General features: G+C 56.9%; 865 protein-coding genes, 9 tRNA genes, 3 other RNA genes, 9 pseudogenes, 2 riboswitches and 1 other annotated feature (2 of these 889 cut by a window edge). Of the genes and pseudogenes, 454 read left to right on the top strand and 432 right to left on the bottom strand.

All coding sequences use genetic code 11. From position 1 onward, the window contains the following. The 6 genes from IM304_RS04925 to IM304_RS04900 form a co-directional block, all read left to right on the top strand. Positions 1-1,362, top strand: the 3' portion of a protein-coding gene (locus tag IM304_RS04925; RefSeq protein ID WP_193356605.1) for a DHA2 family efflux MFS transporter permease subunit. Its footprint begins 210 nt before the window's first position; only the last 1,362 of its 1,572 coding nucleotides appear in the window; its start codon lies beyond the left edge, outside the window; the stop codon is at positions 1,360-1,362. Further along, positions 1,362-2,885, top strand: coding sequence for an efflux transporter outer membrane subunit (locus tag IM304_RS04920; RefSeq protein ID WP_193356604.1), 1,524 nt, complete (start codon positions 1,362-1,364; stop codon positions 2,883-2,885). Before IM304_RS04925 ends, IM304_RS04920 begins: the two co-directional genes overlap by 1 nt. Before the next feature lie 101 nt (positions 2,886-2,986). After that, positions 2,987-4,027, top strand: coding sequence for an aldo/keto reductase (locus IM304_RS04915; protein WP_193356603.1), 1,041 nt, complete (start codon positions 2,987-2,989; stop codon positions 4,025-4,027). A gap of 151 nt (positions 4,028-4,178) precedes the next feature. Further along, positions 4,179-5,555 carry a glycoside hydrolase family 1 protein gene (locus IM304_RS04910; protein WP_193356602.1) on the top strand — a complete coding sequence of 459 codons (1,377 nt, stop codon included), beginning with the start codon at positions 4,179-4,181 and terminating at the stop codon, positions 5,553-5,555. Positions 5,556-5,606: 51 nt separating this feature from the next. Beyond that, complete coding sequence (locus tag IM304_RS04905) at positions 5,607-6,929, top strand: PTS sugar transporter subunit IIC (protein WP_193356601.1); 1,323 nt, start codon at positions 5,607-5,609, stop codon at positions 6,927-6,929. A gap of 15 nt (positions 6,930-6,944) precedes the next feature. Then, on the top strand, positions 6,945-7,661 hold the full coding sequence (locus IM304_RS04900) for a GntR family transcriptional regulator (RefSeq protein WP_148418675.1): 717 nt from the start codon (positions 6,945-6,947) through the stop codon (positions 7,659-7,661). A gap of 45 nt (positions 7,662-7,706) precedes the next feature. Here the strand turns inward: IM304_RS04900 and ldtB are convergent, their stop codons facing one another. Beyond that, complete coding sequence (gene ldtB, locus IM304_RS04895; RefSeq protein ID WP_193356600.1) at positions 7,707-8,627, bottom strand: L,D-transpeptidase; 921 nt, start codon at positions 8,625-8,627, stop codon at positions 7,707-7,709. A 222-nt stretch (positions 8,628-8,849) separates the two neighbouring features. Between ldtB and IM304_RS04890 the strand changes: the two genes are divergently transcribed. Beyond that, positions 8,850-10,445: an ABC-F family ATPase gene (locus IM304_RS04890; protein WP_003858434.1), complete on the top strand. Its 1,596-nt coding sequence runs from the start codon at positions 8,850-8,852 to the stop codon at positions 10,443-10,445. 90 nt (positions 10,446-10,535) lie between these two features. Here IM304_RS04890 and IM304_RS04885 read toward each other — a convergent pair whose 3' ends face one another. Both IM304_RS04885 and IM304_RS04880 read right to left on the bottom strand, forming a co-directional pair. Beyond that, the gene (locus tag IM304_RS04885) at positions 10,536-12,899 is read right to left on the bottom strand and encodes a TIM-barrel domain-containing protein (RefSeq protein ID WP_193356599.1); all 2,364 of its coding nucleotides are present in this window, start codon (positions 12,897-12,899) and stop codon (positions 10,536-10,538) included. Positions 12,900-12,916: 17 nt separating this feature from the next. Then, a complete protein-coding gene (locus IM304_RS04880; RefSeq protein WP_148418678.1) occupies positions 12,917-14,218 on the bottom strand; it encodes an MFS transporter in 1,302 nt (433 codons plus the stop codon). A gap of 286 nt (positions 14,219-14,504) precedes the next feature. Here IM304_RS04880 and IM304_RS04875 point away from each other — a divergent pair, with 286 nt between their 5' ends. Then, positions 14,505-15,578 carry a LacI family DNA-binding transcriptional regulator gene (locus IM304_RS04875; RefSeq protein WP_193356598.1) on the top strand — a complete coding sequence of 358 codons (1,074 nt, stop codon included), beginning with the start codon at positions 14,505-14,507 and terminating at the stop codon, positions 15,576-15,578. Here the strand turns inward: IM304_RS04875 and IM304_RS04870 are convergent. The 4 genes from IM304_RS04870 to IM304_RS04855 form a co-directional block, all read right to left on the bottom strand. Then, positions 15,575-16,831, bottom strand: coding sequence for a DUF1479 domain-containing protein (locus tag IM304_RS04870; protein WP_193356597.1), 1,257 nt, complete (start codon positions 16,829-16,831; stop codon positions 15,575-15,577). The two genes, IM304_RS04875 and IM304_RS04870, sit on opposite strands and share 4 nt — an antisense overlap. A 150-nt stretch (positions 16,832-16,981) precedes the next feature. After that, positions 16,982-17,797, bottom strand: a complete 816-nt coding sequence (locus IM304_RS04865) for a Cof-type HAD-IIB family hydrolase (RefSeq protein ID WP_193356596.1) — start codon at positions 17,795-17,797, stop codon at positions 16,982-16,984. A gap of 206 nt (positions 17,798-18,003) precedes the next feature. After that, positions 18,004-20,436 (bottom strand): formate C-acetyltransferase/glycerol dehydratase family glycyl radical enzyme, encoded by a 2,433-nt coding sequence (locus IM304_RS04860; RefSeq protein WP_193356595.1) that lies wholly within the window; start codon positions 20,434-20,436, stop codon positions 18,004-18,006. A 4-nt stretch (positions 20,437-20,440) separates the two neighbouring features. Further along, positions 20,441-21,340: a glycyl-radical enzyme activating protein gene (locus IM304_RS04855; protein WP_193356594.1), complete on the bottom strand. Its 900-nt coding sequence runs from the start codon at positions 21,338-21,340 to the stop codon at positions 20,441-20,443. Between the two features lie 127 nt (positions 21,341-21,467). On the opposite strand from IM304_RS04855, the gene fsa reads away from it, so the two are divergent. Further along, positions 21,468-22,130 carry a fructose-6-phosphate aldolase gene (gene fsa, locus IM304_RS04850; protein ID WP_193356593.1) on the top strand — a complete coding sequence of 221 codons (663 nt, stop codon included), beginning with the start codon at positions 21,468-21,470 and terminating at the stop codon, positions 22,128-22,130. A gap of 89 nt (positions 22,131-22,219) precedes the next feature. Here the strand turns inward: fsa and moeB are convergent, their stop codons facing one another. Beyond that, complete coding sequence (gene moeB / locus IM304_RS04845; protein WP_193356592.1) at positions 22,220-22,972, bottom strand: molybdopterin-synthase adenylyltransferase MoeB; 753 nt, start codon at positions 22,970-22,972, stop codon at positions 22,220-22,222. A 1-nt stretch (position 22,973) separates the two neighbouring features. Then, positions 22,974-24,206, bottom strand: coding sequence for a molybdopterin molybdotransferase MoeA (gene moeA, locus IM304_RS04840; protein ID WP_193356591.1), 1,233 nt, complete (start codon positions 24,204-24,206; stop codon positions 22,974-22,976). Between the two features lie 189 nt (positions 24,207-24,395). On the opposite strand from moeA, the gene iaaA reads away from it, so the two are divergent. From iaaA to gsiD, 5 genes are read left to right on the top strand one after another with little or no spacing between them, the layout of a single operon-like run. Next, positions 24,396-25,334, top strand: coding sequence for a beta-aspartyl-peptidase (gene iaaA, locus IM304_RS04835; RefSeq protein ID WP_193356590.1), 939 nt, complete (start codon positions 24,396-24,398; stop codon positions 25,332-25,334). Between the two features lie 11 nt (positions 25,335-25,345). Continuing rightward, the gene (gene gsiA / locus IM304_RS04830; protein ID WP_193356589.1) at positions 25,346-27,217 is read left to right on the top strand and encodes a glutathione ABC transporter ATP-binding protein GsiA; all 1,872 of its coding nucleotides are present in this window, start codon (positions 25,346-25,348) and stop codon (positions 27,215-27,217) included. Positions 27,218-27,240: 23 nt separating this feature from the next. Beyond that, entirely contained in the window at positions 27,241-28,779 is a 1,539-nt protein-coding gene (gene gsiB, locus IM304_RS04825; protein ID WP_193356588.1) for a glutathione ABC transporter substrate-binding protein GsiB, read from the top strand. 5 nt (positions 28,780-28,784) lie between these two features. Further along, positions 28,785-29,705, top strand: a complete 921-nt coding sequence (gene gsiC, locus IM304_RS04820; RefSeq protein WP_193356587.1) for a glutathione ABC transporter permease GsiC — start codon at positions 28,785-28,787, stop codon at positions 29,703-29,705. 1 nt (position 29,706) lies between these two features. Beyond that, complete coding sequence (gene gsiD / locus IM304_RS04815) at positions 29,707-30,618, top strand: glutathione ABC transporter permease GsiD (protein ID WP_193356586.1); 912 nt, start codon at positions 29,707-29,709, stop codon at positions 30,616-30,618. Positions 30,619-30,720: 102 nt separating this feature from the next. Here gsiD and rimO read toward each other — a convergent pair whose 3' ends face one another. Next, a complete protein-coding gene (gene rimO / locus IM304_RS04810; protein ID WP_193356585.1) occupies positions 30,721-32,046 on the bottom strand; it encodes a 30S ribosomal protein S12 methylthiotransferase RimO in 1,326 nt (441 codons plus the stop codon). Positions 32,047-32,263: 217 nt separating this feature from the next. Between rimO and bssR the strand changes: the two genes are divergently transcribed. Further along, positions 32,264-32,647 carry a biofilm formation regulator BssR gene (gene bssR / locus IM304_RS04805; protein ID WP_148418693.1) on the top strand — a complete coding sequence of 128 codons (384 nt, stop codon included), beginning with the start codon at positions 32,264-32,266 and terminating at the stop codon, positions 32,645-32,647. Between the two features lie 106 nt (positions 32,648-32,753). Next, positions 32,754-33,872: a PQQ-dependent sugar dehydrogenase gene (locus IM304_RS04800; RefSeq protein ID WP_193356584.1), complete on the top strand. Its 1,119-nt coding sequence runs from the start codon at positions 32,754-32,756 to the stop codon at positions 33,870-33,872. Here the strand turns inward: IM304_RS04800 and IM304_RS04795 are convergent, their stop codons facing one another. Beyond that, complete coding sequence (locus tag IM304_RS04795; RefSeq protein WP_148418695.1) at positions 33,873-34,499, bottom strand: glutathione S-transferase family protein; 627 nt, start codon at positions 34,497-34,499, stop codon at positions 33,873-33,875. A 243-nt stretch (positions 34,500-34,742) separates the two neighbouring features. Between IM304_RS04795 and dacC the strand changes: the two genes are divergently transcribed. After that, entirely contained in the window at positions 34,743-35,948 is a 1,206-nt protein-coding gene (dacC, locus tag IM304_RS04790; protein ID WP_148418696.1) for a serine-type D-Ala-D-Ala carboxypeptidase, read from the top strand. Positions 35,949-36,015: 67 nt separating this feature from the next. Here the strand turns inward: dacC and deoR are convergent, their stop codons facing one another. The 3 genes from deoR to IM304_RS04775 form a co-directional block, all read right to left on the bottom strand. Then, positions 36,016-36,774: a DNA-binding transcriptional repressor DeoR gene (gene deoR / locus IM304_RS04785; RefSeq protein WP_193356583.1), complete on the bottom strand. Its 759-nt coding sequence runs from the start codon at positions 36,772-36,774 to the stop codon at positions 36,016-36,018. A 67-nt stretch (positions 36,775-36,841) separates the two neighbouring features. Next, positions 36,842-37,450 (bottom strand): undecaprenyl-diphosphate phosphatase, encoded by a 609-nt coding sequence (ybjG, locus tag IM304_RS04780; RefSeq protein ID WP_148418698.1) that lies wholly within the window; start codon positions 37,448-37,450, stop codon positions 36,842-36,844. A 7-nt stretch (positions 37,451-37,457) separates the two neighbouring features. Then, a complete protein-coding gene (locus IM304_RS04775; protein WP_193356582.1) occupies positions 37,458-38,186 on the bottom strand; it encodes a phosphatase PAP2 family protein in 729 nt (242 codons plus the stop codon). Between the two features lie 167 nt (positions 38,187-38,353). Between IM304_RS04775 and IM304_RS04770 the strand changes: the two genes are divergently transcribed. After that, complete coding sequence (locus IM304_RS04770; protein ID WP_193356581.1) at positions 38,354-39,583, top strand: MFS transporter; 1,230 nt, start codon at positions 38,354-38,356, stop codon at positions 39,581-39,583. A 46-nt stretch (positions 39,584-39,629) separates the two neighbouring features. Here IM304_RS04770 and IM304_RS04765 read toward each other — a convergent pair whose 3' ends face one another. Both IM304_RS04765 and IM304_RS04760 read right to left on the bottom strand, forming a co-directional pair. Further along, entirely contained in the window at positions 39,630-40,442 is an 813-nt protein-coding gene (locus tag IM304_RS04765; protein ID WP_148418701.1) for a Cof-type HAD-IIB family hydrolase, read from the bottom strand. Further along, positions 40,432-41,646: an MFS transporter gene (locus IM304_RS04760; protein ID WP_193356580.1), complete on the bottom strand. Its 1,215-nt coding sequence runs from the start codon at positions 41,644-41,646 to the stop codon at positions 40,432-40,434. The genes IM304_RS04765 and IM304_RS04760 overlap by 11 nt, the downstream gene beginning before the upstream one ends. Positions 41,647-41,728: 82 nt before the next feature. On the opposite strand from IM304_RS04760, the gene IM304_RS04755 reads away from it, so the two are divergent. Then, positions 41,729-42,286 carry a TetR/AcrR family transcriptional regulator gene (locus IM304_RS04755; protein ID WP_193356579.1) on the top strand — a complete coding sequence of 186 codons (558 nt, stop codon included), beginning with the start codon at positions 41,729-41,731 and terminating at the stop codon, positions 42,284-42,286. Positions 42,287-42,304: 18 nt separating this feature from the next. On the opposite strand, the gene arsC is transcribed toward IM304_RS04755, so the two are convergent. Genes arsC through IM304_RS04740 form a run of 3 tightly spaced genes read right to left on the bottom strand, consistent with a single transcriptional unit; the run spans position 42,305 to position 44,399 of the window. Beyond that, a complete protein-coding gene (gene arsC, locus IM304_RS04750; RefSeq protein WP_176678644.1) occupies positions 42,305-42,736 on the bottom strand; it encodes a glutaredoxin-dependent arsenate reductase in 432 nt (143 codons plus the stop codon). A 12-nt stretch (positions 42,737-42,748) separates the two neighbouring features. Further along, positions 42,749-44,038 carry an arsenic transporter gene (locus IM304_RS04745; RefSeq protein WP_193356578.1) on the bottom strand — a complete coding sequence of 430 codons (1,290 nt, stop codon included), beginning with the start codon at positions 44,036-44,038 and terminating at the stop codon, positions 42,749-42,751. A gap of 40 nt (positions 44,039-44,078) precedes the next feature. Next, the gene (locus tag IM304_RS04740) at positions 44,079-44,399 is read right to left on the bottom strand and encodes a metalloregulator ArsR/SmtB family transcription factor (protein WP_176610784.1); all 321 of its coding nucleotides are present in this window, start codon (positions 44,397-44,399) and stop codon (positions 44,079-44,081) included. A gap of 936 nt (positions 44,400-45,335) precedes the next feature. On the opposite strand from IM304_RS04740, the gene IM304_RS04735 reads away from it, so the two are divergent. Next, complete coding sequence (locus IM304_RS04735; protein ID WP_193356577.1) at positions 45,336-45,743, top strand: hypothetical protein; 408 nt, start codon at positions 45,336-45,338, stop codon at positions 45,741-45,743. On the opposite strand, the pseudogene IM304_RS04730 reads toward IM304_RS04735, so the two are convergent. From IM304_RS04730 to IM304_RS04720, 3 genes and pseudogenes are all read right to left on the bottom strand, one after another. Continuing rightward, positions 45,709-46,761, bottom strand: a pseudogene (locus tag IM304_RS04730) (tyrosine-type recombinase/integrase). The gene IM304_RS04735 and the pseudogene IM304_RS04730 overlap by 35 nt on opposite strands. A 72-nt stretch (positions 46,762-46,833) precedes the next feature. Then, on the bottom strand, positions 46,834-48,315 hold the full coding sequence (locus IM304_RS04725; protein WP_193356576.1) for a hypothetical protein: 1,482 nt from the start codon (positions 48,313-48,315) through the stop codon (positions 46,834-46,836). 16 nt (positions 48,316-48,331) lie between these two features. Beyond that, a complete protein-coding gene (locus tag IM304_RS04720; RefSeq protein WP_193356575.1) occupies positions 48,332-48,931 on the bottom strand; it encodes a phage repressor protein CI in 600 nt (199 codons plus the stop codon). A 43-nt stretch (positions 48,932-48,974) separates the two neighbouring features. Between IM304_RS04720 and IM304_RS04715 the strand changes: the two genes are divergently transcribed. Both IM304_RS04715 and IM304_RS04710 read left to right on the top strand, forming a co-directional pair. Next, entirely contained in the window at positions 48,975-49,217 is a 243-nt protein-coding gene (locus IM304_RS04715; protein ID WP_193356574.1) for a regulator, read from the top strand. 153 nt (positions 49,218-49,370) lie between these two features. Beyond that, the gene (locus tag IM304_RS04710) at positions 49,371-49,931 is read left to right on the top strand and encodes an FRG domain-containing protein (RefSeq protein ID WP_193356632.1); all 561 of its coding nucleotides are present in this window, start codon (positions 49,371-49,373) and stop codon (positions 49,929-49,931) included. Positions 49,932-50,176: 245 nt separating this feature from the next. Here IM304_RS04710 and IM304_RS04705 read toward each other — a convergent pair whose 3' ends face one another. After that, the gene (locus tag IM304_RS04705; RefSeq protein WP_193356573.1) at positions 50,177-51,862 is read right to left on the bottom strand and encodes an aspartate:alanine antiporter; all 1,686 of its coding nucleotides are present in this window, start codon (positions 51,860-51,862) and stop codon (positions 50,177-50,179) included. Between the two features lie 275 nt (positions 51,863-52,137). On the opposite strand from IM304_RS04705, the gene IM304_RS04700 reads away from it, so the two are divergent. After that, on the top strand, positions 52,138-52,512 hold the full coding sequence (locus tag IM304_RS04700; RefSeq protein WP_176610782.1) for an inner membrane protein YbjM: 375 nt from the start codon (positions 52,138-52,140) through the stop codon (positions 52,510-52,512). 30 nt (positions 52,513-52,542) lie between these two features. Here IM304_RS04700 and IM304_RS04695 read toward each other — a convergent pair whose 3' ends face one another. Beyond that, a complete protein-coding gene (locus IM304_RS04695; protein WP_014169305.1) occupies positions 52,543-52,812 on the bottom strand; it encodes a GrxA family glutaredoxin in 270 nt (89 codons plus the stop codon). 185 nt (positions 52,813-52,997) lie between these two features. Here IM304_RS04695 and nfsA point away from each other — a divergent pair, with 185 nt between their 5' ends. The 11 genes from nfsA to IM304_RS04640 all read left to right on the top strand — a co-directional run bounded on the left by nfsA (position 52,998) and on the right by IM304_RS04640 (position 63,671). Next, entirely contained in the window at positions 52,998-53,720 is a 723-nt protein-coding gene (gene nfsA, locus IM304_RS04690) for a nitroreductase NfsA (RefSeq protein WP_148418707.1), read from the top strand. A gap of 63 nt (positions 53,721-53,783) precedes the next feature. After that, a complete protein-coding gene (gene rimK / locus IM304_RS04685; RefSeq protein WP_148418708.1) occupies positions 53,784-54,686 on the top strand; it encodes a 30S ribosomal protein S6--L-glutamate ligase in 903 nt (300 codons plus the stop codon). Positions 54,687-54,749: 63 nt separating this feature from the next. After that, a complete protein-coding gene (locus tag IM304_RS04680) occupies positions 54,750-55,226 on the top strand; it encodes a YbjN domain-containing protein (protein WP_193356572.1) in 477 nt (158 codons plus the stop codon). 350 nt (positions 55,227-55,576) lie between these two features. After that, positions 55,577-56,689, top strand: coding sequence for a spermidine/putrescine ABC transporter substrate-binding protein PotF (potF, locus tag IM304_RS04675; protein WP_176610781.1), 1,113 nt, complete (start codon positions 55,577-55,579; stop codon positions 56,687-56,689). A 102-nt stretch (positions 56,690-56,791) separates the two neighbouring features. Beyond that, positions 56,792-57,925: a putrescine ABC transporter ATP-binding subunit PotG gene (gene potG / locus IM304_RS04670; RefSeq protein WP_148419178.1), complete on the top strand. Its 1,134-nt coding sequence runs from the start codon at positions 56,792-56,794 to the stop codon at positions 57,923-57,925. 9 nt (positions 57,926-57,934) lie between these two features. Continuing rightward, positions 57,935-58,888 (top strand): putrescine ABC transporter permease PotH, encoded by a 954-nt coding sequence (potH, locus tag IM304_RS04665; protein WP_148418712.1) that lies wholly within the window; start codon positions 57,935-57,937, stop codon positions 58,886-58,888. Next, positions 58,885-59,730: a putrescine ABC transporter permease PotI gene (gene potI / locus IM304_RS04660; RefSeq protein ID WP_148418713.1), complete on the top strand. Its 846-nt coding sequence runs from the start codon at positions 58,885-58,887 to the stop codon at positions 59,728-59,730. Before potH ends, potI begins: the two co-directional genes overlap by 4 nt. Before the next feature lie 42 nt (positions 59,731-59,772). After that, complete coding sequence (locus IM304_RS04655) at positions 59,773-60,270, top strand: YbjO family protein (RefSeq protein ID WP_148418714.1); 498 nt, start codon at positions 59,773-59,775, stop codon at positions 60,268-60,270. Between the two features lie 40 nt (positions 60,271-60,310). Beyond that, complete coding sequence (gene rlmC / locus IM304_RS04650) at positions 60,311-61,438, top strand: 23S rRNA (uracil(747)-C(5))-methyltransferase RlmC (RefSeq protein ID WP_193356571.1); 1,128 nt, start codon at positions 60,311-60,313, stop codon at positions 61,436-61,438. Positions 61,439-61,510: 72 nt separating this feature from the next. Continuing rightward, positions 61,511-62,218 (top strand): response regulator transcription factor, encoded by a 708-nt coding sequence (locus tag IM304_RS04645; protein WP_148418716.1) that lies wholly within the window; start codon positions 61,511-61,513, stop codon positions 62,216-62,218. Then, the gene (locus tag IM304_RS04640) at positions 62,202-63,671 is read left to right on the top strand and encodes a sensor histidine kinase KdpD (protein WP_148418717.1); all 1,470 of its coding nucleotides are present in this window, start codon (positions 62,202-62,204) and stop codon (positions 63,669-63,671) included. The genes IM304_RS04645 and IM304_RS04640 overlap by 17 nt, the downstream gene beginning before the upstream one ends. Before the next feature lie 75 nt (positions 63,672-63,746). Here the strand turns inward: IM304_RS04640 and artJ are convergent, their stop codons facing one another. The 6 genes from artJ to IM304_RS04610 all read right to left on the bottom strand — a co-directional run bounded on the left by artJ (position 63,747) and on the right by IM304_RS04610 (position 68,266). Next, positions 63,747-64,478 carry an arginine ABC transporter substrate-binding protein ArtJ gene (artJ, locus tag IM304_RS04635; protein WP_148418718.1) on the bottom strand — a complete coding sequence of 244 codons (732 nt, stop codon included), beginning with the start codon at positions 64,476-64,478 and terminating at the stop codon, positions 63,747-63,749. Positions 64,479-64,652: 174 nt separating this feature from the next. After that, the gene (gene artM, locus IM304_RS04630) at positions 64,653-65,321 is read right to left on the bottom strand and encodes an arginine ABC transporter permease ArtM (RefSeq protein WP_176610776.1); all 669 of its coding nucleotides are present in this window, start codon (positions 65,319-65,321) and stop codon (positions 64,653-64,655) included. Beyond that, positions 65,321-66,037: an arginine ABC transporter permease ArtQ gene (gene artQ, locus IM304_RS04625; RefSeq protein WP_193356570.1), complete on the bottom strand. Its 717-nt coding sequence runs from the start codon at positions 66,035-66,037 to the stop codon at positions 65,321-65,323. Before artQ ends, artM begins: the two co-directional genes overlap by 1 nt. Before the next feature lie 6 nt (positions 66,038-66,043). Next, positions 66,044-66,775: an arginine ABC transporter substrate-binding protein ArtI gene (gene artI, locus IM304_RS04620; protein ID WP_006174322.1), complete on the bottom strand. Its 732-nt coding sequence runs from the start codon at positions 66,773-66,775 to the stop codon at positions 66,044-66,046. An 18-nt stretch (positions 66,776-66,793) separates the two neighbouring features. Then, positions 66,794-67,522 carry an arginine ABC transporter ATP-binding protein ArtP gene (gene artP, locus IM304_RS04615; RefSeq protein WP_006809439.1) on the bottom strand — a complete coding sequence of 243 codons (729 nt, stop codon included), beginning with the start codon at positions 67,520-67,522 and terminating at the stop codon, positions 66,794-66,796. Between the two features lie 225 nt (positions 67,523-67,747). Then, entirely contained in the window at positions 67,748-68,266 is a 519-nt protein-coding gene (locus IM304_RS04610; protein ID WP_148418722.1) for a lipoprotein, read from the bottom strand. A 97-nt stretch (positions 68,267-68,363) separates the two neighbouring features. On the opposite strand from IM304_RS04610, the gene IM304_RS04605 reads away from it, so the two are divergent. From IM304_RS04605 to IM304_RS04595, 3 genes are all read left to right on the top strand, one after another. Further along, complete coding sequence (locus IM304_RS04605; RefSeq protein ID WP_148418723.1) at positions 68,364-68,687, top strand: heavy metal-binding domain-containing protein; 324 nt, start codon at positions 68,364-68,366, stop codon at positions 68,685-68,687. After that, complete coding sequence (locus IM304_RS04600) at positions 68,684-69,514, top strand: N-acetylmuramoyl-L-alanine amidase (RefSeq protein ID WP_193356569.1); 831 nt, start codon at positions 68,684-68,686, stop codon at positions 69,512-69,514. Before IM304_RS04605 ends, IM304_RS04600 begins: the two co-directional genes overlap by 4 nt. 262 nt (positions 69,515-69,776) lie before the next feature. Continuing rightward, positions 69,777-70,400, top strand: a complete 624-nt coding sequence (locus IM304_RS04595; RefSeq protein WP_193356568.1) for a helix-turn-helix domain-containing protein — start codon at positions 69,777-69,779, stop codon at positions 70,398-70,400. Here IM304_RS04595 and IM304_RS04590 read toward each other — a convergent pair. Then, positions 70,397-70,999, bottom strand: coding sequence for a hypothetical protein (locus IM304_RS04590; RefSeq protein WP_193356567.1), 603 nt, complete (start codon positions 70,997-70,999; stop codon positions 70,397-70,399). The two genes, IM304_RS04595 and IM304_RS04590, sit on opposite strands and share 4 nt — an antisense overlap. Next, positions 70,999-72,552, bottom strand: a complete 1,554-nt coding sequence (locus IM304_RS04585; protein ID WP_193356566.1) for a peptidoglycan-binding domain-containing protein — start codon at positions 72,550-72,552, stop codon at positions 70,999-71,001. The genes IM304_RS04590 and IM304_RS04585 overlap by 1 nt, the downstream gene beginning before the upstream one ends. A gap of 298 nt (positions 72,553-72,850) precedes the next feature. Between IM304_RS04585 and gspC the strand changes: the two genes are divergently transcribed. From gspC to IM304_RS04510, 15 genes are all read left to right on the top strand, one after another. Next, positions 72,851-73,582 (top strand): type II secretion system protein GspC, encoded by a 732-nt coding sequence (gene gspC / locus IM304_RS04580; RefSeq protein WP_193356565.1) that lies wholly within the window; start codon positions 72,851-72,853, stop codon positions 73,580-73,582. A gap of 12 nt (positions 73,583-73,594) precedes the next feature. Then, a complete protein-coding gene (gene gspD, locus IM304_RS04575; protein WP_193356564.1) occupies positions 73,595-75,523 on the top strand; it encodes a type II secretion system secretin GspD in 1,929 nt (642 codons plus the stop codon). A 13-nt stretch (positions 75,524-75,536) separates the two neighbouring features. Continuing rightward, positions 75,537-77,015: a type II secretion system ATPase GspE gene (gspE, locus tag IM304_RS04570; protein ID WP_148418730.1), complete on the top strand. Its 1,479-nt coding sequence runs from the start codon at positions 75,537-75,539 to the stop codon at positions 77,013-77,015. Further along, positions 77,015-78,223, top strand: coding sequence for a type II secretion system inner membrane protein GspF (gene gspF / locus IM304_RS04565; protein ID WP_193356563.1), 1,209 nt, complete (start codon positions 77,015-77,017; stop codon positions 78,221-78,223). Before gspE ends, gspF begins: the two co-directional genes overlap by 1 nt. Before the next feature lie 2 nt (positions 78,224-78,225). Next, positions 78,226-78,675: a type II secretion system major pseudopilin GspG gene (gspG, locus tag IM304_RS04560; protein ID WP_148418732.1), complete on the top strand. Its 450-nt coding sequence runs from the start codon at positions 78,226-78,228 to the stop codon at positions 78,673-78,675. Beyond that, positions 78,675-79,160 carry a type II secretion system minor pseudopilin GspH gene (gspH, locus tag IM304_RS04555; RefSeq protein ID WP_193356562.1) on the top strand — a complete coding sequence of 162 codons (486 nt, stop codon included), beginning with the start codon at positions 78,675-78,677 and terminating at the stop codon, positions 79,158-79,160. Before gspG ends, gspH begins: the two co-directional genes overlap by 1 nt. Then, a complete protein-coding gene (gene gspI / locus IM304_RS04550) occupies positions 79,153-79,530 on the top strand; it encodes a type II secretion system minor pseudopilin GspI (RefSeq protein ID WP_193356561.1) in 378 nt (125 codons plus the stop codon). Before gspH ends, gspI begins: the two co-directional genes overlap by 8 nt. After that, on the top strand, positions 79,523-80,188 hold the full coding sequence (gene gspJ, locus IM304_RS04545; RefSeq protein WP_193356560.1) for a type II secretion system minor pseudopilin GspJ: 666 nt from the start codon (positions 79,523-79,525) through the stop codon (positions 80,186-80,188). Before gspI ends, gspJ begins: the two co-directional genes overlap by 8 nt. Beyond that, complete coding sequence (gene gspK / locus IM304_RS04540; RefSeq protein ID WP_193356559.1) at positions 80,185-81,201, top strand: type II secretion system minor pseudopilin GspK; 1,017 nt, start codon at positions 80,185-80,187, stop codon at positions 81,199-81,201. The genes gspJ and gspK overlap by 4 nt, the downstream gene beginning before the upstream one ends. Positions 81,202-81,216: 15 nt before the next feature. Further along, entirely contained in the window at positions 81,217-82,347 is a 1,131-nt protein-coding gene (gene gspL / locus IM304_RS04535; RefSeq protein WP_193356558.1) for a type II secretion system protein GspL, read from the top strand. After that, entirely contained in the window at positions 82,344-82,829 is a 486-nt protein-coding gene (locus tag IM304_RS04530; protein ID WP_193356557.1) for a type II secretion system protein M, read from the top strand. The genes gspL and IM304_RS04530 overlap by 4 nt, the downstream gene beginning before the upstream one ends. Beyond that, positions 82,826-83,623, top strand: coding sequence for an A24 family peptidase (locus IM304_RS04525; RefSeq protein WP_176610762.1), 798 nt, complete (start codon positions 82,826-82,828; stop codon positions 83,621-83,623). The genes IM304_RS04530 and IM304_RS04525 overlap by 4 nt, the downstream gene beginning before the upstream one ends. Positions 83,624-83,871: 248 nt before the next feature. After that, positions 83,872-86,574 (top strand): glycosyl hydrolase family 18 protein, encoded by a 2,703-nt coding sequence (locus tag IM304_RS04520; protein ID WP_193356556.1) that lies wholly within the window; start codon positions 83,872-83,874, stop codon positions 86,572-86,574. A 143-nt stretch (positions 86,575-86,717) separates the two neighbouring features. Next, a complete protein-coding gene (gene iagB / locus IM304_RS04515) occupies positions 86,718-87,170 on the top strand; it encodes a type III secretion system invasion protein IagB (RefSeq protein WP_176610760.1) in 453 nt (150 codons plus the stop codon). A gap of 136 nt (positions 87,171-87,306) precedes the next feature. Then, complete coding sequence (locus IM304_RS04510) at positions 87,307-89,148, top strand: glycoside hydrolase family 19 protein (protein ID WP_193356555.1); 1,842 nt, start codon at positions 87,307-87,309, stop codon at positions 89,146-89,148. A 530-nt stretch (positions 89,149-89,678) separates the two neighbouring features. Here IM304_RS04510 and IM304_RS04505 read toward each other — a convergent pair. The 8 genes from IM304_RS04505 to aqpZ all read right to left on the bottom strand — a co-directional run bounded on the left by IM304_RS04505 (position 89,679) and on the right by aqpZ (position 99,690). Continuing rightward, positions 89,679-90,692 carry an NAD(P)-dependent oxidoreductase gene (locus IM304_RS04505; RefSeq protein WP_193356398.1) on the bottom strand — a complete coding sequence of 338 codons (1,014 nt, stop codon included), beginning with the start codon at positions 90,690-90,692 and terminating at the stop codon, positions 89,679-89,681. Positions 90,693-90,784: 92 nt separating this feature from the next. Further along, positions 90,785-92,221 carry an SDR family oxidoreductase gene (locus tag IM304_RS04500; RefSeq protein ID WP_193356397.1) on the bottom strand — a complete coding sequence of 479 codons (1,437 nt, stop codon included), beginning with the start codon at positions 92,219-92,221 and terminating at the stop codon, positions 90,785-90,787. A 10-nt stretch (positions 92,222-92,231) separates the two neighbouring features. Next, positions 92,232-93,233 carry a low-specificity L-threonine aldolase gene (gene ltaE, locus IM304_RS04495; protein WP_193356396.1) on the bottom strand — a complete coding sequence of 334 codons (1,002 nt, stop codon included), beginning with the start codon at positions 93,231-93,233 and terminating at the stop codon, positions 92,232-92,234. A gap of 38 nt (positions 93,234-93,271) precedes the next feature. Further along, the gene (gene poxB, locus IM304_RS04490; RefSeq protein WP_193356395.1) at positions 93,272-94,990 is read right to left on the bottom strand and encodes a ubiquinone-dependent pyruvate dehydrogenase; all 1,719 of its coding nucleotides are present in this window, start codon (positions 94,988-94,990) and stop codon (positions 93,272-93,274) included. 151 nt (positions 94,991-95,141) lie between these two features. Next, positions 95,142-96,110: an NADH oxidoreductase gene (gene hcr, locus IM304_RS04485; protein ID WP_193356394.1), complete on the bottom strand. Its 969-nt coding sequence runs from the start codon at positions 96,108-96,110 to the stop codon at positions 95,142-95,144. A 10-nt stretch (positions 96,111-96,120) separates the two neighbouring features. Next, complete coding sequence (gene hcp, locus IM304_RS04480) at positions 96,121-97,773, bottom strand: hydroxylamine reductase (RefSeq protein ID WP_148418748.1); 1,653 nt, start codon at positions 97,771-97,773, stop codon at positions 96,121-96,123. Between the two features lie 144 nt (positions 97,774-97,917). Beyond that, a complete protein-coding gene (locus IM304_RS04475; RefSeq protein WP_148418749.1) occupies positions 97,918-98,817 on the bottom strand; it encodes a lysine exporter LysO family protein in 900 nt (299 codons plus the stop codon). 177 nt (positions 98,818-98,994) lie between these two features. Continuing rightward, the gene (gene aqpZ / locus IM304_RS04470; protein WP_193356393.1) at positions 98,995-99,690 is read right to left on the bottom strand and encodes an aquaporin Z; all 696 of its coding nucleotides are present in this window, start codon (positions 99,688-99,690) and stop codon (positions 98,995-98,997) included. Positions 99,691-100,063: 373 nt separating this feature from the next. On the opposite strand from aqpZ, the gene IM304_RS04465 reads away from it, so the two are divergent. Continuing rightward, on the top strand, positions 100,064-101,722 hold the full coding sequence (locus IM304_RS04465; protein WP_193356392.1) for an ATP-dependent endonuclease: 1,659 nt from the start codon (positions 100,064-100,066) through the stop codon (positions 101,720-101,722). Here IM304_RS04465 and IM304_RS04460 read toward each other — a convergent pair. Continuing rightward, positions 101,719-102,675, bottom strand: coding sequence for a VirK/YbjX family protein (locus IM304_RS04460; RefSeq protein ID WP_176610749.1), 957 nt, complete (start codon positions 102,673-102,675; stop codon positions 101,719-101,721). The genes IM304_RS04465 and IM304_RS04460 overlap by 4 nt on opposite strands. Here IM304_RS04460 and IM304_RS04455 point away from each other — a divergent pair. The 3 genes from IM304_RS04455 to macB are packed head-to-tail and all read left to right on the top strand — an operon-like array spanning position 102,665 to position 105,887. Further along, positions 102,665-102,838 carry a hypothetical protein gene (locus IM304_RS04455; RefSeq protein ID WP_176610748.1) on the top strand — a complete coding sequence of 58 codons (174 nt, stop codon included), beginning with the start codon at positions 102,665-102,667 and terminating at the stop codon, positions 102,836-102,838. The genes IM304_RS04460 and IM304_RS04455 overlap by 11 nt on opposite strands. Continuing rightward, positions 102,835-103,950: a macrolide transporter subunit MacA gene (gene macA / locus IM304_RS04450; protein ID WP_193356391.1), complete on the top strand. Its 1,116-nt coding sequence runs from the start codon at positions 102,835-102,837 to the stop codon at positions 103,948-103,950. Before IM304_RS04455 ends, macA begins: the two co-directional genes overlap by 4 nt. Continuing rightward, the gene (gene macB / locus IM304_RS04445; RefSeq protein WP_176610747.1) at positions 103,947-105,887 is read left to right on the top strand and encodes a macrolide ABC transporter ATP-binding protein/permease MacB; all 1,941 of its coding nucleotides are present in this window, start codon (positions 103,947-103,949) and stop codon (positions 105,885-105,887) included. Before macA ends, macB begins: the two co-directional genes overlap by 4 nt. Before the next feature lie 70 nt (positions 105,888-105,957). On the opposite strand, the gene cspD is transcribed toward macB, so the two are convergent. Continuing rightward, positions 105,958-106,179, bottom strand: coding sequence for a cold shock-like protein CspD (cspD, locus tag IM304_RS04440; protein WP_006809408.1), 222 nt, complete (start codon positions 106,177-106,179; stop codon positions 105,958-105,960). A gap of 267 nt (positions 106,180-106,446) precedes the next feature. On the opposite strand from cspD, the gene clpS reads away from it, so the two are divergent. Together clpS and clpA are read left to right on the top strand one after the other, a co-directional pair. Continuing rightward, complete coding sequence (clpS, locus tag IM304_RS04435) at positions 106,447-106,767, top strand: ATP-dependent Clp protease adapter ClpS (protein ID WP_006174393.1); 321 nt, start codon at positions 106,447-106,449, stop codon at positions 106,765-106,767. 27 nt (positions 106,768-106,794) lie between these two features. Next, the gene (gene clpA / locus IM304_RS04430) at positions 106,795-109,074 is read left to right on the top strand and encodes an ATP-dependent Clp protease ATP-binding subunit ClpA (protein WP_148418755.1); all 2,280 of its coding nucleotides are present in this window, start codon (positions 106,795-106,797) and stop codon (positions 109,072-109,074) included. A gap of 206 nt (positions 109,075-109,280) precedes the next feature. On the opposite strand, the gene infA is transcribed toward clpA, so the two are convergent. The 5 genes from infA to trxB all read right to left on the bottom strand — a co-directional run bounded on the left by infA (position 109,281) and on the right by trxB (position 115,103). Beyond that, the gene (gene infA, locus IM304_RS04425) at positions 109,281-109,499 is read right to left on the bottom strand and encodes a translation initiation factor IF-1 (RefSeq protein WP_002211347.1); all 219 of its coding nucleotides are present in this window, start codon (positions 109,497-109,499) and stop codon (positions 109,281-109,283) included. Between the two features lie 283 nt (positions 109,500-109,782). Continuing rightward, positions 109,783-110,487 (bottom strand): leucyl/phenylalanyl-tRNA--protein transferase, encoded by a 705-nt coding sequence (gene aat, locus IM304_RS04420; protein WP_176610739.1) that lies wholly within the window; start codon positions 110,485-110,487, stop codon positions 109,783-109,785. A gap of 45 nt (positions 110,488-110,532) precedes the next feature. After that, positions 110,533-112,254: a cysteine/glutathione ABC transporter ATP-binding protein/permease CydC gene (gene cydC / locus IM304_RS04415; protein WP_193356390.1), complete on the bottom strand. Its 1,722-nt coding sequence runs from the start codon at positions 112,252-112,254 to the stop codon at positions 110,533-110,535. After that, a complete protein-coding gene (cydD, locus tag IM304_RS04410) occupies positions 112,254-114,020 on the bottom strand; it encodes a cysteine/glutathione ABC transporter permease/ATP-binding protein CydD (RefSeq protein ID WP_193356389.1) in 1,767 nt (588 codons plus the stop codon). Before cydD ends, cydC begins: the two co-directional genes overlap by 1 nt. Positions 114,021-114,134: 114 nt before the next feature. Beyond that, positions 114,135-115,103 (bottom strand): thioredoxin-disulfide reductase, encoded by a 969-nt coding sequence (trxB, locus tag IM304_RS04405; RefSeq protein WP_148418759.1) that lies wholly within the window; start codon positions 115,101-115,103, stop codon positions 114,135-114,137. A 543-nt stretch (positions 115,104-115,646) separates the two neighbouring features. Here trxB and lrp point away from each other — a divergent pair. From lrp to IM304_RS04355, 10 genes are all read left to right on the top strand, one after another. Further along, the gene (gene lrp, locus IM304_RS04400; protein ID WP_000228469.1) at positions 115,647-116,141 is read left to right on the top strand and encodes a leucine-responsive transcriptional regulator Lrp; all 495 of its coding nucleotides are present in this window, start codon (positions 115,647-115,649) and stop codon (positions 116,139-116,141) included. A gap of 135 nt (positions 116,142-116,276) precedes the next feature. After that, positions 116,277-120,032: a DNA translocase FtsK gene (gene ftsK, locus IM304_RS04395; RefSeq protein WP_193356388.1), complete on the top strand. Its 3,756-nt coding sequence runs from the start codon at positions 116,277-116,279 to the stop codon at positions 120,030-120,032. A 127-nt stretch (positions 120,033-120,159) separates the two neighbouring features. Next, positions 120,160-120,774: an outer membrane lipoprotein chaperone LolA gene (gene lolA / locus IM304_RS04390; protein ID WP_148418762.1), complete on the top strand. Its 615-nt coding sequence runs from the start codon at positions 120,160-120,162 to the stop codon at positions 120,772-120,774. Between the two features lie 9 nt (positions 120,775-120,783). Next, a complete protein-coding gene (gene rarA, locus IM304_RS04385; RefSeq protein WP_193356387.1) occupies positions 120,784-122,127 on the top strand; it encodes a replication-associated recombination protein RarA in 1,344 nt (447 codons plus the stop codon). A 92-nt stretch (positions 122,128-122,219) separates the two neighbouring features. Beyond that, positions 122,220-123,512, top strand: coding sequence for a serine--tRNA ligase (gene serS / locus IM304_RS04380; RefSeq protein WP_148418764.1), 1,293 nt, complete (start codon positions 122,220-122,222; stop codon positions 123,510-123,512). A 211-nt stretch (positions 123,513-123,723) separates the two neighbouring features. After that, on the top strand, positions 123,724-126,168 hold the full coding sequence (dmsA, locus tag IM304_RS04375; protein WP_193356386.1) for a dimethylsulfoxide reductase subunit A: 2,445 nt from the start codon (positions 123,724-123,726) through the stop codon (positions 126,166-126,168). A gap of 10 nt (positions 126,169-126,178) precedes the next feature. Beyond that, positions 126,179-126,796, top strand: a complete 618-nt coding sequence (locus tag IM304_RS04370; protein WP_017384545.1) for a DMSO/selenate family reductase complex B subunit — start codon at positions 126,179-126,181, stop codon at positions 126,794-126,796. Between the two features lies 1 nt (position 126,797). Then, the gene (locus IM304_RS04365) at positions 126,798-127,661 is read left to right on the top strand and encodes a dimethyl sulfoxide reductase anchor subunit family protein (RefSeq protein WP_193356385.1); all 864 of its coding nucleotides are present in this window, start codon (positions 126,798-126,800) and stop codon (positions 127,659-127,661) included. A gap of 274 nt (positions 127,662-127,935) precedes the next feature. Further along, positions 127,936-129,084, top strand: a complete 1,149-nt coding sequence (locus IM304_RS04360) for an MFS transporter (RefSeq protein WP_193356384.1) — start codon at positions 127,936-127,938, stop codon at positions 129,082-129,084. A 123-nt stretch (positions 129,085-129,207) separates the two neighbouring features. Continuing rightward, entirely contained in the window at positions 129,208-129,729 is a 522-nt protein-coding gene (locus tag IM304_RS04355; RefSeq protein WP_176610730.1) for an anti-virulence regulator CigR family protein, read from the top strand. A 36-nt stretch (positions 129,730-129,765) separates the two neighbouring features. Here IM304_RS04355 and pflA read toward each other — a convergent pair whose 3' ends face one another. From pflA to ycaO, 4 genes are all read right to left on the bottom strand, one after another. Next, complete coding sequence (gene pflA / locus IM304_RS04350) at positions 129,766-130,506, bottom strand: pyruvate formate lyase 1-activating protein (RefSeq protein WP_193356383.1); 741 nt, start codon at positions 130,504-130,506, stop codon at positions 129,766-129,768. Between the two features lie 198 nt (positions 130,507-130,704). Next, the gene (gene pflB / locus IM304_RS04345; protein ID WP_003858247.1) at positions 130,705-132,987 is read right to left on the bottom strand and encodes a formate C-acetyltransferase; all 2,283 of its coding nucleotides are present in this window, start codon (positions 132,985-132,987) and stop codon (positions 130,705-130,707) included. A gap of 51 nt (positions 132,988-133,038) precedes the next feature. Then, entirely contained in the window at positions 133,039-133,896 is an 858-nt protein-coding gene (gene focA, locus IM304_RS04340) for a formate transporter FocA (protein WP_176610729.1), read from the bottom strand. Positions 133,897-134,303: 407 nt separating this feature from the next. Continuing rightward, positions 134,304-136,064, bottom strand: coding sequence for a 30S ribosomal protein S12 methylthiotransferase accessory factor YcaO (ycaO, locus tag IM304_RS04335; protein WP_193356382.1), 1,761 nt, complete (start codon positions 136,062-136,064; stop codon positions 134,304-134,306). A gap of 127 nt (positions 136,065-136,191) precedes the next feature. On the opposite strand from ycaO, the gene IM304_RS04330 reads away from it, so the two are divergent. The 13 genes from IM304_RS04330 to IM304_RS04270 all read left to right on the top strand — a co-directional run bounded on the left by IM304_RS04330 (position 136,192) and on the right by IM304_RS04270 (position 151,119). Beyond that, the gene (locus IM304_RS04330) at positions 136,192-136,884 is read left to right on the top strand and encodes a DUF421 domain-containing protein (RefSeq protein WP_193356381.1); all 693 of its coding nucleotides are present in this window, start codon (positions 136,192-136,194) and stop codon (positions 136,882-136,884) included. Positions 136,885-137,046: 162 nt separating this feature from the next. Then, complete coding sequence (gene serC / locus IM304_RS04325) at positions 137,047-138,135, top strand: 3-phosphoserine/phosphohydroxythreonine transaminase (protein WP_193356380.1); 1,089 nt, start codon at positions 137,047-137,049, stop codon at positions 138,133-138,135. 70 nt (positions 138,136-138,205) lie between these two features. Continuing rightward, positions 138,206-139,489 carry a 3-phosphoshikimate 1-carboxyvinyltransferase gene (aroA, locus tag IM304_RS04320; RefSeq protein ID WP_193356379.1) on the top strand — a complete coding sequence of 428 codons (1,284 nt, stop codon included), beginning with the start codon at positions 138,206-138,208 and terminating at the stop codon, positions 139,487-139,489. Positions 139,490-139,674: 185 nt separating this feature from the next. Further along, on the top strand, positions 139,675-140,358 hold the full coding sequence (cmk, locus tag IM304_RS04315; RefSeq protein WP_152084089.1) for a (d)CMP kinase: 684 nt from the start codon (positions 139,675-139,677) through the stop codon (positions 140,356-140,358). Between the two features lie 111 nt (positions 140,359-140,469). Continuing rightward, positions 140,470-142,143, top strand: a complete 1,674-nt coding sequence (gene rpsA / locus IM304_RS04310; RefSeq protein ID WP_003858235.1) for a 30S ribosomal protein S1 — start codon at positions 140,470-140,472, stop codon at positions 142,141-142,143. Between the two features lie 170 nt (positions 142,144-142,313). Continuing rightward, entirely contained in the window at positions 142,314-142,601 is a 288-nt protein-coding gene (gene ihfB / locus IM304_RS04305; protein ID WP_003858233.1) for an integration host factor subunit beta, read from the top strand. Positions 142,602-142,812: 211 nt separating this feature from the next. Further along, positions 142,813-145,077: a ComEC family protein gene (locus IM304_RS04300; RefSeq protein WP_193356378.1), complete on the top strand. Its 2,265-nt coding sequence runs from the start codon at positions 142,813-142,815 to the stop codon at positions 145,075-145,077. Positions 145,078-145,113: 36 nt separating this feature from the next. After that, entirely contained in the window at positions 145,114-146,862 is a 1,749-nt protein-coding gene (gene msbA / locus IM304_RS04295; RefSeq protein ID WP_176610724.1) for a lipid A ABC transporter ATP-binding protein/permease MsbA, read from the top strand. Then, the gene (gene lpxK / locus IM304_RS04290) at positions 146,859-147,836 is read left to right on the top strand and encodes a tetraacyldisaccharide 4'-kinase (RefSeq protein WP_193356377.1); all 978 of its coding nucleotides are present in this window, start codon (positions 146,859-146,861) and stop codon (positions 147,834-147,836) included. The genes msbA and lpxK overlap by 4 nt, the downstream gene beginning before the upstream one ends. A gap of 43 nt (positions 147,837-147,879) precedes the next feature. After that, on the top strand, positions 147,880-149,112 hold the full coding sequence (locus IM304_RS04285) for a winged helix-turn-helix domain-containing protein (protein ID WP_193356376.1): 1,233 nt from the start codon (positions 147,880-147,882) through the stop codon (positions 149,110-149,112). 45 nt (positions 149,113-149,157) lie between these two features. Beyond that, positions 149,158-149,340, top strand: a complete 183-nt coding sequence (ycaR, locus tag IM304_RS04280; RefSeq protein ID WP_006174474.1) for a protein YcaR — start codon at positions 149,158-149,160, stop codon at positions 149,338-149,340. Beyond that, a complete protein-coding gene (gene kdsB, locus IM304_RS04275; protein ID WP_193356375.1) occupies positions 149,337-150,083 on the top strand; it encodes a 3-deoxy-manno-octulosonate cytidylyltransferase in 747 nt (248 codons plus the stop codon). Before ycaR ends, kdsB begins: the two co-directional genes overlap by 4 nt. Positions 150,084-150,225: 142 nt before the next feature. Further along, the gene (locus IM304_RS04270; protein ID WP_148421038.1) at positions 150,226-151,119 is read left to right on the top strand and encodes a YcbJ family phosphotransferase; all 894 of its coding nucleotides are present in this window, start codon (positions 150,226-150,228) and stop codon (positions 151,117-151,119) included. On the opposite strand, the gene elyC is transcribed toward IM304_RS04270, so the two are convergent. Next, entirely contained in the window at positions 151,096-151,875 is a 780-nt protein-coding gene (gene elyC, locus IM304_RS04265; RefSeq protein WP_148421036.1) for an envelope biogenesis factor ElyC, read from the bottom strand. The two genes, IM304_RS04270 and elyC, sit on opposite strands and share 24 nt — an antisense overlap. 124 nt (positions 151,876-151,999) lie before the next feature. Here elyC and cmoM point away from each other — a divergent pair, with 124 nt between their 5' ends. From cmoM to IM304_RS04230, 7 genes are all read left to right on the top strand, one after another. After that, positions 152,000-152,779, top strand: coding sequence for a tRNA uridine 5-oxyacetic acid(34) methyltransferase CmoM (cmoM, locus tag IM304_RS04260; RefSeq protein ID WP_063449157.1), 780 nt, complete (start codon positions 152,000-152,002; stop codon positions 152,777-152,779). A 3-nt stretch (positions 152,780-152,782) separates the two neighbouring features. After that, on the top strand, positions 152,783-154,105 hold the full coding sequence (gene mukF / locus IM304_RS04255) for a chromosome partition protein MukF (RefSeq protein ID WP_193356374.1): 1,323 nt from the start codon (positions 152,783-152,785) through the stop codon (positions 154,103-154,105). Further along, complete coding sequence (gene mukE / locus IM304_RS04250; protein WP_003858208.1) at positions 154,086-154,790, top strand: chromosome partition protein MukE; 705 nt, start codon at positions 154,086-154,088, stop codon at positions 154,788-154,790. Before mukF ends, mukE begins: the two co-directional genes overlap by 20 nt. Next, positions 154,790-159,238, top strand: coding sequence for a chromosome partition protein MukB (gene mukB, locus IM304_RS04245; RefSeq protein WP_193356373.1), 4,449 nt, complete (start codon positions 154,790-154,792; stop codon positions 159,236-159,238). The genes mukE and mukB overlap by 1 nt, the downstream gene beginning before the upstream one ends. 178 nt (positions 159,239-159,416) lie before the next feature. Further along, positions 159,417-161,240, top strand: a complete 1,824-nt coding sequence (ldtD, locus tag IM304_RS04240) for a L,D-transpeptidase (protein ID WP_193356372.1) — start codon at positions 159,417-159,419, stop codon at positions 161,238-161,240. 175 nt (positions 161,241-161,415) lie between these two features. Further along, a complete protein-coding gene (locus IM304_RS04235; RefSeq protein ID WP_176610717.1) occupies positions 161,416-161,967 on the top strand; it encodes a YcbK family protein in 552 nt (183 codons plus the stop codon). 20 nt (positions 161,968-161,987) lie between these two features. Next, positions 161,988-162,635, top strand: coding sequence for an MBL fold metallo-hydrolase (locus IM304_RS04230; RefSeq protein ID WP_148421027.1), 648 nt, complete (start codon positions 161,988-161,990; stop codon positions 162,633-162,635). Between the two features lie 47 nt (positions 162,636-162,682). Here IM304_RS04230 and IM304_RS04225 read toward each other — a convergent pair whose 3' ends face one another. The 4 genes from IM304_RS04225 to pncB form a co-directional block, all read right to left on the bottom strand. Then, positions 162,683-163,873, bottom strand: a complete 1,191-nt coding sequence (locus IM304_RS04225) for an amino acid aminotransferase (protein ID WP_148421024.1) — start codon at positions 163,871-163,873, stop codon at positions 162,683-162,685. Between the two features lie 185 nt (positions 163,874-164,058). Beyond that, positions 164,059-165,117, bottom strand: coding sequence for a porin OmpF (ompF, locus tag IM304_RS04220; RefSeq protein WP_305038515.1), 1,059 nt, complete (start codon positions 165,115-165,117; stop codon positions 164,059-164,061). A 606-nt stretch (positions 165,118-165,723) separates the two neighbouring features. After that, positions 165,724-167,124 (bottom strand): asparagine--tRNA ligase, encoded by a 1,401-nt coding sequence (asnS, locus tag IM304_RS04215; protein WP_193356371.1) that lies wholly within the window; start codon positions 167,122-167,124, stop codon positions 165,724-165,726. A gap of 167 nt (positions 167,125-167,291) precedes the next feature. Continuing rightward, the gene (pncB, locus tag IM304_RS04210; RefSeq protein WP_148421020.1) at positions 167,292-168,494 is read right to left on the bottom strand and encodes a nicotinate phosphoribosyltransferase; all 1,203 of its coding nucleotides are present in this window, start codon (positions 168,492-168,494) and stop codon (positions 167,292-167,294) included. A 254-nt stretch (positions 168,495-168,748) separates the two neighbouring features. Between pncB and pepN the strand changes: the two genes are divergently transcribed. After that, a complete protein-coding gene (gene pepN, locus IM304_RS04205) occupies positions 168,749-171,361 on the top strand; it encodes an aminopeptidase N (RefSeq protein WP_193356370.1) in 2,613 nt (870 codons plus the stop codon). A gap of 51 nt (positions 171,362-171,412) precedes the next feature. Here the strand turns inward: pepN and ssuB are convergent, their stop codons facing one another. From ssuB to ssuE, 5 genes are read right to left on the bottom strand one after another with little or no spacing between them, the layout of a single operon-like run. Beyond that, positions 171,413-172,183, bottom strand: coding sequence for an aliphatic sulfonates ABC transporter ATP-binding protein (gene ssuB / locus IM304_RS04200; RefSeq protein WP_148421017.1), 771 nt, complete (start codon positions 172,181-172,183; stop codon positions 171,413-171,415). Continuing rightward, the gene (gene ssuC, locus IM304_RS04195) at positions 172,180-172,971 is read right to left on the bottom strand and encodes an aliphatic sulfonate ABC transporter permease SsuC (protein ID WP_193356369.1); all 792 of its coding nucleotides are present in this window, start codon (positions 172,969-172,971) and stop codon (positions 172,180-172,182) included. The genes ssuB and ssuC overlap by 4 nt, the downstream gene beginning before the upstream one ends. 9 nt (positions 172,972-172,980) lie before the next feature. Beyond that, on the bottom strand, positions 172,981-174,126 hold the full coding sequence (gene ssuD, locus IM304_RS04190; RefSeq protein WP_148421012.1) for an FMNH2-dependent alkanesulfonate monooxygenase: 1,146 nt from the start codon (positions 174,124-174,126) through the stop codon (positions 172,981-172,983). Next, entirely contained in the window at positions 174,123-175,085 is a 963-nt protein-coding gene (locus tag IM304_RS04185; protein ID WP_193356368.1) for a sulfonate ABC transporter substrate-binding protein, read from the bottom strand. The genes ssuD and IM304_RS04185 overlap by 4 nt, the downstream gene beginning before the upstream one ends. Then, the gene (gene ssuE / locus IM304_RS04180) at positions 175,078-175,653 is read right to left on the bottom strand and encodes an NADPH-dependent FMN reductase (RefSeq protein ID WP_193356367.1); all 576 of its coding nucleotides are present in this window, start codon (positions 175,651-175,653) and stop codon (positions 175,078-175,080) included. The genes IM304_RS04185 and ssuE overlap by 8 nt, the downstream gene beginning before the upstream one ends. A gap of 248 nt (positions 175,654-175,901) precedes the next feature. Between ssuE and pyrD the strand changes: the two genes are divergently transcribed. Next, positions 175,902-176,912: a quinone-dependent dihydroorotate dehydrogenase gene (pyrD, locus tag IM304_RS04175; protein WP_148421006.1), complete on the top strand. Its 1,011-nt coding sequence runs from the start codon at positions 175,902-175,904 to the stop codon at positions 176,910-176,912. Positions 176,913-177,077: 165 nt separating this feature from the next. Continuing rightward, complete coding sequence (gene zapC, locus IM304_RS04170; protein WP_148421004.1) at positions 177,078-177,620, top strand: cell division protein ZapC; 543 nt, start codon at positions 177,078-177,080, stop codon at positions 177,618-177,620. On the opposite strand, the gene IM304_RS04165 is transcribed toward zapC, so the two are convergent. Further along, positions 177,617-178,726 carry a YcbX family protein gene (locus IM304_RS04165; protein WP_148421002.1) on the bottom strand — a complete coding sequence of 370 codons (1,110 nt, stop codon included), beginning with the start codon at positions 178,724-178,726 and terminating at the stop codon, positions 177,617-177,619. The two genes, zapC and IM304_RS04165, sit on opposite strands and share 4 nt — an antisense overlap. Before the next feature lie 98 nt (positions 178,727-178,824). Between IM304_RS04165 and rlmKL the strand changes: the two genes are divergently transcribed. From rlmKL to rmf, 6 genes are all read left to right on the top strand, one after another. Continuing rightward, positions 178,825-180,933, top strand: coding sequence for a bifunctional 23S rRNA (guanine(2069)-N(7))-methyltransferase RlmK/23S rRNA (guanine(2445)-N(2))-methyltransferase RlmL (rlmKL, locus tag IM304_RS04160; RefSeq protein WP_193356366.1), 2,109 nt, complete (start codon positions 178,825-178,827; stop codon positions 180,931-180,933). A gap of 12 nt (positions 180,934-180,945) precedes the next feature. Beyond that, on the top strand, positions 180,946-182,853 hold the full coding sequence (locus IM304_RS04155; RefSeq protein WP_193356365.1) for an ABC transporter ATP-binding protein: 1,908 nt from the start codon (positions 180,946-180,948) through the stop codon (positions 182,851-182,853). A 13-nt stretch (positions 182,854-182,866) separates the two neighbouring features. After that, positions 182,867-184,120: a membrane integrity-associated transporter subunit PqiA gene (gene pqiA, locus IM304_RS04150; RefSeq protein WP_148420996.1), complete on the top strand. Its 1,254-nt coding sequence runs from the start codon at positions 182,867-182,869 to the stop codon at positions 184,118-184,120. 4 nt (positions 184,121-184,124) lie between these two features. Beyond that, on the top strand, positions 184,125-185,765 hold the full coding sequence (gene pqiB / locus IM304_RS04145; RefSeq protein ID WP_148420994.1) for an intermembrane transport protein PqiB: 1,641 nt from the start codon (positions 184,125-184,127) through the stop codon (positions 185,763-185,765). Next, complete coding sequence (gene pqiC, locus IM304_RS04140; RefSeq protein ID WP_148420992.1) at positions 185,762-186,328, top strand: membrane integrity-associated transporter subunit PqiC; 567 nt, start codon at positions 185,762-185,764, stop codon at positions 186,326-186,328. The genes pqiB and pqiC overlap by 4 nt, the downstream gene beginning before the upstream one ends. A gap of 254 nt (positions 186,329-186,582) precedes the next feature. After that, a complete protein-coding gene (rmf, locus tag IM304_RS04135) occupies positions 186,583-186,750 on the top strand; it encodes a ribosome modulation factor (RefSeq protein WP_003858162.1) in 168 nt (55 codons plus the stop codon). Positions 186,751-186,821: 71 nt separating this feature from the next. Here rmf and fabA read toward each other — a convergent pair whose 3' ends face one another. Both fabA and IM304_RS04125 read right to left on the bottom strand, forming a co-directional pair. Continuing rightward, on the bottom strand, positions 186,822-187,340 hold the full coding sequence (fabA, locus tag IM304_RS04130; protein ID WP_148420990.1) for a bifunctional 3-hydroxydecanoyl-ACP dehydratase/trans-2-decenoyl-ACP isomerase: 519 nt from the start codon (positions 187,338-187,340) through the stop codon (positions 186,822-186,824). Between the two features lie 68 nt (positions 187,341-187,408). Further along, positions 187,409-189,169: a Lon protease family protein gene (locus tag IM304_RS04125; protein WP_193356364.1), complete on the bottom strand. Its 1,761-nt coding sequence runs from the start codon at positions 189,167-189,169 to the stop codon at positions 187,409-187,411. A gap of 186 nt (positions 189,170-189,355) precedes the next feature. Here IM304_RS04125 and matP point away from each other — a divergent pair, with 186 nt between their 5' ends. After that, positions 189,356-189,808 (top strand): macrodomain Ter protein MatP, encoded by a 453-nt coding sequence (matP, locus tag IM304_RS04120; RefSeq protein ID WP_006809347.1) that lies wholly within the window; start codon positions 189,356-189,358, stop codon positions 189,806-189,808. A 65-nt stretch (positions 189,809-189,873) separates the two neighbouring features. On the opposite strand, the gene ompA is transcribed toward matP, so the two are convergent. Together ompA and sulA are read right to left on the bottom strand one after the other, a co-directional pair. Then, positions 189,874-190,926, bottom strand: coding sequence for a porin OmpA (gene ompA / locus IM304_RS04115; RefSeq protein WP_176610708.1), 1,053 nt, complete (start codon positions 190,924-190,926; stop codon positions 189,874-189,876). Positions 190,927-191,282: 356 nt separating this feature from the next. Then, positions 191,283-191,792, bottom strand: a complete 510-nt coding sequence (gene sulA, locus IM304_RS04110; RefSeq protein ID WP_148420984.1) for an SOS-induced cell division inhibitor SulA — start codon at positions 191,790-191,792, stop codon at positions 191,283-191,285. A gap of 217 nt (positions 191,793-192,009) precedes the next feature. Here sulA and IM304_RS04105 point away from each other — a divergent pair, with 217 nt between their 5' ends. Continuing rightward, a complete protein-coding gene (locus IM304_RS04105; RefSeq protein WP_176610706.1) occupies positions 192,010-192,636 on the top strand; it encodes a TfoX/Sxy family DNA transformation protein in 627 nt (208 codons plus the stop codon). On the opposite strand, the gene yccS is transcribed toward IM304_RS04105, so the two are convergent. Together yccS and IM304_RS04095 are read right to left on the bottom strand one after the other, a co-directional pair. Next, complete coding sequence (gene yccS, locus IM304_RS04100; protein WP_193356363.1) at positions 192,593-194,755, bottom strand: YccS family putative transporter; 2,163 nt, start codon at positions 194,753-194,755, stop codon at positions 192,593-192,595. The two genes, IM304_RS04105 and yccS, sit on opposite strands and share 44 nt — an antisense overlap. A gap of 19 nt (positions 194,756-194,774) precedes the next feature. Beyond that, positions 194,775-195,221: a YccF domain-containing protein gene (locus tag IM304_RS04095; RefSeq protein ID WP_148420978.1), complete on the bottom strand. Its 447-nt coding sequence runs from the start codon at positions 195,219-195,221 to the stop codon at positions 194,775-194,777. A gap of 122 nt (positions 195,222-195,343) precedes the next feature. Between IM304_RS04095 and helD the strand changes: the two genes are divergently transcribed. Beyond that, positions 195,344-197,398 carry a DNA helicase IV gene (helD, locus tag IM304_RS04090; protein WP_193356362.1) on the top strand — a complete coding sequence of 685 codons (2,055 nt, stop codon included), beginning with the start codon at positions 195,344-195,346 and terminating at the stop codon, positions 197,396-197,398. Between the two features lie 56 nt (positions 197,399-197,454). Here the strand turns inward: helD and mgsA are convergent, their stop codons facing one another. Both mgsA and IM304_RS04080 read right to left on the bottom strand, forming a co-directional pair. Further along, a complete protein-coding gene (gene mgsA / locus IM304_RS04085; RefSeq protein ID WP_148420974.1) occupies positions 197,455-197,913 on the bottom strand; it encodes a methylglyoxal synthase in 459 nt (152 codons plus the stop codon). Positions 197,914-197,993: 80 nt separating this feature from the next. Continuing rightward, the gene (locus IM304_RS04080) at positions 197,994-198,656 is read right to left on the bottom strand and encodes a DUF2057 family protein (protein ID WP_193356361.1); all 663 of its coding nucleotides are present in this window, start codon (positions 198,654-198,656) and stop codon (positions 197,994-197,996) included. A 171-nt stretch (positions 198,657-198,827) separates the two neighbouring features. Between IM304_RS04080 and IM304_RS04075 the strand changes: the two genes are divergently transcribed. Beyond that, positions 198,828-199,241 carry a CoA-binding protein gene (locus IM304_RS04075; protein WP_148420970.1) on the top strand — a complete coding sequence of 138 codons (414 nt, stop codon included), beginning with the start codon at positions 198,828-198,830 and terminating at the stop codon, positions 199,239-199,241. Between the two features lie 31 nt (positions 199,242-199,272). On the opposite strand, the gene hspQ is transcribed toward IM304_RS04075, so the two are convergent. Both hspQ and rlmI read right to left on the bottom strand, forming a co-directional pair. Continuing rightward, positions 199,273-199,590: a heat shock protein HspQ gene (hspQ, locus tag IM304_RS04070; RefSeq protein ID WP_148420968.1), complete on the bottom strand. Its 318-nt coding sequence runs from the start codon at positions 199,588-199,590 to the stop codon at positions 199,273-199,275. Positions 199,591-199,650: 60 nt separating this feature from the next. Then, positions 199,651-200,841 carry a 23S rRNA (cytosine(1962)-C(5))-methyltransferase RlmI gene (gene rlmI, locus IM304_RS04065; protein WP_176610702.1) on the bottom strand — a complete coding sequence of 397 codons (1,191 nt, stop codon included), beginning with the start codon at positions 200,839-200,841 and terminating at the stop codon, positions 199,651-199,653. A gap of 92 nt (positions 200,842-200,933) precedes the next feature. On the opposite strand from rlmI, the gene yccX reads away from it, so the two are divergent. Then, positions 200,934-201,215 (top strand): acylphosphatase, encoded by a 282-nt coding sequence (yccX, locus tag IM304_RS04060; protein WP_193356399.1) that lies wholly within the window; start codon positions 200,934-200,936, stop codon positions 201,213-201,215. Here the strand turns inward: yccX and tusE are convergent. Together tusE and yccA are read right to left on the bottom strand one after the other, a co-directional pair. Then, entirely contained in the window at positions 201,212-201,541 is a 330-nt protein-coding gene (gene tusE / locus IM304_RS04055) for a sulfurtransferase TusE (protein ID WP_003858129.1), read from the bottom strand. The genes yccX and tusE overlap by 4 nt on opposite strands. 88 nt (positions 201,542-201,629) lie before the next feature. After that, positions 201,630-202,289, bottom strand: coding sequence for an FtsH protease modulator YccA (gene yccA / locus IM304_RS04050; RefSeq protein WP_193356360.1), 660 nt, complete (start codon positions 202,287-202,289; stop codon positions 201,630-201,632). A 270-nt stretch (positions 202,290-202,559) separates the two neighbouring features. Between yccA and IM304_RS04045 the strand changes: the two genes are divergently transcribed. Both IM304_RS04045 and IM304_RS04040 read left to right on the top strand, forming a co-directional pair. After that, the gene (locus IM304_RS04045; RefSeq protein WP_193356359.1) at positions 202,560-204,188 is read left to right on the top strand and encodes an ABC transporter substrate-binding protein; all 1,629 of its coding nucleotides are present in this window, start codon (positions 202,560-202,562) and stop codon (positions 204,186-204,188) included. A gap of 144 nt (positions 204,189-204,332) precedes the next feature. Beyond that, positions 204,333-204,420, top strand: a tRNA-Ser gene (locus IM304_RS04040). A gap of 49 nt (positions 204,421-204,469) precedes the next feature. Here the strand turns inward: IM304_RS04040 and IM304_RS04035 are convergent. The 4 genes from IM304_RS04035 to IM304_RS04020 all read right to left on the bottom strand — a co-directional run bounded on the left by IM304_RS04035 (position 204,470) and on the right by IM304_RS04020 (position 207,921). Continuing rightward, a complete protein-coding gene (locus IM304_RS04035; RefSeq protein WP_193356358.1) occupies positions 204,470-205,237 on the bottom strand; it encodes an ABC transporter ATP-binding protein in 768 nt (255 codons plus the stop codon). Continuing rightward, a complete protein-coding gene (locus tag IM304_RS04030; protein ID WP_193356357.1) occupies positions 205,234-206,265 on the bottom strand; it encodes an iron ABC transporter permease in 1,032 nt (343 codons plus the stop codon). Before IM304_RS04030 ends, IM304_RS04035 begins: the two co-directional genes overlap by 4 nt. Then, on the bottom strand, positions 206,265-207,269 hold the full coding sequence (locus IM304_RS04025) for an ABC transporter substrate-binding protein (protein WP_193356356.1): 1,005 nt from the start codon (positions 207,267-207,269) through the stop codon (positions 206,265-206,267). The genes IM304_RS04030 and IM304_RS04025 overlap by 1 nt, the downstream gene beginning before the upstream one ends. A 124-nt stretch (positions 207,270-207,393) precedes the next feature. Continuing rightward, positions 207,394-207,921, bottom strand: coding sequence for a helix-turn-helix transcriptional regulator (locus IM304_RS04020; RefSeq protein ID WP_193356355.1), 528 nt, complete (start codon positions 207,919-207,921; stop codon positions 207,394-207,396). Positions 207,922-208,174: 253 nt separating this feature from the next. On the opposite strand from IM304_RS04020, the gene IM304_RS04015 reads away from it, so the two are divergent. Further along, positions 208,175-208,262, top strand: a tRNA-Ser gene (locus tag IM304_RS04015). Positions 208,263-208,306: 44 nt separating this feature from the next. Here the strand turns inward: IM304_RS04015 and IM304_RS04010 are convergent. Genes IM304_RS04010 through hpxO form a run of 3 tightly spaced genes read right to left on the bottom strand, consistent with a single transcriptional unit; the run spans position 208,307 to position 211,460 of the window. Then, complete coding sequence (locus IM304_RS04010; RefSeq protein WP_193356354.1) at positions 208,307-209,242, bottom strand: PDR/VanB family oxidoreductase; 936 nt, start codon at positions 209,240-209,242, stop codon at positions 208,307-208,309. 11 nt (positions 209,243-209,253) lie between these two features. Then, positions 209,254-210,288, bottom strand: a complete 1,035-nt coding sequence (hpxD, locus tag IM304_RS04005) for a molybdenum cofactor-independent xanthine hydroxylase subunit HpxD (RefSeq protein ID WP_148420937.1) — start codon at positions 210,286-210,288, stop codon at positions 209,254-209,256. Between the two features lie 17 nt (positions 210,289-210,305). Then, complete coding sequence (hpxO, locus tag IM304_RS04000; RefSeq protein WP_193356353.1) at positions 210,306-211,460, bottom strand: FAD-dependent urate hydroxylase HpxO; 1,155 nt, start codon at positions 211,458-211,460, stop codon at positions 210,306-210,308. Between the two features lie 240 nt (positions 211,461-211,700). Between hpxO and uraD the strand changes: the two genes are divergently transcribed. Both uraD and uraH read left to right on the top strand, forming a co-directional pair. After that, positions 211,701-212,192 (top strand): 2-oxo-4-hydroxy-4-carboxy-5-ureidoimidazoline decarboxylase, encoded by a 492-nt coding sequence (uraD, locus tag IM304_RS03995; RefSeq protein WP_193356352.1) that lies wholly within the window; start codon positions 211,701-211,703, stop codon positions 212,190-212,192. Continuing rightward, on the top strand, positions 212,189-212,512 hold the full coding sequence (uraH, locus tag IM304_RS03990) for a hydroxyisourate hydrolase (protein WP_193356351.1): 324 nt from the start codon (positions 212,189-212,191) through the stop codon (positions 212,510-212,512). Before uraD ends, uraH begins: the two co-directional genes overlap by 4 nt. On the opposite strand, the gene guaD is transcribed toward uraH, so the two are convergent. Then, the gene (gene guaD / locus IM304_RS03985; RefSeq protein ID WP_193356350.1) at positions 212,492-213,811 is read right to left on the bottom strand and encodes a guanine deaminase; all 1,320 of its coding nucleotides are present in this window, start codon (positions 213,809-213,811) and stop codon (positions 212,492-212,494) included. The two genes, uraH and guaD, sit on opposite strands and share 21 nt — an antisense overlap. Further along, positions 213,808-215,316: an NCS1 family nucleobase:cation symporter-1 gene (locus tag IM304_RS03980; protein WP_193356349.1), complete on the bottom strand. Its 1,509-nt coding sequence runs from the start codon at positions 215,314-215,316 to the stop codon at positions 213,808-213,810. The genes guaD and IM304_RS03980 overlap by 4 nt, the downstream gene beginning before the upstream one ends. A gap of 146 nt (positions 215,317-215,462) precedes the next feature. Between IM304_RS03980 and IM304_RS03975 the strand changes: the two genes are divergently transcribed. The 3 genes and pseudogenes from IM304_RS03975 to puuE all read left to right on the top strand — a co-directional run. Beyond that, positions 215,463-216,179, top strand: a complete 717-nt coding sequence (locus IM304_RS03975; RefSeq protein WP_193356348.1) for a GntR family transcriptional regulator — start codon at positions 215,463-215,465, stop codon at positions 216,177-216,179. After that, a pseudogene (gene hpxA, locus IM304_RS03970) lies at positions 216,179-217,053 on the top strand (allantoin racemase). The gene IM304_RS03975 and the pseudogene hpxA overlap by 1 nt, the downstream one beginning before the upstream one ends. After that, positions 217,019-217,870, top strand: a pseudogene (gene puuE / locus IM304_RS03965) (allantoinase PuuE); the annotation flags it as partial. The pseudogenes hpxA and puuE, both read left to right, overlap by 35 nt. A gap of 48 nt (positions 217,871-217,918) precedes the next feature. On the opposite strand, the gene hpxZ reads toward puuE, so the two are convergent. The 4 genes from hpxZ to hpxW are packed head-to-tail and all read right to left on the bottom strand — an operon-like array spanning position 217,919 to position 221,478. Then, positions 217,919-218,305, bottom strand: coding sequence for an oxalurate catabolism protein HpxZ (hpxZ, locus tag IM304_RS03960; RefSeq protein ID WP_148420920.1), 387 nt, complete (start codon positions 218,303-218,305; stop codon positions 217,919-217,921). Continuing rightward, positions 218,302-219,699 (bottom strand): AtzE family amidohydrolase, encoded by a 1,398-nt coding sequence (locus IM304_RS03955; protein ID WP_193356345.1) that lies wholly within the window; start codon positions 219,697-219,699, stop codon positions 218,302-218,304. The genes hpxZ and IM304_RS03955 overlap by 4 nt, the downstream gene beginning before the upstream one ends. Continuing rightward, complete coding sequence (hpxX, locus tag IM304_RS03950) at positions 219,696-219,884, bottom strand: oxalurate catabolism protein HpxX (RefSeq protein WP_176610685.1); 189 nt, start codon at positions 219,882-219,884, stop codon at positions 219,696-219,698. The genes IM304_RS03955 and hpxX overlap by 4 nt, the downstream gene beginning before the upstream one ends. A gap of 10 nt (positions 219,885-219,894) precedes the next feature. Further along, positions 219,895-221,478, bottom strand: coding sequence for an oxamate amidohydrolase (hpxW, locus tag IM304_RS03945; protein WP_193356344.1), 1,584 nt, complete (start codon positions 221,476-221,478; stop codon positions 219,895-219,897). Positions 221,479-221,622: 144 nt separating this feature from the next. On the opposite strand from hpxW, the gene hpxU reads away from it, so the two are divergent. From hpxU to hpxK, 7 genes are all read left to right on the top strand, one after another. After that, entirely contained in the window at positions 221,623-222,462 is an 840-nt protein-coding gene (gene hpxU / locus IM304_RS03940; protein ID WP_193356343.1) for a MurR/RpiR family transcriptional regulator HpxU, read from the top strand. A 191-nt stretch (positions 222,463-222,653) separates the two neighbouring features. Beyond that, complete coding sequence (locus tag IM304_RS03935; RefSeq protein WP_193356342.1) at positions 222,654-223,436, top strand: transporter substrate-binding domain-containing protein; 783 nt, start codon at positions 222,654-222,656, stop codon at positions 223,434-223,436. Positions 223,437-223,440: 4 nt separating this feature from the next. After that, entirely contained in the window at positions 223,441-224,106 is a 666-nt protein-coding gene (locus IM304_RS03930; RefSeq protein ID WP_193356341.1) for an amino acid ABC transporter permease, read from the top strand. Next, a complete protein-coding gene (locus IM304_RS03925; protein WP_176678703.1) occupies positions 224,106-224,762 on the top strand; it encodes an amino acid ABC transporter permease in 657 nt (218 codons plus the stop codon). The genes IM304_RS03930 and IM304_RS03925 overlap by 1 nt, the downstream gene beginning before the upstream one ends. After that, the gene (locus tag IM304_RS03920) at positions 224,743-225,480 is read left to right on the top strand and encodes an amino acid ABC transporter ATP-binding protein (protein ID WP_148420907.1); all 738 of its coding nucleotides are present in this window, start codon (positions 224,743-224,745) and stop codon (positions 225,478-225,480) included. The genes IM304_RS03925 and IM304_RS03920 overlap by 20 nt, the downstream gene beginning before the upstream one ends. 13 nt (positions 225,481-225,493) lie before the next feature. Then, positions 225,494-226,735: an alanine--glyoxylate aminotransferase family protein gene (locus IM304_RS03915; protein WP_193356340.1), complete on the top strand. Its 1,242-nt coding sequence runs from the start codon at positions 225,494-225,496 to the stop codon at positions 226,733-226,735. Then, positions 226,732-227,994, top strand: coding sequence for an allantoate amidohydrolase (gene hpxK, locus IM304_RS03910; RefSeq protein ID WP_193356339.1), 1,263 nt, complete (start codon positions 226,732-226,734; stop codon positions 227,992-227,994). The genes IM304_RS03915 and hpxK overlap by 4 nt, the downstream gene beginning before the upstream one ends. On the opposite strand, the gene IM304_RS03905 is transcribed toward hpxK, so the two are convergent. After that, the gene (locus tag IM304_RS03905) at positions 227,960-228,961 is read right to left on the bottom strand and encodes a magnesium transporter (RefSeq protein ID WP_176610679.1); all 1,002 of its coding nucleotides are present in this window, start codon (positions 228,959-228,961) and stop codon (positions 227,960-227,962) included. The two genes, hpxK and IM304_RS03905, sit on opposite strands and share 35 nt — an antisense overlap. A gap of 60 nt (positions 228,962-229,021) precedes the next feature. Continuing rightward, positions 229,022-229,191: riboswitch (M-box (ykoK) riboswitch) on the bottom strand. A gap of 158 nt (positions 229,192-229,349) precedes the next feature. Here IM304_RS03905 and IM304_RS03900 point away from each other — a divergent pair. Further along, on the top strand, positions 229,350-229,853 hold the full coding sequence (locus IM304_RS03900) for a DedA family protein (RefSeq protein ID WP_148420899.1): 504 nt from the start codon (positions 229,350-229,352) through the stop codon (positions 229,851-229,853). A 1-nt stretch (position 229,854) separates the two neighbouring features. Here IM304_RS03900 and IM304_RS03895 read toward each other — a convergent pair whose 3' ends face one another. Continuing rightward, on the bottom strand, positions 229,855-230,604 hold the full coding sequence (locus IM304_RS03895; RefSeq protein WP_193356338.1) for an SDR family oxidoreductase: 750 nt from the start codon (positions 230,602-230,604) through the stop codon (positions 229,855-229,857). Between the two features lie 100 nt (positions 230,605-230,704). On the opposite strand from IM304_RS03895, the gene IM304_RS03890 reads away from it, so the two are divergent. Both IM304_RS03890 and agp read left to right on the top strand, forming a co-directional pair. Beyond that, a complete protein-coding gene (locus IM304_RS03890; RefSeq protein WP_193356337.1) occupies positions 230,705-231,064 on the top strand; it encodes a helix-turn-helix domain-containing protein in 360 nt (119 codons plus the stop codon). A gap of 86 nt (positions 231,065-231,150) precedes the next feature. Continuing rightward, the gene (gene agp / locus IM304_RS03885) at positions 231,151-232,392 is read left to right on the top strand and encodes a bifunctional glucose-1-phosphatase/inositol phosphatase (RefSeq protein ID WP_193356336.1); all 1,242 of its coding nucleotides are present in this window, start codon (positions 231,151-231,153) and stop codon (positions 232,390-232,392) included. A gap of 32 nt (positions 232,393-232,424) precedes the next feature. Here the strand turns inward: agp and IM304_RS03880 are convergent, their stop codons facing one another. Further along, positions 232,425-232,652 (bottom strand): YccJ family protein, encoded by a 228-nt coding sequence (locus IM304_RS03880; protein ID WP_148420895.1) that lies wholly within the window; start codon positions 232,650-232,652, stop codon positions 232,425-232,427. 18 nt (positions 232,653-232,670) lie between these two features. Next, positions 232,671-233,267 carry an NAD(P)H:quinone oxidoreductase gene (gene wrbA, locus IM304_RS03875; protein WP_176610674.1) on the bottom strand — a complete coding sequence of 199 codons (597 nt, stop codon included), beginning with the start codon at positions 233,265-233,267 and terminating at the stop codon, positions 232,671-232,673. 391 nt (positions 233,268-233,658) lie between these two features. On the opposite strand from wrbA, the gene IM304_RS03870 reads away from it, so the two are divergent. Together IM304_RS03870 and IM304_RS03865 are read left to right on the top strand one after the other, a co-directional pair. Beyond that, a complete protein-coding gene (locus IM304_RS03870) occupies positions 233,659-233,832 on the top strand; it encodes a general stress protein (protein ID WP_032639520.1) in 174 nt (57 codons plus the stop codon). Between the two features lie 116 nt (positions 233,833-233,948). Then, positions 233,949-234,872, top strand: a complete 924-nt coding sequence (locus IM304_RS03865) for a DMT family transporter (RefSeq protein ID WP_193356335.1) — start codon at positions 233,949-233,951, stop codon at positions 234,870-234,872. Here IM304_RS03865 and rutG read toward each other — a convergent pair. Genes rutG through rutA form a run of 7 tightly spaced genes read right to left on the bottom strand, consistent with a single transcriptional unit; the run spans position 234,860 to position 240,293 of the window. Continuing rightward, positions 234,860-236,182, bottom strand: coding sequence for a pyrimidine utilization transport protein G (gene rutG / locus IM304_RS03860; protein WP_193356334.1), 1,323 nt, complete (start codon positions 236,180-236,182; stop codon positions 234,860-234,862). The genes IM304_RS03865 and rutG overlap by 13 nt on opposite strands. A gap of 21 nt (positions 236,183-236,203) precedes the next feature. Continuing rightward, the gene (gene rutF / locus IM304_RS03855; protein ID WP_148420888.1) at positions 236,204-236,698 is read right to left on the bottom strand and encodes an NADH-dependent FMN reductase RutF; all 495 of its coding nucleotides are present in this window, start codon (positions 236,696-236,698) and stop codon (positions 236,204-236,206) included. 8 nt (positions 236,699-236,706) lie between these two features. Beyond that, the gene (locus tag IM304_RS03850; protein ID WP_193356333.1) at positions 236,707-237,297 is read right to left on the bottom strand and encodes a malonic semialdehyde reductase; all 591 of its coding nucleotides are present in this window, start codon (positions 237,295-237,297) and stop codon (positions 236,707-236,709) included. Positions 237,298-237,306: 9 nt separating this feature from the next. After that, on the bottom strand, positions 237,307-238,107 hold the full coding sequence (gene rutD, locus IM304_RS03845; RefSeq protein ID WP_193356332.1) for a pyrimidine utilization protein D: 801 nt from the start codon (positions 238,105-238,107) through the stop codon (positions 237,307-237,309). 7 nt (positions 238,108-238,114) lie between these two features. Continuing rightward, complete coding sequence (rutC, locus tag IM304_RS03840) at positions 238,115-238,501, bottom strand: pyrimidine utilization protein C (RefSeq protein ID WP_193356331.1); 387 nt, start codon at positions 238,499-238,501, stop codon at positions 238,115-238,117. Between the two features lie 11 nt (positions 238,502-238,512). Then, positions 238,513-239,202, bottom strand: coding sequence for a pyrimidine utilization protein B (rutB, locus tag IM304_RS03835; RefSeq protein WP_193356330.1), 690 nt, complete (start codon positions 239,200-239,202; stop codon positions 238,513-238,515). Next, a complete protein-coding gene (gene rutA, locus IM304_RS03830) occupies positions 239,202-240,293 on the bottom strand; it encodes a pyrimidine utilization protein A (protein ID WP_193356329.1) in 1,092 nt (363 codons plus the stop codon). Before rutA ends, rutB begins: the two co-directional genes overlap by 1 nt. A gap of 244 nt (positions 240,294-240,537) precedes the next feature. On the opposite strand from rutA, the gene rutR reads away from it, so the two are divergent. Further along, positions 240,538-241,176 (top strand): HTH-type transcriptional regulator RutR, encoded by a 639-nt coding sequence (gene rutR, locus IM304_RS03825; protein WP_148420876.1) that lies wholly within the window; start codon positions 240,538-240,540, stop codon positions 241,174-241,176. 68 nt (positions 241,177-241,244) lie between these two features. Here rutR and IM304_RS03820 read toward each other — a convergent pair whose 3' ends face one another. Both IM304_RS03820 and putA read right to left on the bottom strand, forming a co-directional pair. After that, on the bottom strand, positions 241,245-241,634 hold the full coding sequence (locus IM304_RS03820) for a lysozyme inhibitor LprI family protein (protein ID WP_193356328.1): 390 nt from the start codon (positions 241,632-241,634) through the stop codon (positions 241,245-241,247). Positions 241,635-241,685: 51 nt separating this feature from the next. Beyond that, positions 241,686-245,648 (bottom strand): trifunctional transcriptional regulator/proline dehydrogenase/L-glutamate gamma-semialdehyde dehydrogenase, encoded by a 3,963-nt coding sequence (putA, locus tag IM304_RS03815; protein WP_193356327.1) that lies wholly within the window; start codon positions 245,646-245,648, stop codon positions 241,686-241,688. Between the two features lie 422 nt (positions 245,649-246,070). Here putA and putP point away from each other — a divergent pair, with 422 nt between their 5' ends. Both putP and IM304_RS03805 read left to right on the top strand, forming a co-directional pair. Continuing rightward, the gene (gene putP / locus IM304_RS03810; protein WP_193356326.1) at positions 246,071-247,579 is read left to right on the top strand and encodes a sodium/proline symporter PutP; all 1,509 of its coding nucleotides are present in this window, start codon (positions 246,071-246,073) and stop codon (positions 247,577-247,579) included. A gap of 62 nt (positions 247,580-247,641) precedes the next feature. Then, a complete protein-coding gene (locus IM304_RS03805) occupies positions 247,642-248,061 on the top strand; it encodes a DUF3574 domain-containing protein (protein ID WP_148421804.1) in 420 nt (139 codons plus the stop codon). 33 nt (positions 248,062-248,094) lie between these two features. Here IM304_RS03805 and IM304_RS03800 read toward each other — a convergent pair whose 3' ends face one another. Together IM304_RS03800 and IM304_RS22375 are read right to left on the bottom strand one after the other, a co-directional pair. Then, positions 248,095-249,279: a NupC/NupG family nucleoside CNT transporter gene (locus IM304_RS03800; protein WP_193356325.1), complete on the bottom strand. Its 1,185-nt coding sequence runs from the start codon at positions 249,277-249,279 to the stop codon at positions 248,095-248,097. A gap of 125 nt (positions 249,280-249,404) precedes the next feature. Beyond that, positions 249,405-249,533 (bottom strand): hypothetical protein, encoded by a 129-nt coding sequence (locus tag IM304_RS22375; protein ID WP_255517774.1) that lies wholly within the window; start codon positions 249,531-249,533, stop codon positions 249,405-249,407. Between IM304_RS22375 and efeU the strand changes: the two genes are divergently transcribed. The 5 genes from efeU to IM304_RS03775 all read left to right on the top strand — a co-directional run bounded on the left by efeU (position 249,532) and on the right by IM304_RS03775 (position 256,050). Then, complete coding sequence (gene efeU, locus IM304_RS03795) at positions 249,532-250,365, top strand: iron uptake transporter permease EfeU (protein WP_193356324.1); 834 nt, start codon at positions 249,532-249,534, stop codon at positions 250,363-250,365. The two genes, IM304_RS22375 and efeU, sit on opposite strands and share 2 nt — an antisense overlap. Positions 250,366-250,407: 42 nt before the next feature. Beyond that, on the top strand, positions 250,408-251,535 hold the full coding sequence (gene efeO / locus IM304_RS03790; RefSeq protein WP_193356323.1) for an iron uptake system protein EfeO: 1,128 nt from the start codon (positions 250,408-250,410) through the stop codon (positions 251,533-251,535). A 5-nt stretch (positions 251,536-251,540) separates the two neighbouring features. Further along, the gene (gene efeB, locus IM304_RS03785) at positions 251,541-252,824 is read left to right on the top strand and encodes an iron uptake transporter deferrochelatase/peroxidase subunit (RefSeq protein WP_193356322.1); all 1,284 of its coding nucleotides are present in this window, start codon (positions 251,541-251,543) and stop codon (positions 252,822-252,824) included. A gap of 499 nt (positions 252,825-253,323) precedes the next feature. Then, positions 253,324-254,115, top strand: coding sequence for a phosphate starvation-inducible protein PhoH (gene phoH, locus IM304_RS03780; RefSeq protein WP_017384762.1), 792 nt, complete (start codon positions 253,324-253,326; stop codon positions 254,113-254,115). Positions 254,116-254,544: 429 nt separating this feature from the next. Then, positions 254,545-256,050, top strand: coding sequence for a sodium:alanine symporter family protein (locus tag IM304_RS03775; RefSeq protein WP_193356321.1), 1,506 nt, complete (start codon positions 254,545-254,547; stop codon positions 256,048-256,050). Between the two features lie 242 nt (positions 256,051-256,292). Here the strand turns inward: IM304_RS03775 and IM304_RS03770 are convergent. The 3 genes from IM304_RS03770 to IM304_RS03760 form a co-directional block, all read right to left on the bottom strand. Continuing rightward, a tRNA-Ser gene (locus IM304_RS03770) sits at positions 256,293-256,380 on the bottom strand. Between the two features lie 137 nt (positions 256,381-256,517). Continuing rightward, positions 256,518-257,195, bottom strand: coding sequence for an isochorismatase family protein (locus tag IM304_RS03765; RefSeq protein WP_193356754.1), 678 nt, complete (start codon positions 257,193-257,195; stop codon positions 256,518-256,520). Between the two features lie 20 nt (positions 257,196-257,215). Further along, complete coding sequence (locus tag IM304_RS03760) at positions 257,216-258,076, bottom strand: pirin family protein (protein WP_193356755.1); 861 nt, start codon at positions 258,074-258,076, stop codon at positions 257,216-257,218. Positions 258,077-258,185: 109 nt separating this feature from the next. Between IM304_RS03760 and IM304_RS03755 the strand changes: the two genes are divergently transcribed. Beyond that, complete coding sequence (locus tag IM304_RS03755) at positions 258,186-259,091, top strand: LysR family transcriptional regulator (RefSeq protein WP_193356756.1); 906 nt, start codon at positions 258,186-258,188, stop codon at positions 259,089-259,091. A gap of 244 nt (positions 259,092-259,335) precedes the next feature. Here the strand turns inward: IM304_RS03755 and IM304_RS03750 are convergent. Next, positions 259,336-259,472, bottom strand: a non-coding RNA gene (locus IM304_RS03750) — RtT sRNA. Between the two features lie 44 nt (positions 259,473-259,516). Further along, positions 259,517-259,604: transfer RNA gene (locus IM304_RS03745), tRNA-Ser, on the bottom strand. Between the two features lie 231 nt (positions 259,605-259,835). Here IM304_RS03745 and ghrA point away from each other — a divergent pair. The 4 genes from ghrA (at position 259,836) to IM304_RS03725 (ending at position 262,749) form a co-directional block, all read left to right on the top strand. Continuing rightward, positions 259,836-260,774, top strand: coding sequence for a glyoxylate/hydroxypyruvate reductase GhrA (ghrA, locus tag IM304_RS03740; protein WP_193356315.1), 939 nt, complete (start codon positions 259,836-259,838; stop codon positions 260,772-260,774). 84 nt (positions 260,775-260,858) lie between these two features. Continuing rightward, positions 260,859-261,596, top strand: coding sequence for a phosphatase (locus IM304_RS03735; protein WP_193356314.1), 738 nt, complete (start codon positions 260,859-260,861; stop codon positions 261,594-261,596). A 19-nt stretch (positions 261,597-261,615) separates the two neighbouring features. Beyond that, positions 261,616-262,170 carry a molecular chaperone gene (locus tag IM304_RS03730; protein ID WP_148421787.1) on the top strand — a complete coding sequence of 185 codons (555 nt, stop codon included), beginning with the start codon at positions 261,616-261,618 and terminating at the stop codon, positions 262,168-262,170. 96 nt (positions 262,171-262,266) lie between these two features. Beyond that, entirely contained in the window at positions 262,267-262,749 is a 483-nt protein-coding gene (locus IM304_RS03725; RefSeq protein ID WP_193356313.1) for a DUF1097 domain-containing protein, read from the top strand. A gap of 42 nt (positions 262,750-262,791) precedes the next feature. Here the strand turns inward: IM304_RS03725 and csgG are convergent, their stop codons facing one another. From csgG to csgD, 4 genes are read right to left on the bottom strand one after another with little or no spacing between them, the layout of a single operon-like run. Continuing rightward, a complete protein-coding gene (csgG, locus tag IM304_RS03720; protein WP_148421783.1) occupies positions 262,792-263,625 on the bottom strand; it encodes a curli production assembly/transport protein CsgG in 834 nt (277 codons plus the stop codon). Between the two features lie 26 nt (positions 263,626-263,651). Beyond that, the gene (gene csgF / locus IM304_RS03715) at positions 263,652-264,068 is read right to left on the bottom strand and encodes a curli production assembly/transport protein CsgF (RefSeq protein WP_006809295.1); all 417 of its coding nucleotides are present in this window, start codon (positions 264,066-264,068) and stop codon (positions 263,652-263,654) included. Between the two features lie 26 nt (positions 264,069-264,094). Continuing rightward, positions 264,095-264,484, bottom strand: coding sequence for a curli production assembly/transport protein CsgE (csgE, locus tag IM304_RS03710; protein ID WP_176610652.1), 390 nt, complete (start codon positions 264,482-264,484; stop codon positions 264,095-264,097). A 4-nt stretch (positions 264,485-264,488) separates the two neighbouring features. Next, on the bottom strand, positions 264,489-265,139 hold the full coding sequence (csgD, locus tag IM304_RS03705; protein ID WP_176610651.1) for a biofilm master transcriptional regulator CsgD: 651 nt from the start codon (positions 265,137-265,139) through the stop codon (positions 264,489-264,491). Positions 265,140-265,881: 742 nt separating this feature from the next. On the opposite strand from csgD, the gene csgB reads away from it, so the two are divergent. The 5 genes from csgB (at position 265,882) to ymdB (ending at position 268,321) form a co-directional block, all read left to right on the top strand. After that, positions 265,882-266,337: a curli minor subunit CsgB gene (csgB, locus tag IM304_RS03700; protein WP_193356312.1), complete on the top strand. Its 456-nt coding sequence runs from the start codon at positions 265,882-265,884 to the stop codon at positions 266,335-266,337. Between the two features lie 39 nt (positions 266,338-266,376). Next, positions 266,377-266,832, top strand: a complete 456-nt coding sequence (gene csgA, locus IM304_RS03695; protein WP_148421778.1) for a curli major subunit CsgA — start codon at positions 266,377-266,379, stop codon at positions 266,830-266,832. A gap of 55 nt (positions 266,833-266,887) precedes the next feature. Then, entirely contained in the window at positions 266,888-267,220 is a 333-nt protein-coding gene (csgC, locus tag IM304_RS03690) for a curli assembly chaperone CsgC (RefSeq protein WP_148421777.1), read from the top strand. 160 nt (positions 267,221-267,380) lie between these two features. Next, a complete protein-coding gene (locus IM304_RS03685; protein ID WP_148421776.1) occupies positions 267,381-267,704 on the top strand; it encodes a type 1 fimbrial protein in 324 nt (107 codons plus the stop codon). An 80-nt stretch (positions 267,705-267,784) separates the two neighbouring features. After that, positions 267,785-268,321, top strand: a complete 537-nt coding sequence (gene ymdB, locus IM304_RS03680) for an O-acetyl-ADP-ribose deacetylase (RefSeq protein WP_176610648.1) — start codon at positions 267,785-267,787, stop codon at positions 268,319-268,321. Positions 268,322-268,362: 41 nt separating this feature from the next. Here ymdB and mdoC read toward each other — a convergent pair whose 3' ends face one another. After that, positions 268,363-269,502 carry a glucans biosynthesis protein MdoC gene (mdoC, locus tag IM304_RS03675; RefSeq protein ID WP_193356311.1) on the bottom strand — a complete coding sequence of 380 codons (1,140 nt, stop codon included), beginning with the start codon at positions 269,500-269,502 and terminating at the stop codon, positions 268,363-268,365. Between the two features lie 255 nt (positions 269,503-269,757). Between mdoC and mdoG the strand changes: the two genes are divergently transcribed. From mdoG to IM304_RS03660, 3 genes are all read left to right on the top strand, one after another. After that, positions 269,758-271,311 (top strand): glucans biosynthesis protein MdoG, encoded by a 1,554-nt coding sequence (mdoG, locus tag IM304_RS03670; RefSeq protein ID WP_193356310.1) that lies wholly within the window; start codon positions 269,758-269,760, stop codon positions 271,309-271,311. After that, entirely contained in the window at positions 271,304-273,832 is a 2,529-nt protein-coding gene (gene mdoH / locus IM304_RS03665; protein WP_193356309.1) for a glucans biosynthesis glucosyltransferase MdoH, read from the top strand. The genes mdoG and mdoH overlap by 8 nt, the downstream gene beginning before the upstream one ends. A 63-nt stretch (positions 273,833-273,895) precedes the next feature. Continuing rightward, positions 273,896-274,123, top strand: coding sequence for a YceK/YidQ family lipoprotein (locus IM304_RS03660; protein ID WP_148421771.1), 228 nt, complete (start codon positions 273,896-273,898; stop codon positions 274,121-274,123). Positions 274,124-274,130: 7 nt separating this feature from the next. Here IM304_RS03660 and IM304_RS03655 read toward each other — a convergent pair whose 3' ends face one another. From IM304_RS03655 to IM304_RS03645, 3 genes are all read right to left on the bottom strand, one after another. After that, entirely contained in the window at positions 274,131-274,505 is a 375-nt protein-coding gene (locus IM304_RS03655) for a MysB family protein (RefSeq protein WP_148421770.1), read from the bottom strand. Between the two features lie 99 nt (positions 274,506-274,604). Beyond that, positions 274,605-275,822: a multidrug efflux MFS transporter MdtG gene (gene mdtG / locus IM304_RS03650; RefSeq protein WP_193356308.1), complete on the bottom strand. Its 1,218-nt coding sequence runs from the start codon at positions 275,820-275,822 to the stop codon at positions 274,605-274,607. A gap of 142 nt (positions 275,823-275,964) precedes the next feature. Further along, positions 275,965-276,891, bottom strand: coding sequence for a Kdo(2)-lipid IV(A) acyltransferase (locus IM304_RS03645; protein WP_148421768.1), 927 nt, complete (start codon positions 276,889-276,891; stop codon positions 275,965-275,967). 222 nt (positions 276,892-277,113) lie between these two features. On the opposite strand from IM304_RS03645, the gene IM304_RS03640 reads away from it, so the two are divergent. Further along, positions 277,114-278,163: a rhodanese-related sulfurtransferase gene (locus IM304_RS03640; protein WP_148421767.1), complete on the top strand. Its 1,050-nt coding sequence runs from the start codon at positions 277,114-277,116 to the stop codon at positions 278,161-278,163. A 39-nt stretch (positions 278,164-278,202) separates the two neighbouring features. On the opposite strand, the gene IM304_RS03635 is transcribed toward IM304_RS03640, so the two are convergent. The 9 genes from IM304_RS03635 to mdtH form a co-directional block, all read right to left on the bottom strand. Next, positions 278,203-278,781 (bottom strand): YceI family protein, encoded by a 579-nt coding sequence (locus IM304_RS03635; RefSeq protein ID WP_193356307.1) that lies wholly within the window; start codon positions 278,779-278,781, stop codon positions 278,203-278,205. A 1-nt stretch (position 278,782) separates the two neighbouring features. Further along, positions 278,783-279,349, bottom strand: coding sequence for a cytochrome b (locus tag IM304_RS03630; RefSeq protein ID WP_176610642.1), 567 nt, complete (start codon positions 279,347-279,349; stop codon positions 278,783-278,785). Between the two features lie 227 nt (positions 279,350-279,576). After that, positions 279,577-279,690, bottom strand: coding sequence for a DUF2770 family protein (locus IM304_RS03625; protein ID WP_148421764.1), 114 nt, complete (start codon positions 279,688-279,690; stop codon positions 279,577-279,579). Positions 279,691-279,740: 50 nt separating this feature from the next. Beyond that, positions 279,741-280,859, bottom strand: a complete 1,119-nt coding sequence (gene solA, locus IM304_RS03620; protein ID WP_193356306.1) for an N-methyl-L-tryptophan oxidase — start codon at positions 280,857-280,859, stop codon at positions 279,741-279,743. Between the two features lie 116 nt (positions 280,860-280,975). Then, a complete protein-coding gene (gene bssS / locus IM304_RS03615; protein ID WP_003858012.1) occupies positions 280,976-281,230 on the bottom strand; it encodes a biofilm formation regulator BssS in 255 nt (84 codons plus the stop codon). 273 nt (positions 281,231-281,503) lie between these two features. Continuing rightward, positions 281,504-281,749, bottom strand: coding sequence for a DNA damage-inducible protein I (gene dinI / locus IM304_RS03610; protein WP_176610640.1), 246 nt, complete (start codon positions 281,747-281,749; stop codon positions 281,504-281,506). Positions 281,750-281,823: 74 nt separating this feature from the next. Next, a complete protein-coding gene (gene pyrC, locus IM304_RS03605) occupies positions 281,824-282,870 on the bottom strand; it encodes a dihydroorotase (RefSeq protein ID WP_193356305.1) in 1,047 nt (348 codons plus the stop codon). Positions 282,871-282,996: 126 nt separating this feature from the next. After that, entirely contained in the window at positions 282,997-283,557 is a 561-nt protein-coding gene (locus tag IM304_RS03600) for a lipoprotein (protein WP_017384739.1), read from the bottom strand. Between the two features lie 119 nt (positions 283,558-283,676). Further along, positions 283,677-284,885 carry a multidrug efflux MFS transporter MdtH gene (gene mdtH, locus IM304_RS03595; protein ID WP_148421760.1) on the bottom strand — a complete coding sequence of 403 codons (1,209 nt, stop codon included), beginning with the start codon at positions 284,883-284,885 and terminating at the stop codon, positions 283,677-283,679. 236 nt (positions 284,886-285,121) lie between these two features. Between mdtH and rimJ the strand changes: the two genes are divergently transcribed. The 4 genes from rimJ (at position 285,122) to murJ (ending at position 288,939) form a co-directional block, all read left to right on the top strand. After that, positions 285,122-285,706 (top strand): ribosomal protein S5-alanine N-acetyltransferase, encoded by a 585-nt coding sequence (gene rimJ / locus IM304_RS03590; RefSeq protein ID WP_047353553.1) that lies wholly within the window; start codon positions 285,122-285,124, stop codon positions 285,704-285,706. Positions 285,707-285,716: 10 nt separating this feature from the next. Next, positions 285,717-286,367, top strand: a complete 651-nt coding sequence (locus IM304_RS03585; RefSeq protein ID WP_148421759.1) for a YceH family protein — start codon at positions 285,717-285,719, stop codon at positions 286,365-286,367. Positions 286,368-286,369: 2 nt separating this feature from the next. Next, positions 286,370-287,293 (top strand): Gfo/Idh/MocA family protein, encoded by a 924-nt coding sequence (locus IM304_RS03580; protein ID WP_193356304.1) that lies wholly within the window; start codon positions 286,370-286,372, stop codon positions 287,291-287,293. A gap of 110 nt (positions 287,294-287,403) precedes the next feature. Further along, complete coding sequence (gene murJ, locus IM304_RS03575; protein ID WP_148421757.1) at positions 287,404-288,939, top strand: murein biosynthesis integral membrane protein MurJ; 1,536 nt, start codon at positions 287,404-287,406, stop codon at positions 288,937-288,939. Between the two features lie 59 nt (positions 288,940-288,998). Here the strand turns inward: murJ and flgN are convergent, their stop codons facing one another. The 3 genes from flgN to flgA form a co-directional block, all read right to left on the bottom strand. Beyond that, positions 288,999-289,424, bottom strand: coding sequence for a flagella biosynthesis chaperone FlgN (gene flgN, locus IM304_RS03570; RefSeq protein WP_176610636.1), 426 nt, complete (start codon positions 289,422-289,424; stop codon positions 288,999-289,001). 4 nt (positions 289,425-289,428) lie between these two features. Further along, the gene (gene flgM / locus IM304_RS03565; protein ID WP_148421755.1) at positions 289,429-289,722 is read right to left on the bottom strand and encodes a flagellar biosynthesis anti-sigma factor FlgM; all 294 of its coding nucleotides are present in this window, start codon (positions 289,720-289,722) and stop codon (positions 289,429-289,431) included. A gap of 93 nt (positions 289,723-289,815) precedes the next feature. Continuing rightward, positions 289,816-290,475, bottom strand: a complete 660-nt coding sequence (gene flgA, locus IM304_RS03560; protein ID WP_193356303.1) for a flagellar basal body P-ring formation chaperone FlgA — start codon at positions 290,473-290,475, stop codon at positions 289,816-289,818. 157 nt (positions 290,476-290,632) lie between these two features. Here flgA and flgB point away from each other — a divergent pair, with 157 nt between their 5' ends. The 11 genes from flgB (at position 290,633) to flgL (ending at position 300,491) form a co-directional block, all read left to right on the top strand. Beyond that, positions 290,633-291,049 carry a flagellar basal body rod protein FlgB gene (gene flgB / locus IM304_RS03555; RefSeq protein ID WP_148421753.1) on the top strand — a complete coding sequence of 139 codons (417 nt, stop codon included), beginning with the start codon at positions 290,633-290,635 and terminating at the stop codon, positions 291,047-291,049. Positions 291,050-291,052: 3 nt separating this feature from the next. Further along, positions 291,053-291,457, top strand: a complete 405-nt coding sequence (gene flgC, locus IM304_RS03550; protein ID WP_148421752.1) for a flagellar basal body rod protein FlgC — start codon at positions 291,053-291,055, stop codon at positions 291,455-291,457. 11 nt (positions 291,458-291,468) lie between these two features. After that, positions 291,469-292,179 carry a flagellar hook assembly protein FlgD gene (gene flgD / locus IM304_RS03545; RefSeq protein WP_193356302.1) on the top strand — a complete coding sequence of 237 codons (711 nt, stop codon included), beginning with the start codon at positions 291,469-291,471 and terminating at the stop codon, positions 292,177-292,179. Positions 292,180-292,205: 26 nt separating this feature from the next. After that, positions 292,206-293,414: a flagellar hook protein FlgE gene (flgE, locus tag IM304_RS03540; protein ID WP_148421750.1), complete on the top strand. Its 1,209-nt coding sequence runs from the start codon at positions 292,206-292,208 to the stop codon at positions 293,412-293,414. Between the two features lie 20 nt (positions 293,415-293,434). Then, positions 293,435-294,190, top strand: a complete 756-nt coding sequence (locus IM304_RS03535; protein ID WP_148421749.1) for a flagellar basal body rod protein FlgF — start codon at positions 293,435-293,437, stop codon at positions 294,188-294,190. An 11-nt stretch (positions 294,191-294,201) separates the two neighbouring features. After that, on the top strand, positions 294,202-294,984 hold the full coding sequence (gene flgG / locus IM304_RS03530) for a flagellar basal-body rod protein FlgG (protein WP_000625853.1): 783 nt from the start codon (positions 294,202-294,204) through the stop codon (positions 294,982-294,984). Positions 294,985-295,041: 57 nt separating this feature from the next. Next, positions 295,042-295,740, top strand: a complete 699-nt coding sequence (gene flgH, locus IM304_RS03525; protein WP_003857987.1) for a flagellar basal body L-ring protein FlgH — start codon at positions 295,042-295,044, stop codon at positions 295,738-295,740. 12 nt (positions 295,741-295,752) lie between these two features. Next, the gene (locus IM304_RS03520) at positions 295,753-296,850 is read left to right on the top strand and encodes a flagellar basal body P-ring protein FlgI (protein ID WP_193356301.1); all 1,098 of its coding nucleotides are present in this window, start codon (positions 295,753-295,755) and stop codon (positions 296,848-296,850) included. After that, on the top strand, positions 296,851-297,804 hold the full coding sequence (gene flgJ / locus IM304_RS03515; RefSeq protein ID WP_148421747.1) for a flagellar assembly peptidoglycan hydrolase FlgJ: 954 nt from the start codon (positions 296,851-296,853) through the stop codon (positions 297,802-297,804). A 75-nt stretch (positions 297,805-297,879) separates the two neighbouring features. Further along, positions 297,880-299,523: a flagellar hook-associated protein FlgK gene (flgK, locus tag IM304_RS03510; protein WP_193356300.1), complete on the top strand. Its 1,644-nt coding sequence runs from the start codon at positions 297,880-297,882 to the stop codon at positions 299,521-299,523. Positions 299,524-299,537: 14 nt separating this feature from the next. Then, a complete protein-coding gene (gene flgL / locus IM304_RS03505) occupies positions 299,538-300,491 on the top strand; it encodes a flagellar hook-associated protein FlgL (protein ID WP_148421745.1) in 954 nt (317 codons plus the stop codon). A 76-nt stretch (positions 300,492-300,567) separates the two neighbouring features. On the opposite strand, the gene IM304_RS03500 is transcribed toward flgL, so the two are convergent. Further along, positions 300,568-301,782, bottom strand: a complete 1,215-nt coding sequence (locus IM304_RS03500; RefSeq protein ID WP_148421744.1) for an MFS transporter — start codon at positions 301,780-301,782, stop codon at positions 300,568-300,570. Between the two features lie 94 nt (positions 301,783-301,876). On the opposite strand from IM304_RS03500, the gene IM304_RS03495 reads away from it, so the two are divergent. Further along, positions 301,877-302,830 (top strand): LysR family transcriptional regulator, encoded by a 954-nt coding sequence (locus IM304_RS03495; RefSeq protein ID WP_193356299.1) that lies wholly within the window; start codon positions 301,877-301,879, stop codon positions 302,828-302,830. Positions 302,831-302,871: 41 nt separating this feature from the next. Here IM304_RS03495 and rne read toward each other — a convergent pair whose 3' ends face one another. Next, complete coding sequence (gene rne, locus IM304_RS03490; RefSeq protein ID WP_193356298.1) at positions 302,872-306,003, bottom strand: ribonuclease E; 3,132 nt, start codon at positions 306,001-306,003, stop codon at positions 302,872-302,874. A 570-nt stretch (positions 306,004-306,573) separates the two neighbouring features. On the opposite strand from rne, the gene rluC reads away from it, so the two are divergent. Further along, positions 306,574-307,521: a 23S rRNA pseudouridine(955/2504/2580) synthase RluC gene (rluC, locus tag IM304_RS03485; RefSeq protein WP_176678637.1), complete on the top strand. Its 948-nt coding sequence runs from the start codon at positions 306,574-306,576 to the stop codon at positions 307,519-307,521. 81 nt (positions 307,522-307,602) lie between these two features. On the opposite strand, the gene IM304_RS03480 is transcribed toward rluC, so the two are convergent. Next, a complete protein-coding gene (locus IM304_RS03480; protein WP_193356297.1) occupies positions 307,603-308,187 on the bottom strand; it encodes a nucleoside triphosphate pyrophosphatase in 585 nt (194 codons plus the stop codon). Between the two features lie 140 nt (positions 308,188-308,327). On the opposite strand from IM304_RS03480, the gene yceD reads away from it, so the two are divergent. From yceD to ptsG, 14 genes are all read left to right on the top strand, one after another. Then, positions 308,328-308,849: a 23S rRNA accumulation protein YceD gene (gene yceD / locus IM304_RS03475; RefSeq protein WP_006174678.1), complete on the top strand. Its 522-nt coding sequence runs from the start codon at positions 308,328-308,330 to the stop codon at positions 308,847-308,849. 16 nt (positions 308,850-308,865) lie between these two features. Continuing rightward, a complete protein-coding gene (rpmF, locus tag IM304_RS03470; RefSeq protein ID WP_003857964.1) occupies positions 308,866-309,039 on the top strand; it encodes a 50S ribosomal protein L32 in 174 nt (57 codons plus the stop codon). A gap of 81 nt (positions 309,040-309,120) precedes the next feature. Next, positions 309,121-310,155 (top strand): phosphate acyltransferase PlsX, encoded by a 1,035-nt coding sequence (gene plsX, locus IM304_RS03465; protein ID WP_209007149.1) that lies wholly within the window; start codon positions 309,121-309,123, stop codon positions 310,153-310,155. A 6-nt stretch (positions 310,156-310,161) separates the two neighbouring features. Then, complete coding sequence (locus IM304_RS03460; protein ID WP_148421738.1) at positions 310,162-311,115, top strand: beta-ketoacyl-ACP synthase III; 954 nt, start codon at positions 310,162-310,164, stop codon at positions 311,113-311,115. A gap of 15 nt (positions 311,116-311,130) precedes the next feature. After that, positions 311,131-312,060, top strand: coding sequence for an ACP S-malonyltransferase (gene fabD, locus IM304_RS03455; protein ID WP_148421737.1), 930 nt, complete (start codon positions 311,131-311,133; stop codon positions 312,058-312,060). Between the two features lie 12 nt (positions 312,061-312,072). Next, positions 312,073-312,807: a 3-oxoacyl-ACP reductase FabG gene (fabG, locus tag IM304_RS03450; protein WP_148421736.1), complete on the top strand. Its 735-nt coding sequence runs from the start codon at positions 312,073-312,075 to the stop codon at positions 312,805-312,807. 154 nt (positions 312,808-312,961) lie between these two features. Then, complete coding sequence (acpP, locus tag IM304_RS03445) at positions 312,962-313,198, top strand: acyl carrier protein (protein WP_003857954.1); 237 nt, start codon at positions 312,962-312,964, stop codon at positions 313,196-313,198. Positions 313,199-313,289: 91 nt separating this feature from the next. Further along, positions 313,290-314,531 (top strand): beta-ketoacyl-ACP synthase II, encoded by a 1,242-nt coding sequence (gene fabF, locus IM304_RS03440; RefSeq protein ID WP_193356296.1) that lies wholly within the window; start codon positions 313,290-313,292, stop codon positions 314,529-314,531. Between the two features lie 120 nt (positions 314,532-314,651). Next, the gene (gene pabC, locus IM304_RS03435; protein ID WP_193356295.1) at positions 314,652-315,461 is read left to right on the top strand and encodes an aminodeoxychorismate lyase; all 810 of its coding nucleotides are present in this window, start codon (positions 314,652-314,654) and stop codon (positions 315,459-315,461) included. A gap of 2 nt (positions 315,462-315,463) precedes the next feature. Continuing rightward, positions 315,464-316,486, top strand: a complete 1,023-nt coding sequence (gene yceG, locus IM304_RS03430; RefSeq protein ID WP_193356294.1) for a cell division protein YceG — start codon at positions 315,464-315,466, stop codon at positions 316,484-316,486. Next, positions 316,476-317,117 carry a dTMP kinase gene (gene tmk / locus IM304_RS03425; protein ID WP_193356293.1) on the top strand — a complete coding sequence of 214 codons (642 nt, stop codon included), beginning with the start codon at positions 316,476-316,478 and terminating at the stop codon, positions 317,115-317,117. The genes yceG and tmk overlap by 11 nt, the downstream gene beginning before the upstream one ends. Further along, a complete protein-coding gene (holB, locus tag IM304_RS03420; protein WP_193356292.1) occupies positions 317,114-318,118 on the top strand; it encodes a DNA polymerase III subunit delta' in 1,005 nt (334 codons plus the stop codon). Before tmk ends, holB begins: the two co-directional genes overlap by 4 nt. A gap of 10 nt (positions 318,119-318,128) precedes the next feature. Beyond that, positions 318,129-318,923 carry a metal-dependent hydrolase gene (locus IM304_RS03415; protein ID WP_193356291.1) on the top strand — a complete coding sequence of 265 codons (795 nt, stop codon included), beginning with the start codon at positions 318,129-318,131 and terminating at the stop codon, positions 318,921-318,923. A 297-nt stretch (positions 318,924-319,220) separates the two neighbouring features. After that, on the top strand, positions 319,221-320,654 hold the full coding sequence (gene ptsG / locus IM304_RS03410; protein ID WP_148421729.1) for a PTS glucose transporter subunit IIBC: 1,434 nt from the start codon (positions 319,221-319,223) through the stop codon (positions 320,652-320,654). A 113-nt stretch (positions 320,655-320,767) separates the two neighbouring features. On the opposite strand, the gene fhuE is transcribed toward ptsG, so the two are convergent. Further along, positions 320,768-322,957: a ferric-rhodotorulic acid/ferric-coprogen receptor FhuE gene (gene fhuE / locus IM304_RS03405; protein WP_193356290.1), complete on the bottom strand. Its 2,190-nt coding sequence runs from the start codon at positions 322,955-322,957 to the stop codon at positions 320,768-320,770. Between the two features lie 353 nt (positions 322,958-323,310). On the opposite strand from fhuE, the gene hinT reads away from it, so the two are divergent. The 8 genes from hinT to IM304_RS03365 all read left to right on the top strand — a co-directional run bounded on the left by hinT (position 323,311) and on the right by IM304_RS03365 (position 329,395). Next, complete coding sequence (gene hinT / locus IM304_RS03400; protein ID WP_006809243.1) at positions 323,311-323,670, top strand: purine nucleoside phosphoramidase; 360 nt, start codon at positions 323,311-323,313, stop codon at positions 323,668-323,670. A 1-nt stretch (position 323,671) separates the two neighbouring features. Beyond that, entirely contained in the window at positions 323,672-324,046 is a 375-nt protein-coding gene (locus IM304_RS03395) for a YcfL family protein (RefSeq protein WP_176610622.1), read from the top strand. Between the two features lie 10 nt (positions 324,047-324,056). Continuing rightward, the gene (gene lpoB / locus IM304_RS03390; protein ID WP_148421726.1) at positions 324,057-324,704 is read left to right on the top strand and encodes a penicillin-binding protein activator LpoB; all 648 of its coding nucleotides are present in this window, start codon (positions 324,057-324,059) and stop codon (positions 324,702-324,704) included. Continuing rightward, positions 324,685-325,509, top strand: a complete 825-nt coding sequence (gene thiK, locus IM304_RS03385) for a thiamine kinase (protein ID WP_193356289.1) — start codon at positions 324,685-324,687, stop codon at positions 325,507-325,509. Before lpoB ends, thiK begins: the two co-directional genes overlap by 20 nt. Positions 325,510-325,520: 11 nt before the next feature. Beyond that, entirely contained in the window at positions 325,521-326,546 is a 1,026-nt protein-coding gene (nagZ, locus tag IM304_RS03380) for a beta-N-acetylhexosaminidase (RefSeq protein WP_148421724.1), read from the top strand. Between the two features lie 31 nt (positions 326,547-326,577). After that, on the top strand, positions 326,578-327,120 hold the full coding sequence (ycfP, locus tag IM304_RS03375; protein ID WP_148421723.1) for an alpha/beta hydrolase YcfP: 543 nt from the start codon (positions 326,578-326,580) through the stop codon (positions 327,118-327,120). A 236-nt stretch (positions 327,121-327,356) separates the two neighbouring features. Next, positions 327,357-328,661 (top strand): NAD(P)/FAD-dependent oxidoreductase, encoded by a 1,305-nt coding sequence (locus IM304_RS03370; RefSeq protein WP_148421722.1) that lies wholly within the window; start codon positions 327,357-327,359, stop codon positions 328,659-328,661. Positions 328,662-328,855: 194 nt separating this feature from the next. Further along, a complete protein-coding gene (locus IM304_RS03365; protein WP_148421721.1) occupies positions 328,856-329,395 on the top strand; it encodes a glycine zipper 2TM domain-containing protein in 540 nt (179 codons plus the stop codon). Positions 329,396-329,454: 59 nt separating this feature from the next. Here IM304_RS03365 and comR read toward each other — a convergent pair whose 3' ends face one another. Further along, complete coding sequence (gene comR / locus IM304_RS03360; RefSeq protein WP_148421720.1) at positions 329,455-330,090, bottom strand: TetR family copper-responsive transcriptional repressor ComR; 636 nt, start codon at positions 330,088-330,090, stop codon at positions 329,455-329,457. Positions 330,091-330,334: 244 nt separating this feature from the next. Between comR and bhsA the strand changes: the two genes are divergently transcribed. Then, positions 330,335-330,592, top strand: a complete 258-nt coding sequence (bhsA, locus tag IM304_RS03355; RefSeq protein ID WP_176610618.1) for a multiple stress resistance protein BhsA — start codon at positions 330,335-330,337, stop codon at positions 330,590-330,592. Positions 330,593-330,669: 77 nt separating this feature from the next. Here the strand turns inward: bhsA and IM304_RS03350 are convergent, their stop codons facing one another. From IM304_RS03350 to IM304_RS03340, 3 genes are all read right to left on the bottom strand, one after another. Continuing rightward, positions 330,670-331,635: a L,D-transpeptidase family protein gene (locus IM304_RS03350; RefSeq protein ID WP_193356288.1), complete on the bottom strand. Its 966-nt coding sequence runs from the start codon at positions 331,633-331,635 to the stop codon at positions 330,670-330,672. Between the two features lie 144 nt (positions 331,636-331,779). Then, positions 331,780-335,226 (bottom strand): transcription-repair coupling factor, encoded by a 3,447-nt coding sequence (mfd, locus tag IM304_RS03345; protein ID WP_193356287.1) that lies wholly within the window; start codon positions 335,224-335,226, stop codon positions 331,780-331,782. A gap of 145 nt (positions 335,227-335,371) precedes the next feature. After that, positions 335,372-336,445, bottom strand: coding sequence for an acyltransferase family protein (locus tag IM304_RS03340; protein WP_193356286.1), 1,074 nt, complete (start codon positions 336,443-336,445; stop codon positions 335,372-335,374). 255 nt (positions 336,446-336,700) lie between these two features. Here IM304_RS03340 and lolC point away from each other — a divergent pair, with 255 nt between their 5' ends. From lolC to cobB, 5 genes are read left to right on the top strand one after another with little or no spacing between them, the layout of a single operon-like run. After that, positions 336,701-337,900 carry a lipoprotein-releasing ABC transporter permease subunit LolC gene (gene lolC, locus IM304_RS03335; protein WP_193356285.1) on the top strand — a complete coding sequence of 400 codons (1,200 nt, stop codon included), beginning with the start codon at positions 336,701-336,703 and terminating at the stop codon, positions 337,898-337,900. Continuing rightward, positions 337,893-338,594, top strand: coding sequence for a lipoprotein-releasing ABC transporter ATP-binding protein LolD (lolD, locus tag IM304_RS03330; RefSeq protein WP_148421715.1), 702 nt, complete (start codon positions 337,893-337,895; stop codon positions 338,592-338,594). The genes lolC and lolD overlap by 8 nt, the downstream gene beginning before the upstream one ends. Continuing rightward, positions 338,594-339,838, top strand: a complete 1,245-nt coding sequence (lolE, locus tag IM304_RS03325) for a lipoprotein-releasing ABC transporter permease subunit LolE (protein WP_148421714.1) — start codon at positions 338,594-338,596, stop codon at positions 339,836-339,838. Before lolD ends, lolE begins: the two co-directional genes overlap by 1 nt. 54 nt (positions 339,839-339,892) lie before the next feature. After that, positions 339,893-340,804 carry an N-acetylglucosamine kinase gene (gene nagK / locus IM304_RS03320; RefSeq protein WP_193356284.1) on the top strand — a complete coding sequence of 304 codons (912 nt, stop codon included), beginning with the start codon at positions 339,893-339,895 and terminating at the stop codon, positions 340,802-340,804. Positions 340,805-340,818: 14 nt separating this feature from the next. Further along, a complete protein-coding gene (gene cobB / locus IM304_RS03315; RefSeq protein WP_148421712.1) occupies positions 340,819-341,640 on the top strand; it encodes a Sir2 family NAD+-dependent deacetylase in 822 nt (273 codons plus the stop codon). 34 nt (positions 341,641-341,674) lie between these two features. Here cobB and potD read toward each other — a convergent pair whose 3' ends face one another. From potD to potA, 4 genes are read right to left on the bottom strand one after another with little or no spacing between them, the layout of a single operon-like run. Further along, positions 341,675-342,709: a spermidine/putrescine ABC transporter substrate-binding protein PotD gene (gene potD / locus IM304_RS03310; RefSeq protein WP_148421711.1), complete on the bottom strand. Its 1,035-nt coding sequence runs from the start codon at positions 342,707-342,709 to the stop codon at positions 341,675-341,677. Beyond that, positions 342,706-343,497: a spermidine/putrescine ABC transporter permease PotC gene (potC, locus tag IM304_RS03305; protein ID WP_015570805.1), complete on the bottom strand. Its 792-nt coding sequence runs from the start codon at positions 343,495-343,497 to the stop codon at positions 342,706-342,708. The genes potD and potC overlap by 4 nt, the downstream gene beginning before the upstream one ends. Continuing rightward, the gene (gene potB / locus IM304_RS03300; RefSeq protein WP_148421710.1) at positions 343,494-344,351 is read right to left on the bottom strand and encodes a spermidine/putrescine ABC transporter permease PotB; all 858 of its coding nucleotides are present in this window, start codon (positions 344,349-344,351) and stop codon (positions 343,494-343,496) included. Before potB ends, potC begins: the two co-directional genes overlap by 4 nt. Beyond that, the gene (gene potA / locus IM304_RS03295) at positions 344,335-345,483 is read right to left on the bottom strand and encodes a spermidine/putrescine ABC transporter ATP-binding protein PotA (RefSeq protein WP_176611231.1); all 1,149 of its coding nucleotides are present in this window, start codon (positions 345,481-345,483) and stop codon (positions 344,335-344,337) included. Before potA ends, potB begins: the two co-directional genes overlap by 17 nt. 237 nt (positions 345,484-345,720) lie before the next feature. On the opposite strand from potA, the gene pepT reads away from it, so the two are divergent. Beyond that, positions 345,721-346,944: a peptidase T gene (pepT, locus tag IM304_RS03290; RefSeq protein WP_176610612.1), complete on the top strand. Its 1,224-nt coding sequence runs from the start codon at positions 345,721-345,723 to the stop codon at positions 346,942-346,944. 43 nt (positions 346,945-346,987) lie between these two features. Here pepT and IM304_RS03285 read toward each other — a convergent pair whose 3' ends face one another. The 3 genes from IM304_RS03285 to phoP all read right to left on the bottom strand — a co-directional run bounded on the left by IM304_RS03285 (position 346,988) and on the right by phoP (position 350,335). After that, positions 346,988-348,109, bottom strand: a complete 1,122-nt coding sequence (locus IM304_RS03285) for a cupin domain-containing protein (RefSeq protein ID WP_176610611.1) — start codon at positions 348,107-348,109, stop codon at positions 346,988-346,990. A 91-nt stretch (positions 348,110-348,200) separates the two neighbouring features. Further along, complete coding sequence (gene phoQ, locus IM304_RS03280; protein WP_193356283.1) at positions 348,201-349,664, bottom strand: two-component system sensor histidine kinase PhoQ; 1,464 nt, start codon at positions 349,662-349,664, stop codon at positions 348,201-348,203. Further along, positions 349,664-350,335 (bottom strand): two-component system response regulator PhoP, encoded by a 672-nt coding sequence (phoP, locus tag IM304_RS03275; RefSeq protein ID WP_148421705.1) that lies wholly within the window; start codon positions 350,333-350,335, stop codon positions 349,664-349,666. The genes phoQ and phoP overlap by 1 nt, the downstream gene beginning before the upstream one ends. 543 nt (positions 350,336-350,878) lie before the next feature. On the opposite strand from phoP, the gene IM304_RS03270 reads away from it, so the two are divergent. Further along, positions 350,879-351,220, top strand: a complete 342-nt coding sequence (locus IM304_RS03270) for a DUF1971 domain-containing protein (RefSeq protein ID WP_176610610.1) — start codon at positions 350,879-350,881, stop codon at positions 351,218-351,220. Positions 351,221-351,581: 361 nt separating this feature from the next. Here IM304_RS03270 and IM304_RS22410 read toward each other — a convergent pair whose 3' ends face one another. Then, positions 351,582-351,671 carry a YnaM/YnfT family protein gene (locus IM304_RS22410; protein ID WP_370627195.1) on the bottom strand — a complete coding sequence of 30 codons (90 nt, stop codon included), beginning with the start codon at positions 351,669-351,671 and terminating at the stop codon, positions 351,582-351,584. Between the two features lie 401 nt (positions 351,672-352,072). On the opposite strand from IM304_RS22410, the gene IM304_RS03265 reads away from it, so the two are divergent. Then, positions 352,073-352,465 (top strand): hypothetical protein, encoded by a 393-nt coding sequence (locus IM304_RS03265; RefSeq protein WP_193356282.1) that lies wholly within the window; start codon positions 352,073-352,075, stop codon positions 352,463-352,465. Between the two features lie 107 nt (positions 352,466-352,572). Here IM304_RS03265 and purB read toward each other — a convergent pair whose 3' ends face one another. From purB to rluE, 5 genes are read right to left on the bottom strand one after another with little or no spacing between them, the layout of a single operon-like run. Continuing rightward, positions 352,573-353,943 carry an adenylosuccinate lyase gene (purB, locus tag IM304_RS03260; protein ID WP_193356281.1) on the bottom strand — a complete coding sequence of 457 codons (1,371 nt, stop codon included), beginning with the start codon at positions 353,941-353,943 and terminating at the stop codon, positions 352,573-352,575. 19 nt (positions 353,944-353,962) lie between these two features. Next, positions 353,963-354,592, bottom strand: coding sequence for a high frequency lysogenization protein HflD (hflD, locus tag IM304_RS03255; protein ID WP_148421701.1), 630 nt, complete (start codon positions 354,590-354,592; stop codon positions 353,963-353,965). Between the two features lie 27 nt (positions 354,593-354,619). Then, positions 354,620-355,732, bottom strand: coding sequence for a tRNA 2-thiouridine(34) synthase MnmA (mnmA, locus tag IM304_RS03250; protein ID WP_193356280.1), 1,113 nt, complete (start codon positions 355,730-355,732; stop codon positions 354,620-354,622). Between the two features lie 40 nt (positions 355,733-355,772). Continuing rightward, a complete protein-coding gene (locus tag IM304_RS03245) occupies positions 355,773-356,246 on the bottom strand; it encodes an NUDIX hydrolase (RefSeq protein ID WP_176610606.1) in 474 nt (157 codons plus the stop codon). Next, positions 356,246-356,908 carry a 23S rRNA pseudouridine(2457) synthase RluE gene (rluE, locus tag IM304_RS03240; protein ID WP_193356279.1) on the bottom strand — a complete coding sequence of 221 codons (663 nt, stop codon included), beginning with the start codon at positions 356,906-356,908 and terminating at the stop codon, positions 356,246-356,248. The genes IM304_RS03245 and rluE overlap by 1 nt, the downstream gene beginning before the upstream one ends. A gap of 117 nt (positions 356,909-357,025) precedes the next feature. Here rluE and icd point away from each other — a divergent pair, with 117 nt between their 5' ends. Further along, on the top strand, positions 357,026-358,276 hold the full coding sequence (icd, locus tag IM304_RS03235) for an NADP-dependent isocitrate dehydrogenase (protein WP_148421697.1): 1,251 nt from the start codon (positions 357,026-357,028) through the stop codon (positions 358,274-358,276). Positions 358,277-358,531: 255 nt separating this feature from the next. Here icd and IM304_RS03230 read toward each other — a convergent pair whose 3' ends face one another. After that, the gene (locus tag IM304_RS03230) at positions 358,532-359,623 is read right to left on the bottom strand and encodes a glycosyltransferase family 9 protein (protein ID WP_193356278.1); all 1,092 of its coding nucleotides are present in this window, start codon (positions 359,621-359,623) and stop codon (positions 358,532-358,534) included. Between the two features lie 424 nt (positions 359,624-360,047). On the opposite strand from IM304_RS03230, the pseudogene IM304_RS22215 reads away from it, so the two are divergent. Both IM304_RS22215 and IM304_RS03225 read left to right on the top strand, forming a co-directional pair. Further along, positions 360,048-360,176, top strand: a pseudogene (locus IM304_RS22215) (NADP-dependent isocitrate dehydrogenase); the annotation flags it as partial. A gap of 75 nt (positions 360,177-360,251) precedes the next feature. Next, a complete protein-coding gene (locus IM304_RS03225) occupies positions 360,252-360,497 on the top strand; it encodes a DUF2543 family protein (protein ID WP_148419168.1) in 246 nt (81 codons plus the stop codon). A 4-nt stretch (positions 360,498-360,501) separates the two neighbouring features. On the opposite strand, the gene IM304_RS03220 is transcribed toward IM304_RS03225, so the two are convergent. Beyond that, a complete protein-coding gene (locus IM304_RS03220) occupies positions 360,502-362,001 on the bottom strand; it encodes a cyclic diguanylate phosphodiesterase (RefSeq protein WP_193356277.1) in 1,500 nt (499 codons plus the stop codon). Between the two features lie 127 nt (positions 362,002-362,128). After that, on the bottom strand, positions 362,129-362,221 hold the full coding sequence (gene yncL / locus IM304_RS03215; RefSeq protein WP_148419165.1) for a stress response membrane protein YncL: 93 nt from the start codon (positions 362,219-362,221) through the stop codon (positions 362,129-362,131). Positions 362,222-362,592: 371 nt separating this feature from the next. On the opposite strand from yncL (IM304_RS03215), the gene IM304_RS03210 reads away from it, so the two are divergent. Beyond that, entirely contained in the window at positions 362,593-362,841 is a 249-nt protein-coding gene (locus IM304_RS03210) for a GlsB/YeaQ/YmgE family stress response membrane protein (protein WP_193356276.1), read from the top strand. 129 nt (positions 362,842-362,970) lie between these two features. Here the strand turns inward: IM304_RS03210 and IM304_RS03205 are convergent, their stop codons facing one another. Both IM304_RS03205 and IM304_RS03200 read right to left on the bottom strand, forming a co-directional pair. Beyond that, positions 362,971-363,069 (bottom strand): YoaK family small membrane protein, encoded by a 99-nt coding sequence (locus IM304_RS03205; protein WP_032673531.1) that lies wholly within the window; start codon positions 363,067-363,069, stop codon positions 362,971-362,973. 44 nt (positions 363,070-363,113) lie between these two features. Continuing rightward, positions 363,114-364,142 carry a sensor domain-containing diguanylate cyclase gene (locus IM304_RS03200; RefSeq protein WP_193356275.1) on the bottom strand — a complete coding sequence of 343 codons (1,029 nt, stop codon included), beginning with the start codon at positions 364,140-364,142 and terminating at the stop codon, positions 363,114-363,116. Positions 364,143-364,454: 312 nt separating this feature from the next. Between IM304_RS03200 and IM304_RS03195 the strand changes: the two genes are divergently transcribed. Next, entirely contained in the window at positions 364,455-364,709 is a 255-nt protein-coding gene (locus IM304_RS03195; RefSeq protein WP_176611230.1) for a DUF333 domain-containing protein, read from the top strand. Between the two features lie 80 nt (positions 364,710-364,789). After that, entirely contained in the window at positions 364,790-365,095 is a 306-nt protein-coding gene (locus tag IM304_RS03190) for a hypothetical protein (protein WP_193356274.1), read from the top strand. On the opposite strand, the gene IM304_RS03185 is transcribed toward IM304_RS03190, so the two are convergent. Further along, positions 365,096-365,440: a DUF488 domain-containing protein gene (locus tag IM304_RS03185; RefSeq protein ID WP_193356273.1), complete on the bottom strand. Its 345-nt coding sequence runs from the start codon at positions 365,438-365,440 to the stop codon at positions 365,096-365,098. A gap of 150 nt (positions 365,441-365,590) precedes the next feature. On the opposite strand from IM304_RS03185, the gene IM304_RS03180 reads away from it, so the two are divergent. Beyond that, a complete protein-coding gene (locus IM304_RS03180; protein WP_176678632.1) occupies positions 365,591-366,298 on the top strand; it encodes a CTP synthase in 708 nt (235 codons plus the stop codon). Between the two features lie 30 nt (positions 366,299-366,328). Here IM304_RS03180 and IM304_RS03175 read toward each other — a convergent pair whose 3' ends face one another. Next, entirely contained in the window at positions 366,329-367,516 is a 1,188-nt protein-coding gene (locus tag IM304_RS03175; protein ID WP_176611229.1) for a CynX/NimT family MFS transporter, read from the bottom strand. Between the two features lie 99 nt (positions 367,517-367,615). Here IM304_RS03175 and IM304_RS03170 point away from each other — a divergent pair, with 99 nt between their 5' ends. Beyond that, positions 367,616-368,407: a helix-turn-helix transcriptional regulator gene (locus IM304_RS03170; protein ID WP_227009729.1), complete on the top strand. Its 792-nt coding sequence runs from the start codon at positions 367,616-367,618 to the stop codon at positions 368,405-368,407. Here IM304_RS03170 and IM304_RS03165 read toward each other — a convergent pair. The 3 genes from IM304_RS03165 to IM304_RS03155 all read right to left on the bottom strand — a co-directional run bounded on the left by IM304_RS03165 (position 368,391) and on the right by IM304_RS03155 (position 372,327). Continuing rightward, on the bottom strand, positions 368,391-368,837 hold the full coding sequence (locus IM304_RS03165; RefSeq protein WP_176610600.1) for a DUF441 domain-containing protein: 447 nt from the start codon (positions 368,835-368,837) through the stop codon (positions 368,391-368,393). The genes IM304_RS03170 and IM304_RS03165 overlap by 17 nt on opposite strands. Positions 368,838-368,943: 106 nt before the next feature. Then, on the bottom strand, positions 368,944-370,980 hold the full coding sequence (locus tag IM304_RS03160; protein WP_193356272.1) for a TIM-barrel domain-containing protein: 2,037 nt from the start codon (positions 370,978-370,980) through the stop codon (positions 368,944-368,946). Between the two features lie 15 nt (positions 370,981-370,995). Then, positions 370,996-372,327, bottom strand: coding sequence for a glycoside-pentoside-hexuronide (GPH):cation symporter (locus IM304_RS03155; RefSeq protein ID WP_176610598.1), 1,332 nt, complete (start codon positions 372,325-372,327; stop codon positions 370,996-370,998). Between the two features lie 288 nt (positions 372,328-372,615). Between IM304_RS03155 and yoaI the strand changes: the two genes are divergently transcribed. Then, positions 372,616-372,717, top strand: a complete 102-nt coding sequence (gene yoaI / locus IM304_RS22210) for a small membrane protein YoaI (protein ID WP_227009728.1) — start codon at positions 372,616-372,618, stop codon at positions 372,715-372,717. 20 nt (positions 372,718-372,737) lie between these two features. On the opposite strand, the gene IM304_RS03150 is transcribed toward yoaI, so the two are convergent. From IM304_RS03150 to yeaG, 3 genes are all read right to left on the bottom strand, one after another. Further along, positions 372,738-373,238 (bottom strand): YbaK/prolyl-tRNA synthetase associated domain-containing protein, encoded by a 501-nt coding sequence (locus IM304_RS03150; RefSeq protein ID WP_193356271.1) that lies wholly within the window; start codon positions 373,236-373,238, stop codon positions 372,738-372,740. A gap of 101 nt (positions 373,239-373,339) precedes the next feature. Further along, positions 373,340-374,623, bottom strand: a complete 1,284-nt coding sequence (locus IM304_RS03145; protein WP_193356270.1) for a YeaH/YhbH family protein — start codon at positions 374,621-374,623, stop codon at positions 373,340-373,342. A gap of 72 nt (positions 374,624-374,695) precedes the next feature. Next, a complete protein-coding gene (yeaG, locus tag IM304_RS03140) occupies positions 374,696-376,630 on the bottom strand; it encodes a protein kinase YeaG (protein WP_063449019.1) in 1,935 nt (644 codons plus the stop codon). A 432-nt stretch (positions 376,631-377,062) separates the two neighbouring features. Here yeaG and IM304_RS03135 point away from each other — a divergent pair, with 432 nt between their 5' ends. Further along, complete coding sequence (locus tag IM304_RS03135; RefSeq protein WP_148419143.1) at positions 377,063-377,809, top strand: MipA/OmpV family protein; 747 nt, start codon at positions 377,063-377,065, stop codon at positions 377,807-377,809. Between the two features lie 64 nt (positions 377,810-377,873). Here the strand turns inward: IM304_RS03135 and IM304_RS03130 are convergent, their stop codons facing one another. Both IM304_RS03130 and gapA read right to left on the bottom strand, forming a co-directional pair. Continuing rightward, positions 377,874-378,758 carry a D-hexose-6-phosphate mutarotase gene (locus IM304_RS03130; protein WP_193356269.1) on the bottom strand — a complete coding sequence of 295 codons (885 nt, stop codon included), beginning with the start codon at positions 378,756-378,758 and terminating at the stop codon, positions 377,874-377,876. Positions 378,759-378,832: 74 nt separating this feature from the next. After that, positions 378,833-379,828: a glyceraldehyde-3-phosphate dehydrogenase gene (gene gapA, locus IM304_RS03125; RefSeq protein ID WP_006809136.1), complete on the bottom strand. Its 996-nt coding sequence runs from the start codon at positions 379,826-379,828 to the stop codon at positions 378,833-378,835. A gap of 341 nt (positions 379,829-380,169) precedes the next feature. Between gapA and msrB the strand changes: the two genes are divergently transcribed. Both msrB and IM304_RS03115 read left to right on the top strand, forming a co-directional pair. After that, positions 380,170-380,583, top strand: a complete 414-nt coding sequence (gene msrB / locus IM304_RS03120; RefSeq protein ID WP_193356268.1) for a peptide-methionine (R)-S-oxide reductase MsrB — start codon at positions 380,170-380,172, stop codon at positions 380,581-380,583. A gap of 41 nt (positions 380,584-380,624) precedes the next feature. Beyond that, positions 380,625-380,897 (top strand): YeaC family protein, encoded by a 273-nt coding sequence (locus IM304_RS03115; RefSeq protein ID WP_148419137.1) that lies wholly within the window; start codon positions 380,625-380,627, stop codon positions 380,895-380,897. A gap of 49 nt (positions 380,898-380,946) precedes the next feature. On the opposite strand, the gene IM304_RS03110 is transcribed toward IM304_RS03115, so the two are convergent. The 4 genes from IM304_RS03110 to sppA form a co-directional block, all read right to left on the bottom strand. Then, entirely contained in the window at positions 380,947-382,200 is a 1,254-nt protein-coding gene (locus IM304_RS03110; protein WP_176610594.1) for a glycoside hydrolase family 18 protein, read from the bottom strand. 170 nt (positions 382,201-382,370) lie between these two features. Then, positions 382,371-383,012: a bifunctional nicotinamidase/pyrazinamidase gene (pncA, locus tag IM304_RS03105; RefSeq protein ID WP_193356267.1), complete on the bottom strand. Its 642-nt coding sequence runs from the start codon at positions 383,010-383,012 to the stop codon at positions 382,371-382,373. A 9-nt stretch (positions 383,013-383,021) separates the two neighbouring features. After that, a complete protein-coding gene (gene ansA, locus IM304_RS03100; RefSeq protein WP_032673734.1) occupies positions 383,022-384,038 on the bottom strand; it encodes an asparaginase in 1,017 nt (338 codons plus the stop codon). Positions 384,039-384,100: 62 nt separating this feature from the next. Further along, a complete protein-coding gene (gene sppA / locus IM304_RS03095) occupies positions 384,101-385,957 on the bottom strand; it encodes a signal peptide peptidase SppA (RefSeq protein ID WP_193356266.1) in 1,857 nt (618 codons plus the stop codon). Between the two features lie 167 nt (positions 385,958-386,124). Between sppA and IM304_RS03090 the strand changes: the two genes are divergently transcribed. The 3 genes from IM304_RS03090 to IM304_RS03080 all read left to right on the top strand — a co-directional run bounded on the left by IM304_RS03090 (position 386,125) and on the right by IM304_RS03080 (position 389,748). Beyond that, complete coding sequence (locus tag IM304_RS03090; protein WP_176610591.1) at positions 386,125-386,676, top strand: NAD(P)H nitroreductase; 552 nt, start codon at positions 386,125-386,127, stop codon at positions 386,674-386,676. 116 nt (positions 386,677-386,792) lie between these two features. Continuing rightward, the gene (gene selD, locus IM304_RS03085) at positions 386,793-387,836 is read left to right on the top strand and encodes a selenide, water dikinase SelD (RefSeq protein ID WP_148419127.1); all 1,044 of its coding nucleotides are present in this window, start codon (positions 386,793-386,795) and stop codon (positions 387,834-387,836) included. A 4-nt stretch (positions 387,837-387,840) separates the two neighbouring features. Beyond that, positions 387,841-389,748: a DNA topoisomerase III gene (locus IM304_RS03080; RefSeq protein ID WP_193356265.1), complete on the top strand. Its 1,908-nt coding sequence runs from the start codon at positions 387,841-387,843 to the stop codon at positions 389,746-389,748. Between the two features lie 57 nt (positions 389,749-389,805). Here IM304_RS03080 and gdhA read toward each other — a convergent pair whose 3' ends face one another. After that, complete coding sequence (gdhA, locus tag IM304_RS03075) at positions 389,806-391,149, bottom strand: NADP-specific glutamate dehydrogenase (RefSeq protein WP_148419123.1); 1,344 nt, start codon at positions 391,147-391,149, stop codon at positions 389,806-389,808. A gap of 225 nt (positions 391,150-391,374) precedes the next feature. On the opposite strand from gdhA, the gene IM304_RS03070 reads away from it, so the two are divergent. Further along, a complete protein-coding gene (locus IM304_RS03070; protein ID WP_176610587.1) occupies positions 391,375-391,647 on the top strand; it encodes a YnjH family protein in 273 nt (90 codons plus the stop codon). Here IM304_RS03070 and IM304_RS03065 read toward each other — a convergent pair. Further along, positions 391,607-392,023, bottom strand: coding sequence for a pyrimidine (deoxy)nucleoside triphosphate diphosphatase (locus IM304_RS03065; protein WP_274857156.1), 417 nt, complete (start codon positions 392,021-392,023; stop codon positions 391,607-391,609). The genes IM304_RS03070 and IM304_RS03065 overlap by 41 nt on opposite strands. 75 nt (positions 392,024-392,098) lie before the next feature. On the opposite strand from IM304_RS03065, the gene IM304_RS03060 reads away from it, so the two are divergent. Together IM304_RS03060 and IM304_RS03055 are read left to right on the top strand one after the other, a co-directional pair. Then, a complete protein-coding gene (locus tag IM304_RS03060) occupies positions 392,099-392,671 on the top strand; it encodes a carboxymuconolactone decarboxylase family protein (RefSeq protein ID WP_193356264.1) in 573 nt (190 codons plus the stop codon). Next, positions 392,661-393,278, top strand: coding sequence for a CDP-alcohol phosphatidyltransferase family protein (locus tag IM304_RS03055; protein ID WP_193356263.1), 618 nt, complete (start codon positions 392,661-392,663; stop codon positions 393,276-393,278). The genes IM304_RS03060 and IM304_RS03055 overlap by 11 nt, the downstream gene beginning before the upstream one ends. Here the strand turns inward: IM304_RS03055 and IM304_RS03050 are convergent. The 6 genes from IM304_RS03050 to xthA form a co-directional block, all read right to left on the bottom strand. Continuing rightward, a complete protein-coding gene (locus tag IM304_RS03050) occupies positions 393,275-394,582 on the bottom strand; it encodes a sulfurtransferase (protein ID WP_193356262.1) in 1,308 nt (435 codons plus the stop codon). The two genes, IM304_RS03055 and IM304_RS03050, sit on opposite strands and share 4 nt — an antisense overlap. A 73-nt stretch (positions 394,583-394,655) precedes the next feature. Further along, positions 394,656-395,276: an ATP-binding cassette domain-containing protein gene (locus IM304_RS03045; RefSeq protein WP_193356261.1), complete on the bottom strand. Its 621-nt coding sequence runs from the start codon at positions 395,274-395,276 to the stop codon at positions 394,656-394,658. Beyond that, positions 395,276-396,805: a thiamine ABC transporter permease gene (locus IM304_RS03040; RefSeq protein WP_193356260.1), complete on the bottom strand. Its 1,530-nt coding sequence runs from the start codon at positions 396,803-396,805 to the stop codon at positions 395,276-395,278. Before IM304_RS03040 ends, IM304_RS03045 begins: the two co-directional genes overlap by 1 nt. Then, entirely contained in the window at positions 396,778-397,938 is a 1,161-nt protein-coding gene (locus IM304_RS03035; RefSeq protein WP_193356319.1) for an ABC transporter substrate-binding protein, read from the bottom strand. Before IM304_RS03035 ends, IM304_RS03040 begins: the two co-directional genes overlap by 28 nt. A gap of 15 nt (positions 397,939-397,953) precedes the next feature. Continuing rightward, entirely contained in the window at positions 397,954-398,637 is a 684-nt protein-coding gene (locus IM304_RS03030; protein ID WP_193356259.1) for a TVP38/TMEM64 family protein, read from the bottom strand. A gap of 6 nt (positions 398,638-398,643) precedes the next feature. Then, positions 398,644-399,450 (bottom strand): exodeoxyribonuclease III, encoded by an 807-nt coding sequence (gene xthA / locus IM304_RS03025; RefSeq protein WP_148419103.1) that lies wholly within the window; start codon positions 399,448-399,450, stop codon positions 398,644-398,646. A gap of 433 nt (positions 399,451-399,883) precedes the next feature. Here xthA and IM304_RS03020 point away from each other — a divergent pair, with 433 nt between their 5' ends. The 7 genes from IM304_RS03020 to ves all read left to right on the top strand — a co-directional run bounded on the left by IM304_RS03020 (position 399,884) and on the right by ves (position 407,463). Continuing rightward, positions 399,884-401,104: an aspartate aminotransferase family protein gene (locus IM304_RS03020; RefSeq protein WP_193356258.1), complete on the top strand. Its 1,221-nt coding sequence runs from the start codon at positions 399,884-399,886 to the stop codon at positions 401,102-401,104. Continuing rightward, a complete protein-coding gene (gene astA, locus IM304_RS03015; RefSeq protein ID WP_176610578.1) occupies positions 401,101-402,135 on the top strand; it encodes an arginine N-succinyltransferase in 1,035 nt (344 codons plus the stop codon). Before IM304_RS03020 ends, astA begins: the two co-directional genes overlap by 4 nt. Beyond that, the gene (gene astD, locus IM304_RS03010; RefSeq protein ID WP_193356257.1) at positions 402,132-403,619 is read left to right on the top strand and encodes a succinylglutamate-semialdehyde dehydrogenase; all 1,488 of its coding nucleotides are present in this window, start codon (positions 402,132-402,134) and stop codon (positions 403,617-403,619) included. Before astA ends, astD begins: the two co-directional genes overlap by 4 nt. Beyond that, positions 403,606-404,931, top strand: a complete 1,326-nt coding sequence (gene astB / locus IM304_RS03005) for an N-succinylarginine dihydrolase (RefSeq protein ID WP_193356256.1) — start codon at positions 403,606-403,608, stop codon at positions 404,929-404,931. The genes astD and astB overlap by 14 nt, the downstream gene beginning before the upstream one ends. 9 nt (positions 404,932-404,940) lie before the next feature. After that, the gene (gene astE, locus IM304_RS03000) at positions 404,941-405,906 is read left to right on the top strand and encodes a succinylglutamate desuccinylase (RefSeq protein ID WP_193356255.1); all 966 of its coding nucleotides are present in this window, start codon (positions 404,941-404,943) and stop codon (positions 405,904-405,906) included. Positions 405,907-406,243: 337 nt separating this feature from the next. After that, positions 406,244-406,738 carry an ATP-independent periplasmic protein-refolding chaperone Spy gene (spy, locus tag IM304_RS02995; RefSeq protein ID WP_148419092.1) on the top strand — a complete coding sequence of 165 codons (495 nt, stop codon included), beginning with the start codon at positions 406,244-406,246 and terminating at the stop codon, positions 406,736-406,738. A 167-nt stretch (positions 406,739-406,905) separates the two neighbouring features. After that, the gene (gene ves, locus IM304_RS02990) at positions 406,906-407,463 is read left to right on the top strand and encodes an environmental stress-induced protein Ves (protein WP_193356254.1); all 558 of its coding nucleotides are present in this window, start codon (positions 406,906-406,908) and stop codon (positions 407,461-407,463) included. Here ves and cho read toward each other — a convergent pair. Next, complete coding sequence (cho, locus tag IM304_RS02985) at positions 407,441-408,319, bottom strand: excinuclease Cho (RefSeq protein WP_209007148.1); 879 nt, start codon at positions 408,317-408,319, stop codon at positions 407,441-407,443. The two genes, ves and cho, sit on opposite strands and share 23 nt — an antisense overlap. 112 nt (positions 408,320-408,431) lie before the next feature. Beyond that, on the bottom strand, positions 408,432-409,259 hold the full coding sequence (gene nadE, locus IM304_RS02980) for an ammonia-dependent NAD(+) synthetase (protein ID WP_148419086.1): 828 nt from the start codon (positions 409,257-409,259) through the stop codon (positions 408,432-408,434). A gap of 229 nt (positions 409,260-409,488) precedes the next feature. Here nadE and osmE point away from each other — a divergent pair, with 229 nt between their 5' ends. The 7 genes and pseudogenes from osmE (at position 409,489) to chbG (ending at position 415,335) form a co-directional block, all read left to right on the top strand. Next, complete coding sequence (gene osmE, locus IM304_RS02975; protein WP_148419084.1) at positions 409,489-409,833, top strand: osmotically-inducible lipoprotein OsmE; 345 nt, start codon at positions 409,489-409,491, stop codon at positions 409,831-409,833. Positions 409,834-410,102: 269 nt separating this feature from the next. Beyond that, a pseudogene (locus tag IM304_RS02970) lies at positions 410,103-410,432 on the top strand (PTS sugar transporter subunit IIB); the annotation flags it as partial. An 80-nt stretch (positions 410,433-410,512) separates the two neighbouring features. Next, the gene (gene chbC, locus IM304_RS02965; RefSeq protein WP_017384664.1) at positions 410,513-411,871 is read left to right on the top strand and encodes a PTS N,N'-diacetylchitobiose transporter subunit IIC; all 1,359 of its coding nucleotides are present in this window, start codon (positions 410,513-410,515) and stop codon (positions 411,869-411,871) included. A 48-nt stretch (positions 411,872-411,919) separates the two neighbouring features. Beyond that, positions 411,920-412,267, top strand: a complete 348-nt coding sequence (gene chbA, locus IM304_RS02960; RefSeq protein WP_148419080.1) for a PTS N,N'-diacetylchitobiose transporter subunit IIA — start codon at positions 411,920-411,922, stop codon at positions 412,265-412,267. 17 nt (positions 412,268-412,284) lie between these two features. Beyond that, positions 412,285-413,115: pseudogene (gene chbR / locus IM304_RS02955) on the top strand (transcriptional regulator ChbR); the annotation flags it as partial. A gap of 109 nt (positions 413,116-413,224) precedes the next feature. Further along, a complete protein-coding gene (locus IM304_RS02950) occupies positions 413,225-414,574 on the top strand; it encodes a 6-phospho-beta-glucosidase (RefSeq protein ID WP_148419076.1) in 1,350 nt (449 codons plus the stop codon). An 11-nt stretch (positions 414,575-414,585) separates the two neighbouring features. Continuing rightward, the gene (gene chbG / locus IM304_RS02945; protein WP_148419074.1) at positions 414,586-415,335 is read left to right on the top strand and encodes a chitin disaccharide deacetylase; all 750 of its coding nucleotides are present in this window, start codon (positions 414,586-414,588) and stop codon (positions 415,333-415,335) included. Between the two features lie 119 nt (positions 415,336-415,454). Here the strand turns inward: chbG and katE are convergent, their stop codons facing one another. Next, a complete protein-coding gene (gene katE / locus IM304_RS02940) occupies positions 415,455-417,704 on the bottom strand; it encodes a catalase HPII (RefSeq protein WP_193356252.1) in 2,250 nt (749 codons plus the stop codon). 203 nt (positions 417,705-417,907) lie between these two features. Between katE and cedA the strand changes: the two genes are divergently transcribed. Further along, a complete protein-coding gene (gene cedA / locus IM304_RS02935) occupies positions 417,908-418,147 on the top strand; it encodes a cell division activator CedA (protein ID WP_209007147.1) in 240 nt (79 codons plus the stop codon). A 46-nt stretch (positions 418,148-418,193) separates the two neighbouring features. Here cedA and IM304_RS02930 read toward each other — a convergent pair whose 3' ends face one another. From IM304_RS02930 to hxpB, 4 genes are all read right to left on the bottom strand, one after another. After that, on the bottom strand, positions 418,194-419,585 hold the full coding sequence (locus IM304_RS02930) for an L-cystine transporter (RefSeq protein ID WP_193356251.1): 1,392 nt from the start codon (positions 419,583-419,585) through the stop codon (positions 418,194-418,196). A 127-nt stretch (positions 419,586-419,712) separates the two neighbouring features. Continuing rightward, the gene (locus IM304_RS02925; protein ID WP_148419067.1) at positions 419,713-420,303 is read right to left on the bottom strand and encodes a metal-dependent hydrolase; all 591 of its coding nucleotides are present in this window, start codon (positions 420,301-420,303) and stop codon (positions 419,713-419,715) included. A gap of 95 nt (positions 420,304-420,398) precedes the next feature. Further along, complete coding sequence (gene kduD, locus IM304_RS02920; RefSeq protein ID WP_176610567.1) at positions 420,399-421,160, bottom strand: 2-dehydro-3-deoxy-D-gluconate 5-dehydrogenase KduD; 762 nt, start codon at positions 421,158-421,160, stop codon at positions 420,399-420,401. Positions 421,161-421,289: 129 nt separating this feature from the next. Further along, entirely contained in the window at positions 421,290-421,961 is a 672-nt protein-coding gene (gene hxpB, locus IM304_RS02915; protein ID WP_193356250.1) for a hexitol phosphatase HxpB, read from the bottom strand. 142 nt (positions 421,962-422,103) lie between these two features. Here hxpB and IM304_RS02910 point away from each other — a divergent pair, with 142 nt between their 5' ends. Beyond that, the gene (locus IM304_RS02910; RefSeq protein WP_193356249.1) at positions 422,104-422,640 is read left to right on the top strand and encodes a YniB family protein; all 537 of its coding nucleotides are present in this window, start codon (positions 422,104-422,106) and stop codon (positions 422,638-422,640) included. A gap of 37 nt (positions 422,641-422,677) precedes the next feature. Here the strand turns inward: IM304_RS02910 and IM304_RS02905 are convergent, their stop codons facing one another. From IM304_RS02905 to pfkB, 3 genes are all read right to left on the bottom strand, one after another. Continuing rightward, positions 422,678-423,538 (bottom strand): fructosamine kinase family protein, encoded by an 861-nt coding sequence (locus IM304_RS02905; protein ID WP_193356248.1) that lies wholly within the window; start codon positions 423,536-423,538, stop codon positions 422,678-422,680. Positions 423,539-423,643: 105 nt separating this feature from the next. Continuing rightward, positions 423,644-423,934: a type V toxin-antitoxin system endoribonuclease antitoxin GhoS gene (gene ghoS, locus IM304_RS02900; protein ID WP_176610566.1), complete on the bottom strand. Its 291-nt coding sequence runs from the start codon at positions 423,932-423,934 to the stop codon at positions 423,644-423,646. Positions 423,935-424,026: 92 nt separating this feature from the next. Continuing rightward, a complete protein-coding gene (gene pfkB, locus IM304_RS02895; protein ID WP_193356247.1) occupies positions 424,027-424,959 on the bottom strand; it encodes a 6-phosphofructokinase II in 933 nt (310 codons plus the stop codon). 296 nt (positions 424,960-425,255) lie between these two features. On the opposite strand from pfkB, the gene IM304_RS02890 reads away from it, so the two are divergent. Further along, a complete protein-coding gene (locus tag IM304_RS02890; RefSeq protein WP_148419055.1) occupies positions 425,256-426,014 on the top strand; it encodes a YdiY family protein in 759 nt (252 codons plus the stop codon). Between the two features lie 258 nt (positions 426,015-426,272). Further along, positions 426,273-426,497, top strand: a complete 225-nt coding sequence (locus IM304_RS02885; protein WP_193356246.1) for a hypothetical protein — start codon at positions 426,273-426,275, stop codon at positions 426,495-426,497. Between the two features lie 188 nt (positions 426,498-426,685). Here IM304_RS02885 and yniD read toward each other — a convergent pair whose 3' ends face one another. Next, positions 426,686-426,793 carry a small membrane protein YniD gene (gene yniD, locus IM304_RS02880; RefSeq protein WP_003857815.1) on the bottom strand — a complete coding sequence of 36 codons (108 nt, stop codon included), beginning with the start codon at positions 426,791-426,793 and terminating at the stop codon, positions 426,686-426,688. A 98-nt stretch (positions 426,794-426,891) separates the two neighbouring features. Further along, positions 426,892-426,984: a stress response membrane protein YncL gene (yncL, locus tag IM304_RS02875; protein ID WP_071785204.1), complete on the bottom strand. Its 93-nt coding sequence runs from the start codon at positions 426,982-426,984 to the stop codon at positions 426,892-426,894. A 323-nt stretch (positions 426,985-427,307) separates the two neighbouring features. Between yncL (IM304_RS02875) and thrS the strand changes: the two genes are divergently transcribed. From thrS to btuC, 9 genes are all read left to right on the top strand, one after another. Beyond that, positions 427,308-429,236 carry a threonine--tRNA ligase gene (gene thrS, locus IM304_RS02870; protein ID WP_148419051.1) on the top strand — a complete coding sequence of 643 codons (1,929 nt, stop codon included), beginning with the start codon at positions 427,308-427,310 and terminating at the stop codon, positions 429,234-429,236. A gap of 3 nt (positions 429,237-429,239) precedes the next feature. Beyond that, positions 429,240-429,782, top strand: coding sequence for a translation initiation factor IF-3 (gene infC, locus IM304_RS02865; protein ID WP_023616141.1), 543 nt, complete (start codon positions 429,240-429,242; stop codon positions 429,780-429,782). Between the two features lie 97 nt (positions 429,783-429,879). Beyond that, positions 429,880-430,077: a 50S ribosomal protein L35 gene (gene rpmI / locus IM304_RS02860; protein ID WP_001124225.1), complete on the top strand. Its 198-nt coding sequence runs from the start codon at positions 429,880-429,882 to the stop codon at positions 430,075-430,077. A 50-nt stretch (positions 430,078-430,127) separates the two neighbouring features. Then, positions 430,128-430,484, top strand: a complete 357-nt coding sequence (gene rplT / locus IM304_RS02855) for a 50S ribosomal protein L20 (RefSeq protein ID WP_000124850.1) — start codon at positions 430,128-430,130, stop codon at positions 430,482-430,484. Positions 430,485-430,600: 116 nt separating this feature from the next. Continuing rightward, positions 430,601-430,725, top strand: a sequence feature (Phe leader region). Beyond that, positions 430,606-430,650: a pheST operon leader peptide PheM gene (gene pheM / locus IM304_RS02850; protein ID WP_001386830.1), complete on the top strand. Its 45-nt coding sequence runs from the start codon at positions 430,606-430,608 to the stop codon at positions 430,648-430,650. (Overlaps the previous feature by 45 nt.) A gap of 62 nt (positions 430,726-430,787) precedes the next feature. After that, positions 430,788-431,771 (top strand): phenylalanine--tRNA ligase subunit alpha, encoded by a 984-nt coding sequence (gene pheS / locus IM304_RS02845; RefSeq protein ID WP_033145275.1) that lies wholly within the window; start codon positions 430,788-430,790, stop codon positions 431,769-431,771. A 15-nt stretch (positions 431,772-431,786) separates the two neighbouring features. Further along, positions 431,787-434,174 carry a phenylalanine--tRNA ligase subunit beta gene (gene pheT, locus IM304_RS02840; protein WP_193356245.1) on the top strand — a complete coding sequence of 796 codons (2,388 nt, stop codon included), beginning with the start codon at positions 431,787-431,789 and terminating at the stop codon, positions 434,172-434,174. A 4-nt stretch (positions 434,175-434,178) separates the two neighbouring features. Then, positions 434,179-434,478: an integration host factor subunit alpha gene (gene ihfA, locus IM304_RS02835; protein WP_003857805.1), complete on the top strand. Its 300-nt coding sequence runs from the start codon at positions 434,179-434,181 to the stop codon at positions 434,476-434,478. 103 nt (positions 434,479-434,581) lie between these two features. Continuing rightward, positions 434,582-435,562 carry a vitamin B12 ABC transporter permease BtuC gene (gene btuC, locus IM304_RS02830; RefSeq protein WP_193356318.1) on the top strand — a complete coding sequence of 327 codons (981 nt, stop codon included), beginning with the start codon at positions 434,582-434,584 and terminating at the stop codon, positions 435,560-435,562. A gap of 21 nt (positions 435,563-435,583) precedes the next feature. Here the strand turns inward: btuC and IM304_RS02825 are convergent, their stop codons facing one another. After that, complete coding sequence (locus IM304_RS02825) at positions 435,584-435,910, bottom strand: nitroreductase (protein ID WP_193356244.1); 327 nt, start codon at positions 435,908-435,910, stop codon at positions 435,584-435,586. A 226-nt stretch (positions 435,911-436,136) separates the two neighbouring features. Between IM304_RS02825 and IM304_RS02820 the strand changes: the two genes are divergently transcribed. From IM304_RS02820 to selO, 5 genes are all read left to right on the top strand, one after another. Beyond that, entirely contained in the window at positions 436,137-436,688 is a 552-nt protein-coding gene (locus IM304_RS02820; RefSeq protein WP_193356243.1) for a glutathione peroxidase, read from the top strand. Beyond that, positions 436,688-437,443, top strand: coding sequence for a vitamin B12 ABC transporter ATP-binding protein BtuD (gene btuD, locus IM304_RS02815; protein ID WP_193356242.1), 756 nt, complete (start codon positions 436,688-436,690; stop codon positions 437,441-437,443). Before IM304_RS02820 ends, btuD begins: the two co-directional genes overlap by 1 nt. A gap of 72 nt (positions 437,444-437,515) precedes the next feature. Next, positions 437,516-437,980 (top strand): C40 family peptidase, encoded by a 465-nt coding sequence (locus tag IM304_RS02810; protein ID WP_148419040.1) that lies wholly within the window; start codon positions 437,516-437,518, stop codon positions 437,978-437,980. A 292-nt stretch (positions 437,981-438,272) separates the two neighbouring features. Continuing rightward, complete coding sequence (locus IM304_RS02805) at positions 438,273-438,986, top strand: EAL domain-containing protein (RefSeq protein ID WP_148419038.1); 714 nt, start codon at positions 438,273-438,275, stop codon at positions 438,984-438,986. 61 nt (positions 438,987-439,047) lie between these two features. Next, a complete protein-coding gene (gene selO, locus IM304_RS02800) occupies positions 439,048-440,490 on the top strand; it encodes a protein adenylyltransferase SelO (RefSeq protein WP_193356241.1) in 1,443 nt (480 codons plus the stop codon). Here the strand turns inward: selO and IM304_RS02795 are convergent. From IM304_RS02795 to ppsR, 8 genes are all read right to left on the bottom strand, one after another. Next, on the bottom strand, positions 440,487-441,266 hold the full coding sequence (locus tag IM304_RS02795; protein WP_193356240.1) for a heme ABC transporter ATP-binding protein: 780 nt from the start codon (positions 441,264-441,266) through the stop codon (positions 440,487-440,489). The genes selO and IM304_RS02795 overlap by 4 nt on opposite strands. Continuing rightward, a complete protein-coding gene (locus IM304_RS02790; protein WP_193356239.1) occupies positions 441,259-442,251 on the bottom strand; it encodes an iron ABC transporter permease in 993 nt (330 codons plus the stop codon). The genes IM304_RS02795 and IM304_RS02790 overlap by 8 nt, the downstream gene beginning before the upstream one ends. Continuing rightward, entirely contained in the window at positions 442,251-443,069 is an 819-nt protein-coding gene (locus tag IM304_RS02785) for a hemin ABC transporter substrate-binding protein (RefSeq protein ID WP_148419030.1), read from the bottom strand. Before IM304_RS02785 ends, IM304_RS02790 begins: the two co-directional genes overlap by 1 nt. After that, positions 443,066-444,094, bottom strand: coding sequence for a hematinate-forming heme oxygenase ChuS (gene chuS, locus IM304_RS02780; RefSeq protein WP_193356238.1), 1,029 nt, complete (start codon positions 444,092-444,094; stop codon positions 443,066-443,068). Before chuS ends, IM304_RS02785 begins: the two co-directional genes overlap by 4 nt. 35 nt (positions 444,095-444,129) lie before the next feature. Beyond that, a complete protein-coding gene (locus IM304_RS02775) occupies positions 444,130-446,112 on the bottom strand; it encodes a TonB-dependent hemoglobin/transferrin/lactoferrin family receptor (protein WP_193356237.1) in 1,983 nt (660 codons plus the stop codon). Between the two features lie 75 nt (positions 446,113-446,187). Further along, the gene (gene hemP / locus IM304_RS02770; RefSeq protein ID WP_148419024.1) at positions 446,188-446,376 is read right to left on the bottom strand and encodes a hemin uptake protein HemP; all 189 of its coding nucleotides are present in this window, start codon (positions 446,374-446,376) and stop codon (positions 446,188-446,190) included. Positions 446,377-446,572: 196 nt separating this feature from the next. After that, a complete protein-coding gene (aroH, locus tag IM304_RS02765; RefSeq protein WP_193356236.1) occupies positions 446,573-447,619 on the bottom strand; it encodes a 3-deoxy-7-phosphoheptulonate synthase AroH in 1,047 nt (348 codons plus the stop codon). 151 nt (positions 447,620-447,770) lie between these two features. Further along, a complete protein-coding gene (ppsR, locus tag IM304_RS02760) occupies positions 447,771-448,604 on the bottom strand; it encodes a posphoenolpyruvate synthetase regulatory kinase/phosphorylase PpsR (RefSeq protein WP_023620693.1) in 834 nt (277 codons plus the stop codon). A 335-nt stretch (positions 448,605-448,939) separates the two neighbouring features. Between ppsR and ppsA the strand changes: the two genes are divergently transcribed. From ppsA to IM304_RS02745, 3 genes are all read left to right on the top strand, one after another. Next, positions 448,940-451,318: a phosphoenolpyruvate synthase gene (ppsA, locus tag IM304_RS02755; protein ID WP_148419020.1), complete on the top strand. Its 2,379-nt coding sequence runs from the start codon at positions 448,940-448,942 to the stop codon at positions 451,316-451,318. A gap of 234 nt (positions 451,319-451,552) precedes the next feature. Next, positions 451,553-452,953, top strand: a complete 1,401-nt coding sequence (locus IM304_RS02750; RefSeq protein ID WP_193356235.1) for an MFS transporter — start codon at positions 451,553-451,555, stop codon at positions 452,951-452,953. Between the two features lie 3 nt (positions 452,954-452,956). Next, positions 452,957-455,332: a glycoside hydrolase family 3 N-terminal domain-containing protein gene (locus tag IM304_RS02745; RefSeq protein WP_193356234.1), complete on the top strand. Its 2,376-nt coding sequence runs from the start codon at positions 452,957-452,959 to the stop codon at positions 455,330-455,332. An 11-nt stretch (positions 455,333-455,343) separates the two neighbouring features. Here IM304_RS02745 and rprA read toward each other — a convergent pair. Further along, positions 455,344-455,451: antisense sRNA RprA (gene rprA / locus IM304_RS02740), an RNA gene on the bottom strand. 206 nt (positions 455,452-455,657) lie between these two features. Continuing rightward, positions 455,658-456,773, bottom strand: a complete 1,116-nt coding sequence (gene ydiK / locus IM304_RS02735; RefSeq protein ID WP_193356233.1) for an AI-2E family transporter YdiK — start codon at positions 456,771-456,773, stop codon at positions 455,658-455,660. Between the two features lie 197 nt (positions 456,774-456,970). Between ydiK and IM304_RS02730 the strand changes: the two genes are divergently transcribed. From IM304_RS02730 to IM304_RS02720, 3 genes are all read left to right on the top strand, one after another. Beyond that, positions 456,971-460,027 carry an FAD-binding and (Fe-S)-binding domain-containing protein gene (locus IM304_RS02730; RefSeq protein ID WP_193356232.1) on the top strand — a complete coding sequence of 1,019 codons (3,057 nt, stop codon included), beginning with the start codon at positions 456,971-456,973 and terminating at the stop codon, positions 460,025-460,027. Next, a complete protein-coding gene (menI, locus tag IM304_RS02725; RefSeq protein WP_148419010.1) occupies positions 460,024-460,434 on the top strand; it encodes a 1,4-dihydroxy-2-naphthoyl-CoA hydrolase in 411 nt (136 codons plus the stop codon). The genes IM304_RS02730 and menI overlap by 4 nt, the downstream gene beginning before the upstream one ends. A gap of 85 nt (positions 460,435-460,519) precedes the next feature. Next, positions 460,520-460,714 (top strand): YdiH family protein, encoded by a 195-nt coding sequence (locus IM304_RS02720; protein WP_148419009.1) that lies wholly within the window; start codon positions 460,520-460,522, stop codon positions 460,712-460,714. A 45-nt stretch (positions 460,715-460,759) separates the two neighbouring features. Here the strand turns inward: IM304_RS02720 and IM304_RS02715 are convergent, their stop codons facing one another. Continuing rightward, complete coding sequence (locus IM304_RS02715; RefSeq protein WP_193356231.1) at positions 460,760-461,389, bottom strand: helix-turn-helix domain-containing protein; 630 nt, start codon at positions 461,387-461,389, stop codon at positions 460,760-460,762. A 77-nt stretch (positions 461,390-461,466) separates the two neighbouring features. Then, on the bottom strand, positions 461,467-462,126 hold the full coding sequence (locus IM304_RS02710) for a winged helix-turn-helix transcriptional regulator (RefSeq protein WP_176610547.1): 660 nt from the start codon (positions 462,124-462,126) through the stop codon (positions 461,467-461,469). Between the two features lie 354 nt (positions 462,127-462,480). On the opposite strand from IM304_RS02710, the gene IM304_RS02705 reads away from it, so the two are divergent. From IM304_RS02705 to IM304_RS02680, 6 genes are all read left to right on the top strand, one after another. Continuing rightward, positions 462,481-463,011 carry a fimbrial protein gene (locus IM304_RS02705; RefSeq protein WP_193356230.1) on the top strand — a complete coding sequence of 177 codons (531 nt, stop codon included), beginning with the start codon at positions 462,481-462,483 and terminating at the stop codon, positions 463,009-463,011. A gap of 62 nt (positions 463,012-463,073) precedes the next feature. Beyond that, positions 463,074-463,751 (top strand): molecular chaperone, encoded by a 678-nt coding sequence (locus tag IM304_RS02700; protein WP_193356229.1) that lies wholly within the window; start codon positions 463,074-463,076, stop codon positions 463,749-463,751. Between the two features lie 48 nt (positions 463,752-463,799). Then, positions 463,800-466,316, top strand: a complete 2,517-nt coding sequence (locus IM304_RS02695) for a fimbria/pilus outer membrane usher protein (protein ID WP_193356228.1) — start codon at positions 463,800-463,802, stop codon at positions 466,314-466,316. 75 nt (positions 466,317-466,391) lie between these two features. Next, positions 466,392-467,285 carry a fimbrial protein gene (locus IM304_RS02690; RefSeq protein WP_322091053.1) on the top strand — a complete coding sequence of 298 codons (894 nt, stop codon included), beginning with the start codon at positions 466,392-466,394 and terminating at the stop codon, positions 467,283-467,285. Positions 467,286-467,296: 11 nt separating this feature from the next. After that, positions 467,297-467,809 carry a fimbrial protein gene (locus tag IM304_RS02685; protein ID WP_193356226.1) on the top strand — a complete coding sequence of 171 codons (513 nt, stop codon included), beginning with the start codon at positions 467,297-467,299 and terminating at the stop codon, positions 467,807-467,809. Between the two features lie 41 nt (positions 467,810-467,850). Then, positions 467,851-468,492, top strand: a complete 642-nt coding sequence (locus tag IM304_RS02680) for a LuxR C-terminal-related transcriptional regulator (RefSeq protein WP_193356225.1) — start codon at positions 467,851-467,853, stop codon at positions 468,490-468,492. A gap of 115 nt (positions 468,493-468,607) precedes the next feature. On the opposite strand, the gene IM304_RS02675 is transcribed toward IM304_RS02680, so the two are convergent. From IM304_RS02675 to ycgZ, 3 genes are read right to left on the bottom strand one after another with little or no spacing between them, the layout of a single operon-like run. Next, entirely contained in the window at positions 468,608-468,886 is a 279-nt protein-coding gene (locus IM304_RS02675; protein ID WP_022647868.1) for a biofilm/acid-resistance regulator YmgB/AriR, read from the bottom strand. A 29-nt stretch (positions 468,887-468,915) separates the two neighbouring features. Next, positions 468,916-469,236 (bottom strand): hypothetical protein, encoded by a 321-nt coding sequence (locus tag IM304_RS22205; RefSeq protein WP_227009725.1) that lies wholly within the window; start codon positions 469,234-469,236, stop codon positions 468,916-468,918. Positions 469,237-469,240: 4 nt separating this feature from the next. Further along, positions 469,241-469,480: a regulatory protein YcgZ gene (ycgZ, locus tag IM304_RS02670; RefSeq protein WP_193356224.1), complete on the bottom strand. Its 240-nt coding sequence runs from the start codon at positions 469,478-469,480 to the stop codon at positions 469,241-469,243. A 338-nt stretch (positions 469,481-469,818) separates the two neighbouring features. Between ycgZ and IM304_RS02665 the strand changes: the two genes are divergently transcribed. The 9 genes from IM304_RS02665 to IM304_RS02625 all read left to right on the top strand — a co-directional run bounded on the left by IM304_RS02665 (position 469,819) and on the right by IM304_RS02625 (position 478,907). Continuing rightward, positions 469,819-471,039, top strand: coding sequence for a diguanylate phosphodiesterase (locus IM304_RS02665; protein WP_148418989.1), 1,221 nt, complete (start codon positions 469,819-469,821; stop codon positions 471,037-471,039). A 187-nt stretch (positions 471,040-471,226) separates the two neighbouring features. Continuing rightward, positions 471,227-471,955 (top strand): MerR family transcriptional regulator, encoded by a 729-nt coding sequence (locus tag IM304_RS02660; RefSeq protein ID WP_148418987.1) that lies wholly within the window; start codon positions 471,227-471,229, stop codon positions 471,953-471,955. A 323-nt stretch (positions 471,956-472,278) separates the two neighbouring features. Next, complete coding sequence (gene sufA, locus IM304_RS02655) at positions 472,279-472,647, top strand: Fe-S cluster assembly scaffold SufA (protein WP_148418983.1); 369 nt, start codon at positions 472,279-472,281, stop codon at positions 472,645-472,647. Positions 472,648-472,655: 8 nt separating this feature from the next. Further along, positions 472,656-474,146, top strand: coding sequence for a Fe-S cluster assembly protein SufB (gene sufB, locus IM304_RS02650; RefSeq protein WP_148418981.1), 1,491 nt, complete (start codon positions 472,656-472,658; stop codon positions 474,144-474,146). A gap of 9 nt (positions 474,147-474,155) precedes the next feature. Continuing rightward, on the top strand, positions 474,156-474,902 hold the full coding sequence (gene sufC, locus IM304_RS02645) for a Fe-S cluster assembly ATPase SufC (protein ID WP_148418979.1): 747 nt from the start codon (positions 474,156-474,158) through the stop codon (positions 474,900-474,902). After that, positions 474,877-476,148, top strand: coding sequence for a Fe-S cluster assembly protein SufD (sufD, locus tag IM304_RS02640; protein ID WP_193356223.1), 1,272 nt, complete (start codon positions 474,877-474,879; stop codon positions 476,146-476,148). Before sufC ends, sufD begins: the two co-directional genes overlap by 26 nt. After that, positions 476,145-477,365, top strand: coding sequence for a cysteine desulfurase SufS (sufS, locus tag IM304_RS02635; RefSeq protein ID WP_193356222.1), 1,221 nt, complete (start codon positions 476,145-476,147; stop codon positions 477,363-477,365). Before sufD ends, sufS begins: the two co-directional genes overlap by 4 nt. 14 nt (positions 477,366-477,379) lie before the next feature. Further along, positions 477,380-477,796 (top strand): cysteine desulfuration protein SufE, encoded by a 417-nt coding sequence (gene sufE, locus IM304_RS02630; RefSeq protein ID WP_176610537.1) that lies wholly within the window; start codon positions 477,380-477,382, stop codon positions 477,794-477,796. A gap of 97 nt (positions 477,797-477,893) precedes the next feature. Beyond that, on the top strand, positions 477,894-478,907 hold the full coding sequence (locus tag IM304_RS02625; protein WP_193356221.1) for a L,D-transpeptidase family protein: 1,014 nt from the start codon (positions 477,894-477,896) through the stop codon (positions 478,905-478,907). A 61-nt stretch (positions 478,908-478,968) separates the two neighbouring features. Here IM304_RS02625 and lpp read toward each other — a convergent pair whose 3' ends face one another. The 4 genes from lpp to IM304_RS02605 all read right to left on the bottom strand — a co-directional run bounded on the left by lpp (position 478,969) and on the right by IM304_RS02605 (position 483,844). Next, positions 478,969-479,205 (bottom strand): murein lipoprotein Lpp, encoded by a 237-nt coding sequence (lpp, locus tag IM304_RS02620; RefSeq protein WP_001082307.1) that lies wholly within the window; start codon positions 479,203-479,205, stop codon positions 478,969-478,971. A 312-nt stretch (positions 479,206-479,517) separates the two neighbouring features. Further along, entirely contained in the window at positions 479,518-480,939 is a 1,422-nt protein-coding gene (pykF, locus tag IM304_RS02615; RefSeq protein WP_080327350.1) for a pyruvate kinase PykF, read from the bottom strand. A 377-nt stretch (positions 480,940-481,316) separates the two neighbouring features. Next, positions 481,317-482,462 (bottom strand): PLP-dependent aspartate aminotransferase family protein, encoded by a 1,146-nt coding sequence (locus tag IM304_RS02610; RefSeq protein ID WP_193356220.1) that lies wholly within the window; start codon positions 482,460-482,462, stop codon positions 481,317-481,319. 11 nt (positions 482,463-482,473) lie between these two features. Then, positions 482,474-483,844, bottom strand: a complete 1,371-nt coding sequence (locus tag IM304_RS02605; protein WP_193356219.1) for a cystathionine beta-synthase — start codon at positions 483,842-483,844, stop codon at positions 482,474-482,476. Between the two features lie 399 nt (positions 483,845-484,243). On the opposite strand from IM304_RS02605, the gene IM304_RS02600 reads away from it, so the two are divergent. From IM304_RS02600 to IM304_RS02560, 9 genes are all read left to right on the top strand, one after another. Beyond that, positions 484,244-485,266: a methionine ABC transporter ATP-binding protein gene (locus tag IM304_RS02600; protein ID WP_193356218.1), complete on the top strand. Its 1,023-nt coding sequence runs from the start codon at positions 484,244-484,246 to the stop codon at positions 485,264-485,266. Next, on the top strand, positions 485,259-485,927 hold the full coding sequence (locus tag IM304_RS02595) for a methionine ABC transporter permease (protein WP_193356217.1): 669 nt from the start codon (positions 485,259-485,261) through the stop codon (positions 485,925-485,927). The genes IM304_RS02600 and IM304_RS02595 overlap by 8 nt, the downstream gene beginning before the upstream one ends. 24 nt (positions 485,928-485,951) lie before the next feature. Then, complete coding sequence (locus IM304_RS02590) at positions 485,952-486,764, top strand: MetQ/NlpA family ABC transporter substrate-binding protein (RefSeq protein WP_176610530.1); 813 nt, start codon at positions 485,952-485,954, stop codon at positions 486,762-486,764. Between the two features lie 108 nt (positions 486,765-486,872). Beyond that, complete coding sequence (gene fumD, locus IM304_RS02585) at positions 486,873-487,100, top strand: fumarate hydratase FumD (RefSeq protein ID WP_148418959.1); 228 nt, start codon at positions 486,873-486,875, stop codon at positions 487,098-487,100. 100 nt (positions 487,101-487,200) lie between these two features. Further along, the gene (locus IM304_RS02580) at positions 487,201-487,368 is read left to right on the top strand and encodes a hypothetical protein (protein WP_193356216.1); all 168 of its coding nucleotides are present in this window, start codon (positions 487,201-487,203) and stop codon (positions 487,366-487,368) included. A gap of 144 nt (positions 487,369-487,512) precedes the next feature. Beyond that, positions 487,513-488,919, top strand: a complete 1,407-nt coding sequence (locus IM304_RS02575) for a DUF1996 domain-containing protein (RefSeq protein ID WP_193356215.1) — start codon at positions 487,513-487,515, stop codon at positions 488,917-488,919. A gap of 92 nt (positions 488,920-489,011) precedes the next feature. Then, a complete protein-coding gene (locus IM304_RS02570) occupies positions 489,012-490,322 on the top strand; it encodes a sensor histidine kinase (RefSeq protein ID WP_227009724.1) in 1,311 nt (436 codons plus the stop codon). After that, positions 490,315-490,926 (top strand): response regulator transcription factor, encoded by a 612-nt coding sequence (locus IM304_RS02565; protein ID WP_148418953.1) that lies wholly within the window; start codon positions 490,315-490,317, stop codon positions 490,924-490,926. The genes IM304_RS02570 and IM304_RS02565 overlap by 8 nt, the downstream gene beginning before the upstream one ends. 89 nt (positions 490,927-491,015) lie before the next feature. After that, positions 491,016-491,495, top strand: coding sequence for a heme-binding protein (locus IM304_RS02560; RefSeq protein WP_176610526.1), 480 nt, complete (start codon positions 491,016-491,018; stop codon positions 491,493-491,495). Positions 491,496-491,534: 39 nt separating this feature from the next. Here the strand turns inward: IM304_RS02560 and IM304_RS02555 are convergent, their stop codons facing one another. Then, the gene (locus tag IM304_RS02555; protein WP_003857665.1) at positions 491,535-491,675 is read right to left on the bottom strand and encodes a hypothetical protein; all 141 of its coding nucleotides are present in this window, start codon (positions 491,673-491,675) and stop codon (positions 491,535-491,537) included. Between the two features lie 124 nt (positions 491,676-491,799). Between IM304_RS02555 and IM304_RS02550 the strand changes: the two genes are divergently transcribed. Further along, complete coding sequence (locus tag IM304_RS02550; protein ID WP_193356213.1) at positions 491,800-492,582, top strand: MBL fold metallo-hydrolase; 783 nt, start codon at positions 491,800-491,802, stop codon at positions 492,580-492,582. A 72-nt stretch (positions 492,583-492,654) separates the two neighbouring features. Then, positions 492,655-493,290: a carbonic anhydrase gene (locus IM304_RS02545; protein ID WP_148418947.1), complete on the top strand. Its 636-nt coding sequence runs from the start codon at positions 492,655-492,657 to the stop codon at positions 493,288-493,290. Positions 493,291-493,317: 27 nt separating this feature from the next. Here IM304_RS02545 and IM304_RS02540 read toward each other — a convergent pair whose 3' ends face one another. The 4 genes from IM304_RS02540 to mdtK all read right to left on the bottom strand — a co-directional run bounded on the left by IM304_RS02540 (position 493,318) and on the right by mdtK (position 496,720). Beyond that, the gene (locus tag IM304_RS02540; protein WP_193356212.1) at positions 493,318-494,913 is read right to left on the bottom strand and encodes an FAD-NAD(P)-binding protein; all 1,596 of its coding nucleotides are present in this window, start codon (positions 494,911-494,913) and stop codon (positions 493,318-493,320) included. Between the two features lie 122 nt (positions 494,914-495,035). Further along, a tRNA-Val gene (locus IM304_RS02535) sits at positions 495,036-495,112 on the bottom strand. A 4-nt stretch (positions 495,113-495,116) separates the two neighbouring features. Further along, positions 495,117-495,193 (bottom strand) — tRNA-Val (locus IM304_RS02530). A gap of 153 nt (positions 495,194-495,346) precedes the next feature. Next, a complete protein-coding gene (gene mdtK, locus IM304_RS02525) occupies positions 495,347-496,720 on the bottom strand; it encodes an MdtK family multidrug efflux MATE transporter (RefSeq protein WP_193356211.1) in 1,374 nt (457 codons plus the stop codon). Positions 496,721-496,945: 225 nt separating this feature from the next. Between mdtK and IM304_RS02520 the strand changes: the two genes are divergently transcribed. Continuing rightward, positions 496,946-497,587 (top strand): riboflavin synthase subunit alpha, encoded by a 642-nt coding sequence (locus tag IM304_RS02520; protein WP_193356210.1) that lies wholly within the window; start codon positions 496,946-496,948, stop codon positions 497,585-497,587. A 30-nt stretch (positions 497,588-497,617) separates the two neighbouring features. On the opposite strand, the gene cfa is transcribed toward IM304_RS02520, so the two are convergent. Together cfa and punC are read right to left on the bottom strand one after the other, a co-directional pair. Then, positions 497,618-498,766, bottom strand: coding sequence for a cyclopropane fatty acyl phospholipid synthase (cfa, locus tag IM304_RS02515; protein ID WP_148418939.1), 1,149 nt, complete (start codon positions 498,764-498,766; stop codon positions 497,618-497,620). 299 nt (positions 498,767-499,065) lie between these two features. Continuing rightward, positions 499,066-500,265, bottom strand: a complete 1,200-nt coding sequence (punC, locus tag IM304_RS02510; protein WP_176610521.1) for a purine nucleoside transporter PunC — start codon at positions 500,263-500,265, stop codon at positions 499,066-499,068. Between the two features lie 113 nt (positions 500,266-500,378). Here punC and punR point away from each other — a divergent pair, with 113 nt between their 5' ends. Continuing rightward, positions 500,379-501,290, top strand: coding sequence for a DNA-binding transcriptional activator PunR (gene punR / locus IM304_RS02505; RefSeq protein WP_176610520.1), 912 nt, complete (start codon positions 500,379-500,381; stop codon positions 501,288-501,290). 17 nt (positions 501,291-501,307) lie between these two features. Here the strand turns inward: punR and purR are convergent, their stop codons facing one another. After that, a complete protein-coding gene (purR, locus tag IM304_RS02500; protein ID WP_148418933.1) occupies positions 501,308-502,333 on the bottom strand; it encodes an HTH-type transcriptional repressor PurR in 1,026 nt (341 codons plus the stop codon). 297 nt (positions 502,334-502,630) lie between these two features. Here purR and IM304_RS02495 point away from each other — a divergent pair, with 297 nt between their 5' ends. Both IM304_RS02495 and IM304_RS02490 read left to right on the top strand, forming a co-directional pair. Continuing rightward, entirely contained in the window at positions 502,631-502,720 is a 90-nt protein-coding gene (locus tag IM304_RS02495) for a YnhF family membrane protein (RefSeq protein ID WP_003857632.1), read from the top strand. Between the two features lie 160 nt (positions 502,721-502,880). Beyond that, the gene (locus tag IM304_RS02490) at positions 502,881-504,047 is read left to right on the top strand and encodes an MFS transporter (RefSeq protein ID WP_148418931.1); all 1,167 of its coding nucleotides are present in this window, start codon (positions 502,881-502,883) and stop codon (positions 504,045-504,047) included. Between the two features lie 37 nt (positions 504,048-504,084). Here the strand turns inward: IM304_RS02490 and sodB are convergent, their stop codons facing one another. Next, positions 504,085-504,666: a superoxide dismutase [Fe] gene (gene sodB / locus IM304_RS02485; RefSeq protein WP_193356209.1), complete on the bottom strand. Its 582-nt coding sequence runs from the start codon at positions 504,664-504,666 to the stop codon at positions 504,085-504,087. A 122-nt stretch (positions 504,667-504,788) separates the two neighbouring features. Continuing rightward, on the bottom strand, positions 504,789-505,547 hold the full coding sequence (locus IM304_RS02480; RefSeq protein ID WP_193356208.1) for a C40 family peptidase: 759 nt from the start codon (positions 505,545-505,547) through the stop codon (positions 504,789-504,791). 338 nt (positions 505,548-505,885) lie between these two features. Between IM304_RS02480 and grxD the strand changes: the two genes are divergently transcribed. Then, positions 505,886-506,233 (top strand): monothiol glutaredoxin 4, encoded by a 348-nt coding sequence (gene grxD / locus IM304_RS02475; protein ID WP_003832760.1) that lies wholly within the window; start codon positions 505,886-505,888, stop codon positions 506,231-506,233. A gap of 44 nt (positions 506,234-506,277) precedes the next feature. Here the strand turns inward: grxD and rnt are convergent, their stop codons facing one another. From rnt to eptA, 5 genes are all read right to left on the bottom strand, one after another. Next, positions 506,278-506,934 carry a ribonuclease T gene (gene rnt, locus IM304_RS02470; protein WP_148418925.1) on the bottom strand — a complete coding sequence of 219 codons (657 nt, stop codon included), beginning with the start codon at positions 506,932-506,934 and terminating at the stop codon, positions 506,278-506,280. A gap of 96 nt (positions 506,935-507,030) precedes the next feature. After that, a complete protein-coding gene (gene gloA, locus IM304_RS02465) occupies positions 507,031-507,438 on the bottom strand; it encodes a lactoylglutathione lyase (RefSeq protein ID WP_148418923.1) in 408 nt (135 codons plus the stop codon). A 99-nt stretch (positions 507,439-507,537) separates the two neighbouring features. Next, positions 507,538-508,635 carry an alkene reductase gene (locus tag IM304_RS02460; protein WP_148418922.1) on the bottom strand — a complete coding sequence of 366 codons (1,098 nt, stop codon included), beginning with the start codon at positions 508,633-508,635 and terminating at the stop codon, positions 507,538-507,540. Positions 508,636-508,688: 53 nt separating this feature from the next. Continuing rightward, positions 508,689-509,288 carry a TetR/AcrR family transcriptional regulator gene (locus tag IM304_RS02455; RefSeq protein WP_193356207.1) on the bottom strand — a complete coding sequence of 200 codons (600 nt, stop codon included), beginning with the start codon at positions 509,286-509,288 and terminating at the stop codon, positions 508,689-508,691. Positions 509,289-509,314: 26 nt separating this feature from the next. Further along, a complete protein-coding gene (eptA, locus tag IM304_RS02450; protein WP_193356206.1) occupies positions 509,315-510,955 on the bottom strand; it encodes a phosphoethanolamine transferase EptA in 1,641 nt (546 codons plus the stop codon). A 148-nt stretch (positions 510,956-511,103) separates the two neighbouring features. On the opposite strand from eptA, the gene IM304_RS02445 reads away from it, so the two are divergent. From IM304_RS02445 to sodC, 3 genes are all read left to right on the top strand, one after another. Then, positions 511,104-511,343 carry a DUF1289 domain-containing protein gene (locus tag IM304_RS02445; RefSeq protein WP_148418916.1) on the top strand — a complete coding sequence of 80 codons (240 nt, stop codon included), beginning with the start codon at positions 511,104-511,106 and terminating at the stop codon, positions 511,341-511,343. Between the two features lie 48 nt (positions 511,344-511,391). After that, on the top strand, positions 511,392-512,288 hold the full coding sequence (locus tag IM304_RS02440) for an aldo/keto reductase family oxidoreductase (RefSeq protein ID WP_193356205.1): 897 nt from the start codon (positions 511,392-511,394) through the stop codon (positions 512,286-512,288). 81 nt (positions 512,289-512,369) lie between these two features. Continuing rightward, the gene (sodC, locus tag IM304_RS02435) at positions 512,370-512,888 is read left to right on the top strand and encodes a superoxide dismutase [Cu-Zn] SodC (RefSeq protein ID WP_148418912.1); all 519 of its coding nucleotides are present in this window, start codon (positions 512,370-512,372) and stop codon (positions 512,886-512,888) included. Here sodC and IM304_RS02430 read toward each other — a convergent pair. From IM304_RS02430 to IM304_RS02420, 3 genes are read right to left on the bottom strand one after another with little or no spacing between them, the layout of a single operon-like run. Next, positions 512,867-514,900, bottom strand: a complete 2,034-nt coding sequence (locus tag IM304_RS02430) for an FUSC family protein (protein WP_193356204.1) — start codon at positions 514,898-514,900, stop codon at positions 512,867-512,869. The two genes, sodC and IM304_RS02430, sit on opposite strands and share 22 nt — an antisense overlap. Further along, positions 514,900-515,760 (bottom strand): HlyD family secretion protein, encoded by an 861-nt coding sequence (locus IM304_RS02425; RefSeq protein WP_193356203.1) that lies wholly within the window; start codon positions 515,758-515,760, stop codon positions 514,900-514,902. The genes IM304_RS02430 and IM304_RS02425 overlap by 1 nt, the downstream gene beginning before the upstream one ends. 2 nt (positions 515,761-515,762) lie before the next feature. After that, complete coding sequence (locus tag IM304_RS02420; protein WP_148418908.1) at positions 515,763-515,999, bottom strand: DUF1656 domain-containing protein; 237 nt, start codon at positions 515,997-515,999, stop codon at positions 515,763-515,765. Between the two features lie 187 nt (positions 516,000-516,186). Between IM304_RS02420 and slyA the strand changes: the two genes are divergently transcribed. Further along, positions 516,187-516,627, top strand: coding sequence for a transcriptional regulator SlyA (gene slyA / locus IM304_RS02415; RefSeq protein WP_193356202.1), 441 nt, complete (start codon positions 516,187-516,189; stop codon positions 516,625-516,627). A 38-nt stretch (positions 516,628-516,665) separates the two neighbouring features. Here slyA and IM304_RS02410 read toward each other — a convergent pair whose 3' ends face one another. Together IM304_RS02410 and slyB are read right to left on the bottom strand one after the other, a co-directional pair. After that, the gene (locus IM304_RS02410; protein WP_193356201.1) at positions 516,666-518,027 is read right to left on the bottom strand and encodes a GGDEF domain-containing protein; all 1,362 of its coding nucleotides are present in this window, start codon (positions 518,025-518,027) and stop codon (positions 516,666-516,668) included. A 192-nt stretch (positions 518,028-518,219) separates the two neighbouring features. Continuing rightward, on the bottom strand, positions 518,220-518,687 hold the full coding sequence (gene slyB / locus IM304_RS02405; protein WP_063448917.1) for an outer membrane lipoprotein SlyB: 468 nt from the start codon (positions 518,685-518,687) through the stop codon (positions 518,220-518,222). A gap of 255 nt (positions 518,688-518,942) precedes the next feature. Here slyB and anmK point away from each other — a divergent pair, with 255 nt between their 5' ends. From anmK to pdxY, 5 genes are all read left to right on the top strand, one after another. Continuing rightward, positions 518,943-520,067: an anhydro-N-acetylmuramic acid kinase gene (gene anmK / locus IM304_RS02400; RefSeq protein ID WP_193356200.1), complete on the top strand. Its 1,125-nt coding sequence runs from the start codon at positions 518,943-518,945 to the stop codon at positions 520,065-520,067. Between the two features lie 87 nt (positions 520,068-520,154). Continuing rightward, complete coding sequence (mliC, locus tag IM304_RS02395; protein ID WP_193356317.1) at positions 520,155-520,484, top strand: C-type lysozyme inhibitor; 330 nt, start codon at positions 520,155-520,157, stop codon at positions 520,482-520,484. Positions 520,485-520,541: 57 nt separating this feature from the next. Then, positions 520,542-521,198, top strand: a complete 657-nt coding sequence (gene pdxH / locus IM304_RS02390) for a pyridoxamine 5'-phosphate oxidase (protein WP_193356316.1) — start codon at positions 520,542-520,544, stop codon at positions 521,196-521,198. A 125-nt stretch (positions 521,199-521,323) separates the two neighbouring features. Then, positions 521,324-522,598 carry a tyrosine--tRNA ligase gene (gene tyrS, locus IM304_RS02385; protein ID WP_148418896.1) on the top strand — a complete coding sequence of 425 codons (1,275 nt, stop codon included), beginning with the start codon at positions 521,324-521,326 and terminating at the stop codon, positions 522,596-522,598. Positions 522,599-522,664: 66 nt separating this feature from the next. After that, a complete protein-coding gene (pdxY, locus tag IM304_RS02380) occupies positions 522,665-523,525 on the top strand; it encodes a pyridoxal kinase PdxY (protein WP_193356199.1) in 861 nt (286 codons plus the stop codon). 61 nt (positions 523,526-523,586) lie between these two features. On the opposite strand, the gene gstA is transcribed toward pdxY, so the two are convergent. From gstA to blr, 12 genes are all read right to left on the bottom strand, one after another. Further along, complete coding sequence (gstA, locus tag IM304_RS02375) at positions 523,587-524,192, bottom strand: glutathione transferase GstA (protein WP_176610510.1); 606 nt, start codon at positions 524,190-524,192, stop codon at positions 523,587-523,589. Positions 524,193-524,297: 105 nt separating this feature from the next. After that, positions 524,298-525,806: a dipeptide/tripeptide permease DtpA gene (dtpA, locus tag IM304_RS02370; protein WP_193356198.1), complete on the bottom strand. Its 1,509-nt coding sequence runs from the start codon at positions 525,804-525,806 to the stop codon at positions 524,298-524,300. Positions 525,807-526,414: 608 nt separating this feature from the next. After that, a complete protein-coding gene (gene nth / locus IM304_RS02365; protein WP_193356197.1) occupies positions 526,415-527,050 on the bottom strand; it encodes an endonuclease III in 636 nt (211 codons plus the stop codon). Then, a complete protein-coding gene (locus IM304_RS02360) occupies positions 527,047-527,733 on the bottom strand; it encodes an electron transport complex subunit E (protein WP_176610508.1) in 687 nt (228 codons plus the stop codon). Before IM304_RS02360 ends, nth begins: the two co-directional genes overlap by 4 nt. 2 nt (positions 527,734-527,735) lie before the next feature. Further along, a complete protein-coding gene (gene rsxG, locus IM304_RS02355) occupies positions 527,736-528,356 on the bottom strand; it encodes an electron transport complex subunit RsxG (protein WP_193356196.1) in 621 nt (206 codons plus the stop codon). A 10-nt stretch (positions 528,357-528,366) separates the two neighbouring features. Next, positions 528,367-529,419, bottom strand: a complete 1,053-nt coding sequence (gene rsxD / locus IM304_RS02350; protein ID WP_193356195.1) for an electron transport complex subunit RsxD — start codon at positions 529,417-529,419, stop codon at positions 528,367-528,369. After that, a complete protein-coding gene (rsxC, locus tag IM304_RS02345) occupies positions 529,420-531,537 on the bottom strand; it encodes an electron transport complex subunit RsxC (protein WP_193356194.1) in 2,118 nt (705 codons plus the stop codon). Next, complete coding sequence (rsxB, locus tag IM304_RS02340; protein ID WP_193356193.1) at positions 531,530-532,108, bottom strand: electron transport complex subunit RsxB; 579 nt, start codon at positions 532,106-532,108, stop codon at positions 531,530-531,532. Before rsxB ends, rsxC begins: the two co-directional genes overlap by 8 nt. Continuing rightward, positions 532,108-532,689 carry an electron transport complex subunit RsxA gene (gene rsxA, locus IM304_RS02335; RefSeq protein WP_022647920.1) on the bottom strand — a complete coding sequence of 194 codons (582 nt, stop codon included), beginning with the start codon at positions 532,687-532,689 and terminating at the stop codon, positions 532,108-532,110. The genes rsxB and rsxA overlap by 1 nt, the downstream gene beginning before the upstream one ends. Before the next feature lie 76 nt (positions 532,690-532,765). Then, a complete protein-coding gene (locus IM304_RS02330; protein ID WP_148418877.1) occupies positions 532,766-533,206 on the bottom strand; it encodes a DUF2569 domain-containing protein in 441 nt (146 codons plus the stop codon). 85 nt (positions 533,207-533,291) lie between these two features. Next, positions 533,292-533,507: a transcription modulator YdgT gene (gene ydgT, locus IM304_RS02325; RefSeq protein ID WP_000217941.1), complete on the bottom strand. Its 216-nt coding sequence runs from the start codon at positions 533,505-533,507 to the stop codon at positions 533,292-533,294. A 231-nt stretch (positions 533,508-533,738) separates the two neighbouring features. Further along, the gene (gene blr / locus IM304_RS02320; protein WP_176611222.1) at positions 533,739-533,864 is read right to left on the bottom strand and encodes a division septum protein Blr; all 126 of its coding nucleotides are present in this window, start codon (positions 533,862-533,864) and stop codon (positions 533,739-533,741) included. Between the two features lie 239 nt (positions 533,865-534,103). Between blr and IM304_RS02315 the strand changes: the two genes are divergently transcribed. Next, on the top strand, positions 534,104-535,144 hold the full coding sequence (locus IM304_RS02315) for an oxidoreductase (RefSeq protein ID WP_193356192.1): 1,041 nt from the start codon (positions 534,104-534,106) through the stop codon (positions 535,142-535,144). A 39-nt stretch (positions 535,145-535,183) separates the two neighbouring features. Here IM304_RS02315 and add read toward each other — a convergent pair whose 3' ends face one another. From add to malX, 3 genes are all read right to left on the bottom strand, one after another. Then, positions 535,184-536,185 (bottom strand): adenosine deaminase, encoded by a 1,002-nt coding sequence (gene add, locus IM304_RS02310; RefSeq protein WP_193356191.1) that lies wholly within the window; start codon positions 536,183-536,185, stop codon positions 535,184-535,186. Positions 536,186-536,281: 96 nt separating this feature from the next. Continuing rightward, positions 536,282-537,454, bottom strand: coding sequence for a MalY/PatB family protein (locus IM304_RS02305; protein ID WP_193356190.1), 1,173 nt, complete (start codon positions 537,452-537,454; stop codon positions 536,282-536,284). 48 nt (positions 537,455-537,502) lie between these two features. Continuing rightward, complete coding sequence (malX, locus tag IM304_RS02300; RefSeq protein WP_193356189.1) at positions 537,503-539,095, bottom strand: maltose/glucose-specific PTS transporter subunit IIBC; 1,593 nt, start codon at positions 539,093-539,095, stop codon at positions 537,503-537,505. Positions 539,096-539,274: 179 nt separating this feature from the next. Here malX and IM304_RS02295 point away from each other — a divergent pair, with 179 nt between their 5' ends. Continuing rightward, entirely contained in the window at positions 539,275-540,303 is a 1,029-nt protein-coding gene (locus IM304_RS02295) for a Mal regulon transcriptional regulator MalI (RefSeq protein ID WP_148418865.1), read from the top strand. 10 nt (positions 540,304-540,313) lie between these two features. Here IM304_RS02295 and IM304_RS02290 read toward each other — a convergent pair whose 3' ends face one another. Continuing rightward, positions 540,314-541,201 (bottom strand): LysR family transcriptional regulator, encoded by an 888-nt coding sequence (locus IM304_RS02290; protein ID WP_193356188.1) that lies wholly within the window; start codon positions 541,199-541,201, stop codon positions 540,314-540,316. 108 nt (positions 541,202-541,309) lie between these two features. On the opposite strand from IM304_RS02290, the gene IM304_RS02285 reads away from it, so the two are divergent. Both IM304_RS02285 and IM304_RS02280 read left to right on the top strand, forming a co-directional pair. After that, entirely contained in the window at positions 541,310-542,290 is a 981-nt protein-coding gene (locus IM304_RS02285) for an MBL fold metallo-hydrolase (protein WP_193356187.1), read from the top strand. 12 nt (positions 542,291-542,302) lie between these two features. Beyond that, positions 542,303-543,157 carry an alpha/beta fold hydrolase gene (locus IM304_RS02280; RefSeq protein ID WP_193356186.1) on the top strand — a complete coding sequence of 285 codons (855 nt, stop codon included), beginning with the start codon at positions 542,303-542,305 and terminating at the stop codon, positions 543,155-543,157. 39 nt (positions 543,158-543,196) lie between these two features. On the opposite strand, the gene IM304_RS02275 is transcribed toward IM304_RS02280, so the two are convergent. Together IM304_RS02275 and manA are read right to left on the bottom strand one after the other, a co-directional pair. Beyond that, positions 543,197-544,723, bottom strand: a complete 1,527-nt coding sequence (locus IM304_RS02275) for a YdgA family protein (RefSeq protein ID WP_176610499.1) — start codon at positions 544,721-544,723, stop codon at positions 543,197-543,199. Between the two features lie 99 nt (positions 544,724-544,822). Then, positions 544,823-545,998 carry a mannose-6-phosphate isomerase gene (manA, locus tag IM304_RS02270; protein ID WP_193356185.1) on the bottom strand — a complete coding sequence of 392 codons (1,176 nt, stop codon included), beginning with the start codon at positions 545,996-545,998 and terminating at the stop codon, positions 544,823-544,825. Between the two features lie 199 nt (positions 545,999-546,197). Between manA and fumA the strand changes: the two genes are divergently transcribed. Both fumA and fumC read left to right on the top strand, forming a co-directional pair. Beyond that, complete coding sequence (fumA, locus tag IM304_RS02265; RefSeq protein WP_176610497.1) at positions 546,198-547,844, top strand: class I fumarate hydratase FumA; 1,647 nt, start codon at positions 546,198-546,200, stop codon at positions 547,842-547,844. A 146-nt stretch (positions 547,845-547,990) separates the two neighbouring features. Next, positions 547,991-549,385 carry a class II fumarate hydratase gene (gene fumC / locus IM304_RS02260; protein ID WP_193356184.1) on the top strand — a complete coding sequence of 465 codons (1,395 nt, stop codon included), beginning with the start codon at positions 547,991-547,993 and terminating at the stop codon, positions 549,383-549,385. On the opposite strand, the gene tus is transcribed toward fumC, so the two are convergent. The 5 genes from tus to rstA all read right to left on the bottom strand — a co-directional run bounded on the left by tus (position 549,386) and on the right by rstA (position 553,887). Then, the gene (gene tus, locus IM304_RS02255; RefSeq protein WP_193356183.1) at positions 549,386-550,315 is read right to left on the bottom strand and encodes a DNA replication terminus site-binding protein; all 930 of its coding nucleotides are present in this window, start codon (positions 550,313-550,315) and stop codon (positions 549,386-549,388) included. It abuts the gene before it with no gap. A gap of 74 nt (positions 550,316-550,389) precedes the next feature. Continuing rightward, complete coding sequence (rstB, locus tag IM304_RS02250) at positions 550,390-551,688, bottom strand: two-component system sensor histidine kinase RstB (RefSeq protein WP_193356182.1); 1,299 nt, start codon at positions 551,686-551,688, stop codon at positions 550,390-550,392. Between the two features lie 208 nt (positions 551,689-551,896). Further along, entirely contained in the window at positions 551,897-552,265 is a 369-nt protein-coding gene (gene iraM / locus IM304_RS02245; protein WP_148418846.1) for an anti-adapter protein IraM, read from the bottom strand. Positions 552,266-552,574: 309 nt separating this feature from the next. Further along, complete coding sequence (locus IM304_RS02240; protein WP_193356181.1) at positions 552,575-552,835, bottom strand: hypothetical protein; 261 nt, start codon at positions 552,833-552,835, stop codon at positions 552,575-552,577. A 335-nt stretch (positions 552,836-553,170) separates the two neighbouring features. Continuing rightward, positions 553,171-553,887 carry a two-component system response regulator RstA gene (gene rstA, locus IM304_RS02235; RefSeq protein ID WP_193356180.1) on the bottom strand — a complete coding sequence of 239 codons (717 nt, stop codon included), beginning with the start codon at positions 553,885-553,887 and terminating at the stop codon, positions 553,171-553,173. 129 nt (positions 553,888-554,016) lie between these two features. On the opposite strand from rstA, the gene IM304_RS02230 reads away from it, so the two are divergent. Further along, the gene (locus tag IM304_RS02230; RefSeq protein WP_032670034.1) at positions 554,017-554,352 is read left to right on the top strand and encodes a GlpM family protein; all 336 of its coding nucleotides are present in this window, start codon (positions 554,017-554,019) and stop codon (positions 554,350-554,352) included. On the opposite strand, the gene folM is transcribed toward IM304_RS02230, so the two are convergent. The 3 genes from folM to ydgH form a co-directional block, all read right to left on the bottom strand. Then, a complete protein-coding gene (gene folM, locus IM304_RS02225) occupies positions 554,349-555,071 on the bottom strand; it encodes a dihydromonapterin reductase (RefSeq protein WP_193356179.1) in 723 nt (240 codons plus the stop codon). The two genes, IM304_RS02230 and folM, sit on opposite strands and share 4 nt — an antisense overlap. 39 nt (positions 555,072-555,110) lie before the next feature. Further along, entirely contained in the window at positions 555,111-556,493 is a 1,383-nt protein-coding gene (locus IM304_RS02220) for an amino acid permease (RefSeq protein ID WP_193356178.1), read from the bottom strand. A gap of 185 nt (positions 556,494-556,678) precedes the next feature. Continuing rightward, entirely contained in the window at positions 556,679-557,623 is a 945-nt protein-coding gene (ydgH, locus tag IM304_RS02215; RefSeq protein ID WP_193356177.1) for a DUF1471 family protein YdgH, read from the bottom strand. Between the two features lie 535 nt (positions 557,624-558,158). On the opposite strand from ydgH, the gene pntA reads away from it, so the two are divergent. The 3 genes from pntA (at position 558,159) to IM304_RS02200 (ending at position 562,307) form a co-directional block, all read left to right on the top strand. Further along, positions 558,159-559,688, top strand: a complete 1,530-nt coding sequence (gene pntA / locus IM304_RS02210) for a Re/Si-specific NAD(P)(+) transhydrogenase subunit alpha (protein WP_032673495.1) — start codon at positions 558,159-558,161, stop codon at positions 559,686-559,688. Positions 559,689-559,698: 10 nt separating this feature from the next. Beyond that, positions 559,699-561,087: a Re/Si-specific NAD(P)(+) transhydrogenase subunit beta gene (gene pntB / locus IM304_RS02205; RefSeq protein WP_148418834.1), complete on the top strand. Its 1,389-nt coding sequence runs from the start codon at positions 559,699-559,701 to the stop codon at positions 561,085-561,087. Between the two features lie 107 nt (positions 561,088-561,194). Further along, a complete protein-coding gene (locus IM304_RS02200) occupies positions 561,195-562,307 on the top strand; it encodes a mechanosensitive ion channel family protein (RefSeq protein ID WP_193356176.1) in 1,113 nt (370 codons plus the stop codon). 38 nt (positions 562,308-562,345) lie between these two features. Here IM304_RS02200 and uspE read toward each other — a convergent pair whose 3' ends face one another. From uspE to IM304_RS02170, 6 genes are all read right to left on the bottom strand, one after another. Further along, on the bottom strand, positions 562,346-563,296 hold the full coding sequence (gene uspE / locus IM304_RS02195; RefSeq protein WP_148418830.1) for a universal stress protein UspE: 951 nt from the start codon (positions 563,294-563,296) through the stop codon (positions 562,346-562,348). Positions 563,297-563,433: 137 nt separating this feature from the next. Then, the gene (fnr, locus tag IM304_RS02190; protein WP_014070017.1) at positions 563,434-564,186 is read right to left on the bottom strand and encodes a fumarate/nitrate reduction transcriptional regulator Fnr; all 753 of its coding nucleotides are present in this window, start codon (positions 564,184-564,186) and stop codon (positions 563,434-563,436) included. Positions 564,187-564,369: 183 nt separating this feature from the next. Beyond that, complete coding sequence (gene ogt / locus IM304_RS02185; RefSeq protein ID WP_176610483.1) at positions 564,370-564,885, bottom strand: methylated-DNA--[protein]-cysteine S-methyltransferase; 516 nt, start codon at positions 564,883-564,885, stop codon at positions 564,370-564,372. Positions 564,886-564,895: 10 nt separating this feature from the next. Further along, a complete protein-coding gene (gene abgT, locus IM304_RS02180) occupies positions 564,896-566,422 on the bottom strand; it encodes a p-aminobenzoyl-glutamate transporter (protein ID WP_193356175.1) in 1,527 nt (508 codons plus the stop codon). 41 nt (positions 566,423-566,463) lie between these two features. Beyond that, positions 566,464-567,909 carry a M20 family metallopeptidase gene (locus tag IM304_RS02175; RefSeq protein ID WP_193356174.1) on the bottom strand — a complete coding sequence of 482 codons (1,446 nt, stop codon included), beginning with the start codon at positions 567,907-567,909 and terminating at the stop codon, positions 566,464-566,466. Then, on the bottom strand, positions 567,909-569,219 hold the full coding sequence (locus IM304_RS02170; protein ID WP_193356173.1) for a M20 family metallo-hydrolase: 1,311 nt from the start codon (positions 569,217-569,219) through the stop codon (positions 567,909-567,911). Before IM304_RS02170 ends, IM304_RS02175 begins: the two co-directional genes overlap by 1 nt. Before the next feature lie 175 nt (positions 569,220-569,394). Here IM304_RS02170 and IM304_RS02165 point away from each other — a divergent pair, with 175 nt between their 5' ends. Further along, positions 569,395-570,303, top strand: a complete 909-nt coding sequence (locus tag IM304_RS02165) for a LysR family transcriptional regulator (protein WP_193356172.1) — start codon at positions 569,395-569,397, stop codon at positions 570,301-570,303. Between the two features lie 348 nt (positions 570,304-570,651). Continuing rightward, positions 570,652-571,215: a DNA endonuclease SmrA gene (gene smrA, locus IM304_RS02160; RefSeq protein WP_193356171.1), complete on the top strand. Its 564-nt coding sequence runs from the start codon at positions 570,652-570,654 to the stop codon at positions 571,213-571,215. 36 nt (positions 571,216-571,251) lie between these two features. Here smrA and IM304_RS02155 read toward each other — a convergent pair whose 3' ends face one another. Next, a complete protein-coding gene (locus IM304_RS02155; protein ID WP_148418817.1) occupies positions 571,252-572,913 on the bottom strand; it encodes a methyl-accepting chemotaxis protein in 1,662 nt (553 codons plus the stop codon). 145 nt (positions 572,914-573,058) lie between these two features. Here IM304_RS02155 and IM304_RS02150 point away from each other — a divergent pair, with 145 nt between their 5' ends. Continuing rightward, positions 573,059-573,925 carry an aldo/keto reductase family oxidoreductase gene (locus tag IM304_RS02150; RefSeq protein WP_193356170.1) on the top strand — a complete coding sequence of 289 codons (867 nt, stop codon included), beginning with the start codon at positions 573,059-573,061 and terminating at the stop codon, positions 573,923-573,925. A gap of 40 nt (positions 573,926-573,965) precedes the next feature. On the opposite strand, the gene IM304_RS02145 is transcribed toward IM304_RS02150, so the two are convergent. Continuing rightward, positions 573,966-574,166, bottom strand: coding sequence for a hypothetical protein (locus IM304_RS02145; RefSeq protein ID WP_148418813.1), 201 nt, complete (start codon positions 574,164-574,166; stop codon positions 573,966-573,968). A 635-nt stretch (positions 574,167-574,801) separates the two neighbouring features. On the opposite strand from IM304_RS02145, the gene IM304_RS02140 reads away from it, so the two are divergent. Then, positions 574,802-577,231: a membrane-bound PQQ-dependent dehydrogenase, glucose/quinate/shikimate family gene (locus IM304_RS02140; protein ID WP_193356169.1), complete on the top strand. Its 2,430-nt coding sequence runs from the start codon at positions 574,802-574,804 to the stop codon at positions 577,229-577,231. Between the two features lie 84 nt (positions 577,232-577,315). On the opposite strand, the gene pqqF is transcribed toward IM304_RS02140, so the two are convergent. The 8 genes and pseudogenes from pqqF to IM304_RS22405 form a co-directional block, all read right to left on the bottom strand. Further along, positions 577,316-579,589, bottom strand: a complete 2,274-nt coding sequence (pqqF, locus tag IM304_RS02135; protein WP_193356168.1) for a pyrroloquinoline quinone biosynthesis protein PqqF — start codon at positions 579,587-579,589, stop codon at positions 577,316-577,318. A gap of 5 nt (positions 579,590-579,594) precedes the next feature. Beyond that, positions 579,595-580,737, bottom strand: a complete 1,143-nt coding sequence (gene pqqE, locus IM304_RS02130) for a pyrroloquinoline quinone biosynthesis protein PqqE (protein ID WP_193356167.1) — start codon at positions 580,735-580,737, stop codon at positions 579,595-579,597. Continuing rightward, on the bottom strand, positions 580,724-581,002 hold the full coding sequence (pqqD, locus tag IM304_RS02125; protein ID WP_148418805.1) for a pyrroloquinoline quinone biosynthesis peptide chaperone PqqD: 279 nt from the start codon (positions 581,000-581,002) through the stop codon (positions 580,724-580,726). The genes pqqE and pqqD overlap by 14 nt, the downstream gene beginning before the upstream one ends. 2 nt (positions 581,003-581,004) lie before the next feature. Continuing rightward, complete coding sequence (gene pqqC / locus IM304_RS02120; RefSeq protein WP_193356166.1) at positions 581,005-581,760, bottom strand: pyrroloquinoline-quinone synthase PqqC; 756 nt, start codon at positions 581,758-581,760, stop codon at positions 581,005-581,007. Between the two features lie 2 nt (positions 581,761-581,762). Beyond that, positions 581,763-582,680, bottom strand: coding sequence for a pyrroloquinoline quinone biosynthesis protein PqqB (gene pqqB, locus IM304_RS02115; RefSeq protein WP_193356165.1), 918 nt, complete (start codon positions 582,678-582,680; stop codon positions 581,763-581,765). Positions 582,681-582,735: 55 nt separating this feature from the next. After that, positions 582,736-582,807, bottom strand: coding sequence for a pyrroloquinoline quinone precursor peptide PqqA (pqqA, locus tag IM304_RS02110; RefSeq protein WP_002905689.1), 72 nt, complete (start codon positions 582,805-582,807; stop codon positions 582,736-582,738). Positions 582,808-582,945: 138 nt separating this feature from the next. Then, positions 582,946-583,965: a dipeptidase gene (locus IM304_RS02105; protein ID WP_193356164.1), complete on the bottom strand. Its 1,020-nt coding sequence runs from the start codon at positions 583,963-583,965 to the stop codon at positions 582,946-582,948. Between the two features lie 102 nt (positions 583,966-584,067). Beyond that, positions 584,068-584,154 (bottom strand): annotated as a pseudogene (locus IM304_RS22405) (DUF4113 domain-containing protein); the annotation flags it as partial. Between the two features lie 64 nt (positions 584,155-584,218). On the opposite strand from IM304_RS22405, the gene IM304_RS02095 reads away from it, so the two are divergent. After that, positions 584,219-584,665: a hypothetical protein gene (locus IM304_RS02095; protein ID WP_193356163.1), complete on the top strand. Its 447-nt coding sequence runs from the start codon at positions 584,219-584,221 to the stop codon at positions 584,663-584,665. A 67-nt stretch (positions 584,666-584,732) separates the two neighbouring features. Here the strand turns inward: IM304_RS02095 and yajD are convergent, their stop codons facing one another. Then, on the bottom strand, positions 584,733-585,080 hold the full coding sequence (yajD, locus tag IM304_RS02090; RefSeq protein WP_006808895.1) for an HNH nuclease YajD: 348 nt from the start codon (positions 585,078-585,080) through the stop codon (positions 584,733-584,735). Between the two features lie 74 nt (positions 585,081-585,154). Continuing rightward, positions 585,155-586,048, bottom strand: coding sequence for a PhzF family phenazine biosynthesis protein (locus IM304_RS02085; RefSeq protein ID WP_193356162.1), 894 nt, complete (start codon positions 586,046-586,048; stop codon positions 585,155-585,157). A 192-nt stretch (positions 586,049-586,240) separates the two neighbouring features. On the opposite strand from IM304_RS02085, the gene IM304_RS02080 reads away from it, so the two are divergent. Next, on the top strand, positions 586,241-587,275 hold the full coding sequence (locus IM304_RS02080) for an LLM class flavin-dependent oxidoreductase (RefSeq protein WP_193356161.1): 1,035 nt from the start codon (positions 586,241-586,243) through the stop codon (positions 587,273-587,275). Continuing rightward, complete coding sequence (locus tag IM304_RS02075) at positions 587,268-588,215, top strand: zinc-dependent alcohol dehydrogenase family protein (protein WP_193356160.1); 948 nt, start codon at positions 587,268-587,270, stop codon at positions 588,213-588,215. Before IM304_RS02080 ends, IM304_RS02075 begins: the two co-directional genes overlap by 8 nt. Here the strand turns inward: IM304_RS02075 and IM304_RS02070 are convergent. After that, the gene (locus IM304_RS02070) at positions 588,212-589,252 is read right to left on the bottom strand and encodes an AI-2E family transporter (protein WP_148418793.1); all 1,041 of its coding nucleotides are present in this window, start codon (positions 589,250-589,252) and stop codon (positions 588,212-588,214) included. The genes IM304_RS02075 and IM304_RS02070 overlap by 4 nt on opposite strands. A gap of 420 nt (positions 589,253-589,672) precedes the next feature. Here IM304_RS02070 and mdtJ point away from each other — a divergent pair, with 420 nt between their 5' ends. Both mdtJ and mdtI read left to right on the top strand, forming a co-directional pair. Beyond that, a complete protein-coding gene (gene mdtJ, locus IM304_RS02065) occupies positions 589,673-590,035 on the top strand; it encodes a multidrug/spermidine efflux SMR transporter subunit MdtJ (RefSeq protein WP_193356159.1) in 363 nt (120 codons plus the stop codon). Then, entirely contained in the window at positions 590,022-590,351 is a 330-nt protein-coding gene (gene mdtI, locus IM304_RS02060) for a multidrug/spermidine efflux SMR transporter subunit MdtI (RefSeq protein ID WP_193356158.1), read from the top strand. Before mdtJ ends, mdtI begins: the two co-directional genes overlap by 14 nt. Positions 590,352-590,356: 5 nt before the next feature. Here the strand turns inward: mdtI and IM304_RS02055 are convergent, their stop codons facing one another. The 5 genes from IM304_RS02055 to IM304_RS02040 all read right to left on the bottom strand — a co-directional run bounded on the left by IM304_RS02055 (position 590,357) and on the right by IM304_RS02040 (position 594,715). Next, positions 590,357-591,172, bottom strand: coding sequence for a serine protease (locus tag IM304_RS02055; protein ID WP_193356157.1), 816 nt, complete (start codon positions 591,170-591,172; stop codon positions 590,357-590,359). A gap of 101 nt (positions 591,173-591,273) precedes the next feature. After that, a complete protein-coding gene (locus IM304_RS22400) occupies positions 591,274-591,357 on the bottom strand; it encodes a hypothetical protein (protein WP_148419184.1) in 84 nt (27 codons plus the stop codon). 91 nt (positions 591,358-591,448) lie between these two features. Continuing rightward, positions 591,449-591,754 (bottom strand): acid resistance repetitive basic protein Asr, encoded by a 306-nt coding sequence (gene asr / locus IM304_RS02050; RefSeq protein WP_193356156.1) that lies wholly within the window; start codon positions 591,752-591,754, stop codon positions 591,449-591,451. A gap of 148 nt (positions 591,755-591,902) precedes the next feature. Further along, positions 591,903-593,387: a carboxypeptidase M32 gene (locus IM304_RS02045; RefSeq protein ID WP_193356155.1), complete on the bottom strand. Its 1,485-nt coding sequence runs from the start codon at positions 593,385-593,387 to the stop codon at positions 591,903-591,905. Positions 593,388-593,461: 74 nt separating this feature from the next. Then, positions 593,462-594,715 carry an MFS transporter gene (locus IM304_RS02040; protein WP_193356154.1) on the bottom strand — a complete coding sequence of 418 codons (1,254 nt, stop codon included), beginning with the start codon at positions 594,713-594,715 and terminating at the stop codon, positions 593,462-593,464. A gap of 121 nt (positions 594,716-594,836) precedes the next feature. On the opposite strand from IM304_RS02040, the gene IM304_RS02035 reads away from it, so the two are divergent. From IM304_RS02035 to bioD, 3 genes are all read left to right on the top strand, one after another. Continuing rightward, positions 594,837-595,742, top strand: a complete 906-nt coding sequence (locus IM304_RS02035) for a LysR family transcriptional regulator (RefSeq protein WP_193356153.1) — start codon at positions 594,837-594,839, stop codon at positions 595,740-595,742. Between the two features lie 121 nt (positions 595,743-595,863). Beyond that, a complete protein-coding gene (gene mlc, locus IM304_RS02030; RefSeq protein WP_176610463.1) occupies positions 595,864-597,084 on the top strand; it encodes a sugar metabolism global transcriptional regulator Mlc in 1,221 nt (406 codons plus the stop codon). 131 nt (positions 597,085-597,215) lie between these two features. Continuing rightward, positions 597,216-597,911: a dethiobiotin synthase gene (gene bioD / locus IM304_RS02025; protein WP_148418784.1), complete on the top strand. Its 696-nt coding sequence runs from the start codon at positions 597,216-597,218 to the stop codon at positions 597,909-597,911. On the opposite strand, the gene clcB is transcribed toward bioD, so the two are convergent. The 8 genes from clcB to IM304_RS01985 form a co-directional block, all read right to left on the bottom strand. Continuing rightward, the gene (clcB, locus tag IM304_RS02020; protein ID WP_193356152.1) at positions 597,846-599,156 is read right to left on the bottom strand and encodes a voltage-gated ClC-type chloride channel ClcB; all 1,311 of its coding nucleotides are present in this window, start codon (positions 599,154-599,156) and stop codon (positions 597,846-597,848) included. The genes bioD and clcB overlap by 66 nt on opposite strands. Before the next feature lie 104 nt (positions 599,157-599,260). Continuing rightward, positions 599,261-600,409, bottom strand: coding sequence for an osmoprotectant ABC transporter ATP-binding protein OsmV (gene osmV, locus IM304_RS02015; protein WP_193356151.1), 1,149 nt, complete (start codon positions 600,407-600,409; stop codon positions 599,261-599,263). Beyond that, the gene (gene osmW / locus IM304_RS02010; RefSeq protein ID WP_045332238.1) at positions 600,409-601,056 is read right to left on the bottom strand and encodes an osmoprotectant ABC transporter permease OsmW; all 648 of its coding nucleotides are present in this window, start codon (positions 601,054-601,056) and stop codon (positions 600,409-600,411) included. Before osmW ends, osmV begins: the two co-directional genes overlap by 1 nt. An 8-nt stretch (positions 601,057-601,064) precedes the next feature. Next, positions 601,065-601,964, bottom strand: a complete 900-nt coding sequence (gene osmX, locus IM304_RS02005; RefSeq protein ID WP_193356150.1) for an osmoprotectant ABC transporter substrate-binding protein OsmX — start codon at positions 601,962-601,964, stop codon at positions 601,065-601,067. Positions 601,965-601,982: 18 nt separating this feature from the next. Next, positions 601,983-602,693 carry an osmoprotectant ABC transporter permease OsmY gene (gene osmY / locus IM304_RS02000; RefSeq protein WP_193356149.1) on the bottom strand — a complete coding sequence of 237 codons (711 nt, stop codon included), beginning with the start codon at positions 602,691-602,693 and terminating at the stop codon, positions 601,983-601,985. Between the two features lie 254 nt (positions 602,694-602,947). Beyond that, a complete protein-coding gene (locus IM304_RS01995; RefSeq protein ID WP_193356148.1) occupies positions 602,948-603,691 on the bottom strand; it encodes a YoaK family protein in 744 nt (247 codons plus the stop codon). 146 nt (positions 603,692-603,837) lie between these two features. Then, positions 603,838-605,022, bottom strand: coding sequence for an MFS transporter (locus tag IM304_RS01990; RefSeq protein WP_193356147.1), 1,185 nt, complete (start codon positions 605,020-605,022; stop codon positions 603,838-603,840). A 58-nt stretch (positions 605,023-605,080) separates the two neighbouring features. Then, positions 605,081-606,208, bottom strand: a complete 1,128-nt coding sequence (locus IM304_RS01985; protein WP_193356146.1) for an alpha/beta hydrolase — start codon at positions 606,206-606,208, stop codon at positions 605,081-605,083. 112 nt (positions 606,209-606,320) lie between these two features. On the opposite strand from IM304_RS01985, the gene IM304_RS01980 reads away from it, so the two are divergent. Next, positions 606,321-607,205, top strand: coding sequence for a LysR family transcriptional regulator (locus tag IM304_RS01980; protein WP_193356145.1), 885 nt, complete (start codon positions 606,321-606,323; stop codon positions 607,203-607,205). Positions 607,206-607,290: 85 nt separating this feature from the next. Further along, positions 607,291-607,968, top strand: a complete 678-nt coding sequence (catA, locus tag IM304_RS01975) for a type A chloramphenicol O-acetyltransferase (protein ID WP_193356144.1) — start codon at positions 607,291-607,293, stop codon at positions 607,966-607,968. Positions 607,969-608,017: 49 nt separating this feature from the next. Here catA and IM304_RS01970 read toward each other — a convergent pair whose 3' ends face one another. Continuing rightward, positions 608,018-611,134: a multidrug efflux RND transporter permease subunit gene (locus tag IM304_RS01970; RefSeq protein WP_193356143.1), complete on the bottom strand. Its 3,117-nt coding sequence runs from the start codon at positions 611,132-611,134 to the stop codon at positions 608,018-608,020. Positions 611,135-611,179: 45 nt separating this feature from the next. Beyond that, entirely contained in the window at positions 611,180-612,085 is a 906-nt protein-coding gene (locus tag IM304_RS01965; protein ID WP_193356142.1) for an ABC transporter six-transmembrane domain-containing protein, read from the bottom strand. A 907-nt stretch (positions 612,086-612,992) separates the two neighbouring features. Between IM304_RS01965 and IM304_RS01960 the strand changes: the two genes are divergently transcribed. Both IM304_RS01960 and IM304_RS01955 read left to right on the top strand, forming a co-directional pair. Next, positions 612,993-613,697, top strand: a complete 705-nt coding sequence (locus IM304_RS01960) for a response regulator (RefSeq protein WP_193356141.1) — start codon at positions 612,993-612,995, stop codon at positions 613,695-613,697. Beyond that, positions 613,694-614,755, top strand: a complete 1,062-nt coding sequence (locus IM304_RS01955) for an ATP-binding protein (protein WP_193356140.1) — start codon at positions 613,694-613,696, stop codon at positions 614,753-614,755. The genes IM304_RS01960 and IM304_RS01955 overlap by 4 nt, the downstream gene beginning before the upstream one ends. A gap of 18 nt (positions 614,756-614,773) precedes the next feature. Here IM304_RS01955 and IM304_RS01950 read toward each other — a convergent pair whose 3' ends face one another. The 7 genes from IM304_RS01950 to IM304_RS01920 form a co-directional block, all read right to left on the bottom strand. Then, on the bottom strand, positions 614,774-615,688 hold the full coding sequence (locus IM304_RS01950) for an ATP-grasp fold amidoligase family protein (protein WP_193356139.1): 915 nt from the start codon (positions 615,686-615,688) through the stop codon (positions 614,774-614,776). Positions 615,689-615,908: 220 nt separating this feature from the next. Next, positions 615,909-616,226 carry a YebG family protein gene (locus IM304_RS01945; protein WP_176610453.1) on the bottom strand — a complete coding sequence of 106 codons (318 nt, stop codon included), beginning with the start codon at positions 616,224-616,226 and terminating at the stop codon, positions 615,909-615,911. Positions 616,227-616,334: 108 nt separating this feature from the next. Further along, the gene (gene dmsD / locus IM304_RS01940; protein WP_193356138.1) at positions 616,335-616,949 is read right to left on the bottom strand and encodes a Tat proofreading chaperone DmsD; all 615 of its coding nucleotides are present in this window, start codon (positions 616,947-616,949) and stop codon (positions 616,335-616,337) included. 44 nt (positions 616,950-616,993) lie between these two features. Then, the gene (locus IM304_RS01935; RefSeq protein ID WP_193356137.1) at positions 616,994-617,848 is read right to left on the bottom strand and encodes a dimethyl sulfoxide reductase anchor subunit family protein; all 855 of its coding nucleotides are present in this window, start codon (positions 617,846-617,848) and stop codon (positions 616,994-616,996) included. A 1-nt stretch (position 617,849) separates the two neighbouring features. Next, positions 617,850-618,467, bottom strand: a complete 618-nt coding sequence (locus IM304_RS01930; RefSeq protein WP_148421066.1) for a DMSO/selenate family reductase complex B subunit — start codon at positions 618,465-618,467, stop codon at positions 617,850-617,852. A gap of 10 nt (positions 618,468-618,477) precedes the next feature. Beyond that, positions 618,478-620,916 (bottom strand): selenate/tellurate reductase subunit YnfE, encoded by a 2,439-nt coding sequence (ynfE, locus tag IM304_RS01925; RefSeq protein ID WP_193356136.1) that lies wholly within the window; start codon positions 620,914-620,916, stop codon positions 618,478-618,480. Between the two features lie 132 nt (positions 620,917-621,048). Continuing rightward, positions 621,049-621,354: a DUF1161 domain-containing protein gene (locus IM304_RS01920; protein ID WP_148421070.1), complete on the bottom strand. Its 306-nt coding sequence runs from the start codon at positions 621,352-621,354 to the stop codon at positions 621,049-621,051. Between the two features lie 105 nt (positions 621,355-621,459). Between IM304_RS01920 and IM304_RS01915 the strand changes: the two genes are divergently transcribed. After that, entirely contained in the window at positions 621,460-622,170 is a 711-nt protein-coding gene (locus tag IM304_RS01915; protein WP_148421072.1) for a YnfC family lipoprotein, read from the top strand. Positions 622,171-622,187: 17 nt separating this feature from the next. Here the strand turns inward: IM304_RS01915 and speG are convergent, their stop codons facing one another. Both speG and IM304_RS01905 read right to left on the bottom strand, forming a co-directional pair. Then, complete coding sequence (gene speG / locus IM304_RS01910; protein WP_148421074.1) at positions 622,188-622,748, bottom strand: spermidine N1-acetyltransferase; 561 nt, start codon at positions 622,746-622,748, stop codon at positions 622,188-622,190. Beyond that, a complete protein-coding gene (locus tag IM304_RS01905; RefSeq protein WP_148421076.1) occupies positions 622,748-623,086 on the bottom strand; it encodes a DUF1283 family protein in 339 nt (112 codons plus the stop codon). Before IM304_RS01905 ends, speG begins: the two co-directional genes overlap by 1 nt. Positions 623,087-623,235: 149 nt before the next feature. On the opposite strand from IM304_RS01905, the gene IM304_RS01900 reads away from it, so the two are divergent. The 7 genes from IM304_RS01900 (at position 623,236) to IM304_RS01870 (ending at position 632,039) form a co-directional block, all read left to right on the top strand. Beyond that, on the top strand, positions 623,236-623,562 hold the full coding sequence (locus IM304_RS01900) for a YnfA family protein (RefSeq protein WP_193356135.1): 327 nt from the start codon (positions 623,236-623,238) through the stop codon (positions 623,560-623,562). A gap of 112 nt (positions 623,563-623,674) precedes the next feature. Next, the gene (gene rspA, locus IM304_RS01895) at positions 623,675-624,889 is read left to right on the top strand and encodes a starvation-sensing protein RspA (RefSeq protein ID WP_148421080.1); all 1,215 of its coding nucleotides are present in this window, start codon (positions 623,675-623,677) and stop codon (positions 624,887-624,889) included. 14 nt (positions 624,890-624,903) lie between these two features. Beyond that, a complete protein-coding gene (locus tag IM304_RS01890; protein ID WP_193356134.1) occupies positions 624,904-625,923 on the top strand; it encodes a Zn-dependent oxidoreductase in 1,020 nt (339 codons plus the stop codon). A 73-nt stretch (positions 625,924-625,996) separates the two neighbouring features. Next, complete coding sequence (locus IM304_RS01885; protein ID WP_148421084.1) at positions 625,997-627,382, top strand: MFS transporter; 1,386 nt, start codon at positions 625,997-625,999, stop codon at positions 627,380-627,382. Further along, the gene (gene uxaC / locus IM304_RS01880) at positions 627,379-628,785 is read left to right on the top strand and encodes a glucuronate isomerase (protein ID WP_193356133.1); all 1,407 of its coding nucleotides are present in this window, start codon (positions 627,379-627,381) and stop codon (positions 628,783-628,785) included. The genes IM304_RS01885 and uxaC overlap by 4 nt, the downstream gene beginning before the upstream one ends. A gap of 27 nt (positions 628,786-628,812) precedes the next feature. Beyond that, positions 628,813-630,351, top strand: a complete 1,539-nt coding sequence (locus IM304_RS01875; protein WP_193356132.1) for an MFS transporter — start codon at positions 628,813-628,815, stop codon at positions 630,349-630,351. 224 nt (positions 630,352-630,575) lie between these two features. Continuing rightward, complete coding sequence (locus IM304_RS01870; protein WP_193356131.1) at positions 630,576-632,039, top strand: mannitol dehydrogenase family protein; 1,464 nt, start codon at positions 630,576-630,578, stop codon at positions 632,037-632,039. Positions 632,040-632,083: 44 nt separating this feature from the next. Here IM304_RS01870 and ydfZ read toward each other — a convergent pair whose 3' ends face one another. After that, positions 632,084-632,287, bottom strand: coding sequence for a putative selenium delivery protein YdfZ (gene ydfZ, locus IM304_RS01865; protein ID WP_148421092.1), 204 nt, complete (start codon positions 632,285-632,287; stop codon positions 632,084-632,086). A gap of 287 nt (positions 632,288-632,574) precedes the next feature. On the opposite strand from ydfZ, the gene IM304_RS01860 reads away from it, so the two are divergent. After that, on the top strand, positions 632,575-633,006 hold the full coding sequence (locus IM304_RS01860) for a universal stress protein (RefSeq protein WP_148421095.1): 432 nt from the start codon (positions 632,575-632,577) through the stop codon (positions 633,004-633,006). A gap of 35 nt (positions 633,007-633,041) precedes the next feature. Here the strand turns inward: IM304_RS01860 and IM304_RS01855 are convergent, their stop codons facing one another. Together IM304_RS01855 and ydfG are read right to left on the bottom strand one after the other, a co-directional pair. Then, the gene (locus IM304_RS01855; RefSeq protein WP_176610443.1) at positions 633,042-633,728 is read right to left on the bottom strand and encodes a GntR family transcriptional regulator; all 687 of its coding nucleotides are present in this window, start codon (positions 633,726-633,728) and stop codon (positions 633,042-633,044) included. Positions 633,729-633,818: 90 nt separating this feature from the next. After that, on the bottom strand, positions 633,819-634,565 hold the full coding sequence (gene ydfG, locus IM304_RS01850; protein WP_148421099.1) for a bifunctional NADP-dependent 3-hydroxy acid dehydrogenase/3-hydroxypropionate dehydrogenase YdfG: 747 nt from the start codon (positions 634,563-634,565) through the stop codon (positions 633,819-633,821). A gap of 143 nt (positions 634,566-634,708) precedes the next feature. Between ydfG and dcp the strand changes: the two genes are divergently transcribed. The 3 genes from dcp (at position 634,709) to IM304_RS01835 (ending at position 637,624) form a co-directional block, all read left to right on the top strand. Then, entirely contained in the window at positions 634,709-636,742 is a 2,034-nt protein-coding gene (gene dcp, locus IM304_RS01845; protein WP_193356130.1) for a peptidyl-dipeptidase Dcp, read from the top strand. Positions 636,743-636,853: 111 nt separating this feature from the next. Next, positions 636,854-637,159 (top strand): hypothetical protein, encoded by a 306-nt coding sequence (locus IM304_RS01840; RefSeq protein ID WP_193356129.1) that lies wholly within the window; start codon positions 636,854-636,856, stop codon positions 637,157-637,159. A 174-nt stretch (positions 637,160-637,333) separates the two neighbouring features. Further along, a complete protein-coding gene (locus IM304_RS01835) occupies positions 637,334-637,624 on the top strand; it encodes a hypothetical protein (protein WP_193356128.1) in 291 nt (96 codons plus the stop codon). A gap of 87 nt (positions 637,625-637,711) precedes the next feature. Here IM304_RS01835 and IM304_RS01830 read toward each other — a convergent pair whose 3' ends face one another. Further along, entirely contained in the window at positions 637,712-637,951 is a 240-nt protein-coding gene (locus tag IM304_RS01830; RefSeq protein ID WP_148419412.1) for a DinI family protein, read from the bottom strand. Between the two features lie 324 nt (positions 637,952-638,275). Here IM304_RS01830 and IM304_RS01825 point away from each other — a divergent pair, with 324 nt between their 5' ends. From IM304_RS01825 to IM304_RS01810, 4 genes and pseudogenes are all read left to right on the top strand, one after another. Beyond that, complete coding sequence (locus IM304_RS01825; protein ID WP_148419413.1) at positions 638,276-638,695, top strand: translesion error-prone DNA polymerase V autoproteolytic subunit; 420 nt, start codon at positions 638,276-638,278, stop codon at positions 638,693-638,695. Position 638,696: 1 nt separating this feature from the next. Further along, positions 638,697-639,965 (top strand): Y-family DNA polymerase, encoded by a 1,269-nt coding sequence (locus IM304_RS01820; RefSeq protein ID WP_193356127.1) that lies wholly within the window; start codon positions 638,697-638,699, stop codon positions 639,963-639,965. Between the two features lie 134 nt (positions 639,966-640,099). Further along, positions 640,100-640,858, top strand: a complete 759-nt coding sequence (locus IM304_RS01815) for a carbon-nitrogen hydrolase family protein (RefSeq protein WP_193356126.1) — start codon at positions 640,100-640,102, stop codon at positions 640,856-640,858. A gap of 106 nt (positions 640,859-640,964) precedes the next feature. After that, positions 640,965-641,208 (top strand): annotated as a pseudogene (locus tag IM304_RS01810) (TonB-dependent siderophore receptor); the annotation flags it as partial. Positions 641,209-641,294: 86 nt separating this feature from the next. Here the strand turns inward: IM304_RS01810 and IM304_RS01805 are convergent. Further along, positions 641,295-642,101 carry a DUF1460 domain-containing protein gene (locus IM304_RS01805; RefSeq protein ID WP_193356125.1) on the bottom strand — a complete coding sequence of 269 codons (807 nt, stop codon included), beginning with the start codon at positions 642,099-642,101 and terminating at the stop codon, positions 641,295-641,297. A gap of 392 nt (positions 642,102-642,493) precedes the next feature. Here IM304_RS01805 and IM304_RS01800 point away from each other — a divergent pair, with 392 nt between their 5' ends. The 4 genes from IM304_RS01800 to IM304_RS01785 all read left to right on the top strand — a co-directional run bounded on the left by IM304_RS01800 (position 642,494) and on the right by IM304_RS01785 (position 648,041). After that, positions 642,494-643,681 (top strand): efflux RND transporter periplasmic adaptor subunit, encoded by a 1,188-nt coding sequence (locus IM304_RS01800; RefSeq protein WP_193356124.1) that lies wholly within the window; start codon positions 642,494-642,496, stop codon positions 643,679-643,681. Beyond that, positions 643,678-645,618 (top strand): MacB family efflux pump subunit, encoded by a 1,941-nt coding sequence (locus tag IM304_RS01795; RefSeq protein WP_148419419.1) that lies wholly within the window; start codon positions 643,678-643,680, stop codon positions 645,616-645,618. The genes IM304_RS01800 and IM304_RS01795 overlap by 4 nt, the downstream gene beginning before the upstream one ends. Positions 645,619-645,621: 3 nt before the next feature. Then, positions 645,622-646,992, top strand: coding sequence for a TolC family protein (locus IM304_RS01790; protein WP_193356123.1), 1,371 nt, complete (start codon positions 645,622-645,624; stop codon positions 646,990-646,992). A gap of 287 nt (positions 646,993-647,279) precedes the next feature. Continuing rightward, complete coding sequence (locus IM304_RS01785; RefSeq protein WP_193356122.1) at positions 647,280-648,041, top strand: OBAP family protein; 762 nt, start codon at positions 647,280-647,282, stop codon at positions 648,039-648,041. Between the two features lie 86 nt (positions 648,042-648,127). Here the strand turns inward: IM304_RS01785 and IM304_RS01780 are convergent, their stop codons facing one another. Continuing rightward, on the bottom strand, positions 648,128-651,436 hold the full coding sequence (locus IM304_RS01780) for an autotransporter domain-containing protein (RefSeq protein WP_193356121.1): 3,309 nt from the start codon (positions 651,434-651,436) through the stop codon (positions 648,128-648,130). 321 nt (positions 651,437-651,757) lie between these two features. After that, the gene (locus IM304_RS01775) at positions 651,758-652,723 is read right to left on the bottom strand and encodes a magnesium and cobalt transport protein CorA (RefSeq protein WP_193356120.1); all 966 of its coding nucleotides are present in this window, start codon (positions 652,721-652,723) and stop codon (positions 651,758-651,760) included. Between the two features lie 371 nt (positions 652,724-653,094). Between IM304_RS01775 and IM304_RS01770 the strand changes: the two genes are divergently transcribed. Further along, positions 653,095-653,460, top strand: coding sequence for a hypothetical protein (locus tag IM304_RS01770; protein WP_193356119.1), 366 nt, complete (start codon positions 653,095-653,097; stop codon positions 653,458-653,460). A gap of 10 nt (positions 653,461-653,470) precedes the next feature. Further along, entirely contained in the window at positions 653,471-655,567 is a 2,097-nt protein-coding gene (locus tag IM304_RS01765) for a pyrroloquinoline quinone-dependent dehydrogenase (RefSeq protein ID WP_193356118.1), read from the top strand. Positions 655,568-655,660: 93 nt separating this feature from the next. On the opposite strand, the gene IM304_RS01760 is transcribed toward IM304_RS01765, so the two are convergent. Then, entirely contained in the window at positions 655,661-656,254 is a 594-nt protein-coding gene (locus tag IM304_RS01760) for a DUF4142 domain-containing protein (RefSeq protein WP_148419424.1), read from the bottom strand. Positions 656,255-656,487: 233 nt separating this feature from the next. Between IM304_RS01760 and IM304_RS01755 the strand changes: the two genes are divergently transcribed. After that, positions 656,488-656,766, top strand: a complete 279-nt coding sequence (locus IM304_RS01755; protein ID WP_176610425.1) for a DUF1471 domain-containing protein — start codon at positions 656,488-656,490, stop codon at positions 656,764-656,766. Between the two features lie 122 nt (positions 656,767-656,888). Here the strand turns inward: IM304_RS01755 and IM304_RS01750 are convergent, their stop codons facing one another. Together IM304_RS01750 and IM304_RS01745 are read right to left on the bottom strand one after the other, a co-directional pair. After that, positions 656,889-657,725 (bottom strand): alpha/beta fold hydrolase, encoded by an 837-nt coding sequence (locus tag IM304_RS01750; protein WP_193356117.1) that lies wholly within the window; start codon positions 657,723-657,725, stop codon positions 656,889-656,891. Between the two features lie 272 nt (positions 657,726-657,997). Continuing rightward, a complete protein-coding gene (locus IM304_RS01745) occupies positions 657,998-658,987 on the bottom strand; it encodes a 2-hydroxyacid dehydrogenase (protein WP_193356116.1) in 990 nt (329 codons plus the stop codon). Between the two features lie 210 nt (positions 658,988-659,197). On the opposite strand from IM304_RS01745, the gene IM304_RS01740 reads away from it, so the two are divergent. Genes IM304_RS01740 through IM304_RS01730 form a run of 3 tightly spaced genes read left to right on the top strand, consistent with a single transcriptional unit; the run spans position 659,198 to position 662,350 of the window. After that, positions 659,198-661,837 (top strand): YdbH family protein, encoded by a 2,640-nt coding sequence (locus IM304_RS01740; RefSeq protein ID WP_193356115.1) that lies wholly within the window; start codon positions 659,198-659,200, stop codon positions 661,835-661,837. Beyond that, positions 661,834-662,025, top strand: coding sequence for a YnbE family lipoprotein (locus tag IM304_RS01735; RefSeq protein WP_148419429.1), 192 nt, complete (start codon positions 661,834-661,836; stop codon positions 662,023-662,025). The genes IM304_RS01740 and IM304_RS01735 overlap by 4 nt, the downstream gene beginning before the upstream one ends. A gap of 7 nt (positions 662,026-662,032) precedes the next feature. Beyond that, positions 662,033-662,350, top strand: coding sequence for a YdbL family protein (locus IM304_RS01730; protein ID WP_176610420.1), 318 nt, complete (start codon positions 662,033-662,035; stop codon positions 662,348-662,350). Here IM304_RS01730 and feaR read toward each other — a convergent pair whose 3' ends face one another. Further along, on the bottom strand, positions 662,351-663,259 hold the full coding sequence (gene feaR, locus IM304_RS01725; protein WP_148419557.1) for a transcriptional regulator FeaR: 909 nt from the start codon (positions 663,257-663,259) through the stop codon (positions 662,351-662,353). It abuts the gene before it with no gap. 241 nt (positions 663,260-663,500) lie between these two features. On the opposite strand from feaR, the gene IM304_RS01720 reads away from it, so the two are divergent. Next, positions 663,501-665,000, top strand: coding sequence for an aldehyde dehydrogenase family protein (locus IM304_RS01720; protein WP_193356114.1), 1,500 nt, complete (start codon positions 663,501-663,503; stop codon positions 664,998-665,000). A 119-nt stretch (positions 665,001-665,119) separates the two neighbouring features. On the opposite strand, the gene IM304_RS01715 is transcribed toward IM304_RS01720, so the two are convergent. The 5 genes from IM304_RS01715 to aas all read right to left on the bottom strand — a co-directional run bounded on the left by IM304_RS01715 (position 665,120) and on the right by aas (position 674,702). Beyond that, positions 665,120-666,226, bottom strand: a complete 1,107-nt coding sequence (locus IM304_RS01715) for a GGDEF domain-containing protein (protein WP_193356113.1) — start codon at positions 666,224-666,226, stop codon at positions 665,120-665,122. Between the two features lie 52 nt (positions 666,227-666,278). Further along, a complete protein-coding gene (locus tag IM304_RS01710) occupies positions 666,279-668,252 on the bottom strand; it encodes an alkyl/aryl-sulfatase (protein WP_193356112.1) in 1,974 nt (657 codons plus the stop codon). A 165-nt stretch (positions 668,253-668,417) separates the two neighbouring features. Beyond that, a complete protein-coding gene (gene tynA, locus IM304_RS01705) occupies positions 668,418-670,694 on the bottom strand; it encodes a primary-amine oxidase (RefSeq protein WP_193356111.1) in 2,277 nt (758 codons plus the stop codon). Between the two features lie 662 nt (positions 670,695-671,356). Beyond that, entirely contained in the window at positions 671,357-672,550 is a 1,194-nt protein-coding gene (gene lplT, locus IM304_RS01700) for a lysophospholipid transporter LplT (protein ID WP_193354908.1), read from the bottom strand. Continuing rightward, a complete protein-coding gene (aas, locus tag IM304_RS01695; protein WP_193354909.1) occupies positions 672,543-674,702 on the bottom strand; it encodes a bifunctional acyl-ACP--phospholipid O-acyltransferase/long-chain-fatty-acid--ACP ligase in 2,160 nt (719 codons plus the stop codon). The genes lplT and aas overlap by 8 nt, the downstream gene beginning before the upstream one ends. A 419-nt stretch (positions 674,703-675,121) precedes the next feature. Here aas and galR point away from each other — a divergent pair, with 419 nt between their 5' ends. Next, complete coding sequence (gene galR, locus IM304_RS01690) at positions 675,122-676,138, top strand: HTH-type transcriptional regulator GalR (protein ID WP_193354910.1); 1,017 nt, start codon at positions 675,122-675,124, stop codon at positions 676,136-676,138. On the opposite strand, the gene IM304_RS01685 is transcribed toward galR, so the two are convergent. The 4 genes from IM304_RS01685 to IM304_RS01670 form a co-directional block, all read right to left on the bottom strand. Continuing rightward, a complete protein-coding gene (locus IM304_RS01685; protein WP_176609570.1) occupies positions 676,099-676,575 on the bottom strand; it encodes a GNAT family N-acetyltransferase in 477 nt (158 codons plus the stop codon). The genes galR and IM304_RS01685 overlap by 40 nt on opposite strands. Beyond that, positions 676,572-677,345, bottom strand: coding sequence for an FCD domain-containing protein (locus IM304_RS01680; RefSeq protein WP_148418621.1), 774 nt, complete (start codon positions 677,343-677,345; stop codon positions 676,572-676,574). Before IM304_RS01680 ends, IM304_RS01685 begins: the two co-directional genes overlap by 4 nt. 78 nt (positions 677,346-677,423) lie before the next feature. Next, the gene (locus IM304_RS01675) at positions 677,424-678,851 is read right to left on the bottom strand and encodes a glycoside hydrolase family 1 protein (protein WP_193354911.1); all 1,428 of its coding nucleotides are present in this window, start codon (positions 678,849-678,851) and stop codon (positions 677,424-677,426) included. A 7-nt stretch (positions 678,852-678,858) separates the two neighbouring features. Further along, positions 678,859-680,184, bottom strand: coding sequence for a PTS sugar transporter subunit IIC (locus tag IM304_RS01670; RefSeq protein ID WP_193354912.1), 1,326 nt, complete (start codon positions 680,182-680,184; stop codon positions 678,859-678,861). A 299-nt stretch (positions 680,185-680,483) separates the two neighbouring features. Between IM304_RS01670 and IM304_RS01665 the strand changes: the two genes are divergently transcribed. Continuing rightward, positions 680,484-681,521, top strand: a complete 1,038-nt coding sequence (locus tag IM304_RS01665) for a LacI family DNA-binding transcriptional regulator (protein WP_176609567.1) — start codon at positions 680,484-680,486, stop codon at positions 681,519-681,521. Here the strand turns inward: IM304_RS01665 and lysA are convergent. Continuing rightward, complete coding sequence (gene lysA, locus IM304_RS01660; protein WP_193355063.1) at positions 681,491-682,753, bottom strand: diaminopimelate decarboxylase; 1,263 nt, start codon at positions 682,751-682,753, stop codon at positions 681,491-681,493. The two genes, IM304_RS01665 and lysA, sit on opposite strands and share 31 nt — an antisense overlap. Before the next feature lie 120 nt (positions 682,754-682,873). Between lysA and IM304_RS01655 the strand changes: the two genes are divergently transcribed. Beyond that, positions 682,874-683,800 (top strand): LysR family transcriptional regulator, encoded by a 927-nt coding sequence (locus IM304_RS01655; RefSeq protein WP_193354913.1) that lies wholly within the window; start codon positions 682,874-682,876, stop codon positions 683,798-683,800. Here IM304_RS01655 and IM304_RS01650 read toward each other — a convergent pair. Continuing rightward, positions 683,774-684,487, bottom strand: coding sequence for an aspartate/glutamate racemase (locus tag IM304_RS01650; RefSeq protein WP_193354914.1), 714 nt, complete (start codon positions 684,485-684,487; stop codon positions 683,774-683,776). The two genes, IM304_RS01655 and IM304_RS01650, sit on opposite strands and share 27 nt — an antisense overlap. 135 nt (positions 684,488-684,622) lie before the next feature. On the opposite strand from IM304_RS01650, the gene IM304_RS01645 reads away from it, so the two are divergent. Beyond that, positions 684,623-684,946 (top strand): cupin domain-containing protein, encoded by a 324-nt coding sequence (locus IM304_RS01645; protein ID WP_154126085.1) that lies wholly within the window; start codon positions 684,623-684,625, stop codon positions 684,944-684,946. Between the two features lie 33 nt (positions 684,947-684,979). On the opposite strand, the gene wzz(fepE) is transcribed toward IM304_RS01645, so the two are convergent. Next, positions 684,980-686,116: an LPS O-antigen length regulator Wzz(fepE) gene (gene wzz(fepE), locus IM304_RS01640; RefSeq protein WP_193354915.1), complete on the bottom strand. Its 1,137-nt coding sequence runs from the start codon at positions 686,114-686,116 to the stop codon at positions 684,980-684,982. Between the two features lie 548 nt (positions 686,117-686,664). Here wzz(fepE) and IM304_RS01635 point away from each other — a divergent pair. The 4 genes from IM304_RS01635 to IM304_RS01620 are packed head-to-tail and all read left to right on the top strand — an operon-like array spanning position 686,665 to position 690,890. Then, positions 686,665-687,555: a carbohydrate ABC transporter permease gene (locus IM304_RS01635; protein WP_006811834.1), complete on the top strand. Its 891-nt coding sequence runs from the start codon at positions 686,665-686,667 to the stop codon at positions 687,553-687,555. Continuing rightward, positions 687,548-688,450 carry a carbohydrate ABC transporter permease gene (locus tag IM304_RS01630; protein ID WP_148418606.1) on the top strand — a complete coding sequence of 301 codons (903 nt, stop codon included), beginning with the start codon at positions 687,548-687,550 and terminating at the stop codon, positions 688,448-688,450. Before IM304_RS01635 ends, IM304_RS01630 begins: the two co-directional genes overlap by 8 nt. A 12-nt stretch (positions 688,451-688,462) precedes the next feature. Then, positions 688,463-689,590 (top strand): ABC transporter ATP-binding protein, encoded by a 1,128-nt coding sequence (locus IM304_RS01625; protein ID WP_193354916.1) that lies wholly within the window; start codon positions 688,463-688,465, stop codon positions 689,588-689,590. 13 nt (positions 689,591-689,603) lie between these two features. After that, positions 689,604-690,890: an ABC transporter substrate-binding protein gene (locus tag IM304_RS01620; RefSeq protein WP_193354917.1), complete on the top strand. Its 1,287-nt coding sequence runs from the start codon at positions 689,604-689,606 to the stop codon at positions 690,888-690,890. A gap of 66 nt (positions 690,891-690,956) precedes the next feature. On the opposite strand, the gene IM304_RS01615 is transcribed toward IM304_RS01620, so the two are convergent. The 3 genes from IM304_RS01615 to kduI form a co-directional block, all read right to left on the bottom strand. Continuing rightward, a complete protein-coding gene (locus tag IM304_RS01615; protein ID WP_148418600.1) occupies positions 690,957-692,372 on the bottom strand; it encodes a sugar porter family MFS transporter in 1,416 nt (471 codons plus the stop codon). Between the two features lie 312 nt (positions 692,373-692,684). Continuing rightward, positions 692,685-693,446, bottom strand: a complete 762-nt coding sequence (gene kduD / locus IM304_RS01610; protein WP_148418598.1) for a 2-dehydro-3-deoxy-D-gluconate 5-dehydrogenase KduD — start codon at positions 693,444-693,446, stop codon at positions 692,685-692,687. A 63-nt stretch (positions 693,447-693,509) separates the two neighbouring features. Then, complete coding sequence (kduI, locus tag IM304_RS01605) at positions 693,510-694,346, bottom strand: 5-dehydro-4-deoxy-D-glucuronate isomerase (RefSeq protein ID WP_148418596.1); 837 nt, start codon at positions 694,344-694,346, stop codon at positions 693,510-693,512. A 300-nt stretch (positions 694,347-694,646) separates the two neighbouring features. On the opposite strand from kduI, the gene IM304_RS01600 reads away from it, so the two are divergent. Next, positions 694,647-695,822, top strand: coding sequence for an oligogalacturonate lyase family protein (locus IM304_RS01600; protein ID WP_193354918.1), 1,176 nt, complete (start codon positions 694,647-694,649; stop codon positions 695,820-695,822). Positions 695,823-695,952: 130 nt separating this feature from the next. On the opposite strand, the gene IM304_RS01595 is transcribed toward IM304_RS01600, so the two are convergent. The 3 genes from IM304_RS01595 to IM304_RS01585 form a co-directional block, all read right to left on the bottom strand. Beyond that, a complete protein-coding gene (locus IM304_RS01595) occupies positions 695,953-696,636 on the bottom strand; it encodes an oligogalacturonate-specific porin KdgM family protein (RefSeq protein WP_193354919.1) in 684 nt (227 codons plus the stop codon). A 315-nt stretch (positions 696,637-696,951) separates the two neighbouring features. Then, on the bottom strand, positions 696,952-698,130 hold the full coding sequence (locus IM304_RS01590) for an acetyl-CoA C-acetyltransferase (protein WP_148418590.1): 1,179 nt from the start codon (positions 698,128-698,130) through the stop codon (positions 696,952-696,954). 92 nt (positions 698,131-698,222) lie between these two features. Further along, positions 698,223-699,089 carry a LysR family transcriptional regulator gene (locus tag IM304_RS01585; RefSeq protein ID WP_193354920.1) on the bottom strand — a complete coding sequence of 289 codons (867 nt, stop codon included), beginning with the start codon at positions 699,087-699,089 and terminating at the stop codon, positions 698,223-698,225. Between the two features lie 101 nt (positions 699,090-699,190). Between IM304_RS01585 and IM304_RS01580 the strand changes: the two genes are divergently transcribed. Continuing rightward, the gene (locus tag IM304_RS01580; protein ID WP_148418587.1) at positions 699,191-699,652 is read left to right on the top strand and encodes a multidrug/biocide efflux PACE transporter; all 462 of its coding nucleotides are present in this window, start codon (positions 699,191-699,193) and stop codon (positions 699,650-699,652) included. 119 nt (positions 699,653-699,771) lie between these two features. Next, the gene (locus tag IM304_RS01575) at positions 699,772-701,001 is read left to right on the top strand and encodes an amino acid permease (RefSeq protein WP_176609558.1); all 1,230 of its coding nucleotides are present in this window, start codon (positions 699,772-699,774) and stop codon (positions 700,999-701,001) included. 33 nt (positions 701,002-701,034) lie between these two features. Here IM304_RS01575 and IM304_RS01570 read toward each other — a convergent pair whose 3' ends face one another. Next, positions 701,035-701,307, bottom strand: a complete 273-nt coding sequence (locus tag IM304_RS01570) for a GNAT family N-acetyltransferase (protein ID WP_006811846.1) — start codon at positions 701,305-701,307, stop codon at positions 701,035-701,037. A 10-nt stretch (positions 701,308-701,317) separates the two neighbouring features. Continuing rightward, positions 701,318-701,548, bottom strand: a complete 231-nt coding sequence (gene yjdI / locus IM304_RS01565) for a 4Fe-4S mono-cluster protein YjdI (protein WP_148418583.1) — start codon at positions 701,546-701,548, stop codon at positions 701,318-701,320. 453 nt (positions 701,549-702,001) lie between these two features. Here yjdI and IM304_RS01560 point away from each other — a divergent pair, with 453 nt between their 5' ends. The 7 genes from IM304_RS01560 to IM304_RS01530 all read left to right on the top strand — a co-directional run bounded on the left by IM304_RS01560 (position 702,002) and on the right by IM304_RS01530 (position 708,355). Further along, on the top strand, positions 702,002-702,190 hold the full coding sequence (locus IM304_RS01560; protein WP_022651794.1) for a general stress protein: 189 nt from the start codon (positions 702,002-702,004) through the stop codon (positions 702,188-702,190). A 90-nt stretch (positions 702,191-702,280) separates the two neighbouring features. Beyond that, a complete protein-coding gene (locus IM304_RS01555) occupies positions 702,281-702,778 on the top strand; it encodes a ferritin-like domain-containing protein (protein WP_063451964.1) in 498 nt (165 codons plus the stop codon). 63 nt (positions 702,779-702,841) lie between these two features. Beyond that, entirely contained in the window at positions 702,842-703,348 is a 507-nt protein-coding gene (locus IM304_RS01550; protein WP_148418581.1) for a ferritin-like domain-containing protein, read from the top strand. Positions 703,349-703,365: 17 nt separating this feature from the next. Further along, positions 703,366-704,238, top strand: coding sequence for a manganese catalase family protein (locus IM304_RS01545; protein WP_148418579.1), 873 nt, complete (start codon positions 703,366-703,368; stop codon positions 704,236-704,238). Positions 704,239-704,307: 69 nt separating this feature from the next. Continuing rightward, the gene (locus tag IM304_RS01540; RefSeq protein ID WP_148418577.1) at positions 704,308-705,711 is read left to right on the top strand and encodes a cytochrome ubiquinol oxidase subunit I; all 1,404 of its coding nucleotides are present in this window, start codon (positions 704,308-704,310) and stop codon (positions 705,709-705,711) included. Then, the gene (gene cydB / locus IM304_RS01535; protein WP_148418575.1) at positions 705,711-706,721 is read left to right on the top strand and encodes a cytochrome d ubiquinol oxidase subunit II; all 1,011 of its coding nucleotides are present in this window, start codon (positions 705,711-705,713) and stop codon (positions 706,719-706,721) included. Before IM304_RS01540 ends, cydB begins: the two co-directional genes overlap by 1 nt. An 8-nt stretch (positions 706,722-706,729) precedes the next feature. Then, positions 706,730-708,355, top strand: a complete 1,626-nt coding sequence (locus tag IM304_RS01530) for an alpha-amylase family protein (protein WP_193354921.1) — start codon at positions 706,730-706,732, stop codon at positions 708,353-708,355. On the opposite strand, the gene IM304_RS01525 is transcribed toward IM304_RS01530, so the two are convergent. Genes IM304_RS01525 through IM304_RS01510 form a run of 4 tightly spaced genes read right to left on the bottom strand, consistent with a single transcriptional unit; the run spans position 708,356 to position 710,848 of the window. Continuing rightward, positions 708,356-709,342, bottom strand: coding sequence for an SDR family oxidoreductase (locus IM304_RS01525; protein ID WP_193354922.1), 987 nt, complete (start codon positions 709,340-709,342; stop codon positions 708,356-708,358). 16 nt (positions 709,343-709,358) lie between these two features. Continuing rightward, a complete protein-coding gene (locus IM304_RS01520) occupies positions 709,359-709,877 on the bottom strand; it encodes a 2-oxo-tetronate isomerase (protein ID WP_148418572.1) in 519 nt (172 codons plus the stop codon). Positions 709,878-709,888: 11 nt separating this feature from the next. Continuing rightward, positions 709,889-710,335, bottom strand: coding sequence for a DUF421 domain-containing protein (locus tag IM304_RS01515; RefSeq protein WP_148418571.1), 447 nt, complete (start codon positions 710,333-710,335; stop codon positions 709,889-709,891). A gap of 9 nt (positions 710,336-710,344) precedes the next feature. Next, positions 710,345-710,848: a hypothetical protein gene (locus IM304_RS01510; protein WP_176609554.1), complete on the bottom strand. Its 504-nt coding sequence runs from the start codon at positions 710,846-710,848 to the stop codon at positions 710,345-710,347. A gap of 139 nt (positions 710,849-710,987) precedes the next feature. Here IM304_RS01510 and IM304_RS01505 point away from each other — a divergent pair, with 139 nt between their 5' ends. Both IM304_RS01505 and IM304_RS01500 read left to right on the top strand, forming a co-directional pair. Beyond that, a complete protein-coding gene (locus IM304_RS01505; protein ID WP_148418569.1) occupies positions 710,988-711,377 on the top strand; it encodes a YdeI family stress tolerance OB fold protein in 390 nt (129 codons plus the stop codon). Positions 711,378-711,438: 61 nt separating this feature from the next. After that, complete coding sequence (locus IM304_RS01500) at positions 711,439-712,323, top strand: SDR family oxidoreductase (RefSeq protein ID WP_148418568.1); 885 nt, start codon at positions 711,439-711,441, stop codon at positions 712,321-712,323. Positions 712,324-712,356: 33 nt separating this feature from the next. Here the strand turns inward: IM304_RS01500 and IM304_RS01495 are convergent. Beyond that, a pseudogene (locus IM304_RS01495) lies at positions 712,357-714,338 on the bottom strand (alkyl/aryl-sulfatase). A 169-nt stretch (positions 714,339-714,507) separates the two neighbouring features. Between IM304_RS01495 and IM304_RS01490 the strand changes: the two are divergent. Beyond that, positions 714,508-714,906 (top strand): hypothetical protein, encoded by a 399-nt coding sequence (locus IM304_RS01490; protein WP_193355064.1) that lies wholly within the window; start codon positions 714,508-714,510, stop codon positions 714,904-714,906. A gap of 58 nt (positions 714,907-714,964) precedes the next feature. On the opposite strand, the gene IM304_RS01485 is transcribed toward IM304_RS01490, so the two are convergent. The 5 genes from IM304_RS01485 to IM304_RS01465 form a co-directional block, all read right to left on the bottom strand. Beyond that, positions 714,965-715,576 (bottom strand): outer membrane beta-barrel protein, encoded by a 612-nt coding sequence (locus IM304_RS01485; protein WP_193354923.1) that lies wholly within the window; start codon positions 715,574-715,576, stop codon positions 714,965-714,967. Between the two features lie 100 nt (positions 715,577-715,676). After that, complete coding sequence (locus IM304_RS01480) at positions 715,677-716,306, bottom strand: winged helix-turn-helix transcriptional regulator (RefSeq protein ID WP_148418565.1); 630 nt, start codon at positions 716,304-716,306, stop codon at positions 715,677-715,679. 63 nt (positions 716,307-716,369) lie between these two features. Further along, positions 716,370-717,545, bottom strand: coding sequence for an OmpP1/FadL family transporter (locus IM304_RS01475; protein ID WP_176609550.1), 1,176 nt, complete (start codon positions 717,543-717,545; stop codon positions 716,370-716,372). A 197-nt stretch (positions 717,546-717,742) separates the two neighbouring features. Beyond that, positions 717,743-718,093, bottom strand: a complete 351-nt coding sequence (locus IM304_RS01470; protein ID WP_193354924.1) for a hypothetical protein — start codon at positions 718,091-718,093, stop codon at positions 717,743-717,745. A gap of 19 nt (positions 718,094-718,112) precedes the next feature. Further along, complete coding sequence (locus tag IM304_RS01465) at positions 718,113-718,730, bottom strand: helix-turn-helix transcriptional regulator (RefSeq protein ID WP_193354925.1); 618 nt, start codon at positions 718,728-718,730, stop codon at positions 718,113-718,115. Between the two features lie 334 nt (positions 718,731-719,064). Between IM304_RS01465 and IM304_RS01460 the strand changes: the two genes are divergently transcribed. Both IM304_RS01460 and IM304_RS01455 read left to right on the top strand, forming a co-directional pair. Then, positions 719,065-723,444, top strand: coding sequence for an autotransporter outer membrane beta-barrel domain-containing protein (locus IM304_RS01460; protein WP_193354926.1), 4,380 nt, complete (start codon positions 719,065-719,067; stop codon positions 723,442-723,444). A gap of 180 nt (positions 723,445-723,624) precedes the next feature. Then, positions 723,625-724,269, top strand: a complete 645-nt coding sequence (locus IM304_RS01455; protein ID WP_176609546.1) for a LysE family translocator — start codon at positions 723,625-723,627, stop codon at positions 724,267-724,269. 162 nt (positions 724,270-724,431) lie between these two features. On the opposite strand, the gene IM304_RS01450 is transcribed toward IM304_RS01455, so the two are convergent. Both IM304_RS01450 and actS read right to left on the bottom strand, forming a co-directional pair. After that, positions 724,432-724,505, bottom strand: a tRNA-Gly gene (locus IM304_RS01450). 80 nt (positions 724,506-724,585) lie between these two features. After that, positions 724,586-725,326, bottom strand: a complete 741-nt coding sequence (gene actS, locus IM304_RS01445; protein WP_193354927.1) for an amidase activator ActS — start codon at positions 725,324-725,326, stop codon at positions 724,586-724,588. 163 nt (positions 725,327-725,489) lie between these two features. On the opposite strand from actS, the gene idi reads away from it, so the two are divergent. Beyond that, entirely contained in the window at positions 725,490-726,032 is a 543-nt protein-coding gene (idi, locus tag IM304_RS01440) for an isopentenyl-diphosphate Delta-isomerase (protein ID WP_148418559.1), read from the top strand. A gap of 47 nt (positions 726,033-726,079) precedes the next feature. Here idi and lysS read toward each other — a convergent pair whose 3' ends face one another. From lysS to xerD, 5 genes are all read right to left on the bottom strand, one after another. Further along, entirely contained in the window at positions 726,080-727,597 is a 1,518-nt protein-coding gene (gene lysS, locus IM304_RS01435) for a lysine--tRNA ligase (RefSeq protein ID WP_176609543.1), read from the bottom strand. 9 nt (positions 727,598-727,606) lie between these two features. Beyond that, positions 727,607-728,705 (bottom strand): peptide chain release factor 2 gene (gene prfB, locus IM304_RS01430; RefSeq protein WP_096147815.1). Its coding sequence is split into 2 segments (ribosomal slippage): positions 727,607-728,629 and positions 728,631-728,705, totalling 1,098 coding nucleotides; the frame shifts between segments, so codons are not numbered across the junction. Positions 728,706-728,795: 90 nt separating this feature from the next. After that, positions 728,796-730,529, bottom strand: a complete 1,734-nt coding sequence (recJ, locus tag IM304_RS01425) for a single-stranded-DNA-specific exonuclease RecJ (protein ID WP_193354928.1) — start codon at positions 730,527-730,529, stop codon at positions 728,796-728,798. A 5-nt stretch (positions 730,530-730,534) separates the two neighbouring features. Then, positions 730,535-731,248, bottom strand: coding sequence for a bifunctional protein-disulfide isomerase/oxidoreductase DsbC (gene dsbC, locus IM304_RS01420; RefSeq protein ID WP_193354929.1), 714 nt, complete (start codon positions 731,246-731,248; stop codon positions 730,535-730,537). A 28-nt stretch (positions 731,249-731,276) separates the two neighbouring features. After that, entirely contained in the window at positions 731,277-732,173 is an 897-nt protein-coding gene (gene xerD, locus IM304_RS01415) for a site-specific tyrosine recombinase XerD (protein WP_003863442.1), read from the bottom strand. Between the two features lie 101 nt (positions 732,174-732,274). Between xerD and fldB the strand changes: the two genes are divergently transcribed. Next, the gene (gene fldB / locus IM304_RS01410; RefSeq protein ID WP_148418555.1) at positions 732,275-732,796 is read left to right on the top strand and encodes a flavodoxin FldB; all 522 of its coding nucleotides are present in this window, start codon (positions 732,275-732,277) and stop codon (positions 732,794-732,796) included. Positions 732,797-732,801: 5 nt separating this feature from the next. Here fldB and IM304_RS01405 read toward each other — a convergent pair whose 3' ends face one another. After that, on the bottom strand, positions 732,802-733,212 hold the full coding sequence (locus tag IM304_RS01405; protein ID WP_148418554.1) for a protein YgfX: 411 nt from the start codon (positions 733,210-733,212) through the stop codon (positions 732,802-732,804). Next, entirely contained in the window at positions 733,193-733,459 is a 267-nt protein-coding gene (sdhE, locus tag IM304_RS01400; protein ID WP_010435322.1) for an FAD assembly factor SdhE, read from the bottom strand. Before sdhE ends, IM304_RS01405 begins: the two co-directional genes overlap by 20 nt. Positions 733,460-733,753: 294 nt before the next feature. Between sdhE and ygfZ the strand changes: the two genes are divergently transcribed. Further along, a complete protein-coding gene (ygfZ, locus tag IM304_RS01395) occupies positions 733,754-734,734 on the top strand; it encodes a tRNA-modifying protein YgfZ (protein WP_148418553.1) in 981 nt (326 codons plus the stop codon). Between the two features lie 111 nt (positions 734,735-734,845). Here the strand turns inward: ygfZ and IM304_RS01390 are convergent, their stop codons facing one another. Then, positions 734,846-735,505, bottom strand: coding sequence for a hemolysin III family protein (locus tag IM304_RS01390; protein WP_148418552.1), 660 nt, complete (start codon positions 735,503-735,505; stop codon positions 734,846-734,848). A 266-nt stretch (positions 735,506-735,771) separates the two neighbouring features. Here IM304_RS01390 and IM304_RS01385 point away from each other — a divergent pair, with 266 nt between their 5' ends. The 6 genes from IM304_RS01385 to IM304_RS01360 all read left to right on the top strand — a co-directional run bounded on the left by IM304_RS01385 (position 735,772) and on the right by IM304_RS01360 (position 741,689). After that, positions 735,772-736,503, top strand: coding sequence for a MurR/RpiR family transcriptional regulator (locus tag IM304_RS01385; RefSeq protein ID WP_193355065.1), 732 nt, complete (start codon positions 735,772-735,774; stop codon positions 736,501-736,503). A gap of 116 nt (positions 736,504-736,619) precedes the next feature. After that, complete coding sequence (gene bglA, locus IM304_RS01380) at positions 736,620-738,053, top strand: 6-phospho-beta-glucosidase BglA (protein ID WP_193354930.1); 1,434 nt, start codon at positions 736,620-736,622, stop codon at positions 738,051-738,053. A gap of 124 nt (positions 738,054-738,177) precedes the next feature. Beyond that, positions 738,178-738,537: a copper resistance protein gene (locus IM304_RS01375; RefSeq protein ID WP_193354931.1), complete on the top strand. Its 360-nt coding sequence runs from the start codon at positions 738,178-738,180 to the stop codon at positions 738,535-738,537. 48 nt (positions 738,538-738,585) lie between these two features. Then, the gene (locus IM304_RS01370; RefSeq protein WP_193354932.1) at positions 738,586-740,595 is read left to right on the top strand and encodes a protein-disulfide reductase DsbD; all 2,010 of its coding nucleotides are present in this window, start codon (positions 738,586-738,588) and stop codon (positions 740,593-740,595) included. 1 nt (position 740,596) lies between these two features. Continuing rightward, complete coding sequence (locus IM304_RS01365; protein WP_193354933.1) at positions 740,597-741,199, top strand: DsbA family protein; 603 nt, start codon at positions 740,597-740,599, stop codon at positions 741,197-741,199. Between the two features lie 28 nt (positions 741,200-741,227). Then, positions 741,228-741,689: a protein disulfide oxidoreductase gene (locus IM304_RS01360; RefSeq protein WP_370627093.1), complete on the top strand. Its 462-nt coding sequence runs from the start codon at positions 741,228-741,230 to the stop codon at positions 741,687-741,689. A 2-nt stretch (positions 741,690-741,691) separates the two neighbouring features. Here the strand turns inward: IM304_RS01360 and IM304_RS01355 are convergent, their stop codons facing one another. The 8 genes from IM304_RS01355 to IM304_RS01320 all read right to left on the bottom strand — a co-directional run bounded on the left by IM304_RS01355 (position 741,692) and on the right by IM304_RS01320 (position 751,720). Further along, on the bottom strand, positions 741,692-742,435 hold the full coding sequence (locus IM304_RS01355) for an SDR family oxidoreductase (protein ID WP_193354934.1): 744 nt from the start codon (positions 742,433-742,435) through the stop codon (positions 741,692-741,694). Positions 742,436-742,505: 70 nt separating this feature from the next. Beyond that, entirely contained in the window at positions 742,506-745,379 is a 2,874-nt protein-coding gene (gene gcvP / locus IM304_RS01350; RefSeq protein ID WP_193354935.1) for an aminomethyl-transferring glycine dehydrogenase, read from the bottom strand. 122 nt (positions 745,380-745,501) lie between these two features. Next, positions 745,502-745,891 (bottom strand): glycine cleavage system protein GcvH, encoded by a 390-nt coding sequence (gene gcvH / locus IM304_RS01345; RefSeq protein WP_006811885.1) that lies wholly within the window; start codon positions 745,889-745,891, stop codon positions 745,502-745,504. Between the two features lie 23 nt (positions 745,892-745,914). After that, positions 745,915-747,009, bottom strand: a complete 1,095-nt coding sequence (gene gcvT, locus IM304_RS01340; protein WP_193354936.1) for a glycine cleavage system aminomethyltransferase GcvT — start codon at positions 747,007-747,009, stop codon at positions 745,915-745,917. Between the two features lie 397 nt (positions 747,010-747,406). After that, positions 747,407-748,609 carry an FAD-dependent 2-octaprenylphenol hydroxylase gene (ubiI, locus tag IM304_RS01335; protein ID WP_193354937.1) on the bottom strand — a complete coding sequence of 401 codons (1,203 nt, stop codon included), beginning with the start codon at positions 748,607-748,609 and terminating at the stop codon, positions 747,407-747,409. A 12-nt stretch (positions 748,610-748,621) separates the two neighbouring features. Beyond that, positions 748,622-749,800 carry a 2-octaprenyl-6-methoxyphenyl hydroxylase gene (gene ubiH, locus IM304_RS01330; protein ID WP_193354938.1) on the bottom strand — a complete coding sequence of 393 codons (1,179 nt, stop codon included), beginning with the start codon at positions 749,798-749,800 and terminating at the stop codon, positions 748,622-748,624. Then, positions 749,797-751,110 (bottom strand): Xaa-Pro aminopeptidase, encoded by a 1,314-nt coding sequence (pepP, locus tag IM304_RS01325; RefSeq protein WP_176611176.1) that lies wholly within the window; start codon positions 751,108-751,110, stop codon positions 749,797-749,799. The genes ubiH and pepP overlap by 4 nt, the downstream gene beginning before the upstream one ends. 31 nt (positions 751,111-751,141) lie before the next feature. Next, entirely contained in the window at positions 751,142-751,720 is a 579-nt protein-coding gene (locus IM304_RS01320; protein WP_148418542.1) for a YecA family protein, read from the bottom strand. Between the two features lie 167 nt (positions 751,721-751,887). Here IM304_RS01320 and zapA point away from each other — a divergent pair, with 167 nt between their 5' ends. From zapA to IM304_RS01305, 3 genes are all read left to right on the top strand, one after another. Next, positions 751,888-752,217 (top strand): cell division protein ZapA, encoded by a 330-nt coding sequence (gene zapA / locus IM304_RS01315; protein WP_063618800.1) that lies wholly within the window; start codon positions 751,888-751,890, stop codon positions 752,215-752,217. 41 nt (positions 752,218-752,258) lie between these two features. Beyond that, positions 752,259-752,442, top strand: a non-coding RNA gene (gene ssrS, locus IM304_RS01310) — 6S RNA. Positions 752,443-752,466: 24 nt separating this feature from the next. Further along, positions 752,467-753,066, top strand: a complete 600-nt coding sequence (locus tag IM304_RS01305; protein WP_148418541.1) for a 5-formyltetrahydrofolate cyclo-ligase — start codon at positions 752,467-752,469, stop codon at positions 753,064-753,066. Positions 753,067-753,156: 90 nt separating this feature from the next. Here the strand turns inward: IM304_RS01305 and serA are convergent, their stop codons facing one another. Together serA and rpiA are read right to left on the bottom strand one after the other, a co-directional pair. Beyond that, positions 753,157-754,389 carry a phosphoglycerate dehydrogenase gene (serA, locus tag IM304_RS01300; RefSeq protein ID WP_148418540.1) on the bottom strand — a complete coding sequence of 411 codons (1,233 nt, stop codon included), beginning with the start codon at positions 754,387-754,389 and terminating at the stop codon, positions 753,157-753,159. Positions 754,390-754,655: 266 nt separating this feature from the next. After that, a complete protein-coding gene (gene rpiA / locus IM304_RS01295; protein WP_148418538.1) occupies positions 754,656-755,315 on the bottom strand; it encodes a ribose-5-phosphate isomerase RpiA in 660 nt (219 codons plus the stop codon). A 127-nt stretch (positions 755,316-755,442) separates the two neighbouring features. On the opposite strand from rpiA, the gene argP reads away from it, so the two are divergent. Continuing rightward, positions 755,443-756,336: a DNA-binding transcriptional regulator ArgP gene (gene argP, locus IM304_RS01290; RefSeq protein ID WP_003860089.1), complete on the top strand. Its 894-nt coding sequence runs from the start codon at positions 755,443-755,445 to the stop codon at positions 756,334-756,336. A 48-nt stretch (positions 756,337-756,384) separates the two neighbouring features. On the opposite strand, the gene IM304_RS01285 is transcribed toward argP, so the two are convergent. From IM304_RS01285 to tkt, 7 genes are all read right to left on the bottom strand, one after another. Continuing rightward, positions 756,385-757,125 (bottom strand): oxidative stress defense protein, encoded by a 741-nt coding sequence (locus IM304_RS01285; RefSeq protein ID WP_193355067.1) that lies wholly within the window; start codon positions 757,123-757,125, stop codon positions 756,385-756,387. A 93-nt stretch (positions 757,126-757,218) separates the two neighbouring features. Further along, positions 757,219-757,854 (bottom strand): arginine exporter ArgO, encoded by a 636-nt coding sequence (gene argO / locus IM304_RS01280; protein WP_148418537.1) that lies wholly within the window; start codon positions 757,852-757,854, stop codon positions 757,219-757,221. 147 nt (positions 757,855-758,001) lie between these two features. Further along, positions 758,002-758,856: a small-conductance mechanosensitive channel MscS gene (locus tag IM304_RS01275; protein WP_148418536.1), complete on the bottom strand. Its 855-nt coding sequence runs from the start codon at positions 758,854-758,856 to the stop codon at positions 758,002-758,004. A gap of 188 nt (positions 758,857-759,044) precedes the next feature. After that, entirely contained in the window at positions 759,045-760,124 is a 1,080-nt protein-coding gene (fbaA, locus tag IM304_RS01270) for a class II fructose-bisphosphate aldolase (RefSeq protein WP_063867865.1), read from the bottom strand. A gap of 92 nt (positions 760,125-760,216) precedes the next feature. Beyond that, positions 760,217-761,380, bottom strand: coding sequence for a phosphoglycerate kinase (gene pgk / locus IM304_RS01265; protein ID WP_048957304.1), 1,164 nt, complete (start codon positions 761,378-761,380; stop codon positions 760,217-760,219). A gap of 49 nt (positions 761,381-761,429) precedes the next feature. Beyond that, positions 761,430-762,449, bottom strand: coding sequence for an erythrose-4-phosphate dehydrogenase (epd, locus tag IM304_RS01260; protein WP_193354939.1), 1,020 nt, complete (start codon positions 762,447-762,449; stop codon positions 761,430-761,432). 339 nt (positions 762,450-762,788) lie between these two features. Beyond that, entirely contained in the window at positions 762,789-764,780 is a 1,992-nt protein-coding gene (gene tkt, locus IM304_RS01255) for a transketolase (protein WP_148418534.1), read from the bottom strand. 272 nt (positions 764,781-765,052) lie between these two features. On the opposite strand from tkt, the gene IM304_RS01250 reads away from it, so the two are divergent. Then, positions 765,053-765,811: a M48 family metallopeptidase gene (locus tag IM304_RS01250; RefSeq protein WP_047355194.1), complete on the top strand. Its 759-nt coding sequence runs from the start codon at positions 765,053-765,055 to the stop codon at positions 765,809-765,811. A gap of 44 nt (positions 765,812-765,855) precedes the next feature. Here the strand turns inward: IM304_RS01250 and IM304_RS01245 are convergent, their stop codons facing one another. From IM304_RS01245 to IM304_RS01180, 14 genes are all read right to left on the bottom strand, one after another. Further along, positions 765,856-767,496: a thiamine pyrophosphate-binding protein gene (locus IM304_RS01245; RefSeq protein WP_193354940.1), complete on the bottom strand. Its 1,641-nt coding sequence runs from the start codon at positions 767,494-767,496 to the stop codon at positions 765,856-765,858. Between the two features lie 13 nt (positions 767,497-767,509). After that, complete coding sequence (locus IM304_RS01240) at positions 767,510-768,979, bottom strand: aldehyde dehydrogenase (protein WP_193354941.1); 1,470 nt, start codon at positions 768,977-768,979, stop codon at positions 767,510-767,512. A 9-nt stretch (positions 768,980-768,988) separates the two neighbouring features. Next, positions 768,989-769,759 (bottom strand): aspartate dehydrogenase, encoded by a 771-nt coding sequence (locus IM304_RS01235; protein ID WP_176609526.1) that lies wholly within the window; start codon positions 769,757-769,759, stop codon positions 768,989-768,991. A 9-nt stretch (positions 769,760-769,768) separates the two neighbouring features. Further along, positions 769,769-770,563 (bottom strand): SDR family oxidoreductase, encoded by a 795-nt coding sequence (locus IM304_RS01230; protein WP_193354942.1) that lies wholly within the window; start codon positions 770,561-770,563, stop codon positions 769,769-769,771. Continuing rightward, complete coding sequence (locus IM304_RS01225) at positions 770,547-771,317, bottom strand: alpha/beta fold hydrolase (protein ID WP_193354943.1); 771 nt, start codon at positions 771,315-771,317, stop codon at positions 770,547-770,549. Before IM304_RS01225 ends, IM304_RS01230 begins: the two co-directional genes overlap by 17 nt. A gap of 9 nt (positions 771,318-771,326) precedes the next feature. Next, on the bottom strand, positions 771,327-771,857 hold the full coding sequence (locus tag IM304_RS01220) for a cupin domain-containing protein (protein WP_148418529.1): 531 nt from the start codon (positions 771,855-771,857) through the stop codon (positions 771,327-771,329). Positions 771,858-771,867: 10 nt separating this feature from the next. Next, on the bottom strand, positions 771,868-773,124 hold the full coding sequence (locus IM304_RS01215) for an MFS transporter (protein ID WP_193354944.1): 1,257 nt from the start codon (positions 773,122-773,124) through the stop codon (positions 771,868-771,870). 25 nt (positions 773,125-773,149) lie between these two features. Further along, a complete protein-coding gene (locus IM304_RS01210; RefSeq protein ID WP_193354945.1) occupies positions 773,150-774,337 on the bottom strand; it encodes an NAD(P)/FAD-dependent oxidoreductase in 1,188 nt (395 codons plus the stop codon). Continuing rightward, positions 774,334-775,260: a VOC family protein gene (locus IM304_RS01205; RefSeq protein WP_193354946.1), complete on the bottom strand. Its 927-nt coding sequence runs from the start codon at positions 775,258-775,260 to the stop codon at positions 774,334-774,336. The genes IM304_RS01210 and IM304_RS01205 overlap by 4 nt, the downstream gene beginning before the upstream one ends. A 78-nt stretch (positions 775,261-775,338) precedes the next feature. Then, positions 775,339-776,127, bottom strand: coding sequence for an IclR family transcriptional regulator (locus IM304_RS01200; protein ID WP_176609522.1), 789 nt, complete (start codon positions 776,125-776,127; stop codon positions 775,339-775,341). A gap of 12 nt (positions 776,128-776,139) precedes the next feature. Continuing rightward, positions 776,140-776,889 carry an SDR family oxidoreductase gene (locus IM304_RS01195; RefSeq protein ID WP_148418525.1) on the bottom strand — a complete coding sequence of 250 codons (750 nt, stop codon included), beginning with the start codon at positions 776,887-776,889 and terminating at the stop codon, positions 776,140-776,142. Further along, positions 776,889-777,911 (bottom strand): aromatic ring-hydroxylating dioxygenase subunit alpha, encoded by a 1,023-nt coding sequence (locus IM304_RS01190; protein WP_193354947.1) that lies wholly within the window; start codon positions 777,909-777,911, stop codon positions 776,889-776,891. The genes IM304_RS01195 and IM304_RS01190 overlap by 1 nt, the downstream gene beginning before the upstream one ends. Before the next feature lie 10 nt (positions 777,912-777,921). Further along, positions 777,922-778,230: a recombinase-like helix-turn-helix domain-containing protein gene (locus IM304_RS01185; protein WP_193354948.1), complete on the bottom strand. Its 309-nt coding sequence runs from the start codon at positions 778,228-778,230 to the stop codon at positions 777,922-777,924. Next, a complete protein-coding gene (locus tag IM304_RS01180; RefSeq protein WP_003860044.1) occupies positions 778,227-778,550 on the bottom strand; it encodes a non-heme iron oxygenase ferredoxin subunit in 324 nt (107 codons plus the stop codon). Before IM304_RS01180 ends, IM304_RS01185 begins: the two co-directional genes overlap by 4 nt. Positions 778,551-778,964: 414 nt before the next feature. On the opposite strand from IM304_RS01180, the gene IM304_RS01175 reads away from it, so the two are divergent. Continuing rightward, entirely contained in the window at positions 778,965-780,176 is a 1,212-nt protein-coding gene (locus IM304_RS01175; protein WP_193354949.1) for an MFS transporter, read from the top strand. 2 nt (positions 780,177-780,178) lie between these two features. Here IM304_RS01175 and speB read toward each other — a convergent pair whose 3' ends face one another. The 3 genes from speB to yqgB all read right to left on the bottom strand — a co-directional run bounded on the left by speB (position 780,179) and on the right by yqgB (position 783,460). Then, positions 780,179-781,099 (bottom strand): agmatinase, encoded by a 921-nt coding sequence (gene speB, locus IM304_RS01170; RefSeq protein ID WP_058608614.1) that lies wholly within the window; start codon positions 781,097-781,099, stop codon positions 780,179-780,181. A 244-nt stretch (positions 781,100-781,343) separates the two neighbouring features. Continuing rightward, positions 781,344-783,320 (bottom strand): biosynthetic arginine decarboxylase, encoded by a 1,977-nt coding sequence (speA, locus tag IM304_RS01165; RefSeq protein WP_148418521.1) that lies wholly within the window; start codon positions 783,318-783,320, stop codon positions 781,344-781,346. A gap of 8 nt (positions 783,321-783,328) precedes the next feature. Further along, positions 783,329-783,460 carry an acid stress response protein YqgB gene (gene yqgB / locus IM304_RS01160; RefSeq protein ID WP_057979949.1) on the bottom strand — a complete coding sequence of 44 codons (132 nt, stop codon included), beginning with the start codon at positions 783,458-783,460 and terminating at the stop codon, positions 783,329-783,331. A gap of 660 nt (positions 783,461-784,120) precedes the next feature. Between yqgB and metK the strand changes: the two genes are divergently transcribed. The 8 genes from metK (at position 784,121) to ruvX (ending at position 791,194) form a co-directional block, all read left to right on the top strand. After that, on the top strand, positions 784,121-785,275 hold the full coding sequence (gene metK / locus IM304_RS01150) for a methionine adenosyltransferase (RefSeq protein ID WP_061097111.1): 1,155 nt from the start codon (positions 784,121-784,123) through the stop codon (positions 785,273-785,275). Between the two features lie 361 nt (positions 785,276-785,636). After that, positions 785,637-787,034: a galactose/proton symporter gene (gene galP / locus IM304_RS01145; protein WP_148418520.1), complete on the top strand. Its 1,398-nt coding sequence runs from the start codon at positions 785,637-785,639 to the stop codon at positions 787,032-787,034. 59 nt (positions 787,035-787,093) lie between these two features. Continuing rightward, positions 787,094-787,591, top strand: coding sequence for a SprT family zinc-dependent metalloprotease (locus IM304_RS01140; RefSeq protein ID WP_061097110.1), 498 nt, complete (start codon positions 787,094-787,096; stop codon positions 787,589-787,591). 94 nt (positions 787,592-787,685) lie between these two features. Further along, entirely contained in the window at positions 787,686-788,393 is a 708-nt protein-coding gene (gene endA, locus IM304_RS01135; protein ID WP_193354950.1) for a deoxyribonuclease I, read from the top strand. Positions 788,394-788,444: 51 nt separating this feature from the next. Beyond that, on the top strand, positions 788,445-789,176 hold the full coding sequence (rsmE, locus tag IM304_RS01130) for a 16S rRNA (uracil(1498)-N(3))-methyltransferase (protein WP_193354951.1): 732 nt from the start codon (positions 788,445-788,447) through the stop codon (positions 789,174-789,176). Between the two features lie 19 nt (positions 789,177-789,195). Continuing rightward, complete coding sequence (gshB, locus tag IM304_RS01125; protein WP_176609516.1) at positions 789,196-790,143, top strand: glutathione synthase; 948 nt, start codon at positions 789,196-789,198, stop codon at positions 790,141-790,143. A gap of 74 nt (positions 790,144-790,217) precedes the next feature. Further along, positions 790,218-790,778 carry a YqgE/AlgH family protein gene (locus IM304_RS01120; RefSeq protein ID WP_148418516.1) on the top strand — a complete coding sequence of 187 codons (561 nt, stop codon included), beginning with the start codon at positions 790,218-790,220 and terminating at the stop codon, positions 790,776-790,778. Beyond that, positions 790,778-791,194, top strand: a complete 417-nt coding sequence (ruvX, locus tag IM304_RS01115) for a Holliday junction resolvase RuvX (RefSeq protein WP_114979901.1) — start codon at positions 790,778-790,780, stop codon at positions 791,192-791,194. The genes IM304_RS01120 and ruvX overlap by 1 nt, the downstream gene beginning before the upstream one ends. A gap of 10 nt (positions 791,195-791,204) precedes the next feature. On the opposite strand, the gene IM304_RS01110 is transcribed toward ruvX, so the two are convergent. Continuing rightward, positions 791,205-792,185 carry a type IV pilus twitching motility protein PilT gene (locus IM304_RS01110; RefSeq protein WP_193354952.1) on the bottom strand — a complete coding sequence of 327 codons (981 nt, stop codon included), beginning with the start codon at positions 792,183-792,185 and terminating at the stop codon, positions 791,205-791,207. Positions 792,186-792,202: 17 nt separating this feature from the next. On the opposite strand from IM304_RS01110, the gene IM304_RS01105 reads away from it, so the two are divergent. The 6 genes from IM304_RS01105 to IM304_RS01080 are packed head-to-tail and all read left to right on the top strand — an operon-like array spanning position 792,203 to position 795,942. Beyond that, positions 792,203-792,904 carry a YggS family pyridoxal phosphate-dependent enzyme gene (locus IM304_RS01105; RefSeq protein WP_148418514.1) on the top strand — a complete coding sequence of 234 codons (702 nt, stop codon included), beginning with the start codon at positions 792,203-792,205 and terminating at the stop codon, positions 792,902-792,904. A gap of 21 nt (positions 792,905-792,925) precedes the next feature. Next, entirely contained in the window at positions 792,926-793,492 is a 567-nt protein-coding gene (locus IM304_RS01100) for a YggT family protein (RefSeq protein ID WP_193354953.1), read from the top strand. Next, a complete protein-coding gene (gene yggU, locus IM304_RS01095; protein WP_047364545.1) occupies positions 793,489-793,785 on the top strand; it encodes a DUF167 family protein YggU in 297 nt (98 codons plus the stop codon). The genes IM304_RS01100 and yggU overlap by 4 nt, the downstream gene beginning before the upstream one ends. 3 nt (positions 793,786-793,788) lie before the next feature. Then, positions 793,789-794,382, top strand: a complete 594-nt coding sequence (locus IM304_RS01090) for an XTP/dITP diphosphatase (RefSeq protein ID WP_148418512.1) — start codon at positions 793,789-793,791, stop codon at positions 794,380-794,382. Continuing rightward, positions 794,375-795,523, top strand: coding sequence for a radical SAM family heme chaperone HemW (hemW, locus tag IM304_RS01085; protein ID WP_193354954.1), 1,149 nt, complete (start codon positions 794,375-794,377; stop codon positions 795,521-795,523). The genes IM304_RS01090 and hemW overlap by 8 nt, the downstream gene beginning before the upstream one ends. 56 nt (positions 795,524-795,579) lie before the next feature. Next, positions 795,580-795,942 (top strand): endonuclease domain-containing protein, encoded by a 363-nt coding sequence (locus IM304_RS01080; RefSeq protein WP_193354955.1) that lies wholly within the window; start codon positions 795,580-795,582, stop codon positions 795,940-795,942. A 67-nt stretch (positions 795,943-796,009) separates the two neighbouring features. Here the strand turns inward: IM304_RS01080 and IM304_RS01075 are convergent, their stop codons facing one another. Genes IM304_RS01075 through trmB form a run of 3 tightly spaced genes read right to left on the bottom strand, consistent with a single transcriptional unit; the run spans position 796,010 to position 797,828 of the window. Continuing rightward, positions 796,010-796,726, bottom strand: coding sequence for a DUF2884 domain-containing protein (locus IM304_RS01075; protein WP_148418509.1), 717 nt, complete (start codon positions 796,724-796,726; stop codon positions 796,010-796,012). A 56-nt stretch (positions 796,727-796,782) separates the two neighbouring features. Beyond that, positions 796,783-797,109, bottom strand: coding sequence for a YggL family protein (locus IM304_RS01070; protein WP_193354956.1), 327 nt, complete (start codon positions 797,107-797,109; stop codon positions 796,783-796,785). Then, the gene (gene trmB, locus IM304_RS01065; protein ID WP_022649361.1) at positions 797,109-797,828 is read right to left on the bottom strand and encodes a tRNA (guanosine(46)-N7)-methyltransferase TrmB; all 720 of its coding nucleotides are present in this window, start codon (positions 797,826-797,828) and stop codon (positions 797,109-797,111) included. Before trmB ends, IM304_RS01070 begins: the two co-directional genes overlap by 1 nt. Before the next feature lie 144 nt (positions 797,829-797,972). Between trmB and mutY the strand changes: the two genes are divergently transcribed. From mutY to IM304_RS01045, 4 genes are all read left to right on the top strand, one after another. Next, on the top strand, positions 797,973-799,025 hold the full coding sequence (mutY, locus tag IM304_RS01060; protein ID WP_193354957.1) for an A/G-specific adenine glycosylase: 1,053 nt from the start codon (positions 797,973-797,975) through the stop codon (positions 799,023-799,025). 26 nt (positions 799,026-799,051) lie between these two features. Further along, a complete protein-coding gene (locus IM304_RS01055; RefSeq protein ID WP_148418506.1) occupies positions 799,052-799,324 on the top strand; it encodes an oxidative damage protection protein in 273 nt (90 codons plus the stop codon). A gap of 56 nt (positions 799,325-799,380) precedes the next feature. Continuing rightward, positions 799,381-800,457, top strand: coding sequence for a membrane-bound lytic murein transglycosylase MltC (gene mltC, locus IM304_RS01050; RefSeq protein ID WP_148418648.1), 1,077 nt, complete (start codon positions 799,381-799,383; stop codon positions 800,455-800,457). Positions 800,458-800,742: 285 nt separating this feature from the next. Then, positions 800,743-801,999 carry a nucleoside permease gene (locus IM304_RS01045; RefSeq protein ID WP_148418505.1) on the top strand — a complete coding sequence of 419 codons (1,257 nt, stop codon included), beginning with the start codon at positions 800,743-800,745 and terminating at the stop codon, positions 801,997-801,999. A 33-nt stretch (positions 802,000-802,032) separates the two neighbouring features. Here IM304_RS01045 and citG read toward each other — a convergent pair whose 3' ends face one another. The 8 genes from citG to IM304_RS01005 are packed head-to-tail and all read right to left on the bottom strand — an operon-like array spanning position 802,033 to position 809,344. Next, positions 802,033-802,836: a triphosphoribosyl-dephospho-CoA synthase CitG gene (gene citG / locus IM304_RS01040; RefSeq protein WP_193354958.1), complete on the bottom strand. Its 804-nt coding sequence runs from the start codon at positions 802,834-802,836 to the stop codon at positions 802,033-802,035. Beyond that, positions 802,814-803,353 (bottom strand): citrate lyase holo-[acyl-carrier protein] synthase, encoded by a 540-nt coding sequence (gene citX, locus IM304_RS01035; protein ID WP_193354959.1) that lies wholly within the window; start codon positions 803,351-803,353, stop codon positions 802,814-802,816. Before citX ends, citG begins: the two co-directional genes overlap by 23 nt. Next, positions 803,350-804,873 carry a citrate lyase subunit alpha gene (citF, locus tag IM304_RS01030; protein WP_193354960.1) on the bottom strand — a complete coding sequence of 508 codons (1,524 nt, stop codon included), beginning with the start codon at positions 804,871-804,873 and terminating at the stop codon, positions 803,350-803,352. Before citF ends, citX begins: the two co-directional genes overlap by 4 nt. A gap of 10 nt (positions 804,874-804,883) precedes the next feature. Beyond that, positions 804,884-805,759 carry a citrate (pro-3S)-lyase subunit beta gene (gene citE / locus IM304_RS01025; RefSeq protein ID WP_176609506.1) on the bottom strand — a complete coding sequence of 292 codons (876 nt, stop codon included), beginning with the start codon at positions 805,757-805,759 and terminating at the stop codon, positions 804,884-804,886. Then, positions 805,756-806,049: a citrate lyase acyl carrier protein gene (gene citD / locus IM304_RS01020; RefSeq protein WP_193354961.1), complete on the bottom strand. Its 294-nt coding sequence runs from the start codon at positions 806,047-806,049 to the stop codon at positions 805,756-805,758. The genes citE and citD overlap by 4 nt, the downstream gene beginning before the upstream one ends. A gap of 16 nt (positions 806,050-806,065) precedes the next feature. Then, a complete protein-coding gene (gene citC, locus IM304_RS01015) occupies positions 806,066-807,088 on the bottom strand; it encodes a [citrate (pro-3S)-lyase] ligase (RefSeq protein ID WP_193354962.1) in 1,023 nt (340 codons plus the stop codon). A 13-nt stretch (positions 807,089-807,101) separates the two neighbouring features. Then, on the bottom strand, positions 807,102-807,965 hold the full coding sequence (locus IM304_RS01010) for a fumarylacetoacetate hydrolase family protein (protein ID WP_148418499.1): 864 nt from the start codon (positions 807,963-807,965) through the stop codon (positions 807,102-807,104). 17 nt (positions 807,966-807,982) lie between these two features. Then, a complete protein-coding gene (locus IM304_RS01005) occupies positions 807,983-809,344 on the bottom strand; it encodes a 2-hydroxycarboxylate transporter family protein (protein ID WP_193354963.1) in 1,362 nt (453 codons plus the stop codon). Positions 809,345-809,690: 346 nt separating this feature from the next. On the opposite strand from IM304_RS01005, the gene IM304_RS01000 reads away from it, so the two are divergent. Both IM304_RS01000 and IM304_RS00995 read left to right on the top strand, forming a co-directional pair. Then, complete coding sequence (locus tag IM304_RS01000; RefSeq protein ID WP_193354964.1) at positions 809,691-811,328, top strand: sensor histidine kinase; 1,638 nt, start codon at positions 809,691-809,693, stop codon at positions 811,326-811,328. After that, a complete protein-coding gene (locus tag IM304_RS00995) occupies positions 811,318-812,010 on the top strand; it encodes a response regulator (RefSeq protein WP_193354965.1) in 693 nt (230 codons plus the stop codon). Before IM304_RS01000 ends, IM304_RS00995 begins: the two co-directional genes overlap by 11 nt. 54 nt (positions 812,011-812,064) lie before the next feature. Here IM304_RS00995 and IM304_RS00990 read toward each other — a convergent pair whose 3' ends face one another. Continuing rightward, positions 812,065-814,200 (bottom strand): ornithine decarboxylase, encoded by a 2,136-nt coding sequence (locus IM304_RS00990; RefSeq protein WP_193354966.1) that lies wholly within the window; start codon positions 814,198-814,200, stop codon positions 812,065-812,067. Between the two features lie 181 nt (positions 814,201-814,381). Between IM304_RS00990 and IM304_RS00985 the strand changes: the two genes are divergently transcribed. Both IM304_RS00985 and IM304_RS00980 read left to right on the top strand, forming a co-directional pair. Beyond that, complete coding sequence (locus IM304_RS00985) at positions 814,382-815,095, top strand: DUF554 domain-containing protein (RefSeq protein ID WP_148418494.1); 714 nt, start codon at positions 814,382-814,384, stop codon at positions 815,093-815,095. Positions 815,096-815,190: 95 nt separating this feature from the next. Then, positions 815,191-815,266, top strand: a tRNA-Phe gene (locus IM304_RS00980). Positions 815,267-815,378: 112 nt separating this feature from the next. Here the strand turns inward: IM304_RS00980 and IM304_RS00975 are convergent. Together IM304_RS00975 and IM304_RS00970 are read right to left on the bottom strand one after the other, a co-directional pair. Next, entirely contained in the window at positions 815,379-817,166 is a 1,788-nt protein-coding gene (locus tag IM304_RS00975; RefSeq protein ID WP_193354967.1) for a hybrid sensor histidine kinase/response regulator, read from the bottom strand. Continuing rightward, positions 817,163-817,795, bottom strand: coding sequence for a response regulator transcription factor (locus IM304_RS00970; protein ID WP_148418492.1), 633 nt, complete (start codon positions 817,793-817,795; stop codon positions 817,163-817,165). The genes IM304_RS00975 and IM304_RS00970 overlap by 4 nt, the downstream gene beginning before the upstream one ends. A 175-nt stretch (positions 817,796-817,970) precedes the next feature. On the opposite strand from IM304_RS00970, the gene IM304_RS00965 reads away from it, so the two are divergent. Beyond that, a complete protein-coding gene (locus tag IM304_RS00965; protein WP_148418491.1) occupies positions 817,971-818,285 on the top strand; it encodes a lipoprotein in 315 nt (104 codons plus the stop codon). A 116-nt stretch (positions 818,286-818,401) separates the two neighbouring features. Next, the gene (locus IM304_RS00960) at positions 818,402-821,449 is read left to right on the top strand and encodes an autotransporter outer membrane beta-barrel domain-containing protein (RefSeq protein ID WP_193354968.1); all 3,048 of its coding nucleotides are present in this window, start codon (positions 818,402-818,404) and stop codon (positions 821,447-821,449) included. Positions 821,450-821,510: 61 nt separating this feature from the next. Here the strand turns inward: IM304_RS00960 and IM304_RS00955 are convergent, their stop codons facing one another. Continuing rightward, on the bottom strand, positions 821,511-822,038 hold the full coding sequence (locus tag IM304_RS00955) for a LuxR C-terminal-related transcriptional regulator (protein WP_148418646.1): 528 nt from the start codon (positions 822,036-822,038) through the stop codon (positions 821,511-821,513). 669 nt (positions 822,039-822,707) lie between these two features. Between IM304_RS00955 and pgaA the strand changes: the two genes are divergently transcribed. Genes pgaA through pgaD form a run of 4 tightly spaced genes read left to right on the top strand, consistent with a single transcriptional unit; the run spans position 822,708 to position 828,847 of the window. Beyond that, positions 822,708-825,146, top strand: a complete 2,439-nt coding sequence (pgaA, locus tag IM304_RS00950; protein WP_193354969.1) for a poly-beta-1,6 N-acetyl-D-glucosamine export porin PgaA — start codon at positions 822,708-822,710, stop codon at positions 825,144-825,146. Positions 825,147-825,154: 8 nt separating this feature from the next. Next, on the top strand, positions 825,155-827,092 hold the full coding sequence (pgaB, locus tag IM304_RS00945; RefSeq protein WP_193354970.1) for a poly-beta-1,6-N-acetyl-D-glucosamine N-deacetylase PgaB: 1,938 nt from the start codon (positions 825,155-825,157) through the stop codon (positions 827,090-827,092). After that, positions 827,085-828,416, top strand: a complete 1,332-nt coding sequence (gene pgaC, locus IM304_RS00940; RefSeq protein ID WP_193354971.1) for a poly-beta-1,6-N-acetyl-D-glucosamine synthase — start codon at positions 827,085-827,087, stop codon at positions 828,414-828,416. The genes pgaB and pgaC overlap by 8 nt, the downstream gene beginning before the upstream one ends. Next, positions 828,413-828,847, top strand: a complete 435-nt coding sequence (gene pgaD, locus IM304_RS00935) for a poly-beta-1,6-N-acetyl-D-glucosamine biosynthesis protein PgaD (RefSeq protein ID WP_193354972.1) — start codon at positions 828,413-828,415, stop codon at positions 828,845-828,847. The genes pgaC and pgaD overlap by 4 nt, the downstream gene beginning before the upstream one ends. A 52-nt stretch (positions 828,848-828,899) precedes the next feature. Here pgaD and gss read toward each other — a convergent pair whose 3' ends face one another. Then, positions 828,900-830,762: a bifunctional glutathionylspermidine amidase/synthase gene (gss, locus tag IM304_RS00930; RefSeq protein WP_193354973.1), complete on the bottom strand. Its 1,863-nt coding sequence runs from the start codon at positions 830,760-830,762 to the stop codon at positions 828,900-828,902. 183 nt (positions 830,763-830,945) lie between these two features. Between gss and yghU the strand changes: the two genes are divergently transcribed. Then, positions 830,946-831,812, top strand: coding sequence for a glutathione-dependent disulfide-bond oxidoreductase (yghU, locus tag IM304_RS00925; protein ID WP_193354974.1), 867 nt, complete (start codon positions 830,946-830,948; stop codon positions 831,810-831,812). Between the two features lie 153 nt (positions 831,813-831,965). Beyond that, the gene (gene fucR / locus IM304_RS00920; RefSeq protein ID WP_193354975.1) at positions 831,966-832,694 is read left to right on the top strand and encodes an L-fucose operon activator; all 729 of its coding nucleotides are present in this window, start codon (positions 831,966-831,968) and stop codon (positions 832,692-832,694) included. Positions 832,695-832,732: 38 nt separating this feature from the next. Here fucR and IM304_RS00915 read toward each other — a convergent pair whose 3' ends face one another. Then, positions 832,733-834,280 carry a methyl-accepting chemotaxis protein gene (locus tag IM304_RS00915; protein ID WP_176609491.1) on the bottom strand — a complete coding sequence of 516 codons (1,548 nt, stop codon included), beginning with the start codon at positions 834,278-834,280 and terminating at the stop codon, positions 832,733-832,735. Between the two features lie 502 nt (positions 834,281-834,782). Between IM304_RS00915 and IM304_RS00910 the strand changes: the two genes are divergently transcribed. After that, on the top strand, positions 834,783-837,383 hold the full coding sequence (locus tag IM304_RS00910) for an autotransporter outer membrane beta-barrel domain-containing protein (RefSeq protein WP_193354976.1): 2,601 nt from the start codon (positions 834,783-834,785) through the stop codon (positions 837,381-837,383). A 64-nt stretch (positions 837,384-837,447) separates the two neighbouring features. Here IM304_RS00910 and yghX read toward each other — a convergent pair whose 3' ends face one another. Then, positions 837,448-838,335 carry a YghX family hydrolase gene (yghX, locus tag IM304_RS00905; protein ID WP_193354977.1) on the bottom strand — a complete coding sequence of 296 codons (888 nt, stop codon included), beginning with the start codon at positions 838,333-838,335 and terminating at the stop codon, positions 837,448-837,450. An 82-nt stretch (positions 838,336-838,417) separates the two neighbouring features. On the opposite strand from yghX, the gene IM304_RS00900 reads away from it, so the two are divergent. Further along, entirely contained in the window at positions 838,418-839,458 is a 1,041-nt protein-coding gene (locus IM304_RS00900; protein WP_176609489.1) for an aldo/keto reductase, read from the top strand. Positions 839,459-839,580: 122 nt separating this feature from the next. Here IM304_RS00900 and IM304_RS00895 read toward each other — a convergent pair whose 3' ends face one another. Both IM304_RS00895 and IM304_RS00890 read right to left on the bottom strand, forming a co-directional pair. After that, complete coding sequence (locus IM304_RS00895; protein ID WP_003862473.1) at positions 839,581-840,069, bottom strand: TIGR00645 family protein; 489 nt, start codon at positions 840,067-840,069, stop codon at positions 839,581-839,583. Between the two features lie 81 nt (positions 840,070-840,150). Continuing rightward, positions 840,151-840,654: an ESA_00282 family adhesion-associated protein gene (locus IM304_RS00890; protein WP_148418479.1), complete on the bottom strand. Its 504-nt coding sequence runs from the start codon at positions 840,652-840,654 to the stop codon at positions 840,151-840,153. A gap of 102 nt (positions 840,655-840,756) precedes the next feature. Here IM304_RS00890 and IM304_RS00885 point away from each other — a divergent pair, with 102 nt between their 5' ends. After that, positions 840,757-841,161 carry a hypothetical protein gene (locus IM304_RS00885; RefSeq protein WP_148418478.1) on the top strand — a complete coding sequence of 135 codons (405 nt, stop codon included), beginning with the start codon at positions 840,757-840,759 and terminating at the stop codon, positions 841,159-841,161. Between the two features lies 1 nt (position 841,162). Then, positions 841,163-841,597 carry a cytoplasmic protein gene (locus IM304_RS00880; protein ID WP_193354978.1) on the top strand — a complete coding sequence of 145 codons (435 nt, stop codon included), beginning with the start codon at positions 841,163-841,165 and terminating at the stop codon, positions 841,595-841,597. Between the two features lie 38 nt (positions 841,598-841,635). Here the strand turns inward: IM304_RS00880 and exbD are convergent, their stop codons facing one another. Next, positions 841,636-842,061: a TonB system transport protein ExbD gene (gene exbD / locus IM304_RS00875; protein ID WP_001251472.1), complete on the bottom strand. Its 426-nt coding sequence runs from the start codon at positions 842,059-842,061 to the stop codon at positions 841,636-841,638. A 4-nt stretch (positions 842,062-842,065) separates the two neighbouring features. Next, the gene (gene exbB, locus IM304_RS00870; RefSeq protein ID WP_003862482.1) at positions 842,066-842,797 is read right to left on the bottom strand and encodes a tol-pal system-associated acyl-CoA thioesterase; all 732 of its coding nucleotides are present in this window, start codon (positions 842,795-842,797) and stop codon (positions 842,066-842,068) included. A gap of 251 nt (positions 842,798-843,048) precedes the next feature. Between exbB and metC the strand changes: the two genes are divergently transcribed. Then, a complete protein-coding gene (metC, locus tag IM304_RS00865) occupies positions 843,049-844,236 on the top strand; it encodes a cystathionine beta-lyase (RefSeq protein ID WP_193354979.1) in 1,188 nt (395 codons plus the stop codon). Positions 844,237-844,378: 142 nt separating this feature from the next. After that, a complete protein-coding gene (yghB, locus tag IM304_RS00860; protein WP_023323743.1) occupies positions 844,379-845,038 on the top strand; it encodes a DedA family general envelope maintenance protein YghB in 660 nt (219 codons plus the stop codon). A gap of 43 nt (positions 845,039-845,081) precedes the next feature. On the opposite strand, the gene IM304_RS00855 is transcribed toward yghB, so the two are convergent. Further along, the gene (locus tag IM304_RS00855; RefSeq protein WP_193354980.1) at positions 845,082-845,981 is read right to left on the bottom strand and encodes an AraC family transcriptional regulator; all 900 of its coding nucleotides are present in this window, start codon (positions 845,979-845,981) and stop codon (positions 845,082-845,084) included. A gap of 195 nt (positions 845,982-846,176) precedes the next feature. Here IM304_RS00855 and yqhD point away from each other — a divergent pair, with 195 nt between their 5' ends. Both yqhD and dkgA read left to right on the top strand, forming a co-directional pair. Continuing rightward, positions 846,177-847,340, top strand: a complete 1,164-nt coding sequence (gene yqhD / locus IM304_RS00850) for an alcohol dehydrogenase (protein WP_148418473.1) — start codon at positions 846,177-846,179, stop codon at positions 847,338-847,340. A 104-nt stretch (positions 847,341-847,444) separates the two neighbouring features. Continuing rightward, complete coding sequence (gene dkgA, locus IM304_RS00845; protein ID WP_193354981.1) at positions 847,445-848,272, top strand: 2,5-didehydrogluconate reductase DkgA; 828 nt, start codon at positions 847,445-847,447, stop codon at positions 848,270-848,272. A 94-nt stretch (positions 848,273-848,366) separates the two neighbouring features. Here dkgA and IM304_RS00840 read toward each other — a convergent pair whose 3' ends face one another. Further along, positions 848,367-850,541, bottom strand: a complete 2,175-nt coding sequence (locus IM304_RS00840) for a YgiQ family radical SAM protein (RefSeq protein WP_227009554.1) — start codon at positions 850,539-850,541, stop codon at positions 848,367-848,369. A 188-nt stretch (positions 850,542-850,729) separates the two neighbouring features. On the opposite strand from IM304_RS00840, the gene IM304_RS00835 reads away from it, so the two are divergent. Next, positions 850,730-851,884, top strand: coding sequence for an IS481 family transposase (locus IM304_RS00835; protein ID WP_193354983.1), 1,155 nt, complete (start codon positions 850,730-850,732; stop codon positions 851,882-851,884). 133 nt (positions 851,885-852,017) lie between these two features. Here IM304_RS00835 and ftsP read toward each other — a convergent pair whose 3' ends face one another. The 4 genes from ftsP to IM304_RS00815 form a co-directional block, all read right to left on the bottom strand. After that, entirely contained in the window at positions 852,018-853,430 is a 1,413-nt protein-coding gene (ftsP, locus tag IM304_RS00830; protein ID WP_148418470.1) for a cell division protein FtsP, read from the bottom strand. Positions 853,431-853,491: 61 nt separating this feature from the next. Continuing rightward, complete coding sequence (gene plsC / locus IM304_RS00825; RefSeq protein ID WP_148418469.1) at positions 853,492-854,229, bottom strand: 1-acylglycerol-3-phosphate O-acyltransferase; 738 nt, start codon at positions 854,227-854,229, stop codon at positions 853,492-853,494. Positions 854,230-854,392: 163 nt separating this feature from the next. Continuing rightward, on the bottom strand, positions 854,393-856,651 hold the full coding sequence (gene parC / locus IM304_RS00820) for a DNA topoisomerase IV subunit A (RefSeq protein ID WP_148418468.1): 2,259 nt from the start codon (positions 856,649-856,651) through the stop codon (positions 854,393-854,395). 118 nt (positions 856,652-856,769) lie between these two features. After that, complete coding sequence (locus IM304_RS00815; protein WP_148418467.1) at positions 856,770-857,171, bottom strand: YgiW/YdeI family stress tolerance OB fold protein; 402 nt, start codon at positions 857,169-857,171, stop codon at positions 856,770-856,772. 139 nt (positions 857,172-857,310) lie between these two features. On the opposite strand from IM304_RS00815, the gene qseB reads away from it, so the two are divergent. The 6 genes from qseB to IM304_RS00785 all read left to right on the top strand — a co-directional run bounded on the left by qseB (position 857,311) and on the right by IM304_RS00785 (position 861,440). Next, complete coding sequence (qseB, locus tag IM304_RS00810; protein WP_148418466.1) at positions 857,311-857,970, top strand: quorum sensing response regulator transcription factor QseB; 660 nt, start codon at positions 857,311-857,313, stop codon at positions 857,968-857,970. Further along, entirely contained in the window at positions 857,967-859,316 is a 1,350-nt protein-coding gene (gene qseC / locus IM304_RS00805; RefSeq protein WP_193354984.1) for a quorum sensing histidine kinase QseC, read from the top strand. The genes qseB and qseC overlap by 4 nt, the downstream gene beginning before the upstream one ends. Before the next feature lie 104 nt (positions 859,317-859,420). Next, positions 859,421-860,002, top strand: coding sequence for an NAD(P)H-dependent oxidoreductase (locus tag IM304_RS00800; protein ID WP_176609479.1), 582 nt, complete (start codon positions 859,421-859,423; stop codon positions 860,000-860,002). 30 nt (positions 860,003-860,032) lie between these two features. After that, positions 860,033-860,347, top strand: a complete 315-nt coding sequence (locus IM304_RS00795; protein ID WP_014885248.1) for a putative quinol monooxygenase — start codon at positions 860,033-860,035, stop codon at positions 860,345-860,347. Positions 860,348-860,432: 85 nt separating this feature from the next. Beyond that, a complete protein-coding gene (lysM, locus tag IM304_RS00790) occupies positions 860,433-860,873 on the top strand; it encodes a peptidoglycan-binding protein LysM (protein ID WP_003862507.1) in 441 nt (146 codons plus the stop codon). A 39-nt stretch (positions 860,874-860,912) separates the two neighbouring features. After that, entirely contained in the window at positions 860,913-861,440 is a 528-nt protein-coding gene (locus IM304_RS00785; RefSeq protein ID WP_193354985.1) for a hypothetical protein, read from the top strand. Between the two features lie 12 nt (positions 861,441-861,452). Here the strand turns inward: IM304_RS00785 and IM304_RS00780 are convergent, their stop codons facing one another. Genes IM304_RS00780 through IM304_RS00770 form a run of 3 tightly spaced genes read right to left on the bottom strand, consistent with a single transcriptional unit; the run spans position 861,453 to position 865,780 of the window. Then, the gene (locus IM304_RS00780; protein WP_193354986.1) at positions 861,453-862,640 is read right to left on the bottom strand and encodes a glycoside hydrolase family 88 protein; all 1,188 of its coding nucleotides are present in this window, start codon (positions 862,638-862,640) and stop codon (positions 861,453-861,455) included. 27 nt (positions 862,641-862,667) lie between these two features. After that, complete coding sequence (locus tag IM304_RS00775; RefSeq protein ID WP_193354987.1) at positions 862,668-863,933, bottom strand: oligosaccharide MFS transporter; 1,266 nt, start codon at positions 863,931-863,933, stop codon at positions 862,668-862,670. 32 nt (positions 863,934-863,965) lie between these two features. Further along, positions 863,966-865,780 (bottom strand): DUF2264 domain-containing protein, encoded by a 1,815-nt coding sequence (locus IM304_RS00770; protein ID WP_193355068.1) that lies wholly within the window; start codon positions 865,778-865,780, stop codon positions 863,966-863,968. Positions 865,781-865,946: 166 nt separating this feature from the next. Here IM304_RS00770 and IM304_RS00765 point away from each other — a divergent pair, with 166 nt between their 5' ends. Further along, positions 865,947-866,786 (top strand): AraC family transcriptional regulator, encoded by an 840-nt coding sequence (locus IM304_RS00765; RefSeq protein WP_193354988.1) that lies wholly within the window; start codon positions 865,947-865,949, stop codon positions 866,784-866,786. A gap of 64 nt (positions 866,787-866,850) precedes the next feature. On the opposite strand, the gene parE is transcribed toward IM304_RS00765, so the two are convergent. The 5 genes from parE to nudF are packed head-to-tail and all read right to left on the bottom strand — an operon-like array spanning position 866,851 to position 871,259. Next, a complete protein-coding gene (gene parE / locus IM304_RS00760) occupies positions 866,851-868,743 on the bottom strand; it encodes a DNA topoisomerase IV subunit B (protein WP_148418459.1) in 1,893 nt (630 codons plus the stop codon). A 28-nt stretch (positions 868,744-868,771) separates the two neighbouring features. Further along, positions 868,772-869,353 carry an esterase YqiA gene (gene yqiA / locus IM304_RS00755; RefSeq protein WP_148418458.1) on the bottom strand — a complete coding sequence of 194 codons (582 nt, stop codon included), beginning with the start codon at positions 869,351-869,353 and terminating at the stop codon, positions 868,772-868,774. After that, positions 869,353-870,180, bottom strand: coding sequence for a 3',5'-cyclic-AMP phosphodiesterase (gene cpdA, locus IM304_RS00750; protein ID WP_148418457.1), 828 nt, complete (start codon positions 870,178-870,180; stop codon positions 869,353-869,355). Before cpdA ends, yqiA begins: the two co-directional genes overlap by 1 nt. A 27-nt stretch (positions 870,181-870,207) precedes the next feature. Further along, positions 870,208-870,630 (bottom strand): DUF1249 family protein, encoded by a 423-nt coding sequence (locus IM304_RS00745; protein ID WP_148418456.1) that lies wholly within the window; start codon positions 870,628-870,630, stop codon positions 870,208-870,210. Next, positions 870,627-871,259, bottom strand: coding sequence for an ADP-ribose diphosphatase (gene nudF / locus IM304_RS00740; protein WP_176609472.1), 633 nt, complete (start codon positions 871,257-871,259; stop codon positions 870,627-870,629). Before nudF ends, IM304_RS00745 begins: the two co-directional genes overlap by 4 nt. 203 nt (positions 871,260-871,462) lie before the next feature. Here nudF and tolC point away from each other — a divergent pair, with 203 nt between their 5' ends. The 3 genes from tolC (at position 871,463) to IM304_RS00725 (ending at position 874,960) form a co-directional block, all read left to right on the top strand. Further along, complete coding sequence (gene tolC, locus IM304_RS00735; protein ID WP_193354989.1) at positions 871,463-872,941, top strand: outer membrane channel protein TolC; 1,479 nt, start codon at positions 871,463-871,465, stop codon at positions 872,939-872,941. A 190-nt stretch (positions 872,942-873,131) separates the two neighbouring features. Then, complete coding sequence (locus IM304_RS00730; protein WP_006811983.1) at positions 873,132-873,797, top strand: DUF1190 family protein; 666 nt, start codon at positions 873,132-873,134, stop codon at positions 873,795-873,797. Positions 873,798-873,799: 2 nt separating this feature from the next. Beyond that, a complete protein-coding gene (locus tag IM304_RS00725) occupies positions 873,800-874,960 on the top strand; it encodes a glutathionylspermidine synthase family protein (protein ID WP_148418453.1) in 1,161 nt (386 codons plus the stop codon). A 79-nt stretch (positions 874,961-875,039) separates the two neighbouring features. Here the strand turns inward: IM304_RS00725 and ygiD are convergent, their stop codons facing one another. After that, complete coding sequence (ygiD, locus tag IM304_RS00720; RefSeq protein ID WP_193354990.1) at positions 875,040-875,828, bottom strand: 4,5-DOPA dioxygenase extradiol; 789 nt, start codon at positions 875,826-875,828, stop codon at positions 875,040-875,042. Positions 875,829-875,958: 130 nt separating this feature from the next. On the opposite strand from ygiD, the gene zupT reads away from it, so the two are divergent. The 9 genes from zupT to IM304_RS00675 all read left to right on the top strand — a co-directional run bounded on the left by zupT (position 875,959) and on the right by IM304_RS00675 (position 887,241). Then, complete coding sequence (gene zupT / locus IM304_RS00715; RefSeq protein WP_193354991.1) at positions 875,959-876,732, top strand: zinc transporter ZupT; 774 nt, start codon at positions 875,959-875,961, stop codon at positions 876,730-876,732. A gap of 424 nt (positions 876,733-877,156) precedes the next feature. Continuing rightward, the gene (locus tag IM304_RS00710) at positions 877,157-877,732 is read left to right on the top strand and encodes a fimbrial-like protein (protein ID WP_193354992.1); all 576 of its coding nucleotides are present in this window, start codon (positions 877,157-877,159) and stop codon (positions 877,730-877,732) included. A gap of 78 nt (positions 877,733-877,810) precedes the next feature. Further along, entirely contained in the window at positions 877,811-880,333 is a 2,523-nt protein-coding gene (locus tag IM304_RS00705) for a fimbria/pilus outer membrane usher protein (protein WP_193354993.1), read from the top strand. A gap of 15 nt (positions 880,334-880,348) precedes the next feature. After that, positions 880,349-881,083, top strand: a complete 735-nt coding sequence (locus tag IM304_RS00700; RefSeq protein ID WP_193354994.1) for a molecular chaperone — start codon at positions 880,349-880,351, stop codon at positions 881,081-881,083. A 5-nt stretch (positions 881,084-881,088) separates the two neighbouring features. Beyond that, complete coding sequence (locus IM304_RS00695) at positions 881,089-882,150, top strand: pilus assembly protein (protein WP_193355069.1); 1,062 nt, start codon at positions 881,089-881,091, stop codon at positions 882,148-882,150. Positions 882,151-882,364: 214 nt separating this feature from the next. Beyond that, on the top strand, positions 882,365-882,922 hold the full coding sequence (locus IM304_RS00690) for a fimbrial protein (RefSeq protein ID WP_193354995.1): 558 nt from the start codon (positions 882,365-882,367) through the stop codon (positions 882,920-882,922). 73 nt (positions 882,923-882,995) lie between these two features. After that, positions 882,996-885,434 carry a fimbria/pilus outer membrane usher protein gene (locus tag IM304_RS00685; RefSeq protein ID WP_193354996.1) on the top strand — a complete coding sequence of 813 codons (2,439 nt, stop codon included), beginning with the start codon at positions 882,996-882,998 and terminating at the stop codon, positions 885,432-885,434. Positions 885,435-885,443: 9 nt separating this feature from the next. Then, positions 885,444-886,199: a molecular chaperone gene (locus tag IM304_RS00680; protein ID WP_193354997.1), complete on the top strand. Its 756-nt coding sequence runs from the start codon at positions 885,444-885,446 to the stop codon at positions 886,197-886,199. Next, the gene (locus IM304_RS00675; RefSeq protein ID WP_193354998.1) at positions 886,183-887,241 is read left to right on the top strand and encodes a fimbrial protein; all 1,059 of its coding nucleotides are present in this window, start codon (positions 886,183-886,185) and stop codon (positions 887,239-887,241) included. The genes IM304_RS00680 and IM304_RS00675 overlap by 17 nt, the downstream gene beginning before the upstream one ends. A 44-nt stretch (positions 887,242-887,285) precedes the next feature. Here the strand turns inward: IM304_RS00675 and ribB are convergent, their stop codons facing one another. Further along, entirely contained in the window at positions 887,286-887,939 is a 654-nt protein-coding gene (gene ribB / locus IM304_RS00670; protein WP_148418446.1) for a 3,4-dihydroxy-2-butanone-4-phosphate synthase, read from the bottom strand. Positions 887,940-888,044: 105 nt separating this feature from the next. Next, positions 888,045-888,195: riboswitch (FMN riboswitch) on the bottom strand. A gap of 119 nt (positions 888,196-888,314) precedes the next feature. Between ribB and ubiK the strand changes: the two genes are divergently transcribed. Continuing rightward, positions 888,315-888,611 carry a ubiquinone biosynthesis accessory factor UbiK gene (gene ubiK, locus IM304_RS00665; protein WP_148418445.1) on the top strand — a complete coding sequence of 99 codons (297 nt, stop codon included), beginning with the start codon at positions 888,315-888,317 and terminating at the stop codon, positions 888,609-888,611. 76 nt (positions 888,612-888,687) lie between these two features. On the opposite strand, the gene hldE is transcribed toward ubiK, so the two are convergent. Genes hldE through IM304_RS00650 form a run of 3 tightly spaced genes read right to left on the bottom strand, consistent with a single transcriptional unit; the run spans position 888,688 to position 894,337 of the window. Beyond that, positions 888,688-890,118: a bifunctional D-glycero-beta-D-manno-heptose-7-phosphate kinase/D-glycero-beta-D-manno-heptose 1-phosphate adenylyltransferase HldE gene (gene hldE / locus IM304_RS00660; RefSeq protein WP_193354999.1), complete on the bottom strand. Its 1,431-nt coding sequence runs from the start codon at positions 890,116-890,118 to the stop codon at positions 888,688-888,690. Between the two features lie 40 nt (positions 890,119-890,158). Further along, the gene (gene glnE, locus IM304_RS00655) at positions 890,159-893,014 is read right to left on the bottom strand and encodes a bifunctional [glutamate--ammonia ligase]-adenylyl-L-tyrosine phosphorylase/[glutamate--ammonia-ligase] adenylyltransferase (protein WP_193355000.1); all 2,856 of its coding nucleotides are present in this window, start codon (positions 893,012-893,014) and stop codon (positions 890,159-890,161) included. Positions 893,015-893,035: 21 nt separating this feature from the next. Continuing rightward, the gene (locus tag IM304_RS00650) at positions 893,036-894,337 is read right to left on the bottom strand and encodes an inorganic triphosphatase (protein WP_176609465.1); all 1,302 of its coding nucleotides are present in this window, start codon (positions 894,335-894,337) and stop codon (positions 893,036-893,038) included. A 237-nt stretch (positions 894,338-894,574) separates the two neighbouring features. Here IM304_RS00650 and IM304_RS00645 point away from each other — a divergent pair, with 237 nt between their 5' ends. Then, entirely contained in the window at positions 894,575-895,195 is a 621-nt protein-coding gene (locus IM304_RS00645) for a TIGR04211 family SH3 domain-containing protein (RefSeq protein ID WP_001303390.1), read from the top strand. Positions 895,196-895,256: 61 nt separating this feature from the next. Beyond that, positions 895,257-896,498, top strand: a complete 1,242-nt coding sequence (locus IM304_RS00640; protein ID WP_193355001.1) for a multifunctional CCA addition/repair protein — start codon at positions 895,257-895,259, stop codon at positions 896,496-896,498. Positions 896,499-896,511: 13 nt separating this feature from the next. On the opposite strand, the gene bacA is transcribed toward IM304_RS00640, so the two are convergent. Both bacA and folB read right to left on the bottom strand, forming a co-directional pair. Beyond that, positions 896,512-897,333 carry an undecaprenyl-diphosphate phosphatase gene (gene bacA / locus IM304_RS00635; protein ID WP_148418440.1) on the bottom strand — a complete coding sequence of 274 codons (822 nt, stop codon included), beginning with the start codon at positions 897,331-897,333 and terminating at the stop codon, positions 896,512-896,514. 105 nt (positions 897,334-897,438) lie between these two features. Then, on the bottom strand, positions 897,439-897,807 hold the full coding sequence (folB, locus tag IM304_RS00630) for a bifunctional dihydroneopterin aldolase/7,8-dihydroneopterin epimerase (RefSeq protein WP_193355002.1): 369 nt from the start codon (positions 897,805-897,807) through the stop codon (positions 897,439-897,441). Between the two features lie 107 nt (positions 897,808-897,914). Here folB and plsY point away from each other — a divergent pair, with 107 nt between their 5' ends. The 9 genes from plsY (at position 897,915) to ureG (ending at position 904,706) form a co-directional block, all read left to right on the top strand. Continuing rightward, positions 897,915-898,529 (top strand): glycerol-3-phosphate 1-O-acyltransferase PlsY, encoded by a 615-nt coding sequence (plsY, locus tag IM304_RS00625; RefSeq protein ID WP_013098765.1) that lies wholly within the window; start codon positions 897,915-897,917, stop codon positions 898,527-898,529. A gap of 691 nt (positions 898,530-899,220) precedes the next feature. Then, complete coding sequence (locus IM304_RS00620; RefSeq protein WP_193355003.1) at positions 899,221-900,048, top strand: urease accessory protein UreD; 828 nt, start codon at positions 899,221-899,223, stop codon at positions 900,046-900,048. Between the two features lie 10 nt (positions 900,049-900,058). Then, positions 900,059-900,361, top strand: coding sequence for an urease subunit gamma (locus IM304_RS00615; RefSeq protein WP_003862556.1), 303 nt, complete (start codon positions 900,059-900,061; stop codon positions 900,359-900,361). A 10-nt stretch (positions 900,362-900,371) separates the two neighbouring features. Further along, positions 900,372-900,686: an urease subunit beta gene (locus tag IM304_RS00610; RefSeq protein WP_193355004.1), complete on the top strand. Its 315-nt coding sequence runs from the start codon at positions 900,372-900,374 to the stop codon at positions 900,684-900,686. Further along, positions 900,679-902,382 (top strand): urease subunit alpha, encoded by a 1,704-nt coding sequence (gene ureC / locus IM304_RS00605; protein ID WP_193355005.1) that lies wholly within the window; start codon positions 900,679-900,681, stop codon positions 902,380-902,382. Before IM304_RS00610 ends, ureC begins: the two co-directional genes overlap by 8 nt. A 9-nt stretch (positions 902,383-902,391) precedes the next feature. Next, entirely contained in the window at positions 902,392-902,856 is a 465-nt protein-coding gene (gene ureE / locus IM304_RS00600) for an urease accessory protein UreE (protein WP_193355006.1), read from the top strand. Positions 902,857-902,865: 9 nt separating this feature from the next. Beyond that, complete coding sequence (locus IM304_RS00595; protein WP_193355007.1) at positions 902,866-903,405, top strand: HupE/UreJ family protein; 540 nt, start codon at positions 902,866-902,868, stop codon at positions 903,403-903,405. Continuing rightward, positions 903,405-904,079, top strand: a complete 675-nt coding sequence (locus tag IM304_RS00590; RefSeq protein WP_193355008.1) for an urease accessory protein UreF — start codon at positions 903,405-903,407, stop codon at positions 904,077-904,079. The genes IM304_RS00595 and IM304_RS00590 overlap by 1 nt, the downstream gene beginning before the upstream one ends. A gap of 9 nt (positions 904,080-904,088) precedes the next feature. Further along, the gene (ureG, locus tag IM304_RS00585; RefSeq protein ID WP_193355009.1) at positions 904,089-904,706 is read left to right on the top strand and encodes an urease accessory protein UreG; all 618 of its coding nucleotides are present in this window, start codon (positions 904,089-904,091) and stop codon (positions 904,704-904,706) included. 32 nt (positions 904,707-904,738) lie between these two features. On the opposite strand, the gene IM304_RS00580 is transcribed toward ureG, so the two are convergent. After that, on the bottom strand, positions 904,739-906,535 hold the full coding sequence (locus IM304_RS00580; protein WP_227009556.1) for a serine protease: 1,797 nt from the start codon (positions 906,533-906,535) through the stop codon (positions 904,739-904,741). Between the two features lie 568 nt (positions 906,536-907,103). Between IM304_RS00580 and IM304_RS00575 the strand changes: the two genes are divergently transcribed. Then, entirely contained in the window at positions 907,104-907,811 is a 708-nt protein-coding gene (locus tag IM304_RS00575; RefSeq protein WP_227011952.1) for a response regulator transcription factor, read from the top strand. Between the two features lie 34 nt (positions 907,812-907,845). On the opposite strand, the gene tsaD is transcribed toward IM304_RS00575, so the two are convergent. Continuing rightward, positions 907,846-908,859, bottom strand: a complete 1,014-nt coding sequence (tsaD, locus tag IM304_RS00570) for a tRNA (adenosine(37)-N6)-threonylcarbamoyltransferase complex transferase subunit TsaD (RefSeq protein WP_176609455.1) — start codon at positions 908,857-908,859, stop codon at positions 907,846-907,848. A 236-nt stretch (positions 908,860-909,095) separates the two neighbouring features. Between tsaD and rpsU the strand changes: the two genes are divergently transcribed. From rpsU to rpoD, 3 genes are all read left to right on the top strand, one after another. Continuing rightward, positions 909,096-909,311, top strand: a complete 216-nt coding sequence (rpsU, locus tag IM304_RS00565) for a 30S ribosomal protein S21 (protein ID WP_001144069.1) — start codon at positions 909,096-909,098, stop codon at positions 909,309-909,311. A gap of 115 nt (positions 909,312-909,426) precedes the next feature. Continuing rightward, positions 909,427-911,172: a DNA primase gene (gene dnaG / locus IM304_RS00560; protein WP_003862574.1), complete on the top strand. Its 1,746-nt coding sequence runs from the start codon at positions 909,427-909,429 to the stop codon at positions 911,170-911,172. A 186-nt stretch (positions 911,173-911,358) separates the two neighbouring features. Continuing rightward, positions 911,359-913,203, top strand: coding sequence for an RNA polymerase sigma factor RpoD (rpoD, locus tag IM304_RS00555; protein ID WP_006812010.1), 1,845 nt, complete (start codon positions 911,359-911,361; stop codon positions 913,201-913,203). Between the two features lie 97 nt (positions 913,204-913,300). Here the strand turns inward: rpoD and mug are convergent, their stop codons facing one another. Continuing rightward, on the bottom strand, positions 913,301-913,807 hold the full coding sequence (gene mug, locus IM304_RS00550) for a G/U mismatch-specific DNA glycosylase (RefSeq protein ID WP_193355012.1): 507 nt from the start codon (positions 913,805-913,807) through the stop codon (positions 913,301-913,303). Between the two features lie 124 nt (positions 913,808-913,931). On the opposite strand from mug, the gene IM304_RS00545 reads away from it, so the two are divergent. After that, positions 913,932-914,007 (top strand) — tRNA-Ile (locus tag IM304_RS00545). Positions 914,008-914,158: 151 nt separating this feature from the next. On the opposite strand, the gene IM304_RS00540 is transcribed toward IM304_RS00545, so the two are convergent. The 4 genes from IM304_RS00540 to IM304_RS00525 all read right to left on the bottom strand — a co-directional run. After that, positions 914,159-914,359 carry an ogr/Delta-like zinc finger family protein gene (locus IM304_RS00540; RefSeq protein ID WP_148418430.1) on the bottom strand — a complete coding sequence of 67 codons (201 nt, stop codon included), beginning with the start codon at positions 914,357-914,359 and terminating at the stop codon, positions 914,159-914,161. A 66-nt stretch (positions 914,360-914,425) separates the two neighbouring features. Next, complete coding sequence (locus IM304_RS00535) at positions 914,426-915,571, bottom strand: phage late control D family protein (RefSeq protein WP_193355013.1); 1,146 nt, start codon at positions 915,569-915,571, stop codon at positions 914,426-914,428. Continuing rightward, entirely contained in the window at positions 915,568-916,032 is a 465-nt protein-coding gene (locus tag IM304_RS00530; protein WP_148418428.1) for a phage tail protein, read from the bottom strand. Before IM304_RS00530 ends, IM304_RS00535 begins: the two co-directional genes overlap by 4 nt. Before the next feature lie 11 nt (positions 916,033-916,043). Then, positions 916,044-916,272, bottom strand: partial view of a phage tail tape measure protein gene (locus IM304_RS00525; RefSeq protein ID WP_193355014.1) — the 3' portion only. It continues 2,219 nt past the right edge of the window; only the last 229 of its 2,448 coding nucleotides appear in the window; the start codon falls outside the window, past its right edge; its stop codon occupies positions 916,044-916,046.

The raw sequence follows: 916,272 nt of genomic DNA, 5'->3' as shown, positions 1-916,272 counted from the left end.
ATCTCGGCGTTCCTGAGCCGCCTGTTTGGCCGCAAGCAGTTCTTCCTGATCTGCATCGTCATGTTCACCATCTGCTCGTTCCTGTGCGGCATCGCCACCGAGCTGTGGCAAATCATCCTTTTCCGCGTGATGCAGGGCTTCTTCGGCGGCGGATTGCAGCCCACGCAGCAGTCGGTTTTGCTCGACTACTTCAAGCCGGAGGACAGGGGCAAAGCTTTCGGTCTTTCGTCGATTGCCATTATCGTTGCGCCGGTGCTTGGCCCGACGCTGGGCGGCTGGATCACCGATAACTACTCCTGGCGCTGGGTGTTCTTCATCAATATTCCGGTGGGGATCGTGACGGTGCTGGCGATCTACCAGCTGCTGGAAGATCCGCCGTGGGAGAAAAAATCGGAAGAGAAGCTCACCGTCGACTGGACGGGGATCGGCCTGATCGCCCTCGGTCTGGGCTGTTTGCAGGTGATGCTCGACCGGGGTGAGGACGACGACTGGTTCTACTCGAACTTTATCCGCACCTTTGCGGTGCTGACGCTGGTCGGCATTATCGGCGCGATCTACTGGCTGGTGTATGCCAAAAAGCCGGTGGTGGATCTGCACTGCATGAAGGACCGTAACTTCGCCGTCTCCAGCCTGCTGATGGCGGGGATGGCGATGATCCTGTACGGCAGCTCGGTTGTTATCCCGCAGCTGGCGCAGCAGGATTTAGGCTATACCGCCACCTGGTCCGGGCTGGTGCTGTCGCCCGGGGCGGTGCTGATCGTCTTAACTATTCCGCTGGTGCTGAAGCTGATGCCGGTGGTGCAGACGCGCTGGATCATCGCCTTTGGCTTTACCTGCCTGGCGGTGTCGTTCTTCTGGTCGCGCACGCTGACGCCGGATATTGACTTCGAAACCCTGGTGCTGTTCCGCAGCGCCCAGTCGATTGGGCTCGGGTTCCTGTTCGTGCCGCTGACCACTATCGCGTTTATCTCGATTCCGAGGCGGCTCAACGCCGATGCGGCGGCGCTGTTCACCATGTTCCGCAACGTGGCGGGCTCGATTGGCATTTCGCTCTCGACGGCGGCCATTACCGAGCGCTCGCAGGCGCACAGCGCGCACCTGGCGTATCACGCTTCGCCGTTTAACGAACAGTTCCAGCTGGCGATACGCGAAAGCGCGCAGGCGATCCAGAACTTCACCACCCAGGTGGGCGATCCGACCGGCATTGCCACCGGGCGGATGTACCAGACGATGATCGAGCAGTCGCGCTTCCTGGCCTACATCGACGTCTTCACCCTGCTGAGCGCGGTGGCCTTTTTACTGATTCCGTTTTGTTTGTTGCTCTCGCCGGTTAAGAGCGAGGGGAGTGCAGGAGCACACTGATGATACACAGACGTTTACACCCCCTGATAATAATGATGCTGCTGGTGGGCTGCGCCGTCGGGCCGGACTACCAGCAGCCCGCACCGCCTGCGACCGCGCGCTGGAACGATAAGGGCGACGGCGCGGTGAAATCGCAAACTACCTCCGCCGCGACCAATCCGCGCTGGTGGAAAACCTTCGGCTCGCCGCAGCTCGATAGCCTGGTTGAGCGCGCCATCGCCGGGAACCTGACGCTACAGCAAACGGTACTGCGCATTGCCGGCGCGCGTGAACAGATTAACCAGGCGGGCGGGGCATTTTTCCCGTCGGTGAACGGCAGCGTGCAGGCCACGCGCCAGCAGCTCGGCCTGGAAGGGGAGCTGAAATCCCACGGCGTGTACGACCAGCTGGATAACGTCGACCCGCAGCTGCGGGGGGCGTTAGGACCGCTGACGCAGCCGATCAACCTTTATCAGGGCAGCTTTGACGCCCGGTGGGAAATCGACCTGTGGGGCAAGGTGCGCCGTCAGGTGGAGGCGGCGGAGGCGCAGCAGAGGGCGGCAGTCGAGCAGCGTAACGATGCGCTGGTGTCGCTGGAGGCGGAAGTGGCTCGCGCCTGGCTACAGCTGCGTGGCGCGCAAAGCATCATCGCTACGCTCAATACCCAGATTGAGAGCGCCCGGCAGACGCTGGCGCTCACGGAGAGCCGCCAGCGCGGCGGGCTGTCACCGCAGATGGACGTGGAAAACGCCCGGGCGCAGCTGGGCACTCTTGAAGCCCAGCTGCCGCAGTATGAGGCGCAGGCGCGTCAGGCGATGAACGGCCTGGCGATCCTCCTCGGCAAGCCGCCGGGCGCGCTGGATGCTGAACTCCAGTCTTCACAGCCTATGCCCGCGTTGCCGGATATTGTGCAAACGGGCATTCCGTCAACGCTGGCGCGGCGTCGCCCGGACGTGCGCGAAGCGGAGGCGAACCTCCATGCCGCCACGGCGCAAATCGGCGTCTCGGTGGCGGAGCTGTTCCCGAGCTTTACCCTCTCCGGGCAGTTTGGCATGCGCAACAGCGAATCCGGCTGGCTGACCGACTGGAGCAGCCACTTCTACAGCTTTGGGCCGCAGGTTTCCATTCCCATTTTCCAGGGCGGTCGGCTGGTCTCCAGCGTGAAGGTGGCGCGCGCGCAGCAGGGCGCGGCGGTACTGGACTACCGTCAGACGGTGCTGACGGCCCTCGGCGACGTCGAAAATGCCCTGGTGAGCTATCGCACCGACCAGCAGCGTGAGGCGGGCCTCGCGAAAACCATCGATGCGCTGCAAAACGCCTTTGACCTGGCGAGCGACAGCTACCGGCAGGGGATCGCCAGCTTTATCGACGTGCTGGACGCCCAGCGGCAGCTGGCGCAGGCGCAGCAGCAGCGCGCGCAGGCGCAGGTGCAGAGCGCGCTTGACCTGGTGGCGCTCTACAAAGCCCTCGGCGGCGGCTGGGAGCCGTATCAGCAGGTGCAGCTCCCGGATTACGCCGTCTTTGGCGACGCCCCGCGCGGATAGATTTGGAGGATTGGGCAAGAAACGGACAGGAACGCCACATTCGCGAAGGCCGAGGGGCGGGTATAACTAACGGACACCCATCGACATGCGAGGAAAGCGTTATGCGTTATCAAAAACTGGGCAATACCGGACTGTTTGTTTCAGAACTCTGCCTCGGCACCATGACCTTCGGCGGCGAGGGCGGCATGTGGGGCAAGATTGGCCAGCTCAGGCAAAACGACGCCGAGCAGCTGGTGGGCCGCGCGCTGGACGCCGGCATCAACTTTATCGACACTGCCGACGTCTATTCGGAAGGACGCTCGGAGGAGATCCTCGGTCAGGCGCTGAAAAACCTGAACGTCCCGCGCGAAAACGTGGTGGTCGCCACCAAGGTGTTCGGCGAAACGGGGACCGCGGGAGTGAACTCACGCGGCGGCTCGCGCTATCACATTATCGGCAGCGTAAAGGAGAGCCTGCGCCGCCTGCAGCTCGATCATATCGATCTCTATCAGCTACACGGCTTCGATCCGGCGACCCCCATCGAAGAGACCCTCTATGCGCTGGATAACCTGGTGCAGCACGGCCACGTGCGCTATATCGGCGTCTCTAACTGGGCGGCCTGGCAGATTGCCAAAGCGCTGGGCATTTCCGAACGCCTGGGCCTGTCCCGTTTCGCCTCACTCCAGGCGTATTACACCATCGCCGGACGCGACCTGGAGCGCGAGCTGGTGCCGATGATGCAGAGCGAAGGCGTCGGGCTGATGGTCTGGAGCCCGCTGGCGGGCGGCCTGCTGAGCGGGAAATACGGCCGTGACGGGCAGAGCGAAACCGGAGGCCGTCGTCTGGAGTTTGACTTCCCGCCGGTGAATAAAGATCGCGCCTTCGACTGCGTGGACGTGATGCGCGTCATTGCCGAGCGTAAGGGCGTCTCCGTGGCGCAAATCGCGCTGGCGTGGCTGCTGCATCAAAAAGCGGTGACCAGCGTGATTATCGGCGCGAAACGGGTCGAGCAGCTGGAGGACAACATTGCCGCCACCGGGATCCGCCTGAGCGAAGACGAGCTAAAAGAGCTTGATGCCGTCAGCGCGCTGCCGCGCGAATATCCGGGCTGGATGCTGGAGCGGCAGGGCGAGCATCGCCGCAGCCAGCTCGCGCAGCAGTAACCTTCCTTCCCCCCCCGGCGGCGCGTCGCTTGCCGGGGCTTTTTCTTTTGCGCCGCTCACAAAAAACGATCCTCCCCTTTGATCGACATTTCATCTTCGCCTATATGACTAGTCATGAGAATTTAAATGACTAGTCATATAGGGAGAGAGCATGAACAAATTGCTGCCGGCCAACTTTTTATGGGGCAACTCGGTATCCAGCATGCAGACGGAAGGGGCCTGGAATGAGGGCGGAAAGGGAATGTCGGTCTACGACATCCGCGAGGCGGGAGAAAACATCTCCGACTGGAAAGTTGCCACGGATTCCTACCACCGGTACCGGGAAGATTTCGACCTGATGCAGGATCTGGGCATGAACTGCTACCGTTTCCAGATTTCCTGGAGCCGGGTCTGTCCGCAGGGCGACGGCGAGTTCAACGAGGAAGGCATCGCCTTTTACGATCGCTTTATCGACGATCTGATCGCCCGCGGTATAGAGCCGATGATCTGCCTTTACCATTTCGATATGCCGCTGGCGCTGGCGCAGGAGTACAACGGCTTTAACGATCGCCGCGTGGTGGAGGCCTTTATCCGCTACGGCAAAAAGATGATCGACTGCTTCGGCGACCGCGTGAAGTACTGGCTGACCTTCAACGAGCAGAACATTTTCCATATGCCGGAAGCCTTCCGCATCTCCGGCTATATGAAAGGGGAGCAAACCCTGCGCGAGCTGTATGAGCTCCAGCACCATGCGATGGTGGCGCACATGGCGTTAACCGAATACCTGCACCAGACAAAGCCGGGCCAGCTGATGGGCGGCATGCTGGCGCACCAGCTGGTTTACCCGGCCACCTGCAAACCGCGCGATATCTTCTGCGCCCTGCAGTACGACGAATTTCTCAACCAGAACCTGCTGCGCGTCTTTGCCGGTCAGGGCTACAGCCCGGCGGTCATGGCGGTGGTGGAGCAGGAAGGGTTCGGCGATATCTACCGTGCTGAGGATCTTGCGCTGCTCGCGAGAACCAAAAACGACTTTATGGCCTTCAGCTACTATGCCAGCAAAACGCTCGACAGCGATGCGATCCCGGAAGGCACGCCGGTGAACTATTACCTGCTGCACGGCGAGAAAAATAACCCGTACCTGAAAGCCACAGAGTGGAACTGGCAGATCGATCCGCTGGGCTTTCGCACCATCATCACCCGCTACGCCAACGACTGGCGGATGCCGGTGTTCCCGATTGAAAACGGCATCGGGGTGATTGAATCCTGGGACGGCGTAAACCCGATCGACGACACCTACCGCATTGACTATCACCGGGCGCATATCGAGGCCATGAAGGCCGCCATGTTCGAGGATGGTGCTGAAGTTATGGGCTATCTCGGCTGGGGGTTGATCGACATTCTCAGTTCGCAGGGGGACATGCGTAAGCGCTACGGCGTGGTCTACGTCAACCGCGAAAACCATGATCTGAAAGACCTGAAGCGCGTGCCGAAGAAAAGCTACGTGTGGTTAAAACAGGTCATCCATACCAACGGACGCGATATGTAAGCCGTACGCTGCCGGGCCGTTTTTGTGACTGATTGATGGGAACTCTCCGCTATGTCTGAAACAAAAATCACACCGCACATGCAGTCTTTTGTCGATAAATTTGTAGCGTTCTCGGCGCGCCTGGCAAACCAGGTGCACCTTCGCTCCCTGCGCGACGCCTTCGCCACGGTAATGCCGATTTTCATCCTCGCCGGCCTGGCGGTGCTGGTGAACAACGTGGTCTTCCCGTGGCTTTTTGAAGGCGACACGCTGGTGAGATTTAAGGTGTGGGGCGAGGCGATCGTCAACGGCACGCTGAATATCGCCGCGCTGCTGCTGGCGCCGATGATTGCCTGGTCGCTGGCGCGCAACAAAGATTTCGACAATCCGGTCTCGGCAGTGGTTATCGCCGTCAGCAGCTTTATCATTATGATGCCGATGCGCGTCCCGCTTACGCCCGTCGGCAGCGACGCCGCGGTAAACGTTACGCAGGTGCTGACCTTCGCCAATATCGGCTCCACCGGCATTTTCGCCGGCGTGCTGATTGGGCTGCTTTCAACCGAGCTGTTTATCGCCATTTCGCGGCTCAGGGTGCTGCATATCTCGCTGGGAGAGAACGTGCCGCCGGCGGTCAGCCAATCCTTCACCGCGCTGATCCCGACTATACTTACGCTGTCGCTGTTTGCGGTGCTGGCGGCGCTGCTGGCAAACGTGCTGCACACGGATCTGATCCACCTCATTACCACGTTTATTCAGCAGCCGCTGCGGCTGATTAACACCAGCCTGCCGGGGACGATTTTTATCTACAGCTTCGGCAACTTCCTGTTCACGCTCGGCATTCACCAGTCGGTGGTGAACAGCGTGGTGCTGGAGCCGTTTCTGCTGATTAACACCAACGAAAACATGCTGGCCTTTGCCGGTGGTCAGCCGATCCCGCACATCATCAACAGTATCTTCGTTCCGACCTTTGGCATGGTGGGCGGAACGGGCAGCACCATCTCGCTGCTGATTGCTATCTTCATCTTCTCGCGGCAGCGGTCGGCGAAGCAGGTGGCGCGTCTGTCGCTGGCGCCGGGCCTGTTTAACATCAACGAGCCGGTGATTTTCGGCCTGCCGATTGTCTTTAACCTGCCGCTGATGATCCCGTTTGTGCTGCTGCCCGCCATCGGCATTTACTTCGCCTGGCTCTGTACCACGCTTGGGCTGATGTCGCGCTGCGTGGTGATGATCCCGTGGACAACCCCGCCGCTCCTCAGCGCCTGGCTGGCGACGGCGGGGGACTGGCGCGCCGTGGTGGTGCAGTTGGCAATCATCGTATTTGGTGTATTCTTCTACCTGCCTTTCCTCAACGTTGCCGAGCGAGTGGCCCTGAAAAACAGCGGGACAGAAAACTAATCATAAGGAAGGACGATGGCGGCGAAGTACATCACCATAGCGCGGGAAATTAAGAAACGGATTATCAGCCAGCAGTACGCCGCCAATGAACCGCTGCCGGACCAGTTTGCGCTGGCGGCGGAGTTCAGCACCAGCCGGATGACCATTCAGCAGGCGATGCGCCAGCTGATCGTTGAAGGGCTGGTGTATACCCGCCAGGGGCAGGGCACGTTTATCCGCAAAAACTTCCTTCAGCTGTCGCAGTGGGATCTCTCCGGCAGCGACTACTTCGGCGCAACCAAAACCTGGGAGCATCTGGGCACGGTGAGCAGTCAGGTGGTGCACTTTGAGCTGCGCTTCCCGAACGAGAAAGAGCAGGCGTCGCTGATGATTAACCCGGATACGCCGGTTTACGATTTTATCCGTCTGCGCTTGCTGAACGGCGAGCCGATGTCGCTTGATTCCACCGTGATGCCGCTCAGCCTGGTGCCCGGCCTGAATAAAACCCATCTTGAGAGTTCGGTGTTCCGGTATGTTCAGGAGACGCTGGGGCTGAAGATCATGGGGTCGTATCGCGTGGTGCGGGCGCTGAAGCCCAGCGCGCTGGATATGCAGCATCTTGTCTGCGAGCAAACCGATCCGGTGCTGGAGGTGGAGCAGGTGATCTATCTGGAGGACGGTACGCCGCTGGAGTACGCGCACTGTCACTATCGTTACGACCACGGCGGCATCGTTATCGTCAATAACGGATAAAAAAAAAGCGGGCATCAAAGCCCGCTTTTTTTACGCGTTTCGCGATTAGTTCAGGCGCACAGGCATACCGGAACGGTTCTGAATCGCCTGGTCAACAATGGTTGTTTCCACGTCCGCCTGAGAGGTAACGGACTGCACCGCGCTGGTCAGCTTAATCGGTACGATTTCGTTGTTGTTGATCTGCTCTTCGCTGGTGGACAGCGGGTTGTGCACTTCAATGTAACGGCTGCCGTCAGGCTCTGACGTCGCCTTCACCGGTTCGTTAATGAACTGCACGCGCGTGCCGACCGGCACGTTTTCGAACAGGAATTTGATGTCTTCGTTACGCAGACGCACGCAGCCGTGGCTTACGCGCAGGCCGATACCGAAGTTGGCGTTGGTCCCGTGAATCGCATACAGACGGCCAATGTACAGCGCGTACAGGCCCATCGGGTTATCCGGGCCGGCAGGCACAACTGCCGGGAGCGGCTCGCCCGCAGCGATGTACTCGGCGTGCATTTTGGCCGTTGGCGTCCAGGTTGGGCCCGCTTTCTTACGCTCAACTTTGGTGGTCCAGTTCAGCGGGGTATCTTTGCCCAGCTGGCCGATACCGATTGGCAGTACGATCACGGTGTTGGTGCCTTTCGGGTAGTAATACAGACGCATTTCGGCGCTGTTAATCACGATACCTTCGTGCACGGTATCCGGCAGGATCAGCTGCTGTGGGATGTTGAGCACGGTTCCCGCTTTCGGCAGATACGGGTCAACGCCCGGGTTAGCTTCCATCATGTTAGACAGGCCGAGCTGATACTGCGCCGCAAAGTACTCCAGCGGCTGGGTGTTGCCTTCCGGTACCGTCACCACCTGGTTTTCACCCACCAGACGGCTACCGTCCGTAGGCAGGGGATACGTCACCGCAGAAGCGGTCTTACAAAAACCTACTACGGCTAACGCCGCCGCAAAAAGCGTTGTTAATTTCATGTTCATGTTATGCGAGGTATCTAAGCCATTCCGGCGATGAGTTGATAAGACTGAATCTGTAATGGGAGCGCATTATATGTGCATTCCCGCTAACAGTGAATTCAGATGTGTACGAAATCACATTTTTTTCGAATTTGTTAAAGTTTAGTGGAATGCCGCAACACGGGATCTCAATTCGGAATTGTGGCATAATGCCGCGTTTATCACACTTTTCGCAGGAATCTCTCCGTGTTAGTTACCAGCAACGTCACTATGCAGTTTGGCAGTAAGCCGCTGTTCGAAAATATTTCCGTCAAATTTGGCGGCGGCAACCGTTACGGCCTGATTGGTGCCAACGGTAGCGGAAAATCCACCTTTATGAAGATCCTCGGCGGCGATTTAGAGCCGACGCTGGGCAACGTGTCGCTCGATCCGAACGAGCGCATCGGTAAGCTGCGTCAGGATCAGTTCGCCTTCGAAGAGTTCACCGTGCTCGACACCGTGATCATGGGGCACGCGGAGCTGTGGGAAGTGAAGCAGGAGCGCGATCGTATCTACGGTCTCGCCGAAATGAGCGAAGAAGACGGCTATAAAGTGGCCGATCTGGAGACCCAGTACGGCGAAATGGACGGCTACTCCGCGGAAGCGCGTGCGGGCGAACTGCTGCTGGGCGTGGGCATTCCGGTCGAACAGCATTACGGCCCGATGAGCGAAGTCGCGCCAGGCTGGAAGCTGCGCGTGCTGCTGGCCCAGGCGCTGTTCTCTAACCCGGACATTCTGCTGCTCGACGAACCGACGAACAACCTGGACATCGACACCATCCGCTGGCTGGAGCAGACGCTCAACGATCGCGACAGCACCATGATCATCATCTCGCACGACCGTCACTTCCTGAACATGGTTTGTACCCACATGGCGGATCTGGACTACGGCGAGCTGCGCGTATATCCGGGCAACTACGACGAATACATGACGGCGGCAACCCAGGCGCGTGAACGTCTGCTGGCCGACAACGCCAAGAAGAAAGCGCAGATTGCTGACCTGCAATCCTTCGTCAGCCGCTTTAGCGCCAACGCCTCTAAATCGCGTCAGGCCACCTCGCGCGCCCGTCAGATCGACAAAATCAAGCTGGAAGAAGTTAAAGCCTCCAGCCGTCAAAACCCGTTCATCCGCTTCGAGCAGGACAAGAAACTGTTCCGTAACGCGCTGGAAGTGGAAGCCCTTACCAAAGGCTTCGATGAGGGTCCGCTGTTTAAAAACTTCAACCTGCTGCTGGAAGTGGGCGAGAAGATTGCCATTCTGGGCGCCAACGGCGTGGGTAAATCCACCATGCTGAAAACCCTGGTCGGCGAACTGCAGCCGGACAACGGTACCGTGAAGTGGTCTGAAAACGCGCAGATTGGTTACTACGCGCAGGACCATGAATACGAATTCGAAAACGACCTCACCGTCTTCGACTGGATGAGCCAGTGGAAGCAGGAAGGCGACGACGAGCAGGCGGTGCGCAGTATTCTGGGGCGCCTGCTGTTCAGCCAGGACGACATCAAAAAGCCTGCTAAAGTGCTCTCCGGTGGAGAGAAGGGCCGTATGCTGTTCGGCAAGCTGATGATGGAAAAACCGAATATTCTGGTGATGGACGAACCGACCAACCACCTGGATATGGAATCTATCGAATCGCTGAACATGGCGCTGGAGATGTATCAGGGCACCCTGATCTTCGTTTCCCACGACCGTGAGTTCGTCAGCTCGCTGGCGACCCGCGTGATTGAAATTACGCCAGAGCGCGTGGTGGACTTCACCGGTAACTACGAAGATTACCTGCGCAGCAAAGGTATCGAGAGTTAAAAAAAACCGGGTGGCGGCTTCGCCTTACCCGGCCTACGTTCTATTCCCTCTCCCCGTGGGAGAGGGTTAGGGTGAGGGCATCAGGCCGAACTACACCACCCATTCGCCCCCTTCAACCCCATTCACCAGCAGCTTGCGTTTTTCCCCCGCCGGCAACGACACCTTCAGCGCTTTCCACGCCGGGCGATAGTCGCCGCGCGCGTTGACCTTCAGGTTAATGGTTGTCGCGTCGCATACCATTTCCCACTCTACCCACAGCGCGTTGCCGTTCTGGTAGCCCCAGCTTTCACCGTCGTCTTCAAACAGCAGACCGGTGCTGGTGCCGACGCCTTTCACCGGGAACAGCTTCAGCTCGCGGGTATCGTCTTTATCGGCGCTCACGTGCCGGATGCGTTCGCTGAGCGGCAGGCCCGCTCCTGCACGCACCAGCAGCGGCAGTTTTTCCAGCGGTGCATCCAGGGCGATCCACTGCCCGCCGGAGAACCACTCGTGAGTGTAAAAATCGTACCAGCCGGTTTCGTTGTCCGGCAGCCAGAGGCGGCGCTCGCGCTGCCCGGCTTCCACAACGCTTGCCACCAGCAGGTCGCGGCCCAGCAGGAACTCGTCGCACTCTTCGAAGGTCTGCGCGTCGTGCTCGTGATCGAGGAAGGTCGGGCGCAGCATCGGCTCGTCGTCGGCGTGCGCCTGCCAGAGCAGGGTGTAGAGATACGGCAGCAGGCGGTAGCGCAGCTCAATCGCGCTGCGGATGGCAGGCGTGACGCCCGGATACATCCACGGCTCGTTCACCGTGCGATCGTCATTCCAGGAATGGATGGTAAAGCGCGGATGCATCACGCCGTTCTGCACCCAGCGCACAAACAGCTCGGCATCGGGTTTGTCCCCGGAGAAACCGCCGACGTCATGGCCGACGTTAAACAGCCCGGACAGGTTCATGCCCAGCCCCATGCGGATGTTATAGCGCAGGGTGTCCCAGCTGGTGCGGTTGTCGCCGCTCCAGGTCTGGACGTAGCGCTGCATCCCCGCGCAGCCAGAGCGGGAGATCAGATAAGGACGTTTATCCGGCGCGAAGCGCTGCTGCGCTTCCAGCGAGGCGCGCATCATCAGCAGGGGCATCACCGGCCGAATGTGCTTGATGGCGATCTCCCTGCCGAAGCCATAGCAGCGCGCTTCTCCGTCCCACACCTCGTACTCGTTATTGTCGTTCCAGGTTGAGTCGATGCCCATCTCCAGCAGCTGCGTGGTCACGCCGTTCTGCCACCACTGCACCGTCTGCGGGTTGGTAAAGTCGAGGTGCGACCCTTCGTCGTCCCAGAAGCTTGAACGTTCCGGTGCATCGGTTTCTGAATCACGAATGAACAGGCCGCGTTCCGCCACTTCACCGTAGCGCGGGTGATCCTGCAGCAGGCACGGCTTGATGTTGGCCGCAAGCCGCAGCCCCGCGTCGTGGAACGCCTGGCTCATTGCCTTCGGCTGCGGCACCTTGTCGTAGTTCCAGTTAAAGACGTAGCGCTTGCCGTTGATGGAGGTATAGCCGGAGGAGAGCTGGAACGAGTCGCACGGAATGGCGTGCTCGTCGCACAGGCGGATGAAGTTCATCAGCTGGTTCTGCGCGTCCGGCGCGTCGGTGTAGTGCATGGTCGAGCCGCTGTAGCCCAGGCTCCATTTCGGCCCGAACAGCGTTTTCCCGGTCAGGCGAACGAAGGCCTTAGTGACGTCCAGCGCGCGGCTGCCGGTAAAGAGGTAGTAATCAATATCGCCCGCTTCCGCCTGCCAGCGGCGGTAGGCGGTGTGGTAGTTGTCGATCTCGTTGCCCAGATCCAGCCAGCAGCTGCTCAGGTTGTCGTAAAACAGGCCGTAGCTCACGTCGTCGCGGCGGGTAAGGGTAAACGGGATGTGCTTGTACAGCGGGTCGGTGCTGGCCGCGTTGTAACCCATCGCGTCGAGGTTGCGCATCTCATAGCGTTTGCCGTTGCGCTGTAAATCACCCGCTTTCTCGCCGAGGCCATAGAAACGCTCGTCCTGGCGGCGGCTCAGATAGTGCGCCACGCCGTCGCCGTGGGCGTTCAGCAGGTAGGCGCTGGTCGGGCGGTCGTTGACCAGCGGCTGCCACTCGCCCGCGTCGTTACGGTAGTGCCACTCGAGCCACAGGGGCTGATGAACGGTTACGCGCAGCTGTTCTGTCGCTACGGTTAAGGTGTCGCCCTCCTGCGCCAGCGTCCAGGCAGGGCAGGAGAACCCGCTAATATCGTCACGACGACGGCCTTCCCACGGCACGTCCTGCTCAGGGGCGATGCTCCAGGTACGGTCCAGCGCCAGCTCGCCTTTGCGTTTGATCAGCACGCGGAACAGGTTCTCTTCCAGCACGTACAGGCACAGGCGATGCTGATTATCCACCAGCAGTTCCAGATGATTCGCCGACTGTTTATCGACGGTCCAGTTTTTCAGGGTTTTCATATGCAATACATCCACTATCAGGCGCGCTTGGCGCGACGTTCAGCAATAAATGCCACCAGGAAAACAGCGCCAATCAGGTCGAAGAAACCCATGGCGATAAAGAGCGGGTTGAAGCCGATTTTGTCGGCGGTCACGCCGATTAACAGAGAGAACAGGAAGCTGGCGATCCACGCCGCCGATCCGCGCATGCCGTTGACGGTCGCCATCTGCCCTTTATCAAACGACTCCACCACCAGGGCGCTCAGCATGCAGGAGATAATCTGGTGCCCGAAGCCGCCGATGGAGATCAGCACGATGGTGATATACGGATCGCGGGTCACGGCCACGACCGCCAGGGAAATCATCAGAAATGCCCCGGTTACGGAGCTGGCCACGACCGAGTTAACGCGCGTGCAGCCAAACCAGCGGGTGTAGAGGCGGGTGAGGTAGCCGCTCGCCACGCTGCCGAGATCGGCTGCCAGGAACGGCAGCCAGGCGAACATCGCGATCTGCTTCAGGTCCATGCCGTGCTCTTTGGCGAGGTAGAGCGGCACCCAGAAGCTCAGCACCGCCCAGGCCGGTTCCGCCATAAAGGCCGGAATGGCGATACCGTAAAAGCGTTTGTTCTTCGAGACGGTTTTCAGCGCGGTCAGGAAGGGCAGTTTTACCGCAGGCGGTTCGTTATCCTGCTTGATAAACGCCAGCTCATCGCTGCTGAGGTTCGGGTGCTGCTCCGGGTTGTGGTAGAACGCCCACCAGAGGATCACCCACACCAGCGCCAGCACGCCGGTAAACATAAACGCGCCCTGCCAGCCAAACGACGCGTGGGCAAAGTAGATGATAGGCGGGGCCAGCATCGCGCCGACGGAGAAGCCCACGCCCGCCCAGCCTGCGGCGACGGGGCGCTCTGATTTTGGAAACCATTCACCGATGGTTTTGGCGTTTGCCGGCGTCGCGGCGGCTTCGGAAGCCCCCATAAAGAAGCGCAGAATAGCGAGGTGCAGCCAGCTTCCGGCGCCCGCGTGGAAGATACACATCAGCGCCCAGATCCCGGCGCAGACCATAAAGCCAATCTTCAGGCCAATAACGTCAATCAGCCAGCCGCACAGGGGCTGGAAAATGGTGTAGGCAATCTGGAACGCGCCGACGATCCAGGAGTATTGCTCGGTGGTGATCCCAAGGCTCTCCTTCAGCTCCGGAGCGAGAATGCCTAACGAGTTACGGGTGATGTAGTTGACGGTCACGCCAAGAAGGAACAGCACCAGCACGTACCAGCGCAGGTTCTTGATGACGCGACGCGTTTTGCTTGTCGCAAGGGTGTTATTGATGTCCTGACTCATTTTCTTCTCCACAAGACGGACGGTAAGGGGACAAAGGTTCAGGCGTCACGCAGCGTCAGGTTTTTGAAAGTTATCGGTTTTAGAGACTTAAGCTGCTATACAACTAGTATGGAAGTTGTGTGACAGGTTCACCTTATGAAAGAAAACGGGCAGGGAATAGTGGATTTTGTGCAAACTTTCTCATAAATGCGGGGCGTTTTTGGGCATTATGGCCGCCAGCTAAGCTATTACCTGATAAACACACTGTGAAAATTTTTTCATTTCACATATGGAGCCAGATCACAAAATGGACAAAAGGCTTAAAATCACCGAAATCGCTGCCCGTACCCAGCTCTCCATCAGCACCGTTTCCCGCGTGCTGGCGGGAAAGGCCAACACCAGCGAAAAAGCGCGCGCAAAGGTGCTGGCGTGCGCGCGGGAGCTTGGGGTGATGGAGGGCATGGCGGCGGGGCGCCTGCTGCTTAACAGCCTGGTGGTGTTTGCTCCCCAGCGGGCGTTTGACGAGCGGTCCGACATCTTTTACTACCGCGTGATCCAGAGCGTTAGCAAAGGGCTTGCCTCGCACGAGGTTCGGCTGCGCTACTGCGCGCTGGAAGAAAACGACAGCGACGCCCAGCTGTTTCTGGCGCGAATGAACGAAGCGGACACCCAGGCGGCGATCCTCCTCGGCATCGACGATCCGCATATCCACGACCTGGCGGTGGACGTCGGTAAACCCTGCATGCTGATCAACTGCCGCGACCGGCACATGCGCCTGCCTGCCGTTGCGCCGGATCATCGCGCCATTGGCGAGCGGGCAGCGGATTACCTGTTCGAGATGGGGCACCGCGAGGTGATGAACGTGCTCTGTCTGCGGCGCTACACCATGGAGCAGCGCCTGTCGGGGATCCGCGACGCGTGGAGCGCCCATAACCTGACGTTTAGCGACCGTCGCGATCTGCTGGTCGTATCGAGCTTCAGCGCACGAGAAGCGGAGCAGCGGGTGAGCGAGTGGCTTAACCAGCAGAAAGGCAACGATCTGCCCACGGCATTCCTGGTAGGCGGCGATTTTATGGCCGCGGGCACCATCAGCGCCCTCCAAAAGCAGGGCCTGCGCGTGCCGCAGGACATCTCGGTAATGAGCATTGACGGGTTTAATCTGGCGGCGATTCAGGACGTGCCGCTGACCGCGGTACATGTCCCGCGTGACGAGCTGGGGACGGAAGCGGTATATATGCTTCAGCAGCGGCTGATGCGCCCGGACGCGCCCGTAGGAACGTTGCTGCTCAACGGCACGCTGACGGTGCGGGAGTCGGTGCGGCGGATACGTCAGGGGAAACGACGCACCGCCGTTGAGCGGGAAGGGCTGTACGACAGTTAAGCCATGCCCAGCGCGCGCTTGCCGTGGATGTTCAGATCGCTCACGGTAAAGCGGCCCTGCCAGCTCTTTTCATAATCCTCGCGCGGGAAATCTCCCGGCGACGCGCCGGTTTCCAGCGCTTCCTTCACCTTTTTCGCGTAGGCGAGGTTCTTCTCGCACATCGGCGCGGCGGGAATGTACATCACGTTGCCCCAGCCCTGCTGGTTCTCAACCGGCGCGACGGAGTGGATCACGTCGCAGTGCCACCAGACGGAATCGCCCGCCTCCAGCGCCGGAATGCTGGTCAGCGCTTCGATGAGCAGCGGATGCCACTTCTCGGATATCGGCAGCACGCGCCCCGGCGCCACGCCGCACAGCTCATCTTCCGGCACGTCGTCCAGCAGCGGTCGCAGCAGAATATAGGCCATCGCTTCCGGGATCGGCACCACGTGCAGCAGCCCCTGACCGGGGATCATATCCGACAGCGCCGTCCAGCCCTGGAAGGTGCGGAACACCGAGCATTTGGTGGTGTTATCCACCGTGTACTCTTCCACTTCGGTACGGTGCGCGGCGTTCCACGGATCGTATTTTTCCACGTTGCCGTCAAAGACGCGGGCAAAGACCTGCTGATAGGCTGGCAGCAGCCAGCGCTCCAGCGCGCCGGAATCGGTATGCGCGCCCAGCCCTTTCGAGGTGGTTCCCGGCGGACGACGACGGATGCGGTCCGGGTAAATCACGCTCACGTCCGGGTCGAACCACTGCTTGCCGTTGCTCTCGAATGTCCATAAGCGGTTCAGGAACGACTGCACCTGCGCCATCTCTTCGCTCTGGCGCGCCTGCATTTGCGCCTGAGACCAGTAAATAGGGTAAATCTCCGGACGAGAGGCCGTTAAGGTGCCGAAGAAGTTATCCCCCGGACCGTTGTAAACCTCGTCAAACCTGTTGAGATCGAGGTAATCGAGCATCGACCGATCCCACGCCAGCGCCTGCTCGCGCGGGAAGTGACCTTTGATCACCGCGCAGCCGCGGCGTTTAACGGCCTCGCGCTGAGCGTCGGTGAGGGTGCCGTTTTTCACATCCGCGAATGGGATCACTGGCCAGACGGTTTCGCCTTTGTTCTTAAGGGCGTTGATTTCCGCCACGCGGGTGGCAATTTTATCGCTGAGCTTATTAAACACCGCCTGCACGTCGCCGATCTGCGCGCGTAACTCACGTTTTAACTGACGGATTGCCGCTTTGTGATCCGCCGGCAACGTTTCACTGGTAAAGGTCATAACTGCCTCGCATCTTTCATTCGAAAGTAAAAGTGTCTACAGGTGATACTTTAAGTTAAAAAATAGTTAATGCAAGTTTAAAACCTTGACCGATACCACAGGATGGAAAAAGAGTGAGGGTGCCGGAGCGAGGCTCCGGCAGAAAAGGGATCAGGCGTCGAAGGGGGAGTGCGCGTCGAGCACGGCCTGAATAACGTTCAGCGCGCCCTGATGGTTGTTATCGTCGGTGCTGTAGCGGCTCACCGCTTTGATGGCGTCGGCCGCGTTGCCCATGGCAAAGGAATATTTCACCAGCTTTAGCATCTCGGCATCGTTGCCGCTGTCGCCGATGCCCACGCACTCCTGCGGGGAGACTTTCCAGCGTTTCAGCAGGCGGCTGATGCCGTTGGCTTTGTGCAGGCCGGGGATAATCAAATCGACAAAGCCGAAGCCGCTGGTAACAGGCTTCATGATGCCGTCCAGGGACTCGTGCAGTTTATCGACCAGATTCGGGATATCGCTGTCCGGCAGGTTAAGAGAGAACTTAAACAGCACGTCGTCAATGTCGCAGTAGTCGCCGATACGCTTTAAGCGGTGATAGTGCTTTGACATCAGCGCCACGAACGCGTCCGGCGCCTGGTCGCTGACGTAGGCGCTCTCCAGACCGCAGGCCACAAAATTCAGCCCTTTGTCTTTCAGCAGTTCGCCAATCACGATCTGCGACTCATGGCGGGTCAGCTCGCCGTGGAAAATTTGCTCACCGTGATCGAAGACCAGCGCGCCGTTTTCCGCCACGAAGGAGATCTGGTTTTTCAGCTCCGGGAAAAAGGAGATGAGCTGGTAATACTGGTTGCCGCTGGCAACGACAAACTCAATGTTGCGGGCTTTAAGCTGTTCAAACTGTGCCTGGAAGCGGTCACGATCGTACTGCTTGGCATCATCAAGGAAAGTTCCGTCCATATCGGTGACGATAACTTTAACGGTCATACTGTGCTCCTGGGTCACTGCGTTTTGAAACATTCTAATAACAAGGTGACGGGGAGCACAAATTTAATTTCATTCGAAAGTAAAAGCAAAGCGGCAACCGACGTTGCCGCTTTAATATTTTCTCCCTCTCCCTGTGGGAGAGGGCTGGGGTGAGGGCATCAGCGTACGCCTTTCCCGCTCTCCCTCAAGGGAGAGGGAATGCTTCGTTACAGCGTATGCTCGGTACGGGCGATAATATCGTCCTGTGCATCCGGGGAAAGGGCGGTAAAGAACGCCGAGTAGCCCGCCACGCGCACCACCAGATCGCGGTACTGGTCAGGGTGTTTCTTCGCTTCCAGCAGCGTTTCACGCGAGACGATGTTGTACTGAATATGCCAGCCTTTGTGCACCTCGAAGAAGGTGCGCAGCAGCACCATCAGCTTCTGGCGGTCGCTGTCGTTTTCCAGCGTCGACGGGTTCAGCTTCTGGTTAAGCAGCACGCCGCCCAGGATCGCCCCGGTAGGCAGTTTACCCACGGAGCCGATAACCGCCGTCGGGCCGAGATGGTCCGTACCGGAAGCCGGGCTTGCCCCTTCTGCCAGCGGGGTGTGCGCTTTGCGTCCGTCCGGCGTCGCCATCGTCGCCGCGCCAAACGGCACGTTTGCGGAGATGGATGACGTGCCCGCGTAGTAGTTACCGCCGGTCGGACCGCGGCCGTAGCGCGGGTTGTGATACTGCTTCAGCTCCTCAATGTAGGTCTGATAAGCGCGGGTCAGCAGCATGTCCACGCCGTCGTCATCGTTACCGTACTTCGGCGCGCCGTTAATCAGGCGCTGGCGCAGCTGCTCGTGGGTCAGCCCCTCGAAGTCGTCCGCCAGCGCCGCCGCCAGCTGCTGCTGGCCGATGACGCCCTGCTCAAATACCAGCTTCTTCACCGCCGCCAGGCTGTTGCCGAGGTTGGCGATCCCCACCTGAAGGCCGGACACCCAGTCATACTTCGCGCCGCCCTGCTTGATGCTTTTCGCGCGTTCGATGCAGTCATCCACCAGCGCCGAGCAGAGAATGTCGTGGACGTTCTCTTCCAGCATGGTGTCCACCACGTACTCAATCTCGATGGATTTGCGGGTGTAGTAGCGGATCTGGGTATCCCAGGCCGCCATGACTTCATCGAAGTTGACGAAGTTACCGGCAGAGAGGGCTTTCTCCTGCGGCATGAATACCTTGCCGCTGGTGGCGTCGCGGCCGCCTTCCAGCGCCGCCAGCATGACGCGGGCGAAGTTGATAAAGCTCATGCCGGTGCAGCGGTAGCCCCACTTGCCGCCGACTGCGGTTTCGATGCAGCCGATGGCCGCATAGTCGTAGGCGTCGTCTCGTTCAACGCCGAGCTTGATGAATTCCGGGATCACGATTTCATCGTTATTGAACGCCGGCATGCCGAAGCCGCAGCGGATCACCTGCACGCAGGCATCGAGGAAATCGCTGCTCATGCCCGCGTGGTAACGCACGCTCAGGTTCGGCTGCGTGGAGCGCAGGCGACCGCAGGATTCCAGAATCGCGTAGGAGAGCGGGTTTACCGCGTCCATCGGCTCACCGTTGACCAGCTTCTGGCCGCCGATGGTGACGTTCTGATACAGCGGGCTGCCCGCCGAGGCTTTAGAGTGCGAGCCGGAGCGGATCTTGTTCACTTCCAGCAGCTTCAGCCAGCAGCTGTGCAGCAGCTCGATGGCGTGCTCGCGATCCAGGCTCTGGTCCAGCTCCACGTCGCGGCGGTAGTACGGATAAAGGTACTGATCCATGCGGGCAAACGACACGGAGTGGCCGTTGGATTCAATTTGCAGGATCAGCTGAATGAAGTAGCACAGCTGCAGCGCCTGCCAGAAGGTTTTTGGCGGCTGGTGGGCAATGACGTCGCAGTTTTCCGCAATGGCCAGCAGCTCGTCGCGGCGGCTTTCGCGGGTTTCGCCGGCGGCCATTTCACGCGCCAGGGCCGCGAAACGTTCGATATGCAGACTCACCGCGTCCAGCACGATATCAATCGCCTTCAGGAACTGGTCACCGTGCAGGTCTTCCAGCACCGTCAGGTTAATGCGCGAGCGGCGCTCGGCCACCTTCGCGCGCAGGCCGTCGAGCCCTCTTTCCAGCAGCAGCGGGAAGTTCACCGCCAGGTGCGCGTCGCCGGAGGTCATGTTGCCTTCAGCCTTGATGATGCCGGTCTCCAGCAGGCCTTTCTGCTCGTCGGTGAACATACCGTAGCAGCGATCCTGCACCGTCTGGCCGCGCCACCACGGGCAAATCTCATGCAGAACGCGCTTGTTCTCTTCGCTTACCGCAAAGCCCGCCCCCGGACGGTCCGCCAGATCGTCAATCTCTTTCTCAATCCAGGAAACGGTATATTCCGGGAAGATCGGCGCGGCGCGGACTTCGCTTGCCTGGTTACCGACGATCAGCTCGTCGTGTTTGATCCAGATGGTACGCTCGGCCAGGTGGTGCGCCAGCGCCAGCGCGCGGCGTACCGGAATCGGCTTGTCCAGATGCTGCTGATACATTTCGGTGTAGTGCCGGGCGCGCTCGGTGCAGACCGGCGGCTTGACGATATGCACCAGCGCCATTTTGTGCGCCTTGATGCGCTCGCTGAGGGTGTTGAGATTCAGGGTTGTCATAGTGTTATCCTCGTAAGGTCGCGGTTAACCCTTTCTGGCAGGCGTACTGCTGCGCGAAGTCCAGCAGGGCAGGGTTATCCAGCGGTTTGTCAGGGGCAGAGTAGGGTTGGCCGAGCAGGGTGTATTTGTTCATGCCCAGCGTGTGATACGGCAGAAAGTGAATGTCGTGAACGCCGAGTTCGTCGGCGGCGAAGTTGGTAATAGCGGTAACAGAGGCTTCATCGGCGTTGAAGCCCTGGATCAGCGGCACGCGGATGGTGATTTTTTTCCCGGCAGCGGCCAGGCGTTTCAGGTTGTCCAGGATGCGTTTTGCCGAGCCGTCCGTCCACTGCTTGAATACTTCAGAGTCAACGTGCTTCAGGTCGGCGAGGAACAGATCGACGTACGGTAAAGAGGGTTCGATGTAGCGCCACGGCACGTGAAGGCAGGTTTCGACGGCGGTGTGGATCCCCTGGTCGTGGCTGGCTTTGAACAGGGCATGCGCCAGTTCGGGGTTCATAAACGGTTCGCCGCCGGAGAGGGTGATCCCGCCGCCGCTGCGGTCGTAGAAGGGCTTATCGCGCAGGACCGTTGCCATAATCTCTTCAACCTGCTTCTCTTCACCGCAGACGGTGAGCGCCTGGGTCGGGCAGCAGTCGGAAAGGGCATCGAGCGTGGCGTCGTCAAGCTTCTCCCGATGGATGATCAGCCCGTTCAGCGCGCGGTCGATACAGCCTTGCGCCACCTGCTGACACAGGTCACAGCCCTCCAGGCACAGACGCGCGTCAAACAGCACGTCCCGCGTGCGGGCGCGGCTTTCCGGGTTCTGGCACCAGCGACAGCCCAGCGAGCAGCCTTTCAGGAATACCACGGTACGAATACCCGGGCCGTCGTGGGTGGAGTAACGCTGTATATTGAAGATCATATTCTCGCCCTCTGATTACATATGAAGATTAAATTACTTTCGAATGAAAGTTATCTTGATATGGGTCAACTCCTGAGCAGGTTTTGTCGTGATAGGGTAAGTGCAGGCTAATTTTGAGGGTGAAATCATGGAACTTTATCTCGACACATCTGACGTTGCGGCAGTCAAAAAGCTGGCGCGTATCTTCCCGCTGGCGGGCGTGACCACCAACCCCAGCATTGTGGCGGCGGGTAAAATTCCGCTGGAAGAGCTGCTGCCGGCGCTGCACGACGCGCTGGGCGGTAAAGGCCGCCTGTTCGCGCAGGTGATGGCGACCACCGCCGAAGGGATGGTGGAAGACGCCCGCAAGCTGCGTGCCATCATTAACGACCTGGTGGTAAAAGTGCCCGTGACCGCTGAAGGGCTGGCGGCGATCAAAATGCTGAAGGCAGAAGGGATCCCGACGCTGGGCACCGCGGTATACGGCGCTGCCCAGGGGATGCTGTCCGCGCTGGCGGGAGCAGACTATGTCGCCCCTTACGTGAACCGCGTGGACGCGCAGGGCGGGGACGGGATCCAGACGGTGGCTGAGCTGCAACAGCTGCTGACGCTGCATGCCCCGCAGTCAAAGGTGCTGGCGGCGAGCTTCAAAACCCCGCGTCAGGCGCTGGACTGCCTGCTGGCAGGGTGCGAGTCCATCACGCTGCCGCTGGACGTTGCGCAGCAGTTTATCACCTCTCCGGCGGTGGACGCGGCAATCGTGAAGTTTGAGCAGGACTGGCAGGGGGCATTTGGACGGACGTCGATCTGACGGGGGCGCCCTGATGCCCTCACCCCAACCCTCTCCCACAGGGAGAGGGAGCAAACACTAAAACGGCAACCTGAAGGTTGCCGTTTGCTTTAACCTCCGCACACCTCGCACCCCGGATTACGCATCAGCTTCATCTCGCGGAACTGGCAGGTCATTGCGTCATACATCACGATTTTCCCCGCCGCAGGCGTGCCGTAGTGCGCCAGCACCTTAATCGCTTCCATCGCCTGCAGCGAACCAATCACGCCGACTAGCGGCGCCATCACGCCCGCCTCAACGCAGGTCAGCGCATTTTCACCAAACAGGCGGCTCAGGCAGCGGTAGCACGGTTCGCCTTCAGCATAGGTGAAGACGCTGATCTGTCCTTCCATGCGGATTGCCGCGCCGGACACCAGCGGCGTTTTGTAAGTAAAACAGCCGGCGTTAAGCTGGTTGCGAACGGCGACGTTATCGGTGCAGTCCAGCACCAGATCGTGCTGCGCAATCTGCGCAAACAGCGCCTCGTCATTCAGCTGGGCATCAATCAGGGTGAGCTGAACGTCAGGGTTAACGCGGGCCAGCGACGCCCCGGCGGACTCTACTTTCGGCTGGCCAACGGTCGCGTCGCTGTGCAGCGTCTGACGCTGCAGGTTAGACACCGACACGGTATCGAAATCCAGCAGCGTCATGCTGCCCACGCCCGCCGCGGCGAGGTATTGTGCGGCGGCGCAGCCCAGCCCGCCGAGACCAACAACCAGCACGCGGGCAGACTTGAGCGCTTCCTGGCCCTCGAAATCAAACCCGCGCAGCACAATCTGGCGGTTGTAACGCATCATCTCCTGGTCGCTCAGCTCCACCGCCATATCAGCCTCCGAACAGGTGGTTAAAGCATTCCACTTCGACCCATTCGCCCGCCTCTACGTGGCCGCGCTCGCGCTCCAGCACGATAAAACAGTTACCCTGGCTGAAGGAGCTGAAGATGTGCGAGCCCTGATGCCCGGTGGTGCTCACCTCCAGCTCGCCGTCGGCGTTGCGCGACAGGATGCCGCGCTGGAAGTCGAGACGACCCGGGGATTTTTTCAGGCGCGTTGCCGCACGCACGCGCTGGCGTACCGGCAGCGGGCTGGCCTTGTTGCCGGAAAGCCGCGCCAGCAGCGGAATGACCAGCTGGTAGAAGGTCAGCGCGGCAGAGACCGGGTTACCCGGCAGGCCGCAGAACCAGCTGTGCGGAAGCTTGCCAAACGCGAATGGTTTGCCCGGCTTAATCGCCAGCTTCCAGAAGGCGATTTCGCCCAGCTCTTCAAGCAGGGTTTTGGTGTAGTCCGCTTCGCCAACCGATACCCCGCCGGAGCTAATCACCACGTCGGCAGACGCGTCAGCCTCGATGAACGCCGCGCGCAGTTTTTCCGGATCGTCAGGAATGATGTCCAGGTTAATCACCTCGCAGCCCAGCTGCTCCAGCATCAGGTGCACCGCCAGACGGTTGGTGTCGTAAATCTGCCCCTCGTTCAGCGGCTGGCCCGGCAGCTGTAGCTCGTCTCCCGTGGAGAACACCGCCACGCGCACTTTGCGAACCACGTCAATTTCCGCGATGCCAAGCGACGCCAGGACCGGCAGTTCGGCGACTGTCAATTTTTGCCCGGCGGCAAAGACCGTCGCGCCGAGGGTAATGTCCTCCCCGGTGCGGCGGATGTTCTGTCCCGATTTGACGCTGGCGATAAAGCGCACGCCGTCGTCCGTTTGTTCGGTCTCTTCCTGCATCACCACCGCTTCGCAACCCTTTGGCACCGGCGCGCCGGTCATGATGCGCACGCAGGTGCCAGCTGGCCATTCACCGCTGAACGGCTGCCCGGCAAACGCCTTACCCGCCACGGGCAGCGGCGCACCCGGTTGCAGATCCGCCAGACGCACGGCGTAGCCGTCCATCGCCGCGTTATCGAACCCCGGCACGTTCATCGGCGAGACGATATCGCGTGCGGCAATACGGCCAAAACAGCGCACAAGGGGCAGCGTTTCAACGTCGTGCAGTGGAGTAATGCGGTCAAGCATCTGCGAGAGTGCCGCCTCAAGCGGCATCAGTCCGGCGGTAAAATCCATGGTGGGCTCCTGCGGAGTAACAACGAAAGCGCCCATTATGGCAGAAAAGTGCGGCTAACTGTATGACCCGATGGGTGTACGCTTTACATCACAGTTGCGTCTTTCTATATTCAAAAATCATCTGAAGTTTCATCGACGATAATGATATTTATAGAAAAAGCAGCCAGCCAGGCTGATGGGTGATGCGAAATGAGTAAAGCGGTTATCGCAATTCATGGCGGTGCCGGGGCAATCACCCGTGCACAGCTCAGTCCCGAGCAGGAAAAGCGTTATATAGATGCGCTGAACGCTATTGTGGAAACCGGCCAGCGGATGCTGGAAGCGGGCGAAAGCGCGCTGGACGTGGTGACCGAGGCGGTGCGGCTGCTGGAGGAGTGCCCGCTGTTTAATGCCGGGATTGGCTCGGTCTTTACGCGGGATGAAACGCACGAGCTGGATGCCTGCGTGATGGACGGCGTCACCCTGAAAGCGGGGGCGGTAGCAGGCGTCAGCCGCCTGCGTAACCCCGTACTTGCCGCGCGCCTGGTGATGGAGCAAAGCCCGCACGTGCTGCTAACGGGCGCGGGGGCGGAGCAATTTGCCGTCGAACACGGAATGGACGCGGTCTCGCCCGATCTTTTTTCCACCGAGGAGCGTTACCGCCAGCTGCTGGAAGCCCGTACCGCGGGGATGACGCAGCTTGATCATTCCGCGCCGCTGGATGAACGCAGCAAAATGGGCACGGTAGGCGCGGTGGCGCTGGATAAAGCCGGTAACCTCGCTGCCGCAACGTCAACGGGCGGTATGACCAATAAGCTGCCGGGACGGGTGGGCGACAGCCCGCTGCCGGGGGCAGGATGCTACGCCAATAACGCCACGGCCGCGGTGTCGTGCACCGGCACCGGCGAGGTGTTTATTCGGGCGCTGGCGGCGTACGACATCACCGCGCTGATGGATTACGGCGGTTTAAGCCTGAGCGAGGCCTGCGAGCGGGTGGTGATGGAAAAGCTGCCGGCGCTGGGCGGCGAAGGTGGCCTGATTGCGGTGGATCGCGAAGGAAACGTAGCCCTGCCGTTCAACAGCGAAGGGATGTACCGGGCGTGGGGGTATGCCGGCGATGCGCCCAGCACAGGAATTTATCGTGAATAAGGGGGCGCCGCGTGCCGCACAGTGAAGAGCTGGACAGTCGGGAAGTGTTGGCTGTTCATCAGCTGAATATTGCCTTTCAGGAAGAGCGGCAGTTTATCCCGGCGGTTCAGGATCTGTCGTTTTCGCTCAACCGTGGCGAAACGCTGGCGATAGTCGGCGAGTCCGGTTCGGGTAAATCGGTGACCGCGCTGGCGCTGATGCGTCTGCTTGAGCAGACGGGCGGGCGGGTCACCAGCGAACAGATCCTGCTCCGCCGCAGGAACCGCCAGGTTATCGACCTCAACGAGCTCAGCGCGTCGCAGATGCAGGGCGTGCGCGGGGCGGATATCGCCATGATTTTCCAGGAGCCGATGACCTCCCTGAACCCGGTCTTTCCGGTGGGGGAGCAGATTGCCGAGTCTATTCGCCTGCACCAGGGGCTGAACGGCGATGAGGCCCTCAACGAAGCCAGGCGAATGCTGGAACTGGTGCGTATTCCCGAGGCGCACGCGATTTTGTCCCGCTATCCGCATCAGCTGTCTGGCGGTATGCGCCAGCGGGTAATGATTGCGATGGCGCTGTCGTGCCGTCCGGCGGTACTGATTGCCGACGAACCGACGACGGCGCTCGACGTGACCATTCAGGCCCAGATCCTGCAGCTGATAAAGGTGCTGCAGCAGGAGATGGAGATGGGGGTGATCTTTATCACCCACGACATGGGCGTGGTTGCGGATATTGCCGATCGGGTGCTGGTCATGCATCAGGGCCATGCCGTGGAAACCGGCACGGTTGAGCAGGTATTTCATGCGCCTGTTCATCCTTATACCAAAGCGCTGCTGGCGGCGGTCCCGCGCCTGGGCGCCATGAACGGCAGCGATTTTCCGCGCCGCTTTCCGCTGATTTCCCCGAGCCAGCAGGCGCAGCAGGAAGACGACACCGCGCAGGATACGGTGGTACCCGGCAGGCCAATTCTCGTAGTGCGCGATCTGGTGACCCGCTTCCCGCTGCGAAGCGGGATCCTGAATCGCGTGAAGCGCGAAGTACACGCGGTCGAAAACGTCAGCTTTGATCTCTGGCCGGGCGAAACGCTGGCGCTGGTGGGGGAGTCCGGCTGCGGTAAATCCACCACCGGTCGCGCGCTGCTCAGGCTGGTGGAGTCGCAGGAGGGGAGCATCACCTTCAACGGCGAGCGTATCGATACCCTTCCCAACAGCAAGCTGCAGGCGGTGCGCCGGGATATACAGTTTATTTTCCAGGATCCTTACGCGTCGCTCGATCCGCGCCATACGGTGGGGTACTCGATCATGGAGCCGCTGCGGGTGCATAACCTGCTCGACGGCGAGGCCGCCCAGCGCCGCGTCGCGTGGCTGCTGGAGCGCGTGGGCCTGAAGCCGGAGCATGCCTGGCGTTATCCGCACGAATTTTCTGGCGGGCAGCGGCAGCGCATCTGCATCGCGCGCGCGCTGGCGCTGAACCCGAAGGTGGTGATCGCCGACGAGTCCGTTTCGGCGCTGGACGTCTCTATCCGCGCGCAAATCATTAACCTGCTGCTCGACCTGCAGCGGGATATGGGCATTGCGTTTCTGTTCATCTCCCACGATATGGCGGTAGTGGAGCGTATCAGCCATCGCGTGGCGGTGATGTACATGGGGCAGATTGTTGAAATTGGCTCCCGTCGGGCGGTGTTTGAAAACCCGCAGCACCCGTACACCCGCAAGCTGATGTCCGCCGTACCGGTTGCCGATCCGGAGCATCGACACGCCCAGCGCGTGCTGCTGCAGGACGACATGCCGAGCAATATTCGTAAACGGGGCGAAACCCTGGAGCGCGTGGCGCTGCGTGAGGTCGGACCCGGTCATTTTGTCGCACCACCGCGTCAGGACAATGCATTCTCGCGGTTATAACCTACAACAGGCAGGAGAACACAATGGTTCCTTTTGTTGCTCGTAAATGGCTGCTGGCCGCGAGCGTGACGGCCGCGCTGGCCGCCGCCCCCGCGTTCGCTGCTAAAGACGTGGTGGTGGCAGTGGGGTCAAACTTCACGACGCTGGATCCGTACGATGCGAACGACACCCTTTCCCAGGCGGTGGCGAAATCGTTCTATCAGGGGCTGTTTGGCCTGGACAGAGAGATGAAGCTGAAAAACGTGCTGGCGGAAGGGTACACCGTTTCGGACGACGGGCTGGTTTATACCGTTAAGCTCCGTACCGGCGTGAAGTTCCAGGACGGCACCGACTTCAACGCCGGGGCGGTTAAGATTAACCTCGACCGTGCCAGCAATCCGGAAAACGGTCTTAAGCGCTATAACCTGTATAAGAATATTGCCCGTACCGAGGTGGTCGATCCGGCGACGGTGAAGATCGTCCTGAAAGAGCCGTTCTCGGCGTTTATCAATATTCTGGCGCATCCGGCGACGGCCATGATTTCGCCCGCCGCCCTGAAAAAATACGGCAACGAAATCGGCTTCCACCCGGTGGGAACCGGGCCGTACGAGCTGCTCACCTGGAACCAGACCGATTTTGTGAAGGTGAAAAAGTTCGCCGGATACTGGCAGCAGGGGCTGCCGAAGCTGGATACCATCACCTGGCGTCCGGTCGTGGACAACAATACCCGCGCGGCGATGCTGCAAACCGGCGAAGCGCAGTTTGCCTTCCCGATCCCTTACGAGCAGGCGGCGCTGCTGGCGAAAAACAGCAGGCTGGAGCTGGTGGCCAGCCCGTCGATTATGCAGCGCTACATCAGCATGAACGTTACGCAAAAACCGTTTGATAATCCGAAGGTGCGGGAAGCCATTAACTACGCCATTAACCGTCAGGCGCTGGTGAAGGTTGCCTTTGCGGGCTACGCCACTCCGGCGACGGGCGTGATGCCGCCGACCATCGAATACGCCCAGAGCTATCAGCCGTGGCCGTACGATCCGGCAAAAGCGCGGGAGCTGCTGAAAGAGGCGGGCTATCCAGACGGTTTCAGCACCACGCTGTGGTCGTCGCATAATCACAGTACCGCTCAGAAGGTGCTGCAATTTACCCAGCAGCAGCTGGCGCAGGTGGGCATCAAAGCGCGGGTCACGGCGATGGATGCCGGGCAGCGCGCGGCGGAGGTGGAAGGTAAAGGGCAGAAAGAGAGCAACGTGCGCATGTTCTATACCGGCTGGACGGCTTCAACCGGTGAAGCGGACTGGTCGCTGTCGCCGCTGTTTGCTTCCCAGAACTGGCCGCCAACGCTGTTCAACACCGCGTTCTACAGCAATCCGCAGGTGGATAAGGATCTGGCCGCTGCCCTGAAAACCACCAAACCGGAAGAGAAAGCGCGCCTGTACAAGGAGGCGCAGGACATTATCTGGAAAGAGTCGCCGTGGGTGCCGCTGGTGGTGGAAAAGCTGGTGTCGGCCCATAACAAAGCGCTGACCGGCTTTTACATCATGCCGGATACCGGCTTTAGCTTTGACGACGCGGATCTAAAATAAAACTCATGCTGAATTATGTGTGTAAACGCCTGCTGGGGCTAATCCCGACGCTGCTGATTGTGGCCGTGCTGGTGTTTTTGTTTGTCCACATGCTGCCCGGCGATCCGGCGCGGTTAATTGCCGGGCCGGAAGCGGACGCGACGGTTATCGAGCTGGTGCGTAAACAGCTGGGGCTTGACCAGCCGCTGTACCGGCAGTTTCTGCATTACATTGGTAACGTCCTGCAAGGAGACTTTGGCATCTCGATGGTGTCGCGTCGGCCGGTATCGGAGGAGATTGCCAGCCGCTTTATGCCGACCTTCTGGCTAACGCTTGCCAGCATGGGCTGGGCGGTGATATTTGGCCTGGGCGCAGGGATTGTGGCCGCCGTCTGGCGCAACCGCTGGCCGGATAAAATCGGCATGGCGCTGGCGGTCACCGGCATCTCTTTCCCGGCGTTTGCGCTGGGCATGCTGCTGATGCAGATTTTCTCGGTCGAGCTGGGCTGGTTGCCCACCGTCGGGGCCGACACCTGGAAGCACTACATTCTCCCCTCCATGACGCTTGGCGCAGCCGTTGCGGCAGTGATGGCCCGCTTCACCCGCGCCTCGTTTGTTGACGTGCTGAGCGAAGATTATATTCGCACCGCGCGGGCGAAAGGGGTTAGCGAGAAATGGGTCATCCTCAAGCACGGTTTTCGTAACGCGATGATCCCGGTGGTGACGATGATGGGGCTTCAGTTTGGCTTTCTGCTGGGCGGCTCTATCGTGGTAGAGAAGGTCTTCAACTGGCCGGGGCTGGGGCGTCTGCTGGTCGACTCGGTCGACATGCGCGACTACCCGGTGATTCAGGCGGAAGTCCTGCTTTTCTCGCTGGAATTTATTCTTATCAATCTCGTGGTGGACGTGTTCTACGCCGCCATTAACCCGGCTATCAGGTATAAATAAGATGCGATTATTTAACTGGCGTCGTCAGGCCATTTTGAACGCTATGCCGGGGATCAGGCCGGACCATATTCGCACCCCGTGGGTTGAGTTCTGGCGGCGATTCCGCCGTCAGCCGGTCGCGATGGTCGCCGGGCTGTTTGTGTTGCTGCTGATCCTGGTGGCGATGGTTGCACCGTGGATAGCCCCGTTTGATGCGGAAAACTACTTCGACTACGACCGTCTGAACGATGGCCCGTCGATGATGCACTGGTTTGGCGTGGACTCGCTCGGGCGCGATATTTTCAGCCGCGTGCTGGTAGGGGCGCAAATCTCGCTGGCGGCCGGGGTTTTTGCGGTGCTGATAGGCGCGGCGATTGGCACCGTGCTGGGGCTGGTGGCCGGGTACTACGAAGGCTGGTGGGATCGCATCATCATGCGCATCTGCGACGTGCTGTTTGCTTTTCCCGGCATTCTGCTGGCCATTGCCGTGGTGGCGGTGATGGGCAGCGGCATGGCGAACGTCATCATCGCCGTGGCGGTATTTTCCATACCCGCCTTCGCTCGCCTGGTGCGTGGCAACACGCTGGTGCTCAAGCAGCAGACCTTTATCGAGTCGGCACGCAGCATGGGGGCCAGCGATGCCACCATCCTGTTCAGCCATATTCTGCCGGGGACGGTGTCGTCCATCGTGGTCTACTTCACCATGCGCATTGGCGTGTCGATTATCTCGGCGGCGAGCCTGTCGTTTTTGGGGTTAGGGGCACAGCCGCCGACGCCGGAGTGGGGTGCGATGCTGAACGAGGCGAGGGCGGATATGGTGATTGCGCCGCACGTGGCGATCTTCCCGAGCCTGGCGATTTTCCTCACCGTGCTGGCGTTTAATTTACTGGGTGACGGGCTGCGCGACGCGCTGGATCCGAGGATTAAAGGGTAGGTTTTGCGTGACCTTACGGCTTGCCCCTCACCCTAACCCTCTCCCCAGAGGGGAGAGGGGACTGATCGGTGCGGTCTGTTTCCTGAGGTGAGGGGGGAGAAATTAAACCCGGCTGCCCCACAGGTCATATTCGTCGGCGTTTTCAACCTTCACGCGGATGATGTCGCCCGGCTTGACGCTGGTTTCACCGTTCAGATACACCGCGCCGTCGATTTCAGGGGCGTCCGCCATGCTGCGGCCAATCGCGCCTTCTTCATCCACCTCGTCGATGATGACCAGAATCTCGCGGCCTACTTTCTCCTGCAGGCGTTCAGCAGAGATCTGCTGTTGCAGCTGCATAAAGCGGTTCCAGCGCTCCTCTTTCACCTCTTCCGGTACCTGATCCGCCAGCTCGTTGGCGGTTGCGCCTTCAACCGGGCTGTACTTGAAGCAGCCTACGCGGTCCAGGCGCGCTTCCTTCAGGAAGTCGAGCAGCATCTGGAAGTCTTCTTCGGTTTCACCCGGGAAGCCGACGATAAAGGTGGAACGCAGGGTCAGGTCAGGGCAGATTTCGCGCCACTGTTTGATGCGCGCCAGCTGGCGGTCAACGGAGCCAGGACGCTTCATCAGCTTCAGAATACGCGGGCTGGCGTGCTGGAGCGGGATGTCGAGGTACGGCAGGATTTTGCCTTCCGCCATCAGCGGGATCACGTCATCAACGTGCGGGTACGGGTAGACGTAGTGCAGTCGCGTCCAGATCCCGAGCTTAGCGAGCTGCTCGCACAGGCCAACCATGCTGGTTTTCACCGGCTCGCCGTTGTGGAAGCCGGCGCGGTGCTTCACGTCCACGCCGTAGGCGGAGGTGTCCTGGGAGATGACCAGCAGCTCCTTGACGCCCGCATCGGCGAGGCGCTTGGCTTCTGCCAGCACTTCACCAATCGGACGGCTTACCAGATCGCCACGCATCGACGGGATGATGCAGAAGGTGCAGCGGTGGTTGCAGCCTTCGGAAATTTTTAAGTACGCGTAGTGGCGCGGCGTCAGCTTCACGCCCTGTTCCGGCACCAGGCTCAGGAACGGGTTGTGCTTTGGCTTTGGTACGTAGTGATGAACATGTTCCAGCACCTGCTCGTAGCTGTGCGGTCCGGTGATCTCCAGCACCTTCGGGTGCACCTCGCGGATCTGATCCACTTTTGCACCCAGGCAGCCGGTCACAATCACCTTGCCGTTTTCCGTCAGGGCTTCACCAATGGCTTCCAGCGACTCCTGGACCGCGCTGTCGATGAACCCGCAGGTGTTGACGATCACCATGTCGGCGTTGTCGTAGCTTGGCACCACGTCATAGCCTTCGGTGCGAAGTTCAGTCAGGATGCGTTCGGAATCCACCAGGTTTTTCGGGCAGCCCAGGGAGACAAAGCCGATTTTCGGCTGGTGCATAACATTGCTCATAGATTAAAAATTCATCAATTATGGAATTATCAGGGCGGGATTTTACAGCGTATCGCGGGGGATTTATACATTCTTTATGGCTCTGTTGAATGCGCCATACGTTGTAACATTGTAAATAATGTTAATCAGTTAACGTTTATTGATCCTGGGCATTAAATTGTACAAAAATTAACCGTATTCTGAAGGTGGTACCATGGCTGACAGAGGAGGAAATAGCATGTCCGTTGACAGACTGAAACGCGATCTGCTTAACAAGCTGATCAACGCCCGACTCGACCTGGCTGCTTATCTGCAACTCCGCAAGGCGAAAGGGTATATGTCAGTCAGCGAAAGCGAAAATCTGCGTGATAACCTGTTTGAACTTTGCAATTACATGCGTGAAAAAGCACCGACCCTGAAAGCGCAATACGCGGACAGCGAGCTGACGGCGCTGCGCCGTTCCGCCGAGGTGCTCTCCATAGCAGGGGTATGTTTGATGAACGGACGTCACGACTGCCCAAATTTTATTGCGGTCAACGCAGAGAAGCTTGAAAACTGCCTGACAACGCTCTCTCTTTGCATCATGTGTCTGAACAAGCCTGAAACCCTTGTCCGGCAATGAACCCGGGGGAGGCAACTCCCCCTTTTGCTTAAGCTTTTGTAAAAGTGTTAACGCGCCCGGTAACAGTGGCTAATCTTTATGCCATATGCCGATAAAGGAGTGCGTTATGCCTCGTTCCTCACTGATTTTCCTGCCCGTACTGCTATTCCCCGTTTCGCTTCTTGCCGCGCCAGAATCGGTAAAGGTTGAGGTGTTACAGACGAAGCTCGATCATCCCTGGTCGCTCGCTTTTCTCCCGGACAATAAGGGGCTGCTGGTCACGCTAAAGGACGGGCAGCTTAAGCACTGGCAGGCAGGGAAAGGGCTCTCCGATCCGATTGTTGGCGTGCCGAAGGTATGGGCGAGCGGCCAGGGCGGCCTGCTGGACGTGGTGCTGGCCCCGGATTTTGAACGGTCGCGGCGGGTCTGGCTAAGCTTCGCCGAGGCAGGTAATGACGGAAAAGCGGGGACCGCGGTAGGCTACGGGCGGCTGAGCGATGACCTGTCGCGCATTGAGGGATTCCAGGTGGTGTTCCGCCAGATGCCGAAGCTCTCCACCGGCAACCACTTTGGCGGACGGCTGGTGTTTGACGGCAAAGGCCACCTCTTTATTGGCCTTGGTGAAAACAACCAGCGCCCGACGGCGCAGGATCTGGATAAGCTTCAGGGCAAGGTGGTGCGCCTGACGGAAGACGGGAAAGTGCCGCCGGATAACCCGTTTGTGAATACTGCCGGGGCGCGTCCCGAAATCTGGTCTTACGGCATTCGTAATCCGCAGGGGATGGCGATGAACCCGTGGAGCGACACGCTGTGGCTCAACGAACACGGCCCGCGCGGCGGGGATGAGATCAACATTCCTGAGAAGGGGAAAAACTACGGCTGGCCGATGGCGACCCACGGCATCAACTACAGCGGCCTGAAAATCCCGGAAGCGAAAGGCGAGCACGTTGAGGGCACGGAAAAGCCGCTGTTTGTCTGGAAGGTCTCGCCGGCCGTCAGCGGTATGGCTTTCTACAATAGCGACGTTTTCCCGCAGTGGAAAAACAAGCTGTTTATTGGCGCGCTGAAGGAAAAAGACATCATCGTGCTGAGCGTGGATGGCAATAAGGTGACGGAGGACGGGCGCATTCTTGGTGATAAAAATCAGCGTATTCGCGACGTGCGCGTGGGACCGGATGGCTATCTGTACGTGCTGACCGACGAGACGGACGGGCAGCTGCTGAAGGTCAGCCCGTCCGGCGCGTAATCAGCTCACCGGGATCATCACCACGTTACGGTAAGCTGGACGCTCGCTGAGCTGGCGGATCCAGCGCTCAAGGTGCGGGCGCGGAGCCCAGCTCAGCCCCATATTGGTCAGGTTCCAGACAAAAGGGGCGACGGCGATATCGCCCACGCCAAACGCGTCGCCGGAGAACCAGGCGTGCTTCGCCAGTTCGTCGTCCATCATGGCAAACAGCGATTCGCAGGCGTCCTGCGCGGCGTGAATGGCAGGATAGTCACGTTCTGCTTCCGGCGTGCGGATCAGCCCCATCAGGATCACGCGGTGGGTTGGGGAAAGCGTCTGGTTTGCCCAGTCCATCCATTTTTCACCCTGGGCGCGCCGGGCCGGGTTTTCTACCCACAGGCGGCCCTGGCCGTACTGAGCGGCAAGGTAACGCACGATGGTATTGGACTCCCACAGCGTGGCGTCCGTCTCGTCATCACGCAGCAGCGGCACCAGCCCGTTTGGATTCATCGCCAGATAGTCAGCGTCCTTATTAACGCCGAACGACAATCCGGCCATGATTTGATTGAACGGTAAATCCAGCTCCTCCAGCGTCCAGAGCACTTTCTTCACGTTTGTCGAATTGTTCCTGCCCCACAGCGTAATCATATTTACTCCCGATGAGATGTGAATCCGAGTCAGCTTTTTGCCATGGTGAGATAAACCTAACAATTACGCAACAGATGCTAAAAAAAACGCCGTAATCAAAGCGTATCTGAATGTTATTGCATAAACTTTAAAAACTTTACCTGGAACAGGTTTCTTTGAACGCTGTAGTGCGCTATTACTCATCGCTTCTTGCGACACGGTGATTGTGACGTGATTTTTAGAATGGACACTCGGGTGGCATTTATGACGCAAAAAACTTCTTCTCTGCGCAGCCTGGCGGCAGGCTCGGCGCTGCTTTTCCTTTTTGCCCCAACGCTCTATGCGGCGGAACAGACGGCGCCCGAAGCGCCACCTGTCGATGCGCGCGCCTGGATCCTGATGGATTACGCCAGCGGCAAAGTGCTGGCAGAGGGTAACGCCGACGAAAAACTCGACCCGGCGAGCCTGACGAAAATAATGACCAGCTATGTGGTTGGCCAGGCGCTGAAAGCGGGCAAGATCAAGCTGGATGACATGGTCACCGTCGGGAAAGACGCCTGGGCGACCGGCAACCCGGCGCTGCGAGGCTCATCCGTAATGTTCCTGAAGCCCGGCGACCAGGTGTCCGTTTCCGATCTGAATAAGGGGGTCATTATTCAGTCAGGAAATGATGCCTGTATCGCGCTGGCCGATTACGTGGCGGGCAGTCAGGATTCATTTATTGGCTTAATGAACGGCTACGCGCAAAAGCTGGGCCTGACCAACACCACGTTTAAAACCGTTCACGGCCTGGACGCGCCGGGTCAGTTCAGTACCGCGCGTGATATGGCGCTGCTGGGCAAAGCGCTGATCCATGACGTTCCGGATGAATATGCCATCCATAAAGAGAAAGAGTTTACCTTCAACAATATTCGCCAGCCTAACCGTAACCGCCTGCTGTGGAGCAGCAACGTCAACGTGGACGGTATGAAAACGGGGACAACCGCCGGGGCGGGATATAACCTCGTGGCCTCCGCAACCCAGGGCGATATGCGCCTGATTTCGGTGGTGCTGGGCACTAAAACCGACCGCATTCGCTTTAACGAATCAGAAAAGCTGCTGACATGGGGCTTCCGCTTCTTTGAAACCGTCACGCCGATTAAGCCGGACGCCACCTTTGTAAGCCAGCGCGTCTGGTTTGGCGACAAGCGCGAAGTGAGCCTGGGGGCGGGTGAAGCCGGTTCCGTGACCATTCCTCGCGGCCAGCTGAAAAACCTGAAAGCCAGCTATACCCTGACCGATCCGCAGCTCACCGCGCCGCTGAAAAAAGGCCAGGTGGTCGGGACGATTGATTTCCAGCTCAACGGTAAGTCGATTGAACAGCGTCCGCTGGTGGTGATGGAAGCGGTGGAAGAGGGCGGCTTCTTCAGCCGGATGTGGGATTTCGTCCTGATGAAATTCCACGGATGGTTCGGCAGCTGGTTTAGCTAAACCTTATGGGTTTTCTCCCGCTCCCAAAGGGAGAGGGCCGGGGTGAGGGCAGCAGGCCGCACCCCGCTTAATACATCAACTTCACCTGCTGCGCTTTCGCGTACGCCACCAGCTCGTCGTCCGGTCGGCAATCGCTCACGATGGCGTCGAAGCGCGACAGTTCCCCCATCCTTGCCGGGCGCACCTTGCCAAACTTACTGTGGTCAACCACCAGCACGTGGTGCTGCGCGGCGTTAAGCGCCCAGTGTTTCACCGGCAGCTCTTCGAGGTTAAAACAGGTCGCTCCCTGCTGCACGTTCACGCCCGCCGCAGAGTAAAAGGCGATATCCGGGCAGAGGTTGCTGAGCGTGTCCTGAATGTTCAGCGGCTTGAAGATGGCATTGCTGGCGTGAAACTCACCGCCGCATAAAATCACCCGGCACGCCGGTTTCTCCTGTAGCGCCAGAAAGGTGTTCAGGGAATAACAGACGGCGGTAAAAGGAAGGGTGCTGTCGATGGCCTCGATGATCCACGGGGTGGTTGTTCCGCAGTCAAAAAACAGCGTTTGATGCGGCTGCACCAGCGAGGCGGCGAGCCGCGCGGCTTTGCGCTTCTCTTCCACCAGCCGCGTTTTTTGATCGCTTAACAGGTAGTGGCTGGCGCTACGCGGTTCAAGGACGATATACCCACCCAGCAGCACAACGGGAGCGCTGTCGCTGTTCAGATCGCGGCGAATGGTCATTTCAGACACGCCGAGCAGGCTGGCGGCTTCCTTGAGATGCAGCTTATCGCTGCGCTTCAGCGCCTGGAGCAGCTGAGCAATGCGGTCATCGCGGCGTGTTTCCATAGATCCTCGGGCTAAAAAAGTGAGCCCCCGCAGGGCGGGGGCTCAAGTGTAACCTGACGGACCGGGGTTAGTCACGTATCCAGCCTTTGCGGATCGGGAGGGCAAACAGAACGCGATAGGCCTGTGATAATCCACGATAAAGCGCCGGACCAAAGAGGCTCCACATGATGGCCGCGCTGACGCAGCCCATCAGTCCGACCAGGAAACCGCCGACCATATCCAGCGGCCAGTGCACGCCCAGGTATACGCGGGACCAGGCGATGGCGAGCGCCACTCCCATCAGCACCGCCCCGGACCACAGGCGATGCCAGAACAGGAACGCCAGCGCGAAGGTGAAAATAACCGTGCCGTGATCGCTCGGGAACGAGTCATCCGGCGCATGGTGCAGGAAGTTGTAGCCGACGCGTTCGACAAACGGCCGGTCGTGCGGGAAGGCGTGGCCCAGCGCGTAGCTTGCCAGTACGCTGACGCCGATCGCCATCGCCATTTTGATCACCAGATGGCGCTGCGCGGTAACCTGTGTGCGTGGCCCCCATAGCCAGAGGATCGCGGCGAGAGCCGGTACAATGCTGATCACATCCTTCGCAATGAAGGTGGCGAGGTCAATCATCCATTCCGGTGACGACGGCGTGGCGTTGAGCAGGTAAAACAGTTCGTAGTTCAGATTCTCTAACATAGTATCGTTACTCTTTAGCAAACCAGGTAGAAACCAGCCCGTAAGCCAGCACCTGGGAAAACCAGACCCACCACCCGGCCCACAGGTTGTGAGAGAAAAAATGTGCCCCGCGCATCACCTGCCCGAAGCCCATCAAAAGGCCCATCGCCGCACCCAGCGCGACGAAGGCCCAGGCCAGGCGCGGACGTTCGCGCCAGAAGGCAAAAAACAGCCCCATAATCATAAAGCCGCTCGAGGCGTGGCCGCCGGGAAAGCAGCGCCCCGGCCCGCTGTCTGCCGGAACGGCGCTGAACAGGGGGTACGAAACGGCTTTGCCGCCATACTCCACCAGATCCCACGGGCAGCTGTGGTGGCTCAGGCTTTTCAGCGCGCCGACCACCAGCGCTCCCAGGCCCATCAGCAGCGCGGCCGTTACCAGCCTGGCATTGCGCCTGAAGGCGCCGTAAATAAGCGCCACGGCGGCCAGCGCAATGGCCACGTATTTCGCCAGCCGATGGTTCAGCAGATCCAGCAGCGGGTTTTGCTGTAGCGGAAACTGGTGCGCCGCGGCGTCATACCAGAAGCCGGTTATCCACCGGTCGAGCGATTCATCGCGCGAAAGCCAGGTAAAAAGCAGGGCAAGAACGATCAGCACGAAAAGCTGATAACCATAAAAGCGGGTCGGCAAACGGTAAAGTCGTTTTGTCTTAGTTGTCGGTAACTTAGATAATTCTGAAGGGCTGGCGACGTGTGTCATGTTTTCGATCGGTAGCGTGAAATGGCACTATCATAGAGAGGCCAACTTAAGGAAACCTTAAACAACAACGATAAGTGCTTTATTTCTGTTATTTCACGCTAATGTGCTATCTCAGACAGCGGCAATTCATTACACTCATCGCGATTTTTTCATACTAAAGAGATTGCATGATAAACCGTTCTTCTTCCGGTAATCGTCTGGGTCGTCAGGCGTTACTTTTTCCTCTGTGTCTGGTGCTCTACGAATTTTCTACCTATATCGGCAACGACATGATCCAGCCTGGCATGCTGGCCGTTGTTGAGCAGTACAACGCAGGTATTGAGTGGGTGCCGACATCCATGACCGCCTATCTCGCGGGCGGCATGTTTTTACAGTGGCTGTTAGGGCCGCTGTCGGATCGTATTGGCCGCCGTCCGGTAATGCTGACGGGCGTGGTGTGGTTTATCGTTACCTGTCTCGCCACGCTGCTGGCACAAAACATTGAGCAGTTCACCCTGCTGCGCTTCCTTCAGGGCGTGAGCCTGTGCTTTATCGGCGCCGTGGGCTATGCCGCCATTCAGGAGTCGTTCGAGGAGGCGGTGTGCATCAAGATCACCGCGCTGATGGCGAACGTGGCGCTGATTGCACCGCTTCTGGGTCCGCTGGTGGGAGCCGCATGGGTGCACGTTGCGCCGTGGGAGGGGATGTTTGTGCTTTTTGCCGCGCTCGCGGCCGTCTCCTTCTTTGGTCTGCACCGCGCGATGCCGGAGACCGCCACCCGCCTGGGAGAAAAGCTCTCGCTTAAAGAGCTGGGGCGTGATTATAAAGCGGTGCTGAAGAACGGCCGTTTTGTGGCGGGCGCGCTGGCGACGGGCTTCGTCAGCCTGCCTCTGCTGGCGTGGATTGCCCAGTCGCCGGTGATCATCATCAGCGGCGAGCAGCTTAGCAGCTATGAGTATGGCCTGTTGCAGGTGCCGATTTTCGGCGCGCTGATTATCGGTAACCTGGTGCTGGCGCGTCTGACGTCGCGTCGCACCGTGCGTTCGCTGATTATTATGGGCGGCTGGCCCATTGCGGCAGGGCTGATTATTGCGGCGGCGACCGTAGCCTCGTCTCATGCCTATCTCTGGATGACCGCGGGGCTAAGCGTCTACGCGTTTGGTATTGGCGTGGCGAATGCCGGCCTGGTGCGCCTGACGCTGTTCGCCAGTGAAATGAGTAAAGGCACGGTGTCTGCCGCGATGGGCATGCTGCAAATGCTGATTTTCACCGTCGGTATTGAGGTGAGCAAGCACGCTTACGCGTTTGGCGGCAACGGGCTGTTCAGCCTGTTCAACCTCGCCAACGGCGTGCTGTGGGTAGGGTTAATGGTGGTGTTCCTGAAAGACAAACGCGTAGGAAGCGCGCTACAACCGTAATCCTTATTCCCTCTCCCGGTGGGAGAGGGAACCAGAGCGCACGAAATCAGTTAAACGGCGCTTCCCCGTTCAGCACCTTATCAATCACGTCCAGCACGCCTTCGTCATTATTATTCGGCGCCTCAAAGCGGGCCACCGCTTTAATGTGCGGTTTGGCATTGGCCATCGCGAAGCCATACCCTGCCTGGCGCAACATCTCCACGTCGTTACCGCTGTCGCCAAAGGCCACCACCTCGCTGTCCTCAATGCCCCAGCGCGCCTGGAGGATCCGCAGGCCGTTAGCTTTATGCACGCCGGGGATAATCAGGTCGATACTGCCGTGTCCGGTGGTCACCGGCACCATAATGTCGCCGAGCTTTTCATGCAGCAGCGCCTGAATGCGCGGTATTTCGTCGTCCGAGACGTTAAGCCCGAACTTGAAGAAAATATCGTTGAGGTTGTCGAAACTGCTGACGCTTTCAAGGCGGTGATAGTACTTCAGGGCAATCTCTTTAAAGAGGTCGTCATAGGTTTTCAGCGTGTAGGCGCTGTTTTTTCCGCAGGCGATAATCTCAATGCCGGGAACGTCGTTTAACAGGGTGGCGACGGTCAGAAAGTGCTCTTTCGACAGCTCGCCGTTAAATACATCTTCACCGGCATCAACGACCCAGCCGCCGTTTTCGGCGACAAAGGCGATCTCGTGGGCGATCTCCGGGAAAAACGAGATCAGCTGGTAGTACTGGTTTCCGCTGGCCACCACAAAACGAATGCCTTGAGCCTTCATGCGCGCGTACTGCGCCAGAAAACGCGCCCGATTGTAGGTTTTCGCATCGCTCAGGAAGGAGCCATCCATGTCGACTGCAATCAGCTTAACGCTCATATCCCTTCTCCATTGTCGTTTGTTCAGCTTCCGGTTTTGCCACCGCGCGCGCCACCAGTGCGGCAATAATCACTAACCCTAATACCACCAGCATGGCGCTGCGCAACCCGTAGTGCTCGCCGAGGAACCCAAGCAGCGGCGGCCCCACCAGGAAAGCAAGGTAGCCGGTGGTCGCCACGACGCTTACGCGGGTTGGCGCATCCGGGCCGGTATCGCTGGCGGCAGAAATGGTCAGCGGGAAGCCGAGAGAGGCGCCCAGCCCCCACAGGATCACCGACACGCCGGCAATCCAGTCTACGTCCACAAAGATAATCATCGCGATGCCCAGCCCGCCCAGCAGGGCGCTGGCGCGCACCACCGCGACGCGGCTGTAGCGGTCGATAAACCAGCCGCCGGTAAAGCGTCCGACGGTCATACCGAGCGTAAAGCCGGCGTAAATCAGCGAGCCGGAGGTGGGGCTAAAGCCGTGCCCGTCCACCATCAGCAGCGGAAGCCAGTCGTTGGCGGAGCCTTCCGCAAACGCCATCGCCAGCACCACCACGCCAATCAGCATCAGCTGGAGATCGCGGTAGAAGGGCAACCCTTTTGCCGCAGACTTTTGTTCATCCGAGGCGTTTTGTCCCGTACCGGCGGGAATAGCCCGGATGCCGGTGAGGATGGGGATAATGCAGACCAGCGCCGCCAGTAATATGTGCACATTGGCGGCAATGCCCAGCGCCGTCAGCGCCATCCCCACGCCCGCGCCCGCCAGCGTGCCGAGGCTGTAAAAGCCATGCATCATCGGCAGCACCGTTTTGTTCATCTCCTGCTCGACGGCGGCCCCTTCAACGTTAATGGCCACTTCTGCTGCTCCAAAGCTGCCGCCGAACACCATCAGTCCGAGGGCGAACATCAGGGGGGAGGCAAACCACAGCGCCACGCTCAGCGCAAGCATACCGACCACGGCGAAGCACATGGTGGTGCGGATCACCGTGCGGGTGCCAAAGCGCTTCACCAGCCAGGCCGAGCACAGGATGCCGCTCATCGAACCAATCGACAGGCCAAACAGCACAATCCCCATTTCCGCCGTGGAGACGGAGAGCGTATCGCGGATTGCGGGCGTGCGCGTCGCCCAGGAGGCCATCAGCAGCCCGGGGATAAAGAAGAACATAAACAGCGCCCACATGCGAAGTTGCAGGGCTTTGCGAGGAGAAGTCAGCGTCATTGGGGTCAGCACCAGAAGTACAACGATAGCGACAACACTAGCAACTTTGTGTACATTTGTACATAAACCGGATGAGGATTTTATGAGCAGACCACCGAACGACCCCAACCGTCGGGAGAAGATCCTCCAGGCGACGCTGGACACCATCGCCGAGCACGGTATTCACGCCGTCACGCACCGCAAGATTGCAACCTGCGCAGGCGTGCCGCTGGGGTCGATGACCTACTATTTCGACGGTATGGAGCCGCTGCTGGAAGAGGCGTTCACCTGGTTTACGCAGCAGATGTCGCAGCAGTACCGGGATTTCTTTGCAGGCGTTACCGGGCGGGAGAGGGCGTGCGAGGCGATAACCACGCTGATCCACAGCTCAGCGGTGACCACCCCGCACAATATGGCGCTGATGTACCAGCTATATGCCTTTATGCACCGCAGTAACGCGCTGCGCACGGTCATGCAGGACTGGATGAAGATGAGTCAGACCACGCTTGAGCAGTGGTTTGATCCGGCCACCGCCCGCGCGCTGGACGCGTTTATCGAAGGGATGACCCTGCATTTTGTAACCGACCGCGCGCCCTTAACCCGGGAGGAAATCCGGGCGATGGTGGGCCGTATTGCGCGGGAGCAGGCGCCCAGCGCTTAACGGCAGGGCGCCGCGACGTTAACGGCCCTTAATTTTTTGACCGGAAGCGTCTACGACCGCTTCGCCATCCTCTTTGGTAAACGCCCCTTTTTGGGCGTCGGGCAGAATATCCAGCACTCGCTCCGAGGGGCGACACAGCCTCGTTCCCAGCGGGGTAACGACGATCGGGCGATTGATCAGGATCGGATATTGCAGCATGTAGTCAACGAGCTGGCTGTCGTTAAACCTGTCTTCCGCCAGGCCCAGCTGCTCATAAGGCTCGACGTTTTTTCGCAGCAGGTCACGGGGGGCAATACCCATGTCGGCAAGCAGCGTCACCAGCTCGTCGCGAGAGGGCGGAGTCTCGAGATACAAAATAATTTCGGGTTCGGTGCCGCTGTTGCGGATCATCTCCAGCGTATTGCGCGACGTGCCGCAGGCCGGGTTGTGGTAGATGGTAATGTTGCTCATATCAGGTACTCACTACAGTGTGACGGAGAGACGTAACGCCAGCGCGGCGAGCGTTACAAACAGGACCGGCAGCGTCATCATAATGCCCGTCCGAAAATAGTAGCCCCAGCCGATCGTCATGTTTTTTTGCGCCAGCACATGGAGCCAGAGCAGGGTGGCAAGGCTGCCGACGGGCGTGATTTTTGGTCCCAGATCGCAGCCAATCACGTTAGCGTAAATCATCGCCTCTTTAATCAATCCCGTTGCCGAGCTGCCTTCAATGGAGAGGGCACCAATCAGCACCGTTGGCATATTGTTCATTATGGACGACAGGAAGGCGGTGATAAATCCGGTTCCCAGCGTGGTGGCCCAGAGCCCGTATCCGGCCAGGCGATCCAGAACGCCGGAGAGAGACTCCGTCAGCCCGGCGTTGCGCAGGCCATACACCACCAGGTACATCCCCAGCGAGAAGATAACGATCTGCCACGGCGCGCCGCGCAGCACCTTACCGGTATCAATCGCGTGCCCGCGTTTTGCGACGGCAAACAAAATCAGCGCGCCCGCACTCGCGATGGCGCTGACGGGAATGCCGAGAGGCTCAAGCACAAAGAAGCCGATCAGGAGTAATACAAGGACGATCCAGCCCGTTCTGAAGGTTGGCAGATCGTTAATGGCCCGCGCCGGCTCCCGGAGTTTCGACAGATCGTACGTCGGAGGAATGTCCTTGCGAAAGAACAGGTGCAGCATGACCAGCGTTGCGGCAATCGCGGCGATATCAACCGGGATCATCACCGAGGCGTATTCGCTGAACCCCAGCGTAAAGAAGTCTGCCGACACAATGTTGACCAGGTTGGATACAATCAGCGGCAGGCTGGCGGTATCGGCGATAAAGCCTGCCGCCATCACAAACGCCAGCGTCGCCTGCTTGCTGAACCCGAGCGCCAGCAGCATGGCGATAACGATAGGCGTCAGGATCAGCGCCGCACCGTCATTGGCAAACAGCGCCGCAACGGCCGCCCCCAGCAGCACGATCCAGGTAAACAGCAGCCGTCCCCGACCGTTTCCCCAGCGGGCAACGTGCAGCGCCGCCCACTCGAAAAAGCCGGACTCATCCAGCAGCAGGCTGATAACGATCACCGCGATAAACGTGGCCGTGGCGTTCCAGACAATATTCCAGACCACCGGTATATCGTTAACGTGGATAACGCCGCTCGCCAGCGCCAGCGCGGCGCCAATGGTCGCGCTCCAGCCGATGCTGAGCCCTCTGGGTTGCCAGATGACCAGCACCAGTGTGAATAAAAAAATCGCCCCTGCCAGAAACATTGCTTACTCCATAATATCTGATTTTGTGAATGTATTTTTCTTAGCACGCACCCGGAAGGTTGCTTTTCAGCTTCAGGCGGGTCTCTTCCCGCAGGCAGTTCCAGCTGTTATCGATAACGGACGCTGCCCACGCGGGCATGTTCGGAGATAACCGGTAATGGACCCATTTTCCCTCCCGGCGATCGATGACCAGCCCGGACTCCCGGAGCAATGCCATATGCCTGGAGACTTTCGGCTGCGGCTCGCCGGTGGCGGAGCAGAGATCGCAGACGCACAGCTCCCCCGCTTCACGCAGAAGCATGACGATGGAGAGCCGCGTTTCGTCGGAGAGGGTTTTGAAAAGCTGAACGGGGTGAAGCATCTGGCGATCCTAGGTGGTTTTCTGTCATATTCATTAAATCATATATGTTTGTGGCAGGTGAAGGAAGGGCTGGAGGGAAAAAGAATATCCTTAAAGAAGCGCTTTGACGTTGGGCCGCCGTCTTTGAGCCGCATACATGAAGGGGTTAGAAGATCATTTATTTCTGATTTTATCAAATATCTTTATCGTTATGAGATACGCGACCGTTGCGGATGTCACCAGAATCAAGATATCGATATTTATATATGTTTCGTACATTGTCTCCGCATTCACATCGCCATAGATGAAGTCGCAAATAGCGGTTGCAACGTTATGATTAATATAAGCTGTTGAAGGACCCAGCGTGCGTCCTGTCAGAAAGCTGATTAACACAAACCAGACGGCCTTAAGCAGCCTTGAGCCACATTTAAGGGCAGGTATGAGATCTGAATAAGCTCTGTGTTCATAAGAGCGATTCATTAATCGGAGTAACCCGCGTTTTTTATGCAGCCTTCCGGCGCTGTACGCAAATGGAGCCTTCATTCCTGTTTCTTCCATCAAGTGCATTAATTCGTCCCAGCGTACGCGCCCTCCCTGTATGGAAGTTCAAATCAGATCATGTTTATGCTCAATTCATGTTCTTTTAAGAAATTGACCTGGCGAAATTTAATCACATGAGAAGATCAGCGCTGTCGCCAGGGGGAAAGGTAGCGTTATAAACGATTGATTGGGGTCGAGATGAATTTCAGGCAACAAAAAACCATTTATGTAAACGGGTTGGTGGAAACAATGACTTATGAGATAATCAATAAGTTAGGTTAGTGTTAAGGAGTGGCTATTACGGGGCAATGCCAACCGCTACCGCCACTTTGTCGCCACTTGGCATTCATTGCTTATTTCTGACTATAAGCAAAAGTTTATACTTCGCAGCGATGATTAGTTTACCCCGGATAAGTCATGAAGCTGTTGATAGCCTCTATGTTATTGCTGTTTGGCCCTATCAAGGGTTTTAAGTGCTACGTTAAGAAATTTTTCCCTGACGAGTACGGCAATGCTAATTTTAGTGATTCGTCTCAAGAGCTACGGAAAAAACTCTATTCGGCTGCAGCGACCAATTTTGTGGTTTTCGCTGCTGTCATGGCTGGCGTTTGGTACGAATGGAGGATAGAGCCGACATTTATTAACTGCGTTAAAGCAGGGTCTGCATACATCGCTCTGACAGTTACATTAGGGCGGGGTGGTTGGAATATCCAGACACACAAGGGAAACACTCTCACGGAAAGAATTGATCGGCACATTTACAAGTTGGCCCAGTACATCAATGTGGCGATTATGCTGGTGACGTTGTATTACCCAGGCAAATGACTTGCGTACTCAAGGTTGCTAAAGGGTTAAAGCGTAACGCGGTTTCAAGATGGTCGGGGGCCAAGTGAGCATAGCGCATGGTCATTTTTATATCATGGTGGCCCAGGATTTTCTGAAGCGCAAGGATGTTCCCGCCGGACATCATAAAATGTGCTGCGAACGTATGGCGTAGAACGTGGGTAAGTTGCCCACGCGGTAGCACGATTGAGGTTCTATCCATTACTGCTAAAAACTGGAAGTAGTAGTCAGTAAAGAACCTGAAGCCGTCCAGGGCAATAATTTCCTCGTAAAGCTCTTTGCTAATCGGAATGCTTCGTTTCTTTTTGCCTTTGGTCCTGACGAACGTGATTCGGTATTTCGTGACCTGAGAACGAGTGAGGTTCACCGCTTCACGCCAGCGTGCTCCGGTACTCAAGCAGATTTTAACGACGAAAGCGAGCAGGGTGCTTTGGTGTTGGCAGTCGTATAGAAGCTCTGTGGTCTGTTCATGCGTCAGCCAAGCCATTTCCTTTTCGGCAATGGTAAACTTGCGCATGATCTTTAGCGGGTTCGGTGCTGTCCATTCGCCCAGCCGGGACAACTCACTAAATACTCCGCTCAGATAGCTCTATTCCAGATTGATAGTTACCAGGCTGGCACCTTTTTTCCACTTTTCGCTAAAGTAGATTTCCCCTGTCAGGCGTTTGTCACGGTAATGCGCGAACAATTTTGAGCTGAAATCAGTAGCGAGAGGGTTTCTGAGAGCATCGACCATCAGGGGCAATTTGTCGTAAACATGCTCACCAGCAGTCAGGGATTTACCGTGCAGTTTGAACCAGAGTTCAACCACATCTTTCAGAGTCCGACGGTTTACTGATTCACCCAGCCAGGGCCTAGCCTCTACCTCATCCATCGTATGACGCTCAAAAGCCAGTGCTTCGCCTTTAGTGGCGAACTGCTTACGCACACGACGCCCACTTCGTCCAGCGGGGTAGCATTCGCAAATCCATCTTCCTGTGTGGAGTTTTCGTACTGCCATAAAAAAGCCCTCATGTCTGAGGGCTAAATTTAACTTTGTATATGTACAATTCCAGCGTTTGTTTTTAAAAAATCAAACACCTTGCTCTTGATCTGATATTGAATCACTAACATGTCGGACCCTGAACCCTAGACTATAAAAATCATTATAAAAATCAGAAAGATCATAGATTCTTAAAATAATGCGATTACATAGAATTCTTAATATCTTTACTTCACGCACTAGTGGAATAATCTCACTATCTTCAGATTTATTTCCATGTGCGGAGTTGTTTCGTTGTTTGAAGCTTATCAACTCTAAATGCCCTAGGGATAGGTCTAGAATCTCGTAAAATTTACTTGTCAAAATGGATTGTGGAGTTTGATTTAGGCTTGATAATTTATTTAATAGTAACTTTCTATCACGCTCAGATAGATGTTTTGCATTTTCTAAAACCTGTCTTAGTTCTTTATAAAGAGGTTTCCATAAACCCTTTTCAATTAATTTTACACTGAACTGAGTGGAGTTTTTTTCTATATATTTTCTTTGGATAAATTCTAATGTGGCTCCAAACCCAACTCCCTTGAGATGAAGAGGAGAAGCTACAGCATGCCAATACAACCAAGAAATATGTGAAAAATCATAGTCATCATAATGATTTATTATTTTTTCAACCATTAGACCAATTTCATCTTCTCCTAGATATAAATGCTTTGTATTAGCTGAGTGCAGAGGAGTTGGAGGCAGGCTGTAAGAAGAATGATATAAATCGTTTATTGCGGATTGCGTGTGTATTTCATATTCAAGCGAGTTGTAATTTTCGTCTTTTAATACACTTGAGATATGTATTAATTTGCAGCCCAATATAAAAGACAAGGCGTTCCTTATTTTTTTTCTAAGGTCTCTATCACATTCTTTACTATAAAGTATGAAGCCGGTGTTATATTTTTTGTCAATGCTGTTGCAATCGGTACTACCAAAAAAAACATCCAAGTCATTAACGCGGATATTACAGCAATTAAAATTGTTAGAGATATGGTCTTGACTTTCAAAGAATGAAATGATTTTATGCTGGGAATTAAAATCTCTAGTAATTGTTTTTTTTAATGTTTCTTTAACCCTGGAACTCCAACCATAGCCTCCAATGGCTAAATTAGTAATCCAATCAATTGAATAGTTGGCTTTTTCTGCGTTGTTTTTAGATTTATCTGATTTTTTTATGTTATTTATTGAACAAGTTATAGTTGCAATGATTTCGGAGTCATTATGTTTAATGTTTTTATTTATTAATGTTATACCAGTTATTTCCAATGTGACTTCATTGTTGAAGATGTTTTCCAACAATAAAAAACCATCAGTTATATATACCTCTCCTTCTTTTCTTTCTTGTTCTATATAAAAATCATTGTCAGAAAACCGTCGCTTTATTGGTTTGTATACCAGTTTTATTTTTAAATTGAGTTTGTCATCTCGGAATATTTCGAAATAATGAAAATTACTTAATAAGCGATCACTATCTTTGAATTGCCAATGACTGTATTGAATGCTATCTAAATCTTCCCATCCAAGATTCATATCTCTGACCCTTCCATTATATTTGAGGTTCGATAGTCGATACAACACGACCCTTCAATGAAATATCATTAATATTACTTATTAAGCTAGTAAGGTTATTTTCGATTTTTAATTGACCTGCAGGCATACGAAAGAGTTTCCTAAAAGATAAGTTTTCATCAATCGATATTAACCTAACTCCATCCCTAAAGCTAGCATTAGAATAATCAACGAAATGAATTACCTTTGCATCTCTAATCACATGAAGGTTTTTAGTGTCTAACGGTAATAATTTATAGTCAAAAGTAATAGTTCCATCCTCAACAAGAACGTCATTTTCCAATTTATATGCTTTTAATTCCTTTAAGCTATTAGACGACGGGGAACCAGGCTTTTTTGAACTTTCGCTGGATACTAACCATTCCAAGGAGACACCTGTCTCTAATGCGCATTGAATCACGTAATCTGCTGGGAATGTGTCCTTCAGATAGCGATTTGCCAAAGTGCTACTTCTGATACCCAACTGGTCACACAGCGCCTGCTTTGTCGTATATCCATATGCTTCCAACATGCGATCGATTGCTGTTTTTCCGCCTTTGCGTAAGTCCATAAATATCTCGAAGCGTGAGTTTTTCACTTGTTATCCCGGCTTACCACAAGCCAATAGGAGATGTTGCATTATGACCCCTAATATTTCAATCACTCTGACAACGCCACATGTCACGATTGAACGTTATAGCGAGTTAACAGGCTTTCCTGTTGACACCATTAACGGCATGCTGGCAGATGGTCGTTTACCACGTCATCGTCTGCGTAAAGATAAGAGCCGCGAGAAGGTGATGATTAAAATCGTAGCTCTAACTGTTGATGCACTCTCAGATTGGCAAGATCTTAGCACCAAGAAGTTTAGGTCAACTAATTAAAATTACAGAACGACACTTTGCTCATCGTATGAATGTTTATATGTGAAGAGGGCAAGGAAATGTTGATTGGGCAATTCATAGCGCTGCGTTCAGACGCTTGAGATTCTCTCTCCGCAGCGTCTCCGAGAGTAGGATGAGAAACTACGAACTTGAATTGTTAAAAAAGCTAGACATAAGGACTATGGTTACGAAGATGGAAGACGTTTAGCTGATTTCGAAGTACTTGCCAAGCTACAGCATCATGGTGCAGCAACACGCCTAATAGACTTTTCAAGGAATATGCTGGTTGCATTGTGGTTTGCTTGCCAATCACAGAGAGGGAAAACCGGGCTTTTGTTTGGGATTCATTCTGATTCGATCTATTGGGAAGAAGGTGAAACGGAGGAACGCACTTATGATGAGGTATTTGTAAAAGGGATTAGCAAAGCTGGAGCTACTACTTGGGAATCTCCAGCAGTTACTAAAAGAATTGCAGCTCAAAGCACTCAATTTATGTACAGTGTTGTGAGTGGCAACCCAATGGGAAGTCTCGATTTTGATCTTGAGGAAGACGCCTACCTTCCAATAGCAATCACAGCCAGTATGAAAGAAGAGTTTTTGCGTCTTTTAGAAGGTACATTTGACGTCCGACAGCTCACTTTATTCCCTGAACTCGACGGATTCTGTCATGCCAATACTGAAAGAAATGGACGTTGGGATAACAAAAGATGGTAACTCGTCAAAACAGTGCCGCCATTTTGGCGCCATCCGTCTTAAAGGTGGTTCGTAAATGGCTGATTAGAAAAACCCCAAATTTCAGGCAACAAAAAACCCATCAACCTTGAACCAAAACGGCGGGGTTGATGGGCTCCACAAATTGGGGACATCAAAGAAAAGCAGTGGCACTAGTTATGACTGCACCCTGCGTAAAAAGTTCTGCGCGTAACGAAAATTTTTTCCACTCCGCGCAAACTTAAGAGTTATCCGAGTCCCGGCCAGATAATGACGATCAGCGTACCCGCCAGCGTCAGCAGCACGTTTGCGATGGCGTAGGTGCCTGCATATCCCAGCGCCGGGATGTTGCTGCGCGCGGTGTCGCTGATGATTTCCATTGCTGGGGCGCAGGTGCGCGCGCCCATCATCGCTCCGAAGAGCAGGGCGCGGTTCATGCGCAGCACGTAGGCACCGAACAGGAAGCAGATCACCACCGGTACCAGGCTGACGATAAGTCCGGAAACCAACATTTGCCAGCCAACGGCGCCCAGGCCGTTGCCAATGCCGCTACCGGCGCTTAAGCCTACTCCCGCCATAAAGACCATCAGGCCGAACTCCTTCACCATGTTCAGCGCGCCCTGCGGGATATAGCCGAATGTAGGATGGTTCGCTCGCAGGAAGCCCAGCATGATCCCGGCGAACAGCAGGCCGGCAGCGTTACCGATGCCGAAGCTAAAGTTGCTGAACTGGAAGGTGATCATCCCAATCATCAGGCCAACAATGAAGAACGCGCAGAAGGCTAACAGGTCCGTCACCTGGCTGTGAATCGAGATAAAGCCGATACGGTCGGCAACGGTTTTGACGCGCCGGGCATCGCCGCTGACCTGCAACACGTCGCCTTTGTTGAGAACCACGTTGTCGTCGATAGGCATTTCAATCTGGCTGCGGATCACGCGGTTGAGGAAACAGCCGTGGTCGGTCAGCTTCAGCTGCGCCAGTCGGCGGCCCACGGCGTTGTGGTTCTTCACCACAATCTCTTCGGTAACGATACGCATGTCCAGCAGGTCGCGGTCGAACACCTCTTTCCCGTTGCGGAAGCTGGGATCGAGACGCGCGTGAGCGTCCGGGTAGCCGACGAGGGCAATATCATCGCCCATCTGGAGCACCGCATCACCGTCCGGGTTCGCCAGGATGCCGTTACGACGGATACGTTCGATATAGCAGCCGGTCTGCCGGTAAATCCCCAGCTCGCGCAGGTTTTTCCCGTCGGTCCAGGCAACCAGCTCCGGCCCGACGCGGTACGCGCGGATAACCGGCAGGTAGACCTTACGTTTGGAGTCCGTGTCCAGGCCGCGCTCGCGGGCGATGGTCTGGGCGCTGGTCTGGAGATCCTGATGCTGAAGTTTTGGCAAATAGCGCGCGCCAACAATCAGGCTTACCAGACCAATCAGATAGGTCAGGGCATAGCCCAGGCTCAGGTTGTCCAGCGCGGTGGAAAGCTGCGTCCCAGCCATGCCCGAATGGCGAAGCGTATCGCCGGCACCGACCAGCACCGGCGTGGAGGTCATCGAGCCCGCCAGCATACCCGCCGTTAAGCCGATGTCCCAGCCAAACAGCTTGCCCAGCCCTAACGCAATCAGCAGTGCGCTGCCGACCATCACCAGCGCCAGCATCAGGTAATTTTTGCCGTCACGGAAGAAAATTGAAAAAAAGTTCGGACCGGCTTCCACGCCTACGCAAAAAATAAACAGCATGAAACCTAAGTTAAGCGCGTCCGTGTTAATGCTGAAATGCTGCTGACCTAATAATAAGGAGACGACTAAAACGCCAATGGAATTACCAAGTTGAACTGAACCCAGGCGTAATTTACCCAGACAAAGGCCCAGCGCCAGTACCACAAATAATAACAGGATGTAATTCCCATTTAACAAGTCTGCGACGTTTATATTCACGGAGGCTAACTTCTTGTTTACCAGTAAGTTGTTGAATGAAAGGACTATTTGGGCTACTGTTTTTACGGTCAGGGACAAACGCTAACCGCGTCTCGCTCCCTGATAATTTCCCTAAACCAATAGCAAGCGGTTAGTTTAATCGTATTAGCTTTCGACAGCTACCTATTATCGCATCACTGCATGCGGCCTTTGGCAAGGATTGCCACTTTGCTTTATCTGACTGGGCGTCCGCTGGACGAGTGTGTATTTGATAGAGAGGAAGTCAGGAGGATAATTTGAACATTAAGCGAAACTGGGCGGGCGCAATCAGCTGTTTTTTGCTGTTTACGGTCGTTTGCATGTCGTTAGCTTTTAATGTGAAGGGAGCCTTCAGAGCTTCTGGTCATCCGGAGCTGGGCCTGCTGTTTTTCATCCTGCCGGGGGTCGTGGCCAGTTTTCTCTCGCGAAAAGGTGAGGTGATCATGCCGCTTATCGGGGCGATGCTTGCGGCCCCCCTCTGTCTGCTCCTGATGCGCGTGCTGTTTCTCTCGTCGAGAAGCGTCTGGCAGGAAGTGGCGTGGTTAATGAGCGGCGTTTTCTGGTGCGCGCTGGGGGCGCTGTGCTTCTTATTTACGCGTAGCCTGCTGCAACAGCGCAAGCCACGTAAATAAAAACGCCCTCGGGGAGAGGGCGTCTTCGCATTACTGAGCGGCAAACAGGCCCAGATGCTCTTTGGCATAGGCTTCAAAATCTGTGCAGCCGCCGATGTGTTTCTGATCGAGGAAGATCTGCGGCACGGTTTCAACCGGCTTGCCAACGGTTTTTTCCAGATCGGCTTTGCTGATGCCTTCCGCGTGGATGTCAACGTAACGGAAGTTGAAATCATCACGCTCTTCAGTCAGTTTCTCAGCCAGCTCTTTAGCGCGCACACAGTAAGGGCATCCTGGACGACCAAAAATTACTGCAAACATTTCTCTCTCCTCAAAAAACAAGCCTGACGGCGAATAGCGCCTATAGTGCACGATAACCTGCCGTCATGGAAAGAAGGTTTCACCTGTCACTTTGATACAGTCAGGCTATGTTTCGCCAATTACATCGCGCAGATCATTGCCTATACTGGCTGCCATACGTTTTACGCAACACAAAGAGAGACAAGATGACGCCAACCATTGACCTGCTTCGTTCCCACCGTTCCATTCGCCATTTCACCGATGAGCCCATTACCCAGGCACAGCGGGAAGCGATCATCGACAGCGCAAGAGGCACCTCCAGCTCGAGCTTTTTGCAGTGCAGCTCCATTATCCGCATCACCGATCCGGCAATGCGTGAACAGCTGGTGACCCTGACGGGCGGGCAAAAGCACGTCGCTCAGGCGGCCGAGTTCTGGGTATTCTGCGCCGATTTTAACCGCCACCTGCAAATCTGCCCGGAGGCGGAGCTGGGGCTGGCGGAACAGCTGCTGCTGGGCGTGGTGGATACCGCGCTGATGGCGCAAAACGCCTTCACGGCGGCGGAGTCGCTGGGGCTTGGCGGGGTGTATATCGGCGGGCTGCGCAACAATATCGAAAGCGTGACGGAACTGCTGAAGCTTCCGAAGCACGTGCTGCCGCTGTTTGGCCTGTGCCTTGGCTGGCCGGCGGATAACCCGGATCTCAAGCCGCGTATTCCTGCGGCGATGCTGGTGCACGAGAATCATTACCAGCCGGTCGATCCGAACGTGCTGGACCAGTATGACGAAGAGCTGGCGAACTACTATTTAACGCGCGACAGCAACAACCGCCGCGACACCTGGAGTGACCATATCCGCCGCACCATCGTTAAGGAAAGCCGCCCGTTCATTCTCGAGTATCTGCACAAGCAGGGCTGGGCGACGCGATAGTCCATTCCTCCTGCGCCTCGTGTATGATAGGCAGGCTTTCCCATGTCTTCAGAGAGGTGCAGGGTGAAAATTGCCATATTGTCCCGGGATGGAACGCTCTATTCATGCAAGCGCCTGCGAGAAGCGGCGGCGAAACGCGGGCATCAGGTTGAGATCCTCGATCCGATGTCCTGCTATATGAACATCGACCCTGCGGCGTCGTCGATTCATTACAAAGGCCGCAAGCTCCCGCATTTTGATGCGGTGATCCCCCGCATTGGCTCCCAGATAACCTATTACGGCACGGCCGCGCTGCGTCAGTTTGAAATGCTGGGCAGCTATCCGCTCAACGAGTCCGTGGCGATTTCCCGCGCCCGCGATAAGCTGCGTTCGCTTCAGCTGCTCGCGCGTCAGGGGATCGATCTGCCCGTTACCGGCATCGCCCATTCGCCGGACGACACCAGCGATTTGATCGACATGGTGGGCGGAGCGCCGCTGGTGATTAAGCTGGTTGAAGGCACGCAGGGTATTGGGGTGGTGCTGGCGGAGACGCGCCAGGCGGCCGAAAGCGTGATCGACGCCTTTCGTGGCCTCAATGCCCATATCCTGGTGCAGGAGTATATTAAAGAGGCCAGAGGGCGCGACATTCGCTGCTTTGTGGTCGGCGATGAGGTGGTAGCCGCCATTGAGCGGCAGGCTAAAGAGGGCGACTTCCGCTCCAACCTGCACCGTGGCGGCATCGCCCGGGTTGCCGTCATCAGCGAGCGCGAGCGCGAGATTGCGGTAAAAGCCGCGCAGACGCTGGGGCTGGACGTGGCGGGTGTCGATCTGCTGCGCGCCGAGCGCGGCCCGCTGGTGATGGAAGTGAACGCCTCTCCGGGGCTGGAAGGGGTGGAAAAAACCACAGGCGTCGATATTGCAGGTAAAATGATTGCATGGATTGAACGCCATGCTACGCCGGGATTCTGCCTGAAAACGGGCGGTTGAATGGATCGGCGCGCGCTTTTTGCGTAATCTGAACACCGTTTTTATTTAAGAGGCTGCACAGCGATGGATTTACAGGTCGTACCTACACTGGATACGTTACGTCAATGGCTCGATGATGCCGGTATTACTTTTTTCGAATGCGACTCCTGCCAGGCGCTGCATCTGCCTCACATGCAAAATTTCGACGGTATTTTCGATGCCAAAATCGATCTGATTAACGACGTGATTCTTTTCTCGGCGCTGGCCGAGGTGAAGCCTTCCGCGCTGCTGGCGCTGGCGTCCGACCTGTCAGCGATTAACGCCAGTTCTTTGACCGTGAAAGCGTTTCTCGACATACAGGATGATAATCTGCCGAAGCTGGTGGTTTGCCAGTCTTTATTCTCCGGTGCCGGGCTCTCCTTTAAGCAGTTCGCCTGGTTTATGCGCCTGAGCGAAGAGCAAATTTCCATGGTGATGATGGAAGCCAACGCGCATCACCTGCTGTACAGCGCGGAAGATGATGCTGAGAATAACGATGCAGCGCCCAATTTTCTCCACTAAGGCTGTCTGACTTTTGCGCAGTCGCTGCCAGAGCGGCTGCATAACGCCATTTTTTCTGCTGGTTTTAACCTTTCTTTAAAGAATCTTTCACCTCCCCTCAGGCCATTTCGGCTTATCACGTAGACATAATCTGCATAAAAAATTGATAAAAGGCGTTTTTTCGTCTGGGCTATAGCCGGAGACACGGGCTACAGTTATTCTTGCGATGCTTAAAAAAGCGAGCGGACCTGCCGGATAAAGGGGGTTATTTTTATTTCAGGCAGAGCGACAAACTATGCATGATTATTGCATATCTTCAGGCTGCACAGTTTTGGTTCGTTTGTTAACGAGCTTTCAGAAGGAATAACAATATGATCGCCTTGAATAAAAAATGGTTATCGGGTCTGGTTGCGGGTGCTCTGATGGCCGTCTCTGCCGGCACGCTCGCTGCGGAACAAAAAACGCTGCACGTCTATAACTGGTCTGACTATATTGCGCCGGACACCGTCGCCAGTTTTGAAAAAGAGACCGGCATTAAGGTGGTCTACGACGTCTTCGACTCCAACGAGGTGCTGGAAGGCAAACTGATGGCGGGCAGCACCGGTTTTGACCTGGTGGTGCCCTCCGCCAGCTTCCTGGAGCGTCAGCTGACCGCCGGCGTCTTTCAGCCGCTGGACAAGAGCAAATTACCGAACTGGAAAAACCTCGACCCGGAGGTGCTGAAGCTGATTGCCAAACACGATCCGGAGAACAAATACGCGATGCCTTATCTGTGGGCGACCACCGGTATTGGCTACAACGTGGATAAGGTCAAAGCCGCGCTGGGTCCGGACGTCAAGCTGGACAGCTGGGACGTGGTGCTGAAGCCGGAAAACCTTGAAAAGCTGAAAAGCTGCGGCGTCTCTTTCCTCGATGCCCCGGAAGAAATTTTTGCCACCGTGCTTAACTATCTCGGCAAAGATCCGAACAGCAGCAAGGCCGACGACTACACCGGCCCGGCAACCGATCTGCTGCTGAAGCTGCGTCCGAATATTCGCTACTTCCACTCCTCCCAGTACATTAACGACCTGGCAAACGGCGACATCTGCGTGGCGATCGGCTGGGCAGGCGACGTCTGGCAGGCGGCGAACCGCGCGAAAGAGGCGAAAAATGGCGTGAATGTCTCCTACTTCATACCGAAAGAGGGGGCGCTGGCCTTCTTCGACGTCTTCGCCATGCCGGCTGATGCGAAAAACAAAGAAGAAGCGTATCAGTTCCTCAACTACCTGATGCGTCCGGAAGTGATTGCCCACATCAGCGATCACGTCTACTACGCCAACGGTAACAAGGCCTCCGTGCCGATGGTCAGCGAGGAGATCCGTAATAACCCGGCCATTTATCCGCCGGCCGACGTGTTTGCCAAGCTGTTCACCCTGAAGGTGCAGGAACCTAAAATTGACCGCGTGCGTACCCGTGCGTGGACGAAGGTGAAAAGCGGTAAGTAATTACCCGTGAGCTGTAGGCCGGGCACGCGTAGCGCTCCCGGCAACGGGCGCACCGTTCTGGTGCGCCTGCACCATGATTTGTTTTCTGCCGGAGAGCACCCCGTGAATGACGCGATCCCCCGCCCGCAGGCGAAAGTCCGTAAAGCGCTGACCCCGCTTCTTGAAATTCGTAACCTCACCAAGTCCTTCGACGGCCAGCATGCCGTGGACGACGTCAGCCTGACGATCTACAAGGGTGAGATTTTTGCTCTCCTCGGCGCGTCCGGCTGCGGTAAATCGACCCTGCTGCGCATGCTCGCCGGGTTTGAACAGCCGACCGCCGGGCAGATTGTGCTCGACGGTGTCGATCTCTCCAGCGTGCCGCCGTACCAGCGGCCCATTAACATGATGTTCCAGTCCTACGCGCTGTTCCCGCACATGACCGTTGAGCAGAACATCGCCTTCGGCCTGAAGCAGGACAAATTGCCGAAAGCCGAAATCACCGCGCGCGTGGCGGAGATGCTGAGCCTGGTGCACATGCAGGAGTTCGCGAAGCGTAAGCCGCACCAGCTTTCCGGCGGCCAGCGTCAGCGCGTGGCGCTGGCGAGAAGCCTTGCCAAGCGCCCGAAGCTCTTACTGCTCGACGAACCGATGGGTGCGCTGGATAAAAAGCTGCGCGACCGCATGCAGCTTGAGGTCGTGGATATTCTCGAGCGCGTGGGCGCGACCTGCGTGATGGTGACCCACGACCAGGAAGAGGCGATGACCATGGCCGGGCGCATTGCGATCATGAATCGCGGTAAGTTCGTGCAGATTGGCGAGCCGGAGGAGATCTACGAGCACCCGACCACCCGCTACAGCGCGGAGTTTATCGGCTCGGTGAACGTCTTCGAAGGGCTGCTGAAAGCGCGTGAGGAGGACGGCCTGGTGATCGAATCGCCGGGGCTGGTGCACCCGCTTAAGGTGGATCCGGATAACGCCGTGATGGACAACGTGCCGGTCTACGTTGCCCTGCGTCCGGAAAAAATCATGCTCTGCGATGAGCCGCCCGCCGATGGCTACAACTTTGCCGTGGGCGAAGTGGTGCACATTGCCTACCTGGGCGACCTTTCTATCTACCACGTGCGCCTGAAAAGCGGGCAGATGCTCAGCGCCCAGCTGCAGAACGAACACCGGTATCGCAAGGGACAGCCGACCTGGGGCGACGAGGTGAGCCTGTGCTGGGATGCGGACAGCTGCGTAGTCCTGACGGTATAAGGAGCGGTCATGAGTACACTTGAACCTCCAGCCCGCGTCAAAACGCCGGGCGGCTTCGCGCACTGGCTGGCGCGCATGCAGATGGCACACGGCCGTAAGCTGGTCATCGCCATGCCGTATATCTGGCTGATCCTGCTGTTTCTGCTGCCGTTCCTGATCGTCTTTAAGATCAGCCTGGCGGAGATGGCGCGGGCGATCCCGCCGTACACCGATCTGTGGGAGTGGGCGGACGGACAGTTTACGCTGACCTTAAACCTCGGTAATTTCCTGCAGCTGACCGAGGATCCGCTCTATTTTGAAGCCTACTTGCAGTCGTTACAGGTGGCGGCGGTCTCCACGATCTGCTGTCTGCTGATGGGCTACCCGCTGGCGTGGGCGGTGGCGCACAGCAAGCCGTCGACGCGAAACATTCTACTGCTGCTGGTGATCCTCCCGTCGTGGACCTCGTTCCTCATCCGCGTGTACGCCTGGATGGGGATCCTGAAAAATAACGGCATACTGAATAACGTCCTGCTGTGGCTTGGCGTTATCGACCAGCCGCTGACGATCCTGCACACCAACCTCGCGGTGTATATCGGGATTGTTTATGCCTACCTGCCGTTTATGGTGCTGCCGATTTATACGGCGCTGACGCGTATTGACTACTCGCTGGTGGAAGCCTCGCTCGATCTTGGCGCGCGTCCGCTGAAGACCTTCTTCAGCGTCATCGTGCCGCTGACCAGGGGCGGGATCATTGCCGGGTCGATGCTGGTCTTTATCCCGGCGGTGGGGGAGTTTGTGATCCCCGAACTGCTCGGCGGGCCGGACAGCATTATGATTGGCCGCGTGCTGTGGCAGGAGTTCTTTAATAACCGCGACTGGCCGGTGGCCTCGGCGGTGGCGATCGTCATGCTCCTGCTGCTGATCGTGCCGATCATGTGGTTCCATAAACACCAGCAGAAGCAGATGGGAGACCACGGATGAACAACCTGCCGGTAGTACGCTCTCCGTGGCGAATTCTGATCCTGGTGATCGGCTTTACCTTCCTGTACGCGCCGATGCTGATGCTGGTGATCTACTCGTTCAACAGCTCGAAGCTGGTCACCGTCTGGGCGGGCTGGTCCACGCGCTGGTACAGCGCGCTGTTCCATGACGATGCGATGATGAGCGCGGTCGGGCTAAGCCTGACCATTGCGGCGCTGGCGGCGACGATGGCCTGCGTGTTGGGCACGATTGCCGCGCTGGTGATGGTGCGCTTTGGCCGCTTCCGCGGGGCCAACGGCTTTGCGTTTATGATCACCGCGCCGCTGGTGATGCCGGACGTGATCACCGGCCTGTCGCTGCTGCTGCTGTTTGTGGCGCTGGCGCACGCCATCGGCTGGCCGGCGGATCGCGGTATGCTTACCATCTGGCTGGCGCACGTTACCTTCTGTACGGCGTACGTGGCGGTGGTGATCTCCTCGCGCCTGCGCGAGCTGGATCGCTCCATTGAAGAGGCGGCGATGGATCTTGGCGCAACGCCGCTGAAGGTTTTCTTCATCATCACGCTGCCGATGATTATGCCGGCGGTGATCTCCGGCTGGCTGCTGGCGTTCACGCTCTCGCTCGACGACCTGGTTATCGCCAGCTTTGTCTCGGGCCCGGGCGCAACGACGCTGCCGATGCTGGTCTTCTCCAGCGTGCGCATGGGGGTGAATCCGGAAATCAACGCCCTGGCGTCCATCATCCTCGGCGTGGTCGGAATTGTCGGATTTATCGCCTGGTATTTGATGGCGCGCGCGGAAAAGCAGCGCGTGCGCGATATCCAGCGTGCAAGACGCGGCTGAAGGAATTATTATTTCCAGTGATGTGCCGCGTATGACGCGGCACTGTTTTTCAGGGAAGTAAAAACATTGGGATTCTTGCAAAAAACACGTCATTCGCACGCTCGTCCGAACGTTCCTGCGCTGGTGCAGGTGGCGGCGCTCGCTATTATTATGATCCGCTGCCTGGACGTGCTGATGATAATGAACACGCTGGGCCCGCGCGGGATGGGGGAATTTATTCACCGCAGCGCGCAGACGTGGAATCTGACGCTGGTGTTTCTCAGCAGCCTGATGCTGGTGTTTATCGAAATCTACTGCGCGTTCTCGCTGGTAAAAGGGCGCAACTGGGCGCGATGGGTCTATCTGCTGACGCAGATCGCCGCCGCCAGCTATCTGTGGGCCGCCTCGCTGGGCTATGGTTATCCTGAACTGTTCAGCATTCCCGGCAGTTCCCGCCGCGAGATTTTCCATTCACTGGTCATGCAGAAGCTGCCGGACATGCTGGTCTTGTGCCTGCTTTTTATCCCGGCCTCCAGTCGGCGGTTCTTCCGCCTGCAATAATGTGTATAATCGCAGCCCTCGTGATCCTTAAGGTTTTCCTATGCAGTGCGCACTCTATGACGCCGGCCGCTGCCGCTCCTGTCAGTGGATAGAACAGCCGGTCTCTCAACAACTCACCGCCAAAATGGCCGATCTCCAGCAGCTGCTTGCCGGCCACGCGGTGGGCGAGTGGTGCGCACCCGTCAGCGGGCCGGAGCAGGGCTTTCGTAATAAAGCCAAAATGGTAGTCAGCGGCAGCGTCGAAAAGCCGCTGCTGGGCATGCTGCACCGTGACGGCACCCCGGAAGATCTCACCGCCTGCCCGCTGTATCCCGCCTCGTTTGAGCCGGTGTTTGCCGCGCTCAAGCCGTTTATCGCCCGCGCGGGGTTAACGCCCTACAGCGTCGCCCGCAGGCGCGGCGAGCTGAAATACCTCCTGCTTACCGAAAGCCAGATCGACGGCGGCATGATGCTGCGCTTCGTGCTGCGTTCGGAAACCAAACTGGAGCAGCTGCGCGCGGCGCTGCCGTGGCTGCAGGCGCGGCTGCCGCAGCTCAGGGTCATCACCGCCAATATTCAGCCGGTGCATATGGCCATCATGGAAGGGGAGAAAGAGATATTCTTCACCGAACAGCATGCGCTTGCGGAGCGTTTTAACGACGTGCCGCTGTGGATCCGTCCGCAAAGCTTCTTCCAGACTAACCCGGCCGTTGCCAGCGCGCTGTACGCCACCGCGCGCGACTGGGTGCGCGCGCTGCATGTTCATCACATGTGGGATCTGTTCTGCGGCGTCGGCGGCTTTGGCCTGCACTGCGCCACGCCGGACATGCAGCTCACCGGGATTGAAATTTCTGCCGAGGCGATTGCCTGCGCAAAGCAGTCCGCCGCGGAGCTGGGGTTAACGAACCTGCGCTTTCAGGCGCTCGACTCCACCCGGTTCGCCACCGGGCAGGGCAACGTGCCGGAGCTGGTGCTGGTCAACCCGCCGCGCCGGGGCATTGGCCAGGCGCTCTGCGACTACCTGAGCCAGATGGCGCCGGGCGTTATCGTCTACTCCAGCTGTAACGCACAAACCATGGCGAAAGATATCGCCAGCCTGCCGGGTTACCGCATTGAGCGCGTTCAGCTCTTTGATATGTTCCCGCACACCGCGCATTACGAAGTGCTGACGTTGCTCGTGAAATCTTAAACAAAATGTGAACTCTTCATCCCTGCGAAATCAGGTAAGCTTACGTCATAAAAATTGAATGAAGGCTTACCCATGAAGCAGATCCTGCTGGTGGAAGATGACCACGATATCGCGGCGCTTCTGCGACTCAACTTAGAAGACGAAGGCTACGCCATTACCCACGAGCCGGACGGGGGAAAGGCGTTACCGCTTCTGGAAAAACAGCCGTGGGACGCGGTGATCCTCGATCTGATGCTGCCTAACGTCGACGGTCTGGAGATTTGTCGCCGTATCCGCCAGATGACCCGCTACCTGCCGATAATCATCATTAGCGCCCGTAGCAGCGAAACCGATCGTATTACCGGCCTGGAAACCGGGGCGGATGACTACCTGGCAAAACCCTTCTCGGTGCAGGAGCTGATTGCCCGCATTAAGGCGCTGTTCCGCCGCCAGCAGGCGATGGGGCAGGCGCAGACGGACGGCATTATTCAGGCGCACGGCCTGACTATCGATCCGCTGGCGCGCACCGTGCGCCTGCACGGTCAGCTCGTCGACCTCACTCCGCGCGAGTTTGAACTGCTCTATTTCTTTGCCCGCCATCCCGGAGAGGTCTTTTCGCGGCTGGCCCTGCTGGAGCAGGTGTGGGGCTATCAGCACGAAGGCTACGAACACACCGTTAACACCCACATCAACCGCCTGCGCATCAAAATTGAAAAAGATGCCGCCGAACCGGAGATCGTTCGCACCGTGTGGGGCAAAGGCTACAAATTTGCGGAGCTGAACCATGATGCGTCGCTTTAGCCTGAGCCAGCGCCTGACGCTGCTGTTTACGGCGTTACTGCTGCTCTGCGCTACCGTGGCCTGCGCGGTGCAGCTCTACAGCAGCATGCAGTACGGTAACGCGATGGTGCAGCGGCTCTCCGGCGGACTGGCCCAGCAGATCGTCCAGCGGGAACCGATTCTGGATGCGCAGGGCAGGGTCGATCGGGGCGCCTTAAAGCCGCTGTTCGATAGGCTGATGACCTTTAACCCGAGCGTTGAGCTGTACGTCGTCTCGCCCGATGGCGACGTGCTGGCAGACGCCGCCCCGCCGGGCCACATCAAGCGGCAAAAAATTGACCTCGCTCCGATACAGAGCTTCCTGAGCGGGACGGTGATGCCGGTATTTGGCGACGATCCCCGCAGCCAGAACAGGAAGGTGTTCAGCGCCACGCCGCTGCGGCAGGACGGCGAGCTAAAGGGGTATCTGTACATTATTTTGCAGGGGGAGGAGTCCAACGCGCTGGCGGAGATGGCCTGGCATAAGGCGCTCTGGAGTACGGCGCTGTGGTCCATGCTGCTGGTGGCGCTGTTTGGCCTGCTGGCGGGGCTGCTGCTGTGGTACTGGGTAACGCGTCCGGTCAAACAGCTGACGAAGGACGTGGCCGGGCTTGAGCAGGACAGCATCAGCGCGATCGGGCGGCTGGCGGCCCAGCCGCTGGAGGCTGCCGGCCGGGACGAAGTGGCGATCCTGCGCAACAGCTTTATCGAGCTGGCGCGCAAAATCACCTCCCAGTGGGATCGGCTGGCGGACAGCGATCGCCAGCGCCGGGAGTTTATCGCCAATATTTCACACGATCTGCGCACGCCGCTGACCTCCCTGCTGGGCTATCTCGAAACTCTCTCGCTCAAATCCGCGACGCTGACGCCGCAGGAGCATCAGCAATATCTTGCCACCGCGCTGCGTCAGGGGCAAAAGGTGCGTCATCTCTCGCAGCAGCTGTTCGAACTGGCGCGTCTTGAGCACGGCGGCATCAGGCCCCAGCGCGAGCGTTTTGCGATGGCGGAGCTGATATCTGACGTCGCGCAGAAGTTTGAACTGGCCGCCCGCACGCGTGAGCTGAACCTGCATATTGATGTCCCCGGGCCGCTGCCGCTGGTGAACGCCGACGTGTCCATGATTGAACGGGTGGTCACCAACCTGCTGGATAACGCGATACGCCATACGCCAGCGGGGGGCGATATTCGGCTGGCGGTGTGGCAGGAGAACGATCGGCTGCAGGTTGAAGTGGCAGACAGCGGAACGGGCGTCGATGCGGCGCTGCGCGACGATCTGTTCCAGCGTCCTTCGGCGCTACAGCCGCAGGCGGCGCGGGAAAACCGGGGCGGGTTAGGGCTGTTAATCGTGAAAAGAATGCTGGAGCTGCACGGCGGAGGGATTGGGCTGATGGAATCGGCGAGCGGGGCGCGGTTCAGATTCTTCGTGCCGCTGTGAGAAATTGCCGGGTGGCGCTGCGCTTATCCGGCCTACAGACCACCCCCGCAGGCCGGACCACCCGACAAAAAGAGGTTACTGCGGGAACCACTGCTCGCTGATTTTCTGGTACGTGCCGTCAGCTTTGATCGCTTTCAGCGCGCCGTTCAGTTTTTCCAGCAGCGCCTTGTTATCCGGACGAACCGCAATGCCCAGACCGGTGCCGAAATACTGCGGATCGGTCACTTTCTCCGTTGCCGTTCCCAGCTGCGGGTTGGTTTTCAGCCACTCGTTCACCACGGCGGTATCGCCGAATACCCCGTCGATACGGCCATTTTTCAGGTCGATGATCGCGTTCTGGTAGCTGTCATAGGCCACGGTTTTCACTTCAGGATGTTTGTCCTGCAGGTACTTCTGGTGCGTGGTGCCGTTTTCCATCCCGATGCGTTTGCCCTTCAGCTCGTCGAAGGATTTATAAGCCCCTTTCTTCGCAATCACCACCGCCGAGTTGGCGTAGTACGGGTCGGTGAAGGCCACCTGCTTGCTGCGCTCTGGCGTGATGTCCATCCCGGAGATCACCGCGTCGTATTTTTTAAACTTCAGGGACGGGATCAGGCTGTCAAACGCGTGGTTAGTAAAGGTGCAGTCGGCCTGCATCTGCTTGCACAGCGCTTTCGCCAGGTCGATGTCGAAGCCGACGATCTGGTTGCTTGCATCCAGCGATTCAAACGGCGGATAGGTGGCAGAAACGCCGAAACTGATTTTATCTGCGGCTGATGCGCCAGCGGCGAAGGTAGCGAGTAGTGCGGCCAGAACTAACTTTTTCATTGTGAAGCTCCCGTCTGTCTTGTCATTATGCGCCGTGTCTGCGGCATGGAGGTACAATGCCACCTAATGAATTTATATGCAATAAATATGATTAAATATTAATTGCTGAATAAAAAAAGCGGACTACCCATCAGGTTATCCGCCTTTGAATATATGGTTTATGCATCTGCCCGGTTAATTTCTGCGCTCAAACGCCAGCGCCTTACGCTCGATCAGGCGCATCATCAGCGTCAGCAGACCGTTGACCACCAGATACACCAGCCCAGCCGCACCGAACACCATCACGTCGTAGGTACGCCCGTACAGCAGCTGCCCGTGGCCCATCACCTCCATCAGGGTAATGGTGTAGGCCAGAGAGGTGCTTTTGAACACCAGGACGACCTCGTTCGAATAGGAGGACAGCGCGCGCTTAAACGCGTAGGGCAGCAGGATCGCCAGCGTGTCCTTTTTGCTCATCCCCAGCGCACCGCAGGACTGCCACTGGCCTTCCGGGATGGCGCGGATCGCGCCGTAGAACAGCTGCGTGGTGTAGGCCGCGCTGTTCAGCGAGAGGGCAATCAGGGCGCACAGCCACGGCTCAGAGAGCAGGTGCCAGATAACCGGATAGTTCTGCAGCGACGGGAACTGCCCCGGGCCGTAGTAAATCAGGAAGATCTGCACCAGCAGCGGCGTACCGGTAAACAGCGTAATGTAGCCGCGGACAATCCACACCAGTACCGGCGTTTTCAGCGTCAGGACGATGGTGAAGAACAGCGCCAGGATCAGCGCCACGATGATGGACGCGACGGTCAGCGTCAGGCTGGTGTGCAGCCCTTTCATCAGCTCGGGTAAATAATCCAGCATCAGCCTGGCCTCCGTTCAAAACGCGTTGCACGCAGGTCGATGCGCTTGAGGATGTACTGACTCAGCAACGTGATCGCCAGGTAGATAGCCGCCGCCACAATGTACCAGGTAAACGGCTCCTGGGTGCGGGTAGCGATGCTTTTGGTTTGCAGCATCAAATCATTTACGCTTATCAGGCTCACCAGCGCGGTGTCTTTCAGCAGCACCAGCCACTGGTTCCCTAAACCCGGCAGGGCATGACGCCACATCTGCGGCATCACCAGGCGGAAGAAGATCGCCGCCTTCGACATGCCCAGCGCCTGGCCGGATTCCCACTGTCCCTGCGGTACCGCTTTCAGCGCGCCGCGCAGGGTCTGTGAGGCATAGGCCGAATAGAGCAGGGAGAGCGCAATCACGCCGCACAGGAACGGGCTGACGTCAAAGTTCTCAATCTGCATCTGCACCGGGATCTGCGCAAAGCCGAGATTAATGGTAAAGCCGTCCGACAGCGTTAACAGCAGCTGCGAAGAGCCGAAATAGATAAACAGGACCACCAGAATTTCCGGCAGCCCGCGCAGCACGGTCACCAGCGCTGAGCCGAGCCATGCGACGGGGCGCCACTTAACGGACTCCCACACCGCAAAGAGCATCGCCAGCGCGAGGCCGATAATCAGTGCACAAACGGCAAGGCCGACGGTCATCCCGGCGGCGCTTGCTAAAGGAAAAATTTCATTCATCAGGAATTACTTCTGGAACCATTTTTTGTAGATGGTTTCGTAGGTGCCGTCTTTCTTCACTTTTTCCAGCGCAGCGTTGAATTTCTGCTGCAGCTCGGTGTTGCCCTGACGGACGGCAATACCCAGTCCTGTACCGAAGTAGTCTTTATCGGTCACTTTGTCACCCACGGCGGCCAGCTTGTCGTTCGCTTTCAGCCATTCGGTCACCACAGCGGTGTCCCCGAAGACGGCATCGATACGGCCGTTTTGCAGATCCAGCTTCGCATTCTGGTAGCTGTCATACGGCACGGTGGTGATTTCCGGATGCTTATCCATGATGAATTTCTGGTGCGTGGTGCCGTTCTGTACGCCCACTTTCTTGCCTTTCAGCAGATCGACCGAGGCGTATTTACCTTTCTGACCGATGAACAGGGCAGAGTTGTCATAGTAAGGGGTAGTGAACAGAACCTGCTTTTCACGCTCCGGGGTGATGTCCATACCGGCCATCACGGCATCGATACGACGGAACTTCAGGCTTGGGATCAGGCTGTCGAACGCCTGGTTGCTGAAGGTACAGGTCGCGTCGATCTCTTTACACAGGGCATTTGCCAGGTCCACGTCGAAGCCAACGATCTTGTTGTTCGCATCAATGGATTCAAACGGAGGGTAGGACGCTTCGGTGGCGAAACGGATGGTCTGGGCTGCGGTAGCGGAAAGGCTGACGCTAGCAAGCAGCGCGGCAATCAATACTTTTTTCATTATAATTTCCCTAACACATCAGTGTGATAAGTAGTTTTTGAAGGCATCGGTTTGCGGGTTTGTGAAGCAGCTCGCATCACCTTGTTCAACGATATACCCGTTTTCCATGTAAACCACTCGGCTGGCGGTTTTGCGCGCCACTTCCACCTCGTGGGTCACGATGACCTGAGTAATGTTGGTTTCCGCCAGCTCACGAATGATGCTAACGATCTGGGCAGTAATTTCCGGATCCAGCGCCGCGGTTGGCTCGTCAAACAGCAGCACCGCCGGCTCCATCATCAGCGCGCGGGCAATGGCCACGCGCTGTTGCTGGCCGCCGGAAAGGTGCAGAGGATAGCGGTCGCTGTAGGGCTTAAGGCGCAGGCGCTCCAGCAGCTTTTCGGCACGCGCCATCGCCTGGTCTTTGCTTAAACCGAGCACGCGGCACGGGGCTTCAATCAGGTTTTGCACCACCGTCAGGTGCGGCCAAAGGTTGTATTGCTGGAAAACCATGCCCACGTTTTGACGCAGTTCACGGATGGCTTTATCAGACGGCGTTTTCGCGAAGTCAAAATGGTTACCGGCGATGGCCAGCGTCCCCGAGCGGGGCATTTCAAGAAGATTAAGCACGCGCAGAAGGGAGCTTTTTCCCGCGCCGCTAGGGCCGAGCAAAACCAGCGTTTCGCCCTCCGGGCAGCTCAGCGTAATGTCGAACAGCGCCTGGTGTGCGCCGTAGAAGCAGTTAATGCCGTTTAGTTTAATACTCATCGGGGCAGTCTTTACTCATCCAGGCAATCTATAGCAATTGAGGCCGCAGATAGTACCGTTGACAGAATAGTTATGCAATATTTCTGCGTTAAAAGTTAAATATAACCCGTGTTTACTCTTAAACATAGCACAAAATAGCGAAGGGGAAGGGGGGCGAGAATAAATGTCGGCATTCCGCCTGAAATGCCGGACATTTTACGGGGTTAACGTTTATTTAACGATGAGTTAGCGGTTCTCAATCGACTGGCGAAGGGTGCCTGCCGGGGCGTGAACGCTGCCGCCAACGTAACGGACATCATCGACGGCCCAGCACTGGCCTTCGCGGATCATCAGCACTTCATCCTGCCAGGTCTGGGTGCCCTGCGTGAGCTTCACGCGCAGCGGTATGTTGCGCGCGTCGGTATTTGGGATCGTGGACGCGCTGGCAACCTCAGCGCTGTCCGGCAGCGTGGCGCGGCTGGAGAACGGATCGGATGAGAGCAGCGCGTTATGCTGCGGATCGCGGGAAGCGTCGTTAAGCAGCTTCGCCAGGCTGTCGCTCAGGTACGGGCGCAGGGCGGTGAGGTCATTGCCGCGGTGCTGAATGCGGTAATCATAGAATTGTTGCGCCACGGCGTCCGGGCCGCCCTCGATGCAGGGGCCGCTGCGGGTTCCGATATCCTTAAAGGCCGGCGTGACCGGAGTGGTGCAGGCGCTGAGCACCAGCGCGCATGGCACTAAAAGCGTTAAAGCAGAGTAGCGCATGTTGATTTCCTTATTTATTAACTATCCTTTCAATCATAGCGTAACGGACCGATAATGCTGTAGCTAACGCATTGAACGTTAAAGAAGGAGAGAAAGTATGCAGTTTTCAACAACCCCAACCCTGGAAGGACAGCAGATCGTCGAATACTGCGGCGTGGTCACCGGTGAGGCAATACTGGGTGCAAACATCTTCCGTGACTTCTTTGCCGGCATTCGCGACATCGTTGGCGGACGTTCCGGCGCGTACGAAAAAGAGCTGCGCAAAGCCCGAGACATCGCGTTTCAGGAGCTGGGCGAGCAGGCCAAAGCGCTGGGTGCGGATGCGGTGGTGGGTATTGATATTGACTACGAAACGGTCGGTAAAGATGCCAGCATGCTGATGGTGAGCGTAAGCGGCACGGCGGTAAAAACCCGCCGATGAAGCGTTCGCTCTTGCCCCTCCTGCTGGCCTTGCTGCTGGCAGGATGCGCCCAGGAAAAAGGCATCGTTGATAAAGGTGCTTACGAGCTGGATACGCGCCATCAGGCGCAGGCGGCATACCCGCGTATAAAGGTGCTGGTGATCCACTACACCGCGGACGATTTCGACACGTCGCTTGCGACCCTAACCGATAAAAACGTCAGCTCGCACTATCTTATCCCCGCCAGGCCCCCCGCCCCGGCGGGCAAACCGCGCATCTGGCAGCTGGTGCCGGAGAGCGAGCTGGCCTGGCATGCCGGCATCAGCTTCTGGCGCGGCACCAACCGTATAAATGATACGTCCGTCGGCATTGAGCTGGAAAACCGCGGCTGGCAGAAAAGCGACGGCGTCAAAACCTTCACGCCCTTTGAGCCGGCGCAAATCGCGGCGCTGATCCCTCTCGCCCGAGACATCATTGCCCGTTACGACATTAAGCCGCAGAACGTCGTGGCCCATGCCGACATTGCCCCGCAGCGTAAAGACGATCCTGGCCCGTTGTTCCCGTGGCGCGAGCTGGCGAGCCACGGCATCGGTGCCTGGCCCGATCCGGCGCGGGTGAATTTCTACCTCAACGGGCGGCCACGCTATCAGCCGGTGGATACCGCGGCGTTGCTCGATCTGCTGGCGCGCTACGGCTACGAGGTGCCTGAAAACAGCACGCCAGAGCAGCAGAAGCGCATCATTATGGTCTTCCAGATGCATTTCCGTCCCCAGCTATGGAACGGCACTGCGGATGTGGAAACGATGGCCATTGCCGAAGCGCTTTTAGAGAAATACGGGCAGGGGTAATCCTCAGGAATACCCCTGAATGAGTACATTTTCATGATTAATCATCGGATTAACCTTAAGTAAATTCTCAATTCATTTTAAGTTAATTGATTTAAAATCGCCCTCATTTAAGATGGATTCATCGATTCACAGCATGAATCAAATTAAAAAAACAGTTCTCGTTTGGTTTTTTTAATTTTTAAAAGAATACAAAACTCATTTCGCGACAATATCTTTATTTGTCGAGCAATTACACATTCTAACATCTTAATTGGGTATAACAATGTTAAGTATTTTCGGTAAGAAAACACGTCCTCATGATGAAATGAACGCCATAGTTTTAGCAACATCTGGATATGAAGAGAAAACATTAAAAAAATGGCAAAAAATATCAACGGCTAATTCTGATAATATTCATATTATCATTGGCGGTGAAGTTGAGTTCCGCCGCACCTCTGATAATTTATGCATGTTTACCCTGCAAGGGCAATGCATCTTTGGTCTCTCCGCTATTTTTTATAATTCAGCCCATATGCACGGCGTGGTACGCAGCAATACGGTTGTACGCACGATCAATAAAGAAGAATTCAACCGTTTAATGACCCAGCATGGGTTATGGCCTCAGTTAACCAAAGTATTGGCATGGTATATTTGCATGCTCAGCAAACGTGACGATGTTTTAGTGGCCCGCAGCGCTTATTCCGTCGTGCGTGAGTTCTTAATTGAAATTAATGAACTGATTGTCCAGCACCAGCGCGACATTAATATTTATGATTATATTCAGGAATACACCAACCTGGCGCGCAGCACCATCATTAAAATTCTCTCCGATCTCAAAAAAGGTCAATATATCGTGGTAGAGAAAGGACGGCTGCTTAGCCTGACGACCTTACCCGAAAAATACTAATCCCCTCCTGCGTCTCCTTTCATGCCGGAAGGAGACGCACCCTGCGTTTCATCAACCGGTGGCGCAGGCTCTTTTCCCTGCGAAATATCCTGCTGTTGTTCTTTCAGCGCCTGCATCAACATCGCTTTTAACGCCCCGTCATCGTCAGGATCCGTAGTCCGCGCGTGGGCTTCGGTACCGGGTAAGGTATCTCGTGAGGTATCGTGCGCGACGGGACTCTCCGGTAACGCCCCATCGGGAGCCTGCTGCCAGTCATTTTCATCATTGTTTAGCGGCATAGTCTCTAACGGCGGTAAATCCTGCTGCACTTTCACCGGCTGCGGCTCGGGGTGCGGGAACGGCTTCGTCACATAGATATAATGCATATCCGACAGGCCCGTTTCTGGCTTCGCGACGCTGGCTTTTTTAATCTCCGGTGCAGGGTGACGCAGGTTCCAGTACACGTGCGCGTAAAGCCCGGCGACGATCAGCGCGCACGCCCCCAGACACCAGAGCGCGAAGACGCTGACGATCTTACTGAACGAGGGCAGTCGCCAGGAAAACCAGACCGGTTGCCCGGTGGTATAGCTGCGCTGGGCAGCGAGACAGATAGTAGACATTATGCGTGCTTCTCTTGCGTGGTCGGGGTGGCCTGCGAGGCCTGAATCAGGACGCTCGGCGCAATGTGGGTTTCGCGCATCAGCTGCATCAGCGTGTCTTCGCCCGGAATACCGTCGACGTGAAGATGCATCTTCGCCTGGAAATCGCGGGTGCGCTTCATCAGCTCCGCCGTCCAGCGCCTGTCGTGCGTTTCGCTTTCGCCCAGCGCCAGGCTCAGCTGCCGATCAAGCCATTGCAGATCGTTACCGTCGCTGGCGGCGGTGATTTCATCTTTGCCGGACGGCGTCAGGCGGTGGAGGAGGGTGTACTCACCCGTGGCGTGCTGGTTATACCATGCACGGCTCACCTGCCAGGTCCGGTTGTTCATGAGCAGATCCAGCGACGTTTTTCCTGCCCGGGCGACCACCGCGTAGTTAATATGGTCGCCCGTTTTAAGTTCACTCACCCAGGGATACCCTACGGCTTCCAGCGTCGCCAGGGTGGCGGTGCCCTGCTTACACATCAGGTTGACCTTTGCCGCGTTCTGGCAAAGCGCATCCTCTGCGGAGGCGTCATATCCCCACATGGCGTACAGCTGATGCATGGCATCAGGCTGGTTAACCACCTCGTTCTCGATGACCGGCAGCGCCGGCGCCTCTGGCGTTTTGACCTGCTGTTTCCAGGCGGCGGGCACCGGGAGAGCAACCGGCAGTTTTGCCGTGATGGACGACGTCATCATCCAGCCGCAGGCGGCGAAGAGAACGGAGGCAAACAGCCCGACCGAGGCCAGCGTCCTGCCGCGCTTCGGTGCCGGGAGCACTTCACCGGTGGCCAGACGCAAATGACGCGGCCCGACGGCCGGTGCGCGCTCGGTCCACGCCGCCAGCATGGCCAGGTGCGCCAGCTGGTTCAGCTTGCAGACGTTGCCCTTGGTCAGGGTGTGGATCTTTTTCACGCGGGCGGGCGTCAGCGGCGATGTCTCTGCGCCGTGCTCTTCGCACTGAGCCTGCACATAGCTCAGGTATTCACGGCAGACCAGCCCGCGAAGGGTGTGGCAGGTCAGCACAAATTCCTGCAATGCTGAATTTTTTAGCGCCATTTCCACATCGCCGCAGCCCATCAGGACGATGGACAGACGCACCTCCAGCTCCTGGGCGCGCGTGAGCAGCATGCCCAGCACGTCATACCCGCTGGCTTTCATCGCCTGCGCGTGGGTAATCACCAGCACCTTACGGGACGACTTTGCCTCTCGCCACTGGCGAATAATGGCGTCGACCGCCTGGCGTTTATGCTTCTCCTGTGCCGAAGGGTTGAGCTTGAACAGCAGGCTGCTGGCGCTCAGCTTTGGAAACGCATTAACGGAAATGACGGCGTTGCTGCTGGCCTTCAGCGCATCGCTGAACTGCCCCAGCAGCTCATTGTCGTGGTAAAAGAGCCCGGTGATCCCTGCCTGCTGGCTTTTTTCTTTCAGGAGATTGAACACGTCCTGATGATAAGGCACGAGAAAATCACCCGACCTGCGGGTAATTTTTCTGAACGGAGGGGTGGTGAATTTAAAATGGCTCTGATACATAGCGACTGACCGTCTCTTCTCTTTAATAGCAATGGACGGAAAGTAAGGTAATGTCTTCCCCTGGTCAATTTAACGCCAGAGTAAAAATAACCTGCTACCAGCCTCTAACACTCGTCTTTTTTCCGGTCAATCATTTTCTTCATTAAAGTTGATGGCGAAGCAACTGGTTGCTCGTTAGCAGGCTTACTATTATTTGCCCACTACGTCATGCAGCGCATCGCTGCTTATTTCTGCTTTGCTAAAGGCCAGATAAATAATGAGGAACGCATTCCTTTCCAGGCTAATGACGCCCTGCATCATGCTCGTTATGCTGATTTTTTGCAGCCAGCAGGGTTACGTCGTTTATAAAGAATATAAGAAGGTCACGAATAAGTTAGCGAAAGCTGAACAGTCTCCGCTCCAAAAACGTGACGTTCAGAAACCTTTCGGGCTTTTCACCGCAGCGGTGCGTCAAAGCGAGATGCCCGCCGCCGCAAAAGCCCCGCTTTCCGCCGAAATCGAGGGCATCATCAGCAGCGATGAGTCCTGGCTGTCGTTTGCCGTTATCAAGACGCCCGCAGGCCAGCAGAGCTATCGGGAAGGGGAGCCGCTGGTTGGCTTTGATAACGCCTATGTCGATGAAATAAATAAAGATAACGTGGTGGTGAAGTACGAGGGGGTAGAGCAGAAGCTGGCCCTTAAGCAACCGCCATATTTTAAGGGTGGCGCAGAGAGCGGCCCGGTAACGAAATCGAAAAAAGACGCGGGCGCGGACAGCCTGCATCTCGATGATTATCTGGTGTTAAAGCCGTTAATCGATAAGGGCCAGCTGGAGGGCTTTAATATTAATCCACGGAATGCGTCTCCTTTTTACAGCAGTACAGGGCTGGAACGGGGCGACGTGGTGGTGAAAATCAATGACGTCGATATGACGAAAGAAGCGCAGGCGAAAAATATTATCGCCAACTGGTCGAAAATGAAAGAAGCGGAGGTCGTCGTCAGACGGCACGCTCACCTTGAAAATATTCGGGTTAATGTTCTAAACAATTAACAAGTGTAAATCATGAAGAAATTTCCTTGGGCGTGCGTGGCGCTGACCGCATTGTCGTTATATTCCAGTTCGCTGCTCGCAGCTAACTTTAGCGCCAGTTTTAAAAATACCGATATCCGCGAATTTATCGATACGGTAAGTCGCAATCTGAATAAAACGATTCTGGTCGACCCGTCCGTTCAGGGCACCGTCTCGGTCAGAACCTATAACGTGCTGACGGAAGAGGAATATTATCAGTTCTTCCTGAGCGTGCTGGATCTCTATGGCCTGTCGGTTATTCCGATGGATAACGGCATGGTCAAAGTGGTGCGTTCAAGCGTGGCGCGGACCGCCGGCGTTCCGGTGGCCGACAGTAAAAACCCGGGCAAAGGGGATGAGATCATCACCCGCGTGGTGCGCATGGAGAATGTCCCCGTGCGCGAGCTGGCGCCGCTGCTGCGCCAGCTGAACGATGCCTCGGGGATCGGTAACGTGGTCCACTTTGAACCCTCTAACGTGCTGCTGTTAACCGGTAAAGCCTCGGTGGTGAACCGGCTGGTAGATCTGGTTGAGCGCGTAGATCGTTCCGGCATGCAGCGTCGCGAAATTGTGCCTCTGCGCTATGCCTCCGCCAAAGAGCTTTCCGATATGCTGAACAACCTCAACAACGAGGAGCAGAAGGGGCAGAACGCGCCGCAGCTGGCGACCAAGGTGGTGGCCGATGATGAAACCAACAGCCTGGTGATCAGCGGTACCGAAGACGCGCGCGCGCGTACCCGCTCGCTGATTGGCCAGCTCGATCGCGAGCAGAATAACGAGGGGAATACCCGCGTCTTCTACCTGAAGTACGCCAACGCCACGAAGGTGGTGCCGGTGCTGACCGGTATTGGCGAGCAGCTGAAGGACAAAGCCGGTGCGCCGAAAAGCAAAACCGCAACCACCAGCAGCGAGCTGAACATCACCGCCGATGAGTCCACCAACTCCCTGGTGATCACCGCCCAGCCAAACGTCATGAACTCGCTGGAGAAGGTGATCGACAAGCTGGATATTCGCCGTCCGCAGGTGCTGGTGGAAGCCATCATCGCCGAAGTACAGGACGGTAACGGCATGGATTTAGGCGTGCAGTGGACCGGCAAGCACGGCGGCGTGCAGTTCGGCTCTACCGGTCTGCCCATTAGCCAGATCAAAAACGGCACGATGAAAGGGGCATCCTTTACCGGCCTGGCGACCGGCTTCTTTAACGGTGACTATGGCGCGCTGCTGACCGCGCTCTCCACCAGCGGCAAGAACGATATTCTCTCCACGCCAAGCGTGGTGACGCTGGATAACAAAGAGGCGTCGTTCAACGTTGGTCAGGACGTGCCGGTACTGTCGGGTTCCCAGACCACCAGCGGCGACAATGTCTTTAACTCGGTTGAGCGTAAAACCGTCGGTACCAAGCTGAAGATTGTTCCGCAGATCAACGACGGGGACATGATCCACCTCAAGATCGAGCAGGAAGTCTCCAGCGTTGACGCCAGCGCCACCGAAGACGCCAGCCTGGGCCCGACCTTCAATACCCGCACCATCAATAACGAAGTGATGGTTCACAGCGGCCAGACGGTGGTGCTGGGCGGTCTGATGGAAAACGTCAGCAAACAGAACGTGTCGAAAGTGCCGCTGCTGGGCGATCTGCCGCTGGTGGGACAGCTGTTCCGCTATACCTCGGAGGATACGTCGAAGCGCAACCTGATGGTGTTTATCCATACCACCGTGCTGCGCGATGACGACAACTACAGCGCGGCGACGAAGGAGAAATACGACCAGATCCGCGCGCGCCAGCGGCAGCGCCTGGAGGAGAAAAAGCTCGGCATCGTTGAGAACACCGATAACGCCGTCCTGCCTGCCTATCCAAAGCAGGATCATTCTCAGCCGGTCGGCGTGAGCGCACCTGCCACCACCCGCAACCCCTTCAAAGAGTAAGGGGAGGTGACGCGTGGATGAACTGACGAAACAGCTCTGCACCAGCGGCTATGCGAAAGACAACGGTATCCTTTACTGGAACGACGCGGTCTATATTCGCGAGGACGTGCCCGCGTTTGCCCTGCTGGAGATGCGCCGGGTGCTGGGGCGCACGTTTGACCCCCAGACGCTGAGCGCGGAAGCGTTTGACGAGATGCTGGCCAAAATCTGGCAGCAGAACAGCGGCGTTTCGCAGCAGCTGGTGGACGATATGGATGCCGATATCGATCTGATGGCGTTAACCGAGGAGATCCCGGACAACGAAGATCTGCTGGATAACGACGAAAATTCGCCGGTGATCCGCCTGATCAACGCCATTCTCGGCGAAGCGGTAAAAGATGGGGCGTCGGATATACACATCGAAACCTTCGAGCGCACGCTCAGCATTCGCTTTCGCGTTGACGGCGTGCTGCGCCCGGTGCTACAGCCCGCGCGGAAGCTGGCGCCGCTGCTGGTGTCGCGTATCAAGGTTATGTCAAAGCTCGACATCGCGGAGAAACGTCTGCCGCAGGATGGCCGTATCTCGCTGCGCATCGGCCGCAAGGCCATCGACGTGCGCGTGTCGACCATTCCGTCCCAGTACGGCGAGCGCGTCGTTATGCGCCTGCTCGATAAGAGCAACCTGAAGCCGGACATCAACAAGCTCGGGCTTATCGATGAAGAGCTGGAAAAACTGAAAGGGCTGATCGGCCGCCCGCACGGCATTATCCTCGTCACCGGGCCGACAGGCTCCGGTAAAAGTACCACCCTGTACGCCATTCTGTCGGCGCTCAACGGGCATGAACGCAACATCCTGACCGTTGAAGATCCGATTGAATACGAGCTGGAAGGGGTGGGGCAGACGCAGGTCAACCCGCGCGTGGACATGACCTTTGCCCGCGGCCTGCGCGCCATTTTGCGTCAGGATCCGGACGTGGTGATGATCGGGGAAATTCGTGACGGCGAAACCGCGCAAATCGCGGTGCAGGCGTCGCTTACCGGTCACCTGGTCATGTCTACGCTGCACACCAACAGTGCGGCGGGGGCCATCACCCGCCTGCGGGATATGGGCCTCGAGTCCTTTTTGATCGGTTCGTCGCTACTCGGCGTCATTGCCCAGCGTCTGGTGCGTCGGCTGTGTCCGCACTGCCGTACCACCAGTCCGCTGGATGACAATGAAAAAGCGCTGTTTAGCTTTATGGATAAGCCGCCGAAGGCCATCTACCGCGCCGCTGGCTGCGAGCACTGCCGCCAGAGCGGGTATCAGGGGCGCGCAGGCATTCACGAGTTTCTGGTGGTCGACAGCGCCATGCGCCGCGCCATTCACGAAGACAAAGATGAAATGTCCATTGAGACCGAGCTTTTCAGGCAGGCCTACAGCCTGCGCGAAAACGGGCTGCTGAAGGTTATCAGCGGCATCACGTCGCTCGAAGAGGTGATGCGCGTGACCGCCGAGCGTGGGGGCGATGAATAATGGCTTTCTACGCGTGGACCGCCACCGATGCCGCGGGGAAAACCCGGCGCGGCACGCTGCAGGCGGAAGGGCCGAAGCAGGTGCGCCAGTCGCTGCGCGAGCAGAAGCTGATGCCGCTCACCATCACCGAAACCCGTGAAACGTCGACGGCCGGAAAAGCGAAAACCGGAGCTAAGCTCTCCACGCCGGTGCTGTCGATGTTTACCCGCCAGCTGTCGACGCTGGTTAACGCGTCGCTGCCGCTGGAAAGCGCCCTGAAGGCCATTTCAAAGCAGACGGAAGACAAAAAGCTGGCGGCGATGGTAACGGAGATCCGCGAGAAGGTGGTGGAGGGCCATACGCTCTTTGACGCCTTCAGCCAGTTCCCGCGCACCTTCGACAAGCTGTACTGCACGCTGGTGATGGCCGGGGAAAAAACCGGCCACCTCGGCGATGTGCTGGAGAAGCTGGCGGAATACAACGAGCAGCGTCAGAAGATGAAAAGCAAGCTGACGCAGGCGATGGTTTATCCGATCACCCTGACGGTGGTTGCCGTGGCGGTGATCTCCATCCTGCTGGTGGCCGTAGTGCCGCAGGTGATCGAGCAGTTTGTGCATATGAAACAGCAGCTGCCGATCACCACCCGCACGCTGATTGCGGTGAGTGATTTCCTGCAGGCGTACGGGATCTACATCGCGGGTGGCCTGCTTGGCGCAATCGTGGGCTTTAAGGCGTGGGTGAAGAAGGCGGCGAACCGCTTTCGCTGGCACAGCTGGCTGGTGAGCGGCTCGCCGATCAAAAAGCTGGTCTGCGCCATCAACAGCGCGCGCTATATCCGCACGCTCAGCATCCTCCAGGCCAGCAGCGTGCCGCTGCTGGAGGGCATGTATATCGCAATGGACGGCATCGAGAACCTCCATGCCCGGCAGGTGCTGGAGCAGGCGGCGGATACCGTGCGCCAGGGGGCATCGCTGTATAACGCCCTGGATCAGGCAAAGCTCTTTCCGCCGACCATGCTGTACATGATTGCCTCCGGCGAAGAGAGCGGGGAATTAGGTTCATTAATGGATCGCGCCGCGGAAAATCAGGAATCGGCATTACAGCATCGAATTACGTTAACGCTGTCGGTATTTGAACCGGCGCTGGTGGTGACAATGGCGACGGTAGTTTTATTTATCGTACTGTCAATATTACAGCCGCTTCTTCAGCTCAATAATATGGTGGGTTAAATATGGCTTTAAAACGAAACAGCCTGAAAGGTCAGGCCGGGTTTACGCTGCTCGAATTAATGGTGGTCATCGTTATTCTTGGGGTGCTCGCCAGTATGGTGGTGCCAAACTTAATGGGGAATAAAGAAAAAGCCGATGCCCAGAAAGCGACCAGCGATATTGTGGCGCTGGAGGGCTCTCTGGATATGTACAAGCTGGATAACCACCGCTACCCCACGACGGAGCAGGGTTTGCAGGCGCTGGTCACCAAACCTGATATCGCGCCTATCCCGAAAAACTACCGTGACGATGGCTATATTCGCCGCCTGCCGGAAGATCCGTGGGGGAATGATTATATTCTGGTTAGCCCGGGCGAACATGGCGCAGTGGATGTTTTCTCAGCGGGCCCGGATGCCGAAGCCAATACGGCTGATGATATTACCAACTGGTCTTTAGATAAAAAAGAGAAGTAATGAATAAGCAACGTGGGTTTACCTTACTGGAAATTATTCTGGCGCTGGTGATATTTGCCTCCTGCGCCATGATGGTGGTGTCAACTATTCCATCGCGCAGCGGCGCGGATATTTTCGGTCAGCAGCTTAAAGCCCTCGTTGAATATGGTTCAGACCGTGCGGTGATGGACGGCAATATCGTCGGGCTGGTGCTCACCACCTCAGAATATCAGCTGGTGACCTGGGCCGGAAAAGAGGGCGAGCGCCGCTGGGAGCCCTTAACCGCCGGGCGCATCATCACCCACGGCCAGTTCCCGGAAGAGATGCACGTCTCGCTGTCACCGCAGCGCATGGCCGCGACAACGGACGCGATGCCGCAGATTGTCTTTTTGCCGGACGGGGAGATTAGCCGCTTCACGCTTTCTCTGCAGAGCTTCGATAAAAAGCAGCGCTTTCGCGTGGTGTCGCAGGGGGCTTCTCCTGTTTCGGTAGAGAACGATGGCTAAACGCAAAGAACGGGGGATGACCCTGCTGGAGGTGATGGTCGCCCTGGTCATCTTCTCCACCGCCGCGCTGGCGCTGATGAATTCCGTCTCGCTGAACGTGCGCTTCACTCACGGCCTGGGCGATACGCTCCAGGCCAGCTGGGTGGCGGAAAACCAGCTGGCGGAAGCCCGGCTAAGCAATACGCCGTTCCCGGACGCGATGCAGACCGGCACGGAGACGATGGGCGGCAGAAGCTGGACCTGGCGCAGGCAGCGGGTCAGGACTGCGAAAAATCGCTTTGCCGACGACGTGCAGGTGTATGCCGAGGGCGAGGAAGATAAGCCGGTAATTACCCTGCAGGTGACAGAACCCGGAGAGGTAAATGAGTAAGCACGTTCAGCGTCAGCAGGGCTTTACGCTGCTGGAGATCATGATTGCGCTGACCATCTTCGCGGTCATCAGCACCCTGGCGTGGCAGATCCTCGACGGGGCCATGCGCACGTCGAACGCAACCGACGTAGCGGCCACCCGGTTAAACCAGCTTCAGCGCGCCTATAACCTGCTGGAGCGTGATTTCTTTCAGCTTCAGGCGCGTGCCCCGCGCAACGAGCCTGAGGTTTTCGTGCAGCGTGACGACGCGCTGGAGCTGACCACGCTGAACGGCGTGAGCGGCCAGGTCCAGCTTGAGCGCGTGCGCTGGCGGCTTAAGGACAAAAAGCTGTGGCGGGACATCTGGCCGGTCATCGATGCTCCTGAGGAGGCGAAGCCGGAAGAGGTGCCGATCCTCAGCGACGTCAAAGAGGCGTCGTGGCGCTTCTGGAAGGCGAGCTGGCTGGACAAATGGACCGATACGGCGCATCAGCCGGACGGCGTGGAGCTGCTGCTGACCATGGAGAACGGCGATACCTGGCGCTGGGTCTTTACCACGCCGGGTGACGTGCCAGCCGCGCCGGATGCGCCAAAAGAACCAGCGCCTGCGGCGCCTGCCGATGCGGCGACGCCAGCACAGCCGCAGCCGGTAACCGCCCCGTCAGGAGAGAAAAAATGAGCGGAAAATCGGTTCGAAAACAGCGCGGCGTCGCGCTGCTGGTAGTGCTAATTTTGCTGGTCATGATGTCGGCGCTGGCCGCCAAAATCAGCCAGCAGTTCTGCCGCAACCTTCAGAAAACCCGTTATCAGGTAAGCCAGCAGCAGCTGCGCTGGTCCATTCAGAGCCAGCAAAAAGCGATTGAAGATCGGCTCCAGACCTACGCCAGCGGCGAGAGCAAGGGGCTGTCGCCGAAGGGCGAGTGGACCGAGCCGGTTGAAACCGAAGGCGAAAACTTCACCGTGGTGAGCCAGATTGCGGACGCTCAGACCTGCTTTAACGTGAACAATTTACTGGCCGCGGATCCGGCGCCCGCCGCCCAGACGGCGGGGGCGCTGCCGGAAAAGCCGGTGAAAGAGCGCATCGTCGAGCAGCTGCTGGCCGACAGCGGCATTTCCGCCGGGGACGCAGAGGAGATTTACCAGCAGCTGCTGGACTATCTCGATGGCGATACCACCACGGCCAAAGAGGGGCTGGAGGCGGACGCCTGGGCCGGCGTTGAGCCTGCCCGGCAGCCCGCGAACCAGATGATGCGCACCGCGGGAGAGCTAAAGCTGCTGCCCGCGTTTCCGGCGTCGGCATACGGCAGGGTCAGTAAGGTGCTGTGCGCATTACCCGACAGCGCCAGCAAGGTGGATGTCAATACGCTCACGGAAGAACAGGCGCCGCTGCTGTCGGCGCTGTTTGTCGGCTCGCTCAGCGTAGATGAAGCCACGCGGCTACTTGCCTCCCGCCCGGAAGAGGGCTGGGAGTCGATGGAGGCGTTTCTGAAAGAGCTGGAGACGAACTATCCGCAGACCAAAGATGCCCTCAGGCAGGTGCAGGCGCTTCTGGCGGTGAACAGTAATTATTTCCGGGTCAACAGCACCGGCAATACCGATGATTTAACGCTGCGCGTCGTCAGCCAGCTTCATGTTGATAATGAAGCCGGGAAGGTGATTACCTGGCAACGTCGCTACCGAATGGTTGAATAACACAAGACGAACTCTATGAAACAGGTGCTTTTTATTCGTCCCGACACGCGCGAGGACGGGAACATAATGTGGTGCGAGTACGGTAGCGAGCACGTGGAACAGCTGCGGGGGATGGCGACCCTGGCGGATCTCGCGGAAAACGCGCTGGCCACCAGGGTGTGCCTGCTGCTGCCCGCCAGCGAGATGATCTTTCGTCACTTCACGCTGCCCAAAAAAGGCGGCGCCGAATTTTCCTGGCTGGCGGAAGAGACGCTGATCGGCGACGTGGACAACCTTCACTGGACGGTGCTGAACAGGAAAGGACGGGAAGTGGACGCCGTCGCGATTGATGCCGACCGCCTCCGTTACTGGCTTAACCGCTGCGCTGACGCCGGGCTGACGGTGGTGCAGGTACTGCCGGATGCGTTCCTGCTCCCGGTAAAGGACGGCGGCACTACGCTGGTCTCAACCGATGACGGTTACTGGATGCGTTACTCGCCGTCTGGCGCCTGTGAAACCGACGCCGGGCTGCTGCCGCTGCTGTTAAGCCAGCAGGACGCGGGTGTGCGCGTCTGCTACGGCGATGCGCCTGCGGGCGTGCAGGTGGATGAAAAGCTGGCCTGGCAGCACCCGCTGGTGCTGATCCAGCCCCAGTGGAAAAGCTGCAGGGCGAACCTGCTGCACGGTGAATTCTTAGCCGGCGGATCGCATGGTGGTTTCCGTTATCCGAAATCGGCTGTCGCCGCCGTGGCGGTACTGAGCCTGGGGCTGCTGCTTGGCCCCCGCATCGGCATGGCCTGGATGCTGGCCCATCAGGAAAACCGGGCCCGCCAGCAGATGGTTGAACTGGCGCAGCACTATTTTCCAACCCTGCGCCAGAAGACCAACCTTAAGTACCACTTCGGACAGAACATTAAGAAAGAGAAAAAAGGCGTCTTTCTTCAGCTGGACGCACTGGAGCAGATCAAAGCCTCTCTCCCTTCGGTTGAACTGAGTGAAGTCGGCTATGACGACACGCAGAATCAGCTGACGCTGAACATTAGCGCCACGGATCCCGCTGCGTTACAGGCGTTCGTCAATAAGGCCAGTGATACCTTCGACTTTACGCTGCAGCCGGTTTCCAGTGAGGCGCCCTATACTGCCATCATCACAGGGAAATATAAATGAAAGAGAAAATAGGACAATTAAAGGCCCGCTACCGGAACTATAGCCCGCGCGAGCGAAAACTGTTTGCAGCGTGCGGGGCGGCGCTTTGCTGCGCCATTATCTGGTACGGGGTGATGACGCCTCTGGATAATATTATTAAAAATGAACGCAGCACGCTGCAGAAACAAAAGCAGACCCTGAACTGGATGCGTGCAGAAATTAATAAAAACCATCTTCAGGCCAAAGTAGTAAAAACCGGTAATCCCCGCAGCGTGGTGGAAGAAAGCGCGAAAGAGATCCACATTAGCCTGAGCAATATTCAGCAGGACGGCCAGTCTATGACGTTTAATATCGACAGAATTAACGTGTATGAACTGAAAAACTGGCTCAGGGAAGTGAATTTAACCTCCGGCGTACGTCTTGAAAAAATGGACCTTGTCCCGGTGGATCATCTCAGCGACGTGAAGGCACAGATTAAACTGTCCTGGGCGAAAGTGGCATGAACCCGCTGATGCTGCTTCAGACTGGCAATCTGCCCGCGCTGTGCCTGATGAGCGGCGCGCTGGGGAGCATTATCGGCAGCTTTTTAGGGGTAGTGGCAGAGCGTATTCCTCCGCTTGTAAAAGAAGAGGAGGGGGCGGGTAACCTGCTTTTTCCGGCGTCTCACTGCCCGGCGTGTTCGCATCGCCTCTCGTGGTGGGAGAATATTCCTGTTCTGAGCTGGTGCGCCCTGCGCGGCCGGTGCCGCTGCTGTAAAGCGGCGATACCGGTGCGGCTGTTGTTTCTTGAGCTGTCGAGCGCGCTCTTTTTTGCCCTGACGGCGGCGTTTGCGCCGTCGCTGGCGGGCCTGCTAGCGCTGTGGGTGCTGTGGTGCGGCCTGCTGCCGCTCGCCACCATCGATGCAAAACATCTGCTTCTGCCGGACTGTCTGACCCAGCCGCTGCTCTGGGCTGGCCTGCTGTATCACGCGTTTTGCCATACGCTGCCCCTGACGGATGCTGTGTCTGGCGCGGTGGCGGGTTACCTGTCCCTGTGGCTGCTCTACTGGGGATTTCGCCTGACGACGGGCCGCGAAGGGTTAGGCTACGGCGACTTCAAGCTGCTGGCTGCGCTGGGCGCATGGTGCGGCTGGCAGGCATTGCCCTCACTGTTACTCGCCGCGGCGTTAAGCGGTATTGCGCTGTATTGTCTTTTTTATAAATCCGTTAATAAACAGAATATCCTCCCATTCGGCCCGATGCTGTCACTGGCGGGATTGGTTATTTTTATTCTACAGACGCTGCAATTCACATTCTGATTTAACTGGTCAAGTTTTTTTTAAAGTTTTTTCGGCAAGGGAATGAAAGGACTTATATGGATTCCCGGCGTATTGTTATAAGCACAAGCTGTAAGGATTATCGCTCATGTCTATTTTATGGAGGATATTATTAGAATAATTAAAAATGACTCTTGGTATTAGTTAAATAATATATTCAGTACTCGCCCATGCGATATGGAAAGCATGGTTGTTTTAATTTTCGCAAATAATATTATCAGGAATTAATAATGAAATTTATGAAGCCTACTTATCTGGCGCTCTTTGTAGCAGCCGTTTCCGGCTCTGCATTCGCCGCAGCGCCGGGTACGCCTTCAATCAGCAGCGGTAACGACAAATTTGCTATCGTTGAAGTGGATCAGGCGGTAGTGGACTACGGTAACCTCGTTAAGGTGCACAACGACGGCGTCGACGTTAAGGTTGAGTGGAACGTCTGGAGCGGCGACGCGCCTACCTCCGGTAAAGTGCTGCTGGACGGCAAAACCGTATGGTCCGGTGCTGCCGGCGCATCCGGTTCCGCCACCTTTAAGGTGAAAAAAGGTGGTCGCTACCAGGAGCAGGTTGAGCTCTGTAACAACAGCGGCTGTACCAAAAGCGCAAGCAAGCTGATCGTCGTGGCCGATACCGACGGTAGCCACCTCCTGCCGCTGAATACCCCGCTGCAGGAAAACAACAAAACCTTCGCAAAACATACCGATAAAGTGGTTGCCGCTTACTTCCCTGAATGGGGCGTATATGGCCGTAACTTCCCGGTGGATAAAATCCCTGCGTCTAACCTGAACCACATCCTGTACGGCTTCATTCCAATCTGCGGCGGCGACGGCATTAACGACGGTCTGAAAACCGTTGAAAACGGCAACAGCTTCGCCAACCTGCAAAAAGCCTGCGCGGGCCGCCCTGACTACACCGTGGCTATTCATGACCCGTGGGCTGCGCTGCAGAAGCCACAGTCCGGCGTGTCTAACTGGGACGACCCGTACAAAGGCAACTTCGGCCAGCTGATGGCGCTGAAAAAAGCCCATCCTGACCTGAAGATCCTGCCATCCATCGGCGGCTGGACCATGTCCGATCCGTTCCACCACATGAACGATACCGCCATCCGCGCACGTTTCGTCTCCTCTGTTAAAGACTTCCTGAAAACCTGGAAATTCTTCGACGGCGTGGATATCGACTGGGAATTCCCGGGCGGCGGCGGCGTGAATGAATCGCTGGGCAACCCGCAGGTGGATAAAGCAACCTACACCGCGCTGATGCACGATCTGCGCACCATGCTGAACGAGCTGTCCGCTGAAACCGGCCGTACCTATGAGCTGACCAGTGCCATCGGCGCGGGCAAAGATAAGATCGAAGACGTGGACTACACCACGGCGCAGCAGTATCTCGATCACATCTTCCTGATGAGCTACGACTTCTACGGCGCGTGGAGCATGACCGATCTGGGTCACCAGGCCGCGCTGCATGCGCCAGCATGGCGTCCGGAGACCAACTACACCACCGAAAATGGCGTTAACGCGCTGCTGGAGCAGGGCGTACAGCCAGGCAAAATCGTGGTGGGTGCAGGCATGTACGGTCGCGGCTGGACTGGCGTTCACGGCTATACCGGCAACAACCCGTTCACCGGTACCGCGACTGGCGGCGTGAAAGGCACCTGGGAACCTGGCGTGGTTGACTATCGCCAGATTGTGAACGAGTACAAGGGCAAGCCAGGCTGGGAATACGGCTACGACGCAGACGCTGAAGCGCCATACGTATTCAACAAATCCACCGGCGAGCTGATCTCTTATGAAGATGCCCGTTCCACAACGGCTAAAGGCAAGTACGTTCTGGCGAAAAACCTGGGCGGCCTGTTCGCGTGGTCTATCGACTCCGATAACGGCGACATCCTGAACGCGATGAACGAAAGCCTGCTGGGTAGCGTTACGCCAGAGCCGGTGGTGACCAACCATGCGCCTGTTGCTTCCGCGGCGGATCAAACCGTGACCGGTCCTGCTACCGTGACCCTGGATGGCTCTGCGTCAACCGATCCTGATGGCGATGCGCTGACCTACAAGTGGACCCAGATCTCTGGCCCAAGCGTCACGCTGACCAACAGCACCAAAGCGAAAGCGACCTTCTCCGTAGGCGCTGTGACCAGCAACCAGACCCTGGCGTTCCGTCTGACCGTGACCGATGAGAAAGGCCTGAGCAGCACCGCTGACGTGCAGGTTCTGAACAAAGCGCCGAAGGCCAACCAGGCGCCGGTCGTTAACCAGATGCAGAACGTGACTCTGGAAGCCGGTCAGACGTTTGCCCTGAACGTGCAGGCGGCGGATCCGGACGGTGATGCACTGACCTACGCGTGGAGCGTTCCGTCTGATATGCACGCAACCGGTACTGATACCTCCAGCGTACAGATCACCGCGCCGGACGTAACGACTGACTCTACCTACACCCTGAGCGTTGTCGTAAGCGACGGCAAAACCAGCGTACAGTCTAACGTGCAGGTTACCGTAACGCCGAAAGCTACCCCGGTTGTGCCTGATGAAGACAATACCCCGTCTGACGAAGGCAACACCCCATCCGATGAAGATAACACCCCATCTGATGAAGGCACTGCAACCGGCAGCTGCGATAGCCCGGTAGATGCCAACGCCAGCAAATACGCGGCATGGGAATCCAGCAAAATCTACAACAACGGCGACATGGTCAGCTCCGATAATCTGGTATGGAAAGCGAAGTACTGGACTCAGGGCAACAAGCCTGGCTTTAACGCCGACGCATGGGAGCTGGTCAGCCAGGTGAAAATGAACTGGCGCTCCGACATGGTCTACAACGGTGGTGACAAGACAACCTATGAAGGTTTCGAGTACCGCGCGAAATGGTGGACCAAGGGTGACAAACCAGGCAACAGCGATGTATGGGTGAAAGAAGGCGCGTCAGCGGATTGTAAATAATCTTCTGAAGCCGAAGCTGAAATTGTGGGTGTGATATCAGCCCACAATCACTGACCACACCCCGCTTCGGGTGTGGTCAGTAAATTCAAAAAACTTAACAGGACGTGTTTGAGGAGAATAAAAACCGACCACGCAGGTGAATAATGAAAAGGTTGCTGTTTCTGTTACTGCTATTAAGCCATAGCGCGTTTGCCAATTGCTGGAATAAAGCGTCGCAGTATTACCATATTGACCCGTTTTTGCTCTACGCCATCGCGAATGTGGAATCGGGAATGAACCCACGCGCCGTAGGCATCAATCATGACGGAACGCGCGATGTGGGATTAATGCAAATTAACAGCTCGCATTTTCCCGAGCTCGAGCGCCGGGGGATTAACGAATATCGCCTGATGACGGAACCCTGCACCTCCATTATGGTTGGCGCCTCCATTCTGTCGGGCATGATCAAGGTTTATGGGTATAACTGGGAAGCCGTAGGCGCATATAACGCCGGGCTTAAAAAAGAAAACTACCCCAGGCGAATGGTATATGCCCATAAGGTCTGGCGTAAGTATCAGCAGTTAAAACTGGCGGCCCGTGACAAAACCAACTGGTGAGTTTTTTCTTTTTTGAAGAGTACCCGCACGTATTCTTCAGAAAATGAAAAACAGCTGTCTGGAGTTTATTTATTAACGGATTAATAAATAAGTTTGGATTTATTTAATTTTATCGATATTAACAGGAAAAACCGAGATGAATAAAAGGACATTACTGAGCGTGCTTATTGCCGGTGCCTGCGTAGCACCGGTTATTGCTCAGGCCACCATGCTGAAGGCGGAAAGCAGCGAGCCTTACACCATGAAAGCCAGCGATCTGGCTAAAAAGGAAAAAGAGCTCACCGATTTCCCACTGATGAAATCCGTGAAGGATACCATCCGTACGCTGGACAACGCTCAGGTTGAGCAGATTGAGCCAGGCCGTGCAGCCAACCCGACAAACGTGAAGCGCGTTGAAGGGATCCTTAAAGAGAGCGACTGGGAATACCTGTTCCCGCTGCGCGCGAAGGATTACAGCTACAGCAACTTCCTGAAGGCCGTGGGTAAATTCCCTGCGCTGTGCGATACCTACAACGACGGCCGCGACAGCGAGGCGATCTGCCGCAAAGAGCTGGCAACCATGTTTGCTCACTTCGCACAGGAAACCGGCGGACACGAAAGCTGGCGTCCGGAAGCCGAATGGCGTCAGGCGCTGGTTTACGTGCGCGAGATGGGCTGGAGCGAAGGCCAGAAGGGCGGCTATAACGGGGAATGTAACCCGGACGTCTGGCAGGGTCAAACCTGGCCGTGCGGTAAAGACAAAGATGGCGACTTCCTGAGCTACTTCGGCCGCGGCGCCAAGCAGCTGTCCTACAACTATAACTACGGCCCGTTCTCTGAAGCGATGTACGGCGACGTTCGCGTCCTGCTCGACAAGCCTGAGCTGGTGGCGGATACCTGGCTGAACCTGGCAAGCGCGATCTTCTTCTTCGCCTATCCTCAGCCGCCAAAACCAAGCATGCTCCAGGTTATCGACGGCACCTGGCAGCCGAACGATCACGATAAAGCCAACGGCCTTGTCCCTGGCTTCGGCGTGACCACCCAGATCATCAACGGCGGCGTAGAGTGCGGCGGTCCGACTGAAATTGCCCAGTCTCAGAACCGCATCAAATACTACAAAGAGTTCGCTAACTACCTGAAAGTCCCCGTACCGGCTGACGAAGTGCTTGGCTGTGCCAACATGAAGCAGTTCGATGAAGGTGGCGCAGGCGCGCTGAAGATCTACTGGGAGCAGGACTGGGGATGGAGCGCGGATACCCCTGACGGCAAGACCTACGCTTGCCAGCTGGTGGGCTACCAGACGCCGTTCAGCGCCTTTAAAGACGGTGACTACACCAAGTGTGTACAGAAGTTCTTCAACGTGAACATCGTTAACGACGACGGTTCAGCGGTCGTACCGGATGAAACCCCGACTCCTGCTCCAGCCCCGTCTGAAGATGAGACGCCAGCGCCGACACCAACACCGGATGAAACCCCGGCACCCGCGCCGGACGACATCCCGGCGGTGGTAAACCACGCGCCTGTGGCGCAGATTGCCGGTCCAATCGGTGCGGTTGAAGCCGGTGCGCAGGTCTCCCTGAGCGCGGAAGGCTCTACCGACGAAGACGGCAACAAGCTGACCTATACCTGGCGTTCCCAGGACGGCCAGACCGTTACCGGCGATGATAAGGCGGTTGTGACCTTCAGCGCGCCAGAAGCGACAACGGCGCAGCAGTATGAAATCAGCCTGACCGTGAGCGACGGCGAGCTGAGCAGCACCACCTCTTACCTGCTGAACGTGAAAGCTAAAGCCGCCACCCCGTCTAATGACGAAGGCACTGCCGGCGATTACCCGGCGTGGAGCGCGAACAGCAAGTACGGCGCAGGCGATATCGTGAACAACCACGGTAAACTGTTCCAGTGCAAACCGTTCCCGTACAGCGGCTGGTGTAACAACGCACCGCTGTACTATGAACCAGGTGCAGGCCTGGCATGGGTAGAAGCCTGGACGGCTCTGTAAAAGCAAAACGGCAACCTTCGGGTTGCCGTTTTCGTATTTACGCCATCTCCCTGTGGGCTGAGGGATCCCCAGTAATTTTTTACCGGAAGCGATGAATGTTGCTTCAGGAAAATGAATGACTTACAGCGACGCCCTGGTCCGGCTGTAAATCGCTGAGGCGTTTCCTGCAGGCCGGGGCGAGGCGCATGGATGCGCCGAGAGGGCGGCTTTACAGGGACGTTACCTCCGCCCGTCCCCGATAAGCCGGAAGGAATAAGCCGAGGGCACCGCGAAGCGGCGATTTACCGCCGGGAGCCCGGGTCGCCAGGGCGGCGGCGATTGAGCCGCCATGGCACGTTCACAAGTGATGCCGTTACAGAGTAGCAAGGAACATAAAGTGAACGGAATTACCTCTACAGCCATATGTTCCCCCTCACCCCAACCCTCTCCCTCAAGGGAGAGGGGGTCATCCGTGCAGGCATTATTTTAGGGGGATCCCTCAACCCTGTGGGAGAGGGCCGGGGTGAGGGCATCAGGCCGCACCCAATTAACTACCGATGCAGCTTCCCATGGTCCCGCAGCCACGCGGCGGTGCGCACAATTCCTTCATCCAGCGATACGATCGGCTTATACCCCAGCTCGTTCTCCGCGCGCGAAATATCCAGCGTGAAGTCAAAATTCAGCTTAGATACGCCGTAGTGGGTCAGCGCAGGCTCCTTCGCCGATTTGCTGCCAAAGCGCTCCATGCTGCGGGCGATCATGTCCAGCATCGGGTATGGAACGGAACGAATGCGGCAGTCGATTTTTAGCTCGTCAATCAGCCTTTGCACAATACTGCGCAGCGTGCAGGGTTCGCCGTTGGTGATGTTATACGCGCGGCCCGACGCCAGCTTATCGCAGTCCGGCTGGCTCGCCAGCCACATGGCGTGAACGGCGTTTTCGTAATAGGTCATGTCCACCAGCGCATCACCGCCGCGCGGCAGGAGAACGCTGCCGTAATGGTGCATCATCTGCGCCAGTCGCGGAATGAACACTTTATCGTGCGGCCCGAACAGGCTCTGCGGGCGCAGCACGGTGAAGCGGGTATGCGGGTTTGACTGCGCCAGCAGGTCGATCACCTCTTCACCGGCAGCCTTGCTGCGGGCAAATTCACAGGCAAAACGCGCCGGACGGAAATCTTCCTGGATATCCCGATGGTGGTGATAGTCGAAATAGAGCGACGGAGAGGAGATATGGATAAAGTTACGCACGCCCCAGGCGACGGCCCACTCGCCCAGACGGCGCGTGGCGCGCACGTTAGCGAGATCGAAGGCTTCCTGCGTGCCCCACGGGGAGGTAAAGCTGGAGCAGTGCCACAGTGTATCAATTCCGGCGAGCATCACCTTAGCCTGAGAGGAGACCAGCTCCGTCAGATCGGCATGGACAAATTCAGCGCCCATTTTTTGCAGAAGCTTGCCCATCGCCTCATTGCGACCGGTGGCCCTCACGCTGATGCCCTTGTTGCGCAGAAACTCGACCGCATTTCGGCCTAAGCCGCTGGTCGCCCCGGTAACCAGTACCTTCATAACAATCCACTGTGTTGAAAAGAATTTCGTGCGCATTCTTTCGTGAATTACGATGTGTTGCAATGGGAAAGGTGAAAGATTAAGAGTTTTATTTAGTTATTTTCCCGCTTTTCTTCTGCCAGTTGCGCAATACGTTTCGCCATGCCGCGGAAGATAAACAGGTGTGCCGGGATCATAAGCAGCCAGTAAAACAGACCGGGCATTCCGTGCGGATGCCACCACGCCCGAACGTCCAGTTCACGATGGTCGCCTTTGTCACTGAGGGTAAAGCAGAGCCGCCCCAGCCCCGGCGCCTTCATGCCGAACAGCAGCGCCAGCCGCTTTTGTGGCTCGACGATAATCACCTTCCAGCTGTCGACGGCATCCCCTACCTGAAGATAAGGATGCGCAGGGCGGCCTTTTGCCAGCCGGTGACCGACCAGCAGATCCAGCGCGCCGCGCGTTTGCCAGAGAATATTGCCGAAGAAATAACGCTCTTTGCCGCCAATCTGGTTCACGACCTCCCACAGCGCCTCCAGGCTGGCCGTGGTTTTTACCGTACAGCCGGCCTGCTTCGGGTAGTAGCCGTACTCGGGCCGCCAGCGGGCAAAGGCCTGCGCGTCGTAGCCCCAGTCGCTGGAGTTCACCAGCTTCTCTTCTTCTTTCAGGGTACGGCGCACCGCGTCGTCAAAGCGGATCAGCTCCTGGGGGATTAATGCGCGCAGTTCGCGATCGTCCGCCAGCAGGTCGTGCTTCAGCCCCTGGATCAGCGCCTTTGCGGTGGTCGGGGGTACCGAGGTAATGACGTTTAAAAACCACACCGATATCCAGCGGGTCGGGAAGGGGACGGGCACCAGCCAGCGGCGGCGTCCGCTGACGCGCATAAAATGCTCGAACTGCTCCTGATAGCTCAGCACCTGTGGGCCAGCCGCCTCCAGAACGCGGTGCTGCTCTGCCGGGTGATCCAGCAACGCCACCAGATAGTGGAGTAAATTCTCCAGCGCGATGGGCGTGGTGCGCGAGCGTACCCAGCGCGGCGGGGTCAGCACCGGCAGGTTGTAGACCATATCGCGCATCACTTCGAACGCGGCGGACCCCACGCCGACGATGATCCCCGCCCGCAGTTCGGTAACGGGAATATTCGCGCTGCGCAGCGTCTCCGCCGTCAGCTGGCGGGCGCGCAGGTGGTCGGACTGCTCGTCGGCGGGCGCCTGAAGCGAGCTTAAAAAGATCGCCTGCTTCACCGGGGTTTGCAGCAGGGCATCGCGGACGTTCATCGCCACCTGCCGCTCGTGGGCGATAAAATCGCCGCCTTCGCCCATGCTGTGGACCAGGTAGTAAAGCGTATCAACCCCTTCCAGCAGCGCGGGAAGCTCCTTCGGCCAGTTGAGATCGACGCTGTGACAGGTAACGCCCGGCAGGCTGAGCTTTTGCAGGCGTTCAGTGTTGCGTGCCGCTGCCAGCACCCGATGCCCCTGCTGGCTTAGCGCAGCGGTCAGATGCTGACCGATATACCCGCTGGCGCCGAGCACCAGAATTCGTTGCGGCACGGTATGCTCCTTAACGCTGTAGAAACGCCTGCCAGTGTTTTACCACCTCGGTTAGCTGTTCGCGGTTAACGTCGAGATGCATCACCAGGCGCACAACCGGGGAGGCGTTGATCAGCACCCCACGCGCCTTCATAAATTCGCCCAGCGCGGCGGCGTGCTCATCTCCGACGCGGACAAACAGCATGTTGGTGTCGTGACGCATGACGTCTGCGCCGATCTCGCGCAGCCGCGCCGCCATCCACGCGGCGTTATCGTGATCCTCTTTAAGGCGCGTCACGTTGTTTTTCAGCGCGTACAGCCCGGCGGCCGCCAGAATGCCCGCCTGCCGCATTCCGCCGCCGGTCATTTTACGCCAGCGGTTGGCGCGTTTGATGTAGTCCGCATCGCCCACCAGCAGCGAACCCACGGGGGTGCCCAGCCCTTTAGAGAGGCAAATGGTGAACGAGTCGCAATATTGCGTAATCGCTTTCAGCTCGCAGCCGTACTCGACCACGGCGTTAAAGATGCGCGCGCCGTCAACGTGCAGGCCGAGCCCGCGCTCGCGGGTAAATTCCCACGCCGCTTTCAGATACTCGCGCGGCAGAACCTTACCGTTGTGGGTGTTTTCCAGGCTGAGCAGCCTGGTGCGGGCGAAGTGAATATCGTCGGCTTTGATTTTCGCGGCGACCTTATCAAGCGGCAGGGAGCCGTCCGGTGCGGCATCGATCGGCTGCGGCTGAATGCTGCCGAGCACCGCCGCGCCGCCCGCTTCGTACAGGTAGTTATGCGCCCCCTGGCCGACGATATACTCTTCGCCGCGCTCGCAGTGGCTGAGCAGCGCCACCAGGTTCGCCTGCGTGCCGGTGGGCAGGAACAGGGCAGCCTCCTTGCCGCTGAGCTCTGCCGCATAGCGCTGCAGCTCGTTGACCGTCGGGTCATCGCCGTAGACGTCGTCTCCGACCGGGGCGGACATCATCGCGTCGAGCATGGCGCGACCCGGGCGGGTAACGGTATCACTGCGTAAATCAATCATGGCATGTCCTTATAGTTAAAAAGGCGATGCCAGATGTTTTACCTGAGCCAGTTGGTTTTTGCCAGTTCGATCACCTCGTCACCGCGGCCGCTGATGATGGCGCGCAGCATATAGAGGCTAAAGCCTTTGGCCTGCTCCAGCTTGATCTGCGGCGGGATGGCCAGCTCTTCTTTGGCAACCACCACGTCCACCAGCACCGGACCGTCGATGGAGAAGGCGCGTTGCAGCGCCTCGTCCACCTCAGACGCTTTCTCGACCCGAATACCGGTAATACCGCAGGCTTCGGCGATGCGGGCGAAATTGGTGTCGTGCAGCTCGGTGCCGTCCGTGAGGTAGCCTCCGGCCTTCATCTCCATTGCCACGAAGCCCAGCACGCTGTTGTTGAAGACCACGATTTTCAGCGGAAGCTTCATCTGCGCCACCGACAGGAAATCCCCCATCAGCATGCTAAACCCGCCGTCGCCGCACATCGCCACGACCTGACGTTCCGGTGCCGTCGCTTTTGCGCCCAGCGCCTGCGGCATGGCGTTGGCCATCGAGCCGTGGTTGAAGGAACCGAGCAGGCGGCGTTTACCGTTCATCTTCAGGTAGCGCGCTGCCCAGACGGTTGGCGTGCCCACGTCGCAGGTAAAGATGGCGTCGTCGTCCGCAAAATGACTTATCTGCTGCGCCAGGTACTGCGGGTGAATGGCTTTGTCGCTCGGTTTGGCGAGATCGTCCAGCCCCTTACGCGCGTCGCGGTAATCGCTCAGGGCCTTATCGAGGAACTTGCTGTCCGTCTTTTCTTCCAGCAGCGGCAGCAGGGCGGCGAGGGTGGATTTGATATCGCCGATGAGCGCCATATCGACCTTGCTGTGCGCGCCGATACTGCCGGGGTTAATGTCAATCTGAATGATTTTGGCATCCGTCGGGTAAAACGCGCGGTACGGGAACTGGGTGCCGAGCAGGATCAGCGTATCGGCGTTCATCATCGTGTGGAAGCCGCTGGAAAAACCGATCAGCCCGGTCATCCCCACATCGTAAGGGTTATCGTACTCCACGTGCTCTTTACCGCGCAGGGCGTGAACGATTGGTGCTTTCAGCTTGCCGGCAAACGCCACCAGCTCGTCATGCGCGCCGGCGCAGCCGCTACCGCACATCAGGGCGATATTGCTGGAGTAACGCAGCAGCTGCGCCAGCTTCTTAAGCTCTTCAGCGGCGGGGGTGACGGTCGGCTGCGGGGCCGAGTACCAGTGGGTGGTGGCGGTTTCGGGAGCGGCCTTCAGCGCCACGTCACCCGGCAGGACGACCACCGAAACCCCGCGATTGAGGACGGCTTTGCGCATGGCGATGGCCAGCACCTGTGGGATCTGCTCCGGCGATGAGACCAGCTCGCAGTAGTGGCTGCATTCACGGAACAGCTCCTGCGGATGCGTCTCCTGAAAATAGCCGCTGCCGATTTCAGATGAGGGAATGTGGGCGGCAATCGCCAGCACCGGAACATGGTTGCGGTGGCAGTCGAACAGGCCATTGATGAGGTGCAGGTTGCCCGGCCCGCAGGAGCCGGCACAGACGGCAAGTTCACCCGTGAGCTGCGCTTCGGCCCCCGCAGCGAAGGCGGCGACCTCTTCATGGCGAGTCGGCATCCATTCGATGGTTTTCATTTTATTGAGGCTGTCGCTGAGCCCGTTCAGGGAATCGCCGGTGACGCCCCAGATACGTTTTACGCCCGCCTGTTCCAGGGTTTTCGCTATGTATGCAGCCACGGTCTGTTTCATGGGTGTCCATCTCCTTTTTGTGATATCGCCTACAAGCTTAGAAGAAAGTCACCGTATTGGCTGCTCCATGCCCCCGGCGGGCGGCATTTGCGGATAAAAAAAGCCCGGCAGACGCGATCGCCTGCCGGGCTTACCTTCGAGCGCTTACCGTTTATGCCAGTACCAGGTCACCCTGAGGATGGCACGAACACGCCAGCACGTAGCCTTCCGCAATCTCTGCTTCGGTCAGCGTCATGGTGCTGGTCACGCTGTATTCCCCGGAAATGACCTTCGTTTTACAGCATCCGCATACGCCCGCGCGGCAGGCGGCCACTACCGGCACCTTGTTGCTTTCCAGCGCTTCCAGCAGCGTGGTGCCCACGCGGCCAAAGAAGGTCTGCGCCGGCTGCAGCTTGGTGAACTTCACGCCGCTGGTCGCCGCTTCGGCTACCGGCGTGAAGAACTGCTCTTTGAAGAAGCGGGTTACGCCGAGGGCCTTCACTTCCTTCTCAGCAATGTCCATGTACGGCGCCGGGCCGCAGGTCATTACGGTGCGGTTTGCAATGTCCGGCACGCTTTGCAGCAGCTCGCGGCTCAGACGTCCCGCGACAAAGCCATGCTTGGCGTTATTTTCCGCGACCAGCGTCACCGGGTAGTTGCGCCATTCTTCGGCAAAAATGACATCTTCCGGCGAGCGCACGCTGAAGATGGTCTGCACGTCCGCCTGCGGACGATATTTCGCCAGCCAGCGGCGCATCGACATAATCGGCGTTACGCCGCAGCCCGCTGCCAGCAGCAGGAATTTATCTTCCGTCTTATCGTCGCAGGTGAAGTCGCCCTGCGCGTCAGACAGCCAGATATAATCCCCGCGCTTCACGTCGCGGGTGAGCCACTGCGAGCCCGCGCCGTCGTCAATGCGGCGGATGGTGAGCGTAATATATTCGCTCACGCCCGGCGTGGAGGAGATGGTGTAGGCGCGCAGGGTGTCCGCCGAATTACGGACGCTGACCAGCGCATACTGACCGGCACGGTACGGATAGTAGTCATGGCACAGCAGCGACAGCGTCCACACATCCGGCGTCTCCTGATGGATGTGATGAACCTGCATCCGCCACGGGCACTGAGAGGTTGGCATGGTCATGAATTACTCCTTACGCGCTCAGCAGCTGCTTCATATCGTCTTCAACGTTGGTCACGGAACGCAGGCCAAACTTCTCGTTCAGCACGGCCAGCAGGTCCGGCGTCAGGAAGCCTGGCGCGGTCGGTCCGGTGACGATGTTGGTCACGCCGAGAGAGAGCAGGGTCAGCAGAATAACGATCGCTTTCTGCTCAAACCAGGAGAGCACCAGCGACAGCGGCAGATCGTTCACGCCGCAGCCCAGCTTCTCCGCCAGCGTGACCGCCAGAATAATGGCTGAGTACGCATCGTTACACTGGCCCGCGTCCACCAGGCGCGGCAGACCTTCGATGTTGCCGAAGTCCAGCTTGTTGAAACGGTATTTGCCGCAGGCCAGCGTCAGAATCAGGCAGTCTTCCGGCACGCTGGTGGCGAAATCGGTGAAGTAGTTACGCTCGCCGCGCGCGCCGTCGCAGCCGCCAATCAGGAAGATGTGGCGCAGCTTCTCACGGCTGACGAGGTCAATCAGGGAATCTGCGGCGCCCAGCAGGGTTTCGCGGCCAAAGCCGACGGTGATGAGGTGCGGAATTTCGCTGTACGGGAAGCCAGCCATCTGCTGCGCCTGAGCGATGACCGGACCAAAGTCGTCGCCGTCGAGGTGGCTTACGCCCGGCCAGCCCACGATGCTGCGGGTCCAGATACGGTCATCGTACGCGCCCACGGTTGGGTCGATGATGCAGTTAGAGGTCATGACAATCGGGCCAGGGAAGCGGGCGAACTCAACCTGCTGGTTCTGCCAGCCGCTGCCGTAGTTACCCACCAGATGCTTAAACTTGCGCAGCTCCGGATAACCGTGCGCGGGCAGCATTTCACCGTGGGTATAAACGTTCACGCCGGTGCCTTCGGTCTGCTTCAGCAGGTTGTAGAGATCCTTCAGGTCATGGCCGGAAATCAGGATGCATTTGCCCTCGGTCGCCTTCACGTTGACCTGCGTCGGGGTCGGGTGGCCGTAGGTGCTGGTTTCACCGGCATCCAGAATGCTCATCACCCTGAAGTTCATCTGGCCGATTTCCATTGAGCACTCAAGCAGCGCGTTCATATCGGAAGGCCAGGTGCCGAGCCATGCCATGATTTTGTGGTACTGGGCGTAGATGTCGTTGTCGTACTGGCCGAGAACGTGCGCGTGCTCCATATAGGCCGCCGCACCTTTCAGGCCGTACAGGCAGAGCAGACGCAGGCCAAGGATGTTCTCGCCAATCTCTGCTTTGTCTTTATTCGGGGTAAATTCTGCCGCCTGACGCTGCAGTTCGCCCAGGTCGTCGCTCACCAGCTGCAGTTCCGCCATCGGGTTGTCGACGCGGGCAGCGGCGTCGGCGTTCAGGCACTGTGCTTTCAGGGCTTCACGCAGGGCAATTGCTTCGCGGGCATAGCCCACAATGCGCGGAGAATCGAAGTTAACGTTAGTCAGCGTGGAGAAAAATGCGCGCGGCGCAAAGCTGTCGACGTAGTGATCGACAATGCCGTATTCGCGGGCCTTGCAGGCCCATGCGGACAAGCCTTGTAGCGTAGCAATCAGCAGATCCTGGAGATCTGACGTCTCTGCGGTTTTACCGCACATACCCTGCGCCCAGGAGCAGCCGTTGCCTGCCGGGGTACGGATGGTTTGTTCACATTGCACACAGAACATAATCACACCTGTTAAAGTTATATTTTAAATGCATGTTTAAGGTTATGCCTGTGTCAGAACGGTGAAAAGGGCTTTCTTGCATTAAATGGAGGGATATTGATTTAGCTCAATTTTGGCGGCAGGTACACTGCCGCCAGCGCAGTATCAGGCGGAGAAGAATGCCATCAGAATCGGCACCAGCAGGCTCAGAATAAAGCCGTGCACGATGGCGGCAGGAACCATCTCCAGCCCACCCGAGCGCTGTAATACCGGCAGGGTAAAGTCCATTGAGGTGGCACCACACAGCCCCAGCGCGGTCGAGCGGCTGCGGCGCACAAGGCCGGGAATGAGCATGATGGCGATCAGCTCGCGCGCCAGATCGTTAAAGAAGGCGGCGCTGCCAATCACCGGACCGAACGACTCGGTGAGCAGAATGCCGGAGAGAGAATACCAGCCAAAACCGGACGCCATCGCCAGGCTGGTTTTCAGCGGCAGATCGAGAATAAAGGCATTAATCACCCCCGCGACCAGCGAGCTGGCCACAACAATAACGGCCACAATCATTCCGCGACGGTTGAGGACAATCTGCTTTAGCGTCATGCCGTTATTTCGAAGCTGAATACCAATCAGGAAGAGCAGGAATATAAGCGTATATTCGCTGGCTTCGGTGGCATGCTGCAAGAATGCCAGCCCTGTCAGCCCGAGCAAAAAACCGAGAACCACAACGCCGCACAGCTTTAATGATTCAAGCGCCATCGCAATACGGGAAGGGAGCTTTTCCTGTTGATGGTGGTTTTTCCAGGGAATAGTGCGCTCCAGCCAGGACAGGGCCGCAATATTGCACAGCAAAATAACCACTACCGTGACCGCAGAATAATGCAGGATGGAAAGCAGGTTCGTCGCCAGATTATCCAGGAAGGCCAGGCTGATCCCCATAAAGAACAAAATGACGTAAACAATCCAGCTGAGAAAACGATTAATAAGCCTTAAGGCTGATTCATGACGCAGCGGAATAAGGTAGCCCAAAATAAGGGGCAAAAGAATGATGAGGAGTCCTGAGAACATGAACAGCCGTCCTTTTGAGTGTCGGTTAAGCGTCAAAGACACTACCCAATAAAGGCATCTCAGTAAAGCGACAAAAAAAGCCGGGTGGCGGCTGCGCCTGACCCGGCTTGTATAAATGAGGTTGTGCGGCTTGCTGCACTCACTCAGGCCCTCTCCCGGGGGAGAGGGATAAAACCATTAATCGCGTTTTTCCAGCAGGGTACGATACAGCACGCCGCCCACAATACCGCCGACGATTGGCATCACCCAGAACAGCCACAGCTGTTCAAGCGCCCAGCCGCCCTGGAAGATAGCTACCGCGGTGCTGCGCGCCGGGTTAACGGAGGTGTTGGTCACCGGAATGGAAATCAGGTGGATCAGCGTCAGCGCCAGACCAATCGCGATGGGCGCGAAGCCGGCAGGGGCATACTTGTCCGTTGCGCCGTGGATCACCATCAGGAACCCTGCGGTCAGCACAATTTCAATCACGATAGCAGACAGCATAGAGTAGCCGCCCGGTGAGTGCTCGCCGAAACCGTTCGATGCAAAACCGCTGGCCGCGGCGTCGAAGCCTGCTTTACCGCTGGCAATGACGTACAGAACCGCCGCAGCAATAATGCCGCCAATAACCTGAGCAATAATATAGCCAATAATATCTTTTGCCGGGAAACGGCCGCCCGCCCATAAGCCTAACGTTACGGCCGGATTAAAATGACCGCCTGAAATATGGCCCACCGCATAGGCCATAGTGAGAACCGTCAGACCAAATGCCAGTGCAACACCGACAAAACCAATACCTAATTCCGGGAATGCTGCTGCCAGTACTGCGCTACCGCAGCCGCCAAACACCAGCCAGAATGTACCAAAACATTCTGCCGCTAATTTTCTGAACATAACCACCTCAATAATAAACGTCCGCGCGCTTTCCCGCGCACGGGTTATATCGCCATAAAGGGATGACGACTCAAAGAGTCATTATTTTAAAAACCAATAACATCCCTTCGCCACTTAAATAAATTGAATAAATTTGATTTAAGGCAATGTGATGTCATTCCTTGTTCAAACTGGAGGTAAAACGATCGTAGTCCAATTCTCGGGCGGAAGTATCTTGTCCGGAAGGGGCTTTTTCAAATGAAAGTTGATGGGTAAATTCTGAATTTTTTGTGCTCAGAACCAGCAACAGGGGGATATAGCAGTGTCCAGCCGGACCCCGTACCGCTATACTGCTGATAACCTGAAGGAAAAGTCGACGAATTGCGGGGGATTTATGCTACTCGAACGTGTGGAGATTGTCGGGTTTCGCGGCATTAACCGCCTGTCGCTGCAGCTGGAACAGAACAACGTTCTTATCGGCGAAAATGCCTGGGGGAAATCCAGCCTGCTGGATGCCCTGACGCTGCTGCTTTCGCCTGAGGAGAATCTGTACCACTTCGTCCACGATGACTTCTGGTTTCCGCCGGGCGATGTCAACGGACGCGAAAAGCATCTGCATATTATTTTGACCTTCCGCGAGGCCGAACCCGGCCGCCATCGCGTGCGCCGTTACCGCCCGATGTCACCCTGCTGGGTGCCCTGTGAAGATGGCTTCCACCGTATTTTCTATCGCCTTGAAGGCGAAATGGCGCACAACGAAGGGGTGCTAACCCTGCGTGAATTCCTCGATGAGAAGGGGAATCCGATCCCGCTCGACAACATCGACGAGCTGGCCCGTCATCTGATCCGCCTCTCCCCCGTGCTGCGCTTGCGCGACGCGCGCTTTATGCGCCGGATCCGAAACGGCACCGTGCCGGATATGCCGGAGGTGGAGGTTACCGCCCGCGAGCTCGATTTCCTCGCCCGCGAGCTGGTTGCGCGCCCGCAGAACCTTACCGACGGCCAGATCCGTCAGGGGCTTTCCGCCATGGTTCAACTGCTGGAGCACTACTTTTCCGAGCAGGGAACGGGGCCGTCTCGCCACCGTCTGATGCGCCGCCGCTCGCACGATGAGCAGCGAAGCTGGCGCTATCTTGATATCATCAACCGCATGATCGACCGCCCCGGCGGGCGCTCGCACAGGGTGATCCTGCTGGGATTATTCTCCACGCTTTTACAGGCGAAAGGCACGGTGCGCCTCGACCGGGACGCGCGTCCGCTGCTGCTGGTGGAAGATCCGGAGACGCGTCTGCACCCGATCATGCTCTCCGTGGCATGGCATCTGCTGAATCTGCTCCCCCTGCAGCGCGTGACTACCACCAATTCCGGCGAGCTGCTATCCCTGACGCCGGTGGAATATGTCTGCCGTCTGGTGCGTGAATCGTCGCGCGTCACCGCCTACCGGCTTGGACCGGGCGGGCTGAACGCCGAGGATGGCCGACGGATTGCGTTCCATATCCGTTTTAACCGCGCGTCGTCGCTGTTTGCCCGCTGCTGGCTGCTGGTGGAAGGGGAAACCGAAACCTGGGTGATTAACGAGCTGGCGCGCCAGTGCGGGCACCACTTCGACGCCGAAGGGGTCAAGGTCATCGAGTTTGCGCAGTCTGGCCTGAAACCGCTGATCAAGTTCGCCCGCCGGATGGGGATTGAATGGCACGTGCTGGTGGATGGCGATGAGGCCGGGAAAAAATATGCGGCGACCGTGCGCGGCCTGCTCAATAACGATCGGGAAGCGGAGCGTGACCATCTGACCACGCTGCCGGCGATGGACATGGAGCACTTTATGTATCGCCAGGGCTTTGACGACGTTTTCCACCGCGTGGCGATGATCCCGGTGGATGTGCCAATGAACATGCGCCGGGTGATCGCCAAAGCGATCCACCGGTCGTCAAAACCGGATTTAGCCATAGAGGTGGCGACGGAAGCGGGAAGGCGGGGCGTGGAATCTGTGCCCACGCTGCTGCGTAAAATGTTCTCCCGCGTCCTCTGGCTGGCGCGCGGGAGGGCCGATTAACGGCCGGTCGTCCGTGAAACCTGCTGGATAAGGCTATCAAGCAGCGCATAGCGACGGCGGTATTCGGAGCGCTTTTTACTCGCGATCTCTTCCATCGGCTTGCGCGGCATGGCCAGCGGCAGGGCAAAGTTGCCGTTATCCAGCCGTTCTCCGCCAAGAGAGCGCCAGAAGCTGTCGTAATCCGCCAGCAGTTTTCCCTCTTTTTTCCTGCGGTAACGCCAGCTGCGGTAGATATGGGTGGCGTTACTCACGGCGAGGATCTGTTCTACCGGGAAGGCGTCGGCGAGGATCATTACCGCTTCAACCAGCAGACGTTTCGGGAACAGGCCATGGCAGGCTTTCGTGGCGAGCTGGATCTGCTCGTGCGGGACATGCGCTTTCGCTCCCTGCATTCCGCCGATAAACAGCGATGGTTTCCCTTCATAGTTGCAGAGCGTAAAGGTCAGCTCGGCCAGCACCGTGTTCTGACAATCGACAAAGGTCAGGGTGGCTTCGCCTTCTTTATCCAGAAACGCGTCTGCCCGCAGGCATACGCTAAACTGCTGTTCGTCTTTGCCGGTTAACGTCACCAGCGTGATGCCCTCACCAGAGAGATAGCCGTTCAGCAGCGGCGCGGGAAGATGGCGGCTCATCATCTGATAGTGATAGTTCAGGGCTTCCAGCGTATGCTGACGGCCCATGTTGACGGTCAGCCACGGTCGATGCAGACGGCACGGCAGGCCGGGCTGCACCTCCAGGATCTGCATCAGGCGGGGCTGCTTCGCGAGGTTTGCCAGCAGGCGCGACGTGGTGAGCGGCGTCGCCAGCGAGCGCAGCATAAACTTTCGTCGATAGGCCGGATTTTGCCACGCCAGCCCCGGCGTGAGGGTTCCCGATGCCAGGCTTTTGAACAGTTGCCAGCCCGATTTTGGCTGAGACAGCGTTGAATAAGGTGTATCGACGATGGAAGACATGTTAGATCCTGCTTCTGGTGGAAGATCGCTATTTCAGCAGGGGCTTTATCAACGCTGGGTAAACAATTCCCGACGATTACGGCGATCGGGGGTTTCGTTGATGAGTGGTTTAGATAAAATCAACGTTGATGATAGCCAGAACAACTATTTGGAATATTTATGAACCTGAAGGGAAAACGCAGAAAGCTGTTTCTGCTGCTGGCGATAGTGGTGTTAGCGGGCGGATTCTGGGTATGGAAGGTGCTGAACGCGCCGGTACCGCAGTATCAAACGCTGATTGTTCGCCCGGGCGAGCTGCAGCAAAACGTGCTGGCGACGGGGAAGCTGGACGCCCTGCGCAAGGTTGACGTAGGCGCGCAGGTTAGCGGCCAGCTTAAAACGCTGTCGGTTGAGATTGGCGATAAGGTTAAAAAAGGCCAGCTGCTGGGCGTGATCGATCCTGAACAGGCTGAAAACCAGATCCGCGAGGTGGAAGCCACGCTGATGGAGCTGCGCGCGCAGCGCGCTCAGGCTCAGGCGGAGCGGAATCTCGCTCAGGTCACCCTGACGCGTCAGCAGGCGCTGGCGAAAACGCAGGCCATCTCAAAACAGGATCTGGATACCGCCGCCACGGAGCTGGCGGTGAAGCAGGCGCAGATTGGCACTATCGACGCGCAAATCAAGCGCAATCAGGCCTCGCTGGACACGGCGAAAACCAACCTCGACTACACGAAAATCGTGGCGCCAATGGCCGGGGAAGTGACGCAGATTACCACCCTGCAGGGCCAGACGGTTATCGCCGCGCAGCAGGCGCCAAACATTCTGACCCTGGCGGACATGAGCACCATGCTGGTGAAAGCCCAGGTATCCGAAGCGGACGTGATTCACCTTAAGCCTGGCCAGAAGGCCTGGTTTACGGTGCTGGGCGATCCGCAAACCCGCTATGAAGGGGCGCTGAAGGATATCCTGCCGACGCCGGAGAAGGTGAACGACGCCATCTTCTACTATGCCCGTTTTGAGGTGCCGAACCCGCAGGGCGTGCTGCGTCTGGACATGACCGCCCAGGTGCATATTCAGCTCACCGGCGTCAAAAACGTGCTGACGGTTCCGCTCTCCGCGCTGGGCGAATCCGCCGGGGACAATCGCTACAAGGTTAAAGTGCTGCGCAACGGCGAAACCCGCGAGCGGGAAGTGGTGATTGGCGCGCGTAACGACACCGACGTGGTGGTGGTGAAAGGGCTGGAAGAGGGTGAGGAAGTGGTCATCAGCGAAAGCCTGCCCGGAGCCGCGCAATGACGGCGCTGCTTGAGCTGAATGATATTCGCCGCAGCTACCCGTCCGGCGACGGGCCGGTGGAGGTGCTGAAAGGCATCTCCCTGCGCGTTGAAGCGGGTGAAATGGTGGCGATTGTCGGGGCTTCGGGGTCCGGTAAATCGACGCTGATGAACATTCTCGGCTGTCTGGATAAACCCACCAGCGGCACCTATCGCGTGGCGGGAACGGACGTCTCCACCCTGGACGGCGACGCGCTGGCGAAGCTGCGCCGCGAACACTTTGGCTTTATCTTCCAGCGTTACCATCTGCTTTCTCACCTCAGCGCGGCGCAGAACGTGGAGGTGCCCGCGGTGTATGCGGGCGTCGAGCGGAAAAAGCGCCTCGAGCGCGCGAAGGCGCTGTTAACGCGTCTCGGGCTGGCGGAGCGGGTAGATTATCAGCCTTCACAGCTTTCCGGCGGTCAGCAGCAGCGCGTGAGTATTGCCCGTGCGCTGATGAACGGTGGCCAGGTTATCCTGGCCGATGAGCCGACCGGCGCGCTCGACAGCCGTTCCGGCGAAGAAGTTATGGCGATCCTTCACCAGCTTCGCGATCAGGGGCATACGGTGATTATCGTCACCCACGATCCGCAGGTGGCGGCGCAGGCTGAACGGATCATTGAGATCCACGACGGCGAGCTGGTCAGCAACCCGCCGCCGCGTGAGTCCAGAGCGGCCGCGCCGAAAGAGGCTCTGCCTGCGTCAACCGGCTGGGGGCAATTTTCGAGCGGCTTTCGCGAGGCGCTGACCATGGCCTGGCTGGCGATGGCGGCCAACAAGATGCGCACCCTGCTGACCATGCTCGGCATTATCATCGGTATCGCCTCGGTGGTGTCGATTGTGGTGGTGGGAGACGCGGCGAAACAGCTGGTGCTGGCGGATATTCGCGCCATCGGGACGAATACCATTGACGTCTATCCCGGGAAAGATTTTGGTGACGACGAGCCGCAGTATCAGCAGGCGCTGAAGTACGACGATCTGGCGGCTATCCAGAAGCAGCCGTGGGTGAACTCCGCCACGCCTGCCGTTTCGCAGAACCTGCGTCTGCGCTACGGCAACATCGACGTGGCGGCCAGCGCTAACGGCGTCAGCGGAGATTACTTCAACGTCTACGGCATGACCTTCAGCGAAGGGGCAACCTTCAACGCCGAACAGCTGGCGGGCAGGGCGCAGGTGGTGGTGCTGGACGCGAACTCGCGCAGGCAGCTTTTCCCGAATAAAACCCGCGTGGTCGGGGAAGTGATCCTGGTGGGCAACATGCCCGCTACGGTGATTGGCGTGGCGGAAGAGAAACAGTCGATGTTTGGCAGCAGCAAGATCCTGCGCGTCTGGCTGCCGTACAGCACCATTTCCGGGCGCATTATGGGGCAGTCCTGGCTCAACTCCATCACCGTGCGGGTGAAGGAAGGCTACGACAGCGCGCTGGCGGAACAGCAGCTGGAGCGGCTGTTAACCCTGCGCCACGGAAAGAAAGACTTCTTTACCTGGAACATGGACGGCCTCTTGAAAACGGCGGAAAAGACCACACGTACTCTTCAGATGTTCCTGACGCTGGTGGCGGTGATTTCGCTGGTTGTCGGCGGGATCGGGGTGATGAACATCATGCTGGTGTCGGTGACCGAACGTACCCGGGAGATCGGCATCCGCATGGCGGTGGGGGCCAGAGCCAGCGACGTGCTTCAGCAGTTTTTGATTGAGGCGGTGCTGGTATGCCTGGTGGGCGGCGCGATGGGCATTGCGCTCTCAATGCTGATTGCCTTTGCGCTCCAGCTGTTTTTACCCGGCTGGGAAATTGGCTTTTCGCCAATGGCGATACTCACCGCGTTTTTATGTTCCACCTTTACCGGGATTTTGTTTGGCTGGCTGCCTGCGCGAAACGCGGCACGGCTGGATCCGGTGGATGCGCTGGCGCGGGAATAGCCCGAAAATAAAAATGCCAGCCGATCGGGCTGGCATTTTGCCTGCGGGGTGTACACAATGAATCAGAGAGCTATGCAACCGTTTCTGCTTCAACGGGCACGATAAGACTGGCGTGATTGCCTTTTGGCCCCTGGTGTACATCGAACCGGACGGACTGCCCGGCTTTGAGCGTCCTGTAACCATCCATCTGAATGGTGGAATAGTGAGCGAAGATATCCTCGCCGCCGCCTTCGGGGCAGATGAAGCCAAACCCCTTGGCGTTGTTGAACCACTTAACAGTACCCATTTCCATGCTTCGACATCCTTCGTAAATCTTATAAGTTAAGATGGAATGAACCGGTGGTGGAGTGGGGGCTGTTCAAAAGCTCGCCATCTCACGCTTGTACAATTTAGAGAAACGGAAGAAGCCGTCAAGCGTTTGGCGCTCGAGTTGGGACAATAATCAACCAAAATTTGAGGCAGTTAACGCTATTGCAACAGTTTGTGACAGACATCGCGGATGACAGTAATAGATGATTGTTATCTAACATCTGAGGTAGATTCAAAGTGGTTATGCATAATGGGTAAGACCAACGATTGGCTGGATTTTGACCAGCTGGCGGAAGATAAGGTGCGCGACGCGCTAAAACCGCCATCTATGTATAAAGTTATGTTAATGAACGATGATTACACGCCGATGGAATTTGTTATTGACGTGCTACAAAAGTTCTTTTCTTATGATGTAGAACGTGCAACGCAACTGATGCTTACCGTTCATTATCGTGGCAAAGCGATCTGCGGCATCTTTACTGCCGAGGTCGCGGAAACCAAAGTGGCGATGGTGAACGACTATGCAAGGGAGAACGAGCATCCGTTGCTGTGTACGCTGGAAAAGGCCTGATAAGGCATAAAATTGGGGGAGGTGCCTATGCTCAATCAAGAACTGGAACTCAGTTTAAACATGGCTTTCGCCAGAGCGCGTGAGCACCGACATGAGTTTATGACCGTCGAGCACCTGCTGCTCGCGTTGCTAAGCAACCCATCTGCCCGCGAAGCGCTGGAAGCCTGCTCCGTGGATCTGGTGGCGCTACGTCAGGAACTCGAAGCCTTCATCGAACAAACCACACCGGTGCTGCCAGCCAGTGAAGAAGAGCGCGACACGCAGCCGACGCTCAGCTTCCAGCGCGTGCTGCAGCGCGCGGTTTTCCACGTCCAGTCTTCCGGGCGTAGTGAAGTGACGGGCGCAAATGTGCTGGTCGCCATCTTCAGCGAGCAGGAGTCCCAGGCGGCCTACCTGCTGCGCAAACATGAAGTCAGCCGACTCGACGTGGTCAACTTTATCTCTCACGGAACGCGAAAAGACGAGCCTAACCAGGCATCCGACTCCAGCAACCCGATCAACAACAGCGAAGAGCAAGCAGGCGGGGAGGATCGTATGGAAAACTTCACCACCAACCTTAATCAGCTTGCTCGCGTGGGCGGAATCGACCCGCTGATTGGCCGCGACAAAGAGCTGGAGCGCGCCATACAGGTGCTGTGCCGCCGACGTAAGAACAACCCGCTGCTGGTGGGTGAATCCGGCGTGGGCAAGACCGCGATTGCTGAAGGGCTGGCCTGGCGCATTGTGCAGGGCGACGTGCCGGAAGTGATTGCTGACTGCACCATCTACTCGCTGGATATTGGCTCGCTGCTGGCGGGCACCAAGTACCGTGGTGATTTTGAAAAACGCTTCAAGGCGCTGTTAAAACAGCTGGAGCAGGACACCAACAGCATCCTGTTTATCGATGAGATCCACACCATCATCGGCGCAGGGGCGGCCTCCGGTGGCCAGGTGGATGCGGCTAACCTGATCAAGCCGCTGCTCTCCAGCGGCAAGATCCGCGTAATGGGCTCCACAACGTACCAGGAGTTCAGCAACATCTTTGAAAAAGATCGTGCGCTGGCGCGTCGTTTCCAGAAAATCGACGTCACCGAGCCGTCCGTCGACGAAACGGTGCAGATCATCAACGGCCTGAAAACCAAGTACGAAGCGCACCACGACGTGCGTTACACCGCGAAAGCGGTACGTGCGGCGGTGGAGCTGGCGGTGAAATACATCAACGATCGTCATCTGCCGGATAAGGCGATTGACGTGATTGATGAGGCGGGAGCGCGTGCGCGCCTGATGCCGGCCAGCAAGCGTAAGAAAACCGTTAACGTGGCGGATATCGAGTCCGTGGTGGCCCGTATCGCGCGTATCCCTGAGAAGAGCGTTTCCCAGAGCGACCGCGACACGCTGCGCACCCTCGGCAATCGCCTGAAAATGCTGGTCTTTGGTCAGGATAAGGCCATTGAGGCCTTAACCGAAGCGATCAAGATGGCCCGTGCCGGACTGGGGCATGACCACAAGCCCGTTGGTTCCTTCCTGTTTGCCGGCCCGACCGGCGTCGGGAAAACCGAGGTGACGGTTCAGCTCTCCAAAGCGCTGGGCATCGAGCTGCTGCGCTTTGATATGTCCGAGTATATGGAGCGTCACACCGTCAGCCGCTTGATTGGTGCGCCTCCGGGCTATGTGGGCTTTGACCAGGGCGGCCTGCTCACCGACGCGGTGATCAAGCATCCGCACGCGGTACTGCTGCTCGATGAAATCGAGAAGGCGCACCCGGACGTGTTCAACATCCTGCTGCAGGTGATGGACAACGGGACGCTGACCGACAACAACGGGCGCAAGGCGGACTTCCGCAACGTGGTGCTGGTGATGACCACCAACGCCGGCGTGCGTGAAACCGAGCGTAAATCTATCGGCCTGATCCACCAGGATAACAGCACCGATGCGATGGAGGAGATCAAGAAGATCTTCACGCCGGAGTTCCGTAACCGTCTGGACAACATCATCTGGTTCGATCACCTGTCTACCGAGGTGATCCATCAGGTGGTGGATAAGTTCATCGTCGAGCTGCAGGTTCAGCTGGATCAGAAAGGCGTGTCGCTGGAAGTCAGCCAGGAGGCCCGCAACTGGCTGGCCGAGAAAGGCTACGACCGGGCGATGGGTGCCCGTCCGATGGCGCGCGTGATTCAGGACAATCTGAAGAAGCCGCTGGCGAACGAGCTGCTGTTTGGCTCGCTGGTGGACGGCGGCCAGGTCACGGTGGGGCTGGATCAGGCGAAGAACGAGCTGACGTACGATTTCCAGAGCGCGGCGAAGCACAAGCCGGAAGCGGCTCACTGATTTCTTACGTAGGTCTAAAAACCGGGCAAAAGCCCGGTTTTTTTATGCGTGCCTTTCTCCCTCTCCCCGCGGGAGAGGGCTGGGGTGAGGGCAACAGACCGCACTGAAATACATCTGCCCCTGTAGCAACATTAAAGCCACAAATAAAAAAGGCCGGGATTATCCCGACCTTTTAAATATTCATCTGCCATTACAGGCGAAAACAATTAGCGACTACGGAAGACAATGCGGCCTTTGCTCAGGTCGTACGGGGTCAGTTCAACAGTCACTTTGTCGCCCGTCAAAATGCGGATATAGTTTTTGCGCATTTTACCGGAGATGTGCGCAGTTACCACGTGACCGTTTTCCAGTTCTACGCGAAACATGGTATTAGGCAACGTATCAAGTACGGTACCCTGCATTTCAATATTGTCTTCTTTGGCCATCTAATCCTCTGGGGTATCACTACCAAGTTTTGAACCGGCAAGATAATGCCGAAATTCATCAATTAAGTAAAGAATTGCGCGTTTAAAACGCAGCAAAACAGTTTCAGCGCATTGCCCAAGCGTCACGGTACAACCGAACGGAAAGCGCATTCGTAAAGGGGAACAACAGGATAAACGTCAGGACGTTATCTGAAGCGGGGGTCCCAAACGGCGGCGGGGCAACAGGCAGAAGCTACTCTGCGGCATAATTATAACACCCTCATAAAAAATATGCGGAAAACATTTAGGCATCGGGCATAAAGAGCGCTCTGGGGATCCAAAAATCGCGCGGAAGGGTCTCAGCGCGGCACCGATCCAGATGTTCGATGTAGTGTCGACGGGAGATTTCAACGGCACCGAGCGAGGCGGTGTGCTCGTTCAGCACCTGACAATCCATCAGCTGTCCACCGCGCCGGGCAAATTCCTCGCAAAAAACCAGCAGCGCGGTTTTCGAGGCGTTGGTGGCGCGGGAGAACATCGATTCACCGCAGAACAGTGTGCCCTGCGCCACGCCGTACATGCCGCCAACGAGATCCTCGCCGTGCCACACTTCGACGGAATGCGCGTAGCCCAGCTCGTGTAGCTGATGGTAGGCAATAATGATATCGCGGGTTATCCAGGTGCCTTCGTGACGATCTTCAGCGCATCCTTCAATGACCTGCCCGAAGGCGTGATTGAGCGTGACGCGATAGGGTGATTTTGCGTGAAAGCGCTTCATGCTGCGGCTCAGGTGAAACTGCCCAGGCCACAGGACGGCTCGCGGGTCGGGAGACCACCATAAAATCGGGTCGCCGGGAGAAAACCACGGGAAAATACCGCGCTGGTAAGCCATTAAGAGCCGTGCCGGGCTGAGATCGCCGCCCAGCGCCAGCAGGCCGTTAGGTTCACGTAGCGCTCCCTCCGGGGAAGGGAACGCAATATTATGGCGAGAAAGCTGGACCAGGCGCATGACAACGTAACTCCAGTACGCGAGTGAGGACGCTACAAATATAGCCTACAGACGCTGTTTAAACTGGTAGTAGCGACCCTGTTTTGCCAGCAGCTCTGCGTGACTACCTTGCTCAATAATGTGTCCGTTGTCCATCACAATTATGCGATCGAAACTCGCGAGTCCACGCAGGCGGTGTGTGACCATCAGCACGGTTTTGCCTTTCATCACGTTTGCCAGTAAATCAAGAATTTGGCTCTCGGTTGTCGCGTCCAGACCTTCCGTTGGCTCATCGAGCAGCATCAGCGGCGCGTCGTGCAGCAGCGCCCGGGCAATCGCCAGACGGCGAAGCTCGCCGCCGGAGAGCTGGCGACCCCCTTCACCGAGCCAGGCGTTGAGTCCGTCATCCTCAAGCAGCTTGTGCAGCCCGACCTGCTCAAGCATCCCCCGTAGCGCCTCGTCAGAGGCCGCCGGCGCTGCGAGAAGGAGGTTGTCGCGTAGCGTGGCGCTGAACAGATGCACCCGCTGGGGCACGACGCTGACGGTTTTACGCAAGGCCGCTTCGCTAAAGTCACCCAGCCGGGTATCGTTAAAGCGAATCTCACCCTGCTGCGGGTCCCACGCGCGCGTCAGAAGCTGCAGAAGCGTTGATTTTCCACATCCCGTGCGGCCAAGGATCGCGATGCGCTGCCCGGCGTTAACGGAAAGCGTGATGCCTTCCAGCGCGTTTTGCGCCTGCCTGTCATAGGCGAAAGTGACATCGCTGAGCGTCAGCGCCACCTGCTCCGGTACCGCGGTTTCTCCGCTGCTGAACTTCACTTCCGGCTCCTGCTCCGCAATATCCGTTATGCGTAGTGCAGAGGCAATAACCTGACCAAGATGCTGAAACGCACCCGTGATCGGGGCTAAAGCTTCAAAGGCGGCAAGGGCGCAGAAAACAAACAGCGCAATCAGCGGGCCCGGCTGGGCGTTACCGCCCACGCCGCCGGAGGCCATCCAGAGCATGGCGATGACGGCAATGCCGCCGATTAACATCATCAGCGCCTGAGAGAACGCGGTCAGCTCAGACTGGCGGCGCTGGGCCTCGTGCCAGTTAAGCTCCGTGCTTTCCATCCGGGCGCGGTAGCGCTTGCTGGCACCAAAGATGCTCAGTTCAGCCTGACCCTGCAGCCAGGAGGTGAGCTGCTGGCGATACTCACCGCGCAGACGCGTCAGATTTTCCCCGGTGGTTTTACCGGCGCGATAAAACAGCGGCGGTAAAATAATCAGCGTCATCAGCATGATGCCGCCCAGGGTCAGCGCGATGGGAACATCCAGAATACACAGCCCCAGCGTGACCACCACGATCACCACAAACGCGCCCACCATGGGTGAAATTACGCGCAGGTAGAGGTGATCCAGCGTATCCACATCCGCGACCACGCGGTTGAGCAACTCGCCCTGACGAAAGCGCGCCAGCCCGGCAGGGGAGAGGGGCAGAAGCTTGCTGAAGGTGTAAATACGCAGGTGTTGCAGGACGCGGAAGGTCGCGTCGTGGCTGACAAGACGCTCGAAGTAACGCCCGGCGGTTCGGGTAATCGCGGTGCCGCGTACGCCTGCTGCAGGGAGCATGTAGTTGAAGCTGTACAGCCCGGCGAAGCCCACCGCCGCAGACGCGGAAAGGAACCAGCCGGAAAGCGTAAGCAGGCCGATGCTGGCAAGCAGGGTGACAATAGCCAGCACAATGCCGAGCGTCAGCATCCATTTATGGCGTTTGTACAGTGCGAGATAGGGAAGCAGGGCGCGCATCAGATATCCTCCTGACGATTCGCCAGCAGGGCCGAAAAAGGCCCCTGCGCGGCAACAAGCGCGGCGTAATCGCCTTGCTCAACGAGTTGACCGTTTTCCATCACCCAAATCTGGTCCCAGTCGGCGATGCCTTCAAGCTGGTGGGTGACCATCAGCGTGGTTTGCTGCTGTGATGCGGCGTTAAGCGCATCCATTACGCGCTGCTCGCTGTGGGCATCCAGGCTGGCCGCGGGTTCGTCCAGCAGCATCAGCTGACAGGGGTTCAGCAGCGCACGGGCCACCGCAACGCGCTGCGCCTGGCCGACCGACAGCCCGGCAGACTGATCGCCCACCACGGTATCAACACCCTGCGGCAGCAGCGGCAAAAATTCACTGACCCAGGCGCGATCGAGAACCGACTGCAGTTCATCTTCACGCGCGTCCGGGCGGGCAAGGAGCACGTTTTCACGCAGCGTTGAGGCAGGCAGCTGTGGGTTTTGCCCCACCCAGCTCAGCTGCTTACGCCAGGCTTCGGGATCGAGCTCGCGCAGCTCCGTTTTATTTACGCGCAGTGAACCGGTATAAGCCATGAAGCCTGACAACGCGTTCAGCAGCGAGCTTTTACCCGAGCCGCTGGTGCCCACCAGCACGACCCGTTGACCCGCAGGCAGGGTAAAGTTCAGTGGACCAGCCAACACCTTGCCTTCAGGCGACAGGATGGAAAAATCCTGCGCTTCAAGGGTAACCGGATCGCTGGTATTCAGCGTGACTTCACCGCGCTCCGGATGCGCCAGCGGCGTTTCCATGAAGGTTTTCAGGCTATCGGCAGCGCCCACCGCCTGCGCTTTGGCGTGATAGAAGGTGCCGAGATCGCGCAATGGCTGGAAAAATTCCGGGGCCAGGATCAGTGCCAGGAATCCGGCAGAAAGCGTTACCGCCGTACCGTAGTGGCCGAAATCCAGCGCGCCGAGATAGGAGAAGCCAAAGTAGACCGCCACCAGGGCAATTGACAGGGAGGTGAAGAATTCGAGCACGCCGGAAGAGAGGAACGCCAGGCGCAGGACCTCCATGGTGCGCTGACGGAAGTCCTGGGACGCCAGGCGAATGTTTTCGGTTTCCGCCTCACCGCGACCAAAGATACGCAGCGTTTCCATTCCGCGCAGGCGATCGAGGAAATGTCCGCTCAGCCGACCCAGCGCCAGGAAGTTGCGGCGGTTAGCATCTGCCGCGCCCATACCGACCATTGCCATAAACAGCGGGATCAGCGGGGCGGTGCCCAGCAGGATCAGTGCCGCCACCCAGTTGACCGGGAAAATGGCGATTACAATCGAAAGGGGCACAAAAACCGCCAGCGCCATCTGGGGAAGATAGCGCGCATAGTAATCGTGCATATCGTCGATTTGCTCAAGGATCAGCGTCGCCCAGCTGCCGGCCGGTTTCCCCTGGATCCACGCAGGTCCGGCTTCAGAAAGCCGGTCAAGCACCTTGCGTCGGATTTCATAGCGGATGTGCTGTCCGGCATGGAACCCGACCCGCTCACGCAGCCAGACGACCCACGCACGCAGAACGAAAACCAGCACCAGAACGATAAAAGGCAACAGCAGCGCCTCGCGCGGGATGTTCTCCATAATCATATGGTTGAGAATGCGGGCCAGCAGCCATGCCTGGGCAACAATCAACAGACCGCTGATAAATCCCAGAATGCGGGAGATCATAAGCCAGCGGCGGGAAAGAACGCTTTGCTGTTTGAGCCAGCGTGTTAACTCTTGTTGACGGGTTTTTTCCATTGCGTATTTTGCAGGTGACGTTATAAGAAATTAGACATCTGCATGTTACACGCGAGGAAAAATAAAGGCGACCAGTGGCCGCCTTTATTTACGTTTGTTACTGACTTGTAAAGATTATTTACCCTGTTCAGCCAGTCCGTCCAGATAGCGTTCTGCGTCCAGCGCGGCCATACAGCCGGTGCCCGCAGAGGTGATCGCCTGACGATAAATATGGTCCATCACGTCGCCTGCTGCGAAGACGCCCGGAACGCTGGTCTGCGTGGCGTTGCCGTGGATCCCGGACTGCACTTTAATGTAGCCGTTTTCCAGCTCCAGCTGGCCTTCGAAGATAGCCGTGTTCGGGCTGTGGCCGATCGCCACAAACAGGCCAGCCACTTCCAGCGTTTCGACGTTATCGGTGTTCTGGGTATCGCGGATACGCAGACCCGCCACGCCCATCTGATCGCCGGTCACTTCTTCCAGAGTACGGTTGGTGTGCAGCACAATGTTACCGCTCGCCACTTTGTCCATCAGGCGTTTGATCAGGATCTTTTCGGCGCGGAAGGTGTCGCGACGGTGGATCAGGTGTACTTCAGAGGCGATGTTCGCCAGATACAGCGCTTCTTCCACAGCGGTGTTGCCGCCGCCGATAACCGCGACTTTCTGGTTGCGGTAGAAGAAACCGTCGCAGGTTGCGCAGGCAGAGACGCCGCGGCCTTTAAAGGCTTCTTCAGACGGCAGGCCGAGATAGCGGGCAGAGGCGCCCGTGGCGACGATCAGCGCATCGCAGGTGTACTCACCGTTGTCGCCCGTCAAACGGAACGGACGGTTCTGTAGATCCACTTTATTAATGTGATCGAACAGAATTTCGGTTTCGAATTTAGTGGCATGCTCGTGCATGCGCTCCATCAGCAGCGGCCCGGTCAGGTCGTTCGGGTCGCCCGGCCAGTTTTCCACTTCCGTGGTGGTGGTCAGCTGACCGCCTTTTTCCATACCGGTAATCAGTACCGGCTGCAGGTTAGCGCGTGCAGCATAGACCGCTGCGGTATATCCCGCAGGTCCAGAACCAAGGATTAGCAGCTTACTGTGTTTGGTCGTGCCCATGAGATCCCCATTGTTGTTGGCAGGCAATGGGCTGGATTGTAGGGAATTTGTTGCCGTAAAAAAAGAGCGCCGCAGTTTTGCTTCCGATATATGCAATAGCCGCGCCCGATGGATCTGCCGCGGTCACATTACGTCTGCTACTGAAAAGCGCTCGTTTATAAGGCAGAAAAATGAGGATTAATACCCCTCCGTAATGAATATCCGGCATCTTGTACTAAAAATCGATGTTTTGCTTTGACAATCCCCTGCGCTTTTGCGAAAACATTCAAGGAAGAAAAAAAGACGCGTGTACGGGATGTCGCATAGACATGCACGTAAATGCCATTTTTACCGGGTCAGTGAAATCTACGCATGGTGTGGACAGACGCCATACGTGATGTCTGTGACTGCCTTCAGGCAACGGTCTTCTTACCGCAGAACCCGAATCCGCATCGCGTCTAATACATAACCATGCGATGTGATAAATAACGGGTACAGGCTCTGAACAGTGATGTGCACAGGGTCCAGGCAGGAGTAGGGAAGGAATACAGAGAGACAATAATAATGGTAGATAGCAAGAAGCGCCCTGGCAAAGATCTCGACCGTATCGATCGTAACATTCTTAATGAATTGCAAAAGGATGGGCGTATTTCCAACGTCGAGCTTTCAAAACGTGTGGGACTTTCCCCGACGCCGTGCCTTGAGCGTGTGCGTCGACTGGAAAGACAGGGTTTTATTCAGGGCTATACGGCTCTGTTGAACCCGCATTATCTGGATGCCTCACTTCTGGTATTTGTTGAGATTACTCTGAATCGTGGTGCACCGGATGTGTTTGAGCAATTTAACGCCGCTGTACAAAAACTTGAAGAAATTCAAGAGTGTCATCTGGTTTCCGGTGATTTCGACTACCTGTTGAAAACCCGCGTGCCTGATATGTCCGCCTACCGTAAGCTGCTGGGGGAAACCCTGCTGCGTCTGCCAGGCGTGAACGACACCCGTACGTATGTGGTGATGGAAGAGGTCAAACAGAGCAATCGTCTGGTTATTAAGACGCGCTAACACGGAACAGGTGCAAAATCAGTGTAGTTTGATTACACTCCTGTTAATCCATACAGCAACAGTGCCGGGGACACCCGGCGCTGTTGTCCGTTTTAGCAAACAGGCAGGACATGCCTGATACCTGGAGAGCCTTTCTTGAGCCAGGAATACACTGAAGACAAAGAAGTCACATTATCTAAGCTAAGCAGCGGACGTCGTCTCCTTGAGGCGTTACTGATCGTTATTGCCCTTTTTGCCGTCTGGCTGATGGCTGCCTTACTCAGTTTTAACCCCTCCGATCCCAGCTGGTCGCAAACCGCATGGCATGAGCCTATCCATAACTTAGGCGGCGTGCCCGGCGCCTGGCTTGCGGACACGCTGTTCTTCATTTTCGGTGTGATGGCCTACACCATTCCCGTCATCATTATTGGCGGATGCTGGTTTGCCTGGCGTCATCGGCAGAATGACGACTACATCGACTACTTTGCCGTTTCGCTACGCCTGATAGGCGCGCTGGCGCTCATCCTCACCTCCTGTGGGCTGGCGGCGATTAACGCTGATGATATCTGGTACTTCGCCTCCGGTGGGGTGATTGGCAGCCTGTTGAGCTCCGCCCTGCAGCCGATGCTTCACAGCATCGGCGGCACGCTGGCGCTGCTCTGTATCTGGGCGGCAGGGCTGACGCTGTTTACCGGCTGGTCCTGGGTGAGCATCGCTGAAAAAATTGGCAGCTTTATCCTGACCTTGCTGACATTTGCCAGCAACCGCACGCGTCGTGACGATACGTGGGTCGATGAAGACGAATACGAAGATGAGTATGACGAAGACGATGCGCCCGCCGAGCGTCGCGAGTCCCGTCGCGCGCGTATCCTGCGAGGTGCCCTGGCGCGCCGCCAGCGCGTTGCCGAAAAATTTGCTAACCCGTTAGGCCGCAAAACGGATGCCGCGCTTTTCTCCGGCAAGCGCATGGATGAAGACGAGCAGATTGAGTATCGCGGTGCGGCCGTGGATCCTGATGACGTACTGTTCTCCGGCAATCGAGCTACCCCTGGCGAGTATGACGAGTACGATCCGCTGCTGAATGGCCATTCCGTTACTGAACCGGTAGCCGCTGCGGCCGCTGCAACAACGGCCGCGCAGGCCTATGCTGCGCCCGTTGAAGCCGTGATGCCGTCCTCGCCAGTTCCGGCACCGGAGTCCGTGATTCAGCAGCCACAGGTCGACTGGCAAACCGCGCCTGGCGTTCATACGCCGGAGCCAACCATTGCGCCAGAGCCTGAAAGCTATATCCCAGTTCAGCAGGAGCAATGGCAACAAGCTTATCAGCCGCCCGAGCCTGTCAGCGAGCCGCAACAACCGTATCAGGCTTATGCACCTAAACACGTTGAGCCTGAACAGCCATACGTTGCGCCGCAGCCTGAGCCTGAAGTGGTTGAAGAAGCGAAGCCGTCTCGTCCGCCGCTGTACTATTTTGAAGAAGTGGAGGAGCGCCGTGCCCGCGAGCGCGAGCAGCTTGCCGCCTGGTATCAGCCCGTACCTGAGCCGGTGCAGGAGCCTGCTGCAAAAGCCCCTTTCGCGGCCGTTCCTCCTGTTGAGCCAGCGCCAGCCGTTGCTTCCGCAACTGAAACCCTGAAGCAGGCAACCGCTGCCGCCGCCGCGTCCGCTCCGTTATTCAGCCCGGCGACTGACGGTACGCCGCGTCCTCAGGTGAAAGAGGGGATTGGTCCTCAACTGCCGCGCCCTAATCGCGTTCGCGTACCGACCCGCCGCGAGCTGGCGTCGTACGGCATCAAACTGCCTTCACAGCGTATGGCGGAAGTGAAAGCGCGTGAGAACGAATACGACGATGATGCTGACGAACAGCATCAGGACGAGCTGGCGCGTCAGTTCGCCGCCCAGCAGAATCAGCGCTATGGCGACGAGTATCAACACGACGTTCACCCCCGTCAGGATGAAGATGATGCTGCCGAAGCGGAATTAGCGCGTCAGTTCGCGGCAACGCAGCAGCAGCGTTATTCCGGCGAGCAGCCGTCGGGGGCAAACCCGTTCTCGCTGTCGGATTTTGAATTTTCACCAATGAAAGATCTGGTGGATGACGGGCCGAGCGAACCGCTGTTCACGCCGGGCGTGATGCCAGACGTTGAACCGGTGCGTCAGACGCCGCAGCCGCAGGCTTATGCTCAGCCTCAGCAGCCAGCGCCGCAGACTCATGTTCAGCCGCATCAGCCGGCACCACAGGCTTATGCTCAGCCTCAGCAGCCGGCGCCGCAGGCCTATGTTCAGCCGCAGCAGCCGGCACCGCAGGCTTATGCTCAGCCTCAGCAGCCGGCCCAACCGCCGCAGTTCCAGCAGCCAGCCCCACAGCCGCAGGAGAGCCTGATTCACCCGCTGCTGATGCGTAATGGTGACAGCCGTCCGCTGCAGCGCCCAAGCACGCCGTTGCCGTCTCTGGATCTGTTAACGCCGCCGCCGGCAGAAGTCGAGCCGGTGGATACCTTTGCCCTTGAGCAGATGGCCCGCCTCGTTGAAGCGCGTCTGGCTGATTTCCGCATCAAGGCTGATGTAGTGAACTATTCGCCAGGCCCGGTAATCACCCGTTTCGAACTGAACCTGGCGCCGGGCGTAAAAGCAGCGCGTATTTCAAACCTGTCCCGTGACCTGGCGCGTTCCCTGTCGACCGTGGCGGTGCGCGTGGTGGAGGTCATTCCAGGCAAACCTTACGTTGGCCTTGAGCTGCCAAACAAGAAACGCCAGACCGTTTATCTGCGTGAGGTTCTGGATAACACCAAATTCCGCGATAACCCGTCTCCGCTGACCGTGGTGCTGGGTAAAGATATTGCTGGCGATCCGGTCGTTGCCGATCTCGCGAAGATGCCACACCTGCTGGTTGCGGGTACTACCGGCTCCGGTAAATCGGTCGGCGTGAACGCCATGATCCTCAGTATGCTCTACAAGGCGCAGCCTGAAGATGTGCGTTTCATCATGATCGACCCGAAAATGCTCGAGCTGTCCGTCTACGAAGGCATTCCGCACCTGTTAACGGAAGTGGTAACCGACATGAAGGACGCCGCCAACGCATTGCGCTGGAGCGTCAATGAAATGGAACGTCGCTACAAGCTGATGTCGGCGCTGGGCGTGCGTAACCTGGCCGGCTATAACGAGAAGATCGCCGAGGCGGCGCGCATGGGCCGTCCGATTCCGGACCCATACTGGAAGCCGGGTGACAGCATGGATGCCCAGCATCCGGTGCTGGAAAAACTGCCTTATATCGTGGTGCTGGTGGATGAATTTGCCGACCTGATGATGACCGTCGGTAAGAAAGTGGAAGAACTCATCGCGCGTCTGGCACAGAAAGCGCGTGCGGCGGGTATTCACCTGGTGCTGGCAACGCAGCGTCCGTCCGTGGACGTCATCACGGGTCTTATTAAGGCAAACATCCCAACCCGTATCGCGTTTACCGTGTCGAGCAAAATCGACTCGCGTACTATCCTTGACCAGGGCGGTGCAGAATCGCTGCTGGGGATGGGTGATATGCTCTATTCTGGCCCGAACTCCACCTCTCCGGTGCGTGTTCACGGCGCGTTTGTTCGCGATCAGGAAGTTCACGCCGTGGTGCAGGACTGGAAAGCGCGCGGACGTCCGCAGTACGTGGACGGCATTACCTCCGACAGCGAAAGCGAAGGCGGCGGCGGTGGCTTTGACGGCGGTGAAGAGCTGGATCCGTTATTTGACCAGGCGGTTAACTTCGTCACCGAAAAGCGTAAAGCCTCTATCTCTGGCGTACAGCGTCAGTTCCGTATCGGCTACAACCGCGCGGCGCGTATCATTGAGCAAATGGAAGCTCAGGGCATCGTCAGCGAGCAGGGACATAACGGCAACCGTGAGGTGCTGGCGCCGCCGCCGTTTGAATAACCTTCAGCGATTGCAAAGAAGGGTAAATCAGCAAAAATTAAGCATATTCTTCTGTCGCCTGCCTTCGGGCAGGTCCAGAATGGAAACGGAAACCCCATATCGGGAAGACGTATTTTAAGGAATAACAATGAAAAAAATCGCCATTGCCTGTGCATTACTCTCCAGTTTTGTAGCCAGCAGCGTCTGGGCTGATGCGGCCAGCGACCTTAAAAGCCGACTGGACAAAGTAAGCAGCTTCCACGCCAGCTTCACGCAAAAAGTGACTGACGGCAGCGGCAACGCGGTGCAGGAAGGTCAGGGGGATTTGTGGGTGAAACGCCCGAACCTGTTCAACTGGCACATGACCCAGCCGGACGAGAGCGTTCTGGTCTCTGACGGTAAAACCCTGTGGTTCTACAACCCGTTTGTTGAGCAGGCCACCGCCACCTGGCTGAAAGATGCCACCAGCAACACCCCGTTTATGCTGATCGCCCGTAACCAGACCAGCGACTGGCAGCAGTACAACATCAAACAAAACGGTGATGAGTTTGTCCTGACGCCTAAAGGCAGTAACGGCAACCTGAAGCAGTTCACCATCAACGTGAGCAGCAACGGTACCATCAATCAGTTCGGTGCGGTTGAGCAGGACGATCAGCGCAGTAGCTATCAGCTTAAGTCTCAGCAAAACGGCGCTGTAGACGCATCGAAATTCACCTTTACCCCGCCGCAGGGCGTAACGGTGGACGACCAACGCAATAAGTAAGAGGCATGAGTGAGCAATCTGTCGCTCGATTTTTCAGATAATGCGTTTCAACCTCTGGCCGCCCGTATGCGGCCAGAAAATTTAGCGCAGTACATTGGCCAGCAACATCTGCTGGCTGCGGGGAAACCCTTGCCGCGCGCTATTGAAGCGGGGCATCTGCACTCCATGATCCTCTGGGGCCCTCCCGGAACCGGTAAAACCACTCTCGCTGAAGTTATCGCCCGTTATGCCAGTGCGGATGTCGAACGCATTTCGGCCGTCACGTCGGGCGTGAAAGAGATCCGCGAGGCGATCGAGCGGGCGCGACAAAACCGCAATGCCGGACGTCGCACCATTCTGTTTGTCGACGAAGTTCACCGCTTCAACAAGAGCCAGCAGGATGCCTTCCTGCCGCACATTGAAGACGGCACGATTTTCTTCATCGGCGCGACTACCGAAAACCCGTCGTTTGAGCTGAACTCCGCGCTGCTTTCCCGTGCTCGTGTTTATCTGCTTAAGTCGCTAACCACGGAAGATATCGAAAAGGTTCTGACGCAGGCGATGGAGGACAAGGCCCGCGGCTACGGTGAGCAGGATATCGTTCTTCCGGATGAAACGCGCCGTGCGATTGCTGAACTGGTGAATGGCGATGCCCGTCGGGCGCTGAACACGCTGGAAATGATGGCCGATATGGCCGAAGTGGACGATGCAGGCAAGCGTGTTTTGAAGCCTGAACTGCTCACCGAAATTGCCGGTGAGCGCAGCGCGCGTTTCGACAATAAAGGCGACCGTTTTTACGATCTGATCTCTGCGCTGCATAAATCCGTGCGCGGCAGCGCCCCGGATGCGGCGCTCTACTGGTACGCGCGTATTATCACCGCCGGTGGCGATCCGCTATACGTCGCGCGTCGCTGCCTGGCGATTGCGTCGGAGGATGTCGGCAATGCCGATCCGCGCGCCATGCAGGTCGCCATCTCCGCCTGGGACTGCTTTACCCGAGTCGGGCCTGCGGAAGGCGAACGCGCCATTGCCCAGGCTATTGTTTATCTGGCCTGCGCGCCGAAAAGTAACGCGGTATACACTGCCTTCAAAGCGGCGATGTCGGATGCACGCGAGCGTCCGGATTATGATGTACCGGTTCATTTGCGCAATGCACCGACAAAACTGATGAAAGAGATGGGCTACGGGCAGGAGTATCGCTACGCCCATGATGAGCCAAATGCCTACGCCGCCGGAGAGGAATATTTCCCGCAGGAGATGGCACAAACCCGCTATTACCACCCTACAAACAGAGGTCTTGAAGGCAAGATTGGCGAAAAGCTCGCCTGGCTGGCCGGACAGGATCAAAATAGCCCTATAAAACGCTACCGTTAGCTCAGTCGTTGCGGTAATGTTGGCATAGTATCCCTGTGGCCGCAGGCTGTGGCCACTTTTTCCTATTTTAATTCGATAAGCACAGGATAAGCATGCTCGATCCCAATCTGCTGCGTAATGAGCCAGACGCAGTCGCTGAAAAACTGGCACGCCGGGGCTTTAAGCTGGATGTAGATAAGCTGCGCGCTCTTGAAGAGCGTCGTAAAGTTCTGCAGGTACAAACTGAAAATCTGCAGGCAGAGCGTAATTCTCGATCGAAATCCATCGGCCAGGCGAAAGCGCGCGGGGAAGATATTGAGCCATTACGCCTGGAAGTGAACAAGCTGGGTGAAGAGCTGGATCAGGCGAAAGCGGAACTGGACGTTCTTCAGGCCGAAATTCGTGATATCGCGCTGGCGATCCCGAACATTCCTGACGACAGCGTGCCTGTCGGCAAAGACGAGAACGACAACGTTGAGGTGAAACGCTGGGGTACGCCTCGCGAGTTCGACTTCGAGGTTCGCGATCACGTGACCCTGGGCGAAATGCACGCGGGCCTGGACTTTGCGGCTGCGGTTAAGCTGACCGGGTCTCGTTTCGTGGTGATGAAAGGTCAGATCGCTCACCTGCACCGCGCGCTGGCGCAGTTCATGCTGGATCTGCACACCGAACAGCACGGCTATAGCGAAACCTACGTTCCGTATCTGGTTAACCACGATACGCTGTACGGTACGGGCCAGCTGCCGAAATTTGCCGGCGATCTGTTCCATACCCGTCCGCTGGACGAGGAAGCAGACAGCAGCAACTACGCGCTGATCCCAACGGCGGAAGTGCCGCTGACTAACCTCGTGCGTGATGAAATCATTGACGAAGACGATCTGCCAATCAAGCTGACCGCGCACTCTCCGTGCTTCCGTTCTGAAGCGGGTTCTTACGGCCGTGATACCCGCGGTCTGATCCGTATGCACCAGTTCGATAAAGTTGAAATGGTGCAGATCGTTCGTCCGGAAACGTCCATGGACGCGCTGGAAGAGATGACCGGCCACGCGGAAAAAGTGCTGGAGCTGCTGGGCCTGCCGTACCGCCGTATGGCGCTGTGCACGGGTGATATGGGCTTCGGTGCCTGCAAAACCTTCGACCTGGAAGTCTGGGTGCCTGCGCAGAACACCTACCGTGAAATCTCCTCCTGCTCTAACGTCTGGGATTTCCAGGCGCGCCGCATGCAGGCTCGTTGCCGCAGCAAATCCGACAAGAAAACCCGTCTGGTGCATACCCTGAACGGCTCCGGTCTGGCTGTAGGGCGAACGCTGGTTGCGGTGATGGAAAACTACCAGCAGGCAGACGGCCGAATTGAGATCCCTGAAGTGCTGCGCCCTTATATGAAAGGCCAGCAGTACATCGGTTAATAACCTGCTTTAAAACAAAAAAGCGCCTCAGGGCGCTTTTTTTATGCCTGTGATTTGATACGACGCAATACCCCCTCCCTCTAAAGTAGTAATACTCCTTTGAATGAAAGTCAGCATAAAAAACTGAAAACGAAAAGATTCGTTGTAAATAAATCTATATAGCGGTTTCCGCCGCCTCTCTTTTCTTTGTGAGCAACCAAAGTGAGTCTTTATGAAAATCAAAGCGCCTGAAGCGTTAATGGCTGCCGAGGTCACTCGCCGTGGGTTGATGAAAACCACGGCAATCGGTGGCCTGGCCGTAGCCAGCAGCGCCTTTACGCTCCCTTTTACCCGACTGGCGTCGGCGGCGGAGGCTCTGTCTCCAGCCTCAGGTCCGGAAAAAGTGGTGTGGAGTGCCTGTACCGTCAACTGCGGTAGCCGCTGTCCGCTGCGCATGCATGTCGTGGACGGTGAAATCAAATATGTCGAAACCGACAATACCGGTGACGATAGCTACGAAGGGTTACACCAGGTGCGGGCATGTCTGCGTGGCCGATCAATGCGCCGACGTGTTTATAATCCGGATCGTCTGAAATATCCGATGAAGCGCGTCGGCAAGCGTGGGGAAGGAAAGTTCGAGCGCATCAGCTGGGACGAAGCCTACGATATCATCGCGACGAACATGCAGCGCCTGATTAAAGAGTACGGCAACGAGTCCATCTACCTGAACTACGGCACCGGGACGCTTGGCGGTACCATGACCCGCTCCTGGCCGCCGGGTAAAACGCTGGTGGCGCGCCTGATGAACTGCTGTGGCGGCTACCTCAACCACTATGGTGACTACTCTTCTGCGCAAATCGCTGCGGGCCTGAACTACACCTATGGCGGCTGGGCAGACGGTAACAGTCCGTCCGATATCGAAAACAGCAAGCTGGTGGTGCTGTTCGGTAACAACCCGGGTGAAACCCGCATGAGCGGCGGTGGGGTAACGTATTACCTGGAACAGGCCCGGGCTAAATCCAATGCCCGCATGATCATCATCGATCCGCGATATACCGATACCGGGGCAGGACGAGAAGATGAGTGGATCCCAATCCGTCCGGGGACCGATGCGGCGCTGGTAAACGCGCTGGCGTATGTGATGATCACCGAAAACCTGGTCGATCAGCCCTTCCTGGATAAATACTGCGTCGGTTACGACGAAAAAACCCTCCCGGCCAGCGCGCCGGCTAACGGGCATTACAAAGCCTATATTCTCGGTCAGGGCAGCGACGGCGTAGCGAAAACGCCGGAGTGGGCATCCACCATCACCGGTATTCCCGTCGAACGTATCGTTCAGCTGGGGCGTGAAATTGGATCGGCAAAACCGGCCTATATCAGCCAGGGTTGGGGGCCACAGCGTCACGCGAACGGTGAAATCGCCACCCGCGCCATCTCAATGCTGTCAATTCTGACCGGCAACGTGGGTATTCACGGCGGTAACTCCGGCGCGCGTGAAGGCTCCTATTCTCTGCCGTTTGAACGGATGCCGACGCTGGATAACCCGGTTGAGGCCAGCATCTCGATGTTTATGTGGACCGACGCGATCGAGCGCGGCCCTGAAATGACCGCGCTGCGCGACGGCGTGCGGGGCAAAGACAAGCTGGACGTGCCGATCAAGATGATCTGGAACTATGCCGGTAACTGTCTGATCAACCAGCACTCTGACATTAACCGCACCCATGAAATCCTTCAGGACGAGAAGAAGTGCGAAATGATTGTGGTGATTGACTGCCACATGACCTCGTCAGCGAAGTATGCCGATATTCTGCTGCCGGACTGCACCGCGTCTGAGCAGGTGGACTTCGCGCTGGACGCCTCCTGCGGCAACATGTCCTACGTGATTTTCACTGACCAGGCCATCAAGCCGCGCTTCGAGTGCAAAACCATCTATGAGATGACCTCCGAACTGGCGAAACGGCTTGGCGTTGAACAGCAGTTCACCGAGGGGCGCACTCAGGAAGGGTGGATGCGCCATCTGCACGAGCTTTCCCGCAAAGCCATTCCTGACCTGCCGGACTTCGATACCTTCCGCAAGCAGGGCATGTACAAGCAGCGCGATCCGCAAGGGCATCATGTGGCCTATAAAGCCTTCCGCGACGATCCGCAGGCGAATCCGCTGACCACGCCGTCGGGCAAAATCGAGATCTACTCCGAAGCGCTGGCAAACATTGCCGCGTCCTGGGAATTGCCGGAAGGGGACGTTATCGATCCGCTGCCGATCTACACCCCCGGATTTGAAAACTACAACGATCCGCTGACGGAGAAATTCCCGCTACAGCTGACCGGTTTCCACTATAAGGCTCGCGTGCACTCTACCTACGGCAACGTTGACGTGCTGAAAGCCGCATGCCGGCAGGAAATGTGGATCAACCCGATGGATGCGAAAGCGCGCGGCATCAGTAATGGCGATCGCGTTCGTATCTTCAACGGGCGTGGAGAGGTGCATATCGAAGCGAAAGTGACTCCGCGCATGATGCCTGGCGTGGTCGCGCTGGGGGAAGGGGCCTGGTATAACCCGGATGCAAACCGTATTGACCAGGCGGGCTGCATCAACGTTCTGACCACGCAGCGCCCTTCGCCGCTGGCGAAGGGCAACCCGTCCCACACAAACCTCGTCCAGGTTGAAAAGGCGTAAGGAGTAACCGATGACAACCCAGTATGGATTTTTTATTGATTCCAGCCGGTGCACCGGGTGCAAAACCTGCGAGCTGGCCTGTAAGGACTACAAAGACTTAACCCCGGACGTCAGCTTCCGCCGTATTTACGAATACGCGGGCGGAGACTGGCAGGAGGATAACGGCGTCTGGCATCAGAACGTCTTTGCCTACTATCTGTCGATTGCCTGCAACCACTGCGAAGATCCGGCCTGCACCAAGGTCTGCCCGAGCGGGGCGATGCACAAGCGTGATGACGGTTTTGTGGTGGTGGACGAGGATGTCTGCATCGGCTGCCGCTACTGCCACATGGCCTGCCCGTACGGCGCGCCGCAGTACAATGCCGCCAAAGGCCACATGACCAAGTGCGACGGCTGCCACAGCCGCGTGGCGGACGGCAAAAAGCCGATCTGCGTCGAGTCCTGCCCGCTGCGCGCGCTGGACTTCGGCCCGATTGAGGAGCTGCGCAAGAAGCACGGCCAGCTTGCCGCCGTTGCGCCGCTGCCGTCTGCGCACTTTACGAAGCCGAGCATTGTGATCAAACCTAACGCCAACAGCCGTCCGACGGGTGACACCACCGGCTACCTGGCAAACCCGAAGGAGGTGTGAGATGGGAAGTGGATGGCATGAATGGCCGCTGATGATCTTCACGGTGTTTGGGCAGTGCGTGGTCGGTGGTTTTATCGTACTCGCGCTAGCGCTAATGAAAGGTAATCTCAGTGCAGAACAGCAGCAGCGTCTGGTATTGAGTATGTTTGGGCTATGGGTTTTGATGGGCATTGGGTTTATCGCCTCCACGCTGCACCTGGGCTCGCCGATGCGTGCGTTCAACTCCCTGAATCGAGTTGGTGCCTCTTCGCTGAGTAACGAGATTGCCAGTGGCGCAATCTTCTTTGCCGTGGGCGGGCTGGGCTGGCTGCTGGCGGCGCTGAAAAAGCTGCCGTCAGGGTTACGCGCGCTGTGGCTCATCGTCACCATGGTACTGGGCGTGGTATTCGTATGGATGATGGTCCGGGTGTACAACACCATTGATACCGTTCCTACCTGGTACAGCGTCTGGACGCCGATGAGCTTCTTCCTGACGATGTTTATCGGCGGTCCTCTGCTGGGCTATCTGCTGCTGCGCGTCGCTGGGGTGGACGGCTGGGGAATGCGTCTGCTGCCAGCGGTCTCGCTGCTGGCGCTGGTCATCAGTGCTGTTGTGGCGCTGATGCAGGGGGCTGAGCTGGCCACCATCCACAGCTCTGTCCAGCAGGCCTCTGCGCTGGTGCCGGACTACGGTGCGCTGATGGCCTGGCGCGTGGTGTTGCTGGCGGCGGCGCTGGTGTGCTGGATTGCTCCTCAGCTCAAAGGTTACCAGCCTGCGCTGCCGTTGCTTTCACTGGCCTTTGTGCTGGTGCTGGCCGGGGAGCTGATTGGTCGCGGCGTGTTTTATGGTCTGCATATGACCGTCGGTATGGCTGTCGCCAGCTAATTTCATTTTTTGTTATAAAAAGCCGGGACATAGCGCCCGGCTTTTCTTTTTTCATTCATGAAATTTTTCGACTGACGTTTCGTATTAAAAATTCCCTGAAATAAATAAAAACAAATAGATAATTAATATCTGTAGCAGGCTTTGCATTAGCAGGATGAGTTTTTTAAATCGACATGGCGCATATCGTGCGTGACGCCTGAATCGGTGGATTGACTTTGTTTTTGCCGGTGGCATGATGCGCACGAAATCTGAACTTCCTCACGGTTTTTAATCCATGACCACCTATACCCGCCCGGTGCTTCTGCTGCTCTGTGGCTTGCTTTTGCTGACCCTGGCGATCGCGGTGTTAAACACACTCGTCCCGCTATGGCTCGCCCATGAAAACTTACCGACCTGGCAGGTGGGTATGGTTAGCTCGTCCTTTTTTACCGGAAACCTGCTGGGTACCTTATTAACGGGCAGCCTTATTAAGCGTTTTGGTTTTAACCGCAGCTATTATCTGGCCTCGCTGATTTTTGCCGCCGGATGCGTCGGTTTAGGCCTGATGGTCGGCTTCTGGAGCTGGATGGTCTGGCGCTTTATTGCGGGCGTCGGCTGCGCGATGATCTGGGTAGTGGTCGAAAGCGCCCTGATGTGCAGCGGTACTTCCCGTAACCGTGGGCGCCTGCTGGCCGCCTATATGATGGTTTATTACGTGGGTACCGTCATCGGCCAGCTAATGGTCAGTAAATTCCCAACCGACCTGATGAGCGTTCTGCCGTGGGTGACGGGGCTGGTGCTGGCCGCGATCCTGCCGCTGCTCTTCACCCGTATCGTGAACCAGAACAGCGAGCATCAGGAAGCTACCCACGTCTGGCCAATGCTGAGGCTTCGCCAGGCACGTTTAGGCGTGAACGGCTGCATTATCTCCGGGATCGTGCTGGGCTCACTCTATGGCCTGATGCCGCTCTATCTTAACCATCAGGGCGTTAGCGATTCCGGGATTGGCTTCTGGATGGCGGTGATGGTCAGCGCAGGGATCGTCGGTCAATGGCCGATCGGTCGACTGGCCGATCGCTTTGGTCGCCTGCTGGTGCTGCGCGTTCAGGTTTTTGTGGTGATCATGGGATGTCTCGCCATGCTCAGCAACGCCGCGATGGCGCCTGCGCTGTTCATTCTGGGTGCTGCGGGCTTTACGCTCTATCCGGTTGCGATGGCCTGGGCCTGTGAAAAAGTTGAGCATCATCAGCTGGTGGCGATGAACCAGGCATTATTGCTGAGCTACACCATCGGCAGTTTGCTCGGTCCGACCTTTACCGCCATGCTCATGCAAAATTATTCCGATAACCTGCTCTTTATCATGATTGCCAGCGTATCGTTTATCTATCTGTTAATGCTGCTGCGTAAAGTCGGCGAACATCCAACGCCTGTGGCACACGCCTGATTAATTAAAAGCCTGTCGATGACGGGCTTTTTTGTCCCTGTCACATATAAGACTTTTACTTATTGTGAGTTTTACCCGCCTGGCGATAATTCAGATGAGTTCTCCCACTAAAAGGCAGCAATCATGTCTACTCGTCGTTTTTCCACTACCGCGCTTGCCGTAGTGTTGTCTTTAACGTTTGCAACGGCTCCGGTCATGGCCAATCCTGGAAACGGGAATGGCGGTGGCCACGGAAACGGTGGCGGGCAGGGTAATAGCGGCAATCATGGTAACGGCAACGCTGGTAACCATGGTAATAAGCAAAATAAAGGTCAGGATAATCCAGGAAAATCGGACAAGAGCTTTAAAAACAGCAAAGATGTCGGTAATGACGTCGACGCTCGCGTTAGCTTCGATCGTGCCCGCCATCTGGCGCTGAATTACGGCTTAACGGGCTATGATTCTCTGCCTCCGGGGATCGCGAAAAACCTGGCGCGCGGAAAGCCGCTGCCTCCGGGCATAGCGAAGAAAGCCGTGCCGGCCTCAATGCTGGGCCAGCTTCCCTCCTACCCGGGATATGAGTGGCGCGTGGTGGGAGATGACCTGGTCTTAATTGCCCTGAGTACAGCAATTGTGACTGCCGTTATTAACGGCGTCTTTGAATAGAATATTAAAAGGCCCGGTGAGAACCGGGCCTTTTATTTAATACATAACCTTGTGGCCGTACTGCTCAAGAATACCTTTAACGCGTTCCATCGTCTCTTTTTTCGGCGGCTTCACGCCATCCAGCTTGTACTCTTCGCCCATCGCCACCCATTTATGTTTACCCAGCTCGTGATAGGGCAGGAGTTCAATTTTCTCTACGTTGCCCATATCGCGGGTAAATTCGCCCAGACGGTGCGCGGAATCGTCATCATCTGACCAGCCCGGCACCACCACGTAGCGAATCCAGGTTTTGACGCCTTTGTTGGCAATGTATTTGGCAAACTCCAGCGTACGGTGGTTCGAAACGCCAACCAGATTCTGGTGGATTTCGTCGTTCATTTGTTTGAGATCGAGCATCACCAGATCGGTGACTTCAAGCAGCTCGTCGATAACCGGATCGTAGCGGCGCACGAAGCCGTTGGTGTCGAGACAGGTATGAATGCCCTCTTTGTGGCAGGCGCGGAACCAGTCGCGCACAAACTCAGCCTGAAGAATGGCTTCACCGCCGGATGCCGTCACACCGCCGCCGGACGCGTTCATAAAGTGGCGATAGGTCACCACCTCTTTCATCAGATCTTCCACGGTGACTTCTTTGCCGCCATGGGTATCCCAGGTATCACGGTTATGGCAGTACAGGCAGCGCATCAGGCAGCCCTGGAAAAATGTAATAAAGCGGATCCCCGGGCCATCGACAGTGCCACAGGATTCAAAGGAGTGAATGCGACCAATAGTTGACATTGCGGTGATATCTCCGAATTTGGCCCATCCAGGGGCCTGTGTAGGTGCACAGCTCAAAGGCTATGTCGAGTCTGTTTTGGCTGTTATCCATTCAGTATAGATAGCGGCCAAAAGAGACTGGGGTGGGGAAGAAAAAGGCCCCACTGACGTGGAGCCTTTATTGTACGCTTTTTAACGCGTGATTTCAGTCAATTCCAGTTACATGGACTGAGTGAAAGTACGGGTGATAACGTCCTGCTGCTGTTCTTTAGTCAGGGAGTTAAAACGTACTGCGTAGCCAGATACGCGGATGGTCAGCTGAGGATATTTCTCAGGATGTTCCATTGCGTCGAGCAGCATTTCACGGTTCATTACGTTCACGTTCAGGTGCTGACCACCTTCGATGGACGCTTCGTGGTGGAAGTAACCATCCATCAGACCCGCGAGGTTAGTTTTACGTACTTCGTCATCTTTACCCAGCGCGTTTGGCACGATAGAGAAGGTGTAAGAGATACCATCCTTCGCGTAAGCAAACGGCAGTTTAGCAACGGAGGTCAGAGAGGCAACAGCACCTTTCTGGTCACGACCGTGCATTGGGTTAGCACCTGGGCCAAATGGCGCGCCAGCACGACGACCGTCTGGGGTGTTACCGGTTTTCTTACCATACACAACGTTAGAGGTGATGGTCAGAACAGACTGAGTCGGGATAGCGTTACGGTAGGTAGTGAGTTTCTGAATTTTCTTCATGAAACGTTCTACCAGGTCAACCGCCATGTCATCAACGCGAGCGTCGTTGTTACCAAACTGCGGATATTCGCCTTCGATTTCGAAGTCGATAGCCAGACCATCTTCGTCACGAATTGGTTTAACTTTCGCATATTTGATTGCGGACAGGGAGTCAGCCGCAACGGACAGACCTGCGATACCGCATGCCATGGTGCGAACAACGTCACGGTCGTGCAGCGCCATCAGAGAAGCTTCGTAGCTGTACTTGTCGTGCATGTAGTGGATAACGTTCAGCGCGGTCACGTACTGCTTAGCCAGCCAGTCCATGAAGTGGTCCATGCGATCCATAACTTCGTCATAGTTCAGCACGTCGCCTTTGATTGGCTCAGACTTAGGACCAACCTGCATTTTCAGTTTTTCATCAACGCCGCCGTTGATTGCGTACAGCATGGTTTTCGCCAGGTTTGCACGCGCACCGAAGAACTGCATTTGTTTACCAACAACCATTGGGCTTACGCAGCAAGCGATAGCGTAGTCATCGTTGTTGAAGTCAGGACGCATCAGGTCATCGTTCTCGTACTGCAGAGAAGAGGTGTCGATGGACACTTTAGCGGCGAATTTCTTGAAGTTCAGAGGCAGTTTTTCAGACCACAGAACGGTGATGTTCGGCTCCGGAGAAGGACCCATGGTGTACAGGGTGTTCAGGAAGCGGAAGCTGTTTTTGGTTACCAGAGTACGGCCATCTACGCCCATACCACCGATAGATTCTGTTGCCCAGATTGGGTCACCAGAGAACAGCTCATCATATTCTGGGGTACGCAGGAAGCGAACCATACGCAGTTTCATGACCAGGTGGTCAATCATTTCCTGAGCGTCTTGCTCGGTGATTTTACCTGCTTTCAGGTCACGTTCGATGTACGCATCCAGGAAGGTGGATACGCGACCGAAGGACATCGCTGCACCGTTCTGAGACTTAACCGCGGCCAGGTAGCCGAAGTAGGTCCACTGGATAGCTTCCTGAGCGTTGGTAGCCGGACCGGAGATATCGCAGCCGTATTTAGCCGCCATCTCTTTGATCTGACCCAGCGCGCGGTGCTGTTCAGCGATCTCTTCACGCAGACGGATAGTCGCTTCCAGGTTTACGCCGTTTTCCAGATCGGACTGCAGGGAGACGAACTGCGCGTATTTGTCTTTCATCAGGAAGTCGATACCGTACAGCGCAACGCGACGGTAGTCACCGATGATACGGCCACGGCCATATGCATCTGGCAGACCAGTCAGAACGCCAGATTTACGGCAGTTCAGAATGTCTTTGGTGTAAACATCGAATACACCCTGGTTGTGGGTTTTGCGGTATTCGGTGAAGATTTTTTTCAGCATTGGGTCCAGCTCGCGGTTATACGCTTTGCAGGAACCTTCAACCATTTTGATACCACCGAACGGGATGATTGCGCGTTTCAGTGGTGCTTCAGTTTGCAGACCAACGATTTTCTCAAGGGCTTTGTTGATGTAGCCAGCATCGTGAGAAGTGATGGTGGAAGCAACGGAGGTGTCAAAATCAACTGGCGCGTGAGTGCGGTTTTCCAGTTTAACGCCTTCCATTACGCTGTCCCACAGCTTGGTGGTTGCGTCAGTTGCACCAGCCAGGAAGGATTCGTCACCTTCATACGGGGTATAGTTTTTCTGAATGAAGTCACGGACGTTTACTTCATTCTGCCAGTCACCTTTTGTAAAACCTTCCCAGGCTGTGGCTAACTTTTCATTAAGCTCGGACATGTAACACCTACCTTCTTAAGTGGATTTTTTATTTACTGCCTGAGACAACCATCAATGATGGTCGCCGCCACGCAGGTAAATGACCCAGTATGTCAACCCAACTAACAGACCCCCACCGATAATGTTCCCGATAGTGACGGGGATCAGGTTATCGGTAATGAAATTCATAATAGTCAGGTGAGAGAAACTTTCCGGGGTTGAACCAACAGCAGTCCAGAACTCCGGGCTTGCAAAGTTGCGGATAACAATCCCCATCGGGATCATGAACATATTCGCAATACTGTGCTCAAAGCCGCTGGCAACAAACATCGCAACCGGCAGAACCATAATCATGGCTTTATCCATCAGGCTACGACCAGAGTAGCTCATCCACACCGCCAGGCAGACCATCAGGTTAGCAAGGATGCCGAGAGCAACGGCTTCGATAAATGTATGGTGCATTTTGTGGTCAGCGGTTTGCAGAACGTTAAGCCCCCAGCCGCCGTTGGCGGTCATGTACTCGCCAGAAAGCCACATCAACAGAACAAAGAGCAGACAGCCAATCAGGTTACCAACGTAGACGTTAAGCCAGTTGCGCGCCAGTTGACCCCAGGTGATCCTTCCGCTGGCTTTCGCCACAACAATCAACACCGTTGAGGTGAAGAGATCGGCGCCGCAGATGACGCAAAGAATCAAACCCAGCGAGAAGCAGATGCCGCCAATCAGTTTGGCTATGCCGTAAGGCATTGCGGCAGTACCGGTGGTAGCGGTGATATAGAAGACGAAAGCGATAGAGATGAACACACCAGCCGTGATCGCCAGATAGAACGTCTTCATCGGATGTTTCGTTGCTTTATAGACACCCGCTTCTTCGGCAACTTTCGCCATCGCAGCGGGGAGTAATAGATCAAAAGGGTTGTCAGCTTTCACACTAACTCTCTCTTTATTAAGTCGGCGACGAGATACTAACAAAGCATTATAGAAGAGAAATTGATATAGATCATATCTCGCCTGGCTTATAGGCCCGCAGTGTGTATGGTTTTACAGCAAAAGCGGAGTAAGTATTTGATTATCCTTATAAAAATAAATTTTAAAAGTTATGAAAAGAGTTGAATTTTTTCAGTCCACCTCCCTTAAAACAGTTAATTAAAATGGAGTATTTGCCATAATAAGTAACAGTAAAACGCAGGTAAGTATTATTATATTTACCCGTAGTTAACTTAATTATTACAATCAAACGTCATTGCGTGAAAAAATAAAAAAAAGGGGCAATGAAATTGCCCCGTAATATAGCTCAGGCGAGTGAATACGCCTACTGCCATTAATGTTATATGCGCTTATTTTGACCAGTAAGCGGCTTTTGCCTTCTGTAATTTTTCATAGGCGTTGAGCAGAGACTGATGTGCCGGGAAGGCCTTCAGATCGCTGTCTACCGCCTGCAGGCCATAGAATGGCGCTTCACCGCTCAGCGCGGCGCTGGCGGCTTCAACGGCGTCTGCACCGTACATACGCACAAACGCATTCAGGTACTGCAGTGGTTCACGGCCGTCTTCCTGAGACAGCAGAAGCAACGTTTGCAGGCAACGGTAATAGTTAGTGCGCTCGGCAGAGAAGACCGACTGGTTAAATTCCATCGTCCATTCTGTCCAGGCCAGGGCCTGATCCAGATCGCCGCCCGCCAGCGCCAGCATCGCCTTCAGTTCGCCGATGCGCAGCGTGTACCAGCCGTTATCCTTACCGGTTGCCAGACCCAGCAGCTCGCGCACGCGGGTGAAATCATCGTGGCCTTCTTCGTCCAGTTGGGCGATCAGGTTCAGATAATCCTTTTTATCCCACTCGCTGCCCGGCAGGGCCAGCAGGGTTTCGCGCAAGTGCGCACCCATGCTGTTGTTTGCCAGCCACAGATCTTCTGCCGGATAGATGTCGGACATGCCCGGCACGATAATACGGCACGCGTAAACGCCCAGGTGTTCATAGTCGGCAATGTAGACTTCGCGATCTTCGGTGTTGAAGATCGCCATCAGCGTGGCGAACTCTTCTTCCGTGGTACCGGCAAAGCTCCAGTCCACGAACGGATAGTCTGCATCCTGCTTGAACATATCCCACGAAATCAAACCGCTGGAGTCGATGAAGTGGGTTTCGAGGTTGGTATGCTCGGCCACTTCTTCATCGTCAAAGGTTGGCGGGGTGAACACGTCGAGATCCTTCAGGCTACGACCCTGCAGCAGTTCGGTGACGGTACGCTCCAGCGCCACGCCAAAGTCCGGATGCGCGCCGAAAGAGGCAAAGCAGGTACCGTTTGCCGGGTTGAACAGCACGACGCAGATAACCGGATATTTGCCGCCCAGTGAACCGTCATAGGCAAAGATAGGGAAACCTTCCGCTTCCAGTTTAGCGATGGATTCCACCACGCCCGGGTAGCGCGCCAGCACGTCAGCCGGGATCTCCGGCAGGCTGATGGATTCAGCAATAATGCGATTTTTGATGTGACGTTCGAAGACTTCAGATAATCCCTGCACGCGCGCTTCGTTGCGGGTGTTACCGGCCGACATGCCGTTCGACACATACAGGTTGCCGACGATGTTCATCGGAATATAAACGGTCTGCTCATCAGACTGGCGGGTGAACGGCAGGGCACAGATCCCGCGGTCTTCATTGCCGGACTGTAAATCGATCAGCATGCTGGCGGTCAGTTCGTTTTCCGGATCGTAGAACGCGCGCAGGGGGGCATCAAGAATGCCTTCCGGCAGTTCGTCGTCTTCAGTCAGCGGGAACCATTTTTCATTCGGATAGTGAACGAACGGGCCGTTGGCGATGGTATCGCCCAGCCAGAAGTCGGCGAAAAAGTAGTTGGTCGACAGACGTTCAAAATACTCGCCCAGCGCAGAGGCCAGCGCCGCTTTTTTGGTTGCGCCTTTACCGTTGGTAAAGCACAGCGCGCAGTCTTTGTCGCGAATGTGCACAGACCAGACGTGAGGCACCGGGTTCAGCCAGGAGGCTTCTTCGATATTAAAGCCCAGGTCGGTCAGTTTCTGCTGGAAGCGAGCGATGGAATCTTCCAGAGCGGCGTCTTTGCCGGGGATAAACGTTTGAGTCATGGCGTTCACTTTTATCGTACGTAAAGCGCGCAATGATACGGGTTTTGCGTGACGGGTGCTATCTCCGGCGAAAATAAATGGCTGAGCTATGCTTATAGACAGTAACCTACTGTTAAGGCATAGAAAAATGAAAGCATTTGATCTCCAGCGGATGGCGTTTGATAAAGTCCCACCAGAGTTTTTAGGGGAAGTGGCGCTGCGCAGCCTGTACACCTTTGTGCTTGTCTTCCTGTTTCTGAAAATCACCGGCCGTCGCGGCGTTCGCCAGATGTCGCTGTTTGAGGTGCTGATCATCCTGACGCTGGGGTCGGCGGCAGGGGATGTTGCCTTTTATGACGATGTGCCGATGGTGCCGGTCTTTATTGTCTTCGTAACGCTTGCGCTGCTGTACCGTCTGGTCATGTGGCTTATGTCGAAAAGCGAAAAGCTGGAGGATCTGTTCGAAGGGAAACCGGTGGTTATTGTCGAAGACGGACAGCTGGCCTGGGAGAATGTGCAACGCGCCAATATGACGGAGTTTGAGTTCTTTATGGAGCTTCGCATAAGCAGCGTTGAACAGCTGGGCCAGGTGCGTCTGGCAATTATGGAAACGAACGGTCAAATCAGCGTCTACTACTACCCCGACGAGGAAGTGAAGCCTGGGCTGTGCATCCTGCCGGATATGCTCATTGAACGGTACAAGACCGTGCCTGAAGCGGGGGAGTATGCCTGCATAAAATGCAGCCACGTGGTGGTCATGCAGGCCGGCGCTCATCAATTATGTCCCCGCTGTGCGAATCCAGAATGGACGAAGGTTAGCCGGGCTAAACGCATCATCTGACAGCGGTTTTGTCGGTTTTGTGACAACGGTACGGCAGATTGTTTTGTGTGACGAGGGGCACATTTCTCCGGCCATAAGTTTTAGACATTGCGGCGCGTGTCACTGAATGATAAAACCGATATCCACAGTTATAACTTATGGCATTTAGCGTGGTGAGGGGAAATGGCTCAAGTCTTTAATTTCAGTTCAGGTCCGGCAATGTTACCGGCAGACGTACTCAAACAGGCTCAACGGGAACTTTGTGACTGGAACGGTCTGGGTACGTCGGTGATGGAAATCAGCCACCGTGGTAAAGCGTTTATCCAGGTGGCGGAAGAGGCAGAAAAGGATTTTCGCGATCTGCTGAACATTCCCTCGAACTACAAAGTATTGTTCTGTCACGGCGGTGGACGCGGCCAGTTTGCGGGCATCCCGCTCAACCTGCTGGGCGACAAAACCACCGCTGACTACGTTGATGCCGGCTACTGGGCAGCCAGTGCGGTAAAAGAAGCGCATAAATACTGCACGCCGAACGTTATCGATGCCAAAGTGACCGTTGACGGGCTGCGCGCCGTGAAGCCGATGAGCGAATGGCAGCTTTCTGACAACGCGGCGTATCTCCACTACTGCCCGAACGAAACCATTGACGGCATCGCCATTCACGAAGAGCCAGACTTTGGCGAAAACGTGGTTGTGACCGCGGACTTCTCCTCCACCATTCTCTCCACGCCGCTGGACGTCAGCCGCTACGGTGTGATCTACGCGGGTGCGCAGAAAAATATCGGCCCCGCGGGCCTGACCATCGTCATCGTGCGTGAAGACCTGCTGGGCAAAGCCCATAAGTCCTGCCCGTCGATTCTGGACTACACCGTCCTGAACGATAACGACTCTATGTTCAACACCCCACCCACGTTTGCCTGGTATCTTTCCGGCCTGGTCTTCAAATGGCTGAAGCAAAAAGGCGGCGTGGCGGAGATGGATAAGATTAATCAGCAGAAAGCCGAACTGCTGTACGGCGCGATCGACAAGAGCGATTTCTACCGTAACGACGTGGCCAAAGCTAACCGTTCACGTATGAACGTGCCGTTCCAGCTGGCGGACAGTAACCTGGACAGCGTGTTCCTGGAAGAGTCGTTCGCCGCGGGCCTGCACGCGCTGAAAGGTCACCGTGTAGTGGGCGGTATGCGTGCCTCTATCTATAACGCCATGCCGCTGGAAGGCGTTAAGGCCCTGACTGATTTCATGATCGACTTCGAGCGTCGTCACGGTTAACTGGCTGTTTTTTTCACCCCCGCAGTTTTGCTGCGGGGTTTTTATTATGTTGAGTTGAGAGTTGAGTTTCATGGAATCCCTGACGTTACAACCTATCGCGCGGGTAGATGGCACCATTAATCTGCCTGGTTCAAAAAGTGTCTCGAACCGCGCTCTGCTGCTGGCAGCTCTGGCAAACGGTACCACTGTCCTCACCAACCTGCTGGACAGCGATGACGTGCGCCATATGCTCAATGCGCTGAAAGCGTTGGGAGTTCATTACACGCTGTCTGAGGATCGTACCCGTTGTGAAGTCACCGGTAACGGCGGTGCGTTACGTTCTGCTGAGGCGCTGGAGCTATTCCTGGGGAATGCCGGTACGGCAATGCGCCCGCTGGCGGCGGTCTTGTGCCTGGGAAGCAACGATATTGTGCTGACCGGCGAGCCGCGCATGAAAGAGCGCCCGATCGGCCATCTGGTGGATGCCCTGCGTCAGGGCGGCGCGCAAATTGATTATCTTGAGCAGGAAAACTACCCGCCACTGCGTCTGCGCGGTGGTTTCACTGGCGGTAATGTTGAGGTGGACGGTAGCGTCTCCAGCCAGTTCCTGACGGCACTGCTGATGACCGCACCGCTGGCACCACAGGATACCGTCATTAGCATTAAAGGCGACCTGGTCTCTAAGCCGTACATTGATATCACGCTGCACCTGATGAAAACCTTTGGTGTTGAGGTGGAAAACCAGTCTTATCAGCGCTTTGTGGTGCGCGGAGCGCAGCAGTATCAGTCTCCGGGCAATTATCTTGTAGAAGGCGACGCGTCGTCGGCTTCTTACTTCCTGGCTGCGGGCGCGATCAAAGGCGGCACCGTCAGGGTGACCGGCATTGGCCGCAACAGCGTGCAGGGCGATATCCGTTTTGCTGACGTGCTGGAAAAAATGGGCGCGGTTGTTACCTGGGGCGATGACTTCATCTCCTGTACGCGCGGCGAGCTGAACGCCATCGACATGGACATGAACCATATTCCTGATGCGGCAATGACCATCGCCACCGCAGCGCTGTTTGCGAAAGGCACCACGACGCTGCGTAACATCTATAACTGGCGCGTAAAAGAGACCGACCGCCTGTTCGCGATGGCCACCGAGCTGCGTAAAGTGGGTGCCGAAGTGGAAGAGGGCGAAGATTACATTCGCGTCACGCCGCCGGCGAAACTCCAGTTTGCGGAAATTGGCACCTACAACGATCACCGTATGGCGATGTGTTTCTCGCTGGTGGCGCTTTCAGATACGCCAGTCACCATCCTTGACCCGAAGTGCACGGCGAAAACCTTCCCGGACTACTTCGAACAGCTGGCGCGCATTAGCACGCTTGCCTGATGAATACCTGCCGCATCGCCCGATGCGGCATTTCCTTACGCTTTCTGACGGTCATCTTCGCCCATTTCTTCTACACTCTGCTTCAATCATTCCGGAATTTACACGCAAAGGTAACAGTTGCGCACGTTGGCGCGTATAATGCGCGGCGTTCACGTTAACGGTATGCCTTAATTAAGGAGAAAAAGATGACGGCAGTTGCCCCGGTAATCACCATTGATGGGCCAAGTGGCGCAGGGAAAGGTACTCTGTGCAAAGCGATGGCGGAAGCATTGCAATGGCATCTTTTAGATTCGGGAGCAATCTATCGCGTGCTGGCTCTGGCTGCGCTGCATCATCATGTGGATGTTGCCTCTGAAGAAGCGCTGGTGCCGCTGGCCGCGCATCTGGATGTGCGCTTTGTCTCTACCGATGGCAACCTCGAAGTGATCCTGGAAGGGGAAGATGTCAGCGGTGAAATCCGTACGCAGGAAGTGGCTAACGCGGCCTCTCAGGTCGCGGCATTCCCACGCGTTCGCGAGGCGCTGTTACGTCGTCAGCGCGGTTTTCGTGAAGCCCCCGGGCTTATCGCCGACGGACGCGACATGGGAACCGTGGTATTCCCTGATGCGCCAGTGAAAATTTTCCTTGACGCCTCTTCGGAAGAACGTGCTCAACGCCGCATGCTTCAGTTGCAGGAAAAGGGGTTTAGTGTTAACTTTGATCGCCTTTTATCCGAGATAAAAGAGCGCGATGACCGCGATCGTAACCGCGCCGTCGCTCCACTTGTTCCTGCAGAAGATGCATTAGTGCTGGATTCAACCAGTTTAACTATTGAGCAAGTGATTGAAAAAGCGCTACAATATGCGCGCCAAAAACTGGCACTCGCGTAATTGCGACCGATTTAGCAGTACCCCCGCTGCAATGGATTGACGGCGGGTATGTGAAACAACCCCATCCGGCACGGAGCCAGGTGGACGTTAATATTAACCTGAAGATTAAACATGACTGAATCTTTTGCTCAACTGTTTGAAGAATCCTTAAAAGAAATCGAAACCCGTCCGGGTTCCATCGTTCGTGGTGTTGTTGTTGCTATCGACAAAGACGTAGTACTGGTTGACGCCGGTCTGAAATCTGAGTCTGCCATCCCGGCTGAGCAGTTCAAAAACGCCCAGGGCGAGCTGGAAATCCAGGTTGGTGACGAAGTTGACGTTGCTCTGGACGCAGTAGAAGACGGCTTCGGCGAAACCCTGCTGTCTCGTGAGAAAGCTAAACGTCACGAAGCATGGATCACGCTGGAGAAAGCTTACGAAGAAGCTGAAACTGTGGTCGGTGTTATCAACGGCAAAGTTAAAGGTGGCTTCACTGTTGAGCTGAATGGTATTCGTGCGTTCCTGCCAGGTTCACTGGTAGACGTTCGTCCAGTCCGTGACACCCTGCACCTCGAAGGCAAAGAGCTTGAGTTCAAAGTAATCAAGCTGGACCAGAAGCGTAACAACGTTGTTGTTTCCCGTCGTGCCGTTATCGAATCCGAAAACAGCGCAGAACGCGATCAGCTGCTGGAAAACCTGCAGGAAGGCATGGAAGTCAAAGGTATCGTTAAGAACCTCACTGACTACGGCGCATTCGTTGACCTGGGCGGCGTTGATGGCCTGCTGCACATCACCGACATGGCGTGGAAACGCGTTAAGCACCCAAGCGAAATCGTGAACGTGGGCGACGAAATCACTGTTAAAGTGCTGAAGTTCGACCGCGAGCGTACTCGTGTATCCCTCGGCCTGAAACAGCTGGGCGAAGATCCATGGGTAGCTATCGCTAAGCGTTACCCAGAAGGTACTAAACTGACTGGTCGCGTTACTAACCTGACTGACTACGGCTGCTTCGTTGAAATCGAAGAAGGCGTTGAAGGCCTGGTGCACGTTTCCGAAATGGACTGGACCAACAAAAACATCCACCCATCCAAAGTTGTTAACGTTGGTGATGTAGTGGAAGTGATGGTTCTGGATATCGACGAAGAACGTCGTCGTATCTCCCTGGGCCTGAAGCAGTGCAAAAACAACCCATGGCAGCAGTTCGCGGAAACCCACAACAAGGGCGACCGTGTTGAAGGTAAAATCAAGTCTATCACTGACTTCGGTATCTTCATCGGCCTGGACGGCGGCATCGATGGCCTGGTTCACCTGTCTGACATCTCCTGGAACGTTGCAGGCGAAGAAGCAGTACGTGAATACAAAAAAGGCGACGAAATCGCAGCAGTTGTTCTGCAGGTTGACGCAGAGCGTGAGCGTATCTCCCTGGGCGTTAAACAGCTCGCAGAAGATCCGTTCAACAACTGGGTTGCACTGAACAAGAAAGGCGCAATCGTAAACGGTAAAGTGACTGCAGTTGACGCGAAAGGCGCAACCGTAGAACTGGCTGACGGCGTTGAAGGTTACCTGCGCGCTTCCGAAGCTTCACGTGACCGCGTTGAAGATGCAACTCTGGTTCTGAGCGTTGGCGATGACGTTGAAGCTAAGTTCACCGGCGTTGACCGTAAGAACCGTGCAATCAGCCTGTCTGTTCGTGCTAAAGACGAAGCTGATGAGAAAGATGCAATCGCAACTGTGAACAAACAGGAAGATGCAAACTTCTCTAACAACGCAATGGCTGAAGCTTTCAAAGCAGCTAAAGGCGAGTAAGTTCAGGTTTGTACCATCATTTGAGCTGTAACGCATTTACAGCGTGAAGGATGGAGAGCAGACTTGACAGATTGCAGGATTCGTCCTGTAATCAATAACAAAGGGCGGCTACGGCCGCCCTTGTTTAATGAGCTGTTCAGCTAATTGGTTTGAAAGGAACCGGAGGAATCATGACCAAGTCAGAATTGATTGAAAGACTTGCCAGTCAGCAACCGCATATCCCTGCTAAGGCTGTGGAAGATGCCGTTAAAGAGATGCTGGAGCATATGGCCACCACTCTTGCCCAGGGCGAGCGCATTGAAATCCGCGGTTTCGGTAGTTTTTCTCTGCACTATCGTGCACCACGCACCGGGCGTAACCCGAAGACTGGCGATAAAGTGGAGCTGGAAGGTAAGTATGTTCCGCACTTTAAGCCGGGTAAAGAGCTGCGCGACCGCGCCAATATTTACGGTAACTGAGTTTAGCCCGCAGGGTTGAACTGAGTTTAAAGAAAGCACCTTAGGGTGCTTTTTTTGTACCCATCCCTTCATTTCTGAATCTCCGCCGCACTATCTTCCTCAGTTTTCTGCAAACGCCTAAAAGCGCTGCAGCGCCCGCCGTAAACCACGCCTTTTCCGTCTGACGACGCGCCAGCTTCGCCGCATACTCGCCTTTAACAGGGAGGTGAAAATGGGGATCCACGTCATCAGTATTTGCGCCATTCTGGCCATAATTCCGCTCTACTGGCTACCCGCTTTGCCTGGTTTGCCCTCTATCTGGATGATGATTGCCGCAGGCGTTGCGTTGGCCGTGCAGCAGAGAAAATGGCTAACGTTTTCAGGCTTAGGGTTGCTCTTTTTTTGCTGGGGTATGCTGGCGGCACACGAGAGCGTATGGCCGATGAACCATTTAACAAAAGGGCCGCAGCAGGCAGAGGTGGTGATAACGGCAACGGATGGCGCAACGATGCACCAGGGGAAAATTCTCAGCCTCAATGGTAGGCGTATCTGGGGTGCAACGGGAGTGGCGCTGTATGGTAACTATTTGCCACAGCGCGTCTGCGTGGGGCAGCGCTGGGCGATGACCCTGCGGCTAAGGGCGGTACACGGTGAACTCAACGACGGCGGCTATGATTCGCAGAAAAATGCCTTTGCCCGGCACCAGACGCTGAGCGGACGATTTACCCATGCGGAGATCGTTGACGAGCGCTGTAGCCTGCGTGCGCGCTATCTGGGATCGCTACAGGCTACACTTTCGCCGTATCAGTGGGGGCCCGTGATCCTGGGGCTGGGAATGGGGGAGCGCCTGTCGGTATCACTGGAGATAAAAAATCTGATGCGTGAGACGGGGACGATGCACCTTATGGCAATCTCGGGACTGCATATTGCCCTGGCGGCCTCCGTGGTCTGGTTACTGGTGCGGGGCATTCAGTTTTTCCTGCCGGGTCACTGGATCCGCTGGCCAGTCCCCTTGCTGGCAGGACTGTGCTTTGCCGCGTTTTACGCGTGGTTAACGGGCTTACAGCCGCCGGCGCTGCGCACGGTTGTGGCACTTGCGGTACTGGCTGCGTTACGAATGAGTGGTCGCCAGTGGTCACCCTGGCAGGTGTGGCTTGCCTGCGTGGCGGCAATCCTTATTTTCGATCCGCTGGCGGTGCTGTCGCAGAGCCTCGCGTTGTCGGCATTTGCGGTAGCCGCTCTGATTTTCTGGTATCAGTGGTTGCCACTCCCGCAACCGCTGCGTGACCGCCGCATACGGCCGCTGGCTACGCTTTTGTATCTTCAGGTCGGGATGCTGCTGCTGTTGTTACCGCTTCAGGTACTCATTTTCCATGGCTTCAGCCTCTCATCGCTGGTGGCGAATCTGTTTGCGGTTCCGCTGGTCACCTTTATCTCTGTTCCGCTGATCCTGCTCGGTATGCTGCTGCATCTCCTGCCGATGGTCGGGCTGGAAAATGTCGTGTGGCTGGCAGCGGATAAGTCTCTGGCAGGGCTTTTCTGGCTGCTGAAGCGCCTACCGGATGGCTGGCAGGACGTTGATGAACGCTGGCAGTACCTCACGTTGCTGCCATGGCTTGCGATAGTTGGCTGGCGATTCCGCGCCTGGCGAACAGCGCCTGCGCTATGTCTGGCAGGCGGTATCGTGCTTTCCTTTCCGCTCTGGCACAGGGCAAAAACCGACGGCTGGACGCTGCATATGCTCGACGTGGGGCAGGGGCTGGCAATGGTCGTTGAGCGTAACGGGAAGGCCATTCTGTATGATACTGGTCTGGCATGGCCCGGTGGCGACAGCGCGCAGCAGCTGATTATCCCCTGGCTACGCTGGCATCATCTGAGGCCGGAAGGGGTTATCCTGAGCCATGAGCACCTCGATCACGCGGGAGGGCTGACATCGCTACGAACGGCCTGGCCTGCCATGTGGGTCAGGAGTCCCTTACCCTGGGCCGGGCATCTTCCCTGTTTTCGCGGGCAGCGATGGCAGTGGCAGGGATTATCCTTCACCGTGCACTGGCCGCCGCAAAACACCGCCGATAAAGGCAACAACCGCTCCTGCGTGGTAAAAATTGATGACGGCGAGCAGAGTGTTTTACTGACCGGCGATATTGAAGCGCAGGCGGAACTGGCGATGCTGAGCCACCGCTGGCGTCAGCTTGCGTCTACACTGATTCAGGTGCCGCATCACGGCAGCAACACCTCGTCCTCAGCGCCGCTGGTTCAGCGCGTGGAGGGGGCGATTTCGCTGGCCTCCATGGCCCGCTATAACGCGTGGCGTTTCCCGTCGGTGAAGGTGCTTCGGCGCTATCGAAAGGAGGGCTATCTCTGGCTGGATACCCCGCAGTCCGGGCAAATATCCGTGACGTTTTCGCACCACGGCAGGCAAATTCGCCGCTTACGCGAGCACAATTTACCGCGTTGGTATCATCAGTGGTTTGGCGCGCCCGTAGATAACGGGTAGAATATGCGGCTATTTCAACAAATGCTGGTTTTTTGAATGCATAACGACAAAGATCTCTCCACGTGGCAAACGTTCCGCCGGCTCTGGCCGATGATTGCTCCTTTCAAAGCAGGCTTGTTCGTGGCGGGCGTAGCGTTAGTCCTCAACGCGGCCAGCGATACGTTTATGTTATCGCTTCTCAAACCGTTACTGGATGACGGTTTTGGTAAAACGGATCGTTCAGTGCTGCTATGGATGCCGCTGGTGGTTATTGGGCTGATGATCTTACGCGGTATCTCCAGCTATGTATCAAGCTACTGCATCTCCTGGGTATCCGGTAAAGTGGTGATGACCATGCGCCGCCGGTTGTTCAGCCATATGATGGGGATGCCGGTCTCTTTCTTCGACAAACAGTCAACCGGTACGCTGCTGTCTCGTATTACCTACGATTCCGAGCAGGTTGCATCGTCGTCGTCCAGCGCGCTGATTACCGTGGTGCGTGAAGGCGCATCCATCATCGGTCTGTTTGCGATGATGTTCTACTACAGCTGGCAGCTGTCGCTCATCCTTATTGTGCTGGCACCAATAGTCTCCATCGCGATCCGCGTGGTGTCCAAACGTTTTCGCAGCATCAGTAAAAATATGCAGAACACGATGGGGCAGGTTACCACCAGCGCCGAGCAGATGCTGAAAGGCCATAAAGAAGTGCTGATTTTCGGCGGTCAGGAAGTCGAAACCAAACGCTTTGACAAGGTCAGCAACAAAATGCGCCTGCAGGGGATGAAAATGGTATCGGCCTCGTCGATTTCCGATCCCATTATTCAGCTGATCGCCTCTCTGGCCCTGGCCTTTGTTCTGTATGCCGCGAGTTTCCCAAGCGTTATGGAGACCCTGACCGCGGGTACCATCACCGTTGTGTTCTCGTCCATGATTGCGCTGATGCGTCCGCTGAAATCGCTGACCAACGTCAACGCCCAGTTCCAGCGCGGGATGGCGGCCTGCCAGACGTTGTTCAGCATTCTCGACTCCGAGCAGGAAAAAGATGAAGGGACACGCGTGATTGAGCGCGCAAAAGGTGACGTTGAGTTCCGCAACGTGACCTTTACTTATCCAGGCCGCGAAGTGGCGGCGCTGCGCGATATTAGCCTGTCGATTCCGGCGGGTAAAACCGTTGCGCTGGTCGGCCGTTCCGGTTCGGGCAAATCGACGATTGCCAGCCTGATTACCCGTTTCTACGATATCGATCAGGGCGAGATCCTGCTCGATGGTCACGACCTGCGGGAATATACCCTACAGTCGCTGCGTAACCAGGTCGCGCTGGTATCGCAGAACGTGCATCTGTTTAACGATACGGTCGCGAATAATATTGCTTATGCCCGTACCGAAGAGTACAGCCGCGAAGAGATTGAGAATGCGGCGCGTATGGCCTATGCGATGGACTTCATCAACAAGATGGATAATGGTCTGGATACCATCATTGGTGAAAACGGGGTACTGCTTTCCGGTGGTCAGCGTCAGCGTATCGCGATTGCCCGTGCGCTACTGCGCAACAGCCCCATCCTGATCCTTGATGAAGCGACGTCCGCGCTGGATACCGAATCTGAACGCGCTATTCAGTCGGCGCTGGATGAACTTCAGAAAAACCGTACCTCGCTGGTTATCGCGCACCGTCTGTCTACAATTGAGCAGGCTGATGAAATCGTGGTGGTGGAAGACGGCGTCATCGTTGAACGCGGCAGCCATATGGATCTGCTGGAACAGCGCGGTGTTTACGCCCAGCTTCATAAAATGCAGTTCGGTCAATGATTGCACGCATCTGGTCGGGTGAATCTCCTCTGTGGGTGCTGCTCCTCCCGCTCTCCTGGCTGTATGGCCTGGTGAGCGGTGGTATTCGCCTGCTTTACCGCCTCGGGATCAGGCGCGCCTGGCGCGCGCCGGTACCGGTGGTGGTGGTGGGTAACCTGACGGCAGGCGGAAACGGTAAAACCCCGGTTGCGATCTGGCTGGTAGAGCAACTCCAGAAGCGCGGTATTCGTCCGGGTATTGTCTCCCGCGGTTACGGTGGCAAGGCGGCGCAGTATCCACTGCTGCTGACACCTGACACGACAACCGCCGAAGCCGGCGATGAGCCGGTGCTTATCTACCAGCGTACAGGCGTGCCGGTTGCGGTCTCGCCGGTGCGCAGCGATGCGGTTAAAGCACTACTTGCGGAGCACAAAGTACAGATCGTTATCACCGATGATGGCTTACAGCATTACGCGCTGGCGCGTGATAAAGAGATAGTGGTCATTGACGGCGTTCGTCGTTTTGGCAACGGCTGGTGGCTGCCAGCCGGTCCTATGCGTGAGCGGGCGTCGCGCCTGAAAACCGTAGATGCCGTGATTGTTAACGGTGGCGAAGCCAGAGCGGGCGAAATCCCTATGCGTCTTCGCCCCGGACAGGCGGTGAACATGCTGACCGGCGAACGCAGAGACGTCGCGCAGCTGGATCATCTGGTGGCAATGGCCGGAATTGGCCATCCGCCGCGTTTCTTCGCGACGCTTGAGCAGTGCGGTGCCCGGCCTGAAAAGCGGGTTCCGCTGGCCGATCACCAGGCGTTAGTTGCTGAGGCGATCGAAGGGCTGACCGCGCCCGGGCAGACGCTGATCATGACCGAAAAAGACGCGGTAAAATGCCGGGCCTTTGCGAAAGCAAACTGGTGGTACCTGCCGGTTGACGCCGAACTCAGCGGCGAGCAGCCGGAACAATTGCTCAAGGAACTGCTCGCGTTAGTGCAGTAACTTCAACGCGGTTCCGGTGGCGCTTTGACTGACAGGAAAACGCATGTCTCTACCGCAACTTTCACTTGCAGCCGCACGCAACCTGCATCTCGCCGCGCAGGGGCTTTTGCGAAAGCCCCGCCGCCGCGCGCGTCCAGCGGATATCCTCTCTACCGTGCAGCGCATGTCGTTGCTGCAAATCGACACCATTAACATCGTGGCGCGCAGCCCGTATCTGGTTCTGTTCAGCCGCCTGGGAAACTACCCACCGCAATGGCTGGATAATGCGCTGAGCCAGGGCGAACTGATGGAATACTGGGCGCACGAAGCCTGCTTTCTGCCGCGCAGCGATTTTGCGCTGGTGCGCCACCGAATGCTCGCCCCGGACAGCATGGGCTGGAAATACCGGCAGGATTGGATGGCGGAACACGCGGCTGAAATTGAGCAACTGATTGCCCATATTCAGGAAAACGGCCCGGTACGCTCCGCGGATTTTGAACACCCGCGAAAAGGAGCAGCCGTTGGCTGGTGGGAGTGGAAGCCGCACAAGCGTCATCTGGAAGGGCTGTTTACGGCGGGCAAGGTGATGGTTGTCGAGCGCCGCAACTTTCAGCGCGTCTATGACCTCACGCACCGCGTTATGCCGCACTGGGACGATGCTCGCGACCTGCTTACTCAGGAAGCAGCCGAAGCCGTTATGCTTGAAAACAGCGCCCGCAGCCTGGGGATATTTCGCCCGCAATGGCTGGCGGATTACTATCGCCTGCGCCAGCCGGCGCTAAAACCGTTGCTGGAAAAGTGGCATCAGGAGCAGCGCGTTATTCCGGTGTCGGTAGATACGTTAGGTGAAATGTGGCTACACGCGGATGTCGTCCCGCTGCTGCCGCAGGCGCTTGAGGGCAAACTACAGGCGACCCACAGTGCCGTGCTGTCGCCGTTTGACCCGGTTGTCTGGGACAGAAAGCGCGCCGAGCAGCTGTTTGGTTTTAGCTACCGTCTCGAATGTTATACCCCGGCGCCCAGGCGGCAGTATGGCTATTTTGTTTTGCCGCTGCTGCACAAAGGGCAGCTTGTCGGGCGCATGGATGCCAAAATGCACCGTAAAGCCGGCATTCTGGAAATTATCGCGCTCTGGCTTGAAGAGGGCGTAAAGGTCACGGCTGGCCTGGAAAAAGGGTTAACGACCGCTCTCAGTGAATTTGCGCGCTGGCAGGGGGCAGGTGAAATTACGCTGGGCCGCGTGCCCGCAGGCCTGTTTACAACCTGCCTGGGCGGCTGGGAAACAGACACTCTCTGAAAAGGGAATGTGATAAGCTTTAGCGATTACCCATACGGAGGAACTATGGATCACCGTTTACTTGAAATTATTGCCTGCCCGGTGTGCAACGGCAAACTGTATTACAGCCAGGATAAACAAGAGCTGATTTGCAAACTGGACAGCCTGGCGTTCCCGCTGCGTGACGGTATTCCGGTCCTGCTGGAAAACGAAGCCCGTTCCCTGGTGGCAGAAGAGAGCAAGCCATGAGTTTTGTTGTCATTATTCCTGCGCGTTATGCCTCAACGCGCCTGCCAGGTAAACCGCTGGTGGATATTAACGGCAAACCGATGATCGTGCACGTCCTTGAACGGGCGCGTGAGTCAGGGGCCGGGCGCGTTATCATTGCGACCGATCATCCGGACGTCGCGCGCGCGGTTGAGGCCGCGGGGGGGGAAGTATGCATGACCCGCGCCGACCATCAGTCGGGCACCGAGCGTCTGGCGGAAGTCGTCGAGAAGTGCGGCTTTAGCGACGAGACGGTGATTGTGAACGTGCAGGGTGATGAGCCGACGATCCCGGCGGCGATCATCCGTCAGGTAGCCGAAAACCTGGCTCAGCGTCAGGTCGGCATGGCTACCCTCGCGGTGCCGATCCACCACGCTGAAGAGGCGTTCAATCCAAATGCGGTGAAAGTGGTCATGGACGCAGAGGGCTACGCGCTCTATTTCTCCCGCGCCACCATTCCGTGGGATCGCGATCGTTTCGCGCAATCGAAAGAGACGATTGGCGACACCTTCCTGCGCCATATTGGCATTTACGGCTACCGCGCAGGGTTTATTCGTCGCTACGTTGCCTGGGCACCAAGCCCGCTTGAGCATATCGAAATGCTCGAACAGCTTCGCGTACTGTGGTACGGCGAGAAAATTCACGTTGCGGTCGCCCGGGAAGTGCCCGGCACTGGCGTGGATACCCCTGAAGATCTCGAGCGCGTTCGCATCGAAATGCGTTAATTCGCGACCATCCCCTCGCTTGAGGGGATGTTCTCCCGCCAGGCTATTTTCCTTTTCTTGTCCATTATTGATCTCTTCCGGGTGACATCCGGGTCGCGCACGCTCATTATAAAAGCAGTAGTCTTAATGGGGGTAATCTCATATGGAACAGCTGCGTGCAGAACTCAGCCATCTCCTTGGCGAAAAGCTAAGTCGGGTGGAATGCGTGAATGAAAAGGCCGATACCGCGCTCTGGTCATTGTATGACAGTCAGGGACACCCCATGCCGCTGATGGCCAGAAGCTTTACCTCACCGGGCGTCGCCAGACAGCTGGCGTGGAAAATGTCGATGCTGGCGCGGGAAGGAACGGTGCGTATGCCCACGGTATACGGCGTGATGACGCACGAGGAGCATCCCGGGCCGGATGTCCTGCTTATTGAGCGTTTACGCGGAGTCTCTGTTGAAGCCCCGGCGCGTACGCCTGAGCGCTGGGAACAGCTGAAGGATCAGATTGTTGAGGCTCTTCTTGCCTGGCACCGGCAGGACAGCCGCGGCCTGGTTGGCGCGGTAGACAGCACCCAGGAAAACCTCTGGCCGCTGTGGTATCGCCAGCGCGTTGAAGTGCTGTGGGGAACGCTCAATCAGTTCAACAACACCGGCTTAACGATGCAGGACAAACGCATTCTGTTTCGCACCCGGGAATGCCTGCCGACGCTGTTTGAGGGGTTTAACGACAACTGCGTGCTGGTGCACGGTAACTTCACGCTGCGCAGCATGTTAAAAGATCCCCGCAGCGACCAGCTTCTTGCGATGCTCGGGCCGGGCATCATGCTCTGGGCGCCGCGTGAGTACGAGCTGTTCAGGCTGAGCGAGGGCGGGGCGGCGGAAGATTTGCTCTGGCACTACCTTCAGCGCGCCCCCGTTGCGGAAGCGTTCCTCTGGCGTCGCTGGCTCTATCTGCTGTGGGATGAGGTCGCGCAGCTGGTCAACACCGGGCGATTTAATCGCGCCGGCTTCGACCTTGCCGCAAAATCACTCTTGCCCTGGCTTGCCTGACGACCCTTTGAGCCACTGCCAGAGGCGGCCTAGCGACTCGTATCCGACGCGGTCGCTGTGCATCAGCCATACCGGAGACGGGATAATCCGTTCCCACGTATTAAGCGGCGCGTCGATAGCCAGCTGGTTTGCCGGGGCTGGCAGCGGATGCAGGCCTTGCTTCTCAAAGAAAATCATCGCGCGTGGAAGGTGTGATGCAGAGGTCACCAGCAGGAACGGTACGTCGCCGATGGCCTGTTTTACCGCCGCCGCCTCCTCTTCGGTATCCTTCGGGCTATCCAGGGTAATGATGGCGGAACGCGGCACGCCAAGCGATTCAGCCACTCTTGCACCCGCTTCCGCGGTGCTGACCGGGTTAGTTTTTGCGGCAGCCCCCGTGAAGATCATCTTCGATCCCGGATTGGCAAGCCACAGGCGGATCCCCTCGTTCAGACGCGGCAGGCTATTGTTGATCAGGTTAGAGCTGGGGGCCCAGTTCGGGTCCCACGTATATCCACCGCCCAGCACCACGATGTAGCCCACTTTCTGGTTTCCCTGCCATGTCGGGTAGGTGTTTTCTATCGGGCGTAACAGACCGTCAGCGACGGGTTGCAGGCTGAGCAACAGCAGCGCCAGCCAGCCCGCGGTCACGATGGATTTACCGCTTTTCTGAAACCGGCTAAACCATAACAGTGCCAGCCCCAGCGCGATAATAATCAACAGCAGGGGTAGGGGAAGCATCATGCCTCCAATATATTTTTTTAGGGTAAAAAGCATCCTTTTTGGTTCCTTTTTTGACCATACAGCAGGCGATTTCCGGTGATATTACACCAGAGTGGTTCATTCTCCGCGCGGGTGTGACAAAATAGCGGTTTTGCAGTAAGTGAGTGGAACCCTCCCAATGCGGGATCGCAATTTTGATGACATCGCGGAAAAGTTTTCGCGCAACATTTATGGCACCACCAAAGGTCAGCTTCGCCAGACGATCCTCTGGCAGGATCTGGACAAGCTGCTGGCCGAATTCGGTGACCGACAGTTGCGCGTGCTGGACGCCGGTGGCGGGGAAGGTCAGACAGCGATCCTGATGGCGCAGCGGGGACATCACGTCACGCTGTGCGATCTTTCTGCCGAGATGGTGGCGCGCGCTGAGCGAGCGGCAGAAGAGAAAGGTGTGAGCGACAACATGCATTTTATACATTGCGCCGCTCAGGACATTCCGCAGCATTTGGAAACGCAGGTTGATCTGATATTGTTTCATGCTGTGCTCGAATGGGTCGCTGAACCGCAAGCGATGTTAAAAACGCTGTGGTCGATGCTGAGGCCGGGCGGTGCCTTATCGCTGATGTTTTACAATGCCAACGGCCTGCTGATGCGAAACGTGCTGGTGGGCAATTTTGGCTACGTACAGCAGGGCATGTATAAAAAGAAACGACGCACGCTTTCACCGGATTTCCCACGTGAACCGCAGCAGGTCTACGGCTGGCTGGAGGAGATCGGTTGGGAAATTACCGGTAAAACAGGCGTGAGGGTGTTTCATGATTATCTGCGTGATAAACAAAAACAGGACGACTGTTTAGACGCCTTAACAGAAATAGAGACGCGGTACTGCCGCCAGGAGCCTTATCTCAGCCTTGGCCGCTATATACACGTCACCGCGCGCAAGCCGCAGATGCAAGGATAATCTATGAGTGAATTTTCCCAGACAGTCCCCGAACTGGTTGCCTGGGCCAGGAAAAATGATTTCTCCATCTCGCTGCCGGTAGACAGACTCTCTTTCCTGCTGGCGGTCGCGACGCTAAACGGCGAACGCCTGGATGGCGAAATGAGTGAAGGCGAACTGGTGGATGCGTTCCGCCACGTCAGTGATGCGTTTGAGCAAACCAGCGAAACCATTAGCGTGCGCGCCAACAACGCCATCAATGATATGGTGCGTCAACGTCTGCTGAACCGCTTTACCAGCGAGCAGGCGGAAGGAAACGCTATCTATCGCCTGACGCCACTGGGCATCGGCATTACCGATTACTATATTCGCCAGCGCGAATTTTCCACGCTGCGCCTCTCCATGCAGCTCTCTATCGTTGCAGGGGAGCTGAAGCGTGCCGCCGACGCGGCCGATGAAAACGGTGACGAATTCCACTGGCATCGCAACGTGTACGCACCCCTGAAATACTCGGTCGCCGAGATTTTTGACAGTATCGATCTGACCCAGCGTCTGATGGACGAACAGCAGCAGCAGGTTAAGGATGATATTGCGCAGCTGCTGAATAAGGACTGGCGCGCGGCTATCTCCAGCTGTGAACTTTTACTGTCAGAAACCTCCGGTACGCTGCGCGAACTGCAGGATACGCTGGAGGCGGCAGGCGACAAGCTTCAGGCCAACCTGCTGCGCATCCAGGACGCGACGATGGTGCACGACGATCTGCATTTTATCGACCGTCTGGTGTTCGATCTGCAGAGCAAGCTTGACCGCATTATCAGCTGGGGCCAGCAGTCGATCGATCTGTGGATTGGTTATGACCGTCACGTGCATAAATTTATCCGTACCGCCATCGATATGGACAAAAACCGCGTCTTTGCCCAGCGTCTGCGCCAGTCGGTACAGACCTACTTCGATGCGCCATGGGCGCTGACCTACGCCAATGCCGATCGTCTGCTGGATATGCGCGACGAGGAGATGGCGCTGCGCGATGAAGAGGTCACCGGGGAACTGCCGCCGGATCTGGAATACGAAGAATTTAACGAAATTCGCGAGCAGCTTGCGGCGATGATCGAAGAACAGCTCGCTGTCTACAAAACCAGACAGGCGCCGCTGGATCTTGGCCTCGTGGTGCGCGACTATCTGGCGCAGTATCCGCGCGCGCGCCACTTCGACGTTGCCCGCATTGTTGTAGACCAGGCGGTGCGCCTGGGTATCGCACAAGCCGATTTCACCGGACTGCCTCCGAAGTGGCAGCCGATTAACGATTACGGAGCCAAGGTACAGGCGCATGTCATTGACAAATATTGAACAAGTGATGCCAGTTAAGCTGGCACAGGCGCTGGCGAATCCGTTGTTTCCGGCGCTGGACAGCCAGCTGCGTGCCGGTCGTCACATTGGCCTTGACGAGCTGGATAATCACGCCTTTTTGATGGACTTTCAGGAGTACCTGGAAGAGTTTTACGCTCGCTATAACGTTGAGCTTATCCGCGCGCCGGAAGGGTTTTTCTACCTGCGCCCGCGCTCGACCACGCTTATTCCCCGTTCCGTGCTTTCCGAGCTGGATATGATGGTGGGTAAAATTCTCTGCTACCTCTACCTCAGCCCGGAACGTCTGGCGAATGAGGGGATCTTCACCCAGCAGGAGCTTTACGATGAGCTGCTGTCGCTGGCGGATGAAAGCAAGCTTCTCAAGCTGGTGAACAATCGTTCGACGGGGTCCGATCTGGACCGTCAGAAATTACAGGAAAAAGTACGCTCTTCCCTTAACCGTCTGCGCCGTCTGGGAATGGTCTGGTTCATGGGCCACGACAGCAGCAAGTTCCGCATTACCGAATCGGTCTTCCGCTTTGGCGCCGACGTGCGCGCCGGCGACGATGCGCGCGAAGCGCAGCTGCGTATGATCCGTGACGGTGAGGCGATGCCGGTGGAAAACCATTTGCAGCTCAATGACGAGCATGAAGAGAATCAGCCGGATAGCGGGGAGGAAGAGTAATGATTGAACGCGGTAAATTTCGCTCACTAACGCTGATTAACTGGAACGGCTTCTTTGCCCGAACCTTCGATCTGGATGAGCTGGTGACGACGCTCTCCGGCGGTAACGGGGCGGGTAAATCCACCACCATGGCGGCCTTCGTTACGGCGCTGATCCCTGACCTGACGCTACTGCACTTCCGTAACACCACCGAAGCGGGGGCGACAAGCGGCTCCCGCGATAAAGGTCTGCACGGTAAGCTGAAAGCGGGCGTCTGTTATTCGGTGCTGGACGTGATCAACTCCCGTCACCAGCGCGTGGTCGTGGGGGTTCGTCTGCAACAGGTCGCCGGGCGCGATCGTAAAGTGGATATCAAGCCGTTTGCGATTCAGGGGCTGCCAACGTCCGTACAGCCGACCGCGCTGCTGACGGAAACCCTGAATGAACGCCAGGCGCGCGTCCTGACGCTTCAGGAGCTGAAAGACAAGCTCGAAGCCATTGAAGGCGTTCAGTTCAAGCAGTTCAACTCTATTACCGACTACCACTCCCTGATGTTCGATCTGGGCGTGGTTGCCCGCCGTCTGCGCAGCGCGTCCGATCGTAGTAAATACTACCGCCTGATCGAAGCCTCCCTGTACGGCGGTATCTCCAGCGCCATTACCCGCTCCCTGCGCGACTACCTGCTGCCGGAAAACAGCGGCGTGCGTAAGGCCTTCCAGGATATGGAAGCCGCGCTGCGTGAAAACCGCATGACGCTGGAAGCGATTCGCGTTACGCAGTCTGACCGCGATCTGTTTAAACACCTGATCAGCGAAGCCACTAACTACGTGGCGGCAGACTATATGCGCCACGCCAACGAGCGCCGCATTCATCTCGATCAGGCGCTAGAGTATCGTCGCGAGCTGTTTACCTCCCGCAAACAGCTGGTGGCCGAGCAGTATAAGCACGTCGAAATGGCGCGTGAATTGGGCGAGCACAACGGCGCCGAAGGGGATCTGGAAGCCGATTACCAGGCGGCCAGCGATCACCTTAACCTGGTGCAAACCGCGCTGCGTCAGCAGGAAAAAATTGAGCGCTACGAAGCGGATCTCGATGAGCTGCAAATTCGTCTCGAAGAGCAAAATGAAGTGGTGGCGGAAGCCGCCGATTTGCAGGAAGAGAACGAAGCCCGCGCCGAAGCCGCCGAGCTGGAAGTGGATGAGCTGAAAAGCCAGCTCGCTGACTACCAGCAGGCGCTGGACGTGCAGCAGACCCGCGCGATCCAGTACAACCAGGCGCTGCAGGCGTTGCAGCGTGCAAAAGCGCTCTGCCATCTGCCCGATCTCACCCCGGAAAGCGCCGACGAATGGCTGGATACCTTCCAGGCGAAAGAGCAGGAAGCCACGGAAAAACTGCTTTCCCTCGATCAGAAAATGAGCGTGGCCCAGACGGCGCACAGCCAGTTTGAGCAGGCGTACCAGCTGGTGGTGGCGATCAACGGCCCGCTGGCGCGTAACGAAGCGTGGGACGTTGCCCGTGAATTGCTGCGCGACGGCGTGAACCAGCGCCATCTGGCCGAGCAGGTGCAGCCGCTGCGCATGCGTCTGAACGAGCTGGAACAGCGCCTGCGCGAGCAGCAGGAAGCCGAACGTCTGCTGGCGGATTTCTGCAAGCGTCAGGGTAAAAATTACGATTTCGACGAGCTTGAAGCCCTGCATCAGGAGCTGGAAGCGCGTATTGCGGCCCTGTCCGATACCGTCTCGAATGCCAGCGAACAGCGCATGACGCTGCGTCAGGAGCTTGAGCAGCTCCAGTCCCGCTCGAAGGCGCTATTACAACGTGCGCCAGTCTGGCTGGCCGCGCAAAGCAGCCTGAATCAGCTCAGCGAGCAGTGTGGCCAGGAGTTTACCTCCAGCCAGGACGTCACCGAATACATGCAACAGCTGCTGGAGCGCGAGCGTGAAGCGATTGTTGAGCGTGACGAAGTGGGCGCGCGCAAGCGTGACGTTGATGAAGAAATTGAGCGCTTAAGCCAGCCGGGCGGGTCAGAGGATCCGCGTCTGAATGCGTTAGCCGAGCGTTTCGGCGGCGTGCTGCTGTCTGAAATTTACGACGACGTCGGCCTGGACGATGCGCCGTACTTCTCCGCGCTGTACGGTCCGTCCCGTAACGCGATTGTGGTGCCGGACCTGTCGCTGATTTCTGAGCAGCTCGCAGGGCTTGAGGACTGCCCGGAAGATCTCTACCTCATCGAAGGGGATCCGCAGTCGTTTGATGACAGCGTATTCAGCGTAGACGAGCTGGAAAAAGCGGTGGTGGTGAAAATCGCCGATCGCCAGTGGCGCTACTCGCGCTTCCCGGAACTGCCGCTGTTTGGCCGCGCCGCGCGTGAAAACCGTATTGAAACCCTGCACGCCGAGCGTGAAACGCTTTCTGAACGTTTTGCGACGCTGTCGTTCGATGTGCAGAAAACGCAGCGTCTGCATCAGGCGTTCAGCCGCTTTATCGGTAGCCATCTGGGCGTGGCCTTTGAGCCCGATCCGGAAGCGGAAATTCGCAAGCTCAACACCCGCCGTGGTGAACTGGAGCGCGCGCTGGCCAGCCATGAAAATGACAACCAGCAGAGCCGCGTGCAGTTCGAACAGGCGAAAGAGGGCGTAGCTGCGCTTAACCGCATTCTGCCGCGCCTGAACCTGCTGGCGGACGATACCCTCGCCGATCGCGTGGATGAAATTCAGGAACGCCTGGACGAAGCGCAGGAAGCGGCGCGCTTTGTGCAGCAGCACGGCAACCAGCTGGCAAAACTGGAGCCGATGGTCTCCGTTCTCCAGAGCGACCCGGAACAGTTTGAGCAGTTAAAAGAAGATTATGCCTGGTCACAGCAGGTGCAGCGCGAAGCGCGTCAGCAGGCGTTTGCCCTGACGGAAGTGGTGCAACGTCGCGCGCACTTCGGCTACTCCGATTCAGCAGAAATGCTGAGCGGGAACAGCGATCTCAATGAAAAGCTGCGCCAGCGTCTTGAGCAGGCCGAAGCGGAACGTACCCGCGCGCGTGAGGCGATGCGTACTCACGCCGCACAGCTGAGCCAGTACAGCCAGGTGATGGCATCGTTGAAAAGTTCCTTCGACACCAAGAAAGAGCTGCTAAACGACCTGCATAAAGAGCTTCAGGACATCGGCGTGCGCGCCGACAGCGGTGCGGAAGAGCGCGCCCGTATCCGACGCGATGAACTGCATGCACAGCTCAGCAACAACCGCGCGCGTCGTAATCAGCTGGAAAAAGCGCTGACCTTCTGTGAAGCGGAGATGGACAACCTGACGCGTCGCCTGCGCAAGCTGGAGCGCGACTATCACGAAATGCGTGAACAGGTCGTGACCGCGAAGGCGGGCTGGTGCGCGGTGATGCGTATGGTGAAAGACAATAACGTGGAACGTCGTCTGCACCGTCGCGAGCTGGCGTATCTGTCAGCCGATGAGCTGCGTTCTATGTCGGATAAGGCGCTGGGTGCGCTGCGTCTGGCCGTGGCGGACAACGAACACCTGCGCGACGTGCTGCGCATGTCCGAAGATCCGAAGCGCCCCGAGCGCAAAATCCAGTTCTTCGTGGCGGTTTATCAGCACTTGCGCGAGCGTATTCGTCAGGACATCATCCGCACCGACGATCCGGTTGAAGCCATCGAGCAGATGGAGATCGAACTGGGGCGTCTGACGGAAGAGCTGACCTCCCGCGAGCAGAAGCTGGCTATCAGCTCCCGCAGCGTGGCGAATATTATTCGTAAAACCATTCAGCGCGAGCAGAACCGTATCCGCCAGCTGAACCAGGGCCTGCAAAGCGTGTCGTTTGGCCAGGTCAACAGCGTGCGGCTGAACGTGAACGTGCGTGAAGCGCACTCCACGCTGCTGGACGTGCTGTCTGAACAGCACGAGCAGCATCAGGATCTGTTTAACAGTAACCGCCTGACCTTCTCCGAAGCGCTGGCGAAACTGTATCAGCGCCTGAATCCGCAGATTGACATGGGCCAGCGTACCCCGCAAACCATCGGTGAAGAGCTGCTGGATTACCGCAACTATCTCGAGATGGAGGTTGAGGTTAACCGTGGCTCCGACGGCTGGCTGCGCGCTGAATCCGGTGCGCTCTCTACCGGTGAAGCGATCGGTACCGGTATGTCGATTCTGGTGATGGTGGTGCAGAGCTGGGAAGATGAAGCGCGTCGTCTGCGCGGTAAAGACATCTCTCCATGCCGTCTGCTGTTCCTCGATGAAGCCGCGCGTCTTGATGCCCGCTCCATCGCCACGCTGTTTGAGCTTTGCGATCGACTTGATATGCAGCTCATCATTGCGGCGCCGGAAAACATCAGCCCGGAAAAAGGCACGACCTATAAGCTGGTGCGTAAGGTGTTCCAGAACAGTGAACACGTACACGTCGTCGGCCTGCGCGGTTTCGCGCCGCAGCCTCCGGAATCATTACCCGGCACGGCTGACGCTTCTTAAGGCGGGTTATTACAAAGGGCGGCGCTGATGCGCCGCTTTTTTTATTCACTTAACTTGTGTTCAGGGCTGCGTTATCTTTAAACTTCTTTACATAAGGTAAGGCAACAGCGTGTATGCCTTTCTATACTGAAGGAAAGCTCCAGTACACTGGGCATGTCGTAAAAACAGGGGGCAAGGGATGTTGCTTAAGAAAAATCGTGGTCGTCAGCTGTCTGCGCTGAGTTTGTGCCTGACAGTGATGTTTGCTCCACTGTTTACCGCTCAGGCCGACGAGCCTGAAATTGTGCCGACTGACAGCTCTGCGACGATGGGCGCGCAGCCGACGTCGCTGTCACAGCCGCTGGATCAGTCTCCGGCGACGGCCATTATGGCCGGCATTAAACCGCTGCCGGAAGGCATCGATACTGAATCACTACGCCAGCAGCTCATGACCGGGCTGCCTGCGGGCTATACTCCTGCCTATATCAACCAGCTTACGCTGCTGTACGCTGCGCGCGATATGAAACCGATGTGGGAAAACCGGGATGCGGTGCGCGCCTTCCAGCAGCAGCTGGCAGAAGTGGCGATTGCAGGTTTTCAGCCGCAGTTCACGGCCTGGGTTGAACTCCTCACCGATCCCGCCGTCACCGGCCAGGCGCGTGACGTGGTGCTGTCTGATGCCATGATGGGCTACCTGCAGTTTGTGGCGGGCATTTCGGTGAACGGTAACCGCTGGCTCTACAGCAATAAGCCGTACAGGCTGGCGACTCCTGCGCTGTCCGTAATTAATCAGTGGCAGCTGGCGCTGGACAACGGTGACCTGCCGCGCTTTATCGCAAGCCTGGCGCCTGCCCATCCGCAGTATGCCACCATGCATCAGTCGCTGCTTGAGCTGGTAGCGGATTCCCGCCCGTGGCCTCAGGTACGTGGGACAACCACGCTTCGTCCGGGGCAGTGGAGCAGCGATGTCCCGGCGATCCGCGAAATTATGAAACGCTCCGGCATTCTCGAAAGCGGTCCTAAGATTGCGCTGCCTGGCGACGATACGCAAAACGCGGTCGTCAGCCCGTCGGCCCCGGTAAAAGAGAAAAAGGCCGCTGCGCTGAGCAACAAACCCGCCGCCTACGATCGCGAACTGGTTGCGGCGGTTAAGCAGTTCCAGGCCGCGCAGGGGCTGGGCGCAGACGGGGTAATCGGTCCATCCACCCGCGACTGGCTGAACGTCTCGCCTGCTCAGCGCGCTGGGGTACTGGCGTTAAATATCCAGCGCCTGCGCCTGCTCCCGGGGACCTTATCCACCGGCATTATGGTTAACATTCCCGCTTATTCGCTGGTCTACTATCAGGACGGTAGCGAGGTGCTGGCCTCCCGGGTGATTGTGGGACGGCCTGACCGTAAAACGCCGATGATGAGCAGCGCCCTGAATAACGTGGTGGTGAACCCGCCGTGGAACGTGCCGCCAACGCTGGCGCGCAAGGATATTCTGCCTAAGGTCTGGAACGATCCTGGCTATCTTGAGCGTCATAACTATACGGTGATCCGCGGCTGGAACAGCAAAGAGACGATCGATCCGTGGATGGTTGACTGGTCAACGATTACGCCGTCGAACCTGCCGTTCCGTTTCCAGCAGGCGCCGGGTGCGCATAACTCGCTGGGGCGCTATAAATTCAACATGCCAAGTTCGGACGCTATCTATCTGCATGATACGCCGAACCATAACCTGTTTCAGAAAGATGCCCGCGCGCTCAGCTCAGGCTGCGTGCGTGTGAATAAGGCATCGGAGCTGGCGAATATGCTGTTGCAGGATGCGGGCTGGAACGACACGCGGATCTCCGATGCTCTCAAGCAGGGGGACACCCGTTACGTCAATATCCGCCACAATATTCCGGTCAACCTGTATTATCTCACCGCGTTTGTGGGCGCGGACGGGCGCACCCAGTACCGCACAGATATTTACAATTATGATCAGACAGCGCGATCCGGCGCACAAATTTTGCCAAAAGCGGAACAATTAATCAGGTAAATGAAGCAGTTCGGGGAAAATGATTGTCGTAAGTTATGGTGAATACGGGGCGATCTGGCTGCAGGCCGCGTATTTGCTGGGGTTGGGCGCCTTGACGTATCAGGCTTTGCCAGTTAAGGTGCCCTTCGTGCGCTAAGCATATTGACAATTTCTTTTACCTGTAGACCTGATTATCATGGACAAATTTGACGCTAATCGCCGCAAATTGCTGGCGTTAGGTGGCGTTGCGCTGGGCGCAGCGGCTATCCTTCCGACGCCAGCATTTGCCACCCTCTCGACACCTCGTCCGCGTATTTTAACGCTCAACAATCTGCATACTGGTGAGACGCTTAAGGCGGAGTTTTTCGATGGCAGAGGCTATATTCAGGATGAATTAGCAAGACTCAACCATTTTTTCCGTGATTTCCGCGCGAATAAAATCAAAGCCATCGACCCTGGACTGTTCGATCAGCTTTTCCGCCTGCAGGGCCTGCTGGGCACCAAAAGGCCGGTGCAGCTCATTTCTGGCTACCGCTCTCTGGACACCAACAATGAACTGCGCGCCCACAGCCGTGGGGTAGCGAAAAAAAGCTACCACACGAAAGGGCAGGCGATGGATTTCCATATTGAAGGCGTTTCGTTAGCCAATATTCGCAAAGCGGCGTTATCTATGCGCGCAGGTGGTGTAGGATACTACCCACGTAGCAACTTTGTGCATATTGATACCGGGCCGGTTCGGCACTGGTAATAACGAAACACAGGAGCAGTATGAACTATCGTATTATTCCGGTTACCGCGTTCTCACAGAACTGTTCATTGATCTGGTGTGAACAAACCAGGCTGGCCGCGCTTGTCGATCCCGGCGGTGACGCCGGGACAATCAGGCAGGAAGTCGCTGCCAGCGGCGTGACGCTGGTACAGATTTTACTGACCCACGGTCATCTCGACCATGTTGGGGCAGCGGCTGAACTGGCTGAACACTACGGTGTGCCGATTATCGGCCCGGAAAAAGAAGATGAGTTCTGGCTGCAGGGGTTACCCGCCCAAAGCCGCATGTTTGGCCTGGACGAGTGTCAGCCGTTGACGCCTGACCGCTGGCTGAACGAAGGTGAGCGCGTTAACGTAGGGAATGTGACTTTACAGGTGTTGCATTGTCCCGGGCATACGCCCGGCCATATCGTCTTCTTTGACGACCAGTCGCGGCTGCTGATTTCCGGTGACGTGATTTTCAAAGGCGGCGTAGGACGCAGCGATTTCCCGCGCGGCGATCACGGTCAGCTGATTCAGTCGATTAAGCAGAAGCTGTTGCCGCTGGGCGATGACGTGACGTTTATTCCGGGTCACGGTCCGATGTCGACGCTGGGCCATGAGCGGTTACATAACCCGTTCCTTCAGGATGAAATGCCTGTCTGGTAACCAGAAATAAAAAAGCCTGCTTATGCAGGCTTTTTTGTGGATGCAGATTACAGCACCGCGACAATGGCTTCGCACAGTGGCGCCATGTTGTCAGGCGTCATGCCTGCAACGTTCACGCGGCCAGAGGCAACGGCGTACACGCCAAACTCTTCACGCAGACGCAGCACCTGCTCTTTGGTCAGGCCGCTGAAGGAGAACATGCCGTTCTGCTTGATGATGAAGCTGAAATCACGATCGGCACCTTTCTCTGCCAGCGTGTTCACAAACAGCAGGCGCATGCGCTGAATGCGCTGACGCATATCGTTCAGCTCCTGTTCCCAGATAGCGCGCAGCGCATCGTTGCTCAGGATCGTCGCGACCACAGATGCACCGTGGGCTGGTGGGTTGGAGTAGTTAGCGCGGATCGCGGATTTCATCTGGCTGAAGGCGCGATCCACGATTTGCTCGTCAGCGGCCACCAGCGTACAGGCACCCACGCGCTCGTTATACAGGCCAAAGTTCTTGGAATAAGAACTGGCTACGATCAGCTCCTGATGCACCGCAGCGAACGCGCGCAGGCCTTCGGCGTCTTCTTCCAGACCACGGGCAAAGCCCTGGTAGGCGAAGTCGAACAGCGGCAGCCAGCCTTTTTCAACGGACAGCTTAGCCAGCTGTTCCCACTGCTCAAGGGTAGGATCGATACCGGTTGGGTTATGGCAGCAGCCGTGGAACAGCACCACGTCGCCCGCCTGGGCTTCGTTCAGGCTTGCCAGCAGACCGTCAAAGTCCAGAGCGTGGTTTGCCGCGTCGTAGTAGGCGTATTCACGCACTTCCAGACCCGCGGAATTGAATACGCTCTTATGGTTAGGCCAGCTTGGGTTGCTCACCCACACGCGCTTCACGGAGGTGTTTTTCGCCAGGAAATCTGCCGCCACGCGCAGTGCGCCGGTACCGCCAGGGGTCTGGGCCGTGCGGGCGCGTTTTTCGCTCACAATGGTGCTGCCTTTTCCGAACAGCAGCTCCTGGGTGCAGCGACCAAATTCAGGAATACCATCAATACCGAGGTAGTTTTTGGTGGTTTCGTTTTCCAGCAGGTACTGCTCAGCTTTTTTAACGCTGGTCAGTACCGGAGTTTTGCCGGTTTCATCTTTATATACACCAATACCCAGGTTGATTTTGCCAGGGCGGTCGTCGGCACGAAACAGATCGGCCAGGCCCAGAATTGGGTCGGCAGGAGCGGCAGTAATGTTCTCAAACATGACGAAGTTCCATTGTGATTACAGAAGTGAAATCCGCTATCAGGTTAACGGTAGATTTACAAAATGCCAACCGTTTGCGACGAAAAGCGTGCGGCTTTTCAAAAGTCGCTAAGTTTTATCTGCACAAATAAAAAAAACAGGGCCGAAGCCCTGTTTATTAAGCATATAACAATGCGGTGTGCTGATTAGAACTGGTAAACCAGACCCACAGCGACAACGTCGTCGTTGTTGATGCCCAGCTTGTTGTCGTCTTTCAGCTGGTTGATCTGGTAGTCAACATAGGTGGACATGTTTTTGTTGAAGTAGTAGGTCGCGCCAATGTCGATGTAGTTGATGTAGTCTTCGTCACCGATACCTTCTACGTCTTTCGCCTTAGATTTGTAGTAGGCGATGGATGGACGCAGGCCGAAGTCGAACTGGTACTGAGCAACGACAGAGAAGTCCTGAGACTTGTTAGCGAAACCATTGTCCAGACGTGCTGCGTTACGCATTTCGCCGTACACTGCCGCCAGGTAGATGTTGTTCGCGTCATATTTCAGACCGGTTGCCCACTGCTCAGCTTTATCGCCTTCGCCCCAGGCCAGGCTGGTTTGCTGTGCATCAGTACGGTCAGCCGCACCATAAGCACCAACAATGCCGAAGCCTTCGTATTCATAGCTCAGAGAGGTCGCCCAGCCGTCACCGTTAGAACGTAATGCGTCATCACGCTCGTTTTTGCCCAGGTACTGAAGGCCAAAGTTCAGACCATCGACCAGGCCGAAGAAGTTGCTGTTGCGGTATGTTGCCAGACCACCGGTACGGCCTGCGAAGAAGTTATCGCTCGCGCCGGTATCACCACCGAACTCAGGCAGCATATCGGTGATGCCGATTGCGTCATAGACCAGGCCGTAGTTACGACCGTAGTCGAAGGAGCCTGCATCACCAAATTTCAGACCTGCGAATGCCAGACGGGTTTTGTTGCCGTTCTGTGCATCGCCGCCTTCAGAGTTGTTACCCTGGAAGTTGTATTCCCACTGACCGTAACCAGTCAGCTGGTCGTTGATCTGAGTTTCGCCTTTGAAGCCCAGACGCGCGTAAGTTTTGTCGCCATCGTTGCCTGCGAAGTCAGAGAAGTAGTGCAGGCCAACTGCTTTACCGTAAAGATCTAATTTGTTGCCGTCTTTGTTATAGATTTCAGCAGCGTTTGCTGCACCGGCTACCAGCAGGGCAGGGACTACCACTGCCAGGATATTGCGCTTCATCATTATTTATTACCCTCATTGGTTTTTTTATGACACTCGCCACCGCCGTCAATAAATTCTGTCAATAAATATTTCCGGAACTATTGATGAGAGTTAGGTGTCTTTTTGTATCTGACAGGCATCTTTCCATTCATAGAAGCGTTTCGCTACACTGAAAGTGCTACAATCTTCAAGATTCGGTTACAAAAAGAAATTATGTGTAACTAAATGTGTATTTTAGGGAACTTTGTGAAGTACCTCAAATTTCAGCGGCATCTGGCGAATTAAACATCTCCTTTATTCCTATATATATGATTTGCTTATCTTTAATTTTGCTAAATGCATTACTTATAAACAGAAGCTAAACGGTGTGGATTTTCTTATGACCATAATAAGACGTCCGGATGGCTCTGGATTTGGTTGTTTTTTGTGCTATTAGTTAAGGAATGTATTAAGCGCAATAAGAATGAGGTTATTTTTTTGTTCACAGATATTTCGTGGAAACAAAACGTAACAGGTAGAGGTTATTGCGGGGTTGTGTTTTAAAGACGCTGACTTTCGACTGACGAAAACTGACATTGCAGGATAAAATAATGGCCAGCGTTTGCTGGCCATAGGTAAGAAGGTCGGTTAGAAGCTTGCGTTACGCGGCGTGCGCGGGAACGGAATCACATCACGCACGTTCTGAACACCGGTAACGTAGGCAATCAGACGCTCAAAGCCCAGACCGAAACCGGAGTGCGGAACGGTACCGTAGCGGCGCAGGTCGCGATACCAGCTGTAGTCAGCCGGGTTCAGACCCATCTCTTGCATACGCGCATCCAGCACATCCAGACGCTCTTCACGCTGGGAACCACCTATGATTTCACCGATGCCCGGTGCCAGGACGTCCATCGCGGCAACGGTTTTACCGTCTTCGTTAAGGCGCATATAGAACGCCTTAATGTCTTTCGGATAGTTTTTCACAACAACCGGCGCTTTAAAGTGCTTCTCTGCCAGATAACGTTCGTGCTCGGAGGAGAGATCCACGCCCCAGTAAACCGGGTTTTCGAACTTCTCGCCGCATTTTTCCAGGATAGCAACCGCATCGGTGTAATCTACCTGCGCGAAGTCCGCGGAGACAAAGCGCTCAAGACGGGCGATGGCATCGTTATCCACACGCTCAGCGAAGAATTTCATGTCGTCTGCGCGCTCTTCAAGAACGGCTTTGAACACGTATTTCAGCATCGCTTCCGCCAGGCCCGCAACGTCGTTCAGGTCGGCAAAGGCCACTTCCGGCTCCAGCATCCAGAATTCCGCCAGGTGGCGGCTGGTGTTGGAGTTTTCCGCACGGAAGGTTGGGCCGAAGGTATAGATCCTGGACAGCGCACAGGCATAGGTTTCACCGTTCAGCTGACCGGATACCGTCAGGAAGGCTTCTTTACCAAAGAAGTCTTTGTCGTAGTCGACTTTACCTTCCGGCGTACGCGGCAGGTTTTCCATATCCAGCGTTGAAACGCGGAACATTTCACCTGCACCTTCGGTGTCGGATGCGGTAATCAGCGGGGTAGAAACCCAGAAGTAACCCTGCTCGTTAAAGAAGCGATGCAGCGCCTGCGCCAGGGTGTGACGCACGCGGGCAACCGCACCAATCAGGTTGGTGCGCGGACGCAGGTGCGCGACTTCACGCAGATATTCGATGCTGTGACGCTTTGCAGCCATCGGGTAGGTATCCGGATCTTCAACCCAGCCGGTTACTTCCACAGATGTCGCCTGAATTTCGAAGCTCTGACCCTGGCCCGGAGAAGCCACCACAACGCCGGTAACGATCACGGAACAGCCTGTTGTCAGGTGCAGAACGTCGTCATTGTAATTGGGCAGAGAATTATTAATGACGGCCTGTACAGGATCAAAGCAGGAACCGTCATAGACGGCGAGGAAGGAGATGCCAGCTTTAGAATCTCGACGAGTACGCACCCATCCGCGCACGGTGACCTCCTGGTCAACGGCGACACGGCCCTGGAGTACGTCGGCTACAGGCACAACGCTCATAATATTCTCTCTGTTAATAGTCGGAAAAAATAAACACTTGTCCGCCCTTATAGGGGGGATATCTATGTTACCTGGCATCCGCTATCAGACAAGTAAATTTCGCTGTCTTAAGAGAAGAAATAAGAAATAAATAAGAGAAGGGGAGCCATGGAGGCTCCCCGAAGCGGTTAGCTGGCTTTTTTCACCAGGGGCAGATCGAAGGCTTTACGTAATGCGCGAACGAACGCTTTGTCATGGCAGATGGTTTTGCCCGGGCTGTCGGATAGCTTCGCCACCGGCTTGCCGTTACATTCCACCAGTTTTATGACAATGTTCAGCGGTTTCACCTGAGGGATATCGCAGGTCAGGCGCGTACCGATGCCGAAGCTAAGATTCACCCGAGAGGAGAAGTGGCGATAAAGGTCAACGGCTTTCGCGAGATCGAGGTTATCGGAGAAGACCAGCACCTTACTCATCGGGTCAATACCCAATTTTTCGTAATGGGCAATGGCTTTCTCACCCCATTCCACCGGATCCCCGGAGTCATGGCGTAAGCCCTGGTAGCGTTCAGCAAATTCAGGACCAAAGTCGCGCAGGAACGCGTCCATGGTAATACAGTCGGTGAGGGCAATGCCGAGCCGATCCGGGTATTCGTCAAGCCACGCGGCGAGGGCCGCGCGCTGGCTATTAGCGAGGTCAGGGCTAATTTGCTGGTGTGCCTGGAACCATTCGTGCGCCTGGGTGCCCATCGGGGTTAAATCCAGGCGACGCGCCAGATCGTAGTTGCTGGTACCAACAAACCAGGGCTCCTGCTGAAGGCGTCTGACGATGGCTTCCTGCACGTCGCGTGAGAAGCGGCGGCGCGTGCCAAAGTCCATCAGCCGGAAGCGGGACATATCCAGCCCTTCGGTCAGCTGGTTAAACTCAACGAGTTTATTTTCCAGCGCGGCAACGGCCTGGGTAACGCCGGTTTCCGGGGAACGATAGCGGTGGGCCAGCTCGCTGATTACGGCCAGGAGCGGCACTTCCCACATGATCACTTCGCGCCACGGGCCGGTCAGGCGGATGTCCAGCTTGCCGTTATCATTTGAGACGGTGACCTGTTCCGGGTTATAGCGGAAGTCGCGCAGCCAGTTCAGATAGTCCGCTTTGAAAAACGGCAGGCCAGAAAGCCATTGATATTCGTCATCCTGCAGCGCCAGATGCTGCATGGCATCGACCTGTTCACGAATGGCGTCTGCGTAGATACCCAGCAAGTCGTCACCCCGGCAGCGAAATTCCGCCGCAACATGAACATCATGATAGTGGTGAAACACGGCTTGCTGCATATGCAGCTTGTACGCGTCGGTATCCAGCAACGTATGCAGAACCGGAGAAGCGAATTGAGTCATAGGTGCGCTGTAGCATCCTCTCACGGGAGCGTTTAGTACAATAAACAACTCCGGAGTATACCTTGTTTAATGATTTATTGAACCCCGATCACAACATAAGCACACTTTATGGTCGAGTGCATTTCGTGCCCCGTGTTATAAAAATGTAGCAATAAAGGACGTTGTGCCTGAAAAGATGAACATTCTGCATAGCGCGTTTTACACAACAGGAATATATTGAATCGTTACTCGACAAACGATGCATAAGGTTTTCTATGACACAACAGCCACAAGCCAAATACCGCCACGACTACCGTGCGCCGGATTACCTGATTAGCGATATCGATCTGACGTTTGACCTGGATGCTACAAAAACCGTTGTGACGGCGGAAAGCCAGGTGACGCGCCAGAGCGCGACGGCCGTGCCGCTGCGTCTGGATGGTGAAGACCTGACGCTGGTCTCCCTGCATATTAATGATGAAGCCTGGTCAGACTATAAAGAAGAAGGCAACCAGCTGGTCATCGACAACCTGCCGGAACGCTTTACGCTACGCATCGTGAATGAAATCAGCCCTGCCGCCAATACCGCGCTGGAAGGGCTTTACCAGTCAGGCGTAGCCCTGTGTACCCAGTGTGAAGCAGAAGGTTTCCGCCACATTACCTGGTATCTGGATCGCCCGGACGTGCTGGCGCGCTTTACCACGAAAATTATTGCCGATAAAGCGCTGTACCCGTTCCTGCTCTCCAACGGTAACCGTATCGGCGAAGGCGAGCTGGAGAATGGCCGTCACTGGGTGCAGTGGCAGGATCCGTTCCCGAAACCGTGCTACCTGTTTGCGCTGGTGGCAGGGGATTTCGACGTCCTGCGCGATACCTTCAAAACCCGCTCTGGCCGTGAAGTGGCGCTGGAACTCTTCGTCGACCGTGGAAACCTTGACCGCGCGCCGTGGGCGATGACTTCCCTCATCAACTCCATGAAGTGGGACGAAGAGCGCTTTGGCCTCGAATACGACCTCGACATTTATATGATTGTCGCCGTCGACTTCTTCAATATGGGCGCGATGGAGAATAAGGGCCTTAACGTCTTTAACTCCAAATACGTGCTGGCGCGTACCGATACCGCCACCGATAAAGACTATCTCGATATCGAGCGCGTCATCGGTCACGAATATTTCCACAACTGGACCGGAAACCGCGTCACCTGCCGCGACTGGTTCCAGCTGAGCCTGAAAGAGGGCCTGACCGTCTTCCGCGATCAGGAGTTCAGCTCCGATCTGGGCTCGCGGGCGGTGAACCGCATCAACAACGTGCGCACCATGCGCGGCCTGCAGTTTGCGGAAGATGCCAGCCCCATGGCGCACCCCATCCGTCCGGATAAAGTGATTGAGATGAACAACTTCTACACCCTGACGGTGTATGAAAAAGGTGCTGAAATTATCCGTATGATCCACACCCTGCTGGGTGAAGCGAACTTCCAGAAAGGGATGCAGCTTTACTTCGAGCGCCACGACGGCAGCGCGGCCACCTGCGACGACTTCGTGCAGGCAATGGAAGACGCGTCCAACGTCGATCTCTCTCATTTCCGCCGCTGGTACAGCCAGGCCGGAACGCCGATTGTCACCGTGAAAGACGATTACAATCCGGAAACCGAGCAGTACACGCTGACCATCAGCCAGCGCACGCCGCCAACGGCCGAGCAGGAGGAAAAACATCCGCTGCACATTCCGTTCAGCATTGAACTGTACGACAACGAAGGCAACGCGATCCCGTTGCAGAAGGGCGGGCATCCGGTCCATAACGTGCTGAACGTAACCCAGGCGGAGCAGACCTTTATCTTCGATAACGTCTACTTCCAGCCGGTTCCTGCGCTGCTGTGTGAGTTCTCCGCGCCGGTTAAGCTGGAGTACAAGTGGAGCGATCAGCAGCTGACGTTCCTGATGCGTCACGCGCGCAATGATTTCTCTCGCTGGGATGCGGCGCAAAGCCTGCTGGCGACGTACATCAAGCTGAACGTCAACCGTTACCAGCAGGGCCAGCCGCTGACGCTGCCGGTGCATGTGGCAGATGCCTTCCGCGCCATACTGCTGGATGAGAAGATTGACCCGGCGCTGGCGGCTGAAATTCTGACGCTGCCGTCCGCGACCGAAATCGCGGAGCTGTTCGACATCATTGACCCGATTGCGATTGTGGCCGTGCGTGAAGCGCTGACCCGCACGCTGGCGACCGAACTGGCGGATGAATTCCTCGCCATCTATAACGCCAACAGGCTGGACGCCTATCGCGTGGAGCATGCGGACATTGGCAAGCGTTCCCTGCGCAATACCTGCCTGCGCTACCTTGCGTTTGGCGAGGCTGAGCTGGCAAACGTGCTGGTAAGCAAGCAGTATCACGAAGCGGATAACATGACGGATGCGCTGGCCGCGCTGGCGGCGAGCGTTGCCGCCGAGCTGCCGTGCCGTGACGCGCTGATGCAGGAGTACGACGACAGGTGGCACGAGGATGGTCTGGTGATGGACAAATGGTTCATCCTGCAGGCCACCAGCCCGGCGGCCGATGCGCTGAGCAAGGTCCGCAGCCTGCTCAGGCACCGTTCGTTCACCATGAGCAACCCGAACCGCGTACGCTCGCTGATTGGCGCGTTTGCCAGCAGCAACCCGGCCGCGTTCCATGCCGAAGACGGCAGCGGCTATCAGTTCATGGTGGAAATGCTCACCGAGCTGAACAGCCGTAACCCGCAGGTGGCGTCTCGCCTGATTGAGCCGCTAATCCGCCTGAAGCGCTACGACGCGCAGCGTCAGGCGAAAATGCGAGCCGCGCTTGAGCAGCTGAAAGGGCTGGAAAACCTGTCTGGCGATCTGTACGAAAAGATTGCGAAGGCGCTGGCCTGATAGAAAGCTTAACCCTCCCTCTCCCACAGGGAGAGGGCCGGGGTGAGGGCATCAGGCATTAGCTTTAATCAACGCGCGCTCGTTCACCCCACGCTTCATTACCCTGTCCAGCACTTCCGCCTCCAGCTCCGCCAGTCTTGCCGCGCCCACGCGGCGAGGGCGTGGAATGTCCACCGTCAGATCCAGACCAATTTTTCCCTCTTCTATTAACAGCACCCGGTCGGCCATCGCCACGGCTTCACTGACGTCGTGCGTCACCAGCAGCACCGTAAAACCGTGCGTCTGCCAGAGAGACGCAATCAGATCCTGCATCTCGATTCGCGTCAGGGCATCGAGCGCGCCGAGCGGTTCATCAAGCAGCAGCAGGCCGGGACGGTGAATTAACGCCCGCGCCAGGGCCACGCGCTGCTTCTGACCGCCCGACAGCGCCGCAGGCCATTCACCCGCGCGATCCTCCAGCCCGACCGCGGCGAGTGCCTGCCGGGCCTCCTCCCGCCAGCTGCCTTTCAGACCAAGCCCGACGTTATCCATCACCGTTTTCCACGGCAGCAGGCGCGCGTCCTGAAACATCATGCGCGTATCGTCCTGAATGTTGGCCAGCGGCGTGGTGCCCGCCAGAATGTCACCCCCGTTGGGGGCTTCCAGCCCGGCTAAAAGACGCAGCAGGGTGCTTTTTCCGCCGCCGCTGCGGCCGACAACGGCCACAAACTGTCCGGCGGGAATATGCAGATCCAGCGCGTTCAGAATGGTTTTTTCGCCGTAGCGTTTGGTTACGCCGCTTAACAGCAACGGTGTCCCCTGATTCAGTCGTGCAGTATTCATGCTTTCGCCTCCTGAGCGGTATAGGCCGGGTTCCAGCGCAGCCAGGTTCGCTCCAGCCACTGGGCGCTGACGTCTGCGAGTTTGCCGAGCAGGGCATAAAGGATAATGGCAACCACCACCACGTCCGTTTGCAGAAACTCCCGGGCGTTCATCGCCAGATAGCCAATGCCGGAGTTAGCCGAAATGGTTTCCGCCACGATCAGGGTCAGCCACATCAGGCCGAGCGCAAAACGCACGCCGACCATGATGGAGGGAAGGGCGCCCGGCAGAATGACATGCGTAAACAGGGCAAAACCCGACAGGCCATAGCTGCGGGCCATCTCCACCAGGCCGCGATCGATATTGCGGATCCCATGCCAGGTATTGATATAGATCGGGAACAGCGTCCCCAGCGCCACGAGAAAGATTTTTGCGCTCTCATCTATGCCAAACCACAGGATGACCAGCGGGATCAGCGCCAGGTGCAGCACGTTGCGCAGCATCTGCACGGAGGTGTCCAGCAGCCGCTCTCCCCAGCGGGAGAGACCGCTGATCAGCCCAAGCGTCAGGCCGATGCTGCCGCCAATCGAAAAACCGATTGCCGCACGCCAGGAGCTGATAGCCAGATGCTGCCACAGCTCGCCGCTGGCGCTTAGCGACCAGAATGCTTCGACAACGCCCTCCGGAGAGGGCAGGATGCGGCTCGACAGCCAGCCGGTTGAAGACGCCAGCTGCCAGACAAGGACAATGCCGACGGGTAAGAACCACGGCGCGGCGCGCAGCAGCCATTTTTGTGCGTTTGCGGACATAGAGGCTCCTTAGCTTTGCGCGACTTTTCCCGGAATAAACGCGTTCGCCACCGCTTCGCCCTGCAGCTGAAGCTGCCGCGGCTGCGGAATGTCCGGAACAGCGACATCCAGATGCGGGAACAGCAGCTCGCCCACCCTGTACGCCTCTTCCAGATGCGGATAGCCGGAGAGGATAACGCTGTCGATGCCCAGCTCCGCGTATTCATTGATGCGTGCCGCTACGGTTGGGCCGTCACCTACCAGTGCCGTCCCGGCGCCGCCGCGCACCAGACCTACGCCGGCCCACAGGTTCGGGCTGATTTCCAGATTTTCTCGCCTGCCGTTGTGCAGCGACGCCATCCGGTGCTGACCCACGGAGTCGGTACTGGCAAACGCCGCCTGTGCCCTGGCGATGGTGTCGTCGTCCAGATGGGAAATTAACCGGTCGGCGGCCTGCCAGGCCTCTTCGCTGGTTTCGCGCACAATCACGTGCAGGCGAATACCGAAGCGCACCTTGCGGCCATGTTCAGCCGCTTTAGCGCGTACCTGGGCAATCTTTTCCTTCACCAGCGCGGGCGGCTCGCCCCAGGTCAGATAGAGATCGACCTGCTCAGCCGCCAGATCCTGCGCCACGTCCGATGAACCACCGAAATAGAGGGGAGGGCGCGGCTGCTGAACCGGCGGGAAGTAGAGTTTCGCATCCCGAACGTGGATATGCTTTCCTTCGAAGGTGACGGTTTCACCCTCCAGCAGCCGCCGCCAGACGCGTGTGAACTCGGCGGAGGCTTCATAACGTTCGGTGTGATCGAGGAATACGCCGTCTCCCGCCAGCTCCTGCGGATCGCTGCCGGTGACCAGATTGAACAGCGCGCGCCCGTTGGACAGCCTGTCCAGCGTTGCCGCCTGACGCGCCGCGACGGTTGGCGATACCACGCTCGGGCGCAGCGCCACCAGGAATTTCAGACGCTGGGTGACGGGGATCATTGAGGCGGCAACCAGCCAGGCATCCTCGCACGAGCGGCCCGTCGGGATCAGCACCCCGGTAAAACCGATGCGGTCTGCCGCCTGTGCTATCTGCTGAAGGTAGCCGTGGTCGACCGGGCGAGCGCCTTCTTCTGTGCCAAGATAGCGTCCATCACCGTGGGTGGGTAAAAACCAGAAAAGATTCAGACTCATGATTTTTTTCCTTTAATGCCTGCGGGTTGCCAGATGCGTTCGCGAATATTTACCTGCTTTGGAACCAGGCGGTTTTGATAAAAAAGATCTGCCGTTTGCTGCTGGAGGGCGGCAACGCGTGCGTCAACCGGGGCGATGGTGGTTGGTGGACGGTGGTCAAGGTAGGTGGCGATCACCGGCTCAGGCAAGCCCATGGTTTTCGCGAGCAGCGTTACGCTCTGCTGACGCTGGGTCTGGGTCAGCGCATCGGCCTGCGTGAAGGTATCTAGCACCTCCTGAATAAAGGCGCCGTTCTTTTCGGCGTACGACCGCGCTGCAAGGTAGAACGAACCCGTCTGTTTCAGGGACGTGCCGTCTTTCAGCACCCGCACGCTGCCCTGCAGCAGGGCGGCAGAGTAGTACGGATCCCAGATAGTCCAGGCATCAACGTTCTTTTGCTGGAACGCCGCGCGCGCATCGGCAGGCGTCAGGTAAACGGGCTGTATATCGGTGAACGACAGGCCAGCCTCCTGCAACGCGCGCAGCAGCAGGTTGTGCGAGCTTGAGCCTTTCTGGAAAGCAACCTTATGCCCTTTCAGATCGGCGACGCGTTTAATCCCGCTATTTTCCGGCACCAGGATCACCTCTGCCTTTGGCTTCGCGGGTTCAACGCCAACGTAAACCAGGTCCGCCCCGGCTGCCTGCGCAAATATCGGCGGAATGTCGCCGGTGCTGCCTAAATCAATACTCCCGACGTTCAGGGCCTCCAGCATTTGGGGGCCGGCAGGGAATTCGACCCAAGAGAATGTAGTGTCCGGGAAGCGTTTTTCCAAAAGCGCGTGGCTTTTCGCCAGCACCATGCTGACGCTGCCTTTCTGATAGCCAATGCGCAGGCTCTCCGGTGCGGCCTCCGCCGCCTGTGCCAGCGACGCGACTGCCAGCAGGCCCGCCAGCCCGATACGGGTAAGGATTTTAAACATGCGCTACTCCTTGTGGTTGACGACGTGCCTCTGCATGGCGTTCCCGGCGGTTCAGGGCGTGCCAGAAGGTATCAAGCGCGCTGTCGAGGCGGGTTTGCAGGTTCGGGGTGAAGTGTGGCTTGTGCTGGTAATCAATAACCTGCGAGTCGTCTGCGAAGACGCCGTGCAGGATCTCCTGCGCCTTCAGCGCGTTCAGAACGGGCTTGAGGGCGTAATCCACCGCCAGCAAATGGGCCACGGTACCGCCGGTGGCCAGCGGCAGGACGACCTTGCCGTCCAGCGCGCGTTCGGGCAGCAGATCGAGCAGGGTTTTCAGCGCACCCGAAAAAGAGGCTTTATAAATGGGCGTCGCGACGATCAGTCCATCCGCGCCTTTAAGCTGTTCTGTCAGGGTTTTCAGCGCCGGGCTGTCAAAACGGGCGTAGAGCAGATCTTCAGGGTCGAAATTGTGCAGATTCCAGTGGCATACCTCCACATCCAGAGCATTAAGCTTTTCGCGGGCGTATTCCAGCAGGGCGCTGGAGCGAGAGGGGAAGCGCGGGCTTCCGGCCAGAGTAATGACGCGCATGGTTGCTCCTTATAACTAATTGTTTGCTTTTATCTAACATTCATAACAATTTTCAGGAGTGTGACATTGCGCCGTTATTCCACTAAATGATTTATCCTCAGGTTGAATGCCAAAAAATGCATAAGAAGTCTTCCCGAAGGAAACGATTGCGTTTTACTCGGCTTTTTTTGCCACAGGTCAATTCCCTTTCCGTGCCGGATCGCACATAATCCCCTCCCGGTTTGCACACCGGGAATCCAGGAGAGTTCATGTACTACCCCTTCGTTCGTAAAGCCCTTTTCCAGCTCGATCCAGAGCGCGCTCATGAATTGACGTTTCAGCAGTTACGCCGCATTACCGGAACGCCTTTAGCGGCGCTGGTGCGCCAGAACGTGCCGGAAAAACCTGTGCAGTGCATGGGCCTGACCTTCAAGAATCCGCTGGGCCTCGCGGCCGGCCTGGATAAAAATGGCGAATGCATTGATGCACTCGGTGCGATGGGCTTTGGCTCGATCGAAATCGGGACGGTGACGCCGCGCCCGCAGCCGGGTAACGACAAGCCGCGCCTGTTCCGCCTGGTCGAAGCCGAAGGGCTGATCAACCGCATGGGCTTTAATAACCTCGGTGTCGATCATCTGGTAGAGAACGTAAAAAAAGCCCATTTTGATGGCGTGCTGGGTATTAATATCGGTAAAAATAAAGACACCCCAGTCGAGCAGGGTAAAGATGACTATCTGATTTGTATGGAAAAAGTCTACGCCTATGCCGGTTATATCGCGGTGAATATTTCATCACCAAACACCCCGGGGCTGCGTTCATTACAATATGGCGAAGCGCTCGACGATCTTCTCAGCGCCATTAAAAATAAACAAACGGAGCTGCAGGCGAGCCACCATAAATATGTTCCGGTCGCGGTTAAGATCGCTCCGGATCTTTCTCCTGAAGAATTGATCCAGGTTGCCGACAGTTTAGTTCGCCATAATATTGATGGCGTTATTGCGACCAATACGACGCTCGATCGATCCCTCGTTCAGGGAATGAAAAACTGTGACGAAGCGGGTGGTTTAAGCGGCCGTCCGGTACAATTAAAAAGCACCGAAATTATTCGCGCACTTTCTGCGGAATTAAAAGGCCAGCTGCCGATTATTGGGGTGGGCGGCATTGATTCCGTCATCGCTGCGCGTGAAAAGATGGCGGCGGGCGCATCGCTGGTGCAAATTTATTCCGGCTTTATTTTTAAAGGGCCGCCGTTGATTAAAGAAATTGTCACCCATATCTAATCTTTTCTCTTAATCAGACAACCAGGGCTTTATTTCCAGCCCTGGTTGTTTTATATTCCGTCATTGTTGCTTATTTAGACATTATAGTCTTTTATTACTAGTGTTATAAACGAAGCGGCAAACAGGACATTTTTAGTACAGGACGTTTGGGGACGGGAGAGAAACATGCGAATTAAACCTGACGATAACTGGCGCTGGTATTATTGCGAAGAGCATGACCGAATGATGCTCGACTTAGCCAATGGCATGTTGTTTCGCTCTCGTTTTGCGCGCCGGATGCTCACGCCAGACGCGTTTGCCCCCTCAGGCTTTTGCGTTGACGATGCCGCGCTCTATTTCTCTTTTGAAGAAAAATGCCGCGATCTCGATCTCTCCAAAGAACAGCGCGCCGAACTGGTATTAAACGCGCTGGTGGCAATCCGCTTCCTGAAACCCCAAATGCCGAAAAGCTGGCATTTCCTCGCGCACGGCATGAGCTGGACCCCGGCCACGGGCGATGCGGCCAGCGTGAGCCTGAGCGATACCGAAGAAGAGGTGAGTTTGCTGGTGGTTGAACCCGGCGAAAACGCCGCGCTCTGTTTGCTGGCACAGCCCGGCGTGACCATTGCCGGGCGAGTGATGCAGTTAGGTGATGCCATCAAGGTAATGAACGACAGGCTGAAGCCACAGCTGCGCGTAGATTCCTTCAGCCTCGAACAGGCGGTTTAAGCTTCCAGCTGTACGGACGTTTTCGGTACGCAGCTACAGCACAGGATCGTGCCGTCATTGCCAATCGCGGATTTCTTCAGAGCACTCACCTCACCGTCTACCAGCCTGATGCGGCAGCATCCACAAATTCCCGCCCGACAGGAATACGGTACGCGAATACCCGCCTGCTCCAGCTGCTCCAGTAGTACCTGCTGATTGTTACCCCGGATAACCTTGCCTTCCCAGTGAATATCCACCGCGGAAGCGACGTTGGTCACGGCGTCGACCATCTCTTCTTCCTGACCTGCGCCATATACGCGTGCCGGACCGCGGGTAAGAATTTCGACCTCGTCGCCCACGCGGATCGCGCCGCTTGAGCGGGGGATGAGGTTCTGACCGAAATCGACGTCGCCGCTGTCCTGCGCGGTACGGAATGACTGCAACGTTTTCAGCGGTTCGCCGGAAGGATGCTTCTGGCCTTTTTCCGGGCTGACGGTGGTGAAAATACAGCGGCTGCACGGTTTCACCACGTCAAAAATCACGCTGCCGATGCGGATCGTTTTCCAGGTATCTTCATCCCAGGCATCCGCTCCGGTCACCACCAGATTCGGGCGAAACTGCTCCATTTGCACGCTGGCTTTACAGCGGTTTTGTAGGTCGCGAAGCGAGGCCTCGTTGGTCAGCAGGAACGGAAAACCATCCGCGAAGGAGAGGGGGACCGCGTTGTGGCGCTTAACGCGACGGGTCAGGGCTGGCCCAACCCAGCGCAGCTGAACGTTACGGGAGAAAAAGCCGCTCAGCCACTGGTTTATAGCGTCCGGGGCGATACGCGCGGTAAAATGATTCCCCCACACTTCCGTTGGCGCATCCACCGGCGCAAAATCGGTAAAGCGAACCACCGCGCTCGATCCGTCCGGCGCGGTCAGGTGCAAACCGTCATGAAGCGGGGAAGGGGTAAAGCGAACCATCTGCGGGAACTGGCGTGCCGTAATGAACGTACCGTCAGGCTCGGTGACCATAAATATGCGATCGAAGGCAAATCCGCTCATATCGGCCAGCGCGTGCGTAACGCCGATACCGCGCATGGATTTCACCGGATGAATAAAAAGCCTGGATAACGTCGCCACTGCACACTCCCGCAAAAGAAAATAAGCCTTCAACTTTATGACATACACGCCATATTAGCTATAATGCGCGACAATTTTCTAAGAGTAAAAGTGACGATATGAATTCTCTGTTTGCCAGTACGGCCCGTGGGCTGGAAGAGCTGTTAAAAACTGAACTGGAAGGCCTGGGCGCGAGAGAGTGCCGGGTGGTTCAGGGTGGTGTCCATTTTGAGGGCGACACGCGGCTTATTTACCAGAGCCTGATGTGGAGCCGTCTGGCGTCGCGCATCATGCTGCCGATGAAAGAGTGCAAGGTCTACAGCGATCTTGATCTCTACACCGGCGTACAGATGATCGACTGGACAGAGATCTTCACCCCGGACGCCACCTTTGCGGTGCATTTCAACGGCGTCAACGATGAGATCCGCAACAGCCAGTACGGTGCTCTGCGCGTCAAAGACGCCATTGTCGACTGCTTCACGCGTCGAAATAAGGAACGCCCGAACGTTGACCGCGAAAATCCGGATCTGCGTATCAACGTCTGGCTGAACGGCGACACCGCCAGCATATCCCTGGATCTGAGCGGCGCGGGCCTGCATCTGCGCGGCTATCGCGACCGCACCGGGATGGCGCCCATCAAAGAAACGCTGGCTGCGGCCATCGTCATGCGCTCCGGCTGGCAGCCGGGTACGCCGCTGCTCGATCCGATGTGCGGTTCCGGCACGCTGCTGATTGAAGCCGCGATGCTGGCTACCGACCGTGCGCCAGGCCTGCACCGTGGACAGTGGGGCTTTAAAGGCTGGGCACAGCACGATGAAGCCCTCTGGAAAGAGGTGAAGGACGACGCGCAGACCCGCGCGCGCAAGGGGCTGGCGGAGTACACGTCTCGTTTTTATGGTTCGGACAGCGATGCCCGCGTCATTGAACGCGCCCGCAGCAACGCCCGCCGCGCCGGGATCGGCGAGCTGATTCATTTTGACGTCAAGGACGTTGCGAACCTTACCAACCCGCTGCCTAAGGGCCCGTACGGTACGGTGATCAGCAACCCGCCTTACGGCGAACGTCTGGGCAGCGAGCCGGCGCTGATTGCGCTGCACAGCCTGCTGGGCCGCAACATGAAAGCGCATTTCGGCGGCTGGAATCTCTCCCTGTTTAGCGCCTCGCCGGAGCTGCTGAGCTGCCTGCAGCTGCGTGCGGATCGCCAGTACAAGGCGAAAAACGGCCCGCTGGACTGCGTGCAGAAAAACTACCACCTGGCCGAGACGGCGGCGGACAGCAAGCCCTCCGGCGTAGCGGAAGATTACGCCAACCGCCTGCGCAAAAACCTGAAGAAATTTGAGAAGTGGGCGAAGCAGGAAGGGATCGAATGCTATCGCCTGTACGACGCTGACCTGCCGGAATACAACGTGGCGGTTGACCGCTATGCGGACTGGGTGGTCGTTCAGGAGTATGCCCCGCCGAAAACCATTGATGCGCAAAAAGCGCGTCAGCGTATGCTGGACGTCATTGCGGCGACCATCGCCGTGCTCGGCATTTCGCCAAACAGGCTGGTGCTGAAAACCCGTGAACGTCAGAAAGGTAAAAATCAGTATCAGAAAATGGGCGAGAAGGGCGACTTCATCGAAGTGGGCGAATATAACGCTCGCCTGTGGGTTAACCTGACCGACTATCTTGATACCGGCCTGTTCCTCGATCACCGTATCGCCCGCCGCATGCTGGGCCAGATGAGCAAAGGCAAAGATTTCCTTAACCTCTTCTCATACACCGGCAGCGCCAGCGTACATGCAGGGCTTGGCGGCGCGCGCAGCACCACCACGGTGGATATGTCCCGCACCTATCTGGAGTGGGCGGAGCGCAACCTGCGTCTCAACGGCTTAACCGGACGTCAGCATCGTCTGTTGCAGGCCGACGTGCTGGGCTGGCTGCGCGATACGGATGAACAGTTCGATCTGATCTTTATCGATCCACCGACGTTCTCTAACTCCAAGCGCATGGAGGATAGCTTTGATGTTCAACGCGATCACCTGCGCCTGATGACCGACCTGAAGCGCCTGCTGCGTAAGGGCGGCACCATTATGTTCTCGAACAACAAGCGCGGATTCCGCATGGATCACGACGGCCTGGCCGAACTGGGACTGAAAGCACAAGAAATCAGCCAAAAAACGCTGTCTCAGGACTTTGCCCGTAACCGTCAAATCCACAACTGCTGGCTTATCTCCGCGGTCTGAAAGGAAAAATAAATGTCTTTAATTAGTATGCACGGCGCGTGGCTCTCCTTCAGCGACTCGCCGCTTCTCGATAATGCAGAGCTGCATATCGAAGATAACGAGCGCGTCTGCCTGGTTGGCCGTAACGGCGCGGGCAAATCGACGCTGATGAAAATCCTCAATCGCGAGCAGGGGCTGGACGATGGACGCATTGTTTACGAACAGGATCTGATCGTCTCTCGTCTGCAACAGGATCCGCCGCGTAACGTCACCGGCAGCGTTTATGATTTCGTGGCGGAAGGTATTTCTGAGCAGGCGGAATACCTGAAGCGCTACCACGAGATTTCGCATCTGGTGATGACTGACCCGAGCGACAAGAATCTCAACGAGCTGGCTAAGGTGCAGGAGATGCTCGATCACCACGGCCTGTGGCAGCTGGAAAACCGCATTAACGAAGTGCTGGCGCAGCTTGGCCTCGAAGCGGATATGGAGCTGTCGGCGCTGTCCGGCGGCTGGCTGCGTAAAGCGGCGCTGGGCCGTGCGCTGGTGAGCGGGCCTAAGGTGCTGCTGCTGGACGAACCGACGAACCACCTGGATATCGAAGCGATTGACTGGCTGGAAGGTTTCCTGAAAACCTTTAACGGCACCATTATCTTTATCTCGCACGACCGTTCGTTTATCCGCAATATGGCGACACGCATCGTCGATCTCGACCGCGGCAAGCTGGTGACCTATCCGGGCGATTACGATACCTACCTGCTGGAGAAAGAAGAGAACCTGCGCGTGGAAGAGCTGCAAAATGCTGAGTTCGACCGCAAGCTGGCGCAGGAAGAGGTGTGGATCCGTCAGGGCATTAAAGCGCGTCGTACCCGTAACGAAGGCCGCGTTCGCGCCCTGAAGGCGATGCGTCGCGAACGCAGCGAACGCCGTGAGGTGATGGGCAGCGCCAAAATGCAGGTTGAAGAGGCGTCCCGCTCCGGCAAGATTGTCTTCGAAATGGAAAACGTTAACTATTCGGTCGACGGTAAAGTGCTGGTGAACGATTTCTCCGCCCAAGTACAGCGCGGCGACAAAATTGCGCTTATCGGCCCGAATGGCTGCGGTAAAACCACGCTGCTGAAGCTGATGCTGGGCCAGCTCCAGGCCGACAGCGGCCGTATTCACTGCGGCACCAAGCTGGAAGTGGCGTACTTCGACCAGCACCGCGCCGAGCTGGATCCAGACCGCACGGTAATGGATAACCTTGCCGAAGGTAAGCAGGAGGTGATGGTTAACGGCAAGCCGCGCCACGTGCTGGGCTACCTCCAGGACTTCCTGTTCCATCCAAAACGCGCCATGACCCCGGTGCGCGCGCTGTCCGGCGGGGAGCGTAACCGTCTTCTGCTGGCGCGCCTGTTCCTGAAACCAAGCAATTTACTAATTCTCGATGAACCGACGAACGACCTGGATGTCGAAACGCTGGAGCTGCTTGAAGAACTGATTGATGGCTATCAGGGCACGGTGATGCTGGTTAGCCACGACCGTCAGTTCGTCGATAACACCGTGACCGAGTGCTGGATCTTCGAAGGCGAAGGCCGGATTGGTCAGTACGTTGGCGGCTATCACGACGCGCGCGGGCAGCAATCCCAGTCCATGGCGCAAAAACAGGCCAGGACAAAAAGCGTAGCGGAACCCGTTGTTGCAAAAGCAGAAACGGCCAAAAAATCACCGGCTAAAATGAGCTATAACCTGCAGCGCGAACTGGAAGGCCTGCCACAGCGTCTGGAAGAGCTGGAAGCCGCGCTGGAAGCGCTGCAGATTCAGGTTGCTGATGCGTCATTCTTTACGCAGCCTCACGACTATACTCAGAAAGTACTGGCTGAGCTCTCCCAGGCCGAGCAGGCGCTGGAGGAAGCGTTTGAGCGCTGGGAGTATCTTGAGTCTCTGAAAAACGGCGCATAAACAGGGATAAACTATGTGTGACCAGCACCATGCCGATCGGCATATTCTATGCTCGCAGTGCGATATGCTTGTGGCGTTGCCAGAGCTTGGTCACGGACACAAGGCTGCCTGCCCACGCTGTGGGGCGACGCTGACAACCGAGTGGGACGCGCCCAGGCAGCGTCCTACCGCTTATGCGCTGGCAGCCTTATTCATGCTGCTGCTCTCCAACCTCTTCCCTTTCATCTACATGAAGGTGGGGGGGATGACCAGCCAGGTAGATTTACTGGAAATCCCGAACGTCATGTTCTCGGAGGACTACGCCAGCCTCGGCACCTTCTTCCTGCTGTTCGTACAGATAGTTCCGGCCTTTTGCCTGGTCGTCATCCTGCTGCTGGTTAACCGCGTCAGGATGCCGCTCTCCCTCAAAATCAAACTCGCGCGCGTTTTGTTCCAGCTGAAAAGCTGGGGGATGGCGGAGATCTTTCTGGCGGGGGTACTGGTCAGCTTCGTGAAGCTGATGGCCTACGGCGACGTGGGAATTGGCAGCAGCTTTATTCCCTGGTGCCTGTACTGCGTGTTGCAGCTGCGCGCCTTTCAGTGCGTTGACCGACGCTGGGCCTGGGACGATATCGCCCCGGCGCCGACGCTGTCGCAGACGGTTAAGGTGGGCGTGCCGGGCATTCGTCAGGGGCTTCGCTCCTGCTCCTGCTGCACCGCCATCCTGCCCGCAGAGGTCGAGGTGTGTCCGCGCTGTGAAACAAAGGGGTACGTGCGGCGTAAAAATAGCCTGCAATGGACGATGGCGCTGCTGGTGACCTCCATCATGCTTTATCTGCCCGCCAATATCCTGCCGATCATGATCACCGACCTGCTCGGGGACAAAATGCCTTCGACCATCCTGGCCGGGGTTATTTTGCTGTGGGGGGAAGGGTCGTACCCGGTTGCGGGGGTGATTTTCATCGCCAGCATTATGGTGCCGACCTTAAAGATGATTGCGATTGCCTGGCTTTGCTGGGATGCGAAAGGGCACGGAAAGCGCGACAGTGAACGTATGCACCTGATTTATGAGGTTGTGGAATTTGTTGGCCGCTGGTCGATGATTGACGTGTTTGTGATAGCGGTTCTCTCTGCGCTGGTGCGCATGGGCGGGCTGATGAGTATTTATCCCGCGATGGGAGCGCTGATGTTTGCGTTGGTCGTCATTATGACCATGTTTGCGGCCATGACCTTCGACCCTCGTTTATCGTGGGATCGTGAGCCCGAGACAAGCCATGAGGAAGAGTAAGAGCATGGAAAATAAGAGTGGAGAGGCTAAAGTGCAGAAGGTCAGAAACTGGTCGCCGGTGTGGATATTCCCCATCGTGACCGCGCTGATCGGCGCATGGATCCTGTTTTATCATTACAGCCATCAGGGCCCGGAAGTCACGCTAATCACCACCAATGCAGAAGGCATTGAGGGCGGTAAAACCACCATCAAAAGCCGCAGCGTGGATGTGGGCGTGGTCGAAAGTGCGACCCTGACGGATGACTTAACCCATGTAGAAATTAAGGCTCGCCTGAATGCCGGCATGGAAAAACTGCTGCATGAAGATTCCGTCTTTTGGGTGGTTAAACCTCAGGTCGGCCGTGAAGGGATCAGCGGGTTAGGTACGCTCCTGTCAGGGGCTTATATTGAGCTTCAGCCTGGCAACAAGGGTATCCAGCCCGCGAGCTATGAGCTGCTGGACTCTCCGCCGCTTGCGCCGCCGGACGCTAAGGGGATCCGCGTCATTCTGGACAGTAAAAAAGCGGGCCAGCTTTCGCCGGGCGATCCTGTGCTGTTCCGCGGCTATCGCGTCGGTTCGGTTGAGACCAGTACGTTCGATCCGCAAAAGCGGACCATCAGCTATCAACTTTTCATCAATGCGCCGAACGACCGCCTGGTGACCAGCAACGTGCGCTTCTGGAAGGACAGCGGGATCGCGGTCGATCTGACTTCGGCGGGGATGCGCGTAGAGATGGGGTCACTCACCACCCTGTTTGGCGGGGGCGTCAGCTTTGACGTACCGGAAGGTTTGGATCTCGGACAGCCGGTAGCGGAGAAAACCGCCTTCAGGCTGTTTGACGATCAGAAAAGCATTCAGGATGCGCTCTATACCGATCACATCGACTATCTGATGTTCTTTAAGGATTCGGTGCGCGGCCTGCAACCGGGAGCGCCGGTCGAGTTCCGCGGTATCCGTCTGGGGACAGTGGGGCAGGTGCCTTACTTTGTTCCGGGTCTTAAGCAGATGCTTGATGATGATTACCGTATTCCGGTGCTGATCCGCATTGAGCCTGAGCGTTTGATTAACCAGATTGGTCAGGATCAGGATATCGGCGAGCACATCACCGACCTGATGAATCGCGGTCTGCGCGGCTCGCTGAAAACCGGTAACCTGGTGACGGGTGCGCTGTATGTCGATATGGACTTCTATCCAAAAGCGCCACCAATGACGGGGATCCGCGAATTTGGCGGTTATAAAATTATCCCTACGGTGAGCAGTGGCCTGGCGCAGATCCAGCAGCGCCTGATGGAAACGCTGGATAAGATTAACAATCTGCCGCTGAATCCAATGCTTGAGGCTGCGACGGGATCGCTGCAACAGAGCCAGGCGACGATGCGACGTCTGCAAACCACGCTGGATAATATCAACAAGCTCACCGCCAACCAGTCCATGCAGCAGCTGCCGCAGGATATGCAGAAAACGTTGCGCGAACTGAACCGCAGTATGCAGGGCTTCCAGCCTGGTTCAGCGGCCTACAACAAAATGGTGGCGGACATGCAGCGTCTTGACCAGGTCTTACGCGAGCTCCAGCCAGTGTTGAAAACGCTCAACGAGAAGAGCAACGCGCTGGTGTTTGAAGCGAAAGATAAAAAGGATCCTGAGCCTAAGAGGGCGAAACAATGAAAAAATGGCTAACTATCGTGGGCGCGCTGGTATTAACGGCCTGTAGCTCGGGAAGTGATAACAAAAGCTACTATCAGCTGCCCATGGGCGCGCAGCCGGGCGCTCAAAGCATCGCCTCGCAGGGCAGCCGGCTGCTGTGGGTCGAGCAGGTTGCGGTACCGGATTATCTGGCAGGCAACGGGGTGGTTTACCAGACCAGCGACGTGCAGTACGTGATCGCCAGCAATAACCTGTGGGCCAGCCCGCTGGATCAGCAGTTACGCAATACGCTGGTGGCAAATCTGAGCGGTCAGCTCCCCGGCTGGGTCGTGGCCTCACAGCCTTTGGGAAGCGATCAGGACACGCTGAATGTTAACGTAACGGGCTTCCACGGCCGCTATGACGGTGCCGTTGTCATCAGCGGGGAGTGGCTGCTGAACCATCAGGGACAGCTGATCAAGCGTCCTTTCCATCTTGAGCTGAAGCAGCAAAAAGATGGATATGACGAGATGGTGAAAGTGCTGGCACAGGGTTGGGCGCAGGAGTCGGCCGCCATTGCCAGAGAGATTTCCCGGCTGCCATAAGTAAAATTCATAGTCGTAAGCCGCTCTCAGCTTCTCGCTGATTGCGGCTTTTTTTTTATTTTGGCTTCAGGCTGTTACTTGTGCCGCATCACATTTTTTGTACAAACGATCTTCCGCATAGCTCACAAATATGACACCCGTATGAATTTTGAACGTTGACGCTGAGGCTGATTCGGGGTATTCGTTAACTGTGCTTGCACATATTGCAACCACTGTTTTCTTTCCACCAGACAAAAGAATGAGGGAAACGAGGCATGAAGAGACAGAAACGAGATCGCCTGGAAAGGGCTCATCAACGTGGTTATCAGGCTGGCATCGCCGGACGTTCAAAAGAAATGTGTCCCTACCAGGCCTTAAATCAAAGGTCTCAATGGTTAGGGGGCTGGCGAGAAGCCATCGGAGACAGGGCAGTACTTGCCTGATACCGTCTCTTTAAAAAGAAACCTCCGCAATGCGGAGGTTTCGCCTTTCTGGAGGAGGCTAAAAGCCGCTATCAGAAAGCAGAGGTATCCTGGAACAGACCCACTTTCAAATCGTTCGCGGTATAGATCAGACGACCATCAACCAGCACTTCGCCATCCGCCAGGCCCATAATCAGACGACGGTTAACGATGCGTTTGAAATGGATGCGGTAGGTGACTTTCTTCGCGGTCGGGAGAACCTGACCGGTGAATTTCACTTCGCCTACGCCCAGCGCGCGGCCTTTGCCTTCACCGCCAAGCCAGCCCAGATAGAAGCCAACCAGCTGCCACATTGCATCGAGGCCGAGGCAGCCAGGCATTACCGGATCGCCAATAAAGTGGCAACCGAAGAACCACAGGTCCGGGTTGATATCGAGTTCTGCTTCTACGTAACCCTTATCAAAGTTGCCGCCGGTTTCGGTCATTTTCACGACACGGTCCATCATCAGCATATTTGGGGCCGGTAACTGCGGGCCATTCGCGCCAAACAGTTCACCGCGACCAGAGGCAAGAAGGTCTTCTTTAGTATAGGATTCGCGTTTATCTACCATGTTCTCAGTAAGCCTTATTTTAGTGAAGGACGCAGGATAGCTAACACGTGTACGCTGAACAAGTCCGATCAGTTTGCACTAAACCAACTTAACCAGCGTAACGGCCACGGATAACGATGACGAGCATCCTGCTGTGTCGCCTGAGCAATACGTTCCTGAATGGTCTGCATCAGGGTGGTCTGTCCTTCGCCATCCCAGACCAGGTTTGTCAGTAAGGGTAGTGCATCCTCAACGCCTTCGATGGCCCAGATGAAGAATTGTTCCTGCTCTACCGCGTCCAGAATCGCCTGGTTCAGGCTCAAATGACGGGCGTTAGGGGCTGGAATAATAACGCCCTGTTTGCCGTTTAAACCGCGCTGCTCGCAGATGGCAAAGAAACCCTCAATTTTTTCATTCAGTCCGCCGACCGGCTGGGCACGACCAAACTGATCCACGGAGCCGGTGATCGCGATGTTCTGATTGATTGGCACTTCTGCCAGGGCACTGATCAGCGCGCACAGCTCGGCCATGGAGGCGCTATCGCCGTCGACTTCACTGTAGGACTGCTCGAAGGTCAAAGAGGCAGAGAAGGGGATCTGTTGCTCAAGCTGGAGTTCAGACATCAGGAAGGCCTGCATAATCATCATGCCTTTGGCATGAATGTTTCCGCCCAGCTCGGCCTTGCGTTCGATATCGGTAAATTCGCCGTCACCAACGTGCACAACACAGCTGATGCGGGAAGGCTCGCCAAAGGCGCGCGGATGCCCCGGGAACTCGATAACGGATAAGGCGTTGATCTGCCCGATACGTTCGCCTTCGGTTTCCACCAGAATTTGCTCCAGCAGAATTTCATCCTGCATACGGTCAGCAAGATAGCCTTCACGCCATTCGCGCTGGGCCAGCATCTGGGTAAACTGCTCGCCGCTAAACGCGCCGCTGCCGCTGATGACGCCTACTTCACGCAGCTGTTTGCCAATCCAGAGCGGACAGAGCGGCAGGGTTTCCCGATCGCCGGTATAGCGCACGGCCTCGCGGATTAAGCCGGGCCACGCGTCGTCGGCCGGTGAGGGCAGGGCAAAACGTTCTGCCACGTCCATAACCCAGCTGCACCACTGCGCCATGTCATCGGCATCGGCAATCTGGATATTGTCTTCGTATTCACTGTATACGGCCTGTTCCGCGAGTTCTGGCTCCATTTCCTGGAAATCAGCCAGAGATTCGCGGTCACCCGTCAGCACGACGGTCAGCGAGAGCGGCATCGACGGGACGGATACAGGCAGCGGACGCGAATCGTCGTAGCCAATCCAGTCAAAACGCTGCTGCGTTACTACCGTTTTCAGGCGCATCCACAGCAGAGGCTGTGCAAGGAGGGTGCGAAGGGAAATCAGCAGCACGCCGCCGTTCGCGCGGTGTACCAGCCCCGGCTGCAGCGACACTTCACCATTAAACTGACGAAGGCAGCCAAACAGCTGCTCGGCTTCCACCCAGCTGGCGGTAATCACCTCACCTTTTGCGGCGAAAAGCCCGTCGGCCTGCGTTGACGGTTCGAACGTGACGTCGCGTCCGTCAACATGATAGCGACCGCCAAAAACGGCGTTCGTTTTCGGCTGCAACTGGCGCATGGCATCACCGAGAAGCGTCAGATACTCGGCTTCTTCCGGGGCTTTGAGCAGCATGAAAGGAGATGTCGCCCAGGGGGATGCCATCTGCTCCAGCGCGTAATGCAAACGCGGTTGTGTCTCGCTAAGTATGTATTCGTGTTCTTTTGTGAGGTCTGGCTGTGCAAACAGCTCCTGATAGCTCTCGGTATCCGGAACCAGGTCACGCCATGCAAGTTTCGTAATGGTCAAAGTTGATGTTTTTTAGTCAGATGTAAAACCGTGGAGTATACCGTAAGCGGTGCACTCTGCCCAATCAGGATTCGGGATTTCGTCATGCAGTTAGCCTGTCGTGTTTCACAGGATATGATTTCTTTTCAGCAGATTGCCAAAAAACTGATATTCTGAACAGAGTTACACGGTAACACTGAGATCGCAATGAAATATCAACAACTGGAAAACCTCGAAAGCGGCTGGAAATGGAAGTACCTGGTCAAAAAGCACCGTGAAGGGGAGCTGATCACCTGCTACATCGAAGCCAGCGCGGCACAAGAAGCTGTGGATATGTTGCTGACCCTCGAAAACGAACCGGTACAGGTCAACGGCTGGATTGAGAAACACATTAATCCGGCCCTGTTGAACCGGATGAAGCAAACTATCCGTGCGCGACGTAAGCGGCACTTCAATGCTGAACATCAGCACACCCGTAAAAAATCCATCGACCTGGAGTTTATGGTCTGGCAGCGTCTGGCCGGGCTTGCGCAACGTCGCGGGAAAACTTTGTCAGAAACGGTGGTGCAGCTGATTGAAGATGCCGAACACAAAGAAAAATATGCCAGCCAGATGTCGACGCTGAAAAACGATTTGCAGGCACTGCTGGGTAAAAAATGACGTTTTTACGTTTGTTCAGATAATAAAAAACCCCGCATAGCGGGGTTTTTTTATAAGACGATAACTTATGCCGCAGGCTGAGTTACAACGTCTTTGATACCTTTAACTTCGATCTCTACGCGACGATCTGGTGCCAGGCAGTCGATCAGTGCAGCGCGTGGTTTCACGTTGTCACAGGTAGAACCGGTAACTGGGTTAGATTCGCCCATACCACGTGGGGAGATCTTGTTAGCTGGGATACCTTTAGATACCAGGTAATCAACTACAGACTGTGCACGTTTCTCAGACAGACCCTGGTTGTAAGCGTCAGAACCGATACGGTCGGTGAAGCCCAGAACCACTACAGAACCGTCTTTAGGATCCAGGTTGCTCAGCTGGGTGTACAGCTGATCCAGCGCCTGCTGACCTTCTGGTTTCAGGGACGCTTTGTTGAAGTTGAACAGAACGTCAGACTTCAGAGTGAAGTGCTTGGTCTGTACTTCTGGAGCTGGAGCCGGAGCTGGAGCTACGACTGGCGCATCTTCCTGCTGACCGAAACGGTAAGAAACACCAACGCTCAGCATGCCGTTGTCTGGACGAACGCCAACGGTAGCACCGTCACCGATGTTGTTAACCCACTGGTATTCCAGACGGGTAGCGATGTCACGGGTCATTGCCCACTCAACGCCGCCAGCGAATACTGGAGAAACACCAGTGTCGTGGTCGTCACCAGCGATGCTGTTGCTGGAGTCTGCACGCCATACCATGCCGCCCAGACGGGTGTACACGTCCAGATCGTCAGTTACTGGGTAACCCAGTTTAGCGGTCAGCTGTACGCCTTGAGCTTTGAAAGCGCCATTTACGTTGTCGCCTTTGTAAGGCATACGACCTAACCAGTCGTAACCCATTTCAAAGCCAACATACGGGTTAACCTGATAGCCACCGAACGCACCTGCACCCAGCTGGCTCTCGTGAGTAGGGCCATCGTTGTTCAGGTCGCTGTTGTACCAACCAGTGTCATGGAACTGAGACCAGCCCAGTTTACCACCTGCATACCAGGTATTATCTTTCGGAGCGGCCTGCGCTACGGTAGCGAAGCCAGCCAGTGCCACTGCAATCGCGATAGCTGTCTTTTTCATTTTTTGCGCCTCGTTATCATCCAAAATTTGCCATGAATATCTCCGTCAGAGAAATCACGGTTAAATCCTTCACCGGGGGGCGTGGTCAAATATAAACCTACCGATATCTTCGGCTTAGGCCGAGCACCCCTGGCGATGTAAAGTCTACAACGTAGCTGAAAACTTACAAGTGTGAAGTCCGTCAGGCATATGAAAAAAAAAGGTCCGTATACCCAATATTTAACATTTTTTGAACGAATTTTGTGCAGTAAAATTAACGAGAACCGCGTCAGACAAGCCTTGCCGCAGTTTTGGCGCGTTGAACTTTTTTTGCATCATGAGGTCGAAAAAAATTCCAGGAAAACTCTTAAAATGACTCAATGGTACAAATTTGAGTGAATTTTTAGCCCAGAAAGTTGTCCTCTGCGATAAGAATCTGCACGAACCGGCCGCATAATAAAGCCCATTGCGTTACCTTCTTCTGCTGCTTCAGTCAGACGCAAATGTTCCTCTTCCGTCAGTTCCTCAGGAAGCCAGCCAATCACGACGCTGTAGTTCCCGGTACGTAATGCCCGAACCATCGACTCGACCGTATCACACGGGGAAAGCTGATTAATCTGCATCACCTTCGCCAGCGGCAGGCCAGCGGACTGCACCCACTCGCGGCTCAGTTTTTGCTGAGGCGTCAGCCAGAGCTGCCAGCGAGACTGTTGGCCGAGCTGCTGCAACAGCGGTAAAAGTAAAAGTTGTGTTAACAGCGGCTGGTCTTCACGGTAAACCACTTCACTGATAAGCCCTGTCGATACACGTCCGCTAGAATTCTGCGCAGTATTGCCTGCGGCAGAAGAGGAAGGTGTTGAGTGATTTGCATAGCCTGAAGTGTACATGTTCATTCCAGCCCTGTAGTTACTGTATGGATATACAGTAACCCCTGTATGCATAAAGATCAACCTCATTTTCGGAAAGCAACTCGCAAATTTCATCCATTCCCGGTGAACCTGAAAAAATCATCTTGCCCAACGACAATAAGTTGCCTATTTTCCTGCTAACGGATCCGTTAGTAAGAAATGTCGTGGTTAATGTTTGATTTTTAATGGAATTATCATGAAAAAGATATCTTATGAACGGATTTATCAATCCCAGGAATATCTCTCTCCGCTGGGTGAAATCCGTCATCGTGCCCTGTTTGGCGGTTATACCCTGGCCGTGGATGAAGCGGTATTTGCCATGGTGTCTGACGGCGAACTCTACCTTCGCGCCTGTGAGGAGAGTGCAAAGTACTGTGTAAAAAACGCCTCTTCTTTTCTGACGTTAATGAAGCGCGGACGTCCGGTTCTGCTTAATTACTACCGCGTGGATGAAGGCCTGTGGCAAGACAGGGAAAAACTGCTTCAGCTCTCCTCTTTTGCGCTTGATGCCGCCAGGAGAGAGCGCTACCAGCGCCATCAGCGTAACCGGCTGAAGGATCTGCCGAACCTGACCTTTCAGATTGAGGTCCTGCTTATGGAGGCGGGCATTACTAATGAAGAGACGCTACGGCAGCTGGGGTCTAAGACAAGCTGGCTGAAAATGCGCTCTAAAAATAAGGGGCTGAGTATCCGGGTATTGTTTGCGCTTGAAGGTGCTATAGAGGGATTGCATGAGGCGGCACTCCCGGCGGAGATTCGCCGGGAGCTTACGGAGTGGTTTAATGCGCTGCCCGAGTCGCAGGGGCATCGTTCCGCCAGGTAGCGATCTGCTGACGCAGTCGACAAATTTCCGGCAGCAAAGCGATAAGCAGGCCAATTTGCTGTAGGACCAGCGGCGCTTTGTTGTCGGTGCCCGGGTCAAGATGGGCGATACGCTGCGACAGTTCCTCCAGCGCCTGGTGTACCCGTGGCTCATCCGCGGGCTGATGATGAAGCGCGTCATCAACGTAGCAGACGGCGTCATCCAGCAGCGCCAGGATACCCGGGTTCGTCAGCCTCTCGCGGTGTGCGCCGAGCGTGGAGATATAGCTGGTGAAGGTATGGTTCAGGCACAGCAGACGGAAGGCCGTTTCCCGCATCTCTGCCGTGGCGCGTGGCTCTGTGGACATATTCGAGACGACGGAAGCCAGTTCGGCATCGGTGTTGTGCGCGTCGCGGCGGGCAATGCGATAGGCCAGACGGTTATCGCGGCCCTGATGGTACTGCTCAAGGATGGCATCCAGGTAGCGGCAGTTGGCGTTCATGGCTCTGTCGGACACGCGCGGTAAATTACGAAAACGCCAGTCAGGCCAGATAAAGCTCACCGCCGCCCAGGCGATGGCGCAGCCAATCAGGGTGTCGATCACGCGGGGGAGGGCAACTTCAAACCCTTCACCCAGCAGATTGAAGCAGAGCAGAACCAGCAGCGTAATGAACATGGTGGCGTGGGCGTACTGCACGTTACGGAAGGCAAAGAACAGGACGCCGGTGATAACAATCAGGATCAGCTGCCCTTCTACTGATGGCACAAAATAGAGGACCGGCAGCCCGATGGCGACCCCGACTAATGTCCCGACAATACGCAGCGCGAGGCGATGGCGGGTCGCGTTGTAGTTCGGCTGGCAGACGAACAGGCTGGTCAGCAGGATCCAGTACCCGTGGTGTAGCCCCGTAATCTGAATAAAGGCATAGCCCACGCACAGCACCAGCGACATCCTCACCGCGTGGCGAAAGAGCGCCGATTCGGGCGTAAAGTGGCGGCTGAGGCGCAGCCACATATCGCTGAAGCCGTTCAGGCTGTCGTCGGCAAGCTGGTTTTCCGCGTCATTGCCCGGCATCGCCATGGCCTGCTCAGACTCAATGGTGGCCAGCTGCGCATCAATGGCCCGCAGGTTGTTGAGCAAAAAGCCCAGGGCTTTGAACTGTTCCGGCGACGTGCCGCTGGCCTGCACGCGATCGAGCGCCGCATCCAGATGACTGAACGCGCGCTCAAAGCGTGGGTCATGCTGATAGGGCGTACGCAGCAGTATCGATCGGGCAAGCTGCTGGCAGGCCTGTGACTGCATCGACAGCAGGCGCTGGAAGCGGAACATCACGTCGCTGTAGCGAAACTTTTCGCGCAGGGCCGCGTACTGCACATGCGAGGAGCTGGCACGCTCGTGAATATCCTGGGCGGCAAAGTAATAGTGCAGGGTGCGTCGGGTGCCGCGCTGACCGCGATCGCCGCGCAGGCGGGTGAGCAGGGAGGCTTTCGTCTGGTTTAGCGTGGCGACCAGTTGCCCATTTGCCAGCGCCAGATCGTACAGCGTCGCCTGGCTGTCCTCTTCGATATCCGGATCGAACAGCCGGGATTTCAGCTCCAGATAGTGGGCCAGCTGTTCGTAACTGCGGGCAAGATTGTCCTGCAGGGCGCGAACCGGAAAAATAAGATGCCCGGTTAAGGTGAGCAGATTATACCAGATTGCGCCCAACAGCAGCAGTACGGGCTGCTGATACCACTGATCGTAAAGGGAGACGCCCAGCATGGTGTAAATGGCAATCAGCAGGGCGCCGAACGCAATGGTGGCATAGCGTTGCCCAAGGCCGCCGAGCAAAATGAATCCGCTGGTGGATATCGTCAGCCCGAGGGCGAACAGCCAGGGCCAGGGGAAAAGCAGCTCCACGGACGCGGAAGCAATAAAGAAGCAGACCAGCGTGATAACCAGGTTACGCAAGCGTCCGGCCAGACGGTCATCGAGATCGGCAAGCGCGCCGGCCACCACCCCAAGCGTGAGAGGGATGGTGAGCTTCACATCATTTAGCCACCACGGCAGAGCCACGGTGCCGCAGAGGGCGATAAAGATCCTGGCGTTATACAGCCAGTTACTGTTCCACGTATAGCGACGAAGCAGGGGGCTTAGCATGAGAGCGGCCTGTCCTTATTTACTGAAAACGACGACGGGCATTGGCTTCACGTGCGGCTTGCGCCACTTCTACCGGAACAACACGGCGCCCTACCGGCCACAGGGCGATGGTGGCAATTTTAAAATTAGCGATGCCAACCGGAATGCCGATAATCGTAATGCACTGGGCGATACCGGCGAAAATATGCATCAGACACAGCCACCAGCCGAAGAAGATCAGCCACAGAATATTCAGCAGCGTGCCGCCGGTGTTCATCAGGGCACTTTTTCGTTCCGGCTCCAGCTCATCCACGTGTACGGCTTCATTGCCATACGGAACGAGGGACAGCTTAGTGATTTCCCAGCAGGAGCGCGTCAGCGGCAGGGTGAAGATGAGCACGATGCTCACCAGGGTGGCAAAAAGCCAGGAAAGGGTGGTGGCAAAACCGCCAAGGACAAAATTCAACACATTCAGAACGGTACGCATAAACCCTCATTTCCTTCGATATGATTAACGCCCGCTGATTGTAACGTTTTTTTGGGCTGGAGCACCTTAAAACTGGCGGTTAAACTGTCTGACAAATTATTACCTCGTGGATCCGGCAGGATATGGAACTGAAAGCAACTTCAATGGGCAAACGCCTGGCGCAGCACCCGTACGACAAGGTTGTCCTTCTCAATGCGGGCGTCAAAGTCTCCGGTGAACGCCACGAATACCTTATTCCGTTTAATCAGCTTCTGGCTATTCACTGCAAGCGTGGGCTGGTGTGGGGTGAGCTGGAGTTCGTTCTGCCTGCTGAAAAGGTGGTACGGCTGCACGGGACGGAGTGGGCTGAAACCCAACGCTTCCACCACCATCTGAACGCGCGCTGGCAGCAGTGGAGCCAGGAGATGAGCGCGATTGCCGCACAGGTACTGCAACAGGTGCTGGACGATATAGACCAAAGCCATACCCAGCAGAAGTGGCTGACACGTCAGCAAACCGCCGGGCTTCAGCAAAAGATCGCCGAGGCGCTGACGGCATTACCCTTACCCGTGGCCCGGCTTGAAGAGTTTGATAACTGCCGCGACGCCTGGCGTAAGTGTCAGGCCTGGCTGAGCGATATCGAGAAAAGCCGTCTGGCGCACAATCAGGCCTGGACCGATGCAATGCTCGCGCGCTATGCCGGGTTCTTCAGTACGGTCGAGACGTCGCCCCTCAACCCCGCCCAGGCGCGTGCGGTGGTAAACGGCGAGCAGTCGCTGCTGGTGCTGGCAGGTGCCGGGAGCGGCAAAACGTCGGTGCTGGTGGCGCGTGCAGGCTGGCTTCTGACGACGGGCGAGGCGGTTGCCGACCAGATTTTGCTGCTTGCCTTTGGCCGCCAGGCCGCGCAGGAGATGGATGAACGCATCCAAGCGCGTTTGCATACTCAGGATATCTCGGCGCGCACCTTCCACTCCCTCGCCCTGCATATCATTCAGCAGGGCAGTAAAAAGGTGCCCGTAGTCAGCAAGCTGGAGAACGACGCGCAGGCCCGTCAGGCGCTGTTTATAAAAACCTGGCGACAGCAGTGCAGTGAGAAGAAGGCGCAGGCGAAAGGCTGGCGTCAGTGGCTTGAAGAGGAGCTGAGCTGGGAGGTGCCGGAGGGCAGCTTCTGGCAGGATGAAAAGCTGGCGCGCCGTCTGGGCTCACGGCTCGACCGCTGGGTAAGCCTGATGCGTATGCACGGCGGCTCTCAGGCCGAGATGATTGAAAGCGCGCCGGAGCCAATCCGCGCCCTGTTTTCTAAGCGGGTCAAGCTGATGGCTCCGATGCTTAAAGCCTGGAAAAGCGCGCTGAAAGATGAAAACGCGGTCGATTTTTCCGGGCTAATCCATCAGGCCATCGTCATTCTGGAGAAAGGACGCTTCGTCAGCCCGTGGAAACACATCCTGGTGGATGAGTTTCAGGATATCTCACCGCAGCGCGCGGCGCTGCTGTCGGCGCTGCGGGCGCAGAATAAACACACGTCGCTGTTTGCCGTGGGGGATGACTGGCAGGCCATCTACCGCTTTAGCGGGGCACAGCTTTCCCTCACGACGGCATTCCACCACTATTTTGGCGAGGGCGATCGCAGCGATCTCGACACCACCTACCGCTTTAACTCGCGCATTGGCGAAATTGCCAACCGCTTTATTCAGCAGAATCCGCACCAGCTGACGAAACCGCTCAACAGCCTCACGCCGGGGGATAAGAAAGCCGTCACGCTGCTGGCGGACGATTGCCTGGAGGCGCTGCTGGATAAGCTGAGCGGCTATGCGAAGCCCGACGAGCGCATTCTGGTGCTGGCGCGTTACCACCATCTCAGGCCGGCGGCGCTGGATAAGGCGGCGACCCGCTGGCCAAAACTTCAGCTCGATTTTATGACCATTCACGCCAGCAAAGGGCAGCAGGCCGACTATACGATCGTTGTCGGGCTAAAGGGTGGGAGCGACGGTTTCCCGGCACCGGCTCGCGAGTCGGTAATGGAGCAGGCGCTGCTGCCTGTGCCAGAGGATTTTCCGGACGCAGAGGAGCGGCGCCTGCTGTACGTGGCGATAACCCGCGCGCGCCACCGCGTGTGGCTGCTGTTCGATAAAGAGGAACCGTCCGCGTTTGTCGACGTGCTGAAAAGCATTGACGTGCCGGTGGCGAGAAAGCCGTAACGAGCCGCGCAGAACTTTTTTTGCCCGGCACGCGCAGCGCTACCGGGCAAAAAAGGCTACTTCAGCCTCTCGGCGAGATAACGCTGATAGTCCGGGATCAGGATCTCCACCGGCGCGTTAAACTGCGGCGACTCAATGATGAAATCTGCCGTTGAAAGATTGGTGGCCACCGGAATGTTCCACACCGTCGCCAGACGCAGCAGCGCCTTAACGTCCGGATCGTGCGGAACCGCGTTCAGCGGATCCCAGAAGAAGATCAGCACGTCAATCTTTCCTTCCGAAATCTGTGCGCCTACCTGCTGATCGCCCCCCATCGGGCCGCTCAGCATGGCGTTCACTTCCAGACCGGTTTCGCGGTGGATCAGGTTGCCGGTTGTCCCCGTAGCCGAAAGGGCATGATTCTGTAACAGAGGCTGATGGCGACGAACCCAGTTAAGCAGCATTTGTTTACAGTGATCGTGCGCAACCAGAGCAATGTGCTTGCGCGACGGCAGTGTGCGTGTTGTCAGTTCCATAATCATATCCGTGAGGTTACCTCGCTACACGATGACGGGAACTGACTGATGCTGCAAGAGAAAGGACAAAAAAATGTGGCTCATGACGACGGTTGTCTTTTCGCCCATTTCAGAAAACGGGCGCGCGTGTCCGGATCGGCATTCTGGAACCAGAACCTGAGCCGCTGCTCGGTAAGCGTCTGCGACTGAGGGGGAAGCTCATCCAGCTCTGAAACGCCCGAAAGCAGGGCGCTGTCATCCGCCATCACCGCGGCAAACTGGGGCAGGGAGGCGCGCCTGCTGGCCCTGTTGTAGATCCCGGTATCCGCTTCATAGTCTGTTCCCTTTGGCCTTTTTGTCAGCGCGAGAATATCCAGCTGCACCGGGATCGGCACTGCGTTCCCATCCACCAGTTCAACGCGCGGCGAGGCATCGAATGCCAGAGACTCTTTTTCTGTCTCAAGGCGAGGAAGACGAAAATTAACCTGGCTGATGCGCCGGGTATTAAAGCTGACAACCAGCGGAGGCGAAGTGTACACCTGCTGTTCGCCATCGGCGAGGCGGATAGTCTTTTCCACCCGCAATACCACCTGATGCGGCCCGTTATCCAGCTCGATACTGTCCGCGCCGCGCAGGAGCGAGCTGGAAACTTTTTTCCCGTCCAGAACCAGCAGGTCAATATCGGCTGAAAGTCTCAGGCTGGTCGCGAAAACGCAAACCGGCATGATTAACGCGATCGCGGTCCAGGCAATGCCGGTTTTCATAGCGGGCTCCCGTAGAAAACATCCTCTGCAAGAATGTATCAAAATTTTTCGATTATCACGTTTACTAACATATAGACATATTCTGCCCTTTTGCCCTCATGCTTCTGCATGGGGCGCGTGGTTGAGATGCCCGCTTTGGCGTACACTTTGAAAAAAACCAGGAGGAAGAGTATGAAAGAGAACGACATTGTCGAGATACTGACGTCCACGCGCACTATCGCGCTGGTCGGGGCGAGCGACAAACCCGATCGCCCAAGCTATCGTGTAATGAAATACCTTCTGGATCAGGGCTATCACGTGATCCCTGTCTCGCCGAAGGTGGCGGGTAAAACGCTGCTGGGACAGCAGGGCTACGCGACGCTCGCGGAAGTGCCGGAGAAAGTGGATATGGTGGACGTGTTCCGCAACTCTGAGGCCGCGTGGGGCGTAGCGCAGGAGGCGATTGCGATTGGGGCGAAAACGCTGTGGATGCAGCTGGGGGTGATCAACGAGCAGGCAGCAGTATTAGCCCGTGATGCGGGGCTGAAGGTAGTTATGGATCGCTGTCCGGCGATCGACATTCCCCGTCTCGGTCTCGCGAAATAAAAAAAGCCCGGTTACGGGCTTTTTTACACCTTTAATTTCGCAGTCTCGGCGCCTGAAGCTGTTTGCGGATGGTCTGAGCAAGCTCGTCCATAGTGGGTTGTTCCGGATGCTCATCCTGCAGTTCACCGCTCAGCTGCGCTTCGGCAAGATAGGTATGGACGGGCTGACCGTCGTCGCCCTCCATCACCACGTGATACCAGGGCGCGGCGCGAAGCTCTGCGTTCACCGCCAGCTCGTCCGCTGACGGTTCATCAAGGGAATATTCCGGGTCGATATCCACGACCACCCCCAAATATCCAAGCAAGGTGTGGCGGACCTGCTGGCCGATACCGAATTTGCTGGCAATCATAGTCACCTCCCGGGAAACATTACATACACACTATGTGCGGGCAATATTTCTCATTTCAAGTTACATGACGCGACAGGCAAACCCTTTCAGATACAGCCCTTCCGGGTAGGTAGCGATCACCGGGTGATCGGCGGCCTGACGGAACTGCTCTATAAATTGTACATCACGACCAGCATCTATAGCGGCATCGGCGATGATTTTTTGGAATAAATCGGTGGTCATCAGGCCAGAGCAGGAGAACGTCAGCAGCACGCCGCCCGGGTTCAGCAGCTGGATCGCCAGCATGTTGATGTCTTTATAGCCACGGCAGGCGCCCATCAGCTGACTTTTATTCTCCACGAACTTCGGCGGGTCCATCACGATGACGTCAAATTTTTCGCCCTGGTCGCGGTATTTACGCAGCAGTTTGAATACGTCGTCGCGAACAAATTCCGCTTTGCTCAGGTCCAGCCCGTTCAGCTCGACGTTCTGTTTCGCCACATCCAGCGCTTCCTGCGAGGTGTCGACGCTGACCACCTGGGCACAGCCGCCCATCAGGGCAGAGACCGCGAAGCCGCCGGTATAGGAGAAGCAGTTCAGCACGCGCTTATCGGCAACATACTGGCGGGTTGCCAGACGGCTGTCGCGCTGATCGAGGTAATAGCCGGTCTTATGACCGCCCTGGATATCCACCAGCAGCTTCATGCCGTGTTCTTCGATAGGCAGCAGGGCAGGCGGCAGTTCACCGGTTACCGGGCCTTGCGTCAGCTCCATGCCCTCTTTTTTACGCACCGCCACGTCACTGCGGTCGTAAATAGCACAGTCCGGGTACAGCGTTTGCAGCGCGCTAATCAGCGCGGCACGCTGATACTCCGCCCCGGCGCTTAACAGTTGCAGCACCAGGAAGTTGCCGAAGCGGTCAATGGTGACCCCCGGCAGGCCGTCGGACTCACCGGCGATCAGACGGTAGCTGTCCAGCCCGTCACGCTTTGCCAGCCACTCACGCCATTGCTGCGCCTGCTGCAGGCGGCGGACAAAGAAGTCGATGTCGATGGTTTCGTCTTTATCGAACGTCCAGACGCGGGCGCGGATCTGGGACGCCGGCGAGTATGCGCCGCGCGCTAACCACTTCCCCTGATGGTCAACGATATCGATGGTTTCACCGAGGCTGGCTTTACCTTCCATTCGGGCAACCGCGCCGGAAAAGACCCAGGGATGGCGGCGCAGTAATGACTTCTCGCGCCCTTTGGCTAACACTAAACGTACGCTCATAATTTGCTATTCTGTCGATTCAAGAAAATGGCCGCCATTTTCCCGACTTCAGTGAGGAAATGCAACGCGCCAGTCGGATAAGGAGAAGGATGATGTCAAATGTTTGCACCATTGCCTGGGTCCACGGCCTCGTACAGGGGGTCGGTTTTCGATACAACACCCAGCGCGAAGCCCTTCAGCTCGGGCTTACGGGGTATGCCCGTAACATGGATGACGGCAGCGTGGAAGTTGTCGCCTGCGGTGAGGCGGATAGGGTAGAGAAGCTGGTGGCGTGGCTGAAAGCGGGCGGGCCGCGAAGCGCGCGGGTTGATAAGGTCTTAACGGAACCGCATCAACCCGGGCGGGGATATGCTGACTTCAGTATTCGCTATTAAATGCATTTTACCGGTTTTGGCAGGCCGGCAATTTTGGTCGCCTGTTTTGCCGGGCCTTTCGGGAACAGGCGATACAGATAGCGGCTGTTGCCTTTCTCCTCGCCAAATTTGTTCGCCATGGCTTTGACCAGCATGCGGATGGCCGGAGAGGTGTTGAATTCAAGGTAAAACTCGCGCACAAAGCGCACCACTTCCCAGTGTTCCGGGGAGAGAGTAATCCCTTCGTTTTCCGCAATTTTCTCCGCCAGCGCTTCACTCCACTGGCTGCTCTCTTTCAGATAACCATCGTTATCGGTTTCGATCTCTTTGCCTTCAAAACTCAACATAATCATTCACGCGTTAGTCAAATACCGCAGCAGTTTACCAAAAAAACAAAGCCCCGCATAAGCAGGGCTTTTTTCACAGCACGGTGAGTTAATCGCGGCTGGCGAAGCCCAGGATGCTCAGCAGGCTGACGAAAATGTTGTACAGCGACACGTACAGGCTCACGGTCGCGCGGATATAGTTCGTCTCACCGCCGTGAATGATGTTGCTGGTTTCATACAGGATGGCGCCAGATGAAATCAGGATAAACACCGCGCTGATTGCCAGGTGCAGAGCAGGCAATTGCAGGAAGATGTTTGCCAGCATACCCACCAGCACAACCACGATACCCGCCATCAGCATGCCGCCGAGGAAGGACATGTCCTTACGGGTGGTCAGCACGTAGGCCGAGCAGCAGAAGAACACCAGCGCGGTACCGCCCAGCGCCATACCGATCACATCACCCATGCCGGCAGACAGGTACGCGTTCAGGATTGGCCCCAGGATGTACCCCAGGAAGCCCGTAAAGGCGAACGCGGACAGAATACCCACCGGTTTGTCGGCGGTTTTGTAGGTCAGGAACATCAGACCATACATACCCACCAGCGTCAGGATCAGGCCCGGAGACGGCAGCATCAGCACGGTGCTGGCCGTTGCGGTAATGGCCGAAAACGCCAGCGTCAGGCTGAGCATAAAATAGGTATTGCGCAGCACCTTGTGGGTGCTGAGTAGCGATGTGCGGTCGCGTGAGGAAGTAATTATACGATCCATGAGTCACTCTCTTATGACAGATGTAATTAACGGAAAGAATAGGAAACGGCGCGGCAGTCTCAAAGTGGTTTTACCCATCTTTACTCAGCCCCTTAGGGTTTGTGCCGGTTTTTTCTTCTGATAAAGCCCATTTCTTCAGAAGGAAGCACGGTTTGCCTGACGTATTCAGATCAACCTCTTATAGGTTACTGAAAAATATTGCGTTATTTCACTAAGGCCGCTAAGAGTTATTTCCGGATCGTCATAAAAACAGACAATAAGGCGAAGAAAATGAAACCACAAACGCGCGCACACGTTGCACTCACACTAATAACCGCGGGGATCCTGAGCGCCAGCACGGCCGCCTGGGCCGCTAGCGTACCGGCAGGAACCCAGCTGGCAGAGAAGCAGGAGCTGGTCAGGAACAACGGAAGTGAACCCGCTTCCCTCGACCCGCATAAAGTCGAAAGCGATGTCGAATTCAATATTATCAGCGATTTATTCGACGGGCTGGTCAGCGTCTCCCCGGCAGGGGAGATCCAGCCGCGCCTGGCGGAGAAATGGGAAAATAAAGATAACACCGTCTGGACCTTCCATCTGCGCCCGGGCATTACCTGGAGCGATGGAAGCGCCATCACCGCGGAAGATATCGTCTGGAGCTGGCAGCGGCTGGTGGACCCGAAAACCGCCTCACCGTATGCCAGCTATCCCGGCAGCATGCGTATCGTTAACGGCACCGATATTGCCGAAGGCAAAAAAGCGCCCGCGTCGCTGGGGGTAAAAGCCATCAATGACAGCACGCTGGAAGTCACGCTCACGCAGCCGAATGCCGCCTTCCTGGCGATGCTGGCACACCCGTCTCTGGTGCCGATAGATAAGGTCCTGGTAGGTCGTTTCGGCGACAAATGGACCAAACCGGAACACATCGTCAGCAGCGGCGCCTATAAGCTGTCGACGTGGGTGGTTAACGAACGCATTGTGGCGGAGCGTAACCCGCGCTACTGGGATAATGCTCATACCGTGATCAACAGGGTGACATATCTGCCTGTTTCCTCCGAGGCGGCTGATGTGAACCGCTATAAAGCGGGAGAAATCGATATTGTCTACACGGTGCCAGTAAACCAGTTCGCCCGGCTTAAGAAAACGCTGGGCAGCCAGCTGGATGTCTCCCCGCAGCTTGCCACCTACTATTATGAATTCAACACCAGCCGCGCGCCGTTCAACGATGCGCGCGTGCGAAAGGCGCTCAATATGGCGCTCGATAAAGACATCATTGCAGATAAAGTGATGGGGCAGGGGCAGCGCCCGGCGTGGCTTATCAGTCAGCCGGACATTGGTGGCGTTAAGTTACAGAACCCGGACTACGCCAGCTGGCCGCGGGACAAACGTATTGCCGAGGCGAAAAAACTGCTCGAAGAGGCCGGATATAACGCCAGCCATCCACTGAGTTTTAATCTGCTGTATAACACCTCTGAAACACACCAGCGTATCGCCATTGCCGCCAGCTCGATGTGGAAAAAGAACCTCGGCGTGGAGGCGAAGCTGCAAAATCAGGAGTGGAAAACCATGCTTGATACCAAGCACACCCATAATTTTGACGCGGTGCGCTACGCCTGGATTGCCGATTACGATGATGCCTCCACTTTCCTGAATAACTTCCGTACCGGGGATAGCCAAAACACCACGCAGTACAGCAATCCTGAGTACGACCAGGCGCTGGCGAATGCGGCAAAATCAAAAACGCCGCAAGAGCGCGGAAAGTTTTATCAGCAGGCAGAGGATCTGCTGGGGCGTGACGTGCCGGCGATCCCCGTCTACCACTACGTTCGCACGCACCTGGTGAAGCCGTGGGTAGGGGGATTCACCCCGGACAAGCTCGGGTATTACTACACGAAAGATATGTACATCAAAAAGCACTAAACCTCGGTGGTGGATTTTATGCTGGCAAAATGGCCAATATGTCGTCTATTCAACCGATTAAACGCAATTTGGCTATTTTTAAAGCGAACGAATGCGCGTGCTCTTTACAGCGCGCGGTGAGGTGTTTATAGTTCGCCTCACTTAGGAAGCGTGGCCGAGCGGTTGAAGGCACCGGTCTTGAAAACCGGCGACCCGAAAGGGTTCTAGAGTTCGAATCTCTACGCTTCCGCCAAATTCGAAAACCCTGCGATAGCAATATCGCAGGGTTTTTTGCTTCTGTTCTACGCCCTCCCTCCCATGCTGTAGCCGATCGTGATCCCGGCGTCTGCCCTGTAGACGTTCGCCTTGACGCACCAGGTTTTCTCGATGTTCTCCGCGGTGAGCACCTCCGGGGGCGCGCCGGTGGCCGATACGCGCCCGGCCTTCAGAAGGATCAGCCGCTGACAGTAGTTGGCCGCCAGATTAAGATCGTGCAGGGCCACCACCACCGTGAGCGGCAGCCGCGAAATAAGCCGCATCAGCTCCAGCTGGTGCTGAATGTCCAGGTGGTTTGTCGGCTCATCGAGCAGCAATACCCGGGGCCGCTGCGCCAGCGCACGCGCAATCTGGCTTCGCTGACGTTCCCCGCCGGACAAATGCTGCCAGCGCCGCTGGCGTAATCCGCCTAGCTGCATCAGGCTTATCGCCTCTTCAACCGCCGCATCATCATCTCGCGTGCTTCTTTGAAACGCCTTCCGGTAAGGCGTTCGCCCCAGCCGCACGATATCCTCTACGGTCAGTTCTCCCTCGACGTCGGCATGTTGGGGGACGAATGCCAGGTGCCGCGCGCGCGTTTTTAACGGCATTACGCTAAGCGACGTGCCGTTAAGCGCAACGCGTTCACCGAGGTGCGGAAACAGCCCGGCAAGACAGCGTAGCAGCGTTGATTTGCCCGAGCCGTTTGGCCCTAGCAGGCCGACAATCTGTCCGGACGGCAGGTCGAGGTTGATATTCTCAAGCACCGTCAGTGCTTGTCGGGTTACGCTTAACCCGGATACGGAAATATTCATAAATGCTCCTTCCGGTTTTGATAAAGCAGCGCCACAAAGACAGGTGCGCCCACCAGCGCAGTCACCACCCCGATGGGCAGAACCTGGTGCACGATCAGCGTGCGTGACACGATATCGGCCAGGATCATAAAGTGCGCGCCGATAAGAAACGTCAGCGGAATAGCGCGACGATGGCCCGGACCGCTTAGCATGCGCGTCACGTGGGGAATGACCAGCCCCACAAACCCCACTGCGCCTATGGCGCTTACCAGGGTTGCGGTGACGAACGCGCAGGTCAGCAACAGGGCAATACGCACGGCGGCCACCGGGATCCCGAGGGTGGTGGAAACCTCATCTCCGAAGGTGAAGGTGTCCAGCGCCCGCGCAAAGAGGCAGACCACCAGCAGGCCCGTCACCGTCACGGCCAGCGCCAGCAGCGCGTCAGGCCAGCGGACGCCGCTCAGGCTGCCCATTAACCAGAACATAACGCTGCGCGACTGCTCGGCGTTGGCGGAGGTGCTGACGACGTACGCGGTCATCGCGTTGAAGAGCTGCGTGCCCGCGATGCCTGCCAGCAAAATGCGCGACGGGCTTTCGCTCATGCCGTTGGTTATCAGCATGATGAGCGCAAAAGCGGCACAGGCGCCGACAAACGCGCCGCTGCTCACGCCAATTACGCTCCCGCCGATGCCGAGAAGCATCACGCAGACGGCCCCCAGCGAGGCGCCTGCGGAAATGCCCAGCAGATAGGGTTCAGCCAGGGGGTTACGCAGTATCGACTGGAGCACCAGCCCGCACAGCGCCAGACCGCCGCCGCTGCAGGCGGCCATCAGCGCCCGGCTCATGCGGTACTGCCAGACGATGCCTTCCTCCGGCTGGGGCAGGTCATATGACGTCAGCCCCAGGCCGTTGAGGATTGCTTTTCCGGTAACGGCATACGATACCGGCATATCGCCGATACTCGCGGCAAAGACCAGCATCAGCGGCAGCGCGAAGGCGCCTGCCGCCAGCGCCACCTGCTGGCGGCGGGAAGAGGAGAAATGGCGCATTATTCGCCCCGGAATGAAGCCAGCCGATCGCTGATAAGCTCAACCGCATCGACGTTACGCAGCGACGGGTTTAACGACATGGCGGGCACCACGATAATCTGGTTATTCCTGACCGCGGGAATGTTCCGGGTTACCGGATCGCGTCGTAAAAAGGCCTCCTTTACCGCAACGTCATCGGCGGGGTAGAGCCTGCGCGACATCTGTGCGATGACGATAACGTCCGGCTGCGCCTGGGCAATATGTTCCCAGGTGACGGCGGGCCATTCGTCGCGGGAGTCAATAACGTTCTTTAACCCCAGCGTGCGGCTTATCCAGCCGGGCGCGCCGTAGCTCCCCGCCACCCAGGGATCGCCGTTCAGGCGGCTGCTTGAAAACCAGAATACGACCTTGAGCGGCCTGGCTGACGCGCGCGCCTGCGCTTTTTCAATACGCGCCGTCAGCGCGCGGTTGAGCTGCTCGCCCCGCGCGGAAACGTCAAAGATGGCGGCCAGTTCCGTGACTTCGCGCGTTATTTCCGCCAGTGAAAACGGCGCGCTGCGCGCTCCGTCGGCGTTTGAGGTTTCCGTCACCGTTTTGTCCGTGCAGTCGGCAGGGGAAATCCACGTCTTAATTCCCAGCGACGCAAACTGCTCGCGTGTTCCCACCTCGCCCTGCGGGCCAATGTGCCAGTGGTACTGGGCGAGAACGAGCTCCGGTTTTTGCCCCACGACGGCTTCAAAGGAGGGCGAATTGTCGGCAAGCCGGGGGATTTTTTTTCCGGCGTCGGCCAGCGAGTCCGGAAGCTGACCAAACCAGACCGACGTTGCGGTGACGGATTTTTCCAGCCCCAGCGCGAGCAGCAGTTCCGTTTCATGCTGGCCCACGGTAACGACGCGCTGCGGCGCCTGCGTAAAGGTCTGCTTTACGCCGCAATTTTCAATTGTCAGCGGGTAGGCGGTTGCGGCAAAAGCGGCAGGCGTCACGGTGAGTAATGCAGTAAGAAATAACCCTGTTTTTGATAACATAAAGCTCAATTCCAAATTGTTATGTTATAACATAATACATGCGTTGTGATTGAGCGCAACACCCTGCGCAACTTTACTCAGGCTGACGTGCGTGAGCCTGAGGCATCCAGAGGCAGAGAAAGGTTCACAGTTTCTGATCGACAATCGCCGATTTCATGCGGGACATCGCCAGAATGTTTCTTGAGCGCATGTTTAATTTTTCCAGGATCTTCACGCGGTAGGTGCTGGTTGTTTTTTGGGAGAGTTTAAGCCTTTTGGCAATTTCATGATTTTCCAGATGGAAAAGCTTCAGCACGTCATATTCTCGCCGCGTAAATGCGTTTATTCTGAGCGCTCTGTAAAAACGCATCAGCTGCTGAAAAGGGCGAATATTGAAATGCATTGACGAATAGATAATATTATCTATTTTCACGGCCCTGTTCATTTCTATCTCATGCATCAGGACGATATAACTATTCTTAATTTTTTTGACCTGCATGATGACCCCGTTACGTAGGTTATCTTGTTCTATCGCAATGACAAAATTCAGTTCAGGATCGACTCCGATAAGGTCGTGAATATCCTCGTCATCGCGAATGAAATGGACGGTTGTCTGAGCGCTTAAAACCCCGCTACACAGATAATAGTTATCGCTGATAAATAAAATACTCATAATCGAGAATGCATAATATAAAGGGAAACCTCTTGTCGTACGATGTACCGGTAATGTATGTCGTATGAAAAAGAGTCTAAATGACAAATAGTGAATCTGATAAGCGTAATTAATGTAAAAATAAATGTTTACATTTTAGTCAGAGTGCGATGAAAAAGTATGCGAGGGGCAAGAAAATGACGAAGGAGGGGCAACTTTATGCCATTTCACGCTTTACATCATGCTCAGAGATGTTTATAGTGCGCCTCACTTTGGAAGCGTGGCCGAGCGGTTGAAGGCACCGGTCTTGAAAACCGGCGACCCGAAAGGGTTCTAGAGTTCGAATCTCTACGCTTCCGCCAAATTCGAAAACCCTGCGATAGCAATATCGCAGGGTTTTTTCGTTTTACAGCGCAATCACCAGCTCCCCTGAATGGCTTCGCGAACAGCAGAGAGCCACCTGCTGGCCAGGCGCGCTTTTTTCCGCCTCTGACTGCACGGTATCCCGGTGGTCTACCACCCCGTCGATCACCGGCGTCAGGCACGCTCCGCAGATCCCCATTTCGCATGACAGCGGTACGTCTACGCCGTTCGCCTGCAACACCTGGGCGATGGTCTTGTCCGCGGGCACCGGCCAGCGCTCGCCGGTGGAGGCCAGTTTGACCGTGAAGATCTCGCCCGCCTCACCGCTTATAAGCGGTGCCGGGGGCTGAAACGCCTCGCTGTGCACCGCCTCGTCAGGCCAGCCTTTCGACCGCGCGACCTCGCGCACTTTCGCCATAAAGCCTGACGGTCCGCAAACCCAGGCGTGTAACCCCGGCGCGGGCAGCGGCAGATGCCCGGCCAGCGCGGAGCGCGGGCTGGCGGTATGAATAGTGCACTCACCCAACCGCGAAAGTTCGCGCGCAAACGCCGCGCTTTCCCGGTTCCTGACGTAATAGTGCAGCGTAAACGGCGTTCCGGCAGCGTTAAGATGCAGGGCCATCGCATACAGCGGCGTAATGCCAATCCCCGCTGCCAGCAGCACAACCCGCTCTGACTGAGTAAGCGGAAACAGATTGCGCGGGGCGGAGATCGCTAACGTCTGCCCCGGGCGCAGCGTCTCGTGTACATAGCGCGACCCGCCGCGCGAGGCGGTTTCCCAGCCCACGCAGATAAGATAGCTCGCGTTTTCACATGCTCCGGTCAGGGAGTACTGGCGAACCACGCCGCAGGGCAGATGCACATCAACGTGCGCGCCGGGCTGCCACGCTGGCAGCGCTTCGCCGTTTTCAGCCACCAGCCTGACGGCGAGGCTTTTATTCCCCTCGCGCCACAGCCCGTCAACGATAACGTTCAACATATCCGCCTCCGTCATGCCAGGAAAAACTCGCCAAAGCCCATCTTTTTTAGCCCCCGACGGTAGGCAATTGAGCTTTTATCCGCCGGAATATGGGCTTCAAGGGTCAGATCCAGCGGCAGGCTTTCCGGACGCTGGGTTTCAACCATCAGACGATCCTCTTCGAAAATGCGCAGGTTAAAGGCATGCACCTCTTCTACAGGAATATGCAGGTCAAAGTTGCGCGCAATCGGCGCAAACATCCGCGTCACGCGCGATGATACCGGCGAGGCGGCGTTCATGATCGCCAGCCTTGCATCGCCGGGAAAATGGATGGTCAGCGTGGCGGTAAACGGCAGGTGCAGTTCAAAATGGCGCAGCCACTGGAAACCCTCCGGCGCCTGGACAGGTGAACCGGCGGGATAATTGCTGACGGAACTCCAGTAATCGGCAACAAAGCCGAAGGAGGTCTCCTGCGGCTGATAGGCGGGGACCTGCTGATTAGCGGGATCGGCAAAGGTGTCGGTGTGGATCCACGCGAAGTGGGCGACGTCCAGGAAGCCCTCGACCTGACGGCCTGCGAAACCATTTACCTCAAACGCCGGGCAGTTGATCTGCTGAAAGCCCTCATCATCCCAGTGCGGCAGGGTGGGCAGCGGAACAGGATTGTCCGGGTCAAAGTCCAGGCAGGTCCAGATCAGGCCGAAGCGCTCCTCCACCGCATAGTTAATGAGGTTCAGCTTCGCCGGAACCGGCTGGTCGGGGCTGGAAGGGATGCGGTTGCAGCGACCCTCTTCTCCAAAGCGTAAGCCATGGTAAGGACAGATAATGCCGTACTCATCGTGAAAGCCCAGCGTCAGCGGTACGCCGCGGTGCGGGCACACGTCCCGGGCCACCACGACGCGATCGTTAATACGATAAATCACCAGCTGCTCATCCAGCAGCGTGGCTTTTACCGGTGCCGGGCCGATGTCGCACGCGCGGGCAACCGGATGCCAGCATTTCGCGAGGCGCAGCCAGTCTCCGGGCTCAAAGGTGCAGCGTGCGGGCGGTGCAGGTTCTTTTCTCATGGTTTCTCCTCTTACGCTCAGCCTAATGGCCCGCCCTGAATGGTGTCGCACAGACCGTTAATGATGCGCTCCCCGGTCTCCTCTTTAAGCTCCCGATACCAGGCCTCGGTCAGCGCCATATCTTTCCCGTGGGTGACGTCGCAGCGTTTGCGGGCCTTCAGCACCAGATCGCGAACCCTGTCGCAGCGCAGCGCTTCGTACTGCCGCAGGGCAAGCTCGATGCGGCGGTTTTCACGCAGGCACTCCCCCAGCACCACGGCATCCTCCATCGCGGCGCATCCCCCCTGGCCGATATCCGGCGTAGTGCTGTGTCCGGCATCACCCAAAAGGGCAACCCTGCCGCGCACCAGGCTGTCGAACGGCTCAATGTCGTGGATCTCAATACGGTTGGTGGTTTCGGGGTCGAGCGCGGCGATAAGCCTCTGCACCGGCGGTGCCCATCCCCGGAAGTAGCGGGCGAGATCGCCGCGCAGGGTCGTGCGATCTTCCGCCAGCCCTGCCGGAAGCGGCACGTCAAAAAAGAAGTAGAAACGCCCGCCTGAAACGGGCATCAGCGAAACGCGTTTGCCTTCCCCGACAAACGTGGTCCACTGGTGCGCCGGGGCAATGGCTTCATCAATCTTCACCAGCCCGTTCCAGTTCACGTACCCGGCGTAGCGGCGCTCCGGGGCGTATCCCAGCACGTACGGACGAACCGCCGAGTGGCTGCCGTCGGCGGCAATCAGAAAGTCGCCGGTTGCCGAGCTGCCGTCGGTGAAGGTCACGCTTACGCCAGCCTTATCTTCATATACGCCTTCGACGCGCCTGCCGAACTGCACCCTGTCGCGTCCCCAGAAGTCCAGCATTTCGCGCTGAAGCTCCGCCCGTGAAACGGGGCAGGGGCGCCCGCCGGTGCGCTCGACGAGCGGTGCAAGGCTAAACCGGGTCAGCGTGTCGCCGCGACGATAGTCTTTATAGGCCATAAAGCGCATCGGCCCGCCGTACGTCTCGATGATGTCGCCCATACCCAGGTGCTGCATACATTTCACGCCGTTGGGCCAGATGGAGATTGCCGCTCCCACGGGGCGGATCTCCTTCACGGCCTCAAAGACGGTACAGTCTATTCCGGCGTTTTTTAACGCGACGGCCGCGCTTAACCCACCGATGCCCGCCCCAATCACAATCGCTTTCATGCTTCTCTCCTTTCGCAGGGTGTAAGAGGAGTGAGCAATTTGCGTACCAGGCTGCAGCGTGGCGAAAAGCGCGTTGTGGGGCGCGGGTTTGCACTGCTAAGGTGCGTTTTGGGGCAAGGTTTGCCTTAGGATGAATCAATAGTTTCCTGCTGCGGATGGCGGAATCGACTGTTTCACGCCGTCGGCAAGAGTGGCGTAATTTGTGCAATGGCTGTAGACGAGGATTTCAACGGAGCCATCATGATCGCACTACACGACTTTAATCATTTGCCTTACGAAGAGGCGCTGGCGCGGATCTCTGCGTGCGTGGCGTTACCTGCCTGGGCCGACGCGCTGGTTCGCGGACGGCCCTATTCCAGTCCGGAAGCGTTGTTCAGCGCGGCGCTGGCGCTGGCGCAAAAATGGGATGAAGCGGCCCTGGCTCAGGCCCTGAGCGCGCACCCGCGGATCGGCGAAACCCCATCGGGAACGGGGCCGGAGGCCGCGCTGTCGCGCCAGGAGCAGGGGGCGGTTGAGCAGCATCATGCCGACGCCCTGCGGGACGGAAATGCCCGCTACGAAGCCCGCTTCGGACGCGTCTTTCTGATCCGCGCGAAAGGGCGAACCAGCGGGGAAATAGTAGAAGCCCTGCGCGCGCGGCTTGAAAACAGCGAGGCTGAGGAACTGGAGATTGCGCTCGAACAGCTGCGGGAAATTACCTTACTACGACTGGAAGGAGCGGTTGGCGAATGAGCACGCTCAGCACGCATATACTCGATATTTCAACAGGCAAGCCCGCAGAGGGCGTGACGGTGCATCTTGAACGGGAAGGGGAGCGGCTGGCGACCGCGGTCACTAACGCCCAGGGACGCATTGCCGCATTTGTTGCCGATCTGCCTGCTGGCCGTTACCGGCTGGTGGCCGACATCGGTGAATGGTTTACCGACACCGGCCGCAGCACGCTCTATCCCTGCGCGCAAATTGATTTTGTGACGGGGGAGGCGGCAGACGAGCACTTCCATCTGCCGTTCGTGATTGCGCCCGGCGGATGGTCAACCTACCGGGGCAGCTGACCACACCCGTTCGCCGCTGACCCAGGTTTCGCTGATGTTGCGCTCGTCGCCGAGGGTCATCAGCACAAAAAGCTGCTCATAAATATCCCGGCAGCGGCGGTGGCGCAGGCGCTGTAGCGGCGTCACCGCCGGGTCAATAACGATGAAGTCTGCCTCTTTGCCGGGGCTGAAGCTGCCAATCTTCTCGTCCAGCCGCAGCGCGTGGGCCCCGCCCAGCGTGGCGTGATAAAACGCCTCGCAGGCGCGCAGGCGATAGCTCTGTAGCTGCCCGACCTTATAGGCCTCCCCAAGGGTGCGCAGCATGCTGAAGGTGGTTCCCGCCCCGACGTCGGTGCCGATGCCCATCCGCACCTTATGCTGCCAGCAGGCGGGCAGGCGAAACAGCCCGCTGCCGAGAAACAGGTTAGAGGTGGGGCAGAACGCGACGGCAGAGCCGGTGTCGTGCAGGCACTGCCATTCGCTGTGGTGCAGGTGAATACCGTGCGCGAATACGCTGCGCTCGCCCGTCAGGCCATAGTGGTGATAAACGTCCAGGTAGCGCTCGTGCTCGGGCCAGAGATCGCTCACCCAGGCGACTTCGTGCGGGTTTTCACTCAGGTGGGTCTGCATCCAGGTATCCGGAAACTCTTCCCTGAGCAGCCTGACCGCCGTGAGCAGTTCGGGAGAAGAGGTGGGGGCAAAGCGCGGCGTAATGGCATACCCCAGCCGCCCGCGGTGCTGCCAGCGCTGGATCAGCGCCCGCGTCTGCTGATAGCTCTCGTCAGCGGTCTCGGTCAGGTAGTCCGGCGCGTGCCTGTCCATCATCACCTTTCCGGCGATGAGGCGCATGTTCAGGCGCAGCGCCTCGGTAAACAGCGCGTCGACGGAGCCAGGGTGCAGGGTGCAGAACACCAGCGCGGTGGTGGTCCCGTTGCTCACCAGCTGGTTAATGAAAAATTCGGCAATCTCTTTTGCATAGGCCTCATCGGCAAACTGGCTCTCCACCGGAAACGTGTATGTGGTCAACCACTCCAGCAGCTGTTCGCCGAATGCCCCGATCATCTCCGTTTGCGGATAGTGAACGTGGGTATCAACAAATCCGGGCAGCAGCAGCCTGCCGCGCAGGTCGGTATAGCCTTTGTGCGGATCAAGATGCTTCTCGCCCTCGTGCCAGTCCAGCAGCGCCACGATTTTTCCCTGCTGGATAAACAGCAGCCCGTCCTCCCGGTAGCGCGCGTGGTCGGCAATCAGGTCCGCGCTGTCGCAGACCTGAGCGATATCGAAAAATGCACCGCGTAACGCAGTCTGGTAATCCATCACGGCTCCTGTCTGATAGCGCGCGCGGCCTCGCGTGCGGTGAAGTGCGCGGCGGATGCGCCCTCGCGATCCTTCCGGGCCAGCCAGCGATAGGTCACGCCGCCGAGGAAGACGCCGATAAACCAGCTAAAGTTCGCCACCTCGTGCAGGGCCGGGATAAAGCTTATCACCAGACCCACGCCCACGGAGGGGAGCAGCGCAGCGATGGCTTTCGGATTAAAGCCGTTACGGTACCAGTATTTGCCCTTTGGCGTGTCGTCGAACAGATCGTCTACCGACACCCTGCCGCGCTTAATCAGATAGAAATCGGCGATCAGAATACCGAACAGCGGGCCGATAAACGCGCCAAGCACGTCCAGCGTGTAGTGGATCAGCTCCGGAGAGTTGAACAGGTTCCACGGGGTGAGCAGGATAGAGCCGACGGCGGCGATCATGCCCCCGGTGCGGAAGCTGATCTTCTGCGGCGAGCAGTTAGAAAAGTCAAACGCTGGCGAAACGAAGTTCGCCACGATGTTAATCCCGATGGTGGCGACAATCATCGTCAGCAGGCCGATGGCTACCGCCAGATCGTTCCCCACGCGGCTGACGGTTTCAATCGGGTCGGTGATCATGCGCCCAAACAGCGACTGGGTGCCGGAGACAATCACTACGGTGACCAGGGAGAACAGCAGGAAGTTAAACGGCAGGCCCCAGCGGTTGCCGCGGCGGATCTCCCCCATGCTTTTCCCGTAGCGGGAGAAATCACCGAAGTTGAGCAGCGGGCCGGAGAAGTAGGAGACCACCAGCGCGGTCGCGGCGATCATCTGCCAGGCCTGCTCGCCCGCGGACAGAGATTTGCTGGCGAGGGTAAAGGAGATCCCGTCAAAACCGGTCTTGTATACAATCCAGCCCGCCAGGGCCAGCATCACCACGTAGACCGCCGGACCGGCGATATCAATGAAGCGCTTAATGGCGTTCATACCGTGCCAGAAGACCAATGCCTGCAAAACCCACATGATGGCAAAGCAGATCCAGCCAAGATGCGTAAGCCCAAGGAAGGCGTCTGCCGTCAGCGCAGCGAGGGAGGGCCAGAATTTCAGCGCCACCAGCATCAGCGCGTTTGCGGCCAGGTAAGTCTGAATGCCGTACCACGCAAAAGCGATAAGCCCGCGGATCACCGCCGGAATGTTCGCCCCGAATACGCCAAACGCCTGGCGGCAGATCACCGCATACGGCACGCCCGCCATCTGGCTCGGTTTGGCCACCAGGTTGGCGCACAGTTGCACAATGCAGATCCCCACCAGCAGGCAGAGCAACACCTGCCAGCTTGCCAGCCCGAGCGTAAAGAAGCTCGCGGCCACGACGTAACCCCCCATGCTGTGAACGTCGGACATCCAGAAAGAAAAGATGTTGTACCAGCTCCAGTTCTGGTCACGCGTCGGTGCCAGATCCTCATTGCAAAGGCGTGGGCTGTATGCCGCACCGGAATCAGCTGCCGTAATCTGCTGCGCGTTTTGACTTTTTGGCATGGATCCTGCTCCTGTTAATGAAAACCCGTTACGTGGTTGTGCAGACGGCGTTGCAGGATCCAGGCCAAAAATCATAAATCTTGTATTCAATACTTTAATTTTATGTATACGAATTGATGTTAAAAAGTAAAAAACCGGAGTAGGTAATGAACCACGCGAACGGCCTGCAGGCCGCGCCAGAGCTGCAGGACAAAGATGAATACATCTTTCAGGCGCTGATGACGGCCATTGTCGAACACCAGCTATTGCCGGGAAGTAAATTGCCGGAAGAGGCGCTGGCGGAGGTCTTTGGCGTGAGCCGCACGGGCATCCGCAAGGTGCTGCAGCGACTCGCCGCTGTGCAAATGGTCACCCTGACGCCCAGGCGTGGTGCACACGTGGCCAGCCCGACGGTGGAAGACGCGCGGCAGATCTTTCGTACCCGCGCGCTGCTTGAGGTCGCTAACCTGCCGGACGTGCTGGCGCACTGCCGGGCGCCGCATCTGGCCGCGCTGGAGGGCGTTATTCGCCAGGAGCAGCAGGCGCACGAGGCCTATGACGGCCCGGCGGCGATCCGCCACTCCGCCAGCTTCCATATTCAGCTGCAGGCCATCTCCGGCAATCAGGTGCTGACTGACATGGTGACCCGCCTGAGCCAGCGCACCTCGCTGGCGATCGCCGCCTGGGGCGCGCCGTGGCGTCAGGGCTGCCGCTGCAACGATCATGAACAGCTCGTGGAGCTGCTGCGTCAGAAAGCGCTGCAGCCCTTAAGCGATGCCTTAATGCACCATTTTGAACATATCGTCGCCAGCCTCTGCTTTGAGCGGGCAGGCGAATGCCTTCCCGATTTTGCCCGGCTGTTTGCCGGCCACAAGGAGCCGTAATGTCATCCGTTCGTATTCAGGTGATCAACCCCAACATCAGCCCCGCAATGACCGAAACCATCGGCGCGGCGGCGCGCGCGGTAGCGGGACCGGGCACGGAAATTCTTGCGGTTTGCCCCAGTGCGGGCGTGCCGTCTATTGAGGGCCATTTTGATGAGGCCATCGCCGCCGTGGGCGTACTGGAGCAGATCAAAAGAGGCAGGGAGCAGGGCGTGGACGGTCACGTCATCGCCTGCTTTGGCGATCCGGGCCTGCTGGCGGCGCGCGAGCTGGCGCAGGGGCCGGTGATCGGGATTGCCGAAGCCGCCATGCACGCGGCGACGCTGGTCGCGACGCGCTTTTCGGTTGTCACCACGCTGCCGCGCACGCTGATTATTGCCCGCCATCTTCTGCACCAGTATGGCTTTTACGATCGCTGCGCGGGGCTGCACGCTATCGACCTCCCGGTGCTGGCCCTGGAAGACGGCAGTGGGCTGGCGCAGGAGAAGGTGCGCGCGCGCTGCATACAGGCGCTGAACGAGGACGGCTGCGGCGCCATTGTGCTGGGCTGCGGCGGCATGGCGACGCTTGCCCGGGATCTGACGCGCGAGCTGCGCGTGCCGGTCATCGACGGCGTCAGCGCGGCGGTGAAGATGGTGGAATCGCTGGTGGCGCTGGGGCTGTCGACCAGCAAGCACGGTGACCTGGCGTTCCCGGAGAAAAAAGCGTTAAGCGGGCCCTTTCAGGGGCTGGATCCATTTTAAGTGTTGGGGGTGGCAATGGGGCTTTTTGAACAGGATTATCCGCGGGATCTGCGCGGCTATGCGGGTAAGCCGCCGCACGCGCGGTGGCCGGATCGGGCGCGGATCGCGGTGCAGTTTGTGCTCAACTATGAGGAAGGGGCGGAAAACCACGTTCTGCACGGCGATGCCGGGTCCGAGCAGTTCCTGTCGGACATTATCGGGGCGGCCAGCTACCCGGACAGGCACATGTCGATGGACTCCCTCTACGAATACGGCAGCCGCGCCGGGTTCTGGCGGATCCACACTGAATTTCAGAAGCGCGGCCTGCCGCTGACGGTCTTCGGCGTGGCGATGGCGCTGGCGCGCCATCCGGAGATCGTTGAGGCGATCGGGGCGGCGGATTACGACGTGGTCAGCCACGGCTGGCGCTGGATCCACTATCAGCACATGGATATCCACCAGGAGCGTGAGCACCTGCAGAAAGCGGTACACGTCCTGACCGACCTGTTCGGCAAGCCGCCCACGGGCTGGTACACCGGGCGCGACAGCCCCAATACGCGTCAGCTGGTGGTGGAGCACGGCGGCTTCGACTACGACAGCGACTACTATGGCGACGATCTCCCCTTCTGGACGGAAGTGGCGCGTTCCGACGGCACCCGTAAACCGCACCTGATTGTGCCCTACACGCTGGATGCGAACGACATGCGCTTTGCCACCGCGCAGGGGTTTAATACCGCGGAGCAGTTTTATACCTATCTGAAGGACAGCTTTGACGTGCTGTACGAAGAGGGGGAAAGCGCGCCGAAGATGATGTCCATCGGCATGCACTGCCGCCTGCTGGGGCGGCCGGGACGTTTTCGCGCCCTGCAGCGGTTTCTTGACTACGTGCAGCAGCACGATCGGGTGTGGATCTGTACCCGCCAGCAGATTGCCGACCACTGGCGGGAGGTGCATCCCTTTCAGAAATAATTGAGCCGTTTTTTGCCGGGTGGCGGCTGCGCCTTACCCGGCCTGCGACTATGCCATCAAGCTCACCTGCGCCGCCACGATCCGCCATCCGCAGGCAAACCGTACCCACGTCTGCTGCTGGCGGCCAATCCGTTCCGTTCCCTCGCGGGTAAACTCGGTGCTGCATACGGCATAATCTTCCCCGAAGGTCGTAATCACGGTGTGACGCAGCGTTCGCTGCAGCCCGGCAGAGGGGCGCGCCGCGCGAAAGGCGCGGATCTCATCAATGCCGTACAGGTTTTCACCCGCCCCCAGACGCACCGTGCTTTTGTCGTGCCAGAACAATTCGTCCAGCACGGCAATGCTGTTGCTCACCAGCGCCTCTTCATAGCGGTAAAACGCGGCCGTCACCTCTGCGACCACCCACGGCAGGTTGACGTCTTCGTGATTGATCATGCCGCTATCTCCGCCGCACGGGCATCGGTGATGCCGCTCTCTTCCAGCACCCGCGCCACGCGCAGGCACGCCTGCTCGTTAAACGGTGCGGCAATTAGCTGCAGGCCAATCGGCGCGCCCTGCGCGGTGCGCAGCGGGACGGTGGTGACGGGTAAGCCCAAAAACGAGATCGGCTGGGTCAGCATGCCCATACTGGCGCGGATCGGCAGCGGCTGGCCGTTAATCTCCATGGTCTGCTCCCCAATGAACGTGGCGCTGCGCGGGGTTGCCGGGGCAATCAGCACGTCGGCGCGGGCGAACAGCATTTTAAACGCCTGGCGTGCCAGGGCGCGAAAGCGCTGGGCCTGAATATACCAGGCGGAGGGGATCATCGCCCCTGCCAGCAGCCTTTCGCGGGAGTGCGGCTCAAAGCGGTCTGGCTCGCGGCGAAGGGCGGGGAGGTACTGGTTTCCCCCTTCGGCGGCGCTGATGATAAACGCCGCGGCGCGCGCAAGCTCGGCCTCCGGGAACAGCAGCTCGTCCTGCACGTCGAGCGCCTTCGCTGCCCGCGCCACGGCGTCGCGCGCATCATTGTCGCACCAGGTGGTGAAGTAGCCGCCGAGCACCGCGCAGCGCAGGCCGTTCAGGCCGCGCTCAAGCAGGGGGCGCGTCGGTTCGCCCGAACGCTCTGCCTGAAAACCGTCGCTGCTGTCCCGCCCCTGCAGCGCGTCATACACGGACGCCAGGTCGCACACGCGGCGGGCAAAGGGACCGATATGATCCAGGCTCGCGACAAACGGATGGCTGCCGGTGCGCGACAGGCGGCCAAAGGTGGGCTTCAGGCCATAGGTGCCGCACAGGGAGGCCGGAACGCGAATTGACCCGTTGGTGTCGCTGCCGAGCGAAAAGTGCACCAGCCCGGCGGCCACGGCGGCGGCTGAACCGCCGGAGGATCCGCCGGCGACGCGGGCCAGATCGTGCGGGTTGCGGGTCGCGCCGTAGTGGCTGTTTTCGGTCGTGAAGCCGTAGGCATAAGCGTCCATATTCACCATGCCGGACAATAACGCCCCCGCGCCGCGCAGCTGGCGCACCGCAAAGCAGTCGTCAGCGGCGGCGGGGCGCTGGCTGAACAGTTCAGCCCCTGCGAGGGTGGTGTGTCCGGCAACGTCAAACAGGTTTTTTACCGCGTAAGGCACGCCGGCCAGCGGGGGCAGCGGGCGCTTTTCCCGACGCAGGGCGTCGATGCGGTCGGCTTCCGCGAGCATGCGGGCTTCCGTTACGGTGGTCCAGGCGTTGATCTGCGGGTTAAGACGAGAAACCGCCTCAAGCGTCTGGCGGGCAATCTCGCGCGCGCTCAGGCTGCCCGCGCTCAGCGCCTGCTGAACGTCATCGATGCTCATCTCGTGTAGCCTCATGCTTTATACACTCCTGCAATCTCCAGACGGTCATCGAGGGGCAGCGCCATCAGCGGGGCGGCCATGGCGGCAATGCGGCTGAACTGTTCCCGCAGCGCGGCGCGACGGGCATCGTCCAGCTCAACGCCGAGCACGGACTCCATTTGGGCAAGATACGCCTGCCAGTCGGGTTGTGGTGTCGTCATTGCTCTCTCCTCAGAATCCGGCGGCGGTGCCGTTGCTGCGCGGGTCAAATGCGCCTTCGAACAGGCCGTCAGGGTGGCGCACAATCGCCCCGGCGTGGCCCATGGCTTCGCTAAAGTCCGGGAACATTTCCACTTCATGCCCCAGCGCCTGCAGGTGGGTGACCGTCTCAGGTGTGAATCGCCCTTCAAGCTTCAGGCTGTCGGAAGTTTGCCCCCAGGTGCGGCCCAGCAGCCAGCGAGGACGGTTTACCGACTCCTGCAGCGGCACGCCCTGTAAGGCATAGCGGGTAAAAATCGTCGCCTGGGTTTGCGGCTGTCCGTCGCCGCCCATCGAGCCGTAAACCATCACGCGTCCGTCGCTAAGGCGCGCCGCTGCCGGGTTAAGGGTATGAAAGGGCTGTTTGCCCGGCGCGAGCGCCAGCAGGTGTTCCGGGTTGAGGCTGAAGGACGCCCCCCGGTTCTGCCAGACGATGCCGGTGTCGGGCAGCACCACGCCGCTGCCGAACTCGTGATAAATGCTCTGAATAAACGACACGGCAAGGCCGCTCTCGTCCATCACCCCCATCCACACGGTATCCCCTGGGCCTTTCCCGTTGCCCCACGGCGCCGCGCGGGCGTCGTCAACCCTGTCGGCAAGCTCCTGGAGGGCGGCGGGAGTCAGTAGACTTTGAACGTCGGTTTGCATCTCGCGCGGGTCGGTGATGTGCGCATCGCGCAGGCCGAAGGCCAGCTTGGTCGCTTCCGCGATGCGGTGAATGGTCATCGCGTCGTCGGCATCGGCCATCGCTAACCGGTCCGTAATGCCGAGGATCGCCAGCGAGACCAGCCCCTGCGTCGGCGGGGCGAGATTAAAGATCTCTCCCAGCCGGTGCTGCAGTTTCAGCGGCGCGGTTCGCCGGGCCACGTGCGCGGCCAGATCGTCCCGCGTGACGGGCATGCCGAGCGTCGCCATCCCGCGCGCCAGCGTGTCCGCCAGCGGGCCGCGATAAAAGCTGTCGAGACCGTCATCCACCAGGCGCTGCAGGGTTAAGGCCAGGGCGGGTTGGCAGAAGCGGCTTCCCGCCTGCGGCGGTTTGCCGTTTACCAGCCAGGTCTCCGCGAAGCCGGGGACGTCGTGAAGCTCGTCGTATTTACTGGCCGTGGCGTGGGCCTGCGACGCGGTGACCGGCGTACCGTTCTGCGCGTAGTCAATGGCGTCGGCCAGCAGGCGGGCCAGCGGCAGCGCCCTGCCGGTCATCTCCTGCGAGATCCTCAGCGCCTCGTCCCAGCCGCTCACCGTGCCGGCGACGGTCAGCGCCGCCCGCGGGCCGCGGTGGGGAATATGTGGCAATCCGCCATAGGCGGCAAGCGTGGCCAGCGACCCCGCCGCGCCGCTGGCGTCAACGGCGATCGGTTCGTCCTGCGGTGGAACGATAAGCCAGAAGCCATCGCCGCCCAGCCCGTTCATGTGCGGATACACCACGGCAACGGTCGCGGCGGCGGCCACCATTGCTTCTATTGCGCTGCCGCCCTCGCGCAGCACGCCCAGGGCGCTCTGGCTGGCAAGATGGTGGGGCGCGACGGCCATGCCGCGCGTGGAGACGTTACTTTGCATAGAGTGTCCTCATAACCCTGTAGGTTACAGGTTGCTGCAAAAGTTGTTCCAGTTCTGAACAAAAAGTTTCATGCCGTTCGCCGCAGAAGCTGGCATGCTAAATGAATAGCAAAGGTGGGATGAAACAAACGTTACAGAGGCGTTATGGAACAGCTTGATGAACGACTGAAAGCGCACTATGCGTCACTATCGCCGCAGGAGCAGCGGGTGGCGGATTTTATTTTTGACCATTTTGACGACCTGATTAGCTACAACAGCGCCGAGCTGGCGCAGCTGAGCGGCGTGTCGAAAGCGACGGTGAGCCGGCTGTTTAAGCGCCTGGGCTATGAGAAGTATAAAGAGATGCGCGACGAGCTGCGCACCCTGCGCCAGAGCGGGATGCCGCTCGCCGACAACCGCGATGCGGTGCAGGGAAACACGCTGCTGGCCCGTCACTATAAGCAGGAGATGGCAAACCTGACCCAGTGGGTCAATGCCCTGGACGCGCAGCAGTTTGCCGACGCCATGGCCTGCATGGTCAGGGCGCGCCGGATTATCATTATCGGCATGCGTAACGCCTATCCCGCGGCGCTGCACCTGCGCCAGCAGCTGCTGCAGGCGCGCGGCCAGGTGCTGGTGCTGCCGCAGCCGGGGCAGAGCCTGAGCGAGGAGCTGGTGGATTTAACGCCCGACGATCTGGTGGTCATGATGGCCTTTCGCCGTCGTCCGCGCATTATTCGCCCGCTGATGCAGCAGCTTCAGCGCAGCGGCATTCCGGTGCTGCTGATGTGCGAGCCGCAGGCCCACAGCCTGTTTCCGCTGGCGAGCTGGCAGCTCTGCGCCCCGCTGGACAGCGTATCCGCCTACGACAGCTACTCGTCGGTCAATAGCCTGATCAGCCTGCTGGCGAACGCCTTCCTGCACGAGATCCTCGATAAGGGCCGCCCGCGCATTCACGAGATTGCCTCCCTCTACCAGCAGCTGGACGAACTCGAACAGCGATAATGGGGCATCGGGCTGGTGCTTTGCATTGAAATGGTGCAGCCGGGCGGGGCGAAAATGGAGAACATTTTCGCCCCGCCCGCGTTTTATCAGGCTTTAACAGAAAATTTCCCGCTTCGCCTTATCTGGCACATAAGTTGCAAAATTAAATTCGAAGAATCTTTTGTTTCACGCTAACGTTACGGGGAAGCACCATGAAAAAACTGTTAATTGCACTGGCCGGGGCCGCATGCCTCTTCGCACAACTGCCCGCGAAGGCTGACCAGCTTCAGGATATCGAGAAGCGCGGCACGCTTCGCGTTGCCGTCCCGCAGGACTTCCCGCCGTTTGGCTCGGTCGGGACCGATCTTCAGCCGCAGGGCTACGATATCGACATGGCGCGCTATCTCGCCAGAGAGATGAAGCTCAGGCTTCAGCTCGTGCCGGTAACCAGCGCCAACCGCGTGCCGTATCTGCAAACCGATAAGGTGGATCTGGTCATTTCCAGCCTCGGTAAAAACCCGGAACGCGAAAAGGTGATCGATTTCAGCCGCGCCTACGCGCCGTTCTTCCTCGGCGTGTTTGGCCCGCAAGGGGCCGAGCTGAAGGATGCCGCCGCGCTGAGCGGAAAAACCATCGGCGTGACGCGCGGGGCGGTGGAGGACATGGTGCTCACCAGCCTCGCGCCGAAGGACGCCAGCGTGAAGCGCTACGAAGACAACAACACCACGCTCTCCGCTTACCTCTCCGGCCAGGTGCAGTACGTGGCGACAGGCAACCTCGTGGTGGCGGCCATTTCGCGCCAGAACGCGGCTAAAGCCCCGGTGCCGAGCTTTATGCTTAAAGACTCGCCGTGCTTTATTGGCCTGAAGAAGAACGAACCGGCGCTGAAAGCCAAAGTGGATGCGCTGATTGAGCAGGGCATTAAAAACGGCACCCTGAACGGCCTGTCTGAACAGTGGCTGAAGGCCCCGCTGCCGGCAAGCTTCGGCGTATAAGGCTATGGCTGAGCAACTCGATTTTTCGGCGCTCTGGCCCTACTGGCCGGAGCTGCTGGCGGGGCTGTGGATCACCATTCAGCTGACGGTGATGGCGACTATCGGCGGGCTGGCGACAGGGATTTTTGGCGCGGCGATCCGCAGCGGACGCACGACGTGGTACAGCCGGATCTGGGGCGCGTACGTGGAAATCATCCGCAACACGCCGTTCGTGGTGCAGCTGTTCTTCATCGTCTTCGGCCTGCCGAATCTGGGTCTGAAGATGACGGCGGGGGAGGCGGCGCTGCTGGCAATGGTCGTTAACCTCGGCGCGTACAGCACCGAGATTATCCGCGCGGGCATTCAGGCGACGCCCAAAGGGCAGTGGGAAGCCGGACGCGTGCTGGGGCTGACTCGCCTGCAGACCTTTATTCGCGTGGTGCTGCCGCCCGCGCTGCAGCGCATTTACCCGGCGCTGGTGAGCCAGTGCATTATCGTGATGCTCGGCTCGTCGGTGGTGTCGCAGGTCTCGTATGAAGAGCTGACCTTTGCCGCCAACCTGATCCAGTCCAGAACGTTTTTGAGCTTTGAGGTTTATCTGGTGACAACCGGCATTTACTTAGCGCTGTCGATTACCCTGCGCCAGCTGATGATGGCGGCGGGACGCAAATGGCTGGGGGTGCAGGCATGATGACCACCTTTACCGACTGGGACATTATTCGCAACCTGCTGCTGGCCGGACGCTGGACGGTGCTGCTGTCGCTGGTGGCGTTTTTCGGCGGCGCGGCGGTGACGCTGCCGCTCCTGCTGCTGCGCCTGTCGGGCGGGCGCACGGTGAAGCGCATCATCCGCGGCTATATTGAGCTGTTTCAGGGCACGCCGCTGCTGATGCAGCTGTTCCTGGCCTTCTTCGGCGTGGCGCTGTTCGGCATCGACGTCTCGCCGTGGACGGCCGCCTCGCTGGCCCTCACGTTCTACACCAGCGCGTTTCTGCTCGATATCTGGTTTGGCAGCATTCGCGCCCTGCCGAAGGGGCAGTGGGAAGCCTCGCGCTGTCTGGGGCTGACCTTCGGCCAGACGCTGTTTCGCGTGGTGGCGCCGCAGGCGCTGCGCATCGCCATCGCGCCAACCGTGGGTTTCGCCGTGCAGGTGATCAAGGGCACCGCGCTGGCGTCGATTATCGGCTTTATCGAGCTGACCAAGGCCGGCACCATGCTGACCAACGTAACCTACCAGCCGTTCAAGGTCTTTGCGCTGGTGGCGCTGGGCTACTTTATTCTGTGCTATCCGCTGTCCCGCTACAGCCGCTATCTGGAGACGAAATTCAATGCCTCTCATCACCATTAATCAGGTGCAGAAGTACTACGGCGACAACCACGTGCTCAAGGGCGTCGATCTGGATATCGACATGGGCCAGGTGATCTCCATTATCGGGCGCAGCGGTTCCGGCAAAAGCACGCTGCTGCGCTGCATCAACGGCCTTGAAGGGTATCAGGACGGCAGCATCAAGCTGGGCGGCATGACCATTACCGACCGGGATTCCCAGGCGCGCGAAATCAGCCGCTCGGTCGGGATGGTGTTCCAGAGCTTCAACCTGTTCCCACACATGACGGCGCTGGAGAACGTGATGCTCGCCCCGCGGCGTGTGCTGAAGAAAAGCGCCGCCGACTGCCGGGCGCTGGCGCAGCAGATGCTGGAGAAGGTCGGCCTCGGCGATCGCCTGGATTACTACCCGTCGAGCCTCTCCGGCGGCCAGCAGCAGCGGGTGGCGATTGCCCGCGCGCTGGCGATGTCGCCAAAAGTCTTACTGTGTGACGAGATCACCTCCGCGCTGGATCCGGAACTGGTGGGTGAAGTGCTTAAGGTGCTGGAGCAGCTGGCGGCCGAGGGGATGACTCTGATCCTCGTGACGCACGAAATGAATTTTGCCCGCGAAGTGGGGGACCGCGTGGTGTTTATGCACCAGGGGAAGGTGTGGGAGCAGGGCGACAGCAAAACGCTGTTCGCCAACCCGCAGACCACCGAACTGAAGCAGTTCATCTCCTCGGTTCGCGGCCTCAACTGATAAGGACTTAACCATGGATATCGCACGTTTTCCGCAAATCAACCCGCCGCAGCGCCTGCTGATGGGGCCGGGGCCGATCAACGCCGACCCGCGCGTGCTGCGCGCCATGTCGAGTCAGCTGGTAGGCCAGTACGATCCGGCCATGACCCACTACATGAACGAGGTGATGGCGCTTTATCGCGGCGTGTTCCGCACCGACAACCGCTGGACGATGCTGGTGGACGGCACCTCCCGCGCGGGGATTGAAGCGATTCTGGTTTCCGCCATTCGCCCGGGCGATAAGGTGCTGGTGCCGGTGTTTGGCCGCTTCGGTCATCTGCTGTGCGAGATTGCCCGCCGCTGCCGGGCGGAGGTGCATACCATCGAGGTGCCGTGGGGGGAAGTGTTCACGCCGGACCAGGTGGAGGATGCCATTAAACGCATTCGTCCGCGCCTGCTGCTGACCGTGCAGGGCGACACCTCCACCACCATGCTGCAGCCGCTCGCGGAGCTTGGCGCGATCTGCCGCCGCTACGACGTGCTGTTTTACACCGATGCCACCGCGTCGCTCGGCGGGAACGCGCTGGAGACCGACGCCTGGGGGCTGGATGCCGTCTCCGCTGGCATGCAGAAATGCCTTGGCGGTCCGTCCGGCACGTCGCCGATCACGCTGAGCCCGCGGATGGAGGAGGCGATCCGCCGGCGCAGGCGCGTTGAGGAGGGCATTCGTACCGACGCCCACCGCGACGGCGACGAGGAGATGATCTACTCCAACTACTTCGATCTCGGCATGGTAATGGACTACTGGGGGCCGGAGCGGCTGAACCACCACACGGAGGCTACCACCGCGCTGTTCGGCGCCCGGGAATGCGCGCGTCTGATCCTCCAGGAAGGGCTGGATAACGGCATCGCGCGCCATAAGCTGCACGGCGACGCGCTGCTGAAGGGCATTCAGGCGATGGGGCTGGAAACCTTCGGCGACCTGAAGCACAGGATGAACAACGTGCTGGGCGTGGTTATCCCGCAGGGGGTTAACGGCGACCAGGTGCGCAAGCTGATGCTGGAGGATTTCGGGATTGAAATCGGCACCTCCTTCGGGCCGCTGCACGGCAGGGTGTGGCGCATTGGCACCATGGGCTACAACGCGCGCAAGGACTGCGTGATGACCACCCTGAGCGCGCTGGAGTCGGTGCTCAACTACCTGAAGTTCACCACCACGCAGGGCGCCGCCATGCAGGCCGCGTGGGACCATTATCGCCGCGAGATGCCGCAATGAGCCCGGCGGCAGAACGGGTGATGGCCCGCGCCGACGCGCTGGCCGCCATCAGCGAAACCCCGGATGCGCTGACGAGGGTGTATCTTTCGGCACAGCATCTGCAGGCCAACCAGCTGGTGGGGCAGTGGATGAGCCAGGCGGGCATGGCCGTCTGGCAGGACAGCGTGGGCAATATCTGCGGTCGCTATGAAGGTCGGCAGGAAGGGGCGCGGGCGGTGCTGCTCGGCTCGCATCTGGACACGGTGCGCAACGCCGGGCGCTACGACGGCATGCTCGGGGTGCTTACCGCCATTGAGGTGGTGGACGGCCTGCATCAGCAGGGGATCCGCCTGGCGCAGGCGATCGAGATCGTGGGCTTTTGCGACGAAGAGGGCACCCGCTTCGGCATCACGCTGCTGGGCAGCCGCGGCCTGACGGGCACCTGGCCGCCGGGCTGGCTGGAAGCGCGCGACGCCAGCGGGATCAGCGTGGCGCAGGCGATGGTGCAGGCTGGGCTGGATCCTGCCCGCGTATCGCATGCCGCGCGCGATCGGGAGGATTTCAGCGCCTGCCTGGAGCTGCATATCGAACAGGGCCCGTGCCTTGAACAGCAGGGGCTGGCGCTGGGGGTGGTGGAAGCCATTAACGGCGCGCGTCGTCTGAACTGCCGCTTTACCGGCGAGGCCGGGCACGCCGGCACCGTGCCGATGACGCACCGTAAGGATGCGCTGGCCGCCGCCGCCGAGTGGACAGGAGTGATTGAAAAAACCACCCACCGCCACGGTGGCAATCTGGTGGCAACGGTCGGGACGCTGCGCTGCCTGCCGGGAGCGGTGAACGTGATTCCCGGTGAGGTTGAACTCTCGCTGGATATTCGCGGTCCGCAGGATGCGCCGCTTGACGCGCTGCTTACTGAACTGCTGGCGCAGGCGCGCACGATAGCCGCACGTCGCGGTCTGGACTTCAGCGCCGAGGAGTTTTACCGCATCGCCGCCACGCCGTGCGACGCGGGGCTACAAACCGCGTTGGGGAGGGCCGTCGTATCGGTACAGGGTTGCTCGTTATCCCTTCCCAGCGGCGCAGGGCATGACGCGATAGCGCTGGCGGAACGCTGGCCGGTGGGCATGCTGTTTGTACGCTGTAAGGGCGGCGTCAGCCACCATCCGGCAGAGTCGGTGATGGCTGAGGATGTCGCGCTGGCAATCGAGGCGTTTGCGCTGGCGGTGGGGCAACTGGCGAACCGCGTTACTCCAGCCCCAGCGTATACTGCGCGATCTTAAAGTAGATAATCAGCCCGGTGCCGTCGATCAGCGTCGCAATAAACGGCGCGGAGACCACCGCCGGGTCGATCTTGCAGCGTTTTAACACCATCGGGATCACCGACGACACAATCGCGCTCCAGAGCGTAATGCACACCAGCGTCAGGCTGACGATCAGCGTGATTTCCATCCCGATGCCCATCATCCAGGCGCGGACGCAGCCCGCCAGGCCCAGCGTGGCGGCAATCATCAGCGAGGTGCTCATCTCTTTTCGCAGCACGCGGCCAACGTCGCGCAGGTGGACTTCACCCAGCGCCATGGCGCGCACCAGCGTAGAGGTGATCTGGGTGCCGCTGTTCCCGCCGGTGCCAATCAGCAAGGGTATAAAGAACGCCAGCGCGATGGCGGATTCCAGCGCCTCTTCAAAATGCTGGATCACCGAGCTGGTGTACGCTTCCGCGACAAACAGCAGCAGCAGCCAGACGGAGCGTTTCTTCCACAGGCTGAAGGCGCTGGTCTCCAGATAGGGCTTCTCCAGCGGCAGCGTTGCCCCCTGAAGCTGAGCGTCTTCTGTGACGTCATCTTCCAGCAGATGGGCGATTTCGCGTTCCGTAAGACAGCCCACCAGCTTGCCGTGGGTTACCACCGGCACCACATCCGCACCCGCGTGCGCCAGCACCCCGGCGACGTCTGCCCGTTCGTCTTCCGGTTTGAGCTGAATAAACTCCGATATCATCAGCCCCTTAACCGGCTGCACGGTATCCGTGGCCTGCAATAATTTGCGTACGGCAATTAAACCGGCGAGGCGGCCATTATCTTCGATAAAAATATGCGACGGAATATCATCGTCCTTTAATTTTTCGAAAAACTGCTCGCGCGCTAACGCCACGCATAATGAAATATCGATAACAATAAAATCGGTATTCATATATTGCGCAATTGCGCTGTCGTTAAAAGCCAGGTTTTGGTTGTGAATAGCGTAAGACATAATACATTCCCTTTGAATAATAACATCTCTCAGGGGCGAGCAAGACAGGGCATGTCGAAGAGGAGATCCCCACGTCCTGGGTTCAGCACTGTACACCGTATCCCGTAAGGGAAGTTATACTGACAAAGCCTTGATTCGACAGTGCCTGTTTTACCCTGTGCCGGTTCTCTCGAACCCACCAGAGCGATAACGTGTATTTGTACAGGAGCCTCGCCATAACGAGATCGTTGTAAAACGTGACGAATAATACGCATATTTAAAACGGCTGCCGAAGAATTTTAATAATGTTTAAGAATCGTTTAAATGAATAATATCCAGAAGACGTTGAGGCTTTATTTAACTTTTTTCATTTCTAATGGGGAATTAAATGGTTGACGAGGAGAGTAAAATGGCATGGCTGGACACACTGCTTATTCATTTTGCGCACTATCCGGCGCAGCTGTTCGCGCTGCTCGTCGTGATGGCGTTGAGTAAATCAACGGTGCTGATCTCCTCGGTGCTGCCGCCCGCGTCGGTGATGCTGCTGGCGGGGATAGCCGTTAGCCAGTCGAGCCTGCACCCCGGGCTGGCGTGGCTTGCCGTGGCGATGGGGGCCACCGTGGGATCGGTGCTGAATTACCATATTGGCCAGCTGATGGGGCATACGCCCTGGGTCGCGCGCTTTACCGCCAGGCATGCCGATAAATTTCTGCGCGTGCAGCACCGGTTACGGAAAAACGGCGTGCTGGTGCTCTTTACGTCGCGCTTTCTGGCGGTGCTGCGCTATATCGTCCCGCTGGCGGCGGGCATGCTGAGAATGAGCGCGGTGAAGGTTTACACCGTCAGCCTGCTTTCTGCCTGCCTGTGGGCGGCGCTGTATGTCGGCGTGGTGACCGGCATCAGCGCCTTTTGACTTACAGACTTCCCATTCCGCCGTCCACCAGCAGTTCGGTGCCTACGGTGTAGCTTGACTCATCGGACGCCAGATAGAGCGCCGCCTTCGCCAGCTCCGTGGTGGTACCCATTCTGCCCAGCGGAACCAGTTTAATGATTTCCCCGACCATTGCGTTGAGCGTCTCTTCACTTAAGCCCGTCTTCGTAAACGCCGGGGTTTCCACCGGGCCAGGGCTCAGGCCGTTCACGCGGATCCCGCGCGGCAGCAGTTCCGCCGACAGCGTACGCGCCAGCGACAGCAGGGCGGCCTTGCTCGCGGCATAGACGCTGCTGTAAGGGAGGCCGATGCGCGCGCTTACGGAGCCGCACAAAATCACCGAAGACGGGTTACTGAGCAGCGGGAGCAGCGCCTGAATCAAAAAGAACGGTCCCTTCAGGTTGATGCCCATCAGCCGATCCCAGGCCTCCTCCTGCCAGGCTTCCAGCGGCGCGTGCGTCACGTCACCGGCGTTAATAAACACCGCATCCAGCCGCGGCCAGCGGGCGGCAATCGTCTCCGCCAGCGCTTTTTGCGCCGCAGCGTCACCCGCATCGGCCGGGATCACCCAGGCGTTATCGCCCAGGATGCGCTCTGCCTCGGCGAGGGTTTCCGGGTTGCGCCCGGTAACGGCAACCCGCGCCCCTTCGGCAATAAACGCCTGCGCGGTGGCGAGACCGATACCGCTGGTCCCGCCGGTAATCAGCGTATATTTATCTGCTAAACGACCCATTTTCTTCTCCTGAAATGTCTCTGGAGAAAGCACTATAGAAACGTTAGTATCGAAAGGAAACCAGGTACCATTTGGATACTAAAGATGCAAAAGGTGTGATATGGCTGAAATGCTGGATACGTGTTGTGAAAAAAAATCGGCGGTGCATGCCTGTCCGATGACGCAGTTTGTAAACCTGATTTCCGGTAAATGGGCAATCCCGATCCTCTACCGTCTGATTGTGATCAATTCCCCCGTACGTTTTGGCGATCTGCTGCGTGCGGCGGCCCCCATCACTCAAAAAGAGCTGACGAAACAGCTGCGCCTGTTTGAGCAGCGCGGGCTGGTAACGCGGACGGTCTACCCGGAAATCCCGCCGCGCGTGGAGTATCAAATCACCGGGCTGGGGCTAACCCTGCAAAATGCCCTCTCCCCGCTGGCCGACTGGGTGGAACAATACGGCGATCGTCTCGGCAGGTAATCATCAGTTTGAGAAATGCTTCCCGAAAAAACCGTCACGGATCTGTCACACTCCGCGTAACAATAAAAACGTGTGAGGAAATAGGGATGAGAAGAGCACTACTTGCTGTCGCCGTGGCGGGCACGCTTTCCATAACGACGGGCGCACAGGCCCAGGAGACGCCTGAGGGATATCAGCTACAGCAGGTGCTGATAATGAGCCGTCACAACCTGCGCGCGCCGCTCGCCAACAACGGCAGCGTGCTGGAACAGTCCACGCCGAAGCAGTGGCCGGAGTGGGACGTCCCTGGCGGCCAGCTGACCACCAAGGGTGGCGTGCTGGAAGTGTATATGGGCCACTACATGCGCGAGTGGCTGGCAGAGCAGGGGGTGGTGAAGACGGGAGAATGTCCGCCAGCGGACACCGTTTATGCCTACGCCAACAGCCTGCAGCGCACCGTGGCGACCGCGCAGTTCTTTATCGCCGGCGCGTTCCCGGGGTGCGATGTTCCCGTGCATCATCAGGAAAAGATGGGCACCATGGATCCTACCTTCAATCCGGTCATTACCGACGATTCCCCCGCGTTTCGCGAGAAGGCGCTGAAGGCGATGGAGACGGAGCGGCAGAAAATGCAGCTTGATGAAAGCTACAGGCTGCTGGAACAGCTGACGAACTACAGCGACTCGCCGTCCTGCAGGGAGAAAAAAGTCTGCTCCCTGACGGAGGCGAAAGATACCTTCAGCGCCGACTACCAGAAGGAGCCGGGCGTGTCCGGGCCGCTGAAGGTAGGTAACTCGCTGGTGGACGCCTTCACCCTGCAGTATTACGAAGGTTTCCCGGCAGATCGGGTGGCCTGGGGCGAGATCAAAACCGATCAGCAGTGGCGCGTGCTGTCGAAGCTGAAAAATGGCTATCAGGACTCGCTCTTTACCTCGACGGACGTCGCGCAAAACGTCGCTAAACCGCTGGTGAAGTACATCGATAATGCGCTGGTGACCGGACAGGCAAAAGCGCCAAAAATTACCCTGCTGGTGGGGCATGACTCCAATATCGCCTCGCTGCTGACGGCGCTGGATTTTAAGCCGTATCAGCTGCACGACCAGCAGGAGCGGACGCCGATCGGCGGCAAAATTGTCTTCCAGCGCTGGCACGACAAAAACGCCAACCGCGAGCTCATGAAAATTGAGTATGTCTACCAGAGTTCAGCCCAGCTGCGGAACGCCAGCGTGCTGTCGCTGCAATCCCCCGCGCAGCGCGTAACGCTGGAGCTTAAGGGTTGCCCGGTGGATGCGAACGGCTTCTGCCCGATCGATAAATTCAATGCGGTAATGAACAGCGCGGCGAAATAGAAGAAAACCCCCCGCCGGGGCGGGGGGAACGTTCAGACGTTTTTACGTTCGATGGTTTGCTCACCCCAGAAGAGCGAGTCTTTGTCCGTTTTTTCGAAGGCGCGAACCAGCACTTCATCACTGCCTTCTTCCCAAATCTTCTCCGCCAGCTTTTCGTCATAGTTGGCGACTTCAAAGATAGCTTCGGCAATCTCCGGAGAGGTGTTGCGTAAACTTGCCCATTCACCCACGTGGTGAGCCTTGGATTCTTGCGTTGGCATACTTGTCCTCCTGTTGGGTTAGCCGTTCAGTTTTTTAGCGAGACCCGCGACGTATTCACCCTGATAGCGGGCGATCGTGAGTTCTTCATTGCTCGGCTGACGCGAACCGTCGCCGCCGGCAATCGTTGTGGCACCGTACGGCGTTCCGCCACGTACCTGTGAAATATCGAACAGTTCCTGCGCGCCGTAACCAATGGGCACAATCACCATCCCATGATGTGCAAGAGTAGTCCAGGTTGAGGTAATCGTCTGCTCCTGGCCGCCGCCGGTGCCGGTCGAGCTGAATACGCTGGCGAGCTTGCCGTATAGCGCGCCCGAGGCCCAGAGCCCGCCGGTTTGATCGAGGAAGGTGCGCATCTGGCCAGACATATTGCCGAAGCGGGTAGGGGTGCCAAAAATAATGGCATCGTATTCCGCCAGCTCCTGCGGGGTCGCCACCGGGGCGTTTTGCGTCTTCCCGCCGGCCTTGGCGAAGGCTTCCGCCTGCATGGTTTCCGGTACGCGTTTTACCACAACCTCAACGCCGTCTACTCTGTTTGCGCCTTCTGCTACCGCGTGAGCCATGGTTTCAATGTGTCCATACATGGAATAATAGAGCACCAGAACTTTTGCCATTTTGCATCACTCCTCGTTGGTTTTTCTTACAGCGAATCGCTGCGTTACTTTAAAGATATGACATCACGGCGAGACTGCAAAAATGAACGGCATTTATTTGATATATAACAATATCTTTTCCTGAGGCTGGCTGTAGCAAAATGAAACAACTTTGGCTGGGGAGATTTTTCAAAAGATAAGAAAGGCTTATGAATAAGCGGCGCGATATCTCATACGAAAGGCTGAGATCATGTTGCAGAATATTACCTCTCGCTTGCCGGATGGCCGCATTACACTAAGCTTAACTTCACGCGGCACAGATAAAGGCACTGTCCTTGAGCCGCGAGGTGAAAGAATCCTCTTTTACTGAATGCAATATGATGTCTAATGTTTCACACTCTGGAGGTTCGAGATGGCAAACCATCGTGGTGGTTCAGGTAATTTCGCTGAAGACCGTGAAAGAGCATCAGAAGCAGGTCGTAAAGGTGGCCAGTCCAGCGGGGGTAACTTTAAAAATGACCCTCAGCGCGCGTCAGAGGCTGGTAAAAAAGGGGGTAAAAATAGCCACGGCAGCAGCAACAAGTAGTACGCCGGGTTGACTCCCTGCCGCCGGGTTTCCCGGCGGTTTTTTTATGCCTGCTACATTGAACTGTCGTCTGATGCATCGCACACTACAGGTTTGATTCTTAGCGTCGGTGCCCCATGTCCGCTTCTCGTTTTACCTTCTTCATTAAGCCTCAGGAAGCCATCCTTATTCTAATCACCATGTTCTGGGGCGGAACGTTTCTCGCTGTTCAGTACGCGGTCACGATGAGCGATCCGTTTTTCTTTGTTGGGCTGCGTTTCGCAACGGCGGCGATTGCCGTGGCGCTTATATCCCTTAAAACCCTGCGCGGGCTGACCCTCCGGGAGCTTAAGGCGGGTGTCGCTATTGGCGTGGCAATCGCCATGGGTTACAGCCTGCAAACGTGGGGGCTTCAGTCTATCTCCAGCAGTAAATCGGCCTTCATCACCGCCATGTACGTGCCGCTGGTGCCGCTGCTGCAGTGGCTGTGCCTGGGCAGAATACCGGGCCTGATGTCGTGCATCGGCATCGTGCTGGCGTTTATCGGGCTGATCCTGTTAGCCGGGCCGGAAAATAACCTGCTGGCGCTGGGGCCGGGCGAGATCATCACCCTCGTAGGCGCCGTTGCCATTGCGGCGGAAATCATTCTGATTAGCGCCTGGGCGGGAAAGGTGGACGTCAAGCGCGTCACGGTCGTGCAGCTTGCCACCGCATCGCTGGTGGCGTTCGCGACGATGGTGCCGGCAGGGGAGTCCGTCCCGCCGATGTCCACCGGGCTTATCGTGGTGGCGCTGGGGCTGGGCATTTTCAGCGCCATCATTCAGGTCACCATGAACTGGGCGCAGCGTAGCGTATCTCCGACCCGCGCGACGGTCATTTATACCGGAGAGCCGGTATGGGCCGGTATTTTCGGACGTATCGCCGGCGAGCGTTTGCCGCTGCTGGCGCTGTTAGGCGGGGCGTTTATTATTGCCGGGGTGCTGGTCAGCGAGCTAAAACTGAAACGCAGGAAAAAGGCGCTATCAGAAAATGACAGCGCTACATTAAATCACGAATCCTGAGTTACCGATGCGCCCTGCGGCACGGCCACGTCGCGTCGGCTAAGCAGGGCGTTAAGCAGGATCGCGCCGAAGGTCGCCGTGCCGATCCCGCCAACCGTAAACCCGCCCAGCGTCAGGGCGAAATCACCCGCCCCCAGCACCAGCGTCACCGCCACCATGATGAGGTTACCGTTCTGACTCAGATCGACGTGGTTCTCTACCCAGATACGCGCCCCGGCGACGGCAATCAGTCCAAATACCACAATCGATGCGCCGCCAATCACCGGGGAGGGGATGGTATGGATAAGCGCGCCGAATTTTGGTGAAAAGCCGAGCAGCACCGCGATGGCTGCCGCCGCCACGAAGACCAGCGTGGAGTAGACTTTGGTCACCGCCATAACGCCGATATTTTCCGCGTAGGTGGTGACGCCGCTCCCGCCGACCGAGCCGGAAAGCATGGTCGCCAGCCCGTCACCGACGAACGCGCGCCCCATGTACGGATCCATATTGCGCCCGGTCATCCCCGCTACCGCCTTCAGGTGGCCCAGGTTCTCAGCGACCAGAATTACCGCCACGGGCGCGATCAGCATCATCGCCTGGGCGTTAAAGGTGGGGGACGTTATGTGCGGCAGGCCGAACCAGGCCGCCTGATGCAGGAGGGTAAAATCTACCGGTTTGCCCAGACCCAGACCATTCGCCAGCAGAGCATAGGCCAGGCAGGCAACAATCAGCCCGACCAGGATCAGCAGCCGCTGGATCATCCCGCGGGTAAAGACCGCGACCACGCCGATGCACAGCACGGTAATTACCGCCATCCAGCTCTCAAACGGCGAGCCGGAAACGCTTTTCACCGCAATCGGCGCGAGGTTAAGGCCAATCGCCATCACCACCGCGCCGGTCACGACGGGGGGCATCATCCGTTCTATCCAGCGCGTACCAACCTTCATCACCACCAGACCGATCAGGGTATAGACCAGCCCGCAGGCGATGATGCCGCCGAGGGCGACGCTCAGGTTGGGGTTGATCCCCTGGCCGTTAAACCCGGTGGTGGCGATCACCACGCCAACAAACGCCGCGCTGGATCCAAGGTAGCTGGGCACGCGCCCGCCGGTGACAAAAAAGAACAGCAGGGTACCGATACCCGACATCAAAATGGAGAGGTTAGGATCCAGCCCCATCAGCATGGGCATCAGCACCGTGGCGCCAAACATCGCAACCGCGTGCTGCACGCCCATCACCATCGTCTGCCCGAGCGGGAGCCTTTCATCCGGCGCGACCACGCCTGCTTCAGTGGAGGTCGATTTCAACTGCCAGTGGGGAAATCCGAACATGTTCTGCCTCCTTAAGGCGGGTTAACAGGCGGGGCGCATAAGGGCGTGGTAGCCGCGGTCAAACCACACCAGCCCCTGCGGGGCGGGGTGGCGAACGATTGATGCAATGTCGCAAAACAGAATGTCGTGGGTGCCCACGCTAACCACCTGGCTGATGCGGCAGTCAAACGAGGCGAGTGCATTCTCCAGACGCGGGCAGCCGGTATCTCCCGTCTGCCAGCGGGCGGCGGCAAACCGATCCTCCATCGGCGTTTTACCGCCAAACAGGTTGGAGAGCGGCTCCTGCCCTGCGCTCAGCGTGTTAACGCACAGGGTGCGGTTTTCGCTAAAGGTGGGCCAGACGGACGCGCCGCGGTTCAGGCACACCAGCAGGGTGGGCGGTGAATCGGTGACGCTGCACACCGCGCTGGCGGTAAAGCCCGCCCTGCCCGCCGGGCCGTTGGTGGTGATGATATTAACCGCGGCGCCCACGCAGGCCATCGCGTCGCGAAAGGTTTGCTTATCAGGTGTCATCATAGTTTTCCTTACGCCAGCCCGCAGGCGTCTTCGAAGGTCAGGCGCGGCAATCGTCCGTAAACGCTGCGCGAGTCGCCGTAGCCGATGTTGATCAGCAGGTTGCTTTTAAGCAGCGTGCCGGTAAAAAAAGCCTCGTCGACTTTCTGTCTGTCAAAGCCGGACATCGGTCCGGTGTCGAGCCCGAGCGCGCGGCAGGCAAAAATCAGGTAGGCGGCCTGCATCGAGCTGTTGCGAAAGGCGGTCTCTTCGGCGTGCGCCGGGCTGGTGGTAAACCAGCTTCTGGCATCACCGTGCGGGAACAGCTCGGGCAGGCGCTCATAAAATTCGCCGTCCCAGGCGACAATCGCCGTGACGGGGGCGGTAAGCGTTTTCGTCAGGTTGCCGCTGGAGAGCGCCGGGCGCAGCTTCTCTTTGCCCTCCGGGCTGCGGACAAACACGATGCGCGCCGGCGAACAATTGGCGGAGGTGGGCCCCCACTTCATCAGGTCGTAGATCTCGCGCAGCGTCTCGTCGCAGACCGGCATATCCAGCCAGCCGTTGTGGGTGCGGGCGCCGGTGAACAGCGTCTCCAGCGCGGTAGGGCTAATGGCTTCGCTCATCAAAGCTCCTTATAAAGCGGGTTCGGGGCTGTGCAGCAGGCTGGCAAGCCCGTTCAGCAGCAGGGTGTTAAAGGCGTCCGGCTCGGTGACGTTGCAGGCGTGCCCGCCCTGACGCATGGCCGTTTTGTGGGCGTGCGGTAGGGCGGCGCGCAGTTCAGCTGAGCAGACGGACGGCACCAGCAGATCGTCGGTGGAGCAGATAATCTGCACCGGGCAGCGAACGCGTGCGGCGTGGCGGCTGAAGTCGGCCTGTTTCAGCGCGTTAAGCCTGCGCAACAGGTTGGCTTCGCCCTGAAAATGGGCCAGCGCCAGCGCCTCTTCGGCCTCCAGGCGCGGGGCGCGGGCGGCCATCCAGCCTGCGGGATAGAGAAACAGCGGCTGCGCCTCTACCCACGCCCGCGCGCCGCCCGCGTGCAGCAGACGTTCGCGAACGCTAAAGCAGCGGCGGGTATGGTCGTGGAGGGCGAGCCAGCCGTTGACGCAAACCAGCGCGATGAGCGCATCAGGCCTGTCGAGCGCCAGCTGCATGCCGACCAGCGCCCCCAGCGCGTGGCCGACCGCGCAGTAGCGGGTGATGCCGGCGGCGGCCAGCGCCTGCGCCAGCTCGTCAGCCATCTGCTCGAGGGTATACCCTTCCGGCAGGGGATCCGGGCTATTTCCCGTGCCCCGCTGGTCGTAGCACACCACCTGATACTCCTGCTCCAGCGCGGCGAGCTGGGGCAGCCAGTAGCTTCCGCAGCCGCCGAGCCCGGCAATCAGCACCACCACGGGCGCGCCCTCAAAGGGCGGCGGTGAAAGGGTAAGCTTCATGGCCGCCTCACTTCGCGATGTGCGCAACGGTGGCAATTTCAACCAGCGCCTCGGGCTTCACCAGCCCGCACTGGATGCAAAACCGCGCCGGCTTATCGCCCGGGAAAAACTCCGCGTAGACCTCGTTAATCGCGGCGTAGTTTTTCCAGTCGGTGATAAAGATGCTGTTGAAGGTCACGTCCTCCATGGTGCCACCCGCCGTTTTGATCACGGATTTGATGGTCTCCAGAACGTGGCGGGTTTGCGCCTTTGGGTCGTTGATGAACACCACGCTGTTGTCTTTATCGAACGGCAGCGTGCCGGAAACGTACACCACGCCGTCGGCGAGCGTGCCGGGGACAAACGGGGCAATCGGGGTACCGGTGCCCGGCGGAATAATCACGGATTTCGGCATAGCGGTTCTCCTCAGGCGATACGGGCCAGCGGCGGATCCAGCGCGTCGCAGAAGTCCGCGACGTTACTCACCCAGCCAAAAAAGGTTTCGATATTGAACAGGGCGGCTTTCTGCGCGAAATCCGGCCCGGCCTGATGGGTAGCGTCTTCCAGCACCACGCCGAAATACTCGAGGAAAAAGCCGTCGCGCAGGGTCGACTCCACGCAGACGTTGGTGGCAATGCCCGTGAAGACCAGGTGACGAATGCCCCGGCTGCGTAGCAGGCTGTCGAGCGGCGTGTTGAAAAAGCCGCTGTAGCGCGGTTTCGGCAGCACGATATCCCCCGCCTGTGGCACCAGCTCATCCACCAGCTGATAATCCCAGCCGCCTTTCGCCAGCAGCTTGCCCTGGAGTTCTGGCCGTTTGCGCATGGTTTTCAGGGCGTTCGACTTGTGGAAGTTGGGCGAGCCGGGGCCGCCGGCCTCCACGTACTGGTCGTCCCAGCCGTTCTGAAACCAGATAATCAGCATGCCTGCCGCGCGGGCAGCCGCTACGGCGGTTTTGATGTTCTCAATCACCGGCCGGGTAGAAGAAACGTCGAACCCCGCCAGATCCAGATAACCGCCCCGGCTGGCGTAGGCGTTTTGCATATCCACCACGATCAGCGCGCCCTGCGCTGGCGCAAAGGTGATGGCTTCCGGGCGAGCGTTAAGGGTCGTCATTACGCCACCTCCTTCGTCACGGCGGGAATGTGGGCGCGGCACTGCATCAGCGGCTGAATGCGCTCGCCGAAGGTCTCCACCCCGGTGAGGAAATCATCGAAGGTCAGCAGAACGCCTTCCGCCCCGGGAACGGCGGCCACCTCGTCGAGCATTCTGGCGACGCTGGCATACGAGCCCACCAGGGTTCCCATGTTGATGTTGACGGCTGACGTCGGGTCGGCCATCTGGCGAACGTTGGTGTCCGAACCGGAGCGGGTATCCTTCTGGCTCTGCTCGGTAAGCCAGCTCAGCGCCTCCTCGTCCGCGCCGTCCTTATAGCGCTCCCATTTGGCGCGGGCGGCGTCGTCGGTTTCGTCGGCAATGACCATAAACAGCACGTAGGAGCCGACGTCGCGCCCGGTTTTGTCGGCGGCCTCTTTCATCCGCGCGGCGGTCGGGGCGAAGGCGGCAGGCGTATTCACGCCTTTACCGAAGCAGAAGTTGAAGTCGGCGTATTTTGCGGAGAATTCCATCCCCGCATCGCTCTGGCCGGCGCAGATGACCTTCATTGGCACCGACGGCTTCGGGCTAACGCGGCAGTCGTTCATGGTGAAGAAGTCACCCTTGAAGTCGCTTTTGCCGGTGCCCCACAGGTCGCGCAGCACCTGCACGTATTCGGTCAGGTAGTCGTAGCGACACGAGAAATACTCGTCACCCGGCCAGATCCCCATCTGCTCGTACTCCGGCTTTTGCCAGCCGGTGACCAGGTTGACGCCAAAGCGTCCGCCGGAGATGGAGTCGATGGTGGAGGCCATGCGCGCCACGATCGCCGGGGGCAGGGTGAGCGTGGCGGCGGTGGCGTAGATCTGGATGCGGGAGGTCACCGCGGCCAGCCCGGCCATCAGGGTGAAGGACTCCAGGTTGTGGTCCCAGAATTCGGTTTTGCCGCCGAAGCCGCGCAGCTTGATCATCGAGAGCGCAAAGTCGAAATGGTAGTGCTCCGCCTTCTGCACGATGGCTTTGTTCAGCTCAAAGCTCGGCATGTACTGCGGGGCAGTGGTCGAGATAAGCCAGCCGTTGTTGCCGATCGGTACAAATACGCCAATTTTCATCACGAACCTCTCTTCATTACGTCGCAGGTGTAACGGTGTTTTGCAAAGGGAGTGCCAGTTTTGAAAATGGCTATGTTATTAATGTGTTAATCGCGGGTTGATGGTTTGATACGGTTAAATGTGGACTGAATGGTCAAAAACATTGCACACAAAACAGGCACTCATGCGCGATGGGGGTGCACAGGGTCGTGGCGAGACGGGGGTTTTGCTATGCTGAGCGCAGAAAAGAAAATGGAGAGCGGAAATGACGCAAGGCGCAGTGAAAACACCCGGTAAACGTTCGCAGGCGGTGAGCGCCAAGAAGCAGGCGATCCTCAGCGCCGCGCTGGAGACGTTTTCGCAGTTTGGCATTCACGGCACGCGCCTTGAGCAGGTGGCGGAGCAGGCCGGGGTGTCCAAAACCAATCTGCTCTACTACTACCCGTCGAAAGAGGCGCTGTACGTGGCCGTGATGCAGCAGATCCTGGATATCTGGCTTGCGCCGCTTAAGGCGTTTCGCGAAGAGCTGGCTCCGCTGGTGGCCATCGGGGAGTACATTCGCCTGAAGCTGGAGGTATCGCGCGATTATCCGCAGGCCTCGCGGCTGTTCTGCCTGGAGATGCTGCAGGGCGCGCCGCTGCTGCAGGCCGAGCTGACGGGGGATTTAAAGCAGCTGGTGGACGATAAATCGGCGATTATTGCCGGATGGGTCGCCAGCGGCAAGCTGGCCCCCGTCGATCCGCAGCACCTGATCTTTATGATTTGGGCCTCCACCCAGCATTACGCTGACTTCGCGGCCCAGGTTGAGGCGGTAACCGGAAAAACGCTCCAGGACGAGGCGTTTTTCCAGAGCACCCTCGAAAACGTGCAGCGGATGATTATCGAAGGGATCCGCGTGCGCTAGTTTCCCTCACCCTAACCCTCTCCCAAGGGGAGAGGGGACTGTTCTGTGCTGTCTTTTCTCCCTCGCCCCTATGGGGAGAGGGGACAGCTTAGGTCGCCCTCTTCACACTGCATCAGCGAGGCCAGAAACGCTTCGCGCTCTACGGTTTTCTCAGCCAGACACTGGCTCACGATCATTGGCTGAACGCTTCCGCCTTCCGTACCCGAGCCGATAAACGCGCAGTCCGCGTCGCGCAGGGTAATCCACGCCTGCTGCGCCTTTTTAAGCAGGTCGCGCTGGGGCGCTGCCGCGCGCTTGATGGCGGCCTGATACGTCTCGTTAAGCTTTTTATCCGCGGCCTGGTACTGCTGCGCGCTACAGGCGTTCAGTTCAGCCTGGGTGGTCGCGTTGCCGCACTCGTCGGCCAGCGCGCTCGCGCTCAGCAGCAGGGCTGCCCCTGCGATAAGAAATCGTTTCATACTCTCCCCAATAAAATAAGGCTCCGTCTCCGGAGCCTTATTAGCACAGCGTTAGCCGATTGTCATCAGGCTGGCGTTACCGCCTGCCGCCGCGGTGTTGACGCTGAGCGAACGTTCCACGTACAGGCGCTCCAGCAGCAGGTTGGTTTCCCCGCGCGCAAAGCCCTGCACCGAAACAATCGCCCCGCTGCGGGCCGCGACCTGCTCGCACAGCTCGCGCAGCTGGTCGGAGTCGCCGTGGTAGATCACCGCGTCAAACGGCTGGGCCAGCAGCGCGTCGGCCTTGGCAAAGCGAATGCGGGCCGAGACCGCTTTTGGCAGCTGCTTAGCGAGATCGCGATGCAGGGCATCTTCCGGCCACAGCACCTCACAGCCGGTAGCCGTCGCGGCAGCCAGCTGCACCAGGGCGTCCTGCTCGTTATCCGCCACGCACAGCACGCGCTCGCGCGGCATCAGCGTCCAGGTGTTGCGCTCGCCGGTTGGACCCGGCAGCAGACGCTGGGTACCGGCCTGCGCCAGCTCGCCGTACTGCTGAGCAACGGCACGCAGTTCAGGGCGGTTTTCTGCCCACTTAACGAGCGCCTCCAGCGGCTGGGTCAGCACGGCTTTCACCTGCGCATCCACCGGATAGTCAGCGTCCTGGCGCGCCAGCGTCACGCCCAGCGCGTTTTCCGGGCGGTTCGCCAGCAGACGATACAGGTAGAGCGGGCCGCCTGCCTTCGGACCGGTGCCGGAGAGGCCTTCACCGCCGAACGGCTGCACGCCCACGACCGCGCCGACCATGTTGCGGTTGACGTACAGGTTGCCGACTTTGGCGTTGCCGGTAACCTGCGCGATGGTTTCGTCGATACGCGTATGCACGCCGAGCGTCAGGCCGTAGCCGGAGGCGTTGATCTGGTCGATCAGCTCGTTGAGGCTGTTGCGGCTGTAGCGCACCACGTGCAGCACCGGACCAAAGACCTCTTTTTTCAGCTCGTCGAAGCTCGCCAGCTCGATAAGCGTAGGCGGCACGAAGGTGCCGGTCTGCCATTCGCGGGCATCTTCGCTGTTCTCGCGCACTGCCTGGAACACCGGACGGCCCTTGGCGCGCATGGTCTGAATATGGTTTTCAATATTGGCTTTGGCTTCCGCGTCGATCACCGGCCCGATGTCGGTGGTGAGACGGCCCGGGTTGCCCATGCGGCATTCGGCCATTGCGCCGCGCAGCATCTTCAGCGTGCGGTCGGCCACGTCGTCCTGCAGGCACAGCACGCGCAGGGCGGAGCAGCGCTGACCGGCGCTGTCGAACGCGGAGGCCAGCACGTCAACCACCACCTGCTCGGTGAGGGCAGAGGAGTCAACGATCATGGCGTTCATGCCGCCGGTTTCGGCGATGAGCGGCGTTGGACGGCCCTGCGCATCCAGACGGGTAGCAATGTTGCGCTGCAGCAGGGAGGCCACCTCGGTGGAGCCGGTAAACATCACGCCGCGCACCCGGTTATCGGACGTCAGCTTAGCGCCGACGGTTTCACCGCGGCCCGGCAGCAGCTGAACCACGCCCGCCGGCACGCCCGCTTCCAGCAGGATGTTGATGCCCTGCGCGGCAATCAGCGGCGTTTGCTCCGCCGGTTTTGCCAGCACGCTGTTGCCTGCGGCAAGCGCGGCGGCAATCTGGCCGGTGAAGATCGCCAGCGGGAAGTTCCACGGGCTGATACAGACCACCGGGCCGAGCGGGCGGTGCGTTTCGTTGTCGAAATCATCGCGCACCTGGCCGGCGTAGTAGTGGAGGAAGTCGACCGCTTCGCGCACTTCGGCGATGGCGTTGCTGAAGGTTTTACCCGCCTCGCGCACCAGAATGCCGATGAGCGACTGCATCTGATCTTCCATCAGCACCGCGGCACGCTCCAGGATCGCGGCGCGCTCCTGCGGCGGGGTGGCAAACCAGATTGGCGCGTTGTTTACCGCGCTCTCCAGCGCCTGGTCCACTTCCGCTTCGGTCGCTTCACGCGCGTAGCCGACGATATCCTTCGGCTCGGCCGGGTTGATCACCGGCTGCATGTCGCCGTCCTCAACGGAGTGCTCAAGGATCGGTTTGGCCTGCCATTTCTGCAGCGCGCTGTTGAGCAGGGCAGAGGAGAGCGACGCCAGACGGTGTTCGTTCGCCAGATCCAGGCCCGCCGAGTTGACGCGGCCTGCGCCATACAGCTCGCGCGGCAGGGCAATCTTCGGATGCGGCAGGCCAATCTGGCCTTCCTGCGCCGCCATTTTTTCCACGGCCTGCACCGGATCGGCCACCAGCTCGTCCAGCGGCAGGGTGGTGTCGGCGATGCGGTTAACGAAGGAGGTGTTCGCGCCGTTTTCCAGCAGGCGACGCACCAGGTACGCGAGCAGGGTTTCGTGAGTACCCACCGGAGCATAGATACGGCACGGGCGGTTCAGCTTGCCGTCGGCCACTTTACCGGTCACCTGCTCGTACAGCGGTTCACCCATGCCGTGCAGGCACTGGAACTCGTACTGTCCCGGATAGTAGTTCTGTCCCGCCAGGCTGTAGATCGCCGCCAGAGTGTGGGCGTTATGGGTGGCGAACTGCGGATAAATCAGGTTCGGCACGCCGAGCAGCTTTTTCGCACAGGCGAGATAGGAGACGTCGGTGTAGACCTTGCGGGTGTAAACCGGATAGCCTTCCAGGCCCTCCATCTGGGCGCGCTTGATTTCGCTATCCCAGTACGCGCCTTTCACCAGACGGATCATCAGGCGGCGACGGCTGCGGCTGGCCAGGTCAATCAGGTAATCAATGACGAACGGGCAGCGCTTCTGGTAGGCCTGGATAACGAAGCCAATGCCGTTCCAGCCGGCCAGCTCCGGCTCGAAGCAGAGTTTTTCCAGCAGATCGAGGGAGATCTCCAGGCGGTCGGCCTCTTCGGCGTCGATGTTGATGCCGATGTCGTACTGGCGGGCCAGCAGGGTCAGGGACTTCAGGCGCGGGTACAGCTCTTCCATCACCCGGTCGTACTGCGCGCGGCTGTAGCGCGGGTGCAGGGCGGAAAGCTTAATGGAAATACCGGGGCCTTCATAAATACCTCGACCGTTGGACGCTTTGCCGATGGCGTGGATTGCCTGCTGATAGGAGACCATATAGGCCTGCGCGTCGGCGGCGGTCAGCGCCGCTTCGCCCAGCATGTCGTAGGAGTAGCGGAAGCCTTTGTCTTCCAGCCTGCGTGCGTTAGCCAGCGCTTCGGCGATGGTTTCTCCGGTAACGAACTGCTCGCCCATCAGGCGCATCGCCATGTCCACGCCCTTGCGGATCAGCGGCTCGCCGCTCTTGCCGATGATGCGGTTCAGGGAGCGTGACAGGTTGGCTTCGTTATGGGTGGAGACCAGCTTGCCGGTAAACAGCAGGCCCCAGGTGGCGGCGTTGACGAACAGCGACGGGCTGCGGCCAATGTGGGAGTGCCAGTTGCCGTTGCTGATTTTGTCGCGGATCAGCGCATCGCGGGTGGCCTTATCGGGGATACGCAGCAGCGCCTCGGCCAGGCACATCAGCGCCACGCCTTCCTGTGAGGAGAGGGAGAACTCCTGCAGCAGGCCCTGCACCATCCCGGCGCGGCCGCTAGCGCTTTTCTGATTACGCAGCTTGTCGGCCAGCTGGTACGCCAGGCTGTGCGCCCGGGCGGCAATGGCTTCCGGCAGGCGGGCCTGCTCCAGCAGCATCGGCACGGCATCGGTTTCGGCGCGACGGTAGGCCCCGGTAATGGCGGCGCGGCTGACGGACTGGGGCAGGATCTGCTCGGCAAATTCGAGGAACGGCTGATGGTTCTCTTCAACAGCCGTCGCGGCGTCTTCGCTTTCGTTCGCAGCGCCCGCCAGCAGGGCAGGCAGCTCCGGCAGACCGTCTTCGCTCTCCAGCCTTTCCAGATAGTTAAAAATCGCCTGCTTGATTAACCAGTGCGGCGTGCGGTCAATGCGGGTCGCCGCGTGTTTAATCCGTTCGCGGGTCGCGTCATCAAGCTTAACCCCCATGGTGGTCATCCCCATGCCAAAACTCCTGTTGTTCTGTAATAGCGTTCTGTAGATAGCGTGAAATATCCACCATGTTGCAACTTTGTGCAACCGTGTTAAATGTGACCTGGTCTGCAAGCTGGAAAATGAATGGATTGTTAACGATTAGTTAGCTGAGAAAACGCGCCGGTCGATGTTGTCGGGCCCAGTTTTTATGCGGTGCTTAACACTTTTTAAAGGTGCAACCCGCAAAAGCGTGAGCGAGTGCAACCTATAGGAAAGACGTATAAAACCAGGGATGAAATTCATGTAAATGCAGTGTTAAATCGTTTGTCAGTGGGAGGCGTATACGGCAGGATAGCGCGCCCAACGGAAACACATACGCACATCACTACGTTCCGGTGATGACATAACAAGGCAGCCCGGACGGCTGTCGCTCGACATTTTGGAGAATTTGAATGGCTATTAGCACACCGATGCTGGTGACATTTCTCGTTTATATTTTTGGCATGATCCTGATAGGGTTTTTGGCGTGGCGTTCCACTAAAAACTTTGACGACTACATACTGGGCGGGCGCAGCTTAGGCCCGATGGTAACCGCGCTCTCTGCGGGCGCATCCGACATGAGCGGCTGGCTGCTGATGGGCCTGCCGGGCGCGATTTTCATCTCCGGCATCTCCGAAAGCTGGATCGCCATCGGCCTTACCGTTGGCGCGTGGATCAACTGGAAGCTGGTGGCAGGCCGTCTGCGCGTGCATACCGAAGCCAACAACAACGCCCTGACGCTACCGGACTACTTCACCGGACGCTTTGAGGATAACAGCCGTATCCTGCGCATTATCTCCGCGGTGGTTATTCTGCTGTTCTTCACCATCTACTGTGCCTCCGGCATCGTGGCGGGCGCGCGCCTGTTCGAAAGCACCTTCGGCATGAGCTATGAAACGGCGCTGTGGGCCGGTGCGGCCGCGACTATCCTCTATACCTTCGTGGGCGGATTCCTGGCGGTAAGCTGGACCGATACCGTGCAGGCGAGCCTGATGATTTTCGCGCTGATCCTGACCCCGGTAATTGTGATTTTCACCGTCGGCGGCTTTGGCGAATCGCTCGAAGTCATCAAGCAGAAGAGCATCGAAAACGTCGACATGCTGAAAGGGCTGAACTTCGTTGCCATCGTCTCCCTGATGGGCTGGGGGCTGGGCTACTTCGGTCAGCCGCACATTCTGGCGCGCTTTATGGCGGCGGATTCCCACCACACCATCGTCCACGCACGCCGCATCAGCATGACGTGGATGATCCTGTGCCTGGCGGGCGCGTGCGCGGTCGGCTTCTTCGGCATTGCCTACTTCAATAACAACCCGGCACAGGCGGGCGCGGTGAACCAGAACGCCGAGCGCGTGTTCATCGAGCTGGCGCAGATCCTGTTTAACCCGTGGATTGCCGGTATTCTGCTCTCCGCCATCCTGGCGGCGGTGATGTCCACCCTGAGCTGCCAGCTGCTGGTGTGCTCCAGCGCCATTACGGAAGATCTTTACAAGGCCTTCCTGCGCAAGGACGCAAGCCAGAAAGAGCTGGTATGGGTAGGGCGCTTTATGGTGCTGCTGGTGGCGCTGATTGCCATCGCCCTGGCGGCGAACCCGGAGAACCGCGTGCTGGGCCTGGTAAGCTACGCCTGGGCAGGCTTTGGCGCCGCGTTTGGTCCGGTGGTGCTGTTCTCCGTGCTGTGGTCACGCATGACCCGCAACGGCGCGCTGGCGGGGATGATTATCGGTGCGGTGACCGTCATCGTCTGGAAACAGTTCGCGTGGCTGGGGCTGTATGAAATCATTCCGGGCTTCATCTTCGGCAGCATCGGGATTGTGGTGTTCAGCCTGCTGGGTAAAGCGCCGTCTGCCGCGATGCAGAAACGCTTTGCTGAAGCGGACGCGCACTATCACTCTGCGCCGCCAGCTAAGCTTCAGGCTGAGTAAAAACATATCCCCTCTCCCCACAGGGGAGAGGGGATAGACCGCTCACCAGTGCGAGATGATAAATGATGATGAAAACAGGGTTAATGGTGGCAGCATTAGTGATGCTGGCGGGCTGTAATGCACCCTCACAGCGCGCGCCAGCTGAAACCTGCAAGGCGGAAAACCAGATGCAGCAGACCACGCTCTATTTCGGGCTGAATCGCCCGGCCGGGGCGCAAATCACCGCCAGCGAGTGGCAGCAGTTCGTTGACCGGGACGTGACGCCGCGCTTTCGCGACGGCTTAACGGTGATGGACGCGCGCGGGCAGTGGCTGGGGAACGACGGGAAGGTGGCCCGCGAGCCGAGCAAGGCGCTGATGCTGATCCACGCAAAAGATGCCCAGAGCGAGACGAATATTGAAGCGCTGCGCGGGATCTATAAATCCCGCTTCGCGCAGGAGTCGGTAATGCGGGTCGATTTGCCGGCGTGCGTGCAGTTCTGAATCAAAAACGGCGGCCTCAGCCGCCGTTTTCGCTTACAGCACCAGCCCCGCAAAGCTCGCCGACAGCAGGCTCACCAGCGTCGCGCCGTACACCAGGCGTAAACCAAACCGCGAGACCACGTTGCCCTGCTGCTCGTTCAGCCCCTTAATGGCCCCGGCAACAATGCCGATAGAGGCGAAGTTAGCAAACGACACCAGGAACACCGACAAAATACCCAGCCCGCGCGGCGACATCTGATGGGCAATTTTTTGCAGCTCAATCATCGCCACAAATTCATTCGCCACCAGCTTGGTTGCCATAATACTGCCCGCGCTTAAGGCATCGCTCAGCGGAATACCGACCAGCCACGCCAGCGGATAGAATACGTAGCCCAGAATCTGCTGGAAGCTCATGCCGAATATGCTGGAGAACAGGGCGTTAACGGCGCTGATAAGGGCGATAAAGCCAATCAGCATCGCCAGAATAATCATCGCCACCTTAAAGCCTGCCAGAATATACTCGCCCAGCATTTCGAAGAAGCTCTGGGACTCATGCAGCTTTTCCAGTTTGATATCCGGCTCGGCTTCCGGGCGCGCCGGGTTAATAACCGAGAGAATAATAAAGGTGCTGAACATATTCAGAATCAGCGCCGCGACGACAAATTTGGCGTCGAGCATGGTCATATAGGCGCCGACGATCGACAGGGAGACCGTCGACATCGCCGTTGCCGCCATGGTAAAGAGGCGGCGAGAGGAGAGATCGCCCAGCACGCCCTTGTAGGCAATGAAATTTTCCGACTGGCCGAGGATAAGCGAGCTCACCGCATTAAACGACTCCAGCTTGCCCATACCGTTAAGTTTTGACAGCAGCGTCCCGATGATCCGAATAAAGATCGGCAGAATGCGCCAGTGCTGAAGAATACCAATCAGGGCCGAGATAAAAATAATGGGGCAGAGCACGCCAAGGAAAATGAACGCCAGCCCTTTATCGCCCATCCCGCCAAAGACAAAATTAGTCCCTTCGGCAGCGAATTTCAGCAGCGATTCAAAGAAGCCGGAGACGTATTTAATAATGAACAGGCCGCTTTCCGCGTGCAGAAAAAAGAATGCCAGCGCGATTTCAATGACGATCAGCTGTAAAACAAAGCGGATGCGAATTTTTCGGCGGTCGAAACTCACCAGCCAGGCAAGCGCAAGAATAATCACCAGCGCCAGCAGGAAATGGACAATCTTAAACATGGTTTATTTTCAGTTGGTTTTCGAGGCGGACATTTAGCCATAGCGGCGGTTAACCGTAAACGAACATTTTCGTCAAACCTTCTGAACAAAACGGTTTCCCTGCGAATGATTACCCAGCGATGCGTTTACATCTGGTCATCAAAACGCCCTACATTTCGCTTGTTTTTCTTGTTTGCGTAATGATAATCACTATCACAAGAATTTACTTTTCTTTGCATCAGTTGACCGCGATAAACATTTGAAGGTGTCTGCATGTTTGTTCCTTTTCTCATTATGTTACGTGAAGGCCTTGAAGCGGCCCTGATCGTCAGCCTTATCGCCAGTTACCTGAAGCGTACCCAGCGTGGACGCTGGATTGGCGCGATGTGGGCTGGCGTTTTCCTCGCCGCGGCGCTCTGCCTGGGGCTCGGGATCCTCATCAACGAAACTACCGGCGAGTTTCCCCAGAAAGAGCAGGAGCTGTTTGAGGGCATCGTCGCCGTTATTGCGGTGTTCATCCTCACCTGGATGGTGTTCTGGATGCGCAAAGTCTCGCGCAACGTGAAGGTTCAGCTGGAGCAGGCGGTGGATAACGCGCTGCAAAAAAGCGGCAACCACGGCTGGGCGCTGATTCTGATGGTCTTTTTTGCCGTTGCGCGTGAAGGCCTGGAGTCCGTGTTCTTTCTGCTGGCGGCGTTCCAGCAGGACGTTGGCATCTGGCCGCCGCTGGGCGCCGTGCTGGGGCTTGCCACCGCCGTGGTGCTGGGCTTCCTGCTTTACTGGGGCGGCATTCGCCTGAACCTCGGCGCGTTCTTCAGGTGGACCAGCCTATTTATCCTGCTGGTAGCAGCCGGGCTGGCGGCAGGCGCGATCCGCGCCTTCCACGAGGCGGGGCTGTGGAACCACTTCCAGGACGTGGCGTTCGATCTCAGCAACGTCCTCTCCACCCATTCACTGACCGGCACCCTGCTCGAAGGCATCTTCGGCTATCAGGAAACGCCGAGCGTCAGCGAAGTGGCGATGTACTTTATCTACCTCATTCCGGCGCTGGTGCTGTTTTTCATGCCAGCACGCCCCGGCGCTCAGACGTCGCGTACCGCATCCTGACGCGTACCGGTTAGTTACAACATACTTTAAAAGGGAAGGACCATGGCAATTCAATTTCGTCGTAGTACGTTACGGGCTGGTGTGGCGGCGCTGATTGCGTCCGCATTCGCGGCGCAGGCTGCGGATATTCCACAGGTTAAAGTGACCGTAACCGATAAGCAGTGCGAACCGATGACCATCACGGTTAACAGCGGCAAAACCCAGTTTATTATTCAGAACCACAGCCAGAAGGCGCTGGAGTGGGAGATCCTGAAGGGCGTGATGGTGGTGGAAGAGCGCGAGAATATCGCGCCTGGCTTCAGCCAGAAGATGACCGCCAGCCTCCAGCCGGGTGAGTACGAGATGACCTGCGGCCTGCTGACTAACCCTAAGGGCAAGCTGATTGTTAAAGGTGCAGCGACGGCGGACGCTGCCAAAGGCACGGCCTTACTGAGCCTGGGCGACGCGATTACCGCCTATAAAGCCTACGTTACCAAAGAGACGGCGGATCTGGCGGCGGGCACCAAGGCCTTTACCGACGCGGTGAAGGCGGGGGATATCGACAAAGCAAAATCCCTGTATGCGCCAACCCGACAGCACTACGAGCGCATTGAGCCGATTGCCGAGCTGTTCTCTGACCTTGACGGCAGCATCGATGCCCGTGAAGACGACTACGAGCAGAAGGCCGCCGACCCGAAATTCACCGGCTTCCACCGTCTGGAAAAAGCCCTGTTTGGCGATAACTCCACCAAAGGGATGGAGAAATACGCCGAACAGCTGCACACCGACGTGCTGGAGCTGCAAAAACGCATCAGCGAGCTGGCCTTCCCGCCGTCGAAGGTGGTTGGCGGCGCGGCGGGGCTGATAGAAGAAGTCGCCGCGAGCAAAATCAGCGGGGAAGAAGATCGCTACAGCCACACCGACCTGTGGGATTTCCAGGCGAACGTTGACGGCGCGCAGAAAATTGTCGACCTGCTGCGTCCTCAGCTGCAAAAAGAGAACGGCGAGCTGCTGGCGAAGGTGGATGCCAACTTCAAAAAAGTGGACGCTATCCTGGCGAAATACCGCACCAGAGACGGGTTTGAAACGTACGATAAGCTGACCGATGCCGATCGTAACGCGCTGAAAGGCCCGATTACCACGCTGGCGGAAGATCTCTCCCTGCTGCGTGGCGTGCTGGGTCTGGACTGAGCGCGATGAACAAGCATGACGAGTACGACGTAGCGGAGCCTTCCCGCCGTCGTTTACTGAAAGGGGCTGGGGCGCTGGGCGGCGCGCTTGCCCTGACGGGGGGCTGCCCGGTGGCGCATGCGGCCAAACCGCAAAGCGCGCCGGGCACGCTGTCGCCAGATGCGCGTATGGAAACGCAGCCGTTTTACGGCGAGCACCAGGCGGGGATCCTGACGCCGCAGCAGGCTTCCATGATGCTGGTGGCGTTTGATTCCCTGGCGAGCGATAGGGCCGACCTTGAGCGCCTGTTCAGGCTGCTGACCGCGCGCATCGCCTTCCTTACCGCGGGCGGCCCGGCGCCGGAAACGCCCAATCTGCGCCTGCCGCCGATGGATTCCGGTATCCTCGGCGCGTTTATTGCGCCCGATAACCTGACCATCACCGTCTCGGTAGGGGCATCGCTGTTTGATGACCGTTACGGGCTGGCGAAGCAGAAGCCGAAAGCGCTGCAAAAAATGACGCGTTTCCCGAATGATTCCCTTGACGCGGCGCTGTGCCACGGCGATCTGCTGTTGCAGATCTGCGCCAACACCCAGGACACGGTGATCCACGCCCTGCGCGATATCATCAAGCACGCTCCGGATCTGCTGAGCGTGCGCTGGAAGCGGGAAGGGTTTATCTCTGACCACGCGGCGCGCAGCAAAGGCAAAGAGACGCCGGTCAACCTGCTGGGCTTCAGGGACGGCACCGCTAACCCGGACAGCAGCAATGGCGCGCTGATGGACAGCGTGGTGTGGGTTACGGCGGACCAGGGCGAACCGGCCTGGGCGGTGGGCGGCAGCTATCAGGCTGTCCGTATCATTCAGTTCCACGTGGAGTTCTGGGACCGCACGCCGCTAAAGGAGCAGCAGACTATCTTTGGCCGCGACAAGCAGACCGGCGCACCGCTGGGCATGAAAAATGAGCACGATGAGCCTGACTATGCCCGCGATCCGGATGGCGATGTCATCGCGCTGGACAGCCATATTCGCCTCGCCAATCCACGTACCAGAGAGACGCAGTCCAGCCTGATGATGCGCAGGGGCTACAGCTATTCGCTGGGGGTGACCAACTCCGGGCAGCTTGATATGGGGCTGTTGTTTGTCTGCTATCAGCACGATCTCGAGAAAGGGTTTCTCACCGTACAGAAGCGGCTGAACGGCGAAGCGCTGGAGGAGTATATTAAGCCCATCGGTGGCGGCTATTTCTTTGCCCTGCCTGGCCCGCGCGACGGGAACGCGTATCTCGCACAAGGGCTGATTGAAGCCTGATAATCGTCCCTGCGACCGTTCGCAGGGACATTATTTTTTCCATAGACTATCTTATTGTTATATTTCTGTAATATTTCTATATGAGACTGATTTTCCATGTAGGGACAGTCCGAAAAGTTGCATCCAGGTAAAATAAATGTTGCGTTTATGATAAAGCCTGATGTACTTAAGATAAGACAGCGGTAGTTCCCGGCAGTGATGTTACTCACTATGGAGATCGCGAATGGTTGCGTCCTGTACTGGACAAGGTAAACACATCAACCGCAGCACCCGGCGCGGAGGCTCAGACTCCGGCAGCGATTTCCTCACCACTACAATCTCCCCTTCACCTCAAAAACCTGTTTCTACCGACGTGCATAGCGGTGCGCGTAGCCGTTCTGTATCGTCATCCGGTAATGCAAGCAATGGCTTACAAGGAAGCCAACCCTCTGATGTTCGTGCGCATAATCGTGCCGACGCTGGCGCGTGTGATGAATACCAACAACTCAAGGTGCTATCCATGGGAAGACAAAAAGCAGTGATCAAAGCTCGTCGTGAAGCAAAACGTGTGCTGAGACGGGATTCACGTAGCCATAAGCAGCGTGAAGAAGAATCGGTCACCTCGCTTGTGCAGATGAGCGGCGTAGAATCCATTGGCATGGCGCGGGATAGCCGCGATGCATCGCCAATTGTGGCGCGAAATGAAGCTCAGGCGCACTACCTGAATGCTATCGAGAGTAAACAGCTCATCTTTGCAACCGGGGAAGCCGGATGCGGGAAAACGTGGATCAGCGCCGCCAAAGCGGCGGAGGCGCTGATTCATAAGGACGTGGAACGGATCATCGTGACCCGTCCGGTACTGCAGGCTGATGAAGATCTTGGCTTCCTGCCCGGCGACATTTCGGAGAAGTTTGCCCCGTACTTCAGGCCCGTCTATGACGTGCTGGTGAAGCGGCTGGGCGCTTCCTTTATGCAGTACTGCCTGCGGCCAGAGATTGGCAAGGTGGAAATCGCGCCGTTCGCCTATATGCGCGGACGTACATTTGAAAATGCGGTCGTTATTCTTGACGAGGCTCAGAACGTGACCGCTGCGCAAATGAAGATGTTTTTAACGCGCCTCGGGGAGAACGTGACGGTTATCGTCAATGGCGATATTACCCAGTGTGACCTGCCGTCGGGCGTTAAGTCCGGCCTCAGCGATGCCATGTCACGTTTTGAGGAAGATGAAATGATCGGCGTTGTTCGCTTTACCAAAGAGGACTGCGTCCGCTCGGCGCTGTGTCAGCGCACGCTGGAAGTTTATTCCGATTAAGGCAAAGCTTCATCATTCCACTTTCTTAGCCATTCCTTCCCGGCATAATGCCGGGAAGCTTCGCTTATTCCCTTTATAATATAATTCTCTGCTTAGCTCATATTAATTTCCTATCGAACGGGGCGGGATTTACGTATTATTTTGCGGTATTAATACTCTTGCGGTTAATTCGCGGAGGTCGGTTTTATAAAAATCGCAGAAGTGTGATATGTATTTATAATACCCACAAAATATCTGTGAATATAATGATCGTGCTAATTGTTGCGCTAAATTTAAACGTGAATGTTGTCACAGAACATTGCTAAGGCGTAAAAATTAAGTTGGTGTCTTGCAGGTAATTATCTATGTTTCGTACTTGTTCAAACACAATTCTAAGAAGAAATACACCAGGGGAGCATTTTCCCTGGCACATCACGCTGAGGGTCATACATGAACGAACTGGTTAGTGCAATTAACGGTGTTATCTGGAGCCCGGCGTTAATATTTTTATGTCTGGGTGTTGGCCTCTATTTTTCACTGCGTAGTCGTTTTCTGCAGTTACGCCATATAAAACATATGATTACCCTTATGTTTCAGGGTGGGGCTACCGATGCCGGCGTATCGTCGTTTCAGGCGCTGACGATGACGCTGGCGGGGCGCGTGGGTACCGGGAACATAGCCGGTGTGGCCACCGCCATTACCTTTGGTGGGCCGGGCGCGCTTTTCTGGATGTGGGTAGTGGCGTTTTTGGGCGCCAGCTCTGCATTTGTAGAGTCCACGTTAGGGCAGGTATATAAAGAAAAAATTAACGGTGAATACCGTGGTGGCCCCGCCTTTTATATTGAGAAAGGGCTGGGGGTAAAGTGGTACGCATGGTTATTTGCTATCGTCACCATTTTCTCCTGCGGATTATTACTGCCGGGCGTTCAGGCAAACTCCATTGCCGCCAGCCTGGATATTGCCTTCGGCCTTAACCCAAACGTCACGGCAGCATTGCTGGCTGTACTGTTAAGCTTCATTATTTTCGGCGGCGTGAAAAGGATCGCCAGCTTTAGCAGCATGGTGGTTCCGTTTATGGCGCTCGGCTATATTATTGTTGCCTGCGTTATTATCGCCATCAATATTGAAAAACTGCCTTCCGTTATTCTGCTGATCTGGAAAAGTGCTTTCGGCCTCGAAGCGGGCTTTGGTGCAATCCTGGGCCAGGCTATCATGTGGGGCGTTAAGCGCGGCGTGTATTCCAACGAGGCCGCGCAGGGTACCGGACCGCATGCATCATCGGCGGCGGCAGTGAGCCATCCGGTGAAGCAGGGGCTGGTTCAGGCATTTTCCGTTTATATCGATACGCTGTTTGTCTGCTCCGCGACCGGATTTATGCTGCTGATCACCGGGCTGTATAATGTCCAGGGCGTTGACGGCGCTGCGCTTTATACCGGTATTTCGGGCGTCGCGGCAGGTCCCGGCTATGTGCAGACGGCGATGGAAAGTATGATGCCGGGCTTTGGCAATTACTTTGTCGCTATCGCGCTGTTCTTCTTTGCCTTCACCACCATCATTGCCTATTACTATATCGCCGAAACCAATATCGCCTACATTAACCGTAAAATTCACCGCCCGTGGCTGACATTCCTGCTTAAATTATGTCTGATGGCGTCCACGGTATATGGCACAATCCGCACCGCGGATCTGGCATGGGGATTAGGGGATATCGGGGTAGGGCTGATGGCATGGCTCAACATTATTGCCATTGTCCTCCTGCATAAAAAAGCCTTTGCCAGCCTGAAGGATTACGAGACCCAGAACGCGCAGGGGATTAATCCACAGTTTGATCCGGTTCGGCTTGGCATCAAAAATGCGGATTACTGGCTGGGGGAGCGCAGGGATGAGGGGGGTGCTCAGCCTGGGCAGGTCGCATCTCCTGAAGGAAAGCAGCCGGCAGGGAAGTTGAATAGCTGAGGATTAAAATAAAAAAGCCCGTGCCAACGCACGGGCTTTTTTATAAGTGAGGCGGCTGAGTTCGCACCGGGGGGGATTGACTCGCTTCGCTCGCCCTGCGGGCAGCCTGTTCGCTGCGCTCTCAGTCTGTCCAACTGGCTGCGCCAGTTGTCGAACCCCGGTCGGGGATTCTCATCCCCCTCACAGGCGTGCAATATGCGAAAAAAAAAGCCCGCATTTTCATGCGAGCTCTTCTTTAAATATGGCGGTGAGGGGGGGATTCGAACCCCCGATACGTTGCCGTATACACACTTTCCAGGCGTGCTCCTTCAGCCACTCGGACACCTCACCATATTGTTTTGCTGCCTGACCGCTTGGGGGGCAACGGGGCGCTACTATAGGGAGTTGCGCCAAAACGGTCAAGCAGATTTTCTGCATTCGTGCCTGTTCGGTTAAGCCTTAATCAGCTTTTGCCGCACAGCGTAGGATTAACGCTGTGAATCGAGCACTTCGCTGTTTTTCACCACGTCCTGCGCTTTGCCGTAGCTTTCGATGAGCAGCTGATAGGCCGGGAAGATATGCGTGTAAACCTCAGCCCATTCAGCCGCATCTTCACGATTCCATGTCCGCTGAATCTCGGAAGCAACGGCTGCCGTATCCATCGGCACCACGCCTGCCTGCACCACGCGGGCAAGGGTGATCTCCTGGGCCATCTTGCTGTAGGTGCCGGACGCATCTATTACCGCAAACACTTTGTAGCCATCCGCCACCGCGCTGATAGAGGGAAAAGCCATGCAGACGCTGGTGATAGTGCCCGCGATAATCAGCGTTTTACGCCCCGTGGCTTTTACCGCCGCCACAAACGCCGGGTTATCCCAGGCGTTGATCTCACCCTTACGCGCAACGTACTCCGCGTGCGGCGCGTTGGCGTGGATCTCCGGGATAAGTGGGCCGTTTGGTCCCTGTGGCACCGACGCCGTGGTGATCACCGGGATCCTCGCCAGCGAGGCAATTTTTGCCAGCGCCGCCGCACGGGCGCGCAGCTCGGGCATTGGCATGTCGCCAACGGTCTGGAACAGCCCGCTCTGGTGATCGATAAGCAGCATGACTGCATCATTTACGTCAATAACGGGACGTGCACCGTTGAAGTTTGCAGGGGTAGACATAATGCGCTCCTTTATTACGTTCAGATCTGGCCAAAGCGGCCGGAGTTGAAATCGCGAATTGCCTCGGCGATTTCGGTTTTACTGTTCATCACAAACGGGCCATAGCCGACAATCGGTTCATTCAGCGGCTCCCCGGCCATCAGCAGCACCTTCGCGTCGCTGCTGGCTTCGAGATGCAGTTTGTCGCCGCTCTGGCTTAGCACGACCAGCTGCGCTTCACCCGCCGGCGTGGCGCCATTTACCGTCACGCTGCCCTCAACGACAACCAGCGCCGCGCTCCAGCCCTCTGGCTGATGGAGCGTCAGATGGCTGCCCTGATTCAGCGAGAGATCCCACACGTTCAGCGGCGAGAAGGTATGAGCCGGGCCGGTTACATCTTCATAGCGTCCAGCGATGACGCGTAGCGTTCCGCTGTTATCCGGAAGGGTAACCGACGGGATATCCGCCCGAGTGATGCTCTGGTAGCCCGGCGTCGCCATCTTGTCTTTGGCGGGCAGGTTGACCCACAGTTGCATCATTTTCATTTCGCCGCCTTTCTGCGCGAACGCGCCGGAGTGGAACTCCTCGTGCAGAATGCCTGCGCCAGCCGTCATCCACTGCACGTCTCCCGGGCCAATCACGCCGCCTCTGCCGGTGGAGTCACGATGCTCAACCTCACCGGCGTAGACGATGGTGACCGTTTCAAAGCCGCGATGAGGATGCTCGCCCACGCCGCGTTTTACGCCATCCGCCGGGAAGGTGTGAGGCCCGGCGTAATCCAGCAGCAGAAACGGGCTTAGCGTTTCGCCATGCGTCTGGTAAGAAAACATCGAACGAACGGGAAAACCGTCGCCGACCCAGTGCGGACGGGGTGCGGTATAAACGCCAGTTACGTTTTTCATGATTAACTCCTGATGTTCTGTTGATGTAATTAGCTTATATTCAGGGTTAATATCCCGGTAGATAGCGAAAATGACATTCACTGTTCTTCAAATAGAACAATGGGGGCATATGCAGGATCTCAATGATTTCGCGTGGTTCGTGAAGGTGGTGGACCATGGTGGGTTTGCGGCGGCAGGGCGAGCGCTGGATCAGCCTAAATCCAAACTGAGTCGCCGGATAGCGCAGCTCGAGGAGCGGCTCGGCGTTCGGTTGATACAGCGCACCACGCGGCAGTTCACGGTGACTGAGGTGGGGCATACGTTTTATCAGCACTGTAAAGCGATGCTGGTAGAGGCCGAAGCGGCGGAGGAGGCCGTGGCTGCCTTACAGGCTGAACCGCGCGGTATGGTCAGGATCGCCTGTCCGGTGACGTTACTGCACGTTCACGTGGGGCCAATGCTGGCAACGTTTATGGCACGCTATCCGGGGATTAACCTCCAGCTGGAAGCGACCAACCGCCGGGTCGATCTGGTCGGTGAGGGAGTGGATGTGGCGATCCGCGTTCGCCCGCGTCCGTTTGACGACAGCGATTTGGTGTTAAGGGTGCTGGCTGACAGGGGACACTGCCTGGTTGCCGGACCGTCCCTGATTGAACGGATGGGTAGCCCGTCGATGCCCTCTGAACTCAGCAAATGGCCGGGTTTAAGTATGGGGGCCGGCAGGCACCTGCATAAGTGGGATCTGAGCGGGCCGGAGGGGGCGAAAGCAGAGGTTCACTTTACGCCGCGCCTGGTGACGACCGACATGCTGGCGCTGCGGGAAGCGGCGATGGCGGGCGTGGGCGTGGTGCAGCTGCCGATTTTGATGGTGAAAGATCAGCTTGCGTCAGGGGAACTGGTTCGGGTGCTGAACGCATGGGAGCCAAGACGGGAAGTGATTCACGCAGTATATCCTTCCCGGCGCGGTTTACTGCCGTCGGTCAGGACGCTGGTGGATTTTCTAACGGAAGAATATGCCCGGATGGTGGAGGAGTAACGGTTCCAGGGGGACAACTGAATGCGAGCACCTAACTATCCCCTCTCCCCTCTGGGGAGAGGGTTAGGGTGAGGGGGGGATTGACTCGCTTCGCTCGCCCTGCGGGCAGCCTGTTCGCTGCGCTCGCAGTCTGTCCAACTGGCTGCGCCAGTTGTCGAACCCCGGTCGGGGATTCTCATCCCCCCACAGGCGTGCAATATGCGAAAAAAAAGCCCGTACTTTCGTACGAGCTCTTCTTTAAATATGGCGGTGAGGGGGGGATTGACTCGCTTCGCTCGCCCTGCGGGCAGCCTGTTCGCTGCGCTCGCAGTCTGTCCAACTGGCTGCGCCAGTTGTCGAACCCCGGTCGGGGGTTCTCATCCCCCCGCAGGCGTGTAATATGCGAAAAAAAAGCCCGTACTTTCGTACGAGCTCTTCTTTAAATATGGCGGTGAGGGGGGGATTCGAACCCCCGATACGTTGCCGTATACACACTTTCCAGGCGTGCTCCTTCAGCCACTCGGACACCTCACCATATTGTCATCCCGTTGTTGTCGGGACGGGCGCTAATGTAAGGAAAAGCCGTACTGCCGTCAACTCACTTTTTCAGTAATTTAGCGCGTTTAGACAAACTTCAGGCAACCTGATTCCGAAATGTGCGAAAAGCGCCTCTTTTATCAGCAACGCGGTTTCCCGTTAAATTTGTTATGCTGGCAATCCAGTTGAAAATGAAAATAAAACCGCGCAAAAAAGGCAGGAATGACTATGGATATTATCTTCTATCACCCCACTTTTGATACGGCTTACTGGATTGACGCGATCGCGGCTGCACTGCCTGGCGCACGCGTTCGCGAGTGGAAGCGGGGCGATAATGAACATGCCGACTACGCGCTCGTCTGGCATCCGCCGGTTGAAATGCTTCAGGGGCGCAGGCTGAAGGCGGTGTTTGCCCTCGGCGCTGGCGTGGATTCCATTTTAAGTAAGCTGAAGGCACACCCGGAAATGCTGGCGGAGGATATTCCCCTGTTCCGGCTGGAAGATACCGGCATGGGCCAGCAGATGCAGGAATATGCCGTGAGCCAGGTGCTGCACTGGTTCCGCCGCTTCGACGATTATCAGGCGTTTAAGCAGAAGGCCCACTGGGAACCGCTCCCGGACTATCAGCGTGAAGATTTTACCATCGGCATTCTCGGGGCGGGGGTATTGGGCTCAAAAGTGGCAGAAGCGCTCGCGCCGTGGGGCTTCCCGCTGCGCTGCTGGAGCCGCAGCCGCAAGAATTACCCGGGCGTCGAGAGCTTTGCCGGCATGGACGAACTCCCCGCGTTCCTGAAACAGACGCGTGTCCTCATTAACCTGCTGCCAAATACGGCGGAGACGGTTGGTATTATTAACGGTGCGCTGCTCAACCAGCTGGCTGACCAGAGCTACCTGATGAACCTGGCGCGCGGGGTGCACGTTGTAGAGGACGATCTGCTGAACGCGCTCGACAGCGGTAAGCTGAAAGGCGCTATGCTGGACGTGTATAGCCGCGAGCCGCTGCCGGCGGAAAGCCCGCTCTGGGCTCACCCACGCGTGGCGATGACGCCACATGTTGCGGCCGTGACGCGTCCGGCAGAGGCCGTAGCGTATATCTCGCATACCATCAGCGAGATAGAGAAGGGCAACGCGGTGACCGGACAGGTCGACAGGCAGCGAGGCTACTGAGAGAAACCCGGCGTTTGCCGGGTTTTTGCTAATATTCGCCGCTGATAACTGCTATCCTTTGGAAAAAACGCAGAGGAGAGAAAGATGTATCCCGTTGACCTGCATATGCATACCGTCGCCAGCACCCACGCTTACAGCAACCTCCATGATTACATCGCGCAGGCGAAGCTTAAGGGCATTAAGCTGTTTGCGATAACCGATCACGGCCCGGATATGGCGGATGCGCCGCACTACTGGCATTTTGTGAATATGCGTATCTGGCCTCGTCTGGTAGACGGCATCGGGATACTGCGCGGCATTGAAGCGAATATTAAAAATATCGACGGTGAAATTGACTGCACCGGCCCGATGCTGACCTCGTTAGATCTGATCCTCGCCGGTTTTCATGAGCCCGTTTTTGCGCCGCAGGATAAAGACACCAATACCGCGGCGATGATCGCCACCATAGCCAGCGGCAACGTGCACATTATCAGCCATCCGGGCAACCCTAAATACCCGATTGATATTGAGGCCGTGGCGCAGGCGGCGGCAAAACACCGCGTGGCGCTGGAAATTAATAACTCCTCGTTTGTTCACTCGCGCAAGGGCAGTGAAGCAAACTGTCGCGCCGTGGCGGCGGCCGTGCGTGACGCGGGCGGGATGGTGGCGCTGGGCTCTGATTCACACACCGCCTTCACGCTGGGTGACTTCAGCGAGTGCCTGAAAATTTTACAGGACGTGAACTTCCCGGAAGAACGGATCCTGAACGTCACGCCGCGGCGTATGCTCGACTTCCTTGAGTCGCGCGGCATGGCACCGATTGATGAATTTGCCGATCTTTAATTAATAACGGAACAGAAACATGAATGAGTTTTCCATCCTTTGCCGCGTGCTGGGCACCTTATATTATCGCCAGCCGCAGGACCCGCTGCTGGTTCCGCTGTTTACCCTGATCCGTGAAGGTAAACTGGCGCAGAACTGGCCGCTGGAGCAGGATGATTTGCTGGAACGTTTGCAAAAAAGCTGCGACATGCAGCAGATTTCAACCGATTACAATGCGCTGTTCGTGGGGGAAGAGTGTCGCGTTTCGCCGTATCGTTCTGCCTGGCAGGAAGGTGCAACCGAGGCGGAGGTGCGGGCATTTCTTTCAGAACGCGGCATGCCGCTGACGGATATGCCAGCCGATCATATCGGTACGCTGCTGCTGGCGGCCTCGTGGATTGAAGATAACGCAGGGGACGATGAGAATGAGGCGATTGAAACCCTGTTCGATACGTACCTGCTGCCCTGGTGCGGCACTTTCCTCGGCAAAGTTGAGGCTCACGCCACCTCGCCATTCTGGAGAACGCTGGCACCCCTGACGCGCGATGCCATCGCTGCGATGTGGGATGAGCTGGAAGAAGAGAACGAAGAGTGATTTGAGTCACAAAAATCCTGCAACGATACATTTCAACTTGCACGTAATGTGCTTCCGATCTCATTTCCCCGGTGCGCATCTGCTAAGATGCGCACCATGAATATCTTACTTTGTATTGCACTCACGACAGGCATCCTCTCCGGCATCTGGGGATGGGTAGCAGTGTCTCTCGGTTTGTTGAGCTGGGCGGGTTTCCTTGGCTGCACGGCCTATTTCGCCTGCCCGCAGGGTGGCCTGAAGGGGCTGTTTATTTCGGGCTGCACCCTGCTGAGCGGGGTAGTCTGGGCGATGGTCATCATGAAGGGCAGCGCGCTGGCACCGCATATCGAGATGCTGGGTTACGTCATGACCGGGGTTGTGGCCTTCCTGATGTGCATTCAGGCAAAACATCTGCTGCTCTCCTTCGTGCCCGGCACGTTTATGGGTGCCTGCGCCACCTTTGCCGGGCAGGGGGAGTGGAAGCTGGTGGTGCCTTCGGTAATGCTGGGATTACTGTTTGGCTATGCCATGAAGAACAGCGGCCTGTGGCTTGCAGCCCGACGTGAAAAGCACCAGAGCGTTACGGCGGTGAGTGAATAAAAAAAGGCGAGAGTGATATCTCGCCTTTTTTAGCGCTGCCGATCACGATTCCGGCGGCACCGACATCTCACGATACTTCACCAGTACCGCATTTCTTACGTCACTCTTATTCTGAAGATCCCACAGGCCGCGATCGATACCGTCATTAATCAGGAAAATCACCCCGGTTTCGATAGCCGACATCAGGCACAGCATAACCGGCTCGTTGGCGGTGTAGCCAATTTCCCCCTCCAGCAAACGCTGGTAGTCAATAAAGCGGAATACCCCCGCCTGCACCTCATAAGAGAGAATCGTTTTGCTGGTGGTTACGGAGGACAAAATTTCGCCCGTACTCACGTTAACCACGCGCAGGCTAACGGCAATCTGATCCAGCTGATACTGCGTGTCGGCTCCAATGCCAAAGTAACGCGCACCTGCGCCGCCCGATTTCACGTTGCTTTCGTAGCCGATAATCGACCCTTCCACCATGATATTGGCTGCGGTGAGAGACTGAAGCGGCATGCGGTTATTGACGCCGACGGTCCCATTCTCCTGAGCGGCACGAATGATTTTTCGTTCGTTCAGCAGGTTTTGCAGGCCCTGACGCTCCAGCGGAATAAACCAGCGCGAATCTTTCAGGGCGGTAACCAGCATCGCGGTTGCGCTCTGCGGAACGGCCGTCGAGAAGTTGCTGGCCGGATACGGTTTGAACTGTCCCGTTTCGTCCTGAATGTTATACACCGAGACGAATATCTTCCCGGTTGGCACCGGCAGATGCGTCAGATCGCGATAGCTCTGGGCGCGGGGCATTAACGTTGGCTTAGCGGCTTCTTTCGGCGGAGCAGTTAAACAACCGCTTAATAAGCACACCGCAACTAAAATAAAAAAGCGCTGCATGATGATTGTCCTTATTTCGGAGGTGTTCAGAAATCAGTTGAACTGGTCTGCAAGCCGGAAACCTGGATTGTCGACGTTCTTCCGGTTTTACGATCGGTCACATTTAACTGAAGCTGCCCATCTTTGTTGGCAATATCGACGATAAAGTCGTTAGTCACCATGCGGCCGGGTTTGCCGGTATTAATATTGGTTAACAAGCCTCCTAATATTTGCGACTGGATGGCCTGAGTGAAGTTATCCAGCGCAGACGGGGTCTCGATACCGAAATCATCGTCATAGCTGGGGTCCTTATACGAGTTTTGAGCCTGAGCCTGATTAAGCATAAATGCCCCGTTATTCGGGTTGCCGCCAAAATTGGGGTTGCGGAACTGGAAGGTCATATTTCCGGCCCAGCTTAATGGCGCAATGAGCATTAACGAAATCACCGTGTGTGCGAGACGCATAACAGCCTCCGAAATAGGTATCGTTGCTAGAACTCATCTTTTGCTAAATCGCCGGTGCTCAAAAGAGCTTTGTCTAACTGCAGGCGGTTAATAGCGTCTTCTGTTTGTGCCAGCGCGAAAGCGACGTTCCGATCGAAGTCTCTTTTCGTTGGAAATAAAAAGGTCTGGTAAATAACGTCCTGATTAGCTGTTATTGTGATCCAGCTTCCCCAGCGCGCGCTGGGCCTCTCGTTGATGGTTAAATTACCGGGATAGTCGCTTTCCCACTTGTCGCTGAAGGCGCGATAAAAATCGTGTCCGACAGAGGTAGCGGTGTGGTCGGTTAACAGCCCCGGAACTTCAACCTCAACAGCCTGAAGGCTTCCGACAGCAAACAGGAAGCCTGCGGCGGCAATCCAGTTCAGCGTGCTTTTCATGCTATTAGCGCCTGAGGTTATCGTTTGCCCACGACACCGCCTGCGTGCGATTTTTAACAGCTATCTTTTTGAAAAGATTATAAAGATGCGTCTTAACCGTATTTTCGCTGATAAATAACGAACGGGCGATTTCAATATTTGAAGCACCGATACGCAGTTTGTTCAGGATCTCTTTCTCACGGTGCGTCAAAAGTGCGGATTCTGAACTGTTATAGCGATAATTGCCGGAGTGGGTAATCAGGTAGCTGGCAAGCTTTTGCGAGAAATAACACTCTCCGCGCAATATGCTCTGCAACCCCTCTACGACACGGTTCTCTTCTTCAGTGACGTAAAATACGCCGTTGATATGTGGCCAGCTCTCTATTTCGCGGAAGGGATACTCATCAGGGGTATTCAATAATAGCAAACGGATATTATTGTTTTTCCTGCTTAAATTATCCTGCCAGTAATGGATCAGTTTTTTATCCGCTTCCATCATATCGAGTAGAATGATGCTGCCAGGCGCGATGTCATCAAAAGAACGTTGAATATTATGCAGTTTCCCGCTCAGTGAAAGACATTGCTTTAAGTGCTGCAACAACGCTGTAGCCTGTAAAGAAGGTTTGGTGATCAACAATAACGTATGACCGGGTAAGCTATGGACTTCATTAAACATGATGAAACCCCACTTTATTTATGACACCCGGCAGCAGCCCTCTCGTGTAATTGAAAGAGGAACCAGAAGTACTGACAGGTGTGGCACTGCTGTGTGTAGTTAAAAACCCCCTCCAGAGGAGGCGGTAAATTTAAAAACAAATAACGTGCTGCTGTTTTCAATCTAGCTATTGCAAACTTTAAAGCAAGTGTTAATCCTGTAACAGAATGTAACTCTGGATATTAAAATGTGTATTTTGCGCGAGATATTGATTTTACGTTGATGTGAAAGTTGTACAGGTGAATAATGATGCACAGATTTTATCCGTCATGCAAACTATTATAACCGGCTGATGTTTATTGCTTTGTATTATCGCAGGCCAGCCGGCAGAGGGTATGAGAAGCGTAAAAAAAGTAAGCCCTTTCTAAGCAGGACGTTTTTCTTAAGAAAACTTGCTTCGCGTCACGCGGATCGTAAAGGATGTGCTTTTTCATGCGCAGGAGGCCAGCCAAAGTTAGACGGTCCGCCTGTTCGTTGTACAACGGCAAAGCGAGTATCTTCTTTTTGCATTTGTCGTGCGGGGCAGCTTCCGGGGCGAAATTTACGACTTTGAGGTGAAGCGGTATATAAAAATAATAAGCTCGGGTGAGATATTAAATAACTTCCGGCAGACATAATGTTTTTCGTAACGCGGCGTTAACAAAACGAACCGCGTTAACGACGGAGTAAACGTTTCTTTTATTGCCAGGCCCAGGGTGACAGCATGAAAAACAAAACGTTGCTTATGATGTTTACATTACTGGGTGCGCCTGGATTTGTAATCGCAGGAGCTTCAGATTTAGCCGTTTCTGAATATAACTTCGCGATTAATGAATTAAGTAAAGCTTCATATAATCAGGCCGCCATTATTGGTCAACAGGGATCCGGGAATAATGCTGATGTTCGCCAGGGCGGTGCTAAATTACTGTCCGTAATTTCTCAGGATGGGGGAAATAACCGAGCGAACGTCGATCAGTCAGGGGCTTATAACCTTGCTTATATCGATCAGTCCGGTAACGGCAACGATGCGAGTATTAAGCAGGGGGCTTTCGGCAATACCGCCATGATTATCCAGAAAGGCTCGGGTAACAGGGCGAATATAACGCAGTACGGTACGCAGAAAACAGCAGTTGTAGTACAGAGACAGTCGCAAATGGCTATTCGCGTTATTCAACGCTAGCCATCCGCGACGGCTTAATCAATCCGATGGGGGTTTACCATGAAACTTTTCAAAGTGGCAGTTATTGCAGCAATCGTAGTTTCTGGCAGTGCTTTCGCAGGTGCGGTACCACAGTTTGGCGGCGGCCACGGCGGTGGATGGGGAGGCGGCAATAATGGCCCTGACTCAACCCTGAGCATTTACCAGTACGGTGGCGGTAACTCCGCGCTGGCCCTGCAGACGGATGCCAGAGACTCTGAACTGACCATTACCCAGCATGGTGGCGGTAACGGCGCAGATGTAGGGCAGGGCTCTGATGACAGCTCCATCGATCTGCTGCAAAAAGGCTTTGGTAACAGTGCAACCATTGACCAGTGGAACAGCAAAGACTCGGTTATCAGCGTGAAACAGTTCGGCGGCGGTAACGGCGCGGCTGTAGACCAGACCGCGTCCGGTTCAACGGTGACCGTGCAGCAGGTTGGCTTCGGCAACAACGCCACCGCGCATCAGTACTGATTCTGCTCCGTGCTAAAAACAGGGCGTGTGCCCTGTTTTTTTTCGTGAGGACATCATGAGCACACTCATTCTCCTGGCCGCGCTTTCAGGCCAGATAACGTTCAATACCTCTCGGCAGGACGAAACGATCGCCATTATTCCGCGGGTCACGCTGGTGGACGCCTGCCGCTGCCGGGTCGACGTTTTATCCGTACGCCAGGGGCCGGCTGGGAAAAGTATCTCCCGGCAGAAAAATACCCTTTTTATCCCCGCTAATCAGCCGATTGATTTAACCCGTATAAGTTTAAATATGGGTTCAGGGGATGCGGTAAAAATAATTGTCACCGTTACCGATGGAAAATCGCTTCATTTATCCCAGCAGTGGACCGCGCCGATGAGTACGCTTTAATGATTCATGAAATCAATGATTTATAAAAGTGGCGGACCTGCAAAGGTGAGCTATGCTGATATCAAGAACCCCGCAATTTGGTTCCGTAACGTGATACTTCATAGGTCATAACGGAGCGTTTTTACCCCTCAAGGACGAATTTCATTGAGGAGTACAAATAATGATCAAATCCGCAGCGTGTATTATTTCCGGTATGGGACTGATCCTGTCCGCCTTTTTTTCTCCGGCGTATTCAGCCACGATTGAAAAGGGAGGGATTATTCATTTTCGCGGCGCGATTGTGGCCGATCCGTGCGACGTCACTCCTCAGCAGCATCGGCAGCTTTCCATTTCCTGCCCGGATAATAACCATATCAATACGCAAACCATCAGCTATGACGAGGCTTTAAGCGGCCATCAGTCTCGGTCAAATCTGGCTGCCGTCACCATGAAATACCTGAATGAACAGAAAACGCTCGCGGTCGTTCAGGTGGACTACCGTTAATCGCCGATTCTGGTACGACGGTTTTTCTCCTTCGCCCTCTGCGATACACTGATGAAAAAGGCGGGGTGTAGGGGGTGTTTATGAGACCGCAAATCGACGTAGTTCATGGCGATATCACGACGGTGCACGTAGACGTGATCGTCAACGCTGCCAATTCTTCCCTGCTGGGTGGGGGCGGCGTGGATGGTGCCATTCACCGGGCTGCCGGACCTCGGCTCCTTGAGGCGTGTAAGGTCGTAAGACAGCAGCAGGGAGAGTGCCCGCCGGGGCATGCTGTTATTACGCTGGCGGGCGATCTGCCGGCCAAAGCGGTGATCCATACCGTTGGCCCCGTCTGGCACGGGGGAGATCGCCATGAGGCTGAGATTCTGGAGCAGGCGTATCGCAACTGCCTGCGGCTTGCGGCAGATAACGGGTATAAGACGATGGCATTTCCGGCCATCAGTACGGGCGTTTACGGTTATCCAAAAGAGGCGGCTGCCGCGATCGCCGTGAATACCGTTTATCACTACCTTTCCCTCAAGCCCATGCCGGAAAAAGTCATTTTTGTCTGTTTCGATGAAGAGACCGCCGACCTGTATCAACGGCTGCTGACCGAGCGCAGCCAGGCGTTTTGATGTCTGGGAGGCAAAAACGGCGCCCTTGCGGCGCCGTTTTTTTATCCTGCTTTAACCTGTGGTTTTCCTGAGAACAGGAAACGCAATAGCGGGATCCGCAGGTGGATTTCATACAGCACAACGGCAATGCCAACCACAAAGACGAGGCCGGTGAAAAAGCCCAGCGCGTTTGACGCGATATGCGGCGTGATGTAAGCGCCGAAGAACAGCGTCAGCGGGTGGTGAACCAGGTAGATAAACAGCGAAGCATTAACGAAGTAGGTCACGCGGCTGGATTTAAAATTCAGCAGGCGATGGCCGAGCGCGAACACCACGTTCACCATCCACAGGCCCATCAGCATGGTTATCACGCTTTCCGTTTCGTACATCCACGCGTCCCCGCTGCCGTAGCGCTGATTGAGCAAGTAGGCCGCGAAGGCCAGAGCAGCACCCACGGCACACCAGGGGGAGGGGGTAGTAAACAGCGCCTTAAGCCGCGGATGAATGAATGCCAGCGCCCCGATCAGGAAGAAGGGAATGTAGAACAGCGTTTGCATCACCACAAAATTAAACAGCCCGTCGCTCAGAATGGGCGGGTAGATAATGAAAAGGGTGCGCCTGAGGGCCGCATAAGCGATTCCCAGCGCAAAAAACAGCAGCGACAGCTTGCCCAGGGTGATGCTGGAGAAGAAGGTGCGGGATGCTGTGCTCGCCCGCTGGCGCAGCCAGCTGAAGATCGCGAGGCTTACCGTGGTCAGCACCACCAGCACCAGCAGGAACCAGAGATGAGATATCAGCTCCCAGGCCAGGGTGTTGTATTTTTCATACAGAGAGAGATTCGGCCAACTTTCCGTCTTCCCTTTGACGTACTGCAGCATAATAAACTGCGGCAGCGTCAACAGGGGGATCGCCGTCAACATCGGTATCCCAACGCGCTCCACGCGGACCTTCCACCATCGCTTCAGGGGATAGCGCAAAAAGAGCATGTAGGAGAAATAGCCGGAAATAACGAAAAACACCTGCATGCGGAAGGCGTGAATAAAATCGTTAAACAGCGTAAGCCACCACGAAGGCATCTGGCTGTTCACGTGCCAGGTATGGCTGGAATAAATCAGTGAAATGTGAAAAGGGATCCCCAACAGCATCAGCCATGCGCGGATCGAGTCGAGGAAATATTCACGTTCTACAGGGGGTGTGCTCATATCGCGTTGCGCATTCTCAGACTTTTCGCCTTATCCATAAGGCTCTTAATGGTTACATTCGGAGCCAACCCTACACCAAGACCGACACCCTGTCTCCAGGATAAGCACGCAAAGTGAAAAGCGGGTTCTTTCATTTGCTTATTCCATGAGCCAGCGAGCTGAACAAAGCAGTGATAATGTTGTCGGATTGCCTGAGTTTCCATTAAAATGGATCGGATCGATATAAGCACACAAAGGGGGAAGTGCTTACTTATTATGAAACATAAACCACAAGTAATGAAAATGCGTTGGTTGGGTGTTGCAGTGCTGTTGTCTCTGTATACCTCATCTGCACTGGCCTTTAACATCGATGATGTCGCAAAACAGGCAAAATCGATGGCGGGCAAGAGCTATGAAGCGCCAAAAAGTAACCTGCCCTCCGTTTTCCGCGACATGAAATACGCGGACTATCAGCAGATCCAGTTCAATCACGATAAAGCGTACTGGAACAATATTAAAACCCCGTTCAAGCTTGAATTTTATCATCAGGGTATGTACTTCGACACGCCTGTTGCCATCAATGAAGTGACGGCAACCGCGGTTCGCAAGATCAAGTACAGCCCGGATTATTTCAATTTTGGCAATGTGCAACACGATAAAGATACGGTGAAAGACCTCGGCTTCGCAGGCTTTAAGGTGCTTTACCCGATCAACAGCAAAGATAAAAACGACGAAATCGTCAGCATGCTTGGCGCCAGCTACTTCCGCGTAATCGGCGCGGGGCAGGTGTACGGGCTTTCTGCGCGCGGCCTGGCCATTGATACCGCGCTGCCATCAGGTGAAGAGTTTCCGCGTTTCCGCGAGTTCTGGATCGAACGTCCAAAACCAACCGACAAACGTCTCACCATCTATGCGCTCCTTGATTCCCCTCGTGCGACTGGCGCTTATCGCTTCGTGATTATGCCAGGGCGTGACACGGTGGTGGACGTGCAGTCTAAAGTTTACCTGCGCGATAAAGTGGGCAAGCTGGGCGTTGCGCCGTTGACCAGCATGTTCCTGTTCGGGCCGAACCAGCCGTCTCCGGCGACCAACTTCCGTCCCGAACTGCATGACTCCAATGGCCTGTCCATCCATGCCGGTAACGGCGAGTGGATCTGGCGTCCGCTGAACAACCCGAAACATCTGGCCGTCAGCAGCTTTGCGATGGAAAACCCGCAGGGCTTTGGTCTTCTGCAGCGTGGCCGTCAGTTCTCCCGCTTTGAAGATCTGGATGACCGCTACGATCTGCGCCCGAGCGCCTGGGTTACGCCGAAGGGCGACTGGGGTAAAGGTAAGGTCGAGCTGGTTGAAATTCCAACCAACGATGAAACGAACGACAACATCGTGGCTTACTGGACGCCGGATCAGCTGCCGGAAGCCGGTAAAGAGATGAACTTCAAATATGCGATCACCTTCAGCCGTGACGAAGACAAGCTCCACGCACCGGATAACGCGTACGTTATGCAGACGCGTCGTTCAACGGGTGATGTGAAGCAGTCCAACCTTATTCGTCAGCCGGACGGTACGCTGGCATTCATCGTGGACTTCACCGGCCAGGATATGAAAAAACTGGCACCGGATACTGCCGTGACGGCACAGGCCAGCATTGGCGACAACGGTGAAATCGTTGAAAATGCCGTGCGCTACAACCCGGTAACCAAAGGGTGGCGTTTGACCCTGCGCGTGAAAGTGAAGGATCCGAAACAGACCACTGAAATGCGCGCCGCGCTGGTCAGTAACGATAAGCCGCTGAGTGAAACCTGGAGCTACCAGCTACCTGCCAATGAATAATACATCTGAATATATTGATGCCATGCCGCTGACGGACATTGAAAAAGCGGCACTCCCTGCGAGCGACATCCGCGCGGTTCACACCGCGCTGGATGGCGAACATCGTCCGTTTTCTCGTGATGATGACACGCCGCTGGGGTCAGTGAAGGCACGCCTGGAACAGGCGTGGCCGGACTCGCTGGCGGAAGGGCAGTTGATCAAGGATGACGAAGGGCGTGACCAGCTGCAGGCAATGCCGAAGGCCACGCGTTCCTCCATGTTCCCCGATCCGTGGCGCACCAACCCGGTGGGCCGCTTCTGGGATCGCCTGCGCGGGCGTGACGTTACGCCGCGCTATCTGTCACGTCTGACCAAAGAGCAGCAGGCGTCCGAGCAGAAGTGGCGTACCGTGGGAACCATTCGTCGCTACATTCTGCTGCTGCTGACGCTGGCGCAGACCGTCGTCGCCACCTGGTACATGAAATCTATTCTGCCGTACCAGGGCTGGGCGTTGATTAACCCTGCCGACATGATTGGCCAGGATATCTGGGTCTCCTTCATGCAGCTGCTGCCGTATATCTTACAGAGCGGTATCCTCCTGCTGTTCGCCGTGCTGTTCTGCTGGGTCTCCGCCGGGTTCTGGACCGCGCTGATGGGCTTCCTGCAGCTGCTGATGGGGCGTGACAAATACAGCATTTCCGCGTCGACGGTCGGGGATGAACCCCTCAATCCTGAGCACCGTACCGCGCTGATCATGCCTATCTGTAACGAAGACGTTGACCGCGTATTCGCGGGGCTTCGTGCGACCTGGGAGTCCGTAAAGGCTACCGGTAACGCGGCGCATTTCGACGTCTATATCCTGAGCGACAGCTACAACCCGGACATCTGCGTGGCAGAGCAAAAGGCCTGGATGGAGCTGATTGCCGAAGTGCAGGGTGAAGGGCAGATTTTCTACCGTCGCCGCCGCCGCCGCGTGAAGCGTAAGAGCGGGAACATCGATGACTTCTGCCGTCGCTGGGGTAACCAGTACAGCTACATGGTCGTGCTGGATGCGGACTCCGTGATGAGCGGCGACTGCCTGAGCGGGCTGGTCCGTCTGATGGAAGCCAACCCGAACGCGGGTATCATTCAGTCCTCGCCTAAGGCGTCCGGCATGGACACGCTCTATGCGCGCTGCCAGCAGTTTGCCACCCGCGTCTACGGACCGCTGTTTACCGCCGGTCTGCACTTCTGGCAACTGGGTGAATCTCACTACTGGGGCCACAACGCCATTATCCGCGTGAAGCCGTTCATCGAGCACTGTGCGCTGGCGCCGCTGCCGGGTGAAGGGTCGTTTGCCGGGTCCATTCTGTCGCATGACTTTGTGGAAGCTGCGCTGATGCGTCGTGCAGGGTGGGGCGTCTGGATTGCCTACGATCTGCCGGGCTCCTATGAAGAGCTGCCGCCGAACCTGCTGGATGAACTCAAGCGTGACCGCCGCTGGTGTCACGGTAACCTGATGAACTTCCGCCTGTTCCTGGTGAAAGGGATGCACCCTGTTCACCGCGCGGTGTTCCTGACGGGCGTGATGTCCTATCTGTCCGCGCCGCTGTGGTTTATGTTCCTGGCGCTCTCTACCGCGTTGCAGGTCGTGCATGCCCTGACGGAACCGCAGTACTTCCTGCAACCGCGCCAGCTGTTCCCGGTGTGGCCGCAGTGGCGACCGGAACTGGCGATTGCGCTGTTTGCCTCAACCATGGTGCTGCTGTTCCTGCCTAAGCTGCTCAGCATCATTCTGATCTGGTGCAAAGGCTCGAAAGAGTACGGCGGTTTCTTACGCGTTACCCTCTCACTGCTGCTGGAAGTGCTGTTCTCGGTCCTGCTGGCACCGGTGCGCATGCTGTTCCATACGGTGTTCGTGGTGAGCGCGTTCCTGGGATGGGAAGTGGTGTGGAATTCGCCGCAGCGTGATGATGACTCTACGCCGTGGAGCGAAGCGTTTATGCGCCATGGCTCCCAGCTGCTGCTGGGCCTGGTGTGGGCGGTCGGTATGGCATGGCTGGATCTGCGTTTCCTGTTCTGGCTTGCGCCAATCGTCTTCTCGCTGATCCTGTCGCCGTTTGTGTCGGTGATCTCCAGCCGTTCGACGGTGGGCCTGCGCGCCAAGCGCTGGAAGCTGTTCCTGATCCCGGAAGAGTATTCTCCGCCGCAGGTGCTGGTTGATACCGATACCTATCTGGAGCAGAACCGCAAACGCTCGCTCGATGATGGCTTTATGCACGCCGTGTTTAACCCGTCATTTAACGCGCTGGCGACAGCAATGGCGACCGCGCGTCACCGTGCCAGCCAGGTGCTGGAGATCGCCCGCGATCGTCACGTTGAGCAGGCGCTGAACGAGACGCCAGAAAAGCTTAACCGCGACCGTCGTCTGGTACTGCTGAGCGATCCGGTGACGATGGCAAGGCTTCACTACCGCGTGTGGTCCGCGCCGGAGAGATACTCTTCGTGGGTGAACTACTATAAGGACGTGAAGCTGAATCCGCTTGCGCTGAAGGCGAAGTAACGCTTCTTTACCCGCCACATAAAATACCGGCTTAAGCGCCGGTATTTTTTTAGAGGTTAAACAATGAAAATCTTCATCGTTATCATAACGGCATGCCTGCTCAGCGGCTGCGGCAGCATTATCAGCCGCACCATTCCCGGACAGGGCCACGGGAATCAGTATTATCCCGGCGTGCAGTGGGACGTTCGCGATTCCGCATGGCGCTATCTCACCGTGCTCGATCTGCCGTTTTCGCTGATTTTCGATACGCTATTGCTGCCCATCGATGCCAGCCACGGTCCGTACGAGTAGCGGTAACTTATCGCTCGTCCCATTCGTCCGCTGCGGCCTGGCCTTCTTCCGTATCCAGCGGCGGTTCCAGCTGAAACTCGCCTTCATCCCATTCATGCAGCGTATTCTCTTCGAGCCACTCCTGACGTAACTCAATTTCGTCATAGTCGCCGTCGAATACGGCCTGCGCACCTTCACCACTCAGTAACGGCAAACATTCTCCGTCTTCGCCCTCATCAGCAAAGAACTCGGCCTGCCACATAATATCGCCGTCCTGAAGGACGTATTTCTGAATATTGAACTGTTGCACGTCAGCATCTTCTTCCTCAATGCCGGGGTTATCGGCGAGGAATTCTTCGCGAGCGGCATCGATAGCTTCTTCCAGCGTGGCGTACATGGTCATTGGTGTCTCCCTGTTTTTCGTGAAGGTATTCAGGGAAAGGATAGCTGATTATCTGCTTTTGCAAGTACGAATGCGAAAATTAGCCGTCACGATAGTGTCTTATTCCCGCGCCGGACGTAGCGCCCGGGATAAACTGAGCCACGAATAAACCGCGTTGAACAGCACGACGCCAGCCGTAACGATGAAAACGGCCCGGAAGCCGAAGCTGGCCGAAATCCCCGCCCCGACCAGCGGCCCGGTGACGTTACCCAGATCGCGAAACGACTGGTTGTAGCTGAAAATACGTCCGGCAATCTGGTTGGTGGAGTTATAGACCAGCAGCGTCTGCACCGCCGGGAGCAACGCACCATCCGCCGCTCCCAGCAGGAAGCGCAACACGCCGAGCTGCCACGGTGAGTTCACCATCGACATGGGGATCAGCAGCAGAACGGAGACGATCAGGGCGCAGATCAGGATTTTTTCCGGGCCAATGCGATCGCCCAGCCTGCCGAGCCGGGGCGCGCTTAGTAACGCGGCCACGCCGGGAACGGAGGCGATCAGTCCGCTGATAAACGCGATGCTGCTGACGTTTCCGGCCAGATCGCGCACGTAGAGCGTGAGGATAGGGGCGATCGAGCCGGTCGCCACCTGGATAATCATGGTGGTGACGAACAGGCTCAGCACCAGCTTCGGATTTTTTAGCGAGGCCAGCACGTCGCGGGCGCGCAGCATCTCTTTTTTGGCCACGGGCGTAAAGTTCTCGCGGATGCAGATAAGCGTCACGAGGAAACAGAGAAACAGCACGCTGGCGGTAATGAAGAAGACGGGCCGAAGACCGTAGTGGTCGGCCAGCAGCCCGCCTGCCAGCGGGCCAAGCAGCGCGCCGCTTACTCCCCCGGTGGAGAGCGTGCCGAGCGCCCAGCCGCTTTTATGACGCGGGATCTGGGTGGCGATAAGGGCGTTGGCATTCGGGATAAACCCGCCGAGCAGGCCCAGGAGCGCGCGCAGTATCAGGAACTGCCAGACGTTCTGCGCCACCCCCATCAGCAGCATGATAATGGCCATTCCGAGCGCCGAGCGCAGCAGCATGATTTTTCGGCCTTTACGGTCAGCAAGCCCGCCCCAGAACGGCGATGCAATGGCGGAAAACAGGAACGTAATGCTGAATACCAGCCCCGACCACATGTTCAGCGCGCCGTGGCCGGTGACGCCCAGCTGTTCAACGTAGAGGGGCAGGAAGGGCATCACCAGGCTAAAGGCGGCGCCAGTAAGAAAACAACCCAGCCACGCAACCGTCAGGTTACGTTTCCAGTTTATGGGAGCATCTGAGGGGGACATAACTATCCGCATTAAGAGGTGCAGGGCACCGTGACCAGTGAGGTAATAAGCCTGCTAATTATGCGCCTGGGTTATGGTTGTCGCAATGCGGGAGAGCTTTTAAAGCTAAAACGCGATGCGGCCCCGGAAGGCCGCATGCAGTTTAATACCGGGAAGGGACGCCCTCCGGGCGGGTTTTGAAGCGTCGATGCAGCCACATGTACTGCTCCGGCGCTAGCATGATGCATTGCTCGACGATGCCGTTCATCCACCGCGCGGTGGTTTCTGCGTCATCCAGCGGTGGCGCGAGTTCCGGCTCCAGCATAATGAGCTGATAGCCCGAACCGTCCGGCTTGCGGCGCGGCACAAACGGCACGATAGCCGCTTTGGACATCCGCGCCAGCATCCAGGTCCCGGTAGTGGTAGCCGCGTCCTCTACCGCGAAGAACGGAACAAACACGCTGGATTGCGGGCCGTAGTCATGATCGGGGGCATACCAGACCACTTCACCTGATTTAAGGGCGCGGATCATCCCCTTCAGGTCTTTACGGTCGATCATGCTTTTATTGGAGCGCATGCGGCCGTTGGTCTGGATCAAATCGATCACCGGGTTGTCGTTAGGACGATACACGCCAATGCCCGGCGCCTGCATGCCGAACATGCGCGCGCCAATTTCGAGCGTCAGGAAATGTACGCCAATCAGCAGAACGCCGGTCTGGTTAGCCTGGAGATTATGCACCGGATCCATACCGGTACCGGCCACCTCTGTCCAGCGCGCCATGCGTTTATCCGACCAGAACCAGGCCATACCGGTCTCCATCAGCCCCATGCCGACAGATTCGAAGTTTTTCACCACCATGTCGTGGCGCTCAGATTCGCTCATCTGAGGAAAGCAAAGCTCAAGGTTGCGATACGCGATCCTGGCGCGACGCTTCATAAACTGTTGAGCAATGCGACCCAGACCTTTACCCATTCGGAAGAGAACGGGATAAGGAAGTTGTACAATAAGCCACAACAAGCCAATGCCTGACCATGTTAACCAATAGCGGGGATGCAAAAGCGCGGCAGTAAATTTCGGTAACTGGGTCATGTCTGTCCTGTGTTCTAACGTCCTGAGGAGCTATTGTCTCATTTTTTAAGGCATAGCCAAAATGTCTGTCATCGAAACATGCAGGATGACCGTACCTGTTAAGTCTGTTTAATCAGGTTGACTGAAATGTAGCGTAAATTGTGTGGATGTAAATTGTCTTTGTTTGCTATATGATGCCGACCGATTTTTACTTCTCTCTGACGATTGCAGGACTTGTACACCATGCCAGTGTTACACAACCGCGTTTCGAATGAGATGCTGAAAGCGCGTATGTTAGCCGAAACCGAGCCGCGCACGACCATCTCTTTCTATAAATATTTCACCATCAACGATCCGCAGGCCACCCGCGATGCGCTTTACCAGGCTTTCACCAGCCTGAACGTGTTTGGCCGCGTCTATCTGGCGCGTGAGGGTATCAACGCCCAGATCAGCGTGCCGGAAAGCAAAGTCGGCGCGTTCCGTGACTGCCTTTACGGGTTTGATCCGGCGCTTGACGGGCTGCGCCTGAACGTCGCGCTGGACGATGACGGAAAATCCTTCTGGGTGCTGCGCATGAAAGTGCGCGAACGTATTGTGGCAGACGGGATCGACGATCCGACCTTCAATGCCGGTGACGTGGGGGAATACCTCAAGGCCGCTGAAGTGAACGCCATGCTCGACGATCCGGATGCGGTATTCATCGATATGCGTAACCACTACGAGTATGAAGTGGGGCATTTCGAGAACGCGATGGAAATTCCGGCCGACACCTTCCGTGAACAGCTGCCGAAAGCCGTTGAGATGATGCAGGAACATAAAGACAAAAAGATCGTTATGTACTGCACCGGGGGAATACGCTGCGAAAAGGCCAGCGCCTGGATGAAGCACAACGGCTTTAATAAGGTCTGGCACATTGAAGGCGGGATCATCGAATACGCCCGTCGCGCCCGTGAACAGGGCTTACCGGTGCGTTTTATCGGTAAAAACTTTGTGTTCGATGAGCGTATGGGCGAGCGCATTTCGGAAGATGTGATTGCGCACTGCCACCAGTGCGGTACGCCGTGTGACACGCACACCAACTGCAAAAACGACGGGTGTCACCTGCTGTTTATTCAGTGCCCGGCCTGCGCCGAAAAGTTTAACGGCTGCTGTAGCGAGCTGTGCAGCGAAGAGAGCGTGTTGCCGGAAGAGGAGCAGCGCCGCCGTCGGGCAGGGCGCGAGAACGGGAATAAGATCTTTAATAAATCCCGCGGTCGACTGAATACGAAACTGGGTATTCCGGACCCGGAATAAATAACTGCCCGGCGGCGCGATTGCCGGCCGGGCCTGTTTTTACGACTTCTGCTGTACGCCTTCCACTGAAATAATCAGCTCCACGTCCTGCGACGCCGGGCCTAAATCGGTGGTGATATTAAAATCTTTCAGATGAATTTTACCTGCCGCTTCAAAGCCAGCACGTTTTCCGCCCCACGGATCGTCGCCCTGTCCCATTAATTTCGCTTCAAGAGTAACTGGTTTTGTCACGCCATTCAGCGTCAGATTACCGGTAATATTGAGCTTGTCCCCGTCTTTCTTCACGTCTGTCGAGGCGAAGGTAGCCTGCGGGAATTTCGCCACGTTCAGGAACTCGGCGCTGCGCAGATGCTTATCACGCTCGGCGTGGTTAGTATCAACGCTGTTGGTATTGATGGTGACATTCACCTTATCGGCAGTGGGATTTTTCTCGTCAAAACTAAAGGTGCCGTCGAAGTCATTGAACGTGCCATATAACCAGCTGTAGCCCAGATGCTGAATGCGGAAATTGACGAAGGCGTGCTGGCCCTCTTTATCAATTTTATAGTCAGCGGCAACGGCCGAACCGGCAGTAAATAACAGCGAACCTAATGCGATACCCAACAGGCGTTTTTTCATTTTATGCTCCAGAGTCAGCTGACGAACGGCCAAGCATGCGCTTAAGCGTATCGTCTTTATCAATAAAGTGGTGTTTCAGAGCCGCGAGGCCATGCAGAACTGAGAGGATCACAACGCTCCATGCCAGCCACAGATGAACCACACCGGCGGTGTCAGCCTGCGCGCCCGCATCGGCCAGCGTGGCGGGGACGTCGAAAAGCCCAAACACGCTAATCGGCTTGCCGTCTGCGGTCGAAATGAGATAGCCGCTGACAAGAATAGCCAACAGCAGGGCATAGAGTACGATATGTGCGCCAACTGCAGCGATGCGGGTGAATCGGCTGTGGCTTTTGGGCGCCGGCGGCGGGGGAGAGACATGCCGCCAGATGATACGGAAAACCAGCCCCATCATCAGCAGCACCCCGATGCTTTTGTGCAGCTCGGGAGCCTGGTGATACCAGCCGTCATAATAGCTCAGCGTCACCATCCACAGCCCGAGACCAAACATGGCATAGACGGCAAGGGCAAATAGCCAGTGTAAACACATGGATATTATTCCGTAGCGGCTGGAAGAGTTTCGCCATTGCATATGAATTTCCGTTTTCAGATGTTCGAGCAGTAAAAATGAACGTGATAAATAAATAATGCAACTGAAAAAAAAGGATAATGATTTTTATTTAATTTATTTCAGCGAATTTGAATGTTTTTCCGCAATGTATTTCAATTGCTTCGTTCAATAAATTTGAGGGGCTGATTTTTAAAAAAAAGGAAGTTAAATAAACTTAAGGGAGTGTCAGTAAACGTCAGCGAGAGTTTTCAGAAGAAGACAATATAAATGACATCGATAATCGCCAGCAGCGACCAGAGAAGAAGGTAGAGCATGAAATGCTCGCGGATGTTATTGATAAGGTAATTTACCAGTCTGCGCATAACGCCTCTGTTGCTAAACAGGCTCCGGTTATTCGGAGCCTGGGGAGGTATTATCGGTCAAAGCGCGAGAGCGCGAAGGGTTTCAGATCAAACTGAGGCGAAATACCCTGGGCGAACTGGGCGGCGATTTCCCCCAACACCGAGGCAAATTTAAACCCGTGACCGCTAAGCCCGGTTACGATCAGGGTGTTGTCGTGTCCGGGCAGGGTGTCGATGATAAAGTCTTCATCTGGCGTGTTGTCATAGGTGCACGCCGCGCCATACAGCAGGCCGCCCACGCCCGGCAGGATGTTGCGCAGGAACATAAAGGCTTCGGAGCCATCCTGCGGATAAGCCCCGAACGGCTTGCGCTCTTCAGGAGAGGTGATGACTTGCCCGCCGTTGTGTTTGCCGATCTTGAGCGCGTCTTTTTCAGAAGGGAAACCATAAAACTGTTCGCCGTTGGGTAACTCGCCGGTGAACGCCGGGAATTTGTTCTGGCTGCTGTAGCGTCCATCAGACTGGAACCAGGAGAAGACCTTGCGTACCGGCTGGACGGGCAGGTCCGGCAGCAGCTTCGTTACCCACGTTCCCGCACTCACCAGCAGGCGCGTCGCAGTATACTCGCCGTCAGGTGTGGTGACCGTAGCACCCCCGGCATGGTGGCTGATGGCCGTAACCGGGCAATTAAACAGCTGCGCGCAGCCCGCCCTGGCGGCTAAATCAATCCAGGTTTTAATGGCCGTTTCGCAGTGCAGTACGCCAGAGTTGGCCTCAAACAAACCAATGTAATCGTCAGGAACGGAAATTTCCGGCCAGCGCGCCATTATGCCGTTCGCGTCCAGACGCTCGACGTCCAGGTGGAAAGCTTTTGCGCTCTCTTCGACGGTGGACAGAAACGCCGAGTCGGCTGGCCCGAGATTGATAATCCCGGTGCGCTCAAATATGCGCTCCTCGGTCTGCGCGGCAAGCTCGTCCCACAGCGTTTGCGCACGAAGCACAAGCGGTACGTAACGTTCACCCTCACCATAAGCGTGACGGATCAGGCGGGTATCGCCGTGATGGCTTCCTTCTGAATGCGGGGGAAGGTGCGCGTCGATCATCAGCACATTCAGGCCGGCCTGCGTGGCGTAATAGCCGGCGGCAGATCCTACGGAGCCGCTTCCAATAATGATTAAATCGTAAGTCATAGGCTTCTCTTCACTAACGCTTTGTTAGCAGAGTAATTAACTGTGCGGGCTTATACAAGAACGAAATAAATAAGGCACCGCGAGGGTGCCTGTAGAGTGAAAATGCGGGCATGAGATTAATGCCGTTTATACTCATTTTCCTGATAGTCGCCAGATTCTATTTTTGCAATGCCTGCTTCCAAAATAGAGATAAACTGACGGGCGACGTCTGTTGTAAGCCACAGCGTCTGTCCCACTTCCGCTTCGTCACGGTTTAGCTGATTCGGGGTCTGGTAGTGCAAACGCAGCATCAGCGCGTCGTAGCTGTCTACGGTGCTGATATCCCAGCCAACAAGCGGATGGGTCTGGATGACTTCACTATTCTTTTCCATTATAACCCCCTTAATGCGTGTTAGAAGACAACGACTTTGAGGTTCAATGCATGTTTTTCTGAAGCATTTTCAGTATACCAATTAATAAGGGTTCCGCAGGAAAAAATAAATGGGTAGCAACACATTTTTATGGTTTTTAGGATTGTTCGAACAATAAAACGCCATCTTGTTCACGATTTTCTAAGAAGATGCTGAAATATTTTGAACTTTCGGGAAGCGAAACGAAAAAAAGCCGGGGCGACCCGGCAAAAAAACACAATGAGGGAGCAAATTTTAATCCGTGATGAACCAGTCATCGGCGCTTTCCCAGGTTTCCTGCAAAATTTCGCTGATGCGTTCTTTGTCTTCTTTCGCTCCGCCGATGACGGAGAGATGGTTTGCCGTTGCATAACGTACCGTTACGGCGCCACCGTTTTCAGGAAATGTGCTGTTAATACGTCGGGATAACTCACCCGCCAGGGCGTCAAGCGCGCCAGCAGGCAGAACGTTGGTTTTGGCAATCGTGACTTCAATACGCATAAATGCCCCCTGTGCAATGTACTGTGTATTTATACAGTTATCTAAGCGGTTTGACAACAGGGGGCGTGGTTTTTTTAGCGTTTGACCGACCAGCCTACGGTTTCACCTGCCAGGAATGGGATCAGCGTATCATCGGTGAGCGCGATAGATTCTTCGACCTGGCTTTCCTTACGCTCCAGTTCAATGAAGGTGTCATTGACCGGCAGCCCATAGAAGCGCGGGCCGTTGAGGGAGCAGAACGCTTCAAAATGCGCTAACGCATTCATCTCTTCAAACACGGTTGCGTAGCTTGCGAGCGCGGCTGGCGCGTTGAAACAACCCGCACAGCCGCAGCTTGCCTCTTTACGATGGCGGGCGTGCGGGGCGGAGTCGGTGCCCAGGAAGGCGCGGGAGAAGCCGCTGGCGACCAGCTCACGCAGCGCCTGCTGGTGGATATTACGCTTGAGGATCGGCAGGCAGTACAGGTGTGGACGTACCCCGCCCACCAGCATGTGGTTACGGTTAAACATCAGGTGCTGAGGGGTGATGGTGGCAGCGATCAGCTCGTTACCGTCGCGGACGTACTCCGCGGCATCTTTCGTCGTGATGTGCTCAAACACCACCTTCAGTGCCGGAAGACGCTGGCGCAGCGGCTCCATCACCGTTTCGATAAAACGCGCTTCGCGATCGAAAATGTCAATTTCTGCGTGAGTCACTTCCCCGTGCACCAGCAGCGGCATTCCCAGCTTTTGCATACGCTCCAGCACGGGCATGATGGCGTCGATGCTGGTCACCCCGTGGCTGGAGTTGGTGGTGGCATTGGCGGGGTAGAGCTTAGCGGCGGTGAACACGCCTTCGTTAAAGCCGCGCTCGACCTCATTCGGATCCAGAGAGTCCGTCAGGTAGCAGGTCATCAGCGGGGTGAAATCGTGTCCGGCCGGAACGGCGTCAAGGATGCGCTGGCGGTAGGCGACAGCGGCATCGACGGTAGTGACTGGCGGAACCAGGTTGGGCATTACAATCGCGCGGCCATAGATTTCGCTGGTATAAGGCACAACGGTTTTCAGCATATCGCCATCGCGCAGATGGATATGCCAGTCGTCAGGGCGGCGGATTTTGAGAACCTGGGATTGTACAGTCATGGAAGCTCCGGCTTGAAAGGGATCAGTCATAAGATGGCTGTTTTTGCCGGACACAAATCATAAGCGTAAACGTTTTCGTTTGCACACTTTTCCGTAAAAAAAAGGGCGCCTGAGCGCCCTGTGCGGTTAGTCGGTGAACGGTATGATAATCTCTCCCGGTTTCACCTCTATCCCTTTGGCATATTTTTTCGCCAGCGATTCGCCTTTGCTCTTGTCTTCGCTCAGGACATAGGCAGGCTGCTGGTTAAAGTAGTTCTGCAACGACTGGTTAAGGTAAGGCATCAGCGTTTGCAGCACCGGTTTCATTTTCTCCGGCGTCACAACCGCATCGACGATTTCCATCTCCTGCAGGAAAATCGCCCCTTTCTCTTTATTGAAGACCGGCAGCGCCTTGAGCTTCAGTTTAATATCTGCTTTCTGATTGCCGAAGAGCGAGGTCATGTCCAGGCTGGCATCGCCGGAAAGGGTAACCTTGTTTGGCTCTTCGCGCCCGATCTGGCTGGCGAGATTCGTCAGGACGATATGCGCATCCGCAAGGCCGGGCACGCCGATATCTTTTGAAAAGTTATTATGTTTTTCCAGCGCCTGATTAATTTCCTGCTCACTGACGGTGTACTGCGTAAGCTGGTTACATCCCACCAGCAGCCCGCTGACAATTAACGCAGCGGCAATAACGATCTTTTTCATGGCGTTCCTCAACATAAAATCGGCGCATCTGTCCTGATACGCCAGTATGTCAGGGTGATCCCGCAGAAACCAGCAGAAAAAACCGATAGTGAAGGGCGCAGAACAGTCCCCGCGGAAGGTCAGGCGCCAGGCTCCAGCATGCCGCGCGTGCTGCGTTTATCGCTGAACTGCCACCAGAGGGCAACGAGCGTCATAAAGCCGACCATGCCGAGCATTACCCACGGCAGCTCCGGCTGATGGAGCGCTTTTCCGGCATCGAACAGCCAGCCGCCACCGGTGTAGCCCAGCGCACCGCCAAGGGCCAGTCCGAGGCGGCTGAACCCCATATAGCTGCCGCGGGCACGGGCGTCGGCAAGTGACGCGCTCAGCGTTTCACGCGCCGGCTCGGCAATGATGGAGCCGATGTAGAACGTGCAGATCAGCATAAACAGCTGCTGAAGCGAGCTCACCAGACCGATGGGCATCATGCTCAGCGTCATCAGCAAAAGCCCGGCCATCAGGCGGTGCTCGAGCCGGAATCGACGCTCGCTCCAGCGGGCAATCGGGTAAAGCAGGGTCAGAGACAGGCAGGCCTCAATGGCATACATCCATTTCACCGCCGCCGGCGTGCCTGCAATATCATTAACCATAATCGGCAGCATCAGCATGACCTGTACGGCGAGCATATAGTAGCCGGTGAGCGTCAGAACATACGTCACGAAGCGTTTATCGCTCAGCACGCGGTCAAGCCCTTCACGCACCGGCGCTTTGACCGTCGACAGCTTCCACGCCGGAAGATACAGGCCGTTAAACAGGGCGCAGAGCATAAATAAGACCGCACCGGTGGCGCAGACCAGGCGGAAATCGTATTGCAGCAGCCAGCTTCCCAGCAGAGCGCCCACGACAGCGCCCGCGCTGTCCTGCATCATCAAGATTGAGAAAAACCTTCCCCGGTGCTGCGGACGGATGAGCTTGACCACCAGCGCGGTACGCGGTGGATCGAAAAGGGTGCCGCCAATCCCGGAAAGGAAGCAGGAGAACCACAGCAGCCAGGGCTCATGGGCGATAGCCATGGTGGCAAAGCCCGCCGCGCGTAACAGCATGCCGGTGACGATCATCGGTTTTGCGCCAAAGCGATCGGCAATGGCGCCGCCGAACACGCCCAGTCCCTGCTGAACAAACTGGCGCAAGCCCAGGGCAATACCGACCATCAGCGCCGCCCAGCCCATTTGATCGACAAAGCGGATCGATATCAGCGGAAAAACGACAAAAAAGCCGAGCACGACCAGCATGTTATCGACGAGCAGGAAATATTTACCCAGGCTCCTGGCCTGTGATACGCGGGACATTTTCCCTCCAGGGAAAATAAAAGGTGAGCACGCTAACATTCTGCGGTGTCGCCGTGCTTTTTCCCATACCTGAAGGCGACAATATTTTTTTATCAAAAAGGTGCTTTGATAGAGAGTTCTCATCGAAAAATGCAAAAAGCGATAAAAATGGTATGTCACTGTTTTCACAGAAGGCACGGGCGCAGGTATAGTAAAGCTAACAGGCAGAGCAGAAGCGACGGGAAGGAGTGGTATCGATGTTTGGCTATCGCAGTAATGTGCCGAAAGTGCGTCTGACAACGGACAGGCTGGTCGTTCGTCTGGTGCATGAGCGTGATGCCTGGCGTCTGGCGGATTATTACGCCGAGAATCGCCAGTTTTTAAAACCCTGGGAACCCGTTCGGGACGAGAGCCACTGCTACCCCTCCGGCTGGCAGGCGCGCCTCAGCATGATTGCGGAATTTCATAAGCAGGGAAGCGCGTTTTACTTCGCGCTTCTCGATCCGGAAGAGAAAGAGATCGTTGGTATCGCCAATTTTTCAAACGTGGTGCGCGGATCGTTTCATGCCTGCTACCTCGGATACTCCATTGGCCAGAAATGGCAGGGGCAGGGGCTTATGTTTGAGGCGCTGACGGCGGCGATTCGCTATATGCAGCGTACGCAACATATTCATCGCATCATGGCGAACTACATGCCGCACAACAAGCGCAGCGGCGATCTGCTGGCCCGCCTGGGGTTTGAAAAAGAGGGCTATGCCAAAGATTATCTGCTGATTGACGGCGAGTGGCGGGACCATGTTCTTACCGCGCTCACCACGCAGGACTGGACCGCGGGTCGTTAAGGAGAAAAAAATGAAATATCGTTTAAATGGCACCGAAGCGCGCGTGATCGGCTGCCTGCTGGAAAAACAGGTCACGACGCCGGAACAGTATCCTCTTTCCGTCAATGCCGTTACGATGGCCTGCAATCAAAAGACGAACCGTGAGCCGGTTATGAACCTCGCCGAACACGAGGTGCAGGACACCCTCGACGAGCTGGTGAAACGTCACTATCTGCGCACCGTCAGCGGCTTCGGTAATCGCGTCACCAAGTACGAACAGCGCTTCTGCAATTCTGAATTTGGCGATCTAAAATTCAGCGCCGCAGAAGTGGCGGCGATCGCCACGCTGCTGCTGCGCGGGGCGCAGACGCCGGGCGAGCTGCGCACTCGCGCCTCCCGCATGCATGAGTTTCGTGATATGCAGGAGGTTGAACAGACGCTGGACGGGCTGGCCACCCGTGACGACGGCCCTTACGTGGTGCGCCTGGCCCGCGAGCCGGGCAAGCGTGAAAGCCGCTATATGCATCTGTTCAGCGGCGACGTGGACACTTCCGCGCTGGCCGTTGGAGCCAGCACGCCTGCGGCAAACGACAGCCTGGCTGCCCGCGTGGAAGCGCTGGAGGACGAGGTTGCCGGGCTGAAGCAGCGTCTGGATGCTTTACTCGCTCATCTGGGAGATTAATCGTGACGACATTACGCATTGGTGTTGTGGGCCTGGGCGGGATTGCGCAAAAAGCCTGGCTGCCGGTTTTAGGCGCAGCGTCGGACTGGACGCTGCAGGGGGCGTGGTCGCCCACTCGCGAAAAGGCAGAGCGTATCTGCGAAACCTGGCGCATCCCTTATGCGGGTTCGCTGCAGGATTTGGCCCGAGAATGCGATGCGGTATTTGTACACACTTCGACCGCGACGCATTACCAGGTCGTGAGCGAGTTGCTGAACGCGGGCGTTCACGTCTGCGTGGACAAGCCGCTGGCGGAAAACGTGCAGGATGCTGAAAGGCTGATAGATCTGGCCGCGCGTAAAAACCTGACGCTTATGGTCGGTTTCAACCGCCGCTTCGCGCCTCTCTACCAGCAGCTTAAGGCGCAGTCCGGGTCCTTTGCCTCGCTGCGAATGGACAAGCACCGTACCGATAGCGTTGGCCCGAACGATCTGCGCTTCACGCTGCTGGATGACTATCTGCACGTGGTGGACACGGCGCTGTGGCTGAGCAACGGCAATGCGCAGCTGCAAAGCGGCACGTTGCTCACCAACGAGCAGGGAGAGATGGTTTACGCCGAACATCATTTTGCCGTTGAGCATTTGCAGGTGACGACCAGCATGCACCGCCGTGCGGGCAGCCAGCGCGAGACCGTGCAGGCCGTAACGGATGGCGCGCTGTATGACGTAACCGATATGCGAGAGTGGCGTGAAGAGAAGGGCAAGGGCGTGGTCACGTTACCCGTTCCCGGCTGGCAGAGCACGCTGGAGCAGCGGGGCTTCGTCGGCTGCGCGCGTCACTTCATCACCTGCGTGCAAAATCAGACGGTTCCTGAAACGTCCGGAGAGCAGGCGATTCTGGCGCAACGCATCGTAGAACGACTCTGGCGCGAAGCGATGTCGGAATAACCCGCTGTAACATCTGCCGATAGTAATTCGTTTAAATCGCGGTAGACTAAGCGCTTCTTCAACGCCTGCTTTGCAGGCGTTTTGCCGTATGGTTGTGGAACTTCACGTTAATGAACTTATTAAAATCGCTGGCGGCCGTCAGCTCGATGACCATGTTTTCCCGCGTGCTTGGCTTTGCGCGCGACGCCATTGTGGCCAGGGTTTTTGGCGCAGGAATGGCGACTGACGCCTTTTTCGTCGCGTTTAAGCTGCCGAACCTGCTGCGCCGCATCTTTGCCGAAGGGGCGTTCTCGCAGGCGTTTGTCCCGATCCTCGCGGAATATAAAAGCAAGCAGGGTGAAGATGCCACCCGCGTATTTGTTGCCTACGTCTCCGGCCTGCTGACGCTGGCGCTGGCGATCGTTACCGTGCTGGGGATGCTGGCCGCCCCCTGGGTGATCATGGTGACGGCGCCGGGTTTTGCCGACACGGCGGATAAATTTGCCCTGACCACGCAGCTGCTGCGTATCACGTTTCCCTATATTCTGCTGATTTCGCTGGCGTCGCTGGTGGGGGCGATCCTGAATACCTGGAACCGCTTCTCCGTTCCGGCGTTTGCCCCCACGTTCCTTAACGTCAGCATGATCGGCTTCGCCCTGTTTGCCGCGCCGCATTTTAACCCGCCGGTGCTGGCGCTGGCCTGGGCCGTGACCGTTGGCGGCGTGCTGCAGCTTGCTTACCAGCTTCCGCACCTGAAAAAGATCGGCATGCTGGTCCTGCCGCGCATTAATTTCAAAGATGCCGGCGCAATGCGGGTTATCAAACAGATGGGGCCGGCGATACTCGGGGTGTCCGTCAGCCAGATCTCGCTCATCATCAATACCATCTTTGCCTCTTTCCTGGTGTCGGGCTCGGTCTCCTGGATGTACTACGCTGACCGTCTGATGGAGTTTCCGTCCGGCGTGCTGGGCGTGGCGCTGGGGACCATTCTGCTGCCGTCGCTGTCGAAAAGTTTTGCCAGCGGCAATCACGATGAATATTGCCGCCTGATGGACTGGGGTCTGCGTCTCTGTTTCCTGCTGGCGTTGCCCAGCGCGGTGGCGCTGGGGATCCTGGCGAAACCGCTGACGGTATCGCTGTTCCAGTACGGGAAATTCACCGCCTTTGATGCGGCCATGACGCAGCGGGCGCTTATCGCCTACTCGGTGGGTTTAATGGGGCTGATTGTGGTTAAGGTGCTGGCGCCGGGCTTTTACTCCCGTCAGGACATCAAAACGCCGGTTAAGATTGCCATTGTGACGCTGATTATGACGCAGCTGATGAACCTGGCGTTTATCGGTCCCCTGAAGCATGCGGGTTTGTCATTGTCGATTGGCCTGGCAGCCTGCCTGAACGCCGGGCTGCTGTACTGGCAGCTGCGCAAGCAGGATATCTTTACGCCGCAGCCAGGCTGGGCACGTTTTCTGCTGCGTCTGGTGATCGCGGTACTGGTGATGGCGGCAGCGCTGGCTGGCATGCTGTACGTGATGCCCGACTGGGCGCAGGGCACCATGCCTTACCGTCTGATGCGCCTGATGGCTGTGGTGGCCGTGGGCGTGGTGGCCTACTTTGCCACGCTGGCGGTGCTCGGCTTCAAGGTAAAAGAGTTTACCCGCCGCACGGTATAAACGACAAAAGGGGAGTTCACCGGACGGTGCTCCCCGCTTCATGACCTGCCGCTATCGCGTCAAATCGAAATCTTTTTCCCGCCCGTAATGCGTGCCGTGGCTGCCTGGCCATCCGCACCGTATAGCCCAGGCTCTTTATGGGGCTTTAACACCTCAAGCGCCTGCTGGTTCCGGATAATCTGACCTTCCAGCAGCCAGCCGTTGTGCTGGTTGAGATCGCGCAGATGCTGGGTTTTTTCTGTAATGGTCTGCCAGCGTTCATTCATCTCGTCATTGGCGCTGCGTTTCTGATCCTGCTCAGCGCGACGCTGTTTTTCGAGATAATCCAGCGTCGCCAGAAGCGAGCTTTTGTCTTCAGTAATGCGTTGCAACGCGCTGCCGTTGATTTGACCAGAAGAGAGATGCTGCTGTTCTGCGTCCATCACGGTTTTCAGATCGTTCAGGACCACCGTCATCTGATCCAGTATTTCTGACAGTCGACTCATACGATTAGTTACTCTGCAGGAAACTCTGGGCGTCCTGAATCAGCGCATCAGCAATTTTGCTGGTATCCATTTTCAGTTCACCGTTACGGATGGCCGTTTTCAGGGCTTCAACGCGTTCCATGTTGATATCGCTGCTGCCTGGCTGCATCAGCTTCGACTGGGCATCGCTCAGGGTGACGCTGGTGCTGTTAGCCGTCGAGGTTTTTTCCAGACGCGTTTTCTGCGCTGGCGTGTCATTCGTTTCGCGAGGTTGTACAGTGCTAACCGGCTTCAGGGCTGATGTACGATCAATGCTCATAGTGTTGTCCTCATCGAGGGTTCGCGGCGTTGGCGCCTGACATCATCATTTGTTGAATATTTATCGGCAGTCGCCGCGAAATCTTTAAAAAGATTACAGGTTAATCAGAATATTCCCATCAGGACCGACGGTGCCGCTGACCACCTGGCCTGAGGACATTCTGACCCGCGCGTTTTGCGCCACGGCGGCATTATTCAGTGCCTTCCCCTCGCTGTTGATGCTAAAGCCCTCTCCGTTGGCAACCACCATCACCTGTTGACCGGCTTTTACCCGCCACGCCTGGCGCAGCATAGAGAGCTGTATCGCCTGTCCCGGCGCGACGTCGCGCAGGCTGACGGCCTCCTGCGCCTGGTTAATATCGAGCATGGTGCGTGGCGGAAGCTGATCCAGCCTGCCTCGCTTCAGCGTCACGCTCTCTGGCTGCAACAGGCTGCCTCTGGGAATGGGGACCGCGGCGACAACATAATTGCCCGTCGCCTGAACCGCAACCTGTAAATAGCGCTTTTCATTGGCGCAGCGCGCCAGCACGTTCACGTTGCCCCACAGCTTTGTGCTGCCGGTAACGCTGAACGACGGTGCCTCACAGGTTGGATAAAGATTGGATGGAGTACGCACCGTCACGCGAACGTCATCGCTAAAACCGGCCAGCTTCTGTGCAAAGAAGGCGTTGAGCTGTTCTTCTACGCCCCCAGCCTGCACGAGGGGGCTTACAAGCAGCAGGGTTACCGCCAGGCCACGTTTTAAAGTCTGCATCGCATGTCCCACCATTTCCAGAATTAACCAAATTCTACCCGCAGCGGTTTTGCATCAACGCAACAAATAGCGACGCATTTTGCGCTTATTCCGTCGATAAGGGAGACGCCCTGAGATTTAAGCTGTGAACTGAAATTTTGCCATCAGCGGAGGAGACATGCTCGATAAACTCGACGCCGCGTTACGTTTTCAGCAGGAAGCGCTCAACTTACGCGCCCAGCGGCAGGAGATTTTAGCCGCCAATATCGCTAACGCGGATACCCCGGGGTATCAGGCGCGCGATATTGATTTTTCCAGTGAACTCAAAAAAGTGATGGAGCGTGGACGTGCCGAAGGAACGGGTGTCGCACTTGCCCTGACGTCTTCACGTCATATTCCCGCTCAGGCGATGACCGCGCCACCAACCGACCTGCTTTACCGTATTCCCGATCAGCCCTCGCTTGACGGTAACACCGTCGACATGGACCGGGAGCGTACACAGTTTGCCGATAACAGCCTGCAATACCAGACAGGCCTGACGCTGCTCGGCGGACAAATCAAAGGCATGATGACCGTCCTGCAGGGGGGCAACTAGTAAATGGCCTTGCTGAATATTTTTGATATCGCCGGTTCGGCGCTAACGGCGCAGTCCCAGCGGCTGAACGTGGCCGCCAGTAACCTTGCCAACGCCGACAGCGTAACCGGGCCGGACGGACAGCCGTACCGCGCGAAGCAGGTGGTCTTTCAGGTCAATGCCGCACCGGGTGCGGCAACGGGCGGCGTGAAGGTGGCAGAGGTGGTTGAGAGCCAGGCGCCTGACAAGCTGGTTTACGAGCCGGGAAACCCGCTCGCGGATGCCAGCGGTTACGTGAAAATGCCGAACGTGGATGTCGTCGGGGAGATGGTGAACTCCATGTCCGCCTCCCGCAGCTACCAGGCAAACGTCGAAGTGCTTAATACCGTGAAGAGCATGATGCTCAAAACACTCACTCTCGGCCAGTAAAGGAGACACGCATGTCCATCGCCGTAAACGTGAATGACCCGACAAATACGGGCGTCAACAGCGCCAGAAGCGCCACCGGTTCCAGCTCCCTCACGGGAAGTAATGCCTCCGATTTACAGAGCAGCTTTTTGACCCTGCTGGTGGCGCAGCTGAAGAACCAGGACCCTACCAACCCGATGCAGAACAACGAACTGACCACGCAGCTTGCGCAGATCAGTACCGTCAGCGGCATCGAGAAGCTGAACACCACGCTCGGCTCTGTTTCCGGACAAATCGACAACAGCCAGTCCCTGCAGGCCGCCAACCTGATTGGCCACGGGGTGATGATTCCGGGCACCACTATTCTGGCTGGCACCAGCACCACCGATGGCACGTCCATTACCACCACCACGCCGTTTGGCGTTGAGCTGCAGCAGCCGGCAGACAAGGTCACCGCCACCATCAAAGACGCCAGCGGTAACGTGGTGCGCACGATTGAGATTGGCGAGCTGAAAGCGGGCGTCCATACCTTTACCTGGGACGGCAGCCTGACCGACGGTACCAAAGCGCCTAACGGATCGTATCAGGTGGCGATTAGCGCCAGCAGCGGTACCACCCAGCTGGTGGCTCAGCCGCTGCAGTTTGCGCTGGTTCAGGGCGTCATCCGGGGTAGCGACGGAAACAAACTGGATTTGGGTACCTCCGGTACCACCACGCTCGACGAAGTTCGGCAGATTATCTAAGCCTTAATACTTATCAGGAGTAAGTCATGGCCTTTTCTCAAGCGGTCAGCGGCCTGAATGCTGCGGCCACCAACCTGGACGTCATTGGCAACAACATCGCCAACTCCGCGACCTATGGTTTTAAATCCGGTACTGCGTCTTTCGCAGACATGTTTGCAGGCTCTAAGGTGGGCCTGGGCGTGAAGGTCGCGGGCATCACCCAGGACTTCACCGACGGCACGACCACCAATACCGGTCGCGGTCTGGACGTTGCCATCAGCCAGAACGGTTTCTTCCGCATGGTGGATGCTAACGGTTCCGTGTTCTACAGCCGTAACGGCCAGTTCAAGCTGGACGAAAACCGTAACCTGGTGAACATGCAGGGGCTTCAGTTAACCGGTTATCCGGTTGCGGGTACGCCGCCAACGGTGCAAACCGGTGCGAACCCGCAGGCGATTTCCATTCCAACGACGCTGATGGCGGCGAAATCCACCACCACGGCTTCTCAGCAGATCAACCTCAACTCCACCGATACCGCGCCAACTGTCGCCTTCGACCCGGCCAACCCTGACTCTTACAACAAGAAAGGCACCGTGACGGTGTTTGACAGCCAGGGTAATGCCCACAACATGAACCTGTTCTACGTTAAGAACGCAACGCCGGCCAACTCGTGGAAAGTCTTTTCCCAGGACGGCAGCGTGGCGGGCGGCGCGATAACGGAAGAGACCACGCTGACCTTTAACGAGAGCGGCGTGCTGACGGGCGGCGGAAACGTCAATATCACGACGGGTACCGTTCCGGGTGCAACGCCGGCCACGTTTGCCATGAGCTTCGCTAACTCCATGCAGCAAAACACCGGCGCGAACAACATCGTGGCGACTAACCAGAACGGCTACAAGCCGGGCGATCTGGTGAGCTACCAGATTAACGATGACGGCACCGTTGTGGGTAACTATTCAAACGAACAGACCCAGGTGCTGGGCCAGATCGTGCTGGCAAACTTCGCCAACAACGAAGGTCTGAAGTCTGAAGGGAATAACGTCTGGTCTGCCACCCAGTCCTCCGGCGTTGCCCTGCTGGGTACCGCGGGTTCCGGTAACTTCGGCACGCTGACCAACGGCGCGCTGGAAGCCTCCAACGTCGATCTGAGTAAAGAGCTGGTGAACATGATCGTCGCGCAACGTAACTACCAGTCCAATGCGCAGACCATCAAAACCCAGGATCAGATCCTCAACACGCTGGTTAACCTGCGTTAAGCAGCTGACGGGAAAGCGCAATGGATCACGCAATATATACAGCGATGGGCGCGGCAAGCCAGACGCTCAATCAGCAGGCTGTTACCGCCAGCAACCTGGCGAACGCCTCAACGCCTGGCTTTCGTGCCCAGCTTAACGCCCTGCGCGCGGTGCCGGTAGAAGGTCTGACGCTGCCGACGCGTACGCTGGTGACCGCCTCCACGCCGGGCGCCGACATGACGCCGGGCCAGATGGATTACACCGCGCGTCCGCTGGACGTTGCCCTTCAGCAGGACGGCTGGCTGGCGGTGCAGACGCCTGACGGCGGGGAAGGTTATACCCGTAACGGCAATATTCAGGTGAGCGCCACCGGACAGCTGACGATTCAGGGTCATCCGGTTATGGGTGAAGCGGGACCGCTGACGGTGCCCGAAGGGTCAGAGCTGACCATTGCGGCAGACGGGACGATTTCGGCGTTAAATCCGGGCGACCCGGCCAACACCGTTGCGCCCGTTGGTCGCCTCAAGCTGGTGAAAGCGGAAGGCAATGAAGTGCAGCGTGGCGATGACGGGATGTTCCGTCTGACCCAGGCGGCCCAGGCCGCCCGCGGTGCGACGTTACAGGCCGACCCGACCATCCGCGTGATGTCCGGCGTGCTGGAAGGCAGTAACGTCAAACCGGTAGAAGCCATGACCGACATGATCGCCAGCGCCCGTCGCTTTGAAATGCAGATGAAGATCATCAGCAGCGTCAATGAAAACGCGGGCAAGGCTAACCAACTTCTGGCTATCAGCTAACAGGACTCATTATGATCAGTTCTTTATGGATCGCGAAAACCGGTCTGGACGCCCAGCAAACCAACATGGATGTGATTGCCAACAACCTGGCAAACGTCAGCACCAACGGTTTCAAGCGCCAGCGTGCGGTTTTCGAAGATTTGCTTTACCAAACGATTCGTCAGCCGGGGGCGCAGTCATCCGAGCAAACCACGCTGCCGTCCGGTCTGCAAATCGGTACCGGCGTGCGCCCGGTTGCCACCGAGCGTCTGCACAGCCAGGGTAACCTGTCCCAGACCAACAACAGTAAAGACGTTGCTATTAAAGGCCAGGGCTTCTTCCAGGTCCAGCTGCCGGACGGCACCTCTGCCTACACGCGCGATGGCTCCTTCCAGGTGGATCAGAACGGTCAGCTGGTGACGGCGGGCGGTTTCCAGGTTCAGCCTGCGATCACCATTCCGGCGAACGCCCTGAGCATTACCATTGGTCGTGACGGCATCGTAAGCGTGACTCAGCAGGGCCAGGCGGCACCGGTTCAGGTTGGCCAGCTCAACCTGACGACCTTCATGAACGATACCGGCCTCGAAAGCATCGGCGAGAACCTCTACACCGAAACGCAATCCTCCGGTACGCCAAATGAAAGTACTCCGGGCCTGAACGGTGCGGGGCTGCTGTATCAGGGGTATGTAGAAACCTCGAACGTCAACGTGGCGGAAGAGCTGGTGAATATGATCCAGGTTCAGCGCGCGTATGAAATTAACAGTAAAGCAGTGTCGACGACCGACCAGATGCTGCAAAAACTGACGCAACTCTAAGGCGTAGCCCGGTGCGGTAAACGCCGCACCGGCTCCCTGTTTTCGAAGATGAAGGCAATGCAAAAAAACGCGGCGTTTCGTTATCCGATACTGACAGTTCTGGCCGTCACCCTCAGCGGGTGTGCCTGGATCCCGTCTAAACCATTGGTACAGGGTGCGACTACCGCCCAACCCGTTCCCGGCCCCGCGCCGGTGGTGAACGGCTCCATTTTCCAGACCGCGCAGCCGATTAACTACGGCTATCAGCCGCTGTTTGAAGACCGTCGTCCGCGTAACGTTGGCGATACGCTGACCATTGTGCTGCAGGAAAACGTCAGCGCGAGCAAGAGCTCGTCGGCGAACGCCAGCCGCGACGGCAAAACCAATTTTGGCTTCGACACCGTGCCGCGCTATCTGCAGGGTCTGTTCGGCAACGCCCGTGCGGACGTGGAAGCCTCTGGCGGCAACACCTTTAACGGTAAAGGCGGGGCGAACGCCAGCAATACCTTCAGCGGCACGCTGACGGTAACGGTTGACCAGGTTCTGGTGAACGGCAACCTGCACGTGGTGGGTGAAAAACAGATCGCCATTAACCAGGGCACGGAATTCATTCGCTTCTCCGGCGTGGTTAACCCTCGCACCATCAGCGGCACCAACACCGTACCGTCCACCCAGGTGGCGGATGCGCGCATCGAATACGTCGGCAACGGCTATATCAACGAGGCGCAAAATATGGGCTGGCTGCAGCGCTTCTTCCTTAACCTATCGCCGATGTAAGCGAGGTGACCTATGTATAAATTTCTCTTCGCCGTGGCGCTGTCGCTGGTTGCAGCCGTTGCGCAGGCCGACCGCATTCGCGATCTCACTAGCGTGCAGGGCGTGCGTGAAAACTCCCTGATTGGCTATGGCCTGGTGGTGGGGCTTGACGGTACCGGTGACCAGACGACCCAGACGCCGTTCACCACCCAGAGCCTGAACAACATGCTCTCCCAGCTCGGTATTACCGTACCGGCCGGGACCAATATGCAGTTGAAAAACGTGGCGGCCGTGATGGTGACCGCGTCTTATCCGGCCTTTGCGCGCCAGGGACAGACCATTGACGTGGTGGTCTCGTCTATGGGTAACGCCAAAAGCCTGCGCGGCGGCACGCTGCTGATGACCCCGCTGAAGGGCGTCGACAGCCAAGTGTACGCCCTGGCGCAGGGCAATATTCTGGTTGGCGGGGCAGGCGCGTCGGCGGGCGGCAGCAGCGTGCAGGTGAACCAGCTGAACGGTGGACGCATTACCAACGGCGCGATCATCGAGCGTGAGCTGCCGACCCAATTCGGCACCGGCAACACCATTAACCTGCAGCTGAATACGGAAGACTTCACGATGGCGCAGCAGATCGCTGACACCATCAACCGCAGCCGCGGCTACGGCAGCGCCACCGCGCTGGATGCCCGCACCGTGCAGATCCGTACCTCTACGGGCAGCAGTAACCAGGTGCGAATGCTGGCCGATATCCAGAATATGGAAGTGAACGTGCCGCTTCAGGACGCGAAAGTGATCATCAACTCCCGTACCGGCTCGGTGGTCATGAACCGTGAAGTGACGCTGGACAGCTGTGCCGTAGCGCAGGGTAACCTCTCCGTGACGGTTAACCGTTCCGCCAACGTCAGCCAGCCCGATACGCCGTTCGGCGGCGGCCAGACCGTAGTGACGCCGCAAACGCAGATTGATTTACGTCAGAGCGGCGGTTCGCTGCAGAGCGTGCGCTCCAGCGCCAACCTGAACAGCGTGGTACGTGCCCTGAACGCGCTGGGTGCAACGCCAATGGATCTGATGTCCATTCTGCAATCCATGCAAAGCGCAGGCTGTCTGCGCGCCAAACTGGAAATCATCTAAATGCTGACCGATAGCAAACTGTTGACCAGTGCCGCCTGGGATGCCCAGTCGCTCAACGAGCTGAAAACCAAAGCAGGCCAGGATCCGGCGGCGAATATCCGCCCGGTCGCCCGCCAGGTGGAAGGCATGTTCGTGCAGATGATGCTGAAAAGCATGCGTGAAACGCTGCCGAAAGACGGCATGTTCAGCAGCGACTCCACGCGGCTTTACACCAGCATGTACGATCAGCAGATTGCCCAGCAGATGACCGCCGGTAAAGGGCTCGGCCTGGCGGACATGATTGTTAAGCAGACCGCAGCGGCGCAGGGGCTTCCGCCAGAGGAGGCCCCACAGCAGGTGCCGCTGAAGTTCGATCTGGAAAAGGTGACCAGTTATCAGAATCAGGCGCTGACGCAGATGGTGCGTAAGGCGATGCCGAAGCCGGCAGAGGCGCGTGGCGAACCGCTCTCCGGAGACAGCAAAGACTTCCTGGCGCAGCTTTCGCTGCCCGCCCGTCTCGCCAGCGAGGAGAGCGGCGTGCCGCACCACCTGATCCTGGCGCAGGCGGCGCTGGAGTCCGGCTGGGGGCAGCGGCAAATCCGCAGGGAAAACGGCGAGCCGAGCTTTAACATCTTTGGCGTGAAGGCCTCCTCAAGCTGGAAGGGGCCGACCACGGAAATCACCACCACCGAATATGAAAACGGTACGGCAGTGAAGGTGAAGGCCAAATTCCGCGTCTACAGTTCGTATCTGGAAGCCTTGTCGGATTATGTCGGGCTGCTGAGCCGAAATCCGCGCTATACCGCCGTGACGCAAGCAGCCACGCCGGAGCAGGGCGCACAGGCGTTGCAGAATGCCGGATACGCCACCGATCCTAACTATGCCCGCAAGCTGACCAGCATGATCCAGCAGCTGAAATCCATGTCCGAGAAGGTCAGCAAAGCCTATAGCGCCGATCTCGAAAATCTGTTCTGAAAGTTCTCAAGTCCCGGTGGAGGTTGCCGATAACCTTCATCAGGACTCGTGTCTGAACGTATAAAAGGAACCCCCATGTCCAGTTTGATTAACAGCGCCATGAGTGGCCTCAGTGCTGCCCAGTCGGCACTCAATACCGTCAGTAATAATATTTCAAGCTATAACGTGGCGGGTTATACCCGCCAGACTACCATCCTGGGGGCATCAAACAGCACCCTGACCGGCGGTGGCTGGGTGGGTAACGGAGTATATGTCTCCGGTGTTCAGCGTGAATATGACGCCTTTATCACCAACCAGCTGCGCGCGGCGCAGAACCAGAGCAGCGGGCTGACCACGCGCTACCAGCAGATGTCAAAGATTGACGACGTGCTCTCGGATACCACCAACTCCGTTTCCAGCACGCTGCAGGATTTCTTCAAAAGCCTGCAAACCCTGGTGAGCAACGCCGAAGATCCGGCTGCCCGTCAGACGGTGCTGGGCAAGGCGGATGGGCTGGTAAACCAGTTCAAGGTTAACGATCAGTACCTCCGCGATCAGGATTCGCAGGTGAATACCGCGATTGCGACCAGCGTCGATCAGATCAACAACTACGCGCAGCAGATCGCTAACCTCAACGATCAGATTTCCCGTCTGACGGGCGTGGGGGCTGGCGCATCGCCAAACAACCTGCTCGATCAGCGCGATCAGCTGGTCAGCGAACTGAACAAGATTGTCGGCGTTGAGGTCTCTGTCCAGGACAGCGGTACCTATAACGTTTCGTTCGGCAACGGCTATAGCCTGGTTCAGGGCAGCAAGGCGAATCAGCTGGCAGCGGTAAGCTCCAGCGCAGACCCAACCCGCATCGCGGTGGCGTATGTTGATGAAGTCGCGGGCGCGATTGAAATTCCTGAAAAAGCGCTGAACACCGGATCGCTGGGCGGCCTGTTAACGTTCCGTTCGGAAGATCTGGATAAAGCGCGTAATACCCTGAACCAGCTGGCGCTGGCCTTTGCCGATGCGATGAATACCCAGCATGAAAAGGGCTTCGATGCCAACGGCGATCAGGGTAAAGCGCTGTTTAACATTGGCTCGCCGGCCGTGGTGAGCAACAGCAAAAACTCGTTGCCCGGCGCGAGCGTGACGGCTACCGTAGCGAAAAGCTCGGACGTGCAGGCGACCGATTACAGGCTCGAGTTTAACGGTACCGACTGGACGGTTACGCGTCTGGCTGACAAAACCTCCTTCAAGGCCACGCCGGATGCCAGCGGTAAGATGACCTTTGACGGCCTGACGGTGAACGTCTCCGGCACCGCCGCCCCTAAAGACAGCTTTATCGTCAAGCCGGTCGTTAACAGCATCGTCAACATGAGCGTGGCTATCTCTGATGAATCCCAGCTGGCGATGGCGGAAGCCGCTGACGGCGGCGAGAGCGATAACCGTAACGGCAAGGCGCTGGTGGATCTGCAAAACAGCAAAGTCGTTGGCGGCAACAAAACCTTCAACGACGCCTATGCCGCGCTGGTCAGTACCGTAGGCAGCACTACGGCATCGCTGAAAACCAGCAGCCAGACGAAAGCCAACGTGGTGACGCAGTTAAGCAACCAGCAGCAGTCTATCTCCGGGGTTAACCTCGATGAGGAGTACGGCAACCTGCAGCGCTACCAGCAGTATTACCTGGCGAATGCTCAGGTTCTGCAAACGGCCAATACGCTTTTTGACGCGTTAATCAATATTCGCTAAAGACGAGGTGAAAAATGCGTATTAGCACCCAAATGATGTACGAACAGAACATGCGTGGCATCACCGATTCCCAGAGCCGCTGGTTAGGCTTTGGCGAGCAGATGTCCACCGGTAAGCGCGTAAACCGTCCGTCTGACGATCCGATTGCGGCATCCCAGGCGGTGGTACTTTCTCAGGCGCAGTCCCAGAACAGCCAATTTGCCCTGGCGCGCACCTTTGCCACGCAGAAAGTGTCCCTCGAAGAGAGCGTTCTCGGCCAGGTGAATAGCGCCATTCAGTCGGCGCAGGAGAAAATCGTGTACGCCGGCAACGGTTCATTAAGCGATAGCGACCGTGCATCGCTGGCGAACGATTTGCAGGGTATTCGCGATCAGCTGATGAATCTGGCAAACAGCACTGACGGTAACGGCCGCTATATCTTTGCCGGTTACAAAACGGATAAAGCGCCGTTCGATCAGGCTAACGGCGATTACAGCGGTGGCGATATCGGGATTTCTCAGCAGGTTGATTCCGCTCGCACGATGCAGATCGGCCATACCGGCACTGAAGTCTTTGACACCTTTACCAGTAATGCCAAGCCGGAACCCGCAGGCAGCACGCAGGAAACAAACCTGTTCAAAATTCTCGATACGGCGATTGCCGCGCTGAAAGACCCAATCGAGGGTGATGCTGCAAAAGCCGAGGCCCTGACGCAAAGTATTGATAAAGCTAACCGCGGCCTCAGCAACTCGCTGGACAACATACTGACGGTGCGCGCTGACCTGGGTACCAAACTGAACGAGCTGGACAAGCTGGATGCGCTGGGTGACGAGCGCGCGCTGGGGCAGACTCAGCAGATGAGCGACCTGGTTGACGTGGACTGGAACGCTGCGATTTCCTCCTACACCATGCAGCAGGCGGCGCTGCAGGCCTCGTATAAGGCCTTTAGCGATATGCAGGGTATGTCTTTGTTCCAGCTTAACAGATAAGACTCTCGCCTTTTGGAACATGCCATGAAACTGGGTATGTTTTGACTGCCCAACCCGCAGGGGTTGGGCATTTTTTTTATACACCTTCAGCCTGCGCAGACGTCACCCGGGCGCTTTCTACCAGCCTGATGACCAGCGCAATCGCGCCGCACAGGGTTGCCAGCGCCACCACGCCAGACCAGCCTGCCAGGGTATAGATATTGCTGCCTAATGCCGAACCCAGCGCCATCCCGATAAAGACAACGGTAAACAGCAGGGCGTTAAGGCGTCCACGCGCCTGCGGCTCAAGGCTATAAACCAGATTCTGGTGCGCCACGAGGCTGGACTGCAAGCCGAGATCGAAACCGACAGCAGAAAGGGCTATCAGGATCAGCTGGCCATGTACGCCCAGCGCCGGCATCAGGAACATCAGGGCAAACGAGACGGTCACCAGCGCGGCACCCAGCTGGGTTACTTTACCGGCACCCAGCTTATCGGCCAGGCCTCCTGCCAGCGGTGCGGCCAGCGCCCCGGCGGCTCCGGCAATACCAAACCCACCCGCCACGGCGCTGCCGAGGTGATAACGTTCCAGCAGCATCACCGCCAGCGTCGACCAGAACGCGCTAAAGGCAATCGACAGAAAACCCTGCGCCAGTGCGGCCCGACGCAGCGCCGGGTAGCGACGCCAGAGGTGCTCCATGGAGCGCAGAAGGGCCGGATAGCTCAGCGTGGAGTGAACGGCAAAGCGGGGAAGCACGGCCCACATCACCACACCGACAAACGCAATGCTTGCGGCAGCCAGCTGGTACATCACCCGCCAGCCAAAGGCTTCACCCACCACGCCGCTTACGGTCCGGGAGAGCAGAATGCCCAACAGCAGGCCGGTCATCACCGTGCCGACGGTTTTTCCCTGTTTCCCTTCGGGCGCCAGGATCGCCGCGGCGGGGACGATGTCCTGCGCCATGGTGGCGGCCATGCCGATCAGCAGGCTGGCGAGCAGCAGGGAGTGCAGTTGTCCTGTCAGGCTACAGGCCAGCAGGAACAGCGCCAGGGCCGCGCTTTTTATCAGAATTAACGTCCTGCGGTCATGGCGATCGCCGAGCGGTAACAGGAACAGGATCCCTAAGGCGTAACCCGCCTGCGTAAGCGTCGGCACCATGCCCATTCCTTCGATGCTCAGGTGCAGGTCTGCGCCCATCAGCGGCAGCAGAGGCTGGGCATAATAGATGGATGCCACGCTGAAGCCAGCCCCGAGCGCCAGCATTAAGATTACCCAGCGGCTTACGGCCCGGGCGGCAGTTGTTGTGTTCATATGACGTTCCTCATTCATCGTGTGGGGCTATTTTTTCTCACTACGCCTTGCGGCGGTAGCGGGCACGGTGGTAAAACGCTTATACGTTGGACGTATGGCACGTTGGAATATGAAAAGAGCTGAGCGTATAGACAGGGTGGAACTGATGCGGACGTTTGTACGTATCGTTGAGGCAGGATCGCTTTCCGCCGCGGCGCGCCAGCTGGCGACAACCCAGGCCACGGTAAGCCGGCGACTACAGTCGCTTGAGACAATGCTTGGGGTGCGCCTGATGCTGCGCACCACCCACACGATGCGGCTGACCGATGACGGCGAACGCTGCTATCAGCACGCGCGCCGGGTCATTGACAGCTGGCTGGCGCTGGAAGATGAGGTGGGGCAGTCGGAAGATGAACCGGTGGGGGTGCTGCGGGTGCGGGCACCTCACGCGTTTGGTCAGGATCAGCTTCTGAAACCATTAACCGAATTTTTGCAGCGCTATCCGCTACTTTCCATTGAGTGGCTGCTCAACGATCGTTCAGCTGATTTTCTCGGGGACAATCTCGACTGCGCTATCCGGGTGGGCGCTGAGGTCGATCCGGCAACCGTATCCGTACTGCTGGCCGAAGTGCCGCGCTCGGTGGTGGCTTCACCGGAGTTACTGGCCCGCTTTCCGGCGGTTAAAACGCCGGAAGATTTGCAGCAGCTTCCCTGGATTGCCATCAGCTCTTTTTACCAGCGTCATGTGGAGCTTTTCCATGATGCCTCCCCAGTACCGGTGCGGGTAGCCATTACGCCACGCCTGAGCACCGACAGCCTGTACGTGGCACGCAATACGGCGCTAACCGGGCTTGGCGTGGCGGTTGTATCCAGCTGGACGGTTCAGAACGATATTCGGGAAGGGCGTCTGGTGCATTTGTTGCCGGAGTGGCAACCGGCGGCGTTACCGGTACATCTGGTTTATCCGTGGTCTCGTTATTATCCGGCGCGCCTGCGACGCTTTCTAGAGATGATGCGCCAGATAATGCCGGAGGTGACCGGGATGAGAAAGCCCGTGCAGCAGCCATAAAAAAAGCCGACCCGGAGGTCGGCTTTCTGACTTAGCGTGCGTTATTCAACGGACTGCGGACGGGTAGCTGGGGCAGTAGCCTTATGCGTTGCGCTATGGCCGCCGGCAGCACCTTTACCTTCGAAGTTGAATTCCGGGCGTACCCAGTCGCTATGGCGCGGCGCTTCAGGCACATACTCTGGTGCCGGCGCGCGGGTCATAGGTGCCGTTGCAACGTGCGCAGGCGCTGGTGCGGCGATAACTTCAACCGGAGCTGGCTTCACTTCAGGCGCTTTCGCTTCTTCGACAACAGGCTCAACCTGAATCTCGACGTCCTGAACCACCTCTTCGGTAACCGTTTCGACAGCAGCGTCTGCGGTTTCTTCCACTGCTGGTGCAGGTTCAGCGTGCTCCGCTACCTCTTCAGCCACTACGGCATCTTCTTCGGCAATAATCTGCGGTGCGGCATCAACCGTCGCAGCAATAACTTCAGGATGGGTAGTTTCAACTTCCACAGCCTGAGGCTCTGTCGTTTCTACAGCCTGAGGTTCAACCACCTGAGGTTCAACCACGGTTGCCGCTTCAGTCACGACTTCTTCTGCCGCTGCTACCGGTGCAATTACCTCTTCGGTCACAGCCTGTTCTTCAACAGCCTGCTCCGGACGAGCAACCGGATAGCGGATCCAGACCTTACCGGAGGCCATTTCAGGTGACGCACACGCCACGGTCAGCGGCATCGGTGACTGGGTCGGGTAACGCTCGTCACGATAGCGACGACGACGCTGGCCGCTAACGCGCAGATGACGCGGAGAACGGCGTGAGCGACGCGGCATACCCGCGTTGTCGCGGTTTTCACCGCTTTCGTCCTGCTCAACCTGATTTTCTACCACCGCTGGCAGATCGACTTTCGCCACCTGCGTACCGGTTGCGCTGTCTGCTGCTTCAACCGCGACAACGGCGGTTTCTTCAGCCTGTACCTCGCCCACGCGCACCTTCTGTGCGAGCTGGCGCTGCTTGCGACGCGGCATAACCTGCGTGCGCTCTTCCTGCTCGGCTTCCTGCTGTTCAACAGGCGCTTCGCGGTTCAGGCTTTTAACTTCCTGCTGCGCCTGGCGCTTCTCGTCGTTACGGCGACGATTACGCTCGCGGCGCGGCTGCTGTTCGTCACGCGGTTTGCTCTTTTCGGACTCGTCGCCCGCCTGTTGGCGAATTTCACGATCTTCAACATTCTGCTGTTGCTTCTCGCGACGGTTGCGACGGTTGTCCTCGCGCTGCTCGCGGCCTTCGTTGTTGTCGGAACGATTATCACGGCGTTCATTACGATCGCCACGCTCATTGCGCTCATTGCGGTCGCGACGATTGTTCTGACGCTTGCGGCGTTCCAGCTGACGCTCTGGCTTCGCTTCTTTCGGCGCTTCTTTTGGCTGCTCAGGTTGCGCTTCTTCGCCAGCGAACATCTTCTTCAGCGCGCCGAAGAGGCGGCTCAGCAGACCCGGCTGCTCAGGCTGCGCTTTTGGCGCGACAGGAGCAGCTTTTTGCTCGGCCGGTTTGGCTGCCGGTTTTTCCAGCGTTGCTTCCGGCGGGGCTTCAGGCATGATGAAGGTCGCTAAAGCAGGCTGCTCAGGCAGTTTACGCTCGGCAGGCTCCTCATCGGATGGCAGTGCCATCTCTTCTTCATGCAGCTTAGGCAGCAGGTAGCTGAGGGTGCTTGTCTCTTCACCTTTACGGACACGCAGCACGTGATAGTGCGGAGTCTGCATCTCGTCGTTTGGCACGATGATGCAGCGAACGCCGCCCTGGCGCGCTTCGATTGCGCTCACCGCCGCACGTTTTTCGTTCAGCAGGTAAGAGGCAATTGGCACCGGAACGATGGCGTGAACCTCTTTGGTGTTCTCCTTCAGCGCTTCTTCTTCAATCAGACGCAGAATGGAGAGGGAGAGAGATTCGTTGTCACGCACGGTACCCGTACCGGAACAGCGTGGGCAGACGTGATGGCTGGATTCGCCGAGTGACGGGCTGAGGCGCTGACGGGACATCTCCAGCAGGCCAAAGCGGGAAATATGGCTGATCTGAATGCGCGCACGATCCTGGCGAACGGCTTCACGCAGGCGGTTTTCAACCGCACGCTGGTGGCGAACCGGGGTCATGTCGATGAAGTCGATGACGATCAGACCGCCCAGGTCGCGCAGGCGAAGCTGGCGGGCAATTTCATCAGCGGCTTCAAGATTGGTGTTGAAGGCCGTCTCTTCGATATCGCCGCCGCGGGTTGCACGCGCGGAGTTGATGTCGATGGCGGTCAGCGCTTCGGTTGTATCGATAACGATAGAGCCGCCGGATGGCAGACGCACTTCACGCTGGAAGGCCGACTCGATCTGGGATTCAATCTGATAGTGGCTGAACAGCGGGATTTCACCGGTGTACAGTTTGATTTTGCTGGTGAAATCCGGACGGCCCAGCGCGGCGATGTGCTGGCGAGCCAGCTCAAGCACTTTCGGGTTATCAATCAGGATTTCGCCGATGTCCTGACGCAGGTAATCGCGGAAGGCACGCACGATGACGTTGCTTTCCTGGTGGATCAGGAACGGAGCAGGGCGGCTTTCAGCCGCTTTCTTAATGGCTTCCCAGTGCTTCAGGCGGAAGCTCAGGTCCCACTGCAATGCTTCGGCAGATTTGCCGACGCCTGCGGTGCGCACGATAAGCCCCATGCCGTCCGGCAGCTCAAGGCTTGCCAGCGCTTCTTTCAGCTCGGTACGGTCATCACCCTCGATACGGCGTGAGATACCACCCGCACGCGGGTTGTTTGGCATCAGTACCAGATAGCTTCCTGCCAGACTGATAAAGGTGGTCAGTGCGGCACCTTTGTTGCCGCGCTCTTCTTTATCGATCTGAACGATAACTTCCTGACCTTCACGCAGAACATCTTTAATGTTCGGACGGCCATGGGAGCTGTAGTTTGCAGGAAAATATTCGCGGGCGATTTCTTTAAGAGGAAGGAAACCATGACGCTCAGCACCGTAATCGACAAATGCAGCCTCAAGGCTTGGTTCAATGCGGGTGATTTTACCTTTGTAAATGTTCGCTTTTTTCTGTTCGTGTCCAGGACTTTCGATATCCAGATCGTACAGGCGCTGCCCATCCACAAGGGCGACACGCAACTCTTCTTGCTGAGTTGCGTTGATTAACATTCTTTTCATCGTAACTTACTCGTTATTCTTACATTGACGACAAAGCTGCGGGCAAGGTGACGCTTTCCGGGGTATGAACCGATGGCCTCGTGTCTATTCACGTCGCCAACCTCACGGTTGTCGCTCGCTTAAGAGGCGCAGAGTGTCGGTTGCCTGTGTGTCATACGGAAACACAGCGCAATTATCAGGGGAATTGCCTGGGAAAACTCTCCAGAGAACAATCCTTATACCGGGAAGTACTGCAACCCGCAGCCCGCTAACTGCCTGAAAGATCAATACGTCTTACGCCATTGCTGCGTGGATGATCGGTCAGACAAAATTGGTCATTCCGTCGACATCCTTACAAAACCCGGATTTAACGCGGAAAACGGATTCATTATTCCACTGCTCGCCGGGTTATAGCAAGATGACTTTTACCAATTATCACCCGGTTACTCACAGTTTCTTCACTTCAACGAGGCGATTGGTTTAATAACCACCAAATCGATTGCGCGAAAGGGGAGCATTCCGGATAAAAGTAAATATAAGCATAGAAAAATGAGTGGCGCTAATGTCAGACGATATTTAGAATCGCCAACCATGAAAACAGAGACTCCAGCCGTAAAAATGGTTGCCATCGCCGAAGACGAAGCGGGGCAACGTATCGATAACTTTTTGCGCACCCAGCTGAAAGGCGTGCCAAAAAGTATGATTTACCGCATCCTGCGCAAGGGCGAGGTGCGGGTGAACAAAAAGCGCGTGAAGCCCGAGTATAAGCTCGAAGCGGGTGATGAAGTGCGCATTCCACCGGTCCGCGTTGCGGAGCGCGAAGAAGAGGCGGTTTCGCCGAAGCTGCAAAAAGTCGCTGCCCTGAGTGACGTTATCCTTTATGAGGACGACCACATCCTGGTGCTGAACAAACCTTCAGGAACCGCGGTGCACGGGGGAAGTGGACTGAGCTTTGGCGTGATTGAAGGGCTGCGGGCCCTGCGTCCGGAAGCGCGTTTCCTTGAGCTGGTTCACCGCCTTGACCGTGATACCTCTGGCGTACTGCTGGTGGCAAAAAAACGTTCCGCGCTGCGTTCGCTGCATGAACAGCTGCGTGAAAAAGGGATGCAGAAGGATTACCTGGCGCTGGTGCGCGGCCAGTGGCAGTCCCATGTGAAAGTGGTCCAGGCACCGCTGCTGAAAAATATTCTGCAAAGCGGTGAGCGCATTGTGCGCGTGAACCAGGAGGGGAAACCGTCCGAGACGCGCTTTAAAGTTGAAGAGCGCTACGAATTTGCCACGCTGGTTCGCTGTAGCCCGGTGACGGGGCGAACCCACCAGATCCGCGTACATACCCAGTTTGCAGGCCATCCGATTGCCTTTGACGATCGTTACGGTGACCGCGAGTTTGACAAGCAGCTGGCGGGCACGGGGCTGTCTCGTCTGTTCCTGCATGCGGCTGCGCTGAAGTTTACCCATCCCAATACCGGTGAAATCATCCGTATTGAAGCGCCGCTGGATGAGCAGCTGAAGCGCTGCCTGAAGGTTCTGCGCGGCTAAGGTAAACGTAAAACGGCAACGACGTTGCCGTTTTTAATGTTTACACCTTCTCCCTGGGGAGAGGGCATCAGGCCGCAGCGGTTACGCCGTCAGCGGATTACACGCTTCTCGCCTTAACATCTGGCATAGCGCAATCAGCGGTAACCCCACCAGCGTATTCGGGTCTCGACCGTCCAGCTTATCGAATAGCGCAATCCCCAAACCTTCACTTTTAAAGCTCCCCGCGCAGTTCAGCGGACGTTCCCGGCGCACGTAATCCATAATCTCCTGCTCGCTGAGATGGCGAAAATGGACGTCGAACGGCTCGCATTCGGTTTGCAGGTGGCCGGAGGCCGAGTTATAGAGCGCCAGGCCCGTATAAAAGGTCACAATACTGCCGCGTGCGCGCATCAACTGCTTACAGGCATTCTCTTCGGTATGCGGTTTACCGGTGATTTCACCGTCAAGCACACAAACCTGATCGGAGCCTATAATCAGATGTGCAGGATAACGTTCGGCAAGCGACTGCGCTTTCTCCTGCGCAAGACGGGTCACCAGATGACGCGGCGACTCGCCGGGTTGTGGGGTCTCATCAACGTCCGGTGCCGCACATTCAAACGGGATCCCGAGCTTTTCCAGCAGCATTCGGCGATAGGGTGAAGTGGAAGCAAGTACGAGATTTGGCATATTTTTATCACCAGATATAGCGTATCGATGCCAGCCATTTTAAACTACAGGCCGCAATGTGTGCGAATAATTGGCAAAAGGCAGCTCTGGTTGCCTTTTTCTTTGACTCTATGACGTTACAAAGTTAATATGCGCGCCCTATGCAAAAGGTAAAATTACCCCTGACTCTTGATCCGGTTCGTACGGCTCAAAAACGCCTCGATTACGAAGGAATCTATTCTTCCGATCAGGCGGAGCGTATTGCCGAATCCGTAGTCAGTGTGGACAGTGATGTAGAATGCTCCATGTCGTTCGCTATCGACAACCAGCGTCTTGCCGTTTTAACCGGTGATGCGAAGGTAACGGTAACGCTCGAGTGCCAGCGTTGCGGGAAACCGTTTGTACAGCATGTTCACACAACGTATTGTTTTAGTCCGGTTCGTTCTGACGAACAGGCTGAAGCACTCCCGGAAGCGTATGAGCCGATTGAGGTTAACGAATTCGGTGAAATCGATCTTCTGGCTCTGGTTGAAGATGAAATCATCCTCACCTTGCCAGTGGTTCCGGTGCATGATTCTGAACACTGTGAAGTGTCCGAGGCGGACATGGTCTTTGGGGAACTGCCTGATGAAGCGCAAAAACCAAACCCATTTGCCGTATTAGCCAGCTTAAAGCGTAAGTAATTGAGGAGTAAGGTCCATGGCCGTACAACAGAATAAACCAACCCGTTCCAAACGTGGCATGCGTCGTTCCCATGACGCACTGACTGCAGTTACCAGCCTGTCTGTAGACAAGACTTCTGGTGAGAAACACCTGCGTCACCACATCACCGCTGACGGTTTCTACCGCGGCCGCAAGGTTATCACTAAGTAATCACGCGTCAGCGTGATTAGGCTTAGTGAGGAACTTCCCCGTGCAAACGGGGAGTTTACCGAACCAGGCTGCGACGATACCTTGACACGTCTAACCCTGGCGTTAGATGTCATGGGGGGAGATTTTGGCCCTACCGTGACAGTGCCTGCAGCTTTGCAGGCACTGAATTCTAATTCGCAACTCACACTTCTTTTAGTCGGTAATCCCGACACAATCACGCCATTACTCGCAAAAGCTGACTTTGAACAACGTTCGCGTCTGCAGATTATCCCTGCGCAGTCAGTTATTGCCAGTGATGCCCGGCCATCGCAGGCTATTCGCAATAGCCGCGGCAGCTCTATGCGAATTGCGCTGGAGCTGGTGAAAGAAGGGCGAGCGCAGGCTTGCGTCAGCGCGGGAAATACCGGCGCGCTGATGGGCCTGTCGAAATTATTGCTCAAGCCGATTGAGGGCATTGAGCGTCCGGCGCTGGTGACGGTGTTACCGCATCAGCAGAAGGGCAAAACGGTGGTGCTCGATCTGGGCGCTAACGTGGATTGTGATAGTACAATGCTGGCTCAGTTTGCCGTCATGGGGTCGGTGCTGGCAGAAGACGTGGTTGGGATTACGCATCCCCGCGTTGCGTTGTTGAACATTGGTGAAGAAGAAACCAAAGGCCTGGACAGTATCCGCGACGCTGCGGAAATACTCAAACAGGTCCCGTCCATCAACTATATTGGTTATCTCGAAGCCAATGAGCTGCTGACGGGCAAAACGGATGTATTAGTGTGTGATGGCTTCACCGGAAACGTAACGTTGAAGACCATGGAAGGGGTCGTAAGAATGTTCCTTTCTCTGCTGAAATCGCAGGGAGAAGGTAAAAAAAGGTCCTGGTGGCTGATTTTATTAAAGCGTTGGTTACAAAAAAGCCTGACGCGGCGATTCAGTCACCTCAACCCCGACCAGTATAATGGCGCCTGTCTGTTAGGATTGCGCGGCATCGTGATTAAGAGTCATGGCGCCGCCAATCAGCGAGCATTTACCGTCGCGATTGAACAGGCAGTGCAGGCGGTGCAGCGACAAGTTCCTCAGAGAATTGCCGCTCGCCTGGGATCTGTATTAGCTAAAAGTGACTGAGCGTACATGTATACGAAGATTTTAGGTACCGGCAGCTACCTGCCAACACAAGTGCGTACCAACGCCGATCTTGAAAAAATGGTAGATACGTCTGACGAGTGGATTGTCACGCGCACAGGTATCCGTGAACGCCGTATCGCCGCGCCAGACGAAACTGTCTCTACCATGGGCTTCGAAGCTGCACAGCGTGCGCTTGAAATGGCCGGGATTGATAAAGATCAGATCGGGCTTATCGTGGTGGCGACAACCTCCGCCACGCATGCCTTCCCAAGCGCAGCGTGTCAGGTACAGAATATGCTCGGCATTAAAGGCTGCCCGGCATTTGATGTGGCAGCAGCGTGTGCGGGCTTCACCTATGCGCTGAGCATCGCCGATCAGTACGTAAAATCTGGTGCCGTCAAATATGCGCTGGTAATCGGTGCTGACGTGCTGGCGCGTACCTGCGATCCAGCCGATCGCGGCACGATCATTATTTTTGGCGACGGTGCGGGCGCGGTGCTGCTGGGGCAGTCCGACGAGCCGGGCATCATCTCCACGCATCTTCATGCTGACGGTCGCTACGGCGAGCTGTTAACGCTGCCTAACGCCGATCGCGTTAACCCGGACAGCTCGATTTACCTGACGATGGCGGGTAACGAGGTGTTCAAGGTTGCCGTGACTGAACTGGCCCATATCGTTGAAGAAACGCTGGAAGCGAATAACCTTGATCGCTCCGCCCTCGACTGGCTGGTGCCGCATCAGGCTAACCTGCGTATCATCAGCGCGACGGCGAAGAAGCTGGGCATGTCAATGGATAACGTTGTGGTGACGCTGGATCGCCATGGCAATACCTCTGCGGCATCGGTACCGTGCGCATTTGACGAAGCGGTACGCGATGGACGAATTAAACGGGGCCAACTGGTCTTGCTTGAAGCCTTTGGTGGCGGGTTCACCTGGGGTTCCGCGCTGGTTCGTTTCTAGGATAAGGATTAAAAAATGACGCAATTTGCTTTTGTGTTCCCGGGACAGGGCTCGCAAACCGTTGGGATGTTGTCTGAAATGGCAGCAAACTATCCGGTTATTGAAGAGACTTTCCGTGAAGCTTCTGATGCGCTGGGTTATGATCTGTGGGCGCTGACCCAACAGGGCCCCGCTGAAGAGTTAAACAAAACCTGGCAGACGCAGCCTGCGCTGCTGGCTGCATCCGTCGCGCTGTGGCGCGTATGGCAGCAGCAGGGCGGTAAAGCGCCTGCACTGATGGCGGGTCACAGCCTGGGCGAATACTCTGCGTTGGTTTGTGCAGGCGTGATTGCCTTCGCTGATGCGGTGCGCCTGGTTGAATTGCGTGGAAAATTCATGCAGGAAGCGGTGCCAGAAGGTACGGGCGGCATGTCTGCCATCATCGGTCTTGATGATGCTTCTATTGCAAAAGCGTGTGAAGAATCTGCTGAAGGTCAGGTGGTTTCTCCGGTAAACTTCAACTCGCCGGGCCAGGTGGTTATCGCCGGCCATAAAGAAGCGGTTGAGCGTGCGGGCGCTGCCTGTAAAGCCGCGGGCGCTAAACGCGCGCTGCCGCTGCCGGTGAGCGTGCCGTCACACTGCGCGCTGATGAAGCCAGCCGCCGACAAGCTGGCGGTTGAGCTGGAAAAAATGACCTTTAACGCGCCGACGATTTCCGTTGTGAATAACGTCGACGTGAAGTGCGAAACCGCGCCGGAGGCTATCCGTAACGCGCTGGTTCGCCAGCTCTACAGCCCGGTTCAGTGGACCAAAACCGTTGAATATATGGCGTCTCAGGGCGTTGAACATCTGTATGAAGTGGGGCCTGGTAAGGTGCTTACCGGTCTCACCAAACGTATTGTTGACACCCTGACTGCCTCGGCGATTAATGAGCCGGAAGCAATGAAAGCGGCACTCTCGCAATAAAAGAGGACTACCATGAGTTTTGAAGGAAAAATTGCCCTGGTGACCGGCGCGAGCCGCGGTATTGGGCGCGCTATTGCTGAAACACTGGTTGCGCGCGGCGCGACGGTGATCGGGACTGCGACCAGCGAGAACGGCGCGCAGGCCATCAGCGAGTATTTGGGTGCGAACGGTAAAGGTCTGGTGCTGAATGTGACTGAACCAGCATCTATCGAATCTGTTCTGGAAAATATTCGCGCAGAGTTTGGCGAAGTGGATATTCTGGTCAATAATGCCGGGATTACGCGCGACAACCTGCTGATGCGAATGAAAGATGATGAGTGGAACGATATTATCGAAACCAACCTGTCATCTGTATTCCGTCTGTCAAAAGCGGTAATGCGCGCTATGATGAAAAAGCGTCATGGTCGTATTATCACTGTAGGTTCTGTGGTTGGTACCATGGGAAATGCTGGTCAGGCTAACTACGCTGCGGCGAAAGCAGGTCTGATCGGTTTCAGTAAGTCGCTGGCGCGTGAAGTCGCGTCCCGCGGTATTACTGTAAACGTTGTTGCTCCGGGCTTTATTGAAACGGACATGACGCGTGCGCTGACGGATGAGCAGCGTGCGGGTACGCTGGCGGCAGTTCCGGCGGGTCGTCTTGGCGACCCTAAAGAAATCGCCAGCGCGGTTGCATTTTTAGCCTCTGACGAAGCGGGTTACATCACTGGTGAAACCCTCCACGTCAACGGCGGGATGTACATGGTTTAATCACGATCGAAAATATTTGCGTTATTTGGGCAAATGGCCTCAAAATAACGTAAAATCGTGGTAAGACCTGCCGGGATTTAGTTGCAAATTTTTCAACATTTTATACACTACGAAAACCATCGCGAAAGCGAGTTTTGATAGGAAATTTAAGAGTATGAGCACTATCGAAGAACGCGTTAAGAAAATTATCGGCGAACAGCTGGGCGTTAAGCAGGAAGAAGTTGTGAACTCCGCTTCCTTTGTTGAAGACCTGGGCGCAGATTCTCTTGACACCGTTGAGCTGGTAATGGCTCTGGAAGAAGAGTTTGATACTGAGATTCCGGACGAAGAAGCTGAGAAAATCACCACCGTTCAGGCTGCCATTGATTACATCAACGGTCACCAGGCGTAAGTGAACATCTCCAGGCGGTCATTCGACCGCCTGAGTTTTATCTTTTGTAGTCCCACGAATCTCTTTTTTTATCCCTCCCTGGAGGACAAACGTGTCTAAGCGTCGTGTAGTTGTGACCGGACTTGGCATGTTGTCTCCTGTCGGCAATACCGTAGAGTCCACCTGGAAAGCTCTCCTTGCCGGTCAGAGCGGCATCAGCCTAATCGACCATTTCGATACTAGCGCCTATGCAACGAAATTTGCTGGCTTAGTAAAGGATTTTAACTGTGAAGAGATCATCTCGCGCAAAGAACAGCGCAAGATGGATGCCTTCATTCAATATGGAATTGTCGCTGGCGTTCAGGCCATGCAGGATTCTGGCCTTGAGATTACGGAAGAGAACGCGTCCCGTATCGGTGCTGCTATTGGCTCCGGGATTGGCGGTCTTGGCCTGATTGAGGAAAACCACTCATCCCTGATGAATGGCGGCCCGCGTAAAATCAGTCCATTCTTCGTTCCGTCTACGATTGTAAACATGGTGGCAGGTCACCTGACCATTATGTTCGGCCTGCGCGGCCCAAGCATCTCAATCGCAACAGCCTGTACCTCTGGCGTGCATAACATCGGCCAGGCCGCGCGTATTATCGCGTACGGCGATGCAGATGCTATGGTTGCGGGCGGTGCTGAAAAAGCCAGTACCCCACTGGGCGTCGGTGGCTTCGGCGCAGCGCGTGCGCTCTCTACCCGTAACGATAATCCTCAGGCGGCAAGCCGTCCGTGGGATAAAGACCGCGATGGTTTCGTGCTGGGCGACGGTGCTGGCATGATCGTTCTTGAAGAGTACGAACACGCTAAAAAACGTGGCGCGAAAATTTATGCTGAAGTCGTTGGCTTTGGTATGAGCAGCGATGCTTACCACATGACGTCGCCACCAGAAAATGGTGCGGGTGCAGCGCTGGCAATGGCTAACGCGATCCGTGATGCGGGCATTACCCCGGAACAGATTGGCTACGTTAACGCCCACGGTACGTCTACCCCTGCGGGCGATAAAGCAGAAGCTCAGGCTGTTAAGTCTATCTTCGGCGAATCTGCCAGCCGCGTAATGGTGAGCTCCACGAAATCCATGACCGGTCACCTGTTGGGTGCGGCGGGTGCAGTAGAGTCAATCTACTCTATCCTGGCGCTGCGCGATCAGGCTGTACCACCAACCATCAACCTGGATAACCCGGATGAAGGTTGCGATCTGGACTTCGTTCCTCACGAAGCGCGCCAGGTTAGCGGTATGGAGTACACCCTGTGTAACTCCTTCGGCTTCGGCGGGACAAACGGTTCTCTGATCTTCAAAAAGGTCTGAGCCTGTTTAGTCACTGACGATAAAAAAGGTCCGCTTGCCGGGCCTTTTTTATTAGGTGAAATCTCCTTGTCCGGCTATTAACATCCTGCCAGACTGAGCCTCCACGCATGAGGAGCCACCATGTTTTTAATCAATGGCCTTGAGCAAGAAATGCTGCCGGCAGGCGACAGGGCGATCCAGTTTGGCGACGGCTGTTTTACCACGGCGCGTATTCTCGACGGGGAAGTGTGCCTGCGTGATGCCCATATCCGCCGCTTGCAAAAAGCCTGCGAGACATTGCTGATCCCCTTCACGCAGTGGGACACCCTTGAAGGTGAAATGCGTCGGCTGGCGTCAGGTAAAAGGCGCGGCGTAGTAAAAGTGATTATCAGCCGCGGCAGCGGTGGGCGGGGGTATAGCGGCGCTGCCTGTCAGCATCCAACGCGGATCCTTTCCGTTTCAGATTACCCTTCCCATTATGAACGCTGGCGCGAAGAGGGCGTTACCCTGACGCTTAGCCCGGTTCGGCTGGGGCGGAACCCGATGCTTGCCGGAATAAAACACCTTAACCGTCTTGAACAGGTGCTTATTCGTACTCATCTTGAGCAGACGGATGCCGGCGAGGCGCTGGTTCTTGACAGCGAAGGGTACATTACGGAATGCTGTGCGGCTAATTTACTCTGGCGGAAGGGCGGTGACGTATTCACGCCTTCGCTGGAACAGGCCGGGGTCAACGGCATTATGCGTCAGTTTTGTTTGCAGCAGCTGGCACGTGCCGGTTTTGGCGTTGTCGAAGTAAACGTAAAGGAAGACGCGCTGCAGTCCGCCGATGAAGTCGTTATCTGCAATGCGCTGATGCCCGTTGTCCCCGTTCGCGCTTATGGCCCGCTTTCATGGTCATCCCGCGAGCTGTTCCAGTTTCTGGCCCCGTTATGTGAGCAAACCAGGTAGTCATGAAGAAAATGTTACGCGTTGTTCTCCTTCTCATCGTTGCGTTCGGTATCGCTGGCGGAGCGGGAGTGTGGAAAGTCCGCCAGCTGGCGGACAGTAAGATCCTGATTAAAGACGAGACGATTTTTACCCTGAAAGCGGGGACCGGGCGTCAGGCGCTTGGCCAGCAGCTGTATGGCGATAAAATTATCAATCGTCCGCGTGTATTCCAGTGGCTGCTGCGCGTTGAGCCTGAACTTTCGAACTTTAAGGCGGGCACCTATCGCTTCACACCGGGCATGACCGTGCGCGAAATGCTGCAACTGCTGGAAAGCGGCAAAGAGGCCCAGTTCCCGCTGCGTTTTGTCGAGGGGATGCGCCTGAGCGATTACCTCAGACAACTGCGTGACGCGCCCTATATCAGGCACACGCTGAAAGACGATCGCTACGAAACCGTGGCAGACGCGCTAAAATTCGAGCACCCTGAATGGGTTGAAGGCTGGTTCTGGCCCGACACCTGGATGTACACGGCAGGCACGACGGACGTGGCGATTCTGAAGCGCGCGCACAATAAAATGGTTGCGGCGGTAGACTCGGCCTGGGAAGGACGCGCTGAGGGCCTGCCGTATAAAGATCAAAACCAGTTCGTGACGATGGCCTCCATCATCGAGAAAGAGACCGCCGTTGCCGCCGAGCGCGACCAGGTCGCCTCGGTGTTTATAAACCGCCTGCGCATCGGTATGCGTTTGCAAACCGATCCTACCGTCATCTACGGCATGGGCGAAAACTACAATGGCAAGATTTCCAGAAAAGATCTGGAGACGCCAACGGCGTATAATACCTACGTCATTAGCGGCCTGCCGCCGGGACCAATCGCGACGCCGGGCGAAGCCTCATTGCGCGCCGCGGCGCACCCGGCAAAAACACCGTATCTCTATTTTGTGGCTGATGGAAAAGGGGGGCATACTTTCAATACCAACCTGGCCAGCCACAATCGCTCTGTTCAGGACTATCTGAAGGCACTTAAGGAAAAAAATGCGCAGTAAATACATTGTCATTGAGGGGCTCGAAGGGGCGGGGAAAACCACCGCCCGTAACGTGGTGGTTGATACGCTTAAATCGCTTGGCGTCGCCGAGATGGTCTTCACCCGTGAGCCGGGCGGTACGCAGCTGGCGGAAAAACTGCGCAGCCTGGTGCTGGATATCAAATCCGTTGGCGACGAGGTTATCACTGACAAAGCGGAAGTGCTGATGTTTTATGCGGCGCGCGTTCAGCTGGTCGAGACGGTGATTAAACCCGCGCTGGCAGAGGGAAAATGGGTGATCGGCGATCGTCACGATCTCTCTACCCAGGCGTATCAGGGGGGAGGGCGCGGTATCGATCGTACCCTGCTGGCTACGCTTCGCGACGCGGTGCTCGGCGATTTTCGTCCGGACCTGACGCTCTATCTGGACGTCACGCCTGAGGTGGGCCTGAAGCGCGCCAGGGCGCGCGGCGAGCTGGATCGCATTGAGCAGGAGTCTTACGACTTCTTTAACCGCACCCGCGCGCGTTACCTTGAGCTGGCTGAACAGGACAGCGCTATTCGCACCATCGATGCGACACAATCCCTCGACGACGTTACCCGTGCTATTCAGGAAACGGTCACACGCTGGGTGCAGGAGCAGCGGGCATGAAATGGTATCCATGGCTGCGCCCGCACTTTGAACAGCTGATCGGCAGCTATCAGGTTGGTCGGGGGCATCATGCGTTACTGATACAGGCGCTGCCGGGAATGGGCGCTGATGCGTTGATTTACGCCATTACGCGCTTTCTGATGTGCCACCAGCCTGATGGGCATAAAAGCTGCGGTAAGTGTCGCGGCTGCCAGCTGATGCAGGCCGGCACGCATCCGGATTACTACATCCTCGAACCCGAAAAAGGCAAAAGTACGCTCGGGATAGACGCGGTGCGTGAGGTCGGCGAGAAGCTGTATGAACACGCGCGTCTGGGCGGGGCAAAGGTGGTGTGGCTGAAGGACGCCGAGCTGCTCACGGAGGCCGCTGCCAATGCGCTTTTAAAAACGCTGGAAGAGCCGCCTGAGAAAACCTGGTTCTTCCTCTCCTGCCGCGAGCCGGGCCGACTGCTGGCGACGCTGCGCAGCCGCTGTCGTCTTCATCATCTGGCTGTTCCCCAGGAATCGTGGGCACTCGCCTGGCTTGAACGTGAAGTGACGGTGTCACAGAACGCCGCGCTGTCAGCGTTGCGCCTGTGCAGCGGCGCGCCTGCGGCTGCGCTGGCGCTTCTGCAGCCGGAAGTCTGGTCCCAGCGCGAAACCCTTTGTCGTGCGATTGAATCTGCCCTGGACAGCCATGACTGGCTGAGCGTGCTGCCCGCCCTGAACGGCGATCCGGCCCCGGAGCGCCTGCACTGGCTGGCCGCGCTGCTGCTTGATGCCCTTAAAATTCAGCAGGGGGCTACGCTTCTGACGAATCCCGACGTCTGGCCGCTGGTTAACACGCTGGCGAATCGTCTGTCAGGACAGTCGCTGCGCGCTATCCTCCACGATATCTGCCAGAGTCGTGAACAACTTTTGACGGTAACCGGTCTTAATCGCGAGCTTTTACTGACCGACCAGTTGCTGCGTATCGAACATTACCTGCAACCCGGCGTCATACCGCCGGTTTCCCATCTCTGAGAGAGACATTATGTTTTTAGTCGACTCACACTGCCATCTTGATGGCCTCGATTACCAATCCCTGCATAAAGACGTGGACGATGTGCTGGCGAAAGCCGCCGCGCGCGATGTGAAATTTTGCCTGGCCGTGGCGACCACGCTGCCGGGCTACCGCTCAATGCGTGAGCTGGTTGGCGAGCGCGAAAACGTCGTCTTCTCCTGCGGCGTCCATCCGCTCAATCAGGACGACGCGTATGACGTTGAAGATTTACGCCGTCTTGCCGCAGAAGAGGGCGTAGTGGCGATGGGCGAGACCGGTCTCGACTATTTCTACACGCCGGAAACTAAGCTCCGCCAGCAGGAATCTTTCCGTAACCATATCCGGATTGGCCGCGAGCTGAACAAGCCCGTTATCGTTCACACCCGCGACGCGCGTGCCGACACGCTTGAGATCCTGCGGGAAGAAAAGGTGACGGATTGCGGTGGCGTACTACACTGTTTCACAGAAGACAGAGAAACGGCGGGTAAACTGCTTGATTTGGGCTTTTATATCTCGTTTTCGGGGATCGTGACGTTCCGTAATGCTGAGCAACTGCGTGATGCGGCGCGTTACGTACCGCTGGATCGTATTCTGGTGGAGACCGATTCCCCGTACCTGGCACCCGTGCCGCATCGGGGTAAAGAGAACCAGCCGGCGATGACCCGTGATGTCGCTGAGTACATGGCCGTACTGAAGGGTGTCAGTATTGACGAACTGGCTCGTGTAACGACGGAAAACTTCGCCAGCCTGTTCCATATCGACCCCGCCCGCCTGCAGTCTGTCTGATACACCTGTTTTTTTTAGGCTCGTAATTAATAGGTAAAACGAGTAAAGTTCACCGCCTCATTCGGGGCGGTGATGGCGTTTTTAGACACATCCAGACATGCTTTATGTAAATATCTGCAAGTTTTTTGGCCGTCTTGAACTGAAACGTGATAGCCGTCAAACAAACTCAGAGGGAATTATTTTACTCTGTGTAATAAATAAAGGGCGCTTAGATGTCCTGTCCACGGCGCGGTACTCCCCCCGAGCCAATGCGTGAAAGCGTAAAAAAAGCACAAATACTCAGGAGCACTCTCAATTATGTTTAAGAATGCATTTGCTAACCTGCAAAAGGTCGGTAAATCGCTGATGCTGCCAGTATCCGTACTGCCTATCGCAGGTATCCTGCTGGGCGTCGGTTCTGCTAACTTCAGCTGGCTGCCAGCCGTAGTTTCCCACGTGATGGCAGAAGCAGGCGGTTCTGTTTTTGCTAACATGCCGCTGATCTTCGCTATCGGTGTTGCTCTGGGCTTCACCAATAACGACGGTGTATCCGCTCTGGCGTCCGTGGTTGCCTACGGCATCATGGTGAAAACCATGGCTGTGGTTGCGCCGCTGGTTCTGCATTTACCTGCTGAAGAGATTGCCGCTAAACACCTGGCAGATACCGGTGTTCTCGGTGGTATCATCTCCGGTGCGATTGCAGCGTATATGTTTAACCGCTTCTATCGTATCAAGCTGCCTGAGTATCTGGGCTTCTTCGCGGGTAAACGTTTCGTTCCGATCATCTCTGGTCTGGCAGCGATTTTCACCGGTGTGGTTCTGTCCTTCATCTGGCCACCAATCGGTACGGCTATCCAGACCTTCTCTCAGTGGGCTGCCTATCAGAACCCGGTAGTGGCGTTCGGTATCTACGGCTTCATTGAGCGCTGCCTGGTACCATTTGGTCTGCACCACATCTGGAACGTTCCATTCCAGATGCAGATTGGTGAATACACCAACGCGGCAGGTCAGGTGTTCCACGGTGATATCCCTCGTTACATGGCGGGTGACCCGACCGCAGGTAAACTGTCTGGCGGCTTCCTGTTCAAAATGTACGGTCTGCCGGCTGCGGCAATTGCTATCTGGCACTCTGCTAAGCCAGAGAACCGTGCAAAAGTGGGCGGTATCATGATCTCCGCAGCGCTGACCTCGTTCCTGACCGGTATTACCGAGCCGATCGAGTTCTCCTTCATGTTCGTTGCGCCGATCCTGTACTTCATCCACGCGGTACTGGCAGGTCTGGCATTCCCAATCTGTATTCTGCTGGGTATGCGTGACGGTACGTCCTTCTCTCACGGCCTGATCGACTTCATCGTTCTGTCCGGTAACAGCAGCAAACTGTGGCTGTTCCCAATCGTGGGTGCAGGCTACGCGGTGGTGTACTACACCGTCTTCCGCGTGCTGATCAAAGCGCTGGATCTGAAAACGCCGGGTCGTGAAGATGCAACTGAGGACAGCAAAGCCGGTGTGACCAGCGAAATGGCACCTGCGCTGGTAGCTGCTTTCGGCGGTAAAGAAAACATCACTAACCTGGACGCGTGTATCACCCGTCTGCGTGTGAGCGTTGCCGACGTTGCGAAAGTAGACCAGCCGGGTCTGAAAAAGCTGGGCGCCGCGGGCGTGGTTGTTGCAGGTTCTGGTGTTCAGGCAATCTTCGGTACGAAATCCGATAACCTGAAAACCGAAATGGATGAGTACATCCGCAACAACTAAGCTGTGACCTGGGGAGACTAAGGCAGCCGAATGGCTGCCTTTTTTATTGGCGGGGATAGTGCCGGTAAGCAAATGCAGGCCGGGCAGGGCGTAGCCGCCGCCCGGCTTTACAATCAGAAGTCGTAGCTCGCGCTCACGGAGAAGTTCAGCGGCGCGCCATACACTACGTAAGAGCCAACGTAGTCGTAGTACTCTTTGTCGAACAGGTTATTGACGTTAGCCTGAAGAGCGAAGTCTTTGGTGACCTGATAGCGGCTGAACAGGTTAACCAGACCATAGCTGCCTTGCTCTGCACGGGATTGTCCCGCCGGGCCGCCATCGACATCCGTCCACACTTTGTTCTGCCAGTTTACGCCACCGCCCACGGTCAGCTCGGGCAGCATTGGCAGCTGGTAGCGGGTGAACAGCTTCATGGTCGTGCGCGGCTGATCGGAGCTGACGGCGTTGCCATTCTTGTCTTCAGCGATGTAGCGGGTCGCGCCAAACGTCAGCTGCCAGTTATCGGTCAGGGCACCGTTCAGCTCGAACTCAACCCCTTTACTGACCACGCCGTCCAGCGATTCATAAATTGATTCACCGCTCGGCATGTAGGTATAGGTATTGCTTGCGACGTTATCCTGCTCAATGCGGAAAATCGCCAGCGAGGTGGTGAGACGAGTATTAAACCAGTCTGCCTTCACGCCGGCTTCGTAGCTTTTGCCCGTGGTCGGGTCGAGGTAACGTCCGCTGGCGTTGCGTTTATCCTGCGGCTGGAAGATGGAGGTATAGCTGACGTAGGTCGACCAGTCTTCGTTGATGTCATACACCAGGCCCGCGTACGGGGTAACATCATCTTCGGTGCTCTCCAGACGGGAGTTCGGGGAACCCGCCGGATTATAGCGAATGTTGTAGCTGGTGTAGCGCGCGCCCAGAATCAGGTGCAGCGGATCGGCCAGCGAGAAACGGGCGGAGGTATACGCAGAGGACTGACGAATATCGTCCTTGCTGTAGAGCTTCCACGGCGTCCACTGCGGATCGGCGATGTTCCCGTTCCAGTTCTTAAAGTTGCCGACGTCAACCATGCCGTAAAGCGCATCCGGCATGGTATTGTCGTAATGGTTACGCTGACGGCTGTAGCTGCCGCCGAACATCATTTCGTGCTGACGGCCAAAGAGATCGAAGCCGCCGCGCAGGAAGGCGTCAACCGCATCCTGCTTACGTTCACCGCGGTTCCAGCCGCCGTAACCCACCATGCCCGCACCGGTCTCTTTATCCGGATAGCCGGACATATACATCAGTTTGGAGTCAAAGTTGGTTTCAGCGTGCATGCCGTTAACGTGCGCTTCCCAGCCGTTATCGAAACGCTGAGTCAGGTTAGCGAAGATGCGGGTGCTGTCTTTATCCGAATAGGCCCAGTCAGGCGCGACGGTCTGGCTGCGATTGTAGTTGGTTTTACTTCCGTCGCTGTACCAGGTCGGCAGTCCGCCCCAGGTTGGGTCGGAGGTATGGCTCTCCTGATACTCATACCCCACCGAGAGGGTCGTGCTGTCGGTGACGTCCGCATCCATCACGCCGTAGAGGAATTTCTTACGGTAGTGGTAATTATCCACGAAGCTGTCGTTGTCCTGATAGCCCGCGATCAGGCGTCCCCGTACCTTACCGGACTCCACCAGGGGAGACTGGAGATCCAGCACGTAGCGCTGCTTGTCCCAGCTGCCGTAGCTGGCCGAGACGTTACCCTTAAATTCCGCGCTGTCCGCATGCTTACGCACCATGTTGACATACGCCGCCGGGTTGCCCGTACCGGACATCAGGCCGGTGGCGCCGCGGACCACTTCGATACGATCGTAAATCGCGGTATCGGCGGCGGTATCGCCAAAGTTCCACACCTCGCTGATGGAGGTCGGCAGGTCGTCATAGGCATAGTTGCTGACGAAGAATCCACGGGAGTAGAACACGGTGCGGTCGCTGTCCTGCACCTGCGCAGTCACGCCCGTGGTGTTACTCAGCACCTGCCCGACAGACTGCAGATTCTGGTCAGCCATACGCTGCTGGCTGATTACGCTGACGGACTGCGGGATATCGCGGGGGACCAGCAGCAGTTTGGTGCCGGTAGTGGTGGTTTTTACGCTGTAATCCCGGTCCTGACCTGCTGAAGGATCCTGTGTGTTGTCAAAACCCCCGTCTACCACAACGGTGTCTTCAGCCGTTAAAGCAGAGAAAGCGGCGGTTGGCGTCAATGCCATAGCAATGCAGGCTGCCAGCAACGAAGGTGTTGCGGCAGGCTGATGTTGCCCATCCCTGGTGTGATTAATGAAAGACATTATCAAACCCTTAATGAATGGTGAAGGTGGTGCGCGACAGCTCCGCTGGCACGGGCTGACGTCGTTTTCTATGTTAAAAATGCGCATGAAAATGCAAATGCGAAATATACGCATTGTGATTAACGCTGTAAACAGATGTTTCGGGATGAACTGAAATAAGGTTTCAGAAGCGAAATGTCCTAAAGCGATGGCTCTTCAGCCAGATGGAGGACAATCAGGAAAGAAATCACGGGAGAAGGTTGAAAGGACAGGAGAAACTCGCTCATACTCTTGTGTTGTGTCACTCACTTAAACAGACAATGTGTGTTAACAACGGACGCACGACGCCAGATTAAACGTATAAGGAAAAGGTCATGGCTGAAGAAACGATTTTCAGTAAAATTATTCGCCGCGAAATTCCGTCGGATATTGTCTATCAGGACGAACTGGTAACGGCTTTCCGGGATATTTCACCCCAGGCGCCTACGCACATCCTTATTATTCCTAATATTCTGATTCCGACCGTCAATGACGTTAAAACCGAGCATGAAGTGGCGTTAGGCCGTATGCTTACGGTTGCCGCGAAAATTGCCGAGCAGGAAGGGATTGCTGAAGACGGATACCGTTTGATCATGAACTGCAATCGCCATGGCGGGCAGGAAGTCTATCATATTCATATGCATCTGCTGGGTGGACGTCCACTGGGACCGATGCTGGCACATAAAGGTCTTTAATATGTTAATTGGGCGTATTGCAGCGCTGATCGTGACGCTGGTAATAGTGGGGTGCAGCGCGCGTCCTGCTATTCCGGTCAGCGATGAACAGACGCTGGTGATGGAGTCCTCGGTGCTTGCAGCGGGGATTACGGCGGAGCAGCCTTCGCTGACCATAAGCGAAATCCAGTCTTCTGCCTCCTCTACGCTCTATAACGAAAGGCAGGAGCCAGTGACGGTGCATTATCGCTTCTACTGGTATGACGTGAGAGGTCTCGAGATGCACCCGCTTGAAGCGCCGCGCAGCGTGACGATCCCGGCTAGATCGTCGGTCACGCTCTACGGTAGCGCCAGCTATCTGGGTGCACATAAGGTGAGACTTTATCTTTATTTGTAAGGGGTGAACCTTGATTAAAACAATGAGCCGTTATGCGCTCCTGAGTGCGTTTGCACTCTTTCTGGCCGGTTGCGTGACGCGAACTGAAGAACCTGCACCTGTAGATCAGGCGAAACCGGGAACGGAACAGCCAACAACGCCAGCGGAACCTGTGCCAACCGTGCCGTCTGTACCGACCATTCCGGCGCAGCCTGGGCCGATTGAACATCCGGACGACACCGCACAGCCGACGCCGCGCGTGCGCCACTATGACTGGAATGGCGCCATGCAGCCAATGGTGGGCAAAATGCTCCAGGCGCAGGGCGTGACGCCTGGCAGCGTGCTGCTGGTGGACAGCGTGAATAACCGCACCAACGGTTCGCTGAACGCGAGCGAAGCGACGGATACACTGCGTAACGCGCTGGCGAACAACGGTAAATTCACGCTGGTTTCGGCTCAGCAGCTGGCGGTGGCGAAGCAGCAGCTTGGCCTGTCGCCGCAGGACAGCCTGGGGTCGCGCAGTAAAGCGATCGGCATCGCCCGCAACGTTGGCGCGCAGTATGTCCTTTATTCAAACGCGACCGGTAACGTGAATACCCCGTCGCTGCAGATGCAGCTAATGCTGGTTCAGACCGGCGAAATTATCTGGTCAGGTAAAGGTGCCGTTACGCAACAGTAAGCCCACGCGTAATGATGTCCTGACGCGTTATTTCCCTCAGTATCGTGTTATCGCGCCGCAGGCCCCCGTCGGGCTTGGCGGCGCGAGTTGCATTATTGCGCGCGGAGAGCATCGGCTGGTGTTACGCCAGCATCACGATGCCGCCGCGCCTGCCTTCCATTTTCGTCGCCAGTTCCGCGCCCTGAAGCGCCTGCCCGCAGACCTTGCGCCGCAGCCCCATTTCTTTATCAGGGGCTGGATGGCGGTGGCGTTTATTGCGGGTGAGATCAAAAGCGAGCTGCCCGACGCTCCCACGCTGGCAGCCATGCTGTATCATCTGCACCGGCAGCCGCGTCTGGGCTGGCGGGTTATGCTGCTTCCCTTGCTTGAACGCTACTGGCAGCAGGCCGCGCCAGAACGACGCACGCCATTGTGGCTGGCGCAGCTTAAGCGGCTGCGCAAAGCGGGAGAGCCGCAGCCGCTACGCCTGGCTCCGCTGCATATGGATATCCACGCCGGAAACATCGTTCATACCGCGGCAGGTGAAAAGCTGATTGACTGGGAATATGCCGGAGATGGAGACGTGGCGCTCGAACTTGCCGCAGTCTGGATGCCCGATGCGCCATCGCGCGAGCGGCTGGTAAGCGCCTATGCGCGCAACGCGAACATGAATGCGCTCACGCTTGCGCGACAGGTTGCGCGCTGGCGTCCGTGGGTGCTCATGCTGATGGCGGGCTGGTTTGAAATGCGCTTCCGGCAGACGAATGACAAACAATTTATGGCGCTGGCAGATGATGCCTGGCGTCAGTTACAAACGAAAGGATAAGAGAGGTTGGTGTGGGTCCAGTAATGTTGGATGTTGAAGGGTATGAGCTGGACGCGGAAGAGCGCGAAATTCTGGCGCACCCGCTGGTGGGGGGGCTGATTCTTTTCACCCGCAACTATCATGACCCGGAACAGCTGCGCGAGCTGGTTCGCCAGATCCGTGCGGCTTCGCGCAATCACCTTGTGGTGGCGGTAGATCAGGAAGGCGGCCGCGTGCAACGCTTCCGCGACGGGTTTACCCGCTTACCCGCCGCGCAGTCTTTTGCTGCGCTGCTGGGCACCGAAGAGGGCGGTAAGCTGGCGCAGGACGCTGGCTGGCTGATGGCCAGCGAGATGATCGCCATGGATATCGATATCAGCTTCGCCCCGGTGCTGGACGTGGGGCATATCAGCGCGGCAATCGGCGAGCGTTCTTATCATGAAGATCCGCGTATCGCGCTGGCAATGGCGACGCGCTTCATTGACGGCATGCACGATGCGGGGATGAAAACCACCGGTAAACACTTCCCGGGTCACGGCGCGGTGACGGCAGATTCCCATAAAGAAACCCCGCGCGATCCGCGCCCGGAAGCGGAAATTCGCGCTAAGGATATGTCCGTTTTCCGCTCGCTGATCACCGATAACAGGCTGGACGCCATCATGCCTGCGCACGTTATCTACAGCGAGGTCGATCCGCGTCCGGCCAGCGGCTCTCCGCACTGGCTGAAAACCGTGCTGCGTCAGGAGCTGGGCTTCAACGGCGTGATTTTCTCTGACGATTTATCCATGGAAGGGGCCGCAATCATGGGCAGCTATGCCGAACGTGGGCAGGCCTCACTGGATGCGGGTTGCGATATGATCCTCGTCTGCAATAATCGTAAGGGTGCGGTAAGCGTGCTGGATAACCTGTCGCCGATCAATGCTGAGCGTGTTACACAATTGTATCATAAAGGTTCATTTAGCCGTCAGGAGCTGATGGACTCGGCGCGCTGGAAAACGGTCCACGCCCAGCTTGAAGCCCTGAACGAACGCTGGCAGGCGCATAAAGCGGCCCTTTAATTCATCCCGGAAGGCGTAGCGTGGTGAGACGATGATCATCTATTTACACGGTTTTGACTCAAACAGTCCTGGTAATCATGAGAAAGTGCTGCAACTGCAGTTTATCGATCCGGATGTCCGGCTGATCGGTTACAGCACGCGTCATCCGAAGCATGACATGCAGCATCTGCTCAAGGAAGTGGACAAAATGTTGCAGCTCAATATCGACGAGCGACCGCTGATCTGCGGCGTCGGGCTTGGTGGATACTGGGCAGAGCGCATCGGTTTTTTGTGCGATATCCGTCAGGTCATTTTTAACCCGAATCTGTTCCCGAACGAGAACATGGAAGGCAAGATCGATCGCCCGGAAGAGTACGCCGACATCGCGACTAAGTGCGTGAGCAATTTCCGTGAAAAGAACCGCGACCGTTGTCTGGTGATCCTCTCCCGCAACGATGAAGCGCTGGACAGCTCCCGCGCCGCAGACCTTCTGCATCATTACTATGAAATTGTCTGGGACGAAGAGCAGACCCACAAGTTCAAAAACATTTCGCCGCACCTGCAGCGTATCAAAGCCTTTAAAACGCTGGGCTGACCTCCCTGAACCTGACAAAGGCCCGGTACGTGAAAGCGTGCCGGGCCTCTTTTTTGTCAGAGTTGTCTACTTTTAAACCATCAAAACTTGATACATATCAATTTTGGTATGACCAATGCGCCTGACGTGCTATTCTCAATGAATCTGAATGGTTTCAGCGCAGTAACCTGTTGTTAATTAAGGGTTATTTCTATAACTTTTAATTAACAATTGGTTAATAATTTGAGGGGGTCACGTTGACTACGCCATTGAAAAAGATAGTGATTGTCGGCGGTGGTGCTGGCGGGCTTGAGCTGGCGACGCAGCTGGGTAAAAAGCTGGGCCGCGGCAAGAAAGCCAAAATTACGCTTGTGGATCGTAACCACAGCCACCTGTGGAAACCGCTGCTGCACGAAGTGGCGACCGGTTCGCTGGATGAGGGCGTTGATGCGCTGAGCTATCTGGCCCATGCGCGTAACCATCATTTCCAGTTCCAGCTGGGTTCTGTGGTAGACATCAACCGTGAAAACAAAACCATTACGCTGGCAGAGCTGCGCGACGACAAAGGCGAGCTGCTGGTTCCCGAGCGCAAGCTGGCATATGACACGCTGGTAATGGCGCTGGGCAGCACCTCTAACGACTTCAATACCCCGGGCGTGAAGGAGCACTGCATCTTCCTGGATAACCCGCATCAGGCGCGTCGTTTCCATCAGGAGATGCTTAACCTGTTCCTGAAGTACACCAGCAACATGGGTGCCAACGGTAAGGTCAATATCGCCATCGTGGGCGGCGGCGCAACGGGCGTTGAACTGTCGGCCGAACTGCACAACGCGGTGAAGCAGCTTCACAGCTATGGCTACAAAGGGCTGACCAACGAAGCGCTGAACGTCACGCTGGTGGAAGCGGGTGAGCGCATTCTGCCTGCGCTGCCGCCGCGCATTTCCGGCGCTGCGCATAACGAGCTGACCAAACTGGGCGTGCGCGTACTGACCCAGACCATGGTCACCAGCGCGGACGAGGGCGGCCTGCACACCAAAGACGGGGAATACATCCAGGCCGACCTGATGGTATGGGCCGCAGGGATCAAAGCGCCTGATTTCATGAAGGACATCGGTGGGCTGGAGACGAACCGCATTAACCAGCTGGTGACGGAGCCGACGCTGCAAACCACGCGCGATCCGGACATCTTCGCCATCGGTGACTGCGCCTCCTGCGCGCGTCCGGAGGGCGGCTTTGTGCCACCGCGCGCTCAGGCTGCACACCAGATGGCAAGCCTCGTGCTGCATAACATCCTGGCGCAGATAAAAGGCAAACCGATGAAAGCCTATGTCTACAAAGACCACGGCTCTCTGGTATCGCTTTCAAACTTCTCCACCGTGGGCAGCCTGATGGGCAACCTGATGCGCGGCTCAATGATGGTTGAAGGGCGTATCGCACGCTTCGTGTACATTTCTCTGTACCGTATGCACCAGATAGCGCTGCACGGCTACTTCAAAACCGGCTTGATGATGCTGGTCGGTCGAATCAACCGCGTGATCCGCCCGCGTCTGAAGCTGCACTAATTATTCTCTCCCTCCGGGCCCGCCGGAGGGAGTTTTTAGCATATCATGCTGCTCATTTCCCGCTGAGTGCCTAAGAGTTCTCTTAAAGACGATATATCCCTTATCAACCTCCCTGTTTTTGATCCTTTATCTTATTGGCGAAGCGTTTGCCGCGTTGCAAACTTGCTCTCAATAGCAACAAAGGAGGAAGTCCCGTGAATAAATCAATGTTGGCGGGTATAGGGATTGGCGTCGCTGCTGCGTTAGGTGTGGCTGCCGTTGCCAGTCTCAACGTTCTGGATCGTGGCCCGCAGTACGCTCAGGTTGTTTCCGCTACTCCCATCAAAGAGACGATCAAAACGCCTCGTCAGGAGTGCCGTAACGTTTCTGTTACCCATCGTCGTCCGGTTCAGGATGAAAACCGTATCGCCGGCTCCGTGCTGGGTGCGGTCGCGGGTGGGGTGATTGGTCATCAGTTCGGCGGTGGACGCGGTAAGGACGTGGCGACGGTTGTCGGCGCGCTGGGCGGTGGCTATGCCGGTAACCAGGTGCAGGGGGCAATGCAGGAAAATGACACCTACACCACGACGCAACAGCGCTGCAAAACCGTTTATGACAAATCGGAAAAAATGCTGGGTTACGACGTGACCTACAAAATTGGCGATCAGCAGGGCAAAATCCGCATGGACAGAGACCCCGGCACGCAGATCCCACTGGACGGGAATGGTCAGCTGATACTGAATAACAAAGTGTAAAAAAGATGTTCTCTGAACTTAGCTCCTCATGCGCTCAGGCTGAGGAGCTTTTTTTTGCCTCAGAGTTTCAGCAGCTCAGGCCACAGGCGCAGCGTTGTCTGCGTAATGCTCTGTAACTTTTCAAGCGTCGCGCCTTCACGAGCGCTGATCGACATACCCTGCAAAATACAGCTCAGATACCGGGCAAGCTCCTGCGGACGGCAGTGCGCCGGTATTTCGCCGCGCTGCTGGCGCTGTGCCAGAAACGTGCTTAGGGTCTCCTCCTGCATCGCATGACGTGATTTAACCGTGTTGGCTATCTCTTTTGACGATGCCGCGAGGGTGGCGGAAGTGTTGATCATAAAACAGCCCGCCGGGGTGTCTTTACTGGTAAAGCAGGTGGCGACCGCGCAGAAATAATCCTGCAACGCCTGTTCTACCGTTTTCTCTTCACAGAACAGCTGCGCTTCGTGTTTTGCCGCGAAGCGCGAGATGTATCTGTCCAGAACGGCCCGGAACAGGCCCTCTTTGTTGGTGAACTCTGCATACAGGGTAGGGGCTTTTGCGCCGGTTGCTTCCACCAGGTCGGAAAGCGAGGTGGCTTCATACCCATGCTGCCAGAAGAGCGTCATGGCCTTATCGAGCGCCGCATCCCTGTCGAACACTTTTGGTCGGCCACGGCTTTTTTTTGCGCAACTCGTGACGTCGGTTGTCATGTGCCGTTGGTCCTCAGTTGTTTTGTTGAATAATCATTATAAAAATAAACATCAGCTATCACCAGCGGTGATTTCCGAAAAATAATTTAATTTTATCTTTATGAAAAATAAGGCAAATGAAATTAATTTAATGGTCGTTATAAAAATGGGTTGACGTGTGACCTGGATCACATCTATGATTTACCTATCGATCGTTAAGTAAATAGCTAACGACCACTACATCATCTGCCCAAAGGTATAAATTATGAAAAACGTTAAAACCCTCATCGCTGCCGCCGTTCTGAGTTCACTCTCTTTCGCAAGCTTCGCTGCTGTTGAAGTGCAATCTACTCCAGCAGACCAGCAAAAAGTCGGTACCATCTCCGCCACTGCCGGGACTAACCTGGGCTCTCTGGAAGATCAGCTGGCGCAAAAAGCTGACGCAATGGGTGCAAAATCGTTCCGCATCACCTCCGTGACCGGTCCTAACACCCTGCACGGTACCGCAGTTATCTACAAATAAGCGTAATGCAACCCTCCGTTATGCCACTGCAATAAAAAACGCCCTGCATAAGCAGGGCGTTTTTCGTTATGGCTTGATTACAGCGACTGCTGAGCGACGTCGGGATGGCGCGTGACGTCAGTCGGCATACCCGAACGTGCCTCCATCGCCCGCTCCATTACCGTGCCATCGGTATTCGCATTCGTTTTAAAGCTCACCATCGCCGCATTCAGGTTAATAGGCAGCGTCTGCGGGTCGTCGTTGATGTTTTTCGATAACGGCTGGTGGATCTCTACCAGACGGACGCCGCCCGGCTCTTCAGACACCTTAATCGGGGTATTGATAATATTCACTTTCGTCCCCGGTGAGATCACGCTGTACAGCGTTTTGATGTCGTCATCACGCAGGCGAATACAGCCGGAACTGACGCGCATCCCGATCCCGAAATCCGCATTTGTTCCGTGCAGCAGATAAACTCCACCGTATGCCGCCAGGCGAATGGCATGGTGCCCCATCGGGTTATCCGGGCCCGCGGGAACCACGGCAGGGAGATCGATACCCTGCGCCTTATAGCGGGCGCGGATGTTTGCCGTCGGAGTCCAGGTTGGATTAGCGCGCTTGTCGGAGACGGTGGTCACCATGGTCGGCGTGAGCGTATCGCCCCCCAGCTGGCCGATGCCGATAGGGTAGACGGTTACTTCATTTTTCCCCGGCGGGTAATAGTAAAGACGCAGCTCGGCGAGGTTTATCACAATCCCCTGACGCGGCGCGTCCGGCAGAATGGTTTGCAGCGGAATAGTCAGCACGCTGCCGGCACGAGGAACGTAAGGGTCAACGCCCGGGTTGGCCTGCAGCAGCGCCAGGAACCCGACGTTATATTTTTTGGCAATGGCTTCAAGCGAACCGCCATCGTTTTCAACCACGTGAAAGCGGTTTTCCCCCACCACGTTGCTGCCGGGAGGCGGGAGAGGCCAGGTATTGGCTCCGGCGGGGAGCGCAACGGCAACCGCTGCGGCCAGCGCAAACAGGGTTAACCAGCGGGTAAAACGCGAAGAGGTCATCATTATCAAAATCCATATAAATGATAAGGTTATTGTTTTATAAGGGGTTAATGATAATTATGGCGAATGTATAGTCGGGAAGATCGGACGAAGTGCAAAGAGTTTGTAAATTGTCCCCCACCAGCCGGGCGCTGGCGGGGGAGCGGCTTAGGCGATGGCGTTTTCTTCCAGCTGGCGCATAAAGTTACGCACCCAGTCCATGCGGGTTTTACGTTCCGTCAGATCCTGCGTAAATTTCAGGCGCGTCGGGCCATCTAGTCGGAAATGCTGCGGCTGTTTTTGCAGAAGGCCAATCAGCCACATCGGATCGACATGGTTCTTCTCGGCAAACTCAATCACGCCGCCTTTTTCGTTGCCTTCAAGCTTGCGGATCCCCAGCTTCTGCGCCTGCTGACGCAGTCGGGCAATATCAAGGAGGTTGCGCGCCGGGTCGGGCAGTATGCCGAAACGGTCGATCAGCTCGACTTTGATCTCTTCCAGCTCGCCTTCGCTTTTCGCGCTGGCAATGCGTTTGTAGAACGACAGGCGAGTGTTCACGTCAGGAATGAAATCATCCGGCAGCAGGGAAGGCATGCGCAGCTCCACTTCGGTCTGCTGGCTGGTGAGATCTTCCAGAGACGGTTCACGTCCGGCCTTAAGGGCGTCGACGGCATTTTCCAGCAGCTCCATGTACAGCGAGAAACCGATGGTTTCCATAGAGCCGCTCTGATCTTCACCCAGCAGCTCACCGGCGCCGCGGATCTCCAGGTCGTGCGTCGCCAGCGCAAAGCCAGCGCCAAGATCTTCGAGCGAGGCGATAGCTTCCAGACGCTTTTGCGCGTCGGTGGTCATCGCCTTCGGATGCGGCGTAAGCAGCCACGCATAGGCCTGATGGTGCGAGCGCCCGACGCGCCCCCGCAGCTGGTGCAGCTGGGCCAGACCGAAGTGATCCGCGCGTTCGATAATAATCGTGTTCGCGGTTGGAATATCGATGCCAGTCTCGATAATGGTGGTACACACCAGCACGTTGAAGCGCTGGTGGTGGAAATCATTCATCACCCGCTCCAGCTCGCGCTCGCGCATCTGGCCGTGGCCAATGGCGATGCGCGCTTCCGGCACCAGCTCCGCCAGCCTGTCGGCGGCTTTCTGGATGTTTTCGACATCGTTATAGAGATAATAAACCTGACCACCGCGCAGCACTTCACGCAGGATCGCCTCGCGTACCACCAGATTGTCGTACTCGCGTACGAAGGTTTTCACCGCCAGACGGCGCGCCGGTGGGGTGGCAATAATCGACAGATCGCGCATGCCGCTCATTGCCATGTTAAGCGTACGCGGGATCGGCGTTGCGGTCAGGGTCAGGATGTCGACGTCGGCGCGCATCGCTTTGATGCGCTCTTTATGGCGCACCCCGAAGCGATGCTCTTCATCGACGATCAGAAGCCCTAAATCTTTCCACTTCACGTCGCTTTGCAGCAGCTTGTGGGTGCCGATCAGAATATCGATTTTGCCTTCGCTGGCCTGCTCCAGGATCTGCGTTTGCTCTTTGGCGCTGCGGAAACGGGACAGCATCTCAATACGTACCGGCCAGTTGGCGAAGCGGTCGCGGAAGTTGTCAAAGTGCTGCTGGGCAAGAAGGGTGGTGGGCACCAGCACGGCCACCTGCTTGTTGTTCTCAACGGCCAGGAAAGCGGCGCGCATCGCCACTTCCGTTTTACCGAAGCCCACGTCGCCGCACACCAGCCGGTCCATCGCCAGCGGCTGGCACATGTCGCTCAGTACGGCGTTGATGGCCTGAGCCTGGTCCGGCGTGGTTTCAAACGGGAAGCTGTCGCAGAACAGCTGGTACTGCTCTTTATCATGCTTAAACGCATAGCCCTCTTTGGCCGCACGCTGGGCGTAAATGTCCAGCAGCTCGGCGGCCACGTCGCGCACTTTTTCCGCCGCCTTCTGCCGCGCGCGGGCCCAGGCGTCGCCGCCCAGCTTGTGCAGCGGCGCGTTCTCTTCCGCGCCCCCGGCGTAGCGGCTAATGAGGTGCAGGGACGACACCGGCACGTACAGTTTGGCGTCGTTAGCGTAGGTCAGCATCAGGTATTCACCTTTGATGCCGCCTGCTTCAAGGGTGGTCATCCCCTGATAGCGGCCCACGCCGTGCTCCAGGTGAACGATCGGCTGCCCGGGGTGCAGCTCGGCCAGGTTGCGGATCAGCGTGTCCGGGTTGATGGTGCGACGGCTGTCCTGACGACGACGCGCCACGCGCTCGCCCAGCAGATCGCTTTCGCAAATCAGCGCCAGGTTATTGAGCGTATCAATGAATCCGTGCTCGGCGGCCCCGATCATCAGGTAACGGCCATTGCCTGTCGCTTCGCTCAGGCGAAGAATGCGCTTCGGCGCTATCTTAATCCGCCCCAGCAGTTCGCCCAGCGCTTCACGACGGCCTTCACTCTCTACGGAGAACACCACCGGTCCGGTAAAGGACTCAAGAAACTTGCGCAGATTATCCAGCGGCGCTTTCTGCTGCGCCTGCACGGAAAGATCGGGCAGCGTTCTGAACGCCAGATTGGTATTCGCCGACTTGTCCGCAAGGGAATCGGTTTTGAGCTGCATGCGCGGCCAGCGTTTCAGCTCGGCGTTCAGCTCGTCGGTGCGCAGCCACAGCATTTCCGGCGGCAGCAGCGGACGCATCGGGTCTACGCCCCGGTTTTCAAAGCGCGCGCGGGTCTCGCTTTCAAAGCGACTGGCGCTGGCGTCGATATCACCGGTATTCACAATCAGCGTATTCGCCGGGAAATAGCTGAACAGCGCAGGCAAGGGTTCGTTAAAGAACAGCGGCTGCCAGTATTCAATCCCGGCAGGCAGAGTCCCTTTGCTGACCTGCTGATAGATATGTTCGGCATCGCGCTTCACGTCGAACCTGTCGCGCCACTGGCTGCGGAACAGTTCGATGGCGGTTTTATCCGTCGGGAATTCATGGGCGGGCAGCAGGTTAATAGATTCCACCTCTTCCAGCGTGCGCTGGGTGTCGGCGTCGAACACGCGAAGGCTGTCGATCTCATCATCGAAGAAATCCAGACGATACGGCTGGTCGCTGCCCATCGGATAGAGATCCAGCAGCGCGCCGCGCGTTGCGTATTCGCCGTGCTCCATTACCTGGTCGACATGACGATAACCGGCACCGTCCAGCTGCACGCGCAGGGCGTCGCGCGACAGGCGCTGGCCTTTTTTCATCACCAGCGCATGGCCGTGCAGATAGCTGTGCGGACAGACGCGCTGCATCAGCGTATTTACCGGCACAATCAGCACGCCGCGCTGCATGGTGGGAAGCTGATACAGGGTCGACAGGCGCGAGGAGATTATCTCCTGGTGCGGGGAGAAACTGTCATAGGGAAGCGTTTCCCAGTCGGCCAGGCTGAATACCAGACTGTCGGTGAACTGACGAATTTCGTCGTGCAGGCGCAGGGCGTTTTGCATGTCCGGGGCAACCAGCACCACCGGCCCTGGGTGTCGTTCAGCAATTTCCGCCACCAGCGTGGCGCAGGCCGCGCCTGTAAGTTCGCCCAGCTGGCGTTGGTCACCTGCTTTAACAGGCAAGGAGTAACGATAGTGTTCAGGCATGGCTATGTCAGAGTCTCTTTGGGATATACCAACAGTATTGGGGCATATCACTGATACGCAATGTCTTTATTATCCTCGATCGTTTTGCATAAGCAAATCGTAACCGCACAAGAGGAAAAGTGCCCCCGGATGGGGGCAGGGTAGGTTAGCGGCTGGCGGGCTGTGGCGTAAGACGCGCGGGAGGGGAGAAGAAAAGATCGCCAAAGAGGGCGGTGGATAGCTTGCGAACCCCCAGCCCAGCCAGGGTGCACACGAGGAGGCTGACAAACGGATAAACCAGAATCAGCGCCAGCTCAGCCCACACCGGCCAGTACGCCGCGTTCATTTCGCCAATCAGGAGCAGGCTAAACGCCTCGATTAAAATACGGTGAGTGGTATAAATGGCGATGGTGTTTGAGCCAATGACGTTCAGCAGGTTATTGGGGTGAACGGCATAGCGCTGCTCGACGCTGTAGAAGAGCTTCATGATAACCACGATCGACAGCAAAGAGAGCGGCAGCGGGACGTTAGCGAACCAAAGCACCACCGACACCGCCCCGGATGCAATAAGCACCAGCCAGCCGCGGCGCAGATTCAGCCCTTTCATCCATGCCATCAGCTGCGCGCCGTACCATGCGCCGATGCTGTAGTAGACCATATTGCGCACCACGCTGTTCATGCCCCACCACGGCAGCGGCAGGAAGTTGATCGCGACGCTTGCCAGCGCCAGAAGCCCTAACACCGGCAGTTTCCAGCGGCTCAGCAGCTTACAGAGGGTAAAGTAGACCACCAGAGCGTACAGATACCACAGGCTGGTGCTGGCCGTGAGCATGCCCAGCACAAACCCTGAGACAGAATCGGCGTAGGCCGCATTGGAGGATGTTGCCAGTTCACGCTCGGGCGCGAGCCAGGCATTCAGATGGGTTAGCGCCTGCCATTGCAGTACGCCCCACAGGGTCAGCACCCAGACGATGCTCCAGATCCGCTTGTCGAGGCTGTCCCGCCAGTTCACGTCGTCAATATAGCGACGGATTAAATAGCCGGAGATAAAGAAAAACACCGGCATACGGAACGGAGCAAGGTAAAGGTTAAAGTAGACCCAGCATTTGGCGAGCAGGCCCGATAACGGATGCTGAAGGCCGTTCAGGTGCGGATAAAAGGTGATCACCGAGTGGTAAATCACCACCAGACAGATGCACAACCCCTTTATCTGGTTAATCCATAATGCTTTTTGTTTCATCGTGCGTGAAGACCTTTTGCCATAAACGAAAGGCCGATTGTTGTAAATTGAAAACCTGATGTAACGGGTAACAGTCTGTATCAGGACGATTTTCAGAAAAGGTGGAGGCTGGCTGGCGCAACTTCAGCCAGTAGCATGATGATTTATCTGAATTTTTCGGAAAAATGATTACCAAATCTTACGGTTTCAGTCATTTACGCTCAGCGGATTCGCTTATATACTCGTGGGTCTGCTACCAGCAAACAGACGGATTTCATGTATCAACCTGTCGCACTCTTCATAGGCTTACGTTACATGCGTGGGCGCGCCGCGGACCGCTTCGGTCGCTTTGTCTCCTGGCTTTCAACCATCGGCATTACGCTTGGCGTGATGGCGCTGGTGACGGTGCTTTCCGTCATGAATGGCTTCGAGCGCGAGCTGCAAAACAATATTCTGGGGCTGATGCCGCAGGCCGTACTCTCTTCGACTAACGGTTCCGTTAACCCACAGCAGCTGCCGGAAAGCGCGGCGAAGTTACAGGGCGTCACGCGCGTTGCGCCGCTCACGACGGGTGATGTGGTGCTGCAGAGCGCCCGCAGCGTGGCGGTGGGGGTGATGCTGGGTATCGATCCAGCACAAAAAGACCCGCTGACGCCGTTCCTGGTCAATGTGAAACAAACCGACCTGCAGGCAGGCAAATATAACGTGATCCTCGGCGAGCAGCTCGCCGGGCAGCTTGGCGTCAACCGTGGCGATCGGCTGCGCGTGATGGTGCCCTCGGCCAGCCAGTTTACGCCGATGGGGCGCCTGCCGAGCCAGCGCCTGTTCAACGTGATTGGCACCTTTGCGGCGAACAGCGAAGTCGACGGCTATCAGATGCTGGTCAACATTCAGGACGCCTCGCGTCTGATGCGTTATCCGGCGGGCAATATCACCGGCTGGCGCCTGTGGCTGGACGCGCCGCTGAAGGTGGATACCCTCAGCCAGCAGGCGCTGCCGGAAGGGGCAAAATGGCAGGACTGGCGCGAGCGTAAAGGTGAGCTGTTCCAGGCCGTGCGCATGGAGAAAAACATGATGGGGCTGCTGCTGAGCCTGATCGTGGCCGTTGCCGCCTTTAACATCATCACCTCGCTGGGTCTGATGGTGATGGAGAAGCAGGGCGAAGTCGCCATTCTGCAAACCCAGGGGCTGACGCCGCGCCAGATTATGGCGGTGTTTATGGTCCAGGGTGCCAGCGCCGGCATCATCGGCGCGCTGCTGGGCGCGGCGCTGGGCGCGCTGCTGGCCAGCCAGCTGAATAACCTCATGCCGATTATCGGCGCGCTGCTTGATGGCGCGGCGCTGCCGGTGGCTATCGAGCCGCTGCAGGTGGTCGGTATTGCGCTGGCCGCGATGGCCGTTGCGCTGCTTTCTACGCTTTATCCTTCCTGGCGCGCTGCCGCCACTCAACCCGCTGAGGCTTTACGTTATGAATAAGATCCTGTTGCAGTGCGACAACCTGTCCAAACGCTATCAGGAAGGCACCGTGCAGACCGACGTGCTGCACAATGTAAGTTTTAGCGTGGGTGAAGGCGAAATGATGGCGATTGTCGGCAGCTCCGGCTCCGGCAAAAGTACGCTGCTGCACCTGCTGGGCGGGCTGGACACGCCAACCGAAGGCGATGTGATCTTCTCCGGCCAGCCGTTGAGCAAAATGTCCTCTACGGCGAAAGCCGAGTTGCGTAACCGCGAGCTGGGCTTTATCTACCAGTTCCACCATCTGCTGCCGGACTTCACCGCGCTGGAAAACGTGGCGATGCCGCTGCTGATTGGTAAAAAGAAGCCGGCAGAGATCAACGCCCGCGCCAGCGACATGCTGAAAGCGGTAGGGCTTGGTCATCGCGGTAATCACCGCCCGTCCGAGCTCTCCGGCGGCGAGCGTCAGCGCGTGGCGATTGCCCGCGCGCTGGTCAATAATCCGCGGCTGGTGCTGGCGGATGAACCGACCGGTAACCTCGACGCGCGCAACGCGGACAGCATTTTCCAGCTTCTCGGCGAGCTGAACGCCTCGCAGGGCACCGCGTTTCTGGTGGTAACCCACGATCTACAGCTGGCTAAACGGATGGGGCGTCAGCTGGAAATGCGCGATGGCCACCTGAATGCAGAACTGACCCTGATGGGAGCGGAGTAATGGCTTCACCGTTATCGTTACTCATCGGGTTACGCTTCAGCCGCGGTCGTCGCCGTAGCGGAATGGTGTCGCTTATCTCCGTGATCTCTACCATCGGTATTGCCCTTGGCGTGGCGGTGCTGATCGTCGGGCTGAGCGCCATGAACGGCTTTGAGCGTGAGCTGAATAACCGCATTCTGGCCGTTGTGCCCCATGGTGAAATTGAGCCGGTTAACCAGCCGTGGTCTGACTGGAGCGATGCCCTTAACAAAGTGGAAAACGTGCCCGGCATTGCCGCGGCAGCTCCTTACATTAACTTTACCGGGCTGGTGGAGAGCGGGGTGAACCTGCGCGCCATTCAGGTGAAAGGGGTAAATCCGCGTCAGGAAGCGCGCCTGAGCGCGCTGCCGCGCTACGTGCAAAATGGCGCATGGGCAAACTTTAAGGCCGGCGAGCAGCAGATCATCATGGGCAAAGGCGTTGCCGATGCGCTGAAGGTGAAGCAGGGCGACTGGGTATCGATCATGATCCCGAACGCCAGCGCTGACCACAAATTGCAGCAGCCTAAGCGCGTACGTCTGCACGTCACCGGCATTCTTCAGCTGAGCGGCCAGCTTGACCATAGCTTTGCGATGGTGCCGCTGGAAGATGCGCGGCAGTACCTCGATATGCCCGACAGCGTGACGGGTATTGCCATCAAGGTTAACGACGTCTTTAACGCCAACACGCTGGTGCGCGATGCCGGCAGCGTGACCAATAGCTACGTTTACATCAAAAGCTGGATCGGCACTTACGGCTATATGTACCGTGATATCCAGATGATCCGCGCAATTATGTATCTGGCGATGGTGCTGGTGATTGGTGTGGCGTGCTTTAACATCGTCTCAACGCTGGTCATGGCGGTGAAGGACAAGAGCGGCGACATTGCCGTGCTGCGTACCCTGGGGGCGAAAGACGGTCTTATCCGCGCCATCTTCGTCTGGTACGGTTTGCTGGCGGGGCTGTTTGGCAGCCTCTGCGGCGTGGCGATCGGCGTGGTGGTTTCCCTCCAGCTGACGCCGATTATCAACGGGATTGAAAAGCTCATTGGCCATCAGTTCCTGTCGGGCGATATCTATTTTATTGACTTCCTGCCGTCTGAACTGCACTGGCTGGACGTTATTTATGTGCTGGTTACGGCACTTTTACTGAGTCTGCTGGCAAGCTGGTATCCGGCGCGTCGCGCAAGCCGTATCGATCCGGCGAGGGTATTAAGTGGCCAGTAATTTCGTCATGGTTTAGCGGTCTTTTGGCCGCTGAATCAAGCAGAGGAATGCATCATGTATTACGGATTTGATATTGGCGGCACCAAGATTGCGCTCGGCGTTTTTGATAACGATCTCAAACTCCAGTGGGAAACCCGCGTGCCCACGCCGCGCGATAGCTACGATGAATTTTTAACCGCCATCGCCGCGCTGGTGGCGCAGGCGGATGAACGCTTTGGCGTCAAGGGCAGCGTCGGCATTGGTATTCCGGGTATGCCCGAAACCGACGACGGCACGCTGTATGCCGCCAACGTACCCGCCGCCAGCGGCAAGCCGCTGCGCGCCGATCTCTCTGCCCTCCTTGAACGCGACGTGCGCTTAGACAACGATGCCAACTGCTTTGCCCTCTCCGAAGCCTGGGACGACGAGTTTCGTCGCTACCCGCTGGTGATGGGGCTGATCCTCGGCACGGGCGTCGGAGGGGGGATTGTCATTAACGGCAAACCCATCACCGGGCGCAGCTACATCACCGGCGAATTTGGCCACATCCGTCTCCCGGTGGACGCGCTGGACGTAGTCGGGCGCGATTTCCCGCTTACCCGCTGCGGCTGCGGCCAGCACGGCTGTATTGAAAACTATCTGTCGGGACGGGGGTTTGCATGGCTGTATGAACACTTCTATCATCAGAAACGTGAGGCCCCCCAAATCATTACCTTGTGGGAACAAGGGGATGCGCAGGCGCGAGAGCACGTTGAACGCTATCTCGACCTGCTGGCGGTGTGTCTGGGAAATATCCTGACCATCGTTGACCCGGACCTGCTGGTGATCGGGGGAGGGCTGTCAAACTTTACCGCGATTACGGAACGGTTGTCCGGGCGTTTGCCCCGACATTTATTGCCGGTTGCCCGCGTGCCGCGCATTGAGCGTGCACGACACGGGGACGCAGGAGGCATGCGCGGAGCCGCATTCCTTCATCTCACCGATTAGTTTACGAGGTTACTATGCTGTCGCGTCGCCAGGGTCGACTCAGCCGTTTTCGCAAAAATAAACGCCGCTTACGTGAACGCCTGCGTCAGCGGATCTTTTTCAGAGACAGGATGATGCCAGAAGCGATGGACAAACCCAGAGTGGTGGTGTTAACCGGGGCGGGGATCTCCGCTGAATCCGGTATTCAGACCTTCCGCGCAGCGGACGGGCTGTGGGAAGAGCATCGGGTTGAAGACGTGGCGACGCCGGAAGGCTTTGCCCGCGATCCGGCGCTGGTGCAGGCGTTTTACAACGCCCGTCGCCGCCAGCTTCAGCAGCCGGAGATTGCGCCAAACGCGGCGCACCTGGCGCTGGCCAGGCTGGAGGAAGCGCTGGGGGATCGTTTTCTGCTGGTCACGCAGAATATCGACAACCTTCATGAAAGAGCCGGTAACCACAATATCATCCATATGCATGGCGAACTGCTCAAGGTGCGCTGTGCCTGGAGCGGCCAGGTGCTGGACTGGAAAGAGGACGTGCTGGACGAGGACCGGTGCCACTGCTGCCAGTTCCCTTCGCGTCTGCGCCCGCACGTGGTCTGGTTTGGTGAAATGCCGCTGGGGATGGACGATATCTACAGTGCGCTGGCGATGGCGGACGTCTTTATCGCTATCGGCACCTCAGGGCATGTCTATCCGGCCGCGGGATTTGTGCACGAAGCGCGACTGCAGGGCGCCCACACGGTGGAGCTCAATCTGGAGCCAAGCCAGGTAGGAAGCGAGTTTGAAGAGAAGCATTACGGCCTGGCGAGTGAAGTGGTGCCGGCCTTTGTGGATAAACTTCTGAAGGGGCTGTAAGCGTAACGGGCGATTGTACGTCGCCCGTTATTGTTTATCGACCCGCCTTTAGCTTCTGGTAATACTCTTCATAAAGGCGGCTCGCGTCACCGACGTCGTTCTGCCATTCCCCTTTGCTGACGGTTTCCGCATCCGGATAGAGCGATTTATCGTTCGCAACGTCGGGGCTTAACAGCTTGCGTGCGGCCAGGTTTGGCGTCGGGTAACCGATGGTTTCCGCAACCTCTTTTGCCACATCAGGGCGCAGCAGGAAGTTAATCAGCTTCAGCGCGCCATCGACGTTTTTCGCGTTGGCCGGAATCGAGAGGCTGTCCATCCAGAAGATCCCACCTTCTTTCGGCCAGACCACTTCCAGCGGCGTACCGGCCTGACGCGCTACAAACGCAGAGCCGTTCCAGACCATGCCCAGATTCACCTCACCTTCCATATACGGGTTGGCCGGGTTGTCCGAGTTGAACGCCGCCACGTTTGGCATCAGCTTTTTCAGCTCGTTATAAGCCGCCTCGATCTCTTTTGGATCGGTGGTGTTGCCGGAGTAGCCAAGTTTACGCAGCGCGATCTGGAACACTTCGCGCGCATCGTCGGTTAACAGCAGGCTGCTTTTGTATTCCGGTTTCCACAGGTCGGCCCAGCCTGAAACCGTTTTGGGATCGATGGCGTCGCTGTTAACGCCAATTGCCGTCGCGCCCCAGATATACGGGATGGAGTAGTCGTTATTCGGGTCAAACGGCTTGTTAAGCATCTCCGGATCGAGGTTTGAAAAATTGGTTAGCTTCGTTTTGTCGATCTTCTGGATCATGCCTTCCTTGCGCATTTTGTCGACGAAATAGGTCGACGGCACCACCAGGTCATACGCGCCATCTTTGTAGGTTTTAAGCTTGGCGTACATGGTTTCATTCGACTCATAGGTGGAATAGATCACCTTGATGCCCGTCTCTTTGGTGAACTGTTCCAGCAGGCCCGGCGGCACGTACTCGGTCCAGTTGTAGAAATAGAGCGTTTTGCTGTCATCAGCATGCGCGGCACCCATTCCGAGCACCAGTGCCGCGGCGGCTAGCATTTTTTTCATTTCTGTGTCCCCTGAGATTTTGTTTTATCACGAGCAATAACCTGGCTGGCGATGACCAGAACCAGCGATAACACCAGCAGAATCGTCGCCAGCGCGTTCACTTCGGGTGAAACACCGACCTTAACCATTGAGTAGATCTTTAACGGCAGAATTTCATAGCTCGGCCCGGTGACGAAGGAGGAGACCACCACATCATCCATCGACAGGGTAAAGCTGAGCAGCCACCCGGCGGCCACGGCAGGCATCGCCAGCGGCAGGATGATTTTGCGCAGAATCGTCATCTCGCTGGCGCCGAGATCCTTCGCTGCTTCCAGCATTCGCACATCGAACCCTTTCAGACGCGCATAGACCGTAACCACCACGAACGGCAGGCAGAAGGTGATATGCGAGAACAGCAGCGACCAGAAGCCGAGCTGGACACCCAGCAGCATAAACAGCACCAGCAGTGAAATGGCCATCACGATATCCGGGGACATCATCACCACAAACAGCATGCCGCTGACGAACGGCTTCCCGCGGAAACGGTAGCGGTACAGCGCCACGGCGGTCAGCGAGCCAATCAGCGTGGCGAAGGTGGCAGAAAACACCGCCATCGTCAGCGAGTGCTGCGCGGCCTGGAGCAGGCTGTCATTGTTCATCAGCAGGCCATACCATTTGGTGGTAAACCCTTGCCAGTTAATCCCGAAGCGGGAGCTGTTAAACGAGTTCACGATTAAAATGATAATCGGAATATAGAGATACGCATAAATGGCGGTCATAAAACCGCCGCGAAGCAGTCGACCGATCATTCCAGCTCCACCTTCTTGTTCAGCAGGCGCGAGGCACGCCAGTAGACCAGCAGCATCAGCCCCATCACCACCGTCAGCGTAATGCTGGTGGCCGAGCCGAACGGCCAGTCGCGGATGTTCAGGAACTGGCTCTTAATCACGTTGCCGATCAGCAGGTTTTTCGCGCCGCCCATCAGGTCCGACACGTAGAACAGACCCATCGCAGGTAACATCACCAGCAGGCAGCCGGCGATAATGCCCGGCATGGTCAGCGGAATAATGATGCGGATAAAGGTTTGCAGCCGGCTGGCGCCCAGGTCTTTTGCCGCTTCCAGCAGCGGCTTATCGAGCTTTTCAATGCTGGAGTAGAGCGGCATCACCATAAACGGCAGCAGGATATAAACCAGCCCGACGATCACCGCGCCCGGCGTGAACATGATGCGGATCGGCGTATCGATTACCCCCAGCCACAGCAGAAACTCGTTCAGATAGCCTTTCGTGCTGAGGAAGATTTTCAGCCCGTAGATGCGGATTAGCGAGTTGGTCCAGAACGGCACAATGAGTAAAAACAGCAGCAGCGGGCGCACTTTCTGCGGCAGGCGTGCCAGGAACCACGCGAAAGGATACCCCAGCACCAGGCAGGCAACGGTGGCAATCAGCGCCATATTGAGCGAGTGCAGCAGCACGTCAAAATAGAGCGGATCGAGCAGGCGCGCGTAGTTGTCCAGCGTAAAGACCAGCGCAACGAAGTTTGCGTCGTCGCGGGTCAGGAAGCTGGTCACGATGATCATCAGGTTGGGAAGAAAGACAAACAACACAAGCCAACCGACGATCGTGGCAATCACCACATTCTGGAACTTACTCGTGTTCTTCATCAGCCAGTACAACCTCCCAGCTTTCTACCCAGTTGATGACCATTTTCTGATCCAGCGAATGGTCGAAGTCCGGATCGTCCTCGTTAAAGAACTCGCTGACCATTACCATTTTGCCGTTTTCCAGCTCCACAACGGATTCGAGGGTCATCCCTTTGTAGTTGCGCTCGCGAACGTAACCGATCAGACCTTCGACTTCAGCCGTATCGTGGATCTCGTCAACGCGGAGATCTTCCGGGCGCAGCAGGACGTTGAGCTTTTGTCCCTTCTCGACGGCAAAGTTGACGGTAATATTGCATTCGCGGCCCTCGACGTTCGCGCGAACGCGCTGTTCGTCCAGGCGCTCAATCACCGTAGCGTTAAAGATATTGATTTCGCCTATGAAGCTGGCGACGAACAGGTTTTTCGGCTCTTCGTAAATTTCACGCGGCGTGCCGTCCTGTTCAATTTTACCGTCGCGCATCACCACGATACGGTCTGACATGGTCAAAGCCTCTTCCTGATCGTGGGTGACAAACACGAACGTAATGCCGAGCTTGCGCTGAAGGGCCTTCAGCTCGTTCTGCATCTGCTTGCGCAGCTTGTAGTCCAGCGCGGAGAGCGACTCATCGAGCAGGAGCAGGCGCGGCTTATTGACCACGGCGCGGGCGATGGCCACACGCTGCTGCTGGCCGCCGGAAAGCTGATGCGGCTTGCGCTGGGCGAACGCCTCCAGCTGCACCATCCGCAGGGCCTCAGTGACGCGCGGCGGGATCTCGCTGGCGGGCGTTTTTTGCATGCGCAGGCCAAACGCCACGTTCTCAAACACGGTCATGTGCGGGAACAGGGCATAGCTCTGAAAGACGGTGTTGACGTGGCGGTCTTCGGCAGGAACCTGGGTAATGTCCTGGTTCTCAAGATGGATATGGCCGTTATCGACGCTTTCCAGCCCGGCGATAAGGCGCAGTACGGTGGTTTTGCCGCAGCCGGAGGGGCCAAGCAGCGTGAGAAACTCACCGTCATTGATGGTCAGGTTGAGGTCGGAAATGACGTCTTTGCCATCAAAACTTTTACGAATTCGTTCCAGTTGCACCAGTGGTGAAAGGGAACGGGGTTGTGTATTCAATTTTCGCGCTGTCCCATATAGACGCCTCAGGCAGCAGACTGAAGCGGGGTTTGTGTGTAACCACCTTGGTGACTCGTAATGAGGGCGGACATTCTACGGCAAACCCATTGAATCGCCAATCCTTCTCCCTTATTCATAAGCTACATTTATTAACGCAGAACGATATAAACGTAAAAAGTTCTCGTTTGCGGGATAAAAGTGACCTGACGCAATATTTGCGTTTTGCTGCTTAATGATAATGTTGTCACAAAAAGTGAGGGTGACTGCATGGATAAACTACTTGAGCGTTTTTTACATTACGTTTCGCTGGATACCCAATCTAAACCGGGTGTCCGACAGGTGCCCAGCACTGAAGGCCAGTGGAAGCTGCTAAACCTTTTGAAAGAGCAGCTTGAGGCCATGGGGCTGGTGAACGTCACGCTGAGCGAAAAAGGGACCGTGATGGGAACGCTGCCGGCGAACGTGGACGGAGATATCCCGGCTATTGGCTTTATTTCCCATGTCGATACTTCACCCGATTTTAGCGGTAAACACGTTAACCCGCAGATCGTTGAAAACTACCGCGGCGGTGATATAGCGCTGGGGATTGGCGATGAAGTGCTGTCGCCGGTGATGTTCCCGGTCCTGCATCAGCTGCTTGGGCAGACGTTAATCACTACCGACGGCAAAACTTTGCTGGGCGCCGATGACAAAGCGGGCATCGCCGAGATCGTGACGGCGCTGGCGGTGCTGAAGGGCAAAAATATTCCCCATGGCGACATTCGCGTGGCCTTCACGCCGGATGAGGAAGTGGGGAAAGGGGCAAAACACTTTGACGTAGAGGCTTTCAACGCCCGGTGGGCCTACACCGTTGATGGCGGCGGCGTGGGTGAACTTGAGTATGAGAACTTCAACGCGGCATCGGTGACCATCAAAATCGTCGGTAATAACGTGCACCCGGGGTCGGCGAAAGGGGTAATGGTCAATGCGCTGTCGCTTGCCGCTCGCATTCATGCGGAAGTCCCTGCCGAAGAGAGCCCGGAGATGACGGAAGGGTATGAAGGTTTTTATCACCTGACCAGCATCAAGGGAACCGTAGACAGCGCGCAGATGCACTACATCGTCCGCGATTTTGACCGCAAAGCCTTTGAGGCGCGCAAGCGCAAGATGATGGAGATCGCGAAGAAGGTCGGCAAGGGGCTGCACCCGGACTGCTATATTGAGCTGATTATCGAAGACAGCTATTACAACATGCGCGAGAAGGTGATGGCGCATCCGCACATTCTTGATATCGCTCAGCAGGCGATGCGCGATTGCGACATCGAACCGGTGTTGAAACCGATCCGCGGCGGCACCGATGGTTCACAGCTGTCGTTTATGGGGCTGCCGTGCCCGAACCTGTTTACCGGCGGGTATAACTACCACGGCAAGCATGAGTTCGTGACGCTGGAAGGGATGGAGAAAGCGGTGCAGGTGATTGTGCGAATTGCAGAGTTAACCGCGAAGCGATGAGGCGTTGCCGGGTAAGCGAAGCGCTACCCGGCACAATCACGACTTAGTCTTCAAAAAACCAGTAGCCGCTGTTTACCAGCGCGGCCAGCATGGCGAGGAAAGAAGGGTCGTCCAGCGCGTCGCCAAAGGTATCCGCGGTCAACACCATGTGGCTGGCAATGGCTTCCAGCGCCGGGCGGTGCGGGGAGTCGAGCTTCTCGCCGTTCACGAAAACCTCTTCGCCAATGCGCAGGACGCGTAACCCGCCCAGACGCACCAGCTTATCGCCCTGCTGGAGCGCATCGTAAATTTCATCTGCCTGATACGGCGGCTCCGGCGGTGCCACGTCCAGCTCGTGACGGGACTGGCTGATAAACTCGCCAAACCACTGCCTGAAGTGCTCCGGCTCGTTGATCAGATCCAGCATCATGCCGCGCAGCTTATCCAGCTCCTCTGGCAGAATATCTGCCGGGTGCTCACGCGACGGTACGTCCGGATCGCTGTAACGGTGGCTGCCCAGCTCGCGCTGCAACACATAGTCAGCGAATCCGCTGATCATCTCGCGGCCGCTTGGCGCGCGGAAGCCGACAGAATAGTTAAGCGAGTTTTCCAGCGAATAACCCTCATGCGGGAATCCTGGCGGGATATAGAGGATGTCGCCCGGCTCAAGCTCCTCGTCAATAATCCCTTCAAACGGATCAACCTGAAGCAGGTCCGGGTGCGGACAGTGCTGCTTCATCGGCACTTTCTCGCCCACGCGCCAGCGGCGGCGGCCGGTGCCCTGTATGATAAACACGTCGTACTGGTCCAGATGCGGGCCAACGCCGCCCCCCGGAACGGAGAAGGAGATCATCAGATCGTCCATTCGCCAGTCTGGCAGGGCGCGGAAAGGACGCATTAAGGCTGCGGTAGGTTCGTGCCAGTTGTTAACCGCCTGCACCAGTAAAGACCAGTTGCTCTCGCCAAGGTGATCGTAACTTTCAAATGGACCGTGGCTGACCTGCCATTTTCCGTCCTGGTGGCTTACCAGACGGCTGTCCACTTCGTTTTCCATCGCCAGACCGGCAAGCTCGTCAGGGGAGATAGGGTCGATAAAATTGCTGATCCCGCGCTTAAGAACGACCGGGCGCTTTTGCCAGTAACGTTCTATAAATTCGGGCCAGTTAAGCGTTAATTGATAATCCATATTTTTGTATTCCGCAGGCTCTTACTGAGACGGATTATAACGGAAGCACAGAACCCTGGGTGCGCGATCCGCGTATTTTTCACATAACGGGTTAACTATCGTTCGATACAGGCAGCTGGCGGCCAAAAATGGCCTCCATTCGGGCGCCGCCCAGCAAACTTTCGCCGGTTTCGATCCTGCCATCGTACTGATCGACAATTTCACGGGCGACGGACAATCCCACCCCTTGTCCCGGACGCAGGGTGTCGGCGCGTTGACCGCGATCGAATACCACCTCACGTTTGTTGCGGGGAATGCCGGGGCCGTCGTCCTCAACGATAATATGCAGTTCGTTATCCGTAACGCGCGCGGACACCTCGACAAACTCCAGGCAGTATTTACAGGCGTTATCAAGCAGGTTGCCCATCACCTCCATAAAGTCATTTTTCTCACCGACAAAGCTAATTTCCGGCGAAATATCGAGGCTGATATTGACCCCTTTACGCTGGTATACCTTGTTCAGCGCGGAGGTCAGGTTATCCAGCAGCGGGGCAACCGGGTGCAGCTCCCGGCTCAGCAGGGCGCTTCCGGAGCGCATACTTGCCCGGTGCAGGTAATAACCTATCTGTTGTGAAATGCGGCTGATCTGTTCCAGCATTACCGGCTCGGCATCATCAACGCTCATCTTTGAACTGCGCATTGAGCGCAGGGTGCTTTGCATCACCGCCAGCGGCGTTTTCAGGCTGTGCGTAAGGTCGGTGAGGGTCGTACGATATTTGTCGTAGCGTTCTCGCTCGCTTTTCAGCAGGCGGTTGAGGTTGCGCACCAGGCTGGTCAGTTCGCGCGTGGTCTCCGGGTTAAGCTTCTCGCGGTGATGCTCCTCCAGCTCGCGCACCTCTTTGGCCAGGGATTCAATCGGGCGCAAGCTCCACCACGCAGCGACCCACAGCAGGGGGATCACCAGCAGCAGGTTGGCGGCCAGAACATAGACGAACCAGTTCCAGACCATATATGAGCGTTTCAGCTCCACCGGTATCGTGTCTACCACCACAATGGTCAACTGCGGCATGTGCACCGTGGCGGGATAAAGGTTGATGGCCACCGAGTGGGTCAGCTCCGTGTCGTCATCTTCTTCACGGATCTCGTTGAGCCTGTTCTGTAACGCGCGATCGTCATGCAGCAGGGTGCTGGTGGAGTTGAGATCGGCTTCTATCTCATGAAAACCGTTGGTTTTCAGCCATTCCGGCCGGATGCGTTTTTTCAGCCAGGGGACATTACGCTGCGCCCAGAGCAATTTTCCCTTTTCATCGTAGATCAGCGCCAGCGTCGGACTCTGCTGATTCAGGTTTTCCGGCATCTCGACGGTGATCCGGTTGTTTTCCCATTTCGCCAGGGTATAAAACAGGTTACTTTCTCCGCGTAACAGGCGGAAGGTGGTTTTATCGAAGCTTACGCTATACCCGACCAGAGCCACCATCCCGTAGGAGAGAGACAGCACCATCACTACGGCAGCGGTAGCCAGCAGAAAACGCACCCGCAGCGAAAGGGGCAAAATGTGGCGCAAAATTCCTTTCATCAGCGTAATTCGAACAGGTAGCCCTGACCGCGCACGGTGGTGATCACCTCATGCGGGTACTGCGCCTGAATTTTTTTACGTAAACGGCCCATCAGCACGTCAATAGTGTGGCTTTCGCGCAGCTCGGCATCCGGATAAAGCTGAAGCATCAGGGAATCTTTGCTCACCACCTTCCCGCTGTTTCGGATCAGCGTTTCCATAATGGTGTATTCAAATGCGGTCAGCTTAATGACCTCATCGTTAATTGAAAATTCGCGGCGGGAGAGATCTACCTGGAACGGCGGCAGTGAGATCACCTGCGACGCCAGCCCGCTGTTGCGGCGCAGCAGCGCCTGCATGCGCGCAGCCACCTCTTCTATATGGAACGGCTTGGTAACGTAATCGTCCGCGCCTGCGCTCAGCACTTCAACCTTGTCCTGCCAGCCTTCACGGGCAGTCAGCACCAGCACCGGGAGAGAAATATCATGGCTGCGCCAGCGGCGGATAAGGGACAGGCCGTCTTCGTCAGGCAACCCTAAATCGACAATGGCGATATCCGGCAGGTGTTCATTGAGATAATAATCGGCTTCTTTCGCATCTTCGGCATCGTCCACCTGATGGCCCATCTCCTGAAGCTGAACCTTCAGGTGATGGCGTAGCAATGCGTTATCTTCAACAACCAGTACGCGCATTATCGCTTCTCCATTAATAAATAATATGAATAGTTTAACGCTGATTACAGGGTTTGAAACCAGCGTCATGAAATTAAATGAGTGTTTTCATTCCCCCGAACGCATCGCTGCAGGCGTTTGATTATTCAGCATGTTAACTGGACATGGCCTTTACATGGATTCAATCTGCTGCAACGTTTGTGCCTTATCTGGGGCCGATACCAGAAGAGGGTTAGCGCTGGCCGTCCGGGGCAGGCTTCACCCTCAATACGCTCTTATACGGAGCGCGTAATATTAACCGAGTTGCGAGCGTAAGCTTCCGCGTTTCGGAGAAAACAGCCATCTGTTTATAGACTGTTGAAGGCGCGCAGCTTTTTCCACGGGCAGAGGGCAGGTATCCCTCCGGCATACGATGAAAATTTCACCTATACGTCTGCCCGATCCTGTAAGCGTGCTGCCGGGCGTCCCAAAAGCATTTCCTGTTAATGATTTTTATTCTCAATTGCCTTTACAGTGAAAATCATAAAGTGTATTTTAAATGCATCTTTATTGCAGGAGGTATGTATGAGCCATCAAAGAATTCCCAGCCATTGGACGATCAAACGTTCCACTCCCTTTTTTACAAAGGAAAATGTTCCAGCTGCTCTTCTCAGCCATCACAATACCGCTGCCGGAGTCTTTGGTCAGCTTTGCGTTATGGAAGGGACAGTGACCTACTATGGCTTTGCGAATGAAGAGGCGACAGAGCCGGAAGTGAAAGTGGTAATAAACGCTGGCAGCTTCGCAACCAGCCCACCACAGTACTGGCATCGCATTGAGATGACCGATGATGCTCAGTTTAATATCAACTTCTGGGCTGAACCTTCCTTCGCTGGTGAAGAAGTTTACAGCGCTAAAAAAGCATAGTCGTCTGGCTCCCTCAACCACAACCAGGGAGCCGCATCAGAGAACAGAAACGGTATGATGAAATTCTTCTTTCAGTTTTCAAAGCGGGTCGACTACGGCGAACAGGAACTTTGCGCAGAGCTGTCGCTGTTACAGAGGGGTGATTATCAGGAGTATCTGTCTCAGGAGGCACCGTTTTACCTGCTCCCGAATGAGGATGTAACGAGTGAACCCGCCCGTTGAACGGATAATTTTCAAAGAGGCTGCTTAAGGCGGCCTTTTTATTTACGTTGAGTTTGATAAGTACAGGTATCCTGGCGGCTCTGGCAACAAAGAACCATCCAGCGATTCCATACGCTAAGCGGGCTAAAGCTTAAAGCAGTTAATCGGGATTATTCGATGTACTGATGCCGATTTTAACCAGGCTCAATATCATCAGCCCAAGAACCACTGCCACGGCAGTAGCGATCATAAATGCTGTCATAACGATCCTTCTTTGGTTGTGTATGTTTATTAGACTTTATGAGTTCATAAACGTTCAAACCCATCGGCGACACCCGGGCAATCTTTGCTCTGGCCTTCATTCAGGTGCGTTTCAATTTGCCAGGCGAGAAGGCAGGCCGTAAACCAACCGCCTGGAAAACAGCCTCTCATTCTTCTTATCTTATGTTTCACGCCGATTTCTTATCTGTGACACGCGTAAGCTGCTCATGAGTTTTGTAAATATTGCCACTTTTTTTGTAAGGATGTTCTCATTCGATAAATCTGTGTCTACACTTATTTTATGGTGCGAAATTAGATTTTCATAACAGATACCATAAAAGCAGCATTTTCACACAACAAACCGGCAGAATATCGAGTAAAGAGGGGCTTATGGAATGGAAGGTTGTTGAGACTATTGCGAGTCCGGAAAGCGGCACTATCTTTTGCAAAGTTGAAACACACTATGGCCTGAATTACATTTTATGGCTTAAGGGCGATTATTACGTTCGTGCAGGTGAGATTATCACTACCTCAAACGAAGGGATCCTGATTAACGACAGACGCCGTCGGGTCTGGATTGCGCAGGCAATGCCCTTTTCATCAATAGGCTGGATGGGGTTCAGGAAGAAAAATGAATGCCCAGGGAATCGGCAGGAGATGGATCGGCCGTGCTCGGTTGAGGCACCTTGCCAGTTTAAACTGTGCCCGTTCGGGCTGAAGCGGTATATTCCACAAAGTTATTCCACGCCGCAAAATAACAATCAATCCAATACTATGCTTTAACCACTGCAAGGCGTGAGGGTGCCGGAATATTAAAAGCGTCCGCCATCCGGAAGAATGGCGCGATACCAAAAAGCAGCCCCCTTTCCGGCCGGAAAGGGGGAGGGTGATTACTTCAGCTCGTCAACCATGGTGATGGCGCGGCCAATGTAGTTCGCCGGGGTCATCTCTTTCAGGCGCGCTTTTTCTTCTTCTGGCAACGCCAGGCCGTCGATAAACTGCTTCATGCCTTCGGCGTCAACGCGTTTGCCGCGGGTCAGCTCCTTAAGCTTCTCGTACGGTTTTTCGATGCCGTAGCGGCGCATCACGGTCTGAATTGGCTCCGCCAGCACTTCCCAGTTGTGATCCAGCTCGTCCAGCAGGCGATCGCGGTTCACTTCCAGTTTACTCACGCCTTTTAGGGTAGACTGATACGCGATCAGCGCGTAGCCAATGCCCACGCCCAGGTTACGCAGCACCGTAGAATCGGTCAGGTCGCGCTGCCAGCGGGAAACCGGCAGTTTGCTCGCCATATGCTGAAGCACGGCGTTCGCCAGGCCCAGGTTGCCTTCGGAGTTTTCGAAGTCGATTGGGTTCACTTTGTGCGGCATGGTGGACGAACCGATTTCGCCGGCGATGGTTTTCTGCCTGAAGTGGTTCAGCGCGATGTAGCCCCAGACGTCACGATCGAAGTCGATCAGGATGGTGTTAAAGCGAGCGATGCAGTCAAACAGCTCGGCAATATAGTCGTGCGGCTCAATCTGGGTGGTGTACGGGTTCCACTGGATGCCCAGCGAGGTCACGAACGCTTCGCTGAACTGGTGCCAGTCAACTTCAGGGTAGGCGGCGATGTGGGCGTTATAGTTACCGACCGCACCGTTGATTTTGCCGAGGATCTCAACCTGTTCCAGCTGACGATACTGCCGCTCCATGCGGTACGCCACGTTCGCCATCTCTTTACCCATCGTCGATGGGGTCGCTGGCTGGCCGTGAGTACGGGAGAGCAGCGGGATGTCGCGGTACTCCACGGACAGCGCTTTTACCGCGTCAATGATTTTACGCCAGTAAGGCAGCACCACTTCCTGGCGCGCGGTTGAGAGCATCAGCGCGTGAGACAGGTTGTTGATATCTTCAGACGTACAGGCGAAGTGGATAAATTCGGAAACCGCATGCAGGGCAGGGACGCTTTCGACTTTCTCTTTCAGGAAGTACTCAACCGCTTTTACGTCGTGGTTGGTGGTGCGTTCAATGGTTTTAATGCGCGCGGCATCTTCTTCGCTAAACTCGGCAACGATTTTATCAAGGTAATCGTTTGCCTCTGCGTCAAAAGCAGGAACTTCCTTGATTGCTGCCTGGGCGGCCAGCTTTTGCAGCCAGCGTACTTCAACCTGAACACGGAACTTCAGCAGGCCATATTCGCTGAAGATCCCGCGCAGCGCGCTGACTTTATCGCCGTAGCGTCCATCGACAGGGGATACGGCGGTCAGTGAGGATAATTCCATAATTCGCAACTCCGGGAGGTTAACAATGAGCAAGAATTTGTTTTGCCTGAGTCGTCAGGCGATTACGAGAAAACATTAATTGCAGGCGGCCGCCGCCAACCTGGTGCCAGAGCACGGCAGCACGAATGCCGGCTAGCAGCGAGGCGCGAACCTTCGCCTGCACCTGGGGGCTTTGCAGTACGGCGGGTGAACCGGTGACCTGAATACGCGGGCCGAGCGGGCTTATTACGTCGACGTAAATACCGGCCATTGCGCTCAGCAGGGTTTCCGACTGGAGGTCGAAATGGTCGAGCTGGCGCTGCAGCCCGGCGATGCGGTCGCCCAGGGTATTCATCGCGCCCTTTGCGGCGTTCAGCTTACGTTCCAGCACCATCAGGCTTAAGGTGTAGCGGGTCAGTTCCGCGTTGAGCCCCTGACGGCTGCTGGCGTTGAGCACGCCGAGCAGGGTTTCAAGACCGAGACGAAGATTGGCTTCACTGCCGCCGAACACACCCAGCGTAGAGCCCGGGTTGAGATCGATAACGCTGTTGAGCGAAACGTGCAGGGCATCGGCGTCGCAGTGACCCTGATGCGCCAGCTGTTGCACCAGACGAGCAGACTGGCAAATTCCCGCCAGCGCCAGGGTGATGTCGTAATAGTTCTTCGCCACACGGTCTCCTTTATGTGTGCTATCGGTTTAAACAGCAGGCAGCGGCAGGCGCTGTTCAATGATCCCACCGCCGAGGCAAATTTCGCCGCTGTAGAAGACGGCTGACTGGCCAGGGGTAACGGCGGAAACCGGTTCGTCGAAACGCACGTCAATGCGATCGTCATCCAGCGCGGTAACGGTGCAGGGAATATCCGTCTGACGGTAGCGCGTTTTCACGGTGCAGCGCAGCGTGCCTTTCAGCGGCTCGCGATCGACCCAGTGCAGCTGCTGCGCGACGAGGCCAACGGACATCAGGCGCGGGTGGTCATGACCCTGGGCCACAATCAGAATATTATTTTCGACGTCTTTGTCGACCACGTACCACGGGTCTTCGCTGCCGTCTTTCGTGCCGCCAATACCCAGACCTTTACGCTGGCCAAGGGTGTGGTACATCAGCCCCTGGTGCTGGCCAATTTCGTCGCCGTCAACGGTAACAATTTTACCCGGCTGTGCAGGCAGGTAGCGGCCGAGGAACTCGCGGAACTTGCGCTCGCCGATAAAGCAGATACCGGTGGAGTCTTTTTTCTTCGCGGTGATCAGATCCAGCTCTTCAGCGATTTTACGCACTTCCGGCTTTTCCAGCTCGCCGACCGGGAACAGGCTTTGGACAATCTGTTCGTGGCTCAGCGTATAAAGGAAGTAGCTCTGATCTTTGTTGCCGTCCAGACCGCGCAGCAGCTGGCTTTTGCCATTCACGTCTGCACGACGCACGTAGTGGCCGGTCGCGATGTAATCTGCGCCAAGGTCTTCAGCGGCGAATTCCAGGAAGGCTTTGAATTTGATCTCTTTGTTGCACAGAATGTCCGGGTTAGGCGTGCGGCCTGCTTTGTACTCTTCGAGGAAGAGTTCAAAGACGTTGTCCCAGTATTCTGCGGCAAAGTTAACGGTGTGCAGTTCGATGCCGAGCTTGTCGCACACGGCCTGCGCATCGGCGAGATCCGCAGCGGCAGTGCAGTATTCCTCGCCATCGTCTTCCTCCCAGTTCTTCATGAACAGGCCCTCCACCTTATAGCCCTGCTGCTGCAACAGGTAGGCGGAAACGGAGGAGTCGACACCGCCGGACATGCCGACGATCACTTTTTTCTGGCTGTTATCTGACATGGAATACTCACGACATTGAACTTCAAGGCGGCGTATTCTATCACGCCCCCCCACCGTTGACACCCTCTGTAAACGGCCAGTTAAACGCGCCGATGACATCCAGCGGCAGGCGGCCAGCAGATTGCCAGCAGCGAATGCTTTCCGCAACCAGCGGCGAGCGCAGGTTTGGCGCGTTCAGTATCTCGTCTGCCGTGACCCACAGGCAGCGGTCGATATCGTCATCATGCGGTTCAGTGGCGCACGTTTCGTTAAGCTCAACGGCGAATAAAAAGCGCAGGAAAGGGGTTTGGTCAGGCGCAATCCACTGGTGCATGCGAATGAAGTGCTGCGGCTCGGCGCGGATGCCTGTTTCCTCCCACAGCTCGCGCTTTGCTGCCTGCAGTAAGGTTTCATTAGCTTCAAGATGCCCGGCAGGCTGATTCCACAGCGCCTTGCCGTTGATACTCTCTTCTACAACCAGAAATTTTCCCTGAGCGTGAACCACGCAGGCAACCGTAACATGAGGTTTGAACATTATTTCTCCTTAGGGGTAACGTCCCGCCATTGCCCGTTTGCCAGCGAGTCCAGCGTGTAGCTGCCCATGGCGTAGCGAATCAGGCGAAGGGTAGGGAAGCCCACGTGCGCGGTCATACGGCGAACCTGACGGTTGCGGCCTTCATAAAGGGTGATCTTAAGCCAGCTGGTGGGTATGGATTTGCGTTCACGGATGGGGGGATTGCGCGGCCACAGCCACTCCGGTTCATTCACGCGTTCAATACCAGCGGGCAGGGTGGGGCCGTCGTTTAACGTTACGCCGTTGCGCAGCTTTGCCAGCGTCTCGTCGTCCGGCTCGCCTTCAACCTGCACAAAGTAAATTTTCCCGGTCCGTTTGCCCGGCTGGGTGAGCTTCGCCTGCAGGGCACCATCGTTGGTTAAAACCAACAGTCCCTCGCTGTCGCGATCCAGTCGCCCGGCTGCATAGACGCCCTGAACGGGGATGTATTCTTTCAGCGTGCTGCGCCCGGCCTCGTCGGTGAACTGCGGCAATACATCGTAGGGTTTATTGAACAGAATCACCCGCGTCGGCTGGGTTTCTGGCGTTCTTCTGGTAGCTTGTCGTGAGCTGAATCGCTCAACCCGGTGTTTTCTAAAAGAAGTTTTCTTCATGGTATTTTCAGGCTTTATCAATTGCCGCATTATAGCCTAATAACGAAGACCTTTCATGGCGTCGGACAATCAGGTACTATCGGAAGGCTCATTACAATTTATTAACATAAGATCAGTAACAACCAGAAGCGCTCGAAGGAGAGGTTAATGGAAAGCAAAGTAGTTGTTCCGGCGGAAGGTAAAAAGATCACCCTGCAAAACGGCAAGATTAACGTTCCTCACAACCCGATTATCCCGTTCATCGAAGGTGATGGTATCGGTGTCGACGTTACCCCGGCAATGCTGAAAGTGGTTGATGCCGCTGTTGAGAAAGCCTACAAAGGCGAGCGTAAAATTTCCTGGATGGAAATTTACACCGGTGAAAAATCGACTCAAATTTATGGCCAGGACGTCTGGCTGCCAGCCGAAACGCTGGACCTGATCCGCGACTATCGCGTAGCTATCAAAGGCCCACTGACCACCCCCGTCGGCGGCGGCATTCGCTCCCTGAACGTGGCGCTGCGTCAGGAGCTGGATTTGTACGTGTGCCTGCGCCCGGTACGTTATTATCAGGGCACCCCAAGCCCGGTTAAGCACCCTGAGCTGACCGACATGGTTATCTTCCGTGAAAACTCAGAAGACATTTACGCCGGTATCGAATGGAAAGCTGACTCTGCTGATGCGGAAAAAGTGATTAAATTCCTGCGTGAAGAGATGGGCGTGAAGAAAATCCGCTTCCCTGAGCACTGCGGTATCGGTATCAAGCCGTGCTCCGAAGAAGGGACCAAGCGTCTGGTGCGTGCAGCCATCGAATACGCGATCACCAACGACCGTGACTCTGTGACCCTGGTTCACAAAGGCAACATCATGAAGTTCACCGAAGGCGCGTTCAAAGACTGGGGCTACCAGCTGGCGACCGAAGAGTTCGGCGGTGAACCGATCGACGGCGGCCCGTGGCAGAAGATCAAGAACCCGAACACCGGCAAAGAGATCGTCATTAAAGATGTGATTGCCGATGCGTTCCTGCAGCAGATCCTGCTGCGTCCTGCTGAATATGACGTCATCGCCTGTATGAACCTGAACGGTGACTACATCTCTGACGCCCTGGCGGCGCAGGTTGGCGGTATCGGTATCGCGCCTGGCGCGAACATCGGTGACGAGTGCGCGCTGTTCGAAGCGACCCACGGTACTGCACCTAAATACGCGGGCCAGGACAAAGTGAACCCGGGCTCTATCATCCTGTCCGCAGAGATGATGCTGCGTCATATGGAATGGTTCGAAGCCGCAGACCTGATCGTCAAAGGTATGGAAGGCGCGATTAACGCCAAAACCGTCACCTATGACTTCGAGCGTCTGATGGAAGGCGCTAAGCTGCTGAAATGTTCAGAGTTTGGCGACGCGATCATCGCGAACATGTAATCCACTCGCTGGGTTAAACGTGAACGGGAGCCTGAGGGTTCCCGTTTTTTATTTTTAGCTTATAACGGTTATTAAAATAAACGCGCGTTGTTCAATTTTACTCAGAATGAAATAATCAATTCATGCATATTTTTAAAAATTGCAAACTTTAAGCAATTGCCAGAAGTGAGTGAGCCTCAGGCCATAAACATAGAGAGACCTGAGAAGACTGAGTAAAATTCGATCACGATATTATATTTATATCTATACGAAACCTTAATTTGTTATATCTTTCAATTGTTCATCTATCATATTTAGTATAGGTCGAACATCGGCATCCATAACGCGGCGTTCTTTCAATCTAAGCTGTATTGCTGATTTATAGTTTGGCCCCCAAACATCGGCGTTATCAGCAGATTCGCCGATAATCTTGAAGGGGTAGACGCATATAATTTTTTTGTTAAAAGCTCTTGAGACATGTACAAATGATGTATCTGGCGAAATGATCAGCGCGCTATCTTTAATTATCTGTGCAGCTGAAAAGAATGATGGAACTGTGTTTTTTGTGACATTCTCTGAATCAGGGATAGCGGCAATTTTGTGTTGTTCACCGATGATGATCGTGTGATATGAATGACTGTATTTTGAAATGTGGTTCGTTATAGCTTCAATTTGTAAGTCGGAGAAAAAACGTTCACTAACGCTACCGTAAGGAATAAAGGAAATTATCTTTTTATCAGTGGTTTTTTGCATGAATTTCCGGGCGGCTGCGGCATCTTTTTCAGGAATGATTACAGAATAATCATAATCTGTTGCCGAGATACCTAAACGTTCAAGTAAATCTACATACCTGGTGCTTATGTGCGACTGAGGATGTTTAATATTGATGACTTCATCATAAATTCGATACTTTTCCGTAAAGCCGACTGTTCTAAAAGGCTTGGTAAGTCTAATTAAATTGAATGTATCAATATTTGAATGAGTAATCTCATGCGAGTCAATGAACGCGAAGGGCCCTATTTTCTTCAGTTCATTAAGCAAAGGTTTTTTATTATGAGGTTCATATAAATACAAACCTGCTAATGTCGTCCATTCCTTAAATAAAAAATGCGTTTTTTTATCAGCAATAACAGAGACCTGGAAATCGTTTTTCACCAGAGTATCAATCACTCCCCCGATAACAACCGCATCTCCGATACCCTTAGCGATGAAAGGGATTACTAAATGATCTGTGCCTAAATCATGACCGATATTTTTAGAGCGAGCGCGAGCAGTAATTTCACTTAAGAGGCTAAGCTTAAGCTTTAATTTCGTCCTTTTCAGATAATAATTTTTTGATCTGTTTGCTTTCCTAAGCCATTTGATCACGCTCTTCCCCTTATCTTGAAATATTGATAATTTATCCTAATGCTAACCGAGCTGCCTCGTCAGAAGCAATAGCTTCGGCTAAGCAGGAGATCATATGCAGCAACGTCCCCCGTTGCGTTTAAAGAGCAAAATTACGGCGTTAGTGCGACAAAGAAGGTTCTCATACCCACTCAGCGTTCGCCCGCATTATCAACGCTGCGGGAAGCTTATGCAAATGGCTGCAGCCAGAGAGCAAACTGAAAGTATAGGCCATGGAAGAAAAGAGGGATACGCCAATACCAGAAACTGAATAATTACTTAATCCTCAAAAGTACCAAACAATCCCAAAGATGGTTACGCTAAATCATTGGTTGGTGAGGAGCCAGGGTTGCATTAAAATTATAATTTATCTGTTGTGTTTCTTTTTCTATCCATCAATAATCAAATTTCCGATGAAATACTCCTGCGTCACATGGAATGGTTCGAAGCCCCTGGCCGGATCGTTGAAGGTATGGAAGGCGCTAAGCTGCTGAAATGCTCAGAGTTTGGCGACGCGATCGTCGCGAACATGTAATCCACTCGCTGGGTTAAACGTGAACGGGAGCCTGAGGGTTCCCGTTTTTTATGCATAAAAGAGGGAAACAACGCTATGACCAACGATATCCCGCTCAGGTTTTACGACATTGTCGATGAATATGCCACAGAATCTGCGAAGCCGGTGGATGAGGCGGAACGCACGCCGCTGGCACGCTATTTCCAGATGCTGCTCACCCGTCTGTACAATAATGAAGAGATTGATGAAGAGGCGCAGCATGAGATGGCGGCCCAGGCGGCTATTGATGAAGAACGTATTGACGATATCGCCAGGTTCCTGAATCAGTGGGGTAATGAGTAACGCACTATCGCGCCGGGTTTGCCAGCAGGCGGGCCAGATCCTGCCGCGGCAGCGATTTTGAAAAATACCACCCTTGTATCAGGGCATCGGGATATCTCTGGGCGATGAATTGATATTGCGTTTCGCTCTCAACCCCTTCGAAAACAAGGGTTTTTTGCAGTTTAGCGAGCGCGTCGCTAAAGATCGCCAGGATATCCTGTTTGTAATCTTCGTTGATGCCATCCACTAGCGACTTATCGACCTTGATCTCGTCATACTTCAGGTTAGTCAGCCTGGCAAGATTAGAGTTTTGCACGCCAAAATCGTCGATAGAGATCTTCACCCCCGCAGACTTGAGTTCTTCACAAAATTCCTCAAGTATTGCCGACGTAGAGACCCCATTCTCGGATAACTCAACCTTTATCAGCGATAACGGAATGTTGTTCAGCAAACATTCGCGACGTAAAACAGCCAGGAATTTGCCGTCTTCAATTTCCGTTCTGCCAACGTTCACTGAAACCATCAGCTGATATTCATTGGCCAGCGGGGCAATTTCTGCCAGCGATTTTTTAATCATGTTGGTGTAGTAATAGGGATACAGCCCAATCTTTTTGATTAACGGAATAAATAGCTCAGGGGAGACGTCTTTATGATTGTTATCCCGCCATCTCGACAGAACCTCCACCCCGACAATTTTTTTATCGCTAACCCGGATAATGGGCTGAAAATGCACGCTTATCGTGTTCGCTTTCACCGCCTTGACCAGCGTGCGCTCCAGCGAAAGGCGGTCTTCGTAAATTCGAAACGAAAACAGCGTCAGGGCGACCCAGATAAAATATAAAAACAGGCAAAGCAGCACCATGACGATGCCCGACAGCGAGGCCAGCCCGGCGTCGTAGTGGGTGACGGTAACGCACAAATCCCATTGCCTGCTGCATTGCGTGACGGACTGCGTAAATAACGGGGACGTAATTCGGCTCTGTTCGTCACTGGACGGCGTGACGGTGAAAAAGGTTCTGTCGAAATCCCGGGTGGAAGTGCGAAGCGAGTAGTTCGCCGTAACGGGAGTAAATTTGTCGTAAGCCGAACGTGAGGTGAAAATAATAAGATGATTAAAAATGGTCGCGTTGCCAGTAAAGAACCCTTTCTGCGAAAATTGCGCGAGGCTGAATCCGTTTAAGGTGTTATGAAGCTCGGAGGGCAGGGCGACGGGGTTTGCCAGCCTGCCCCAGAACGCAGTGCAGACGATTTTACCTTTTTCGATAAACCCCACGTCGGCGATATGGGGGCTCTGGATTTTTAATTTTCGGTATATGTCCAGGCTTGCGTTATCGCATCCCCGGGCAGAGGTATTTTTGAGGGCGCTGGTAATATTTTGCGTCAGGTCTTCGGAATAGTGCAAAAGCGTCCGGGAAACGTCCAGCTGCCGGTTCTTTTGCTGCTCAACGATGATGGCGTTAACAGCATACAGGGACAGGATGACCAGTAATGTTGAGATGATAGCAACGGTAATGATCTTCTTCATTTTCCTGCTGTCCCGCCACGTCCTTAAGTGCTGGGATCTTAACACAGGCTATAAAAGCTACAAATCGCAGAATGAACCCCGCATGGGGTCAACGATAAAGCCCGCAGGCGTGCCGGGCTTTAACCTCTCAGAACCACGCATACCGGGCTGAAAGCAGTAACAGTAGCGTACTGGCAGAAACAAGGTTAAGGCAGATGACAAACTTGCTCGATACGTTCATGTTATCAAAGCCATTGTGCTGTTAAGAAGCCGTAGAGAATAGCGTCTCACGCATGCAGAAAAAACGCTGAATTCTGGTGGTTTTGCGCAAAAAAAAGCCCACTCAGAGGTGGGCAAAAAATACTGGAAGCAATGTGAGCAATGTCGTACTGAATACCTGAGTGTTTTGCTCAACTATTCAGTGTTGAGAAAGATAATCTTTCTCAACAAAAGATGCAACCCCACGTTTTATGTGGAACGACGATTTTTTACTGTTCAGATTTTGCTCAAACGAACCGTGTGATTCTTATCACAAATTTCCTTTCTCAGATCCTGTGCTATCCTTTTCTGTGTCGTTGATTTAATGACAAAAACCATACAGAGAGGAAAGCTATGGGAATTTTATCCTGGATTATCTTTGGGCTGATTGCGGGTATCCTGGCGAAGTGGATTATGCCGGGCAAAGATGGCGGCGGTTTCATCGTCACGATCATTCTGGGGATTTTGGGTGCAGTCGTCGGTGGCTGGATCAGTACCCTGTTCGGATTTGGCAGAGTTGATGGCTTCAACTTCGGCAGCTTTGTCGTCGCGGTGATTGGCGCGCTGGTTGTTCTGTTTATCTACAGAAAAATCAAAAGCTAAATCTGACCTGTGTTAAAAAAAGGCTGCCTGACGGCGGCCTTTTTACTTTGAGCGTTACCACCAGCCCATCTGCGTACCGGCGACGGCCACAGCGGCCACGATGAGCATGATGATGGTCGTTTTTCTCATTTATGCCCCCGGAGCGGCGTATCCGCCAATGAAAAACCAGCCCAAAAAGACGACTGCCGTGATAAATATCACAACCGGAAAGAGGATCCCTATTCTCATACCATCACCCGTTTTGTTTGCTTAAGGCCGTAGAGTGTACGGGCTTAATCCAGTGCGACAAAGCCTGTTTTGCTTTTTCCTTTTTTATCCTGATACATCGCGACGTCAGCGGTGCGCAGGGCGCTATCCTCATCGGTGCTGTGCGGATCGACAATAATCACGCCAATACTTGCCCCAGGATATCTGATAGTGACATTCCCCAACCCGTATTCGCCCGCGATACGATCGTTGAGGCTGGTCTTAATCGCGCTTATCTCTGAACCGGTATCGCCATCATCGCTTTTACTCAGGCTGGCAACCAGAAATTCATCCCCGCCCAGGCGGCCAATGATCTCGTCCTGGGTTTGTTGGTCCGTCAGCCGCGCGCCGACCTGAATAAGGAACCGATCTCCCGCTTCATGCCCGTAATGGTCATTAATGCGCTTGAAATCATCAAGGTCGATAAAGGCGATCGTGACGTTGCGCTGAAGATGGCGCGCCAGCGAAAAAAGGGTCGTCAGGTTTTCGAATATGGCGCGCCGGTTCGGCAGGCCGGTGAGGGCGTCGGTGTAGGAGTGGGCAATCAGCGCCGCGTTTGCTTCGCGAAGCTGGAGCACAAGCGACTCTTTCTGGATGTACTGGGCAATTAACCCGGCGAAGAGTCGGATCACCTGTTCGCCGCGATCGCTGAACAGTTTCTTTTCGGTGCTGGCTGCGCATAGCGTTCCGTACAGAGAACCATCGGCAAGATGAACGGGCACGCTCATATAGGTCGTGATACCCAGCGCTTTTGCGGCCACGCACTCCGGCCAGCGGTCGGGCACCTCGTTGCTGAACAACGTATCGCTGTCGATGGCGCGCTTGCACAGCGTCTCGTCCCAGGGCACGCTGAACCCTTCCGGGATCTGCATCTGCTTGCTGTTACGGGCATAGAGAATGTGCTGCAAACGCGCGTCGATATCGACTTTGGTCAGGTAGGTTGACTCCATATCCGTCACAATTTCCAGCATTTCCAGCAGCTGTCGCACCAGGCTGTCGAGAGATTGCTCAGTTGAAAGGGTTTCCGAAACGCGGGCAAGAATGATATCTGACATTAGGCTGGTCGACTCCCATGCAGAAGGCCTCTGTAACTGCATGTTATGCTGAAAATATAGACTCCAGTAATAGTAAAACATGAATATGAAAAATTTTATATATTCTTCAGGGCGCGGGGATGAGATGCCAAAAAAAAGCCCCGACGCGGAGATCGGGGCAAAACATCTTGATTATGGAATGTTGTTCTCTGGTCAGTGTGAGAACGCGTACCACTATAGGGGTGAATAGTGCAGGTTTAATGGAGAAATCATGGAGAAAACGGCGATGAGCCGTTACTCTGAGGTTTTTACAACACCTGAAGGATCGTAATGATGAAATATCTTCTTCTGGCGCTGGCGTTACCCCTTGCCGCATGTTCAACAAAGCCAACCCCGCCCGATGCGCCTAAGCCCCCGCACGCTATCGGTATGGCGAATCCGGCTTCAGTGCACTGCCTGGAGAAAGGGGGAGAGCAAATCCCCGTACAAAGCCCTCAGGGCGTGCGCACCAAATGTAAGCTGCCTGGGGGAGAAGCGATCGATGAATGGGAGCTCTACCGTCGCGATCGCCCGCAACCGACCAGATGACAGCGCTATTAAAACTGCGATACACTTCTCTTTAGGATTATTCTTAGCCAGTTTCTGGCGGCACGATTGCGAGAAGAAGTATGTTTCAGTTAAAACCGGGCAGCATGGCGATGATCGTTGGTGCGCGTACGGCGGCAGGCCGTAGAAATATCGGTAAATCCGTTGAGCTGTTTGGCCTTTGTCAGCCTGGCCAGCGTTTCGTCAACCCGGTTAACGGCGTCATGACGCAGCTACCCGCCACGTCAGAGCGTGCGCTGTGGCTGGTTACCGGTGACGTATTCGCGTTTGACAACCAGCACGGCTTTGCCTTTGTCCGCCCGGAGCATCTTATACCGCTCACCCCGGACGCCATTCCTGAGGTCAACGATGAGCTGGCGATCGGGTAATTACAGGCTGCGCAGCCAGTCCGCCAGCACAAGGGCGTGATTCTGCTGCGTATCTTTTGCGCCATAGAGTAGCGTTACCGTCTGCTGGCGGGCGATGGCTGCGACGCGTTTTCCTTCGTCCACATGCTGCGCCAGCTCTTTTCGGTACGCTTCGCTGAACGCGGCGTAATCGATGGCTTCACCGTGGAAGGCTTTTCGCAGTTCGCCGGAAGGCGTCAGGGATTTGCACCACTCATCATACGCGAGGTCGGTCTTTTTTATTCCCCTCGGCCAGAGCCTGTCTACCAGGATACGGTAACCATCTTCTGAATGCGGTTGCTCATACACGCGCTTACACTGAATCACGTTTCCTCCTCATACCGTAAGACGTTTAGCGAGAACACTATAGCACCAGCTTTTAACCCACCCAATTTAAGGTATTGTGATAACTGCAAAAGATCGGTAGTCTGAGGTTCCTTATGTTATCTGAAAATCCTCTGGCATAAGGAATCCCTCATGGAACTCTCCCCGGTTAAAACGACGCTGCGCATTGCGCTGGTTGGTGATTACAATTCCGATGTTATTGCGCACCAGGCGATTCCGCTGGCGATCGACGACGCCGCTGCGGTGCTGGAGCTCACCGCTGATTATGACTGGATCGCCACGCAAGAGCTCACCAGCCCCGAAGACCTGGTCGGTTACGACGCCATCTGGCTGGTGCCGGCAAGCCCGTATAAAAACGCCGAGGCGGCGTTTATCGCGGCGCGTTACGCCCGAGAAAACGGCATTCCGTTCCTCGGGACCTGCGGCGGGTTCCAGCATGCGCTGATTGAATACGCCCGCAACGTGCTGGGCTGGCACGACGCGGCCCACGCCGAAACCGACGCGGAAGGAACGATGGTGATTGCGCCCCTGGCCTGCTCGCTGGTGGAAAAGACCGATGCAATTGAGCTGCGTAATAACACGCTGATCGCTAAAGCGTACGGTAGGCCGGAAATTCAGGAAGGTTATCACTGCAGCTACGGCGTCTCGCCTGAGTTTGCCCTCGAACTTGAGCGGGGCGACATGCGCGTGACGGGCTGGGACGAGCAGGGCGAGATCCGCGCGGCAGAGCTGGTGACTCATCCCTTCTTTGTGATCACCCTGTTCCAGCATGAACGCGCCGCGCTGCAAGGGCGCCCGGTAGTGCTGGTGCAGGCCATGCTGCGGGCGGCGCAGGGTTGATAAAGCAGACCGGAAGGTCTGCTCTGGCTGTCAGCGGGGCGTGATTTCCCGGTCACGCCCGGCAAGCACGCCGCAGAGGGCCATCACCACCGCGGCCAGCGCGCAGGCGATCAGGGGAATGTGCCAGTCTCCGGCAGCGTCGTGAATTTTCCCCATCATCGGTGGACCGCAGGCCGCCAGCAGATAGCCAATCGACTGGGCCATACCGGAGAGCGCGGCGGCCTGATGGGCCGAGCTGGCCCGCAGCCCGATGAACGTCAGGCCGAGGATCATGGTGGCGCCAGATCCAAAGCCAAACACCAGCGTCCACACGACGGCCAGCGTCGGTGCAAACCAGAATCCGGCCGCGCTCACGGCGCACATCAGGGCGACAGCCCCGGCAATGCCGCGCTGATCGTTAAGACGATGCAGGATCAGCGGGATAGCGAGGCCGGGGACAGCGGTCGCCAGCTGGAGAAGCCCGTGCATGGAGCCAGCCTGCGTTTCGCTGTAGCCGTGGCTGAGCAGAATCGCGGGCAACCAGCCGATAATAACGTAGTAAATCAGCGAGTTGATACCCAGAAAAAGCGTCACCTGCCAGGCGAGGGCGGAGCGCCAGATGGCGCGATTGTGCAACGCACCCGCGCCCGTCAGGGTGGCGGCAGGCCTGTGGCGCCACTGCGGTAACCACAGGAGCAGCGCCACCAGCGGGAAGAACATCAGCATCAGCAGCGCACCGTGCCAGCCTGCGCTTCCCAGCGACAGCGGAACGATCAGCGCCGATCCTGCGGCAGCGGCGGCCCCCATCGTCAGCGAGTAAGCCCCGGTGAGTTTCGCCACCTGGCCCGGAAAATCGCGTTTGATGAGTCCGGGCAACAGCACGTTGCCCAGCGCAATCCCGCAGCCGACGATAGCGGTACCGGTAAACAGCAGCGAGGCTGACGGCAGTGAACGCACCCCAATCCCGATGCAAATCAGCAGCAGGGCAACGAAGAGGCTGCGCTCCATGCCCATTTTTCGCGCGACGCCTGCGGCAAGGGGCGAGATAAAGGCGAAGGCCAGCAGAGGCAGCGTCGTGAGCAGGCCGGTTTGCGCAGTACTTAAGCCATAGTCCTGGCGAATGGTGTCGAGCAGGGGGGCGACGCCGGTAAACGTGACGCGCAGCGTCGTGGCAATCATCAGGATGCCGGCAATCAGCAGCGCACCCTGTTTCCCGGAAGGTTGAATAGCAGTAGTCATCATTGTCTCTTACGTTCAGGCGAGCGCATACGATACCGATTTAAGTCGTGGTTGAAATCAGGCTAAAATGACAGTTTATCGCTAATATCGGACAAAATTATGCACGGACTGGGTCTCGATGGCTACGATCCCGACAGCCAGCACGATGCGGCGGTTGCCTTTCGCATTCGCGTCGTGGCGGAAGAACAGCATATACCGCTGCATCAGCACCGCAAGGGGCAGCTGATAATGGCGCTGGGGGGCGCGATCACCTGCGAGGTGCAGAACGCGATGCTGATGGTACCGCCACAGTATGCGGTGTGGATCCCCGGTCAAACGCCGCACAGCAACAAGGCGACGCCCGGCGCGCAGCTCTGCCTGCTGTTTATTGAGCCCGGAGCGCTCGAGCTGCCGATGCGCTCCTGCACCCTCAAAATATCGCCCCTGGTCCGGGAGCTGGTGCTGTCGCTGGCGGACAGATCCCGGGATGAACGGCATCTTCCCGCCACCGCCCGGCTGGTTGACGTCCTGTTTGATGAACTGCCCCTGCAGCCGCAGGAGCATTTACAGCTGCCGGTTTCTCCGCATCCGAAAATTCGCCTGATGAGTGAGACCATGGCAAACGAGCCTGCCGCCTGGCAGACGCTCGCCCAGTGGGCAAGCCGCTTTGCCATGAGCGAGCGCAATCTGGCGCGGCTGGTGGTGAAAGAGACCGGCTTAAGCTTTCGCCGCTGGCGGCATCAGCTCCAGCTGATCGTCGCGTTGCAGCTGCTTATCGGCGGCAGGTCGGTGCAGCAGGTGGCGCAGGCGCTGGGGTATGACTCCACCACCGCCTTCATTACCATGTTTAAGAAAGGGCTGGGGCAGACGCCTGCCCGCTATATTGCCAGCCTGACTACGACTTCCCGATAAACAGCGAAACCAGCCCGGCGGCAATCAGCGGGCCAACCGGCACACCGCGAAACAGCGCCACGCCCAGCACGGTGCCGACCAGCAGACCCGCTACCAGAGAAGGCTGGCTGCTCATCAGGGTCACGCCGCGTCCGCCAAGCCATGAGACAAAAATACCCACCGCAATTGCCACCAGCGATTTCCAGTTCATAAAGGAGTGGAGCAGCGTTGAGGCCGGAAGCGTACCGCTGGCAATCGGTGCCATCACGCCGATGGTTAAAATGATGATCCCGATGGTAAGCCCCTGTTTTTCTATCCACGGGAAGAAGGTGTTTAACGGCGTGACGCGAACAATGATAAGCACCAGAATGGAGATAGCCACCGTCGTGTTGTGGCTGACAAAGCCCAGCGCTGCCAGCGCCAGAAGGATGAGAAGAGTAGGGTCGAGCATGAGGTGATCCTTGCCAAAAATAGTAAGCCTGCTTACTTTACGCGCAAACGCGGCAGCAAACAGGCTTTACGAAAAAAATTGTCTATTTTTGGGCGCTTGCCTGAAATCAGTTCACCAGATCGTCCACCAGCGGGCTGCCCTCACGGATAAATACCGGGATGGTTTCGAGCGCGGCGGCGACGCGGATATGTTCACCGCCAGGGTAGCGCTCGCCGTTCAGGGCGATCCAGCCATTGCCTGGCGGAAGCCAGACCTCGCGCTCGCGCTGGCCGGCGTGCATTACTGGCGCCACGAGAAGGTCTTCGCCGAACAGGTACTGATCTTCGCACTCCCAGCTCTGCTTATCCTGCGGATAGTGCCAGAACAGCGGGCGCATAAGCGGGTCGCCGTGCTGATGCGCCTGTTGATACAGCGCATCAATATACGGACGCAGGGTTTCACGCACGGTAAGCCAGTGCTGCATGATGGCGTAATTTTCTTCACCGTAGCTCCACAGCTCGTTAGGCGAACCGCTGTTACACTGAGGAATGCCGTCCCGGTAGCGCTCCGGTGGCTGGATCTGCGGCTCGCGGTAGCCGTGCATGCGCAGAACCGGCGTGAACACCGCCCACTGGAACCAGCGAACCAGAAGTTCGTGGAACGCCGGATCGTTAACGTTACCTCCCTGGAAGCCGCCGATATCGGTGGTCCACCACGGGATCCCCGCCAGCCCCATATTCAGCCCGGCGGCGAGCTGATTGCGGAAGGCGTGAAACGAGGAGTGAACGTCCCCCGACCACGCCAGCACGCCGTAGCGCTGGCTGCCTGCCCAGGCGCAGCGTACGAGGTTAACAATGTCGGTTTCACCGTTTGCCCGTAGCCCATCGTAAAAGCCCTGCGCAAAATCACGCGGATAGCGGTTGCCCACCTCCAGCACCGGGCCGGCGTGATAGCGGTAGTTGTCAAAATCATAGGCGCGGTATTCCGGCTCCGCCTCGTCGAGCCAGAACAGCTTTATCCCCAGGTCGTAGTAATTCTTCTTCACCGTGTCCCAGACGAACCTGCGCGCCTCGGGGTGCGTGGCGTCAAAGAACGTGGTATTGCCCATAAAATCGAGGTTAACCTGCACGCCGCGTTCGCTGCTGACCAGCCAGCCCTTCGCCTTCATCAGCGGATAAAGCGGGCTGCGGGCTTCTACCGTTGGCCACACCGATACCATCAGGGCAATGCCCATTTCGCGTAGTTCGTTGACCATCGCTTCAGGATCGGGCCAGTCCACGGGATCGAAGCACCAGGTGCCCTGGTTCGGCCAGTGGAAAAAGTCGATGACCATAACCGACAGCGGCAGGTTGCGGCGGCGATACTCGCGGGCGACCTCCAGCACCTCCTGCTGCGTGCGGTAGCGCAATTTACACTGCCACAGGCCACTGATAAACGCCGGGGCTGGCGGTGGCGTACCGGTGGCTTTCGCGTACTGGCGGGTGATATCCGCCACCGCGTCGGCGGCTGTGATCCAGTAGTCCATTTCGCCGGTCACGCGGGCGCGCCACTCCGTCTGATTTTTCGCAAAACTGACTTCACCAATCGCCGGATTGTTCCACAGCAGGCCGTAGCCAAGGCTGGACTGCATAAAGGGCACGCTGGCCTGGGAATTGCGCTGCGCCAGCTCAAGCGTACAGCCTTTCAGATCCAGCCACGGCTGTTGATACTGACCCATGCCGTAGAGGCGTTCATCCGCCCGCGACTCAAAGCGAACGGTGAGCTGGTATTTCCCTCCCGTCAGCGGCTTAAACTCGCGGCCATCCAGCTTCAGGGCGCTGACATACTTATCCTGACTCTTCTCGCTGGCGCCGATCCCGACGGTTGAGCGCTGGCGCCACATCTCCTCCAGCAGCAATTCACCGCGCTGGTTGTAGAAGGCCAGCTGGCCTTTCAGGTTCAGCGTCGCGGTAATATTGCCGTTACGCAGCGTCAGGCTTTCTGCTTCGGCGGTAATCTCTGCCTGGCAAGGTGCTGCGGGCAGCAGCGCCTGCAGGGCGTCATCAAACGTGGGCGAGCAGGTGGCCCTGACGCGCAGGCTGTTTTCCCCCCAGGGTTCAATACGCAGGGTCTGGCGTTCAAATCGCCATTCAATACTGTTGGAATGCTGAATCAGCTCACTCATGGATAATGCGTCCTGTTAAATGGGGTGTTTGGCGAGATGGATGGATTTCATGGTGCTGTCGTCGAGCCTGTACCAGCGCAGCGTGGCGAACGCGCAGAGCGACAGTACGCCGGGCACGAGGGTGAAGAGGGCGATGATGCAGTACATGGCCGTGGTGGTCTGTTCCGGGGCATTCGCCACATAGCCGCTTAAGCCCAGCGTCCAGCCAACAATCGCGCCGCTGATGGCCATACCGAGCTTGAGCACGGCGAGGAAGGTGGAGAAGATCACGCCGTCCATGCGCTTGCCCTGTTTCCATTCCCCGTAGTCGGCGACGTCTGCCATCATCACCCACATCAGCGTGGTGGTGGCCTGGTAAAGGGTAGAGACGATGAACGTCATGGGCACCAGGATCAGCACCGACTTAGGCGCAAAGAACAGGGCGATGCTGAACACGCCCGCCAGCACGGAGCAGTAGCCAAACATCTGTACTTTGCTGACGTTTTGCGTCAGGCGTTTGGCCAGCGCGCTGCCCGCGGCTTTACCAAGAATATGCGCGCCGAGCATCCACATAAAATAGCTGGCGCTGCCGAGATAATAGGTGACGAAATACATCATTGCGCCAAGGCGAATAACGCCAAAGCCAATATTGGTTAATACCAGGACGGCGACCACGCGCCACTGGTCGTTACGCAATAAATCCCGCAGCTCCGCAAGGTAATTATTGTGGGTCGCGGGGGCGTTAATACGTTCACGCGTGTTGGCGAAGCAGATCCAGAACATCACTACCGCGACGGTTGCCATTATGGCCATCGCCCAGCGATAGCCCAGTAATTTATCGTCGCCGCCCAAAAATTCCGCCAGCGGCATCATAAAGAATGTCGACAGCGCGCCGCCCAGCGTGGCCAGGAAAAAGCGCCAGGACTGCAGGGAAATTCGCGCATCGTTGTCGGGCGTAATGACCGCGCCCATCGAGCAGTAGGGAATATTAATAGCGGTATACATCAGCATCATCAGGGTGTAGCTGACGGTGGCGAAAATCATTTTACCGTGCAGGTCGAGCGACTCCGGTACGGCGTAGGTCAGCAGGCAGCTTGCGCCAAAGGGCAGCGCCAGCCACAGCATCCACGGACGAAATTTTCCCCAGCGGGTGCGCGTCCGGTCTGCGATATAGCCCATCGCCGGGTCAATAATGGCATCCGCCGTTCGTGCCAGTAAAAACATGGTTCCCACGAACGCCGCGGGTAATCCCACCACATCCGTATAGTAAAACGTCAGAAAAATAATAACGTTATCCAGCCCAATATGGCTTGCCATATCGCCTAACCCATAACTGATTTTTTCTTTACGGGTAATTTTCTCGGTCATTGTAATCACCTTGCCAGTGTAAGGTTTATTATTGAGGTGCTCCGTTAAACAGGTTTAACCACGGGGAAAAGGTTAACAATTGCGAGATCTGGCATCGGGGTTACGTAAATTTCTTTTCGTGATACCGGTAACAAATAAAGCGTTAAAAGAGTGACATTGCGCGGCGGAGGATATTTATCCAGGAATCGTTTCAGCCTATAAAACGTCATGTAGCTGACGCATCACCGTCATTTAACCGTCACCGGGCGGGGGTAAAAAGGAGGTATTCAGAGCAAAGCAGGGCGCATCATGAACGATCCCATGTTTGTAGAAACGCTGATTATCTCCTCATCGTTTTTCGTCATCGCCATTATTCTGATCGCATCCGTGCTGTTGCTGGAAAACGGCTGACCCTTAGCCAGCCTCATTAATTATCCTTTACGGAACGTCACCCGTTCAGGGCGGGCAATACGCAGATAGTCCCGGGTATCCATAACCACCGACTTTTCCAGCAGGCCGGCGTTAAAGGCGATCTCGTCGAAGCGCTCAAACAGCAGCGGGTCGGCGACCAGCGTCAGATCCGGGTGAAAGCTGAAGGGGGGAATGGCGCCGAAAACGCAGCCGGTCAGCGCATCCACTTCAGCCGGGCTGGCGAGTGAGGCTTTCAGCCCACCGAAATGGCTCGCCAGCCGGCTTAAATCGGCCTGCAGATCGGCGGCGAGGATCGCCAGCACGTGTTTTTTTACGCCGTTGCCTTTCACCTTACAGACCAGCGCTTTTGCACCCTGCCCGAGAGCGGTTCCACGAATTTCACTAACCGCTTCGCATTTCCCGACCGCCTCATGCTCGATCACGCGAAAGCGCGCGCCCTGCTCGGTTAATAAGCTGATTAGCTGCTGATGGGTAGTCATCCCAATAACGTCATCAGACATAACGAATTTACCTGTGAGTTGCCACTATGCAGCTTGCTACCTTAGCACGGGAAGGAGAGGGTCGAAAGAAGACGGCCAGCGGGTTTTCGCTGGCCGTTGAGTCACGCATTGCTGGGGGATGACTGTTTCTGGAACAGTTCCCGGAAGACCGGATAGATGTCATCCTGGTCACGAATGTGCTGCATCGCGAAGTTATCGAACATCGACTGCAGATGCTCATATTCACGCCACAGCGTCTGGTGGGCGCGACGGGTAATTTCAATGTAGCTGTAGTAACGCACCACCGGCAGAATTTTCTTCGCCAGAATTTCATGACACAGCGGCGAGTCATCCGCCCAGTTATCGCCATCCGATGCCTGCGCGGCGTAGATGTTCCACTGTGCCGGATCGTAACGCTCCTTCACCACCTCATCCATCAGCTTCAGGGCGCTCGACACGATGGTGCCGCCGGTCTCCTGCGAGTAAAAGAACTCATGCTCGTCCACCTCTTTCGCCTGAGTGTGATGGCGAATGTAGACCACCTCCACGTTCTTATAGGTTCTGCTCAGGAACAGATAAAGCAGGATATAAAAACGCTTTGCCATATCCTTGGTGGCCTGATCCATTGAGCCTGACACGTCCATCAGGCAGAACATCACCGCCTGGCTGGAAGGCTCCGGACGTTTTTCGTAGTTTTTGTATCGCAGGTCGAAGGTGTCGATGAACGGCACGCGGTCGATCTTCGCCCGCAGTTCGGCAATCTCTTTACGCAGGCGCTCCTCTTCCAGCAGCTGCGCCGGTTCCGTGTTTTCCACCACTTTCAGGCTGGTTTCCAGCTCGCGCAGCTCGCGCCGCTTACCTGCCGTCATTGCCGTGCGTCGTGCCAGCGAGTTTTGCAGTGAACGTACGACGCTGATGTTGGCGGGCACCCCGTTTGCGGTATATCCCGCGCGATGCGTTTTATATTCGTTGAGCTGGCGGTGCTGATTCTTTTTCAGATTCGGCAGGGCCAGATCTTCAAACAGCAGGTCAAGATATTCATCTTTAGAAATCTGGAAGACGAACTCGTCCTGGCCCTCACCGTCCTGGCTGGCCTGGCCCTGACCGCTCCCGGAACCGCCGCCTCCGCCTTGCGGACGCTCGATTCTGTCGTTCTGGACAAAGTGGTCGTTACCTGGGTGGACGCGATGGCGCAGGCCGCCACGCCCCTGATGAAACATCGGTTCGCTGATGTCATCGTTGGGGATGGAGACGGATTCGCCGCTGTCGACGTCGGTCACCGAGCGTTTGTTGATGGCCTCGGAGATCGACTGTTTAATTTGCGATTTATAACGACGCAAGAAGCGCTGGCGGTTAACCGTGCTCTTGTTTTTGCCGTTAAGACGCCGGTCAATAAACCAGGTCATATACCCCCCGTACTGCATTTGCCAACTAGCATTTGTCGGCCCGGTATGCGCGAGCGCTACCGGGCACTTGTTTTATGACGATTTACGCACGCGCAGATACCATTCGCAGAGCAGGCGTACCTGCTTGCGGGTGTAACCTTTCTCCATCATACGGTCGACAAAATCGTCGTGCTTTTTCTGCTCGTCGGTTGAGGTTTTGGCGTTAAACGAAATTACCGGCAACAGCTCTTCGGTATTGGAGAACATTTTCTTCTCAATGACCGTGCGCAGTTTTTCGTAGCTGGTCCAGTTCGGGTTGCGTCCGTTGTTATGCGCTCTGGCGCGCAGGACAAAGTTCACAATCTCGTTTCGGAAGTCTTTCGGGTTGCTGATCCCGGCCGGCTTCTCGATTTTTTCCAGCTCGGCGTTCAGGGATTCACGGTCAAACAGCTGGCCGGTGTCCGGGTCGCGATACTCCTGATCCTGGATCCAGAAGTCAGCATAGGTGACGTAGCGGTCGAAGATGTTCTGACCGTATTCTGAATAGGATTCCAGATAGGCGGTCTGGATCTCTTTACCGATGAACTCCGCATATTTCGGGATCAGGTAGCCTTTCAGGAACTCAAGGTAGCGTTCAGCCTGCTCCTGCGGGAACTGCTCGCGCTCGATTTGCTGTTCCAGCACGTAGAACAGATGAACCGGGTTGGCGGCCACCTCAGCATGGTCGAAGTTAAAGACGCGGGAGAGGATCTTAAACGCAAAACGCGTCGACAGGCCGTTCATCCCTTCATCGACCCCGGCGTAATCGCGGTACTCCTGGTACGATTTCGCTTTCGGGTCGGTATCCTTCAGGCTTTCACCGTCATATACGCGCATTTTGGAGTAGATGCTGGAGTTTTCCGGCTCTTTCAGACGCGAAAGGATAGAGAAGCGCGACAGCGTTTCCAGCGTTCCCGGCGCGCAGGGGGCATGCATCAGCTCGCTGTGGTTAAGCAGTTTCTCGTAAATCTTGATCTCTTCCGAGATCCGCAGGCAATAAGGCACTTTGACGATGTACACGCGGTCAAGGAACGCCTCATTGTTTTTGTTATTGCGGAACGTGACCCATTCAGATTCGTTTGAGTGGGCAAGGATAATGCCGTTAAACGGCAGGGCGGAGATACCTTCCGTCCCGTTGTAGTTCCCTTCCTGGGTAGCGGTCAGCAGCGGATGCAGCACCTTGATCGGCGCTTTGAACATCTCGACAAATTCCATTATCCCCTGGTTGGCGCGGCACAGCGCGCCGGAATAACCGTAGGCGTCCGGGTCGTTTTGCGCGTGATGCTCCAGCTTACGGATATCGACTTTACCCACCAGCGCCGAGATATCCTGGTTGTTCTCGTCGCCGGGTTCGGTTTTGGCGATAGCGATCTGCTCAAGTATTGACGGCCAGACTTTGACGACGCGGAATTTGGTGATATCCCCGCCAAACTCGTGCAGACGTTTCGCCGCCCACGGCGACATGATCGTGCCGAGATAGCGATGCGGAATGCCAAACTCTTTATCCAGAATTTGCGCATCTTCCTGCGGGTTAAACAGGCACAGCGGATGGTCATTCACCGGACTGCGCTCGCCGTTGGCGCTCAGGACATAGATCGGCACGCGCTGCATCAGCGCCTTCAGCCGTTCGGCCAGCGAGGATTTACCGCCGCCAACCGGACCCAGCAGATAGAGGATCTGTTTCTTCTCTTCCAGCCCCTGAGCGGCATGCTTCAGGTAGGAGACGATCTGCTCTATGGCATCTTCCATACCATAGAACTCTTCGAACGCCGGATATCGGGCGACTACCCGATTCGAAAATAGACGGGAAAGCCGTGGCTCCAGGGCAGTATCAACCATGTTTGGCTCACCAATAGCCATCAATAGCCGTTCTGCCGCATTGGCATAGGCACTGCGATCTTGCCGACAAATGGTAAGAAACTCCTGCAGTGTGAACTCTTCGTCCTTGGCAGCTTCGTAGCGCTGGCGATAGTGATCGAATATATTCATGGCATGCCGTCCTTTCGTTTTTTAGCACAGGATAAGAGCCGTTCGTATGAGTAGTGGAGGCTCCCGGAAGAGAATTTCTCGCACCTCACTGCCAGAGCAGCAACCTGTGTGCCAGGTCGAAGGCTAAGAACCGCAGGGTGTTCAGCAAAACCTCTTCTTAAATTAAAGCGTAGATGGCAATTGCAAAACTTGCATACGCATAAAATCTACTTTCAATGACATATCAATAACTCATCCAAAAATTTCCACTGCGCGTATAAGGCGAAAGTGGGTTTTTCATTTATCGGTCACATAAATGAAAGCGGGTTGTCATCTGAAAAATGAAAAATAACGGGTTAATCAAACTGATTAGCGCGCAAAAAATTTTGGGATGTGCGGGATTGGCGGTTACACTTCTTCCGCTGATTATTTGACTACAGGAAAGAATGGATTGTGACCAAACTCAAACTTCTGGCATTGGGCATCCTTGCCGCTACCGCAGCGAGCACCGTACAGGCTGAAGGCCAGTGGACGGTTGGCGCGGGTGCTGGCGTGATTAACAGCCCGTACAAACAGTATGACCGCGACGTATATCCTGTCCCCGTTGTCACCTATGAAGGCGATAACTTCTGGTTCCGTGGACTGGGCGGCGGTTACTATCTGTGGAACGACACGGCAGATAAGCTCTCCATCATGGCGTACTACGATCCAACGCACTTTAAGCCGGGCGACAGCGACAGCAATGCGCTTCGCCAGCTGGATAAGCGCAGAAGCTCACTGATGGCGGGGCTTTCTTACGTGCATAACACCGAGTATGGCTTCCTGCGCACTGCGCTGGCGGGCGATACGCTGGATAACAGCAACGGCTTCATCTGGGATCTGGCATGGCTTTATCGCTACACCAACGGCGCGGTGACCCTGACGCCGGGTATTGGCGTGCAGTACAGCAGCGAGAATTACAACGACTACTACTATGGCGTCTCTAAAGATGAGTCTCGCCGCAGTGGCCTGAAGAGCTACAGCGCGGATGATGGCTGGGATCCGTACCTGGAACTCACCGCGTCCTATAACTTCCTGGGTGACTGGAACGTATACGGTACCGGTCGTTATATCCGTCTGAGCGATGAAGTGAAAGACAGCCCGATGGTCGATAAGTCCTGGGCGGGCATCTTCTCTGTGGGTGTAACCTACAAGTTCTGATCGGAATGCTATGCATTAAAACGGGGCGCTTGCGCCCCGTTTGTTTTTTCAAGATCCAGAAAAATCAACGCTTCACAATCTTAATCGTCTGGCCTAAGCGGGACGGTTTTTCTTCGCTGGTTTTCTGCGGGGCAGTCACGCACGCCGTTTCCACGCAGACAAAGGTCTTGTAACCGTCGTCCGGAATATCCGCCATGCTGACGGAAAGGGCCGGGCCCGGGTTCCAGCCCACCACGTTGCTGTGGTGGTGATGAACCACTTCGATTCCGCGGTTCAGGGCGCTGTCGTGGATCATGCTGCAGGCTTCAGGGTGCAGGTAAACGCGGTCGGTACGGTCCGGGAAGGTCTGCACGCCGTCGTCCAGTTTGCCTTCTTTCGCGTTATCCACTTTGTCGATAAAGGTATCGCCAAGGCCGCTAACCTTAACCGCCTGGATATCACCCACGTTGAAATAGGTGTGCAGCGCGGAGGTGGTTTCGAACTCGCCGTGCGCCTCCAGCTCAATCTCACAGGTTTTACCCAGCTTGAAGCGGGCATACAGGGTGAACTCGTGCGGCCAAAGGGCGCGCGTTTCCTCATTCGCCTGTAGTTCAAAGGTCAGCACCGCACCGTTGTCATCGTCGTTGTGCGCCTTCAGCGTCCACTGCTGGTTACGGGCGAAACCGTGAGAGGGTAAACCCTGCTGCGTGGACGGGCCAAACCATGGCCAGCAGATCGGTACGCCGCCGCGGATCGCCGCGCCTTTCTTAAACGAGGTGGCCTCGCTCAGCCAAAGACCTTCTTCTTCGCCTTCTGGTTTCCAGGAGAGCAGGTGGGCGCCATTGAGCGCCACGGAGGCTTTCACGCGCGGATGGTCGACGACAATAACGTCGGCACCGTCAATCTGACGGCGGGAGAGCACAGGGGTAAGTTGTTCGACTACCGGAAGTGCAAATATTTTATTAATCATTACGCAATCCTCTGTCTAAAAACAATAAAAAAGGCGACCGAAGTCGCCTTTTAGGATCAAGAACTCATCTCAACTTATTTGGAGATGTGAGCGATCAGGTCCAGTACTTTGTTAGAGTAGCCAGTTTCGTTGTCGTACCAGGAAACCAGTTTCACGAAGTTGTCGTTCAGTGCGATACCTGCTTTAGCATCGAACACGGAAGTGCACACTTCGCCGTTGAAATCGGTAGATACAACGTCGTCTTCGGTGTAACCCAGAACGCCTTTCATTGGGCCTTCGGAAGCAGCTTTGATTGCTTTCTTAATTTCTTCATAAGAAGCAGCTTTTTCCAGACGAACGGTCAGGTCAACAACGGATACGTTAGGAGTTGGAACGCGGAACGCCATACCAGTCAGTTTGCCATTCAGTTCTGGCAGTACTTTACCTACTGCTTTAGCAGCACCGGTAGAGGATGGGATGATGTTCTGAGCCGCGCCACGGCCGCCGCGCCAGTCTTTGTGAGACGGGCCATCAACGGTTTTCTGAGTAGCGGTGGTAGCGTGAACGGTAGTCATCAGACCTTCGATGATGCCGAAGTTGTCGTTGATAACTTTAGCCAGCGGTGCCAGGCAGTTGGTGGTGCAGGATGCGTTGGAAACGATGTCCTGGCCAGCGTAAGTTTCGAAGTTTGCACCACGAACGAACATTGGGGTGTTGTCTTTGGAAGGACCAGTCAGAACAACTTTCTTCGCACCCGCAGTGATGTGTTTACGTGCAGTTTCGTCGGTCAGGAAGATACCGGTAGCTTCAGCTACAACATCAACACCGATTTCGTTCCATTTCAGGTTAGCTGGGTCTTTCTCAGCAGTAACGCGGATGGTTTTGCCGTTAACAACCAGGTGGCCGTCTTTCACTTCAACGGTGCCGTCGAAACGACCGTGAGTTGAGTCGTACTTCAGCATGTACGCCATGTATTCAGCGTCCAGGAGATCGTTGATACCAACGATTTCGATGTCAGAACGTTTCTGAGCAGCACGGAAAACAATACGGCCGATACGGCCAAAACCGTTGATACCTACTTTGATAGTCATATATTCCACCAGCTATTTGTTAGTGAATAAAAGGTTGCCTGTAAAATTACAAAAACCTTACGCAGCGTCAAGCGGAATCGTGTCAATCATTGCGACAAATCAATCCTGTGACTAACGTTTGTGCGACTGACTCGCCTCACTTTCCCTTTGAGCTAGCAACCACATGGGGGCTGCGCCCGGAATTTTAAAGGCCTCGCAGGATTAAAATGTGAAACAGATCACAATTGCCTGACCGCCTTTTCGCGACACATAAGTTTAGAACAAAAGTGCACGCGCGGGTGTTAATGTTTTGTTAGAATCTGGGTTAAAAGATGTCTGTTTCAACAGCGAGATGTAAGCATATGTCGAACCAACGTAACCCCGACGATTTGAAAAAAAACCTCACGGAAATGCAGTTTTACGTGACGCAAAATCACGGCACAGAGCCGCCATTTACCGGGCGATTACTGCACAATAAGCGGGATGGCGTCTACCACTGCCTGGTGTGTGATGCACCGCTGTTTAACTCCCAGACCAAGTATGACTCTGGCTGCGGCTGGCCAAGCTTCTACGAGCCCGTCAGCGACGAGGCGATCCGCTACCTGACGGACTCCTCCCACGGGATGGTGCGCACTGAAATTCGCTGCGGGAGCTGTGATGCGCATCTGGGCCACGTCTTCCCGGATGGCCCCCAGCCAACGGGCGAACGTTTCTGCGTAAATTCGGCCTCCATGAGCTTCACCGATGACGAAAACGGTGACCAGACCAAAGGTTGAAAAAACGATTCAGCAAATTATTCCTTTGTAAGGGAGAAATCGTGAATATTGATGACATGATTGCGGGTATGACCCCCGAGGTTTATCAGCGTCTGGTAACGGCCGTTGAGCTGGGAAAATGGCCGGACGGGGTAGCGCTGACGCCGGAGCAAAAAGAGAACAGCCTCCAGCTGGTGATGCTGTGGCAGGCGCGCAACAATACGGACGCGCAGCATATGACCATCGATACTAAAGGGCAGATGGTGATGAAGAGCAAGCGCGAGCTGAAAGAAGAGTTTGGCATCACGCCAAAGCCGATTGCGACGTTCAAATAACGCCCCTGAACAGGCCGGGTGAGCCCTCGCGCCACCCGGCATAATCCAGCTAGTGCTTGATCCCTAACGACGCTGCCAGCTGCTTCGCGAGCCGGTTTTCGTCGTCGGCCCCGTACTCCCAAAACATTGCGCCTGCCAGACCTTTCTCTTTGATATAGTCCGCTTTGATGGCAACGGAACGCGGATTTTCATAAGAGATGGCAAACAGATCCTTCCCGTCTGCACCCTTCACGGAAAGCCACGGCACCTTCGCCTGGTCGTCCCAGCGTTCGGTAAAGCGCTTTTGCGGGTCGTTCAGCAGCTTCTTAACGATATCGTTGTATTTCACGTAGGTGTCTTTGGTCAGGTCATAACCGAGTGAGCGGAACAAAGCGATCTCCCGAGGGCCGAAGTAAGGCTGCGTCACCGGGTTTTTTTGCGCATCGGGCTTGCTCCAGTCAATGCCCGGCTCAACGGACCGTTTTGGCACGCGCCCGTAGAAGCCAATCCCGAGGTTCATCTGCTGCGGCTTCAGGCCAGCGGCCAGATAATTGTTCACCACAAAATCGACGCTGTATTTATCTGCTGCCGCCACGGTCGGCCAGTCGCTGGAGTCATAGAGGTTCGCGTTAAAATACTGCGTGCCGTACGCCATGTCGTAGGTCATCAGGTTGATATAGTCGAGCAGCGGCGCAATGGCCTTAACGTCAATCCAGCTTTTCGGACTTTCCGCATTCGCGCCCACCGCAATGGTGACCAGCTTTTTCTTGCCGAACGCGTCACGCATCTCTTTTAGCAGCGCGGTGAAGTTATCCCGGTCGGCAGGTGAGCTTTCAACCAGGCCCCACGCGCCGTTGACCGGAAATTCCCAGTCGAGATCGATACCGTCCAGGCCGTACTTATCGACGATCTCCTGCGCGGAACGAATAAACACCGCGCGGGTCTCTTTCGTCGCCGCCGCGCCAGAAAAGCCGCGCGCCCCCCAGCCGCCCACGGAAAGCAGAATCTTAATGTCAGGGTTTTGTTTACGAAGCTGAGGGATCAGCGCCAGGTCGGACGCCACCTTCGGGGATAACCAGATTTGATGCAGCTTTGTCGGATCTTTCAGCGCGGCGTTGGTTTCGTCTTTCTCGCTGTTATAGACCAGACCAAACGAGTAGTTCAGGTGGGTTATCTGGCGGACATCGAGTTTATTAATATCGCCGCCTGGTCCTGCGGTGACGTCACCGCCGCCATTGAAGTAGCCCACGGACATCAGAGGTGCGGCAGTAGCAACCGACGCGCAAAGCAGGGGTAGAGCTGCCAGCAAGGGCAAACGTTTCATAGGTGTTCCTCTTTGACTAAACAAAAATAACCACGCCACAGAAAAGGCGTGGCGAAAAAACAGCCTGAAAAGAATACCATTACCGTTTCGCTGGTGATGCGAGGGAGTTCACTTTATGGGAGATAGAGAGGGAAGTGCCGGGTAAGCGCAAGCGCCACCCGGCAAAAGCATCAGGCCTGCGTTTCCAGCCAGTCGGCCAGCGTATAAAGCGTTGCGCCTTCGGCAGCCATGTCCATAAACGCCTGGGCGCTGTCCTGCGGCTGAAGGTTCACCCCGCGACAGCCGTCGGTAATGACGTTAACCGTGTAGCCAAGCTGGAGCGCGTCGAGCACGGTGAACTTCACGCAGTAGTCCGTCGCCAGCCCCAGCACGATCAGCTCGGTGATTTCGTGATGGCGCAGCCAGGCGTCGAGCGCCGTTTTCTGACGATGTCCGTTATCAAAAAACGCGCTGTAGCTGTCGATAAGCGGATCTTCGCCTTTGTGGAACACCGCGTCGATGGCCTTCTGGTTCAGCAGCGGATGCAGCTCTGCGCCTTCCGTTTGCTGAACGCAGTGATCCGGCCAGAAGGTTTGCGCCAGCCCGTCGAGTTCGCCCTGAGTGAAAGGCTCAACGCTATGCTGGCTGGCAAAGCTGCCGTGGTTTGCCGGATGCCAGTCCTGGCTTGCGACCACCGCTTCACCGCGGGTTTTGCACCAGTCAATCAGCGTGTTTGCCACGTCCACGGTGCTGTCACCTTCGGCGACGGCCAGCGCGCCGCCCGCACAGAAATCATTTTGCAAATCGACCAGTAACAGGGCGCGTTGCTTCATGGGAACTCCTTATTCGTCCGGCGTCAGCTCACCGCGCAGATTTTGCATCATCGCGCGGCGAATGGAATCTATATCCAGATCCTGACTCAGTAAATAGTGAAGTTTAGTCAGTGTTGCCTCAACGGTCATATCGAAACCGCTGATAACGCCCGCGTGCGCCAGGGCATTACCGGTGGCATAGCCGCCCATGTTGACCTTACCGGACATACACTGGGTGAGGTTGACCACCACAATTCCGCGATCGCTTGCCTCCTGTAGCTCCTTCAGGAACTCACCGTTTTGCGGCGCGTTACCCACGCCATAGGAGCGCAGGATCAGCGCCTTCACCGGCTGGCGCAGGAAGTTGCGCACCACGTCGGCGGAGATGCCCGGATAAATCGTCACCACGCCAATCGGCTGCGGGGTGATCGGATGAACAATCAGCTCGCCCGCGGTGTTTGGCGCAGGCGGCGTGCCCAGACGACGGATATGGATACCCGCCTCCAGCAGCGGCTGCAGGTTCGGTGAGGCAAACGCGTCAAAGCCGTCGGCGTGCGCTTTGGTGGTGCGGTTGCCGCGGTAAAGGCGGTTGTTGAAGAACAGCGACACTTCATTGATCGGGTAATTGGCCGCAACGTACAGGGAGTTAAGCAGGTTGATCTGCCCGTCTGAACGCAGTTCCGCCAGCGGGATCTGCGAGCCCGTCACGATGACCGGCTTGCTCAGGTTCTCCAGCATGAAGGAGAGCGCCGAGGCGGTAAACGCCATGGTGTCGGTGCCGTGCAGGATCACGAAGCCGTCGTACTGGTCGTAATGGGCTTTAATGTCATCCGCAATATGCTGCCAGTCTTCCGGCGTCATGTCGGAGGAGTCCATCAGCGGCTCGTATTCGTGGATGGTGAAGTCCGGCATTTCCGGGCGATGGAATTCGGGCATCAGCGCCAGCTGGCGCTGCAGGTGGCCGGAAACCGGGATATAGCCATTTTCAGAGCGCTGCATACCGATGGTACCGCCGGTATAGGCGACATAAATTGATTTCTTCTGCATGGTAGTGAGTTCTTGTTCTTCAAAAGAAAAAATCCCCTCTTCGCGGGAAGAGGGGACGGGTTTTAACGGACGTTCGCGCAGGTCAGGCAGAACGCGTAACGACTTTGTGGATCGTTAAAGGCCGCGAGCTTGTCGCCTTCCGCCTTCATCGCTTTCGCTGCCGTGGCAACAGGCGCAGGCAGGTAAGCCTGAAGCGCTTCCGGCAGCATGGCGCGAACGGAACCGGACATGCTGTCCACGATCATATCGAAGAACGTAGGTTCGTCCTGATAGTAGTCCACGTGCCACTGCTTCAGTTTGGCCAGCTCTGCCGCTTTCTTCACCGCATCATCAAAGTCGCCCAGGCTGTCTACCAGACCGTTGCTTTTTGCATCCAGGCCTGTCCAGACGTGGCCCTGAGCAATCTGGTCGATCTGATCTGGCGTCTTTTTACGGGAATCAGCAACCAGCGTGATAAAGCGCTTATAGCCGCTCTCAATGCTGAGCTGCATCATCTCAGAAACCTCAGGCGGCAGCGATTTCGTCACGGACACGTCGGCCAGCGGTGAGGTGGAAACGCCATCGGTATGAACGCCAAGATAATCAAGGCTGTTTTCAACGGTGTTGATAACCCCGAAGATGCCAATCGAGCCGGTCAGGGTGCTCGGGTTAGCGACGATGTAGTTAGCAGGCGTTGAGATCCAGTATCCCCCGGACGCCGCCATGCCGCCCATGGAAACAACAACCGGTTTACCCGCGGCGCGGGCGGCGGCCAGCTCCGCACGGATCACCTCTGAGGCGCTGACGCTGCCGCCAGGGCTGTTTACGCGCAGGACAATCGCCTTCACTTTCGGATCGAGGCGGGCATCGCGGATCTGCGAGGCGGTGGTATCTCCGCCCACGTTCCCCGGCGTTTCCTGACCGTCCATGATGGCACCGTTAGCAAACACCACTGCAACGCTGTCGCCGCTGTCGTCCGGTTTTTTCGCCGCGTAGTCATACATGCTGATGGCGCTGTAGTTTTTGTCTTCTTTACTCCAGCCGAACTGTTTGGTGAGCGCTTTTTCAATCTCGGCGCTGGAGCCCAGACTATCGACCAGCTTGTTGTCGAGCGCGTATTTCGCCGTATCGCCATCCACCTTACGCAGACCGTCCAGCACGCCGCGCGCGCCCGGGAAGATCTGTTCAGGGGGCATCTGACGGTTAGCGGCAATGGTGCCGAGGTAGTTCTGCCACAGCTCGCCGATCCAGCGGCTGTCCGCTTCACGTGCCGCCGGGGACATATCATCGCGGATAAACGGCTCTACGGCAGACTTATAGGTCCCGACGCGGAAGACGTGGGTGGTGACCTTCAGCTTGTCGAGCAGCGATTTGTAGTACAGACCGTTCGTGGCAAAGCCATGCAGGTCGACCGTGCCCTGCGGAGAGAGCCAGATTTTGTTAGCAAAGCTCGCCAGATAATATTGCCCCTGGGTGTAGCTGTCGCCGACTGCAATCACCGGTTTACCGCTGTCGCGGAATTCGCGCAGCGCTTTACCGATGTACTGCATCGAAGGCTGATCGGCACCGGCAAAATCTTTCAGATCCAGCACGATACCGGTAATGTTGCGATCGTCTTTGGCCTGACGGATCGTGTCGACGATATCAAACAGGGAGTTTTCCTGCAGGCGGTCAGACGTTGCGCCGAACAGCTGGCGGCCAATCACGCCCAGACGGTTGCTGGTGGAGGGCTTATCGACAATTACCCCGGTGATATCGAGGAGCAGCGCGCCGCGCGTCGAGTTCTGCGACTGGCTGGCGCTGCTGAGATGCATCCAGATACCTGCGCAGACCAGTACCAGGAAGATGAAGAAGATATTCATCACCAGGTTGCGGACGAAGTTGAGCAGTCGCCACGTCCATTTAAAGAAACCGGCAAAGATTCGCCAAAGGGTTCGCATGTATTCTCCCTAACCAGAAAATGACTGTTTCCGTCGCCACGGGACGGTAATGTGCGGTTATCGTAATGACCCAACCGCCACTTGTCAGCAGGAATCGCCTGCCACGCTGTAACAAATTCTGCTGTCGTGTTAATTTTGTGAGTAAATTTCAAGAAAGGAGTTAACCAATGGACGCACTAGAACTGCTTGTTAACCGTCGTAGCGCTTCCCGCCTGGCTGAACCGGCACCGGTCGGCGAGCAGCTGGAAAACATTCTGCGTGCCGGAATGCGTGCGCCGGACCATGGCACCTTACAGCCGTGGCACTTCTTTATCATTGAAGGCGAAGGACGCGATCGCTTCAGCCAGCTGCTGGAGCAGGGCGCTGTAGCCGCCGGTCAGGATGAAAAGGGCATTGATAAAGCCCGCAACGCGCCGTTCCGCGCGCCGATGATCGTTGCCGTGGTCGCGAAGTGCAGGGCCGATCATAAGGTGCCGGTCTGGGAGCAGGAAATGTCCGCAGGCTGCGCCGTGATGGCGATGCAGATGGCCGCCGTCGCGCAGGGCTTTAACGGCATCTGGCGTACCGGTCCGCTGACCGAAAGCGCCGCCGTGCGGGAAGGGTTCTCCTGCGGTGAGCACGATAAAATTGTCGGTTTCCTCTATCTCGGTACCCCGCAGCTTAAAGCGTCCAGCACCATTAGCGTGCCGGACACCACGCCTTTCGTCAGCCGTTTTTAATCCCACGCGCTAAACTGTCTGGATTCTGAGCATCCGCCGCAGAATTCAGACAGTCATACTTACCTCTTTATGGAATGAGCGCTACCATAGCGCGATTGCAATGACAGGAGATGTCCATGAGCGAGCAAACCATTCGTTTAACGCAATACAGCCACGGAGCCGGTTGCGGTTGTAAAATTTCCCCAAAAGTGCTGGAAACCATCCTGCACAGTGAACAGGCGAAGTTTGTCGACCCGAACCTGCTTGTCGGTAACGAAACGCGTGACGATGCAGCGGTTTATGACTTAGGTAACGGCACCAGCATTATCAGCACCACCGATTTCTTTATGCCGATCGTCGACAACCCGTTCGACTTCGGCCGAATTGCGGCCACCAACGCCATCAGCGATATCTTCGCGATGGGCGGTAAGCCCATCATGGCGATCGCTATTCTGGGCTGGCCGATCAACACCATCCCGCCGGAAATCGCCCGCGACGTGATTGAAGGCGGACGCTTTGCCTGCCAGCAGGCGGGGATCGCCCTGGCCGGCGGTCACTCTATCGATGCACCTGAGCCGATCTTCGGCCTGGCCGTTACCGGCGTGGTGCCGACCGAGCGCGTGAAGCGTAACAGCACCGCGCAGGCGGGCTGCAAGCTGTACCTGACCAAGCCGCTTGGCATTGGCGTGCTGACCACCGCCGAGAAAAAATCCCTGCTGAAGCCCGAGCACAAAGGTCTGGCTACAGAAGTCATGTGCCAGATGAACCTCGCGGGTGCGGCGTTCGCCAGTATCGACGGCGTTAAGGCCATGACCGACGTGACCGGTTTTGGTCTGCTCGGGCACCTGTCCGAAGTGTGCCAGGGGGCGGGCGTGCAGGCGCAGATCTGGTATCAGGACGTGCCGAAGCTGCCGGGCGTGGAGGAGTACATTGCCCAGGGCGCGGTGCCGGGCGGTACGCAGCGCAACTTCGCCAGCTACGGCCACCTGATGGGCGAGATGCCTGAAGAATGGCGCAACCTGCTGTGCGATCCGCAAACCTCCGGCGGCCTGCTGCTGGCGGTCACCCCGGAAGCGGAAGCTGACGTGCAGGCGACGGCCGCCGAGTTCGGCATCACCCTGACGGCGATCGGCGAGCTGGTAACCGCCCGCGGCGGCCGCCCGATGATTGAGATCCGTTAATTCGATGCGGTTGTTTATTGCCGAAAAGCCGAGCCTGGCGCGCGCCATCGCCGACGTGCTGCCTAAGCCGCATCGCAAAGGCGACGGCTTTATCGAATGCGGTAACGGGCAGGTGGTCACCTGGTGCATCGGCCACCTGCTTGAGCAGGCGCAGCCGGATGTCTACGACAGCCGCTATGCCCGCTGGAACCTCAGCGATCTGCCGATTGTCCCGGAAAAGTGGCGCCTGCAACCCCGACCTTCCGTCACCAAACAGCTCAACGTCATTAAGCGTTTTCTGCATGAGGCGACGGAGGTTGTCCACGCGGGTGACCCGGACAGGGAAGGGCAGCTGCTGGTGGACGAGGTGCTGGACTATCTTGAGCTGGCACCCGAAAAACGCCAGCAGGTGCAGCGCTGCCTGATCAACGACCTCAACCCGCAGGCGGTTGAGCGCGCGATTTCGCGCCTGCGCGCCAACAGCGAGTTTATTCCGCTGTGCGTCTCCGCGCTGGCGCGGGCGCGCGCCGACTGGCTGTACGGGATCAACATGACCCGCGCCTATACGATCCTGGGGCGCAATGCGGGCTATCAGGGCGTGCTCTCCGTGGGCCGCGTGCAGACCCCGGTGCTGGGCCTGGTGGTGCGTCGTGACGAAGAGATCGAGAATTTCGTCGCCAAAGACTTCTTTGAGGTTAAAGCGCATATCGTCACGCCGAAAGACGAACGCTTTACCGCCGTCTGGCAGCCGAGCGATGCCTGTGAATCGTATCAGGACGAAGAGGGACGCCTGCTGCATCGCCCGCTGGCGGAGCACGTGGTTAACCGCATTACCGGCCAGCCCGCTATCGTCACCAGCTATAACGATAAACGGGAATCAGAACCCGCGCCGCTGCCGTTCTCCCTGTCGGCGTTACAGATTGAGGCCGCCAAAAAATTTGGCCTGAGCGCGCAGAACGTGCTCGATATATGCCAGAAGCTCTACGAAACCCATAAGCTTATCACCTATCCGCGTTCGGACAGCCGCTATCTCCCGGAAGAACATTTTGCCGGACGCCACGCGGTGATGAACGCCATCGGCGTGCACGCGCCGGATCTGCTTCCTCAGCCGGTCGTTAACCCGGACACCCATAACCGCTGCTGGGACGATAAAAAAGTCGATGCCCACCACGCGATTATCCCGACGGCGCGCGCCAGCAGCGTCAACCTGACCGACAACGAAGCGAAGGTCTATAACCTGATTGCCCGTCAGTACCTGATGCAGTTCTGCCCGGACGCGGTGTTTCGCAAGTGCGTCATTGAGCTGGACATCGCCAAAGGCAAATTTATTGCCAAAGCGCGTTTTCTGGCGGAAGCGGGCTGGCGCACCCTGCTTGGCAACAAAGAGCGTGACGAGGAGAACGACGGCACGCCGCTGCCGGTGGTGGCTAAAGACGATGAGCTATTGTGCGAGAGGGGCGAAGTGATAGAGCGTCAGACCCAGCCGCCGCGTCACTTCACCGACGCGACGCTGCTGTCCGCCATGACCGGGATCGCCCGCTTTGTGCAGGATAAAGATCTGAAGAAGATCCTTCGCGCGACCGACGGGCTGGGTACGGAAGCGACGCGAGCAGGGATCATTGAACTGCTGTTCAAGCGCGGTTTCCTGGAGAAAAAGGGACGTTACATCCACTCAACGGAACCGGGCCGGGCGCTCATACATTCCCTTCCTGAGCTTGCGGCAAGGCCGGACATGACGGCGCACTGGGAGTCTGTGCTGACGCAAATCAGCGAAAAGCAGTGCCGTTACCAGGACTTTATGCAGCCGCTGGTCGGAACGCTTTACCAGCTGATTGACCAGGCGCGCAGCACGCCGGTGAAGCGGTTCAGGGGGATGGTGGCGCCGGGCGGCGGTGCGAAGAAACCGTTTAAAAAGAAAAAGAGCGCGGCCTGATACGCCCGTTTTTTCCCCTCTCCCCGTGGGAGAGGGCGCCCGGCCACACGATAAAACTTAAATCACACCCTGCCCAATCATTGCATCCGCCACCTTCACGAACCCGGCAATGTTCGCCCCGCGCACGTAGTTGGTCTGCGAGGCCTCGCCGCCGTACTCCACGCAGGCATGGTGAATATCAAGCATGATGTGATGCAGGCGGGCATCCACTTTCTCTGCCTTCCAGCCCATTCTTGCGGCGTTCTGCGCCATTTCCAGGCCGGACGTTGCCACGCCGCCCGCGTTCGCCGCCTTGCCCGGCGCAAACAGCACGCCCGCGTCGAGGAACAGGTCTGTCGCTTCGATGGTGGTAGGCATGTTCGCCCCTTCCGCGACCGCTTTTACGCCATTGCTAATCAACGTACGGGCGGCTTCCACGTCCAGCTCGTTTTGCGTCGCGCACGGCAGGGCGATATCCACCGGCACGCCCCACGGCTGTTTACCTTCCAGATAGGTCAGGCCAAACTCGCGGGCATAATCTGCCACGCGGCCGTCGCGGCTGGCTTTAATGTCGCACAGGCGCGCCAGTTTTTCTGCCGTAAAGCCGGCTTCATCCACCACGGTACCGCTGGAGTCGGAGGCGGTAACCACGCGCGCGCCGAACGCCATCGCTTTCTCGATAGCGTACTGCGCCACGTTGCCGGAGCCGGAGACCGCCACGCGCATCCCCTCAAAGCTCAGCCCGTGACGCTTGAGCATCGCTTCGGTGAAATAGACCAGGCCGTAGCCCGTCGCTTCAGGGCGAATCAGGCTGCCGCCAAACGACAGGCCTTTGCCGGTAAAGACGCAGGCGCTGTTGTTGGAAAGCTTTTTCATCATCCCGGCCATAAAGCCCACTTCACGCCCGCCCACGCCGATATCTCCGGCAGGTACGTCGGTGTCCGGGCCAAGGTGGCGATAGAGTTCGGTAACCAGCGCCTGGCAGAAGCGCATCACTTCACCTTCGCTTTTACCTTTCGGATCGAAATCACTGCCGCCTTTTCCGCCGCCCATCGGCAGGGTAGTGAGCGCGTTTTTGAAGGTCTGCTCGAAGCCGAGGAATTTAAGGATCGACAGGTTCACCGAAGGGTGGAAGCGCATTCCGCCCTTAAACGGCCCAATGGCGGAGTTAAACTGCACGCGCCACGCGCGGTTCACCTGCACCTGATTGCGGTCGTCCACCCATGCCACGCGGAACTGGATCACGCGCTCGGGCTCCACCAGGCGTTCGAGCAGCGCCATCTGGCGGTAACGCGGATTTTCTTCAAGGAAGGGCCACAGGGTGGTCATCACTTCACGAACGGCCTGGGCAAACTCGCTTTGGTGCGGGTCGCGCTGCTGAACGTGGGCAAGGAAGCTTTCCAGAGAGCGTGTCTGATCCATAGATATAAGAACCTCTTATAATATTTTATGCGCGTGGCGTAGATGTTTTGTGTCGTTTTTTTGACTATACCACCCGCACTGCTTTAAGAGGCAAGCAGAAATGCAGCCCGAAAGGGAAATTAATGACGAGGCGCGCGTCATAACCAAAAGCGATGATGCGATAAATTAAAGATCCCGTCCCGATCTACCGTTATAGATATAAACGATGCAAAGGAAATAAAGTCTATGAACCGTTACGCAATGGCCGCGCTATGTTTGACGTTATCCGCAGCCGCGCAGGCTGACCGCTTTCGACCGGATGTCGAGGTTAACGTGCCGCCGGAGGTCTTTAGCAGCGGCGGCCAGCGTGCCCAGCCGTGCAATCAGTGCTGTATCTATCAGGATCAAAACTACTCAGAAGGCGCGGTGGTCAGGGCGGAGGGCGTGCTGCTGCAGTGCCAGCGCGATGAGCGCACCATCAGTACGAACCCGCTGGTCTGGCGTCGCGTAAAAGAATAAACGCCTCAAGCAGCGGAATATCCGCCGGGGCTAAATCATAGGCGAAAGCCTCTTCCGGCGTGCACCACACTAGCGCCGAGTGGTAATGCGCCCTGAGCTCGCCGCTAAAGTCGGGCACGTGCCACGCGTGGAGATGGATCAGGCGCTGCGACACCTCCCGCTGGTGGCTTGCCACGTACCGCGCGGGTACGGCCTCAATGCCGAGTTCTTCACGCAGTTCGCGGATCAGCGCCTGTGGCTGGGTCTCACCGGCTTCAACCTTGCCCCCTGCAAACTCCCACATTCCGGGCTGATCGGCATGGGCTGGACGCTGCGCCAGTAAAATTTTGCCCTCTTTTTCGAGGATGGCCGCAACAACATCGAGTGTTTTCAGCATGTTCGTCAATAATTAATAGCGGAAAACGACATATTATCGTCCCCTTTCAAAGAGTCCAGTCATCAGGAGAATCAGGTGAAAGAGACATCCGCCTGGGTTGCCCCCATCGAATCCCTTCCCGTCAGCCTCAAGCCCATTGCCGCCATGCAGAAAAAACATTTTGGCTCGGTGCTTAATCCCACCCGCTGGTGGGGGCGCATGCCGCGTCTTTTCTGGCTGGTGGCGCTGTTTGTCGGCTATCTGGAGCGGCGCCAGGCGCGTTTGTCCCCGGCGCTGCGCTCGCTGCTGATGACCCGCGTCTCGCAGATTTGCCACTGCGCATTTTGTATCGATGCCAACAGCCTGCGTCTGGCCGAGCGGAGCGGGGCGCTGGATAAAGTGCAGGCCGTTAGCGACTGGCAAACGTCCACCCTGTTCAGCGAGGAGGAGCGCGCCGCGCTGGCCTTTGCGGAAGCGGTCACCGCCACGCCGCCTCGTGTCGATGACAGCATCAAAAGCCAGCTAAAGCGCCACTTTACGCAGGACGCTATCACCGAAATGACGGCCCTGATTGCGTTTCAGAACCTGTCCGCCCGCTTCAATGCGGCACTCGATATTCCGGCTCAGGGGCTGTGCGCCACGTTTAAAGGAAAACCGCATGCTGGATAAACATCTGCACCCCCGGCTGAAGCCCGGGCTTAACCAGCTGGCTGCCGCCCTGGATAAGCCGTTTATCACGCCCGACGGGCTAACGCTCGTCGGGTTTGCCGCAGGCGCGCTGGCGCTGCCCTTTCTGGCGCTCGGCTGGTACCCGGCGGCGCTGGTCGCCATTGTGCTGAACCGGCTGCTGGATGGGCTGGACGGCGCGCTGGCGCGTCGACGCGGCCTGACGGACGCGGGAGGATTTCTTGATATCGCCCTCGACTTCCTGTTTTACGCCCTGGTGCCGTTTGGCTTTGCGCTGGCTGCACCGGCTGAAAATGCGCTGGCCGCCGCCTGGCTGCTGTTCGCGTTTATCGGCACGGGCAGCAGCTTCCTCGCCTTCGCCGCGCTGGCCGCGAAACACGATATTGATAATCCTGGCTATGCGCACAAGTCGTTTTATTACATCGGAGGTTTGACGGAAGGGACGGAGACCATCGCGCTGTTTGTGCTGTGCTGCCTGTTTCCGGCGCACTTCACGCTGTTTGCCTGGGCGTTTGGCGCGCTGTGCTGGCTGACCACCACAACGCGCGTCTGGAGCGGTTACGCGACGCTGAGATCGCTCAACCGCTAGCGTGAACTCTCGGGGCCGCGCTCGCCGCGGGAGACCGGGTTTTGCGGATGGCTGCTCCATTCGTACCAGCCTCCGTCATAGACCGCGACGTTCTGCCAGCCCATGGCGCGGGCGTACATAAAGGCTTCAGAGGCGCGCCAGCCGGTACCACAGTAAAACGCAACGTGCTGCTCCGGCAGGATATTCCACGTTTTCCACATGGCGGCGATATCGTCGGCGCTGCGCATGGTGCCGTCCGGGTTGTGGAAGTCTTCCATGTGGGTCGCGTCGCTGCCCGCGTGGCCCCAGCGCGCGCCGGCAATTTCTCCTTTCGGCTTGATATAGCTGTAGCCGCTGGTTTCGCCGGTGAATTCCGGCCAGGAGCGAATGCTCACCAGCGACGCATCCTGACGGTGCAGCATCCCGCGGGCCCGATCCATATCCACCATCAGCTGTGGCTGGCCCGGGATCGGCGCGCCAAAATCAGGGGCTGGCTTTACGCTTGCAGGCGTACCGCGTTCAACGGGCAGGTTTGCGTCGGACCACGCCCTCCAGCCGCCGTCCAGAATGCGCACATCCTTCACGCCCGCGTAGAGCATGATCTGCGCCACGCGCGCGGCGGCATAGACGTCACGACCGTACAGAATGACGGTGGTATCGTGACGGATCCCGTGCTTCGCCAGCATCGCTTTCAGCGCCTCGTCAGAGACTTTATTCCACAGCGGCTCGCTTTCCACTTCGTTGGTGTCGATGTAGCCCGCGCCGGGAATATGGCTCAGCAGATACAGCTTTGGCGCGCCCCATCCGGCCTCAATCACCTTCCAGTCGCCTGCCGGTGCTGCCGTAACCGGCTTGCCCTGCTGTAGCCGGTGGATCCACTGCGGATAGACCAGCTGCTCGAAGTGCGCCAGCCGCTGCAGGCGATCGGCCTGCTGTAGGGCATCGCTCAGGGTGGTGATGCGGCTAAAGCCCGCGTTTTCCAGCCGCGCTTTGACGGCCCGGTTGTCTTCATCGCTGCCATAGAGCGCAATTGGCGCGTCCGGCGAAAGACGATGCCGCGTTGCCCAGCCGCTGAGCTGGTCATCGCTCATCGTCCCAAGCCAGCTGGCGGAGAGATTAAGCGCGGCGGGCTCATGTCCGGACGTTCCGCTCAGGGTTTGCGGCCAGCCGTTATAGAACGCGCTGATACGCGTATCGATTACCGCGCCGTTCTGTGCCTGTAGCTGGGCCAGCGTGAGGGCATGGGGCATATCAGCCGCCGTGGAGGAGAGTGAGGCGAGGCCGCAGAGCAGGGCCAGCGCGGTCAGTTGAGAAACACGTTTCATCGAAAAACCTGACGTCATTAAAAGGGGATGGCATTGTCGTCTCTCCTGCCGCCAAAAACATTGCGTTAGCACATTATTGCCAGCGAGAAATTCCAATCACCTGCCCGCCGGGGGGAATATCGTCCTCATCGTGCGTGACCAGCACCACAGGAATAGCGCGCTGGCGAGCCACCTCAAATACCCAGGCGCGAAATGACGCGCGCAGCGCTTTATCAAGGCGGCTGAACGGCTCGTCGAGCAGCAGCGCCTGCGGCTCGGCGAGCAGGGCGCGCAGCAGGCTGACCCGGGCGCGCTCGCCGCCCGACAGGGTGGCCGGATCGCTGGCGTAATGGTTTGCCAGCCCGGCTGACGCCAGGGCCTGCTCTACCGCCTGGCGACGTGCGCGCCCGGCGACGCGCGCCGGCAGCGCCAGCATCAGGTTTTGCCCAACGCTGAAGGCGTCAAACAGCAGGGCATCCTGAAACAGGATGCCGATCCCGCGCGCTTCCACGGCGAGGGTATCGCAGCGACGATCGTTCAGCCACAGCTCGCCGTGCGCCTTAAAATCAGCGGACAATGCCCCCACCATCCAGGAAAAAAGGGTCGATTTCCCGCTGCCGGATGGCCCCATCAGCGTCACGATCTCACCCGCCGGGACGCTGAAGTTCACATCATGAAACAGGGGGGAGATGGTGAGATTTTTCACGTTCAGCATTAACGTAATCCTTGTCGGTAGCGGCCTGCGAGCCGCGAGAGCAGCGCGGCAAGGGCGAATACGCTGCTGGCCAACAGCAGCAGGCCCAGCGCCCGGGACGCCAGAACGGGAACGCTGCCGCCGCTGCTGAGGGCAACCGCCTCCGTCGTCAGCGTGGCGAAGCGTCCAGCCCCCAGCCAGAGGGTGGGCATGTACTGCGCCATGCTCACGGAAAATCCGGTGGCAAAGGCCAGCAGGGCCGGACGAACCATCAGGGGGCATTTCACTAACCAGAAAATTTTCGCCTGTTCCCATCCCAGCGTTCTGGCGGTCAGGATCAGGTGGGGATCGAGCCTGCGCCAGGCCGGCTGCAGCACCAGAAGCATCCACGGGATAACCCAGAGCAAATGGCTCCAGAGCACGGCGGCGTACTGACCGTCGATGCCCAGCCGCAGCGCAACGGCATACTGCCCGGACACAAGCGGCAGTGCGGGAAGCGCAAGCGGCAGCCAGATCCACCGCGCGCCGCGCGGCGGTCCCCACTCAAGCCAGAGAAAGAGGAGCGCCAGCGCAAGCAGGCTGGACAGCAGCCCCAGCGACAGGCTGTCGCTGACCGGGCCGACGTCGTCCCGACCCGCCAGCATCAGCAGGACAACGGCACAAAGCGCGCCGCACAGCGGCAGTAATCCGCCAAGGGGCCGTGCGGGCAACGCGCTGTGCGGAGCACGACGACGCCCCGAGACGTCAGGCTGCGAGCGCCGCCATGCGGCCCAGAGGCCGTATCCCGCCGCGGCCAGCGCGGCCAGCAGCAGGAGCAGCGCCAGGCACAGCAACGTTCCCTTTATCTGCTGCTGCGCATCGCCCTGGGTAAGCCACTGCCAGGCCAGCACCGCTAGCGTGGGCGGATTGCCCGGCCCGAGCACGATCGCCACGTCCACCACGGAAAGCGACCAGGCGAGCACCGCCAGCATCACGGCGCCCAGCGCGGGGGCGATTGCCGGGATTATCAGCCAGCAGAGTGCCTGCATCCGTCCGTAGCCCAGGGTATGCAGCACAATCTTCTGCTGAGCGAGACGCTTTTCAGGCAGCGCGGCGTACAGCGCCCACAGGACGAACGCGCTCTCTTTGACCGCGAGCGTAAGCCCAAGCCCGATACCGTAGCGGTCCAGCTGCGGCGAGCAGAGCGTGCACATCCGGTAAAACGCGCCCCCTTCGGCGAACAGCAGCAGCGCGCTGGTGGCGAAGGCGACGTGCGGCACGGCTAACAGCCACGGCAGGCGGGCGGTCAGGCGCTGCCAGCCTTCACCCGGCCAGAGAAGCGCAAGCAGGCTCAGGGCGATGAACAGAGAGCCCAGCGTCGCGATAAGCGATGAAACCAGCGTGGCAGCCAGCGCCTGCGGCAGCTGCGGGTCGGCAAACAGCGCCGCCCAGCCGGCGGGGGAAAACGCCGGTGCGAGCAGCATTCCGCTGGCGGGAAGCAGCGGCAGATAGATGGCTGCCATAGCAGCCCACGCCAGCCCGCTTAGCGGGTACCGTAGCGGCGAAGCCATTCCTGCTCCAGGGCGTTAACCCAGGCGGCGTGCGGTTCGGGAAGCACGTCAGGGGTGCCAGCGGGCGTAAATAAACGAAGTTGTTTTGCCTCATCCGCAGGCAGCCTGTCGGCATCCAGCACGCTCGGGTCACCCCAGACGGCAGGATCGGCTTTGCGGATCTGCGCCTGCGGTGAAAGCAGAAAGTTCGCCACGACTTTTGCGCCCGCGCTCGCGCCGGCATTTGCCGGGATAGCGACAAAATGGACGTTGCCGAGCATGCCCTGACGAAAGCCGAAGCTGTAGCTGTCGGCAGGCAGTTCACCGTTCGCCACCTTTTGCCGCGCGTGAGCGGGGTTGAAGGTCAGCGACAGGTTAAGGCTGCCGCTGGCGAGAAGGGTATCCATGCGCGCGGGCGAGGCGGGAAAATCATTCCCTTCGCGCCAGAGCAGGGGATGCAGGGTATCAAGGTAGGCCCACAGCGGGGCGGTGACCTGGGCAAAGGTGCCATCAGGCGCTTTTTTTAACGCGTCCGGGCGGGCGGTCAGCGTCAGAAGCAGCTGCTCAAGAAACGCGGTGCCGGTAAAATCCGGCGGGCGCGGATAGCTCACCTTGCCAGGGTGCTGCTGCGCGTAGGCCAGCAGCGCCTGCGGATCTGCCAAAGGCGTCGGCATGCTCGCTTTCCGGGCGATAAAGGTCAGCTGGGCGCCGCCCCACGGCGATTCCGCCCCGTCGGTCGGGACGGCAAAATCTTCCGTCACCGGCTTACGGGTATCGACGTAGCGCCAGTTGGGCAGGGTCTGCGCCCAGCCGCTGAGCAGCAGGTTTGCCTCTTTCAGCGTGCGAAAATTTTCGCCGTTCACCCAGAGCAGATCTACCGACCCGTTGCTGCCGCGTCCCGCGGCCCGTTCCGTCTGGATCCGTTTGACCGCGTCGGCGGCATCGGCCAGATGAACGATCTTAAGGTTAATGGCGTAGTGCGTTTTCATTTCGCCGCTTACCCAGTCGAGATAGCGGTTAACGGCCCCATCGCCGCCCCAGGCGTTAAACCAGACGGTCTGCCCTTTAGCCTGCTGTTGAATGGTCTGCCAGCCCTCTGCGGCAGCGGCAGACGTTGCCAGCAGCAGGCCAGTCAGAAACGCGCAAAAACGCACCCGGCGCATAATGCCTCACTTTTTATTCGAAGGGTTGTAACGGGAAAATAGCCAGCGAGTGACCAGCGGTAATAGCCCTAATAGTGTAAAGGCGAACAGCAATCCCGGCGACAGAATATCGCGCAGCGAGGCGAGTTTCCCCAGCTCGCGTCCCGCGTTCAGATAGATGACGGTGGCGGGCAGCATGGCAAGCTGGCTTACCCACCAGTAGCGACGCACCGTAATCCTAGTCAGCCCCATCAGCAGGTTGACCAGAAAAAAGGGGAACAGCGGCATCAGGCGCAGGGCAAAAAGGTAGCGCGCGCCGTCGCGCGCCATTCCCGCATCGATCGTTTGCATCTGGGCGGCAAAGCGCCGCTGAACCCCGTTGCGCAGCAGGTAGCGGCTGGCGAGCATGGCAAGCGTCGCGCCGAGCGTTGAGGCAAATGAAACCAGCAGCACCGCCTCACACAGGCTGAACAGCGCCCCGCCGAGCAGCGTCAGAAGGGCCGCGCCGGGTATCGACAGCGCGGAGACCGCGACGTAAACCGCAAAATAGAACAGCGCACTCTGAACGGGCGCCTGCTCCACCCGATCGAGCAACGTTTGCTGGTGCATTTTTAACGCGTCGAGGGTGAGGGTGCCCGGAGGAAGCAAAACAACGATCGAAACAAATGCGCCCGTAAGGGCGCACAGGAGAATGGATTTTTTTACGTTCACCGGAAGTTACAGCTTGAACGTTGCCCATACGGGCGCATGGTCGGACGGCTTTTCCATGCTGCGGATGTCATAGTCGATTCCGGTTTCGATGCAGCGCTCGGCCAGCGGCGAACTGGCAAGAAGCAGATCGATGCGCAGGCCGCGGTTGTCATCGAAGCCTTTCGAGCGGTAGTCAAACCACGAGAAGCGGTCCTGCGTTTCCGGGTTGGCATTACGGAAGGTATCCACCAGACCCCAGCCGAGCAGGCGCTCCATCCACTCGCGCTCTTCCGGCAGGAAGGAGCATTTACCGGTGCGCAGCCAGCGCTTGCGGTTCTCTTCGCCAATGCCGATATCCAGATCCGTCGGGCTAATGTTCATGTCGCCCATGATCAGCACCGGATTCTCTTTTTTGAGCTCGGTTGCCAGGTAGTTTTGCAGGTCCTGGTAAAACTTGGCCTTGGCCGGGAATTTGGTTTCATGATCGCGGCTTTCACCCTGCGGGAAATAGCCGTTGATAACGGTAATGTTGCCCAGTGCGGAAGGAATTTCCGCCATGATGATGCGGCGCTGCGCCTCTTCCCCGTCGCCCGGGAAGCCACGACGCACCGAAACCGGCGTGTCTTTAGTCAGTAGCGCAACGCCGTAGTGGCCTTTCTGTCCGTGGTAAAAGACGTTATAGCCCAGCTTTGCTACCTCTTCGAGAGGGAACATATCGTCGTGAACTTTTGTCTCCTGCAGGCCGATCACATCTGGCTGATGTTGCTCAACAATCGCTTGAAGCTGATGAGGGCGGGCACGCAGGCCGTTGATATTAAAAGAGACAAATTTCATAGTCGCTGCCAATGCAAGGTGAATAGTGGAAGGATGGTAGCAGAATTTGCGTCGTCTGTTATCCGCTTCGCCCAATTACTGCGACAGATAATGCCGGTGGTGCAATATTTGCACCATTTCAACGCGCGTTGCTCTCTGACAGGGCGTAAATAACCAATAAATTTCGCGAGCGATCACAATTCCAGAATTATATTTGGCTTCTGCATACTCTTTCTTGTTTTCATGCCGCAAAGCGCCGCTTACCGTAAAAATATTCACTTATTATGCATTAACAGTGAATAACTCCATATTCTAACCCGTTGATATTCTGTTACCTCCTCCCTTTTATGCATTTTTATCGCTGGCTGGCACGAACGCTGCAATCTACATTCACAGTGCAAACACTCAATTATTTAACATTTAAACAACCTTTTATTTACCGGATGAGGTCGCTATGTCTCTGTCAATTACGCGTGAAAATTTCGATGAATGGATGATGCCGGTATACGCTCCGGCGGCTTTTATTCCGGTACGTGGGGAAGGCTCGCGCCTGTGGGATCAGCAGGGCAAGGAGTACATCGACTTTGCGGGTGGCATTGCGGTAAATGCGCTGGGCCATGCGAACCCGGCGCTGCGTCAGGCGCTGAACGATCAGGCGGCGAAGTTCTGGCATACCGGCAACGGGTATACCAACGAGCCCGCGCTGCGTCTGGCGAAGAAGCTGATCGACGCCACGTTTGCAGAAAAAGTCTTTTTCTGTAACTCCGGGGCGGAAGCTAACGAAGCGGCGCTGAAGCTGGCGCGTAAGTATGCCCACGATAAATTTGGTACCCACAAGAGCGGGATCGTCGCGTTCAGGAACGCGTTCCATGGCCGCACGCTGTTTACCGTCAGCGCGGGCGGTCAGCCCTCGTATTCGCAGGATTTTGCACCGCTGCCGCCCGATATCCGTCACGCGGTGTACAACGATTTACAGTCCGCCAGCGAGCTGATTGACGACGCCACCTGCGCGGTGATCGTGGAGCCCATGCAGGGCGAGGGCGGCGTCATGCCCGCGCAGCAGGCGTTCCTTCAGGGGCTGCGCGAGCTGTGCGACCGTCATAACGCGGTACTGATTTTTGACGAAGTGCAGACGGGCGTGGGCCGCACCGGCGAGCTGTACGCCTACATGCACTATGGCGTAACCCCGGATGTGCTGTCGACGGCCAAAGCGCTGGGCGGCGGCTTCCCGATCGGCGCGATGCTGACCACGGAAAAATTCGCCAGCGTGATGACCGTGGGCACGCACGGCACCACCTATGGCGGCAACCCGCTGGCAACGGCCGTGGCCGGACAGGTTCTGGATATCATCAATACCCCGGAAGTGCTGAAGGGTGTTAAACAGCGTCACGACTGGTTTGTGGAGCGTCTGAATGCCATTAACAGTAAGACCGGCCTGTTTAAAGAGATCCGCGGCCTGGGGCTGCTGATTGGCTGCGAACTCGCCCCTGAGTTTGCCGGCAAGGCGAAGCTGATTTCGCAGGAGGCGGCAAAACAGGGCGTGATGGTGCTGATTGCCGGTGCCAGCGTGGTGCGCTTTGCTCCTGCGCTGATCGTCAGCGAAGAAGAGGTCAGAACCGGGCTGGACCGTTTTGCGCTGGCCTGCGAAGCGGTGAAGGCCGGGGTGTCATCATGATGGTTATCCGTCCCGTTGCGCACGGCGATCTCGCCGGGCTTATGCAGCTTGCCGGTAAGACAGGCGGCGGGCTGACCTCGCTGCCTGCCGATGAAAAAACGCTGTCGGCGCGCATTGAGCGCGCCCTGCAAACCTGGCAGGGGACGTTGCCAAAGAGCGAACAGGGCTATGTGTTCGTGCTGGAAGATACCGACACGGGAACCGTGGCGGGGATCTGCGCCATCGAGGTGGCCGTCGGGCTTAACGATCCCTGGTACAACTACCGCGTCGGCACGATGGTTCACGCCTCGAAAGAGCTGAACGTCTACAACGCGCTGCCGACGCTCTTTCTCTGCAATGACCATACCGGCGCCAGCGAGCTCTGCACGCTTTTCCTCGATCCGGACTGGCGCAAGGAGGGCAACGGCTATCTGCTTTCCAAATCGCGCTTTATGTTCATGGCCGCCTTTCGCGACCGCTTCAACGAAAAGGTGGTTGCCGAGATGCGCGGCGTGATCGACGAGACGGGCTACTCGCCGTTCTGGGAGAGCCTGGGGGAACGCTTCTTCTCCATGGAGTTCAGCCGTGCGGACTACCTGTGCGGCACCGGCCAGAAGGCGTTTATCGCCGAGCTGATGCCGAAGCATCCTATTTATACCCATTTCTTAACGCCGGAGGCGCAGGCGGTGATTGGCGAGGTCCATCCGCAAACCGCTCCGGCCCGCGCGGTGCTGGAGAAAGAGGGATTTCGCTACCGTAACTACGTCGACATCTTCGACGGCGGCCCCACGCTGGAATGCGACATCGACCGCGTGCGCGCCATCCGCAAGAGCCGTCTGGTTGAGGTCTCTGAAGGCCAGCCCGCGCCGGGCGAGTGGCCCGCCTGCCTGGTATCGAACGAGAATTACGCCAACTTCCGCGCCATGCTGGTGCGAACCAACCCGACCTGCGAGCGGCTGGTACTGACCGCCGCGCAGCTGGATGCCCTGAAATGTAACGCCGGCGACGCGGTTCGCCTGGTGCGACTCTGCCCTGAGGAGAAAACAGCATGACATTATGGATTAACGGCGACTGGATAACGGGCGAAGGCGAGGCGCGGATTAAAACCAATCCGGTGGGTCAGGAGGTGCTCTGGAAGGGAAACGACGCCAGCGCCGGACAGGTTGAGCAGGCCTGCCGCGCCGCACGCCGCGCGTTTCCGGCATGGGCGAAACGGCCTTTCACCGAGCGCCAGGCGCTGGTTGAGAAATTTGCGGCGCTGCTGGAGGCCAATAAAGCCGAGCTGACCCGCGTTATCGCCGCCGAAACCAGCAAGCCGCGCTGGGAGGCGACAACCGAAGTCACGGCGATGATCAACAAAATCGCTATTTCGGTGAAGGCGTACCACGCCCGCACCGGCGAGCAGCATACCGAGATGCCGGACGGCGCCGCCACGCTGCGCCACCGTCCGCACGGCGTGCTGGCGGTGTTTGGCCCGTATAACTTCCCCGGTCATCTGCCGAACGGGCATATCGTCCCCGCGCTGCTGGCGGGCAATACCGTCATCTTCAAGCCGAGCGAGCTCACGCCGTTAACCGGCGAGGCGGTGGTGAAGCTGTGGGAGCAGGCCGGGCTGCCGCCGGGCGTGCTGAATCTGGTGCAGGGCGGGCGTGAAACCGGTCAGGCGCTGAGCGCGCTGAGCGACGTTGACGGCCTGCTGTTCACCGGCAGTGCCGGAACGGGCTATCAGCTCCATCGCCAGCTGGCGGGGCAGCCGGAAAAAATTCTGGCGCTGGAGATGGGCGGCAATAACCCGCTGATCGTCGAGGATCCGGACGATATTGATGCCGCCGTGCACCTGACCATTCAGTCGGCCTTTATTACCGCCGGGCAGCGCTGCACCTGCGCGCGTCGTCTGCTGGTCAGGCGCGGCGCGCAGGGGGATGCATTCCTGAAGCGTCTGGTTGAGGTGAGCGCGCGTCTGGTGCCCGCCCGGTGGGACGCCGAGCCGCAGCCGTTTATTGGCGGGCTGATCTCCGAACAGGCCGCGCAGAACGTGCTGAAGGCCTGGCAGGATCGCGTCAACCGCGGGGCCAAAACTTTGCTGGAGCCGAAACTGGTAGCCCCCGGCACGTCGTTACTGACGCCGGGGATTATTGAGATGAGCGGCGCCGACGGCGTGCCGGACGAGGAGGTCTTTGGCCCTCTGCTGTGCGTCTGGCGCTATGACGATTTTGATGCGGCAATCGGGATGGCCAACAATACCCGATACGGCCTGTCGAGCGGCCTGATATCGCCGCACCGCGAGAAGTTCGAGCAGCTGCTGCTCGAAGCGCGCGCCGGGATCGTGAACTGGAACAAACCGCTGACCGGGGCGGCGAGCACCGCGCCGTTTGGCGGCGTAGGCGCCTCGGGCAACCATCGCGCCAGCGCGTGGTATGCCGCTGATTACTGCGCGTGGCCGATGGCAAGCCTCGAAACCCCGTCGCTGACGCTGCCGGAGACGCTCAATCCGGGGCTGGACTTCACCCAGGGAGACGCCCATGAAAGCGCGTGAGGTTAACTTCGACGGGCTGGTGGGGCTGACGCACCACTATGCCGGGCTTTCCTTCGGGAATGAAGCCTCGACCAGGCACCGGTTCCAGGTTTCGAACCCGAAGCTGGCGGCGAAGCAGGGGCTGCTGAAAATGAAGGCGCTGTCCGATGCCGGTTTCCCGCAGGCGGTGATCCCGCCGCAGGAGCGCCCGAACGTGGCGGTGCTGCGCCAGCTGGGTTTTAGCGGCACGGATGAACAGGTGGTGGAAAAAGCGGGCACGCAGACGCCACACCTGCTTTCCGCGGCCAGCTCTGCCTCTTCGATGTGGGTGGCGAATGCCGCCACCGTCGCACCGTCGGCGGATACGCTGGACGGCAAAGTGCATCTCACCGTCGCTAACCTGAACAACAAATTCCACCGCGCCAGCGAAGCGGACACCACCTGGCGCGTGCTGCGCGCCATCTTTAATCATGACGCCCATTTTGAGGTGCATCAGGCGCTGCCGCAGGTCGCGATGTTTGGCGACGAAGGGGCGGCCAACCATAACCGTCTGGGCGGCGATTATGGCGATCCGGGGCTGCAGCTGTTTATCTACGGACGTGAGGAGGGCGGCCATCTCGCGCCGGTTCGCTATCCGGCGAGGCAAACCCTGGCCGCAAGCCAGGCGGTTGCGCGGCTGAACCAGGTTAATCCCTCCCAGGTCATTTTTGCTCAGCAAAATCCGCAGACGATCGACCAGGGCGTGTTCCATAACGACGTGATTGCCGTTTCCAACCGTCAGGTGCTGTTCTGCCACGAGCAGGCGTTCGTCCATCAGGAAAAGCTGCTGGCTACGCTGCGCGAGCGCGTGCCGGGATTTATGCCGATTCAGGTACCCACGCGGGCGGTTAGCGTGCAGGATGCCGTTGAAACCTACCTTTTCAACAGCCAGCTGCTGAGCCGGGATGACGGCAGCATGATGCTGGTGTTGCCCCAGGAGTCCCGCAATCATCAGGGCGTCTGGCGCTATCTCAGCGAGCTGGTGCAGGCGGATAATCCGATTGATGAACTCCGCGTGTTCGATCTGCGGGAAAGTATGGCCAACGGCGGGGGACCGGCCTGTCTGCGCCTGCGCGTGGTGTTAACGCCACACGAATTGCAGGCGGTGAATCCGGCGGTGATGATGAGCGACGCGCTGTTCAACACCCTCAACGACTGGGTGGACCGCTACTATCGCGATCGTATGGTTCAGGCCGATCTGGTCGATCCGCAGCTGCTGCGTGAAGGCCGCGAGGCGCTGGATACATTATCGACTATCCTGCAGCTGGGTTCGGTTTATCCGTTCCAGCGCTAAGGAGAGGGTATGGAGAATTTACTGGCGCTGACCCTGACAGCAGAGACGCCGGAGCTGCAAGAGGGGGACGGCCCCTCGTTCCACTGGCGGTGGCTGGGGCCGGGCGTGCTTGAGCTGACGCCGACAGGGGAGTATGACCTTTCGCTGCTGCTTTCTGCCGGTATTCACGGGAACGAAACGGCACCCGTGGAGATTGTCGATATTGTGCTGCGCGCGCTGTTCCACGGGGCGTTCGCGCTGCGCTGTCGTCTGCTGGTGGTGCTGGGGAATCCGCCCGCGCTGGCGCAAAACCAGCGCTATCTCGCAAGCGACCTCAACCGCATGTTTGGTGGCCGCTGGGCACAGTTCCCGGTGAGTGATGAAACGGCGCGCGCCCGGTGGCTGGAGGCTACCGTTGCCGCGTTTTTTGCCGACGCGGGGGCAGCGCGCTGGCACCTCGATCTGCATACCGCCATCCGCGCCTCGTACCACGTACGTTTTGGCGTGTTGCCGCAGCGTCACCAGCCGTGGGATGAAGCGTTTCTGACCTGGCTTGGCGACGCGGGGCTGGAGGCGCTGGTCTTTCACCAGGCGCCGGGCGGCACCTTCACCCACTTCACCTGCGAGAATTTCGGCGCGCTGTCCTGCACGCTGGAGCTGGGAAAAGCGCTGCCGTTCGGGCATAACGACCTGACGCGCTTTGCCCCTACGCAGCATGCGCTTTCGGCGTTGCTGGGAGGTGAGATGCAGACACGCGCGCAGGGGCACGTGGCGCGCTATCGGGTGGTGCAGCAGATCACGCGCCGCAGCGATGCTTTCCGTCTGCATATGGCGCCCCACACGCTGAACTTTACGCCGTTCCGGCAGGGCGTCCTGCTGGCGGAAGATGGAGATGAACGCTATGTGGTACAGCAATCCACGGAATATGTGTTATTCCCCAATCCGTCGGTCGCGTTTGGTCTGCGAGCCGGGCTGATGCTGGAAAAAATGGCCTGATCGTTTCCCCTCGCATCGACCGGAGGGGAAACGGTTTATTAATTTCTTAGCGATAAAAGCGTTCTTGTTTTGTTTGCGGAATATTCCTGGATAATTGCTTTATTATTAAACGCCACTTCGCTATACTTCTCCATAATCTCTTTAAAAACAGCTTGTTGAATATTTTCGTTTCATCTCTCCATTATTTTTCCTTAATTTCTCCACAATTGGCGAAAAAGTGTTTTTTATACTTTCATTGTTTTACCGTTGCTCTGATTAATTGACGCTAAACCCCGTAAAGTTAATCTCGTCAACACGGCATAGCGCCGAAGAATAACTGAAAGTAAGGAAAGACATTATGCGTAAATTAACTGCACTGTTTGTTGCCTCTACCCTGGCTCTGGGCGCTACCAGCACCGCGTTCGCCGCCGATACCACGACCACCGCCGCCGCGCCAGCAGAAGGCAAAATGATGATGCATCATAAAGGCAAGCCGGGTATGCACCATGAAATGATGATGTTTAAAGATCTGAATCTGACCGACGCGCAGAAACAGCAGATCCGCGACATCAGAAAAAGCCAGCGTGACCAGATGAAGCGTCCTCCGCTGGAAGAGCGCCGCGCGATGCACGACATCATTGCCAGCGACAGCTTCGATAAAGCCAAAGCCGAAGCGCAGATCGACAAGATGGCTGAGCAGCATAAGGCCCGCATGCTGGCCCATATGGAAACCCAGAACAAGATTTACAACATTCTGACGCCGGAACAGAAAAAACAGTTTAATGCCAATTTTGAGAAGCGTCTGACAGAACGTGCCGCGCCGGAAGGTAAAATGCCAGCACCAGCCGAATAATCGGCTCACACTCTTAAGACCGCCGGGCTCCTGTCTACAAAAGCGAAAACGCTGTGGACAGGACCGGCGGTTTTTCTTTTGCTCCATGCCTAAGGTCTGACCTTACCGCTGCCGATAATACCCCTGTGAAAATGCCCTGGCGCACGGTGCGTCCTTCAGGAGTGGTAATGGAATTCTTTGATATCCGTAAAATGCCGGTCAGCCTCTGGCGTAACGGCGCGGGTGAGACGCGTGAGATTTGCTGTTTCCCTCCCGCGACGCGGGAGTTTTTCTGGCGGGCCAGCATTGCCTCCATCGCCAGCAACGGCGAATTCTCCGCTTTCCCGGGCGTTGACCGGGTGATTACGCTGCTGGAAGGCGGCGAAGTGACCCTGGATGCGGGCAGCGCGTTTTGCCATACCCTGAAGCACCATCAGCCTTACGGCTTTGCGGGGGATCTGGCGGTGAAGGCCGTGCTCACGGAGGGGAAGATGTCGATGGACTTCAACATCATGACCCGGCGGGACCGCTGTCAGGCAAAGGTGCGCGTCGCTAATCGTACGTTCACCACCTTCGCGTCACGTGGCGGCGTGGCGTTCGTGTTAAGCGGTGCCTGGCAGCTGGGAGATAAATTGCTGACCGCCGATCAGGGAGCCAGCTGGGAAGAGGGCACGCATACCCTTCGTTTACTGGCATCGAAAGGCACGCTGCTGTTCAGTGAAATCACCTGGCTGCCGGGTCATTAAGCACGATGATCTCATACTTTCCGGTTAACAGCGGCTTACACAGAATTTTGTAGCCGTCCTGATCGAACCCCGCAGGGGTGCGCAGCAGAGCGGCTGCGTCATTCAGGTTTTCGACGGCGCCAAGCCAGAGCCAGTTGCGGATAATGTGATAGTGCGTCATGCCATCGCGGGTTTCCTTCAACGCCACGGCGCCGTCCCACGGCCAGCAGTTGACGCTGATGGAGGCCAGGCCCGCCATAAAGCGGGCATGATGCTCTTCAACGCTCTCCTTTCCGCAGCACGCTCCCGCGCAGCGCTTCAGCGCGGAGCGGAAACAGGCGCGCCCGCGGGTGGTGGCTTCCAGCCCCAACAGGCCATAACAAAGCTGTAATTCATCTGCCAGCGTTTGCAGGGTTTGCAGCGCGGCACGCTTGTTGGCAAACAGGCCGTAGAGATTCGGTTCATGCGAAAAATCGACTTCACGCGCGTAGACGACCTGCGGTTTTCCGGCGTTGACCTGCAGGGAACAAAGCTGGCGGTTGCGGCGCAGGCGTTTATTAAACAGCGGCTGCTGCTCCTTTATAAGCCTGGCTTCGAGCAGAAGCGCGCCCAGCTCGCCTGCCGTCTCTATCCAGGTGATGCGCCGCGACTGCCTGAGCATTGAGGCTTCGTCCGGCGTTCGCAGGTGCGACATTACCCGGCTGCGGATATTGACGCTTTTGCCGATATAAAGCGGCATGGTGTCGCTGTCGCCGTGAAAGAAGTAGACGCCAGGCTGTTTAGGCAGCGCCTCAAGCCAGGGGCGAAGATGCTCGGGATATTCATAGATAGCCGCCGCTTCAAACTCAAGACGCGGGGCGGATTGACGCCTGCTCACATACTGCTCCATATACTGTTCAGGCATACAGTGTAGCAGGAGTTGGGTGGTTAAAAAAGAGCCGGGCGGCAGTACCTCACCCGGCCTGCAAAACTGAGTTACCGTTCTGCTTTTACTTTTTCCAGAAGTCGTCAAACACCGTAATCGGTGGACGGCGCTTGTGCTCGGTTTTCAGATACCAGCCTTCGATAATCTTAGCGGTAGCGTCGTCGAGCGTTTTGCCTTCCAGATAATCGTCAATGTTGTCATAAGTCACGCCCAGCGCCGCTTCATCCGGCAGGGAAGGACGATCGTCTTCGAGATCGGCCGTTGGCGCTTTCTTGTAGAGATGCTCCGGGCAGCCCAGCGCAGCCAGCAGCTGCTTGCCCTGACGCTTGTTCAGGCGGAAGAGCGGGTTGATGTCCGTGCCGCCATCGCCGTATTTAGTGAAGAAACCGGTAATGGCTTCCGCCGCATGGTCGGTTCCTACGACAACCCCTTTGGTCATCCCGGCGATACTGTACTGCGCCTTCATGCGCTCGCGGGCTTTCTCATTGCCCCGGACAAAATCGCTCAGTTCAATACCGGCTTCGCGCAGCGCCTGCTCGCTTGCCAGCACCGAACCCTTAATGTTCACGGTGAGCACCCGGTCCGGCTGGATAAAGGCGATAGCATCCTGGCAGTCCTGCTCGTCGGCCTGAACGCCGTACGGCAGGCGTACTGCGATAAACTGCAGCGCAGCGTCACCGGTCTCTTCGCGCAGCTCGGAGATGGCCATCTGGCTAAGCTTACCGGCCAGCGTGGAGTCCTGCCCGCCGCTGATGCCCAGCACCAGCGTCTTCAGGAAGGGATGTGCTGACAGATAAGCTTTCAAAAAATCAACGCTACGACGGATCTCTTCATTTGCATCAATCGCAGGTTTCGCGCCCAGCGCCTGAATAATCTCTTGTTGCAGAGCCATTACGCCCTCCCTATGCAGAACCAAACAGAAAGTGATCTGTTAAAACTAACCCTTTGTCGGGAAAACGACAAGGATCACAGTTTTGAGTGTATCGTTTTACAGCGATTTAGCAGCTTATCGTTGTTTTATTAGAATTTTCCGAAATTCGTCTGGCGTAACTCGCAAAGTTGAACAATAGTAATTTTTATCCCATGCTTAGTTAACACGCTGATAAACAAGAGGACGGAATATGAACAAGAACGTAGCAGGAATTTTAAGCGCAGCGGCGGTACTGACTATGCTGGCAGGGTGTACGGCTTACGATCGCACCGCGGATCAGTTCACACAGCCAGTGGTTAAAGACGTCAAGAAAGGCATGACGCGTTCGCAGGTTGCGGCTATTGCCGGTAAACCTTCATCTGAGGTCACCATGATCCACGCGCGCGGTACCTGTCAGACCTATATTCTGGGTCAACGTGATGGTAAGGCAGAGACGTACTTTGTTGCCCTGGACGATACCGGTCACGTGATCAATTCTGGTTACCAGACCTGTGCTGAATACGACACCGACCCACAGGCACCTAAGGCGCAGTAACCGCGCTTGCCTGAGAGCGTTAAAAAACCGGCCTGAAGGCCGGTTTTTTTATACCTGCGTAAATCTTAATTCTTGCCGCGAATTATTTGCCTGAAATGTGAAGGTAGTCAACAAGCCAGGTCAATGAGAGACAATTTCAGCCTATCCAGAATTATCCCCTCCCTGTACCATTGCGTATACTCACTTCAACGACAAACAATGTTCAGCACACTGTCCGTCAGCCAGGAGAGCGAGTCGAGTGATAGCGCGACGGCGGTCAGACAAACAAGAGGGAAGTTATCATGGAAAAGAAACATATCTACCTGTTCTGCTCTGCGGGCATGTCAACCTCACTGCTGGTTTCAAAGATGCGCGCGCAGGCTGAAAAATATGAAGTCCCCGTGGTGATTGAAGCGTTTCCGGAAACGCTGGCGGGTGAAAAGGGCCAGATGGCGGACGTTATTTTGCTGGGTCCGCAAATTGCTTATATGTTGCCAGAAATTCAGCGTCTGCTGCCGAATAAGCCGGTCGAAGTGATCGATTCTGGCCTGTACGGTAAAATTGATGGTTTAGGTGTATTAAAAGCTGCTGTTGCGGCGATTAAAAAAGCTGCTAATTAATTTTTTATTTTTCCCGTCAAAGAGTAATTTCACACACAATACGCCGTAACCCGCGTTGCGGCATTTAAGGGTATTTTCCTATGAGTAAAGTTATCGCTTCACTTGAAAAGGTACTCCTTCCTTTTGCTGTTAAAATAGGAAAGCAGCCTCACGTTAACGCCATTAAAAACGGTTTTATTAAATTAATGCCGTTGACGTTAGCAGGGGCAATGTTCGTTTTAATTAACAACGTTTTTCTGAGCTTTGGTGAAGGTTCCTTTTTTTATTCATTAGGAATTAGGTTAGACGCATCCACTATTGAAACCCTTAACGGCCTGAAAGCCATTGGCGGCAACGTATACAACGGTACGTTGGGTATTATGTCGCTGATGGCGCCTTTCTTTATAGGAATGGCGCTGGCGGAAGAGCGTAAGGTGGATCCGCTGGCGGCGGGCTTACTGTCTATTGCCGCGTTTATGACCGTCACACCGTACAGCGTGGGCGATGCCTATGCGGTTGGCGCTAACTGGCTGGGCGGGGCAAATATCATTTCCGGTATTATCATCGGGCTGGTGGTGGCCGAAATGTTCACCTTTATCATTCGCCGCAACTGGGTTATCCGCCTGCCGGATAGCGTACCGGCCTCCGTTTCTCGTTCATTTTCCGCGCTGATTCCGGGCTTCATTATTCTCTCCATCATGGGGATTATTGCCTGGGCGCTCTCTCACTGGGGGACTAACTTCCACCAGATCATCATGGACTCTATTTCAACGCCGCTGGCGTCGATGGGTAGCGTGGTCGGTTGGGCGTATGTCATCTTTACCTCCCTGCTGTGGTTCTTCGGCGTGCATGGTTCACTGGCACTGGCGGCGCTGGACAGCGGCATTATGACCCCGTGGGCACTGGAAAACGTTGCGCTTTACCAGCAGTACGGCTCCGTTGACGCGGCGCTGGCAGCCGGTAAAACCTTCCATGTGTGGGCGAAGCCGATGCTTGACTCCTATATCTTCCTGGGCGGTACCGGGGCGACGCTGGGTCTTATCATCGCGGTCTTTATTGTCTCTCGCCGCGCTGACCATCGTCAGGTTGCGAAGCTGGCCCTGCCGTCAGGTATCTTCCAGATCAACGAGCCAATCCTGTTTGGTCTGCCCATTATCATGAACCCGGTGATGTTCATTCCATTTATCCTGGTTCAACCGCTGCTGGCTGCGATTACGCTGACGGCGTACTACCTGGGCATTATCCCGCCGGTGACCAACATTGCACCGTGGACGATGCCGGCCGGTCTGGGCGCGTTCTTCAACACCAACGGTAGCGTAGCCGCCTTCCTGCTGGCGATATTCAACCTCGGGATTGCAACCCTGCTCTACATGCCGTTCGTTGCGATTGCGAACAAAGCCGCAACGGTTATCGATGAAGAAGAGAGCGAAGAGGATATCGCCCTCGCACTGAAATTCTAAAAATTGCACGGCGCGGGGCAACCCGCGCCAGCGAAAAGGAGCTAAAAGATGTTAGATTTGGATAGTATCGTTGCCGAAGAGGCCGCAGAGAACGATCTGGAAGAAGTGGTGATGGGCCTTATCATCAACTCCGGGCAGGCGCGCAGCCTGGCGTATGCCGCGCTCAAGCAGGCCAAGCAGGGCGATTTTGTCGCCGCGAAAACCATGATGGATCAGTCCCGCACCGCGTTAAACGAAGCGCACCTGGTGCAGACGAAGCTCATTGAAGGCGATCAGGGCGAAGGGAAGATGAAGGTGAGCCTGGTGCTGGTTCATGCGCAGGATCACCTGATGACCTCCATGCTGGCGCGCGAGCTGGTGGCAGAGCTCATTGAGCTTCACGAGAAGATGCAGTAAGTCCGAACCGGCATCAGGAGGTCAGCACGATGGAAATCAAAACCGCACATGAGCAGCAGCTGTTTAATGGCAAAAATTTTCACGTGGTTATTTACAACAAAACGGAGAGCGCCAGTGGTCTGCACCAGCATGACTACTACGAGTTCACGATTGTTCTGACCGGCCGATACTACCAGGAGATCAACGGTAAGCGCGTCCTGCTTGAGCGCGGCGATTTCGTCTTTCTGCCGATGGGCTCTTATCACCAGAGCTTTTATGAATTTGGTGCTACGCGGATCCTGAACGTGGGGGTGAGCCGGCGCTTCTTCGAAAAGCACTATCTGCCGCTGGTGCCGTTCTGCTTCGTGGCGTCACAGGTGTATCGCGTCAAAAACGAGTTTATGACCTGGATTGAAACGGTTATAGCCTCGCTGAACTTCCGCGACAGTGAATTTGATGAATTTATTGAAACCGTGACGTTCTACGTGATGAACCGTCTTCGCCATCACCGTGAAGAACAGCAGGTGGTTGATGATATTCCGCAGTGGCTGCGCAGTACCGTGGAGCTGATGCACGACAAAGGGCAGTTCAGCGATAACGCGCTTGAAAATATGGTGGCGCTGTCGGGTAAATCTCAGGAATATTTAACGCGCGCCACGCAGCGTTATTACCGCAAAACCCCGGTGCAAATTATTAATGAAATCCGCATTAATTTTGCCAAAAAACAGCTGGAAATTACTAACTACTCTGTCACCGATATCGCTTACGAATCCGGTTACAGTAGCCCCAGCCTGTTTATTAAAACCTTTAAAAAGTTTACTTCATTCACACCGAACAGTTACCGCAAAAATTTAACGGTAATAAATTAACCTTCCGCGGATTATCCGCGACGAACATTGACGTAATTGCTTGCCCAAATAGCGGGAAGAGAACGCTATACCTTGCAGGCGGTTAACCTGATACGCTAAGGGAGATATTATGCAACAGAAATTAAAAGTCGTGACCATCGGCGGCGGCAGCAGCTATACCCCGGAATTACTTGAAGGTTTCCTGAAACGTTATCATGAATTACCGGTCAGCGAGTTATGGCTGGTGGATGTTGAAGAAGGCCAGGAAAAGCTGAATATTATTTTCGACCTGTGCAAACGCATGGTTGAAAAAGCCGGTGTGCCGTTAACCGTGCATAAAACGCTGGATCGCCGCCTGGCGCTGAAGGATGCTGACTTCGTTACCACGCAGCTGCGCGTTGGTCAGCTGAAGGCGCGCGAGCTTGACGAGCGTATTCCGCTGAGCCACGGTTATCTGGGCCAGGAAACTAACGGCGCAGGCGGCCTGTTTAAAGGCCTGCGTACCATTCCGGTGATCTTTGACATCATTAAAGACGTGGAAGAGATTTGCCCGAACGCCTGGGTCATCAACTTCACCAACCCGGCCGGGATGGTGACCGAAGCGGTCTATCGCCACACCGGCTTCAAACGCTTTATCGGCGTCTGCAACATTCCGATCGGCATGAAAATGTTCATTCGTGATGTGCTGGAACTGACCGACAGCGATGAACTCTCCATTGACCTGTTCGGCCTCAACCACATGGTATTCATCAAGGACGTGATGGTGAACGGGCAGTCGCGCTTTGCGGAGCTGCTCGACGGCGTCGCCTCCGGTCGCCTGACCGCGGCCTCGGTGAAAAACATCTTCGACCTGCCGTTCAGCGAAGGGCTGATCCGCTCCCTGAATCTGCTGCCGTGCTCGTATCTGCTCTACTACTTCAAGCAGAAAGAGATGCTGGCGATTGAAATGGGCGAGTACTACAAAGGCGGCGCGCGTGCGCAGGTTGTGCAGAAAGTGGAGAAGCAGCTATTTGATTTGTATAAAGATCCGAACCTCAACGTGAAGCCGAAAGAGCTGGAGCAGCGCGGCGGGGCGTACTATTCCGATGCAGCGTGTGAGGTGATCAACGCCATTTACAATGACAAGCAGGCCGAGCACTATGTGAACGTTCCGCATCATGGGCACATCGACAATATTCCGGCAGACTGGGCCGTTGAGATGACCTGTATTCTTGGGCGCGAGGGGGCAAAACCGCATCCGCGCATTACCCACTTCGACGATAAGGTGATGGGCCTCATTCATACCATCAAGGGCTTTGAAGTGGCCGCAAGCAACGCGGCGCTGAGCGGCGAGCTGAATGACGTGCTGCTGGCGCTGAACCTGAGCCCGCTGGTGCATTCTGACCGTGATGCCGAAAAACTCGCGAGCGAAATGATCCTGGCGCATGAAAAATGGCTGCCAAACTTTGCCGCCACGGTTGAGAAGCTCAAACACCGTTAAGAGGAGGCGCGATGGAAAATCTGCTGATCGTAAATGCCGATGATTTTGGCCTGTCGAAAGGGCAGAACTACGGCATTATTGAGGCCTGTCGCCGGGGCGTCGTGACCTCCACAACAGCGCTTATCAACGGCGAGGCGGCGGAACACGCGGCTCAGCTGAGCCGTGAGGTACCAGAGCTGGGCGTGGGTATGCACTTTGTGCTGACGCTTGGGTTACCGCTGTCGCCAATGCCGGGCCTGACGCGCGACGGGCAGCTGGGTAAATGGATTTGGGAACTGGCGGAGCAGAACGCGCTGCCGCTCGATGAGATTGCCCGCGAGCTGGACTGCCAGTTTAATCGCTTTGTCGACGCGTTTGGCCGTGAGCCAACGCATATTGACAGTCACCATCATGTGCATATGATCCCGGCGATTTTTCCGATCGTGGCAGAGTTTGCCCAGCGCAAAGGCGTGGCGATGCGCGTGGATCGTGACGTGCGCGGATTGCCGGAGGTCGCCGTGACGGCAACGGACGGGTTCAGCAGCGCATTTTACGGCGACGCGATCGACGAAGCGCTGTTCCTCAGGGTGCTGGACGATTCTGCCGCAAAAGGGGAGCGCTCGCTTGAGGTGATGGCGCACCCGGCGTTTATCGACCAGACCGTGCGTAAGAGCGCCTACTGCTGGCCGCGCCTGGACGAACTGGATGTCCTGACATCGGCGTCGCTGAAGCACGCGATTGCCGAACGTGGGTATCGTCTGGGGACGTTCAGGGATCTTTAAAACGTGCCGGTGTCGCGATAAAAGCAAAACGGTAACCCCTGGGTTACCGTTTTAATTATTGATTCCCTCTCCCGTGGGAGAGGGGCGGGCATCAGGCCGCACAACCGGGTATGGTTTGCTTACGCCGGGATCTGGTCGGTTTTACTGCTGCGCGACCACACGCGGTGCGCGGCGAGCAGATCAAACAGCCGGGTCATGAACGCATCGTCAACGTTATCCCCCTCAACAATGCCTTCTTCCCCCTGGTCCGGCACCTTCAGCAGGGTTTTAAACTTCCGCGCATCGCCTGCCAGGGCTATCGGCTTCAGGTGCTTATAGGCTTCCAGAAGATAATAGGCGGCATCACCGTTGCCGAGCAGGCTCTCTACGTCACCGCACGGCATAATCACCGCATCAACCGTCAGCGACGGTGCGCCCGCAAAGGTGGCGGCAATCGGCAGGACAGAGCCGTCATCGGCCGTTACTTCGCCCATGCGTGAGTAAAGCAGCTTGGCATGCACTCCCTGGGTTTTCAGCGCCTTCATGATCCCCAGCACGTCGCTGGCGCGGGTTTTATCGTTCAGCAGGATCGCCACCACGCGGCCCTTAATTGACCCGCCGGGTACCGCATACAGGCTCAGGGACGGATCCTTTTTCAGCCCGTTCACGTCTTTCGGCGGTGCGGCATGGCACTGCTCGTCGGTGAGCGTAATTCCGAGGTTGTTCGCCACGCCCTGGGCAAGCTGAATATCAATATGCGCCAGATGATCGACCACGCGCTCGCGAATGTACGTGCGCACCACCTTGCTCAGCTCAAAGCTGAAGCCGCCGATAATATGCTGCTGTTCAATCGGGGTCTGGCTGTTCCAGAACAGGCGAGGATGGGCGTAGTATTCGCCGAAGGACGGGCTGCGCTCACGAATTTTCGTTCCATCAACGCGCTCCTGATACGACTCAAACCCGCCGCGCTTCGGTGCCGGCGGCGTTTCACGCGGCCAGTTATCGTTAATGGAGTTCGGTTCGTAGTTCGCCGGGTTGGTGTCAATATCCTGGCGGTGCATCCCGTCACGCTGGAAGTTGTGGTACGGGCAGGTTGGACGGTTGATCGGAATTTCGTGGAAGTTTGGCCCGCCGAGTCTGCTGATCTGCGTATCGGTGTAGGAGAAGAGGCGGCCCTGAAGCAGCGGATCGTTGGTGAAATCCAGCCCCGGCACGATGTGGCCCGGGTGGAACGCCGCCTGCTCATTCTCGGAAAAGAAATTGTCCGGGTTGCGGTTAAGCACCATTTTGCCCACCAGCTGAACCGGCACCAGCTCTTCGGGAATAAGCTTGGTCGGATCGAGCAGGTCGAAGTCGAATTTGAACTCGTCCTCTTCCGGGATCAGCTGTAACCCCAGCTCATATTCCGGGAAATCTCCGGCTTCAATGGATTCCCACAGTTCGCGGCGGTGGAAGTCCGGATCGCGACCGGTGAGCTTCTGCGCTTCATCCCATACCAGGGACGCTTTCCCCGCGACCGGCTTCCAGTGGAAACGTACAAACGTTGCCTTACCTTCGGCATTGATCAGACGGAAGGTATGAATACCAAACCCTTCCATGGTGCGGTAGCTGCGCGGGATCCCGCGGTCAGACATCGCCCACATCACGTTGTGCAGGGTTTCCGGCTGCAGCGAGACATAGTCCCAGAAGGTGTCATGTGCGCTTTGTCCCTGCGGTATGGCCCAGTGAGGCTCTGGTTTTACCGCATGGACAAAGTCAGGAAACTTATGCGCATCCTGAATGAAGAAAACCGGGGTGTTATTGCCGACGAGGTCGAAAATACCCTCTTCGGTATAGAATTTGGTGGCGAAGCCGCGAATATCACGCACCGTGTCGGCGGAGCCAGCGCCGCCCTGTACGGTGGAGAAGCGCACGAACACCGGGGTGATTTTATTCGGGTCGGATAAGAAATCCGCTTTGGTTATCTCTTTCAGGCTCTTATACGGCTGGAAATAGCCGTGCGCCGCGGAGCCACGCGCGTGAACGATACGCTCAGGAATACGCTCATGGTCGAAATGGGTGATCTTTTCCCGCAGGATGAAATCTTCCAGCAGCGTCGGGCCGCGCGTTCCGGCACGCAGGGAGTTCTGGTCATCGGCGATACGCACGCCCTGATTGGTGGTCAGCGCATAGCCTTCGCCACCTTTGCGGTGCGGATCGAGGGATTTTAACTTCTCGTTTTCCGCATCGGGGAACTTCATGCTTCCCGGTGCGGTAGGCTGTTCCCCCGGTGCGGAAGGGCCCGGGGATGGTTTATGAGAGCCGTCAGCAGGGGCGAGTGAATCCATTCCCGGTTGAGATTCTTCGGTGCCATGAATGGGTGACTGATGTGGTTTATCATTGTTCGACATTGCACGCTTCTCCTTTGTTCATTCCTAAAAACCCTATTAAGGATAGAACAATGTTATGAATTAGCAGGCGAACTAAGAGTTTTCAGAGCGATTGATTAGCGAAAGGAGGCATCTGCCACACGCCGGGCGCGACGGGCGGGGTGAGGATCGGCTATGATAGAAATTTCCTGCTTTAAGAATTTGCTTTAGTGAACCAGTCGCTTATGAAACCTCTTCGTCAACAAAACCGCCAGGTTATTAGCTATGTGCCCCGCGTTGAACCCGCGCCGCCAGACCACGCCCAGAAAGTGGATGGTTTTCGCGATGTCTGGATGTTGCGGGGTAAATACGTGGCCTTTGTGCTGATCGGCGAGCACTTCCGTCGTTCTCCCGCATTTACGGTGCCGGAGTCGGCGCAGCGTTGGGCGGTGCAGGTTCGCCAGGATGAAGAGGTTGAAGAGTAACAGACAAAAAAAACCGCCATCAGGCGGTTTTTTTAACAGTCGTGAATTAACGGTGCGCCAGCTCGGCGTCGTCTTCGCTTTCCAGAACCGCTTTGTCGGTCTGCTTCAGCCACTGGCTGGTCAGCGTACCGGCGGTCATCGAGCCGCTGACGTTAAGCGCGGTACGACCCATATCGATTAACGGCTCTACGGAAATCAGCAGGGCAACCAGCGTTACCGGCAGGCCCAGCGCAGGCAGAACAATCAGCGCGGCGAACGTCGCCCCGCCACCCACGCCCGCCACGCCCGCGGAGCTGATGGTTACGATACCCACCAGCGTCGCAATCCAGACCGGATCCAGCGGGTTGATGCCCACCGTCGGCGCAACCATCACGGCCAGCATTGCCGGGTAGAGGCCCGCACAGCCGTTCTGTCCAATGGTGGCACCAAAGGAGGCAGAGAAGCTGGCGATAGACTCCGGCACGCCCAGACGACGGGTCTGCGCCTCCACGTTCAGCGGGATAGAGGCCGCGCTGGAACGACTGGTAAAGGCGAAGGTCAGCACCGGCCAGACCTTACGGAAGTATTTCAGCGGGCTAACGCCGTTCACGCCAAGCAGGATGCCGTGCACAATAAACATAATGCCCAGACCCAGGTATGAGGCAATCACAAAGCTACCCAGCTTAATGATGTCCTGCAGGTTCGAGCCTGCCACTACCTTGGTCATCAGCGCCAGCACGCCGTACGGCGTCAGCTGCATCACCAGACGTACCAGCTTCATCACCCAGCTTTGCAGGGTATCGATGGCCGTCAGAACGCGCTCGCCTTTAGGCGCATCGTCCTTCAGCAGCTTCAGCGCAGCCACGCCCAGGAACGCGGCGAAGATAACCACGCTGATAATGGAGGTTGGGCTTGCACCGGTCAGATCGGCAAACGGGTTCTTCGGAATGAAGGAGAGCACCATCTGCGGAACGGTGAGATCGGCCACTTTACCCGCGTAGTTGGTCTGGATCGCCGTCAGACGCGCGGTTTCAGCGCTGCCCTGAACCAGGCCCTCTGCGGTCAGGCCGAACAGGTTAGTCACCAGCACGCCCACCAGCGCCGCAATCAGCGTGGTGAAGAGCAGGGTGCCGATAGTCAGGAAGCTGATTTTACCCAGCTGCGTCGCGTTGTGCAGACGGGCAACGGCGCTCAGAATAGACGCGAACACCAGCGGCATGACGATCATTTGCAGCAGCTGCACATAGCCGTTGCCGACAATGTTGAACCACTGGATGGACTCTTTCAGTACCGGGCTATCGGAGCCGTAGACGGCGTGCAGGGCCAGCCCAAACACGACACCCATCACCAGACCAACCAGCACCTTTTTCGCCAGGCTCCACTGTTTGTGGCGCGCCTGGGCAAGAAGCAATAGCAATACGACGAACACAACGATGTTCGCTATGAGTGGAAAATTCATCCCCGTTCTCCTGATTTATTATACGGTCGATTTTTACCGAACCTGTTGGCGCAAGGTTAGCAGAAGTGTGATGTGGCGCTTATATCCATATGGAATGGTTTATGACAAATGTGATTATTTTGTCGGTTTAATGTTCAATCTGGTGATTAATGAAACGATTGAACTGATATTGCAGCGAATTAATCATCTGCGACGACCAGCGCACTGCACCATTTTCGGGCAACGTCTGCGGCATCCAGACGGCATACGCAAACAGCGCCATGCACAGGACGCGCTCCAGCTGGTTGCCTTTTTGCGGAACGAGGATCGGCAGACGAAAGCGCCAGCGGCACGGCCAGAGCAGCGGAACGCCGGCTGGCGTCAGCATGTCGGCAAGAATATGGCTCAGATAGCCGAGCACCATGCCCTGAATGGCATCCGCCGGAACTATCCAGCTGTCGGGCACTTTTAAGTAGAAGAGCGTCAGCAGGCCAAACACGGCCAGCAGGCTGTGGGTGAACCCGCGGTGGCCAAAGGCTCTGGCGATGGGCTTTGAGATCCACTTCAGCCGCTGGCCGAGGAATGATTTGGGATGATCTATGTCGGGCAGCAGGCAGGTCAGCACGGCAGAAGGGACAATATGCCACCAGTCCCCCTGTGCCAGCACAGGGGTTAGCTCAGCGTTTTTGGCAAACACTGCACAGGCAAGAGAAAAAAGCAGGTGGCCTTCCGCCGTCATGATAAAACCCGGTAAACTGTCGATTCATACAGTATAGGGTTTTTATACAGTGCGCGAAAGAGGTGACGGTGTAACTCTTTGTCACAAACGCCCGGCTAGCGCGCCAGCCAGCCCCCGTCGACGGCGAGGGTATGGCCGTTAACGTAATCAGACGCCTTCGAGGCGAGAAAGACCACCGGGCCCTGCAAATCTTCCGGTAGCCCCCAGCGGCCCGCAGGGATACGGTCGAGGATCGCCTGGCTTCGCTGCTCGTCATCGCGAAGCTGTTGGGTGTTATTTGTTGCCATATAGCCCGGCGCGATGGCGTTCACGTTGATGCCGAGCGGCGCCCATTCGTTTGCCAGCAGGCGGGTCAGCCCCAGCACGCCGCTTTTGGATGCCGTATAAGAGGGCACGCGGATGCCGCCCTGGAAGGAGAGCATGGAGGCGATATTTATGATTTTTCCGCCCTGACCCTGAGCAATAAACCGTTTCGCTACCGCCTGGGAAAGGAAAAAGACCGATTTAAGATTGAGGTCGATCACCTCGTCCCAGTCCTTCTCGCTGAATTCCAGGGCGTCGGCGCGGCGAATGGTTCCGGCATTGTTAACCAGAATATCGATACGTCCCATCCCGGCGACCGCGCTGTCCACCACGCTCTGAATATTTTCCTGCCTGCCGAGATCGGCACGGATCGCGATGAAGCGTCGCCCGAGCGCGGTGACACGCGCTGCCGTTTCATCAGGCGCCTTGCGGTTTACGCCCACGATGTCGCATCCCGCCCCGGCGAGTGCAACGGCCATGCCTTGCCCCAGACCCGTATCGCACCCGGTAACCATCGCCACTTTTCCCGCCAGAGTAAAAGCATCCATTATCATACGCGCCTCAGAAGTCAGGTTATTGTCATTCTGCACGTAAGAATAGGAGCCTGGAACGAGAAAAGCAAATAAACTAAAACGTTGTTTTAATTCTGTGGTGCAGGCAGCCGAAGCTGCCTGAAAAGCGGATCACTTCCCGCGCAGATGGCGGGCAGTCAGTTCTTCAAGAGACGTCAGCCTGACGTCCGCGAGGGCAAAGCGGGGATCGTGTCGACCTTCTTCAGCCGGCACGACGATGGAGCGCATCCGTGCGGCTTTCGAGGCCACCATTCCGTTAACGGAATCTTCCAGCGCCACGCAGGTGAGCGGGTCAAGCCCCAGCTTAGCGGCGCAGTCCAGATAGACCTGCGGATGCGGCTTGCTGTAGGGAAGCTTTTCGGCCGACGCCAGCGCGTCGAAGCTGTCGCGCAGCCCGAACATGATGAGCACTTTTTCCAGCATGTGCAGCGGCGAGGCGGAAGCCAGGCCCACCTTCAGCCCTTGCGCCTTGCACAGCGCGATAGCCTCGCGGACTCCCGGCAATAAAGGCTTATGCTCTTCAACCAGCGAGATGGCGCGGTTGATGATGCGCGCCGTAACCTCTTCGCGGTCGGGGCCAACCCACGGCTGGTGGGCATACCAAAGGTCAACCACCATATCGATGCGCAGCCCCAGGGTGTCGGGAAGCTCGCTACGACGACTGATATCGACGCCGAGGCTGGCCATCACGTCCAGTTCCGCCTGGTCCCACAGCGGTTCGGAATCAATCAGTAATCCATCCATGTCAAAAATAGCGGCAAGTATCTGGCGCGGTGTCGACATTACAACATCTCCTTATCATAGGGGGTAAGACGAACGGTGCTAAGCACAGGCAATTTAGCATATTGCATTCAAAGATCGGGCGAAAATGACCGACAGCAGGTAGACTTAAGCACAAATAACGCGTCTTTATGAAGAGGAACTAATGACGTATCAACAGGCTGGACGCATCGCGGTCTTAAAACGTATTGCTGGTTGGGTTATTTTCATTCCCGCCCTGATTTCAACGCTGATTTCCGTACTCAAATTTATGTACGAACGCAGCGAAAAACAGCCGGGCATCAATGCCGTCATGCTTGATTTTGCCCACGTAATGATTGAGATGATGCGGTTCAACACGCCGTTCCTGAATTTCTTCTGGCATAACTCGCCCACGCCGAATTTTCACGAGCAGCTCAACGTGGGGTTCTGGATTATCTTTGCGCTGATTTTTATCGCGATGGCGCTTCAGGCTTCCGGCGCACGAATGAGTCGCCAGACCCGCTTTTTACGTGAAGGGGTGGAAGATCGGCTGATCCTTGAGAAGGCGAAAGGGCCGGAAGGGATGACCCGCGAGCAGATTGAATCGCGGATTGTTGTACCGCGCCACACCATTTTTGTGCAGTTTTTCCCGCTCTATATACTGCCGGTCATTATCATTGTGGCCGGGTATTTCTTCTTTACCCTGCTCGGCTTCCTGTAGGCGCAAAGCGGGTGGCGCGTTGCCACCCGTTCAGCCGCTATGCCGCCAGAATGCGATCCAGCGCGCGCTGGGCATTCACAAGGTGGCCCCCTCCAAACAAAATGGCCCGGTTCAGCAGGGTATAAAGCTGATAGACCGGCTGACGCTCAAGGAAATCCGGCGGCAGCGGTGAGACCGACTGATAGCCATCGTAAATTTGCGGCGGCTGTTCAGGATGCAGCGGCAGCATCGCAAGATCGCACTCTCTGTCGCCCCAGTAGCAGGCCGGGTCGTAAATATACGGACCATCAGGCCCAAGCGCGCAGTTATCCGACCACAAATCACCGTGCAAAAGGGAAGGCTGAGGCTGATGCGAGGCCAGTCGCTGCTGGACGTGTTCGACGAAGGCGTCGATATTGCCGAACGCTAATCCTTTTTCAGCGGCCAGCTCCAGCTGCCAGCCGATGCGCTGTTCGGCAAAGAATGTCGACCAGCGTCGCTGCCAGGCGTTTGGCTGCGGGGTTGTGGAGAGGTCGTTATCGAAATCCAGCCCGAACTGCGGCTGATCGCTCCACTGGTGCAGCCGGGCAATCTGCTGTCCGAGAATAAAGGCGTTGTGCGCATCCAGGGGGCGAGGGGGAAGATAGTTCATCACCAGAAAGCTGTAGTCGCGATCGCTGCCGACGGCTAATACCTGCGGAACGGTGACCGTTTTACTGCGCGACAGCAGCTCAAGCTGATCGGCCTCGGCCGTAAAAATGGGGAGCAGTTCGCGCTCGTCACATTTAACGAAAAGATCGCGTCCGGCGTATCGTAAATGCCACGCGGCGTGGATCTCTCCGCCTGGCAGTTCGTTACGCAGTTCAATTTCACCTTCACCCAGTTGCTCGCTTAAAAGATGACTGATAGCCTGCCACATGATGTCTCTCCCATGTTGTCTGCCAGATCATAAAGTTAGCGCAAAATCGCTGTAAAAAAACAGGAACTAACGCACAACTGAGCGGTTTAATTTTAAACAGGGCACTTATTGCTCTTTTTTATGCCAGTTGTCCCAGGTATCCACGTCAATTTCCGTGCTTTTGTCGGTGACGCTTTCCACCAGGCTACTGGCCAGCGCCTGCACCTCTTCCTGGCTCAGCGGGCTTATCAGGCCAAACGCCAGCGAGCCGAGGTCGTGTATATTGCCTTCATCGTCCGTCAGCGTAAGCTGAAAATTGGCGCGCGTGAACGCATTGTTGAGTTCATTCAGTTCGGTCAGCGACGCCTCATGAATATTCACGGTTACGACGTAGCGGGTGATATCACCACTGCTCATAATTCACCTCGTTGTTATCCTGAAAGTTTTCTTAGCATAGTCGATATGCCCTGTTTAGCGACTTCCCCCTCTGCCGGAAGGGGGAAGATCGTTCAGCTTCTTGACAGGTAATCGACGATTTTCTGGGTATCCGCGAGTGAACACAGCCGCGTGCCCTGATTGATGGTGGCTGCACTCCCCGCTGCGACGCCATAGCGCGTCATTTCAAGCAGCGACGCGCCCTGCGCCAGCTTCAGCGCCATCGCGCCGACCATGCTGTCACCCGCGCCTACGGTGCTCTGGCTCTTCATTGGCGGCGGAACGACCTGCACGAAACCCGTTTTATCGACGGCCAGCGCCCCCTGTGGACCGAGAGAGACCACAACGCGGTGCGCTTTGCCGGTGCGTACCAGCTCTTCTGCGGCGGTACGCACGTCATCAGGCTGGTTCAGTTCACGATTAACAAGCGCGCTCAGCTCTTTCTGGTTGGGCTTAACGAGTTCCAGCTGTCCGGGTTCTAACGCTGCACGCAGGGCGTCGCCTGAGCTATCGACAATGCAGCGGATGCCGCGCTGGAGTACCGCCTTAATCAGCGCCGTCAGCTTTTCAGTTTTCACGCCCGGCGGCAGGCTACCGCTGATGACCAGCAGCGAGCCGCTCTCAATGGTCAGCACTTTCTCTTCCAGTTGACGAAACTCATCGTCGCTCAGCTTTGCGCCCGGCATTACGAAACGATACTGCTCGCCGCTGGATTCAACGTGAACATGGAGGTTTTGCCGGGTCCAGTCTTGGGCGTCTACGGTATCCACCGCAACCTGCTCATCCGCCAGCAGCGCCACCAGATGCTCGCCCGTTGCCCCGCCGGCGGGGAAGATGGCGGTCGCTTTCCCGCCGAGATGCGTAATGGCGCGCGCCACGTTAATGCCGCCACCGCCCGGTTCAAACACCGGTGCGCTACAGCGGAGCTTACCTTCCGGGTATATTTGCGGCGTCATGGTCGCGGAGTCGAGGGAAGGGGAGAGTGTCAGCGTATAAATTGAAGCCATCATTACCTCCTTTTAGCATGGGTTCTTTTAAGCCTGGCACCGATCGCCAGGAAGGCAACGTAAATAACAGTATGATTTTAAATATGAATGCTGACAAAAACCCTGCGGCAGACATATAAAATAAAACGCGTTTTGAGATCGTTCTTATTCAAAAAATGAAATAAGAAAACATTGCTATGTTATTTGCGGCTTTTTATAATTTGTTACCTTTCTCTGGACGCCTTGTCATTGATCCTCAAGAAAGTTTCCGAGACCGTGATGGTCTCTTTTTTTGTTGTACGGACTCCTTAAATAAAATGAAGCTTTTGAAGACAGTACCCGCAGCACTGATGCTGGCGGGTGGCGTGTTTGCGTCACTGAATGCAGCCGCCGATGATACCGTTTTTACTGTCATGGACGATCCTTCCACCGCCAAAAAACCCTTTGAAGGTAACCTGAATGCGGGCTATCTGGCGCAATCCGGTAACACGAAAAGCTCCTCCCTTACCGCAGACAGCACCCTGACCTGGTACGGCAACACCACCGCCTGGTCGCTGTGGGGGAACGCCAGCAACACGTCCTCCAACGACGAGCGCTCATCTGAAAAATATGCGGTGGGCGGACGTAGCCGTTACAACATGACCGATTATGACTACCTGTTCGGACAGGCGAGTTGGCTGACTGACCGCTTCAACGGCTATCGCCAGCGCGATGTCGCGACCGCGGGTTATGGTCGTCAGTTCCTGAACGGGCCAGTGCACAGCTTCCGTTTTGAATTCGGTCCGGGCGTACGTTACGACGAGTACACCAATGGCGAAGATGAAACGCAGCCGCTGGGCTACGCATCGGGCACCTACGCATGGCAGATGACCGACAACGCTAAATTCACCCAAGGCGTGTCGGTATTCGGTGCTGAAGATACGACGCTAAACTCTGAAAGTGCTTTAAACGTGGCCATTAATGAACACTTTGGTCTCAAGGTGGCGTACAACGTGACCTGGAACTCTGCACCGCCTGATTCTGCGCCGGAACATACCGATCGCAGAACCACGCTTTCTCTCGGCTATAAAATGTAATTCCGACGGGCCGGACTATCCCGGCCCGTTTTTTATTTCAGTAACTGTGCTGTTTTATAATAAACGGCGTTTTAAATTAACTGGTCCTTTTTCATTTTTATTATTTCTCCATAATGCGCTTGAGGCCTTATTCAGTTTATTTGACACGAATTGATAAATAATTTGACTAGGAAAAAGTGTGATCCAGATCTACACTGAAAGCACAGGCAAAAGCTCGCCTCAAGCCTTTCAGCATTAATTAGTATGAGAATTATCATTATGAATAAAATCAAAACCGCTACAGCAGCGATGGTGCTTTCCGCACTTTCTTTTGGCGTATTTGCTGCTGAGAATATGACGCAACCTGCCAGCAGCCAAACCGGTATTGTCAAAGCTTCGGATGTTGAAGCCGGCTCAAACATGGCTCCAGGCTCTCAGTCTACCGGCCAGTCCATGAACGATGCGTTTGATGTACATAAGCTGGTGGCGGGTGAGTGGTCCTGATCCCTGTTAACTGCCAGACTGTTGTTGAATATTCATCAATATTACAGCCTGTGGAAAACCGGATGAAGACGTACCGGTTTTTACACGTGGGAATAGCCTAAAGACAGTTACTATATATACAGGAAATTTACCACCTGTTTACGTTTCGCTTTACGATAACCGTATACGCTTCTTCTTTGCTGACTATATCAGCCCCAGATCATCGCGGCCCAGCGCAGCAGCAGCATCGCGCCGCAAATAGCTATTAATACCACGACCATTTTCCAGTGCTTAACAGCAAATCGTTTAGTAGGCATAACCTAATCCTTGTCAGTTGAGACCCTTAGTCTACCAAATTAAGCGCCAGAATGCGCTTTACCCTGGACAGCAGGCTATGCCAGAACACCGGTCTGATTCAGAACCAGTGAAATCTGTCGGCCAGGATCAATACCAGACCGGCAGCGGAAAGAAGGTTTAATATCACAACGGTTCTGCTGGATACATTCATGTCATCACCCCTGGATGTTTAAGGACATGTTCAAGGATAGCTCAGCACTTTCGGAATGCGAGCCTCTGGCAGCGAAAGTTCCCCCGCTCATACAGAAGGTTGAGAGGTTCAAAACGGTCGCAGAAGGTGCATTCGCCTTGTCAATAGTGTTACCATTACGCTGCGTGCCGTAAATCCGCATTATTCTGAAATCGGCAGGTGCAGGATGACGAACCAATTTGACGATTGTTGGTCAGATGGTTTCGTAATCTACTGTTTAATCACGATTATTTTCTTTGTATATGCTCTTATGTGTGGGGCATCACTGCAAATAAGGATATAAAATGCCTGTAATTACTCTTCCTGATGGCAGCCAACGCCATTTCGATCGCGCTGTAAGCCCAATGGATGTTGCCCTGGACATCGGTCCCGGTCTCGCGAAAGCGACCATTGCTGGCCGCGTGAATGGTGAGCTGGTTGACGCGTCCGATCTGATTGAAAGCGATGCGACGCTCGCAATCATCACTGCGAAAGACGAAGAAGGTCTGGAGATCATTCGTCACTCCTGCGCGCACCTGTTAGGTCATGCTATCAAGCAGCTGTGGCCAAACACCAAAATGGCGATCGGCCCGGTTATCGACAACGGTTTCTACTACGACGTTGACCTTGACCATACCCTGACCCAGGAAGACATCGACGCGCTCGAAAAACGTATGCACGAGCTCGCCGAAACGAACTATGACGTCATCAAGAAGAAAGTCAGCTGGCACGAAGCGCGTGAAACCTTCGTGAAGCGTGGCGAGAGCTATAAAGTCTCTATTCTCGATGAGAACATCGCTCATGATGACAAGCCTGGCTTGTACCATCATCAGGAATACGTCGACATGTGCCGTGGACCGCACGTGCCGAATATGCGCTTCTGCCATCACTTTAAGCTGATGAAGATCGCAGGCGCTTACTGGCGTGGCGACAGCAACAACAAAATGTTGCAGCGTATCTATGGTACCGCGTGGGCTGATAAGAAAGCCCTGAACGCGTACCTGCAGCGCCTGGAAGAGGCGGCTAAGCGTGACCACCGTAAAATCGGTAAGCAGCTTGACCTGTATCACATGCAGGAAGAAGCGCCGGGTATGGTGTTCTGGCATAACGACGGCTGGACTATCTTCCGTGAACTGGAAACGTTCGTGCGCTCTAAGCTGAAAGAGTACCAGTATCAGGAAGTAAAAGGGCCGTTCATGATGGACCGTGTGCTGTGGGAAAAAACCGGCCACTGGGACAACTACAAAGATGCGATGTTCACCACCTCGTCTGAGAACCGTGAATACTGCATCAAGCCAATGAACTGCCCGGGCCACGTTCAGATCTTTAACCAGGGTCTGAAATCCTACCGCGACCTGCCGCTGCGTATGGCGGAGTTCGGTAGCTGCCACCGTAACGAGCCATCAGGTGCGCTGCACGGTCTGATGCGCGTTCGTGGCTTTACTCAGGATGATGCGCATATCTTCTGTACTGAAGATCAGGTACGTGATGAAGTTAACGCCTGTATTCGTATGGTCTACGATATGTACAGCACCTTTGGCTTCGAGAAAATCGTCGTCAAACTCTCAACGCGCCCGGAGAAACGTATCGGTAGCGATGAGACATGGGATCGCGCAGAGGCGGATCTCGCCGTAGCGCTGGAAGAGAACGGAATTCCGTTTGAATACCAGCTTGGCGAGGGCGCATTCTACGGTCCGAAAATTGAATTTACCCTGTATGACTGCCTCGATCGCGCATGGCAGTGCGGAACGGTACAGCTGGACTTCTCTCTGCCGCAGCGTTTAAGCGCCTCTTATGTGGGCGAAGACAACGAGCGTCAGGTGCCGGTTATGATTCACCGTGCAATTCTCGGTTCACTGGAGCGCTTCATTGGCATCCTGACCGAAGAGTTCGCCGGCTTCTTCCCAACCTGGCTTGCGCCAGTGCAGGTAGTCGTGATGAACATTACCGATTCTCAGGCGGATTACGTTAAAGAATTGACGCAGAAACTACAAAATGCGGGCATTCGCGTAAAAGCAGACTTGAGAAATGAGAAGATTGGCTTTAAAATCCGCGAGCACACTTTACGTCGTGTCCCGTATATGTTGGTCTGTGGTGATAAAGAGGTGGAAGCAGGCAAAGTTGCCGTTCGCACCCGCCGTGGTAAAGACCTGGGGAGCCTGGACGTAAGTGAAGTGATTGAGAAGCTGCAACAAGAGATTCGCAGCCGCAGTCTTCAACAACTGGAGGAATAAGGTATTAAAGGCGGAAAACGAGTTCAAACGGCACGTCCGAATCGTATCAATGGCGAGATTCGCGCCCAGGAAGTTCGCTTAACAGGTCTGGAAGGCGAGCAGCTGGGGATTGTGAGTCTGAGAGAAGCGATCGAAAAGGCTGAAGAAGCTGGAGTAGATTTAGTTGAAATCAGCCCTAACGCCGAACCGCCAGTTTGTCGTATCATGGACTACGGCAAGTTCCTTTATGAAAAGAGTAAGTCTTCTAAGGAACAGAAGAAGAAGCAAAAAGTTATCCAGGTTAAGGAAATCAAATTCCGTCCTGGTACCGACGATGGCGATTATCAGGTAAAACTCCGCAGCCTGATTCGCTTTCTGGAAGATGGCGATAAGGCCAAGATCACGCTGCGTTTCCGCGGTCGTGAGATGGCCCACCAACAGATTGGTATGGAAGTGCTTAACCGCGTCCGTGACGATCTGAGTGAACTGGCAGTAGTCGAATCCTTCCCTACGAAGATCGAAGGCCGCCAGATGATCATGGTGCTCGCTCCTAAGAAGAAACAGTAAGGCCTTCAAGCAGCAAAATCTGTGGAGCCTTAGGGCCCCATAGGTTTTGTTCGCCTATGTTTCGTTTATTTAACAATGCGAAGTGGAAGTTATTAAAATGCCAAAAATTAAGACCGTACGCGGTGCTGCTAAGCGCTTCAAAAAAACCGGTAAAGGTGGTTTTAAGCACAAGCACGCTAACCTGCGTCACATTCTGACTAAGAAAGCTACCAAGCGTAAACGTCACCTGCGTCCAAAAGCCATGGTTTCTAAAGGCGATCTGGGCCTGGTCATCGCGTGCCTGCCGTACGCATAAGTCGTTAACGTTTAACTTTTTTAACTTAGAATAGATACAGGAGAGCACACATGGCTCGCGTAAAACGTGGTGTAATTGCACGTGCACGTCACAAGAAAATTTTGAAACAAGCTAAAGGCTACTATGGTGCGCGTTCACGCGTATACCGCGTTGCCTTCCAGGCTGTTATCAAAGCAGGTCAGTACGCTTACCGTGACCGTCGTCAGCGTAAGCGTCAGTTCCGTCAACTGTGGATTGCGCGTATCAACGCAGCAGCACGTCAGAACGGTATTTCTTACAGCAAATTCATCAACGGCCTGAAAAAAGCCTCTGTTGAAATCGACCGTAAGATCCTGGCTGACATCGCAGTATTCGACAAAGTAGCGTTCACCGCTCTGGTCGAAAAAGCGAAAGCAGCACTGGCATAAGCCAGTTGAAAGAGGGGGCTTTGCTCCCTCTTTTCATATACCCGATCAGAAGATTGACATTTACCCGTCCAGGCTTTTCAATAAGGTCTTTACGGTTTTTACCACACAAGGTAACGCAAGCATGAATGCTGCTATTTTCCGCTTCTTCTTTTACTTTAGCACCTGACTTCAGGAGGCTAGCGCGTGAAAGATGAAACGAAAAACAGCGCCAGATAAGCCTCCCGATGGAGGCTTTTTTTGTGCCTGAATTTGAGAGAATACGTCCAACAATTCGGTGTCTGCACCGACATAATGAGGAAAACCATGTCACATCTCGCAGAGCTGGTTGCCAGTGCAACGGCCGCCATTAACCAGGCCTCAGATGTTGCCGCGTTAGACAATGTCCGCGTCGAATATCTGGGCAAGAAAGGGCATCTGACCCTTCAGATGACAACCCTGCGTGAGCTGCCGGCAGAGGAGCGCCCGGCAGCAGGTGCAGTGATTAACGAAGCCAAAGAGCAGGTACAGCAGGCGCTGAACGCCCGTAAAGCCGAGCTGGAAAGCGCGGTACTCAATGCGCGCCTGGCGGCAGAAACGATCGACGTTTCTCTGCCGGGGCGTCGTATTGAAAACGGCGGTCTGCATCCGGTGACGCGTACTATCGATCGTATTGAAAGTTTCTTCGGTGAGCTCGGCTTTACCGTGGCGACTGGCCCGGAAATTGAAGATGATTACCATAACTTCGATGCCCTGAACATTCCTGGCCATCATCCGGCACGTGCTGACCACGACACTTTCTGGTTTGACGCTACCCGTCTGCTGCGCACCCAGACCTCCGGCGTTCAGATCCGTACCATGAAGGATCAGGAACCGCCAATTCGCATCATCGCGCCGGGCCGCGTGTACCGTAACGACTACGATCAGACGCACACCCCAATGTTCCACCAGATGGAAGGTCTGATTGTTGATAAAAACATCAGCTTCACCAACCTGAAGGGCACGCTGCACGATTTCCTGAACAACTTCTTTGAGGAAGATTTGCAGGTTCGCTTCCGTCCGTCCTACTTCCCGTTCACTGAGCCCTCTGCGGAAGTTGACGTCATGGGTAAAAACGGTAAGTGGCTGGAAGTGCTGGGCTGCGGCATGGTGCATCCAAACGTGCTGCGCAACGTGGGTATCGATCCGGAAGTTTACTCCGGCTTTGCGTTCGGTATGGGCATGGAGCGTCTGACCATGCTGCGCTACGGCGTGACCGATTTACGTGCATTCTTCGAAAACGATCTGCGTTTCCTCAAACAGTTTAAATAAGGGCAGGACAGAACAATGAAATTCAGTGAACTGTGGTTACGCGAATGGGTTAATACCACGCTGGACAGCGAAGCGCTCTCCAACCAGATCACCATGGCGGGTCTGGAAGTTGACGGTGTCGATCCGGTTTCTGGCGCCTTCACCGGCGTAGTCGTGGGTGAAGTGGTTGAGTGCGGCCAGCACCCTAACGCCGACAAGCTGCGCGTCACCAAAGTAAATGTGGGTGGCGATCGCCTGCTGGATATCGTCTGCGGCGCGCCAAACTGCCGTCAGGGCCTGAAGGTGGCCGTGGCGACCGTCGGCGCCGTGCTGCCGGGCGATTTCAAAATCAAAGCGGCGAAGCTGCGCGGCGAGCCGTCTGAGGGCATGCTGTGCTCCTTCTCCGAGCTGGGTATTTCCGACGATCACAACGGCATCATTGAGCTGCCGCTGGATGCGCCGATCGGCACCGATATTCGTGAGTACCTGAAGCTTGATGACAACACCATCGAAATCAGCGTTACGCCAAACCGTGCCGACTGCTTAGGCATTATTGGCGTGGCGCGCGACGTTGCCGTGCTGAACCAGACCGAGCTGAACGTGCCGGAGATCGCTCCGGTTGCGGCCACCATCAGCGACACGCTGCCAATTCAGGTCGACGCCGTTGATGCCTGCCCGCGCTATCTCGGTCGCGTGGTGAAGGGCATTAACGTTAAGGCACCAACCCCGCTGTGGATGAAAGAAAAGCTGCGTCGCTGCGGTATCCGCTCTATCGACGCCGTCGTTGACGTGACCAACTACGTTCTGCTGGAGCTGGGTCAGCCAATGCATGCGTTCGATAAGGATCGTATCGAAGGCGGTATTGTTGTTCGCATGGCGAAAGAGGGCGAAACCCTGGTGCTGCTGGACGGCAGCGAAGCGAAACTGAGCGCCGATACGCTGGTTATTGCGGACCACAACAAAGCGCTGGCGATGGGCGGTATCTTCGGTGGCGAGCACTCTGGCGTCAACGACGAGACGCAAAACGTCCTGCTGGAATGCGCGTTCTTCAGCCCGCTCTCCATCACCGGCCGCGCGCGTCGTCATGGCCTGCACACGGATGCCTCTCACCGCTACGAGCGTGGCGTTGACCCGGCGCTGCAATATAAAGCGATGGAGCGAGCGACTCGCCTGCTGATCGACATCTGCGGCGGTGAAGCCGGTCCGGTTATCGACGTCACTAACGAAGCGACGCTGCCGAAGCGTGCGACCATCACCCTGCGCCGCAGCAAGCTGGATCGCCTGATTGGCCATCACGTTGCCGATGCGCAGGTGACCGACATACTGACGCGTCTGGGCTGCGACGTGACCGAAGGTCAGGACGAGTGGAAGGCCGTAGCGCCGTCCTGGCGTTTCGACATGGAGATCGAAGAAGACCTGGTGGAAGAGGTGGCCCGCGTATACGGCTACAACAACATTCCCGACGAGCCGGTGCAGGCAGGTCTGGTGATGGGCACCCATCGCGAAGCCGATCTGTCCCTGAAGCGTGTGAAAACCATGCTGAACGACAAAGGCTACCAGGAAGTGATCACCTACAGCTTCGTGGATCCTAAGCTTCAGCAGCTGATCCACCCGGGTCAGGAAGCCCTGATCCTGCCAAGCCCTATCTCCAGCGAGATGTCAGCGATGCGCCTCTCCCTGTGGACGGGCCTGCTCGGCACCATCGTTTACAACCAGAATCGTCAGCAAAACCGCGTACGCATTTTCGAAAGCGGCTTGCGCTTTGTACCGGATACTCAGGCTAATTTGGGCATCCGTCAGGATCTCATGCTGGCCGGCGCAATCAGCGGTAACCGCTACGAAGAGCACTGGGATCTGGCAAAAGGCACGGTCGATTTCTACGATATGAAGGGCGATCTGGAATCAATCCTCGATCTGACCGGTAAATTATCTGAAATTGAATTCCGCGCAGAAGCGATTCCGGCCCTGCATCCGGGCCAGAGCGCGGCGATTTATTTAGACGGCAAACGTGTTGGTTTCATTGGCGTTGTGCATCCTGAGCTGGAACGTAAGCTGGACCTCAACGGCCGTACCATCGTGTTCGAGCTGGAGTGGAGCCCGGTTGCAGACCGCGTTATTCCTCAGGCGCAGGACGTCTCGCGCTTCCCGGCAAACCGCCGTGATATCGCGGTTGTGGTCGCTGAAAACGTGCCCGCAGCAGATATTTTGGCCGAATGTAAGAAAGTTGGCGTAAATCAGGTAGTTGGCGTAAACTTATTTGACGTGTACCGCGGCAAGGGCGTAGCAGAAGGTTTCAAGAGCCTCGCTATTAGCCTTATCCTTCAGGATACCAGCCGTACACTCGAAGAAGAGGAGATTGCCGCTACCGTCGCCAAATGTGTAGAGGCATTAAAAGAGCGATTCCAGGCATCATTGAGGGATTGAACCTATGGCGCTTACAAAAGCTGAAATGTCAGAATATCTGTTTGATAAGCTTGGGCTTAGCAAACGGGATGCCAAAGAGCTGGTAGAGCTGTTTTTCGAAGAGATCCGTCGTGCTCTGGAAAATGGTGAGCAGGTAAAACTCTCCGGTTTTGGCAATTTTGATTTGCGAGACAAAAACCAACGTCCGGGCCGTAACCCGAAGACGGGGGAAGATATTCCCATTACAGCCCGCCGCGTGGTGACCTTCAGACCCGGCCAGAAGTTGAAAAGCCGTGTCGAAAACGCAACGCCCAAAGCAGAGTAATATGAACTAACTAAAAAGGCCGCCCACGCGGCCTTTTTTCTTTGCGCTATTTGCTAAACCCGCCGTAAAATCAATGATATCTCAATCTGATAACCTGTCGCCTATGCTTGATCTTGCCCGTCGCCAGCGCCGCTCCGATCTCTACCGCCTGTCTCTGCTCGGGATGCTGTTGATTATCGCCACCACGGTCAGCCTGTGCGCGGGCGATCGGTGGCTGGGGCCGGAACGCTGGTTTACCCCAGACGGGCAGCTCTTTGTCTGGCAGATCCGCCTGCCGCGGACGCTGGCCGTCATTCTGGTCGGCGCGGCGCTGGCGCTGTGCGGCACGATCATGCAGGCGTTGTTCGAAAACCCGCTGGCGGAGCCCGGGCTACTCGGCGTCTCGAATGGGGCTGGCGTCGGGCTTATCGCCGCCGTGATGCTGGGGGGAGGCGAGCTCTCCTCCTGGGGCATTAGCCTAAGCGCCATTCTCGGGGCGCTGCTGATCACCGTCATTCTCCTGCGCTTTGCCCGACGTCACTTATCAACCAGCCGGCTGCTGCTGGCCGGTGTCGCGCTGGGGATCATCTGTAGCGCGCTGATGACCTGGGCCGTCTACTTTTCCACCTCATTTGACCTGCGCCAGCTGATGTACTGGATGATGGGCGGTTTTGGTGGCGTTGACTGGCGTCAGGGGTGGCTGATGGCGCTTCTGATCCCGGTTATCCTGTGGACGGCGCTTCAGGCGCAGCCGCTTAATATTCTGGCGCTGGGCGAAACCTCTGCCCGCCAGCTCGGGATGCCGATTGGATTCTGGCGCAACGTGCTGGTTGTCGCCATCGGCTGGATGGTTGGGGTCAGCGTGGCGCTGGCGGGCGCGATTGGCTTTATCGGGCTGGTGATCCCGCATATGCTACGCCTGTGTGGCATTACGGACCACCGAACCCTGCTCCCGTCCTCGGCGATTGCCGGGGCGGCAACGCTCCTGATTGCCGACATCATCGCCCGGCTTGCCCTGACGGCCGCTGAGCTGCCGATCGGCGTAGTGACCGCAACGCTGGGCGCGCCGGTCTTTATCTGGCTACTTTTAAAGGCTGGTCGCTGAACGGAATGATATTTACTCTAATTAGCTCCCCGATACGCCTGATTTATCGGCATCGACGCTTACGCTGACGTTAAGCCTTTTCGCTTCCATCGTTATTATTTTTTGAGCAAGATCCTTATTGCCACCGTGCACCCGGTCTATCAGTTTTTGTACGAGTGTCATCATTAAAAACGGCTGATTGGCAGGATAAAAATCAGCCATATCAATGCCGCGATCCGACAGTTCCCGGTGTGCGTCTTTCTCTGTTTTTTCAATAATGTTAGTTACTTCCTCACTCATTTTATCGATATGGTCGAAGACAATACGATTGATAATGTCAATTTGCTCAGGCGTAAAGGTCTGTGTCATTCGGGCTCACCTTTTAAAGTTATAAGTATCCAGAATGATATCATAGCCTGACCAGGCGCGTATTTTGCCCTGTCTCGCGGGCCTTCTCCGACAGAAATGCAGCTAAACAACTGGTTTTCATGTAAAATTATGATTGATAAAAGAATCATGGAGTCAGGCTTTAATCTGACTACTATTAAAAGCTGGACGTTAAAACACACCCCGTAAGTCAACCTGAGGGCATGCTATGCAGTCTGATATTCTGAATACCGAAGTGACCACCATTGACGGTGAGAAAACCACGCTGGAAGGCTACAAAGGCAAGGTGTTGCTCATCGTTAACGTGGCGTCGAAATGTGGCCTCACGCCGCAGTATGAACAGCTGGAAAATATTCATAAAGCCTGGGAGAAAGACGGCTTTAGCGTGCTGGGCTTCCCGTGCAACCAGTTTCTGGGGCAGGAGCCCGGCAGCGAAGAGGAGATTAAGACCTTTTGCAGCACCACCTATGGCGTGACGTTCCCGATGTTCAGCAAGATTGACGTGAATGGCGACAATCGTCATCCCCTGTATGCCAAACTGGTGGCCGCTGCGCCAGCCGCCGTCGCGCCGGAAGAGAGCGGCTTCTATGAGCGTATGGCGAGTAAAGGCCGCGCGCCGCTCTATCCGGACGATATTCTGTGGAACTTCGAAAAATTCCTGATTGGTCGCGACGGGCAGGTGGTTCAGCGTTTTTCACCTGACATGACCCCTGAAGATCCTATCGTGATGGAATCTATCAAGCTGGCGCTGGCGAAATAATGACGCTGCTGATGCAGCTCACAGACGTTGCCGACAAGGGACGTCTTGAGCCTGTTACCGCTACGGTCAACGCAGGTGAAATTCTTCACCTGGTTGGGCCAAACGGCGCAGGGAAAAGCACGCTGCTGGCGCGTATGGCGGGGTTAACCTCCGGGCAGGGGGAGATTACCTTTCTCGGGCAATCTCTCGTTGACTGGCAGCCCGCCTCACTCGCTACCCGTCGAAGCTACCTGGTACAGCAGCAGGTAGCGCCCTTTGCGATGCCCGTCTGGCACTACCTGACGCTGCATCTTCCCGATAAGCATCAGGTGGAATTGCTCAACGAGGTTGCTGCGGCGCTCGGGTTAGACGACAAACTCACCCGTCAGGCCAGCCGGCTTTCCGGCGGTGAGTGGCAGCGCGTGCGGCTGGCCGCCGTCATCCTTCAGGTCCATCCGGAGGGGAATCCTCACGGGCGCTTGCTGCTGCTGGACGAGCCGATGAGCGGGCTGGATGTTGCCCAGCAGGCGGCGCTGGATACCCTGCTCGGCGCGCTCTGCCGCAAGGGCATTACCATTGTGATGAGCAGCCACGATTTAAACCATACCCTGCGCCACGCGCATCGGGTGTGGCTGCTGGCGCGCGGCAGGCTGATTGCCAGCGGGGCGCGGGACAGCGTGCTGACCCCGCCCAATCTGGCGAGCGCCTATCACATGTCGTTCCGGAGGCTGGATATTGAGGGACACAGGATGCTCATTTCCACGGCTCAGGAGTGACCCTCCTTGCACAGCGGCATAGATGCACGCTAAATTACCGAAAGAATAAAAAAAGCAGAGGATTCGTCTGAAATGCGATTCTGGTTTCTCCTTGTTGGCGCGCTATTTCTGGCGGGATGCAGTAGCCATCGTGCCCCTCCGCCTAACCCGCGGCTTTCCGATTCCATAACGGTCATTGCCAGCCTGAACGATCAGCTCAGCAACTGGCGCGGTACACCCTATCGCTACGGCGGCATGAGCCGGGGCGGGGTGGACTGCTCGGGCTTCGTGCTGATGACCTTCCGCGATAAATTTGATTTACAGCTGCCGCGTGAAACGCGGATGCAGGCGGAAATCGGCACCGAAATTGATAAAGACGAGCTCCTGCCCGGCGATCTGGTCTTCTTTAAAACAGGCTCCGGTGAAAATGGCCTGCATGTAGGCATTTATGATACCGACAACCAGTTCATTCACGCCTCAACCAGCCGCGGCGTGATACGCTCCTCTCTCGATAATGTTTACTGGCGAAAAAACTTCTGGCAGGCCAGACGTATTTAACCGGTGAAAGCGATGCAGCTGCTGCGAGCCTGGTGGTGAATAAAAGCGCCAGGCTTTTCTCGCAGTAAGATTAAAGTAAAATTTGTGCCAAATTATTTACCCTGGTAAGTGCCTGTTTTATCTAAAACTGGCTATTATTCACTTTCCAGGATAAAATTATTTTAGATTCAGGGAAAAATCTGAAAATTAATACGGAAAGAATGAAACTAATCTTATTAAAATCAAGACAGTGGAATTGTGCCTGCAATTGCTTCAGGATGTACTCTCTCATCTTTAATGCAGGGCGAGCGCGATGATAATTACGCTAGATAATGCTTACCAGTCTGAACTTTTACTGCTTCCGGCGCGTGATAGTGCAGGTTTGCTTAAAGGTTTAGAAATCGTGGTTAACTTTACTGGCGTAGGTACGGACGTGCGGATCCCTACTGAACTGGTTATCCCGCATCTTTCTAAGGAAGATGAATTAGCCCTGTTTCAGGAAAAACTACAATTACTCGATACCTGTAAGCTATTTTTTATTCAGCATCAGTTAATTGCATGGATCAATATTACACCTGCAACTGTTGAATTTTTATTAACTAATGGGAACGTTGTTTCAATTCTTGAACGTTATCCATTTCTTGAGTTTACTGTTAATGAGAACTATCCAGGTTTAAATAACGGGAAAGACGATCCCGACCTGGCAAGAATGGCGATCCATTTCCCCTTAGTGCTGGCTAACTTTGGCGCCGGGGCTGCATCCCTGAAGCCGGTTTATGATGGTTTGTTCAGGCGGGTCATTCTGGATAAGAATTTTATCCAGCAGCGCGTGTCGGCGCTCTCTTTTGAACCGTTTATGCGCGCCATTCTCTGGCAAATCGCGCCGCATTGTCAGTCGGTAATGGTCGCGGGTATTGACGAGCACGGCATATTACAGCGCGTGCTGCCCTTCAATTTTGACGCCATGCAGGGAACCCTGTGGCCTGCCGTCCCGGCAGAGCGGGTTACCACCCTCGTACAGCAATAACCCCTTTCTTCGCCCGTGTTTACGTTCAGGGAAACCCTCTACACTTAAAGCAGGAGGACTTATGACCCTGTCTTTTACTGCCCACTGGCACGATGAACTACCCGGCTTCTACACCGCGCTTAAGCCAACGCCCTTACAGAACGCGCGCCTGATCTGGCATAACGATGCGTTAGCGGACTCGCTCGGCATCCCTTCGGCGCTTTTTCAGCCGGAAAAGGGCGCCGGCGTCTGGGGCGGCGAAACGCTGCTTCCGGGCATGAAGCCGCTGGCCCAGGTATATAGCGGACATCAGTTTGGCGTCTGGGCAGGGCAACTCGGCGACGGCCGGGGGATCCTGCTGGGCGAACAGTTACTCCCCAACGGCGACACGCTTGACTGGCACCTGAAGGGCGCAGGTCTTACCCCGTATTCCCGCATGGGAGACGGCCGCGCGGTGCTGCGTTCCACCATCCGCGAAGGGCTGGCCTCCGAGGCGATGCACGCGCTGGGGATCCCCACCTCACGGGCGCTGTCGATTGTCACCAGCGATACCCCGGTTGCCCGCGAGACGATGGAGCAGGGGGCGATGCTGATCCGCGTTGCCGGGAGCCACCTGCGCTTCGGCCATTTTGAACACTTCTACTACCGCCGGGAGCCGGACAAGGTTCGCCAGCTTGCCGATTACGCCATTCGCCGCCACTGGCCGCAGCTGCAGAACGAACCGGACCGCTACGTTGCCTGGTTCCGCGATATCGTCGCGCGCACCGCCAGGATGATTGCCCGCTGGCAGGCCGTCGGCTTTGCGCACGGCGTAATGAATACGGACAATATGTCCCTGTTGGGGCTGACGTTTGACTACGGTCCGTACGGCTTCCTTGATGACTATCAGCCGGGTTACGTCTGTAACCACTCGGATTATCAGGGACGTTACCGTTTCGACAATCAGCCCGCGGTGGGGCTGTGGAACCTCCAGCGTCTTGCGCAAAGCCTGTCGCCGTTTATCGACGTCGATGCCCTGAACGATGCCCTCGACGGCTATCAGGAGGTTTTACTGCGGGAATACGGCGCGCTGATGCGCAGCAAGCTGGGGCTCATGACCCAGGAAAAAGGCGATAACGAGTTACTGAACGGGCTGTTTGCGCTGATGGCGCGCGAGGGCAGCGACTATACCCGCACCTTCCGCATGCTCAGCCAGACCATGCAGCAGAGCGCCACTTCGCCGCTGCGCGACGAGTTCATCGACCGGCAGGCGTTTGACGACTGGTTTGCCGCCTACCGCGCGCGTTTGCAGCAGGAACAGATTGAAGACGACGTCCGCCAGGCGCGGATGAAGGCGGTGAACCCGGCGATGGTGTTGCGTAACTGGCTGGCGCAGCGAGCAATCGAGCAGGCGGAGCGGGGGGATTATGCCGAGCTGCACCGGCTGCACATCGCGCTGCGCACGCCGTTTGCCGACCGGGATGATGACTACGTCAGCCGCCCGCCGGACTGGGGCAAGCGGCTGGAGGTGAGCTGCTCAAGCTAGGGTGCGAGGAAAACCTGCGGCGCGGCGTGCGCCGGATGTTTGCCGACGTGCACCTGCGCACCGTACCACCGGGCCAGCGCGTCGGCCTGCAAAACCGCCTCCGGCGTCCCCCGGGAGACGATCCGTCCGTCGTGCAACAGCAGGATCCGATCCGCCCATAGCGCGGCAAGATTGAGGTCGTGCAGCACCACGCAGGCGTGGAGATTGCCCTGCCCGGTCAGCGATTTCAGCAGGCGCAGCAGGTGCTGCTGGTGGTAGAGATCCAGCGCCGAGGTGGGTTCATCGAGAAACAGCCAGCCGCGGGGCGAGCCGTCACGCCACAGCTGCGCCAGCGCGCGGGCCAGCTGCACGCGCTGCTGCTGGCCGCCCGAGAGGGCATGATAGCGTCTGCCGGCCAGCGGCATACAGCCCGTCAGGAGCATTACCTCACGCACGATCTCTGGCTCAGGATAACGCGTCCAGGGCGCGCGGCCCATCCCGACTACCGCCTCCACCTGCCAGTCAAAGCCAAGCTGCGTCTGCTGACGCATCACCGCCCGGTAGCGGGACAGGGTTTGCGGATCCCATTGGTCGAGGGCTTTCCCCGCCAGCGAACAGCCCCCGCTGGTGGGCTTCAGGTAGCCGGTCAGCAGCCGCAGCAGCGTGGATTTCCCCGCGCCGTTAGGCCCAATCAGCGTAACCAGCTCTCCTTGCGACAGTGACAGCGAGACGTTCTCAACCAGCGTGCTTCCGGACAGGGAGAACGTCAGGTTTTCAGCCGCATAACGTTCAGCCATGCTGCCCTCCACGACGGAAAATAAACCACAGAAACCAGGGCGCACCGAGAATGCTGGTGAGCAGGCCGACGGGCATTTCGGCCGGGGCCACCAGGGTGCGCGCGACCGTATCGGCCACCAGCAGCAGAATAGCGCCGGCAAGCACCGCGCCGGGAACGGTAGCGCGGTGATCGGCACCCAGCCACATGCGCATCAGGTGCGGCACCACCAGCCCGACAAAGCCGATTACCCCGCTGACGGCGACAGCAGCGGCTACCAGCAGGGCGCTGCACAGCAGCAAGATCCGCTGCACCACCGCAACGTCCACGCCAAGGTAATGTGCTTCCTCTTCGCCGAGCTGGAGGAGGTTTAACGCGCCGGCACAGCGCCAGATCGCCAGAGCGGCAGGCACCATCAGCGAGGTCACTGCCAGCAGCGTTGACCACTGCGCCTGGCCGAGGCTGCCCATACCCCAGAGCGAAAGCTGACGAAGCTGAGCGTCATTGCTGACCCACGAAAGCACGCCCACGGCCGCACCGCACAGGGCGTTGATGGCAATACCCACCAGCAGCAGGCGAGACAGGGAGCTATGACGCTGCTGGCTGAGCAGGAAGATCGCCCCTGTGGCCGCCAGCGCCCCAATGAATGCCGCCAGCATGGGAGCGTAAAGCATGACCAGCGCGGGCAGCGAGAGCGGGAGAACCACCCACAGGGCGACGGCCAGCGCCGCGCCGCTGCTGATCCCGAGCAGGCCCGGGTCGGCCAGCGGATTGTGAAACAGCCCCTGCATCACGCACCCCGCCAGCGCCAGCGACCCGCCAATCACCAGCGCCAGCAGCACGCGGGGCAGGCGAATGGTCAGCCAGATCTGGCGCAGCGTCTCGTCGCTGCCGCTCCACAGCACGCTCGCCGGCAGGCGTAACGCGCCAAACCCCGTGGCCGTGAAGGTCATGACGGTGAGCAACGCCGCCAGCAGCCACAGGGATAGCGTAACGTGCCGCGACATCAGGGCAGTTGCTCCGCTCTGGCGCGCAGCTGCTGAATGGCCTGCGGCGTGCGCACGCTAAAGCCGAGCAGCGCCATGTCATCAATCGCCAGCACCTGCCGGTGACGTCCTGCCGGGGTTTGCGCCAGGCCGGGTAACTTCCACAGATTCTCTTCACCGCCCAGGGCGTTGACGCCGTCCTGCGAAATCACCACCAGATCCGGCCGGCTGGCGATTACGCCCTCCTGCGAAAGCGGCTGATAGCGGCTAAATCCCTGCATGGCGTTCTGCAACCCGGCGGCACGTATTGCCGCATCCGCGCCGGTCTGTTGCCCGGCAGCCATCGCGGTCATCCCGCCGTGGTTGAGGATAAACAGCACGCGCTTGTTGAGCGGCGATGACGGCAGTGCCGCCATCGCCTGACGCAGCGAGCCGCGCAGGGCTTCACCCTGCTGCTCCCGGTGCGTCGCCTGAGCAATGACCCGCACCTTCTCGTCAATCACGCTCAGGTCAGGACGGCCGGGTACGGTGACCACCCTGACGCGGCTCTGTTCTACCTGCTTAAGCGCCAGGGACGGCTGTGCCTGGTCGCTCGCCAGCACCAGCGTCGGGCGCACGGATAAAATGCCCTCCGCATTGAGCTGGCGCAGATAGCCCACGTCAGGTAGCGCGTCCGCCGCCTGCGGCCACCGGCTGGTGCTGTCGCGCGCAACCAGGGAAGACGCCGCGCCGAGGGCATAGACGATCTCCGTCACGTCGCCGCCAAGGGCGACGATTCGCTCCGGCGCGGCGACGGCGGCCAGCGGCAGGGCGAAGAGCAGGGCAAACCATTTTTTCATGCGGCCAGCCCTTCTGGGGTCAGGGCGTCGATCTGGCTGCGCCACTGGCTTTGCTCCGGCTCGCCTTCGGTACGCTGGCCGTACAGCTGTGCGATTTGCGTACCATCCGCAGCAAACAGCTCCAGGCTGGTGACGTGACCGTCCGCCGTGGGCTTGCGCGTCACCCAGGTCTCCGCGATAGTCTCCTCAAGCAGATGGAGGGTAAAGGTTGGGTTGAAGATGTTCAGCCAGCCCTTCATCGGGACCAGTTTCTCCACCGCGCCGGTGAAAATCTGCACGCAGCCGCGGTTGCCGACAAAGATCATGATCTCGTTACCGTCTCGCCGCGCCGCCTCCAGCAGCTGCGCCAGCGCGCCGTTCTCTACCTTACAGGCCAGGTCGTCGCTCACCAGGCGAAACGCCTGCTGGCGACTCAGGTTGTGGCGCCTTAGCAGGGTGAAGAACTGGTGCACGTCGGTCATGGCGCGCCACTCTTTCTCCACCGTGCCCGCATCAGCCCGTTCCGCGTGAGCGGGGGCGTCGGCCGCTTTCAGCTCCAGCGCGGGGTTATCGGCAAAGATAAAGCGGGTCAGCACGTCGCCCCAGGCGGACAGGTCAGTGTTATCGGTGGCGTAGACCTTCAGCAAAGCGTCACCCTGACGATCGAAGAACTGAATGCTCTGACGTTCGCCGCGCGGGGTCGTTTCGCTGAGATGAAACGCGCTCGCCCACTGGTTGAGGAACAGACGCAGATCCAGCGCGCGCGGGTTCAGCACCAGCCCGGCATGGCCGCCAAGATGCTGGTTAGTAAACGCCCCGACCTGTTCGTGAACGGCGTATTCGTTACGGCAGATGCACTTTGTTTCGCCCACGGACTCCAGCGCAGCCAGAATGTCGCGCGCTTCACCGCGCAGCCGCCAGGCGTCGTGGCCGACGCGCGCCCGGGCCAGCTCCGCTTCGCGGATGTTCATCAAACCGGCGATGTCGCGCGCGTACTTACCCGGATGCGCTTCTTTTAGCTCAAGCCAGCGTGTGTAGTGACTCATTGTCTTATCCTTCTGAATCGTTGCCCCGGAGGGAATTACCATTGATAACTGACGAAGATCTTGCCGTTGCGGCCATCCTGCGGGATGCCCTGCGGTGACCAGTAGGCTTTGTCAAAGGCGTTCCCCAGCACGAGGGTGGTGGTGATACCTTTGAACTGCTGCTGGCCTTTATAGCTGACGTAGAAATCGTTCACCGCATAGCCCGGCTGCTCGCTGTAGCTGCTGCTGACGTGCGTGGAGCGTTCGACGAAGGTGCCGATCCAGCCCACGGAGAAGCCGCTTTGCGCCACCGGAACGTCCAGCTTGCTGGTAACGGTGTCCGGGTTAATGCTGGAGATATACTCGCCCGTGCCGGTGTCCTTGCCGCGCGTGCGGTTGTAGGCCACGTCGAGGTTGAACAGGTCGGTCGAGTAGGTCGCCATCATGTCCCAGCCCCATATTTTGGCGTCAGGCACGTTATAGGACATGGTCGTGGCCGCCGCAAAATTGACGGTGGTGGAGATGTAATCTTTCGCTTTGGTGTCGAAGTAGCTGGCTTTGAACTCCAGCGCGTCGTTGGCAAGCATCAGGTCGTCGAAGCGCAGCCCAAAGCCGAACTCCTGGGTTTCGTTGGTTTCAGGACGCAGGTTCGGGTTTGGCACCCAGTAGTTGGTGTAGAAGCTGCCAATAGAGAAGTGCTTCGAGTCGTTATACATTTCGCCCATGGTCGGCGCGCGGAAGGCCTGCGCGTAAGAGCCGAACAGCATCAGCCAGTCGGCTGGGCTCACGGTTATCCCGGCGCGTGATGACCACTTATCCGCGTTCACGTCGGCATAACCGTCGCTGCTGCCGCGGTAGTTGTCGTAACGCGTACCGCCGAGAAGCGTGACCGGCAGGTCGCGAAGGGTGATCTCATCCTGCAGCCAGCCGGAGCTGAAGTCGATCTTCGCGTCCGGGAAGCCGGTGGTCGCGCCGCCGGGACGTTGTTCCTGACGGTAGTATTCGCCCCCGTAGGTCAGAAGGTGCGAGGCGAAGGAGTCGCTGAACAGGCGGGTGCGGTTTTCCACTTTGCCGCCTTTGGTGGTCTGCTTGCGGAACTCGCCGCTGCTGTCGATGTTCTGGGCGTTAATCCGCGCTTCGGACCAGTAAATTTTCGCATCGGCGTTCAGCCAGTCGTTTCCGGCCGGGGCGATGCGGTAGCCAAGCTGGGCATCGCGCTGGATGGTAGAGCGATCGGTCATCGGGTTACTGCTGCTGGCGTCCGTGGTTTGCGGGTTTTTCGGCTCCCGCGCGTCGTTGTTGTAGTAGCGCAGCGAGCCGCTCAGCGTCTGGGCCGGATCGATTTTCCAGCTTCCCTTCGCCAGCATATTGTTAATGGACTCGTCGTTTGGCGCGGTCGCGCCGTCGCTCTGGCGAATGTTGCCGCGATCGCGGCTGGACCAGGAGACCAGCCCGTCCAGCGTGTCGGTGCGGCCATAGGCGCTGGCCCCCATCCCGATGCTGCGATCGCCCGTCGCGCCGGTCCCGAATACGCGGTAGCCGCTGTTTTTGCCGGCCTCCAGCAGATCGCTGGCGTCGGCAGTGTCATAGGAAATCACGCCTCCCAGCGCGCCGCTGCCGTACAGCAGCGCGGAAGGGCCGCGCACCACCTCGATACGTTTGATCAGCGCCGGGTCAAGGAATGTGCTGTTCAGGTGTCCGGTGTCGGTGCCCTGGCGCACGCCGTCCACCAGCACCAGCACGCCGCGGCGGTCGTAGCCCCTGAGGTTGACGTCCTGGCCGTTGGTGCGCCCGGTGCCGTCCAGCGTCACGCCGGGTACCCTGCGCAGCAGGTCGGCGGCAGAGCTGGTGGTCTGGTTTTCCGGCGCGGTGGCGTCGATGACGCTCACCATCATCGGGGCTTCAAAGGCGCTGCGGGCGTTGCCGGTGGCGGTTACGGTGATATCGTCCGCGGCGGCAGACGCAACGCCCGGCAGGGTGCTGACAATCGCCAGCGCCAGAAGCGACGGGCGTAAAGACGCGGATTGCAGGTGTGGCATAGCAACTCTCCATAAGAATTGAAAAGCGCTGGCTGCCTGGGGATCACCTGGGTGGCTGGCGAAGGTTGTTCTGGTTTATTTAGTCAGAATAAGCTTTCCGGCATTGGTCTGGCGCAACAGATAGTGTTGCCCGTCATGCTCGATAATCACCCGGCCCGCTTCACCGAGCAGGCTCTTACTGTCGATGCGGCGATCGCCGGGAGCAGGGGATGGCGCTGTGTGTGCTTTAGGTTGCGTTGCCGTGCTGTTATCTGTGGGTGACATAATGTTTATAAATAACAATCAATGTAACAATGATAATCATTATCAATAAACTGTATTTTCACAGCAAGCATTTTTGTGAAAATTGTGTGACGGGATCAAATTTGGGGGAGGAGATGCGGCCTGATGCCCTCACCCCAACCCTCTCCCACGGGGAGAGGGAGAAGGGTGTTAAGCATAGCCGCCACCCGGCAAGGGTTTAAAATCGAGAATCAACCGCCGCAGCCAGCTTCTCCAGCAGCAGCTCGCTGTCTTCCCAGCTCAGGCACGGGTCGGTAATCGACTGGCCGTACACCATCTGCTGACCGGCCACGATCTTCTGGGTGCCTTCCTTGATAAAGCTCTCCGCCATAATCCCCGCAATGGCGGTCGAGCCGCTGCGGATCTGCTGGCAGATCTCATCGCAGACGTCCAGCTGGCGGCGGTGCTGTTTCTGGCAGTTGCCGTGGCTGAAGTCCACCACCAGGTGCTCCGGCAGGTCAAATCCCGCCAGCGTTTCGCAGGCGGCGGCGATATCCTGCGCGTGGTAATTCGGTTTTTTACCGCCGCGCATGATGATGTGCCCGTACGGGTTGCCGCTGGTCTGGTAGATGGTCATCTGACCGTTTTTATCCGGCGAGAGGAACATATGGCTGGCGCGCGCCGCGCGGATCGCATCAACCGCGATACGGGTATTGCCGTCGGTACCGTTCTTGAAGCCCACCGGGCAGGAGAGAGCCGATGCCATTTCACGGTGGATCTGGCTTTCGGTCGTGCGGGCGCCAATCGCCCCCCAGCTGATGAGGTCGGCGATAAACTGCCCGGTCACCATATCCAGAAATTCGGTGGCGGTCGGCACGCCCAGCTCGTTGACCTGCAGCAGCAGCCTGCGCGCCAGGGCAATCCCGTGGTTCACCCGATAGCTGCCGTTAAGATCGGGATCGGAAATTAACCCTTTCCAGCCCACGACGGTTCGCGGTTTTTCAAAGTAGGTGCGCATCACGATCTCAAGGCGATCCTGATACTTCTCACGCAGCGCCTGAAGGCGTTTGGCATAATCGACGGCCGCATCCAGATCGTGAATGGAGCAGGGGCCAATCACGACCAGGAGACGCTTGTCTTCACCATTGAGGATTTTTTCGATACGGCGACGGGAGGCCGTCACGTGTTCCGCAACCTCTGCGGAGACGGGGTGCAGCCGGGCCAGTTCAGCCGGTGTGACCAGGCTATCAATGCGCGCAGTGCGCAGTTCGTCGGTTTTGTTCATGGAATGTCTCAGAAATTTTTTGCTTCATCGGCAGACTACCGGGAAGTGATGGGCATCACCTTAAACCAATCCCTGCTGATTTCAAGTTCGGGGCGCGCCGCCCCGGGAATAAGCAGCATAATAACTGAAACTGGATTAATGTACTAGCATATTAGTACATGCGGCGATTCAGGCCCATAATATCGAGGATCTTGGTGGCAATTTCTTCTACCGAATAGTTGGTGCTGTTCAGCCACGGGATCTGATTTTTCCGGTACAGCGCTTCCACTTCGGAGACCTCCATTCGACACTGGCGCATCGACGCGTAGCGGCTGTTCTCCCGGCGCTCCTCGCGGATCGCCGCCAGCCGTTCCGGGTTGATGGTCAGGCCAAACAGCTTGTGCTGTAGCGGCTTGAGCGCGGCGGGCAACACCAGGTTGTCCATGTCATCGGCAATAAAGGGATAGTTAGCGGCGCGAATGCCAAACTGCATCGCCAGGTAGAGGCTGGTAGGCGTTTTACCGCAGCGCGATACGCCGAGCAAAATGACCTGCGCCTGATCCAGATTACGCAGCGAGATCCCGTCGTCGTGCGCCAGGGTGTAGTCAATGGCGGCAATGCGGGCATCGTATTTAGTCAGGTTTCCGGGGTTCAGCCCGTGGGTACGGTGGGCAATCGGCGTCGGGTCGAGCTTCAGCTCGCTTTGCAGCGGCGCAACCAGCGCCTGCACGATATCCTGACAGAAGCCTTCGCTTTGCAGAATGATGTTGCGGATCTCGGGAATCACGATGGAGTAGAACACCAGCGGGCGAACGCCGGTCTGCTGGTAAATGGCGTCAATCTGGTCCTTCACCGCCCTGGCCCGGCTCTCGTTTTCCACAAACGGCAGCGTGATGCTGTTTATCGACACCGGGAATTGCGACATCACCGCGTGTCCCAGCACCTCGGCGGTGATCGCCGTCCCATCAGAAATATAAAAAACGTGGCGATCGACAGCATTATCCATTTTATCCACCCTGAATAGCGTACGTAATTGCCTGAAAGCATAAATTAAAAAAGTTAATTGCACAGCAAAGAACTTATCCGAATTTAAAATGAAATGGTGTTTTTGATTTTCCTGAAAAGTGGATTTCATTTCCTGAATAGCGGCTTTATTTCTATGGTTTTTGGCGGAATCTATAGGAATCATCGGGTTAGCGAGTGCAGGGAAAGTGTCCGAAAAGTTGAAAATTTAAATTGCTTACACGATTCACCGTTTTTTTAGCGGAAATAATTATGCCAGTATAAATACGTAGTCAGGTGTTTCTTACTCCGATCAAATATCACAAAAGGATTGTTTCGATGTCCAACAATGGCTCGTCACCGCTGGTGCTTTGGTATAACCAACTCGGCATGAATGATGTAGACAGAGTTGGGGGCAAAAATGCCTCCCTGGGTGAAATGATTACAAATCTGTCTGGTATGGGTGTCTCCGTACCTAACGGGTTTGCCACAACCGCCGACGCGTTTAACCTGTTTTTAGACCAGAGCGGTGTAAACCAGCGCATTTACGACCTGCTGGATAAAACGGATATTGATGACGTAACCGAGCTTGCCAAAGCCGGTGCGCAAATCCGCCAGTGGATTATCGACACACCTTTCCAGCCGGAACTGGAAAAAGCCATTCACGACGCGTACAACCAGCTCTCCGCTGACGATGCGCAGGCCTCCTTTGCCGTGCGCTCTTCCGCCACCGCGGAGGATATGCCGGATGCCTCATTCGCCGGGCAGCAGGAAACGTTCCTCAACGTCCAGGGCTATGATGCGGTGCTGGTGGCGGTGAAGCACGTCTTTGCCTCGCTGTTTAACGACCGCGCCATCTCCTATCGCGTGCATCAGGGCTATGACCATCGCGGCGTTGCGCTCTCTGCCGGCGTTCAGCGCATGGTGCGCTCCGACGTGGGCTCCTCCGGCGTGATGTTCTCCATCGATACGGAATCCGGCTTCGACCAGGTGGTGTTTATCACCTCCGCGTGGGGCCTGGGCGAGATGGTGGTGCAGGGGGCCGTGAACCCTGACGAATTTTACGTGCATAAACCGACGCTGGCGGCCAATCGTCCGGCGGTGGTGCGCCGTACCATGGGCTCGAAAAAAATCCGCATGATCTATGCCCCTACCCAGGAGCATGGCAAGCAGGTGAAAATTGAAGATGTGCCGCAGGAGCAGCGCGATCGCTTCTCCCTGACCGACGCCGAAGTAGAAGAACTGGCGAAGCAGGCGGTGCAGATTGAAAAACACTACGGCCGTCCGATGGACATCGAGTGGGCGAAAGACGGTAACACCGGCAAGCTGTTTATCGTGCAGGCGCGCCCGGAAACCGTCCGTTCACGCGGTCAGGTAATGGAGCGCTACACGCTTCATTCGCAGGGTAAAATCGTGGCCGAAGGTCGCGCTATCGGACATCGCATTGGTGCCGGTCCGGTGAAGGTGATCCACGACATCAGCGAAATGAACCGTATCCAGCCCGGCGACGTGCTGGTCACCGACATGACCGACCCGGACTGGGAACCGATCATGAAGAAGGCGGCCGCTATCGTTACCAACCGCGGTGGCCGTACCTGCCACGCGGCTATCATCGCCCGCGAGCTGGGGATCCCGGCGGTGGTCGGCTGTGGTGATGCCACCGAACGCATGAAGGATGACCAGAAGGTTACGGTGTCCTGCGCGGAGGGCGATACCGGCTACGTGTACGCCGATATTCTCGACTTCAGCGTGAAAAGCTCAAGCGTGGACACCATGCCGGATCTGCCGCTGAAGATCATGATGAACGTGGGTAACCCGGACCGCGCGTTTGACTTTGCCTGCCTGCCGAACGAAGGCGTAGGCCTGGCGCGTCTGGAATTTATCATCAACCGCATGATCGGGGTGCACCCGCGCGCGCTGCTGGAGTTCGACGACCAGGACGCGAAGCTGCAAAACGAAATCCGCGAGATGATGAAGGGCTACGACTCGCCGAAAGAGTTTTATGTCGGTCGCCTGACGGAAGGGATCGCCACCCTCGGCGCGGCCTTCTATCCGAAACGCGTGATCGTGCGTCTGTCGGACTTTAAGTCCAACGAATACGCCAACCTGGTGGGCGGCGAGCGCTACGAGCCGGAAGAAGAGAACCCAATGCTCGGCTTCCGCGGGGCAGGCCGTTACGTGTCGGAAAGCTTCCGCGACTGCTTCGCGCTGGAGTGCGAGGCGGTGAAGCGCGTGCGCAACGACATGGGGCTGACCAACGTGGAGATCATGATCCCGTTCGTGCGTACCGTGGAACAGGCGAAAGCGGTGGTGGACGAGCTGGCACGTCAGGGGCTGAAGCGCGGCGAGAACGGGCTGAAGATCATCATGATGTGCGAAATTCCGTCTAACGCCCTGCTGGCCGAGCAGTTCCTGGAGCACTTCGACGGCTTCTCCATTGGCTCGAACGACATGACGCAGCTGGCGCTCGGCCTGGACCGCGACTCCGGCGTGGTCTCTGAGCTGTTCGACGAGCGTAACGAGGCGGTGAAGGCGCTGCTCTCCATGGCGATTCGTGCGGCGAAGAAGCAGGGTAAATACGTGGGCATCTGCGGTCAGGGCCCATCCGACCATGAGGACTTTGCGGCCTGGCTGATGGAAGAGGGGATCGATAGCCTCTCCCTGAACCCGGATACCGTGGTGCAGACCTGGCTGAGCCTGGCAGAGCTGAACAAGTAAGGCCTTCTTAACCTGAATAAGGCGAGGATATATGTCCTCGCCTTTTTTATTTTCCTGCGAATATGCTCACCATCACAAATAATACAAAAAACCAAATATCATAATTTATCTGTTAATTTAGACAATTGTTAGCGAGCAATGCGTTGCTAATACTTGAGCCTTACCGCGTACCGCCTTCGGGACGATATGCAACTGGTTGAAATACGTTTTAACCTGATAAAAAGGCAAATAACAATGACAATCTCCTCTGTACTGCGTACCAAAGATAAAATAGGTTATGGCTTAGGTGATATGGCCAGCGCGCTGGTCTGGCAAACGGCAACGTTATTTCTCGCTTATTTCTATACGGACGTATTCGGTTTACCGGCGGCCATTATGGGCACCATGTTTTTAGTGGTGCGCGTGGTCGATGCCTTTGTCGATCCCTGTATTGGCGCGCTGGTGGATCGGACGCAGACCCGCCACGGCCGTTTTCGCCCCTGGCTGCTGTGGTTTGCCATTCCGTTTGGCGTAAGCTGCCTTATTACCTTCTATGTGCCGGATGCCGGGGATACGGCAAAAATTGTCTACGCCTGCGTAACGTATGCCATCCTGAGCCTGATCTACTCCGCGATTAACGTCCCCTACTGCGCCATGCCCGGCGCGCTGACGCTCGACCCGCGCGAGCGCCATTCGCTGCAATCCTGGCGCTTTGGCCTGTCGTTTATCGGCGGGCTGATTGTGACGGTTATCGCGCTGCCGCTGGTCTCTTTATTAGGTCAGGGCAACGTGCAGAAAGGCTATTTCTATGCCATGAGCCTGATGGGGCTGCTGGGCATTGTTTTATTCTTCTGCTGCTTCTTTATGACCCGGGAGCGTTACTCGCCGCGTAATGATACCTCCGGCTCGATGCTGACGGATTTAAAACTGCTGGCCGGTAACAGCCAGTGGCGAATTGTTTTTGTATTTAATATTTTACTGTTAACCGCCGTCGTGACGCGCGGCTCCGCCACGATGTATTACGTTAACTATGTTCTGCTGCGTCCGGAGCTGGTCTTTGCCTTTATTGTTTCCGGCATGGTGGCCTCCCTGAGCGGGGCATTATTATCGGAACGCCTGCTGGGGAAATTTGACCGCGTTCGCGCCTACCAGTGGACCATTATTTCCTTCGTTATTTTTGGCGCACTGATTTTCTTCATTCCCCCTTCTCAGGTGTGGCTGATATTCGGACTGAATATTGTCTTTAGCTTTATTCAGAACCTGACCACGCCGCTGCAATGGACCATGTTCTCAGACGTGGTGGATTACGAAGAGCATCGTAGCGGCCGCCGTCTGGACGGGCTGGTCTTTTCTACCGCACTGTTTGCCATCAAGTTTGGCCTGGCGCTGGGCGGTGCCGTGGTCGGCTGGGTGCTCGGCATGGTGGACTACGCGCCGGGGCAGGCAAACCAGGCGCCCCACGTGCTCGCCACCATCAACGCGCTGTTCACCCTGATCCCCTGCGCGCTGTTCCTCTGCATGGTGGCGCTCCTTGCCGTCTACAAACTCAACAGCAGGCTGGTGGATTCTATTGCCCGTGAGCTGGCCAGCAGGCGCGACATTCGAAACGATGCGGGGCAGCCCAGCCCGGCAACCCAATCCGCACTACAGGAGTAAACCATGACTGTGATCTACAAGGACGCGGGACGTCCCGTACACGAGCGCGTCGCCGATTTACTGGCGCGCATGACGCCGGAAGAGAAATTTGCCCAGATGCACGCGTACTGGCTGATCCTTGACGAAAGCGGCAACCACCGCGAGCGCAGCGACTTAAGCGACGAGTTTGCAGGCGTAAGCGAACAGGCTTCGCTTGGCGAAAGGCTGAAGCTGGGCGTGGGTCAGATCACCCGTCCGCTCGGGACGCACATTGTGGATGCGAAAACCGGCGTGCGTGCCGCCAATCGCCTGCAGCGAATGATGATGGAAGAGACGCGGCTCGGCATTCCGGCGCTGTTTCACGAGGAGTGCCTGGTGGGACTGCTGTGCAAAGGGGCGACGCTGTTTCCGTCCTCGCTGAACTACGGTTCAACATGGGATCCGGCGCTGGTGCAGCGCGCGGCGGAGCAGATTGGCAAAGAGGCCCGTTCCGTCGGCTGTCAGCAGGGGCTGGCCCCGGTGCTGGACGTCTCCCGCGACGTGCGCTGGGGGCGCACGGAGGAGACCTTCGGTGAAGATCCGTGGCTGGTCGGCGTAATGGCCACGGCGTACGTAAAAGGCCTGCAGGGCGATAAGCGCGATCTGCTCGCGACCCTGAAACACTACGTCGGCCACTCCTTCAGCGAAGGGGCGCGCAACCACGCGCCGGTCCATCTCGGCTTTAGCGAACTCAATGATACCTTCCTGCTGCCGTTTGAAATGGCGGTTAAGCTGGCAAACGCCGGTTCGGTGATGCCTGCCTATCACGATATTGATAATCAGCCCGGGCACAGCGACCACTTCCTGCTGACTACCGTGCTGCGCGAACGGTGGGGCTTCGACGGCATTATCGTGGCGGACTACGGCGGCGTGAGCCTGCTGCACCAGCACCACGGCATTTCTCACGATCCGGCGGAATCGGCGGCGCTGGCCTTCAACGCCGGGCTGGATGTGGAACTGCCGAAGGATGACTGCGCGCGCCATCTGGCGGAGGCGCTAGAGCGCGGGCTGATCTCAATGGATAAGGTGGACGAGATTGTGGCGCGGGTGCTGGGTGAAAAATTCCGCCTCGGGCTGTTTGAAAACCCGTACGCCGATGAAGACGGTATCGATTTGCAGAACGAGGCGACCCGACGGGTGGCGCGTGACGTTGCCACCGCATCAATAACGCTGCTGGAAAATAACGGCATTTTGCCGCTCAGCGGAAAACCGCGGGTAGCGGTGGTGGGGCCAACGGCAGACGATCCGCTGGCGCTGCTGAGCGGCTACAGCTTCCCGGTTCACCTGATCATCAGCGATATGGTTGAAGAGACCTCACAGGTAACGACGCCGCGCGCGGCGCTGGAGCAGTATCTTGGCGCATCGCAGGTTCGTTACGCGAAAGGGTGTCACATTATCGAAAAACGGATGGCGGGGGCGCCGGTATTTCCGGGCGACAGCGGCGGTAAACCGATGCAGCAATCGCCGGTTTCCCGACGCACGGACCTGATCCCCGAGGCCGTAAGCGCGGCAAAAGAGAGTGACGTGGTGATAGCCTGCGTCGGCGATCTCGCCGGGCTATTCCAGAGCGGCACCGTGGGGGAAGGCTCGGATACGGATTCGCTAACCCTGCCGGGCGTTCAGCAGCAGCTGCTTGACGCGCTGGTGGCAACCGGCAAACCGGTGATTGTCGTCATGACCGGCGGACGTCCCTATAACCTCCAGGGGCTGGAGGATAAGGTAGCCGCGCTGATGATGGCCTGGGCGCCGGGGCAGGAAGGGGGATGGGCGATTGCCGATGTGCTGACCGGGCGCGCCGAACCGCAGGGCAGGCTGGTGGTGAGCGTACCGAAAAGCGCCGGCGCGATGCCGTATTACTACAACCACAAGCTCAAAAGCGGCGGCACGCCGTTTGCGTTCCATTTCGGCGCGCGCTACCCGTTTGGCTTCGGCCTCGGCTGGACGCGGTTCCGCTGGGGAGCGGCGCGCCTGGCGGAAAGCCGCGTCCCCGTTGGTGCAGAGGTGATGTTAAGCGTGGATATCACCAATACCGGCGAGCGCAGCGGCAGCGAAGTGGTGCAGGTGTATGTGCGCGATAAGGTTGCCACGCAGGTTCGCCCGCTTCAGGAGCTAAAGGCCTTCCAGCGCGTCACCCTTTCACCGGGAGAAACCGCCACGCTGACGTTTACCCTGCCCGTGGAGATGTTCAACTTCACGCGCCGTGACGGGAAGCGAATCGTTGAGCCCGGGGAGTTTGAGCTACAGGTTGGCGCCTCCTCAGCGGATATTCGCGAGGTGGTGACGGTGCAGGTGACCGGGGAGACGCGGGAGCTGGCGGACGAGTGGCAGATGCTCAGCCGCTGCGATATCACGCGCGCCTGAACGTAAAAAGGATAAAAAAAAGCCCATCGTGGGAGATGGGCAAAGACTACACACAGCAATTCGTTGTTTCACTCAGGGGATTTCCATGCTTATAAATCAAGGTGTTGATTTATAACCGTGTCCTAATAGTAGGCATGGCAACTTTTTGAGTCGATCGGATTCGTCTCAATAGTTAAAGAGAGGTAAAGATTTCTTGAGGATAACGACGCTATACGGCACGAAAAGGCGGGTCTGACCAGTGCGCAGAGATTAAATAGTTTAGCGTCGTTTAAGTATTATGGCGAAGTGTGTAGGCCGGGTGGCACAATACCGCCCGGCAAAACCCTTACTGCGCGTTCTTGTCTTCCAGCTCTTCAAGTTCGCTTAACATGACGTCCGGATCGGTTCCCGGCGGCGGCACCTCGTGCACCCAGGCGGAGAAGAGTCGCCACGTCACCGCGAGCAGAACCGGACCGATGAACAGGCCAATCATGCCGAAGGCAATTAACCCCCCGATAACCCCGGACAGGATCAGGATCAGCGGCAGGTCGGCCCCCATGCGGATGAGAAGTGGACGGATGACGTTATCCATGGTGCCCACCACGCAGCTCCAGACCAGCAGCACCGTGCCCCACGTGGTGTCACCCGTCCAGTAAAGCCAGATGATGCTGGGGACCAGCACCAGTAGCGGGCCAAGCTGCGCGAGGCAGGTCATCAGCATGATGACGGTGAAAAGCGTGGCGTACGGCACGCCGGAAATCGCCAGACCGATACCGCCCAGCACCGCCTGCACCAGCGCCGTCACCACCACGCCCAGCGCAACCGCGCGCACGGCCTGCGCGGCCAGCAGCACCGCCGCGTCGCCGCGTTTACCCGCCAGTCGGGTGGCGAAATGACGCACGCCCAGCGCAACCTGCTCGCCGCGCCAGTAGAGCAGGGCGCTAAAGACCAGCATCAGCGCACAGTGCATCATAAAGCGGCCAACGTGGGCGGCCTGACCCACAAACCAGGTGGTGGTCGTGCCGATGTACGGACGCACTTTCGCCATCAGGGCGCTGCCGCCCATCTCCAGCAGGCCGTGCCAGCCGCTGTACAGCTTCGCGCCCACCACAGGAATGCTGTTCAGCCACGCGAGATCGGGCAGCGTCATGTCCCCGCTGGTGACCGCGCGAATGACCGGGCCGCTGGTATCAACCAGGCTGTTCACCAGCAGCGCAACGGGAATGATAAACAGCAGGAACAGCAGCAGCGTCATCACCAGCACGGCGAGGCCGCGACGACCAAACAGCAGCTTCTGCAAGCGTAAGAGTAAGGGCCAGGTGGCGACGACCACGGTAGCGGCCCATGCAAAGCCGAGCACGAAGGGCCGAACAATCCACAGACACGCAATAATCATGAGGGCCAGGAACAGCACCGACAGTAAAATTTGCGCAACATCCCTGGGCTGGCGAAGGTTGACCATAAATAAAACTTTCCTTAAAAGAACGCCAGCCTGGCTGGCGGGAACGTAAACCGCATCTCTTTAATCATTAATGATCTCAGCGGTTTTTAACAGGCGAATTCTGCCTGTAATTCTGCTGAGCGTATAAGAAAAAAATGTGATAAAAAGTTGTGATACAACGCAAACGATTCCCACCACTCTAATTAGGGTCGACAGTAATGATCCCACAGATTTCTCAGGCACCTGGCGTCGTTCAGCTGGTGCTTAATTTTTTGCAGGCACTGGAGCAACAGGGTTTTACAGGTGATACCGCCACCTGCTACGCCGACAGGCTGACGATGGCGACCGATAACAGTATCTACCAGCTTCTTCCCGATGCCGTCGTTTTCCCGCGCTCTACCGCCGATGTGGCGCTCATCGCCCGCCTGGCGTCGCAGGAGCGCTTCGCGACTCTGGTCTTTACCCCTCGCGGCGGCGGTACGGGCACCAATGGGCAGGCGCTGAATCAGGGCATCATCATCGATATGTCCCGCTATATGAACCGCATCATTGAGATCAACCCTGAAGAGGGGTGGGTGCGCGTGGAGGCGGGGGTAATCAAAGATCGGCTGAATCAGTTCTTAAAACCGTATGGTTATTTTTTTGCCCCGGAGCTGTCCACCAGTAACCGCGCGACGATTGGCGGGATGATCAATACCGATGCCTCCGGGCAGGGCTCGCTGGTCTACGGTAAAACCTCCGATCACGTCATGGGCGTGCGGGCGGTGCTGCTGGGGGGCGATATTCTGGACACCCGGCCGATGCCGGTCGAGCTGGCCGAAACGCTGGCAAAAGAGAGCACCACCAGCGGGCGCATTTATCGCACCGTGCTGGAGCGCTGCCGCGATAATCGCGAGCTGATCCTCGAAAAATTCCCTAAGCTCAACCGCTTCCTGACGGGCTACGACCTGCGTCACGTCTTTAATGACGACCTCAGCCAGTTCGATCTCACCCGCGTGCTGACCGGTTCAGAAGGCACGCTGGCCTTTATCACCGAAGCGCGGCTGGACATCACCCCGTTGCCGAAGGTGCGCCGCCTGGTGAACGTCAAATACAACTCCTTTGACTCGGCCCTGCGCAACGCGCCGTTTATGGTGGAGGCGCGGGCGCTGTCGGTGGAAACCGTCGATTCAAAAGTGCTGAATCTGGCGCGGGAAGATATCGTCTGGCATTCGGTGAGCGAACTGATTACCGACGTGCCGGATAAAGAGATGCTTGGCCTGAACATCGTCGAATTTGCCGGCGATGACGCAGAGCTCATCGAGAGCCAGGTAAATACCCTCTGCCAGCGTCTGAACGAGCTGATTGCTCAGGGCGAAGGCGGCGTAATTGGCTGGCAGTTGTGTAACGATCTCTCCGGCATTGAGCGTATCTACGCGATGCGTAAAAAGGCGGTAGGGCTGCTCGGCAACGCCAAAGGCGCGGCCAAGCCGATTCCGTTTGCGGAAGATACCTGCGTGCCGCCGGAGCACCTTGCGGATTACATCGTGGAGTTCCGGGCCCTGCTCGACGGCCATGGCCTGAGCTACGGCATGTTCGGACACGTTGACGCCGGCGTGCTGCACGTACGCCCGGCGCTGGACATGTGCGATCCGCAGCAGGAGATCCTGATGAAGGAGATCTCCGACGAGGTGGTTGCCCTGACCGCAAAATACGGCGGTTTGTTGTGGGGCGAGCACGGCAAAGGTTTCCGCGCCGAGTACAGCCCGGCGTTCTTTGGCGAGCAGCTCTACGCCGAGCTGCGCAAGGTTAAAGCCGCGTTCGACCCGGATAACCGCCTCAATCCGGGTAAGATTTGCCCGCCGGAGGGCGTTGATGCGCCCATGCTGCAGGTAGACGCCGTTAAGCGCGGCACCTATGACCGCCAGATCCCGATTGCGGTCCGCTCCTCCTGGCGCGGCGCAATGGAGTGTAACGGCAACGGGCTGTGCTTCAACTTCGATGTGAAAAGCCCGATGTGTCCGTCAATGAAAATCACCAGCAACCGTATCCACTCCCCGAAAGGGCGTGCGACGCTGGTGCGCGAATGGCTGCGCCTGCTGGCCGATCGCGGCATCGATCCGCTCAGGCTGGAGCAGGAGCTGCCGGAAAAACGCGCCAGCCTGCGCGGGCTTATCGAACGCACCCGCAACAGCTGGCATGCGAATAAAGGCGAATACGATTTCTCGCACGAAGTGAAAGAGGCGATGTCCGGCTGCCTGGCGTGCAAGGCGTGCTCGACCCAGTGTCCGATTAAAATTGACGTGCCGGAGTTCCGTTCGCGCTTCCTCCAGCTGTACCACACGCGCTACCTGCGCCCGATGCGCGATCATCTGGTGGCGACGGTGGAAAGCTACGCGCCGATTATGGCGCGCGCGCCAAAGACCTTTAACTTCTTTATCAATCAGCCGCTGGTGCGCAGGCTCTCTGAAAAACATATCGGCATGGTGGATCTGCCGCTGCTGTCAACGCCATCGTTGCAGCGTCGGCTGGTGGGACACCGCTCGGCGAACATGACCCTGGAACAGCTGGAAGCGTTAAGCCCGGAGCAGAAGGCGAAGGTAGTGCTGGTGGTGCAGGATCCGTTTACCAGCTATTACGACGCGCAGGTGGTGGCCGATTTCGTCCGCCTGGCCGAAAAAATCGGCTATCAGCCGGTCGTGCTGCCGTTCTCACCGAACGGCAAGGCGCAGCACATTAAGGGCTTCCTGACCCGCTTTGCGAAGACCGCGCGCAAGACCTCTGACTTCCTGAACCGCGTGGCGCAGCTCGGCATGCCCATGGTTGGGGTCGATCCGGCGCTGGTGCTCTGTTACCGGGATGAGTACAGGCAGACGCTCGGCGACAGGCGCGGTGATTTTCACGTCCTGCTGGTGCACGAATGGCTGCCTGGGGTGCTGGAACAAACGGCGCCTCAGGAAGCCAGCGGTGAACCCTGGTATCTGTTTGGGCACTGTACTGAAGTTACCGCGCTGCCGACGGCGCCTGCCCAGTGGGCGTCCATCTTTGCCCGCTTTGGCGCGAAGCTGGAAAGCGTCAGCGTGGGCTGCTGCGGTATGGCCGGAACCTACGGGCATGAAGTGAAAAACCACGCCAGCTCGCTCGGTATTTATGAGCTGTCCTGGCATCAGGCGATGCAGCGCCTGCCGCGCAACCGCTGTCTGGCGACGGGGTATTCCTGCCGCAGTCAGGTCAAACGCGTGGAGGGTAACGGCGTACGCCATCCGTTGCAGGCTTTACTGGAGATAATGGGATGATCTGGAAACGTGCGGTCACGCTGGAAGCCTTAAACGCCATGGGCGCGGAGAATATGGTCGGTTTGCTGGACATCCGCTTCACGCGCATTGGCGACGACGAGCTGGAAGCGACGATGCCGGTAGACAGCCGAACCCATCAACCGTTTGGCCTGTTGCACGGCGGCGCGTCCGTCGTGCTGGCCGAAACGCTGGGGTCGGTCGCGGGCTATCTGTGTACGGAAGGGGAGCAGAAGGTGGTAGGCCTGGAGGTTAATGCCAACCATATCCGCTCCGTTCGCAGCGGGCGCGTGCGCGGCGTCTGCCGCGCGCTGCACGCCGGAAGCCGTCATCAGGTGTGGCAGATTGATATTCTGGATGAGCAGGAGCGGCTGTGCTGTTCGTCCAGGCTAACGACGGCAGTTGTGTAAAGTTTCCAGATGTCTTGCTTTTGGTCAAAAATTAGCCACCTGGTTGTGATATACTGGTCGCGTTTTATACATAAGCGAGGACATCATGGATACTGAAATAACCCCAACACGACTGGCAATTGAATATTTACGTCGCGATAACAGCAACCTGTCTCCGGCACAGTACCTGAAAAAGCTGAAACAGCTTGAGCTGGAATTTACGGACCTGCTGGCGCTCTCTTCAAACGAGCTGAAAGAAGAGATCTACTTTGCCTGGCGGTTGGGCGTTCACGTCCATTAAGCACTGAAGAAAAGGCCGCGAAGCGGCCTTTTTTGTCTCTGCCATTCAGTATCTGGCGGGAAGTTTGTTGATTTTTATAAGCCTGCCTTCTTCCATTTCGATGTATCCACCCGTTTTCAGGTCGGCCAGAATGCGCATCACGCCGCTTCGGGACAGCTGGGTTTTATCTCTGATATACCTTTCCGCCGGCACGCTGCGCCGGTAGCTGTCGTCTTCCTCCATCAGCTTCATCAGCTGCTGACGAATCATCTCGTACGCCGTGGGCGCGCCTTTCGGCATAACGTTGTGGTAGAGGCGGTTATAGACGAACATCAGCTGGTTAGAGAGCAGCCCCCACAACGCGTTCTCTTTGATGATTGCAGCTACCCGCTCGGTTGTGAGCACGCCGATCAGGCAGGGCGTCACCGTGCGAAGATAATCGTTGAAATAGACGTCAGTCAGGTTTGCGAGGCCAAAAAGGGCGGGGCTGCGGGCCGTCGACAGCATCATATTGTCGCTTCTTCTGTATATCGCGATGGTACCCTCAAGGATCAAATAACACATGCTCTGGCCGTTGACCTGGAGATCGAACTGCTCGCCGGGCCCGGATTTGTGCAGGGTGCAGTGCGGCCGTAAGTGAGAAATGAGCTCCTCTGCATAGGGAGATCCGCGATGCGATGGCTTATCAGACAACATAGCGTAAACCTGGAAAAAGACTGAACTCTCTATAGTGTCGCTCTTCTTTTACGCCTTCACCAGATATAAATAGCGCGTCAGTACCTGCGGGGTAAGTGATGGATCGCTATCAGCACGCCACGCTCCATGGTGATGTATTTTCCCGTGCGCAGCTCCGCCAGGATCCGCATAATGCCGCTGCGCGACAGGTAGGTCCGGCTTTTGATATAGGCCGCAGCGGTAATACTCTGTCTTATTGCCTCCGGCTCCTGCATCAGCTCGACGAGCTGAAAGCGGATAATGTCGTAGGCCGACATCTGCGATATCTGGGCGCAATGCTCATAGACGCGCGATGCGGTATAGATCAGCAGGTTCGAGAAAGGCTCCCACAAATTTTGCTGCGCCACCACGCTGTTAAAGCGCTCCAGCGAAACGCTGGCCACTTCGGACGTTTCCAGCGCCCGGACGTACAGGTGTTCTGAAGAAAACTGGCTGCTTACGCCGAGAATAAATGGCGCAGATTCAGAATTTAACACGATGCCGTCACCGCGACGGTGCAGCGCAACGCTGCCGTGTAACAGCAAAAAGCACAGGCGGATCTCGCCGGAGTAATAATGAATAACGTCCCCTTTAGCCATAATGCGTCGTTCCGCATGGGGAAATACGCTGTCGATGATTTTTTCAATGTGCTTAACAGGTTTAGCGCCAGCCACCGTCGATATTTCCTTGACCGACTCAGGCGCGATTCGGGTGTTCATAAGAGACCTCACTCACTGGTGCGATCATTTTTTGATCGGTATAGAGAATTATCTTAAAAAACAGTAAGCCAGGGAACGTTTTCAGCGGGTCTAATTATAGACTCGGTCGTATTCAGGAATTAATTTATTGAATTATAAAATCTTTTAACTCAAGTCTAAAAGTAGACCGGGGAAAAGAATCTTACGTTATTTCTGCATGAATGTGTTTTGTTTTTGTTAAACGGAGGTCTACAGCTAGACCTTAAAATTGATTGTGCGCCGAAATAGAGTTGTATAAATTTTAACTCATCGACGGGCATTATTTTTTTTGCCTGAATATAAGTGGTCAATAAAAGCGACACAGGACAGAGCACTATGAATAAAAATTTGATGATGGCAATGTTTGCGGCAGGTTCTTTACTGAGCATGACCAACGTTTTCGCCGCGGCCGGCACCGTTAATTTTAACGGTAATATTCTGGATTCCGCCTGCGACGTCGATGTGGCATCGCAGAATCAGGTAGTGGTATTGGGCGATTATAATAAAACGGAATTCTCGGCAGCGGGTGCCAGAACGGCGGCGACACAGTTCAATATTATTTTGAAAAACTGCCCGGTGACGGTCAACAGTGCAAAAGTACGTTTTGACGGTACGCCGGATCTAACCAATTCCAGCCTGCTGGCGGTGGATACCTCCCTGGCGGGCGCGGCAACAGGGGTGGCGATTAACCTGATGACGGCAGACAAAGCCGACCTGCCGTTACACGGCAGCAACGGCTATACCTACGCGCTCAGCAGCACGGCTGACAATACGCTGAACTTTTACGCGCAGTACGTTTCAACGGCGTCACCGGTAACGGCTGGCCCCGCAAATTCTGTGGCTAATTTCTCCGTCGTCTATAACTGATTTTTCCTGACGGAAGCCTTCGGGGGCCGGTCTGGTCGGCCCCTTCGTTATTGAGGAATAAAATGCATTTTCCGAGTAAAACTGTCGTTGCCTGCGTGTTTCTTTCTGTCGGTATTTCAGAGGTAAATGCTGGCGTGATAATTGGAGGGACGCGTGTCGTTTATGATGGCAATAAAAAGGAATCTTCTGTTAGCGTCACTAACCCGGACTCATCGCCTTATTTAATTCAGTCGTGGGTGGAATCGCAAAATGGGAGCGCTGAGAAAACGCCTTTTATTATTACGCCACCGCTGTATCGCCTTGATAAAGGGCAGCAGAACGTGGAGCGTATCGTATTAGCGGGTTCAGTTGCTCAGGATAAAGAGTCACTTTACTGGCTAAACATCAAATCTATTCCTGCTGCGTCGCGAAAAAATAACGCGCTGCAAATAGCGGTGAAAACACGCATTAAGCTGATTTACCGTCCAGCTGCGCTGAAAGGTGTCATTCCTGAAGAGCTGGCAGATAATTTAACCTGGCGGCGTAGCGGGAGTCAGATTCAGGTAATTAACCCGACGAAGGTAGTCATGAATTTCAATGAAATCAGCATCAATGGTAAAAAGCTTGAGGACGTAACCTATGTGCTTCCAGGGGCTAGCGCGCGATTTGATTTGCCGAAAGGCATTACCGGTGAAACGGTAACCTTCAAAATTATAAACGATTACGGTGGTGTCGGAAAGGTACATAACGCCAGACTTTGAAAGGCACTGTGACAAAACACCTATATTTCGTCCGGATGGAGCAACGTGGTGAATAAGCTTAATAAGCAGGCAGTTTTATTTAAACTGGCGGCCCTTGCTTGTTTAATCGCTACTGCGCTCGCTTCAGCTGCTTATGCAAATGAATATTTTAACCCGGAGTTGATTGAGCTTGATAATCCAGGCATGAAGGGTGCTGACCTCTCTGCGTTTGAGGCCGGCTCCCAGCTGCCCGGCACGTATCGGGTTGATGTTCTTATCGGCGGGCAGATTGTCGATACGCGTGAGATTAAATTCGACGCGGTAAAAAATGCAGAAGGCGAGACGATTTTGCAGCCCTGCCTGAGCGTGGCACAGCTCAACAGCTGGGGAATTAAAACCGGACTATTTCCCGATCTGGCTTCGGGGGGGGAATGTGCAAAGCTATCGGCGATCCCTCAGGCTTCCACCGAGCTCGTTTTCACTGTACAGCAGCTGGCGATCGGTATTCCACAGGCGGCGCTGTCAGCGCAGGCACGCGGATACGTGCCGCCAGAAATGTGGGATGAAGGGATCGCCGCTGCGCTGCTTAACTACAGCCTAAGCGGCTCGAATAACTGGGGACATGGCAGCAACGCTAACAGCCTGTACGCCAACCTGCGTTCCGGAATTAACGTCGGTCCATGGCGGATCCGCAACTATGCCACCTGGACCCGCGATAGCAACGGAAACCGAAAATGGGACAATGTCTACGTCTACGCTCAGCGGGCGATCGTTCCACTAAAAGCGCAGCTCACAACCGGGGACGGTGCCTCTCAGGCGGACGTGTACGACAGTATTCCCTTTCGCGGCGTGCAGCTTGCCTCTGACGACGACATGATGCCGGACTCATTGAAAGGCTATGCCCCAGTGGTGCGCGGTATTGCGCGTACCAATGCACAGGTGATCATTCACCAGAATGGCTATCAGATTTACCAGAGCGACGTGGCTCCCGGGGCCTTCGAAATTACTGACATCTATCCAACTGGAAGTGCGGGCGATCTCGATGTCACCGTGAAAGAGAGTGACGGCAGCGAGCAGCGCTTCAGCGTGGCCTTTGCTTCATTGCCGGTACTACAGCGAGAGGGGCGCTTCAAGTTTGCTATAACCGGAGGCCAGTACCGCTCCACTAACAACGATGCAGATCAAACCCTGTTCAGCCAGTTGACCGGGATCTACGGCTTGCCGTATGGCCTGACCCTGTACGGCGGTCTCCAGGAGTCGAGTAAATATCATTCTCTGGCTGCCGGTATGGGTAAAAACCTGGGCGACTTTGGTGCCTTCTCAACGGATGTAACCCAGGCGTGGTCAACATCACAGAACATGCAGAGAAACAGCGGGCAGTCCTGGCGTATTCGCTACAGCAAGAACTTTGTCGGGACGGGAACCCATTTCGCCATTGCTGGCTACCGCTATTCAACCAGCGGCTACTACGGCATGCAGGAAGTCCTGGATAACTATAGTGACAATAGCGCATTACAGAATCGCCGTCGCAACCGCGCTGAGCTGACGATGAGCCAGAATATTGGTCAGAACCTGGGGGCGCTTACGCTTAGCGCCGTACGTGAAGATTACTGGAATTCAGATAAAACCATTGCGTCTTACAGCGCCGTGTATAACAACGCCTGGCAGAGCGTGAACTACGGAATCACCTATACCTTTAGTAAAAATGGCAGTACCGACAGCTACAGCCGTACAACCCGCTACGGCAAAGATCGGCAGATTGCATTGAGCGTAAGCATCCCATTAGAGGCTTTCCTGCCGCGTACGTGGGTTAACTACAGCATAAACGCCAGCAAGAACAACGGCACTACGCACAGCGTTGGACTGAACGGCACTGCGCTTGAGAACAACGCTCTCAGCTGGAACGTGCAGCAAGGCCATGGAACCGATGCCGTGGGCTATACCGGAAACGCCAGCGTTGATTTCAAAGGCACCTATGGTGAGGCCTATGCTGGCTACGGTTATGACAAGGGTAGCGATCGTCTGAACTATGGATTACAGGGTGGAATAATTGCCCACGCCGACGGGGTTACCTTCTCGCAACCGCTGGGTGAGACCAGTGTGCTGGTAAAAGCACCCGGGGCGGTAGGGGTGAGTATCCAGAATCAGAGCGGGGCAAAAACCGACTGGCGGGGGTACACAGCAGTGAGCAACCTGACGCCGTACCGTAAGAACGACGTGGCGCTGAGGACCGATACGCTCCCGGATGACGTGGAGCTGGAGCTGACCAATAAGACAGTGATACCGACTCGTGGTGCGGTGGTGAGAGCGGATTATGTAGCAAAAGTGGGTATGCGGGTGTTAATGACGCTTCATCACAGCGGTGGAGAGCCTGTACCGTTTGGCGCTATCGCGACTGCCACAAATAGCGAGAGCAGTTTTATCGTAGGGGATAAAGGCCAGGTTTATTTGACTGGATTGAGCCCAAACGGAACGTTGTTGGTGAAATGGGGTAATGAAGATTCAGAGCAATGTCGGGTCAACTACAGAATCAATGAAAAAGATAAATTTACCGCTATTTCTGTCGTTGCTTTTAATTGTAGTTGAGGACGAATAATGTGTTATCAAAATAAACATAGGCTGCGTTGGCGATTTATTCCTTCATTCTTATGGTTATGTTCTGTGCCTGTTGAAGCAGACTGTAACTATCAGGGAGAGGGATTTGAACCAGCGCAACCGTTTAACATACAGCAGCCCGCGGTATACGTTCAACGTGACGCGCCAGCAGGAACCGTGATAAGTAGTTTTATTACTAATGGGACGGGTGATATCGATTATTGTACAGGCACGGGGACGATAACGTATGAGATGATTAAGTTTAGTAATCCTTCGACAATACCTAACTATTATAATACGAATGTCCCCGGCGTTGGGATCGGCTTGAGGTTTACGTCTGCAGGTTGGTATTTTTCAAAAATCAGACAGTATTCAGTATCATCACCGACAATCACGGTTGTTGCTCCGTTGGAAGTCACTTTAATAAAGACGGGCGAAATCACCTCAGGCGCGATCGGTTCTGGATTACTGGCAAAGGCATATGGAGATGATGGAATTCAATCGTTAGTGGTCAACTTTACAGGTAATCAGGTGACTCAACTAGCGTGTTCAATCACAACGCCTGATTTAAGTTTTCCTTTAGGCGATATTTCAGCAGCGAGTTTTGGAAGTACGGTAGGTACAGTTCCATCTGGCGCGCAAAATACGCAGACTTTAGGCCTTGATTGCGACGCCAACGCTAATATCAACGTCATGTTACAGGGCGTGCAAAACCCTGACGCAGGTGCCAGAAGCGTATTAGCCTTGACTGGACAGGGGAGTTTGGATGTGGCGAAAGGTGTCGGCGTGCAATTATTATACAATGGAGCCCCGCTAGAGTTAAACAGCCGAATTGTTCTGAAACGATCTGCTGGTGGTCAGGAAACCTTTCCTGTAACCGCACGTTATTATCAGACCCAGCCTACTGTTACTACCGGTAGAGCTAACGCATCAGCAACCCTTGATTTAACGTACCAGTAATGGATAAAGCGATGAATATACTGCGCACGGTTGCGCACGCCGCCGTCTTAATCAGCTGTAGCGTATTTGCAGGGGAGAGCGTTAACGTCAGCGTTACCGGAAATATCATTGCCTCCCCGTGTATCTTTAATGAAGGAAATAATAGTCTGGATATTAATCTGGGCAATATTCAGGCAACCAACCTGGCGATGCCGGGCTCAGCCTCGGATCCGGTGCCGTTCAGCCTCCGCTTCACCCGGTGCCCGTCGGGAACGCGCGGCGTGACGGTCTCGTTTACCGGCACATCCGATCCCGTGGCGGGCGCGGATTACTTCAGGAACAGCGGTTCGGCCACCGGCGTGGCGATTGCCATGCGTGACGCCGGAACCGGTACGCTGAAGGGAACAGGCTCCGCTATGAGCCAAACCGTTGCCGCAGACGGAACCGCGATCCTGCCCATGCAGGCCTCGGTGGTTTCCGTGACCGGTGGCGTCACGCCGGGAAGCATCAGTGCAGTGGTTGTCATGACGATGCAGTACAACTGAGCGCAGGTGAATAGCCTTCATTAAAGACGTGGGTATCAACGATGTTAACGATTCTGATTCAGGAAACCGATCTGTTTTTCCAGGCCGGGTTACGGTATTTTTTCGAAGATTTTTTTGCGCATAACTTTCATCATCGTATCCGCTTTACCCTCGACCTGACCCATGACAACGTCAGCCAGGCCGATATCATCGTCCTTTCATTATGCCAGGGGGAGATGCTGACCTGTTTTCCAGAGCTGCTGTCCCGGCAAAAGGGGATTGTGATTGGGATGGTCGACGATGAGCTGCGATTTACCGCGTTGCCCTCCTGCTTTCAGGACATCATTTTCATTCCCCGCCGGACATCGCTCGATCGTATTGGCGGCGCTCTGTTTATCGCCTGGTTCAGGACGCAGTTACCGGACTACGCCTGGAGTAAAAAATCCTGCTTTGAGTGCAGGCATAAGGATTTATCCCGGCAGCAGATTCGTATTATGGTGAACTTTTACCGGGGCCTTTCGGTTGTGCAAACCGCAAGCGCGCTAAAGATGAGCGACAAAACGGTCTTTACCCACAAATATATGATGATGCAGAAGTTTAACCTGCGAAGTGATTACGAGCTGGTAGTCCTGCTGCGACGGATGATGGAGAAAAAGAGCCGTCCGAACCTGCTTCGTGATTATCTGGAAAATAACCGGGCCTGATGGGGGGCAGAATCGTCTACGCTTTTGCTGAGCTAAGCGGCTATGAAGTGTGGTCAGAACAAGAGGCTCGCTGTGCGAGCCTTCAGAATGTGGTATCAGTAACAAAGCGGGATAATTACAGATCGTCCATGGTATAGCCGACAACGATTTCCAGCGTCTTGCGGATCACGTCCGCCTTAACGACATCATCGGTAGTTTCCAGCGTCTGGATCAGCCAGAGGATGATCGCCTTGTTGGTCAGATGACCTTCGGATGCGAGAACACAACGTACCGCAGTTGAAAAAATGGCAGATTCTTCAGCAAAGCGATCGCCGGCGTGGCGGAAATACTCCGACAACGCGCTATCTAAAAAGGCGGAATGGTATTCGGGTTGAAGCTGAATATTTTGTCTCATTTGTTCTCACCGTAGCTGTGAAGTAGTAGTCAATGTATCTTTTTGGAATCGGACGGTTTTCCATTACCAAATAAGGGCACTACATTGTCTTGTTTAGACTGGAGAGTTCCCTCTCTCTCTGTTCGTCCTTGCGCGGTTCTGCGACCTTTAAAAGCGACCGTGTCTGAGCTGATTTCAGCTATTACCGTCGCCAGCGTCTCCCGCCGCCGGGGATCCGTTTCATATGCCTGCATGTCACGCAGCCGCTTAATCAACCCACCGGACGTCACGGATCCTCGCTCCTTCAGAAGTGAAAGAACGGCTTCTCCAATAAGCAGGTCGATAAGTTTGTCTGCGTCTCCACTGTTCATAACATTAACGTTCGAACAGCAGACCAAGCAGCATGTGATAATGTTGTTCCTCTTCCGGGCCATTGGCCTTTTCGAGTCGGCTCAAAAGTTTGGTGCAGAGCGATTTGCGGTTGAGATTCCGCCCGTCGCTAAGAATTTCAACAACAACCTGACCCAGCGTTTCCTGCTGGGTTGGCAGCGCGGCTTTTTCGAAGTACTGCGCAATGGCTGCTGCTGAGTCTGCGACGTAACCATTCTGGTGCATGTTTCGCTCCTGTAAAAATCTGTAATCAGTAACGTTACATTTAAGGTATACATAATTTTCAAATCTGTACATTTAAAATGTACAATTTTTTAAACATTTTATAATATATTTTATAATCTTATTATTTATCAGGGTGTTACTGATGAGTAATTTTAAGCGTCCACCCGAGAATATATTGTACAATCCGAAGCGGGGACCTGGAGTTGTACAAACTGCCAAATGTTACCTGGGTGCTGTTTAAATCATTGAGATGTAAATTATTTGTTGGGCAATAAATATGCTATAACAGAGCGCTATCCACGAGCTTCGTGGTCACCCCCTCTACCTTCAGGATTAGCATGCTAACGACCATCATTTACCGCAGCCATATCTGCGAGGACGTTCCAGTGAAAGCGCTGGAGGACATGGTAGCTGCTGCAAATTGTAGAAATCGCCAGTTCGATGTGACGGGGATTTTGCTGTTTAACGGCACCCACTTTTTCCAGTTACTGGAAGGGCCCGCTGAAAACGTCAGGGAAATCTATCAGCTCATCTGCCAGGATCCGCGACACCACAACGTGGTCGAGCTGCTGAGCGATCACGGCCCCTTACGACGGTTTGGCAACGCCGGTATGGAGCTTTTTGACCTTCGTCAGTACGACACGGACGAAGTGCTGCAACAGGTGCTTGATAAAGGCACGACAAAGTATCAGCTGACCTACAGCGACCGTGCCCTGCAGTTTTTCCGCACGTTCGTTGAGGCGACTGAAAAAGCGAACTATTTTGAGCTGCCTCCGGCAGACTCCTGGGATTTTGTCAGCGAAGAGACGGCGCTGTCGTCCCAGCCCGCGGTCGTGCCAAAGGGGGCGGAGTGTAGCTTCGCGTTTCAGCCTATCGTCGATCCCTTTATGCAGCAGGTGGTGTCCTGGGAAGCGCTGATCCGCACGCCCGACGGTGATTCCCCTGAAGCGTACTTTGCTAACCAGTCGAGCGAGGCGCTGTACGACTCGGATCTGAAAAGCAAGCAGGTGGCGCTGTCGATGGCCAGCGCGCTGGGCTTGCAGGATCAAACGCTGTGCATCAACCTGCTGCCGATGACGCTGGTGAACGTTCCCGGAGCCGTGGATTTTTTACTTACGGCAATCGAGGCGAACGGATTTGTGCCGGAGCAGATTGTGGTTGAATTTACCGAGCGTGAGGCGATCTCGCGTTTCGAAGAGTTTACCAGTGCGGTCCGACAGCTCAAAAGCGCCGGCATCAGCGTGGCCATCGATCACTTTGGGGCCGGATTTGCCGGGCTACAGCTGCTTGCCGAGTTCCAGCCGGACAGAATTAAGATTAATCGTGATTTAATCGCTAACGTACACAAGAGCGGCCCGCGTCAGGCCATCGTGCAGGCGATAATCAAGTGCTGCGCTTCGCTGGAGATCCAGTTCTGTGCCGTAGGCGTCGAGCTGGCAGAAGAGTGGATGTGGCTGGAGTCTGCCGGGATTTCTCAGTTCCAGGGACACCTGTTTGCCAGCCCGCGTCTTGGCGGTATTCCGGCGATTGCGTGGCCTGAGAAAAAGTTCGATTTTTAAAAACTTGTACTCAACCCGCAAGAGTTACCTGTACGTACGGCAAAATTTATACAACAATATATTAACGAGTGAATGGCTCATTGAGCCATTCACTTGCTCAGAACGAGGAGTTAGTTATACAAATGGTTTGTACAATCTGATAAGGTTGGTTAGGTTAGGTATGGAAGTATTGAGCGTGAGGGAGTTAATGGCCTATTACAGTATCGGCGAAGTGGCCGAACGATGCGGTATCAACCCCGTTACGCTGCGTGCCTGGCAGCGCCGTTATGGATTGTTGAAGCCGCAGCGCAGCGAAGGGGGTCATCGTCAGTTTGACGATGAGGATATCCTGCGTATCGAAGAGATCAAACGCCTGATGAAAACGGGCATTTCGGTCGGCAAAGTAAAAGCCCTTCTTGAAAATAAAGAAGTGATGACGCAGGGGAACTGGGCATCCTTCCAGGAAGAGATGCTGACCGTTCTGCGCTATGCCAGCCCGGCAAAGCTGCGCGCCAAAATCGGCGAGTTCCGCCGCGATCATGCGATGGACGCCCTGATCGATAACATCATTACCCCGGTACGACAGCGAATGAACCAGGATCAGAATACGGTGCGCCATATGGCGAGCCTGCTCGACGGCGTCCTGATCGAGTTTGCCGTCACAAGCCTGCTGGACGCGCGAAAAAAAGCGGGTAAAGACGCGCTGCTGGTAGGGTGGGAATGCGACGACCGTACGCACCTGTGGCTGGAAGCGGCGCGTCTTGCCGGTAAAGGCTGGCACATTGACGTACTGGCTGAACCGATTGATTCTCCGCGCCCGGAACTCTTCCCGGGGCAAAAAATATTCGTCTGGACAGGTAAAGCGCCGACGCCTCGCCAGCAGGAGCAGCTCGACCACTGGCGTGAACAGGGCTTTGCGGTATCGTTCCACCACTAAATTAAGGGGGTCCGTCAGGGCCTTTTTTGTTTACGCATTTCCTTCTTCAGTCCTGAACAATATCTATCTCAAAAATAGGTATTTTCAATGCATTTTTTCTTTTTGCCTGCCACGCCACGATCTTTCTGATGAAATGCATTATTTATCAATGTATTGAACAAATATAACCATCCCATCCGCATCCCGTCACAGGGTCTATGCTTAATGAAAGTAGCCAAAAAGGGCGGTTTAGCCCAAAGCCCCTGCTCGCAGGGGGTTGAAGTGATAATCGTTATCACTAACATGGTGTTATGCCCTGGTGGCTTATCAGATGAGGTGGACCTATGGAACTGCATTCAGAAACCTTCAATCCGGCCGATTTCGCCTGGCGTGGCTTGACGCTCACGCCTGCGGCAGCGGCCCACATACACGAGCTGGTGGGGAAAAACCCCGATATCCTCGGCGTGCGCCTGGGCGTTAAGCAGACCGGCTGCGCGGGCTTTGGCTACGTGCTGGACACCGTTACCGAGCCCGAAAAAGATGACCTGGTCTTTGAAACCGACGGAGCAAAACTGTACGTCGCGCTTCAGGCCATGCCGTTTATCGACGGAACTGAAGTCGATTACGTTCGGGAAGGTTTAAACCAGTTATTCAAATTTCATAACCCGAAAGCCCAGAACGAATGCGGCTGCGGCGAAAGCTTTGGGGTATAGGCGGTACTATGTCTCGTAATACTGAAGCAACGAGTGATGTAAACACCTGGAGCGGCGGACACCTCAACTATAAAGAGGGTTTCTTCACGCAGCTGCAAACCGACGAGCTGGCGAAAGGCATTAATGAAGACGTCGTGCGCGCCATTTCGGCCAAGCGTAACGAACCTGAGTGGATGCTGGAATTTCGCCTCAGCGCCTTCCGCGCCTGGCTGGAGATGGACGAACCACACTGGCTTAAGGCGCACTATGACAAGCTGAACTATCAGGATTACAGCTATTACTCCGCGCCATCCTGCGGCAGCTGTGATGACACCTGCGCGTCGCAGCCCGGTGCGGTACAGCAAACGGGCGCGGATAACAGCTTCCTGAGCAAAGAGGTGGAAGAGGCGTTTAACCAGCTCGGCGTGCCCGTGCGTGAGGGTAAAGAGGTGGCGGTGGACGCCATCTTTGACTCCGTATCGGTGGCAACGACCTACCGTGAAAAGCTGGCGGAGCAGGGGATCATTTTCTGCTCCTTCGGCGAAGCCATTCACGACCACCCGGAGCTGGTGAAAAAGTATATCGGCACCGTGGTACCGAGTAACGACAACTTCTTCGCGGCGCTGAACGCGGCGGTAGCCTCAGACGGCACCTTTATCTACGTGCCGAAAGGGGTGCGCTGCCCGATGGAGCTGTCGACCTATTTCCGCATCAACGCGGAAAAAACCGGCCAGTTTGAACGCACCATTCTGGTGGCGGACGAAGGCAGCTACGTCAGCTACATTGAAGGCTGTTCCGCGCCGGTACGCGACAGCTACCAGCTGCACGCGGCGGTGGTGGAAGTCATCATCCATAAAGACGCGGAAGTGAAATACTCCACGGTGCAGAACTGGTTCCCGGGCGACGGGAATACCGGCGGGATCCTGAACTTCGTCACCAAGCGCGCGCTGTGCGAAGGCGAAAACAGCAAGATGTCCTGGACGCAGTCAGAAACCGGCTCCGCCATTACCTGGAAATACCCGAGCTGCATTCTGCGCGGGGATAACTCCATCGGTGAGTTTTACTCCGTGGCCCTGACCAGCGGACATCAGCAGGCCGATACCGGCACCAAGATGATCCACATCGGTAAAAACACTAAATCGACCATCATCTCCAAAGGTATCTCCGCCGGGCACAGCCAGAACAGCTACCGCGGGCTGGTGAAAATTATGCCGACGGCCACCAACGCGCGTAACTTCACCCAGTGCGACTCGATGCTGATTGGTGCCGACTGCGGGGCGCATACCTTCCCGTACGTCGAGTGCCGCAATAACAGCGCCCAGCTTGAGCACGAGGCCACCACGTCGCGCATCGGTGAAGACCAGCTTTTCTACTGCCTGCAGCGCGGGATAAGTGAAGAAGATGCGATTTCAATGATTGTTAACGGCTTCTGTAAGGACGTGTTCTCTGAACTACCGCTGGAATTTGCCGTTGAAGCCCAGAAACTCCTCGCCATTAGTCTTGAACACAGCGTCGGTTAAGGAAAGCACATGTTAAGCATTAAAGATTTACAGGTTAGCGTGGAAGACAAAGCCATCCTGCGTGGCCTCAATTTTGACGTTAAGCCGGGTGAAGTTCACGCCATTATGGGGCCAAACGGCTCCGGGAAAAGCACGCTTTCAGCGACGCTGGCGGGACGCGAAGATTATGAAGTCACCCACGGCTCCGTTGAGTTTAACGGTAAAGATCTGCTGGAGATGTCGCCGGAGGAGCGAGCCGGTGAGGGGATCTTCATGGCCTTCCAGTATCCGGTAGAAATTCCGGGCGTCAGTAACCAGTTCTTCCTGCAAACCGCGCTGAACGCGGTGCGCAAGTATCGCGGCCTGGAGGCGCTGGATCGCTTTGATTTCCAGGACCTGATGGAGGAGAAGATCGGGCTGCTGAAAATGCCGGAAGATCTGCTGACCCGCTCGGTGAACGTGGGTTTCTCCGGCGGTGAGAAAAAGCGCAACGATATACTCCAGATGGCGGTGCTTGAGCCGGAGCTGTGCATTCTCGACGAGACGGACTCCGGTCTGGATATCGATGCCCTGAAGATCGTCGCTGACGGGGTGAACTCCCTGCGCGACGGCAAACGGTCATTCATTATCGTCACCCACTATCAGCGTATTCTGGACTACATCAAGCCCGACTACGTCCACGTGCTTTACCAGGGGCGCATTGTGAAATCCGGCGACTTTACGCTGGTTAAACAACTGGAGGAGCAGGGTTATGGCTGGCTTACCGAACAGCAGTAATGCACTCCAGCAGTGGCACCGGCTGTTTGAAGCGCAGGGCGAATCGCGTTCTGAACAGGCTCAGCACCATCTTCAGCAGATGCTGCGTCTCGGCCTGCCTACGCGCAAGCATGAAAACTGGAAATATACTCCGCTGGACGGCCTGCTGAACGGCGAGTTTGTTACGCGTCTGGCGCAGGTTAGCCCTGACAGGCGCGACGCGCTGGCGCTAAGCGTGGATGCCGCGCGTCTGGTGTTTGTCGACGGCCAGTTCCGGGCCGAGCTGAGCGACAGCGTGCAGGGCAGCGGGTTCGATATCGAGATTAACGACGAGCGCCAGAGCCTGAGCGCCCCGGTTCAGCCTGAGGTCTTCCTGCACCTGACCGAGAGCCTGTCCCGCAGCGTGACGCATATTCGGGTGAAGCGTAACCAGCGCCCGGCGAAGCCGCTGCTGCTGATGCACATCACGCAGGGCGTTGAGGGTGACGAGATCAACACCGCCCACTATCGTCATCATCTTGAGCTGTCAGAAGGGGCGGAGGCGACGGTAATCGAGCATTACGTCAGCCTTAACGATACTCGCCACTTCACCGGCTCGCGCCTGACGATGAACGTGGCCGCCAATGCGCAGCTTCACCATATCAAGCTGGCGTTTGAGAATCCGCTCAGCCACCACTTTGCCCACAACGATGTGCTGCTTGGCCAGGATGCCGCGGCGTACAGCCACAGCTTCCTGCTCGGCGGGGCGGTGTTGCGCCACAATACCAGCACCCGGCTGAACGGAGAAAACACCACGCTGCGCATTAACAGCCTGGCGATGCCGGTCAAATCGGAAGTGTGCGACACGCGTACCTGGCTTGAGCACAACAAAGGCTACTGCAACAGCCGCCAGCTGCACAAAACTATCGTCAGCGACAAAGGGCGTGCGGTGTTTAACGGTTTGATCAACGTGGCGCAGCACGCCATCAAAACCGACGGGCAGATGACCAACAATAACCTTCTGCTGGGGCGTCTGGCGGAAGTCGACACTAAGCCGCAGCTGGAGATCTACGCCGACGACGTGAAGTGCAGCCATGGCGCGACGGTCGGGCGCATTGACGATGAGCAGATGTTCTACCTGCGCTCGCGCGGGATAGACCAGCAGGCGGCGCAAAAGATGATTATTTACGCCTTTGCGGCCGAGCTGACGGAAGCGCTGCCCGATGGCGCACTTAAACAGCAGGTGCTGGCCCGCATCGGCCAGCGTCTGCCTGGAGGCGAAGCATGACGTTCCCCGTAGAGAAGATCCGGGCAGATTTTCCGGTGCTGACCCGTGAGGTAAACGGCCTGCCGCTGGCCTATCTCGACAGTGCGGCCAGCGCGCAAAAACCGAACCAGGTGGTGGATGCGGAAGCGGAATTTTACCGCCACGGTTATGCGGCGGTGCACCGCGGTATTCACACCCTGAGCGCCGAAGCGACGCAGCGCATGGAAAACGTGCGTACGCAGGCGGCGGCCTTCCTCAACGCGCGTTCGCCGGAAGAGCTGGTGTTCGTCCGCGGGACCACCGAAGGGATCAACCTGGTGGCCAACAGCTGGGGCACCGCGCAGGTGCGTGCGGGTGACAACATCATCATCACCCAGATGGAGCACCACGCCAACATCGTGCCGTGGCAGATGCTCTGTGAGCGCGTGGGTGCCCAGCTGCGGACGATCCCGCTGAACGAAGACGGCACGCTGCAGCTGGAGCAGCTGGATGCACTGCTGGACGACAGGACGCGGCTGGTGGCCGTAACCCACGTTTCAAACGTGCTGGGGACGGAAAACCCGGTGGCGCAGATCGTCGATAAGGCCCACCAGGCTGGCGCGAAGGTGCTGATTGACGGGGCGCAGGCGGTTATGCACCATGCGGTTGACGTTCAGGCGCTGGACTGCGATTTCTACGTCTTCTCGGGCCACAAGCTCTATGGCCCGACGGGCATCGGGGTGCTGTACGTAAAAGAGGACATTCTCCAGGCCATGCCGCCGTGGGAAGGGGGCGGGGCGATGATCGCCACCGTCAGCCTGACGGAAGGCACAACCTACGCCCGCGCGCCGTGGCGCTTTGAGGCGGGTACGCCAAACACGGGCGGGATTGTCGGGCTGGGAGCGGCCCTTAGCTACGTCTCTGAAGCGGGGCTGGAGGCTATTCAGGAGTACGAGCGGCAGCTGATGCAGTACGCCCTGCACGAGCTTGCCGGCGTCCCGGATTTAACCTTATACGGCCCGGCAGACCGTCTTGGCGTAATAGCGTTTAACCTCGGGAAGCATCACGCCTACGATGTGGGCAGTTTCCTCGATAATTACGGCGTCGCCGTGCGCACAGGGCACCACTGTGCAATGCCGCTGATGGCCTTTTATCAGGTGCCCGCGATGTGCCGCGCGTCGCTGGTGATGTACAACACAATGGAAGAGGTCGACAGGCTGGTGGCGGGACTAAAACGTATTCACCAGCTGCTTGGCTAACGGAGAGGCGAGAGATGGCAGAATTGCCGGACAGAGATAAATTGCTGCGCAACTTTGGGCGTTGCGCAAACTGGGAAGAGAAATACCTTTATATCATCGAACTGGGTCAGCGCCTGCCGCCGCTCGGCGAAGAGGCGCATAACCCGGACAACATCATTCAGGGCTGCCAGAGCCAGGTGTGGATCCTGATGCGGCAGAATGACGACGGGGCGATAGAATTTCAGGGCGACAGCGACGCTGCCATCGTAAAGGGGCTGATTGCCGTCGTGTTTATTCTTTATCACCAGATGTCGGCGCAGGATATTGTCGCCTTTGACGTCCGCCCGTGGTTTGAAAAAATGGCCTTAACCCAGCACCTCACTCCGTCCCGCTCCCAGGGGCTGGAAGCGATGATCCGCGCTATCCGCGCCAAAGCCGCAATCCTTAGCTAAACTTACAGAACAGCATTCATTCTGTTTCGCGGGGTGGTTTCCACCTCGCTGGTTTTTCAGCTTTCTGGCGTTCTGCCAGTGAATAAGGAATCTCAGCATGAAGCGCGCGTCTCTAATAACTCTATTACTCCTCGGTTCGCTCGGTGCGCTTAATTCAGCCCGGGCGGTTGATTATCCTTTGCCGCCTGCGGGCAGCCGCCTGATTGGGCAAAATCAGACGTACACCATTCAGGAAGGGGACAATAAGCTCCAGGCGATCGCCCGCCGGTTTAATACCGCGGCGCAGCTTATCCTTGAAGCGAATAATACCATTGCGCCGGTAAACCCTGCGCCAGGTACGGTGATCACCATCCCGTCCCAGATGCTGCTCCCGGACACCGAGCGAGAAGGCATCGTGGTGAACCTGGCGGAGCTGCGTCTTTACTTCTACCCGCCGGGTGAAAATATCGTGCAGGTCTATCCGCTGGGTATTGGTCAGCTTGGGCTGGAAACGCCGGTCAGCACCACTCGCGTGAGTCAGAAAATCCCTAACCCAACGTGGACGCCCACAGCGGGCATCAGAGCACGCTCGCTGGCGCAGGGCATTAAACTGCCGCCTGTGGTACCCGCAGGGCCAAATAACCCGCTGGGGCGCTATGCGCTGCGTTTAGGCATCGGGAATGGGGAATATCTCATTCACGGTACCAGCGCGCCGGACAGCGTAGGGCTGCGCGTTAGCTCTGGCTGTATGCGAATGAACGCGCCGGATATTAAAGCGCTGTTTGAAAACGTGCGCGTCGGAACGCGGGTACAGATTATCAATGAGCCGGTTAAATTCTCCGTAGAGCCGGACGGTAAACGCTATATCGAAGTGCACAGGCCGCTGGCGCAGGTCGAAGGGGAAAACCCTCAGACGGCATCGTTCACGCACTCTGCGGCGTTCACCGCGTTTGCAGGGGAGGCGGGCAGCGATAAAACGCTTATTGATAAGGCGCTGTCGCGCAGGGCAGGTATCCCGGTAGCCGTATCAGCGGGCAATGCGCCATCTTCAGGCAGTGCGGTCCTGTCGGTGCAGAACAGTCGGGTATCAGCGGCGGTTGCGGAAGGCGAAGGTGAGAAGGTAACGCAGTAGGCGGTTTGACGCAGACAAAAAAAATGGCGCACAATGTGCGCCATTTTATTAACAGGTACTATTACTTACGGTATTTAGTAGCCTGGTTGTCCAGACGCTGGTTAGCGCGAGCTGCGTCGTCTTTAGCAGCCTGAACGTCGGAACGCATTGCGTTCACGTCGTTGCTCAGCTGGTCAACTTTAGCGTTCAGAGTCTGAACGTCAGAAGACAGCTGATCGATTTTAGCGTTGCTGGAGCAACCTGCCAGCAGAGTAGAACCCAGGATTACCGCGCCCAGTACCAGTTTAGTACGATTCATTATTAATACCCTCTAGATTGAGTTAATCTCCATGTAGCGTTACAAGTATTACACAAACTTTTTTGGGTTGAGAATATTTTTTTGATGGGATTACGCCTATTTTTGATCGTTCGCTCAAAGAAGCAACGAAATCGGCAGTTTTGACGAAAAAGCTATGTTAAAAAAGGCATTTTTCATCGGATTCATCTTAGATAATTCGCGATTAAATAGAGAAACCCGATTTGCTTTTTGAATAGTTCTGGTTAAAGGCGGGAATAAAAAAAGCGTCCCGCAGGACGCTTTTTAACAAAAATATAATTTGTTCGGGAAATATTACAGCACGTGAACAGATGCGGTGTTAGTTGTGCCGGACGGAACCAGAGCACCAGAAACCATTACCACAACGTCGCCTTTCTGTGCCAGACCGCGGTCAACCAGCTCCAGAGCCACTTCTTTACCCAGACGATAGAAATCATCGGTAGAGGCAATTTCTTTCACCAGGTGTGGGATCACGCCTTTGCTCAGCACCAGCTGACGTGCGGTGGTTTCGTTGGTGGTCAGCGCCAGAATGGTCGCGTCCGGGAAGTATTTACGCACCGCGCGAGCAGATTTGCCGCCCTGCGTCGCAACCACAATCAGTGGCGCTTCCAGTTTCTCAGCGGTTTCTACCGCGCCACGGCACACGGCTTCGGTGATGCGCAGTTTACGGCTGTCGTTGTTGTAATCCAGGCGGCTCTTCATCACGCGGTCGGTACGCTCACAGATGGTCGCCATGATGCTGACCGCTTCCAGAGGGTATTTACCTTTAGCAGACTCGCCAGAAAGCATTACCGCATCGGTACCGTCGAGGATGGCGTTAGCCACGTCGCCGGCTTCTGCGCGGGTAGGGCGTGGGTTTTTGATCATGGAGTCCAGCATCTGCGTGGCGGTGATAACCACCTTACGCGCGCGAACACACTTCTCGATCATCATCTTCTGCGCGAAGATCACTTCTTCAACCGGGATTTCAACGCCCAGGTCGCCACGCGCAACCATGATACCGTCAGACGCTTCGAGGATTTCGTCGAAGTTGTTCAGGCCTTCCTGGTTTTCGATTTTGGAGATGATCTGGATCTTCTCGCCGCCGTGCGCTTTCAGGTGCTCGCGGATTTCAACCACGTCAGAACGCTTACGGATAAAGGACGCCGCAACGAAGTCAACGCCCTGTTCGCAACCGAAGATCAGGTCTTGCTTGTCTTTTTCAGCCAGCGCCGGCAGCGCAATAGAAACGCCCGGCAGGTTAACGCCTTTGTTTTCGCCCAGGTCGCCGTTGTTCAGCACTTTACAGATAACCTTGTTACCTTCGATGGCGGTGACTTCCATGCCGATCAGACCGTCATCCACCAGAACGGTGTTGCCGACAGACAGATCGCTGGTAAAGCCTTCATAGGTTACTGCAACGATTTCGTTATTACCTACCACGGACTTGTCGGTGGTGAAGGTGAAGGTCTGGCCTGCTTTCAGCGAAACGTCGTTACCGCCTTCCAGCTTAATGGTACGGATTTCAGGACCTTTGGTGTCGAGCAGGATCGCGGCTTTTTTACCGGTTTTGCTCATCACGTTGCGCAAGTTCTGGATACGCTGACCGTGTTCAGCATAGTCACCGTGGGAGAAGTTCAGACGCATCACGTTCATGCCGGCATCCAGCATTTTGCTCAGCATCTCTTCGGATTCGGTTTTCGGGCCGATAGTACAAACAATTTTCGTCTTTTTCATGACAGTCTTAGTCTTTAAGTTGGGAAGGATATGGAAATCTCGCTCCGGGGGCGCACCGCCGCGGAGTCAAACCTGTGTTGCGAAAGAGTCTATGACACGCACTAAGAATAGGTGACATCACATGAGCGTGCAGAAGAAAGTGTGCCTGAGTGCCAGCCCAACGAAGGAGAGGAGAAGTTGTACGTTGTTTTTTGTATTCCAAGCGCTGAAACCATTCACCAGGGATTTGGCGCGCATTATACGCTGATTCAACGCAAAAAGGAAAATGGAAACGGTGTTTCAAAAACAATCTGTGCAGATTCACATAAGTTTGTTATCAAGGCGTTAAGGCATAATGTCATCTTATGACGGCAGGCGGTACGCCCGCCGTCTTTTGCTCACTTTTCCAGCGCCTGCTGGAGGTCCGCGATCAGGTCGTTTGCATCTTCAATTCCCACCGACAGGCGGATGAGCTGCGGCACAATGCCGTTCGCAAGCCGTTGCGCGAGGGGAATGGAGGCGTGGGTCATGCTGTAGGGCTGGCTCACCAGGCTCTCCACGCCACCCAGGCTTTCTGCCAGGGTAAAAAGCCTCAGGCTGCGGATCGCGTCTGTTGCGCGTTGCGCATCTCCCTTTATTACTACCGAGATCATGCCGCCCGGTAGCGCCATCTGGCGGCGGGCAAGCGCGTGCTGCGGGTGTGACGCCAGCCCGGGATAGAATACGCTTTCAACCTGCGGATGCTGCTCCAGCCATTGCGCAATCGCCAGCGCGTTGGCGCTGTGCTTTTCCATACGCAGTGAAAGGGTGCGGATCCCCCGCAGTGTCAGGAAGCTGCTGAACGGATCCAGAACACCGCCAACCGCGTTTTGCAGATAGCCGAGGCGCTCCGCCAGCTCGTTATCTGCCCCGACCACCGCCAGCCCGGCGACCACGTCTGAATGGCCGTTGAGATATTTGGTGGCGGAGTGCACCACGATGTCAAAACCCGATGCCAGGGGGCGATGAATGACCGGGGAGGCGAAGGTATTATCCGCCACGCTGATGACGTTATGGCGCCGGGCGACGTCCGCGATGGCCGCCAGATCGGCCAGCTTCAGCAGCGGGTTGGTCGGCGTTTCTACCCAGATCATCCGGGTGTCCGGGCGAATGGCGGCCTCAAGACCGGCTAAATCGTCCGGCTTAACCCAGCTCACCTGCAGCCCGGCGCTGCGCTTGCGGACGTTTTCAATCAGGCGATACGTACCGCCATACACGTCATCAATGGCGACAATATGGCTGTCTTTGTCCAGCAGCTCCAGCACGGTGGAGATGGCCGCCAGGCCGGAGGCAAACGCGTATCCGCGCGTGCCGCCTTCCAGTTCGGCGATGGCGGTTTCCAGCGCGTGGCGGGTCGGGTTGCCGCTGCGCGAGTATTCATAGCCGGTGTGCTCACCCGGCGACGGTTGCGCAAACGTCGAGGTGGCGTAAATCGGCGGCATGACGGCGCCGTGCCGATCGCGATACTCGCCGCTGTGTACGCTGAGGGTTGCCAGATTTTTCATCGTTTGTTCCTTTATTTTTGCAGACGGTTGCGCCACGCGGTGAGAACGTCGCTGCGCGTAATCAGACCCAGAAAGCGGTCCTGGTCATAGATAATGGCGACCAGGCCACGGTCAAAAATGGCGTGCAGCGCGCTCTCCGGCGCCTGCTTATCCAGAGACTCGACCTGCCGGGTCATGGCCGCCGTCACGGGGAGGGAGAAGCGTTCCCCGTCTCCGCCGATGTGCCGGAGCAGGTCCCATTCGTCAACGATGCCGATGACCTTATCGTTATCGAGCACCGGCAGCTGCGAGATGTCGTACAGGCGCATGCGGGCCAGCACGGTGGAAAGGGTGTCATCCGGCGCGGCGGTGACCGTCGCGCCTTCATCATGCCGCAGGGCGATATAGTCGGAGAGATCGCCTGCCCGGGGGCGCGAGATAAGTCCCTGCTGGCGCATCCAGTCGTCGTTGAACATCTTTGAGAGATATTTATTGCCGCTGTCGCACGCGAAGGTGACCACGCGTTTCGGCGTAGTTTGTGCCTGACAGTATTTCAGCGCCGCCGCCAGCAGCGTGCCGCTGGAGGAGCCCGCCAGGATCCCCTCCGTTTTCAGCAGCTCACGCGCGGTGGCGAACGCTTCGCGATCGGTAATGCGCCAGGCGCGCTCCACCCCTTCGATATGCGCCAGCGGGGGGATAAAGTCCTCGCCAATCCCTTCAACCAGCCACGACCCGGCATCGTGATAGCGCCCGGTCTCGACCTGGTCCGCCAGCACCGACCCGGCCGGATCGGCAAGCACAAATTCCGTCTGCGGCGAGTGTTCAGCGAACCACGCCTGCAGGCCGCCCAGCGTACCGCCGGATCCGACGCCGACGACGATGGCGTCGATTTGCCCGTCAAGCTGTGCAAAGAGTTCAGGAGCGGTAGTGGTGCGGTGCGCCAGCGGGTTGGCCTCGTTATTGAACTGGTCAATATAAAACGCGCCAGGCACCTCGTTCGCCAGGCGCCGGGCGTAATCCTGGTAATAGGCCGGATGGCCCTTGTTCACATCTGAGCGGGTCAGCACAACCTGCGCGCCCAGCGCCCGCAGGTGGAAAATCTTCTCGCGGCTCATTTTGTCCGGCACGACCAGCATCAGCGCGTAGCCTTTCTGCGCGGCAATCAGCGCCAGCCCCAGCCCGGTATTCCCCGCCGTGGCTTCGATAATGGTGCCACCGGGCTGAAGCCGCCCCGTACGCTCGGCTTCGTTAATCATCGACAGCGCGACGCGGTCTTTGATCGAGCCGCCGGGGTTCTGGTTTTCCAGCTTGAGGAACAGCGAGCAGGGGCCGGTATCAAGCTTGTGCAGCTGTATAACCGGCGTGCGGCCAATCATTTCGGTGACGGAGTGGTAGATCGTCATGGTTATTTCCTGTCAGGAGGTCATGACCGGATGATAGGACCACGAAATTTGCTCAATAAAGAACGTTTCACCAGGTTTTAGAGCGGAAAGGAATATTCATCATGTTTTCAGACGCAAGGACAGCGAGACGTAAAGTTGTCTGGATGTGGGGATGGCTATACGCGCTAAAAATGCTGTAAAAATATCCGATTTTATCGGATGCCGCCGGGCTGCTATGCGTCTGGCAGATAACCATTTCTGATATTCATCTAAGCGTTTCCCGCCAGCCGCTCTGCTGCTTATTTCCTGACGTTATATGAAATTCCTTTTTGGTCATTTAAAAGCTGATAACGGCTGTTTACTATCTTTTGGACATCCATACTGCTAAACCGCTATATGCGAATCGGATAACCCATAAGAATGATCGTACTCAGCAATATTTCGAAGGTTTTTGATAACGGAAAGGCGTCGCTCACCGCCGTTGATAACGTCAATCTGACGATAGAGCAGGGACAGATTTATGGAATTATCGGCTACAGCGGGGCCGGAAAAAGCACGCTGATCCGCCTGCTGAACGGGCTGGAAAAGCCGAGCGCCGGAAGCGTCACCATCAACGGACAGGATATCTCCGCCGCAAAAGGGGAAGCGCTGCGTCAGGCACGCCTGAAAATCAGCATGGTGTTCCAGCACTTTAACCTGCTCTGGTCGCGCACGGTGCGGGAAAACATCGCCTTTTCAATGCAAATTGCCGGTGTGCCAAAAGCGCAAATTCAGGCCCGCGTCGCCGAGCTGGTGGAGCTGGTCGGCCTGAAGGGGCGCGAGAATGCCTACCCGTCGCAGCTGAGCGGCGGGCAAAAACAGCGCGTTGGGATTGCCCGCGCGCTGGCCAACCATCCGGACGTGCTGCTGTGTGACGAAGCGACCTCCGCGCTGGATCCGCAGACCACCGATCAGATCCTCGATCTGCTTCTGGACATTAACCGCCGTTTTAACCTGACCATCGTGCTGATCACCCACGAGATGCACGTGGTGCGCAAAATCTGCGATCGCGTGGCGGTGATGGAGAACGGCAGGGTGGTGGAAGAGGGAGACGTGCTGAGCGTATTTACGCATCCGCAGCAGCCGATCACCCGTCAGTTCGTCCGTCAGGTAAGCCAGTACGCCGAAGCTGAAACCTTTAATACGGAGCTGGCAACCGGGCTGGAAGGCACGGTCATCAGGCTGACCTTTACGGGACACAGCACGCACAGGCCGATCGTGGGTGAACTGACCCTGCGCTACGGCCTGCCGTTTAACATCCTGCACGGGAAAATGACGCAAACCGCCCACGGCGTTTTCGGGCAGCTCTGGGTGCACGTGGCGGCATCCGATGAACAACTGAACAATATCCTCGCCGACCTGAAGCAAAGCGATATTGAAGGCGAGGTAATTAAGCATGGCTGAAAATCTTTTTCCGCACCTGAAGTGGGATCAGCTGTGGGCTGCAACGCAGGAGACGCTCTACATGACCGCGCTTTCGGGCGTGGCGACCTTTATTCTGGGGATCGCGCTTGGTCTGGCGCTGTTTTTAACCGCCCGCGGCGGGTTGTTCCACAACCGCACGGTCTACAGCGTGATTTCGATAGTGGTGAACGTGTTTCGTTCTATCCCGTTCATCATACTCATCGTCCTGCTGATCCCGTTCACCAAGACCATCGTGGGCACCATTCTTGGCGCCAACGCCGCGCTGCCCGCCCTGATTGTTGGTGCCGCGCCGTTTTACGCCCGCCTGGTCGAGATTGCCCTGCGTGAAGTGGATAAAGGGGTTATTGAAGCCACGCGCTCGATGGGCGCACGGCTGAGCACGCTCGTGTTTCGGGTTTTATTGCCGGAATCCTCACCCGCCCTGGTGTCAGGGATGACGGTGACGCTGATTGCGCTGGTGAGCTACAGCGCAATGGCAGGGGTAATTGGTGCCGGCGGCTTGGGAAATCTGGCATATCTGGAAGGATTCCAGCGCAACCATGGTGACGTCACGCTGGTGGCAACGGTGACCATTTTAATCATCGTTTTCATTGTCCAGTTCTGCGGCGATGTCATCACATCACTGTTAGATAAACGCTAATAAATACACACAGGAACCATCATCATGAAAAAAACGCTGACGCTGATCGCCGCAGCCACCCTGAGCGCCCTGAGCTTCGCCTCCTGGGCTGACACCCTGACCGTGGGCGCGTCCAACACGCCGCACGCCGAAATTCTGGAGCAGGCAAAGCCGATTCTGGCGAAGCAGGGTATCGATCTGGAGATTAAACCGTTTCAGGACTACATTCTGCCTAACACCGCGCTGGCCGGGCGCGACATCGACGCTAACTACTTCCAGCACGTTCCTTATCTGAACAGCGTGCTGAAAGATCACGCGGGCGATAAGGAGTATGATTTCGTGAGTGCGGGCGCGATCCACATCGAGCCAATCGGCATTTATTCCAAAAAATACAAATCGCTGAAGGATCTGCCGGAGGGCGGCAAAATCATCATGCGTGACGCGGTTTCCGAGGAAGGCCGTATTCTGTCTATCTTCGAAAAAGAGGGCGTGATCAAGCTCAAGCCAGGCATTGATAAAGTGACCGCGCGGATCAGCGATATCGTTGAGAACCCGAAAAAGCTGCAGTTTACCCCTAACGTTGAAGCCTCCCTGCTGCCGCAGATGTACAACAACGACGAAGGTGCGGCGGTGGTGATCAACGCCAACTACGCCATCGATGCAGGCCTGGATCCGGTTCACGACCCGATTGCGGTTGAAAGCGGTGAAAACAACCCGTACGCCAACATCATTACCGTCCATCGCGGAGACGAGAAGAAGAAAGATATCGTCGCGCTGGTGAACGTGCTGCACTCCAAAGAGATCCAGGACTGGATCCGCACCAAATACAAAGGCGCGGTGATCCCGGTAAATAACTAATCTTCTGATTTTTAAGATGAAGCCCGGCGGGAAATACGCCGGGCTTCTTTTTTGTATCCGGCCGACGAATCATTTAAGCTGACGCTTTAGGGCAACGGAGTGATGACAATGGGCAATGTGACCAAAGACGAAGCGCTGTATCAGGAGATGTGCCGGGTAGTAGGCAAGGTCGTTCTCGAAATGCGTGATTTAGGCCAGGAGCCGAAGCATATTGTCATTGCGGGCGTATTGCGTACCGCGCTGGCGAACCAGCGCGTTAAGCGCAGCGAGCTGACAACCAAAGCGATGGAAACGGTGGTAAAAGCGCTTTCCGGCCACGACGTCAGCGCGTCGTGAGTTACTCAGATCCCGCATATCAACAGCCATTATTGTTATTTCCCCTTCATGGCTAACGCGTGCTTAACTGAGTTCCGGTTAAGCGAGAAGGGTAATGACGATGAAAAAGTGGATAAGCACGTTACGGCGGTTTTTTGCGGCCCGATCAGCGAGTGCGGAGAACAGCGCGCAACGTGTTCTTGAGTTAGTATTGCCCGTCGCCAGCCTGTACGGCGTGGACGTAGCCAACATTGACCCGGAGTGGTTCAATGATAAAACGTCACGCTGAACTGCGCCGGACGCGCGAAACGTACTGGAATGAGCTGTGCGTGATGCGTGTAAAGCAGGGATGAGCGGAAAAATACGCGGGTAAATCCTCGGTAAACCGCAGCCGTTTTGCTACCACTATCTCCTCTCAACGATGGAGATAATAATGAAACGGACAGTATTAACCCCGGCACTTTCTGCCACCGCTCTACTGATTGCCATGCAGGCGGCGCACGCCGGGCCACAGGCGCACGTTGTCTGCGCTTACTCCCACACCCTCGGCGACGATGCCATTATGATGTACGGCATGCCCAACGAGGCCATGCTGCACGACTTCTTTGGCAACGAGCAGGCGGATGCTTACGCCAGCCGTGAATCGCTGCGGGCGCATGAAAAAACCACCTGCGATAATAAAGCAGACGGCTCGGCCTACTGGGCCCCTTCGCTGAAGCTGCCTGACGGAACGGTGGTTAAACCCGCCTATCAAAAAACCTACTATCAGGCATCGAACGTTGACGCCTGGCCGCTGCACCCTTTCCCGGCGGGGCTGTCGCTGCTGGCAGGCGACCATCATGGTACCGCGCCGAACCCACATATCACCTTCCTGTGCGCCAACGGCAGGGGCTACACCACCAAAACGGGTGAGGTTTGCGGCCTGCGCAAGGCGAACGATGCCGTGCAGTTTAATATCGGCATTCAGTTCCCGAACTGCTGGGACGGGGTAAACCTGAAGCCCGCCCACGGCCTGGCCAACGCCACCTACGATACCAGAGGGCAGTGCCCGTCCGCCTTCCCGGTAAAAATCCCGACCGTTAACATGAATGTTGCGTACGTGCTACCGACGATCGACTCTCTGGATACCAGCAAAGTGCAGCTCTCCCTCGATCCAATCATGCACGGAGACGAGCGTGAAGAGCGGTGGGGAAGCCTGTATACCGCTCATGCTGACTTTATGAACGGCTGGACGGAAGATGCCGCGCGCTTTATGACCGACCTGTGCATGAACCGCGGGATGGATTGCGGCACCACCGTTCCGTATGGTTATTCGAAACCGAAGGCCAACGTCTGGCTCAGCAGCCTGGAGCCAGCGCTTTCCCAGCCGGATCCGCAGGTTCTGCTGGTGCAGGATAACTGGAAGAACGGCGGTCGCACGCGCAACAGCGAAACGCTGTCGCTGGTGAAGTTCCGCATTCCGCCGCTGCCTGCCGGACAGGACCCCTCGCAGTTTAAATACCGCGTGCGTATCTACGGCGGGAAAGTGGAAACTAACGGCGCGGACCAAATCTTCTTCTATCCGGCGAGCAACGACTGGGATCCGGCCAGCGTGAGCTGGCATTCGCGACCGTCCTGTAACTACCGTTCGGATGCGATACTTTACCTGAATCACTCCCGGGAATACCGGATGGTGGATGTCGATAAAGCGGTGCGCAAGGCGCTGGCAGAAGGTAAAACCGAGATTTCATGGTACATCGGTGGCGATCGTCAGGGAAACCACTATCAGTTTGACGCGGCATCCTCCCCACAGGGCCCGATCCTCATGCTGACCGGTTTTAGCAGAACGCCGGAGATCTGATAACGTCCGCGTTTTTTTGTTCTCATCAGCGTTAACTGGTAATGTCGACAGCCTGAATGACTGCGCCCGTTAACGCTATGAGCTTAAAAAAGATGATAAAGCGCAGCATCGCTGCATGGGTGGCGGTCTGCCTGATAAGCGGTGTGCTGCTGTATGCGGAACAGATACGTCGCCAGTACTGGGAGCGCGATCGCGAGTTTACGGCACGCTATTCGGCGATCGGCGCGGTGCTGACGCAAAATGAATCGGTGCTTCCGCTTCTGAGCGGCGATGAAGATATCACCGCGTTACGCAAAAAGTTTCCTTCTGTCCTGGCCCTGGAAAAAACCGCGGGGCGTGCGCTGGACGCCCCGCGCGTGGAGCCGTTTAGCGGGGTGCGGTACTGGTTATACAATCCCTGGCGGCAGATACGCGTGCTGGTCGACCTAAGCGCGCTGATTCCCGCGCGCCATAGCTTCGCGCAGCTGCATCTTAACGTCACGAACGGCGATGATCCGCCATCCTCCGGCGCTTTCTGGCGCTGGCAGCGCGCTTTCCCGCAGCATACCCAGCCCTTCGTTCTTACAGCCGAGGCAGAGCCTGACTGGTTCAGCGTTTCCCTGCTGCCTTACCTGCTGCTCTTTCTAACGTGGGGGGTAGCGATTGCGGGCGTGGGAAGCGTGCTCTGGCAGCGCAAACAGCGGCAGCAGGCCGAGCAGCGCGCCCGCTATTATCAGCATGCCAGGCTTAACACGCTGGGGGAGATCACCGCGGGCATAGTCCATGAAATTAACCAGCCGCTTACCGCCGTGCAAACCTGGATCCAGGGGGCGCAGCGACAGCTCGAGGCTAATCCGCAGGCCGTGCCGCAGGCGCTTGCGGCCGCGCTGCTGCAAACGCAGCGCATCAGCGCCCTGCTGACGCGCTTTCGCGAGCATGTGGTACAGGAGAAGGTGACCCTGCGCGAAACCGATCTGGTGCAGTGCTGGCAGCAGGTTGAGAGCCTGCTGGAGCACGAGCGCAAATCGAACCGTATCGCGGTCATCCACGCGTTTGCAGCGGATGCCACGACCGTGCTGGCAGACAGGCTCTGGCTGGAGCAGGTACTGCATAACCTGCTCAGCAATGCGATTCAGGCTCAGCAGGAGAGCACGCACGGCTGGGTGCGGATCGACAGCCAGAAAAACGAGAAGGGCATTCTGGTCACGCTTACCGACGGCGGGCCGGGATTTAGCCCGGAGGCCCTGCAAAACGCCTTTATGCCCTTCTTTAGCGGACGCCCCGGCGGAACGGGGCTGGGGATGACGTTAACGGAAACGCTAATAACCCGCATGAACGGCTCGATCGCGCTGGGCAACGCCCCGCAGGGCGGGGCGCAGATCCGGCTGCAGCTGGCAGAAGGTAAGGAGACAAAGCATGGATAAGGTGGTCTGGCTCATCGATGACGATGAGTCCATCAGGGAATCATTGACGTTTTTACTCTCCGGAATGGGCTGGCAGGTTAAGGCATTCGAGAGCGTCGATGCCTTTACGCTGGCGCACGGCGGCGAAACGGCGCTTGTCGGCTGTCTGCTGCTGGATATGCGCATGCCGGGCAAGGGCGGGCTTGCCTGGCTGGAAGAGGGTGAATGGCCCTGGCCGCTGCTGCCGGTCGTTATCATGACCGGGCACGGAACGGTCGACGCCTGCCGTCGCGCGTTTCGCAACGGCGTGTTTGAGTTCTTCACCAAACCCCTGGACGCCGACAGGCTTATCGAAACGGTTGGCATGGCTTTCGAAGAGAGCCTGCGGCGATCTGCCGCCTGGCAGGATATCTCGCGGATTAAAGCGCGATTTGAACAGCTAACCGCGCGGGAGCACGAGGTGCTGAGCGTGCTGATGGAAGGATGCAGCAACAAAGAGGCGGCTGCGCGTCTTAACCTCTCCCCGAGGACCGTGGAAGCGCACCGCGCGGCGGCGTTTGCCAAGCTTGGCGTCAGCAGCCTGGTTCAGGCGAGCCGGGAATATGACAAATTGCAATCCGTATAACTACCAGGTGGAGTGCGTAATCAACCGAATTACGCGTAGACGCGCGCTTCAGTAATCTCGGGTTGTCTCCCAACACTCGAGGAAGTGCAATGAAAAAAGTATTGATGGTGGCGGCACTGGTCGCGGGTAGCGTAAGCCTGGCTGCACGGGCGGATGCGCTGAATCAGAAAAGCCTCTCTCTGGCACAGGCTAACGCGCTGGCAACGTCCGCCGTTCAGGCCTGTATGGCAAAGCACTATCAGGTTACGGTGACCGTGGTTGACCGCGCAGGGGTTGTTAAGGCAGTGCAGCGCACGGATAACGCTGGCCCACATACGGTAAAAGCCAGCGAAATGAAGGCCTATACCGCGCTGAGTACGAAAAACGCGTCAGGTAAGGTAATGGAAGCTGCACAGACTAACGCGGGCGCGCAGAATATGCGTGATGTTCCCGGCTTCCTGCTGCTGGCGGGTGGTTTACCGATAAAAGAGGGCGATGAGGTGATTGGGGCGATTGGCATCGGCGGCGCGCCGGGCGGTCATCTTGATGAAGCCTGTGCCCAGGCGGCCATTGACGGGGCCGGACAGTAATTCATAAAAAAAAGCACCGGCATTGCCGGTGCTCTGTATTCAGATCTTGCAGGCATCGCCGCAGTCGTCATCGGCGACGATCGCCTGGGCTTTTTTATCCGCGTCGTCAAGACGTTCCGCGTTACGCTCTTCTGCTTCATCCAGCCCGTTAAAGACTAAGTTATCGAGATCAATTTCCATGTGGCACCTGCGTTTTCAGTTTTTGATACCGGCAGAGTATAAGCCAAAAAAACCGGGCAGTGCACCTCGCAGCACATAAGGATAATCCCTGCCATACTCAGAGCTTTATTGCTGAGGAAAGCTGATGATTACGCTCTGTAAAACCTGCGGTACCGCTTACGATGAACAGCCCAGTCACTGTCCAGTTTGCGACGATGAGCGTCAGTATGTCCCGGTAACGGGGCAGGCATGGATAGATTACAACAGCCTTATTACCACGCACGTAAACAAATGGCAGCAGCTGGAGCCCCATCTGTTCAGCATCAAAACCGTACCGTCCTTTGCCATCAACCAGCGGGCAATCCTGCTGCGCACGCCGCACGGCAATATCTTGTGGGACTGCATCGCCAACCTCGATCCGGCCACCAGAACGCTGGTTGAAGCGCTCGGCGGAATTAGCGCGATCGCGATTTCGCATCCGCATTACTACACCACCATGCAGGAGTGGGCCGGGGCGTTTAACGCACCGATCTACCTTCACGCCAGCGATCGGCAGTGGGTAATGCGCGACAGCCCGGCGATACGCTTCTGGGAAGACGACGCTCTTGAAATTATGCCGTCAGTAACCCTGCTGCGGCTTGGCGGCCATTTTGCCGGCGGCACGGTGCTGCACTGGCAGTCGGGGGAGGGCGTGTTGCTGGCGGGGGACATTTTGCAGGTCACGCCGGGTAAAGACGCCGTGTCGTTCATGTGGAGCTATCCGAATATGCTGCCGCTGCCTGCCAGCACCGTCGAGTCCGTGACCCGCAGGCTTACGGGGAAAAAGTTTGCGCGCCTGTACGGGGCGTTTGAGGGGCAAAACATAGCGGCGAGCGCGGATGAGATAGTCCAGCGGTCGGGCCAGAAATATATTGCTTGTCTCCGCTAAGGCACGGTGGTTAAATTTTACGAGTGTGATCGCGATCATACCTAAACTAAAACAGATAAAAGAGAAATGGCTATGCAACATATCATTGAAGGTTTTCTCAGCTTTCAAAAAGAGATTTTCCCGCAACGTAAAGAGCTCTTTCGTAGTTTAGCGTCCAGTCAGAATCCCAAAGCGCTGTTCATCTCCTGCTCCGACAGCCGTCTGGTCCCGGAACTGGTTACCCAGCAAGAGCCAGGACAGCTCTTTGTCATTCGAAACGCCGGCAATATCGTGCCTCCGTTCGGGCCGGAGCCAGGCGGTGTCTCTGCGACAATCGAGTACGCGGTGGTGGCGCTGGGCGTAACCGACATCGTTATCTGCGGCCACTCAAACTGCGGTGCGATGAAGGCGATTGCTGACAACGCCGATCTGGAGCCAATGCCGGCCGTTTCCCACTGGCTGCGCTATTCCGATGCGGCAAAAGCGGTGGTGGAGAAGAAAGCCTGGGATAAGCCGATCGACAAAGTGAATGCGATGGTGCAGGAGAACGTTTTTGCGCAGCTGAGCAACATCAAGACCCATCCGTCCGTGGCGGTAGGCCTGCGCAACAACGCCATTCGACTGCACGGCTGGGTGTATGATATTGAAAGCGGCAAAATTCTTGCCCTGGACAAGAACACCAAAACGTTCGTATCGCTGTCGGAAAACCCGGAAGTGTACTTCGAGTAATCCGACGCTCAGGGCAGGGATGCCCTGTTAATACTCCGCAAAAGGTAACCTGCGGCGCACTCCCGAAGCAGGATTTACCGCCGCCTTCGCCATCGCCTGACCAATTTCAGCACACTCTGACAACCCCTGTACAAACGGACGATCGTGCATCAGCCACGGAATCGCCCCGAAGGCTATACGCCCGCGCAGAGACGCTGGTGCCAGCAGCGTGTAGTCTTCCCCAACGTCCGGTATCTCATCGCCGGTTTCCTCAAGCTGTTTGCGCAGCGTCGGGAAGGGAATATGCTTGTTTTTGAGCGGCTTTTGCCCGCGCGCGTCGATAAACACGTCAAAGCGATAACTCTTTTCTTTCGTGGTGATGACGGTTTGATCGCTGCCGATATCCAGATCGTAATCATCCCCGAGCGTAACCACGCTAACGATCCCCGCTTCACGCAGCGCCAGCAGCCGGCGGATAGACTGCGGGGGTATAGCGGCATAGTTATCAATAAACACGCGTTCCAGCCCGGACTTAAACCGCGCTCTGTCCCGTTCGTTCAGTAAAGGGACAATCGCCTGAACCACCTCATGCAGGCGTAGCACGGTGTAGCGCCAGGCGACGGTACGTTTTTCGCGCTTATTTCGCTCCACTTCTTTCAGATTCGCTTCGGCCCAGGTGAACGGCCCGTGCTTTTTGCGATCCTCAAACCAGACATCGCGAAGCGTGTCGGCATTCAGCGTGCTTAGGGAGATTGCCCGGCACCACTGCGGATCGGCACGCTCAAGATCTTTCACCATCAGCGCAAAACTGCGGTCAAGCAGTCCGTCCGGCCCTTTTGCTATTTCGCTCTCAGCCACGGCCTCGGTTAATACGGACAGCGGCTCGTAAGGGATGGGGCAGTAAAAGTCGGCCTCCGGCAGCACGCCGGTGCGGGACATCAGCACGATTTTTAACGCCTCGCTGCCCTTATTCAGAATGAACTGCTCCCCGGTAAACTGGCCATGCTGCATCACGACCGCCATGGCCGCGTCCAGCCCGCTGAGGGACGTGCCCATGATCCCCACCTCGCAGGGGCGGATCTCCGCGTCCATCAGCCCTGACCATGGGCTTGGGAAAAAGGTGCGGGTGGCTTCCTCTTCATCCGGCCAGACGTGACCGGTGGCGACCACGGCAAGATCAAACCTCCTGGAGAACGGAGCATCGTTCACTGAAAGAGCCACGCCGTCTGCGTCAGCCTTGATATCCGTGACTTCGGCGTTGGGATGAACCTCGACGTGAAATCCCGCCTTTTTTGCCTCTGCGACAACGGCAAGAAACCGATCGTGAAAATATTCACCCAGCAAAATGCGCGGCAGGAATTGCCGGTCGTGAAGCGTGTCTTTGTCGACGCTATAGCGGGCAAGGTGAGCTGCATTTTGCTGCTTTAGCCAGTCGAGGTAGCTGATAAAAATGGGCGGAATTTCAATACTGGCGATATTCGCCAGCATCAGCCGGGAGTTATCCTCATCGCTGTAGGGCATACCGACGCCGGGCTGGTCTGCTTTCTCAAATACGGTGACGGACAGTGGCGCTGCGTTGCCAAGAAGAGAGTAGAAGGTGTAAATCCCTGTTGGGCCTGAGCCGATAATGGCAATTTTTTTCATCGAAAGCGTTCCTGCATTTCTGAACCATATAACAAGCGTAGCAGGAGAAAGGCTAAGTCATTCAATGAAGGGAGAAATTAAGATATTCAGAAGAGGAAATTTGCACCATTTCAGAACTGAAATGGTGCGTCCGAGTGGACTCGAACCACCGACCCCCACCATGTCAAGGTGGTGCTCTAACCAACTGAGCTACGGACGCAGAATGGTGCGTTCAATTGGACTCGAACCAACGACCCCCACCATGTCAAGGTGGTGCTCTAACCAACTGAGCTATGAACGCAACGTGTTGTCGGTGACAACGGGGACGAATATTAGCGGCACAGCACCATGGTGGCAAGAGGGAAAACGCATTTTTCTCTCTGATTTCACGCGATTGCTTCATTACCGCGCAAAGTGAAGAGAAAGTAGCCGCCATCCGGCGGCTACCGCGTGTTTAACGTGCAGCGCGCTGCAAAATCACCGCGGACGGCTGACGTTGCAGGAAGCGCATGCGCAGCATCATCATAATGGCCGCCGAGGTTAAGCCGATGATAAAGCCCATCCAGAACCCGGCTGGCCCCATGCGGTCTACGACCAGATCCGTCAGCGCCAGAATGTACCCGCAGGGTAAACCCAGCACCCAGTACGCAATAAAGGTGATAAAGAAGATGGAGCGCGTATCTTTATAACCGCGCAGCACGCCGCTGCCGATGACCTGGATAGAGTCAGAGATCTGGTACAGGGCAGCCAGCAGCATCAGGTGCGATGCGAGCGTCACCACCTCCGGATTATCGTTGTAGAGCAGGGCGATTTGCTCTCTCAGCAGCACGGTGAAGAGCGCGGTACAGACCGCCATGCAGACGCCGACGCCCAGCCCGGTGCGGGCCGCCGTTTGCGCATCCAGCGTTGAGCCTTGTCCCAGACGGAAGCCCACGCGGATCGTCACCGCAGCGGCCAGCGACATCGGCAGAACGAACATCAGCGAGCTGAAGTTCAGGGCGATCTGGTGACCTGCCACGTCAATGATGCCCAGTGGCGAAACCAGCAGGGCGACGACGGCAAACAGCGTCACTTCAAAGAACAGCGCCAGCGCAATAGGCAGACCCAGCTGGGTAAGGCGGGTCATCATCGACCAGTCAGGCGTGCTGAAGGCGGTGTCGTTACGAATGTCGCGCATGGAGCGTGCATGTTTGATGTAGGTGAGCATGCAGCCAAACATCACCCAGTACACCGCTGCCGTCGCCACGCCACAGCCTACGCCGCCGAGTTCCGGCATGCCAAAATGGCCGTAGATGAAGATGTAGTTCACAGGAATGTTGACCAGCAGGCCGATAAAGCCCATCACCATGCCCGGTTTGGTTTTTGCCAGCCCTTCACACTGGTTGCGCGCCACCTGGAAGAACAGATAGCCGGGCGCGCCCCAGAGCAGGGCGCGCAGATAACCTACCGCCTTATCCGCCAGCGCCGGGTCGATATTATGCATAGCGCGGATGATATACCCGGCGTTCCACAGGACAATCATAATCAGAATGGAGACAATCCCGGCCAGCCAGAAGCCCTGGCGAACCTGATGGGCCACGCGCTCGCGTCGGCCAGAGCCGTTGAGCTGCGCAATAACTGGCGTCAGCGCCAGCAGCAGGCCGTGGCCAAACAGAATGGCCGGAAGCCAGATTGAGGTTCCGATCGCCACGGCGGCCATATCGGTGGCGCTGTACCCACCGGCCATCACCGTATCCACAAATCCCATTGCGGTTTGGGCTACCTGCGCGACGATCACCGGTATTGCCAGTGCCAATAACTGACGCGCTTCGATCATATACTTCTGCACGTGAACACCTTTGTATTGTAGTTATTTGAGAGACTAAAAAGGCCGCCGTAACTGGCAGCAAGAAGAAAAAACAGAGGGATGCCAGCTATTGTAGCGGGGTTTAACTAATTATCTAGTGAAAAAAACGTCAGAAATGGCGCATCGCTGGCAACCTGTTTTTTCAACTGTTATTGTGGAGGGATTAAACGGCGTAATCGCCGTCCGGAATGAACAGGAGCTGTAAGCATGTTTACTGGTATTGTGCAGGGCACTGCCAAAGTGGTGTCCATTGATGAAAAACCAAATTTCCGTACTCACGTGGTTGAGCTGCCTGAATATATGCTCGACGGCATCGAAACCGGTGCGTCGGTTGCGCATAACGGCTGCTGCCTGACGGTAACCGAAATTAACGGTAACCGGATCAGCTTTGATTTAATGAAAGAGACGCTGCGTATTACCAACCTCGGCGAGCTTGCGCCGGGCGATATCGTAAACGTCGAGCGTGCGGCTAAGTTTAGCGATGAGATTGGCGGGCATCTGATGTCGGGCCATATTATGACCACCGCAGAGGTGGCGAAAATTGTCACCTCGGAAAATAACCGTCAAATCTGGTTTAAGGTGCAGGATCCGTCATTAATGAAATACATCCTCTATAAAGGATTTATTGGCATCGATGGGATTAGCCTGACCGTAGGTGAAGTGACGCCAACGCGTTTTTGCGTGCATTTAATTCCTGAAACGCTGCAGCGCACAACGCTCGGAGCAAAAAAGCTGGGGCAGCGCGTGAATATCGAAATTGATCCCCAGACCCAGGCGGTCGTGGATACCGTTGAGCGCGTGCTGGCGGCGAAAGAGGCGGCGATAATAAAAGCCGTGGAAGAAGAATAAAAATAACCCCGGGTAGCCGGGGTTATTTTTTTAGCGGGCCACCCGCAGGCCGTGCTCAATACCCCGGCTAAACACCACCTGCCATAGCTGTATATCCCGCGCGCGGAACGCGCCAGCGCAGGCATTCAGGTAATAGCTGAACATTCGTTTGAATCGTTCCGAATAGTTGTCGGCAATTTCAGGCCACGCGGCCTGGAAACGCTCGTGCCACGCCATCAGGGTGGTATCGTAATCTGCGCCAAAGTTATGCCAGTCTTCCACGATGAAATGCGGTTCGCTGGCGTTCGCTATCTGGCGTACGGAGGGTAAACAGCCGTTCGGGAAGATGTATTTATTGATCCAGGGATCCACATTGTTGTCGGTGCGCTTAGAGCCGATGGTGTGTAACAGGAAAATACCGTCAGGCTTCAGGTTACGGTCGGCCACCTCAAAATAGGTTTTATAGTTCTTCGGACCCACGTGCTCGAACATGCCAACGGAAACGATGCGGTCAAACTGCTCGTTCAGGTCACGGTAATCCTGAAGCCGAATATCAACATCCAGGCCCAGGCAGCGCTCCTGCGCCATCTTCTGCTGTTCGGCCGATATCGTGACGCCCACCACGCTGACGCCGTAATGCGTCGCCATAAACCAGGCGAGACCGCCCCAGCCGCAGCCAATGTCCAGCACCCGCATGCCGGGCTGCAGCTGCAGTTTGTCGCAGATCAGCTGTAGTTTATCCTGCTGCGCCTGTTCCAGCGACGTTGCTTTTTTCCAGTATCCGCAGGAGTACTGCATTAACGGGTCGAGCATCCGGCTGAACAGATCGTTACCCAGGTCGTAATGCTCTTTGCCGACGATCCACGCCCGCTTTTTACTTTGCAGATTGAACAGGCGAGCGGAGGCGATACGCAGCGTATCTTTGAAGTGACGAGGGAGCTGATTTTCAAGACCGGCGCGTAATACGCTGGAGAAGAACATATCCAGCCGTTCACACTCCCACCAGCCGTCCATATAGCTTTCGCCCAGCCCTAACGATCCCTCCTGTAAAACGCGTTTAAAAAAATCGGGATGTTTAACCTGGGGATCGGAGGGGGATGAGCCATTAATCGTAATGCCCGCACGTCCCAACAGTTCACTGACGATCCGGGACCAGTTATCGTCCGGAACGCTGACTTCTTCTATACACGATGAACTCATAGCTTCTCCATCACCTTGCTGTGATCAGAACCTTAAAACAGCGTAGACGCTTTTTTTGGTTTGTGAGAAATCTCACGGTAAATGCCCGCGAGGCTAATATCCGACGTAGAACAGAGGAAGGGAGATTTCCCTTGCCGAAAAGCCGTCCATGGTAAAACGGGAGCGCTCCGGCTCCCGTTAACACTTAATATTTATCGTATTTAATCGAACCAAATTTAGTATAGGCCTCTAAATTTGGTGATTCAACAGAAAATTGTTAGCAACCTAATCACTGGTTTTTAACATAATTTCCTGTGCAATCAGGCGTGCGACGTTTCTCTGCGCGCGTCTTCATTCTGCTCACGATGCGCTGATGACTGCATGCGATAGCCCAGACCTGCCAGCGCAACGGTGGCCAGCATGACGCTGGTGGTCGTGAGCAGCGGTGTTGCAATCAGCGCGGAGACCACCAGGCTTGCCAGGAAGCACAGACCCAGCTGCAGGGTATTTTGCAGCGCGGCAGCGCGGCCCGTGGCCTGCGGGAACGGGCGCAGTGCCTGAGCCACAACGATAGGGTAGATGGCACCGTTTGCGATCGCCATGACGCAGAACGGAATCAAAATTTCAGCAAGCCCGGCGCCCGGAATAAAGCCAACGGCCCAGGTCGCTATCACGCTTAACGCGTAGAGCACCAGCAGCCAGGGCAGCATCTGCTGGCCTTCCCATTTTTGCAGCGCGGCGCGACAGCCGTAGCCGCCCACCAGGAAGGCGATGGTCTGCGGAACGTAGCTCAGGCCGATAGCCGCCGGGCTGTAGCCCATGTCATGCAGAATAAACGGCGAACCGGTCAGCCATGCGAAGAAGCTGGCGGAGCAGGCGGCGTAAATCAGCACGTTGCCGCGATAGGCCTTAGCCCGCAGTAAGGAGGTGAAGGTGACCGGCTTCGCGTCCGGATGCGCCTCTTTTTTATGCGCAGGCTTAAGCGCAAACGCGGGCAGCATCAGCACCAGCGTGATGGCGAACAGCGTGGCGAAAATGGCCTGCCAGTCGAAGTGTGCCAGGATCCAGCTGCCCAGCAGCGGGGCGAGCGCCGGCGACAGGCCAACCAGCGGCATAATGGTGGCGAAAATACGGTTAGTGCGCGAGGCCGGATAATAGTCGGTAACCAGCGCCTGCCACGTGACCGCTGCGGCGCAGACCCCGACTGCCTGAATGAAGCGCAGCGCCAGTAGCCAGGCGGCATCGCGAACCCACAGCATGCCCAGACAGCCAACGGCAAAAATCGCCAGCCCCAGCAATAATACGGGCTTGCGGCCAAAACGATCCGACAGCGGTCCCCAGAGCAGCTGCGCAAAAGCAAAGCCTGCAAGGAACAGGCTCAGGCTGGCGCTGATGGCAGCGGCAGGGGTTTGCAAATCTTCCTGCATCGCGGCGAACGCGGGCAGATACATGTCGGTCGCCAGAAAGCCCAGCACGCTTAAGCCGCCGAGCCAGACTAAAAATCCTTTCCTGGGTTGCACTATTTATTCTCCTGAGGAGGCAGGTGTACGTTGCCGCAGAGTGTAGGGAGTGCAAAGCGGCTTGTGAAACGCTAATATTTGGCGAGTGCATTCAAAAATTTTGCAGGCAGAAAATGTGGTCAGATTATTCCCTTGAAGTGGTCGATGCCGTGGCCCGTAACGGCAGCTTTACCGGTGCCGCGCAGGAGCTGCACCGCGTTCCCTCGGCAATCAGCTATACGGTGCGGCAGCTGGAAGAGTGGCTCGCGGTCCCGCTGTTCGAGCGGCGCCATCGCGACGTTGAACTGACGCCCGCCGGGGCGTGGTTTTTGAAAGAAGGGCGGTCTGTTATCAAAAAAATGCAGATCACCCGCGAGCAGTGCCAGCAGATCGCTAACGGCTGGCGCGGACACCTTTCCATTGCGGTGGATAACATCGTTAAGCCGGAGCGTACCCGGCAGATGATCGTCGATTTTTATCGCCATTTTTCCGACGTTGAGCTGCGCGTTTCGCAGGAAGTGTTCAACGGGGTCTGGGATGCGCTGGCGGACGGCCGGGCAGAGATGGCGATTGGCGCCACGCAGGCCATCCCGGTTGGCGGACGCTACGCGTTTCGCGACATGGGCATGCTGAGCTGGACCTGCGTGGTGGCGCGGGATCACCCGCTGGCGGCGATGGAGGGGCCGCTGAGTGACGACACGTTACGCAACTGGCCGTCGCTGGTGCTGGAGGATACCTCCCGTTCGCTGCCCAAGCGCATTACCTGGCTGCTGGACAATCAGCGCCGGGTAGTCGCGCCGGACTGGGAGTCGTCAGCCACCTGCCTGAGCGCGGGGCTGTGCGTTGGGATGGTGCCGGTACACGTTGCGCGTCCGCGCATCGACACGGGGGAGTGGGTGGCCCTGACGCTGGAAAATCCCTTCCCGGACGCAGCCTGCTGTCTGACCTGGCAGCAAAGCGACGTATCGCCCGCGATGGCCTGGCTGCTGGACTATCTGGGAGACAGCGAAACGCTGAACCGGGAGTGGTTACGGGGACCAGCGTAGCTGGCCCCGTGAAATGATTAACGACGGTAGTCGCGGAACGGGCCGTCCGCAACGGAGCGGCGTTCAATCAGGCGCGGGTGGACTTCAATGGACTGGGACTGTTCACGCTTGTTGACGATCCTGTCCATCAGCATATTGAAGGCCGTTTCACCCAGCGAGTCTTTAGGCTGGTGAATGGTGGTCAGCGCCGGGGTGAAGAAGCGGGCGTTGCGCACGTTATCATAGCCGATCACCGAAATGTCCTGCGGCACGCGCAGGCCCAGCTCGTCCGCCGCACAGAGCGCGCCCATCGCCATGATGTCGCCGCCGCAGAACACCGCGGTAGGGCGATGCTGCTGGGAAACGATCTGCTGCATGGCGCGGTAGCCGGACTCCGGCTCGAAGTCGCCCTGCACGATCCAGTTTTCCGGCACGACGATCATCGCTTCTTCCATCGCCTTCATAAAACCGGCCAGGCGGCCAGCGCCGGTGTTGCGCTCCAGCGGGCCCGGGATCACGCCAATTTCGCGGTGACCGCGTTCCACCAGGTAACGACCCGCCATGTAACCGCCTTCGAAGGCGTTATCAATCACCGAATCGGTGAAATCGGCGCGCGCTTCGCCCCAGTCCATCACCACCATTGGAATGTGGCGATACTCTTCCAGCATGGAAAGGACTGACTCAGGGTATTCAGAACACATTACCAGCAGGCCGTCCACGCGCTTTTGCGCCATCATCGACAGGTAAGCGCGCTGTTTCTCAATGTTGTTCCACGCGTTGCCCAGAATAAGGGTGTAGCCTTTCTGGAAGCAGTTTTTCTCAACGGCTTCGATGATTTCAGCAAAGTAGGCCGCTTCACTGCTGGTAGCCAGCAGGCCAATCGACTTGGTGTGATTAACCTTCAGGCTACGCGCAACGGCACTCGGCGAGTAGTGCAGTTCTTTGATCGCTGCCCACACGGCATTACGCGTCTCTTCTGCGACGAAACGCGTTTTGTTAATAACATGTGATACGGTTGTAGTGGAAACGTTTGCGCGTTTTGCTACGTCTTTAATTGTTGCCATTAAATGTCACTCCAGACCATATCCTAAGCTCCTGAAAAACTTGAAGGTAAACGTTTGCCTTCTCTCACCCTTATTACGCAATCTTGAGTTGCGACACGCCGGGAAAACGACACAGGACGTCAGGAGGGGGTCAATGGCCGGTACGCTAATAAATTTAGCGTGGAATTTTGTCCTATCTTGATGAAAAGGGGAAGAGGTAAAGTGGATATCCGCTTAAATCCTGGAAGATTTTTGACCTGAACTGTGTAAAAATGAGCAGGCTCACTTTTCGTAGGGTGAATAAAAGGAGAAAAATTGATGAGTACCGATCTTAAGTTTTCGCTGTTTACCACCATTGTTGTTCTTGCTCTTATCGTTGCGGGTGGTTTAACCGCTGCGCTGCACTGATTCAGACGGGGGAGAGCTTTCTCCCTCGCTTTCTGCAATTGTTACCCCTCCGGCAAAAATCTTTTGCCAAAATGTTAACTTCTCATTTTTTGTGATTGATGTCATGCTTTTGACTTCTTAATTCTGTGTCGCGTTATGGCACGGTTTCCGGAGTTCATTCATGAAAATCAATTTTCCACTGCTGGCCCTGGCGATTGGCGCTTTTGGGATTGGCACCACTGAGTTTTCCCCGATGGGGTTATTGCCTGTTATAGCCCGGGGCGTGGACGTCTCAATCCCTGCGGCCGGTATGTTAATCAGCGCCTACGCGGTTGGCGTGATGGTAGGGGCGCCGCTGATGACGCTGCTGCTTTCGCACCGCGCGCGCCGCAATGCGCTGATTTTCCTGATGGCGATTTTCACCCTGGGGAACGTGCTTTCCGCGATTTCACCGGATTACACCACCCTGATGCTCTCACGCATTCTGACCAGCCTTAACCACGGCGCGTTCTTCGGGCTGGGCTCGGTTGTGGCCGCCAGCGTGGTGCCAAAACATAAGCAGGCCAGCGCGGTGGCCACTATGTTTATGGGGCTGACCATCGCCAATATCGGCGGCGTGCCTGCAGCTACCTGGCTGGGTGAGACGATCGGCTGGCGTATGTCTTTCCTCGCAACCGCGGCGCTCGGCGTAATTGCGATGGTGGCGCTGTTCTTCTCTCTGCCGAAAGGGAGCGCCGGTGAGCGTCCGGAAGTGCGTAAAGAGCTGGCGGTGCTGATGCGTCCTCAGGTGCTTTCTGCGCTGCTCACCACGGTGCTGGGCGCAGGGGCGATGTTTACGCTCTACACCTATATCTCCCCGGTGCTGCACGATATCACCCACGCGACGCCGGTCTTTATTACCGCGATGCTGGTGCTGATTGGCGTGGGCTTCTCCATCGGTAACTATCTTGGCGGGAAGCTGGCGGACCGCTCCGTCAGCGGGACGCTGAAGGGTTTCTTAACCCTGCTGATTGCGATCATGATTGCGATCCCGTGGCTGGCGCGTAACGAAGTGGGTGCCGCAATTGCCATGGTGGTGTGGGGCGCAGCGACTTTTGCCGTGGTACCGCCGCTGCAGATGCGCGTGATGCGAGTCGCGCACGAAGCGCCAGGGCTCTCTTCTTCGGTCAATATCGGTGCGTTTAACCTCGGCAATGCGCTGGGCGCGGCTGCCGGCGGGGCGGTCATTTCCGGGGGGCTGGGCTACAGCTTCGTTCCGGTGATGGGCGCAATCATTGCCGCACTCGGCCTGCTGCTGGTGCTGATGTCCGGTCGCAAACAGCCTGAAGCAGCGTGCACCGCTGAATAAACAAAAACGCAGAAGGGTCGCCCCTTCTGCGTGTCTCTTACGCGGCGAAGTTCTTCGCAACAAACTCCCAGTTAACCAGTGCCCAGAAGTGCTCCAGGTAGTTAGGACGCGCGTTACGGTAATCGATGTAGTAAGCGTGTTCCCACACGTCCACGGTCATCAGCGGCGTTGCGCTGGTGGTCAGCGGGGTGCCCGCATTTGAGGTGGAAACGATAGCCAGCTTTCCATCGGCCTCCTTCACCAGCCAGGTCCAGCCGGAGCCGAAGTTTTTAACCGCGGCGTCGGTAAACTTCGCCTTGAACTCGGCGAAGCTGCCGAATGCGGCGTTAATGGCTTCGGCCAGCTCGCCGACAGGCTCTCCGCCAGCATTGGGTGCCAGGCAGTGCCAGTAGAACGTATGGTTCCACACCTGAGCGGCGTTGTTGAATACGCCACCGTCTGAGCTGCGCACGATCTCTTCCAGCGTTTTGCCTTCAAAATCGGTGCCTTTGATCAGGTTATTCAGGTTGGTGACATAGGTCTGGTGATGTTTGCCGTAATGGTACTCCAGGGTTTCCGCAGAAATGTGCGGGGCCAGGGCGTCTTTTGCATACGGTAGTGCAGGTAATTCGAACGACATTGCTTCTCTCCTTATAGTTTTATACGTTGCCAATAACCCTACAGACAACATGGACAGAATAGCAAATTGAAAGGGTATGCAAAAGAGGAACTTACCCTGCCACGGATGCGGCAGGGCAGGGTTTAGCGGATGGTTTTCGGCGTCATGACGCGTCGCGCGCCCACGTAGTGGCGCACCCAGTAATCTTCGCTGAGAGAGGTGATCTGAATGTCCCGGCCGCTGCGCGGTGACTGGATGAACTTACCGTTACCCACGTACACGCCAACGTGGTCGGCCGTGCCGCGTCCCTGGGTGCGGAAGAACACCAGGTCGCCGTTTTGCAGTTCGCCACGGTTAACCGGGGCGGCGTCGCGCAGATGGTACATTTCGTTTGCGGTGCGCGGAATGCGGAATTTCACCAGATCCTTATAGGCATAATAAACCAGCCCGCTACAGTCAAAACCGGTGCGCGGGGAGGTGCCGCCCCAGCGGTACGGTTTACCAATTTGCCCCATCAGCTTATTCATCGCCGTTTTTTGCGCCTTCTGCATGCGAACCTTATGCGCGTCGGCCAGCTTCGTCACTTTTGTGCATTTGGTTTTATGGCCTTTGCGCACGATGCATTTTTCGGAAGCGGATCTGGCGGCAGTGCGGGTGGTGTTGCGCGTGCTGGAGCGGAGCGTTTTTGATGTGGTGGAGGCGGTCTTCTTCGTTTTCGCGGTGGATTTCTTTTTAACGGTTTTGCCGGTGGTTTTTTTCTTTCTTTCTGCGTTTTTTGCCAGATGCGTTTTTTGTACGGCAGAGTGTCGCGCCTGTTCAGAGGCGTTCGCCGCTGGCGCAAATGAGAGTGTGGTAAACAGTAAAGCACAGAGCGTCATCGAGATTTTCGTTATCCGCGCCACTGGGCAGTCCCCTGATGAATGCAGGCTATCAATAATACCCGCGTATGATTTACAAAACGTGTCGATTCTAATCCAAAAAATCAGAATAAGTTAATAGCATTTTTCATTCTCAAAAGCTGTTTCGTTAGCAAGTGCAAAAAAATTCATCGTTCTGTAGCAGAATTGTTCGCTCCCTGAGCAAATCCGCGCTGCGGGCAGCGATAAACGACATTAGCAATGCATCTTTACGCGATAGCAGATAAAATAATGAGACGTGACAAAAATGTTATTTTCCGATGTCGGCCTGACCCGCTACAATGTCAGACTGATGCCGTAACAGAAGTTAAAGGAAGCAAGACATGAGCACCACTATTGAAAAAATTCAGCGCCAGATCGCTGAAAACCCAATTCTCCTGTACATGAAAGGTTCTCCGAAGCTGCCAAGCTGCGGCTTCTCCGCACAAGCGGTTCAGGCGCTGTCTGCCTGTGGTGAGCGTTTTGCTTACGTTGATATCCTGCAAAACCCGGACATTCGCGCTGAGCTGCCAAAATACGCAAACTGGCCGACCTTCCCACAGCTATGGGTTGACGGTGAATTGGTTGGCGGATGCGACATCCTGATTGAAATGTATCAGCGCGGCGAACTGCAGCAGCTGATCAAAGAGACCGCGGCGAAGTATAAAACCGAAGAGCCGGACGCAGAATAAGTTTTCTGCGCGGACAAAAAAGCGACCTCAGGAGGTCGCTTTTTTTATGCCTGCTCTTCGCTGTCGCCCATCGGCAGGGGCCAGCCGCCCAGACGCTTCCAGCGGTTGACGATCTCGCAGAACAGCTCCGCCGTACGCTCGGTGTCGTATAACGCAGAATGCGCCTGGGTGCCGTCAAACGCAATACCCGCCGTGATGCAGGCTTTGGACAGCACGGTTTGGCCCAGCGCCAGGCCGCTCAGCGCGGCGGTGTCGAACGTGACGAACGGATGGAATGGGTTACGCTTCAGCGAGGCGCGTTCCGCAGCCGCCATTGTGAAGCTGTGATCGAACGTGGCGTTGTGGGCGACCATAATGGCGCGGCTACAGTCACTCTCTTTCATGCCCTTGCGCACCATTTTGAAAATGGCGTGAAGCGCCTCGTATTCACTTACCGCCCCGCGCAGCGGGTTTGTCGGATCGATACCGTTAAAGGCCAGCGCCTCCGGCTGTAGGTTTGCCCCTTCAAAGGGTTCAACGTGGAAATGCAGCGTGGTGTCCGGTACAAGCCAGCCCTGTTCATCCATCTTCAGCGTGATGGCGGCAATCTCAAGCAGCGCATCGGTTTTAGCGTTAAATCCGGCTGTTTCAACATCAATGACAACGGGATAAAAACCACGAAAACGGTCGCACAGACCGGTAAATTGAGCATTATCGGACATCAGGGTCTCTTACAAGGGGAAAAAAGCAGTGCGTATTATGGCAAATTTTGAGAGGCGATGCAGCAAAACAACGGGCGCATAGTGCGCCCTGCGGGATCAGTTGCCCAGACCACGACCAGCGTCTTTGGCTTCGATCAGTTCGATTTTGTAACCGTCCGGATCTTCAACAAAGGCAATCACGGTGGTGCCGCCTTTAACCGGGCCCGCTTCACGGGTGACGTTACCGCCGCTGCTGCGGATGCGTTCGCAGGCTTCGGCCGCGTTATCCACTTCCAGCGCAATATGGCCGTAAGCCGTACCCAGCTCGTAGCTGTCTACGCCCCAGTTGTACGTCAGCTCAATGACGGCTTCATCAGACTCCGGACCGTAACCCACGAACGCCAGGGAGTATTTATATTCCGGGTTTTCGCTGGTGCGCAGCAGCTTCATGCCCAGAACGTTAGTGTAAAAATCGATGGAACGTTGCAGGTCGCCAACGCGCAGCATGGTGTGAAGTAGGCGCATAATTTCCTCATTAACCAATAGTATGGATTATCTTTTTGAACAGAAACGATGTTTTAGTATAGCGGCGAAATGTCGCCGCTATCAATGTGCAATGCGGGATTAGAGAGAAGGGTAGTCGGTGTAGCCTTCCGCGCCGCCGCCGTAGAAACTTTCAGGGCGCTGCGGGTTCAGCTCCGCTTTCTTCTGCAAACGGGCAACCAGATCCGGGTTAGCAATGTAATCGCGGCCAAAGGCTACGGCATCGATCAGACCTTTGCCGATCAGATCTTCAGCTTTCTCCGCCGTGTAGGCACCCGCGCCGATAATCACGCCGTGGAAGCGCTCGCGCACCTTCTGGCGGAAGGCTTCGCTATAAGGCTTGCCGCCAGCCCAGTCCGGCTCGGACATGTGCAGGTAAGCAATGCCGCGTTTTGCCAGCTCTTCAATCAGGTACAGCGCGTCCGCTTCTTCATTCGGGCCGTTGTCGACGTTCTGGAACGTGCCGATCGGCGAAACGCGAATACCAATGCGGTCTGCGCTCCACTCGTTGCAAACAGCATCCACCACTTCAAGCACCAGGCGCGCGCGGTTTTCAACGCTGCCGCCGTACTGGTCGGTACGCTGGTTAGACGATGGTGAGAGGAACTGGTGCAGCAGGTAACCGTGCGCGGAGTGCAGTTCAACCAGATCGAAACCGGCTTCACGGGCATTGGCCACGGCCTGACGGAAATCGTTCACGATGCCCGGGATCTCGTCCAGCTCCAGCGCGCGCGGGGTGGTGGTATCGACGCGGATCGCATTCCCGTTTTCATCGCGCAGGGAGGTACGGGTATTCGCGTTCAGGGCAGAGGCAGAAACCGGAGCCTGGCCGCCGGGCTGGATGCTGCTGTGCGAGATACGGCCGGTGTGCCACAGCTGTACCGCAATACGGCCCTCTTCAGCATGTACGCCCGCGGTGATCTTTTTCCACGCGGCAATTTGTTCCGGGCTGTGCAGGCCCGGCGCGCCGGCATAGCCTTTTGCCTGGGCAGAAATCTGCGTGGCTTCAGAGATGATCAGGCCTGAGCTGGCGCGCTGACGATAATATTCACCCATCAACGGTGTTGGGATATCGCCCGGCTCGATGCTGCGCAGACGGGTGAGCGGGGCCATAAACACGCGGTTTGGGGCGGTAACGGCACCGACTTTCAGTGGGGTAAATAACTTTTCAGCGGACATAACGGCTCCTGAGTAGACCAGTCGACTAGTAAAAGGATAAATAAAAATGCCGGCTACGCGCCGGACGCGGTAATACAGCTTTTCACATGTGCCAGCGCGCTTTCGAGCGGCACGGCGCTGCGAGAAATCTTGGCCTGCAGGTTAGCGCCTAACCAGAGTGAGTAGAGCACCTGCGCCTGCGTTAACGGATCGCCGAAGAAGGCGAGGGTTTGTTCATCGCGACCCTTCTCCAGCGCCTGCGCCAGCAGGGCGATAACGCCGCTGGCCCCTTTATCCATGGCCGTGCGCATATCTTCGGAAAGATCGCACACTTCGGCAGACAGTTTCACCGTCAGGCAGCCGCTGATGATGCCCTGCTGACAGAACTGCGTCAGCGTCTCCTGATAGTAGTTTAGAACCCGATCCCGGTAGTTACCTTCACCGCTGGCGAAGTGCGTTGCCAGGCGCTGATGGTAGCTGGCATAGTGCCGCTCCAGCATGGCCACGCCGAACGCCTCTTTGGATCGGAAGTAGTGATAAAACGATCCCTTAGGGACTTCCGCGGTTTTTAACAACTCGCTCAGCCCCATACCGGTAAATCCGCGATGCATGCAAAGGCGCTCGCCGGTAGCCAGTAAATGTTCGCGGGTATCGTGTTCTGTATGTCTGCTCATGACTTCACTCTAATAGACCGTTCGGTCTAATGCAAGGCAGCATCGCGACGGCACTGCGACAAAATATCCAGCTGCGGTTGATAAGCCGTTGATTTAACATCCATCATCCCCAGAACGGTGGCGAACAAATTGTCCTGTGAAACCGCATCTTTTGCAGCATGGTCACGCAGGCAGTCCGTGTTGACACCGAAGTTTTTCACGTAATCGGCAGAGAGCCAGAACATAAACGGAATATGCGTTTGCTGCTCCGGCGCCAGCATATACGGCGTGCCGTGCAGATAAATTCCGCTTTCGCCCAGCGACTCACCGTGATCGGAAAGGTAAATCAGCGCCGTGTTCATGGTGGCCTGTCGGGCTTTCAGTGCGTCGATAGTCCTGCTGACCACGCTGTCGGTATACAGAATTGAGTTGTCGTAGGTGTTAATCAACGCCTGATGATCGCAGTTCTGAATTTCATTGGTGTCGCAGGTCGGGGTAAACCTGCGGAAACTGTCCGGATAACGGTTGTAATAGGCCGGGCCGTGGCTGCCCATCAGGTGGATCACCAGTACCGTGTCCTGCTTCAGACCATCCAGCACCTTGTCCAGGCGGTAGAGGTTTACGTCGTCGATACAGACTTTGTCCTTGCAGTACGAGTCCAGATTCCACTGGGTCATGTCCGTATGCGGCACGCGGTCGCAGGCACCTTTACAGCCGCCGTCGTTGTCGCGCCACAGCAGGTTGAACCCGGCGTGGTTAAGCACGTCAAGCAGGCCTTCCTGATGTTGCGCCAGGTCCGCATCGTATTTTTTCCGCGTCATACCGGAGAACATGCAGGGAACGGAAACGGCGGTTTCCGTGCCGCAGGAGGAGGCTTGCGGGAAGTTGATGACGTCCTGCTTTTTAAGCTCCGGGTTGGTTTCACGGCGGTAACCATTCAGCGAGTAGTTTTCGGCGCGGGAGGCTTCGCCCACGACGAGAACCAGCACGGTTTTCTTTTGCTGGCCTGAAATTAGCGCGCTCTTACGGGCATCCTGGCCAATGCGGATCAGCGTCCGATCGCCTGCGAACCAGCGCATTTTACCGTACTTGACCACGGCGCTTACGCAGTTCGCCGGGGTAACCATTTTGACGATGCTTTTATTATTGCGGAACAGCGAAGCGTAATCTTTATAAAATACCGCCGCGACCAGGATAATGGCCAGCAGCGCGCCGAGCAGGGTGGCAAGCCGCATCAGCAGGGCGTACCACCATTTTCCGCTTCGAATGCGCGTCAGGGCTAAGATGATGGACGGAACCAGGCCCGCCAGCACAAGCCACACGATCATCTGCGGCGTTACCAGGGCGGTGGCCTCCTGAGAGTTAGTTTCGAAGACGTTCACCATCATGTTCTGATCGATAACCGCGCCATAGGTAGACATAAAATAGGTCGCGGCGGCGCATCCCATGGTCAGGACAATCATCAGCGGCTTGCGAATAAAGGGAATATTCAGCAGGCTAAAGACAATCACCCAGCCGCAGAACAGCACCAGCGGTACGCTGGCGGCAAACAGCAGGTCGTGCAGGCGCGCTGGCGCAATTATTGCCCAGCTGCGCTGTATAAACAGCGCGTTAAACGCGGTGAAGAACAGCGCGCAGCCCAGGGTGAAAACCGTTTCATTACAGCGTAACTTCTTAGTGAACCACATGATGAACAGACCATTCGTTATATCAGTGCGGCGAGTATAAGAAGGGAAGATTAGCGAAACCTTAACGTCATATTTGTGGCTGCCGCCCCTTGCGTGCGGGGCGTTTAGGGTCTTCACTGTAGGAAATAGTGACGCTGTGGAGGTAGAAGTGGCAGAGCAACTGGAATTTTTCCCCGTCCAGAGCCCGTGCCGGGGGATTTGCCAGGTTGATGAACGAGGTTACTGCCGCGGGTGCATGCGCACGCGGGATGAGCGTTTTAACTGGCAAAAATTCAGCGACGCGCAAAAGCAGGAGGTGATACGCCTCTGTCGGCAGCGACTGCTGCGCAAAATTCGCGCAAACAAAGCGGTTGAAACTGAAGAACCTCAGCAACCTTCACTGTTTTAGCAAGGTAATTGCGTATACTGGTGACATAATCTCCTTGAGGAAAATGTTATGGTTCAGCGTATTACCCTTGCCCCGCAGGGCCCGGAATTCTCCCGCTTTGTAATGGGCTACTGGCGCCTGATGGACTGGAATATGTCCCCCCTCCAGCTGGCGAACTTTATTGAAGAGCATCTTGATTTAGGGGTCACTACCGTCGATCACGCCGATATTTATGGCGGTTATCTGTGCGAGGCCGCCTTTGGCGAGGCGCTGAAGCTGGCGCCGGCGCTGCGCGATCGTATGGAAATTGTGACCAAATGCGGTATTGCCACAACGGCAAAACCGGAGAATGCCCTGGGACACTACATCACCGACAGCGCGCACATTGTGAAAAGCGCCGAGCAGTCGCTGGTTAATCTGGCTACCGATCGTATCGACCTGCTGCTGATCCACCGTCCCGATCCGCTGATGGATGCGGACGAGGTCGCTGAAGCCTTCCTGACCCTGCACCAGAGCGGCAAGGTGCGCCACTTCGGCGTGTCTAACTTTACCCCGGCGCAGTTTGCGCTATTGCAGTCTCGTCTGCCGTTTACGCTGGCGACTAATCAGGTGGAAATCTCCCCGGTTCATCAGCCGCTGCTGCTCGACGGTACGCTCGATCAGCTGCAGCAGCTGCGCATCCGTCCGATGGCATGGTCTTGCCTCGGCGGCGGCCGCCTGTTTAACGATGAGGCATTCCAGCCGCTGCGTAACGAGCTCGAAACCGTGGCCCGCGAGCTCAATGCGGAAAGTATCGAACAGGTGGTTTACGCCTGGATCCTGCGCCTGCCGTCTAAGCCGCTGCCGATTATCGGCTCCGGCAAGATTGAGCGCGTACGCGCGGCGCTTGCCGCCGAAGAACTGGAGATGACGCGTCAGCAGTGGTTCCGCATCCGCAAGGCCGCGCTGGGCTACGACGTTCCCTGAGCAAGTAATTGACTGACTTTCCGGTGAAATCTGCGCCTCTGGTATAGACTTAAGGTGCAAAAAATAACCCGTGGAGGTCTTATGAAGCGTTTTGCTCTGGCTATTGTCACGCTGGCCGTATGCGCAGGAGCGCAGGCAGCCAGCGACGACGTTGAAATGAATCTCGTCACTTCTCAGGGGGTAGGTCAGTCCATCGGGACGGTGAAAATCACCGAAACGGATAAAGGGCTGGAGTTTGCCCCCAATCTTAAGGCGCTGCCCCCCGGCGAACACGGTTTCCACGTTCATGCTAAAGGCAGCTGCCAGCCCGCAATGAAAGAGGGTAAACCTTCCGCCGCAGAAGCCGCCGGGGGCCATCTCGACCCGCACAACTCCGGTAAACACGAAGGCCCGGACGGGATGGGTCACCTCGGCGATCTGCCGGTGCTGGTGGTCAATAACGACGGTAAGGCTACCGATCCCGTCGTCGCGCCCCGACTGAAAAAGCTTGATGAGGTCAAGGGCAAGGCGCTGATGATCCACGTGGGCGGCGATAACATGTCAGATAAGCCTAAACCGCTTGGCGGCGGCGGGGCGCGCTATGCCTGTGGGGTGATCTGATCGCCTATCGTGCCGGGCGGCGGCGCCTGTTCAAGCTGTGACAGGGAACAGTGCAGCCGCCAGATGATGGACGCCAGATCGCGCGCCGCAGGCAGATGATGGCGCGCCAGAGCATCGCAAATGCGCTGAAGCTCGGCGAGGGTGACGCTGAGCGGGCGCTGCTGAACGCCGCGCTCGCTCATGACGTCGCGCAGCAGGGCGATGCAGGTGTCGCGGACCCGCGACAGCGGATCGGACCGCGTCTCCCAGGCGCGCAGCTGCCACACCACGTGCGAACAGTTCAGCAGCACCACGCCCCAGCGCAATAGCCAGCGCCGGGAGAGTGAATCCTGGCTGTTATTGAGCTGGCTGACGTGATGATAAACCAGCGATTCATATTCACTTTCGCGAAGGTGCGGCCTGCGGCTCAGCTGGTCGACAAATCCTCTGCGTAACTCCCGGATATGCCTGCGGCTTTTACGCGCGTCCGAACCAGGGCGCAGCACGGCGAACGCCAGCCATGCCAGCCCCACGCCGAGAATTTTCGCCAGGTTGTCATTCAGGAAATCGGCGTAATCGTAAACCGGCGGATTCGTCACCGAGATGAACGATCCCATAAAAACAATCAGCTGCCCCCACAGGCCGGCCAGCTTAGGCATTTGCAGCTTGAGCAGCTGCATGGTGGTTAACAGCGGAAAGAGAAACAGCAGGAATTGCCACAGATCGGTTATCTGCACCATCAGGCCAAACTTCACCACAAAGCTGAAGAGGGACAGCAGCACCAGCGTGCGCATGAGGAGCGTAAGCGAGTTGAAGGGGGATGCCGCCACCGAATAGAGCACGCAGCTGATGGCCGCAAGCGTCAGCGCCGCGCTGCCCGCGTCCCACTGCGTGGTAATGGCCCATGCGCCGACCAGCATCAGTGCACAAAAGGTACGAAAACCGCTCCACAGCGCCTCCATGGCGTCGGTATGCCGCGCCAGAGCGGGGCTGCCGGGTACGGAAAACTCGGTAACGGGCGTGGCATTTTCGACGGCTTTCAGCCAGCGGCTGCTGCGCAGATACAGCCGGCAGAAATAGTTCAGACGCTGCCAGAAGGCGCGGTGGCGGTAGTCATACTCATCCGCTGGGGCGAGCGGAGCAATTATCCGGGCCACGCTGTAGATATCCGCGTCCGGGCGCGCAAGGGCGGCGAGCAGGGTGTCAATCACCTCCCGGGTATGCGCGGGCGGTGCAGGCCAGTTCAGCAACATCCGGCGAAGGCTCGATATTGCGCTGGTCATGCGCAGCTGCTGGTGCAGCAGGTAGTTCAGCAGCGTGTTCTGGCGACGAAAGCGATAGTGGCTCCAGAAGGCCTGTATGCGCAGCAGATTCATGGTCAGGATCTGGCCGATGACTTTTTCATGCGCGAGACGGATCTCATCGTTTGTGTCGGGTTGCCAGAGCAGGCTGGCATGTTCCAGCAGGCGCGCATGCATCGTTTTCAGGGCGGTGATGAGCGTGGTGCCGTCAGAGGTGCTGGGCAGGATCATCATCATCATGCCGCCGCACAGGATACCGACCATCACCTCGCACACGCGTGCCTGCGCGATATCCCACAGTTCGGTGGTATCCAGCACGTTAACCACCGGGAAGGCGATAATGGCCGCGGTATAGCCCGCCAGCTGAAACGCGTAGGCAACGTTATTGGTAAAATGGGCGCAGGCCCAGGTGCACAGCCCCAGCCAGGCGGACATGCTGAGCAGAAACAGCCACGGATCGTTTAGGGTGTGGCCAGCCAGAATCAGGGCGGCGGTGGCGCCGAGCAGGCTACCCGCCACGCGTCCGAGGCTTTTACTGATAACGCCGCCGACGGTGGGGAAGCTAACCACCGCCGCTGACGTCATCGCCCAGTAGGGTTCATCCAGGTTCAGGTAATAGGCAACCGTAAGCGCAAGGCACATGGCGATGCCGTTGCGCAGCGCGTAACGCCACTGCGGGCGCGTCGCTTTTATCCAGGGCGCATTGCGCCACGAGACAGCCCGCAGGTTCATCATCGTGTCCCGATGGAGACGGTACAGGTGGTCCCTGAAACGAGAGTAATCTCTTTCGGCAGGCTGTCGAACTCCACGCGAACCGGCACCCGCTGGGCCAGACGCACCCAGGGTACGTTGGGTTTAATATCAGGCACCAGGCCAGAATCGGTTTCGACGCTTTGGTCGTAGATTGCCCGACCGATGCTGGATACGTGACCCTGTAACGTTTGCGCGCCGCTGTAGAGGGTGATTCGGGCTGGCGCGCCCTCGCGAATATGGCGCAGCTTCGTCTCTTCAAAATAGCCAACCACGTAAAACGAGCGGCTATCCACCAGGGCAAAAACCGGCTCTCCGGTCGTGGCGTAGTCTCCCACGCGCGTGGACAGGTTGGTAATCCACCCGTCTACCGGCGCTTTAACCACCGTCTGGGTCAGCTGCCACTCGGCCTCCTTCAGCGTGGCCTCCGCCACCTTCAGACCGGCCTGCATGGTTTTCACGTTGATGTTGGCGGTATCCAGATCTTCAGCAGAGATATAGTTTTTCGACAGATGGCGGCGTCGATCGGCTTCGTTGTTGGCCTTTGCGAGATCGGACTGAGCCTTAGCCAGCTGCGCCTGAGCGTTAAGCACGGCAATCTGAAAAGGGGTCTCGTCAATGCGGAACAGCACATCGCCCGCGTGGACGAACTGGTTGTCCTTTACCATGAGCGCGGTGATGCTGCCCGACACCTGCGGCGTGATGCTGACCTGTTCTGCGCGTATTTTGCCGTCGCGGGTCCAGGGGGACTGCATGTAATAGTTCCAGAGCCACCAGCCGGCAATCAGCGCCAGCGCCAAAACGAAAAGAGTGGAAAAATATTTAAGCGTTTTCAAGGGCATTCTCACCAGACGGTTAACACGGCAAGGCCAAGACAGACGGAAAGGGTAAACAGCGAGAGATCCATCAACATCGGGTGCCAGATTTCACCAGAATACATCCAGTCCCGCAGCAGTCGGTGCGCCACGAGCCAGATCACAAATCCAACCATAACGGCTTTAAAAAGAGGCGGAAAGTAGACCGATGCGCCGATAATCAGATCCTGAAGGGGCAACCCGGCAGAGAAAGAGAAAAACGTCACGAGCAGCGATCCTTTGCAGTGGAGTGAGTGCCGCAATGGCATGTATCAGTGCGATGGCGCATGAATATTCAGTGTAAATCATTCTTTCTGGAATGATGAATACCGTGATTGCATTTGTTTTGGCAATACAAATACTGCAAACTATTCTAAAATCACTATAATCACTTAGCAAGCTAATTATAAGGAGATGAAATTGGAATCGCCATTAGGTTCTGATCTGGCAAGGTTGGTACGCGTCTGGCGTGCTCTGATTGACCATCGCCTGAAACCTCTGGAACTGACGCAGACCCACTGGGTTACGCTGCATAACATTCATCAGCTCCCGCCAGAACAGTCGCAAATTCAGCTGGCAAAAGCGATCGGTATTGAGCAACCGTCCCTGGTGCGTACGCTTGACCAGCTGGAAGAGAAGGGACTCATCTCCCGTCAAACCTGCGCCAGCGATCGTCGCGCCAAGCGTATAAAACTGACGGAAAAAGCGGCGCCTATCATTACGGAGATGGAAGCCGTCATCAGTAAAACGCGGGGGGAGATCCTGTCCGGTATTTCACCTGCGGAGCTGGAGATGCTAATTGGACTTATCGCCCGTCTTGAGCAGAACATCCACGATCTGCAATCCCGCGACTGACCGAACGTAAAGGCCCTGCTTATGCAGGGCCTTTCTCATTACCTGAACACCACGACCCGGTTGCGCCCCGTCTCCTTTGCCTCATACATGGCTTTATCCGCGCTTTCCACGCAGGTTTCCGCGCTGGTATCCGGCGAGGTTGCGGTGAATACGCCCATGCTGATGGTAATTGGCTCCGGCAGATGGCCGCCGCTGCTGGTTTTATCAAACCCGCTCAGCTTGAGACGGATGCGCTCGGCGACCTGCCGCGCGGCGTCTGATGGGGTATTGGTCAGCATCAGAACAAACTCTTCACCGCCGATTCGGGCCGCGATATCCTGGGGGCGCACGGAATCCGTCAGAAGATTAGAGACAAACTGCAGCACCTTATCTCCCTGCAAATGCCCGTAGCAGTCGTTGATGCGCTTGAAACGGTCAAGATCGCTTACCACCACCGATACCGGGTGTGCCTCCGTTGCCGAGCCGAGGGCGTAGTTTAATGAATCATAAAAATAGCTGCGGTTATAAAGACGGGTGAGCGGGTCGCGGATCGAGTTTTGATAAGACTGCTGGTATTTGACGTGCGAGTCGCGATACAAATTAAAGACGTCGGAAAGCAGAATAAATATTATCATTAACGTCGCGACGGTTTCGAATAACCGGGCGCGATACCACGAAACATCTTCCGCGCGTCCGCCTAACAGCAGCATTAACAGCGTGACGACATAACAGACGCACAAAAAATTTCCGCCTACCCAGAACAAATTTCTTATCCGGGTCACGGCCATCAGGGTGATTAACGTAACGCCCCAGAGAACGATCAAAATGATATTGATCGTCTGGCTCCAGAGAACCATAAACTTCCGGGTTTCATTATCCACGAGATCCAGGGTTAGCATCGTGGAATGGCTGGAATAGAACCACGCCAGCCCAAGCATACCGCACGTGAAAAGAGCCGATCCGGCAACGGTGCCGATGTGGGCGCTTCGCGTGAGGGGGGAAGCGCGAAGCGTATACAGTAATACCGAGGCGATCATCAGCACCGCCATTAAAAGGTGGCGGAACATATAAAAGATCATCGCGTCATTATAGTTCGCCTCGTTGAACTGATAGAGATCCAGCCAGGCCGGAAAGCTGGACAGCGTACCCACCATCAGCAGTGCCGAACCGGCAAAGGCCGCGGCAATCGGAACGAGATATAAACGTTTTTTATCGCACCAGTATTTCATTGCCATAAAGCAGGCAATAAACAGATGGAATACAAGAAGAAAAATAGTTAGCGTAGGGAAAAATAGCGGAGAGAATGAAGGAACCCATTCAACAAGTTTTATAAATAATCCCTGTAATACGCTTATGACGACGATGCATCCAATGACGAACGCCATATAGCGGTTTTTTACAAATCGAGAGATCGCAAGCATATAAGTTCAAATAAATAAAAAAGAAAAAAATGAATGCGAAGAGTCTAACGAAGAGAAGTAAAAAATACTTTGCGCAGGAACAAGAACAGAGGAGATGAATAATTCACCAAATGAATTATTTTTGTAACTATATTTATTAAATTGATATGTTTTGTAAATGAATGCGGTCTTTTGACCGCATCCATTATTATTTTAACGCGGGGAGACGGTAACCTGGCTGCCGTTGCTAGCCAGTACAACACGCTGGCCAGCGGAGAAGCGGGTATTACCCTGTTTCTGCACGACCATAATGGTGCTGCCATCGTCCTTGCGAATTTCCAGCTCAACGCCCTGGGTTTTGTTCATCGCGCCCTGAACGCCCTGACCGGCTACGCCGCCGGCAACTGCGCCCGCCGCGGTGGCCAGAGAACGTCCGGTACCGCCGCCAATGGTGTTACCCAGGAATCCACCCAGTACCGCACCACCGATTGCGCCCACAACGTTCGTGTCATCGCCACCCTGAATCTGAACAGGACGGGCATTAACGATAGTACCGTATGTCACGTTCTGTACCTGTTTAGCTTCAGAAGCACTATATACGTCGCCGGAGAGTGAATTGTCGTTCACACAACCCGCCAGTGTTAAACCAATCAGCGAAACGCCCATTACACGTAAAATCATTTGACTCTCCTGTTCACCAAAAAACGCCCGGTTGGGGCATCCGTTATGGCTAAATTATATGGCATTAACGACCACAGTTCATATCTTTGCATGCCGAATAAAAAAATTTTACTTGAATCTGGCTTAACGGGACATAAACAAAAGCCGCCTGTGCGGCAGGTCTGAGATTGTTAAAAATTATAATCACCGCATAGCAAAGCAGCGTCATTTATGGTGGAGTGTTTGCACTTAGCCCACGTAACGTAAGGAAAGCGCATGAAATCGGGTCGCTATATCGGTGTGATGTCCGGGACCAGTCTTGACGGTGTGGATGTCGTCCTGGCCGCTATTGATGAAAACATGGTGGCGCAGCAGGCAAGCCTGAGCTGGCCTATTCCGGTCTCGTTAAAAGAAGAGATTCTGAGCATCTGCCAGGGACAGCAGCTGACGCTTTCTCAGCTTGGTCAGCTGGACGTGCGTCTGGGGGCGCTGTTTGCACAAGCGGTACTGGCCCTGATGCAGCAAGAGCGCCTTCATCCGCAGGATGTCGTGGCGATCGGGTGCCACGGGCAGACCGTCTGGCATGAGCCCGTCGGCGAGGTGCCGCACACGATGCAAATTGGCGATAACAACCAGATTGTGGCCAAAACCGGCGTGACGGTAGTGGGCGACTTCCGCCGTCGGGATATGGCGCTTGGCGGTCAGGGCGCGCCGCTGGTGCCGGCATTCCACCAGGCGCTGCTGGCCCATCCGGTTGAGCGCAGGATGGTGCTGAACATAGGCGGGATCGCCAACCTGTCGTTGCTCATCCCGGGTCAGCCGGTGCGCGGATACGATACCGGGCCCGGCAACATGCTGATGGATGCCTGGATATGGCGTCAGATCGGTAAACCTTACGACAAAGATGCCCGCTGGGCCAGCCAGGGGAAGGTGATCCTCCCTCTACTGCAGTCTCTGTTAAGCGATCCGTTCTTTGCGCTGCCTGCGCCAAAAAGCACGGGGCGAGAATATTTTAACTACGGCTGGCTTGAACGCCAGCTGGCGCAGTTCCCCGCGCTCGCGCCGCAGGACGTGCAGGCTACGCTTACTGAGCTAACCGCCATGTCCATTTCTGAACAGGTACTGCTGAGCGGCGGCTGCGAGCGTCTGCTGGTATGCGGGGGTGGAAGCCGCAATCCGCTGATCATGGCGCGCCTCGCCGCACTGCTGCCGGGCACGGAAGTGACTACCACAGATGAAGCCGGCATCAGCGGAGACGATATGGAGGCGCTGGCCTTCGCCTGGCTTGCCTGGCGTACGGTTGCCGGGCTGCCGGGGAATTTACCCTCCGTGACCGGCGCGCGGGAAGCGAGCGTTCTCGGCGCTATTTTCCCCGCGAACCCGCGTCATAATCAGAGTTAACTGAAATTCAGCGGCGGGTGTAACCCTTAAAATGAGGAACAACAGGAGGGCGGCCATGCCCTCCGGGACCAGGATAGTCTTCGGGATATACTCATGAAAAAATACCTTCTTATTGCTTTGCCTTTGCTTCTGACCGGATGCAGCGCCTATAACCAGCTTGTTGAGCGTATGCAAACCGACACGCTTGAATACCGCTGTGATGAAAAACCGCTGACGGTGAAGCTGAACAACCCTCGTCAGGAAGCCAGCTTTGTCTACGACAATAAATTGCTGACCCTGAAGCAGGGCGTGTCGGCCTCCGGCGCGCGCTACACGGACGGGATTTACGTGTTCTGGTCGAAGGGGGACAGCGCTACCGTCTACAAGCGTGACCGCATTGTGCTGAACAACTGTCAGCTCGAAAATCCGAAGCGTTGAGATTTTTACAAGGGGGGCGCACAATAGCGCCACCCAATGTCAATTTCAGCTAACGCCATGTCAGATAACGACGAATTGCAGCAAATTGCGCATCTGCGCCGTGAATACACCAAAGGCGGGCTGCGCCGCCAGGATCTTCCCGCCGAACCGCTGGTGCTTTTTGAACGCTGGCTGAAGCAGGCCTGTGAAGCGAAGCTGGCCGATCCGACGGCCATGGTTGTCGCCACGGTTGATGAAAACGGTCAACCCTACCAGCGCATCGTCCTGCTCAAGCACTTCGACGACAAAGGGCTGGTGTTCTACACCAACCTCGGCAGCCGGAAAGCCCACCACCTGGAAAACAACCCGCGCATCAGCCTGCTGTTCCCGTGGCATATGCTGGAGCGTCAGGTGATGGTGACCGGCAAAGCGGAGCGCCTCTCCACGCTCGAGGTCGTGAAGTATTTCCACAGCCGCCCGCGCGACAGCCAGATTGGCGCGTGGGTGTCTAAGCAGTCCAGCCGCATCTCTGCCCGCGGCGTGCTGGAGAGCAAATTCCTCGAACTCAAGCAGAAGTTTCAGCAGGGTGAAGTGCCGCTGCCGAGCTTCTGGGGCGGATTCCGCATTCCCATCGAGCAGATGGAGTTCTGGCAGGGCGGTGAACACCGTCTCCATGACCGCTTTTTATACCAGCGCGACAACCGTGGCTGGAAAATAGACAGGCTGGCCCCGTAAACCCTGAAATTTGTTGTGTTAAGCGCTAGCGCACGCCGCGCTTGCGCTTTATTCTATGTACCTTTCGCACCAGGCGAAAAGTCGTGTACCGGCAAAGGTGCAGTCGTTTATACATGGAGAATTTGATGGCAAGCAGTAACTTGATTAAACAATTGCAAGAGCGGGGCCTCGTGGCCCAGGTGACGGACGAAGAAGCGTTAGCAGAGCGACTGGCGCAAGGCCCGATCGCGCTCTATTGCGGCTTCGATCCCACCGCTGACAGCTTGCATTTGGGGCATCTTGTTCCGTTGTTATGCCTGAAACGCTTCCAGATGGCCGGCCATAAGCCCGTCGCGCTGGTTGGCGGCGCGACCGGTCTGATTGGCGACCCAAGTTTTAAAGCCGCTGAGCGTAAGCTGAATACCGAAGACACCGTTCAGGAGTGGGTAGACAAGATCCGCAAACAGGTTGCACCCTTCCTCGATTTCGACTGCGGTGAAAACTCTGCAATTGCGGCGAACAACTACGACTGGTTTGGCGGCATGAACGTGCTGACCTTCCTGCGCGACATCGGCAAGCATTTCTCTGTTAACCAGATGATTAACAAAGAAGCGGTGAAGCAGCGTCTTAACCGTGACGATCAGGGCATCTCCTTTACCGAGTTCTCCTATAACCTGCTTCAGGGTTATGACTTCGCCTGCCTGAACAAGCTCCACGGCGTTTCTCTGCAAATTGGCGGCTCCGACCAGTGGGGCAACATCACCTCCGGTATCGATCTGACCCGTCGTCTGCACCAGAATCAGGTCTTTGGTCTGACCGTTCCGCTGATCACCAAAGCAGACGGTACCAAGTTCGGCAAAACTGAAGGCGGCGCGGTATGGCTGGATCCGAAGAAAACCAGCCCGTACAAATTCTACCAGTTCTGGATCAACACGGCGGATGCCGACGTTTATCGCTTCCTGAAATTCTTTACCTTTATGGATATTGAAGACATCAATGCCCTGGAAGAGGAAGACAAGAACAGCGGTAAAGCTCCGCGCGCCCAGTACGTGCTGGCGGACGAAGTTACAAAACTGGTGCACGGCGAGGAAGGCCTGGCGGCGGCGAAACGCATTACGGCGAGCCTGTTCAACGGTACCCTGAGCGACCTGAGCGAAGCGGACTTTGAGCAGCTGGCGCAGGATGGCGTGCCGATGGTCGAGATGGAGAAAGGCGCAGACCTGATGCAGGCGCTGGTGGACTCCGAGCTACAGCCGTCCCGCGGCCAGGCGCGTAAAACCATCGCCTCAAACGCTATCACCATCAACGGCGAGAAACAGGCCGATCCGGAATACACCTTCACCGAGAGCGATCGTCTGTATGGCCGCTACACGCTGCTGCGTCGTGGTAAGAAAAATTACTGTCTGGTCTGCTGGAAGTAATTAAAAGTATGCAGGGGCGTGGGAAACCACGCCCCTTTTGTTTTGACAGGGTTTGGTAAGTACAACATGAAGAACATCCTCGCCATTCAGTCCCACGTTGTTTTTGGGCATGCCGGCAACAGCGCTGCGGAATTTCCGATGCGCCGCCTCGGTGCCAACGTCTGGCCTCTCAACACCGTCCAGTTTTCGAATCACACCCAGTACGGTAAATGGACCGGCTGCGTGATGCCGCCGTCGCATCTGACGGAGATCGTTCAGGGTATTGCGGAGATTGACCAGCTCCGGCGCTGCGACGCTGTGCTGAGCGGCTATCTCGGTTCGGCGGAGCAGGGGGAGCAAATCCTTGGCATTGTGCGCCAGGTGAAAGCGGCAAACCCCGCAGCGAAATATTTCTGCGACCCGGTGATGGGCCATCCGGAAAAAGGCTGCATCGTGGCGCCGGGCGTGGCGGAGTTTCATGTCCGGCATGCCTTGCCAGCCAGCGATATTATTGCCCCCAACCTGATTGAGCTGGAGATCCTGTGCGAGCATCCGGTAAACAGCGTAGAAGAGGCTGTAAGCGCGTCTCGCGAACTGATAGCCCACGGGCCGGAGATTGTACTGGTAAAACACCTGGCACGCGCAGGGATGAGCCAGGACCGTTTTGAGATGCTGCTGGTGACGAAGGACGACGCCTGGCATATCAGCCGGCCGCTGGTGGACTTCGGAATGCGTCAGCCCGTTGGCGTCGGTGATGTCACCAGCGGTTTGCTGCTGGTGAAGCTGTTGCAGGGGGCAGGCCTGCGCGATGCGCTGGAGCACGTGACCGCGGCCGTTTATGAAATCATGATTGCGACGAAAACGATGCAGGAATATGAGCTGCAGGTGGTTGCGGCGCAGGCTCGCATCGCGAAGCCGGAGCACTATTTCAGCGCCACACGGCTATAAAGTTCCATATTGACGTTTGCCGGGTATGCGTCATCGCTACCCGGCAACACGCGCTCTCAGGTTAGTTTAAACCTTCCGCTTTCAGCGCCGCGGCAACCGCAGGACGCTCCGCCACGCGTGCCATGTACGACGCGATATGATCTAATCCGTCCATATTCAGCTTAACCGCGCGCGCCCAGCGCAGAACGGTAAACAGATATGCATCGGCAATGGTGAAGCGTGAGCCACAGATCCACTGGTCGTCCTTCAGGCTGTCGTTAATGTACTGAAGCTTTTTCTCCAGCAGCGTGCGCACGGTCGGTTTGTACTCTTCCGGGGTATCCGGGCGGAACAGGGGCGTAAAGCCCTTGTGCAGCTCGGTGGCGATGTAGTTCAGCCACTCCAGCGTTTTATACCGTGCAATGCTGCCGGTAGGGGCGAGGAGCTGACGATCCGGTACGTTGTCCGCCAGATACTGCATAATCGCCACCCCTTCGGTCAGCAGGGTGCCATCATCCAGCAGCAGGGCCGGAACCTGCCCTTTTGGGTTAATCGCAAAAAAGTCATCCCCGTTTTCCAGGCGCTTTTTCATCAGGTCAACGCCGTCCAGCGTAAAATCCTTACCGCTCTCGCGAAGGGTGATATGGGAAGCAAGAGAGCAGGCGCCCGGTTTATAGAACAGTTTCATCGGTAACTCCTTTTTGCTGAGGTTCCAGCTATGTTAGTGCGCGTTCGGATAAAAAAAAAGCCGCTAATACGTTAGCGGCTTCTGGTCAGTCGTTTCCCGATGACGTTACGCGGTGGCGGTTGAGCTCGCCTTAGCGGATTTGTCGTCGTCCTGAGTCATACGATTCAGTTTAGGGGCAGTCAGCAGCATCAGTACGGCAATCACGGCGGTCGCGATGCCAATCTGCATGAACACGGTGCCGTAAACGTTCAGGGACACCAGCGGGTCGGTAACGTTTTCTGGTACCGCCATAAGGTTCGCAATCTTACCGGCGATGATCGCCGCGCCAGCGGTGGTCAGGAACCAGCTACCCATGATGAAGCCCATCAGACGCTGTGGTACCAGCTGTGCAACCATTGCCAGGCCCAGGCCGGAGATCATCAGCTCACCGATAGATTGCAGCGCATAGCTCAGGATCAGCCAGTTAACGGAGACGATACCCGCGTCAGTCGCGAATTTGGTACCCAGCGGCAGGACCAGGAACGCGCCGGAGCACAGCACCATACCGATGGCGAACTTGTGCGGCATAGGCAGACGGTCGCCCATTTTGTTATAGATAGCGGCCAGAATCGGGCTACCAATCATGATCCAGAACGGGTTGAGCGCCTGATACTGCTCCGGCTCGAACGCGATACCCAGGATTGAGTGCTCAACGTTACGGATAGCGAAGAAGTTCAGAGACGTAGGCATCTGGCTGTACAGCACGAAGAAGATAATCGCTTCCAGCATCAGGATGAAGGCCACAATCATCTTGCGGCGGGCGGCACCCTGCATGGCGAAGGCTTCTTTGGCGAAGATGATAACGATACCCAGCGCAACCACGCCCAGTACCGCACGTGCAACGCCCTGGTTGTGCAGCAGCCAGGTGGCAACGGCGGCCAGGATCACAACACCAACGACGGTTGACAGCAGTTTGCCCATGTGCACGGGTTCGAAGTCTGGTTTTGAACCATAATCTTTAACCCAGCTGCGGCAGAACAGGAAGTTCACTACCGTGATCAGCATGCCCACGAAGCTCAGCGCAAACGCCACGCTCCAGCCAAATTTCGCGGCCAGCCATGGGGTTGCCAGCATGGAGAAGAATGAACCGATGTTGATGGACATGTAGTACATGGTGAATGCACCGTCCAGACGGGGATCATCTTTGCTGTAGCAGGTAGAAAGCAGGGAAGACGGGTTAGCCTTGAAGAGGCCGTTACCGACCGCGATGGTGGCCATGCCCATGTATACCACGCCTGCATCGTGCCCGGACCACGCAACCAGTCCATAACCAATCGCCAGAACCACGGCGCCCAGCATAATGACGCGTTTAGTCCCGAGGACTTTATCGCCTAACCAGCCGCCAATTGCGACAAGGCCATACACCAGAGCGCTGAAGGATGAGAACAGCGTGATGGAATCCGCTTCGGACATACCCAGTTGCTTAACCAGGTAAACGGCCATAATCCCTTGCAGGCCGTAGTAGCCAAAACGCTCCCATAATTCGATAGAGAAAATGAGATAGAACGCTTTAGGCTGTTTGAAAGCGTTAAGACTTACGCTCTCATCTGTTGGTTTATTGTTTGCAGTTGACACATATACCTCTTTTTTTACATCCCATATTAACGGGGGTGTTCATAGCGTGATGACCGTAGTCCATCCGCTTTATAGTTATATTGGGAGGGGAAACGGCGGGTAATGTTCACTATCCAGCCCCGTCTGGCAATACGTTTGTAATACTCTGTTACATATAACTGACGCGGCATAATCCTCGGTTCATACAAATGTTATTCAGCGTTAAATTTCATTGGTTGAAAATTGCTGGTTTTTTTCACTACAAAAGGCCCGGTCGAATGGCTGTTTGGCGATATGTTCTGCTATTTATGGTTGTTGGCAGTGATATAGCCCATAATCTGAAAAATGGCTGGTCTTATCTGCGGCGTGGGGCCGATTACATCTTGTGTGGCAAAGGGACTGGGACGGTTTTATAAACAAAAATCCAACATGACGTTATCAGAGTGATCTGGATCACAGATGTATAGAAATTTTTGGTGATGAAAAAACTATTAACCTGTTTGAGTGTTAAATGGCCGACGAATCAGCGTGGCTGAAAGCCAAAGCGGAGGGCATTTTATGGTCGATTTACGGGATAACAGAGCCCTTATTGAAACTAAGGGCTTGAGAAGCGAGCGGAAAAAGCGCTGTCAGGAATAGACCTTTTCGCTGTACTCGCAAAGATCTTCGATAATGCAGGAGCCGCAGCGCGGCTTGCGGGCTATGCAGGTATAGCGCCCGTGCAGGATCAGCCAGTGGTGGCAGTCCACCTTAAACTCGGCGGGAACCACCTTTAGCAGCTTCTCTTCAACCTGCTCCACGTTCTTTCCTGGCGCAAAATGGGTGCGGTTAGAGACGCGGAAGATATGCGTATCCACGGCAATTGTCGGCCAGCCAAAAGCCGTGTTCAGCACAACGTTTGCCGTCTTGCGCCCGACGCCCGGCAGCGCCTCCAGCGCAGCACGATCTTCCGGAACTTCACCGCCGTGCTGCTCAAGCAGGATCCGGCAGGTCTTAATAACGTTTTCAGCCTTGCTGTTAAACAGGCCGATGGTTTTGATATAGGATTTTACCCCCTCCACGCCCAGCTCCAGCATGGCCTGCGGCGTATTCGCAACGGGGTAGAGCAGGGCAGTCGCTTTGTTGACGCTTACGTCAGTGGCCTGCGCGGAGAGCAGCACCGCGATCAGCAGCTCAAACGGAGAGTTAAAATTCAGCTCCGTCGTTGGATGAGGATTCTGATCGCGCAGGCGCGTCAGTATCGCAATGCGTTTCTCTTTATTCATGAGGCTTTTTCGGGGATCCCTTCCTGCACGCTGCGCTCGGCCGCGCGGCGCTTACGTTTTTCATCAATCAGGTATTTTACCGCCAGCATCATGCCAAGGCCAATAAATGCTCCCGGAGGCAGCATCGCCAGCAGGAACGGGGTGTCCGTGTGGAACACCTCGATGCGCAGCGCCTTAGCCCAGCCGCCGAGCAGCGCATCTGCGCCGTCAAAAAGCGTGCCGTTGCCCAGAATTTCACGCATAGATCCGAGGACGAACATCGCGGCGGTAGCGCCCATGCCGATGGAAAATCCGTCCAGCGCGGAGATGGCCGGGTTGTTTTTCACCGCGAAGGCTTCAGCGCGGCCAACGACGATACAGTTGGTCACAATCAGCGGAATAAAGATCCCCAGCGACTGGTACAGGCCAAAGGCGTAGGCATTAATCAGCATTTGCACCACGCTAACCACCGAGGCAATGATCATCACGTAAATCGGAATGCGGATTTCCGACGGCGTCCAGCGGCGAAGCACGGAAATAGAGAAGTTGGTCAACGTGAGCACCAGCGTGGTTGCCAGGCCCAGACCGAGCGCGTTGGTGGCGGTGGACGTCACCGCCAGCAGCGGGCACAACCCCAGCAGCTGCACCAGCGCCGAGTTGTTCTTCCAGAGTCCCTGAACGATGACTTCTTTAACCTGGCTCATGGTCACTCCTCACACGCGGAAAGATTGTTAAGCTGCCCGGGCAGCGTTTCGGCATACAGCCCGGCGCGCTTGACGGCGTTGACCACCGCGCGCGGCGTTATGGTGGCGCCCGTGAACTGGTCAAACTCGCCGCCATCTTTTTTCACCGCGAAAGCGGGATCGTCCTCGCCATGAATCACCTTCCCGGCAAAGTGTAAGATCCAGTCGCTTAAGCGCGTTTCGATTTTATCGCCGAGGCCCGGCGTTTCGTGATGCTCCGTGACGCGCGTGCCCAGCACGGTGCCGGAAAAATCACTGCCCACAAGCAGCTGAATCGCACCCGAGTAGCCGTCCGGCGCGGTGGCTTCCATGATGGCACCCACCGGGTTCTCGCCCTTACGGGCAATATACACGCGGTGCGGTCCGCTGCCGAGCTGTGGAGCCTGCACGACAAAGCAGCTTTTCTGCAGGTCGTTATCGTAGAAATCTGACGGGATCACCTGATCGAACAGCGCTTTTTGCTGTTTTACAGCCTGTTCTTCAATGGTGGTTTTCGTCAGCTCATTCACCAGCGCCGTCATCCCGGTGAGGGCGGCGGCGAAGATTGCCAGCGTAACGCCGTGTTTTTGCATTGTCTTAAGCATGGCGTAACCCTTAGCGATGACCGTACACGCGCGGACGGGTGTAGTAGTCGATGAGCGGAACGGTGATATTGGCCAGCAGCACGGCAAACGCCACGCCGTCGGGATAGCCGCCAAAGCTGCGAATAAGCCAGACCAGCAGTCCCGCCAGCGCGCCAAAGATGAGGCGGCCGCGGTTAGTGGTGGAGGCGGTTACCGGATCGGTCAGGATAAAGAATGCGCCGAGCATGGTCGCGCCGGAGAGCAAATGAAGCTGCGGGGTTGCCAGTGAATCCGGTGAAATAACCCAGCCGAGCGTCGAGCAGACGGCCAGCGTCGCCAGGAAGCTGACCGGAATATGCCAGCGAATGGCCTTCTGTTGCAGCAGGAACGCACCGCCCAGCAGGTAGGCCACATTGACCCACTGCCAGCCAGCACCTGCCAGAACGCCGCTGTAAATGGAGGACTGCATGACCTGCTCAACGCTGTGTCCGGCGCGCAGGGAGGTTTTGAAGGTGTCGAGCGGCGTCGCCTGGCTGATACCATCCACGCCCATGCGGAGCGCGTTCATATCCGCGCCCTGCGCGGTGTGGCCGCTAAAGATTACATGCAGAGCGTCCATAAACCCGGGCACCGTGGCGGCAAGCTCATGCGGCGGCAGCCAGCTGGTCATCTGGACCGGGAAGGAGATGAGCAGAACAACGTAGCCGATCATCGCCGGGTTAAACGGGTTATGGCCCAGCCCGCCGTACAGCTGCTTAGCGATGACTACCGCAAATACGGTTCCTGAAACCACCATCCACCACGGCGCAAACGGGGGAATGCTGATGGCCAGCAGCAGGCCGGTCAGCAGGGCGGAGTTATCGCTCAGGATGCGGGCAACGTCCATTTTGCGCAGCTTCAGGATAAGGGCTTCCGCTGCAACGGCGCTGGCGCAACCAAGAGCCAGCTGGAAAAGCGTGCCCCAGCCGAAAAACCAACACTGAACGGCAATGCCCGGCAGCGCGGCCAGGCACACCAGCATCATGATACGCGATGTCTGGCGCTGGTTATGGGTATAAGGGGAACTTGCAATTCTGAAAACCATTTAATCCTCGTTAACGGCTTGCTGCGCGGCTTTCTTTGCCTGAACACGCGCAATCGCGGCGGCGACTGCGGCTTTGCGTGGATCGTCGTTAGCGGCCGCAGGCAGCGTTTCCTGCTGTGCCGCCTTGCGCGCCTTAGCGCGGGCGATGGCCGCTTCCACGGCGGCTTTACGCGGGTCGAAGGGCGCTTCGCTCTCTTCGGCAGGCTGAGTCTGTGCCGCCTTGCGCGCCTTAGCGCGGGCGATGGCCGCTTCCACGGCGGCTTTACGCGGGTCGACGGGGGCTTCGCTCTCTTCGGCTGGCTGAAGCTGTGCCGCCTTGCGCGCCTTGGCGCGGGCGATGGCCGCTTCCACGGCAGCCTTGCGCGGATCCGGTGCGTCCTGCTCCACCACCACTGCCTGCTGTCCGGCCTTGCGCGCTTTGGCACGGGCGATAGCCGCTTCCACCGCGGCTTTACGCGGATCGGCATCGGCTTCCGGTTTGGCGTTTTGCGCCTTCTCCGCCTGACGCGCGCGCGCTTCGGCTTTACGCGCCTCGCGTGCGGCAATCGCTTCGCTGTTGTCCGGTTTTTGTCCGGCCGCTATTTCCACCGCCTGGGCGGCGGTGGCTTTTTTCTCACGCACGCGGGCTAGTGCGGCGTTAATCGCATCCTGATCTTTTGCATCAGGCTGCACGGCGGCCTGCTTATGGCGTTCCTGACGGGCGAGCTTCTCGCGCTCCAGTCTTGCCTGGCGCGCTTCAAAGCGGGCTTTAGCTTCAGCGGCGCGTTTTTCCTCCATCGAGATCGCATAGATTTCGGCTTTCTCCTGACGGAAGTACTGCACCAGCGGAATATTGCTCGGGCAGACCCAGGCACAGGCACCGCATTCAATACAGTCTGCCAGGTTGTGCGCCTGCGCCTTATCGTGCAGCTGGCCTTTGCTGTACCAGTACAGCTGCTGCGGCAGCAAATCTGCCGGACATGCGTCCGCGCAGGCGCTACAGCGAATGCAGCTTTTCTCTTCCTGCGTTTCGCCCATCTCCGTCGGGGAAGGGGCGAGCAGGCAGTTAGTGATTTTCACCACCGGGACGTCGAGCCACGGCAGGGTAAAGCCCATCAGCGGGCCGCCCATGATGACCATCTGATCGCTGCCCGGACAGAACCCCGCCTGCTCCAGCAAATGACGCACCGGGGTGCCCAGGCGAGCCCAGACGTTGCCGGGACGCGAGACGGACTCGCCGGTGAGGGTGACCACGCGTTCGGTCAGCGGCTCCCCGTCGATGACCGCACGCTTCACCGCGTAGGCGGTACCGACGTTCTGCATCAGCACCCCGATATCGGACGAACGGCCCCCGTGGGGAACCTGCTTGCCGGTCAGGATCTGCGTCAGCTGCTTTGCGCCACCGGACGGGTATTTCGTTGGGATCACGCGCAGGCCGATATCATGGCTATCCGCCAGCACCGCGCGCAGCATGGAAATGGCCTGCGGCTTATTGTCCTCAATACCGATCAGCACCTCGCGGGGCTGCAGGATATGCGCAAGGATGCGAATCCCTTCCACCACCTGCGCCGCGCAGTCCTGCATCAGACGGTCATCCGCGGTGATGTACGGCTCGCACTCGGCGGCGTTGATGATTAGCGTTTCGATTTTATCGCCGCCGCCGTGAAGCTTGGCGCCGGTCGGGAAGCCTGCGCCGCCCAGACCCGCAACGCCGAACTGATGAATACGCGCTATCAGCTCTTCCCGGCTGCGGGAGCGGTAGTCGCTCCAGCCGTCGCGATCGATCCAGCGGTCTTCGCCATCTGCTTCAATGATGACGCTCAGCTCGGACAGCGCCGACGGATGGGCAACGGTATGTGGGGCAATAGACACCACTTTACCGGAGGTCGGGGCGTGAACCGGCAGCATACGGCCGCGGCCAAAGGTCAGCGGCTGGCCGCGAAGGACGCTGTCGCCTTCCTTCACGCACAGTTCACCTTCCGCGCCGATATGCTGTTTCAGAGGCATAACGTAACGGGTCGCCAGCGGGATCTGACGCAGCGGCGTGCCGTTAGACTGCGATTTCATCTCCGGCGGATGGATGCCGCCGTCGAAATCCCAGATCTTCTCTTTTCTGAAAGCAGAAAATAACTTAAACATGTTGTTCCACAGGAATATTGCGAACCGGAATGGCTTGAAGATCCCACTTCCAGTTTTCGGTAGTCGTTTCAACCGGGCGTAGTTCTATACACTGCGTCGGGCAGGGCGCCACGCAGAGGTTACAGCCGGTGCACAGATCCGCCACAACGGTGTGCATAGCGCGCGTTGCGCCCACAATGGCGTCTACAGGACACGCCTGAATACATTTGGTACAGCCAATGCAGTTGGCTTCGTCAATAACGGCAAGGGCGCGCACGGGCTCCTGCGCCTGTTCATCGCCGTCGACGGGCTGCGGGTCGACGTTAAGCAGCGCGGCAATTTTGAGCATGACGGCTTCGCCACCCGGCGCGCAGCGGTTAATTTTCTCACCCTGCACGCCCACCGCCTCAGCATAAGGGCGGCAGCCGGGGTAGCCGCACTGCCCACACTGGCTCTGCGGTAAAAGCTCATCGATTTTTTCAACAACCGGATCGTCCTCGACCGCAAAACGGCGGGAGGCATAGCCCAGAATGACGCCAAACACCAGTCCCAGCACGCTGACGGACGCGATGGCAATCCAGATAGCACTCATTACAACTTCACCAGACCACTAAAGCCCATAAAGGCCAGAGACATTAAACCTGCGGTCACCAGCGCGATGGCGTTGCCGCGAAACGGCGCGGGGATATCCGCCGCCGCCAGACGCTCGCGAATGGACGCGAACAGAACCATAACAAAGGAAAAACCGACCGCCGCGGAAAAACCGTACAGCGCCGACTGCATGAAATTATGCCCAAGGTTGATGTTGAGCAGCGCCACGCCCAGCACCGCACAGTTGGTGGTGATGAGAGGCAGAAAAATACCCAGCAGGCGATACAGGGCCGGACTGGTTTTACGCACCACCATTTCGGTGAACTGCACAACCACCGCAATGACCAGGATAAAGGACAGGGTGCGCAGATAAAGCATGTCCAGCGGGATCAGGATCCAGGTATCAATCAGCCATGCGCAGATAGAGGCCATCGTCATCACGAAGGTGGTTGCCAGCCCCATGCCCATTGCCGTCTCCAGCTTTTTGGAGACGCCCATGAACGGGCACAGGCCAAGGAACTTCACCAGCACGAAGTTATTAACCAGCACAGTTCCGACAAAGAGCAGTAAGTAATCGGTCATTATTTAGCCTGAAATAAAATAGCCGCCTATTATCGGATAAACGACAACAGGCCACAACAGGTTAACTGTAAGGTTATTACGGGTTAACGAAGGTCTTTTTCACGCGCGTTGAGCGCTTGAAATAGGGCACCAGAAGCGCCGTTGCCAGCAGCGGAAACAGCAGCTGGCGCACCGCAAGCGCGTCAGACACGGGCGAAAAGGCGAAGGCTTTTACGGCCAGCAGCACGGAGACCAGCAGCCAGATAATGTAGTGCTTCGGCACGCTTTTGCGGCGCCTGAAGAATGCGATGGTCAGCCACAGCGTGTAATACCACATCGCGATCGCGAAAACGAACGACACAAACCATGTCGCAATATTGAGCGCGCTCTGAGACATCAGCGTCTGGATAGCATGAGGCGTAATCAGTGCAGTGGTATAAAGCAGCAGCGCCAGAGACGCGCTTAATAATGCAACCAGCAGCCATGCCAGCGGGGCGATTAACCAGCCACCAATTCTTTCTCCAGGCAATGCGGTCATAGGCTCTCCCATAGTCTGCGCGAAATGTTATACAGAAATTTGCAGGGCGCAGAGTATATAACATTTCACGCGGATGGCTACTTTCTTATACTACATAACGCCATACGGATTTAGGGACTTCACCTACGTTGAACAGACGACCGCCAGAGACCAGTTCGGCGCGACGATGATCTGCGGCACGGTACATATTGATGATGTCCTGATTATCCGACAGGGTATAGTTCAGATGGTCAAACAGTTTTTCCAGGCTCTCAAGGGAATTGATTTTGCGAAATTTTAATAAATAGTCCTGAACTGTCATATTAATGAGTTTCCATATAAAAGGGGTAATACCCGTAAAGGTAACGCGTTCGAATAATAAACGGATTAATAAAGACGTAAACTGTCCACTCGGGTAGCGTGACGAAATTAGGAGTTTTCTTTGCGAAGAATCAGGCACCCGTCGATGCCTGGAAGTGAAGGGTAACCCCGTTTATAACGTCAGGCAATACGTGCCATAACGTAAATTGTCACGCTTTATGACGATACCGGATTACTTATGTTGTGCGACGGTCACAGGCTCCGGCGGCTGGTAGTTATCGATATGGCTGGCAACGCCAAGCAACACGACCGACACCCCAAGGACAATCCATCCCGCTAATTCAATGATTCGATTAATTATTGACGCCATAATTTGTGTTTGTAATTTATCCATAAATACAGATTGCAAATGTTACAGCGCCATTTTCCTCAGGGCAAGCGCTTTGGGAACGATTCACCGGGATAAAAGCCACACTTTTACGGGCCGTAACAAATACCTTTGCTGCAGGATGCTATTTTAAGTCTAAGGGCACATTATTAATCCGTGCGGCAAGCGCAAATGCGGTGGTAAATAAGCGCACGGCGAGGGGGCATATCATGAGTGAAAACATCCGCGTCGGTCTTATTGGCTACGGATACGCGAGCAAGACCTTTCATGCACCGCTGGTTGCCGGTACTCCGGGAATGGAGCTGGCGGCTATCTCAAGCAGCGATGAAACCAAAGTCCACGCCGACTGGCCGGCCGTGCCGGTGGTGACGGAGCCAAAGCATCTCTTTAACGATCCGAATATTGACCTTATCGTCATCCCCACCCCTAACGACACCCACTTCCCGCTGGCGAAGGCGGCGCTGGAAGCGGGTAAACACGTTGTCGTCGATAAGCCTTTTACCGTGACGCTGTCACAGGCGCGCGAGCTGGACGCGCTGGCGCGCAGCCTGGGGCGGCTACTGTCAGTATTTCATAACCGGCGCTGGGACAGTGATTTTCTGACGGTTAAGGCGCTGCTGAACGAAGGCACGCTTGGAGAAATTGCTTATTTTGAGTCGCACTTCGATCGTTTTCGCCCGCAGGTGCGGGACCGCTGGCGGGAGCAGGCCGGACCGGGCAGCGGCATCTGGTATGATCTGGCGCCGCACCTTCTCGATCAGGCCGTTCATCTGTTTGGGCTTCCCGTGAGCATGACGGTCGATTTGGCTCAGCTCAGGCCGGGGGCGCAAACCACCGACTATTTCCACGCCATGTTAAGTTATCCGCAGCGCCGTATTGTGCTGCACGGAACGATGCTCGCGGCTGCGGAATCGGCCCGCTATATCGTTCACGGCGCGCGCGGCAGCTACGTGAAGTTCGGCCTGGATCCGCAGGAGGAGCGTCTAAAAAATGGCGAACGCCTGCCGCAGGAGGACTGGGGCTACGACATGCGTGACGGCGTGGTGACGCGTGCGGAGGGAGAGGTGCTGGTGGAGGAGACGGTGCTGACGCTACCGGGAAACTACCCGGCCTATTATGCCGCTATCCGCGACGCGCTGAACGGTTCCGGGGAAAATCCGGTTCCGGCGAGTCAGGCAATACAGATTATGGAGCTGATCGAGCTGGGAATTGAATCTGCCAGACATCGCGCGACGCTCTGTCTGGCATAAGGCCTTGCCGGGCAGGCCACGTGCCGCCCGGCACTGGCGTTAACCGCGAGCCACTTTATCCTTAAGCGCCTGCTTCTCTTCAGGCGTAAGGAAGGCGATTTCCAGACCGTTGATCTGCGCCTGGCGGATCTGCTCCCGGCTCAGCCCGGCCTGCGGCGCGGCGATAGTGTATTCGTGAATGATATCCACGCCCTGGACCGCCGGATCGTCGGTGTTCAGTGAAGCCAGCACACCGTGCTCGAGGAAGGTTTTCAGGGGATGGTGCACCAGCGATGCCACTGTGCTGGTCTGAATGTTGGAGGTCAGGCAGGATTCGATCCCGATGCGCTGCTCGGCGAGAAAATCCATCAGGGCGCGATCTTCAACCGCTTTGACGCCGTGGCCGATACGTTCCGCACCCAGCTCACGAATGGCCTGCCAGATGCTTTCCGGCCCGGCGGCTTCACCCGCGTGAACGGTGATGTGCCAGCCTGCATCGCGCGCCCGGTTGAAATGGGACAGGAACAGGCTGCCCGGGAAGCCCAGCTCGTCACCGGCAAGATCGACGGCGGTAATCTGGTCGCGATGCGCCAGCAACGCTTCCAGCTCCTGGAGGCAGGCCGACTCACCGAAGGTACGGCTCATAATGCCGATCAGCCGCGCCTGAACGTCAAAGGTTTTACAGCCTTCACGCACGCCGTCAATTACCGCTTCAACGACGCCCGCCACGGGCAGGCCGTGGGTCATCGCCATATAGCCCGGCGAAAAACGCAGCTCGACATAGTGCAGGCCGTTACGTGCCGCATCTTCGATGTTTTCAAAGGCAACGCGGCGGCAGGCGTCGAGAGAGGCCAGCATCTTCACGCCCCAGTCGAGTTTGCTCAAAAAACTCACCAGATCCGGTTCGTTCGAGGTGACCTGAACGTGCGGGATCAGGGTCTCAAGCGTTTCGGCAGGAAGCGTGAGATTGAACTGGCGGCCAAGATCGAGAATGGTTTGGGCACGAATGTTGCCGTCAAGGTGGCGGTGAATGTCTGTTAAAGGCAGGCGGGTATCAATCATGGTCGCACTCTTTGCTGGTTAAAGTGCGCCATATTATAAAAACAAATCGAGGTAAAAAGCTATTTGCGCAAGGGAATATTCCGTTGCGCAAATATTTTACAGCTGAGTCTTGATGCCGGCGATCAGCCGCTGAACGCCCTGTTCGAGCTTGCTGCGCGGACAGCCGGCATTCAGACGGACGAAGCCTTTGCCCTCATCCCCGTAGGTATATCCCGGCATAATGGCCACTTTTTGCTGTTCGATCAGCACCTTTTGCAGTGCTTTATCATCGATACCTAGCGGGCGAAGATCGATCCAGGCCAGATAGGTTGCCTCGGGCGGCAGCCAGTTGAGCTGCGGGAAAGCGCGGTTTAGCTCGTGGGCAACGTAGCGCAGGTTTTCTTCAAGATAGGCCCGCAGCGCGTCCAGCCAGGGTTCGCCCTGCTGGTAAGCGGCGATGTGGGCGGTGAGGGCCAGCACGGAAGGGGAAGAGAGTCCGTCCCGGCCTTTTAGCGCACTCAGGTAGGCGTTACGGCTGTCGTTATCGGCAATCAGTCCGTAGGCTCCCGTCAGCGCCGGTATATTGAAGCTTTTGGAACCGGAGGTCAGCAGCGCCCATTTACCGCGCGCAACCGCGTTCCAGGGCGTATGGTGATGCGATCCCCAGACCATGTCCATATGAATTTCATCGCTTATTACCGCCACGTTATAGCGTTCGCACAGCGCCGCGATCCTGGTCAGCTCATCCCGCGTCCAGACTTTGCCGGTCGGGTTTTGCGGGCTGCACAGCAGCAGGATGGTGTTTTCAGGTTTTGCCAGCGCGGCTTCGAGCGCGGCCATGTTCCCGTCCCAGCCGCCCGGCGTCTTCTGCATTGGCACCGAAACCACGGTACGCTGGTTGCCTTCGATGGCCTTATAAAACGCATCGTAAGCCGGGGTATGAACCACTACGCCGTCCCCCGGCGAGGACCAGACGCGGATAAGTTCAGAAACCATATAGATGACAGACGGCCCGTACACAACGGTTTCCGGGTCAATCTCGCTGTTAAAGCGCTGGCGGAACCAGTGCGCCACGGCGGCCAGGAATTCATCATTCTTCCAGCGGCTGTACCCTAACACGCCGTGGTTAACGCGCTGGTGCAGCGCATCGAGGATGCAGGGCGCGGTGGCAAAATCCATATCAGAGATGGTGAAGGGCAGCAGATCGGCAGCGCCGAAGCGGTCGGCGACATAATCCCACTGGGTACACCAGGTGCCGTGTCGGTCCACGACGGTAGAAAAATCAAACATCACGGTGCTCCGTAAAATAAAACCCCCTCACAGCGAGGGGGCGAGGCATCAGGCTTCGACGGTTCGCATCAGGGTTGCCAGTTCATCCTTCACTGACTGAACCTGCGGGCCTATGACCACCTGCAAATTGTGTTGATTTAACTGTACCACGCCGATTGCCCGGTTAGCCTTCAGCGCGTTAGCATCGACTTTAGACATATCCGCCACCGACAGGCGCAGGCGGGTGATGCAGTTATCCAGCGAGGTGATGTTATCCGCACCGCCCAGCGCCGCCAGAATCGCCGGCGTGTTATAGCCGGATTTGCCGACGGTACCGGCCACCGCCTGCTCAACGCTGGTGGCGGTATCGGTATCGCGTCCAGGCGTTTTCAGGTTAAAGCGGGTGATGGCGAAGCGGAAGATCCCGTAGTACACCGCGAACCAGATCGCGGCCACAACCGGCACCAGATACCACTTGGTGGACAGGCCGTGCAGGATACCGAATACCACGAAGTCGATCACGTTGCCGTCGGTGTTGCCGATGGTCACACCCAGTACGGCCATTACGGTAAAGCCCAGGCCCGTCAGAACGGCATGGATGAGGTACAGCACCGGCGCTACGAACAGGAACAGGAACTCGATAGGCTCTGTCGTGCCGCCCACCACGCAGGCGATTACGCCGGAGATCAGCAGGCCCTTAATTTTATGACGATTCTCCGGACGGGCGCAGTGGTACATTGCCAGCGCGGCTCCCGGCAGGCCGCCGAGGAATGCGGGCATTTTACCCTGCGACAGGAAGCGGGTCGCGCTTTCAGAGAAGCCGTGGGTGGTCGGGCAGCTCAGCTGCGCCTGGAAGATGGTCAGCGCGCCGCTTACCGAATGGCCGCAGACGTCCATGGTGCCGCCGGCTTCGGTAAAGCGAATCAGGGCCACCAGAATATGCTGTAAGCCAAACGGCAGCAGCAGACGCTCGCCCGTACCGAAAATCATCGGGCCGAAATCACCCGCACCGTTAATGATCCGGCCAATCCCGGCGATCCCCATGGCAAACACTGGCCAAATCAGCGGGATGATCAGGCCAAACAGGCCCATTACAACCAGCGTAATGATGGGTACAAAGCGGGTGCCGCCGAAGAAGGCCAGCGCGTCGGGCAGGCGGATGTTGTGAAAGCGCTCGTGCAGCATCCAGATAATCACGCCGGCGATCACCGCCCCGAGGATCCCGGTATCGATGGACTGAATGCCAATCACGCTCTGAATGTTATTGGCTTTCAGCACCGCCGCGTCGGTCGTCGGCAGGATCCCCTTCGCGGTGAGCCAGAAGTTGACCGCGAGGTTCATCACCGCGTAGCCAACGAAGCCCGCGAACGCCGCCACGCCTTTGTTCTCGCGCGCCAGCCCCAGAGGAATAGCAATACAGAACATCACCGGCAGGAAGCTGAAGGCGAAGGAGCCAACCTTGCTCATCCAGATGAAGATCGCCTGAAGCACCGGATTACCGAGGAACGGGATCAGGGTAATCACGTCGTGGCTGCTTAACGAACTGCCGATCCCCAGCATGATCCCGCAAAAAGAGAGAAGCGCCACGGGCAGCATAAAGGTTTTACCCAGTTGCTGGAAAAACTCCCACAGCGATATTTTTTGTGCTGCTTTCGCCGTCATAAAACGACTCCTTAAATAGTGGAACGTTATTTACCTGCCTCAATGGAGCGAGAAGATAAAACGTTTTATCAAACTTTAGTGCGCGCTGAATCACATTCCCGGGCTTTCACTGGTAGTATAAAGAGAACATATTGATAAAACGTTTTAGCGATCTCACTATCAGGGAGTCACGCCACCACATGGCTGTAGCGAAAAAGATCACCATTAACGATGTCGCGCTGGCGGCGGGGGTTTCCGTCAGCACCGTTTCGCTGGTGCTGAGCGGGAAGGGGCGCATCTCTCCCGCCACCGGCCAGCGCGTCAACGAGGCCGTTGAGCAACTGGGTTTTGTGCGTAATCGCCAGGCGTCGGCGCTGCGCGGCGGGCAGAGCGGGGTGATAGGGCTGATCGTTCGCGACCTGACGTCGCCGTTTTACGCCGAGCTGACCGCCGGGCTTACCGAAGCGCTCGAAGCGCAGGGGCGAATGGTCTTTCTCCTTCACGGTGGTCGGGAAGCGGAGCAGCTACTGTCCCGGCTGGACATGCTGCTGACGCAGGGGGTAGACGGCGTGATCGTCGCCGGGGCCTCCGGGGTGGGCAGCGAGCTGTGCGAGCGCGCCGCGCAGAAAGGCGTGCCGCTGGTGTTTGCCTCGCGCGCCAGCTATCTCGACGAAGCCGATACGCTTCGCCCGGACAACATGCAGGCCGCGCAAATGCTGACCGAGCATCTTATTCATCGCGGACATCAGCGCATCGCCTGGCTCGGCGGCAAAAGTTCGTCCCTGACGCGCGCCGAACGCGTAGGCGGATACTGCTCAACGCTTATCAAATACGGGCTTCCGTTCCACAGCGAATGGGTGGTGGAGTGCGAGTCCAGCCAGAAGAAGGCGGCGGAAGCGATCGCGACGTTGCTGCGCAGCAGCCCGACCATCAGCGCCGTCATTTGCTATAACGACGTGATTGCCATGGGGGCATGGTTTGGCTTAATTCGTGCCGGACGCCAGAGCGGCGAGGGCGGGGTTGAAACGTTCTTCGGCCATCAGGTGGCGCTGGGGGCGTTTGCCGACGTCGGGGAAAATGCGCTGGACGATCTTCCCATCGTCTGGGCGACGACCCCGGCCCGGGAGATGGGTTACACCCTGGCGGACAGGATCATGCAGCGGATTGAAAAGTCGGACGTGCAGGCCGGGCACCAGATTGTGGCGGCGCGGTTAGTGACGGTGAAGTAATTCCTGCCGCTTACGTCAGTGGATCCTGCGCCAGCCGCGCCTCCAGGGCTTCCACAAATTTTCTTACCTTAGCGGGGATCAGCCGGGACGTCGGGTAGACGGCCCACACGGCCAGCGCTTCCGGCCGCGCGTCCTTAAGAACGATCCGCTCAAGCTGGCCCGTGGCAAACGCGGGTTCAACGTACCAGCGGGACAAATTCGCGATCCCCATTCCCCCCAGGCACGCTTCAAAGATGGCCTCTATAGAGTTAGCCGAAAAACGTCCCGACACTTTTTGCCGGTGGCGGATATCGCCATGCTCGAATGACCAGTGCATTGTGTCTGAAGCGGTCAGGCAGCTGTGTTCAGCAAGATCGCCAAGCGTTTCAGGATAGCCGTTCGCCGCCAGGTACTCCGCGCTGGCGCACAGGTCGCGGGGGTTATCGCAAAGCCGGTGGGCTACCAGGCGGTTATCCTTCAGCGGCGCGATACGTAAGGCCACGTCCAGCCCATGGCTGACAATATCAATTTGTTCGTCAGTAGCCAGCAAATCGACCTGGAGGGCGGGGTGTTGGCGCATAAAGCCGGGGAGCATCGGGGCGATGATTTTGCGTCCAAACGCCGCAGAGGCGGTGATGCGAAGACGTCCGGCAAGGTGAGACCCATCGGGAAAAAGATCCGCCAGCGCGTTGGTTTTATCCTCCAGCAGGGCATGCGCGTGGGGCAAAAACACCTCGCCATCGCCGGTGGGCGAAAGGGAGCGCGTGGTGCGGTGAACCAGACGCACCCCCAGCTCCGCTTCAAGGGCATTCAGCGCGCGGGAAGCCGCCATGGCGCTCATTGACAGCCGACGGGCGGCACTGGCCAGGCTGCCTGCCCTGACTGCTTCAACAAATACTTCAACGTCTTCCAGCTTCATTATATCGATTCTCGTTATACTGGCGTATCAAATCATACATCTACACTATTAATCGTTATAGCGCCATAGTCATTTCACGTCCTGATAAACGCTACATTCGGAGTGAAAATGAAAAAGATAACAACGGCGCTGGCGCTCAGCGGTTTGATTTTTGTTGGTTCAGCGTGGGCGGATGCGCCTGCACAGATTCGCCAGCAGGTTCCGGGCTATTACCGTCTGGCAGTGGGGCACTATGAGGTTACGGCGCTGTTCGATGGCTACAACGATCTTTCGCCATCACTGCTGAAGGGAGTATCCGAGAATAATATTCGCACGCTGCTGGCGCAGCGCCGCATCGATGCCGAACGTATGCCGACGTCGTTTAACGCGTTTCTGATCAACACCGGTAAGCATTTGATCATGATTGACAGCGGGGCGGGCCATTGCGTGCCGCAGACCGCAGGCCAGCTGATCCCGAATATGGAGGCTTCCGGCTATCGCCCCGGGCAGATAGACGCCATTTTCCTCACCCACCTCCATCTCGATCACGTCTGCGGTCTGAGCGATGCCGCAGGGAAGGCGCTTTTCCCTAACGCTACGGTTTACGTCCCACAGGGTGAAGCTGACTACTGGCTCGATCCCGCTAAAGAGGCGAGCGCGCCTGCGAATGCAAAAGAATATTTCGCCATCGCGCAAAAAGGGTTGTCGTCTTATAGCGCCTCGGGGCGCCTTAAAACCTTCGTTCCGCCCGCGTCGCCGATCCCGGAGGTGCAAACCGACTATGCGCCGGGCCATACGCCGGGCAGCACCGTTTATCGTTTTACGTCTGAGGGGCAGGCGATCGACGTTATTGGCGATCTCATCCACGCCCCGGCGATCCAGTTTCCCCACCCCGACGTCTCGATTCGCTTTGATGTTGACGCGAAGAAAGCCGTCGCCTCCCGCACGCAGGAATTTAACGCCCTGGCAAAAAGCGGCGAATGGGTCGCTGCTGCGCACCTGCCTTTTCCTGGGGTGGGCCATATTACCGCCAGCGGTCAGGGCTTCAGCTGGAGCCCCGCCATCTATGGTCCCTATCAGCGCGCCGCGCACGTGCCGCTGCTGAAATAAGAGGTTAAACGCATGAAAAGTTACACCGTAACAGCTAACGGCATCCGCCAGTTTGTGGTTGAGGAAGGCGAAGGCGCGCCGGTGATCCTCCTGCACGGTTTTCCCGAAACGCATTACGCCTGGCGCTACCAGATGCCGGTTTTGTCCAGGCACTATCGCGTAATTGCACCCGATCTGCGCGGTTACGGGGAGACGGACAAACCCGCTTCGGGCTACGACAAACGCAATATGGCCCGGGATATCCGGGAGCTTATGCGCGCGCTGGGTCTGGAAAAAGTGGTGCTGGTGGGGCACGACCGGGGCGCCCGCGTCGGCACCCGGTTCGCTAAAGATTACCCTGAACAGGTCGATCGTCTGGTGGTGATGGACAACGTGCCAACGCGTATCGTCGCACGCGATCTTGATGCCTCGGTTGCCCGGGCGTACTGGTTCTTCCTGTTCCATCTGGTGCCCGATCTGCCGGAGGCCTTAATTGCAGGGCGCGAGCATATCTGGCTTCGTCATTTTTTCTCAGACTGGACGTACGATCCGTCGACGATTAGCGGTGAGGCCTTTGATACCTACGTTCGCGCGTATCAGGCACCGGGAGCGGTAAGGGGTGCGATGGCGGATTACCGCGCCAACGCCGAAGACGTGGCGCAGGATCTGGACGATGCCGATGTGAAAATTGCCTGCCCGGTTATGTCCTTGTGGGGTAATGATTTTCACGCAGTGGGTAAACTGTTCGATATGCGAAGCGTTTGGGCAGAAATGGCGGATGACCTCAGAGCGCATGCCATAGAAGAGTGTGGGCATCTGCCGCAGGAGGAACAGCCGGAGAAAGTGAACGCGCTGCTGATGGATTTCCTGGAGGGCTGGAAGGGATAAGCGGCCAAAAAAAGCCCCTCAATGAGGGGCTTGGGTCGATTACTGCTGCGGTACCGCCGGCGGCACTGCCGGGGCAGCCGGTTCCGGCATGCCCAGGGTCGGCATACCAAACATGCCGACAAAGTCTTCCAGCGGCATTTTGTCGCCGTTAAGCGTGACCTGCCCGTTGGCGTATTGCAGGCTGGTGGAGATAGTGTTGTCTTCCACCTTCGTGATGCGGAACATCTGGCCCATCGCCGCCAGGCCTTTCACCTGCTGGTTCGCCAGCTTGCCTGCATCATCCTCACCGTAACCCTCAAGCTTCGCGATCTGCGTCATGAACTCGGTCGCCATATCCATCGGGATGGTGAGCTTGCTGTCGAGCGACTTCACGCTGCGGTCAACTTCCTGTGCCAGCGTCTGCGGCTCACCGGTGGCGGCCGCCGGATCCTTCAGGAACAGGGACAGGTTAAGGTTGGTTTCGCCCTTCGCGTTTTTCCAGCTCAGCGGCGCTACGGTAATAACCGGTTCGCCTTTCAGCAGAACAGGCAGGTTATTAAACAGCACCGCCATGGCCTGCTGCTGGTAAGCCTGCGGGTTCTGCTGCAGCGCGGCATCGGTCAGCAGGGCCTGGCTCTCTTTGCTGTACTTCTGGCTAAACTCGTGCCACGCCTTGCCGTCAATATTGCCGATTTTGAGCGACAGTTTGCCGGTACCCAGATCCTGGTTCTGCACCTTCAGGCTTTTCAGGCCGTAATCCAGCTGGGTGTTGATGCTTTTACCGTCTTTGGAGACGTCGGACTTGCCGTCCAGCTCCATGCCTTCCAGCACGGCCATCTCTTTGCCTTCAATCGCAATGGCGATTTTGTCGAGGCTCAGCTTCTGGTCACCAATACGCTCGGCAAAATCGGTCATACGGCTGTTGCCGCTCGCTTTAAGGTTGTTAAAGGTGAGCTGGACCTTCTGGTTGTACTCATTGACTGAGTTAACCAGGCCGCTTTCCGCCTCGCCGGTCAGCGAGACGTTTTTGCCGTCACGATCGGCGTCAAGCTGGAAATTACCGCCGCTGAAGGCGACCTTGTCGGTGCCTTGTTCGTAATTCAGCGCTTTCAGGTCGATATCAGAGCGCGTGTCGCCGGCATAGCTGATGCGGGTATTAATCTCAAACGGAGATTCATTTTTCGCCATGTCGAAAAGCGGCTTCGTCACGTCGTTATTCACCAGCACGGTTCGGGCCGACGCCATGGATGGGATCAGGTTAAACTTTTTCAACTGCGCCAGCGGGAACGGACCGTGGCTGACCACTTCATCCAGCACGACGCTCTGGCCCGGCTTCAGCCAGGCATTCTGATTCCCCGCCACCGGCTTCACCACCACCTGCATATGGCTGGTAAACACGCCACGCTGGTAGTTCTGGTAGCTCAGCTCCAGGCCTGCTTCAGGCGCGCTGCGCTTAATCTCGCTGTTTGCCTGCGCCATCATCTCTGCCAGACGGCTTTCCAGCTGTTTCCCGGTATACCAGGAAGCACCTGTCCAGATCGCGCCTAAAGCAACAATCACTCCTACCGCTACGACCGATTTTTTCATTGCGATTATCCCTAAAATGAAACCAGGCGGTGAAAACCGCCTGGTGTTACAACGCCTGTTACTAGCTTAGCAAGAGTTGTTAAAAAATTCAGTAAGTCCCTAAAGCTTATTAAAAACGCGCGCCAGGCGGCCGCTGCCGCTCACCGAGACAGGCGACTCGTTTGCCGGAACAAAGGCGGATTCGCCCGGCCTGAGCACCAGGCGCTGGTCGTCTTTGCGCAGCGTCGCTTCGCCATCCACGCAGAACAGGATCGCCGCGCTATCCTGCGCAACGGTAGCTTCGGCTGCGCTGAGGTCATGCAGGGCGAAGGCAAAATCGTCTACCGGGATAGGGAAATCCAGCTCTGCGCCATTTTTTACCGGCTGAGTAAGCAGCTCACCAGCAGGTTTAGCCTCGAACTTCACGTTGGCAACCAGCTCAGGGATGTCGATGTATTTTGGCGTCAGGCCCGCGCGCAGCACGTTATCGGAGTTGGCCATCACCTCCAGCGCCACGCCGTTTAGGTAGGCGTGCGGCGTTTCGGCGAACAGGAACATCGCTTCGCCCGGATTGAGCTTCACCACGTTCAGCAGCAGCGGAGAAAACAGGCCGCTGTCGTCCGGGTAAAACTCCGAAATCACGCGAATGGTGTCCCACGGTTCTCCCTGCTGGCCTCTGAGGGCCGCTTTCAGCACCGCCAGCGCGTGGGATTTTTCCTCTCCCTGCATGCTGAGCAGGCTGGCAAATAATTCGCTCAGCGCGTATGCGTCCGGGTTTTCCAGGAAATGGGCGATAGCCTTGCTGGCCCCGGCGACCGGCTGCAGCAGGGAGACGATCTCGGAAAACTCACGAAACGCGTTCATCGCCAGGAAAGGGGTAAGGGCAAACACCAGTTCGGGCTTGTGGTTGGGATCTTTGTAGTTACGCTCTGCAGCGTCCAGCGGAATACCGGCGGCATTTTCTTTGGCAAAGCCGATTTCGGATGCTTTTTTGTTCGGGTGAACCTGAATGGAGAGCGGCTGGTCGGCGCACAGCACCTTAAACAGGAACGGCAGCTCGCCAAAGCGGTTCGCCACCTTACTGCCGAGCAGCGCGGTTTTGTCGGCATCGATCACCTCGCGCAGGCTGCGGGCCTGGCCGCTGGCATCTTCAATTTTTGAGCTGCTCTTCGGGTGCGCGCCCATCCACAGTTCTGCCATCGGCAGGTTGTTTGGGTTCGCGATACCGTAGAGATCCGTTAACGCAGTTTTACTTCCCCAGGCATAGTTTTGCACCGAGTTGATGAGTTTTTGCATTATCAAGCCCTGATTCAAATGTGGAATTAACTGCGCGTATTAAAGCAATAAACCGAATGGAAGTAACCTGCGGATGTAAAAAGTCGTACTAGTCTCAGTTTTTGTTAAAAAATTGTGTAGGATAAGCTGACTCGCTTTTAAGCCGGGCAGCGGAACATCTGCCCTGAATAAACAGACCGAAGCAGTAAGTGAGAGAACAATGTCGAATAAACCCTTCCATTATCAGGATCCTTTCCCCCTCAGCGAGGATCGGACCGAGTATTATCTGTTAACCCGCGATTACGTTTCTGTCTCTGAGTTTGAAGGGCAGGAGATCCTCAAAGTTGACCCGCAGGCCCTGACGCTGATGGCGCAGCAGGCCTTCCACGATGCGTCCTTTATGCTTCGTCCGGCGCATCAGCAGCAGGTTGCCGATATCCTGAGCGATCCGCAGGCCAGCGAGAACGACAAATACGTCGCGCTGCAGTTCCTGCGTAACTCGGATATCGCGGCGAAGGGCATTCTGCCAACCTGTCAGGATACCGGCACGGCGATTATCACCGGCAAGAAGGGCCAGCGCGTCTGGACCGGCGGCGGTGACGAAGCGGCGCTGGCGCACGGCGTCTACAACACCTACACCGAAGACAACCTGCGCTATTCGCAAAACGCGGCGCTGGACATGTACAAAGAGGTCAACACCGGTACCAACCTGCCGGCGCAGATTGACCTCTACAGCGTCGACGGCGATGAGTATAAATTCCTCTGCATCGCCAAAGGCGGCGGTTCAGCCAACAAAACCTATCTTTACCAGGAAACCAAAGCGCTGCTCACCCCGGGCAAGCTGAAGAACTACCTGGTTGAGAAGATGCGCACTCTCGGCACGGCCGCCTGCCCGCCGTACCATATTGCGTTTGTGATTGGCGGCACGTCCGCGGAAAGCACCCTGAAAACCGTCAAGCTGGCCTCAACCAAATACTACGACGGCCTGCCAACCGAAGGTAACGAACACGGCCAGGCGTTCCGCGACGTGCAGCTTGAGCAGGAACTGCTGACCGAAGCGCAGAATCTGGGGCTTGGCGCGCAGTTTGGTGGCAAATACTTCGCGCACGACATTCGCGTGATCCGTCTGCCGCGCCACGGCGCGTCCTGTCCGGTCGGGATGGGCGTCTCGTGCTCTGCGGATCGTAACATCAAGGCCAAGATCAACCGCGACGGCATCTGGATCGAAAAGCTGGAAAACAACCCGGGCAAGTATATTCCGGAAGCGCTGCGCAAAGCGGGTGAGGGTGAAGCGGTACGCGTTGACCTGAACCGCCCGATGAAGGAGATCCTGGCGCAGCTGTCGCAGTACCCGGTCTCAACGCGCCTTTCCCTGAACGGGACCATCATCGTGGGCCGCGACATCGCTCATGCGAAGCTGAAAGAGCGCCTGGACAACGGTGAAGGGTTGCCGCAGTACATTAAAGATCACCCAATCTATTACGCGGGCCCGGCGAAAACGCCAGAAGGGTATGCCTCCGGCTCGTTGGGGCCAACCACGGCGGGCCGTATGGACTCGTACGTTGACCAGCTGCAGGCCAACGGCGGCAGCATGATCATGCTGGCGAAGGGCAACCGCAGCCAGCAGGTAACGGACGCGTGCCACAAGCACGGTGGTTTCTACCTCGGCAGCATCGGCGGCCCGGCAGCGGTGCTGGCGCAGGGCAGCATCAAGAGCCTGGAATGCGTGGAATACCCGGAACTGGGCATGGAGGCTATCTGGAAAATTGAAGTGGAAGATTTCCCGGCGTTTATCCTGGTGGATGACAAAGGAAACGACTTCTTCAAACAGATCCAGTCATCCCAGTGTTCGGCGTGTGTGAAGTAACCTGAAAAAAGCCGGGTGGCGGCTAAGCGTCAGCGCCACCCGACATAGCAAAGAGCGCACAAAGCGCCATATCGTTTCTCAGAAGTCATCAATACTTATCCCTTAAGCATGTGAGCAATCCCGACAGCGTTATCAAGGAGAAAGTAATGACAACGGTACGCCATGAGAAAGACTCTATGGGCGCAATCGAGGTTCCGGCCGACAGGCTATGGGGCGCGCAAACCCAGCGTTCGCTGGAGCATTTCCGCATTTCAACCGAGAAGATGCCCGTCTCGCTAATTCAGGCGCTGGCGCTCACCAAACGCGCCGCTGCCAAAGTGAACCAGGATCTGGGCCTGCTGGACGCCGAAAAAGCCACGGCCATCATCCGCGCCGCCGACGAAGTGCTGGCGGGTAAACACCCCGACGAATTCCCGCTTGCCGTCTGGCAGACCGGTTCCGGCACCCAGAGCAACATGAACATGAACGAAGTGCTGGCGAACCGGGCAAGCGAGCTGCTGGGCGGCGTGCGCGGCATGGAGCGCAAGGTACACCCGAACGATGACGTCAACAAAAGTCAGAGCTCTAACGACGTGTTCCCGACAGCGATGCACGTGGCGGCGGTTATCGCCATCCGCGAACAGCTCATCCCGCAGCTCAACGTCCTGAAATCCACGCTTAACGAAAAAGCGCAGGCCTTCCGCGATATCGTTAAAATCGGCCGTACGCACCTGCAGGACGCCACTCCCCTGACGCTCGGCCAGGAGATTTCCGGCTGGGTGGCGATGCTGGAGCATAATCTTAAGCATATCGATGGTAGCCTGCCGCATCTGGCGGAGCTGGCGCTCGGCGGGACGGCGGTCGGTACCGGGTTAAACACCCATCCCGAATACGCGGCGCGCGTGGCGGACGAGCTGGCGAAGATCGCCGGGCAGCCGTTCGTAACCGCGCCTAACAAGTTTGAAGCGCTGGCAACCTGTGACGCGCTGGTCCACGCCCACGGTGCGCTGAAAGGGCTGGCCGCCTCGCTGATGAAAATTGCCAACGACGTGCGCTGGCTGGCCTCCGGCCCGCGCTGCGGCATCGGCGAAATCAGCATCCCGGAAAACGAGCCGGGCAGCTCCATCATGCCGGGGAAGGTTAACCCGACCCAGTGCGAAGCCATGACCATGCTCTGCTGTCAGGTGATGGGTAACGACGTGGCGGTTAACATGGGCGGCGCGTCCGGTAACTTCGAGCTTAACGTCTATCGTCCGATGGTGATCCACAACGTACTGCAATCGATCCGTCTGCTGGCAGACGGCATGGAAAGCTTTAACGAGCACTGTGCGGTGGGCATTGAGCCAAATCGCGAGCGGATCGGCCAGCTGCTGAATGAGTCCCTGATGCTGGTAACGGCGCTGAACACCCACATCGGCTACGACAAAGCGGCCGAAATTGCCAAAAAAGCGCACAAGGAGGGGCTGACGCTAAAAGCCTCGGCGCTGGCGCTGGGCTACCTGACGGACGCCGAGTTTGACGCCTGGGTCCGTCCGGAAGCGATGGTCGGCAGCCAGACGTAATCATCCCGCCACGTACAGGTGCAGCCGCGGAATAATCAGCTTAAGCGGCTGCGCCTGGGGCTTATAGCGATGCTGTACGTTTTCGGCATCGTAGTTAAGCAGCTCCCCGATGTCCGGCACCACCGCACCACGATCGGCGTCGTAAAGCGCTATCAGCGGCGTCGGGCAGGCATACTGCACCTGCTTTTGCTGCCCCGCATACCAGACGCGGGCGATAGGCTGTACCTTTACGGGACGCTTTATCTTCAGACGAGCATCGGCCGGCAGGGAGGCAATGCTGTGGTACTCCTGCTCCAGCCGCTCAATCCACTGTTCCCGCGACCACGGGGCGACCGTACGCGGCGCCTTCAGGCTTTTCTCCAGCTGCGCCAGGATCTCATCGCGCGTGAAATTTTTAATGATGTGCTTATTCGCCCAGCCGAAGCGCAGCGTGGCGGGGTGGTTCAGCACCGTCAGCGTGCGGTAGGCGTTCAGGGTTATCAGCCCGGGAAGCTGACGATGCACCCACTCAAAACGGGCAGCCGGTGCCAGCCCGGATTCAACGGTCACGATCTTCTCGAAGGCGGCCTTCAGCGCATTAATATGCGCAATTCTGGCCTCCAGCGCTTCACGCGACTTGGTGTCCGTCTGCAGACAGACAACGCCGGGCAGGCGCACGGCGGCCTTGCTGCTGCGGTTTTCGGACTGCTGCTGGATGAACAGGCGGCGATAGTGCTGCAACGTCAGCTCAAGCGCCGCGCTGCCGATATGCTGCGTCACCTCAATGGTGTCCAGCGGATCGTGTTCCGCCCCTTTCGCCACCTCGGGCAGGGAGAAGACGCGCGCGGCCAGCAGGCGACAGCCCTGTAATTCTGTCGTCAGGGTGAGTAATTCCTGTTCTATTTCCCGAAACGTGGCGTTCAGCCTTTCGATGAGGTCGTAAGTTGCCATAGCAGCCCCTAATTAGTTACAACATACTGATGGTATAGCACAGCACGCCGGGTCAGGCCAGCGTGCGGTGAAGGTCAGGCAGGAACGGGAAGGGGAATGTTGTGGTAGATCGGCCAGCTAAAGACGAAGCGGGCGCCGCCCAGTTCGCTCTCTTCACAACGGACCGAGCCGCCCATCGCCTGGGCAATGGAACGGACAATGGCCAGCCCCAGACCGCAGCCGCCGGTGGCGCGGTCGCGGCTGGGATCGAGGCGCACAAACGGCTCGAAAACCTTTTCCCGTTCTGAAGGCTCAATGCCGGGCCCGTCGTCTTCCACGGACAGGTTCGCCTGGCTTCCCTGTAAATCTAAGCGGATACGCAGCGTGGTTTCGCTGTACCGCATGGCGTTATTCATCAGATTATCCAGCACGCGCTCCATCAGGCGCATGTCCAGCGCGCCGTAATCGCCGGGTTTAATGACCGTCAGCAGCCTGCGCTGTGGGTTTACGCTCTGCACATCATTGATATGTGTCTGTAACCAGGCGGGGAGATCCGGGGTGCTGAGGTGCAGCTCGTTCTGCGGCCGGTCGAGGCGGGCATAGGTCAGCAGCTCTTCAATGAGCGCTTCAAGCTGGCCGATATCCCGGTTGAGCGCCTGCGATTCAGCACTGGTCAGATTCTCGCTCATCTCCAGACGATAGCGCAGACGCACCAGCGGCGTACGTAGCTCGTGAGCGATGCCGTCGATCAGCTGCTTCTTGCTGGCTATCAGGGCGTTGATATTATCGGCCATCTGGTTAAAGGCGATGCCGAGACGCTCAAAGCCGGATCCGCTGTCAAAGTGAATACGTTCGGTAAGATGACCCTCCCCGAAACGCTGCGCGGCGGATTCCAGCTTCAGCATGTCCTGCCAGTGCGGCCGCATCCAGATGAAAACCGGGAGCGCGAGCGAGATGGCAATGAAGGCGAGCAGGGCGAGATCCAGCAGGCGCATCTGGTGCAGATAATAGAGATAGGGCACGGGGCCGACGGCCAGAACGTAATGGCTACGCGGGATTCGCTGTATAAAAGTATACTTTTCGTCCAGCGCCACGATGTCTCCGTCCCGCAGGCGCTGCATTGCTGGCGGCTCCAGATCGAAATCCTTCATGGGCTCAATGCGCAGATCAAACGACAGGTTGAAGTCCAGCTCTTTCATCGTGCGCGCCCAGTCGTGCGGGGGTATTTCACGCAGCTCGCTGCGCATCAGGTAGAGCGAGCTTTTCATCAGGTCGTCAAGGGACTGCCTGCCCGCGCGCTCGGCAGTGAACTTATAAACCAGCCCGACCAGCATGGTCATCACCAGGAAGCAGACAAACAGCAGAAGATAAAACTGTACAAACAGCTTTTTCATTAATAACCACCAGCACACTACGCGGAAAGTATTTCAGCGTTCACACCCCAACAGTATTGCTATGAAAGCAGGGTTTAACCGTGCTGACAACACCGTAACGGCTCATCGTTGACTTCATTTACAGGATGACGCCATAAAGGAAAAGCCCTGACTCATTAGAATTTCTCATTGAATCAGAGCGTTGTAATCGCAGTGAGAAGTTACGGATTTAATGATTACGCCGTAAGCCTATTATTAGTGGATTGGTGGTAAAACCGTGAGGGCATTTGCGCGCGTTACAGTGTATTGAATATGCACAGTCTTCAGTTTCATTATCTTTATTAAAAGGGCAGGACATTTTATTTTTTATCTCGTTCCATAATGCCTCCCGGTACGGCGAAACGTTATAAAGTGATATCGGACTAAATTCCCCGTTAATGAAAATGCCATTTTTTGTTGGATGAATTCTGTCGCCCGGCACTAAATAAATATCACTTTCGTACCATATAATCAGCCTTATTAATTTCATACCAACTATGCATGAGTAAACAATGCCTGTGTTTGGGCAGATCACAGAACTTAACACTCGCCATGCCATTACGGGTTCCTCAGATTAGGATTATAAGCCTGTAATTTTGTTTAGCACGGGATTTCAATTTGATCAATCTTGTAACCTATTGATATTGATCGTTATTTTTATTATGTTTGGATAATTCCTTTTATTTCAAGGAGGTAATCCTTATCAGCCTAAGGGTTTTTTTTGAGTTTTTTTTTATGAACGATGATTTATCGGTTAAATTTTGATCTGGATTGGGGTTTAACAATAGTGAAGAATGTTGAAGAACTATCCGTATGCATCATTGCCATTACGCCGGAGAACATACCGTAATGGCAAGGCTCAAAATATTTAAATTGCGTCTCCGGGACGTTTCAGTTTGGCTATCAGGTTTTCCGTAACGGACAGGCCTTCTGCGATATTCTCATCTATAACAGAAATACCAAATTCGTTGATTAATTCAAGGAGCGCTTCGTAGGTCTGGATCAGTTTCAGAAGATTAAAGATGGCTTTTTGGTCGTGCGGCGTGGGTAGCGGATGGTGAGTCGCTGCCTGATGAACAATCCATTCAAGATTGGTTTTGATGCTATCTACATCATCGTAGCTATACATATTTCATGGGCTTAAATCCTCATTTCAAGATTTTTTTGAGAAGAATGGCTTTCAACGTCGCTGTAAGAAGCGTTGCACTACATTAGAAGCACTGATGATTGAGTAGAGATAGGGCGATCTGCAGTAGCGGCTCCTGGACGATTACGCTACAACTGGCATGACCCGTGAAGAATGGCGCGAGGCGCGTAGGTCAATTATGAGCCTTCTTGCCGCGATAGCAAGAAAACTCTTACATAAAATTCGCTTAGTGGGGAATAAGGCCGAGCGATACCCGGCTTTCGAACGAAACGGGAAGCCGGGGCAGCACAACGTGCTTTTTCATCAGCGGATGTAGATCAGGTTTCCCACGCGTGCGGAGCAAACAGGTAGCCCTTGTTACGCACGGTTTTAATGCGGTAGGGCTCGGTGGCGCTGTCCTGCAGCTTTTTTCGCAGGCGAGAAATCGCCACGTCCACGCTGCGATCCATGCCGTCGTAGCTTACGCCGCGCAGGTTTTTCAGCAGCGCATCACGATCCATGATTTGCCCGGCGTGGGTTGCCAGTTCCCACAGCAGGTCAAAATCTGCCGTCGAGAGCGAAATCTGCTCCCCGGCGAGCATAACCTGACGGTTGACGGGATCGATAGACAGCGTGCCGAACCGCATCGCTTTATGCGGCGTTAACGAGCCAGCGGGCGCGTCACGCTCGGCGCCGGCACGCTGGCGAAGATGAAGGCGCAGGCGGGCCAGCAGGACCGCCGGAGGCGTGGTTTTGAGTATGTAGTCATTGGCGCCCATCTCAAGCGACAGAATATGGTTCATATCGCTGTCGAGTGAGGTCAGCAGCACGATTGGCCCGTCCCACTTCGCCCGCAGATCGCGGCAGAGCGTCATGCCATCTTTACCGGGCAGCATGATGTCCAGCAGCACCAGATCCGGGTTTTCGCGGGTGACGACGTCCTCTGCGCGGTCGCCGCGAGGCTCAACAATCACGTCCATATCATGTTTACCCAGGTAAGCGGCGATTAATTGCCCCACTTCTGGTTCATCTTCTACATAAACAATCTTATTCATACTGCGTCTGTTATCGCGAAAAATGCCAACATACACCGCACAACATTAACCTTCCATTAATCTTTCTCAATTAGCCAGAGTTCCGTTATTCTGCGTAACATTGTTATTTGATTGTTAAAGGGAAAAAGCATGGGGCTGGTGATAAAAGCCGCGCTTGGCGCGCTGGTGGTGCTGCTGATTGGTGTGCTGGCTAAAACCAAAAATTACTACATTGCCGGGCTGATTCCGCTTTTCCCGACCTTTGCGCTGATCGCCCACTATATTGTGGCCTCCGAGCGGGGTATTGAGGCGCTGCGCGCCACCATCGTCTTCGGGATGTGGTCGATTATTCCGTATTTTATCTATCTGCTGTCGTTGTGGTACTTCACCGGCTTTCTGCGTCTGCCCCTGGCGCTGGGCGGAGCGGTGGTCTGCTGGAGCCTCAGCGCCTGGGTGCTGATCTTCTTCTGGAGCCGCTTTCACTAGCGCAGCGGACGGCCTCCGTCCACGGCAAAGGTTCGGCCGGTGACGTAACAGCTGGTCAGCAGATAGTCGATCAGGTCGATAATCTCTTTCTCGCCGGGCGCAATTTTCATTAACGACTTGTTGAGCGCCTGCTGACGATATTCCGCGTCGTCGCCCTCGTTGAACAAAATCATTGCCGGCGCAATTGCGTTGACCTTTACCTCGGGCGCCAGCCTGCGTGCAAACGATCGCGTCATGTTATCCAGGGCAGCTTTGCTGGCCGCGTAGGCGATGTGCTTGTCGCTTCCTCGCTCCACCACGTAATCGGTGAAGTGGATGATGTCGCCCGCGGCATGGCCGTGCCCGCGCAGCAGATCCTGCAGGGCATGGTTGAGCAAGTAGGGGGCATTAACGTGGATTTGCATCATGCAGGCGAGCGTTTCGCTGAGCGAGTGGCCTGCTTTTTCAGGAAGCCAGGTGCTGGCGTTATGAATAACCGCCCTCAGCCCGCTGGTGGTCGATTTCACTGCTTCCGCAAAGGCGAGGATGCCCTCATCCGTCGAAAAATCCGCCTGAATGCATACGGCTCCGGCGTTTCTCAGCCCTTCAATCGAGGGATATTCCGTGCGGTAACTGACAATGACCGGATGGCGAAGATTGAGGAAGTGATGGGCGAGGGCGAGGCCGATGCGGCGGCCTGCGCCAGTGATTAGTATTGGGCGTTGCTGCGTATGTCCCATCGTATTCTCCTTTTCAGTTCAACAATGGGACAGGCGGCGCTATCCCATTAACATCCACGTTGCCGGTACGGCAGCGACTAACAGCATACCTATCAACACCATTTCGCGGCGCTGAAGGGCATTCTCCAGCTGATGCGTGCGGCGAGCATAGATGAACACCAGCAGGCCTGGCGCGTACAGCACCACGGACAGCAGCAGATGCATCGGCCCGGAAGCATACAACAACCATAACCCGTAAATACAGGCGCCGACGCCCACCGCATAGTGTGCCGGACGGGTCGCAATTTTTAACAGATATGCGCCCACTAAGAAATAGGGTACCAGAATCATCTCGGAGGCGATGGTCAGCAGCGTGTTATAGTCTGAACCTGTGAGCCAGATCAGCACCAGACAGACCTGTACGCTGATGTTGGTGAGCCACAGCGAGGCGGAAGGCGCGCTGTTTTTATTCTGACGCGCAAACAGTCGCGGGAACGCCTTGTGGGTGGCGGCCAGGAACGGGACTTCCGCGGCCATAATGGTCCAGCTCAGGTACGCTCCGCAGACGGAGACAATCAGACCCGCCGCGATAATTACGTCGCCCCACGGGCCCATCATTTTCACCATCAGCCCGGCCATCGACGGGTTGCGCATTTCAGCCAGCTCAGGGCGTGCCACCACGCCGAGCGACAGCAGCGTCACCAGCAGATAAACGCCCAGCGCCGCCAGCACGGCCAGCAGCGTGGCGCGTCCCACGTCGCGCTTGTTACGCGCTCGCGCGGAGACCACGACGGCACCTTCTACGCCGATGAACACCCACAGGGTGATCAGCATGGTATTTTTTACCTGCTCCCAGACGGGAACCCCCAGCGCAAGCCCGCTGAAGTCGAGGTTAAACACGTCCAGTCGGAAGGCCAGAAAGGCCAGCACGACGAACAGGCCAAGCGGCACCAGCTTGGCCAGCGTCGCCACCAGGTTGATGCTGGCAGCGGTCTGGACGCCGCGTAAAATCAGCCAGTGAACGATCCACAGCAGTACCGAGGCGCCGACGATGGACTGCCACGTATTGCCGTCGCCAAACAGGCGCAGCTCGGGCGTATCGGTAAAGAAACTGAGCGCCGAGAAGACAATAACCAGATAGGAGACGTTGGCGATCACCGCGCACAGCCAGTAACCCCAGGCGGAGCAGAAGCCAATCAGCTCGCCGAAGCCTTCGCGCGCGTAGGTGAATATGCCGCCGTCCAGATCCGGTCGGATGCGGGTCAGCAGCAGCATGGCGAACGCCAGCAGCAAAATTCCGGCACCGGTTATGCCCCAGCCGATCAGCAGCGCGGCAGGGCTGGCTACGGCCGCCATATTCTGCGGCAAACTGAATACGCCCGCGCCCAGCATTGAGCTCAATACGAGTGCAGTTAAAGCACTCAGGCCAAGTTTCTTTTCCATTGGCTTCCTGTTATGAAACGTCCAAACCCAGAATAATTATTTCGCTAAGGCGCATAAAAATGGTGGATCACACTAAGGCGCGGGATTTTACGGAGTGTCACGGATGCATGCAATGACGTGTGGCAGAAATCAGAAAAAAAGTAACAAAAAAGGCGGCACGGTGCCGCCTTTGTGAAACCGTTTTGTTACTTATACAGATCGGCGCTGATGGTCATGTTGTTACCACGCTCCTGCCACTGGCGGGTAATGTGATAGTACTTCGCGCCTTTCTTCGCAGCGCGCTTCGCCACCTGATAGGAGATCTCGGTCATGTTGCCGTAGTTGCCGGTAAACTTGATGCTGTCGAACGGAACCATCTGCGCAGCAGTGGCTTTGTTCAGCTCTTCAATTTTAGTGCCGTCCGGTAACGTGACGGTGTAACGGCCACCCTTCGTGGATTGTGTCTCAAAGAAACGACCCACCTCAGCGCTTGGTGCAGCAGAGGTTGCTACGCCCGGAATTTCAACTTTCTTCGCTTCTTCACCGCCCTTCGCTAACGCCGCACGTCCGGCTTCAGAATTCGCAGGAATGGCATCCGGGCTTTGTACTACGCGCTTTTTCGCATCCTGCTTATAGATGAACGCGGTAATGCGCTGGTTGCCGCCCTGGTTGGCATCAACCTGGCGCACGATATAGAAAGCGTAAGCGCCTTTTTCACGCGCGGCTTTGGTGATGACATCGTTAACTTCTGGCTGGCTGCGGTAGAAGCCCTGAACGGTGACGGTGTCGTACGGTTCCAGCTGAACGGCCTGATCTTTCGGCAGCTCAACGATGCCGTTAATCACGCGGTTTTTCTGCTCATCTGCCTTAGGGGCGTTATCTTTGTACAGCGCAATGGTCACGCGCTGGTTGCCGCTGTTGCCCTGATCGGATTGATCGAGCACGTAAAACGCAGCCGCGCCTTTTTTATCGGCGGCTTTAGAAGCGGCGGCAACGCCGTCGCCGATGGAGTTAAAGCGGCCCACAATGACCGTCTGGTCAAAAGGTTTTAACGCTGCCGCTTGCTCCGGCGTTAACTCCGTCGCGGCATTCGCGGACAGGGCGGTCGCGGAAAGAAGTGCGGACGCCAGGAGTGTGTTCTTAAGCTTCATAAAAATAATCCTTCGCCTTGCGCAAACCATGTACTGGTATTGTTGTTAATTTGAGACGGTCCCGATTATGGCATTGAACACCCGTCGCTGTCTGCGCCATTTTTCACAGCCTGTGCTCACCGAAGCGCCTGATTCGATAACATTTAGTGATATGTGGAAAAAACAGGCGTTTGACAAGCAAAACTGATAAAGCATATGACTTTTACAAGTTAATTTAATGTTAATAAGTTGTTCTCTTATGGCGCTATATCATGTTTTTACCGCTCCGCTTGCGCGAATTATCGGTCATGAAGGTGAAATAAAGGTAAATATCTCTGTCAGTGACCCCGATCGCTTATTTTTCACAGATAAAGTAAGAAATAGTGTTTTCTGGCGGTAGATCGCGGGCGCTATTTTCAGTAGGTTATAGAAAGTTTGTTACTGTTTTATTTTCCGGGGTTAATCATGCTTCGCCGTTATGGTACTGGCGAAAAATGAAGCTAGCCGCGGGCAATTATCGACAAACCATCATCAAAAACCGATGGAAGGGAAAACTATGCGTATTGGGGTACCAAAAGAACGGTTAGCCAATGAAACCCGCGTAGCGGCAACACCGAAAACGGTGGAGCAACTGCTTAAGCTGGGGTTCACCGTCGCGATTGAAAGCGGCGCAGGCAAACTGGCAAGTTTCGACGACGAGGCCTTTATTCAGGCTGGCGCGGACGTTGTGGACGGTGCTGAGGTCTGGCAATCACCCATTATTCTGAAGGTAAACGCACCGGAAGAGAGTGAAATTGAACTGCTGAACGCCGGCACCACGCTGGTGAGCTTTGTCTGGCCAGCGCAAAACCCGGAGCTGATGGAGAAGCTGGCGGCACGCGGCGTCACCGTGATGGCGATGGACTCCGTGCCGCGTATTTCGCGCGCGCAGTCTCTGGATGCGCTGAGCTCTATGGCGAACATCGCTGGCTATCGCGCGATTGTCGAAGCTGCCCATGAGTTTGGTCGCTTCTTTACCGGTCAGATCACCGCGGCAGGTAAAGTGCCGCCTGCAAAAGTGATGGTGATTGGTGCCGGCGTGGCCGGCCTGGCGGCTATCGGTGCGGCAAACAGCCTGGGCGCTATCGTCCGCGCGTTTGACACCCGCCCGGAAGTGAAGGAGCAGGTGCAGAGTATGGGCGCCGAGTTCCTCGAGCTGGACTTCAAGGAAGAAGCGGGCAGCGGTGATGGTTACGCGAAGGTCATGTCTGAAGCGTTTATCAAAGCGGAAATGGCGCTTTTCGCCGCGCAGGCGAAAGAGGTGGACATTATTGTCACCACCGCGCTGATTCCGGGTAAACCGGCACCGAAGCTGATCACCCGCGAAATGGTCGATTCCATGCAGCCGGGCAGCGTCATCGTCGATCTGGCGGCGCAAAACGGCGGTAACTGTGAATACACCGTGCCAAACCAGGTTACTACAACCGCTAACGGCGTGAAGGTGATCGGTTATACCGACCTGCCGGGGCGTCTGCCAACCCAGTCCTCTCAGCTGTACGGCACTAACCTCGTTAACCTGCTGAAGCTGCTCTGCAAAGAGAAAGACGGCAACATCACCGTTGATTTTGACGATGTGGTGGTGCGCGGCGTGACCGTGGTGCGTGAAGGGGAAATCACCTGGCCTGCACCGCCGATCCAGGTTTCCGCTCAGCCGCAGGCGGCCCCGAAAGCGGCGCCCGAGCCAGTTGAGCCTGCGAAGCCTGCCTCACCGTGGCGTAAATACGCCATCATGGCGCTGGTCATCATCCTGTTCGGCTGGCTGGCGGACGTTGCGCCAAAAGAGTTCCTCGGCCACTTCACCGTCTTTGCGCTCTCCTGCGTGGTGGGTTACTACGTCGTGTGGAACGTCTCTCATGCGCTGCATACGCCGCTGATGTCGGTTACCAACGCCATCTCCGGGATTATCGTGGTGGGGGCATTGCTGCAGATTGGTCACGGCGGCTGGATCAGCTTCCTGAGCTTTATTGCGGTGCTGATCGCCAGTATCAATATTTTCGGTGGCTTCACCGTGACTCAGCGCATGCTGAAAATGTTTCGTAAAGGCTAAGGGGTAGCATATGTCTGGAGGATTAGTTACAGCCGCATACATTGTTGCTGCAATCCTGTTTATTTTCAGTCTGGCGGGACTTTCCAAGCACGAAACGTCTCAGCAGGGAAATAACTTTGGTATCGCCGGGATGGCGATTGCGCTGATTGCCACCATCTTCGGGCCGGACACCGGCAACGTGGCGTGGATCCTGGTGGCGATGATCATCGGCGGCGCGATCGGTATTCGCCTGGCGAAACGCGTTGAAATGACCGAGATGCCGGAGCTGGTTGCGATCCTGCACAGCTTCGTGGGGCTGGCGGCGGTGCTGGTGGGCTTTAACAGCTACCTGTACCACGAACCGGGCCTGGAGCCGATTCTGGTTAATATTCATCTCACCGAAGTGTTCCTCGGCATCTTCATCGGTGCGGTCACCTTCACCGGGTCGATCGTGGCGTTTGGCAAACTGCGCGGGAAGATTTCGTCTAAGCCGCTGATGCTGCCTAACCGCCACAAGCTGAACCTCGCGGCGCTGGTGGTGTCCTTTGTGCTGCTGGTTGTCTTCGTTCGTACCGAAAGCGTAGGCCTGCAGGTGCTGGCTCTCCTGGTGATGACCATCATCGCGCTGGCGTTCGGCTGGCATCTGGTGGCCTCTATCGGCGGGGCCGACATGCCGGTGGTGGTTTCCATGCTGAACTCCTACTCCGGTTGGGCAGCGGCGGCGGCTGGCTTCATGCTGAGCAACGACCTGCTGATTGTCACCGGTGCGCTGGTGGGCTCTTCCGGTGCGATCCTGTCTTACATCATGTGTAAGGCGATGAACCGTTCGTTTATCAGCGTCATCGCCGGTGGCTTCGGCACGGACGGCTCCTCTACCGGCTCTGATGAGGAAGTGGGCGAGCACCGCGAGATCGGCGCGGAAGAGACCGCCGAGATGCTGAAAAACTCGCATTCCGTCATCATCACCCCGGGCTACGGCATGGCGGTGGCGCAGGCGCAGTATCCGGTGGCGGAAATCACCGAGAAGCTGCGCGCGCGCGGGATCAAGGTTCGCTTTGGTATTCACCCGGTGGCGGGGCGTCTGCCGGGCCACATGAACGTGCTGCTGGCGGAAGCGAAAGTGCCTTACGACATCGTGCTGGAGATGGACGAGATCAACGATGATTTCGCCGATACTGACACCGTGCTGGTCATTGGCGCCAACGACACCGTTAACCCGGCGGCACAGGACGATCCGCGTAGCCCGATTGCGGGCATGCCCGTTCTGGAAGTGTGGAAAGCGCAGAACGTGATTGTCTTCAAGCGCTCCATGAACACCGGCTATGCTGGCGTTCAGAACCCGCTTTTCTTCAAGGAAAACACCCACATGCTGTTTGGCGACGCCAAGGCCAGCGTGGATGCGATTCTGAAAGCGCTGTAATTCAGCGTCATCCTGACAAACCGCTCTTCGGGGCGGTTTTCTTATTTCTGCGGCCAGCGTTTCTCCTCTGTCTATACTTTACCCTTTGTGTAATACGAGGAGGTGTAATGCAATTTTTGTCCCGCTTCGACATCATAGAGCTGATGATGACGCCAGCGTTCTGGATTGGTGTCGCCACGGTTGTCTTTGTGACGCTGCTGGTGTACTGGCTGCTGACGCGCCTGATCGCGTTCGTTAAGAAAGGCATCACCACCTGGGGCGACAAGCACCCAACCACTAACCGGATGCGCTTTATCCTGACGGATATGCTTAACCGCACCAGCCGCTTCCTGCTTTTTGTGGTGGCGCTGCTCTTCAGCCTGCGTTTCGTTGACTTACCCGATCGTCTTTTTGGCACCGTGAGCCACGCCTGGTTCCTGGTCTTCGCGATCCAGGTGGCGCTGTGGATGGATCAGGGGGTTGTGTCGTGGCTTCGTCACGTCATGCTGGCGCCGGGAAGCCATAAAAACCCGGTTACGCTGGTGATCACGGGGCTTATCCTCCGTGCCATCGTCTGGTCAGTGATGCTGCTGTCTATTCTTGCTAACGCGGGCGTCAACATCACTGCTCTGGTTGCCAGCCTTGGGGTAGGGGGTATCGCTATCGCCCTCGCGGTGCAAACGATCCTGAGCGATGTCTTTGCATCCCTTTCCATCGGCTTTGACAAGCCGTTCGAGATTGGCGATTTTGTGGTGTTCAACGACGTGGCGGGGACGGTAGAGCATATTGGCCTGAAAACCACCCGCATCCGCAGCCTGAGCGGGGAGCAGATTGTCTGCGGGAACGCCATTCTGCTGCAACAGACGCTGCATAACTATAAGCGAATGCAGACGCGGCGGATCGTCTTTACCTTCGGCGTGGCCAGCGACACGGCGCCGGACAAGCTGCGCTCCGTGGGCGAAATGGTGAAGCAGATCATCACGGACGTCGGCGAAACGAAGTTTGACCGCGCCCATTTCCTGGGCTTCGATCGCGATCGCCTGACCTTCGAGGTTGTCCATATCGTCAATACGGCAGATTACAACAAGTACATGGATATTCAGCAGGAGATCAATATCCGTATTCTGGAAGGGCTAAACCAGCTGGAGATCAGGCTGGCGCTGCCGAGCATGGTTCTGCACGCGCCCTGGATGAATGCTGGCGACGAGGCGCCACCGCAACGCGTGAGCGAAGCGCAATAAAAAAAGCCCGCCTTACCGGCGGGCTTTCTATTTCTGGATTAATCGTCTTCCTCATCGTCCAGTTCAACCGGCGTCTGGTACTGGTCCGGTTTAATGACCAACAGGTCGCAGCGCAGATGGTCGATGACCTGCTCGGCGGTATTCCCCAGGAACGCGGCAGAAATACCGGTACGACCGATGGTGCCCAGCACCACAATCCCGGCCTGCAAATGTTCCGCCAGATCCGGAATAACCTCTTCCGGTAACCCTTTTTCTACGTGGGTCATGTTCTCGTCAATGCTGAATTTCTGGCGCAGCGCCTTCATAGCCAGCAGATGCTGGCCGCGAATCGCGTCGTTATACACGCTCGGATCAAATTCAGGCAGTTCGATGGCGATATTGATTGGCGTAACCGGATACGCCCCCACCAGATGCACTTCGGTGTGGTTTACCTGGTCGGCAAGCTGAAGGGTCTCCTTCACCAGCTTCTCGTTCAGCGAATTGTGATAATCCTCTTCGCTGGCCAGGTTGACCGCCACGACGGCTTTGCCGCCCTCGGGCCACGGCTGATCTTTCACCATCCATACCGGGCAAGGGCATTTGCGCAGCAGGTGCCAGTCGGTTGGGGTGAAGATAACGGATTCCAGCTTGTCGTGCTGGTGCGCCATTTTCAGCAGCAGGTCATGCCCGCCGGCCACCACTTCCTGGATGATGGCTTCGAAAGGCCTGTTGTGCCAGACCACTTTAATATCGATAGGTACGCCCGCTTCCAGGTAATATTTCGCCTGCTCGCGGATCCACGCGGTACGCTGGCCGATCACTCCCTGACGCATAGCGGTACGCTCGTCAGGCGACAGAAGGGTGGTCATCTCGTATGAGAAGTCATAAATCGGCAAAAACGCTTTAATTTTGCCACCAATCCGTTGATGTAAATACACAGCACGTCGTAATGCCGGCTGATCGTCCTGGTTAGGATCGATAGCCACCAGCATGTTTTGATACTTTGCCATACAGGTCTCCTTACTACTGTCACCACAGTCTGTAAGTAAAAGAGTAACCTATATATCTTGAATGAAACAGGGGGGAAGTTTTTGCCAGATCAATAATTACGAAAATTTATCGACCTGGCATTCGTTATCCGGGAGGGTTATGCCACGTTGCGGGAGTGACCGGCCAGAACCGCCAGCGCTTCGCCATTTTCGATGGTGATGTACTTACCTTTAACCGCCAGCATGCCGCTCTTCTGGAAACGACCCAGCAGACGGCTGATGGTTTCCACGGTCAGGCCCAGATAGTTACCGATATCGCCACGCGTCATGGTCAGACGGAATTCGCGCGGCGAGAAACCACGTTCCGCGAAACGGCGGGAGAGGTTATAGATAAAGGCGGCCAGACGCTCTTCTGCATTCTTCTTGGAAAGCAGCAGGATCATATCCTGATCGCCCTTGATCTCACCGCTCATCAGACGCATCATCTGCTGACGCAGGTTCGGCATCTTACCGGAGAGATCGTCCAGCGTCTCAAACGGGATTTCGCAGACCATAGAGGTTTCCAGCGCCTGAGCAAAGCTCGGGTGATGGCCTGTGCCGATGGCGTCAAAGCCTACCAGGTCGCCCGCCAGGTGGAAGCCGGTGATCTGCTCGTCGCCCTGTTCGGTGATGGTGTAGCTTTTGATGGTGCCAGAACGGATAGCATAGAGCGATTTCAGTTCGTCTCCCGCCTTAAACAGCGTCTGCCCTTTCTGAATAGGCTTTTTGCGCTCGATAATGTTGTCAAGCTGATCGAGTTCGTGCTCATTCAGGGTAAACGGGATACAGAGCTGGCTGATGCTGCAATCCTGGCAATGGATAGCACAACCGCCAGACTGAATGCGTCGTATAATTCGCTTTTCCGGGATCATAGGTTTGCTCAAGCCTTAATTGATATTGGTCAATTTTAACATCTTTTTGGTAAGTACGTAAGCCTGGCAAACCCCCAATAGCGACAAGAGACGGCAACGTGTTGCCATCTCATTGAAATTCCACAGAATGATTAAGGATTACTGGCCTAACCGGAAGAAAATTAAGCACTAAAAGCCTGGGATCTACAGCAGCAGATACCCTTCATGACGCAGCAGCCACTCCTTGCGCTGCACCCCCCCGGCATAGCCGGTCATGGTGCCGTTGCGTCCAATGACGCGGTGGCAAGGCACGACAATGCTGACCGGGTTAGAGCCGTTTGCCGCACCCACCGCGCGCGCCGCGCCGGCACGGCCAAGCTGCTCTGCCAGCTGACCATAATGCATCACCTGGCCACAGGGGATATTACGCAGCGCCTGCCACACCTCGCGCTGAAAAGGGGTTCCCGCCGTAGCGGTTGGCAGGGTAGTAATGATGCCGAGATCGCCTTCGAAGTAGGCCGTCAGCTTATCGCTTAGCCCGCCCGGATTGCTGGCGGCGATGCGCTCGTAACCCTGGGCGCGATAATGGATGTTGAGCAGCTCAACCATCCGGTCGCTGTGTTCTTCCCATTCAACGGCGCGCAGATTGAACGCTTCATCCGCGATAACCCACAGCGGACCCAGCGGCGTCGCAATCTTGTCTTCGAGTAATCTCAGCATCAATATTCCTTCAGTTCAGCCTCGGGTAAATACCCGGCCCAATCGGCAGGCCGACAAGATACCATGCCACCAGCATCACCAGCCATACCCCTAAAAAGATAAGCGGATAGGGCAAGACCAGCGAATAGTAGGTACCCAGTCTCGCCTCCGGCCTGTAGCGTTGCAGGAAGCCCAAAAACAGCGGCACGAAGGGGGAGACGGGCGCCAGCGGGATCACCGACGAGTCGGCGACGCGGAACAGGATCTGGGCGAACGCCGGGTGGAAGCCCAGCATCATAAACATCGGTACAAAGATGGGGGCCAGAATTGACCAGATGGCCGAACCGCTGGCAATAAACATGCACAGCAGGGATGACAGCAGCGCCAGGCCAACAAACGCCGGAACGCCGCTTAACCCCGCCGCCTCCAGCGCGTCCGTCAGGCTAACGGCCATAAACTTGCCCATGTTGCTCCAGTTAAACATAGCCACGAACTGCGCTAGCGGAAACACCATCACAATGAACCCGGCCATCTCTTTCATCGGCTCGATCATCAGATGCGGCAGATCCCCCTGTCGGCGTATTTTGCCGGTGGCGATGCCGTACGCGAGCGAAACGACAAAGAAGAAGAGGATAATCAGCGGCACAATGCCCTGAATGAAGGGCGAAGGCAGAACGGTGTGCTTAACCGGGTCGCGAAGCACGCCGTTTTCCGGTACCACCATTAGCGCCACCGCCGCGATAAACGCCAGCGAGACGAACCCCGCGACGCGCAGGCCAAACTGCTGCTCTTTGCTCAGCGTCTCAAGCTTTTCATCGCTACGGCCTTCCCATTTCCCTAAGCGCGGCTCGATGATTTTATCGGTAATCAGCCCGCCGACAATCGTCAGGACAATGACCGAGCTGGCCATAAAGTACCAGTTGTCGATCACGCTGACGTGCACGGCGGCGTCGATGGTTTTGGCGGCCTCGGTGCTGATGCCGGAAAGCAGCACGTCGGTGGTGACGATCAGCAGGTTAGCGGTAAACCCGCAGCCCACGCCCGCTATCGCCGACAGCAGCCCTGCAACAGGGTGGCGGCCAACGGCGAGGAAAATCAGCGCCCCCATCGGCGGCATGATCACCAGCGCGGCGTCGGACGAGATATGGCTGAAAAAGGCGATAAACAGCACCATGTAGCTGGCGTAGCGCGCGCTGACGTGAGAGGCCATCTTCACCATCAGCGCGGGCAGCAGGCCCACGCGTTCGGCCAGTCCCGCTCCCAGCACCAGCGCCAGAATGGCGCCCAGGGGGGCAAATCCGCTGAAGTTTTTAATTACGTTCGGTAAAAACCAGTGCAGCCCTTCAACGCTGAGCAGGTTTTTTACCGCCACCATGCTGCCGTCGGCCGGGCTGCGCACGCTGACATCAAAGGCCGACAGCACGGCAGTCGCGACCATCAAAATTACAATCAGATAGATAAAAAGCAGGAAAGGGTGCGGCACTTTATTGCCGATCCTTTCCACCCAGCCATAGAGCTTACCGGATGGGGAATGCGAAGGTATGGATGACATACTCATGGGCGTTCCTCGGGACTGTTGTGTTGTTGTGTTGTGTTTTTTTATTTTAAAGGTGACGGCGTCACGCCCGGTGGGATCGGACACGCGTACGGTTTTTCTTGTGTTTGTTGTTCGAACTCTTCACGGCATTTATTCAGCAGGTCGGCATCCTGTAGCAGGTTGAGCGCCGTGGCCCCCATCACTTTTCCGGCCAGCAGCATGCCTTTATGGGCAATGGAGGTACGCCCCTGCGCCACGAGTTGCCAGGTATGCAGCGGCGTGCCAACGGTAAAGCAGGGGCTGAAGCACTGGGCGACAGGCATTTTCCAGCTGACGTCGCCCACGTCGGTTGACCCTGCCAGCACGTTGTCGGTGATGGCATAGGGGGCGACTTCATCCACCAGCAGCGTCTCCTGGTGACGGCGTGCAAAGGCTTTACCCAACTCCCCACCGGTGGCGGCAATATTTTTCAGGCTGTTTTGCAGGTCGTTCGGGGTCAGCGTAGCCCGAATTTCACGGGCGAAGTCCCGCTCCTCTTCCGTCCATGCCGGCGTGCCGTAATGCTGCAACGCGCGGTACATCGCCGCCTCGAGCGTGCGGTTTGGCAGATAGCTTGAGCAGGCTTTATCAAAGCGACACTCGACGGTGGTTTCGGTCATCATCGCCGCCCCCTGGGCGATTTTCTCGATGCGTTCGTAAATCTGCTGCGCATCGGCCATCTCCGGGGCGCGGATCAGGTACAGCACCTCCGCCTGCGCCTGCACCACGTTGGGGGAAATGCCGCCGGTATCGGTAATGGCGTAATGGACGCGCGCTTTCTCAATGATGTGTTCGTTGAGGAAGTTGGTGCCGGTGGTCATCAGCGTCACGGCGTCCAGCGCGCTGCGTCCCAGATGCGGAGAGTTTGCCGCATGGGCCGCGATCCCCTTAAACCGCCAGGCGGCCTGAATATTGGCCAGCGTGCTGACGTTAAACATCCCGGCGAAGGCTTCCGGGTGCCAGGTGACGGCGGCGTCCACATCGTCAAATAACCCTTCACGCACCATGAAGGTTTTACCTGAGCCGCCTTCCTCGCCCGGGCAGCCGTAAAAACGCACCGTTCCGCCGCCGCCGTGCTGCTCCAGCCAGCTTTTCACCGCCACCGCGCCGGCGACGGCAGCGGTACCTAACAGGTTATGCCCGCAGCCGTGGCCGTTCGCCCCCGGCGTGGCGGATTGCGCCGTCGCGCAATGTGCCTGCTGGCTTAATCCTGCCAGCGCGTCGTACTCGCCCAGCAGGGCAACAACGGGCCTGCCGCTGCCGTAGCTGGCAATAAAGGCGTTGGGAATGCCGCCGGCTTCCCGCGTCAGGGTAAAGCCCTCGGCCTCCAGCGCGCCGGCAAGCCGTTCGGCTGACCAGAACTCTTCAAAACGCGTTTCGGGATGATCCCAGATGTCGTCGGCAATATCGGTAAACGTCCGACATCGCGTGTCGATGGCATCGGCGATAAAAGCGTAGTTCTCCTGCATTACACACCTCGCGTCCACGGGAAATTAAGCGCAGCTCGCGCCAGCGTTTCGATGGCAACGTTCATCACCTGCTCATCGAAATCGAATTTTTCGTTGTGATGTCCGGCGCTGAGCCCGGTGCCGAACACCATGTAGGAGGCCATTCCGCCGTTCTGCTGCACGCGGGCCATCATCAGCGTCGCATCTTCGGAGCCGGCAGGCGCGTTGACCCTGTCAATGGCGTGAGCAATGCCGGAAACCTGGCCTGCCTGTTCGCGAAGGTAGTCGACCCAGGCCGGAGAGGGGGCGCTGGAGGTCGCCGCCCCCATCAGGCTTATCTCAGCCGATACGCCGTAAAGCGCCGCTGCGCCGTGAATTACCGCCTGCGCGCGGTCAAAGACGTACTGGTTAATTGCGTCGCTTTCGCCGCGGGTTTCAACCTTAAGCAGCGCGTAGGCGGGCACCACGTTGCGTCCGCTGCCCGCCTGCATCACCCCCACGTTGACGCGGGACGCGCCTTCGCTGTGGGGCGCAATGCCGTGCAGCGCGATAGCGGCCTGGGCCGCCGCGAGCAGGGCGTTACGGCCATCCTCCGGCTTACCGCCCGCGTGTGCGGCGACGCCGGTAAAGCGCGCGTCAAATTTGGTGGTCGCCATAAAGTTATCGCTGCCGCAGACCGCCGTTCCGGCAGGCACGCCGGTCCCTATGTGGATGGCGGTAAAGTAGTCCACGCCGTCCAGCGCGCCTGCGGCTACCATGGCGCGCGCGCCGCGCGTGCCCTCTTCGGCGGGCTGGAAGATCAGCCTGACGGTGCCGTTGAGCCGCGCTTCATTCTGCTTAAGCACCCGCGCCAGACCCAGTCCGATGGTGGTGTGCCCGTCGTGGCCGCAGGCGTGCATCATGCCGGGGTTGCAGGAGGCAAAACCCTCGCGGAACGGGCGATGGCTGTCGTCTAGCGCCTCGCTCAGATCAAGCGCGTCCATGTCCACGCGAAAGGCCAGGGTCGGGCCGGGACGGCCGGTATTCAGGGTAGCGACGATGCCGGTGAATCCACCCTCGAACGGGGCGAGCCATTTCTCGGGCGCGCCCTGCGCGCGGGCCCGGTCAAACTCTCGCGAAAGGGTGGCATCGTCGGGCAAACCCATTCGGCTTTCGGCGTCCACCACGTCGCGGCCCATCGCCAGTTCGTAACCCAGCGAGTTGAGGATTTCCGCCACCTTCGCCGCGGTACGAAACTCTACCCAGCCGGATTCCGCAAAATGGTGAAAATCGCGACGCCACGCGCTCAGCTGTGGGGTTAACGTCTGGATGTACTGCGCCAGTGTGTCCATATCTGTTCCTGTCATCATTAAAATATGTGAACTGCTTCACGCTGTGATAGTTTTTACTTATCACTAACCGATTTTTCACAGTTTTAACCGTTCAGGAATTACCCTCGCACATCCCTTTCCATTAAAGTAGATGACAGTTTCTTTACTCTGATAAACAACGGTTATCGGTCGCGATATGTCATTTCAGATTAAATTTCATCAAATCAGGGCGTTTGTTGAAGTGGCGCGCCAGGGCAGCATTCGCGGCGCCAGCAGGACGCTTAACCTCTCGCAGCCCGCGCTGACCAAATCCATCAAAGAGCTGGAGGAGGGGATGGCGGCGCAGCTGTTTGTGCGCCGGAGCAAAGGCGTCGCCCTGACCGAGTGCGGGGAAGGGTTTTACCACCGCGCAAATTTGATTCTGGAAGAGCTGCGCGCCGCGCAGGATGACATCCGCCAACGTCAGGGCGAGCTCGCGGGGCAGATCAGCATAGGCATGGGGGCAAGCATCTCACGCAGCCTGATGCCGAGAGTGATTACGCGCTTTCACGCGCGGCATCCTCAGGTCAACGTGCGAATTATGGAAGGCCAGCTGGTATCGATGATAAATGAGTTACGCCAGGGCGAGCTGGATTTTACCATCAACACCTATTATCAGGGGCCGTACGATCACGAATTTACGTTTGAAAAGCTGTTTGAAAAACCGTTTGCCGTTTTTTGTCGGGAAGGGCATCCGGCGACGGGAGCAACCTCCATTAATGAACTTCTGCAATATAGCTGGACAATGCCAACCCCTCGCGGAAGTTATTATAAGCAGCTGCAGGATATCTTTACCCACCGCGCGCAAATACCGCGAATTGGCGTAGTCTGTGAGACCTTTTCTTCCTGTATTAGCCTGGTGGCGCAAAGTGACTTTATCAGCATTTTGCCGCAGGAGCTGGGCTGTGACCCGCTGCTGGCGCACCGTCTGGTGATGCTGCCGGTTGCCGAATCCCTTCCCAAAGCGGCATATTATTTAATTCAGCGACGAGATTCGCGCCAGACCCCGCTTGCCGAATCGTTAATAACGCTATTCAGAAGGGAAGCCAGAAATATTATTTGCTGATAATATCGACAATAAAAAAATAGAGTCTGCCCGACATCAGACAGACCCTACAGTACACACGGTCGTGCATCCTTTCGGGGATCCTACATGTATTATCCCTTTGGCAGGTTTAATAAGTTATAACAGGTTTTCTTTAAAAGAGAAGGGCGTTGAGTGACTGATTTCACGAATTTTTAACGTAAATTATTTTATTTATTAAGGCTAAAATTTACGTTAAGTTTCGATTAAATATTTTTCGGGTTATATTTATATATATTCATCGGGTAAATATTTGCCCTTACCCGGGGTTGTTGAGACCCGTATCGGGCGCAGGTATAGTACAGGCTCAGATGCAGCCGGAGGATTTCCATGAACCCTGACGACAAATCACTTTTTCTTGACGCCATGGAGGATGTCCAGCCGCTCAAACGCTGCGCGGATATTCACTGGCAGCAGAGCCGCAACGCGCGGGCGCGTCAGGAGATCGATACTGAGCAGCTCGACAATTTTCTGACGCTGGGATTTCTGGAACTGCTGCCGCTTGAAGAACCGCTGATGTTCCAGCGTGAAGGGGTACAGCAGGGAGTCTTTGAAAAATTGCGTTCCGGCAAATATTCCCGTCAGGCCAGCTTAACGCTGCTGCGCCAGCCTGTGGAGCAGTGCCGCCAGATGGTGTATTCCTTTATTCGCCAGGCCGGACGCGACGGTTTACGCAATCTGATCGTCGTGCATGGTAAAGGGCGAGAGCAGAAGTCTCACCCGAACGTGGTGCGCAGCTATCTTGCGCGCTGGCTGACCGAGTTTGACGAGGTGCAGGCATTTTGCGAAGCGCAGCCGCACCACGGCGGCAGTGGAACATGCTACGTCTCGCTGCGTAAGTCAGATGACGCGAAGCGGGAGAACTGGGAGCGCCACGCCAAGCGCAGCCGCTGATCGGGCAGGCGAGCGATATGCCCGCCCGCCCGTGACTCAGAAGGTTTCCCAGTTAGCGTCTGACGCGTTCGCCCCTGCCGTTGACGGGCGCAGCAGTACGGGCGTTTTTACGTTTTTAGGGCGAGATGCAGTGGCTTCCTGGGCGTTCAGCCTGAATGCCGCCACCGCCTGGCGCAGCTGTTCAGACTGATCCTCCAGCGCCGCTGCCGCGGTTGCCGACTCCTGTACCAGCGCGGCGTTTTGCTGCGTTACGCTGTCCATCTGCGAGACCGCCAGGCTGACCTGCTCAATACCCCGGCTCTGCTCGTCAGACGCCGACGAGATTTCACCCATAATATCGGTGACGCGGGTTACGGCGGCGACGATCTCCTGCATGGTCGCACCCGCCTCGCTCACCTGTTCAGAGCCCGTATTTACCCGGCTGACGGAGTTCTCGATAAGCCCCTTGATCTCTTTTGCCGCCTGCGCGCTGCGGCTGGCCAGCGTGCGCACTTCGCCTGCCACGACCGCAAAGCCGCGGCCCTGTTCTCCCGCACGAGCGGCCTCAACCGCCGCGTTGAGCGCCAGAATGTTGGTCTGGAAGGCAATGCTGTCGATCACGCCGGTAATATGCGCGATTTGCCGCGAGCTGTCGGCAATATCGTTCATGGTGCGCACCACGTTATCCACCACCTGGCCGCCGCGCGCGGCCGTTTCGGAGGCGTTCTTCGCCAGCAGCGTGGCCTGACGGGCGTTGTCGGAGTTCTGCCTGACCGTGGCTGTCAGCTCTTCCATGCTGGCGGCGGTCTCCTCCAGCGAGGCGGCCTGCTGTTCGGTTCGTGCAGACAGGTCGTTACTCCCGGCGGCTATTTCACCTGCGCCCGTGTAGATGGAGTCCGTGCTGCCGCGCACGGCGCTGACGGTGCGCGCCAGCGACCGCTGCATCTCGTGCAGGCCGGCGGCCAGCTGGCCCATTTCGTTGCGTCCGGAAATATCGACGTTTTGCGTCAGATCGCCGCTCGCGATGGTGCGAATATGGTTCATGATGGTCTTAAGCGGTTTTACCAGCAGGTGCTGCAAACCCTGCCAGATCACCACCAGCACGGCGATGACGGTCAGGAAGATCGTCGCCAGCGTCCACTGCATCTGGGTAAAGCTGCTCTGGTTCTCTTCAGCGGCGGCTTTCAGCAGGACGTTGTTTTCAGCGCGCCAGCGGGCGTACACCGCTTCCATATCGTCCTGCGCCTGCTGGGCGTCCAGGTCGCCATAGGCCTGATAGTTATCGGCGCGCAGATACTCAATCGACAGGCGCATCACCTCGTGCATGTGATTCCACGCTTTCTGCATCTCTGCGGTGAGCGCGGCATTCTGGCCGTTAACCTGCGGTATGTCCTGCCAGTTTTTATAATAGGTTTCGGCCCTGGTCAGCGAGGCGTTCGCGGTGCCGAGCAGGGTATTAATTGCCGCAAGGGACGCGGGATCGCGCTGGTTTTTCAGGTAGCGGATCGCCACCCGGGTAACGGTGACGCGCGTTTTAACCAGCGTGTTTACGCTGTCGCTCAGGCTCTCCTGTTGGGCATTGAGCACCCCGGAGTTCTGGAAGTTATGTCGATCGTTATTCACGGCAGAGTAGAACAACCCTCCCGTGACAACTTGCATCAGACAGAATATGGTGAGTGCAAAGATAATACCGGTAATCACGTGCAGATTTTTCAGCATAGCGGTCGTCCGTAAGAGAAGGTGCAGGGTTACATCAATACTATCGTCGTAGCGAATTTAAACTTTAATTTTACTATTGCTTAACTAATGGTTTCGTTGCGGAACCTGTTGTAAATCCGGATCATTTTTCACGAGGAAGGTCAGCATGAGCAGCATTGATAAAAGCGGAACGTTCACGCTCGGAACGCGTACGGTTAAACGATTTGGCTATGGCGCAATGCAGCTTGCCGGGCCTGGCGTATTTGGCCCGCCAAAAGACAAGCAGGCGGCGCTGGCGGTGCTGCGTGAGGCGGTGGAGTCGGGGGTAAATCACATTGATACCAGCGACTTTTACGGTCCACATGTGACCAACCAGCTCATCTGCGAGGCGCTTCACCCGTATCGGGATGACCTCACTATCGTGACCAAGATTGGAGCCCGGCGCGGGGATGACGCCTCCTGGCTACCGGCGTTTTCCGCCCAGGAGCTGACGAAGGCGGTGCATGACAACTTGCGAAACCTGAAGCTGGACGTGCTGGACGTGGTTAACCTGCGGATCATGTTCAGCGCCCACGGGCCGGCGGAGGGATCGATCGCCGCGCCGCTGAGCACCCTCGCGGAGCTGCAGCACCAGGGGCTGGTTCGTCATATCGGGTTAAGTAACGTCACCGCTTCGCAGGTCGCCGAAGCGCAGAAGCTAGTTGACGTGGTGTGCGTACAGAACATGTACAACGTTGTGCATCGCGGCGACGACGCGTTAGTCGATTCGCTGGCGCAGCAGGGGATTGCCTGGGTGCCGTTCTTCCCATTGGGAGGCTTTACCCCGCTGCAGTCTTCCGGGCTACAGGCGGTGGCGGATTCACTCGACGCAACGCCGATGCAGGTGGCGCTGGCGTGGCTGCTGCAACGTTCGCCAAATATCCTGCTGATCCCGGGTACCTCGTCGCTGGCGCATCTGCGGCAAAACCTGGCGGCAGCGGAACTGGTGCTGCCGCCTGAGGCGCTGGAGACGTTAAATTCGCTGGTGGATTAGTCCCGGCATCAACGAAAGCCCGGCATCCTTCCGGGCTTTTTTATGAGCCCATCTGGCTTTTCTGACGGTGAAGCGCTAACGCTTCCGCCACGATCTCCTGCTTACTTTTACGTGTTTCATACGCCGTAATGCGGATGTACTCCATCAGCGCCGGATCGATACGGGCGCTTAACATCCTCAGCTCTGCCTCCTTTGCTAAACCGCGAGCTACGCGCTTATCGGGATAATCACGGGCTGGCATAGAAAACGTTCTCCAGAAATTGTCTTGTTAATTTGTGCTGTAAAATATGCGCTAGTCTTGTTTGAAAGTCAATGCATAGTGAGCGTGCAGTGATGTGGTTTTTATGGTTTTTGCGTATTAAGTCTTGAGCAAGTGTTAAGATAGTGTTTCTGTTGTCGACGCCGTGAATTCGCTTTTATGCATAAAATAATATTTTCCGTTTTGATAATGAGCGAATTTGCAGCGCGCTGCATTCAATAAAATGATTAATAATTTCTTACTGAAACTTATTTCATCTTTATTCCCGTGCCGGGGTAAGGGTATTATCGAATTAAATCTGCTGGCTGAGCGCCAGGGTGTAAAAATCTGATGTGATGATGCCCGCTCCGCCGTGGATCCCTGATATTCTTCGAATAAGCAACTGTTGGCCGGTCAAATATTCCAGAGCAGGGGAGTTATTTAGCGATATTCAATTATTTCACCCCGATAAGCCCCTGCTATTTCGCTGGTTTTATTTTCTTTCGACGTAATACATTTTGTCTGCGCGCTATTTTTAATTTATGATTCGCATACGAACAATTTGTGTTGTGCAGGGCTAAAGCATCGTAGCTGTCAATTTAGCCTTGTTTTATAAAGAAATCAGGAGATTCATTTTTATGTTAGACAATAATCCCCGCACATCCGGCTGGCTGGGGCTGTGGTGCCTGCTGGTCGGTGTGATACTTCTTGTGACGGGGCTGTTTTTTGCCGTCGGCGGCTTTAAGCTCGTTACCCTTGGGGGCAGCTGGTACTTTCTCATTGCCGGTATTTTCATCCTGCTCTCGGCAATTCAGTTTTTCCGCCGGAAGTCCTCCGCCGTGCTGCTGTTCGCCCTGGTGTTTCTTGGCACCCTGATCTGGGCATTTTTCGATGCTGGCGCAGACTTCTGGCCGCTGGTTTCCCGCTTAATGTTGCCCGCCGGGCTGATGCTGCTGGCTGCAGCAACCTGGCCTGCCTTGCGTAAACGTGAAGGTAAATCTTCCTGTGCAAAAGGGGCGTGGGGAGTCTGCGCGGTTCTTATTATCGCCATGGGCGTCACCTTTGTTCAGATGTTTCAACCCCATCCGACCGTGGCCTTCAGCGGCGAAAAACGCCCGCTGGTGCCGGTCAAAGAAGATGCGAAACAGCAAAACTGGGATCACTACGGCAACACTGCCGGCGGCAGCCGCTTTGTCGCGCTGGACCAGATAACCCGCGACAACGTGAAAAACCTGAAGCCGGTCTGGACGTACCACACCGGCGACGTTCCGGAAAGCCCGGACGGCAATGGCGCAGAAGATCAGCAGACGCCGCTGCAGGTAGGCGATCGGGTCTTCCTGTGTACGCCGCATAACAACGTGATCGCCGTGGATGCCGATAGCGGCAAAGAGATCTGGAAAGCGGAAATCAACGCTAAGTCTGCAATCTGGATGCGCTGCCGTGGCCTGGCGTACTTTGATGCCACTAAACCGCTGGCGCAGCCGACCGTGGCTGGCTCCACGCCGGTTCTTCCGGCGCAGGTCGCGCCGGGCGCAGCGTGCCAGCGTCGCATCCTGATGAATACCATTGACGGTAAGCTGATGGCCTTAGACGCCGACAGCGGGAAGTTCTGCCCTGATTTCGGCACTAACGGCAGCGTCAACCTGCATGAAGGGATGGGCGACGCGTCAGATCCAACCTATGTATTGACGTCGGCCCCAACCCTGGCCGGGACCACTATTGTGGTTGGCGGGCGCGTTGCAGATAACGTTAGCACCGATATGCCGGGCGGGGTGGTGCGCGGTTATGACGTGATCACGGGCCAGCTGCGCTGGGCGTTCGATCCGCGTAATCCGGATCCGAACTACGTTCTGAAGCCGGGCGAACACTACAAACGTAGCTCCGCCAACTCCTGGGCCCCTATGTCCTGGGATGCGTCGATGAATACCGTGTTTATTCCGATGGGAAGTTCCTCCGTCGACCTGTGGGGCGCTGACCGTATTCCGGAAGATCACAAATACGCCACCTCAATCCTGGCGCTGGATGCGACTACCGGGAAAGAGAAGTGGGTATACCAGACCGTGCATAACGACCTCTGGGATTTCGATATTCCGATGCAGCCGAGCCTGGTTGATTTCCCGACCAAAGAGGGCAACAAGCCGGCGGTGGTGGTGGGCACCAAAGCGGGGCAAATTTACGTCCTCGATCGCCTGACGGGTAAGCCGCTTACGGAAGTGAAAGAGGTTCCGGTAAAACCGGCCGATATTCCGCGCGAACAGTATCCAGCAACGCAGCCGCGCTCCGTGGGTATGCCGCAGATTGGCGCGGAGACCCTGAAGGAATCGGATATGTGGGGGGCTACGCCGTTCGACCAGCTGGCCTGTCGTATCAGCTTCAAATCAATGCGTTATGACGGCCTGTACACGATGCCGGGAACCGATGTTTCTCTTAGCTTCCCGGGCTCGCTGGGTGGAATGAACTGGGGCAGTCTGTCCACGGATCCGAACAACCAGTATATCTTCGTCAACGACATGCGCCTGGGCCTGTGGGTTCAGCTGATTAAGCAGGATCCGCAAAGCGCGGTGGCCAACACGGGCGGTGAAGCCGTAAACGCCGGGATGGGCGCCGTTCCCATGAAGGGGACGCCGTACTCGGTTAACAAAAACCGTTTCATGTCACCGCTGGGCATTCCGTGCCAGAAACCACCGTTTGGCTCCCTGTCCGCTATCGATCTGAAAACGCAGAAAATCGTCTGGCAGGTGCCGGTCGGTACCGTTCAGGATACCGGGCCGTTTGGGATTAAAATGCGTATGCCGATGCCTGTCGGTATGCCGACGCTGGGCGGTACGCTGGCCACGCAGGGCGGTCTGGTGTTCATTGCCGGAACCCAGGATTACTACTTGCGCGCGTTCGATTCGTCTACGGGTGAAGAAGTGTGGAAAGCGCGCCTGCCTGTGGGTAGCCAGGGCGGCCCTATCAGCTATGTTTCACCGAAAACCGGCAAGCAGTACATCCTGATTTCCGCCGGCGGCGCGCGCCAGTCGCCGGATCGTGGAGACTACGTGATTGCCTACGCGCTGGATAACTAACCGCGAAAGCAGCCAGGCCCCGTCTTAGTACGGGGCTTTTTTTTGGCGTAAGCATCATGAAGATGAAGAAGGGGACGGTTCAGGTCAGCCAGTGAAAAGCACCCGCCAGCTGCGGCGACGGCGGGCCATCTCGCGGCCCAGCGCGATCGCCTCGTCGTGTTGCAGAGCGTCAATGGCCTGCGGGGTCAGTACCGGTAAACCATAGCGCTGGCGCAGGGCAGCCAGTGCCGTGGCGCTGGCATCCCCCGCCGACCGGGTCTCCGCCGCCAGCTTCTGGCGCAATGCGCCGAACGTCGCCTCATCACACTGCGTCAGCTCACGCAAAAAACGTTTACAGCAGCCCAGCAGATTCAGGGGCGAGCGGTCAGGCGACTGTAACGCCAGCAGCAGGCCGTCCCGGTCGGCAACGCGCTGATAGCGACAGCTGACCACGTAGCCAATCTGCTCCTCCACGCGCAGGCGCTGGAAAAACTGCGGCTCGCACCACAGCGCCAGCAGCCGCAGCGCGGCGAGCGACGCGCCCGGCGGCAGGGGGATAAACACCAGCAGTGCCGAATCCGCGCTGGCGTGCGGGATTCGTTCGATCCCGCGCGGAAAACCGCCAGGCGGCGTGCCGTCAGCGTTTACCGGCGCGTCAAGCAGGGCAAGCAGCCGGCCTGCCCGGCGCGCGTCCCCGGCGCTGCCGCCGGCTAACGCCGCCAGCCAGCCTTCCGGTGGCGAAGCCGGGGCCAGGCGTTCAGGCAGCTGCTGAAGGAGCTGACGGATCGCAATGCCTTCCGCCGCTGGCGTAATAGCCGGTGCGGGACGCGCGAGGCACTCTGCTATTCCCCCGATAATGCGTTCCGCCACCGCGAGGGAGTCAGGCAGCCGCAGGGTAAGCTGCCAGCTGCCGTCGACCGTTTGCCACTCGCCGCTGCCGCCGACATGGCGCAGCCCGGCAAGGAGAGGGCGTAACTGACTGCCGATCGCCACCCCTTCAGACCAGCCAACGCGAGAATAAAAAGGCCTGCGCAGGACAAGCGCTGGCGGCTGCGTCTGCGGGGACACATGCAGCAGCGGAACGGCTTCGGCGGGCAGCGGTGGCGCCGAGCCTGACGCTTTCTGCGGGTAGAACGTAAACGCGATGGGCTTATCCGAAGCCCGCTGACGCCGCCAGCGGCGAAGCGGCAGGGCAAAACCCTGGCTGACGATAGCTTCATCGACGTCCATTTCTTTGCAGGCCAGATAAGAGGCTGGCGCCGCCAGCAGATCGGCACAGAAGGCGGAAAAACCGGCGGGCGACGCGCCGGGCGCAAAGCCAAACGCCCGCTGGCGCAGCTGCTCCAGCGCCGACAGGGCGCTAAAACGCTGCTGCGCCAGCCGGTAGTAGTGCCGCTGCTGCTCCGCCGTCGTTTGCTCTAGCGCCCGCAGCCAGTGCGTCACCTGCTCGTTTATGGCTTCATGCTGCTCGCCGCCAAGCGTAATCGCCAGCCAGCCGCACTCGTCATCCTGATAAAGCCAGTCTAACCCTACGTCTTCGGCCAGCCCGCGCGCCCGTAGTCCGGCTATCAGGCTGCCGGGGGCGTCGTCGAGTAAAAATTCCCGAAACAGAGCGACGTTGTCATTTAACCGGATCGTCGGGCAGCGCCACAGGGCGGGGCGCTCCGCCACCGCCAGCTCATACTCCGCTGGCGCGCTAAGGCGCAGCGGCGGCGCGGCTTCAGGCGCTTCACCTGAAGCAAAACCTGCCGCAAAGGTATGGGCAAGCCCGGCTAAATCATCCAGCGCCTGCGGCCCCTGTAGCCACAGCTGCAGCCGCCCGGCCACATAGTAGCGGCGGTGAAAGTCGCGCAGGGCGGCCTGAAGCGCTTTCGCGTCATGGCCCAGAGAGTCCTGGCTGCCCACCTGAAAGCGGCGAAACGCCGCCGGTGCATCCATCGCGTGGCGCGCCGCGGCTTCACGCCTTGCGCCATCGTGTTGCTGGATGAGCCGGTTTTCCGCATCAATGACCGCGACTTCACGCTGAACGTCATGCAGGGAAAGCAGCGGCGACTGCAGCATATCGCGCAGCCGCGCCACGCCGTCGGACAGGCTATCGGCGGCAACGTCGAAGAAAAAGGCGCAGTGGCGTGCCAGCGTGGTGGCATTAACGCTGCCGCCCTGGCGCTGGACCCAGGCCATTAGCCGCTCGTCGTCCTGATAGCCCTGGCCGCCGCGGAACAGCAGGTGCTCAAGTAAATGCGCCAGCCCGGCGAAGCGCTGCGGCTCGTGATGGCTTCCGGCGCTCACTCGCGCCAGCGCCGCCGCGCGCGTCGCCTGCGGTTGATGAATCAGCGTCGCCCGGATGCCGCCTGCCAGCTCGACGATGCGGGTGTCCATGGACCTCAGAGTTCCCGGGTTTTGTAGATGAGCTGGGAGCGGGTACGGTTGCGGAACTGTAGCTGGCCGATTTTCATGTCGCTACAGGCCGCTTCGCGCCGCGCTTCGAGGATTTTATGGTGATGCGGCGATTTGCTGCACACCGGATCGGCGTTGTCCGCGCTGCCGGTAAGCATAAAGGCCTGGCAGCGGCAGCCGCCGAAGTCCTTCTCCTTTTCATCGCAGGAACGACACGGCTCCGGCATCCAGTCAAAGCCGCGATAGCGGTTGAAGCCGAAGGAGTCATACCAGATGGATTCCAGGCTCTGCTCAAGCACCGAGGGGAACTCCACCGGCAGCTGGCGCGCGCTGTGGCAGGGCAGCGCCGTCCCTTCCGGGGTGACGCTGAGGAAAACCGAACCCCAGCCGCCCATGCAGCCTTTCGGCCGTTCCTCATAATAATCGGGCGTGACGAACAGCAGGTTGGTCAGATTGCCCGCGGCAGCCATTTTATGTCGGTATTCGGCAACCACCCGTTCAGCGCGGGCAATCTGTTCCCGCGTCGGCAGTAGACCCTGGCGATTAAGGAACGCCCAGCCGTAGAACTGGCAGGTGGCAAGCTCAACGTCGTCGGCGTCCAGTTCGATGCACAGCTCGATGATTTTATCGATCTGATCGATGTTATGCCGGTGCAGGACGAAGTTGAGCACCATCGGGTAATCGCGCGCCTTAACCGCTTTGGCCATCGCCAGCTTCTGCTGAAAAGCTTTTTTATTCCCCGCCAGCGCGGCGTTGAGCACCTCATCGCTGGCCTGGAAGCTTATCTGGATATGATCGAGACCGGCCTCGCTGAACGCGTCAAGCTTGCTTTCCGTCAGGCCAATTCCCGAGGTAATCAGGTTGGTATAAAAACCCAGATCGCGGGCGGCGCGAATCAGCTCAGGCAGGTCTTTACGCGTGAGCGGTTCGCCGCCGGAGAAGCCCATCTGCACGCTGCCCATTGCCCGCGCCTGGCGGAAAACGTCGATCCACTGTTCGGTGGTGAGCTCCCGATCCTGCCGGGCAAAATCTAGCGGGTTAGAGCAGTAGGGGCACTGTAGCGGGCAGCGGTAGGTCAGCTCCGCCAGCAGCCACAGCGGTGGATTGACGGCGGTTTTATTCTGGCTCACGGAAAATTATCCACTTCTGTTGGTAAGCAATTTGCAGGAATTCAACGACGTCGTCATCGACGCCGCCGGCTTCCGGGAACCGCTCGTTGAGTTCGGCAATAATCGCAGCCGCATCGCGCTGGCCGTCAACCAGCTCGAGGATCGCGGCCGCGGTTTCATTAAGTTTAGCCATCCCTTCCGGATAGAGGATCACATGGCTGTCCTGAGCGGCTTCCCACTGCAGGCGATAGCCACGGCGAAAGGCGACGATTGCGTTCTTTTTCATGCTTATACCAGTCGGGTTGTGTGCCAGGCCGCTTTGTCGGTGACCGTGTGATAGGGAGGGCGCTTCAGCGCGTAGGCCATGGTCATCGCGTCGAGCATCGTCCAAAGGATATCGAGCTTGAACTGCAGGATCTCCAGCATCCGATTCTGCTTCTCTGCGCTATCGCAGTAGGTTTTCGCCAGTTCCAGGCCATGCTCAACGTCGCGGCGGGCCTGGCTGAGGCGGCTGCGGAAATAAAAATAGCCTTCCTCTTTGATCCACGGATAGTGTTGCGGCCAGCTGTCGAGACGCGACTGGTGAATTTGCGGGGCAAACAGCTCGGTCAGCGAGCTGCAGGCCGCCTCCTGCCAGCAGGCGCGGCGGGCGAAGTTAACGTAAGCCTCAACGGCGAAACGGACGCCGGGCAGCACGTGGCGTTCGCTGATTAAGTCGTCGCGGCTAAGCCCTACGGCTTCGCCCAGCTGAAGCCAGGCTTCGATACCGCCGTCATGGCCGTTGCTGCCGTCATGGTCGAGGATCCGCTGCACCCACTTGCGACGCGTGTGCGGATCGGGGCAGTTTGCCATGATTGCCGCGTCTTTCAGCGGAATGGTGGTCTGGTAGTAAAAGCGGTTCGCCACCCAGCCCTGGATCTGCTCGCGGCTGGCCTCGCCGTTGTGCATCGCGATATGGTATGGATGGTGAATATGATAGTAGGCGCCTTTCGCCCGCAGGGCGTGTTCAAACTCTTGCGGCGACAGCGTTTCGCGAATGTGCATAGTTAGTCCTGAAGCGTAATGTTCATCCCGTCCCAGCTCACCTCTATTCCCTGCTCTGCAAGGGCGTGACGCTGCGGCGATTGCTCGTTAAGGATCGGGTTGGTGTTATTAATATGAATCAGAATTTTGCGCCTGGCCGGCAGGGAGGCCAGCAGCGCCATCATGCCGTGTTCATCCCCGAGCGCCAGGTGGCCCATGTCGCGACCGGTATTGCGCCCGACGCCGGCGGCCTGTAGCTCATCGTCCTGCCAGACGGTACCGTCAATCAGCAGACAGTCCGCCTTGTTTAGCCACGGCAGGATGGCATCGTCGGGTTCGCCGAGTCCCGGGGCGTAGAACAGCGTCTGGCCGTTACGGCGGTTTTTGATAAACAGCGCCACGTTATGGCCCGGCAGCGGGCGGTCGCGCCACGGGGAATAGGGCGGCGCGTTACTGGCAATGGGGACAGCGGTAAACTCCAGGTCCGGGCAGGCTTCCACGCTAAACGGGCTGAGCGGGGCGATGGGATGATGAATCAGGCCGCCGTTCCAGTGCTTTAGCATGGTAAAAATCGGAAAACCGCTGGAGAGATCCTCATGCACCTCCGGCGTACACCATACGTGATGCGGGCATCCCTCGCGCAGGCTGAGCAGCCCGGTGGTGTGGTCAATCTGGCTATCGGTAAGGATAATGCCGCCGATATGCGTCCCGCGCAGAACGCCTTTCTTATTCAGTTCCGGCGTATGCGCGATCTGCTGGGCGATATCGGGGGAGGCGTTACACAGCACCCACTCTTTGCCGTCATCGCTGACGATGATGGACGACTGGGTGCGGGGGGTAGCCTGGATGGTGCCGTTGCGTAAACCCTGACAGTTGGCGCAGTTACAGTTCCACTGGGGGAAACCGCCGCCGGCGGCGGAGCCGAGGACTTTAATAAACATGGAGATGGACCAGGTAGTCAAACGAAAATGCCCGCACGGATGGCGGGCAGAGCGATTAGCGGTTGGAAATGTACAGCGTCACTTCCAGGCCAAGACGTAAATCAATAAAAGCAGGTTTCTTCCACATCGTTTTTTCCTCTATAAAAATACGGCACTAACACCATCGTTTGTGCCGGTTTTGTGATATCCATCAAATAATGCGCTACAGAGGGGTAAAGCTCAACCCGCAAAATGTAAGGAATTAACTTAATGTTTACAATACAACCTATTGTTGCCAAACATTTTTTAATACCTTTTGCCAGTTGCCCCACAGCAGCTTATCCAGCATTAATTGATCATAGCCGCTAGCGCGCAACGCGCTGATTAGCCGCGGTAAACCACTCACGTCGCCTAACTCATCAGGCAGCGTAATGCCGTCAAAGTCCGATCCCAGCGCGACGCAATCGTCACCCATGATGTTAATAAGATAGTCGATATGGCGAACAATAGTGCTCAGCGGGGTGTCGCTATCGCGTTTACCGTCGGCGCGCAGAAAGGCATTGCCGAAATTTACGCCCACCACGCCGCCGCTGTTGCGGATAGCCAGCAGCTGCCGATCGGTTAAATTACGCGGCTGCGGGCACAGCGTGTGGGCGTTGGAGTGGGTGGCGACCAGCGGTGCCGAGGAATGGCGGGCGGTATCCCAGAACGCCTTTTCATTCATATGCGAGACGTCAATCAGCATGTTCAGGGCGTTAGCCTGCCTGATGAAGGCGATACCTTCCGGGGTGAGTCCAGGACCGCTGTCCGGGCTGCCGGGAAAGGCGCCGTTTACGCCGGTGCCAAAGCGGTTAGCAATATTCCAGAATGGACCAATGCTGCGCACGCCGGCGGCATAAAAAGCATGCAGGTCGTCTCCGTCACTGTCGAAACCGCCCGCGCCCTCAATATGCGCCACCATCGCCAGCACCTTGTCCTGACGGCAGCGTTCAATATCCGCCGCGCTCAGGCACAGTCGCGCGCGGCCAGCAGATTGCGCGACGATCTGCTTAAGGATCGCCAGCTGCTGCCAGAGAATGTCGACCGGCTGCCACGGCTCGTCGGCGTGCTGCGGCGCCATGCGGGCGATATACGCCTGCGGCGGCACGAAGAGGGCAAACAGCCCGCCGGAAAATCCGCCCTGCTGCATGCGCGGATAATCGAGATGTCCGTTCCCGATGCCCGAAAAGAAGGCCGTAACCGGATCCTGGCGATGGTGAAGCCAAAGATTAAGCAACAGGTCGTTGTGACCATCAAAAATCGCCATAGCGCATCCCACTGTGTTGTTGCTAGGAAAGTTGCCCGGCACGATAACCGATTTGTCCCGTCCGGCAAGGAGAAATTTACAACCTGGCAGCAATTATTAATATCACTTAACCGTAAGGAGATCGGCACATCGCGTTGCGTGCCGGGGCGAAAGCATTTCCGATTCCATCCGCCATTGCTGCGCATTCGTTCCCTGGGCTACCGGCCTACGCTATACTCCTCCACTTAGCATTATGCGTGGCAGGTAACGAAATATGCGGGAGAGCATTAACTTACTTTTCGTGGTGCTGTCTTTTGCGGCACTGATTATGCTGATGCGCTTTTTCGTCAGGCGTATTCGGCATCCAAAGCGTATCGTTGCCGACAGTCGGGGATTGAAAAAAATCTCTACCCATCCTTTCTGGTTTGGCGGATCGTCAGGTAAAACCTACTATTATGATGAGCAGTATTTATACGAGGTTATAAAGGGTGATGCCCGTAAAATTGCGCTTGCGGCTATCGTAAAAATTAAGCCGGGATCGATAGTGGTAAATAACAGGCGGCTCTGGTCTGTGAGCTATCTTGAGGGAGCCGGTGAAAAACAGGTGCAGTTTTATAATAATCTGACGGTGTTTAATCAAAACTTCGCTGCTTTTTTAGAGACTGTAAAACGCGTGAATCCTGAAGCCGATATTAAGGCCGTCTCCTTGTTCAACCTATGACTGGAATACATCACCTTTCTTTTACTGACTGCCCATACGGCAGGTATGGGCAGTAAAGCCGTCGATATTATTTCTTCTTGTTCATCATCGCTTTTAAATCGGCGAAGGGGTTAAACGTGGCGACGCCAACGTCTTTTTGCGCATCCTCACCCGCGACAACGGTGGTGCCATACTGGTCCGCCTCGGTGTACTTCGAGTGTTCGTGATCGTGGCAAAACAGACACAGCAGCTCCCAGTTACTGCCGTCTTCCGGGTTGTTGGTGTGATCGTGGTCGATATGGTGAACCGTAAGTTCACGAAGATTCGAATAAACAAACTCGCGCGAGCAGCGTCCGCAAACCCATGGGTAGATTTTTAGCGCTTTTTCACGGTATCCGCTTTCCAGCCGTGCGTAGTTTTTGGGGATAAGAGCCATTGCTGAAGTACCTGTCAGAAAAATATCGTGCCAATATAGCCCATAAGGGAAAGGAAGGGGAATTCGTCCCGGCGTCAGAGCGTAAAAGTGCCTTCAAACGTAATGACACATTTCCCGCCTACTCGAACAACTGCCTCTCCTGATGAAGCATCGTATTCCGCAAACAGTACGCTTGCTCGTCCCATATCAACGCCCTGGCTGACCTTCAGTGAAAGCGTTGTTTTGTCACAATGCAATGCCAGTAATGCCGTGGCTGCTGCGGTTGCGCTGCCTGTTGCGGGATCTTCCGTCATACGGGGAGTAAACATACGCGCCTGTAGATCAAAGTTCTCATCCGAAGCCTTATCCAGCGTGTATGCGTAGACAGAGACCGCGCCGTCAAGCGGCAGAATGGCGCGAAAGCCCTGTAAATTAGGAACGCACCGACGAAGCGCATCGCGGGTGGTCAGTTCCGCGATCAAAAAAGGCAGACCCACCGACGCAACGACGGGTTTATGCACCTTCGTGCGAATATCATCCGGACTTAATGAGAGGCAGGCAGCGACGTTTTCTGCACTGACTTCAGAGCGGCAGGTGAGCGCTTCGGGCACTAACAGTTCTGCGCCCGTCACCACGTTGTTCTCTGTTAATAGCCGCACCGGCACCCGCCCTGCTATCTCTTCGAAGTGCAACGTGTCGGGCAACGTTTTTCCGTTCAGCATAGCGTTGCGTCCTAGCACGTAGGCAGTTCCAACGTTGGGGTGTCCGGCAAAAGGGATCTCGCGGGAAGGGGTAAATATCCGCACGCGCGCCGTACAAGAGTCGTTTTCTGGCGGCAGCACAAATGTCGTTTCGCTGTAGCCAAATTCAACGGCAACCTGCTGCATCTGTTCAGCGCTCATACCTTCAGCATCGAGGACAACGGCGACCGGGTTACCGAGGAAAGGGGTATCTGTAAAAACATCTGCAACGATATAGCGTCTTTTCATTAGATGGTCCGCATGGCAGGGATTAGCTTTCAGTAATAACGCTAAATCAAGCAGATAACCAGTGTATTATAGGTTCAGGTCTGATGGCTTTAGTCAGTTTATTTGAACCATTCCGTTAAATAATCACCATTTATTCTCATCCGTGTATGCGTAAAGTAGGGATTACGCAATGCTTCATCAGGATACGTCATTATGAAAAAGATCGGATTTTTGTCGTTTGGCCACTGGACGCCGTCCTCCCAGTCCGCCACGCGAAGCGCGGCAGACGCGCTGCTGCAGTCTATCGACCTGGCGGTTGCTGCCGAGGAGCTGGGGGCGGACGGGGCGTATTTCAGGGTGCATCACTTTGCCCGCCAGCTCGGCTCCCCGTTCCCGCTGCTGGCTGCGATAGGCGCAAAAACCAGGCGTATCGAAATCGGTACGGGCGTGATCGACATGCGCTATGAAAATCCGCTGTATATGGCGGAGGATGCCGGTGCGGCCGATCTGATTTCTGGCGGACGGCTACAGCTTGGCATCAGCCGCGGCTCCCCGGAGCAGGTGATTGACGGCTGGCGGCATTTTGGCTATGTGCCGCAGGATGGCGAAAACGAATCCGATATGGCGCGCCGCCACACGGAGGTGCTGCTTGACGTCCTGCGCGGTGAGGGGTTTGCAAAACCGAATCCACAGCCGATGTTTCCGAATCCGCCGGGGCTGCTGCGACTCGAGCCGCACTCGGACGGCCTGCGTGAACGTATCTGGTGGGGCGCGGGCTCAAATGCAACAGCAGTATGGGCGGCAAAGCTGGGGATGAATCTGCAAAGCTCAACGCTGAAAGACGATGAAACCGGCGAGCCGTTCCACATCCAGCAGGCAAAACAGATCCGCGCCTACCGGCAGGCCTGGGCTGATGCGGGGCACGCGCGACAGCCACGCGTTTCGGTCAGCCGCAGCATTTTTGCCCTGATGGACGATCGTGACCGGATGTATTTCGGTTCAGGCCGCAATGAGAGCGACAGCGTGGGCTATCTGGATGAAAAAACGCGGGCAATCTTTGGCCGCAGCTACGCCGCGGAGCCAGACAGGCTGATTGAACAGCTGAAGCAGGATGAAGCGATCGCGGAAGCGGATACGCTATTGCTCACCGTGCCAAATCAGCTCGGCGTGGAGTACAACGCGCACGTTATTGAGTCCATCCTGAAGCACGTCGCTCCTGAAATGGGCTGGCGGGACGGCAATGCATAACCTGTCTCTCTGGTATCGCCGTTTTGGCGAGCCTGAATCGGTACTCCAGGCAGAATCCGCCGCGCTCTGTGCGCTAAAGCCGGGAGATCTGCGGGTGCGCATGCTTTTTGCTCCGGTCAACGCCTCCGATCTCATCCCCGTTACCGGAGCGTATCGCCACCGCACGCCGCTGCCTGCGGTCGCCGGTTATGAAGGCGTCGGCGTAGTGGCTGAAGCGCCCGCGGCTTACGCGGCGCTGCTCGGTAAGCGGGTGCTGCCGCTGCGCGGGCAGGGAACCTGGCAGCGCTACGTCGACTGCCCGGCAGAATATGCCGTTCCCGTTCCGGACGACGTCGACTCGCTGCTTGCCGCGCGCGCCTATATCAACCCGCTTGCCGCGCAGATGATGCTGGACCGCTATCCTGCGAGCGGGAAAACGGTGCTGCTCACCGCCGCCGGCTCGGACTGCGCCATCCTTCTTGGCCAGTGGGCGCGCCGGGCGGGGGCAGAAGCCGTTTACGGCATCCATCGTTCAGCGGTACATGCCGGGCGCCTGGCTGATATGGGGATCGTCCCGATCGCACAGCACGACCGGGAGGCGATCAACGCCGCGGCCTCTCGGGCGGACGTGGTGTACGACGCCACGGGCGGTAGCCTGGCGGAGACGATTCTGAGCGTGATGCCTGAAAGGGGGACGTTTGTCTGCTACGGGCTGCTCTCCGGGCAGACCTTCCGGCAGCAGCGGGCGTTGCCGCGCGTGGCCTGGTTTCATATCCGCAACTATCTGGACAGCCTCAGCGCAGGGGCGTGGCAGGCGGAGTTTCAGCGTATCTGGCCTGAACTGCGCGCCAGCCGGTGCAGCGATGTCGCCCTTCACCCTCTGCCGGAATGGCAGAGGGCACTGGGTTACTATCGCGAAGCGGGAAGAGCGGGCAAGCCCGTGCTGTCGATGGAGGATTAATCGGCCCTGTGGCTCATATCGCTCAGCAGAACCGCGATACTTTGCCCACCAGCCGTCTGCTCAAGGCCAATTTTGACGATAATGGTCAGCGGAACGGAGAGCAGCATGCCGACAGGCCCGAGCAGCCAGCCCCAGAATATCAGGGACAGGAAAACAACGAGGGTGGAAAGCCCCAGCCCGCGTCCCATCATTCGTGGCTCAAGAATGTTCCCGAAGACGAGGTTAATCACCAGATAGCCCGCCAGCAGGATCAGCGCGTCGTATAATCCGCTAAAAACCAGAGTCTGAAGGATAGGGGGGATCGCCGCCAGCACGGAGCCGATGTTGGGGATGTAGTTAAGCGCAAAGGCCAGCAGCCCCCAGACGAAGGCAAAACGCACGTCCAGCGCGACGAGCATCCCCCAGACCACGATCCCCGTCACCAGGCTGATGGCCGTTTTCAGCACCAGATAGCGTGAGACGCTGTCGAGCGCGCGCTGAATGGCGCCCATTCCTTCAACCGGACGAACCATAAGGTGCTGAAGCTTTGCGGGCAGTTGCGGGACTTCCAGCAGCATAAATACTACCGTCAGGAACAGCAGGAAAATGGAGGTCATCGCGTTAGACAGCTGCGCCAGCAGGCTGGTCACAATCGTCATGGCGGCATTCGGATCGATGTACTTAAGCAGCTCCTCAACCGAAACTTCGATGCCTGCCCGCTGCAGCCAGGGCTCAATTTGCAGCAGCGGGATCGCCAGCGAGGAGCGATACTTCGGCAACGTTCGCGCCAGCTCGTTCAGGGACGTTCCCAGATAGGCCACCAGCAAAACCATCGCAACGATAATAATGCTGATAAGCAGGCTTATCGCCAGCACGCGAGGAATGCGCAGCCGCACCATCCGCTGCACCAGCGGGTTGAGGATCACCGCGATAAACAGCGCCAGGATAAAGGGCACGATGATATCGGCCGCGAAGCGGACCCCGGTTAAAACGATCGTCAGCATGCCCAGCATGATGACGATCTTAAGCCCGTTGAGGGTAATAATGGGTTTAGCCATGAACGTTCCCAAAAAGTTTTTATTAATAATAGAGGGTAAAGCGGTTGCAATAAACTAACCAAAATCAAACGGAGTGGGTAAAGAAGTGAAAAGACTTTGAGTAATTTCCTGGCTTATGATACAAATCAGGCGTGTTCAACTACTGAGGACAATTTTCATCCGCAAAGACGAGAAGCAAGACCGCGGATAATTGTAATTTTATGGACAATTTGTTCAGGACGTATTTTTCAAACAACTCTGCTCTGTTTTCTACCTCCCTCTGCCTTCTTTCCGGTGAGCAACACTGGCGTTCCGCGCTATAGTCACGTCTTCTGCCTGAGCTGGCGCTATGCGCTTAGCTAACTGATTTAATTCCCTATTTTTTTGGTTTGCTGCCCGCAGCGAGCCTCGATGGATTATATTCTCAAGCAGGAGAAAAACATGTTTTACTGGATTTTATTAGCTCTGGCTATCGTCGCTGAAATTACCGGCACCTTGTCGATGAAATGGGCGAGCGTCAGTGACGGCAGCACCGGTTTTATTTTGATGCTGGTGATGATTACGCTTTCCTATATTTTTCTCTCTTTCGCGGTTAAAAAAATCGCGCTCGGCGTGGCCTACGCATTGTGGGAAGGTATCGGTATTTTGCTGATTACGCTGTTCAGCGTGCTGTTATTTGACGAAACCCTGACGACGATGAAAATTGCCGGTCTGACGACCCTGGTAGCAGGAATCGTGCTGATTAAATCGGGTACCCGCAAGCCGGCTAAACAGCAGAAGGAGCAGACCCATGCAGCAGTTTGAATGGATCCACGCGGCCTGGCTGGGGTTCGCGATCGTTCTGGAAATAATGGCTAACGTCTTTCTGAAGTTTTCTGACGGTTTCCGTCGTAAAGCCTACGGCCTGTTATCGATTGCCGCGGTGCTGGGGGCGTTCAGCGCCCTGTCACAGGCGGTAAAAGGCATCGATCTTTCCGTCGCCTATGCGCTGTGGGGCGGCTTTGGTATCGCCGCCACCCTGGCAGCAGGCTGGATTATGTTTGGCCAGCGTTTAAACAATAAAGGCTGGATTGGGCTGGTACTGCTGCTCACAGGCATGATCATGATTAAGCTCGCCTGAGCAATCTACTGCTGCGCCAGCGCCTCCAGCCTGTCGCGGAAGCCGGTCACTGACAGCGCCCGGTTATCGGCCCGCCAGCGATCTTTCGCTGCCGGCGCCGAGCTTTGAACGCCAATCAGCTGCCAGCCCTTATCGGTTTTTAGCATCAGCGGCGATCCGCTGTCACCCGGCAGCGTATCGCACTGATGCGACAGCACGCTGCTTTGCGCCCAGCCCGTTACCATGCAGTCCGTATGGGTGTACAGCGAATCGAGGTGATCGACAGGATAGCCTGCCTGCGTCACTTTTCGATCGGCGGCCTTCAGGGCTTCAGTAAGTGCGGCTTTGTCGCCATCAAAAAGCGGCAGCGGGGCGATCCCGGACGGCGGATAGCGTAAGGCAATGAGGCCGAAATCCCAGGATGCCGCGCCCGGCGGCACAATCCAGCCGTCACCGTCCGCTTTTAACCGTTTACCGAGTGACGGATCCACCCGGCCCTCGATACCGTGAATTTCATAACGCCATATCCCTTTTTGCGACACAAAGCGCAGGGCGATCGCCTTGTCCGGCTTGCCCTCGGGCGGCATTAACAGGCAGTGTCCCGCCGTCAGCGCCAGGTGTGGCGTAATTAGCGTTGCTGTACATAAATTGCCGCTGGCGGTTTCCAGCTGCCCGATGGCATCCCAGGGGGAGTCGGTAGGATCGGTGACACGCGTGCGGTCGTCATGACCAAAAAACAGCGTCTTAACCTCTTTAGCGCTAATGGCGTCGCCATCATCCGCATGTGAAAAGCCCGCAAAGAGGCTAAACGTTCCCAGTAACAGCACAACAGATTTACGCATATCACACTCTGGTGGGGTAATTATGATTATTAAAAGTGAACCCTATGAAAATACTATAGACGGGACAGCGGGAAAGTGGGAGTAAAATCAGCGTGCTACATTCAGGAAAGATAAAAACGGCTGGCAACGAGCGCGCATAAAATTAGCAGGATAAGAATGAACTCAAACCGATAGCGCCGCAGCATACGCCCTCCGGATAAAAAAACGGCGCTGACCTGTTTCCCGTTCAGCGCCGGTTTACCAGCGTGCCCCGAAGGGCACGGTTAAGCCTGTACCTTACGCTGCCGGCTGTGCAGCAGGTTTAGCCGCTTCGTGTTTTACCGCTTTCTTGTGATGCTTTTTAGCGGCCTGGGCTTTCTGCTCTGCCGCAGGTTTGGTTGCCTTCTTGTGGTGCTTTTTCGCCGCCTGAGCCTTCTGTTCTGCCGCAGGTTTTGCTGCTTTGTGGTGTTTTTTATGGTGAACCGCTTTGGCCGGAGCGGCGGTGGCTGCCGCAGGCGCTGCGGTGGCGGTAGTTTCCGCCGCGAATGCAGCAGAAGACAGACCCATAGCAGCGGCAACAACCAGAGCTAATACTTTTTTCATTTTCATACCCTCGAATTTGGTTTTTCAGTTAACCCCACTGCGGGGCCGTTGAAATAACTATATCCCTGTAAATTCGGGGTTTCCGTGAGTGATTGGTATCGGCGTGTAACCGTATGTACACGCCGGGGTTTAACCCCGGCGCGGTCGATTACAGGTAGCGGGAAGTCAGATGTTCGCGGAAGTATCGACTGTTCAGATCTTCCCCCGTCGCCTGGATAATTAACTGCGAGGTGCTGAAGCGGCTGCCGTGCTGCCAGATATTCTGACGCAGCCACTCAAAGAGCGCCGTGAAATCGCCGCCGGCAATGGAGTCCTGCAACCCTGGCAGCGCGGTTTTCGCGGCATGGAACAGCTGTGCCGCATACATTGCCCCCAGCGTATAGGACGGGAAGTAGCCAAAACCGCCGTCGGTCCAGTGGATATCCTGCATGCAGCCGTTGCGGTAGTTGTCTTTGGTGGACAGCCCAAGCCAGGCCTGCATTTTTTCATCCCACAGGGCGGGGATATCATCGACCTCGATTTCGCCGTTGATCAGCGCGCGCTCAATCTCGTAGCGCAGCACCACATGCGCCGGGTAGCTGACTTCATCCGCGTCAACGCGAATGTATCCCGGCTTCACGCGCTGGTTCCAGGCAATGAAGTTTTCTTCGCTGAATGCCGCCTGGCTGCCGAAGCGGGCATGCACCGCCGGAAGCAGATGCTTCAGGAACGCATCGCTGCGGCCAAGCTGCATCTCGAAAAACAGGCTCTGGGATTCGTGTATCGCCGTAGAGCGCGCCAGCGCAACGGGCTGACCGGCCCATGCCCGGGGAAGGTTTTGCTCGTAGCGGGCATGTCCCGTTTCGTGGATCACCCCGAAAAGCGCGCTGAGCAGCTCATCCTCATCATAACGTGTGGTGATTCGCACGTCCTCCGGCACGCCGCCGCAGAACGGATGGGCGCTGACGTCCAGACGACCGCCGTTAAAATCGAAGCCAAGCATTTTCATTGCTTCCAGACCCAGCTCGCGCTGGGTTGCGGTCGGGAAGGGGCTCTGTGGCGGAACGAACGAATGCTGGGCCTGCTTTTCCACCACCTTTGCCAGCAGATCCGGCAGCCACGACTTCATGTCGCCAAACAGCACGTACAGGCGGGCGCTGGTCATGTCCGGCTCAAAAATATCCAGCAGCGCGTCGTAAGGCGTGCAGCCTTTGGCATCGGCACGCAGGCGGGCTTCTTCACGACTGAGTTTCACCACCTCCTTCAGGTTGGCAGAGAAGCCCTGCCAGTCGTTGGCCGGACGCTGGGTGCGCCAGGCGTGCTCGCACCTGCTGCCTGCCAGCGATTTGGCCTCCACCAGCGATTCCGGCAGCAGCGTCGCCTGCTGGTAGTGACGCGTCATTTCACGCAGGTTGGCCTGCTCAACGTCGTTCAGATCTTCTTCTGCCGCCGCGGACAGCCATTCGCCCACTTTTTTATCGGTCAGGATCTGATGTTGCAGGACGCTCATCTCCGCCAGCGCTTCACCCCGCGCGGCGCTGCCGCCTGGCGGCATCATGGTGAACATGTCCCAGCTGGCGATGGAGGTGAGGTGAGAGAAGCGTGAGAGGCGCTGGAAGGTGCGGGTGAGCTGTTGATAGTTATTGTTTTTCATGAAGTCCTCGTGTCTGAATCAGCCGATGACAAAAATTAGCATCGGCTCGATTTAAACACGAAGAGGAAGGAATGTTAATGCAGACGTTTATGCAGGCTGGCGCCCACCAGCAGCGCAGCGCACAGCATCAGGGCAATAAACCCGCCCACGCCGTTCCAGCCGTAGCGATGCCAGAACACGCCGCCGAGCGTACCGGCAATGCTGGAACCGAGGTAATAGCTAAACAGATACAGCGACGACGCCTGGCCTTTGGCGCGGCGCGCGCGCGGGCCAATCCAGCTGCTGGCAACGGAATGCGCGGCAAAGAATCCGGCGGAGAAGAGCAGCATGCCGGCAAAAATCAGCCAAAGGGAGGAGAAAAGCGTCATCAGCAGCCCGAACAGCATTACGGCGGTGGACGCCAGCATCACCGGACCGCGGCCGTAGCGAGCCGTCATGGCCCCGGCTTTTGGCGAACTCCAGGTTCCGGTGAGATACGCAACGGAGAGCAAACCGACCAGCGCCTGGCTGAGATGCCACGGAGAGAGCATCAGACGATAGCCAATATAGTTGAACAGCGTCACGAACGAGCCCATCAGCAGGAATCCGGTCAGGAACAAACGCGGCAATCCCTTATCGCGCCAGTGCAGGCGGAAGTTGATAAACAGCGTTTTCGGGCGCAGGGAGGTAGGGCGGAAATGGTGCGATTCCGGCAGTATTTTCCAGAACATCAGCGCCGAGGCGAGCGCGAAGCAGCCGATAACCGCCAGGGCAATGCGCCAGTTAAAGAAATCCGTAAACACGCCGCTCAGCAGGCGTCCGCTCATCCCGCCGATAGAGTTCCCGCTGATGTACAGCCCCATGGAAAAGGCCACAAAACTCGGGTGGATCTCTTCGCTGAGGTAGGTCATCCCCACCGCCGCCACGCCGCTGAGGGAGAGGCCAATCAGCGCGCGCGCGATCAGAATGCCGTGCCAGCTGGTCATCATAGTGGACAGCAGGGTACAGACGGAGGCCAGCATTAACGCCGTTACCATGACCTGCTTGCGGCCGATAGCGTCCGACAGTGGCCCGGTAAACAGCAGGCCAATCGCCAGCATCCCGGTTGAGATGGAGAGAGAAATACTGCTGCTGGCCGGCGACACGCCAAACTCATGCGACAGGACCGGCAGAATAGGCTGTACGCAGTAGAGCAGGGCAAAGGTGGCGAGACCTGCGGAAAAGAGCGCCAGGGTGACGCGCATAAACTGCGGTGTACCACGCTTAATAAACTGAACCGGCTGCGGTGCTGCGGGTAAGGCATCAATGTCGCTTGCCGGCGCGACATCAACAGCTGTTGTACGACTCACACGTAATCCTTGCTTAAACATCCCCGTGATTTCTGGTGACGGGTATGACCACAGGATCAGGGTAGGAAAATGTAAATATTCTGTCTAATATATTAATAATCTCAAATGATACTTTATAAATATGAATATCGAACTGCGCCATTTGCGTTATTTTGTTGCCGTCGCCGAAGAACTGCATTTTGGCCGCGCCGCGGCAAGGCTGAACATCTCTCAGCCGCCGCTAAGCCAGCAGATCCAGATCCTGGAGCAGCAGGTGGGCGCGCGCCTGCTGGCGCGAACCAACCGCAGCGTGAGCCTGACGGCGGCGGGGAAGCAGTTTCTCGCCGACAGCCGACAAATCCTGAGCATGGTGGATGACGCCGCGGCCAGAGCGGAGCGGCTCTATCTTGGCGAAACGGGGGAGTTGCGCATCGGGTTTACCTCGTCGGCTCCCTTTATCAGCGCCGTTTCACAAACGCTGTCATCGTTTCGCCGCAACTTTCCCGACGTGCATATTCAGACTCGCGAAATAAATACCCGGGAACAAATATCGCCGCTCAATGAAGGCTCGCTCGACCTGGGGCTGATGCGCAACACGCGGTTGCCTGATACCCTGGCGTGGCAGGTGATCCTGCGGGAACCGCTGATGGCGATGATCCCCCGCGACCATTCTCTTGCCGCTAAGCACAGCGTCACGCTGGCTGAACTGGCGAAAGAGCCGTTTGTCTTTTTTGACCCGCAGGTGGGGACCGGGCTGTACGACGATATTCTCGGCCTGATGCGGCGCTATGGGCTTGTTCCGACCATCGCCCAGGAGGTAGGAGAAGCAATGACGATCATTGGTCTCGTTGCCGCAGGGCTTGGCGTTTCGATTCTTCCGGCCTCGTTCAAGCGGGTGCAGCTGCCGGAAATGCGCTGGGTAACTATTGCCGAGCCGGATGCGGTGTCGGAGATGTGGCTGGTGTGGTCTAAACATCATGAACAAAGCCACGCGGCACAGCGTTTCAAAGCAGCGCTAATTACCGCCTCTCACGGGCGCTATTTATAGGGGAAAGTGGGCAAAAATGTGCAGTAAATCACATGGCTAAGTAAAAATTTGACGTCGGCCATTGAAGTGCTTCACCATAGCCCTCAGTTTATTTCGAAGCTCGAAAATAAGGGAGTACGAGGTGGTTGCTGATAGTCAGCCAGGGCATATCGATCAGATAAAGCAGACCAACGCGGGCGCCGTTTATCGCCTGATTGATCAGCTCGGTCCGGTTTCGCGTATCGATCTTTCGCGCCTGGCACAGCTGGCACCCGCCAGTATCACCAAGATTGTCCGCGAAATGCTGGAAGCCCATCTGGTTCAGGAGACGGAAATTCAGGAGCCTGGCAGCCGCGGCCGTCCGGCGGTAGGGCTGGTGGTCGAAACCGAGGCATGGCACTACCTGTCGCTGCGCATTAGCCGCGGGGAAATCTTTCTCGCGCTGCGAGATTTGAGCAGCAAGCTGGTGGTGGAAGACCGGCTGGAACTCCCGCTCGACGCAGAACAACCTCTTCTTGACGCCATTCTGATCCATATCGACCAGTTCTTTATTCGCCATCAGCAGCGCCTCGAACGCCTGACGGCAATTGCAATTACCCTGCCGGGAATTATTGATACCGAAAATGGCATTGTGCACCGCATGCCGTTTTATGAAAACGTCAAAGAGATGCCGCTGGGAGAAGTGCTGGAAAGCCATACCGGCGTGCCGGTCTACATTCAGCATGATATCAGCGCCTGGACGATGGCCGAGGCGCTGTTTGGGGCTTCCCGCGGCGCACGAGACGTGATTCAGGTTGTTATTGACCACAACGTCGGGGCGGGGGTGATCACCGACGGACGACTTTTACACGCCGGCAGCAGCAGCCTGGTGGAGATCGGCCATACGCAGGTCGATCCCTACGGCAAACGTTGCTACTGCGGTAACCACGGCTGCCTGGAGACGATCGCCAGCGTCGAAAGCGTGCTGGAGCTGGCGCAGGTGCGGCTCAGCCAGTCGATGAGCTCCACGCTGCATGGGCAGCCGCTGAGCGTCGACGCCCTGTGCGCGGCGGCAAGGCAGGGCGATCTGCTGGCGAAGGACATCATTACTGGCGTGGGCAATAACGTCGGGCGCATTCTGGCCATAATGGTGAACCTGTTCAATCCGCAAAAAATCCTGATTGGCTCGCCGCTCAGCCAGGCGGCAGAAATCCTCTTTCCGGCGATCTCCGCCTGTATCAGCCAGCAGGCGCTTCCCGCTTATAGCAAAAATATCGTGGTCGAAAGCACCCAGTTCTCCAACCAGGGAACGATGGCGGGCGCCGCGCTGGTTAAAGATGCGATGTACAACGGCTCGCTGCTGATTCGTTTACTGCAGGGCTAACTCTTTTCCACTGATGTACGAAAAATTGCGCTATCTCAAGCCGGGTAGCGCACGCATCCCGTAGACTTTCCCCCACTGAATTATTTACCTGGTTTATATTTTTGAAGCATACCCAAGAGGTGGAATGAGTCATGCTTAAGCGTTTCTTTATTACTGGTACTGATACTTCTGTCGGGAAGACAGTGGTATCCCGCGCGTTGTTGCAGGCCCTGGCGGCAAGGGGTGAACGCGTTGCAGGATACAAGCCGGTTGCAAAAGGCAGTAAAGAGACGCCAGAAGGGCTGCGTAATAAAGACGCCCTGGTTCTGCAAAGCGTCTCGTCTCTGGAGCTGCCCTATGACGCCGTTAATCCCATCGCCCTGAGCGAGGAGGAGAGCAGCGTCGCCCACAGCGGGCTGATTAACTACAGCCTGCTTTCTGATGGCCTGGCAAACCTGAGTGAGCAGGTTGACCACGTTGTCGTTGAAGGTACCGGCGGCTGGCGCAGCCTGATGAACGATTTGCGTCCGCTATCCGAGTGGGTGGTGCAGGAGCAACTGCCGGTGGTGATGGTGGTGGGTATTCAGGAAGGGTGCATCAATCACGCCTTGCTGACGGCGCAGGCTATTGCGAATGACGGCCTGCCGCTGATTGGATGGGTGGCGAACCGGATTAACCCGGGCCTTGCGCACTACGCTGAAATCATCGACGTGCTGAGCAAAAAACTGCCTGGTCCGCTGGTGGGTGAACTGCCTTATCTGCCCCGCGCCGAACAACGCGACCTAGCGCACTACGTCGATCTCTCTGCTTTCGGCGGTATGCTGCCCGTAGATCGAGTCGTGGCGTAACGTCCTCGACAGTACGGACGCCACCACGCAGGCAACCAGCAAGCCGGGGAGTAAGACATACTGCCCGGTCATTTCACATACCATCAGGGCCGACATGATCGGCGCATGCGTGGTGGCGGCGAGCAACGTCGACATCCCCGCCAGCCCGAGCAAAATCGCCGTCCCAGCGCCAGGAAACCACAGGGCAAATAGCTGCGCAAACAGCATGCCGGTCGCCATACCGACAAACAGCGTTGGCGTGAATACCCCTCCGGGCGCACCGGAGCCGCTGCTCGCCAGCACCGCCAGCAGCTTGCAGATAAAGACGCCCGCAATCACCGACAGCAGCGGTGGCGACTGCAAAAATGTCTGAACCACGCTGTAGCCATTACCCCAAACCTTAGGCGTTAGCAGCGACAGCAGCCCGACGATCAGCCCACCCAGCGCCAGCTGCCACGGCGGCGAAAGCTTCAGACGCAGAAACAGCGTATGGCTAAACCCCATCAGCCACATCAGCAGCGGGCCGCAAACCCCTGCCAGCAAGCCGACGCCAACCATCAGTGCATAATCTGCGGCCGTTAAGGCTTCGCTCAGGCGCACCGCATAGAGCGTGTTTGCGCCCGGGCTTAACAGACGCGTGGTGAGCAGCGCCACCACGGCGGCAATCACTACCGGGCCGAGCGAGGCCAGCATGAGGGTGCCGAACAGGATCTCAGCGATAAACAGGCTCCCGGCCAGCGGCGCGTGATAGGCGCTGGCCATCCCGGCGGCGGCACCGCAGGCTATCCACAGTTTCCATTCAGATTTCGGTGTGAAACGCTGTGCAAAAAAGGAGGCGGCGAGCGCCGCGAGCAGGATCATGGCACCCTCACGGCCGATGGCGCTCCCGCTGGAGACCACCAGCAGCGACGCGAGGGATTTCACCAGGCTGGCGCCGTAATCAAACTGGCCGTCACCCGTGTCCAGCGCTTCCATATAGTCGGTAGGCGCGTGCGGGCGCTGTGCCGTCATGCGCTGCCATCCCCACAGCAGGATGCCTGCGGCCAGGCCGCCCAACGCGGGCGTCAGCGCCCGACGCCAGGGAGATAACGCGGCGGCGGCGTTCACCAGGCTACCGCTTTCGTTGCTGAGAAACAGCCACTCCAGCAGATACATGCTGTGGCGAAATGCCGCTACGGCCAGCGCCGCCAGCACGCCGGTCACGGTGGCGATCAGAAGCCGGCGAAACATCGCGCGGATATCGGGGTAAGTATGAAGACGTTGCATGGGGCAGAATTAAACGGAGACGATAGGATATTGTGATAGGAAAACGAGGGGTTAGCAAAAGGTATGCGTGCGAAAAGAGGCCGGGCATAGCCCGGCGTGGGTGTTTAACTGTCGCTATGAATATTCAGCGCCCGGCGCGTGCGCCCTGAACTCAAATATTCCGCAATATAATCCTGAGAAATTTCGCCGTTGTAGCGTCCGTCTTCGTCCACGATCGGCATCCAGCTGGTGTTGCTTTCATACAGGCGAGAAAGCACCACGCGCAGGTTGTCTTCGGCCTTACCGGTCATGCGGAACGGATGGAGGATGTCGACGCAGGCGCCGATAGCATTACGCGCTTCGCGGCGCTTCACAAAGCCCAGCGGTTTGCCCTGTTCGTCAACCACGGTAATGGCGCGAATATCGTTATCGTCCATGATGGCAAAGGCCTCCGCCAGTGGCGTTGATTCGCGCACCGTGAGGGTAGGCTGCCGATCGGTCACGTCACCCGCGGAAACCAGCAGCAGGCGTTTCAGCGTGCGATCCTGGCCCACGAAAGAGCCGACAAACTCGTTGGCCGGCTTCGCCAGCAGCTCGTCCGGGCTGGCGCACTGGACGATACGCCCCTGGCGGAAAACGGCGATGCGATCGCCCAGCTTGAGCGCTTCGTCAATATCGTGGCTCACCAGCATGACGGTCTTTTTCAGCTTGCGCTGCATTTCCAGGAACTGGTTCTGGATCACCTCACGGTTGATCGGGTCCACAGCGCCGAATGGCTCATCCATCAGCAGTACCGGCGGATCCGCCGCCAGCGCGCGGATCACGCCGATACGCTGCTGCTGGCCGCCGGACATCTCGCGCGGATAGCGGTTCAGGAACTTGTGCGGATCCATCGCCACCATATCCATCAGCTCTTCGGCACGGGCTTTACAGCGGGCTTTGTCCCAGCCCAGCATGCGCGGCACAACGGTGATGTTCTCTTCGATGGTCATGTTCGGGAACAGGCCAATCTGCTGAATCACATAGCCAATGTTGCGGCGCAGGGTAACGGTGTCCATTCCGCTGGTGTCTTCGCCGTTAATCAGGATCTTACCGCTGCTGGGGGCGATAAGCCGGTTAATCATCTTCAGGGTAGTGGTTTTCCCGCAGCCGGACGGGCCGAGCAGCACGCACATTTCCCCTTCGGGCACGTTCAGGTTAACGTTGTCGACGGCCTTAACGGTCTGGCCGTGCTTCTGTGAAAATTGTTTGGTGAGGTTTTCCAGTTTTATCATTATCGAATCCCCTTCGGAGTCAGTACTACCTGCAAACGGTGCAGCAGCCAGTCGAGCACAATCGCTAAAAGACAGATCATCAGCGCGCCCGCAATCAACATGCGAATATCGCTTCCGCCAATGCCGTTAAGCAGCAGCAGGCCGAGCCCGCCCGCGCCGATTACGGCGGCAATCGCCATAACGCCGATGTTCATCACCACGGCGGTGCGGATCCCGCCGAAGATCACCGGCAGCGCCATTGGGATTTCCACCCAGCGCAGGCGCTGCCAGAAGGTCATGCCGATACCGCGTCCCGCTTCGCGCAGCCCGGGGGGCAGGCTGTCGAGCGCTGTATGGGTATTACGCACTATCGGCAGCAGCGAGTAGAGGAACACCGCCGTAATGGCGGGCAGGGCACCAATGCCCTGACCGATCAGCGAAAAGAGCGGGATCATCAGGCCGAAAAGCGCGATAGACGGGATGGTGAGCACGATGGTGGCAATCCCCAGCACCGGCGTAGCCAGCCATTTGTGGCGAACGATCAGAATGCCCAGCGGAACGCCAATAATAATCGCCAGCCCCACGGCCAGGGCCACCAGCCACAGATGCTGAAGCGTCAGGGTGAGCAGATAGTCCCAGTTGTCGAAAATGTAGTGAATGGTCTCCATAGCGCCTCCTACAGCAGCCGTTTGCTACGCAGGAAATCACGGGCGACCTGCTGCGGTGACTGATGGTCGATATCCACCTTCTTGTTCAGCTCGGTGATAATGTCGTTGTTAAGCTGGGCTGAGAGGGTGTTAAGCGCCTCTTCCAGCCCCGGGTTGGCCTCCAGCGTGTCTTTACGCACGACCGGCGTCACCGCGTAGCTCGGGAAGAAGCCTTTATCATCTTCCAGTACTTTGAGATCGAAACCTTTTACCCGCCCGTCGGTGGTGTAAATCAGCCCCGCATCGACAAAGCCGTCGCGCACCGCGTTATAGACCAGACCGGGATCCATCTGGCGGATCTGCGGGCGGTCGAGCTCCATGCCGTAGGCCGCCTGCAGCGGTTTCATCCCGTCGCTGCGTCCGGCAAACTCCAGGTCAAGACCCAGCATCCAGTTGTTATCCGGGTCGGTTTTACGGACATGCTCAATCTTTGCCACCATCTCAGACATGGTGTTGATATGTTCCGCCTCGGCGCGCTTGCGCTGCATGGCGAAGGCGTAGGTGTTGTTCATATCGGCAGGTTTAAGCCACACCAGGCCGTGCTTTGCGTCCAGGCGTTTCACCGTCTCGTAAGACTCCTGCGGCGACATGCGCTTGTTGATGTGGTTAAAGATGATTAGCGACGTACCGGTATATTCCCACGTCATATCGATCTGCTTGTTGATCATCGCGTTACGGGAAATTACCGTTGCAATATTGGTTTGCGGCTGCACCTGAAAGCCTTTCTTTTGCAGGTACTGCACGGTCATGGCCGACAGGATGTGCTGCTCGGTAAAGCTTTTGGTCGCCAGGATCAGCGGGGCCGCCAGCGCGTGGCTGGAGAAGAGCGCGGCGGCACACAGCGCCGCCAGGCGGGAAAACGGTCTCATAGAAGCTCCTTGTTATTGTTATCGAGCGAGATGTGGGCTCATCACGCGGCCCAGCGTGGCCAGCAGGGTATCCAGGATCAGGGCGAACAGGGCGGTAGCCGCCGCGCCCAGGATCAGCGTCGGGAAGTCATTCAGATAAATGCCGGGGAATATCAGCTCGCCGTAGCTGCTGGCACCAATCAGGAACGCCAGCGGTGCGGTGCCGACGTTAATCGCGGTGGCAATGCGGATCCCGGAGAGCATCACCGGCCAGGCGTTGGGGATCTCAACCTGGCGCAGGCGCTGCCATTTGGTCATGCCAATGCCGTTCGCCGCTTCCAGCAACGATGAGGGAACGGAGCACAGCCCGGCATAGGTATTACGCACAATCGGCAGCAGCGAGGCGAGGAACAGGGCGATAATGGCTGGCTTATCGCCAATGCCAATCACCACCATCGCCAGCGCCAGCACCGCCAGCGGAGGAAGGGTATTGCCCACGTTGAAGATTTGCATCACGTATTCAGCGATACCTCGCGCGGCCGGGCGGCTCAGCAGAATACCGCTTGGAATACCGACCAGCAGGGCAAAGAACATCGATGAGAAGACCAGAATCAGGTGCTGCCGTCCGAGATAGAGCAGGTCAACCTGGCGCGCCTTAATCGTCTCAGGCCCGATTCCCCAGACGAGGAGGGCGAGAACCACGATAATGGCGCCGATAAAAAGCAGCGATCGTTTGAGTAATGGGTGCATTGCGGTGTGTCTCCCTGTGCGCATGCGTTATAGCAACCACCGGTTGCCTGTTGTTATGCCATGTTTCGGCAGGGGTACTTCACCTATAGCAAGCGAATGGGACGGGTTCCAGCGAAGGGGGTAAAACAGTAACCCTATGAAATTAGTGACAACCTGGACTAAGCCTTATGCGATAAGGGCTGTCAGCGGGAAGGCAGAATAGTCTTAAAGAGAAGTGCCTTAAGTGACAACGTCACCTAAGGCATAGCGACGGGCTATCGGCTCAGGGCGGCACGAACCTTTCGAACACGCCATGAGATGCGAACGATCGAGAAGCCAGCCACGAGTACCAGCATCAGCCCCAGCGCCAGCATCGCGTTGAATCCAAACCAGCGAAAGAGGATCAGCCCCGCTATACCGCCGGTGATAAACGAGAACAGGGTGGTTAAATGGGTTTTTAGCTGGCTTTTCTGCGCCGCCGTGTCCTTTGAGTAATCCCGGCGCAGCATGGCGACCATGACGGAGGCCAGCGAAATGCCCGCATCGGTTAGCGTGCCGGTAATATGGGTTGATCTCACCCGCCCGCCTGAAAGCTGTGTCGAGGTGGAATTATGGATCCCCATCAGTCCACACAGGAAAAGAATAATTTCCTGATTTGTGGCGAAGGAGTGGAAATAGAGTTCGTAGAGAGAGACCCCGGCCAGCAAAAAACCTTCCACCAGCAGAACCTGGCTAAATACCAGCCTGACGTTATGAATAATGCCCCAGATAACAATCATTCTGGCGACAATGGCGCCCGTCACAAACGACAGAATAATGGCGCCAAAGAAAAGGATATCGTTAAGATCGGTGGAGGAGACTTCGCTGGATAGCTGCGAGGTGTTACCCGTCATGTGGGAGGGAAAAAAACCAAACGCGCCCAGCGCAATGGCATTCAGCAGACCCGCGGAGGTCGCCAGCCACAGAGCAAGACGGCGATCCTCCTGATGCGTTCGTTCTTTCTTTAATTTAATCAGCAAAGAATACCTCCCGTTTGAGCTTTGCCTGATTCTTCAAGCTAACAAAGCGATATCGCTGGCTGACCAGGATATTGCTTAATTATTATTTCATCGGGAGGTGTGCGTGGTTTTGTAATTAAATAAAATAACCCTGTTAATATAATGCCTTATCTTGCGTAGCGCGACGCCTTAAAGGTCAGCCCCACCGCGCTCAGCAGTAATATGCCGCTCAGCCCGAAGGTGCTCTGCCATCCAAGGAAGTCAAACATCAGGCCACCTGCCGTCGAGCCGAGCGCGATGGAGAGCTGAATCACCGCTACCATTAGCCCACCGCCCGCCTCGGCATCTTCCGGGAGCGTCCGGGCGAGCCACGTCCACCAGCCCGTGGGCGCCGCCGTTGCCAGCATTCCCCAGAACCCAAACAGCAGGGCAACGATCCACAGGCTGTGCCCGGCCAGGATCAGCACGCCAGCAATTATCGCCATCAGCAAAGGTATGGCCATTAATGTCCGGTAAAAGGCGGCATTCAGTACCAGGGCCACGATCAGCGTGCCGACAAAACCCGCTATTCCGATAGCCAGCAGGATCAGCGACAGGCCGGAGGCGCTCACCTGCGTGACGGTTTCAAGGAAGGGACGAACATAGGTAAATAACGCAAACTGGCCCATAAAGAACAGACCACACGCCATCAGACCGACGGAAACCGCGGGCTGGCGAATCAGGCGAAATACGCTTTTGCGTGACCCCTGGCCCTGGTTTGCGTTCATAGCGGGCAGGCTAAACCATTGCCAGACGAACGCCGCTATCGCCACGGGAACCAGGCAGAGAAACGCGCCTCGCCAGCCGATGGTCGATCCAAGATAGCTGCCCAGCGGCGCGGCGACAACCGTCGCCAGCGCGTTGCCGCCGTTGAAAATCGCCAGCGCACGGGAGACCTGATGCTGTGGCACCAGGCGGATGGCCGTTGCGGCAGACATCGACCAGAACCCGCCGATGGCAATGCCGATCAGCGCCCGGCCCGTCATATAGATCAGATAGTTCGGGGCGAAAGCGATGACGATCCCCGATAGCGCCATCAGCATGGTCATGCCCAGCAGAAGATATTTACGGTTCATATTCCCGGCAAGTTGGGAAAGAAAAAGGCTGGTCAGGACAGCCAGCGCACCGGAAATGGCGATGCCCTGGCCTGCCAGCCCCTCCGTCACGCCTAAATCCCGGGCAAGGGGCGTGAGCAGGCTGACGGGCATAAATTCCGAGGCAATCAGAACGAATACGCACAGGGTCATGGCAAAAATACCTCCCCAGCGCGCAGGTTCAGTATTACGGGATGTGATGGGGTTCAGCGTAGACATAATCGTAATTCACAGCGGAGAGAAGAGAAGCCCCCTTGAGACTCGGGGGCTGTGCGTATTATTTCAGGCTGGTTTTGAAGAACTGCGCAAACTGCACGAACGGGATTTTCCCCGCGGCGTTGTCGTAGAGGTCGACGTGGTTTGCGCCCGGGACAATCACCAGCTCTTTCTGTTTACTGCCGACGGCCTTAAACGCGTCTTCCGCAAAATAGCGAGAGTGCGCGTTTTCACCGGTCACAATCAGCGTCGGAATGGCGATCTCCCCGGCATAGCTCAGCAGCGGCATATTCATAAAGGATAACGGCATTGTCGCGGTCCACGCGCCGGTGGAGTTAACGGAACGGGCGTGGAAGCCGCGCGGCATACGGTAATAGTCATAAAACTCTTTCAGTACCGGATGCGGATCGGCGGGTAACGCTTCCGGCAGGATCCGTTCGGCCGCCGTCACCTTACCGTTCTCATCAACATAAATATCGTGGCCGCCGTGGGCGTAGTTGCCGCTTTCGGCATCTTTCCAGCGCTGTGCGTTCAGATACTGCAATACGGCCCGGCGATCGGCCGTCGTGTAACGATCTTTCCCGTCGCCCACGCCGTGACCCATCGCGCGGCTCATGTCATACATGACGCTGGTGGCAACCGCCTTCACGCGGGTATCCATGGATGCCGCGTTCAGCGCCATTCCTCCCCAGCCGCAGATGCCGAGAATGCCAATACGGTTACGGTCAACTTCTTTCTGTAATCCCAGGAAATCCACCGCGGCGCTAAAGTCTTCGGTGTTGATATCAGGAGAGGCTACGTTGCGCGGCTGGCCGCCACTTTCACCGGTATAAGACGGGTCGAACGCCAGGGTAACGAAACCCTTTTCAGCCAGAGTCTGGGCGTACAGTCCGCTGGATTGTTCTTTGACCGCGCCAAAAGGCCCGCTGACGGCAATCGCTGCCAGCTTGTGGTCGCCGCGGTTTTTAGGAATGTAGAGATCCCCAACCAGGGCGATCCCGTACCGGTTCTGGAACGTCACCTTGCGATGGTCGACTTTATCGCTCTCGGCGAACGTTTTATCCCAGGTGGTCGCCATCGAAACGGGCGCGTTTGGATTCGTTGTTTCTGCATAACTCATTGTCGTCACTCCACTTAATGATGCGCAAAGCAGCATCGCTACGGATAGTTTTTGGGTGAATATTTTCATAAGAGGTACCGCGTGTTGTTGTGATGGGGGTCATTATAGTTAGCAGTAATAGTGATGATTAGAGGCCGAAAGATGCTAAAATTAATATCATATTGTTATAAATGGAGGGGCGATGGCGAAGCGGGAAAACTACAACGAGCTGTATCTGTTTATTCAGGTGGTGCGCGAGGGAAGCTTTACGGCAGCCGCACAGCGGCTTGGGCTTGCACAATCTGGAATCAGCCGCTCGGTTCGGGAGCTGGAAGAGCGGCTGGGCGTTCAGCTTCTGGTGCGGACCACGCGTAAACTGTCGCTGACCCACGCCGGGGAACAGCTGTATCAGACCGCGGGCGCGGCCTTTGACTCGCTCGATTCTGGCCTTACCCGGCTGGCACATTACCGCCAGACGCCTGCCGGAACCGTGCGCATCAATGCCAGCCAGCACGCCATCGAAAAATGCCTGCTGCCAAAGCTTGCCGTATTCAAACAGCGCTACCCGGATATTCGGCTGGAGCTGATGAATGAAAGTCGCTTCGTGGACATTATCGCCGAACGGTTTGATGCGGGCGTCCGGCTGGGGCCGGAGGTGGGGCAGGGAATGATTGCCGTACGCATCACGTCCGATATGGAAATGGCCGTGGTGGCCGCCCCGGAACATTTTCGTCGCTACGGTTTTCCGCAGACGCCCGCAGATTTAGTTGCCCATCCGTGCATTGCCTATCAGTTTGCCGACGGTAGCCACTATCAGTGGGAACTGGTGCAGAACGAAAAGCGTTTTACGCATCGCCCCGAGGGCCAGTGGGCCTTTTCGGACAGCTATATGGAGGCCGAAGCGGCGCGCCTGGGGCTTGGGCTGGCCTATGTCCCGGTTGAGCTGGTGGCTGACGATCTGGAGCGCGGCACGCTGATACGCGTTTTGCAGCGCTACAGCCTGCGGATGGACGGGCTATATCTCTATTATCCGCACCGTAACGTGTCGCCGGCGCTGAGAGCCGTGATTGATACGCTGAAAATTTAAGGGCCATCTACGCTACGGCCTATACAGCCACTATGGTTGTGATACGCTACTATTTTATATTGCGCTGCTCAACTAAGGCTAAGAAATGACAAAAATAACGGCAGAATATACGACTGTTGATCTATCCCGTTGGGCAAGAAAGGAACACTTTGCGGTATTTCAGGGCTTTGCTCAATCCACGTTTAACCAAACGGTTCAGCTGGACATTACCGCGCTGCTAAAACATATCAAACAGGCTGGCTGGAAATTTTATCCTGCGATTATTGCCCTTATTTCTAAAGCCGTTAACCGGCATCCGGAATTCCGCATGGCCATGAAGGATGATGAGCTTATAATATGGAACGAGGTGCATCCAGGGTACACCCTATTCCATAAAGAGACGGAGACGTTTTCATCATTATGGAGCCACTTTGACGGGAATATTAGTCACTTTCAGAACGTTTATGCAGAAGACGTTTCTCGCTATGGTGATAACCTTGCCTACTGGCCTAAGGAAGAGTCCCGGGAAAATGTTTTCTTCATATCGAATATTCCCTGGGTGAGTTTCACCACTTTTAATGTCAACGTCGCTAACATGCGGAACTTTTTTGCACCCATGTTCACCTTCGGGAAATATTACGCGCAGGACGGGAAAGTCTTGCTGCCTTTCGCCGTTCAGGTTCATCACTCCGTGTGCGATGGTTTCCATGTGGCAAGACTGATCAACGAGCTGCAGGAAATGTGTGATGACGTAGCGCGCTATTCAGAGCCTGAGATGCTATAAGCCAGCCCGGAGATAAAAAGCTCTGGACTGGCCGGGAGAGTGGACGATCTCAGACGTCCTGGCGTTTTACTAACCTGCCTTTTCGCACTTCAGTCAACCGCGTAATCACGACGAAGAATACCGGGACGAAGAAAATGGCCAGTAGCGTGCCGCTGAGCATTCCGCCGAAAACGCCCGTTCCGATAGCATGCTGGGTGCTGTCGCTGGGGCCTCTGGCAAGCATCAGCGGAACCACGCCTAAGGTAAACGCCAGAGAGGTCATCAGTATTGGCCGCAAGCGCTGCTTCGCTGCGGTCACTGTCGCATCAACCAGGTTATGCCCTTCGTTCACCAGCTGCCTCGCAAATTCAATGATAAGAATCGCATTCTTGGCGGAGAGTCCGATCAGGGTTATCAGGCCGACCTTAAAGAAGACATCGTTGGCGCTATTCGCAATGGAGACGGCCAGCACGGCGCCGACCAGCCCTGGCGGAACAGCAAGCATTACCGCGAACGGAACAGACCAGCTTTCGTAAAGTGCCGCCAGCACCATAAATACCACCAGTATCGACAGGGCAATCAGCGCCGGGAACTGGGCAGCGGACTCCTTTTCCTGTAAGGAGCTGCCTGCCCATTCACCTGCAAAGCCCGCAGGTAAGCGCCGCGCCAGGCTGTCCATCACGTCCATTGCGGTACCCGTCGATTTTCCCTGAGCCGCACTTCCGGTTATGCGCAGGGCAGGAAATCCCTGATAGCGGTTCAGCTGCTGCGGGGCGACATTCCAGGAAAGCGTCACAAAAGTCGATAAGGGAACCATTTTCCCGAGACGATTCCTGACAGACAGGGCCAGCAATTGTTCTGGCTGCATCCGGTAGGGGGCATCCGCCTGAACGATAACCTGCTGAACCCTGCCGTTGTTGGTAAAATCATTGACATAATTCGAGCCTGTCGCCACGGAAATAGTTTGATTGATTTCATCAAACGACACGCCCATGGCTTCTGCCTTCTCCCTGTCGATATCAAGCGCGAGGCTGGTTCCCTCACTAAGCCCATCGATATAAACATCGGCCAGCTGTTCATGCTGATTCGCCTGCATAACAAGTTCGTCTGCCGCGGCTTTCAGCGCCGGATAACCTTTACCGCCCCTGTCCTGTAAATAATAGGTGAAGCCGGATGAGGTACCCATATCCGAAATTGCCGGAGGCAGCAGGCTCATGGTCACCGCGTCAGGCACGTTCGCCATTCTGGTCTGAATGGCGTCAGCTTCGCTCTGCGCCGTGGCTCCCTGGCGTTGCTTCCAGTCTTTAAGCGTGGTGAATGCCATGGCCGAGTTCTGACCCGAGCCAGAAAAACCAAATCCGAGGATCATAATGTTACTTTGTATCGCCTGACGCCGAGCGATTTCCTCTTCAAATTTATCAACGACCTTTAGCGTTCGCTGCATGGTGGCATCAGAGGGGAGCTGGATTGACGACATAAAATACCCCTGGTCTTCGTCTGGCAAAAATGAAGAAGGCAAAGAAGACAGGCCCGCATACAGTGCTAAACATAACGCTGCGTAAATCAACATCATGCGGCCGGTACGCTTGAGCACAAATCCCAGACCGGAAAGGTAAAATGCGGTTAGCCTGTGAAAGCGCGCGTTGAACCATACTGAAAATGCTCTGCTTATACCGTGATGATTGCTATGAGGCTTGAGCTGGGTCGCACAAAGCGCAGGGGTTAACGTCAGCGCCAGGAATGCTGAAAGTAAAATAGAGATCGCCATCGAAATACAAAACTGTCGATAAATGATACCAACGGATCCGCTGGCGAAAGCCATAGGTATAAATACCGCGGTAAGCACCAGCGTAATGCCGATAATGGCCGGAGTAATTTCACTCATCGCTTCTCGCGTCGCTTCCTGAGGAGACATATTTTTTTCTTCCATCAGGCGCTCAACGTTTTCTACCACAACAATTGCATCGTCAACGATAATTCCGATGGCCAGCACCATACCAAACATGGTCAAAATATTGATGGAATAACCACTGAATAGCATAACGGTAAAGGTCCCGAGCAGGGCCACCGGCGCCACAATCGCGGGAATAAGCGTGCAGCGAATCTTGTGCAGAAAAAGCAGCATCACAAAAAACACCAGCACCATCGCTTCGATAAATGTCTCAACCACTTTCAGGATAGAAAGCTTAACAAACGGAGACGTATCGAAAGGTACGGTAAACGCCATGCCCTCTGGAAGCACATCGGATAGCTCCGCCAGCCGCGCGCGGATGCCGGCGGCAGTACTCATCGCATTTGCGCCGGGAGAAAGCTGTATAGCGGCAGACGTTGCTGGCACGCCATTTTCGCGTATCCCAAATGCATAGCTTTGCAATCCGATCTCCACGCGGGCAACGTCTGCCAGCCTCAGGCGAGCACCGGAGGTCTCTGATTTGATCGTGATGTTACGAAACGACTCTACCGAAGAGAGTTGCCCTTTTACCGTTATAGGATAACTCACCCCCTGTCCGCTGGTTGCAGGTTCATCTCCCGTTCTGCCCGGAGAAACAATCACGTTTTGATGGCTGATAGCGTTTAATACGTCGGTGACCGACAGCGCATACGCGTGTAATTTCATCGGATCCAGCCATATGCGGAGCGCCTTTTCCCCTCCAAAAAGCTGGACTTTACCTACACCGGGTACGCGTCGGAGTTCGTCCGTGACGTTTCTGGCAAAATAATCGCTCAGGTCAGCTTCCTGATATTCTCCTTTTTTTGATTTCAATCCTACCATCATTAAAAAACCGGAGTTGGCTGCCTCAACGCTTATGCCATTTTGCCTCACCGGTTGCGGCAGGCGCGGCTCCACAATCTTAATTTGGTTTTGCAGATCCATTTGAGCAATTTTAATATCGGTCCCTGGCTTAAACGTTACCGTAATCGTTGCCATCCCCGTGTTGTCAGTGGAGGACTCGAAATAGAGCAAATCGTCAACGCCAGAAATTTCACGCTCAATCAACGATACTACGGACGTGTTCATCACATCCGGGCTAACGCCAGGATAACTGACTGAAATAATAATGCCCGGCGGCGCAACGGCAGGATATTGCGCAACGGGAAGGCGAGGAATAGACAATATTCCTGTAAGAACAATAAACAGCGCGACAACCCAAGCAAAAATGGGCCGTTCAATAAAAAAATGTGACATTACAGATTTATCCAGTCAGCGTATAAGAGTTTATCGTCAAGTTGTTTATTTTGATAAGGGTGTTTCATCGTCCGTAGAAACCCGCTTACCGATATCCCTGAGCTGGGAGAATTTCTCGAGGAGATGGGGCGCATCATCCAGGCTTGTAGCAAACATCCACATATAAGTCATTACGGAATAAATATAACCAGCGCTGATCCCGGACTGCAGACTCATTCTGATAATCGTCACCGAAAAGAGGATAAATACCAGAATGCCGATGGAAAAATATCCCCACGCCTCTCTGTCGGACAAGACCATGCGCAGGCGGGCAAGCGTGTCATAATGTCTGCTCAGGGATCCAAACGATGCCCTGCTAACGTAATCCACCTCTTTTTCAAGGCGATTATTAAGCCGACGGTATAACGTCTCGTTTTTAAAGGCATAGCCCGGAACGAAGGCCATCAGTATTGCCACGATGATGAAACAGATCGCACCTGCCCAAAAATCAATCCATAACAGCATCGCTGCCGCGCCGAAAAGCGAAACAATCGAGGTGATAAATACGGGCAAATGCAGCTCGAAGAAATCCACAAATTCTCGCGATAGCGTGACTCTCGCGGCGATAGTCGAGTGACTAAGCGAGTATTTCCGTTGAGCGATAACAACCGTCACCGCAAGGCTTGCGTAGATACGTGCAAAGGTTCGCGTATCGACGCTGCGTCGTGCGGCGCCGATGCACCACATGAACAGCACCATCAGGCCATAAATGGCCGCACGGGAGGTTTGACCCGCCAGTATCGCATTTATCGCCACGCCCGCCAGAACGGGATACAGCAGGAAAGCAACGTTTTCAGCAATAACGAGCAGGAAAGTAATACACAACTTTTTTTTGTGGCGGAAGGCGAGTCTCTTAAGTGAAAGCGCAACTCCAGAGGCCGCAGGCACGTTTGTTTTGTCTTTACAGATCATCTTGTATATATATTTTGCATCGAAGCGGCGAGAGCATTCTGCCGCTGGTTAATGACGTTCGCTCAGGTAAGTATCGGTTGGTATGCGCTGAGTATATCTTCATCATGTCACCCGCAAGTGGAGGTTTTATGGAGGCTATGTGTAGCCAACGCTTAGGTACTTTTCATAATGGCAGGGCGTGTAATCAAATCATTCGTAAACATAAGTACATGGGCAAGCCGCAAAAAAACAGCAGTAAAAAACACTCGTAATAAAAAACCAAATCGCTAACGTCTGGCATGATTTTTAAAAGTAAATGCAGGGCAGTAATGATTTGCAGGAATGTTAATATTGTTCCCGATGTAATGATAAAGAAGGTTTTCAGTACTCCCGGTCTTTTCTGTATGATGAAAAACAACACGGCTATAGCTATTGATATTCGGATCGGTGATGAAAAAGGTAAGGTTGACTCTCCTTTTTCATTGAAATAATGCATAAGACAAAGCCAGGCGTATAGTAAGCCCCATGAAACTAATGCGTATAAAAACGAGGCCACGACGTTTTCATGTCGTAAATTAAATTTAGCCATTATGATAGTTTTCCTTACGCAGCAGCGGCTGTCTTGCTATGGCGCTTTATCCTGCGAGGGCAGAAGAAAGTCGCTGGAGTCCCGAACGCTTATTACCTGTACGATCATTATTACGTGACAATGTTGCTTTGTTATTTTTGAATTGTGTAGCCAGTATGGAGAACGCAAAAACCTTTTTAAAGCCTCAGGCATAATTTCATGAACTTCTCCCTGGTTTTCCTGTCAGACAGCACTGCTGTAAGAGATGTTGATAATAATGCAGCGAATAATTTTTAACCATGTTGTTAAAAGACCTTTCAGGATAAAATCCTCGCTGTCATCAGTACTGTGGAAGAAAATATGAACAACAACATTCTGATTATCGTCGCCGAAGACGATGATGACATCGCTGCCATACTGACGGGCTATTTGCATAAGGCAGGAATGAAAACCCTAAGAGCTGAAGATGGTGAGCAGGCGATCAATCTTACCCGTATACATAAACCGGATCTCCTGCTGCTGGACATTCACCTGCCCGTATACGATGGCTGGAATGTACTGACCACCCTGAGAAAAGAAACCAGCGTACCCGTCATCATGGTTACCGCACTGGATCAGGACGTTGATAAGCTTATGGGGCTGCGGCTTGGGGCTGACGACTATGTCATAAAGCCTTTTAATCCCTCAGAGGTTATTGCCAGAGTGGAAGCGGTACTTCGCAGAACCAGAACGAGAGTTGAGGCTCCGCATTCACGGCCTGTAAGAACGCCGTATCTGACAATTTTTCCCGATGAATTTTATATTGAAATTACTATCGAGGGTGAGGTTCACGCGCCGGTACTCACGACCACTGAATTTAAGCTTCTGACCTATTTAGCCAGAAACCCAAGAAAGGTATGTTCACGTGAAGAGTTACTCGACGCGTGTTTGCCTGAAGGGGACACGCTGGACCGCACGGTAGACAGTCATATGAGCAAACTGAGGAAAAAGCTTGAACAAGCCGGGCTTAAGGGGATGCCTGAAAGCATCAGAGGATTAGGCTACCGGCTGGGTGAAAAAAAATGAACAAAGAAACGTTTCTGAGCCGTCAAATATTGACGCATATGCTGTCGTTAACGTTCATCATTATCGCCATTGCCGTGCTGGGATCCTATTTATTCTACAGCTTCCTGATCGACTTTCTGCCGGGCGGGACGAATGCGGGTAATGAAGAAAATATGACCTTCCTCGACTGGATGTGGATCCTGATCGCTTCACTTACCAGTCTGGTCGTTTCACTCTTCTTCACCGTCAAACTGTCTGCGAGGATCTTAAAACCGCTGAACGACGTGGCGTTCAGCCTGAAGCAGATCGCGCAGGGAAATCTTAGCGCCAGAGCGTGTGGCGGCAGCTCCCAGCTGGGTGAGATGAATAATCTCGTTAATGACTTTAATGAGATGGCGGAAAAATTACAAACGCTGGATACGCAGCGGAATTTATGGAATGCGGCAATCGCCCATGAGCTTCGCACGCCGGTGACTATTTTGCGGGGAAGGCTTCAGGGACTGGTTGACGGCGTTTTCGAACCAGACCCGGCGCTATTAAAAAACCTCCTGAAACAAACGGAAGGATTGACCAGCTTAATTGAGGATCTTCGCGTAGTGAGCTCCTCAGGTGGGGCAGGTTATTCCCTGATGCTCAGCGAGGTCGATCTTGCGGCAACGATTTCAAATGCGATCGAAACCTTTTTGCCTGATTTTAAAGCTAAACAATTTGTAATCATTCCTGAGCTTAAATATCAGCGAAGCGTTTGCGACCCTTTACGTATTATTCAGTGCCTGACGGTGCTGTTCGACAACGCCTTAAAATATTCAACGTCACAGACCCTCTTAATCAAGAATGGCGTTATGGGAAACGATAACTATATCCTCGTTCAGGATAAAGGCCCTGGAATTCCGGAAGCATTGCAGAAGTCTTTATTCCAGCCTTTTCAGCGAGGGGAAGAGGCCAGAAAGGTCAATCCTGATGGGTGCGGTTTAGGGCTGTCGGTAGTTAAGGCCATTATGCACGCGCACGGAGGAAGCGTTAGCTATAGCTTAACGCGAGAAAACGGCTCGCTGTTCAAACTATCGTGGCCAGTATAAAAACCTGACTGCACAGGCTCAATTGAGCCTGTTGTCAGCCAGGGTATGGTTCCACAAACTGCCAAGTTTAGCATCCCACTCCGCTGGGGTTATCTTCAGCTTCCCTCTTTTTGGGCTCAGGGTTATTTCACTGAAATACAGGTCCGGCCCTTTTAGCATGAGGTCGATGCGGCAATAGCTGATGTCTTTCGACAATTCCTGGGCAGCAATGACCGATTTAGCAAATGATTCAGGCTCATCAACCGGTTGTGGCGTGTTGGGATATTCCATTTGAAAGGGCTGCAAAGTCCATGAACTGTCATAGACATTAATGAATCCTTGTCCCTTGTCATCTGTAAAGTCAGCTTCGATGAAGCAGGCTTTACCATGAAAACAGTGTACTCTTAACATCTCTGGCGTAACGCTCCTGTCCTTATCTGCAAATAAATCAAGGTAAGGTTCGCAAATAATGACGGGCTTAATATCCTTATATTGCCATTCTCTGGTTGTATAATACATGTTTCTTTTTAGCGAAAGCTTCAGCCTGGTCAGTGCTTTCCTGGGTTCAAAATACGCTTTATCTTTGCAGACGATAGCGCTTCCACTGTCGTGATTGCATTTCAATACGAACCGATCAGGTAGTGTTTCGACGTCAATATCTTCCACTCTGTTATAAACGCCGGCCAGCGGAATAAGCTTAACTAAAGACGTGCTTTTTGCCACGTACTCTCTTACGGCAAGCTTATCAGCTAACATTGTGTAAAATGGATTATGTTCAAATAAGATGCGGTGGCAAATTTTCTCATTAAGCGTTGACGGGTTGCGTAAATCCGCGCTAACACCCGTCACTCTTTTAAGTCTGGCCAGATGGAAAGCCATATCATTAGTTAAGAGCGTTTTATACTTTCTTAAAAAATATTCCAGGTACCTAAGGTGGTATTTTATTTTATTCATTTCGCCTCCATATCAGAATGTGCATTCTGTCAGAGGATCATTGATTTAATTTTCGCAAATGATGGAGGCTATATGGACAGATATACGCTTTTAATGCAGGGGCTTTGAGAACCTTCGCCCCTCGCAGGGTGCGAACGGCCAGGAATGTCCAGGCTAATAAAAACGCCGCGAGCTGTTTCCAGCCTGCGGCGTAAGGATCGGTGATGAAGCGTTCTGACGATCAGGCAGCCTTAACGGCTCTGATTTTCTTACCGCCATCCGCCTCTGCGTCTGTCTTATCGGCAACAGGGGCGGCATTAAGATCGGGAAGCCTGCTGGTACGCAGAATATGCTGCACGGCCTCTTTCTGCTCGGCGAGATAGAGCCCAAGGTTTTCCGCCTGCGTTTCATCCATCTGCATTCCGCTTTGCAGCAGCCAGTCGGTGAACGCTTCTGCCATGTCGAGCAGTTTGTCGTGAGCGTCAGCCTCTTTCTTACTGGCAAAAGTCATTTTCTCTTCACCTTTTCTTACGACAACGAATTTTGTTTCAACAGCCATTTTGCGCCTCCGGTACTGTAATTATATACAGTATAACAGGTCCGGATCCGCGTTGCAGCAAAAATGTACATAGATGGCTTGCCCAAAGGATGCGCAAGCCAGAAGCGTCTACCGGTACAGCGTTTTTTCGGCAACGGGGATGAGCAGGGTGGATTGCCAGTCTGCCAGCGTCAGCTGAGCCAGTTTACCCAGCGCGACGTAGAAAGGATGCGCCGCGTTTTCAACAAACACGGAGAGAAAACGCGTGCTCCACGGCAGCAGATGCCAGGCCAGAAGCTGGTCGCGCTCTGCGTCGCGTCCGTTTTCGGCGAGCCACGCCGCCAGCATCAGCAGCGTGCCGATGTGATCTTCCGGCTCATTCTGCTGCATCTCAAAAGCGATATTGTTTTCACGCATCCACTGGCGCAGCGCAAGGGTCGAATCGCCAAACAGCACGGACTCGCGATCCAGCCAGACGGAGCCCCACGGTGGAGCGGGTAAGGCATACGGGCCAATAAACAGACGCTGCCAGGCGTCCTTCAACGCTTCATCTGTTTGAGCCTTAAACGTATCGGCGACGGGCAGCAGGCTTTCTTGCGCCAGCGGCCACTCCTGAACCCAGTCACCTGCGGTAAGGGCGCTCACCAGCGGCGCGGTCTGTTCGCTGTCCGGGGCAAAATAAAATAGCGCACCCAGTACCCGGGCGCTGTACGCGAACGATTCGCGATGTGAGAGGTCATTCATTACAACATTCCTTACTTGCGCGCGGGCTGCCCCGCGCGCCTGTGTTAACCGGCAATCGCCAGTCCAGCGGTCATATGCAGACCATAGAATAGCCCACGGCCAATAAGTTCACCCAGCACCACCAGCACGAAGCCGGCGAACAGGCCGAGCGTTTTTGGTTCCTGGCGACGAATAAGAGGGCAGATCCAGCAGCCTAAACCCGCCGCCAGCAGCGCGATGCGCCATACCTGAAGCGAGCCATAATCAGGCAGCAGAGCGCTGGCCTGCTGGATGGCGCTGTGGATCGTTGCCAGCGCGTTGCTTTGCAGCACGATCGCACCCACGCTGACCAGCAGCGCCAGCGCGCTGACGGAGGCGGCAAAAGTCCCTCTGAACGCGACGTTTGCGGCGCGAAGCAGCAGCGCGGCCAGCAGCGGACCAGCAAGAGCCAGCGTCAGGAAGAAGGCCAGCGTGGTATAGCCCGTGTACCAGGTCGGAACGGTATCAATCTGATAGACCCGGGTCATCGCCCAGACAAAGACGAGCCCCAGTATCTGACTGACGGCCAGCCACACTTTCCCTAAAGCAGGGGGCATTTTACCGATAACCGACACCAGCCACCAGAATCCGCCCACGGCAAAGAAGATCGAACCTGCCGCGATTTCATTACTCAGGGCAGAAGATCCGACCCGGTTAAGCGAGTTAAAGGCGCGCAGCGGTGAGCCAAGGTGCAGTACCGAGGCCATAAACCCAATCCCCATCACGACCCAGAGAAAAAACATGCTGCGCACGATACGTTTTTTAGCCGCATCGTCTTCTGCCCTGAGCCAGGCGAAACCCATCACGATTAACGCCCCGGCCACGCACTGCCCAAAGACCGTGAAGATTACCAGCGGCCATTCATGCCATCCACTTCCCATCTCACACCTCCTTCGGGTTTGCCAGGTAGCCGGTGGTGTCACCCGTCGGACGGCTGTTGGCGTTAGGTTTGATCGCAATGCTCGGCTTCGTAAAGTGCGCAGACGGCAGCGGCGCAACGGCGGCAAGCTGGCCGTGCTTTTTGCGTAGCTCCTCAATCGGGCCGAAGTCCAGCGCGCGCAGCGGGCAGGACTCGACGCAGATCGGCTTTTTGCCGTCCGCCACGCGGCTGTGGCAGCCGTCGCACTTGGTCATGTGGCCTTTGGCGGCGTTGTACTGCGGCGCGCCGTACGGGCAGGCCATGTGGCAGTAGCGGCAGCCAATGCAGACATCCTCGTCCACCACCACAAACCCGTCGTCGCGCTTGTGCATCGCACCGCTCGGGCAGACCTTGGTGCAGGCCGGATCTTCGCAGTGGTTGCAGGCAATCGACAGATAGTAGGCAAAGACGTTCTGATGCCAGACGCCGTTATCCTCCTGCCAGTCGCCGCCCGCGTATTCGTAAATACGGCGGAAGCTGACGTCCGGGGTTAAGTCTTTGTAGTCCTTACAGGCCAGCTCGCAGGTTTTGCACCCGGTGCACCGGCTGGAATCAATAAAAAATCCGTACTGGGTTGTCATCGGTTACTCCTCAGGCCTTCTCGATCTGCACCAGGTTAGTGTGCTGCGGGTTTCCTTTCGCCAGCGGTGACGGGCGGTGCGTGGTCAGCGTATTGATACAGGAACCGTGATCGACCCGATCCCCGTTCATGCTGGCGTCGTGCCAGGCGCCCTGGCCCATTGCGCTCACGCCGGGCATGATGCGCGGCGTGACTTTCGCGGCAATGCGCACTTCACCGCGGTCGTTAAACACGCGCACCATATCCCCGTTTTTAATGCCGCGTTTATCGGCATCCACGGGGTTTAGCCATACCTCCTGGCGACAGGCGGCCTGAAGCACATCCACGTTGCCGTAGCTGGAGTGGGTACGGGCTTTGAAGTGAAAACCGAACAGCTGCAGCGGGAATTTGCTGCGCTCGGGCGCATCCCAGCCTTCGAAGGTGGGGGTATAAACCGGCAGCGGGGTGATGGTTTCGTCTTTTTGCAGCTCCCAGGTTGCAGCGATATCCGCCAGCCTGCTGGAGTAGATCTCGATTTTTCCCGACGGCGTTTTCAGCGGGTTGGCGTGCGGATCGTCGCGGAATTTTTTATAGGCCACAAAGTGTCCATTCGGATCTTTGCGCTTATAGATGCCCATTTTTTTGAGCTCATCGTAGGAGGGCAGCTGAGGATCTTTAGCGACCATTTTGGCGTACAGATATTGCAGCCACTGTTCCTGCGTACGACCCTCGGTGAATTTCTGATAAATATCCGGCCCAAGGCGCTTCGCCACCTCGCTCATGATCCAGTAGATTGGCCTGCGCTCAAACTTCGGCGCGGTAACCGGCTGGAGGAAAATCAGGTAGCCCATGTTCCCGGCGTAATCGTTAGGAATGATATCTTCCTGTTCGACGGTCATCAGGTCCGGCAGGATGATATCCGCATACTTCGCCGATGAGGTCATGAAGTTATCGATAACGACGATCGTTTCGCACTTGCTCTCATCCTGCAAAATGTCGTGGGTTTTGTTGATGTCAGAGTGCTGGTTGATGATGGTGTTACCGGCGTAGTTCCAGATGAACTTGATCGGCACATCGAGCTTCTCTTTACCGCGCACCCCGTCGCGCAGGGCGGTCATCTCCGGGCCACGGGCGATGGCGTCCGTCCAGCAGAAGCAGGAGATTTGCGTTTTCACCGGGTTTTCCGGCAGCGGCATACGCTCAATGGTGATGGTGTAGGTCGATTCGCGCGCGCCGCTGTTGCCGCCGTTAATGCCAACGTTGCCGGTCAGGATCGGCAGCATGGCGATGGCGCGGGAGGTTTGCTCGCCGTTCGCCTGGCGCTGCGGCCCCCAGCCCTGACAAATATAGGCCGGCTTTGCAGAGCCGATTTCGCGGGCAAGCTTGATAATCCGATCGGCAGGAATGCCGGTAATCCGCGACGCCCACTCCGGGGTTTTCGCCGTCCGATCGTCACCCTGGCCGAGGATATAGGCCTTGTAATGGCCGTTGGCGGGCGCGCCTTCCGGCAGCGTTTTTTCGTCATAGCCAACGCAGTAGTTATCGAGGAAGGGCTGGTCGACGAGATTTTCATCAATCAATACCCACGCAATACCCGCCACCAGCGCCGCATCGGTGCCCGGACGGATCGGGATCCACTCATCCTCGCGCCCTGCGGCGGTGTCGGTGTAGCGCGGATCGATAACGATCATGCGCGCGTTGGAGCGTTCGCGAGCCTGCTCGAGGTAGTAGGTGATCCCGCCGCCGCTCATGCGCGTTTCCGCCGGGTTATTGCCGAACATCACCACCAGCTTGCTGTTTTCGATATCCGAGGTGCTGTTGCCGTCGTTGCTGCCGTAGGTGTAGGGCATTGCGCAGGAGATTTGTGCGGTGCTGTAGGTGCCGTAGTGGCTGAGGAAGCCGCCGTAGCAGTTCATCAGGCGCGCGACCAGCGAGGCGTAAGGGGAGGAGCGGGTAATATTGCCGCCAACGATTCCGGAGGAGTAGTTAATATAGACCGCTTCATTACCGTATTTTTCGACCACGCTTTTCAGGTTCGCGGCGATGGTGTCCAGCGCCTCTTCCCAGGTGATACGCTCGAACTTGCCTTCACCGCGTTTTCCCACGCGTTTCATCGGGTAGTTCAGACGGTCAGGATGGTTAATGCGGCGGCGAATGGATCGGCCTCGCAGACAGGCGCGAACCTGGTGGTTGCCGTAGATATCCTCACCGGTGTTATCCGTTTCGACCCAGTAAACTTCGTCATCGCGGACGTGCAGACGCAGCGCGCAGCGGCTGCCGCAGTTCACCGAGCAGGCACCCCACACAACTTTATCTTCCGCGGGCTGGATGGCGGCCTGCACCGCAGCGGCGGCGCTTTTCAGACCAAAAGGTAACGCGATCCCACCGGCGGCAAGCGCCAGGGATCCTATGGCGGTAGATTTAACCAGAGCTCGGCGGCTGATCCCGCCGTGATGTTCAACTTCGGACATGACTCACCCCATCATTGTTAGTATTTATTTTCACCCGTGATTACAACCGGGCTAATGATGGGGGGAGTGTTACTTATTTGGAGGTATTAAATATTAATCCTCGTCAAATCAGGGGGATTGAGTGCAGAAAAATCATTGCGGCTCAGCGGGCGCACTGTCCTGCGTACCCGCGCCGCTTACCGGGTAGTTACCGCTGCTGGTACGGGTGTACAAAATTTTGAAGGTATCGTTGGCGCAATGCCCAACGACCTGCGCATCCGGCTGGTCGGCCTGATCGTTGGGGACGATATTCAGCGTAAATCCAGACTCCGGCACGCCGTTGTTGATAATCTTCTGCTGAATGTCGCTTTTCACGCGCTCGCAGGAATCCGGGGCGGCGAGGATCGCAGGCGAAGCACTCATTAACAGCAGGGCGGTAATCCAGGGTAACTGTTTCATCTGTTGCTCCTTTTCAGTGTGTATGAGTTAATTTTAGCAGGAACCGTGTAAATAACTGTATTTGCTAATATGATTGAGAATATTGTCTTTTGACAGGTAAATGATGTGAAGAATTACGCAGCGATAACGTTACTGGCAACGGTACTGGTGGGATGCGACAACAACAGCGCGCCGCTGTCCTTTACGCCGGAGATGGCGAGCTTTTCGAACGAGTTTGATTTCGATCCTCTGCGCGGCCCGGTGAAGGATTTCACCCAGACGCTCTTCAACGAAAAGGGTGAGGTCTCTAAACGCGTGACCGGTACGATGTCGACAGAAGGTTGTTTCGATACGCTTGAGCTGCACGACCTGGAGGCCAATACGGGCGTTGCGCTGGTGCTGGACGCTAACTTCTACCTCGACGCAGAGACCCAGCAGCAGAAGGTTAAATTGCAGGGTAAATGCCAGCTGGCGGAGCTGCCCTCTGCCGGCGTGAAGTGGGACACCGACGATAACGGGTTTGTGGTTGCCGCGCACAGCAAAGAGATGGAGGTGAAGTACCGGTATGACGCCGACGGCTATCCGCTGGGTAAAACCACCGTGTCCGGTGACCAAAAGCTGGCAGTTCAGTCGACGCCGTCAAACGATCTGCGCAAGCGCCTGGATTACACGGCGGTAAGCCTGTTGAACGATAAGCCAATGGGCAGCGTGAAGCAGACCTGCGACTACGATCGCCACGATAACCCGGTGAGCTGCGAGCTGGCGATCGTCGATGACAGCGTCAAACCTGCCGTTGAACGCAAGTACACCATCAAAAACAGTATTGAATATTACTAAAATGAAAACCGCGCAGGTTACTGCGCGGTAGGTTTAAGCAGGCTGGCGGCGGAAGATTTGTGCCCGGCCAGATGCTGATGCTGGAAAATACACATGCGGATGGTGTTACGGTACTCGCCGTTGATAAAGAACTCATGAATCAACTCGCCCTCCACCATAAAGCCCAGCTTACGGTAGATATGGATCGCTTTTTCGTTCTCTTTATCGACGATGAGATAAAGCTTATAGAGATTCAGAACGTTAAATCCGTAATCCATCGCCAGCTTTGCCGCCCGCGACGCAAGGCCTTTCCCCTGATGTTCCGGTGAGATAATGATCTGAAACTCGGCCCGGCGGTGAACGTGGTTGATCTCAACCAGTTCAACCAGCCCGGCCTTCTCGCCTTCGCACTCCACCACAAACCGGCGCTCGCTCTGGTCATGGATGTGCTTATCGTAAAGATCCGACAGCTCAACAAACGCCTCGTAAGGCTCTTCAAACCAGTAGCGCATCACGCTGGCGTTGTTGTCGAGCTGATGGACAAAGCGTAAATCTTCGCGCTCCAGCGGGCGGAGCTTAACGTCACACAGGTTCGTCATTACGGTGCAACCGTGCGGCCAGTGCGACGATCCAGACAGCGCAGGGTGTTAGGTTCCCAGTAAGCGTTGACGTTGGCACTTTGCTGACACTTATCGCGCGCATCAAACGCGACGTCTTCTTTATCCCACTCTTTTTCCGCGCGCTTGTTCACTTTCTGACGCAGGCTGCGGGTGTCATTCCATTGTTCTTTGTCCATGGCGGCGTTCTGACGGCTTTGCGCGCTGTCACCAGACTCAATGATGAGCTTGCTGGTTTCGGCAGTCGCCGTTGCGGCAAAGGTGAACGATGACAGCGCCAGTACGGCTGTCAGACAAAGGCGTTTGCTTAATGTAGTCATAGCGTTTCCTTTAAACGGGTGCAGATAATCGGATTCCCCGCTGGATTCTACACCAATCCAGAAGGGTGTCATACCCGCGCCGCAGGTATGGGAACGTTGAGACCATTATCGCGTATCATGCCTAAATCAATCCTCACGAAATGAAAAAAATGTTGAAAACGACGCTGCTTTTTTTCGCGACCGCGCTGTGCGAAATCATCGGATGCTTTTTGCCGTGGCTTTGGCTAAAGCGGAGCGCACCTGCGCTGCTGCTGATTCCGGCTGGCGTGGCGCTGGCCCTTTTTGTCTGGCTTCTCACCCTGCATCCGGCCGCCAGCGGGCGGGTTTATGCCGCCTACGGCGGGGTTTACGTCTGTACCGCGCTGCTGTGGCTGCGCGTTGTCGATGGCGTCAGGCTCAGCGTATATGACTGGGCCGGAGCAGCAGTTGCCCTGTGCGGCATGCTGATCATCGTCGCTGGCTGGGGGCGCGCCTAGGCGCCCCCCATAATGTGATCGCCCGCCGATTTTACGATCATTATACTTGTATGGTAGTAGTGTAGTTGCGTAAATTTCCTGCATCACAACGAGCGATGTAAGGAAATGGATTATGAAGATTGTCGGGGCTGAAGTATTTGTAACCTGCCCGGGGCGTAACTTTGTCACCCTTAAAATCACCACCGACGACGGTATTGTCGGCCTGGGGGATGCCACGCTGAACGGACGTGAACTCTCCGTTGCCTCCTATCTGAAAGACCACCTGTGCCCTCAGCTGATAGGCCGCGATGCGCATCGCATCGAAGATATCTGGCAGTTCTTCTACAAAGGGGCTTACTGGCGCCGTGGCCCGGTCACCATGTCGGCAATCTCCGCCGTGGATATGGCCCTTTGGGACATCAAGGCGAAAGCCGCTAACATGCCGCTGTATCAGCTGTTAGGCGGGGCATCCCGTGAAGGTGTGATGGTCTACTGTCATACCACCGGCCATACCATCGACGACGTGCTGGAAGACTATGCCCGCCATAAGGAGATGGGCTTCAGGGCGATCCGCGTACAGTGCGGCGTGCCGGGAATGAAAACCACCTACGGCATGTCCAAGGGGAAAGGGCTGGCATATGAGCCAGCGACCAAAGGGGACTGGCCGGAAGAACAGCTGTGGTCCACTGAAAAATACCTCGACTTCACACCAAAACTGTTCGACGCGGTACGCAGCAAATTTGGTTTTAACGAACATCTGCTGCACGACATGCACCACCGCCTCACGCCAATTGAAGCCGCGCGCTTCGGTAAGAGCATCGAAGAGTACCGCATGTTCTGGATGGAAGATCCTACCCCCGCAGAAAACCAGGCGTGCTTCCGCCTGATCCGCCAGCACACCGTCACCCCGATTGCCGTAGGCGAGGTGTTTAACAGCATCTGGGACTGCAAGCAGCTGATTGAAGAGCAGCTCATTGACTACATCCGCACCACTATTACCCATGCGGGCGGCATCACCGGGATGCGACGAATTGCGGACTTTGCCTCGCTCTACCAGGTGCGCACCGGCTCACACGGTCCTTCGGATCTGTCGCCAGTCTGCCATGCGGCGGCGCTGCATTTCGACCTGTGGGTGCCTAACTTTGGCGTGCAAGAGTACATGGGCTACTCGGAGCAGATGCTGGAAGTCTTCCCGCACAGCTGGCGTTTCGATAACGGCTATATGCATCCGGGCGATAAGCCAGGGCTGGGCATTGAGTTTGACGAAAAGCTGGCGGCGAAATATCCGTACGATCCGGCCTATCTGCCGGTGGCCCGTCTGGAAGATGGCACCCTCTGGAACTGGTAAACGAGGAGCGAATAATGAAAAGCGTAGTCATCCAACAGCCAAATTCGCTGGTGATTGAAGAACGTTCCCTCCCGCTACCGGGCGCTGATGAAGTCCGCGTCAAAATTAAGCTCGCCGGGATCTGTGGTTCAGACAGCCATATCTATCGGGGGCATAACCCGTTTGCGAAATACCCGCGCGTGATTGGTCACGAGTTCTTTGGCGTGATAGACGCCGTAGGCGAGGGCGTGGAGAACAGCCGTCTGGGCCAGCGCGTTTCCGTTGATCCGGTGATCAGCTGCGGGCACTGCTACCCCTGTTCTGTGGGTAAACCGAACGTTTGCACCTCGCTGGTGGTGCTTGGCGTCCACCGCGACGGTGGCTTCAGCGAATACGCCGTCGTACCGGCTAAAAATGCGTGGCGCATTCCGGATGCGATATCTGACAAACATGCCGTTATGGTGGAGCCGTTCACCATTGCCGCCAACGTGACGGGGCAGGCAAAACCAACCGAACAGGACGTGGCTCTGATCTACGGCGCAGGTCCGATGGGGCTCGTCACCGTGCAGGCGCTGAAGGGCGTTTATAAGGTGAAGCAGGTCATCGTGGTCGATCGTATTGACGAGCGGCTGGCGATGGCGCAGCGCAGCGGTGCGGACTGGGTAATCAACAACGGCGAGCAGGCGTTACCGGCCGCGCTGGACGAAAAAGGTATCAAGCCGACGTTAATCATTGATGCCGCCTGTCATCCGACGATTTTGCAGGAGGCGATCGCGCTGGCTTCTCCGGCCGCGCGCATCGTGCTGATGGGCTTCTCCAGCGACCCGAGCCAGATCGTGCAGCAGGGGATCACCGGCAAAGAGCTGTCGATTTTCTCTTCGCGCCTGAACGCCAACAAGTTCCCGGTCGTCATTGACTGGCTGGAAAAGGGGCTGATCGACCCTGAAAAACTGGTCACCCATACCTTTGACTATCACCACGTTACGGACGCAATCGAGCTGTTTGAAAAAGACCAGCGGCGGTGCTGCAAGGTCTTGCTCACGTTCGACCAATAACAATTCATGCGGTTAAGAGCCTGCGAAGACAGGCTCTAAGTGGTACGCATCTTACCTTTCAGAGATAGCCATTATGACTCATGTACAACCTCAAAGAACGACGTCGGATCTGGTGAAAGCCGCCGTATCCGGCTGGCTGGGCACCGCCCTGGAGTTTATGGATTTTCAGCTCTACTCCCTTGGCGCCGCGCTGGTATTCCATGAAATTTTCTTCCCTGAACAGTCCGCCGCCATGGCGCTGATCCTGGCGATGGGCACCTATGGCGCTGGCTATATCGCGCGCATCGTCGGAGCGTTTATCTTCGGCAGAATGGGGGACAGGATTGGCCGTAAAAAGGTGCTGTTTATCACCATCACCATGATGGGGATCTGCACCACCCTGATTGGCGTATTGCCGACCTACGCGCAGATCGGGATTTTTGCGCCGGTGCTGCTGGTGACGCTGCGTATTATTCAGGGGCTGGGCGCGGGGGCGGAAATCTCCGGCGCGGGTACCATGCTGGCGGAGTACGCGCCGAAGGGTAAACGCGGCATCATCTCCTCGCTGGTGGCAATGGGCACCAACTGCGGGACGCTGAGCGCCACGGCTATCTGGGCCGTGATGTTCTTTGCCCTCGACCGCGAAGCGCTCGTCGCCTGGGGCTGGCGCGTGCCGTTCCTCGCCAGCGTGGTGGTGATGATTTTCGCCATCTGGCTGCGTATGAATCTGAAAGAGAGCCCGGTGTTTGAGAAGGTTAACGACGCCGAAACCGTTGCGCCGGTCGCCGTGCAGGATACCTCATTAGGCGCGATGTTTAAGAGCAAATCCTTCTGGCTGGCGACGGGGCTGCGCTTTGGTCAGGCGGGGAACTCAGGTCTGATCCAGACCTTCCTGGCCGGGTATCTGGTGCAGACGCTGTTATTTGATAAGGCGATCCCAACCGATGCGCTGATGATCAGCTCGATTCTCGGCTTCCTCTCCATCCCGCTGCTGGGCTGGCTGTCCGATAAGGTGGGGCGTCGCCTGCCTTATATCATCCTTAACATTTCAGCCATCATTCTGGCTTACCCGATGCTGTCGATTATCGTCGACAAGAGCTACGCGCCGGGCGTGATCATGCTCTCTATCATCGTTATCCATAACTTCGCGGTGCTCGGGCTGTTTGCGCTGGAAAACATCACCATGGCGGAGATGTTTGGCTCGCGAAACCGCTTTACCCGCATGGCGATTTCGAAAGAGGCGGGCGGCCTGGTAGCCGTAGGCTTTGGTCCGGTGCTGGCGGGGATCTTCTGCAACATGACCGGGTCCTGGTGGCCGATCGTTGTCATGCTGGTGGCGTACTCGCTGATTGGGTTAATTTCTGCGTTGATGATGCCCGAAGTTCGCGACCGCGATTTAAGCCTGGCGGAAGACGCGGCTGACCCCCTGCGTCAGAACGCTGCCGCCGCGGAGCAGCAGAAATATGGAGCCCTGTCATGAGCTTCATTAACGATAACTTTATGATTGGCAATGCCAGAGGCGTCGAGCTCTATCGTGACGTCGCAAAAGCGCTGCCCATTATTGACTATCACTGCCACCTGGACGCGAAAGATATCTTCGAAAATAAAAACCTCGAGAATATTACCGAACTCTGGCTGGCTGGCGATCACTATAAATGGCGCGCCATGCGCGCCAACGGTATTGACGAAAAATACATTACGGGCAATGCCCCGGCGGAGGAGAAATTTGCGGCGTGGGCCGAAACGGTCGAAGCGAGCTATGGCAATCCGCTTTATCACTGGACGCATTTAGAGCTTCACCACTATTTTTCCTGTGACGAACCGCTGGGTAGCCATAACTGGCGTGAAATAATGGAACACTGTAATCGGCTATTACAACAGCCTGATTTTACGCCGCGGGAACTTATTAAGCGCTCAAGGGTAGAGGTTATTTGCACCACGGACGCGCCGCTTGATGATTTACGTTACCATCAGCTGTTGCGTGATGACGCGACGTTCCGCGTGAAGGTATTACCGACCTTCCGCCCGGACGATGTTTTTTCACCAGACGCACGGCAGTTTGCTGCCTTTGTCGATCGGTTAGGAGAGAAGACCGGGGCGGCAATTCAGACCTTCGACGATTTTGCCAGAGGGATGAGCCAGCGTATTGCCTGGTTCCACGACATGGGGTGCCGAATTTCCGATCATGGCCCCGTGGAGATCCCTTTTCAGGCAGCGGATGAAGGCCAGGTTGAATCCGTATTTGCCCGAAAACGCCGGGGCGAAAATCTGGACGCCCGTGATAACGCGATTCTCGACAGCGCCATTTTTATTATGCTGGCGCGTTATTACAGGCAGCACGGCTGGGCAATGCAGATACACTTCGGTGCGATTCGCAACAATAATTCCCGCATGTACCGTACCCTTGGCAGTAACACCGGTTTTGACTCGCTGACCGACCAGTCGAATCTTGCGGCCAACCTCAACCAGCTTCTGGATGCCATGGCGCAGGCTGAGGCCTTGCCCAAAACCATCCTGTATAACCTCAACGCCAGCTATAACGATATTGTAGCGACGACTATCGCCAACTTTCAGTCTGCGGAGTTGGGCGTTAAATCCCCGATACAGTTTGGCTCCGGGTGGTGGTTTAACGACACCCGACGCGGAATGGAAAACCAGCTGAACAGCCTTGCGGATCAGGGGCTGCTAATGAATTTTGTCGGTATGCTGACCGATTCGCGCAGCCTGGTTTCGTATACCCGCCACGATTATTTCCGCCGCATTTTGTGCAATCTCATCGGTGGCTGGGTGGAGCGCGGGGAGGTTCCGGATAATGACGCCATCCTCACGAAGATGGTTAAAAATATTTGCCACGATAATGCTGAAAACTATTTCAGATTTTAAATTCTACTCACTGAGTGGGGATGAAACATGTCTCGGACTGCAAAAAAAATTACCATTCCGGTTAGTATCGGCTACGGACTAACGGATATTATGGGCGGCGGTGCATTTACCGTTATCGGCGCCTGGCTATTATTTTTCTATACAACGTTTGTCGGGCTATCTCCGGTTGAAGCGGCGTCTATTGTCGCCATCGCGCGTATTGTCGATGCTGTTGTAAGTTTGTTTATGGGGAGCTTCACGGACCATTTTTACAAAAACTATTTTGGTAAAAAATTTGGCCGTCGGCGCTTCTTTTTGCTTATCGGCGCACCGCTAATGCTGGTCTACGCGCTGCTGTGGCTTGACGGCATGACATACGGCTTTTATCTCGCGGTCTATCTGGCGTTTGAAATTATTGCCGCAATGGTGCTGATCCCCTGGGAAACGTTACCATCAGAAATGACGAAAGACTTTAACCAGCGGACCAAGCTTTCTACCTGCCGCATGTTTCTTTCGGCATCGGGGACGTTTCTGGCGACATTTATTCCCGGATTGCTGATTGGCTATTTCGGGGAAAACAGCGCCCATGCCTATCTCATTAACGGCGTTATTTTTGCCGTCCTGTTCATGGTGTGCGTATTTATCTCGTGGAAAGTGACCTGGGAGCGCGAGCTGACGCCGGAAATGCTCGCCGGGCTTGAAAAAAGCAGGCACCCGCAAACGGCACTGGAGAAGCTGGTCGCCTTTGGCCGACTTTTTAAGGAGTATGGTTCAACCCTGAAAATCCGGGCCTTCAGAAAACATCTCGCCATCTATCTGCTGTCGTTTACCGGCAAAGACGTTTACAACACCGTGTTTGTCTTTTTCTGCGTCTACTGTCTGCATGTCTCATCCTCGCTGGCCGGCACGCTGCTGTCGATGAGCATCGTAGGGCTGCCCGTCACGTTAATCGCAGGCGTAGGGATCATCAAATATGGGCCATCGAAGCTGTACGTATTTGCCTATTCACTGATGTTGCTTTGTCTGGGTGGCTTCTTTGCCGTGTACCAGATCCCCGCGCTGAATACCGTCGCGACGCTGGTCATTCTGGCCGGAGTGTATCAGGTGGGGCGCTGCGTGCTTGAATTTACGCCGTGGAACGTGTTTCCGTTCATTCCGGATATCGATGAGATGGTGAGCCGTCAGCGTCGTGAGGGGCTGTTTGCCGCGGTAATGACCTTCTCCCGGAAAACCACGGTCGCCATCGCCACCTTTATTGTGGGCCTTCTGCTACAAAGCGGCGGCTTTGTTAAAGGGAGCCAGACGCAGCCAGCGGAAGCCATCCATACCATCGCAATGCTTATGTTCATCGGTACCGCTGGCCTGCTTATTCTGGCCCTGTGGCAGGCCCTGACGTTCAACCTGAACAAGCGTACGCACAAAATCTTTGTGGATGAGCTCGATCGTCTGAAGGCAAACGGGTCTCCTCAGCGCGTGTCCGCCGAGGCTCGCCGGGTCGTGGAAGATTTAACAGGTTATCCCTACGACAGGTTGTGGCGCGAACCGACGGTGCGGCCTGGCGAGGAGCCGGTGCGCACCTCGGTATGATTTTGGTTTATATCTTTTGCCAGATGTCACACAACTTGATTTTTATATCACACCAGTTAGCCGAAAGTTAATGTAAATCAATGTTCACGGCAGCGTAACCAGTATGGTGATCGGCAAGACACAGTAATGACGCTGCCATTCTAGTTGGTGTAGTCAACAGGCGCTGTCGCTCTAACGGAGAGCGGCAGCGGTTCTCAGCTTCCTTTATCAAACGAGTCACAATCATGGAAAACCGGTTATTACAGGCTAAAGCCACGCTTCCTCAGTACAATCGCGACGCGCTTAAGGCCCGCATTGTTCACCTTGGATTCGGCGCGTTTCATCGCGCGCATCAGGCGGTGTATGCCGATATTCTTGCCGCCGATCGCGGCAGCGACTGGGGTTATTGTGAAATTAACCTGATTGGCGGCGAACAGCAGATAGCCGATCTTAAGGCGCAGGATAACCTCTATACCGTGGCAGAAATGTCTGCCGATGCGTGGACGGCGCGCGTGGTTGGCGTCGTCAAAAGCGCGCTGCATGCGCAGGTCGACGGGCTGGAAGCCGTGCTGGCGGCGCTGTGCGAGCCGCAGGTTGCCATCGTTTCACTGACCATCACCGAGAAAGGGTATTGCCACTCCCCGGCAACCGGAAAACTGATGCTCGATCATCCGTTAATCGTTGCAGACCTGCAAAACCCGCAGCAGCCCAAATCTGCACCTGGCGTCGTGGTTGAAGCGCTGGCGCGTCGTAAGGCGGCGGGATTACCGGCATTCAGCGTGATGTCGTGCGATAACATGCCGGAGAACGGCCACGTGATGCGCAATGTTACCTGCGCCTACGCGCGCGCTGTCGATGGCGAGCTGGCAGACTGGATTGAAGCTAACGTCACCTTCCCGTCAACCATGGTGGATCGCATCGTGCCCGCCGTCACGGCCGATACGCTGGATAAAATCGAGCAGCTGACCGGCGTACGCGACCCGGCAGGCGTGGCCTGCGAGCCGTTCCGCCAGTGGGTCATTGAAGATAATTTCGTTGCCGGACGTCCGCAGTGGGAAGAGGCGGGGGCGGAGCTGGTTTCTGACGTTATTCCGTTTGAAGAGATGAAGCTGCGTATGCTAAACGGCAGCCACTCGTTCCTGGCGTATCTCGGGTATCTGGCGGGCTATCAGCACATTAACGACTGTATGGAAGACGAAAACTACCGCGCCGCCGCCCGCGCGCTGATGCTAAACGAGCAGGCCCCGACGCTGAAGGTGAAGGGCGTTGATTTAGCTCACTATGCCGACCTGCTTATCGCGCGCTACAGCAATCCGGCGCTGCGTCACCGCACCTGGCAAATCGCCATGGACGGCAGCCAGAAACTGCCGCAGCGCATGCTGGATCCCGTGCGCTGGCACCTGGTTCACCAGACGTCTTTCCCGCTGCTGGCGCTGGGCGTGGCGGGCTGGATGCGTTATGTCGGCGGGGTGGATGAGCAGGGTAACGCCATTGAGGTGAGCGACCCGCAGCTGGCGGCGATTCAGGCGGCGGTAAACGGTAGCGCCGAGGGCGAAAGCCGCGTCAACGCGCTGTTGGGCATTGAGTCTGTTTTTGGCAACGAACTGCCGCAGGACGCGGTTTTTGTGGGGGCTGTTATGCAGGCCTATCAAACGTTACTGCAAAAAGGGGCGAAAGCCACCGTTGCTGAGTATGCCGCCCAGCTGTAATGCTATGACATGCCGCCGTTCGCGGCGGCATGTCGGGGCATGGCTTAGTGCATCCCCAGGCGAATCAGCTCAATCGGCTCGAACTTACCTTCGCATCCTTCCACTTCAACCGTTTTGCTACGACGCACCTGCTCGGCGTTAAGGCCGTCGCTGTGGATCGCTTTAATCACGCCGAACTGGCCTGTACCGCTAATCATGACGCGGCTGCCGGTGGTGATTGCATTTCGGTTACGGTCGTATGTCATCATGGTATTTTCTCCTCTCTCACTTATCCGTTACGGCGCTATTTCAGCGGCTGCCGTTCACGGGGCACTATTAATACGCCTCTCTTCGCCAAAATTATTTGTTTTTGATCAAGCTCACACTTTTTTCTTATTTGAGGGCGGTATTGACGGTTCAGCACATCCCTTTACAAAGCGGACAGTTCTTTTACGAAACTGATAGTTTCGACGCGTAAGCGTTTAGGGTTCGTTTATATCCTTAATGCCATTCTAGAAGCAGGAAATAACCCTTCACCGGAAAAGGAGTCAGGCTTATGTACAAGAAAATTTTGATGCCTGTTGACGTGTTTGAAATGGATTTAAGCGACAAAGCGGTACGCCACGCGGTCAACCTCGCGAAGGCGGAAGGTGCGACAATTACGCTGGTCAACATTCTGCCCAACAGCAGCCGTTCGCTACTTCGGGGCTTCAACGCGGATATTAAGAAGTTCGAAGAGTATATGACCGCCGAGTCCGACAAGAAAATGAAGGCGTTGAAACGCCTGTTTGATATGGCCCCGGAGAATATTGATTGCGAGGTACGCTTCGGCAACGTACGCGACGAAATAATCAAGCTCAGCAAAGAGGGGGAATATGACGTCATCGTCATCGGGTCAAAAAATCCGAGCATCACGACGCATTTGCTTGGTTCAAATGCCGAAACTATCCTGCGCTACGCCACTATTCCGGTATTAGTGGTCCGTTAAACGCGTCGCCGCAACCGAAAGGGGGCGGCGAGGCTTTATTCTTCGCTAAACCACTCGCTGTTTTCCTGACGAATTAACTGTACCGACTCGCTAATTTCCTGGAGGTGCAGCGTCATCGCTTTTTCTACGGCCTCCGCGTCGCGTTTTTCCAGCGCGCTGAAAATATCGTGATGCTGGCGCAGCAGCATTTCTGGCGGAGACACGTGGTCGAGGCTCATATAGCGCACGCGGTCAATGGTAGCTTTAATATTCTCGACGGTATCCCAGGCTAACTGGCACTCGGCAATCTGCGCCAGCTTCTGATGAAATTCATCGTCCAGCTGGAAAAAGTCATTTAGCTGTTTGCGATCGATGGCAATACGTTGCTGATGCAGGTTTTGCTCCAGCAGGTAGCACTGGTTGTCGTTGATGAGCGTCGCGGCGCGGCGCACAACGGCGCACTCAATGGCCTGGCGTACGAAACAGCCGTTACGCACCTGCGAAAGCGAAATTTTATTGACGTAGCTGCCGCGCTGGGGGCGGATCTGAATCAGGCCGTTTTCCGCAAGCTTAATAAACGCCTCGCGCACGGGCTGACGGGAAACGTCAAAACGTACCGAAACCTCTTTTTCTGAGAGCGGCGTACCCGGCGGGATCAGGCAGCGAACAATATCGCGTCGTAATATGCGATAAATTTGCTGATTAACGGGCTGGGTAGGATTAAGTTGCGATTCAGCGGCCATGGATTGTGATTTCTCAGAGAGTTAACCTGAACATACTACCATTCTTTTGCACGCCGTCACATACCCGGCCCGCAGGCCGGGAAGGGCAGTTTAGCCGCGATGCACGTTCAGTCCGGCATAGCTTTGGCTAACCGGCATCATTTCAACGGTATTGATGTTGACGTGCTTCGGCAGGGTGGCGACCCACCACACGGTTTCGGTGATGTCTTCCGGCGTAAGCGCGTTGGCATTTTCATACGTTTTATCTGCCTTCGCGTCATCGCCCTTGAAGCGCACGTTGGAGAACTCGGTTCCGCCGACCAGGCCTGGCTCAACGTCGGTCACGCGGATGGCGGTGCCGTGCAGGTCGGTGCGCAGGTTCAGGCTGAACTGGCGGACAAAGGCTTTGGTTGCGCCATACACGTTGCCGCCCGCGTAAGGCCAGCTGCCGGCGGTGGAACCGATGTTAATGATGTGTCCACGGTTGCGTTCAACCATGCCCGGCAGCACGGCGCGGGTCATGTACACCAGCCCTTTGTTGTTGGTGTCGATCATGTTTTCCCAGTCTTCCACGCTGGCTTTATGAGCAGGCTCCATGCCCAGCGCCAGGCCGGCGTTATTGACCAGAACATCAATTTCGCGCCATTCGGCAGGCAGGTGAGCAATCATCTCTTCAATGGCGGCGCGGTTGCGCACGTCCAGCTGTGCGGTCAGGATGCTGTCGCCCAGCTCGTCCTTCAGCTCCTGAAGACGCTCCTGACGACGGCCCGTTGCAATCACTTTGTGTCCGTTGGCGACGAAGCGACGCGTGATGCTTTCACCAAAACCCGCTGTCGCCCCGGTAACTAAAATAATCATCTCACTGTTCCTCAACGCTTTTTGTGTGGTACTAACATAGCACGCTCTCCGGCACGTCGTTAAGGCAACATTTGTATGACATCGTTGCAGGCCGGCGCAGGCTGGCCTACTCTGGGGAGAAATACCGTGCTCAGGAGTAAACGATGTCGGTCAACAATCCGTTTTTTGAAAGTAGCCTGTTGCCCTATCAGGCACCACGTTTTGATGCGATTAACGACGGCCACTATCGTCCGGCCTTTGATGAGGCAATGCGCCTTAAGCGCGCGGAAATTGATGCGATTATCGCGCAGAGCGCCGCGCCGGACTTCGATAACACCGTGCTCGCGCTGGAAAAAAGCGGGGCCATGCTGTCGCGCGTCAGCAGCGTGTTTTTCGCCATGACGTCCGCACACACCAACGATGACCTCCAGGCGCTGGACGAGCAGTTCTCTGCCGAACTGGCCGGTCTGGCGAACGATATCTGGCTTAACGATACGCTTTTCGCCCGCGTGGAAGCCGTCTGGCAGGATCGCGACGCGCTGGACGCCGAATCCCGCCGCCTGGTAGAGGAGACGTATCAGCACTTTGTTCTCGCAGGCGCGCGCCTGAATGCCGATGAAAAAGCAGAGCTGAAAGCCCTGAATACCGAATCTGCCACCCTGACCAGCCAGTTCAACCAGCGCCTGCTGGCCGCGAACAGGGCGGGAGGGCTGGTGGTGGACGATGTCCGCCAGCTTGATGGACTCAGCGCGGAGGAGATTGCCACCGCGGCCCACGCTGCCGCGGAAAAAGGGCTGAAGGATCGCTGGCTGATCCCGCTTTTGAATACCACGCAACAGCCCGCGCTGGCGGCGCTGGCGCAGCGCGAGACGCGCAAAAAGTTATTTTATGCGGGCTGGGAACGCACTCAGCAAGGCGACGAAAACGATACGCGCGGCCTGATCAGTCGGCTGACCGCCTTACGGGCAAGGCAGGCGCAGCTGCTCGGTTTTGAAAACTATGCCAGCTGGAGCATTGCCGATCAGATGGCGAAAACGCCGGACGCCGCGCTCGGGTTTATGCGCGGGATTGTCCCCGCGGCGCGCAGCAGGGCCGCGCTGGAGCAGGCGGATATTCAGAAGGTGATTGACGACGAGCAGGGCGGTTTTGCGGTGCAGGCCTGGGACTGGGCATATTATGCCGAACGCGTGCGCTCGGCAAAATATGCGCTGGACGAGTCGCAAATCAAACCCTATTTCGCGCTCAATACGGTGCTGGAAGAGGGCGTATTCTGGACCGCCACGCAGCTGTTCGGCATCCGTTTTGTCGAGCGTTTTGATATACCGGTTTACCACCCGGACGTTCGCGTGTGGGAGATTTTCGATTACACCGGTGAAGGCATGGCGCTGTTTTACGGCGACTTCTTCGCGCGCGATTCCAAAGCGGGCGGCGCGTGGATGGGGAATTTCGTTGAGCAGTCTTACGAATTTGCCGCGCGCCCGGTTATCTACAACGTCTGCAACTATCAAAAACCAGCCAGCGGGCAGACCGCGCTGCTCTCCTGGGATGATGTGATTACCCTGTTCCACGAGTTTGGCCACACGCTGCATGGCCTGTTTGCCAGCCAGCGGTATGCCACGCTTTCCGGTACCAATACGCCGCGTGATTTCGTTGAATTTCCGTCGCAGATCAATGAACACTGGGCCAGCCATCCGCAGGTGTTTGCGCACTTTGCCCGTCACTATCAAACCGGTGAGCCAATGCCGGATGCGCTGCGGGAAAAAATGCTCAACGCGACCCAGTTTAACAAGGGTTATGACATGACGGAGCTGCTGAGCGCCGCGCTGCTGGATATGAACTGGCACGGCATTCAGGAGCCGGTTGAGGACGTTGAGGCCTTCGAAGCCGCCGCGTTGAAAAAAGAGGGGCTGGATCTACCTGCCGTACCGCCGCGCTATCGCAGCAGCTACTTCGCCCATATCTTCGGCGGCGGCTATGCGGCAGGCTATTACGCCTACCTGTGGACGCAGATGCTGGCGGACGATGGCTACCAGTGGTTTGTCGAGCAGGGCGGATTAACGCGTGAAAACGGACAGAAATTCCGCGAGGCGATTTTGTCGCGCGGCAACAGCACTGATTTAGCTGAACTTTATCGTCAGTGGCGCGGGCACGATCCGAAGATCGAACCGATGCTGGAGAATCGTGGATTGAGTGGGTAAGGGCATTACTGGCTGAAGACAGAACCGGGCGTTAAGCCCGGTATTTTGCCCGAATTTGTTCTTCCCCGCGAAAATAATAAAGATAGTAAAGTCCGGACATGGAGAAAAATTATGGACATTATTCAACCTGTCTGGCCTGCTGCGGTCTATTTTATTGTGTCTGTTGCAGTTTTTATCTTGCTTTACCTGGGGAAGTTAAAAGTTAACAGGCTCCATAAATACCCGCTATTTATTGCCTATATGGTGTTCGTTATTGCTACGGCAGCCGTTCAGATAAATATCTTTGCAAATGGCTACGAATTTGTCAGAGGGTTTTTACATATTGATTTTGACCCTTATCGATATGACACGGTGTATTGGGGATCGTTGTTTTTCGCCATGCTTTACTTACTGGCGATGCCGCGGAACACGTTTTAGAATAACGTATTTGTTTCACCATAGAGTCAGGTACGGGAACAGAGCCAGCGAGAATAAACCGGCTTTACCCATGAGTAACATTGACTGGGAAAGTGAATTCGGCATAATTTATTCTTGTGGTGAATGTTCTGCGCCAAAGGGCGTTCCAGGCAGTTGCCCTCTGCGGGTATGCGCATGTCTTTGCTGACTCGGGCAACGACACCGGGAGACACCACATTCTGTCTGCAAAATGTTGTCCCATTGGAAGGGGTTGAAGTGTTTAAGTTTAATTCATCTGTATTCGTTTTATTTCTTTTGTCAGGCTGTAGTGCCGATCTGGTTCTTAGCCCTCCTGAACAACCTGAATATAAATCAATGCCTGAAATAACCCAGTCTGTGACGCCATCACAACAGCGTGCCATTATGGCTGGTGAGAGGCCCGACTGGTCAGAAAGGGCACCAGTCAACACAATGAAGCGATATTAATAAATACCTGTCCCACCTTTATTTTACGTCGATGACAGGGAAACTCCGGCATACGCCATGGCGGGTTTCCCTGTCACTAAACGCCTGTTACTCATGCGTCAGCCACATGTCTGACTCTTCAAACATTTCCTCAAGCATACGGTTCAGCTTTTCCCGGTCGCTTTTGCTGGCATCGCTATTCAGGCCGTTCGCCTGCATCGGCTTAACCTTGACGCTGGCATCAGGAAAAATCCGGTGCACGCGTTTTGTCAGTTCAGCCAGAATTATCTCCCTGGCTCCCTCCAGCCCCTGTACGTTGCGCTTGTCATAAACCAGTTCAACAAACATCTTTTTTCCTTATGAATATTAATTATGCGATTCAGTCTGAACGTAAAAATACTACTGTATATTGGTACAGTCAAACGACATTCCGGCTAAAGAAGTGCCATGCCGTCCTTCAGCTTGTCGCGTTGATGACAATCTATTCATTTAGTCTTTAAAACGAGCAGTCGAAGCGTTTAAGCGTAAAATTTACAAAAACCATAATTCGAAGCCAGAGAGAAACTTACAAGCGAAACGGTGAAGGTTTAAACAGTCGCTGCGGTTCAGCTGCCTTGCGCGTGCTTCAAAACAAAACTACTGTATATAAAAACAGTAGTAGAGGTATGCGTAATGGAATTTATCAGACCTGCAGAACTGCGTGAGATTATCGCGCTTCCACTTTTCAGCGATTTAGTTCAGTGCGGCTTCCCAAGCCCGGCTGCCGACTATGTGGAACAGCGCATCGATCTGAATGAGCTTCTCGTTGCTCATCCCAGCTCGACGTATTTCGTGAAAGCCGCGGGTGATTCGATGATTGAGGGGGGAATAAGCGACGGCGATTTGCTGGTGGTGGATAGCTCCCGAACGGCCGAGCACGGAGATATCGTCATCGCCGCGGTGGAAGGGGAATTTACCGTTAAGCGCCTGCAGCTGCGGCCTACCGTTCAGCTCAATCCGATGAACAGCGCTTATTCGCCGATTATCGTTGGCAGCGAAGACACGCTAGACGTCTTCGGCGTGGTTACATTTATTGTTAAATCGGCCAGCTGATATGTTTGCGCTCTGTGATGTGAACTCATTCTACTCATCATGCGAGACGGTATTCAGGCCAGATTTGAGAGGCCGACCGGTGGTTGTCCTCTCAAATAACGACGGTTGTGTGATAGCGCGCAGCGCAGAGGCCAAAGCCGCTGGCGTGACGATGGGGGCGCCATACTTTAAGCAGAAGGATCTGTTCCAGCGCGCCGGCGTGGTTTGCTTCAGCAGCAACTACGAACTTTACGCTGACATGTCCAACCGGGTAATGACCACGCTGGAAGAAATAAGCCCTCGCGTCGAAATATATTCCATTGACGAGGCCTTTTGTGACCTCACCGGGGTTCGAAACTGCCGGGATCTGACTGACTTTGGCAAGGAGATCCGCGACACGGTTTTGAAGCGTACGCACCTGAGGGTTGGCGTTGGCATCGCCCAGACGAAGACGCTGGCGAAGCTGGCAAATCACGCGGCGAAGAAATGGCAGCACCAGACGGGTGGGGTGGTGGATTTATCCAATATCGACCGCCAGCGCCGGCTGTTGGCTATCGTGCCGGTAGAGGACGTGTGGGGCGTGGGCAGGCGCATCAGCAAGAGGCTCAACGCGATGGGCATCAAAACGGCGCTGGATCTCTCAGAGCAGAGCACGTGGATTATCCGCAAGCACTTCAATGTGGTGCTGGAGCGAACGGTCCGGGAACTTCGCGGCGAGCCATGCCTCGATCTGGAAGAGTTTGCACCGACAAAGCAGGAGATCGTCTGTAGCCGGTCATTCGGTGAACGCGCCACAGAATACGAGCAGGTGCGTCAGGCTATATGCAGCTATGCGGCCCGCGGCGCTGAGAAGTTACGCGGCGAGCACCAGTATTGCCGCTTTATCTCGGCGTTCGTCAAGACCTCCCCATTCGCGCTGAACGAGCCCTATTACGGCAAGAGTGCCTCAATGACGCTTCTCACGCCCACTCAGGATTCCCGCGACATTATCAACGCTGCGGTAAAGTGCCTCGATAAAATCTGGAAGGAGGGCCACCGCTACCAGAAAGCCGGCATTATGCTCGGGGACTTCTTCAGCCAGGGCGTTGCCCAGCTCAATTTGTTTGACAACAGCGCGCCGCGTGCCGGAAGCGAAAAGCTGATGGAAGTGCTGGATCGTCTGAACGCGAAGGATGGGAAGGGTACGCTTTACTTTGCCGGGCAGGGCATACAGCAGCAATGGCAGATGAAGCGTGAAATGCTTTCGCCGCGGTACACGACCCGCTATTCAGATTTACTGAGGATTCGATGAATGTTAATGGCTGTTTTGTGCCATGAGAGGACATTCACAAGAGAACGCCGTTGATGCATTCTTGAAGAGATGACGCATGATGTTTATTTTCGTATGGTAACTGACAACTCTAAAAAAACAGTACGGGAGAAAGCATGGACAGCAGTCAGGGAATGTTAAGGATCGCAGCAGGACAGTTTGCTCCGGCGCGCGGCTGTATTGATGAGAATATGCGTTATCATGAAATGTTGGTTGAGTCTGCGGCATCGGCAGACGTTGATCTTATCTTTTTTCCTGAACTTTCTCTCACGGGTTATGAACCAGAAATGGCTGAAGATCTGGCTCTGGCTGATGAAAGCTGTCTAAGTCCACTACAGTTATTGTCTGACAGATACGATATGACGATTATTGTGGGCGCGCCGTTGCGTGTTACAGATGGAAAACCGGCTATTGGTGCATGCGTGATTTCATCAAAACGGCCTGTTTTCTGTTACCGAAAAATATATCTCCATCCCGGAGAATCCGATTATTTTTCAGCGGGTAATGCTGAGTGCGTATTTAAGGAAAGGTCATTTAATGTCGGCATGGCCATATGCGCAGATGCAGGGCAGCCAGTACATGCAGAACGCACGGTGCAGCAGGGGGCTGAAGTGTATCTGAATGCCGTTTTGAGCGCCGGCGGATTTGATAAAGACTCAGGGCAGTTGCAAAGTTACGCCAGACTTTACGCAATGCCCACGCTGATGGCCAATTACTGTGGCCCGTCAGGTGGATGGAAACCGGTCGGCAAGAGTTCCGCATGGGATGCAAGGGGTGAACTTATTGCTCAGGCTCCGGAGGATTGTGCGGCCCTAGTCATCGTGGACCTACAGGATGATGGGTGCTCCGGGCAAGTGATTTGCCTCCGTAAATAAAAAAGATTGAGAAAGTTCAACAGGTCTCTTTTGAAAAGTCGTCAGCGCTTCTCTGTCATTTCAGAGAGGTGCTTTTTTCTTTCAGTAAATCAGTTGTCCTGTGGCGCTGGTCAAGCAAACGCTGACCGTTGGTGCGGCGTGGCGCCGCGATGAATCCTTTCTCTACCAGCCTGACGGTGGCTGACTTTAATATCGGCGGTATTTCTGGCTCGGCTGCGGATCGCAGCAGTAAAAACCATACCCAAATCAGTGCGCTGTATATTGAAGATAATATTGAGCCGGTTCCCGGCACGAATATTATTCCCGGCCTGCACTTTGGTTATCTAAACGAGTCCGGCGGTAACATTTCCAGAATTTCTGCCCGTCAATGACTCCTTAAAGCGTCTATACAGCAAACGAAAACTCGTTTAATACCATACTTACGATGATGAGCTGGTCACTCAGCTCGCAGAACGACGATGCCCGGTTTCGCGCGCATATATTCCAGAAACGCCGAATCCACCACTTTTCTGTTTGCGGCCAGCGAGGAGGCATTTCTGAACCATACCCGACCGTCGTGGCGGACTACTATCCCCACATGCGACACGTCCAGCCCCTCAAGCGGAGAATAGACGCCGACATAATCTCCGGTTTTCAAGCGGTCCAGCACCTGCTGAGTGATGGCGTTTCCAGGAATATAATTAATTTTACGGGGATGTATGCCCAGGCCGGAGATGTACTCACCCCCATCCGGTTTGCGGTTAAGCTGCTTGTAGACGACAGCATAGTCAGGGCTTATCTCCGGCGTAACGTCCCGGGCATTGCGTGGTTGCGTGGCGAACCAGTCAGAGAAGAAGTGCCGGCGGCTGAGATAGTCAACATTCCCCTGGGTGTAACGAACCTCCGCCAGATTATGCAGAAATGTTGTCTTGTCATGGCTGCGCGTCAGCGCCTCGACGTAATCTGCCAACGTAAAGCAGTCCACGCCGTTGAAATTCGCGACAAGCGCTTCGGGAGTGTCGGGCCCTCCGATGAGCGTGTCAGCCTGGTAAGGCGTACCGAGAAAAGCAGCCGACACGCGGCTGATAATTTCCCCGTGTTTTTGACCTGAAGAAGGGATGACGTCCGACCGGATTATCCGGCTGACTTTTTCCGCCGTCACGCTGTCCATGATGGTCTGATATTTCTCTGTACGGGGTGTGGCACAGGAAGTCAGACATACCGACATCAGTAAAACTGTCCATGCTTTTACGTTCACAATCATATTCCTTAAAGGTGCAGGTGAGATTTTTACCTTTAAGAAAGACGAACGTAATTGATATAAAAAACCGCTACTGGTTGATTCCCGATTGAAAAATCAGGAACTGGAAAGTGAAAAATGTGAAGGCCATCATATGACCTGACTCAGCAGGATTATCGTGTGGGGGCCGATCGCTCAGTGATGTCTGAATGCAAATGGTTGTCGGACATTTTGTCGATTCCGGCGCAGAACCCCAAGCTGGCGGCGGTTTACTGGCGGCTACGTAATTGATTGCGGGGTGGAGGAGCCCGATTACGCTTTTCGACAAATAGCGCAGCGCGTTTACCTCCGGTAAATACTGGCGATGTTACGATGATGCCTGATTCAATGTTTTATCGTTATGGAAAACCTGCGCCATGTTAATAAAATCCCCACCCCGTCGCGTATTGGCCTGTGCTGCGGCTCTGTTAATTGTTTTTAGCATCGCCTTGTTCTTCTTCCTGAAAAGCCCACAGGTTCCTGATTATGTTACCGCTCCAGTACGCCTCGGCGATATTGAAAACGCCGTACTTGCTACCGGTCGGATTGATGCGATTGAGCGGGTCAACGTTGGGGCACAGGTTTCTGGCCAGGTTAAGTCGCTGAAAGTGAAGTTAGGCGATCGCGTCACGAAAGGGCAGCTAATCGCTGAAATTGATGACGTACCGCAGCGTAATGATTTACGCAACGCCGAGGCCGCTCTCAACGTGGTCAAAGCAGAGCTTCAGGCTAAGCAGGCGCAGTTGAAGCAAGCCTCTTTGCGTTTTAAGCGCCAGCGCCAGATGCTAAACGAGGATGCCAGCTCGAGGGAAGATTTCGAAACGGCTGAAACCACGCTGGCCACTACTCGCGCTGAGCTATCGGCATTGAACGCCAAACTCGTCCAGTCGCAAATTGATGTCGATAAGAAAAAGGTCGATCTGGGTTATACAAAAGTTGTTGCTCCAATGGACGGCATTGTTATTGCCGTTGTCACCCAACAGGGCCAAACGGTTAACTCCAGCCAAAGTGCGCCGACCATTATCAAACTCGCTCGTCTGGACGTTATGACAATTAAAGCCCAGATCTCTGAGGCGGATATCACGCGAATTTCACCGGGACAGAAAGCCAGATTCACCATTTTTTCGGAGCCGGATAAGCATTATGACGCCACGTTACGTACCGTTGAACTGGCACCTGAGTCGGTTATGAAAGATGATACCCTGGCCAGCAGTAGCTCAGCCTCGGGGTCAGGCACGTCAAATGCTTCGGTGTACTACAACGCGCTGCTGGATGTTCCCAATCCAGAAAACCGTCTGCGAATTGCCATGACAGCACAGGTATCCTTGCTGTCTGGAGAAGCTAAAAATACGTTGCTGGTGCCGATTCAGGCTGTTCACAAAGTTAATGGCAACAAGCAGCAGGTGCAGGTATTAACCAGTGATAACCGGCTGGAAACCCGCGAGGTCAAAACCGGCATTACTAACAGTGTGGATATTCAGGTCCTGGAAGGTTTAAACGTTGGGGAACATGTTGTGTTATCGCAGCCGGGTGAAAAAGCGCCCGGGGAAGGGTTTGTATCTTGAGTAATATCATAGAACTCAAGGGCATCAGCCGCACCTACAGGAACGGTGGACAGGATCTCACCGTGCTAAAAGGGATTGATTTGACTATCGCAGCAGGGGAGATGGTAGCGATCATCGGCGCCTCCGGTTCCGGTAAGTCAACCCTGATGAATATTATGGGCTGTCTCGATGTCCCTGATTGTGGCGACTACTATATCAGCGGTCAAAATGCCGCCCAGCTTTCACCTGACGATCTGGCAAGGATCCGCCGGGAGCACATCGGCTTTATCTTCCAGCGTTATCATTTAATGCCCGACCTGAGCGCGTTAAGTAACGTTGAAATTCCGGCGATTTATGCCAATAGTGAGCGCGAAAAGCGCCGTCTGCGCGCGGCTACTCTGCTTGGTAGACTCGGGCTGGAAGGGCGTGAACATCATAAGCCGGGAGAGCTTTCAGGCGGCCAGCAGCAGCGTGTCAGTATTGCCCGCTCGCTGATCAACGGCGGTGAAATCATTCTGGCGGATGAACCAACCGGCGCGCTGGATACGCAGTCCGGTCAGGAAGTGCTGTCAATACTCAGTGAACTGAATCAGCGTGGCCATACCGTGGTTATGGTGACGCATGATATGAAGGTAGCGCAGCATGCTAACCGTATTATTGAGCTGCGTGACGGTGAAATTATTTCTGATACCGGTAGTCGAGTTACTTCCGGGGTTGCCCTTACACCACCAGACAGCGTTCAGCAGAGCTGGTGGCAAAGTATTTTTGACCGTACCCGTGAATCCCTGCACATGGCGTTAAAAGCGATGAATGCGCATCGCCTGCGTACGACGTTAACCATGACGGGCATTATTTTTGGTATCGCCGCGGTTGTTACGGTGGTGGCACTGGGTGAAGGCGCGAAACAGCGAACCCTTGAGAATATCAAGGAGCTTGGAACCAACGTGGTGAGCATCTACCCGGGAAGGGATTTCTTTGACGACAGCACCGAAGGCATTCGTACGCTGGTCCCGGCAGACGCCGAAGCATTAGCAAAGCAGGGGTTTGTTGACAGCGTCAGCCCCGAAGTTAACGCTTCAGACAACATTCGCTTTCTCGGTAAATCCGCTACCGCCACGATCAATGGCGTTGGGCGCGATCATTTTCGCGTAAACGGTATTGAACTGATGCAGGGATCAACTTTCCGGGACGATCGAAATGCCTTGCAGGAGGTCATCATTGATGAAAATGCCCGCAAGGCGTTATTTGACGATGCAGGACTAAAGGCACTTGGGCAAATCGTTTTTCTGGGTTCAGTGCCTGCACGGGTTGTCGGCATCGCCAAAGGGAACAGCCGAAGCTATGCGCCTAATCGTATAAACGTCTGGATGCCTTACAGCACGGTGATGTACCGAATGACAGGAAAACCGGTGTTGACCAGCATCAGCGTAAGGCTTAAGGATGATGTTGCCAACGAGGCAGCGGTTAGCGCTATTTCTCAGCTTCTGACCCAACGCCACGGCGTGAAAGACTTCCAGCTTTATAATTACGAGCAGATTCGACAATCAATCGAACGGACCTCAATGACCTTTAGCATCTTGATTCTGATGGTGGCCTGCATCTCGCTGATGATTGGCAGTATTGGGGTGATGAATATCATGCTGGTGTCGGTCACTGAACGGACCCATGAGATTGGTGTGCGAATGGCGGTCGGCGCGCGTCAGGGCGATATCATGCAGCAGTTTATGATTGAGGCTGTGCTGGTATGTCTAATAGGTGGAGCGTTAGGTATTGCCCTGTCGTATGCCGCCGGAGCGCTGTTCACCGCGCTGGCAGGCGGCATTTTCACCGCCATTTATTCGTGGCAGGCCGCTGCTGCCGCCTTCTTCTGCTCAACGTTAATCGGCATGATCTTTGGCTATCTCCCTGCCCGCAAGGCAGCAAGGATGGATCCGGTCGTTTCACTGGCCAGCGAGTAATCCATGAAAATTGTATTTCCTTTAACGGTATGTCTTGCTTTCCTGCTTAGCGCTGGCTGCGCAAACTCGCTGAAAAGCGATTATCAGCCTCCTGAGGTGAAACATCCTGCCAGCTGGTATCAGGCTGATGCTGCGGAAGAGAAGGTGCCGTTCGACTGGCAGGCCTTTAACGATCCAGACCTCGACGGCTGGCTGCGGCAGGTTATGGCGCGCAATAACGATGTCGCTGGAGCGGTACTGCGTGTTTATCGCGCCCGACTGGACGAAGAGCGGATTGGCATCGCAAACGATCCGGGACTCAAAGGTTCGCTCGGTCTTAACGGTGAAAAACAGCTGAACGGCTCAGCCAGCTGGAGCAGGAGCAGCTCTGCCAATATTAATACCAGCTATGAGCTGGATCTGTGGGGCAAAATAGCGCGGCAGCGCGACGCGAAGGCGTGGGCACGTTTTGCCTCGGAAGAGGATCTCCGCGCTGCCCGCCTGACGCTGCTTTCAAATGCCAGTAATAATTACTGGCGTTTAGGCTTTATTAACCAGCAGCTGTCTGTCCTGCAACAAAGTATCGACTATGCAAAAGAGACGCTGCGCCTGGCTAAGGCGCGTTATGCCGCGGGCGGCGCTTCCTCTCTGGATGTTGTGGATGCTCAGCAGGGCGTACTTTCGCAGGAAAACAGGCTGGCGGCATTGAAGAATGAACGTTTACAGGTGCTCAATCAGCAAGCCGTTTTGCTTGGTACCGCGCCGGGCAGCTCGATAGTCGAACCGAAAGCGTTACCCATGGGGCCACTGCCGCAGGTCAGTGAAAAAATTCCGGTCAACGTGCTGCGGCATCGGCCAGATATCAGCGCTAAAGAGTGGCGGGTAAGGGAAGCATTGGCCACCGTTGACGTCCAGCGTACTGAATTTTATCCAGCGTTTAGTCTGACCGGCTCGCTTGGCACCAGCAGCAGCACCCTCATGGCCTTCCTGCAAAATCCTGTAGGCTCTGTTGGAGCAAACCTGACCCTGCCGTTCCTGGAATGGAGAGAAAGGGGCATGGACGTGAAGATTGCCCGCAACGACTACGAACAACGGGTTCTGGAGTTTAAGCAGGAACTTTACAAGGCGATGAGCAGCATAGAAGATGCGCTTGCTTTGCGTCATCAACTCCTGGAACAGGAGACGCTTCTCCGTGAAGGTCTGGAACTGGCGAAAAAATCAGAGAGGCTAAACGAAGTTCGCTACCGGCAGGGCGCGGTGCGAATTTCTTTCTGGCTTGATGCCCAGGAGAAACGCCGTCAGGCCGAACTGTTGCTGAGCGAAAATCGCTTTAACCAGTTAAATAATCTGGCAAAAATTTATATGGAGTTCGGCGGTTCGGTACCCTTCATCTGAATTATGCAGACTCATTTACGTCCGGCAGCAAATGGACTTGCTGCTCACGGCGCATCAGTTTGGCTATTTCGCTGATTTTCCGTCATATAAATTCATAGTGATGGTGGTTAAGCGACTATTAACCGGATAACAGATGGTTTAAAAGATTTATAGCGTCCGGGCATAAATATAAATGGTGTTCTTAAACGGAAGGTACGCCCGTTTGCCCGATGGTTTAATAAAAATTCTCCTGGCGTGTCTGCGCGAATGTACTACTTTCAGTAAAGTGACTTTTACAGGGAGGGTCAATGAAACCATTATCGCTTTTATTATTGTCGAGCCTGACTTTGGTGGGTTGCGGCGCGAACAATACCCCTTCAAATACGCCTGTTCCGGGTGCAAAAACCTCCGTCGGGACGAGCACGCTTGAAGCCGGTGCGCAGCTTATCCAGTCCCGTCCGCCCATTGATGCAATTAGTGCCTACCTTGACGGTTTCCATTTTTATAGCGGGGATAAAAATGGCCAGATGGAAGCCCATCATTATGTAACCGTCCTGAATGAGGACGTGATGCAGGCGGTGATCTACGACGGAAACACCAAAGATGCCCGTTTAATGGGCGTTGAGTACATCATTAGTGAACGTTTGTTTAACACACTGCCGCCGGAAGAAAAAAAATTGTGGCACAGCCATCAATATGAAGTGAAATCCGGCAGCCTGATTGCGCCAGGTTTACCTGCAGTGGCTGACAAAGCATTGATGAGCAAAATTGTGAATACCTACGGCAAGACCTGGCATACCTGGCACACCGACCGCGATAAAAAGCTGCCGCTCGGCATTCCGGCACTGATGATGGGCTTTACCGGGGAAGGGCAGTTAGACCCCAAACTGCTGGCGGACAGAGATCGACGCTTTGACGTGAGCACGCAAGCCATCAAAGAAGAACGTAAGGATATTGTGGCGCACCCGGTTGCTAAGGGCGCTGATGCCTGGCAACGTGGTGAAGAGATCCAGCTTAAGCGCGTTAAAGGTTCTGGTGAGCATGGCCAGGGAGACACAAGCCATTTCTGATACCAAAAACCGTCAGGAATACCCCGGCAACGCCGGGGATACGGTGAGTTAAATTACCAGCCCTGTTATTTTCTCGTCCTCAGACATCAGAAACGCCAGGTGGCTGAAAGATTACCTGCGATCGAGTCATAGCCAGAACGAAACATTTCGCTTTCAACCCCGATGCCCAGTTCGACATCAGCGTTGATTTTATAGCTCATACCTGCCTTAACGCCCAGAGCGTCACGGCCAGTCACCTGTTTCCTGGAACTAAACCCTGTGCTTCGATAGCTGGCGAAAGAGGCTTGTTGCACTACGTTGCCATCAAGCAGTTCATGATCCCAGGTGAGCTGCAGCTCAGCTGCTACCGACGCCCCTGAAGCGAGCGGTACATTCCAGTTACCATTCACCCCGATACTTGATCTCAGAGAATCGAAGGTCTGCGAACCCAGCATCAGTCGGCTGCCGTCATTGCCGCTTTCCTTCACGCCGGGACGATGTAATGTGGTGTAATTCAGTGACGTTACCGGTCCGGCGTTCACATTATTATTCAGCGCCCATCGATAGCCCCCGCCGGCCGACACAGAGCCTGACAATCCGGTCCAGGTGGCATGGTGGCTTGCTCCGTAAGTTTCGACATTAATGTTTCTGTCCAGCCAGCTGTCTTCAATACCCAATCGGCCAGTGCCGAATAAATACATTCCTTCGGCTCTTTCAGCGCCGTAACGAGCATGAATACCAAGATCGAAAGCAGTGGTTTTCCCGGTCGCGGTTTCTGGTGATTTCACCGTCACCGACTGGCCGCTGACCGCGCCATGAAAGCCATAAATCCAGTTGTGATTCTCATCGTTTTGTTTTTCAGCACCGAATACAATGCCATAACTGCTGGCGTCGTACCCTACACTGTCACCCTGACGCTGTTGCCAGAAGCCGCCGCCAAAGGGTATGGCAAAGCTGCGCCATTCGCCTTCCGCCAGCTGCTTCGGCATAACCACAGGATTTGGCCCGCCAACGATCCGCGCTATCTGCTGTTCACGGTGAAGGGAACTTGCGAACATGGCGCTGTAGGCGCCCGCAGAAAGTTGCTGCAAGGCATTGCTGATACTCCTGCCATCAGTGGCTGAGAAATCCAGAGTACGGTACAGCGGCTGTATATCAGACTTAGCTTCTGCCACAATTTTATCCAGCGCTTGCCCTACCTGCCGCGCATTAGCGTCCTGCGCATACCGGCTGTATGCGTTTGAAGCGCGCAGCATTGAGAGCTGCCAGACATTCTTTCCCTGAGGCGTTGTTTGCAGCGTTAGCGTGGGTGAGCGGAGCACGCTGTTTACCGCACTGAAATTGCCGCCGGAAGAGTCCGTTTTTAGTAAATCTTGCGTATTCAGACGCCAGTTTGTTGCGTACCAGTCCGGCTGCGGCGCAAACGTCAGCTGACCGTCAAATTGTGCGTGACCGTCCACTCGCAGAGTATCATGCCTGCCGCGCCCGTCGACTTCCAGCAACAACTGCCCGGTATCCCCCTGTTGATAAGCGCCGGATATGTTGATTTGCCCAAGGGAATTACCCGGCGCAAGGATCCCGTTATTTACAAAGCGGCCTTCCTCATTAAGCGTGTAGCTGGCGTTGCCGGACAGGCTGGCACCTGGCGCAATAGTCATGCTGTAAATCTGAAAATCGCCGTTAAGCGAGGTTTTCCCTCCGTGCGCGTCCAGTGCCAGATTATTGATACCTTCAATGTTTCCGCGGTACGTAAAGCTGAAATCAGCATCGGCAGCTTCCGTTGCTTGCCCGTACGCATTGGCCTTCCGACCGAAGGTAAGCAGCGTTAACCGCTGTTGGCCATAGTCATCCCGCTGGGCGTAGTCCGAATAAATATCACCCTCCAGCCGGGCACCCGTTAATATATTTATATTACCGACCAGCGCGTTCGGTGATATATAAATCGCCGCGCCTTTACCGGCAACCCGTCCGCTGATGTCGGCATTATCTACCAGCGCTCCCTGCAGCTCGGGTAATAACGCATCGTAATATCCGTCCACAATATGAAGCCAGGATCCACGGTAGTCCACTTCGTTACCCAGGAGATTATTGCCAAAATCAAAACTGATACCGACGCCACTGGCGCCCAGGGCCTGAACGTCGCCACGCTGAATAAGGCTGTGCTGTTTACCGTAGGCAAACATCACCCCACGGCCATTAACGCCATCGGCGTATACCCGAACTCCGGGTTCGATGCTCAGGGTGTTATTTTGCCCGTCTATACGGATGCCCGCGCCGCCAGCCCCTGACGTCAACAGGTCCGCTTGTTGAAAGATATGGTTATTACTGCCATACACATGCAGGCCAACCCCCAGGTTAGCGGTATTGTATTGACCAGCCAGATAGCCATCCGCCTGCTGATTACGCTGAAAATAGCCATTGCGGTTAACGAGAGTTTGCCCGTTGCCATACAGCGAAAAACCGAAAAAGTTACGTCGGTCAATCTGATATCCCATATCCTGCAGCAACGCCAGTTCCGCTTCCATAAACGTTGTGTAATTGCGGTAGTTCTGATGGCTCATCATGCTGTTTTTCAGCTCGATATGGCTCATGTAGTTATCATCGACCGAACCGTCGTCTGCTAACATTTTCACCGGCACGCCAGGCATGGCGCCTGCAAGGACTTCATCCACGTGCCTGCCGGTGAAATAGCCTTTATCGAGCCGTACATCAAAGCCTTGTGGATCCCATGTGTTATTGCATCCATTACACAATATTACCTGCCCTGGTCGGGCAGGATTGCCACGATCGTCGCGCAGATGGCTGGTCCAGGAGCCAAAAGGCTCGGTATCAAAAGCGGGCGTGAATGTGCCACTTCCCTGCAGCTCGGTAACCATATTGGATATTCCCAGTCCATGGGCCAGCTCATGAATAGCGACGCTGACCAGATCGGCCTTTCCAGTACGCGGCAACTGCGCGGGCACATAGGGAACGTTATCAAAATCCAGTTTGCCCATGATGAACTGGGCGTGGGAGCCAAAGGTCAGCTCTCCGGTATCAATGCCGTTCAATGCGCCCTGCAGCTGCGTCAGGCTTATGATGCCGTCGGTAACTGATTCGCTGGAACCTGCGGCATTCTCGTCGTTAAACGTCCCCACATTGATAATGGCGGGCAGTTGCCCTGGGCTGGGGGTAATAACCTCAGCCCAGTAACGCATGGCATCGAGTATTTTTTCTTTTTGTTGCTGGCCAAGATCCCATGTTGACTCAGACGCGCTCGGCCAGTCCGGCATAAAGGGGCCGTCGCCAACGTTAAAGAAACGGACTTCAAATACCGCAATATTGTGTGGGTTATAGACCAGATAGCTTTCTCCTGCATATGGATTATTACTGACAAATAAACCAGTTAATGCAGCCGTCATAAAAACCCTTTTCATATTAACCATCCTTGTGTAAAAAAATTAGTGCCTATGTCCGTCAATATGAATTCACACCTGAGCTCAATAAAGCATAAACAAATATAATAATTATCGATGTGGATTGATGATTTGTAATAACGAATGACCTTGCCCTGTAATAGCCTCGTTTTGCAGTATTTTATAAACGGTAAAGCGGGAGATCCCGGATCTCAATGAACAGGGATGTACCGACATATGCAGGGGAAATAGCGGAGAGGGTAGGGTGTCGTGGCATAATCGACGTAAGCGTAAGGCGCTACTGTACTTCACGACACCAAAAACGATCAGATCGCTTATCAATCAAAGCCAGCGAGAGCGTTTGAGCCGAAGCCACAGTAATACACAGGCCCCCAGCGTGACAGCGACCGTAGCCGGATAGCCAAAGAGCGTCTTCAGTTCCGGCATATGTTCGAAGTTCATACCATACATGCTGAAGACTACCGTCGGGATCACGAGTATCGCCCCCCAGCCGGCCAGTTTCTTCACGACTTCATTTTGCTGCACTGAAACCAGGGCCAGGTTGACGTGCATCGCGCTGCTAAGCAGCTCACGCATGTCATTTACGTCCGTTACGACATGGCGAGCATGGTCCTGAATATCTCTGAAATAGGCCCTGAGGGGTTTTGGGATAAGTTCTTCATGAATGCGGATAAGCTCTGTACAGATTTCTTCTACGGGCTGAGCGGCATTGCGAAGCCCGAGCAGATTGCGGCGGAGGGAATACACGTCCTGAATGGCTTCACGGTCAAATTCACTGTGAAAAAGCGTCGCTTCAATATCGCCAATTTTTGTGTTGAGGCGCGCGGTCAGCTCTGCATAGCTGTCGACAATGAAATCCAGAATACAGTAAAGGGGATAAGCCGGACCATGCGAAAGCATGTCCGGGGCCTCGGCAGCGCGGGCGCGTATAGGCGCGTAGCTCTCTGAAGCCCCATGGCGCACCGTAATAAGGAAGTTTCGGCCCACGAACAAATGCGTTTCGCCAAACTCAATATTGTCGCCCTGACCACTGACGGTCTTCACAACGATAAATGCCGAGCTGCCATAACGCTCTATCTTAGGCCGCTGATGTGCGTTAAGGGCATCCTCTACTGCCAGATCGTGCAGACCGAACTCCTCCTGTACCTTGTACATAAACGCCGGTTCAGGCTGCCAAAGCCCCAGCCATATAAACGCATCGGGGTCCTGAATAACTTCGCTGATATCTTCAATATCTACGGTTTCGGCGGGGTGGCCTGAACGGTAGACCATACAGTTAACAATCATTTTATGGCTATCCTTAAGCATGTTTATAAGAAGCTTAACCATTTCCGTTAAATTTCCAAATTTTTGAGCCGGTAGGTTTTTACATGAGGAATTGCGTTGTTTGCTCCTCGTTCAAAGCAGCATGAAATTTCGCCCGTACGTTTTTCTCGGAACACGCCGCCTTCTGAACGCAGCGTGGAGCAGGGCGCTCGCCGGATAAACGCCCCTTAAAAAAATCCTCTTCTATACTCTGTTACGTTTAGTGAAATATGCCGCCGTTTCTCACGCCGCGTTGTTTTTTTAGCGAGTGTCTGCGCGAACGGCAGCGGCATATATCCACGAAAACGCCTTAACGGTGGTTTATTTTGCATTTTTATAGGGGGCTTCCTGGTATGTATCATTCTCAATCCTCGCGCGTCGGCAGCATTTTGCTGCTGCTGGCCGCGTTAACCGGCTTCGCGGTAGCGCTGTACGCCTGGTGGACGCCGCTTACCGGCGTCACCGGCACCATTGGCGCACTGGGCGTAGCCATCGCCAGCGCGGTGCTGGCGATACTGGCCTTTATGCTACGCGCGGCGTCCGGTCGCGGATCGCGCATTTTCCTGATTATTATCACCCTGTTGGTGCTGGCGGGCGTGGGTTTTGCCGCCGCGCTGCTGCACCAGTACATCATCACGGCGGCCATGGTGGTCGGCCTGATCGGTCTGATTATGCTGAGCAGCACGTCAGCCCGTAACCATCAACGCGTCAAAGCCTGAGGAGCCGCCCGTGCATAACGATAAGTATTATCCCTTCCTGAAGGTCGGCATGACGGCGCTGGCGCTGCTGGTCGCACCGTTCGCGCTACAGGCCCAGGATAAGGCCGCCGAGGCCTCTCAGGGCACCCAGGATTCGCTTGATATTGATGCGGCCGATCGGCAGGCGCCAGGGACCACAAAAACCACGGACGAAGCCTCAACCGGCAACGGTAGTGGGCAAAAAGTCGCTTCGACCAGCCAGCCGGCAACGCCGCTGGTGCCTTCCACAGCCACCTGGGACAGCTTCCATGGGCAGCTTAACGCGCAAAAATACAGCCCGCTAACCCAAATCACAGCGGAAAACGTCGGCAAATTAACGAAAATCTGGGAGTTCCATACCGGCGACGTCTCGGATGGGAAAGGCGATACGCCCGCCACCGTCTGGTCCGCCACGCCCATTTTCGCCAACGACACCCTCTACATCGGCACCCCGTTCGATCGCCTGATTGCGCTGGATCCGGGCACGGGCAAAGAGAAGTGGCACTATGACACCAAATCTTCGCGCAAGGCGCTGACCCAGCCGGTGCTGAAGAACCGCGGCGTGTCCTACTGGCAGGCAAAAAATCCGGTGAACGGCCAGGCATGCCAGAAGATCGTCTATATGGGCACCGTTGACGGCAAGCTCTTCGCGCTGGACGCCGATTCAGGCAAACCGTGCAGCGGCTTTGCGGACAACGGCGTGCTGGACGTGAACCAGTGGAACACCATTAACGCCAGGTATCCGCTCTCTATCCTGCAGCCGCCAACCGTGGTCGGCGACCATCTGCTGGTGGGCTGGGCCGGTAAAGACTGGGCCTATGCCGAAGCGCCTCCGGGCACCGTATTCTCCATCAATGCCCGGACCGGCGAGCGTGAATGGACCTTTGACGCGATCCCGGAAGCGATCCGCAAGCGTACCGGTACCGCCAACGTCTGGACGCACATGTCCGCGGATGAGGCCAATGGCCTGGTCTATCTGCCAGTCTCGTCGCCGTCGCCCAACTACTGGGGCGGCAACCGCGTCGACGCGATTCCCCTCGGCACCTCGACCACCGCGCTGGACATCAACACGGGTAAGGTGGTCTGGTCCCGCCAGTGGGTACACCACGACGTCTGGGATTACGATATCAACTCCGCGCCGACGCTGATGGATATCACCGTAGACGGCAAAAAGATCCCGGCGCTGGTGCAGGCCACCAAGCAGGGCTTCCTGTTTGTGGTTAACCGCCTGACGGGGGAGGACGTATGGCCTATCGAAGAACGTCCGGTTCCGCAGGGCGACGGTTCGGTGCAGGGCGAAGTTCTCTCGCCCACGCAGCCGTTCCCAACCAAGCCCGCGCCGCTGCTCGACCAGTCGAAAAAGCCGAAAATCTGGAAGCTGGCGGATATCGTCGGTGCCGGCCAGTGCTCCCGCCTGTGGGACAACCTGGCCTATGAGGGAATGTATACGCCGCCCACCACCAAAGGCGAGGGCGCGTTAACCTATCCCGATAGCGCCGGCGGCGTGCAGTGGGGCGGGGTTGCGTTCGATCCGCAAAAGCAGATCGCCATCGTCAACACCTCGCATATCGTCCAGTACGTGAAGCTCTACAGCCGCGAGGATTACGATAACGCCGATAAAACCGCCGGTAACGAAAGCGGCTTTGCGCCGCAGGAAGGGGCCCCGTACGGTATGCGCCTGCTGGTGGCCGATAACTGGCTGGGCATGCCGTGCTGGCAGCCACCGTTTGGCGAAATTGTGGCGCTGGACATGCACACGGGCGATGTGAAATGGCGTCGTCCGGTTGGCGCATCCCAGCAGTATGGCTTCTTTATGCCGGAAGGCTGGGGTTCACCTACTATCGGTGGTCCGGCCGTGACGGCGGGCGGGGTGATCTTTATCGGCGCCTCGATGGATGCCAAAGTGCGCGCCTACTCGGTTGAGAGCGGAGAAGAGCTGTGGTCCGATCAGGTTGAAGCCCCGGCGGTCGCGAACCCGTCGGTCTATGAATATAAAGGCCGTCAGTACGTGGCATTTGTGGCGGGCGGGAACACTATCCTGAAGGATCAGGTGGGAGACCAGGTGGTGGTCTACGCGCTGCCTGAATAACGTTCACCCGGGAGGGTAGAAATGCGCGTGGGGCCTGTGGGCCCCACTTTTTTTGGGTCAGCGCGCTCGGGGCGCGCTATTTTACCGCGGCACTTACTTTTTGTCCGCTGACGCGCCGGACGGCACCGACATTTGCTCGGCGGTCTTCAGATGCTGCTCAACGACCGGGGTGTGCTCGTTAGCCAGAGCCTTCACGTCCGGATCGTCGATCTTGCTGGCATCCTTTTGTAGCTTCGACAGCACCATCTGGTGGTCTTTCACGCCGGCATATTCCATATACATCTTGTCAAAGGCGTCGCCGCTCTGGTTTTCCAGCTTACGGGTCAGGTCCTTATGCGCAACGTCCGGCTCGGTCGGCAGTTCTACCCCCTTTTGCCGGGCAACGGCCTGGACTTTGGTGAGGGCGGCACCGTGATCGTCGACCATCTTCTGAGCGAATGTTTTCACTTCGCTGCTCTGGGCCTTGCTCAGGGCAAGTTTGGCGGCGGCCACTTCGTTAATGTTGGCCTGCGCCATGTCCTTCAACGCGTTTTCGTCGCCGGAGCTTAGCTTAGCGCCCGATTGAGCCTGGCCCGCAGCGCTGGTTTGCGCGGCGTTAGTCGTCTGGGCTTGTACGCCAACGGTGCTGAACATCGCTGCAGCTACTGATACGGCTAGCACCCTTTTCAGGGTTTTACTCGTGTGCATATTGTTCTCCTGATGGTCATGGTACAGGTGAGTTTTCGTTACTTTACGCGTAACCGCGCGGATAAATGACAACTGCATCGGTCAGTATAGTAGATGAAACTGCTGAGCCCGCGTGGTGAGGAATAAAAGCCAGGAAATGAAGCATCGCGTAATCCCTTTGTGAAAATGACCCGGCTCGTTTACATATTTAGTGCTAATGTTAAACAGGAAGATACATCCACAGGAGGAATGATATGAAAAAGGCACTATTAGGGACTGTACTGGCTTTAACGGTAGCAAGCTTTGGCGCATCTGCGGCAGATATGATTTCCAAGGATGAAGCGCACCACTTCAAGCTGGAATACCTGGGTAATGTAACCGTAGGGGCTTCAGGTGGACAAATTTCTTCACCTTCCGATCTTCATGAAAAACTCTCAAAACTGGCAGACGAGAAGGGCGGGAAATACTACGTCATCATTGCCGCTCGTGAGCATGGCCCTAATTTCCAGGCCGTAGCTGAAGTGTTCAAATAATCTTCATGGCTACTACAAAAACCCGCTTCCGGCGGGTTTTTTGCTTATGCTCAGCCCAAAATGCCCCTTGTGCAAAAAAGAACCGGGCGTGCAGCCCGGTTTTATATGCATAATCATCGTCTTTATGAGCGAATAAATGCCAGGATATCGGCGTTTATGGTATCGGCATGCGTGGTATGCATCCCGTGCGGGAAGCCCGGATAAATTTTAAGCTCGCTGTTTGCGAGCAGCTTGTCCTGCAGAAGGGCGGCATTTTTATACGGCACGACCTGGTCGTCATCGCCCTGCAACACAAGGACAGGCACCGTAATGGCTTTGAGATCGTCCGTCTGGTCGGTCTCTGAAAACGCCTTAATGCCTTCATAGTGGGCCTTGGCGCTACCGATCATTCCCTGACGCCACCAGTTCTGTATCGTGCCCTGCGAAACGTCTGCCCCGTCCCGGTTAAAGCCATAGAAAGGGCCGCTGGCGACGTCGAGGTAAAACTGGGCGCGGTTGGCTGCCAGCGCCTGGCGGAAGCCGTCGAACACCTCAATGGGCGTTCCGCCGGGGTTAGCGTCCGTTTTTACCATCAGCGGTGGAACGGCGCTGACCAGGACCGCTTTGGCCACGCGCCCCTGAGGCTGGCCGTACTTCGCAACGTATCTGGCGACCTGGCCTCCGCCGGTGGAGTGGCCGACGTGCACGGCATTACGCAAATCCAGGCTTTCGACCACCGCCGATGCGTCGGCGGCATAGTGATCCATATCGTGGCCTTCACTCACCTGATCGGAACGACCATGACCGCGACGGTCGATGGCGATGACGCGGAAGCCTTCTGCAAGGAAAAAGAGCATCTGATTATCCCAGTCATCGGCGCTCAGCGGCCAGCCGTGATGGAAAACGATGGGCTGCGCATCCTTCGGGCCCCAGTCTTTGTAATAAATACTGACACCATCTTTCGTTGTTACGAATGCCATATTTCAGGCTCCTCTGCTAATGGCAACAATGTGTGAAGGCTACGTAAATAGCCCGGCATTTAAGGACGTAAAAAATTGTCTTATATTAATCTTATTACCGATATATCCGCTTAAAGTGTAGAACGGCTTCCTGAAAACAGTTGTAGATTTGTTTTACGCTGTCGTTATTTATTTTTAAACGAAATATCCCCTCTGCCAGCCGGGGCACCGTTATTTTTCCGATGGGCTTATTATCGGCCGGGCAGAGGTAACCGCCACCCGGCCAGACTGGCTTAAACGATCGCGTTAGGACACGCTTCACCTTTTTCGAGCTGCTGCAAATTCCCCAGCGTGGTTTCCGAGATGCCGATCAGCGCTTCGGCGGTCAGGAACGCCTGGTGGCCGGTAAACAGCACGTTGTGGCAGGCCGACAGGCGACGGAACACGTCGTCCTGGATCACGTCGTTAGATTTATCCTCAAAGAACAGATCGCGTTCGTTCTCGTACACGTCCATCCCCAGTGCGCCAATTTTCTGCGTTTTCAGCGCTTCAATAGCGGCCTGAGAATCAATCAGCCCGCCGCGGCTGGTGTTGATAATCATCACGCCGTCTTTCATCTGTTCGAATGCCGACTGGTTAAGCAGATGGTAGTTTTCCGGCGTCAGCGGGCAGTGCAGGGAGATGACGTCAGACTGGGAGAAAAGCGTTTTCAGATCGACATACTCCACGCCCAGCTCCAGCGCAGCCGCGCTTGGGTACGGATCGAACGCCAGCAGGCGCATGCCGAAACCTTTCAGAATGCGAAGGGCGGCCACGCCGATTTTGCCGGTACCGATTACGCCTGCGGTTTTACCGTACATGGTAAAGCCGGTCAGCCCTTCCAGAGAGAAGTTGGCGTCACGGGTGCGCTGGTAAGCACGGTGAATACGACGGTTGAGCGACATCATCATGCCGACGGCATGCTCGGCAACCGCTTCCGGAGAGTAGGCCGGGACGCGAACCACCTTCAGGCCCAGCTCTTTGGCGGCATCAAGATCGACGTTGTTAAAGCCCGCGCAGCGCAGGGCAACGTATTTCACGCCCTGCTTTTTCAACTCCTCCAGCACCGGTCGGCTGCCGTCATCGTTTACGAAGATACAAACGCCTTCGCAGCCGTGGGCCGTTTTTGCCGTCTTTTCAGTCAGCAGAAAGTCGAAAAATTCAAGATCGAAACCGTACGTCTCGTTAACATGTTGCAGATACTTTTTGTCGTACTGCTTTGTGCTATATACCGCGAGTTTCATAAGACGTTCTCCAGTGATTTTGCAACCACGTTAGCATGATTAAAATTATCTTACAATTTTTCAAATTTCATTGAAATCAATAAGTTCTATGAATTATTGTAGAGCATCTACTCTTAAAAATGGCATTACCTTCAACTGACTGGCTAAACATGCGACAATGAGCGGCAGGAACGGCTTATTTATTTCGCTAAATCAGGATATTAACTGCCCATGAAGGGTAAATACAAAGCCGCGATCGCGCTATTACTGCTGCTCTTTATTGTGCCGCTGACGCTGCTGATGACGCTCGCCCAGTGGGTGCCCACGCTCGCCGGGATCTGGCTACCGGTTGGAACGCGCATCGCGTTTGAAGAAAGCCCGCGGCTCACGCGCCACGCCCTGATCGTTCCCGATCTCCGCTATCTGGTAGATGAGTGTGAAATTGCCCGCGTCGAAAACCTCACGCTGTCCCATCCGGGCCGCTGGGATCTGGATATTGGCGCGCTCGATCTCAACGCCGTCTGCCTGAGCAAATTACCGCAATCCGCGCCCTCTACCGTGGCGCCGAAAACGCTGGCCCAGTGGCAGGCCATTCTGCCCAACACCTGGCTTACCGTTCACCGCTTTACGCTTTCCCCCTGGCAGCAGTGGGAGGGGGAGCTGCACGCTTCACTGACCCCGGCCCGCCAGGAAATCACTTATAAAGGAGAGCAGGTGAGCATCCAGGGGCAGCTGCGCGGCCAGACGCTATCAATAAGCCAGTTTGATGTGCAGCTGCCGAACCAGCCGCAGCCCGTGAAGCTGGTCGGCGAATTTACGATGCCGCTGGTACCGGACGGCGTGCCGGTAAAAGGGCATACGGTCGCCACCTTCAACGTGCCACAGTTATCCTCGCTGGTCGATGCCGATCTTGACTGGGAGGGCAATCAGGGCCAGCTGCTGGTCATGGCGCGTGGCAATCCCGATCCGCTGCTCGATTTACCGTGGCAGATAACCGCCCAGCGGTTAAACGTCAGCGACGGCCGCTGGAGCTGGTCGGCCTCCGGTATGCCGATGAGCGGTCGCGTCGGCCTCAGGGTAGATAACTGGCAGCAGGGGCTGGAAAAAGCCACGTTCACGGGGCGTCTCAACGTCCTGACGCAGGGGGATGCGGGTAAGGGCAACGCGGTGCTGAATATCGGCCCCGGCTCGCTCAGTATGGAAAACAGCGAAATGCCGCTGTACCTGAGCGGTGAAGCCAAGCAAAACGATCTGATCCTGTATGCCAGACTCCCGGCAAAGCTGACCGGCAGCCTCTACGATCCTCAGCTTACTTTTGCTCCCGGCGCGCTGCTGCGCTCGCGCGGTCGCCTCATCGACTCGCTCGATATCGATGAGATCCGCTGGCCGCTGGCGGGGGTGAAGCTCACGCAGAAGGGCGTGGACGGCCGCTTGCAGGCCATTCTGCGGGCGCATGAGAACGAGATGGGCAATTTTGAGCTGCACCTGGACGGCCAGGCGAACGACTTTTTACCCGATAACGGCCTGTGGCAGTGGCGCTACTGGGGTAAAGGGAACTTCACGCCAATGAACGCGCGCTGGGATGTGCGGGGCACCGGGGAGTGGCGCGACAGCCTGATTGAGCTGACGGACCTCTCTACCGGTTTCGACAAACTCCAGTACGGCACGATGTTTGTCAGCAAACCGCGTCTGGTGCTGGATAAGCCGGTGCGCTGGTCGCGGGACCCGGATAAACCCACCTTCAGCGGCGCGCTCGCGCTTAATGCCGGACAAACCACCTTCTCTGGCGGAAGCGTGCTGCCGCCGTCCGTCCTGACCTTCAGCGTTGAGGGGACAGACCCGACGGTATTCCAGTTTAAGGGTGACCTCCATGCGGAAAAAATCGGCCCGGTACGGGTGAATGGCCGCTGGGACGGCCAACGCCTTCGCGGTCAGGCCTGGTGGCCAAAGCAGTCTCTCACCGTGTTCCAGCCGCTGATCCCACCGGACTGGAAAATGACGCTGCGCGACGGTGAGATGTATGCCCAGGTCGCTTTCTCGGCTGCAGCCGGGCAGGGCTTTGAGGCGGGGGGGCACGGGGTGCTGAAAGCAGGCAGCGCGTGGATGCCGGATAACGAGATAAACGGCGTCGATTTTGTACTGCCGTTCCGCTTGAGCCAGGGCACCTGGTCGCTGGGCACGCGCGGGCCGGTAACGCTTCGCATCGGCGAGGTGAAAAACCTGGTGACGGCCCGAAATATCACCGCGGATCTCCAGGGCGATTATCCCTGGACCGAAGCGAACCCGCTCCTGCTCACCAACGTTAAGGTTGAGGTGCTGGGCGGAAAAATCACCATGCAGCAGCTGAGAATGCCGCAGCACGATCCGGCACTCCTGCGCGTGGATAATATTTCCTCCAGCGAACTGATTAGCGCGGTAGATCCTAAGCAGTTTTCCATGTCCGGCCCGGTGAGCGGTGCGCTGCCGTTCTGGCTGGACAATGAGAAATGGATCATTAAAGATGGCTGGCTGACCAACCCGGGGCCGATGACGCTGCGTATCGACCAGGATACGGCTGACGCCATTGTGAAAGACAACATGGCTGCCGGGGCGGCAATTAACTGGCTCCGCTATATGGAAATTTCGCAGTCGTGGACAAAACTCAATGTGGATAATCTGGGCGTATTAACCATGCAGGCGTCCATTAAGGGCACCAGCCGCGTCGACGGCAAAAGCGGCTTCGTGAACCTGAACTATACCCATGAAGAGAACATTTTTACCCTCTGGCGCAGCCTGCGCTTTGGGGACAATTTGCAAACATGGTTTGAGCAACATGCGGCGATACCACTTCTCCGCGGTTCGACAGGCAAGGAAAGTGAGGAACAACAATGAAAATGAGGGCTGGTGTGCTCGCCGTGGCCGTGGCCGCGCTGCTGTCAGGCTGTACGCCGCGCATTGAAGTGGCGGCGCCCAAAGAGCCGATCACCATCAACATGAACGTGAAAATCGAGCACGAAATCCATATCAAGGTGGATAAAGACGTTGAAGCCCTGCTGAAATCCCGCAGCGATCTGTTCTGAGGATGCCATGAAACGATTAGCACTGCTGTTACTGGCGCTGGGGATGAACGTTCACGCCGCCACGCTCACGCTCAACGACGCGCGCGCCCAGGGGCGCGTGGGGGAAACCCTGAGCGGCTATCTTGCCCCCGTCCAGCATGACGCGGAAACGCTGGCGCTGGTGAACCGTATCAACGCCGCACGCACGGAAAGCTATCAAAAACTGGCCGACAGCAATAATCTGCCCGTGGACGACGTGGCAAAAATGGCGGGGCAAAAGCTGGTGGCCCGCGCGCAGCCGGGGGAGTACGTGAAGGGTATAAACGGCAGGTGGCTGAAAAAGTAACTAGCGAAAACGCTTCCGGTACTCGCCGGGCGAGACCCCAAAACGCTGCTTAAACGCGGTGGAAAAATGGCTATGGTCGGTAAAGCCCCAGCTGTAGCCAATTCCCGCCAACTTTTCGTCATCGCTAATGCCGCGCAGCGCCTGAGCGCATAAATCGAGGCGACGGTTCTTGATATACTGCGCCACCACCAGCCCCTTCTCGGCGAACATGCGGTACAGGCTGCGTACTGACATGCCGCTCTCAGAGGCTATCCACTCCGGTCTTAACGCCTCTGACTGAATATGGTCGTCAATCAGTGACAGAACGTTGCGGAACTGGCGCTCCTTGCGCGGCAGCACCTCGTCACGCTGCTGGAACGCCGGGCGCAGCAGGCACACCATTGCCTCAAGGGCCGCTTCACTCTCTCTGGCGCTCAGATCGGCATTGCCCATACTCTCCTGCAACAGGCGATAGCTAAGCTGAACGGTAGGAAGGCTGCGGGAGAGGGTAAGCGCGCAGCTCACTTCCTGAAAGCGCGCGTATTGCTCAACGATCTGCCGCGGCAGCAGCAGCGAAATCTGGCGGGATCGCTCCTGCCAGTAAATGGAGCACGGGCGGGAGGCATCAATCAGCGTGATATCCCCGGTTTTTAGCACCGAGCGGCGGTCGTCCTGCTCAATCTCCGCGCTACCTTCCAGCTGAAACACGGTATAGAACCAGGCGTCGTTGCCGTTTTTGATCTCCTGACGGGTGCGAAACAGGTTAACGCCAGCGGCGGTTACGGTGCTTAGCTTCAGGCTTTGGGTGTAGCTGGTTTCCAGCTCGCCGAGAAACGCGCCCCCTAGCGGACGCGCAGCAAAGCGCCCGCAAACCTGGTTAATCTGCGCCAGCCACTGCTGAAAATTGTCCTGTTCGCCTGCACATGCCATTGATTTTCTCGCTGTACCGTCACCGTTTTCGCATTGTTGCATTTATGTTGCATTTAGTCAGGGCTACGAGGCTGACTATAGGAAAGAACACTCAATGGTTACAGCGTTATAAGCGGGAATTATCACAATTTGCGGAGCCTGTCACAGGTGGCAAAGCGAATGTCACACAGACAAAAGCAGGAATGCGAAACCCCTCTTAGACTGCATACACACCCTGCGAAGCATAACGAAGGAGTACCCTATGTCGAAATCACATATCGCCGTTCTACCGGGCGTGCAGCAGTTTTTAGATCGCCAGCATGGCCTGTGGATTGAAGGGCGTCAGGCCGCGTCCGATAGCGAAAAGCGTCTGAACGTCTACAACCCGGCGACCGGAGAGGTGATTGCCTCCACCGCCGATGCCAGCGTTGATGACGTGGATCGTGCGGTGATGTCGGGCTGGCGCGCCTTTGTCGCCCGAAGCTGGGCAGGGCGTCTGCCGGCCGAGCGGGAACGCATCCTGCTGCGGTTTGCGGATCTGGTGGAGCAGCACGGCGAAGAGCTGGCTCAGCTCGAAACGCTGGAGCAGGGGAAATCCATTACTATTTCCCGCGCGTTCGAAGTGGGCTGCACCCTGAACTGGATGCGCTATACGGCGGGGCTGACCACGAAAATTGCCGGCAAAACTCTCGATCTCTCTATTCCTCTGCCGCAGGGGGCGCGCTATCAGGCGTGGACGCGCAAAGAGCCGGTTGGGGTCGTGGCAGGGATCGTGCCGTGGAACTTCCCGCTGATGATTGGCATGTGGAAGGTGATGCCCGCGCTGGCGGCAGGCTGTTCAATCGTGATCAAGCCCTCCGAAACCACGCCGCTCACCCTGTTACGGGTGGCGGAGCTGGCGAGCGAGGCGGGGATCCCGGATGGCGTGTTCAACGTGGTTACCGGAAGCGGCGCCGTCTGCGGCGCGGCGCTGACCTCGCACCCGCGCGTTGCCAAGGTGAGTTTTACCGGTTCGACGGCGACGGGCAAGCAGATCGCCCGCGCGGCGGCGGACACGTTAACGGGCGTGACGCTGGAGCTGGGGGGCAAAAATCCGGCCATCGTCCTGAAGGACGCCGATCCGTCATGGGTGATTGAGGGGCTAATGACCGGCAGTTTTCTGAACCAGGGGCAGGTATGCGCCGCCAGCTCGCGCATTTATATTGAGGCTCCCCTGTTTGACACGCTGGTCAGCGGGTTTGAGCAGGCCGTGAAGTCCCTCAGCGTCGGGCCGGGCATGTCGCCCGAGGCGTTTATCAACCCGCTGGTGTCGCGCGCCCACTGCGATAAGGTTCAGGCGTTCCTTGACGACGCGAAAGCACACCACGCGGAACTGATCAGCGGTAACCGCGGGCCAGACGACAAAGGCTATTACGTTTCGCCGACGCTGGTGGTTAACCCGGATAATAACCTGCGCCTGACGCGTGAGGAGGTGTTCGGCCCGGTGGTAAACCTGGTGCGCGTGGCGGACGGGGAGGAGGCGCTGCAGCTGGCGAACGACACCGAGTACGGGCTCACCGCCAGCGTCTGGACGCAGAATATCGGTAAAGCGCTGGAATACACCGACAGGCTACAGGCCGGGACGGTATGGGTGAACAGCCATACGCTGATCGACGCCAACCTGCCGTTTGGGGGAATGAAGCAGTCCGGCACCGGGCGCGATTTCGGCCCGGACTGGCTGGACGGCTGGTGTGAAACTAAGTCAGTTTGCGTGCGGTATTAAAAACGACGGGTAGCCCTCTCCCTGTGGGCTGAGGGATCCCCATAAATCAATGCGGGCACTGAGCAATGCCCTCGGCTCTCAGGGGAGAGGTTTAGGGTGAGGGGACGCGGGCGCCGGACTTACCGCGACCACCGATCCCGTCCTCCCTCTTTCGCCCGATACAGCGCCGCGTCGGCGCGGGCGATGATTTCCGGCCCGGCCAGACCTTCGGTGTGACCTGCAATACCCATACTGGCCGTCACATAGTCACCAACCTTAGACGCGGCGTGCGGGATCGCCGCCGCGCGCAGGCCAGCCTGGATCCGTGCGGCGACCTTTTCAGCAACGTCCTCCGTGCAGTCGAAGAGGATCACCACAAACTCCTCGCCACCGTAGCGTGAGACCACATCCTCAGGCGTGCGCACCGACGTATTCAGCACCTCGGCCACCCGCGCCAGGCACTCATCTCCCGCCTGGTGACCATAGGTATCGTTATAAAGTTTGAAGTAATCCACGTCCAGCATCAGCACCGTGAAGGGCTTGCCTTGCTCCACCGCGTTTTCCAGCACCAGCTCCATCGCGCGGCGATTGGCCGTTTTCGTCAGCGGATCCTGATGGGCCAGCGCGTCAAGTCGCGAAATTAACCGCTGGTTCTGCTGGTTGCGACGCCAGGCTTCATCAAACCAGCGGAGCAGGATATAGCGTCCGCAAACGAGGATGAACGTGAAGATCACCCACAGCCCGGCAAATCGAAGCGTCATTTCCTTATTCAGCAGCATGCTGGCAACGGGCATGGTGAGCCACAGCGGCACGATGAAGCATAACAGCCCCACCGGGTGAAAATAGAGTGCGGTCATGCCGGCCATCAGCAGGGTAACAAATATCGGCCAGGGGTGAGGTAGCTGGATAACGTTGATAAACCAGTAACAGCAAAGCGACCAGAGCACGCTGCATATGAACAGCACGGCGCTGACCCCGCGGATGCGTCGCCAGGCCATCATCACCAGCGCAACGGAGAGGATCACCACGCCAAGCATGGAGGCGTCAATCATCAGCCGCAGGTGCTGGCTGATGTGCAGAAGGGCATCAATATGGCCGAACAGGGAGTTGCGCAGCAGAACCATCAGCGCAAAGCTCGCATTCACGAAAGCAAGCCACGGCAGGTTTACGGCCAGCCCGTGGACGACCATCGAATTACGGGTTGGCCAGGTCGCTGGCTCTGATGTCGCGTTATGCCTTTTTTCCATGAGAGAAAATATCCCTTTAGCGGGCGGAAGGTCCGCCCGCGAGTGGATGCCCCTACGGGGTTACAATGTTAAACCAGAATTCAAACTTATCCATGTAGCCGAGCATGGCGTCGAGCTTAGCGGCATCGCCGGTCACTTTGACATCGCCGTTATCCTGAGCCTGCTTCAGCGTCACTTCTTTCAGGATGATTTTATTCAGCGTATCGCGGTTAAGGGCCACGGTGGCGTCAGCGTCTTTCGCTTCGGCATTTGCCGTGTGGTTCAGCACGCCATTCTCCAGCTCCAGCTTGTATTTGCCGCCGTCGCTGCCGAGATCGATGTTGAACACCGATTTTGCGTCAGCCGCTTTCTCACCGTTGATGTGTACCGCCAGATAGTCAAAGAACATCTCTGGCGTCATCGCCCGCACCGTATCCGGGCTGGCGGTGTTTGGCGTTGGGCCTTTCACCACGCCATTACGCAGTTCCTGCGCGCCGGTCAGGTAGAAGTTACGCCACGGGCCGGATTCAGCCTGATATCCCAGTTGCTCCAGCGCATCCGCTTCGAGGTTCCGCGCTGCCTGGTTGTTTGGATCGGCGAACACCACTTTGCTGACCACCTGCGCCACCCAGCGGTAATTACCCTGATCGAAGTCGGTTTTGGCTTTGCTCAGGATAGCATCCGCGCCTCCCATATATTCGACAAATTTCTTCGCGGCTTCTTCCGGCGGCAGTTCATCCAGCGTAGCCGGGTTGCCGTCAAACCAGCCCAGATAGAGCACGTAGGTGGCTTTTACGTCATGGCTGACTGAACCGTAGTAGCCCCGGTTTGCCCAGGTATTTGCCAGCGAGTCCGGCAGCTTAAAGTTAGCGGCAATCTCGTCACGGGTAAGTCCTTCGTTCGCCATGCGCAGGGTCTGGTCGTTGATGTAACGGTAAAGGTCGCGCTGGCTTTTAAGCAGGTTAACCACATTCTCGTTGCCCCAGGTAGGCCAGTGGTGCTGCGCCATAATCACTTCTGCTTTATCACCCCAGCGTACAATCGCCTGGTTGATGTATTTCGACCACGGCAGCGGTTCACGTATTTTCGCGCCGCGCAGGGAATAGGTGTTATGCAACGTGTGGGTAACGTCTTCCGCAGACTCGATCAGCTTTTTCTCTTCGATGTACCAGAGCATTTCTGACGGCGCTTCGGAGCCCGGGGCGAGCATGAAATCGTAGGTCAGGCCGTCAATGACCTCTTTCTGACCATCTTTCTCAATGATATTGGTCGGGGCAATCAGGGTAACCGTGCCGGCTGAGGTGGTGGTTCCCAGACCCGCGCCAACCTGGCCTTTCGCATCGGGCTTCAGCAGGTTGCCGTACATATAGCTTGCACGACGGCTCATGACGTTACCCGCCATGATATTCTCCGCCACGGCGGCTTCCATAAACCCGGCAGGCGCATAAACCTTCACCTTGCCGGACTTCACGTCGCCTTCGTCCACTACGCCGCGCACGCCGCCGTAGTGGTCAACGTGGCTATGGGTATAGATGATAGCGACGACGGGTTTCTTGCCGCGATTCTTATAGTAAAGATCCATCCCGACTTTAGCCGTTTCCGCCGAAACCAGCGGGTCGACAACGGTAATGCCTTCTTTGCCTTCAATAATGGTCATGTTTGAAAGGTCGAGGTTGCGGATCTGGTAGACGCCCTCGGTCACCTCAAACAGGCCGCTAATGTTAATCAACTGAGACTGACGCCATAAGCTTGGGTTAACCGAGTCGGGCGCTTTATCCCCCTCTTTGATAAAGGCGTACTGCTGTGGATCCCAGACGGTATTGCCTTGTTCACCTTTGATAATTTCTTGCGGAAGAGGGGCGATAAAACCCTTGTGGGCGTTAGTAAAATCGGTGTTATCGGAGAAGGGAAGCTTGCTGAAAAGTGCGTTGTTAGCCTGCTGCGTTGCTGCTGTTGCGTCCTTGGGGGCTTCGGCTGACCAGGCTGAACTTGCGGATGCAACACATCCTGCCAGCACCAGCCCTCTGACTATCTGATTGATTTTCATCCTAAAACCTCTCGGTGGTATTTCGCGTCGTTTGTGGAAACTTCGGTTGCTGCAAAATGTTTCAAGAGTTGCAAAAGGATTAAGCGAAGTAACATTAACTATAATTCGGGAGGGGGATTCAGCAAGTAAGCGGATGAAAAACCGGGCATTGCGCCCGGCGTGTGCTTATTTCTGCTCGGCTTTTTTCTTGCCGAGCGTTGGCGTCTCGTCAAAGAAGTTCCACGGCTTGAGCAGCGTGTGTACCCACTCCGTCGGCATAATCGGCCACTCTTCGGCGCGGGCAACGTGGGTAGTGCCGGTGGTCATCCAGATGACGTTATCCTGGTCGTTGAGCGACTCGTTATCTTTGCCGTACTGGCCGAGGCCCGTATCGCGCGTGGAGCGGTTCGGGAATTTCCCTTCCGGATACATTTCGTCGGGATGGTAACGCGTCACCCACAGCTGTTTATCCATAAAGCTCAGGCGGTGGTAAATCCACTCGTCCGGGGCGAATTTCGCGCCGGTCGCCACCGGGTGCGTACCGCCCGCGTAAGGGATTATCTGATACGAGACCGGGTTCCCCATGCGGTTCTCCTTGCTGGTGTTGCTCAGCAGGCGAATGGTGCCCGGGTCAAACTTCTGCGCCGCCTGCTGTTCGGTATCAATGCTGTACTGATTAACCTGCATGGTGCTGGTGCGCGGGCCGCCTGCGGTGTTCGGCTTAACTTCCGGGTCCATCGCCACCAGCCGGTTGCCGATCCCGTCCACGTCCATGTCCAGACGGAAGTTATAGATGTGCTGGTGCGTGGTGCCCACGATGTTATGGTCGATCAGCGTGCCGTAGCGGGTGTCATCCTTCGCGGTGGCGTCATGCATCGTTTTCGTCTGCACGCCCTTCACCGCTTCAATCCCCGTTGCGCCCGCATCAATGCCGATGGTGCCGTTTTCGTGGAACACCCAGTCGAAGATGTAATCGTAGTTGCCAACGGTGCTGACCCAGCGGACCACCAGCTCGCGGCGCTCGGTGCTGACGTTGGGCTTACCCAGCTCCTGATGCTTATATTCCGGCCCGGCGTAGCGCTCGAAAATCGCTATAGCGCGCGGGATCTCCAGCGGCGCCCCGGTGTAGTCCGGAATGGTTTCATCAAGCATAACGGCGTTAGACGGCACGTCCTTGCCGCGCACCAGCGGAGAGGTCAGGGTGCCCATGCCGTAATCGCCGGAATCCAGATAGGCTTTGAAGTACCAGCCGATATCCGGGTCGCCGTAAGGCACGATCATGCCGCCGAGCGAGCCCTGATACATCACCTGACGCTTTTTGCCGTTGTCGTTATAGGTGACGGTGGAGATAATCGGGCCGACGCGTGAATCCAGGCTCAGGTGGAAATCCCAGTTCTGCCAGCGCACCGTATCGCCGGTAATGGTGTAGTTTTTGCCTTCCGGCTCGATAATCTCCAGCGGTTTCTTCACCGTTTCAACGCGGTCGCGGCCATCATAGGGGCGCGGGGTAAGCGGCACCGGCACAACCGGGCCTTCCTCAATCTTCTGAATTTTCTTCTGGTCGAGATCCACCACCGCGACCAGGTTTTCAATCGGGTGCGCCCAGTAGTTACCGTCGCCCACGTCCAGATAGGCGATCACTTTCAGCAGGCGGTCTTCCTGCTTCAGGCCGTCTTTGCCGTCAAAAAAGCCGACGGTAAGCGGCGTAGTGATGACTTTTGTCGGATCGGTAATGCCGCGCTTTTTCAGCACCGCGGCATACTCCGGGCTCTCGTTGATGATCTGCTGAACGGTGTTGAAATCATCCAGCAGCACCATGCCGTGCGCGTCTTTTACCGACGCCCAGTGCAGGATTTTTTTGTCCTTCAGATCCACGCGGCTTTCGACAATCTGTTTGCCAACGAGCATGGTGATATTTGCCTGCCGGGGCGCATCCACGGCGGTGCCGTTGAGCACGAAGTCCCACACTTTGGCTTTTTCCGGCTCCGCCAGCGCGATCTGGGTAAAACGGGTGTTGGGCTTAAAGTCCGCCGAGGCTTTTACAATCCCGACGGCCTGCTTAATTTCATCCGCCGTCAGCGCGTTTAGCGGGTGAGGGCGCTTCTCCACCTGGAAAGTCTGGTCAAGGCCGGACTGAAAAACGTCGTTGATAAAGGTCTCAGAGATAAACGCTTTTTTGTCCTTCATCACTACCGGCACCTGGAGCGTCAGGGGTTTACCGTTGACGATAGCGGTGGTTGCCCCTGGCTTGACCTTCACAAAAGCACCGTCCTTCGCGATGGTGAACATTTGGGCGTAATCATCCCACTGCACGTCAGCCCCAAACTCCTGAAGCGCGTTATCCATCGGGACCATATGCGCCTCGCTGCCGTGAGCGAAAACAGGGGACTGCCAGGCGCAGCAGAGCGTAACGGCCATGGCCAGCGCCGTTCTGCGGGCAGAAAAAGAAGGAGTGCTTCCCATCGTAGACCTCATCTTGTTGTGTTTATTGTGTTGTGTCAGCCTTATCCTGACAGGCGCCCACGAAAAACGTTTGCCTGCATCTGCCAGGTTGTTTGTCAGTCTTGCCAGGTTAAAAAAGAGCGTGGATTAATCACACGCTCATGCAGATGAATTCCCCACAACATAATGTCGGCAGGGACTGTTCCCTTTCCCGTGGGGCTGAGGGATCCCCAGTAATTTTTTTACCGAAAGCGACGAATGTTGTTTCAGGAAAATAAATGAATTACAGCGACGCCCTGGTCCGGCTGTAAATCGCTGAGGCGTTTCCTGCAGGCCGGGGCGAGGCGCAGGGATGCGCCGAGAGGGCGGCTTTACAGGGACGTTACATCCGCCCGTCCCCGATAAGCCGGAAGGAATAAGCCGAAGGCACCGCGAAGCGGCGATTTACCGCCGGGAGCCCGGGTCGCCAGGGCGGCGGCGACTGAGCCGCCATGGCACGTTCACAAGTCATGCCGTTAAAGAGTAGCAAGGAATTTAAAGTGAACGGAATTACCTCTACAACCATATGTTCCCCCTCACCCCAGCCCTCTCCCTCAAGGGAGAGGGGGTCCTCCGTGCAGGCATTATTTTGTGGGGAACCCTCTCCCAGCGGGCTGAAGGTCGAGGGCATCAGACCGCACAGATCAGCGGCGGCGCTGCCAGACCCACAGCCCCGCGATCGCCAGCGCAAACAGCGCGCCAAACCCCACGCCAATGGCCACCACCGGTGCGCCCGCTTTTACCGCCAGCGAGTAAACGCCGAGCATCAGCAGCATCGCCATGTTTTCCCCGAGGTTTTGCACCGCGATGGCGTTGCCCGCCCCAACGGTCTGCTTGCCGCGCTCCTGCAAGAGCGCATTCAGCGGCACCACAAAGAAGCCGCCCAGGATGCCGATCAGTAACAGCAGGGCATAGGCAGGCAACAGGGCATGTTGCAGGGAGAAGATGAGAACGCCAGCGCCGATGAGGATCCCCGCAGGCATGCAGCGCGCGACGGTTTCAAGCGTTACCAGCTTCGCCGCTGCCCCTGCCCCGACAACAATCCCGACGGCGACCATGGCATTCAGGTAAGTTGGCGTGGCGTTATCGGTAATGCCCAGCGCTACCGGGACCCACAGCACCAGCAGGAAACGCAGCGTGACGCCGGCACCCCAGAACATGCTGGTGCCCATCAGCGAGAAGCGCGTTTCACCGTTACGCCACAGCACGCGGCAGGCAGTGAAGAAGCTGCCGGTCATAGGCCCGAAGCGCCAGGATTGCCCAGGACGCGCCACCGCCAGCCTGGGGATAAACAGGTTGGCGATCACCGCGCCACCGTACATCAGGGCACAGATGCCCAGCGCGGCAAGGACATGCCAGTCTGCCAGCACGCCTCCCGCCACCGATCCCAGCAGAATCGCCGCAATGGTGGAGGACTCCATCAGGCCGTTGGCCTTCACCAGCTTATCGCCTGTGGTCAGCTCCCCCAGAATGCCGTATTTCGCCGGCGAGTAGGCCGCCGCGCCAATGCCCACCAGCGTGTAACCGACAAACGGGTTGATACCGAAGCAGATACTTGCCGCCCCCAGCAGCTTTAGGCTGTTGGCAAACATCATTACCCGGCCTTTCGGGAAGCTATCCGCCACCTGACCCACAAACGGCGCAAATACGATGTAAGCACCCACAAACACCATCTGCAGGATCGGCTGGCTCCAGTCGGGATAAAACTCAGCCTTCAGCAGCGCCAGCGTGGCAAACAGCAGCGCGTTGTCGCCGAACGCGGACAGGAACTGGGCGGCAATAACCGCCATCATGCCTTTCGACCAGATAGAAGTGTTAGTGTGTACTGACTCACGCATTTTGCTGTTCCGCCTCTTCAACCATGCCCTTAAGGGTCACGAAATCGGGTTTACCGCTGCCCAGCACCGGAAGCTGTTTGAGGTAACGAATATCGCGCGGTACCGCCAGTTCGGGAATACCGTGTTCGCGGGCGTACTTAAGCAGCGCGTCACGCTTCAGCTCGCCGTCGGTGGTAAAGAGCACCAGCGCCTCGCCCTTGCTGGCATCGCTCTTCACCACGGTCGCGTGCATTTTTTCGGCAGAGACCGCGGTCGCCAGCGTTTCCACCATTTCAAGAGAGACCATTTCACCGGCAATCTTGGCGAAGCGTTTTGCGCGCCCCTGGATCTGGACAAAGCCCTGTTCGTCGAAGCGAACAATATCACCCGTGTCGTACCAGCCCGTTTCAGTCTCGCCATTGACGTTCTCGGCCGTCGGCGCTTCGAGCACGCCCGGGTTTTCCACACGCAGATAGCCGTTCATGACGTTCGGCCCTTTAAGCTGCAGGCGACCGCCGTCCTCAATGCCCGGCACCGCCAGCAGGCGCGCGTCCAGCCCCGGCAGAATGCGGCCTACCGTACCCGGTTTTGCCGCCATCGGTACGTTGATCGATACCACCGGCGCACATTCGGTTACGCCATAGCCTTCCAGAATGCGCAGGCCAAACTTGTCCTGCCAGATCTGACGGGTGCTGTCCTGCAATTTTTCCGCCCCAGCTACCACGTAGCGCACCCGGAAGAAATCATACGGGTTGGCGAAGCGCGCGTAGTTACCGAGGAAGGTGGACGTACCGAACAGCACGGTACAGTTACGGTCATAGACCAGCTCCGGCACGATGCGGTAGTGCAGCGGGCTTGGGTAGAGGAACACTTCGGCACCGGTCAGCAGCGGCGTGAAGAGACCGACGGTCAGACCAAACGAGTGGAACAGCGGCAGCGCCGACATAAAGCGATCGTTGGCGGTAAAGTCGGCAATGGTTTTAATCTGTTCGACGTTAGCCAGAATGCTTTTGTGGCTGTGAACCACGCCTTTCGGGTTACCTTCCGAGCCTGAGGTAAAGAGGATGATGGCATCATCTTCCGGCTGCTGTTTCACCTGCGCCAGACGCGGCATCAGCAGGTGCGCAAAAATCCACAGCTTATCGGCGGTGGTGACGTCTGCTTTAAGATCTTCCAGGAACACCCAGCGCACCTGCGTAAGCTGCTCCGGCAGGTGCCACAGTTTGCCCTTATCCAGGAACTGGCGGGAGGTAAAGACGGTGTTGATCTGTGCTGCGGTAATCGCGCTGGAGAGCCCTTTCACGCCCGCCGTGTAGTTCATCATCGCCGGAATACGGCCCCGGGAGACGGCGCCGAAAATCACCGCCGCGCTGATGGCGGCATTCGGCAGCATCAGGCCAATCTTTTCACCCTGCTGGCTGTACTTTTCAAGAATACGCCCGACGAACAGCGTTTTGGTCAGCAGCTTGCGGTAGGTATCCGGCGTGAAGTTGATATCTTCAATGCAGTTTTTCTTTGCGCCATAGCGGTACTGGGCCGACAACAACGATTCATACAGCGTTTCGCGCGGGCGAACGGCCATGCGCGCTTCCATCATAATCTGGTGCAGCATTTCACCGGCGATTTTACGACGGTCGCGCGCGCGCGGTGACTCGGGCATCGGCAGTGAGGTTGGCGGCAAAATATGCAGCGTAATTTTTGGGAACAGGCGCTGCTTCACCAGCCCTTTCAGACGGCTGAACCTGGTCAACTCGGCGCCATCAATGCGCATCGGCACGACGGTGGCCCGGGACTTCGCCGCGACAAAACCGGCTCCGTCGTAAATTTTCATCAGCGAGCCCGTCACTGAAATCCGTCCCTCAGGAAAAATGACCACCGGACGCCCCTGCTCAACCAGACGCACCAGATGTTTAATCATCATCGGTTTGGTGGGATCCAGCGGCACAAAGTCGATGAGCGGCTTCAGCCAACGCATGTACCATTTTTCACTGATGGAGCTGTATACCGCGAAAACGGGCCGTACGGGCAAAAACAGCGCCAGCAGTACGCCATCAAGAAACGAAACGTGATTCGGCGTGATGAGAACACGCTCGCCATAGAGTGCCTGCGCGTCGCCCGTTACGCGGATGCGAAACAGGACACGAAACAGCGTACGGAAGAACCCAAAAAGCATTTCAACTCCCTTTGCCAGCCAGTGTGAAAGGTATAAATGGTGGCAGATTACACGAGAAGTAGTAAGGGAGCGATAGCAAAAGCAGAGACGAAAAAAAACCTGCGCATCCGCGCAGGTTGGTGCAAGAGAAGAGTACGAAAACGTACTAAGAATTCTCACCAATCAATACCTCTGGGATCTCGACTCTATCAATTCGCGGTGCTTCGGCGCTAACGGACAATCGCAACAGCCTGAGGCAAAGTGTAACTAAAGGTTCAGACTGTCATTATTCAGACATGACTGGCCGTGTAACGATTACACGGTGAGGGATGTTCTGCATCACGTTTGTGGACTGCGCTAGACCGCTCCCCTTGAATGCACGCCGCTTTTCCGCAACACTAGGTAGTGTGTAAACGCTTACCCCAATAAGAAGGTGTTAAATGGCGACAATTAAGGATGTGGCTCGTCTGGCCGGCGTGTCCGTCGCGACCGTCTCCCGCGTGATCAACAACTCTCCTAAAGCCAGTGACGCATCGCGTCAGGCCGTTCAGGACGCCATGGAAAACCTGAATTATCACCCTAACGCCAACGCGCGCGCCCTCGCCCAGCAGTCAACGGAAACCATCGGGCTGGTGGTGGGCGACGTGTCCGATCCTTTTTTTGGCGCGATGGTCAAAGCCGTGGAGCAAGTCTCGTATCACACCGGTAATTTTCTGCTGATTGGCAATGGCTACCACAACGAACAAAAAGAGCGCCAGGCCATCGAGCAGCTGATCCGCCACCGCTGCGCAGCGCTGGTGGTACATGCCAAAATGATCCCCGATGCCGAGCTGATTCACCTGATGAAACAAATGCCTGGAATGGTGATTATCAACCGTATTATTCCCGGTTTTGAAACGCGCTGCGTGGCGCTCGACGACCGCTACGGCGCATGGCTCGCCACCCGCCATCTTATCCAGCAGGGCCATACCCGAATCGGCTATCTGTGCTCGAACCACCCGATCTCCGATGCGGAAGATCGCCTTCAGGGCTATTACGACGCGCTGCGCGACGCGGGCCTGCCGTGTAACGATCGTCTTGTGGCCTACGGTGAACCCGATGAGAGCGGCGGCGAGCAGGCGATGACGGAGCTGCTGGGCCGCGGGCGAAATTTCACCGCCGTTGCCAGCTATAACGATTCCATGGCCGCAGGCGCGATGGGCGTGCTAAATGATAACGGGATAGACGTTCCGGCAGAAATTTCGCTGATTGGCTTTGATGATGTGCTGGTGTCCCGCTACGTTCGCCCTCGCCTGACCACCGTTCGCTATCCGATTGTGACCATGGCAACGCAGGCGGCGGAGCTGGCGTTAGCGCTGGCCGAGCATCGCCCGCCACCGGACATTACGCATCTGTTCAGCCCGACCCTGGTGCGCCGTCACTCGGTGGTGCCGCCCGCGGACGCATCGAGCGAATAGCGATAGAGATGGACGGTTTTGTCCGGGTATTCCAGCGCATCGCCGATGTAATGCCAGCCGTAACGTTCGTAGAAGTCGCGGCAGGCGGACCAGAGATGAAGCTCCTGATACCCGGCGCATCGGGCATAGCCAATGACGTGTTCCTGAAGCTTTCCCGCCAGCCCTTTTCCCCGGGCGGCCTCATCGACATACAGCGCGGCCAGCCACGGGTAAAGATCCTGCCGGGAGATCAAATCGCAACGCCACAGCCCAACGGTGCCAAGCAGGCGGTTGTTTTCAACCGCAATAAAGGTGAGAGGTAGCGCGCCCGGCGTCCTGCTGTGTTCAACAATGCTCTGAAAAAACCCTCGCGGCAGCCCCTCGCCAAAGGCGGCCCATATCCAGTCGATAACCTGCTCCGTGAACTGCGGCGCAGCGTAAAGCGGCAGAATAGTCACACCAGCTTCCCCTGGAAAATGGGTACCGATTCGAAGAGAAAGCCGTCAAAATCCGGCGCGTCTTCGTCCGACAGCTCAAGCAGGCTCTTTTTGACGTTTTCAAGATGCTGGAACATCGCCTGCCAGGCGCCCATCACGTCGCGACGGCGGAGCGCGGCAAGAATGGTTTGCCTGTCGCCGAGCCACTTCAGGCGCCAGGCGCGGCTGGCGATGTGTCCGTTAAACTGCTGCCACAGCGGGCTGCTGTCCATGTGGTGCCAGACGCTCTCCACGGTCGCCAGCAGCATCTGGTTTTGCGTGGCTCCCGCCAGCACCAGGTGAAACATCTTGTTGTTGTCCTGGCTGCGGTCGTCGGTGGCAATCGCCCGCTGCTCCTGCTCGATGATGCGGCGCAGGTTATCAATGTCGGCGCGCGTCGCCATTTTTGCGGCAAAGGCAGCAATGTTGCTTTCGAGCAGCTGGCGCGCCTGGAGAATTTCAAACGGACCGACGTCGCTGTTCAGAAAACGCTCTTCCTCGTTTTCGTGCTCCTCCGGAATGCGCATCACGTAAACGCCAGACCCCTGGCGAATATCTACCGTCCCCTGAAGCTCTAGCATCAGCAGCGCCTCGCGCACGATGGTGCGGCTGACGCCATAGGTTTCGGCAATATTGCGCTCCGGCGGCAGGCGCGATCCAACGGGATAGTGCCCCTGGATAATTTGCGCCCGCAGATCCTCGCCAATTTCCTGGTACTGTTTTTTTTCCGGCAGGATGACAGCCTTATCCACGTTTTCACCTGTGTTTTTCAGTTAATGCGCGGGCCGGGCATCCTCCCGGCCAGTTTGTGCGCTATTTTACCAGAAGGCTTACTTCCATTCATCGTCAACCCTGAGCGTAAGCACGCGCTCATCGCGCAGCTGACGGAACCAGGACGCCGATTTTTTTGCCCGCCGGGCGCGATGGTTATCAAGGTCGATCTCAATCAGCCCGTAGCGGTTTTTAAACGCGTTCATCGGCGAGACGTTATCGGTGAAGGCCCAGAGCATATAGCCGAGACAGTTCGCCCCCTCCTCCCGCGCCAGCAGCGTGTAGTAGAGATGTTCGCCGATAAACGCGATGCGGTAGCCGTCATCAATAACGCCGTCGCGATTGCGGAACTGCGCTTCGTTCTCCACGCCCATTCCGCTTTCCGCCACAAACCAGTCGATGTTGCGATAGTCGTTTTTGATCCGCATCGCCATGTCGTAAATGATGCGCGGGTAAATCTCCCAGCCGCGGGAGGCGTTCATCCGCCGTCCGGGCAGCTCGAACGGCTCGTAGTAGTACGCCGGGTGGAACGGCGTTTCCGGGTGCCAGGCGCGGGACGGCGCTTTAACGCGGTGCGGGTAATAAAGGTTGATGCCCAGCTCGTCGACGGTGTTGTTGGCAATCAGCGCCAGCTCGTCGGCGGTATAGTCCCACGGCACCTGGTGCTGCTCCAGCAGGGTAAAAAGCTCTGCGGGATAGCGCCCGTGCACCAGCGGATCGAGAAAGACCCGGTTGTAGAACAGATCGTACATTTCCGCCGCCCGAACGTCATGCGGCGCGCGGGAGCGCGGATAGGTCACCTCCGGGTTGAGAATACAGCCCACCGAGCCGCCATACCCCTTCTCGCGAAACAGCTTCACGACTTTGGCCGTCGCCAGCACCTTATGGTGATTCCACTGCATCCAGGTACCGGTGTTCTGCTCGTACGGCCAGCGCAGCGCGTCGAGATAGACCCGCGTCTGGACGACAATCGGCTCGTTGAAGGTAAACCAGCGGGTGACTTTCCGGTGATAGCGCTCCAGCACCTTTTCCGCATAGCGAACAAACAGGTCGACGACGTGCTTTGACGCCCAGCCGCCGTAGCTCTCCAGCAGCACGCCAGGCAGTTCGTAGTGCTCCAGGCAGATCATTGGCTCAATGCCCTGGCGGTGCATTTCATCGAACAGCGCGTCGTAATACGCGGCGTACTCTTCGTCTACCGTCGCGTTTTCGTAGTCGGTCAAAAAGCGCGACCAGTTAATTGAGGTCCGGTAGTGCGTCAGCCCCGCCTGCTTCATCAGCGCCACGTCTTCGCGAAAGCGGTTGATAAAATCGGTCGCCACCGCCGGACCGTAGCCGTTGTGCCAGACGTGACGATCGTTTTTGTACCAGAGATCGATCCACGAATCCTGCCCCGGCTTTTTGCCGCTCCAGCCCTCGGTCTGCCAGGCCGATGCCGCCGCGCCCAGCATAAAATCCTGCGGTATAGCTATCTGTTTTGTACTCATCACATCCTCATGCGTTATCGGTGGCTTGTTGCAGCGCGGCCTGCTCTGCCCGGCGTGAGGCGATCTTCACAAACGGCAGATAGATAAGTACCGCGGTCACGATGCAGATAAGCTGGGTGACTACCGCGCCCATGGAGCCCGCGGTGGACAGCCAGGCGTTGATCAGCGGCGGCGTGGTCCAGGGCACCATCACCACGGCTTTCCCGGCGAATCCGGTCACGGTGGCAAAGTAACCGATAGATCCCGTCACCAGCGGCGTGATGATGAACGGAATGGCGAGGATCGGGTTGAGCATGATTGGCATACCGAAGATCACCGGCTCGTTGATGTTAAAAATCCCAGGGCCGATGGACAGCTTGGCGATCTCCTTCATCTCCTTACGTTTGGTGGCAATCATGACCGCAATCAGCAGGCCGATGGTGAGGCCGGAGCCGCCGATGCTCATATAGACGTCCCAGAACGGCATGGTGATGATGTTCGGCACCTCTTTGCCCTGCTCGAACGCGCTCATGTTGACGGTAATGGCTCCCAGCAGCAGCGGCTCGCGGATCGGCTTGATCATCTGGTTGCCGTGAATGCCGATCACCCAGAACAGCTGGGCGACAAACATCAGCAGCAGGATCCCCGGCAGGCTCTGCACCACGCGCTCCAGCGGCTGTTGCACCACCTGGTACACCGCGTCGTAGAGGTACATACCGGTAATTTGATGGAACACGAAGCCGAAGGTGGCAATGGCGGTGGTGGTGATAATCGCCGGGATCAGGGCGGAGAACGATGCGGCGACGTTCGGCGGCACGGTGTCCGGCATCCTGATCTTCAGGCCGTTACGGTTTTCCAGCCAGCAGTAGATCTCCACCGACAGGATGGCGATAAACATGCCGAGGAACAGGCTGCGGGTATCCGAGAACTGGCGCAGCAGCACGTCTTTCACCACGTGCATCTCGCCGTCCACCAGCATTTCTACCGTCGTTGGCGTTACGCAGATAAAGCAGATCACCGCCAGCAGGCCGGGAAACAGGGACTTAATGCCGTTGATGCGCCCAAGCTCAATGCCAATTAAAAACACCGCGCCGATGTTGAGGAAGTTCAGGGTAGCGTAGTTGAGCGCGCTGGTGATCGGCTTTAGCGCCGCGAGAAACGACAGGAATTCGAAGCTCGCCAGGCCATTTTTCGGATCCAGCACCATATTGGAGATCAGTACCGAGAACGCCCCCACAATGATGACCGGCATTAAGGTAATAAACGCGGACTTGATCGCCATAATGTAGCGATAGCTGTTAAACGTGGTGGCAAAACTGCCCAGAGCGTCGATCAGTTTTTCCTGAAATGCCATAGGGTGATACCTCAGTAAAAGGGCTTTTATTGGATAAGGAGTACAGCCGGATACTATTGGTATGCCAAAAATAGCTTCCGTAGGCGCTTTGTTCTGTGATTAAGCTCCCAACGACGCCACAGGTATCCCAGATAGTGATTTATCACCATTTTGGTATACCACTTGCAGACGTTTATCCCGCAGGCGCGGATCGTTACCGAAAAGCGTGATCGTTATGGGGTTTTGCCTGCCCCGCGTCGCTTATGCGCCGGATGGTCTGTGTTAAACTGCACACCATTACGTGGAAGCAGGAATTTCGAATGGCAACAATGCTGGATGTCTCACTGCGTGCGGGCGTGTCGAAGGCCACCGTTTCGCGCGTGCTGAACGGCACGGGTCAGGTTAAAGAGAGTACGCGTCAGCAGGTATTCCGTGCGATGGAGGAGCTGGGCTATCGTCCGAACTTTCTCGCCCGCTCGCTGGCTAACCAGACCAGCAACAGCATTGGTCTGGTGGTCTCGACCTTTGACGGTTTTTACTTTGGCCGGCTGCTTCAGCAGGCGTCGCGGCAGACCGAAACGCACGGAAAACAGCTGATCGTCACCGACGGTCACGATGCGCCCGAACAGGAAGAACAGGCGGTGCAGATGCTCGCCGACCGCAAGTGCGACGCCATCGTGCTGTACACCCGCTACATGAGTGAAAAGACGATCCTGAAGCTGATCGACAGCGTGCAGACGCCGCTGGTGATCATCAACCGTGAAGTGAGCCAGGCGGCAGACCGCTGCGTCTTCTTCGAACAGCAGGATGCGGCCTTCAAGGCGGTGGATTACCTGATAGGCCAGGGCCACCGGGAGATCGCCTGTATCACCGTTCCGATCCACACCCCGACGGGCAAGGCGCGGCTGATGGGCTACCGGAAGGCGCTGGAGAAGCACGGCATTCGCCTGGACGAGCGGCGGATTAAATACGGCGATGCAGGAATGACGCGGGGCTACGAGCTGTGCAAAGAGCTGATTGCAGAGAAGACGCCGTTCAGCGCTCTGTTTGCCTGTAACGATGATATGGCGCTTGGCGCCTCCAAAGCATTACACCAGGCCGGGCTTAAGATCCCGCAGGATATTTCGCTGTTTGGCTTTGACGACGCCCCCAGCGCGAAGTGGCTGGAGCCGGCGCTGTCGTCGGTGTATCTGCCGATCGACAGCATGATCGTCACGGCCATCGACCAGGCGATCCGGCTGGCAAAAAACCAGCCGGTGGAGGCCATCCCGCCGTTCACCGGCACGCTGGTGTTACGCGACTCCGTGACAACGGGCCCCTGGTTTAATCAGACCAGCTCTAAGGCCAGCAGCTCCTGAATGGTCTGGCGACGGCGAATCAGCCGCGCCGCGCCGTTATCAAACAGCACTTCCGGCAGCAGCGGGCGGCTGTTGTAGTTTGACGACATCGACGCGCCGTACGCGCCGGTATCGTGCAGCACCAGGTAATCTCCCGGCTTCACCTCGGGCAGCGAACGGGTCTCCACTTTGCCGCCCTCCTGCTGGGTAAAGACGTCACCGGATTCACACAGCGGGCCGGCAACCACGGTCTCGATGCGCGGCGCGTTGACCAGATCGCGGCCATCGGCGGCCAGCGCCGTAATATGGTGATAGCTGCCGTACATGGACGGACGCATCAGGTCGTTGAAGCCTGCATCAATCAATACAAAGTGACGGCTTCCCATCTCCTTCACGCTACGCACCTGCGCCACCAGCACGCCGGCTTCGGCAACCAGGAATCGACCCGGCTCAATTTCCAGCTTCACCGGATGGCCCAGATGGGCGGCGATGCTGTCGCGCGCGGCGCTCCACAGCCCGTAATAGTGATCCGTGTCGATCGCCTCTTCCCCTTCGCGGTAGGGGATCGAGAGACCGCCACCGGCGGAGATCGCCTCCAGATCCTGACCAAAGTCGATAACCTGACGCACCATCGCGCCGCAGACCTGCTCAAGATGTCCGTAATCAACGCCGGAACCGATGTGCATGTGGATCCCCACCAGCTTCAGGTTATAGCGCTGCAATACCTCAAGGGCGGCGGGCATATCGCCATACCAGATCCCGTGCTTGCTGTTTTCGCCCCCGGTGTTGGTTTTCTGGCTGTGACCGTGACCAAAGCCCGGATTAATGCGCAGCCAGACGCGATGGCCAGGGGAAACCTGACCAAGCTGTTCCAGCATATCCACCGAGCCGGCGTTGACCGGAATCTGCAGCTCGTGCACGCGCGCCAGCGTGGCGTCGTCGATCAGGTCGGCGGTAAAGACGATCGCGTCGCTGTCGGCCTGTGGATCAAACCCGGCCGCCAGCGCGCGCTCGATTTCACCCAGCGATACGGAGTCAACCTTAACGCCCTGCTCGCGCATCAGGCGCAGGATGTGAATATTGGAGCAGGCCTTCTGCGCAAAGCGCACCACGTCAAACTGATGCAGCGCGGCGATCTTCTCGCGGACAATCTGCGCGTCGTAGACCCACACCGGGCAGCCAAATTCGGCAGGCAGGCGCAGCAGGTTATCGGCGTTTAAATCGGTATCGGTCTGGTTGAGCGGGCGCGGCATGGTAGTCTCCGTAAAGCTGTTTTTTGTCATTACGCCACAGCCTGAAGAGAATAAAAAATATCGTTTTATCGTGAGTCTATGCAAAAATGATATGGATAACGCTCAGCCATCAGGTGCCCTATGCCCGCCGTTAACCTACGCCATATCGAGATTTTCCATGCGGTGATGACCACCGGCAACCTCACCGAAGCCGCGCAGATGCTGCATACCTCGCAGCCGACGGTCAGCCGCGAGCTGGCCCGCTTTGAGAAAGTGCTGGGCCTGAAGCTGTTTGAGCGCGCGCGCGGCAGGCTGCATCCAACGGTTCAGGGGCTGCGTCTGTTTGAGGAGGTACAGCGCTCCTGGTACGGGCTGGACAGGATCGTGAGCGCGGCGGAAAGCCTGAGGGAGTTCCGCCAGGGCGAGCTGTCCATCGTCTGCCTGCCGGTCTTTTCCCAGTCGTTTCTGCCGGTGCTGTTAGCGCCGTTTCTGGCCCGCTACCCGCAGGTCAGTCTTACCATCGTGCCGCAGGAGTCGCCTCTGCTGGAAGAGTGGCTATCAGCCCAGCGCCACGATTTAGGTCTGACCGAAACCCTCGTCACGCCAGCGGGTACGGAACGCACGGAGCTGCTGTCGCTGGATGAGGTCTGCGTACTGCCCGCCAGCCACCCGCTTGCCCGCAAAGCGGTGCTGACCCCGGCGGATTTTCACGGTGAGAACTACATAAGCCTGTCACAGACCGACAGCTACCGGCAGCTGCTGGACGGCCTGTTTGCCGAACATCAGGTGAAGCGGCGGATGGTGGTGGAGACGCACAGCGCCGCCTCGATTTGCGCGATGGTGCGCGCGGGCGTCGGTATTTCAGTGGTAAACCCGCTAACGGCCATGGATTACGCCAGCAGCGGGGTTGTCCTGCGCCGGTTTAGCGTTTCCGTTCCGTTTACCGTGAGCCTTATCCGCCCGCTGCACCGTCCGGCATCTGCGCTGGTAGAGGCGTTTACCGACCATTTAATCGCCCATGCCCGTCAGGCGGCGCTTCGCTTACCTGACCTGCAAAACGTCCTCTGACAGCATAAACTCCACCGCATCGGCGGCATGAATGGCGGCGGTATCGAATACCGGGATCGGGCTTTGCGCGGCCGGCACCAGCAGGCCAATTTCGGTACAGCCGAAGATCGCCCCTTCCGCCCCCTGCTGCGCCAGCTTCTCGATGACGCTGACATAATAGGCGCGGGAGCGTTCGCTGAAGGTGCCCAGACAGAGCTCGTCAAAAATAATCTGGTTAATGCGCCCCCGGTCAGCCTCGTCCGGGATCAGGCTTTCAATGCCGAACTGACTGCTCAGCCGCCCGCGATAAAAATCCTGCTCCATGGTATAGCGCGTGCCCAGCAGCGCCACGCGCGTCATGCCGGCGGCAACAATGGCGCGCCCGGTGGCATCCGCGATATGTAAAAACGGCAGCGAGCAGCGGTTTTCAATGTGCGACGCCACCTTGTGCATGGTGTTGGTACACAGCAAAATCCCCTGCGCCCCCGCCCGCTCCAGCCCGAGCGCGGCATTGGCCAGCATTTCTCCGGCCTTGTCCCACTCCCCGCTGGACTGGCAGGCTTCTATGTCGTGGAAATCCACGCTGTGCAGCAGCAGGCTGGCAGAATGCAGCCCGCCCAGACGCCGCTTAACGCCCTCATTAATCAGGCGGTAGTACGGGATGGTTGATTCCCAGCTCATTCCCCCTAACAGACCGATCGTTTTCATTTTTCCTCCCGTTCGTTTCACCCAGTGAAGCAAACTTGTGATCGCCTTTCCAGTTATTTGGCTAACCGTTTCCTTTTATCCACGGCTGAGATAAGTTAAATGAAACAATGTTTCATTACTTAACGGGGCAAAGAGATGTTTATATTCCATAAAGAGACCACGCTTGAGGATCTGGGGAATGGCGTGACGCGTCGTATTCTGGCGCACGACGGCAAGATGATGGCCGTGGAGGTGAATTTTGAGCAGGGGGCGATTGGCCCGATGCACAACCATCCTCATGAGCAGCTCACCTACGTTCTCTCGGGCGAGTTTGAGTTTACGATTGGCGAAGAGAAGCACGTGGTGACGGCGGGCGACACGCTCTATAAGGAACCGCACGTAATGCACGGCTGCGTCTGCCTGAAGCCCGGCACGCTGCTGGATACCTTTACGCCGGTGCGCGAAGATTTCCTGAAATAAAAAAAGGCGCCCGGTGAGCGCCTTTTTTGGACGTTATTCCGTTACCGCCTCAGAAAGCGGCGCCGGCAGCGGAGTGCGGGCGCTCATTGCCTCGCGCAGCAGCACGCTGCCGCAGGCAAACAGTCCACCCAGCATACCCGCCAGAAGGACGATCAGGGCTTTGCCCGGGCCATCTTTTTTCACCGGCATTGATGGAGAGAGCTGATACTTGAATGGCTCAACGCTCACATCCTTGAAGGACAGCTTTTGCAGCTGTGCCAGGTAGTATTCACGGTTCTGGAAATCGGCATTCAGCTCGGAAACGTCCTTCAGATTTTTCTCGATCTGGAGCTTCTGGGCAATCCCGTCCGCGCCGAGGGCGACGGAGTAATCCGGATCGTCTTTTACCGCCTGTCCGTTGCTGTACACCGGCTTTTTAATCCCCGCCGCGTTCGCTACTTCCAGCGAGTAGTTCAGGCGCTGCAGGTTCGTATTGTGGATATTGGTCAACCGCACGCGATCCAGCTCCAGCTGCTGTTCAACCGTTCGGGTTTTCAGAAGCAGCTGATCGCGGATGTTCTGCATGGTCTCCTGCTCAACGATGCCGGAGATGTAGTGAATGTACCCGTCCAGAACCTTCTGCGCGTCTTCCGCCGTTGGGGCGGTAAAGCTCAACGTCCAGGAGAGGTACGGCGCTTTATCGGCATTTTTTTCCAGGGTGTTATCGATTGCCTTCATTTTTTCGGAGATGCTGACCACCGCGCGGTGCAGCTCCAGCGGGTCAACCTGGGCGCCATCGAGCTGAGCCATCACGTACGGTGAGCTTTTCATATACTCTTCAAGCAGGGACTGTGACTGAAACTTTTTGATAAACTGGTTAAACACGTCCGAGCGAGAGACCTTCACGTCCACGTCAAGCACCTGTAGCGCAACCATCATCTGGCGCAGCGAGCTCCACTGCGTCTGTTCCGCCGGGGTGATCACCGCTTTACTGGTCCATTTTTGCGGCATCAAAAAGGCGATAGCGAGACCGACCAGCGCAAATGCGAACGCGATGGTGATGAGTCGTTTTTTTGCCGCCAGCAGAACGTCCAGCAGGCCCAGAAGATCTATTTCTTTAGCGGTTACCGCCGGGGGAGCGTATTGAGGAAAATCGAGATCCGTATGTTTTTTGAAATCCATTGCTGACATAACTGTTCTTCTTCTAATGATGCAGTGAAATTCTGCCTGACAGGTTCCGGTTTACCGAATCATACAAGAAAGTAAGAATTATCTGAATGCCGAAATGGTACATCTGTAGACCTGCTATCAGATTTGGTAGTTAAGTACCCGCCGTGACTATTGTCATTACCCGCTTCATTTTATGGGGGTATTCCTTCCTCCCCCGTCTCCGGCAAACGCGCGGAAGAACGTCAAAAATGCCACCCATCTCACTATATTGAAACACCGTTTCGACACCGATCACATTTCCATCATTAAGCGAATGACGCGGAAACAAATCGCAATAATATAAAATAAAACGGCGTTTTAATATTCAAAAACACCGGTTCGCCTCTTTTGAAATCCGAGGCGCCTGTAGCAGGTATCACACCGAAAAAAAGCGTTAAAAAACAATACTAAATTACGTTATTGCCAGAAACAGCACCCTGAATTTTAGTACCCATGCCGCACGCATCAGGCCTGGGGAGATGTAACAACGCAGATTCCGTTTTAAACCATTGATTGCCAGGTAGGTATGTATGAATGAAAACAAGCTGCTGGGGCTCGCGTGGATATCACCCTACATAATCGGGTTGATACTCTTTACGGCATTCCCCTTTGTCTCTTCGTTTTTCCTCAGCTTTACGGATTACGATTTGATGAGCCCGCCGGTGTTTAACGGCATTGAAAACTATCGCTACATGTTTACCGAGGACACGCTCTTCTGGAAATCCATGGGTGTGACCTTTGCCTACGTATTTTTAACTATTCCGTTAAAGCTCGCATTTGCATTAGGTATTGCCTTTGTTCTGAACTTTAAATTACGCGGCATCGGCTTTTTCCGAACCGCCTACTATATTCCGTCGATCCTCGGCAGCTCCGTCGCCATTGCCGTATTGTGGCGCGCCTTATTTGCGATTGATGGTCTGCTGAACAGCTTTATTGGCGTATTTGGTTTCGACCCGGTGAACTGGCTGGGCGAACCGTCGCTGGCGCTGATGTCCGTTACCCTGCTGCGCGTCTGGCAGTTCGGCTCCGCGATGGTCATCTTCCTCGCCGCGCTGCAAAACGTACCGCAGTCCCAGTATGAAGCGGCAATGATCGACGGTGCCTCAAAATGGCAAATGTTCATGAAGGTGACCGTGCCGCTGATTACGCCGGTGATCTTCTTCAACTTCATCATGCAGACCACGCAGGCGTTCCAGGAATTTACCGGGCCATACGTCATCACCGGCGGCGGGCCGACCTACTCGACCTACCTGTTCTCGCTCTATATCTACGATACCGCGTTTAAGTATTTCGATATGGGTTACGGCGCGGCGCTGGCGTGGGTCCTGTTCCTGGTGGTGGCCGTCTTTGCCGGTATCGCCTTTAAGTCGTCGAAATACTGGGTGTTCTACTCCGCCGATAAAGGAGGCAAAAATGGCTGATATTCAACAACTCTCCACGGCACGCGGCGTTGCCGAACGCGAAGTGGCCCGCACGCTGCGCAGAGAGAAAATCAACGCCAGTATTCGCTATGCGATCCTGCTGTTTGTCGGCCTGCTGATGCTCTACCCGCTGGTGTGGATGTTCTCGGCGTCGTTCAAGCCGAACCACGAGATCTTTACCACCCTCAGCCTGTGGCCCGCGCACGCCACCTGGGATGGCTTTGTGAACGGCTGGAAAACCGGAACCGAGTACAACTTCGGCCATTACATGCTGAACACCTTTAAGTACGTGATCCCGAAGGTGATCCTGACCATTATCTCCTCCACCATCGTGGCGTATGGCTTTGCGCGCTTCGAAATCCCGTGGAAGAAATTCTGGTTCGCCACGCTCATCACCACCATGCTGCTGCCCAGCACCGTGCTGCTTATCCCGCAGTACCTGATGTTCCGTGAAATGGGCATGCTGAACAGCTACATGCCGCTGTACCTGCCGCTGGCCTTCGCCACGCAGGGGTTCTTCGTCTTCATGCTGATCCAGTTCCTGCGCGGCGTGCCGCGCGACATGGAAGAAGCCGCGCAGATTGACGGCTGCAACTCCATTCAGGTGCTGTGGTACGTGGTGGTGCCGATCCTGAAACCGGCCATTATCTCCGTCGCCCTGTTCCAGTTCATGTGGTCCATGAACGACTTTATCGGGCCGCTGATTTACGTCTACAGCGTGGATAAATACCCGATCGCGCTGGCGCTGAAAATGTCTATCGACGTCACCGAAGGCGCGCCGTGGAACGAAATTCTGGCAATGGCGAGCATCTCCATTCTGCCATCCATCATTGTCTTCTTCCTGGCACAGCGCTACTTCGTACAGGGCGTCACCAGCAGCGGAATTAAAGGTTAAGAGGGAAAAATAATGGCTGAAGTTATTTTCAACAAGCTGGAAAAGGTCTACTCCAACGGTTTTAAAGCGGTGCACGCTATCGATCTTAAGATCGCTGAAGGGGAATTCATGGTGATCGTGGGGCCATCCGGCTGCGCCAAATCCACCACCCTGCGCATGCTGGCGGGGCTGGAAACCATCAGCGGCGGCGAAGTGCGAATCGGCGACAGGATTGTGAACAACCTCGCGCCGAAAGAGCGCGGGATTGCGATGGTGTTCCAGAACTATGCGCTCTACCCGCACATGACGGTGCGCGAGAATCTGGCCTTTGGCCTCAAGCTGAGCAAGCTGCCGAAAGATCGGATCGAGGCCCAGGTGAATGAAGCCGCCAAAATTCTGGAGCTGGAAGAGCTGCTGGACCGCCTGCCGCGCCAGCTCTCCGGCGGCCAGGCGCAGCGCGTGGCGGTCGGCCGCGCGATTGTGAAAAAGCCGGACGTTTTCCTGTTCGACGAGCCGCTCTCCAACCTCGACGCCAAGCTGCGCGCCTCAATGCGTATCCGCATCTCCGACCTGCACAAGCAGCTGAAGAAATCCGGCAAACCGGCGACCACCGTGTACGTCACCCACGACCAGACCGAAGCGATGACCATGGGCGACCGCATCTGCGTGATGAAGCTCGGCCACATCATGCAGGTTGATACGCCGGACAACCTTTACCACAAGCCGAAGAACATGTTCGTGGCGGGCTTCATCGGCGCGCCGGAGATGAACATCCGCAGGAGCGTGCTGGTGGAAAAAGCGGGGCAGCTGCACATCGCCATCGGCAATGAAACCATGCCGCTGAACGCGGAACAGCAGGAGAAAGTGGCCGCTTACGCGGGTCAGGAGATCTTCTACGGCGTGCGCCCGGAGTTTGTATCGCTCTCCGACGCGCCGTTCCCGGAAGGCGGCTGCAGCGGCGAGATGGTGCGCGTTGAGAATATGGGCCACGAATTTTTTGTCTACCTGAAGGTCGCGGACTACGAACTGACCGCCCGAATCCCTTCCGATGAAGCTAAGCCAATGATTGATAAAGGCCTTCACCGTCAGGTGTATTTCACGTTTGATATGAACAAATGTCATATTTTTGACGCTAAAACCGAACAGAACCTCTCTCTCTGATGGAGTGATAAAAATGAAAAAAGTGCTTTTAAGCGCAGCAATCTCCGCCACTCTGGGCCTTACCGCTTTGCCATCGATGGCGCAGAACGTGGATCTTCGGATGTCCTGGTGGGGCGGCAATGGCCGTCACCAGGTCACCCTGAAAGCGTTAGAAGAGTTCCATAAGCAGAACCCGGACATTAACGTGAAGGCCGAGTACACCGGCTGGGACGGCCATCTCTCCCGCCTGACGACCCAGATTGCGGGCGGCACCGAGCCGGACGTAATGCAGACTAACTGGAACTGGCTGCCGATCTTCTCCAAAACCGGTGACGGCTTCTACGATCTGAACAAGATGAAGGACGTTATCGACCTGTCGCAGTTCGATCCGAAAGAGCTGCAAACCACCACCGTTAACGGCAAACTCAACGGCATTCCGATTTCGGTGACCGCGCGCGTGTTCTACTTCAACGACGAGACCTGGAAAAAAGCGGGCATTGCCTACCCGAAAACCTGGGACGAGCTGATGGCTGCCGGTAAGACCTTCGAAAGCAAGCTCGGCAAGCAGTACTACCCGGTCATTCTGGAGCACCAGGATACGCTGGCGCTGCTGAACTCGTACATGATCCAGAAGTACAACATCCCCGCCGTGGACGAGAAAACCAAAAAGTTCAGCTATACCAAAGCGCAGTGGGTGGAGTTCTTCCAGACCTACAAAAAGCTGATCGACAGCCACGTGATGCCGGACACCAAATACTATGCCTCGTTCGGCAAGAGCAACATGTATGAGATGAAGCCGTGGATCCAGGGCGAATGGGGCGGCACCTACATGTGGAACTCCACGATTAACAAATATTCCGACAACCTGAAGCCACCGGCGAAGCTGGTGCTGGGCAGCTACCCCATGCTGCCGGGCGCCACCGACGCGGGTCTGTTCTTCAAACCGGCGCAGATGCTGTCGATCGGGAAATCAACCAAAAACCCGGAAGCGGCAGCGAAGCTGATTAACTTTCTGCTGAACAGCAAGGAGGGAGTGGATACGCTGGGTCTGGAGCGCGGCGTACCGCTGAGCAAGGTGGCGGTGCAGTATCTGACCGAAGACGGCACCATCAAAGAGGACGATCCTTCCGTGGCGGGCCTGCGTCTGGCGCAGTCGCTGCCTGCAAAACTCACCGTATCCCCCTACTTTGACGACCCGCAGATTGTGGCGCAGTTCGGCACCTCGTTGCAGTATATCGACTACGGACAGAAAACCGTGGAAGAGACTGCCGAGGACTTCCAGCGTCAGGCAGAGCGTATTTTGAGACGCGCGATGCGCTAAGGCCGTCTACCGCACCGGACAGTGCCCTCTCCCCATTGGGGAGAGGGTCACGGTGAGGGGGATAAATCACACGCCGATATTACGCAGTTTCTCCCCGCTCATCAGCCTGCGTTCAATATGCTCCAGCGTCACGCCTTTGGTTTCAGGGATCAGCCAGAAGGTCACCCCGATAAACGCCACGTTCAGCACCGTATAGAGCCAGAAGGTGCCCGCCGCGCCAATCGCATCCAGCAGCGTCAGGAAGGTCGCACCGATGATCATGTTCGACACCCAGTTGGTGGTGGTGGAACAGGTAATGCCAAAGTCGCGGCATTTCAGCGGCTGAATTTCAGAGCACAGGATCCACACCACCGGCGCGGCGCTCATTGCATAACCGGCAATGCACATCATGGTCATGCCAACGGAGAGCCAGGAGAGGCCGCTGGACGCCGTGCCGTTATCGAACTGCATCAGGCAGTAGCCTAAGATCAGCGTGCCGAGCGCCATCACGCTAAAGCCAATTTTCAGCGCCGGTTTGCGTCCGGCCTTATCAACGGTGAACACCGCGATAAAGGTTGCGAACATAAAGGTCAGCCCTACCACCAGCGTGGCGATCATCTGCTGCTCGGTCGTGGTGAAACCGGCCATTTTGAAGATGCGCGGCGCGTAGTACATGATGATGTTCATACCGGTGAACTGCTGCATCGCCTGCAGCAGCATGCCGAGGAACACCGCGCGGCGCACGTTGCGGTTAGCCCGGAAGAGCGACCAGCCGCCCTGCTTCAGCTTCAGGCTTTCGCGGATCTCGTTCAGCTCTTCACGCGCTTTTTCGGACGTGTCGCGCAGCATGCGCAGCACTTCTTCCGCCTCCACGTGACGCCCCTTTTGCGCCAGCCAGCGCGGGCTGTTCGGCAGGAAAATAACTAACACAATCAGCACCAGCGCAGGCAGCGCCAGTACGCCAAGCATTGCCCGCCAGTTGCCGCTGTAGCTGAAGTATGTGTCCGACAGGAACGCCAGCACGATCCCGAGCGTCACCATCAGCTGGTACATGCTGATCATTTTACCGCGCACGTTCTCGCTCGCCATTTCGGAGAGGTACAGCGGCGCAGTGTAGGACGCGATGCCCACCGCCACGCCCAGCAGCACGCGGGAGAGCAGCAGCACTTCAACGTTGGTGGCAAACGCCGAGCCGATGGAGCCGGCAACGAACAGGATCGCCCCGACCATCAGGCTGTATTTACGCCCGAGACGGAACGAGAGCCAGCCGTTAAACAGCGCGCCGATGGCTGCGCCCAGCATCATGCTGCTCACCACCCACTCCTGAAGGCGGTTACTCAGCGTGAAGTGGTCGGTAATAAAGGGCAGTGCGCCGGCAATAACGCCGATATCCAGTCCGAACAGTAAGCCGGCTACGGCAGCCGCAACAGAAACAAACTGGTTCATGCGTCGGGTATCGCGCAGCGCAGCGGGCATAAGGGTAGAGTCATTTATAGATGTCATAGTTTCCTGCCTCAACAGCGAAATTCGTTAACTGAAATTACGAGATAGCGGAAGAAAGTGTCAGGTCGGAACTGGTGAAGATATGGATTTTTTCGCTACGACATATGGAACTGTGATGGACATTACAATTTCAAATCATGGTAATTAAACCTGCTTTTTTATTAATCAGTTCATTTTTAAGCAATTAATGTGTGATGCGCGTCATTTATTCTTTTTTGATATGGATTTTTCATCTTTCAGGATATGGATAATGGCTATTTTGGCGCAAAAAAAACCTCCGCCCGGGGGCAGAGGTTCTTTATTCAGGCTGAATTAACGCGCCAGCCAGCCGCCGTCGACGGCAATGGTGTAGCCGTTAACGTAATCCGATGCCGGGGAAGCCAGGAACACAATCGGCCCCATCAGATCGCTCGGCAGGCCCCAGCGCCCCGCCGGAATACGCTCGAGGATCGCCGCGCTGCGTTCTTCATCCGCGCGCAGCTGCTGGGTATTGTTAGTGGCCATGTAGCCCGGCGCAATCGCGTTAACGTTAATGTTGTGCTGCGCCCACTCGTTTGCCAGCAGGCGGGTCACGCCCATCACGGCGCTTTTCGACGCGGTGTAAGACGGTACGCGGATGCCGCCCTGGAAGGAGAGCATGGAGGCAATATTGACGATCTTGCCGCCTTTCCCCTGCGCGATGAAGTGCTTCGCCGCCGCCTGAGACATGAAGAACACGCTCTTGATGTTCAGGTTCATGACGTCGTCCCAGTCCGTCTCGCTGAAGTTAATCGCGTCTTCACGACGGATCAGGCCGGCGTTGTTGACCAGAATATCGATATGACCGAACTCCGCCACGGCGCGATCCAGCAGCTCGGGGATGGCGTCGATTTTGCGCAGATCGGCGGTCAGGCTCAGAAAACGGCGGCCCAGCGCGGTTACGCGCTCGATGGTTTCAGTCGGCTCAACGATGTTAATCCCGACGATGTCGCAGCCCGCTTCCGCCAGACCTAACGCCATGCCCTGGCCCAGGCCGGTGTCACAACCGGACACCACGGCCACTTTACCCTGCAGAGAAAATGCATCCAGAATCATGTTTTTTCCTTAATCATTCAGCGCCTGTCACCAACAGGCAGAGTTATGCTTAACTGCCTGCGGCTAGCGCAGATCCTTAACAGCGACGTGGTCCATGTCATCAAAGACCTGGTTTTCACCGACCATACCCCAGATGAAGGTATAGGCTTTCGTCCCCACGCCGGAGTGAATAGACCAGCTCGGGGAGATGACCGCCTGCTCGTTGTGCATGACGATATGGCGCGTCTCCTGCGGCTGTCCCATCATGTGGAACACGCAGGCATCTTCATCCATGTTGAAGTAGAAGTAGACTTCCATGCGGCGCTCGTGGGTATGGCACGGCATGGTGTTCCACAGGTTGCCCGGCGCAAGCTCGGTCAGCCCCATGCTGAGCTGGCAGGTCTCCAGCACGTCCGGAACGAAGTATTTGTTGATGGTGCGGCGGTTGCTGGTGAGGTTATCGCCAAGCGTGACCGGGGCAACGTCCGCAGGCGTTACTTTTTTGGTCGGGTAGGTAGTGTGGGCCGGGGCGCAGTTATAGTAAAACTTCGCCGGCTTGCCGGCGTCGACGCTGGCAAACACCACTTCTTTCGCCCCTTTGCCGACGTACAGCGCGTCGCGGTGGCCAATCTCGTAGCACTGGCCGTCAACCGTAATGGTGCCCGGCCCGCCGATGTTAATCACGCCCAGCTCGCGGCGCTCGAGGAAGTAGCTCACGCCCAGCTGCTTGCCCACTTCGCCGCCCACGGAGACGGTGCTCGCCACGGGCATAATTCCGCCCACGATAATGCGGTCAATATGGCTGTAGACCATGGTGTATTTGTCGGCTTCGAACACCTGCTCAACTAAAAACTCGCCGCGCAGCCCCTGAGTATCCAGCGTTTTTGCATGCGCACTGTGGATGCTTTGTCTGACTTCCACATCAACCTCCAGAATGGATCGTGCCCGAAGGCAAAGTTAATTAACGAAACAACGTTCCGTTTTCGTGATGAGCACATATTATCCCCTGACAAATGGCTTTTCAATTACATTTAAAACAACGTTTCATTTTTTCTGCGTGTTTCTTCCAGAAATGGCGTTTCGATCACGATAAATCTATCCCGACGCAATCCTCAGCCCTGAAACTGATAAATTGCGCTGTCAGTCACACATAATGAAACGATGTTTTGATAATTTAACACCCAGTTTTCAACCCATTCTTCGCGTTCAAAGGAGTGCATTATGGCTAAAGGCATGCGGGTCAAGCTGAACTATGAGGTCAGCCGCGATCCGGATACGGGCGTGGAAGTCACCCGCCTGACCCCACCGGAAGTAACCTGTCATCGCAACTACTTTTACCAGAAGTGCTTCTTTAACGACGGCAGCCATCTGCTGTTCGCCGGGGAGTTCGACGGTCACTGGAACTATTACCTGCTGGATCTGAACAATGCCGAAGCGGTGCAGCTCACCGAAGGCCCGGGCGATAACACCTTTGGCGGGTTCCTCTCCCCGGACGATAAATCCTTCTACTATGTGAAAAACGATCGCACCCTGCTGGAGGTGGATTTAGAGACGCTGGCGGAGCGCGAGGTGTACCGCGTCCCGGAAGAGTGGGTGGGCTACGGTACCTGGGTCGCGAACAGCGACTGCACCAAACTGGTGGGCATTGAGATTGCCAGACGTGACTGGACGCCGCTCAACGACTGGAAAATTTTCCACGACTTCTTCCATAAGGGGCCGCACTGCCGCCTGCTGCGCGTTGACCTGAAAACGGGCGAAAGCGCCACCGTTCACGACGAGAAGATCTGGCTGGGGCATCCGATTTATCGTCCGTTCGACGACAATACCGTGGCCTTCTGCCATGAAGGGCCGCACGATCTGGTTGACGCACGCATGTGGCTGGTCAATGAAGACGGCAGCAACGTGCGAAAGGTCAAAACGCACGCGGAAGGGGAAAGCTGCACGCATGAATTTTGGGTGCCGGACGGCTCCGCGCTGGTCTATGTCTCTTACCTGAAGGGCCAGCAGGGGCGCACCATCTCCCGCTACAGCCCGGATACCGGCATCAATGAAGCGGTGATGAGCATGCCTGCCTGTTCGCACCTGATGAGCAACTTTGACGGCACCATGCTCGTTGGCGACGGTTCCGGCACGCCTGTCGACGTAAAAGACACCGGCGGCTACACCATTGATAACGATCCTTATCTGTATGCCTTTGACGTGGCGAAGAAAGCCTGTTTCCGCATCGCCCGTCACGACACCTCCTGGGCCACGGTGGCGAACAGCCGCCAGGTGACCCACCCGCATCCGTCCTTCACTCCGGATGAGAAAGCGGTTCTGTACAGTTCCGATAAAGACGGCAAGCCGGCGCTCTATATCGCGAAACTCCCCGAGCAACCTGAAATGTTGCATGCCTGACTTGAGTTAGTGTTTCTGTAACTGGCCTTGCCCTCCGTTTCGGGGGGCTTTTTTTTGCGTAATGCGCTTTTCCCCGGCACAAAAAAACCGGCTCAAGCGAGCCGGCCTTTTCCCGGAGGTACTGCCTGTTTTAGAAAGAGTACGCCACGCCTAAACGGAAGCGGGTCTGACGTTCGTCAGTCTCTTTAACGCCCACGTTCCCTACCTCAACATACGGCGCCCAGTTTTTATCCCATTTATAGGCCAGCTTGGCGTTATATTCGTTGGAGTAATCTTTATTATTATTTCGGGCCATGCCTTCTGCGCTTTTCGCATAAACATAGTTCAGCTCGGTACGCCAGTCGCCTAATACCCAACCGATCCAGGCATCGCCACGGTTAACCTTGTCATCGTCTTTATTTTCGCTTGACGGATAACGGGTATATTCATAGCGGTAACGCGCGGCCACGTAGAAGCCATTATCGAAGCTATATTGTAAATGCAGATTCGGTTTATAAATGGTGCGGCTGTCGGTACTTTCAATCGTAAACGCTGGCGTCAGGGCAATATTGTCCGTCGCTTTCCAGCGCCAGCTAATCTGATCTTCATGACCGTTACCTACCACATCGGCAAACGGCCAATCGGCTTTGTCACCGCCCGACTTCCACTTCGCTTCTACCGAAAAACCAAGACCATTATCAAAGCGATGCGAGACGGCAACGCGGTCGGCGTTCGAGCCGCTGTCGATGTATTCGTGACGCAGATCGACGGTAACGGCGTGAGACATAAAAGAGGCACTAATAAGAGAGGCAAGGACCAGAGATTTCTTAAGCATGAAAAAACCCTCAATTAAAATGATGTTTCGTTTTTATGAAACTTGAGTTTATTTTTTATGCACCTGTATTTTAGTGACAAAGATCGAAATTATTTGTTTCATTTTTTTTGGCAAAGATCGGCGTGAACCCCATCAACAAAAAAGGGGATTTAACCGTAAATTTCAGGAGAGAGATCACACTGAGAAGATCGCAACGCGAATTATTATCCGCGCAAGGATCGCCGAAAGTTTAAGAAAGAGCTTATAAAGGTAAAAAAGGTTTAGGGAGGCAAAAAAAACCTCCCGTTGGGAGGCTTTTACGCGCGGAGGGGGAGATTACCGTTCGATAGCCAGCGCCACCCCCTGCCCTCCGCCAATGCACAGCGTCGCAATCCCTTTGCGGGCGTTACGCTTTTTCATTTCATGGACTAACGAGACCAGAATGCGGCAGCCAGAGGCTCCGATAGGATGGCCAAGCGCGATGGCGCCGCCGTTTACGTTAACCCGCAGCGGATCCCACTCCAGCATTTTTCCGACCGAGATCGCCTGCGCGGCGAAAGCTTCGTTGACTTCAATCAGATCCACTTCGCTCAGCTGCCAGCCCGCCCGCTCCAGGCAGCGGCGCGTGGCGTAAACCGGGGCAATGCCCATGAGCGCCGGATCAACGCCGACGCTGGCAAAGGCTTTGATCCGCGCCAGCACCGGCAGCGCCAGCTCCTGGGCTTTGCTTTCGCTCATCATCATCACCGCCGCGGCGCCGTCGTTGATGGAAGAGGCGTTGCCCGCCGTCACCGACCCCTGCGTTTCGAAGGCCGGATTGAGCTTTGCCAGCCCTTCTGCGCTGGTATCGGTACGCGGCTGCTCATCGGTATCGACGATGAACGCGTCTCCGTTCTGGCGCCGGGTACTGACCGGAACGATTTCATCGCGAAAGCGCCCGGAATCGATCGCGGCACGCGCCTTTTGCTGCGAGCTGAGGGCATACGCGTCCTGAAGCTCGCGGCTGATGCCGTATTCCCGCGCCAGGTTCTCCGCCGTCACGCCCATGTGGTAATCGTTGAAGGCGTCCCACAGCCCGTCGTGAACCAGGCTGTCGAGCAGCTGGCTGTTTCCGAGCTGCGCGCCGGTCCGGCTGTCGGTCAGCACGTGCGGGGCGCGGCTCATATTCTCCTGCCCGCCGGCAATCACGACATCCGCTTCGCCGCACTGGATAGCCTGCGTCGCCAGATGCAGCGCTTTCAGGCCTGAGCCACAGACGTCGTTGATGGTGATGGCCGAAACGGTATTGGGCAGGCCGCCCTTCAGCGCCGCCTGGCGCGCAGGGTTTTGTCCCGCGCCAGCGGTCAGCACCTGGCCCAGGATCACCTCATCAACTTCATGTGCGGCGATCCCGCTGCGCTCCACCAGCGCCTTTACCACCACGCTGCCGAGATCAACCGCAGAGTGGCGCGCGAGCGCTCCCTGAAAACAGCCGATAGCCGTACGTAACGCACCCACTATAACGACATCTTTCATCACGACCTCTGTACAAAATGACATGACGATAGTAGAGGATTGTTATCAACAATTGACGCAAATGTTTAAAATTAGTGAGTTTAGTCACAGGATTATCGCGCATCCTGAAGGTACTGTCGCAGCCAGCTTCCGGCGACGCCGGGCGGGGATCGTTTGTTCCACAGCAGATCGATAGCAATCGACCTCGGCCAGCCCGGCACGTTCAGCTGCACCAGCGATTTCGACGCGGCAAATTCGTCAACCAGCGCGCAGGGCAATGCGCACCAGCCAAAGCCCTGCACCGCCATACTCAACAGCAGCAGGTAGTTCGGCGCGGACCAGACCGGCCCGCGCGCAAGGGTGGCCTCACGTTCAAGATAGGTACTCAGCCGCAGCTCGCGCCAGCCGTGAAGCTCGTCCGCGTGGGTCTCGTGCTGGTCCGCCAGCGGATGCCCGGCAGAGACGTAGATGGCCATTCGCGTCTGCATGGGCAGCCTTGTCGCGCCGATATCCGTCGGATAGCCGTCCCGCGCTTCCGTCAGGCCAATCTGCGCCCGCTCCTTTTGCAGCAGATCGATAACGTCTTCCTCTTCCCCAATCAGGCACTCAAATTCCGTGTGCGGAAAACGCTGGTCGAACTGGCTCATCATCGCTTCCAGCACGGCCGGGTTTAGCGTATCGGATAGCACGAAGGTAAAACGCGCCTCCGTTTGCGCCGTTAAGGATACCGCCAGCTCGTCCAGCCGCGCGCTGGCGGCCAGAATCGACTGCACATAGCCCAGCACCTGTTCCCCCTGCGCGGTTAAAACCGGCTGGCGCGCCGAGCGGTCGAAAAGCTCAAACCCAAGGTCAGCCTCAAGGTTGGCGATGGAGGTGCTGATGGTGGACTGGCTCTTGCGCAGCCGCCGGGCGGCGGCGGAAAACGATCCGGCGGCGACGGTTTCGACGAACGCGGTCAGTGCTTCGGGAGAATAGCGCATGGTGTATCTACTTTATCGATGGATACCATCTTTTATATATCACCTTAAGCGATAATAATAGGTCTCATCGACGCCCATACTGGCGTAACCATGAGGTGAATATGCAACATCAGGATGCACTCCAGCGTAAATTACCGGAGCGAATCTTCCATGCCGTCTGCTTTGAGGGCATCGCCACGGCGATCCTCGCCCCCACCGCCGCGTGGCTAATGCAGCGCTCGGTTCTTGAAATGGGTGGCCTGACCATCATTCTGGCGACCACGGCAATGCTCTGGAACATTATCTACAACTTCGGTTTCGACCGTTTCTGGCCGGTGCAGCGGGTCAGGCGCACGGCGAAAGTACGCGCCCTGCATGCGCTGGGTTTTGAATGCGGCTTTATCGTGATTGGCGTAACCATCGTCGCCGCGGTGCTGGGCGTGACGCTGCTTCAGGCATTCACGCTGGAAATCGGCTTCTTCCTGTTCTTCCTGCCGTACACCATGCTCTACAACTGGGCGTACGATACGCTGCGCGAGAAAATTATCAGGCGCCGCCAGCAGCGACGCGCCCTGGCAGGCTAATTCCCTTCTGGCCGGAGACCCTCTCCGGCCCCTTCCCTGCGAAGCAACTGCGATCTCAACGCATAATTATGGTAAATTGCACTCCTTTTTGTTCGTTTTATAGTTGATACGTTGCTCTAATGTCGAAAATTTGGTCAAAAGAAGAGACTCTCTGGAGTTTCGCCCTCTACGGCACTGCCGTGGGCGCAGGAACCCTGTTCTTGCCCATTCAGCTCGGCTCTGCTGGCGCGATTGTCCTGCTGATCACCGCCCTTGTGGCGTATCCCTTAACCTACTGGCCGCATAAGGCGCTGGCGCAATTTATCCTGTCGTCGAAAACGAAAGGCAGCGAAGGGATCACCGGCGCCGTTTCCCATTACTACGGTAAAAAGATCGGTAACCTGATCACCACGCTCTATTTCGTGGCCTTCTTTGTGGTGGTGCTGATTTACGCGGTGGCGATTACCAACTCGCTGACTGAACAGCTGGCGAAACGGATGACGGTGGATACCGGCGTGCGGATGCTGGTGAGCTTTGGCGTGGTGCTGATCCTGAATCTGATCTTCCTGATGGGGCGGCACATTACCATTAAGGTAATGGGATTCCTGGTGTTTCCGCTGATCGCCTATTTCCTGTTTGTCTCGCTGTATCTGACGGGAAGCTGGCAGCCGTCGCTGCTGACCAGCCAGATGGCCTTCGACCAGCATACGCTGCACCAGGTGTGGATTTCGATCCCGGTGATGGTTTTCGCCTTTAGCCATACCCCTATCATCTCGACCTTCGCCGTAGACCGTCGCGAAAAATACGGCGACGAGGCCATGGGTAAATGCAAAAAAATCATGAAGGTGGCGTACCTGATCATCTGCCTCAGCGTGCTGTTCTTTGTGTTCAGCTGCCTGCTTTCGATTCCACCGTCCTATATCGTGGCGGCCAAAGAGGAAGGGGTGACAATCCTGTCCGCGCTGTCGATGATGCCTTCGTCGCCGGCATGGCTGGGTATTTCCGGCATCATCGTGGCGATTATTGCGATGTCGAAATCGTTCCTCGGCACCTATTTTGGGGTGATTGAAGGGGCAACCGAGATCGTGAAGTCGTCGCTAAATCAGGTCGGGGTGAAGAAAAGCCGCGCCTTTAACCGCGCCGTTTCGATTCTTGGGGTGTCGCTGATCACCTTTGCGGTCTGCTGCATCAATCCGAATGCTATCTCAATGATTTACGCTATTAGCGGTCCGCTTATCGCCATGATCCTGTTCATCATGCCGACGCTGTCGACCTACCTGATCCCGTCACTGAAACCGTACCGCTCTGTCGGTAACCTGCTGACGCTGATTGTGGGCGTGCTGTGCGTGTCGGTGATGTTTGTCGGTTGAGTGCGCTGCCCGGCGCAATGCCGGGCATCGGCTTCACGCCCGGATATCGTCATACTCCCGCGTGTTATCAAACTCATGCTTCGCAAACGGGCACAGGGGGATAATTTTACGGTTCTCACCGCGCATCTTCTCCACCACTTTTGCCACCAGCTGTTTACCCACGCCCTGACCCTTCAGGCTCGGATCCACATCGGTGTGCTCGATAATGCTCAGATGCTCGCCGGTCGGGACAAAGACGATCTCCGCCACCTGATTACCTTCGGCATCGTTAACGTAAAACTTGTTATGGCCTTCAAGAATATCCATGGTTCCTCGCTTATTTTTGGCGGTACTTCAGCGCACCGCTCGGGCAGGTATCAATTACGCGTACGACAGTTTCTTCATCCACTTCATCGGGTGCTATCCACGGCTTACGCTTCAGGTCGAACAGCTTTGCGCTGCCGCGCACGCAGTTCCCCGAGTGTTTGCAGATCCCGGTGTTGAAGTAGACATCAATTTTCTCACCGGTGTAGGCCCGGTACCCCGCATCCAGTAGCTCCTGATCCATGACATTGCCTCTGTAATTATTGTGGTGACGAATGCAGCATACCCTCACCCGTTACGGCTGACCACGTCAAAAATGACGATCGGACGCGTTGTTTACGGCGCGTTATTTCGCTTCTCACTTAAGAATATTCCGAATACAAAGACGCGCGCCGGTACGATATATTTTTGCGCTACGTCAATTCATGTAATAATTTCCGCCGCGTTCATATTAAGATTATTAGCTAAGCGGAATCCTAACCGCCCGCGTTATTTATCCCTAAGCAATGGATTTACCGTAGATTTTCAAAATCCATAACGAAGCGGTATTTTCCCCTCCCCGCTGAAAATACCGTGAAACGAGCGCAGCGATAAATTTGACTCTTCTCACATAACGACTAATGTTAATTCCTGAACGACAAGTGATACGGTTTTCTTATCGTATCTCCTGACATAAACGCAACATGAGGGTTGATATATGGCAGAACAACATCGTGGTGGTTCCGGTAATTTCGCTGAAGACCGTGAAAAAGCATCAGAAGCTGGACGTAAAGGCGGCCAGCACAGCGGCGGTAATTTCAAAAACGATCCGCAACGCGCATCTGAAGCGGGTAAGAAAGGGGGACAGAACAGTCACGGCGGAGGCCGTAAATCTGATAACTCCTGATCTTATTTAAAGCTCTTATAAATATATCGAGAGCATGCTGCGGGCCTGACGGCTCGCAGTAATTCCCCCTTATTTTACCGGAGCGAATATATGAATATGAAAAGTGTTGAAGACGTATTTATTCACCTCTTATCCGACACCTACAGCGCTGAGAAGCAGCTGACTCGCGCGCTAAGCAAACTGGCCCGCGCCGCCTCCAGCGAGAAGCTGAGCGCCGCGTTCACGGCTCACCTTGAGGAGACGCAGGGACAGATCGAACGTATCGATCAGATTATCGAGCAGGAGTCCGGCCTTAAGTTGAAGCGTATGAAGTGCGTGGCGATGGAAGGCTTAATTGAAGAAGCCAACGAAGTCATTGAGAGTACGGAAAAAAATGAAGTACGTGACGCTGCGTTAATTGCGGCAGCGCAGAAAGTAGAACACTACGAAATTGCCAGCTACGGTACCCTTGCCACCCTGGCTGAACAATTAGGCTATAAGAAAGCCGTTAAACTTCTTGCCGAAACTCTGGAAGAAGAAAAAGAAACCGATCTCAAATTAACCGATCTGGCTGTCGGCAATATTAATCAAAAAGCCCAGAAAGGATAAATTAAAAGTTTGATGAGCATCAGCACCGAAAATTAACCAGAATATAAATCACAGGAGTTAATTATGAATCATGTAGAACACTACCATGATTGGCTACGCGATGCCCATGCGATGGAAAAGCAAGCCGAATCAATGCTGGAATCAATGGCTGGCCGTATTGATAATTACCCGGACTTACGTGCCCGAATTGAACAACACGTTAACGAGACTAAACGCCAAATTACATTGCTGGAGGAAATTCTTGACCGCAATGATATTTCGCGTTCAGTCATTAAAGATTCCATGAGCAAAATGGCGGCGCTCGGCCAGTCCATTGGCGGCATGTTCCCGTCTGATGAAATCGTTAAAGGCTCCATCAGCGGCTACGTATTTGAGCAGTTCGAAATTGCCTGTTACACCTCCCTGCTGGCAGCGGCCAAAAAAGCGGGCGATACCGCCTCTATTCCCGCCATCGAGACGATTCTGGCGGAAGAGCGCGAAATGGCTGACTGGCTGCTTCGTCACATCCCGCAGACAACGGAACAGTTCCTGCTGCGCTCCGACGCGGACGGCGTAGAAGCGAAAAAATAACGGAAGAGGGAGAATCTATGTTTCGACACGTAAAACAGCTGCAATACACGGTTCGCGTTGCCGAACCGAATCCGGGCCTGGCTAACCTTCTGCTGGAGCAGTTTGGTGGACCACAGGGCGAACTTGCCGCGGCATGTCGTTACTTTACGCAGGGACTGAGCGACGACGATCCCGGTCGTAAAGATATGCTGATGGATATCGCGACCGAGGAGTTAAGTCACCTGGAAATCATCGGTACCCTGGTGGGTATGCTGAACAAGGGTGCAAAAGGTGAACTGGCGGAAGGCGTTGAGAATGAAGCGGAGCTGTACCGGTCCATGACCGAGAACGGCAACGACAGCCACATCACCTCCCTGCTCTACGGTGGCGGTACTCCGCTTACCAACTCCGCAGGCGTGCCCTGGACGGCAGCCTACGTAGATACCATTGGCGAACCCACGGCCGACCTGCGCTCTAACATAGCGGCAGAGGCGCGCGCTAAGATTATCTACGAGCGGCTGATTAACGTAACGGACGATCCGGGCGTTAAGGATGCGCTGGCATTTTTAATGACGCGTGAAGCAGCGCACCAGCTCTCGTTCGAAAAGGCGCTTCAGTCGATCCGCAACAATTTCCCACCGGGTAAATTGCCGCCGATCGAAGAGTACACCAACAAGTACTACAATATGTCTGAGGGCGGAGAAGTTCGCGGAAGCTGGAACAGCGATAAGCACTTCGATTACGTGGAATCCCCTCAGCCAGCGGTTGATGGTGGTGACGGTAGCGCAAGCGTAACGCTCACGACGGAGCAGGCCACACTGGTCAAAGCAATGTCTGCGCGCACGAAATCCGATCCAACGGCCGATCCGTTAACCGGCGCCGAGCTTGGCGCGGGTAAGAAAAAACCGTAACCGGTTTTGCCAGGCAGCCTGACGCTGTCTGGCAACTCCCTTGCGCTATCAGTTCCAGAGGTACGGAGCATGTTCGAGCTTGATGCGTTTCATCTTGCCAGGATCCAGTTCGCCTTTACCGTCTCCTTTCATATTCTCTTTCCGGCGATCACCATCGGGCTCGCAAGCTATCTGGTGGTACTCGAAGGAATGTGGCTTCGCACTAAAAACGATGTCTGGCGCTCGCTATACCATTTCTGGCTGAAAATTTTCGCCGTTAACTTTGGTATGGGCGTGGTCTCCGGGCTGGTGATGGCCTACCAGTTTGGCACCAACTGGAGCGGCTTTTCCCAGTTCGCGGGCAGTATTACCGGCCCCCTGCTCACCTATGAAGTGTTAACCGCCTTCTTCCTGGAAGCCGGTTTTTTAGGCGTGATGCTGTTCGGCTGGAACAAGGTCGGCCCTGGCCTGCACTTCTTTGCTACCTGCATGGTGGCGCTGGGCACCCTGATGTCCACCTTCTGGATCCTCGCCTCCAACAGCTGGATGCACACCCCGCAGGGCTTCAGTATTCAGAACGGCCAGGTCATTCCCGAAGACTGGCTGGCTATCATCTTTAACCCCTCGTTCCCCTATCGCCTGATCCACATGTCCATCGCCGCCTTCCTGTGCAGCGCGTTGTTTGTGGGCGCGTCCGGAGCGTGGCATCTGCTGCGCGGCAACGATACGCCCGCCGTGCGCAAAATGTTCTCCATGGCGATGTGGATGGCGCTGCTGGTCGCGCCCATTCAGGCGGTAGTCGGAGATATGCACGGCCTGAATACGCTGGAGCATCAGCCTGCCAAGATTGCCGCGATTGAAGGCCACTGGGAGAACCCGCCCGGCGAGGCGACCCCGCTGCTGCTGTTTGGCGTACCGGATATGGAAGAGGAGCGCACCAAATACGGGCTTGAAATTCCCGCGCTCGGCAGCCTGATCCTGACGCACAGCCTGGATAAACAGGTTCCGGCCCTGAAAGATTTTCCGAAAGAGGATCGCCCGAACTCGCTCATCGTCTTCTGGTCCTTCCGCATTATGGTCGGCATGGGGCTGCTGATGATTACGCTCGGCGTGCTCAGCGTGTGGCTGCGCTATCGCCGTCGGCTCTATCATTCGCGGCCTTTCCACTGGTTTGCCCTGTGCATGGGGCCCGCCGGACTGCTCGCGCTGCTCGCCGGCTGGGTCACTACCGAAGTGGGCCGCCAGCCGTGGGTCGTCTACGGCTATTTGCGCACGATTGACGCGGTTTCTCTGCACAGCACGCTGCAGATGAGCATCAGCCTGCTGGCCTTTATCGTGGTCTATTGTTCGGTGTTCGGCGTGGGCTACGTCTATCTCGCCCGGTTGATTAAGAAAGGGCCGCAGCCCGTCGGCACGCTAACGTCTAATACGTCGGGCACGCCTGCCCGTCCGCTGTCCGCCGCCGAGTCTGTTCCGGAAGAGGAGAAGATCTGATGGGCGTCGATATCCCGGTCATCTGGTTTGCCATTATTGTCTTCGCCACGCTGATGTACATCATCATGGACGGCTTCGATCTCGGTATCGGCATGCTGTTCAGCTTCGTGGGGGATGCCAAAGAGCGTGACGTGATGGTGAACAGCGTCGCCCCGGTGTGGGACGGAAATGAAACCTGGCTGGTGCTCGGCGGCGCGGGGCTGTTCGGCGCGTTTCCGCTGGCCTATGCGGTGATTATCGATGCGCTCACCATCCCGCTTACCGCAATGCTGATCGGCCTTATTTTCCGCGGCGTGGCGTTTGAGTTTCGCTTCAAGGCCACCCCTTCGCACCGCAAGTTCTGGGATTACGCCTTTGCCGGCGGCTCCCTGCTCGCGACCTTCAGCCAGGGGATCGTGGTCGGGGCGATGATTAACGGCTTCGACGTGGAAGGACGGCGCTTTGTCGGTTCGTCGCTGGACTGGTTTACGCCGTTTAACCTGTTCTGCGGGCTGGGGTTAATCGTCGCCTATACCCTGCTCGCCACTACGTGGCTGATCATGAAAAGCGAAGGCGCGCTGCAGCGCCGCATGCGCGAGCTGACCCGCCACGTGCTGCTGGCGCTGATCGCCGTCATTGCGGTGGTGAGCATCTGGACCCCGCTCGGCTGGCAGTTTGTCGCCGAACGCTGGTTCACCCTGCCCAACTTCTTCTGGTTCCTGCCGGTGCCGTTGCTGGTCGCGGTATTTAGCCTGTGGATCTGGCGGCTGACGCGCAACCCCGACAGCCATGCCCGCCCGTTCCTGCTCACGCTGGGCTTAATCTTCCTCGGCTTTAGCGGGCTTGGCATCAGCCTGTGGCCGCATATTATCCCGCCGCGCATTACCCTGTGGGAAGCCGCCGCGCCGCCTGCCAGCCAGCTGTTTATGCTGATCGGCACGCTGCTCATCATCCCGGTGATCCTGGTGTATACCGCCTGGAGCTACTACGTCTTCCGGGGCAAAGTGTCTGATACCGAAGGTTATCACTAAGGATTGCTATGGCAGGCTGGCATACACGCGCCATTATTTATCAGATTGATACCGCCCTGTTTTACGACCTGAACGGCGATGGCTGTGGCGACATCGCCGGGATAACCGCCAAGCTGCGCTACATCCGCCGGATGGGCGCGACGGTTATCTGGATCACCCCGTTTTATCTCACGCCCTTTCTTGATGAAGGCTACGACGTGAGCGACCATTTGCAGGTCGATCCCCGCTTCGGAAAGCTCAACGATATAATCGCCTTTATTGAACACGCGCGGGAGCTGGGGATGCAGGTCATTATTGAGCTGCTGATCCAGCATACCTCGAACGCGCATCCCTGGTTTCAGCAGGCCCGCCGCAGCCCGCACTCCCCTTACCGTGACTACTACCTGTGGTCCGACACGGACGACGACGATACGCCCCCCATGTTTCCGGGCGTAGAGAAAAGCGTCTGGACGTGGGACGACGAGGCGGGGCAATACTATCGGCATATGTTTTACCACCACGAGCCGGATCTCAATCTGGCCTGCCCCGCCGTGCTGAAGGAGGTGGAGAACATCATCATCTTCTGGCTAAAGCTCGGGGTGTCCGGCTTTCGCCTGGACGCGGCGTCGCACCTGACAAAACAAGCCGGGCGCGGGGATGAAAAGAGAGGGCTGTGGATCCTCGAGCACATGCGCCGCCTCATCGAACAGCATAACCCGGACGCAATCCTGCTCGGCGAAGTCGACGTGGAGGTTGAAGCCTACAAAGATTATTTTGGGAAGAACGACCGTCTGAACCTGGTGCTGAATTTCTGGCTAAACAAGTTCTTCTACGTCAGCCTTGCGGAGAAAAGCGCGCGGCCGCTGCGCAACGCGGTGAAGAAAATGATCGTGCCGCCGGACTCCTGCTGTTTCGCCAACTGGCTGCGCAATCATGACGAGCTGGATCTGGACGGGATCGGTAAAAAAGCGAAGCAGACCGTGCTGGACGCGTTCGCGCCCGACGAAGAGATGAGCGTCTACCAGCGCGGGATCCGCCGTCGTCTTGCGCCGATGCTCAACGGCGACCAAAAGCGGCTGGCCTTTTGCCATGCGGTTCTCTTTTCTCTGCCGGGCGTACCGGTCATGCGCTACGGGGATGAGATTGGCATGGGTGATGATTTAGCGCTGGAAGAGCGTTACGCCGTGCGCACGCCGATGCAGTGGGCCCCGTCGCAGGGCGGCGGCTTCTCTGATGCCGACCCGGAGACCTTTATTGCCCCGATGATTGACCACGGCCCGTTCCGCTATCAGAAAATCAACGTAGCGGATTCGCTTTTACACCGCAGCTCGCTCCTGCACCGCATTATCGACATTGCCAATACGCGCTCGGAGTTTCCTGAAATCGGCATCGCGCCGTTTCGTCTTATCACGATCGACAACGACGCGGTGCTGGGGATCTATTACGAAACCGATACGCGCAGCATTCTCACCTTCGTTAACTTCAGCGATAAGCCCGTCACGTTTACCGCTCGCGGGATACGCCATGCCACCTGGACCGCCTGCCTGGCGGACAAACGCTACAGCGACGCCCTGGAGTGCGGCAAAACCGCTGAACTCAGCCTCAGCGGTTACGGCTACCGCTGGTTCTGGACCAATCGTACCGCGCTGCGCTGATCACCTTTTGCGCGAGAACAGCAGGCGGGCCACGATGGCCCCCGTCACGGCAAGGGAGCCGAGCAGCACCTTTCCCGGCACGCCCGAGCTTATGCTGGCGGCGCGATCTTTCGCTTCGTCGGTGAAGCGCCCGTGGATCCTGTGCGGCTCATTCACCGGCCGATCCAGATAATCCTGACGATCGTCCGCATTCAGCGTGGTGGTCATTTGCCCTTCCCAGGCCTTTTTGACCATCAGCCGATCCAGGAAACCGGGGAACAAAAATTGCCCGACAATCGACTGGATAGTGCTGCTGCCCACCCACAGTTCCCGCACCGGATTTTGCGCCACCCTGAAAATAGCGCTGGCGGCCACTTCGGGCTGAAAGACGGGAGGTACCGGGCGCATCGCCCAGGCAAACTTGTTTCTCGCCCACTCAAACTGCGGCGTATTGAGCCCCGGCATCTGCACCATCGCGAGCTGCACCCGGCTGTTTTCATGCATTAGTTCGGTGCGCACGGCGTCGGTAAAGCCGCGAATGGCGGCCTTTGCCCCGCAGTAGGCGGACTGCAGCGGAATGGAGCGGTAGGCCAGCGCGGAGCCAACCTGAATAATCGTCCCGCGATCGCGAGGCGTCATTAGCTCCAGCGCGGCGCGGGTGCCGTTAACATAGCCAAAATAGGTCACCTCGGTGACGCGGCGAAATTCCTCAGGCGTCATGGTGCGAAACGGCGCCAGCACCGCGCCCATCGCGTTATTCACCCACACGTCAATGGCGCCAAGGCGGGACTCAATGTCGCTGGCGGCAGCGGTGACCGCCTCGCTGTCCGCCACGTCAGCCTGAACGGCATACGCGTTGATGCCGAAACGGCGCAGCTCCTCTTCCGTGGAGCGCAGGCTCTGCTCGTCGCGGGCAATAATGCCCACGTCATAGCCCGCTTTGGCAAAGTGCAGCGCCGTGGCTTTCCCCACGCCCGCCGTACCGCCGGTGATGACGATGACAGCCATAGACTTCCCCCTTGCTTTAGCCGTTATCCCAGCCGGATAGCTTCTCAATCAGTTCAGACAGCGAATAACGCACCGCTTTTTCGACAACGTCCTGACACTCGCCGGAAAACAGCACGGTGCTGGTTTCCGTCTGCCCGCGAAAGCTCCAGCCAAAGCAGACCGTCCCGGCCGCCGTGCCGTCATCTCCGCCTTCCGGACCGGCATAGCCGCTGATGGCGACGCCGATATCCGCCCCGGCTATGTCGCAGATGTTGGCTGCCATCTCGGTAACGGTTTCTTCGCTGACGGCGGTGAAGCGCTCCAGGGTTTCGGGCCGCACGCCGAGGATCTTCTGCTTCGCCGCATCGCTGAACACCACCATGCCCACGTCATAAAATTCTGCCGTATTTTCTTCCGCGCAGAGGGCGACCGCCAGGTTACCGCCGGTACACGACTCCGCGGTGGTCAAACGCAAACCTCTGTCGGTAAGCGTGCTGGCGAGCTTTTTCGTCAGCTCGCCGATCGTGGTGTTGTTATCGTGAATAAGGTTGCTCATGCCGTTGCCCCTTAACTCTTTTCAGGAATAATGGAAATATGGCCATTACGTTCAAGAATAGCGTACTTAATATCTTTAAACTCGGTTATGCCGTGATTCTGGCGTGCAGAAACCAATATATCATCGCAGGATACATCGACTTTTTTCAGCTTATCCGCAATGGGAATACCGTTCTCAACCAATATTACCGGCGTGCCATCAAGAACATTCTCAACCGAGGAGGAATATTTTTTTATCAGGCCGAAAATTATATCTACCACCACCAGCGTTGTTATTGTAATCATCGCCCCGGTGACGGAAAAATCCTCGCCAAGCAGCGCCTGCTGCGTAGCCTCGCTGATAATTAACAGCAGGATAAGATCGAAGCTGGTCATTTGCAGCAGGGCCCGCCGCCCGGCAACTTTAAACACGATAACCAGAAACAGGTAAATTGCCAGGGCACGAAAAACCATGTCCATATTCGACTCCTACGGATAAATAAACTGCCAGAAGCGAATATCTGGCTCGCTGTTTACGCGGATGCTGTTTGTCCACTTCCCAGCTTTTGTCGGCGTGATGAATAACAAAACGGTAAATTTATCGTTTTGCTGTAAGCGATCGTAAACGAGATACAGGGTATTTCCCCGGCTGTACATGCTGTCCGGCTGCGGCCAGACGCTGCCAGGCTCATACACGTCGCTGCCTTCGCTGGTCAGGCTGACGGTGTATTTACCGGCGGACGTTACCGGGAAGGAGAGCGCCATCCGCGACTCGGTTTGCCGACGCCCGAAGCGTTCATACTCCAGCGTCAGGGATTTGGCCGCGTTTGTTTTTTCAACGTCGCTTACCGCACCGCTGGAAAACAGACCGGCAATCGCCGCCACGATAATAGCTAACAGCACAATAAAACCGACCTGACGAAATGCATACTCAAACGTCAGTAAACGATTACTTTCCTTTATCCCGGGCACTTTTTCATTTTTTGGTTCCATGGCTGTGGTCACCGTTTCGCTTAATTGCCGAAATTTATGATTTTACTGCGCAAATGCTTTTAAGACTTATCACATTTGCCACATAAAGGAATAGCAACAATACTTAATAAGTCAAGACATGCAAAATGAAGGATATCAGATGAAATTATCAGCCATTTCAGCTTTGTTAATATTAATAATCCCTTCTGCATGGGCAGATAATAACGGCGGGTTACAAAAGGGAGAAGCGCCTCCACCGCCGCACGCGCTGGACAGCGGTTATCGCGGTACCGACGACGCGCGCATTATGACCATAACTCAGGCGAAAGAGATGCACGACGGTGCCTCTATTTCGCTGCGCGGTAATCTTATTGACGGGAAGGACGATAAATACGTATTCCAGGATAAAACCGGAAAAATAGACGTTATTATCCCGAAAGCGGTATTTGACGACAGAACCGTAGAGCCTGACAACATGATCAGCATTAGCGGCTCGCTCGATAAGAAATCAACACCGCCCGTTGTGCGAGTCGATCGCCTGCAAAAATAATTCAGCGAAGCGTTAACGCTGTAACTATCCATCAAATCTCACCCCTAACAAGGAGTTAGCTATGAGTGATAATGAACAACGTACGAACGCTTACCCAACGCCTCCTTTCCCGGAACAGCCGCAGACGCCACCGGGCCTGGCCTCTGAAATGGAACCTGTTCCCGATCACGGCGAAACAAGCTACAAAGGGCATGGACGGCTTAGCGGTAAAAAAGCGCTCATCACCGGGGGCGATTCCGGCATCGGACGCGCGGTGGCTATCGCCTATGCCCGCGAAGGGGCAGACGTCGCCATCAACTATCTGCCTGAAGAGGAAGAAGATGCGGCTGAAGTCATCGCCCTGATTAAAGCCGAAGGGCGCAATGCCGTCGCGCTGCCGGGCGACGTGCGGGACGAAACCTTCTGTCAGAACCTCGTGGAGCAGGCCGTCAGCAAGCTGGGCGGACTCGACATTCTGGTGAATAACGCAGGCCGCCAGCAGTATCGCGAGTCGCTGGAAGAGCTGACCACGGAAGATTTTGACGCCACGTTCAAGACCAACGTTTACGCGCCTTTCTGGATCACCAAAGCGGCGCTGCGCCACCTGAAAGCACCTGCGTCCATTATCAATACGTCTTCTGTTCAGGCGGTACAGCCGAGCGCCGTGCTGCTCGATTATGCACAGACAAAAGCCTGTCTGGCGGTATTTACCAAAGCGCTAGCAAAACAGCTGGGTCCGAAAGGGATCCGCGTTAATGCGGTCGCGCCAGGTCCATACTGGACCGTGTTGCAGCCGAGCGGCGGTCAGCCGCAGGAAAAAGTGAAGCATTTTGGCGAGAGTACGCCCCTGGGGCGTCCCGGCCAGCCGGTTGAAATCGCGCCGCTGTACGTAACGTTAGCCTCTGACGAATGTTCGTATACCTCCGGGCAGGTGTGGTGCTCGGACGGGGGCGATGGGACTATCTAAAGCAAAAGGCTGCGAAAGCAGCCTTTTTTACGTTTAAGGGGTGACGACAGGAAACCAGAAACTGAAGCTCCCCATGCAGCGCAGCATTTCATCGACCTTTGCGGCATTGCCGGCGATCGTCACCTCACCTGCCTGCTGCGCCTTTTTCAGCGTGGTCTCCCTGAGGATGATCCTGTTCAGCGTCTCGCGGCTGAGGGTTATGGTCGCGTCCGGATCTTTCGCCAGCGCGTTGGCGCTATGATTCAGCACGCCGTTCTCCAGCTCCAGCCTGTACGTTCCGCCTTCACGGCCTAAATCCACGTTAAAGATCCCTTTCGCATTCGCCGCCCTGATGCCGTTAAGGTGAACGCCGAAGTAATCAAAAATCATCTCCGTCGACATGGCGCGGACCGCATCCGGGCTGGCGGTTTTGGGCGTCGGCATTTTCTTTACGCCGTAACGCAGCTCCTGCGCGCCGGATAAATAGGCGTTACGCCACGGCCCTGACTCGGCCTGATATCCCAGCTGTTCGAGCGCGTCCGCTTCCAGCTCGCGCGCTGCCTTATTATTCGGATCGGCAAAGACGACCTTACTCATCACCTGCGCCACCCAGCGGTAATTGCCCCGGGCATAATCAATACGGGCTTTTTCAAGGATCGCGCTGGCTCCGCCCATGTAGTCGACATACTTTTTCGCCGCGTCCACAGGCGGCAGTTCATCGAGCGACGCCGGGTTGCCGTCGAACCAGCCGAGGTAGTAGACATAGGTGGCTTTGACGTTATTGCTCACCGAACCGTAATAGCCGCGGCCTGCCCAGGATTTCGCCAGCCCGTAGGGCAGCGCGAAGTTAGCGGCGATCTCATCCCGCGTCAGCCCTTTATTTGCCAGCCTCAGCGTCTGGTCGTTGATGTAACGGTAAATATCCCGCTGGCTTTTCATCAGCTTCACCACGTTTTTATTACCCCACGTGGGCCAGTGGTGCTGCGCCATGATGATTTTCGCTTTATCTCCCCACCGGTCAATGGCGCTATTGATGTACTTCGACCACGCCAGCGGATCGTGAATTTTGGCTCCGCGCAGGGAGTAGGTATTGTGCAGCGTGTGGGTAACGTTCTCTGCGGCTTCAATGAGCTTTTTCTCTTCCAGGTACCAGAGCATTTCTGACGGCGCTTCCGAACCCGGCGCCAGCATAAAGTCATAGGTCAGGCCGTCGATAACCGCTTTCTGGCCGTCTTCGGTAATATAGTCGGTGGGGGCGATCAGCGTCACCGTACCGGCAGAGGTGGTGGTTCCGAGACCGGCCCCCACCTGGCCCTTCGCGTCGGGCTGCAGCAGGTTGCCGTGGATATAGCTGGCGCGGCGGCTCATCGCATTCCCGACCATGATATTTTCCGATACCGCTTCTTCCATAAAACCAGCGGGGGCGTAGACCTTCACTTTGCCAGACGCGACGTCGGCTTCATCGACTACGCCACGCACGCCGCCATAATGATCGACGTGGCTATGGGTGTAGATCACCGCCACCACCGGACGTTTACCCCGGTATTTAGCGTAAAGTGCCATGCCCGCTTTGGCCGTTTGGGCAAGACCAGCGGATCGACTACGGCGATCCCTTCTTTCCCCTCGATGATGGTCATGTTCGACAGATCGAGGTTACGGATCTGGTACACGCCCTCCGTCACCTCAAACAGGCCGCCGATATTGTTCAGCTGGGCCTGACGCCAGAGGCTCGGATTGACGGTACCCGGAGCTTTTTGCCCTTCTTTGATAAAAGCGTATTGCCGTGGATCCCAGATAACGGTGCCTTTTTCGCCCTTAATCACCGCCTGTGGCAGCGGGGCAACAAAGCCTTTATGTGCATTCCGGAAATCGGTTTTATCAAAGAAGGGCAGCTGGCCATACAGCGCATCGTTGTTTGCTTTCGTATAGGCAGTGGCTTCCTTCGCCTCCTTTTTTGCCAGAACAGGCAAGGTGGCCAGCGAGGCCGATAGCAGACCAGCAACGACCATTCCACTAACGAGCGTTTTAAGCTTCATATATCCTCGAGATGTCATATTCACGCTGGTGGCGTATGGGGGAAAGGAGGCTATCACCTGGCTTTTTTTTTGACTAAAGAAAGAACGTTTATAAATAAACAACATTATTCTTCAGCTGCTACCGCCGTCAGGGATAATAATGCGTCATTTTATTTCCCGGAGTTATTCGATGAAGAGCCTGCCTCTCTTTTTGGCTATATTTATCCTGAGCACATTATCAGGATGTAGTTCTCCCCCGCCGGAAAAGGTGGAACAGATTAACCATCTGCAAATCCCGCTGGTGCTGCCGGGAGAAAAACCGGCTGCGACAGATATTTCTCATATTGCGTCGCTGTATCAGGATAATAAGCAGCAGATTGATACATTAACGCACGCGCTGAAATCAAAATATCTTCAGAACACGAGCGCAAAAGAAATTTTTGTTTCGGACAGTGCCGTTCAGCGCGTTTATGCCTCGCTGACCAAACTGGAACAATTAGATATGGTTAATCAGCAGTACCTGAAGGATAAAAACATAACGGGGCTGCAGAATATTCATATCGTACTTAAGCCGCTTATGGCCGGCTGAACGTAAAAAACCCGGCATTCTGGCAGCCGGGTTTTTATTCGGGGACCTGTCACGCGCTTCAGTCGTACTGACCGAAACGATAGCTTAGCCCTGCGGTGACGGAGCTCAGGTCGCTGCTTACGCCAATCTGGTTAGCGTTACCCACATTGCTGACCCACTGGTACTCGAGACGGCCAGCCCAGCTCTTGTTGAACGCGTATTCAGTACCGACGGCAACAAGCGGGCGCACGCCTGTTTCAAAACGATTGTGACCACTTACATCGGATTCAGCACGATAGCCCATCGCACCGGCACGACCGTAGATATCCCAGTCGCTGCTCAGCGCGTAGCTGGCCTTCAGGGACATTTGCAGGCCCTGCGCCTTCATCTGCGCTCCCGCACCGTGCTGGCCTTTTATCTGCATATTGCCTAAATAATCATAACCGCCTTCTACCGCAAGCCACGGGGTAATCTGGTAACCCGTATAAACACCGCCACCAACATTATCATGGTCAAAATCAAAGTGGTCGGAATGAGTATTATCCTGCGCTTTTGAACCCGTACTGGTATCAAAATAGTGGGACCAGCCGAATTTCGCTCCGCCATACCATGTGCCCGCATCTGCGGCGGCAAACGCGGAAGTAGCGGAGAATGCGCTAACCATAACCAAAGCGATAACTGTCTTTTTCATAAATATACCGTTTACTTGATAAAGATAAACTTCAGGAAGCAAACGATATAGAAAAATAACGGCAGCGTTAATTTGATTTCTGTTTAATTTTAAATTCCCGCTAGAATGACTCGGGCAAATGCCGGACTTCAAGCAGATATCCACCGCGCTTAAAGGCGATATACTCTCCCTGCTTAAGAGCGGACAATACGTTGAGAATACTGCTGCGTGAAAGCAAAGTACGATCCTGAATGTATTCCAGAATAGTGGTGCGCATACGCGCCTCTTCAGGGAGCAAAATCATCTCCTGAAGATGGTTACGAATAACGGAATAGGTACGCTGCTGGAGTACCTGGGCATCGCGAAATATTAAATATGCCGTGTGGTATGAAAGCAGCGCCGCGACATCTTCCCAGACGCCCCTGGCGCGAAACAGCGCTGCCGCCTCGTCCGCATCGATACGCAAAATGGTCGACTCCCTCTCCGCACGCAGAAAATGCCCCTGCGTGGGCTGGATCATCTCCGCAATGCCAAACAGATGCGGCTCGTAGACGGTTACCACCACCAGCCCATCGGAGGCGCGCAGCAGCGACAGCTCCCCTTCAAGAAAGAGATACATCTGCTGCTTCCCTTTCCGTAACCAGGTGAGGCGCTTGCGGGGGACCACTTTCACCTTCTCCGCTATCGGCTCAAGGATAGCGGTCAGTCTTTCGATAGAGCGTTCTGGCCGAACGGGCGGTAAAATATGCATGGCGCAACCTTCCGACATTAAGTACCTGCCATTATAGACCATATATTTTAAGCGGTTAGCAGATCAAAACTGATAGCTATAGTTAACGCTGGCAAACCAAAGATAAGGTTGGTTGTAGCTTCCGGCAAAGATATCCGGCGATTTCACGCGCGATGACTGCATGTGAAGGTACGAAACGGCAACACCAATATTGCTGGCCGGGGTGATCTGATACTGCGCCCCCGCCCCGAACCGCCACTCATCGCCGGTAGGTAAGGTTAAGGCCACATCGCTCTGGCTTTCATACGGCGAGCTGTCAAACGCCACGCCGGCGTTGAGTCGCCACTGAGCGGTTGGGCGATACTGTACGCCCGCCGCGCCGTGCCAGGTATCCTTCATGCGGCTGACGTTATTCAGCCGCTGGTCACCCAAGACGATTTGCGGTGCACCGAACTGGCTCCAGTCCTGCCAGCCAAGATCGCCCATCACCGACCACTGAGCGTTTATATCGTGAACGAGGCTGAGCATAATTTGCTGCGGCGCTCGGACCTGTGCCGATACCGGCAGATCGTATGCACCGCCTTGCAGCCGAGCTTTACCGTCAATATTGAAGCGATAGTCCGTCTCGCTGTTCCATGTAATACCGGCCCGCGTCTGGTCAGTCAGCTGCATCAGCAGCCCGAGCCGATAGCTCATGACCCAGTCCTCGTCATGCTGCCGATAGTCGTTATCGTTGACGTTGCGGGTCAGCGAGAAGTATCCGTAATTGACGTTGGCAGAAGCCCCCAGCGAGAGACGGTCGTTGAGCTTATAGGCCAGGGACGGGCTGAGCGTCATCGCCACCATGGTGCTCTTTTTGATCAGCCTGTCGCCCGCCCAGCTGCCGTAATCGATCCCCAGGCCATAGTTGCCGTAAAGCCCGATCCCGGCATACAGGTTATCGGTCATTTTCTGACTGTAAAAAGCGCTGGCATTCGGAATGGTTTTCATCACGTCGCCGGGGCTTTGATGGGCATCGTTATCAAGCTGGTTATCGATGGACCCATCCATCACCTGTAACCCACCGGTCACCATATGCTCCGGTAACCGCGTCATGCCGGCAGGGTTGGTCATGATGGTGGAGGCATCCTGCGCGCGAGCCGCCTGCCCCGCGCCGGCAAGCGCGGTATCTTCGGTGCCAGCTTCATAAAAATAAAGGGCGCTGGCATGAACACTGGAGGAGGCTAACAGGCCAGCGCACAGGAGGAGTCGTGTTTTCATCTGCGATCCGGGAAATAAAGAATTTGCCGACAGATATAACAGGGGGAAAAGCGTCCGTAAAAAGAAAGGGGGTTTAATTTTAAATTATCGGAGACAGAAGCCGGGCGGATTCAAAACCTCGCAGCCCAGCGCGCGACGAAAGCCGATCTCAAGAAGAGCATTGAGAAACGAGGTGAATAGCCCGTAAATTCTGGTAATTAGCTCAGAACGTGCTGCTGGCTGCGAAGATAGGTTTCAATCGCCATCCACTCCGTCAGTCGCTTATAGAGCAGCAACAGCCTGCGCGGCAGGACAGTGACCAGCTGCTGTTCCGCATCACCCTGCATAGCGCCGTGAGAGTGCCTGTGGCCGATTTCGCGACAGAGCATGTTGGTTAAAGACAGGAGCTGATAATAATCCCTGCGTAACACCCGTGGCATATCATGCAGGGTTATGTGGCACAAGCACTCGCTATAAATACGCTCCTGTCGCGCTTTAATCTCCGCATCCTCTGCAAGAATCAAGAGCGCGGCCTCCAGCCTTTTTTGTACGGCAATCATTTTATCCATTTAATGAGCCCCTTGCGGCTTATACGCTGTGGTCGAACTTTTTATAAAGCCCGGTCAAATTAGTGACCGCGAATTTTCGATAAATATTGCGCCGATGGTGGCTGACGGTTTTGCCCGTCAGATCCAGGTAGCGCGTAATCTCTTTATTCTTTTTTCCTGACACAATATAAGGCAACAGCATCGTTTCCATACGCGTCAGGCGTTTTTCTTTTTCAAGGTGGTGCCAGCGGCTATTTTTGACAATCGTCACCTGCTGATCTTCAAGCGCAAAATGGGCAAGACAGGCGCTAATTTTACGTACGGCGATTTTACAATCGATGGTGCAATCCGCAATGGTATTAATAAGAATATTTTCTATCGTGCTGTCATAGCAGACGTCGCGGGTAACAAGAATAAAATGACTGTTCTCGTAGCGATTTTTTATTTCCAGCAAACTGTTCAGCACGCTGATATCCGACTGGCCATAATCCACCAGGACGGCTTTAGCGCGCAAAAGATCCTCTTTTTTGACAAGTTTAATATCATCGATATACAGCACCTTTTTGAATGAAGGTGCCTCAATCCTCATGCTTTCTGCCAGCGCGGCAAAGCCCTGCCTGAAATATCTACAGGATGTCACAACTATAATCATCGCCATTACCCTATCATCACTGTGGATATAAATATAATCAGTGAGAATCTATTTAATTTCAATTACTACTTTTCGCGAGATTATAAGAATATTCCTAAGCAATAAGAGGCAATTCGTGCGCTTCCTCGCAAATTACCGCAATTCGTTAAATTATTCACATGCAATTACAGCGGGATATATTTGCTGATGAGACTTTTCCAATAATGAGTAGACCAATCTGACCTTAAGCCATATTCCCGTGTGTTATGCTGCAAAATGTAACGAAGGATTAATCCGTGTATACGTTTTTATATTTGCGTAAGCGAAATAAACGGCGTAGCGCTATATAGAGGGAATTAAAATGACGGAATCATTTCAACTGACGAAAGTCGCCGCAAGTATGAGCATGATATTAGGTGGCAGCCTGATGCTGGCTCCATCGTTTGCCAACACCTGCACTACCTTTTCAGCCGCCGGAACCTGCGGATTGACCGAATACCAGATGACCTCAAAACTGGATCCCGTGCCGACGGCCTGGTATTTTACCCAGCCAACCCAGGATGCAGCGATTAACGGTCAGGCCAAAAAACAGAATATCTATTTCGCCAGCGGCAGCTCTTCCCGTCAGGCAAGCGACGTGCAGCAGCTTAGGGTGGACGGCGCGGATCTCAGCGGGTATTACATCAACGCCAGTAAAAACGGCTCGGCCGCGATAACCCTGGCCAACAACGCTAAGGTAGACTGGCTTGAAGCCGGGGGCGCAACGACCCACACCAAAATCATTATCGATGACTCTACCCTGAACGGCGCCAGCACCCAGGTGGATTACGATAAGACCGCCAGAACGCCGACGTTCTCGAAAAATTATGCTAAAGGCTACGCCATTTACCTCTCCGCCGGCGACAATGGCAACACCGATATTGATATCCAGAACGGCAGCGTTATAAACGGCAAGATCCTGGCCGGCGGGGCGGGAACACACGATATTACCCTGCGCGACAGCCGCATTCAGGGCGGCAGCATTCTGCTGAGCTCAACCAAAAATGACAACACTATCTCCGTTATAAACAGCAGCATCGACACCACCGGTGCCGTGACCGCCACGGACAACGCCATCAATATCACCAACGGCTCAACCCCCGATAAAACGCACGCGGTGACGATTGATAACAGCCGCATCACAGGGTCGGTCAATATTGCCAGCACCGGCAGCACCAACGCGCTGAGCGTTAAAGACTCCACCATTAGCAAAACGATCCAGGCCGACGGTAACGCCGTGACGATGAAGAACGGCGCGACCACCCTGCTGACCCTGGACAACAGCGAGGTGAGCGGCCATGCCCTGCTGTCCGGTACAGGAAGCATCACCGCCTCGCTGGCCCAAACGCGCCTTCACGGCAATCTTACCGCCAGCAAGGCGGCACAGGTTGCGCTGGAGATAACCGCCTCGACGCTGGACGGCATCCTCGACGCCAGCGCGGGCAGCGACGCCGCCCTTAACGTCACCGACTCCACCCTCGGCAATTCCGACCAGGCCGACGGCACTGCCCTGAGCCTGAAGGGGGAGAAAACCGCCGTTCTGACGCTGAGCAAAAGCGGCGTGAACGGCCATACCCTGCTGGAGGGCAGCGAAAGCGTCTCTGCAACGCTGGATAACGCGCAAATCAGCGGCAGCCTTGTCGCCAGCGGCGCGGCCAGGACGACGCTGGATATCACCCGTTCGACCGTGAAGGGCAACATCGAAGCAGGCCAGGGCAGCGTGGATCTGCACCTGACCAACAGCACACTCGGCGGCGACGTTAACCTCGCCAGCGACGGCCAGACGGCAAGCGACGTCTGGCTGGACAATAGCCGCGTGGCGGGCCACCTGTACGGCGGCGGTGCGGCCAGCACCCTGCATCTGGCCGCTATGCCTACCTTTGAGGGAGCCCAGTTCAGCCGCTTCGGTACCCTGGAGGTGACCGGCGATACCGTTCTGAACGGCGGCTTTACCAATAATAACGTCGGATCGGCCCTGACCGTAAAAGGGAACACCGTCACCGCTCCGGTGCGGCTGAGCAGCGGCAAGCTCACCTTCAGCCACACCCGGCTGGTTGCCGATACGCTGGCGCTCAGCAGCGGAGCCTCGCTTGATCTGACCAACCACAGCCAGCTGCAAACCCGCGCCGACCAGCTGTTCAACGCCGCGGCCAGCTCCACCGAACCGGTGAAATACAACGATACCGGAGCGCGCACCCACCTTACCGACAGTACCCTGATCCTGACCGATGCCGCCTATCAGCTGGATTACGTTAAAGGGGTAAACGGCCTGCTGGGCCAGAGCCAGGGTAACGCGCTGGTGATGCTCGGTACCCTGAAAAATCCGGAGAACGCCAGCGGTACCGCCAGCGTGATCGACGCCGCCATCACCGGCGCGGTGCTGGCCAATACCCAGGTCACCTCTGCTAAAAACCAGCTCTACATCGGCGCGGAAAGTGCCCCGTCCGACCAGGCCATCGCCGTGCCTACGGGCTTTGGTGCCTCGCAGCTGCGCTTTGAAGGAGAAGGCAAGCCGTCTGTGACCATCGGCAACGCTCAGACGCTAACCCTGACCGGCGCGGCGGGCGCCCTGATCGAGGTCGCCGGCGCGCCGCAAACCCCGGTTGCCGTAGCGGTTAATAACGGCACGCTGAATCTCGGCGTGGCGGCCATGCAGGACGTAACCGCGCACCTGACCGGCACCGTCACCATCGCTCCGCAGGGCACCATGAACGTCGTTGCGGGCGACCATACCCTCACCTCCGGCGGCACGGCTGCCGGGATCGTCAGCAGCGGCCTGCTCAACGTGGCCCATCAGGCCACCCTGCACGCCGACGTGGCGCTACAGGATCAGGGGCAGCTGGCCGTAACCGGCGCGCTGCTTGCAGGCCAGCTTACCGCCGCCGAAGCGTCGCAGATCGCGGTTGGTGACAGCACCGCCGCCGGGTCGCTGATGGCAGAGCGTCTTGATCTTCAGGGTGCCCGGCTGTTTATCGACCCGGCCTGGACATCGGGCGGCACCCTGGCGGATGCCTCCCGGGTGGCAAGCGGCGGCAGCGAGGTTAACGGCCGCGTAACCGTGGGGCAAAACGCCCTGCTGGTGCTGGGGGATACCTCCACCGCCGTGGCCGAAGCACGCTTTGCGGACAGCGGGCTACGCTGGGGTGAAAACGCCATCACGGCGGCGGTCTCCATACAGGCGCCGCAGTATCTCAACGCCGCCCAGGGCGGGCTGCGGGTTGACGGCGCTCTGACCGGCAGTTCAGCCGACCGTGACGCCGCCTTTAACCGCGTCGATTTTGCCGATCGCTCTCTCCTGATGCTCAGCACCAAAGAGATGACCAACGGCCAGGCCGCGCTGAATGCCACCGACGGCAGACTGAGCGTGGCGGACAGCGCCGCGCTTTATGTCGCAGATGCGAAGGCCAACCAGACCTATGCGGTTGCCAGAGGCTTTAGCGACGTCAGCATCGCCGGAAACGGCTGGCAGAATGAGAACCTTCTGCTGAATAAACTGCTGACGGCCACGACGCAGGAGCGTGATGGCGAGGTGCTGGTCACCACCCGGGCACGCGCCGCACAGGACGTCCTGCCGGGGGTGGTCACCGCACACGCGCTGGATCGGCTTATCGCCAGCGGGGAAAACTCACGCACGGCCACCCAGGCGGGCGCGCGTTATCTGTCCGTTGCCATCGATATCCCGCAGGCGAGCGTGGAGGACGTGGTGAGTACCGTTAACAGCGCGGCGCAAATCGCGACGGCGGGAGGCGTGCAGCATAATACCTGGGCGGCGGGCAGCGCGGCGGTGGATGCCGTGATGGAGCGTAACTCCGTTGCTAACGCGGCGCTGCAGCCTGCTGACACCGACGCCAGCGTCTGGGTTCACGCTCTGTACGGCAACCCGCGCAGCAGCGATCTGCGCGCCGGGAACCTGAGCTACGGGCAGGACAGCAGCTTCTACGGCTTAATGATGGGGGGAGACAAGGCCTGGCAGACCGATCGCGGTACGCTGCGCAGCGGCGCGGCGTTTCATGCCGGTAACGGCGACAGCGATTCACGCGGTGACGTCAGCGCTACCCATAATGATTTCAGCTTCTGGGGCATAACCCTGTACCAGAACTGGAGTCAGGATCGCTGGAACCTGACGGGCGACGTCAGCCTGACCCAGACCAGCAGCAACGTTGATCAGAAACAGCCGGGCTGGATGGAGGCAGGCGGCAAGCTGAAGGCAAACGTGGACGGAATGCTGTTCAGCGCGGGCGTTCGGGGCGAGTACCTGATCGAAACCAACGTGATGGATATCATCCCCCATGCAGGCGTGCGCTATAACCAGCTCACAACCGATGCCTTTGATACCAAAAACAGCCAGGATGAACGCGTCTTCCATACCGATAAAGGCACGCAGACAATCTGGCAGTTCCCGGTAGGGGTGAAAGTGGCGAAAGCCTTCTCGCTGGATTCAGGCTGGACGCTGAGCCCGCAGGCCGATGCTACGGTGGTCGCCGTCAGCGGCGACAGGGAGAGTCAGAACACCCTGCATACCGTTGGCATCAGCGCCAGCGATACCATTCGCGCTGAGATTATGGACGACACCGCCTTTAACGGCCAGCTGGGAATAAAAATGCAGAAACGCAATATGACGTTCGGCGTGGGATATAACGTTAATGCCTCCCAGCACGACACCAGTCAGACCGTGAGCGCTACCTGGTCGCTCGCCTTCTAAACATAAAAAGCCACATACTCACGTATGTGGCTTTTTAAAGTATCTCTTACAGAACGCTGATGTTGAGTCCTGTTATGGCGCTGGCATACGTACACGCATAAGAATACAAACCCACATTTACCGCATAAAAATTCAGTGCTAGCATGAGAGATCTTACACTTGTGTTATCTGGAGCTGGCTATGCTGGACATAACTCATTTCGGGCTTTTTGCCCTGTCTGTACTCCTGCTTTCCGTTACCCCTGGGCCTGATATAGCCTACGTGGTCGGTCAAAGCGTGGCGAATGGTAGACGGGCGGGAATTATCTCTGCCGCCGGGGTTGCATTAGGTAGCTGTACGCATGCGGTTGCAAGCGCCGTAGGGTTAACCGCACTGATCGCAGCGTCGCCGGTGATGTTTACCGTTATTAAGTATCTCGGTGCAGCTTATCTGGTGTATCTCGGCAGTAAGATGATTTTGGGAACCCTGACGAAGCAAACCTCGGATCGCAGCGAAGCAGACGCCGTTAAAACAAAAGCGACCCATGCGAGTCTGCTCACTAAAGGTTTCATAACCACCTTAACCAACCCGAAGGTGCTGCTGTTCTTCATCTCTTTTTTCCCTCAATTCGTTTCACCCGGTGGCGAGCACAATGCGGCTTCTTTTCTGGTCCTGGGGATGACCTACGCGCTGATCGCTTTTATGACTGATTTAACGTTCGCCGTGCTTGCTGGTAGTGCCGCTGGCGCCGTTTCACGAAACAGAAAGCTGCAGAAATTGCTGGATCGAATTGTTGGCGTAACATTTATTGGGTTAGGTCTACGACTGGCGATGACTCGCCGTTGAGAATAAGGGCGAACAGACCTTTACTCCTGGGGCTATGAAAATTATGCCACAAACCAACCCCGCAGCTGATGCGGGCGTAGAACAACAGGTCGTTTCAGCAGTACTTGCTAAAGCAGGGCGACATTACTCACTGATGAATGAAAAGTGGATATACCTGGAGAATGGAGCGGGCGAAGGGAATCGAACCCTCGTATAGAGCTTGGGAAGCTCTCGTTCTACCATTGAACTACGCCCGCTTTGAGGTGCGTAAGGCATTATAGACCTTACGCTTCTTCATACAAGCCTCTGCGTCACTAAGTGGCGATTAAATAATCACTTAGCACTTCGGTTTACTGCCCTGCGCAGGAAGATAACGTTGCGGATCGATGGCCGTCGCCTTGTAGCGGATCTGGAAGTGCAGCTTCACCGTATCTGTGCCGGTGCTGCCCATGGTCGCAATCTTCTGCCCTGCCTTCACGTTCTGGCCGTTGTTGACCAGCATCGTGTCGTTATGCGCATAGGCCGTAATATAGTCCTCACCGTGCTTAATCATGATCAGGTTGCCGTACCCGCGCAGCTGGTTGCCGACATAAACCACCTTCCCGGCGCCGGAGGCATAAACCGGTGTGCCGCGCGCGGCAGCGATATCAATGCCTTTGTTACCGCCTTCAGAGAGTGAGTAAGGGGCCACGACTTTTCCGCTTGCAGGCCAGATCCAGCAGCGCTGTCCGACCGGCGGCCACGATGATTTTGGAACCTGGTAGGATGGCGTTACCTTAGCCGTTTTGCGCGTTGAGGACTTTTTACCTGTGGATGAACCGCCGTTAACCTTGAGTTTCTGCCCTATCTCAATGGTATACGGTGGGGAGATGTTATTCAGGCGTGCAAGCTCCTTCACGCTGGTTCCCGTAGCGCGTGAGATGCGGTAGAGCGTATCCCCGCGCTTAACGGTATACACTGCACCAGAATAACTGCCCATATCCGAAGATTTACTCCCCGAGCATCCAGCCAGAAATAGCGTCAGCGTCAGGCAGAAAACGGCAATGATGGGATTTCTCGTCAGGCTTCCTGCAAACAAAACAGCTCCTCGGTCAGCGTGAATGGCGCACTATGATAGCAGCCCAAACTGATGCGGGTCATGCCCTTTTCCGCTCTGCGGGTCAAACCGTTCGCATAAGAATGCAGTATAATAAACCCGCTGATGGTGCTAAACCATTTGGCATTTTGGCACTGGAGCATCAATGAGTATTCAAGAACACGTTATATTGGTAAATGACCAGGGAAAGGTGATTGGCACTCAGGAGAAATACGCCGCGCATACGTCACACACCCCGCTACACCTGGCCTTCTCTTCATGGCTGTTTAACGCTAACGGGCAATGCCTGATTACCCGGCGCGCCTTAAGTAAAAAAGCGTGGCCCGGCGTGTGGACCAACTCTGTCTGCGGTCATCCGCAGTCGGAAGAACAGACAGAGCAAGCGATAATCCGCCGCTGCCGCTTCGAAGTCGGCGCCGAAATCACGGACATCACCCCCATCGCACCGGAGTTCCGCTACCGGGAAACCGACCCGTCCGGGATCGTTGAAAACGAGCTTTGCCCGGTCTATGCGGCACGCGTCACCGGTCCCCTCACCATCAACAGCGACGAAGTGATGGAGTACCAGTGGGTAGATCTGGACGCGCTGTTCCTCGCCCTGGACGCCACGCCGTGGGCGTTCAGCCCGTGGATGGTACAGGAAGCGAACACCGCGCGCGAAAAGCTCAGGGCCTTCGCGGCGCAATAAAAAAGCCCCGGCGGGAACGCGCGGGGCTTTTTTTACGTCTTAACGGCTTATTTCACCGGACGCATCGCCGGGAACAGGATCACGTCGCGGATGGTGTGGCTGTTGGTAAACAGCATAACCATACGGTCGATACCAATACCCAGGCCAGCCGTCGGCGGCAGGCCGTGTTCCAGTGCGGTTACATAGTCTTCGTCGAAGAACATCGCTTCGTCGTCGCCCGCCGCCTTCGCGTTAACCTGATCCTGGAAGCGCTGCGCCTGATCTTCTGCATCGTTCAGCTCGCTAAAGCCGTTGCCGATTTCGCGGCCACCGATGAAGAATTCGAAGCGATCGGTGATTTCCGGGTTCTCGTCATTGCGACGCGCCAGTGGAGACACTTCAGCCGGATACTCGGTAATGAAGGTCGGCTGAATCAGGTGCGCTTCGGCCACTTCTTCGAAGATCTCGGTTACGATACGGCCCAGACCCCAGCTCTTCTCTACCTTGATACCGATGCTTTCGGCAATGGCTTTTGCAGAGTCGAAGTTATCCAGATCCGCCATGTTGGTTTCCGGACGGTATTTCTTGATCGCTTCGCGCATGGTCAGCTTTTCGAACGGCTTGCCGAAGTCGAACACTTCTTCGCCGTAAGGCACTTTGGTCGTGCCCAGAATGTCCTGTGCCAGCGTACGGAACAGGGATTCGGTCAGCTCGATCAGATCTTTGTAATCCGCATACGCCATATAGAGTTCCATCATGGTGAACTCTGGGTTATGACGCACGGAGATACCTTCGTTACGGAAGTTACGGTTGATTTCAAACACGCGGTCGAAACCACCGACCACCAGACGCTTCAGGTACAGTTCCGGCGCGATACGCAGGTACATGTCCAGGTCCAGGGCGTTGTGATGGGTGATGAACGGACGGGCAGAGGCACCGCCAGGGATCACCTGCATCATCGGGGTTTCCACTTCCATAAAGTCGCGTTTAACCATGAACTGGCGGATACCGGCCATGATCTGGGAGCGAATCTTGAAGGTCTTGCGGGATTCATCGTTAGAGATGAGATCCAGGTAGCGCTGACGATAGCGCGCTTCCTGATCCTGCAGGCCGTGGAACTTGTCCGGCAGCGGGCGCAGGGCTTTGGTCAGCAGACGCAGCTCGGTGCAGTGGATAGACAGTTCACCGGTTTTGGTTTTGAACAGCTTGCCTTTCGCGCCCAGGATATCGCCCAGGTCCCACTTCTTGAACTGCTCGTTGTAGATGCCTTCCGGCAGATCGTCACGGGAGACGTACAGCTGAATACGGCCGCCAACGTCCTGTAAGGTCACAAAGGACGCTTTCCCCATGATACGACGGGTCATCATACGGCCAGCCACGGACACTTCAACGTTCAGCGCTTCCAGCTCTTCGTTCTCTTTACCGTCGAAGTCTGCGTGCAGTTGGTCTGAGGTGTGGTCACGACGAAAATCGTTCGGGAACGGCACGCCCTGCTCGCGCAGCGCTGCCAGCTTCTCGCGGCGGGTTTTCAGTTCGTTGTTAAGATCGACTACCGCGTCAGCGCCCTGTGCTTGTTGTTCAGACATGTTGGTTCCTCATAACCCTGCTTTCAAACTTGCTTCGATAAATTGGTCCAGGCTGCCGTCCAGCACCGCCTGCGTGTTGCGGGTTTCAACCCCGGTACGCAGGTCTTTGATGCGGGAGTCATCAAGGACGTAAGAACGGATCTGGCTGCCCCAGCCAATGTCGGACTTGTTGTCTTCCATCGCCTGTTTCTCAGCATTTTTCTTCTGCATTTCCAGCTCATAAAGCTTCGCTTTCATCTGCTTCATGGCCTGGTCTTTGTTCTTATGCTGGGAACGGTCGTTCTGGCACTGTGTTACCAGCCCGGTTGGAATGTGGGTAATACGCACCGCGGATTCCGTACGGTTAACGTGCTGACCGCCCGCGCCGGATGCGCGGTACACGTCGATGCGCAGATCCGCCGGATTGATGTCGATATCGATATCTTCATCCACTTCCGGGTAGACAAACGCGGAGCTGAAGGAGGTGTGGCGACGGCCGCCGGAGTCGAACGGGCTCTTACGCACCAGGCGGTGAACGCCGGTTTCAGTACGCAGCCAGCCGTAGGCGTAATCGCCAATAATCTTGATGGTGACGGACTTAATGCCTGCCACTTCGCCTTCAGACTCTTCGATAATTTCGGTTTTAAAACCGCGCGCTTCCGCCCAGCGCAGATACATACGCATCAGCATGCTGGCCCAGTCCTGCGCTTCGGTACCGCCAGAACCTGCCTGAATATCGAGATAGCAGTCAGCGCTGTCGTATTCGCCGGAGAACATGCGACGGAATTCCAGCTGCGCCAGCTTCTCTTCCAACACGTCGAGCTCTGCCACGGCTTCGTTAAAGGTTTCTTCGTCGTCAGCTTCGACGGCCAGCTCCAGCAGCCCAGAAACATCTTCCAGACCCTGCGCCATTTGATCCAGCGTATCTACGATGGCTTCGAGGGAGGAACGCTCTTTACCCAGCGCCTGCGCGCGTTCAGGTTCGTTCCAGACGTCCGGCTGTTCCAGCTCGGCGTTTACTTCTTCGAGACGCTCTTTCTTGGCATCGTAGTCAAAGATACCCCCTAAGAACGTCGGAGCGCTCCGTGAGGTCCTGAATGCGGTTTTTTACCGGATTAATTTCAAACATGGTCTGTTTTCTTTTATGAGCTTGTCAAAATGCGGTGATAAGAGCGGGATTGTACCGAATCCACGCCCTTTTTTATAGAGATTACTGACGCTAAATTGGCCAGATATTGTCGATGATGATCTGAAGGGAGCGGTTACCGCGAAACTCGTTAATATCCAGCTTGTAGGCCAGCTCAACCTCACGCACGCCGTTGTCCGGCCAGATGGAGGTGTCAACGTTGAAGGCTATACCGTCGAGCAGCGGACCGCCGCCGACCGGTTCCACCATCACCTTGAGGTGGCGTTCGCCCACGATGCGCTGTTGCAGCAGGCGGAAGCGTCCATCGAAAAGCGGCTCCGGGAACATCTGCCCCCACGGGCCCGCATCGCGCAGCATCTGCGCCACTTCCATGGTCATGTCTGCCGGGGAAAGCGCACCGTCTGAAACCACTTCACCCTGCAACAGCGCCGGATCGATCCACTCGGTGACCAGCTCGCCAAACAGGCGCTGGAAGTCCTCGAACTTTGACTCTTCCAGCGACAGGCCCGCGGCCATCGCGTGGCCGCCGAACTTAATCATCAGGTTCGGGTGCAGCGTGTCGAGACGCTCCAGCGCATCGCGCATGTGCAGCCCCTGAATCGAACGGCCAGATCCTTTCAGCGTGCCATCTCCAGCAGGCGCAAACGCAATCACCGGACGGTGGAAGCGCTCTTTAATGCGCGATGCCAGAATGCCCACCACGCCCTGGTGCCACTCGGGGTGATACATCGCCAGCCCGCCCGGCAGGGTATCGCCGCTGCGCTCCAGCTTTTCGCACAGGGTTAGCGCTTCGGCCTGCATCCCCTGCTCAATTTCTTTACGCGTCTGGTTTAGCGCGTCCAGCTCGCTGGCCAGCACGCGGGCCTCGCCGATGTTGTCGCACAGCAGCAGCGCCACGCCGACGGACATATCGTCCAGCCTTCCGGCAGCGTTCAGCCGCGGCCCGAGGGCAAAGCCCAAATCGCTTGCCGCAAGCTTCAGCGGATCGCGGTTGGAGATTTCCAGCAGCGCCTTGATCCCCGGACGGCACTTGCCCGCCCGAATGCGGCTCAAGCCCTGCCAGGTGAGAATACGGTTATTGGCATCCAGCGGCACAACGTCCGCTACCGTTCCCAGCGCCACCAGATCGAGATACTCCGCGAGGTTCGGAACGGCAATCCCGCGCGATTCAAACCAGCCCTTGTCGCGCAGCAGCGTGCGTAACGCCAGCATCAGATAAAACGCCACCCCTACTCCGGCAAGCGATTTCGACGGGAAATCGCAGTCGCGCAGGTTCGGGTTAATAATCGCTTCGGCGGCAGGCAGGGTGTCCCCCGGCAGATGGTGATCGGTGACCAGTACCGGGATCCCCAACCGATGGGCATGATCGACCCCGGCATGAGACGAGATCCCGTTATCCACGGTCATGATCATCTGCGCGCCACGGGCGTGGGCCTGATCGACCACTTCCGGGCTGAGGCCGTAGCCATCTTCGAAGCGGTTCGGTACCAGATAGGTCACGTTATCGCAGCCCAGCGCCCGCAGGCTGAGCACGCTCAGCGCGGTGCTGGTTGCGCCGTCCGCATCAAAATCGCCCACCACAACAATGCGCGTCCCTTCACGGAACGCGTTGTAGAGCATTTCCGCGGCGTTTTCGATGCCGGACAGCTGCTGCCAGGGCAGCATGCCTTTGACGCTGCGCTCAAGATCGCTTGCCGTACGCACGCCGCGGCTGGCATACAGCCGCTTTAACAGCAGCGGAAGATCGTCAGGTAAATCAGCGGTGTCACCCGCATCACGGCGGCGCAGTTTTATCGGGGCTTTCACGCGAATTATTTACCACCCATCTGTTTCTGGTGCTCGTCGAGGAACGCTTTCATCTCTTTTGGCCCCTGATAGCCCGGCACCACGTAGCCGTTGCTCAGTACGATTGCAGGGGTACCGGTTACGCCAAACTGCACGCCCAGCGCGTAGTGGTTGGCGATGTCGATGTCGCAGGACGCAGGCTTCACGCCTTTGCCGTTCATCGCATCATCAAATGCCTTGTTGCGGTCTTTCGCACACCAGATCGCCTTCATATCCTGCTCCGGCTGGCTCTGCACGCCGGCGCGCGGGAAGGCCAGGTAACGCACGGTAATGCCCAGCGCGTTGTAGTCTTTCATCTCTTCATGCAGCTTGTGGCAGTAGCCGCAGGTGATGTCGGTGAAGACGGTAATAACGTGCTTTTCCTGCGCCGCTTTGTAGACAATCATCTCTTTTTCGAGCGCGTTCAGGTTTTTCATCAGCAGCTGGTTGGTGACGTTCACCGGCTGCGCGCCGCTCACGTCGTACATCGGCCCCTGAATGATGTGCTTACCGTCTTCGGTCACGTACAGCACGCCGCTGTTGGTCAGGACGGTTTTCATACCGGCCACCGGTGCAGGCTGAATATCGCTGCTGGTAACGCCGAGCTTGGTCAGCGACTGTTTGATGGCGGCATCATCCGCATGGGCCAAACCGGTAACCGAAGCTGCCAGCAGGGTGAACAGCGCAAAAGTCTTTTTCATATATGATCCTGTAACAATTCGTCGGCACTCACGCGCGAGGGTGGTGCTGTTGGTGTAGCTGCCGCAGGCGTTCCGTCGCGACATGGGTGTAAATCTGCGTCGTTGAAAGATCGCTGTGTCCAAGGAGCATCTGCACCACGCGTAAATCAGCGCCGTGGTTTAGCAGATGCGTCGCGAAGGCGTGACGCAAAACGTGCGGCGACAGCTTCTCGCTGTCTATACCCGCCAGTGTGGCGTAATGTTTAATGCGATGCCAGAAGGTTTGTCGCGTCATCTGCTGCGCGCGCTGGCTCGGGAACAATACATCGATGGAGACGCCGTTCAGCAGCCACGGACGCCCGTGCTCCAGATACGTCTCCAGCCAGTAGACCGCCTCTTCGCCGAGCGGCACCAGCCGTTCTTTATTTCCTTTACCGATGACGCGCACCACGCCCTGACGCAGGCTGATATCGCTCATCGTCAGGCCCACCAGCTCAGAAACGCGCAAGCCCGTGGCATACAATAGTTCAAGCATGGCTTTATCGCGTAACTCCAGCGGAAGGTCAACCGCGGGCGACTGTAATAATCTCTCAACTTGTGCTTCGCTGAGATCTTTTGGCAACCGCTGCGGCAGCTTGGGCGAGGCCAGCAGCGCGCTCGGGTCGTCCGCGCGGATTTTCTCGCGGTAAAGGTGCTGGAACAGGCGGCGCATGGCGCTCAGCAGACGCGCGGAGCTGGTGGCTTTATAGCCCCCTTCCATGCGCTCGGCCAGTAACCCTTGCAGGTCATCGCTTTGCGCGCTTTCAAGCGTCAGCCCCCGATGCGCCAGCCACTCCACCAGCAGGGTAAGATCCCGCCGATAGGCGCTGAGCGTATTTTCAGCGAGGTTTTTCTCCAGCCACAGCGCGTCGAGAAACTGTTCGATGAGTGCGAGATCCTTTTCCACATCAGCCCCTTTGAGTCTGCAATCCGGCCATTATGCCTGATTGCCATCGGTTTCTGGTACACTACGCGCAAAGTCATAGCAAGAATTGAGATTGTTACGCGATGAATATTGGTCTGTTCTATGGTTCCAGCACCTGCTACACCGAAATGGCGGCGGAGAAAATTCGCGACATCATTGGCCCGGAACTGGTGACGTTGCATAACCTGAAAGATGACGCGGTCGCGCTGATGGAACAGTACGATGTGCTGATCCTTGGCATCCCCACCTGGGACTTCGGAGAGATACAGGAAGACTGGGAAGCTATCTGGGATCGGCTCGATTCCGTCAATTTTGACGGCAAAATCATCGCGATGTACGGCATGGGCGACCAGCTGGGCTACGGTGAATGGTTCCTCGACGCGCTCGGCATGCTGCATGACAAGCTGGCGCCCAAAGGCGCGACGTTTATCGGCTACTGGCCAACAGAAGGCTACGAGTTCACCAGTAAAAAACCGATAATTGCCGACGGCCAGCTGTTTGTCGGGCTCGCGCTGGATGAGACCAACCAGTACGACCTCAGCGACGAACGCCTGCAAGCCTGGTGCGAACAGATTCTGGGCGAGATGGCCGAGCAGTTCAGCTAACGCGCTTACTCCTGCGTCGGCTGCTGCATCATCAGCCGGCGCAGATCGCGCCACTCCGCGGCATCCATACTGTCTGCCGCCAGCCACAGGTGCTGACGACGACCGCCCTCAACCCGGCGCAACCGCAGCATCATCCCGGCGTTAAGCATCCATGGTGCACCGATAATCTCCCACTCTTTTCCCTGCCAGCGCAGGCGAGAATCCATCAGCAGCTTAATTTCACCCTGGCGGGCATTAATCCGACGCTGGCTGCGCACGCTGTCAAACACCACAAACGACAGCAACAGCAACCACAAAGGGGTGTAGCTAAGCGGCCACGGCATTAATAACACCAGCGCCGCGACCAGACCGTGGAGCAGTAACGACATCCACTGTGAGCGCCACGAGACGCGAAGATCAGATTGCCACAGGACCACGTTCCCGATTCCGTGTTTGAATTAATTGCACCATCCGTTGCAACTCGGTGTCGGCGGGCTTGCCGTGATTCATAAGCCAGTTGAATAAATCCGGATCGTCAGACTCAAGCAGGCGGACAAACAGGCGCTTATCGTCATCGCTTAAGCTGTCATACTCATACTCGAAGAAGGGCATGATGGAGATATCAAGTTCACGCATGCCGCGACGGCACGCCCAGTGAATACGGGCCTTGTTGTTAATATCCATGTTCTGTTTCCTGCATTACGTTTGGCACAGTCGGTATCCCGTTCGGTATTCATTATTGCTCTTCGGGAACACCTGCTAGTGTAACGCGTTTTAGACCGTTTCTTTACTGGAATATTGCGAACCTCGTACAGGCTTCCAGAATAATCCCTCTAAAGACAGCGGATTACACTATTTTGCGTAGCGCCACGCATAACCAGGTAATGGCACGAATGGCCTGCTGAAAGCGCTTGCAATGAATACAGTCTCTTTTACCATTAGGTATTATCAAAGCGTTAAGCAATTCAGGACAACACTATGGCATTTACACCATTTTCTCCTCGCCAGCCCGCCGCCTCTGCGCGTCTGCCGCTGACGCTGATTACTCTTGATGACTGGGCACTGGCAACGCTGAGCGGTGCGGACGGTGAAAAATACCTGCAAGGCCAGGTCACGGCGGACGTGGCGCAGCTGACTGAACACCAGCACCTGCTTGCCGCACACTGCGATCCAAAAGGCAAAATGTGGAGCAACCTGCGTCTGTTCCGCCGCCAGGACGGGTTCGCCTTTATTGAGCGCCGGAGCCTGCGTGACGCTCAGCTTAAGGAGCTGAAAAAATACGCCGTCTTTTCTAAGGTCAGCATCGAGCCGGACGATGAACACGTTCTGCTGGGCGTCGCGGGCTTCCAGGCGCGCGCAGCGCTGAAAAACCTGTTTGCCGAGCTGCCGGATGCACAAAAACAGCTGGTTAGCGAAGGGGCAACTTCCATTTTGTGGTTCGAACACCCGGCGGAGCGCTTCCTGCTGGTAACGGACGTGGCTACCGCAGAACGCATCACCGACGCCCTGCGCGGCGAAGCACAGCTCAACAACAGCCAGCAGTGGCTGGCGCTGAACATCGAAGCGGGTCTGCCGGTGATTGACGCGGCAAACAGCGCACAGTTTATTCCGCAGGCAACCAACATTCAGGCGCTGGGCGGCATCAGCTTTAAGAAAGGCTGCTACACCGGTCAGGAAATGGTGGCGCGTGCGAAATTCCGCGGAGCGAACAAACGCGCCCTGTGGACCCTGGCGGGACACGCCAGCCGCGTGCCGGAAGCGGGCGAAGATCTCGAAATGAAAATGGGCGAAAACTGGCGCCGTACCGGCACCGTGCTAGCCGCCGTGCAGCTGGACGACGGGCGCCTGCTGGTTCAGGTTGTTATGAATAATGATATGGAGCCCGACACCGTGTTCCGCGTGCGGGATGATGCGAACACGCTGAGCATCCAGCCGCTGCCGTATTCACTGGAAGATTAAGCATTTATGCCGGGTGGCGGCTTCGCCCTACCCGGCCTGCGGTTCTGGAATCCCCCCTCTCCCGGTGGGAGAGGGCCGGGTTCAGGGCATCAGACCACACCTTGCCAAAAACTACACCTGCCCCACATACAGATAAATGGCCAGGAAGTGGCACACGCTGCCCCCCAATACAAAGCCGTGCCAGATGGCATGATTGTAAGGGATGCGCTTGCAGACGTAGAAAATGACGCCCAGCGAGTAGACCACGCCGCCCACCGCCAGAAGGGTTACCCCTCCCACCGCAAGCTTAATAGCCAACTGATACACCACAATCAGCGACAGCCAGCCCATCGTCAGATAGGTGACCAGCGACAGCACCTTAAACCGGTGGGCGATGGTCAGCTTAAACAGGATCCCCAGCAGCGCCAGGCTCCAGATCACAATCATCAGGCCACGCGACAGCGGTGAGTTTAACCCCACCAGCAAAAACGGCGTGTAGGTCCCTGCAATAAGAAGATAGATAGCGCAGTGGTCAAATTTTTTGAGCCATGTCTTCGCCCGTTGATGCGGAATAGCGTGATACAGCGTCGAGGCCAGGAAAAGCAGGATCATACTCCCGCCATACAGGCTGTAGCTGGCGATCGCCATCGCGCTGGCGTTGGTGTCCGCTGCCTGTACCAGCAGCAGCACCAGGCCGACAATCCCAAAAACCAGGCCAATGCCGTGGCTAATACTGTTGGCTACTTCCTCAGCCAGTGAATATCCCTGTGCGATTAATGGTTTGCTCACCATACTTAACTCCGGGAAAACTAAAGATGATTATTCATCGCCAGTCTATGCTAACTGAGAATGATTCCAGTGAACACCTGTTAGCTAAAATAAATACGCGTTAATAATTTACCGCTATAAATCATAGACATAAAAACAGAATCCGCCGCACAGATGTATATATTTTTATTAATATCAGCGTAATCAAGGAGATAAAACCATCTTCCCGCTTAAGGGGGCATGGTATGATTGATCAATAGTGTCCGACAGCGAGTGTAGCCATTGTGAGCATCTTCTCCCATTCCGCCATTGCCAGCCTCAACAACCTGGAAATGCTGGTCTACAACTACGTCATTAAGAACCGCGACAAGGTGATGTACATGACCATCCGTGAGCTGGCGGATGCGGCTGGCGTCTCCACCACTACCGTCCTGCGCTTCTGTCGTAAGCTCAACTGCGAAGGCTATTCGGAATTTCGGGTGCGCTTTAAGCTCTATCTGGAGCAGAACGAGCCGCAGCAGGCGAATTTTGGCGCCAGCGAAATTATCAGTTTCTTTAAAAGCGTGAATAACGAAGAGTTCGATGCCCTGTTAGATGAGGCTGTTGATATTATCTTATCATCTGAGCGAATTATCATTGTCGGCGCGGGCACATCCGGCTCGCTGGCAAAATATGGCGCACGTTTCTTTTCTAATATCGGGAAATTCAGCAACCATATCGACGACCCTTATTTCCCGGTCACCAACGACATGGCTAAAAATGCGCTGGCGATTGTGCTCTCCGTCTCCGGTGAAACCGAGGAGATCCTGCGCTTTGCCAGCCAGTTCAGCCTTCACCGCTGCAAGGTGCTCTCCATTACCAGCCACGAACACTCCCGTCTCGCGAAGCTGGCAGACTTTAATCTCTCCTGGCACGTGCCGCAAACGCGAATTGGCGGCGTCTACGATATCACCACGCAAATTCCCGTCATCTATATTCTGGAATCATTAGGGCGGAAACTGGCGAAGAAATTAACGGAATAAAACACCCTGTTTTTTTGATGTGACAAATTACAATTTGCGCGAATTGTTATATCGTGACATTTAATTCCGCTTTGCTAGACTCGAAATCAATAAGTCCTTAATTGAGAATAGCAAAGATGAAAAAACTGACCTTACCAAAAGATTTTTTATGGGGCGGCGCGGTGGCGGCGCACCAGGTTGAAGGCGGCTGGAATAAAGGCGGCAAAGGGCCAAGCATCTGCGACGTGCTCACCGGCGGGGCCCACGGCGTCCCGCGTGAAATCACTCAGGACGTGATTGAAGGCAAATATTACCCGAACCACGAGGCCGTGGACTTTTACGGCCATTACAAAGAAGACATTAAGCTGTTTGCCGAGATGGGCTTCAAATGCTTCCGTACCTCCATTGCCTGGACGCGCATCTTCCCGAAAGGAGATGAAGCTCAGCCAAACGAAGAGGGGCTGAAGTTTTACGACGACATGTTCGATGAACTGCTGAAGTACAACATCGAGCCGGTGATCACCCTCTCCCATTTTGAAATGCCGCTGCATCTCGTTCAGGAATACGGCGGATGGACCAACCGTAAGGTGGTCGATTTCTTCGTGCGCTTCTCGGAAGTGGTGTTTGAGCGCTACAAAAATAAGGTCAAATACTGGATGACCTTCAACGAAATCAATAACCAGCGCAACTGGCGCGCGCCGCTGTTCGGCTACTGCTGCTCCGGCGTGGTGTATACCGAACACGACAACCCCGAAGAGACCATGTACCAGGTGCTGCACCACCAGTTCGTGGCCAGCGCGCTGGCGGTGAAGGCCGCACGCCGCATCAACCCGGAGATGAAGGTTGGCTGCATGCTGGCGATGGTGGCGCTCTATCCTTACTCCTGCAAGCCAGAAGACGTCATGTTTGCTCAGGAATCCATGCGCGAGCGCTACGTCTTTACCGACGTGCAGCTGCGCGGCTACTACCCGTCTTACGTGCTGAACGAGTGGGAGCGCCGTGGGTTCTCCATCAGGATGGAAGCGGGAGATGAACAGATCCTGCGTGAAGGCACTTGCGACTACTTAGGTTTCAGCTACTACATGACCAACGCGGTGAAAGCGGAAGGCGGCACCGGTGACGCCATTTCCGGCTTCGAAGGCAGCGTGCCGAATCCGCACGTGAAGGCGTCCGACTGGGGCTGGCAGATTGACCCGGTGGGCCTGCGCTATTCGCTGTGCGAGCTGTACGAGCGTTACCAGAAGCCGCTGTTTATCGTCGAAAATGGTTTCGGTGCCTACGACAACGTGGAAGAGGACGGCAGCATCAACGATGACTACCGCATCGACTACCTGCGCGCCCACGTGGAAGAGATGATGAAGGCCGTGACCTGGGACGGCGTGGATCTGATGGGCTATACCCCGTGGGGCTGCATTGACTGCGTCTCCTTCACCACCGGCCAGTACAGCAAGCGCTACGGCTTTATCTACGTTAACAAGCACGACGACGGCACCGGCGACATGTCCCGCTCCCGTAAGAAAAGCTTTGAGTGGTACAAAACCGTGATTGCCAGCAACGGCGAAACGCTGTAACGGCTCGCCCTCTCTGCCAGCGGAGAGGGCAAACCGCTTATCATCCAGACACTTCTTTACAGCTTTAGCGTTGCCAAAATATGTTCGCCCGATAATATAGGCGTCCTGAATATTAGAGGCGAACATGATCAAGCGACAACGCAACGCTATCCTGCTGGTAGCCCTGGCCTGTCTGGTAGTGCTGATATGCACCGCCCAGCGGATGGCCGGGATGCACGCGCTCGTCATGAATGTCACCGCCTCAGCTCAGACTGTTCAGCAGGGCCAGGAGAGCGCCGACGCGCCGGTTACGCCGTGTGAGCTCAGCGCCAAGTCGCTGATGGCGGTCCCGCCAATCCTGTTTGAAGGTGCCCTGTTTGCCGTTACCCTGCTGCTGGCGTTGCTGGCAGCGAACCCGCCGCGCCGCGAGCGGCTGTGGCCTCCCCGCGTTATTTCCCCGCCCCGATTACGGGTGCATCTGCGATTATGCGTCTTCCGTGAGTGAGGATCGGCCTGTCATTTCAGGTTAATTCATCATTTACGGAGATAATTTATGTTTACTGTATTCAGGCGACTGCTGGTCTGCCTGCTCTGGCTATGGCTGCCCCTCAGCCAGGCCGCCGACAGCGGCTGGCTGCGCGCCGCCGATAATCAGCACGCCAGCGTCAGGCTGCGTGCGCAATCCGAAAGCGCTGGCGAAACCCGCCTGCTGCTGGACGTCGCCCTGCAAAAAGGCTGGAAGACCTACTGGCGCTCGCCGGGAGAAGGCGGCGTCGCACCCGCGATCGCCTGGCATCAGCCTGTGGACGCAGCCTGGCGCTGGCCCACCCCGCAGCGTTTCGACGTGGCGGGTATAACCACGCAGGGCTATCACGGCGACGTGAGCTTTCCCATCACCCTGCGCGGCGAGATCCCCCAAACCTTAAGCGGCGTGCTGACGCTATCTACCTGTAGCAACGTCTGCATTCTGACTGACTACCCGTTTTCGCTGGACATGACCGCGCCCGCAGGAGCCGGTTTTGATTACGACTTCAGCCGGGCAATGGGCACCCTTCCGCTCAGCGGCGGGTTGACGTCAGCGCTCAGCGCCAGCTACGCCCCCGGCAAACTGACCGTAACGGCACAACGTGACGCAGGCTGGCAGGAGCCGTCGCTGTTTATCGACGGCATGGACGATGTGGATTTCGGCAAGCCCACCCTCGCCGTGCGCGGTCATTCGCTGGTGGCCACCGTGCCCGTGACGGATAGCTGGGGCGAGGACGCGCCCAGCCTCAGCGGCAAAACCCTGTCGCTGGTTCTCGCCGATAGCGGGCAGGCGCAGGAGTCCAGCCTGAGCATTCAGCCGGGCAACGCCGCGCCGGCGTTCTCGCTGGGCTGGGTGCTGCTGATGGCGCTGGCCGGCGGTCTGATCCTCAACGTCATGCCCTGCGTATTGCCCGTGCTGGCCATGAAGCTGGGCACGCTGATGCAAACCGAGCAGCAGGCCCGCGTTCAGGTGCGCCGCCAGTTTCTTGCCTCAGTCGCCGGGATCGTTATCTCGTTCCTCGCGCTGGCGCTGATGATGACGGTATTACGGCTGGGCAATCAGGCGCTTGGCTGGGGGATCCAGTTCCAGAACCCGTGGTTCATTGCCGCAATGGCGCTGGTGATGGTGCTATTCAGCGCCAGCCTGCTGGGATTATTTGAAATTCGTCTCCCTTCCGGCACCAGCACGTTCCTCGCCACGCGCGGCGGGAACGGCCTGGCTGGCCATTTCTGGCAAGGCGCGTTCGCTACGCTGCTGGCGACGCCCTGCACCGCACCGTTCCTCGGCACTGCGGTATCGGTCGCGCTGGCGGCGCCGCTTCCCCTGCTGTGGGGGATCTTCCTGGCAATGGGGATCGGCATGAGCCTGCCGTGGCTGCTGGTTGCCGCCTGGCCGGGGCTGGCCCGGAAGCTGCCGCGACCGGGACGCTGGATGAACGTCGTGCGAATGGCGCTCGGCCTGATGATGCTTGGCTCATCGCTGTGGCTGCTGAGCCTGCTGACGGTGCACATTGGCACCGTGCCCGTTATCACGCTGGGCGTACTCCTGATCCTCGCTCTGCTGCTGGTCACCGCCTGGCGCTACCGCTGGCAAACGGCCCTGCGCGCCGGGGCATTCGCCATCGCGGTGGCCGGAGCGGTCGCGTTTGTTTCCGGCTCCGGCAGCGAGGGTTCCCGCCGCGATCGTATTAACTGGCAGCCGCTCAGCGAGCAGGCCATAGCCCGCGCGCTGGCGGAGAATAAGCGGGTATTTATTGACGTCACCGCCGACTGGTGCGTGACCTGTAAAGCCAATAAATACAACGTGCTGCTGCGCGACGACGTGCAGGATGCGCTATCCGCCCCGGACGTTGTCGCCCTGCGCGGCGACTGGAGCCGCCCCTCCGACACCATCAGCCAGTTCTTAACCACGCGCGGCAGCGCCGCCGTGCCGTTTAACCAGATTTACGGACCAGGGCTGCCGCAGGGCCACGTGCTGCCTCCGCTGTTAAGCCGCGAAGCGGTGCTTACCACCCTGTCCGATGCGAAAGGAAAATAACATGCGCACATTCATCGCCTTACTGCTGCTCTCTTTATCGACGTTCAGTTTTGCCGCGCCGGCAGAGGGTTCTTCCGATGACCAGCTGGCAGCGCTGCTGTTCAGCGATCCGGCCAGCCCGCGAACGGGCGCGACATCGCCGAAGCTCACCATCGTCTCCTTCACGGACTACAACTGCCCTTACTGCAAGCAGTTCGACCCGATGCTGGAGAAAATCGTGCACGAGAATCCCGACGTGCAGCTCATCATCAAACTGCTGCCGTTCAAGGGGCAAAGCTCGGTGAATGCCGCTAAAGCCGCGCTTTCGACGTGGCAGCAGGCGCCGGATAAATTCTGGGCGCTGCACCAGCGGCTGATGATGAAAAAAGGCTACCACGATGACGCCAGCATCGCCGCCGCGCGGGATAAAACCGGAACGGACGGCATTAAAACGGATGATAAAACCATGGACAGCTTAAAGATGAACCTGATCCTGTCTCAGGTGCTGAATATTCAGGGCACCCCGGCAACCATCATCGGTGACCAGATGGTCGCGGGCGCCATTCCTTATGACGATCTGGAGGGGCTGGTCAAAGAACAGCTGGCAAAAGCCCGTGGCGGGTAAATTCCCGCGCCTGGTGCGCGAGCTGGCGATGTGGTTGCTGATTGGCGTAGCCGTGAGCCTGGCGGTGGACTATTTCCGCCAGCCCGCGCTGCCGCAGAATTTCGCGTCAACCACGCTGCAAACCCTCGACGGTCAGCCTGTCGATCTTATCGCCATGAGCGAGGAGCGCCCGCTGCTGGTTTACGTCTGGGCGACGTGGTGCGGCGTCTGCCGCTACACCACGCCGTCGGTAGCGGCGCTTGCCGCAGACGGGGGCAACGTGATGTCGGTTGCACTGCGCTCGGGCGATAACGCTACGCTCGAACGGTGGCTGAGGAAGAAGAAGCTGACGATGCCCACGGTTAACGACGCCAGCGGGGAACTGGCGCGCCAGTGGGACGTTCAGGTAACGCCCACGCTGGTGACGATTTCTCACGGTGAGGTGAAGTCAATCACCACCGGCTGGACCAGCGGCTGGGGAATGCGCCTGCGGCTGTGGCTGGCGTCGTAGCCTTATTTGCCGCCAGCCAGCTCGAGGAAGCTGCCGGTGACATAGGAGGCGCTGTCGCTCAGCAGCCAGACGATGGCCTGGGCGACCTCCTCCGGCTGACCGCCGCGCTGCATGGGCAGCAGTGACTTCACCCGATCCACACGCCCCGGCTCGCCGCCGGAGGCGTGAATATCGGTGTAAATCAGGCCAGGCCGCACGCAGTTAACGCGAATGCCCTGCGCCGCCACCTCCAGCGCCAGGCCGGTCGTCAGAGAGTCTACCGCCCCCTTGGAGGCGGCATAATCCACATATTCACCCGGCGCGCCCAGCCTGGACGCCGCCGACGAGACGTTCACAATCGCCCCTCCCTGGCCGCCGTGCTTATGCGACATGCGCTTTACCGCCTCGCGACAGCAGAGAAAATAGCCGGTGACGTTAGTGGCCAGCACGCGGTTAATACGTTCAGCGGTGAGGTTTTCAACGGTGGACTGTTCAAACAAAATCCCGGCGTTATTCACCAGCGCGACAAGCGGCTCACCTTCGCGGTCGATGCTGTCGAACATCGCCATCACCTGCGCTTCGTCGCTGATGTCCGCGCGCACGGAAAAGGCCTTTCCGCCCGCCTCCACGATGTGATTAATCACCTCATTCGCGGCCCTGATGTTGTGGTGAAAATTCACCGCGACGGTGTAGCCTTCGCGCGCCAGCTGTAGCGCGGTGGCTTTACCAATGCCCCGGCTGGCGCCGGTGACCAGTGCAATTGCCATTCTCTTCTCCCAATAAAAAAGCCGGGCGGCGGCATCGCCTTGCCCGGCCTGGAGTATTACACCATTCCGGTTACTGGTATTCGCTCATCGGCACGCAGGAGCAGAACAGGTTACGGTCGCCGTACACGTCATCAAGACGCTTCACGGTCGGCCAGTATTTGTTTGCCACGCCCGCCGGGAAGACGGCCAGCTCGCGGGTGTAGCCGTGGCTCCACTCTGCCACCAGTTCGTTCTGGGTATGCGGCGCGTTAACCAGCGGGTTATCTTCCAGCGTCCACTCCCCGCCCTTCACGCGGTCGATTTCGCTGCGGATCGCCAGCATCGCGTCGATGAAGCGGTCCAGCTCCACCTTGCTTTCAGACTCGGTCGGCTCAACCATCAGCGTACCCGCAACCGGGAAGGACATGGTTGGCGCGTGGAAGCCGTAGTCGATGAGACGCTTGGCAATATCCAGCTCGCTGATGCCCGTCTCTTCTTTCAGAGGACGAATATCAAGGATACATTCGTGCGCCACGCGACCGTCGCGGCCGGTGTAGAGCACCGGATAAGCGTCCTTCAGACGCGTTGCGATGTAGTTGGCGTTGAGGATCGCCACCTGGCTGGCCTGCTTCAGCCCTTCCGCGCCCATCATGCGGATGTACATCCAGCTGATTGGCAGAATAGAGGCGCTGCCGAACGGTGCCGCAGAGACCGCGCCCTGACGAGTCAGCATGCCTTCGATCTGCACCACGCTGTGGCCCGGCACAAACGGAGCCAGGTGCGCTTTCACGCCGATTGGCCCCATACCCGGGCCGCCGCCGCCGTGCGGAATACAGAACGTTTTATGCAGGTTCAGGTGCGACACGTCCGCGCCGATAAAGCCCGGCGAGGTGATGCCCACCTGGGCGTTCATGTTCGCGCCGTCGAGGTAAACCTGGCCGCCGAACTGATGCACTACTTCGCACACTTCACGGATGGTCTCTTCGTACACGCCGTGGGTGGACGGGTAGGTAACCATGATGCAGGAGAGCTTCTCACCCGCCTGTTCCGCTTTCGCGCGCAGGTCGGCGAGATCGATGTTGCCGTTTTTATCGCAGGCCACGACCACCACTTCCATTCCCGCCATCTGCGCAGAGGCCGGGTTGGTGCCGTGGGCGGAGCTTGGGATCAGGCAGATATCGCGGTGGCCCTCGTTGCGGCTTTCGTGATAGTGACGGATCGCCAGCAGGCCCGCATATTCACCCTGCGCGCCGGAGTTCGGCTGCATGCAGAGGGCGTCGTAACCGGTCAGCTTCACCAGCCAGTCGGACAGCTGGTTGATCATCATGTGATAACCTTCCGCCTGCTCGGCCGGGCAGAACGGGTGCAGCTCGGAGAATTCAGGCCAGGTAATGGGGATCATCTCCGCCGCGGCGTTCAGCTTCATGGTGCAGGATCCCAGCGGGATCATCGCCTGGTTCAGCGCCAGATCCTTGCGCTCCAGAGAGTGCATATAGCGCATCATCTCGGTTTCGCTGTGGTAGCGGTTGAACACCGGGTGGGTCAGGATCGCGTCAACACGCAGCATGCTCCCCTGAATGGAGCGGCTGTCGTGCGCCACCTCTTTGTCCAGCGCGTCAACGTCCAGACCGTGCGCATCACCCAGCAGTACGTCAAACAGCGTCGCGATATCGTCGCGAGTCGTGGATTCATCAAGGGTGATCCCCACCGCATGATGGATGTCGCTGCGCAGGTTGATTCGCGCTGCATCAGCGCGCGCCAGCACGGCCGCCTTGTCCGCCACGTCAACGCAAAGGGTGTCGAAGTAGTGCTCATGACGCAGCTTAAGGCCTTTCTGCTTCAGGCCGCAGGCCAGAATATCGGCCAGACGGTGGATGCGGCCGGCAATGCGTTTCAGCCCGGCCGGACCGTGGAACACCGCGTACAGGCTGGCGATGTTTGCCAGCAGCACCTGCGAGGTACAGATATTGGAGTTCGCTTTCTCGCGGCGGATATGCTGCTCGCGGGTCTGCATCGCCATGCGCAGCGCGGTGTTGCCGGCGGCATCTTTCGATACGCCGATAATGCGCCCCGGCATGGAGCGTTTAAATTCATCTTTTGCGCCAAAGAAGGCCGCGTGCGGGCCGCCGTAGCCCATCGGCACGCCGAAGCGCTGCGCAGAGCCGAAGACGATATCCGCCCCTTGCTTGCCCGGTGCCGTCAGCAGCACCAGCGCCATAAAGTCAGCGGCGACGCTCACCACCACCTTGCGGGATTTGAGCTCAGCAATCAGCGCGCTGTAGTCATGCACTTCACCGGTCGTGCCCACCTGCTGTAACAGCACGCCGAAAACGTCCTGGTGATCCAGCACTTTGTCAGCGTCGTCGACGATCACGTCAAAACCGAAGGTTTCCGCACGGGTACGCACCACGTCCAGCGTTTGCGGATGCACGTCCGCCGCCACGAAGAAGCGGTTGGCGTTTTTCAGCTTGCTCACGCGCTTCGCCATCGCCATCGCTTCGGCGGCGGCGGTCGCTTCATCCAGCAGAGAGGCAGAGGCGATATCCATACCGGTCAGATCCAGCGTCACCTGCTGGAAGTTCAGCAGCGCCTCCAGGCGGCCCTGGGACACTTCTGGCTGATACGGGGTATAAGCGGTGTACCAGCCCGGATTTTCCAGCATGTTACGCAGGATCACCGGCGGTAACTGCACGTTGGTGTAGCCCATGCCAATATAAGACTTATAGCGCTTGTTAAGGCCGGCAATGGCCTTCAGCTCCGCCAGCGCGGCGAACTCCGTGGTGGACTCGCCCACCTGCGGCGGCGTGGCAAGCTGGATGTCTTTTGGCACGATCTGGCCGATCAGTGCGTTTAATGAATCCGCGCCAACTGTCTTCAGCATCTCCTGCTGTTGCTGAGCATCCGGCCCAATGTGACGTTCAATGAAGGCGCCACGGTTTTCAAGCTGGCTTAAAGTCTGTGTCATGAGCGATGGTTCCTGAAACGTGCAGTGAATTTAAGTTCCCTCTCCCTTTGGGAGAGGGTTAGGGTGAGAGGAAGATGGGCACCCTCACCCCTGCCCTCTCCCGAAGGGAGAGGGATAATGGCTTACTCGTCTTCTAACAGGGCTTCGTACGCGGTCGCATCCAGCAGCGCGGCAACCTGCGCTTCGTCGCTGGCTTTGATCTTAAAGATCCAGCCGCCTTCATACGGCTCGCTGTTCACCAGCTCCGGGGAGTCGCTCAGCGCGTCGTTTACGGCAACAATTTCACCGCTGACGGGAGCATAGATATCAGATGCCGCTTTAACGGACTCAGCCACCGCGCAGTCGTCGCCTGCGCTCACGGTTGCGCCCACTTCCGGCAGGTCAACAAACACCATATCGCCCAGCAGCTCCTGCGCGTGCTCGGTGATCCCAACGGTGTAGGTGCCGTCCGCCTCTTTGCGCAGCCACTCGTGTTCTTTGCTGTATTTCAGTTCTGCTGGCACATTGCTCATTGAAGTTCTCCTGATAAAAATAGTTAGGCGACCGGCTTACCGGCGCGAACAAAAATCGGTTTGGTCACGTTGACCGGCATTTCACGGTTGCGGATCTGCACCACCGCCGTTTCACCAATACCCGCCGGCACGCGTGCCAGGGCAATACTGTAGCCGAGCGTCGGGGAGAAGGTTCCGCTGGTGATCGTGCCTTCACGATGGTTACCGTCGGCATCGGTGAAGCGCACCGGCAGTTCGCCGCGCAGCACGCCTTTTTCCTTCATCACCAGGCCAACCAGCTGTTCAGTGCCCTTTTCACGCTGCATCTCCAGCGCTTCCCGGCCAATAAAGTCACGGTCAGCCGGCTCCCACGCGATGGTCCAGCCCATGTTGGCCGCCAGCGGAGAGACGCCCTCGTCCATCTCCTGACCGTAGAGGTTCATACCGGCTTCCAGACGCAGCGTATCGCGCGCCCCCAGGCCCGCAGGCTTGACGCCCGCCTCCACCAGCGCGCGCCAGAAATCAGCGGCTTTTTCATTTGGCATGGCAATTTCATAGCCCGCTTCACCGGTGTACCCGGTGGTGGCAATAAACAGAACGCCCGCCTGCACGCCGAAGAACGGCTTCATGCCTTCGGTGGCCTTACGCTGCTCGTCGTTAAACAGGGAGGCGGCTTTCGCCTGGGCGTTCGGCCCCTGCACGGCAATCAGCGACAGGTCATCACGTACGGTGATGTCGATGGCGTAAGGTTCAGCGTGTTGGGCGATCCAGGAGAGGTCTTTTTCGCGGGTGGCGGAGTTGACAACGAGGCGGAAGAAATCTTCTGTGAAGTAATAGACGATGAGGTCATCAATCACGCCGCCCGAGGCATTGAGCATGCCGGTATAAAGCGCTTTGCCCGGCGTCTTCAGTTTGGCGACATCGTTTGCCAGCAGATAACGCAAAAACTCCCGGGTGCGGCTTCCGCGCAGGTCGACAATCGTCATGTGGGACACGTCGAACATACCGGCATCGGTGCGCACCGCGTGATGCTCATCAATTTGCGAGCCGTAGTGCAGCGGCATCATCCAGCCGTGGAAGTCCACCATGCGGGCGCCGCATAACACGTGCTGTTCGTACAAAGGAGTCTGTTGAGCCATCTTTTCCTCGTTGAAAAATTCACCGTGAAACCCGGTGTCGGCCTCGCCATCCGGAGCCGACGCAAACGTTCTCTTTTACCTGAACTTACCACCGAAACCGGCGGTTAACCATAAGGTAAAGCGGGTCATCACATTAGCTTATGACCAAAAAACGCAGGAAAGCCTACAGAGTTATCGACTGGCAAAATGCGACTAAACCCGCATAAAATTAACATTCTTCTTACAGGATTTAGCAGATGGTGATATTTCGTGCGGAAAAACGGCCAGAATTTCCGTAACATAAAAATAGTAAGATTAGATTTTCTAATGCGAAAAATGAGGTGAAATTAGATTATTTCAAACGAGGATATTCACCCGGCGCGGAGGCCGGGAAAATAAAGTGTGACGGGGGTCAATACTATCGTAGCCAGTCGGGCAGATCGTTAAGGCCCATTGCCTGACGAAGAAGCTGTGGCTTGACGCCCGGAAGGGTATCAGCAAGTTTCAGACCGATATCGCGCAGCAGTTTTTTCGCCGGGTTCGCGCCGGCAAACAGCTCGCGGAAGCCCTGCATGCCCGCCAGCATCATCGCCGCGCTGTGCTTGCGGCTGCGCTCGTAGCGGCGCAGATAAAGATGCTGACCAATGTCTTTACCTTCACGATGCAGACGACGCAGCTCGTCAACCAGCTCAGCCGCGTCCATGAAGCCGAGGTTAACCCCCTGCCCGGCCAGCGGGTGAATGGTATGCGCCGCATCGCCCACCAGGGCCAGACGGTGCGCCGCAAACTGACGCGCGTAGCGGCCGGTTAACGGGAACACCTGACGCTCGCTTTCAAGCGTGCACAGGCCCAGACGGTTATCAAAGGCCACGCACAGCGCCTGGCTGAACGCCTCCGGCGTCGCCTCCTGCATCTGCTGCGCTTTTTCCGGCACCAGAGACCAGACGATGGAGCACAGATGCGGATCGGCAAGCGGCAGGAAGGCCAGAATACCGTCGTTGTGGAAAATCTGGCGCGCGATGCCGCCGTGCGGCTCTTCGGTGCGGATCGTGGCAACCATCGCGTGATGGCGGTAATCCCAGAAGGTCAGCGGAATATCCGCTTTGTTACGCAGCCAGGAATTTGCGCCGTCGGCCCCCACCACCAGACGCGCGGTCAGCATGTCGCCGCTTTCCAGCGTCAGAAACGCGTCGTTTTCGCCCCATGCCACCTGCTGAAGCGTGGCGGGAGCGATAAGGGTGACGTCGCTGCACTGCTGCGCTTTGCGCCACAGCGCGTGGTGGATCACCGCGTTCTCGACGATGTGCCCAAGGTGGCTATAGCCCATGCTTTCATCGTCAAACGCGATGCGGCCAAAGCTGTCTTTGTCCCACACTTCCATGCCGTGATAGCAGCTGGCGCGCTGCGCCACGATCTCAGACCAGACGCCGAGGTGCGTCAGTAACTTTTCGCTGGCCGCATTGATCGCCGAGACGCGCAGCTCCGGCGGTGCATCCTGCGCCACGGGCTGCGGCGCTTTTTGCTCAAGCACGGCCACGCGCAGGCCGCTGCCCTGTAAGCCACAGGCCAGCGCCAGTCCTACCATTCCGCCGCCAACAATGGCGACATCAACATTTTGCACGATGATTACTCCTTAACGCGCGACCCAACCCAGGGTCCGCTGCGCCAGCACGTCACGTGCCGGAATGAACAGTTCCATCGCCATCAGCCCGAGGTTGCGACCCGCAACTAACGGCGCCCAGCGATTGGCAAACAGGTGGACCAGGCCATCGGTGACGCTAACGGTCGCCGCTCTGTCCCCCTCACGTCGTTTCTGGTAATGGCTCAGCACTGAGTATGCGCCACAATCCCGCTGTTCGCCCCACGCCTGCGCCAGCAGCTCAGCCAGGCTCATTACGTCGCGCAGGCCAAGGTTGAAGCCTTGCCCGGCGATGGGGTGCAGCGTCTGCGCGGCATTGCCGACAAGGGCGACGCGATGGGAAACCGTCTGCGATGCGGTCGTCAGCGAAAGCGGATAAACCACCCGCTTGCCCGCGTGGGTGATACGCCCAAGCCGCCAGCCAAAGGCTTTTTGCAGCTCGGCACAAAAACGTTCGTCGGACCAGGAGAGCACCTCATCGGCCTTATCCTGAGCATGGCACCACACCAGCGAACAGCGTCCGTTCGACATCGGCAGCATGGCCAGCGGGCCGTGCTGCGTAAAGCGCTCAAATGCCCTGCCGTTATGCGCGCCCGCCGTAGAGACGTTAGCGATGACCGCCACCTGGCCATAAGGCTGAGTGTGCCATTCAACGCCGCACTGCGTGGCGAGCGCAGAGCGTGAGCCATCCGCCGCCACCAGCAGCTGCCCCTCAAGCGTGGTACCGTTGTCCAGCGTCACGCTGACGGCCTCGTCACGGCGGCTAAATCCGGCAACGCGCGCCGGACAGTGCAGCGTAACGCCTGGCGCGTCCTGTAACAGACGGAACAGCCTCAGCCCCACGTCATGCAGCTCCACGACCTGCCCCAGCGCCGCTATCCGGTAGTCGTGCGCGTCCAGCGTCACGAACCCGGCATGACCGCGATCGCTGACGTGAACGGTGCGGATCGCCGTTGCGCAATCCGCTATCGCCTGCCAGATCCCGATGCGCGACAGCTGCTGGCAGGTTCCCTGCGCCAGCGCGATGGCGCGAGCATCGAAACCAGGATGGTCGCTCGCCTGCGGCGCAACCGCCTCGACGAGATGCACCGGAAGCTGGCCTTTGGTTAAGTGCGAAATGGCCAGCGCCAGGGTAGCGCCGGTCATGCCTCCGCCAACGATGATCACGCTCATACGCGTGCCGCCGCCATCAGCGCCTCGATCTCCTCGGCTTTTTTTACAACGGTCGCGGTCAGGTTTTCGTTACCGGTTTCGGTGATGACGATGTCGTCTTCGATACGAATGCCAATCCCGCGATACGGTTCCGGCACGTCGGCATCCGGCGCGATGTACAGCCCCGGCTCGACGGTCAGCACCATGCCAGGCTCCAGCAGGCGCGAACGGTCCTGACCGTATGCACCCACGTCATGCACGTCCAGCCCCAGCCAGTGGCTCAGGCCGTGCATAAAGTACGGGCGATGGGCGTTTTCAGCGATGAGGGCATCCACATCGCCTTGCAGAATGCCGAGCTTAACCAGCCCGGTAATCATGATGCGCACCACCTCACCCGTGACGTCCTGGATAGAGGTGCCCGGACGGAACAGCGTCAGCGCGGTCTCCAGAGACTCCAGCACGATGTCATAGATTTCGCGCTGCGCGGGGGTGAATTTGCCGTTTACCGGGAAGGTGCGGGTGATGTCCCCTGCATAACCCTGATATTCGCAGCCGGCGTCAATCAGCACCAGATCGCCGTCGCGCAGCTCACTTTCGTTTTCGGTGTAGTGCAGGATGCAGCCGTTTTCCCCGCCGCCAACGATGGTGTTGTAGGACGGGAAGCGCGCGCCGTGGCGGTTAAATTCATGGTGAATTTCGCCTTCAAGCTGGTACTCGAACATGCCGGGACGGCACTTTTCCATGGCCCGGGTATGCGCCAGCGCGCTGATTTCGCCCGCGCGGCGCATCACGTTAAGTTCTTCTTCTGACTTGAACAGGCGCATCTCGTGCACCACCGGACGCCAGTCGATGAGCGTAGCGGGCGCCGAGAGATTCTGCCTCGAGCCTTTACGCAGCTTGTCCAGCGCGGTGAAAACAATCTCATCCGCATAGGCATATTCGCCCTGAGCGTGGTAGAGCACGTCGAGCCCGTTGAGCAGCTGATAGAGCTGCTGGTTGATTTCACTGAAGGCCAGCGCGCGGTCAACGCCCAGCTTTTCCGGTGCCGCCTCTTGCCCCAGGCGACGACCAAACCAGATTTCAGCCGTTAAATCGCGGACGCGGTTAAAAATCACGCTGTGGTTATGGGTGTCATTGCTCTTAATCAGCACCAGTACCGCTTCCGGCTCGTTGAAACCCGTGAAGTACCAGAAATCGCTGCTCTGGCGATAGGGGTATTCGCTGTCCGCGCTTCGCGTCACTTCCGGCGCGGCAAAAATCAGGGCAGCGCTTCCCGGCTGCATTGTGGCCAGCAGCGCCTGACGACGGCGAGAATATTCTTGACTGGAGATAACCATGACACCCTCCTGTGCGTTATTGTTCTTAATGTAATGTTGGCTTGCGAACTTCCGGCGCGGTCGGCTGCGAGCGCGTAAAGTTGTCGTGGCACAGCAGAGACGCCACGCGAACATACTCGATGATCTCTTCGAGAGACATCTCCAGCTCTTCCTGATCTTCGTCCTCGTCGTAGCCGAGCTGGGCGATATTACGCAGATCGTCAATCGCCTCACCCGCTTCGCCGGTCACTTTATCAAGTTTAGGCTGGGTTACGCCGAGGCCAAGCAGATAGTGGTTTACCCAGCCCGCGAGCGCATCGGCGCGATCGAACACGCTGACGTCATCGCCTTCAGGCAGATAAAGCTGAAAAAGAAAGCCATCGTCTTCCAGGGAGTCGCTGGTTGCGGCGTGCATTTTACGCAGCGCTTCCGCCAGTTCGTGGCCAAACGCCAGCCCTTCGTTCGTGAGGTCGTGGATCAGCGGCTGCCATGAACTGTCGCTGTTTCCGCCGCACAGTATGCCGCTGATCAGACCGTGCATTTCGGCAGGGGTTAAACCGACTCCCTGCTGGTTCAGTAACTGGCTTAAATCCTTGTAACCAGGCATTTCGTTCTGTATAGACATACGCATTCGTCATCAAAGGGAGGATATTCATGATATGCTACCACTTTGGACCCTGGTGATACCAGAAAAGGGCTTGTATCTTCACATCAGGGTAGCTATAGTGTCGCCCCTTCGCAGCCCACGGGGCAGTAAGCGAAGGCAGCGCAGTCAATCAGCAGGAAGGTGGCATGTCTGCACAACCCGTCGATCTCCAGATTTTTGGCCGTTCACTGCGAGTGAATTGTCCGCCTGAACAAAGGGATGCTTTGAATCAGGCTGCGGACGATTTGAATCAGCGGTTGCAAGATCTAAAAGAACGCACTAGAGTCACAAATACTGAGCAGCTGGTTTTCATCGCCGCGTTGAACATCAGCTATGAACTGACTCAGGAAAAAGCGAAGACCCGCGACTACGCGGCCAGCATGGAGCAGCGCATTAAAATGCTCCAGCAGACCATAGAACAGGCATTGCTTGATCAAGGTCGCAATCCCGAAAGATCGGGACCAAAGTTTGAATAACACTTCGCAGTTGACTATGGTAGAGTAACTGTGAAGACAAAATTTCTCTGAGATGTTCGCAAGCGGGCCAGTCCCCTGAGCCGATATTTCATACCACAAGAATGTGGCGCTCCATGGTTGGTGAGCATGCTCGGTTCGTCCGAGAAGCCTTAAAACTATGACGACACATTCACCTTGAACCAAGGGTTCAAGGGTTACAGCCTGCGGCGGCATCTCGGAGATTCCCTCTCTTTTCTTCTACCGACTACCATGACTCAATTCCCTGAAGTTTCTGCTTCACGCCAGGACATTCGTCAGCTCATTCGTCAACGCCGCCGCGCGTTAACTCCCGATCGGCAAGCGCATTTTGCCCAGCAGGCCGCCGCCCGTATGATGGCCTATCCGCCTGTAGTGATGGCAAACACGGTCGCGCTGTTTCTCTCGTTTGACGGCGAGCTGGATACCCAACCGCTTATCGACCAGCTCTGGCGCGCCGGAAAGCGGGTGTACCTGCCGGTGCTGCATCCGTTCAGCAAAGGCCATCTCCTGTTTTTGCACTACCATCCGCACAGCGAGCTGGTGGTAAATCGTCTGAAAATTACCGAACCCAGACTCGACGTGCGCGACGTGCTGCCGCTGGCTGAGCTGGACGTGCTGGTCGTGCCGCTGGTGGCGTTTGATGAGCAGGGTCAGCGATTAGGCATGGGCGGCGGGTTCTATGACAGAACGCTGCAAAACTGGCAGCAGTATGGCCTGCAGCCGGTGGGTTATGCGCATGACTGCCAGGCTGTAGAAGCCTTGCCCGTTGAGAAGTGGGATATTCCGCTGCCGGCGGTGGTGACGCCGTCGAAGCTGTGGGAGTGGAGGTAAAAGCAAAACGGTAACGCCAGTTACCGTTTTTGATATTTTCGCCCTCTCCCTGTGGGAGAGGGATGGGGTGAGGGCATCAAACCTCACATATCAATAAAGCAGACGCGCGCGAATCGTTCCCGGAATGGTCTTCATGCTCTGCAGCGCTTTTTCCGCGATGTCTTCATCCGCTTCAATATCAATTACCACGTAGCCCATCTGCGAGTTGGTTTGCAGATACTGTGCGGCAATGTTTACGCCCTGCTCGGCAAAGATCTGGTTGATGGCGGTCAGCACGCCCGGACGGTTCTCGTGGATGTGCAGCAGGCGGCGACCGCCGTGCAGCGGCAGAGACACCTCCGGGAAGTTCACCGCAGAGAGCGTTGAACCGTTATCGGAGTATTTGCTCAGCTTACCCGCCACTTCCAGGCCGATATTCTCCTGCGCTTCCTGAGTTGACCCACCGATGTGCGGCGTCAGGATCACGTTGTCGAACTCGCACAGCGGAGAGGTGAACGGATCGCTGTTGGTGGCAGGCTCCGTCGGGAATACGTCGATAGCCGCCCCCGCCAGATGCTTACGCTTCAGCGCATCGCACAGCGCAGGAATATCGACCACCGTGCCGCGCGCGGCGTTGATCAGCAGCGAGCCCGGCTTCATCAGCGCCAGCTCTTCCGCGCCCATCATGTTTTTGGTGGAGGCGTTTTCCGGCACGTGCAGGCTGACCACGTCGCTCATGTTCAGCAGGTCAGACAGATGCTGCACCTGCGTCGCGTTACCCAGCGGCAGCTTGCTTTCGATATCGTAGAAAAACACGTGCATACCGAGAGATTCCGCCAGAATACCGAGCTGCGTACCAATGTGGCCGTAACCGATAATCCCCAGCTTTTTACCACGCGCTTCGTAGGAGCCGGACGCCAGCTTGTTCCACACGCCGCGGTGTGCTTTGGCGTTAGCTTCCGGTATGCCGCGCAGCAGCAGCAGCAGCTCGCCAATGACCAGCTCCGCCACGGAACGGGTGTTGGAGAACGGGGCGTTAAAGACCGGGATACCGCGTTTTGCGGCAGCATTCAGGTCCACCTGGTTGGTGCCGATGCAGAAACAGCCGATCGCCACCAGCTTTTCCGCCGCGGCAATAACGTCTTCAGTCAGTTGGGTTCGGGATCGCAGGCCAATGAAATGGGCATCACGGATGGACGCTTTCAGCTCTTCCGAGTCCAGCGCGCCTTTGTGAAATTCGATGTTGGTATAACCCGCCGCACGAAGGCTATCGAGCGCTTTCTGGTGCACGCCCTCGACCAGCAGGAATTTAATCTTGTCTTTCTCCAGTGATACCTTTGCCATTTACCCGACCCTGTTTTTATCTGAACTGATGTTGTGCTGGATTGAAATCCCGTGCAGCCAACATATCAAAAAAAACTATTGCAGCAATATGAACGTTTGCGTCGGCACTCTGAAGAAAAGTCATACAGAGCAAAATGACAGAGGAAAATGCTGTGGAAATTTATGAACGCGGCAGGATCGGCAAAAGAGGCGGAAAAACGTGACACAAGTCACCGAATTTAGCGTTTCAAAATTTTTTTAGCGGGGGGAGAGCTCCCCCCGTCAGATCATTTTACGATGGTTTTCACGCCGTCAGCCGTGCCGATCAGCGCCACGTCCGCGCCACGGTTGGCAAATAGCCCTACGGTTACGACGCCCGGGATGCCGTTAATCGCATTCTCCAGCGCGATCGCGTCGAGGATCTCGAGACCGTGAACGTCGAGGATCACGTTGCCGTTATCGGTCACCACGCCCTGGCGGTATTCCGGACGGCCGCCCAGCTTCACCAGCGCGCGCGCCACGGCGCTGCGCGCCATAGGGATCACTTCGACCGGCAGCGGGAAATTACCCAGAATGTCGACCTGCTTGGAGGCGTCTGCGATGCAGATAAACTTGTCCGCTACGGAGGCGATGATCTTTTCACGGGTCAGCGCCGCGCCGCCGCCTTTTATCATCTGCATGTGGCCGTTGATTTCATCCGCGCCATCAACGTAAATCCCCAGACGATCCACTTCGTTGAGATCGAAAACGGTAATGCCGAGGCTTTTCAGCTTTTCCGTGGAAGCATCGGAGCTGGAAACTGCGCCCTCGATCTGCCCCTTCATCGTGCCGAGTGCATCGATAAAGTGTGCCGCCGTCGACCCCGTACCAACACCGACAATGGTACCCGGCTGTACGTACTGGAGAGCGGCCCATCCTACTGCTTTTTTCAGTTCATCCTGCGTCATGATCGTTATGCCTGTGGTGTGAAAACTCAGGGCGCATTATAGAACACGTCGAATGGATTTCGTCTGCCACGAAGGGAAAATTGTGTCATAGTGCAGATTAAGCAAAATTAAGGAGTCAGCCAGAGCAATGAAACGTCCGGACTACAGAACACTACAGGCACTTGATGCAGTTATTCGTGAACGCGGTTTTGAGCGCGCGGCGCAGAAGCTGTGCATCACCCAGTCCGCCGTATCACAGCGTATCAAACAGCTTGAAAACATGTTCGGACAGCCGCTGCTGGTGCGTACCGTGCCGCCGCGTCCAACGGAACAAGGGCAAAAGCTCCTCGCCCTGCTGCGCCAGGTTGAACTGCTGGAAGACGAGTGGCTGGGCGATGAGCAGACCGGGTCTACGCCGCTACTGCTGTCGCTGGCGGTGAACGCCGACAGCCTGGCAACCTGGCTGCTGCCGGCTCTTGCGCCGGTGCTGGCCGACTCCCCGATCCGCCTGAATCTCCAGGTTGAAGATGAAACCCGCACCCAGGAGCGGCTGCGTCGCGGTGAAGTGGTTGGTGCCGTCAGCATCCAGCCTCAGGCGCTGCCAAGCTGCCTGGTCGATCAGCTGGGCGCGCTGGACTACCTGTTCGTAGGCTCTAAAGCCTTTGCCGAGCGCTACTTCCCGAACGGCGTGACCCGTGCCGCGCTGCTGAAAGCTCCTGCCGTGGCGTTTGACCATCTGGACGATATGCACCAGGCCTTCCTGCAGCAAAACTTCGACCTGCCGCCGGGCAGCGTGCCGTGCCATATCGTCAATTCGTCCGAAGCCTTCGTGCAGCTGGCGCGTCAGGGAACCACCTGCTGCATGATCCCGCATTTGCAGATAGAAAAAGAGTTAAAAAGCGGTGAGCTGATTGACTTGACGCCGGGGCTGTATCAGCGCCGGATGCTGTACTGGCACCGTTTTGCGCCGGAAAGCCGCATGATGCGCAACGTCACCGACGCGCTGCTGGCGTTTGGGCATAAGGTGTTGAGGCAGGATTAATCGCCTGAATTCCCTCTCCCTTTGGGAGAGGGTTTAGGTGAGGGCAAATTATTGCGCCTTAGCCGCCTCAGTTTGCTGAGGTTGATTTGGCTCCAGCTGGAACACTACATCCACCTGATCGTCGAACTGAATGGACGGCTGCTCATAGGTTTCCTGAGCGGATACCGGCGCGGCGTCAGCCTTCATCATCCGAACCATCGGGCTTGGCTGGTAGTTAGAGACGTGGTAACGCACGCTGTAAACCGGACCGAGCTTGCTCTTGAAGCCGGCTGCCAGCTGTTCCGCCTGATGAATCGCATCGTTAATCGCCGCTTTACGCGCTTCGTCTTTATATTTTTCCGGTTGCGCAACGCCCAGCGAGACGGAACGAATTTCGTTCAGCCCTGCCTTCAGCGCGCCGTCCAGCAGTGAGTTGAGCTTATCAAGCTGGCGCAGGGTCACTTCCACCGTACGCACGGCACGATAGCCTTTCAGAATGCTTTTGCCGTTCTGGTAGTCGTAATCCGGTTGGGTACGCAGGTTGGCAGAGCTGATATCTTTTTTAGCGATACCGTTCTGTTCCAGGAATGAGAGGTATTGCGCAACACGATCGTCTGCCTGTTTCTTGGCGGAAGCCGCATCTTTCGCAGCCACGTTCACTTCAATTGCCAGGGTTGCAACATCCGGTACCGCATCCACGCTTGCGGTGCCTGAAGTGACGATGTGCGGGCCGTTCGGCAGTTCATTCGCCTGCACCGACACCGAACCTAAACTTACTAATGCCGCCAGGGCCATCACCTTAAACTTCACTGTCATTCCTCCATGTTGCGAAGAGTGCCCCAACAACAGGGCTCATGCCAGCAAGCTTAGCGGGTCTTGTTCAGATGTCCATAAGACAAACGCTTAGTTGAACAATCCCTGTACATGATGAATGCCCTCTTTCGCCAGCTGGAAAGCAATAAACCACATCACCAGCCCTACCAGCGTATTAATGATGCGCTGCGCTTTGGCGGTACGCAGCCGCGGCGCCAGCCACGCTGCCAGGATCGCCAGGCCGAAGAACCAGAGAAAAGAGGCGCTGACCGTGCCGAGCGCAAACCAGCGCTTCGGCTCAACGTCTAGCTGACCGCCCAGGCTGCCCAGCACCACAAACGTATCAAGATAAACGTGCGGGTTCAGCCAGGTCACGGCGAGCATGGTGGCGATTATTTTCCAGCGCCCCTGCTTCATCACCTCGGCGCTCGCCAGTTCAATACTGCTGCTCATGGCGGTTTTCAGGGCACCAAATCCGTACCAGAGCAGAAACGCCACGCCGCCCCAGGTGACCAGCGCCAGCAGCCACGGCGACTGCATCAGCAGGGCGCTGCCGCCAAAAATCCCGGCGCAAATCAGCAGCAGATCGCTCACCGCGCACAGCAGAGCAATCATCAGATGGTACTGGCGGCGAATGCCCTGATTCATCACGAACGCGTTTTGTGGGCCGAGAGGAAGGATCATGGCCGCGCCTAACGCAAGCCCCTGAAAATAATAAGATAACATGACATCGTTCTCGCAGAGTTGTTCCGGAAGCAGACTATACTGCGCGAACGTCATTAGAGGAAATTGATAATATTAATTGGGTATTAGGAGAACTAATTAAAAAAAAGCCCGGCGGCGCTAACGCTACCGGGCCTGAGGGAATGCGGATTACTCGGCTGCTTTTTCGCGCTTGAGGTTTACGTCCATCTGCGGGTACGGGAAGCTGATGCCGTTAGCGTCGAAGTCACGCTTGATGCGCTCCAGCACGTCCCAGTAAACGTTTTGCAGATCGCTGCTTTTGCTCCAGATGCGCACCACGAAGTTGATGGATGACGCGCCCAGCTCGTTCAGACGAACGGTCTGCTCGCGATCTTTCAGAATGCGATCGTCAGAAGCAATAATGTTGGTAATCAGCGACTTCACCTGCTCGATATCTGAATCGTATGCCACACCGATGATCAGCTCATTGCGGCGCACCGGTTCGCGGGAAAAGTTAATGATGTTGCCCGCGATGATTTTCCCGTTCGGGATCACCACAATACGACCATCGACGGTACGCAGGGTGGTAGAGAAAATCTGCACCTGCAACACGGTGCCGGCAATACCGCCCAGATCGACATATTCACCGGAGCGGAACGGACGGAAGGTCACCAGCAGTACGCCTGCCGCCAGGTTCGAAAGCGACCCCTGCAACGCCAGACCGATGGCCAGACCGGCCGCACCGAGCACTGCGATAACGGATGCAGTCTGCACGCCCACGCGGCCTAACGCCGCAATCAGCGTAAAGGCAATGATGCCGTAACGCACCAGCGCGGAGAGGAAGTCGGCCACCGTCGCATCAATATGACGAGCGAGCATGACACGATTAATTGCATTGGACACGACGCGCGCCACGATCATACCCACGATAACGATCGCGATTGCCGCGACGATATTTACCGCATAACTCAGCAGCAGCGCCTGGTTGCGCACCAGCCAGGTTCCCGCGTTGTTAATGCCATCTACTACACCGAGATCTTCCATTCATTTATCCTTATGCTAAACCAAACCACAAAATCCATCCCACATGGAGACAGGCAGGTCAGTAAAGGGTAAACAAAAAGCCAGGTATTGCCAAACAGATCACAAAACCAGGTGTTGCAGGATATTGAAAAAACATAAAAAAAAGGCCCGCAGTTGCGGGCCTTCTGATGTGCTGTTAGCAGCTCAAATTACAGAACGTCGATGGCGTTCAGTTCTTTGAATGCCTGCTCCAGACGGGTCACCATGGACGTCTGCGCAGCGCGCAGCCATACGCGTGGATCGTAGTATTTCTTGTTCGGCTGGTCTTCGCCTTTCGGGTTGCCCAGCTGGCCCTGCAGGTAAGCTTCGTTGGTTTTGTAGTATTGCAGGATACCGTCCCAGGTCGCCCATTGGGTGTCGGTATCGATGTTCATTTTCACTACGCCGTAGCTTACGGAATCTTTGATTTCCTGAGCAGAAGAACCGGAACCGCCGTGGAAGACGAAGTTCAGGCTGTTGTGCGGCAGGTTGTGTTTTTTGGAAACGTATTCCTGAGAATCACGCAGGATAGTTGGGGTCAGAACCACGTTACCTGGTTTGTAAACGCCGTGCACGTTACCGAAGGACGCTGCGATGGTGAAGCGCGGGCTGATTTTGCTCAGTTCGGTGTAAGCGTAATCAACGTCTTCTGGCTGGGTATACAGAGCGGAAGCGTCCATGTGGCTGTTGTCCACGCCGTCTTCTTCACCGCCGGTGCAGCCCAGTTCGATTTCCAGGGTCATGCCCATTTTGGACATACGCGCCAGGTACTTAGAGCAGATCTCGATGTTCTCTTCCAGAGACTCTTCAGACAGGTCGATCATGTGAGAAGAGAACAGCGGCTTACCGGTTGCAGCGAAGTGTTTTTCACCCGCGTCCAGCAGACCGTCGATCCACGGCAGCAGTTTCTTCGCGCAGTGGTCAGTGTGGAGGATAACCGGAACACCGTAGTGCTCAGCCATCTGGTGTACGTGGTGCGCACCAGAGATAGCGCCCAGGATTGCAGCACCCTGAGGAACGTCAGTTTTCACGCCTTTACCTGCGATGAACGCAGCGCCGCCGTTAGAGAACTGAACGATAACCGGTGCTTTCACTTTCGCAGCGGTTTCCAGTACGGCGTTGATGGAGTCGGTACCTACGCAGTTTACTGCTGGCAGAGCGAAGTTGTTTTCTTTAGCTACCTGGAACACTTTCTGTACGTCATCACCAGTGATAACGCCAGGTTTTACGAAATCAAAAATTTTAGACATGTTGCTTAGTCCTGTATCTTCGGCCGTTAGAAAAGGTGCGAGCTCTTATAAGCGCGCTGAAAATTGGGCAGGTTTCCCTGCCCCTGAATGGCTTACTTCTTAGCGCGCTCTTCGAGCATTGCTACTGCTGGCAGTACTTTGCCTTCCACGAATTCGAGGAATGCGCCGCCACCAGTGGAGATGTAGGAGATCTTGTCAGCGATACCGAACAGGTCGATAGCTGCCAGGGTGTCACCACCGCCTGCGATAGAGAACGCTTCGCTGTCTGCGATAGCGTTAGCAACGATTTCAGTCCCTTTGCGGAAGTTCGGGAATTCGAACACGCCAACTGGACCGTTCCACAGGATAGTTTTTGCGTTTTTCAGGATTTCAGCCAGTTTCTGTGCAGAAACGTCGCCCAGGTCCAGGATCTGCTCTTCATCTTTGATGTCGTTTACAGATTTCAGGGTCGCGGTAGCGGTTTCGGAGAACTCGGTCGCAACGCGAACGTCAGTTGGAACCGGGATATCACAGGTACCCAGCAGACGTTTTGCTTCGTCAACCAGGTCAGCTTCGTACAGGGATTTACCCACGTTGTGGCCTTGAGCAGCAACGAAGGTGTTCGCGATACCACCGCCAACGATCAGCTGGTCAGCGATTTTAGACAGGGAATCCAGAACGGTCAGTTTGGTAGAAACTTTAGAACCGCCAACAATGGCGACCATTGGACGAGCAGGCTCTTTCAGCGCTTTGCCCAGTGCTTCCAGTTCGTCAGCCAGCAGAGGACCAGCACAAGCTACGTCAGCGAATTTACCGATACCGTGGGTAGACGCCTGAGCACGGTGAGCCGTACCGAATGCATCCATTACGAATACGTCACACAGTGCAGCGTATTTCTTGGACAGGGTTTCGTCGTCTTTCTTTTCGCCTTTGTTGAAGCGAACGTTTTCCAGAACAACCAGCTCGCCTTCGGCAACTTCAACGCCGTCCAGGTAATCTTTCACCAGGCGAACCGGGTTGGACAGTTTGTCTTTCAGGTAATTAACAACCGGCAGCAGAGAGAACTCTTCGTTGTACTCGCCTTCAGTTGGACGGCCCAGGTGGGAGGTGACCATCACTTTAGCGCCCTGCTTCAGAGCCAGTTCAATGGTTGGCAGAGATGCACGAATACGCGCGTCGCTGGTCACTTTGCCATCTTTAACCGGTACGTTCAGATCGGCACGGATGAAAACGCGTTTACCTGCCAGATCCAGATCGGTCATCTTAATTACAGACATGGTGAATCCTCTCGTTGATTCTTAAAGTTTTGCAAGCGCAAGGTGCGCTCTACCTGAAACCTTTTGCGGCCATTGCTAACGTGGTGTCGAGCATTCGGTTAGCAAAGCCCCATTCGTTATCACACCAGACCAGCGTCTTGATGAGGTGTGCACCACTGACGCGCGTCTGCGTGCCATCCACGATGGCGCTGTGCGGGTCGTGGTTAAAATCTACTGAGACCAACGGTAATTCCGTATAGTCAACTATACCATGAAATGCACCCTGTGCCGCTTTTTGCAGCAACAGGTTGACTTCACAGGCTTTTACCGGTTTTTTTACCGTCACGCTAAGATCGATTGCGGTGACGTTTATCGTCGGAACACGCACGGCAATCGCTTCAAAACGGTCGTTAAACTGCGGGAAAATGCGGGTGATCCCGGCTGCCAGCTTCGTATCCACCGGTATGATTGACTGACTCGCCGCGCGAGTGCGTCGTAAATCCGGGTGGTAGGCGTCGATAACCTGCTGATCGTGCATGGCGGAGTGAATCGTGGTCACCGTGCCGGATTCAATGCCATACGCATCGTCTAACAGTTTAATGACCGGAATAATGCAGTTGGTAGTGCAGGAGGCGTTGGAGACAATGCGGTGTTCGGCTTGCAGCTCGTGCTGGTTAACGCCAAACACGACGGTGGCGTCGAGGTCGTTACTGCCGGGATGAGAGAACAGGACTTTTTTTGCGCCAGCATTAAGATGCGCTTCGCCATGTTCGCGGTTACCGTACACGCCGGTACAGTCCAGCACCACGTCCACGCCCAGCTCTCGCCAGGGTAGCCCGTCAATATCGCGCTCGTGCAGCACGCGGATGGCATCGTCACCGACAAACAGCTGGTCTCTTTCCTGGCGAACGTCCCAGGCAAAGCGTCCGTGGCTGGTGTCATATTTCAACAAATGCGCCATGCCCGCAGCATCCGCCAGTTCATTGATTGCCACCACGGTTATTTCCGCACGACGCCCGGATTCATATAAAGCACGAACCACATTGCGCCCGATGCGACCGAAGCCATTAATCGCTACGCGTACGGTCATAGATCTCCTGCAAAGCTATCCCTGAGTTTGAGGTGGCTGAAAGAGTAATCCAGCTACGCCCGAAGGGGAATCTTTGCTATTACAAACTGCGATTGATTGGTCAATTGTCGAACATTTAATCGACTGAAACGCTTCAGCAAGAATAAGCGAATCGGGGAATAAAAGGAATGGCTGTCCAGAGCAATAAGCCAGCTATATGACTTGCGTCACATTTTAGATGGAATAATTTACGGCGACGTAAACGCAAAACGGTAACCCGAGGGTTACCGTTTTTAGCGTTTGCACCCTCTCCCAGGGAGAGGGTTGGGGTGAGGGCATCAGCCCGCACCGTACAAACCATTACAGCAGTTCTTTCGCTTTCGCGACGACGTTCTCAACGGTGAAGCCGAACTCTTCGAACAGCAGTTCAGCCGGAGCAGACTCACCGAAGGTGGTCATACCGACGATTGCACCGTTCAGGCCAACGTATTTGAACCAGTAGTCAGCGATGCCCGCCTCCACTGCCACGCGAGCGGTAACCGCTTTCGGCAGTACGGATTCACGGTAAGCCGCATCCTGCTTATCGAACGCGTCGGTAGACGGCATGGAGACCACGCGCGCCTTCACGCCTTCGGCAGTCAGTTTTTCCCATGCTGCAACCGCCAGTTCAACTTCAGAACCGGTCGCGATGAAGATCAGCTCAGGCTGGCCTGCGCAATCTTTCAGCACGTAACCACCGCGGGCGATGTTCGCCAGCTGCTCTGGCGTACGTTCCTGCTGCGCCAGGTTCTGACGGGAGAGGATCAGCGCGGTCGGGCCGTCCTGACGCTCAACGCCGTATTTCCACGCCACCGCGGATTCAACCTGGTCACATGGACGCCACGTGCTCATGTTCGGGGTCACACGCAGGGAAGCAACCTGCTCTACCGGCTGGTGAGTTGGGCCATCTTCGCCCAGACCGATGGAGTCGTGGGTGTAGACCATCACCTGACGCTGTTTCATCAGCGCGGCCATACGCACGGCGTTACGTGCATATTCCACGAACATCAGGAAGGTAGAGGTGTACGGCAGGAAACCACCGTGCAGGGAGATACCGTTGGCAATCGCGGTCATACCGAACTCACGTACACCGTAATGGATGTAGTTACCGGCAGTATCTTCGTTGATTGGCTTAGAGCCAGACCACAGGGTCAGGTTAGATGGCGCAAGGTCAGCGGAGCCGCCGAGGAATTCAGGCAGCAGAGGACCGAAGGCTTCGATCGCATTCTGAGACGCTTTACGGCTGGCGATCTTAGACGGGTTCGCCTGCAGCTTCGCGATGAACTCGTTCGCTTTCGCGTCGAAGTCAGACGGCATATCGCCTTTCATACGACGGGTGAATTCAGCCGCTTCCTGAGGGAAGGCTTTCGCGTAAGCCGCGAACTTCTCGTTCCAGGCCGCTTCTTTCGCCTGGCCCACTTCTTTCGCATCCCACTGAGCGTAGATTTCAGACGGGATTTCGAAGGCAGGGTATTTCCAGCCAAGCTGCTCACGGGTCAGCGCGATTTCCGCGTCGCCCAGCGGTGCACCGTGGGAGTCGTGAGTGCCCGCTTTGTTCGGAGAACCAAAGCCGATGATGGTTTTGCACATCAGCAGGGACGGCTTGTCGGTCACGGCGCGCGCTTCTTCAACCGCACGTTTAATCGAGTCAGCATCGTGGCCATCAACGCCACGCACAACGTGCCAGCCGTAAGCTTCGAAACGTGCTGCGGTGTCGTCAGTGAACCAGCCTTCAACGTGACCGTCGATGGAGATACCGTTGTCGTCGTAGAACGCCACCAGTTTGCCCAGCTTCAGGGTGCCTGCCAGGGAGCACACTTCGTGAGAAATGCCTTCCATCATGCAGCCGTCGCCCATGAACGCGTAGGTGAAGTGGTCAACGATGTCGTGACCAGGACGGTTGAACTGTGCCGCCAGGGTCTTCTCAGCAATCGCCATACCCACGGCATTCGCAATGCCCTGGCCCAGCGGGCCGGTGGTGGTTTCAACGCCAGCGGTGTAGCCTACTTCCGGGTGACCTGGAGTTTTGGAGTGCAGCTGACGGAAGTTTTTCAGCTCTTCGATTGGCAGATCGTAGCCGGTGAGGTGCAGCAGGCTATAGATCAGCATAGAGCCATGGCCGTTGGACAGCACGAAACGGTCGCGGTCAGCCCATGCCGGGTTCTGCGGGTTATGGTTCAGGAAATCACGCCACAGGACTTCGGCGATGTCAGCCATGCCCATAGGGGCGCCCGGGTGGCCGGATTTGGCTTTCTGTACTGCGTCCATGCTCAGCGCACGAATAGCATTAGCAAGCTCTTTACGTGAGGACATTTTAACTCCAGATCGGACTGTTAAAGGCCATGCCCTTGACGACAGCGCGTTTTGGGCTACGCCGGAAAAAAGTGCCAACAATGTAACCCAAGCCGCAGGGCATGTACATGGAGCATTCTTTTGCTGCTTAAGAAATCTCTGGATCATGCTCGCATGTTGCGCAATCTGCTCGCCCGCCGCTGTAGATATTCCTTATACTTAGCCCGACACCGGCTTCGCTGGCGGTGCAATTTTCGGAATTAATTCAGATTAACAAGTACGGAAGCCACATCATGAAAATGCGTGCAATAGGGCTGGCTGTGGGAACAACGCTCCTGCTAAGCGGCTGTCAGAATATGGATTCTAACGGCCTGATGACCTCAGGCGCAGAAGCTTTTCAGGCCTACTCCCTGAGCGATGCGCAGGTCAAAGCGCTGAGCGATCAGGCCTGTAAGGATATGGACGGAAAAGCTACGCTTGCCCCGGCTAACAGCACCTATACGCAGCGTCTGAATAAGATTGCTTCCGCACTGGGCGACAACATTAACGGCCAGCCGGTGAACTACAAGGTGTACATGGCGAAAGACGTGAACGCTTTCGCAATGGCCAACGGCTGTATCCGCGTGTACAGCGGCCTGATGGACATGATGACCGACAACGAAGTTGAGGCGGTGATCGGCCATGAAATGGGTCACGTAGCCCTGGGTCACGTGAAGAAGGGAATGCAGGTTGCGCTGGGCACCAACGCCGTTCGTGCAGCGGCCGCCTCTGCGGGCGGTATTGTCGGCAGCCTGTCCCAGTCGCAGCTTGGCGACGTGGGCGAGAAACTGGTGAACTCTCAGTTCTCCCAGCGTCAGGAGTCGGAAGCGGATGACTACTCTTACGATCTGTTGCGCAAACGCGGCATTAATCCATCGGGTTTAGCCACCAGCTTCGAAAAGCTGGCGAAGCTGGAAGAAGGCCGTCAGAGCTCCATGTTTGACGATCACCCGGCCTCCGTTGAACGTGCGCAGCATATTCGCGACCGCATGGCGGCAGACGGTATTAAATAACGGCACATCTGCCCGGTGCGCGCCGCGCCACCGGGCCTCCCGGATCAGTACAGCGTTTTTTGCGGCGGCCCGGCAAACTTCAGGGCGCCAATTTGCCCCATCCGCACTTCCACCACCGACGGCCCCGGCATGGCCAGCGCCTCCGTCATCACCGCGTCAAAGTCCTCCGCCCGCTCAACGCTCCAGGCCTGTAAGCCTATCGCCTGCGCCAGCAGGGTAAAGTCCGGCGTATGCAGCTCGTTAAAGTACTGACGCCCGCCAAAATACTTATCCTGAATACCGCGCATAACGCCGTAGCCTCCGTCATTCATGATGAGCAGCGTCACGTTGGCCTTCTCCTGCGCCAGCGTCGCCAGCTCGCCTAAATTGAGGCTCAGGCCGCCGTCGCCCACCAGCCCCACCACCTTACGCTGCGGGTTGGCAATCGCGGTGCCGATCGCCATCGGCAGGCCCATGCCAATCGCCCCGGCCAGAGAGTGTATGTTCATCAGCGGACCGTTCGCGCGGAACAGGCGGCTGCCCCACAGGCTGCCGGAAACGGTGATATCGCGCACCAGCAGGCCGTCTTTCGGCAGGGCTTTTTCTATGGCATCGTTAAGCTTCGCATAGGCGCCGCACTGCTCGCGCAGGCCCTGTTCAGCCTGCGAGACCGCCTGCTGCACCTGCGCGTCCCACTGGGCGTTGCCCCACTCACGGCCCTGAACCTTGTCGGCCAACGCGCCAAGCAGCGCTGAACAGTCGGCTACCAGCGTGTTATCCATCAGGTAGTTACGGCTCGCCGCCGCCGGATCGATATCGATCTGCACGCGTGGAGACGGTAGCTCCAGCGTCCAGGAACGAGTCTCGTTGCTGCGCAGGCGTGAACCGGCGACCAGCGTAAAATCACACTGCGAAATAAGCGCCTCAACCGACGGCGAGTTGTGGAACGCCCGCAGGCTGGCGCGATGGCTGTCCGGCAGCACGCCCCGCGCGTGGGTACTGGAAATCACGGTGATGCCCGCATCCGCCAGCGTTTTCACCGCGTCCGCGCTGCCCAGCGCTCCGCCACCCAGCCACAGCAGCGGCTGTTTCGCCTGCTTCAGCTGCGCCCACAGCGCATCGACAACGGCAGCATCAGCGTTCGCCCCCGATGCCGGTTTAAGCGGCGCGGTCACCAGCGACAGCGGAATTTTCGCGCCCTGAATATCGATCGGAATTTCCACCGAGACCGGCCCGCACGGCGGCGTCTGCGCCTCCTGAATCGCCTTATGCAGAATGGCTATCGCCTGGCTGGCGTTGCTGATGCGGTACGCCCGCTTTGAGCTCGCCTTCAGGAAGGTCAGCTGATCGCGGGTTTCGTGAATAAACCCGGTGTCGGCGTCCAGCCAGGCTTTCTCTACCTGACCGGTTAAATGCAGCAGCGGCGTGCAGGCATTCATCGCCTCCACCAGCGCGCCTACCGCGTTACCCGCACCCGCGCCGGTGCTGGTCAGCGCCACGCCGAGGCCGGAAAAACGCCCGTGGGCGTCGGCCATGGTGACGGAGCCCGCTTCGCCGCGCGCGGGCACAAAGCGGATCTTGCCGCGCTGCCCGACCGCATCGGCGATCGGCAGGTTGTGAATGGAGATGACGCCGTAGATGGCGTCAACCTGATACTGCTCCAGCGTTCTGGCGATGGCGTCGCCGACGGTTATCATTTCGCTCATTGCTCACCCTTTCTCAGTCGCACCAGTGGTTGACGCTGTTACCCGTCGCCAGATAAATGCTCTTTTGCTGCATCCAGGCCTTCAGCCCCTGAATGCCCTTCTCGCGGCCCAGGCCGCTCTCTTTAAAGCCCCCGAACGGGGTCGAAATCGCAAACACTTTGTAGGTGTTGATCCACACCGTGCCCGCCTCAAGCTGCTCGCTTAAGCGCAGCGCGCGTCCGGTATCGCGCGTCCAGATCCCCGCCGCCAGGCCGTAAACCGAGTCGTTCGCCTCGCGGATGAGCGCCGCCTCATCGCGAAACGGCATCGCCACCAGCACCGGGCCGAAGATCTCCTCCCGGCACGCGCGGGCGCTGTTGCTTAGCCCTTCGATAATCGTTGGCAGGAAGAAGCTGCCGCCTGCGAGCGCGGGATCGGCCGGGATCTCCCCGCCGCACAGCACGCGCCCCCCTTCACGCTTCGCCAGCTCGACGTACGCCTGCACGCTCTGGCGATGCCCGTCGTTGATGAGCGGCCCAACGTGGACGCCGTCGGTAAACGGATGCCCGACGCGCAGCCCGCGGGTTAATTCCAGCAGCCGCGCCATCAGCGGGGCGTAAAGGCTTTCGTGGATAAACAGCCGCGAACCGGCGATGCACGCCTGCCCCGCCGAGCTGAAAATGCCGTAGCAGATCCCGCGCGCGGCCTGCTCGATATCCGCATCCTCCAGCACGATAGTCGGCGATTTCCCGCCCAGCTCCAGCGATGCCGGGATCAGCTTTTCCGCCGCCACGTGCGCCAGGTGACGGCCCGTGGCGGTGCCGCCGGTAAAGGAGATTTTCCGCACGCGAGGGTGGCGCGCCAGCGCGTCGCCAATCACCGAGCCTTTGCCCGGCAGCACGCTCAGCAGCCCGGCGGGCAGCCCGGCCTGTTCAAAAATACGCGCCAGCTCCAGCGCCATCAGCGGCGTGGCTTCGGCAGGCTTGAGGATCACCGCGTTGCCGGCGGCAATCGCCGGCGCGACCTTCTGCATCTCGCTGGCAATCGGCGAGTTCCACGGCGTGATGGCCGCCACCACGCCGAGCGGCTCATAGCGGCTCAGCGTCAGCAAATCCGGCTGGCGCGGCGTCGGGAGTTCACCTTCCAGCAGCTCGCAGGCGGCGGCAAAGTAGCGCGCCGTTCCCGCCGCGCTCATTACCAGCCCGCGCGCCTCCGCCAGCGGCTTGCCGTTATCGCGGCTCTGCATCTGCGCCAGCTCGTCGACGCGGGATTCAATGAGAGCCGCCACCTTGTGCAGGATCTTCGCCCGTATATGCGGCAGGCTATGGCGCCACGCGGGATCGCGCCACGCCCGCTCGCCGGCCTCGATCGCGTCATGCAGATCGTCAAGGCTTGCCGCGTTCAGCGTGGCGTTGATCGACCCGTCTGCCGGGAAGTGACTCTGCATCGGGCTGCCGCTGCCGTGTCGCCACTGGCCGCCGATAAAAATCTTCAGATCGTCCATCGTCGCTCCTCAGCTCAGGGCCAGCTCGCGGCAGGCGCGGACCGCGCTCAGTGCCGCCAGGGTGGAGGTTTTGGGATTAGAGGCAAGCGGCAGGCCGCTCAGCTCCAGATGGAATTCGCCAAACGCGCCTTCGACGTGCAGCGTGTGGGTGTTGCGCGTCGTTGCCGGATCGACCATCAGCTGCACGCGAGTGTCGTCCATTCCCACGCCGCCGAGCGCCACGGTGGCCGCCACGTTGGCGTTGGCCGGGAACAGTCGCGCCGCCTCCCGGGCGCTGCCTTCAAAAAAGACCTGCGCAGCTGATACTGAATTGAGATCGATAAGCTGCTCGGCGTAGCTGCCGCGCCAGCTGGCCGGGCTTTTGCGCGACCGGTAGGTCACGCGCTCCAGCCCGCCCTCCTTCGCCGCCGCCAGCCCGTCGATGCCGGCTACCGCGCCGGAGAGCAGGGTCAGCCTGCCGCCCGCGGCGAGCAGGCGCTGCTCCAGCGCGCTGTCCGCCAGCGCGCCGGTGGAAATCACCGCCAGATGCCAGCCGCGGCGCAGAATCTCTTCGCCGTACTGGGCCACCGCCTGCTGGCTGGCGCACTCCAGCACCAGGTCGGGGGTTTGCGCGCAATCCATCGGCGAGGCCAGCGCCGTTACCGCCTCGCCGAACCGCGCGCGAATGGCCGCGTGATGGGCCTCGCGCGCCACAATCCAGCCGATAGCCACGCCCGCGGGCAGGCGCTCGATCACCGCCTGCGCCATGGCGCCAAACCCGATTAACATGATCTTTTTCATGATGCGTCCTTACAGATGGCGACAGAAGCCGCCGGAAACGTCCAGCGCGGCACCGGTGGTAAACGAGGCCAGCGGCGAGGCGAGGAACAGCAGCGCCTGCGCGGGCTCCTGCGGCCTGCCGAGGCGCGCCATCGGAATGCCTCGCCTGCGCGCGATGTCCGCCGTCCACTCCGGCCAGCTCTGGCTTTTGTCCGTCCGGCTTTCAAAGCGGCGCTGCCACTGCCCCGACTCCACCATGCCGAGCAGAATGGAGTTGACGCGGATGCCCTTGCCCACCAGCTCTTTCGAGAGCGTCAGCGTCATGTTCAGCAGCGCGGCGCGGGCTGCTGACGTGGCAATCATGTGCTCCTCCGGCTGCAGCGCCAGCAGGGAGTTGACGCAGGTGATGGAGGCGATGTCGGACCGCTCCAGCAGCGGCTGAAACGCCTGCACCGGGTTGATGACGCCAAACAGCTTGAGTTCGGCCTCGTGCAGCCACGCCTCGCGCGGGGTGTCGTGGAAGTGCGCCACGTAGCCCTGCCCGGCGTTGTTGATCAGCATGTCCGCCGCGCCAAAGCGCGCCTGAACCGCATCCGCGAAGGCCTGCACCTCGTCGGCGTTCAGCACGTCGCAGCGGTAAGAGAAAACCTCCCCGTCGGGGTATTCGTTTTGCAGCGTCGCGTGGGCGCTGGCGAGGCGATCCGGGTCGCGGCCGCAGAAGGCCACTCTGGCCCCCTCGCCCAGCAGCAGGCGCAGCGTTTCAAAGCCAATGCCGGAAGATCCGCCGGTGACGACCGCCACGCGCCCGTCAATTTGTGCATTCATCGCGCACCTCTTCGTTAATGCGTAAAAGCTGTTGGTTAAAAAACGCGTCGTTATCGAGATAGCTGGCGTGTCCGGCCTGCGGAATGGCGATAAACGGCATGCCGTAGCGCAGCGCCAGCCCCTGCACCAGCTCGGGCTGCGTGATCGCGTCCTGCTCGCCGCACCACACTTCAAAGCTGCCTGAATAGCCCTTCAGCCAGGCGTGGATGTCGTCATGCGCCAGCATCCACGCGGCGGCAAGGTAGCCTTCGGCGCGAAGCGTGCGCATGCCCGCCGCGACGGTGGCGATATCTTCCGCGCGCGCGCCGGGGCGCAGCAGCATCGCGGCGCGGGTCTGGGCGAGGATGTCGCCGCCAGGCGCCATCTGCTGCTCGCGGCTGCGCCAGACCTGCTCGCGCTGCTCCGGCGCGGCATTGCCGTACCCCTGCGCGGCGTCCGCCAGCACCAGATGGACAACGCGCTCCGGGAATTTCGCGGCAAAGGCGCTGGCAACCAGCGCCCCCAGCGAATGACCCACCAGCACCGCCCGCCAGATGCCCGCGCGGTCGAGCATCAATGCCAGCGCGTCGGCGTAATCCCCCGCGTTCGCGCGCTCCACCGCCAGCATCGGGCTTTCGCCATAACCGGGCATGTCCCACGCCAGCACGCGAAAGCCGTTCAGCGCCATCTGCTTGTGCCAGGAGGCCGCGCCAGAGCTGATCCCGTGCAGCAGCACCAGCGGAACGCCGCTTCCCTGTTCACGAAAACCCGTCATCATGCCCCCTTAGTTCCGCTTCACTTTGGAAAGCGGGTGATCGGCCGGATAGGTCGGGATTTCCGGCCTGTTGGTCCCCAGCATGACGCACATCAGCGCCTCTTCTTCCCCATGGTTGAACAGCCCGCGATAGATCCCCGGCGGAACGGAGATGAGATCGCGCTCGCGCAGCACGGTTTCGGTGTAGTTCTCGCCGTCCTGGATCATCAGCGTGATCTGCCCCTTAAGCATGAAGAACACCTCTTCCACGTCGTCGTGCAGGTGCAGCGGCCCTTCGCACTTCGACGGCAGCACCATGGTGGAGAAGGTAAAATGGTCCGCCTGCACGGTGTTGGTGTCGTTCGCCACGCCCGTTGCCCCGGTGCCGATGTAGCGCATCTGCGCCCGGCGGTATTTCGGGTCAAAATCGGCCTGGAACTTCAGGGCGTTCCAGTCGTATTTGCGGCCCTCGAAGCGCGCGATGCGCGACTCGACCCACTCTTCCATCGTCAGGTGGTCAGGTTTGATGCCTGAAGTGTTGGTTACGGTTGAATCAGTCATGACACTCTCCTCAGTAACGTCTCAGCAGCGGCAGTAACAGGACGCAGCCCACCGCCGCCATCACCGCCAGAAAAATCAGCCCGGAATCCATGCTGTGGGTGAAGGCGATAAGCGCGCCCATCACCGCCGGCGACAGCGCGCCCGCAAAGTTTCCCAGCCCGTTGAAAATCCCCCCTGCCGTGGCGCTCACCCGCGGATGGGTGGCCTTCGCCAGCAGGGCGAAAATGTTGGGTGCGCCGGTGCCCCACATAAAGGTGCTGAAGCTCATCGCCGCGATGATGGTAAGCGGGGTGTCGAGGTGCATCACCGCCGCCAGTCCTACCGCCGCCCCCGCCATCGAGATAAAGCAGGCCGCCGCGCGCTTATCGACCCGGTCAGAGAGCCACGCGCCAATCACTTCGCCCGCCAGCATGGCGATGAACGGCATCGACGACAGCCAGCCCGCGTGCTCCAGATGAATGCCCTTGCCCTTGATCAGATAGCCCGGCAGCCAGCCGTTAATGCCCCACAGGTAGGTCAGGAAGGCGATGTTAAAGATGCAGATGATCCAGAAGTGCGGGCTGACGAACAGCTCGCGCCGCGCCGCTCGCCGCTCCTCCCGGGACGCCTGCGACGTGCCGGGTTTTGCCTCCAGCCGGATCCCACGCAGGCCAACGCGCACGAAGATCAGCACCGGCAGGGTAAGCATCGCCATCACGAAGAAGGTGCTCTGCCAGCCGAAGGTGTTCAGCAGCCAGAGGGAGAGCGGGAAGCCAATCGCCGCGCCAACCGGCGTGCCCAGTAGCCACAGCATGGTGGCGCGCGCCTGCAGATGCTGCGGGAAGTTGTGGCGCACGATGGCGAAGGCCAGCGGGAACAGCGGCCCTTCCGCCACGCCCAGCAGGATGCGCAGGACGATCATCAGCGTGTAGTTATGGGTAAAGCCCATCGCCACCATCAGCACGCACCACACCACCATCATTCCGGTAAGCAGGCGCAGCGGGGCGATTTTGTCCCCCAGCCCGCTGAGGAAGACCGACGAAAAGCCGTAGCTCAGCAGGAAGGCGCTCATCAGAATGCCGAGGCGCGTGGTGTCAAAATCGATGCCCATCGCCTGCTGGAAATGGCCGTCGGAAAACAGCGCCGCGATGCTGATTTTGTCGAAAAACGCCAGCAGCACGCAGGCCAGCAGCGACAGCGGGATGGCCCAGCGCACCGCTTTTTCAGGCGTGCGGGCTCCCTCACCGCTCGCCTCTGCGGGCGCGGTGTTGGTCTCTAATGTGGTCATGTCTCCCCCTACGGGTGCGGGTTAGCTATCGCAGTGACATCAGTGAAAAAGCCGGGTCGGCGAGCGGCACGTCGGACAGATCGCGCCCCGCCGCCATCCAGCGCTTCGCCAGCTTGACGGTGCGCGCGTCGTTAAACGCCACCAGCTGCGTCAGCCGCCCGTTTTCGTCCAGCGAGAAGAACAGCGCGTCTTCGCGCACCAGCGTTTTCCCGCCCGGCTGCGGAATGCCGAGGATTTGGATATTGTGCTGGTATTGATCCGACCACAGCCACGGCGCATCGTCGTAGCCTGGCGCATCGGGGTTCAGCATCGCCTTCGCCGTCGCCACCGCCTGGTTCTGGGCGAAGGCCCAGGACTGGATGCACAGGCCGTAGCGGTGATGCTGCGCCACGTCCCCGGCGGCAAAGATGTGCGGATCCGAGGTGCGCCCCTGCGCATCCACCACGATCCCGCGCCCGGTTTTCAGCCCGGCGTCGCGCGCCAGCTCCAGGTTAAGATCGACGCCGATGCCTACCACCGCCGCGTCAAAGGTTTCGCGCCTGCCGTCGCAGTGGATGACCGGCAGGCCGTTGTCGTCCTCCAGCTCCAGCGCGCCGCAGCCGGTGCGGATATCCACACCCTGCTCGCGGTGGATAGCCGCCAGGCGCTGCGACACCTCGCCGCTCACCGAGCGCATGCACAGGGCGGGCTGCTGCTCGAACAGCGTGACCGCCACGCCGCTCCTGCGCGCCGAAGCGGCAATCTCAAGACCGATCCAGCCGCCGCCAACGATAGCCAGGGTGCGGCTCTCCGCCAGACGGCTTTTCAGACGCTGCGCGTCCTGCCAGTGGCGCAGGGTATAGACCTGCGGATGCGCAGCCCACGCCTCGCCCGGCAGGCGCGCCCGCCCCCCGGTGGCAACTAAAAGGATGTTGTAACTAAGGTGCTCGCCGCTGCTCAAGCGCACCGTTTTCGCCTCGCGGTCGATCTGCTCCGCGCGCAGAGGGCGGTACCAGGTCAGGTTCAGCGCCCGCTGCGCCTCGTCGGTAAACAGCCGCGGGAGCGCCGCGTCCGGCTCCAGCAGAGTCGCTTTCGACAGGGGCGGACGCTCGTAGAAATCCCATTCCTCTTCCGCCACCACGCAAATCTCGCCGTCGAAGCCCTCGTCGCGCAGGGTTTTCGCCGCCCAGCCGCCCGCCTGGCCGCCGCCGATAATGACAATGCGCGACGTCATACCGCCTCCGGCTTTTTCTGCTGGCGGCGCGTGTCGTGGTCAATGCCGCCCTCCACCGCCCATTCGGTAAAGGAGACCAGCGAATGCTCCAGCTCGCGCGGCTGCCAGTTTTCCGTCAGGTAATCGTCGTTGGTGTAATACTCAAACGCCCCGCCGGTCGGGCTGTTGACGTACCAGAAGTAGGCAGAGGACACCGGATGGCGCCCCGGCCCGATGAAGGTGCTCCATTCATTTTTGTTCATCGCAATCCCGCCGCCGATCACCTCGTGGATGTCGCGCACGGTGAAGGCCACGTGGTTGAGGCCACGCTTGCGGTGTGGAAGCTGTAGCAAAAAGAGGTTGTGATGCCCGCCGCGCGCGCCGCAGCGCAGGAATACGGCGCGGTTGATGTAGCGGTCCGAGACCTGGAAGCCGAGCACCTCGCGGTAAAATTTCTCCACCGCCGCCAGCTCCTCCACGAAGAACACCACGTGCCCCACGTTGATCGGCTGGGCGCGATCGTAAACCGGGCTGGGGGTGTCGATACGGCGAGCGTCGCCCCACTGGTTGATCGGCTCAACGTTCAGCTCCACGTCGGTCTGCTGGCTGACCTGGACGCGCAGCGTCATGCCGTTCGGGTCGAGGCACTCCAGCGCGTCGCCCACTTCGCAAAAGCCGGGCTGCTGCGCAAGCTTCGGGCGCAGCGCGTCCAGATCTGACCGGTCGGCAACCGCCCAGGTCATGCGGCGCAGGGTGTTACCCGCCTCAAACGCGGGAGGCAGGTCGGGGCTGTCGATCGGGTTAAGCTCCACGCGCGCGCCGCTCAGGGTGGTAAAACGCTGGCCGCTGGCATCGCCCGTCAGGCCAAAATCACGCATAAATTTGGCGCAGTGCGTCAGGTCTTCCACGCCAAATTCCAGCTTTTCAATTCCGGTTACACTCATCGTTCGTTGCCTCATCTGGCCCAAATTGGGCGTAAAACATGCCCGACGCAGCGAAGCGCCTGGCGTTAACTCACTGATTTAACTGGCCTGTGACAGGTAGCCTAAGAAGCCAGAAATTTTATCTGCCGCAAGGCGAACCTCGTTTTGCAGCCGCTCGCGGTCGGCCTGCGGGATCTCCTCCGACGGCACCAGAATGCTGACGACCGCCGTCACGCGATGGCTCCGGTCATACACCGGGTAGACGATGGAGGAGATGCCGTGGCGGAAGAAGGATTCGCCAATCACGTACCCGCGGGCTTTGTCCTGCTGCACCATCTGCCACAGGGCTTCGCGGTCGTGAAGCTGCCCCGGCACGTTGCCCGGCAGGCGCTCGTGCGGGAACAGCTGTTCGAAATCGGCGCGGGAAAGATCGGTCAGCAGCATGCGGCCGAGCGAGGTGCAGTGCACCGGCAGGCGGGTGCCAATGCTGACCTGGTTGATGCGCGACCCGGCGGCGCTGACGCGGGCGATGTAGATGATGTCGCGCCCGTCGCGGATCGCCAGATGGCTGCTGCACTGGCTCACGTCCCGAAGCTGCTCGATCACCGGCTGACCCACCTGCGCCACGTCCAGCGAGGCGATGTACTCAAAGCCCAGACGCAGCACGTTCATGCCCAGCGAAAAGGTATTGGTGCGCGCGTTGCGCTCCAGAAAGCCCATATACTCCAGGGTCTGCACCACGCGGTAGGCGGTGGCCTTCGGCATATCCACCAGCCGGTGCAGCTCGGCAAAGGTCAAATCGCGATGCTGCTCGCCAAAGGCCAGCAGCAGCTGTAAACCGCGCTCCAGTCCCGGCACCAGATACTTCACTTCCCGATCGTCTGCCATCATCGCCCTACCTTAGTTAAAGACAAAACCGCCGTTGACCGGGATCAGCTGTCCGGTGATGAACCTCGACAGATCGCTTAACAGCCAGACCACGCTGCCGGTCACGTCTTCCGGCTGCTGCGCGCCCGCTAGCGCCCGGCCGTTTTCGTAGAGCTGATGCCGTTCAGCGGGCACATATTCGGTGGCCTCGACGCGGGTCAGCCCCGGCGCGATAGCGTTGATTCGGATACGCTTTTCACCCAGCTCGCGCGCCATTGAGCGGGTCATGGCAATCACGGCGCCCTTGCTGGCGACGTAGGCCATCAGGCGCGGCGCGCCCCAAAGCGCGGTATCGGACGCCACGTTCACAATGCCTGCCCCTTCGCGCAGCAGCGGCACGGCGGCGCGCGTCACCAGCCAGGTGCCTTTGACGTTCACGCTCATCACGCGGTCCCACAGGTCAGGATCGTAATCGAGCATGTTTTTACCGCCCACGCCCGTCGCCATCGCCGCGTTGTTCACCAGGCCGTCGATGTGCCCATGCTCGCCAACGGTGCTGAACACCCGCTCAATGGAGCGCGGATCGGCCAGATCGATAACGTGCGATTCGATCGCATAACCCTGCCCGCTCAGCCGGTGGGCGCTTTCGGCAAGTTCGCCTTCCAGGATGTCGCACATCACCACCGCGGCGCCCTGCTCCGCACAGGCTCTGGCAAAGTGATAGCCCAGCCCGCGCGCGGCGCCGGTCACGACGATGCGCTTACCGCTCAGCAGCCCGTTCATCAGGCGGCTCCCTGCTGTTCTTCGCGCATCGCCAGCTGCTCTTTAGCGGCCTTTTGCATCATGCGGCGCAGGCGAGAGAGGCCGACGTCGTGCTGGTACAGGTATTCATGGTCGCGGGCGTTTGGCGCCAGGCTTTCCAGCACCACGCGGTCCTGCTCCAGCACCTCCCAGTGCAGTTTTTCCAGGCGGTTGCGGTACATGAAGCGCCACATGTCGCGCTGCCAGCCCTGCACGCGGCGGATGCGCCAGAAGAAGACGCGGCAGTTGTCGTTATCTTCCGGCACCACCATGCCGACAATAAAGAAGTGACCGCCCGGTCCGAAACGCTTCTTATAGGGAATGGAGAGCCGCATCCAGCAGGCGCCGCTGTTGCCCAGCTCCACCCAGTCAAAGTTGATGCCGCTCTGCCCTTTCTTCTCGAAAATAAAGCCGGTTTTCGTCGGCTGGAGCACCATGTCGGCCTTGCGATCCCCTTCCGCCATCGAGTGCGAGGAGGAGTGCAGATAGGTGCCGTGCATCGGGTCCATCACGTTTTCCAGCGCGTACTGGTAATTGCATTTCCACGCGGCGGTGCAGAGGAAGTTGCTGAAGCTGTCCGTATCGGCAAGCTCATCCGGGAAGATCAGCTCGTCCGGCTGCTGGTCAGCGGTGACGCCGAACCACAGGAAGATGGCGCCGTGCGCCTCCTGCACGTTGTAGCTGCGCACGCACTGCTGGCCGACCAGCGGACATTTGTCCACGGCGGGCACATCCTTCACTTCGCCGTTGCCCGCCACCTCCACGCCGTGATACCAGCAGGCGATGCGGTCACCGAGGTTCCAGCCCATCGACAGGCGCGCGCCGCGGTGCGGACAGCGGTCCTCCAGCGCCTGTACCTGGCCGTCCCTGTTGCGCCAGACCACAATCTGCTCGCCCAGGCGGGTAATGCCCACCGGCGCAGACTGTACTTCCCAGCTCGCCAGCACCGGATACCAGAGGCCGCGCAGGCCTTTATCGAGATAGTTTTGTACGGTAGTCGTCATCGCGTTGCCCTCAGTAGCCGTTAACCTGTAAGAATGCCTGGAAGCTGGCGTCGCTCCACGGCTCGCCCTGCTGGTCGTGCATGCGCACCGCGTTCAGCCCGTTGACCAGCTCCGGTAAGGTTTCAACGCCCTGCTCGAAGAGATCTTCCAGCGTCGCAATCAGGTTCATCTCCCAGCTTTCCGGCTCGCGGCTGCGGGTCTGCCAGATCAGATTCGAGTACTCACCCGGCTTATGAATGGTACCGTTACCGCCCTCTGCCGGTGGGGTAAACTGACGGCTTTCCGGCAGCGCGGGGTTGTAGTTCAGGGTGTCGCTCATGCCACGGTCTCCTCGACGAAGGTAATCTGAATCTGGTTTTCAAAGACCCGAACCGGATAGCGGTTAAGGTTGCGGCCGCCGGGGCCGTGAAGGCACTGGCCGGTTTTCACGTCGAACACCGCTTCATGCAGCGGGCATTCCACCTTGCCGTCTTCCACAAAGCCCTGGCTCAGCAGGGCATAAGCGTGCGGGCATACGTCTTCCAGCGCGTAATATTCACCGTCAATCAAATAAACGCCGATCTCTTTACCGTCGACGTTGCCGCTAAAAGGGAAATCTTCCTGCACTTGTTCTGCGTCACATACGCCTATCCAGCTCATCACGATCCTCCAGGCTTTTGTTTCATATATGAAACTCTGTTTCTTATTTAATACGGTCAATATAAAAGCGGTGAATGTTTCGTCAAGCGCCAATGTGAAGAATTTGTTAATCAAACGGGAATTAATTAACTAAGTGTGCAAAGGATCACGAAAAAATGCAGCGATATGAAATTTTCATTATTGCCGCGTGAAAGGATACGATTAATCGATAGCTGTAATTTTAAAGAAACAGATATTGACTTCTTTTCTTTTTGCTCCTTAAAAATAAAAAGGCTGAAGCGATAACGGTTTCACCTGTGAAACTGAATTTAATTTTATTGTTAATAAACAATGAGTTTCACTGGTGAATCATTTTATCTCCGTGACAGTCACGCTGTTAAAAATATAAACGTAAGCACGCATAAGGCAGACATCATGACGGCAAGATGGCAAGGCACAATTGCACTGTTATTTCTCATTATTATTTCCTACATCGACAGGGTAAATATCTCGGTAATGATTTTAAACCCGGAATTTGCCGAACACTTTCAGCTAAATGAAAACAGAATGTTACAGGGAATGCTGATGACCTGCTTTCTGCTGGGTTATGGCTTTTCGGCTTTATTATTAACGCCAGTTATAGAAAGCAAATTTCATTATCGGCAGGGATTATTAAGCAGCATTGTGATTTGGGCCCTGGTCTGCGCCATTTCTCCGCTGCTGGGCTCGCTGATGGGGATGCTTATCGCCCGCATCATCTTAGGTATTGCCGAAGGACCGCTCTTTTCAATGAAGACGCGCTTTATCAGCGACAACTTTCCCGCGCAGGAGATAGGCAAGCCCAACGCCGTAACCGCGCTGGGCGTCTCGCTCGGGCTGGCCGTCGGCTTTCCGCTGGTTACCTGGCTGATGACGCATCTGGGCTGGGCCGGATCGTTTTATGCGCTGGCGGCGATCAATCTGGCGCTCGGCGGTGGCCTGATCTGGCGTTTTCTTCCGGCGCCACATAGCCCGCTGAAGCTGAAAAAACGGGGAATGCTGGAGACGTTTACGCTCGCCTGGCAAACGCCGCTGCTGGGCTGGATCCTGCTGGTTGAAATCGCCACGCTGAGCTATCTCTGGGGAAGCAGCGCCTGGCTGCCCGCGTGGCTGCGCGACGAGCACCGCTTTTCGCTGCACGCCACGGGCATGCTCGCAGCGGTGCCTTTCCTGCTGAGCCTCGGCTCTAAGTTCCTCGGCGGCGTACTGCTCGATAAAATGCGCCCGGAACAGGCGCCGGTGCTGTTTGTGGCGGGCGGGGCGCTGACGGCGCTGTCCGTAGTCGGGCTGATGCTCAGCCATCAGCCCGCCTGGCTGGCGCTGTTTATGCTGTCGGCTAACGCCTTCTGGGGGCTTCAGGGCGCGGCCATTCCGGCGACGATCCAGCACCACGCCGCGCGGGACGCGGTGGGCAGCGCCTACGGCATCATTAACGGGATCGGCAATATCTGCGCGGCCTTTATTCCGCTGCTGATGGGAATGGTGATGAGCTCGGTGGGGTCGGTCAGTTCTGGCTTTTCGGTGCTGGTGGCGTCGCAGGTTATTACCCTGCTGGCCGGGGGAATGTTGCTGCTGCGCATGCGTCGCGCAGCAGCACTCAGCGCGTAGGCTTATTCGCCTTTTTTCGCCGCCTGGATGTAGAGCATTTCCAGCGCCAGGGTCGCCGCGGCCAGCGCGGTGATCTCGGACTGGTCATAGGCCGGAGCCACTTCCACCACGTCCATACCGACGATGTTCAGATCCTTCAGGCCGCGCACCAGCTTGATGGCGCGATCTGAGGTCAGGCCGCCGATCACCGGCGTACCGGTGCCCGGCGCAAAGGCCGGATCCAGGCAGTCGATGTCAAAGGTCAGATAAACGGGCATATCACCGACGATCTGCTTCACCTGCGCGATGATGTCGTCCACGCCGCGATCGTTCACCTGGCAGGCGTCCAGCACGGTGAAGCCGTTGTCTTTGTCGAATTCGGTGCGGATGCCGATCTGCACGGAGTGGTTCGGATCGATCAGGCCTTCTTTCGGCGCGGTGAAGAACATGGTGCCGTGGTCGAACTCGCAGCCGTTCGCGTAGGTGTCGGTATGCGCGTCAAAGTGCACCAGCGCCATTTTGCCGAAGTGCTTCGCGTGGGCGCGCAGCAGCGGCAACGTGACGAAGTGGTCGCCACCGAAGGAGAGCATGCGCTTGCCGGCAGCCAGCAGCTTCTCGGCGTGGGCCTGCAGCTTTTCGCTCATTTCACGCGCGTCGCCGAAGGCGTACACCAGGTCACCGCAGTCCACCACGTTCAGGCGCTCGCGCATGTCGAAGTTCCACGGGAAGCGGTTGTGCTCCCAGGCCAGGTTAGTGGAAACCTGACGGATAGCCGCCGGACCGTGGCGTCCACCCGCGCGGCCGGACGTTGCCATGTCGAACGGTACGCCGGTGATCACCCAGTCAGCGTCGCTGTCGTACGGCTGGAAGTTCATCGGAAGGCGTAAAAAACCAAACGCGTTAGATACCAGAGAGTTATCGTACTGATGACCTAAAGTGCTCATGTCCTGACCTCTTTTAAAGTCGATGCATTAAAAACAGATGAAAAAAAATCCCCTCCGCGTCGTTAAACCCGACGAGGAAGGGATTGATTTGTAAATCGCATAGTGGGGCGAATTATCGCCGTTAATTCATACGGGTTCAAGTGAGTATAGGGCATTGTGCGGCCTTTGCCCCTCACCCTAACCCTCTCCCCAGAGGGGAGAGGGAATATGAATACCCTCTCCCACCGGGAGAGGGAAATTAACCTTACTCGTCTTCCAGGTAGGTATACCCGTACAGACCCGCTTCAAACTCTTCCAGGAACTGCTGCTGCAGCGCATCGTCCAGACCGGTGTTTTTCACCTGGTCGCGGAACTGGGTGAGCAGTTTTTTCGGATCCAGCTGCACGTATTCGAGCATGTCCGCCACGGTATCCCCTTCGTCGGACAGCTCAACCTCCACGCTGCCGTCAGGGAAGACAAACACGTCAACCGCTTCGGTATCGCCGAACAGGTTGTGCATGTTGCCGAGGATCTCCTGATACGCGCCGACCATAAAGAAGCCCAGCATTGGCGGGTTCTCAGGATCGTATTCCGGCATCGGCATGGTGGTCGCGATACCGTCGCCATCCACGTAGTGATCGATAGCGCCATCGGAATCACAGGTGATGTCCAGCAGCACGGCACGGCGTTCCGGCGCGTGGTTCAGCCCTTCCAGCGGCAGAACCGGGAACAGCTGGTCGATACCCCAGGCATCCGGCATCGACTGGAACAGGGAGAAGTTGACGTACATCTTATCCGCCATACGCTCCTGCAGTTCGTCGATGATCGGACGGTGCGCGCGGTTGCTCGGGTCGAGCTGTTTCTGCACTTCATGGCACATGTTCAGATAGAGCTGCTCCGCCCACGCGCGCTCCTGCAGGCTGAAGGTGCCTGAAGAGTAGCCGACGTGAATGTCGTGCAAATCCATCTGGCTGTCGTGCAGCCACTCGCGCAGTGAACGGCGCGTGCCCGGCTCGTGCATCTCCTGCCAGGTTTCCCACATGCTTTGCAGGGAACGCGGGGCATCGTCCTGCGGAGGCGTCGCTTCGGTGATTTCGCTACGCTCAACGCCGATGATGTTCGAGACCAGCACCGTGTGGTGCGCGGTGACCGCGCGGCCGGATTCTGTGATTACCGTTGGATGCGGCAGGCCGTGCTCTTCACAGGCATCGCCAATCGCCCAGATGATGTTGTTGGCGTATTCGTTCAGTCCATAGTTTACGGAGCAGTCAGACTGCGAGCGGGTACCTTCATAGTCCACGCCCAGGCCGCCGCCCACGTCGAAGCACTGAATATTCACGCCGAGCTTGTGCAGCTCAACGTAGAAACGCGCTGACTCACGCACGCCGGTGGCGATATCGCGGATGTTGGCCATCTGCGAGCCGAGGTGGAAGTGCAGCAGCTGAATGCTGTCCAGACGACCGCGCTCGCGCAGGATTTCCACCAGCTGTAACACCTGGTTCGCCGCAAGGCCGAACTTGGATTTTTCGCCGCCGGAGGACTGCCATTTACCGGAGCCCTGGGAAGCCAGACGCGCACGCACGCCAAGGCGCGGCACCACGTTCAGGCGCTCGGCCTCTTCCAGCACGATGGCGATTTCGGTCATCTTTTCGATCACCAGATAGACCTTGTGGCCCATCTTCTCGCCGATCAGCGCCAGACGAATGTATTCACGGTCTTTATAGCCGTTACAGACGATCACCGACCGGGTCATGCCCGCGTGGGCCAGGACCGCCATCAGCTCCGCTTTAGAACCCGCTTCGAGGCCCAGCGGTTCGCCGGAGTGGATCAGGGATTCAATCACGCGGCGGTGCTGGTTCACCTTGATCGGGTAAACGAGGAAATAGTCGCCGTTATAGCCATACGATTCGCGCGCGCGTTTGAACGCGGCGTTGATGGAACGCAGGCGGTGTTGCAGGATCTGCGGGAAGCAGAACAGTGCAGGCAGGCGCTGGCCCTGCGCTTCACGGGCTTTCACCAGCTTAGCGAGATCCACGCGCGCTTCCGGTACGTCCGGGTCCGGGCAGACGGTGATGTGGCCCAGCTCGTTGACGTCGTAGTAGTTATTGCCCCACCAGGCAATATTGTAAGTGCGCAGCATCTTGCTGGCTTCCTGGGAGCTCATCGCAACCTCCTGCATAGAACGTAGTACACCCTGTTCGCCTGCTGACGAAGGCGAAAGCGAAGACATGTCGTCAGACATAGCGAACCTCAACTCTTTGTATTAAGTGTAAAACAGTTGACTACTATCGCAGCGTTATACGGCGATAACAACCCATTAACGGCTCCATTTCCCAGCAGAGTATGCTGAAATCCAGACCGTGCGACCGGTTTCTTATTCATATCATTGTAAAACACGTATCCGAACTCTGTATGACAAGGTTCGGCGAAACCACGAGAAAACTCCTGTATTAACAAGAGCGCCCTTGTTCAGTTTTCACAAAGCGTGACCGGCTCTGGAATCCTGAGAAGCACCGAGATGGGTATAACATCGGCAGGTGTTTAAACCAGAAGTGCGGGTGGGAATCACATGCGCGCCAGAACGGCTGCGCTGAATGAGCGGAAAACGATGGTTCATTATCTCGTATCACCTCCACGGCCGCCTCTTCTGAAACGGACCACAAGCCAAAGCTAAAAGTTCACTGCTTAACCCGGCTGGAAGTGGCGACACGATGAGTTCATCGAGCGCTTTTTTGGTATGAGCCGCGCGCCGCGTTTTATACCGAGAACAGGGGTAAAAAGCAAAAGATAAATACGTGGGTTGCCAGGAGCGTCAGGAAAAATTTCCAGTAATGAATTCAACTCAGTGAGAGCGTTGTCAAAAAAAACTGGAAATCGGGCGAAGAAGTGACCTAAAATAGCCGTCCAGATGTTAATCCATCCATACTGATTAACACTCAGACTGCCAGTGTCAAAATCCTGCAGGCCTTGGTAGAATTATCTCCTTTGGCTATTCCACACAGCAGCTTGAGCTAACCAAATTCCTCTTAGGTGAAATATAACATGGCAAAACACCTGTTTACGTCCGAGTCTGTATCAGAAGGACATCCTGATAAAATTGCTGACCAAATCTCCGATGCGGTGCTGGATGCTATCCTCGCGCAGGATCCTAAAGCGCGCGTAGCGTGTGAAACCTATGTCAAAACCGGCATGGTTCTGGTTGGCGGTGAGATCACCACCAGCGCATGGGTTGATATCGAAGAGATCACCCGTAACACGGTACGTGAGATCGGCTATGTGCATTCTGATATGGGCTTTGATGCCAACTCCTGCGCGGTACTGAGCGCGATTGGCAAACAGTCTCCGGACATCAACCAGGGCGTTGACCGTGCCGATCCGCTGGAACAGGGCGCGGGCGACCAGGGCCTGATGTTCGGCTACGCAACCAACGAAACCGACGTGCTGATGCCGGCACCTGTGACCTACGCACACCGTCTGGTGCAGCGTCAGGCTGAAGTACGTAAAAACGGCACCCTGCCGTGGCTGCGTCCGGATGCGAAAAGCCAGGTGACCTTCCAGTATGACGACGGCAAAATCGTCGGTATCGATGCCGTGGTGCTCTCCACTCAGCATGCCGAAGATATTGACCAGAAATCCCTGCAGGAAGCGGTGATGGAAGAGATCATCAAGCCGGTTCTGCCGACCGAATGGCTGAGCTCTGCGACCAAATTCTTCATCAACCCAACCGGACGCTTTGTTATCGGCGGCCCAATGGGCGACTGCGGCCTGACCGGTCGTAAGATCATCGTTGATACCTACGGCGGCATGGCGCGTCACGGTGGCGGTGCCTTCTCCGGTAAAGATCCGTCTAAGGTTGACCGTTCTGCCGCGTACGCTGCACGTTATGTTGCGAAAAACATCGTTGCTGCGGGCCTGGCTGACCGCTGTGAAATTCAGGTTTCCTACGCTATCGGCGTGGCTGAGCCAACCTCCATCATGGTTGAAACCTTCGGCACGGAAAAAGTGCCTTCTGAACAGCTGACCCTGCTGGTGCGCGAGTTCTTCGACCTGCGTCCATACGGCCTGATTCAGATGCTGGATCTGCTGCACCCAATCTACCAGGAAACCGCCGCGTACGGTCACTTTGGTCGCGAACATTTCCCGTGGGAAAAAACCGACAAAGCCGCTCTGCTGCGTGAGGCTGCCGGTCTGAAGTAACCGATCGCTAAATGCGTTAAACAGGCCAGCCTTTGCGCTGGCCTTTTTTATGTCATGTGGCGGCGCAAAGCCGCATAGCATGGAACCGATTACACCTCATGCTTCGCGCTCCGCTTTCAGAATAATCTCTTTGCACAATCGCCTTTCTTCTGCTGTTACATTTCCTTTCAGTTAAGTCTGAAATTCATGCAAACGCGATGCACATCAATTAATTTACCTCTATATTTTCAAAGCTTTAATTATTTTTACGGTTACAGGTTAGTGTAACCGATTACACCATTGTGATTTGTCTCACATATTTTTATGGGTCGCTCACCTACCCTTAACATTGATAAAACTGATAACCAAACTGGAGGGCATAATGCCTGACAATAATAAACAGGGGCGTACGTCCAATAAGGCAATGACGTTCTTCGTCTGCTTCCTTGCCGCTCTGGCAGGATTACTCTTTGGCCTGGATATTGGCGTAATTGCCGGTGCATTACCTTTCATCACCGAAGAGTTCCAGATTAGCGCACACACTCAGGAATGGGTGGTTAGCTCGATGATGTTCGGTGCCGCCGTTGGCGCGGTCGGCAGCGGCTGGCTCTCCTTTAAGCTCGGGCGTAAAAAGAGCCTGATGATCGGCGCGATCCTGTTCGTTGCCGGCTCGCTGTTCTCTGCTGCGGCGCCTAACGTTGAGGTCCTGATCCTCTCCCGCGTGCTGCTGGGTCTGGCGGTGGGCGTCGCGTCTTATACCGCTCCGCTTTACCTGTCTGAAATCGCGCCGGAAAAAATTCGCGGCAGCATGATTTCCATGTACCAGCTGATGATTACCATCGGTATTCTGGGCGCTTATCTTTCCGATACGGCGTTCAGCTACAGCGGCGCATGGCGCTGGATGCTGGGTGTGATCATCATTCCTGCCATCCTGTTGCTGATTGGCGTCTTCTTCCTGCCGGACAGCCCGCGCTGGTTTGCCGCCAAGCGCCGCTTCCACGATGCGGAACGGGTGCTCTTACGCCTGCGCGATACCAGCGCAGAGGCGAAAAACGAGCTGGAAGAGATCCGCGAAAGCCTGAAGATTAAACAGTCTGGCTGGGCGCTGTTCAAAGAGAACAGCAACTTCCGCCGCGCGGTGTTCCTTGGCGTGCTGTTACAGGTAATGCAGCAGTTCACCGGGATGAACGTCATCATGTATTACGCGCCAAAAATCTTCGAGCTGGCGGGTTACACCAACACCACCGAGCAGATGTGGGGCACCGTTATCGTCGGTCTGACCAACGTGCTGGCGACCTTCATTGCCATCGGCCTGGTTGACCGCTGGGGACGTAAGCCAACCCTGACGCTGGGCTTCCTGGTGATGGCTATCGGTATGGGCGTGCTGGGCACCATGATGCACATGGGCATTCACTCCCCAACCGCGCAGTACTTCGCCGTGGCGATGCTGCTGATGTTTATCGTTGGTTTTGCGATGAGTGCCGGTCCGCTGATTTGGGTGCTGTGCTCTGAGATCCAGCCGCTGAAAGGGCGTGACTTTGGTATCACCTGCTCTACCGCGACCAACTGGATTGCCAACATGATCGTCGGCGCAACGTTCCTGACCATGCTCAACACCCTGGGTAACGCCAACACCTTCTGGGTCTACGCCGGTCTGAACCTGTTCTTTATTGTTCTTACCGTCTGGCTGGTTCCTGAAACCAAGCACGTTTCACTGGAACACATCGAACGTAACCTGATGAAAGGTCGTCCTCTGCGCGAAATCGGCGCACACGACTGATCCTCCTGCGGGGAGGCGCCTCTTGCGCCTCCCCGCTTCCCGCTTTATGCTCTGCCCCTATGAAAGCTCCCCGTCTCCCCATCGCCATTCAGCAAGCCGTTATGCGCAGCCTGCGGGAAAAACTCGCCCAGGCCAACCTGAAGCTCGGCCGCAATTATCCTGAACCTAAGCTGGTCTATCAGCAGCGGGGAACCGCGGCGGGTACCGCCTGGCTGGAATCCTATGAGATCCGCCTGAACCCGGTTCTGATGATGGAAAACCAGCAGGCGTTCATAGAGGAGGTGGTACCGCACGAGCTGGCCCATCTTCTGGTGTGGAAACACTTTGGCCGCGTCGCACCGCACGGCAAAGAGTGGAAGTGGATGATGGAGGCGGTGCTTGGCGTTCCGGCGCGCCGCACGCATCAGTTCGAGCTGGAATCGGTACGCCGCAATACGTTTCCCTACCGCTGCCGGTGCCAGCAGCATCAGCTCACCGTCCGGCGTCACAACCGGGTGGTGCGCGGCGAGGCCACCTACCGCTGCGTGAAGTGCGGCGAACCGCTGGTTGCAGAGTAATCAATTGAACAATCAGGAACTTTCATGATCTGCCTGATTGCATACGGGAACAACATTCGTTACGTTGCGGGCTCGTTTTGACACGGAGTGTAAGATGTCCCGTAATGTTTCTCTCGCGGTCGCGTTTCTGGCGACGGCGCTCTCCGGCCATGCTCTGGCCGACGGTATTCACAGTTTCTCTCAGGCAAAAACTGCAGGCGTAAAGATTAACGCCGACGTGCCGGGTGATTTCTACTGCGGGTGCAAAATTAACTGGCAGGGGAAAAAAGGGGTCGTTGACCTTGAGTCCTGCGGCTATAAGGTACGCAAGAACGAGAACCGCGCCAGCCGAATCGAATGGGAACACGTTGTTCCGGCCTGGCAGTTTGGCCACCAGCGCCAGTGCTGGCAGGATGGCGGACGCAAAAACTGCGCGAAAGATCCGGTATACCGCCAGATGGAAAGCGATATGCATAACCTGCAGCCCGCCGTGGGCGAGGTAAACGGCGATCGCGGTAACTTCATGTACAGCCAGTGGAACGGTGGCGAAGGCCAGTACGGCCAGTGCGCCATGAAGGTGGACTTCAAGGAGAAAGTCGCTGAACCCCCTGCCCGCGCGCGCGGCAGCATCGCCCGTATCTATTTCTATATGCGCGATCGCTACGATCTCAACCTTTCCCGCCAGCAGACGCAGCTGTTCAACGCATGGGATAAGCAGTATCCGGTGACGGACTGGGAATGCCAGCGCGACGAACGTATCGCCAAAGTCCAGGGGAATCATAACCCTTACGTCCAGCGGGCTTGCCAGGCGCAAAAGAGCTAACCTACACTACGGCAATTCGCTTATATCGCATGACACATGGAATTTCTGACTATGCGCATCCCCCGCATTTACCATCCTGAACTGATTACCGCCGGCGGCGAAATCGCCCTGTCTGACGACGCAGCAAACCACGTAGGCCGCGTGCTGCGCATGGGTGCCGGCCAGGCGCTCCAGCTGTTCGACGGCTCAAATCAGGTTTTCGACGCTGAAATTACGCGCGCCGACAAAAAAAGCGTGCACGTCAAGGTGCTGCGTGGCGAAGTGGACGACCGTGAATCCCCCCTTCACATTCATCTGGGTCAGGTGATGTCGCGCGGGGAAAAGATGGAGTTCACCATTCAGAAATCCATTGAACTGGGTGTAAGCCTCATTACGCCACTTTTTTCTGAGCGCTGCGGCGTTAAACTGGATGCGGAACGTCTGAATAAGAAGATCCAGCAGTGGCAGAAAATTGCCATTGCGGCCTGCGAGCAGAGCGGCCGCAACCGTATCCCGGAGATCCGCCCGGCGATGGATCTGGAGGACTGGTGTGCAGAAGAGGAAAGCGGGCTTAAGCTTAATCTTCATCCGCGCGCCAGCGCCAGCATCAACACGCTGCCGCTGCCCGTTGAGCGCGTACGCCTGCTGATTGGCCCGGAAGGCGGCCTGTCGGCTGACGAAATTGCCATGACGGGGCGTTACCAGTTTACTGATATTCTGTTGGGACCTCGCGTTCTGCGCACTGAGACAACGGCACTCACAGCCATTACCGCGCTACAGGTACGGTTTGGCGATCTGGGTTGACCCATTAACGGAGAAGAAGATGATCAAGCTCGGCATCGTGATGGACCCCATCGCAAACATTAACATCAAGAAAGATTCCAGCTTCGCCATGCTGCTGGAAGCGCAGCGTCGCGGCTATGAACTCCACTATATGGAGATGAACGATCTTTACCTGATCAACGGTGAAGCCCGCGCGCGCACCCGCATCGTTAACGTCGAGCAGAACTACGACAAGTGGTACGAGTTTGGCACCGAGCAGGATATTGCCCTTGCCGATCTCAACGTCATCCTGATGCGTAAAGATCCGCCGTTCGACACCGAATACATTTACTCCACCTATATCCTTGAGCGCGCCGAGGAGAAAGGGACGCTGATCGTCAACAAGCCGCAAAGCCTGCGCGACTGTAACGAGAAGCTCTACACCGCCTGGTTCTCTGACCTGACGCCGGAAACGCTGGTGACCCGCAGCAAGGCGCAGCTGAAAGAGTTCTGGCAGAAGCACGGCGATATCATCATGAAGCCGCTGGACGGCATGGGCGGCGCGTCTATCTTCCGCGTGAAGGAAGGCGACCCGAACATCGGCGTCATTGCCGAAACGCTGACCGAGCTGGGTACCCGCTACTGCATGGCGCAGAACTATCTGCCGGCCATTAAAGACGGTGACAAACGCGTGCTGGTGGTAGATGGCGAGCCGGTGCCTTACTGCCTGGCGCGTATCCCGCAGGGCGGCGAAACCCGCGGCAACCTGGCGGCCGGCGGTCGCGGCGAACCGCGTCCGTTGAGCGAAAGCGACTGGGAAATTGCCCGCCGCGTCGGCCCTACGCTGAAAGCCAAAGGTCTGATCTTCGTTGGCCTCGATATCATCGGCGATCGCCTGACCGAAGTGAACGTCACCAGCCCGACCTGCATTCGTGAAATCGAAGCGGAATTCCCGATCTCGATCACCGGAATGCTGATGGACGCTATCGAAAAACGTTTACAGAAATAACCTGTGACAGCGCCTGTGTTTATCCCCATACTGGGCGCTGTCGCTTTTTAAACCAGGAAACAGTACCTCTGACAATGAATTTACAGCATCACTTTCTTATTGCCATGCCTGCTCTCCAGGATCCGATTTTCCGCCGCGCCGTTGTTTATATTTGTGAATACAATGAAGACGGCGCGATGGGGATTATCATCAATAAACCGCTGGAAAACCTGCAGGTTGAGGGGATCCTGGACAAGCTGAAAATCACCGCTGAAGATCGTCTGCCGGAAATCCGTCTCGATAAACCGGTGATGCTGGGCGGCCCGCTTGCAGAAGATCGTGGCTTTATCCTTCACACTCCGCCGGTTTTCTCATCCAGCATTCGTATCTCCGATAACACCGTTGTCACCACCTCCCGCGACGTGCTCGAAACGCTGGGTACCGCAAAGCAGCCTTCTGAAGTGCTGGTCGCGCTCGGCTACGCCTCCTGGGAAAAAGGCCAGCTGGAACAAGAGATTCTGGACAACGCCTGGCTGACGGCCCCTGCGGATATGAACATCCTGTTTAAAACCCCTATCGCCGATCGCTGGCGTGACGCGGCAAAGCTGATTGGCATTGATATTCTGACCATGCCTGGCGTTGCGGGGCACGCGTAATGAGCGGCACCCTTCTAGCCTTCGACTTCGGTACCAAAAGCATTGGCGTCGCCGTTGGTCAACGCATCACCGGTACGGCTCGCCCGCTCGCGGCGCTGAAGGCCAACGACGGCACGCCGGACTGGAACCTCATTGAGCGCCTGCTCAAGGAGTGGCAGCCGGACGACGTAATTGTTGGGCTACCGCTGAACATGGACGGCACCGAGCAGCCGCTCACCGCCCGCGCGCGCAAGTTCGCGAACAAAATTCATGGCCGCTTCGGCGTCTCCGTAAAGCTGCACGACGAACGCCTGAGCACCGTCGAAGCGCGTGCTGGCCTGTTCGAGCACGGCGGTTTCCGGGCGCTGAACAAAGGCAGCGTTGATTCGGCCTCTGCCGTCATCATCCTCGAAAGCTATTTCGAACAGGGTTACTGAGCGCCGGGGCCTACAGCCGCCCCTGCGCCCGTCGCTCCGCCAGGCTCTGCTCAAAGTTCTGCATACCCGCCTGCTGTCCGGTTTGAATAATGCCCGGCAGTTGCCACGTTTTGCCTTCGCGGATCAGGTTTGCCGCCGCCGGGGTATTCACCAGAAGCTCATACAGCGCCACACGCCCGCCCTGAACGTCCTGACGCAGCTTCTGAGCCAGCACCGCACGCAGGCTTCCCGCCAGCTGATTACGCACCGGATCTTTCTCCTGCGCCGGGAAGATATCCACCAGGCGCTCAATTGCCTGAGCCGCACCGCGCGTATGCAGCGTGGCTAACACCAGATGCCCGGTCTCAGCCGCCGTCAGCGCCAGGCGGATAGTTTCGCTGTCGCGCAGCTCGCCAAGCAAAATGACATCCGGATCTTCACGAAGCGCGCTGCGCAGCGCCTCGGCAAAGGACGGGCTGTGCTGGCCTATCTCCCGCTGCTGGATCAAACAGCGTTCGCTCTGGTACCTGAACTCCACCGGATCTTCCAGGGTAAGAATATGGCCGTCCGTATGGTGATTGAGAAAATCGACCATCGCTGCAAGCGTCGTTGACTTCCCGCTGCCGGTTGCGCCGGTGACCAGAATCAGACCATCGTCATTGCACAGTAGCGCCGGGATCGTTCGCGGCACGCCTAACGCAGAGAGCTGCGGGCACGCCAGCGGCAACAGCCGCAGCGCGATCGAAACGCCCTGCATATGCCTGAACGCGCTGCCGCGCAGACGCTGATTGCCCGCGACGGTAACGGCAAAATCCACCTGCCCGCTCGCCCACCATGCGCCCTGCTGCTCGTCGTTGAGCCACGCTTTCAATAACGCCTCCACGTCCGGGGGTGGAAACGGCGCGGGTTCAAGGCGCCCCGCTCTGCGCCAGCGCGGCGGCGAATCACTGCACAGGTGTAGATCGGAGACGTTATGCTTTACACTAAGGGCCACAATTTCTTCCACATCCATAGACTACTCCTCGGAAAATGAACGACATTGCGCATAACCTGGCACAGGTCCGGGACAAAATCTCAGCCGCTGCAACGCGTTGCGGCCGTGCTTCAGAAGAAATTACCTTGCTTGCAGTCAGCAAAACCAAGCCTGCGAGCGCCATCGCAGAAGCGATTGCCGCCGGCCATCGCGCGTTTGGCGAAAACTACGTGCAGGAAGGCGTGGATAAAATTCGCTATTTCCGGGAACAGGGTAATACGGACCTGCAATGGCACTTTATCGGTCCGCTACAGTCGAACAAAAGCCGTCTGGTGGCAGAGCACTTCGACTGGTGCCACACCCTCGATCGCCTGCGCATTGCTACCCGTCTGAACGACCAGCGTCCGGCGGAGCTGCCCGCGCTTAACGTGCTGATTCAAATCAATATCAGTGATGAAAACAGCAAGTCCGGCATTGCGCTGAGCGAGCTGGATGCGCTGGCGGCTGAGGTGGCGGCGCTGCCGCGCCTGACCCTGCGCGGGCTGATGGCAATTCCGGCGCCTGAGTCAAGTTATGAAAGGCAGTTTGCCGTGGCACAGCAAATGGCTGTAGCATTTGAGGCGCTTAAAGCGCGCTATGACACGGTAGACACGCTTTCTCTGGGCATGTCGGACGATATGGAAGCCGCCATCGCGGCAGGCAGTACCATGGTGCGCATCGGCACGGCAATTTTCGGTGCGCGCGATTACACCCAATAATAAGGAAAACTGAGGAACGCCATGAAGACGTTGACTTTCCTGCTCTCAACGGTGATTGAGCTGTACACGATGGCGCTGTTACTGCGCGTCTGGATGCAGTGGGCCCGCTGTGATTTTTACAACCCGTTCTCACAATTTATCGTGAAAATTACGCAGCCTGTTGTGGGGCCGCTTCGCCGCGTTATTCCGGCAATGGGGCCGATTGACAGCTCATCTCTGCTGATGGCGTTTATTCTGAGCATTATCAAAGCGATCGTGCTGTTTATGGTCATTACCTTCCAGCCGATTATCTGGATTTCTGCCGTCCTGATCCTCGTGAAAACCGTCGGCCTGCTGATCTTCTGGGTTCTGCTGGTCATGGCAATCATGAGCTGGGTGAGCCGGGGCCGCAGCCCTGTGGAATACGCGCTGATTCAGCTCACTGAACCGCTGCTGCGTCCGATTCGCAGTCTGCTGCCGGCGATGGGCGGTATCGACTTCTCGCCGATGCTTCTCGTGCTGCTGCTGTACGTGCTCAATATGGGCATTGCGGAGCTGCTGCAGGCAACGGGCAATATGCTGCTGCCGGGGCTGTGGATGGCGTTATGAGTGCGGTAAGCACCTGCACAGACGGGCTGGTCTTACGGCTGTACATTCAGCCGAAAGCCAGCCGCGACAGCATTGTGGGGCTGCATGGCGACGAGTTAAAGGTCGCCATCACCGCCCCCCCGGTAGACGGTCAGGCGAATGCGCATCTGACCAAATATCTGGCTAAACAGTTTCGCGTTGCTAAAAGCCAGGTCATCATTGAAAAAGGTGAACTTGGGCGGCATAAACAGGTAAAAATCCTCAATCCGCAATCTATCCCGACGGAAGTCGCGGCTCTGACAGAACAGGACTAAACCATGCAGAAAGTTGTTCTCGCCACCGGTAACGCCGGTAAAGTGCGCGAGCTGGCCTCGCTATTAAATGATTTTGGGCTGGACGTGGTGGCTCAGACCGAGCTGGGCGTCGATTCCGCCGAAGAGACTGGCCTGACGTTTATCGAAAACGCCATTCTGAAAGCGCGCCACGCCGCGCAAATCACGGGGCTGCCTGCCATTGCCGATGACTCCGGCCTGGCCGTGGATTTTCTGGGCGGTGCGCCGGGCATTTACTCCGCCCGCTACTCCGGCGTGGACGCTACCGACCGGCAAAACCTGGAAAAGCTGCTCGTTGCCCTGAAGGACGTGCCTGACGAACAGCGTACCGCGCAGTTCCACTGCGTGCTGGTCTACATGCGTCACGCGGAAGATCCAACGCCGATCGTCTGCCACGGCAGCTGGCCGGGCGTGATCACCCGTGAGGCGGCAGGCAGCGGCGGCTTTGGCTACGACCCGATTTTCTTTGTCCCCACCGAGGGCAAAACCGCTGCGGAACTGACCCGCGAAGAGAAAAGCGCGATTTCCCACCGTGGACGCGCCCTGAAACTGTTACTGGAAGCACTGCGTAATGGCTAATTTGCCGCCTCTGAGTCTTTATATTCATATCCCGTGGTGCGTGCAGAAATGTCCGTACTGCGATTTCAACTCGCACGCGCTGAAGGGCGAAGTGCCGCATGATGACTACGTTGCCCATCTGCTGGCCGACCTGGATGCCGATGTACCGTACGCGCAGGGACGTGAAGTAAAGACCATTTTTATTGGTGGCGGCACGCCGAGCCTGCTTTCAGGCCCGGCGATGCAGACGCTGCTGGACGGCGTGCGGTCGCGCCTGAATCTGGCAGCGGATGCTGAAATTACGATGGAAGCCAACCCCGGCACCGTTGAGGCCGACCGTTTTGTCGAGTATCAGCGCGCTGGCGTGAACCGTATCTCCATCGGCGTGCAGAGCTTTAGCGAGCCAAAGCTGAAGCGCCTGGGGCGCATTCACGGCCCGGAAGAGGCGAAGCGCGCGGCAAACCTGGCGACAGGGCTTGGCCTGCGCAGCTTTAACCTCGATCTGATGCACGGCCTGCCGGATCAGTCGCTGGAAGAGGCGCTGGACGATTTGCGCCAGGCGATTGCGCTGGCGCCGCCGCATCTGTCGTGGTATCAGCTGACCATTGAGCCGAACACCCTGTTTGGTTCCCGTCCACCGGTGCTGCCGGACGACGACGCGCTGTGGGATATCTTCGAGCAGGGCCACCGGCTGTTAACCGCTGCGGGCTATGAGCAATATGAAACGTCTGCCTATGCGAAGCCGGGATATCAGTGTCAGCACAACCTGAACTACTGGCGATTTGGCGACTATCTGGGGATTGGCTGCGGCGCGCACGGCAAAGTGACCTTCCCGGACGGGCGAATACTGCGCACCGCCAAAACGCGCCATCCGCGCGGGTATATGGAAGGTCGTTATCTCGAACATCAGCACGACGTCGAGGCGGCGGACAAACCGTTTGAGTTCTTTATGAACCGCTTCCGCCTGCTGGAAGCCGCACCGCGGAAAGAGTTTGCGCGCTATACCGGACTGCCGGAATCAGTGATTCGCCCGCAGATTGACGAGGCGCTGGCGCAGGGGTATCTCACGGAATGTGAGGAATACTGGCAGATCACCGAGCACGGCAAGCTGTTCTTAAACTCCCTTCTTGAGCTGTTCCTCGCCGAAGAATCTGAAGGCTGATTCAGGATTTTGCATCCCGTTCTGTCGGCTGAGGGAAAGGCTGGCAGAGTGTGGGGATGGAAATTATACGTTCATACGCAAAGCAGCTCAGACGCGAGCTCACACAGGAAGAAAGACGGCTTTGGTATTTACTGCGCAGCCGCCGTTTCGAAAATTATAAATTTCGCCGACAACATCCGGCAGGCAACTATATTCTCGATTTCGCCTGCTGCGCGGCTCGTCTGGCTATTGAACTGGACGGCGGACAGCATGATGAAAATCAGGAATACGATCGTCAAAGGACGTTGTGGTTAAACCAAAAGGGCTGGCACGTCATTCGATTCTGGAACAATGAACTTTGGAATAATGAAGAGGCGGTGCTAGAAAAGATCCTTGAAACGCTGCAGGCGCTGCAACCCTCACCCCGGCCCTCTCCCTGAAAGGGAGAGGGAGCAAACTCTTCCCTCGCCCCTTTGGGGAGAGGGTTAGGGTGAGGGGTGAAGTTAATTACTTCAGCGTCCCCACCAGCGCCTTTCTGCTATCTTCCAGCGACACCACGCGTTTACACACGTCTTTGCCGAACTGCTGGAAATCGGCTTCCTGATTCTTCCACTCGTTCTGAATCGAGGTTTGCAGTCCGCCCAGGCTGCCCAGCACGCCCTGCAAAGGGTTACCGCCGCCTTTCAGCACCGCTTTGGCGCCCATCTCGTTAATGCTGTCCTGGAGAATGCCGCCCATCGCCTGGTTCACCAGTTGCTGGCCGTCGGCGCGCACCTGGTCGATCGCCTTATAGTGGAACGTCAGTCCGTCGGAGCGGGTCTCGATAATTCGGTTCATCTGCTCTTTCAGCTGCTTATCCAGCTTCGTCAGGCGGGTGCGCATATTGCTGCTTTCACCCACCTCTTTGGTGATGATTTTATCCAGCGCCACGCGCCCCTTCTCAACGCGGGTCAGCGCGCCGTCGTTGATCCACGGCAGCGCGGTACGCAGCTCGGCCTGATAATCCTTCGCCTGTTCACGCTGGGCGGCCGTCAGGTTTTGCGGCTTGCCGTTAAAGGTGACGTTACCCTCCGGCGTAATCACCAGATTGCCGTTCTCGCCTTTAACCTGCACGGTTTGCGGGCTTAACACCACGTCGTCACGCGGGGTGACGCTACATTTATACTCCGCATGGGCGGTGGAACCGATTGCCAGTAAAGCAACAGCCAGCAACGTTTTGCGCATCTTTAACACTCCCTCAGACAAAATGGGCCAGCTAATGCTGGCCCCTGACTTCTTTATTAGTCCCACCAAACGTCGAAAAGTTCGCTGACGCGGACATCTTCCAGGTTGTGGTCTTCAAGCCATTTGCGTACCAGCGCCTGATGTTCTTCGGTGCATTTCCCCACTTCCTGGGTGCAGATCAGACCTTCCCACGCCAGATAGCCGCTACCGTCGAAGGCCAGCTTGTTTGGCTCGATCACCTCGTTGATGAACGCATCAACGTCCTGGTCGATCTGTTCGACGCTGGTGCCTTCCGGGAAGCGCCAGGCAACGGAGAAACCTACTTCCTGGAATTCTTCGATGTGCATCTTTTTACGCAGACGACGGCTACGATTCTTTGCCATTATTTCACCCTCTCGAACATTAAGTCCCATACGCCGTGACCAAGACGATGGCCACGCTGTTCAAATTTTGTCACCGGACGTGAATCCGGACGCGGTACGTAGTCGTTGCTTTCAGACTGGTTTTTATACCCGTCCAGAGACGACATCACTTCCAGCATATGTTCCGCATAAGGTTCCCAGTCGGTCGCCATGTGGAAGACGCCGCCCAGCTTCAGCTTACTTTTCACCAGCTCGGCAAACGGTGCCTGAACGATACGGCGTTTATTATGACGCGCTTTGTGCCACGGGTCAGGGAAAAAGAGCTGAACCATGTTCAAAGAATTGTCAGGAATCATTTTGTGCAGCACTTCCACCGCGTCGTGACACATTACGCGCAGGTTCTCAACGCCCTCTTCATGGGCCGTAGCCAGACAGGCGCCGACGCCCGGCGAGTGCACTTCAATGCCGAGGAAGTTCTGTTCCGGGCGCGCTTTCGCCATGGTCACCAGCGACGTGCCCATGCCAAAACCGATCTCCAGGGTGACGGGCGCATCGCGGCCAAACAGTTCGGTAAAGTCGAGAGGCTGCTCGCTGAACTCAACGCCCATCACCGGCCAGTAGTTGTCCAGCGCGTGTTGCTGCCCTTTTGTCAGGCGGCCCTGACGGCGGACAAAGCTGCGAATACGGCGCAGCGGGCGACCGTTTTCATCAAATTCCGGTGAAATGACGTCGTTTTTCATAAAAGAGTTGTCTGCTTGTGAGAGTGTTCGGGAAACGGGCATTATCCAAAGTTAAGGCTTCTATGCAAGCATGGGAAAGATCCGGTTTACAGCAGATTGACGCTGTGCTGCAATCTGCGTCCCTGATTATGCGAATCGATGACCATGCAAGCCTCTCAATTTTCAGCCCAGGTGCTGGACTGGTACGACAAATACGGGCGTAAAACCCTGCCCTGGCAAATTGAAAAAACGCCTTACAAAGTATGGCTCTCCGAGGTGATGTTGCAACAAACGCAGGTCACCACCGTGATCCCTTACTTCGAGCGTTTTATGGCGCGCTTCCCGACGGTGACCGACCTGGCAAACGCCCCTCTGGACGAAGTGCTGCACCTGTGGACCGGGCTCGGCTACTATGCCCGCGCGCGTAATCTGCACAAAGCCGCCCAGCAGGTGGCCACGCGGCACAACGGTAAATTTCCGGAGACCTTTGACGAGGTAGCGGATTTACCCGGCGTTGGGCGCTCAACCGCGGGCGCTATTCTCTCGCTATCGTTAGGCAAGCATTTCCCGATCCTCGACGGCAACGTGAAGCGCGTGCTCGCCCGCTGTTACGCCGTTGACGGCTGGCCGGGCAAGAAGGACGTTGAAAAGCGCCTGTGGGAGATCGCTGAAGCGGTCACCCCGGCGAAAGGCGTGGAGCGTTTTAACCAGGCGATGATGGATCTGGGCGCGATGGTCTGCACCCGTTCAAAACCGAAGTGCGAACTCTGTCCGGTGAATAACCTCTGCGTCGCCTACGCCAACCAGTCATGGGCGCAGTATCCGGGGAAAAAACCGAAGCAGACGCTGCCGGAGCGCACCGGGTATATGCTGCTGATGCAGCACGGCGAACAGGTGTTCCTTGCGCAGCGCCCACCGAGTGGCCTGTGGGGTGGTCTATACTGCTTCCCACAGTTTGAGGATGAAGCCTCGCTTCGGGAATGGCTTAAGCAACGCGGCATTGCCGCCGATACGCTGACGCAGCTGAACGCGTTCCGCCATACCTTTAGCCATTTCCATCTGGATATTGTGCCTATGTGGCTTCCCGTGTCCTCATTCACCTCGTGCATGGATGAAGGCACCGCTCTCTGGTATAACTTAGCGCAACCGCCATCAGTCGGGCTGGCGGCTCCCGTGGAGCGCCTGTTACAGCAATTACGTGTCGGTGCAATGGTTTAGCATCGGCAACACAAAGAGGAATGAGTATGGCCAGAACCATTTTTTGTACTTTCCTGCAGCGCGACGCTGAGGGCCAGGATTTCCAGCTCTACCCGGGCGACCTGGGTAAGCGCATCTATAACGAGATCTCTAAAGAAGCCTGGGGACAGTGGCAGCAAAAACAGACCATGCTGATCAACGAGAAAAAGCTCAGCATGATGAACCCGGAGCACCGCAAGCTGCTGGAGCAGGAGATGGTGAACTTCCTGTTCGAAGGTAAAGACGTACACATCGAAGGCTATACGCCGCCGGAAAAATAACAGCGTGCGGGGTTAACCCCGCCGTTACAGCAAACACAACACGCACTCCCGGAATGATGAAAAAACTTTTAGCGCTAGCACTTGTTGCGCCGTTGCTTGTGTCTTGTTCTTCCAAAAAGGGCGATAGCTATAACGAAGCCTGGGTTAAGGACACTAACGGTTTTGACATTTTGATGGGGCAGTTTGCCCACAACATCGAAAATATATGGGGATTTAACGAAGTTCTTATCGCCGGACCGAAGGACTACGTTAAGTACACCGACGCCTATCAGACCCGTAGCCACATCAACTTCGATGACGGTACGATCACGGTTGAAACCATCGCGGGGACCGAACCTGCGGCGCATTTACGGCAGGCCATCATCAAGACCCTGCTGATGGGCGACGATCCGGGATCTATCGACCTCTACTCTGACGCCGATGACATTACCATTTCCAAAGAGCCGTTCCTGTACGGTCAGGTCGTGGACCAGACCGGTCAGCCTATCCGCTGGGAAGGCCGCGCCACGAAATTTGCCGACTACCTGCTGCAAACGCGCCTGAAAAGCCGCACCAACGGGCTGAAGGTGATCTACAGCGTCACGATTAACCTGGTGCCAAACCACCTCGACAAGCGAGCGCATAAGTATCTGGGCATGGTGCGTCAGGCATCGCGCAAGTACGGCGTGGACGAGTCGCTGATCCTGGCGATTATGCAGACCGAATCGTCATTTAACCCCTACGCCGTGAGCCGTTCCGACGCGCTGGGGCTGATGCAGGTTGTGCAGCACAGCGCCGGTAAAGACGTGTTCCGCTCGCAGGGGAAATCCGGCACGCCAAGCCGCAGCTACCTGTTCGACCCGCAAAGCAACATTGATACCGGAACGGCCTATCTGGCCATGCTGAACAATGTCTATCTTGGCGGGATTGATAACCCGACTTCACGTCGCTATGCGGTTATTACCGCCTATAACGGCGGCGCGGGCAGCGTGCTCCGCGTCTTCTCGAACGACAAGGTGCAGGCCGCGAACATCATCAACAGCATGGCGCCGGGGGACGTGTACACCACCCTCACCACCCGCCACCCGTCAGCGGAATCCCGCCGCTATCTGTATAAGGTGAATACGGCGCAGAAGAACTACCGTCGCCGCTAGAAAATAACACCCCCTCACCCTAACCCTCTCCCCAAAGGGGAGAGGGAACTTGAACACCCTCTCCCCTTTGGGGAGAGGGCAGGGTGAGGGGAACAAACCGCACCCAATCCCCACCCATACAAAAATGCTATTTGCATCACAATCCAGACTGCAAATTAATATGGATTGCATTTTTTTGCGGGAGGTAACAAAACCCGCCCCCGTCAGCTGATAGAATTGCATCAAATTACAACCCTGAATGTTCCTATAACAACATATCTCCCGCTCACTTGTGAGGAAAGTAACATGAACCTTAAGCTGCAGCTTAAAATCTTGTCGTTTCTGCAGTTCTGCCTGTGGGGAAGCTGGCTGACTACACTCGGCTCCTATATGTTTGTGACGCTCAAGTTCGATGGTGCGTCAATCGGTGCCGTCTACAGCTCGCTGGGCATCGCGGCTGTTTTCATGCCAACGCTGCTCGGTATCGTGGCAGATAAGTGGTTAAGCGCGAAGTGGCTGTACATGCTTTGCCATCTGGTGGGCGCGGGGACGCTGTTCATGGCGGCCGAAGTGACGACGCCGGGGGCGATGTTTATGGTGATCCTGCTTAACTCGCTGGCGTACATGCCAACGCTTGGGCTGATCAACACCATCTCCTACTACCGCCTGAAGTCTGCCGGTCTGGATATCGTTACCGACTTCCCGCCAATCCGTATCTGGGGCACCATCGGCTTTATCATGGCAATGTGGGGCGTGAGCTTCGCAGGCTTCGAGCTGAGCCATATGCAGCTGTATATCGGTGCGGCGCTCTCCGTACTGCTGGCGCTGTTTACCCTGACGCTGCCGCATATTCCGGTGTCTAACCAGCAGAAAAACCAGAGCTGGAGCACCATGCTCGGCCTGGACGCATTCGCGCTGTTCAAGAACAAGCGCATGGCGATCTTCTTTATCTTCTCCATGCTGCTGGGCGCGGAGCTGCAAATCACCAACATGTTCGGCAACACCTTCCTGCACAGCTTCGATAACGATCCGCTGTTTGCCGGAAGCTTTATCGTTGAACACGCTTCGGTGATGATGTCTATCTCGCAGATCTCCGAAACGCTGTTCATCCTGACCATCCCGTTCTTCCTGAGCCGTTACGGCATCAAGAACGTTATGCTGATCAGTATCGCCGCGTGGATGCTGCGCTTCGGCCTGTTCGCCTACGGCGACCCTAGCGCGTTCGGCACCGTGCTGCTGGTTCTGTCGATGATTGTTTACGGCTGCGCCTTCGACTTCTTCAACATCTCCGGTTCGGTATTTGTGGAAAAAGAGGTGAAGCCTGAAATCCGCGCCAGCGCGCAGGGCATGTTCCTGATGATGACCAACGGCTTCGGCTGTATTCTGGGCGGCGTGGTGAGCGGTAAAGTGGTTGAGATGTACACCACGAACGGCATCACCAACTGGCAGCCCGTGTGGCTCATCTTCGCGGCGTACTCGCTGGTGCTGTTCTTCGCGTTTATCGTGCTGTTCCAGTACAAGCATGTACGCGAACCGCACGGCGCACAGCCAGTCGCGCATTAATTGTTGTGCCGGGCAGGCGAAGCCGCCGCCCGGCTATTTTATTGCAGCAAGTACCCACCCCACTGACAGCAAATCCGCGCTGCCTCCAGGGCTTAAATTCCGTTCGATCAATGCATTATCCATTCTACGCAACGCCTCTCGGTCCCAGCCGTTAGCCAGCAGCTCCCGAGCGTAACCCTGCACGTAGCGCAACCCCTCAATGCCGCCGCGCGACACCAGGTTGCTGTCCTGATTTATTGCCATCAGTCGTAACAGCAGGCCGTGAAGCGACCGTCCGTTCCACCGCGCCAGCGCGTTGCGCACCGTCGCAAACCCGCTCTCCGCCTCGCCGCGCGCGCCGGTCAAGCCGTACCGCTGGTACTGCCGCTCCCCCGCCGTCGCCTGCCCGCTGCGCCCGGCCAGCTCCCGCGAAACCAGCCCACGACAGACGTTACTTACCTCAAGGCAGAGGCTTTCGGCGCAGGCCTCCTTCACGCGTCCGGCAGCGAAGCACAGCAGCCCGAGGGCAAAAATGCCGCCTTTGTGGGTGTTTATCCCGCCGGTTGCGGCATACATGGCCTGCTCGCACGCCATCCCCATCGGGCGGAGGATCCGCAGCTGTTCGCCAGCGGGCTTATCTGCATGGGCGTTACCCAGCTCCGCAAAACGCATAAACCACGGCGCTATCGCCGCAATGCTGCGGACAAACAGCGCATGATCCATATCGCGATGGGAGCCGTTATTGAGCCTGTCCACCAGCCCCGGCTTGGGCGTCAGCTCCAGCTCCTGCCATAGCGCCGCTTCGGCAAGCGCGGGAACGTCCGCCGGGCGCGGCTTAGTCGCGAGCAAACCAGTCATCAATCATCTTCTCCACGCGGGCAACCACCTGCTCCACAGGGTGATTCCGCGAGCGGGAGCAGGCGTGGGCAGGTTCATCGCAAATCAGGCAGCGGCGCAGGTGCGCCCCCAGAGACTGACGCCCGACGTGGCCGTTTTCAGGGCAAATCACGTCCAAATCCCACAGCCTGCCGAGCGGGTGCGTCTGCTCCAGCTCCGCGCAGTGCGCTTTGATTTCCGCCGCGGGATGGGCCACGCACCACAGGGCTTCCGGCCCGGTCGGCAGCCACAGCACCTGGCGGTCCAGCACCTGCCAGCGGTTTTCCCACAGCAGCTGGTCGCACATCTGCAGCGCCACGCCCATGGTGTTGCGGTAGCGCAGGCTGTCTTTGATTGCGCCCGGCGTGACCAGCGTGAGGGAGATCGCCGGCTGTTGATAGCGCGCAAGCCAGTCAGCCTGGCGTGCCGCGCGGCGCTCCTTCGCCGCCAGCAGTTCGTCCAGGCCGACACCCGCCCGCACGGGCGTCGCTGAAATCATAGATCCTCCTTCACCTGCCGTACGGTGTCGATGACGCTGCCGTCGCGGTAGCGGATCACCCCGACGATCTTATCGGTAAACTCAATCGGTTTCGGTACGCCCGTCAGCGAGATCGCCCGCTCGTACAGCGCGTTGATATCCACAACCTTCAGCCCGGCCGCCAGCAGGCGCTCGCGGATCTCCGGGCGCGCCGGATTGACCGCAATGCCGTGGTCGGTGACCAGCACGTCAATGCTCTCCCCCGGCGTCAGGCGCGTTGTGACGCGCTTCACCACCGTCGGAATGCGGCTGCGCAGCAGCGGCGCAACGACGATGGTCAGGTTCGCCGCGGCGGCCACATCGCAGTGCCCGCCGGACGCGCCGCGCATCACGCCGTCGGAGCCGGTGATGACGTTTACGTTGAAATCGACGTCAATTTCCAGAGCGCTGAGGATCACCACGTCGAGCTGGTCGCAGCTTGCCGCCTTGCTGCCGGGGCTGGCGTAGACGTTAGTGGAGATCTCCACGTGGTTCGGGTTGCGCGCCAGCGAGGCCGCTGCCTGGCCGTCAAAGCACTGGGTGTCCAGCAGCTTTTCGATCAGCCCCTTCTCGTGCAGATCCACCAGGCTGCCGGTGATGCCGCCGAGCGCAAAGCGCGCCTTCACGCCGCTGCGCTCCATCTTCTCTTCCATAAAGCGGGTGCAGGCGGTGGCCGCCGCGCCGGAGCCGGTCTGCATCGAGAAGCCCGGTCTGAAATAGCCCGAGTGTTCAATCACGTCCGCCGCATAGCGGGCGATCGTCAGCTCGCGCGGGTTGCTGGTGACGCGCGCCGCGCCGACGCTGATTTTCGCCGGGTCGCCCACGCTCTCCACCTGCACGATGTAGTCCACCCGATCCTGCGCCAGGCTGGCGGGCATGTTCGGGAACGGCACCAGCTCTTCGGTCAGCAGCACCACCTTACGGGCAAAGTGGGCGTCCACCATCGCGTAGCCCAGCGAGCCGCAGCACGACTTGCCGCGCGTGCCGTTGGCGTTGCCAAACGCATCGCTGCACGGCACGCCGAGGAACGCCACGTCGATATTCAGCTCGCCGTCCTGGAGCAGCTTCACGCGCCCGCCGTGGGAGTGGATTTGCACCGGCTCGTCCATCAGCCCGCGGGAGATGGCCTCCGCCAGCCTGCCGCGCATCCCGGAGGTATAAATCCGGGTGATAACGCCGCTTTCGATATGCTCGATCAGCGCGTCGTTGCAGGTCATCAGCGAGCTGGATGCCAGCGTCAGGTTTTTAAAGCCCATCCGCGCCAGCAGCCCCACGACGGTGTTGATCACCCGGTCGCCTTCTCGAAACGCGTGGTGGAAGGAGATGGTCATCCCGTCCCGCAGGCCGCTGCGCACCACCGCCTCTTCAATGGAGGCGCAGAGTTTACGATTGTGCTTCGCGTCGCCGTCAGCCAGCCACGGCGTGGCGCTGTGGGCGGTATCAAACGGTTTTAACTCCCGCAGATGGGGAAAATTCACGTGAAGAAGTTCTGTCTGATTCATGTTGTCATCCTTACCGACGCACGCCGGAGGCCGCCGCGCGTTCGAGCACCACCTGCGCGTGGTTAATAATCGGTGCATCCACCATTTTGCCGTTGAGCGACACCACGCCGAGGCCGTTACGCTCGCCCTCTTCTGCCGCTTCAATCACCCGCTTCGCGTGTTCCACCTCTTCCTGCGTTGGGGCGTAGGCGTTGTGCAGCAGGTCGATCTGGCGCGGGTTAATCAACGATTTGCCGTTAAAGCCCATCCTGCGGATCAGGTCGACCTCGCGCAGGAATCCGGCCTCGTCGTTAACGTCTGACCAGACCACGTCGAAGGCGTCAATGCCCGCGGCGCGGGCGGCGTGCAGCACGGCGCAGCGGGCGTAGAACAGCTCGGTGCCGTCGCCGCGCTCGGTCTGCATGTCCATCACGTAGTCAAAGGCGGCCAGCGCGATGCCGATCAGGCGCGGGGAGCTGCGGGCAATCGCCACGGCGTTTATTACGCCAATGGCCGATTCAATCGCCGCCATCACGCGGGTGGAGCCGACCTCGCGGCCGCACTCGCGCTCGATGCGCGCCAGGTGGCCCTCCAGCTCGTCAATATCCTCCGGAGTGTCAGTCTTCGGCAGGCGGATCGCGTCCACGCCCGCCCGCACGGCGGCTTCCAGATCCAGCAGGCCAAACGGCGTGCTGAGCGGGTTAATGCGCACCACGGTTTCGATATCCTGATACATCGGGTGCTGCAGCGCGTGGAACACCAGCATGCGCGCGGTATCCTTCTCGCGCAGGGCGACGGCATCCTCCAGGTCGAACATGATGGAGTCAGGACGGTAGATAAACGCGGTGGAAAGCATGGCGGCGTTGGCGCCCGGCAGGAACAGCATGCTGCGGCGGAGCTTGCTCATTTCAGCGCCTCCCAGTTAATGGCCTGTTCATCGGCGGCACGCAGAAGCGCGCTTTGCAGGCGGGCGCGGATCACACAGTCCAGCGCCCCTTTGTCTTCAATAATGATGAGCCCCTGGCGTACGTTCATGGCGCGCAATGTTTCATTGACCACCTGGCGAATCTGCTCGCCAAACTGCTTAATCACTTCACTGTGGATGACAATCTCCAGCTCGCCGTGAGCGGGAGCGATTTTTACCATCAGGTCGCTGGACTCCTGCGTTCCGGCCAGCGCCTCCCTTACAATTTTCATGATAAATTCCTGATAGTTATGCGACTTCCGCACGCGCACGGTAATGCGTTTCGAGGTGCGCGAAGGTGGAATCCGGGACGATCTCCCGGATCCGCGAAAACTGCTGCGTCTTGAGCAAGCGGCGCACTTCTGAGGCTGAAATGGCGTTCCCGGCGGCCTTGATGCGCGGCAACTCCACCACCTCAATATGCGAAGCCAGCAGGTCGTGCAGCGTCTGGTTGTACTGCCGGGTGATGTCGCAGAACGGCTCTGAACCGATAAAACGATGGGTAATGCCCAGCGCCGGCGCGATGAAGTCCCGGAAGATCAGCACGTCGATCTCGCTCCACGCCTGCTGCACTTTGCCGGTCTCCTTCAGAAAATAGGCCGGGAAGGTGGCGCGGGAGATGATGTACTGCGAGCCTTCATGCACCACCACGTTCGGCAGATGCGCCACGCCCGCGCGCACCATCTCAAGGCGGGCGCTGAACGGAAAGAACGACGCGTCTTCACGCACCACGAACAGATGCAGCGCATCGCACCGCGTCGCCGCCTGCTCCACCAGATGACGGTGGCCGAGGGTGAACGGATTGGCGTTCATCACTATCGCGCCAATGTTCTCCCCGCACCTGCGCTTCGCCGCAAGCGAACGGCAGTAGCGCTCTATCCCCTGTGGGGTGTTCTCCATCAGCACGGCGTTGTTTCCGCTCCGGGCAATCGGCCAGAAGCCGCTGCGGGCAAAACGCTCGCCGTTGCACGGTCGGGTGCAGAGGAAGAGGTGAAAATGGCCGCGCTCCAGCGCCGCGTTTTCCACCTCTGCCAGCAGCCGCGCGCTGAGGTTTTCCCCGCGCAGCTGCTCGTTGACCGCCACGCATTTGATGACGTTGGCGGCAAGCCCTGCGCAGCCCACCAGCTGCGGGCCGGACCAGGCTTCGACAAACAGGGTAATGTCGTTGTCCAGGCCAAGGCCGCTGTCTGCCAGCAGATAACGGATCTGGCTTAAGCGCTCCGGGTGTTTCGCCACCAGCGTGTGGCGAAAATCGATGGGGTGCGATTTCATGCTGCCGCCTTGCTCAGTGTGCCGCCGCGAGCCCGACGGCCGGCGCTTCCACGATCACGTTGCTCAGATGACCGATATGCTCAATCTCTACCTCGATGCGATCCCCCTCCTTCATAAACAGCGGCGGGTTGCGCTTTTTACCCACGCCGCCGGGGGAGCCGGTGATGATCACGTCGCCCGGGCTGAGGCGGGTGAAGGTGCTGATGTACTCGATCAGCTCCGCAACCTTGTGGATCATGCTGCTGGTGTTATCTTCCTGCACCATGCGGCCGTTCAGCCAGGTGCGGATCGCAAGCTGGTGCGGGTCCGGGATCTCATCCGCCGTCGCCATCCACGGGCCAAACGCCCCGGTCTGGCGCCAGTTTTTACCGGCCGTAAACCAGGTGTGCTGCCAGTCGCGGGCGGAGCCGTCCATGTAGCAGCTATAGCCCGCCACGTGGCGCAGGGCGTCGTCGCGGCTGATGTTCTCCCCGCCCTTGCCGATGATCACCGCCAGCTCGCCTTCGTAGTCGAACTCGCTGGAGTGGCGCGGCTTCAGCACCGGCTCGTTATGGCCGGTCTGGGAATCCGGGAAGCGGACAAACAGCGTCGGGGCCGGGTTATGCTGGTCAAACTCCTTGCGCTTGTCGGCGTAGTTCATGCCCACGCAGAGGATTTTTTCCGGCTGCACGATCACCGGCAAGAAGGTGATGGCGCTCATCGGCACGTCCACCGCGTCGTTCAGATAACGGGTGGCCTGCGCCAGCCCGTTGCCCTGCAGCAGCGCCTTGAGGTCGCCGTAGCGGTCGCCGAGACGGCGGCCTAAATCAATCACGCCGTCGGCCTGGACGATGCCGTAGCTGCGTTTTCCCTGATATAAAAAGCTTGCGAGTTTCATTGTTATTTCCTGAATACTTAAACGAGGAAGTTGCCCAGAATCAGCAGCGAGACAGAGACGTTAATCGCGCCGCCGATACGGGTAGCAATCTGGGCGAAGGGCATCAGGCTCATGCGGTTGCCTGCGGTCAGGATCGCCACGTCGCCGGTACCGCCCTGCCCGCTCTGACAGCAGGAGACGATGGCGACGTCAATCGGGTGCATGCCGATCTTTTTGCCGACGAAGAAGCCTGTCGCCACCAGCGCGGAAACGGTGCTGATAATCACCAGCAGGTTGCTGACGGTGAACGCCGCGACCAGCTCATGCCACGGGGTGATGGCCACGCCGACGGCAAAGAGGATTGGATAGGTCACGGATGTCTGGAAGAATTTGTAGACCACCTGGGAGCCTTCGAGCAGGCGCGGCGAGGCGCCGTTGCAGAGCTTCACCAGCACCGCCATAAACAGCATCCCAACCGGCGCGGGCAGGCCAATCAGCTTGTGGCCGAGCATGCCGAGCATATACAGCAGCACCGCCAGCAGCGCGCCGGAGGCGATGGTGGTGACGTCCGCTTTACCGGAAAACGCAGGTTGAGAAACGGTGGCATCCGCGTTCGCGCGGTTCGGCATCAGCTGGCCTTCGCCGGTCAGGTGCGGGTAGCGTTTCCCCAGCTGGTTCAGGCAGCCGGAGATAATGATTGCCGTCAGGCCGCCGAGCATCACCATCGGCAGCACGCGGCCGAGCGCCACGCCCTGATCCATGTGCAGCAGGGTGGCATAGCCGATTGAGAGCGGGATCGCACCTTCCCCGACGCCGCCCGCCATGATCGGCAGGATGATGAAGAAGAAGATCTGGAACGGCTCAAGGCCCAGCGCCAGGCCGACGCCCATCCCTGCCACCATGCCGACGATTTCGCCGCACAGCATCGGGAAGAAGATGCGCAGGAAGCCCTGAATCAGCACCGTACGGTTCATGCTCATGATGCTGCCGACAATAATGCAGCAGATGTAGAGATAGAGAATGTTGGTGGATTTGTAGAACTTAGTGGTGGACTCGACCACCACGTCCGGCAGCAGGCCGTAATAGACCAGTGCGGAAGGGATAAAGGTGGCGCAAATCGCCGCCGCGCCGAGCTTGCCGACAATCGGCAGGCGCTTGCCAAATTCGCCGCAGGCAAAGCCGAAGAAGGCGAGCGTTGCGACCATCACCACAATGTCGCTCGGCAGTTTTCCGCCCAGGCAATCAATCGCAATCAGCGCGCCCGCCAGCACGAACAGCGGCAGAGGAATAATCCCGACTTTCCAGGTATCCATAATATGCCACCAGCGCTCTTTAAGCGTTGGCCGCTGAATATCAATCGGGTCGTGGGTAACAGAGAATGAATCGTCAGTTGTGCTCATAATAAGCCCCTTAGTTATTTTGTGCGTTCAGCTTAGAGTCACAAAGGCTTACTTTATGTGAGGAATGGCATATTAAAAGCGAAGTTTTAATGGCAGCTATGGTTTTAATGGTTTCTTTTATTTAATGTGATTTACGCCTTATTTATTGCCGTGGTTTTTATGGTTTCTTTTCTTAAATGCACAAACAAATAACATTTATTCATTTTGCCTTAAGCAGTTCACCTTTTTAGGAAAATTCTTGTACGGGCCGTGCTGTGCAAGGGATCACAAGTTTTCGGCAAAGCGGGCGCCCTCGTCTTAAAAGATGATATATTGGGCCGACCTGTTGATACCTCGCGTGATAGTTATGAAAGTATCGTTTCAGATCAAGCTGTTTATTTCGCTGGTCGTCTTTTTCTCAGTGCTGTTTGCGTTGCTGGGCGGATATTATTATGTCGATGTCGGCAGGCAGCTTTATCAGGAAATGAGTGCGCGCGCAAAAATACAGGCAGAAGAAATTGCGCTTATTCCTACGCTGCGAAAAGAGGTTGAGCAAAAGGATATCCAGGGTATCCGGAATTTTATGCAGAAAATAGCGGCCCACAGCGATGCCAGTTTTATTGTGGTAGGTGACAATAAAGGGCTGCATCTTTTTCACTCCGTCTTTGCCGACCGCGTAGGCACCACCCTGGTGGGTGGGGATAACGACGAGGTGTTGCACGGCAAAAGCACCACCACCATCCGCAAGGGCGGTTTAGGCATTTCACTGCGCAGCAAAGCCCCCATTTTCAACGATGCCGGACAGGTGGTGGGCATTGTTTCGGTGGGGTATCTCACGAGCTATCTCGACACCATCACCGTCAACAAGGTGGTCAATATTCTGATTGCCGCCGTCCTGCTGCTTATCGCTCTGTTTGTCTTCTCCTGGTTCTTCACCCGCAGTATTAAGAAGCAGATCTTCTCCCTTGAGCCACGCGAAATCGGCCTGCTGGTGCGCCAGCAAAAGGCGATGATGGAATCCATTTATGAAGGGGTGATAGCCATAGATGACGATCTGCGCATTGAAGTGATCAACCAGGCGGCACGCAAGCTGTTAGGCCTAAGCCAGCCCGCGCGCGAGCTGCGCGGCCAGCCCATCGGCCGGGTGATCGCGCCCGTACCGTTCTTCAACCCGCAGACCATGCTTGCGAAAGACACCCACGATGAGATCTGCCGCTTTAACGATCTCACGGTCATTGCCAGCCGGGTGCGGATCATGCTGGAGGATGTTTTGCAGGGCTGGGTTATCACCTTCCGCGATCGCAACGAGATCGACTCCCTCAGCGCCCAGCTCAGCCAGGTAAAACGCTACGTCGATAACCTGCGCATCATGCGTCACGAGCAGTTGAACCGCATGACCACGCTTTCTGGCCTGCTGCACATGGGCCGTTATGAAGAGGCGATTCGCTACATTCAGGCGCAGTCGGAGCATGCCCAGGAGCTTCTGGACTTTATCTCGTCCCGCTTTAGCTCCCCAACGCTGTGCGGGCTGCTGCTCGGCAAGGCCGCCCGCGCCCGCGAGAAGGGCGTTGAGCTGAGATTCGATCCGGCCTGCCGGATGGATAAGCCGTTCCTGCCGCTGCCGGAATCGGAGCTTATCTCGATCATCGGTAACCTGCTGGATAATGCCATCGAGGCAACCCAGCGGGCCCCGCTTCCCCATGCGCCGGTTGAAGTGCTGATAAAGCTCAGCGCGCAGGAATTGATTATCGAAGTCGCCGACCAGGGCGTCGGCATCAGACCGGAGATCCGCGACAGGATATTTGAGCGCGGCATCACCACCAAAACGCGCGGCGATCACGGTATTGGCCTGTATCTGATTGAAAGCTATGTCACACAGGCTGGCGGCGCAATCGAAGTTGCCGATAACACCCCACGCGGTGCCATTTTCTCACTGTTTATTCCCGCCACGGGAACGGCCCGGCACCCCGCACAGGAACTGGAAGATACCGACTATGCAACATGAACTTATCGACGTACTGATTGTTGAAGACGAGAACGAACTGGCGCAACTGCACGCGGAGCTGATCGGTAAACACCCTCGCCTGAGGCTGGTGGGGATTGCCTCGTCGCTGGCCGACGCGCAGGTTCAGCTGGAGAGCAAACGGCCGCAGCTGATGCTGCTGGATAACTACCTGCCCGACGGTAAGGGCATCACGCTAGTCAGCGACCCCATGCTGGCACGCGCCAACTGCTCGATGATTTTCATCACCGCCGCCAGCGATATGGGGACCTGTAGCCAGGCTATTCGTAACGGCGCGTTCGACTATATCCTCAAGCCGGTTTCCTGGAAGCGTCTCAGCCAGTCGCTGGAGCGCTTCGTACAGTTTGCCGAACAGCAGCGCGTGTGGAAAATTGTCGATCAGCAGAACGTGGATTCACTCTATCAGTTACAGGCGAAAAACTACCGCCTGGACAACGGCAGCAAAGGGATTGAGGAGAATACGCTGGCGCGGGTGCAGACGCTGTTTAACAACAAGGCGGCGCACTGTTTTACGGTGGATGAGGTGGTGAGCGAGACGGGACTGAGTAAAACCACCACCCGACGCTACCTGGAGCACTGCGTGGAGGTGGGCTTTCTGAGCGTGGAGATGCTGTACGGGAAGATTGGGCATCCGAGGAGGATGTATAAACGTAGTGCGGTTTGAAGAAAAGTTCCCTCTCCCTGTGGGAGAGGGTTAGGGTGAGGGCAACAGCCCGCACTATCTCAACACATACCCATACAGCCGCTTAATCCCGTCGGCGTCCTTCTCGCTGTACACACCCTGCAGCTCCGGTGAGAAGCCCGGCAGCATATTAATGCCCTCCTCCAGCGCCAGGAAATAGCGCTGCACCGCGCCACCCCAGACTTCGCCCGGCACCACGCACAGCACGCCCGGCGGATACGGCAGCGCGCCTTCGGCGGCGATGCGCCCTTCCGCGTCGCGAATGCGCACCAGCTCCACGTTTCCGCGAATGTACTCCTGGTTGGCGTCCTGCGGGTTCATCACCGCGGCGGGCAGGCTCTCCCGGCGGAACATCGCCTTCTGCAAATCCTTCACGTTAAAGCTGACGTAGAGATCGTGCATCTCCTGGCACAGCTGCCGGATAGTGTAGTCGCGGTAACGCACCGGGTATTTCTGGTAGATGGTCGGCAGCACGTCCGCGAGCGGCGTGTCGTCTTCAATATGCTGTTCAAATTGCCCCAGCATCGCTACCAGCTGCGCCATCTTCCCGGCGCTCTCGGCCGGCGTCAGCAGGAACAGGATCGAGTTGAGGTCGCATTTCTCCGGCACGATGCCGTTTTCACGCAGATAGTGCGCCAGAATGGTCGCCGGGATACCGAAATCCGCGTACGCCCCCGTTTCCGCATCAATGCCCGGCGTGGTCAGCAGCAGCTTGCACGGATCGACGAAGTACTGCTCGCGGGCATAGCCCTCAAACCCGTGCCATTTTGCGCCCGGCTCAAAGCTAAAGAAGCGACGCTCGCTGGCGATGGCGTGAGTCGGATGATCCTGCCACGGACGCCCCGCCACCGTCGGCGGAATAAACGGTTTGATCATATGGCAGTTCGCCACGATCGCCTTGCGCGCTTCGATGCCCAGCTCCACGCACTCTGCCCACAGCCTGCGCCCGCTTTCGCCTTCGTGGATCTTGGCGTTCACGTCCAGCGCGGCGAACAGGGGATAAAACGGGCTGGTGGAGGCGTGCAGCATAAACGCGTTGTTCAGCCGCTTGTGCGGGCAGAAGCGCGCCTGACCGCGTATGTGGTTATCCTTTTTATGGATCTGCGAGGTTTGCGAGAACCCGGCCTGCTGCTTGTGCACCGACTGGGTCACGAAAATGCCCGGATCGTTCTCGTTCAGCTCCAGCAGGAGCGGAGACGTTTCCGCCATCATCGGGATAAATTGCTCGTAGCCAACCCAGGCGGAGTCAAAGAGGATGTAATCGCAAAGATGGCCGATCCTGTCGATCACCTGACGGGCGTTGTAGATCGTGCCGTCGTAGGTGCCGAGCTGAATAATGGCCAGGCGAAACGGGCGCGCCGCGGCGGCTTTATCCGGCGCAACGTCGCGGATCAGATTGCGCAGGTAAGCATCGTCAAAGCAGTGTTCGTCAATCCCGCCGATAAAGCCAAACGGGTTACGCGCCGCCTCAAGATAGACTGGCGTTGCCCCGGCCTGGATCAGCGCGCCGTGATGGTTGGACTTGTGGTTGTTACGATCGAACAGCACCAGATCGCCGCGGGTCAGCAGCGCGTTGGTCACCACCTTGTTGGCAGCGGAGGTGCCGTTGAGCACGAAGTAGGTTTTATCCGCATTAAAGACTTTCGCCGCGAACTTCTGCGCGTGCTTGGCGGACCCTTCGTGGATCAGCAAATCCCCGAGCCTGACGTCGGCGTTGCACATATCGGCGCGAAACACGTTCTCACCGAAGAAATCATAAAACTGCCGCCCGGCGGGATGCTTTTTGAAAAACGCGCCGTGCTGGTGTCCCGGACAGGCAAAGGTGCTGTTGCCCATCGCGACATACTGGCTCAGGGTGTCAAAAAAAGGCGGCAGCAGGTTCTCTTCATACCGGCATGCGGCAGATTCTACTTCCAGGAATTCCTGTGCTTTACCCGAGATAACCGCCGTGACGCCATCAGGTACCTTCCCTGACTCCGGCGAGAACATAAACACCGGTAGCTGAAAACCGGTTCGCTTCAGCAGCGCAAGAATGCCGCTCCCGCTTTCCGCGACCGTCATGACGACTGCCGCCACATCGGTAAAATCGGTGTTATCCAGCGTCACCTTTTCGCGGTGGGTAGATACTGTGGATACCAGCTCGCGGCTGACGGCAATTTTCATGGTTTTCATAAGCGCAAGTACCCTCACCGAACGGTGAGACAGGGAGGAGAAAATTCGCGCAATCATGTCACCTTTTATTTTCAGGTGCAACAAGGAATCAGTATGCATTTCGCCTCCCAAAGCTAAGCGTAATCAGGCACAGACGTGCCATAATCATGCAATGCCAATGCTTAAATAACAGGAGTTAAACGTGGTTATTGGACCCTTTATCAACGCGGGAGCCGTACTGCTGGGCGGCGTACTCGGAGCGGTGCTCAGTCAGCGATTGCCGGAGCGTATTCGGGTTTCTATGCCCTCTATTTTTGGACTGGCATCTTTAGGGATCGGCATCCTGTTAGTGATTAAATGCGCCAACCTGCCGGTAATGGTGCTGGCAACGCTGCTCGGCGCCCTGATAGGCGAGTTTTGCTATCTGGAAAAAGGCATCAACAGCGCGGTAGGCAAGGCCAAAAACCTGATTGCCCGGCCGGGCAAGGCGAAACACGGCACCCATGAATCGTTTATTCAGAACTACGTCGCGATAATTATTCTGTTCTGCGCCAGCGGGACGGGAATATTCGGTTCGATGCAGGAAGGGATGACCGGTGACCCCAGCATCCTGATTGCGAAGGCATTTCTGGATTTCTTCACCGCCACGATTTTTGCCACCACGCTCGGCATCGCCGTCGCCGCGATTAGTGTGCCGATGCTGCTTATCCAGCTGGCGCTTGCCGCCTGCGCCGCGCTGATCCTGCCGCTGACCACACCGGCGATGATGGCGGACTTTACCGCCGTCGGTGGCCTGCTGCTGCTGGCAACGGGGCTGCGCATCTGCGGGATCAAAATGTTCGCGGTGGTAAATATGCTCCCTGCCCTGCTGCTCGCAATGCCCCTTTCCGCGCTCTGGACGCACTTTTTCGCTTAAGTTTGCGGCGAAATGGTGAGAGAGTGTGCAGTCTGCAACGAAAACAACAAATTTCGTTGACGACGGAGGATGAATCGGGTTTAATGCGCCCCGTTGCCCGGATAGCTCAGTCGGTAGAGCAGGGGATTGAAAATCCCCGTGTCCTTGGTTCGATTCCGAGTCCGGGCACCACTATTTAAAGAACCCGCCCTCGTGGCGGGTTTTTGCTTTCTAAGCCCGCCAATCCTTCCGTAATGCCTTAACTTGCCCCCCGCTCAATCAACGTAAACCCGCAGCCACGTTTTTATCCATTCCCCCCCGACCACTGCGTCAGCAGCGCATGCAGTTTAGCCGGCTCGAGAGGCTTGCGGAGCACCAGGTACCCTTCCTGCTCCGCCTCCAGCAGAACCGGTGAATTAAATTCGCCGCTGACTATCGCGCCGCTCATATCCGGCAGGCGTTCAAAAAGCGCTTTCAGGATGTCGAAGCCGCTTTCGCCGGATCGCAGACGCTGGTCGCACAGCACGGCGAACGGCGTAAAGCCGTCGTCGATTATGGCAAATGCTTCTTCAGCGGAGGCCGCACAGCGCACGTTGATTCCCCAGACGCTCATCAGGCTCTCCCAGGCAGACGTCACCAGCGGGTCGTCATCGACGACCAGGCAGGAGCCGTGCAGCGGCGCATAGCGTACCGGCGTGGCGGTGTTGTCGCTGGCGGGCGGGATATCCGGCGCGATGTCTTCGCCAGCATATTGGGTGAAGCGCATCCAGAAGCGTGAGCCTTTACCTTCAATGGATTGCATCCCGTACTTCACCTTCATCAGCTTGGCACAGCGGGCGACTACGGCCAGCCCCAGCCCGTGTCCGGCGCTGTCGATCTTCCATGCCAGCTCGGGGCGGTAGTAAGGTGAAAAGATTTTGCCTTTCTCATCATCGGCGATACCGACCCCCGTGTCCCACACCTCCACCATACACTCCTCGCCGCGCGGTCGGATGGCGACCAGAACGCCGCCCTTGAGCGTGTAGCGAAGGGCGTTTTGAATCAGGTTAATCAGGGACTGTCGCACCAGAAGCGGATCGCCTGTCACGCAGATGCGGCGTTTGGGCCGCCGGGTGCACAGCCTAAGTGCGCGGCTGTTGGCCTCTTCGCGAAACAGCGTGATGACCGAGTCGAGCAGAGCGCCGATATCCACTTTGGTAGGGGCAGAGAGTACATTCCCGGATTCTATTTTGCTGAGATCGAGCAGAGAATTGAGCATCAAATGTACCGAGCGAACGCTCTGCTGCAGGTCAAGGAGTTGCGGCGTCAGGCTGTCGTCCCGGTTTCGGTGGAGGATGGCTTCGATCAGAAAGCCCATAGCGTGCACGGGCTGGCGCAGATCGTGGCTGGCGGTTGTCAGAAACTGATTTTTATCCAGCAGCGCCTGCTCCGCGTCCTCTTTGGCCTGACGAAACTGCTCCGCCAGGCGTGAGCTTTTTTCCTCAAGCAGCGCCTGCTGAATAAAGAACGCGTGTGACGTTAACGCATGGCGGTAAATCGCGAAGCCGTAAAGCAGGTTCAGCATAAGCACAATGAACATCAGCTCATCCAGCCGCCAGATAATACCGAGGTTCAGCACGCCCCACGAGGCGAAGAAAAAACGCGTAAAGGTGCTGATGACCGGCGTCAGATGCGTTGCGTTGGCGGCAACGATGGCGGCAATGCTGATATTAAGCAGCAGGAAAAAGTCAAAGTTCTGCGTCTGTGGCGTAATTAAATAGAGTGATGAAATGCCCAGCCCGTGAATAAAGGCGATATTATTAATACGCGGAAGCCAGCGCCGCAGGACGTCCTTTTCAACATTTTCTTTCGCTTCGCGCTGATAGCGCCGGTGCAATATTCGTATCGCCACAGCACATAGCAGATAAATGATTATCCAGGTAATGGTTGGGCCGAGGCTGTCCCCAAGCATATAAATCCAGATGGCGAAAGGAATACCGACAAAGGGTACCGCGCTAAAGCTGAATACCAGCCGTAGAAATGTATTGTTTAGCAAACGGATCTGCGCCGGAGCAGAGATAACATCGTTTTGTAAACGCTGGAAAAACCTCATTCGGATGATTCCTGTTTGCCATGCAAAAGCGTGATGGCTTCGACCCGACTGTTAACACCTATCTTTTTCAAAATATTGCTGATGTGTTCTTTTACCGTGGGCTCAGAAATTGAAAGCTGTGCGGCGATTCTTTTATTTGGCAGGCCGCGCATAATCATATTTAACACGTCAATTTGTCGCGGCGTTAAGTTAAATTTACTTAACTTCTCACTGGTCGACTTAACGGGAATTTCGTCTCCCTCAGGAAACCAGGTTAAATTATCAGCGAGTGCGAAAACGGCCCGTGAGAACATTTCAGGCGGCTCGCTTTTCAATACAAAACCGTGCCCACCGGCGGCATGCACTTTCCGCCAGAGATCATTATTGTCATCCCCGCTGACCACCAGGAGTCGTACCTGTGGGTAAAGTTGTTTTATTTCTTTAAGTAATTTCAGGGCCGTTCCGGACGAGAGCCAAAAATCGATTACCAGCAAGCGTGGCGGGCCAGTATCCCTAATTTGACGGTAGCAATCTTCCTCATTCGTCACCACGCACGCCTGCTTAAACTGGCAATGTGTAATCAGAAAATTGGCGATGCCGCTTGCTACCAATGGATGGTCATCAACGACCAGCGCATAATTCTGTCCCAAGGGGTCCTCCTTTGACCTTCGCATATCTGAGAGTTCGGATGAATTATTATCTACCCACCCTACTTTAGGAGGGTTTTTTCGATTAGGAAAGAGAAATATATTATTCGCTGATTTGGGTAATTGAGAACTTAAATACAATCAGTGAAATTAACTGATTGGATATAAAGGATAATTTATGAAAAAATCGCTGCTCTTTTTAACCATTACGTTGATGCTAGCCGGTTGTTCCACGCTAAAAACCGATCAGGCTATTCCACTCCTGCAGGCGGAGACCGCTAAAATGCTGGGGCTGGGCTCATCGGATGAAATAACCGTGACCAACGTTAATGGCGCCCAGCCGGACGCGCTGGGAGGACAAAAACTCTCTTATCGCGCGACGACGGAAAAAGGGCGTATTTTCGATTGCTCATCGATGATGATGCCGGGAATTTTAGGATCCGCACCGACGCTTAGCGCGCCAACCTGTACACCTGTTGTCACACATAAATAATTAACGCCACAGCAAAAGGCGTACATAAATAACGCCTTTTACGTTATCTGACGTATCTGAGTTTTCATATAAAAACGATTTTCCCGACATCACGCTAATGAGTACGGAGATAGCCCGTGAATAACTCTACATCGCATTCTTTAGCGGTTAAGACGCCGCTTTCCAGACTTTACCTCGCCCTATTTTCCGCGCCGCTGTTATTGCTTTTACCTGCCGACGTCGCGCGTGCAGCCGATGCATTTTTTGACGGCGACTCGCGTATTACCGAAACGCTGGGTTACACCGGCGATGTTTACGTTGGACGTAATCAACGCGGAAACCTGCTGATCGATAATGGCAAAATCACCGCCTATAACATCAATATCGGTCGGCTGTTCGACGGCCAGATTTATGAAAGCGTGGTCACGGTCCGTGGGCCAAACGCGGAGCTTAACGCGGTGAACGATCGGTACGTCCTGCGCGGCGACCTGAATCTCGGGCTCGGCACCCTGCGAGTCGAAGAGGGCGCGCTGGCAAGCGCAAAGGAGATCGTTGTCGGCACCACCCGGGGCTACGACAGCCACCTTATCGCCACGGGTGCCGGCTCTCGCGTGACCAGTAACTTTCTGAGCGTAGGCACCGATCTGGGCGCACGCTCCACGCTGGCAATTGAGAACGGCGCGGCGCTCAATACCGCCTACGATGCGCGCATCGGTAATGGTACCGGGCCGGATGAAGCCGACACGCTGAGCCCGAAAGCCACCGTCACCGGGAGCGGCTCACAGTGGAACGTTGGCCGTACGTTGACGCTTAATGGCGACCTGGACGTGCTGGACGGCGGAGCGGTTAACGTTGGCGGCGTGCAGGTGGCGGGCGTCTCCGGGGCAGGGAAAACCGCTGAGCTGGTGATTGCGGGCAAAGACTCGCGCTTTACCAGCGACAGCAGCGTTAGCGTGGGTGATTATGGCAACGGCGTGCTGTCGGTTATTGACGGCGGTTCATTTTCCGCAGGCAGCAATACGCTGATCGTGGGGACATCGGGTTCCGGCTCGAACCGGGGTGCGCTCATCATCGGCAGCCGCGGCAACATGGATACCGGCACGGGTATAACGGAGCCAACGCCCGGCACGGCGGGCGGCGCGGGAACCCTTGATGCGAAGACGGCAATCAGCCTGCGCGGCGGGCTGTTCGGCAGCTATGTCTACTTCAACCATACCGACGACGATTACGTCTTCAGCAACACGATGAGCGGCGAAGGGGATGTGATCAACACCTCCGGGCAGACGACGCTGAACGGCGATCTTTCAGCCCTTCAGGCGAACGTAACCGCGCGGGGCGGTAAAGTCATCATTGCCAGCAATATTAACACCCGGCCAGAAGACGATATTTTTGACGTCCAGACGCTAAGCGCGGAGAACGGCGGCACGCTGATCCTCAACGCAACGGCGGGATCCGACGTTAACAACGGACAAGGCTACAGTAGCGCCGCGTCAATCAAGGCCGGCGGCACGCTGGGCGGTAACGGCACGCTGGGCCAGACCGAGATCCTGTCCGGCGGGCATATCTCGCCCGGCGACGGCAATATCGGCACGTTGACGCTGAAACGCTATCTGAACTTTATCGGCGAATCTTTTTATGACGTAGATATCGCGGGAGATGGCCGCAGCGACCAGCTGCTGGTGTCGGGCAAAACCACCATCAGCAATCAGGCTAAGGTACAGGTCACCGCACTGGACCCGCAAACCAGCTACAAAACGGGCCAAAGCTACCGCATTTTGACGTCGAACGGCGGGATTGACGGCGAGTTTGCGTCGGCGATATCTAAATCCGCCTTCCTGGACGTGGCGCTCAGGCAGAGCACCAACGCCGTCGATCTGACCATCGCGCAGAAAGAGACCGGCGGTGAGGATCCTGGAGGCGAAAACCCTGGCGGTGAAAATCCAGGAGGAGAGAACCCCGGAGGCGAAAACCCGGGTGGTGAGAACCCAGGTGGTGAGAACCCGGGTGGAGAAAACCCGGGCAGTGAGAATCCTGGCGGTGAAAACCCGGGCAGCGGCAAGCCGGGGATTTTCCAGACCGTGGCCAGGAGCAGCAACCAATGGAATACCGCCGGTGCGCTCTCCACGCTGACGCAAAGCGGCCCGTCGCTGGCGCTGTATAACTCGCTGCTGGTGCTGAGCGCGCCGGAAGCGCGCGAGGCGTTCAACCAGCTGTCCGGTGAAGTTTATCCGTCCGTGCAGTCCAGTCTTATCGCCGGCAGCACGCAGGTGGTTAACGTCTTAAACCAGCGTATGCAGCGCGCGTTTGATAACGACAGCCTGCCGATACCACCGCTAGCGATGTCGCTGGTGCAGCAGCCGGAGCCGCAAAACAGTGGCGTCTGGGGCCAGACCTTCAGCTCCTGGAGCCGAAACAGCGGCGACGGTAACGTGGGCAAGCTGGACGGCAACACCACCGGCTTCCTGCTGGGGGCAGATCGCAAGCTGTCGGACCATAACGTGCGCGTCGGTGGCTACTTCGGCTACAGCCGCGGTGATTACGACGTCGACAGCCGTCGTTCCTCAACGGATACCGACAACTATCACCTTGGCCTGTATGCGGCTGGTCAACAGGATGCGTTCTCCCTTCGCGGCGCGCTTGGTTACACCTGGCACAAGATCGAAGGCGAGCGCAACGTTGATTTCAGCGGCTTCTCGGATCGGCTGAAGTCGGATTACGACGCCAACTCGCTGCTGGCGTTCACCGAAGCGGGCTACCGTTTCGGCCAGCCTGATATGAATCTCGAGCCGTTCGTCAATTTATCGTACATTCGACTGCATACCGACAGCTTCAGGGAGGACGGCGGTGCCGCCGCGCTGAGCGTACGTAACGAAACGATGAACACCTTCTATTCCACCCTCGGGGTGCGCGGTATGACCGAACTGCCGAAGAACGTTAACCTCTACGGTTCGCTGGGATGGCAGCACGCGTATGGCGATAAGAATACCTCTTCGCGCATGGCGTTTGCGGGCAGCGACGCGTTCATTACTCAGGGGCAGGCCGTAGATGAGGACGTGATGGTGGGTGATATCGGCGTGAGCGTACAGCTGTCGCGTGCTGCGACGCTGGATGTGGGTTATCAGGGACAATATGGTGCGGACACCCGCGTCAACTCGGTTAACGCTAATCTGCGCTGGTCGTTCTGAAGGATTTCACTTTAACGAACCCGCCCTCGTGGCGGGTTTTTGCTTTTGGCTTCTGACAAAGCTAGGGATCGTTCCCAACCGCGTCCAGCAGTTTGTTTTTAAAGATAAACAAACACGCTTCGTTGAAGTTCCCCGCCCCTAACCGCTCCGACAGCATCGTTCGCTTGCGGTACAGGCTTTTGACCGACATATTCAGCTTCTCTGCAATCTCTTCCATCGACCTCCCTGCCTTCAGCAACCGCAGCATTATCGCTTCGTGTCTGCTCAGCCGTAAGTTAAGCAGCCATTTGGTTGTCAGACGCCTGCCTTTCATATCGAGCACCAGATTGAATAACGACGCCATATCCGGAGCCGTAAGCGACGTGTTCATAAACAGCTTCATACTGAGCAGATCCTCATCCCGATGGCCCATATCCAGCATAACGCAGCAGATCGTTTTTCTCGTTCTGGCCGGATGGCGTATCAGGTAATCATATAAACGGAGCGGCGTACGGCTATCAATCAGTACAGTATATTCATCTGCACCGGTATCAAATATGTTTCTGTCAATCGAACTGAGGCAAATTATATCCGGGAAAAATAGCCGCATCCCCCTGACAAGGAAACAATCCTGAGTCACTAACACTATTGAAGTCGCCACTAACCATCCCTTTTAGATTATAGCAAGCCCGCCTCTTAAGAAAGAAGAACGCTTTCGTTTATAGCGCTTTACATTAACGGCAAATGTATTCTGGCTTTGATCATCCCTCAATATGCGCATTGGTGAGCCAGACTTTTTGTAGACTATCACTCAATGGCTTGCGTTAATTATAAATAAAAAAGAATTTCAGAAAAGTCACTTCCCTTAACATTAAGAATTTTTGTCATGAAACTTCCCAAACATGCACCGGAAAGTTCTTTAATTAACTGAGCAGAACTTCATTTCGAATATAGATAAGAGGAAAAACAAGAAAGAAAAAACAATTAATATCAACAACTTAAAAACAAACTCCTTGTATTTGATTATCTAAAAAACCGCTTGCTTCCAGAATTATCTCAAAACCTCCCACCCGCTTTTTAGCTTATTTATCCCCCAACACATCAGGTGTACATTACCCCCAACCGAACCACTGTGCGGAGGGCTCATAATTACCTTTAGGTAAGTACCCCATAACGTAACATCATTCAGATTTAATGTTTTCCTTTATGGCCTTTAACGCTGAGTTAAAAGGCGGCCGTGTTATGCAATGGATTCATGATAAACAAATGGCAAATAGATATGGAAAGATCGCTTCGCTTCACTACGTTATTCTTTTATCGCACCACAATATTATTGTTCCTGGTATTACTCTTTCCTGTTCTGGTTCAGGCTGATGAATCCGTTTATGAGCATCAGATTCAACAGGCACGTAACGGTAATTACGCTCTGTTTCTTGATTATGTACAGCGCTACGAGCAGCAGCATGCTTTAACGCCCGAACGGGTTGCGGACTGGTTACAGGTAGCCTCCTGGGCAGGCCGCGATGACGAGGTTATTCAGGTCTGGCAGCGTTATGGCATCTATATGCCGCTGCCCGCTCGCGCCATCGCTGCCGTCGCGCAGTCAAGAAGAAACCAAAAAGCCTGGCCATCCGCCTTAACGCTGTGGAAAGAGGCGCGCAGCCTTGCGCCGGATAACGACGATTACCGCATCGGCTACGTTAAGACCCTGGCCGACGCCCGCATGGATCGCCTCGCGCTTCGGGAAGCCCGGCAGATGGTTAAGGACGATCCTTCTCCCGCGCACCTTGAGACGCTCTCCTATGTCTGGATGCGTCAGGGAAAAAGCTGGGATCGGCTGCTGGCGGACATGCGCGCGCTGAACGCCGCACCGGGGAATACGGCCCTTCTTCGCGAGACGATCGATGCGCTAGCGGATAACCGGGTAAGCACGCCCGCGCTCCGGCTGTCACGAAGCGCGGTGCTGTCTCCCGCGGAGCGTCGCCGCCTTGAGCGTAACGCCGCTGCCGAAATGGTTCGCCTGGCGGACGTGCCCGGCAGAACGGAGAAAGAGCGCCTGCGGCTGGCGCAAAACGCGTTAGATCGTTACCACGCCCTGCTTTCCCGCTGGCAAAGCGAGCCGCAGGCGGCTGAAGACGTCATCCTTGCCCGTATCGATCGGCTTGGCGCGCTGTACGCGCACGGTGATTACCGGCAGGTCATTAGTGAATACCAGGCGCTGACAGCCGCACGGCATCCGGTGCCGGAGTGGGCCATCGGCTGGGCGATCTCCGCGTATTTGCAGGAGAAAAACACCGCCGCCGCCTTCTCGCTTCTGCAGCGCTATCCACGGTACGCCTCCGATCCGCAGGACGAGGAGCACGCGCTTTTCTACGCCTGGCTGGATACGGGGCAGTACCAGGCCGCCCGCCGCTACGTTGAGCGCCAGACCCGCAGCGTCCCCTGGATCCGCTACGACTTCGGGTCCCCGACCGCTCAGCCGAACGATCGGTGGCTTACCGGGCAGTCGCTCACATTTAACTATTTGCTGGCGACCAACGCCCTGCCGGAGGCCGAAAGGCTGGCGCATCGTCTGGCGTCAACGGCGCCGGGCAATCAGGGGTTACAGATTGACTATGCCGCCCTGCTTCAGGCCAGGGGCCTGCCGCGCGCGGCCGAGCAAAAGCTTAAGCGAGCGGAGGCGCTAGAACCTTCGAATCTGGAGCTTGAGAAACAGCAGGCTTACGTCGCAATGGACCTTCAGGAGTGGCGACAGATGGATTTACTGGCTGAGGACGTGATAGCCCGCGCGCCCGACGATCGCAGCGCCCGCCGTCTGGACAGGCTCAGAGCGGTCCACCACATGCCTGAACTGCGTCTGAACGCGGGTAAAGGATTGCACTCGGACAATCCCGTCAGCGGCAGCCACGACATGAGCTGGGACGCCACGCTCTATGGCCCGCCCGTGGCGGATAGCTGGCGGCTGTTTGCCGGCGCCCGCTATGCGCAGGGCAATTTTGACGAAGGTAAAGGCATCAGCCGCCACCTGCTGGGCGGCGTTGAATGGCGGCCCCGCGACCTCACGCTCGAGGCCGAACTCTCCAGCAACCGCTATCACGGTAAAAGCACGCCGGGTGCCCGGCTCTCAACGACTTACAGCCTCAACGATAGCTGGCAGGTCAGCGGTAGCCTCGAACGGTTGTCCCGCACCACGCCCTTACGGGCGCTCCGCAATGGGATCGGCGCGAACCGGGGCGAAGGCGGAGTGCGCTGGTACCAGAACGAGCGCCGGGAGTATCGGCTCAGCGCCGCCGTTAGCCGCTTCTCAGACCATAACCGCCGTCAGGAATACGCCCTCACGGGGAAAGAGCGTCTCTGGCAAAGCCCCTCCCTGACGCTGGATCTCGAACCGGGGATCGCCGCCAGCAAAAACAGCCTGCGGGATACGCTCTATTACAACCCCGAGCGGGATCTCTCCGTCACGGCAGCCCTGTCCGTTGACCATGAGATGTACCGCCACTACGACACCCTCTGGAGCCAGCAGATTGTGGCCGGCGGCGGCGGATACTGGCAGAAAAATCAGTCGCCTGGCGCCGTTACCCTGCTGGGCTACGGGCAGCGCGTTCAGTGGAATAACGTCATTGATACCGGGGTGATGCTGAACTGGGATAAACGCCCTTACGACGGCAAACGCGAAAGCAATCTTTCCGTCTCGTTTGATGCGACTTTACGCTTTTAAGGATGAATATGCTGAACACACGTTTTTCCGTGAGACTGTTACTCATCGCCTGCCTCTGCCTCAGCGCGAGCGTTTGCGCGCAGGCGATCTCGTTTATTGCGCCCAAAGAGAGGCCGCAGCAGGAGGCGAGCAAGCCCTGGCCGAAAAACCAGTTTCTGGTTCTCGCCTATCACGACGTAGAGGATGATGCCGCCGACCAGCGCTACCTCTCCGTTCGCACCAGCGCGCTAAACGAACAGATCGGCTGGCTTTTGCATAACGGCTATCGCGCCATCAGCGTGCAGGACATTCTTGATGCCCATGACGGAAAGAAAACGCTGCCGCCGAAAGCCTTTTTGCTCAGCTTTGACGACGGCTACAGCAGCTTTTATACCCGCGTCTGGCCGCTGCTTCAGGCATGGAACGTTCCTGCGCTGTGGGCGCCGGTGGGCAGCTGGGTGGATACGCCGGAAAATCAAAAAGTTAACTTCGGAGGGCTGATGACGCCCCGCGATCGGTTCGCGACGTGGGACATGGTGCGCGAGTTAAGCCGCTCCCCGCTGGTTGAAATCGGCTCGCATACCTGGGCCTCACATTACGGCATCCCGGCCAACCCGCAGGGCAGCCGCGAACCGGCCATCGCCAGCCGCTTTTACGATAAGGCGACGGGGCGCTATGAAACTGACGCGCAGTTCAGCCAGCGGATAGGCGATGACGTCCGCAAGGTGACGGATAAAATCACCCGGGTAACCGGAAAAGCGCCGCGCGCCTGGGTCTGGCCGTACGGTGCAGCCAACGGCACGTCACTCTCCATTGCCGAAAAACAGGGCTACCGGCTGGCCTTTACCCTGGAGGACGGGCTGGGGGACGTGCGCAACCTCAGCAGCATTCCCCGCCTGCTGATTGCCGGAAATCCCTCGCTCAAAACCTTTGCCAGTACGGTCAGCCAGATCCAGGAGCACGATCCCGTGCGCGTCATGCACGTCGATCTCGACTACGTTTACGATCCCGACCCGGCCCAGCAGACCCGGAATATCAACAAGCTGGTCCAGCGGGTCTACGACATGAAAATAAGCCATGTTTTCCTCCAGGCGTTTGCCGACCCGCAGGGCGACGGCAAAATCAAAGCGCTCTATTTCCCCAACCGCCGGCTGCCGGTCCGGGCCGATCTCTTTAATTTTGTCTCCTGGCAGCTCCAGACCCGGGCAGGCGTAAAAGTCTTCGCGTGGATGCCGGTGCTCTCGTTCGATCTCGATCCTTCCCTGCCGCGCGTTCAGCGTCGGGACCGCCAGGCAGGAACATTGCACGACGCCACCGCCCCCTACATCAGGCTTTCGCCATGGGACCCGCGGGTTCGCCAGCAGGTGACGGAAATCTATGAAGATTTAGCCCGGCATGCCAGCTTCAACGGGATTGTGTTCCATGACGACGCGGTGCTGACGGACGTTGACGATGCCGGGCAGAATACCGCGCGCCAGAGGAGCCAGCTGCTTATTGGGTTTACCCAGGCCCTGAGCCGGGCGGTAAAGGACATCCGCGGCCCGCAAACCAAAACCGCGCGCAATATGTTCGTCCTGCCCATTCTGCAACCCGAAAGCGAAGCGTGGTTTGCGCAGAATCTTGACGATTTTCTGGCGGCCTATGACTGGACGGTACCGATGGCAATGCCCCTGATGGAGTCCGTCCCGGCAGAGGAGAGCAATGCATGGCTGACGCGCCTGGTTAAGGCCGTCGCCGCGCGGCCCGGTGCGCTCAACAAGACCATTTTTGAACTACAGGCAAAAGACTGGTCGCAAAAACCGCAGCGCCCCGTTCCCGACGAGCGTCTGGTGGAGTGGATGCGCGTGCTCCAGCTGAACGGCGTCAAAAACTACGGCTACTACCCCGACGATTTCATTAACAACCAGCCTGCTATGTCCCGCATCAGGCCTGAATTATCTTCCTACTGGTATCCTGACAATGACTGATCGCATTATCGCATTCTCTATTTTATGCCTGGTGTTCGGGCTGCCATTAGGCGTTGCCGCCCTGTTTACCGGCGAGCTGATCCTGGACTTTGTGTTCTTCTGGCCGCTGTTCATGTCCGTGCTGTGGATAACCGGCGGTCTCTACTTCTGGTTTCAGCTCGAACGACGCTGGCCGTGGGGCAAAGAAACGCCAGCCCCGACGCTCGCCGGTGAGCCGTTAATTTCTATCCTTATTCCCTGCTTCAACGAGGAAAGGAATGCCAGAGAGACCATCGGCGCCGCGTTGGCTCAGCGGTACGAAAATATTGAAGTTATCGCCATTAACGACGGCTCTTCCGACAACACCGCCCGGGTGCTGCACCAGCTCGCGCTGGAGCAGCCGCGCCTGCGGGTGATTAACCTCGCGGAGAACCAGGGGAAGGCCGTAGCGCTCAAGGCCGGGGCGGCGGCGGCCCGGGGCGATCTGCTGGTCTGCATTGACGGCGATGCCCTGCTCGACCGCGACACGGCGGCGTATCTGGTGGCGCCGCTGATCCAGTATCCCCACGTTGGGGCCGTCACCGGCAACCCGCGGATCCGCACGCGCTCGACGCTGATAGGCCGTATTCAGGTGGGCGAGTTCTCATCCATCATTGGGCTTATCAAGCGGACGCAGCGGATCTACGGACGGGTCTTTACCGTCTCGGGCGTTATCGCCGCCTTTCGCCGCCAGGCGCTGGCGGACGTCGGGTACTGGAGCCCGGACATGATCACCGAAGACATCGACATCAGCTGGAAGCTCCAGCTGCGCCACTGGGATATCTTTTTCGAGCCTCGGGCGCTGTGCTGGATCCTGATGCCGGAGACGCTCAGGGGCCTGTGGAAACAGCGCCTGCGCTGGGCGCAGGGCGGCGCGGAGGTATTTCTGGTCAACCTTCGCCGGATCGTGCGCTGGGAACACCATCGCATGTGGCCCCTGTTTTTGGAGTACGCGCTGTCAACGCTGTGGGCGTTTGCCTACGCGGTGACGGTACTGTTATTCATCATCAGCCATGTCGCGCCGGTGCCCGCCAACCTGACCGTCGAAACCCTCTTTCCACCGGCGTTTACCGGGCTGCTGCTGGGCGTGATGTGCCTGATGCAGTTTCTTGTCAGCCTGTACATCGAGCGGCGGTACGAGCGAAAAGTCGCAGGCTCGCTTTTCTGGGTGATTTGGTTCCCGATGGTCTACTGGATGATCGGCCTGTTCACCACCCTCGTTGCATTTCCAAAAGTCATGCTTAAGCGCCAGCGCGCCCGCGCGCGCTGGATCAGCCCGGACCGGGGAAAAGGACGTCTTCAATGAACGAAAATACCTTAATTTTGACCGAACACCGGCTACTGCCGCGCCTTTTCGATACCGCGCTAACCCTGCTGGCGTGGGGAGGATTTCTGTTTTTTCTGTATGCCAGGCTGTGGATGCAGTTAACCGAGGAGAGCGAGTACCGGTGGGGAGACATCATTGCTTCCTTTAACACGGTGCTGATCTATCTGCTGCTCGCCGCGCTCAACGGCTGGCTGCTGATTTTGTGGTATCAGTACAATCGTCGACGTACCCACGTGAGGCGCCGCCGTGCGGGCTATTTGCACCATGACGAGCTTGCCAGAAGCTTTGACGTTTCACCGCAGCTGATCTCGGAGATGAGCCAGTACAACCTGCTGACGGTCTATCATGACCAGATCGGCCGCATCATCGATCTGAAGATTAGCGAGCAGGAGGACGAGGAAGAACAGTAAAAAAAAGCCCCCGCCGGGTAACCTGCGGGGGCTTTTTTGTCGCTGGTACGAATTAGTTATCCTTCACCACGATCAGCGGTTCAATATCGCTCTCTTTCTTCACCACCAGCGATTCATCGCCGCGCAGGCAGGTCCCACCGTAGTTTCCGCCCACGGTAAAGGTACAGACCTGAATGTACTTGCCGTCGACCTTCGGCAGGCACCACAGCTGCTGATAGATATTTTTACGATCGACAAACCTGCCGCTGGATTTGTCCAGCAGTTCGTCCCGAGCGCTGATGAGATCGATATTGCTGCCGCAGCGTCCGGCGATCGGCTTAACGGCATAGCCGGTCTGCTTCAGCAGGTCGTTAACCTCAAAATCGGTGTCGAGCAAATAGCGATGGTTCGGGAACAGCTGCCACAGCACCGGCAGGATCGCCTTGTTGCCGGGGATCACCGTCCACAGCGGTTCAAAGACCAGCACCTCCGGGCGCAGCAGGACGTCAATCAGGCGCACTTCCCCCTGCGGGTGCCCGGTGCGGATCGGCACGGCGGCGTATTCGGTTTCGCTCACCTCGCGGATCTGCTCTATCGCCGTTTCCCACGCCCAGGTCTTCCACACGCAGTTAACGTGACGGCCTTCGTCATCAATCAGCTGTCCGGCAGCGTCCCAGCCCAGCGCGCCCAGCCCATGCAGGATTTTGGTTTCAAACCCGGCCTGCATCAGCGAGCGCTGAATAAAGAGCGCGTGGTAATCCTCTTCGATATCGTTGTCCTGCATGATGTGCACGAACGGCCGCGCGTGGCTGTGCTTCCAGGCGCCGGTCAGCTCCTCCAGCAGCCCTTCCGCCGGGTTATGGCCGTTGCCGCGATAGCCGTTTTTCACCCACTCTTCGAGGATCAGGCCCCCCTCGGTATGGCAGGACGCAGAGTCCGCGTTGTACTCGTAAACCTTAATGCCGCGCTCGTCCATGCAGAAATCCATACGGCCGGTGATCATATGGTGGCGACGCCACTGCCAGGAGAGGCGCAGGCGCGGCCAGAGAATTTTCGGGATGTCGAAAAGCGCCAGCAGGCTGTCGTCCTTCAGCACTTTGTCGGTTGCGTGGAGGTACATCAGATGCAGCTCGTTGGTAGCTTTGATTAGCTCCTGCTCGGCGCTCCCGGTGATGGTGAAGTAGTGGCACGGATCGCTGTTGATAACATGACCGTTCGCGCGGACGTAAGCCTGCTGCAGCGCGTCGTTTTCGTTGAGCCACTTTCCGTCGAACTGGCGGTTGTTCTTCAGCCGCGCGCCGCGGATCTTCAGCAGCTCGCCGTCGATCTCCGGCTGAGGAATGCTGTGTTCAGTATCCGCCGTCTGGATCATCCAGCCGAGGATTTCGGTATCGTTGAAGGTGTCGTGAAGGGTGTAGCAGCCGTTCTCTACGGTAAGGCGCAGCTCGCGCGTCCACTGCTGCCCCATCGGCAGCGGAGAATGGATCACGTTCTGCTCGGCAATGCGCACCCTGTCGTCCAGCAGCTGGGTAATGACGGCAACGTGGCCGGTCTCGTGGAACTCCCCGCCCTTTTGCCAGATGAGCAGCGCGCCCGCCTGCGGCGGACGCTTTGAACCATTGGCAAAGGCCTGGAGCGGCAGGATGTTATCGTTCACCACCTCGCGTAAAAAACGCAGGGAGAAGATCTCCCACGCCATGCCGACGTCGGTAAAGACAAAACCGTGGTTGAGGAAGAGGAAGCGGCGCGCAAACTCAACGCACTGCCATTTATGGCCCATGTATTCATTGCCAATATAGCTGCGGAACTCCGCGTCTTCCGGGTAGTTACGCGGATCGAGGCTGCCGTAATTCGAAGAGTAAATCGCCACGCCACCCGGCGCGTAGCCTAATAACGTCCCGAAGGGTGCATCACTGCTTAACGTTCCTTTACGCATGTGTCCAACCTAAAACAGGCAGGCGGCAATTTTTTGTGGGATTTGTCGTCGTCTGCACGTTGTAATTAACTGACAGAGGTGGCGTTATCATACACCCGCCCCGACCATTACGCTCACATCGTTAAACGCCCCCCCCATCTCCTGCTACACTGCCTCAACACAACACCAAAAAGGCAGGCCAACATGTCAGAGAACACCTATCAGCCACCAAAAGTGTGGGAATGGAAAAAGAATAACGGCGGCGCGTTCGCCAATATCAACCGCCCCGTTTCAGGCGCTACGCACGAGAAAGCGCTGCCCGTGGGCGCGCACCCGCTCCAGCTGTATTCGCTGGGCACGCCGAACGGACAGAAAGTGACCATCATGCTGGAAGAGCTGCTGGCGCTGGGCGTGACGGGCGCGGAGTACGACGCATGGTTAATCCGCATCGGCGAGGGCGATCAGTTCTCCAGCGGCTTTGTGGACGTGAACCCGAACTCAAAAATTCCGGCGCTGCGCGACCACTCAACCACCCCGCCGACGCGCGTATTTGAGTCCGGTAGTATCCTGCTGTATCTGGCCGAGAAGTTTGGCCACTTCCTGCCGAAAGATCCGGCGGGACGCACGGAGACCCTGAACTGGCTGTTCTGGCTCCAGGGCGCGGCACCGTTCCTGGGCGGCGGTTTCGGCCACTTCTACAGCTATGCGCCGGTGAAGATTGAGTACGCCATCGATCGCTTCACCATGGAGGCCAAGCGCCTGTTCGACGTGCTGGACAAGCAGCTGGCGCGCGGGCGCTACGTGGCCGGCGAAGAGTACACCATTGCCGACATGGCAATCTGGCCGTGGTTTGGCTGCGTGGCGCTGGGCAGCGTGTATAACGCCGCCGAGTTCCTCGATGCAGAGAAGTACGCCAACGTGCAGCGCTGGGCTAAAGACGTGGCGAATCGCCCGGCCGTGAAGCGCGGACGCATCGTTAACCGCACCAGCGGCGAGCTGAACGAGCAGCTGCATGAACGCCATTCAGCAAGCGACTTTGATACCCAGACGGAAGATAAACGTCAGGCCTGATAAGTGGCCGGGCGCCCGAACGGGTGAAGCAACACGCGATAAACCACGATCGAAACCAGCCTGCGCGCTGGTTTTTTTTTTGCGTGATGTTGCGGTTTACGGCCTGAAAAATTCATACTCCCGCTTATTCCGTTTCCTCAGCAAGGATCTTTTATGTCAGACCAGACGCTAAGGCAGACCCGACAGCAGAACATCCTCAACCTGATGAGTAAAAGCGACTGGCTGACCACGGAGGCGCTGGCGGATAAGCTTTCCGTCAGCAAAGAGACGATCCGCCGGGATCTGAAAGCCCTGCAGCAGCAGGGCAAGATCCTGCGCCAGCATGGACGCGCGCGCCTGATCCGTCTGGACAGCCGCGACAGCGGAGAGCCTTTTGGCGCGCGGCTGAAAAGCCATTATGCCGACAAAGCCGATATTGCCCGCCACGCGCTGAGCTGGATCGGCGAAGGGATGACCATCGCCCTTGACGCCAGCTCGACCTGCTTTCATCTGGCGCGCCAGCTACCGGATATCGAACTCACCGTTTTTACCAACAGCCTGCCCATCTGCCAGGAGATGGCGAAGCGCAAGCGAACCACGTTAATCTGCTCCGGCGGAACCCTTGAGCGCAAGTATCGCTGCTATGTTAATCCGGCGCTGGTGACGCAGATTAAAGGGCTGGAGATAGACCTGTTCATCTTCTCCTGCGAGGGCGTCGACGAGCAGGGCGTGCTTTGGGATCCCTCCGGGCACAACGCGGCCTATAAAGCGCTGCTGTTAAGCCGCGCCAGCCAGTCGCTGCTGCTCATCGACAAAAGTAAATTTAAGCGGTCGAGCGAGGTGAAGGTCGGCCAGCTGTCGCAGGTCACGGAGGTTATTCAGAGCGAGGGCGGGAAGCGATAAGGGCGTCAGGCCGGGCATTCCGGCCTGACGCACGGACGTTACGCGGTAAGGCGGAACTTCTGCACCGAGCGCTGGAGCTCTTCTGTCTGGCGTTCCAGCGCGGCGGCGGCGGCGGAAACCTGCTCCACCAGCGAGGCGTTCTGCTGGGTTACGCCGTCCATCTGCGTGATGGCAACGCCTACCTGGGAAATCCCTTTGCTCTGCTCCTCCGACGCGGTGGCGATCTGCTTCATGATGACGGTCACTTCGGTCACGTCGCGCAGGATAGCTTCCATGGTGGTACCGGTATCGTTCACAAGCCGCGCTCCCTGCTCCACGCGGGCAACGGAATCGGCAATCAGCCCTTCGATCTCTTTCGCGGCGTTCGCGCTGCGGCTGGCAAGGTTACGCACCTCCCCTGCAACTACCGCAAAACCGCGCCCCTGCTCTCCCGCACGGGCCGCCTCCACCGCGGCGTTAAGCGCCAGGATGTTGGTCTGGAAGGCGATGCTGTTAATCACGGTGGTAATTTCCGCAATTTTCTTCGAGCTGTCCGAGATGCCGCTCATGGTCGTCACCACGTCCTCCACCAGCGAGCCGCCACGGCTGGCCGTACCGGAGGCCACGTCCGCCAGCTGGCTGGCCTGACGCGCGCTTTCGGCATTCAGCTTCACCGTTGCGGTGAGCTGCTCCATGCTGGCAGCGGTCTCTTCCAGGGCGGCGGCCTGCTCTTCGGTACGCGAAGAGAGATCGTTATTACCGCTGGAGATCTCCGTTGCGCCACGCCAGATATTTTCGCTGCCGGAACGGATAGTGCTGACCGCCTCCCGCAGGCTGTCCTGCATGGCGCTCAGCAGCGGCACCAGTTGCCCAACGCAGTTGCGGCCAAAGGGCTCAATCGGCTGGCTGAGATCGCCCTGCGCAATCTGACGAAACTGCTGGCGGATGCGCTCCAGCGGTTTTACCAGCATTGCCACCAGGTAGCGGTCAGTGAAGAGCAGGATCAGCAGACCCGCGATCGTGGCGGTGATAATTACCGTCCGGGTCATGCTGGTAAGGCCGTCGACGATAACGCGCGTGCTGTCGAGCGCCTTCGCGGCGGTATCGTTGAAGTTCTCAGCCGCTGCCCCGAATGCACGGCTCAGGGGGGGCGTGACGCTGTTAGCGTGCTGACGATAGCCTTCGAGCGTCGCCTGCTTCGCCTGCGCCATCTGCGGCGTTACGCCCTGGTCAAGCAGCGCCTGCCAGGTGGAAATCACCTGCGCAGAGACTTTTTCATCCATCGGCCCCGGGGAGATCGCCTTCATCTCCGCCAGCTTTTTCCCCATGTTATCCAGCGCCTGCTGGGCGGAGGACAGATCCGGCGTGCCGCCTGCCGCTTTGACCTCCATCGCACGGCTCAGGCGGGTGACGAAGCGGAAGTACTGATCGTTACCCTGGCTCAGCACCGTCATCTGCCTGACCAGCTGGCGGTCGACCTCATTACCATCAGAAACACGGGACAGCGACCAGGTGCTGTAAAGCCCCACGCCTGCCCACATGACGCAAAAGATCCCCAGTATCGCCAACAGGACGAAACGGATGGTGAAATTACGAAGCATATTCATTACGTATTCCTTGCCGTGAGGGTGAATTCGCCCAGAGGCGAGTACTTTCCTCGTTATCGGCAGGAAAAGACGAAGTTATAATCTTTCGCGCGTAATTTTATAAAATTTTTTACTGGGCCGGTTTACGAGCGATAACGATAATCGTCGGCGCGGATATCCTGTCCGGAAAAATGTGTGTTTTTACATTACGGCTGATAAGAAAATGTAAAACAGTTACACATAAAATTAACCTTAAAATTCAGAAGGCTTACCTCACTCACAGATAAGATCGATAGATAGCGCCAGCTTTAGTAAGAAACCCCTTAATTTGCGTGCTAATCATTCAGCCAGATTTATACAATAAATATGTTTTAAATTATTTATCACACAAATCTATTTTTCCGGCCCCTAAAGACTGTTCTGATGTTTAAAATTTCATTACACCCCTCCTGCTTAAGAAAGTTCTGAATTTGCATGAAGTGGTTTAAAAAAAAAGCCGACTTTTTTATTCAGAGAAATTCAAATGCGCAAATTAACGAACCTGACCCTGCTTTCGCAGAGTATTGTAATGGCATTGGCCTCATTCAGCGCCCATGCGTCCATCACGCCTGCCGCATCCACGCCGGATTGCAAAGATGGCGCGACAACCCAAACCTGCGGATTATCTATATATGACCATGGTAATTACTTTGAGGATCCAGGAGTAACCAATGCCGTTATGGCGAACGCTACGGCAACCAATATTTATATGGATGGCCATCGTAAAGAGGGTGATACCCAAACGCTGACCGTCTCCGGCACGGATATGTCTGGTCATTATATTCAGGGCAGCAACGGCGGCACGGTGAATATCAACCTGAACAACGGCGCAACCGTGGATATGATTGAGACCGGTTCAGAATTTAAAACAACCAATACGACGATAACGGTCGATAGTTCGACGCTGAACGGTGAAAACAGCGCGGGTAATTACGACAATGATAAAGCGTATATGATGGGCTCCGCCATTTATCTTGATCCAATGGATAAAGGCTACCATAACGTGAATATCCAGAACGGTAGCGTTCTGCACGGCAGTATTGTGAGCGCGGGCGCGGGTGTGCAAAACATTAACATCAGCAACAGCACGATGGATAAAGGTGGCATTTACGCGGGTAGCGATAAATCTGATACCACCATTACCCTGACCAACGCCACGGTGGACGGCTCTCAAAGCGAGATTGCCCAAAATATCGATACGCTGGCGGAAAAACTTAGCGAATATCAGCCCTTCAGCGATTTGAATCTGGATGCGTTTGGCGACGTCGCCGTTGCCATGTACGGCACAAAAGCCGATTCGCTGACACTCAATAACAGCACCGTGACGGGTGATATCGGCGTGATTAACGAAAAAGGGACAACCACCCTTTCGCTGAATAACCGTAGCGTGGTGAACGGCAATATTACGCTGGGCGGAAATTCAGCCAATTCGGTTCTGGTGGATAACAGCACCATTAACGGCGCAGTGAATACCAGCCAGAACAGCGGTAACACCACCATCACCCTGCAAAATAACGCCACGGTGAATGGCGATATTACCACCGGCGCGGGTGATGACACCGTTGTGCTCACCAATAACTCCCACGTTAACGGCGACGTTGACGGCGGTGACGGTAGCGATACGCTTTCAATGGACGCCGGCAGCGCTATTTCCGGCGAAATAAGCCAGTTCGAGACGGTAAATACCACCAGCGATAACAGCATCGCCATTGATAAAATTCACGATGCGACCAGCTGGAGTTTGCAAAACGGCTCCACGCTCATTGCCGCCACCACCGGCAGCAATGCGATGGTTACGATGAGCACCGACAGCTTTGTGAACTTCGGCACTATTACCGGGGCCAATAATGCGGTCATCGTAAACAGCATTACCCCGTCCGCAATGAATCAGCAGGGCGTCATCCTCGGCACCTTCACCACAGCAGGCAGCAGCGCACCGCAAAATTATGCCGCCGCAACCTTCACCAACGGCAAGCAGGAGGTTGAAAACCGCAGCGGTGCCTATAACTACGATAACAGCCTGAATATTGTTGCTGCCGACGCGGCACCGCAGACGATGCTGGCAGCCGATAATAGCCAGAGCTGGAATATTGAATTTAACAGCCAGAAGGGAAGCCTCGCCAGCGACGTCCAGGGGCTGGTTGCGGGTCTGGATGCCGCCGAGCAGGCCGGGCATCAGGTTGCGGATGACATTAGTAACCATATGAACCAGGTTCATCTCGCGAATATGCTGGGCGACGAGCAGGACGGCGCGCAGGTGTGGGGCGATTTCCTCTACCAGAACGGCAACTTCAGCAACGACGTGGACTATAAAAGCATTACCCAGGGCGCGCAGGGCGGCGTTGACTGGACGGCTCACCTGAGCAACGGCGACAGCGTTACCGGCGGTCTTGCCCTGGCCTGGACGCGCAGCCGCGTGCAGGACACCAGCGACGGCGCAGATAGCTTCAATGACAGCGTTTACGGTAACTACTACAGCCTTTACGGCGGCTGGCAGCAGGCGCTGAACGGCAGAACCTGGGGCCTGTTCGCTGACGGCAGCTTCAGCTATGGCGATATGCGTTACTCCCTCTCCGCCAGCAACGTCACCGGCGATACCAGCGGCATGACCGAGGCGCTGAGCGGATCGACGGACGGTAGCCTGTATCTGGCGCAGGCCCGCACCGGTATTAACGTACTGCTGCCTGGTGAGACCCTGCTGCAACCTTACGCCACCTTAGGCTGGGATGAGACAAAAGCAAACGGGTTCTCCGACCGCGAAGTGACCTTTGCCGACAGTCAGGTCTCTTCCTGGAACGGCGGCGCCGGCGTACGTCTGACCACCATGCTTACCGATCTGAACAAAAACGTGACGGTAATGCCGTGGGTGGATGCCCGCTTCCAGAAAGAGTTCAGCGATGATACGGACATTAAGGCAGCGGATTACCACAACACCGCCGGTCATAACAACAGCATGGGGATCTTTGGGGCAGGCATTAACGCCAGCATCGCGCATAACTTCACGCTCAATACCGGCGTGTATGTTGGCACGGGAGACGTGGATAACGATGCCAGCGTGCAGGCGGGTATGAGCTACAGCTTCTAGGCTCGGACGGATTGCCGGGCGGCAGTTCCCCCGGCCCGGCAATCCGCTGGCCCGACGCCGGGCGTTAGCTCAAGTATTTCTCAAACCACCCCAGCGTGCGTTTCCAGGCGAGCCCGGCTGCGGGCTCGTCGTATCGCGGGGTGGAGTCGTTATGAAAGCCGTGGTTAACGCCGGGGTAGAAGTAGGCTTCATACACCTTATTATTGGCCTTAAGGGCCGCCTCGTACGCAGGCCATCCTTCATTAATATTTTTATCGAACTCCGCATAGTGCAGCAGAAGCGGCGCGTTGATTTTCGGCACATCGGCGGCCGGCGGCTGTCGGCCATAAAACGGCACCGCGCACGCCAGCTCCGGGTAAGCGACTGCTGCGGCATTGGATACGCCGCCGCCATAGCAGAAGCCGGTTATCCCCACTTTGCCGGTCGCATCTGGACGATCCTTCATGAACCCGACGGCGGCAAAGAAGTCATTCATCAGCTTTGTCGGATCCACCTTCTGCTGTAGCGCCTTCCCCTCTTCGTCGTTGCCTGGATAACCGCCCACCGAACTGAGGCCATCCGGCGCCAGGGCCAGATAACCGGCTTTTGCCACGCGGCGTGCCACATCTTCGATATACGGGTTCAGGCCGCGGTTCTCATGCACCACCACCACAGCAGGTATTTTTCCGCGGGCCTTAGCGGGTTTCACCAGGTAACCGCGTACCTCGCCATGCCCCTCAGGTGAGGGATAGGAGATATATTCCGGGAGAATATCCGGGTCGGTAAATTTGACCTGCTCTGCGAGGGCGTAATTGGGTTTAAGCATATTGAACAGCGCCAGCGCCGTCACGCCGCCAGCGGCATAGCGTGCCGCGAGGTTAAGGAATTCTCGTTTGCTGATTTTACCGTGGGCGTAGTAGTCGTAGTAATCGAGCAGCTCTTGTGGAAAATCTTTGGCAGTCAGGCGCGTCATCGCTTATCTCCACGATTTATGGTTTGATAAGCATAGAATGAAAACGCTGTTTCGAAAATCCATCGACACGAAAGGAGACATGATGTCCTGGCACCCTTACACCGGCCGATACGAGAATATGCAGTACCGTTACTGCGGTAAAAGTGGCCTGCGCCTGCCGGCGCTGTCGCTGGGCCTGTGGCACAGCTTTGGCCACGTACAGGCGCTCGATTCCCAGCGCGCGCTGCTGCGTAAAGCCTTCGATCTCGGCATTACCCATTTTGACCTTGCCAATAACTACGGCCCCCCTGCGGGCAGCGCTGAGGAGAACTTTGGTCGGCTGCTGCGGGAAGATTTTGCCGGCTATCGCGACGAGCTGATCGTCTCCACCAAAGCGGGTTATGACATGTGGCCAGGCCCGTATGGTTCAGGCGGCTCTCGTAAATACCTGCTCGCCAGCCTCGACCAGAGCCTGAAACGCATGGGCCTGGACTATGTGGATATTTTCTATTCTCACCGCGTGGACGAAAACACGCCGATGGAGGAGACCGCCTCCGCGCTGGCACACGCGGTGCAGAGCGGAAAAGCGCTGTATGTGGGTATTTCGTCCTACTCCACGGAACGCACGAAGGTGATGGCCGAATTGCTGCGCGAGTGGAAAATCCCGCTTCTGATCCACCAGCCGTCTTACAACCTGCTGAACCGCTGGGTCGACAAGACCGGCCTGCTGGATGCGCTGGAGGAAAACGGGACGGGATGTATCGCCTTCACCCCGCTGGCTCAGGGCCTGCTGACCGGAAAATACCTGAACGGTATTCCTGACGGTTCACGCATGCAGCGCGAAGGCAAGAAAGTGCGCGGCCTGACGGAGAACATGCTGACAGAAGCCAACCTGAGCAGCCTTCGTCTGCTGAATGAGATGGCGCACGCGCGCGGGCAGACGATGGCGCAGATGGCGCTGAGCTGGCTGCTGAAGGATGAGCGAGTAACGTCAGTGCTGATTGGCGCGAGTCGCCCGGAACAGCTGGAGGAGAACGTTCAGGCGCTGTCTAACCTGCGCTTTACCGAAGACGAACTGACGCGGATTGACCAGCACGTTGCGGATGGTGAGCTGAACCTGTGGCAGGCGTCGTCTGATAAATAGTGCGGTCTGTTGCCCTGACCCCTCACCCTGTCCCTCTCCCCAAAGGGGAGAGGGTAAAAGGCCGCACCGGACAGTCCCCTCTCCCTCCGGGGGAGAGGGTTAGGGTGAGGGCCGCGGTAAAATCACTTCTTGCTGATCTTATCCAGATACCCCATCACAAACGCCGACAGCACGAACGTCAGGTGGATAATCACATACCACATCAGCTTGTTATCCGGGACGTTCTTGGCGTCCATGAATACGCGTAACAGGTGGATAGACGAAATCGCCACAATCGACGCCGCAACCTTATTCTTCAGCGATGACGCGTCCATCTTACCGAGCCAGCTGAGCTTTTCCTTGTGCTCGGCGATATCCAGCTGAGAGACAAAATTCTCATAGCCGGAGAACATCACCATCACCAGTAATCCGCCCACCAGCGTCATATCCACCAGCGACAGCAGCACCAGAATTAAGTCTGCTTCCGCCACCGAGAAAATGTTTGGCAGGACGTGGAAAATCTCCTGGAAGAACTTGATCGTCAGGGCGACCAGCGCCAGGGAGAGACCAAAATAGACGGGTGCGAGCAGCCAGCGAGAGGCATACATTGCGTTTTCAAAGAAGCGTTCCATAAAATCCTGTCTGCAAACGAAACCAGCGTCCAGTATATCTCAACGTCGCTGGCTGTTTGCAACAACTAACCAGGAGGTCGCTTACACCTCATCAGGATCCACTTGCGGGCGCGCGTACTCCGGCCAGACCAGCCCCACCAGCTCCGGGTAGGCCTCCAGGCTAAACTCGCGAAAACACTGGCGCAGGTTTAATACGTCTAAATCGGAATATGAGACCTTCTCGCCATTCAGACAGCGCTTTTTGATATTGTCATAATATTTATAAACGGCCGAATTAAGGTCGCTACACCGGCGCTGCGCGTCGAACAGCCCCGGCGTATCATTAATGTCGGACATTTTCATGCGCTTTATTGTCGCATGAAGAAAATCGATATATTCGTGATTGACCCGCCAGTACCAGACCGGCGTCACGGCGTTCATCAACAGGGAGAAATGATCTTCGCCCTCTTCTTTGGACATCAATTCTGGCTGCGGTGCTTCACCGGCATCTTTCGACACTTTCGGCTTATTAAACTCTCGCATCAATAAAAGCACGCCAGCGGTCAGTAACAGTAACGTTATAACCGTAAAGAAAATGCTGTTCATGGGTAGGCTCCATTTTTTTTGATTTTAAAATTGCCTCATGTTATTGTCAACGAATCTCACCCTTTTTCCATTCCCACCTTTTTGAAATTAAAGGAAATTAAAATGCTGCCCGACAATCTTGTCCCGGCAAAGTACCACATTACGCCTGTGGAACAGCCTACGACGGAAGCAGATAAAGAGGCGAATTTCACTCAAGGAAAAAGAAAACTCTCCGACTATGAAGCCGACATATTAATTGGCGTTTCGCGTACCGGGAAATCCCGTAATATGGTGCTGGAAGAGCACGACCGCCATTTAAAAGACCGCTTATTTCGGGCCATTAAGATCGAAGCGTTTGTTCATCTGCTAAATGATTTGCAGGCCGAAGGGGAAATAGATGCCCAGGCTCTAAGTCAAATAATGGCCGAAAAAACCCAGCAAATAAACGAAGCCGGAAATGAAATTTGGCTTAATTTAATCACCCGAGAAAAAAACGGTCCCATTTTTTATAACCTGGGGGAAGAATAGCGTGAATAATGAGAGCGATAATAACGTTTATTTGACTTTAGATGATAAAAAAAGCGATGAATTTATCTTAAAGCAGAATCTCGACGCGCTAAAAAAGATAAAAAACGACGAGATGACGCGAATCACTCAGGATTTGATTTCGATCCCGGCCGCGCTGGTGCGCCTGAAATGGCACAACCGTCGGGAAATCTATCCCTTGCAGGTCAAAGAGGAGATTTATGGCGCGGTGATGAACGCCCTTATCGAGCAGCGTCCTGAGCTTAAGGAGAAGCTCCTCGGCCGGCTGGAGGCGAACTATCAATACCTGCTGGCCCGCGAGACCGCTACCCTGCGCCTGACTCGCAGGCTTTCAGAAGGCCGTTACCGCACATCAAACGTCACCTGCGTGGCGCTCAATGAAGAGGCGCCGGGGGCGTCCCCGGACGCTCACGCTTAACCGCGCAAAAAAAAGCTGGCTTTCGCCAGCTCTTCGTTTTATTTCGCGGCCGCTTTCTCTTCGCCGACCAGACCAATCTTCAGGTACCCCGCCTGATGCAGCGTGTCCATAACCTTCATCATGGTTTCATAGTCGACGGTTTTATCCGCGCGGAAGAAGACGGTAGTGTCTTTCTTGCCGCCGGTCAGCTGGTCCAGCGCCGGAATAACGGAGGCATCCGTCACCGGATCGTTGCCGAGGAACATGGATTTATCCGCCTTCACCGACAGGTAGATAGGCTTTTCCGGGCGCGGCTGCGGCTGGCTGGAGGACGCGGGCAGATTCACCTTCACGTCCACCGTCGCCAGCGGCGCGGCAACCATAAAGATAATCAGCAGAACCAGCATAACGTCGATAAACGGCGTCACGTTGATTTCATGCATTTCGCCGTTATCGTCCAGATTTTCATTAAGACGCATTGCCATACAATCAACCTACGCGCAGTTTGGACGCCGCATGCACCGGCTTAACGGCGCTGGCGTTCAGGTCCAGATCGCGGCTTTGCAGCAGCAGAACCTGCGCGGCAACGTCGCCCAGGGTGGCTTTGTAACTGCCAATCATGCGGGCAAAAATGTTATAGATAACGACCGCCGGGATAGCGGCGACCAGGCCGATAGCCGTTGCCAGCAGCGCTTCTGCGATACCCGGCGCAACCACCGCCAGGTTAGTGGTCTGCGTCTGGGCGATGCCGATAAAGCTGTTCATGATGCCCCAGACGGTACCGAACAGGCCGACGAACGGGGAGATCGCGCCGATAGTCGCCAGATAGCCGTTACCGCGGCCCATATGACGGCCAACGGCAGCAACGCGACGTTCCAGACGGAAGCCGGTACGCTCTTTAATGCCTTCGTTATCTTCACTGCCTGCGGAGAGTTCCAGCTCGTTCTGAGCTTCGTTCACTAACAGGGTGGTCAGGCTTTTCGCATGGAAGGACGAGGTTATATCAGAAGCCTGATCCAGAGAGCGGGCTTCTGCCAGCTGCTTCTGCTCACGCTTGAGGCGGCGTTTTTGTGAAAGAAGTTCGGCGCTCTTGCTGAAGAAGATAGCCCAGGTGATCACGGACGCCAGAATCAGGCCGATCATCACAATCTTAACTACGATGTCAGCATGTTGATACATGCCCCAAACGGAGAGATCCGTCTGCATCAAATTATTACCCACTCTGTATCTCCAGGACGCAAATCACAAAACCTGAACGTAATAATATCAAAACGTCGTCGAATTGATAGTAGTTCTCATTAGTATTTACATAGTGCCGTAATTTTCGCTCACTTTCCTTGCGCTTACGCAGTAAAAATTTTTTATGCGTATTTTTAATAATATTTTCTGCTTATTCGATAAGCATGCGGATGCACATTTTTGCAATCGTGGTAGTCTGGACGTCCAGACGTATAAAAATAGGGTTAGCGAACATGACTAAGAAGCAGCTTGAGACCACGCTGGTGCAGGCAGGACGCAGCAAAAAATACACCCAGGGCTCGGTCAACAGCGTGATACAGCGCGCCTCGTCGCTGGTGTTTGATACCGTTGAGGATAAAAAAATCGCCACGCGCAATCGCGCGAAGGGCGGGCTGTTTTACGGTCGTCGCGGCACGCTAACCCACTTCTCGCTGCAGGAGGCCATGTGCGAACTGGAGGGCGGCGCGGGCTGCGCGCTGTTCCCGTGCGGCGCGGCGGCGGTTGCCAATACCATCCTGGCGTTTGTGGAACAGGGCGACCATGTCCTGATGACCAATACCGCCTACGAGCCAAGCCAGGACTTCTGCACCAAAATCCTCAGCAAGCTCGGCGTCACCACCAGCTGGTTCGATCCGCTGATTGGGGCCGGCATCGCCGACCTTATTCAGCCCAACACGCGCGTGGTGTTTCTGGAATCTCCCGGCTCCATCACCATGGAAGTCCATGACGTCCCGGCCATCGTGAAGGCGGTGCGCAGTAAAGCACCGGAGGCGATCGTGATGATCGACAACACCTGGGCGGCGGGCGTGCTGTTTAAAGCGCTGGAGTTTGACGTTGATATCTCCATTCAGGCGGCCACCAAATACCTGATTGGTCACTCCGACGCCATGATTGGCACGGCGGTTTCCAACGCCCGCTGCTGGGACCAGCTGCGTGAAAATGCCTACCTGATGGGGCAAATGGTGGACGCCGATACCGCCTACATGACCAGCCGCGGTATCCGCACGCTCGGCGTACGCCTGCGCCAGCATCATGAGAGCAGCCTGCAAATCGCGCAGTGGCTGGCCCTGCACCCGCAGGTGGAGCGCGTTAACCATCCGGCGCTGGCAGGCAGCAAAGGACACGAATACTGGCAACGTGACTTTACGGGCAGCAGCGGGCTGTTCTCTTTCGTTCTTAAAAAGCGGCTCAATGACGCCGAGCTGGCACGCTATCTGGATAACTTTACCCTCTTCAGCATGGCCTATTCATGGGGTGGATTCGAATCCCTGATCCTGCCTAACCAGCCGGAACAGATTGCGGCACTGCGCCCGGGCGGCGAAGTGGACTTCGAAGGAACCCTGATCCGCCTGCATATCGGGCTGGAAAATGTGGACGATTTAATTGCGGATTTATCGGCAGGATTTGAGCGCATCGTGTAAAGTGCTGGCTGAAATGTACGCCCCGGACGCCATTCTGAACACCGCAAGCGGAAAAGTCTGTATGAGATGCGCCTGCGATCAACCCCGACAGGCCAATTTGGGAGTACAATAGCGTTATATCTGCTGTTCCACAGGAAAGTCCATGGCTGTTATTCAAAATATCATCACGGCGCTCTGGCAACACGATTTTGCCGCGCTGGCGGACCCGCACGTCGTCGGGATTGTCTATTTCGTGATGTTCGCGACGCTGTTTCTGGAGAATGGACTACTGCCAGCCTCATTTTTACCCGGCGACAGCCTGCTTCTGCTCGCTGGGGCGTTGATCGGCAAGGGGGTGATGGACTTCGCCCCGACAATGGTGATCCTCACCTCGGCGGCCAGCCTCGGCTGCTGGCTGAGCTACCTTCAGGGGCGCTGGCTTGGAAACACCCGCGTGGTGAAAGGCTGGCTGGCACAGCTGCCGCATAAATATCACCAGCGCGCCACCTGCATGTTTGACCGCCACGGCCTGCTGGCGCTGCTCGCCGGGCGTTTTCTGGCGTTTGTTCGCACCCTGTTGCCTACGATGGCGGGCATATCGGGCCTGTCCAACCGCCGCTTCCAGTTCTTCAACTGGCTGAGCGCCCTGCTCTGGGTGGGCGTGGTAACCACGCTCGGCTACGCGCTGAACATGATCCCGTTTGTTAAGCGCCATGAAGACCAGGTGATGACGTTCCTGATGGTGCTGCCGATCTTCCTGCTGGTTGCGGGCCTGGTCGGCACAATCGCGGTGGTGATTAAGAAGAAGTATTGCAGCGCCTGATTCCCCACCCTGATTCTCTCCCCGTGGGGAGAGAATCAAAAGCCTAAGCGCCCTGCATCGTTCTGATGCGCGACGCATCCTCCCCCGGCGTAACGCCGAAGTAGCGCTTAAATTCCCGACTGAACTGCGAGGCGCTTTCATACCCAACCCGCATCGCCGCCGCGCTGGCCTTCATGCCGTCGTGGATCATCAGCATGCGCGCCTTATGCAGACGGTAGGTTTTGAGATACTGCAACGGCGACGTGCTGGTAACGGATTTAAAGTTGTGGTGAAACGCCGAGACGCTCATGTTGGCTTCCGCCGCCAGCTGGTCAACGCTGAGGTTTTCCGTGTACTGGCTCTCGATGCGCTTCAGCACGCGGCTAATCAGGCTAAAGTGCGTCTGGCGGCTTACCAGCGCCAGCAGCGCCCCGCCGCCCGGCCCGAGCAGCACGTGGTAAAGAATTTCGCGGATAATCTGCTTCCCGAGAATACGCGCATCCAGCGGCCTGTCCATTACGTCCAGCAGACGCTCGATGGCACAGAGGATCTCATCCGACAGCGTTGCCGAGTTGATGCCGCTTGCCGCCATCGACGGCCGGAAAAGCTCATCTTCCCCTATATCCATCAGCAGCTCCTGCAGCTGGAGAATGTCGACGTTGACGCGGATGCCTGCCAGGGGCACCTCCTCCGTCGCGAAAGTTTCACATTCGAAGGGTAAAGGTACCGTAAGAAGCAGATATTCATTGGTGTCGTAACGGAACACGCGCTCGTTGATATAGCCAATCTTATGGCCTGAAAAGAGAAAAACGATGCCTGGCTGATACATCACCGGGGTGCGCGTCCCGGGCTGAGTGCCGTAGAGCAGCCGGATATCCGGCAGCAGTTCGGACGCATTATTTTCATTATCTATCAGTTTCTTAATCTGCGACGTTAGCTGACGGCAGATGGCATCACGGTTCATTTTTAGTTACTCCGGGTACGGTTTCCGACGCTATCAGTGTGCGCATTTTCGTTCCGTTTCTCCAGCGCGCTGTAGAAATGGGCAAGACATCGGCAGGAATGTGCATTGAGAGGATAGCGCCTGCCCGCCACAATGTGCAGCATCAGGTTGCCTTCTGCGCCACCACGATTTTTCACCCACTAAAGGGAACGAGCAATGAACAACTTTAACCTTCACACCCCAACCCGCATTCTGTTTGGTAAAAACGCTATCGCTGAGCTGCGCGCGCAGATCCCGACGGATGCCCGCGTGCTGATTACCTACGGCGGCGGCAGCGTGAAAAAAACCGGCGTGCTGGATCAGGTTTACAGCGCCCTGGAGGGTCTGGACGTGCGCGAGTTCGGCGGTATCGAGCCAAACCCGTCTTACGAAACGCTGATGAACGCGGTGAAAATCGCCCGCGACGAGCAGATCACCTTCCTGCTGGCGGTGGGCGGCGGCTCCGTCCTGGACGGCACCAAATTTATCGCGGCGGCGGCGCATTACGCTGACGGCGTCGATCCGTGGCACATTCTGGAAACAGGCGGCAGCGATATTACCCGCGCAATCCCGATGGGTTCAGTGCTGACCCTGCCGGCCACCGGTTCAGAGTCCAACAAAGGCGCGGTGATCTCCCGTAAAACCACCGGCGACAAGCAGGCCTTTATGAACGAACACGTTCAGCCCGTGTTCGCCATCCTGGATCCGGTTTACACCTACACCCTGCCCGCGCGCCAGGTGGCGAACGGCGTTGTGGACGCTTTTGTGCATACCGTTGAGCAATACGTCACGTACCCGGTCAATGCCAAAATTCAGGATCGTTTCGCGGAAGGCATTTTGCTGACCCTGATTGAAGAAGGTCCGAAAGCGCTTAAAGAGCCTGAAAACTACGACGTGCGCGCCAACGTGATGTGGGCTGCCACGCAGGCGCTGAACGGCCTGATCGGTGCCGGCGTGCCGCAGGACTGGGCAACCCACATGCTCGGCCACGAGCTGACGGCGATGCACGGTCTGGATCACGCCCAGACGCTGGCGGTAGTTCTGCCTGCGCTGTGGAACGAAAAACGTGATGCCAAACGCGCCAAGCTGCTGCAATACGCCGAGCGCGTATGGAACATCACTGAAGGTGATGACGATGCACGCATCGATGCCGCAATTGAAGCAACCCGCCACTTCTTTGAAAGCCTGGGCGTGCCAACCCGTCTCTCAGACTACGGCCTGGACGGTAGCTCCATCCCTGCCCTGCTGGCGAAGCTGGAAGCCCACGGCATGACCCAGATCGGCGAGCACGGCGACATCACCCTTGACGTCAGCCGTCGCATTTACGAAGCGGCACGCTAGCGTTTTTAGGATCCTGACTTTCGTTTTTTGACATTTCGTCCAGACTTAATGCACACCACATCGTCGGAGGTTCCCTCCGGCGATGAGCACCTGAAGGAGGAAAAATGGCAAACCAAACCGTAATCAAGCTGCAGGATGGCAACGTGATGCCCCAGTTGGGGCTAGGTGTATGGAAAGCCGGTAACGACGAGGTCGTCTCCGCCATTCATAAAGCCCTGGAAGTCGGCTATCGGTCCATTGATACCGCTGCCGCCTACAAAAACGAGGACGGCGTAGGTGCGGCACTCGCCAGCGCCGGCGTTCCCCGCGAAGAGTTATTCATTACCACCAAACTGTGGAACGACGATCAAAAGCGCCCCCGCGAAGCCCTGCACGAAAGCCTGGAGAAGCTCCAGCTCGATTTCGTCGATCTTTATCTGATGCACTGGCCGGTTCCGGCTATCGACCATTACGTTGACGCCTGGAAAGGGATGATTGAGCTGCAAAAAGAGGGGCTGATAAAAAGCATCGGCGTCTGTAACTTCCAGGTTCATCACCTCCAGCGCCTGATAGATGAAACGGGCGTCGCACCGGTGATTAACCAGATTGAGCTGCACCCGCTGTTGCAGCAGCGCCAGCTTCACTCCTGGAACGCCACGCACAAGATCCAGACCGAATCCTGGAGCCCGCTGGCGCAGGGCGGCGAAGGGGTATTCGACCAGAAAATCATCCGCGAACTGGCGGACAAGTACGGCAAAACCCCGGCACAGATTGTTATTCGCTGGCACCTGGACAGCGGCCTGGTGGTGATCCCGAAATCAGTAACGCCGTCGCGCATCGCCGAGAACTTCGACGTCTGGGATTTCCGCCTGGATAAAGACGAGCTGGGAGAAATTGCGAAGCTGGATCAGGGTAAGCGTTTAGGGCCGGATCCGGATCAGTTTGGTGGGTAGGTTTTTCCCCTCACCCTGCCCTCTCCCCAAAGGGGAGAGGGTGTTCAAGTTCCCTCTCCCCTTTAGGGAGAGGGTTAGGATGAGGGGTTCATCGTTATCCGATCTTACGTTTTCCCGCTTTTTTCGTCCCCGCCCCACCGTTCGAACGCTGATGCACAATCGGCGTGTGCTTGGTCAGCGCCGGGCGCGTATTGCGGTTCTGGCGGCGCGCTTCGCGCATCTCTTCAAGCGTAGGCGCCGGCACCAGGCAGTCGCGGCGTGAGCCAATCAGGTGCTTTTTGCCCATCTCTTCCAGCGCCTGGCGGATCAGCGGCCAGTTTTTCGGGTCGTGATAACGCAGCAGCGCTTTATGCAGACGGCGCTGCTTATCCCCTTTAGGCACCACCACGTCTTCGCTCTTGTAGCCAATCTTACTCAGCGGGTTCTTGCCGGTGTAATACATGGTCGTCGAGTTGGCGAGCGGTGACGGATAGAAGTTCTGCACCTGGTCCAGACGGAATCGACGCTGCTTCAGCCACAGCGCCAGGTTTACCATGTCCTCATCACGCGTGCCGGGGTGCGCGGAGATGAAGTAGGGGATCAGATACTGCTCTTTGCCCGCCTGTTTTGAGTAGGTGTCAAACAGCTGCTTAAAGCGATCGTAGCTGCCCATGCCCGGCTTCATCATTTTGGACAGCGGGCCTTCCTCGGTGTGCTCCGGGGCGATCTTCAGATAGCCGCCAACGTGGTGCGTGGCCAGCTCTTTGATGTAGCGCGGATCTTCCACGGCGATGTCGTAACGCACACCCGACGCGATCAGGATCTTCTTGATGCCTTTGAGATCGCGCGCGCGACGGTAGAGGCTGATCGTCGGCTCGTGGTTGGTGTCCATATGCTCGCAAATGCTCGGATAGACGCAGGAGAGACGACGGCAGGTCTGCTCCGCGCGCGGCGACTTGCAGCGCAGCATATACATGTTCGCGGTTGGACCACCCAGGTCGGAGATCACGCCGGTAAAACCGGGCACCGTGTCGCGAATCGCTTCGATCTCGTTGACGATCGACTCTTCGGAGCGGCTCTGGATGATGCGGCCTTCGTGCTCGGTGATCGAGCAGAAGGAGCATCCGCCGAAGCAGCCGCGCATGATGTTGACCGAGAAACGGATCATCTCGTACGCCGGAATGCGGCTGTTGCCGTAGGATGGATGCGGAACGCGCTTGTACGGCAGGGCAAAGACGCTGTCCATCTCTTCGGTAGAGAGCGGGATCGCCGGCGGGTTAACCCAGATATAGCGCTCGCCGTGCTTTTGCATCAGCGCGCGCGCGCAGCCCGGGTTGGTTTCGTGATGCAAAATGCGCGACGCGTGGGCGTAGAGCACCTTATCGCTTTTCACTTTCTCGTAGGACGGCAGCAGCACGTAGGTTTTTTCCCACGGCTTCGGACGCGGCGGCTGCACCACCACGGCCTTCGCTTCGGCTTTCTTCGGCTCAACCGGTTTGTTATCCGCACACGGCAGATCGTCACCGTACGGATGCGGGATCGGGTCAATTTTGCCCGGCATATCAATGATGCGGGAGTCCACCCCGCTCCAGCCCGGCAGGGCCTCTTTCACCATGATCGCGGTGTTACGCACGTCGCGGATCTCGCTGACGGGCTCGCCCTGGGCCAGACGGTGCGCCACCTCCACCAGCGGACGCTCGCCGTTGCCGAAGATCAGCATGTCGGCTTTCGAATCCACCAGCACCGAACGACGCACGGTATCGGACCAGTAGTCGTAGTGCGCGGTACGGCGCAGGCTCGCCTCAATGCCGCCCAGGATCACCGGCACGTCTTTCCATGCTTCTTTGCATCGCTGGGTGTAGACGAGGGTCGCGCGATCGGGACGTTTACCGGCCACGTTATCTGCGGTGTAGGCGTCGTCATGGCGCAGCTTACGGTCGGCGGTGTACCGGTTGATCATGGAGTCCATGTTGCCTGCGGTCACGCCGAAGAACAGGTTCGGCTTGCCCAGACGCATAAAGTCGTCTTTGCTGTTCCAGTCAGGCTGGGAGATGATCCCCACGCGGAAGCCCTGGGCTTCAAGCATACGGCCGCAGATCGCCATGCCAAAGCTCGGGTGATCGACGTACGCATCGCCCGTCACCAGAATAATATCGCAGCTATCCCAGCCCAGCTGGTCCATCTCTTCACGGGACATCGGCAGGAAAGGCGCCGGTCCAAAGCAGGCAGCCCAGTACTGGGGCCAGGAGAAGAGGTCACGATCCGGCTGGATCAGGGAAATTGCGCTCATAATGCTTCCGAAGAAAAAATAGACAAAAGGAGCGGGATTATACGCTGGATCGTTGGGGGAATTGAAGGGGTATTGTGCGGGCTGTTGCCCCCTCACCCTAACCCTCTCCCCTGTACGGTCCGGGGACATAGTGAACACTTGTTCGGGGACATGGTAGACACTTACAACTAAGGCATAAGATCCCGCTTATGGAGTCGCTTATGCCCTGGGATGCGAGAGATACCATGTCATTACGTACCGAGTTTGTTTTGTTCGCCTCGCAGGACGGGGCAAACATCCGTTCCCTCTGCCGTCGCTTCGGCATTTCACCTGCCACCGGCTATAAGTGGCTTCACCGCTGGGCGGAGGAAGGGGCCGCGGGCCTTCAGGACCGCCCGCGCATACCGCACCATTCCCCGAACCGCTCATCTGACGACATCACTGCCCTGCTGCGTATGGCCCATGACCGCCATCAACGCTGGGGCGCGCGCAAGATAAAGCGCTGGCTGGAAGACCAGGGGCACCATATGCCCGCCTTCAGCACCGTCCATAACCTTATGGCCCGCCATGGTCTGCTGCCGGGCACTTCACCGGGCATTCCCGTCACGGGACGGTTCGAACATGACGCGCCGAACCGCCTCTGGCAGATGGATTTTAAGGGCCACTTTCCCTTTGGCGGTGGCCGCTGCCATCCGCTCACCCTGCTGGACGACCACTCCCGTTTTTCCCTGTGCCTGGCGCACTGTACCGATGAACGGCGCGAGACCGTGCAGCAGCAGCTGGTCAGCGTGTTTGAACGCTACGGCCTGCCGGACCGGATGACGATGGATAACGGCGCCCCGTGGGGAGACACCACCGGCACCTGGACGGCGCTGGAGCTGTGGCTGATGCGTCTGGGTATCCGGGTGGGGCACTCCCGACCGTATCATCCGCAGACGCAGGGTAAGCTGGAGCGTTTTCACCGCAGCCTGAAGGCAGAGGTGCTGCAGGGGAAGTGGTTCGCGAGCGGGGGCGAGCTGCAGCGCGCCTTCGACCACTGGCGGACGGTCTATAACCTTGAACGCCCGCATGAGGCGCTGGATATGGCGGTACCGGGCTCACGGTATAAGCCGTCTGCACGGCAGTACAGCGGCAACACACCGCCCCCGGAATACGACGAGGGCGTGATGGTCAGGAAAGTGGATATCAGCGGAAAGCTGAGCGTGAAAGGGGTAAGTCTGAGCGCAGGCAAGGCGTTCAGGGGAGAACGGGTCGGGCTGAAGGAGATGCAGGAAGACGGCCGCTACGAGGTGTGGTGGTACAGCACGAAAGTGGGGGTGATCGACCCGAAGAAAAAGTCGATCACCATGGGTAAAGGATGTTAAAAAGTGTTCACCATGTCCCCGAACACCTGTCTACCATGTCCCCGGACCGTACACCCCAAGGGGGAGAGGGGATGCTCAGAGCGGTCTTTCACCCTCGCCCCTATGGGGAGAGGGCCGGGGTGAGGGGTAAAATTTACGGCGCCGGATTAACCAGCATCTGCCCTACCGATCCCCTGTCCATCATCTCCAGCGTCTGGCTGTGGAACAGGAACGGGAAGTGCGGCCATGACGGCTGACCGTAGTAAACAAGCAGCTCAACCTGCCCATCCACCCAGACGGTGTCTTTCCAGCCCCTGTCTTCCGGGAACGGCATGGCGCCGTTCACGTTGCGGATCAGGAATGCCACACCTTCAATATGGAACGACTGGGGCATGTCCGAGCGGACGGTCCAGCGCTCCCAGGTTCCCTGCTGAGCGGTAATATCAATGCGGTTAACGTCCCACAGCGCGCCGTTGATGCCCGGATCGTCGCCCAGGCTGATATCGCGGCTGCGTACCGCCGGTCCGGTTACGATCTCCTGCGGCAGCAGGCGCATCGGCAGGCTGTCGGTGACCAGCGGCAACAGGCCGGTTGGCCGCAGCGTCAGCACCAGCGTCGAGACCAGAATGCTCGACGGCTCAAAGAAGCCGCGAATACGGTCGACAATGCTTGCCGCTTCACCGCAGGTCACGGAGACTTCATCCCCGTTGGTCATATCCACCAGAATTTCGCGACGCTCGCCCGGGGCCAGCGACAGCTGTTTAACCGACACCGGCGCAGGCAGCAGCCCCTGATCGCCCGAAATAACGTGCAGGGCACGGCCGTCGCTCATCTGGAGCTGATAGCGGCGCGAGTTGGAGGCATTCAGCAGACGCAGACGCACCCAGCCGCGCGACACTTCGACATACGGGCTTTGCGCGCCGTTAACCAGCAGCGTATCGCCCACAAAGCCGCCGCTGCCCGGCTCGCTGTACTCCGGGGTACCAAAGTTATCCAGGCGCTTGTCCTGAATAATCACCGGGAAATCATCGACGCCGTAGTGGTTCGGGATCGGCAGCGTTTTGCTGACCTCATCTTCAATCAGCCACATCCCGGCCAGGCCGTTATACACCTGCTGGGCGGTACGGTTCGGCGTATTGGCGTGATACCACAGGGTCGCGGCGCTCTGACGGATAGGCAGAACAGGCGCCCAGTCAGCATTAGGCGACATCATGCGCGCCGCGCCGCCAATCAGCGGCCCCGGCACCTGTAGCCCGCTGACGGTCATGGCAACATTTTCAGTCGTACGGTTGCTGTAAATCAGCTTAACGTCATCGCCAGTCCACACGCGAATGGTCGGTCCAAGGTAGCGCCCGTTAATGCCCCATACCGGCGCGCGCGTTCCCTGGGTAAAGGACCAGTGGCTACGCTGAAGCGTGAGGAACAGCGGCTGTCCGCGACGGGATTCAATCAACGGCGGAATGGGCAGCGGCTGCTGCTGCCCGGCGGCGCTGGCTGTCCGCGGCATCGCACCCGCACAAAGGGCGATACCCGAAGCCTGAATAAACTGACGCCGACTGAGTGACATATAAGCTCCATCTGAAACGACTAACAACGCGGGAATTCGTTTTCCCTTCTACAACGCCGGGTTAAATCTTACCGGCGGCTTCTCGCTCTGCAACTTCTTTGTCGAGCTGCGCAATATGCTGAGCCATCAGCTCGCGGCAGTGCGTGGCCAGCTCGCGCACCTGGTCTTTACCGTATTTGGTGGTATCCACCGGCGGCAGCATTTCGACAATCACCAGTCCGTTCTTCAGGCGGTTAAGATTAATCTTATTCGATGTATTGGAAACGCACACGGGAATAATTGGAACGCCCGCCGCAATTGCCGCATGAAACGCACCGGTCTTGAACGGCAGCAGGCCACGCCCGCGGCTGCGCGTCCCTTCCGGGAACATCCAGATTGAGATCCGACGCTTTTTAAACTGATCCACGACTTCCGCAATAGTGCCATGCGCTTTTGCGCGGTTATTTCGGTCGATCAGCAGGTTACCGGTTAACCAGTACAGCTGGCCAAAAAACGGGATCCACAGCAGGCTCTTTTTCCCGACGGTCACGGTCGGCGGGAGAACAATATTTGAGGCCGTCACCATATCGTAGTTGTTCTGATGGTTAGCGATATAGATGGCGTTACCGAAATTTTCCGCCCCTTCAGGCAGACGCTTTTCAACCTTCAGGCCAAACAGCGGGGCCAGGCGACCAAACATGTGGCCAAACGTCGCGACATGTTTTGGATTACGCGGGCTGAACAGGCAGTAAATAGATCCGAAAATGCAGACCAGAATGCAGTAGATAACGGTAAGAATGAGACGAACAATGTATAGCATAGCGACCTCTGAAGCCCTGACAGCTGACAATTATACTTCACCTGTGGCCAGGTAAGGACTTTATTACGAGCGCGTATTGTTAATCGCAACGCACGAATTAACAACGTTTTTACGGGAAATTTTATGGAAATGCCCCCTCCGGAACAGAGGGGGAGAAAACAGGTTACTCTTCGCTGTCACCCGCCGCGCTGCGCGCCGGTGAGTCGATCTCCACGCGGTCGATTCGCTGCAGGCCGCGCATCAGCGAGCCGCGTCGTCCGCGCTCGCCAACCACCTTCTGCAGCTCTTCCGGACGCAGTTTGATCTTACGCTTGCCGACATGAATGGTCAGCGTGCTCTGCGGCGGCAGCAGGAAGAGATGCGCCAGGCCATCTTCGCCTTTTGCCGCTTCCGCTGACGGGATGCTGATTATCTTGTTGCCCTTCCCTTTCGACAGCTCCGGCAGATCGCTGACCGGGAACATCAGCATACGTCCGGCTGCGGTGATCGCCAGCAGCATGTCGCTTTCGTCCTCAATGATCAGCGGCGGCATAACGTGCGCGTTATCCGGCAGGCTGATCAGCGCTTTACCGGCCCGGTTGCGCGACACCAGATCGTTAAAGGTACAGATAAAGCCATAGCCCGCGTCAGAAGCCATCAGCAGTTTTTGTTCGTCGGCCTCCATCAGCATATGGTCAACCGTGGCGCCCGGCGGCAGCGTCAGCTTGCCGGTCAGCGGTTCGCCCTGGCCGCGCGCGGACGGCAGCGTGATCGGATCGATGGCGTAGCTGCGGCCCGTGGAGTCGATAAACGCCACCGGCTGGTTGCTCTTGCCCTTCACCGCCGCCTTGAAGCTGTCGCCGGATTTATAGCTCAGGCCCGGCGCGTCGATATCGTGGCCCTTGGCGCTACGCACCCAGCCGCTCTGGGAAAGGACAATGGTCACCGGCTCGGACGGCAGCATGTCGTGCTCGTTCATCGCCTTCGCCTCTTCGCGCTCGTGCAGCGGAGAGCGACGGTCGTCGCCAAAGGCGTCGGCATCGGCCTGCAGCTCTTTCTTCAGCAGGGTGTTCATCTTGCGCTCGGACGCGAGGATCGCCTGCAGCTGATCGCGCTCTTTTTCCAGCTCGTTCTGCTCGCCGCGGATCTTCATCTCTTCAAGCTTAGCGAGATGGCGCAGCTTCAGTTCGAGGATCGCTTCGGCCTGGGTTTCACTGATACCAAAGCGCGACATCAGCGCGGGCTTCGGCTCGTCCTCGGTACGGATGATTTCGATCACTTCATCGATATTGAGGAATGCCACCAGCAAACCTTCGAGGATATGCAGGCGCTTCAGCACCTTCTCCAGACGATGGTTCAGACGACGGCGGACCGTATCGCGGCGGAAGGCCAGCCATTCGGTGAGGATCTCCAGCAGGTTTTTCACCGCCGGACGACCGTCCAGACCAATCATGTTCAGGTTGATGCGGTAGCTTTTTTCCAGATCGGTGGTGGCGAACAGGTGGTTCATCACCTGCTCCATGTCCACGCGGTTGGAGCGCGGTACAATCACCAGACGGGTCGGGTTCTCGTGGTCCGATTCGTCGCGCAGGTCGTCCACCATCGGCAGCTTTTTATTGCGCATCTGGGAGGCAATCTGCTCCAGCACCTTCGCGCCGGAGACCTGGTGCGGCAGCGCGGTGATCACCACGGCGCCGTCCTCTTTGGTCCACACCGCGCGCATGCGCACGGAGCCGCGACCGTTCTGGTAGATTTTGCGGATTTCAGCGCGCGAGGTGATGATCTCGGCTTCGGTCGGGTAGTCCGGCCCCTGCACGATATCCAGCAGCTCGTCCAGCGAGGTTTTCGGCTGTTCAATCAGGGTGATAGCGGCTTTCGCCACTTCACGCAGGTTGTGCGGCGGGATGTCCGTCGCCATGCCGACGGCAATACCGGTCGTCCCGTTCAGCAGGATGTTCGGCAGACGCGCAGGCAGCATTTTCGGCTCCTGCAGGGTGCCGTCAAAGTTAGGTACCCAGTCGACCGTGCCCTGCCCCAGCTCGCCCAGCAGCACTTCGGCATATTTAGACAGACGGGATTCGGTATAACGCATCGCCGCGAAGGATTTCGGATCGTCCGGCGCCCCCCAGTTCCCCTGACCGTCCACCAGCGGGTAACGATAAGAGAACGGCTGTGCCATCAGCACCATCGCTTCGTAGCAGGCGCTGTCGCCGTGCGGATGGTATTTACCCAGCACGTCACCGACGGTACGGGCGGACTTCTTAAACTTGGCGGTGGCGTTCAGCCCCAGCTCGGACATCGCATAGACGATGCGGCGCTGAACGGGCTTCAGGCCATCCCCGATAAACGGCAACGCCCTGTCCATGATGACGTACATGGAGTAGTTCAGGTAAGCGTTTTCCGTGAATTCATGTAGCGCGAGGCGCTCTGCCATATCGCTCATTACGTGTGATTCCTCAACTCAGAAACCGATGGGTTTCAGGCAATATTGCCGCAGATACTACCTCATCTGGCGAGTTGAGTCACAAAGAAAAAGGGCCGCATCGGCGGCCCTTTATGGGTTATTTGTTCAGCTTGATAACCTGCTTCACGTCGATTTCAAACTCGTTCCAGTCTTTGTCGATTTTACCCTGGAGTTCAACCTTATCCTGAGGCGTTACGGTCACGCCGTTCCAGTTCTTGTGGTCAATCTCAACCACCACCGTACCGCTTTCGTCGCGGAAGGTGTAACGGTCATCGGACAGGCGCTCGGTAATGTTACCGCGCAGCTTCACCCAGCTGTCGTCCTTCATATCCTTAACTTTAGCCGCGGTAGTAAGGTTGGCGTTGTTATCGACAAAGCCACCCTGCTGGGTTTGCGTCTGGTTCTGTGTCGCAGATGGGCCACTAAAGCCACCCTGTGCAGCAAATACAGGGGCAGTGGTCATCATCATGATAGCGGCAAGTGCAGCGTATTTTTTCATATTAATATCTCCCTTTAATGTCGTTTCACAATCCATTAAACAGGGTAAACCTTAACAACTTCTTAAGGGAAAAATTTATTTATTTTTACTGTACAGCGCGCGCCTGCGGAGGGTTTACTGACGGCATCAGGGAGGGAATATGCGCATTTTACTGGTAGAAGACGACAGGCTAATTGGCGACGGCATTAAAGCAGGCTTAAGCAAAATGGGCTTTAGCGTGGACTGGTTCAGCGACGGTAAAACCGGACAGGCAGCCCTGTATAGCGCGCCGTATGATGCGGTGGTGCTGGATCTGACGCTGCCGGAAATCGACGGGCTTGCCGTCCTGCGCGCCTGGCGCGAAAGCGGCCGCAGTGAACCGGTACTGATCCTGACGGCGCGGGACGCGCTGAACCAGCGGGTCGAAGGTTTGCGCCTGGGGGCGGACGATTACCTGTGTAAGCCGTTCGCGCTGATTGAGGTGGCGGCCCGGCTCGAGGCGCTGGTGCGCCGCAGCCACGGCCAGACGCGCAGCGAGCTGCGTCACGGCAGGGTTACGCTCGATCCGACAAGCCTCGTCGCCAGGCTGGATGGCGAAACGCTGGTGCTTAAGCCGAAAGAGTTCGCCCTGCTGGAGCTGCTGATGCGCAACGCGGGCCGCGTGCTGCCGCGCAGGGCCATCGAAGAGAAGCTCTACAGCTGGGACGATGAGGTCTCCAGCAACGCCGTCGAAGTCCACGTACATCATTTACGCCGCAAGCTCGGCAGCGAGTTTATCCGCACCGTGCACGGCATCGGTTATACCCTGGGTGACGCATGAAACTGACCGAACGCCTGAGCCTGAAGCTGCGCCTGACGCTCCTCTTTTTGCTGCTTTCCCTGGCGGCATGGTTTGCTGCAAGCGTGGTGGCCTGGCATCAAACCGCTGAAAAGCTGGATAAGCTGTTTGATACCCAGCAGATGCTGTTTGCCAAACGGCTGCTGACGATGGACGTGGACGAGCTCCGCGCGCCGGAACGCATGCGCGAGGTGCCGAAAAAAGCCCGACACGGCCATCTCGACGACGATGCGCTGGCCTTTGCGATCTTCACCGCCGACGGCCACATGGTGCTTAACGACGGTGAGAACGGGCGCGACATTCCTTATCACTACCGCCGCGATGGATTTGATGACGGCCGGCTGCAGGATGATAACGACACGTGGCGTTTTCTGTGGCTCACCTCACCGGACGGAAAATACCGCGTGGTGGTCGGCCAGGAGTGGGAGTACCGGCAGGATATGGCGCTGGACGTGGTCAGCTCGCAGCTGACGCCATGGCTGGTGGCGCTGCCCGTCATGCTGCTGTTGCTGATTGTTCTGCTGAGCCGGGAGCTGAAGCCGCTGAAAAACCTGGCGCAAACCCTGCGCTCGCGTTCGCCGGATGCCACCGATACGCTGCCCACGCGCGGCGTGCCGACGGAGGTTCGCCCGCTGCTCGATGCGCTTAACCATCTGTTTGCCCGTACGCAGGAGATGATGGCCCGCGAGCGCCGCTTCACCTCGGATGCCGCCCACGAACTGCGCAGCCCGCTGGCCGCGCTGAAGGTGCAAACCGACGTGGCGCAGCTTTCTCTCGACGATCCCGAGGCGCAGTCGAAAGCGCTGGGGCAGCTGCATGCGGGCATCGACCGCGCCTCCCGTCTGGTGGATCAGCTTCTCACCCTGTCGCGCCTGGATTCGCTGGATAACCTGGATGACGCAGAGCCCGTTGTGATGGCTGATTTACTGCAATCCGCGGTGCTCGATATCTGGCATCCGGCGCAGCAGGCGGGCATTGATATTCGGCTTAACGTCAACGCGCCGGACGTTATGCGCCACGGGCAGCCGCTGCTGCTGAGCCTGCTGGTGCGCAACCTGCTGGACAACGCCGTGCGTTACAGCCCGCGCGGCAGCGTGGTGGACGTAACGCTGAATACCCAGGGCTTTACCGTGCGCGACAACGGGGCGGGAATTTCTCCTGATGCGCTGGCGCGCATTGGCGAGCGTTTTTATCGCCCGCCGGGTCAGGACGCCACCGGTAGCGGGCTGGGGTTATCCATCGTTAAGCGCATCGCGGCGTTACACGGGATGCGCGTTTCGCTTGGCAACGCCCCGGAAGGCGGCTTTGAGGTGGCCGTTAGCTGGTAGGGATTATTGCGCTTAACGCAAAAGACTTTGCACATTTTGCTCATTTTTCCGCTCCGTCCTCGCGCGTAGAATACCCGGCATACTCTCAGCATCGAGGACAAATAATGAGCAACATTCTGATTATCAACGGCGCAAAAGAATTTGCGCACTCTAAAGGCCAGCTGAATGACACCCTGACCGAGGTCGCGGACGGTTTCCTGCGCGACGCCGGGCATGATGTTAAGGTCGTGCGCGCGGACAGCGACTACGACGTGAAAGCCGAAGTGCAGAACTTCCTGTGGGCTGACGTGGTGATCTGGCAGATGCCGGGCTGGTGGATGGGCGCACCGTGGACCGTGAAAAAATACATGGACGATGTGTTTACCGAAGGTCACGGTTCGCTGTATGCCAGCGATGGCCGCACCCGCTCCGACGCGTCTAAAAAATACGGCTCGGGCGGCCTGATTCAGGGTAAAAAATATATGCTCTCCCTCACCTGGAACGCCCCTCTGGAAGCGTTCACCGAGAACGATCAGTTCTTCGAAGGCGTGGGCGTAGACGGCGCGTATCTGCCGTTCCACAAGGCTAACCAGTTCCTGGGCATGGACCCGCTGCCGACCTTCATCGTCAACGACGTGATTAAAATGCCGGACGTCCCGCGCTATATCGCAGAATATCGCAAGCATCTCGCGGAAATTTTTGCTTAACTGGTAGCCTGGAATTAGAAGGAGTTAATTATGCTTACCGTTATTGCTGAAATCCGTACGCGTCCTGGCCAACATCACCGCCAGGCGGTGCTGGATCAATTCGCGAAGATTATCCCGACCGTTCTGAAGGAAGAAGGCTGCCACGGCTACGCGCCGATGGTGGATGCCGCGACTGACGCAAGCTTCCAGGCGACCGCGCCAGACTCAATCATCATGGTTGAGCAGTGGGAAACCGTCGCGCACCTTGAAGCCCATTTGCAGACCGCGCACATGAAAGCGTGGAGCGACGCGGTGAAGGGTGACGTGCTGGACACCCACATCCGTATTCTGGAGCAAGGGGTATAAATCCTGCCTTCCCTCTCCTTTCGGAGAGGGAAATCTCTCTGACCTGCTATGCTTATTCTGACTTCATGATTAACAGGAGGATGGAATGGGACTTTTTAACTTCGTAAAAGAAGCAGGCGAAAAGCTGTGGGATAACCTGACCGATCATAAAGGCCAGAGCGATAAAATCACCGAGCACCTCAAGAAACTCAACATTCCCGGTTCAGATAAGGTTCAGGTAAACGTCACCGACGGCAAAGCCAGCGTGACGGGCGACGGGCTGACCCAGGAGCAGAAAGAAAAAATCCAGGTTGCCGTCGGCAACATCGCAGGCGTCAGCGAGGTGGAGAACAACATCACCGCCACGGATGCCAAAGATGAAGCTACCTACTACACGGTGAAATCCGGCGATACCCTGAGCGCCATCTCCAAAACCGTGTACGGCGATGCCAACCAGTACAACAAGATTTTCGAGGCTAACCGCCCGATGCTCTCCAGCCCGGATAAAATCTATCCCGGCCAGACGCTGCGTATTCCTAAGGCGTAACGTCTGAGGCTACTGGTTCACGTCGCGCAGGGGAACAGAATGAAAATAGCCTGTCTTGGCTGGGGTTCGTTAATCTGGAAAAGCGGCGCGTTACCGATTGCCGGTGAGTGGCACACCGACGGGCCGTCGCTGCCCGTCGAGTTTTGCCGCGTAGGCGATGGCGGCGAACTGGCGACCGCCATCTGCATGAATGCTCCCGCCGTACCGGTGCTTTGGGTATGGCTGGACGCCACAACGCTGAGCGTGGCCTCTGAGGCCCTGCGCGAGCGGGAGGGCATTCCTGACGATCGCTGCGATGGTATCGGCTCGCTGCTGATAACCGAACGCAGCGCGGGTGTGCTGTCGTCATGGGCGAGGGAGCGAGGAATCGAGGCGCTCATCTGGACCGGCCTGCCGCCGAGAAGCGCCGCACAGGAAGGCCGCATTCCTGCCGTGGAAGAGGCTATCGCTTATCTCGACAGCCTCAGCGGACAGACGCGCAGCCATGCGAAGGACTACATGCGCCGCGTACCGGCACAGCTCGACACCCCCTACCGGCGCGTCATTAAAGAGGTCATGGGGTGGTGACGCCCCAGCCTGTTACCAGTACAGCTTCCAGCTCTGGGTGAAACGCACCAGCGCCTCAACGTAGAAGTAATCTCCCCAGCTTGCGCACTCATCTACGCCTTTGTTGCTCGCAAGATGATAGACCGAGTGCTTCAACAGCCCGTTGCCCTTCTCCTCTTTGCCCATCAGGTAGTGCTTCGTCAGCGATGACATAATGCCTTTGGCCCACTCCAGATAATGCTCCCGGTCCGGATCCGTAACCGGCAGGTGCTTTACCAGCTCCAGCAGTCCGCACACCGCAATCGCCGCCGAGGAGGCGTCGCGCAGCGCATCGGTGCCCACCAGCGCCAGATCCCAGTGGCAGACGTAATCTTCCGGCAGGCGGTTGAGGAAGTAGTTCGCCAGCCGTTTGGACAGGGCAATCATCGTCTCGTCGCCGGTATAGATATAGCTCAGCAGGAAGCCGTAAATTCCCCACGCCTGCCCGCGCGACCAGCAGGAATCGTCCGCATATCCCTGCTGGGTGTTGCCGTAGCGCGGCGCGCCGGTCGATACGTCCATATAGTACGTGTGGAACGTGGACGCATCGTCACGAATGAGGTACGTCGCCGCCTGCATCACGTGCGCTTTTGCCGCTGCGGCGAAGCGCGGATCGCCCGTCTGCTCCGTCGCCCAGTAGAGCAGCGGCAGGTTCATGTTGCAGTCGATGATCATCCTCCCGGCCTGTTCCGGATCCGAGAGATCGCCCCACGCCTGGATGATCTTCGCCTTCTCATGGAAGCGCTCCAGCAGCGCTTCGGCCGCCAGCAGCGAGAAGCCGCGCGCCTCGCGGTTACCGGTCAGCCGCCAGGCTGCCACGCAGGAAAGCGTATACAGGAAGCCTAAATCGTGGGTGTTAGTGTCGTTGCGCCCGGCGATGCGCAGGCCAAACGAGCGGACGTGTTTTTCTGCCATCTCGCGGAATCTTGTATCGCCGCTCATCTCCCACGCCAGCCACAGCTGGCCGGTCCAGAAGCTGGTGGTCCACTCCACGTTGTCCGTCAGCGGATAAAAGCCTTGCTGGCAGGTTTCTGCCGGAAACCGCTCACCGAACGCCGTTAAATGACGGCTAATCAGTTCGAGGACATGGCCGCGCGCCGAATGCAGTTCATCGCGGAATGCGCGGGCGTCAACGGGCGCGGCGATAACGGACAGACGTTCCTCTTTGATACGACTTAACATATTTCGGTTCCTTCTTTGACGGCGTAATTATCGGGTTGACGTTTCTGCTACGTTCAGCGCGCGGGCTCCGCGCCACTTGCTCTGGCAGGCGGATAGCGTAAAGGCAGAAATAAGGGTAAAGGTCAGCGCCGTAGCGCCCATAATGATATAGGTGTGCTCAAAGCCAATGCGGTCGTACATATAGCCGGCCGGGGAAGAGACCACCACGTTACCGACGTACAGCATCGCCTGATAGCCGAGTAAATACATGGTCGCATTTACGCGCTTGTCGAAATGCTCGGCGATATATTTAAATACCGACACCAGCAGCAGGCATATTTCCAGGCCGTACAGCGGCTTGAGTACTGAAATCAGCAGGTGCGAATCACACATGCCGGAAATAATCAGGCGCGCTCCGACAACCAGCCCGACAATTAACAGCCCGCGCTTGGCGCCAATAAAGTTCACAAACAGCGGGACCACCATATACATGACAAATTCCATGCCCGACTGAACGGTACCGAGATAGCCAAATACCGCGTTGCCCTCATGAATATCGTCGAAGAAGGTGACGAAATAGCGCGAGAACTGCTGCTCGGCGATAAACATCATCCACGCCACGCCCGCCACGTACAGGCAGAAGGCCCAGAATTTACGGTTACGCAGCAGGGCATACACGTCCGCCGGAGCGATTTTCTCTTTCGTCAGCACGTCGCCCGCGTGAGCGGAGTTAGTGTTCACTTTCAGGCTCAGCAGGACAATCAGCATTACTACCGACGTCACGCTGCCCAGAATAAAGTTATACGCCGGTGAGAGGTTAAACAGCAGGCCGGAGAAGGACGAAGCTACCGCCCAGCCGAGCGATCCCCACATGCGAATTTGCCCGAACTCCATGCCGTTCAGGCGGCTGAAGCGGTCGGAATAGGATTCACACGCCGCCACGCCCGCATACCAGGCAAAGCTTAAATAGAGCGCGCCGATAATAATCCCCAGCATGGTGTTAGACATTAACAACGGCTGGTATACGTAAATAAAGAACGGCGCCATCAGGGCCGACATGATAACCACAAAATAGAGCAGGTATTTGCTCATGCCGATTTTATCGAGAATATAGCCGTAGATCGGTTTGAGAATAACGGAGAATATCCCGTTCACCGCAAAGACGGTTCCAATCACCGACCCGCTAAGATTGGCTTTTTGGCCGAGCCAGATCGCCAGCAGGCCAATACTGGCAGACCAGGTAAAGAAATAGAGAAAGATAAAGCTGCTTATTTTGTAATATTCAGTTCTGCTTGTTGTCGATGTACTTTTCATAACATCCTCGCCGACGTGTAGGGGTCAGATTTTTATAATGTGAACGACAGCTTACGTTCGCTTCCGGGCTCGCAAATGACGACCTGGTTATGGGCTATGTCCAGCTGCGGCGCGGCCGCAGATGACGGTTTTTCGCAGGCCAGGACGGCGCAACAGAGCCAGCTCTCGCCTGGTGGAATTTCGGTTTTTAAGAGCGGAATGGAGGCGCACGCCGGAAACATCACGCTGCTGTTCGGCGGCGTGACGATGCTGTCCGGCTGGCGCGCAATGACGGGAGAGAGATCGACAATCACGCTGCTGCCGTTTTCTGCACTCAGATAACATCCCCGCTCGCGCAGCTGGTGGTCCGTTTTCATCACCGCAAAGCCGCCCTCCACGGTTTGCAGCGTGCGGGCGCTGCTGATACGGTGCAGACGCAGGTGCCACTCTCCGAACGGAATTTGCCAGGTGGCAATCTGCACGTCGCGCCACGGCGACCAGCGCGAGAAAATGTAATTTTCATCCACCCGGACCGCCTCGCACTCGCGACGGCCGCGGAAATAGTTATCTCCCTCTGACAGCAGCAGCATGGAATCGCAGGCGGCATGCTTCAGGCCAAAACGCCCGCGCTCGATGGTGAATCCAAAGCGGCTGGAGTAGGCAAACTTGGTGTATTTCGCTTCGGTATTAACGTAGTTGTTCAGCTCCAGCTGGCCGGCGGTGAGCATGGTGACGTGCCGGGAGCCCTTCGAGTGCATCATTATCTGCTGCGCGTGCGGGATCGCGCGCTTCTCGGCCAGCGCGGGCAGCGGCTGCTCGTCGGCCTGCCAGAACGGATGCGTCTCCGGCAGCGCCAGGATCAGGTACGTTTTCAGCGCCCAGTACGGCGAGCCGGGGGAGTTATAGTCCTCGCACATCGCCAGATTCGGACAGGCAAATCCCAGGGTCAGAATGCCGTCACGATCGGTAATCGGCTGCTGCTGCCACCAGCGCAGATGGCGCAGCACAATGCCCTTCACGATACCCGGCGTGAAGACGTCCAGCTGAGAAAAGGCGACCGCGCTCCAGAAGGCGACCATCGCGAAGCGGTAGGTCAGGCTGCGGCCAAACGGCACCGAGGCCCCATCGGCGGCGGACCAGTAGATAAAGTCTGCCGCGAACAGACGCGAGCGCTCGCGCAGCACCTCGGCCCTCGCCTCGTCGTCGCTCAGGGTGGCGTAGATCAGGCCGTAGAAGTGGAAGGCCATGGAGATGTAATAGTCTTTCGGGCGACCCGGGCCGTCGGAATACCAGCCGTCGCCGAGGTAGTAGGCGTCCATCAGCGCAAAGCGGCGATCGATGGCGGCCTGGTCATACGGCAGCCCGGCGCGCCGGAAGCCGAGCTGGACCATAATGGCAAAATAGTTCCAGTTGCTGTCCGGCATCTGCGCGTCGGTGATTTGGTTAAGCCACGCGTGCAGGTTCATGACTTCGCGCCCGGTAAAGCGGGCGGTGAGCTTATCCCCCAGCAGAGCAAGCCCCAGACCGTAGGCCGCCATCTCGACCAGGCGCTGGTCGTACGGGCCGGTTTCCCCCCAGTAGTCCGCGCTCTGCGGGTCGGTGCCGAGCTTAATGGCGGTTAGGTACTTTTCGCAGAACGGCGTGCTTTCCCCGGACGCCATCAGCGGAAACAGCCCCCACAGGGCCCGGGAGAGCCCCTCCATCTGCGCAACGTCCGTTGCGTAGTGGGCACAGGTATCGCCCAGCGAGAATCGTGAACGGTTTGCCGGAAATTGTTTATCCAGCGCTTCCAGAAGCGCATTCAACGACGCCACCACATCCCGGCGGGAAGACAACGGATTTGATTTTTCTTTGTTTGCCGCGCACATAGCCATGCCCTCGTAGTCAACTGCGGCCAAGCATAGTGAATCCGTACGGGGCAGAAATGTTAGCCATGTCACAGGCAGGAACGATGAATAAACCTCCAGTTGAGAAAATTTAAAAAGGTGGTTTATAAAGGCGGTCAGACGGGAAAAAGTTGAGTTTTATTGCACTATGCGCGACACGCCGACATCCGATCTTCTGGAACCGATCACCCTGAACGATACCGTGGCCTCGTTCAGCCGCCTGTTTGCCAATACCGTACGCTACCACCACTGGCATCAGTGTCTGGAGATCCTCTACGTGGAGGAGGGCTTTGGCGTGGCGATTGTTGATAATCGCCATTACACCATGCGCCCCGGACGGCTGTTTTTCTTCCCGCCGTTTACGCTGCATAAGGTGATGGTGGACGAACGGGCGGAGGCGATTTACCGACGCACGATCGTGCATCTCGATCGGCACGCGGTGCTGAAAGTGCTGCGGGATTTTCCCCAGACCCGGCAGCGGCTGGAGCGGCTTTCACGCCGCGGCGCCGAGGCGTGGGTCGCCGATTTAGCCCACTGCCATCACCATATCGATCATCTGTTTGGCTGCTACAGGCCACCGATGAACAGCGAGAGTATTGCCAGCCTGCTGATCAGCCTGTTTGCGATGCTTCCTGACGATAGCGAGGGCGAGCCGGGCAACGGCCAGGGGATCGCCAGCCGGGTGATGTTCTGGCTCGACGAGCATTATCAGGAGAAATTTCGTCTGGATGCGCTGGCCGGGGAGTTGGGAAAATCACGCAGCTACGTGTCGCGAAAGTTCCATGCGGAAACGGGCGAAAAGATCCACGACTACCTCAATACGCTGCGGCTGCGTAAGGCGTGCGAGTGGCTGCTGCACAGCGAGGCGAGCGTGCGCGAGATTGCATCCCGGGCGGGGTTTTCTGACGTGACGTGGTTTATCAGCGCGTTTAAGAAGGGGATTGGCGAGACGCCGTTGCAGTACCGGAAAAAGCGTTCATCTTGCTGAGCTGCTTTTTTGGCCCGGCCGGCGTCGCGCCGCCGGGCACAAAAACAGATCCGCAAAGCGTTTATCAGGCTTCAATATCCGCCATGTCGCCTTTCTCCTGAAGCCAGTTACGTCGGTCTTCCGAACGTTTCTTGGCCAGCAGCATATCCATTACGGCGTTGGTCTGCTGTTCATCTTCATCGCTGATGGTCAGCTGTACCAGGCGGCGGGTATTCGGATCCAGCGTCGTTTCGCGCAGCTGCATCGGGTTCATCTCGCCCAGCCCTTTAAAGCGCTGAACGTTCGGTTTGCCCTTCTTGCGCTTAAGCTGCTCCAGCACGCCCGCTTTCTCTTCTTCCGTCAGCGCGTAGTAAACCTCTTTGCCGAGGTCGATACGGTACAGCGGCGGCAGCGCCACGTGGACGTGACCGTTTTTCACCAGGGTGCGGAAGTGCTTCACGAACAGCGCGCAGAGCAGCGTGGCGATGTGCAGACCATCGGAGTCCGCATCCGCGAGGATGCAGATTTTGCCGTAGCGCAGCTGGCTCAGATCCTCGCTGTCCGGATCGATGCCGATCGCAACGGAGATATCGTGTACCTCCTGCGAGGCCAGCACTTCATCAGACGAGACTTCCCAGGTGTTAAGGATCTTACCCTTGAGCGGCATGATCGCCTGATATTCACGATCCCGCGCCTGCTTGGCCGATCCGCCCGCCGAGTCCCCTTCCACCAGGAACAGCTCGGTGCGGTTGAGATCCTGCGCGGTACAGTCCGCCAGCTTGCCCGGCAGCGCGGGGCCGCTGGTCAGCTTTTTACGCACCACTTTCTTCGCGGCACGCAGACGGCGCTGGGCGCTGGAGATGGCCATTTCAGCCAGCATTTCTGCCGCCTGAACGTTCTGGTTCAGCCACAGGGTAAACGCATCTTTCACCACGCCGGAGACGAACGCCGCGCACTGGCGCGACGAGAGGCGCTCTTTGGTCTGACCGGCAAACTGCGGATCCTGCATCTTCACGGAAAGCACGTAGGCGCAGCGGTCCCAGATATCTTCTGCGGACAGCTTCACGCCGCGCGGCAGAATGTTGCGGTATTCGCAAAACTCGCGCATGGCATCCAGCAGCCCCTGACGCAGGCCGTTCACGTGCGTACCGCCGAGCATGGTCGGGATCAGGTTGACGTAGCTTTCCGTCAGCAGCTCGCCGCCTTCAGGCAGCCACAGCAGCGCCCAGTCCACCGCTTCGGTGTCGCCTTCGAAATTCCCGACGAACGGTTTTTCCGGCAGGGTCGGCAGGCCGTTTACCGCTTCACACAGATAGTCGTTCAGACCCTTCTCGTAGCGCCAGCTCTGCTCGGTGTTGTTAACGTGATCTTTAAAGGTGATTTCCACGCCCGGGCACAGCACCGCTTTGGCTTTCAGCAGGTGCGTCAGGCGAGAAACGGAAAAGCGCGGGCTGTCGAAGAAGCTTTCGTCAGGCCAGAAGTGGACGCTGGTGCCGGTGTTGCGTTTGCCGCACGTCCCGACAACCTGCAACTCCTGCACCTTTTCGCCGTTTTCGAACGCGATGTTATACACCTGGCCGTCGCGGCGGACGTTGACTTCCACGCGTTTCGACAGGGCGTTAACCACGGAGATCCCCACGCCGTGCAAACCACCGGAGAACTGGTAGTTTTTGTTGGAGAACTTACCGCCCGCGTGCAGACGGCAGAGGATCAGCTCAACGGCGGGTACACCCTCTTCCGGGTGGATATCCACGGGCATGCCGCGGCCGTCGTCGATGACCTCCAGCGACTGATCGGCGTGCAGGATAACGTCGACGCGTTTGGCATGGCCTGCCAGCGCTTCGTCCACGCTGTTATCAATTACTTCCTGGCCCAGGTGGTTAGGGCGCGTCGTATCGGTGTACATCCCCGGGCGGCGGCGAACCGGCTCAAGCCCGGTGAGTACCTCAATGGCATCAGCGTTATAGGTTTGCGTCATGATTTAAGCTAGCAATTCGCATTGATTGTCAGTGGCTGTGCAGTCCAAGAAAATCGACAATCTGGGTGAAATGATCTTCAAAGCCCGTGAAAGCATGGTTTCCGCCCTCTTCTACAGTCTGGCGGCAGGATGCGTAATACGCCACTGCCTGGCGGTAATCCAGCACTTCATCTCCCGTCTGTTGCAGCAGCCAGATAAGATCGGGCGCTTCAAGCGGGTCGACCTGCATAACTTTGAGATCGTAAATATGGCGTGACTCTAGCACATATTGTTGGCCGGTGTAGGGGTTCTCGTTTTCGCCAAGAAAGTCCCTTAACAGCTCAAATGGCCGGACCGCCGGGTTGACGACGACAGCAGGCAACATAAAGCATTGCGACAGCCAGGTGGCGTAGTAGCCGCCGAGGGACGACCCGACAACGCCAAACGATTCGCCGCCGTGTTCAAGCACAATCGATTCCAGCATTTCTGCCGCATCCGCCGGATAAGGAGGCAGCTGCGGAATAATCATCTCCACGTCGGGATGATGCGCATGCAGCCACTCGCGAAGCTGCGTCGCTTTCGCCGAGCGCGGAGAGCTGTTGAACCCGTGCAGATAGAGAAGCGTTGACATCAATAGCCTTCTGAAGCGGTATCCGGGCGGAACTGCGCGCCGGTCAGACGACACACTTCGGTGGTCAGCGTGCCGTCGGCATGCAGCTCCAGCCAGCGCCAGCCCGGTGCGATGGTGTCCAGCGTGAAGTTAGCGCAGTGGGGCTTAAACTGCACGCAGGTGGACGGCGTCGCGAGCAGGCGGCGACCGTTCCAGTCGAGATCCTGTTCCTGATGAATGTGCCCGCACAGCAGATTTTTCACGCGCGGAAATTTCACCAGTACGCTGTCCAGCGCCGCAGAGTTGCGCAAGCTGTGCTGATCGAGCCAGCTACAGCCCGCCGGTAGCGGATGATGGTGCAGTAACAGCAGCGTATTGCGATCCGGTTCGGCGGCCAGTTTTGTCTCCAGCCAGTCGAGCTGATAGTCGCTCAACTCACCGTGCGGAACGCCAAACACCTGACTGTCGAGGAGCAGGATTTGCCACTGCTCACCCACAAAGACACATTTAGCCGGTGAAATCCCCGCGTCCTGAAGCGAGCTGTACATCGCAGGTTGAAAATCGTGATTGCCCGGTAGCCAGACGCAAGGCACGCTAAAGCTCGCAATCCCCTCAGCGAAATGCTGATAGGCTGCGGAGGATTGATCCTGCGCCAGGTCGCCCGTTGCGACGATCAAATCGCATGGCCGATTTTCAGCATGGATCGCGTCCAGAACCGCCTGATAACTCTCCCAGGTGTTCACGCCCAGAAGCGTCTCATGCTTTTCGGCAAAAAGGTGGGTGTCGGTGATTTGTAATATCCTGACTGGCGCCCCACCAGCAACAGTCAGGTTCAACAGGCTTTCCAAATGGTGTCCTTAGGTAGGTTTATGATGCTAACAAACCGGAATCGCCATTGCTCCATGTGCTAAACAATACCTTAGCCAGTCGGCTAAAAACTGGTTAATTTGATGCTTTTCGTCGCGTTGATGCAACTTTTTATTCGGATAATCATACCGCGCTTTAAAGCGAAAGATCTGCTGACTTGAACACACTTCAGCGACCATCGCATCGTGATAAAGACGCACCGTCATGGACGGCAGGCTCCAGTAGCTAATGCTCGGCGCCGTTTGCTCAATCTCTACCAGCGTAGTGTAGCGCGTTGATTCTGTTATCGTTAACCGATACCGGGCGTTGCTCACCTGATAGCTCACCGTTTCGCCGGGTGCGTCATTTCGCGGCAGCAGGCGGCGCAATTGTGCGAAATTGGTTTCGCACAGGCGCATCATTTCTGGGAAGTCAGGTGTATAACGCTTCATTTTTTCCACTCGTGTCGTAAAGTCTGATAGTGCAGCTGTAGCCATTGCAGGGCGATGACAGACGCTGCGTTGTCGATTTTCCCCTCTTCTACCCACCGGTAAGCCTGCTCCCGACTTACCACATGAACCCGAATATCTTCGTTTTCATCTGCCAGACCGTGGATCCCTTCCGCTGTCGTGGCGTCCACTTCGCCCACCATAATAGATGTACGTTCCGTTGTCCCGCCCGGGCTTGCCAGATAGCTCAGCACCGGTTTCGTGCGGCCCACCACCAGGCCCGCCTCTTCCAGCGCCTCGCGGCGGGCGACGTCTTCGACCGACTCGCCTTCTTCGATCATCCCGGCCACCATTTCCAGCAACCACGGGGTTTCGCTGGTATCATACGCCGCAATACGGACCTGCTCGACCAGCACGACTTCATCACGCACTGGGTCAAAGGGTAGCAAGACTGCCGCATGCCCGCGCTCAAATATTTCGCGTTTGATTTCACCGCTCATTTCACCGTTAAACAGGCGATGCCTGAAACGGTAAAGTTCCATTGAAAAAAAACCGCTATAAAGCGTTTCTCGTGCAATAATTTCTACATCGTTTTTGGCGAAGGTGACAGGCACGTTTTCTGGTTTTTGCATCGGTCGAGTCCTGGTAGCAATGGTGATGAAATTGTGAATTTCAAGGCTGTTTGGCTGCCGTTTGTATGGCTATATGGTAGATTGGAGCAAATTACCGCCAGATGGCACGTTACGCCAACCTTTTGGTGTGGATGATTCTGTTAGAATCGGCAATTATTTTTAATTAGATCAGCGCTAATACTGCTTCACAACAAGGAATGCAAATGAAGAAATTGCTCCCCATCCTTATCGGCCTGAGCCTGACGGGCTTCAGTGCAATGAGCCAGGCAGAGAACCTGTTACAGGTCTACCAGCAGGCACGTCTGGGCAACCCTGATTTACGTAAATCAGCGGCCGATCGTGATGCTGCGTTTGAAAAAATTAACGAAGCACGTAGTCCACTGCTGCCGCAGCTGGGCTTAGGTGCAGATTATACCTACACTAACGGTTTTCGCGATAATAACGGCATCAACTCGAATGCCACCAGTGCCTCTTTACAGTTAACGCAAACCCTGTTCGACATGTCCAAATGGCGTGAGCTGAGCTTGCAGGAAAAGAGCGCGGGCATCCAGGATGTGACCTATCAGACCGATCAGCAGACGCTGATCCTGAATACCGCGACCGCCTACTTCAACGTACTGAGCGCGATTGACGCCCTCTCCTACACCGAAGCGCAGAAACAGGCGATTTATCGTCAGTTAGATCAAACCACCCAGCGCTTCAACGTGGGCCTGGTCGCCATCACTGACGTACAGAACGCCCGTTCACAGTACGACACCGTACTGGCAAACGAAGTGACCGCACGTAACAACCTCGACAACGCGCTGGAATCACTGCGTCAGGTCACCGGTAACTACTATCCTGAACTGGCCTCTCTGAACGTGGACAGCTTCAAAACGGACAAGCCGCAGGCGGTTAACGCCCTGCTGAAAGAGGCGGAAAACCGCAACCTGACCTTGCTGCAGGCACGCCTGAGCCAGGACCTGGCGCGCGAGCAGATCCGTCTTGCACAGGATGGTCACCTGCCAACCCTGAGCCTGAGCGCCTCTACCGGCGTATCGGATACCAGCTACAGCGGTTCTAAAACGACGTCCCAGGCTTATGACGACAACAACATTGGCCAGAACAAAGTTGGCCTGAGCTTCTCTCTGCCGCTGTACCAGGGCGGGATGGTTAACTCTCAGGTTAAGCAGGCGCAGTACAACTTCGTAGGCGCGAGCGAGCAGCTTGAAAGCGCGCACCGCAACGTGGTCCAGACCGTGCGTTCTTCCTTCAACAACGTGAACGCGTCCATCAGCAGCATCAACGCCTACAAACAGGCCGTTGTCTCTGCGCAAAGCTCTCTGGACGCGATGGAAGCGGGTTACTCCGTCGGTACGCGTACTATCGTTGATGTATTAGACGCAACGACCACGCTGTACAACGCGAAACAGCAGCTCTCCAGCGCGCGTTACCAGTACCTGATTAACCAGCTGAACATTAAGCAGGCTCTGGGTACGCTGAACGAGCAGGATCTGCAAATGCTGAACAGCACGCTGGGCAAACCGGTTTCCACGTCGCCTGAAAGCGTCGCGCCGGAAAATCCGCAGCAGGATGCCGCCGTTGATAATTTCACCGCTAACAGCAGCGCGCCAGTTGCGCAGCCGGCGGCAGCGCGCAGCACCGCACCTGCCAGCAGCGGTAGCAATCCGTTCCGTAACTAAGAGTGCCATCAGGCCCGCTGCGGCCTGATGCCCTCACCCCTGCCCTCTCCCTGTGGGAGAGGGAGCACATAAATCCCCTCCGAACGTAAGCCAACGTAAAGATCTCCCTGTTTCCGCCCCTCCTCGCTTCATTTTCAACCAGTCATCCTCTATCCTGAGCGTTATTACCACTGGGTCCTGGAAGACAATTATGAAACGGACAAAAACGATGAATCACGCGTCGTTCCGCAAAAGCTGGAACGCACGCCACCTGACGCCTGTCGCGCTGGCGGTCACCGCCGTCTTTATGCTGGCAGGCTGTGAGCAAAGCGACGAAACGGTTTCGCTGTATCAAAACGCCGACGACTGCGCGAGCGCAACCGGTAAAGCCGCCGAATGTACAACGGCCTACAACAACGCCCTGAAAGAAGCGGAACGCACCGCGCCAAAATACGCTTCACGCGAAGACTGTGTAGCTGAATTCGGTGAAGGCCAGTGCCAGCAGGCACCGGCTCAGGCGGGTATGGCACCGGAAAACCAGGCGCAGGCGCAGTCCAGCGGCAGCTTCTGGATGCCGCTGATGGCGGGCTATATGATGGGCCGCCTGATGAGCGGCGGCGCGGGCTACCAGCAGCAGCCGCTGTTCAGCTCCAAAAACCCGAACAGCCCGGCGTACGGTAAATATACCGATGCCACCGGCAAGGGTTACGGTGCCGCAACGCCTGGCCGTACCATGACCGTACCGAAAACCGCCATGGCGCCGAAACCTGCAACCACCAGCACCATTACCCGCGGCGGCTTCGGCGAGTCTGTTGCCAAACAAACCACCATGCAGCGTAGCGCGACCGGCTCTTCGACTCGCTCAATGGGCGGCTGATCATGGAACGAGTCAGTATTGTCGAGCGCCCGGACTGGCGCGAAAAGGCTACCGAATACGGCTTTAACTTCCACACCATGTACGGCGAGCCGTACTGGTGTGAAGATGCTTACTACAGGCTCACGCTTGCTCAGGTTGAAAAGCTTGAAGACGTGACCGCTGAGCTGCACCAGATGTGCCTGAAGGTGGTTGAGAAAGTCATCGACAGCGATGCGCTGATGACCAAATTCCGCATTCCGAAGCACACATGGAGCTTTGTCCGTCAGTCGTGGAAAACGAATCAGCCTTCGCTCTACTCTCGCCTCGATCTGGCCTGGGATGGCGTGGGTGAACCGAAGCTTCTCGAGAACAATGCGGATACGCCAACCTCCCTGTACGAAGCCGCGTTTTTCCAGTGGATCTGGCTGGAAGATCAGGCGAACGCCGGAAACCTGCCGGAAGGCAGCGACCAGTTCAACAGCCTGCAGGAAAAGCTGATTGAGCGTTTCGCCGAACTGCGCGAACAGCACGGTTTTAACCTGCTGCACCTCGCCTGCTGCCGCGATACCGAAGAAGATCGCGGTACGGTTCAGTATTTGCAGGACTGCGCGGCCGAAGCGGAAGTGGCGACGGAATTCCTCTATATCGAAGACATCGGTTTGGGTGAAAAAGGCCAGTTTACGGACATGCAGGATCAGGTGATCAGCAACCTGTTCAAGCTGTATCCGTGGGAATATATGCTGCGCGAGATGTTCTCCACCAAGCTGGAAGACGCTGGCGTCCGCTGGCTTGAGCCGGCATGGAAGAGTATTATCTCCAACAAGGCCCTGCTGCCGATGCTGTGGGAGATGTTCCCGAACCACCCGAACCTGCTGCCTGCGTACTTTGCCGAAGATGATTTCCCGCCGATGGAGAAATACGTCGTTAAGCCGATCTTCTCCCGCGAAGGGGCGAACGTATCGATTATCGAAAACGGTAAAACGCTGGAAGCGGTTGAAGGGCCGTACGGTGAAGAAGGGATGATCGTCCAGGCGTTTTATCAGCTACCGAAGTTTGGCGACAGCTATACGCTGATCGGCAGCTGGCTGATTAACGATAAGCCTGCCGGGATTGGCATTCGCGAAGATCGCGCCTTGATTACGCAGGACCTGTCACGGTTCTATCCGCATATTTTTGTGGAGTAGCGTGTAGCCTGTTGCCCTCTCCCACGGAAGAGGGAGCAAGCGCTAGAAACGGCAACCTCAGGTTGCCGTTTTACTTTTATTACCCCACCTGCACCGACAGCATGCTCAAACTTCCCATCTCTATTCCGTCGATCGGGATCGTAACCGGCTCCTGACCATCCCACGCGCCCAGCACGTACAGCAGCGGCAGGAAGTGTTCCGGCGTTGGGTTAGAGAGCGAACCGCCTTCGTGATCCAGATAGTTCACCAGCGGGTGCCGATCGTCCGGCCCCTGCCAGGTCAGGTTGTCTTTTACGTAGTTATTAAACGATGTCGCCCACGGATACGGAGTATTTTCACCGTGCCAGCGTACCGTGCGCAGGTTGTGTACTACGTTACCGCTGGCAACCAGCATGACGCCCTCATCGCGAAGCGAAGCCAGCTTACGGCCCATCTCCATGTGCCAGGCAGCAGGCCTCGTGCTGTCGAGACTCAGCTGCACCATCGGGATATCGGCATCCGGATACATTTTTATCAGCACGCCCCACGAGCCGTGGTCAAAGCCCCAGGCTTCCTTATCGAGCGCTACCGGAACAGGCGCCAGCAGATCGACCAGCTGCTGCGCCAGCTCAGGAGAGCCGGGAGCCGGGTAATGCATGTCATACAGCGCCTGCGGGAAGCCGCCAAAATCATGGATAGTTTTCGGCGCTTCCATGGCCGTCACGCCGGTGCCGCGGGTAAACCAGTGCGCGGACACCACCACAATCGCCTTCGGACGCGGCAACGTCTCACCCAGATGACGCCAGGCGCGGGTATAGACGTTATCTTCCAGAACGTTCATTGGGCTGCCGTGGCCTAAAAACAGTGCTGGCATACGAGAAGAAGACATGGTGATATCCTTAGAGGAGGTGTCAGTTTGATGGTTCTACATTACGCGCATTCAGGTGAAGATGAACGCAGATAACCGTGAAGATCATCATCAGGAAATTTGAATGTCAGAAACAGCTTAAGGAGAGTGCATGTCAGTACCCTTGATTTTGACCATACTCGCGGGCGCCGCGACCTTTATCGGGGCGTTCCTCGGCGTGCTCGGGCAAAAACCGTCTAATCGCGTGCTGGCCTTCTCGCTGGGCTTCGCCGCCGGGATCATGCTGCTTATTTCGCTGATGGAGATGCTGCCCGCCGCACTTCACACCGAGGGAATGTCCCCGGTGCTGGGCTACGGCATGTTCATTGCCGGGCTGCTGGGCTATTTTGCGCTCGACCGCATGCTGCCGCACGCGCACCCTCAGGATTTGATGCAGAAAAGCGTTGCCCCAATACCCGGCAATATCAAACGCACCGCTATTCTGCTGACGCTGGGCATCAGCCTGCATAACTTCCCGGAAGGCGTCGCCACGTATGTTACGGCCAGCAGCAATCTGGAGATGGGTTTTGGCGTCGCGCTGGCCGTTGCCTTGCACAATATTCCTGAAGGACTTGCCGTAGCCGGGCCGGTTTATGCCGCGACCGGCTCAAAGCGTACGGCCGTCTTCTGGGCGGGTATCTCTGGGATGGCGGAAATACTCGGCGGCGTGCTGGCGTGGCTGATCCTCGGTAGCCTCGTATCCCCGGTCGTGATGGCGGCGATTATGGCGGCCGTGGCGGGGATCATGGTCGCCCTGTCGGTAGATGAACTGATGCCGCTGGCAAAAGAGATCGACCCCAACAACAACCCGAGCTACGGGGTGCTGTGCGGCATGTCGGTGATGGGTTTAAGCCTGGTGTTGTTACAATCGGCGGGTATTGGCTGAACGGTTGCGCTGCCTTATTTGAGGGAGCGCAATTTTTTTAATATCAGTGGCATGCCAACTATTAGTATTAATGATATAAAGTCCGGCACCATACTTTATAATCGCCATAGAATTCACTTAAGAAATATTATTTATAGCTATTACCCGTATAATAATTACCGCTTCGCGTATTAAAAAAAGCTCAAAAGGTTGATGCCAATCATTATTTAAACCGAGCATTCGGGCTAATGAGCAACGGCATCCATCCCATTCATAATTTCAAATAATTTATTAATAACCTCTAAACCTCCCGTTTAGAAATACTCACGAGATGAGCCATATTGTGACTGGTATATTTCGACCGCTTTAATGAAATAAAAGTGTTGCAATAGTAATTCATTAAAAATATTGCGCCACCCACTCTTAGGTAAAGGATTATATCTACATGTTTAACAAGACTATTCTGGCAGTAACAACAACTGCATTGCTTTCTGGCCTGTCACTGACTGCTGTGGCAGCAGATAACCAGGGCTCAGGGAAGATCACGTTCACCGGTGAAGTTATCAGTGCACCTTGCTCTATCACCCCAGGAGATGAAAATCAGACTATTGAATTAGGTGAAGTCGCGGATAGCGTGCTGAACAGCGGTAAAAACTCGTTGCCGGTTGACGTGAATATCCACCTGCAGGATTGCATTCTCTCTACTACGACTGGACAAACCACCACCACGATCGACAAAGTGAAGGTCACCTTTGCCTCCGCAAGTACCGATTCGACCGACACCAGCCTGATGAAAAACACGCTTGATGGCAACATAGGCGGTGCAACTGGTGTGGGCGTTCGCTTGCTGGATAGCGGCAGCAATAAAGTCACGCTGGGTACGCCGATTGAAGTGTCATTCCCTACCACAAATGCCTATCAGGAACTGAACTTCAAAGCCCGCATGGAACCGGTAGCTGGCAGCAAGGCTACCCCGGGTAACGTTCAGGCTCAGGCAAACTATATCCTTGAATACAAGTAATTAGATTGCCGTCTGAAAACGTAGCCGATGAAGGACTCATCGGCTTTTATGCCTTCTTTTTAAAAGCGAAACGGATTTATGCTAAAACACTCAGCACATCAACTCTCCCGCCTCTCTGCTTTTATAAAGCATTCGCTGAGTGCCACACTTTACTCAGCATTATTCGTGTTGCCAGTCTCCGCGGTTGAATTCAACACAGAGATGATTGACGTTGAAGACCGAAGTAATATTGATATTTCCCAGTTTGAGAAAAAAGGCCACATCGCACCGGGTAGCTATCTCGTCCGCATTCAGGTCAATAAAAATACGCTGCCTCAATCCGCAACAATGGAGTGGATCGCAACGGAAAACGAAAGCGGTTCGCAAATTTGTGTGAATGCCGGGCAGTTATCCGCTTTCGGACTTAGCACCGATTTTATTTCGCGACTCCCTTATTCTGAAGGCGGACGTTGCCTTGATCTTTCGGCTGTTCCGGAGCTGGGCTTTTCCCTTAATAAAGGGACGATGGTGCTTTCCGTCACCGTTCCCCAGGCATGGATGAAATATCAGGCGAAGAACTGGACGCCGCCGGAATATTGGGATGAAGGCATTGCGGGTGTTTTACTTGATTATAATCTCTATGCCAGCCAGTACGATCCGCACGGGGGCGAAGACAGCCAGAATATCAGCGCCTACGGCACGCTCGGGTTTAACCTCGGCGCCTGGCGTCTACGTTCAGATTATCAATATAACCAAAACTTTCGTCACGGCGAGTCTACAGGCAGTGACAGCAGTCTGGCACGGACCTATCTCTACCGTCCTATCCCTTCGCTGTCATCAAAAATGACGCTGGGGCAATATGATTTAAGCTCAGATATTTTTGATACCTTCCACTTTACCGGCGCATCACTGGAAAGTGATGAAAGTATGCTGCCGCCTGATCTACAAGGTTATGCACCTCAAATTAACGGCATCGCGCAGACCAATGCCAAAGTGACCGTCTCCCAGTCTGGCCGCGTTCTTTATCAAACAACCGTCGCGCCGGGGCCGTTCACCATTTCTGACCTGGGTGAAACCTACCAGGGGCAGCTGGACGTGGTTGTCGAAGAGGAAGATGGGCGTAAAACCACCTTCCAGGTGGGTTCATCCTCAATCCCCTTCCTGACCCGAAAAGGCCAGGTGCGCTATAAAACATCCATCGGTAAGCCCACCGCTACGGGCCATAACGACATCAATAACCCGCTTTTCTGGACAGGTGAACTCTCCTGGGGCTGGCTGAGCAATGTGTCACTGTATGGCGGCACCCTGCTGACGGCGGATGATTATCAGGCCATGACCACCGGTATCGGCTTCAACCTGGATTCGTTCGGCTCGATCTCTTTTGATGTGACGGGCGCCGAGGCCACGCTCCATCAGGGAAAAAATGAAACACAGCGTGGGTACAGCTATCGCGCCAATTACGCAAAACGTTTTGAGGCGACCGGCAGCCAGATCACCTTTGCAGGTTATCGATTCTCGGATAAAGAATATGTCTCAATGAGCGAATATCTCGCCTCCCGGGACGGAGATACCTCAACGACAAACGAAAAAGAGAGTTATGTTATCTCCTTCAACCAGTACCTTGATTCGCTGGCATTAAATACCTATCTCAACGTCACCCGTAACACCTACTGGGACAACAGCAGCAACACAAACTACTCCTTTTCGCTGAGCCGCAATTTTGATATCGGCAATTTAAGAGATTTATCCGCATCGCTGGCGCTAAGCCGCGTGCGCTGGGATGACAGCGACGAAAACCAGGTCTATTTCGCCTTCACCCTCCCGCTGGAACAAAGTCGTAGCATTATGTACAGCTACCAGCGATCGGGCGGCGACAGCGCGTCTCATATGGCTTCTTACTATGACGCCTCCGATCGCAACAATACGTGGAATCTCTCGGCCTCTACGACGGAAGACGATTTGCGCGAAGGCGAACCGTCATTGCGCGGCGGATACCAGCACTATTCTCCTTACGGACGCCTCAATCTTTCAGGAAGCGTTCAGCCCAATCAGTACCGTTCGATCAGCGCGGGCTGGAACGGCTCGCTCACCGCCACGCGGCATGGCGTAGCCCTGCATGATTACAGCCCGGCCAACAACGCCCGCATGATGATCGATGCCGATGGTGTTGACGGAATTGAGGTCAACAGTTCGCGCACGCGGACTAACGCATTCGGTATTGCTGTCGTCCCCTCACTCAGCAACTACACCACCTCCACGGTGCGCGTTAACAGCAACACGCTGCCTGATGGCGTGGATATAGCAACCTCCGTTATTCGCACCACGCTGACGGAAGGTGCCATTGGTTACAGCAAGCTGAACGCCACCACGGGCTACCAGATTGTCGGCATTATTCGACAGGAAAACGGTCAGTTCCCTCCTTTGGGCGTCAGTATCGTCGACAGCGCTACGGGTAAAGAGGTCGGTCTGGTTGCCGAAGAAGGGTTCGTTTATCTCAGCGGGATTCAGGAAAACAGTACGTTACGTCTCACCTGGTCTGACAAAGCGTGTGAAATCACGCCGCCGAACCAAAGTAACCTTAGCGGTGACGCTATATTTTTACCTTGTAAAACAGTGCATTAATTCAGGGCGCATAAAATGAACATCACGATGATTTCAAAAGGACTTATCTGTTTCCTTGGCACGTGCAGCTTTGCCTGGGCCACCGTATCGCCCGACAGAACACGCATCATTTTCAACGCCTCAGCAAAAAGCGTGTCGGTCAGACTGATAAACCAGAGTAAAACCGATCCTTATCTGGCTCAGTCGTGGATTGAGGATAAAGAGGGTAAAAAAACGCGCGAGTTTATCTCTCCTGTTCCGCCACTGTTGCGTATCGAGCCTGAGGAACAGGCGCAGGTTCGCCTGATGGCGCAGCAAAACCTCAGCCGACTTCCAGCCGATCGAGAGTCGCTGTTTTATTACAACATGCGGGAAATCCCGCCCAAAGCCGAGCAGAAGAACGTGATGCAAATTGCCATGCAAAGCCGGCTTAAACTGTTCTGGCGGCCAAAAGCCATTGAGCTGAAGGAGGGCCAGTTTGTTCCTCTGGATAAGGTGGTTATATCCCGCGCCTCGGGTACGCTGCAGTTCAAAAACAGCAGCCCCTATTACATCACCGTCGGCTATATCGGCCTGAACGGTAAAACCTTATTGCCGGGCGCAGAGAGCGTAATGATTGAGCCGTTTGGTCAGGCCAGCCAGTCACTGGCTAATCTGTCCGCTGAGTTCCAGGTCGGGTATATCAGCGATTATGGCGGTCTGGAAATGTTTAAGGTGAGTTGTAACGCGGTGCAGACTACCTGCCAGAGCAAGCCGGTGAATAAGGGATAATGATGATGAAAAAAATATATCTCGCGGTGACTGCCCTTTTATGTTTGTTCTCATCCTCCGCATGGGCGATGGACTGTTACAAAGATTCAACGGGCGGCCAAAGTCTGATCACAACAACGCTCCCGACGTTCACGGTACCGGCCAACGCCCCTGCCGGACAAAAAATTTGGGAAAGCGGTGATTTGCTGGTGACGGTATATTGCGATAACGCCACCCGCGACAGTACAAAACCTGTCTCGCAGGATCCCTGGAGTGAACACGTTTATGCCTATATCCTGGACAGTTTTCATAACACCGATAGCCTGATGACCAACAACCCTTATCTGGCGTTTGGCGTAACCTATAACGGTATTGACTATGATATCCCCGATATCAAAATTGATACGGGAGCCTGCCTTGATAAGCAGGATGATAAATGGAAACAGTATCAAGAAGCAGACTGCAATGGCGTCACAATTCAGAAAAACGTCACGTTTAGCGTGCGCTTTCGTCTCTACGTGAAGCTAAAAGCGATACCAAAAGAGCAGTTTGACTATACCTTTCCCTCCGTCACCGTGCTGACGTTTGACGGTTCAGGCGGAATCAACACGCTTTCGAATGCAAAAAACCTGCATTACGACATTACCGGACTTTCAAATATTCATTTCCTGGACTGCGGTGTGGATATCCGGATCTACCCTGACAATCAGATTGTGAATTTTGGCCAGTTTACGGAGAGCGCAGTCAATGCCAACGCCGTCACTTCACCGTTTAGCATTTCGACAATCCGGGATGCCACTGCTGGCTGTTCAGAACAATTTGACGTAACGACCAGCTTTTACACCACCGATACGCTCTACGATGATACGCATCTGGACATGGGAAATGGTTTACTCATGCGTCTCATTGATAAAACCTACGGCGACGTGACGTACAACCAGTATCTCCCTTTTGCAACCTATCACCCTGATGATGCGGTGACGACGCAAACTCACGACTATACGGCTGAGCTAACCCGTAAACCTGGTGAAGCCGTTATTCCTGGACCATTCAGTAAAGACATTATTGTCAAAATCAATTATCAATAATTGATCAAAAAGCAGACCAGCACCTCCTTTTGGTCTGCTTATTTAGCATCTCGCCCTCCGTTTTTAACCTAAGCCATTCACTTAAATAATTAATAAACGCAAACTTAAAGAGTCTTTAATTATTTTTTAATCACTCATCGTTACAATTAGTTTTAGAATGCGACCGCCTCGAACATCAATGTCTCTTAAATATTACTCATAACAAGGATATTTCATGCGAAATATTTCAAAAGCACTTATGGCTGTTGCTTTAGGTTCATTTATCTCTGGCACCGCGCTGGCAAGCGATCAGGGCTCCGGTAAAATCACCTTTAAGGGCGTTATTATTGACGCACCATGCAATATTGCACCAGACAGTATTGATAAAGAGATCGAGCTCGGCCAGGTCACAACGGCGATGATGAATGCGAATAAAAAATCTTCGGCGGTACCGGTTGATATCAATCTGGAAAACTGCCAGCTTGACGCTGGAGACGAAACGGCAACACCCGTCTCCAAAGTGGAAGTGACCTTCAGCAGCACCGCAACCGACGGCACCGATACCAGCCTGATGAGCAACACCTATGCGGGGGGCGCGCAGAACGTCGGCGTTCGTTTGCTGGATAACGCGGAGTCACCAATCACTCTGGGCTCCGCAAACAGCGTCGACCTCTCGGCAGGTTCCTCCACTCAGACTCTGCACTTTAAAGCTCAGATGGAAACGGTTAGCGGTAAAACGGCAACGGCCGGTCAGGTTGAATCAACCGCGAATTATGTATTGCTGTACAAATAAGCAAATATCGTTAGTTCTATTTCGGCTGGCAATATATTTGCCAGCCATTGACGTTATTTTATTTGAGAGCTGAATGATGAAATACAGTTCACCCGGAATGATCATCGCAGGCTTTCTTATCTCCTCCCCTCTGCTCGCCGTTGAGTTTAACATTAACGCAATCGATAAAGACCAGCGCGGTAATATTGATATTTCACAGTTTAAAGATAAGAACCACGTCGCACCGGGAAACTATTTTGTTACTGTTTCGGTAAATAACACGCCCCTTGCGAACGGCTGGCAATTAGCCTGGAGGCGTAAAGGCGAAACCACAGAAGCGTGTATTCCGGCAGCGCTGGCAGATACCTTCGGCCTGGACGACAAGATCCGCAGTACGCTACCTGATAAAGCAGGCTGCGTCGATTTTAGCGGCTTATCACAGGTTCACTTCGCGTTTATCCAGGCAACCCAAACGCTGGAGATAACCCTGCCTCAGGCCTGGCTACAGTATCGCGCCACCAACTGGATGCCGCCAGCCACCTGGGACAACGGCGTCTCCGGCGTGCTGCTGGATTACAACCTTTTTGCCAGCCGCTACCAGCCTGACGAGGGTACGGCCAGCGATAGCCTCAACACCTACGGTACTGCCGGGGCTAACCTGGGCGCCTGGCGCCTGCGCGGGGATTACCAGTACGCGTTCAACAGAACGGATGATGGCTCGCAGAGCGAGGGGCGCTTATCCCGCGCTTACCTTTTTCGTCCGCTACCCACGCTCGGATCAAAGCTGACGCTGGGTGAATCTGATTTCCAGTCCGATATTTTCGATAGTTTTTCCTATACGGGCGCCTCGCTTATTAGCGACGAACGTATGCTGCCCTGGTCACTGCGCGGCTATGCGCCGCAGGTATCCGGTATCGCGCAAACCAACGCGACCGTGACGGTCAGCCAGGCTGGCAGGATCATCTACCAGACCAGGGTCCCACCCGGCCCGTTCGTTATCCAGGATCTTAACCAATCGGTGCAGGGTACCCTCGACGTCGACGTCACTGAAGAAGACGGCCGCTTTAGCACCTTTCAGGTTTCAGCCGCTTCGGTCTCTTTCCTGACGCGTAAAGGCCAGGTTCGCTATAAGGTGGCGGGCGGGAAAGCCCGTCAGGACAGCTCGCACAGCGTAGAAAGCGAGGCTTTTTTAAGCAGCGAATTCTCCTGGGGTATGCTTTCCCGGACGTCTCTTTACGGCGGCTTACTCAACAGCGGCAATGACTATCGCGCGCTGGCGGCGGGTATAGGGCAAAACATGGACTGGCTTGGAGCGCTGTCGTTAGATGTCACCCAGGCCACCAGCCGGCGGCTCGGGGAGGATAAGCGGACCGGATACAGTTACCGAATCAATTACAGCAAACGCTTCGATACCACCGGCAGCCAGCTTACGCTTGCCAGCTACCGCTATTCCGACAGCCGCTATCTCAGCTACGCCCGCTATCTTGAACAAGACCAGGACGACGCAGAAACGGAGAAGCAGACCTTCAGCATCACCGCCAGCCAGTATATTCCTGCCCTGTCGCTTAACCTCTACCTCGGCATGCTGCGCCAGACCTGGTGGGACAGAGAAGCGTCCACGACGGGCACCCTGACGGCAGGCTATAACTTCGATCTTGGCAGCTGGAAAAACCTTGGCGTAACGGCCTCGTGGAGTAAAACGCACTACCCGGATCAAAGCGATGATACGCAGATCTACGTTTCGCTCAGCGTTCCTCTCGATTCGGATCATCGTCTTAATTACGACGTGCGGCACAGCGACAGCTTGCGCCAGACGCTCTCCTGGTATGACTCCTCTGACAGGAACAACACTTGGGGAATTTCCGCAGGAACAGAGAGTGAAGCACCCGATGCCGGTGCGCAAGTGAGCGCTAACTACCAGCATTATGCCGGAACGGGTGACCTGAACCTTTCAGGCAGCTATAAGGCCAGTGAATACCGTTCGGTCAGTGCAAGCTGGAACGGTTCGTTCACCGCAACCGCTCAGGGAGCGGCCTTTCACCGACGAAGCTATGGCAACGAGCCGCGCGTGATGGTCAGTACGGAAGGTATCGGCAACATCCCGCTAAACCAGTCACGCGATACCACAAATGCGTTTGGCATCGGCGTGCTGCCCGCCTTTTCCAGCTATATACCCGCCAGCGTGCAGGTCAATCTGAACAGCCTGCCGGAGGGCGTAGACGTTGATAACCGCGTGCTCCGCTCTGCCTGGACCGAGGGGGCAATAGGCTATCGAATGATTGCCACCCGCCAGGGGCAGGACGTGGTTGGGGTATTGCACACCGCTACCGGCGCGCCGCCGCTTGGTGCGCTGGTTCGTCAGCGTGATTCCGGGCAGGAGATGGGGATTGTCGCGCAGGACGGACATATCTGGCTGGGCGCGGTAAAAGCCGGACAACACTTTACGGTTACGTGGGGAGATAGCCAGCGGTGCCATTTCTCCCTGCCAGCCACCCTGGAAAACGTTACGCAGCTCATCCTGCCCTGCCAGTAAGTTATCACTATGAAATCAAAAACGTTATTTGCAGCACTTTATATTTGCAGCTTCGGCTTCTCGCACGCCGCCGTTAACCTCGATCGGACGCGCATTGTTTTCCCGGAAAGCGATAAGGCCAGCAGTGTGACCATCGAGAACCAGAGCAAATCGCTCCCCTACCTTGCCCTCGCCTGGGTGGAGGATGCGGACGGACGCAAAGAAGACAGCCATTTTATGGCCCTGCCGCCCATCCAGCGCCTTGAGCCCGGCACGTCGTCACAGGTGCGGATCGTCAGGCAGCCCGCGACGCAGCAGCTTCCCGGCGATCGCGAGACCCTGTTCTTTTTCAACCTGCGTGAGGTTCCGCCAAAAAGCGCAAGCCCGAAAGAAGCGCGCAGCGTCATGCAGGTGGCCATGCAGAGCCGCATCAAGCTGTTCTGGCGACCGGAAGCCATCCGCAAGAAGGCGGGAGACGATGCGGAAATGCGGCTGGCGGTGTCTGTGGCGGGCAAAACCATGACGCTGAAAAACCCCACGCCCTATTTCATCACCCTGGCCTGGCTGAGCAACAACGGAAAAACCATGCTCCCGGGATTCGATAGCCTGATGATTAGCCCATTCGACACCCGCACCCTCACGCTAAGTGAACCGGAAGGGAGCGGCTACAGCATTGGTTACATTGATGATTACGGTGCGCTACGCAAGGTCGATCTGACCTGTTCACGGTCAACCCGGTGCGCGCTGACGCCGCGCAAGGCAGGGCAACATGCGACATCCCGTTAAGCTTTTCTTTCTGCTGCTGGTGATGTTGCCGCTTAAGCATGCCCTGGCCCTGAACTGTTACCTGGGCACGCAAAACGGCCCGGTCGAGCAAACCAAAACGGTGTCGGAATTTTCGATCCCCAGCAACGCTAAGATCGGGCAAAAAATCTGGGAATCCAGCGACATAAAGATCCCGGTTTTCTGCGACAGGAATACCGCCTCAAACCATGAGAACGAAAACGTGTTCGCCTGGGTGAACCCTTACCCGTCGGTATCAGATCCTTACTATGAGCTGGGCGTCACCTACGAGGGGGCAGATTACGATGCCACCGGACACACCTTCGGCGTGGATACCGGCCAGTGTCTGGATAACAATAGCCTGAGCAAATACTCAGCTGAACAGCTTAAGGCGATGGGCTGGGAGAAGAACATCTGTTCAGGAAACGCGTCGGACGTCCATACCTCACGCACCTTTGCAGCGCGCTTCAGGCTCTACGTTAAGCTCAAAGCGATACCGCCTCAGGGTTACGTCAGCACTCTCGGGGATTATATCGTCGTGCAGTTTGACGGCAAAGGCGGCGTAAATGCCCTTTGGGATGCGAAAAACCTCAAATACCACATCAACGGGCTGGAAAATATCAAGGTTCTGGACTGCGGGGCAACGTTCAGCATTTATCCTGAAAATCAGGAGATTGATTTTGGCACCTTCAGCGCGCGCGACATTGTGAACAAGGGAACGCGTACGCGAACGTTCACGGTTAAAACCAGCAAAATGCAGGACGCGCAGTGTTCAGACGGCTTTAAGATCGACTCGTCGTTCTATACCGATAACGAACTCACGGCCAACGATACCGCGCTGCTGATCGGCAACGGCTTAAAGCTGCGTATTCTCAACGGCACGCAACCCTACGCCTTTAACCAGTATGACGAATATGCCGATTTCACCGGCTCAGTGCTGCATTTTGAGACGCACTACACCGCTGAGCTTTCTCATGCCGAAGGCTCGCGCATTGAATCAGGCCCGTTTGAAACCGTCGTGCTGTTCAAAATTAACTACCACTAAAAACAAAAAAGCCGGGTTTCCCCGGCTTTTTTACATCAGCAATTTCAGCTGGCTTTGCGCTCGTGCGCCTGGCGATACTCCACCAGATCTTCAATCGTCACCACCGGCATATTGTGCAGACGCGCAAAGGTGATGCACTCCGGCGCGCGCGCCATGGTGCCATCATCGTTGGTCAGCTCGCACAGCACGCCCGCCGGCTTGAAGCCAGCCAGCGTCACCAGATCGATGGTCGCTTCAGTATGGCCACCACGGGTAAGCACGCCGCCCGGCTGCGCGCGCAGCGGGAAGACGTGGCCCGGGCGGTGCAGGTCGGAGGGTTTCGCCCCATCGGCGATCGCTGCACGTACGGTAGTCAGACGGTCAGCCGCCGACACGCCGGTGGTCACGCCGTGCGCGGCTTCAATGGTCACGGTAAAGCCGGTACCAAAGGCGCTGGTGTTGTTTTCGACCATCATCGGCAGATCGAGCTGCTGGCGACGGTCTTCGGTAATACACAGGCATACGATGCCGCTACCGTGACGGATGGTCAGCGCCATCTGCTCAACGGTCATGTTTTCGGCGGCAAAAATCATGTCGCCTTCGTTTTCACGGTGTTCATCGTCAAGCACCATCACACCGCGGCCTTCGCGCAGTGCATCCAGTGCGTGTTCAACACGTTCAGTTGAAGTGCCAAAAGAGGAAAGTAGCGTCTGATTCATGGTAAAAAAACCTCATTAACAATATGGTTACCAGAATCAGGGCAGTCTTAGGAGCGCCGTACAAGCGGCAAAAAAATAACGTGAGCGGGCCATGCCCGACTGGATCGTTACTCTCTCCCATCCGGACTTTAACCGTCGGCCCCGGAATTACACCGGATCTGCTGACCTTTGAGTGTTCACCCAAAGCGCTCGCGGGCTTTCAGCGTCACGCTGATTTACCGCCGGTGGGGAATTTCGCCCCGCCCTGAGAATAAGCGAGATAACTATAACGCTATTGATTAACCTGGGCAATGCATAAGCTTCAAACAATTTTGTTTACCCCGGGCAGGACGCGCTACAATGTTCATCAACACCGACTTATCAAGGGAAGCCATTATGATTGACCCAAAGAAAATTGAGCAGATCGCGCGTCAGGTTCATGAGTCCATGCCGAAAGGCATTCGTGAATTTGGTGATGACGTTGAGAAGAAAATCCGCCAGACGCTGCAGGCGCAGCTGGTTCGCCTTGATTTAGTCAGCCGTGAAGAGTTTGACGTGCAGACCCAGGTTCTGCTGCGCACCCGTGAGAAGCTGGCGCTGCTGGAACAGCGTCTGAGCGAGCTGGAAAACCGTAATTCGCCGGAAGAAGTGAAGCCGGCACCGGCCATTCCACCGGTGGATGACCAGGAGTAAGTGCGGCCTGATGCCCTCACCCCAGCCCTCTCCCACGGGGAGAGGGTGAAAAAAAACGGGCCAACCGGCCCGTTTTTTACTGGCTGTCTTTCTGGATCTTTTTGATGATGTTGGTTGTTGAACACCCGTCCTCAAAGTTGAGCACCATCACCTCACCGCCGTTTGCCCAGACCTCTTCGCTCCCCGCAATTTGCTCTGGTTTGTAATCCCCACCTTTTACCAGCAGGTCTGGCAGGATCCCGGCAATCAGGCGCTGCGGCGTGTCTTCTTCAAACGGCACAACCCAGTCCACCGCTTCCAGCGCGCCAAGCACAATCATGCGCTGCTCCAGCGGGTTCACCGGACGCGTTTCGCCTTTCAGGCGTTTGGTTGAGGCATCGCTGTTAACCGCCACGATCAGGCGATCGCCCAGCTTGCGCGCGTTCGCCAGATAAGAGACGTGGCCCGCGTGCAGAATGTCGAATACGCCGTTGGTCATCACCACTTTTTCACCGCGTTTACGCGCGGCGGCAACGGCCACCTTCAGCTCTTCTTCGGTCATGACGCCAAAGCCGGTATCGGCACGGCCGCGCACCGCGTTTTCCAGCTCGATTGGCGAAACGGTAGAGGTCCCGAGCTTGCCAACCACCACGCCCGCCGCGGCGTTCGCGAAGTAGCACGCTTCTTCCAGAGAGTTGCCCGCGGCCAGCGTCGCCGCCAGCACGCCGATCACCGTGTCACCGGCACCGGTCACGTCGTACACTTCCTGCGCCTGGGTTGGCATATGCAGCGGCGCTTTGCCCGGCTGGAGCAGCGTCATGCCCTGCTCGGAGCGGGTCACCAGCAGCGCGGACAGCTCAAAGTCAGCGATAATCTTCATCCCGCGCTCAACCAGCTCTTCCTCGGTTTTGCACTTGCCCGCCACCGCTTCAAACTCGGAGAGGTTTGGCGTCAGCAGCGTTGCGCCGCGATAGCGCTCAAAGTCGGTGCCTTTAGGGTCGATCAGTACGGGCACGCCGGCTTTACGCGCCAGCTGGATCATCGTCTGCACGCTGGCCAGCGCGCCTTTGGCATAGTCTGACAGCACCAGCGCACCGATATGGCCCAGCGCCTGGCTGATGCGCTCGTGCAGCGGCTCAGGATCGACGCCCTCGAAACCTTCTTCGAAGTCGAGGCGGATCAGCTGCTGGTTACGCGACAGCACGCGCAGCTTGGTGATGGTCGGGTGCGTCGGAACCGAAACGAAGTCGCACTTCACGTTCACGTCCGCCAGCGACTGGCTCAGCGCGCGCGCCGCATCGTCGATGCCGGTCAGGCCCACCAGACGCGACTGCGCGCCCAGAGAGGCAATGTTCATCGCCACGTTTGCCGCGCCGCCCGGACGCTCTTCAATGGTATCGACCTTAACCACCGGCACCGGCGCTTCCGGTGAGATACGGCTGGTCGGCCCATACCAGTAGCGATCCAGCATCACATCACCGACAACCATAACCCCAGCACGTTCAAACTCTGGCAGTGTTACTTTCATTCCTGACTCCAGAAAGATTCACAATTTGCGCGCGATAATATCACACTTGTTTTGTTACGCACGGTTCCACCAGCCACTTCTGCCAGCTGGCGGTCACCTGCGCGCGTTCTTCGGCGAAACAGTCCAGCGCCACATGGCCCGGCTGCTCCTGCAGCGCCAGGTGGTGCAGCTCGTCGCGCAGCGTGGTGTAGGCGCGGGTTAGGGCCTGCGCCTCCTGCTCGTCCATGATGTCGTTTTGCGCCAGCAGTTCCAGAATGCGCACGTTATCCGACCAGCGGGTCAGCTTCGGCTTATCGTGCGCGTGCAGCAGCACCAGGTACTGCGTGATAAATTCAATATCGGTAATACCGCCTTCATCGGCTTTGATATCAAAGCGATCGCGATGTTTGTTGCCAAGGTGCGCGCGCATCTTCTCACGCATCTCCCGCACTTCGGTTTGCAGCGTGCTGCCCTCGCGCGGGGTCGTCATGACCGTCTTGCGAATTGCATCAAACTGCGTTTTGAGCTGCGGATCGCCGTACACCACGCGGGCGCGCACCAGCGCCTGATGCTCCCACGTCCAGGCTTCGTTCTTCTGATAGTCGGCAAAAGCGTCCGTCGAGGTGACCAGCATGCCTGCCGCGCCGGACGGGCGCAGGCGCGCATCCACTTCATACAGAATGCCGGACGAGGTGCGGGTGCTGAACAGGTGCATAATGCGCTGGGCCAGGCGCAGGTAGAACTGCCGCCCGTCGATTTCGCGCTCGCCGTCGGTCATCACGTCTGCCGGACAGTCGTGCAGGAAAATCAAATCCAGATCGGAGCTGTAGCCCAGCTCCCATCCGCCCAGCTTTCCGTAACCCACCACCGCAAAACCGCGCCCCTCGCGGTCAGCAAGGTGCTTCGGCTGGCCGTAGCGGGCCACCATCTGCACCCACGCCTGGTGAACCACCGCGTCTATGATCGCCTCCGCCAGCCAGGTTAAGTGATCGCTCACTTTCATCACCGGCAGCGTACCGGCGATATCTGCCGCCGCCACGCGCAGCATCTGCGCCTGCTTGAACTGACGCAGCGCCTCAAGCTGCTGCTCTTCGTCCTCCTCCGGCACGCGCAGCAGATACTGGCGCAGCTCGTCGCGGTAGGCGTCCGTCGCCGTCGGCTGATACAGCGTATTTGGATCGAGCAGCTCGTCCAGCAGCAGCGGATATCGCGCCAGCTTGTTGGCCACCATCGGCGAGGCGGCGCAGAGGGAAATCAGGTGCTTGAGCGCGGCGGGAAACTCGCTCAGCAGCTCAAGGTAGGTGGTACGCGTGACGATCCCACTCAGGAGCGGCATCATGCGCGACAGCGGTACCGGCGCATCCTCGCGGGAGCAGACGTCGCTCAGCAGATGCGGCATCAGGTGATCCAGCACCTGACGACCGCGCGGGCCAATGGCGCGCTTGTTCAGTTCGAGGCGGAAGTCGGCGATTAACGCCACCACGCGATGACGGGCATCGTCGCTTAGGTGCGCCAGCACCGGCGTGGTGTCATCTTCCTGGAGCGCGTCCTGCCACAGCTCGCGCCAGTGTTCGGAGAGCGCGTCGTCCTGCGATTCGCTTTCGTCATCGCCGATCAGATCGTTAAAGATACGGCGCACGCCCGCCATGTGGGCGTCCAGCTTTTCGATCAGCGTTGCCCAGTCCTCCACGCGCATGCCCCAGGCCAGACGCGCCCGGTTCAGCTCATCGCCCGGTAACGTCTGGGTCTGTTCGTCGTTGATGCTTTGCAGCAGATTTTCCAGACGACGCAGGAACAGGTAAGACTCACGAAGCGTTTGCGCGTCGCCTTCCGGCAGCAGATGCAGCCGCTCGATAGCGCTCAGCGTCGGCAGCAGCGAGCGGGACTGCAAAGAGGGCTCACGCCCGCCGCGTATCAGCTGGAAGACCTGCACGATAAATTCGATTTCACGAATACCGCCTGCGCCGAGCTTGATGTTGTCCTTCAGGCCACGTCGGCGCACCTCGCGGGCAATCATCCCTTTCATGTTTCGCAGGGACTGGATCACGCTGAAGTCGATGTAGCGGCGGAATACGAACGGGCGAAGCATGGCGCGCAGCTCGTTGGCGTAAGCGTCATCGCTGTCGCCCATGATCCGCGCTTTCACCATCGCGTAGCGCTCCCAGTCGCGGCCCTGCTCCTGGTAATAATCCTCCAGCGCGGCAAAGCTCAGCACCAGCGGACCGCTGTCGCCAAACGGGCGCAGGCGCATGTCCACGCGGTAGACAAAGCCGTCCTGCGTGGGCTGATCCAGCGCCTTAATCAGCCGTTGCCCCAGCCGGGTGAAGAACTGGGCGTTGTCCAGCTCGCGGCGACCGCCGCGCGTGGAGCCGTTCTCCGGCCAGGCAAAAATCAGGTCGATATCCGAAGAGAAGTTCAGCTCGCAGCCGCCCAGCTTCCCCATCCCGAGAATCAACAGCGGCTGCGGAACCCCTTCTTCGCTGCACGGCGTGCCCCACTCTTTACAGCAGGCGGCGTAGAGCCAGTCCCGCGCGGCGATAATCAGCGTCTGCGCCAGCTCGCTCAACTGCTGCAAGGTGCTCTCTTCGCTCACCAGCTCCAGCGCCTGCGCCCAGGCAATGCGCACCATCACCCGGCGGCGGAACTGACGCAGAACGCGCATCAGCGTGGCTTCATCCGCCACCTCTGCCAGCGCGGCCTGCAGCCAGCCAGCATAATGCCGCCACTCGTCAGCCTGCGGCGGCGCGCTTTCCAGCTCTGCCAGCCAGTCCGGGTTGGCGCTGACGCTCTCCTGCACAAAATCACTGAACGTGAGCACGCTTTTCGCCTGCTCGCTTAACGATGACGCGGGTAACGACTCGGGCAGGCGTTCGCAAACGGTCTGCCAGTGCTGCTGTAACTGCGAAGAAAGCGGCATATCAGGGGTTCCTTGCCAGAATTAACGTTTTCCGCTGTGCAGCCAGTACGGATCCTGCGAAATGGCCTCGTTGCGGAAATGCTCGATCTCAATCTGCTGACGGGTCTCGATGGCATGCTTCAGCCCCTGCCAGTTCTCCAGCCAGGCCTGCGCTTTTACGCCCTCATACGCGCCGGACAACAGCAGCATGCTGTCGATGTTGCGCGCAAGGCGGGGAAGCTGGTCGCCATACTGGTCGCCCAGCGGATGCGCGAAGGTCGTTCTCAGCTCGGCGGCGTGGCGGGAAAGATGGATATCCGCAAAGCGTTTGAAGTTTTCCGCGATTTTGGTCTGCCCTTTCGCATCAAGGAAAGTGCGCCAGCCGCGGGTCACCAGAAACTCGGTCAGCGCCAGTTTTGCGCTGGCGTTTTGCGGGCTGTAGATCGCCGTTTGTGCCGATACGTCGGAAAGCATCAGCGTTTCGGTCTGGGTCAGCAAATCACGCAAATGAGCGCTGGCTTTACGCGGCACGATACCGCCGAACAGCGTCAGGGTATGACGCACCAGGCCGATGGCGGCCAGCACCTGTTTTTTGGCATTTTTCACGTTACGCGCCCACAGCTCCTCGTGGTACTGCCACTGGGAGAGCGCCAGCTCCAGCGCCGCTTCCATGCCCTGCTCAACGGAGGCTTTCGGCACAACGCGCAGAATGGGGGTTTCTCGCAGCACGCGGGGTGCATTCCCGGCAGCGAGATGATAGCCGCGCGCCGCTTTGCTCAGGCTGCCCTGGCGTAAGCCCGGCTGGTTCACCAGCTTACGCGCCAGCTTCAGCACGTCGCTCGCCTCACCCTCCAGCAGTTCAAGCTCCAGCTCGCAGATGGGCTCCTGCTCTTCGCCAGCCTTAACCTCACCCCGGTCAAACGCGATTTCAATGCGGCTTTTGCCTTCCGTCACCAGCCATTTCTCGCGCCAGAAATCGGTGCTGAACAGCGGTTTTACCTCTGCCGACAGCGTTGCGGGCAGCGTGCCTTCCGGCCAGACTTCCGCCGGAAAACGTTCCAGCTCAAGTTCTGGCTTACTGATATCGATATTGTATTCCGGGCGCTGGTGCAAACCGCCCACCACGCGACCGGCAATTTTCATCGTCATCTCGTAGCGCCCGTTCGCGCCGCGGATGCGCAGGCCCATATCGTGGTTACGCAGCCAGCTGTCCGGCGTTTCGTAATAGATGTTGAGCAGCTGTACGGGTTCATGGTGCTCGCCGGACAGCGTATTCAGATGCTGGCGAAGCGCGTCAGCGCTCTCTTTTTCGACGATAAACTTTAATTCGATCTCTTGTGCCATAGCCTTGTACTTTTGCGTGCGTCACAGACGCGTCGATGAGGGCGAACTTCCTCGCCATTTGTTTGTCAGTACATAGTATTTTGCGCCAAATTGCCACGCAATGAGCAATTTGACGGGCGTAAAAGTTAAAAGCGGTGGAAATCATGACACAGATGATTCCGATTGATGATGAATCCTTTGCGTAGCGACACTGATACCACTACTATCGTTCCACTTTTTATGAAAATAACGACTGATATGCTTAAATTACGCCTGATTGGACTTACTTTACTCGCTTTTAGCGCCGCAACCGCGGTCCACGCTGAAGAGAAACGTTACGTTTCTGATGAACTGAACACCTGGGTACGCAGCGGCCCCGGAGACAATTATCGCCTCGTGGGTACGGTAAATGCCGGCGAGGAAGTAACTCTGCTGCAAACGAATGCAGACACCAATTACGGTCAGGTTCGTGACAGCTCTGGCCGCACCTCCTGGATCCCGCTGAAGGAGCTGAGCACGGTACCAAGCCTGCGCACCCGCGTGCCGGATCTGGAAAATCAGGTGAAAACCCTGACCGATAAGCTGAACAACATTGACGGCACCTGGAACCAGCGCACCGCGGAGATGCAGCAGAAGGTGGCGCAAAGCGACAGCGTGATCGCCGGTCTGAAGGACGAAAACCAGAAGCTGAAAAACGAACTGATTGTCGCGCAGAAGAAAGTCAACGCCGCCAATCTTCAGCTTGATGACAAACAGCGTACCATCATCATGCAGTGGTTTATGTATGGCGGCGGCGTGCTGGGCGTAGGCCTGGTGCTGGGTCTGGTGCTTCCTCACCTCATCCCAAGCCGCAAGCGTAAAGACCGCTGGATGAACTAACTCGTCTTCTCTGCCACACTTACGTATTATCTTGCGACAAGAAAAAACGGGAGAGTGGTGCGTGAAGAGTTATCTGGTCGGTGGTGCGGTACGTGATGCGTTGTTAGGTCTGCCGGTCAAAGATAAAGACTGGGTGGTGGTCGGTGCCACGCCCGAAGCGATGATTGACGCGGGCTACCAGCAGGTAGGCCGCGATTTTCCCGTGTTTCTGCACCCGAAAAGCCGGGAAGAGTACGCCCTGGCGCGTACTGAACGAAAATCGGGTTCCGGCTATACCGGCTTCACCTGTTACGCCGCCCCGGACGTCACGCTGGAGCAGGATTTACTGCGCCGCGATCTCACCATTAACGCCCTGGCTCAGGACGAAAACGGCCATATCATCGACGCCTACGGCGGCCAGAACGATCTGCGCGATCGTCTTTTACGCCATATTTCCCCTGCCTTTTCGGAAGATCCGCTTCGCGTGCTGCGCGTCGCGCGTTTCGCCGCCCGTTATGCCCATCTCAGCTTCCGCATCGCCGACGAGACGATGGCGCTGATGACGGCCATGACCGAAGCCGGCGAGCTGGCACACCTGACGCCGGAGCGCGTCTGGAAAGAGACGGAAAATGCCCTGACCACCCGCAATCCACAGGTCTTTTTCCAGGTGCTGCGCGACTGCGGGGCGCTGAAGGTGCTGTTCCCGGAAATAGACGCGCTGTTTGGCGTTCCGGCGCCGGCGAAATGGCACCCGGAAATTGATACCGGTATTCATACCCTGATGACGCTCAGCATGGCCGCTATGCTCAGTCCTGAGGTGGACGTACGCTTCTCCACCCTCTGTCACGATCTCGGCAAAGGGTTAACGCCAAAGGCGCTCTGGCCGCGCCACCACGGGCATGGCCCGGCAGGCGTGAAGCTGGTCGAAGGGCTATGCCAGCGCCTGCGCGTGCCGAATGACATCCGCGACCTGGCGAAGCTGGTCGCCGAGTTCCACGACCTGATCCACACCTTCCCGATCCTGAAGCCTGCCACCATTGTGAAGCTGTTCGATAACATCGACGCCTGGCGCAAGCCGCAGCGCGTGGAGCAGATTGCGCTCACCAGCGAAGCGGACGTGCGTGGCCGTACCGGGTTTGAAGCGTCCGATTATCCGCAGGGGCGTTTGCTGCGCGAGGCGTGGGAAGTGGCTAAGGCGGTGCCAACGAAAGCGGTGGTAGAAGCAGGGTTTAAGGGCCCGGAAATTCGCGCAGAGCTGACGAAGCGGCGGATTGACGCGGTTGCGGCGTGGAAGGAAAAACGTTGCCCTCAGCCGAAAGACTGAGGGCGGTTGGTCATCAGAAGAAGACCACGTACACGGCAGCCGCGACGATAAAGCGGTAGATCGCGAACGGAATGAACGAGATACGCTTAATCAGCTGCAGGAAGGTTTTGATGGCAATCAGCGCCACGATAAAGGCGGTGATAAAGCCCACGGCGAACATCGGAATGTCGCCCACGGTCAGGAAGCCAATGCTTTTATAGAGGTCCAGCGCGGTGGCGCCCATCATCATCGGCACCGCCAGCAGGAACGAGAACTCAGATGCCGCGTAACGGCTTACGCCCATCAGCATCCCGCCGGAAATCGTTGCGCCTGAACGGGAGAAGCCCGGCCACAGCGCCAGACACTGGAAGCAGCCAATGATAAAGGCCTGGCGATAGGTCATATCGTCCAGACCTTCCGCACGCGGGATTTTTGGCTTCAGCATTTCTGCGGCAATCAGCAGGAAGCCGCCGACCACCAGCGCGTACATGACGTTAATCGGGTTAAACAGCGATTTAATGGTATCGTGGAACACCAGCCCCAGCACCACCGCCGGGATCATCCCAAGCAGAATATGAATCAGCGTCAGGCGGCCTTTGCTCTCTCCTTCACGCTGCGGCAGACGCCCGAAGTGGATGCCGATCAGGCCAAACAGACGACGCCAGAACATTACGACCACCGCCAGGATAGAGCCCAGCTGAATCACCACCTCAAACGTCTTTGCGGTTTCACCCTCAAAGCCCAGCAGATGGCCAACGATAATCATATGGCCCGTGCTGGAAACCGGCAAAAATTCCGTCAATCCTTCGACCACACCCAGTATTGCCGCCACCAGCAGCGAGTGCATATCGCTCATCTATAAACCCCTAAAAAGATATTAAAAAACGCTCGCCACAGCGGCTAACGTGAAAGACACGGTTTTAAGACCGGTATAATCTAAAATGGTTTAGCTATTATGACGTTAAATCTTCCCTTTCAGATTTGTGCCACGCTCGATGATGACGCCCACGTTGGCCGCGCGCGCCACCGCGCCCGGCTTGCTCAGCTTAATGCGTACCCACGGCGAATTGAATTTGGTCAGCAGCAGTTCGGCCACCTCTTCCGCCACTCGTTCTACCAGCGCAAAACGTTGCCCTTCAACGTGCGCGATAACCGCTTCACTGATGTCGGCGTAGCTCAGACAGTCGTTCACATCATCGCTTTTTGCTGACCTGCGGTTATCCCAGCCCATTTCGATATCGAACACCAGCTTCTGCTCGATGGTCTGTTCCCAGTCGTAAACACCAATTGTGGTGATTACCGAAAGTTGCTCTATAAATACAATATCCATCACGACCTGCCTGCTTTTTGGCTAAACCGGATACCACTTCCGGCGAATTATGCGTATTATCCACAGATGCTGAGAATACAGATACATTTTCAAAACGGAACAGCGTTATGAGTGCAATCGCGCCTGGAATGATTCTCCTCGCCTACCTTTGCGGCTCAATCTCCAGCGCCATTCTGGTCTGCCGCATCGCCGGGTTACCTGACCCGCGTGAAAGTGGTTCCGGGAATCCGGGGGCGACCAATGTACTACGAATTGGCGGCAAGGGAGCAGCCGTAGCGGTTTTGATTTTTGATGTTCTGAAAGGGATGCTTCCCGTCTGGGGGGCGTATGCGCTGGGCGTCACGCCGTTCTGGCTGGGGCTGATTGCCATCGCCGCCTGCGTTGGCCATATCTGGCCTGTTTTCTTTGGTTTTAAGGGCGGGAAAGGCGTGGCTACCGCGTTTGGTGCCATTGCGCCTATCGGCTGGGACCTCACCGGCGTGATGGCGGGTACCTGGCTGCTGACCATCCTTCTGAGCGGCTATTCGTCGCTGGGCGCCATCGTCAGCGCGCTGATTGCCCCGTTCTACGTCTGGTGGTTCAAGCCGCAGTTTACCTTCCCGGTGTCGATGCTCTCGTGTCTTATCCTGCTGCGCCATCACGATAATATTCAGCGTCTGTGGCGACGTCAGGAGACGAAAATCTGGGCGCGGTTAAAGCGGAAGAAGAGAGAGACGCGGTAGGGTTTTATTTACTTTTAGTGGAATTGTTCCGTTCACTTTATGACCAACAGAATATGACGTTCCGGAACCCGTGAACGTGATAAGGGGGCCACCGCGGCCCCCTTATCAATCCCCGCGGCCCCGCGACGAAATCGGTGCTTCGCACTGCGCTCACCTCACGACCCGCTGCCTGCGGTCGGCTCAACTCGACATCCTGTCTCGATTCGCCTCTGGCCGCCATCCCTGGCGTCCAGCCCTTGTCATCCGGTCTCCGGTTCGCCGATTTCAGCGGGGACTCAACACCCGTGCCACATTCACGCTGCTGAGAAGGTTGAGTAAACGCCTGATCCGGCTGAAAATCGCTGAGGCGTTGACCGCAGGCCGGGGCGAGGCGCATGGATGCGCCAAGAGGGCGTGACCTACATGGATGTAGGATCGCGCCCGACCCGATAGCCGGAGGGAATAAGCCGAAGGGACCGCGCAGCGGCGATTTTCTTTGCCGGGAGCCGGGATTGTTAAGGGGGCCGCGGTGGCCCCCTTAACACGTTCACCGCAGCGGGATACCCATAAAGCAGAAAAGCCATAGTGAACGGAACCCTTCCACCGCAGCCCCAAAATACAGGCCCCATCCATAAGCGACTCATATGACAGCCTTCATTTCCGCCAGGGCATACTGAAACGTATCTCCCGGGCGCGCGCGAATGGAAGCACCATGTTAGCAACTCAGGTAACTGATAATTCGTACAAAGGCTGGCAGGCCTCGCTTGACCTGCGGTTTTGCCACACGCCTGAGAAAACCCTCCTCCATGCCGCGCACCACGTCGGGCCGCTCACGGTTCAGCGTCCGTTCTACCCCGAAGGGGAAACCTGCCATCTCTATCTGCTGCACCCGCCGGGCGGCGTGGTGGGCGGTGACAGGCTGGATATCACCGCGCGCCTGGACGCCAAAAGCCACGCGCTTATCACCATGCCCGGCGCCAGCAAGTTCTATCGCAGCAGCGGCCCGCAGGCTCGCCTGAACCAGCATTTTTACCTGGACGAAGACGCCACGCTGGAGTGGCTGCCGCAGGACACCATTATCTTTCCCGGCGCACATGCCGCGCTGCGTTCCGTCTTTCACCTGCGCGCTACCAGCACGCTGCTGGCCTGGGAGCTTTACTGCCTGGGCCGCCCGGTGATTAACGAAACCTTTAGCCACGGCACGCTGGAGAGCCGTCTTGAGGTATGGATTGATGACGAGCCACGGCTGATTGAGCGCCAGCATCTCAGCGGCGGCGATCTCTCCCCCGTCGCCGGTCATCCGTGGGTCGGCACGCTGCTGTGCTATCCGGCAAGGGAAGACCTTCTCGACGCAGTGCGCGAGCGGCTTACGCCTCTGGAACATTTTGCGGGCGCAACGCTCACCGACGATCTGCTGTCGGTGCGTTTTCTCTCCCACGACAACCTGATTTGCCAGCGGGTGATGCGCGATATCTGGCAGTCGCTTCGCCCGCTTCTCACCGCCAGAACCGCCTGTTCACCGCGCATCTGGCAGACATAAGAGAAACGTTATGGAACTAACACCCAGAGAAAAAGACAAGCTGTTGCTGTTTACCGCCGCGCTGGTTGCCGAACGCCGCCTGGCGCGCGGGGTAAAGCTCAACTATCCGGAATCGGTCGCGCTGATCAGCGCGTTTATCATGGAAGGCGCGCGCGATGGCGAAACCGTCGCCTCGCTGATGGAGGCGGGCCGCCACGTTCTGACGCGCGATCAGGTGATGGAGGGCGTGCCGGAGATGATCCCGGATATTCAGGTAGAAGCGACCTTCCCGGACGGATCCAAGCTCGTCACCGTCCACAACCCGATCGTGTAAGGAGCGCGTGATGATCCCAGGCGAATACCAGATCCAGCCCGGCACTATTGCGATCAACGTCGGGCGAGAAACCCAAAGCGTGATTGTCGAAAACCACGGCGACAGGCCGATTCAGGTCGGATCGCACTACCACTTTTACGAGGTTAACCCGGCGCTGAAGTTCGATCGCGAAGCCACCCGAGGCTACCGGCTGAACATTCCGGCAGGCACCGCCGTGCGCTTCGAGCCCGGCCAGAAGCGGGAGGTAACGCTGGTACAGATTGCCGGGGCGCAGCGCATTTTCGGCTTTCGCGGCGAGGTGATGGGCGAGGTGAAGCATGGCTGAGATTTCACGCCGGGCTTACGCCGATATGTTCGGCCCCACCGTCGGCGATAGGGTCCGGCTGGCGGACAGCGAGCTGTGGATCGAAGTCGAAGACGATCTCATAATCTACGGCGAAGAGGTCAAATTCGGCGGCGGGAAGGTGATCCGCGACGGCATGGGCCAGGGGCAGATGTCCGCGCAAGACTGCGTGGATCTGGTGTTGACCAACGCGCTGATTGTCGATCACTGGGGGATCGTGAAGGCGGATATCGGCGTGAAGAACGGGCGGATCTTTGCCGTCGGTAAAGCCGGGAACCCGGATATTCAGCCCGGCGTAACGATCCCGATCGGTGCCGCAACGGAAGTGATTGCCGCCGAAGGGAAGATCGTGACCGCAGGCGGGATCGACACCCACATCCACTGGATCTGCCCGCAGCAGGCGGAAGAGGCGCTGGTCTCCGGCGTTACCACCATGATCGGCGGCGGCACCGGCCCGGCGGCGGGCACCAACGCCACCACCTGCACGCCGGGTCCGTGGTATATCGCCCGCATGCTGCAGGCTGCTGATGCCCTGCCGGTGAATATCGGCCTGCTGGGCAAGGGTAACGGCTCCAGCCCGGATGCCCTGCGCGAGCAGATCGCGGCGGGGGCTATCGGGCTTAAGATCCACGAAGACTGGGGCGCCACGCCTGCGGCCATCAACTGCTCGCTGGAGGTGGCTGAAGAGATGGATATACAGGTGGCGCTGCACAGCGACACCCTGAACGAATCCGGTTTTGTGGAAGATACGCTGGCGGCCATCGGCGGGCGCACCATCCACACCTTTCACACCGAAGGCGCGGGCGGCGGCCACGCGCCGGATATCATCACCGCCTGCGCGCACCCCAATATCCTGCCCTCCTCCACCAACCCGACGCTGCCCTACACGGTGAACACCATCGACGAGCACCTCGATATGCTGATGGTTTGCCACCACCTCGACCCGGATATCGCCGAGGACGTGGCGTTTGCCGAGTCGCGCATTCGGCGGGAAACCATTGCAGCCGAAGACGTGCTGCACGATATCGGCGCGTTCTCGCTCACCTCGTCAGACTCACAGGCAATGGGCCGCGTGGGGGAAGTGATTATCCGCACCTGGCAGGTAGCGCACCGCATGAAGGTCCAGCGCGGCGCGCTGGCGGAAGAAACCGGCGATAACGACAACTTTCGCGTGAAGCGCTATGTCGCCAAATACACCATCAACCCGGCGCTGACCCACGGCATTGCCCATGAGGTGGGGTCGGTTGAGGCGGGCAAGCTGGCGGATCTGGTGGTCTGGTCCCCGGCGTTCTTCGGCGTAAAACCCGCCACTATCGTCAAGGGCGGGATGATCGCCTGCGCGCCGATGGGCGATATCAACGCCTCTATCCCGACGCCGCAGCCGGTGCATTACCGCCCGATGTTTGGCTCGCTGGGCGCCGCACGCCACGCCACGCGCCTGACGTTTATCTCACAGGCCGCCCAGGCCAGCGGCATTCCGCAGCAGCTCAACCTGCAAAGCGCCACGGCGGTGGTGAAAGGCTGCCGAACGGTGAAAAAGGCCGACATGATCCACAACGATTTACAGCCGAACATTACCGTCGATTCGCAAACCTACGAGGTACGCGTCGACGGCGAACTGATGACCAGCGAACCGGCAGAGGTTCTGCCGATGGCGCAACGCTATTTCCTGTTTTGAGGAGTGATGATGATCTATTTAACCCAACGCCTCGATCGCGCCCGCCCCGTCACCGCCAGCGTCACGCTGCCGATTGACGTGCGGGTGAAAAGCCGCGCCCGCGTGGCGCTGAACGACGGCCGCGAAGCCGGGCTGATGCTGCCGCGCGGCCTGCTGCTGCGCGGCGGGGATCTGCTGACCACCGACGACGGCAGCCACGTAGTTGAAGTGATCGCCGCCCCGGAGTCCGTCTCCGTGGTGCGCTGCTCCGATCCGTTCCTCCTCGCCCGCGCCTGCTATCACCTGGGCAACCGCCACGTGCCGCTGCAGGTTATGCCCGGCGAATTGCGTTACCACCACGACCACGTACTCGACGACATGCTGCGCCAGTTCGGGCTGGAGGTGACCTTCGCCAGCCTGCCGTTTGAACCGGAAGCGGGCGCTTACGCCAGCGATGCCCACGGCCATAGCCACGCTCACGCCCACTCACATTAAGGACTCATCATGCGCACGTTTCTTCCCCTGTTACTGCTGGCCTTTTCCGTTCCGGCGTTCGCCCATCCGGGACACGGTACCGACAGCTTCCAGGCCGGCTTTCTTCACCCGCTGACCGGGCTCGATCACCTGCTGATGCTCACCGGAGCGGGCGTGCTCTCGGCGCTGAGCGGCCGCAAGCTCCTGCTGCCGCTGGCTACCCTTGGGATGATGCTCGTCGGCGCCATTGCGGGCAGCCTGCTCGGCGGCTTTAGCGGCATGGAGATGCTGATTATCGCCTCGCTGGCGTTCAGCGGCGTGATGATGTTTAAAACCGAAAATCGCCTGCTGCTGGCGGTGCCGGCCCTGGCAATGTTCCACGGCTGGGCGCACGGCGTGGAGATGTCCGGACACAGCTTCTGGCTGTTTACCGGCGGCTTTATGGTGGCCAGCGCTACGGTGCTGTGCGCCAGCTTCGCGGCGGGACTGCTGCTGCGCCGCCACGACGGCCTGCGTAAAACCTTCGGCGGCGGGCTGATCGTCTCTGCCCTGCTGGCGCTGATGAGCTGATGGAATACGCCCGCCAGCGGCTGCGCCTGATGCAGCTCTCCAGCAGCAGCCTGCCGGTCGGGTCGTTTACCTGGTCGCAGGGGCTGGAGTGGGCCGTGGAGGCAGGCTGGGTCACCGACGTCGAAGCCTTCAGGCGCTGGCAAATCCAGCAGATGGAGCAGGGCTTTTTCTGCGTCGATCTGCCGCTCTTTATTCGCCTGTACCGTGCCTGCGAGCAGCAGGATCGGCTGGCAGCAAAACGCTGGACGGCGTACCTGCTCGCCTGTCGGGAAACGCGCGAGCTGCGCGATGAAGAACGCAATCGTGGCGCGGCGTTTACGCGCCTCATTAAAAGCTGGGAGCCAGACTGCCCGGCAGAGTGGCTCCCGCTGTTTATGCAGAGCCAGCTCTGCGGCATGGCGTGGCTTGGCGTGCGCTGGCGCATTGACGCGCGCGAGCTGGCGCTGAGCCTCGGCTATAGCTGGATTGAGAGCGCGGTGATGGCGGGCGTCAAGCTGGTTCCCTTCGGGCAGCAGGCGGCGCAGCAGCTGATTATCGAACTCAGCAACCATTTTGCCGCCGGGTTTGAAGAGGCCTTTTTACGTGACGACGACGCGCTGGGGGCTGCCACGCCGCTCTCCGCCATCGCCTCTGCACGCCACGAAACACAATACTCACGGTTATTCCGTTCCTGAGGAGTCAACATGGCTGATTACAAACATCCCCTGCGCGTTGGCGTAGGTGGTCCGGTGGGGTCGGGCAAAACCGCCCTGCTGGAAGCGCTCTGCAAGGCGATGCGCGACACGTACCATCTGGCGGTGGTGACGAACGATATTTACACCAAAGAGGATCAGCGCATCCTCACCGAGGCGGGTGCCCTGGAGCCGGAGCGCATTGTGGGCGTGGAGACGGGCGGTTGCCCGCACACGGCCATTCGCGAAGATGCCTCGATGAACCTGGCGGCCGTGGAAGCGCTCAGCGAGAAGTTCGGCAACCTGGATCTGATCTTCGTCGAAAGCGGCGGCGACAACCTGAGCGCGACCTTCAGCCCGGAGCTGGCGGATCTGACCATCTACGTGATTGACGTCGCCGAAGGGGAAAAGATCCCGCGCAAGGGCGGGCCGGGGATCACCAAATCCGATTTTCTGGTGATCAATAAAACCGATCTCGCGCCGTACGTGGGAGCCTCGCTGGAGGTGATGGAGCGCGATACCAACCGCATGCGCGGCGAGCGTCCGTGGACCTTTACCAACCTGAAGGCGGGCGACGGTCTGTCGACGATTATTGCGTTTCTGGAAGAGAAAGGGATGCTGCGGATCTGAAACAGGCCTGGCATAACGCCAGGCCGTGAGGGTTATTTACAGCCGTTGTTGGACGATCCCTGTTCGCGCCACGCGCCCCACTGGCCGCCGGTTCCCGGCGTTTCCTGGCCCGGGTTCACGTACCACTGGTTGAGCCAAACCTTACCGTTGTAAGACACTTTGGTGCATTTGGTCGGGTAGGCAATTTTGGCGTTATAGGCCGGTGCCGCAGGTTTAACCGGCGTATCGTCATTTGCTGGCGTATCGTCCGGAGTGTCATCCTTCGCTGGCGTATCGTCCGAAGCCGGGGTGTCATCCTTCGCCGGCACCGCAGGCCTGGTGACTTTAATGGTCATGCTGTCCGTCGCGGTCCGTCCATCCACGCCGGTCGTGGTCAGCGTGAAGACCGCTTCTCCCTCGCTGTTGGCGGGAATAACGGCATAGGCATGCGCGCTGTCCACGCTCTTCACCAGCGTGCCGTTCAGTTTTGCCTCCAGGGAGAAGGTTTCCGCCCCTTTCGTCACGCTCCAGTTATAGGATGCGGCATTCAGGCTCTTGCTGCCGTCCAGCGGGTAGGTGCTCACGCCCGACGTCGGGGAAACCATGGTGTAATCCGCGCCTGCCGCAGCCGTTGGGGCCGGAGCAGCAGGCGTGCTGCCGTCCTTCAGCGCCATAATACGGGCTACCGCACGCGCCATGTCAGGCTGAGTTCCCACCTTTGCCGAATCCCCGTTCGCCAGTGGCGTACCGGTCTCCGCCAGAATCTGACGCATCTGACGCGGAGTCACGGTAATACCGTTGGCTTTGGCGATGCCGGACAGGCTTGCTACCACGCCCGCAATAATTGGGTTAGCGGAAGAGGTTCCGGCAAAAGTCGCGGTATACGAATCGTTAACGCCAGCATTTTTATACAGATCGCCATAGCCTGTGGTCACCACGTCCCAGCAGCCCCATGCGGAGCTGGTGATGCGCGAGCCATAGGAGCTGAACGACGCTTTTTTACCGTCTTTCGCGCAAAACGCACCCGCTAAAATAGCCCCGGAGTCCTGAACATGCACGTCAAAACGCCCCTGGAAGCCTGGACTGTCCATGTTGATATTTCCGTTACCTGCCGCCTCAATAACGTGAACACCCTTATCCGTCAGCGCCTTAATAATATCGTAGTAGGCGGTCTGGGATTCCATTGCGACCCAGCAATCTTTCTGACAACCCGCTGGATAACCGCCCGCAACCTGTATCCCGATCTGCACCACGTCGCCCGCTTTTAGCTGGGGGATCAAATTATAGAGGTTATTACTCGCAGAGGCCGCATACCCCATCCGGCTTTTCCAGGCTAAACCGCGAATACCGGTGCCCATATCTTTCGCCGCCATAATCCCCACTGAAGCCGTGTCGTGATCGTGGTTTGCAACATACGTTGTCTTGCCAGAGCTGAGGCTCATCGGCGGTAAGTTCATATGGCTGGTATTCCAGGCATCAATCTCCGCCGAAATAAGCGTCACCCCTTCACCCGCGCTGCCAGCATAGCTATCTACGCTATCGCGGTTTACGCCGCCCATATAATAACCGGCACGCTTAACGTCCGGCGCTTTAAGATAATCCTGCTTATTACGGAAATCCGGAACGGCGGCAGAGGTTAAATTATCATTTAATGATGACTTTAACTGTGGCGTAAGGGCAATCTCATCCAGCGATACCGGTTCGGCCTCCGGATAAACAAACTCTACGTTCTGATTCTGCTCAAGTTCGGTAATAATATGGTTAATATACGCTTTATCCTGACCTTTATCTTTCGGTAACTCGATGCGCAGATAACGGTCAAAGCCATAGCGTTTATTAAGTTCCGTCAACTCGGAAGATTGGGCTGAGCTCCGCAAATTAGTCGGACGGAACATATTTGTTGCCGTCAGGGAAGCGTCGCTCAGGGTAATTTTATTGTTTGTCGCCTTCAACAAACCTGTAGCGGGTTTTAGCTTCAGAACTATAGCTGTGTAGGTGGCACTATCCTGTGCAAATTCATTTTGCACCAGATTTTCAGCCGCAGCAGAAAATGAAATTGCTGCGCAAATAAAAAGGGATAAGACGCTTTTTTTCATGACGATCACGGTTCCTGTGTGAATTGAAATTTCTCCTTTTTCAGTATCACAGACGAACGAACCGCGAAGAATAAGAGCAGCCTAACCTGAGTGAAAGACATTTCTTTTATTAGATAAGAAAAGTCCACATTCTGTTAATTTATATTTAGCAAGCAAAGGATACACCTGGATACAAAAACCGTAAAGATTACGCATAATGAAATAATCAAGATCCGCCTACGCTAAAAATATTCTCATCGCTGCTGCTACTTTTCCGAAAACTGGATTTTAATAACGTTATATCTTGCGAGGTGTTCCAACCGCCGTTGGCCCCGCCGCTATCATGAAAGGGGTAATACGACGCATCATTATGGACATTAAAATTGTTATCGCTGAAGAATCTTCATTGATTCGTCGCGGCCTATCCTCAATGATGCAAGCGCTGTCGTTACCCGCCTTCGGCATGAACCAGCAGTGCGTTCTGTCCGGCGAGGCGGCCTCTTCCGCTGAGCTTCAGTCGCTTCTTGGCCAGCATCACCCGGATATCGCTATTCTGGGCTATTCTCTGACAACCAGCCTTAGCCGTGCTCCGCTTGCGGGCATGGATGGTCTGAAGCTGTTGAGATGGCTTAATCAGACCTATCCTGCGCTCAACGTTATCCTGCTCTCGCCCTATGCAAACGCCACGCTTATTCGTCAGGCGCTAAAGGAAGGAGCCCGATCGTATCTGTCGCGCGATATCAACGAGAAAACCTTAAGCCAGGCGATTGCAACCGTCCTGAAAGGCGAGATCTATATCGAAAGCCAGCTGGTTAATATGCTTTTTCGTCATGAAAAGACGGACGTGGAGAAACTCTCGCCGCGGGAAATTGACGTGCTGCGCCTGATTTGCAACGGTTTAAATTTGAAGGAAATTGCACACCATATGCACTTGAGCATTAAAACGGTCAGCGCGCATAAGGTGCGGGCGATGGAAAAGCTGGATGTGAAAAATGACTGCCAGCTCTACTCTCTCATCATCAAGAACCAGATGTTTGACATCAGGATGTAGCACTCCCCCGCCGCCGCTACGGCGGGAGAGACAATCACGCCTCCGGCAGTTCCGCCAGCGGCCAGCGTGGACGGACGGACACGCTCAAATCGGACGTTGCGCCGGCGTTCAGGCGTACCATACCGGCATAGGCGATCATCGCCCCGTTATCGGTACAGAATTCCGGACGCGCATAGAACACTTCCCCATGACGCTTTTGCATCATCCCGGCGAGCTTCGCGCGTAGCGTACGGTTAGCGCTAACGCCACCTGCCATCACCAGACGCTTAAAGCCGGTCTGATCCAGCGCGCGTTTGCACTTGATCATCAGCGTATCAACCACCGCATCTTCAAACGCACGGGCGATATCCGCACGGGTCTGCTCGCTGTCGTCATTGTTGCGGATCGTATTGGCCGCGAAGGTCTTCAGGCCAGAGAAGCTGAAATCCAGCCCCGGGCGATCGGTCATCGGACGCGGGAAGACAAAGCGTCCTTCCGTGCCCTGCGAGGCCATTTTGGACAGCATCGGGCCGCCAGGGTAATCCAGACCCAGCAGCTTGGCGGTTTTGTCGAAGGCTTCTCCGGCCGCGTCGTCAATCGACTCGCCCAGCAGCTCGTACTTGCCGATGCCCGTCACGCTAATCAGCTGGGTATGGCCGCCAGAGACCAGCAGCGCCACAAACGGAAACTCGGGCGGATTCTCTTCCAGCATGGGCGCCAGAAGATGCCCCTCCATATGGTGAACCGGAATGGCCGGGACATCCCACGCGAAGGCCAGCGAACGCCCCACCGTGGCACCAACCAGCAGCGCGCCGACCAGGCCCGGGCCTGCCGTGTAGGCTACGGCATCAATATCTTTTGAGTTCAGTCCGGCCTCTTTCAGCGCCGCCTGAATCAGGGGAACCGTTTTACGCACGTGGTCACGAGAGGCCAGTTCAGGCACGACGCCGCCGTAGTCAGCGTGCAATTTCACCTGACTATACAGTTGGTTGGCCAGAAGGCCTTTTTCGTCGTCGTAAATGGCGATGCCGGTTTCATCGCAGGATGTTTCAATACCCAGTACACGCATGACTTGTTTTACCTCGTTTCAGTACCGCGCAGTGTAGAGCCTGGGCGGGTTGATGTAAAACTTTGTTCGCCCCGGGACATACGCTCGTGTATACTCTTCCCCCTTATAAAAGTCCCTTTCAAAATCGCATCGGTGCTTTACAAAGCAGCAGCATTTGCAGTAAAATTCCGCACCATTTTGAAATAAGCTGGCGTTGATGCCAGCGGCAAACCGAATTTATTAAAGGTGAGAGTTACATGCCGGTAATTAAAGTACGTGAAAACGAGCCGTTCGACGTAGCACTGCGTCGCTTCAAACGTTCATGCGAGAAAGCAGGTGTTCTGGCTGAAGTTCGTCGTCGTGAGTTTTATGAAAAACCAACGACCGAACGTAAGCGCGCTAAAGCTTCCGCTGTGAAACGTCACGCGAAGAAACTGGCTCGCGAAAACGCACGCCGTACTCGTCTGTACTAATCTGTTGAGGGCTAACGCCCTCAATTGACAGACAGAGTTGTAGTCGTAAGGCCGTGCTTCCGGAAGGAATGCGCGGCTTGTTTTCGTTTATAAGTCGCTTAAATTTTTGGGGCATATGGCCGGAAGAATCCCACGCGTTTTCATCAATGACCTGCTTGCCAGAACCGACATCGTCGATCTCATCGACGCGCGGGTAAAGCTAAAAAAGCAGGGCAAGAACTACCATGCGTGCTGTCCGTTCCATAACGAAAAAACCCCCTCTTTCACCGTAAACGGTGAAAAGCAGTTCTACCATTGCTTCGGCTGTGGCGCACACGGTAATGCCGTCGATTTTTTGATGAACTACGACAAACTCGAGTTCGTTGAAACCGTCGAAGAGCTGGCGGCGATGCATAACCTTGAAGTGCCGTATGAAGCGGGCAGTGGGCCAAGTCAGATCGAGCGCCATCAGCGGCAAACGCTGTATCAACTGATGGATGGCCTGAATTCGTTTTACCAACAGTCTCTAAAGCACTCTGCGGCTGAGCCTGCGCGTCAGTATCTGAACAAGCGCGGACTGAGCGACGATGTGATTGCGCGTTTCGCTATTGGTTACGCCCCGCCCGGCTGGGACAACGTGTTAAAGCGTTTTGGCGGCAATAGCGAAGATCGTAAATCCCTCATCGACGCAGGCATGCTGGTCACTAACGACCAGGGACGAAGCTACGACCGCTTCCGTGAACGGGTGATGTTCCCGATCCGCGACAAGCGTGGCCGGGTAATTGGTTTTGGTGGTCGCGTGCTGGGTGATGCCCTGCCGAAATACCTCAACTCCCCGGAAACCGATATTTTCCATAAGGGCCGCCAGCTCTACGGTCTTTATGAGGCGCAGCAGGATAATGCGGAACCTCCGCGGCTTCTGGTCGTCGAAGGTTATATGGACGTCGTTGCGCTGGCGCAATACGACATTAACTACGCCGTTGCGTCACTGGGTACGTCCACCACGGCGGACCATATCCAGCTGCTGTTTCGCGTCACTAACAACGTGATTTGCTGTTACGACGGTGACCGCGCCGGACGCGACGCCGCGTGGCGCGCGCTGGAAACCGCGCTGCCGTACATGACCGACGGACGGCAGCTGCGCTTTATGTTTCTGCCCGACGGTGAAGACCCGGATACGCTGGTGCGTAAAGAGGGCAAAGCGGCATTTGAAGCGCGGATGGAGCAGGCTCAGCCGCTCTCCACGTTTCTGTTTAACAGCCTGATGCCGCAGGTCGACCTAAGTACCCCTGACGGACGCGCGCAGCTCAGTACGCTGGCGCTGCCGTTAATCAGCCAGGTGCCCGGCGAAACGCTGCGCATCTATCTGCGTCAGGAGTTGGGCAATAAGCTCGGTATTCTGGACGACAGCCAGCTTGAGCGTTTAATGCCGAAACAGGCTGAAAACGGCACGGTTCGCCCCGCGCCTCAGCTAAAACGCACAACCATGCGTATACTGATAGGGTTACTGGTGCAGAACCCCGAACTTGCTCCGCAAGTGCCGTCACTGGCGGGTTTGAACCACGAAAAATTGCCGGGACTTGGCTTATTTTCAGAATTGGTCAACACTTGTTTGTCTCAGCCAGGTCTGACCACCGGACAACTTTTAGAACACTATCGCGGCACAAAAGAGGCCGCTACCCTTGAAAAACTGTCGATGTGGGACGATATAGCAGATAAGGATATCGCAGAAAAAACGTTCACCGACTCACTCAACCATATGTTTGATTCGATGCTTGAGTTGCGCCAGGAAGAGTTGATTGCTCGCGAGCGCACCCATGGCTTAAGCAGCGAAGAGCGCCGGGAACTCTGGATGATTAACCAGGAACTGGCGAAGAAATAAATCCTTTACGTTGTCAGACAACGTGAAGGATGACGTATTTAACGGCTTAAGTGCCGAATATCGATCGGGAAGCCCCCGGCAGCCGCACTGAGAGGCAGCGGCAAAAATATAAGTACGCCCTCGCTTTAAAGGTTGGCAGCCCTATCGCCGACACCAATCAAACGAATTAAGTGTGGATACCGTCTTATGGAGCAAAACCCGCAGTCACAGCTGAAACTTCTTGTCCAACGCGGTAAGGAGCAAGGCTATCTGACCTATGCCGAGGTCAATGACCATCTGCCGGAAGATATCGTCGATTCAGATCAGATCGAAGATATCATCCAAATGATCAATGACATGGGCATTCAGGTGATGGAAGAAGCACCGGATGCCGATGATCTGTTGCTGGCTGAAACCTCCAACAACACTGACGAAGATGCGGAAGAAGCTGCTGCACAGGTACTGTCCAGCGTGGAATCTGAAATCGGGCGTACCACTGACCCGGTCCGCATGTACATGCGCGAAATGGGTACCGTTGAACTGTTGACCCGCGAAGGCGAAATTGACATCGCAAAACGCATCGAAGACGGGATCAACCAGGTTCAGTGCTCTGTTGCCGAATACCCGGAAGCGATTACCTATCTGCTGGAGCAGTACGATCGCGTTGAAGCGGAAGAAGCGCGTCTGTCCGATCTGATCACCGGCTTTGTCGACCCGAACGCTGAAGAAGATATGGCGCCTACCGCCACTCACGTCGGTTCTGAGCTGTCTCAGGAAGAGATGGATGACGACGAAGACGAAGATGAAGAAGAAGACGACGACAGCAGCGATGACGACAACAGCATCGATCCCGAGCTGGCGCGTGAGAAATTTGCCGAGCTGCGTACCCAGTACGAAGTGACGCGTGACACCATCAAAGCGAAAGGCCGCAGCCATGCCGCCGCTCAGGAAGAGATCCTGAAACTGTCTGAAGTGTTCAAACAGTTCCGCCTGGTGCCAAAACAGTTCGACTACCTGGTAAACAGCATGCGCGTGATGATGGATCGCGTACGTACCCAGGAACGCATCATCATGAAGCTGTGCGTTGAGCAGTGCAAAATGCCGAAGAAGAACTTCATCACCCTCTTCACCGGCAACGAAACCAGCGAAACCTGGTTCAACGCCGCTATCGCGATGAACAAGCCGTGGTCTGAAAAACTGCACGACGTGAAAGAAGACGTGCAGCGCGGCCTGCAGAAACTGCACCAGATTGAAGAAGAGACCGGCCTGACCATCGAGCAGGTGAAAGATATCAACCGTCGTATGTCCATCGGTGAAGCGAAGGCCCGCCGTGCGAAGAAAGAGATGGTTGAAGCGAACTTACGTCTGGTTATCTCTATCGCCAAGAAATACACCAACCGTGGCCTGCAGTTCCTGGATCTGATTCAGGAAGGCAACATCGGTCTGATGAAAGCGGTAGATAAGTTTGAATACCGTCGTGGTTACAAGTTCTCCACCTATGCTACCTGGTGGATCCGTCAGGCGATCACCCGCTCTATCGCAGACCAGGCGCGCACCATCCGTATTCCGGTGCATATGATTGAGACGATCAACAAGCTCAACCGTATCTCCCGCCAGATGCTGCAGGAGATGGGCCGCGAGCCGACGCCGGAAGAGCTGGCCGAGCGCATGCTGATGCCGGAAGACAAGATCCGTAAAGTGCTGAAGATCGCCAAAGAGCCTATCTCCATGGAAACACCAATCGGTGATGATGAAGATTCGCATCTGGGGGATTTCATTGAGGATACCACCCTCGAGCTGCCGCTGGACTCTGCCACCACCGAGAGCCTGCGTGCCGCCACGCACGACGTTCTGGCTGGCCTGACCGCGCGTGAAGCAAAAGTGCTGCGTATGCGTTTCGGTATCGATATGAATACCGACCACACGCTGGAAGAAGTGGGTAAACAGTTCGACGTGACCCGCGAACGTATCCGTCAGATCGAAGCGAAGGCGCTGCGTAAGCTGCGCCATCCGAGCCGCTCTGAAGTGCTGCGTAGCTTCCTGGACGACTAATCCAGTTAAACAGCAAAAAGCTCCCAATCGGGAGCTTTTTTTTTGTTCATTCCCTCTCCCTGTGGGAGAGGGTGAGGGCATCATACCGCAGAGGATCCTAAAGCCCCCGCACCATCAGCGCCTCGTCCAGCTCGCGGTATGCCTCCACCAGCTTATCCAGCGTTGCCCTGTTGAGCCCGCTCGGATTTGGCAACACCCAGACCTGCGTCACCCCAATGGTGATATTCTGCTTACCCCACTTTGCGCCGCGCTGGCTGAACGCCTGCTCGTAGGCCTGCTTGCCGAGGATCGCCAGCGCAGCGGGCTGGTAGTCCTCAATTTTCTTGACCAGCTCGCGACCCCCGGTGCGCAGCTCGTGCAGGTTCACTTCGCTCGCCTGCACGGTGGGCCGCTCCACCAGCATGGTGATCCCGCAGCGCGTATCCAGCAGATGCTGCTCCTCTTCAGGCTTAAGTAACCGGTCGGTAAACCCGGCCTGATAGATAACCTTCCAGAAGCGATTCCCCGGATGGGCAAAGTGAAAACCGGTGTGTGCCGAAGACTTGCCCGGATTAATACCGCAGAACACCACCCGCAGCCCAGGGGCCAGAATATCGTTGATCATCTCTACTCCTGTCTATGCATCATAAGAGAAGTATAAAGGATTGATTATGCATTGTTTATAAAAACAGCAGGCAGGTGTGAATGGCTGGATTGCTGAAGGGAGTTACTTTATAATTCACCGCCACGGCCCCTTAGCTCAGTGGTTAGAGCAGGCGACTCATAATCGCTTGGTCGCTGGTTCAAGTCCAGCAGGGGCCACCAAATTTTAGCTTTAGAATCATCCATTTAAGCCACTCTCGCGAGTGGCTTTTTTGTTGCCTGAATTTACCGTGGCGATGAAATGGCGGTACTGATGGCTTCTCATAGCAATAAAAAAACCGCACAAGGCGGTTTTTTAGTGAAGCGGCCAGGGCTACCTGCCGTTCGCCGATGGCCCCCGGGCGCGTTCTGGCATTCCAGGGGCAGCAATCAGGCGTTCGACGGACTCCATCGTGACAAACGTACAGCTGCAATCGACATTGGTGCACTGGTGATAACGCTCTTTGGTATTTTCACTTAAATAGCGGCTGGTGCGAGCATGTGCCGAGTGTTTGCATTTAGGACAATGAAACATAACGCCTCCGTAAAATTCACATAATGTGAATTTATAATACCCTAAAAGGGATTAATTGGAAGCTTATTACTCACCATCGATAGAAAATTTTTCGTCAGAGATGTCAGGTTCAAGCTGCAGCTCGGTCGTAAAGCCTCTCTCGTTAAGGTTATGTATAACCCGGCTGACGATCCATGCCTGCTCGTCAATGGCACGCTTGAAGCCCTTCACCAGGACAGGAGTTTCGGGAAAGAGATCGGCTTTCCCCAGCGCCAGCAGGATTGAAAATTTCACGACCCCGCGCTGGAGCGCGCGCCACTTCGCCTCAGCCGCCCTGAGCGCCTGCTCTTCTGAGGCAAAAATCGTGGTCAGCTCAAAGACGTTGTCTGCGGCACCAACCAGCTTCTCCTGCGGCGCCTGCGCAGTGCTGTCGGGCGTCACAGCGGCGTCGGGATGAGGTAACGCGCCTGGCGCTGCTGCCGGCGGCAGGCGATTAATACTGACTGTGGGGTGTTGCTTTTTGGGGTCGCTCGTTTGCAGCCATTTGGCCGTCACGCCGGAATACGCTTCGCGATCGGCGATGGAAAAACTGTGCCTGTCTCCATCGGCGCGTTCAATCACCTTTAACGATACAGGCCTGCCGCTGGCCGTTACGGCACTGCCCGCCTTCATGAAAAGCACCTTCCCTTCCTTAACGGCTACAAACGCGCCATTACGTTCAGCCAGGCGGGAGAGGAACGCGGCATCGGTCTCCTGAGACTGGTCGATATGGGCAATGGCTACGGACGAAAACTCCGCCGCCACGCTGGCGCTAAGCTGGTTGCGCTGTGCGACAGCATCAACTATCGCGCCGATGGTGGTGTCATGCCATGACTGCTCGCGGCGAACGTTGAGCTTGCCACGAAAATCGGCGCTGCGCCCCCGAATGGTTAACCGGTCCGGCGCCCCCCGAAATTCAATATCATCGACCGTAAAACTCCCTTTTAGCTCCAGAGGGATACCCTGCCAGCCCAGCCATAGCGTAATAAACGCGCCGCGAGCCGGCAGGTCTAACAGACCGTCGGAATCATCCAGCTCGATATCCACCCGATCGGCTTCCAGTCCGCGGTTGTCGGTCATGGTCAGGCGGATAAGGCGGTTGCTAAAATTTTGCGTAATATCACGGCCATCAAGCTTGAGCATAAAATCGGGGGCTATTTTCCCTCCAGCCTGGATATTCATTTCCGCGATCATCCCAGCAGCCCTCCGATTTCGTTACGCGCGCTTGTCACCAGCTCTTCAGCCTGCGTTCTCAGGTCGCCAAACATCGCCATCAGCGATTCGTCCACCCGCTTCAGAGAAAGCGTAAAATCGATTTTCCGCGCCGTACCATCGCTGTAAAAATCCGTATGGACATGAGTCACCTTTTCGATAACAAACATGCCATGGATAATGCCCGTCCCGTCGATCAGCGGCCAGGCTCGACCCTCATTCGCCATCAGCTCGATAGCTTTCAGGGACAATCGCCCTCCGGTGATTTCAGGATAAAGCGTCCCGGAGAGCGTATGGGATGTGTCACCCTCCCCCAGATACTGCCAGGCTTTCGGCTTTCCGATGCGATCGTTAGAGGCCCAGCGGTAATCCTTTGAAAACTGCATTGACTGATACGGTAAGGTTCGTCGTTCGAAGACAAACAGCCCCAGCACCATTAACATTTTCTCTCTCCCTAACCATACATAAAGCTGGATCGCCGATCCGCCGCTCTCTGATTTTCTCTGCTATCCAGGGCATCCTGAATTTGCCGGCTGAGACTCGCGCCGGATGCCATGTCACCCTGCAGCGTGAAGTGATATTCGTTCTTGCTCTGATCGACATAAGAGCGACCGCCCGTGGCGATGGCTGGCTGATATTTCTGGTAGCCACCATAGATCGATGTCGGCGGAATATAAGAACTC

The organism is Enterobacter cloacae complex sp. P40C2, from assembly GCF_014930695.1.
Taxonomy (GTDB): domain Bacteria; phylum Pseudomonadota; class Gammaproteobacteria; order Enterobacterales; family Enterobacteriaceae; genus Enterobacter; species Enterobacter pasteurii.
This window is presented reverse-complemented; position numbering and strand designations above follow the sequence as displayed.

Coding starts and splice junctions, on each gene's coding strand:
- IM304_RS00535 (WP_193355013.1), bottom strand. CDS start 915,571: ATGATCGCGGAAATGAATATCCAGGCTGGAGGGAAAATAGCCCCCGAT.
- IM304_RS04865 (WP_193356596.1), bottom strand. CDS start 17,797: ATGACCGTTAAAGTTATCGTCACCGATATGGACGGAACTTTCCTTGAT.
- yccS (WP_193356363.1), bottom strand. CDS start 194,755: ATGCTAAGCCCCCTGCTTCGTCGCTATACGTGGAACAGTAACTGGCTG.
- lolD (WP_148421715.1), top strand. CDS start 337,893: ATGAATAAGATCCTGTTGCAGTGCGACAACCTGTCCAAACGCTATCAG.
- IM304_RS02230 (WP_032670034.1), top strand. CDS start 554,017: ATGGGGCTGGTGATAAAAGCCGCGCTTGGCGCGCTGGTGGTGCTGCTG.
- csgD (WP_176610651.1), bottom strand. CDS start 265,139: ATGTTTAATGAAGTCCATAGCTTACCCGGTCATACGTTATTGTTGATC.
- IM304_RS02605 (WP_193356219.1), bottom strand. CDS start 483,844: ATGACGATCTACCACTCCGTCACCGAAATGATTGGCCGCACGCCGGTT.
- gspL (WP_193356558.1), top strand. CDS start 81,217: ATGAAACAGGTGCTTTTTATTCGTCCCGACACGCGCGAGGACGGGAAC.
- gsiB (WP_193356588.1), top strand. CDS start 27,241: ATGGTTCCTTTTGTTGCTCGTAAATGGCTGCTGGCCGCGAGCGTGACG.
- yghU (WP_193354974.1), top strand. CDS start 830,946: ATGTCAGAGAACACCTATCAGCCACCAAAAGTGTGGGAATGGAAAAAG.
- IM304_RS03645 (WP_148421768.1), bottom strand. CDS start 276,891: ATGACCCAGTTACCGAAATTTACTGCCGCGCTTTTGCATCCCCGCTAT.
- IM304_RS02925 (WP_148419067.1), bottom strand. CDS start 420,303: ATGACGGCGGAAGGCCACCTGCTTTTTTCTCTTGCCTGTGCAGTGTTT.
- poxB (WP_193356395.1), bottom strand. CDS start 94,990: ATGAAACAGACCGTGGCTGCATACATAGCGAAAACCCTGGAACAGGCG.
- IM304_RS01540 (WP_148418577.1), top strand. CDS start 704,308: ATGTTCGAGCTTGATGCGTTTCATCTTGCCAGGATCCAGTTCGCCTTT.
- phoP (WP_148421705.1), bottom strand. CDS start 350,335: ATGCGCGTACTGGTTGTTGAAGATAACGCATTGCTACGCCATCACCTG.
- mdtG (WP_193356308.1), bottom strand. CDS start 275,822: ATGTCCCCCTCAGATGCTCCCATAAACTGGAAACGTAACCTGACGGTT.
- efeB (WP_193356322.1), top strand. CDS start 251,541: ATGAACAAGCATGACGAGTACGACGTAGCGGAGCCTTCCCGCCGTCGT.
- IM304_RS02490 (WP_148418931.1), top strand. CDS start 502,881: ATGAAAATCAATTTTCCACTGCTGGCCCTGGCGATTGGCGCTTTTGGG.
- IM304_RS04715 (WP_193356574.1), top strand. CDS start 48,975: ATGACCCCTAATATTTCAATCACTCTGACAACGCCACATGTCACGATT.
- serA (WP_148418540.1), bottom strand. CDS start 754,389: ATGGCAAAGGTATCACTGGAGAAAGACAAGATTAAATTCCTGCTGGTC.
- IM304_RS01210 (WP_193354945.1), bottom strand. CDS start 774,337: ATGACGTCGCGCATTGTCATTATCGGCGGCGGCCAGGCGGGCGGCTGG.
- IM304_RS00695 (WP_193355069.1), top strand. CDS start 881,089: ATGAAAAAAATATATCTCGCGGTGACTGCCCTTTTATGTTTGTTCTCA.
- IM304_RS03955 (WP_193356345.1), bottom strand. CDS start 219,699: ATGAGGCTACACGAGATGAGCATCGATGACGTTCAGCAGGCGCTGAGC.
- IM304_RS03155 (WP_176610598.1), bottom strand. CDS start 372,327: ATGACCGAGAAAATTACCCGTAAAGAAAAAATCAGTTATGGGTTAGGC.
- IM304_RS01960 (WP_193356141.1), top strand. CDS start 612,993: ATGAACAACAACATTCTGATTATCGTCGCCGAAGACGATGATGACATC.
- IM304_RS00890 (WP_148418479.1), bottom strand. CDS start 840,654: ATGAACAGCATTTTCTTTACGGTTATAACGTTACTGTTACTGACCGCT.
- ghrA (WP_193356315.1), top strand. CDS start 259,836: ATGGATATTATCTTCTATCACCCCACTTTTGATACGGCTTACTGGATT.
- osmV (WP_193356151.1), bottom strand. CDS start 600,409: ATGATAAAACTGGAAAACCTCACCAAACAATTTTCACAGAAGCACGGC.
- IM304_RS03640 (WP_148421767.1), top strand. CDS start 277,114: ATGCCAGTGTTACACAACCGCGTTTCGAATGAGATGCTGAAAGCGCGT.
- IM304_RS01505 (WP_148418569.1), top strand. CDS start 710,988: ATGAAATTATCAGCCATTTCAGCTTTGTTAATATTAATAATCCCTTCT.
- nfsA (WP_148418707.1), top strand. CDS start 52,998: ATGACGCCAACCATTGACCTGCTTCGTTCCCACCGTTCCATTCGCCAT.
- IM304_RS03585 (WP_148421759.1), top strand. CDS start 285,717: ATGAAATATCGTTTAAATGGCACCGAAGCGCGCGTGATCGGCTGCCTG.
- IM304_RS02565 (WP_148418953.1), top strand. CDS start 490,315: ATGGATAAGGTGGTCTGGCTCATCGATGACGATGAGTCCATCAGGGAA.
- rpoD (WP_006812010.1), top strand. CDS start 911,359: ATGGAGCAAAACCCGCAGTCACAGCTGAAACTTCTTGTCCAACGCGGT.
- IM304_RS03685 (WP_148421776.1), top strand. CDS start 267,381: ATGATCAAATCCGCAGCGTGTATTATTTCCGGTATGGGACTGATCCTG.
- IM304_RS01595 (WP_193354919.1), bottom strand. CDS start 696,636: ATGCTTAAGAAATCTCTGGTCCTTGCCTCTCTTATTAGTGCCTCTTTT.
- IM304_RS04520 (WP_193356556.1), top strand. CDS start 83,872: ATGAAATTTATGAAGCCTACTTATCTGGCGCTCTTTGTAGCAGCCGTT.
- ycgZ (WP_193356224.1), bottom strand. CDS start 469,480: ATGCACCAGAATGGTTACGTCGCAGACTCAGCAGCAGCCATTGCGCAG.
- ansA (WP_032673734.1), bottom strand. CDS start 384,038: ATGCAGAAGAAATCAATTTATGTCGCCTATACCGGCGGTACCATCGGT.
- IM304_RS02295 (WP_148418865.1), top strand. CDS start 539,275: ATGGCTGTAGCGAAAAAGATCACCATTAACGATGTCGCGCTGGCGGCG.
- IM304_RS01360 (WP_370627093.1), top strand. CDS start 741,228: ATGTGGTTGCTGATTGGCGTAGCCGTGAGCCTGGCGGTGGACTATTTC.
- IM304_RS00610 (WP_193355004.1), top strand. CDS start 900,372: ATGATCCCAGGCGAATACCAGATCCAGCCCGGCACTATTGCGATCAAC.
- IM304_RS02430 (WP_193356204.1), bottom strand. CDS start 514,900: ATGAACCTGCGGGCTGTCTCGTGGCGCAATGCGCCCTGGATAAAAGCG.
- ycaO (WP_193356382.1), bottom strand. CDS start 136,064: ATGACTCAAACGTTTATCCCCGGCAAAGACGCCGCTCTGGAAGATTCC.
- IM304_RS04915 (WP_193356603.1), top strand. CDS start 2,987: ATGCGTTATCAAAAACTGGGCAATACCGGACTGTTTGTTTCAGAACTC.
- IM304_RS01245 (WP_193354940.1), bottom strand. CDS start 767,496: ATGAGCGAAATGATAACCGTCGGCGACGCCATCGCCAGAACGCTGGAG.
- IM304_RS01775 (WP_193356120.1), bottom strand. CDS start 652,723: ATGATTGTTAACTGTATGGTCTACCGTTCAGGCCACCCCGCCGAAACC.
- pgaB (WP_193354970.1), top strand. CDS start 825,155: ATGCTGAACACACGTTTTTCCGTGAGACTGTTACTCATCGCCTGCCTC.
- fbaA (WP_063867865.1), bottom strand. CDS start 760,124: ATGTCTAAAATTTTTGATTTCGTAAAACCTGGCGTTATCACTGGTGAT.
- IM304_RS03900 (WP_148420899.1), top strand. CDS start 229,350: ATGGCATGGCTGGACACACTGCTTATTCATTTTGCGCACTATCCGGCG.
- rstA (WP_193356180.1), bottom strand. CDS start 553,887: ATGAATAAGATTGTTTATGTAGAAGATGAACCAGAAGTGGGGCAATTA.
- IM304_RS02560 (WP_176610526.1), top strand. CDS start 491,016: ATGAAAAAAGTATTGATGGTGGCGGCACTGGTCGCGGGTAGCGTAAGC.
- rutB (WP_193356330.1), bottom strand. CDS start 239,202: ATGACGACCCTTAACGCTCGCCCGGAAGCCATCACCTTTGCGCCAGCG.
- nadE (WP_148419086.1), bottom strand. CDS start 409,259: ATGGCTCTGCAACAAGAGATTATTCAGGCGCTGGGCGCGAAACCTGCG.
- IM304_RS03175 (WP_176611229.1), bottom strand. CDS start 367,516: ATGACTACTGCTATTCAACCTTCCGGGAAACAGGGTGCGCTGCTGATT.
- flgL (WP_148421745.1), top strand. CDS start 299,538: ATGCGTATTAGCACCCAAATGATGTACGAACAGAACATGCGTGGCATC.
- IM304_RS01485 (WP_193354923.1), bottom strand. CDS start 715,576: ATGAAAAAGACAGTTATCGCTTTGGTTATGGTTAGCGCATTCTCCGCT.
- IM304_RS01875 (WP_193356132.1), top strand. CDS start 628,813: ATGTCTCGGACTGCAAAAAAAATTACCATTCCGGTTAGTATCGGCTAC.
- pdxH (WP_193356316.1), top strand. CDS start 520,542: ATGTCAGATAACGACGAATTGCAGCAAATTGCGCATCTGCGCCGTGAA.
- lysS (WP_176609543.1), bottom strand. CDS start 727,597: ATGTCTGAACAACAAGCACAGGGCGCTGACGCGGTAGTCGATCTTAAC.
- fabG (WP_148421736.1), top strand. CDS start 312,073: ATGAGTTTTGAAGGAAAAATTGCCCTGGTGACCGGCGCGAGCCGCGGT.
- ompF (WP_305038515.1), bottom strand. CDS start 165,117: ATGATGAAGCGCAATATCCTGGCAGTGGTAGTCCCTGCCCTGCTGGTA.
- pntB (WP_148418834.1), top strand. CDS start 559,699: ATGTCTGGAGGATTAGTTACAGCCGCATACATTGTTGCTGCAATCCTG.
- flgM (WP_148421755.1), bottom strand. CDS start 289,722: ATGAGCATTGATCGTACATCAGCCCTGAAGCCGGTTAGCACTGTACAA.
- gdhA (WP_148419123.1), bottom strand. CDS start 391,149: ATGGATCAGACACGCTCTCTGGAAAGCTTCCTTGCCCACGTTCAGCAG.
- IM304_RS02665 (WP_148418989.1), top strand. CDS start 469,819: ATGCTAACGACCATCATTTACCGCAGCCATATCTGCGAGGACGTTCCA.
- dacC (WP_148418696.1), top strand. CDS start 34,743: ATGACGCAAAAAACTTCTTCTCTGCGCAGCCTGGCGGCAGGCTCGGCG.
- IM304_RS02805 (WP_148419038.1), top strand. CDS start 438,273: ATGATAATTACGCTAGATAATGCTTACCAGTCTGAACTTTTACTGCTT.
- IM304_RS03980 (WP_193356349.1), bottom strand. CDS start 215,316: ATGCCAAAAAGTCAAAACGCGCAGCAGATTACGGCAGCTGATTCCGGT.
- IM304_RS02075 (WP_193356160.1), top strand. CDS start 587,268: ATGCATAACCTGTCTCTCTGGTATCGCCGTTTTGGCGAGCCTGAATCG.
- IM304_RS00815 (WP_148418467.1), bottom strand. CDS start 857,171: ATGAAAAAATACGCTGCACTTGCCGCTATCATGATGATGACCACTGCC.
- IM304_RS02890 (WP_148419055.1), top strand. CDS start 425,256: ATGAAGCTTTTGAAGACAGTACCCGCAGCACTGATGCTGGCGGGTGGC.
- IM304_RS04505 (WP_193356398.1), bottom strand. CDS start 90,692: ATGAAGGTACTGGTTACCGGGGCGACCAGCGGCTTAGGCCGAAATGCG.
- IM304_RS04585 (WP_193356566.1), bottom strand. CDS start 72,552: ATGTATCAGAGCCATTTTAAATTCACCACCCCTCCGTTCAGAAAAATT.
- IM304_RS02610 (WP_193356220.1), bottom strand. CDS start 482,462: ATGAAAAATCTGGCAACCCTCAGCGTACACAGCGGCGAGTATCGCGAT.
- IM304_RS03655 (WP_148421770.1), bottom strand. CDS start 274,505: ATGACCATGTACGCCACGCTGGAAGAAGCTATCGATGCCGCTCGCGAA.
- ltaE (WP_193356396.1), bottom strand. CDS start 93,233: ATGATTGATTTACGCAGTGATACCGTTACCCGCCCGGGTCGCGCCATG.
- IM304_RS01220 (WP_148418529.1), bottom strand. CDS start 771,857: ATGACTGATTCAACCGTAACCAACACTTCAGGCATCAAACCTGACCAC.
- IM304_RS03160 (WP_193356272.1), bottom strand. CDS start 370,980: ATGAGTGAGCTGATTCAGCATTCCAACAGTATTGAATGGCGATTTGAA.
- IM304_RS03090 (WP_176610591.1), top strand. CDS start 386,125: ATGGACGCACTAGAACTGCTTGTTAACCGTCGTAGCGCTTCCCGCCTG.
- dkgA (WP_193354981.1), top strand. CDS start 847,445: ATGGCAAACCAAACCGTAATCAAGCTGCAGGATGGCAACGTGATGCCC.
- IM304_RS04735 (WP_193356577.1), top strand. CDS start 45,336: ATGAAGCTGTTGATAGCCTCTATGTTATTGCTGTTTGGCCCTATCAAG.
- putA (WP_193356327.1), bottom strand. CDS start 245,648: ATGGGGATGACCACCATGGGGGTTAAGCTTGATGACGCGACCCGCGAA.
- IM304_RS00595 (WP_193355007.1), top strand. CDS start 902,866: ATGCGCACGTTTCTTCCCCTGTTACTGCTGGCCTTTTCCGTTCCGGCG.
- ssuD (WP_148421012.1), bottom strand. CDS start 174,126: ATGAGTCTGAATCTTTTCTGGTTTTTACCCACCCACGGTGATGGACGC.
- mfd (WP_193356287.1), bottom strand. CDS start 335,226: ATGCCTGAACACTATCGTTACTCCTTGCCTGTTAAAGCAGGTGACCAA.
- dcp (WP_193356130.1), top strand. CDS start 634,709: ATGTCGGTCAACAATCCGTTTTTTGAAAGTAGCCTGTTGCCCTATCAG.
- IM304_RS02155 (WP_148418817.1), bottom strand. CDS start 572,913: ATGCTGAAAAATCTGCACGTGATTACCGGTATTATCTTTGCACTCACC.
- IM304_RS02055 (WP_193356157.1), bottom strand. CDS start 591,172: ATGCGTAAATCTGTTGTGCTGTTACTGGGAACGTTTAGCCTCTTTGCG.
- IM304_RS04755 (WP_193356579.1), top strand. CDS start 41,729: ATGAGCAGACCACCGAACGACCCCAACCGTCGGGAGAAGATCCTCCAG.
- IM304_RS03065 (WP_274857156.1), bottom strand. CDS start 392,023: ATGCTGAAAACACTCGATGTTGTTGCGGCCATCCTCGAAAAAGAGGGC.
- IM304_RS00780 (WP_193354986.1), bottom strand. CDS start 862,640: ATGTTAAGTCGTATCAAAGAGGAACGTCTGTCCGTTATCGCCGCGCCC.
- IM304_RS02080 (WP_193356161.1), top strand. CDS start 586,241: ATGAAAAAGATCGGATTTTTGTCGTTTGGCCACTGGACGCCGTCCTCC.
- dnaG (WP_003862574.1), top strand. CDS start 909,427: ATGGCCGGAAGAATCCCACGCGTTTTCATCAATGACCTGCTTGCCAGA.
- IM304_RS03920 (WP_148420907.1), top strand. CDS start 224,743: ATGCCTCTCATCACCATTAATCAGGTGCAGAAGTACTACGGCGACAAC.
- IM304_RS01235 (WP_176609526.1), bottom strand. CDS start 769,759: ATGAAAAAGATCATGTTAATCGGGTTTGGCGCCATGGCGCAGGCGGTG.
- aas (WP_193354909.1), bottom strand. CDS start 674,702: ATGCTTTTTGGGTTCTTCCGTACGCTGTTTCGTGTCCTGTTTCGCATC.
- gspI (WP_193356561.1), top strand. CDS start 79,153: ATGGCTAAACGCAAAGAACGGGGGATGACCCTGCTGGAGGTGATGGTC.
- IM304_RS02675 (WP_022647868.1), bottom strand. CDS start 468,886: ATGAGACAAAATATTCAGCTTCAACCCGAATACCATTCCGCCTTTTTA.
- IM304_RS04460 (WP_176610749.1), bottom strand. CDS start 102,675: ATGTCTTCCATCGTCGATACACCTTATTCAACGCTGTCTCAGCCAAAA.
- IM304_RS04590 (WP_193356567.1), bottom strand. CDS start 70,999: ATGTCTACTATCTGTCTCGCTGCCCAGCGCAGCTATACCACCGGGCAA.
- yqhD (WP_148418473.1), top strand. CDS start 846,177: ATGAACAACTTTAACCTTCACACCCCAACCCGCATTCTGTTTGGTAAA.
- selD (WP_148419127.1), top strand. CDS start 386,793: ATGAGCGAGCAAACCATTCGTTTAACGCAATACAGCCACGGAGCCGGT.
- IM304_RS04045 (WP_193356359.1), top strand. CDS start 202,560: ATGAAACCACAAACGCGCGCACACGTTGCACTCACACTAATAACCGCG.
- IM304_RS00675 (WP_193354998.1), top strand. CDS start 886,183: ATGCGACATCCCGTTAAGCTTTTCTTTCTGCTGCTGGTGATGTTGCCG.
- potB (WP_148421710.1), bottom strand. CDS start 344,351: ATGAAGAACACGAGTAAGTTCCAGAATGTGGTGATTGCCACGATCGTC.
- fumA (WP_176610497.1), top strand. CDS start 546,198: ATGTCGAATAAACCCTTCCATTATCAGGATCCTTTCCCCCTCAGCGAG.
- IM304_RS01570 (WP_006811846.1), bottom strand. CDS start 701,307: ATGGATATTCTTGAAGGCCATAACAAGTTTTACGTTAACGATGCCGAA.
- serS (WP_148418764.1), top strand. CDS start 122,220: ATGCTCGATCCCAATCTGCTGCGTAATGAGCCAGACGCAGTCGCTGAA.
- hpxX (WP_176610685.1), bottom strand. CDS start 219,884: ATGACGACACCACAACCCGACTGGCAGGCGTATCTTGCCCAAATGGAG.
- ptsG (WP_148421729.1), top strand. CDS start 319,221: ATGTTTAAGAATGCATTTGCTAACCTGCAAAAGGTCGGTAAATCGCTG.
- IM304_RS03765 (WP_193356754.1), bottom strand. CDS start 257,195: ATGTCTACCCCTGCAAACTTCAACGGTGCACGTCCCGTTATTGACGTA.
- gapA (WP_006809136.1), bottom strand. CDS start 379,828: ATGACTATCAAAGTAGGTATCAACGGTTTTGGCCGTATCGGCCGTATT.
- sufD (WP_193356223.1), top strand. CDS start 474,877: ATGGCTGGCTTACCGAACAGCAGTAATGCACTCCAGCAGTGGCACCGG.
- IM304_RS04510 (WP_193356555.1), top strand. CDS start 87,307: ATGAATAAAAGGACATTACTGAGCGTGCTTATTGCCGGTGCCTGCGTA.
- mdtH (WP_148421760.1), bottom strand. CDS start 284,885: ATGTCCCGCGTATCACAGGCCAGGAGCCTGGGTAAATATTTCCTGCTC.
- IM304_RS00975 (WP_193354967.1), bottom strand. CDS start 817,166: ATGAGGTTTTTCCAGCGTTTACAAAACGATGTTATCTCTGCTCCGGCG.
- yniD (WP_003857815.1), bottom strand. CDS start 426,793: ATGCCTACTAAACGATTTGCTGTTAAGCACTGGAAAATGGTCGTGGTA.
- yqgB (WP_057979949.1), bottom strand. CDS start 783,460: ATGAATAAGAAACCGGTCGCACGGTCTGGATTTCAGCATACTCTGCTG.
- pqqD (WP_148418805.1), bottom strand. CDS start 581,002: ATGAAAAAGAACGCAATCGTCGCCTTTCGCCGTGGCTATCGCCTGCAG.
- IM304_RS03145 (WP_193356270.1), bottom strand. CDS start 374,623: ATGACCTGGTTTATTGACCGGCGTCTTAACGGCAAAAACAAGAGCACG.
- citG (WP_193354958.1), bottom strand. CDS start 802,836: ATGACTGGTTTGCTCGCGACTAAGCCGCGCCCGGCGGACGTTCCCGCG.
- IM304_RS01480 (WP_148418565.1), bottom strand. CDS start 716,306: ATGCATATTTTACCGCCCGTTCGGCCAGAACGCTCTATCGAAAGACTG.
- purB (WP_193356281.1), bottom strand. CDS start 353,943: ATGGAATTATCCTCACTGACCGCCGTATCCCCTGTCGATGGACGCTAC.
- IM304_RS03070 (WP_176610587.1), top strand. CDS start 391,375: ATGAACCGTTACGCAATGGCCGCGCTATGTTTGACGTTATCCGCAGCC.
- IM304_RS00785 (WP_193354985.1), top strand. CDS start 860,913: ATGAAAATAGCCTGTCTTGGCTGGGGTTCGTTAATCTGGAAAAGCGGC.
- csgG (WP_148421783.1), bottom strand. CDS start 263,625: ATGCAGCGCTTTTTTATTTTAGTTGCGGTGTGCTTATTAAGCGGTTGT.
- ihfA (WP_003857805.1), top strand. CDS start 434,179: ATGGCGCTTACAAAAGCTGAAATGTCAGAATATCTGTTTGATAAGCTT.
- potF (WP_176610781.1), top strand. CDS start 55,577: ATGATCGCCTTGAATAAAAAATGGTTATCGGGTCTGGTTGCGGGTGCT.
- cydB (WP_148418575.1), top strand. CDS start 705,711: ATGGGCGTCGATATCCCGGTCATCTGGTTTGCCATTATTGTCTTCGCC.
- IM304_RS02775 (WP_193356237.1), bottom strand. CDS start 446,112: ATGCCACACCTGCAATCCGCGTCTTTACGCCCGTCGCTTCTGGCGCTG.
- IM304_RS03210 (WP_193356276.1), top strand. CDS start 362,593: ATGGGAATTTTATCCTGGATTATCTTTGGGCTGATTGCGGGTATCCTG.
- asnS (WP_193356371.1), bottom strand. CDS start 167,124: ATGAGCGTTGTGCCTGTAGCCGACGTACTCCAGGGCCGTGTCGCCGTT.
- gspF (WP_193356563.1), top strand. CDS start 77,015: ATGGCTTTCTACGCGTGGACCGCCACCGATGCCGCGGGGAAAACCCGG.
- flgD (WP_193356302.1), top strand. CDS start 291,469: ATGTCCATCGCCGTAAACGTGAATGACCCGACAAATACGGGCGTCAAC.
- rutA (WP_193356329.1), bottom strand. CDS start 240,293: ATGAAAATTGGCGTATTTGTACCGATCGGCAACAACGGCTGGCTTATC.
- pfkB (WP_193356247.1), bottom strand. CDS start 424,959: ATGGCTTCAATTTATACGCTGACACTCTCCCCTTCCCTCGACTCCGCG.
- IM304_RS01525 (WP_193354922.1), bottom strand. CDS start 709,342: ATGGCTGTCATCGTCATCACCGGCGGTACGGCGGGCGTGGGGAAAGCC.
- IM304_RS04800 (WP_193356584.1), top strand. CDS start 32,754: ATGCCTCGTTCCTCACTGATTTTCCTGCCCGTACTGCTATTCCCCGTT.
- mukB (WP_193356373.1), top strand. CDS start 154,790: ATGATTGAACGCGGTAAATTTCGCTCACTAACGCTGATTAACTGGAAC.
- IM304_RS04855 (WP_193356594.1), bottom strand. CDS start 21,340: ATGATCTTCAATATACAGCGTTACTCCACCCACGACGGCCCGGGTATT.
- IM304_RS01645 (WP_154126085.1), top strand. CDS start 684,623: ATGTTTATATTCCATAAAGAGACCACGCTTGAGGATCTGGGGAATGGC.
- IM304_RS22410 (WP_370627195.1), bottom strand. CDS start 351,671: ATGATCGCTACTGCCGTGGCAGTGGTTCTTGGGCTGATGATATTGAGC.
- IM304_RS02685 (WP_193356226.1), top strand. CDS start 467,297: ATGAATATACTGCGCACGGTTGCGCACGCCGCCGTCTTAATCAGCTGT.
- IM304_RS01320 (WP_148418542.1), bottom strand. CDS start 751,720: ATGTCTATACAGAACGAAATGCCTGGTTACAAGGATTTAAGCCAGTTA.
- asr (WP_193356156.1), bottom strand. CDS start 591,754: ATGAAAAAAGTATTAGCTCTGGTTGTTGCCGCTGCTATGGGTCTGTCT.
- IM304_RS04225 (WP_148421024.1), bottom strand. CDS start 163,873: ATGTTTGAGAACATTACTGCCGCTCCTGCCGACCCAATTCTGGGCCTG.
- kduD (WP_176610567.1), bottom strand. CDS start 421,160: ATGATAATGGATGCTTTTACTCTGGCGGGAAAAGTGGCGATGGTTACC.
- hpxW (WP_193356344.1), bottom strand. CDS start 221,478: ATGCAAAGTAACGTCTCCACGCGCGGCATGGCCGTCGCGCCCCACCAT.
- IM304_RS02070 (WP_148418793.1), bottom strand. CDS start 589,252: ATGGCTAAACCCATTATTACCCTCAACGGGCTTAAGATCGTCATCATG.
- IM304_RS01615 (WP_148418600.1), bottom strand. CDS start 692,372: ATGACATCTATAAATGACTCTACCCTTATGCCCGCTGCGCTGCGCGAT.
- IM304_RS01670 (WP_193354912.1), bottom strand. CDS start 680,184: ATGGCATTTCAGGAAAAACTGATCGACGCTCTGGGCAGTTTTGCCACC.
- phoH (WP_017384762.1), top strand. CDS start 253,324: ATGGGAAGACAAAAAGCAGTGATCAAAGCTCGTCGTGAAGCAAAACGT.
- chbC (WP_017384664.1), top strand. CDS start 410,513: ATGAGTAAAGTTATCGCTTCACTTGAAAAGGTACTCCTTCCTTTTGCT.
- IM304_RS02720 (WP_148419009.1), top strand. CDS start 460,520: ATGGATACTGAAATAACCCCAACACGACTGGCAATTGAATATTTACGT.
- IM304_RS02590 (WP_176610530.1), top strand. CDS start 485,952: ATGAAAAAAACGCTGACGCTGATCGCCGCAGCCACCCTGAGCGCCCTG.
- IM304_RS00955 (WP_148418646.1), bottom strand. CDS start 822,038: ATGCGGCTATTTTTCCCGGATATAATTTGCCTCAGTTCGATTGACAGA.
- yceG (WP_193356294.1), top strand. CDS start 315,464: ATGAAGAAAATGTTACGCGTTGTTCTCCTTCTCATCGTTGCGTTCGGT.
- potD (WP_148421711.1), bottom strand. CDS start 342,709: ATGAAAAAAATGCTAGCCGCCGCGGCACTGGTGCTCGGAATGGGTGCC.
- cfa (WP_148418939.1), bottom strand. CDS start 498,766: ATGAGTTCATCGTGTATAGAAGAAGTCAGCGTTCCGGACGATAACTGG.
- IM304_RS00895 (WP_003862473.1), bottom strand. CDS start 840,069: ATGGAACGCTTCTTTGAAAACGCAATGTATGCCTCTCGCTGGCTGCTC.
- IM304_RS03975 (WP_193356348.1), top strand. CDS start 215,463: ATGAACCACGCGAACGGCCTGCAGGCCGCGCCAGAGCTGCAGGACAAA.
- endA (WP_193354950.1), top strand. CDS start 787,686: ATGTCCCGTAATGTTTCTCTCGCGGTCGCGTTTCTGGCGACGGCGCTC.
- IM304_RS04465 (WP_193356392.1), top strand. CDS start 100,064: ATGCTACTCGAACGTGTGGAGATTGTCGGGTTTCGCGGCATTAACCGC.
- IM304_RS01195 (WP_148418525.1), bottom strand. CDS start 776,889: ATGAACGGGCTGCTGAGCGGTAAGCGCATCGTCGTGACCGGCGCCGCG.
- IM304_RS01045 (WP_148418505.1), top strand. CDS start 800,743: ATGAACCTTAAGCTGCAGCTTAAAATCTTGTCGTTTCTGCAGTTCTGC.
- rimO (WP_193356585.1), bottom strand. CDS start 32,046: ATGAGCAATGTTATGCACCAGCCGAAAATCGGCTTTGTCTCCCTGGGC.
- moeB (WP_193356592.1), bottom strand. CDS start 22,972: ATGGCGGTGGAGCTGAGCGACCAGGAGATGATGCGTTACAACCGCCAG.
- IM304_RS01890 (WP_193356134.1), top strand. CDS start 624,904: ATGAAAAGCGTAGTCATCCAACAGCCAAATTCGCTGGTGATTGAAGAA.
- aat (WP_176610739.1), bottom strand. CDS start 110,487: ATGCGCCTGGTCCAGCTTTCTCGCCATAATATTGCGTTCCCTTCCCCG.
- sufB (WP_148418981.1), top strand. CDS start 472,656: ATGTCTCGTAATACTGAAGCAACGAGTGATGTAAACACCTGGAGCGGC.
- zapA (WP_063618800.1), top strand. CDS start 751,888: ATGTCTGCACAACCCGTCGATCTCCAGATTTTTGGCCGTTCACTGCGA.
- pqqB (WP_193356165.1), bottom strand. CDS start 582,680: ATGTTTATTAAAGTCCTCGGCTCCGCCGCCGGCGGCGGTTTCCCCCAG.
- IM304_RS01600 (WP_193354918.1), top strand. CDS start 694,647: ATGGCTAAAGGCATGCGGGTCAAGCTGAACTATGAGGTCAGCCGCGAT.
- IM304_RS02315 (WP_193356192.1), top strand. CDS start 534,104: ATGAGTGAAAACATCCGCGTCGGTCTTATTGGCTACGGATACGCGAGC.
- spy (WP_148419092.1), top strand. CDS start 406,244: ATGCGTAAATTAACTGCACTGTTTGTTGCCTCTACCCTGGCTCTGGGC.
- hpxU (WP_193356343.1), top strand. CDS start 221,623: ATGGAACAGCTTGATGAACGACTGAAAGCGCACTATGCGTCACTATCG.
- IM304_RS00745 (WP_148418456.1), bottom strand. CDS start 870,630: ATGAAGCGTTATACACCTGACTTCCCAGAAATGATGCGCCTGTGCGAA.
- IM304_RS03110 (WP_176610594.1), bottom strand. CDS start 382,200: ATGAAACGTTTGCCCTTGCTGGCAGCTCTACCCCTGCTTTGCGCGTCG.
- chuS (WP_193356238.1), bottom strand. CDS start 444,094: ATGAGTCACTACACACGCTGGCTTGAGCTAAAAGAAGCGCATCCGGGT.
- efeU (WP_193356324.1), top strand. CDS start 249,532: ATGTTTGTTCCTTTTCTCATTATGTTACGTGAAGGCCTTGAAGCGGCC.
- yoaI (WP_227009728.1), top strand. CDS start 372,616: ATGAACGATCCCATGTTTGTAGAAACGCTGATTATCTCCTCATCGTTT.
- IM304_RS02595 (WP_193356217.1), top strand. CDS start 485,259: ATGGCTGAAAATCTTTTTCCGCACCTGAAGTGGGATCAGCTGTGGGCT.
- IM304_RS01920 (WP_148421070.1), bottom strand. CDS start 621,354: ATGAAACAGTTACCCTGGATTACCGCCCTGCTGTTAATGAGTGCTTCG.
- grxD (WP_003832760.1), top strand. CDS start 505,886: ATGAGCACCACTATTGAAAAAATTCAGCGCCAGATCGCTGAAAACCCA.
- rsxA (WP_022647920.1), bottom strand. CDS start 532,689: ATGACCGATTACTTACTGCTCTTTGTCGGAACTGTGCTGGTTAATAAC.
- IM304_RS01455 (WP_176609546.1), top strand. CDS start 723,625: ATGCTGGACATAACTCATTTCGGGCTTTTTGCCCTGTCTGTACTCCTG.
- IM304_RS01745 (WP_193356116.1), bottom strand. CDS start 658,987: ATGAAACTCGCGGTATATAGCACAAAGCAGTACGACAAAAAGTATCTG.
- tusE (WP_003858129.1), bottom strand. CDS start 201,541: ATGTTGAGTTTTGAAGGCAAAGAGATCGAAACCGATAACGATGGTTAT.
- clpA (WP_148418755.1), top strand. CDS start 106,795: ATGCTCAATCAAGAACTGGAACTCAGTTTAAACATGGCTTTCGCCAGA.
- IM304_RS02410 (WP_193356201.1), bottom strand. CDS start 518,027: ATGCTTGCGATCTCTCGATTTGTAAAAAACCGCTATATGGCGTTCGTC.
- IM304_RS01805 (WP_193356125.1), bottom strand. CDS start 642,101: ATGATTGTGAACGTAAAAGCATGGACAGTTTTACTGATGTCGGTATGT.
- pgaC (WP_193354971.1), top strand. CDS start 827,085: ATGACTGATCGCATTATCGCATTCTCTATTTTATGCCTGGTGTTCGGG.
- IM304_RS02035 (WP_193356153.1), top strand. CDS start 594,837: ATGAATATCGAACTGCGCCATTTGCGTTATTTTGTTGCCGTCGCCGAA.
- smrA (WP_193356171.1), top strand. CDS start 570,652: ATGAACCCTGACGACAAATCACTTTTTCTTGACGCCATGGAGGATGTC.
- rluE (WP_193356279.1), bottom strand. CDS start 356,908: ATGCGGCAATTGATAAAGCCTGAAAATACCATGAAGAAAACTTCTTTT.
- rimJ (WP_047353553.1), top strand. CDS start 285,122: ATGTTTGGCTATCGCAGTAATGTGCCGAAAGTGCGTCTGACAACGGAC.
- IM304_RS01365 (WP_193354933.1), top strand. CDS start 740,597: ATGCGCACATTCATCGCCTTACTGCTGCTCTCTTTATCGACGTTCAGT.
- IM304_RS04300 (WP_193356378.1), top strand. CDS start 142,813: ATGGGGATCCACGTCATCAGTATTTGCGCCATTCTGGCCATAATTCCG.
- IM304_RS01585 (WP_193354920.1), bottom strand. CDS start 699,089: ATGCGCTATTCTCCCGAAGCACTGACCGCGTTCGTCGAAACCGTCGCC.
- IM304_RS04370 (WP_017384545.1), top strand. CDS start 126,179: ATGACAACCCAGTATGGATTTTTTATTGATTCCAGCCGGTGCACCGGG.
- IM304_RS03350 (WP_193356288.1), bottom strand. CDS start 331,635: ATGATGACCTCTTCGCGTTTTACCCGCTGGTTAACCCTGTTTGCGCTG.
- ftsP (WP_148418470.1), bottom strand. CDS start 853,430: ATGTCACTCAGTCGGCGTCAGTTTATTCAGGCTTCGGGTATCGCCCTT.
- ldtD (WP_193356372.1), top strand. CDS start 159,417: ATGTTGCTTAAGAAAAATCGTGGTCGTCAGCTGTCTGCGCTGAGTTTG.
- gcvH (WP_006811885.1), bottom strand. CDS start 745,891: ATGAGCAATGTGCCAGCAGAACTGAAATACAGCAAAGAACACGAGTGG.
- IM304_RS03775 (WP_193356321.1), top strand. CDS start 254,545: ATGAACGAACTGGTTAGTGCAATTAACGGTGTTATCTGGAGCCCGGCG.
- IM304_RS01840 (WP_193356129.1), top strand. CDS start 636,854: ATGGACATTATTCAACCTGTCTGGCCTGCTGCGGTCTATTTTATTGTG.
- IM304_RS01215 (WP_193354944.1), bottom strand. CDS start 773,124: ATGACCACATTAGAGACCAACACCGCGCCCGCAGAGGCGAGCGGTGAG.
- IM304_RS01175 (WP_193354949.1), top strand. CDS start 778,965: ATGACGGCAAGATGGCAAGGCACAATTGCACTGTTATTTCTCATTATT.
- thrS (WP_148419051.1), top strand. CDS start 427,308: ATGCCTGTAATTACTCTTCCTGATGGCAGCCAACGCCATTTCGATCGC.
- IM304_RS02440 (WP_193356205.1), top strand. CDS start 511,392: ATGGTTCAGCGTATTACCCTTGCCCCGCAGGGCCCGGAATTCTCCCGC.
- IM304_RS03495 (WP_193356299.1), top strand. CDS start 301,877: ATGGCACGTTGGAATATGAAAAGAGCTGAGCGTATAGACAGGGTGGAA.
- helD (WP_193356362.1), top strand. CDS start 195,344: ATGGAACTGAAAGCAACTTCAATGGGCAAACGCCTGGCGCAGCACCCG.
- mdtJ (WP_193356159.1), top strand. CDS start 589,673: ATGTTTTACTGGATTTTATTAGCTCTGGCTATCGTCGCTGAAATTACC.
- IM304_RS04475 (WP_148418749.1), bottom strand. CDS start 98,817: ATGTTCTCAGGACTCCTCATCATTCTTTTGCCCCTTATTTTGGGCTAC.
- IM304_RS01090 (WP_148418512.1), top strand. CDS start 793,789: ATGCAGAAAGTTGTTCTCGCCACCGGTAACGCCGGTAAAGTGCGCGAG.
- feaR (WP_148419557.1), bottom strand. CDS start 663,259: ATGGCATGTGCAGGCGAACAGGACAATTTTCAGCAGTGGCTGGCGCAG.
- mdoG (WP_193356310.1), top strand. CDS start 269,758: ATGAAACATAAACCACAAGTAATGAAAATGCGTTGGTTGGGTGTTGCA.
- xthA (WP_148419103.1), bottom strand. CDS start 399,450: ATGAAATTTGTCTCTTTTAATATCAACGGCCTGCGTGCCCGCCCTCAT.
- IM304_RS02705 (WP_193356230.1), top strand. CDS start 462,481: ATGAATAAAAATTTGATGATGGCAATGTTTGCGGCAGGTTCTTTACTG.
- IM304_RS01530 (WP_193354921.1), top strand. CDS start 706,730: ATGGCAGGCTGGCATACACGCGCCATTATTTATCAGATTGATACCGCC.
- clcB (WP_193356152.1), bottom strand. CDS start 599,156: ATGCAACGTCTTCATACTTACCCCGATATCCGCGCGATGTTTCGCCGG.
- IM304_RS04010 (WP_193356354.1), bottom strand. CDS start 209,242: ATGTTGAACGTTATCGTTGACGGGCTGTGGCGCGAGGGGAATAAAAGC.
- IM304_RS02425 (WP_193356203.1), bottom strand. CDS start 515,760: ATGCCCTTGAAAACGCTTAAATATTTTTCCACTCTTTTCGTTTTGGCG.
- sufS (WP_193356222.1), top strand. CDS start 476,145: ATGACGTTCCCCGTAGAGAAGATCCGGGCAGATTTTCCGGTGCTGACC.
- IM304_RS03820 (WP_193356328.1), bottom strand. CDS start 241,634: ATGAAACGATTTCTTATCGCAGGGGCAGCCCTGCTGCTGAGCGCGAGC.
- IM304_RS00835 (WP_193354983.1), top strand. CDS start 850,730: ATGGAGTCGCTTATGCCCTGGGATGCGAGAGATACCATGTCATTACGT.
- IM304_RS02825 (WP_193356244.1), bottom strand. CDS start 435,910: ATGACACAGACCTTTACGCCTGAGCAAATTGACATTATCAATCGTATT.
- mug (WP_193355012.1), bottom strand. CDS start 913,807: ATGATCAACGATATTCTGGCCCCTGGGCTGCGGGTGGTGTTCTGCGGT.
- IM304_RS01515 (WP_148418571.1), bottom strand. CDS start 710,335: ATGGACATGGTTTTTCGTGCCCTGGCAATTTACCTGTTTCTGGTTATC.
- pncB (WP_148421020.1), bottom strand. CDS start 168,494: ATGACTCAATTCGCTTCTCCGGTTCTGCATACGTTGCTGGATACCGAC.
- IM304_RS04230 (WP_148421027.1), top strand. CDS start 161,988: ATGAACTATCGTATTATTCCGGTTACCGCGTTCTCACAGAACTGTTCA.
- IM304_RS01980 (WP_193356145.1), top strand. CDS start 606,321: ATGGCGAAGCGGGAAAACTACAACGAGCTGTATCTGTTTATTCAGGTG.
- ureG (WP_193355009.1), top strand. CDS start 904,089: ATGGCTGATTACAAACATCCCCTGCGCGTTGGCGTAGGTGGTCCGGTG.
- ssuB (WP_148421017.1), bottom strand. CDS start 172,183: ATGAATACTGCACGACTGAATCAGGGGACACCGTTGCTGTTAAGCGGC.
- ycfP (WP_148421723.1), top strand. CDS start 326,578: ATGATCATCTATTTACACGGTTTTGACTCAAACAGTCCTGGTAATCAT.
- IM304_RS01500 (WP_148418568.1), top strand. CDS start 711,439: ATGAGTGATAATGAACAACGTACGAACGCTTACCCAACGCCTCCTTTC.
- IM304_RS00855 (WP_193354980.1), bottom strand. CDS start 845,981: ATGAACCGTGATGCCATCTGCCGTCAGCTAACGTCGCAGATTAAGAAA.
- pqiC (WP_148420992.1), top strand. CDS start 185,762: ATGAAAAAATGGCTAACTATCGTGGGCGCGCTGGTATTAACGGCCTGT.
- glnE (WP_193355000.1), bottom strand. CDS start 893,014: ATGCCGCTTTCTTCGCAGTTACAGCAGCACTGGCAGACCGTTTGCGAA.
- IM304_RS04600 (WP_193356569.1), top strand. CDS start 68,684: ATGAAGCGTTCGCTCTTGCCCCTCCTGCTGGCCTTGCTGCTGGCAGGA.
- kdsB (WP_193356375.1), top strand. CDS start 149,337: ATGAGTTTTGTTGTCATTATTCCTGCGCGTTATGCCTCAACGCGCCTG.
- IM304_RS02275 (WP_176610499.1), bottom strand. CDS start 544,723: ATGAAAAAATCGGTCGTAGCGGTAGGAGTGATTGTTGCTTTAGGCGCG.
- mutY (WP_193354957.1), top strand. CDS start 797,973: ATGCAAGCCTCTCAATTTTCAGCCCAGGTGCTGGACTGGTACGACAAA.
- hxpB (WP_193356250.1), bottom strand. CDS start 421,961: ATGTCGACACCGCGCCAGATACTTGCCGCTATTTTTGACATGGATGGA.
- IM304_RS00645 (WP_001303390.1), top strand. CDS start 894,575: ATGCTTAAATTACGCCTGATTGGACTTACTTTACTCGCTTTTAGCGCC.
- IM304_RS00685 (WP_193354996.1), top strand. CDS start 882,996: ATGATGAAATACAGTTCACCCGGAATGATCATCGCAGGCTTTCTTATC.
- mnmA (WP_193356280.1), bottom strand. CDS start 355,732: ATGTCAGATAACAGCCAGAAAAAAGTGATCGTCGGCATGTCCGGCGGT.
- deoR (WP_193356583.1), bottom strand. CDS start 36,774: ATGGAAACACGCCGCGATGACCGCATTGCTCAGCTGCTCCAGGCGCTG.
- ygfZ (WP_148418553.1), top strand. CDS start 733,754: ATGGCATTTACACCATTTTCTCCTCGCCAGCCCGCCGCCTCTGCGCGT.
- hpxZ (WP_148420920.1), bottom strand. CDS start 218,305: ATGATCAATCACGAAGACGTCAACCTGCCGTGGGTGGTCGCAGAGGTG.
- IM304_RS01000 (WP_193354964.1), top strand. CDS start 809,691: ATGAAAGTATCGTTTCAGATCAAGCTGTTTATTTCGCTGGTCGTCTTT.
- IM304_RS01965 (WP_193356142.1), bottom strand. CDS start 612,085: ATGATCTGTAAAGACAAAACAAACGTGCCTGCGGCCTCTGGAGTTGCG.
- pyrC (WP_193356305.1), bottom strand. CDS start 282,870: ATGACTGTACAATCCCAGGTTCTCAAAATCCGCCGCCCTGACGACTGG.
- IM304_RS01490 (WP_193355064.1), top strand. CDS start 714,508: ATGAAGAGCCTGCCTCTCTTTTTGGCTATATTTATCCTGAGCACATTA.
- pqiB (WP_148420994.1), top strand. CDS start 184,125: ATGGAAAATAAGAGTGGAGAGGCTAAAGTGCAGAAGGTCAGAAACTGG.
- ynfE (WP_193356136.1), bottom strand. CDS start 620,916: ATGTCCGAAGTTGAACATCACGGCGGGATCAGCCGCCGAGCTCTGGTT.
- IM304_RS04765 (WP_148418701.1), bottom strand. CDS start 40,442: ATGAGCGTTAAGCTGATTGCAGTCGACATGGATGGCTCCTTCCTGAGC.
- qseB (WP_148418466.1), top strand. CDS start 857,311: ATGCGCATTTTACTGGTAGAAGACGACAGGCTAATTGGCGACGGCATT.
- IM304_RS01675 (WP_193354911.1), bottom strand. CDS start 678,851: ATGAGTACAAAACAGATAGCTATACCGCAGGATTTTATGCTGGGCGCG.
- IM304_RS03730 (WP_148421787.1), top strand. CDS start 261,616: ATGAATGAGTTTTCCATCCTTTGCCGCGTGCTGGGCACCTTATATTAT.
- flgN (WP_176610636.1), bottom strand. CDS start 289,424: ATGAGTCGACTGTCAGAAATACTGGATCAGATGACGGTGGTCCTGAAC.
- IM304_RS03285 (WP_176610611.1), bottom strand. CDS start 348,109: ATGGATTATCAATTAACGCTTAACTGGCCCGAATTTATAGAACGTTAC.
- metK (WP_061097111.1), top strand. CDS start 784,121: ATGGCAAAACACCTGTTTACGTCCGAGTCTGTATCAGAAGGACATCCT.
- pyrD (WP_148421006.1), top strand. CDS start 175,902: ATGTACTACCCCTTCGTTCGTAAAGCCCTTTTCCAGCTCGATCCAGAG.
- IM304_RS00770 (WP_193355068.1), bottom strand. CDS start 865,780: ATGTGCGCGGCAAACAAAGAAAAATCAAATCCGTTGTCTTCCCGCCGG.
- IM304_RS03245 (WP_176610606.1), bottom strand. CDS start 356,246: ATGTTCAAACCTCATGTTACGGTTGCCTGCGTGGTTCACGCTCAGGGA.
- IM304_RS01305 (WP_148418541.1), top strand. CDS start 752,467: ATGACTCAATTCCCTGAAGTTTCTGCTTCACGCCAGGACATTCGTCAG.
- IM304_RS04355 (WP_176610730.1), top strand. CDS start 129,208: ATGTCTACTCGTCGTTTTTCCACTACCGCGCTTGCCGTAGTGTTGTCT.
- IM304_RS04235 (WP_176610717.1), top strand. CDS start 161,416: ATGGACAAATTTGACGCTAATCGCCGCAAATTGCTGGCGTTAGGTGGC.
- IM304_RS01950 (WP_193356139.1), bottom strand. CDS start 615,688: ATGAATAAAATAAAATACCACCTTAGGTACCTGGAATATTTTTTAAGA.
- rsxB (WP_193356193.1), bottom strand. CDS start 532,108: ATGAGTGCTATCTGGATTGCCATCGCGTCCGTCAGCGTGCTGGGACTG.
- IM304_RS02240 (WP_193356181.1), bottom strand. CDS start 552,835: ATGTATAGCTACGATGATGTAGATAGCATCAAAACCAATCTTGAATGG.
- rplT (WP_000124850.1), top strand. CDS start 430,128: ATGGCTCGCGTAAAACGTGGTGTAATTGCACGTGCACGTCACAAGAAA.
- qseC (WP_193354984.1), top strand. CDS start 857,967: ATGAAACTGACCGAACGCCTGAGCCTGAAGCTGCGCCTGACGCTCCTC.
- pgaA (WP_193354969.1), top strand. CDS start 822,708: ATGGAAAGATCGCTTCGCTTCACTACGTTATTCTTTTATCGCACCACA.
- csgF (WP_006809295.1), bottom strand. CDS start 264,068: ATGCGTCTCGCACACACGGTGATTTCGTTAATGCTCATTGCGCCATTA.
- mdtI (WP_193356158.1), top strand. CDS start 590,022: ATGCAGCAGTTTGAATGGATCCACGCGGCCTGGCTGGGGTTCGCGATC.
- parE (WP_148418459.1), bottom strand. CDS start 868,743: ATGACGCAAACCTATAACGCTGATGCCATTGAGGTACTCACCGGGCTT.
- IM304_RS02820 (WP_193356243.1), top strand. CDS start 436,137: ATGCAGTCTGATATTCTGAATACCGAAGTGACCACCATTGACGGTGAG.
- murJ (WP_148421757.1), top strand. CDS start 287,404: ATGAACTTATTAAAATCGCTGGCGGCCGTCAGCTCGATGACCATGTTT.
- IM304_RS02140 (WP_193356169.1), top strand. CDS start 574,802: ATGTTAGACAATAATCCCCGCACATCCGGCTGGCTGGGGCTGTGGTGC.
- lrp (WP_000228469.1), top strand. CDS start 115,647: ATGGTAGATAGCAAGAAGCGCCCTGGCAAAGATCTCGACCGTATCGAT.
- csgB (WP_193356312.1), top strand. CDS start 265,882: ATGAAAAACAAAACGTTGCTTATGATGTTTACATTACTGGGTGCGCCT.
- fhuE (WP_193356290.1), bottom strand. CDS start 322,957: ATGTCTTTCATTAATCACACCAGGGATGGGCAACATCAGCCTGCCGCA.
- btuC (WP_193356318.1), top strand. CDS start 434,582: ATGCTTGATCTTGCCCGTCGCCAGCGCCGCTCCGATCTCTACCGCCTG.
- cydC (WP_193356390.1), bottom strand. CDS start 112,254: ATGCGCGCCCTGCTTCCCTATCTCGCACTGTACAAACGCCATAAATGG.
- IM304_RS03600 (WP_017384739.1), bottom strand. CDS start 283,557: ATGAAAAAGATCGTTATTGCCGCTGCGTTAATTGTCAGCGGGCTGCTG.
- IM304_RS04525 (WP_176610762.1), top strand. CDS start 82,826: ATGAACCCGCTGATGCTGCTTCAGACTGGCAATCTGCCCGCGCTGTGC.
- IM304_RS01885 (WP_148421084.1), top strand. CDS start 625,997: ATGACTCATGTACAACCTCAAAGAACGACGTCGGATCTGGTGAAAGCC.
- fabD (WP_148421737.1), top strand. CDS start 311,131: ATGACGCAATTTGCTTTTGTGTTCCCGGGACAGGGCTCGCAAACCGTT.
- IM304_RS01990 (WP_193356147.1), bottom strand. CDS start 605,022: ATGTCTACGCTGAACCCCATCACATCCCGTAATACTGAACCTGCGCGC.
- IM304_RS00775 (WP_193354987.1), bottom strand. CDS start 863,933: ATGAAAAGTACATCGACAACAAGCAGAACTGAATATTACAAAATAAGC.
- hldE (WP_193354999.1), bottom strand. CDS start 890,118: ATGAAAGTAACACTGCCAGAGTTTGAACGTGCTGGGGTTATGGTTGTC.
- IM304_RS02730 (WP_193356232.1), top strand. CDS start 456,971: ATGATCCCACAGATTTCTCAGGCACCTGGCGTCGTTCAGCTGGTGCTT.
- IM304_RS02745 (WP_193356234.1), top strand. CDS start 452,957: ATGACTGTGATCTACAAGGACGCGGGACGTCCCGTACACGAGCGCGTC.
- IM304_RS03850 (WP_193356333.1), bottom strand. CDS start 237,297: ATGAGCGAAGCCATTAGCCCTACCGCGCTGGAGACGCTGTTCACCGGC.
- holB (WP_193356292.1), top strand. CDS start 317,114: ATGAAATGGTATCCATGGCTGCGCCCGCACTTTGAACAGCTGATCGGC.
- rstB (WP_193356182.1), bottom strand. CDS start 551,688: ATGAAAAAGCTGTTTGTACAGTTTTATCTTCTGCTGTTTGTCTGCTTC.
- IM304_RS00540 (WP_148418430.1), bottom strand. CDS start 914,359: ATGTTTCATTGTCCTAAATGCAAACACTCGGCACATGCTCGCACCAGC.
- IM304_RS00530 (WP_148418428.1), bottom strand. CDS start 916,032: ATGTTAATGGTGCTGGGGCTGTTTGTCTTCGAACGACGAACCTTACCG.
- flgA (WP_193356303.1), bottom strand. CDS start 290,475: ATGCAGACTTTAAAACGTGGCCTGGCGGTAACCCTGCTGCTTGTAAGC.
- sppA (WP_193356266.1), bottom strand. CDS start 385,957: ATGCGAACCCTTTGGCGAATCTTTGCCGGTTTCTTTAAATGGACGTGG.
- IM304_RS02625 (WP_193356221.1), top strand. CDS start 477,894: ATGAAGCGCGCGTCTCTAATAACTCTATTACTCCTCGGTTCGCTCGGT.
- tyrS (WP_148418896.1), top strand. CDS start 521,324: ATGGCAAGCAGTAACTTGATTAAACAATTGCAAGAGCGGGGCCTCGTG.
- IM304_RS02950 (WP_148419076.1), top strand. CDS start 413,225: ATGCAACAGAAATTAAAAGTCGTGACCATCGGCGGCGGCAGCAGCTAT.
- pdxY (WP_193356199.1), top strand. CDS start 522,665: ATGAAGAACATCCTCGCCATTCAGTCCCACGTTGTTTTTGGGCATGCC.
- IM304_RS03725 (WP_193356313.1), top strand. CDS start 262,267: ATGAATATCTTACTTTGTATTGCACTCACGACAGGCATCCTCTCCGGC.
- catA (WP_193356144.1), top strand. CDS start 607,291: ATGACAAAAATAACGGCAGAATATACGACTGTTGATCTATCCCGTTGG.
- IM304_RS02910 (WP_193356249.1), top strand. CDS start 422,104: ATGACGTATCAACAGGCTGGACGCATCGCGGTCTTAAAACGTATTGCT.
- IM304_RS02455 (WP_193356207.1), bottom strand. CDS start 509,288: ATGAGCAGACATACAGAACACGATACCCGCGAACATTTACTGGCTACC.
- IM304_RS02795 (WP_193356240.1), bottom strand. CDS start 441,266: ATGGCTGAACGTTATGCGGCTGAAAACCTGACGTTCTCCCTGTCCGGA.
- IM304_RS03045 (WP_193356261.1), bottom strand. CDS start 395,276: ATGCTGAACGTGAAAAATCTCACCATCTCCCCCCTGTTTCATGATGTG.
- flgE (WP_148421750.1), top strand. CDS start 292,206: ATGGCCTTTTCTCAAGCGGTCAGCGGCCTGAATGCTGCGGCCACCAAC.
- artJ (WP_148418718.1), bottom strand. CDS start 64,478: ATGAAAAAGTTAGTTCTGGCCGCACTACTCGCTACCTTCGCCGCTGGC.
- rsxG (WP_193356196.1), bottom strand. CDS start 528,356: ATGCTTAAGACAATGCAAAAACACGGCGTTACGCTGGCAATCTTCGCC.
- IM304_RS00915 (WP_176609491.1), bottom strand. CDS start 834,280: ATGAATATGCTTCGTAATTTCACCATCCGTTTCGTCCTGTTGGCGATA.
- IM304_RS01955 (WP_193356140.1), top strand. CDS start 613,694: ATGAACAAAGAAACGTTTCTGAGCCGTCAAATATTGACGCATATGCTG.
- IM304_RS01205 (WP_193354946.1), bottom strand. CDS start 775,260: ATGAGTGTAACCGGAATTGAAAAGCTGGAATTTGGCGTGGAAGACCTG.
- selO (WP_193356241.1), top strand. CDS start 439,048: ATGACCCTGTCTTTTACTGCCCACTGGCACGATGAACTACCCGGCTTC.
- aroA (WP_193356379.1), top strand. CDS start 138,206: ATGGAATCCCTGACGTTACAACCTATCGCGCGGGTAGATGGCACCATT.
- wrbA (WP_176610674.1), bottom strand. CDS start 233,267: ATGGCAAAAGTTCTGGTGCTCTATTATTCCATGTATGGACACATTGAA.
- IM304_RS01465 (WP_193354925.1), bottom strand. CDS start 718,730: ATGGCGATGATTATAGTTGTGACATCCTGTAGATATTTCAGGCAGGGC.
- ydgH (WP_193356177.1), bottom strand. CDS start 557,623: ATGAAGCTTAAGAACACACTCCTGGCGTCCGCACTTCTTTCCGCGACC.
- IM304_RS04795 (WP_148418695.1), bottom strand. CDS start 34,499: ATGATTACGCTGTGGGGCAGGAACAATTCGACAAACGTGAAGAAAGTG.
- IM304_RS04905 (WP_193356601.1), top strand. CDS start 5,607: ATGTCTGAAACAAAAATCACACCGCACATGCAGTCTTTTGTCGATAAA.
- csgC (WP_148421777.1), top strand. CDS start 266,888: ATGAGCACACTCATTCTCCTGGCCGCGCTTTCAGGCCAGATAACGTTC.
- IM304_RS01815 (WP_193356126.1), top strand. CDS start 640,100: ATGGACAGCAGTCAGGGAATGTTAAGGATCGCAGCAGGACAGTTTGCT.
- ogt (WP_176610483.1), bottom strand. CDS start 564,885: ATGCTGAGATTACTCGAAGACAAGATTGCGACGCCGCTGGGTCCGCTG.
- speG (WP_148421074.1), bottom strand. CDS start 622,748: ATGACGAACCTGTGTGACGTTAAGCTCCGCCCGCTGGAGCGCGAAGAT.
- IM304_RS04035 (WP_193356358.1), bottom strand. CDS start 205,237: ATGAATATTTCCGTATCCGGGTTAAGCGTAACCCGACAAGCACTGACG.
- yqiA (WP_148418458.1), bottom strand. CDS start 869,353: ATGTCAACGCTTCTCTATCTGCACGGGTTCAACAGCTCTCCGCGCTCG.
- IM304_RS04640 (WP_148418717.1), top strand. CDS start 62,202: ATGATGCGTCGCTTTAGCCTGAGCCAGCGCCTGACGCTGCTGTTTACG.
- IM304_RS03635 (WP_193356307.1), bottom strand. CDS start 278,781: ATGAAAAAACGCCTGTTGGGTATCGCATTAGGTTCGCTGTTATTTACT.
- rutG (WP_193356334.1), bottom strand. CDS start 236,182: ATGTTCGGATTTCCCCACTGGCAGTTGAAATCGACCTCCACTGAAGCA.
- pepT (WP_176610612.1), top strand. CDS start 345,721: ATGGATAAACTACTTGAGCGTTTTTTACATTACGTTTCGCTGGATACC.
- IM304_RS04025 (WP_193356356.1), bottom strand. CDS start 207,269: ATGTTATCAAAAACAGGGTTATTTCTTACTGCATTACTCACCGTGACG.
- IM304_RS02540 (WP_193356212.1), bottom strand. CDS start 494,913: ATGAAAAAAATTGCCATTATCGGCTCAGGCCCAACAGGGATTTACACC.
- IM304_RS01860 (WP_148421095.1), top strand. CDS start 632,575: ATGTACAAGAAAATTTTGATGCCTGTTGACGTGTTTGAAATGGATTTA.
- artQ (WP_193356570.1), bottom strand. CDS start 66,037: ATGAATGAAATTTTTCCTTTAGCAAGCGCCGCCGGGATGACCGTCGGC.
- folB (WP_193355002.1), bottom strand. CDS start 897,807: ATGGATATTGTATTTATAGAGCAACTTTCGGTAATCACCACAATTGGT.
- menI (WP_148419010.1), top strand. CDS start 460,024: ATGATCTGGAAACGTGCGGTCACGCTGGAAGCCTTAAACGCCATGGGC.
- pqqF (WP_193356168.1), bottom strand. CDS start 579,589: ATGGACACCCGCATCGTCGAGCTGGCAGGCGGCATCCGGGCGACGCTG.
- IM304_RS03735 (WP_193356314.1), top strand. CDS start 260,859: ATGTATCCCGTTGACCTGCATATGCATACCGTCGCCAGCACCCACGCT.
- bssR (WP_148418693.1), top strand. CDS start 32,264: ATGTCCGTTGACAGACTGAAACGCGATCTGCTTAACAAGCTGATCAAC.
- sufE (WP_176610537.1), top strand. CDS start 477,380: ATGGCAGAATTGCCGGACAGAGATAAATTGCTGCGCAACTTTGGGCGT.
- IM304_RS01355 (WP_193354934.1), bottom strand. CDS start 742,435: ATGGCAATTGCACTGGTCACCGGCGCCAGCCGGGGCATTGGTAAAGCC.
- yghB (WP_023323743.1), top strand. CDS start 844,379: ATGGCTGTTATTCAAAATATCATCACGGCGCTCTGGCAACACGATTTT.
- sufA (WP_148418983.1), top strand. CDS start 472,279: ATGGAACTGCATTCAGAAACCTTCAATCCGGCCGATTTCGCCTGGCGT.
- rpsA (WP_003858235.1), top strand. CDS start 140,470: ATGACTGAATCTTTTGCTCAACTGTTTGAAGAATCCTTAAAAGAAATC.
- IM304_RS03755 (WP_193356756.1), top strand. CDS start 258,186: ATGCAGGATCTCAATGATTTCGCGTGGTTCGTGAAGGTGGTGGACCAT.
- IM304_RS00795 (WP_014885248.1), top strand. CDS start 860,033: ATGCTTACCGTTATTGCTGAAATCCGTACGCGTCCTGGCCAACATCAC.
- ldtB (WP_193356600.1), bottom strand. CDS start 8,627: ATGAACATGAAATTAACAACGCTTTTTGCGGCGGCGTTAGCCGTAGTA.
- exbD (WP_001251472.1), bottom strand. CDS start 842,061: ATGGCAATGCGTCTTAATGAAAATCTGGACGATAACGGCGAAATGCAT.
- tynA (WP_193356111.1), bottom strand. CDS start 670,694: ATGGGAAGCACTCCTTCTTTTTCTGCCCGCAGAACGGCGCTGGCCATG.
- potC (WP_015570805.1), bottom strand. CDS start 343,497: ATGATCGGTCGACTGCTTCGCGGCGGTTTTATGACCGCCATTTATGCG.
- IM304_RS04080 (WP_193356361.1), bottom strand. CDS start 198,656: ATGAAAACCGGCATTGCCTGGACCGCGATCGCGTTAATCATGCCGGTT.
- IM304_RS00680 (WP_193354997.1), top strand. CDS start 885,444: ATGAAATCAAAAACGTTATTTGCAGCACTTTATATTTGCAGCTTCGGC.
- fumC (WP_193356184.1), top strand. CDS start 547,991: ATGACAACGGTACGCCATGAGAAAGACTCTATGGGCGCAATCGAGGTT.
- IM304_RS04740 (WP_176610784.1), bottom strand. CDS start 44,399: ATGCTTCACCCCGTTCAGCTTTTCAAAACCCTCTCCGACGAAACGCGG.
- IM304_RS02175 (WP_193356174.1), bottom strand. CDS start 567,909: ATGCAGGAGAACTACGCTTTTATCGCCGATGCCATCGACACGCGATGT.
- ssuE (WP_193356367.1), bottom strand. CDS start 175,653: ATGCGCGTCATTACTCTGGCCGGAAGCCCGCGCTTCCCCTCTCGCTCC.
- IM304_RS02285 (WP_193356187.1), top strand. CDS start 541,310: ATGAAAAAGATAACAACGGCGCTGGCGCTCAGCGGTTTGATTTTTGTT.
- IM304_RS01900 (WP_193356135.1), top strand. CDS start 623,236: ATGTTGAAAACGACGCTGCTTTTTTTCGCGACCGCGCTGTGCGAAATC.
- rlmI (WP_176610702.1), bottom strand. CDS start 200,841: ATGAGCGTACGTTTAGTGTTAGCCAAAGGGCGCGAGAAGTCATTACTG.
- IM304_RS02550 (WP_193356213.1), top strand. CDS start 491,800: ATGATTACGCTCTGTAAAACCTGCGGTACCGCTTACGATGAACAGCCC.
- IM304_RS02170 (WP_193356173.1), bottom strand. CDS start 569,219: ATGGACACACTGGCGCAGTACATCCAGACGTTAACCCCACAGCTGAGC.
- IM304_RS03625 (WP_148421764.1), bottom strand. CDS start 279,690: ATGCGCAGACTGGTAAATTACCTTATCAATAACATCCGCGAGCATTTC.
- citE (WP_176609506.1), bottom strand. CDS start 805,759: ATGAGCAAGCTCCGCCGCAGCATGCTGTTCCTGCCGGGCGCCAACGCC.
- IM304_RS01200 (WP_176609522.1), bottom strand. CDS start 776,127: ATGGCAGACGATCGGGAAGTGAAGTATCTGGTGCCGGGACTGGAGCGC.
- IM304_RS04605 (WP_148418723.1), top strand. CDS start 68,364: ATGCAGTTTTCAACAACCCCAACCCTGGAAGGACAGCAGATCGTCGAA.
- ruvX (WP_114979901.1), top strand. CDS start 790,778: ATGAGCGGCACCCTTCTAGCCTTCGACTTCGGTACCAAAAGCATTGGC.
- IM304_RS01075 (WP_148418509.1), bottom strand. CDS start 796,726: ATGCGCAAAACGTTGCTGGCTGTTGCTTTACTGGCAATCGGTTCCACC.
- ribB (WP_148418446.1), bottom strand. CDS start 887,939: ATGAATCAGACGCTACTTTCCTCTTTTGGCACTTCAACTGAACGTGTT.
- IM304_RS01010 (WP_148418499.1), bottom strand. CDS start 807,965: ATGAAACTCGCAAGCTTTTTATATCAGGGAAAACGCAGCTACGGCATC.
- IM304_RS01905 (WP_148421076.1), bottom strand. CDS start 623,086: ATGACTACATTAAGCAAACGCCTTTGTCTGACAGCCGTACTGGCGCTG.
- IM304_RS04910 (WP_193356602.1), top strand. CDS start 4,179: ATGAACAAATTGCTGCCGGCCAACTTTTTATGGGGCAACTCGGTATCC.
- IM304_RS00725 (WP_148418453.1), top strand. CDS start 873,800: ATGGAACGAGTCAGTATTGTCGAGCGCCCGGACTGGCGCGAAAAGGCT.
- flgC (WP_148421752.1), top strand. CDS start 291,053: ATGGCCTTGCTGAATATTTTTGATATCGCCGGTTCGGCGCTAACGGCG.
- hspQ (WP_148420968.1), bottom strand. CDS start 199,590: ATGATTGCCAGCAAATTCGGTATCGGCCAGCAGGTCCGCCACACCTTG.
- yeaG (WP_063449019.1), bottom strand. CDS start 376,630: ATGAATATATTCGATCACTATCGCCAGCGCTACGAAGCTGCCAAGGAC.
- rpsU (WP_001144069.1), top strand. CDS start 909,096: ATGCCGGTAATTAAAGTACGTGAAAACGAGCCGTTCGACGTAGCACTG.
- hcr (WP_193356394.1), bottom strand. CDS start 96,110: ATGACCATGCCAACCTCTCAGTGCCCGTGGCGGATGCAGGTTCATCAC.
- IM304_RS01100 (WP_193354953.1), top strand. CDS start 792,926: ATGAAGACGTTGACTTTCCTGCTCTCAACGGTGATTGAGCTGTACACG.
- IM304_RS03865 (WP_193356335.1), top strand. CDS start 233,949: ATGTCCGCTTCTCGTTTTACCTTCTTCATTAAGCCTCAGGAAGCCATC.
- IM304_RS04695 (WP_014169305.1), bottom strand. CDS start 52,812: ATGTTTGCAGTAATTTTTGGTCGTCCAGGATGCCCTTACTGTGTGCGC.
- flgJ (WP_148421747.1), top strand. CDS start 296,851: ATGCTGACCGATAGCAAACTGTTGACCAGTGCCGCCTGGGATGCCCAG.
- matP (WP_006809347.1), top strand. CDS start 189,356: ATGAAATATCAACAACTGGAAAACCTCGAAAGCGGCTGGAAATGGAAG.
- IM304_RS01230 (WP_193354942.1), bottom strand. CDS start 770,563: ATGAATGCACAAATTGACGGGCGCGTGGCGGTCGTCACCGGCGGATCT.
- manA (WP_193356185.1), bottom strand. CDS start 545,998: ATGCAAAAACTCATCAACTCGGTGCAAAACTATGCCTGGGGAAGTAAA.
- cmoM (WP_063449157.1), top strand. CDS start 152,000: ATGCGGGATCGCAATTTTGATGACATCGCGGAAAAGTTTTCGCGCAAC.
- IM304_RS03805 (WP_148421804.1), top strand. CDS start 247,642: ATGATGATGAAAACAGGGTTAATGGTGGCAGCATTAGTGATGCTGGCG.
- IM304_RS01770 (WP_193356119.1), top strand. CDS start 653,095: ATGTATCATTCTCAATCCTCGCGCGTCGGCAGCATTTTGCTGCTGCTG.
- rluC (WP_176678637.1), top strand. CDS start 306,574: ATGAAAACAGAGACTCCAGCCGTAAAAATGGTTGCCATCGCCGAAGAC.
- IM304_RS01460 (WP_193354926.1), top strand. CDS start 719,065: ATGACGGAATCATTTCAACTGACGAAAGTCGCCGCAAGTATGAGCATG.
- bioD (WP_148418784.1), top strand. CDS start 597,216: ATGCTTAAGCGTTTCTTTATTACTGGTACTGATACTTCTGTCGGGAAG.
- IM304_RS02930 (WP_193356251.1), bottom strand. CDS start 419,585: ATGAATTTTCCACTCATAGCGAACATCGTTGTGTTCGTCGTATTGCTA.
- rutF (WP_148420888.1), bottom strand. CDS start 236,698: ATGATGACACCTGATAAGCAAACCTTTCGCGACGCGATGGCCTGCGTG.
- hinT (WP_006809243.1), top strand. CDS start 323,311: ATGGCTGAAGAAACGATTTTCAGTAAAATTATTCGCCGCGAAATTCCG.
- IM304_RS03890 (WP_193356337.1), top strand. CDS start 230,705: ATGGCTGAAATGCTGGATACGTGTTGTGAAAAAAAATCGGCGGTGCAT.
- IM304_RS03460 (WP_148421738.1), top strand. CDS start 310,162: ATGTATACGAAGATTTTAGGTACCGGCAGCTACCTGCCAACACAAGTG.
- IM304_RS01830 (WP_148419412.1), bottom strand. CDS start 637,951: ATGTTTGTTGAACTGGTTTATGACAAGCGCAACGTACAGGGGCTGGAG.
- IM304_RS02105 (WP_193356164.1), bottom strand. CDS start 583,965: ATGGCGATTTTTGATGGTCACAACGACCTGTTGCTTAATCTTTGGCTT.
- pflA (WP_193356383.1), bottom strand. CDS start 130,506: ATGTCAACTATTGGTCGCATTCACTCCTTTGAATCCTGTGGCACTGTC.
- gspG (WP_148418732.1), top strand. CDS start 78,226: ATGGCTTTAAAACGAAACAGCCTGAAAGGTCAGGCCGGGTTTACGCTG.
- uspE (WP_148418830.1), bottom strand. CDS start 563,296: ATGGCAAAGTATCAAAACATGCTGGTGGCTATCGATCCTAACCAGGAC.
- hpxK (WP_193356339.1), top strand. CDS start 226,732: ATGAGCCCGGCGGCAGAACGGGTGATGGCCCGCGCCGACGCGCTGGCC.
- flgK (WP_193356300.1), top strand. CDS start 297,880: ATGTCCAGTTTGATTAACAGCGCCATGAGTGGCCTCAGTGCTGCCCAG.
- IM304_RS00910 (WP_193354976.1), top strand. CDS start 834,783: ATGCGCAAATTAACGAACCTGACCCTGCTTTCGCAGAGTATTGTAATG.
- IM304_RS00650 (WP_176609465.1), bottom strand. CDS start 894,337: ATGGCACAAGAGATCGAATTAAAGTTTATCGTCGAAAAAGAGAGCGCT.
- IM304_RS04885 (WP_193356599.1), bottom strand. CDS start 12,899: ATGAAAACCCTGAAAAACTGGACCGTCGATAAACAGTCGGCGAATCAT.
- IM304_RS02305 (WP_193356190.1), bottom strand. CDS start 537,454: ATGTTTGATTTTTCTACCGTCGTGGACCGACACGGCACCTGGTGTACC.
- ghoS (WP_176610566.1), bottom strand. CDS start 423,934: ATGAGCAGTGGTGATATCACCCGCTACGTCGTAACCGTGAATATTCAT.
- uxaC (WP_193356133.1), top strand. CDS start 627,379: ATGAGCTTCATTAACGATAACTTTATGATTGGCAATGCCAGAGGCGTC.
- IM304_RS03040 (WP_193356260.1), bottom strand. CDS start 396,805: ATGGCTTCGCCGCTACGGTACCCGCTAAGCGGGCTGGCGTGGGCTGCT.
- pgaD (WP_193354972.1), top strand. CDS start 828,413: ATGAACGAAAATACCTTAATTTTGACCGAACACCGGCTACTGCCGCGC.
- folM (WP_193356179.1), bottom strand. CDS start 555,071: ATGGGACATACGCAGCAACGCCCAATACTAATCACTGGCGCAGGCCGC.
- IM304_RS02700 (WP_193356229.1), top strand. CDS start 463,074: ATGCATTTTCCGAGTAAAACTGTCGTTGCCTGCGTGTTTCTTTCTGTC.
- osmW (WP_045332238.1), bottom strand. CDS start 601,056: ATGGAGACCATTCACTACATTTTCGACAACTGGGACTATCTGCTCACC.
- IM304_RS04595 (WP_193356568.1), top strand. CDS start 69,777: ATGTTAAGTATTTTCGGTAAGAAAACACGTCCTCATGATGAAATGAAC.
- IM304_RS01555 (WP_063451964.1), top strand. CDS start 702,281: ATGAATATGAAAAGTGTTGAAGACGTATTTATTCACCTCTTATCCGAC.
- IM304_RS01740 (WP_193356115.1), top strand. CDS start 659,198: ATGAAGGGTAAATACAAAGCCGCGATCGCGCTATTACTGCTGCTCTTT.
- IM304_RS04875 (WP_193356598.1), top strand. CDS start 14,505: ATGGACAAAAGGCTTAAAATCACCGAAATCGCTGCCCGTACCCAGCTC.
- clpS (WP_006174393.1), top strand. CDS start 106,447: ATGGGTAAGACCAACGATTGGCTGGATTTTGACCAGCTGGCGGAAGAT.
- IM304_RS02330 (WP_148418877.1), bottom strand. CDS start 533,206: ATGACCGCATTGCCTGGAGAAAGAATTGGTGGCTGGTTAATCGCCCCG.
- IM304_RS00800 (WP_176609479.1), top strand. CDS start 859,421: ATGAGCAACATTCTGATTATCAACGGCGCAAAAGAATTTGCGCACTCT.
- IM304_RS02165 (WP_193356172.1), top strand. CDS start 569,395: ATGTCATTTCAGATTAAATTTCATCAAATCAGGGCGTTTGTTGAAGTG.
- pykF (WP_080327350.1), bottom strand. CDS start 480,939: ATGAAAAAGACGAAAATTGTTTGTACTATCGGCCCGAAAACCGAATCC.
- IM304_RS01710 (WP_193356112.1), bottom strand. CDS start 668,252: ATGAAAATCAATCAGATAGTCAGAGGGCTGGTGCTGGCAGGATGTGTT.
- IM304_RS00590 (WP_193355008.1), top strand. CDS start 903,405: ATGGAATACGCCCGCCAGCGGCTGCGCCTGATGCAGCTCTCCAGCAGC.
- pqqC (WP_193356166.1), bottom strand. CDS start 581,760: ATGCACATTCGCGAAACGCTGTCGCCGCAAGAGTTTGAACACGCCCTG.
- IM304_RS03535 (WP_148421749.1), top strand. CDS start 293,435: ATGGATCACGCAATATATACAGCGATGGGCGCGGCAAGCCAGACGCTC.
- bglA (WP_193354930.1), top strand. CDS start 736,620: ATGAAAAAACTGACCTTACCAAAAGATTTTTTATGGGGCGGCGCGGTG.
- lysM (WP_003862507.1), top strand. CDS start 860,433: ATGGGACTTTTTAACTTCGTAAAAGAAGCAGGCGAAAAGCTGTGGGAT.
- IM304_RS02460 (WP_148418922.1), bottom strand. CDS start 508,635: ATGTCCGCTGAAAAGTTATTTACCCCACTGAAAGTCGGTGCCGTTACC.
- IM304_RS00575 (WP_227011952.1), top strand. CDS start 907,104: ATGAAAGGGGTAATACGACGCATCATTATGGACATTAAAATTGTTATC.
- flgB (WP_148421753.1), top strand. CDS start 290,633: ATGCTCGATAAACTCGACGCCGCGTTACGTTTTCAGCAGGAAGCGCTC.
- IM304_RS00840 (WP_227009554.1), bottom strand. CDS start 850,541: ATGAGCGCAATTTCCCTGATCCAGCCGGATCGTGACCTCTTCTCCTGG.
- csgE (WP_176610652.1), bottom strand. CDS start 264,484: ATGAAAAGCACGCTGAACTGGATTGCCGCCGCAGGCTTCCTGTTTGCT.
- fumD (WP_148418959.1), top strand. CDS start 486,873: ATGGGCAATGTGACCAAAGACGAAGCGCTGTATCAGGAGATGTGCCGG.
- ihfB (WP_003858233.1), top strand. CDS start 142,314: ATGACCAAGTCAGAATTGATTGAAAGACTTGCCAGTCAGCAACCGCAT.
- gloA (WP_148418923.1), bottom strand. CDS start 507,438: ATGCGCCTACTTCACACCATGCTGCGCGTTGGCGACCTGCAACGTTCC.
- IM304_RS04365 (WP_193356385.1), top strand. CDS start 126,798: ATGGGAAGTGGATGGCATGAATGGCCGCTGATGATCTTCACGGTGTTT.
- pntA (WP_032673495.1), top strand. CDS start 558,159: ATGCGTATTGGGGTACCAAAAGAACGGTTAGCCAATGAAACCCGCGTA.
- icd (WP_148421697.1), top strand. CDS start 357,026: ATGGAAAGCAAAGTAGTTGTTCCGGCGGAAGGTAAAAAGATCACCCTG.
- IM304_RS01750 (WP_193356117.1), bottom strand. CDS start 657,725: ATGGCATTCGTAACAACGAAAGATGGTGTCAGTATTTATTACAAAGAC.
- IM304_RS02545 (WP_148418947.1), top strand. CDS start 492,655: ATGCAACATATCATTGAAGGTTTTCTCAGCTTTCAAAAAGAGATTTTC.
- IM304_RS04030 (WP_193356357.1), bottom strand. CDS start 206,265: ATGCGCCATTTCTCCTCTTCCCGCCGCCAGCAGGTGGCGCTGGCGGCA.
- cedA (WP_209007147.1), top strand. CDS start 417,908: ATGAAACCTCTTCGTCAACAAAACCGCCAGGTTATTAGCTATGTGCCC.
- comR (WP_148421720.1), bottom strand. CDS start 330,090: ATGACAACCGACGTCACGAGTTGCGCAAAAAAAAGCCGTGGCCGACCA.
- dsbC (WP_193354929.1), bottom strand. CDS start 731,248: ATGAAAAAGACTTTTGCGCTGTTCACCCTGCTGGCAGCTTCGGTTACC.
- ompA (WP_176610708.1), bottom strand. CDS start 190,926: ATGAAAAAGACAGCTATCGCGATTGCAGTGGCACTGGCTGGCTTCGCT.
- IM304_RS01180 (WP_003860044.1), bottom strand. CDS start 778,550: ATGAGCTGGATAGGCGTATGTGACGCAGAACAAGTGCAGGAAGATTTC.
- abgT (WP_193356175.1), bottom strand. CDS start 566,422: ATGAGTATGTCATCCATACCTTCGCATTCCCCATCCGGTAAGCTCTAT.
- IM304_RS22205 (WP_227009725.1), bottom strand. CDS start 469,236: ATGAACAGTGGAGACGCAGACAAACTTATCGACCTGCTTATTGGAGAA.
- IM304_RS01510 (WP_176609554.1), bottom strand. CDS start 710,848: ATGGAACCAAAAAATGAAAAAGTGCCCGGGATAAAGGAAAGTAATCGT.
- pheT (WP_193356245.1), top strand. CDS start 431,787: ATGAAATTCAGTGAACTGTGGTTACGCGAATGGGTTAATACCACGCTG.
- acpP (WP_003857954.1), top strand. CDS start 312,962: ATGAGCACTATCGAAGAACGCGTTAAGAAAATTATCGGCGAACAGCTG.
- yccA (WP_193356360.1), bottom strand. CDS start 202,289: ATGGATCGTATAATTACTTCCTCACGCGACCGCACATCGCTACTCAGC.
- kduD (WP_148418598.1), bottom strand. CDS start 693,446: ATGATTCTGGATGCATTTTCTCTGCAGGGTAAAGTGGCCGTGGTGTCC.
- IM304_RS01650 (WP_193354914.1), bottom strand. CDS start 684,487: ATGAAAACGATCGGTCTGTTAGGGGGAATGAGCTGGGAATCAACCATC.
- IM304_RS03520 (WP_193356301.1), top strand. CDS start 295,753: ATGTATAAATTTCTCTTCGCCGTGGCGCTGTCGCTGGTTGCAGCCGTT.
- IM304_RS02790 (WP_193356239.1), bottom strand. CDS start 442,251: ATGTCGCGGCACGTTACGCTATCCCTGTGGCTGCTGGCGGCGTTGCTC.
- tmk (WP_193356293.1), top strand. CDS start 316,476: ATGCGCAGTAAATACATTGTCATTGAGGGGCTCGAAGGGGCGGGGAAA.
- hemP (WP_148419024.1), bottom strand. CDS start 446,376: ATGTCACCCACAGATAACAGCACGGCAACGCAACCTAAAGCACACACA.
- IM304_RS01250 (WP_047355194.1), top strand. CDS start 765,053: ATGAAAATGCGTGCAATAGGGCTGGCTGTGGGAACAACGCTCCTGCTA.
- gspK (WP_193356559.1), top strand. CDS start 80,185: ATGAGCGGAAAATCGGTTCGAAAACAGCGCGGCGTCGCGCTGCTGGTA.
- astA (WP_176610578.1), top strand. CDS start 401,101: ATGATGGTTATCCGTCCCGTTGCGCACGGCGATCTCGCCGGGCTTATG.
- phoQ (WP_193356283.1), bottom strand. CDS start 349,664: ATGAAAGGAATTTTGCGCCACATTTTGCCCCTTTCGCTGCGGGTGCGT.
- IM304_RS00615 (WP_003862556.1), top strand. CDS start 900,059: ATGGAACTAACACCCAGAGAAAAAGACAAGCTGTTGCTGTTTACCGCC.
- sufC (WP_148418979.1), top strand. CDS start 474,156: ATGTTAAGCATTAAAGATTTACAGGTTAGCGTGGAAGACAAAGCCATC.
- sodB (WP_193356209.1), bottom strand. CDS start 504,666: ATGTCGTTCGAATTACCTGCACTACCGTATGCAAAAGACGCCCTGGCC.
- rsmE (WP_193354951.1), top strand. CDS start 788,445: ATGCGCATCCCCCGCATTTACCATCCTGAACTGATTACCGCCGGCGGC.
- IM304_RS03190 (WP_193356274.1), top strand. CDS start 364,790: ATGTTTCAGTTAAAACCGGGCAGCATGGCGATGATCGTTGGTGCGCGT.
- IM304_RS01755 (WP_176610425.1), top strand. CDS start 656,488: ATGAAAAAGGCACTATTAGGGACTGTACTGGCTTTAACGGTAGCAAGC.
- dmsA (WP_193356386.1), top strand. CDS start 123,724: ATGAAAATCAAAGCGCCTGAAGCGTTAATGGCTGCCGAGGTCACTCGC.
- gss (WP_193354973.1), bottom strand. CDS start 830,762: ATGCGTAAAGGAACGTTAAGCAGTGATGCACCCTTCGGGACGTTATTA.
- rsxC (WP_193356194.1), bottom strand. CDS start 531,537: ATGTTTAAGTTATTTTCTGCTTTCAGAAAAGAGAAGATCTGGGATTTC.
- IM304_RS00700 (WP_193354994.1), top strand. CDS start 880,349: ATGAACATCACGATGATTTCAAAAGGACTTATCTGTTTCCTTGGCACG.
- IM304_RS03630 (WP_176610642.1), bottom strand. CDS start 279,349: ATGCAATGGCGAAACTCTTCCAGCCGCTACGGAATAATATCCATGTGT.
- IM304_RS01475 (WP_176609550.1), bottom strand. CDS start 717,545: ATGAAAACACGACTCCTCCTGTGCGCTGGCCTGTTAGCCTCCTCCAGT.
- parC (WP_148418468.1), bottom strand. CDS start 856,651: ATGAGCGATATGGCAGAGCGCCTCGCGCTACATGAATTCACGGAAAAC.
- IM304_RS03800 (WP_193356325.1), bottom strand. CDS start 249,279: ATGTTTAAGATTGTCCATTTCCTGCTGGCGCTGGTGATTATTCTTGCG.
- IM304_RS03020 (WP_193356258.1), top strand. CDS start 399,884: ATGTCTCTGTCAATTACGCGTGAAAATTTCGATGAATGGATGATGCCG.
- IM304_RS03130 (WP_193356269.1), bottom strand. CDS start 378,758: ATGATTAATAAAATATTTGCACTTCCGGTAGTCGAACAACTTACCCCT.
- osmX (WP_193356150.1), bottom strand. CDS start 601,964: ATGAGACCGTTTTCCCGCCTGGCGGCGCTGTGTGCCGCCGCGCTCTTC.
- yncL (WP_071785204.1), bottom strand. CDS start 426,984: ATGAATGTATCCAGCAGAACCGTTGTGATATTAAACCTTCTTTCCGCT.
- IM304_RS03205 (WP_032673531.1), bottom strand. CDS start 363,069: ATGAGAATAGGGATCCTCTTTCCGGTTGTGATATTTATCACGGCAGTC.
- IM304_RS04330 (WP_193356381.1), top strand. CDS start 136,192: ATGAAAGCATTTGATCTCCAGCGGATGGCGTTTGATAAAGTCCCACCA.
- tsaD (WP_176609455.1), bottom strand. CDS start 908,859: ATGCGTGTACTGGGTATTGAAACATCCTGCGATGAAACCGGCATCGCC.
- sdhE (WP_010435322.1), bottom strand. CDS start 733,459: ATGGATATTAACAACAAGGCCCGTATTCACTGGGCGTGCCGTCGCGGC.
- lplT (WP_193354908.1), bottom strand. CDS start 672,550: ATGCGTGAGTCAGTACACACTAACACTTCTATCTGGTCGAAAGGCATG.
- uraH (WP_193356351.1), top strand. CDS start 212,189: ATGAGCACGCTCAGCACGCATATACTCGATATTTCAACAGGCAAGCCC.
- IM304_RS03415 (WP_193356291.1), top strand. CDS start 318,129: ATGTTTTTAGTCGACTCACACTGCCATCTTGATGGCCTCGATTACCAA.
- IM304_RS02360 (WP_176610508.1), bottom strand. CDS start 527,733: ATGAGCCAGGTTAAAGAAGTCATCGTTCAGGGACTCTGGAAGAACAAC.
- moeA (WP_193356591.1), bottom strand. CDS start 24,206: ATGGATTTTACCGCCGGACTGATGCCGCTTGAGGCGGCACTCTCGCAG.
- IM304_RS04880 (WP_148418678.1), bottom strand. CDS start 14,218: ATGAGTCAGGACATCAATAACACCCTTGCGACAAGCAAAACGCGTCGC.
- IM304_RS04860 (WP_193356595.1), bottom strand. CDS start 20,436: ATGACAACCCTGAATCTCAACACCCTCAGCGAGCGCATCAAGGCGCAC.
- IM304_RS01120 (WP_148418516.1), top strand. CDS start 790,218: ATGAATTTACAGCATCACTTTCTTATTGCCATGCCTGCTCTCCAGGAT.
- IM304_RS04870 (WP_193356597.1), bottom strand. CDS start 16,831: ATGACCTTTACCAGTGAAACGTTGCCGGCGGATCACAAAGCGGCAATC.
- IM304_RS00900 (WP_176609489.1), top strand. CDS start 838,418: ATGTCCTGGCACCCTTACACCGGCCGATACGAGAATATGCAGTACCGT.
- IM304_RS02680 (WP_193356225.1), top strand. CDS start 467,851: ATGTTAACGATTCTGATTCAGGAAACCGATCTGTTTTTCCAGGCCGGG.
- IM304_RS02785 (WP_148419030.1), bottom strand. CDS start 443,069: ATGAAAAAATGGTTTGCCCTGCTCTTCGCCCTGCCGCTGGCCGCCGTC.
- IM304_RS01630 (WP_148418606.1), top strand. CDS start 687,548: ATGGCTGATATTCAACAACTCTCCACGGCACGCGGCGTTGCCGAACGC.
- potH (WP_148418712.1), top strand. CDS start 57,935: ATGAGTACACTTGAACCTCCAGCCCGCGTCAAAACGCCGGGCGGCTTC.
- ydfG (WP_148421099.1), bottom strand. CDS start 634,565: ATGATTATTTTAGTTACCGGGGCGACAGCGGGTTTTGGTGAAAGCATC.
- flgH (WP_003857987.1), top strand. CDS start 295,042: ATGCAAAAAAACGCGGCGTTTCGTTATCCGATACTGACAGTTCTGGCC.
- agp (WP_193356336.1), top strand. CDS start 231,151: ATGAGAAGAGCACTACTTGCTGTCGCCGTGGCGGGCACGCTTTCCATA.
- IM304_RS03935 (WP_193356342.1), top strand. CDS start 222,654: ATGAAAAAACTGTTAATTGCACTGGCCGGGGCCGCATGCCTCTTCGCA.
- IM304_RS04095 (WP_148420978.1), bottom strand. CDS start 195,221: ATGCGTACCGTTCTGAATGTGTTGAATTTTGTCCTTGGCGGTTTTGCC.
- gspD (WP_193356564.1), top strand. CDS start 73,595: ATGAAGAAATTTCCTTGGGCGTGCGTGGCGCTGACCGCATTGTCGTTA.
- IM304_RS04760 (WP_193356580.1), bottom strand. CDS start 41,646: ATGACGCTGACTTCTCCTCGCAAAGCCCTGCAACTTCGCATGTGGGCG.
- IM304_RS01580 (WP_148418587.1), top strand. CDS start 699,191: ATGCAACATCAGGATGCACTCCAGCGTAAATTACCGGAGCGAATCTTC.
- IM304_RS03500 (WP_148421744.1), bottom strand. CDS start 301,782: ATGAACACAACAACTGCCGCCCGGGCCGTAAGCCGCTGGGTAATCTTA.
- ydiK (WP_193356233.1), bottom strand. CDS start 456,773: ATGGTCAACCTTCGCCAGCCCAGGGATGTTGCGCAAATTTTACTGTCG.
- yccX (WP_193356399.1), top strand. CDS start 200,934: ATGTCAAATGTTTGCACCATTGCCTGGGTCCACGGCCTCGTACAGGGG.
- IM304_RS03270 (WP_176610610.1), top strand. CDS start 350,879: ATGAGCCATCAAAGAATTCCCAGCCATTGGACGATCAAACGTTCCACT.
- IM304_RS02660 (WP_148418987.1), top strand. CDS start 471,227: ATGGCCTATTACAGTATCGGCGAAGTGGCCGAACGATGCGGTATCAAC.
- IM304_RS04725 (WP_193356576.1), bottom strand. CDS start 48,315: ATGAATCTTGGATGGGAAGATTTAGATAGCATTCAATACAGTCATTGG.
- IM304_RS01790 (WP_193356123.1), top strand. CDS start 645,622: ATGAAAATTGTATTTCCTTTAACGGTATGTCTTGCTTTCCTGCTTAGC.
- bhsA (WP_176610618.1), top strand. CDS start 330,335: ATGAAAAACGTTAAAACCCTCATCGCTGCCGCCGTTCTGAGTTCACTC.
- speA (WP_148418521.1), bottom strand. CDS start 783,320: ATGTCTGACGACATGTCTTCGCTTTCGCCTTCGTCAGCAGGCGAACAG.
- idi (WP_148418559.1), top strand. CDS start 725,490: ATGAGTATTCAAGAACACGTTATATTGGTAAATGACCAGGGAAAGGTG.
- ureE (WP_193355006.1), top strand. CDS start 902,392: ATGATCTATTTAACCCAACGCCTCGATCGCGCCCGCCCCGTCACCGCC.
- IM304_RS03480 (WP_193356297.1), bottom strand. CDS start 308,187: ATGCCAAATCTCGTACTTGCTTCCACTTCACCCTATCGCCGAATGCTG.
- IM304_RS01110 (WP_193354952.1), bottom strand. CDS start 792,185: ATGGATGTGGAAGAAATTGTGGCCCTTAGTGTAAAGCATAACGTCTCC.
- IM304_RS01545 (WP_148418579.1), top strand. CDS start 703,366: ATGTTTCGACACGTAAAACAGCTGCAATACACGGTTCGCGTTGCCGAA.
- mukF (WP_193356374.1), top strand. CDS start 152,783: ATGAGTGAATTTTCCCAGACAGTCCCCGAACTGGTTGCCTGGGCCAGG.
- IM304_RS01105 (WP_148418514.1), top strand. CDS start 792,203: ATGAACGACATTGCGCATAACCTGGCACAGGTCCGGGACAAAATCTCA.
- galR (WP_193354910.1), top strand. CDS start 675,122: ATGGCGACAATTAAGGATGTGGCTCGTCTGGCCGGCGTGTCCGTCGCG.
- IM304_RS00765 (WP_193354988.1), top strand. CDS start 865,947: ATGCGCGACACGCCGACATCCGATCTTCTGGAACCGATCACCCTGAAC.
- IM304_RS04530 (WP_193356557.1), top strand. CDS start 82,344: ATGAAAGAGAAAATAGGACAATTAAAGGCCCGCTACCGGAACTATAGC.
- artI (WP_006174322.1), bottom strand. CDS start 66,775: ATGAAAAAAGTATTGATTGCCGCGCTGCTTGCTAGCGTCAGCCTTTCC.
- infA (WP_002211347.1), bottom strand. CDS start 109,499: ATGGCCAAAGAAGACAATATTGAAATGCAGGGTACCGTACTTGATACG.
- sulA (WP_148420984.1), bottom strand. CDS start 191,792: ATGTACACTTCAGGCTATGCAAATCACTCAACACCTTCCTCTTCTGCC.
- IM304_RS03925 (WP_176678703.1), top strand. CDS start 224,106: ATGACCACCTTTACCGACTGGGACATTATTCGCAACCTGCTGCTGGCC.
- gsiC (WP_193356587.1), top strand. CDS start 28,785: ATGCTGAATTATGTGTGTAAACGCCTGCTGGGGCTAATCCCGACGCTG.
- IM304_RS00730 (WP_006811983.1), top strand. CDS start 873,132: ATGAAACGGACAAAAACGATGAATCACGCGTCGTTCCGCAAAAGCTGG.
- IM304_RS01520 (WP_148418572.1), bottom strand. CDS start 709,877: ATGAGCAACCTTATTCACGATAACAACACCACGATCGGCGAGCTGACG.
- nth (WP_193356197.1), bottom strand. CDS start 527,050: ATGAATAAAGAGAAACGCATTGCGATACTGACGCGCCTGCGCGATCAG.
- IM304_RS01635 (WP_006811834.1), top strand. CDS start 686,665: ATGAATGAAAACAAGCTGCTGGGGCTCGCGTGGATATCACCCTACATA.
- pepN (WP_193356370.1), top strand. CDS start 168,749: ATGACACAACAGCCACAAGCCAAATACCGCCACGACTACCGTGCGCCG.
- uraD (WP_193356352.1), top strand. CDS start 211,701: ATGATCGCACTACACGACTTTAATCATTTGCCTTACGAAGAGGCGCTG.
- IM304_RS03905 (WP_176610679.1), bottom strand. CDS start 228,961: ATGTCTTACGCTATTCACAACCAAAACCTGGCTTTTAACGACAGCGCA.
- katE (WP_193356252.1), bottom strand. CDS start 417,704: ATGTCGAACAATGATAAACCACATCAGTCACCCATTCATGGCACCGAA.
- pqiA (WP_148420996.1), top strand. CDS start 182,867: ATGTGTGACCAGCACCATGCCGATCGGCATATTCTATGCTCGCAGTGC.
- pabC (WP_193356295.1), top strand. CDS start 314,652: ATGTTTTTAATCAATGGCCTTGAGCAAGAAATGCTGCCGGCAGGCGAC.
- yceD (WP_006174678.1), top strand. CDS start 308,328: ATGCAAAAGGTAAAATTACCCCTGACTCTTGATCCGGTTCGTACGGCT.
- IM304_RS02150 (WP_193356170.1), top strand. CDS start 573,059: ATGAGCAGCATTGATAAAAGCGGAACGTTCACGCTCGGAACGCGTACG.
- hpxD (WP_148420937.1), bottom strand. CDS start 210,288: ATGAGAAAAGAACCTGCACCGCCCGCACGCTGCACCTTTGAGCCCGGA.
- IM304_RS03170 (WP_227009729.1), top strand. CDS start 367,616: ATGCACGGACTGGGTCTCGATGGCTACGATCCCGACAGCCAGCACGAT.
- IM304_RS02715 (WP_193356231.1), bottom strand. CDS start 461,389: ATGTTGTCTGATAAGCCATCGCATCGCGGATCTCCCTATGCAGAGGAG.
- msbA (WP_176610724.1), top strand. CDS start 145,114: ATGCATAACGACAAAGATCTCTCCACGTGGCAAACGTTCCGCCGGCTC.
- yghX (WP_193354977.1), bottom strand. CDS start 838,335: ATGACGCGCCTGACTGCCAAAGATTTTCCACAAGAGCTGCTCGATTAC.
- IM304_RS02750 (WP_193356235.1), top strand. CDS start 451,553: ATGACAATCTCCTCTGTACTGCGTACCAAAGATAAAATAGGTTATGGC.
- IM304_RS04270 (WP_148421038.1), top strand. CDS start 150,226: ATGGAACAGCTGCGTGCAGAACTCAGCCATCTCCTTGGCGAAAAGCTA.
- csgA (WP_148421778.1), top strand. CDS start 266,377: ATGAAACTTTTCAAAGTGGCAGTTATTGCAGCAATCGTAGTTTCTGGC.
- slyA (WP_193356202.1), top strand. CDS start 516,187: ATGAAATTGGAATCGCCATTAGGTTCTGATCTGGCAAGGTTGGTACGC.
- cobB (WP_148421712.1), top strand. CDS start 340,819: ATGCTGTCGCGTCGCCAGGGTCGACTCAGCCGTTTTCGCAAAAATAAA.
- dmsD (WP_193356138.1), bottom strand. CDS start 616,949: ATGAATGACCTCTCACATCGCGAATCGTTCGCGTACAGCGCCCGGGTA.
- rsxD (WP_193356195.1), bottom strand. CDS start 529,419: ATGGTTTTCAGAATTGCAAGTTCCCCTTATACCCATAACCAGCGCCAG.
- IM304_RS01780 (WP_193356121.1), bottom strand. CDS start 651,436: ATGAAAAGGGTTTTTATGACGGCTGCATTAACTGGTTTATTTGTCAGT.
- zapC (WP_148421004.1), top strand. CDS start 177,078: ATGCGAATTAAACCTGACGATAACTGGCGCTGGTATTATTGCGAAGAG.
- IM304_RS01390 (WP_148418552.1), bottom strand. CDS start 735,505: ATGGTGAGCAAACCATTAATCGCACAGGGATATTCACTGGCTGAGGAA.
- anmK (WP_193356200.1), top strand. CDS start 518,943: ATGAAATCGGGTCGCTATATCGGTGTGATGTCCGGGACCAGTCTTGAC.
- fnr (WP_014070017.1), bottom strand. CDS start 564,186: ATGATCCCGGAAAAGCGAATTATACGACGCATTCAGTCTGGCGGTTGT.
- rspA (WP_148421080.1), top strand. CDS start 623,675: ATGAAGATTGTCGGGGCTGAAGTATTTGTAACCTGCCCGGGGCGTAAC.
- sodC (WP_148418912.1), top strand. CDS start 512,370: ATGAAGCGTTTTGCTCTGGCTATTGTCACGCTGGCCGTATGCGCAGGA.
- IM304_RS01560 (WP_022651794.1), top strand. CDS start 702,002: ATGGCAGAACAACATCGTGGTGGTTCCGGTAATTTCGCTGAAGACCGT.
- efeO (WP_193356323.1), top strand. CDS start 250,408: ATGGCAATTCAATTTCGTCGTAGTACGTTACGGGCTGGTGTGGCGGCG.
- plsY (WP_013098765.1), top strand. CDS start 897,915: ATGAGTGCAATCGCGCCTGGAATGATTCTCCTCGCCTACCTTTGCGGC.
- argO (WP_148418537.1), bottom strand. CDS start 757,854: ATGTTATCTTATTATTTTCAGGGGCTTGCGTTAGGCGCGGCCATGATC.
- artM (WP_176610776.1), bottom strand. CDS start 65,321: ATGCTGGATTATTTACCCGAGCTGATGAAAGGGCTGCACACCAGCCTG.
- IM304_RS01760 (WP_148419424.1), bottom strand. CDS start 656,254: ATGCACACGAGTAAAACCCTGAAAAGGGTGCTAGCCGTATCAGTAGCT.
- rlmKL (WP_193356366.1), top strand. CDS start 178,825: ATGAATTCTCTGTTTGCCAGTACGGCCCGTGGGCTGGAAGAGCTGTTA.
- IM304_RS01625 (WP_193354916.1), top strand. CDS start 688,463: ATGGCTGAAGTTATTTTCAACAAGCTGGAAAAGGTCTACTCCAACGGT.
- IM304_RS02095 (WP_193356163.1), top strand. CDS start 584,219: ATGCGGGAGAGCATTAACTTACTTTTCGTGGTGCTGTCTTTTGCGGCA.
- IM304_RS22375 (WP_255517774.1), bottom strand. CDS start 249,533: ATGCAGACACCTTCAAATGTTTATCGCGGTCAACTGATGCAAAGAAAA.
- chbG (WP_148419074.1), top strand. CDS start 414,586: ATGGAAAATCTGCTGATCGTAAATGCCGATGATTTTGGCCTGTCGAAA.
- IM304_RS01855 (WP_176610443.1), bottom strand. CDS start 633,728: ATGGCCGCTGAATCGCAACTTAATCCTACCCAGCCCGTTAATCAGCAA.
- putP (WP_193356326.1), top strand. CDS start 246,071: ATGGCTATTAGCACACCGATGCTGGTGACATTTCTCGTTTATATTTTT.
- osmY (WP_193356149.1), bottom strand. CDS start 602,693: ATGCACCCATTACTCAAACGATCGCTGCTTTTTATCGGCGCCATTATC.
- artP (WP_006809439.1), bottom strand. CDS start 67,522: ATGAGTATTAAACTAAACGGCATTAACTGCTTCTACGGCGCACACCAG.
- IM304_RS02045 (WP_193356155.1), bottom strand. CDS start 593,387: ATGAAAAACAATAACTATCAACAGCTCACCCGCACCTTCCAGCGCCTC.
- lolC (WP_193356285.1), top strand. CDS start 336,701: ATGTATCAACCTGTCGCACTCTTCATAGGCTTACGTTACATGCGTGGG.
- gstA (WP_176610510.1), bottom strand. CDS start 524,192: ATGAAACTGTTCTATAAACCGGGCGCCTGCTCTCTTGCTTCCCATATC.
- IM304_RS01190 (WP_193354947.1), bottom strand. CDS start 777,911: ATGACGACTACCGTACAAAACTATCTCGATAAAGGCCTGCGCGGCCTC.
- IM304_RS01240 (WP_193354941.1), bottom strand. CDS start 768,979: ATGGACGATCTGAAGATTTTTATCGGCGGCCAGTGGCGACACGGCAGC.
- IM304_RS04920 (WP_193356604.1), top strand. CDS start 1,362: ATGATACACAGACGTTTACACCCCCTGATAATAATGATGCTGCTGGTG.
- gspJ (WP_193356560.1), top strand. CDS start 79,523: ATGAGTAAGCACGTTCAGCGTCAGCAGGGCTTTACGCTGCTGGAGATC.
- aqpZ (WP_193356393.1), bottom strand. CDS start 99,690: ATGTTCAGAAAATTAGCGGCAGAATGTTTTGGTACATTCTGGCTGGTG.
- IM304_RS01785 (WP_193356122.1), top strand. CDS start 647,280: ATGAAACCATTATCGCTTTTATTATTGTCGAGCCTGACTTTGGTGGGT.
- epd (WP_193354939.1), bottom strand. CDS start 762,449: ATGACCGTACGCGTAGCGATTAATGGCTTCGGTCGCATCGGGCGCAAT.
- yajD (WP_006808895.1), bottom strand. CDS start 585,080: ATGGCTCTTATCCCCAAAAACTACGCACGGCTGGAAAGCGGATACCGT.
- flgG (WP_000625853.1), top strand. CDS start 294,202: ATGATCAGTTCTTTATGGATCGCGAAAACCGGTCTGGACGCCCAGCAA.
- IM304_RS04155 (WP_193356365.1), top strand. CDS start 180,946: ATGTCTTTAATTAGTATGCACGGCGCGTGGCTCTCCTTCAGCGACTCG.
- IM304_RS01550 (WP_148418581.1), top strand. CDS start 702,842: ATGAATCATGTAGAACACTACCATGATTGGCTACGCGATGCCCATGCG.
- IM304_RS01715 (WP_193356113.1), bottom strand. CDS start 666,226: ATGGAAAAAAGGCATAACGCGACATCAGAGCCAGCGACCTGGCCAACC.
- IM304_RS03195 (WP_176611230.1), top strand. CDS start 364,455: ATGAAATATCTTCTTCTGGCGCTGGCGTTACCCCTTGCCGCATGTTCA.
- IM304_RS01800 (WP_193356124.1), top strand. CDS start 642,494: ATGTTAATAAAATCCCCACCCCGTCGCGTATTGGCCTGTGCTGCGGCT.
- cmk (WP_152084089.1), top strand. CDS start 139,675: ATGACGGCAGTTGCCCCGGTAATCACCATTGATGGGCCAAGTGGCGCA.
- IM304_RS03220 (WP_193356277.1), bottom strand. CDS start 362,001: ATGAAGAAGATCATTACCGTTGCTATCATCTCAACATTACTGGTCATC.
- IM304_RS00995 (WP_193354965.1), top strand. CDS start 811,318: ATGCAACATGAACTTATCGACGTACTGATTGTTGAAGACGAGAACGAA.
- IM304_RS02710 (WP_176610547.1), bottom strand. CDS start 462,126: ATGAACACCCGAATCGCGCCTGAGTCGGTCAAGGAAATATCGACGGTG.
- IM304_RS02580 (WP_193356216.1), top strand. CDS start 487,201: ATGAAAAAGTGGATAAGCACGTTACGGCGGTTTTTTGCGGCCCGATCA.
- add (WP_193356191.1), bottom strand. CDS start 536,185: ATGATTGATACCCGCCTGCCTTTAACAGACATTCACCGCCACCTTGAC.
- IM304_RS04075 (WP_148420970.1), top strand. CDS start 198,828: ATGAAAGAGAACGACATTGTCGAGATACTGACGTCCACGCGCACTATC.
- mltC (WP_148418648.1), top strand. CDS start 799,381: ATGAAAAAACTTTTAGCGCTAGCACTTGTTGCGCCGTTGCTTGTGTCT.
- iaaA (WP_193356590.1), top strand. CDS start 24,396: ATGAGTAAAGCGGTTATCGCAATTCATGGCGGTGCCGGGGCAATCACC.
- IM304_RS03880 (WP_148420895.1), bottom strand. CDS start 232,652: ATGCCAACGCAAGAATCCAAGGCTCACCACGTGGGTGAATGGGCAAGT.
- ureC (WP_193355005.1), top strand. CDS start 900,679: ATGGCTGAGATTTCACGCCGGGCTTACGCCGATATGTTCGGCCCCACC.
- IM304_RS03080 (WP_193356265.1), top strand. CDS start 387,841: ATGCGGTTGTTTATTGCCGAAAAGCCGAGCCTGGCGCGCGCCATCGCC.
- IM304_RS01370 (WP_193354932.1), top strand. CDS start 738,586: ATGTTTACTGTATTCAGGCGACTGCTGGTCTGCCTGCTCTGGCTATGG.
- rpmF (WP_003857964.1), top strand. CDS start 308,866: ATGGCCGTACAACAGAATAAACCAACCCGTTCCAAACGTGGCATGCGT.
- IM304_RS02220 (WP_193356178.1), bottom strand. CDS start 556,493: ATGGAAAAGAAACTTGGCCTGAGTGCTTTAACTGCACTCGTATTGAGC.
- pheS (WP_033145275.1), top strand. CDS start 430,788: ATGTCACATCTCGCAGAGCTGGTTGCCAGTGCAACGGCCGCCATTAAC.
- punR (WP_176610520.1), top strand. CDS start 500,379: ATGTGGTCAGATTATTCCCTTGAAGTGGTCGATGCCGTGGCCCGTAAC.
- IM304_RS03165 (WP_176610600.1), bottom strand. CDS start 368,837: ATGCTCGACCCTACTCTTCTCATCCTTCTGGCGCTGGCAGCGCTGGGC.
- IM304_RS01825 (WP_148419413.1), top strand. CDS start 638,276: ATGGAATTTATCAGACCTGCAGAACTGCGTGAGATTATCGCGCTTCCA.
- solA (WP_193356306.1), bottom strand. CDS start 280,859: ATGACTTACGATTTAATCATTATTGGAAGCGGCTCCGTAGGATCTGCC.
- bssS (WP_003858012.1), bottom strand. CDS start 281,230: ATGGAAAAGAATAGTGAAGTCATCCAGACCCATCCGCTTGTTGGCTGG.
- yjdI (WP_148418583.1), bottom strand. CDS start 701,548: ATGGATCAGGAGCTACTGGATGCGGGGTACCGGGCCTACACCGGTGAG.
- galP (WP_148418520.1), top strand. CDS start 785,637: ATGCCTGACAATAATAAACAGGGGCGTACGTCCAATAAGGCAATGACG.
- iagB (WP_176610760.1), top strand. CDS start 86,718: ATGAAAAGGTTGCTGTTTCTGTTACTGCTATTAAGCCATAGCGCGTTT.
- IM304_RS02145 (WP_148418813.1), bottom strand. CDS start 574,166: ATGCCAGCCCGTGATTATCCCGATAAGCGCGTAGCTCGCGGTTTAGCA.
- IM304_RS22400 (WP_148419184.1), bottom strand. CDS start 591,357: ATGCTGCGGCGCTATCGGTTTGAGTTCATTCTTATCCTGCTAATTTTA.
- arsC (WP_176678644.1), bottom strand. CDS start 42,736: ATGAGCAACATTACCATCTACCACAACCCGGCCTGCGGCACGTCGCGC.
- lolE (WP_148421714.1), top strand. CDS start 338,594: ATGGCTTCACCGTTATCGTTACTCATCGGGTTACGCTTCAGCCGCGGT.
- hemW (WP_193354954.1), top strand. CDS start 794,375: ATGGCTAATTTGCCGCCTCTGAGTCTTTATATTCATATCCCGTGGTGC.
- lolA (WP_148418762.1), top strand. CDS start 120,160: ATGAAAAAAATCGCCATTGCCTGTGCATTACTCTCCAGTTTTGTAGCC.
- citX (WP_193354959.1), bottom strand. CDS start 803,353: ATGATTTCAGCGACGCCCGTGCGGGCGGGTGTCGGCCTGGACGAACTG.
- IM304_RS04680 (WP_193356572.1), top strand. CDS start 54,750: ATGGATTTACAGGTCGTACCTACACTGGATACGTTACGTCAATGGCTC.
- IM304_RS03660 (WP_148421771.1), top strand. CDS start 273,896: ATGAAAATCTTCATCGTTATCATAACGGCATGCCTGCTCAGCGGCTGC.
- ycaR (WP_006174474.1), top strand. CDS start 149,158: ATGGATCACCGTTTACTTGAAATTATTGCCTGCCCGGTGTGCAACGGC.
- tolC (WP_193354989.1), top strand. CDS start 871,463: ATGAAGAAATTGCTCCCCATCCTTATCGGCCTGAGCCTGACGGGCTTC.
- IM304_RS01055 (WP_148418506.1), top strand. CDS start 799,052: ATGGCCAGAACCATTTTTTGTACTTTCCTGCAGCGCGACGCTGAGGGC.
- dinI (WP_176610640.1), bottom strand. CDS start 281,749: ATGCGTATTGAAGTCACGATTGCCAAAACCAACGTTCTGCCTGCTGGC.
- lpp (WP_001082307.1), bottom strand. CDS start 479,205: ATGAATCGTACTAAACTGGTACTGGGCGCGGTAATCCTGGGTTCTACT.
- elyC (WP_148421036.1), bottom strand. CDS start 151,875: ATGCTTTTTACCCTAAAAAAATATATTGGAGGCATGATGCTTCCCCTA.
- rutD (WP_193356332.1), bottom strand. CDS start 238,107: ATGAAGCTTACCCTTTCACCGCCGCCCTTTGAGGGCGCGCCCGTGGTG.
- IM304_RS02810 (WP_148419040.1), top strand. CDS start 437,516: ATGCGATTCTGGTTTCTCCTTGTTGGCGCGCTATTTCTGGCGGGATGC.
- ydfZ (WP_148421092.1), bottom strand. CDS start 632,287: ATGATGACATACGACCGTAACCGAAATGCAATCACCACCGGCAGCCGC.
- IM304_RS02905 (WP_193356248.1), bottom strand. CDS start 423,538: ATGTGGCAGGCTATCAGTCATCTTTTAAGCGAGCAACTGGGTGAAGGT.
- ymdB (WP_176610648.1), top strand. CDS start 267,785: ATGAGACCGCAAATCGACGTAGTTCATGGCGATATCACGACGGTGCAC.
- ves (WP_193356254.1), top strand. CDS start 406,906: ATGGAATTCTTTGATATCCGTAAAATGCCGGTCAGCCTCTGGCGTAAC.
- IM304_RS03225 (WP_148419168.1), top strand. CDS start 360,252: ATGACCAACGATATCCCGCTCAGGTTTTACGACATTGTCGATGAATAT.
- iraM (WP_148418846.1), bottom strand. CDS start 552,265: ATGGCATGGCGAGTGTTAAGTTCTGTGATCTGCCCAAACACAGGCATT.
- IM304_RS04185 (WP_193356368.1), bottom strand. CDS start 175,085: ATGTTTAAAATCCTTACCCGTATCGGGCTGGCGGGCCTGCTGGCAGTC.
- ygiD (WP_193354990.1), bottom strand. CDS start 875,828: ATGTCTTCTTCTCGTATGCCAGCACTGTTTTTAGGCCACGGCAGCCCA.
- IM304_RS01590 (WP_148418590.1), bottom strand. CDS start 698,130: ATGAAAGATGTCGTTATAGTGGGTGCGTTACGTACGGCTATCGGCTGT.
- rnt (WP_148418925.1), bottom strand. CDS start 506,934: ATGTCCGATAATGCTCAATTTACCGGTCTGTGCGACCGTTTTCGTGGT.
- speB (WP_058608614.1), bottom strand. CDS start 781,099: ATGAGCACTTTAGGTCATCAGTACGATAACTCTCTGGTATCTAACGCG.
- IM304_RS02495 (WP_003857632.1), top strand. CDS start 502,631: ATGAGTACCGATCTTAAGTTTTCGCTGTTTACCACCATTGTTGTTCTT.
- rlmC (WP_193356571.1), top strand. CDS start 60,311: ATGCAGTGCGCACTCTATGACGCCGGCCGCTGCCGCTCCTGTCAGTGG.
- IM304_RS04360 (WP_193356384.1), top strand. CDS start 127,936: ATGACCACCTATACCCGCCCGGTGCTTCTGCTGCTCTGTGGCTTGCTT.
- IM304_RS01080 (WP_193354955.1), top strand. CDS start 795,580: ATGGAAATTATACGTTCATACGCAAAGCAGCTCAGACGCGAGCTCACA.
- osmE (WP_148419084.1), top strand. CDS start 409,489: ATGAACAAGAACGTAGCAGGAATTTTAAGCGCAGCGGCGGTACTGACT.
- IM304_RS01935 (WP_193356137.1), bottom strand. CDS start 617,848: ATGGGAAGTGGATGGCATGAATGGCCGCTGGTAATCTTCACGGTCTTT.
- gcvT (WP_193354936.1), bottom strand. CDS start 747,009: ATGGCTCAACAGACTCCTTTGTACGAACAGCACGTGTTATGCGGCGCC.
- IM304_RS02600 (WP_193356218.1), top strand. CDS start 484,244: ATGATCGTACTCAGCAATATTTCGAAGGTTTTTGATAACGGAAAGGCG.
- rpiA (WP_148418538.1), bottom strand. CDS start 755,315: ATGACGCAGGATGAACTGAAAAAAGCAGTAGGATGGGCCGCTCTCCAG.
- citF (WP_193354960.1), bottom strand. CDS start 804,873: ATGAATCAGACAGAACTTCTTCACGTGAATTTTCCCCATCTGCGGGAG.
- IM304_RS04900 (WP_148418675.1), top strand. CDS start 6,945: ATGGCGGCGAAGTACATCACCATAGCGCGGGAAATTAAGAAACGGATT.
- pncA (WP_193356267.1), bottom strand. CDS start 383,012: ATGAAGCAACGCGCCCTGTTACTGGTCGATTTGCAAAATGATTTCTGT.
- tkt (WP_148418534.1), bottom strand. CDS start 764,780: ATGTCCTCACGTAAAGAGCTTGCTAATGCTATTCGTGCGCTGAGCATG.
- IM304_RS01620 (WP_193354917.1), top strand. CDS start 689,604: ATGAAAAAAGTGCTTTTAAGCGCAGCAATCTCCGCCACTCTGGGCCTT.
- hpxO (WP_193356353.1), bottom strand. CDS start 211,460: ATGAAAGCGATTGTGATTGGGGCGGGCATCGGTGGGTTAAGCGCGGCC.
- gspC (WP_193356565.1), top strand. CDS start 72,851: ATGCTCGTTATGCTGATTTTTTGCAGCCAGCAGGGTTACGTCGTTTAT.
- IM304_RS03870 (WP_032639520.1), top strand. CDS start 233,659: ATGGCAAACCATCGTGGTGGTTCAGGTAATTTCGCTGAAGACCGTGAA.
- IM304_RS04645 (WP_148418716.1), top strand. CDS start 61,511: ATGAAGCAGATCCTGCTGGTGGAAGATGACCACGATATCGCGGCGCTT.
- ybjG (WP_148418698.1), bottom strand. CDS start 37,450: ATGTTAGAGAATCTGAACTACGAACTGTTTTACCTGCTCAACGCCACG.
- astE (WP_193356255.1), top strand. CDS start 404,941: ATGGAGAATTTACTGGCGCTGACCCTGACAGCAGAGACGCCGGAGCTG.
- IM304_RS03930 (WP_193356341.1), top strand. CDS start 223,441: ATGGCTGAGCAACTCGATTTTTCGGCGCTCTGGCCCTACTGGCCGGAG.
- IM304_RS02570 (WP_227009724.1), top strand. CDS start 489,012: ATGATAAAGCGCAGCATCGCTGCATGGGTGGCGGTCTGCCTGATAAGC.
- bacA (WP_148418440.1), bottom strand. CDS start 897,333: ATGAGCGATATGCACTCGCTGCTGGTGGCGGCAATACTGGGTGTGGTC.
- malX (WP_193356189.1), bottom strand. CDS start 539,095: ATGACGGCGAAAGCAGCACAAAAAATATCGCTGTGGGAGTTTTTCCAG.
- gsiD (WP_193356586.1), top strand. CDS start 29,707: ATGCGATTATTTAACTGGCGTCGTCAGGCCATTTTGAACGCTATGCCG.
- tus (WP_193356183.1), bottom strand. CDS start 550,315: ATGGCAACTTACGACCTCATCGAAAGGCTGAACGCCACGTTTCGGGAA.
- pgk (WP_048957304.1), bottom strand. CDS start 761,380: ATGTCTGTAATTAAGATGACCGATCTGGATCTGGCAGGTAAACGCGTT.
- IM304_RS01070 (WP_193354956.1), bottom strand. CDS start 797,109: ATGGCAAAGAATCGTAGCCGTCGTCTGCGTAAAAAGATGCACATCGAA.
- cspD (WP_006809408.1), bottom strand. CDS start 106,179: ATGGAAATGGGTACTGTTAAGTGGTTCAACAACGCCAAGGGGTTTGGC.
- astD (WP_193356257.1), top strand. CDS start 402,132: ATGACATTATGGATTAACGGCGACTGGATAACGGGCGAAGGCGAGGCG.
- IM304_RS03200 (WP_193356275.1), bottom strand. CDS start 364,142: ATGTCAGATATCATTCTTGCCCGCGTTTCGGAAACCCTTTCAACTGAG.
- IM304_RS00885 (WP_148418478.1), top strand. CDS start 840,757: ATGCTGCCCGACAATCTTGTCCCGGCAAAGTACCACATTACGCCTGTG.
- IM304_RS03395 (WP_176610622.1), top strand. CDS start 323,672: ATGTTAATTGGGCGTATTGCAGCGCTGATCGTGACGCTGGTAATAGTG.
- macB (WP_176610747.1), top strand. CDS start 103,947: ATGACGGCGCTGCTTGAGCTGAATGATATTCGCCGCAGCTACCCGTCC.
- mdoC (WP_193356311.1), bottom strand. CDS start 269,502: ATGAGCACACCCCCTGTAGAACGTGAATATTTCCTCGACTCGATCCGC.
- rne (WP_193356298.1), bottom strand. CDS start 306,003: ATGAAAAGAATGTTAATCAACGCAACTCAGCAAGAAGAGTTGCGTGTC.
- ppsA (WP_148419020.1), top strand. CDS start 448,940: ATGTCCAACAATGGCTCGTCACCGCTGGTGCTTTGGTATAACCAACTC.
- gcvP (WP_193354935.1), bottom strand. CDS start 745,379: ATGACACAGACTTTAAGCCAGCTTGAAAACCGTGGCGCCTTCATTGAA.
- trmB (WP_022649361.1), bottom strand. CDS start 797,828: ATGAAAAACGACGTCATTTCACCGGAATTTGATGAAAACGGTCGCCCG.
- gshB (WP_176609516.1), top strand. CDS start 789,196: ATGATCAAGCTCGGCATCGTGATGGACCCCATCGCAAACATTAACATC.
- IM304_RS01575 (WP_176609558.1), top strand. CDS start 699,772: ATGTCGAAAATTTGGTCAAAAGAAGAGACTCTCTGGAGTTTCGCCCTC.
- astB (WP_193356256.1), top strand. CDS start 403,606: ATGAAAGCGCGTGAGGTTAACTTCGACGGGCTGGTGGGGCTGACGCAC.
- IM304_RS01820 (WP_193356127.1), top strand. CDS start 638,697: ATGTTTGCGCTCTGTGATGTGAACTCATTCTACTCATCATGCGAGACG.
- IM304_RS01930 (WP_148421066.1), bottom strand. CDS start 618,467: ATGACAACCCAGTACGGATTTTTTATTGATTCCAGCCGGTGCACCGGG.
- zupT (WP_193354991.1), top strand. CDS start 875,959: ATGTCAGTACCCTTGATTTTGACCATACTCGCGGGCGCCGCGACCTTT.
- citD (WP_193354961.1), bottom strand. CDS start 806,049: ATGAAAATTGTAAGGGAGGCGCTGGCCGGAACGCAGGAGTCCAGCGAC.
- IM304_RS03915 (WP_193356340.1), top strand. CDS start 225,494: ATGGATATCGCACGTTTTCCGCAAATCAACCCGCCGCAGCGCCTGCTG.
- ubiH (WP_193354938.1), bottom strand. CDS start 749,800: ATGAGCGTGATCATCGTTGGCGGAGGCATGACCGGCGCTACCCTGGCG.
- btuD (WP_193356242.1), top strand. CDS start 436,688: ATGACGCTGCTGATGCAGCTCACAGACGTTGCCGACAAGGGACGTCTT.
- IM304_RS03340 (WP_193356286.1), bottom strand. CDS start 336,445: ATGAAACAAAAAGCATTATGGATTAACCAGATAAAGGGGTTGTGCATC.
- fsa (WP_193356593.1), top strand. CDS start 21,468: ATGGAACTTTATCTCGACACATCTGACGTTGCGGCAGTCAAAAAGCTG.
- fabA (WP_148420990.1), bottom strand. CDS start 187,340: ATGGTAGATAAACGCGAATCCTATACTAAAGAAGACCTTCTTGCCTCT.
- mgsA (WP_148420974.1), bottom strand. CDS start 197,913: ATGGAACTGACAACACGCACACTGCCGTCGCGCAAGCACATTGCTCTG.
- IM304_RS04455 (WP_176610748.1), top strand. CDS start 102,665: ATGGAAGACATGTTAGATCCTGCTTCTGGTGGAAGATCGCTATTTCAG.
- aroH (WP_193356236.1), bottom strand. CDS start 447,619: ATGAACAAAACCGACGAACTGCGCACTGCGCGCATTGATAGCCTGGTC.
- IM304_RS03180 (WP_176678632.1), top strand. CDS start 365,591: ATGGAACTCTCCCCGGTTAAAACGACGCTGCGCATTGCGCTGGTTGGT.
- ubiK (WP_148418445.1), top strand. CDS start 888,315: ATGATTGACCCAAAGAAAATTGAGCAGATCGCGCGTCAGGTTCATGAG.
- IM304_RS03055 (WP_193356263.1), top strand. CDS start 392,661: ATGCTGGATAAACATCTGCACCCCCGGCTGAAGCCCGGGCTTAACCAG.
- nudF (WP_176609472.1), bottom strand. CDS start 871,259: ATGCAAAAACCAGAAAACGTGCCTGTCACCTTCGCCAAAAACGATGTA.
- IM304_RS00620 (WP_193355003.1), top strand. CDS start 899,221: ATGTTAGCAACTCAGGTAACTGATAATTCGTACAAAGGCTGGCAGGCC.
- slyB (WP_063448917.1), bottom strand. CDS start 518,687: ATGATTTTACGTGTAATGGGCGTTTCGCTGATTGGTTTAACACTGGCG.
- IM304_RS01945 (WP_176610453.1), bottom strand. CDS start 616,226: ATGGCTGTTGAAACAAAATTCGTTGTCGTAAGAAAAGGTGAAGAGAAA.
- IM304_RS04285 (WP_193356376.1), top strand. CDS start 147,880: ATGTCTCTACCGCAACTTTCACTTGCAGCCGCACGCAACCTGCATCTC.
- IM304_RS01870 (WP_193356131.1), top strand. CDS start 630,576: ATGGAAAACCGGTTATTACAGGCTAAAGCCACGCTTCCTCAGTACAAT.
- macA (WP_193356391.1), top strand. CDS start 102,835: ATGAACCTGAAGGGAAAACGCAGAAAGCTGTTTCTGCTGCTGGCGATA.
- cydD (WP_193356389.1), bottom strand. CDS start 114,020: ATGGAAAAAACCCGTCAACAAGAGTTAACACGCTGGCTCAAACAGCAA.
- IM304_RS01275 (WP_148418536.1), bottom strand. CDS start 758,856: ATGGAAGATCTCGGTGTAGTAGATGGCATTAACAACGCGGGAACCTGG.
- IM304_RS02280 (WP_193356186.1), top strand. CDS start 542,303: ATGAAAAGTTACACCGTAACAGCTAACGGCATCCGCCAGTTTGTGGTT.
- potI (WP_148418713.1), top strand. CDS start 58,885: ATGAACAACCTGCCGGTAGTACGCTCTCCGTGGCGAATTCTGATCCTG.
- IM304_RS03895 (WP_193356338.1), bottom strand. CDS start 230,604: ATGGGTCGTTTAGCAGATAAATATACGCTGATTACCGGCGGGACCAGC.
- IM304_RS01140 (WP_061097110.1), top strand. CDS start 787,094: ATGAAAGCTCCCCGTCTCCCCATCGCCATTCAGCAAGCCGTTATGCGC.
- IM304_RS03265 (WP_193356282.1), top strand. CDS start 352,073: ATGGAATGGAAGGTTGTTGAGACTATTGCGAGTCCGGAAAGCGGCACT.
- rutR (WP_148420876.1), top strand. CDS start 240,538: ATGACGCAAGGCGCAGTGAAAACACCCGGTAAACGTTCGCAGGCGGTG.
- IM304_RS03150 (WP_193356271.1), bottom strand. CDS start 373,238: ATGTCTGATGACGTTATTGGGATGACTACCCATCAGCAGCTAATCAGC.
- pflB (WP_003858247.1), bottom strand. CDS start 132,987: ATGTCCGAGCTTAATGAAAAGTTAGCCACAGCCTGGGAAGGTTTTACA.
- ssuC (WP_193356369.1), bottom strand. CDS start 172,971: ATGTCCGCAAACGCACAAAAATGGCTGCTGCGCGCCGCGCCGTGGTTC.
- IM304_RS01735 (WP_148419429.1), top strand. CDS start 661,834: ATGAAAATGAGGGCTGGTGTGCTCGCCGTGGCCGTGGCCGCGCTGCTG.
- fucR (WP_193354975.1), top strand. CDS start 831,966: ATGTCAGACCAGACGCTAAGGCAGACCCGACAGCAGAACATCCTCAAC.
- IM304_RS03050 (WP_193356262.1), bottom strand. CDS start 394,582: ATGAAACGTGTTTCTCAACTGACCGCGCTGGCCCTGCTCTGCGGCCTC.
- citC (WP_193354962.1), bottom strand. CDS start 807,088: ATGAAATCGCACCCCATCGATTTTCGCCACACGCTGGTGGCGAAACAC.
- hcp (WP_148418748.1), bottom strand. CDS start 97,773: ATGTTCTGTGTGCAATGTGAACAAACCATCCGTACCCCGGCAGGCAAC.
- IM304_RS00710 (WP_193354992.1), top strand. CDS start 877,157: ATGTTTAACAAGACTATTCTGGCAGTAACAACAACTGCATTGCTTTCT.
- IM304_RS01185 (WP_193354948.1), bottom strand. CDS start 778,230: ATGAGCGACACCCTGAACTACAACCCCGCGCTGCCGGAAAGCCGTCAG.
- yncL (WP_148419165.1), bottom strand. CDS start 362,221: ATGAACGTATCGAGCAAGTTTGTCATCTGCCTTAACCTTGTTTCTGCC.
- yggU (WP_047364545.1), top strand. CDS start 793,489: ATGAGTGCGGTAAGCACCTGCACAGACGGGCTGGTCTTACGGCTGTAC.
- eptA (WP_193356206.1), bottom strand. CDS start 510,955: ATGTGGTTCACTAAGAAGTTACGCTGTAATGAAACGGTTTTCACCCTG.
- IM304_RS01005 (WP_193354963.1), bottom strand. CDS start 809,344: ATGAGCACAACTGACGATTCATTCTCTGTTACCCACGACCCGATTGAT.
- IM304_RS01375 (WP_193354931.1), top strand. CDS start 738,178: ATGATCAAGCGACAACGCAACGCTATCCTGCTGGTAGCCCTGGCCTGT.
- msrB (WP_193356268.1), top strand. CDS start 380,170: ATGTCGAACCAACGTAACCCCGACGATTTGAAAAAAAACCTCACGGAA.
- rpmI (WP_001124225.1), top strand. CDS start 429,880: ATGCCAAAAATTAAGACCGTACGCGGTGCTGCTAAGCGCTTCAAAAAA.
- IM304_RS04770 (WP_193356581.1), top strand. CDS start 38,354: ATGATAAACCGTTCTTCTTCCGGTAATCGTCTGGGTCGTCAGGCGTTA.
- ppsR (WP_023620693.1), bottom strand. CDS start 448,604: ATGGATAATGCTGTCGATCGCCACGTTTTTTATATTTCTGATGGGACG.
- IM304_RS02520 (WP_193356210.1), top strand. CDS start 496,946: ATGTTTACTGGTATTGTGCAGGGCACTGCCAAAGTGGTGTCCATTGAT.
- rutC (WP_193356331.1), bottom strand. CDS start 238,501: ATGCCGAAATCCGTGATTATTCCGCCGGGCACCGGTACCCCGATTGCC.
- IM304_RS01225 (WP_193354943.1), bottom strand. CDS start 771,317: ATGACGGGTTTTCGTGAACAGGGAAGCGGCGTTCCGCTGGTGCTGCTG.
- IM304_RS02290 (WP_193356188.1), bottom strand. CDS start 541,201: ATGAAGCTGGAAGACGTTGAAGTATTTGTTGAAGCAGTCAGGGCAGGC.
- IM304_RS01720 (WP_193356114.1), top strand. CDS start 663,501: ATGTCGAAATCACATATCGCCGTTCTACCGGGCGTGCAGCAGTTTTTA.
- fldB (WP_148418555.1), top strand. CDS start 732,275: ATGAATATTGGTCTGTTCTATGGTTCCAGCACCTGCTACACCGAAATG.
- ydgT (WP_000217941.1), bottom strand. CDS start 533,507: ATGACAGTTCAGGACTATTTATTAAAATTTCGCAAAATCAATTCCCTT.
- IM304_RS03760 (WP_193356755.1), bottom strand. CDS start 258,076: ATGAAAAACGTAACTGGCGTTTATACCGCACCCCGTCCGCACTGGGTC.
- IM304_RS00990 (WP_193354966.1), bottom strand. CDS start 814,200: ATGAAAACCATGAAAATTGCCGTCAGCCGCGAGCTGGTATCCACAGTA.
- IM304_RS04775 (WP_193356582.1), bottom strand. CDS start 38,186: ATGACACACGTCGCCAGCCCTTCAGAATTATCTAAGTTACCGACAACT.
- IM304_RS01655 (WP_193354913.1), top strand. CDS start 682,874: ATGCCCGCCGTTAACCTACGCCATATCGAGATTTTCCATGCGGTGATG.
- nagK (WP_193356284.1), top strand. CDS start 339,893: ATGTATTACGGATTTGATATTGGCGGCACCAAGATTGCGCTCGGCGTT.
- plsC (WP_148418469.1), bottom strand. CDS start 854,229: ATGCTATACATTGTTCGTCTCATTCTTACCGTTATCTACTGCATTCTG.
- IM304_RS01835 (WP_193356128.1), top strand. CDS start 637,334: ATGTCTTTGCTGACTCGGGCAACGACACCGGGAGACACCACATTCTGT.
- trxB (WP_148418759.1), bottom strand. CDS start 115,103: ATGGGCACGACCAAACACAGTAAGCTGCTAATCCTTGGTTCTGGACCT.
- IM304_RS02575 (WP_193356215.1), top strand. CDS start 487,513: ATGAAACGGACAGTATTAACCCCGGCACTTTCTGCCACCGCTCTACTG.
- purR (WP_148418933.1), bottom strand. CDS start 502,333: ATGGCAACAATTAAAGACGTAGCAAAACGCGCAAACGTTTCCACTACA.
- IM304_RS02085 (WP_193356162.1), bottom strand. CDS start 586,048: ATGAAAAGACGCTATATCGTTGCAGATGTTTTTACAGATACCCCTTTC.
- IM304_RS01470 (WP_193354924.1), bottom strand. CDS start 718,093: ATGGATAAAATGATTGCCGTACAAAAAAGGCTGGAGGCCGCGCTCTTG.
- IM304_RS00705 (WP_193354993.1), top strand. CDS start 877,811: ATGCTAAAACACTCAGCACATCAACTCTCCCGCCTCTCTGCTTTTATA.
- IM304_RS02885 (WP_193356246.1), top strand. CDS start 426,273: ATGAATAAAATCAAAACCGCTACAGCAGCGATGGTGCTTTCCGCACTT.
- mdoH (WP_193356309.1), top strand. CDS start 271,304: ATGAATAATACATCTGAATATATTGATGCCATGCCGCTGACGGACATT.
- IM304_RS00965 (WP_148418491.1), top strand. CDS start 817,971: ATGAAAAAATCGCTGCTCTTTTTAACCATTACGTTGATGCTAGCCGGT.
- IM304_RS00690 (WP_193354995.1), top strand. CDS start 882,365: ATGCGAAATATTTCAAAAGCACTTATGGCTGTTGCTTTAGGTTCATTT.
- IM304_RS02200 (WP_193356176.1), top strand. CDS start 561,195: ATGCAATTTTTGTCCCGCTTCGACATCATAGAGCTGATGATGACGCCA.
- IM304_RS04610 (WP_148418722.1), bottom strand. CDS start 68,266: ATGCGCTACTCTGCTTTAACGCTTTTAGTGCCATGCGCGCTGGTGCTC.
- serC (WP_193356380.1), top strand. CDS start 137,047: ATGGCTCAAGTCTTTAATTTCAGTTCAGGTCCGGCAATGTTACCGGCA.
- IM304_RS01665 (WP_176609567.1), top strand. CDS start 680,484: ATGGCAACAATGCTGGATGTCTCACTGCGTGCGGGCGTGTCGAAGGCC.
- rmf (WP_003858162.1), top strand. CDS start 186,583: ATGAAGAGACAGAAACGAGATCGCCTGGAAAGGGCTCATCAACGTGGT.
- IM304_RS02555 (WP_003857665.1), bottom strand. CDS start 491,675: ATGGAAATTGATCTCGATAACTTAGTCTTTAACGGGCTGGATGAAGCA.
- IM304_RS04745 (WP_193356578.1), bottom strand. CDS start 44,038: ATGTTTCTGGCAGGGGCGATTTTTTTATTCACACTGGTGCTGGTCATC.
- metC (WP_193354979.1), top strand. CDS start 843,049: ATGACTAAGAAGCAGCTTGAGACCACGCTGGTGCAGGCAGGACGCAGC.
- gspH (WP_193356562.1), top strand. CDS start 78,675: ATGAATAAGCAACGTGGGTTTACCTTACTGGAAATTATTCTGGCGCTG.
- IM304_RS04020 (WP_193356355.1), bottom strand. CDS start 207,921: ATGAGTATTTTATTTATCAGCGATAACTATTATCTGTGTAGCGGGGTT.
- lysA (WP_193355063.1), bottom strand. CDS start 682,753: ATGCCGCGCCCGCTCAACCAGACCGATACCGATTTAAACGCCGATAAC.
- IM304_RS01985 (WP_193356146.1), bottom strand. CDS start 606,208: ATGAAAATATTCACCCAAAAACTATCCGTAGCGATGCTGCTTTGCGCA.
- IM304_RS01970 (WP_193356143.1), bottom strand. CDS start 611,134: ATGTCACATTTTTTTATTGAACGGCCCATTTTTGCTTGGGTTGTCGCG.
- argP (WP_003860089.1), top strand. CDS start 755,443: ATGAAACGTCCGGACTACAGAACACTACAGGCACTTGATGCAGTTATT.
- IM304_RS04105 (WP_176610706.1), top strand. CDS start 192,010: ATGAAAAAGATATCTTATGAACGGATTTATCAATCCCAGGAATATCTC.
- mukE (WP_003858208.1), top strand. CDS start 154,086: ATGTCATTGACAAATATTGAACAAGTGATGCCAGTTAAGCTGGCACAG.
- IM304_RS01730 (WP_176610420.1), top strand. CDS start 662,033: ATGAAACGATTAGCACTGCTGTTACTGGCGCTGGGGATGAACGTTCAC.
- chbA (WP_148419080.1), top strand. CDS start 411,920: ATGTTAGATTTGGATAGTATCGTTGCCGAAGAGGCCGCAGAGAACGAT.
- lpxK (WP_193356377.1), top strand. CDS start 146,859: ATGATTGCACGCATCTGGTCGGGTGAATCTCCTCTGTGGGTGCTGCTC.